At 71.9% G+C, this 912,352-nt stretch carries 814 protein-coding genes, 13 tRNA genes, 3 rRNA genes, 1 other RNA gene, 8 pseudogenes and 1 riboswitch (2 of these 840 cut by a window edge); of the genes and pseudogenes, 330 read left to right on the top strand and 509 right to left on the bottom strand.

The genetic code is table 11. The annotated features are described in order from the left end of the window. Positions 1-207, top strand: partial view of an ATP-grasp domain-containing protein gene (locus OHV05_RS10775; protein ID WP_405021426.1) — the final stretch only. Its footprint begins 666 nt before the window's first position; 207 of the gene's 873 nt are visible here — the last part of the coding sequence; the start codon falls outside the window, past its left edge; the stop codon is at positions 205-207. Here OHV05_RS10775 and OHV05_RS10780 read toward each other — a convergent pair. Beyond that, a complete protein-coding gene (locus OHV05_RS10780) occupies positions 194-1,405 on the bottom strand; it encodes an MFS transporter (RefSeq protein WP_405017479.1) in 1,212 nt (403 codons plus the stop codon). The genes OHV05_RS10775 and OHV05_RS10780 overlap by 14 nt on opposite strands. A 260-nt stretch (positions 1,406-1,665) precedes the next feature. On the opposite strand from OHV05_RS10780, the gene OHV05_RS10785 reads away from it, so the two are divergent. Then, entirely contained in the window at positions 1,666-2,544 is an 879-nt protein-coding gene (locus OHV05_RS10785; RefSeq protein ID WP_405017480.1) for an alpha/beta fold hydrolase, read from the top strand. Between the two features lie 7 nt (positions 2,545-2,551). Here OHV05_RS10785 and OHV05_RS10790 read toward each other — a convergent pair whose 3' ends face one another. From OHV05_RS10790 to OHV05_RS10800, 3 genes are all read right to left on the bottom strand, one after another. Then, positions 2,552-3,007, bottom strand: coding sequence for a hypothetical protein (locus OHV05_RS10790; protein ID WP_405017481.1), 456 nt, complete (start codon positions 3,005-3,007; stop codon positions 2,552-2,554). Next, positions 3,004-3,462 (bottom strand): RNA polymerase sigma factor, encoded by a 459-nt coding sequence (locus OHV05_RS10795; RefSeq protein ID WP_405021427.1) that lies wholly within the window; start codon positions 3,460-3,462, stop codon positions 3,004-3,006. The genes OHV05_RS10790 and OHV05_RS10795 overlap by 4 nt, the downstream gene beginning before the upstream one ends. A gap of 102 nt (positions 3,463-3,564) precedes the next feature. After that, entirely contained in the window at positions 3,565-4,227 is a 663-nt protein-coding gene (locus OHV05_RS10800; RefSeq protein WP_405017482.1) for a TetR/AcrR family transcriptional regulator, read from the bottom strand. Positions 4,228-4,304: 77 nt separating this feature from the next. Between OHV05_RS10800 and OHV05_RS10805 the strand changes: the two genes are divergently transcribed. Both OHV05_RS10805 and OHV05_RS10810 read left to right on the top strand, forming a co-directional pair. Next, positions 4,305-5,279, top strand: coding sequence for a hypothetical protein (locus OHV05_RS10805; protein ID WP_405017483.1), 975 nt, complete (start codon positions 4,305-4,307; stop codon positions 5,277-5,279). Continuing rightward, positions 5,276-6,583, top strand: coding sequence for a methyltransferase family protein (locus OHV05_RS10810; RefSeq protein WP_405017484.1), 1,308 nt, complete (start codon positions 5,276-5,278; stop codon positions 6,581-6,583). The genes OHV05_RS10805 and OHV05_RS10810 overlap by 4 nt, the downstream gene beginning before the upstream one ends. On the opposite strand, the gene OHV05_RS10815 is transcribed toward OHV05_RS10810, so the two are convergent. From OHV05_RS10815 to OHV05_RS10830, 4 genes are all read right to left on the bottom strand, one after another. Next, positions 6,566-10,279, bottom strand: coding sequence for an ABC transporter ATP-binding protein (locus tag OHV05_RS10815; RefSeq protein ID WP_405017485.1), 3,714 nt, complete (start codon positions 10,277-10,279; stop codon positions 6,566-6,568). The two genes, OHV05_RS10810 and OHV05_RS10815, sit on opposite strands and share 18 nt — an antisense overlap. A gap of 239 nt (positions 10,280-10,518) precedes the next feature. Continuing rightward, positions 10,519-12,252, bottom strand: coding sequence for a methyltransferase (locus OHV05_RS10820; protein ID WP_405017486.1), 1,734 nt, complete (start codon positions 12,250-12,252; stop codon positions 10,519-10,521). A gap of 120 nt (positions 12,253-12,372) precedes the next feature. After that, complete coding sequence (locus OHV05_RS10825; RefSeq protein WP_405017487.1) at positions 12,373-13,584, bottom strand: 4-hydroxybenzoate 3-monooxygenase; 1,212 nt, start codon at positions 13,582-13,584, stop codon at positions 12,373-12,375. 151 nt (positions 13,585-13,735) lie between these two features. Further along, entirely contained in the window at positions 13,736-14,356 is a 621-nt protein-coding gene (locus OHV05_RS10830) for a TetR/AcrR family transcriptional regulator (protein ID WP_405017488.1), read from the bottom strand. A gap of 135 nt (positions 14,357-14,491) precedes the next feature. Here OHV05_RS10830 and OHV05_RS10835 point away from each other — a divergent pair, with 135 nt between their 5' ends. The 4 genes from OHV05_RS10835 (at position 14,492) to OHV05_RS10850 (ending at position 20,952) form a co-directional block, all read left to right on the top strand. Next, positions 14,492-16,198 (top strand): carboxyl transferase domain-containing protein, encoded by a 1,707-nt coding sequence (locus OHV05_RS10835; RefSeq protein WP_405017489.1) that lies wholly within the window; start codon positions 14,492-14,494, stop codon positions 16,196-16,198. A gap of 73 nt (positions 16,199-16,271) precedes the next feature. Continuing rightward, complete coding sequence (locus tag OHV05_RS10840) at positions 16,272-18,542, top strand: biotin carboxylase N-terminal domain-containing protein (protein ID WP_405017490.1); 2,271 nt, start codon at positions 16,272-16,274, stop codon at positions 18,540-18,542. Continuing rightward, entirely contained in the window at positions 18,539-19,555 is a 1,017-nt protein-coding gene (locus OHV05_RS10845; RefSeq protein WP_405017491.1) for a hydroxymethylglutaryl-CoA lyase, read from the top strand. Before OHV05_RS10840 ends, OHV05_RS10845 begins: the two co-directional genes overlap by 4 nt. 209 nt (positions 19,556-19,764) lie before the next feature. Next, positions 19,765-20,952, top strand: coding sequence for an acyl-CoA dehydrogenase family protein (locus OHV05_RS10850; RefSeq protein WP_405021428.1), 1,188 nt, complete (start codon positions 19,765-19,767; stop codon positions 20,950-20,952). 93 nt (positions 20,953-21,045) lie between these two features. Here the strand turns inward: OHV05_RS10850 and OHV05_RS10855 are convergent, their stop codons facing one another. From OHV05_RS10855 to OHV05_RS10865, 3 genes and pseudogenes are all read right to left on the bottom strand, one after another. Beyond that, a complete protein-coding gene (locus OHV05_RS10855) occupies positions 21,046-21,816 on the bottom strand; it encodes a hypothetical protein (protein ID WP_405017492.1) in 771 nt (256 codons plus the stop codon). Positions 21,817-22,031: 215 nt separating this feature from the next. Then, positions 22,032-23,633 (bottom strand): hypothetical protein, encoded by a 1,602-nt coding sequence (locus OHV05_RS10860; RefSeq protein ID WP_405017493.1) that lies wholly within the window; start codon positions 23,631-23,633, stop codon positions 22,032-22,034. A gap of 192 nt (positions 23,634-23,825) precedes the next feature. After that, positions 23,826-24,266 (bottom strand): annotated as a pseudogene (locus OHV05_RS10865) (universal stress protein); the annotation flags it as partial. A gap of 932 nt (positions 24,267-25,198) precedes the next feature. Between OHV05_RS10865 and OHV05_RS10870 the strand changes: the two are divergent. After that, entirely contained in the window at positions 25,199-26,131 is a 933-nt protein-coding gene (locus OHV05_RS10870; protein WP_405017494.1) for an HAD-IA family hydrolase, read from the top strand. On the opposite strand, the gene OHV05_RS10875 is transcribed toward OHV05_RS10870, so the two are convergent. Further along, positions 26,112-26,903: a GNAT family N-acetyltransferase gene (locus tag OHV05_RS10875; RefSeq protein WP_405017495.1), complete on the bottom strand. Its 792-nt coding sequence runs from the start codon at positions 26,901-26,903 to the stop codon at positions 26,112-26,114. The two genes, OHV05_RS10870 and OHV05_RS10875, sit on opposite strands and share 20 nt — an antisense overlap. Positions 26,904-27,712: 809 nt before the next feature. Between OHV05_RS10875 and OHV05_RS10880 the strand changes: the two genes are divergently transcribed. From OHV05_RS10880 to OHV05_RS10895, 4 genes are all read left to right on the top strand, one after another. After that, positions 27,713-29,434 (top strand): helix-turn-helix domain-containing protein, encoded by a 1,722-nt coding sequence (locus OHV05_RS10880; protein ID WP_405017496.1) that lies wholly within the window; start codon positions 27,713-27,715, stop codon positions 29,432-29,434. 4 nt (positions 29,435-29,438) lie between these two features. Then, entirely contained in the window at positions 29,439-30,041 is a 603-nt protein-coding gene (gene orn, locus OHV05_RS10885; RefSeq protein ID WP_403040477.1) for an oligoribonuclease, read from the top strand. A 98-nt stretch (positions 30,042-30,139) separates the two neighbouring features. Beyond that, positions 30,140-30,215 (top strand) — tRNA-His (locus OHV05_RS10890). 188 nt (positions 30,216-30,403) lie between these two features. Beyond that, positions 30,404-30,850 carry a DUF4442 domain-containing protein gene (locus OHV05_RS10895; protein ID WP_405017497.1) on the top strand — a complete coding sequence of 149 codons (447 nt, stop codon included), beginning with the start codon at positions 30,404-30,406 and terminating at the stop codon, positions 30,848-30,850. A 95-nt stretch (positions 30,851-30,945) separates the two neighbouring features. Here the strand turns inward: OHV05_RS10895 and OHV05_RS10900 are convergent, their stop codons facing one another. Beyond that, positions 30,946-32,097 carry a LacI family DNA-binding transcriptional regulator gene (locus OHV05_RS10900; protein WP_405017498.1) on the bottom strand — a complete coding sequence of 384 codons (1,152 nt, stop codon included), beginning with the start codon at positions 32,095-32,097 and terminating at the stop codon, positions 30,946-30,948. Between the two features lie 297 nt (positions 32,098-32,394). Between OHV05_RS10900 and OHV05_RS10905 the strand changes: the two genes are divergently transcribed. The 5 genes from OHV05_RS10905 (at position 32,395) to OHV05_RS10925 (ending at position 38,058) form a co-directional block, all read left to right on the top strand. Beyond that, the gene (locus OHV05_RS10905; protein ID WP_405017499.1) at positions 32,395-33,723 is read left to right on the top strand and encodes an ABC transporter substrate-binding protein; all 1,329 of its coding nucleotides are present in this window, start codon (positions 32,395-32,397) and stop codon (positions 33,721-33,723) included. Positions 33,724-33,915: 192 nt separating this feature from the next. Further along, on the top strand, positions 33,916-34,854 hold the full coding sequence (locus OHV05_RS10910) for a carbohydrate ABC transporter permease (RefSeq protein WP_403040469.1): 939 nt from the start codon (positions 33,916-33,918) through the stop codon (positions 34,852-34,854). A gap of 3 nt (positions 34,855-34,857) precedes the next feature. Then, positions 34,858-35,772 carry a carbohydrate ABC transporter permease gene (locus tag OHV05_RS10915; protein ID WP_405017500.1) on the top strand — a complete coding sequence of 305 codons (915 nt, stop codon included), beginning with the start codon at positions 34,858-34,860 and terminating at the stop codon, positions 35,770-35,772. Positions 35,773-35,814: 42 nt separating this feature from the next. After that, positions 35,815-37,251, top strand: a complete 1,437-nt coding sequence (locus OHV05_RS10920) for a GH1 family beta-glucosidase (protein WP_405017501.1) — start codon at positions 35,815-35,817, stop codon at positions 37,249-37,251. A gap of 45 nt (positions 37,252-37,296) precedes the next feature. After that, positions 37,297-38,058 (top strand): hypothetical protein, encoded by a 762-nt coding sequence (locus OHV05_RS10925; RefSeq protein WP_405017502.1) that lies wholly within the window; start codon positions 37,297-37,299, stop codon positions 38,056-38,058. 21 nt (positions 38,059-38,079) lie between these two features. Here OHV05_RS10925 and OHV05_RS10930 read toward each other — a convergent pair whose 3' ends face one another. After that, positions 38,080-39,003: a spermidine synthase gene (locus OHV05_RS10930; protein WP_405017503.1), complete on the bottom strand. Its 924-nt coding sequence runs from the start codon at positions 39,001-39,003 to the stop codon at positions 38,080-38,082. Between the two features lie 84 nt (positions 39,004-39,087). Further along, a complete protein-coding gene (locus OHV05_RS10935; RefSeq protein ID WP_403040454.1) occupies positions 39,088-39,585 on the bottom strand; it encodes a hypothetical protein in 498 nt (165 codons plus the stop codon). Between the two features lie 350 nt (positions 39,586-39,935). On the opposite strand from OHV05_RS10935, the gene OHV05_RS10940 reads away from it, so the two are divergent. Continuing rightward, positions 39,936-41,297, top strand: a complete 1,362-nt coding sequence (locus OHV05_RS10940) for a tetratricopeptide repeat protein (protein ID WP_405017504.1) — start codon at positions 39,936-39,938, stop codon at positions 41,295-41,297. 197 nt (positions 41,298-41,494) lie between these two features. Here OHV05_RS10940 and OHV05_RS10945 read toward each other — a convergent pair whose 3' ends face one another. Beyond that, entirely contained in the window at positions 41,495-42,136 is a 642-nt protein-coding gene (locus tag OHV05_RS10945; RefSeq protein WP_405017505.1) for a histidine phosphatase family protein, read from the bottom strand. Between the two features lie 161 nt (positions 42,137-42,297). Here OHV05_RS10945 and OHV05_RS10950 point away from each other — a divergent pair, with 161 nt between their 5' ends. The 6 genes from OHV05_RS10950 (at position 42,298) to OHV05_RS10975 (ending at position 47,861) form a co-directional block, all read left to right on the top strand. Further along, positions 42,298-43,515 (top strand): hypothetical protein, encoded by a 1,218-nt coding sequence (locus OHV05_RS10950; protein ID WP_405017506.1) that lies wholly within the window; start codon positions 42,298-42,300, stop codon positions 43,513-43,515. Continuing rightward, on the top strand, positions 43,512-45,116 hold the full coding sequence (locus OHV05_RS10955) for a hypothetical protein (RefSeq protein WP_405017507.1): 1,605 nt from the start codon (positions 43,512-43,514) through the stop codon (positions 45,114-45,116). Before OHV05_RS10950 ends, OHV05_RS10955 begins: the two co-directional genes overlap by 4 nt. Positions 45,117-45,124: 8 nt before the next feature. Further along, complete coding sequence (locus OHV05_RS10960; protein ID WP_405017508.1) at positions 45,125-46,498, top strand: helicase; 1,374 nt, start codon at positions 45,125-45,127, stop codon at positions 46,496-46,498. Positions 46,499-46,668: 170 nt separating this feature from the next. Continuing rightward, on the top strand, positions 46,669-47,076 hold the full coding sequence (locus tag OHV05_RS10965; RefSeq protein WP_405021429.1) for a hypothetical protein: 408 nt from the start codon (positions 46,669-46,671) through the stop codon (positions 47,074-47,076). 118 nt (positions 47,077-47,194) lie between these two features. Continuing rightward, positions 47,195-47,734 (top strand): bifunctional DNA primase/polymerase, encoded by a 540-nt coding sequence (locus OHV05_RS10970; protein WP_405017509.1) that lies wholly within the window; start codon positions 47,195-47,197, stop codon positions 47,732-47,734. 53 nt (positions 47,735-47,787) lie between these two features. Beyond that, a tRNA-Lys gene (locus OHV05_RS10975) sits at positions 47,788-47,861 on the top strand. A gap of 103 nt (positions 47,862-47,964) precedes the next feature. Here OHV05_RS10975 and pgi read toward each other — a convergent pair. Next, positions 47,965-49,617, bottom strand: coding sequence for a glucose-6-phosphate isomerase (gene pgi / locus OHV05_RS10980; protein WP_405017510.1), 1,653 nt, complete (start codon positions 49,615-49,617; stop codon positions 47,965-47,967). A gap of 224 nt (positions 49,618-49,841) precedes the next feature. Then, on the bottom strand, positions 49,842-51,422 hold the full coding sequence (locus tag OHV05_RS10985; protein WP_405017511.1) for a Na+/H+ antiporter: 1,581 nt from the start codon (positions 51,420-51,422) through the stop codon (positions 49,842-49,844). A 170-nt stretch (positions 51,423-51,592) separates the two neighbouring features. Between OHV05_RS10985 and OHV05_RS10990 the strand changes: the two genes are divergently transcribed. Together OHV05_RS10990 and OHV05_RS10995 are read left to right on the top strand one after the other, a co-directional pair. Then, the gene (locus OHV05_RS10990) at positions 51,593-52,510 is read left to right on the top strand and encodes an NADP-dependent oxidoreductase (RefSeq protein WP_405017512.1); all 918 of its coding nucleotides are present in this window, start codon (positions 51,593-51,595) and stop codon (positions 52,508-52,510) included. Positions 52,511-52,556: 46 nt separating this feature from the next. Then, positions 52,557-52,630: transfer RNA gene (locus OHV05_RS10995), tRNA-Lys, on the top strand. A gap of 57 nt (positions 52,631-52,687) precedes the next feature. On the opposite strand, the gene OHV05_RS11000 is transcribed toward OHV05_RS10995, so the two are convergent. Beyond that, positions 52,688-54,373, bottom strand: a complete 1,686-nt coding sequence (locus tag OHV05_RS11000; protein ID WP_405017513.1) for a chitinase — start codon at positions 54,371-54,373, stop codon at positions 52,688-52,690. A gap of 233 nt (positions 54,374-54,606) precedes the next feature. Here OHV05_RS11000 and OHV05_RS11005 point away from each other — a divergent pair, with 233 nt between their 5' ends. Further along, positions 54,607-57,828, top strand: coding sequence for a S41 family peptidase (locus tag OHV05_RS11005; protein WP_405017514.1), 3,222 nt, complete (start codon positions 54,607-54,609; stop codon positions 57,826-57,828). Between the two features lie 55 nt (positions 57,829-57,883). On the opposite strand, the gene OHV05_RS11010 is transcribed toward OHV05_RS11005, so the two are convergent. Next, entirely contained in the window at positions 57,884-58,081 is a 198-nt protein-coding gene (locus OHV05_RS11010; protein WP_403040417.1) for a hypothetical protein, read from the bottom strand. 285 nt (positions 58,082-58,366) lie between these two features. On the opposite strand from OHV05_RS11010, the gene adhE reads away from it, so the two are divergent. The 4 genes from adhE to OHV05_RS11030 all read left to right on the top strand — a co-directional run bounded on the left by adhE (position 58,367) and on the right by OHV05_RS11030 (position 65,138). Beyond that, on the top strand, positions 58,367-61,006 hold the full coding sequence (gene adhE / locus OHV05_RS11015; protein ID WP_405021430.1) for a bifunctional acetaldehyde-CoA/alcohol dehydrogenase: 2,640 nt from the start codon (positions 58,367-58,369) through the stop codon (positions 61,004-61,006). Between the two features lie 112 nt (positions 61,007-61,118). Next, the gene (gene pflB / locus OHV05_RS11020) at positions 61,119-63,386 is read left to right on the top strand and encodes a formate C-acetyltransferase (protein ID WP_405015789.1); all 2,268 of its coding nucleotides are present in this window, start codon (positions 61,119-61,121) and stop codon (positions 63,384-63,386) included. An 80-nt stretch (positions 63,387-63,466) separates the two neighbouring features. Continuing rightward, positions 63,467-64,312 carry a pyruvate formate-lyase-activating protein gene (gene pflA / locus OHV05_RS11025; protein WP_405017515.1) on the top strand — a complete coding sequence of 282 codons (846 nt, stop codon included), beginning with the start codon at positions 63,467-63,469 and terminating at the stop codon, positions 64,310-64,312. Positions 64,313-64,340: 28 nt separating this feature from the next. After that, entirely contained in the window at positions 64,341-65,138 is a 798-nt protein-coding gene (locus tag OHV05_RS11030; RefSeq protein ID WP_405017516.1) for a phosphoribosyl-dephospho-CoA transferase MdcG domain-containing protein, read from the top strand. Positions 65,139-65,341: 203 nt separating this feature from the next. Here the strand turns inward: OHV05_RS11030 and OHV05_RS11035 are convergent, their stop codons facing one another. From OHV05_RS11035 to OHV05_RS11045, 3 genes are read right to left on the bottom strand one after another with little or no spacing between them, the layout of a single operon-like run. Beyond that, positions 65,342-67,345: a dipeptide ABC transporter ATP-binding protein gene (locus OHV05_RS11035; protein ID WP_405017517.1), complete on the bottom strand. Its 2,004-nt coding sequence runs from the start codon at positions 67,343-67,345 to the stop codon at positions 65,342-65,344. Next, positions 67,342-68,235 (bottom strand): ABC transporter permease, encoded by an 894-nt coding sequence (locus OHV05_RS11040; RefSeq protein ID WP_405017518.1) that lies wholly within the window; start codon positions 68,233-68,235, stop codon positions 67,342-67,344. Before OHV05_RS11040 ends, OHV05_RS11035 begins: the two co-directional genes overlap by 4 nt. Further along, positions 68,235-69,218 (bottom strand): ABC transporter permease, encoded by a 984-nt coding sequence (locus OHV05_RS11045; protein ID WP_403040538.1) that lies wholly within the window; start codon positions 69,216-69,218, stop codon positions 68,235-68,237. The genes OHV05_RS11040 and OHV05_RS11045 overlap by 1 nt, the downstream gene beginning before the upstream one ends. A gap of 363 nt (positions 69,219-69,581) precedes the next feature. Between OHV05_RS11045 and OHV05_RS11050 the strand changes: the two genes are divergently transcribed. The 4 genes from OHV05_RS11050 (at position 69,582) to OHV05_RS11065 (ending at position 75,756) form a co-directional block, all read left to right on the top strand. Next, on the top strand, positions 69,582-71,282 hold the full coding sequence (locus OHV05_RS11050) for an ABC transporter family substrate-binding protein (RefSeq protein WP_405017519.1): 1,701 nt from the start codon (positions 69,582-69,584) through the stop codon (positions 71,280-71,282). Positions 71,283-71,651: 369 nt separating this feature from the next. Next, complete coding sequence (locus tag OHV05_RS11055) at positions 71,652-72,836, top strand: low temperature requirement protein A (RefSeq protein WP_405017520.1); 1,185 nt, start codon at positions 71,652-71,654, stop codon at positions 72,834-72,836. Positions 72,837-72,870: 34 nt separating this feature from the next. Further along, on the top strand, positions 72,871-73,521 hold the full coding sequence (locus OHV05_RS11060) for a pentapeptide repeat-containing protein (protein ID WP_405017521.1): 651 nt from the start codon (positions 72,871-72,873) through the stop codon (positions 73,519-73,521). A 171-nt stretch (positions 73,522-73,692) separates the two neighbouring features. Continuing rightward, entirely contained in the window at positions 73,693-75,756 is a 2,064-nt protein-coding gene (locus tag OHV05_RS11065) for a phosphocholine-specific phospholipase C (protein WP_405017522.1), read from the top strand. A 7-nt stretch (positions 75,757-75,763) separates the two neighbouring features. Here the strand turns inward: OHV05_RS11065 and OHV05_RS11070 are convergent, their stop codons facing one another. After that, the gene (locus OHV05_RS11070; RefSeq protein ID WP_405017523.1) at positions 75,764-76,522 is read right to left on the bottom strand and encodes a sirohydrochlorin chelatase; all 759 of its coding nucleotides are present in this window, start codon (positions 76,520-76,522) and stop codon (positions 75,764-75,766) included. A 238-nt stretch (positions 76,523-76,760) separates the two neighbouring features. Here OHV05_RS11070 and nirB point away from each other — a divergent pair, with 238 nt between their 5' ends. From nirB to OHV05_RS11085, 3 genes are all read left to right on the top strand, one after another. Continuing rightward, positions 76,761-79,253, top strand: coding sequence for a nitrite reductase large subunit NirB (gene nirB / locus OHV05_RS11075; protein WP_405017524.1), 2,493 nt, complete (start codon positions 76,761-76,763; stop codon positions 79,251-79,253). After that, complete coding sequence (gene nirD / locus OHV05_RS11080; RefSeq protein ID WP_405017525.1) at positions 79,250-79,588, top strand: nitrite reductase small subunit NirD; 339 nt, start codon at positions 79,250-79,252, stop codon at positions 79,586-79,588. Before nirB ends, nirD begins: the two co-directional genes overlap by 4 nt. Before the next feature lie 121 nt (positions 79,589-79,709). After that, entirely contained in the window at positions 79,710-79,997 is a 288-nt protein-coding gene (locus OHV05_RS11085; protein WP_405017526.1) for a hypothetical protein, read from the top strand. Positions 79,998-80,034: 37 nt separating this feature from the next. Here OHV05_RS11085 and OHV05_RS11090 read toward each other — a convergent pair whose 3' ends face one another. Continuing rightward, the gene (locus OHV05_RS11090; protein ID WP_405017527.1) at positions 80,035-80,832 is read right to left on the bottom strand and encodes a formate/nitrite transporter family protein; all 798 of its coding nucleotides are present in this window, start codon (positions 80,830-80,832) and stop codon (positions 80,035-80,037) included. A 214-nt stretch (positions 80,833-81,046) separates the two neighbouring features. Between OHV05_RS11090 and OHV05_RS11095 the strand changes: the two genes are divergently transcribed. The 8 genes and pseudogenes from OHV05_RS11095 (at position 81,047) to OHV05_RS11130 (ending at position 88,523) form a co-directional block, all read left to right on the top strand. Next, on the top strand, positions 81,047-81,808 hold the full coding sequence (locus tag OHV05_RS11095) for a hypothetical protein (RefSeq protein ID WP_405017528.1): 762 nt from the start codon (positions 81,047-81,049) through the stop codon (positions 81,806-81,808). 134 nt (positions 81,809-81,942) lie between these two features. Then, positions 81,943-82,956, top strand: a complete 1,014-nt coding sequence (locus OHV05_RS11100; protein WP_405021431.1) for an MFS transporter — start codon at positions 81,943-81,945, stop codon at positions 82,954-82,956. Beyond that, on the top strand, positions 82,953-85,244 hold the full coding sequence (locus tag OHV05_RS11105) for a molybdopterin oxidoreductase family protein (RefSeq protein ID WP_405017529.1): 2,292 nt from the start codon (positions 82,953-82,955) through the stop codon (positions 85,242-85,244). The genes OHV05_RS11100 and OHV05_RS11105 overlap by 4 nt, the downstream gene beginning before the upstream one ends. Before the next feature lies 1 nt (position 85,245). Next, positions 85,246-85,809, top strand: a pseudogene (locus tag OHV05_RS11110) (4Fe-4S dicluster domain-containing protein); the annotation flags it as partial. A 137-nt stretch (positions 85,810-85,946) separates the two neighbouring features. Beyond that, complete coding sequence (locus OHV05_RS11115; RefSeq protein ID WP_405017530.1) at positions 85,947-86,555, top strand: ubiquinol-cytochrome c reductase iron-sulfur subunit; 609 nt, start codon at positions 85,947-85,949, stop codon at positions 86,553-86,555. Continuing rightward, positions 86,552-86,941: a DUF6755 family protein gene (locus OHV05_RS11120; protein ID WP_405017531.1), complete on the top strand. Its 390-nt coding sequence runs from the start codon at positions 86,552-86,554 to the stop codon at positions 86,939-86,941. Before OHV05_RS11115 ends, OHV05_RS11120 begins: the two co-directional genes overlap by 4 nt. Before the next feature lie 22 nt (positions 86,942-86,963). Next, positions 86,964-88,382: an MFS transporter gene (locus OHV05_RS11125; protein WP_405017532.1), complete on the top strand. Its 1,419-nt coding sequence runs from the start codon at positions 86,964-86,966 to the stop codon at positions 88,380-88,382. Positions 88,383-88,449: 67 nt separating this feature from the next. Then, positions 88,450-88,523, top strand: a tRNA-Lys gene (locus tag OHV05_RS11130). An 88-nt stretch (positions 88,524-88,611) separates the two neighbouring features. Here OHV05_RS11130 and OHV05_RS11135 read toward each other — a convergent pair. After that, positions 88,612-88,983, bottom strand: coding sequence for a nuclear transport factor 2 family protein (locus OHV05_RS11135; RefSeq protein ID WP_403040364.1), 372 nt, complete (start codon positions 88,981-88,983; stop codon positions 88,612-88,614). Positions 88,984-89,244: 261 nt separating this feature from the next. On the opposite strand from OHV05_RS11135, the gene OHV05_RS11140 reads away from it, so the two are divergent. The 10 genes from OHV05_RS11140 (at position 89,245) to OHV05_RS11185 (ending at position 103,701) form a co-directional block, all read left to right on the top strand. After that, positions 89,245-89,622 carry an acyl carrier protein gene (locus OHV05_RS11140; RefSeq protein ID WP_405017533.1) on the top strand — a complete coding sequence of 126 codons (378 nt, stop codon included), beginning with the start codon at positions 89,245-89,247 and terminating at the stop codon, positions 89,620-89,622. Between the two features lie 41 nt (positions 89,623-89,663). Continuing rightward, on the top strand, positions 89,664-94,148 hold the full coding sequence (locus tag OHV05_RS11145; RefSeq protein WP_405017534.1) for a type I polyketide synthase: 4,485 nt from the start codon (positions 89,664-89,666) through the stop codon (positions 94,146-94,148). 46 nt (positions 94,149-94,194) lie between these two features. Next, entirely contained in the window at positions 94,195-95,772 is a 1,578-nt protein-coding gene (locus tag OHV05_RS11150) for a fatty acid--CoA ligase (RefSeq protein WP_405017535.1), read from the top strand. A gap of 27 nt (positions 95,773-95,799) precedes the next feature. Continuing rightward, complete coding sequence (locus OHV05_RS11155) at positions 95,800-96,786, top strand: LLM class flavin-dependent oxidoreductase (protein ID WP_405017536.1); 987 nt, start codon at positions 95,800-95,802, stop codon at positions 96,784-96,786. Positions 96,787-96,814: 28 nt separating this feature from the next. Next, positions 96,815-97,591, top strand: coding sequence for a thioesterase II family protein (locus OHV05_RS11160; protein ID WP_405017537.1), 777 nt, complete (start codon positions 96,815-96,817; stop codon positions 97,589-97,591). Between the two features lie 124 nt (positions 97,592-97,715). Continuing rightward, complete coding sequence (locus tag OHV05_RS11165) at positions 97,716-99,170, top strand: MFS transporter (RefSeq protein WP_405017538.1); 1,455 nt, start codon at positions 97,716-97,718, stop codon at positions 99,168-99,170. A gap of 157 nt (positions 99,171-99,327) precedes the next feature. Then, positions 99,328-100,350: a ketoacyl-ACP synthase III family protein gene (locus OHV05_RS11170; protein ID WP_405017539.1), complete on the top strand. Its 1,023-nt coding sequence runs from the start codon at positions 99,328-99,330 to the stop codon at positions 100,348-100,350. 57 nt (positions 100,351-100,407) lie between these two features. Further along, positions 100,408-101,433 carry a 3-oxoacyl-[acyl-carrier-protein] synthase III C-terminal domain-containing protein gene (locus tag OHV05_RS11175; RefSeq protein WP_405017540.1) on the top strand — a complete coding sequence of 342 codons (1,026 nt, stop codon included), beginning with the start codon at positions 100,408-100,410 and terminating at the stop codon, positions 101,431-101,433. Between the two features lie 62 nt (positions 101,434-101,495). Further along, positions 101,496-102,689, top strand: a complete 1,194-nt coding sequence (locus tag OHV05_RS11180; protein WP_405017541.1) for a cytochrome P450 — start codon at positions 101,496-101,498, stop codon at positions 102,687-102,689. A 217-nt stretch (positions 102,690-102,906) separates the two neighbouring features. Further along, positions 102,907-103,701 (top strand): BTAD domain-containing putative transcriptional regulator, encoded by a 795-nt coding sequence (locus tag OHV05_RS11185; protein ID WP_405017542.1) that lies wholly within the window; start codon positions 102,907-102,909, stop codon positions 103,699-103,701. An 89-nt stretch (positions 103,702-103,790) separates the two neighbouring features. Here OHV05_RS11185 and serS read toward each other — a convergent pair whose 3' ends face one another. The 15 genes from serS to OHV05_RS11260 form a co-directional block, all read right to left on the bottom strand. Next, positions 103,791-105,071, bottom strand: a complete 1,281-nt coding sequence (gene serS, locus OHV05_RS11190; RefSeq protein WP_405017543.1) for a serine--tRNA ligase — start codon at positions 105,069-105,071, stop codon at positions 103,791-103,793. Between the two features lie 40 nt (positions 105,072-105,111). Beyond that, a complete protein-coding gene (locus tag OHV05_RS11195; RefSeq protein WP_405017544.1) occupies positions 105,112-106,614 on the bottom strand; it encodes an APC family permease in 1,503 nt (500 codons plus the stop codon). 109 nt (positions 106,615-106,723) lie between these two features. Then, positions 106,724-107,944, bottom strand: a complete 1,221-nt coding sequence (locus tag OHV05_RS11200) for a beta-ketoacyl-[acyl-carrier-protein] synthase family protein (protein ID WP_405017545.1) — start codon at positions 107,942-107,944, stop codon at positions 106,724-106,726. Further along, on the bottom strand, positions 107,944-108,174 hold the full coding sequence (locus OHV05_RS11205) for an acyl carrier protein (protein WP_403040327.1): 231 nt from the start codon (positions 108,172-108,174) through the stop codon (positions 107,944-107,946). Before OHV05_RS11205 ends, OHV05_RS11200 begins: the two co-directional genes overlap by 1 nt. Positions 108,175-108,229: 55 nt before the next feature. After that, positions 108,230-109,270 carry a beta-ketoacyl-ACP synthase III gene (locus OHV05_RS11210; protein WP_405017546.1) on the bottom strand — a complete coding sequence of 347 codons (1,041 nt, stop codon included), beginning with the start codon at positions 109,268-109,270 and terminating at the stop codon, positions 108,230-108,232. After that, the gene (locus tag OHV05_RS11215) at positions 109,267-110,253 is read right to left on the bottom strand and encodes a VlmB-like protein (RefSeq protein WP_405017547.1); all 987 of its coding nucleotides are present in this window, start codon (positions 110,251-110,253) and stop codon (positions 109,267-109,269) included. The genes OHV05_RS11210 and OHV05_RS11215 overlap by 4 nt, the downstream gene beginning before the upstream one ends. Next, entirely contained in the window at positions 110,250-110,828 is a 579-nt protein-coding gene (locus OHV05_RS11220) for a flavin reductase family protein (RefSeq protein ID WP_405017548.1), read from the bottom strand. Before OHV05_RS11220 ends, OHV05_RS11215 begins: the two co-directional genes overlap by 4 nt. Then, positions 110,825-111,382, bottom strand: coding sequence for a hypothetical protein (locus tag OHV05_RS11225; RefSeq protein WP_405017549.1), 558 nt, complete (start codon positions 111,380-111,382; stop codon positions 110,825-110,827). Before OHV05_RS11225 ends, OHV05_RS11220 begins: the two co-directional genes overlap by 4 nt. A 103-nt stretch (positions 111,383-111,485) precedes the next feature. Then, complete coding sequence (locus tag OHV05_RS11230) at positions 111,486-111,974, bottom strand: type II toxin-antitoxin system RatA family toxin (protein WP_405017550.1); 489 nt, start codon at positions 111,972-111,974, stop codon at positions 111,486-111,488. Positions 111,975-111,976: 2 nt separating this feature from the next. Further along, complete coding sequence (locus OHV05_RS11235; RefSeq protein WP_403040535.1) at positions 111,977-113,281, bottom strand: aspartate aminotransferase family protein; 1,305 nt, start codon at positions 113,279-113,281, stop codon at positions 111,977-111,979. A 38-nt stretch (positions 113,282-113,319) separates the two neighbouring features. After that, positions 113,320-114,459 carry an acyl-CoA dehydrogenase family protein gene (locus OHV05_RS11240; RefSeq protein ID WP_405017551.1) on the bottom strand — a complete coding sequence of 380 codons (1,140 nt, stop codon included), beginning with the start codon at positions 114,457-114,459 and terminating at the stop codon, positions 113,320-113,322. Between the two features lie 26 nt (positions 114,460-114,485). Then, on the bottom strand, positions 114,486-116,063 hold the full coding sequence (locus tag OHV05_RS11245; protein ID WP_405021432.1) for an aldehyde dehydrogenase family protein: 1,578 nt from the start codon (positions 116,061-116,063) through the stop codon (positions 114,486-114,488). A gap of 185 nt (positions 116,064-116,248) precedes the next feature. After that, complete coding sequence (locus OHV05_RS11250) at positions 116,249-117,718, bottom strand: MmgE/PrpD family protein (RefSeq protein WP_405017552.1); 1,470 nt, start codon at positions 117,716-117,718, stop codon at positions 116,249-116,251. 74 nt (positions 117,719-117,792) lie between these two features. Next, positions 117,793-118,746, bottom strand: coding sequence for a diacylglycerol/lipid kinase family protein (locus tag OHV05_RS11255; protein ID WP_405017553.1), 954 nt, complete (start codon positions 118,744-118,746; stop codon positions 117,793-117,795). Between the two features lie 73 nt (positions 118,747-118,819). Further along, positions 118,820-118,908 (bottom strand) — tRNA-Gln (locus OHV05_RS11260). A 178-nt stretch (positions 118,909-119,086) separates the two neighbouring features. Between OHV05_RS11260 and OHV05_RS11265 the strand changes: the two genes are divergently transcribed. The 4 genes from OHV05_RS11265 (at position 119,087) to OHV05_RS11280 (ending at position 123,126) form a co-directional block, all read left to right on the top strand. Beyond that, positions 119,087-120,085 (top strand): DUF2156 domain-containing protein, encoded by a 999-nt coding sequence (locus tag OHV05_RS11265; RefSeq protein WP_405017554.1) that lies wholly within the window; start codon positions 119,087-119,089, stop codon positions 120,083-120,085. 55 nt (positions 120,086-120,140) lie between these two features. Further along, on the top strand, positions 120,141-120,305 hold the full coding sequence (locus tag OHV05_RS11270; RefSeq protein WP_405017555.1) for a hypothetical protein: 165 nt from the start codon (positions 120,141-120,143) through the stop codon (positions 120,303-120,305). Between the two features lie 246 nt (positions 120,306-120,551). After that, positions 120,552-121,682 carry a fatty acid desaturase family protein gene (locus OHV05_RS11275; RefSeq protein WP_405017556.1) on the top strand — a complete coding sequence of 377 codons (1,131 nt, stop codon included), beginning with the start codon at positions 120,552-120,554 and terminating at the stop codon, positions 121,680-121,682. An 82-nt stretch (positions 121,683-121,764) separates the two neighbouring features. After that, positions 121,765-123,126, top strand: a complete 1,362-nt coding sequence (locus OHV05_RS11280; protein WP_405017557.1) for an MFS transporter — start codon at positions 121,765-121,767, stop codon at positions 123,124-123,126. A 90-nt stretch (positions 123,127-123,216) separates the two neighbouring features. Here OHV05_RS11280 and OHV05_RS11285 read toward each other — a convergent pair whose 3' ends face one another. From OHV05_RS11285 to OHV05_RS11300, 4 genes are all read right to left on the bottom strand, one after another. After that, a complete protein-coding gene (locus OHV05_RS11285; RefSeq protein ID WP_403040292.1) occupies positions 123,217-123,495 on the bottom strand; it encodes an acyl carrier protein in 279 nt (92 codons plus the stop codon). A gap of 102 nt (positions 123,496-123,597) precedes the next feature. After that, entirely contained in the window at positions 123,598-123,780 is a 183-nt protein-coding gene (locus tag OHV05_RS11290) for an acyl-CoA carboxylase subunit epsilon (protein WP_405017558.1), read from the bottom strand. Between the two features lie 15 nt (positions 123,781-123,795). Further along, positions 123,796-125,400, bottom strand: coding sequence for an acyl-CoA carboxylase subunit beta (locus tag OHV05_RS11295; protein WP_405017559.1), 1,605 nt, complete (start codon positions 125,398-125,400; stop codon positions 123,796-123,798). A gap of 92 nt (positions 125,401-125,492) precedes the next feature. Beyond that, a complete protein-coding gene (locus tag OHV05_RS11300) occupies positions 125,493-126,311 on the bottom strand; it encodes a BTAD domain-containing putative transcriptional regulator (protein WP_405017560.1) in 819 nt (272 codons plus the stop codon). 259 nt (positions 126,312-126,570) lie between these two features. Between OHV05_RS11300 and OHV05_RS11305 the strand changes: the two genes are divergently transcribed. From OHV05_RS11305 to OHV05_RS11320, 4 genes are all read left to right on the top strand, one after another. Continuing rightward, positions 126,571-126,840: a hypothetical protein gene (locus OHV05_RS11305; protein ID WP_403042890.1), complete on the top strand. Its 270-nt coding sequence runs from the start codon at positions 126,571-126,573 to the stop codon at positions 126,838-126,840. Between the two features lie 37 nt (positions 126,841-126,877). After that, entirely contained in the window at positions 126,878-129,130 is a 2,253-nt protein-coding gene (locus OHV05_RS11310; RefSeq protein WP_405017561.1) for a TOMM precursor leader peptide-binding protein, read from the top strand. Between the two features lie 86 nt (positions 129,131-129,216). Further along, positions 129,217-130,716: a SagB family peptide dehydrogenase gene (locus tag OHV05_RS11315; protein WP_405017562.1), complete on the top strand. Its 1,500-nt coding sequence runs from the start codon at positions 129,217-129,219 to the stop codon at positions 130,714-130,716. A gap of 167 nt (positions 130,717-130,883) precedes the next feature. Beyond that, positions 130,884-132,071: a sensor histidine kinase gene (locus OHV05_RS11320; protein WP_405017563.1), complete on the top strand. Its 1,188-nt coding sequence runs from the start codon at positions 130,884-130,886 to the stop codon at positions 132,069-132,071. A gap of 16 nt (positions 132,072-132,087) precedes the next feature. Here the strand turns inward: OHV05_RS11320 and OHV05_RS11325 are convergent, their stop codons facing one another. The 10 genes from OHV05_RS11325 to OHV05_RS11370 form a co-directional block, all read right to left on the bottom strand. Further along, the gene (locus OHV05_RS11325) at positions 132,088-132,699 is read right to left on the bottom strand and encodes a DNA-binding response regulator (protein ID WP_403042882.1); all 612 of its coding nucleotides are present in this window, start codon (positions 132,697-132,699) and stop codon (positions 132,088-132,090) included. 101 nt (positions 132,700-132,800) lie between these two features. After that, positions 132,801-133,649, bottom strand: a complete 849-nt coding sequence (locus OHV05_RS11330; protein WP_405017564.1) for a 4'-phosphopantetheinyl transferase family protein — start codon at positions 133,647-133,649, stop codon at positions 132,801-132,803. Beyond that, on the bottom strand, positions 133,649-133,948 hold the full coding sequence (locus tag OHV05_RS11335) for an acyl carrier protein (protein WP_405017565.1): 300 nt from the start codon (positions 133,946-133,948) through the stop codon (positions 133,649-133,651). Before OHV05_RS11335 ends, OHV05_RS11330 begins: the two co-directional genes overlap by 1 nt. Before the next feature lie 92 nt (positions 133,949-134,040). Beyond that, positions 134,041-135,816 carry an acyl-CoA dehydrogenase family protein gene (locus OHV05_RS11340; protein ID WP_405017566.1) on the bottom strand — a complete coding sequence of 592 codons (1,776 nt, stop codon included), beginning with the start codon at positions 135,814-135,816 and terminating at the stop codon, positions 134,041-134,043. After that, positions 135,813-137,621 carry a fatty acyl-AMP ligase gene (locus OHV05_RS11345; protein ID WP_405017567.1) on the bottom strand — a complete coding sequence of 603 codons (1,809 nt, stop codon included), beginning with the start codon at positions 137,619-137,621 and terminating at the stop codon, positions 135,813-135,815. Before OHV05_RS11345 ends, OHV05_RS11340 begins: the two co-directional genes overlap by 4 nt. 271 nt (positions 137,622-137,892) lie before the next feature. Beyond that, a complete protein-coding gene (locus OHV05_RS11350) occupies positions 137,893-139,299 on the bottom strand; it encodes a cytochrome P450 (protein ID WP_405017568.1) in 1,407 nt (468 codons plus the stop codon). 32 nt (positions 139,300-139,331) lie between these two features. After that, positions 139,332-139,934, bottom strand: a complete 603-nt coding sequence (locus OHV05_RS11355) for a GTP-binding protein (RefSeq protein WP_405017569.1) — start codon at positions 139,932-139,934, stop codon at positions 139,332-139,334. Then, positions 139,915-140,274, bottom strand: a complete 360-nt coding sequence (locus OHV05_RS11360; protein ID WP_057237697.1) for a DUF742 domain-containing protein — start codon at positions 140,272-140,274, stop codon at positions 139,915-139,917. Before OHV05_RS11360 ends, OHV05_RS11355 begins: the two co-directional genes overlap by 20 nt. Further along, entirely contained in the window at positions 140,271-140,678 is a 408-nt protein-coding gene (locus tag OHV05_RS11365; RefSeq protein WP_057237695.1) for a roadblock/LC7 domain-containing protein, read from the bottom strand. The genes OHV05_RS11360 and OHV05_RS11365 overlap by 4 nt, the downstream gene beginning before the upstream one ends. Then, positions 140,675-142,174: a sensor histidine kinase gene (locus OHV05_RS11370; protein WP_405017570.1), complete on the bottom strand. Its 1,500-nt coding sequence runs from the start codon at positions 142,172-142,174 to the stop codon at positions 140,675-140,677. The genes OHV05_RS11365 and OHV05_RS11370 overlap by 4 nt, the downstream gene beginning before the upstream one ends. Before the next feature lie 465 nt (positions 142,175-142,639). On the opposite strand from OHV05_RS11370, the gene OHV05_RS11375 reads away from it, so the two are divergent. From OHV05_RS11375 to OHV05_RS11385, 3 genes are read left to right on the top strand one after another with little or no spacing between them, the layout of a single operon-like run. Further along, the gene (locus OHV05_RS11375; RefSeq protein ID WP_403042855.1) at positions 142,640-143,521 is read left to right on the top strand and encodes a MetQ/NlpA family ABC transporter substrate-binding protein; all 882 of its coding nucleotides are present in this window, start codon (positions 142,640-142,642) and stop codon (positions 143,519-143,521) included. After that, complete coding sequence (locus tag OHV05_RS11380) at positions 143,518-144,516, top strand: methionine ABC transporter ATP-binding protein (protein ID WP_405017571.1); 999 nt, start codon at positions 143,518-143,520, stop codon at positions 144,514-144,516. Before OHV05_RS11375 ends, OHV05_RS11380 begins: the two co-directional genes overlap by 4 nt. Continuing rightward, complete coding sequence (locus OHV05_RS11385) at positions 144,513-145,175, top strand: methionine ABC transporter permease (RefSeq protein WP_403042849.1); 663 nt, start codon at positions 144,513-144,515, stop codon at positions 145,173-145,175. The genes OHV05_RS11380 and OHV05_RS11385 overlap by 4 nt, the downstream gene beginning before the upstream one ends. Positions 145,176-145,241: 66 nt before the next feature. Here OHV05_RS11385 and OHV05_RS11390 read toward each other — a convergent pair whose 3' ends face one another. Continuing rightward, complete coding sequence (locus OHV05_RS11390) at positions 145,242-146,081, bottom strand: alpha/beta fold hydrolase (protein WP_405017572.1); 840 nt, start codon at positions 146,079-146,081, stop codon at positions 145,242-145,244. Then, on the bottom strand, positions 146,078-146,791 hold the full coding sequence (locus OHV05_RS11395; RefSeq protein WP_405017573.1) for a DUF998 domain-containing protein: 714 nt from the start codon (positions 146,789-146,791) through the stop codon (positions 146,078-146,080). The genes OHV05_RS11390 and OHV05_RS11395 overlap by 4 nt, the downstream gene beginning before the upstream one ends. Positions 146,792-146,888: 97 nt before the next feature. On the opposite strand from OHV05_RS11395, the gene OHV05_RS11400 reads away from it, so the two are divergent. The 4 genes from OHV05_RS11400 (at position 146,889) to OHV05_RS11415 (ending at position 150,975) form a co-directional block, all read left to right on the top strand. Then, a tRNA-Lys gene (locus OHV05_RS11400) sits at positions 146,889-146,962 on the top strand. A gap of 116 nt (positions 146,963-147,078) precedes the next feature. Further along, positions 147,079-147,441, top strand: a complete 363-nt coding sequence (locus tag OHV05_RS11405; protein WP_405017574.1) for a DUF427 domain-containing protein — start codon at positions 147,079-147,081, stop codon at positions 147,439-147,441. 141 nt (positions 147,442-147,582) lie between these two features. Then, on the top strand, positions 147,583-149,874 hold the full coding sequence (locus tag OHV05_RS11410) for a transglycosylase domain-containing protein (protein ID WP_405017575.1): 2,292 nt from the start codon (positions 147,583-147,585) through the stop codon (positions 149,872-149,874). A 105-nt stretch (positions 149,875-149,979) separates the two neighbouring features. Next, positions 149,980-150,975, top strand: coding sequence for an EamA family transporter (locus OHV05_RS11415; protein WP_405017576.1), 996 nt, complete (start codon positions 149,980-149,982; stop codon positions 150,973-150,975). A 108-nt stretch (positions 150,976-151,083) separates the two neighbouring features. Here OHV05_RS11415 and lepB read toward each other — a convergent pair whose 3' ends face one another. After that, positions 151,084-151,833, bottom strand: a complete 750-nt coding sequence (lepB, locus tag OHV05_RS11420) for a signal peptidase I (RefSeq protein WP_405017577.1) — start codon at positions 151,831-151,833, stop codon at positions 151,084-151,086. Between the two features lie 314 nt (positions 151,834-152,147). Continuing rightward, on the bottom strand, positions 152,148-152,546 hold the full coding sequence (locus OHV05_RS11425) for a chorismate mutase (protein WP_405017578.1): 399 nt from the start codon (positions 152,544-152,546) through the stop codon (positions 152,148-152,150). A 214-nt stretch (positions 152,547-152,760) separates the two neighbouring features. Between OHV05_RS11425 and OHV05_RS11430 the strand changes: the two genes are divergently transcribed. Continuing rightward, positions 152,761-153,186: an OsmC family protein gene (locus OHV05_RS11430; protein WP_405017579.1), complete on the top strand. Its 426-nt coding sequence runs from the start codon at positions 152,761-152,763 to the stop codon at positions 153,184-153,186. A 401-nt stretch (positions 153,187-153,587) separates the two neighbouring features. Next, on the top strand, positions 153,588-155,642 hold the full coding sequence (locus OHV05_RS11435; RefSeq protein ID WP_405017580.1) for a putative bifunctional diguanylate cyclase/phosphodiesterase: 2,055 nt from the start codon (positions 153,588-153,590) through the stop codon (positions 155,640-155,642). 145 nt (positions 155,643-155,787) lie between these two features. On the opposite strand, the gene OHV05_RS11440 is transcribed toward OHV05_RS11435, so the two are convergent. Next, positions 155,788-156,897, bottom strand: a complete 1,110-nt coding sequence (locus OHV05_RS11440) for an LLM class flavin-dependent oxidoreductase (RefSeq protein ID WP_405017581.1) — start codon at positions 156,895-156,897, stop codon at positions 155,788-155,790. Between the two features lie 652 nt (positions 156,898-157,549). Between OHV05_RS11440 and OHV05_RS11445 the strand changes: the two genes are divergently transcribed. The 3 genes from OHV05_RS11445 to OHV05_RS11455 all read left to right on the top strand — a co-directional run bounded on the left by OHV05_RS11445 (position 157,550) and on the right by OHV05_RS11455 (position 160,629). Then, entirely contained in the window at positions 157,550-158,149 is a 600-nt protein-coding gene (locus OHV05_RS11445; RefSeq protein WP_405017582.1) for a DedA family protein, read from the top strand. 323 nt (positions 158,150-158,472) lie between these two features. Beyond that, positions 158,473-159,738, top strand: a complete 1,266-nt coding sequence (locus OHV05_RS11450) for a hypothetical protein (RefSeq protein ID WP_405017583.1) — start codon at positions 158,473-158,475, stop codon at positions 159,736-159,738. Between the two features lie 180 nt (positions 159,739-159,918). Beyond that, a complete protein-coding gene (locus tag OHV05_RS11455; RefSeq protein WP_405017584.1) occupies positions 159,919-160,629 on the top strand; it encodes a VC0807 family protein in 711 nt (236 codons plus the stop codon). 174 nt (positions 160,630-160,803) lie between these two features. Here the strand turns inward: OHV05_RS11455 and OHV05_RS11460 are convergent, their stop codons facing one another. From OHV05_RS11460 to OHV05_RS11485, 6 genes are all read right to left on the bottom strand, one after another. Then, positions 160,804-161,694, bottom strand: a complete 891-nt coding sequence (locus tag OHV05_RS11460) for an alpha/beta fold hydrolase (RefSeq protein WP_405017585.1) — start codon at positions 161,692-161,694, stop codon at positions 160,804-160,806. Then, a complete protein-coding gene (locus OHV05_RS11465; RefSeq protein WP_405021433.1) occupies positions 161,691-162,812 on the bottom strand; it encodes a branched-chain amino acid ABC transporter permease in 1,122 nt (373 codons plus the stop codon). The genes OHV05_RS11460 and OHV05_RS11465 overlap by 4 nt, the downstream gene beginning before the upstream one ends. A 74-nt stretch (positions 162,813-162,886) precedes the next feature. Beyond that, positions 162,887-163,753, bottom strand: coding sequence for a branched-chain amino acid ABC transporter permease (locus OHV05_RS11470; protein WP_405017586.1), 867 nt, complete (start codon positions 163,751-163,753; stop codon positions 162,887-162,889). Continuing rightward, positions 163,753-164,523, bottom strand: a complete 771-nt coding sequence (locus OHV05_RS11475) for an ABC transporter ATP-binding protein (protein WP_405021434.1) — start codon at positions 164,521-164,523, stop codon at positions 163,753-163,755. The genes OHV05_RS11470 and OHV05_RS11475 overlap by 1 nt, the downstream gene beginning before the upstream one ends. A gap of 119 nt (positions 164,524-164,642) precedes the next feature. After that, a complete protein-coding gene (locus OHV05_RS11480; protein WP_405021435.1) occupies positions 164,643-165,449 on the bottom strand; it encodes an ABC transporter ATP-binding protein in 807 nt (268 codons plus the stop codon). Positions 165,450-165,565: 116 nt separating this feature from the next. Beyond that, entirely contained in the window at positions 165,566-166,861 is a 1,296-nt protein-coding gene (locus OHV05_RS11485; RefSeq protein WP_405017587.1) for a substrate-binding domain-containing protein, read from the bottom strand. Positions 166,862-167,145: 284 nt separating this feature from the next. On the opposite strand from OHV05_RS11485, the gene OHV05_RS11490 reads away from it, so the two are divergent. Together OHV05_RS11490 and OHV05_RS11495 are read left to right on the top strand one after the other, a co-directional pair. Continuing rightward, positions 167,146-167,967: a CoA transferase subunit A gene (locus OHV05_RS11490; protein WP_405017588.1), complete on the top strand. Its 822-nt coding sequence runs from the start codon at positions 167,146-167,148 to the stop codon at positions 167,965-167,967. A 3-nt stretch (positions 167,968-167,970) separates the two neighbouring features. Next, entirely contained in the window at positions 167,971-168,639 is a 669-nt protein-coding gene (locus OHV05_RS11495) for a 3-oxoacid CoA-transferase subunit B (protein WP_405017589.1), read from the top strand. Positions 168,640-168,732: 93 nt separating this feature from the next. Here the strand turns inward: OHV05_RS11495 and ung are convergent, their stop codons facing one another. Beyond that, entirely contained in the window at positions 168,733-169,422 is a 690-nt protein-coding gene (ung, locus tag OHV05_RS11500) for a uracil-DNA glycosylase (protein ID WP_405021436.1), read from the bottom strand. Between the two features lie 210 nt (positions 169,423-169,632). Continuing rightward, positions 169,633-170,412, bottom strand: coding sequence for an HAD-IIA family hydrolase (locus OHV05_RS11505; RefSeq protein ID WP_057237655.1), 780 nt, complete (start codon positions 170,410-170,412; stop codon positions 169,633-169,635). Between the two features lie 295 nt (positions 170,413-170,707). Between OHV05_RS11505 and OHV05_RS11510 the strand changes: the two genes are divergently transcribed. From OHV05_RS11510 to OHV05_RS11525, 4 genes are all read left to right on the top strand, one after another. Then, entirely contained in the window at positions 170,708-171,664 is a 957-nt protein-coding gene (locus OHV05_RS11510) for a lytic polysaccharide monooxygenase (RefSeq protein ID WP_405017590.1), read from the top strand. Between the two features lie 117 nt (positions 171,665-171,781). Then, positions 171,782-172,882: a Gfo/Idh/MocA family oxidoreductase gene (locus tag OHV05_RS11515; protein WP_405017591.1), complete on the top strand. Its 1,101-nt coding sequence runs from the start codon at positions 171,782-171,784 to the stop codon at positions 172,880-172,882. A 138-nt stretch (positions 172,883-173,020) separates the two neighbouring features. Then, a complete protein-coding gene (locus OHV05_RS11520) occupies positions 173,021-173,314 on the top strand; it encodes a DUF6412 domain-containing protein (protein ID WP_405017592.1) in 294 nt (97 codons plus the stop codon). A 97-nt stretch (positions 173,315-173,411) separates the two neighbouring features. Next, positions 173,412-174,098, top strand: coding sequence for a YidC/Oxa1 family membrane protein insertase (locus tag OHV05_RS11525; protein WP_405017593.1), 687 nt, complete (start codon positions 173,412-173,414; stop codon positions 174,096-174,098). Between the two features lies 1 nt (position 174,099). On the opposite strand, the gene OHV05_RS11530 is transcribed toward OHV05_RS11525, so the two are convergent. Beyond that, positions 174,100-175,143, bottom strand: coding sequence for an adenosine deaminase (locus OHV05_RS11530; RefSeq protein WP_405017594.1), 1,044 nt, complete (start codon positions 175,141-175,143; stop codon positions 174,100-174,102). Positions 175,144-175,188: 45 nt separating this feature from the next. Further along, on the bottom strand, positions 175,189-176,490 hold the full coding sequence (locus OHV05_RS11535) for a DUF445 domain-containing protein (RefSeq protein ID WP_405017595.1): 1,302 nt from the start codon (positions 176,488-176,490) through the stop codon (positions 175,189-175,191). A gap of 111 nt (positions 176,491-176,601) precedes the next feature. Between OHV05_RS11535 and OHV05_RS11540 the strand changes: the two genes are divergently transcribed. Then, complete coding sequence (locus OHV05_RS11540) at positions 176,602-177,597, top strand: Gfo/Idh/MocA family protein (protein ID WP_405017596.1); 996 nt, start codon at positions 176,602-176,604, stop codon at positions 177,595-177,597. Positions 177,598-177,631: 34 nt separating this feature from the next. Here the strand turns inward: OHV05_RS11540 and OHV05_RS11545 are convergent, their stop codons facing one another. The 7 genes from OHV05_RS11545 to OHV05_RS11575 form a co-directional block, all read right to left on the bottom strand. After that, entirely contained in the window at positions 177,632-178,921 is a 1,290-nt protein-coding gene (locus tag OHV05_RS11545) for a nucleotide sugar dehydrogenase (RefSeq protein WP_405017597.1), read from the bottom strand. Positions 178,922-178,931: 10 nt separating this feature from the next. Beyond that, a complete protein-coding gene (locus OHV05_RS11550; RefSeq protein WP_405017598.1) occupies positions 178,932-180,029 on the bottom strand; it encodes a glycosyltransferase family 2 protein in 1,098 nt (365 codons plus the stop codon). Continuing rightward, the gene (locus OHV05_RS11555; protein ID WP_405017599.1) at positions 180,026-180,970 is read right to left on the bottom strand and encodes a Gfo/Idh/MocA family protein; all 945 of its coding nucleotides are present in this window, start codon (positions 180,968-180,970) and stop codon (positions 180,026-180,028) included. The genes OHV05_RS11550 and OHV05_RS11555 overlap by 4 nt, the downstream gene beginning before the upstream one ends. A gap of 58 nt (positions 180,971-181,028) precedes the next feature. Next, complete coding sequence (locus OHV05_RS11560; RefSeq protein ID WP_405017600.1) at positions 181,029-182,147, bottom strand: DegT/DnrJ/EryC1/StrS family aminotransferase; 1,119 nt, start codon at positions 182,145-182,147, stop codon at positions 181,029-181,031. A 133-nt stretch (positions 182,148-182,280) separates the two neighbouring features. Then, positions 182,281-183,240 (bottom strand): ATP-binding cassette domain-containing protein, encoded by a 960-nt coding sequence (locus OHV05_RS11565; RefSeq protein ID WP_405017601.1) that lies wholly within the window; start codon positions 183,238-183,240, stop codon positions 182,281-182,283. Positions 183,241-183,263: 23 nt separating this feature from the next. After that, positions 183,264-184,037 carry an ABC transporter permease gene (locus OHV05_RS11570; protein ID WP_405021437.1) on the bottom strand — a complete coding sequence of 258 codons (774 nt, stop codon included), beginning with the start codon at positions 184,035-184,037 and terminating at the stop codon, positions 183,264-183,266. A 46-nt stretch (positions 184,038-184,083) separates the two neighbouring features. Then, entirely contained in the window at positions 184,084-184,932 is an 849-nt protein-coding gene (locus OHV05_RS11575; RefSeq protein ID WP_405017602.1) for an ABC transporter permease, read from the bottom strand. A gap of 274 nt (positions 184,933-185,206) precedes the next feature. On the opposite strand from OHV05_RS11575, the gene OHV05_RS11580 reads away from it, so the two are divergent. After that, positions 185,207-187,519, top strand: coding sequence for a transglycosylase domain-containing protein (locus OHV05_RS11580; RefSeq protein WP_405017603.1), 2,313 nt, complete (start codon positions 185,207-185,209; stop codon positions 187,517-187,519). Between the two features lie 14 nt (positions 187,520-187,533). Here the strand turns inward: OHV05_RS11580 and OHV05_RS11585 are convergent, their stop codons facing one another. Then, complete coding sequence (locus OHV05_RS11585) at positions 187,534-187,836, bottom strand: GroES family chaperonin (RefSeq protein WP_403042900.1); 303 nt, start codon at positions 187,834-187,836, stop codon at positions 187,534-187,536. A 173-nt stretch (positions 187,837-188,009) separates the two neighbouring features. Beyond that, positions 188,010-188,348, bottom strand: a complete 339-nt coding sequence (locus OHV05_RS11590; protein ID WP_405017604.1) for a DUF3618 domain-containing protein — start codon at positions 188,346-188,348, stop codon at positions 188,010-188,012. A 154-nt stretch (positions 188,349-188,502) separates the two neighbouring features. Between OHV05_RS11590 and bcp the strand changes: the two genes are divergently transcribed. Beyond that, positions 188,503-188,979 carry a thioredoxin-dependent thiol peroxidase gene (gene bcp / locus OHV05_RS11595; protein ID WP_405017605.1) on the top strand — a complete coding sequence of 159 codons (477 nt, stop codon included), beginning with the start codon at positions 188,503-188,505 and terminating at the stop codon, positions 188,977-188,979. An 82-nt stretch (positions 188,980-189,061) separates the two neighbouring features. On the opposite strand, the gene OHV05_RS11600 is transcribed toward bcp, so the two are convergent. Continuing rightward, positions 189,062-191,443 (bottom strand): chitinase C-terminal domain-containing protein, encoded by a 2,382-nt coding sequence (locus OHV05_RS11600; RefSeq protein ID WP_405021438.1) that lies wholly within the window; start codon positions 191,441-191,443, stop codon positions 189,062-189,064. A gap of 539 nt (positions 191,444-191,982) precedes the next feature. Between OHV05_RS11600 and OHV05_RS11605 the strand changes: the two genes are divergently transcribed. Continuing rightward, positions 191,983-192,066, top strand: a tRNA-Leu gene (locus tag OHV05_RS11605). Between the two features lie 58 nt (positions 192,067-192,124). Here OHV05_RS11605 and rdgB read toward each other — a convergent pair. The 4 genes from rdgB to OHV05_RS11625 all read right to left on the bottom strand — a co-directional run bounded on the left by rdgB (position 192,125) and on the right by OHV05_RS11625 (position 194,372). Then, on the bottom strand, positions 192,125-192,733 hold the full coding sequence (gene rdgB, locus OHV05_RS11610; RefSeq protein WP_405017606.1) for an RdgB/HAM1 family non-canonical purine NTP pyrophosphatase: 609 nt from the start codon (positions 192,731-192,733) through the stop codon (positions 192,125-192,127). A gap of 20 nt (positions 192,734-192,753) precedes the next feature. Beyond that, positions 192,754-193,140 carry a hypothetical protein gene (locus OHV05_RS11615; RefSeq protein WP_405017607.1) on the bottom strand — a complete coding sequence of 129 codons (387 nt, stop codon included), beginning with the start codon at positions 193,138-193,140 and terminating at the stop codon, positions 192,754-192,756. Between the two features lie 165 nt (positions 193,141-193,305). Beyond that, positions 193,306-194,031: a ribonuclease PH gene (gene rph, locus OHV05_RS11620; protein WP_403042752.1), complete on the bottom strand. Its 726-nt coding sequence runs from the start codon at positions 194,029-194,031 to the stop codon at positions 193,306-193,308. Positions 194,032-194,138: 107 nt separating this feature from the next. After that, positions 194,139-194,372: a glucose PTS transporter subunit EIIB gene (locus tag OHV05_RS11625; protein ID WP_030060521.1), complete on the bottom strand. Its 234-nt coding sequence runs from the start codon at positions 194,370-194,372 to the stop codon at positions 194,139-194,141. A gap of 346 nt (positions 194,373-194,718) precedes the next feature. Here OHV05_RS11625 and OHV05_RS11630 point away from each other — a divergent pair, with 346 nt between their 5' ends. The 5 genes from OHV05_RS11630 to OHV05_RS11650 all read left to right on the top strand — a co-directional run bounded on the left by OHV05_RS11630 (position 194,719) and on the right by OHV05_RS11650 (position 201,509). Beyond that, a complete protein-coding gene (locus OHV05_RS11630) occupies positions 194,719-196,008 on the top strand; it encodes a PTS transporter subunit EIIC (protein WP_405017608.1) in 1,290 nt (429 codons plus the stop codon). Positions 196,009-196,251: 243 nt separating this feature from the next. Further along, on the top strand, positions 196,252-197,499 hold the full coding sequence (locus OHV05_RS11635) for a PTS transporter subunit EIIC (RefSeq protein WP_403042746.1): 1,248 nt from the start codon (positions 196,252-196,254) through the stop codon (positions 197,497-197,499). Positions 197,500-197,786: 287 nt separating this feature from the next. After that, the gene (locus OHV05_RS11640) at positions 197,787-199,061 is read left to right on the top strand and encodes a PTS transporter subunit EIIC (protein ID WP_405017609.1); all 1,275 of its coding nucleotides are present in this window, start codon (positions 197,787-197,789) and stop codon (positions 199,059-199,061) included. Between the two features lie 232 nt (positions 199,062-199,293). Next, positions 199,294-200,241: an LLM class flavin-dependent oxidoreductase gene (locus OHV05_RS11645; RefSeq protein ID WP_405017610.1), complete on the top strand. Its 948-nt coding sequence runs from the start codon at positions 199,294-199,296 to the stop codon at positions 200,239-200,241. Continuing rightward, entirely contained in the window at positions 200,238-201,509 is a 1,272-nt protein-coding gene (locus OHV05_RS11650) for an LLM class flavin-dependent oxidoreductase (RefSeq protein ID WP_405017611.1), read from the top strand. Before OHV05_RS11645 ends, OHV05_RS11650 begins: the two co-directional genes overlap by 4 nt. 9 nt (positions 201,510-201,518) lie before the next feature. Here OHV05_RS11650 and OHV05_RS11655 read toward each other — a convergent pair whose 3' ends face one another. Both OHV05_RS11655 and OHV05_RS11660 read right to left on the bottom strand, forming a co-directional pair. Continuing rightward, positions 201,519-202,265 carry an MBL fold metallo-hydrolase gene (locus OHV05_RS11655; protein ID WP_405017612.1) on the bottom strand — a complete coding sequence of 249 codons (747 nt, stop codon included), beginning with the start codon at positions 202,263-202,265 and terminating at the stop codon, positions 201,519-201,521. Positions 202,266-202,460: 195 nt separating this feature from the next. Further along, positions 202,461-202,655 carry a MarR family transcriptional regulator gene (locus OHV05_RS11660; RefSeq protein WP_350676554.1) on the bottom strand — a complete coding sequence of 65 codons (195 nt, stop codon included), beginning with the start codon at positions 202,653-202,655 and terminating at the stop codon, positions 202,461-202,463. A gap of 183 nt (positions 202,656-202,838) precedes the next feature. Between OHV05_RS11660 and OHV05_RS11665 the strand changes: the two genes are divergently transcribed. Next, positions 202,839-203,252 carry a type II toxin-antitoxin system PemK/MazF family toxin gene (locus OHV05_RS11665; RefSeq protein ID WP_405017613.1) on the top strand — a complete coding sequence of 138 codons (414 nt, stop codon included), beginning with the start codon at positions 202,839-202,841 and terminating at the stop codon, positions 203,250-203,252. A gap of 63 nt (positions 203,253-203,315) precedes the next feature. On the opposite strand, the gene OHV05_RS11670 is transcribed toward OHV05_RS11665, so the two are convergent. From OHV05_RS11670 to clpS, 7 genes are all read right to left on the bottom strand, one after another. Further along, a complete protein-coding gene (locus OHV05_RS11670; RefSeq protein ID WP_405017614.1) occupies positions 203,316-204,284 on the bottom strand; it encodes a PLP-dependent cysteine synthase family protein in 969 nt (322 codons plus the stop codon). 47 nt (positions 204,285-204,331) lie between these two features. After that, on the bottom strand, positions 204,332-204,604 hold the full coding sequence (locus tag OHV05_RS11675) for a MoaD/ThiS family protein (RefSeq protein ID WP_057237604.1): 273 nt from the start codon (positions 204,602-204,604) through the stop codon (positions 204,332-204,334). A gap of 91 nt (positions 204,605-204,695) precedes the next feature. Then, positions 204,696-204,812 carry a putative leader peptide gene (locus OHV05_RS11680; RefSeq protein WP_313068514.1) on the bottom strand — a complete coding sequence of 39 codons (117 nt, stop codon included), beginning with the start codon at positions 204,810-204,812 and terminating at the stop codon, positions 204,696-204,698. A gap of 149 nt (positions 204,813-204,961) precedes the next feature. Then, complete coding sequence (locus tag OHV05_RS11685; RefSeq protein WP_403042726.1) at positions 204,962-205,393, bottom strand: Mov34/MPN/PAD-1 family protein; 432 nt, start codon at positions 205,391-205,393, stop codon at positions 204,962-204,964. A gap of 44 nt (positions 205,394-205,437) precedes the next feature. Then, entirely contained in the window at positions 205,438-206,880 is a 1,443-nt protein-coding gene (locus tag OHV05_RS11690; RefSeq protein WP_405017615.1) for an amino acid permease, read from the bottom strand. 169 nt (positions 206,881-207,049) lie between these two features. Then, positions 207,050-207,613: a DUF2017 domain-containing protein gene (locus tag OHV05_RS11695; RefSeq protein ID WP_405017616.1), complete on the bottom strand. Its 564-nt coding sequence runs from the start codon at positions 207,611-207,613 to the stop codon at positions 207,050-207,052. A gap of 38 nt (positions 207,614-207,651) precedes the next feature. Next, positions 207,652-207,945, bottom strand: coding sequence for an ATP-dependent Clp protease adapter ClpS (gene clpS, locus OHV05_RS11700; RefSeq protein WP_405017617.1), 294 nt, complete (start codon positions 207,943-207,945; stop codon positions 207,652-207,654). Positions 207,946-208,073: 128 nt separating this feature from the next. On the opposite strand from clpS, the gene OHV05_RS11705 reads away from it, so the two are divergent. Together OHV05_RS11705 and OHV05_RS11710 are read left to right on the top strand one after the other, a co-directional pair. After that, positions 208,074-209,390, top strand: a complete 1,317-nt coding sequence (locus OHV05_RS11705; protein WP_405017618.1) for a nicotinate phosphoribosyltransferase — start codon at positions 208,074-208,076, stop codon at positions 209,388-209,390. Positions 209,391-209,536: 146 nt separating this feature from the next. Further along, positions 209,537-210,127, top strand: a complete 591-nt coding sequence (locus tag OHV05_RS11710; RefSeq protein WP_405017619.1) for an isochorismatase family protein — start codon at positions 209,537-209,539, stop codon at positions 210,125-210,127. 56 nt (positions 210,128-210,183) lie between these two features. On the opposite strand, the gene OHV05_RS11715 is transcribed toward OHV05_RS11710, so the two are convergent. Further along, a complete protein-coding gene (locus tag OHV05_RS11715) occupies positions 210,184-211,218 on the bottom strand; it encodes a hypothetical protein (RefSeq protein ID WP_405017620.1) in 1,035 nt (344 codons plus the stop codon). A gap of 317 nt (positions 211,219-211,535) precedes the next feature. Here OHV05_RS11715 and OHV05_RS11720 point away from each other — a divergent pair, with 317 nt between their 5' ends. Further along, positions 211,536-211,967, top strand: coding sequence for a hypothetical protein (locus OHV05_RS11720; protein ID WP_403042711.1), 432 nt, complete (start codon positions 211,536-211,538; stop codon positions 211,965-211,967). A 96-nt stretch (positions 211,968-212,063) separates the two neighbouring features. Here OHV05_RS11720 and OHV05_RS11725 read toward each other — a convergent pair whose 3' ends face one another. Next, a complete protein-coding gene (locus tag OHV05_RS11725; protein WP_405017621.1) occupies positions 212,064-213,149 on the bottom strand; it encodes a cation diffusion facilitator family transporter in 1,086 nt (361 codons plus the stop codon). 265 nt (positions 213,150-213,414) lie between these two features. Between OHV05_RS11725 and OHV05_RS11730 the strand changes: the two genes are divergently transcribed. After that, positions 213,415-213,825, top strand: a complete 411-nt coding sequence (locus tag OHV05_RS11730) for a hypothetical protein (RefSeq protein ID WP_403042706.1) — start codon at positions 213,415-213,417, stop codon at positions 213,823-213,825. Between the two features lie 136 nt (positions 213,826-213,961). Next, the gene (locus tag OHV05_RS11735; RefSeq protein ID WP_405017622.1) at positions 213,962-215,056 is read left to right on the top strand and encodes a DUF2332 domain-containing protein; all 1,095 of its coding nucleotides are present in this window, start codon (positions 213,962-213,964) and stop codon (positions 215,054-215,056) included. 202 nt (positions 215,057-215,258) lie between these two features. Here the strand turns inward: OHV05_RS11735 and OHV05_RS11740 are convergent, their stop codons facing one another. Together OHV05_RS11740 and OHV05_RS11745 are read right to left on the bottom strand one after the other, a co-directional pair. Next, positions 215,259-215,786, bottom strand: a complete 528-nt coding sequence (locus OHV05_RS11740; protein WP_405017623.1) for a GNAT family N-acetyltransferase — start codon at positions 215,784-215,786, stop codon at positions 215,259-215,261. A 58-nt stretch (positions 215,787-215,844) separates the two neighbouring features. Then, on the bottom strand, positions 215,845-216,345 hold the full coding sequence (locus tag OHV05_RS11745; protein ID WP_405017624.1) for a GNAT family N-acetyltransferase: 501 nt from the start codon (positions 216,343-216,345) through the stop codon (positions 215,845-215,847). 71 nt (positions 216,346-216,416) lie between these two features. Between OHV05_RS11745 and OHV05_RS11750 the strand changes: the two genes are divergently transcribed. Next, positions 216,417-216,992, top strand: a complete 576-nt coding sequence (locus OHV05_RS11750) for a GNAT family N-acetyltransferase (protein WP_405017625.1) — start codon at positions 216,417-216,419, stop codon at positions 216,990-216,992. On the opposite strand, the gene OHV05_RS11755 is transcribed toward OHV05_RS11750, so the two are convergent. From OHV05_RS11755 to OHV05_RS11775, 5 genes are all read right to left on the bottom strand, one after another. After that, positions 216,985-217,212 carry a hypothetical protein gene (locus tag OHV05_RS11755; RefSeq protein ID WP_405017626.1) on the bottom strand — a complete coding sequence of 76 codons (228 nt, stop codon included), beginning with the start codon at positions 217,210-217,212 and terminating at the stop codon, positions 216,985-216,987. The genes OHV05_RS11750 and OHV05_RS11755 overlap by 8 nt on opposite strands. Before the next feature lie 98 nt (positions 217,213-217,310). After that, positions 217,311-218,600, bottom strand: coding sequence for a S8 family serine peptidase (locus tag OHV05_RS11760; RefSeq protein WP_405017627.1), 1,290 nt, complete (start codon positions 218,598-218,600; stop codon positions 217,311-217,313). A gap of 207 nt (positions 218,601-218,807) precedes the next feature. Further along, positions 218,808-220,190, bottom strand: a complete 1,383-nt coding sequence (locus OHV05_RS11765) for a WXG100 family type VII secretion target (RefSeq protein ID WP_405017628.1) — start codon at positions 220,188-220,190, stop codon at positions 218,808-218,810. Positions 220,191-220,236: 46 nt separating this feature from the next. Further along, the gene (locus OHV05_RS11770) at positions 220,237-220,719 is read right to left on the bottom strand and encodes a hypothetical protein (protein ID WP_405017629.1); all 483 of its coding nucleotides are present in this window, start codon (positions 220,717-220,719) and stop codon (positions 220,237-220,239) included. A gap of 163 nt (positions 220,720-220,882) precedes the next feature. Continuing rightward, positions 220,883-221,566, bottom strand: coding sequence for an endonuclease V (locus tag OHV05_RS11775; RefSeq protein WP_405017630.1), 684 nt, complete (start codon positions 221,564-221,566; stop codon positions 220,883-220,885). 202 nt (positions 221,567-221,768) lie between these two features. Between OHV05_RS11775 and OHV05_RS11780 the strand changes: the two genes are divergently transcribed. Next, positions 221,769-222,017 carry a hypothetical protein gene (locus OHV05_RS11780; RefSeq protein WP_403043406.1) on the top strand — a complete coding sequence of 83 codons (249 nt, stop codon included), beginning with the start codon at positions 221,769-221,771 and terminating at the stop codon, positions 222,015-222,017. A 71-nt stretch (positions 222,018-222,088) separates the two neighbouring features. Here OHV05_RS11780 and OHV05_RS11785 read toward each other — a convergent pair whose 3' ends face one another. Both OHV05_RS11785 and OHV05_RS11790 read right to left on the bottom strand, forming a co-directional pair. Then, positions 222,089-222,829: an RDD family protein gene (locus OHV05_RS11785; protein ID WP_405017631.1), complete on the bottom strand. Its 741-nt coding sequence runs from the start codon at positions 222,827-222,829 to the stop codon at positions 222,089-222,091. Positions 222,830-222,921: 92 nt separating this feature from the next. Continuing rightward, positions 222,922-224,142 (bottom strand): RDD family protein, encoded by a 1,221-nt coding sequence (locus OHV05_RS11790; RefSeq protein ID WP_405017632.1) that lies wholly within the window; start codon positions 224,140-224,142, stop codon positions 222,922-222,924. A gap of 227 nt (positions 224,143-224,369) precedes the next feature. Between OHV05_RS11790 and OHV05_RS11795 the strand changes: the two genes are divergently transcribed. Continuing rightward, positions 224,370-224,786: an SsgA family sporulation/cell division regulator gene (locus OHV05_RS11795; RefSeq protein ID WP_057237567.1), complete on the top strand. Its 417-nt coding sequence runs from the start codon at positions 224,370-224,372 to the stop codon at positions 224,784-224,786. Positions 224,787-225,060: 274 nt separating this feature from the next. Here the strand turns inward: OHV05_RS11795 and OHV05_RS11800 are convergent, their stop codons facing one another. The 4 genes from OHV05_RS11800 to OHV05_RS11815 all read right to left on the bottom strand — a co-directional run bounded on the left by OHV05_RS11800 (position 225,061) and on the right by OHV05_RS11815 (position 230,761). Beyond that, entirely contained in the window at positions 225,061-226,443 is a 1,383-nt protein-coding gene (locus OHV05_RS11800) for a glycosyltransferase 87 family protein (RefSeq protein ID WP_405017633.1), read from the bottom strand. Positions 226,444-226,630: 187 nt separating this feature from the next. Beyond that, positions 226,631-228,172, bottom strand: a complete 1,542-nt coding sequence (locus tag OHV05_RS11805) for a cellulose binding domain-containing protein (protein ID WP_405017634.1) — start codon at positions 228,170-228,172, stop codon at positions 226,631-226,633. Between the two features lie 430 nt (positions 228,173-228,602). Further along, a complete protein-coding gene (locus OHV05_RS11810; protein ID WP_405021439.1) occupies positions 228,603-229,964 on the bottom strand; it encodes a sensor histidine kinase in 1,362 nt (453 codons plus the stop codon). An 86-nt stretch (positions 229,965-230,050) separates the two neighbouring features. Further along, positions 230,051-230,761 carry a response regulator transcription factor gene (locus OHV05_RS11815; protein ID WP_405017635.1) on the bottom strand — a complete coding sequence of 237 codons (711 nt, stop codon included), beginning with the start codon at positions 230,759-230,761 and terminating at the stop codon, positions 230,051-230,053. Positions 230,762-230,917: 156 nt separating this feature from the next. On the opposite strand from OHV05_RS11815, the gene OHV05_RS11820 reads away from it, so the two are divergent. Next, positions 230,918-231,445: a hypothetical protein gene (locus OHV05_RS11820; protein ID WP_405017636.1), complete on the top strand. Its 528-nt coding sequence runs from the start codon at positions 230,918-230,920 to the stop codon at positions 231,443-231,445. Positions 231,446-231,467: 22 nt separating this feature from the next. Here the strand turns inward: OHV05_RS11820 and OHV05_RS11825 are convergent, their stop codons facing one another. After that, a complete protein-coding gene (locus tag OHV05_RS11825; protein ID WP_405017637.1) occupies positions 231,468-231,998 on the bottom strand; it encodes a VOC family protein in 531 nt (176 codons plus the stop codon). Between the two features lie 181 nt (positions 231,999-232,179). Between OHV05_RS11825 and OHV05_RS11830 the strand changes: the two genes are divergently transcribed. Together OHV05_RS11830 and OHV05_RS11835 are read left to right on the top strand one after the other, a co-directional pair. Then, entirely contained in the window at positions 232,180-232,662 is a 483-nt protein-coding gene (locus OHV05_RS11830; RefSeq protein ID WP_403043389.1) for an Lrp/AsnC family transcriptional regulator, read from the top strand. Positions 232,663-232,811: 149 nt separating this feature from the next. Then, positions 232,812-233,573 carry an IclR family transcriptional regulator gene (locus tag OHV05_RS11835; protein ID WP_405017638.1) on the top strand — a complete coding sequence of 254 codons (762 nt, stop codon included), beginning with the start codon at positions 232,812-232,814 and terminating at the stop codon, positions 233,571-233,573. A 111-nt stretch (positions 233,574-233,684) separates the two neighbouring features. Here the strand turns inward: OHV05_RS11835 and OHV05_RS11840 are convergent, their stop codons facing one another. The 5 genes from OHV05_RS11840 to OHV05_RS11860 all read right to left on the bottom strand — a co-directional run bounded on the left by OHV05_RS11840 (position 233,685) and on the right by OHV05_RS11860 (position 238,480). After that, a complete protein-coding gene (locus OHV05_RS11840) occupies positions 233,685-234,491 on the bottom strand; it encodes a hypothetical protein (RefSeq protein WP_403043383.1) in 807 nt (268 codons plus the stop codon). A gap of 42 nt (positions 234,492-234,533) precedes the next feature. Beyond that, positions 234,534-235,184, bottom strand: coding sequence for an IclR family transcriptional regulator (locus tag OHV05_RS11845; RefSeq protein WP_057237549.1), 651 nt, complete (start codon positions 235,182-235,184; stop codon positions 234,534-234,536). 333 nt (positions 235,185-235,517) lie between these two features. Beyond that, a complete protein-coding gene (locus OHV05_RS11850; RefSeq protein ID WP_405017639.1) occupies positions 235,518-235,925 on the bottom strand; it encodes a DUF2752 domain-containing protein in 408 nt (135 codons plus the stop codon). 71 nt (positions 235,926-235,996) lie between these two features. Beyond that, positions 235,997-236,230, bottom strand: a complete 234-nt coding sequence (locus tag OHV05_RS11855; RefSeq protein WP_403043378.1) for a TM2 domain-containing protein — start codon at positions 236,228-236,230, stop codon at positions 235,997-235,999. Between the two features lie 432 nt (positions 236,231-236,662). Next, complete coding sequence (locus OHV05_RS11860) at positions 236,663-238,480, bottom strand: DEAD/DEAH box helicase (RefSeq protein ID WP_405021440.1); 1,818 nt, start codon at positions 238,478-238,480, stop codon at positions 236,663-236,665. Positions 238,481-238,838: 358 nt separating this feature from the next. Between OHV05_RS11860 and OHV05_RS11865 the strand changes: the two genes are divergently transcribed. Continuing rightward, positions 238,839-239,279 (top strand): SsgA family sporulation/cell division regulator, encoded by a 441-nt coding sequence (locus OHV05_RS11865; RefSeq protein WP_405017640.1) that lies wholly within the window; start codon positions 238,839-238,841, stop codon positions 239,277-239,279. A 7-nt stretch (positions 239,280-239,286) separates the two neighbouring features. Here the strand turns inward: OHV05_RS11865 and OHV05_RS11870 are convergent, their stop codons facing one another. The 4 genes from OHV05_RS11870 to OHV05_RS11885 form a co-directional block, all read right to left on the bottom strand. Beyond that, entirely contained in the window at positions 239,287-241,812 is a 2,526-nt protein-coding gene (locus OHV05_RS11870) for a bifunctional lysylphosphatidylglycerol flippase/synthetase MprF (RefSeq protein ID WP_405017641.1), read from the bottom strand. Continuing rightward, positions 241,809-243,134, bottom strand: a complete 1,326-nt coding sequence (locus OHV05_RS11875) for an alpha/beta hydrolase (protein ID WP_405017642.1) — start codon at positions 243,132-243,134, stop codon at positions 241,809-241,811. Before OHV05_RS11875 ends, OHV05_RS11870 begins: the two co-directional genes overlap by 4 nt. Then, positions 243,134-243,763 carry a class F sortase gene (locus OHV05_RS11880; protein WP_405017643.1) on the bottom strand — a complete coding sequence of 210 codons (630 nt, stop codon included), beginning with the start codon at positions 243,761-243,763 and terminating at the stop codon, positions 243,134-243,136. Before OHV05_RS11880 ends, OHV05_RS11875 begins: the two co-directional genes overlap by 1 nt. Before the next feature lie 114 nt (positions 243,764-243,877). Continuing rightward, a complete protein-coding gene (locus tag OHV05_RS11885; RefSeq protein ID WP_405017644.1) occupies positions 243,878-246,439 on the bottom strand; it encodes a phosphatidylglycerol lysyltransferase domain-containing protein in 2,562 nt (853 codons plus the stop codon). Between the two features lie 266 nt (positions 246,440-246,705). Between OHV05_RS11885 and OHV05_RS11890 the strand changes: the two genes are divergently transcribed. Beyond that, positions 246,706-247,986 (top strand): hypothetical protein, encoded by a 1,281-nt coding sequence (locus OHV05_RS11890; protein WP_405021441.1) that lies wholly within the window; start codon positions 246,706-246,708, stop codon positions 247,984-247,986. A 57-nt stretch (positions 247,987-248,043) separates the two neighbouring features. Here OHV05_RS11890 and OHV05_RS11895 read toward each other — a convergent pair whose 3' ends face one another. Both OHV05_RS11895 and OHV05_RS11900 read right to left on the bottom strand, forming a co-directional pair. Continuing rightward, positions 248,044-249,477 carry an MFS transporter gene (locus OHV05_RS11895; protein ID WP_405017645.1) on the bottom strand — a complete coding sequence of 478 codons (1,434 nt, stop codon included), beginning with the start codon at positions 249,475-249,477 and terminating at the stop codon, positions 248,044-248,046. 91 nt (positions 249,478-249,568) lie between these two features. Next, positions 249,569-249,883, bottom strand: coding sequence for a DMT family transporter (locus tag OHV05_RS11900; RefSeq protein WP_403043360.1), 315 nt, complete (start codon positions 249,881-249,883; stop codon positions 249,569-249,571). 35 nt (positions 249,884-249,918) lie between these two features. After that, positions 249,919-249,979, bottom strand: a riboswitch (guanidine-III (ykkC-III) riboswitch). Positions 249,980-250,228: 249 nt separating this feature from the next. On the opposite strand from OHV05_RS11900, the gene OHV05_RS11905 reads away from it, so the two are divergent. Next, positions 250,229-250,300 (top strand) — tRNA-Cys (locus OHV05_RS11905). 173 nt (positions 250,301-250,473) lie between these two features. Here OHV05_RS11905 and OHV05_RS11910 read toward each other — a convergent pair. The 13 genes from OHV05_RS11910 to OHV05_RS11970 all read right to left on the bottom strand — a co-directional run bounded on the left by OHV05_RS11910 (position 250,474) and on the right by OHV05_RS11970 (position 263,752). Continuing rightward, on the bottom strand, positions 250,474-251,973 hold the full coding sequence (locus tag OHV05_RS11910) for a WXG100 family type VII secretion target (protein WP_405017646.1): 1,500 nt from the start codon (positions 251,971-251,973) through the stop codon (positions 250,474-250,476). 1 nt (position 251,974) lies between these two features. Further along, positions 251,975-252,301 (bottom strand): hypothetical protein, encoded by a 327-nt coding sequence (locus OHV05_RS11915; protein ID WP_405017647.1) that lies wholly within the window; start codon positions 252,299-252,301, stop codon positions 251,975-251,977. A 145-nt stretch (positions 252,302-252,446) separates the two neighbouring features. Beyond that, the gene (gene mycP / locus OHV05_RS11920; RefSeq protein WP_405017648.1) at positions 252,447-253,802 is read right to left on the bottom strand and encodes a type VII secretion-associated serine protease mycosin; all 1,356 of its coding nucleotides are present in this window, start codon (positions 253,800-253,802) and stop codon (positions 252,447-252,449) included. 155 nt (positions 253,803-253,957) lie between these two features. Continuing rightward, the gene (locus OHV05_RS11925) at positions 253,958-254,551 is read right to left on the bottom strand and encodes a hypothetical protein (protein ID WP_405017649.1); all 594 of its coding nucleotides are present in this window, start codon (positions 254,549-254,551) and stop codon (positions 253,958-253,960) included. An 11-nt stretch (positions 254,552-254,562) separates the two neighbouring features. Then, a complete protein-coding gene (locus OHV05_RS11930; RefSeq protein WP_405017650.1) occupies positions 254,563-254,970 on the bottom strand; it encodes a hypothetical protein in 408 nt (135 codons plus the stop codon). Then, positions 254,970-256,229: an amidase domain-containing protein gene (locus OHV05_RS11935; protein WP_405017651.1), complete on the bottom strand. Its 1,260-nt coding sequence runs from the start codon at positions 256,227-256,229 to the stop codon at positions 254,970-254,972. Before OHV05_RS11935 ends, OHV05_RS11930 begins: the two co-directional genes overlap by 1 nt. Next, on the bottom strand, positions 256,226-256,543 hold the full coding sequence (locus OHV05_RS11940) for a hypothetical protein (RefSeq protein WP_405017652.1): 318 nt from the start codon (positions 256,541-256,543) through the stop codon (positions 256,226-256,228). The genes OHV05_RS11935 and OHV05_RS11940 overlap by 4 nt, the downstream gene beginning before the upstream one ends. Before the next feature lie 84 nt (positions 256,544-256,627). Further along, complete coding sequence (locus OHV05_RS11945) at positions 256,628-258,958, bottom strand: xanthine dehydrogenase family protein molybdopterin-binding subunit (protein WP_405017653.1); 2,331 nt, start codon at positions 258,956-258,958, stop codon at positions 256,628-256,630. Continuing rightward, positions 258,955-259,974 (bottom strand): (2Fe-2S)-binding protein, encoded by a 1,020-nt coding sequence (locus OHV05_RS11950; RefSeq protein WP_405017654.1) that lies wholly within the window; start codon positions 259,972-259,974, stop codon positions 258,955-258,957. The genes OHV05_RS11945 and OHV05_RS11950 overlap by 4 nt, the downstream gene beginning before the upstream one ends. Continuing rightward, on the bottom strand, positions 259,971-260,837 hold the full coding sequence (locus OHV05_RS11955) for an FAD binding domain-containing protein (protein ID WP_405021442.1): 867 nt from the start codon (positions 260,835-260,837) through the stop codon (positions 259,971-259,973). Before OHV05_RS11955 ends, OHV05_RS11950 begins: the two co-directional genes overlap by 4 nt. Positions 260,838-261,179: 342 nt before the next feature. Further along, positions 261,180-262,796, bottom strand: coding sequence for a beta-N-acetylhexosaminidase (locus OHV05_RS11960; RefSeq protein ID WP_405017655.1), 1,617 nt, complete (start codon positions 262,794-262,796; stop codon positions 261,180-261,182). A 51-nt stretch (positions 262,797-262,847) separates the two neighbouring features. Continuing rightward, positions 262,848-263,129, bottom strand: a complete 282-nt coding sequence (locus OHV05_RS11965) for a DUF3039 domain-containing protein (protein ID WP_403043345.1) — start codon at positions 263,127-263,129, stop codon at positions 262,848-262,850. A gap of 44 nt (positions 263,130-263,173) precedes the next feature. Continuing rightward, positions 263,174-263,752: a YqgE/AlgH family protein gene (locus OHV05_RS11970; protein ID WP_405017656.1), complete on the bottom strand. Its 579-nt coding sequence runs from the start codon at positions 263,750-263,752 to the stop codon at positions 263,174-263,176. A gap of 263 nt (positions 263,753-264,015) precedes the next feature. Here OHV05_RS11970 and murA point away from each other — a divergent pair, with 263 nt between their 5' ends. Then, complete coding sequence (murA, locus tag OHV05_RS11975) at positions 264,016-265,356, top strand: UDP-N-acetylglucosamine 1-carboxyvinyltransferase (protein ID WP_405017657.1); 1,341 nt, start codon at positions 264,016-264,018, stop codon at positions 265,354-265,356. 72 nt (positions 265,357-265,428) lie between these two features. Here the strand turns inward: murA and OHV05_RS11980 are convergent, their stop codons facing one another. The 10 genes from OHV05_RS11980 to ftsE all read right to left on the bottom strand — a co-directional run bounded on the left by OHV05_RS11980 (position 265,429) and on the right by ftsE (position 277,344). Further along, entirely contained in the window at positions 265,429-265,710 is a 282-nt protein-coding gene (locus OHV05_RS11980) for an HU family DNA-binding protein (RefSeq protein WP_057237508.1), read from the bottom strand. Positions 265,711-266,223: 513 nt separating this feature from the next. Then, a complete protein-coding gene (locus tag OHV05_RS11985) occupies positions 266,224-267,699 on the bottom strand; it encodes an NAD-dependent malic enzyme (protein WP_403043340.1) in 1,476 nt (491 codons plus the stop codon). Positions 267,700-268,007: 308 nt separating this feature from the next. After that, on the bottom strand, positions 268,008-270,290 hold the full coding sequence (locus OHV05_RS11990; RefSeq protein ID WP_405017658.1) for a HelD family protein: 2,283 nt from the start codon (positions 270,288-270,290) through the stop codon (positions 268,008-268,010). A gap of 331 nt (positions 270,291-270,621) precedes the next feature. Then, a complete protein-coding gene (locus OHV05_RS11995; protein WP_405017659.1) occupies positions 270,622-271,797 on the bottom strand; it encodes a uroporphyrinogen-III synthase in 1,176 nt (391 codons plus the stop codon). A 166-nt stretch (positions 271,798-271,963) separates the two neighbouring features. Then, complete coding sequence (locus tag OHV05_RS12000) at positions 271,964-273,343, bottom strand: nitrate/nitrite transporter (protein WP_405017660.1); 1,380 nt, start codon at positions 273,341-273,343, stop codon at positions 271,964-271,966. A gap of 189 nt (positions 273,344-273,532) precedes the next feature. Next, positions 273,533-273,909, bottom strand: a transfer-messenger RNA (tmRNA) gene (ssrA, locus tag OHV05_RS12005). Between the two features lie 90 nt (positions 273,910-273,999). Further along, complete coding sequence (gene smpB, locus OHV05_RS12010) at positions 274,000-274,479, bottom strand: SsrA-binding protein SmpB (protein WP_405017661.1); 480 nt, start codon at positions 274,477-274,479, stop codon at positions 274,000-274,002. A 70-nt stretch (positions 274,480-274,549) separates the two neighbouring features. Continuing rightward, complete coding sequence (locus OHV05_RS12015; protein WP_405017662.1) at positions 274,550-275,653, bottom strand: S41 family peptidase; 1,104 nt, start codon at positions 275,651-275,653, stop codon at positions 274,550-274,552. 35 nt (positions 275,654-275,688) lie between these two features. Beyond that, complete coding sequence (ftsX, locus tag OHV05_RS12020) at positions 275,689-276,594, bottom strand: permease-like cell division protein FtsX (protein WP_405017663.1); 906 nt, start codon at positions 276,592-276,594, stop codon at positions 275,689-275,691. Positions 276,595-276,654: 60 nt separating this feature from the next. Further along, positions 276,655-277,344, bottom strand: coding sequence for a cell division ATP-binding protein FtsE (ftsE, locus tag OHV05_RS12025; RefSeq protein WP_184919059.1), 690 nt, complete (start codon positions 277,342-277,344; stop codon positions 276,655-276,657). A gap of 441 nt (positions 277,345-277,785) precedes the next feature. Between ftsE and OHV05_RS12030 the strand changes: the two genes are divergently transcribed. Beyond that, positions 277,786-277,980, top strand: a complete 195-nt coding sequence (locus OHV05_RS12030; RefSeq protein ID WP_057237482.1) for a hypothetical protein — start codon at positions 277,786-277,788, stop codon at positions 277,978-277,980. 76 nt (positions 277,981-278,056) lie between these two features. Here OHV05_RS12030 and prfB read toward each other — a convergent pair whose 3' ends face one another. From prfB to OHV05_RS12045, 3 genes are all read right to left on the bottom strand, one after another. After that, entirely contained in the window at positions 278,057-279,166 is a 1,110-nt protein-coding gene (prfB, locus tag OHV05_RS12035) for a peptide chain release factor 2 (protein ID WP_405017664.1), read from the bottom strand. 9 nt (positions 279,167-279,175) lie between these two features. Continuing rightward, positions 279,176-280,465, bottom strand: coding sequence for a serine/threonine-protein kinase (locus OHV05_RS12040; protein ID WP_405017665.1), 1,290 nt, complete (start codon positions 280,463-280,465; stop codon positions 279,176-279,178). A gap of 162 nt (positions 280,466-280,627) precedes the next feature. After that, entirely contained in the window at positions 280,628-282,445 is a 1,818-nt protein-coding gene (locus tag OHV05_RS12045) for a serine/threonine-protein kinase (RefSeq protein ID WP_405017666.1), read from the bottom strand. A gap of 262 nt (positions 282,446-282,707) precedes the next feature. Between OHV05_RS12045 and OHV05_RS12050 the strand changes: the two genes are divergently transcribed. After that, on the top strand, positions 282,708-285,446 hold the full coding sequence (locus tag OHV05_RS12050) for an FHA domain-containing protein (protein ID WP_405017667.1): 2,739 nt from the start codon (positions 282,708-282,710) through the stop codon (positions 285,444-285,446). 257 nt (positions 285,447-285,703) lie between these two features. Here the strand turns inward: OHV05_RS12050 and OHV05_RS12055 are convergent, their stop codons facing one another. The 3 genes from OHV05_RS12055 to OHV05_RS12065 all read right to left on the bottom strand — a co-directional run bounded on the left by OHV05_RS12055 (position 285,704) and on the right by OHV05_RS12065 (position 293,289). Then, positions 285,704-290,644, bottom strand: a complete 4,941-nt coding sequence (locus tag OHV05_RS12055) for an NAD-glutamate dehydrogenase (RefSeq protein WP_405017668.1) — start codon at positions 290,642-290,644, stop codon at positions 285,704-285,706. Between the two features lie 273 nt (positions 290,645-290,917). Further along, positions 290,918-292,543: an L-glutamate gamma-semialdehyde dehydrogenase gene (gene pruA / locus OHV05_RS12060; RefSeq protein WP_405021443.1), complete on the bottom strand. Its 1,626-nt coding sequence runs from the start codon at positions 292,541-292,543 to the stop codon at positions 290,918-290,920. A gap of 92 nt (positions 292,544-292,635) precedes the next feature. After that, entirely contained in the window at positions 292,636-293,289 is a 654-nt protein-coding gene (locus OHV05_RS12065; RefSeq protein ID WP_405017669.1) for an HAD family hydrolase, read from the bottom strand. Between the two features lie 266 nt (positions 293,290-293,555). Here OHV05_RS12065 and OHV05_RS12070 point away from each other — a divergent pair, with 266 nt between their 5' ends. After that, the gene (locus OHV05_RS12070) at positions 293,556-302,468 is read left to right on the top strand and encodes a SpaA isopeptide-forming pilin-related protein (RefSeq protein ID WP_405017670.1); all 8,913 of its coding nucleotides are present in this window, start codon (positions 293,556-293,558) and stop codon (positions 302,466-302,468) included. Positions 302,469-302,575: 107 nt separating this feature from the next. Here the strand turns inward: OHV05_RS12070 and OHV05_RS12075 are convergent, their stop codons facing one another. From OHV05_RS12075 to OHV05_RS12085, 3 genes are all read right to left on the bottom strand, one after another. Next, positions 302,576-303,286: a hypothetical protein gene (locus OHV05_RS12075; RefSeq protein WP_405017671.1), complete on the bottom strand. Its 711-nt coding sequence runs from the start codon at positions 303,284-303,286 to the stop codon at positions 302,576-302,578. Positions 303,287-303,405: 119 nt separating this feature from the next. Continuing rightward, entirely contained in the window at positions 303,406-303,915 is a 510-nt protein-coding gene (locus OHV05_RS12080; RefSeq protein WP_405017672.1) for a DUF6912 family protein, read from the bottom strand. A 275-nt stretch (positions 303,916-304,190) separates the two neighbouring features. Beyond that, positions 304,191-305,192, bottom strand: coding sequence for a patatin-like phospholipase family protein (locus OHV05_RS12085; RefSeq protein ID WP_405017673.1), 1,002 nt, complete (start codon positions 305,190-305,192; stop codon positions 304,191-304,193). A gap of 269 nt (positions 305,193-305,461) precedes the next feature. Between OHV05_RS12085 and OHV05_RS12090 the strand changes: the two genes are divergently transcribed. Then, positions 305,462-305,938: an Rv3235 family protein gene (locus tag OHV05_RS12090; RefSeq protein WP_405017674.1), complete on the top strand. Its 477-nt coding sequence runs from the start codon at positions 305,462-305,464 to the stop codon at positions 305,936-305,938. A 61-nt stretch (positions 305,939-305,999) separates the two neighbouring features. Here the strand turns inward: OHV05_RS12090 and secA are convergent, their stop codons facing one another. After that, positions 306,000-308,765 carry a preprotein translocase subunit SecA gene (gene secA / locus OHV05_RS12095; protein WP_405017675.1) on the bottom strand — a complete coding sequence of 922 codons (2,766 nt, stop codon included), beginning with the start codon at positions 308,763-308,765 and terminating at the stop codon, positions 306,000-306,002. 270 nt (positions 308,766-309,035) lie between these two features. On the opposite strand from secA, the gene OHV05_RS12100 reads away from it, so the two are divergent. Next, positions 309,036-310,208: a winged helix-turn-helix domain-containing protein gene (locus tag OHV05_RS12100; protein WP_405017676.1), complete on the top strand. Its 1,173-nt coding sequence runs from the start codon at positions 309,036-309,038 to the stop codon at positions 310,206-310,208. A 99-nt stretch (positions 310,209-310,307) separates the two neighbouring features. Beyond that, the gene (locus OHV05_RS12105) at positions 310,308-312,116 is read left to right on the top strand and encodes an FAD-dependent oxidoreductase (protein ID WP_405017677.1); all 1,809 of its coding nucleotides are present in this window, start codon (positions 310,308-310,310) and stop codon (positions 312,114-312,116) included. 27 nt (positions 312,117-312,143) lie between these two features. On the opposite strand, the pseudogene OHV05_RS12110 reads toward OHV05_RS12105, so the two are convergent. Together OHV05_RS12110 and hpf are read right to left on the bottom strand one after the other, a co-directional pair. Beyond that, a pseudogene (locus OHV05_RS12110) lies at positions 312,144-312,812 on the bottom strand (response regulator); the annotation flags it as partial. A gap of 223 nt (positions 312,813-313,035) precedes the next feature. Then, positions 313,036-313,728 (bottom strand): ribosome hibernation-promoting factor, HPF/YfiA family, encoded by a 693-nt coding sequence (gene hpf / locus OHV05_RS12115; protein WP_405017678.1) that lies wholly within the window; start codon positions 313,726-313,728, stop codon positions 313,036-313,038. Positions 313,729-314,091: 363 nt separating this feature from the next. Between hpf and OHV05_RS12120 the strand changes: the two genes are divergently transcribed. Further along, entirely contained in the window at positions 314,092-314,781 is a 690-nt protein-coding gene (locus OHV05_RS12120; protein WP_405021444.1) for a ComF family protein, read from the top strand. Here the strand turns inward: OHV05_RS12120 and OHV05_RS12125 are convergent. The 3 genes from OHV05_RS12125 to mtrA are packed head-to-tail and all read right to left on the bottom strand — an operon-like array spanning position 314,769 to position 319,390. Continuing rightward, a complete protein-coding gene (locus tag OHV05_RS12125; protein WP_405017679.1) occupies positions 314,769-316,583 on the bottom strand; it encodes an LpqB family beta-propeller domain-containing protein in 1,815 nt (604 codons plus the stop codon). The two genes, OHV05_RS12120 and OHV05_RS12125, sit on opposite strands and share 13 nt — an antisense overlap. Before the next feature lie 10 nt (positions 316,584-316,593). Continuing rightward, a complete protein-coding gene (gene mtrB, locus OHV05_RS12130) occupies positions 316,594-318,711 on the bottom strand; it encodes an MtrAB system histidine kinase MtrB (protein ID WP_405017680.1) in 2,118 nt (705 codons plus the stop codon). A gap of 1 nt (position 318,712) precedes the next feature. Beyond that, positions 318,713-319,390 carry an MtrAB system response regulator MtrA gene (gene mtrA, locus OHV05_RS12135; protein ID WP_057236786.1) on the bottom strand — a complete coding sequence of 226 codons (678 nt, stop codon included), beginning with the start codon at positions 319,388-319,390 and terminating at the stop codon, positions 318,713-318,715. 215 nt (positions 319,391-319,605) lie between these two features. Here mtrA and OHV05_RS12140 point away from each other — a divergent pair, with 215 nt between their 5' ends. From OHV05_RS12140 to OHV05_RS12160, 5 genes are read left to right on the top strand one after another with little or no spacing between them, the layout of a single operon-like run. Next, positions 319,606-320,778 carry a hypothetical protein gene (locus OHV05_RS12140; RefSeq protein WP_405017681.1) on the top strand — a complete coding sequence of 391 codons (1,173 nt, stop codon included), beginning with the start codon at positions 319,606-319,608 and terminating at the stop codon, positions 320,776-320,778. A 4-nt stretch (positions 320,779-320,782) separates the two neighbouring features. Next, entirely contained in the window at positions 320,783-321,439 is a 657-nt protein-coding gene (locus OHV05_RS12145) for a DUF4129 domain-containing protein (protein WP_405017682.1), read from the top strand. Beyond that, positions 321,436-322,635, top strand: coding sequence for a DUF4350 domain-containing protein (locus OHV05_RS12150; protein WP_405017683.1), 1,200 nt, complete (start codon positions 321,436-321,438; stop codon positions 322,633-322,635). Before OHV05_RS12145 ends, OHV05_RS12150 begins: the two co-directional genes overlap by 4 nt. Further along, positions 322,632-323,633 carry an AAA family ATPase gene (locus OHV05_RS12155; protein ID WP_405017684.1) on the top strand — a complete coding sequence of 334 codons (1,002 nt, stop codon included), beginning with the start codon at positions 322,632-322,634 and terminating at the stop codon, positions 323,631-323,633. The genes OHV05_RS12150 and OHV05_RS12155 overlap by 4 nt, the downstream gene beginning before the upstream one ends. A gap of 31 nt (positions 323,634-323,664) precedes the next feature. After that, the gene (locus OHV05_RS12160; protein WP_405017685.1) at positions 323,665-324,975 is read left to right on the top strand and encodes a DUF58 domain-containing protein; all 1,311 of its coding nucleotides are present in this window, start codon (positions 323,665-323,667) and stop codon (positions 324,973-324,975) included. A gap of 58 nt (positions 324,976-325,033) precedes the next feature. Here OHV05_RS12160 and OHV05_RS12165 read toward each other — a convergent pair whose 3' ends face one another. The 5 genes from OHV05_RS12165 to OHV05_RS12185 form a co-directional block, all read right to left on the bottom strand. Next, positions 325,034-325,432: a nuclear transport factor 2 family protein gene (locus OHV05_RS12165; RefSeq protein WP_405017686.1), complete on the bottom strand. Its 399-nt coding sequence runs from the start codon at positions 325,430-325,432 to the stop codon at positions 325,034-325,036. A gap of 137 nt (positions 325,433-325,569) precedes the next feature. Continuing rightward, a 5S ribosomal RNA gene (gene rrf / locus OHV05_RS12170) occupies positions 325,570-325,686 on the bottom strand. Positions 325,687-325,774: 88 nt separating this feature from the next. Beyond that, a 23S ribosomal RNA gene (locus OHV05_RS12175) occupies positions 325,775-328,896 on the bottom strand. Positions 328,897-329,172: 276 nt separating this feature from the next. Continuing rightward, positions 329,173-330,696 (bottom strand): 16S ribosomal RNA (locus tag OHV05_RS12180). Together the 16S, 23S and 5S rRNA genes form the textbook arrangement of a ribosomal RNA operon. Positions 330,697-331,209: 513 nt before the next feature. Next, on the bottom strand, positions 331,210-332,214 hold the full coding sequence (locus OHV05_RS12185; protein ID WP_405017687.1) for a stage II sporulation protein M: 1,005 nt from the start codon (positions 332,212-332,214) through the stop codon (positions 331,210-331,212). Positions 332,215-332,358: 144 nt separating this feature from the next. On the opposite strand from OHV05_RS12185, the gene OHV05_RS12190 reads away from it, so the two are divergent. Then, on the top strand, positions 332,359-333,258 hold the full coding sequence (locus tag OHV05_RS12190) for an RDD family protein (RefSeq protein ID WP_405017688.1): 900 nt from the start codon (positions 332,359-332,361) through the stop codon (positions 333,256-333,258). A 7-nt stretch (positions 333,259-333,265) separates the two neighbouring features. On the opposite strand, the gene OHV05_RS12195 is transcribed toward OHV05_RS12190, so the two are convergent. Continuing rightward, entirely contained in the window at positions 333,266-333,898 is a 633-nt protein-coding gene (locus OHV05_RS12195) for a hypothetical protein (protein WP_405017689.1), read from the bottom strand. A gap of 89 nt (positions 333,899-333,987) precedes the next feature. Here OHV05_RS12195 and OHV05_RS12200 point away from each other — a divergent pair, with 89 nt between their 5' ends. Then, positions 333,988-334,515, top strand: coding sequence for a SigE family RNA polymerase sigma factor (locus OHV05_RS12200; RefSeq protein ID WP_405017690.1), 528 nt, complete (start codon positions 333,988-333,990; stop codon positions 334,513-334,515). 37 nt (positions 334,516-334,552) lie between these two features. Continuing rightward, positions 334,553-335,644, top strand: coding sequence for a hypothetical protein (locus tag OHV05_RS12205; RefSeq protein ID WP_405017691.1), 1,092 nt, complete (start codon positions 334,553-334,555; stop codon positions 335,642-335,644). Positions 335,645-335,713: 69 nt separating this feature from the next. On the opposite strand, the gene ahcY is transcribed toward OHV05_RS12205, so the two are convergent. The 6 genes from ahcY to OHV05_RS12235 form a co-directional block, all read right to left on the bottom strand. Further along, positions 335,714-337,162, bottom strand: coding sequence for an adenosylhomocysteinase (ahcY, locus tag OHV05_RS12210; protein ID WP_405017692.1), 1,449 nt, complete (start codon positions 337,160-337,162; stop codon positions 335,714-335,716). A 278-nt stretch (positions 337,163-337,440) separates the two neighbouring features. Then, positions 337,441-338,406, bottom strand: a complete 966-nt coding sequence (locus OHV05_RS12215; protein WP_405017693.1) for a cation diffusion facilitator family transporter — start codon at positions 338,404-338,406, stop codon at positions 337,441-337,443. A 104-nt stretch (positions 338,407-338,510) separates the two neighbouring features. Next, a complete protein-coding gene (locus OHV05_RS12220) occupies positions 338,511-339,734 on the bottom strand; it encodes an SIS domain-containing protein (protein ID WP_405017694.1) in 1,224 nt (407 codons plus the stop codon). Between the two features lie 27 nt (positions 339,735-339,761). Next, on the bottom strand, positions 339,762-339,947 hold the full coding sequence (locus OHV05_RS12225) for a Trm112 family protein (protein WP_184918944.1): 186 nt from the start codon (positions 339,945-339,947) through the stop codon (positions 339,762-339,764). Between the two features lie 94 nt (positions 339,948-340,041). Beyond that, on the bottom strand, positions 340,042-341,427 hold the full coding sequence (locus tag OHV05_RS12230) for a phosphomannomutase/phosphoglucomutase (protein ID WP_405017695.1): 1,386 nt from the start codon (positions 341,425-341,427) through the stop codon (positions 340,042-340,044). Positions 341,428-341,497: 70 nt separating this feature from the next. Beyond that, positions 341,498-341,893 carry a DUF3499 domain-containing protein gene (locus OHV05_RS12235; RefSeq protein ID WP_403040659.1) on the bottom strand — a complete coding sequence of 132 codons (396 nt, stop codon included), beginning with the start codon at positions 341,891-341,893 and terminating at the stop codon, positions 341,498-341,500. A 100-nt stretch (positions 341,894-341,993) separates the two neighbouring features. Here OHV05_RS12235 and OHV05_RS12240 point away from each other — a divergent pair, with 100 nt between their 5' ends. Then, the gene (locus OHV05_RS12240; protein ID WP_403040649.1) at positions 341,994-342,443 is read left to right on the top strand and encodes a metallopeptidase family protein; all 450 of its coding nucleotides are present in this window, start codon (positions 341,994-341,996) and stop codon (positions 342,441-342,443) included. 348 nt (positions 342,444-342,791) lie between these two features. Here OHV05_RS12240 and OHV05_RS12245 read toward each other — a convergent pair whose 3' ends face one another. The 3 genes from OHV05_RS12245 to OHV05_RS12255 form a co-directional block, all read right to left on the bottom strand. Further along, positions 342,792-344,399, bottom strand: a complete 1,608-nt coding sequence (locus OHV05_RS12245; RefSeq protein ID WP_405017696.1) for a DUF5719 family protein — start codon at positions 344,397-344,399, stop codon at positions 342,792-342,794. Positions 344,400-344,408: 9 nt separating this feature from the next. Then, positions 344,409-348,209: a glycosyltransferase gene (locus tag OHV05_RS12250; protein ID WP_405017697.1), complete on the bottom strand. Its 3,801-nt coding sequence runs from the start codon at positions 348,207-348,209 to the stop codon at positions 344,409-344,411. Positions 348,210-348,398: 189 nt separating this feature from the next. After that, positions 348,399-348,671, bottom strand: a complete 273-nt coding sequence (locus tag OHV05_RS12255; protein ID WP_145790473.1) for a WhiB family transcriptional regulator — start codon at positions 348,669-348,671, stop codon at positions 348,399-348,401. A 674-nt stretch (positions 348,672-349,345) separates the two neighbouring features. On the opposite strand from OHV05_RS12255, the gene OHV05_RS12260 reads away from it, so the two are divergent. The 3 genes from OHV05_RS12260 to OHV05_RS12270 are packed head-to-tail and all read left to right on the top strand — an operon-like array spanning position 349,346 to position 352,230. Next, positions 349,346-349,936 (top strand): cysteine dioxygenase, encoded by a 591-nt coding sequence (locus tag OHV05_RS12260; protein WP_403040646.1) that lies wholly within the window; start codon positions 349,346-349,348, stop codon positions 349,934-349,936. Positions 349,937-349,984: 48 nt separating this feature from the next. Further along, positions 349,985-350,944, top strand: coding sequence for a 2-phospho-L-lactate transferase (gene cofD, locus OHV05_RS12265; RefSeq protein ID WP_405017698.1), 960 nt, complete (start codon positions 349,985-349,987; stop codon positions 350,942-350,944). Continuing rightward, positions 350,941-352,230: a coenzyme F420-0:L-glutamate ligase gene (locus tag OHV05_RS12270; RefSeq protein WP_405017699.1), complete on the top strand. Its 1,290-nt coding sequence runs from the start codon at positions 350,941-350,943 to the stop codon at positions 352,228-352,230. Before cofD ends, OHV05_RS12270 begins: the two co-directional genes overlap by 4 nt. A gap of 110 nt (positions 352,231-352,340) precedes the next feature. Here OHV05_RS12270 and OHV05_RS12275 read toward each other — a convergent pair whose 3' ends face one another. From OHV05_RS12275 to OHV05_RS12295, 5 genes are all read right to left on the bottom strand, one after another. Further along, a complete protein-coding gene (locus OHV05_RS12275) occupies positions 352,341-353,249 on the bottom strand; it encodes a DNA-3-methyladenine glycosylase family protein (RefSeq protein WP_405017700.1) in 909 nt (302 codons plus the stop codon). Between the two features lie 34 nt (positions 353,250-353,283). After that, the gene (locus OHV05_RS12280) at positions 353,284-354,843 is read right to left on the bottom strand and encodes an LCP family protein (RefSeq protein WP_405017701.1); all 1,560 of its coding nucleotides are present in this window, start codon (positions 354,841-354,843) and stop codon (positions 353,284-353,286) included. A 141-nt stretch (positions 354,844-354,984) separates the two neighbouring features. Then, complete coding sequence (locus OHV05_RS12285) at positions 354,985-356,664, bottom strand: LCP family protein (RefSeq protein ID WP_405017702.1); 1,680 nt, start codon at positions 356,662-356,664, stop codon at positions 354,985-354,987. 133 nt (positions 356,665-356,797) lie between these two features. Then, positions 356,798-358,078, bottom strand: coding sequence for an LCP family protein (locus tag OHV05_RS12290; RefSeq protein ID WP_405017703.1), 1,281 nt, complete (start codon positions 358,076-358,078; stop codon positions 356,798-356,800). Between the two features lie 35 nt (positions 358,079-358,113). Next, positions 358,114-358,905, bottom strand: a complete 792-nt coding sequence (locus OHV05_RS12295) for a TIGR03089 family protein (RefSeq protein WP_405017704.1) — start codon at positions 358,903-358,905, stop codon at positions 358,114-358,116. A 101-nt stretch (positions 358,906-359,006) separates the two neighbouring features. Here OHV05_RS12295 and OHV05_RS12300 point away from each other — a divergent pair, with 101 nt between their 5' ends. Further along, positions 359,007-360,062, top strand: coding sequence for a peptidoglycan recognition protein (locus tag OHV05_RS12300; protein ID WP_405017705.1), 1,056 nt, complete (start codon positions 359,007-359,009; stop codon positions 360,060-360,062). A 7-nt stretch (positions 360,063-360,069) separates the two neighbouring features. On the opposite strand, the gene OHV05_RS12305 is transcribed toward OHV05_RS12300, so the two are convergent. After that, on the bottom strand, positions 360,070-360,672 hold the full coding sequence (locus OHV05_RS12305; protein ID WP_405017706.1) for an acyltransferase: 603 nt from the start codon (positions 360,670-360,672) through the stop codon (positions 360,070-360,072). Positions 360,673-360,709: 37 nt separating this feature from the next. Beyond that, positions 360,710-361,750 (bottom strand): glycosyltransferase family 2 protein, encoded by a 1,041-nt coding sequence (locus OHV05_RS12310; RefSeq protein WP_405017707.1) that lies wholly within the window; start codon positions 361,748-361,750, stop codon positions 360,710-360,712. Positions 361,751-361,903: 153 nt separating this feature from the next. Here OHV05_RS12310 and OHV05_RS12315 point away from each other — a divergent pair, with 153 nt between their 5' ends. The 3 genes from OHV05_RS12315 to OHV05_RS12325 all read left to right on the top strand — a co-directional run bounded on the left by OHV05_RS12315 (position 361,904) and on the right by OHV05_RS12325 (position 365,070). Further along, positions 361,904-363,367 carry an LCP family protein gene (locus OHV05_RS12315; protein ID WP_405017708.1) on the top strand — a complete coding sequence of 488 codons (1,464 nt, stop codon included), beginning with the start codon at positions 361,904-361,906 and terminating at the stop codon, positions 363,365-363,367. Positions 363,368-363,674: 307 nt separating this feature from the next. Continuing rightward, positions 363,675-364,370 (top strand): alpha/beta fold hydrolase, encoded by a 696-nt coding sequence (locus OHV05_RS12320; RefSeq protein WP_405017709.1) that lies wholly within the window; start codon positions 363,675-363,677, stop codon positions 364,368-364,370. Between the two features lie 136 nt (positions 364,371-364,506). Continuing rightward, on the top strand, positions 364,507-365,070 hold the full coding sequence (locus OHV05_RS12325; protein WP_405017710.1) for an EF-hand domain-containing protein: 564 nt from the start codon (positions 364,507-364,509) through the stop codon (positions 365,068-365,070). A 74-nt stretch (positions 365,071-365,144) separates the two neighbouring features. Here OHV05_RS12325 and OHV05_RS12330 read toward each other — a convergent pair whose 3' ends face one another. The 3 genes from OHV05_RS12330 to ssuE form a co-directional block, all read right to left on the bottom strand. Further along, a complete protein-coding gene (locus OHV05_RS12330) occupies positions 365,145-367,715 on the bottom strand; it encodes an ABC transporter permease (RefSeq protein WP_405017711.1) in 2,571 nt (856 codons plus the stop codon). Between the two features lie 17 nt (positions 367,716-367,732). Then, positions 367,733-368,521 (bottom strand): ABC transporter ATP-binding protein, encoded by a 789-nt coding sequence (locus OHV05_RS12335; RefSeq protein WP_405017712.1) that lies wholly within the window; start codon positions 368,519-368,521, stop codon positions 367,733-367,735. Positions 368,522-368,792: 271 nt separating this feature from the next. After that, complete coding sequence (gene ssuE, locus OHV05_RS12340) at positions 368,793-369,347, bottom strand: NADPH-dependent FMN reductase (protein WP_405017713.1); 555 nt, start codon at positions 369,345-369,347, stop codon at positions 368,793-368,795. A gap of 322 nt (positions 369,348-369,669) precedes the next feature. Between ssuE and OHV05_RS12345 the strand changes: the two genes are divergently transcribed. Together OHV05_RS12345 and OHV05_RS12350 are read left to right on the top strand one after the other, a co-directional pair. Next, the gene (locus OHV05_RS12345) at positions 369,670-371,013 is read left to right on the top strand and encodes an LCP family protein (protein ID WP_405017714.1); all 1,344 of its coding nucleotides are present in this window, start codon (positions 369,670-369,672) and stop codon (positions 371,011-371,013) included. Between the two features lie 104 nt (positions 371,014-371,117). Next, on the top strand, positions 371,118-372,182 hold the full coding sequence (locus tag OHV05_RS12350) for an LCP family protein (protein ID WP_405017715.1): 1,065 nt from the start codon (positions 371,118-371,120) through the stop codon (positions 372,180-372,182). 2 nt (positions 372,183-372,184) lie between these two features. On the opposite strand, the gene OHV05_RS12355 is transcribed toward OHV05_RS12350, so the two are convergent. Beyond that, complete coding sequence (locus tag OHV05_RS12355) at positions 372,185-372,775, bottom strand: hypothetical protein (protein WP_405017716.1); 591 nt, start codon at positions 372,773-372,775, stop codon at positions 372,185-372,187. A 150-nt stretch (positions 372,776-372,925) separates the two neighbouring features. On the opposite strand from OHV05_RS12355, the gene OHV05_RS12360 reads away from it, so the two are divergent. Beyond that, entirely contained in the window at positions 372,926-373,399 is a 474-nt protein-coding gene (locus tag OHV05_RS12360; RefSeq protein ID WP_405017717.1) for a serine O-acetyltransferase, read from the top strand. A 2-nt stretch (positions 373,400-373,401) separates the two neighbouring features. Here OHV05_RS12360 and OHV05_RS12365 read toward each other — a convergent pair whose 3' ends face one another. Both OHV05_RS12365 and OHV05_RS12370 read right to left on the bottom strand, forming a co-directional pair. After that, positions 373,402-374,565: an acyl-CoA dehydrogenase family protein gene (locus OHV05_RS12365; protein WP_405017718.1), complete on the bottom strand. Its 1,164-nt coding sequence runs from the start codon at positions 374,563-374,565 to the stop codon at positions 373,402-373,404. Between the two features lie 102 nt (positions 374,566-374,667). Then, positions 374,668-375,795 carry an LCP family protein gene (locus OHV05_RS12370; RefSeq protein WP_405017719.1) on the bottom strand — a complete coding sequence of 376 codons (1,128 nt, stop codon included), beginning with the start codon at positions 375,793-375,795 and terminating at the stop codon, positions 374,668-374,670. Between the two features lie 154 nt (positions 375,796-375,949). On the opposite strand from OHV05_RS12370, the gene OHV05_RS12375 reads away from it, so the two are divergent. Beyond that, positions 375,950-377,293 carry a UDP-glucose dehydrogenase family protein gene (locus OHV05_RS12375; protein WP_405017720.1) on the top strand — a complete coding sequence of 448 codons (1,344 nt, stop codon included), beginning with the start codon at positions 375,950-375,952 and terminating at the stop codon, positions 377,291-377,293. Positions 377,294-377,322: 29 nt separating this feature from the next. Beyond that, a complete protein-coding gene (locus OHV05_RS12380) occupies positions 377,323-377,724 on the top strand; it encodes a CoA-binding protein (RefSeq protein ID WP_405017721.1) in 402 nt (133 codons plus the stop codon). Positions 377,725-377,890: 166 nt separating this feature from the next. On the opposite strand, the gene OHV05_RS12385 is transcribed toward OHV05_RS12380, so the two are convergent. Next, positions 377,891-378,697, bottom strand: coding sequence for a DUF1028 domain-containing protein (locus OHV05_RS12385; protein WP_405017722.1), 807 nt, complete (start codon positions 378,695-378,697; stop codon positions 377,891-377,893). Between the two features lie 34 nt (positions 378,698-378,731). Further along, positions 378,732-379,925, bottom strand: coding sequence for a dipeptidase (locus tag OHV05_RS12390; protein WP_405017723.1), 1,194 nt, complete (start codon positions 379,923-379,925; stop codon positions 378,732-378,734). A 129-nt stretch (positions 379,926-380,054) separates the two neighbouring features. Between OHV05_RS12390 and OHV05_RS12395 the strand changes: the two genes are divergently transcribed. The 3 genes from OHV05_RS12395 to OHV05_RS12405 are packed head-to-tail and all read left to right on the top strand — an operon-like array spanning position 380,055 to position 383,374. Continuing rightward, positions 380,055-381,383, top strand: coding sequence for an MFS transporter (locus OHV05_RS12395; protein WP_405017724.1), 1,329 nt, complete (start codon positions 380,055-380,057; stop codon positions 381,381-381,383). A 9-nt stretch (positions 381,384-381,392) separates the two neighbouring features. After that, a complete protein-coding gene (locus OHV05_RS12400) occupies positions 381,393-382,055 on the top strand; it encodes a response regulator transcription factor (protein WP_405017725.1) in 663 nt (220 codons plus the stop codon). Continuing rightward, the gene (locus tag OHV05_RS12405; RefSeq protein ID WP_405017726.1) at positions 382,055-383,374 is read left to right on the top strand and encodes a sensor histidine kinase; all 1,320 of its coding nucleotides are present in this window, start codon (positions 382,055-382,057) and stop codon (positions 383,372-383,374) included. Before OHV05_RS12400 ends, OHV05_RS12405 begins: the two co-directional genes overlap by 1 nt. Here OHV05_RS12405 and OHV05_RS12410 read toward each other — a convergent pair. Genes OHV05_RS12410 through OHV05_RS12420 form a run of 3 tightly spaced genes read right to left on the bottom strand, consistent with a single transcriptional unit; the run spans position 383,368 to position 385,948 of the window. Then, positions 383,368-384,300 (bottom strand): TAXI family TRAP transporter solute-binding subunit, encoded by a 933-nt coding sequence (locus OHV05_RS12410; protein ID WP_405017727.1) that lies wholly within the window; start codon positions 384,298-384,300, stop codon positions 383,368-383,370. The genes OHV05_RS12405 and OHV05_RS12410 overlap by 7 nt on opposite strands. A gap of 8 nt (positions 384,301-384,308) precedes the next feature. Next, positions 384,309-384,833, bottom strand: a complete 525-nt coding sequence (gene purE, locus OHV05_RS12415) for a 5-(carboxyamino)imidazole ribonucleotide mutase (protein ID WP_403040618.1) — start codon at positions 384,831-384,833, stop codon at positions 384,309-384,311. Next, positions 384,830-385,948, bottom strand: a complete 1,119-nt coding sequence (locus OHV05_RS12420) for a 5-(carboxyamino)imidazole ribonucleotide synthase (RefSeq protein ID WP_405021445.1) — start codon at positions 385,946-385,948, stop codon at positions 384,830-384,832. Before OHV05_RS12420 ends, purE begins: the two co-directional genes overlap by 4 nt. A gap of 235 nt (positions 385,949-386,183) precedes the next feature. Here OHV05_RS12420 and OHV05_RS12425 point away from each other — a divergent pair, with 235 nt between their 5' ends. Next, a complete protein-coding gene (locus OHV05_RS12425) occupies positions 386,184-386,714 on the top strand; it encodes a GtrA family protein (RefSeq protein ID WP_405017728.1) in 531 nt (176 codons plus the stop codon). 6 nt (positions 386,715-386,720) lie between these two features. On the opposite strand, the gene OHV05_RS12430 is transcribed toward OHV05_RS12425, so the two are convergent. Together OHV05_RS12430 and OHV05_RS12435 are read right to left on the bottom strand one after the other, a co-directional pair. Continuing rightward, positions 386,721-387,965, bottom strand: coding sequence for an ATP-binding protein (locus OHV05_RS12430; RefSeq protein WP_403040616.1), 1,245 nt, complete (start codon positions 387,963-387,965; stop codon positions 386,721-386,723). Between the two features lie 16 nt (positions 387,966-387,981). Further along, positions 387,982-388,656, bottom strand: a complete 675-nt coding sequence (locus tag OHV05_RS12435; RefSeq protein ID WP_184918861.1) for a response regulator transcription factor — start codon at positions 388,654-388,656, stop codon at positions 387,982-387,984. Between the two features lie 219 nt (positions 388,657-388,875). Here OHV05_RS12435 and OHV05_RS12440 point away from each other — a divergent pair, with 219 nt between their 5' ends. Together OHV05_RS12440 and OHV05_RS12445 are read left to right on the top strand one after the other, a co-directional pair. Then, positions 388,876-390,342 carry a peptide MFS transporter gene (locus OHV05_RS12440; RefSeq protein ID WP_405021446.1) on the top strand — a complete coding sequence of 489 codons (1,467 nt, stop codon included), beginning with the start codon at positions 388,876-388,878 and terminating at the stop codon, positions 390,340-390,342. A gap of 259 nt (positions 390,343-390,601) precedes the next feature. Next, a complete protein-coding gene (locus tag OHV05_RS12445) occupies positions 390,602-392,110 on the top strand; it encodes a peptide MFS transporter (protein WP_405017729.1) in 1,509 nt (502 codons plus the stop codon). A gap of 58 nt (positions 392,111-392,168) precedes the next feature. On the opposite strand, the gene hutI is transcribed toward OHV05_RS12445, so the two are convergent. From hutI to OHV05_RS12480, 7 genes are all read right to left on the bottom strand, one after another. After that, entirely contained in the window at positions 392,169-393,320 is a 1,152-nt protein-coding gene (hutI, locus tag OHV05_RS12450; RefSeq protein ID WP_405017730.1) for an imidazolonepropionase, read from the bottom strand. Positions 393,321-393,531: 211 nt separating this feature from the next. After that, positions 393,532-394,881 carry a formimidoylglutamate deiminase gene (locus OHV05_RS12455; RefSeq protein WP_405017731.1) on the bottom strand — a complete coding sequence of 450 codons (1,350 nt, stop codon included), beginning with the start codon at positions 394,879-394,881 and terminating at the stop codon, positions 393,532-393,534. Further along, positions 394,872-396,056: an allantoate amidohydrolase gene (locus tag OHV05_RS12460; RefSeq protein ID WP_405021447.1), complete on the bottom strand. Its 1,185-nt coding sequence runs from the start codon at positions 396,054-396,056 to the stop codon at positions 394,872-394,874. Before OHV05_RS12460 ends, OHV05_RS12455 begins: the two co-directional genes overlap by 10 nt. Positions 396,057-396,067: 11 nt before the next feature. Then, the gene (hutU, locus tag OHV05_RS12465; protein ID WP_405017732.1) at positions 396,068-397,738 is read right to left on the bottom strand and encodes a urocanate hydratase; all 1,671 of its coding nucleotides are present in this window, start codon (positions 397,736-397,738) and stop codon (positions 396,068-396,070) included. Positions 397,739-397,840: 102 nt separating this feature from the next. Next, a complete protein-coding gene (locus tag OHV05_RS12470) occupies positions 397,841-398,173 on the bottom strand; it encodes a hypothetical protein (RefSeq protein ID WP_405017733.1) in 333 nt (110 codons plus the stop codon). A gap of 94 nt (positions 398,174-398,267) precedes the next feature. After that, the gene (gene fdhD, locus OHV05_RS12475; protein ID WP_405017734.1) at positions 398,268-399,083 is read right to left on the bottom strand and encodes a formate dehydrogenase accessory sulfurtransferase FdhD; all 816 of its coding nucleotides are present in this window, start codon (positions 399,081-399,083) and stop codon (positions 398,268-398,270) included. A 42-nt stretch (positions 399,084-399,125) separates the two neighbouring features. Further along, positions 399,126-401,342 carry an MMPL family transporter gene (locus OHV05_RS12480; RefSeq protein ID WP_405017735.1) on the bottom strand — a complete coding sequence of 739 codons (2,217 nt, stop codon included), beginning with the start codon at positions 401,340-401,342 and terminating at the stop codon, positions 399,126-399,128. Positions 401,343-401,593: 251 nt separating this feature from the next. Between OHV05_RS12480 and OHV05_RS12485 the strand changes: the two genes are divergently transcribed. From OHV05_RS12485 to hutH, 3 genes are all read left to right on the top strand, one after another. Further along, positions 401,594-402,772 carry a sensor histidine kinase gene (locus tag OHV05_RS12485; RefSeq protein ID WP_405017736.1) on the top strand — a complete coding sequence of 393 codons (1,179 nt, stop codon included), beginning with the start codon at positions 401,594-401,596 and terminating at the stop codon, positions 402,770-402,772. Further along, entirely contained in the window at positions 402,769-403,449 is a 681-nt protein-coding gene (locus OHV05_RS12490) for a response regulator (RefSeq protein WP_405017737.1), read from the top strand. The genes OHV05_RS12485 and OHV05_RS12490 overlap by 4 nt, the downstream gene beginning before the upstream one ends. A gap of 116 nt (positions 403,450-403,565) precedes the next feature. Beyond that, complete coding sequence (gene hutH, locus OHV05_RS12495) at positions 403,566-405,140, top strand: histidine ammonia-lyase (RefSeq protein WP_403040605.1); 1,575 nt, start codon at positions 403,566-403,568, stop codon at positions 405,138-405,140. 30 nt (positions 405,141-405,170) lie between these two features. Here the strand turns inward: hutH and OHV05_RS12500 are convergent, their stop codons facing one another. Beyond that, complete coding sequence (locus tag OHV05_RS12500; protein ID WP_405017738.1) at positions 405,171-405,569, bottom strand: hypothetical protein; 399 nt, start codon at positions 405,567-405,569, stop codon at positions 405,171-405,173. A 192-nt stretch (positions 405,570-405,761) separates the two neighbouring features. Between OHV05_RS12500 and OHV05_RS12505 the strand changes: the two genes are divergently transcribed. Continuing rightward, complete coding sequence (locus OHV05_RS12505; RefSeq protein WP_403040603.1) at positions 405,762-406,631, top strand: MurR/RpiR family transcriptional regulator; 870 nt, start codon at positions 405,762-405,764, stop codon at positions 406,629-406,631. A 168-nt stretch (positions 406,632-406,799) separates the two neighbouring features. Here the strand turns inward: OHV05_RS12505 and OHV05_RS12510 are convergent, their stop codons facing one another. From OHV05_RS12510 to OHV05_RS12540, 7 genes and pseudogenes are all read right to left on the bottom strand, one after another. After that, a complete protein-coding gene (locus tag OHV05_RS12510) occupies positions 406,800-408,038 on the bottom strand; it encodes a cytochrome P450 (protein WP_405017739.1) in 1,239 nt (412 codons plus the stop codon). Next, the gene (locus tag OHV05_RS12515) at positions 408,031-411,081 is read right to left on the bottom strand and encodes a non-ribosomal peptide synthetase (RefSeq protein ID WP_405017740.1); all 3,051 of its coding nucleotides are present in this window, start codon (positions 411,079-411,081) and stop codon (positions 408,031-408,033) included. The genes OHV05_RS12510 and OHV05_RS12515 overlap by 8 nt, the downstream gene beginning before the upstream one ends. A gap of 202 nt (positions 411,082-411,283) precedes the next feature. Continuing rightward, positions 411,284-411,619: a hypothetical protein gene (locus OHV05_RS12520; protein WP_405017741.1), complete on the bottom strand. Its 336-nt coding sequence runs from the start codon at positions 411,617-411,619 to the stop codon at positions 411,284-411,286. 694 nt (positions 411,620-412,313) lie between these two features. Then, positions 412,314-413,537: pseudogene (locus OHV05_RS12525) on the bottom strand (diguanylate cyclase domain-containing protein); the annotation flags it as partial. 151 nt (positions 413,538-413,688) lie between these two features. Continuing rightward, entirely contained in the window at positions 413,689-414,798 is a 1,110-nt protein-coding gene (locus OHV05_RS12530) for an adenylate/guanylate cyclase domain-containing protein (protein ID WP_405017742.1), read from the bottom strand. 156 nt (positions 414,799-414,954) lie between these two features. Further along, entirely contained in the window at positions 414,955-415,815 is an 861-nt protein-coding gene (locus OHV05_RS12535; protein ID WP_405021448.1) for a biotin--[acetyl-CoA-carboxylase] ligase, read from the bottom strand. Positions 415,816-415,885: 70 nt separating this feature from the next. After that, a complete protein-coding gene (locus tag OHV05_RS12540) occupies positions 415,886-416,320 on the bottom strand; it encodes a nuclear transport factor 2 family protein (protein ID WP_405017743.1) in 435 nt (144 codons plus the stop codon). A gap of 281 nt (positions 416,321-416,601) precedes the next feature. On the opposite strand from OHV05_RS12540, the gene OHV05_RS12545 reads away from it, so the two are divergent. The 4 genes from OHV05_RS12545 to OHV05_RS12560 all read left to right on the top strand — a co-directional run bounded on the left by OHV05_RS12545 (position 416,602) and on the right by OHV05_RS12560 (position 419,358). Next, positions 416,602-418,194, top strand: a complete 1,593-nt coding sequence (locus OHV05_RS12545; protein WP_405017744.1) for an acyl-CoA carboxylase subunit beta — start codon at positions 416,602-416,604, stop codon at positions 418,192-418,194. Positions 418,195-418,219: 25 nt separating this feature from the next. Beyond that, positions 418,220-418,441 (top strand): acyl-CoA carboxylase subunit epsilon, encoded by a 222-nt coding sequence (locus tag OHV05_RS12550; RefSeq protein ID WP_403040596.1) that lies wholly within the window; start codon positions 418,220-418,222, stop codon positions 418,439-418,441. A gap of 54 nt (positions 418,442-418,495) precedes the next feature. Beyond that, positions 418,496-418,621: a morphogenic membrane protein MmpB gene (gene mmpB, locus OHV05_RS12555; protein WP_405017745.1), complete on the top strand. Its 126-nt coding sequence runs from the start codon at positions 418,496-418,498 to the stop codon at positions 418,619-418,621. Between the two features lie 140 nt (positions 418,622-418,761). Then, positions 418,762-419,358 carry a nucleoside triphosphate pyrophosphatase gene (locus tag OHV05_RS12560; RefSeq protein WP_405017746.1) on the top strand — a complete coding sequence of 199 codons (597 nt, stop codon included), beginning with the start codon at positions 418,762-418,764 and terminating at the stop codon, positions 419,356-419,358. Between the two features lie 16 nt (positions 419,359-419,374). Here OHV05_RS12560 and OHV05_RS12565 read toward each other — a convergent pair whose 3' ends face one another. Continuing rightward, positions 419,375-420,118: an alpha/beta hydrolase gene (locus OHV05_RS12565; protein ID WP_405017747.1), complete on the bottom strand. Its 744-nt coding sequence runs from the start codon at positions 420,116-420,118 to the stop codon at positions 419,375-419,377. A 269-nt stretch (positions 420,119-420,387) separates the two neighbouring features. Here OHV05_RS12565 and OHV05_RS12570 point away from each other — a divergent pair, with 269 nt between their 5' ends. Next, the gene (locus tag OHV05_RS12570) at positions 420,388-421,116 is read left to right on the top strand and encodes a hypothetical protein (protein WP_405017748.1); all 729 of its coding nucleotides are present in this window, start codon (positions 420,388-420,390) and stop codon (positions 421,114-421,116) included. Positions 421,117-421,366: 250 nt separating this feature from the next. Beyond that, the gene (locus OHV05_RS12575) at positions 421,367-423,142 is read left to right on the top strand and encodes an acetyl/propionyl/methylcrotonyl-CoA carboxylase subunit alpha (RefSeq protein ID WP_405017749.1); all 1,776 of its coding nucleotides are present in this window, start codon (positions 421,367-421,369) and stop codon (positions 423,140-423,142) included. A gap of 158 nt (positions 423,143-423,300) precedes the next feature. Here OHV05_RS12575 and OHV05_RS12580 read toward each other — a convergent pair whose 3' ends face one another. Then, positions 423,301-424,194: a DeoR/GlpR family DNA-binding transcription regulator gene (locus OHV05_RS12580; protein ID WP_405021449.1), complete on the bottom strand. Its 894-nt coding sequence runs from the start codon at positions 424,192-424,194 to the stop codon at positions 423,301-423,303. A gap of 223 nt (positions 424,195-424,417) precedes the next feature. Then, a complete protein-coding gene (locus OHV05_RS12585; protein WP_405017750.1) occupies positions 424,418-425,872 on the bottom strand; it encodes an NAD(P)H-quinone dehydrogenase in 1,455 nt (484 codons plus the stop codon). A gap of 160 nt (positions 425,873-426,032) precedes the next feature. On the opposite strand from OHV05_RS12585, the gene OHV05_RS12590 reads away from it, so the two are divergent. The 3 genes from OHV05_RS12590 (at position 426,033) to OHV05_RS12600 (ending at position 429,466) form a co-directional block, all read left to right on the top strand. Next, the gene (locus OHV05_RS12590) at positions 426,033-426,470 is read left to right on the top strand and encodes a gamma-glutamylcyclotransferase (RefSeq protein WP_403040588.1); all 438 of its coding nucleotides are present in this window, start codon (positions 426,033-426,035) and stop codon (positions 426,468-426,470) included. A gap of 119 nt (positions 426,471-426,589) precedes the next feature. Then, positions 426,590-427,432, top strand: coding sequence for a purine-nucleoside phosphorylase (locus OHV05_RS12595; protein WP_221503670.1), 843 nt, complete (start codon positions 426,590-426,592; stop codon positions 427,430-427,432). A gap of 348 nt (positions 427,433-427,780) precedes the next feature. After that, positions 427,781-429,466 (top strand): phospho-sugar mutase, encoded by a 1,686-nt coding sequence (locus tag OHV05_RS12600; protein ID WP_405017751.1) that lies wholly within the window; start codon positions 427,781-427,783, stop codon positions 429,464-429,466. A 61-nt stretch (positions 429,467-429,527) separates the two neighbouring features. On the opposite strand, the gene OHV05_RS12605 is transcribed toward OHV05_RS12600, so the two are convergent. From OHV05_RS12605 to OHV05_RS12620, 4 genes are all read right to left on the bottom strand, one after another. Next, positions 429,528-430,199 (bottom strand): PH domain-containing protein, encoded by a 672-nt coding sequence (locus OHV05_RS12605; protein WP_405017752.1) that lies wholly within the window; start codon positions 430,197-430,199, stop codon positions 429,528-429,530. Between the two features lie 81 nt (positions 430,200-430,280). Next, positions 430,281-431,018 (bottom strand): ABC transporter permease, encoded by a 738-nt coding sequence (locus OHV05_RS12610; RefSeq protein WP_405017753.1) that lies wholly within the window; start codon positions 431,016-431,018, stop codon positions 430,281-430,283. Beyond that, the gene (locus OHV05_RS12615; protein WP_405017754.1) at positions 431,015-431,746 is read right to left on the bottom strand and encodes an ABC transporter ATP-binding protein; all 732 of its coding nucleotides are present in this window, start codon (positions 431,744-431,746) and stop codon (positions 431,015-431,017) included. Before OHV05_RS12615 ends, OHV05_RS12610 begins: the two co-directional genes overlap by 4 nt. Before the next feature lie 65 nt (positions 431,747-431,811). Continuing rightward, positions 431,812-432,435, bottom strand: a complete 624-nt coding sequence (locus OHV05_RS12620) for a TetR family transcriptional regulator (protein WP_405017755.1) — start codon at positions 432,433-432,435, stop codon at positions 431,812-431,814. Positions 432,436-432,665: 230 nt separating this feature from the next. Between OHV05_RS12620 and deoC the strand changes: the two genes are divergently transcribed. The 4 genes from deoC to OHV05_RS12640 all read left to right on the top strand — a co-directional run bounded on the left by deoC (position 432,666) and on the right by OHV05_RS12640 (position 436,883). After that, entirely contained in the window at positions 432,666-433,652 is a 987-nt protein-coding gene (deoC, locus tag OHV05_RS12625) for a deoxyribose-phosphate aldolase (RefSeq protein ID WP_403040654.1), read from the top strand. Between the two features lie 5 nt (positions 433,653-433,657). Continuing rightward, positions 433,658-435,136, top strand: a complete 1,479-nt coding sequence (locus OHV05_RS12630; RefSeq protein ID WP_405017756.1) for an aldehyde dehydrogenase family protein — start codon at positions 433,658-433,660, stop codon at positions 435,134-435,136. Continuing rightward, positions 435,129-436,025, top strand: a complete 897-nt coding sequence (locus tag OHV05_RS12635) for an aldehyde dehydrogenase family protein (protein WP_405017757.1) — start codon at positions 435,129-435,131, stop codon at positions 436,023-436,025. The genes OHV05_RS12630 and OHV05_RS12635 overlap by 8 nt, the downstream gene beginning before the upstream one ends. A gap of 213 nt (positions 436,026-436,238) precedes the next feature. Then, positions 436,239-436,883, top strand: a complete 645-nt coding sequence (locus OHV05_RS12640; RefSeq protein WP_405017758.1) for an ATP-binding protein — start codon at positions 436,239-436,241, stop codon at positions 436,881-436,883. Between the two features lie 142 nt (positions 436,884-437,025). Here OHV05_RS12640 and OHV05_RS12645 read toward each other — a convergent pair whose 3' ends face one another. After that, the gene (locus OHV05_RS12645; RefSeq protein ID WP_405017759.1) at positions 437,026-437,934 is read right to left on the bottom strand and encodes a SigE family RNA polymerase sigma factor; all 909 of its coding nucleotides are present in this window, start codon (positions 437,932-437,934) and stop codon (positions 437,026-437,028) included. Positions 437,935-438,170: 236 nt separating this feature from the next. On the opposite strand from OHV05_RS12645, the gene OHV05_RS12650 reads away from it, so the two are divergent. The 5 genes from OHV05_RS12650 (at position 438,171) to OHV05_RS12670 (ending at position 441,668) form a co-directional block, all read left to right on the top strand. Then, positions 438,171-438,848, top strand: coding sequence for a response regulator transcription factor (locus OHV05_RS12650; RefSeq protein ID WP_057231105.1), 678 nt, complete (start codon positions 438,171-438,173; stop codon positions 438,846-438,848). Positions 438,849-438,873: 25 nt separating this feature from the next. Next, the gene (locus OHV05_RS12655) at positions 438,874-440,370 is read left to right on the top strand and encodes an ATP-binding protein (protein ID WP_405017760.1); all 1,497 of its coding nucleotides are present in this window, start codon (positions 438,874-438,876) and stop codon (positions 440,368-440,370) included. Beyond that, a complete protein-coding gene (locus OHV05_RS12660) occupies positions 440,367-440,666 on the top strand; it encodes a hypothetical protein (RefSeq protein ID WP_403040575.1) in 300 nt (99 codons plus the stop codon). The genes OHV05_RS12655 and OHV05_RS12660 overlap by 4 nt, the downstream gene beginning before the upstream one ends. 70 nt (positions 440,667-440,736) lie before the next feature. Beyond that, a complete protein-coding gene (locus tag OHV05_RS12665; protein WP_405017761.1) occupies positions 440,737-441,300 on the top strand; it encodes a VanZ family protein in 564 nt (187 codons plus the stop codon). Positions 441,301-441,485: 185 nt separating this feature from the next. Then, positions 441,486-441,668, top strand: coding sequence for a PspC domain-containing protein (locus OHV05_RS12670; RefSeq protein ID WP_405021450.1), 183 nt, complete (start codon positions 441,486-441,488; stop codon positions 441,666-441,668). 94 nt (positions 441,669-441,762) lie between these two features. On the opposite strand, the gene OHV05_RS12675 is transcribed toward OHV05_RS12670, so the two are convergent. The 5 genes from OHV05_RS12675 to OHV05_RS12695 all read right to left on the bottom strand — a co-directional run bounded on the left by OHV05_RS12675 (position 441,763) and on the right by OHV05_RS12695 (position 446,372). Continuing rightward, the gene (locus OHV05_RS12675; protein ID WP_405017762.1) at positions 441,763-442,227 is read right to left on the bottom strand and encodes a hypothetical protein; all 465 of its coding nucleotides are present in this window, start codon (positions 442,225-442,227) and stop codon (positions 441,763-441,765) included. 209 nt (positions 442,228-442,436) lie between these two features. Beyond that, complete coding sequence (locus OHV05_RS12680; protein ID WP_405017763.1) at positions 442,437-443,597, bottom strand: adenosine deaminase; 1,161 nt, start codon at positions 443,595-443,597, stop codon at positions 442,437-442,439. A 102-nt stretch (positions 443,598-443,699) separates the two neighbouring features. Continuing rightward, on the bottom strand, positions 443,700-444,725 hold the full coding sequence (locus tag OHV05_RS12685) for a GNAT family N-acetyltransferase (protein ID WP_405017764.1): 1,026 nt from the start codon (positions 444,723-444,725) through the stop codon (positions 443,700-443,702). A 21-nt stretch (positions 444,726-444,746) separates the two neighbouring features. Beyond that, a complete protein-coding gene (locus tag OHV05_RS12690; RefSeq protein ID WP_405017765.1) occupies positions 444,747-445,709 on the bottom strand; it encodes a polysaccharide deacetylase family protein in 963 nt (320 codons plus the stop codon). 213 nt (positions 445,710-445,922) lie between these two features. Further along, positions 445,923-446,372 (bottom strand): MarR family winged helix-turn-helix transcriptional regulator, encoded by a 450-nt coding sequence (locus tag OHV05_RS12695; protein ID WP_403040651.1) that lies wholly within the window; start codon positions 446,370-446,372, stop codon positions 445,923-445,925. Positions 446,373-446,465: 93 nt separating this feature from the next. Here OHV05_RS12695 and OHV05_RS12700 point away from each other — a divergent pair, with 93 nt between their 5' ends. Beyond that, a complete protein-coding gene (locus OHV05_RS12700; RefSeq protein ID WP_405017766.1) occupies positions 446,466-447,686 on the top strand; it encodes an MFS transporter in 1,221 nt (406 codons plus the stop codon). Between the two features lie 39 nt (positions 447,687-447,725). Here the strand turns inward: OHV05_RS12700 and OHV05_RS12705 are convergent, their stop codons facing one another. After that, positions 447,726-448,682, bottom strand: a complete 957-nt coding sequence (locus tag OHV05_RS12705) for a LysR family transcriptional regulator (protein WP_405017767.1) — start codon at positions 448,680-448,682, stop codon at positions 447,726-447,728. Positions 448,683-448,746: 64 nt separating this feature from the next. Here OHV05_RS12705 and OHV05_RS12710 point away from each other — a divergent pair, with 64 nt between their 5' ends. Both OHV05_RS12710 and OHV05_RS12715 read left to right on the top strand, forming a co-directional pair. Beyond that, the gene (locus tag OHV05_RS12710) at positions 448,747-450,033 is read left to right on the top strand and encodes an MFS transporter (protein WP_405017768.1); all 1,287 of its coding nucleotides are present in this window, start codon (positions 448,747-448,749) and stop codon (positions 450,031-450,033) included. Positions 450,034-450,104: 71 nt separating this feature from the next. Beyond that, on the top strand, positions 450,105-450,317 hold the full coding sequence (locus tag OHV05_RS12715; protein ID WP_405017769.1) for a hypothetical protein: 213 nt from the start codon (positions 450,105-450,107) through the stop codon (positions 450,315-450,317). 55 nt (positions 450,318-450,372) lie between these two features. Here the strand turns inward: OHV05_RS12715 and OHV05_RS12720 are convergent, their stop codons facing one another. From OHV05_RS12720 to OHV05_RS12750, 7 genes are all read right to left on the bottom strand, one after another. Further along, positions 450,373-451,650, bottom strand: a complete 1,278-nt coding sequence (locus OHV05_RS12720; RefSeq protein ID WP_403040564.1) for a thymidine phosphorylase — start codon at positions 451,648-451,650, stop codon at positions 450,373-450,375. A 132-nt stretch (positions 451,651-451,782) separates the two neighbouring features. Beyond that, positions 451,783-452,199 (bottom strand): cytidine deaminase, encoded by a 417-nt coding sequence (locus tag OHV05_RS12725; RefSeq protein WP_405017770.1) that lies wholly within the window; start codon positions 452,197-452,199, stop codon positions 451,783-451,785. After that, a complete protein-coding gene (locus OHV05_RS12730) occupies positions 452,196-453,461 on the bottom strand; it encodes an ABC transporter permease (protein ID WP_405017771.1) in 1,266 nt (421 codons plus the stop codon). The genes OHV05_RS12725 and OHV05_RS12730 overlap by 4 nt, the downstream gene beginning before the upstream one ends. Beyond that, positions 453,458-454,615 carry an ABC transporter permease gene (locus OHV05_RS12735; RefSeq protein WP_405017772.1) on the bottom strand — a complete coding sequence of 386 codons (1,158 nt, stop codon included), beginning with the start codon at positions 454,613-454,615 and terminating at the stop codon, positions 453,458-453,460. Before OHV05_RS12735 ends, OHV05_RS12730 begins: the two co-directional genes overlap by 4 nt. Positions 454,616-454,620: 5 nt before the next feature. Continuing rightward, positions 454,621-456,195 (bottom strand): ABC transporter ATP-binding protein, encoded by a 1,575-nt coding sequence (locus OHV05_RS12740; RefSeq protein ID WP_405017773.1) that lies wholly within the window; start codon positions 456,193-456,195, stop codon positions 454,621-454,623. 273 nt (positions 456,196-456,468) lie between these two features. Beyond that, positions 456,469-457,530 carry a BMP family protein gene (locus OHV05_RS12745; RefSeq protein ID WP_405017774.1) on the bottom strand — a complete coding sequence of 354 codons (1,062 nt, stop codon included), beginning with the start codon at positions 457,528-457,530 and terminating at the stop codon, positions 456,469-456,471. 219 nt (positions 457,531-457,749) lie between these two features. Further along, the gene (locus OHV05_RS12750) at positions 457,750-459,000 is read right to left on the bottom strand and encodes an amidohydrolase (RefSeq protein ID WP_405017775.1); all 1,251 of its coding nucleotides are present in this window, start codon (positions 458,998-459,000) and stop codon (positions 457,750-457,752) included. A 353-nt stretch (positions 459,001-459,353) separates the two neighbouring features. Between OHV05_RS12750 and OHV05_RS12755 the strand changes: the two genes are divergently transcribed. From OHV05_RS12755 to OHV05_RS12780, 6 genes are all read left to right on the top strand, one after another. After that, the gene (locus tag OHV05_RS12755) at positions 459,354-460,094 is read left to right on the top strand and encodes an SDR family oxidoreductase (RefSeq protein ID WP_331730465.1); all 741 of its coding nucleotides are present in this window, start codon (positions 459,354-459,356) and stop codon (positions 460,092-460,094) included. Between the two features lie 305 nt (positions 460,095-460,399). Further along, positions 460,400-460,903: a 2-oxo-4-hydroxy-4-carboxy-5-ureidoimidazoline decarboxylase gene (locus OHV05_RS12760; RefSeq protein WP_405021451.1), complete on the top strand. Its 504-nt coding sequence runs from the start codon at positions 460,400-460,402 to the stop codon at positions 460,901-460,903. A 285-nt stretch (positions 460,904-461,188) separates the two neighbouring features. Continuing rightward, the gene (sdhC, locus tag OHV05_RS12765) at positions 461,189-461,569 is read left to right on the top strand and encodes a succinate dehydrogenase, cytochrome b556 subunit (RefSeq protein WP_405017776.1); all 381 of its coding nucleotides are present in this window, start codon (positions 461,189-461,191) and stop codon (positions 461,567-461,569) included. 6 nt (positions 461,570-461,575) lie between these two features. Then, on the top strand, positions 461,576-462,067 hold the full coding sequence (gene sdhD, locus OHV05_RS12770) for a succinate dehydrogenase, hydrophobic membrane anchor protein (RefSeq protein ID WP_403040555.1): 492 nt from the start codon (positions 461,576-461,578) through the stop codon (positions 462,065-462,067). Between the two features lie 28 nt (positions 462,068-462,095). Beyond that, positions 462,096-463,838, top strand: coding sequence for a succinate dehydrogenase flavoprotein subunit (gene sdhA, locus OHV05_RS12775; RefSeq protein WP_405017777.1), 1,743 nt, complete (start codon positions 462,096-462,098; stop codon positions 463,836-463,838). Then, positions 463,838-464,611, top strand: coding sequence for a succinate dehydrogenase iron-sulfur subunit (locus OHV05_RS12780; RefSeq protein WP_403040553.1), 774 nt, complete (start codon positions 463,838-463,840; stop codon positions 464,609-464,611). The genes sdhA and OHV05_RS12780 overlap by 1 nt, the downstream gene beginning before the upstream one ends. Positions 464,612-464,669: 58 nt before the next feature. Here the strand turns inward: OHV05_RS12780 and OHV05_RS12785 are convergent, their stop codons facing one another. Beyond that, positions 464,670-466,148 (bottom strand): hypothetical protein, encoded by a 1,479-nt coding sequence (locus OHV05_RS12785; protein WP_405017778.1) that lies wholly within the window; start codon positions 466,146-466,148, stop codon positions 464,670-464,672. A 96-nt stretch (positions 466,149-466,244) separates the two neighbouring features. Then, complete coding sequence (locus tag OHV05_RS12790; protein ID WP_405017779.1) at positions 466,245-466,490, bottom strand: SCO4848 family membrane protein; 246 nt, start codon at positions 466,488-466,490, stop codon at positions 466,245-466,247. Positions 466,491-466,628: 138 nt separating this feature from the next. On the opposite strand from OHV05_RS12790, the gene OHV05_RS12795 reads away from it, so the two are divergent. Beyond that, positions 466,629-467,804 carry a D-alanyl-D-alanine carboxypeptidase family protein gene (locus tag OHV05_RS12795; RefSeq protein ID WP_405017780.1) on the top strand — a complete coding sequence of 392 codons (1,176 nt, stop codon included), beginning with the start codon at positions 466,629-466,631 and terminating at the stop codon, positions 467,802-467,804. Between the two features lie 23 nt (positions 467,805-467,827). Here the strand turns inward: OHV05_RS12795 and OHV05_RS12800 are convergent, their stop codons facing one another. The 3 genes from OHV05_RS12800 to OHV05_RS12810 form a co-directional block, all read right to left on the bottom strand. After that, on the bottom strand, positions 467,828-468,769 hold the full coding sequence (locus tag OHV05_RS12800) for a YihY/virulence factor BrkB family protein (RefSeq protein WP_405017781.1): 942 nt from the start codon (positions 468,767-468,769) through the stop codon (positions 467,828-467,830). A 90-nt stretch (positions 468,770-468,859) separates the two neighbouring features. Further along, the gene (locus OHV05_RS12805; RefSeq protein ID WP_403036869.1) at positions 468,860-469,819 is read right to left on the bottom strand and encodes a class I SAM-dependent methyltransferase; all 960 of its coding nucleotides are present in this window, start codon (positions 469,817-469,819) and stop codon (positions 468,860-468,862) included. A gap of 257 nt (positions 469,820-470,076) precedes the next feature. Continuing rightward, positions 470,077-471,093, bottom strand: a complete 1,017-nt coding sequence (locus tag OHV05_RS12810; protein WP_405017782.1) for a glycosyltransferase family 2 protein — start codon at positions 471,091-471,093, stop codon at positions 470,077-470,079. Between the two features lie 104 nt (positions 471,094-471,197). Here OHV05_RS12810 and OHV05_RS12815 point away from each other — a divergent pair, with 104 nt between their 5' ends. From OHV05_RS12815 to OHV05_RS12825, 3 genes are all read left to right on the top strand, one after another. After that, positions 471,198-471,749, top strand: coding sequence for a class I SAM-dependent methyltransferase (locus OHV05_RS12815; protein ID WP_405017783.1), 552 nt, complete (start codon positions 471,198-471,200; stop codon positions 471,747-471,749). A 120-nt stretch (positions 471,750-471,869) separates the two neighbouring features. Next, positions 471,870-475,436: a CDP-glycerol glycerophosphotransferase family protein gene (locus tag OHV05_RS12820; protein ID WP_405017784.1), complete on the top strand. Its 3,567-nt coding sequence runs from the start codon at positions 471,870-471,872 to the stop codon at positions 475,434-475,436. Positions 475,437-475,659: 223 nt separating this feature from the next. Next, on the top strand, positions 475,660-478,188 hold the full coding sequence (locus tag OHV05_RS12825) for a CDP-glycerol glycerophosphotransferase family protein (RefSeq protein ID WP_405017785.1): 2,529 nt from the start codon (positions 475,660-475,662) through the stop codon (positions 478,186-478,188). 36 nt (positions 478,189-478,224) lie between these two features. Here OHV05_RS12825 and OHV05_RS12830 read toward each other — a convergent pair whose 3' ends face one another. The 6 genes from OHV05_RS12830 to OHV05_RS12855 form a co-directional block, all read right to left on the bottom strand. Continuing rightward, positions 478,225-478,785 carry a 2'-5' RNA ligase family protein gene (locus OHV05_RS12830; RefSeq protein ID WP_405017786.1) on the bottom strand — a complete coding sequence of 187 codons (561 nt, stop codon included), beginning with the start codon at positions 478,783-478,785 and terminating at the stop codon, positions 478,225-478,227. Next, on the bottom strand, positions 478,785-479,822 hold the full coding sequence (trpS, locus tag OHV05_RS12835) for a tryptophan--tRNA ligase (RefSeq protein ID WP_405017787.1): 1,038 nt from the start codon (positions 479,820-479,822) through the stop codon (positions 478,785-478,787). Before trpS ends, OHV05_RS12830 begins: the two co-directional genes overlap by 1 nt. A 30-nt stretch (positions 479,823-479,852) precedes the next feature. After that, positions 479,853-480,734 (bottom strand): hemolysin family protein, encoded by an 882-nt coding sequence (locus OHV05_RS12840; RefSeq protein WP_405017788.1) that lies wholly within the window; start codon positions 480,732-480,734, stop codon positions 479,853-479,855. 70 nt (positions 480,735-480,804) lie between these two features. Continuing rightward, positions 480,805-481,794 carry a malate dehydrogenase gene (locus OHV05_RS12845; protein WP_405017789.1) on the bottom strand — a complete coding sequence of 330 codons (990 nt, stop codon included), beginning with the start codon at positions 481,792-481,794 and terminating at the stop codon, positions 480,805-480,807. Positions 481,795-481,990: 196 nt separating this feature from the next. Then, on the bottom strand, positions 481,991-482,401 hold the full coding sequence (locus OHV05_RS12850) for a DUF3017 domain-containing protein (RefSeq protein WP_405017790.1): 411 nt from the start codon (positions 482,399-482,401) through the stop codon (positions 481,991-481,993). 5 nt (positions 482,402-482,406) lie between these two features. Beyond that, entirely contained in the window at positions 482,407-483,264 is an 858-nt protein-coding gene (locus OHV05_RS12855) for a bifunctional methylenetetrahydrofolate dehydrogenase/methenyltetrahydrofolate cyclohydrolase (RefSeq protein ID WP_405017791.1), read from the bottom strand. 209 nt (positions 483,265-483,473) lie between these two features. Here OHV05_RS12855 and OHV05_RS12860 point away from each other — a divergent pair, with 209 nt between their 5' ends. From OHV05_RS12860 to OHV05_RS12870, 3 genes are all read left to right on the top strand, one after another. Then, positions 483,474-483,872 (top strand): hypothetical protein, encoded by a 399-nt coding sequence (locus OHV05_RS12860; RefSeq protein WP_405017792.1) that lies wholly within the window; start codon positions 483,474-483,476, stop codon positions 483,870-483,872. Further along, positions 483,869-484,282, top strand: a complete 414-nt coding sequence (locus OHV05_RS12865) for a DUF2752 domain-containing protein (protein WP_405017793.1) — start codon at positions 483,869-483,871, stop codon at positions 484,280-484,282. Before OHV05_RS12860 ends, OHV05_RS12865 begins: the two co-directional genes overlap by 4 nt. A gap of 144 nt (positions 484,283-484,426) precedes the next feature. Continuing rightward, the gene (locus OHV05_RS12870) at positions 484,427-485,074 is read left to right on the top strand and encodes an RDD family protein (protein WP_403036836.1); all 648 of its coding nucleotides are present in this window, start codon (positions 484,427-484,429) and stop codon (positions 485,072-485,074) included. A 67-nt stretch (positions 485,075-485,141) separates the two neighbouring features. On the opposite strand, the gene purH is transcribed toward OHV05_RS12870, so the two are convergent. Next, positions 485,142-486,722, bottom strand: coding sequence for a bifunctional phosphoribosylaminoimidazolecarboxamide formyltransferase/IMP cyclohydrolase (gene purH, locus OHV05_RS12875; protein ID WP_405017794.1), 1,581 nt, complete (start codon positions 486,720-486,722; stop codon positions 485,142-485,144). After that, positions 486,719-487,324, bottom strand: a complete 606-nt coding sequence (gene purN, locus OHV05_RS12880; RefSeq protein ID WP_405021452.1) for a phosphoribosylglycinamide formyltransferase — start codon at positions 487,322-487,324, stop codon at positions 486,719-486,721. The genes purH and purN overlap by 4 nt, the downstream gene beginning before the upstream one ends. Before the next feature lie 438 nt (positions 487,325-487,762). Here purN and OHV05_RS12885 point away from each other — a divergent pair, with 438 nt between their 5' ends. After that, the gene (locus OHV05_RS12885) at positions 487,763-488,440 is read left to right on the top strand and encodes a hypothetical protein (protein WP_403036832.1); all 678 of its coding nucleotides are present in this window, start codon (positions 487,763-487,765) and stop codon (positions 488,438-488,440) included. Between the two features lie 39 nt (positions 488,441-488,479). Here OHV05_RS12885 and OHV05_RS12890 read toward each other — a convergent pair whose 3' ends face one another. Continuing rightward, positions 488,480-489,868, bottom strand: coding sequence for a DUF6350 family protein (locus OHV05_RS12890; RefSeq protein ID WP_405017795.1), 1,389 nt, complete (start codon positions 489,866-489,868; stop codon positions 488,480-488,482). Between the two features lie 78 nt (positions 489,869-489,946). Between OHV05_RS12890 and OHV05_RS12895 the strand changes: the two genes are divergently transcribed. Next, a complete protein-coding gene (locus tag OHV05_RS12895; protein WP_405017796.1) occupies positions 489,947-491,452 on the top strand; it encodes a sigma factor-like helix-turn-helix DNA-binding protein in 1,506 nt (501 codons plus the stop codon). 97 nt (positions 491,453-491,549) lie between these two features. Here OHV05_RS12895 and sucD read toward each other — a convergent pair whose 3' ends face one another. The 5 genes from sucD to OHV05_RS12920 all read right to left on the bottom strand — a co-directional run bounded on the left by sucD (position 491,550) and on the right by OHV05_RS12920 (position 498,845). Next, entirely contained in the window at positions 491,550-492,434 is an 885-nt protein-coding gene (gene sucD, locus OHV05_RS12900) for a succinate--CoA ligase subunit alpha (protein ID WP_403036824.1), read from the bottom strand. 16 nt (positions 492,435-492,450) lie between these two features. Continuing rightward, positions 492,451-493,623: an ADP-forming succinate--CoA ligase subunit beta gene (gene sucC / locus OHV05_RS12905; protein WP_403036821.1), complete on the bottom strand. Its 1,173-nt coding sequence runs from the start codon at positions 493,621-493,623 to the stop codon at positions 492,451-492,453. A 351-nt stretch (positions 493,624-493,974) separates the two neighbouring features. Further along, a complete protein-coding gene (locus tag OHV05_RS12910; protein WP_405017797.1) occupies positions 493,975-495,168 on the bottom strand; it encodes a VWA domain-containing protein in 1,194 nt (397 codons plus the stop codon). Further along, entirely contained in the window at positions 495,165-497,681 is a 2,517-nt protein-coding gene (locus OHV05_RS12915) for a DUF5682 family protein (RefSeq protein WP_405017798.1), read from the bottom strand. The genes OHV05_RS12910 and OHV05_RS12915 overlap by 4 nt, the downstream gene beginning before the upstream one ends. 54 nt (positions 497,682-497,735) lie before the next feature. Further along, positions 497,736-498,845, bottom strand: a complete 1,110-nt coding sequence (locus OHV05_RS12920) for an AAA family ATPase (RefSeq protein WP_405017799.1) — start codon at positions 498,843-498,845, stop codon at positions 497,736-497,738. Between the two features lie 257 nt (positions 498,846-499,102). Here OHV05_RS12920 and OHV05_RS12925 point away from each other — a divergent pair, with 257 nt between their 5' ends. After that, complete coding sequence (locus tag OHV05_RS12925) at positions 499,103-500,401, top strand: SWIM zinc finger family protein (protein ID WP_405017800.1); 1,299 nt, start codon at positions 499,103-499,105, stop codon at positions 500,399-500,401. 331 nt (positions 500,402-500,732) lie between these two features. Then, positions 500,733-502,307 carry a DUF5691 domain-containing protein gene (locus OHV05_RS12930; protein WP_405017801.1) on the top strand — a complete coding sequence of 525 codons (1,575 nt, stop codon included), beginning with the start codon at positions 500,733-500,735 and terminating at the stop codon, positions 502,305-502,307. 26 nt (positions 502,308-502,333) lie between these two features. Here the strand turns inward: OHV05_RS12930 and OHV05_RS12935 are convergent, their stop codons facing one another. From OHV05_RS12935 to OHV05_RS12950, 4 genes are all read right to left on the bottom strand, one after another. Continuing rightward, complete coding sequence (locus tag OHV05_RS12935) at positions 502,334-502,741, bottom strand: cobalamin B12-binding domain-containing protein (RefSeq protein ID WP_403036807.1); 408 nt, start codon at positions 502,739-502,741, stop codon at positions 502,334-502,336. A 194-nt stretch (positions 502,742-502,935) separates the two neighbouring features. Next, entirely contained in the window at positions 502,936-505,563 is a 2,628-nt protein-coding gene (pcrA, locus tag OHV05_RS12940; RefSeq protein ID WP_405017802.1) for a DNA helicase PcrA, read from the bottom strand. 108 nt (positions 505,564-505,671) lie between these two features. After that, positions 505,672-506,361 (bottom strand): LuxR C-terminal-related transcriptional regulator, encoded by a 690-nt coding sequence (locus OHV05_RS12945; protein ID WP_403036801.1) that lies wholly within the window; start codon positions 506,359-506,361, stop codon positions 505,672-505,674. Beyond that, positions 506,354-507,718, bottom strand: a complete 1,365-nt coding sequence (locus tag OHV05_RS12950; RefSeq protein WP_405021453.1) for a PspC domain-containing protein — start codon at positions 507,716-507,718, stop codon at positions 506,354-506,356. Before OHV05_RS12950 ends, OHV05_RS12945 begins: the two co-directional genes overlap by 8 nt. A 214-nt stretch (positions 507,719-507,932) precedes the next feature. Here OHV05_RS12950 and OHV05_RS12955 point away from each other — a divergent pair, with 214 nt between their 5' ends. Then, positions 507,933-509,399: a PspC domain-containing protein gene (locus OHV05_RS12955; RefSeq protein ID WP_405017803.1), complete on the top strand. Its 1,467-nt coding sequence runs from the start codon at positions 507,933-507,935 to the stop codon at positions 509,397-509,399. Then, a complete protein-coding gene (locus OHV05_RS12960) occupies positions 509,396-509,623 on the top strand; it encodes a hypothetical protein (RefSeq protein ID WP_405017804.1) in 228 nt (75 codons plus the stop codon). Before OHV05_RS12955 ends, OHV05_RS12960 begins: the two co-directional genes overlap by 4 nt. A 35-nt stretch (positions 509,624-509,658) precedes the next feature. Here the strand turns inward: OHV05_RS12960 and OHV05_RS12965 are convergent, their stop codons facing one another. The 9 genes and pseudogenes from OHV05_RS12965 to OHV05_RS13005 form a co-directional block, all read right to left on the bottom strand. After that, a complete protein-coding gene (locus tag OHV05_RS12965) occupies positions 509,659-510,552 on the bottom strand; it encodes an IS982 family transposase (RefSeq protein WP_405017805.1) in 894 nt (297 codons plus the stop codon). Positions 510,553-510,609: 57 nt separating this feature from the next. After that, positions 510,610-511,098: a ubiquinol-cytochrome c reductase iron-sulfur subunit gene (locus tag OHV05_RS12970; RefSeq protein ID WP_405021454.1), complete on the bottom strand. Its 489-nt coding sequence runs from the start codon at positions 511,096-511,098 to the stop codon at positions 510,610-510,612. Positions 511,099-511,140: 42 nt separating this feature from the next. Further along, positions 511,141-511,659, bottom strand: a pseudogene (locus OHV05_RS12975) (DoxX family protein); the annotation flags it as partial. A gap of 163 nt (positions 511,660-511,822) precedes the next feature. Further along, positions 511,823-513,418: a glutamine-hydrolyzing GMP synthase gene (gene guaA / locus OHV05_RS12980; protein ID WP_403036787.1), complete on the bottom strand. Its 1,596-nt coding sequence runs from the start codon at positions 513,416-513,418 to the stop codon at positions 511,823-511,825. A 742-nt stretch (positions 513,419-514,160) separates the two neighbouring features. Beyond that, on the bottom strand, positions 514,161-515,729 hold the full coding sequence (locus OHV05_RS12985; RefSeq protein ID WP_405017806.1) for a hypothetical protein: 1,569 nt from the start codon (positions 515,727-515,729) through the stop codon (positions 514,161-514,163). A 60-nt stretch (positions 515,730-515,789) separates the two neighbouring features. Beyond that, complete coding sequence (locus OHV05_RS12990) at positions 515,790-517,556, bottom strand: GMC oxidoreductase (RefSeq protein WP_405017807.1); 1,767 nt, start codon at positions 517,554-517,556, stop codon at positions 515,790-515,792. A 26-nt stretch (positions 517,557-517,582) separates the two neighbouring features. Further along, the gene (locus OHV05_RS12995) at positions 517,583-519,202 is read right to left on the bottom strand and encodes a succinic semialdehyde dehydrogenase (RefSeq protein WP_405017808.1); all 1,620 of its coding nucleotides are present in this window, start codon (positions 519,200-519,202) and stop codon (positions 517,583-517,585) included. Positions 519,203-519,273: 71 nt separating this feature from the next. After that, the gene (locus OHV05_RS13000) at positions 519,274-520,842 is read right to left on the bottom strand and encodes a protein kinase domain-containing protein (protein WP_405017809.1); all 1,569 of its coding nucleotides are present in this window, start codon (positions 520,840-520,842) and stop codon (positions 519,274-519,276) included. A 54-nt stretch (positions 520,843-520,896) separates the two neighbouring features. Further along, a complete protein-coding gene (locus tag OHV05_RS13005; protein ID WP_405017810.1) occupies positions 520,897-521,922 on the bottom strand; it encodes a hypothetical protein in 1,026 nt (341 codons plus the stop codon). Positions 521,923-521,972: 50 nt separating this feature from the next. Between OHV05_RS13005 and OHV05_RS13010 the strand changes: the two genes are divergently transcribed. Then, the gene (locus tag OHV05_RS13010; RefSeq protein ID WP_405017811.1) at positions 521,973-522,488 is read left to right on the top strand and encodes an SHOCT domain-containing protein; all 516 of its coding nucleotides are present in this window, start codon (positions 521,973-521,975) and stop codon (positions 522,486-522,488) included. A gap of 1 nt (position 522,489) precedes the next feature. Here the strand turns inward: OHV05_RS13010 and OHV05_RS13015 are convergent, their stop codons facing one another. Beyond that, complete coding sequence (locus OHV05_RS13015; RefSeq protein WP_405021455.1) at positions 522,490-524,052, bottom strand: serine/threonine-protein kinase; 1,563 nt, start codon at positions 524,050-524,052, stop codon at positions 522,490-522,492. Positions 524,053-524,238: 186 nt separating this feature from the next. Here OHV05_RS13015 and OHV05_RS13020 point away from each other — a divergent pair, with 186 nt between their 5' ends. Continuing rightward, positions 524,239-524,709: a hypothetical protein gene (locus tag OHV05_RS13020; RefSeq protein WP_405017812.1), complete on the top strand. Its 471-nt coding sequence runs from the start codon at positions 524,239-524,241 to the stop codon at positions 524,707-524,709. 55 nt (positions 524,710-524,764) lie between these two features. Here the strand turns inward: OHV05_RS13020 and OHV05_RS13025 are convergent, their stop codons facing one another. The 4 genes from OHV05_RS13025 to OHV05_RS13040 all read right to left on the bottom strand — a co-directional run bounded on the left by OHV05_RS13025 (position 524,765) and on the right by OHV05_RS13040 (position 529,232). After that, entirely contained in the window at positions 524,765-525,889 is a 1,125-nt protein-coding gene (locus OHV05_RS13025) for a GuaB3 family IMP dehydrogenase-related protein (protein WP_403036767.1), read from the bottom strand. A gap of 151 nt (positions 525,890-526,040) precedes the next feature. Next, positions 526,041-527,543 (bottom strand): IMP dehydrogenase, encoded by a 1,503-nt coding sequence (gene guaB, locus OHV05_RS13030; RefSeq protein ID WP_403036764.1) that lies wholly within the window; start codon positions 527,541-527,543, stop codon positions 526,041-526,043. Positions 527,544-527,795: 252 nt separating this feature from the next. Then, positions 527,796-528,425 carry an RNA polymerase sigma factor ShbA gene (gene shbA, locus OHV05_RS13035; RefSeq protein WP_405017813.1) on the bottom strand — a complete coding sequence of 210 codons (630 nt, stop codon included), beginning with the start codon at positions 528,423-528,425 and terminating at the stop codon, positions 527,796-527,798. Positions 528,426-528,620: 195 nt separating this feature from the next. Then, positions 528,621-529,232, bottom strand: a complete 612-nt coding sequence (locus OHV05_RS13040) for a response regulator transcription factor (protein WP_014136228.1) — start codon at positions 529,230-529,232, stop codon at positions 528,621-528,623. Positions 529,233-529,766: 534 nt separating this feature from the next. Between OHV05_RS13040 and OHV05_RS13045 the strand changes: the two genes are divergently transcribed. Then, positions 529,767-530,093 carry a WhiB family transcriptional regulator gene (locus OHV05_RS13045; RefSeq protein ID WP_057231235.1) on the top strand — a complete coding sequence of 109 codons (327 nt, stop codon included), beginning with the start codon at positions 529,767-529,769 and terminating at the stop codon, positions 530,091-530,093. Positions 530,094-530,142: 49 nt separating this feature from the next. Here OHV05_RS13045 and OHV05_RS13050 read toward each other — a convergent pair whose 3' ends face one another. The 3 genes from OHV05_RS13050 to groES all read right to left on the bottom strand — a co-directional run bounded on the left by OHV05_RS13050 (position 530,143) and on the right by groES (position 533,474). Then, positions 530,143-531,144, bottom strand: coding sequence for a LysR substrate-binding domain-containing protein (locus OHV05_RS13050; protein WP_405017814.1), 1,002 nt, complete (start codon positions 531,142-531,144; stop codon positions 530,143-530,145). 302 nt (positions 531,145-531,446) lie between these two features. Continuing rightward, positions 531,447-533,069: a chaperonin GroEL gene (gene groL, locus OHV05_RS13055; protein ID WP_405017815.1), complete on the bottom strand. Its 1,623-nt coding sequence runs from the start codon at positions 533,067-533,069 to the stop codon at positions 531,447-531,449. Between the two features lie 99 nt (positions 533,070-533,168). Beyond that, positions 533,169-533,474 carry a co-chaperone GroES gene (gene groES / locus OHV05_RS13060; RefSeq protein WP_057231242.1) on the bottom strand — a complete coding sequence of 102 codons (306 nt, stop codon included), beginning with the start codon at positions 533,472-533,474 and terminating at the stop codon, positions 533,169-533,171. Positions 533,475-533,723: 249 nt separating this feature from the next. Between groES and OHV05_RS13065 the strand changes: the two genes are divergently transcribed. Together OHV05_RS13065 and OHV05_RS13070 are read left to right on the top strand one after the other, a co-directional pair. Then, positions 533,724-534,116, top strand: a complete 393-nt coding sequence (locus OHV05_RS13065) for a DUF6234 family protein (RefSeq protein ID WP_405017816.1) — start codon at positions 533,724-533,726, stop codon at positions 534,114-534,116. A gap of 22 nt (positions 534,117-534,138) precedes the next feature. Then, a complete protein-coding gene (locus tag OHV05_RS13070; RefSeq protein WP_405017817.1) occupies positions 534,139-535,317 on the top strand; it encodes a THUMP-like domain-containing protein in 1,179 nt (392 codons plus the stop codon). Here the strand turns inward: OHV05_RS13070 and OHV05_RS13075 are convergent. Genes OHV05_RS13075 through tsaB form a run of 5 tightly spaced genes read right to left on the bottom strand, consistent with a single transcriptional unit; the run spans position 535,293 to position 538,647 of the window. Then, a complete protein-coding gene (locus OHV05_RS13075) occupies positions 535,293-536,156 on the bottom strand; it encodes a polysaccharide deacetylase family protein (RefSeq protein ID WP_405017818.1) in 864 nt (287 codons plus the stop codon). The two genes, OHV05_RS13070 and OHV05_RS13075, sit on opposite strands and share 25 nt — an antisense overlap. Before the next feature lie 35 nt (positions 536,157-536,191). Then, positions 536,192-536,455, bottom strand: a complete 264-nt coding sequence (locus OHV05_RS13080) for a hypothetical protein (RefSeq protein WP_405017819.1) — start codon at positions 536,453-536,455, stop codon at positions 536,192-536,194. Further along, a complete protein-coding gene (tsaD, locus tag OHV05_RS13085) occupies positions 536,452-537,531 on the bottom strand; it encodes a tRNA (adenosine(37)-N6)-threonylcarbamoyltransferase complex transferase subunit TsaD (RefSeq protein ID WP_405017820.1) in 1,080 nt (359 codons plus the stop codon). The genes OHV05_RS13080 and tsaD overlap by 4 nt, the downstream gene beginning before the upstream one ends. Beyond that, positions 537,524-538,006 carry a ribosomal protein S18-alanine N-acetyltransferase gene (rimI, locus tag OHV05_RS13090; RefSeq protein ID WP_405017821.1) on the bottom strand — a complete coding sequence of 161 codons (483 nt, stop codon included), beginning with the start codon at positions 538,004-538,006 and terminating at the stop codon, positions 537,524-537,526. Before rimI ends, tsaD begins: the two co-directional genes overlap by 8 nt. Beyond that, on the bottom strand, positions 538,003-538,647 hold the full coding sequence (gene tsaB, locus OHV05_RS13095) for a tRNA (adenosine(37)-N6)-threonylcarbamoyltransferase complex dimerization subunit type 1 TsaB (RefSeq protein ID WP_405017822.1): 645 nt from the start codon (positions 538,645-538,647) through the stop codon (positions 538,003-538,005). Before tsaB ends, rimI begins: the two co-directional genes overlap by 4 nt. A gap of 139 nt (positions 538,648-538,786) precedes the next feature. On the opposite strand from tsaB, the gene OHV05_RS13100 reads away from it, so the two are divergent. After that, positions 538,787-539,341 carry a hypothetical protein gene (locus OHV05_RS13100; protein ID WP_405017823.1) on the top strand — a complete coding sequence of 185 codons (555 nt, stop codon included), beginning with the start codon at positions 538,787-538,789 and terminating at the stop codon, positions 539,339-539,341. 7 nt (positions 539,342-539,348) lie between these two features. Here the strand turns inward: OHV05_RS13100 and OHV05_RS13105 are convergent, their stop codons facing one another. The 6 genes from OHV05_RS13105 to OHV05_RS13130 form a co-directional block, all read right to left on the bottom strand. Next, positions 539,349-539,489, bottom strand: coding sequence for a hypothetical protein (locus OHV05_RS13105; protein ID WP_405017824.1), 141 nt, complete (start codon positions 539,487-539,489; stop codon positions 539,349-539,351). A gap of 96 nt (positions 539,490-539,585) precedes the next feature. Then, positions 539,586-540,080, bottom strand: a complete 495-nt coding sequence (gene tsaE / locus OHV05_RS13110) for a tRNA (adenosine(37)-N6)-threonylcarbamoyltransferase complex ATPase subunit type 1 TsaE (protein ID WP_403036728.1) — start codon at positions 540,078-540,080, stop codon at positions 539,586-539,588. Continuing rightward, a complete protein-coding gene (locus tag OHV05_RS13115; protein ID WP_405017825.1) occupies positions 540,077-541,162 on the bottom strand; it encodes an alpha/beta fold hydrolase in 1,086 nt (361 codons plus the stop codon). Before OHV05_RS13115 ends, tsaE begins: the two co-directional genes overlap by 4 nt. Beyond that, positions 541,159-542,340, bottom strand: a complete 1,182-nt coding sequence (gene alr, locus OHV05_RS13120) for an alanine racemase (RefSeq protein WP_405017826.1) — start codon at positions 542,338-542,340, stop codon at positions 541,159-541,161. The genes OHV05_RS13115 and alr overlap by 4 nt, the downstream gene beginning before the upstream one ends. Positions 542,341-542,711: 371 nt before the next feature. Next, complete coding sequence (locus OHV05_RS13125) at positions 542,712-544,175, bottom strand: NAD(P)H-hydrate dehydratase (RefSeq protein WP_405017827.1); 1,464 nt, start codon at positions 544,173-544,175, stop codon at positions 542,712-542,714. Positions 544,176-544,191: 16 nt separating this feature from the next. Next, positions 544,192-544,560 carry a holo-ACP synthase gene (locus OHV05_RS13130; RefSeq protein ID WP_403036716.1) on the bottom strand — a complete coding sequence of 123 codons (369 nt, stop codon included), beginning with the start codon at positions 544,558-544,560 and terminating at the stop codon, positions 544,192-544,194. A gap of 136 nt (positions 544,561-544,696) precedes the next feature. Here OHV05_RS13130 and OHV05_RS13135 point away from each other — a divergent pair, with 136 nt between their 5' ends. Further along, the gene (locus OHV05_RS13135) at positions 544,697-545,254 is read left to right on the top strand and encodes a Uma2 family endonuclease (RefSeq protein WP_405017828.1); all 558 of its coding nucleotides are present in this window, start codon (positions 544,697-544,699) and stop codon (positions 545,252-545,254) included. Positions 545,255-545,284: 30 nt separating this feature from the next. Here OHV05_RS13135 and glmS read toward each other — a convergent pair whose 3' ends face one another. Then, the gene (gene glmS, locus OHV05_RS13140) at positions 545,285-547,141 is read right to left on the bottom strand and encodes a glutamine--fructose-6-phosphate transaminase (isomerizing) (RefSeq protein ID WP_405017829.1); all 1,857 of its coding nucleotides are present in this window, start codon (positions 547,139-547,141) and stop codon (positions 545,285-545,287) included. An 88-nt stretch (positions 547,142-547,229) separates the two neighbouring features. Between glmS and coaA the strand changes: the two genes are divergently transcribed. Then, positions 547,230-548,222, top strand: a complete 993-nt coding sequence (coaA, locus tag OHV05_RS13145) for a type I pantothenate kinase (RefSeq protein WP_403036708.1) — start codon at positions 547,230-547,232, stop codon at positions 548,220-548,222. 59 nt (positions 548,223-548,281) lie between these two features. On the opposite strand, the gene glmM is transcribed toward coaA, so the two are convergent. From glmM to rfbB, 41 genes are all read right to left on the bottom strand, one after another. After that, the gene (gene glmM, locus OHV05_RS13150) at positions 548,282-549,649 is read right to left on the bottom strand and encodes a phosphoglucosamine mutase (protein WP_405017830.1); all 1,368 of its coding nucleotides are present in this window, start codon (positions 549,647-549,649) and stop codon (positions 548,282-548,284) included. A 178-nt stretch (positions 549,650-549,827) separates the two neighbouring features. After that, positions 549,828-550,343 (bottom strand): 30S ribosomal protein S9, encoded by a 516-nt coding sequence (rpsI, locus tag OHV05_RS13155; RefSeq protein ID WP_221504372.1) that lies wholly within the window; start codon positions 550,341-550,343, stop codon positions 549,828-549,830. Positions 550,344-550,373: 30 nt separating this feature from the next. Next, positions 550,374-550,817, bottom strand: coding sequence for a 50S ribosomal protein L13 (gene rplM, locus OHV05_RS13160; RefSeq protein WP_057231290.1), 444 nt, complete (start codon positions 550,815-550,817; stop codon positions 550,374-550,376). 211 nt (positions 550,818-551,028) lie between these two features. Then, positions 551,029-552,693, bottom strand: coding sequence for an ABC-F family ATP-binding cassette domain-containing protein (locus OHV05_RS13165; RefSeq protein WP_405017831.1), 1,665 nt, complete (start codon positions 552,691-552,693; stop codon positions 551,029-551,031). A 262-nt stretch (positions 552,694-552,955) separates the two neighbouring features. Continuing rightward, positions 552,956-553,825, bottom strand: coding sequence for a tRNA pseudouridine(38-40) synthase TruA (gene truA / locus OHV05_RS13170; RefSeq protein WP_405021456.1), 870 nt, complete (start codon positions 553,823-553,825; stop codon positions 552,956-552,958). A gap of 101 nt (positions 553,826-553,926) precedes the next feature. After that, positions 553,927-554,421, bottom strand: coding sequence for a 50S ribosomal protein L17 (gene rplQ / locus OHV05_RS13175; protein WP_184918585.1), 495 nt, complete (start codon positions 554,419-554,421; stop codon positions 553,927-553,929). 127 nt (positions 554,422-554,548) lie between these two features. Beyond that, positions 554,549-555,571 (bottom strand): DNA-directed RNA polymerase subunit alpha, encoded by a 1,023-nt coding sequence (locus tag OHV05_RS13180; RefSeq protein WP_030232516.1) that lies wholly within the window; start codon positions 555,569-555,571, stop codon positions 554,549-554,551. Positions 555,572-555,699: 128 nt separating this feature from the next. Then, positions 555,700-556,107, bottom strand: a complete 408-nt coding sequence (rpsK, locus tag OHV05_RS13185; protein ID WP_405017832.1) for a 30S ribosomal protein S11 — start codon at positions 556,105-556,107, stop codon at positions 555,700-555,702. 72 nt (positions 556,108-556,179) lie between these two features. After that, positions 556,180-556,560 carry a 30S ribosomal protein S13 gene (gene rpsM, locus OHV05_RS13190; protein ID WP_184918583.1) on the bottom strand — a complete coding sequence of 127 codons (381 nt, stop codon included), beginning with the start codon at positions 556,558-556,560 and terminating at the stop codon, positions 556,180-556,182. A gap of 194 nt (positions 556,561-556,754) precedes the next feature. Continuing rightward, entirely contained in the window at positions 556,755-556,868 is a 114-nt protein-coding gene (gene rpmJ / locus OHV05_RS13195) for a 50S ribosomal protein L36 (RefSeq protein ID WP_003956441.1), read from the bottom strand. Positions 556,869-556,903: 35 nt separating this feature from the next. Continuing rightward, complete coding sequence (gene infA / locus OHV05_RS13200) at positions 556,904-557,125, bottom strand: translation initiation factor IF-1 (RefSeq protein ID WP_014047798.1); 222 nt, start codon at positions 557,123-557,125, stop codon at positions 556,904-556,906. A gap of 160 nt (positions 557,126-557,285) precedes the next feature. Then, complete coding sequence (gene mscL, locus OHV05_RS13205; RefSeq protein WP_405017833.1) at positions 557,286-557,708, bottom strand: large conductance mechanosensitive channel protein MscL; 423 nt, start codon at positions 557,706-557,708, stop codon at positions 557,286-557,288. Positions 557,709-557,797: 89 nt separating this feature from the next. Continuing rightward, positions 557,798-558,637, bottom strand: a complete 840-nt coding sequence (map, locus tag OHV05_RS13210) for a type I methionyl aminopeptidase (RefSeq protein WP_403036890.1) — start codon at positions 558,635-558,637, stop codon at positions 557,798-557,800. 130 nt (positions 558,638-558,767) lie between these two features. Next, the gene (locus OHV05_RS13215; RefSeq protein ID WP_405017834.1) at positions 558,768-559,427 is read right to left on the bottom strand and encodes an adenylate kinase; all 660 of its coding nucleotides are present in this window, start codon (positions 559,425-559,427) and stop codon (positions 558,768-558,770) included. Further along, positions 559,427-560,734, bottom strand: a complete 1,308-nt coding sequence (secY, locus tag OHV05_RS13220) for a preprotein translocase subunit SecY (protein WP_403036678.1) — start codon at positions 560,732-560,734, stop codon at positions 559,427-559,429. The genes OHV05_RS13215 and secY overlap by 1 nt, the downstream gene beginning before the upstream one ends. A 296-nt stretch (positions 560,735-561,030) precedes the next feature. Next, the gene (gene rplO / locus OHV05_RS13225; protein ID WP_403036675.1) at positions 561,031-561,486 is read right to left on the bottom strand and encodes a 50S ribosomal protein L15; all 456 of its coding nucleotides are present in this window, start codon (positions 561,484-561,486) and stop codon (positions 561,031-561,033) included. A 1-nt stretch (position 561,487) separates the two neighbouring features. Continuing rightward, a complete protein-coding gene (rpmD, locus tag OHV05_RS13230) occupies positions 561,488-561,670 on the bottom strand; it encodes a 50S ribosomal protein L30 (protein ID WP_014136270.1) in 183 nt (60 codons plus the stop codon). Then, positions 561,670-562,305, bottom strand: a complete 636-nt coding sequence (gene rpsE / locus OHV05_RS13235; protein ID WP_057231312.1) for a 30S ribosomal protein S5 — start codon at positions 562,303-562,305, stop codon at positions 561,670-561,672. The genes rpmD and rpsE overlap by 1 nt, the downstream gene beginning before the upstream one ends. Before the next feature lie 48 nt (positions 562,306-562,353). Beyond that, positions 562,354-562,737, bottom strand: coding sequence for a 50S ribosomal protein L18 (gene rplR / locus OHV05_RS13240; RefSeq protein ID WP_057231314.1), 384 nt, complete (start codon positions 562,735-562,737; stop codon positions 562,354-562,356). A gap of 3 nt (positions 562,738-562,740) precedes the next feature. Beyond that, positions 562,741-563,280, bottom strand: a complete 540-nt coding sequence (gene rplF, locus OHV05_RS13245; protein ID WP_184918574.1) for a 50S ribosomal protein L6 — start codon at positions 563,278-563,280, stop codon at positions 562,741-562,743. Positions 563,281-563,302: 22 nt separating this feature from the next. Next, complete coding sequence (rpsH, locus tag OHV05_RS13250) at positions 563,303-563,710, bottom strand: 30S ribosomal protein S8 (protein ID WP_057231318.1); 408 nt, start codon at positions 563,708-563,710, stop codon at positions 563,303-563,305. A 265-nt stretch (positions 563,711-563,975) separates the two neighbouring features. After that, complete coding sequence (locus OHV05_RS13255; RefSeq protein ID WP_104816571.1) at positions 563,976-564,161, bottom strand: type Z 30S ribosomal protein S14; 186 nt, start codon at positions 564,159-564,161, stop codon at positions 563,976-563,978. A 3-nt stretch (positions 564,162-564,164) separates the two neighbouring features. Further along, positions 564,165-564,734 carry a 50S ribosomal protein L5 gene (rplE, locus tag OHV05_RS13260; protein ID WP_403036670.1) on the bottom strand — a complete coding sequence of 190 codons (570 nt, stop codon included), beginning with the start codon at positions 564,732-564,734 and terminating at the stop codon, positions 564,165-564,167. Next, the gene (rplX, locus tag OHV05_RS13265) at positions 564,734-565,045 is read right to left on the bottom strand and encodes a 50S ribosomal protein L24 (RefSeq protein ID WP_057231325.1); all 312 of its coding nucleotides are present in this window, start codon (positions 565,043-565,045) and stop codon (positions 564,734-564,736) included. The genes rplE and rplX overlap by 1 nt, the downstream gene beginning before the upstream one ends. Before the next feature lie 15 nt (positions 565,046-565,060). Then, a complete protein-coding gene (rplN, locus tag OHV05_RS13270) occupies positions 565,061-565,432 on the bottom strand; it encodes a 50S ribosomal protein L14 (RefSeq protein WP_030263487.1) in 372 nt (123 codons plus the stop codon). 102 nt (positions 565,433-565,534) lie between these two features. Further along, complete coding sequence (gene rpsQ, locus OHV05_RS13275; protein ID WP_057231327.1) at positions 565,535-565,810, bottom strand: 30S ribosomal protein S17; 276 nt, start codon at positions 565,808-565,810, stop codon at positions 565,535-565,537. Beyond that, positions 565,810-566,034, bottom strand: coding sequence for a 50S ribosomal protein L29 (gene rpmC, locus OHV05_RS13280; RefSeq protein WP_405017835.1), 225 nt, complete (start codon positions 566,032-566,034; stop codon positions 565,810-565,812). The genes rpsQ and rpmC overlap by 1 nt, the downstream gene beginning before the upstream one ends. Next, complete coding sequence (gene rplP, locus OHV05_RS13285; RefSeq protein WP_057231329.1) at positions 566,034-566,453, bottom strand: 50S ribosomal protein L16; 420 nt, start codon at positions 566,451-566,453, stop codon at positions 566,034-566,036. Before rplP ends, rpmC begins: the two co-directional genes overlap by 1 nt. Positions 566,454-566,458: 5 nt before the next feature. Next, entirely contained in the window at positions 566,459-567,295 is an 837-nt protein-coding gene (gene rpsC / locus OHV05_RS13290; protein ID WP_405017836.1) for a 30S ribosomal protein S3, read from the bottom strand. After that, positions 567,295-567,669, bottom strand: coding sequence for a 50S ribosomal protein L22 (gene rplV / locus OHV05_RS13295; protein WP_403036667.1), 375 nt, complete (start codon positions 567,667-567,669; stop codon positions 567,295-567,297). Before rplV ends, rpsC begins: the two co-directional genes overlap by 1 nt. 23 nt (positions 567,670-567,692) lie before the next feature. Further along, positions 567,693-567,974, bottom strand: coding sequence for a 30S ribosomal protein S19 (rpsS, locus tag OHV05_RS13300; protein ID WP_057231336.1), 282 nt, complete (start codon positions 567,972-567,974; stop codon positions 567,693-567,695). Between the two features lie 11 nt (positions 567,975-567,985). Continuing rightward, positions 567,986-568,822 (bottom strand): 50S ribosomal protein L2, encoded by an 837-nt coding sequence (gene rplB / locus OHV05_RS13305; protein WP_184918566.1) that lies wholly within the window; start codon positions 568,820-568,822, stop codon positions 567,986-567,988. A 42-nt stretch (positions 568,823-568,864) separates the two neighbouring features. Continuing rightward, a complete protein-coding gene (gene rplW / locus OHV05_RS13310) occupies positions 568,865-569,185 on the bottom strand; it encodes a 50S ribosomal protein L23 (RefSeq protein WP_030393296.1) in 321 nt (106 codons plus the stop codon). Beyond that, the gene (gene rplD, locus OHV05_RS13315; protein ID WP_403036664.1) at positions 569,185-569,862 is read right to left on the bottom strand and encodes a 50S ribosomal protein L4; all 678 of its coding nucleotides are present in this window, start codon (positions 569,860-569,862) and stop codon (positions 569,185-569,187) included. Before rplD ends, rplW begins: the two co-directional genes overlap by 1 nt. 4 nt (positions 569,863-569,866) lie before the next feature. Continuing rightward, on the bottom strand, positions 569,867-570,511 hold the full coding sequence (rplC, locus tag OHV05_RS13320; protein WP_057231343.1) for a 50S ribosomal protein L3: 645 nt from the start codon (positions 570,509-570,511) through the stop codon (positions 569,867-569,869). Between the two features lie 14 nt (positions 570,512-570,525). Then, a complete protein-coding gene (gene rpsJ / locus OHV05_RS13325; RefSeq protein ID WP_012785157.1) occupies positions 570,526-570,834 on the bottom strand; it encodes a 30S ribosomal protein S10 in 309 nt (102 codons plus the stop codon). A 478-nt stretch (positions 570,835-571,312) separates the two neighbouring features. Then, positions 571,313-573,106: a hypothetical protein gene (locus OHV05_RS13330; protein ID WP_405017837.1), complete on the bottom strand. Its 1,794-nt coding sequence runs from the start codon at positions 573,104-573,106 to the stop codon at positions 571,313-571,315. A gap of 113 nt (positions 573,107-573,219) precedes the next feature. Next, positions 573,220-573,990 carry a glycosyltransferase family 2 protein gene (locus OHV05_RS13335; RefSeq protein WP_405017838.1) on the bottom strand — a complete coding sequence of 257 codons (771 nt, stop codon included), beginning with the start codon at positions 573,988-573,990 and terminating at the stop codon, positions 573,220-573,222. Next, positions 573,987-574,388 (bottom strand): DUF2304 domain-containing protein, encoded by a 402-nt coding sequence (locus tag OHV05_RS13340; RefSeq protein ID WP_403036658.1) that lies wholly within the window; start codon positions 574,386-574,388, stop codon positions 573,987-573,989. Before OHV05_RS13340 ends, OHV05_RS13335 begins: the two co-directional genes overlap by 4 nt. 100 nt (positions 574,389-574,488) lie before the next feature. Next, positions 574,489-575,832 carry a lipopolysaccharide biosynthesis protein gene (locus OHV05_RS13345; protein ID WP_405017839.1) on the bottom strand — a complete coding sequence of 448 codons (1,344 nt, stop codon included), beginning with the start codon at positions 575,830-575,832 and terminating at the stop codon, positions 574,489-574,491. Between the two features lie 16 nt (positions 575,833-575,848). After that, positions 575,849-576,826: a dTDP-glucose 4,6-dehydratase gene (gene rfbB / locus OHV05_RS13350; RefSeq protein WP_405017840.1), complete on the bottom strand. Its 978-nt coding sequence runs from the start codon at positions 576,824-576,826 to the stop codon at positions 575,849-575,851. Between the two features lie 81 nt (positions 576,827-576,907). Between rfbB and rfbA the strand changes: the two genes are divergently transcribed. The 5 genes from rfbA to OHV05_RS13375 all read left to right on the top strand — a co-directional run bounded on the left by rfbA (position 576,908) and on the right by OHV05_RS13375 (position 581,808). After that, positions 576,908-577,783, top strand: coding sequence for a glucose-1-phosphate thymidylyltransferase RfbA (gene rfbA / locus OHV05_RS13355; RefSeq protein ID WP_405017841.1), 876 nt, complete (start codon positions 576,908-576,910; stop codon positions 577,781-577,783). Next, complete coding sequence (locus OHV05_RS13360) at positions 577,780-578,379, top strand: dTDP-4-dehydrorhamnose 3,5-epimerase family protein (RefSeq protein ID WP_403036650.1); 600 nt, start codon at positions 577,780-577,782, stop codon at positions 578,377-578,379. The genes rfbA and OHV05_RS13360 overlap by 4 nt, the downstream gene beginning before the upstream one ends. A 187-nt stretch (positions 578,380-578,566) precedes the next feature. After that, positions 578,567-579,469, top strand: a complete 903-nt coding sequence (locus OHV05_RS13365) for a glycosyltransferase family 2 protein (RefSeq protein ID WP_405017842.1) — start codon at positions 578,567-578,569, stop codon at positions 579,467-579,469. Between the two features lie 28 nt (positions 579,470-579,497). Next, positions 579,498-580,454, top strand: a complete 957-nt coding sequence (locus tag OHV05_RS13370; RefSeq protein WP_405017843.1) for an NAD-dependent epimerase/dehydratase family protein — start codon at positions 579,498-579,500, stop codon at positions 580,452-580,454. 52 nt (positions 580,455-580,506) lie between these two features. Continuing rightward, complete coding sequence (locus OHV05_RS13375; RefSeq protein ID WP_405017844.1) at positions 580,507-581,808, top strand: acyltransferase family protein; 1,302 nt, start codon at positions 580,507-580,509, stop codon at positions 581,806-581,808. A 184-nt stretch (positions 581,809-581,992) separates the two neighbouring features. Here OHV05_RS13375 and OHV05_RS13380 read toward each other — a convergent pair whose 3' ends face one another. The 6 genes from OHV05_RS13380 to OHV05_RS13405 all read right to left on the bottom strand — a co-directional run bounded on the left by OHV05_RS13380 (position 581,993) and on the right by OHV05_RS13405 (position 589,535). Continuing rightward, positions 581,993-583,996 (bottom strand): hypothetical protein, encoded by a 2,004-nt coding sequence (locus OHV05_RS13380; protein ID WP_405017845.1) that lies wholly within the window; start codon positions 583,994-583,996, stop codon positions 581,993-581,995. Positions 583,997-584,333: 337 nt separating this feature from the next. Beyond that, positions 584,334-585,527, bottom strand: coding sequence for an elongation factor Tu (tuf, locus tag OHV05_RS13385; RefSeq protein ID WP_403036626.1), 1,194 nt, complete (start codon positions 585,525-585,527; stop codon positions 584,334-584,336). 181 nt (positions 585,528-585,708) lie between these two features. Further along, a complete protein-coding gene (fusA, locus tag OHV05_RS13390; RefSeq protein WP_405017846.1) occupies positions 585,709-587,814 on the bottom strand; it encodes an elongation factor G in 2,106 nt (701 codons plus the stop codon). Positions 587,815-587,853: 39 nt separating this feature from the next. After that, positions 587,854-588,324, bottom strand: coding sequence for a 30S ribosomal protein S7 (gene rpsG, locus OHV05_RS13395; protein ID WP_030457432.1), 471 nt, complete (start codon positions 588,322-588,324; stop codon positions 587,854-587,856). 3 nt (positions 588,325-588,327) lie between these two features. Next, on the bottom strand, positions 588,328-588,699 hold the full coding sequence (gene rpsL, locus OHV05_RS13400; protein ID WP_014144289.1) for a 30S ribosomal protein S12: 372 nt from the start codon (positions 588,697-588,699) through the stop codon (positions 588,328-588,330). A gap of 299 nt (positions 588,700-588,998) precedes the next feature. Continuing rightward, on the bottom strand, positions 588,999-589,535 hold the full coding sequence (locus OHV05_RS13405; protein WP_405017847.1) for a DUF1707 and DUF4190 domain-containing protein: 537 nt from the start codon (positions 589,533-589,535) through the stop codon (positions 588,999-589,001). 165 nt (positions 589,536-589,700) lie between these two features. On the opposite strand from OHV05_RS13405, the gene OHV05_RS13410 reads away from it, so the two are divergent. The 4 genes from OHV05_RS13410 (at position 589,701) to OHV05_RS13425 (ending at position 594,566) form a co-directional block, all read left to right on the top strand. Beyond that, positions 589,701-590,462: an ABC transporter ATP-binding protein gene (locus OHV05_RS13410; protein ID WP_057231379.1), complete on the top strand. Its 762-nt coding sequence runs from the start codon at positions 589,701-589,703 to the stop codon at positions 590,460-590,462. Then, on the top strand, positions 590,459-592,042 hold the full coding sequence (locus tag OHV05_RS13415) for a transporter (protein WP_405017848.1): 1,584 nt from the start codon (positions 590,459-590,461) through the stop codon (positions 592,040-592,042). The genes OHV05_RS13410 and OHV05_RS13415 overlap by 4 nt, the downstream gene beginning before the upstream one ends. 111 nt (positions 592,043-592,153) lie before the next feature. Continuing rightward, on the top strand, positions 592,154-593,419 hold the full coding sequence (locus OHV05_RS13420) for a DUF2786 domain-containing protein (protein ID WP_405017849.1): 1,266 nt from the start codon (positions 592,154-592,156) through the stop codon (positions 593,417-593,419). A gap of 133 nt (positions 593,420-593,552) precedes the next feature. Beyond that, positions 593,553-594,566, top strand: a complete 1,014-nt coding sequence (locus OHV05_RS13425) for an ADP-ribosylglycohydrolase family protein (RefSeq protein WP_405017850.1) — start codon at positions 593,553-593,555, stop codon at positions 594,564-594,566. On the opposite strand, the gene OHV05_RS13430 is transcribed toward OHV05_RS13425, so the two are convergent. Then, positions 594,563-595,408, bottom strand: coding sequence for a GntR family transcriptional regulator (locus OHV05_RS13430; protein ID WP_405017851.1), 846 nt, complete (start codon positions 595,406-595,408; stop codon positions 594,563-594,565). The two genes, OHV05_RS13425 and OHV05_RS13430, sit on opposite strands and share 4 nt — an antisense overlap. A gap of 199 nt (positions 595,409-595,607) precedes the next feature. Between OHV05_RS13430 and OHV05_RS13435 the strand changes: the two genes are divergently transcribed. From OHV05_RS13435 to OHV05_RS13455, 5 genes are all read left to right on the top strand, one after another. Next, positions 595,608-596,867 carry an extracellular solute-binding protein gene (locus tag OHV05_RS13435; protein WP_405017852.1) on the top strand — a complete coding sequence of 420 codons (1,260 nt, stop codon included), beginning with the start codon at positions 595,608-595,610 and terminating at the stop codon, positions 596,865-596,867. After that, positions 596,864-597,775, top strand: coding sequence for a carbohydrate ABC transporter permease (locus OHV05_RS13440; RefSeq protein WP_405017853.1), 912 nt, complete (start codon positions 596,864-596,866; stop codon positions 597,773-597,775). Before OHV05_RS13435 ends, OHV05_RS13440 begins: the two co-directional genes overlap by 4 nt. After that, positions 597,772-598,599 (top strand): carbohydrate ABC transporter permease, encoded by an 828-nt coding sequence (locus OHV05_RS13445; RefSeq protein ID WP_405017854.1) that lies wholly within the window; start codon positions 597,772-597,774, stop codon positions 598,597-598,599. Before OHV05_RS13440 ends, OHV05_RS13445 begins: the two co-directional genes overlap by 4 nt. Positions 598,600-598,634: 35 nt before the next feature. Next, positions 598,635-600,137, top strand: coding sequence for a beta-N-acetylhexosaminidase (locus OHV05_RS13450; RefSeq protein ID WP_405017855.1), 1,503 nt, complete (start codon positions 598,635-598,637; stop codon positions 600,135-600,137). Positions 600,138-600,205: 68 nt separating this feature from the next. Beyond that, positions 600,206-601,642, top strand: coding sequence for a cellulose binding domain-containing protein (locus OHV05_RS13455; RefSeq protein WP_405017856.1), 1,437 nt, complete (start codon positions 600,206-600,208; stop codon positions 601,640-601,642). 39 nt (positions 601,643-601,681) lie between these two features. Here OHV05_RS13455 and OHV05_RS13460 read toward each other — a convergent pair whose 3' ends face one another. Genes OHV05_RS13460 through OHV05_RS13470 form a run of 3 tightly spaced genes read right to left on the bottom strand, consistent with a single transcriptional unit; the run spans position 601,682 to position 604,678 of the window. Next, positions 601,682-602,683: an ADP-ribosylglycohydrolase family protein gene (locus OHV05_RS13460; RefSeq protein WP_405017857.1), complete on the bottom strand. Its 1,002-nt coding sequence runs from the start codon at positions 602,681-602,683 to the stop codon at positions 601,682-601,684. Positions 602,684-602,694: 11 nt separating this feature from the next. Continuing rightward, entirely contained in the window at positions 602,695-603,900 is a 1,206-nt protein-coding gene (locus OHV05_RS13465; protein WP_405017858.1) for a cytochrome P450, read from the bottom strand. A gap of 43 nt (positions 603,901-603,943) precedes the next feature. Further along, positions 603,944-604,678 carry an SIR2 family NAD-dependent protein deacylase gene (locus OHV05_RS13470; RefSeq protein WP_405017859.1) on the bottom strand — a complete coding sequence of 245 codons (735 nt, stop codon included), beginning with the start codon at positions 604,676-604,678 and terminating at the stop codon, positions 603,944-603,946. A 62-nt stretch (positions 604,679-604,740) separates the two neighbouring features. On the opposite strand from OHV05_RS13470, the gene OHV05_RS13475 reads away from it, so the two are divergent. Next, on the top strand, positions 604,741-606,519 hold the full coding sequence (locus tag OHV05_RS13475) for a helicase-associated domain-containing protein (protein ID WP_405017860.1): 1,779 nt from the start codon (positions 604,741-604,743) through the stop codon (positions 606,517-606,519). Between the two features lie 7 nt (positions 606,520-606,526). Here OHV05_RS13475 and OHV05_RS13480 read toward each other — a convergent pair whose 3' ends face one another. From OHV05_RS13480 to OHV05_RS13530, 11 genes are all read right to left on the bottom strand, one after another. Next, positions 606,527-607,090, bottom strand: coding sequence for a hypothetical protein (locus tag OHV05_RS13480; protein WP_405017861.1), 564 nt, complete (start codon positions 607,088-607,090; stop codon positions 606,527-606,529). 158 nt (positions 607,091-607,248) lie between these two features. Continuing rightward, the gene (locus tag OHV05_RS13485; protein ID WP_405017862.1) at positions 607,249-607,923 is read right to left on the bottom strand and encodes a response regulator; all 675 of its coding nucleotides are present in this window, start codon (positions 607,921-607,923) and stop codon (positions 607,249-607,251) included. Positions 607,924-607,933: 10 nt separating this feature from the next. Beyond that, positions 607,934-609,100 (bottom strand): sensor histidine kinase, encoded by a 1,167-nt coding sequence (locus tag OHV05_RS13490; RefSeq protein WP_405017863.1) that lies wholly within the window; start codon positions 609,098-609,100, stop codon positions 607,934-607,936. A gap of 55 nt (positions 609,101-609,155) precedes the next feature. After that, positions 609,156-609,824: a DUF4097 family beta strand repeat-containing protein gene (locus tag OHV05_RS13495; RefSeq protein ID WP_405017864.1), complete on the bottom strand. Its 669-nt coding sequence runs from the start codon at positions 609,822-609,824 to the stop codon at positions 609,156-609,158. 125 nt (positions 609,825-609,949) lie between these two features. Beyond that, positions 609,950-610,642 carry a vWA domain-containing protein gene (locus tag OHV05_RS13500; RefSeq protein ID WP_405017865.1) on the bottom strand — a complete coding sequence of 231 codons (693 nt, stop codon included), beginning with the start codon at positions 610,640-610,642 and terminating at the stop codon, positions 609,950-609,952. A gap of 39 nt (positions 610,643-610,681) precedes the next feature. Then, entirely contained in the window at positions 610,682-611,890 is a 1,209-nt protein-coding gene (locus OHV05_RS13505) for a hypothetical protein (RefSeq protein ID WP_405017866.1), read from the bottom strand. After that, positions 611,887-613,152: a protein phosphatase 2C domain-containing protein gene (locus OHV05_RS13510; RefSeq protein WP_405017867.1), complete on the bottom strand. Its 1,266-nt coding sequence runs from the start codon at positions 613,150-613,152 to the stop codon at positions 611,887-611,889. Before OHV05_RS13510 ends, OHV05_RS13505 begins: the two co-directional genes overlap by 4 nt. Further along, positions 613,149-614,282, bottom strand: a complete 1,134-nt coding sequence (locus OHV05_RS13515; protein WP_405017868.1) for a hypothetical protein — start codon at positions 614,280-614,282, stop codon at positions 613,149-613,151. Before OHV05_RS13515 ends, OHV05_RS13510 begins: the two co-directional genes overlap by 4 nt. Then, positions 614,279-616,465, bottom strand: a complete 2,187-nt coding sequence (locus OHV05_RS13520) for a hypothetical protein (RefSeq protein ID WP_405017869.1) — start codon at positions 616,463-616,465, stop codon at positions 614,279-614,281. The genes OHV05_RS13515 and OHV05_RS13520 overlap by 4 nt, the downstream gene beginning before the upstream one ends. Next, positions 616,462-617,217 carry a hypothetical protein gene (locus OHV05_RS13525; protein ID WP_405017870.1) on the bottom strand — a complete coding sequence of 252 codons (756 nt, stop codon included), beginning with the start codon at positions 617,215-617,217 and terminating at the stop codon, positions 616,462-616,464. Before OHV05_RS13525 ends, OHV05_RS13520 begins: the two co-directional genes overlap by 4 nt. Before the next feature lie 150 nt (positions 617,218-617,367). Continuing rightward, complete coding sequence (locus tag OHV05_RS13530) at positions 617,368-618,030, bottom strand: Crp/Fnr family transcriptional regulator (protein WP_405017871.1); 663 nt, start codon at positions 618,028-618,030, stop codon at positions 617,368-617,370. A 217-nt stretch (positions 618,031-618,247) separates the two neighbouring features. Between OHV05_RS13530 and OHV05_RS13535 the strand changes: the two genes are divergently transcribed. After that, positions 618,248-618,814, top strand: coding sequence for a Pycsar system effector family protein (locus OHV05_RS13535; RefSeq protein ID WP_405017872.1), 567 nt, complete (start codon positions 618,248-618,250; stop codon positions 618,812-618,814). 63 nt (positions 618,815-618,877) lie between these two features. Here the strand turns inward: OHV05_RS13535 and OHV05_RS13540 are convergent, their stop codons facing one another. The 11 genes from OHV05_RS13540 to OHV05_RS13590 form a co-directional block, all read right to left on the bottom strand. Beyond that, positions 618,878-622,768, bottom strand: a complete 3,891-nt coding sequence (locus tag OHV05_RS13540; protein ID WP_405017873.1) for a DNA-directed RNA polymerase subunit beta' — start codon at positions 622,766-622,768, stop codon at positions 618,878-618,880. A gap of 98 nt (positions 622,769-622,866) precedes the next feature. Then, a complete protein-coding gene (rpoB, locus tag OHV05_RS13545; protein WP_403036551.1) occupies positions 622,867-626,340 on the bottom strand; it encodes a DNA-directed RNA polymerase subunit beta in 3,474 nt (1,157 codons plus the stop codon). Between the two features lie 719 nt (positions 626,341-627,059). Beyond that, the gene (rplL, locus tag OHV05_RS13550) at positions 627,060-627,443 is read right to left on the bottom strand and encodes a 50S ribosomal protein L7/L12 (protein ID WP_405017874.1); all 384 of its coding nucleotides are present in this window, start codon (positions 627,441-627,443) and stop codon (positions 627,060-627,062) included. A gap of 90 nt (positions 627,444-627,533) precedes the next feature. Then, on the bottom strand, positions 627,534-628,097 hold the full coding sequence (rplJ, locus tag OHV05_RS13555; protein WP_403036545.1) for a 50S ribosomal protein L10: 564 nt from the start codon (positions 628,095-628,097) through the stop codon (positions 627,534-627,536). 321 nt (positions 628,098-628,418) lie between these two features. After that, entirely contained in the window at positions 628,419-629,243 is an 825-nt protein-coding gene (locus OHV05_RS13560; RefSeq protein ID WP_405017875.1) for a hypothetical protein, read from the bottom strand. Between the two features lie 49 nt (positions 629,244-629,292). Then, a complete protein-coding gene (locus OHV05_RS13565) occupies positions 629,293-630,240 on the bottom strand; it encodes a hypothetical protein (protein ID WP_405017876.1) in 948 nt (315 codons plus the stop codon). Positions 630,241-630,369: 129 nt separating this feature from the next. Continuing rightward, complete coding sequence (gene rplA, locus OHV05_RS13570; RefSeq protein ID WP_403036536.1) at positions 630,370-631,092, bottom strand: 50S ribosomal protein L1; 723 nt, start codon at positions 631,090-631,092, stop codon at positions 630,370-630,372. Between the two features lie 73 nt (positions 631,093-631,165). Next, the gene (gene rplK / locus OHV05_RS13575) at positions 631,166-631,600 is read right to left on the bottom strand and encodes a 50S ribosomal protein L11 (RefSeq protein WP_057231426.1); all 435 of its coding nucleotides are present in this window, start codon (positions 631,598-631,600) and stop codon (positions 631,166-631,168) included. A gap of 197 nt (positions 631,601-631,797) precedes the next feature. Further along, positions 631,798-632,718, bottom strand: a complete 921-nt coding sequence (nusG, locus tag OHV05_RS13580) for a transcription termination/antitermination protein NusG (protein ID WP_405021457.1) — start codon at positions 632,716-632,718, stop codon at positions 631,798-631,800. Positions 632,719-632,930: 212 nt separating this feature from the next. Continuing rightward, complete coding sequence (gene secE, locus OHV05_RS13585; RefSeq protein ID WP_403036527.1) at positions 632,931-633,299, bottom strand: preprotein translocase subunit SecE; 369 nt, start codon at positions 633,297-633,299, stop codon at positions 632,931-632,933. Between the two features lie 142 nt (positions 633,300-633,441). Beyond that, positions 633,442-633,514 (bottom strand) — tRNA-Trp (locus OHV05_RS13590). 237 nt (positions 633,515-633,751) lie between these two features. On the opposite strand from OHV05_RS13590, the gene OHV05_RS13595 reads away from it, so the two are divergent. Then, positions 633,752-634,981: a pyridoxal phosphate-dependent aminotransferase gene (locus tag OHV05_RS13595; RefSeq protein WP_403036525.1), complete on the top strand. Its 1,230-nt coding sequence runs from the start codon at positions 633,752-633,754 to the stop codon at positions 634,979-634,981. 90 nt (positions 634,982-635,071) lie between these two features. Next, entirely contained in the window at positions 635,072-636,091 is a 1,020-nt protein-coding gene (locus tag OHV05_RS13600) for an adenosine deaminase (protein ID WP_405017877.1), read from the top strand. A gap of 141 nt (positions 636,092-636,232) precedes the next feature. Here the strand turns inward: OHV05_RS13600 and OHV05_RS13605 are convergent, their stop codons facing one another. From OHV05_RS13605 to OHV05_RS13630, 6 genes are all read right to left on the bottom strand, one after another. After that, positions 636,233-637,273: a UDP-N-acetylmuramate dehydrogenase gene (locus OHV05_RS13605; RefSeq protein WP_405017878.1), complete on the bottom strand. Its 1,041-nt coding sequence runs from the start codon at positions 637,271-637,273 to the stop codon at positions 636,233-636,235. 70 nt (positions 637,274-637,343) lie between these two features. Continuing rightward, positions 637,344-637,766, bottom strand: a complete 423-nt coding sequence (locus OHV05_RS13610) for a MaoC family dehydratase (protein WP_405017879.1) — start codon at positions 637,764-637,766, stop codon at positions 637,344-637,346. Between the two features lie 5 nt (positions 637,767-637,771). Next, positions 637,772-638,230 (bottom strand): MaoC family dehydratase N-terminal domain-containing protein, encoded by a 459-nt coding sequence (locus OHV05_RS13615; RefSeq protein WP_405017880.1) that lies wholly within the window; start codon positions 638,228-638,230, stop codon positions 637,772-637,774. A gap of 140 nt (positions 638,231-638,370) precedes the next feature. Next, complete coding sequence (rpmG, locus tag OHV05_RS13620) at positions 638,371-638,535, bottom strand: 50S ribosomal protein L33 (RefSeq protein WP_006604855.1); 165 nt, start codon at positions 638,533-638,535, stop codon at positions 638,371-638,373. A gap of 82 nt (positions 638,536-638,617) precedes the next feature. Beyond that, positions 638,618-638,690 (bottom strand) — tRNA-Met (locus OHV05_RS13625). 44 nt (positions 638,691-638,734) lie between these two features. Next, positions 638,735-638,807 (bottom strand) — tRNA-Thr (locus OHV05_RS13630). 265 nt (positions 638,808-639,072) lie between these two features. On the opposite strand from OHV05_RS13630, the gene OHV05_RS13635 reads away from it, so the two are divergent. Further along, positions 639,073-640,347 (top strand): hydrolase, encoded by a 1,275-nt coding sequence (locus OHV05_RS13635; protein ID WP_405017881.1) that lies wholly within the window; start codon positions 639,073-639,075, stop codon positions 640,345-640,347. A gap of 42 nt (positions 640,348-640,389) precedes the next feature. Here the strand turns inward: OHV05_RS13635 and OHV05_RS13640 are convergent, their stop codons facing one another. Together OHV05_RS13640 and OHV05_RS13645 are read right to left on the bottom strand one after the other, a co-directional pair. Then, positions 640,390-642,354, bottom strand: coding sequence for an APC family permease (locus OHV05_RS13640; protein WP_405021458.1), 1,965 nt, complete (start codon positions 642,352-642,354; stop codon positions 640,390-640,392). A 129-nt stretch (positions 642,355-642,483) separates the two neighbouring features. Continuing rightward, positions 642,484-642,615 (bottom strand): hypothetical protein, encoded by a 132-nt coding sequence (locus OHV05_RS13645; protein WP_403036512.1) that lies wholly within the window; start codon positions 642,613-642,615, stop codon positions 642,484-642,486. Positions 642,616-642,735: 120 nt separating this feature from the next. Between OHV05_RS13645 and OHV05_RS13650 the strand changes: the two genes are divergently transcribed. Together OHV05_RS13650 and OHV05_RS13655 are read left to right on the top strand one after the other, a co-directional pair. Beyond that, positions 642,736-643,338, top strand: a complete 603-nt coding sequence (locus tag OHV05_RS13650) for a superoxide dismutase (protein WP_403036509.1) — start codon at positions 642,736-642,738, stop codon at positions 643,336-643,338. 163 nt (positions 643,339-643,501) lie between these two features. Next, positions 643,502-644,014 carry a hypothetical protein gene (locus tag OHV05_RS13655; protein WP_405017882.1) on the top strand — a complete coding sequence of 171 codons (513 nt, stop codon included), beginning with the start codon at positions 643,502-643,504 and terminating at the stop codon, positions 644,012-644,014. A gap of 70 nt (positions 644,015-644,084) precedes the next feature. Here OHV05_RS13655 and OHV05_RS13660 read toward each other — a convergent pair. After that, positions 644,085-644,165 (bottom strand) — tRNA-Tyr (locus tag OHV05_RS13660). 217 nt (positions 644,166-644,382) lie between these two features. On the opposite strand from OHV05_RS13660, the gene OHV05_RS13665 reads away from it, so the two are divergent. After that, positions 644,383-644,871, top strand: coding sequence for a YajQ family cyclic di-GMP-binding protein (locus OHV05_RS13665; protein ID WP_057231451.1), 489 nt, complete (start codon positions 644,383-644,385; stop codon positions 644,869-644,871). A 72-nt stretch (positions 644,872-644,943) separates the two neighbouring features. Here OHV05_RS13665 and OHV05_RS13670 read toward each other — a convergent pair whose 3' ends face one another. Both OHV05_RS13670 and OHV05_RS13675 read right to left on the bottom strand, forming a co-directional pair. Beyond that, entirely contained in the window at positions 644,944-645,402 is a 459-nt protein-coding gene (locus tag OHV05_RS13670) for a hypothetical protein (protein WP_405017883.1), read from the bottom strand. Between the two features lie 471 nt (positions 645,403-645,873). Beyond that, positions 645,874-646,347: a hypothetical protein gene (locus tag OHV05_RS13675; protein WP_405017884.1), complete on the bottom strand. Its 474-nt coding sequence runs from the start codon at positions 646,345-646,347 to the stop codon at positions 645,874-645,876. 133 nt (positions 646,348-646,480) lie between these two features. Here OHV05_RS13675 and mug point away from each other — a divergent pair, with 133 nt between their 5' ends. Beyond that, the gene (gene mug / locus OHV05_RS13680) at positions 646,481-647,095 is read left to right on the top strand and encodes a G/U mismatch-specific DNA glycosylase (protein WP_405017885.1); all 615 of its coding nucleotides are present in this window, start codon (positions 646,481-646,483) and stop codon (positions 647,093-647,095) included. On the opposite strand, the gene OHV05_RS13685 is transcribed toward mug, so the two are convergent. Next, entirely contained in the window at positions 647,092-648,009 is a 918-nt protein-coding gene (locus OHV05_RS13685; RefSeq protein WP_405017886.1) for a LysR family transcriptional regulator, read from the bottom strand. The genes mug and OHV05_RS13685 overlap by 4 nt on opposite strands. Before the next feature lie 134 nt (positions 648,010-648,143). On the opposite strand from OHV05_RS13685, the gene OHV05_RS13690 reads away from it, so the two are divergent. After that, positions 648,144-649,247 carry an NADP-dependent oxidoreductase gene (locus tag OHV05_RS13690; protein WP_405017887.1) on the top strand — a complete coding sequence of 368 codons (1,104 nt, stop codon included), beginning with the start codon at positions 648,144-648,146 and terminating at the stop codon, positions 649,245-649,247. 257 nt (positions 649,248-649,504) lie between these two features. Here the strand turns inward: OHV05_RS13690 and OHV05_RS13695 are convergent, their stop codons facing one another. From OHV05_RS13695 to OHV05_RS13705, 3 genes are all read right to left on the bottom strand, one after another. Next, positions 649,505-650,089 carry a GNAT family N-acetyltransferase gene (locus OHV05_RS13695; RefSeq protein WP_405017888.1) on the bottom strand — a complete coding sequence of 195 codons (585 nt, stop codon included), beginning with the start codon at positions 650,087-650,089 and terminating at the stop codon, positions 649,505-649,507. A gap of 40 nt (positions 650,090-650,129) precedes the next feature. Next, complete coding sequence (locus OHV05_RS13700) at positions 650,130-651,068, bottom strand: formylglycine-generating enzyme family protein (RefSeq protein ID WP_405017889.1); 939 nt, start codon at positions 651,066-651,068, stop codon at positions 650,130-650,132. Between the two features lie 71 nt (positions 651,069-651,139). Further along, positions 651,140-652,537, bottom strand: coding sequence for a sulfatase (locus tag OHV05_RS13705; protein ID WP_405017890.1), 1,398 nt, complete (start codon positions 652,535-652,537; stop codon positions 651,140-651,142). 538 nt (positions 652,538-653,075) lie between these two features. Between OHV05_RS13705 and OHV05_RS13710 the strand changes: the two genes are divergently transcribed. Continuing rightward, positions 653,076-654,554, top strand: coding sequence for a SulP family inorganic anion transporter (locus tag OHV05_RS13710; RefSeq protein WP_405017891.1), 1,479 nt, complete (start codon positions 653,076-653,078; stop codon positions 654,552-654,554). A 12-nt stretch (positions 654,555-654,566) separates the two neighbouring features. On the opposite strand, the gene OHV05_RS13715 is transcribed toward OHV05_RS13710, so the two are convergent. Further along, complete coding sequence (locus OHV05_RS13715) at positions 654,567-655,583, bottom strand: NAD(P)-dependent alcohol dehydrogenase (RefSeq protein ID WP_405017892.1); 1,017 nt, start codon at positions 655,581-655,583, stop codon at positions 654,567-654,569. 149 nt (positions 655,584-655,732) lie between these two features. Between OHV05_RS13715 and OHV05_RS13720 the strand changes: the two genes are divergently transcribed. Continuing rightward, complete coding sequence (locus OHV05_RS13720) at positions 655,733-656,527, top strand: helix-turn-helix domain-containing protein (RefSeq protein ID WP_405017893.1); 795 nt, start codon at positions 655,733-655,735, stop codon at positions 656,525-656,527. 11 nt (positions 656,528-656,538) lie between these two features. On the opposite strand, the gene OHV05_RS13725 is transcribed toward OHV05_RS13720, so the two are convergent. From OHV05_RS13725 to OHV05_RS13735, 3 genes are all read right to left on the bottom strand, one after another. Beyond that, a complete protein-coding gene (locus OHV05_RS13725) occupies positions 656,539-656,940 on the bottom strand; it encodes a YccF domain-containing protein (RefSeq protein WP_403036476.1) in 402 nt (133 codons plus the stop codon). A 136-nt stretch (positions 656,941-657,076) separates the two neighbouring features. Next, entirely contained in the window at positions 657,077-658,276 is a 1,200-nt protein-coding gene (locus OHV05_RS13730; RefSeq protein WP_405017894.1) for an MFS transporter, read from the bottom strand. Between the two features lie 12 nt (positions 658,277-658,288). After that, on the bottom strand, positions 658,289-659,284 hold the full coding sequence (locus tag OHV05_RS13735; protein WP_405017895.1) for a hypothetical protein: 996 nt from the start codon (positions 659,282-659,284) through the stop codon (positions 658,289-658,291). A 218-nt stretch (positions 659,285-659,502) separates the two neighbouring features. Here OHV05_RS13735 and OHV05_RS13740 point away from each other — a divergent pair, with 218 nt between their 5' ends. Next, complete coding sequence (locus OHV05_RS13740; protein ID WP_405017896.1) at positions 659,503-659,925, top strand: SHOCT domain-containing protein; 423 nt, start codon at positions 659,503-659,505, stop codon at positions 659,923-659,925. 82 nt (positions 659,926-660,007) lie between these two features. Here OHV05_RS13740 and OHV05_RS13745 read toward each other — a convergent pair whose 3' ends face one another. After that, entirely contained in the window at positions 660,008-660,733 is a 726-nt protein-coding gene (locus OHV05_RS13745) for a helix-turn-helix domain-containing protein (protein ID WP_405017897.1), read from the bottom strand. Positions 660,734-660,852: 119 nt separating this feature from the next. Here OHV05_RS13745 and OHV05_RS13750 point away from each other — a divergent pair, with 119 nt between their 5' ends. Beyond that, a complete protein-coding gene (locus OHV05_RS13750) occupies positions 660,853-661,779 on the top strand; it encodes a carbohydrate kinase (RefSeq protein ID WP_405017898.1) in 927 nt (308 codons plus the stop codon). 9 nt (positions 661,780-661,788) lie between these two features. On the opposite strand, the gene OHV05_RS13755 is transcribed toward OHV05_RS13750, so the two are convergent. Continuing rightward, positions 661,789-662,046 (bottom strand): hypothetical protein, encoded by a 258-nt coding sequence (locus tag OHV05_RS13755; RefSeq protein WP_405017899.1) that lies wholly within the window; start codon positions 662,044-662,046, stop codon positions 661,789-661,791. Positions 662,047-662,188: 142 nt separating this feature from the next. Here OHV05_RS13755 and OHV05_RS13760 point away from each other — a divergent pair, with 142 nt between their 5' ends. Continuing rightward, positions 662,189-662,626, top strand: coding sequence for a hypothetical protein (locus OHV05_RS13760; RefSeq protein WP_405017900.1), 438 nt, complete (start codon positions 662,189-662,191; stop codon positions 662,624-662,626). Positions 662,627-662,629: 3 nt separating this feature from the next. Here OHV05_RS13760 and htpX read toward each other — a convergent pair whose 3' ends face one another. From htpX to OHV05_RS13815, 11 genes are all read right to left on the bottom strand, one after another. Beyond that, entirely contained in the window at positions 662,630-663,496 is an 867-nt protein-coding gene (gene htpX, locus OHV05_RS13765; protein WP_405017901.1) for a zinc metalloprotease HtpX, read from the bottom strand. Between the two features lie 105 nt (positions 663,497-663,601). Next, on the bottom strand, positions 663,602-665,092 hold the full coding sequence (locus OHV05_RS13770; protein WP_405017902.1) for an NADH-quinone oxidoreductase subunit N: 1,491 nt from the start codon (positions 665,090-665,092) through the stop codon (positions 663,602-663,604). Positions 665,093-665,131: 39 nt separating this feature from the next. Then, complete coding sequence (locus tag OHV05_RS13775) at positions 665,132-666,655, bottom strand: NuoM family protein (protein WP_405017903.1); 1,524 nt, start codon at positions 666,653-666,655, stop codon at positions 665,132-665,134. A gap of 31 nt (positions 666,656-666,686) precedes the next feature. After that, a complete protein-coding gene (locus tag OHV05_RS13780) occupies positions 666,687-668,705 on the bottom strand; it encodes an NADH-quinone oxidoreductase subunit L (RefSeq protein WP_405017904.1) in 2,019 nt (672 codons plus the stop codon). After that, the gene (gene nuoK, locus OHV05_RS13785; RefSeq protein ID WP_403036444.1) at positions 668,702-669,046 is read right to left on the bottom strand and encodes an NADH-quinone oxidoreductase subunit NuoK; all 345 of its coding nucleotides are present in this window, start codon (positions 669,044-669,046) and stop codon (positions 668,702-668,704) included. The genes OHV05_RS13780 and nuoK overlap by 4 nt, the downstream gene beginning before the upstream one ends. Before the next feature lie 2 nt (positions 669,047-669,048). Next, positions 669,049-669,717 carry an NADH-quinone oxidoreductase subunit J gene (locus OHV05_RS13790; protein ID WP_405017905.1) on the bottom strand — a complete coding sequence of 223 codons (669 nt, stop codon included), beginning with the start codon at positions 669,715-669,717 and terminating at the stop codon, positions 669,049-669,051. Next, complete coding sequence (locus OHV05_RS13795; protein WP_405017906.1) at positions 669,714-670,265, bottom strand: NuoI/complex I 23 kDa subunit family protein; 552 nt, start codon at positions 670,263-670,265, stop codon at positions 669,714-669,716. Before OHV05_RS13795 ends, OHV05_RS13790 begins: the two co-directional genes overlap by 4 nt. Beyond that, positions 670,266-671,225, bottom strand: coding sequence for an NADH-quinone oxidoreductase subunit H (locus OHV05_RS13800; protein ID WP_405017907.1), 960 nt, complete (start codon positions 671,223-671,225; stop codon positions 670,266-670,268). Next, the gene (locus OHV05_RS13805; protein WP_405017908.1) at positions 671,222-672,205 is read right to left on the bottom strand and encodes an NADH-quinone oxidoreductase subunit C; all 984 of its coding nucleotides are present in this window, start codon (positions 672,203-672,205) and stop codon (positions 671,222-671,224) included. Before OHV05_RS13805 ends, OHV05_RS13800 begins: the two co-directional genes overlap by 4 nt. Continuing rightward, positions 672,202-672,822: an NADH-quinone oxidoreductase subunit B gene (locus OHV05_RS13810; RefSeq protein WP_405017909.1), complete on the bottom strand. Its 621-nt coding sequence runs from the start codon at positions 672,820-672,822 to the stop codon at positions 672,202-672,204. The genes OHV05_RS13805 and OHV05_RS13810 overlap by 4 nt, the downstream gene beginning before the upstream one ends. Further along, positions 672,813-673,220, bottom strand: coding sequence for an NADH-quinone oxidoreductase subunit A (locus tag OHV05_RS13815; protein ID WP_403036430.1), 408 nt, complete (start codon positions 673,218-673,220; stop codon positions 672,813-672,815). The genes OHV05_RS13810 and OHV05_RS13815 overlap by 10 nt, the downstream gene beginning before the upstream one ends. A gap of 213 nt (positions 673,221-673,433) precedes the next feature. Here OHV05_RS13815 and OHV05_RS13820 point away from each other — a divergent pair, with 213 nt between their 5' ends. Further along, complete coding sequence (locus tag OHV05_RS13820) at positions 673,434-674,582, top strand: sensor histidine kinase (protein WP_405017910.1); 1,149 nt, start codon at positions 673,434-673,436, stop codon at positions 674,580-674,582. 79 nt (positions 674,583-674,661) lie between these two features. Here OHV05_RS13820 and OHV05_RS13825 read toward each other — a convergent pair whose 3' ends face one another. Further along, positions 674,662-675,738, bottom strand: coding sequence for a S1C family serine protease (locus OHV05_RS13825; RefSeq protein ID WP_405021459.1), 1,077 nt, complete (start codon positions 675,736-675,738; stop codon positions 674,662-674,664). 160 nt (positions 675,739-675,898) lie between these two features. Here OHV05_RS13825 and galE point away from each other — a divergent pair, with 160 nt between their 5' ends. Next, positions 675,899-676,861 (top strand): UDP-glucose 4-epimerase GalE, encoded by a 963-nt coding sequence (galE, locus tag OHV05_RS13830; protein WP_405017911.1) that lies wholly within the window; start codon positions 675,899-675,901, stop codon positions 676,859-676,861. 219 nt (positions 676,862-677,080) lie between these two features. Here the strand turns inward: galE and OHV05_RS13835 are convergent, their stop codons facing one another. Continuing rightward, positions 677,081-679,300, bottom strand: coding sequence for a PQQ-binding-like beta-propeller repeat protein (locus tag OHV05_RS13835; RefSeq protein WP_405017912.1), 2,220 nt, complete (start codon positions 679,298-679,300; stop codon positions 677,081-677,083). 362 nt (positions 679,301-679,662) lie between these two features. Here OHV05_RS13835 and OHV05_RS13840 point away from each other — a divergent pair, with 362 nt between their 5' ends. Continuing rightward, positions 679,663-680,304: a TetR family transcriptional regulator gene (locus OHV05_RS13840; protein ID WP_184918376.1), complete on the top strand. Its 642-nt coding sequence runs from the start codon at positions 679,663-679,665 to the stop codon at positions 680,302-680,304. Between the two features lie 215 nt (positions 680,305-680,519). On the opposite strand, the gene OHV05_RS13845 is transcribed toward OHV05_RS13840, so the two are convergent. The 8 genes from OHV05_RS13845 to OHV05_RS13880 form a co-directional block, all read right to left on the bottom strand. Continuing rightward, the gene (locus OHV05_RS13845) at positions 680,520-681,464 is read right to left on the bottom strand and encodes a beta-ketoacyl-ACP synthase III (protein WP_405017913.1); all 945 of its coding nucleotides are present in this window, start codon (positions 681,462-681,464) and stop codon (positions 680,520-680,522) included. 130 nt (positions 681,465-681,594) lie between these two features. Continuing rightward, on the bottom strand, positions 681,595-682,512 hold the full coding sequence (locus tag OHV05_RS13850; RefSeq protein WP_405017914.1) for a L,D-transpeptidase family protein: 918 nt from the start codon (positions 682,510-682,512) through the stop codon (positions 681,595-681,597). A 134-nt stretch (positions 682,513-682,646) separates the two neighbouring features. After that, positions 682,647-683,810 carry an aminofutalosine synthase MqnE gene (mqnE, locus tag OHV05_RS13855; RefSeq protein WP_403036412.1) on the bottom strand — a complete coding sequence of 388 codons (1,164 nt, stop codon included), beginning with the start codon at positions 683,808-683,810 and terminating at the stop codon, positions 682,647-682,649. 50 nt (positions 683,811-683,860) lie between these two features. Next, positions 683,861-684,823, bottom strand: a complete 963-nt coding sequence (locus OHV05_RS13860) for a threonine/serine dehydratase (RefSeq protein ID WP_405017915.1) — start codon at positions 684,821-684,823, stop codon at positions 683,861-683,863. Positions 684,824-684,829: 6 nt separating this feature from the next. Then, on the bottom strand, positions 684,830-685,291 hold the full coding sequence (locus OHV05_RS13865) for an Lrp/AsnC family transcriptional regulator (RefSeq protein ID WP_057231532.1): 462 nt from the start codon (positions 685,289-685,291) through the stop codon (positions 684,830-684,832). Positions 685,292-685,411: 120 nt separating this feature from the next. Further along, positions 685,412-686,062 (bottom strand): UbiX family flavin prenyltransferase, encoded by a 651-nt coding sequence (locus OHV05_RS13870; RefSeq protein ID WP_405017916.1) that lies wholly within the window; start codon positions 686,060-686,062, stop codon positions 685,412-685,414. A gap of 43 nt (positions 686,063-686,105) precedes the next feature. Beyond that, positions 686,106-687,467, bottom strand: coding sequence for a condensation domain-containing protein (locus OHV05_RS13875; RefSeq protein ID WP_405017917.1), 1,362 nt, complete (start codon positions 687,465-687,467; stop codon positions 686,106-686,108). A 43-nt stretch (positions 687,468-687,510) separates the two neighbouring features. Beyond that, entirely contained in the window at positions 687,511-689,223 is a 1,713-nt protein-coding gene (locus tag OHV05_RS13880; protein WP_405017918.1) for a hypothetical protein, read from the bottom strand. A gap of 558 nt (positions 689,224-689,781) precedes the next feature. Here OHV05_RS13880 and OHV05_RS13885 point away from each other — a divergent pair. From OHV05_RS13885 to OHV05_RS13895, 3 genes are all read left to right on the top strand, one after another. Continuing rightward, positions 689,782-690,522 carry a cyclase family protein gene (locus OHV05_RS13885; RefSeq protein WP_405017919.1) on the top strand — a complete coding sequence of 247 codons (741 nt, stop codon included), beginning with the start codon at positions 689,782-689,784 and terminating at the stop codon, positions 690,520-690,522. Positions 690,523-690,703: 181 nt separating this feature from the next. After that, positions 690,704-691,045 carry a chaplin gene (locus OHV05_RS13890; protein ID WP_405017920.1) on the top strand — a complete coding sequence of 114 codons (342 nt, stop codon included), beginning with the start codon at positions 690,704-690,706 and terminating at the stop codon, positions 691,043-691,045. A 119-nt stretch (positions 691,046-691,164) separates the two neighbouring features. Next, entirely contained in the window at positions 691,165-691,875 is a 711-nt protein-coding gene (locus OHV05_RS13895; RefSeq protein ID WP_405017921.1) for an MOSC domain-containing protein, read from the top strand. 7 nt (positions 691,876-691,882) lie between these two features. Here the strand turns inward: OHV05_RS13895 and hemC (OHV05_RS13900) are convergent, their stop codons facing one another. From hemC (OHV05_RS13900) to OHV05_RS13915, 4 genes are all read right to left on the bottom strand, one after another. After that, on the bottom strand, positions 691,883-692,818 hold the full coding sequence (hemC, locus tag OHV05_RS13900; RefSeq protein WP_405017922.1) for a hydroxymethylbilane synthase: 936 nt from the start codon (positions 692,816-692,818) through the stop codon (positions 691,883-691,885). A 17-nt stretch (positions 692,819-692,835) separates the two neighbouring features. Then, on the bottom strand, positions 692,836-693,225 hold the full coding sequence (locus tag OHV05_RS13905; RefSeq protein WP_405017923.1) for a VOC family protein: 390 nt from the start codon (positions 693,223-693,225) through the stop codon (positions 692,836-692,838). 116 nt (positions 693,226-693,341) lie between these two features. Then, a complete protein-coding gene (mqnP, locus tag OHV05_RS13910) occupies positions 693,342-694,238 on the bottom strand; it encodes a menaquinone biosynthesis prenyltransferase MqnP (RefSeq protein ID WP_405017924.1) in 897 nt (298 codons plus the stop codon). Continuing rightward, entirely contained in the window at positions 694,235-695,692 is a 1,458-nt protein-coding gene (locus OHV05_RS13915) for a menaquinone biosynthesis decarboxylase (protein WP_405017925.1), read from the bottom strand. The genes mqnP and OHV05_RS13915 overlap by 4 nt, the downstream gene beginning before the upstream one ends. 78 nt (positions 695,693-695,770) lie before the next feature. Here OHV05_RS13915 and OHV05_RS13920 point away from each other — a divergent pair, with 78 nt between their 5' ends. From OHV05_RS13920 to OHV05_RS13930, 3 genes are all read left to right on the top strand, one after another. Beyond that, positions 695,771-696,139, top strand: a complete 369-nt coding sequence (locus tag OHV05_RS13920; RefSeq protein ID WP_403036379.1) for a PLD nuclease N-terminal domain-containing protein — start codon at positions 695,771-695,773, stop codon at positions 696,137-696,139. A gap of 326 nt (positions 696,140-696,465) precedes the next feature. Then, positions 696,466-698,067 (top strand): acyl-CoA carboxylase subunit beta, encoded by a 1,602-nt coding sequence (locus OHV05_RS13925; RefSeq protein ID WP_405017926.1) that lies wholly within the window; start codon positions 696,466-696,468, stop codon positions 698,065-698,067. Between the two features lie 57 nt (positions 698,068-698,124). After that, positions 698,125-698,334 carry an acyl-CoA carboxylase epsilon subunit gene (locus OHV05_RS13930; protein WP_405017927.1) on the top strand — a complete coding sequence of 70 codons (210 nt, stop codon included), beginning with the start codon at positions 698,125-698,127 and terminating at the stop codon, positions 698,332-698,334. A 252-nt stretch (positions 698,335-698,586) separates the two neighbouring features. On the opposite strand, the gene OHV05_RS13935 is transcribed toward OHV05_RS13930, so the two are convergent. From OHV05_RS13935 to hemL, 7 genes are all read right to left on the bottom strand, one after another. Then, entirely contained in the window at positions 698,587-698,991 is a 405-nt protein-coding gene (locus OHV05_RS13935) for a hypothetical protein (protein WP_405017928.1), read from the bottom strand. 75 nt (positions 698,992-699,066) lie between these two features. Then, entirely contained in the window at positions 699,067-700,203 is a 1,137-nt protein-coding gene (ccsB, locus tag OHV05_RS13940; protein WP_405017929.1) for a c-type cytochrome biogenesis protein CcsB, read from the bottom strand. Between the two features lie 3 nt (positions 700,204-700,206). Beyond that, complete coding sequence (locus OHV05_RS13945; RefSeq protein WP_405017930.1) at positions 700,207-701,874, bottom strand: cytochrome c biogenesis protein ResB; 1,668 nt, start codon at positions 701,872-701,874, stop codon at positions 700,207-700,209. Positions 701,875-701,877: 3 nt separating this feature from the next. After that, positions 701,878-702,654 carry a cytochrome c biogenesis CcdA family protein gene (locus OHV05_RS13950; RefSeq protein WP_405017931.1) on the bottom strand — a complete coding sequence of 259 codons (777 nt, stop codon included), beginning with the start codon at positions 702,652-702,654 and terminating at the stop codon, positions 701,878-701,880. Continuing rightward, positions 702,651-703,247, bottom strand: a complete 597-nt coding sequence (locus OHV05_RS13955) for a TlpA family protein disulfide reductase (protein WP_405017932.1) — start codon at positions 703,245-703,247, stop codon at positions 702,651-702,653. Before OHV05_RS13955 ends, OHV05_RS13950 begins: the two co-directional genes overlap by 4 nt. A 147-nt stretch (positions 703,248-703,394) precedes the next feature. After that, positions 703,395-704,045 carry a histidine phosphatase family protein gene (locus OHV05_RS13960; RefSeq protein ID WP_405021460.1) on the bottom strand — a complete coding sequence of 217 codons (651 nt, stop codon included), beginning with the start codon at positions 704,043-704,045 and terminating at the stop codon, positions 703,395-703,397. A gap of 53 nt (positions 704,046-704,098) precedes the next feature. Then, a complete protein-coding gene (gene hemL, locus OHV05_RS13965) occupies positions 704,099-705,433 on the bottom strand; it encodes a glutamate-1-semialdehyde 2,1-aminomutase (protein WP_405017933.1) in 1,335 nt (444 codons plus the stop codon). A 287-nt stretch (positions 705,434-705,720) separates the two neighbouring features. Here hemL and OHV05_RS13970 point away from each other — a divergent pair, with 287 nt between their 5' ends. Then, on the top strand, positions 705,721-706,332 hold the full coding sequence (locus OHV05_RS13970; protein WP_221503663.1) for a hypothetical protein: 612 nt from the start codon (positions 705,721-705,723) through the stop codon (positions 706,330-706,332). 12 nt (positions 706,333-706,344) lie between these two features. On the opposite strand, the gene OHV05_RS13975 is transcribed toward OHV05_RS13970, so the two are convergent. Then, positions 706,345-708,378 carry a SpoIIE family protein phosphatase gene (locus tag OHV05_RS13975; RefSeq protein ID WP_405017934.1) on the bottom strand — a complete coding sequence of 678 codons (2,034 nt, stop codon included), beginning with the start codon at positions 708,376-708,378 and terminating at the stop codon, positions 706,345-706,347. A 444-nt stretch (positions 708,379-708,822) separates the two neighbouring features. On the opposite strand from OHV05_RS13975, the gene OHV05_RS13980 reads away from it, so the two are divergent. Both OHV05_RS13980 and OHV05_RS13985 read left to right on the top strand, forming a co-directional pair. Further along, on the top strand, positions 708,823-708,945 hold the full coding sequence (locus OHV05_RS13980) for a hypothetical protein (RefSeq protein WP_405017935.1): 123 nt from the start codon (positions 708,823-708,825) through the stop codon (positions 708,943-708,945). Positions 708,946-708,978: 33 nt separating this feature from the next. Beyond that, on the top strand, positions 708,979-709,323 hold the full coding sequence (locus OHV05_RS13985; RefSeq protein ID WP_405017936.1) for a VOC family protein: 345 nt from the start codon (positions 708,979-708,981) through the stop codon (positions 709,321-709,323). Here OHV05_RS13985 and OHV05_RS13990 read toward each other — a convergent pair. Beyond that, complete coding sequence (locus OHV05_RS13990; protein ID WP_405017937.1) at positions 709,313-709,696, bottom strand: hypothetical protein; 384 nt, start codon at positions 709,694-709,696, stop codon at positions 709,313-709,315. The two genes, OHV05_RS13985 and OHV05_RS13990, sit on opposite strands and share 11 nt — an antisense overlap. Positions 709,697-709,888: 192 nt before the next feature. On the opposite strand from OHV05_RS13990, the gene OHV05_RS13995 reads away from it, so the two are divergent. After that, entirely contained in the window at positions 709,889-710,575 is a 687-nt protein-coding gene (locus OHV05_RS13995) for an ABC transporter ATP-binding protein (RefSeq protein WP_405017938.1), read from the top strand. Beyond that, positions 710,572-712,989 carry an FtsX-like permease family protein gene (locus tag OHV05_RS14000; protein ID WP_405017939.1) on the top strand — a complete coding sequence of 806 codons (2,418 nt, stop codon included), beginning with the start codon at positions 710,572-710,574 and terminating at the stop codon, positions 712,987-712,989. The genes OHV05_RS13995 and OHV05_RS14000 overlap by 4 nt, the downstream gene beginning before the upstream one ends. A 67-nt stretch (positions 712,990-713,056) precedes the next feature. Here the strand turns inward: OHV05_RS14000 and OHV05_RS14005 are convergent, their stop codons facing one another. Next, complete coding sequence (locus OHV05_RS14005) at positions 713,057-713,260, bottom strand: peptidoglycan-binding protein (protein ID WP_405017940.1); 204 nt, start codon at positions 713,258-713,260, stop codon at positions 713,057-713,059. A gap of 229 nt (positions 713,261-713,489) precedes the next feature. Then, complete coding sequence (lysA, locus tag OHV05_RS14010) at positions 713,490-714,722, bottom strand: diaminopimelate decarboxylase (protein WP_405017941.1); 1,233 nt, start codon at positions 714,720-714,722, stop codon at positions 713,490-713,492. Positions 714,723-714,934: 212 nt separating this feature from the next. Between lysA and OHV05_RS14015 the strand changes: the two genes are divergently transcribed. After that, entirely contained in the window at positions 714,935-716,662 is a 1,728-nt protein-coding gene (locus OHV05_RS14015; RefSeq protein ID WP_405017942.1) for a glycosyl hydrolase family 8, read from the top strand. Between the two features lie 66 nt (positions 716,663-716,728). On the opposite strand, the gene OHV05_RS14020 is transcribed toward OHV05_RS14015, so the two are convergent. Together OHV05_RS14020 and OHV05_RS14025 are read right to left on the bottom strand one after the other, a co-directional pair. Continuing rightward, a complete protein-coding gene (locus OHV05_RS14020) occupies positions 716,729-718,372 on the bottom strand; it encodes an RICIN domain-containing protein (RefSeq protein ID WP_405017943.1) in 1,644 nt (547 codons plus the stop codon). Positions 718,373-718,691: 319 nt separating this feature from the next. Continuing rightward, the gene (locus OHV05_RS14025; RefSeq protein ID WP_057231612.1) at positions 718,692-718,931 is read right to left on the bottom strand and encodes a chaplin; all 240 of its coding nucleotides are present in this window, start codon (positions 718,929-718,931) and stop codon (positions 718,692-718,694) included. A 260-nt stretch (positions 718,932-719,191) separates the two neighbouring features. Here OHV05_RS14025 and OHV05_RS14030 point away from each other — a divergent pair, with 260 nt between their 5' ends. The 4 genes from OHV05_RS14030 (at position 719,192) to OHV05_RS14045 (ending at position 720,770) form a co-directional block, all read left to right on the top strand. Beyond that, positions 719,192-719,449, top strand: a complete 258-nt coding sequence (locus tag OHV05_RS14030; RefSeq protein WP_405017944.1) for a chaplin — start codon at positions 719,192-719,194, stop codon at positions 719,447-719,449. A gap of 250 nt (positions 719,450-719,699) precedes the next feature. Continuing rightward, positions 719,700-719,942, top strand: coding sequence for a chaplin (locus tag OHV05_RS14035; RefSeq protein ID WP_405017945.1), 243 nt, complete (start codon positions 719,700-719,702; stop codon positions 719,940-719,942). A 99-nt stretch (positions 719,943-720,041) separates the two neighbouring features. Continuing rightward, positions 720,042-720,311, top strand: a complete 270-nt coding sequence (locus OHV05_RS14040) for a chaplin (protein WP_403040925.1) — start codon at positions 720,042-720,044, stop codon at positions 720,309-720,311. A 96-nt stretch (positions 720,312-720,407) separates the two neighbouring features. Next, positions 720,408-720,770 (top strand): hypothetical protein, encoded by a 363-nt coding sequence (locus OHV05_RS14045; RefSeq protein ID WP_403040926.1) that lies wholly within the window; start codon positions 720,408-720,410, stop codon positions 720,768-720,770. 69 nt (positions 720,771-720,839) lie between these two features. On the opposite strand, the gene OHV05_RS14050 is transcribed toward OHV05_RS14045, so the two are convergent. Further along, complete coding sequence (locus OHV05_RS14050; RefSeq protein ID WP_403040927.1) at positions 720,840-721,514, bottom strand: hypothetical protein; 675 nt, start codon at positions 721,512-721,514, stop codon at positions 720,840-720,842. A 289-nt stretch (positions 721,515-721,803) separates the two neighbouring features. Here OHV05_RS14050 and OHV05_RS14055 point away from each other — a divergent pair, with 289 nt between their 5' ends. The 3 genes from OHV05_RS14055 (at position 721,804) to OHV05_RS14065 (ending at position 723,003) form a co-directional block, all read left to right on the top strand. Further along, entirely contained in the window at positions 721,804-722,148 is a 345-nt protein-coding gene (locus tag OHV05_RS14055; protein ID WP_057231624.1) for a hypothetical protein, read from the top strand. Between the two features lie 82 nt (positions 722,149-722,230). Next, positions 722,231-722,575 (top strand): hypothetical protein, encoded by a 345-nt coding sequence (locus tag OHV05_RS14060; protein WP_057231626.1) that lies wholly within the window; start codon positions 722,231-722,233, stop codon positions 722,573-722,575. A gap of 170 nt (positions 722,576-722,745) precedes the next feature. Beyond that, on the top strand, positions 722,746-723,003 hold the full coding sequence (locus OHV05_RS14065) for a hypothetical protein (protein WP_405017946.1): 258 nt from the start codon (positions 722,746-722,748) through the stop codon (positions 723,001-723,003). Between the two features lie 67 nt (positions 723,004-723,070). Here the strand turns inward: OHV05_RS14065 and hemB are convergent, their stop codons facing one another. The 7 genes from hemB to OHV05_RS14100 form a co-directional block, all read right to left on the bottom strand. Then, positions 723,071-724,051: a porphobilinogen synthase gene (gene hemB, locus OHV05_RS14070; protein WP_405017947.1), complete on the bottom strand. Its 981-nt coding sequence runs from the start codon at positions 724,049-724,051 to the stop codon at positions 723,071-723,073. A gap of 176 nt (positions 724,052-724,227) precedes the next feature. Continuing rightward, positions 724,228-725,865, bottom strand: a complete 1,638-nt coding sequence (locus tag OHV05_RS14075; RefSeq protein ID WP_405017948.1) for a uroporphyrinogen-III synthase — start codon at positions 725,863-725,865, stop codon at positions 724,228-724,230. Beyond that, positions 725,862-726,851, bottom strand: coding sequence for a hydroxymethylbilane synthase (gene hemC, locus OHV05_RS14080; protein WP_405017949.1), 990 nt, complete (start codon positions 726,849-726,851; stop codon positions 725,862-725,864). Before hemC (OHV05_RS14080) ends, OHV05_RS14075 begins: the two co-directional genes overlap by 4 nt. A gap of 41 nt (positions 726,852-726,892) precedes the next feature. Beyond that, the gene (locus tag OHV05_RS14085) at positions 726,893-728,236 is read right to left on the bottom strand and encodes a glutamyl-tRNA reductase (RefSeq protein ID WP_405017950.1); all 1,344 of its coding nucleotides are present in this window, start codon (positions 728,234-728,236) and stop codon (positions 726,893-726,895) included. A 34-nt stretch (positions 728,237-728,270) separates the two neighbouring features. Beyond that, positions 728,271-729,131: a redox-sensing transcriptional repressor Rex gene (locus tag OHV05_RS14090; RefSeq protein ID WP_403040933.1), complete on the bottom strand. Its 861-nt coding sequence runs from the start codon at positions 729,129-729,131 to the stop codon at positions 728,271-728,273. A gap of 131 nt (positions 729,132-729,262) precedes the next feature. Further along, a complete protein-coding gene (locus tag OHV05_RS14095) occupies positions 729,263-729,973 on the bottom strand; it encodes an exonuclease domain-containing protein (protein ID WP_405017951.1) in 711 nt (236 codons plus the stop codon). A 147-nt stretch (positions 729,974-730,120) separates the two neighbouring features. Next, positions 730,121-730,399, bottom strand: a complete 279-nt coding sequence (locus OHV05_RS14100) for a glutaredoxin family protein (RefSeq protein ID WP_405017952.1) — start codon at positions 730,397-730,399, stop codon at positions 730,121-730,123. 281 nt (positions 730,400-730,680) lie between these two features. Here OHV05_RS14100 and OHV05_RS14105 point away from each other — a divergent pair, with 281 nt between their 5' ends. The 3 genes from OHV05_RS14105 to OHV05_RS14115 all read left to right on the top strand — a co-directional run bounded on the left by OHV05_RS14105 (position 730,681) and on the right by OHV05_RS14115 (position 734,288). Beyond that, a complete protein-coding gene (locus OHV05_RS14105; protein WP_405017953.1) occupies positions 730,681-731,568 on the top strand; it encodes an HAD family hydrolase in 888 nt (295 codons plus the stop codon). A gap of 427 nt (positions 731,569-731,995) precedes the next feature. Next, on the top strand, positions 731,996-732,823 hold the full coding sequence (locus tag OHV05_RS14110) for an ECF subfamily RNA polymerase sigma factor, BldN family (RefSeq protein WP_405017954.1): 828 nt from the start codon (positions 731,996-731,998) through the stop codon (positions 732,821-732,823). A gap of 259 nt (positions 732,824-733,082) precedes the next feature. Next, positions 733,083-734,288 (top strand): DUF5667 domain-containing protein, encoded by a 1,206-nt coding sequence (locus OHV05_RS14115; protein WP_405017955.1) that lies wholly within the window; start codon positions 733,083-733,085, stop codon positions 734,286-734,288. Positions 734,289-734,340: 52 nt separating this feature from the next. Here the strand turns inward: OHV05_RS14115 and OHV05_RS14120 are convergent, their stop codons facing one another. The 9 genes from OHV05_RS14120 to proC all read right to left on the bottom strand — a co-directional run bounded on the left by OHV05_RS14120 (position 734,341) and on the right by proC (position 741,932). Next, positions 734,341-735,345: a lysophospholipid acyltransferase family protein gene (locus OHV05_RS14120; RefSeq protein ID WP_405017956.1), complete on the bottom strand. Its 1,005-nt coding sequence runs from the start codon at positions 735,343-735,345 to the stop codon at positions 734,341-734,343. A 7-nt stretch (positions 735,346-735,352) separates the two neighbouring features. Continuing rightward, positions 735,353-736,384 carry an NAD-dependent epimerase/dehydratase family protein gene (locus OHV05_RS14125; protein ID WP_405017957.1) on the bottom strand — a complete coding sequence of 344 codons (1,032 nt, stop codon included), beginning with the start codon at positions 736,382-736,384 and terminating at the stop codon, positions 735,353-735,355. Positions 736,385-736,524: 140 nt separating this feature from the next. Further along, positions 736,525-736,623 carry a 30S ribosomal protein bS22 gene (locus tag OHV05_RS14130; RefSeq protein WP_003948845.1) on the bottom strand — a complete coding sequence of 33 codons (99 nt, stop codon included), beginning with the start codon at positions 736,621-736,623 and terminating at the stop codon, positions 736,525-736,527. Positions 736,624-736,745: 122 nt separating this feature from the next. After that, the gene (locus OHV05_RS14135; RefSeq protein WP_057231645.1) at positions 736,746-736,955 is read right to left on the bottom strand and encodes a helix-turn-helix domain-containing protein; all 210 of its coding nucleotides are present in this window, start codon (positions 736,953-736,955) and stop codon (positions 736,746-736,748) included. A 117-nt stretch (positions 736,956-737,072) separates the two neighbouring features. Then, complete coding sequence (locus tag OHV05_RS14140; protein ID WP_405017958.1) at positions 737,073-737,900, bottom strand: phosphatase; 828 nt, start codon at positions 737,898-737,900, stop codon at positions 737,073-737,075. Then, positions 737,897-739,087, bottom strand: coding sequence for an acetoin utilization protein AcuC (locus OHV05_RS14145; protein ID WP_405017959.1), 1,191 nt, complete (start codon positions 739,085-739,087; stop codon positions 737,897-737,899). The genes OHV05_RS14140 and OHV05_RS14145 overlap by 4 nt, the downstream gene beginning before the upstream one ends. 49 nt (positions 739,088-739,136) lie before the next feature. Further along, complete coding sequence (locus OHV05_RS14150; protein WP_405017960.1) at positions 739,137-740,297, bottom strand: MFS transporter; 1,161 nt, start codon at positions 740,295-740,297, stop codon at positions 739,137-739,139. A 140-nt stretch (positions 740,298-740,437) separates the two neighbouring features. Beyond that, positions 740,438-741,097: an HAD family hydrolase gene (locus tag OHV05_RS14155; RefSeq protein WP_405017961.1), complete on the bottom strand. Its 660-nt coding sequence runs from the start codon at positions 741,095-741,097 to the stop codon at positions 740,438-740,440. Between the two features lie 22 nt (positions 741,098-741,119). Next, positions 741,120-741,932 (bottom strand): pyrroline-5-carboxylate reductase, encoded by an 813-nt coding sequence (proC, locus tag OHV05_RS14160; RefSeq protein ID WP_403040945.1) that lies wholly within the window; start codon positions 741,930-741,932, stop codon positions 741,120-741,122. A gap of 356 nt (positions 741,933-742,288) precedes the next feature. Here proC and OHV05_RS14165 point away from each other — a divergent pair. Continuing rightward, positions 742,289-742,921: pseudogene (locus OHV05_RS14165) on the top strand (PHB depolymerase family esterase); the annotation flags it as partial. A 170-nt stretch (positions 742,922-743,091) separates the two neighbouring features. Here OHV05_RS14165 and OHV05_RS14170 read toward each other — a convergent pair. Further along, the gene (locus OHV05_RS14170) at positions 743,092-743,301 is read right to left on the bottom strand and encodes a hypothetical protein (protein ID WP_405021461.1); all 210 of its coding nucleotides are present in this window, start codon (positions 743,299-743,301) and stop codon (positions 743,092-743,094) included. Positions 743,302-743,912: 611 nt separating this feature from the next. On the opposite strand from OHV05_RS14170, the gene OHV05_RS14175 reads away from it, so the two are divergent. The 3 genes from OHV05_RS14175 to OHV05_RS14185 all read left to right on the top strand — a co-directional run bounded on the left by OHV05_RS14175 (position 743,913) and on the right by OHV05_RS14185 (position 746,119). Then, complete coding sequence (locus tag OHV05_RS14175; RefSeq protein ID WP_405017962.1) at positions 743,913-744,347, top strand: hypothetical protein; 435 nt, start codon at positions 743,913-743,915, stop codon at positions 744,345-744,347. Positions 744,348-744,461: 114 nt separating this feature from the next. Next, positions 744,462-745,670: a hypothetical protein gene (locus OHV05_RS14180; protein ID WP_405017963.1), complete on the top strand. Its 1,209-nt coding sequence runs from the start codon at positions 744,462-744,464 to the stop codon at positions 745,668-745,670. Between the two features lie 47 nt (positions 745,671-745,717). Next, on the top strand, positions 745,718-746,119 hold the full coding sequence (locus tag OHV05_RS14185) for a hypothetical protein (protein ID WP_405017964.1): 402 nt from the start codon (positions 745,718-745,720) through the stop codon (positions 746,117-746,119). Between the two features lie 7 nt (positions 746,120-746,126). On the opposite strand, the gene OHV05_RS14190 is transcribed toward OHV05_RS14185, so the two are convergent. The 5 genes from OHV05_RS14190 to OHV05_RS14210 form a co-directional block, all read right to left on the bottom strand. Beyond that, the gene (locus OHV05_RS14190; RefSeq protein ID WP_405017965.1) at positions 746,127-746,648 is read right to left on the bottom strand and encodes a hypothetical protein; all 522 of its coding nucleotides are present in this window, start codon (positions 746,646-746,648) and stop codon (positions 746,127-746,129) included. 83 nt (positions 746,649-746,731) lie between these two features. After that, complete coding sequence (gene ilvD, locus OHV05_RS14195; RefSeq protein ID WP_403040951.1) at positions 746,732-748,576, bottom strand: dihydroxy-acid dehydratase; 1,845 nt, start codon at positions 748,574-748,576, stop codon at positions 746,732-746,734. Positions 748,577-748,696: 120 nt separating this feature from the next. Next, the gene (locus OHV05_RS14200) at positions 748,697-749,458 is read right to left on the bottom strand and encodes a class I SAM-dependent methyltransferase (protein ID WP_405017966.1); all 762 of its coding nucleotides are present in this window, start codon (positions 749,456-749,458) and stop codon (positions 748,697-748,699) included. A gap of 211 nt (positions 749,459-749,669) precedes the next feature. After that, the gene (locus tag OHV05_RS14205) at positions 749,670-750,470 is read right to left on the bottom strand and encodes a sugar phosphate isomerase/epimerase family protein (protein WP_405021462.1); all 801 of its coding nucleotides are present in this window, start codon (positions 750,468-750,470) and stop codon (positions 749,670-749,672) included. Between the two features lie 423 nt (positions 750,471-750,893). Beyond that, on the bottom strand, positions 750,894-751,850 hold the full coding sequence (locus OHV05_RS14210; RefSeq protein WP_405017967.1) for a Ppx/GppA family phosphatase: 957 nt from the start codon (positions 751,848-751,850) through the stop codon (positions 750,894-750,896). 129 nt (positions 751,851-751,979) lie between these two features. Between OHV05_RS14210 and OHV05_RS14215 the strand changes: the two genes are divergently transcribed. Beyond that, a complete protein-coding gene (locus tag OHV05_RS14215) occupies positions 751,980-752,732 on the top strand; it encodes an alpha/beta fold hydrolase (RefSeq protein ID WP_405017968.1) in 753 nt (250 codons plus the stop codon). 176 nt (positions 752,733-752,908) lie between these two features. Here the strand turns inward: OHV05_RS14215 and OHV05_RS14220 are convergent, their stop codons facing one another. From OHV05_RS14220 to OHV05_RS14230, 3 genes are all read right to left on the bottom strand, one after another. After that, positions 752,909-754,189 carry an SUKH-4 family immunity protein gene (locus OHV05_RS14220; RefSeq protein WP_405017969.1) on the bottom strand — a complete coding sequence of 427 codons (1,281 nt, stop codon included), beginning with the start codon at positions 754,187-754,189 and terminating at the stop codon, positions 752,909-752,911. Further along, positions 754,186-757,125 (bottom strand): toxin glutamine deamidase domain-containing protein, encoded by a 2,940-nt coding sequence (locus OHV05_RS14225; protein WP_405017970.1) that lies wholly within the window; start codon positions 757,123-757,125, stop codon positions 754,186-754,188. Before OHV05_RS14225 ends, OHV05_RS14220 begins: the two co-directional genes overlap by 4 nt. 90 nt (positions 757,126-757,215) lie before the next feature. After that, entirely contained in the window at positions 757,216-757,563 is a 348-nt protein-coding gene (locus tag OHV05_RS14230) for a hypothetical protein (protein ID WP_403040957.1), read from the bottom strand. 229 nt (positions 757,564-757,792) lie between these two features. Here OHV05_RS14230 and OHV05_RS14235 point away from each other — a divergent pair, with 229 nt between their 5' ends. After that, complete coding sequence (locus tag OHV05_RS14235) at positions 757,793-758,575, top strand: hypothetical protein (RefSeq protein ID WP_405021463.1); 783 nt, start codon at positions 757,793-757,795, stop codon at positions 758,573-758,575. A 227-nt stretch (positions 758,576-758,802) separates the two neighbouring features. On the opposite strand, the gene OHV05_RS14240 is transcribed toward OHV05_RS14235, so the two are convergent. Beyond that, positions 758,803-759,966, bottom strand: coding sequence for an NADH-quinone oxidoreductase subunit D (locus OHV05_RS14240; protein WP_403040958.1), 1,164 nt, complete (start codon positions 759,964-759,966; stop codon positions 758,803-758,805). After that, positions 759,963-760,967 carry an SAM-dependent methyltransferase gene (locus OHV05_RS14245; RefSeq protein ID WP_405017971.1) on the bottom strand — a complete coding sequence of 335 codons (1,005 nt, stop codon included), beginning with the start codon at positions 760,965-760,967 and terminating at the stop codon, positions 759,963-759,965. The genes OHV05_RS14240 and OHV05_RS14245 overlap by 4 nt, the downstream gene beginning before the upstream one ends. Positions 760,968-761,071: 104 nt before the next feature. Here OHV05_RS14245 and OHV05_RS14250 point away from each other — a divergent pair, with 104 nt between their 5' ends. The 15 genes from OHV05_RS14250 to OHV05_RS14320 all read left to right on the top strand — a co-directional run bounded on the left by OHV05_RS14250 (position 761,072) and on the right by OHV05_RS14320 (position 775,114). Then, positions 761,072-762,265, top strand: a complete 1,194-nt coding sequence (locus tag OHV05_RS14250) for a sensor histidine kinase (protein WP_405017972.1) — start codon at positions 761,072-761,074, stop codon at positions 762,263-762,265. 10 nt (positions 762,266-762,275) lie between these two features. Then, positions 762,276-762,965, top strand: a complete 690-nt coding sequence (locus OHV05_RS14255; protein ID WP_403040961.1) for a response regulator — start codon at positions 762,276-762,278, stop codon at positions 762,963-762,965. Positions 762,966-763,049: 84 nt separating this feature from the next. Beyond that, a complete protein-coding gene (locus OHV05_RS14260) occupies positions 763,050-763,997 on the top strand; it encodes a Rossmann-like and DUF2520 domain-containing protein (protein ID WP_405017973.1) in 948 nt (315 codons plus the stop codon). Continuing rightward, positions 763,997-764,896, top strand: a complete 900-nt coding sequence (panC, locus tag OHV05_RS14265; protein ID WP_405017974.1) for a pantoate--beta-alanine ligase — start codon at positions 763,997-763,999, stop codon at positions 764,894-764,896. The genes OHV05_RS14260 and panC overlap by 1 nt, the downstream gene beginning before the upstream one ends. A gap of 43 nt (positions 764,897-764,939) precedes the next feature. Beyond that, a complete protein-coding gene (gene panD, locus OHV05_RS14270) occupies positions 764,940-765,389 on the top strand; it encodes an aspartate 1-decarboxylase (protein ID WP_405017975.1) in 450 nt (149 codons plus the stop codon). A 13-nt stretch (positions 765,390-765,402) separates the two neighbouring features. Then, entirely contained in the window at positions 765,403-767,028 is a 1,626-nt protein-coding gene (locus OHV05_RS14275) for an L-aspartate oxidase (protein WP_405017976.1), read from the top strand. Between the two features lie 204 nt (positions 767,029-767,232). Next, on the top strand, positions 767,233-768,207 hold the full coding sequence (gene nadC / locus OHV05_RS14280; protein ID WP_405017977.1) for a carboxylating nicotinate-nucleotide diphosphorylase: 975 nt from the start codon (positions 767,233-767,235) through the stop codon (positions 768,205-768,207). A gap of 25 nt (positions 768,208-768,232) precedes the next feature. Continuing rightward, positions 768,233-769,027 (top strand): type III pantothenate kinase, encoded by a 795-nt coding sequence (locus OHV05_RS14285; protein WP_403040966.1) that lies wholly within the window; start codon positions 768,233-768,235, stop codon positions 769,025-769,027. A 125-nt stretch (positions 769,028-769,152) separates the two neighbouring features. Beyond that, the gene (locus OHV05_RS14290) at positions 769,153-769,839 is read left to right on the top strand and encodes a hypothetical protein (protein ID WP_405017978.1); all 687 of its coding nucleotides are present in this window, start codon (positions 769,153-769,155) and stop codon (positions 769,837-769,839) included. Between the two features lie 190 nt (positions 769,840-770,029). Next, positions 770,030-771,745 (top strand): hypothetical protein, encoded by a 1,716-nt coding sequence (locus OHV05_RS14295; RefSeq protein WP_405017979.1) that lies wholly within the window; start codon positions 770,030-770,032, stop codon positions 771,743-771,745. A gap of 116 nt (positions 771,746-771,861) precedes the next feature. Continuing rightward, positions 771,862-773,442 (top strand): bifunctional lysylphosphatidylglycerol synthetase/lysine--tRNA ligase LysX, encoded by a 1,581-nt coding sequence (lysX, locus tag OHV05_RS14300; RefSeq protein WP_405017980.1) that lies wholly within the window; start codon positions 771,862-771,864, stop codon positions 773,440-773,442. A gap of 4 nt (positions 773,443-773,446) precedes the next feature. After that, positions 773,447-773,596: a hypothetical protein gene (locus OHV05_RS14305; protein WP_405017981.1), complete on the top strand. Its 150-nt coding sequence runs from the start codon at positions 773,447-773,449 to the stop codon at positions 773,594-773,596. Positions 773,597-773,698: 102 nt separating this feature from the next. Continuing rightward, positions 773,699-774,112, top strand: a complete 414-nt coding sequence (locus tag OHV05_RS14310) for a BlaI/MecI/CopY family transcriptional regulator (RefSeq protein ID WP_405017982.1) — start codon at positions 773,699-773,701, stop codon at positions 774,110-774,112. Between the two features lie 9 nt (positions 774,113-774,121). Continuing rightward, positions 774,122-774,649, top strand: a complete 528-nt coding sequence (locus OHV05_RS14315) for an amino-acid N-acetyltransferase (protein WP_403040972.1) — start codon at positions 774,122-774,124, stop codon at positions 774,647-774,649. A 114-nt stretch (positions 774,650-774,763) separates the two neighbouring features. After that, on the top strand, positions 774,764-775,114 hold the full coding sequence (locus tag OHV05_RS14320) for an Lsr2 family protein (RefSeq protein ID WP_403040973.1): 351 nt from the start codon (positions 774,764-774,766) through the stop codon (positions 775,112-775,114). A gap of 7 nt (positions 775,115-775,121) precedes the next feature. Here OHV05_RS14320 and OHV05_RS14325 read toward each other — a convergent pair whose 3' ends face one another. Further along, complete coding sequence (locus OHV05_RS14325; protein ID WP_405017983.1) at positions 775,122-775,583, bottom strand: hypothetical protein; 462 nt, start codon at positions 775,581-775,583, stop codon at positions 775,122-775,124. A gap of 451 nt (positions 775,584-776,034) precedes the next feature. Between OHV05_RS14325 and OHV05_RS14330 the strand changes: the two genes are divergently transcribed. Both OHV05_RS14330 and OHV05_RS14335 read left to right on the top strand, forming a co-directional pair. Beyond that, a complete protein-coding gene (locus tag OHV05_RS14330) occupies positions 776,035-778,551 on the top strand; it encodes an ATP-dependent Clp protease ATP-binding subunit (protein ID WP_184918152.1) in 2,517 nt (838 codons plus the stop codon). A gap of 297 nt (positions 778,552-778,848) precedes the next feature. Beyond that, positions 778,849-781,278: an immune inhibitor A domain-containing protein gene (locus OHV05_RS14335; RefSeq protein WP_405017984.1), complete on the top strand. Its 2,430-nt coding sequence runs from the start codon at positions 778,849-778,851 to the stop codon at positions 781,276-781,278. An 83-nt stretch (positions 781,279-781,361) separates the two neighbouring features. On the opposite strand, the gene OHV05_RS14340 is transcribed toward OHV05_RS14335, so the two are convergent. Beyond that, entirely contained in the window at positions 781,362-782,477 is a 1,116-nt protein-coding gene (locus OHV05_RS14340; protein ID WP_403040976.1) for a threonine aldolase family protein, read from the bottom strand. Between the two features lie 41 nt (positions 782,478-782,518). Continuing rightward, on the bottom strand, positions 782,519-784,069 hold the full coding sequence (locus tag OHV05_RS14345) for an aldehyde dehydrogenase family protein (RefSeq protein ID WP_405017985.1): 1,551 nt from the start codon (positions 784,067-784,069) through the stop codon (positions 782,519-782,521). 422 nt (positions 784,070-784,491) lie between these two features. Here OHV05_RS14345 and OHV05_RS14350 point away from each other — a divergent pair, with 422 nt between their 5' ends. After that, positions 784,492-785,277 carry a M23 family metallopeptidase gene (locus OHV05_RS14350; RefSeq protein WP_405017986.1) on the top strand — a complete coding sequence of 262 codons (786 nt, stop codon included), beginning with the start codon at positions 784,492-784,494 and terminating at the stop codon, positions 785,275-785,277. 292 nt (positions 785,278-785,569) lie between these two features. Here OHV05_RS14350 and OHV05_RS14355 read toward each other — a convergent pair whose 3' ends face one another. Next, positions 785,570-786,175 carry a TetR/AcrR family transcriptional regulator gene (locus OHV05_RS14355; protein ID WP_405017987.1) on the bottom strand — a complete coding sequence of 202 codons (606 nt, stop codon included), beginning with the start codon at positions 786,173-786,175 and terminating at the stop codon, positions 785,570-785,572. 206 nt (positions 786,176-786,381) lie between these two features. Here OHV05_RS14355 and OHV05_RS14360 point away from each other — a divergent pair, with 206 nt between their 5' ends. Beyond that, the gene (locus OHV05_RS14360) at positions 786,382-787,953 is read left to right on the top strand and encodes an MDR family MFS transporter (RefSeq protein ID WP_405017988.1); all 1,572 of its coding nucleotides are present in this window, start codon (positions 786,382-786,384) and stop codon (positions 787,951-787,953) included. A 63-nt stretch (positions 787,954-788,016) separates the two neighbouring features. Here OHV05_RS14360 and OHV05_RS14365 read toward each other — a convergent pair whose 3' ends face one another. Continuing rightward, positions 788,017-788,910 (bottom strand): A/G-specific adenine glycosylase, encoded by an 894-nt coding sequence (locus OHV05_RS14365; protein WP_405017989.1) that lies wholly within the window; start codon positions 788,908-788,910, stop codon positions 788,017-788,019. 263 nt (positions 788,911-789,173) lie between these two features. Between OHV05_RS14365 and OHV05_RS14370 the strand changes: the two genes are divergently transcribed. Further along, positions 789,174-790,052, top strand: a complete 879-nt coding sequence (locus OHV05_RS14370; RefSeq protein WP_405017990.1) for a hypothetical protein — start codon at positions 789,174-789,176, stop codon at positions 790,050-790,052. Between the two features lie 49 nt (positions 790,053-790,101). Here OHV05_RS14370 and OHV05_RS14375 read toward each other — a convergent pair whose 3' ends face one another. Next, on the bottom strand, positions 790,102-791,469 hold the full coding sequence (locus tag OHV05_RS14375; protein ID WP_405017991.1) for an MFS transporter: 1,368 nt from the start codon (positions 791,467-791,469) through the stop codon (positions 790,102-790,104). 120 nt (positions 791,470-791,589) lie between these two features. On the opposite strand from OHV05_RS14375, the gene OHV05_RS14380 reads away from it, so the two are divergent. Next, positions 791,590-792,207, top strand: coding sequence for an ArsR/SmtB family transcription factor (locus tag OHV05_RS14380; protein ID WP_405017992.1), 618 nt, complete (start codon positions 791,590-791,592; stop codon positions 792,205-792,207). Positions 792,208-792,284: 77 nt separating this feature from the next. On the opposite strand, the gene disA is transcribed toward OHV05_RS14380, so the two are convergent. Next, positions 792,285-793,391 carry a DNA integrity scanning diadenylate cyclase DisA gene (disA, locus tag OHV05_RS14385; RefSeq protein WP_405017993.1) on the bottom strand — a complete coding sequence of 369 codons (1,107 nt, stop codon included), beginning with the start codon at positions 793,389-793,391 and terminating at the stop codon, positions 792,285-792,287. A gap of 123 nt (positions 793,392-793,514) precedes the next feature. Further along, positions 793,515-795,026 (bottom strand): DNA repair protein RadA, encoded by a 1,512-nt coding sequence (gene radA / locus OHV05_RS14390; RefSeq protein ID WP_405017994.1) that lies wholly within the window; start codon positions 795,024-795,026, stop codon positions 793,515-793,517. A gap of 196 nt (positions 795,027-795,222) precedes the next feature. Between radA and OHV05_RS14395 the strand changes: the two genes are divergently transcribed. After that, entirely contained in the window at positions 795,223-796,833 is a 1,611-nt protein-coding gene (locus OHV05_RS14395) for a BACON domain-containing protein (RefSeq protein ID WP_405017995.1), read from the top strand. 5 nt (positions 796,834-796,838) lie between these two features. Here the strand turns inward: OHV05_RS14395 and OHV05_RS14400 are convergent, their stop codons facing one another. The 4 genes from OHV05_RS14400 to OHV05_RS14415 form a co-directional block, all read right to left on the bottom strand. After that, on the bottom strand, positions 796,839-798,047 hold the full coding sequence (locus OHV05_RS14400; RefSeq protein ID WP_405017996.1) for a hypothetical protein: 1,209 nt from the start codon (positions 798,045-798,047) through the stop codon (positions 796,839-796,841). Positions 798,048-798,116: 69 nt separating this feature from the next. Further along, positions 798,117-798,662 carry a SigE family RNA polymerase sigma factor gene (locus tag OHV05_RS14405; RefSeq protein ID WP_405017997.1) on the bottom strand — a complete coding sequence of 182 codons (546 nt, stop codon included), beginning with the start codon at positions 798,660-798,662 and terminating at the stop codon, positions 798,117-798,119. A 144-nt stretch (positions 798,663-798,806) separates the two neighbouring features. Continuing rightward, positions 798,807-800,141, bottom strand: coding sequence for a DUF1254 domain-containing protein (locus OHV05_RS14410; RefSeq protein WP_405017998.1), 1,335 nt, complete (start codon positions 800,139-800,141; stop codon positions 798,807-798,809). Beyond that, complete coding sequence (locus OHV05_RS14415) at positions 800,138-801,493, bottom strand: DUF1254 domain-containing protein (RefSeq protein ID WP_405017999.1); 1,356 nt, start codon at positions 801,491-801,493, stop codon at positions 800,138-800,140. Before OHV05_RS14415 ends, OHV05_RS14410 begins: the two co-directional genes overlap by 4 nt. A 169-nt stretch (positions 801,494-801,662) precedes the next feature. Between OHV05_RS14415 and OHV05_RS14420 the strand changes: the two genes are divergently transcribed. Further along, positions 801,663-802,670, top strand: a complete 1,008-nt coding sequence (locus OHV05_RS14420; RefSeq protein WP_405018000.1) for an NAD-dependent epimerase/dehydratase family protein — start codon at positions 801,663-801,665, stop codon at positions 802,668-802,670. A 58-nt stretch (positions 802,671-802,728) separates the two neighbouring features. On the opposite strand, the gene OHV05_RS14425 is transcribed toward OHV05_RS14420, so the two are convergent. Together OHV05_RS14425 and OHV05_RS14430 are read right to left on the bottom strand one after the other, a co-directional pair. Further along, entirely contained in the window at positions 802,729-803,781 is a 1,053-nt protein-coding gene (locus tag OHV05_RS14425; protein ID WP_405018001.1) for a family 2 encapsulin nanocompartment cargo protein polyprenyl transferase, read from the bottom strand. 61 nt (positions 803,782-803,842) lie between these two features. Further along, positions 803,843-805,297: a family 2B encapsulin nanocompartment shell protein gene (locus OHV05_RS14430; RefSeq protein ID WP_405018002.1), complete on the bottom strand. Its 1,455-nt coding sequence runs from the start codon at positions 805,295-805,297 to the stop codon at positions 803,843-803,845. Positions 805,298-805,727: 430 nt separating this feature from the next. On the opposite strand from OHV05_RS14430, the gene OHV05_RS14435 reads away from it, so the two are divergent. Beyond that, on the top strand, positions 805,728-806,828 hold the full coding sequence (locus tag OHV05_RS14435) for an ATP-grasp domain-containing protein (RefSeq protein ID WP_405018003.1): 1,101 nt from the start codon (positions 805,728-805,730) through the stop codon (positions 806,826-806,828). Positions 806,829-806,843: 15 nt separating this feature from the next. On the opposite strand, the gene OHV05_RS14440 is transcribed toward OHV05_RS14435, so the two are convergent. Next, a complete protein-coding gene (locus tag OHV05_RS14440) occupies positions 806,844-807,401 on the bottom strand; it encodes a methylated-DNA--[protein]-cysteine S-methyltransferase (RefSeq protein WP_405018004.1) in 558 nt (185 codons plus the stop codon). 119 nt (positions 807,402-807,520) lie between these two features. On the opposite strand from OHV05_RS14440, the gene OHV05_RS14445 reads away from it, so the two are divergent. The 5 genes and pseudogenes from OHV05_RS14445 (at position 807,521) to OHV05_RS14465 (ending at position 812,575) form a co-directional block, all read left to right on the top strand. Beyond that, positions 807,521-808,054 carry a hypothetical protein gene (locus OHV05_RS14445; protein WP_405018005.1) on the top strand — a complete coding sequence of 178 codons (534 nt, stop codon included), beginning with the start codon at positions 807,521-807,523 and terminating at the stop codon, positions 808,052-808,054. 30 nt (positions 808,055-808,084) lie between these two features. Beyond that, on the top strand, positions 808,085-808,276 hold the full coding sequence (locus OHV05_RS14450) for a DUF6126 family protein (RefSeq protein ID WP_405018006.1): 192 nt from the start codon (positions 808,085-808,087) through the stop codon (positions 808,274-808,276). Between the two features lie 105 nt (positions 808,277-808,381). Then, complete coding sequence (locus tag OHV05_RS14455; protein WP_405018007.1) at positions 808,382-809,509, top strand: glutamate--cysteine ligase; 1,128 nt, start codon at positions 808,382-808,384, stop codon at positions 809,507-809,509. Between the two features lie 198 nt (positions 809,510-809,707). Beyond that, positions 809,708-812,095, top strand: a pseudogene (locus OHV05_RS14460) (discoidin domain-containing protein); the annotation flags it as partial. After that, the gene (locus OHV05_RS14465) at positions 812,087-812,575 is read left to right on the top strand and encodes a discoidin domain-containing protein (RefSeq protein ID WP_405021464.1); all 489 of its coding nucleotides are present in this window, start codon (positions 812,087-812,089) and stop codon (positions 812,573-812,575) included. The pseudogene OHV05_RS14460 and the gene OHV05_RS14465, both read left to right, overlap by 9 nt. A 70-nt stretch (positions 812,576-812,645) precedes the next feature. Here the strand turns inward: OHV05_RS14465 and OHV05_RS14470 are convergent, their stop codons facing one another. The 7 genes from OHV05_RS14470 to OHV05_RS14500 form a co-directional block, all read right to left on the bottom strand. Further along, positions 812,646-813,659, bottom strand: a complete 1,014-nt coding sequence (locus OHV05_RS14470; RefSeq protein WP_403038279.1) for a LacI family DNA-binding transcriptional regulator — start codon at positions 813,657-813,659, stop codon at positions 812,646-812,648. 149 nt (positions 813,660-813,808) lie between these two features. Then, on the bottom strand, positions 813,809-818,026 hold the full coding sequence (locus tag OHV05_RS14475) for a discoidin domain-containing protein (RefSeq protein WP_405021465.1): 4,218 nt from the start codon (positions 818,024-818,026) through the stop codon (positions 813,809-813,811). 309 nt (positions 818,027-818,335) lie between these two features. After that, positions 818,336-819,961: a glycoside hydrolase family 13 protein gene (locus OHV05_RS14480; protein ID WP_405018008.1), complete on the bottom strand. Its 1,626-nt coding sequence runs from the start codon at positions 819,959-819,961 to the stop codon at positions 818,336-818,338. A gap of 54 nt (positions 819,962-820,015) precedes the next feature. Beyond that, on the bottom strand, positions 820,016-820,912 hold the full coding sequence (locus OHV05_RS14485; RefSeq protein ID WP_405018009.1) for a carbohydrate ABC transporter permease: 897 nt from the start codon (positions 820,910-820,912) through the stop codon (positions 820,016-820,018). Positions 820,913-821,007: 95 nt separating this feature from the next. After that, positions 821,008-821,937, bottom strand: coding sequence for a carbohydrate ABC transporter permease (locus OHV05_RS14490; RefSeq protein WP_405018010.1), 930 nt, complete (start codon positions 821,935-821,937; stop codon positions 821,008-821,010). Between the two features lie 73 nt (positions 821,938-822,010). Further along, positions 822,011-823,372, bottom strand: a complete 1,362-nt coding sequence (locus OHV05_RS14495; protein WP_405018011.1) for an extracellular solute-binding protein — start codon at positions 823,370-823,372, stop codon at positions 822,011-822,013. 239 nt (positions 823,373-823,611) lie between these two features. Then, positions 823,612-824,103 carry an Lrp/AsnC family transcriptional regulator gene (locus OHV05_RS14500; protein WP_403038263.1) on the bottom strand — a complete coding sequence of 164 codons (492 nt, stop codon included), beginning with the start codon at positions 824,101-824,103 and terminating at the stop codon, positions 823,612-823,614. Between the two features lie 112 nt (positions 824,104-824,215). Here OHV05_RS14500 and OHV05_RS14505 point away from each other — a divergent pair, with 112 nt between their 5' ends. Next, positions 824,216-825,829, top strand: coding sequence for a histidine decarboxylase (locus OHV05_RS14505; protein WP_405018012.1), 1,614 nt, complete (start codon positions 824,216-824,218; stop codon positions 825,827-825,829). A 325-nt stretch (positions 825,830-826,154) separates the two neighbouring features. Here OHV05_RS14505 and OHV05_RS14510 read toward each other — a convergent pair whose 3' ends face one another. Then, on the bottom strand, positions 826,155-827,819 hold the full coding sequence (locus OHV05_RS14510; RefSeq protein WP_405018013.1) for a hypothetical protein: 1,665 nt from the start codon (positions 827,817-827,819) through the stop codon (positions 826,155-826,157). 554 nt (positions 827,820-828,373) lie between these two features. Here OHV05_RS14510 and OHV05_RS14515 point away from each other — a divergent pair. After that, positions 828,374-829,240 carry an HNH endonuclease gene (locus tag OHV05_RS14515; RefSeq protein WP_405018014.1) on the top strand — a complete coding sequence of 289 codons (867 nt, stop codon included), beginning with the start codon at positions 828,374-828,376 and terminating at the stop codon, positions 829,238-829,240. 115 nt (positions 829,241-829,355) lie between these two features. Here the strand turns inward: OHV05_RS14515 and OHV05_RS14520 are convergent, their stop codons facing one another. Further along, complete coding sequence (locus OHV05_RS14520; protein ID WP_405018015.1) at positions 829,356-830,369, bottom strand: DNA cytosine methyltransferase; 1,014 nt, start codon at positions 830,367-830,369, stop codon at positions 829,356-829,358. A gap of 532 nt (positions 830,370-830,901) precedes the next feature. Here OHV05_RS14520 and OHV05_RS14525 point away from each other — a divergent pair. Continuing rightward, complete coding sequence (locus tag OHV05_RS14525) at positions 830,902-831,687, top strand: tyrosine-type recombinase/integrase (protein WP_405018016.1); 786 nt, start codon at positions 830,902-830,904, stop codon at positions 831,685-831,687. A gap of 275 nt (positions 831,688-831,962) precedes the next feature. On the opposite strand, the gene OHV05_RS14530 is transcribed toward OHV05_RS14525, so the two are convergent. The 3 genes from OHV05_RS14530 to OHV05_RS14540 form a co-directional block, all read right to left on the bottom strand. Next, positions 831,963-832,883 (bottom strand): helix-turn-helix transcriptional regulator, encoded by a 921-nt coding sequence (locus OHV05_RS14530; RefSeq protein ID WP_405018017.1) that lies wholly within the window; start codon positions 832,881-832,883, stop codon positions 831,963-831,965. A 1,175-nt stretch (positions 832,884-834,058) separates the two neighbouring features. Next, positions 834,059-834,742 (bottom strand): HAD family hydrolase, encoded by a 684-nt coding sequence (locus tag OHV05_RS14535; RefSeq protein WP_405018018.1) that lies wholly within the window; start codon positions 834,740-834,742, stop codon positions 834,059-834,061. Continuing rightward, positions 834,742-835,590: a GntR family transcriptional regulator gene (locus OHV05_RS14540; RefSeq protein WP_405018019.1), complete on the bottom strand. Its 849-nt coding sequence runs from the start codon at positions 835,588-835,590 to the stop codon at positions 834,742-834,744. Before OHV05_RS14540 ends, OHV05_RS14535 begins: the two co-directional genes overlap by 1 nt. 566 nt (positions 835,591-836,156) lie before the next feature. Here OHV05_RS14540 and OHV05_RS14545 point away from each other — a divergent pair. The 12 genes from OHV05_RS14545 to OHV05_RS14600 all read left to right on the top strand — a co-directional run bounded on the left by OHV05_RS14545 (position 836,157) and on the right by OHV05_RS14600 (position 844,257). Then, positions 836,157-836,432 (top strand): hypothetical protein, encoded by a 276-nt coding sequence (locus OHV05_RS14545; protein ID WP_405018020.1) that lies wholly within the window; start codon positions 836,157-836,159, stop codon positions 836,430-836,432. Between the two features lie 27 nt (positions 836,433-836,459). Further along, positions 836,460-837,275: a hypothetical protein gene (locus OHV05_RS14550; protein WP_405018021.1), complete on the top strand. Its 816-nt coding sequence runs from the start codon at positions 836,460-836,462 to the stop codon at positions 837,273-837,275. Further along, positions 837,272-837,646, top strand: a complete 375-nt coding sequence (locus tag OHV05_RS14555; protein WP_405018022.1) for an RRQRL motif-containing zinc-binding protein — start codon at positions 837,272-837,274, stop codon at positions 837,644-837,646. The genes OHV05_RS14550 and OHV05_RS14555 overlap by 4 nt, the downstream gene beginning before the upstream one ends. 53 nt (positions 837,647-837,699) lie before the next feature. Further along, the gene (locus OHV05_RS14560; RefSeq protein ID WP_405018023.1) at positions 837,700-838,149 is read left to right on the top strand and encodes a hypothetical protein; all 450 of its coding nucleotides are present in this window, start codon (positions 837,700-837,702) and stop codon (positions 838,147-838,149) included. Between the two features lie 22 nt (positions 838,150-838,171). Beyond that, positions 838,172-838,732 carry a hypothetical protein gene (locus tag OHV05_RS14565; protein WP_405018024.1) on the top strand — a complete coding sequence of 187 codons (561 nt, stop codon included), beginning with the start codon at positions 838,172-838,174 and terminating at the stop codon, positions 838,730-838,732. A gap of 22 nt (positions 838,733-838,754) precedes the next feature. Continuing rightward, entirely contained in the window at positions 838,755-839,336 is a 582-nt protein-coding gene (gene traA / locus OHV05_RS14570) for a plasmid transfer protein TraA (RefSeq protein ID WP_405018025.1), read from the top strand. A gap of 35 nt (positions 839,337-839,371) precedes the next feature. Continuing rightward, positions 839,372-841,405, top strand: a complete 2,034-nt coding sequence (gene traB, locus OHV05_RS14575; protein ID WP_405018026.1) for a plasmid transfer protein TraB — start codon at positions 839,372-839,374, stop codon at positions 841,403-841,405. 143 nt (positions 841,406-841,548) lie between these two features. After that, the gene (locus OHV05_RS14580; RefSeq protein ID WP_405018027.1) at positions 841,549-841,740 is read left to right on the top strand and encodes a hypothetical protein; all 192 of its coding nucleotides are present in this window, start codon (positions 841,549-841,551) and stop codon (positions 841,738-841,740) included. 33 nt (positions 841,741-841,773) lie between these two features. Next, on the top strand, positions 841,774-842,202 hold the full coding sequence (locus tag OHV05_RS14585; RefSeq protein WP_405018028.1) for a hypothetical protein: 429 nt from the start codon (positions 841,774-841,776) through the stop codon (positions 842,200-842,202). Positions 842,203-842,342: 140 nt separating this feature from the next. Beyond that, a complete protein-coding gene (locus tag OHV05_RS14590; RefSeq protein WP_405021466.1) occupies positions 842,343-842,954 on the top strand; it encodes an SAM-dependent methyltransferase in 612 nt (203 codons plus the stop codon). 38 nt (positions 842,955-842,992) lie between these two features. Beyond that, entirely contained in the window at positions 842,993-843,817 is an 825-nt protein-coding gene (locus OHV05_RS14595) for a serine/threonine protein phosphatase (protein ID WP_405018029.1), read from the top strand. A 176-nt stretch (positions 843,818-843,993) separates the two neighbouring features. Continuing rightward, complete coding sequence (locus tag OHV05_RS14600; protein ID WP_405018030.1) at positions 843,994-844,257, top strand: hypothetical protein; 264 nt, start codon at positions 843,994-843,996, stop codon at positions 844,255-844,257. Between the two features lie 45 nt (positions 844,258-844,302). Here the strand turns inward: OHV05_RS14600 and OHV05_RS14605 are convergent, their stop codons facing one another. Beyond that, positions 844,303-845,232, bottom strand: coding sequence for an HNH endonuclease (locus OHV05_RS14605; protein ID WP_405018031.1), 930 nt, complete (start codon positions 845,230-845,232; stop codon positions 844,303-844,305). Between the two features lie 159 nt (positions 845,233-845,391). On the opposite strand from OHV05_RS14605, the gene OHV05_RS14610 reads away from it, so the two are divergent. The 7 genes from OHV05_RS14610 (at position 845,392) to OHV05_RS14640 (ending at position 851,559) form a co-directional block, all read left to right on the top strand. Continuing rightward, positions 845,392-846,060, top strand: a complete 669-nt coding sequence (locus tag OHV05_RS14610; RefSeq protein ID WP_405018032.1) for a DNA cytosine methyltransferase — start codon at positions 845,392-845,394, stop codon at positions 846,058-846,060. Continuing rightward, positions 846,057-846,971, top strand: coding sequence for a bifunctional DNA primase/polymerase (locus OHV05_RS14615; protein WP_405018033.1), 915 nt, complete (start codon positions 846,057-846,059; stop codon positions 846,969-846,971). Before OHV05_RS14610 ends, OHV05_RS14615 begins: the two co-directional genes overlap by 4 nt. 136 nt (positions 846,972-847,107) lie before the next feature. Next, positions 847,108-848,694: a YfjI family protein gene (locus OHV05_RS14620; RefSeq protein WP_405018034.1), complete on the top strand. Its 1,587-nt coding sequence runs from the start codon at positions 847,108-847,110 to the stop codon at positions 848,692-848,694. Between the two features lie 359 nt (positions 848,695-849,053). Beyond that, positions 849,054-849,311, top strand: a complete 258-nt coding sequence (locus OHV05_RS14625; RefSeq protein WP_405021467.1) for an excisionase family DNA-binding protein — start codon at positions 849,054-849,056, stop codon at positions 849,309-849,311. Next, positions 849,311-850,471, top strand: coding sequence for a tyrosine-type recombinase/integrase (locus OHV05_RS14630; protein ID WP_405018035.1), 1,161 nt, complete (start codon positions 849,311-849,313; stop codon positions 850,469-850,471). The genes OHV05_RS14625 and OHV05_RS14630 overlap by 1 nt, the downstream gene beginning before the upstream one ends. Before the next feature lie 740 nt (positions 850,472-851,211). Next, positions 851,212-851,358 carry a DUF255 domain-containing protein gene (locus OHV05_RS14635; protein WP_405018036.1) on the top strand — a complete coding sequence of 49 codons (147 nt, stop codon included), beginning with the start codon at positions 851,212-851,214 and terminating at the stop codon, positions 851,356-851,358. A 51-nt stretch (positions 851,359-851,409) separates the two neighbouring features. Continuing rightward, complete coding sequence (locus tag OHV05_RS14640; RefSeq protein WP_405018037.1) at positions 851,410-851,559, top strand: hypothetical protein; 150 nt, start codon at positions 851,410-851,412, stop codon at positions 851,557-851,559. A 72-nt stretch (positions 851,560-851,631) separates the two neighbouring features. Here the strand turns inward: OHV05_RS14640 and OHV05_RS14645 are convergent, their stop codons facing one another. Together OHV05_RS14645 and OHV05_RS14650 are read right to left on the bottom strand one after the other, a co-directional pair. Beyond that, positions 851,632-852,216, bottom strand: coding sequence for a DinB family protein (locus OHV05_RS14645; protein WP_405018038.1), 585 nt, complete (start codon positions 852,214-852,216; stop codon positions 851,632-851,634). Positions 852,217-852,450: 234 nt separating this feature from the next. Further along, positions 852,451-852,828 (bottom strand): hypothetical protein, encoded by a 378-nt coding sequence (locus OHV05_RS14650; protein ID WP_405018039.1) that lies wholly within the window; start codon positions 852,826-852,828, stop codon positions 852,451-852,453. A 274-nt stretch (positions 852,829-853,102) separates the two neighbouring features. On the opposite strand from OHV05_RS14650, the gene OHV05_RS14655 reads away from it, so the two are divergent. The 7 genes from OHV05_RS14655 to OHV05_RS14685 all read left to right on the top strand — a co-directional run bounded on the left by OHV05_RS14655 (position 853,103) and on the right by OHV05_RS14685 (position 856,915). Further along, positions 853,103-853,294 carry a hypothetical protein gene (locus OHV05_RS14655; RefSeq protein ID WP_405018040.1) on the top strand — a complete coding sequence of 64 codons (192 nt, stop codon included), beginning with the start codon at positions 853,103-853,105 and terminating at the stop codon, positions 853,292-853,294. Positions 853,295-853,297: 3 nt separating this feature from the next. Beyond that, positions 853,298-853,645, top strand: coding sequence for an ArsR/SmtB family transcription factor (locus OHV05_RS14660; RefSeq protein WP_405018041.1), 348 nt, complete (start codon positions 853,298-853,300; stop codon positions 853,643-853,645). Then, positions 853,642-855,381, top strand: coding sequence for a SulP family inorganic anion transporter (locus OHV05_RS14665; RefSeq protein WP_405018042.1), 1,740 nt, complete (start codon positions 853,642-853,644; stop codon positions 855,379-855,381). Before OHV05_RS14660 ends, OHV05_RS14665 begins: the two co-directional genes overlap by 4 nt. Before the next feature lie 76 nt (positions 855,382-855,457). Continuing rightward, a complete protein-coding gene (locus OHV05_RS14670) occupies positions 855,458-855,889 on the top strand; it encodes an ATP-binding protein (RefSeq protein WP_405018043.1) in 432 nt (143 codons plus the stop codon). 29 nt (positions 855,890-855,918) lie between these two features. Continuing rightward, positions 855,919-856,104, top strand: coding sequence for a hypothetical protein (locus OHV05_RS14675; RefSeq protein WP_405018044.1), 186 nt, complete (start codon positions 855,919-855,921; stop codon positions 856,102-856,104). Then, positions 856,097-856,228 carry a DUF6126 family protein gene (locus OHV05_RS14680; RefSeq protein WP_401086049.1) on the top strand — a complete coding sequence of 44 codons (132 nt, stop codon included), beginning with the start codon at positions 856,097-856,099 and terminating at the stop codon, positions 856,226-856,228. The genes OHV05_RS14675 and OHV05_RS14680 overlap by 8 nt, the downstream gene beginning before the upstream one ends. 327 nt (positions 856,229-856,555) lie before the next feature. Further along, the gene (locus tag OHV05_RS14685; protein ID WP_405018045.1) at positions 856,556-856,915 is read left to right on the top strand and encodes a zinc ribbon domain-containing protein YjdM; all 360 of its coding nucleotides are present in this window, start codon (positions 856,556-856,558) and stop codon (positions 856,913-856,915) included. Positions 856,916-856,952: 37 nt separating this feature from the next. On the opposite strand, the gene OHV05_RS14690 is transcribed toward OHV05_RS14685, so the two are convergent. Further along, the gene (locus OHV05_RS14690; RefSeq protein WP_405018046.1) at positions 856,953-857,654 is read right to left on the bottom strand and encodes a carbonic anhydrase; all 702 of its coding nucleotides are present in this window, start codon (positions 857,652-857,654) and stop codon (positions 856,953-856,955) included. A 49-nt stretch (positions 857,655-857,703) separates the two neighbouring features. Continuing rightward, complete coding sequence (locus tag OHV05_RS14695; protein WP_405018047.1) at positions 857,704-858,120, bottom strand: pyridoxamine 5'-phosphate oxidase family protein; 417 nt, start codon at positions 858,118-858,120, stop codon at positions 857,704-857,706. 604 nt (positions 858,121-858,724) lie between these two features. On the opposite strand from OHV05_RS14695, the gene OHV05_RS14700 reads away from it, so the two are divergent. From OHV05_RS14700 to OHV05_RS14720, 5 genes and pseudogenes are all read left to right on the top strand, one after another. Then, on the top strand, positions 858,725-859,072 hold the full coding sequence (locus tag OHV05_RS14700; RefSeq protein WP_405018048.1) for an STAS domain-containing protein: 348 nt from the start codon (positions 858,725-858,727) through the stop codon (positions 859,070-859,072). A gap of 74 nt (positions 859,073-859,146) precedes the next feature. Further along, on the top strand, positions 859,147-859,536 hold the full coding sequence (locus tag OHV05_RS14705; protein WP_405018049.1) for an ArsR/SmtB family transcription factor: 390 nt from the start codon (positions 859,147-859,149) through the stop codon (positions 859,534-859,536). Positions 859,537-859,699: 163 nt separating this feature from the next. Next, positions 859,700-860,437, top strand: a pseudogene (locus OHV05_RS14710) (DUF255 domain-containing protein); the annotation flags it as partial. Between the two features lie 1,335 nt (positions 860,438-861,772). Continuing rightward, positions 861,773-862,590 (top strand): IS5 family transposase gene (locus tag OHV05_RS14715; RefSeq protein ID WP_405018050.1). Its coding sequence is split into 2 segments (ribosomal slippage): positions 861,773-862,130 and positions 862,130-862,590, totalling 819 coding nucleotides; the frame shifts between segments, so codons are not numbered across the junction. Between the two features lie 259 nt (positions 862,591-862,849). Then, entirely contained in the window at positions 862,850-863,149 is a 300-nt protein-coding gene (locus tag OHV05_RS14720) for a DUF6342 family protein (RefSeq protein WP_405018051.1), read from the top strand. Positions 863,150-863,183: 34 nt separating this feature from the next. Here the strand turns inward: OHV05_RS14720 and OHV05_RS14725 are convergent. Both OHV05_RS14725 and OHV05_RS14730 read right to left on the bottom strand, forming a co-directional pair. Further along, a protein-coding gene (locus OHV05_RS14725; RefSeq protein WP_405018052.1) for an IS5 family transposase occupies positions 863,184-863,974 on the bottom strand; the annotation gives its coding sequence in 2 pieces (ribosomal slippage) (positions 863,184-863,659 and positions 863,659-863,974; 792 coding nt in all). 573 nt (positions 863,975-864,547) lie between these two features. Further along, on the bottom strand, positions 864,548-864,805 hold the full coding sequence (locus tag OHV05_RS14730) for a hypothetical protein (RefSeq protein WP_405018053.1): 258 nt from the start codon (positions 864,803-864,805) through the stop codon (positions 864,548-864,550). A gap of 269 nt (positions 864,806-865,074) precedes the next feature. Between OHV05_RS14730 and OHV05_RS14735 the strand changes: the two genes are divergently transcribed. Continuing rightward, positions 865,075-866,937 carry an NAD-binding protein gene (locus OHV05_RS14735; protein WP_405018054.1) on the top strand — a complete coding sequence of 621 codons (1,863 nt, stop codon included), beginning with the start codon at positions 865,075-865,077 and terminating at the stop codon, positions 866,935-866,937. Between the two features lie 165 nt (positions 866,938-867,102). Here the strand turns inward: OHV05_RS14735 and OHV05_RS14740 are convergent, their stop codons facing one another. The 7 genes from OHV05_RS14740 to OHV05_RS14770 all read right to left on the bottom strand — a co-directional run bounded on the left by OHV05_RS14740 (position 867,103) and on the right by OHV05_RS14770 (position 871,571). After that, positions 867,103-867,387, bottom strand: a complete 285-nt coding sequence (locus OHV05_RS14740; RefSeq protein ID WP_405018055.1) for a hypothetical protein — start codon at positions 867,385-867,387, stop codon at positions 867,103-867,105. A 428-nt stretch (positions 867,388-867,815) separates the two neighbouring features. Then, on the bottom strand, positions 867,816-868,670 hold the full coding sequence (locus OHV05_RS14745) for a universal stress protein (RefSeq protein ID WP_405018056.1): 855 nt from the start codon (positions 868,668-868,670) through the stop codon (positions 867,816-867,818). Next, positions 868,667-869,158 (bottom strand): hypothetical protein, encoded by a 492-nt coding sequence (locus OHV05_RS14750; RefSeq protein ID WP_405018057.1) that lies wholly within the window; start codon positions 869,156-869,158, stop codon positions 868,667-868,669. The genes OHV05_RS14745 and OHV05_RS14750 overlap by 4 nt, the downstream gene beginning before the upstream one ends. Continuing rightward, a complete protein-coding gene (locus tag OHV05_RS14755; RefSeq protein WP_405018058.1) occupies positions 869,155-869,859 on the bottom strand; it encodes a PRC-barrel domain-containing protein in 705 nt (234 codons plus the stop codon). The genes OHV05_RS14750 and OHV05_RS14755 overlap by 4 nt, the downstream gene beginning before the upstream one ends. A 13-nt stretch (positions 869,860-869,872) precedes the next feature. Further along, on the bottom strand, positions 869,873-870,220 hold the full coding sequence (locus tag OHV05_RS14760) for a hypothetical protein (RefSeq protein ID WP_405018059.1): 348 nt from the start codon (positions 870,218-870,220) through the stop codon (positions 869,873-869,875). A gap of 225 nt (positions 870,221-870,445) precedes the next feature. Further along, entirely contained in the window at positions 870,446-870,844 is a 399-nt protein-coding gene (locus tag OHV05_RS14765; RefSeq protein WP_405018060.1) for an STAS domain-containing protein, read from the bottom strand. A gap of 214 nt (positions 870,845-871,058) precedes the next feature. Next, positions 871,059-871,571: a MarR family winged helix-turn-helix transcriptional regulator gene (locus OHV05_RS14770; protein ID WP_405018061.1), complete on the bottom strand. Its 513-nt coding sequence runs from the start codon at positions 871,569-871,571 to the stop codon at positions 871,059-871,061. Between the two features lie 395 nt (positions 871,572-871,966). Between OHV05_RS14770 and OHV05_RS14775 the strand changes: the two genes are divergently transcribed. Continuing rightward, positions 871,967-872,395, top strand: a complete 429-nt coding sequence (locus OHV05_RS14775; protein WP_405018062.1) for an STAS domain-containing protein — start codon at positions 871,967-871,969, stop codon at positions 872,393-872,395. Between the two features lie 55 nt (positions 872,396-872,450). On the opposite strand, the gene OHV05_RS14780 is transcribed toward OHV05_RS14775, so the two are convergent. Both OHV05_RS14780 and OHV05_RS14785 read right to left on the bottom strand, forming a co-directional pair. After that, positions 872,451-872,795, bottom strand: a complete 345-nt coding sequence (locus OHV05_RS14780) for a YciI family protein (RefSeq protein WP_405018063.1) — start codon at positions 872,793-872,795, stop codon at positions 872,451-872,453. A gap of 48 nt (positions 872,796-872,843) precedes the next feature. Further along, positions 872,844-873,908 carry a PP2C family protein-serine/threonine phosphatase gene (locus OHV05_RS14785; protein ID WP_405021468.1) on the bottom strand — a complete coding sequence of 355 codons (1,065 nt, stop codon included), beginning with the start codon at positions 873,906-873,908 and terminating at the stop codon, positions 872,844-872,846. A gap of 222 nt (positions 873,909-874,130) precedes the next feature. Here OHV05_RS14785 and OHV05_RS14790 point away from each other — a divergent pair, with 222 nt between their 5' ends. The 4 genes from OHV05_RS14790 (at position 874,131) to OHV05_RS14805 (ending at position 878,304) form a co-directional block, all read left to right on the top strand. Beyond that, positions 874,131-875,432, top strand: a complete 1,302-nt coding sequence (locus OHV05_RS14790; RefSeq protein WP_405018064.1) for a cation:proton antiporter — start codon at positions 874,131-874,133, stop codon at positions 875,430-875,432. Positions 875,433-875,434: 2 nt separating this feature from the next. Then, positions 875,435-875,908, top strand: a complete 474-nt coding sequence (locus OHV05_RS14795; RefSeq protein WP_405018065.1) for a CBS domain-containing protein — start codon at positions 875,435-875,437, stop codon at positions 875,906-875,908. Further along, positions 875,905-877,206, top strand: a complete 1,302-nt coding sequence (locus OHV05_RS14800; protein WP_405018066.1) for an ArsB/NhaD family transporter — start codon at positions 875,905-875,907, stop codon at positions 877,204-877,206. Before OHV05_RS14795 ends, OHV05_RS14800 begins: the two co-directional genes overlap by 4 nt. Before the next feature lie 915 nt (positions 877,207-878,121). Continuing rightward, positions 878,122-878,304, top strand: coding sequence for a hypothetical protein (locus tag OHV05_RS14805; RefSeq protein ID WP_405018067.1), 183 nt, complete (start codon positions 878,122-878,124; stop codon positions 878,302-878,304). Between the two features lie 285 nt (positions 878,305-878,589). Here the strand turns inward: OHV05_RS14805 and OHV05_RS14810 are convergent, their stop codons facing one another. Then, positions 878,590-880,455 (bottom strand): chloride channel protein, encoded by a 1,866-nt coding sequence (locus tag OHV05_RS14810; protein ID WP_405018068.1) that lies wholly within the window; start codon positions 880,453-880,455, stop codon positions 878,590-878,592. Positions 880,456-880,780: 325 nt separating this feature from the next. Between OHV05_RS14810 and OHV05_RS14815 the strand changes: the two genes are divergently transcribed. Then, positions 880,781-881,467 (top strand): DUF3105 domain-containing protein, encoded by a 687-nt coding sequence (locus tag OHV05_RS14815; RefSeq protein WP_405018069.1) that lies wholly within the window; start codon positions 880,781-880,783, stop codon positions 881,465-881,467. Positions 881,468-881,667: 200 nt separating this feature from the next. Here the strand turns inward: OHV05_RS14815 and OHV05_RS14820 are convergent, their stop codons facing one another. From OHV05_RS14820 to OHV05_RS14830, 3 genes are all read right to left on the bottom strand, one after another. Further along, positions 881,668-883,170 carry a SulP family inorganic anion transporter gene (locus tag OHV05_RS14820; RefSeq protein ID WP_405018070.1) on the bottom strand — a complete coding sequence of 501 codons (1,503 nt, stop codon included), beginning with the start codon at positions 883,168-883,170 and terminating at the stop codon, positions 881,668-881,670. 846 nt (positions 883,171-884,016) lie between these two features. Next, entirely contained in the window at positions 884,017-885,447 is a 1,431-nt protein-coding gene (locus tag OHV05_RS14825; RefSeq protein ID WP_405018071.1) for a flotillin family protein, read from the bottom strand. A 64-nt stretch (positions 885,448-885,511) separates the two neighbouring features. Further along, complete coding sequence (locus tag OHV05_RS14830; protein WP_405018072.1) at positions 885,512-886,009, bottom strand: hypothetical protein; 498 nt, start codon at positions 886,007-886,009, stop codon at positions 885,512-885,514. 286 nt (positions 886,010-886,295) lie between these two features. On the opposite strand from OHV05_RS14830, the gene OHV05_RS14835 reads away from it, so the two are divergent. Together OHV05_RS14835 and OHV05_RS14840 are read left to right on the top strand one after the other, a co-directional pair. Then, complete coding sequence (locus tag OHV05_RS14835) at positions 886,296-887,342, top strand: PucR family transcriptional regulator (RefSeq protein WP_405021469.1); 1,047 nt, start codon at positions 886,296-886,298, stop codon at positions 887,340-887,342. Between the two features lie 298 nt (positions 887,343-887,640). Then, positions 887,641-887,883 (top strand): hypothetical protein, encoded by a 243-nt coding sequence (locus OHV05_RS14840; RefSeq protein ID WP_405018073.1) that lies wholly within the window; start codon positions 887,641-887,643, stop codon positions 887,881-887,883. A 903-nt stretch (positions 887,884-888,786) separates the two neighbouring features. Here the strand turns inward: OHV05_RS14840 and OHV05_RS14845 are convergent. Next, positions 888,787-889,053 (bottom strand): winged helix-turn-helix transcriptional regulator, encoded by a 267-nt coding sequence (locus OHV05_RS14845; RefSeq protein WP_405018074.1) that lies wholly within the window; start codon positions 889,051-889,053, stop codon positions 888,787-888,789. Positions 889,054-889,131: 78 nt separating this feature from the next. Here OHV05_RS14845 and OHV05_RS14850 point away from each other — a divergent pair, with 78 nt between their 5' ends. Continuing rightward, positions 889,132-889,734 (top strand): class I SAM-dependent methyltransferase, encoded by a 603-nt coding sequence (locus OHV05_RS14850; RefSeq protein ID WP_405018075.1) that lies wholly within the window; start codon positions 889,132-889,134, stop codon positions 889,732-889,734. A gap of 430 nt (positions 889,735-890,164) precedes the next feature. Here the strand turns inward: OHV05_RS14850 and OHV05_RS14855 are convergent, their stop codons facing one another. Further along, entirely contained in the window at positions 890,165-890,908 is a 744-nt protein-coding gene (locus tag OHV05_RS14855) for a hypothetical protein (protein WP_405018076.1), read from the bottom strand. Positions 890,909-891,473: 565 nt separating this feature from the next. On the opposite strand from OHV05_RS14855, the gene OHV05_RS14860 reads away from it, so the two are divergent. Both OHV05_RS14860 and OHV05_RS14865 read left to right on the top strand, forming a co-directional pair. Continuing rightward, a tRNA-Thr gene (locus tag OHV05_RS14860) sits at positions 891,474-891,547 on the top strand. 485 nt (positions 891,548-892,032) lie between these two features. Next, a complete protein-coding gene (locus tag OHV05_RS14865) occupies positions 892,033-892,890 on the top strand; it encodes a hypothetical protein (protein WP_405018077.1) in 858 nt (285 codons plus the stop codon). Between the two features lie 99 nt (positions 892,891-892,989). Here the strand turns inward: OHV05_RS14865 and mobF are convergent, their stop codons facing one another. Then, positions 892,990-898,086 carry a MobF family relaxase gene (mobF, locus tag OHV05_RS14870; protein WP_405018078.1) on the bottom strand — a complete coding sequence of 1,699 codons (5,097 nt, stop codon included), beginning with the start codon at positions 898,084-898,086 and terminating at the stop codon, positions 892,990-892,992. Positions 898,087-898,401: 315 nt separating this feature from the next. On the opposite strand from mobF, the gene OHV05_RS14875 reads away from it, so the two are divergent. Beyond that, entirely contained in the window at positions 898,402-898,863 is a 462-nt protein-coding gene (locus tag OHV05_RS14875) for a hypothetical protein (protein WP_405018079.1), read from the top strand. Positions 898,864-898,972: 109 nt separating this feature from the next. Here OHV05_RS14875 and OHV05_RS14880 read toward each other — a convergent pair whose 3' ends face one another. The 18 genes from OHV05_RS14880 to OHV05_RS14965 form a co-directional block, all read right to left on the bottom strand. After that, positions 898,973-899,986 (bottom strand): hypothetical protein, encoded by a 1,014-nt coding sequence (locus OHV05_RS14880; RefSeq protein WP_405018080.1) that lies wholly within the window; start codon positions 899,984-899,986, stop codon positions 898,973-898,975. A gap of 190 nt (positions 899,987-900,176) precedes the next feature. After that, positions 900,177-901,376: a hypothetical protein gene (locus OHV05_RS14885; RefSeq protein ID WP_405018081.1), complete on the bottom strand. Its 1,200-nt coding sequence runs from the start codon at positions 901,374-901,376 to the stop codon at positions 900,177-900,179. Next, positions 901,373-902,221 (bottom strand): phosphoadenosine phosphosulfate reductase family protein, encoded by an 849-nt coding sequence (locus tag OHV05_RS14890; RefSeq protein WP_405018082.1) that lies wholly within the window; start codon positions 902,219-902,221, stop codon positions 901,373-901,375. Before OHV05_RS14890 ends, OHV05_RS14885 begins: the two co-directional genes overlap by 4 nt. A 174-nt stretch (positions 902,222-902,395) precedes the next feature. After that, entirely contained in the window at positions 902,396-903,181 is a 786-nt protein-coding gene (locus OHV05_RS14895; RefSeq protein ID WP_405018083.1) for a DUF2637 domain-containing protein, read from the bottom strand. 90 nt (positions 903,182-903,271) lie between these two features. Then, a complete protein-coding gene (locus tag OHV05_RS14900) occupies positions 903,272-903,607 on the bottom strand; it encodes a hypothetical protein (protein ID WP_405018084.1) in 336 nt (111 codons plus the stop codon). Beyond that, positions 903,597-904,178, bottom strand: a complete 582-nt coding sequence (locus tag OHV05_RS14905) for a hypothetical protein (RefSeq protein WP_405018085.1) — start codon at positions 904,176-904,178, stop codon at positions 903,597-903,599. The genes OHV05_RS14900 and OHV05_RS14905 overlap by 11 nt, the downstream gene beginning before the upstream one ends. 88 nt (positions 904,179-904,266) lie before the next feature. After that, on the bottom strand, positions 904,267-904,782 hold the full coding sequence (locus OHV05_RS14910) for a hypothetical protein (protein WP_405018086.1): 516 nt from the start codon (positions 904,780-904,782) through the stop codon (positions 904,267-904,269). Between the two features lie 273 nt (positions 904,783-905,055). Next, the gene (locus OHV05_RS14915) at positions 905,056-906,204 is read right to left on the bottom strand and encodes a DUF932 domain-containing protein (RefSeq protein WP_405018087.1); all 1,149 of its coding nucleotides are present in this window, start codon (positions 906,202-906,204) and stop codon (positions 905,056-905,058) included. A gap of 135 nt (positions 906,205-906,339) precedes the next feature. After that, positions 906,340-906,795, bottom strand: coding sequence for a hypothetical protein (locus tag OHV05_RS14920; RefSeq protein WP_405018088.1), 456 nt, complete (start codon positions 906,793-906,795; stop codon positions 906,340-906,342). 92 nt (positions 906,796-906,887) lie between these two features. Further along, positions 906,888-907,139: a hypothetical protein gene (locus tag OHV05_RS14925; RefSeq protein ID WP_405018089.1), complete on the bottom strand. Its 252-nt coding sequence runs from the start codon at positions 907,137-907,139 to the stop codon at positions 906,888-906,890. Between the two features lie 550 nt (positions 907,140-907,689). Continuing rightward, entirely contained in the window at positions 907,690-907,968 is a 279-nt protein-coding gene (locus OHV05_RS14930) for a hypothetical protein (protein WP_405018090.1), read from the bottom strand. Positions 907,969-907,995: 27 nt separating this feature from the next. Beyond that, complete coding sequence (locus OHV05_RS14935; RefSeq protein ID WP_405018091.1) at positions 907,996-908,265, bottom strand: hypothetical protein; 270 nt, start codon at positions 908,263-908,265, stop codon at positions 907,996-907,998. A gap of 67 nt (positions 908,266-908,332) precedes the next feature. Beyond that, positions 908,333-908,842, bottom strand: a complete 510-nt coding sequence (ssb, locus tag OHV05_RS14940) for a single-stranded DNA-binding protein (RefSeq protein WP_405018092.1) — start codon at positions 908,840-908,842, stop codon at positions 908,333-908,335. Between the two features lie 619 nt (positions 908,843-909,461). After that, entirely contained in the window at positions 909,462-910,139 is a 678-nt protein-coding gene (locus tag OHV05_RS14945) for a Fic/DOC family protein (RefSeq protein WP_405018093.1), read from the bottom strand. A gap of 2 nt (positions 910,140-910,141) precedes the next feature. Next, the gene (locus tag OHV05_RS14950) at positions 910,142-910,345 is read right to left on the bottom strand and encodes an antitoxin VbhA family protein (RefSeq protein WP_405018094.1); all 204 of its coding nucleotides are present in this window, start codon (positions 910,343-910,345) and stop codon (positions 910,142-910,144) included. Between the two features lie 229 nt (positions 910,346-910,574). Beyond that, positions 910,575-911,249 (bottom strand): hypothetical protein, encoded by a 675-nt coding sequence (locus OHV05_RS14955; protein WP_405018095.1) that lies wholly within the window; start codon positions 911,247-911,249, stop codon positions 910,575-910,577. Further along, positions 911,246-911,704, bottom strand: a complete 459-nt coding sequence (locus OHV05_RS14960; RefSeq protein WP_405018096.1) for a hypothetical protein — start codon at positions 911,702-911,704, stop codon at positions 911,246-911,248. Before OHV05_RS14960 ends, OHV05_RS14955 begins: the two co-directional genes overlap by 4 nt. Positions 911,705-911,902: 198 nt before the next feature. Continuing rightward, positions 911,903-912,352, bottom strand: the 3' portion of a protein-coding gene (locus tag OHV05_RS14965; protein WP_405018097.1) for a ParB/RepB/Spo0J family partition protein. Its footprint extends 1,317 nt past the window's final position; only the last 450 of its 1,767 coding nucleotides appear in the window; the start codon falls outside the window, past its right edge; the stop codon is at positions 911,903-911,905.

Consider the following 912,352-nt stretch of genomic DNA (forward strand, 5'->3'; position numbering starts at 1 on the left):
GACGCGACCGTCCGGCCGGAGCTCGACGGGATCGGGCAGCTGGTCCGGGGGCTGGGCTGCCGGTTCGTCACCACCGATCTGGCGCAGGCGGTGGACGGCGGTGCCTGGCGGGTGGTCGAGGTCGGGGACGGCCAGGTCAGCGACCTGCCGCGGGGTGCCGACCTCGGGCGGCTGCTGTCCGCGCTGCTCGCGGTCAGCGGGGGCTGAGGACCCGGTACCCGACGGCCGACGGTTCGGCGGCGGCCCGCTGGGCCGGGACGAAGACCCGGCCCGCCGGCCGCTGACGGGCCACCAGCACCAGCGGCACCGCCACGGCGGCGAGCAGCCCGCCGAGCGTCAGGCCCATCGCCGGGTACCCCGCGGCCGCCGACAGCGCGGTCCCGACCACCGGACCGCAGGCCACCCCGAGCGAGGAGGCCGAACCGGCCAGCACCGCCCACCGGCCGCCCTGGTCCAGGGTGGCCGCCAGGCCGATCAGGTAGGTGAGCACCAGCGGGTAGCAGGTGTTCCAGAGCACCTCGCCCAGCGCGAAGGCGCCGACCGACTCGGCGCCGCCGGTGAGCAGCACGCAGAGCGCGATCACCGCCGTCCCGACGCCGATCGGCAGCGCCCGGCCGAGCCGGGCACCGACCGCACCGGCCACCGTCACCCCGAGCAGCCCACCGGCCAGGGCCAGGGCGAAGACCAGGCCCATGGTCTGCTCGGAGAGCCCGACCCGGCCGAGCCCGATCTGCCCGCTGACGCCCCAGAGGGCGTTCTGCGCCATCGACCAGAGCATCATGCCGCCCGCCAGCACCAGGCCCGCCGACCGCCGGGGCAGCGCCGTCCGGGCCCGGGCACGGGTTGGCTCCCGATCCGGGGTCAGCCGACCCACCGTCAGCAGGGCGAGCGCCGCCCAGCCGGCCAGCGCGGCGAACGGCAGCGGGTGCCCGGCGCCGAGCGGGGGCAGCAGCAGGAAGAGCGCGGCGGCCACGCAGGAGGTGGCGAGCAGGCCGAGGGCGGAGCTGCGGTGCGGATCGGCCGAGGCGGCCACCGCGACCGCCGCCACCGCCGTCGCGGTCCCCGCGCCGACGCCGGTCAGCAGGCAGCCGGCCAGAAGTTGCGGCAGGGCGGTCGCGCCGGCCGCCAGCAGCGCGCCGGCGATCATCAGCCCGAGCCCGCACCTGGCCAGCCGGACCGGTCCGAGCGCGCGGACCCGGCCGGCCAGCAGCAGGCCGGTCCCGGCCGAGGCGAGCAGCAGGGTGCTGCCGACCGCACCGGCCTGAGGGGTGGTCAGGCCGAAGCCGGTCACCAGCCGGCCGACGACGGTCGGCAGCAGGTAGGCGGGCAGGTACCCGGCGGAGAACAGTGCCACCAGGGCGGTGACGGCAAGGCGCGCAGAGCTGCGCCCCGTCCGCGAAGACATGGGCATGGCCTCTCGACCAGGGTGGACCGGGGAGTCGCTTCCGGCCTCGTGCCCGGTCGCCAGGTCTGTCTATCAGGAGCAGCTCGGGTGACGTCCCGTCAGAGCCGCTTCGCAATCCCCGGGCTGCACAGTTGCGTCCGGCCCGAGATCGCTCCGTGATCGAACGGTCCCGCGCCGGGGAAATCCCCGGAAAGTCGTTGGAACCTCCGCCCGGTCGCGCGCCTCCTGGCAGGACGTCCGCATCCGGCGAAGGAGACCGCATGACCATCAGCAACCGTCCGATGCCACACCTGGAGGGTGCCGAGCACCGCTGGGTGGAGGTCCGGGGCGCCCGGCTCCACCTCGCCGAGTTCGGCAGCGGCGAGCCCGTCCTGCTGCTGCACGGCTTCCCGCAGCACTGGTTCGCCTGGCGGCGGCTGGTGCCGTTGCTGGCGGCCGACCACCGGCTGATCTGCCTGGACCTGCGTGGCTTCGGCTGGTCCGAGCAGACCGCCCGGGGGTACGACACCGACGCGCTCGCCGCGGACGTGCTGGCGGTGCTGGACGCGCTCGGCCTGGACCGGGTGACGCTGGCCGGGCACAGCTGGGGCGCCGGGGTGGGGTTCCGGGTCTGCCAGCGGGCCCCGGAGCGGTTCCGCGCCTTCCTGGCGCTGAACATGGCGCACCCGTGGACCGAGCACCGTCAGGTACTGCCGAACCTGTGGCGGATGTGGTTCACCGCGTTCGTCGAGTACCCGGTGCTCGGACGGCTGGTGCTGCGGCACTGGCCCGCCTTCACCCGGTTCCTGCTGCGGCGCGCCGCCGCCGACCCGGCCTGCTGGTCGGCTGCTGAGCTGGCCGAGTTCACCGCGGCGACCCGGGTGTCGGCCCGGGCCGGGCAGTCGCTGTTCTGGCAGTACGTGCTGCGGGACATCCCGGCGGGCCTGCGCGGGACGCACCGTCGGCGGCGGCTGACCGTCCCCACCCTGGTGCTGGGCGGTGAGCACGACCCGGTGATCCCGCCGGCCCTGCTGCGCGGTGACCCGGACGCGGACGACCTGACGGTGTCGGTGCTGCCCGGCGTGGGCGGCCACCTGCCCGAGGAGTGCCCGGGGCAGGTGGCCGAGGCGCTGCGGGGGCTGATCGCCCGGACCGGCTGACCCGGCGTCAGCGCAGCGCGGCCCGGCGTTCCACCGCACGGAAGAAGGCCCGGGCCCGGCGCTCGCCGGCCAGCCGCCGGTAGCCGCGCTGCACCGGCCCGAGGGCGGCGGGCCGGAGCGCGCCGCAGACCGCCAGCCGGGTGCCGCCGCCGTCGGGCACGGCGGCCATGCCCATCGTCACCAGCCGGGACTGCATCAGGCACCAGCCGGGGGCGAGCCGCACCTCGAACGGCCCCCGGAGCCCGAGCGCGTCCACGGCACGGGCGTGCTTGAGTTCGCTGTCCCCGGCCGGCACCGCGAACTCCCGGACGAAGGGGATCAGGTGGGGCAGCTCGCCCTCCAGGTCGGCCAGCACCGCCCAGACCCGGTCGAAGGGCAGCTCGAGCCGCCGCTCGGCGTACAGCGGGGCGCGCAGCCCGGCCGCCAGCACCTGGAGCCGGGCGATCCGGTCCGGTCCGTTCACCGTGTCCACGCCTTCCGGAAGGAGGAACGGGCCCTGCTCAGCCGTGACTTCACGGTGCCCTCGGGGATGTCCAGCAGCTCGGCCGTGGTGCGCTCGGCCAGGCCCTCCAGCTCGCGCAGCACCAGCACGGTGCGGTGCCGGACGGGCAGCCGGGCCAGCAGGTCGCGCACCTCGGTGCCCAGGTCGGCCCCGGCGGCGGGCAGCAGGTCCCGCAGTCGGGTGAGCTGCTCGGGGTCGACCGGGGTCTCCGGGCCGGTCCGCCGGGCCACCCGGACGGCCTCCCGGACCGTCACCGCGCGCACCCAGCCGTAGACCGCCACCGGATCGCGCAGCCCGCGCAGGCCGCGGAAGACCGCGAGCAGCGACTCCTGCACGGCGTCGGCGGTGTCGGCCGGGGCGATCGGCGCGCACAGCCGGGTGACGTACGGGGTGATCAGCTTCAGCAGGTCGTCCATGGCCAGCGCGTCGCCGCGCTGGGCCGCCCGGACCAGCGGCGCCGCCACGTCCCAGGGCCGGGCTTCCTCGTCCACGCTCGGAACCGTACCCCTGACCGACCGTCAGCCCTCGGCCGGTCCGGCCTCCAGCTGCGCGGGGGCGGCGGGGCGGCGGCGGCCGGGCAGGCGCAGGGTGAGCAGCCGGGCGCGCGGGGCGAGCCGGCGGGCCATCGCGAACAGCGACTCGGTGCGGGACCGGTCCGCGTCCAGCACGGTGAAGAGGTTGACGCCCAGGTAGAAGGTGATCGCCGCGTTGGCGAGGTCGCGGGGCGGGGTGAGCCTGGCCAGCGGGGTACCGCCGATCACCCGGTCGAGCGTGGTCTCGACGAACTTCAGCCAGGGCTCGGCGCGTTCGGAGACGGCGGCGCGCAGCTCGGGCCGGGCGACGGCGGCGCCGACCAGTTCGGAGAACATCGTGAGGTGCCCGCCGTCGAGGTCGTCGCGGTAGATCCGCTCGGCGGCCTCGGCCAGCTCCTCCAGGGTCCTGACCTCCGCGACGGTGGCCGCGTGCAGGGCCATCCGATCCTCGGAGACCCGGTCGAAGGCGGCCAGCAGCAGCGGGTCCACACCGCCGAAGTGGTAGAAGACCAGGGCCGAGTTGACCCCCGCCTCCTTCGCGATCACCCGGGCGCTGGACCCCGCGTACCCGTGGGTCCGCAGGACCGTGGTCGCGGCCTCGACCAGTCGCTCCCTGGTCTGGGCTCCGCTGTCCGCAGTCGCCGCCATGCTCGTGCCCCCCGTCGCTGAATGCGTTCATCATACGGTTTAATCAGGTGATTAAACCGACCGATCAAGGGGTGGACATGACCGAGGGTCAGGACAAAAGCGACAATCAGGACATCGTGAGCTACGGCGAGCCCGATCCGGTGGCCCGGTCCTCGGCCCGGCGCCGACTGGCGGTCGTCCTGGCCGCGCTCTTCCTCGCGATGCTCGGCTACAAGGTGCTGCACGCGGGCGGGCTGGAGCAGACCGCACTCTTCTACGTCGGCCTGCCCGCCGTGATCGCGATCACCGTGGCGCTCTCCGCCCGGCCGTCCAGTGCCACCGGCACCGCGATGGCCTCGGTCACCATCGGACTGGCGCTGGCCGGTCCGCTGCTCAACGAGGGCGTGATCTGCCTGCTGATCGCCGCGCCGCTGTTCTACCTGGTGGCGGCCTGCATCGGCCGGGCCGTCGACCACGCGCGCCGCCCGGCGAAGGAGCCCGGAGGACGGCAGCGGCTGAACGCCTTCGCGCTGGCCCCGCTGCTCGGACTGGTCGTCCTCCAGGGCGTCGACGGCACGGTGGACCGCGACAGCACGGTGACGGTCACCCGCACGCTGTCCGTGACGCCCGATCAGTTCGCCGCCGCACTGGCGGCACCGCCGGTCTTCGGCACCCCCCGCCCGGTGTTCCTCAAGATCCCGTTCCCCCGGCCGCAGCAGGTCACCGGCAGCGGCCTGGCGGTCGGCGACGGCCGGCTGATCACCTTCAACCCGCGCAAGTCGCTGGGCATCGGGGCCACCCCCACGCCCCGGTCCATGACGCTGCGGATCGCCGAGAGCGACCCGGGCCGGGTGCTGTTCCGGATCGAGCAGGACTCCACCACCGCCCGCTGGCTGAACTTCCGGACCTCCGAGGTGCGCTGGCAGCCGACCGCCGACGGCGGCACCGAGGTCAGCTGGCAGCTCGGCTACCGGCGGACCTTCGATCCCGGCTGGTACTTCGACCCGATCCAGAACTACGGCATGGAGCAGGCCGCCAACTACCTCGCCGACACCTTCGCACCCGGGTCATGACCACCGCAGCCGACACCGTCGCCACCGGTCCGGCCCTGATCCGGGCGGCCGGCCTGTTCGTCCCGCTGCTCGCGGTCGTGCTGGCCGCCGCCGTCCGGCGGCCGGGCCGGGCCGACGTGGCGGCCGCGATCGTCGGCGGTGCCTGGCAGCTCGCCCTGCTCCCTGGCCTCAACCTGCTGGCCGGACGGCTCGGTTGGTGGAGCTTCCAGGCCGACGGCGGCACGGTGGTCAGGCTGCCCGTCGACCTGCTGCTCGGCTGGGTGCTGCTCTGGGGCGTGCTGCCGCCGCTGGCCGCCGCCCGGCTGCCGTGGCCGGTCACCGCGGCCCTGCTCGGCTGGCTGGACCTGGCCGCGATGCCGCTGCTCGACCCGGTGCTCCGGCTCGGCGACCGGTGGCTGACCGGTGAGGCGGTGGCCATCGCGCTCTGCCTGCTGCCCGGACTGCTGCTGGCCCGCTGGACCGCCCGGGCCGAACACCTCCGGCTGCGCGCCGCCGGTCAGGTCCTGCTGGCCGCGCTGCTGATGCTGGCACTGCCCGCGACGGCCGCCGGGGTCCGACTCCCGCACGGCGCCGTGCTCAGCACCGGCCTCCAGGTGCTGGCCGTGCCGATGCTGCTCGGGGTCGCCGCCGTACGGGAGTTCGTGGTGCGCGGCAGCGGCACCCCGCTGCCGTACGACCCGCCGCTCCGGCTGGTCACCAGCGGTCCGTACGCGTACGTGCGCAACCCGATCCAGCTCTCGCTGCTGCTGTGCCACCTGGTGCTGGCCGCGTTCACCGCCAACGCCTGGCTGCTGGTCGCCGCCGGGGTGACCGTCGCCTACAGTGCCGGGCTGGCCGCCTGGCACGAGGGCGCCCAGCTCGCGGAGCGGTTCGGCCCCGGCTGGGCCGAGTACACCGCCGGGGTGCGCAGTTGGCTGCCCCGGCTGCGACCCTGGCCGGGCACCGCGCCGGCCGAGCTGCACGTCGCGCAGACCTGCGGGGTGTGCAGCGGGGTCGGCCGCTGGGTCCTCGACCGCTCACCGGTGGCGCTCACCGTCCGCCCGGCGGAGGAGCACCCGGCCGGACTGCGGCGGATCACCTACGAGTCGGCCGACGGCCGGGAGCGGGCGGAGGGCGTGGCCGCGCTCGGCCGGGCCCTGCAGCACTTCCACCTGGGGTGGGCGCTGCTCGGCTGGGTGCTGCTGATCCCCGGGCTGGCCTGGTTCGCCCAGCTGGTCGCCGACGCCACCGCCGGTGGCCCGCGCGAACTGCGGACCCCGGCGGAGCGCCGACCGGCTGAGCCGCCGTCAGCCGACCTGCTGTGACACCCGCCGGTCCTGGTGGCTGTCGGCGACGAAGGCCCGCCAGAGCCGGGCGTACGCACCGTCCTCGGCCAGCAGGCCGGCGTGCGTCCCGTCCTCGACCACCCGGCCGTGGTCCAGCACCACCACCCGGTCGGCACGCTCCGCGGTGGTCAGCCGGTGGGCGATCACCAGCGTGGTGCGGCCGCCGCTGATCCGGTCGGCGGCGCGGTTGACGGCGGCCTCGGTGGCCAAGTCGAGCGCGGCGGTCGCCTCGTCCAGCAACAGGATGTCCGGGTCGACCAGTTCGGCCCGGGCCAGCGCGATCAGCTGCCGCTGACCGGCCGAGAGGTTGCGGCCCCGGCCGGACACCCGGTGCTGGTAACCGCCCGTCAGGCCGATGATCATCTCGTGCGCACCGACCGCCCTGGCGGCCGCCTCCACCTCGGCCTCGCTCGCCTCCGGCCGCCCGTACGCGATCGCCTCGCGCACCGTGCCCGCGAACAGGTACGCCTCCTGCGGGACCACGCCGAGCCGGTGCCGGTACTCCGCCAGGTCGTACGCGGCGACGTCGGTGCCGTCGATCCGGACGCTGCCGGCCGTCGCGTCGTAGAAACGGGCGACCAGCTTGACCAGGGTGGACTTGCCCGCGCCGGTCTCGCCGACCAGCGCCACCGTCTGCCCGGCCGGGATGTGCAGGTCGATGCCGGTCAGCACCTCGGAGTGGCCGTCGGCGCCGCCGTGGTAGGCGAAGCTGACGTCCTGGAAGGTGATCTCGCCGCGCAGCTTCTTCACCGGCACCGGGTCGGCCGCGGCCGGGGTGCCGGTCGGGGTGCGCAGCAGGTCGCGGATCCGGCCGAGGCCGACGGCGGCCTGCTGGTACCCGTCGAAGATCTGCGAGAGCTGGTTGACCGGGGCGAAGAACAGGTCGATGTAGAGCAGGTAGGCGACCAGCGCACCGATCGTCAGGGTGCCCGCCTCGACCCGGGAGGCACCGGCGATCAGCACCAGAGCGGCGGCCGCGCTGGACAGGAACTGGACGAACGGGAAGTACAGCGAGATGTAGAACTGCGCCTTGACCCGCGAGTCCCGGTAGGCCAGCCCGCTGGCCACGAACCGGTCGGTGTTGAGGGTCTGCCGACGGAACGCCTGGACGATCCGCATGCCCGCGACGTTCTCCTGCAGCTCGGCGTTGACCGTGCTGATCAGGTCCCGGGAGATCTGGTACTGGCTGCTGGACCTGCGGCGGAACACCAGGGTGGCGACCGCCAGCACCGGCAGTACCGCGAACACCACCAGGGCCAGGCCCGGGTCGATCACCAGCAGGGCGGCGAAGATCCCGAAGAAGGTGAACAGGCTGACCACGGCGGTGACCACGCCGGTCTGCAGGAAGCTCGACACCGAGTCGACGTCGGTGGTCATCCGGGTCATGATCCGGCCGGACAGCTCGCGCTCGTAGTAGTCCAGGCCGAGCCGGTTGAGGTGCGCGAAGATCTTCAGGCGCAGGGTGTAGAGCACCCGCTCGCCGGTCCTCCCGCTGACCCTGGACTCGGCGGTCTGCACCCCCCAGTCCAGCAGCACGATCGCCAGCGCGAGCAGTGACGCGGTGGCGACGCCCGCCATCGCGGCCTTGCTGACGCCGTCGTCGATGCCGTGCCGGATCAGGATCGGCAGGGTCAGCCCGGCGGCGGCGTCCAGCGCGACCAGCAGCAGGGCGAGGGTGAGCGGGGCGCGGAACGGGGCGAGCAGGCGCCGCAGGCTGAAGTCCGGGTCACCGGCCTCGGCTCGCTCGACCGGGATGTCGGGGGTGTCGGTGGCCGGGGGCAGGGCGGCGACCTGGGCGAGCAGCTCGGGGTCGGTGCCGGACGCCGCCGCGGGCTCCTGCTCGGGGCTCGGCGCCTCGGGGGCCCCGTCGACGGCCGTGCCGTCGGTGGCCGCGTCGAGGAGGGCGTCGGGGGTGCTGATCAGGGCCCGGTACCGGGGACATCGGGCGTCGAGTTCCTCGTGCGTCCCCACGTCGACCAGCCGGCCGCGCTCCAGTACGGCTATCCGGTCCGCGAGTTGCAGGGTGGAGCGGCGGTGGGCGATCAGCAGCGTGGTGCGGCCGGCCATCACACCGCGCAGGGCCTGGTGGATCTCGGCCTCCACCTGCGGGTCCACGGCCGAGGTCGCGTCGTCCAGCAGCAGGATCCGCGGGTCGCTCAGGATCGCCCGGGCCAGCGCGATCCGCTGCCGCTGGCCGCCGGACAGGGTCAGGCCCTGCTCGCCGACCTTGGTGGCGTAGCCGTCCGGGAGTTCGCGGATGAACCCGTCGGCCTGGGCGGCGCCGGCCGCGGCCTCGATCTCGGCCTCGGTGGCGTCCGGGCGGCCGTACGCGATGTTGCTCGCGACGGTGTCGGAGAACAGGAAGCTCTCCTCCGGCACGATGCCGACGGTGGCCCGGATCGAATCGAGCGTCAGGTCCCGGACGTCGTGGCCGTAGAGGCGGACGGTGCCCTCGGTGGCGTCGTAGAAGCGCGGGAGGAGCTGGGCGACGGTGGACTTGCCCGAACCCGAGCCGCCGACCAGGGCCAGCGTCTCCCCCTCGGCGAGCCGGAAGCTCAGCCCGTGCAGGACGGGGGCCGACTCGCCGTACGTGAAGTCGACCCGGTCGAACTCGACGGCCGGGGCGGCGGCGGTGACCGGCGGTGCGGTGGTCAGGTCGGCCGCGTCCGGACGCTCCTGCACCTTGGGACGCTGGTCGACGAGCTGGAGCACCCGCTCGACCCCGGCCCTGGCCTGCTGGCCGACCGTGATCACCATGGTGAGCATCCGGACCGGACCGGTGAGCTGCGCCAGGTAGGTGGAGAAGGCGACGAAGGTGCCCAGGGTGACCTCGCCCCGGACGGCCAGCCAGCCGCCGAGCGCCAGCACCGCCACCTGGCCGAGCGCCGGGATGGCCTGCATCGCCGGGGTGTAGAGGCTGTTCAACCGGATCGAGCGGAGCCGGGCGCCGAACAGCTCGCGCGAGGCGCGCTCCAGCTTGGCCCGCTCCTGGGCCTCCTGGCCGAAGCCCTTGACCACCCGGACGCCGCCGACCGCGCCGTCCACCACCCCGGCGACCGCCGCCGCCTCCTGCTGGGCCGCCCAGGTCGCGGGGAACAGCCGCCGTCGGCTGAGGGTCGCGAACCACCAGAGCGCGGGCCCCATCACCAGCGCGACCAGGGTCAGCGGCAGCGAGAGCCAGAGCATCACCAGCACGGACATGCCGAACATCAGCACGTTGCCGGTCATCATCGGCAGCATCGACAGCAGGCCGACGATCAGCTGCAGGTCCGAGGTCGCCCGGCCGACCACCTGGCCGGTGTCGAGCCGGTCCTGCCGGTCGCCGTCCAGCCGGGTGAGCGAACGGAACAGGTCCGACCGCAGGTCGTGCTGGACGTCGACCGCCAGCTGACCGCCGTAGTAGCGGCGGACCTGGGTGCAGACGAACACCAGCGCGGCCGCGACCAGCAGCGCCACCGCCCACGGGGTGAGCGGCCGGGTGTGCGTGGTGATCACGTCGTCGATGATCACCTTGGTGATCAGGGGGACGGTGGCGGTGACGGCCATACCGACCAGCGAGGCACCGAACGAGAGCAGCACGTTGCGGCGGTGCCGCCAGCTGTAGCCGACCAGTCGGCGGAGCCAGCCCCGCTCGGCATCGGCTGTGGGTCCGCGAGATCCGTGAGTCTCAGGCATATTTAGGGATACTAACCATTTCATCGTCCGCCCCCCATCGCTTTTCGACGGGCACGCATCGGACCGAACAGCGCTCCGGCCGAGCTGCTTCCCGCCCGACCAGGATGCCCCGTCGGGACACCCGGCCGGACCGGGCGGACGAACCCCGTCGGGCCCGCCCTTCGACCTAGGGCTGTTGCCGGGTCACGCCGGGCCCGATCCGGCGTGACCGGTCCGGCGTGATCCGGCAGGGACCGGGCCTAGGCACCGCCAGGCCGGACTGCCTGGCCGGGGACGGGAGCCCCCGAGCGGCGGACGTGCAGGACGGTGGCGTCCAGCGGGAGCGGGGCGGTGCCCACCAGGGTGAGGCCCGCATCGGCGAACAGGCGGGCGTAGTGGTCGGCCCGGCGCTCCCGGCCGCCCACGTTGCAGCGCATGTGGAGGTCCCACGCGGTGGCGAGCGAGGGCGAACCGTCGTCGGGGAGCACCCGCTCCACCACCAGCAGGTCGGCGTGGGCGGGCATCGCGCGGGCACAGTGCCGCAGGATCTCCCGGCACCGGTCGTCGTCCCAGTCGTGCAGGATCCGGGAGAGCAGATAGACGTCCCCGCCCGCCGGGACGTCGGCGAAGTCGCCCGCCACGTACTCGCACCGGTCGCCGTGACCGGCCGCGGCCAGCGAGAGCCGGGCGGCCGCGACGGCGTGCGGGCGTTCGAGCAGCACACCCCGCAGACCGGGGTGGGCGGCGAGCAGCCGGCCCAGGAGCTCCCCGTTCCCGCCCGCGACGTCCACCACCGTGCCGGGGGTGGCCGCCCGGCCCGCGGCCAGCACGACCGGGTGGGCGGAGAGCGGGTCGAACATCCGCGAGCTCGCTGCCATCGACTCGTCGAAGAGCGCGGCGAGCCGGGGGTCGCGGGCGAAGTGGTCGAAGTGGTTCTCGCCGTGCAGGTGGTCGAAGGCGACCTCGCCCGTCCGCACGGTGTGCCCGAGGGCGGCGAACGACTCGTAGAACGGCCCGCCGTACATCAGGGCGAGCGGGCGCATCGAGGCCGGGACGTCGGTGCGCAGCAGGGCGCCGACCTCGGTGAGCCGGTAGCCGTCCGCGTCGGCCGACACCACGCCGAGCATGGCGAGGTAGCGCAGCAGCGAGACCAGGGTGTCCGGGTCGGCGCCGACCGCCCGGGCCAGGGCCGGTGCACCGAGCGCGGTGTGCGGGTCGAGGGCATCGGGCAGCCGGAGGTCCGCGCAGACGGCCAGGGCCTGGGTGGTCCACGCACCGGTCAGCAGGCGCAGGAGCGTTTCGGCCGGTCGGCCGGCTCGGTACTGGGCGAGGTGCGCGTCGAGCACGTCGGGGTGCTCACCGGGGACGTAGAGCTCCAGCCGTCGGTAGCCGGCCTTCGAGCCGGTGGGCGCGGTGAAGTAGAGGACGGTGCCGTCCTCGTGCGGGTTGTAGCCGCCGCCGTCGGCGGTGGCCCCGTGCCGGGTCAGCAGCGCGCACAGGCCGCGCAGCAGCAGCGGGTCGGGCTGCGCGACCTCCAGGGCGAGGTGCGCCTCGTGGTCGCGGGTGCGCTCGTGCTCGGCCAGGCCGGCGAGGTCCGAACCGGGCGGGACGGCCAGGGCGAACACCTCGACCGTACGGTCCGACCCGGCCACCCGGGGCCGGAGGATCCGCACGTCCAGCTCCGACGGGTCGCGCCCGTGCCGGGTGGCCAGGCGGTCGCGGACCACCACACTGGGGCGCGCCGGCCCGTCGGAGGGCAGTCCGCCGCCGTCGAGGAGGGCGGACAGGTCCTCGGGAGAGGACGGGAAGACCAGCAGGGCCGCGTGCGAGAAGCGGCAGCGCTCCACCAGCGCACGCAGTTCGAGGGCGTCGAGCCCGGGCAGCAGGAGCGGCAGCAGGGTGGCGGTGTCCTGCTCCCGGACGAAGGCGACCGTCTCGGTCAACCGGGCGAGGTCGGTCGGGTAGGTCGTGGCGGCGGCGGTCGTGGTGGGCATGGTGACAGGTCCTCACTTCTGGGGTGTGGGGCCGGATCCGGGCATGGCGGTGCCATGGAGGTGGCGTGGAGGTGGCGTGGGCCTAGGGGAAAACGATTCTCCGGACGGGTCCGGAAGGGATCAGACGCCGACGTAGTGCTCGGCGAACCAGTCCTGGTGACTGCGCGAGGTGCGCAGCGAGTCCAGGCGCGAGCGCCGCAGGGCGTCCTGGAAGGGTGCTCCGGTCTCCTGCCCGGGCACGGCGTGCAGGAGCTGGACCATCCAGTGCGAGAACTCCTGCGCGCGCCAGATGTACCGGAGGCAGCGCTCCGAGTACGTGGCGAGCCCGTCGCCGTCACCGTGCCGCAGCTCGGCGACGAGGGCCTCGGCCAGCAGCTCCGCTTCCAGCACGGCCAGGTTGGCCCCCTTGGCCGCGGACGGGCTGAGCAGGCTCGCGGCGTCACCGGCGAGGATCAGCGAGCCGTGCCGCAGCGGCTCCAGCACGTCGGACTCCAGGTCGACCACGGCGCGCTGGACGATCGGGCCGCGGTGCAGCGGGCCGTGCTCGGCGGTCCGCATCCGCAGTTCCATCTCCGCCCAGATCTGCTCCTCGGACCAGGCTTCGGCCGCGCTCCCGCGCTCGGTCTGGAGGTAGTACCGGGTGACCGAGGGGGTGCGTGCCATGTGCCCGGCGAAGCCCCGGGGGTGGACGGCGTAGCCCACGGCGTCCAGACTCGGCGGCGCCTCGGCGAGCAGGCCGAGCCAGGAGACGCCATGGTCGTGGCGGTGGTGGCGGAAGCTGCCGGGCGGGAGCGAACGGCGGGCCGCGCCGTGCCGACCGTCGCAGCCGGCCACGTACCGGGCCTGCCAGGTCTCTTCACGGCCGTCGGACTCGCGGACGGTGACCCGGGGGCGGCTGGTCCCGATGTCGAGGACGGCCTGTGCCTCGGCGCCGAAACGAATCTGCCCCCCGGCCTCCTCGAAGTGCGTCAGCAGGTCGGCCACCAGCAGGTGCTGCGGGTAGACCGTGTGCCGCTCACCCAGGCCGAGACCGCCGTAGTCCAGCCGGAACCGGCCGTCCTCGGTACGGAACTCACAGACCGCGTGCTCCTTGCCGTGCCGGTGCAGGCCCTCCGCGAGGCCGTGCCGGTCCAGGACCCGCACGGTGTTCGCGGCCAGGAACCCGGCCCGTGCCCTCACGGTCAGCTGGGCCCGGGTGGCGCGCTCGAGGACGACGCAGTCCACCCCCGCCGCGAGCAGCAGGTTGCCCAGCACCAGCCCGGCGGGCCCGGCTCCGAGAATGACCACGTCGGCCGAACGGCCTACACCTCTGATGATCTGACTCTCCATCATGGAAGTGGATCATAGGCAGTCCCCCGGTCGGCGTACCGAAAAGTTCACCCGTATGCACGAATTGGGCCATCGTTCACGGGCCGGACACCGGCCGCCGGAAGTCGGCCGAGCGGGCATCACGCCCCAGCTGACCAGGCCGAACGTGGCGGGATCAGGCGCTCTGGTCGGCTGCGGCGGCGAACGCGCCCTGGGCGAGGGCCCGCAGCAGTCCGGCCATCGCCGACCGGGACAGGCCGGTGCGGTCGGCGCTGTGCGGGGTGGAGTTGAGCAGGCCGAAGACCGCGTGCACGGCGGTACGGGCGGTCGGCTCGGCCGTGGGCTCGGCCAGGGTCGGATAGGTCTGCCGGACCACCTCGACCCACAGCTCGACATAGGCGCGCTGGAGGCGGCGGACCCGGCGGCGATCCTCCTCCTTGAGGTGCAGCAGCTCACGGTCGTGCAGGGTGATCAGGTCGCGGTCGTCCAGCGCGAAGTCGACGTGCCCGACGACCAGGGCGTCCAGTGCGCCGTCCGGGGCAGTCGCCTCACCCGCCCGGCGGCGGCCCTCCTCCAGCAACCGCTCGCTGATGCCGATGAGCAGATCGGCGAGCATCGCGTCCTTGCCGGAGAAGTGGCGGTAGAGCGCGGGACCGCTGATCCCGACCGCCTTGCCGATCTCGTCCACCCCCACGCCGAGGAAGCCACGCGCGGCGAACAGCCGGGCCGCTTCCTTGCGGATCTGGTCGCGACGCGGGACTGCGGGGGCTGCTGGGACGTTCGGCATGCCTCCCATCGTAGACAGTGGGGTTATCCATGGTTAACCTGAGCCCACGAGTTAACGCTCATTAACCTTGGGTGGATTCGGGTGCCGGGCTACCCGCTCGGCCGCCCGTCCCGTCCGCTCTCCGAGGGCAAGGGAGCTCCTGGGATGGCCATCTCCACCGCCGGCCCGTCCGTCGGTCCGGTCGCTGCCGCGGCTGCTGTTCCGCCGCCGGTCGCACCCACCGACCCGGCTGCGGCGCCCGCGCCCCGGCTGACCAGCGCGGCCGACCCCGGCTCGGAGGCGTACCGGGCGAACACCGCCGCCCACCGGGCCCTGGTGGTCGAACTCCGGGAGAAGCTCGCCGCAGCCGCCCTCGGCGGCGGCGCCAAGTCCCGGGCCCGGCACACCGCCCGGGGCAAGCTGCTGCCGCGCGACCGGGTGGACACCCTGCTCGATCCCGGCTCCCCCTTCCTGGAGCTGAGCCCGCTCGCGGCGGACGGCCTGTACGACGGCGCGGCCCCGGCGGCCGGGGTGATCGCGGGCATCGGCCGGGTGGCCGGCCGCGAGGTGGTGGTGGTCGCCAACGACGCCACCGTCAAGGGCGGCACCTACTACCCGATGACGGTCAAGAAGCATCTCCGGGCCCAGGAGGTGGCACTGGAGAACCAGCTCCCCTGCATCTACCTGGTCGACTCCGGCGGCGCCTTCCTGCCGATGCAGGACGAGGTCTTCCCGGACCGCGACCACTTCGGCCGGATCTTCTACAACCAGGCCAGGCTCTCCGCCGCCGGCATCCCGCAGATCGCGGCGGTGCTCGGCTCCTGCACGGCCGGCGGCGCGTACGTCCCGGCGATGAGCGACCAGGCGGTGATCGTCCGGAACCAGGGCACCATCTTCCTGGGCGGCCCCCCGCTGGTGAAGGCCGCGACCGGCGAGGTGGTCACCGCCGAGGAGCTGGGCGGCGGCGAACTGCACTCCCGCACCTCGGGGGTGACGGACCATCTGGCCGAGGACGACACGCACGCCCTCGCCATCGTCCGCACCATCGTGGCCGGGCTCGGCGCCCGGCCTGCCAAGCCGTGGCCGCTCACGCCGGTGGAAGCCCCCGCCGTCGACCCGGCCGGGCTGTACGGTGCGGTGCCGGTGGACCCCCGGACGCCCTACGACGTCCGCGAGGTGATCGCCCGGCTGGTGGACGGCAGCCGGTTCGCCGAGTTCAAGGCCGAGTACGGCACCACCCTGGTCACCGGCTTCGCCCGGATCCACGGCCACCCGGTCGGCATCGTGGCCAACAACGGGGTGCTGTTCGCCGAATCCGCCCTCAAGGGCGCGCACTTCATCGAACTGTGCGACCAGCGCGGCATCCCCCTCCTCTTCCTGCAGAACATCACCGGCTTCATGGTCGGGCGCCAGTACGAGGCGGGCGGCATCGCCAAGCACGGCGCCAAGATGGTCACCGCCGTCGCCTGCACCCGGGTGCCCAAGCTGACGGTGGTGATCGGCGGCTCGTACGGCGCCGGGAACTACTCGATGTGCGGCCGGGCGTACTCACCCCGCTTCCTGTGGATGTGGCCGGGCGCCAAGATCTCGGTGATGGGCGGCGAGCAGGCGGCATCGGTGCTGGCCACCGTCCGCCGGGACCAGTTCGACGCCCAGGGCGAGGACTGGCCGGCGGAGGCCGAGGAGGAGTTCAAGCGGCCCGTCCGGGAGCAGTACGAGCGACAGGGCAACGCCTACTACGCGACCGCCCGGCTCTGGGACGACGGCGTGATCGACCCGCTGGACACCCGTACCGCGGTCGGCCTCGCGCTGACCGCCTGCGCCAACGCCCCGCTGACCCCGGCCCGGCCGTACGGGGTCTTCCGGATGTGACGCCCCGTCCACTGCTCGCCGTTCGGCCCGCCCTGCTGTTCTCCTGAATTTCCGACTCGGAGGAACACCTCCCATGTTCGACACAGTTCTGGTCGCCAACCGAGGCGAGATCGCGGTCCGGGTGATCCGCACCCTGCGCCGGCTCGGTGTGCGCTCGGTCGCGGTGTTCAGCGACGCGGACGCCGACGCACCGCACACCCGGGCGGCCGACCTCGCCGTCCGGCTCGGCCCGCCGGGGCACAGCGACAGCTCGGCGGCGGAGACCTACCTCCGCACCGACCTGCTGCTGGACGCGGCCCGCCGCAGCGGGGCCCAAGCCGTCCACCCGGGGTACGGCTTCCTCGCCGAGAACCCCGGCTTCGCCCGGGCCTGCGCCGAGGCCGGTCTGGTCTTCATCGGCCCGCCGCCGGCCGCGGTGGAGCTGATGGGCGACAAGATCAACGCGAAGCGGGCGGTCCGGTCCGCAGGCGTGCCGGTGGTGCCGGGCAGCCAGGGCGGCTCGCCGACCGACGCCGAACTGACCGCCGCCGCGGCCGAGATCGGCTACCCCGTGCTGCTCAAGCCCTCGGCCGGTGGCGGTGGCAAGGGCATGCGGCTGGTGCACGACCCGGCCGAGCTGGCCGGCGAGCTGGCCGCCGCCCGACGCGTCGCCCGGACGGCGTTCGGTGACGACACCCTGCTGCTGGAGCGCTGGGTCGACCGTCCCCGGCACATCGAGGTCCAGGTCCTGGCCGACACCCACGGCCGGACGGTGCACCTCGGCGAGCGCGAGTGCAGCCTGCAGCGCCGCCACCAGAAGCTGATCGAAGAGGCGCCCTCCGTTCTGCTCAACCCGGAGACCCGGGCGGCGATGGGTCTGGCGGCCGTCCGAGCCGCCGAGGCGTGCGGCTACACCGGCGCCGGGACGGTGGAGTTCATCGTGCCGGGCATCGACGCCGACGGGCCGACCCCCGACGGCGTCCTGGACTTCTTCTTCATGGAGATGAACACCCGGCTCCAGGTGGAGCACCCCGTCACCGAGCTCGCCGTGGCCGTGCGGGCCGACACCCCGGCCCCGGAACGGCTCGACCTGGTCGAGTGGCAGCTGCGGGTGGCCGCCGGTGAGGAGTTGACGTTCGATCAGTCGGAGATCTCCTTCCAGGGCCACGCGATCGAGGCCCGGATCTGCGCCGAGGATCCCGAGCGCGACTTCCTGCCCACCGGCGGGCGGATCCTGCTGCTGGACGAGCCGACCGGCGACGGCATCCGGGTCGACTCCGGCATCCAGGCGGGCACCGAGGTCGGCAGCCTGTACGACCCGATGCTGGCGAAGGTGATCGCGTACGGACCGGACCGTCCGACCGCGCTCCGCCGACTGCGGGCCGCCCTGGCGGAGACCCGGGTGCTCGGTGTCACCACCAACGCCGGCTTCCTCCGCCGCCTGCTCGCCCACCCCGACGTGGTGGCGGGCCGCCTCGACACCGGGCTGGTCGAGCGCACCGTCGAGCGGGCTCCCGAGGTCTTGGCCTCCTCCCTGGTACGTAACCCGGCGGATGCGGACGGCGCCGTGCCGACCGGTTCGGCCGGCACCCTGCCGGCCGAGGATCTCTACTACGCGGCCGCACTGGCCCGGCAGTTGGGCCTGACCCCGGCCACCGCCGCCGACGGCTGGACCGACCCGTTCGCCGTGCCGTCCGGCTGGCGGCTGGGGGGCACGGCCGCCTGGACCACCCACCGGCTGCGGCTGGCGGGGCACGACCCGGTCACCGTGCTGATCCGGCCCGCTGCGGTGGACACCCCGTCAGGTGCCGGGCCGTCGGGCACCGGAGCGTCGGGGGGCGGACCATCGGGTGGCGGACCGTCAGGCGCGGGCCAGGAGTTCGAGGTCCGGCTCGGCGAGGCCGGTCCGTCACGGATCGCTCGGGCCGCCCTGGCGCCGGGGCGGCTGCACCTGACGGTCGACGGGCTGCGGTCGACGTTCGCCTACGCCACCGACAGCGGCTTCGGCGCCGCCCACGGGCCGGTCCAGTGGCTCGGAGTGGACGGGGACGCCTGGGCGGTGCACCCGTACGACCCGGTGGTCGACCGGGCCGGCGCGAGCGCCGCCCACCACGGCGGCCTGACCGCACCGATGCCGGGCACGGTCACCGTGGTCAAGACCGCCCTCGGCGAGTTGGTCCGCCGCGGGCAACCCCTGTTGGTTCTGGAGGCGATGAAGATGGAGCACGTGATCACCGCACCGCACGACGGCACCGTCGGCGAACTTCGGGTCAGCGCCGGGGCGACCGTGGCGATGGACGAGCTGCTGGTCGTGGTGGAACCCGTCGAGGAAGCTTCCGAGCAGCTCGCGGGGTCCGCGTCATGAGCGAGTCGACCCTGACGGACGCGACCTCCGGGGCATCGGCCACCCATGAGCCCGACGCCCTCGAACTGGGGCTGCCCGCCCCCGTACCGGAACCCGGCCTGCCCGGTCGGGTCAGTATCCACGAGGTAGGGCCGCGTGACGGCCTTCAGAACGAGAGTTCACTCGTACCGGTGACGGTGAAGGCGGAGTTCATCGCCCGGCTCGCCGCCGCCGGGCTGCGCACGGTGGAGGCCACCAGCTTCGTGCACCCCAAGTGGGTAGCGCAGTTGGCGGACGCCGAGGAACTGATGCCCCGGCTGACCGGGCTGCCCGAGCAGTACCCCGGGCTGCGGCTGCCGGTGCTGGTGCCGAACGAGCGCGGCCTCGACCGCGCGCTCGCCCACCACGCCACCGAAATCGCCGTCTTCGCCAGCGCGACCGAGACCTTCGCGCGCCGGAACCTCAACCGGACGGCGGGCGAAGCACTGGAGATGTTCCGGCCGGTGGTCGAACGGGCCGGTGCGGCCGGGGTCCCGACCCGCGGCTACCTCTCGATGTGCTTCGGCGACCCGTGGGAGGGCCCCGTGCCCACCGCCCAGGTGGTCGGCTTCGGGGTCCGGCTGCTGGAGCTCGGCTGCACCGAACTGAGCCTCGGCGACACCATCGGGGTGGCCACCCCGGGCCAGGTCGTCGCCCTGCTCGAGGGCTTCGCCGCAGCCGGGGTCCCGATGGGCAGCATCGCCGTCCACTTCCACGACACGTACGGACAGGCGCTCGCCAACACGCTGGCCGCGCTGCGCGCCGGCGTCACCACGGTCGACGCCTCGGCGGGCGGCCTGGGCGGCTGCCCGTACGCCAAGAGCGCGACCGGCAATCTGGCCACCGAGGACCTGGTCTGGATGCTGCACGGCCTGGGCATCGAGACCGGCGTCGACCTGCGCGCACTGGTCGCCACCAGCACCTGGATGGCCGGACAGCTCGGCCGTCCCAGCCCGTCCCGGGCGGTCCAGGCGCTGGCCGGCCACGCGGTGTGAGGCATCCGTCCTGAGCCGTCCACCCCTGAGCCGTCCACCCCTGTGGGCAGCGCCTCGGTGTAGCCCGCCCCGCACTTCGACCCGGCACTTCGGCCCGGCGATCGCTCCGATCACGCGCCGGGCCCGCACCACCGGTACCACCGTCTCCCCGGCCCTCTTCGGCCCATCTCTCGGCCCCTCAGCCGCCTCGATCCAGGAGGATCACCATGATCGATCACCGCTTGGACAGTGAGTACGAGGAACTCCGGCGCACCGTCGCCGAGTTCGCCCAGGACGTGGTCGCCCCGAAGATCGGCGAGTACTACGAGCAGGGCGAGTTCCCGTACGAGATCATCCGTGAGATGGGGCGGATGGGGCTCTTCGGCCTGCCGTTCCCGGAGGAGTACGGCGGGATGGGCGGCGACTACTTCGCGCTCTGCCTGGCGCTGGAGGAGTTGGCGCGGGTCGACTCCTCGGTCGCGATCACGCTGGAGGCCGCGGTCTCGCTGGGCGCGATGCCGATCTACCGGTTCGGCACCGAGGAGCAGAAGCGCGAGTGGCTGCCCCGGCTGACCTCGGGCGAACTGCTGGGCGCCTTCGGCCTGACCGAGCCGGAGGGCGGTTCGGACGCGGGCGCGACCAGGACCACCGCCCGCTACGACGAGGCCACCGACGAGTGGGTGATCAACGGCACGAAGTGCTTCATCACCAACTCCGGGACGGAGATGACCGGTCTGGTCACGGTGACGGCCCTGACCGAACCGATCGCTCGTTCGAGTGAAGACGGTTCGGACCCCTCGCCAAGCCGGGAGATCTCCTCCATCATCGTGCCCACCGGTACCAGTGGTTTCACGGTTTCCCGCAAGTACTCCAAGGTCGGATGGAACGCCTCCGACACCCGCGAACTGTCCTTCACCGAATGCCGAGTCCCCGCGGCCAACCTGCTCGGCGCCCAAGGCCGCGGCTACGCCCAGTTCCTGCGCATCCTCGACGAGGGGCGCATCGCCATCGCAGCCCTGGCCACCGGCCTGGCTCAGGGATGTGTCGACCAGTCAGTCAGCTACGCCGGCACCCGCCGCGCCTTCGGGCGGACGATCGGCGCCAACCAGGTCATCCAGTTCAAGCTCGCCGACATGGAGATGCGCGCACACACCTCCCGCCTGGCCTGGCGGGACGCCGCCTCCCGCCTGCTGCACTCCGAGCCCTTCAAGAAGGAGGCCGCGATCGCCAAGCTGTTCTCCTCCGAGGCCGCCGTCGACAACGCCCGTGAGGCCACCCAGATCCACGGCGGCTACGGCTTCATGAACGAGTTCCCGGTCGCCCGTTTCTGGCGCGACTGCAAGATCCTGGAGATCGGGGAGGGCACCTCCGAGGTCCAGCGGATGCTCATCGCACGCGAGTTGGGGGTCAATGTCTGATCCGGACCACGACGGTAGCGACCAGGACGGCGGTCCTCGAACGGCCGGTGGGTTCCGGGCGGTGCGCAACGCCCGGAATCCCCTGGTCCTGCCTCAGCCGCCCACCTGGGCGTCGATCTGGTCGTACCTGACCTGGGCCAGCTGGAAGGCGGTCGGCTGCAACCGCACCAGCCCCGAGTACGGCCCGCTCAGCTCCACCACCAGGCTCACTCCGAACGCGACACACGCTCCCAGGAAGGCCATCAGCACCAGGTTCCGCGCATTGACGGTGAGTCCGATCACCGGCGGTGTCGCCACCACGAAGACCGCCCCGACGAACAGACCACCCAGCACGACCTCGGGCACCACCGCCCTGACGTCGGCCAGGCGGGTGTTCCGCCTGGCGTAGGCGTCGGTCAGATTCCGCATCACCTCGCTCTTGACCGCGAGCTCACCCGGGGTCGCGGCCACCGAACCGTCGAGCGCCACCCGGACTTGGTCGAGCGCCTGCCACGCCGTCGCACTGCCACGCCCTTTCTGCATCTGCGCCCACTCGTCCCCCGCCACGTCCCCGGTGTACTCCCGGACCTTCTGCCGGACCACCGCGCGGTCCGGGCCGGGCAGTCCCTTCGCGATCCAGTACACCTCTGTGAGCGCTCGGCTCTCCGCATACGTCTGCTGACGGGCGGAGTTGAGCTGCTGCCAGGCCCCGGCCACGCTGAAGCCGGTGAAGAGAGCAAAGAAGCCGAGCACGGTGGCACCCGCGAACGCCAAGGCCTGCGGAGACGTCACCCCTTCACGCGAGCGCTCGGTCCGCCCGAAGAGCAGGCCGAAGACCAGGGCCAGGACGGCACCCGCCAGACAGAACAGACCGATCGTCCACATCAGTTGCCACTCCTCCTCCGATCCCACCGCCACCGGCCGGCGCTGCCGGTGGCCTGCCCTGCCGTGCCGTCCGCTGTCGGCCCTTCCAATACCGGCCTTCCAATACCGGCCTTCCAATACCGGCCTTCCAATACCGGCCTTCCAATACCGACCGTTCGGCCGCCCGCCTCGGCGCCGGTTCCGGACCCTCGCCGACCGGTCGACTGCTCAGCCGCTCAGCCCCGGCCGCCTCGCCCTCGGGCGGCGAAAGCGGCGGCCAAGGCACACAACACCGGAAGCAGCATGGCGAGCAGCAGCACCATCACCTCGTCCATCTCCCAAGGCTCGTTGTCGTCCGGGTCGAACCGACCGTCCGACCCCGGGGCTTCGGCGGCAACCTCATGCCCCAGGGGCGCCTCCGCCCCGGCTCCAGCACCCGCCATCGCCCCCGGCTCTGCCGCGGCCGCGCCCATTGCCGCAGCCGCGCCACCGGACTTGCCCGGTGCGGGCACACCGACCGCGTCAGCGCCTGGCCCCGGTGAGCCGGGCTGCCCCGTTCCGGCTACCGGTACCCGGAACGGGCTGCCGAGCCCCGGCAGCGGACCGAGACCCGGTCGGTACGGCACGACCAGCCCGCTGACGGCCTGACCCACCGCCAATCCGTCCGAACTCGCGGCCTGGCCACCCACCGGGTTCACGCCCGTGGGCCCGGCGCCGGCGGTCGCCATTCCTCCCCCAGCGCCCCCACCTACGGACGCGCCGCCCTGGGAGCCACCACCCGATCCACCCGTGCCGGCACCGGTCCCACCGCCATGCCCGGTTCCGCCACCCCCGCCACCGCCTCCACCGCCTCCCGAACCGCCAGCGCCGCCGCCCTGGCCCGACGCTCCGTCATATCCGCCGGCCGCCTCGCCGGTCAGCCGACGTGCCGCCAGCCGCTGCCCGTCCTCCCCGATCGCGCCGTCCTCCGCGTAACCCTCGCCCTGGACCACCCCCGTCTGCGGGCCGGGACGCGCCGTACCGCTCACCACGCACTCCACCGGATGCCCCGGCACCAACAGCCCATCACCGGACAGCCATGCGCAGGAGACCGTGCCCGCTCCCGGCACCCCGGAGGCCACCTTCGTCCCACTGACCGGCACCTCCCCCAACGCCTCGACCTGAAAGTGGAGTTCGACCGCCCCGGCAGCCGGAGCGACCTGCACCAGGCGCACCGGCCGCGCCTCCACCGACCCCGGCCGCCGGGTCACCCCAAGCCCAGCGGGCGGCCCGACCGCTCGCAGGTCCAGCCCCGAAGCGATCCCGACGTACCCGACCCGGGTGGTCGCCACCGCCCCGGGCAGACCGTCCGGCGCTGCCCCGTCCACGGTCACCGTGGTCTCCTGCGGCCCGGCCCCGGCCACGAACCGGACACTGCACTCGACCGTGCCCAGCGGCGGCACCGCGACCGTTGCCCCCTGACCACCCTGACCACCCTGACCGCAACGGACCTGCCCGCCCGGCACCTGCTGGTCACTGATGACGGCGGTCAGCCCGTACTCGGCCCGGTTCACGATCCGATAGCTCCGCAGCACCTGCTCACCGGCCCGGACGCGGACCGCAGTGCCTTCCGTGGCATTGGTACGGACACTCAGGCGCAGCGCATCCCGGGCCTCACCACCGCGCTGCGTCCCTGCGACCACGGCGGCTCGGGCCACCTCGCCGCCACCCGATCCGACGATCCCCAGCACCAGGCAACCGACCGCCACGAGCACGCCCCGGCCCCGGACGCCGGTCACTCCGGCCGGTTCGGCACCCGGGTGTCGGCGGGCAGCTGCGACCCCTGGTCGAATGATCATGTTGTCATGCTTGCCCGATTCACCCGGTCATCCAGCACCCTGACACCTCATCAGCGATCAAGATGACTCGATCGGCCCACCGGGCGCCGGCGGGGCACTCTCGCCACAACAACCGTACGGATACGCACCAATGACCGTCCGCGCGATCCCGTGCCGAGCGGTCGCTCAGGCCGACCAGCCCGCCCGGGGCGGTCAGGGAATGACGATGACGGGTCGGTTCGCCCTGCGGGCCAACCGACCGGAGACCGAGCCGAAGAGCTTGCCGAGCAACCCGTGAGTGCTGCCGACCACGATCGCGTCGGCGGCGTACTCCCGGCCGACCTCCTCGATCTCGTGGCAGATGTCCCCGCCCCGCTCGACCAGGATCCACGGCACGCCCGCGAGGTAGTCGGCGCAGGCGAGTTCCAGGCCGAGCAACTCGGTCCGATGGTCCGGCATGTCGACGAAGACGGGCGGCTCGCAGCCGGCCCAGACCGTGGCGGGCAACCGGTTCGCCACGTGCACGATGACCAGCCCGCAGCGCGAGCGGCGGGCCATGCCCACCGCGTAGGCGAGCGCCCGCTCGCTGGAGAGGGAGCCGTCGAAGCCGACCACCACACCGTGCTGGAAGGCCGGGTCACAGGCAGGTACGGGCTGCTCCCGCAGCGTGGGTTCGCCGCCCCGTCCGGGGCGGGAGCTCGCACCGCCCGAACCCGTCCCCGCGCCGCCGGCGATCATTCCGTCCGTCATGGCTTCCTCCACCGCACCCGCACCGGCACCCCGCTGTCCCGCTCGCCAGTGACGCGGTCGTGGCCAGCCCCGACGGACCACCTCGCGGACGAGGACGACCGGCGGACGCCGACGTCCGGGCAGGCCCGACAGGTCCGGCAAGCCGGACGACAACTCATCCACCGTCCACGTGCCGACCGCATCGTCGGTGGCAGCGGATCGGGGAGGCTCAAAACCAACCATGGCTCAAAGCTCTTCGAGTGAGATGGGCCGACAGGAAGGGGCACGGATGCCCGGGCAACAGGCCCACTCCCGACACCGAGTCCGTCTCTGCCGAGCACCACCGAATGCGACCTGTTCCTCTCAGAGTACGACGGGCCCAGGGTCCCGCCCAGCTGCGGAGCCCTGAAACGGCGTTGATCCTGCGAACGGAGGATGCGCGCGCCGTGGCTTTCGCGCCCCTCTGTTGAGGCCGCGCGCCGCCCGACGAGAAGGTTCCCTGGAGCTTCGCCGAGGAAGCCCCGGGACGCAACAGTGCCGCCACACAACGTGACCCGACTGTCATCGTCCGACGACCGACCCGACCGGGCGGTCTGTCTGTTGCCGTCCCCTATATAGGCCCACGCATACGTCCACGAATTCACCCAGGCCGCAGACCCGCACGGCGGGCGCGGACCTCGTACCCTCGGCCCGCCCCAACGGCCCGACCCCGGCCACCTTCCACCCGGATCCCAGCCGCCTCCCACCCAAACCCCGCGAGTCGCCGGACCGGTCGCTTCTGGCCATTTCGGTCAACTACAGAACGCGACGCGGCAAATGCCTGCTGCAACTGCCAGGGCACTGGCAGCATGCAGCGCATGCCGCTGCTGCTGTTCGATCTTGACAACACCTTGCTGCCCCGGGACGCCGCCTTCCGCGCCTGGGCGCAGGACTTCCTGGCCGAACACCGGCTGCCGGCGGGGGACCTGGGCTGGTTCACCACCATCGACGGGAGCGGGCACGTCCCGCGCAGCACGGTACTGGGCGCGGCGAAACGCCGCTACGGGCTCGACCGGTCGATGGACTTCCTGCTCGCCCACTACCGGCGAGGCATCAATGCGCATATCCAATGCCCGAGTTCACACATCCAGGCACTCAACACGGCCCGCTCGGCCGGGTGGTCGCTCGGCATCGTCAGCAACGGGGGCACCCGACCGCAACTGGAGAAGATCCGCCGGGTGGGCCTCGGCTCACTGGTGGACGGCTGGGTGATCTCCGAGGAGGCCCGATGTCTCAAGCCCGACCCACGGATCTTCGAGATCGCCGCCCAACGCTGTGGAGTCCCGCCGACCGGTGACTGGGCCACCCACACCTGGATGGTCGGCGACCACGCCCCCGCCGACATCGCCGGCGCCGAACTGACCGGCCTGCGCAGCGTCTGGCTCCACCACGGCCGCCCCTGGCCCGAGCTCGGCTACCGACCCACCCTCAGCGCGGCGGGCATCCCCGAGGCGGTCGGCCTGATCCTCTCCGCCCGCTCCGCCCCGGGGCCCCGCCGCACCGCCACCGTCCCCAGTACCGCCGTCCCCAACAACGTCGTCCCCAGCAACGCCGGCAACTCCATGAGCACAGCCGCTGCCAGGGCCAAGCCGGCCCGCCACCCGGGCGCCACGCTCTCCCGGCCGCCGTCACCGTCACTGGCCCAGGCCCAGGCTCGCGATCAGGCTCGCGACCAGTTCCGGTCCGCCCCGACCAGGTTCGCCCCCGTCCCTCCCGGTACGGCGGGTTCCGCTACCGCCACCAGCGCGTGACGCCCTGCTCCACGAAACTCAACTGCCGGTAGAGCGGCTCACCGAGCTGGGTGGCCACCAGGGTGGTCACCCGGCCGGGCTGCGCCAGCAGAGCCGCCGAGAGCACCGCCCGGCCCAGCCCCTTCGAGCGGTACTCGGGCAGCACCGCCACCCAGTAGACGCCCACCGTCTCCTCGTTGTCGTAGGTCATGCAGGCGGCGGCCGGTTCGCCGTCCACCCGGCCCAGCCAGGCCCGGTATCCGGGTTCCGCCAGCAACTCGGGCGGGAACTGCACACCCCGCTGCCAGGGCTGCCTGGCCTCGAGCGGGAAGCCGTCCACCACCACCCGTTCCAGACCGGCCAGTTCCTCGACCCCGTGCACTTCGGCGACCGAGACCTCCTCGACCGGGCCCGCCGCCTCGTCCCGCCGCGCCGACGGGCGCCGCGCCGGAACCGACGGTGCGTCAGGCTCGCGGACCATCACCGCCATCGCGCGAGTGGGCTCCAGCCCCTCCCCGGTCAGATCGATCCCGCCGTACGGGTCCTCCAGGAGGTAACGCTCGCCGTCCCACTCCTTGAGCAGGTCGGCCAGTTCGGCCAGCAACGGTTCGGCCCCGTCCGGCCCGTAAGGGCGGGTGATCACCACGCGACGAGTGTCGGCGGCATCTCGGGCGCACCGGACCGCCGTGAATCCGGGGCGGACGGTGAACTCCCAACCGTGCGCCCGAGCCTGGGCCAGCCAGAAGGCTGCCGCGTTGTCATTGGCCTGTTCGAGCCGACCTCGATTCGTCATGACCCGACCCTAACCAGCGCTCGCACATCCGTCCGCCCCAGCCCCACCATTCCCTCCCGCCCCATCGAACTCACCAGCCGAACCCGCCCGAACCCGCCCGCACCCGCCCGCCCCGCACCGCCCTCGCCCCACCCCCGGTTCCACCGCCGCGCCGCGGCGGAACGGCGCACGCAGGCGCGCACCCCTACCGCGAGCGCCCCCGCTGCGGACCGGCTGTTTTCGGTCAATCTCACTGCCCGCCCGTCCCGTTCGGCAAAGTCGCAGCCCAGAGCAGCCGGCGCGGCCCAATCTCCCGTGCGGTCGAGAGGTAGGTCGTGCGGCAACAAGCCATCGCTCCTCCGGCCCTCTTCACAGGGGGGTCGACGGCTGCCACGCTTCGTGATCGAATGCATCACGCCAAATTGCCATGTCGACATAGCGTCGGATGGTGAACTTGTCACAACGGCAACGGTCCAACCAGTAGATTCGATCATGGCGAGCAAGGCGATCTGCAAGGCGATTCGGTGATCACGGCGAGCAGTTCGGCACCGCGGCACCACCACACACACCACCGAGGGGGCTGGAGCGCCTTGAGCAGGGTGAGCAGGAGCGACACGGGTCCTGACGGCGGCCAGTCGTCGGCCGGCTTCACGAACCGCGCTCCGAGAGACAATGCGCCCCATCAGTCACACCAGCACCAGAGCCACCCCTCCGCCCCATCCCTCGGATTCCAACCGGGCTACCAAGCAGGACATCCGGCCAATCCGTCGGCCGGCTCCTCGGGCGGTTCCCAGTCCGGATATCAGACTGGACATCAGGCCGGGCACTCGGTGAACCACCAGACCGGGCAGCAGCAGTCCGCCAACTCCGGCTCGCGCCGCGGGATCTCCCCCGCCGTCAGTCTGGCGGCCGGTCAGGGTGCCACCGCATCGGCTCAGCTGACCCCGGGCCAGTTCTCCACCGGGTCCGCGACGGCCACTCTCACCGCGCCGACCGCCGCCACCGCGCCGAATGCCGGCCTGCTCGGCCACTCCGCCGCACCGCGCAAGCTCTCCGGCCGCCGCCGCCGCGAGACGGTGGCCGTACTGATCTTCGGTGGCGCCCCGATCTTCGAGAGCTCGATCCCGCTCTCGGTCTTCGGCGTCGACCGTCAGGACGCCGGAGTGCCGCGCTACCGCCTGCTGGTCTGCGCGGGCGAGGACGGTCCGCTGGCGACCACCGGCGGGCTGACCCTCACCGCGCCGTACGGGCTGGAGACGCTCGCCCGGGCCGGCACCATCGTCGTCCCGGCCTGGCGGTCGATCTCGCAGCCCCCGCCGCCGGAGGCGATCGCCGCGCTCCGCAAGGCCCACCACGAAGGGGCCCGGATCATCGGCCTCTGCACCGGTGCGTTCGTGCTCGCTGCGGCCGGCCTGCTGGACGGCCGCCCGGCCACCACCCACTGGATGTACGCGCCGACCCTGGCCAAGCGGTACCCCAAGGTGCACGTCGACCCGCGCGAGCTCTTCGTCGACGACGGCGACGTCCTCACCTCGGCGGGCACCGCCGCCGGTATCGACCTCTGCCTGCACGTGGTCCGCAGCGACCACGGCGCCGAGGCCGCCAACGCGCTGGCCCGTCGCCTCGTGGTCCCGAGCCGGCGCAGCGGCGGCGGTCAGGCCCAGTACATCGACCAGTCTTTACCTGAGGAGATCGGCAACGACCCGCTCGCCGAGGTCGTGACCTGGGCCCTGGAGAACCTCAACCAGCAGTTCGACGTCGAGGTCCTGGCCGCCCGCGCCTACATGAGCCGCCGTACGTTCGACCGGCGGTTCCGCACCCTCACGGGCAGCGCCCCGCTGCAGTGGCTGATCACCCAACGGGTGCTCCAGGCACAGCGGTTGCTGGAGGCGTCCGAGCTCTCGGTGGACGACGTCGCGCGCCGTTGCGGCTTCCGCTCGCCGGTGGCCCTGCGCGGGCACTTCCGCCGCCAGCTCGGGGTCTCCCCCGCCGCGTACCGGACGGGCTACCGCGCCCGGCGTCCGGCTCCCCAGCCGACCGCCGGTCCGCCGCTGCCCACCGGGGCCAACCCGACCGTGCCCGCGCAGGCCCACCCGGCCGACCGGTCGGCCGGCGTCCAGGGCGGGGCGACCCACCTGACGGCGGGTCCGACCCGCCCGCTGGTGCCCACCCAGGCGGGCGGCGCTCCCCGTCCGGCCTCCCGAGGCGCCCATCCGAGTCACCCGGGCCACTCCGGCCATCAGGGCCACCCGAGCGCCGACACCCACGCCAACAAGACCGGCACCGGCACCGAACGCGCCGTGGAACACGCACACGCCACCGCGTCCGAGGAGGGGTACGGCCAGCCGACGGCCCGTGATCTGGGCCAGGGTCACCGTCCGGACGGAGCACCGGCGTCCGTGCCCCGCCCGGGCCACGGCGGCCCTCCCGCCGGTTCCGGTCGACCTCCGGGCCCCCCTGCGAACGGCGCCGCCGACGCCACTGCGGGCGAAGCCACGGACGGGCGGACGGGCCGACAGCTGTCCGGCTCGCGTGATCGCGCCGTAGGGTGAGCGTGTGAATGACCGCCTGGTATGGATCGACTGTGAAATGACGGGGCTCGACCTCGGCCGGGACGCCCTGGTCGAGGTCGCCGCTCTGGTGACCGACTCCGAGCTGAACATCCTCGGGGAGGGCGTGGACGTCATCATCCGCCCCCCTGCCGAGTCCCTGGAGACCATGCCGGACGTGGTGCGCCAGATGCACACCTCCTCCGGCCTGCTCGACGAGCTCGCGGACGGCGTCACGCTCGCCGAGGCGGAGGCCCGGGTGCTCGCCTACATCCGGGAGCACGCCGCCGAAGCCGGCAAGACCCCGCTCTGCGGCAACTCGGTGGCGACCGACCGCGGCTTCCTCTCCCGGGACATGCCCGCGCTCGAAAGCCACCTGCACTACCGGATCGTGGACGTCTCCTCGATCAAGGAACTGGCCCGCCGCTGGTTCCCGCGCGCCTACTACAACAGCCCGCAGAAGGGTGGCAGCCACCGCGCCCTCGCGGACATCCGGGAGAGCATCGCCGAACTCCGCTACTACCGCGAGGCGGTGTTCGTCGCCCCGCCGGGCCCGGACACCGACGCCGCTCGCACCATCGCCGCCAAGTACCAGCTGCCGACGGGCTGACCAGCGGGACGCTCCTCCGGTCACCGAAACCCTGGCGCGAGCACCCGTTCCGATCCTGTAGAGTTCTTCCTGTCGGAGCGGGAACGCACCGGCAGATGGTGGGTATAGCTCAGTTGGTAGAGCACCTGGTTGTGGTCCAGGTGGCCGCGGGTTCGAGTCCCGTTACTCACCCCAACAGCCTTGAGGGTCCGATCTCCTGGAGATCGGACCCTCAAGGCGTTTCTGCGTTCCGCGCCTCCGCATCTCCGCACCGAACCCGTCGCCCTCCGGCCCACCGCACCCACACCCACCCGGCCACCTGCCGACGAGCGCGCCGAACCGGCCACTACCCTCAGAAGCTACCCACTAGTAACATCTCTGCCATGACCACACCTTCGATCGGCCAGCTGCTCGACTCCACGGTGCCGATGGCGCACACCCTCAACCTCGAGTACCTGGAGACCAGTCCCGAGCGCGCGGTGCTCCAGCTGCCGGACCAGCCCGCGTACCACAACCACGTCGGCGGCCCGCACGCCGGCGCGATGTTCACGCTGGCCGAGTCGGCCAGCGGCTGCATCGTGCTCGCCGCATTCGGCGACCAGCTGCACCGGGCCGTGCCGCTCGCCGTGAAAGCGGAGATCGCGTACAAGAAGCTGGCGAAGGGCGTGGTCACCGCCACCGCCACCCTGGACCGTCCGGCCGCCGACGTGGTGGCCGAGCTCGACAAGGGCGAGCGCCCGGAGTTCACCGTCACCGTGGACATCACCCGCGCCGACGGCGACGTCACCGGCGTGATGACCATCACCTGGACCCTGCGCCCCAACTCCTGACGCGCGGTCACCCGGCGGGGAGCAGCCGACCCGGCCTCCCCGCCGAGCACCGCCCACCCGAGCAGCACCCCGCCCGACCCTGCCCGCACGAGGCCCTACGCCGACTCCCGCACCACCAGCTCGGTGGCCAGCACCACCTGCCGCCGCGCCCGCCCCTGTTCGGCGATCTCCTCCAGCAGCAGCCGGGCCATCGTCCGCCCCATCTCCTCGATCGGCTGGCGCACGCTGGTCAGCGGGGGGTCGGTGTGCCGGGCCACGATCGAGTCGTCGAAGCCGATCACCGCCACGTCGTCGGGCACCCGCCGCCCGGCGGCCCGGAGCACCTGCAGCGCGCCCGCCGCCATCACGTCCGAGGCGCAGAACACCGCGTCCAGCCCGGGCCGGCGCTCCAGCAGCTCCCGCATCGCCACCCGCCCGCCCTCCTCGGTGAAGTCGCCCGGTCCGACCAGCTCCTCCTGGTACGGCCGGCCGGCCTCCTCCAGCGCCTGCCGGTAGCCGGACAGCCGCGCCCTGGCCCCCTCCATGTCGAGCGGCCCGGTGATGGTCGCGACCTGCGCACAGCCGCGCCGCAGCAGGTGCCGGACGGCCATCCGGGCCCCGCCCGCGTTGTCCGCGTGGACGTAGCTCAGCGGCTCCAGGTCCCCCCGCCGCCCCGCCAGCACCGAGGGGATCTCCAGGCTCTCCAGCAGGCTCGGCAGCGGATCGTCCTGATGCACCGACACCAGCAGTACGCCGTCCACCCGCTGGGCGGTCAGATAGGCCGAAAGTCGCTCCCGCTCGCGCTGGTTGCGGACCAGGATCAGCAGCAGCTGCATGTCGGTCTCGGCGAGTTCGGCGGAGACGCCGCTGATGATGTCGGAGAAGTACGGTTCCGAGAACAGCCGGGTCTCCGCCTCGGGGACGACCAGGGCGATCGAGTCGGTCCGCGAGGTGACCAGGGTGCGGGCCGCCCGGTTCGGGACGTAGCCGAGCTCGGCGATCGCGGCGTTCACCGCCTCCCGGGCCTTCTCGCTCACCCGGGGCGAACCGTTCACCACCCGGGAGACCGTCCCGCGCCCGACGCCCGCCAGTGCGGCCACCTCCTCCAGCGTCGGCCGGGCCGATCCGGCGGCGGTACGCGTCCCGGCGCGGCCGGAACCCGTACCGCCCGGCCCGCCCTGTGGGCCCGGCGAGCCTTGTGAGCCCTGCGAGCTGTGCGGCCGCTGCGGCCCGTTCGGCCCCGTCGGCCGCTGTGCGGTCTGGCTCATCGCTCACCTCATGGGACACGTCGTCGTGGTCGTCGTTGCTCATTGTGGCCGGTTCGGCCCCGGGCCGATCGACCGGCGTCCGAGCACTCGCCCCAGCACCCGTCCGGACACCCGCCGGGCGGCCCGTCGGGGGCCCCGCAGGACACACTCCCGCAACGGTTCCGACTTCTGCTCTTGACACTCACCCCCGCGACCGAGCAACCTTCCGGCATGCCTTCCGTGGGAGCGCTCCCACACTCTACTGGCCAATCACGCGCACACAGCACCCCTGCCCCACCCTGGAACAAGGAGACCGCCATGCGCCGCAGCACCACCCGCCCCCGCAGAGCCGCCGCCCTCGCCACCGCCACGGTGGCCGCCACCGCCCTGCTGCTCACCAGCTGCTCCAGCTCCGACGGGGGCTCCGGCGACGCGAAGGGCGGGGACGCCAACGAGAAGATCACCCTGACCGTCGGCGACTTCGGCACCTTCGGTTACCAGGAGGCCGGGCTCTACGCCGAGTACATGGCGGCCCACCCGAACATCACCGTCAAGGCCGAGACCGCGCAGGACGGCCAGAAGTACTGGGACGCCCTGACCACCCACCTGGCGGCGGGCAGCGGCCTGACCGACATCCAGGCCGTCGAGGTCGGCTACATCGCCCAGGCCACCGGCAAGTTGGCCGACAAGTTCGTCGACCTCGGCAAGACCGAGGGGATCTCGGCGGGCGCCTGGCTGCCCTGGAAGTCCGAGCAGGCCACCACCGGCAAGGGCGAACTGATCGGCCTCGGCACCGACATCGGCCCGATGGCGGTCTGCTACCGCAAGGACCTGTTCGAGCAGGCCGGGCTGCCCTCCGACCGGGAGGCGGTCGGCGCGCTCTGGGCCGGCGACTGGAGCAAGTTCGTCGAGAAGGGCAAGGAGTACCAGGCCAAGGCCCCGGCCGGGACCTTCTTCACCGACTCGGCGAGCGGCCTGTTCAACGCCGTGATCTCCAGTGACACCCAGCAGTACTCCGACGCCTCGGGCAAGTTGAGCGTCAAGGACAGCCCGGCCGTGCAGAAGGCCTGGGACATCTCGGTCGCCGCCTCGCAGGCGAAGATCAGCGCCGGTCTCCGGCAGTTCCAGAAGCCGTGGGAGGCCGCCTTCGCCAACGCGAAGTTCGCCACCGTGGTCTGCCCGTCGTGGATGACCGGCATCGTCAGCAAGCAGTCCGGCGAGGCCGGCAAGGGCAAGTGGGACATCGCCAAGGCCCCCGTCGCCGCCAACTGGGGCGGCGCCTTCCTGACCGTCCCGAAGGCCGGCAAGCACACCAAGGCCGCCGCCGCGCTGGCCGCCTGGCTGACCGCGCCGGAGCAGCAGGCCAAGGTCTTCACCAAGGTCGGCAACCTGCCCTCGACCTCAGCCGGCCTCCAGCTGCCCGCCGTCCAGTCGGCCAAGCTGGACTACTTCGGCGACACCCCGACCGGCCAGATCTACGCGGCCGCCGCCGCCTCGATCAAGCCCGCCAAGATCGGCCCGGACGACGGCACCGCCAAGACCATCATCACCGACAACGGCATCCTCGACATCGAGGAGCACGGCACCGACCCGGCCAAGGCCTGGCAGAACGTGCTCAAGGGCATCGAGGACAAGGTCAACGGCTAGGACTGCCGGGGCAGTCGGCGACCACCCCGCCGACTGCCGCCGTCGCCCGTCCCCGCGGCGACAGCCCCTGGCCATCACGCCACCAGCCGCAACGTCCCGCGCCGCAGCCGCCCCCAGCGCCACCGCCCGGCCGACCCTGACGACCTGTCGGCCGGGCGGCACCATCAGCAGCCACCCCCGGGAGGACACCCCGTGGCCACCCCAGCCCCGTCCACCAGTTGGCGTTCGCGCCTCTACCGCTTCGACCTGAAGGCCGCCCCCTACGCATTCATCGCCCCGTTCTTCCTCTGTTTCGCCGCCTTCGGGCTGATCCCGCTGGTCTGGACCGGCTGGCTCTCCCTGCACCAGGTCGACCTGCTCACGCCGGACGTGCTGGAGTGGCGCGGGCTCGGCAACTACACCCGCCTCTGGGACAGCGAGCAGTTCTGGACCGCGCTCCGGAACACCTTCACCATCGGGGTGATCTCCACCGTCCCGCAGCTGCTGATGGCCCTCGGCCTGGCCCACCTGCTCAACTACCGTCTGCGCGCCCGGGGTTTCTTCCGGGTGGCGGTGCTCGCCCCGTACGCGACCTCGATCGCCGCGGCCACCCTGGTGTTCGTCCAGCTGTACAACCCGGACTACGGGATGATCAACTGGGCGCTCTCCGCGCTGGGGGTGGAGCGCACCGACTGGTTCGCCGACACCTGGCCCTCGCAGATCGCCATCTCCTCGATCGTGACCTGGCGTTGGACCGGCTACAACGCGCTGATCTACCTGGCCGCGATGCAGGCGGTGCCGAAGGACCTGTACGAGGCCGCGAGCCTGGACGGCGCCTCGCGCTGGCAGCAGTTCACCCGGATCACCATCCCGTCGATCCGGCCGACCATCCTGTTCACCATCATCGTCTCCACCATCGGCGCCACCCAGCTGTTCGGCGAGCCGATGCTGTTCGGCGGCGGGGTCGGGGTGAGCGGCGGCTCCGCGCACCAGTTCCAGACCCTGAGCCTCTACCTGTACGAACTCGGCTGGCCCAGCCGTCAGTTGGGCCGCGCATCGGCGGTGGCCTGGACGATGCTGCTGCTCCTGCTGCTGGTCGGCGCGGTCAACCTGCTGATCGCCCGTCGCAACCGCGCCAAGCTGGGAGGCTGAGCGATGAGCACCCTGACCCCGCCCCGCCCCGCCGAGGCCCCGAGCGCCTCGGGGCCCGTCGTCGCCCGACGGCGGTTCCGGGCCGGAGCCGGCGACCACGACAAGGCCGGACCGGTCACCTACCTGCTGCTCGGCCTGGCCGCCGCGCTCTCGCTGTTCCCGCTCTACTGGACCTTCGTGGCGGCCAGTCACACCGGCGAACGGGTGGCCCAGTCACCCCCGCCGCTGGTGCCGGGCGGCGCACTGTGGACCAACCTCTCCACCGTCTGGGACCAGACCGCGATGGGCCAGGCCCTGCTCAACTCCACCGTCGTGGCCGGGCTGGTGGCGCTCTCCACCGTCGCGTTCTCCACATTGGCCGGCTTCGCCTTCGCCAAGCTCCCGTTCCGCGGGCGGAACGTCCTGCTCACCCTGGTGGTGGCGACCATGACCATCCCGCCGCAGCTCAGCGTGATCCCGCTCTACCAGATCATCACCGACCTGGAGTGGGGCAACCAGCTCCAGTCCGTCATCCTGCCCTCGCTGGTGGCGGCCTTCGGGGTGTTCTTCATGCGGCAGTTCCTGGCCGAGGCGCTCCCGGTGGAGCTGATCGAGGCCGCCAGGGTGGACGGCGCGCACAGCCTGCGGATCGTCTGGCACGTGGTCTTCCCGATCGCCCGCCCCGCCATGGCCGTGTTGGGCATGCTGGTCTTCGTGCAGTCCTGGAACGACTTCTTCTGGCCCTTCGTGGTGCTCACCCAGCAGAACCCGACCGTGCAGGTCGCGCTCTCCGCGATCGGCGGCGGCAGCGCGTACGACATCAACCAGGCGGTCATCATGACCGGCGCGTTGGTCGGCACCCTGCCGCTGTTGCTGATCTTCGCCGTGCTCGGCAAGCACATCGTCGGCGGCATCACCGCCGGTGCCGTCAAGAGCTGATCCGACGTCAGCGTCCACACTCACCATGGGAGCGCTCCCGCAATGACCGTGACCGAACCGAGCACCATCCGCACCGGCCCGGCCTTCCCGTCCGGCTTCGCCTGGGGCGCGGCCACCGCCGCGTACCAGATCGAGGGTGCCGCCACCGAGAACGGGCGCACCCCGTCGATCTGGGACACCTTCAGCCACACCCCCGGCAAGGTGGCCGGCGGTGACACCGGGGACATCGCCGTCGACCACTTCCACCGGTTCCGCGAGGACGTCCGGCTGATGGCCGAGCTCGGCCTGACCTCGTACCGGTTCTCGCTCTCCTGGCCGCGCGTCCAGCCCACCGGGCGTGGCCCGGCGGTCGAACGCGGGCTGGACTTCTACCGGGCGCTGACCGACGAGCTGCTGGCGCACGGCATCGCGCCGGTCGCCACCCTCTACCACTGGGACCTGCCGCAGCACCTGGAGGAGCTGGGCGGCTGGCCGGCCCGGGACACCGCGTACCGGTTCGCCGACTACGCCGCGCTGGCCGCCGAGGCGCTCGGCGACCGGGTCTCCACCTGGACCACCCTGAACGAGCCCTGGTGCAGCGCCTTCCTCGGCTACGGCTCCGGCGTGCACGCCCCCGGGCGCAGCAACCAGGCCGACGCGCTCCGGGCCGCGCACCACCTCAACCTGGGCCACGGCCTCGCGGTCGGCGCGCTGCGCGCGGCCCTGCCGCGGACCGCCCAGCTGGCCGTCTCGCTCAACCTGCACCAGATCCGGCCGCTCAGCGCGGACCCGGCCGACCTGACGGCCGCCCGCCGGATCGACGCCGTCGGCAACCGGATCTTCACCGGCCCGATGCTGGACGGCGGTTACCCCGCCGACCTGCTCGCCGACACCGCGCACCTGGTCGACTGGGACACCCTGGTCCAGCCCGGCGACGAGGCCGAGATCGGCCGCCCGATCGACCTGCTGGGCATCAACTACTACACCCCGACCGTGGTTTCGAGTGCCGAGAACGCCAGGGACCTGCCCCGCCACGACGGCCACGGCGGCGGCGACCAGTCGCCCTGGCCGGGCGCCGAGGACGTCGCGTTCCACCTCGCCCCCGGCGAACGCACCGCGATGGACTGGCCGATCGACCCGACCGGTCTGACCGACCTGCTGCTCGACGTGCACCGGGCGCACCCCGGGCTGCCGATGCTGGTCACCGAGAACGGCGCCGCCTTCGAGGACACCGTCGGCCCGGACGGCCTGGTGGACGACCAGGACCGGATCGCCTACCTGCACGGGCACCTGGCCGCGGTGGCCGACGCGGTGGCGGCCGGCGCGGACGTCCGGGGTTACTACCTCTGGTCGCTGCTGGACAACTTCGAGTGGGCGTACGGCTATGCCAAGCGGTTCGGCGCGGTGCACGTCGACTACGGCACGCTGGCCCGCACCCCGAAGGCCAGTGCCCGCTGGTACGCCGAGGTGATCCGTACCGGAACCCTTCCGCAGGGGTGACCCCCGCCGCGTGACCTGACCACCGGCCGGTCGTTCTCTCTTGTCGTGCGAGCAAATCACGCGGCCCGGCCGCGAGTCGAAGCCCCGGGCGGCGACCCGGAGTGTCAGGGGCGCCCTGGTCCGGCGCAGGGCCGGGGGCGACTGCCCCGGCCCCGGGCCAGGACGCTCGCCGCCGGCGGTGCGGTGCTCGCCCACGTCTGGGGCCTCGGCCTCGGGGTGAGCAGTGCCTACGCCAGTGACGGTCCGACCGTCACCGACCTGGTCAACCAGGCCGGCGCCCCGGAGCTGTTGGGCCGGCTGACCGGCGCGACCGTACCCGTGCTGGAGCAGCAGACCGCCTCGGTGGGCCGCGCCCTGCAGGACCGGATCAGGACCGACGGGCTTCCGCTGCCCGGCCAGGCGACCACCGTGCCGGACGCCTTCGCGATCGCGGCGGTCCTGCTGCCCGCCGTGCCGCCGCAGCCCCGGGGGGACGGCGAGCCCCGGGCCTCCCGGTCCGTCGGGGGCGCCGAGGCGGCCCCGGGGCCGCTGCCGGTCGCGAGCGCCGCGCTGCGCTCGGCGGCGGTCGCGCAGGCGACGGTCGCCGGCACCGCCGTGGACCGCACCGTCCCGATCACCAGGACTGCCGACCTCCAGGTGGTGCAGGGCAGTTGGGAACCCGTCCAGCCGGAACTGGCGGTGTCCACCACCGCCGCCCCGGTCGACACCGAGGGCAAGCTGACCGCCGTCCTGGTCCCGATCGCGGCCGGGCTGCTGCTCACCGGGGCGGCGATGTACAAGCACCGGGGCATCCCCAGCGGGCACTGAACCGCCCCGGGCGGACCGGCTTCAGCGGAAGACGCCCGGCGGCGGTGCCGGGGACGGCGCCGCCGTGGCGTCGGTGGCCGGGGCGGCACCGGCGGTGAAGTCGGCCAGCGGGCGGCCGTGCTCGATCCGCCCGAGGTAGGAGTCGGAGGCCACCCGGCGGCCCAACTCGTCCAGCGGGAGCGGCTGCTGGGCGGCAGCCAGGATCAGGTTGCCGAACCGCTTGCCCCGCAGCACCGCCGGGTCGGCGGTCAGGCAGACCTCGGGGAACACCGCGAGCAGCGTGGCGACCTGGGAGCGGGCGAAGCTCAACGCCCCGCCGTCGGCGATGTTGGCGGCGTACCGCCCGCCGGGGGCGAGGGCCCGGGCGGCCAGCGCGGCGAACTCGACCGTGGCGCAGTGGGCCGGGGTCCTGGCGCCGGAGAAGATGTCGGCGATCACCAGGTCGACGGAGCCCTCGGGGGTCCGTTCGAGCACCGCACGGGCGTCGGCACCGCGCACCTTGATCTGCCAGCCACGCTCCAACGGCAGTTCGGCGCGCACCAGTTCGGTCAGCTCGGGGTCGATCTCGGCGACCTGCTGCCGGGACCTCGGCCGGGTGGCGGCGGTGTAGCGGGCCAGCGTGAGCGCGCCACCGCCGAGGTGCAGCACGGTGATCGGCTTGCCGGGCGGGGCCGCGAGGTCGATCAGGTGGCCGAGTCGGCGCTGGTACTCGAAACCCAGGTGGCCCGGGTCGGCCAGGTCGACCAGGGACTGCGGCGCCCCGTCGAGCAGCAGCGTCCAGGCGGCGGGGCGGTCACGGTCCGGGACCAGCTCGGCCAGGCCGGAGGCGACCGGGCGGGCCAGCGGGCCCTGGGCATGGGTACGACCGCCGGGCGACCCGGCGGGGGCCGTCGTGGCGGGCTCGGTCTCGGTGCGAGCCCGACCGGCCCGGTTGCTGCGTCCCATGGGGACCATTATCGCCGGGCGGGACGGGGCCCACCGACCTCACCGGCCGACGGGGGCAGACCGGGAGCGGGCGGACGGCGCAGGTCAGAACGGGCCGAGGCCGCCGGCGGTCAGGGTGCAGGCCGCCTCGCAGAGCGCCGACCGGAGCACCCAGGGGTCGGTGGCGCGGGCCGAGGCGGTGGGCCCGGCGGGCGGCATCACCCAGCGCGGGTCGGTCGCGGGGAGCTGCTTGGCCCCCGGCGTACAGCTGGTGCCGGGCAGGTGCCACTGCCCGGCCACCCCGGCGGGGACCAGGAACGCGATCGCCGATCCGCCGCCGGTCTGGTGCACCGTGCCGCAGGCCCGGCGGAGCCGGAGGATGTCCACCGTCTCCAGACCGTGCCGGACCGGGACGGTGACGGTGTCGAACCCGGCGGGGGCGGGCCGCGCCGCGCCGGGGCCGCCCCCGCCGACGGCGAAGCCGGGCGGCTCCTGGTCGACCCCGCCCGGGACCAGTGCGGGGTGCAGCGCCGGGCCGAGACCGGGCAGGCCCCGGCTCGCCCCGGCCGTGATGCGTCGGTAGTACGGAAGTCCGGTGGCCATGGGCCCTCCTGTCACCTCGTCAGGTCGGAAGCCGGGGGTCGCTCGATCGGAGGAGCGGATCGGTGGCGGCGCGGCGGTGGGCTTCCACGTATCAGGACAACGCCGGACGGCCCCGAAAGGCCACGGGGCGACGTACAGCAAGCCATGGCATTTCATGGCGGATCTCGGCAACAGTGCCCGATTTGATGCCAATTGACCGCAGATCAACCCACAACCGGACGTGATCAGTCCGTCACGCCCGGTACTCTCTGCGCTGGATCGAGGCCCACCCGGGCCGTCGCCCCCACCTCCACCATCTCCACCACCGACAACGGACGTACCCCCCGACGCACCAGCTCGGAGCGCATCAGATGGCAGCCACGAGGCCCCCCACCCCCAACGCCGCCATGCGAGCGCTGCGCGGCGACCTCTCCCCCGGCGAGTTCGCGGTCGCGATCCGTCGGGCCGCCCGGGAGATCGGCGACCACGTCTCCTGCGACGCCCGCTACATCGGACGGGTGGAGGCCGGGGAGATCCGTTGTCCCAACTACGCGTACGAGCGGGTGTTCCGGCACATGTGGCCGGGCCGCTCCCTGTCCGAACTCGGGTTCACCCCCCGTACGGCGGTCCGCCGCCGGGTGGCCGACCCACCGTCAGTCCCGGCCACCAGGCTCGGGCCGGGCGGGCCGGTCCGGCTCGACGACTCGTACCATCCCGACGAGGAGAACGACGACGTGCGTCGCCGTACATTCCTGAACGGCGGTTCGACCGCCCTGGTGACCGCGCTCGCCCTCGACCTGCCCGCCCAGGCCGCGACCCCGGTGGTACCGCCCCCGCGCCGGGTCGGCGCGGCCGAGGTGCTCGGGGTCGAGCAGGCCGTCCGCGACATCAGGCTGCTGGACGACGTGCACGGCGCGGACACCCTGTTCGAGCTGGCCGGGCAGTCGCTGCGCGGCGCGTACGTGATGCTCAACGACGGCGAGTACAGTGCCGCCACCGAGCGCCGACTGCAGTCCGGGGCCGGTGAACTGGCCATCTCGGTCGGCTGGTTGGCCCACGACTCGGACCGGCTGGCGGACGCCCGCTCGTTCTACTCCGAGGCCCTCGCCACCGCCCGGATGGCCAACGACGCTGCGCTGGAGGCACACGTCTTCTCCAACAGCGCCTTCCTCGCCAGGGACGCCGGCCGGGCCCGCGAAGCCCTCCGGGCCGCCCAGGCCGGCCAGTCCGCGGCCCGGCACCTGGACTCCGACCGGCTGCTCTCGCTGCTGGTCATGCGGGAGGCCGGGGCCTGGGCGCTGCTGCGCGACCGGGCCGCCTGCGAACGGGCGTTGGGGCGGGCGCACACCCTCTTCGACCGGGGCGAGTCGGAGGCCGACCCGGAGTGGATGAGCTTCTTCGGCGAAGCCGAGATCGCCGGGCTCGAGGCCCAGTGCTGGTCCGCCCTCGGCGAGTTCGAACGGGCCACCGACCGGGTCTGCCGGGCGATCTCCCTCCAGGAGCCGCACTTCGTCCGCAACCGGGTGCTCTACACCGCCGAACTCGCCCACGACCGCCTCGGCCTCGGCGACCTGGCAGGCGCAGCGGTCCACGGCACCGCCGCCGTCACCCTCCTCGACCAGGTCCGCTCGGCCCGCATCCGCAGCATGCTCGCCACCACCGCGGACCGGCTCCGCCCCCACCGCACCGTCCCCGAGGTCGCCGCCTTCCTCACCAGCTACGAAGCAGCCTGAACCTGAACAGGTGACCTGCGGTCCGGGCTCAGCCACCAGGGGCTCGGGGAACTGCGACGCCGGCCTCGGGAGCGTTCAACGTGCGTACGGGGTCAGGCACTTTCGCAGTGACCCGCACACCAGATCTCCTCGCAGTTCCCCGAGCCCCTGGACAGTGCAACCGAGCGCCCTGCAAGAAGCTGAGCGCCTGCCTGGCTTCAGCCCTGCAGGTGGCTGTGGTCGTTCCAGATCTCCACCGCGGGTGCCCCGTACTCCCACGACAGCACCGAGAGCGCCGCCGTCCCCAGCTTGAACCGCTGCGCGAACTCCGGCGGCAGCCCCAGCCAACGCGCCGTCAGGATCCGCAGCAGGTGCCCGTGCGCGAAGATCACCACGTCGTGGTCGGCGCAGTGCATGGTGGTGGTCTCCGGATGCGGCGTCCCGTGCTCGGAGTTGAGCCCGGCGAGGAAGCCGTCCACCCGTGCCGCCACGTCGGCGAGCTTCTCGCCGCCCGGCACGCCGTCCCGCCAGATCAGCCAGCCCGGCTGGTCGGTGGCCCGGATCTCGGGGCCGGTGCGTCCCTCGTACTGGCCGTAGTCCCACTCCAGCAGTTCGTCCCGGTCGACCGCGCGATCGCCGAAGCCGGCCAGCTCGCAGGTCTCCTTGGCCCGGGACAGCGGGCTGGTGCAGACGGTGGCGCCCGGCAGTCCGTTCCAGGGGGCCTTCGCCAGCCGGGCCCCGAGGGCCAGGGCCATCCCGCGGCCCTCCTCGGTGAGCGGGACGTCGGTACGGCCGGTGTGCTGACCACTGGCCGACCAGGCGGTCTCGCCATGCCGGACAAGCACGATACGGGCGGGCATGAGCGGACTCCTCGCAGACGGGGGCTGCATTCGACCCCTCCATGATCCCTCACCACCCGGGTGCCCCGGGTCGGCGGTCCGGGGTCCGGATGGCCCCGGAAGGTCCGGGGAGCGCGTTCCGGGGTGGTTTGTCGGTGCCGGGTGCGAGACTTGGCCGCACCATGAACGTCTTGACCTACGGGCAGGCGGAGCCGGTCGCGCGGCGGCTCCGTGATCTGCGCGGCCAGGCGCCGCAGCGCAGCCTCGACGCCCGGGCGCTGGCCGCCCTCGCGGCCAATCCGGGGTGCCGCCGTCGCGCGGTGCTGGACGCGGCGGGGGTCGACAAGGGCGCCGTCGCCGAGCGGCTCGGGCACCCCGCGCCGTTCGGGCAGTCCCCCTTCGCGATCACCCGGGGGAACGTCTTCGAGGCCCGGCTCAAGGCCGACGGCTACGCGGCGCTGCTGGAGCCGCTCCGCCGCCTGCTCGGCGCACCGCCGGAGGGCGGCGAGCTGACCGTGCCGGATCTGCTGCCCCGTGCCGCCCCCGCCACCCGGGCCGAGCGGACGGCCCAGGTGCTGGCCGAGGCCGCCGCCGACCCCACCCGCTGGACGCTGCTCGACCACCCGATGTTCCGGCTCACCGTGGCGGGCAGCCCGGCCTACCTGGAGCCGGACGCGGTGGTGGTGCACGGCGGTCGCTGCACGGTGGTGGAGATCAAGTCCTTCCCGATCATCGACGGTTCGGCCGACCCGGCGAAGGTGGGGGCGGCCGCCCGGCAGGCGGCGGTGTACGTGCTGGCGCTCCAGGAGACGGCGGCCGGGCTGGCCGGTACGACGGCCGATCGGTCCCCGTACGCCACCGACGCGTTCCCCGGCAGCCCGGAGCTCAGTGTGCTGCTGGTCTGCCCCAGGGACTTCTCCAACCGGCCGACGGCCACCGTGGTGGACGTCCGGCGCGAGTTGGCCACCACCCGGCGGCAGTTGGCCAGGCTGACCGGGATCGACCAGTTGCTCGACGCGCTCCCGGCCGGCACCAGTTTCGACCTGGCGCCGGATCAGGCCGGGGTGCCGACCCGTCCGGTGGCGGAGCTGACCGAGTCCGTCGCCGCCGTCCCGGCCGCCTACAGTCCGGACTGCCTCTCCACCTGCGAGCTGGGCTTCCACTGCCGGGCGCAGGCCCGCTGCGCGGACGCGGTGGAGCAGCTCGGCCGGGGCGTCCGGGGCGAGCTGGGCAGCCTCCGCACGGTGACCGCCGCCCTGGCGGCGGCCACCGACCAGGGCCCGCAGGCCGACCGGGAGGCCGCCGCCCGGCTGGCCCACGCCGCCGCCCTGCGCGCCGAGGCACTCACCGCAGCGGCCCCCGCCACCACGGCCCCCGGATCACCCGGAGCCGACCGGTGAGCCTGCTCGCCACCCTGGCCCGGCTGGAGGCCGTCCGCAGCGGCCACGCCGAGCCGTTGGCCACCGTCCGCCACCGGCACTTGTCCGACCGGCCGATGGTGCTGGTCCCGCTGGCCGCCGCCGGTGAGGCCGGGGCCCCGCTCGCGGTGCTGCTCGGCACCGAGCGGGACGCGCCCCGGCTGCACCTGGTCCCGCAGCCGCTGAACCGCGCTCAGCGGTTCGAGTTCCTGGCCGCGTTCGCCGCCGAGCTGGTGCCCTACCTGGAGTCGTACGGCGCCGAGGTCGAGCAGATCGAGCGCACCGAGAAGGACCCGGAGACCGGCGAGAAGACCCAGACCTTCCGCGAACTCTGCGCCGACGCACCGCAGTTGATCGTGCCGAACAGCGGCTCCGTGCAGCATCTGGCCCTGCTCGGCCGGTCCACCCGGTTCCGCCGCACCGCCGAGGACCCGGATCCCGGTCCCTACCCCGCACCGACCAGGGTGCCGCTGCTGGGCCGCTGGCTGACCCACCTCACCGAGCGGGCCCAGGTGCCCGGCTCCAGCCTGCTGCTGCCGATGACCGGGCTGCTGGCCCGACACTGGGCGACCGGCCAGAGCCACCTGGAGGACCAGCACCTCGGCGCCCAACTCGCCTGGCACCGGCCACCGTTCGGCGTCGGCGGGGCCGAGCTGGCGACCCGGGTGGAGACCGAGCGGGACGCCGCGGGCCAGCTGCTGCACCCCCCGGCCGGCCCGGCCACCGACCCGGCCTTCGACGCCCGGGTGCTGGCCCCGGCCATCACCCGGCACGACACCGCGCTCGCCGCACTGGCCGCCGCCGAACAGGCCGAGCGGAACGGGCGGCCCGGCGAGGGCCAGGCGGCCCGGCTCCGGGTCAAGCACGCCGCCGAGGAGCTGCACGCCGCACTGCTCCGGGTGCTGCTGCCCACCTGGCAGGACGTCTGGCGCGGCCTCGACCTGCTCCGCGCCCTCCCCCCGGCCGCCCACCTGGCCGAGCGCTGGGAGGGCGACCGCTGGTCCTACACCGGCCACCGCGACCGGCTGGCGGCCGGCGAGCCGCCGCAGCCCAAGCAGGACGACGCCGTCACCGCCGCCCGCAAGCTGGCCCAGCGGGAGCGCGAGCAGGCCAGGTCGGACGTCCAGGAGGCGCTGGACGACCCGCTGGCGATGGCCGAGCACCGACTGTCCGGCGAGGCGTTCGCCGGGGAGGTCACCGAGGTGGTCCCGGAGTACGACACCTCGGGGCGCTCGCCCAAGCCCCGCCCGCTGCTGGTGATCCGCACCACCGACCGGCCGCACGCCGACCCGGGCCGCAAGGTGCACCGGGCCAACCACAGCTCGGCCCAGGAGGCGGTGATCGTGGCGGCCGACCGGGCCGCCGGCACGGTCACCGTCCGGGTGCTGAACGGGATGGGCCGGAAGAAGGAGCCGGAGCCGGGCAGCCTGCCCGAGCCCGGGGAGCGGATCGTGCTGACCCTGTTCGAGCTGACGCCCCGCCAGTCCGCCCCGCTCCCCGAGCCGGACGACACCCCCTGGACGCACGGTGGACCGCCGGGCGGCGGCGATCGTTCGCCTACTGCCACCGAAGAGTGGGAATGACCACCGGCATGACCATCAGTCAGACCGCCCGTCCGGCCGGCGAGCACCCCGGTGCCGCCGCCGACGCCGCCGTGGCCGCGATCCTGGCCGCCACCGTCCACCCCGCCCCGGGCGCCCCGCGCGGGGTGGTGGTCGACTCACCGCCAGGTGCGGGCAAGTCGACCCTGGTGGTGCGGGCCGCCCGGGAGCTGGTGGCGGGCGGCGAGAAGCTGATGATCGTGGCCCAGACGAACAGTCAGGTGGACGACCTGGTCGCCCGGCTGGCCGAGAGGGGCCCGGACCTCACCATCGGTCGGCTGCACGCCGCCGACAGCAGGCCGGCCGCCGAGCTGTCCCGGTACGCCAACGTCACCGCCGCCCCCAAGGTCGGCGACCTGCTGGAGCAGGACGTGGTGATCTCCACCGCGGCCAAGTGGCAGTGGGTGAAGACCGAGGCCCGCTGGCGGCACGCGATCGTGGACGAGGCGTACCAGATGCGGTCGGACGCGCTGCTCGCCGTGGCCGGGCTGTTCGACCGGGCCCTGTTCGTCGGCGACCCCGGCCAGCTGGACCCGTTCACGGTGGTCGGCACCGACCAGTGGGCGGGCCTGTCCTACGACCCGTCCAGCAGCGCGGTGGTCACCCTGCTCGCGCACAACCCGGAGATCCGGCCGCACCGGCTGCCGGTCTCCTGGCGGCTGCCGTACTCGGCCGCGCCGCTGATCTCGGCCGCCTTCTACCCGTACACCCCGTTCCGCTCCGGCACCGGCCCGGACGACCGGCGGCTGACCACCGCGACCGCCCCGGACGGCTCCGCGCTGGACGCGGCGATCGACGAGGCGGCCGAGCACGGCTGGGCACTGCTGGAGCTGCCCGCCCGGCACACCGTGCGGACCGACCCGCAGGCGGTGGCCGCCACCGCCGCCACCGTGCACCGGCTGCTCACCCGGGGCCTGACCGCGCACTCGGAGCAGGGCAGCACCCCGCTCACCGCCGACCGGATCGCGGTCGGCACCGCCCACCGGGACCAGGCGGCCGCCGTCCGGGCCGCGCTGCTGGGGCTCGGCGTGCCGGTGGACGGCGCGGCCGGTCCCGCCGTCACCGTGGACACCGCGAACCGGCTGCAGGGCCGCGAGTACGACGTCACCGTGGTGCTGCACCCGCTCTCCGGCCGACCGGACGCCACCGCCTTCCACCTGGAGACCGGGCGGCTCTGCGTGCTCGCCTCGCGGCACCGGCACGCCTGCATCGTGGTGGCCAGAGCCGGCATCCCGGAGCTGCTGGACGAGCACCCGGCGACCGAGCCGGTGCAGCTCGGGGTGACGATGAAGTTCCCGGACGGCTGGGAGGCCAACCACGCCGTGCTCGCCCAGCTGAGCGAGCACCGGGTGCGGTTGGCCTGAAATCGGGGGCGCGTGGCCGGGGAATAGCGCCCGCACGCGCACCGTTCCGTTACCGGCCGTCCCCGCGCGACAATGGACGGCAGTCCCCTCACCCGCCGCCTCGGAGGTGTCGTCCCATGCCCGACCGCCATCCACCGGTGTCCGCCCAGCCGGTCGACCGCGAAGCCGTGGTGCCGCTCCCGGCGCAGTCCGGCCCCTCCGCTGGCGAGCCGAGCACCGCCCCGCCCAGCACCGCCGAGGCCCCGCCGCCGCGCCGCCTGCGGCCGGCCCAGCTGCTGTTCGAGCCGCCCGCCGAGGAGCCCGAGGAGGAACGGTTCTTCGACCTGGAGTCGATCGACGACCCGGCCGAACTGCTCCGCCGCGCCACCGAGTTGACCCTGGCCTTCCGGGTCGCCGCCGAGCGGGCCGCGGACTTCCAGGCGATCGCCGCCGCCCAGCTCGCGGACACCCGCCGGTTCGACGCGCTCTCGCCCGCCGAGATCGCCGCCCGGATCGACTGGACGCCGGACTACGCGACCCGGATGGTCGAGTACGGCCAGACCTTGATCCGCCAGCAGCACAGCGGCGAGCAGCACTGAGACCCTCGACACGCCTCTGGCATATGCAGGCGGGAAGGGTACGCCCCTCCCCCGCCTCTTGTCCGCCGAACGTCACTTTCCCGGCGCGGCCCGCCCCGGCCGGGCCAGTCTGCTGCCCGTGGACATCTGGACGTATCAATCCGTGGAGTACGTCACCGTGGCCGGGGAGTCCTGGCTGGCCTCCGCGAGTGAGTACCCGCGCAGCATGCGCGCCCTCTGGGAGTCACGCCCCTGGGCGCCGACCGTCCTGCCCTGCGGGCGGGTCTTCGACGTGATCAGCATGCCGGCCCTGTTCGGCCGCGCCGTGCTGGACGAGCTCTGGGCCTCGGGGCCGGGCTGCGGCCCGGTCGCCTCCTTCCGGGGGCGGACCCTGCTGTTCGTCCAGCCGGGCGCGGCGCCCCGGCTCCGGACGCTGCTGGCCTGGGAGGAGTGGGCCCGCGAGGTGCCGCCGCTGCTCTGCCACGGGCAGGGCGACGCGGTGACCGTGCCGCCGATCCAGCGGATGGTGGACGCCCCGGTCTCCCCCGGCCAGGGCGCCGGCCGCTGGGTGGTCGCGCCGGATTCCCGGGAGCCCTGGCTGCCGGGGGCGGCCACCGTGCTCTGGGCCTGCGTCCGGGCCTCCCGGGCGCGGTCGACGGCCGAGCCCGCCGGGGCCTGAAACCGATTTTGGTTCCGCCCGATCCCGCTGCTAATGTTTCCCACGTCAGACAGGCGCCGCTAGCTCAGTTGGTTAGAGCAGCTGACTCTTAATCAGCGGGTCCGGGGTTCGAGTCCCTGGCGGCGCACAGACGGTCGGAAGGCCCCCATCTCACGGTGGGGGCCTTCCTTCGTTCCCGGGTCCGACAGCGGCCTGCCCGGCCCCCGCCGGAGCGGGGGGCCGGGTCGCCGTCAGCGCCCGCGCAGCGAGCGGTAGTTCTGCACCAGCGCGGCGGTCGAGCTGTCCAGCGCGTCCGCGCCCGCACCGGTCAGCAGCACCGGCTCGATCCGCTTGGCCAGCACCTTGCCGAGCTCGACGCCCCACTGGTCGAAGGAGTCGATGTTCCACACCGCGCCCTGGACGAACACCTTGTGCTCGTACAGCGCGACCAGCTGGCCGAGCACCGACGGGGTCAGCTCGGCGGCCAGCACGGTGGTGGTCGGGTGGTTGCCCTTGAAGGTCTTGTGCGGGACCAGCTCGGCGGGCACGCCCTCGGCCGCGACCTCCTCGGCGGTCTTGCCGAAGGCCAGCGCCTGGGTCTGGGCGAAGAAGTTGGCCATCAGCAGGTCGTGCTGGGCGGCCAGCGCCGGGCTCAGCTCGGCGACCGGCTGCGCGAAGCCGATGAAGTCGGCCGGGATCACCTTGGTGCCCTGGTGCAGCAGCTGGTAGTAGGCGTGCTGGCCGTTGGTGCCGGGGGTGCCCCAGACCACCGGGCCGGTCTGCCACGCCACCGGGTTGCCGTCGCGGTCCACCGACTTGCCGTTGGACTCCATGTCGAGCTGCTGCAGGTAGGCGGTGAAGCGGGCCAGGTAGTGCGAGTACGGCAGCACCGCGTGTGCCTGGGCGTCGAAGAACGCGCCGTACCAGACGCCCAGCAGGCCGAGCAGCAGCGGGACGTTCTGCTCCGGCGGAGCGGTGCGGAAGTGCTCGTCCACCAGGTGGAAGCCGGCCAGCATCTCGCGGAAGTTCTCCGGGCCGATCGCGATCATCAGCGAGAGACCGATCGCCGAGTCGTAGGAGTAGCGGCCGCCGACCCAGTCCCAGAACTCGAACATGTTGGCCACGTCGATGCCGAAGTCGGCCACGCCGGTCGCGTTGGTGGAGAGCGCCACGAAGTGCTTGGCCACCGCCTCCTGGCCGGCCCCCAGCTCGCCGAGCAGCCACTCCCGGGCCGAGGTGGCGTTGGTGATGGTCTCGATCGTGGTGAAGGTCTTGGAGGCGACGATGAACAGCGTCTCGGCGGCGTCCAGGTCGCGGATCGCCTCGTGCAGGTCGGCGCCGTCCACGTTGGAGACGAAACGGACCGTCAGGTCGCGCTGCGCGTAGGACCGGAGCACCTCGTAGGCCATCGCCGGGCCGAGGTCGGAGCCGCCGATGCCGATGTTGACGACGTTCCTGATCCGCTTGCCGGTCTGCCCGGTCCACTCGCCGGAGCGGACCTTGTCGGCGAAGGCCGCCATCCTGTCCAGCACCGCGTGCACGGCGGGCACCACGTTCTCGCCGTCCACCTCGACCACCGCGCCGCGCGGCGCGCGCAGGGCGGTGTGCAGGACCGCCCGGTCCTCGGTGATGTTGATCTTCTCGCCGCGGAACATCGCGTCCCGCAGCTCGGCGACGCCGGTGGCGGCCGCCAACTCCCGCAGCAGCTCCAGGGTCCGGCCGGTCACCAGCTGCTTGGAGTAGTCCACCAGCAGGTCGCCGACCCGCAGCGTGAGGTCGGCCCCGCGGCCGGAGTCGGCCGCGAACAGCTCGCGCAGGTGGGTGTCACCGAACTCCTCCCGGTGCTTGGCCAGCGCCGCCCACTGCGGCAGCCGGTCCAGGGGGGTGCGGTTCTGCGCCGTCATCGGTTGCTCCTCGAAGTCATCCGGTTGTGGGTACCGGCAGGGCCCAGCGGGAGGGTGACGCGAGGTCCGGCGGTGGTACGGGTGGTGCTGCGCCGACTCCGTTGACGGCCTGCCCGGGCCAGCCTACGCGTCCTGGCGGTCCGTCACCCGCCCCGCCACCGGCGGTCACCGACACTTCGTCGCTTCCACACCCGCAGGCCACCTGTGCAGGTCACCCGCCCAGGTCACTTGCGGCGGGAGCGCAGGTCGAGCTTGCGCATCACCTGGTCGGCGACCTCCGGGTCACCGCCGAGTTCGCCCCGGGCGGCCAGCACCTCGCGGCGGGAGGCGGCGATCATCTCCTGCTCGATGTCGGCCGCGGCCTGCCACTGGACGAACCGCTCCCTGGCCTCCTGCGCCTCCTCCTCGGCGTACTTCTCCGGGCAGAGCCGGGCCAGCCGGTCGTGCTGGCGCTCGCGCAGCCGCTCGACCACCTCGGGCTGCAGGTCGCGCTCGTCCTCCAGCTCGCCGAGCCGGGTCAGCCCGGCCTTGGCGGCCCGCCACCACATCCGCTTGACCGCCTCCTCGTGCGCGTCCGCCGCACCGCCGAGGCCGAGCAGCCGGACCACCAGAGGGAGCGTCAGGCCCTGCACCAACAGGGTGAACAGCACCACCGCGAAGGCGACCACCATGATCTCGTCCCGGCCGGGGAAGCCCGCGCCGCCGTCGACGGTGAGCGGGATGCCGAGCGCCAGCGCGACGGTGGCCACCCCGCGCATCCCGGACCACCAGAGCACCACCGTCTCCCGCCAGCTGATCGGGGTGTCCTCGTCCGCCCGGCTGACCCGCTTGGAGATCCAGGCGGCCGGCAGCAGCCAGAGCAGCCGGACCAGCACCATGGCGCCGATCACCCAGGCCGCGTCGCCGACCATGTCGTGCCAGCTGTCCTTGACCTCCGCCATCAGCGGGGCCAGCTCCAACCCGATCAGCCCGAAGGCGACCCCGGTGATCAGGATCTCGACGATCTCCCAGAAGGCGTTGCCGACCAGCCGGTACGCCACGTCGTCGGCGTCGGCCGCCCGGTCCGCCAGGTAGAGCGCGCAGACCACCACGGCCAGCACGCCCGAGCCGTGGATCTCCTCGGCCAGCACGTAGGCGGCGAACGGCACCAGCAGGTTGAGCGCCACCTGCTGGGTCGGGTCGTCGAGCAGCCCGGCCAGCCTGGCGTTCAGCCAGCCCAGGGCGATCCCGACCACCACCGCGAGCACCGCCGAGAGCACGAACCGGAGCGCCGCCCCACCCGCCGAGAAGTCCCCGGTGACCACCGCCTGGACGGCCACCGAGTAGATGACGATCGCGGTCACGTCGTTGAACAGTCCCTCGCTCTCCAGCACCGCGACCAGCCGCCGGGGCAGCCCGACGCTGCCCGCCACCGCGACGGCCGCGACCGGATCGGGCGGTGAGACCAGCGCGCCGAGGGCGACGGCGGCGGCCAGCGGGAGGGTGGGCACCAGCCAGTGGAAGACCCCGGCCACCACCGTGGTGGTGACGATCACCAGGCCGACCGCGAGCAGCAGGATCGAGCGGATGTTGGCCCGGAAGTACCGGACCGAGGAGCGCCGGGCCACCGCGAAGATCAGCGGCGGCAGCACCAGCGGCAGGATCAGCTCGGGGTTGATGGTGATGTCCGGCACCTGCGGGAGCCAGGCGAACAGCAGGCCGATCCCGGTCATCAGCACCGGCTGCGGCACCCGGGTGAGCCGGGCCACCGGGATGGTCACCACCGAGGCGAGCAGCACCAGGAAGAGCAGTGACAGCTGACCCACGGAGTGCTGTCCTCTCGGTTGACGGCCTCTCGGCTCTGACGGTCCCTCGGCCAGGATAAATCTGACAATGCGCCAGGCGGCGCACCGGCTCGCCGGAGGTGCTTGACTTCAAGTCCGCTTGAGCATTCAGAGTGGGCCGCAGAAGCCGAGATCCCAGAAGGAGCGGTCCGATGCTGGCGTCGATGTTCAACGAGCCCGGTGGCCCCGAGGTGCTGTACGTGGCGGAGCTGCCGGTGCCCGCACCGGGGCCGGGCGAGGTGCTGGTCCGGGTGCTGGCGGCGGGCATCCAGCCGGCCGACACCGCGGTCCGGGCCGGGTGGTCCCCGCCGGGCGCGGAGGTCGGCTACCCGGCGGTCCCGGGCAACGAGTTCGCCGGGGTGGTCGAGCAGTTGGGCGCGGGCAGCTTCGGCTGGGAGGTGGGCGACCAGGTGCTCGGCTTCCGGCTGCTGAACTGCCACGCCCAGCACGTGGCGGTGGACGGCGCCCAGCTGGTGCCCAAGCCCGCCGGGATGAGCTGGGAGGAGGCCGGGTCGTTCTCCGCCTCCGCGCAGACCGCGCACGTCGCGCTGACCGCGCTGAAGGTCGGCCCGGGCGACACGGTGCTGGTCCACGGCGCCTCCGGCGGCGTCGGCACGGTCGCCGTCCAGCTGGCCAGGGCCTGGGGCGCCACCGTGATCGGCACCGCGAGCGAGCACAACCACGCCTACCTGCGCGGGCTCGGCGCGATCCCGGTCACGTACGGCCCCGGCCTGGCCGACCGGGTCCGCGCGCTGGCGCCGGACGGCGTGGACGCCGCCTTCGACGCGGCGGGGCGCGGCGCGCTGGAGGTCTCGGTCGAGCTGGTCGCCGACCGCTCCCGGATCGGCACCATCGTCGACTACGCCGGCGCCCAGCGACTCGGCCTCGCCGGCCTGCGCGGCCCCCGCACGGCCGCCCGGCTGGCCGAGCTGACCGGGCTCTGGGAGTCCGGCGCCCTCCGGCTGGAGATCGCCGCGACCTTCCCGCTGTCCCGCGCGGCCGAGGCGCACCGGCTGGTGGAGGACGGACACGTCCGGGGCAAGGCGGTCATCACTCCCTGGACGGACTGATTTCTGCTTTCGGCTGCTGACCAGGTAATGTTCTCTCCGTCAGCAGGCGCCGCTAGCTCAGTTGGTTAGAGCAGCTGACTCTTAATCAGCGGGTCCGGGGTTCGAGTCCCTGGCGGCGCACAGACGGTCGGAAGGCCCCCACCTCACGGTGGGGGCCTTCCTTCGTTCTCAGCTCGTTCAGCCGAAGTAGCTGTCGAAGTTCTTCGAGAACTCCCGGGTGCCGTTGTACTGGTCCCAGTTGATCGACCAGGTCATCAGGCCGCGCAGGTTGGGCTGGGCCCCGCTGCGCGGGACGTAGCTGCCGCAGTTGGTGAGCTTGGTCAGGCAGTCCAGCGCCTTGTTGACCTCGGCCGGGCCGACGTAGCCGTTACCGGCGTTGGTGGTGGCCGGCATGCCGATGGCGACCTGGGAGGCGGCCAGTGCGGGGAACATGTTGGCGGTGTTGCCCGCGACCGGGAAGCCCTTGAGCATCATGTCGGTCATCGCGACGTGGAAGTCCGCGCCGCCCATCGAGTGGTATTGGTTGTCCAGGCCCATGATCGAGCCGGAGTTGTAGTCCTGGACGTGCAGCAGCGTCAGGTCGTTGCGCATCGCGTAGATCACCGGCAGGTACGACCCGGCGCGCGGGTCCTGGCCGCCCCAGGGGCCGGAGCCGTAGTACTGGTAGCCGAGCTGGACGAAGAAGGTCTCCGGCGCCATGGTCAGCACGAAGTTCTGGCCGTACTTGGCCTTGAGCGTCTTCAGCGCCGAGATCAGGTTCACCACCACCGGGGTGGTGGGGTTCTTGAAGTCGGTGTCGCCGGTGTTCAGCGAGAGCGAGTGGCCCTCGAAGTCGATGTCCAGGCCATTCAGGCCCCACCGGTCGATGATCGCGGAGACCGAGCTGACGAAGGTGTCCCGGGCCGCCGTGGTGGTGAGCTGGACCTGGCCGTTCTGGCCGCCGATCGAGATCAGCACCTTCTTGCCCTTGGCCTGCTTGGCCGCGATCGCCGCCTTGAAGTCGGCGTCCGACTCCGCCCCGGCGCACTCGGTGGCCGGGCAGCGGTTGAACCGGATGTCGCCCGAGGTCACCGAGGTCGGCTCGCCGAACGAGAGGTTGATGACGTCCCAGGAGTCCGGGATGTCGGCGACCTTGGTGTAGCCGGCGCCGTTGGCGAAGCTGGCGTGCAGGTAGCCGACCAGCGCGTGCGCGGGCAGGCCGTTCGGCGGTGCGGTCGGCGACTGCGAGGTGGACGGCGACGCCGACGGGGAGGGCGACACCGAGACCGACGGGGAGGCGGAGGGCGAGGCCGAGCCGGACGGCGACGCGGAGGTCGAGGGGGAGGCCGAGGCCGACGGCGACGGGCTCGGCGCACCGGGCCCGTCCAGCGAGAGGTCGTCGGCGTAGTAGGTGCCCTGGCCGTACCAGCCGTGGGTGTACACGGTGGCGCTGGTCTGCGAGGCGGTGGTGGTGAAGCTGACCGAGAGCTTCTGGAAGGCGCCGCCGGTGCTCGGGGTCCAGATGCTGGCGGCGGTGCCGCCCTCCACCCCGAGGTAGACGTACGCGCCCTTGACCCAGCCGGTCAGCTGGTACGTGGTGCCGGGCTTGACCGTGACGGTCTGGCTGCACTTGGCCGAGTCGCTCGCCGAGGCGGCCGCCGCCAGGGCGTAGCCACCGGTCCTGGCCTGGCCGGTCACGCTGCCGAGCCCGCCGGTGCAGCTCCACGGGGAGACGCTGCCGGTCTCGAAGCCGCCGTTGGTCAGGAACTCGCCGGCGCTCGCGGTCGGGGCCAGGGTGAAGCTGAGCGCGACGGCGCCGGCCGCGGCCGTGGCCCAGGCGGTCGCGGCGGCGACCACTCGTCTGGTGGTTCGGGGAGTTCGCATGTGGGGATGCTCCTGCCTCGATCTGTGGGGGTCGTCCAACTCGCCTCGGGGAAAGGCGCGGTGTGGGGAGCCTGATTGGACTGGACCACTGAACCGTTTCCGGCCTGCGGGTGTCAATGGTCTGAACCAGCAACGCCGCCTGCGGGAGCGCCGCCACGTCCGGCCGAGCGGGTGGGCCGATCTGACGGTCCGTCCGAGTTGCGACCCGCCCGGGTCGCCCGTTGCATGAAGGGGTGACCGAGCCCGGCTATCTCAGGTACCCGCACCTGCGCGGCGGCCTGCTCACCTTCACCGCCGAGGACGACGTCTGGGCCGCCCCGCTGGCCGCGGACGGCACCGTCGGCCGGGCCTGGCGGGTGAGCTGCGACCGCACCCGGGTCAGCCACCCGCGGCTCTCCCCGGACGGCGCCACGGTCGCCTGGACCAGCTGGCTCACCGTCATCCCCGAGGTGTGGACCGCCCCTTCGGACGGCGGCCAGGCCACCCGGCTCACCCACTGGGGCAGCCAGGACACCCGGGTGCGCGGCTGGCTGCCGGACGGCGAGGTGCTCGCCGTGACCTCGTACCACGAGCCGTTCGCCCACTACACCTGGGCCTGGGCACTGCCCCCGGACGGCTCCCCGGGACGGCGGATGCCCTGGGGCCCGGTCGGCGACGCCCAGCAGGACGCCGAGCACACCGTGCTGCTCACCGCCACCGCCCCGCACGAACCCGCCGCCTGGAAGCGCTACCGGGGCGGCGCCACCGGCCGGCTCTGGCTCGGCACCACCCAGCTGCTCCCCGACCACCCCGGCCACCTGGCCTCCCCGATGCCGGTCGGCCCACCCCATGACCCGAGGATCGCCTTCCTCTCCGACCACGAAGGCGTCGGCAACCTCTACTCCTGCCGCCTGGACGGCACCGGCCTGCGCCGGCACACCGACCACGCCGCGTACTACGCCCGCGAGGCGGCGAGCGACGGCACCCGGATCGTCTACCAGCACGCGGGCGACCTCTGGCTGCTGGACAGCCTGGACCACCCGCACCCGCGCAGGCTGGACGTCCCGCTCGGCGGCTCGCGCTCGGGCCGCCGCCCGTACCAGGTGCCGACGGCCAGTCAGGTCAAGGACCTCGCCTGCGACACCACCGGCCGGGCCAGCGCGATCACGGTGCGCGGCAGCCTGTACTGGCTGGCCCACCGGGACGGCCCGGCCCGGGTGCTGGCCGACACCCCCGGCGTGCGGACCAGGCTGCCGGTGCTGCTCGGCCACGGCGGGCAGCTCGCCTGGATCACCGACGCGGAGGGCGCCGACGCGATCGAGCTGGCCGCCGTCCCGGGCCGGTCCGGGCCCGACACCCCGCCGCGCCGGATCGCCGCCGGGCGGCTCGGCCGGGTGCTGGAGCTGACCGCCGCACCCGACGGGCAGACCCTGGCGGTGGTCTCCTCGGACGGCCGGCTGCTGCTGGTGTCCTCCGCGGACGGCACCGTCACCGAGGCGGCCGGCTCCCGCTACGGGCCGATCGGCAGCCCGGCGTTCTCGCCGGACTCGCAGTGGCTGGCCTGGTCCCAGCCGGTGGCGGGCCGCTCGCTGCGCTCGATCCAGCTGGCCCGGGTGGCCGATCCGACCCACACCATCGACGTGACCGGCGGCCGGTTCGAGGACGAGCACCCGGTCTTCACCCGGGACGGCCGGTTCCTGGTCTTCCTCTCCTGGCGCGGCTTCGACCCGGTGCACGACGTGCACACCGGCGACCTGTCCTTCCCGCTCGGCTGCCGCCCGTACCTGGTGCCGCTGGCCGCCGACACCCCGTCACCCTTCGCCGCCCCGGCCGAGGGACGGCCCCCGGTCGGCCTGGACCCGGAGCAGAGCGGCGGCGACGGCACCGTGACGGTGGACCCGCAGGGCCTGTCCACCCGGCTGGTCCCGTTCCCGGTGATCGCCTCCAAGTACTCGGCCACCGCCGCCGCCCGGGGCGGCCTGCTCTGGCTGCGCTGGCCGATCGCGGGCGCGCTCGGCCAGACCTTCGCCAACCCGGCCGACACCTCGGGCCGCCCGGCGCTGGAGTACTTCGACCTGGCCCAGGGCACCCGCAGCACGGTCGCCGAGCAACTGGACGGCTACTCGGTCTCCGGCGACGGCCGCTCGGTCCTGGTGTTCTCGGCCGGCACCCTGCGCCTGCTCCAACTCCCCTCCGGAAGCCAGCCGTTGACCGTCGACCTGCGCCGGATCACGCACACCGTGCACCCGGCCGAGGAGTGGCGGCAGGCGTACCACGAGGCGGCCCGGATCGTCCGGGACCAGTTCTGGGACGCCGGGATGTGCGGCCTGGACTGGCCCGGACTGGTCGAGCAGTACGCCCCGTTGGTGGACCGGGTGGCCAGCCCCGACGACTTCGCCGACCTGCTCCGGGAGCTGCTCGGCGAGCTCGGCACCTCGCACGCGTACGTCTCGCCGTCCCGGCGCGGCGAGGGCCCGGCCCCGGCCGGGCAGCCGCTCGGCCTGCTCGGCGCCGACCTCCACCGGGCCCCGGACGGCCGTTGGCTGGTCGACCGGATCCTGCCCGGCGAGTCCTCCGACCCGCGCGCCCGCGCCCCGCTGGCGGGCTACGGGCTGCGCGACGGCGACGAGTTCGTGGCGGTCTCCGGCCGCCCGCCCGAGCTGCCGGCCGGCCCCGCCCCGCTGCTCGCGGGCACCGGCGGCACCACCGTCGAGCTCACCTTCAGGACCGCCGCCGACGGCACCCTGCGCCGGATCGCGGTCACCCCGCTGACCGACGAGCGGCCGATCCGCTACCAGGACTGGGTGACCCGACGGCGCAGCCTGGTACGGGAGTTGAGCGACGGCCGGTGCGGCTACCTGCACATCCCGGATCTCGGCGGCTCCGGCTGGGCCCAGTTCAACCGCGACCTCCGACGCGAACTCGACCACCCCGCCCTGGTGTTGGATGTCCGGGGGAACGCCGGCGGCAACGTCTCCGAACTGGTCCTGGAGAAACTCAGCCGCCGGGTGCTGGCCTGGGACCACAGCCGGGGCCGGCACCCGGTCCGCTACCCGAAGGACGCACCGCGCGGCCCGGTGGTGGCGCTGGCCGACCACGCCACCAGCTCGGACGGCGACGTGATCATCACCGCCATCAAGCTGCTCGGCCTGGGCCCGGTGGTGGGCAGCCGGACCTGGGGCGGGGTGGTCGGGATGACCGGCCGTCACACCCTGGGCGACGGCACCCAGATCTCGGTGCCGAAGAACGCCTCCTGGTTCACCGGCGGCATCGGCTGGTCGGTGGAGAACCACGGCGTGGCACCGGACGTCCGGGTGGTGCGCGGCCCGCACGAGTGGGCGGCCTCGCTGCACACCGAGCTGGAGGCGGCCGTCCGGCTGGCGCTGGAGCTGCTGGCCGAGCACCCGGCGGCCACGCCCCCGCCGCCGGACGCGCCCCGGCCCGACCTGCGCCGCCCGCCACTGCCGCCGCGCTGAGCCGGGCGTGCCGAAGGGGCGCATCCGTTGACGGATGCGCCCCTTCGGTGTGCCCTCAGTCCCAGGGATCGCCCTCGGCGGTCATCTCCTCGGCCGCCCGACGGTCCTCCTCGGTGGGCTCCGCCCGGTGCATGGCGCTGCGTGCGGCGGTGTCGGGGAAGGCGTCGGCCGCCTCGTCGTGGGCGAGCCGCTGCCGCTCCACCGGGTCGGCGGTCTCCTGGCCCTTGTGGCGGAGTCTGTCCAGAATGCCCATGTCTCCTCCTCCGATCGGTCGGATGACGGGCTGCCACCAATCTTCCACCGGCCGCGGCGGTCCGCACCCCGGGGCGGTCCGCTCACTCGTACAGCCGAACGGGAGCGGTCGCGGCCGTCCTTCTCTCAGCCCTTACGGCTCCGGGCCGTTGGGCCTTTGGTCCCCCGTAACTCCGATCGTAGGCCCATGGCCGACTCATCCGCTCCGGACGGAGGGTGGAGCTGTCAGCCGCTACCGGCAGCGCCGCCGGAGCGCCACGCAGCACCGTTCTCCGAGGTGAGCGAGATGGCCCGCCAGCAAGCCGTAGCAACCGAGACCCCTGTCCCCTCCGAGGCCGCCACAGCCGTGGACGTTCTGGTCGGCAACGGCCTGAAGGCCCTGGGGGAGTACGCGGGGTTCACGCAGGAGAAGGTCGACCACATCGTCAAGAAGGCGTCGTTGGCGGCGTTGGCCGCGCACACCCGGTTGGCGGTGCTGGCGGTGGAGGAGACCGGGCGGGGGGTGTTCGAGGACAAGGCCGTCAAGAACGTCTTCGCCTGCGAGCATGTCACGCACTCGATGGCGGACATGAAGACGGTGGGGGTGATCCGGCGGGACGACATCGACGGGATCGTGGAGATCGCGGAGCCGGTGGGTGTGGTGGCGGGGGTGACTCCGGTGACCAACCCGACCTCCACCACCATCTTCAAGGCGTTGGTGGCGTTGAAGACCCGCAATCCGATCGTGTTCGGTTTCCATCCGGCCGCGCAGCGGTGTTCGGCGGAGGCGGCGCGGATCGTGCGGGACGCGGCGGTGGCGGCGGGTGCTCCGGCGCACTGCGTGCAGTGGATCGAGGTGCCGTCGATGGAGGCGACGGGTGCGTTGATGAACCATCCGGGGGTGGCGACCATCCTGGCCACGGGTGGGAACGCGATGGTGAAGGCGGCGTACAGCTGCGGGAAGCCGGCCCTGGGGGTGGGTGCGGGCAATGTGCCCGCGTACATCGAGAAGAGCGCGAACCTCAAGCGCGCGGTCAACGACGTGGTGGTCTCCAAGTCCTTCGACAACGGGATGATCTGCGCCTCCGAGCAGGCCGTGATCCTGGACCAGGAGATCTACGGCCCGGCGCTCGGCGAGTTCCGCAAGCTCAAGGCGCACCTGGCCAGCAAGGCCGAGAAGGCGCTGCTGGAGCAGTACGTCTTCGGGGTCGGCGAGGACCGCAACTGTGCGGGCGCCAAGCTGAACGCGGCCGTGGTGGGGCAGTCCCCGGTGGCGATCGCCGAGGCGGCCGGTTTCGAGGTGCCGGCGGACACCTCGATCATCCTGGCGGAGGTGGACTTCGTGGGGCCCGAGGAGCCGTTGACGCGGGAGAAGCTCTGCCCGGTGCTCGCGGTGCTGAAGGCGGACACCCGCAAGCAGGGGCTGAGGCTGGCCACCGAGATGGTGGAGTTCAACGGTCTGGGGCACTCGGCGGCGGTGCACACGGAGGACGAGGCGTTCGCGGAGGAGTTCGGGCATGCGGTGAAGGCGTGCCGGATCATCTGGAACGCGCCGAGTTCGCAGGGCGGGATCGGGGACGTCTACAACGCGTTCATGCCGTCGTTGACGCTGGGGTGCGGCAGTTACGGGGCGAACTCGGTGTCGGGGAACGTCACCGCGCTGAACCTGGTGAACATCAAGCGGATCGGGCGGCGCAACACGAACATGCAGTGGTTCAAGATCCCGCCGAAGGTGTTCTTCGAGCGCAACTCCATCAAGTACCTGGCGGACATGCGCGGTGCGCGCAGGGTGGTGATCGTGACCGACAGGACGATGGTGGAGATCGGGCACCTGGAGCGGGTCCGGTCGGTGCTGAACCGGCGGTCCGAGCCGGTGGAGATCCGGGTGATCGACTTCGTGGAGCCGAACCCGAGCATCGACACGGTGGACAAGGGCGCGGAGCTGATGCGCGGCTTCCGGCCGGACACCATCATCGCGCTGGGCGGCGGGTCGCCGATGGACGCGGCCAAGGTGATGTGGCTGATGTACGAGCACCCCGAGACGGTGTTCGCGGACCTGAAGGAGAAGTTCTTCGACATCCGCAAGCGCGCCTTCACCTTCCCCGACCTGGGGGAGAAGGCCAAGCTGGTGTGCATCCCGACCACCTCGGGCACCGGCTCGGAGGTCACCCCGTTCGCGGTGATCACCGACTCGGAGACCGGCCAGAAGTACCCGCTGGCGGACTACGCGCTCACCCCCAGCGTGGCGATCTGCGACCCGGCACTGACCACGCACCTGCCGAAGGCGGTGACCGCCGACTCCGGCTTCGACGCCCTCACCCACTGCATCGAGACCTACGTGTCGGTCTACGCCAACGACTTCACCGACGGCCTGGCCCTGCAGGGCATCCGGCTGGTCTTCGACAACCTCGAGGAGGCCGTGGCCAACGGGCCGGACAACCCGGTGGCGCGGGAGAAGATGCACAACGCCGGCACCATCGCCGGAATGGCCTTCGGCTCCGCGTTCCTGGGCATCGTCCACGCCATGGCACACACCCTGGGCGCCACCTTCCACGTCGCGCACGGCCGCACCAACGCCATCCTGCTGCCGCACGTGATCCGCTACAACGGCGCCGCCCCCTCCAAGGTGACCAGCTGGCCCAAGTACCAGAGCTACGTCGCCCCCGAGCGCTTCCAGCAGATCGCCAGGATGCTCGGCCTGCCCGCCGACACCCCCGAGCAGGGCGTCGAATCACTGGCCCACGCGGTGGAGCAGCTGCGCGACAGGGTCGGCATCCCGCAGTCCTTCAAGAACGCCGGCGTCGACGAGAGCGCCTTCCTGGACGCCCTCCCGCAGCAGGCGATGTACGCCTACGAGGACCAGTGCGCCCCGGCCAACCCCCGGATGCCGATGCTCGCCGACATGCAGCAACTCATGCGCCAGGCCTACTACGGGGACCACATCTGAGCCGGGACGAAGGTCCATTCGAATCAGGACTTTCCGAGCCCATGTGACTTTGTGAATCGTTTCACAATGTAGGCGTAGGGCTCGGAACCACGAAGAGCGGGAGCAGCACACCATGAGCACCCAGCACATCGAGAAGACGCGGGGCGGGGCCTGGGAGGGTTTCAAGGGCGGGTTGTGGCGGGATGCCATCGACGTCCGGGACTTCATCCAGCAGAACTACACCCCCTACCTGGGTGACAGTTCCTTCCTGGCGGGCCCGACCGGGCGGACCACGGCGGTGTGGGAGAAGATCACCGACCTGTTCCCGCAGGAGCGAGCCAAGGGCGTCCTGGACGTGGCATACGACGTCCCGTCGACGATCACGGCGCACGCGCCGGGGTGGATCGACCGGGAGCTGGACCTGATCGTGGGTCTGCAGACGGACGCGCCGTTGAAGCGGGCGATCATGCCCTACGGCGGCTGGCGGATGGTGGCCGGCGCGCTGGAGACGTACGGCTACCCGGTGTCGGCGGAGCTGGAGAAGGTGTTCACGCAGTACCGCAAGACCCACAACGCGGGCGTGTTCGACGCCTACACCCCCGACATCCGGGCCGCCCGCAAGGCCGGCATCGTCACCGGCCTGCCCGACGCGTACGGGCGGGGGCGGATCATCGGCGACTACCGCCGGGTCGCCCTCTACGGGGTGGACCGGCTGATCGAGGCCAAACTGGCGGAGAAGGCCGGGCTGGACGCGATGCCCGGCGACCCGGCCCTGCTGGAGGAGACCATCCGGGAGCGGGAGGAACTCGCCGAGCAGATCCGCTCGCTGGGCGAACTCAAGCAGATGGCCGCCTCCTACGGCCACGACATCTCCGGCCCGGCCGGCACCGGCCGCCAGGCGATCCAGTGGCTGTACTTCGCCTACCTGGCAGCGGTCAAGGAGCAGAACGGCGCCGCGATGTCACTGGGCCGGACCTCCACCTTCATCGACGTCTACCTCCAACGCGACATCGACAGCGGACTGCTGACCGAGCAGACGGCCCAGGAACTGGTCGACGACTTCATCATCAAACTGCGGATCGTACGCTTCCTGCGCACCCCCGAATACGACGAACTGTTCTCCGGCGACCCGACCTGGGTGACCGAGTCCATCGGCGGCATCGGCCAGGACGGCCGCCCACTGGTCACCCGCAGCTCCTTCCGCTACCTCCAGACCCTCTACAACCTCGGCCCCGCCCCCGAACCGAACATGACCGTCTTCTGGTCCCCGCAACTACCCCAGGGATTCAAGGAGTTCTGCGCCCAGGTGTCGATCGACACCTCCAGCGTGCAGTACGAGTCGGACGAACTGATGCGCCCGCGCTTCGGCGACGACACCGCCATCGCCTGCTGCGTCTCCGCGATGGCCGTCGGCAAGCAGATGCAGTTCTTCGGCGCCCGCGTCAACCTCGCCAAGACCCTCCTCTACGCGGTCAACGGCGGCCGCGACGAGAAGTCCGGCGCCCAGGTCGGCCCCGCATCCGGCCCGATCACCTCCGACGTGCTGGACTACGACGAGGTGCTGGCCCGCTTCGACCAGCAGATGGAATGGCTCGCCCAGACGTACGTGCACGCACTGAACGTCATCCACTTCATGCACGACAAGTACGCCTACGAACGCATCGAGATGGCCCTGCACGACCGCGACATCCGCCGCACCATGGCCTGCGGCATCGCCGGCCTCTCCGTCGCCGCCGACTCCCTCGCCGCCATCAAGTACGCCAAGGTCACCCCCGTCCGCGACGACACCGGCCTGGTCACCGACTACCTCATCGAAGGCGACTACCCCGCCTACGGCAACAACGACGACCGCGCCGACGAGATCGCCGTCTGGCTGGTCGAGGAGTTCATGCGCAAGATCCGCAAACACCCCACCTACCGCGGCGCCGAACACACCCAGTCCGTGCTCACCATCACCTCCAACGTCGTCTACGGCAAGAAGACCGGCAACACCCCCGACGGCCGCCGCACCGGCGAACCCTTCTCCCCCGGCGCCAACCCCATGAACGGCCGCGACAGCCACGGCTACATCGCCAGCGCCCTCTCCGTCGCCAAACTCCCGTACCAGGACGCCGAGGACGGCATCTCACTCACCAACACCGTCACCCCCGACGCCCTCGGCCGCACCCCCGCCGAACGCATCACCAACCTCGCCGGCGTACTCGACGGCTACATCGCTTCCAACGGCTTCCACATGAACGTCAACGTCCTCAACCGCGACACCCTCCTCGACGCCATGGAACACCCCGAGAACTACCCCCAGCTGACCATCCGCGTCAGCGGCTACGCCGTCAACTTCGTCCGCCTCACCCGCGAACAACAACTCGACGTCCTCAACCGCACCTTCCACAGCTCGCTGTAGCCGCCACCACTTGGAGGACGGCGCCGGTCCCCGACCGTTCCGGCGCCGCCCTCCGGGAGCCCTTCCCAGGAGGTCCTGCCATGGCCGTACTGCTCGGAACCGACATCCCCGTCGGCCCGCCCGCCGACCCCACGGCCGAGGAACCGCTCACCGAGAGCTGCGCCACCACCCCGGCCGGCGCCGCCAGCCGGCGGCCGATCGAGGGTTCGGTGCACTCCTGGGACCTCTCCACCGGCGTGGACGGACCCGGCACCCGCTTCGTCACCTTCCTCGCCGGCTGCCCCCTGAACTGCCTCTACTGCCACAACCCCGACACCATGAAAATGCGCAACGGCAAACGCACCAGCGCCGACGACGTCCTCACCGAAGCCGTGAAGTACACCACGTTCATCCGCGCCTCCGGCGGCGGCGCCACCATCAGCGGCGGCGAACCCCTGCTCCAACCCGTCTTCACCGGCGAGCTGTTCCACCGCTTCAAGCACGAACTCGGCCTGCACACCGCCCTGGACACCTCCGGCTTCCTCGGCACCCGCGCCACCGACGCCCTCCTCGCCGACGTCGACCTCGTCCTGCTCGACATCAAGTCCTGGGACCGCGAGCTCTACCGCAAGGTCACCGGGCGGCAGTTGGACCCGACCCTGGACTTCGCCCGGCGGCTCGCCGACCTCGGCAAGGAGGTCTGGGTGCGGTTCGTGCTGGTGCCGGGACTGACCGACCCGGTGGAGAACGTCGAGGGCGTAGCCGGCTTCGCCGCCTCGCTCGGCAACGTCTCCCGCGTCGACATCCTCCCCTTCCACAAACTCGGCGCCGCCAAGTACGAGGCCCTGGGCCAGGACTTCGCGCTCGCCGACACCCCCACACCGACCCCCGAACAGGTCACCACCGCCCGCGCCGTCTTCACCGGCCACGGCCTGAACGCCATCTGACCACCTCTCACGCAGGAGCACGGTAACCATGACCACCGCAGCACCCCGCCGCCGCCACCGGGACAGCGAGCAGGACGAACACCCCGGCCGCCCACGGCGGGTGGTCGGCCCGGTCCCCGCGATGGACGGCCGGGCGCCGACCGCCCACGACCTGCTCCTGCTGCACTGCCCCAGCTCCCTGCGACAGACGGTCTCCGGCGGCGAGCCGATGCCGAACTGGACCCGGTCCGTGCTCCGTGGCAACCCCTGGGTGACCGTCCGACGTGCCCCCGTGCTGGCCGGCTTCGCGCCCGACCGGGTCCGCTGCACCCGGGACGCCTCGGCCGCCCCCGAATCCTGGGTCCCGGTCTCCCTGCGCGGCCCACGGCTGGAGCAGCGGGCCACCGGCTACGCCCCTCGTTCGGCCGTCGCGGTCTCCCTGAAGCCCGAACAACTCCCGGACCGCCTGGAGCAGTTGTCCCCCGACCGGCTGCTGATCCCGGCCCTCGCCGCGCTCCCCGCAGCCGCCGAGGTGGTCGAGGGCTACAACCTCAGCTGGGGCCCGATCGGCGCCGTCGGCTGCGAACTCGCCACCGGCGTCCCGGTCACCGCCCCCGAGAGCCCGCTCCGGCTGCTGCTCCGCAGCCCGCTGCCGTTCAGCCGGCGGGACGCGTTGCTGCTCCGCCGCAAGCTCCGCAAACTCCCGGTCTGGGTCGAGGCCGACCTGGAGACCCGCCACGGTGCCGTCTCCCTCGCCGAGTACTCCACCTCCCCCCAGGTCCTCACCCTGCACACCCCGGAGGGCCCCCGCCTGGTCGGCGACCCGTGGTTCCCCCGCGCGGCCTGATCCTTCTGGCAGGGCCTCCGGTTGCACTCTCCAGGGGCTCGGGGAACGGCGACGCCGGCCTCGTACAAGGTGATCCGTGCGTAAGAGGCCAGGCACTTTCGCAGTGACCCGAACGCCAGATCTCCTCGCCCACGCGGCGGAGCCGCAGATCAGCAGAGCCCCGAGCCCCTGGAGAGTGCAGCTGGAGGCCCTGCAAAAAAGTGCTAGGCGTGGTGGCAGGCGACCCCGTCCTCGAGAGCCGGTGACTCCCCTTCGCAGCGGGCCTGGCGGCCCACGTCCAGGGTGGCGTACAGCGGGCACCGGGTGCGGAACGCGCAGCCCGTACGCCGCTCCGTCGGCGACGGCGGGTCGCCCGGGAGCAGGACTCGGGTGCGGGCTCGTTCCGCCGCCGGGTCGGGCAGTGGGACGGCCGAGAGCAGGGCCTGGGTGTACGGGTGCCGGGGGCGGGCGAAGACCTCGGCGGCCGAGCCCGCCTCGACGGTGCGGCCGAGGTACATCACGCTGACCCGGTCGCAGAGGTGGCGGATCACCGAGAGGTCGTGCGAGACGAACAGGTAGGCCAGGCCCAGTTCGGCCTTGAGCTGCTGGAGCAGGTTGAGCACCCCGGCCTGGACCGAGACGTCCAGGGCGGAGACCGGCTCGTCCAGCACCAGCAACCGGGGCTGCACCGCCAGGGCCCGGGCGATCGAGATCCGCTGCCGCTGCCCGCCGGAGAACTGGTGCGGGTAGCGCGCGGCGTACGCGGGGTCGAGGCCGACCTGCCGGAGCAGTTCGGGGACCCGACGGTTGATCAGGTCCCGGGCGGCGCCCTGGGCGAGCAGCGGTTCGGCGATCACGTCACCGATCGGCATCCGGGGGTCGAGGCTGGCCATCGGGTCCTGGAAGACGATCTGCACCTCGCCGCGCAGCCGGTGCGCCCCGGCCCGGTCGAGCTTCGCGGTGTCCTGGCCGAGCAGTTCGATCCGGCCGCCTTCCGGCTTGCCGAGGTCGAGCAGCTCGAACAACGTGGTCGACTTGCCCGACCCCGACTCCCCCACCAGACCGAGCGTCTCGCCCCGGCGGAGGTCCAGCTCGACCCCGTCCACGGCGTACACCGAGCCGACCCGGCGCTTGAAGACGGTGCCCTTCAGGACCGGGAAGGTCTTGGTCAGCCCGGTCACCCGGAGCACCGGTTCACGCTCCGCGCGGGGTGTCGGGTCGGCGGCGGGCAGCGGCGGCACCGGGTAGACGTCCTGCGGCCGGGGCCGGGTCTCGGCCAGTTCGTCGGCCCGTACGCAGGCGGCCAGGTGGTCACCGGCTCCCGTCAGTTCGGGCTCGGCGGTCCGGCAGCGGTCCTGCACCAACGGGCAGCGGTCGGCGAACGGGCAGCCGGGGCCGGTCCAGCCGAGTGCGGGCGGCTGGCCGGGGATCGGGACCAGCGGGCCGCCGTCGGCGTCCAGCCGGGGGACGGCGCCGATCAGGCCGAGGGTGTACGGGTGCCTGGGGTGGGCGAACAGCTCGTCCACCGGAGCGGTCTCCACCACCCGGCCCGCGTACATCACCGCGACCCGGTCGGCCATCCCGGCGATCACCCCGAGGTCGTGGCTGACCAGCACCAGCGCGGCGCCGGTCTCCCGCTGCGCGGTCCGCAGCACTTCGAGCACCTGGGCCTGGATGGTGACGTCGAGCGCGGTGGTGGGCTCGTCGGCGAGCAGGATGTCGGGGTCGTTGGCGATCGCCATCGCGATCATCGCGCGCTGCCGCATCCCGCCGGAGAACTCGTGCGGGAAGGCGTCCAGGGCGCGCGCCGGGTCCGGGATGCCGACCAGGTCGAGCAGTTCGGCCGCGCGCTTGCGGGCGGCCGGCTTGTCCAGCCGCTGGTGGATCCGGATCGCCTCGACGATCTGGTCGCCGATCCGGTAGACGGGGGTGAAGGCGGAGAGCGGGTCCTGGAAGACCATCGCGACCTTGCGCCCGCGCAGGCCGGCCAGCTCCTTGCCCGGCAGGCCGACCAGTTCCTGGCCTTCCAGCTTCACCGAGCCCCGCACCTGCGCGCTGCCGGGCAGCAGGCCGAGCACCGCCAGCGCGGTGACCGACTTCCCGGAACCGGACTCGCCGACGATGCCCAGGGTCTCGCCCCGGCGGAGCGCGAGGTCGACCCCCCGGACGGCCGGCTGGGAGCCGAAGTCCACGGCCAGGTCGGTTACTTCGAGCAGGTCAGCGGTCACGGCCGGCTCCCGGAGGTGGGGTCGAGGGCGTCCCGGAGGCCGTCCCCGATCAGGTTGACGGCGAGCACGAACAGCACCAGCAGTCCGGCCGCGAAGTAGAACAGCCAGGGGAAGACCGGCGCCTGGTCCGTCCCGGCGGCGAGCAGGGTGCCGAGCGAGACGTCCGGGGCGCGGACGCCGAAGCCGAAGTAGGAGAGGGCCGCCTCGCTCATCACGGCGCCGCCGACCGCGACGGTGGCGTCGGTGATCAGGAAGGAGGCGACGTTGGGCAGGATGTGCCGCAGGATGATCCGCAGCGGGTGGACGCCCATGAACCGGGCGGCACGGACGAATTCGCGCTCGCGCAGCGAGCGGGCCATCGAGCGGACCACCCGGGCGGTGATCATCCAGTTGAAGGCGGCCAGCAGCACCACGAAGGCGATCCAGCCCGCGCCCTTGAGCCGGGGCGAGATGATGGTGATGATCAGGAAGCTCGGGAAGACCAGCAGCAGGTCGACCAGGAAGGTCAGCGCCCGGTCGGCCCAGCCGCCGAAGTACCCGGCGCAGGCGCCGACCAGCCCGGCCAGCACGGTGGAGAACAGCGCCACCAGCAGGCCGATCACCAGCGACTTCTGCAGCCCTCGGACGGTCTGCGCGAAGACGTCCTGCCCAAGTCCGTTGGTGCCGAACCAGTGCGCGCCGGAAGGTGGTTGGCGGAGCGCCAGGTAGTCGGGGGTGGCATAGTCCCAGGGCGTCAGGTACGGGCCGACGAAGGCCAGCAGGAACAGCAGCAGCACGGTCAGCGCACCGATCAGCACCCCCTTGGCGGCCAGCAGGCGCCCGGTGACCAGGCGCAACCGTCCGGTGGGGGCCGCGAGTTCGGCGGTGGGCAGCGGCAGGACGGCAGTCATCAGGACCTGACCCGGGGATCGAGGGCGGCGGTCAGCAGGTCGGCCAGGAAGCCGGACGCCAGCACCACCACGGCGGCGAACAGGTTGACCGCGACCACCGAGTTGATGTCCTGCTCGTTGATCGCCTGGATGAACCACTCCCCCATGCCGTGCCAGCCGAAGATGGTCTCGGTGAAGGCCGCGCCGGTGAAGATGCCCAGGAAGCTGTAGGCGAACATGGTGGCCATCGGGATCACCGCGGTGCGCAGCCCGTGCTTCACCAGCGCCCGGTTCCTGGTCAGCCCCTTGGCCTCGGCGGTCCGCAGGTAGTCGGAGCCGAGCACGTCGAGCATGGTGGCGCGCTGGTAGCGGCTGTAGACCGCGATCCCGCCGAGCGCCAGCGACATGGTGGGCAGCAGCAGGTGGAGCCCCCAGTCGGCCAGGTGGGCGCCGAGCCCACCGGCCAGCCCCGGGGTCTCGTAGCCGGTGAACGGGATCACCTCGTGGCCGGCCGCGTCCTTGGCGGCGATCGCGCCGTTCTTCAGCAGCAGCGCGAGCAGGAAGACCGGGGTGGAGAGCAGCACGAAGGAGGCCAGCGTGCTGGCCCGGTCGGAGAAGCGGTACTGCCGCACCGCACCCCAGGCGCCGACCGCCACGCCGAGCACCATGCCGAGCAGGCTGCCGACCAGCAGCAGCCGGAGCGAGACCCAGATCCGCCGGCCGAACTCCTCGTTCACCGCGGTGTCGTGGATGGTCCGGCCGAGGTCGGCGTGCAGCAGCAGGCCGTCGGCCCAGGTACCGAAGCGTTCGACCACAGGGGTGCGGTCGTTGATGTTCAGCGCGGTCAACTGCCGGTCCACCGAGGCGGCGGAGGGCCGGGGCTGCTTGGCCTCGAAGTAGCTGCGCGGCCCGAGCGCGGTGCTGGAGAGGGCGTACGCCAGGAAGACCGCGACGATCAGCAGCACCACGTAGTAGCCCAGGCGTTTGGCCAGGTACCGGATCACCCCGCACCGCCGGTCCGGAGGTTCGTACACCTGGTCAGCATGACGAATTGCCTTCGCTCTAGGGGTCTTTGGAGCAGCTTCGCGCGCAGCAGTTCTACGGCATGACCGGTCGGCCGTCCAGAGTCCTGACGCACACCGCTCCACCCGGTCGGCGAAGCAGCAGGTCAGAGTGTTTCAGCGGGTTACTGACGGCGTGTTGCCACAGTGTTGCGGCCCGTTTCGATTCGATCAGATGTGAACAAGACCCCCTGGTACGTGAACTGATCCGCTGTTACGTTCGGCTCGGCCGGACACCGACTTGGCTGCCCATGCTCAAGCGCCGCCACACCTGGCGGCCACCAACTCTTCCCGGGGGAACCCCTGATGGACGCCTTCACCACCGCCCGCGGCCTGCGCCGCACCGCCGTCCTCGCCATCGCACTGGCGCTGGCCGTCACCGGGTGCAGCTCGGCCGGCTCGGGCTCGGGTGACGTGGCCAAGAACGTGGTGCCGACCCAGGACGCCGAGGACAACAACCCGCAGCCGCTGGACAGAATCAAGGACGGCGGCGAGTTCCGGCCACCGCTCCAGCAGTGGATCACCCAGTGGAACCCGTACCAGGTGGACGGCCGGTACGGCGACGCGGTCGAGATCATGTACTACACCCAGGCCAAGCTGTTCCGGACCGACGCCAAGGGCGTCTTCAAGCCGGTGCCGGAGTACCTCACCTCGGCCGAGGTGACCTCCAAGTCGCCGCAGGTGATCACCTACAAGATCAACCCGAAGGCCAAGTGGTCGGACGGCAAGCAGATCGGCGTGGCCGACTTCAAGGCGGTCTGGGAGGCCACCAACGGCAAGAACCCGGCCTACAACATCGCCGACTCCTCCGGCTACGAGCAGATCTCCTCGGTCGAGCAGGGCGCCGACGCCCAGGAGGTGAAGGTCACCTTCGACAAGCCGTACGCCGACTGGCAGAACCTGTTCAACCCGCTGATCCCGGCGGCCGGCATCGCCACCCCGGAGGCGTTCAACCAGGGCTGGATCGAGCAGGTGCCGATCGTCGGCGGGCCGTTCAAGGTCGGCACCATCGACAAGACCGCGCAGACCATCACCCTGGTGCCGAACCCGGACTGGTGGGGCCCGAAGCCCAAGCTGGACAAGATCACCTACCGGGTGCTGGCCACCCCGGCGATCACCCAGGCGTTCCTCAACAACGAGGTGGACTACGCCTCGGCGGGCAGCGCCACCGCGTACGGCCAGCTCAAGGACGCCAAGGACGGCGTGATCCGGACCGGCACCCCGTGGGACGAGGTGCACCTCTCCTTCGGCGGCAACGGGGCGCTGGCCGACAAGCCCGTCCGGCAGGCGCTCGGGCTGGCGCTGGACCGGGCCGCACTGATCAAGATCGTCAACCAGGGCGTGCCGGTGGAGTTCAAGCCGCTCGGCAACCACCTCTTCATGACCAACCAGAACGGTTACCAGGACAACTCCGGCGACTGGGTCAAGTACAACGTCGCGGGCGCCAAGGACCTTCTGGACAAGGCGGGTTGGAAGGAAGCGGCGGCCGGCCAGCCGCGCACCAAGGACGGCCGGCCGCTGGAGCTGCACTTCGTGCTGAGCGACGGCTCGGCCCAGGCCCAGATCGACATGGCCACCGCGGTGCAGAACATGCTCCAGCAGGTCGGCGTGAAGCTCACCGTCGACAAGGTGCCGAGCAAGGAGTACTTCGGCAAGTACGTCAACCAGGGCAAGTTCGACCTGGCCAGCTGGCGGAACACCGGCTCCTTCCCGCTCTCCGCCGGGGTGACCAACTTCCGTGCGCCGCAGGGCGACAACGTGTTCGGGAACTACTCCAAGCTGGCCACGCCGGAGATCGACGAGCTGCTGCGCACCGCCGCCGCCACCCTCGACCCGACCGAGGCGGCCAAGCTCTACAACAAGGCCGACGCGCAGATCTGGGAGCTCGGCCACACCTACGAGCTCTACCAGCGCCCGAGCATCGTGGCGGTCCGCAAGGGACTGGCCAACTTCGGCGCGGGAAGCCTGGCCGACACCGTCATCACCTCGGTCGGCTGGGAGAAGTGACCCCCTGAACCCCCTGAACGGAACGGGCTGACGGACGCCGGACGGCACTGACGAGCAGCGCGGTGATCACGAGACCGGCGGCACGGGGAGGCGGCGAACCCGCCCCCGTGTACCGCCACCGGCCTTGACCTTCCGCGTTGCTCGCAGACCGCCCGCGTCGTCGTTGCACTGCCGAGGAATCTAGCCGGTCGGAGCGGACACGCCGAACAGCACCGGCGGGGCACGCCCGGGGACCCGTTCGCTGTCACCCGGTTCGCGCACTGCGCCGTCAACTCTCGCTGACGACGGGCAGAACGGGCGTAAATCGGATATATAGGCGTGCCGTGGTGGTACCGTGCGCCAGGGGTGACGGGGTGTCAGGATCGCAGCATGACCAGCGATCAGGCCGTTCCGACCGACCCGGCACCGTTCCGCCGGATGGCACCCCGGAGCAAGGCGGAGAACCATCGGGCCGCCACTCCCCTGGAACTCTTCTTCGACCTCTGCTTCGTGGTGGCCGTCGCCCAGGCCGGCTCCCAGCTCGCGCACGACCTGGCGGCGGGCCACCTCGGCCACGGGCTCTACAGCTACGCGTTCGCGTTCTTCGCGATCTGGTGGGCCTGGATGAACTTCAGCTGGTTCGCCTCCGCCTACGACGTGGACGACGTGCCGTACCGGGTGACCACCCTGGTGCAGATCACCGGCGTGCTGATCCTGGCCGCCGGGGTGCCCCGGATCTTCGCCGACCAGGACCTCACCCTGTCGGTGGTCGGCTACGTGGTGATGCGCCTCGCCATGGTCACCCAGTGGCTGCGCGCGGCCTCCTGCGAGAGCGGCGGGGCGCGCACCATGGCGCTGCGCTACGCGGCCGGCATCACGGTCTGCCAGGTCGGCTGGGGCCTGGCACTGCTGGTGCCGGAGAGCGCCCGGGTCTGGGTGCTGCCGCTCGGCATCGTGGCCGAGCTCTCGGTGCCCGCGCTGGCCGAGCTGCACACCCAGAGCACCTGGCACCCGCACCACATCGCCGAGCGGTACGGCCTGTTCACCCTGATCGTGCTCGGCGAGACGGTCTCCGCCGCCACCCTGGCGATGCAGGCCGCGCTCGACGAGCACGAGGCGCTCGGCGAGCTGATCCCGCTCGCCGCCGGTGGCATCCTGATCTGCTTCGCCGCCTGGTGGATCTACTTCGCCCGTCCGGTGCACCACCTGCTCACCTCGAACCGGCGGTCCTTCCTCTGGGGCTACGGCCACTACCTGGTGCTCGGCTCGGCGGCGGCGATCGGCGCCGGCATGGAGGTCGCGATCGAGTACGCCACCGGCGAGGCGCACATCGGGGCGGTGCCGGCCACCGCGGCCGTCACCGTGCCGACCGCGCTCTACCTGTTCACGGTCTGGCTGCTGCACTCCCGGCACGACAAGCGTGGCCCGGCCCAGGTGCTGCTGCTCCCGGTCACCGCGGTGGTCGTGCTCGCCTGCACGCTGCTCGGCGAGTCGGGCGTGCTCGCCACCGGGCTGGTCTGTGCGGCGGCCGTGGCGGTCGGGGTGACGCTGCACTCCCGTCAGTCCGGAATGTGAGGATGGGCGGACCCGCTACGTCTGGAGCCCCCGCATGCCGTCCGTCCCCGACCAGCTCGCCGATCTGCCGTACGCGCACCTGCTCACCCCGCACACCGGCCCGCTCCGGCGGGACGAGCGGTACGACACCGTGCACTTCGAGGGCCCGGAGCTGGCGGGCCCGGGGAACGGCGCGACCTTCCTGGAGTGCGCCTTCACCGGCGTGCAGCTGAGCGGCGCCAAGCTCCGGCAGGCCCGGTTCAACGAGGTCTGGGTGCAGGGCAGCCGCTGGGTCGCGGTGGACTGCGCGGAGAGCGAGTGGCAGGACAGCGGCTTCGTCGGCACCGTGCTGGCCGGGCTGACCGCCTACGGCTCGGCGGTCCGCCGGGTGGTGTTCCGGCAGTGCAAGCTGGAGGCGGTCAACCTGCGCGGCGCCACCCTGCGCGACGTGGTCTTCGAGGACTGCCTGCTGCGGGACGTCGACTTCGGCGGCGCCAAGCTGACCGAGCTCTCCTTCCCCGGCTCCACCCTGGAGGAGGTCCGGCTCGGCGGGGCCACCCTCCGCCAGGTCGACCTGCGCGGCGCCACCCACCTCGGACTGGCCGACGGACCGGACGGGCTGCGCGGCGCGATCCTCGGCACCACCCAACTCTTCGAGCTGGCGCCGCAGTTCGCCCAGGCGCTGGGGATCGTCGTGCGGGACTGAGCCCCGGCCGTTCATCCGGCCTTCGCTCCGCGAATCAGCGTTGAACAATCCAACAAGCCTTCGTGGAAAGTCCTGGACCCGAGCCCGGACCTGCACAAAGATGCCGCCTGAACGATGGCGTGGACACAACGTGTGTGCACAACATCGCTATCGAAGGGACGGGCAGGCGGGATGTCCGAGCTGAGTCGTAGGAAGTTCATGGCACTGTCGGCGAGCGCGGCGGCCGGGGCGGCGGTGGCCGGCACGGCCACCGTGGCCGGGGGCACGGCCGAGGCCGCCGCCCTCGGTCTGGACGCGACCGGGACGATCACCGACGCCAAGCACATCGTCGTGCTGATGCAGGAGAACCGCAGCTTCGACCACTACTTCGGCATGCTCAAGGGCGTCCGGGGCTTCGCCGACCGGGCCGCGATCCAGATCCCCGGCGGGCACAGCGTCTTCAACCAGCCGAACGGCACCGGCCGCCAGTACCCGTGGCTGTTCAGCGCCACCAACCCGGCGGGCGGCCAGACCCCGGACCGGCTGGCCCAGTGCAACGGCGACCTCGCGCACTCCTGGAACGACCAGCACAGCGCCTGGAACACCGGCAGGATGGACAACTGGGTGGCCGCCAAGTCCAGTGTCCGGGCGCTGGGTTACCTGAACCGCAAGGACATCCCGTTCCACTACGCGCTGGCCGACAACTGGACGGTCTGCGACGCCTACTTCTCCTCCACGCTGAGCGCCACCGGACCGAACCGCACCTTCCACTGGAGCGGCCAGATCGACCCGGACGGCAAGGCGGGCGGCCCGGCCTACAACGGCGGCGACGAGTCCGGCCTGCGCTGGCAGACCTACGCCGAGGCGCTGGAGAACGCCGGAGTGAGCTGGAAGCTCTACCAGAACGCCGCCGACAACTACGGCGACAACGCCCTGGCCTACTTCACCCAGTTCACCAGCGCCCCGGCCAACAGCCCGCTCAAGGTCAAGGGCATGGGCTCGGTGCCCAAGGTGACCGGCAAGACCCCCGAGGACATCGCCGCCGCGATCCGTGCCGACGTGCTGAACGGCACCCTGCCGCAGGTCTCCTGGATCGTCGCCGACGAAGCCTCCTCCGAGCACCCCTACGCGCCGCCGAACGACGGCGCGCACTTCGTGCACCTGGTGATGGACGCGCTGAACGCGGACCCGGCGGTCTTCAACTCCACCGTGATGTTCCTGAACTACGACGAGAACGACGGCTTCTTCGACCACGTCCCGCCGCCGGTCCCGGTGGCCGGCACCGCCGGCGAGTTCTACAACGGCCAGCCGATCGGTCTCGGCTTCCGGGTCCCGATGGTGGCCATCTCGCCCTGGAGCCGCGGTGGTTGGGTGAGCTCCGAGGTCTTCGACCACACCTCGGTGCTGCGCTTCCTGGAGAGCTGGACGGCCGCCCTCGGCAAGCCCGCCACCTGCCCGAACATCAGCGTCTGGCGGCGCAAGGTGACCGGTGACCTGACCGGCGCCTTCGACTTCGCCAACCCGGTGTACGGGATGCCCGCGCTGCCGGACACCTCCTTCGTGATCGGCCAGTCCACCTGCGGCCCGCTGCCCAACCCGGCGCCGACCAACAACGCCCTGCCGCTGCAGGAGGCCGGCACCCGCCCGGCCCGCGCCCTGCCGTACCAGCCGAACGCCAACCTGGACCACCTGGAGTTCGCCTCCGGCGGGGTGATGAAGGTCTGGATCAAGATGGCCAACGAGGGTGCCGTGGCCACCCGTTCGACCCACTTCGCGGCCTACGCGAACGCCTACCGGAGCGGTGGGCCGTGGCAGTACACCGTCGACCCGGGCGGCAGCACCAGCGACTTCTTCAACTGCGGCACCAACTTCGGCAACGGCCCGTACGACCTGAGCGTGACCGGCCCGAACCGCTTCCTGCGCCGCTTCAAGGGCGACGCCACCAAGCCCGGCAAGACGGTCGGCGTGACCGCCTCGTACGCCAACGCCCCCGACACCGGCAAGGCCGCGCTCTGGTTCCGGCTGGCCAACGCGGGCACCGCCGCCGTGACCTTCACGGTCACCCCGAACAACTACCGCAGCGACGGCCCCTGGGCGTACACCGTCCAGCCCGGCGGCAACACCAGCGACTACTTCAACGCGGTGGCGTACCAGAACGGTTGGTACGACTTCACGGTCACGGTCAGCTCCGACCCGAGCTGGTCGCAGCGGTTCACCGGGCACATCGAGACCGGCGCGCCGAGCATCAGCGGCTGACCGGCCGTCAGGGCCGGGCCGGCTCCAACCGGCCCAGCGCGTAACGACGGAGCACGATCCGGGCCACCAGCGGGTGGTCGGCGAGCGGAGCGGACACGGCCCAGGCGGCCGTGTCCGCCAGCGCGTCGGTGAACCGTCCGGGGGCGAGCAGGTGGGTGGCGACCGCGATCCGCCGGTGGCCCTGGGCCCGGAGGGTGGCCAGCGCCGCCGGCACGGTCGGCCCGGCGGCCGAACAGTACGCGGTCACCACCGGTACGCCGCCCAGCAGTTCGCGCAGCCGGGCGGTGGCGGCCAGCGCGCCCTGGTTGCCACCGGGGCGGCTGGAGCCGGCCGCCGCCAGCACCACCGCGTCGGCCCGGCCGCCGGCCCGCTCCTCCGCCTCGCGCAGCCGTCCGTACAGGGCCAGGCCGAGCGAGCCGGCCGCCCCGCTCAGCCCCGGCGTGACCACCGCCCGCAGGCCGGTGGCCGCCGCCACCACGGCGGGGAGATCGACCGAGCGGTGGTAACCGTCACCGAGCAGCAGCGGCACCACCACGGCCCGCTCGCCCGCCGCCGCCAACGCGCGGGCCAGCGAGGGCGACTGCACGTCGAGATGGCCGAGCAACGGCTCGGCCCCGATCAGCCCGGCCAGCCCGGCCCGGAGCCGGCCGACGGTGCGGGCCGCCTCGGGCGCCGCGCTGCCGTGCACCGCGAGCACCAACGGCGGGGTGGGCCGTCCGGCCGTGGGCAGTGGTCCCGGTTCGAGCGCCGGCGCGAAGATGGTCATCGGCTCCTCCCTTGTCACCCTCCACGCTAGGCAGCGTGACGGTGGGTCCGGACCTGCCCGAGGCCACCGGCGGCCGGGCCGAAGGTCCGCCGCGGCCGGGCCCCTCTCCCCGCCCTGGCGAGCCATGCGGGACCAAGGTCCCTTCTGCTGGGGCCTTTTACTCGTTCAGCCCCGACCCGCGCCGAACTAGCGTCGGTATTGAGCGGCACCGGCCGCGCGGTCGATGAGGAGCACTGTCATGACTAGGACCCTGGTCGTCGTCGGACACGGCATGGTGGGCCAGCGCCTGCTGGAGGAGCTGGCCGAACGCGGGGCCTTCGACGGCGCCTGGCGGGCCGTGGTGCTGGCGGAGGAGCGCCGCCCGGCCTACGACCGGGTGCACCTGTCGGCCCGGTTCACCGGCACCTCCGCCGAGGAACTCACCCTCCCCGCAGCCGACTTCCTCGACCGGCACGGCATCGACCTGCGACTCGGCGACCCGGTCACCGCACTGGACGCCGCCCGCCGCACCGTCACCACCGCGAGCGGCCGCACCGTGGCGTACGACGCCCTGGTGCTGGCCACCGGCTCCTACCCCTTCGTGCCCCCGGTCCCGGGCGCCGACAGCTCCGGCTGCTTCACCTACCGCACGCTGGACGACGTGGATGCGATCACCGCCTACGCGGGCGGAGCCCGCACCGGCGTGGTGGTCGGCGGCGGACTGCTCGGCCTGGAGGCGGCCGGGGCCCTGCGCAGCCTCGGACTGCGCACCCGGGTGGTCGAGTTCGCGCCCCGGCTGATGCCGCTCCAACTGGACGAGGGCGGCGCGGCCGCGCTGCGCGGCGCGATCGAGGGCATGGGCATCGGCGTGCACACCGGCGTCGGCGCCCAGCGGGTGGAGACCGACGCCGACGGCACCGCCCAGGGCCTGCGGCTCAGCGACGGTCACCTGGTCGAGGCCGATCTGGTGGTCTTCTCCGCCGGGGTCCGCCCGCGCGACCGGCTGGCCCGGGAGGCCGGGCTGCTGGTCGGCGACCGGGGCGGGGTGGCGGTGGACCGCTGGTGCCGGACCACCGACCCGGCCGTGTACGCGGTCGGCGAGTGCGCCCAGACCTGCGACGGCCAGGTCTACGGACTGGTCGCCCCCGGCTACCAGATGGCCCGGGTGGTGGCCGAACAGCTGCACGGTACGGGCGAGTCGGCCTTCGAGGGCACCGACACCGACACCAAACTCAAGCTGCTCGGCGCGGACGTGGCGAGCTTCGGCGACCCGTTCTCGGCCGACGGCCAGCGGGTCGAGGTGCAGTTCTCCGACTCCCGCTCGGGCGTCTACAAGAAGCTGGTGCTGGGCGCCGACGGCCGGCTGCTCGGCGGCATCCTGGTCGGCGACGCCGCCGCGTACGGGCTGCTCAAGCCGCACGCCGGCACCGAACGGCCGCTGCCCGCCGCCCCGGAGAGCTTCCTGCTCCCGGTCGGCGCCGAGGCCCCGGCCGGAGCGGAGCTGCTGCCGGACGAGGCGGTGGTGTGCAGCTGTCACAACGTCAGCAAGGGCGCCGTCCGGGCCGCCGTCGCCGACGGCGTGACCGACCTGGCCGGGATCAAGAGCTGCACCAGGGCCGGCACCGGCTGCGGCGGCTGCGCGGGCACCCTGCAGTCGCTGCTGGACGGGTTCGGCGTCCAACCCCGGCGCGGCCTCTGCGAGCACTTCGACCTCTCCAGGTCCGAGCTGTACGAGGCGGTCCGGGCCGGGCGGCTGACCTCCTTCGCGGCGGTGCTGGCCGCGCACGGCACCGGCGGCGAGGACGGCTGCGCGGTCTGCAAGCCGCTGGTCGGCTCGCTGCTGGCCACCCTGGGGCCGGAGTTGGGCCTCACCCACATCCTCGACCCCGGGCAGCGCGGCCTCCAGGACAGCAACGACCGCTACCTGGCCAACCTGCAGAAGGACGGCAGCTACTCGGTCGTGCCGCGCATCCCCGGCGGCGAGCTGACGCCGGAGCAGCTGATCGTGATCGGTGAGGTGGCCCGGGACTTCGGCCTCTATACGAAGATCACCGGCGGCCAGCGGATCGACCTGTTCGGCGCCCGGGCGGAGCAACTGCCGTCGATCTGGCGGCGGTTGGTGGACGCGGGCTTCGAGTCCGGCCACGCGTACGGGAAGTCGCTGCGCACCGTGAAGTCCTGCGTGGGCAGCCGCTGGTGCCGGTTCGGCCAGGGCGACTCGGTGCAGCTGGCGATCGACCTGGAGCTGCGCTACCGGGGCCTGCGCACCCCGCACAAGGTCAAGGGCGGGGTCTCCGGCTGCCTGCGCGAGTGCGCCGAGGCCCGGGGCAAGGACATCGGCGTGATCGCCACCGCCAACGGCTGGAACCTCTACGTCGGCGGCAACGGCGGCACCAACCCCCGGCACGCCGACCTGCTGGCCGCCGACCTCTCCGCCGAGCAGCTGCTCCGGCTGACCGACCGCTTCCTGATGTACTACGCCCGCACCGGCGAGCGGCTGGAGCGCACCGCCGCCTGGCTGGAGCGGCTGGGCCTCGACCACGTCCGCCGGATCGTGGTGGACGACGCCGAGGGCCTGGCCGCCGAGCTGGAGGCGGCGGCCGACCGGCACGTGGCCGCCTACCGGGACGAGTGGCAGGCCGTGCTGGCCGACCCGGCCAAGCTGCGCGCCTTCGCCCCCTTCGTGAACTCCCCCGACGAGTCGGTCGCCTTCCTCGACTCCCCCGCCCCCTCCCTCCAGGAGCACCGATGAACCGCACCGAGCAGGTCCAGGTCCGCAGCACGTCCGGCGAGTGGGTCACCGTCTGCTCGTACGACGACCTCGAACCCTCCTGCGGGGTGGCGGCGCTGCTCCCCGAGGGCGAGCAGGCGGCGGTGTTCCGCACCCCCGCCGGGGCCCTGCACGCGGTCGGCAACCGGGACCCGTTCTCCGGCGCAGACGTGATCGCCGACGGCATCACCGGCAGCGTGGACGGCGTCCCCACGGTCGCCTCCCCGATGTACAAGCAGACCTTCGACCTACGGACCGGGATCTGCCTGGACGACCCCGAGGTGGCCCTGCCGGTGCTGCCGGTCCGGCTGCTCTGACCCCGCTCCACCCGGCCCGGACGCGCAGGCGGCGGGTGATCGGCGCAGGCTGGAGGTATCCAGCCGGTCGGTCACCCGCCGCCCGGCCTTTCCAGAGGTGAGTGGCCCGGAGGTGGTTGGGATGACGACGGAACCCCAGGCGGAGTTCGGCCCCGAGCGGTACGCCAAACCCCGCAAGGTCGGTGGACCGCGCGGTGCCTGGCAGTTGCTGGAGCAGGTCAGCTCGATGACCATGGTGCTGCTGCTGTCCGTCTCGGTCGGCCTGGCCCTGATCGCCGTGGAGACCGACAACGTGATCGCGCTGACCGTGTTCAGCGTGGTCTGGCTGGTCACCCTGTTCGCCCTGATGGGCTGGCTGGGCCGACGGCACGACGAGCAGGCGGCAGGACGGCACCGCAGGCCCGCGTGACCGGGCCGACGGTGCCGTTGGCGGTGGGGTGGTGCCCTCAGGGCCGGGTGCGCTCCCCGGCACGGGCCTCGGTGGGCCGGGTGAACCAGTACGCCCCGGCCACCAGCACCGCCCCGCCGACCACGTTCCCCGGCACCACGTACAGCAGGTTGCGCGCCAGGTCCCCCACCCCGGCCCGGCCGTCGGTGATCGCCAGCGCGTAGAGCGCCATGTTGGCCACGCAGTGCTCGAAGCCGGCCGCCACGAAGGCGAACACCGGCCACCAGAGCGCGGCCATCTTCGCGCCGTCGCCCCGCACCCGGGCCACCATCCAGACCGCCAGGCAGACCAGCAGGTTGCAGAGCACCGCCCGGGTGAACAGCTCGCCGCCGGTCAGCGCGTTCTTGGCCGCGATCAGCTCGCCGAGCATCTTGCCGGCCGGCGCGGTGCCGAGCAGGCCGGTGGCGTGCATCAGCAGGCCCAGCCCGACCGCGCCCGCCAGGTTGCCGAGCAGTGCCAGCCCCCAGACCCGGGCCAGGTCGCGCCGGCCGGTCCGGCGGCCGAGCCGGCCGAAGGCCATCACCATCGCCGCACTGGTGAACAGCTCGGCGCCCGCGAGCACCACCAGGATCAGCGCCACCCCGAAGACCGCGCCCTCCAGCAGCCGGACGGCGGGCGAGTGCGCCAGGTCGAACGGGGCCGCCACCGAGAGCAGCAGCACCTCGCCGAGCCCGATGTACACCCCGGCCTGGACGGCCGAGACCAGGTAGCGACCGGGTCGGCGCCGGGCCAGCTCGGCCTTCTTCGCGGCCTGGGCCAGCATGTCGTCGAGCGCGAGCGCGGGTGAGTGCGGCATAAGGCCAGCCTCCCGCCGTCCGGGGCGCGGGCCGACCGGCCGAAGGTCACCGGCCGGAGTGCACTTCGTCCCGGGCGGTGCGGCCACCACGTCCCGGTCGACACGGCCCGCCGGGGCCCGGCTGGAGCAGTCCGCCGCGCGGGCCGGTGGCACCGCGTGCACAGAATGACCCCATGTGGATACTTCCTGACGCTCCGTCACTCCAGATGCCCCGGTGAGCGCGGCGGACGTCGCGCTGCTGGTGGCCCCGATGGTGCTGGTGGCCCTCGGCCTCTACCTGACCCACCGGCTGGTGCCGAACGGGCGGCGGATGCCGTTCAACGAGGTCGGCGGCGTGCTGTTCTCCATGGTCGGCGTGCTCTACGCGGTCCTGCTGGCGTTCGTGGTCATCGTGGTCTGGGAGAACACCGAGGCGGCCAAGGTCACCACCTTCAAGGAGGCCGACGCGGTGGCGGGGGTGTACTGGCTGTCCCGGCAGATGCCGGCGCCGGCCGGCCCCGAGCTGGAGCAGCTCACCCTGGGCTACGCCCACGAGGTGATCACCGTGGAGTGGCCGATGATGACCCGGCACCGCACCGACCCGACCGCCACCACCATGATCTACCGGATCAGGGAGACCGCGCTGAGCTTCCAGCCCGGTGAGGACACCCGGTTGCAGGGCATCTACCAGCAGCTGGTCGCCGACGTGGAGCAGCTGGCCAGCGAGCGCCGGGCCCGGCTGAACCAGATCGACGACGTGGTGCCCACCCTGCTCTGGGTGGCGCTGATCATCGGCGCCGTGGTCACGGTCGGCTTCACCTTCTTCTTCGGGCTGCCCAACCTGCTGGTGCAGATCGTCATGGTGGCCACCATGGCCGGCCTGATGGCCCTGCTGCTGGTCACCATCAAGGAGATGGACTACCCGTTCGACGGGCTGTACGGCATCGACCCCGAAGCCTTCCGGGTCTTCCTCTCCCGGCTCCCCCCGCCGCGCTGAGCCGCCGGGCCCCGCACTCACCCGCTCGGACCTCTCCACGCGCGCAGCCGACGGACCGTCAGTAACTTGCGAATCAGTCGACCGAACGGAGCGCGCAGGTGGCACAACGACAGTCCACGGCTGTCCGGGCGACGATGGTGGCCACCGGGGCGTCGCTGCTCCTGGTCCTCGCCATCGTGCTCGGCAGCCGGGGTCTCAGGGACTTCGACTCCGCGCTGGTCCCGTACGCGGTGGCCACCGTCTTCCTCACCTTCGGAGTGGTCCACCGCTACGTGGTGTGGATCTCCGCACCCGCCGCCCGGCGGCTGTTCAGGCAGGGCTGGCGCTCGGCGCTGTCCTGGCAGAACCTGCGGTCCGCGCCGACCGCGCTGCCCCGGATGATCGTCACCTACCTGGGCTTCCAGAAGTTCCTCGGCGCCCGCTCGCACGCCCGCTGGGCGGCCCATCAGCTGATGTTCTGGGGCTGCCTGCTGGCCGCCGCGATCACCTTCCCGCTGACCTGGGGCTGGTTCACCTTCACCGCCTCCAGCGCGGCCGGGCCCGGCTACGAGATGCGGATCTGGGGCTTCAAGGTGCTCGGCTTCGACTCCGGCAGTTTCTTCGGCTGGGCGATGTACCACGGGCTCGACCTGGCCGCGGTGATGGTGATCGGCGGGGCGGGCTACTTCCTCTGGCGCCGGATGCGGGACCGCGCGGCCACCACCGGGCAGCGCTTCGGCTACGACTTCGTCCCGCTGCTCGCGCTGATCACCATCTCGGTGACCGGCCTGCTGCTGACCTTCTCCTCGGTCTTCCTGCACGGCGGCGGCTACGAGTTCCTCGCCATCCTGCACATGGCCTCGGTGGTGCTGACCCTGGTCTACCTGCCGTTCGGCAAGTTCTTCCACATCGTCCAGCGCCCGGCGGCGGTCGGCATGCAGCTGTTCAAGTACACGACGAAGAAGAAGACCCCCGACGCCGCCGACGACCTGTTCGCCTGCCGCAAGTGCGGCGAGCCGATCGACACCCCCGAGTACGTGGCGAACCTGCGCGGCACCATGCAGGACCTCAGCCTCGGCTTCGACCGGTGGGCGGAGTACTGCCCGCGCTGCAAGCGGGTGTTGCGCGGCAGCGCCTACCTCTCCCAGGTGAAGAAGGGCTTCAAGTGAGCGAGCGTGTGGACCCGACGGTCGCCCCGCGCGGCACCCGCGACTTCCGGGACGCGGGCGGGCTGCCGGCCGCCGCCTGGCGGGCCGACCAGACCGAGCAGACGCTGGTGCCGACGCACTGCTGCTTCTGCGGGGTGCAGTGCGGGATGTACCTGCGGGTGAACAGCGCGGGCAAGGTCTTCGGGGTCGAGCCGCGCAACCACGACATCAACCGGATGCGGCTCTGCCCCAAGGGCATCAACGCCTACCAGCAGGTCAACCACCCGGACCGGCTGACCGCACCGCTGATGCGACGCTCCCGGGACGAGCCGTTCCGCGAGGTGAGCTGGGAGGAGGCGCTCTCCCACACGGTGGACGAGATCCGCCGGATCCAGGGCGGGCACGGGGCGGACGCCTTCGGGCTGCTCGGCGGTGCCAGCCTGTTCTCCGAAAAGACCTACCTGGTCGGCAAGTTCGGCCGGGTCGCGCTGAAGACCCGGCACGTGGACTACAACGGCAGGCTCTGCATGGTGAGCGCCGCCGGGGCCAACAAGCTGGCGTTCGGGATCGACCGGGCCGGCAACCCGTTCTCCGACATCCTGCAGACCGACTGCCTGCTGATCGCCGGGTCCAACGTCGGCGAGTGCTTCCCGGTGATGACCCAGTACGTCTGGGGCGCCCGCGACCGTGGCGCCAAGCTGATCGTGGTGGACCCACGGGAGACCGCGATCGCCCGGACCGCCGACCTGCACGTGGCGCTCAAGTCCGGGACGGACGCGGCCTTCTTCAACGCGGTGCTGAACGTGGTGATCGAGGACGGCCTGGTGGACGAGGCGTTCGTCGCCGCGCACACCACCGGCTGGGCCGAGGTCCGGCAGACCGTCAAGGAGTACACCCCCGAGCGGGCCGCCGCGATCTGCGGCATCCCGGCCGAGCAGGTGGTCCAGACGGCCCGGATGTTCGGCACCGCCGGGAAGGCGATGGCCTGGCACGCGCGCGGCATCGAGCACCACACCCAGGGTGTGGAGAACTGCCTGACCGTCATCAACCTCTGTGCGGCGACCGGGAACCTGGGCAAGCCTGGCGCGGGCTACGGCACCATCACCGGTCAGGGCAACGGCCAGGGCGGCCGCGAGCACGGCCAGAAGTCCGACCTGCTGCCCGGCGGACGTTCCATCAACGACCCCGAGCACCGGCGGCAGATCTCCGCGATCTGGGGCATCGACGAGGCGGACCTTCCGCCGGCCGGCACCTCGATGATGGAGATGGTCTGGCAGATGCAGCGCCAGGAGATCCGCGGCCTGATCGGGATCTGCAACAACCCGTTCGTCTCGCTGCCCAACTACGCGGTGGTGAAGGACGGGTACGACAAGCTGGAGTTCCACGCCCAGTTCGACTTCTTCCTCTCCGAGACCGCCGCCAACGCGCACGTGGTGTTCCCGGTCACCACCTGGGCCGAGGACGAAGGCGTGATGGCCAACGCCGAGGCCCGGGTGGTCAAGCACAACAAGGCCCAGGAGCCGCCGGCCGGCGTCCGCACCGACACCTGGGTGATGTGCGAGCTGGCCCGCCGGCTCGGGGTCGGCGACAAGTTCGACTTCCCCGGCTCGCGCGAGGTCTTCGACGAGCTGCGGACCGCCTCGCGCGGCACCGTGATCGACTACTACGGCATCACGTACGAGCGGCTGGAGTCCACCGGCGGCCTCGCCTGGCCCTGCCCGGACCTCGAACACCCGGGCACGCCAAGGCTGTTCGAGGGCGGGAAGACGTACCACCCGGACGGCCGGGTGCACCTCCAGGTGGTCGAGTGGCACCCGCCGGCCGACCCGTACAGCGACGAGTACCCGATGACGCTGACCACCGGCCGGACGGTGGCGCACTTCCTCTCGGGCAACCAGACCCGGCGGCTCGGGGCGCTGGTGGAGCAGACCCCGCGCCCCTGGGTCGAGGTGCACCCCTCGCACGGATTCCGCACCGGTGATCCGGTCCGGGTGGTCACCCGGCGCGGGGTGTCGGTGCTGCCCGCGCTGGTGACCGAGGCGATCCGGGCCGACCACGTCTTCGTGCCGTACCACTGGCCCTCGCCGGTGGCCGCCAACGCGCTCACCATCGACGCGCTGGACCCGCGCTCGAAGATCCCCGAGTACAAGGTCTGCGCGGTCCGGATCGAGCGGGCGAGCGCGCTCGACGAGGTGCCCGCGCCGCCCACCCCGCCGGGCCGGGAGGCGTACCCCGAGGCCCAGGTGTCCCGGACCGACCCGCTGCCGCCGACCTCACCCCAGGGTCGCGGCACCTCCGAGAGGGGCTGACGTGCTCGGCAGGACGATCTTCATCGACCCGGGCCGCTGCATCGGCTGCCAGGCCTGCGTCTCGGCCTGCCGGGAGTGCGACTCGCACCGCGGCAAGTCGATGATCCACCTGGACTACCCCGACGAGGGGAACTCGGTGGCCTCGCTGCCGACCGTCTGCATGCACTGCGAGGACCCGGTCGCCCCGTGCGCCGAGGTCTGTCCGGCGGACGCGATCCTGATCACCGCCGACGGCGTGGTGCAGGAGGCCGACCCGACCCGGTGCATCGGCTGTGCGAACTGCGTCAACGCCTGCCCGTTCGGGGTCCCGAAGATCGATCTGGACGCCAAGCTCCAGATGAAGTGCAACCTCTGCTACGACCGCACCAGTTACGGGCTCGCCCCGATGTGCGCGACCGTCTGCCCGACCGGGGCGCTGTTCTACGGCACCTTGGAGGAGCTCCAGGCCGAGCGGCCGAACGTGGACGTCTCGACCATGTTCGCCTTCGGCGACGTGACGGTCTCCACCGGTGTGGCGATGGTGGTGCCCGCCGAGCAGCGGGCCGCCGTCCCCGGCGGACTGCCGGCCGGCGGGCTGCTGGTGGGGGACGTCCTGGCGGACGCCGGGGCGGCGGCCACCCGCTCGGACGGGCTCCCGGCGGGCGGCCTGCTGAGAGTGATCGAGGTCAACGGGCGCCCCACGCCCGGGAACGGAGCGCCCGCATGACCACCACCCCACCCGCCCCGACGCCGGCCGAGCAGGAGGCGCTGGTCGACCGGATCAGCGCCGACTCGCTGACCACCCGGCGGGACTACCTGCGGATCGTGGCCACCGTCTCCGGCGGCCTGGTGGTCGGCTCCACGGTGGTCTCGGCCGGGGTGCTGCACCGGCACGGCGACGGCACCGCTCCCCCGCTCAAGGTGGCCGACCGCCTGCCCAAGGGACAGGCGGTCACCTTCAACTACCCCGGCGAGCACGACCGGGCGATGGCGATCCGGCTCACCGACGGCTCGGTGGTCGGGTACTCCACCGTCTGCACCCACCTGGCCTGCGGGGTGCTCTGGCGGAAGCAGCGCGGCGCCGAGGGCGAGCTCTACTGCCCGTGCCACGAAGGGGTGTTCAGCGCCCGGACCGGCGAGGTGACGGCCGGGCCGCCGCCCCGCCCGCTGCCCCGGGTGGTGATGGTCGAGGACGAGCAGGGCGCGGTCTGGGCAATCGGCACCGCGCGCTCCGGCGAGACGGAGGAGGCCGGGCTGTGCCGGCAGTTGGCGGACACCGATCCGGTGCTGGCGGAACGGGCCGGCTGCGGCCGGACGGACGGTGCGTCATGACCGGGCCCGAGCAGCTCCCCGAGCCACTGCCCGCGCACTTCCCGGCGGACTACCACCCGGGCAGCGACGAGCCCCGGCTCAACCGCCCGGTGCCGGAACGCTATCCGCAGATCCGGGCCACCAGCGGCTACGCAGACCCCCGGGTCCGGCACACCGGCCCGGGCCCCGGCGCGGGCGGCGAGCAGCAGCCGGAACGGTCGGCGATCCTGACCGCCCGGCTGGTGCTGGCGATCACCGTGGTGATCGGCCAGCTGTGGGCACTGACCGTGGCCACCGACGCCTGGATGCGCGGCGAGACCACCGTCGCCTGGTGGTGCACCGGTCTGTCGGCGGCCTCCTTCCTGGTCGTCCTCCTGGCGTGGCGGATCTCGCCGCGCGATCACTGAACAGCTACTGAGGCAGGCAGAGTTGAGCACTCTCGACGAGAAGGCCCCGGGGCACCGCAAGGAGAGCTACCGCCCCGGCGCGACCATCTCCCGCTGGGAGCCGGAGGACCCGTCGTTCTGGGCCGCCACCGGCAGGAAGGTGGCCGACCGCAACCTCTGGGTCTCGGTGCCCGCCCTGCTGCTGGCCTTCGTGGTCTGGCAGGTCTGGTCGGTGACGGTGGTTCAGCTGAACAAGGTCGGCTTCACCTTCAGCGACTCGCAGAAGTTCTGGCTGACCGCCATCCCCGGCCTGACCGGCGGCATCTTCCGGCTGGTGTACACCTTCGTCGGCCCGGTGGTCGGCGAACGGAAGTGGACCGCCTTCTCCACGATCATCCTGATCGGCCCGCTGCTCTGGCTCGGCTTCGCCGTGCAGGACACCTCCACCCCGTACGGGGTGATGGTCGCGATCGCCGCGCTCTGCGGCGTCGGCGGCGCCAACTTCGCCTCCTCGATGGTGAACATCGGCTTCTTCTACCCGAAGGCGAAGAAGGGCAACGCCAACGGCATCAACGGCGGCCTGGGCAACCTGGGCGTCAGTGTGGTGCAGCTGGTCGCGCCGATCGTGATCACGGCGGGCATCCTCGGCCCGCCGGCCGGCGGGCCGCAGAAACAGAAGGACGGCACCGAGGTCTGGCTCCAGAACGGGGCCTTCCTCTGGGTGCCGCTGCTGGTGGTGATGGCGCTGGCCGCCTGGTTCCTGATGAACGACCTCAAGGTCGCCGCCGCGCCGTTCGGCAAGCAGAAGATCATCTTCAGGCGCAAGCACAACTGGCTGATGACGGTGCTCTACGTCGGCACCTTCGGCTCCTTCATCGGCTTCGCCTCCGCCCTGCCGAACCTGATCAACACCACCTTCACCCCGATCGACTCCGCCTACTCGGCCACCAAGTACGCCTGGGTCGGCCCGTTCATCGGCGCCCTCACCCGCTGGCTCGGCGGCTGGATCGCCGACAAGACCGGCGGCGCCTGGTGCACCATCATCTCGTTCGTCGGGATGGGCGCCTCGGTCATCGTGGTGATCAACGCCCTCCCGGCCGGCGGCGACCAGGGCAACTTCTGGGTCTTCTACGGCGGCTTCCTGTGCGCCTTCTTCTTCTCCGGCATCGGGAACGGCTCGACCTTCCGGCAGATCCCGGTGATCTTCCTCAACCAGCACCGCGCCGCGGCGGGCCCCGACCCCGAGGCCCAGGAGGAGGCCCGGCACCAGGCCGAGATGGAGGCCGGCGCGGTCACCGGCTTCTCCGCCTCGATCGCCGCCTTCGGTTTCTTCTTCATCCCGGCGATGTTCGCGCTCTTCCCGGTCACCAGCTCGCTCTGGGTCTTCGTCGGCTTCTACGCCGTCTGCCTGGCGGTCTGCTGGTGGTTCTACGCCCGCAAGGGCGCCGAGGCCCCGAGCTGACCGTGACCGACCGGTCACGATTTCGGAGTTCCCGCCGGTGTCGCGTAGAGTCTTCGACGTCAGACAGGCGCCGCTAGCTCAGTTGGTTAGAGCAGCTGACTCTTAATCAGCGGGTCCGGGGTTCGAGTCCCTGGCGGCGCACAGACGGTCGGAAGGCCCCCACCTCACGGTGGGGGCCTTCCTTCGTTCCCGGCCCTTGACGGCGACCGGAGAGACAGCTGGGCGGGGCTCAGAGCCCGGCCGGGACCTTGTCCAGGAAGCCGTGGATGCTCTTGATCTTGCCGGCGCCGTCCAGGGCGGCGACGTCGAAGCCGATGACGACGTTCTCGCCGCCGGCCGCCGGGACGAGCTCCCACTGGAAGCGCACGATGTTGTGGTGCGCGTCGACGTCACCGTGCTGGTTGAAGACGAAGCCCTGGAACTGCTCGCGCGCACCGCTGATCACCGCGGCGACGCCCTCGTGGCCCTCGACGTCGGCCAGCGGGTCCGTGTAGGTGGCGCCCTCGGCGAACAGGTCCGCGATGGCGGCGGCACGCTTGCCGGCGTCGGCCTCGTTCCAGATGGCCAGGTAACGGGTCACCACGTCGTTGAGATCACTCATGTTCAAAACTCCCTACGGTCTACGAAGCTCAGCACCGGCACCACCCGATGGGCAGCGACGCACACCACCTTGACGCAGGGGGGTGGAGCTGCACTGGACCGCCGCTGGAGCGGTCTCTGCGGTGATCGGTCAGCCTCGGGTCAGGGCCGGGTCAGGCGCGGGTGTTCGCATGGTGCCCGACCTGCGCGGGTCCACGAAGCAGACGGAGGCGATCGCTGTGAGGAACCAGAGCCCGTACCAGCCGGCCCGGAGGCCGGTCCGATGACCGCGACCGCTGCCACCGAGCAGCTGATCTCGCTGTCGGCCCCCGAACGAGCCGACGCCCTGCGGGAGTTGGTGGCCGCCGAGTTCCGGGTCACGATGCTGTTGGAGCCGGACGAGGAACTCCCGCTGGACCGCAGCTACTTCGACCTCGGGCTGACCTCACTGCGGCTCACCGAGATCAAGCGGCGGCTGGAGCAGCGGCTCGGGCTCGCGATCAGCGCCAACACCATGTTCAACGAGCCGACCGTCGACGCGCTGGTGACCCACCTGTCGGGTCTGCTGCCGGGCGGCACCGAGGCGCCGGCGGACGACGCCCCGGTCGCGCAGGACCACGCACTGCTCGACGAAATCCTCAAGGACCTCTACCAGTCCTGAGCACCGGCGGACCTCTCCCGCCGCCGTATGGAAGGGAAGCCATGCCCGACACCGCCGCACCCGTGGGGGATCAGCTCCAGAGCGCCCTCGAAACCGTGCGCAAGCAGCAGGAGCTCCTCAAGGACCTGATGCTGGAGAAGTACGAACCCATCGCCGTGGTCGGTGTCGGGCTGCGCTTCCCCGGCGGCAGCAACAGCCCCGACGAGTTCGCCGACTTCCTGCGCGACGGCCGGTCGGGCATCGGCCCCTTCCCGGCGGACCGCTTCGACCTGGCGCGGTTCACCGACCCGGCGGACGCGGAGGGCGAGCCGACCCAGGGCCGGATCCGGGCCGCCGGCGGCGGCTTCCTGGACCGGGTCGACCTGTTCGACGCCGGGTTCTTCAACATCTCCCCCAAGGAAGCCCAGTACATGGACCCCCAGCAGCGGCTGCTGCTGGAGACCGCCTGGGAGGCCCTGGAGCACTCCACCATCGACCCCGCGCCGCTGCGCCGGGGCAACGGCGGCGTCTACATCGGGGCCAGCTCGATCGACTACGCGCTGGAGCTCGAATCGCTCCCGTACGAGCAGCTGGACGGCCACCTGGCCTCGGGCATCACCTTCTTCCCGCTCTCCGGCCGGCTCTCCTACTTCCTCGGCTGGCGCGGCCCGTGCGTGAGCCTGGACGCCGCCTGCGCCTCCTCGCTGACCGCCGTGCACGCGGCGGTCCAGGGGCTGCGCCACCGGGAGTGCGACATCGCGCTGGCGGGTGCGGTGAACGCGCTGCACCACCCGCGGATCCCGGTGATCTTCTCCAACGCCAACATGCTCGCCCCGGACGCCCAGTGCAAGACCTTCGACGAGTCGGCGGACGGCTACGTCCGCGCCGAGGGCTGTGCGGTGGTGGTGCTCAAGCGCCTGTCGGACGCCAAGCGGGACGGCGACACCGTGCTCGGGTTGATCCGTGGCTCCGCCGTCGGCCAGGACGGCGACAGCGCGGGCCTGACCGTGCCCAACGGCCCGGCCCAGGAGGCGGTGATGCGGGCCGCGATCCACCGCGCCGCGCTGCGCCCGGAGGACATCCAGTACGTCGAGGCGCACGGCACCGGCACCCCGCTGGGCGACCCGATCGAGATGGGTGCGATCAGCGACGTGTTCGCCAAGTCGCACACCAAGGCCGCGCCGCTGACCGTCGGTTCGGTGAAGACGAACCTCGGCCACATGGAGCCGGTGGCCGGCCTGGTGGGCGTGATCAAGACGCTGCTGCAGATGCGCGAGTCGGTGATCTACCCGCACCTCAACTTCCGTACGCCGTCCGGCCGGATCCCCTGGGACCGCTACCCGGTGACGGTGCCCACCGAGAACCGGCCGTGGCCCGCCGAGACCAAGCGCGCCGTGGTCAACAGCTTCGGGTTCGGCGGCACCATCGCCGCCGTCGTGCTGGAACAGGCACCCGACTACGCCGCCGACACCGACGCCGAGGAGTCCGGCGCCCGCCAGGTCTTCACCCTCTCCGCCAAGAACCGGCGGTCGCTGCGCAAGCTGATCGAGCGTTACCAGGAGCACCTGGAGCGGACCCCGGGCCTCGACCTGGCCGACCTCTGCCACACCTCCAACGTCGGCCGCTCGCACTTCCCGCTGCGGATCGCCGGCGTGGTCGGCGGCCGGGAGGACCTGGACGGCCTGCTCGCCAAGGGGCTGACCCAGCTGGACCGCCGGGCCGTCGAGGCCCCGGAGGCCCGCAAGACCGCGTTCCTGTTCACCGGCCAGGGCTCGCAGTACCCCGGCATGGGCCGGCCGCTGTACGACCGCTACCCGGTGTTCCGCCGCCATGTGGACGAGTGCGACCGGCTGTTCGCCCCGCTGCTCGGACGGTCCGTCCGGGATCTGCTGCTCGGGGTCGGCGAGGACCAGGAGGCCGTGCACCAGACCCGGTTCACCCAGCCCGCGCTGTTCACCCTGGAGTACGCGCTGGCCCAGCTGTGGATGGACTGGGGCGCCCGGCCCAGCACCCTGATCGGGCACAGCATCGGCGAGGTGGTCGCGGCGGCGGTGGCCGGGCTGTTCGGCCTGGAGGACGCGGTGACCCTGGTGGCCGCCCGCGCCCGGCTGATGCAGTCGGTCTCCGCCCCCGGCGGGATGGCCGCCGTGCCGGCACCCGCCGCCGAGGTGACCCCGCTGCTGGAGGGGTACCCCGATCTGGCCCTGGCAGCCGTCAACTCCCCTGACCAGTGCGTGATCTCGGGTGGCAGCGACTCGCTGGCGGCGGTGACGGCGGTCCTGCAGGAGCGCGGCCTCGCGGTGAAGCAGCTGCAGGTCTCGCACGCCTTCCACTCCCCGCTGATGGCGGAGGTGTTCGACGAGTTCCGTGCCGTGCTGGCCGGAATCCGCTTCCAGCAGCCGCAGTTGACGCTGATCTCCAACCTCACCGGCAAGGTGGCCCGGCCGGCCCAGCTGGCCGACCCCGAGTACTGGGTCCGGCACATCGGCGAGCCGGTGGCCTTCGAGGCCGGCATGCGGGCGGTCGAGCGGCGCGGCAAGCACGTCTTCGTCGAGATCGGGCCGTCCACCGCACTGACCACGCTGGCACGCAAGTGCGTGGCGGCGGACGAGCACCGCTGGCTGAGCAGCCTGCACCCGAAGGAGCAGGACGGACTCACCGTCCTGCGCTCGCTGGCCCAGATGTACACCGCCGGGCAGCCCGTCTCCTGGCCGGGCTTCCACCGGGACCGGCCCCGCCGGCGGATCGGGCTGCCGCTCTACGCCTTCGACCGCAAGCGCTACTGGCTGCCGAACGGCAGTGGCCCCGGCACCGAGGAGGAGACCGGCGAGCGGCACTTCCTGCACGTGCCCACCTGGGTCGAGCAGGCCGCCGCACCGGAGGCGCCGACCTCCCGGCACGTGGTGGTGCTGGGCGCCGACCCGGACGCCTTCGCCGAGCCCGCCGGGCCCGATCTGCGGGTGTCCCTGGTCGGCACGCCCGAGCAGGCCGTCAAGCTGCTGCGCACCGAGGGCGCGACCGATCTGGCCTGGCTCTGGCAGTCCGGCGAGGGCCCGGCCGGGGTGGACCGGCTGCGCGCCGAGTGCGAGCGGAACTACCGCGAACTCCTCACTCTGCTCGACGAGTTGGAGCAGGACGGAACGGCCGTCGGGCTGCGCCTCTGGCTCGGCACCCGGCAGGCCCAGGTGCTGCCCGGCGACCCGGCGGGCGACGGCAGCGGGCTCGCCGCGGCCACCCTGTGGGGATTCGGCCATGTCCTGCTGAACGAGCGCCCGATGCTGCGGGTGACCCTGGTCGACCTGCCCGCCGGAGCGGCCGGGGACCAGGCACTGGCCGCCGAGTGGCTCGCCCAGGACACCGGGGACTTCCAGGTCGCGTACCGCGACGGCGTACGCCGGGTCCGGCGGCTGCTGCCCGCCGAGCAGGCCACCCGGCCGGCCGAGAGCACGCCGATCCGCCCGGACCGCACCTACCTGGTCACCGGCGGCTTCGGCGCCCTGGGCCTGGTGACCGCCCAGCGGCTGGTGAAGGAGGGCGCCCGGCACCTGGCCCTGCTCGGCCGGCGCCCGCTGACGGCGGCCGAGACCGCCGCGATCCGGGAACAGCTCGGCGGCGAGGCCGAACTGACCGTGCTTCAGGGCGACATCGGCAACGCCGAGGACACCCGGCGGGTGCTGGCGGCGCTCCGGCAGGCGGAGCAGCCGCTCGGCGGGATCGTGCACGCGGCCGGTGCGCTGGCCGACGCCCCGGTCTCGGCCCAGACCTGGGAGAGCATCGACGGGCTGTTCGGCGCCAAGGTGTACGGGAGTTGGCTGCTGCACGAGGCCGCCGCGGACTTCCCCGAGCTGGACTTCTTCGTCGCGTTCTCGTCGGCGGCCGCGGTGGTCGGCGGCGCCTCGCAGTCCAACTACGCCGCCGCCAACGCGTTCGTGGACCAGCTGGTGCACTGGCGGGCCGGCCAGGGGCTGCCCGCGCTGGGCGTCAACTGGGGCCCGTGGTCGGAGGTCGGCATGTCGGCCAGGCTGAGCGCCCAGCACGTCAAGGCCCTGGAGCGGGAGGGCATCACCTTCTTCACCCCCACCCGGGCCCTGGACACCCTGGTGGCGCTGCTGGGCCGCGGCGACGGCCCCGCGCAGCTGGTGGCCGGGGAGTGCGACTGGGACCGCTTCTCGGCCGCCAAGCCGGTGGTGAACGCGCTGTACAGCGCCCTGGTGCGGGCGGAGCAGGGCGGCTCGCGGACGATCGACGTGGCGCAGCTGCGCACCCTCCAGGAGCCGGAGCGGATCGCCGGGATCACCGACTTCATCCGGTTCCGGGTCGCCGAGGTCCTGCACATCGAGGACCCGGACGACGTGGGCCCGAACACCGAGTTCGCCCAGGTCGGCCTGGACTCACTGGTGGCGATCGACCTGAAGAACGCGCTGGAGGCGGCGCTCCGCGTCCCGCTCCCGCCGTCGATGGCCTTCGACTACCCGACGGCCGCCCTGCTCGCCGCCCATGTCGACACCCAACTCGGGCTCGTGCCGGGCCACCCGCAGGGCCAGTAGGGCCAGTAGGCCGACCGCAACTTCGAGTGAAAGGTCCGCAGCGGCCATGACCGAAAGCACCGTCCAGACCCTCGTCACCGTCTCCGCCCGGCACGCCCGGCAGCGCCCCGGGCACCCGGCGGTGATCTGCGAGGGCCGGGTGACCACCTACGCGGAGCTGCACCGGGAGAGCAACCGCACCGCGCACGCCCTGCTGGCGGCCGGTCTGCACCGGGGCTCCCGGGTCGCGTACCTCGGCAAGGAGTCCGAGCACTACTACGAGATCGCGCTCGCCTGCGCCAAGGCAGGCGCGGTGCTGGTGCCGGTCAACTGGCGGCTGACCTCCGGCGAGGCGGAGCACATCCTGCGCGACTCCGGCGCCGAACTCCTCTTCGTCGAGGAGGCGTTCCGGCCGCTGGTGGACCGGATCCGGGCGGAACTGCCCTCGCTTTGGTCGGTGGTGCCACTGGCCGCTCCCGGCCCGGTCGGTGGCGGCCAGCGGTACTGGCACGCCGACCAGCCGGACACCGACCTGGATCCGGGCACCGACTCCCACGACGCGGTCCTGCAGATCTACACCAGCGGCACCACCGGCGCTCCGAAGGGTGTGGTGCTCGCGCACCGGAGCTTCTTCACCCTGCCGGAGGCGATGCGGCGCAGCGGCCAGCACTGGATCGACTGGCTGCCGGAGGACGTCAACCTGATCTCGCTGCCCGGCTTCAGCATCGCCGGCATGGGCTGGTTCATGCACGGCTTCGCGGCGGGCGGCACCAACGTGGTGATGCGGATGTTCGTCAGCGAGGAGGCCGTCCGGCTGATCGAGACGCACCGGGTGACCACCACCTTCGCCGCGCCGGCCATGCTGCAGATGATGATCGAGGAGCCCGGGGTCACCCCGGCGACGTTCGGATCGCTGCGCAAGGTGGCCTACGGTGCGGCGCCGATCTCGGAGTCCCTGCTGAAGCGCTGCCTGGCCATGCTGGGGTGCGAGTTCGCGCAGATCTACGCGAGCACCGAGACCGGGACGGTCGCGGTCTGCCTGCCGCCGGAGGACCACTACCCCGGCAGCCCGGTGCTCGGTTCGGCCGGAAAGGCGTGCCCCGGGCACCAGTTGAAGATCGTCGATGCCGAGGGGCGCACCCTGCCGCCCGGCGAGATCGGCCAGGTCTGCGTGTTCACCCCGGCCAGGATGCTGAGCTACCACCAGCTGCCCGAGGCGACCGCCGAGACGCTGGTCGGGCTCTGGCTGCACCTGGGGGACGCGGGCTACCTGACCGAGGACGGCTACCTGTTCCTCTGCGACCGGATCAACGACACGATCATCGCGGCCGGGCAGAACATCTACCCCGCCGAGATCGAGAAGGCGCTCGGCGAGCACCCGGCGGTGGCCGAGGTGGCGGCCCTCGGGGTGCCCGACGAGCTGTGGGGCGACGCCGTGCTGGCCTGTGTGGTGCTGCGGCCGGGCCAGCAGGCCGGGCCGCGCGACCTGCAGCGCTTCCTCTCCGGCCGGCTCGCCGACTACAAGGCCCCCAGCCGCTGGGAGTTCGTCGACAGCATCCCGCGCAACCCCACCGGGAAGATCCTGCGCCGGGTGCTGCGGGAACGCCACCTGGCCGCCCGGGCCGCCGTCCCCGCGCAGGTCTGACCCACCGTCGAGGACGAGGAGTCCGCAATGAGCACCACGACCCAACCGCTGCGCTTCGGGCTGCTGCTCCCCACCCGGGAGATGGCGATGACGGGCGAGTACGCCGTCGGGCCGCTGCTGGAGCTGGCCCGGGAGGCCGAGGCGGCGGGTTTCGACTCGGTGTGGACGGGTGACTCGCTCACCGCCCGCCCCCGGCTCGACCCGCTGATCGTGCTGGCCGCCGTGGCGGGGGCCACCTCCCGGATCTCGGTGGGCACCGGCGCGCTCACCGCCGCCCTGCGGCACCCGCTGGTCGGCGCGAACATGGTGGCCAGCCTGCACCACGCGGCCGGTTCCCGGCTGGAGTTGGGCGTCGGCGCGGGCTTTCCGATGCCGGAGAGCGAGGCCGAGTTCGACGCGGTCGGCGTCCCGTTCGCGGGCCGGGCCGGGCGGCTGGACGAGACCGTCCGGCTGTGGAAGCAGGCCTGGGGCAGCGGCGGGGATCCGGCCGCCGGCAGCTTCCGGGGCAAGCACCTGTCGGCGGACCTGCTGCACCGGCTGCCGCCCGCCGCCACCGCGGCCGGCCCGCGGGTCTGGCTGGCGGGCAGCGACACCCCGCGGGTGCTGGAGCGGGTCGCCACGGGCTACGACGGCTGGCTGCCGTTCCTGCCCACCACCGAGGCGTACGACCGGGCCTGGCGGCGGATCGGCGAGCTGCTCGCCGAGCACGGCCGGCCCGCGGACGCGGTCGTCCCCGGCCTGTACGCCACCCTGAACGTCGACCCCGACCGGGCCCGCGCCGCCGCCGGTCTGGACGAGTACGTCCGCGGCTACTACGGCCGCCCGCTGGACGTGATGACCGGCATCCAGGCGTACGGCTACGGCTCCGCCGAGGAGTGCGCCGAGTGGCTCACCGGCTACGTCCGGGCGGGTGCCCGCCATGTGGTGCTGCGGATCGGCTCGTTGGACGCCGCCCGGCAGTTCAAGGAGCTCGCCGAGCACGTCCTGCCGGCCGTCCGCGCCAGCGTCGGCTGACCACCACCGCCTCACCCCAGGAGAGAGCATGACGACCCCGACCGCCACCGGCCAGTGGCTGCAGCCCGCCGAGATCCGCCCCGACGCCACGATCCGGCTGTTCCTCTTCCCGCACGCGGGCAGCGGCGGCACGATCTACCGCAACTGGCACGAGTACCTGCCGTCCGACATCGCCCACCAGATCGTCCAGCTGCCGGGCCGTGAGAAGCGGTTGGGCGAGACGGCGTTCACCGAGATCGAGCCGCTGGTGGAGGCGGCCTACGAGGCGATCGCGGACGACCTCGACGACCGGCCCTACGCCTTCTTCGGGCACTGCCTGGGCGCCCAACTCGCCTACCGGGTCTCGCTGCTGATGGCCCGGGACGGGCAGCCCGCGCCGGTGCTGATCGGCGCCTCGGGCTGGGCGCCCGAGGGGTTCTCGCAGGTGACGTACGAACAGAGCCTGATGCCGGAACCCGAGTTGGTGACGTGGATGCGCACCCTCGGCTCGTTCCCCGAGGAGGTCTACGGCAACCAGGACCTGCTGAGCATGATCGTCCCGGCGCTCCGGGCCGACCTGGCCGTGGTCTCCACCTACGTCGACGACGGCGCGGCCACCAACTGCCCGATCGTGGCGTACAGCGGCAAGTCCGACCCGTTGATGGACCCGGGGGCGATGGCCTCCTGGGACAAGCGCTCCCCCGACTACCTCGGCAACAGCGAGTTCGTCGGCGACCACTTCTACATCGACCACGCGGAGCACGCCCTCGCCGTCACCTCCGACCTGGTGCGCCACCTGCGGCGGGCGGTCGCGACCGGGCACTGACGCTCCAGGGCCCCTCCAGTGCCGCTCCAGCGCGGTCGGGGACCATCCCGGAAACAGTGCTGTATTCAGACGATCACAGACCGTATTCGAACAACCTCCGACGTGAGACAAGGAGTTCGCACCGATGACCGACACCGCGGACCTGAGCACGAAAGCGGGGCCGGCTGCGGCCCCGGCCGAAGACCGCCCCAACTGGGCGACCCTGCCGGTGGTACTGGCGCCCACTTTTATGATCACGTTGGACATGTTCATCGTGAACGTCGCGATCCCGTCCATCCAGGAGGACCTGCACGCCGGCACGGGGGCGATCCAGTTCGTCGTGGCCGGCATCAGCCTCGCCGTCGCGGCCGTGCTGATCACGGCCGGCCGGCTCGGCGACATCTACGGCCGGCGGCGGATGTTCGCCATCGGCCTGGCCCTGTTCACCGTCGCGTCCGCCGGCTGCGGCGTGGCGCCGAACGCCGGTGAACTGATCGTCGGACGGGTCGCCCAGGGCGTCTCGGCCGGCCTGATGATGCCTCAGGTGCTGGCCATCCTGAGCATCGCGTACACCGGCGCGAACCGCCTCAAGGCCTTCAACGCGTACGGCATCGCGATGGGCTTCGCCGGCGTGTTCGGGCAGCTGATCGGCGGCGTGCTGATCAAGGCCGACCTGTTCGGCCTCGGCTGGCGGGCGATCTTCCTGATCAACGTGCCGATCGGGGCCGTCGTCCTGCTGCTCACCCCGCGCCACGTCCCGGAGTCCAAGGGCACCGGCAGCTCGAAGCTCGACCTGGTCGGCACCGCCCTGGTGACGCTGGGTCTGGTCGGCGTCATCCTGCCGCTGATCAAGGGCCGTGAGGAGGGCTGGCCGGCCTGGACGTGGGAGTGCCTGGCCGGTTCCGCCGTGCTGCTCGCCGTGTTCGCGGTCCACCAGCGCCTGCTGGGTGCCAAGGGCGGCGCACCGCTGGTCAACATGGCGCTGTTCCGGCAGCGCGCCTTCTCGGTCGGTCTGATCACCACCATGCTGTTCTACGCGGTGATGTCGACCTTCTTCCTGGTCTTCGCGCTCTACCTGCAGCAGGGCCACGGCCTGTCCGCGCTCGAGTCAGGTCTGATCTTCGTCCCGCTCGGCACCGGCTTCTTCCTGGCGTCGATGCTGGCCAAGCAGATCGGCGCCAAGCTCGGCCGGCAGGCCCTCGCGGTCGGCTCGGTCGTGCTGGCCGTCGGTCTGGTCGTCCTGGAGATCACCGCCGACGGGCTCGGCACCGACGGGGCGATCGGCTGGATCACCCCGGCGCTGCTGGTGGCCGGCTTCGGGATGGGCATGGTGATGGCTCCGCTGTCCGCCACTGTGCTGGCCGGTATCCCGCCGCAGTTCGCCGCCGCGGCCTCCGGTGTGATGTCGACTGCCGTCCAGGTCGGCACCGCCCTGGGCGTCGCGATCATCGGCAACCTCTTCTACAACGCGCTCGGCAGCACCGTCCAGCCCTCCTCGTTCACCCACGCCTTCGTGCTGGGCTGCGAGGTGCTGGCCGCGCTGGCCGTCGTGGTGGCGGTCTCGGTGCAGCTGCTGCCCAAGCCCGCCGCACGCGGCTGACCCACCGTCACACCGCAGCGCCCGTGGCACCCGTGCCACGGGCGCTGCGGCGTCCGCACCCGCCCCGGTCACCGCGTCAGCCGACCGTCAGGGGCGCGTCACCGCCGCCTCCCACACTTGTGCCACCCACACGGGGGCGAGGACAGGGAGACGCGGAATGCGTTGGCAGGACATCTACATCGCGGGCACCGGGGCTTATCTGCCGGAGCGGTTCCCGGTGGCGGAAGCGGTCGAGCAGGGTCTGGTCCGTGAGTTCAACAGCGGCCTCGGCTACGAGTCGGTGCTGATCGAGCGCGGCGGCACGGCCGCCCCTGACATGGCCGTGCACGCCGCCCGGCAGGCCCTGCAACGGGCCGGCATCCCCACCGAGGAGTACGGGCTGCACCTGCACGCGCACCTCTGGTTCCAGGGTCACGACTGGTGGTCGGCGGCCAACTACGTCGCCGCCCGGTCGTCCGGCAACCAGGCCGTCGCCTTCACCCTCGACCAGCGCTCGCTGACCGCGCTCGGCGGGATGCACCTGGCCGCCGGCTACCTCAGCTCGGGCGCCGCCTCCACCGCGATGATCACCACCGCCGACCGGTTCACCGCCCCGATGATCGACCGCTGGAACACCCAGCGGCAGCTGATCTTCGGTGACGGCGCCACCGCCGCCGTGCTGTCCCGCAACGGCGGGGTGGCCAAGCTGGTGGCCACCGTGGCGTTCGGCGAGAACGAGATGGAGACCTGGACCCGCGGTGACGAGCCGTTCCTCGACTTCCCCGGCCAGAGCTCCCCGGTGCCGGTCTTCGAGCGCGCCGAAGCCCGGATGACCGCGCCCGAGGCGGCCAACGACTGGAAGCTGTGGGTCGACAGCATGGTGCGGCTCAAGGACGAGGTGCTGGCCGAGGCCGGCATCGGGATCAAGGACATCGTCCGCGCCGCCATGCCCTTCCAGCACCGCGGCGACGGCCAGGCCGAGATGCACGACCTGATCGGCCTCACCGAGGAGCAGACCGTCTGGCGTGAACTCGGCCGCCACACCGGCCACATCGGGGCCGGCGACCCGTTCGCGGGGATCAACCACCTGCTGGAGCACAAGCTGGTCGCGCCCGGCGACCACGTCCTCGCCTACGGCTGCGGCGTCGGCTTCAACTTCTCCGCCGCCGTCCTGCAGATCACCGAAACTCCCGCCTGGTGACCCGGATCTGCGCCAGACCGACCGGCATCCGCACCGTCTGACTCCGGAGACCCCATCATGCGTCACACCACGGACATCCATCTGACGGCCACCGGGACCTGGCTGCCCGACCACCGCCGGCCGCTGGCCGACGCCGTCGCCGCCGGACTCGTCGGCGAGAGCCACCGCGACCTCGGCTACGAGTCCATCGCCGTCGAGGAGTCCGGCACCGCGCCGGTCGACATGGCGGTCGCGGCGGCCCGGCAGGCCGTCCACCGGTCCGGCCGGGCCGGTGCCGAGTTCGGCCTGCACCTGCACGCCAGCGTCTGGTTCCAGGGCCTGGACTGCTGGGCCCCGGCCGCGTACGTGGCCAACCACTCGGTCGGCCCGCAGGCCATCGCGTACAGCATCGACCAGCGGTCGGCCGGCGGTCTCGGCGCGCTGCACCTGGCCGCCGCCTATCTGGCCTGCGGCACCGTCAGCAACGCCCTGATCACCACCGGGGACCGGTTCGACGGCCCCGCGATCGACCGCTGGAACTCCTACGTCCAGGCGATCTGGGGCGACGGCGGCACCGCGCTCGCGCTCTCCACCGAGGGCGGGTTCGCCCGGCTGCTGTCCAGTGTCGTGGTGAGCGACAACAGCCTGGAGCGGTGGGACCGCGGCGCCACCCCGTTCGCCGCCGGGCCGCTGCTGGAGACGCCCGTCCAGGTCGAGAAGCGGTTCGAGCAGCACGCCGCCACCCCGGGCGCCGAGGCCGAGTTCGGACGGTGGACGGCTGCCGTGCTGGCGGCCCGGGACCAGGTGCTGGCCGAGGCCGGGGTGCAGCTGGGCGACATCACCCGCGCCGTCCTGCCGTTCGTCCACCGCGGCGGCGGCCAGGCCGAGTTGCACGACCTGCTCGGCCTCACCGAGGAGCAGACCGTCTGGCGTGAGCTCGGCCGGCAGGTCGGGCACCTGGGCGCGGGCGACCCGTTCGCCGGGCTCGACCGGCTGCTCCAGGACGGGGCGCTCGCCGTCGGCGACCGGGTCCTGCTCTACAGCGTCGGGGTCGGGTTCACCATGGCGGCCGCGGTCATCGAGATCACCGACCTGCCCGCCTGACCCTCCGTCACCGGCGAGACCCCACTCATCCGTCCCGCACGACCACGCCCCGAGGAAGAGCCGTGACCGACACCGAGACGCTCCTGGACTACCCGCTGCCGCGGACCGACCCGCTGCTCCCGCCGCCCGCCTACACCGAACTGCGGAACGGCCCGCCGAAGTTGGTCAGGGTCAACGGCGGCCGCCGGGCCTGGCTGGTGACCAGGTACGACGACGTCCGCTCCGCCATCGCCGACCCCCGGGTCAGCTCGGACGACATGGCGCCGAACTTCCCGGCGCTCATCCCGCTGCCGCCGAGCCCCCGGGCGCTGTCGATGTTCCGGATGGACAACCCCGACCACGCCACCCTGCGCCGGATGGTCATCCCGGAGTTCACCGCCCGGGCCACCCGGGCGATGCAGCCCGACGTGGTGCGGATCACCGAGAACCTGCTCGACGCACTGGCCGCAGGCCCCAAGCCCGCCGACCTGATGGCCGCGTTCGCCGACCCGCTGCCCACGCTGGTGATCGCCCGGCTGCTGGGCGTGCCGTACCAGGACCACGAGGTCTTCCAGGAGAACGGCCGGATCGTCACCTCGCCGACCGCCACTCCGGAGGAGGCCGGCGCCGCCTTCGTCACGCTGACCGAGTTCATGAGCCGGCTGATCGACGACAAGTGCAAGGACCCGCAGGACGACCTGATCAGCCGGCTCTGCGTCAAGTACCTGATCCCCGGCGAGATCAGTCACGACGACCTGCTGGCGATGGCCCGGCTGCTGCTCTTCGCCGGTCACGACACCACCGCCAACCAGATCGCCATCAGCGTGCTGTTCCTGCTGGAGAACCCGGGCCAGCTGGAACTGCTGCGGGCGGACCGCAGCCTGATCCCGAGCGCCGTCGAGGAGCTGCTGCGCTTCGCGTCCATCAAGCAGCACGACTTCATCCGGACGGCGGCCGAGGACATGGAGATCGGCGGCGTGCCGGTCGCCAAGGGCGAGGGCATCATCTTCGCGCTCCCCTCGGCGAACCACGACGAGACGGCCTTCCCCGACCCCGGCCGCCTCGACATCACCCGGGACGCCCACCAGCACCTGGCCTTCGGTCACGGCATCCACAAGTGCGTGGGCGCCCCGCTGGCCACCCTGGAGCTGGAGACCGCGATCGGTGCGCTGCTGGACCGCTTCCCCGGGCTGAGCCTGGCGACCGGTCTGGACGAGGTCCCGTTCCGCGACGACATGCTGCTCTACGGCGTGCACAAGCTGCTCGTCACCTGGTAGCCGGCCGGCCGTACCACCCGTGAAGCCCCGTCCCCGGCACCCCGGGGGCGGGGCTTCGGGCCGTCCGGAGCCTTCGGCCACCGGCCGCCCGAGGTGACGAAATCGCTCCAGTGGTAGTCGAGTTGACGGACCGACAATCCGAACACCCAATCCAGTCGGGATTGGTTCACCTCGTACGAGTGAAGGATCAACGGTTCCTCACCACAGGGAGACAACAATGCAGTTCAGGATTCTCGGGTCGGTCGGGGCAGTCGTCGACGGCCGGTTCTGCACGGTCCCGGGAACCCGGCAGCGCACCCTGCTGGCCACCCTGCTGACCCGGCCCGGGCGCCTGGTGCCCGCCGAACAGCTCTACACGGAACTCTGGGGCGACAACCCGCCCGCGACCGTGGAGAACTCCCTCCAGGCCCATGTCTCCCGCCTGCGCCGCACGCTGCGCAAACTCGGCGGCCCGCACGGGGATGTACCTCCGCTGATCACGCAGGCGTCGGGGTACATCCTGGACGCGGCACCCGAGGACATCGACGTGAACCTGTTCCGGGAGCGGCTGGCCCAGGCCAGGCGGGCGATGACCGTCGACAGCGAGGTGGCGGGCGAGCTGCTGGAGGAGGCCCTCGCGCTCTGGCAGGGCTCCCCGCTGCAGGACGTGGCCCCGGGACCGCTCTGCCAGAGCGAGGCGCTCCAGTTGGAGGAGGAGTACCTCGCGGCGCTCGAGGACAAGCTCTGGCTCGGCACCTGCTGCCCCGAACCATCGCTGGTCATCGGCGAGTTGAAGCGCATGAGCATCACCCACCCGTGGCGCGAGCGGATCACCGAGATGCTGATGCTGGCGCTGTACCGCAGCGGCCGGCAGGCCGAGGCGATCGAGGCCTACAACACCGCCCGTGAGCGGTTGGTCGACGAGCTCGGCATGGAGCCCTCCCCGCAGCTGAAGAACCTCTTCCGGGAGGTCCTCAACCAGGCGCCCGGTCTCTACCACCCCAACCCGCTGCAGCAGCTCAAGTCGGCCTGAAGGACGCGCGGAACCGCACGAAGTCGGAAGGCCATGGTCCGGGGCCTTCCGACTTCGTGCGGTTCCGCGTGCCCCTCGGGCGGCACCACTCAGCTGCCGCTGGTGGCACCCCCCGGCAGGATCCGCCGGAATCCGGCGTACGGGACGAGCGCGTCCGGCAGCAGCACCGAACCGTCCTCCTGGACGCCCTGCTCCAGCAGGGCGGCGATGGTCCGGCCCACCGGCAGCGCCGAGCCGTTGAGGGTGGCCGCGGGCAGCTTCCCGCCACCCGCCACCCGGTGCCGGATGCCCGCCCGGCGGGCCTGGAAGCTGCCGCAGTCCGAGACCGAGGAGATCTCCCGGTAGGAGTCGCTGCCAGGCAGCCAGACCTCGATGTCGTACGTCATCCGGGCCGAGAAGCCCATGTCCCCGGCCGGCAACAGGACCACCCGGTAGGAGAGTTCCAGCCTGCGGAGGCACTCCTCGACCTGACCGACCATCAGCTCCAGCTCGCGCTGGGCGTCCTCCAGCGCGCAGATCCGGACCAGCTCGACCTTCTCGAACTGGTGCAGCCGCAGGATGCCCCGGGTGTCCCGGCCGTACGAGCCCGCCTCGGCGCGGTAGCACGGCGTCCGGGCGGTGAAGGCGAGCGGCAGGACGCTCTCGTCCAGCAGTTCGCGGGCCACCAGGTTGGTCAGCGGGACCTCGGCGGTCGGGATCAGGAAGAGCTCCCGGTCCCCCACTCTGGTCGCGAACAAGTCCTGCTCGAATTTCGGCAGTTGGCCGGTGCCGGTCATGGTCTCCCGGCTGACCAGGTGCGGCACGGAGTACTCGGTGTAGCCGTGCTCCTCGGTGTGCAGGTCGAGCAGGAAGGAGGTCAGGGCCCGCTCCAGCCGCGCGCCCGCGCCCCGGCTGACCGTGAAGCGGGCACCGGACAGCCGGGCCGCCCTCGGCCCGTCCAGGATGCCGAGCGACTCACCGAGGTCGGCGTGGTGCCTGGCCTGGCCGGCGGCGGGCCGGAGCGCCGGGCCACCGCGCCGGATCTCCACCGCCTGCTTCTCGCTGTCGCCGTCCGGGACTTCGTCCAGCGGGAAGTTCGGGATGCCCGACATCCGCTGCTCCAGGTCGAGTTCGACCTCCCGGACGACGGCCTCGGCCTGCTGCACGTCCTCCCGCAGCCGGCGCGACTCCTCCCGGGCCTGCTCGGTGGGCGCCCCGCCGCCGCGCGAGGCCCGCTTGAGCTCGGCCCGCAGCCGGGCGACCGTCTCCACGGCGGCGGACCTGCGCCGGTGCGCGGCCGCCAGCGGGTCCAGCTCCAGCTGGTACCGGCGGCGGGCCAGCCGGCGGACGGCCTCCGGGCCCAGCTCGATCAGCTCACGTACATCGTGCACGGCACTCTCCTTCGGAGCGTTGCGGCGTCTGGGGGTGTTCTCAGGAGACGGAAGCGGGCACCTTCACCGGCTGGACGGGCTCCGGGAGCGGTGCCACGGCCCGGTGGCTCTGCGCGAGCCGCCCGTACCGGGCCGGCTGCGCGGACCGCAGCCACCAGGCGTAGCCGAGCCCCAGCGCGCCCACCACCGGGACCACCCAGGGCAGCGCGGCGACCAGCGTGTTCCCGGTGCCGGTCAGCAGCTCGAAGTTGCCCACCACCAGCCAGACCGTGGCCGCCAACCCCAGGAAGCCGAGCAGCGGCGCGACGGCACCCTGCCACCAGCCGAGCCGCAGCCCCTTCCGGGCCAGGCCGAGCACCGACAGCGCGGCCAGGGCCTGGAGCACCACGATGCCCAGGGTGCCGAGGCCGAGCATGCTGGTGGTCAGGTCCGCGTACGGGTCCAGGCCGGCGAGGGCGAAGCCGGTCACCGCGACGGCGCTGACCACGCTCTGGAGCACGCTGGCCCGGTGCGGGGAGGCGTGCCTGCGGTGCACCACGGCCAGCCCGGCCGGCAGCAGGCCGTCGGCGGCCAGCACCTGGGTGTACCGGTTGGCCGCGCTGTGCAGGGCCAGGGTGGCGGCGAACAGGCTGGTGCAGAGCATGATCTGGAGCAGGGTGGCGCCGGTCGAGCCGAGGTAGTCCGTGCCCAGGGTGAAGAACAGCTCCCCCAACTGCTCGGTGGAGACCTGGCGGACCTGGTCGGCGCCGATCGCGCCCACCGCCGCCCAGCTGGTCAGCGCGTAGAACCCGGCGATCAGCAGGACGGCCAGGTAGGTGGCGCGGGGCACGCTGCGCCGCGGGTCCTTGGCCTCCTTGCCGTACAGCGCGGCGGACTCGAACCCGATGAAGGAGACGAACGCGAACATCAGCGAGACCCCGAGCCCGGGGCCGGACACGACGTCCGGGGAGAACGAGGCGGTGGGCAGGGCGGAGGTGCCGTGCCGGCCGAGGACGGCGAGGTCCAGCGCGGCCAGCACGCCGATCTCACCGATCATCAGGACGGCGAGCACCCGGGCGCTCACCGCGATGTCGCGGTAGCCCAGCAGCGCGACCGCCGCCAGCCCGACCGCGGCGCACAGCTCCCACGGGAGGTCCAGGCCGTGGTCGGCCAGCACGAGCTGGGTGAAGTAGCCCAGGGCGCCGACCAGACCGATGGTCGCGCAGTTGTAGGCGAGCAGGGCGATGAAGCCGCCGCCCACCGCGGGCGGGCGGCCGAGCCCGTCGGCGATGGAGGCGTAGAAACCGCCGGAACCGCCCGTCCGGCGGGCGCTCACCGCGTAGCCGACCGAGAAGCAGAGCAGGGTCACCCCGGCGAACGCGAACGCGGCGGGGACGCCGGCGCCGTTGCCGATGGCGAAGGCCAGCGGGACGGTGCCGACCATGGCGGAGAGCGGTGCGGCGGCGGCGACGATCAGGAAGACGATGTGACTGGTGGTCAGGCGTCCGGCGGGGGGCGAACCGGCCGTGCTCACTGATCTCGCCGAGGGGCTGGTGACGGTCATCGGGGCTCCAAGGAGGGAGGGCGCCAAAGGACGGTGGATCGGGGAGGGCATGACGACGGGCCTGCGGCCGGGTGTGGGGCCCCGGGCGCAGGCCCGTCCGGAGGGTTGGTCAGGCGGCGGCGATCGCCAGGACGGCGTTCTGCCCGCCGAAGCCCAGCGAGCTGCTCAGCGCGAACTCCACCCGGGTCTCGGCGACCGAGGTGGCGACCTTGATCTCCATCTCGGGGTCGAGCGTGCGCAGGTTGGCGGTGGGCGGGACGACGCCCTGCTCCACCGAGAGCACCGTGAAGACCGCCTCCACCGCACCCGCCGCGCCGAGCAGGTGGCCGGTGACGCCCTTGGTGGAGGTGACCAGCGGGTCGCCGGTGAACACCCGACGGATCATCCTGGCCTCGGCGAGGTCGTTCAGCGGGGTGGAGGTGCCGTGCGCGTTGACGTGCCGGACGTCGCCCGGGCCGGCCCCCGCGTCGGCCAGCGCCGCCCGGACGGCGGACTCGATGCCGAGGCCCGCCGGGTGCGGGGTGGTCATGTGGTGGGCGTCGGCGGTGGCCCCGAACCCGGCGATCCGGGCCCGGATCCGCGCGCCGCGCGCCCGGGCGTCGGCCGCCCGCTCCAGGACCACCACACCGGCGCCCTCGCCCGCGACGAAGCCGTCGCGGTCGACGTCGAAGGGCCGGGAGGCACCCGCCGGGTCGTCCTGGCGCCGGGAGAGCGCACCCATCTGGGCGAAGCCGGCCATCACCAGGGGGGTGATCATCGCCTCGCTGCCGCCCGCGATCACGATGTCGCAGCGGTCCAGCAGCAGCAGGTCGCGGGCGGTGCCGATGGCCGTGGCGCCCGAGGCGCAGGCGGTGGCCACCACCAGGTTGGGGCCGGTGGCGCCGAACTCGATCGCGGTCTGCCCGGCCAGCATGTTGGGCAGCTGCATCGGCAGCAGCAGCGGGGAGACCCGGGCGGCGGACTGCTCCACCAGCACCCGGTGCTGCGCCTCCACCGTCCCGGGGCCGCCGTCGGCGCACCCCAGGACGACGCCCACCCGGGCGCCGTCCCAGGTCCGCGGGTCGAGTCCGGCGTCGGCGATCGCCTCACGGGCGGCCACCAGCGCGAACTGGGTGAACGGGTCCAGCCGGTGGGCCCGGCGGCCGCCGAGCAGCTCGGCGGCGTCGAAGCCCGGGACGCGGCAGGAGATCCGGACCGGGTTCCGGTCCAGCACCGGGTCGAGCGCGGCCGTCGGACGGCCCTCGCAGACCCCCGCCCAGCTCGCGGCGACCCCGATGCCGGCGGGGGTGACCAGCCCCAGGCCGGTCACTGCAACGTCGATGCCGGCCATCAGACCCGTGCGCCCGCTTCCTCGATCAGGGCGGCCATCTCGCCGATGGTCTCCGCCTCCAGCAGCTGGTCGTCGCTGATGGAGATGCCGAGCTCGGCCTCCAGCAGCAGCGACAGCTCGACGACGGCGAGCGAGTCCAGCTCGACGTCCTCCTTGGTCGCCTCGGGGGTGACCTGCTCCGGCATCACCTTGAGCTTGCTGACCAGGATTTCCTTGAGCATCTCGAACATGATCAGGGCCTTTCGGAAGTTGGGGTCGTTCGGGAGCTTGCTGGTGGGGTGGGGCTCAGCCGAGTGCGGGCCACGTGACGGTGGCGGCGCCCCAGGCGAGCCCGCCGCCGAACGCGGTGAGAAGCACGCGCTGACCGGCCTCCAACCCGCCGTTCTCGACCGCCTGCGCGAGCAGCAGCGGGATCGAGGCGGCGCCGGTGTTACCGACCCGCGCGATGTTGGAGAGCCTGCGTTCGGCGGGGACGGCGAGGCGGTCGGCGACCGCCTCCAGGATCCGGGCGTTGGCCTGGTGGGCCGCCAGCCGGTCCACGTCCTCGATGGCCCAGCCGGCTGCGGCGACGGCCTGCAGCGAGGCCTCCGTCATCCGCTCGACGGCGTGCCGGTACGTCGCCCGGCCGGCCATCTGGAAGAACTCGTCACCGGGCTTGGCGGGCTCGCCCGAGGAGCGCTGGCGCGAGCCGCCGGCCGGGACGGTGATCAGATCGCTCTGGTCGCCGTCGCTGCCGAGCACGATCGGGCCGACCGCCCCGGGCTCCCAGGTCTCGCCGGCCCGGAGCACCACCGCGCCCGCGCCGTCGGCGAAGATCACGGCGGTGGTGCGGTCGGTCGGGTCGATGATGGTGGTGAACGCGTCGGCGGCGATCAGCAGGACGCGCTCCGCGATGCCCGAGGCGATCAGGCCCGCCGCCGTGGCCAGCCCGTACAGGAAACCGGTGCAGACCGCGGAGACGTCGAAGGCCGGGACCCCGCCGAGGCCGAGCCTGGCCGCCACCTCCGGCGCGGTGGCCGGGCAGGGGCGGTCCGGGGTGGTGGTGGCCAGCACCACCGCGTCGACCTGCGAGTCGTCGGCGGACTTGAGGGCCCGCCGACCGGCCTCCACCGCGAGGTCGGAGGTGGCGGTACCGGGCGAGACCACGTGCCGGGTGGAGATCCCGGTACGGGTACGGATCCACTCGTCCGAGGTGTCCAGCCGGGACTCCAGGTCCGCGTTGCTGACCAGGTCCGGTGGGACGTAGGCGCCGACTCCGACGATGACCGCGGCGCGGCCCTGCGGCGGGCCGGGGCGCAGACTCGGGTCCGCCAGGCCGATGGTCATACCGCGTCACCCCCGCTGCTGCTGAGAACCTCCACCGGGAGGCCCATGTACGCCATCCGTTCGGCGGCCATCTCGTCGGTCCACTGCTCGGCCATGTCGTAGCGCTGCTCGGGAGTGGTGTCGAGCATCCGGACGCCGGGCCAGATCTCGTGGTCGCCGATCCGGTCGGCGTGCTCCGCCATGCCCTGCTGGAAGAGCTCCTCGCGGTGGATCACGAACTCCTTGTCGGGCACCTCGTCCCAGAGCTTGACGCCGGCCCGCAGGATCTCCAGCAACCTCGGCCGGTACCCGGGCTCGACCGCCAGATGGTCCTTCAGGATCGTGCTGGCGACAGTGAGGTGGCGGATCTCGTCGATCGCGGTGCCCCGGGAGATCTCTCCGGTCGCGGGCGACAGCGGGGTCCACTTGCGCTCGCTCAGCTCGGCGGCGGGGGCGAGCACGCCCTCGATGACGATGGCGAAGACCGCGACGCCGCCCATGAAGTCCGCCTGGTCGCGGACGATCTCCAGGGTGAAGTCCTCCACCGGCTGGAGCACCCGGCGCCGGTAGTCGGCGGCCATCTCGTCGATGTCCTTGACCAGGGTGGCGGCGGGGAGGCCGAGTTCCACCAGGTGGTTGCGGAACACCCGGGCGTGCCTGGCCTCGTCGATCAGCTGGGTGGCGTAGAACTCCAGCTCCGGGATGCCGGGCGCGATGGCCACGTAGTGGGCCAGCAGCCGGGTGGCGATCTCCTCGGAGAGGCTCCGGTAGCCGAACTCCAGGACCAGGGCGTCGCGCAGCGGGCCCGGCTGTTTCAGGAAGTCGGGTACGCCGGCGTCCTTGTGGTGCCCGGTCTCGCCCCGGTCGCGGAGCGTGCCCTGGGCGACCTCGGTGAACCAGTAGGCCAGATTGCACTGCTCCGGGCCGAGGGTGAGATGCTTCGCCCCGTCCAGCAGTCCGGGTGCGGTGTCCCAACCGGCTTCGTGCGCCACGGTGTTGGTCATAGTCCCACGTTCTCCTTCCTGGTTCCGCTGACACCGGGCCCCTGGACGGGGACCGGCAGGAGCGCGCCGACGTACAGACCGCCGGCGAAGCTGAGCAGGGGTTCGCCCTCGCCCGCGGTGGCGTGCACCACCCGGCCGAGCAGCACCTCGTGGTCGCCGACCCGGATCCGGTCGGCCACCCGGCAGTCGATGTGCGCGAGCGCGCCGTCGAGCAGTGGCGCCCCGGAGTACCGGGCCGGCCGCCAGTCGAGCCCGGCGAACTGCGCGGCGCCGTCCGGGCGGGAGCTGTCGGCGAACCAGCGGGCCGGGCCGCTCTGCCCGCCGCCGACCACATTGATCGCGAACCGGCCCGCCTCGGCCGCCAGTTCGGCCAGCACCGAGCCGGCCTTCAGGCTGGCGCCGACGATCAGCGGACGCTGCGAGACGGTGGTGACCTGGCTGGCCGTGGTGCCGTGCAGCCGCCCCTGGTGACTGACCGTCAGGACCGAGACGGGGCAGGCGAGATGCCGCAGGGCGCGGCGCCGCTGGACCGGGTCGGCGGTGGTCCGCCGGATCGGCTCGGCCGTGGTGCTCACCGGACCACCTCCTGGGCGACCAGCTCCCTGGCCTCCCGGACCGGCGGTGCGGCGGCTGCCGGGACGTGCCCGACCGGGGTCGGCGTCATCTCGTGGCCGACCGGCTTGGGGTGCGACAGGCCCAGGTCGTCCAGCAGCCGCAGGTAGCCCTGCTGGCGTACCGGCTCGAAGGGCAGCGCGAAGGACTTCATGAAGTTGCCGAACAGCGCCCGGTCGCCGAAGAGGTGGAACGGCAGCACCAGCAGCGCCCACTCCGGCTCGACCAGCCAGCACCACAGCGCGGCGACCGCCGCCTGGGTGATCAGGCTGTGCATGACGTTGTAGAGCACGTAGTACGTCTTGGAGATCGGCCGGCCGGCCGCCTTCTTGAAGGCGAGCGCGCCCGGGATGTACCCGATCAGGTCGATGTAGAGGAACAGCCCGATCGCCGGCAGCCAGCGGATCTCGCCGAGGTGCGCGGCGAGCAGCCCGGTGCTGACCGCGAAGCCGACCAGGTACTCGGCGCGGTGCAGGGAGAAGGTGCTCGGGGTCTCGAAGGGATTGGCCTGGTCCACTGTTTCAACTCCTGGAGCAGCGTGGCGGGTTCGAGGTGCGGGGGAAGGGTCGTGGGCGGGAGCGGCGGTGCCGGGCGGGGGTCCCGGCACCGCCGCCGGTCGGTCAGCCCGCGGCGGCCGCCGGCTGGGGCTCGGCGAGCCCGTGGTCGCCGAGGACGGCGGTGTCGGCGAACAGGCCGGTGACGGCCCAGGCCACGGTCTCCTTGATGACCCGCTCGGCGATCGGGTCGAGGATGCCCTCGAGACTCGGGATGCCGAAGTCGAAGTCCGCCTCGAAGTGCACCGTGACGTCGGCGCCGTCCTGGCGCAGCACCCACCTGCCGACGAAGCTGTCGAAGTCGCCGTCGGTCTGCTCGAAGTGGATCTCCAGCCGGTCCTGGTGGAAGGTGTCCGTCTCCGTCCAGCGCAGCAGGCCGCTGCGGAAGTGCAGCTCCCAGCTGGAACTGCCCACCGGCTCGGGCAGGGTGGAGTGCACGGTGGTGGCCCGCACGTGCGGGGCCAGCTCCGGGTAGCGCTCCCACTTCGCCACGGCCGTAAAGACGTCCTCGGCCTTGTCGTTGCGCACTACGGCGTCGAGTTCGACGTGTCGCACGGTCAGTTACCGCCTTCCGGCATCTTGGCCGAGCCCCGGACCAGGTCCAGGGTGGCCTTGTCAAAGGAGTCGAGCAGGAACTCGACCTCCGAGTCGGTCAGGATCGCCGGCGGGGTGAACCGGACCACCGAGCTGCCGTTCATCGAGTGGTTGGCCACCACGCCGTGGTTGAAGAGCTCGATCAGGAGCTCTCCGGCCAGGCCCGCCTCGACCAGCTCCACGCCGATCAGCAGACCCTGGCCCCGGACGTCGACGACCAGCTCGGGGATGTTGCGGTAGGCGATCTCGGCGATCCGCGGCAGCAGCCGGGAACCGAGGTCCATCGCCCTGGACACCAGCCGCTCCTCCTTGATCGCCTGGACGGCGCCCTGGACGGCGGCCATCAGCAGCGGCTGCCCGGAGAAGGTCGCGGTGTGGATGTACGGGTCCTTGTCGAAGGGCTTGAACGCCTTCCGGGTGGCGATGGCCGCCGACACCGGCACCACGCCGCCGCCGAGCGCCTTGCCGGCCAGCAGCACGTCCGGCTGCACGCCCTCGGTGTCGACGCCCCACCACTCGCCGAGCCGGCCGAAGCCGGTCTGCACCTCGTCCAGGATCAGGAAGCCGTCGAACTCCCGGACCAGCTCCTCGACCTGCTTGAGGTAGCCCTTCGGCGGGATGATCACGCCGCCCTCGCCCTGGACCGGCTCCAGGATCACGCAGACCTGGCCCGGGTGCGCGCGGAGCTCGTCGCGCAGCGCGTCCGGGTCGCCGAAGGGCAGGTGCGAGACGTCCGGGATGAGCGGGCGGAACGGCGCCTGGTAGACCTCCTTGGCGGTCGCCGACAGCGCGCCGAGGGTCTTGCCGTGGTAGCCGCCGCGCATCGAGACGGTGCGCTTGTAGCCGTTGGCGCGGGCCAGCTTGAGGCCGGTCTCCACCGCCTCGGCGCCGGAGAGCGCGAAGTGCACCCGGTCCAGCCCCGGCGGGGTGATCGAGGTGAGCGCCTCGGCGGCGCGGGCCACGGTCGGCTCCAGCAGGATGCGGGTGGCCACCGGATGGGTGGTCAGCTGACGGAGCACCGCCTCCATCACGATCGGGTGCCTGGCACCCATGATGAACACGCCGTAGCCGCCGGCGTTGAGGAAGCGCTCACCGTCGCTGGCGGTCACCCAGGCGCCGGAGGACTCGACCTCCATGTGGCTGCCGAACAGCTCGGCGAGGGTCGCCCGGCCCTTGCTGAGGTGGGCCCGGTAGAGGTTGAGGATGCTCTCCTCGGTGTCGACGCCGCCGGCGTCGACCCTTCCGGCGTTGATCGGGGCGGTCTGCATCACGGTCACGGATGACTCCCTTTCAGGGCGTACGTCGGTCAGGAGAGTTCGAGGGGGCCGCCGCCGAAGTACTTCAGCAGCGGCTCGGCCGCGCCGCTCCGGGACGGCGGGTGGAAGGCCAGCGGCCGTACCGCGGTGGCGAGTCGGGCGTGCTCGGAGGAGCGGATGAAGTCCAGCCCGCCGAGCAGTTCGAGGGCCTGGGCGGCGACCTCGGACAACGCCTCCTGGGCGGCGAACCGGGCCACCAGCACCTGGGCGACCGCCTCCTCGCCCGCCACTCCGTCCCGCACCGCGCGGGCCGTGCCCTCCAGCAGGGCGAACGCGGCCTCCACCCGGACCGCGAGCGCGGCCCGCTCGCTGGTCCCGCCCTTCTCCCGTTCGAGCACCTGCTCGACCAGTGCGGAGGCGGTGCCCGCGTAGCCGGCCGAGATGAGCATCTCGAACCAGACGAAGCCGGCCGTCTGCAGATCGTCGATCCGGTGCGGGTCGGCCTCGGAGGTACGGATGACCAGGTCGGACGGCACGAAGACGTCGTCGAAGCGGATCTCGTCGCTCTCCGCCGCGGCCAGCACGTCGTTGGCCCAGAACGGGTGGACGGTGAGCCCCGGGGAACCCACCGGCACCAGGGCCAGCGCCATCTCCGGGCTGCCGTCCGCGCCCGGGACGGTGATGCTCGCGGTCAGCAGGTCCATCGAACGCGCCAGGCTGCACGGCTTCTTGGAGCCGCCCAGCCGGTAACCGCCGTCGACCGGGACCGCCGCGACCACCGGGGTGAGGATGTTCTGCTGGGTCCGGCCCTCGGCCCAGCCGGACGCCATCACCCGCTGGTCGGGCACCACGCCGTGCAGCAGTTCGAGCTGCGCGGCGGTGAGCCGGCCGGTGTCGTCCGCCAGCGAGTAGAGCATCGCGGCGGTGAAGTGGTGCATCGTCACCGCGGCGGCCAGCGAGGGCGAGAGCGATCCGACCGCCCGCTGCACCCGGACCGCCTCGACCGGGTCGGCCCCGTGGCCGCCGTACTCGGTCGGCACCAGCAGGGCGACCCCGCCATGGGCCCGGAACAGGTCGATCACCGGGCTGCCCGGTGCCTCCCGCTCGGCGTAGGGGATGTCGGCCAGGGCCTTGATCAGCCCGGGGTGGTACCGCTCGCAGGTCTCGCGGGCGGAATCGAGGGAGCGCACGGCAGAGAACCTCCGGTCGTGGGTGATCAGGACGGGGTGGAGCCGAAGACCGCCTCACGCGGGCTCACGTCGTGGGCGATGCTGACGCCCTGGATGTGGGAGGTCTTGAGCATCGGGTAGTTCGCCTCGCCGTAGACGCCGCCGGTCAGGCCGGTGCCACCGTGGCTCGGCAGGTACGGCAGGAAGCCGATGTGCGAGTCGTTGATCTTCAGCAGGCCACCGTTGGTGACGCGCTGCACGAAGGCGTTGATCACCCGCGCGGACTTGGCCCAGAGCGAGTTGCGCAGGCCGTACTCGTTGCTGTTGACGAAGGAGATGAAGCTGTCGAGCAGCTCGTCGTTGTCGCCCGCGTCCGGCACCACGATCGGCAGCAGCGGGAAGAAGGTCTCGTGCCGGACCACGTCGTGCTCACGCGCCCCGGCCAGACCGTTCACCCGGAGCACCGTGGGCTGCAGGAAGACGCCGGTCTCGGACGGGGTCCCGTCCAGCTCGGTGCGCTCGCCACCGGTGACGATCTCGGAGCCCTGGGCCAGCGACTGCTTCAGCAGGGCGAAGAACTTCTCGCTCCGCCGGACCGGGGAGAGCAGCACGTTCTCGTCCTCCGGGTAGCCCGGCAGCACGGTCGCGACCTGCTTCTTGACCTCCTCGATCAGCTCGTCCGCGATCGCGGGGTGCGCCAGCACGTAGTTGGGCACCATGCAGATCTGGCCGGAGCCGTAGAAGGACTCGGCGATCGCCTCGGCCGCGTACTTGAGGTCCGCGCCCTCCCAGACGATGATGCCGTCGTTGCCGGCCAGCTCCAGGATCGGCTTCTTGCCGTGCGCCACGCACTGCTCCTGGAAGCGCAGGCCCTCCTGGCTGCCGCCGATGTAGAAGATGTCGTTGACCAGCGGGCTCTCCACCCAGCGGTCCAGCGTCTGCTTCGGGTTGCTGCAGACCGCGTTCAGCACCCCGGGGGGCGCACCGACCTCGTCCAGCAGCGGCGCCACGACGTCGCGCAGGATCCACATGGTGCTGAGCGGGATGCTCCGGGGGGCGCGGACCACGACGGCGTTGCCGGCCATCAGCGCGAGGACGGCCAGGGCGGCACTCGGCGCCGGGGCGTTCTGCGGCGGGTTGAAGCCCACCACACCGTCGGGCTGGCGGCGGACGATCAGCCGGCGGCCGGCGTGCTCGAACTCGGTGTGCATCCGCTGGCGGTACCAGTAGATGCTCTCCTCGCTGTAGACCTGCAGCAGGCAGCTCAGCTCCCAGCGGGCCAGCCGCACCGGGTGCGCCTCGGAGACCAGCATGTCGATGAACTCGTCCTGACGGCGGATCAGTTCCTCCCGGAAGAGGGTGCCGAGCCGCATCCGGCGCTCCAGCGGCACGGCCGCCCAGCCGGGTGCGGCGGCGGCGGCCGCCTCGGTCGCCAGGTCGATCGCCTCGTTGCTCGCGATGGCGCACCGGCCCACCACGTACGGGTGCTCCGCCGCGTCGGAGTCCGGGTCCTGCTCCAGGGCGCGCTTCAGGCTGACGCTGGTGAAGACGTCCTCCAGCAGCGACCTGGCACTGACCGTGTAGACCCATCCGTCGCCGTCGACGTCCTTTCCGGCGATATACAGCGGGTAGCTGCGGAGCGGCTTTTCCCGCCCGTTTTCGGCAGCGGCACCAGGAGCACCGGAATTCCCGGAGACGATTCCCACCGCCGATTCGTCAAGAAGCATCATCAGGCCTTTCCGAGGAATTCTTTGGCTGAAGCGAATTGATGGTGACAGAGCATTCTGACCCCCCGCTGACGCGGAGCTGATCAGCGCAGGGCCGCGGAGATCCACTCCTGCAGTTCGTCGGCCGTCATCGCGTCCAGCCGGTCGGCGGCGGCCGCGACGTCCTTGGCGCCGCCGAACTCGACGAACTTCTCCCGCATCAGCTCGGCGTGGTTGGCCCGGGTGTGCGGGCCGGCCGCCGCCAGCGGGACGAGGCGCTCCCGGGAGGCCGTACGGCCGTCGGTCAGCCGAACCGTCACCCGGGCTCCGGTGGCCTTGGTGGACGCCGAGAAGTCGCCCGACTCCCGGCTGTTCGCCGCGTCCACCGCGAGCTTCGCCTCCGCCTCGCCCGCGAACTCGCGCAACCACGGCTCGGCCGCGTCCCCGGCCTGCCGCAGCGCCTCGCCGAACGGGGCCTCGGAGGCGAACAGCGCCCTGGTGAACTCGGGGTCGTGGACCAGCCGGACGCGTTCGGCGACCTGCCAGCGGCCCCGGTCGTTCAGCAGCGGCGCCGAGAAGTCGTTGACGGTGAGCCCGCCGGTGAGCAGCGCGGTGGCCACGGGGTACGGCGTGTGCAGCACCAGGGCGCCGAGCGGTGAGCCGGGGCCGACCACGTACGAGGCGGCCTTGCGGCCGGCGAACAGCGTGTACAGCGACGCCTCGACCACCACCTCGGCGATCTCCTCGGGACGGATCGGGCCCAACTCCCGGCGCAGGGCGGCAGCGCAGTCCACCGCGGCGTCCACGCCGGGGCCGCCCGGGTGCATCTTGAACGAGAGGGTCTCGGTGTGCCACCGCTCGCCGAGACCGGCGTTGACCGCGTCCGGCAGCGGGACCGCGGAGAACCGGTCCAGAAAGCCGTCCGGGTGTTCCAGGATGTCCGTCGCACCGCGCAGGCCCACCCGGGCCGCGTCACAGGCGTCCATCGCGGTGCGGACGGGGGTGAAGGAGTTGAACAGTCGGGCGTCACTGGCCAGGAAGGCCCGCATCAGCGGCCAGTTGGGCATCGCGAAGGCCAGGCCGACGGCACTGGTCCACACCACGTCGTCGGCGCCCTCGCAGTGCAGCCGGCCGCAGACCGCCCCGGCCAGGTGGGTGTGGACCGCGCTGTGGCCGCGCAGCGGTCCGAGGGTGGCGGCAGCGGTGATCCTGGCCGCGCACTCGTTGGCGGCGACCACGGCGGCGACCAGCGCGGCACCGTCCAGCCGACGGTCGTACGCGTAGGCGAGCGGCACCGCGACGGTGGAGTTGGAGAGATGGCCCGCGTACGCGGTGTCGTCCAGGTTGAGGAACGACCCGAGCCCGGACAGCACACAGGCGGACAGCCGGGCGTCGTGCTGCAGCGGCGGCCCGAAGGCCTCGATCATCCGGCGGCCGAGCGGGTGCTCGGCGCCGGCCCGGATCGAGGCCAGTTGGGAGAGCACCTGACTGGCCGCCAGCGAGCGCACCCGGTCGGGGATGTCTTCCGGGCGCAGCCAGGCCGCCCATGTCGCGAGTTCCTTGAGGACGGGCACGGTGGTGCTCCCTGAGGATCGGGCGGCCCGGCACTGAACGGCCCCGGGGCCGCAGCCAGTTGCACTGTCGAGGTCTAACGCCGGGCCGCGCCCCAGACCGGGAGGGCGCCGGGCAGGACTTCGAGGGTCATCGAGGACCAGCGGCGCTCCTGCAGCTCGCCGTCGTGCTCGAAGCAGAGCGGCGTGGCGTCCAGCCGCTCGACCACGATCTTCCGGCCCCGCCCGTAGGCGACCCCCGGCAGATCCAGGTGGCGGGCCTCCCGGGTCAGTTCGGGCACCTGGGTCGGGGGCACCTCGGCGCCGATCACGCAGACGTCGAGCAGGCCGTCGTCGAGCTCCGAGTGCGGCAGGACCTGGTACTGGCCGCCGCGGTAGCGGCCGCCGCCGACGTTGGCGAGCACGGTGTCACCCTCGTGCAGCACGACTCCGTCGACGGTGACCCGGCCCGGGTAGGGGGTGAACGCCGCGGCGGTGTCGGCGAAGGCCCTCGCGTAGCGGGCCCGTCCGGTGAGCGGGATGCCCCGCGCGGTGACCAGCGCCGCGGCGATCACTCCGGAGCAGGCCCCGAGCAGGACCAGCTCGTCGGTCTCCGCGAGCCGGGCCAGGTCGATCCGGCGCAGCTCCGCCTCACCCGCGCCGTCCAGCGCCGCGGTGAGCGCCTCGGCCCAGGGGCGCTCGCCCCACAGCATCCGGTAGTCGGAGTTCCCGGTGCCGGCGGGGACGATGGCGAGGGCGGCCGCCGTCCCGTGGCCGGGCCGGGTCATCCCCTCCACCACCTCACGCACCGTGCCGTCGCCACCCACCGCGACCACCAGATCCGGGACCGCCAGGTCACTCTCGCCCCGGAGCGCGGCCCGCACCGTGTCGGTGGCGTCGCCCCGGTGCGTGGTGTGGTGCAGGACGACGGAGTCGAACCGGGCCGCGCAGAGCCCGGTGACCTCTTCGAGCAGTGCCGCATGCGTGGTCCCCGCGGTCGGGTTGGCGATGATCAGGGCCTGCCGGGGCTGCCGGACAGCTGCGGATCCCATGCTCACAAGTCTCCAGACACGATGCCGACAGCCTCAATCGGCCGCCGGCGGGAGCCGACGGCCGATTCGGACGCGGAGAAGGCAGGATTCGAACCTGCGTGGGCAGAAACCCGACCGGAGCCAAAGCCCCGGCCCCCGATAAACCACTCCGGGCACCTCTCCCTGTTCCCGACCCGGTTCCCCGTGCCGTTCACAGGGATGACACTGCCTGCCGTCCCTGATATCCCCCTGACGCCCTACTGACGTACCGCGGAAGACATTTTCACCCCTTTCCCGACGCCATTTCCAGGTGCTCTACTCTCTCTCACCGCACATTCGATCCGGAAGGGACCGACGCCTGATGTCAACCGCCACCGAGACCGATAATCCGGTCCTCCAGGCCCTCCGCAACCACACCGGCTCCGAGAACCCCAGCGCCTTCCTCGCCCTCAACAGCGGCAACAGCGTGTTCACCGCCCCGGGCACCGACGGCGTCGTCGTCTACCGCCGCACCGGCCGCCATCTGGTCCAGTTCGGCGGCCCGTTCGCCTCTCCCGAGGCGTACGGCCCGCTGCTCGACCGCTTCACCGCCTTCGCCCGGGAGCAGGAACTCCAGCTGGTGAGCGTCCAGTTGCAGCGCCAGGACGCCGACCACTACGCCGCTCGCGGCTTCACGGTGAACCAGCTCGGGGCGTCCTGGGCCGTCCACCTGCCCGACTTCACCCTGCGCGGCTCGCGGTTCATGCAGCTGCGCAACAAGATCTCCCGGGCCTTCCGCAACGGCCTGCAGGTGCAGGAGGTCCCGGCCGACCAGTGGGAGGGCGCGCTGCAGGAGATCGACGGCGCCTGGCTCGGTTCCAAGGGCGATCACGCCCGTCAACTGGAGTTCCTGGTCGGCCAGATCGGCGGTCCGGTCCAGTCGCACCGCCGGCTCTTCGTCGGCACCATCGACGGCGCCCCGGTGGGCTACATCTCGTACTCGCCGGTGTACGGAAGCCGGGCCGGCTGGATGCACGATCTGAGCCGCCGGATCCCGGGCGGCTCGCCCGGCCTGATGGAGGCGATCAACTCCTCCGCCATCGACGTCTTCCGCAGCGAGGGGGTGGACTGGCTGCACTTCGGCTTCACCCCGTTCACCGGCCTGGACGCGGCCCACGAACTCCCGGGCCACAGCGCCTCGTTCCAGTGGCTGATGCACTTCCTGTGGGCCGAGGGCGAGGCGATCTACCCGGCCCAGACCCAGCTCGCCTACAAGGACAAGTGGGCGCCGGACGTGCTGCTGCCCGAGTACGTCGCGTTCGACGGGCCGGCCTCGCTCGCCTCCTTCGCGCACATCTTCCGTGCCTGCAACGCCTTCTGACCCGACGTCCCCTGACCCGACACCTGCCGATCGCACCCCAGGAGGAGAACCCCGGATGTCCGAGCAGCAAGCACCCGACACCGACACGCTCAAGCAGTCCCTGGTGGAGGCGTTCATGGCCATCATCGGGGCACCGGACGACCTGGAGGTCGCCCGGGCCGCCGACCGGGTGGTCCGCACCCTCGACGAGCGGCTCGCCGCCGAGTCGGCCGTGGCCTGAACGTCCCCCCGCCCCACCAGCGGCTACGGGCACGGACGGTGACGCCGAGTCAGGGACAGATCAGCACCGCATCAGCGCGGTGCCGGATTCTGGGCCCTGTCCGGCGTCCGGCACCGCGATCTTCGCGCCTCTCGGCCACCCGAGCCCGTACGCCGCCAGCGGATCCCACCTTCCCGCCGCGCCTCGCGTCCCTTGACGGCAGCGCCGTCAGCCACGACCGGGCGCCTGCCCCAAGGAGCTCACGGCATGCAGTCTCCGCACGTCAGCCAGGCCGAACCTGGCGCCCTCGACACCCTCGACGCTCCCGGCGCCCCGAAGCAGGCCGCTGCGGCGGGGGTCGGGGCCTCCGCCACCTTCTCCGAGCTGCTGAAGCGGGTGAAGGCCGAGGGGCTGTTGGACTTCGACCCCCGCTACTACGTCCGGCGGCTGGTCCTCAACACCACCATGATCCTGGGCGGCCTGGTCGCCTTCTTCGAACTCGGCGACTCCTGGTGGCAGTTGCTGGTCGCCGCCTGGATGGGCCTGTGCGGTGCGCAGAGCTCGTTCATGTGGCACGACGCCGGCCACAAGTCGATGTTCCGCAGCAAGAAGGCCGCCTCGATCGTCGGCTACTTCCACGCCAACTTCGTGAACGGGGTCAGCTACGGCTGGTGGGTCAACCACCACAACCGGCACCACAGCCACCCCAACCACCTGGAGCTCGACCCCGACATCGGCCGCCGCACGGCGATCTTCGACATCAAGCAGTACGCCACCCGCCGGGGTGTGCAGCGCTTCATCGTGCGCTACCAGAGCGTGCTGTTCTTCGTCCTGCTGACCCTCGAGGGTTTCAAGATGCAGCGGACCGCCGTCAAGGCGATCGCGAAGGGCGAGACCAAGTACCCGGTGCTGGAGTCCGCGCTGATCGCGCTGCGGGCCGCGCTCTACCTGGGCGCCGTGTTCGTGGTGCTGCCGCCGGCGCTGGGTGTCGCCTTCATCCTGGTCCAGACGACCGTGCTCGGCGTGTACTTCGGCATGCTCTTCGCCCCCAACCACAAGGGCATGGAGGTCCGGGACGGCGAGGAGGAGACGCTCGACTGGCTGGAGCGCCAGGTCCTCACCTCGCGCAACATCAACCCTTCGCCGCTGATCGACTTCCTCTACGGCGGCCTCAACTACCAGGTGGAGCACCATCTCTTCCCCGCCATGGCGCAGAAGCACCTGGCCCGCGCGCGGGAGCTGACCATGCAGTACTGCGCGGAGCGCGGCGTGCCGTACCGCGAGGTCGGCTTCTGGGCCTCGTACCGCGAGGTCGCGAGCTTCCTGCACGAGGTCAGCGCACCCGTCCGACGGGGCGAGGGCGACGCGCTCGCCGCCGAGGCCCTGCGGGCCGCCTGACCGTACCCGTCCTACGACCCCGACCACCCACCGCCCCGGCCGACGTGCCGGGGCGGTTCAGCAGAGGAGCCGGTACGTTCCCATGCTCGACCAATCCATCCGCGTGGCGGGGCCGGCGGCCCGGCCCTCGATCGGCACCCGGCTCGACCGGATGCCGATCACCCCGGTCCACCGCAGACTCACCGCCATCGTCGGCGTCGGCCTGCTCTTCGACACCTTCGAGAACAACCTCTCCGGGACGATCTCGAAGGTCCTCCAGCACGAGTTCGCGTTCGGCGGCAACACCCTGAAGCTGGTACTGGCCTCGGCGTTCGTCGGCCAGTTCATCGGCGCCCTGGTCCTCGGGCGGGTGGCCGACCGGATCGGACGGCGCCGCGCCTTCCTGATCAACCTGGCGCTGTACTCGGGGTTCTCGCTGCTCGGCGCCTTCTCCCCCAACGCCGAGTGGCTGATCGCCACCCGGTTCCTGGCGGGCATCGGCATCGGCGCCGAACAGGCGCTCTCCGACTGCTACTTGGCGGACGTACTGCCCGCCGGCAAGCGGGGCAGGTACACCGCCTGGGCCTACACCATCGCGTTCTGCGGCGTACCGGCCGTCGGCTTCGCCGCCCTCTGGCTGGTACCGCTGACGCCGCTCGGGATCGCCGGCTGGCGCTGGCTGTTCATCCTCGGCTCGCTCGGCTCGGCCGTGGTGTGGGTCCTGCGGCGGAACCTGATCGAGTCACCGCGCTGGCTCGCCTCGGTCGGCCGGCACGCCGAGGCCGAGCTGCTGGTCGCCCGCCTGGAGGGACGCCCGGCCACCGAGGCGGCGGTCGGTCCGGTCCAGGCCGAGCCGCTCACCGTCCGGGCCCGGGTGCGGGAGATCTTCCGCCCGCCGTACCTCAGGCGGACCGCGATGCTCTGGATCTTCTGCATCCTGTCGGTGATCGGCTACTACGGCTTCGGCGCGCTCGCCCCGCAGATCCTGGCCGCCAAGGGCTACGGCATCGTGGCCGGCCTCGGCTACACCGCGCTCTCCTTCGTCGGCTACCCGATCGGCTCGCTGCTGTCCGTGCCGATCATGGACCGGGTCGAGCGGAAGGTCCTGGTGGCGCTCTCGGCCGTGGCCATGGCGCTGGCCGGGCTGGGCTTCGCCTACGCGGGCTCGGTGGAGCTCGTCGTGCTGTTCGGCTTCGGCTACACCGTCGCGAGCAACGTCTTCTCCACCGTCTCCCACGTCTACCTCGCCGAGCAGTACCCCACCGCGATCCGCGCCGCCGCCTCCGGTGCGGCGTACTCGCTGTCGAAGCTCAGCGCGGCCGCGCTGCCGTTCGTCCTGCTGCCCGTCCTCCAGTCGCACGGCGCGGGCCCACTGTTCGCCGTGATCGCCACCGCGATGGGGCTGCTGACCGCCACCGTGCTGCTGCTCGGCGGCCGCACCACCGGGGAGTCGGTGGACGCCTGACCCGGCAAGGCCGGCCCGGCATCGAAAGGCATACCCGGAAGGCCCGTTCACCCCGTCCGAGGACGGGGTGAACGGGCCTTGGCGTGCGGGTCAGCCGACGTTGGCGGAGGCCCGCTGCTCCTGGTCGAGGAAGGCGGCCATCGCGGTCACCGTCGGGTGCTCCCAGGCCACCGCCGGCTCGAGGTAGAGGGCGAACTTCTCCTCGATGTCGCCGAACAGACTCAGCGCGGCGACGGAGTCGAGGCCGTACTCCACGAACGGCACCTCCGCGTTGATTTCCGACTCCGGTCGGGAAAGGTGGCTGGCGAGCCGCTCGGTGAGCCAGCTCTTGATGTCCTGCTCTCGATCAACCGAACCTGAGGTTGTCATCAGATGCTCCTTCGCAGTGGCGTCTCGCCGCAGGGTGCACCGGCGCACTAAAGAGCCGCTCGAACAATCCTGGACACCCTCCGCGGCGCGCAGCCCCGCACCTCAGGCCGCCGTCTGCCAACTGGACGGCGGCGCATAGTCGGTGCGGTGCCAGGCACGCTGCCGCTCGACGACGGCCTCCGCCGGGGCGGCCGTCCCGGCGGCCGAGCACCGGCTGAGGAGGGCGACCGTCAGCGCGGCGATCTCCTCGTCGGTCAGCGAACCCCGGGTGACGGTGATGGTCATGGCTGGTCTCCTCGACTACATCGGCGGGTTGCCGTGCTTGCGGCTCGGCAGGTCGGCGTGTTTGGTGCGGAGCATGGCGAGGGCGGAGGCGAGGACGGCGCGGGTTTCGGCGGGGTCGATGACGTCGTCCACCAGGCCGCGTTCGGCGGCGTAGTAGGGGTGCATCAGTTCGGTCTTGTATTCCTTGATCTTCTGCGCGCGCATCGCTTCGGGGTCTTCGGCGCCGTTGATGTCGCGGCGGAAGATGACGTTGGCGGCGCCTTCGGCGCCCATCACGGCGATCTCGTTGGTGGGCCAGGCGTAGGACAGGTCCGCGCCGATGGAGCGGGAGTCCATCACGATGTAGGCGCCGCCGTAGGCCTTGCGCAGGATCAGCTGGATCCTGGGCACGGTGGCGTTGCAGTACGCGTAGAGCAGTTTGGCGCCGTGGCGGATGATGCCGTCGTGTTCCTGGTCGACGCCGGGCAGGAAGCCGGGGACGTCCAGCATGGTGACCAGCGGGATGTTGAAGGCGTCGCACATCTGGACGAAGCGTGCGGCCTTCTCGGAGGCGTTGATGTCCAGGACACCGGCCAGGGACTGCGGCTGGTTGGCGATGATGCCGGTGACGTGACCGTCGATGCGGGCCAGGACGCACAGCACGTTGGTGGCCCAGCGTTCGTGGATCTCCAGGAACTCGCCGTGGTCGACGATCTCCTCGATCACCTTGCGCATGTCGTAGGGGCGGTTGCCGTCGGCGGGCACCAGGTCCAGGAGGCTGTCGTTGCGGCGCTCGAGGGGGTCGTCGTTGGGCGCGGCGGGCGGCATCTCACGGTTGTTCTGCGGCAGCAGCGACAGGAGGTAGCGGACCTCCTCGATGCAGCTCTGCTCGTCGTCGTAGGCGAAGTGGGAGACGCCGGAGACACCGGAGTGGACGTCGGCGCCGCCGAGGCCGTTCTGGCTGATCTTCTCGCCGGTGACGGCCTGCACCACGTCGGGACCGGTGATGAACATCTGCGAGGTCTCACGGACCATGAAGATGAAGTCCGTCAGCGCCGGCGAGTACGCGGCGCCACCCGCGCACGGGCCGAGCATCACCGAGATCTGCGGGATCACACCGGAGGCACGGGTGTTGCGCTGGAAGATGCCGCCGTAGCCGGCCAGCGCGGTCACACCCTCCTGGATCCGCGCACCGGCACCGTCGTTGAGGGACACCAGCGGCGCACCCGCCGCGATGGCCATGTCCATGATCTTGTGGATCTTCTGCGCGTGCGCCTCACCCAGCGCACCACCGAAGATCCGGAAATCATGCGCGTACGTGAACACCGTGCGCCCGTGCACGGTCCCCCAGCCCACGATCACACCATCGGTGTGCGGCCGCTTCCCCTCCAGACCGAAACCCGTCGCCCGATGCCGACGCAACGGCTCCACCTCACGAAACGACCCCTCGTCCAACAACAGGTCGATCCGCTCACGAGCCGTCAACTTCCCCTTGGCATGCTGCGCCTCGGTCGCCTTGTCGCTCGGGCCACGCAGCACCCGACTGCGGAGTTCGTGCAACTCGACAGCCCGCCCCCGCGCAGCGGTGGGCGGGCCGGATGGGGCGGGTTCGGGCGCTGGATACTCCTCCACGGTGGTCATGACAGCGGACCGTAGAAACGATGCCTAGAGTGGCACTCGGTTTGTACTCGACGTCAACCGGAGACCCGCTCGAACGGGCCGGTGGTCACCGCTCACCCGACGACCCGGTGCAGCTCCAACATCGGTTCGTCGTCGACCAGATCGAGCCTCGGGTCCGCTCCCAGGAGCGCGATGTGCAGGCGCTGCAGCCGGGCGGAGGGTTCGATGCCGAGTTCGGCGATCAGGGTGCTGCGCAGCCGCTGGTAGGTCTCCAGCGCCTGCCAGGAGCGGCCCGAACGGTACTGGGCGAGCATGAACTGCGCGTGCAGCCCCTCGTGCATGGGGTGGCGGGCCGAGAGCACCGTCAACTCGCTGAGCAGGTTGGCGTGCCGGCCGAGCCGGAGGTCTGCGGCGACCCGGCCCTCCAGCGCACCGAGCCTGGCCTCCTCCAGCCGCAGCACCTCGATCTCCAGCACCCGGCCGACCTGAACGTCCACCAGGGCCGGGCCGCGCCACAGTTTGAGGGCCTGCCCGAGCAGCAGCGAGGCGGTCGCGTCGTCCCCTGCGGTCAGTGCCGCCTGTCCCAGCCCCAGGATCCGTTCGAACTCGGAGCTGTCCACCTCGCCCGGCTGGACGTCGAGCAGGTAGCCGCCGTGCCGGGTGACCAGGATCCCCTTGGCCGCGGAGCGCTGGTCCGTACCGAAGGCGGTCGCGAGCCTTCTGCGCAGCTGCAGGATGTAGGTCTGGAGCGTGGTGGTGGCGGTCCGCGGCGGATCCTCCCCCCAGATCTCCTCCATCAACGTCGGTACGGTCACCATCTGGTTCGCCTGGAGAGCCAGGAGCGCCAGGATCTGCCGCGGCTTGGCCGCGGTGGGAAGGATCGACGTCTGTTGCTCATGAGCGACGAAGGGGCCCAGAAGATTGATCTGCACGGATCCGCCTCCTTTCGAGAGCTGAGTGTGCGCCCCGGGAGCCACCGCACCCGGATGCGCTCTCAAGAGACTGCCACGCGCACAGCCTGCTCCGACAGTGAGATCTTCACGGGTTGACCGGGACTTCAGCCCGCCTGCGGGCATGAGAAGTTCACCCTCGACGCATGACGGTTCCACTGTCCCGGCGCCACCGAATCACACAGACTTCCGTGACGTACCACCACCACTTCAGGCAGCCTTGAGCAACCGGAGAGTCTTCGTGCGTGCCACCGATCTTCCCCCCGCACCGTCCACCCACGACCTTGAGTGCGACTGGCGTTTCGCCGAACTCGTGGTCTGGACGCACCTCGACCCGGAACTGCGTGCCCGGTACGCCGTCGACCCCCGGGCCGTGCTGGCCGAGTTCGACGTGACGCTGCCGCCCGGCACCGCCGTGCCCTCGCTCCGCCGGCCGCAGCACGAGCCGGTGGTCGTCGAGGATCTCGGCCGGGCGGCCGCGGCCATGATGAGCATCTGTTATGAGGCCTGAGACGGTCCGCGAGGTGCCGTCGCCGCGAGGGGCCCTGGTGGGGTTCAAGCGTCACGTACGGGCCGAAGTGGTCGCCGGGGACGGCGTCTACCTGGTCTCGGAACGTGGCACGACCCGTCTGCACGGCCCCCATCTGGAGACCGTCGGCCCGCTGCTGGACGGTACCCGGGGCATCGCGGCGCTGGTCCGCGACGCCCCGGGCACGACGGCCGGGGTGATAGCCGATCTGCTCTGCTCGCTCTCCGAGGCCGGGCTGGTCTCCTACCGCTCCCCGCGCGCGAACGGCTCCCCCGATCTCCGGGCCGCCGAGGCCTTCTGGGACCTGGCCGGCCTGGAGGGACCGAACCCGGCCGAGCAGGCGGGCACCGCCAGGACCAGGGTGCTGACCGTGGGCCGGGTGGACGAGACGGCGGTGCGGCAGGCCATGGAGGGCGCCGGGCTCGCCTGCCTCCCGACCGGGGCCGGGATCGAGGACGCGGATCTCACCGTGGTCGTCTGCGACGACTACCTCGCGCCCGGGCTGCGCCGGATCGACGCCCGGCAGCGGGCGGCCGGGCAGCCCTGGCTGCTCGCCAACCCGACCGGCTCGATCGTCTGGACCGGCCCGGTGTTCCAGCCGGGTACCGGCGCCTGCTGGTCCTGCCTGACCCACCGGCTGCGCGCCCACCGGCAGCCCGAACTGGCCCTCCAGCAGGCGCTCCGGATGCGCGAGGCACCGCAGGGCCCGACCGCCGCGCTGCCGGTGACCCTGGGGATCGGCCTGCAGCTGGCCGCCCTGGAGGCCGTCAAGTGGCTCACCGGGCACCGTCATCCGGGGCAGCGGGCGGTCCACACGCTCGACACGCTGACCCTGGAGGCGCGGACCCACACGCTCGTGCACCGCCCGCAGTGCCCGGACTGCGGAACCCCGGCCGCCGGATCGTCCGCAGCCGCCCGACCGGTGCTGCTGCGCTCCCGGCCGAAGACCTCCACCGGTGGCAACGGCCACCGCTGCCTGACGCCGCAACAGGTGCTGGCCAGGTACGGGCACCTGGTGAGTCCGGTGACCGGGGCCGTCAAGGAGATCAGCCGCTCCCGGTACGGGCCGTCGTTCCTCAACTCCTTCGTCTCCGGCCACAGCCTCGCCACCCACTCGCCCGGCCTGCCGGGCACCCGGCAGTTCAGCGGCGGCAAGGGCACCACCGAACTGGACGCCAGGGTCAGCGCGCTGTGCGAGGCGCTCGAGCGCTGCTCCGGTACCTACGAGCACAACGAGCCCGTGGTCCGGGACACCCTGCGCGGGCTCGGCGAGGCGGCCGTCCACCCCAACCGGATCCAGCTGTACGACGAGCGCCAGTACCGTGACCGCACCCGCTGGAACGCCCGGCACTCCGGCTTCCACTTCGTCTGCGACCCGCTCGACGACCGGACCCCGATCGACTGGACGCCGGTCTGGTCGCTCACCGAGCACCGGCAGCGGATGCTGCCCACCTCCCTCCTCTACTACGACGCACCACGCCCGATCCCCGGAAAGCACTTCGCCAGAGCGGACTCCAACGGGTGCGCGGCCGGCAGCAGTCTGGAGGACGCCGTCCTCCAGGGGTTCTTCGAACTGGTGGAACGGGACGCCGTCGCCCTGTGGTGGTACAACCGGACCCGTCAGCCCGGGGTGGACCTGACCGCCTTCGCAGACCCGTGGATCGGCGAACTCCAGCAGGTGCACCGCGCGTTGGGGAGAGAAGTCTGGGCGCTCGACCTGACGGCCGACCTCGGCGTCCCGGTGATGGCCGCGCTGTCCCGTCGGACGGACAAGCCCGCCGAGGACATCGTGTTCGGCTTCGGCGCCCACTTCGACCCGCTGGTCGCCCTCAGACGGGCCCTGGCCGAGATGAACCAGCTGCTCCCCGGAGCGGTCGGCGCCACCGCCGACGGCACCGGCTACACCCTGCGCGACCCCGACGCGCTCCGGTGGTGGCGCACCGCCACCACCGCCGGCCGGCCCTACCTGCTCCCGCATGACGACCGGCCGGCCACCGGGCCCGACACCCACCTCCGGGTCGTCCGCCCCGACCTCCGGGACGACGTCACCGCGGCCGGTGAGCTCGTCCGCCGCCACGGCATGGAGCTGTTGGTACTGGACCAGACCCGCCCGGACATCGGGCTCCCGGTGGCGCGGGTGGTGGTCCCCGGAATGCGGTCGTTCTGGTCGCGGTTCGGCCCGGGGCGCCTGTACGACGTGCCGGTCGCCCTCGGCCGGCTCGCCGAACCGACGGCCTATCAGGACCTCAACCCGACCCTGATGTTCGTCTGAGACCCACCGGTCACCGGGGTCCGGGGGCACCGGCTCCAGTGAGAATCGAGTGCCGTCCGCCAGCCTCGGAGTCCTGAACAGCGCCGATGCCGGAGACCGACGTGATCGTCTCGCCCGACCCCGAAGAGCTGGCTCCGCGACGCCTGTGGTCCCTGCGGGAGGATGTCCACGTCGAGCTGCCCGACCCGGGCGGGGACGTCCTGCTGCACAGCCGTTGGCAGACCGAGCGGGTGGTCCGGCCCGACCGGACCACCCGCGAGGCGTTGCGACGGATGCGGCTCGGGCCGGTCTCGCTCCGAAACGTGCTGGACGGCGCCGAGGACGGCGCCGAGGAGCGACTCTCCCGGGCCCTGCACGGGATCCAGCACCTGATCGTCCGCTCGATCGGGATGACCGGCTCGCAGTCCCCGCTGCTGTCGTTCGTCCCCATGTCGCCGAGGGCGTCACTGGATCTGCCCCGGGTCACGCCGGACCGGCCGGTCCGGCTGTCCCGCTTCGCCCACCTGCACAGCGAGGGCAGGGGCTTCGAGTTGGAGTCCCCGCTCTCGCTGTTCCGGGTGACCGCCCACCGAGGAGCGGGGGCCGAGTTGCTGGCCTCGCTCGGCTGGACAGCGACACCCGAGGAACTGCTCAAGACCGTGCCGCTCCCCCGCGCCGTCGTACTGGAGCTGCTCGCCCACCTGCTGGCGGCCGGACTCGTGATCACCGACGAGGACCGCGGCGCCGAGCCGGAATCCGCCTTCGCCGAGCCCACGTTCGCCGAGGACAGCGATCCCGTCCTGGCCACCTGGTCCCCGGTGGACCTGCTCTTCCACACCCGGAGCACCACCGGCCGGCACGACCACGACTTCGGCGCCACCTTCACGCACGCCCTTCGCCTGCTGCCCGAGCCGGCCATCCGCCCGCTGCCGGACGGGCCGCGGTTCCCACTGCCGGCCGTCCGCGGCACGGCCGACGATCCGGCCCCGCTCGCCGCCGCACTCGACGCCGGACCGCGCCCCCTCGGGCCGGGCCCGGCCGGTGAACTGACGACGACTCAGATCGGTGAACTCCTGCACCGGTCGCTGCGGGTCCGCTCGGTGTCGGCGGACCCGACCGCGCCGGCCGCGTACCAGGTCAGCGACCGCCCCTACACCAGCATCAGCGGGAGCCACCCGCTGGAGGCGTATCTCACCGTCACCCGCTGCGCCGGGCTGCCGCCCGGCATCTTCCACTACGACCCGGCCGGGCACCAACTGACCCTGGTGAACCGGAACGAGACCGACCTGGCCGAATTCCTCACCTGTATCAGGACCGCCGGGGGCCTCACCGAGGCTCCCCCGGCGACCATCACGCTGACCGCCCGATTCTCCCGGGTCACCTGGAAGTTCAGCGCCCTGGGCTACGCCCTGGTGCTCCGCGACACCGGGGCCGCGCTGCAGACGCTGACCCTGGCGGCCACCGTCATGGGCCTGACCACCGCCGTTCTCGGGAACTCGGACGCCGACCTGGCACCCCGGTGCGTGGGCCTGGACTGGCGCTCCGAGGCCCCCGTCGGCCAACTGATCATCGACCCGTCCCACGCTCCGGCGAAGGGCCGACCCTGACCCGCCGGCCAAGTTGGAATTCGGTGCCGGAACGGGCCGCCAGCCCTTACGCTCGGTCTTGGAATCGGCATGTCGGAAGGGTACGGATGGGCGTCCAGTCAGGAGAAGGGCAGCCCTCGGCCTCGCTGCCGCAGGCGGCTCGACGGCCACTCGCGCGGTTACGCGCCGTGGTACGACGCCCGGCCCGGGACACCCCGGGCACCCCGGTGCCCCGGTTCGCGCTGTTCATCCTCTGCTTCGTGCTGATCGCGTTCATGGTGCAGGTCTCGGTGAACCTCTTCTCGGTGGCACAAGCCGGCCGGACCACTCCGCTGGTCGGGATGCTGTGCTTCGCAGTCATCGACGTCATCCAACTCAGCCACTCACTGCCCCAGATGGCGGCGTTCCGGCGCAGATACGGCAGGTGGACGCTGAGCGCCCAAGCCCTGCTGACCTATCTGCCGATCCTGCTCTTCGGTGAAGTCTGGGGCGCTGCCGGCGGGTTCCTCTCGGGTTCGGCGCTGCTCCTGCTGCCGGCCGCCTGGGGCCGGACGGCCTTCACCCTGGTGACGCTCTCCATCCCGGCGATCGCGGTGGCCCATCACAGCAACTTCCAGAACACCGTCTACATCGCCATCTCGACGATGCTGAGCGGGCTGGTGGTCTACGGCCTCAGCCGGCTGGCCGGCCTGGTGGTCGAACTCCACCGGGCCCGGGAGAAGTTGGCCCGGATGGCGGTGGCCCAGGAACGGCTGCGGTTCGCCCGGGACCTGCACGACCTGCTCGGCTACAGCCTGTCCGCGATCACCCTGAAGAGCGAGGTGGCCATCCGGCTGGTGCCCAAACACCGGGGCCGGGCGGTCGACGAGCTGACCTCGATACTGGAGATCTCGCGTCAGGCGCTGTCCGACGTCCGCGCCGTCGCCAGCAGTTACCGCGACATGTCGCTCTCCGGCGAGGTCGCGGCGGCCGAGGCGATGCTCCGTACCGCCGACATCGACGTCGAGGTCCGGCTCTCCGACCCCCCGCTCTCCCTCGACGGGCAGATCGACACCGTGCTGGCCACCGTGCTGCGCGAGGCCGTCACCAACATGCTCCGGCACAGCAAGGTGCAGCACTGCCTGATCGCGACCGTACGGGAGGGCTCGCTGGTCAGGCTCACCATCGTCAACGACGGGGTGACCGACGAACCCGAGACGGCGGCCGCCGCCACCCGGAAGTTCAGCGAACGCAGCGGAAGCGGGCTGGCCAACCTCGACAGCCGGGTGGCGGCGATAGGCGGGCGGCTCACCGCGGGCGTCCGGCCGGACGGCCGGTTCCAGCTGGTCGCCGAGGCGCCGCTGGAACCGGCCGTGCCCCTGCGGGTGGCGTCCTGAGCCACCGTCGGCGGCGTCAGAGCAGCAGCCAGCCGGCCTCCTCCGCGATCCGGATGGCGTCCACCCGGTTGCGGGCGTTCAGCTTGGTGACCACGGTCGTCAGGTAGTTGCGCACGGTGCCGGCCGAGAGGAAGAGCGCCGCCGCGATCTCCACCACCTCGGCCCCGCCGGCGGCCATCAGCAGTACGTCCACCTCCCGCTTGGTGAGCGGGTTCTCCCCCGAGTCCCAGGCTGCCATCGCGAGTTGCGGGTCGACCACCCGCTCCCCGGCCACCACCTTGCGGATCGCCTGGGCCAGCTCGGCCGGCGGCGCGTCCTTGAGCAGGAACCCGCCCACCCTGGCCGACATCGCCCGGCGCAGCGTGCCGGGCCGGCCGAGGCTGGTGAGGATCAGCGTCCGGCAGCTCGGCAGCTGTTCGTGCAGGAGGGTCGCGGCGGTCAGCCCGTCCACACCGGGCAGGTCGATGTCGAGAACTGCGATGTCCGGTCTGTGGGCCAGGGCCTGAGGGAGGATCGAGTCCCCGTGGTCGACCTCCGCGACCACCTCGATGTCCTGCTCCATTCCGAGCAGGGCCACCAGCGCCCCCCTGACCATGTGCATGTCCTCAGCGAGCAGTACCCGAATCACAATCCCCCCCGCTCAAATCGATCCGACGAACAAACGTCAGATGATCAAGCGTAAACCCCGTGGCAAAAGGATCACTTTAGGCGCCGGGCAGTGGGGTGGTGCTACGTGACGTCGATCAGTGCGTCCAGCAGACCGTCGTCCAGCATGGTGTGGGCCGCGATGTCGGCGGTGTCGCCGAAACCCGCGTCGAACAGGGCGACGCTCACCGTGTAGGCACCGTCGTCCACCGCCCAGGTGCCGAAGCTCCACTCGTCCCCCGTGCCGGGCGAGCCGTCCGGACGCAGCACCTGGACCCGCTCGTCGCCCGCCGTCGGCGTGAAGCCGAACTCGGTGAACCGGAACCGCAGGCCCTGGCCGATCGCCTTGCTGTACGCCTCCTTGAGCGTCCACAGCCGCACCAGGGCCAGGTTCCGCTGTTTCTCCGGCAGTTCCTGCAGCCGGGCGGTCTCGTGCGGGGTGCAGATCTGCTTCTCCGCACCCGTCCCGAGCAGCCGGCGGCTCTCCAGCTCCGCGTCCACGCCGATCCAGCCCCGGCGGGTCAGGCCGACCACCAACAGGTCCTCGGTGTGGCTCAGGCTGATGTCGACCTGGTCGCAGCCTCGCAGGTACGGCCGCCCGCCCAGCTTGTACGCCAGGTCGACCGTCTCCGGGGCGGCCTGCAGCGCGTTGCCCGCCGCGTGCTTGAGCAGCAGCCGGGAGGCCAGGAAGCGGGACCTGACCTGCTCGTGCGACATCGCCTGGTAGCGCGCCCAGTCGCGGCCGAGCACGGCGACCTCCCGCTCCGACGGCTCGACGGCCGGCTCCGCGGCCGGGAGCCAGTCCCCCAGCCGGGAGACCAGGACCGCACTGCCGCGTACGTCGAGCGCCTCCCGGACGGCATCCCACGGGCCGTCAGGTCCGGTCAGCCGGATCGGCGCACCGACCGCCGCCGCCGGGACGGCGGCCGGCATCACGGGCGGACCTCCTCGGCGAGATCGGTGAGGTACTCGACCAGCGTGGTGACGCTGACCAGGCTGCCCACCATCTCGGAGAGCGACAGCTCGCCGAGCTCCGGGAGGCGGTTCTCGATCCGGTACTTCAGCTGCATCAGCATCACCGAGTCGAACCCGAGGTCGTCGTAGAACCGCGCGTCGGCGTTGGCCGGGACGACCGTCTCCGGGGCCTGGTCGGCCAGCACCGCGGCGACCTCCGCCGACACCAACTCCAGCAGCCCCCGCGCCTGCCGGTCGAGCACCGCCCCGGGGCTCATGACCGCTCCCCGGTGGTGACGCACTGCTGCCGGCACATCCGACGAAACATCATGTTCGGTCCTCCAATGGACATCTGCGACGCGGTGGTCCCTCAGGACGCCGGGCGGGCCGCGGTCGGGGAGTCGTACAGGTCGAAGCTGCCGCCCGAGTGGTAGCGGCGGAACAGCTCCTCCAGCACCTGGTCGTCGGCGCCGGGGGCGCGCTCCGACAGACCCAGGCCGAGCCGCCGGCAGATCCTCAGCAGGGCGGTGACCAGCCAGGCCGGCCGGCTCAGGAAGGTCTCCGGGTCGCCCTGCTGGTGCCGCCAGACCCCCAGTGCGGCGGCGGCGGCGAGCAGCAGCGTGTAGCGGTCCGCCAGCGCGTAACTGCGAGGACTGGCAAGCCCGTTGCGGTCCTGGAGGGACAGCCCTCGGCAGGCCGAGCGGAGTTCGTGCAGCTCCACCACGAGCGACCGGGTCAGTACCCGCAGCACGTTCCGGCTCTCCCCGCCCGCCTCGGACTGCTCCAACCAGGCCGCCGCCGAGACGAGTTCGGCGGCCAGCGGGTCGCCGTCGCCGACCACGCCGAGCCGGGTGACGTCCAGTGCGGGCAGGTCGTCCAGCATCCGGAACAGCGCCGGGTCCGGCTGGGGTTCGGCGAACCAGGCCCGGTCCGCCAGCACCGGCAGCCGGGGGATGATCGTCGACTGGCAGGCCGCCGTGCCGGAGTGTCCGAGGCTGGTGATCGGCAGGTCCCTGACGTGCTTCTGGAAGATCCCGTACTCACCCTCCTTCACGTACAGGCTGGAGCCGAGCAGCACCGAGAGGTCGTAGACCAGGTCGCTGAGCAGGATCGGCAGCAGGTACTTGGTGGCCGCCGCGTAGACGCCGGTGGCCTCCGGGTGGAGATGCACGCCGCGGGTCGCGGCCAGGGCAAGGCTGTCGCAGACCAGCAGGTCGGCGAAGGAGCCGGCCAGACTGGCCCTGGCCTGCGGATTGCGCATCACCGGGCGGCCGTTCAGACCCCGGTCCAGGGCGAACCGCAGGGCGGTGCGCAGCACCGTGTCGCAGCCGGCCAGCACCATCGAGGGCAGCACGCTGCGGGTGAGCTGGAAGGAGCTGAGCGCCAGGTCGACACCGTCCCCCCACCCGCCGAGCAGGGCGTCCCGGGGGACGGGGCAGTCCTCGAAGCCGAGACCGCTCATCCAGCAGCCGCGCAGGCCGACCGTCCGGTAGCGGGGCAGGTCGCGCACCCGGTCGGCGGGGAGTGCCGCCCGGTCGAGCAGGACGGCCGAGTGACTCCGGCTGCCCGGACGGTCGTCGGTACGGCAGAACATCACCAGGGCGTCGGCGTGCGCCGCGTTGACGATCACCCGCTTGGCGCCGTCCAGCCGCAGGCCCCGGCCCGACGGCTCGGACCTGAGGCTGAACTCGTCCCGCAGGAAGGCGTTTCCGTGGGCCAGGTCCCGGTAGGCGACGGCCAGCCTGCCGCCGCCGAGCAGCACCTCGGCGGCCTGCCGCTGTTGCCGCTCGGTGCCGCCGGCCCAGACCGAGGTCGCTGCCAGGAAGGACCCGGCGCCGTAGCCGACACCGAGCGAGGGATCCCGGCGGAAGACCGGGCGCAACATCCGCGCCAGCACGTCCACCCGGTCGAACCGGCCGCCGAGGCGCTCGGGCACGAACTCCGCGTTCAACCCGAACCGGTCCAGCAACTGCACTGCTTCACCGGGGAGTTCGCCCCGTTCGTCGGCGGCCAGCACGGCGCTGTGGCCGTACGGGTTGGCCGGATCCCACGGGTCGCCGAATCCCTCCTCCAGCTGCGCGAGCCGCCGCCGCACGGCCGGCTCGGTGGCACCGGCCGTGGTCACGGCCGCCGTCGAAAGGGTCACCGGAATACCTCCGTACGCATCGGGGCGGCACCGACCAGCTGGGCCACCTCGGGCTCGACCACCTGGTGCAGGGCCTGCAGCCGCCCGGCCAGGAAGAGTTGCCGCATCGCGGACCGCTCCACCTTGCCGCTGGTGGTCCGGCGGACCGTTCCCGGCCGGACCAGCAGCACGCTGCCCGCCGTCGCCTCGAACTCCTGCGAGACGCACCTGCGGACCGCCAGGTTGAGGGCGGGCAGGTCCAGGTCGTAGCGGCTGCCGGTCCGTACCTCCTGCACGACGACCATGTGGCTGCGGTCCGGCTCCACCGCGAACACCACGGCCGAGCCGAACAGGCTGCTGACCTTCTGCACCGTGCGCTCGATGTCCTGGGGGTAGAGGTTGCGGCCCGCCACCACCAGCAGGTCCTTGATCCGGCCGGTGATGAACAGCTCGCCGTCCCGGAGCCCCCCGAGGTCGCCGGTGCGCAGGAAGCCCGGCTCGCCCTCGGCGGTGGCCGTCCGGAACGTCCGGTTGGTCTCCAGCGGACGTTTCCAGTACCCCTGCGCCACGTTCTCGCCGCGCACCCACACCTCGCCGATCTGGCCCTCGTCGAGCGTCCGGCGGGTCCGGGGGTCGACGATCCGCAGGTCGAGGCCGGTGGAGCCGGGGCGGCCGCAGCTCACCAGGGTGCGGACGGAGCCGCCGGGCAGCGGGTCGCCGATCCGGTGCTTCTCCAGCGCTCCGGCATCCACCACCCGCTCGGCCGGGCCCGCCCCGCCCGGCTCGGCCGGACGTCCGAAGGCCAGCAGGGTGGCCTCGGCCAGCCCGTACGCGGGCACGAAGGCGTCGGGGCGGAAACCCACCGGGCCGAAGCGCTCGGCGAACGCCCGCAGGGTGTCCGCCCGAACGGGCTCGGCCCCGTTCACGGCGGTCCGCCAGCCGGACAGGTCGAGACCTTCGAGCTGACGGTCGGTCACCCGGCGGACGCAGAGGTCGTAGCCCAGATCGGGCGCGCCGCTGACGGTGATCCCGTACCGGCTGACGGCCTGCAGCCACCGGACGGGGTGCCGGACGAAGGTCTCGGGCGGCAGCAACACCCCGGTGCCGCCCAGCCAGAGCGGGTGCAGCAACTGGCCGACCAGGCCCATGTCGTGATGGAACGGCAGCCAGCCGCCGATCCGCGACTCCGCTGTCGTACCGAGCAGGGCTGCGATCTGGCGCTGGTTGGCGAGCAGGTTCCGGTGGGTCACCATGACGCCGCGCGGTTCGCTGGTGGAGCCGGAGGTGTACTGCAGGACGGCCAGGTCGTCGGCGCCCGCCGCGGGCAGCCGTCCGCCGTCGGCGGCGGGCAGTTCGGCGCCGTCCAGGGCCAGGCACGGGACCTGGGCGCTGCCGGCCTCCGCCAGCAGTCTCGAGATCTGCGGGGCGGACTGACGGTCGGTCAGCACCAGGGCCACCGCGGCGTCCTTGAGAATGCCCAGCACCCGGCTGTCCCGGGTGTGCCGGCCGTTGGGGGTGGGCGCCGGCACCGCCACCGCGCCCGCGTACAGGCAGCCGAGGAAGGCGACCGCGAAGCGCTGGGCGTCGGGCTGCAGGATCAGCACGTGCCGACCGGTCAGCCCGTGCTCCACCAGCCAGCCGGCCACCCGGCGGGCGACCAGGTCCAGCTCGCGATAGGTCAGCCGCTCCGCCCGCAGCCCGTCCGGGTCGGCGGGCCTGGTGCCCCGGCCCGCCCCGTCGTCCTGCAGGAACAGGTAGGCGTCCTGCTCCGGCCGCTCCTCGGCGTGCCGTGACAGCACGTCGGCGAAGGTCACTGGCTCCGTCATCGATTCCCCCGGTTCCTCACGTCTGGGACGGCGCGCACGGCAGCCGCGTGGCCGTTCCGAGAACTGCGACCGCGGTATGTGACAGTCGCCCGCATGGGCGTTCCAGGACGCCCGTGACAGGGTCGGGGCACTCGCTAGAGTCCTTCTGGACTACCGCTGGGCAGTCCGACGGGCCGCCGGAACGCTCGTTCGGGCTCGACCCAGCGGTGCCCGGACACCGCGCGGGCACGGCAAAAGGCCCCCACCTCGCGGTGGGGGCCTTCCTCGGTTCTCAGCCCTGGCGGCGGCCGAAGATCCGGCGCCACCAGCTGCGGCGCGGGGCCGGGGCCGGGGCAGCGGCGGTCGGCTCGGCGACGGCGGTCTGGGTCACCGGCGCGGCCGGGGCCTGGGCCGGGACGGCGGCCGGGGCCGGGACGGGCTTCGGGCGGCCCGGGGTGAACTTGACCGGGAGGCCGGTCAGGTGGCGGGCCAGCCAGGCGCCGCTCCAGCGCAGGTCCTCCTCGGCGACCGCGAGCTGGAGGTCCGGCAGGCGGGTGAGCAGGATGTCGATACCGGTCTCGGCGATCGCGCGGCCGACGTCCTGGCCGGGGCACTCGTGCGGGCCGCCGCTGAACGCCAGGTGCGAGCGGTTGCCGTAGAGCGGGGTGTCCAGGTCGGGGCGGACCTCGGGGTCGACGTTGCCGGCCGCCAGGCCGAGCAGCAGCATGTCGCCGGCCTTGATCTGCTGGCCGCCCAGCTCGGTGTCGATGGTGGCCCAGCGGCCCGGGATCATCGACAGCGGCGGGCTGTCCCAGAGCACCTGGTCCAGCGCGTCCGGCAGGGTCATGTGACCGCCGGAGAGGTTGGCACGGAACCGGCTGTCGGTGAGCACCATCCGCAGGGTGTCCGCGATCAGGTTCACGGTGGACTCGTTGGCCATCAGCAGCACCAGCCGCAGGTGCTCCATCAGCTCGTCGTCGGAGAGCCCGGCCTCGTGCTGGATCAGCCAGCTGGCCAGGTCGTTGCCCGGCTCGTTCCGCTTCCGGGCGACCAGCTGGCGGAGCGTGGTGGCCACGTACTCGTTGCTGGCGATCGCGGTCTCGGTGCCGAGCATCATGTCCCGGGCGGCGACCACGAGTTGCGGACCGTACTCGTCCGGCGCACCGAGCAGCTGGGTCATCACCAGCATCGGCAGGTGCTCGGCGAACTCGCCGACCAGGTCCACCGTGCCGCGGCCGGTGAAGCCGTCGATCAGCTGGTCGGCGAACCGGGTGACGTACCGGCGCATGCCCCGGCGGTCGAACCGGTTCAGCGCGTCGGTGACCGCGCCGCGCAGCCGGCGGTGCTCGGCGCCGTCCGCGAACAGGCAGAGCGGCTGCCAGGCCAGCACCGGCATCAGCGGCGAGTCCATCGCCACCTGGTTCTGCTGGAACGCCGTCCAGCGCCGGGAGTCCCGGGAGAACCGGGACGGGTTGCGCATCACGGTCAGGTTGGCCGAGTGGCCGACCACCAGCCAGGCCGGCAGGTCGCCGTGCAGCAGCACCGGCGCCACCGAACCGTGTTCGGCGCGCAGCTTCTCGTACAGGCCGCTCGGGTCGGCCTCGGCCTCCGGGCCGTACAGCCGCCGTATCTGGTCGGTGCCGAGGCCGTGGGCCGGGCAGCCGGGCGGCGGGGTGAGCTGGCCGTCGGGGGTGGTCACGGGTGGTCTCCGGGAGTGAGTGTGATCAGGCGTCAGGAGGACAGGGAGTACAGGTAGCGCATCAGGGCGAGCAGCACGTCACGGCTGGCCTCCCGGCTGCGGGCGTCGCAGGCCACGATCGGCACCTCGTCCGGCAGGTCGAGCGCCGCCCGAAGGTCGTCGATCGGGTGGCTCGGCGACTCCGGGAAGGTGTTGACGGCCACCACGAAGGGCACACCGCGCTCCTCCAGCCGCCCGATCACGTCGAAGCTGACCTCAAGGCGGCGGGTGTCGACCAGCACCACCGCACCCAGCGCGCCCTCGAACAGGCCGTTCCAGAGGAACCAGAACCGCTGCTGGCCCGGGGTGCCGAAGAGGTAGAGCACCAGCTCGTCGGAGATGGTGATCCGGCCGAAGTCCATCGCGACGGTGGTGGAGGTCTTCCGCTCCACGCCGGTGACGTCGTCCACCTCGACCCCGGCCCGGGTCATGGTCTCCTCGGTGGTCAGCGGACGGATCTCGCTGACCGAGCCGACCAGGGTGGTCTTGCCCACCCCGAAACCACCGACGATCACCACCTTGACGGCGGTGGCGGCGGTGGCCGGCAGCAGATCGGTCCCGCTCGGACCGCTCGGCTCAGAGCTTCTGAAGTCCATTCATCACCGCTTCGATCAGGGCACGGTCGGGGAGTTCGGCCTTGGGGACGGGGGCCCGGGCCTCGACCCGGTCCTCCGTCAGCAGGTCGGCGATCAGCACGGTGACCACGCTCATCGGCAGGTTGAGGTGGGCGGAGACCTCCGCCACCGAGAGCGGTGACTCGCAGATCCGCAGGATCGCCGCCTGTTCCGGCTGCATCGCGGGCTGCGGACGGGACTTGGCGACGACCAGGGTGACCAGGTCGAGCACGACCCGCTCGGTCAGCCCGCTGCGTCCACGCGTGATCACGTACAGCCGCTCGGGGTTACCCGCCTCCCAGTCCGCGCCCGGGTCGGTCATGCGACCTGCTCACCGTGGCGCGGGGCCGTGCTCAGATGCTCGCCGATCCGGGCCACCAGGTCGCGCATCCGCTGGCCCATCAGTCCGGCGTCCACGCCCTGGTCGGCCAGTACCGCGAGGTAGGCCCGGGCGCCGGCCGCCATGAGGTAGAAGAAGCCGCCGGAGGTCTCGATCACCACCAGCCGCATCCGGCCGTCCCCGTGCGGGAACTCGGAGCCGATCGCGGTGGCCAGGCTCTGCAGTCCGGCGCAGGCGGCGGAGAGCCGGTCCGCAGTGTCGGTGTCCGTGCCGTACTGCGCCATCCGCAGTCCGTCCGAGGACAGCACCACCACGTGCCGGGTCTGCGGTACGCCCTCGGCCAGTTCCTTGAGCATCCAGTCCATGTTGGCCCGCTGCTGAATCACTGCTCACCCTTACCTGAGGACTCGTCACTGTGGTGGTCCGGCCGGCCGTTCACGCCGTTGGCGAACGCCGCCAGCCACATCCCGGGCTGCTCCGGCGCCGGCGCCGGAGGGGCGGCCTGCGGGACCGGCACCGGCCGGCTCGCCGCGGCGGCGTGCCGACGGCGCTGCGGCAGGCCGTTGGCGGCCCGCTCGGTCACCTGCGGGTGCTGCTCGCTCTCCCAGGGCTGCGGCCCGGACGGTGCCCGGACCGCCGCCGGGGCCGCCGCGTGCCGGGCGGCCAGCGCCGGACGGACCGCGGCCGGCACCGCCCGGCGCGGGCCCGAGGCCACGCCGATGCCGTGCGCCCGCTCGGTGGTCGCCGGGGTGGCGGTGAGCAGCTCCTGCGGCACGATCAGCACCGCGCGCACGCCGCCGTAGGCGGAGGGGCGGAGCGAGACCTGGAAGCCGTACGCCTGGGCCAGCCGGCCGACCACGGCGAGGCCGAGCCGGGGGGTCTCGCCGAGGTCGTTGAGGTCGATGCCCTCCTGTGCCTCGCGGAGCATCCGCTCGGCGCGGGCCCGGCCCTCCTCGCTCAGGCTGAGGCCGCCGTCCTCGATCTCGATCGCGATGCCGGTCTGCACCTCGACCGCGGTCAGGTGCACGTTGGTGTGCGGCGGCGAGTACCGGGTGGCGTTGTCCAGCAGCTCGGCCAGCGCGTGGATCAACGGCTCGACCGCGGGGCCGATCACCGCCACCTCGGAGACCGGGTGCAGCTCGACCCGCTGGTAGTCCAGGATCCGGGAGACCGCGCCGCGCAGCACGCTGTAGAGCGGAACTCCCTTGCTCCACTGGCGTCCCGGCCGCGCGCCACCGAGCACCGCGATCGAGTCGGCCAGCCGGCCGACCAGGGCGTTGCCGTGGTCCAGCCGGAGCAGGTCGTCGAAGACGGCCGGGTCGGTGCCGTGCCGGTCCTCCATCTCGCGCAGGTCCTGGGCCTGCCGGTGCACGATCGCCTGCACCCGCCGGGCGATGTTCACGAACGCCCGCTGGGCCGACTCGCGCAGCCCCTCCTCCGCGTCGACCGCCTCCAGCACCGTACGCAGCACGGCCTGCCTGGCCTGCTGGAAGCCGGGCGAGTCGGCGTCGGGGGACAGCTCGCGCAGCACGTCGTCCAGGAACTCACCGGCCTGCAGCCGGGCCACCGCCTTCGGCAGCACCTCGGCGAGCTGGCTGGTCTCCGCCTCCTGGGCGGCCAACTGTCCTCTGAGCTCGGCCTCCTGGCGGAGCGAACGCTCGCGCAGGACCTTCAGCTCACGACCTCGACGGGCCGCCTCGGCCGCCACCAGGGCGACCGCCAGGGTGGCCACCGCACCGCACCAGCCGACCGCCGTCCGGGCTTCCCCCGCTATCAGGAAAGTGGCGACGACGGCCGCGACGGCGGTCAACACCGTGGGCAGGAGCCATCCCAGTGTGCGCGCGGGGCGCAGATCTCCGGGCGTCTCTCCAGCACCAAGCATCAGCGTCCTCAACTGTCGGAAGGTGTACGGACCTACGGGCCGCGTACCGGCCTGGGAGGGCCTTTCCGGTCCTCGCCCACCTTGACAGGCACAGGATGGGCGGGGCTGGGCGGGAGTAGCATAGCCGGTTTTTCGGATCACCCTGACGGGGTCTCAACATACTGATCAGCTACCATATTTGGGCCTTTCAGGTGGCCTTTCGGGCGCAGATCACACCCCTATCACGCGCCGCTCACACGGCTGCGGCGCTCGGCCCGCCCTCCTCGTCCGACAGGAAGCGCATGCCGATGGGTTGAGCACGATCCCGAGATCGGGGTGGCCGCCCTGGTGCAGATCGGGCGGCTGGCCAGGGGGCATCCCGGACGGCCCTTCGCATTCGTACGGGATGTTTCAATCTCTTGAACTGATGTGAAATATGCCTTGGATTTGAAGGTCATAACTTTTTCTCATGCTTGGATCAAAGGCATGGAACACCCCTCCTTCCCCGTCCGGCTCGCGGCCACCGCCGCTGCCATCGCCCTCTCCACCACCCTGCTGACCGCCTGCTCCACCGACAGCGCGGGCTCGGGCAAGGTCCGGATCGGCATCTCCGGGGCCAGCTCCGACTGGGACGTGCTCAAGCAGAAGGCCAAGGCCGAGGGCATCGAGATCGAGCTGGTCACCTTCGACGACTACGCCCTGCCCAACAAGGCGCTGGCGGCCGGCGACATCGAGCTCAACGCCTTCCAGCACCTGGCCTTCCTCAGCCAGTTCAACGCCAACAACAACACGAACATCGTGCCGATCGGCGCCACCTCGGTCTCCCCGCTCGGGCTGTACTCGCTGAAGCACAAGAGCGTCGACCAGATCCCGGACGGCGGGAAGATCGCCGTCCCGAACGACCCGTCCAACCAGGGCCGGGCGCTGCGGGTGCTGGAGCAGGCCAAGCTGATCGAGCTGAAGGCCGACACCGGCCTGTACGGCACCCCGGAGTCGATCTCGGCCAATCCGAAGCACCTGACCATCGTGCCGGTGGACGCCCAGCAGACCCCGCGCAGCCTGCAGGACACCGCCGCCGCCGTGATCAACTCCGGGGTGGCGGGCCAGGCCGGGTACGAGGTCAAGCAGGCGATCTTCCGGGACGACCCGAAGAACCCGGGCACCCGCCCGTACGTCAACGTGATCGCGGCCCGCGCCACCGACCGGGACAACGCCACCTATCTGCGGATCGCCGAGCTCTACCACTCCCCCGAGGTGCAGGCCGCCGCGGCCGAGGAGTCCAAGGGCGCCAGCGTGCCGAGCGACCTCGACCGGGCCGCCCTGCAAGCCGAGTTGGACCGGCTGGCCAAGCAGGTGAAGGGCAGGTGATCGAGCTGGTCGAGGTCAGCAAGGAGTACGGGGACTTCCGTGCGCTGGACCGGGTCAGCCTGACCGTTCCGGACGGCGGGATCTTCGGGGTGATCGGCCACAGCGGCGCGGGCAAGAGCACCCTGCTCCGGCTGATCAACCAGCTGGAGCGGCCGACGGCCGGCTCGGTCCGGCTGAACGGCACCGAGCTGACCGACCTGAGCGAGCGCCGGCTGCGCGAGCACCGGCGGGAGATCGGCATGGTGTTCCAGCAGTTCAACCTGTTCAAGTCGCGCACCGTGCTCGGCAACGTGGCCTACCCGCTGAAGCTGGCCGGGCTCCCCCGCCCGGTGGTCCGGCAACGGGCCCTGGAGGCCCTGGAGTTCGTCGGCCTCGGCGAGTACGCCAAGCGGCACCCCGAGCAGCTCTCCGGCGGGCAGCGCCAACGGGTCGGCATCGCCCGGGCGTTGGCCAACTCGCCCAAGGTGCTGCTGAGCGACGAGGCCACCTCCGCGCTCGACCCGGAGACCACCCTGGAGGTGCTCGACCTGTTCCGGCGGATCAACACCGAACTGGGCGTCACCATCGTGCTGATCACCCACGAGATGGACGTGCTGCGGCGGATCTGCGACCGGGTCGCAGTGCTGGACGCCGGACGGCTGGTGGAGACCGGCGACGCGTACCGGGTGTTCGCCCACCCGCAACACCCCACCACCGCCGCCTTCGTCCGCTCCGTGCTGCCCGACCGCCCGGCCGGCGCCACCCTGGCGCGGCTGCGCGACCGGCACCCGGGCCGGCTGCTCACCGTGCCGTTCACCCACGACGGGGACCTCGGCCGCGGCCTCTCCCGGCTGCTGCGCGAACACCGGCTGGACTTCTCCCTGGTGCACGGCGGGATCAGCGAGGTCGGCGCACTCCCGCTGGGCAGCCTGACCGTCGAACTGCACGGCGGGGAAGCGGATCTGACGGCCTTCCTGGCCGCCTGGGAGCGCCGTTCGGAGGTACTGGCCGCATGAAGGTCGACTGGAACGTCTTCTGGCCGAAGCTCGCCGACGCGACCGGGCAGACCGTCTACATGGTGCTGGTCACCCTGCTGCTCTCCTCGGTCCTCGGGCTGGTGCTCGGCCTGCTGCTGTACGCCACCCGGAAGGGCAACCTGCTGCAGAACCGGGCGGTGTTCTCGCTGCTCAACCTGCTGATCAACCTGGTCCGGCCGGTGCCGTTCATCATCGCGATCGTGGCGATGGCCCCGCTCACCCGGGCGGTCACCGGCTCGATGATCGGCACCGAGGCGGCGATCTTCCCGATGGTGGTGGTGGCCACCTTCGGAGTGGCCCGGATCGTCGAGAACAACCTGGTCGCGGTCGAGCCCGGCGTGATCGAGGCGGCCCGGGCGATGGGGGCCGGACCGGTCAGGATCATCCTGACCGTGCTGGTGCCCGAGGCGCTCGGCCCGCTGATCCTCGGGCTGACCTTCATCCTGGTGGCGCTGATCGACTTCTCGGCGGTGGCCGGGACGGTGGGCGGCGGCGGGGTGGGCAACCTGGCCATGACGTACGGCTATCTGCGCTTCGACACCTCGGTGATGGTGGTGACGGTGGCCGTGCTGATCGTGCTGGTGCAGATCGCCCAGCTGACCGGGAACCTGCTGGCCCGCAAGGTGCTCCGGCGCTGACCCTCCGGTGGTGCCTCCGGTGGTGCCTCCCATGTGCCTCCCGTGGCGCCGGGCACGGTGGTGCCGTCAGCCGGAGGCGTCCAGCACCGCGGCGGCCACGTCGCCCGGTCGGTCCTGCATCAGCAGGTGGCCGGCCGGGACGGCCACCCGGAACTCCGCGTCGAGCAGCACCGCCAGCTCCCGCTGCCGCGCGAGCCAGGACCGGCCACCCCTACCGGTCGAGGCGGCCAGCACGATCGCCGGGGCGCCGGGCAGCGGCGCCGTCCGCCGCAGCCGGTTCAACTCGGCGGCCACGTCCAGGTAGTGGGTGTTCTCGGCGAGCGCGGCCCGGAACGAGCGGCTGGTCCGGTAGCAGCGCCGGACCAGCTCGGCCGGCGCCGGATCGCGGTGCCCGAGGGTGGCCGCCGCCCCGACCACCCGCCGGGCGGCCGGGCCGAGCAGGTACGGCACCGCGGTCGCGGTGGCCAGCCCGCCGAGCGTACGGACCGTCAGCTCGCGCAGGGCCGGGGCCCGCCCCGGGCGGGCGGTCGGTTCGGTGCTGCCGTCGAGCAGCACCAGCCCGGCGGTCCGGTCCGGGTGCAGCCGGGCGAACGCCTCGGTGTGGAAGGCCGCGATCGAGTGGCCCACCAGGGTGGCGGGGGTGTCCACCGCGAGGGCGTCCAGCAGGGTGGCGATCCGGTCCGCCTCGCCCCGGGCGGTCGGCGGCCCCGGGACGGACTCGCTCAGCCCGAAGCCCGGACGGTCGAAGCGGACCACCGTCCGGTGCGGTTCGAGCAACGGGACCACCCGGTCCCAGTCGAACCAGCAGCAGCCGAGCCCGCCGCTGAGCACCACCACCGGGCCCCGGCCGGAGACCACGGTGTGCACCGCCCGGCCGCCGACCCGGACGAACCTCGTGCCGGTCACCGCGTCACCTCCCGCCGCCCGTCGGCCCCGCCGCCGGCCACGCTCAGGGCCAGCACTCCCAGCCAGACCGCGACCAGCAGGATCTGCGAGCGCTGCCCCGCGCCCATCGTCCAGGTGCCGTGCCCGGCCTCGAAGGCGGCGATCGCGGCGAGGCTCCAGGCCGTGGCGGCCAGCTCGGCGCCCACCAGCCAGGGGCCGTACCTGGCCAGCGGGGGCCACCAGCCGTACCGGCGGGCGGCGACGGTGAGCAGCGCCACGGCGCCGATCGCGCCGACCATCGCCAGGCTGCTGCTGACGGCGTGTGCGGTGTGGGTGGCCGGGACCAGACCGGCCGTCTCGCGGGCCGCGCACTCCGGGTCGGCGGTCGGCGTGCAGCTCAACGGCAGCCGGGAGTCCACCGCCGTGGCCGCGCCGAACACGGCCAGCGACCACCAGCCGGCCACCGCCCAGGGGCGACGTTCCAGCCGCCACAGCGCGGTGACCGCCGCCGCCAGCACGGCCAGCCCGGCGACCAGGTCGGTGGCCCGGAACAGGCCGCCGAGCGGCTGGTCCTCGGCGGCCAGCTCGCTGACGTACGTCTGCACCGGGTCGAGCCCGGTGCTCAGCACCACCTCCAGCACCCACGCCGTGTAGGCGAGCGCGCTCAGCAACAGGAGGGCGGCGGTCGCCGTGGTGGTCCGGCCTGGGCGGCGGGCTGCGGAGCTGGGCACCGGACCAGCCTAATCACCGCGGCGGCCGGCCCCGGCCCGCCCCGGAACCGATTCGGAGCTTCCCGCCGGACCGTGTATTGTTCTCGGGGTCAGACAGGCGCCGCTAGCTCAGTTGGTTAGAGCAGCTGACTCTTAATCAGCGGGTCCGGGGTTCGAGTCCCTGGCGGCGCACAGACGGTCGGAAGGCCCCTCACTCAGGTGGGGGGCCTTCCGGCGTTTCCGCTCCGGGGCGGGCGGCCGCGCGGTCCAATGGACGGGAGAGGCCGACCCAGCAGAGGAGCACACCCATGTCGAACCCCACCCAGGGCCACCGGATCGAGCTGGTCCGCCCCGAGCAGACGGTGACGGTGCTGATCGACGGCGTCCAGGTCGCCAAGTCGAGCCGCCCGCTGGCGCTGTTCGAGACCGGCCTGCCGGTCCGGTACTACCTGCCGCCGGAGGACGTCGACCTGACGCTGTTCCGGCCGAGCGCGACGCACACCACCTGCCCGTTCAAGGGCGAGGCGTCCTACTGGTCGTTCGCCGACCGGGCCGACGTGGCCTGGTACTACCCGGAGCCGATCGACTCGGTGGCGGCGATCGCCGGGTACCTCTGCTTCTACGACACCGTCGCCAAGGTGCTCGTCGAGGGCGAGCTCCCGGAGCGTTAGACGGGTGCGATAAACCCGGCGTAAGAAAAAACGGGACAAAGGTCCCTAACATCTCCCATACCGTTCGGGGCAGGCTGGGACGGATCGTCTGATCCCGACCGCGTGAGCAACCGTCACAGGTCTCGCAGGAAAGGCCTCCCGTTGCCCCGCAGTGCCCCGAACGGTCCCCGTCCCCGCCCGCAGAAGGCCGGCCGGTCCCGCCCACGCCGGACCGGCTGGCGTCGGCTGATACCGACCTGGCGGTTCACCCTGGTCGGCACGCTGGTCTGCACCGTGCTCGGGGTCGGCCTGTTCGCACTCGGGCTGCTGGTGGTGAAGGTGCCCGACGCGCACGCGCAGGCCACCGCGCAGAGCAACACCTGGCTCTACCAGGACGGCACCCTGCTGGCCCGGACCGGGCAGACCAACCGGCAGAACGTCGGCCTGGACAGGATCTCCCAGGACGCCCAGCACGCCGCGCTCGCCGCCGAGGACCGGAACTTCTACCACGAGGGCGCGGTCAACCTGAAGGGCCTCACCCGGGCCGCGTTCGCCACCGCGACCGGCGGGAGCACCCAGGGCGGCTCGACGATCACCCAGCAGTACGTCAAGAACACCTACCTGAACCAGAAGCAGACCGTCGCCCGCAAGGTGAAGGAGCTGTTCATCGCGGTCAAGGTCGACGCCACCGAGACCAAGGACGAGGTGCTGACCGGCTACCTCAACACCTCGTACTACGGTCGCGGCGCGTACGGCATCCAGGCCGCCGCCCAGGCGTACTACGGCATCGACGCCGCCCAGCTGAACCCCGCGCAGGGCGCCTACCTGGCCGCCCTGCTCAACGCGCCCAGCGCCTACGACGTCTCGACCGCCACGCCCACCGGAAAGCAGAACGCCACCAACCGGTGGAACTACGTGCTCGACGCGATGGTGCAGGAGAACTGGCTCTCCGCCACCGACCGCGCCGCGATCACCTTCCCCGAGGTGAAGGAGCCGAAGAGCGCCCCCGGCCTGGCCGGCCAGGCCGGCTACCTGGTGACCGCCGCGACCGAGTACCTCACCGCGCACAACGTGCTCACCGACGCCCAGCTCGCCCAGGGCGGCTACACCATCAAGCTGACCGTGGACCCGAAGCGGCAGCAGGACCTGGACGCCGCCGTGCGCGGGCAGCTGACCGACCGGCTCAAGCCGGACAGCCGGCCGGTGGACGCCGCGGCGCAGGCCGGCGCGGTCTCGCTGGACCCGAAGACCGGTGCGGTGGTCGCCCTGTACGGCGGCCAGGACGCCACCAAGCACTGGATCGACAACGCCACCCGGCAGGACTACCAGGCCGGTTCGACCTTCAAGGCGATCGCGCTGGCCGCCGCGCTGGAGAGCGGCGCGGAGACCCAGTCCGGACAGACCATCACCCCGCAGACCGGGTACGACGGCCGGAGCAAGCGGCCGGTGGTGGGCGGCCGCGGCACGCCGTACGCGCCGCCGAACGAGGGCAACAAGAGCTACGGGCAGATCACCCTGCAGCAGGCCACCGACTGGTCGGTGAACTCGGCCTTCGCCCAACTCGCCCAGGACACCGGCCTGGAGAAGGTCCGGGACACCGCCGTCGCGCTCGGCCTGCCGGTCGACACCCCCGGCCTGAAGCAGGCGCCCGCCTCGATCGCGCTCGGCACCTCGACCCCGAGCGTGCTGGACATGGCCGGGGTGTACGCCACCCTGGACAACGACGGCAAGCAGACCACCCCCTGGCTGGTGCAGTCGCTGGAGCACGAGGGCGAGAACGTCGCCCTGCCCGCCCCGAAGACCACCCAGGCGATCAGCCCGGAGACCGCCAGGACCGTCACCTCGATGCTCCAGGGCGTGGTGAGCGACCCCGGCGGCACCGGGTACCGGGCAAAGGAGCTGGGCCGGCCGGCCGCCGGCAAGACCGGCACCACCGACGACCTCAAGTCGGTCTGGTTCGCCGGGTACACCCCCGAACTGGTCACCACCGTCGCCCTGTTCGGCCAGGACCCGGTCACCGGCAAGCAGGTCTCGCTGGACGGGACCGGCGGTGCCGCCGGTGCGGCGGGCGGCAACTTCCCGGCCCGGATCTGGACCGCGTACATGTCGGCGGCGCTCGACGGACAGCCGGTCGGCGAGTTCACCGAGCCGAGCGGTGGCCGGGGCTACTCCGCCGACCCCTCCGACACCCCGTCCTCGACGCCCTCCACCACCCCGACCACTCCGAACAGCCCGGCGTCGACGCCGGCCGAGCAGCCCACGACCCCGGTCGACCCCGCCCCGACCAGCGCGCGGCCGACCCCCACGCCGACGCCGAAGCCGACCCCCAGCCCGAAGCCCACTCCGACGCCGACGCCGACGCCCAAGCCGACCCCCACGCCGACGCCGCCGGACCCGACCCGGGAACCGCCGGTCAACGAGGCGGCCTCGCGGCAGGCGGTGCCGGCGGGCTGACCAGCAGGCTGACCGAGGGCGGCCTGGCGGTCCTGCCGATCCGGCAGGACCGTCAGGCATGGACACCCCTTACCTGACCGCGGGTCCGGCTGGCACAATGCGTCGGTGCACAGCTCATCGCCACTCCCTCAGGTCTCCTGGCTCTCCCCCCGGGCCCTCGGTCTCTCCCTCGCCCTGCTCTCGGCGCTCGCCTTCGGCGGCTCCGGGACCGCGGCCAAGCCGCTGATCGAAGCCGGGCTCTCCCCGCTGCACGTGGTCTGGCTCCGGGTCACCGGCGCGGCGGTGGTGCTGCTGCCGCTCGCGTACAAGCACCGGGACGCGTTCCGTCGGCGGCCGCGCCTGATGATCGGCTTCGGGCTGCTCGCGGTCGCCGGGGTGCAGGCCTGCTACTTCGCCTCGATCTCCCGGATACCGGTCGGGGTGGCCCTGCTGATCGAGTACCTCGGGCCGCTGCTGCTGCTCGGCTACCTCAAGTTCGTCCAGCGCAAGCCGGTCTCCCGGGCCGCCACCCTCGGCGCCGGGGTCGCGGTGACGGGTCTGGCCTGTGTGGTCGAGGTCTGGCACGGGCTGGCGTTCGACGCGCTCGGCGTGCTGTTCGGGCTGGGCGCCGCCTGCTGCCAGGTCGGCTACTTCCTGCTCGCCGACGCCGGGCGGCAGGGCGACAGCCCGGTCGACCCGATGGCCATCAGCGCGTACGGCCTGCTGGTCGGCGCCGTCGCCCTGACCGCGTTCACCCAGCCGTGGACGGCGGACTGGAGCGTGCTCGGCGGGGACGTGGTGATGAACGGGCGGGTGCTGCCGGCCGCGCTGGCCGCCGGCTGGATGGTGCTGATCGCCACCGTGCTCGCCTATCTGACCGGCGTGGTCTCGGTGCAGTTCCTCTCCCCGGCGGTGGCCGCCGTGGTGGCCAACCTGGAGGCCGTGGTCGCCACCGTGGCCGCCTGGTTCCTGCTCGGCGAACGGCTCGGCGGCTGGCAGCTGGTCGGCGGTGCGCTGGTGCTGATCGGCGCCTTCACCGCCCAGACCAGCCGCCCCGCCGAACTCGCCCCCGAGACAGCGGTGCCTCCCGCCGAACCGAGCGTGGCGGCCCGCCAGGGCTGACCCCGCTGCGGGCCGGGCGGCAGCTGACCCGGCGTCAGCTGTCGGTGGGGGCGCCCGGCCACCGGTCGGGGCTCGCTCGCCGGTGCGATGTTGTGTGCCGGTGCTGGGTCACTTGCCGAGCCAGCCGAACCAGTCCAGGTGACCCAGCGGCCAGACGATCGCCGAGGTGGGGCCGACCACGTTGGCCACCGGGACGGCACCGGCTCCCGGTCCGCCCTGGTGGTAGCGGGAGTCGGCGGAGCCGCTGCGGTGGTCGCCCTCGACCCAGATGTACCCCTGCGGGACGGTGACCGGGCCGAAGTCCAGCCCCGAGCAGGAGTCGTCGCCCGGGTGCAGGTACGGCTCGGAGACCGCCGAACCGTTCACCGTGAGGGTCTTGCCGGCACACCGGACGGTCTCGCCCTCGGTCGCGATCACCCGCTTGACCAGGTAGTTGTCGTCCTTCGGCGGGAGCAGGCCGACGAAGCTGAGCGTGCTGCCGACCGCGTCGGAGAACGCGTTGCCGCTGGCCGGCTGCACCGGCAGCCAGCCGCCCGGGTCCTTGAAGACCACCGGCTCGCCGGGCGCGGGCTCCCAGCCGAGCAACGGCGCCATCTTGTTGACGGCCACCCGGTCACCGATCCGCAGGGTGTTCTCCATCGAACCGGACGGGATGCTGAACACCTGGAACAGGCAGGTCTTGATGGCCAGCGCGATCACCAGACCGAGCACGACCATCGCGGGGAACTCGACCCACCAGGGCAGCCGTCGGCGGCGTCCGTCGGCCTTGGCACCGGCCTGGGCGGGGTGGTGCGGTGCGCTGTACTCGGCGTCCGGGGTCGACGTCCCGACCATCGGGCCGGACTGAGGAAGGGTCACGGATCAGGCCGCCTGCGGGCCACAGCCCGACGCGACCGGCGCCGCGCCGGTCAGCGCACCGTCGCCGCCCCGGCGGTACCGGGCTCGCCTGCCGGCGTCCTGCATCCTGTGCCGGGACTGGGGCCGGGACTGAGACTGGGGCTGGGGCTTTTGGGGCTGGGAGTTCCTGGCCATCGCGCTGTCCTGCCTTTCCGGGGATCCGGGGAGAACAGCACGCTAACGCCGTACTGGAACTGTCGCGAAATCAGACATTTAGCCATGCCCGACAGATCAGGGCTCGCAGCCTGCCACTGTGGAGTCGGGTGAGGCGCGGATCAGGACTGGGCGATCGCCTCGTGGTGCCTGATCACCTCGGCGATGATGAAGTTCAGGAACTTCTCCGCGAAGACCGGGTCCAGGTGTGCGCCTGCGGCGAGCTCGCGGAGCCGGGTGATCTGGGCCCGCTCCCTGGCCGGGTCGGCGGGCGGCAGCTTGTGCTCGGCCTTGAGCCGGCCGACCCGCTGGGTCGCCTTGAACCGCTCGGCCAGCATGTGGACCACTGCGGCGTCGATGTTGTCGATGCTCTCGCGCAGGCTGACCAGCTCGGCCCGGACCGACTCGGCGATCCCGCCGTTCCCGTCGGCGGCGGCACCGGTGGCGGCCGTGGAACTGGCCGTGAGGCCGGTCGGGACACCGGCCGGGGAGGCGGCGGAGGGCGTGGGCTGATCCGTCATCGGGAGGCTCCGGGGCTAGCTGACTGGGCTCTGGCAATCTAACAGGGGCGCCTCCTGGCGATCCCGGAGTGTGTCACCTCGGTCCGCCATGTGGACACTCCGGCGGACCCGGTGGCCGGTTTCGGGGCTCCGCGTGGCGCTCGCCCCGTAGGCTGAGCGAGGCATGACCGGCACTGACGGACCAGCAGTCCCCCAGCACAGGAGGTACCTGATCGTGGCAACCACCCGTACCGCGCGCACCGCTTGGGAAGGCAACCTGCTCGAAGGCAAGGGCGAGGTCACCTTCGCCTCCTCCGGCATCGGTGAGTTCCCGGTCTCCTGGCCCTCCCGCGCGGAGGCGGCGAACGGGAAGACCAGCCCCGAGGAGCTCATCGCGGCCGCGCACTCGGCCTGCTTCTCGATGGCGCTCTCCCACGGCCTTGCGGGCGCGGGCACTCCGCCCACCGCTCTGGACACCCAGGCCGACGTCACCTTCCAGCCGGGCACCGGGATCACCGGCATCCACCTGACCGTCACCGGCCAGGTCCCCGGCCTCGACGAGGCGGGCTTCGTGAAGGCCGCCGAGGACGCCAAGGCCAACTGCCCGGTGAGCCAGGCGCTGACCGGCACCACCATCACCCTGACCGCGAAGCTCGCCTGAGCCGCTCGCCGTCTCCGGCCCCCTGACCGCCCGTCCGGCTGACGCTCCGTCGGCCGGCTCTCCGCAGACCGGCAGCGACAAGTAGTGACAAGTCATGCTGTCTGAAGAGAGGTGCGGGAGGGGGCGCGTGCGCCCCTGGTGTGCATCTCACGATGTGTGCCAGGGGCGCCGTCACGTACCGGCACGCTTGTTGCGAATCCTGACGAATCACCCTGGCGGCGGTCGCCGTTGCAACTGAGCGCGTCCTATGATCGCCGCAGTGCCCTGTTCCTTGCAGAACGCCATCCACCCGCGTTCACCGCACCGAACGTCGACCGAGCGTCGAGGGCCTCACGGAGCGGTGAGCCGGCCACTGCGGTGCGGTCGGCGGGAGCAGCATCAGCAGCGGACGGGAGCATGCCGTGCCGGGTCGGAACGAGGGGACCGACCGTTCGTGCCCGGTCTGCTCCGGACCACTGGGCCTGGGTGACAGCGGCCCCGACGCACTCGTCGACGCACTCCAGGCCAGCGAATCGCGGTTCCGCGCGGCCTTCGCCGACGCCGGGATCGGGATGGCCCTGATCGGCTCCGACGACCGGATCATCGAGGCCAACCCGGCGTTCGCCGCCATGATCGGCCACGAGGCGCCGAACCTGGTGCGCACGCACATCCACGAGATCATCGACCCCGAGGACAGCCCCCGGCGGCTCTACCTGGAGCTGGTCCGCGGCGAGCGCGACCGGCTCCGGGTGGAGAAGCAGCTGAAGCACCGCGAAGGCCACGCGGTGTGGAGCAACGTCACCATCTCGCTGATCCGGGACGGCGCGGGGCAGCCGATGTACACCCTCGCCATGGTCGAGGACGTGACCGAACAGCGCCTGCTCGGCGATCAGCTCGCCTACCAGGCGATGCACGACCCGCTCACCAGGCTCCCGAACCGGACCCTCTTCTTCGAGCGGCTCAACGCGCTCTTCGGACCGGGGCAGCTCGGCGACGCCGCCGGTGACCTCGGAGAGGTCGGGTACACGGGGGACGCCGGGGATACCGGGGACGCCGCGACCGAGCCGGTCGGCGCCGTGGAGCTGGACGGGTTGGCAAGGCTGGACGGCCTCGACGGCCTGGACGGACTCGCCGACCTGGTCGGTCTCGTCGACCTGCCCGACCTGACCACGCTTCCCGGGCTGACCGGGCCGGACGAACCGGGCGGGCCGGACGACCAGGGCAAGCGGGTCGGTCTCTGCTACCTGGACCTGGACGGCTTCGCCGCGATCAACGAGACCCTCGGGCACCACGTCGGCGACGAGCTCCTGGTGGCGGTGGCCGCCCGGCTGGAACACGGCTTCGCCCGGGGCGACGGCCGGCTGGTGGCCCGGTTGGGCGGGGACGAGTTCGCCGTCCTGGTCTGCGACAGCGACGGCAGCGCGCAACTGACCGAGCTCGCCACCGAGCTGGTCAAGATGCTCGAGGAGCCGTTCGACGTGGCCGGCCAGCAGTTGGCGGTGACGGCGAGCGTCGGAGTGGTCGAGCGTCGAATCGTCGAGACCACTCCCACCGACCTGCTGAAGGACGCCGACGCCACGCTCTACTGGTCCAAGGCCGACGGCCGGGCCCGTTGGACGCTCTACGACCCGGACCGCGGCGCCCACCAGCTGACCAGGCAGCGGCTGGCCACCGCCCTGCGACCGGCGCTGGAACGCGGCGAGTTCACCGTCGAGTACCAGCCACTGGTGGGGCTGGCCGACGGCACCGTGCACGGCGCCGAGGCGCTGGTCCGCTGGCGGCACCCCCGGTACGGGACACTGTCCCCCGACCGTTTCATCCCGCTCGCCGAGGAGTCCGGCGCCATCGTGCCGCTCGGCAAGTGGGTGCTGGAGGAGTCCTGCCGGCAGGCCAAGCGCTGGCTGCTGGAGTTCCCCGAAGCCGAGACCTTCGTCAGCGTCAACCTGGCGGCCCGTCAGATCTGGGACTCCGACGTGGTGGCGGACGTCGCCGCGGCGCTGAAGCTCACCGGCCTGCCCGCCAGGCTGCTCCAACTGGAGATCACCGAGAGTGCCGTGCTCGGCCCCGGCGGCCGCCCGGTCCAAGCGCTCCAGGCCCTGGCGGACATGGGCATCCGGATCGCCATCGACGACTTCGGCACCGGCTACTCCAACCTCGCCTACCTGTCCCGGCTGCCGGTGCACGTGCTCAAACTGGACGGCAGCTTCATCGAGGGCTTCCGCGACCCGGCCCCGGGCGGGCGCCCGGACAGCCGGTTCCGGCGGACCGACGCGGACGAGCAGATCGTCGGCGCGATGGTCCAGCTGGCCCACGCGCTCGGCCTGACCGTGACGGCCGAGGGCATCGAGAACGCCTCCCAGGCCGAACGGCTGCGGCTCACCGGCTGCGACACCGCCCAGGGCTGGTACTTCGCCCGCCCGGGCGAGGCCGAGCGGATCGCGGCCATACTGCGCGAGGGTCGCGTCCGCTCGGCCTGACGGGCTGTCGTGTTCCGGGCCGTCGTGTCCCGGCTGCCCTGGTGCCGGCCGCCTTGGTGCCAGCCGTCCTGCTGCCGGCTGTCCTGGTGCCGGGCACCTGGTCACGGACCGTCAGGTCCGGCCGTCGGGGTGCCCGGGTCATGGCTCACGCCGACTGCGTCCCACCGTCGGCGGTCAGCCCGTACGCCTCGGCGATCAGGCCGTAGGAACGCTGCCGTGCCTCGTGGCCGTGGATGTGCGAGGTCACCATCAGCTCCTGGGCGCCGGTCCGCTTGCGGAGCGACTCCAGCCCGTCGGCGACCTCGCCGGGGGCGCCGAGCACGACATTGGCGAGCCAGCTGTCCAGGAAGTCGGCCTCGGCCAGGCTGTACGGGTACTGCTCGGCCTCGTCCGGGGTCGGGATCAGGCCCGGTGTCCCCCGGCGCAGCCGGAGCATGGCCAGCCCCGCCGAACGGGCCAGCCGCCTGGCCTGCTGCTCGTCGTCGGCCGCCACCGCGCTCACCCCGATGAGCGCGTACGGCTCGTCCAGGACGGCCGAGGGGCGGAAGGAGGACCGGTAGAGGTCGAGCGCGGGGACGGTGTTGGCCGCGCTGAAGTGGTGCGCGAAGGCGAACGGCAGACCGAGCCGCCCTGCCAGCTGTGCGCTGAAGCCGGACGAACCGAGCAGCCAGACCGGCGGTCGCCCGTCACCCTGCGGGACGGCGGTGAGCCTGGCGTACGGGTGGCCGTCCGGGAAGTCGCCGTCCATGAAGTGCAGCAGCTCCGCGAGCTGCTGGGGGAAGTCGTCCGGGCTCTCCGCCACACCCCGGCGCAGCGCCCGGGCGGTGGCCTGGTCGGTGCCGGGCGCCCGGCCGAGGCCGAGGTCGATCCGCCCCGGGTGCAGCGACTCCAGCAGGCCGAACTGCTCGGCGATGGCGAGCGGCGCGTGGTTGGGCAGCATCACACCACCGGAACCGAGCCGGAGGGTACGGGTGTGCGCGCCGAGGTGGGCCAGCAGCACAGCCGGGGTGGAACTGGCGACTCCGGGCATCCCGTGGTGCTCGGCGACCCAGAAGCGGTGGTAGCCCCAGCGCTCGGCATTGCGGGCCAGCTGGGTGGTCGCCTCCAGCGCCTCGCTCGGCGAGTAGCCGACGCCGACCGTGGCGAGGTCGAGGATGGAGAGCGGTGCCGGGGCCGTGCCTCGGGTCACGCCACGGATGGGGTCGGCGGGCGGGGCCTGCGGTGTGCTCGCCTGCGGCTCGTCCTCGGAGGTCATGCCGGGGTTCTCCCTTCTGGCGGGGTGCGGAATGTCCGATCCTGCCGTCGGGACTCCATCAACCGGGCCGGAAGGTCTCCTGTTCCCGATGGCGGGTGCGGGTTGTTCCCGGTGATGGGGTGCACCTGGTCCGGGCGGAGGGCGCCGGTGCTCCGGCCGGTGCGGACGGGAGTGCTCCGGCCGGCCGGGATCGGCGGGCAGCTGCCACTACCACCGCCGACGGTTACGCGACCACCCCTACCGACCTGACGATCTGACAGCAACCTTTACCGGGTGGTGAATTAGGGGTTGGCGAATTGCCGCCAGCGCCAGAAGTCGCCAGCTGTAGGACTCGCGCCGCCGGACCCCTTCCGGCAGGCTTTCCGATCGACGGGGGTCGCGCACCATCACCCCTGCTCCCACCTGCAAGGTCGACGGGCTGGACCAGTTCCGTTGGACCCCTGTGGGCCCCTGGAGCGGTACCCCGCTCCAGGGGCTCACGCCAATTCCACCGCACCCTGCGGCCGCGGCCTCCGGTCGGCGAGCGGCTCGCCCGGCCGTATCGTGATGCGTGACACACGGGGGTGCTTCATGGCATGAAACGTCAACCCGCTAGCGTTTACCCCCGTAGTCATCGGGACACCTCCCGAAGACTTGTTGAGGGAGCATCGCCTTGGACGCCGCAGCGCTGGTAGGGCCGGTATGGATCTGCGTACTGGCGCTCTTTGCCGTGCTCGGTGACGCCTTCCTGCCCTTCATCCCCAGCGGCACCCTGGTCATCCTGGCCGTCCTGAACACCGCCGAGGTGGACGGTGCGCCGCTGCTGCTCGCGGCTGGCGTCGCAGTCGCGTCGTTCCTGGGTGACTTCGTTCTGCTGAATCTGGCCCGCCGTGGTTCACCCCGGGTTCAGCGTCAGCTCGACGACCGCCCCGAACTGGCGGCCAGTGTCGAACGGCTGCAGCAGTACTTCAGTGGGCAGACCAGTCGGACGGCCGCCGCCGTGGTGATCGTGGCCCGCTTCGTGCCGGCCGGGCGGACCGTCCTGGACCTGGCCGTCGGCCACTCGGCGTCCTCCTCCCGCCGCTTCCTCCGGATGTCCGCGCTGGCCGCGCTCATCTGGGCCTCGTACATCGTGAGCCTGGGCTGGCTGAACAGTCACTGGTTCAACACCGACTGGCTGAGCCTGGCCGTCTCCTGTGTCGCGGCCACCGCGATCAGTACCACGGTCGCCAGGCTGGTCCGCCGTCGGCGCCGCGAGCTCAAGCTCACCTGACGCTCCCCCAGTTCGACGCTCCGGCCCGACTCGGCGCCTCGCTGCGTGGTCCCGTTGCCCTGGCCTTGTTGCCGGTGACCCGGCTCATGCGGTCCAAGTCCCGTGGCCCGAAACCTGTGCTCCGACGCCGGTGTTCCGGAGAACTGTCCCAAGACTGCAACAGTGCTCCTATGGTGGAGCCGTACGCCCCTTGTGTCGCGTGTTGTCCCGCGACGAAGGGGCTTTGAAGTGCCCTCATCTCGCATGGCATGCTGGCGATGAAATATCCATCAATATCCGATTTTTCCGCACGGATGGTCGGATGCACTACGGCTGGGGAGACCATGGGCAGCATCTCGCGTAGGACCGTGCTGAGTGCCACCGCCGCAACCGCCGCCCTCGGGGCGGTGGCCGCCTGCAGCGACAGCGGCTCCGGGAGCGGCGGTTCGGGTTCCGGCAGTTCCACGTCGGGAAGCCCGCAGAGCAGCGGCAGTTCGAGCACCGCGCCGGTGAAGGGCAAGCCGATCGGGGACGGCTCCGCGGCGGACACCGGGGCCCAGCCCAACCAGCCGAAGCCCGAGAAGCTCAAGCCCGGTGAGACGCCGCCGCAGTTCGTGGTCTTCTCCTGGGACGGCGCGGGCGGCACCGACGACAACCAGTTCCCGAGGTTCCTCAAGCTGGCCGAGCAGTACAAGGCCACCATGACCTTCTTCCTCTCCGGCATCTACACCCTGCCGAAGAGCAAGTCGAACCTCTACCACCCGCCGCAGCACTCGGTCGGTGCGTCCGACATCCCGTTCCTCTCCGACAACGCGGTGAAGAGCACCATCAAGCTGATCAGCCAGGCGTGGTTGGCCGGACACGAGATCGGCACGCACTTCAACGGACACTTCTGCTCCACCCGCTCCGACGGCAACGGCGTCAACAAGTGGAGTCCCGAGGACTGGCAGAGCGAGATCGACCAGGCCGTCTCCTTCGTCACCCAGTGGAAGACCAACACCGGCTTCACCGACGTCGACCCGCTCCCCTTCGACTACAAGAAGGAGCTGATCGGGGCTCGGACCCCGTGCCTGGAGGGGCAGAAAACGCTGCTGCCGACCGCGGTCAAGCTGGGCTGGAAGTACGACGCCAGCTCGCCGGGCGGTCTGCAGATCTGGCCGCAGAAGGTGCAGGACGGGAAGATCTGGGACTTCCCGCTGCAGTCCATTCCGTTCCCCGGGCACAACTTCCAGGTGCTCTCGATGGACTACAACATCCTGGCCAACCAGTCCGCCGGCAGCACCAAGGGTGACCCGACCAAGTACGACGCCTGGCGCACCCAGGCCAAGGACGCCTACCTGGCCGGCTTCGACCGCGCCTACAGCTCCAACCGCGCACCGCTGTTCATCGGCAACCACTTCGAGCAGTGGAACGGTGGCATCTACATGGACGCCGTCGAGGAGGCCCTCAAGGTGATCGCGGGCAAGCCCGACGTCCGGCTGGTGTCGTTCCGTCAGTTGGTCGAGTGGCTGGAGGTCCAGGACCAGTCGACGCTGCGGAAGCTGCGGACCCTCGGGGTGGGCAAGGCACCTGCGGAGGGCTGGCCGGCCTTCCTCGGCTCGGCGGGGTGACGCCGGGGGCGCGTCCGGAGGTACCGATCGGGTGACGGCGTTCAGTTGACGACGGGTCAGACCATGACATCCGTCATCCGGATGTCATCACCGGCGGCACTGCCCGGCGGTACCCCTGTCGCGGGATTCTCATGGAGGCAGCAGACAGCCGCCAGGGAACATCGGACAGGGGAATCAGCGATGGCACTCAGCACCAGCACTCGAATCGACGGCAGCGCGCGTACCGACTCCGTCGCCACCACCGACGCTCCCGGTGCCGGGGTGGACCCGAGGATCGCCGGGCTCGCTCCGCTGGCCGTCGACGTGGCACTGCCGCTGGCCGTGTACTTCGCCGCCCACTCACTGCTCGGGCTCGGCCTGGTCGCCGCACTCGGTCTCAGCAGCGCGGTCCCCGTTGTCCGGACGGTGGTCGGCCTGGTGCGGCGGCAGTCGACGAACGCGCTCGCGCTGCTGATGCTGGCCCTCAACGTGGCGGGTATCGCCCTGTCCACCGTGGCGGGTGACGCCCGGCTGATGATCGCCAAGGACGGCGCGGTCTCCAGCGTGCTCGGCGGCGCCATCGTGATCTCGGCGTTGCTCGGCCGACCGGCGATGAGTGCCGGACTGCGGCCCTTCCTGGTCAAGAACAGTGCGGCCCGGGACGCCGCCTGGGTGCGGCTCTCCGCCGGGGACGCCGCCTTCCGTCGCAACGAGCGGCACTTCTCGCTCGTCTGGGGCACGGCTCTGCTCGTCGAGTGCGCGGCCAAGGTCGTCGGTGCCTACACCTTCCCCGTCGAGACCATGGTCTGGCTGGGGCCGGTCATGCTCTCGGCCGCCATCGTCGTCGGCATCGCCGTCGGCAACGTCTTCGCGGGGCGGATGGCCGAGCGCATCGGTGCCGAGTCGGTCTGACCTCGGTGGCAACCGCCGCGTCCCGCCGACGACTCCTGTTCCCTCGGGCCCCTCCGGACATGATCCGGAGGGGCCCGAGGCGTCGCTGCGCAGCGCCGACACCCCGTCATCACGGGGTGGGTATCGGCAGGTGCCGCGCTCTGGCCGGCCGCAGCGCCCCCGGTGACGACCGGATCAGCCCGCGAGCAGCCGCCGCACGATCTGCTCGGCTCCGGCCTGGCCGGCAACGATCGTGTAGTGGTTGGTGTCCGGCACCAGGGTGGCCCTGACCCGCTCCGGGTCGAGCCCCGCGAACGCGAGCCGGCCAGGGTCGTACAGCCCCTGCGGCTCGTCCATCAGGCCACGCTCGGCCCACAACAGTTCGGCGGGCAGCGGCAGTCGGTGGACCGCCCCGGCGGCGTCCTTGTCGAGCAGGACCTCCCCGCCGTCCTGCCGGATCGCCTCCGGCACGCAGGAGGAGCGGAGTTCGGGCCCGGTACCGATCAGATCCCGCTGGATGTACTCCTCGAACTCGGCCGGCCACCCACCTGCGAAGGCCGGGTGCCGCTGCCAGAACTCCCGGTAGGCGTCCCGGTCGGGGAAGGTCATCGACAGCCGGGCCAGGGCCGGGCCGAGCACCGCGGCCAGTGCGGCGTCCTCGGTCACGCCGACCGGCAGCGGGAAGCTGACCGCCCCGTCCACCAGGAGCAGCGAGGACGCCAGCCCGGGGTGCCGGACGGTGGCGAGCGCGGCGATCCACGCGCCCATCGAGTGCCCGGTGAGGCGGACCGGGCCGAGGTCGAGGGCCGTCACCAGAGCGGCCACGTCGTCGGCGTGCCGGGCCAGGCCGTACGGCCCGGTGACCGTCCGGCTGGCTGCCCGGCCACGCAGGTCGGGCGCTATCAAGGTGGCCCGGCCGGCGAGACGGCGGGCCACCTCGCTCCAGGCCAGGGCGTTCGCGGTGATGCCGTGCAGCGCCAGCACGGTCGGGGCGTCCGGCTCGGTGGCCGGCCACCGGAGCACCGTCAGATCACCGCCCGGGACAGGGACGGTCAGCTCTTCGTAAGGGGTGGGTCCGGAGCTCACGTGGTGCCACCTTCCAGGGAGTGGGCCGGGCCGGGGACGCCGGCCCGGCCGGCTTCGGAGCGGCCGGCCCGGATACGGGTCGGCAGCTTGGCCAGGCCGCCGGGGAGCAGGTAGACCACGGCGACGAAGAGTGCACCGAGCAGGACGAGCGGCTGCGACAGCGGTACCCGGAGCACGGCCGGAAGGTCGGCGACGGCCGAGGAGTTCGCCAGATCGCCCAGCCGGTGCCCCGCCCAGGTGTAGAGGACGCCGCCGAGCAGCGGGCCCCAGCGGGTGCCCGAGCCGCCGAGCACCACCATCACCAGCAGCGCGAGGGTGGCGTCGGAGGTGGCAGCCTGCGGGGTCGCGCCGCCGGTCAGCAACAGGTAGACGACCCCACCGGCACCGGCCAGGCCGCCGGCGATCACGAAGGCCAGCAACTTGAAGCCGTAGGGGCGCAGGCCGAGCACCTCGACCCGGCGCTCGTTCTCCTTGATGCCCTCCCAGACCCGGCCGGTGGGAGAGCTGACGGTCCAGTGGACGACGGCCAGGGTCAGCACCAGGTACCCCAGGGCGATCCAGTAGAGGTTGGCGGTGTTCTCGATCCCGACCAGGCTGTCGGGCAGCATCTCGACCGGGGCGGCTCGCCCCTCCTCGCCCCCGGTGACCCCACCGGGGTTGCGCTGGACCAGGATGGAACCTGCCTGGGCGAACGCGAGCGTCACCATCGAGAACCCGATGCCGGTCACCCGCAGGCTGACCGAGCCGAGCAGCAGTGCCAGGCTGACGGAGCAGCCGATGCCGAACAGGGCGGCGGCGACGAACGGGAGCTGGAGTTCGAGCATCGCGAGGTCGGTCGCGTAGAGACCGGTGGCGAAGTAGAGCGCGTGCCCGAACGAGAGCAGGCCGGTGCGGCCGAGCAGGAGGTCGTAACCGGTGGCCAGCGCCCCGTAGACCAGACAGAGGGCGATGAGCTGCAGGCTGCCGGGACTGCCGAGCGGGCCGTCGAGCAGTCCGGGAAGCGGAAGCGCACTGTAGGGGGCGACAAGGAACAGGATCAGCAGAGCGATCGGCCACCAGCGTAGCGCTCTGTGCACGACTGTCGAGCGCTCCGTGATTGATTCACCTGTTCGAGGGATGGTGCGATCGGGCCCCGCTGGAGCAGACTTGCCGTCAGCGGCGCTTCCGGTGCTCGTGGTTGAGGTGTCAGTGCTCACGCGAGCCTCCCGGTGAGTCCGCGCGGTCGTACCAGGAGCAGTACGGCCAGCAGCACGACGACCGAGAGGTCGCCGAGCCCGGCAGCGGTGTAGTAGTTGGCGAACTGCTGGACGAGCCCCACCGCGACGGAGGCCACCGCCGCTCCGGTGACGGAGCCCATGCCTCCCATCACGACCACCACGAAGGCGAAGATGAGCAGGCTGGTCCCCTGGCCGGGGTGGACCGAGCCGAAGTAGAGACCGCTCAGCGCCCCGCCGAGTGCGGCGGCCGCACCACCGATCGCGAAGACCAGCGTGAACGCCTTGCGGACGTCGATGCCCAGGGCCGTGACCATCGCACGGTCCTCGACGCCGGCCCGGACCACCAGGCCGTACCGGGTCCGGCTCAGGAAGAGCCGCAGCGCCACCAGGACCAGGGCCGCTGCCGCGAGCAGGACGAAGCGATTGACCGGGACGATCGCGCCGAACAACCCCACCGTGCCGGAGAGCGCGGCGGGTTGGGGGAAGGGACGGGAGTCCACCCCCCAGATCCCCATCAGCAGCGCGGGCAGCGCAAGACCGACACCGACCGTGGCCAGGATCTGGTCCCGGGGCCGGTTGTAGAGAGGACGGATCAGCACCAGTTCGAGCAGGACGGCCGCGACCGTCCCGACCGCCGTACCGAAGACCACCGCCCACCAGAAGCCCATCCCGCCCTCGGTGCCCGCCCACCAGGTGGCGTACGCACCGACCGAGAGCAGCGCACCGTGGGCGAAGTTGAGCACGTCCATCAGGCCGAAGATGAGCGAGAGCCCGGAGGCGACCAGAAAGTACAGCGCACCCAGTCCGAGACCGGTACAGGTGAGGAGGACGACAGTGTCCATCAGGGAGCCACCTCCGTGGTGACAGCGGCAGTCGGAGCGACGGGAGCAGATGCGGATGCGGGCACGGGGCGGCCGACGCCGAGCAGGCGGCGGGCGGCCTCCTCGTCGGCGAGCAGTTCGGCCGTCCCGCCCCGGTGGGCGGTCCGACCGTCGGCCAGCACCGCGCAGGCGCCGGCGAGCCGGCGGACCAGGGCGAGGTTCTGTTCGACCAGCAGGACGGGTACCGTCGCGGCGGCCCGCTCCAGCACGTCGGCGACCTCGGACACGATCCTGGGCGCCAGGCCCTTGGTCGGCTCGTCGGCGATGATCAGGCGGTTGCCGTTGAGCAGGGTCCGCCCGATCGCCACCATCTGCTGCTGCCCGCCGGACAACGTCCCGGCCAACTGCCCGGCCCGTTGCGCGAGTTCCGGGAAGAGCTCGTGGACCAGGTCGTACGCCGGGGCGCCGTCCCGCTCGGCCAACCGGAGGTTCTCCGCCACGGTCAGACCCGCGAAGATCCCCCGGTCCTCCGGGGCGTAGCCGATGCCCTGACGGACCACCAGATGGGTCGGCAGCTTGACCAGCTCGGTGCCCGCGAACCGCAGGCTCCCGGTGCGCGGCACCAGCCCCATGATCGCCTTGACCGTGGTGGTCTTCCCCGCGCCGTTGCGCCCGAGCAGGGCGGTGACCCCGCTCGGCGCGACGTCCAGGTCCACCCCGTGCAGGATGTGCAACCCGTCGATCACCACCCGCAGATCACGCACGGTCAGCAACGCCGCCCGGTCACCCACGGCACCGGGGTCAGCGGCACCAGCAGCGGCGTCAACACCGGCGCGAGCACCAGCAGCGAAGCCCCCGGAGCCGTCGCCGTCGTCGTCGGTCCGACCGGAGGTCGGGAAGGAGGAGTCCGTCACAGTGCCTCTCCCAGGTACGCCTGCTGGACGGTGGCGTCCGCCATCACCGCAGCGGGGGTGTCGAGCGCGAGCAGCGTGCCGTGGTGCATCACGGCCAGCCGGTCGGCGAGTCCGAGCAGGACGTCCATGTGGTGTTCCACCATCAGTACGGTTCGGCCGAGGTCCCGGTGCACCGAGCGGATCAGTGCGGTCAGGGCCGGGACCTCCTCCGCACTGACACCGGCCATCGGCTCGTCCAACAGGATCACCCTGGGGTCGGAGACCAACAGGACGGCCAGTTCCAGCTTGCGTTTCTCACCGTGCGACAGCGCACTCGCCAAAGTGTCGGCCCGGTGGGCGAGTTCGGTCCGCTCAAGGGTCTCGGCCACCTGCTCGGCGTACCGACCGGCCCGACGCCAGATCCGGTACGAGGCACCCGGCCCGGCCGCCGCCTGGGCGGCCAGCCGGACATGGTCGGCCACCGTCATCCCGCCCCACAGGGAGGAGGTCTGAAAGGTCCGGCCCAGGCCACGGCGGGCCCGGCCGTGCACCGACTCGGTGGTGACGTCCGCGCCGTCGAGCTCGATGCTTCCGTGCGTCGCCGGGTAGATCCCGGAGATCAGATTGAACAAGGAGGTCTTACCCGCCCCGTTCGGACCGATGAAGGCGATGAACTCACCCTCGTGCACGTCGAAGGAGACATCCTCGACAATCGGCACTGCACGGACCGACCACCCCACCCCGCGCAGTCGCAGCCTCGGCTGTGACCGCCGCGCCGAAGCAGCCGAGGCCCCGACTTGGGCTTCCGCTGCCGGGGTACCCATCGCCCCGTCGGCCCCGTCGGCCCCGTCCGCCCCAGCCCCTTCCGCCGCCCCGGCCGCCCCGTCGACTCCGTCAGCAGCCGGGAAGGCGGCTCCCACCACGCGGTTCGGCATCGGGATCAGCCCGCGATCGGGGTGACCGGGGGTGCCACCTGGTCAGCGGCCAGGGTCTTCTCCACCGTCGGCTTCGCGTCGGCACCGGTCCCGGTGAGCTTCACCTGGAACATCGGCTGCAGCAGTGCGTGGTCCTCGGCCCGGACGGTGAGCTTGCCCTTGACCCCGTCGAAACTCCACCCCTCCAACGCCTTCACGAGCGCGTCGGTGTCGTCGGCCGAGCCCTTGTTGGCTTCGATCGCGTGCACCACCATCTGCGCGGCGGTGAAGCCGTCGGGGGTGAAGATGTCCGACTTGCTGCCGGCCTTGCCGACCGCGGCGGTCATCGCCTTCTCGGCCTCGGTGCCGGCCGCACCGTCGAAGTAGTGGTTCAGGAAGGAGATCTTCTCGGCCGCCGGGCCGAACAGCGGGTAGGAGGCCGCCAGGTCGAGGCCGGTCACCACCCTGGTCGCCGCGAAGACGTCCTGCTGGCTGAGCGAGGTCCAGAGCGCGGAAGCGGTCTCCCCCGCCCAGGCGACGTACAGCAGGTCCGGCTTGGCGGACTTCGCCTGGGTCGCGAACGGAGTGAGGTCGGTGGCGCTCGGCGGCGCGAGCACCGACTCCACCGTCGCCCCCTGTCCGCCCAGCACCGCCTTCACCGCCGCCACGTTGCCCTGCCCGAAGGCGTTGTCCTGGGCGAGCACCGTGACCTTCTTGCCCTTGGCGTCCCCGATGAACGAGGCCGCCGCACGAATGTCCTGGTACGACTGCCGGCCCGAGCGGAAGGTGTACTTGTTCAGTCCGGTGACCTTGTCGGTGGCGGCCGGGCCGCTGATGAAGAGCACCTTGTTCTGCGCCGCGATCGGGCCCACCTGGAGCGCCACCCCCGAAGCGGTCGAGCCGGCCAGGATCTTGTGCCCCTTGCCGATCAGGTCCTTGGCGGCGGAGACGGCCTTGGCCGGATCGCCCGCGTCGTCCTGCTCGGCGATCTCGATCCGGTGCCCGGCCACCGCGCCGGTGCCCTTGGTCGCGTAGTCGAGCCCGGCCTTGAAGCCCTCCAGGTACTGCTTGCCGTAGGCCGCCAGCGGACCGGTCTTGGAGTACACCAGTCCGACCTTCACCGGAGCACCGCTACTGCCCGAGCCGCCGGAGCCGCCCGCGTCGGCCGCCGTGGTGCCCGCCGTACCGGCCTTGGCACAGCCGACCACGGTCACGGCGAGCAGTCCGCCCAACGCGGCGGCGAGCACACGCCGGCTGCCTCGGCGGACGGTCGGTCCTGCGGCCCGAGCTGCGGTTCCTGGGGTGCTGGTCGAACTGCGCATGATGGCCGACTCCTGACAACACGGCGGGGGTGGATGCCGGAACCGTAGGTGCGGCATCGAACGGGCGACATGTGACGGGACGACGCAGCGTCAGCCGTCGATGTGTGCCGGGCAGCCATATCCCCGACCGTCGCCCCGGCTCATGTGCCCGATCGCCATGGAACCGGCCACCCCCATGGCCACGGCCGCCATGGAAAGCGCCGCTCGGCTGCGGCGAAGGTGGGGGCGCAGCAAGGTCCCGACCTCCTGCGGCACCGTCCCAACCCCCTCATGAGGTGACTCCCTTGGACAAGGTCTTGGACTCCCCCGCGCACGCGGTCGCGGACATCCCCGACGGCGCGACGCTCGCCGTCGGCGGCTTCGGCCTCTGCGGCATCCCGAGCACCCTGATCGGCGCCCTGGTCACGGCCGGCACCACCGACCTACGCGTGGTGTCCAACAACTGCGGCGTCGACGACTGGGGCCTCGGCCTGCTCCTGCGGGCCGGCCGGATCGCCCGGATGACCTCCTCCTACGTGGGCGAGAACAAGGAGTTCGCCCGGCAGTACCTGTCCGGTGAGCTGGAGGTCGAGCTCACCCCGCAGGGCACGCTGGCCGAGCGGCTGCGGGCGGGCGGCGCCGGCATCCCCGCGTTCTTCACCCCGGCGGGAGTAGGCACCCAGGTCGAGGAGGGCGGTCTGCCCTGGCGGTACGCCGCCGACGGGAGCGTCGCGCTGGCCTCACCGCCCAAGGAGGTACGGGAGTTCGGCGGTCGGCGCTACCTGCTGGAGAAGGCCGTCACCGCCGACTACGCGCTGGTCCGCGCCGAGGTGGCCGACCGGCACGGCAACTGCGTCTTCCACGCCGCCGCGCGCAACTTCAACCCGCTCTGCGCCACCGCCGGCCGGATCACCGTGGTCGAGGCGGACCGGATCGTCGAGCCCGGCGAACTCCCGCCGGACGCGATCCACCTGCCCGGCGTGTACGTCGACCGGGTGGTCGCCGCCGACCCCGCCGACCGCCGGATCGAACGCCGCACCGTCCAGACCCCGGCCCCGACCCAGACCCAGACCCGGGCCCATGCCCCGGCCTCGCCCGCCAACTCCACCACCCGCCAGGGGAGCTGAGCCATGACCAGCACGACCGCCACGGATCACGAGCCCGGCCACACCGCCCTCGACCCCCGCGAGGCCCTGGCCGCCCGGGCGGCCCGCGAGCTCCACGACGGCCAGTACGTCAACCTGGGCATCGGCCTGCCCACCCTGATCCCCGGTCACCTGCCGCCCGGTGTGCACGTGGTGCTGCACTCGGAGAACGGCATCCTCGGTGTCGGCCCCTACCCGGACGAGGGCGCCGAGCACCCCGACCTGATCAACGCGGGCAAGGAGACGGTGACCGTCGCCGACGGCGCCGCGTACTTCGACTCGGCCTTCTCCTTCGGCATGATCCGGGCCGGTCGGATCGACGTCTCGGTGCTCGGCGCAATGCAGGTCTCCGCCACCGGCGACCTGGCCAACTGGATGATCCCCGGCAAGATGGTCAAGGGGATGGGCGGTGCGATGGACCTGGTGCACGGCGCCCGACGGCTGATCGTGGTGATGGAGCACACCGCCCGGGACGGCTCCCCGAAGATCGTTGACGAGCTGTCACTACCCGCCACCGGCCGAGGCGTGGTGCACCGGATCGTCACCGACCTGGCCGTCATCGACGTCACGCCCGAGGGCCTCCGGCTGGTCGAGGTCGCCCCCGGCCACGCCTTCGACGAGGTACAGGCCGCCACCGGCCCGAAGCTGCTCTGACCCGCGCCCCACCGTCCGACCCCAGCCGACCCCAGCCGGGCCCGGCACCAACTCCGCCCCTCGCGGCGCGACGGTGCCAGGCCCGGCCCCCGGTCAGCCCTGCTCGGACAGGTTCGGCACCCGCCAGTCGATCGGCTCGCTGCCGAACCCGGTCAGCGCCTCGTTGATCTGCGAGAACGGGCGGCTGCCGAAGAACAGCCGGGCCGACAGCGGCGAGGGGTGCGCGCCCTGCACGACCACGTGCCGGGAGGTGTCGATCAGCGGCAGCTTCTTCTTCGCGTAGTTGCCCCAGAGCACGAAGACGCAGGGCTCCGGCCGGTCGCTGACCGCGGTGATCACCGCGTCGGTGAACTTCTCCCAGCCCTTGCCCTTGTGCGAGTTGGCCTCGTGCGCCCGCACCGTGAGCACCGCGTTGAGCAGCAGCACGCCCTGCTCGGCCCAGTGCATCAGGTACCCGTTGTCGGGGACGGGGATGTCGAGGTCGGTGTACAGCTCCTTGTACATGTTCCGCAGCGAGGGCGGGGTCTTGACGCCGGGCTGCACGGAGAAGCTCATCCCGTGCGCCTGGTTGTCGTCGTGGTACGGGTCCTGACCGAGCACCAGCACCCGGACCTTGTCGTACGGCGTGGCCGCCAGCGCCGCGAACTCCTGGCCGCTGGGCGGGAAGACCTGGTGCCCGGCCCGCTGCTCCGCCACGAAGGCCGCCAGCTCACCGAAGTACGGCTTGGCCAACTCCCCTGCCAGCGCCCCGCGCCAGGACTCCGGCACCTCGAACCCGGCCACCGTCTCCACCGTTTCCGCCGTCTCCACCAGCTCGGTCACAGCCCCACTGCCTTTCGCCGCACAACGCCTCTGACCCCCCGTATGACACCCCGAACGCTACACACCCGGACCGACACGCCCGTGCCCCTCCGGACCGCTGGGAACCAGCCGGACCGAAGGGGCACGGACCACGGAGAGCGAGCCCGGCGAGGAGCGGGCGGCGAGCGTCGGTCAGACCAGCTCGATCAGGTCGGCGATCGACTTGACCACCCGGGTCGGCCGGTACGGGAAGCGCTCCACGTCCGCCTCGGCGGTCAGGCCGGTGAGCACCAGGATGGTCTCCATGCCGGCTTCCATGCCCGCGACGATGTCGGTGTCCATCCGGTCACCGATCATCACGGCGGTCTCCGAGTGGGCGCCCGCGCTGTTCAGCGCCTCTCGCATCATCAGCGGGTTGGGCTTGCCGACGAAGTACGGGTCGACGCCGGTCGCCTTGGTGATCAGCGCCGCGACCGAGCCGGTGGCCGGCAGCACGCCCTCGGGGGACGGGCCGGTCTCGTCCGGGTTGGTGCAGATGAACCGCGCACCGGCGTTGATCAGGCGGATCGCCTTGGTCAGCGCCTCGAAGCTGTAGGTGCGGGTCTCACCGAGGACCACGTAGTCCGGGTCCTTGTCGGTGAGCACGTAGCCGGCCTGGTACAGCGCGGTGGTCAGACCGGACTCGCCGATCACGTAGGCGGTGCCACCAGGGCGCTGGCCCTTGAGGAACTTGGCGGTGGCCAGGGCCGAGGTCCAGATGCACTCCTCCGGCACCTCCAGACCCATCCCGGCCAGCCGGGCGCTGAGGTCACGAGGGGTGTAGATGGAGTTGTTGGTCAGCACCAGGAACGGCTTGCCGGACTCCCGAAGGCGCCGGAGGAACTCCTCCGCGCCCGGGATCGGCGTGCCCTCGTGAATGAGGACGCCGTCCATGTCGGTCAGCCAGGACTCGATGGGCTTGCGCTCTGCCACGTGCGTGTCTCCCGAAGTCGTGCGAGGTCGTGCGGATTGCGGTGAGAGTGGCGCCCGGGAGGGCCCCACCAGGGATACTGCGCTGCCCCAACGGGGCCCAGCCTAATCCGCACGCCTGCCCGAGGGGAGCACGTCCCGCCCACCGGACGGTGCGCTCAGTCCCCCGGGCCGATCCTCATGGGCACCTCAAGGGAGCCTTAAAGGACCCCTAACGGAGCTGATGCTCCGTCAACTGCCAAGCGGCGCCTGGCTAGCGTACTTCCCAGCGACCCCCACCGCTGAAGGAGCACCCCACATGTCTCTCCGTCGCACCGCCGTCGTCGTCGCGCTCGCCGGCACCGCACTGGCCACCAGCGCGCTCGGCGCGGGCACCGCCACCGCCCACGGCTCCCTGCAGAACCCGCTCAGCCGGGTGTACGGCTGCTACCTGGAGAACCCCGAGCAGCCGAAGTCCGCCGCCTGCAAGGCCGCCATCGCCTACGGCGGCACCCAGGCCATGTACGACTGGAACGGCATCCGGATCGGCGACGCCGCCGGCCGCCACCGCCAGCTGATCCCGGACGGCCGCCTGTGCAGCGCGAACGCGGCCGAGTTCGTCGGGCTCGACCTCCCCCGCAACGACTGGCCGGCCACCAACCTGACCGCGGGTTCCGCCACCACGTTCAAGTTCCGGGCCACCGCGCCGCACCGCGGCACCTTCCAGCTCTTCATGACCAACAGCAGCTACAACCCGACCCTCCCGCTGAGCTGGTCGAACCTGGATGCCACGCCCTTCGCCAGCATCACCGACCCGGTGGTGGTGAACGGCTACTACTCGTTCCCGGTGACCATCCCGACCGGTAAGACCGGCCGTCAGATGATCTACGCGATCTGGCAGCGCTCGGACAGCCCGGAGGCGTTCTACACCTGCTCCGACGTGGCCTTCGACGGCAGCGGTACGGCCGCCGCCCCGGCCGCCGCGGTGCCGGCCTCGGACACCGCCGAGCACCACGACCACGCGGCCGCCCCGGCGGGGGCCCCGGCCGTGGCCCCCGCCGCAGCCGCTCCGGCCGCCGCCCCCGTGGTCGCCCCGGCAGCCGCACCCGCCGCCGAGCCCGCCGGCGCACCGGCACCCGCCAAGGAGCTGGCCGCCACCGGCACCGACCGCTCCACCGGCCTGATGGCCGCCGTCGGCACCTCGTTCGTCCTGGCGGGCGGTGCCGTCGCGGTCCTGCACCGCCGTCGCCGGCTCGAGGGCCGCTCCGCCCGCTGACCCCACGGCACTCACCGCCCGCAGCACCTCGCCGGAGCTCGACCCGGCACCGACCACGACCCCCGCCCCGGAGATTCCGTACCCGTCCGACGGCGGGGGTCGTGGTTGAGTAAGGGCATGAGCAGCACGCCACGCCCCCCGTTCCGCGTCGGCCTGGTCGGCTTCGGCCTGGCCGGCTCGGCCTTCCACGCCCCGCTGATCGCCGGCACCCCCGGACTGCGGCTGGACGCGGTGGTCACCGCCAACCCCGACCGCCGCGCCCAGCTGCACCGCGAGCACCCGGACGCCCGTCCGCTCGACACCCCCGAGCAGCTCTTCGAGCAGGCCGCCGACGGCCGGCTGGACCTGGTGGTGATCGCCTCCCCCAACCGCACCCACGTACCGCTGGCCCGGACCGCGTTGACCGCCGGTCTGCCCACCGTGGTGGACAAGCCGCTGGCCGCCACCGCCGCCGAGGCGGCCGAGCTGTGCCTGCTGGCGGAGCGGACCGGCACCCTGCTCTCGGTGTTCCAGAACCGCCGCTGGGACGGCGACTTCCTGACCGCCCGTCGACTGGTCGAGGACGGCTCGCTCGGCCGGGTGCACCGGTTCGAGTCCCGGTTCGAGCGGTTCCGGCCCAAGCCCAAGGCGGGCTGGCGCGAGCTGGCCGACCCGGCCGAGGTCGGCGGCACCCTCTACGACCTGGGCAGTCACCTGGTGGACCAGGCGCTCACCCTGTTCGGTCCGGTCGAGTCGGTCTACGCCGAGGTCGACGTCCGCCGGGACGGCGCGGCGGTCGACGACGACGCCTTCCTCGCCCTCACCCACACCTCGGGTGTCCGCTCGCACCTCTGGACCAGCGCGATCACCGCCCTCGGCGGCCCCCGGCTGCGGGTGCTCGGCGACACCGCCGGGTACGTGAAGTCCGGGATGGACCCGCAGGAGGCCGACCTCCGGGCTGGCCGCCGCCCGGACGACGGCACCCCCTGGGGCGCGGACGACCCCGCCCACTACGGCACCCTCGGCACCGACGAGTCGTCAGCCCCGTGCCCGACCGCCCCCGGCGACTACCCGGCCTACTACGCGGGCATCGCGGCCTCCCTCACCGACGGCACCCCGCCGCCGGTCGACCCGCGCGACGCCGTCGCCACCCTCGCCGTGCTGGAGGCCGCCCGCGCCTCGGCCGCCACCGGAAGCACCGTCCGCCTGCCGGACCACCAGGCCGGTCGGCACAACTGACACCCGACAACCGGCACCCGACAACCGGCACCCGGCACCCGGCACCCGGCAGACTGGCCCGGCCGGGGCCACACCCTGCCGACCGGTCTGCGTAAGATGACCCCGAAGCTCTCGCCCCGAACCGGAGGAGGTCCGGCCATGACACTGCTCGCCGTACTCCTCGGCCTGGTCCGGGTGCTGACGGGCGACCAGCTGACCGGTGCCGGCGGCCTCGGCGTCGTCGCCGCCGCAGCCACCCTGGTCCTGTTGGCCGGGGTGGCCGCGGCCGCCCTGTCGACCGCCCGGCTGCTCGGGGCACGGGCCCCGCGCGCGGTACGGGACGGAGCGCTGCGCCGACGCGCGTTCCGGTCGGCCTTCCTGCCCCAGCGTGATCCGGACGCCCGGGGCCGTCGTCGCCCCAGGGCACCGGGCGCGGCCCTGACGGCCGCCTGAGCCCGCAGCTCCTTCCGCACCACCGAGCACCGCACCGGCACACCGGCCGTCCTCCGCCGACCTCTCGTACCCGAGACCCCGGAGGGCTCACCCCGTCATGTCCGTCTTCACCCTGCTCGATCCCGCCGTCGGCCTGGCCCACGACGCCGTCGCCGCCCTGGCCCAGCCGCTGCCGACCGCCCTGGCGATCGTGCTGTTCACCGTCTGCGTCCGCCTGCTGCTGCACCCGCTGGCCCGGTCCGCCGCCCGTGGCGAACGGGCCAGGCTCCGGCTCGCGCCCCGGCTCGCCGAGCTGGGCCGCAAGCACCGCGACCAGCCCGAACGGCTGCGCGCCGCGGCCGCCGAGCTGTACCGCACCGAGGGTGGCTCACCCTTCGCGGGCTGCCTGCCGATGCTGGCCCAGGTGCCGTTCTTCATGGTGATGTACCGGCTCTTCACCACGCCGAACGACCTGCTCGGCGCGACCCTGTTCGGCGTCCCGCTCGACCTGCACCCGAGCGCCGCGAGCGGACCGGCCGCGCTGCTCGCGTTCGCCGCCCTGTTCGCGGCGCTCGCGGGCCTGGGGTGGCTCGGCTTCCGCCGGGCCCGCCGGAACATCACCGACCCGACCGCACCCGGTGCCGCGCTGATGCCGTACCTGTCCTACGGCACCGTGCTGTTCGCGGTCCTGCTGCCGCTGGCCGGGGCGCTCTACCTGCTCACCACCACCGCCTGGACGCTGGCCGAACGGGCCTGGCTGCTCCGGCCGGAGAGCGGATCGGTGCCCGTCCCGGCCGGGAGCTGACTCAGCCCCGGTCCCACCCGGCAAGGTACTGGTCGATCTCACCGATGATCCGGGCCTTGCCGGGTGCGTCCAGGAAGGACGCCTCGACGGCGTTCCGCGCGAGCGCGGCGACGCCGGACTCGTCCAGGTCGAGCAGCCGGGCGGCGACCGCGTACTCGGTGTTCAGGTCGGTGCCGAACATCGGCGGGTCGTCGCTGTTGACCGTGACCAGCAGCCCCGCGTCGACCATCTGCCGGATCGGGTGCTCCTCCATCCGCGCCACCGCGCGGGTGGCGATGTTGGAGGTCGGGCAGACCTCCAGCGGGATGCGGTGTTCGCCGAGCCAGTCCAGCAGTGCCGGGTCCTTGACCGCCTGGGTGCCGTGGCCGATCCGCTCGGCGCCGAGCACCCGCAGGGCGTCCCAGACCGTCTCGGGCCCGGTGGTCTCACCGGCGTGCGGGACACTGTGCAGACCGGCCGCGCGGGCCCGGTCGAAGTACGGCTTGAACTGCGGGCGCGGCACGCCGATCTCGGGACCGCCGAGGCCGAAGCTGACCAGGCCCTCCGGCGCCAGGTCGACCGCCAGCCGGGCGGTCTCCTCGGCGGCGGCCAGACCGGCCTCGCCGGGGATGTCGAAGCACCAGCGCAGCACCACGCCGAGCTCCTTCTCGGCCGCGATCCTGGCGTCCTCGATCGCCTCCATGAAGGCCACGTCCGGGATGCCCCGGCTGACCGAGGAGTACGGGGTGACGGTCAGTTCGGCGTACCGGATGTTCTGCCGGGCCATGTCCTCGGCCACCCCGAAGGTGAGCGAGCGGACGTCCTCCGCGTCGCGGATCAGGTCCACCACGCTCAGGTAGACCTCGATGAAGTGCCCGAAGTCGGTGAAGTCGAAGTACGCGGCGAGCGCGGCCGGGTCGGTCGGCACCTTGCTCTGCCCGGCGTGCCGGGCGGCCAGTTCGGCCACCACCCGGGGCGACGCGGAGCCGACGTGGTGGACGTGGAGTTCGGCCTTGGGCATCCCCGCGATGAACGCCTCGATGCCGCGCTTGCCCTGAGCCACCACTTCGTTCTCCTTCGTACGATGCAGACGCGCCATGCTAACCCGCCCTCAACCGCCCAGCGCCACGGCCACGGTGTGGATCAGCAGCCCGGCCAGCGCACCCACCACGGTGCCGTTGATCCGGATGAACTGCAGGTCGCGGCCCACGTTCGCCTCGATCTTGCGGGAGGCGTCGTCGGCGTCCCAGCCCGCCACGGTCTCCGAGATCAGCGAGGTGATCTCGGCCCGGTAGGTCTCCACCACGTACTGGGCGGCGTCCTGCAGCCAGCCGTCGGCCTTCGCCTGCAGCTTGGCGTCGGTGGCCAGCCGCCGGCCGAACGAGCGCAGCCCGTCCCTGATCCGGCGGCGCAGCTCGCTCTGCTCGTCCTCGGCGGCGGTCAGCACCAGGGTACGGACGGCCGACCAGGAGGAGGCGATCAGCTCCTGCACCTCGGGGCGGGCCAGCAGGTCGGCCTTGGTCCGCTCGACCCGGGCGATGGTCGCCGGGTCCTGCTGGAGCTCGGTGGCGAAGTCGGCCAGGAAGTTGTCGATCGCGCCCCGGGCCGGGTGCTGCGGGTCGTCCCGGATGTGGGTGACGAAGCGCATCAGCTCCTTGTGCACCCGCTCACCGACCTGGTGGTCGATGAACTTCGGGGTCCAGCCGGGGCTCTTGCTGGTGACCCGCTCGACCACGTCCCGGTGATGCTCCGTCAGCCAGTCGTGCACCCGGACGGCGACCAGGTCCACCACGCCGTGGTGCCCGCCGTCGGCGACCACCTTGGCGAGCAGCCGACCGGCCGGTTCGGCCACCGAGGTGGCGGCGGCCCGCCGGGTGACCGCCTCGGCCACCACGGCCTGTACGTCGTCGTCGTTGAGCACCGCGAGCACCCCGCGCAGCGCGGCCGACGCCTCGCCGGTGACCCGCTCGGCGCTGCCCGGCGCGGCCAGCCACTCGCCGAGCCGGTGGGCGATGCCGATCCGGGCCAGCCGGTCCCGGACCACCGGGGCGGAGAGGAAGTTGTCCCCGACGAAGTCGCCCAGCGACTGGCCGAAGGCGTCCTTCTTGGTCGGGATGATCGCGGTGTGCGGGATCGGCAGCCCGAACGGGCGGCGGAACAGCGCGGTGACGGCGAACCAGTCCGCCAGCGCACCCACCATGCCCGCCTCGGCCGCCGCCGCGACGTACCCGGCCCACGGCCCGGCCCCGGCCGCGTCGGCCCAGGTGGCGAGCCCGAACACCACCGTGGCCAGGCCGAGCAGCCCGGTGGCGAACAGCTTCATCCGCCGGACGCCCCGGCGCTTCTCCTCGTCGGCCGCCGTGAAGCTGACGCCCAAGCCGGCCTTCGTCCTGACCTTCTGATCGACGCTCACCTGGACAGTCTGCCCCGCCCGGGCCGATCATCCGACGGAGCCACGTCCTTCTCCGGGAGAGATCAGGGACGCGCCACGCTCCGGGCCCAGCCTCGAAAGGTGTCATCCCCCATGACCAGCTCCGACCGACCGATCCGCTGGGGCATCCTCGCCACCGGCGGGATAGCCGCGGCCTTCACCGAGGACCTGCTCGCCGTCCCCGGCGCCGAGGTGGCCGCCGTGGCCTCCCGGACCGAGCCCGCCGCCCGGGCCTTCGCCGACCGCTTCGGCATCCCCCGGGCGTACGGCTCCTGGGCGGAGCTGGCCGCCGACCCGGAGGTCGACGTGGTGTACGTGGCCACCCCGCACACCGCGCACCACGACGCCACCACGCTGATGCTGGAGGCGGGGAAGGCGGTGCTGTGCGAGAAGCCGTTCACCCTGAACACCCGTCAGGCCGAGCAACTGGTCGCCACCGCCCGGGCCCGGCAGCGCTTCCTGATGGAGGCGATGTGGATGTACTTCAACCCGGTGGTCCGCCGGGTCGTCGAACTGGTCAGGGGCGGGGCGATCGGCGAGGTCAGGGCCGTGCACGCGGACTTCGGCTTCCCTGCGCCGCCCGACCCCACCAGCCGGCTGCTGGACCCGGCGGCGGGCGGCGGCGCCCTGCTGGACCTCGGCGTCTACCCGGTCTCCTTCGCCCACCTGCTGCTCGGCGAGCCCGAGCGGATCGAGGCGGTCGCCACGCTGACCCCGGAGGGCGTGGACGAGCACACCGCCGTCGTACTCGGCCATGCCGGCGGCGCGCTGTCGCTGCTCAGCTGCTCGCTGGTGGCCGGGTACGGGCAGCGGGCCTCGGTCCACGGCAGCACCGGCCGGATCGAGCTGCCCACCGACTTCTTCCACGCCACCAGCTTCGTGCTGCACCGGGACGGGGGGACCGCCGAACGGTTCACCCTCGACCGGGGACCCGGCCACGGGCTGGGGCTGGAGGCCGCCGAGGTGGTCCGCTGCCTGCGGGCCGGGCTGACCGAGTCGCCGCTGGTGCCGCTGGACGGCTCGCTCGCGGTGATGCGGACGCTGGACACCGTCCGGGCCCGGATCGGGGTGCACTACCCGGGCGAGTGACGACCCGTCCGCCGGCGGCTCGGGTGGCGACCGGTCAGGCGCCCAGCACGATCCGCCGCACCCCCGCCCAGCGCGCCGGGTCGGTGACCCGACGGCCGTCGAGCAGCACCCCGACGCCCGGTAGGTCGGCCGCTCCCAGGGTCCGGTACTCGGGGTGGTCGGCCTGCACCACCGCCGCCTCGACCGGCTCGCCCCGGTGCGGCGGCAGCCCGAGCCCGGTCAACTCCTCGGCGTCGTACAGCGGATCGGCCACGTACGGCCGCGCCCCGGCCGCCCGGAGCGCGGCCACCAGTGGGAAGACCCCGGAGTACGCGGTCTCCTTGACCCCGCCCCGGTAGGCGGCGCCGAGCACCAGCACGCCCCGGCCGGTCAGCCCGCCGAGCACCGCCGCCAGCCGTCCGACCGCGTACCCGGGCATCGCCAGGTTGGCCTCCCGGGCGGCCTCGACCACCGTCGCGGCCGGGTCACCGGACAGGTAGAGCCTCGGGTAGACCGGGATGCAGTGGCCGCCGACCGCGACGCCGGGCTGGTGCAGGTGGCTGTACGGCTGCGAGTTGCAGGCTTCGGTCACCTCCGCCAGGTCCACCCCGATCCGGTCGGCGTACCGGGCGAACTGGTTGGCCAGGCCGATGTTGACGTCCCGGTAGGTGGTCTCGGCCAGCTTGGCGAACTCGGCCGCCTCGGCCGAGCCGAGCGCCCAGACACCGTTCGGGCGGGGCAGATCGGGGCGCGGGTCGAAGTCCAGCACCTCACGGTAGAACTCGACGCCCTGCCGGGTGGAGCGGTCGTCGACCCCGCCGACCAGCTTCGGGTATCGCCGCAGGTCGGCGAAGACCCGGCCGGAGGAGACCCGTTCGGGGCTGAACACCAGCCCGAAGTCCGTCCCGGGCCGCAGGCCCGACCCTGCCGCCAGCAGGTCGGCCACCCGGCCCGCGGTGGTGCCGACCGGCAGGGTGGTCTCGTAGCTGACCAGGATGCCGGGCCGCAGCCCGGCCGCCACGGCGGCGGTGGCGGCGTCCAGCAGGGTGAAGTCGGGCCGGTCGTCCGGGCCGGTCAGCAGCGGCACCGCGACCAGGACGGCGTCGGCTCCGGCGACCGCCGCCGTGGTGTCCGCCTGCGCCGTCAACCTGCCGTCGGCGACCGCGAGTTTCAGCCGCTCCGGCAGCTCGGCCTCGCCGGGGAACGGCGGTCGGCCCTGGTTCACCTGCCGGACCACCGAGGGCGCGGTGTCCGCGCCGAGCACCCGGTGCCCCTTGCCGGCGAACTGCACCGCGAGCGGCAGCCCGATCTTCCCCAGCCCGACCACACAGATCGTCCGACCCACCGTCGCCCCCTCAGCCCCGCGTCATCCGGCCGGCCAGCCGGCGCCAGCCCTGCCGTCGGCGCAGCTCGCGCCTGGCCCGCTCCGGGACCAGGTCCCGCCAGATCTGCCGGGGCAGCTCGAACCGGGCCGCCCCCCGGCCGAGTTCGTCCTCGATCAGCCCCCGGACTGCCCGGTACCGGTCGGCCCGAGCCAACTCCAGCCGGAGCCGTTCGGGCTCGGCCAGGTCGGCCAGCACGTCGCAGTGCGCGCGGACCAGCCGGCCCACCTCGGCCACCACGTACCGCTGCTCGGCCTCGGACTGCCCGAGCAACTCGGCCTGCAGCAACTGCGGTACGTCCCAGCCGAAGTGGCGCAGGTGCAGGGCCCGGCGGGCCTCGCCGCCGGGCTCGGTGAGCCGGTCGGTGACGGCCAGGATCTCGGTCAGCCCGCGCAGCCGGTCGCGGTGGCCGGAGCGGACCGTGGCGTTGGCCCGGTCGGCGCGCAGCACCGCGTGGTAGCAGTCGTAGTCGGCCAGCACCGAGACCCGCCGGGCCCGCAGCAGCGCCTGCAGGGTGAACGGCTGGTCGGAGTAGACCGGCAGGTCCTCCCGGCGGCGCAGGCCGTGCCGGACCAGCGGCTCCCGGCGGAACAGCTTGGTGTCCGAGAGCGCCCAGGCCAGCGCGGAGTCGGTGAAGTCGACCGAGGGCTCGGTGCGGTCGAAGATGCCCTGCGGGACGTGCCGGCCGCCGACCCCGACCATCTTGCCGAGCACCACGTCCGACTCGTACCGGTCGGCCATCGCGACCAGCCGCTCCAGCGCCTGCGGGCCGAGCCAGTCGTCGGCACCGAGGAAGAACACGTAGCGGCCGCCGGCCAGTTCCATCGCCCGGTTGGTGGGCGAGGCCGGGCCACCGGAGTTGGCCTGCCGCTCGACCCGGAACAGCCCGGGGTGCTCCCGGGCGAACCGGGCCAGCTCGGCGCCGCTGCCGTCGGTGGAGCCGTCGTCGACCGCGACCACCTCCAACCGGCCCGCACCGATGGACTGTTCGACCAGCGAGGTGAGACAGGCCGTCAGATACGGCATCGTGTTGTAGACCGCGATCACCACGGTGACGTCGGGGGTGCTCACCGGGACACCACCCCCAGCAGGCTCTGCCGCCCGGCGGCGGCCAGCACCGACTCCGCCACCTCGACGGTGTGCAGGCCCTCGGTCAGTGCGACGGTCTCGGCCGACCGGCCGGCCACCGCCTCGCGGAACTGCTCGTGCTCGCTCATCAGCGGCTCCCGTTTCGGGAAGGCGTACCTGATCACGTCGCCTTCGGTGACACCCCGGAAGGTGCGGACGGTGTCCCACTCGGTCGGCACCGCGCCGTTCACCTGCAGGGTCAGGTCCGCGGTCAGCGTGTCGGCGACCAGGCAGCCGCGCTCGCCGGTCACCGCCACGTACCGCTCCTTCTGCGGGCTGAGCCAGTTCACCAGGTGGCTGACCATGGTGCCGTCGGCCAGCGTGCCGACCGCCGCCACCATGTCCTCGTACGGGCGACCGCTCTTGCGCACCGTCCTGGCGGCCACCGAGGCGTAGCTCTGGCCGGTGATCCAGCCGGTCAGGTCGATGTCGTGGGTGGCCAGGTCCTTGACCACCCCGACGTCCGCGATCCGGCGCGGGAACGGGCCCTGACGGCGGGTCGACACCTGGTAGACCTCACCGAGTTCGCCGCGGGCCAGCCGGGCCCGGAGCTGCTGGAGGGCCGGGTTGTAGCGCTCGACGTGGCCGACCCCGGCGATCTGCCCCCGGAAGGCGTCCACCAGCCGGCGGGCGGCCCTGGCGTCGTGCGCCAGCGGCTTCTCGATCAACGCGGGCACTCCGGCCACCGCGAGCCGCAGGCCGACGCTCTCGTGCTGGGCGGTCGGGCAGGCCACCACCGCGTAGTCGACGCCCAGCGCGAGCAGGTCGTTGAGGTCGGCCAGCACCGGGACGCCGTCGGGGGCGGTGCCGCCCGCCGGGTCCACCACGCCGACCAGTTCGACCCCGGCCAACGCGCCCAGGACCCGGGCGTGGTTGCGTCCCATCGCCCCCAGGCCGATCAACCCGGCCCGGAGCGGCCGCCCGCGTTCGGTGCCTCTCGGCTCAGCCCGCACGCCGCACCGCCCGTACCACCAGGGCCAGTTCGGCCTCCGACAGGGTGGGGTGCACCGGCAGTGCGACCACCTCGGCGGCGGCCCGCTCGGTCTCCGGCAGGTCCCAGTCGCCCGGGTAGGGCGGCAGCCGGTGGATCGGCACCGGGTAGTACACCGCGCTCCCCACCCCCGCCTCGGCCAACTCCCGGCGGAAGTCGTCCCGTTCACCGCGCACCCGGACGGTGTACTGGTGGTAGACGTGCCGGGCACCGGCCGCCACCGGCGGGATCCGCAGATCGGTGGCGGCCAACTCCCGGTCCAGTACGGCTGCGTTGGCCCGGCGGCGCTCGGTCGCCTGCGGCAGCCGGCCGAGCTGGACCCGGCCGACGGCCGCCGAGACGTCGGTCATCCGGAGGTTGGCCCCGACGATCTCGTTCCGGTACGGCTGCTCCATCCCCTGGTTGCGGAGCAGCCGCAGCTTCCGGGCCAGCGCCGGGTCCGCGACGGTGACCATGCCGCCCTCCAGGGCGTGCATGTTCTTGGTCGGGTAGAAGCTGAAACAGCCGGCGGCGCCGAACGAGCCCACCGGCCGGCCGTCCAGGGTGGCGCCGTGTGCCTGGCAGGCGTCCTCGATCACGGCCAGGCCGTTCCTGGCGGCGAGTTGGGTCAGGTCGGCCATCGCCGCCGGGTGTCCGTACAGGTGCACCGGGAGCAGGGCGGCGGTGCGCGGGCCGATCGCGGCCCGGACCGCCGCCGGGTCGAGGCAGAAGCTGTCCGGGTCGATGTCCGCGAAGACCGGCTCGGCGCCGACCAGTCGGACGGCGTTGGCGGTGGCGGCGAACGAGAAGGACGGCACCACCACCTCGTCCCCGGGGCCGATCCCGAGCGCCGTCAACGCCAACTGCAGGGCCGAGGTACCGGAGTTGACCGCCACGCAGTGCCTGCCGTCCACCATCTCGGCGAACTCCCGCTCGAAGGCGGCCACTTCGGGGCCCTGGACGACCGATCCGCTGCGCAGCACCCGGACCGCGGCGGCGATCTCCGCCTCCCCGATCACCGGCCGCGCCACCGGCACCACCCCGGTGTCCGGGCGCGCCGACGGCACCGACTCCCCGACCAGCTGAGCCATCCGCGCGCACTCCTCACAAGCCTGTCCGGTGATCCGGAGTGTCAACTGTCCACGACACCCCGGAGTCACCGGTTTCACCCGGACGAGTGACGGTGGCCGTCACTCGGTCGGGCCGCTCAGCCGATCGGGCCGCTCAGCCGATCGCGACCTCGGCGTACATCCGGGCGATCACGTCCTCGATGGCGGGCTCCCGGACCGACAGGTCGACCAGCGGGTAGCGCGCCGCCACCGCCGCGACCAGCGGGGCGGCGCTCTGCTCGGCCGGGAAGGCCAGCCACTGCCGGGCCCCCTCGACCCGGACCACCCGGGCGCCCGGGATCTCGATCGCCGGCCGCGGCTCGGCCAGATCGACCACCAGGGTCCGTTCGCTCCGGCCCGCCGTGTGCAGCCCGTCCAGACCGCCGTCGTAGACCACCCGCCCGTGGTCGATCACCATCACCCGGCCGCAGAGCTGCTCGATGTCGGTCAGGTCGTGGGTGGTGAGCAGCACCGTGGTGCCCTCGGCCTGGTTCACCTCGCGCAGGAACTCCCGGACCTTCGCCTTGCTCACCACGTCCAGGCCGATGGTGGGTTCGTCCAGGTAGAGCACCTGCGGGTCGTGCAGCAGCGCCGCCGCCAGGTCGCCGCGCATCCGCTGGCCGAGCGAGAGCTGCCGGACCGGGGTGTCCAACAGGGCACCCAGGTCCAGCAGTTCGACGCACCGGGCCAGGTTCGCCCGGTACCGGTCGGGCGGGATTCGGTAGATCCGGCGGGCCAGTTCGTAGCTGTCCCGCAGCGGCAGGTCCCACCACAGGGTGGTGCGCTGGCCGAACACCACGCCGATCCGCCGGGCCAGCCCGACCCGCTCCCTGGCCGGCTCGACCCCGGCCACCCGGAGCCGCCCCGCACTGGGCACCAGGATGCCGGTGAGCATCTTGATCGTGGTGGACTTGCCCGCGCCGTTCGGGCCGATGTAGCCGACGCACTCGCCCGCCCCGACGGTGAAGCTCAGCCCGTCCACCGCGTGCACCACCCGCTTCTCCCGGCGCAGCCGGCCGGCCTTGGTCCGGATCGTGAAGTCCCTTCGGACGTCCTCGAGTTCGATCAGTGCCATGTCCAAATCCTCTTCCGTAGGTTCTAGTTGCCGGTGCCCCGGTAGGCGCGCAGTCCGGCCCGCCAGGCCAGGCCGGCGGCCAGCACGCAGAGCAGGGCGGCCAGCGGGGAGGCGAACCGGAACGCCTCGGGCAGGCCGAGCGGATCGGGCTTGCCCAGGATGTGCAGCGCGGGCAGCCAGTTGACGAAGGCGAGCGGCAGGCCGAACACGGTGCCGGCCACCAGCTCCTTGGCGAAGATCGTCGGCGGGTACTGGAGCATGGTGGCCCCGCCGTAGGTGAAGGAGTTCTGGAACTCACTGGCCTCGCCCCACCAGAACTGCACGGTGGAGAAGCCGATGAAGAGCGCGCCGAAGATCACGCTGCCGCAGACCAGCAGCACCGCCAGCAGCAGCACCCGGTCGGCCGTCCAGGTCACCTGGACCCGGGTCAGCGACCAGCCCAGGATCACCGCGGCCTGCACCGGGCGGCCGACCCGACGCAGCGAGAAGCGTTCGGCGCAGACCTGGGCGAGCGCGGGGGCGGGCCGGATCAGCATGGTGTCCAGGGTGCCGCTGCGGATCCGCTCGCCGAGCGCGTCCACACTGCCGACCAGCAGGTTGGCCGTGCCGAGGGCGAAGCTCGACGTCCCGTACAGGAAGCCGAGTTCGCCGAGCGACCAGCCGCCGAGCTGATCGGTGTGCTGGAACATCAGCAGCAGGACGACGAAGTCGAGGGCGGTCACCGCGGTGCTCGCGGTCAGCATCAGCACGAACGAGGTCCGGTAGGCCATCGTCGAGCGGGTCCACATCCCGGCCATCAGCCACCAGGAGCGCAGCGCCCAACCCGTCCGGGCGGCGAGGTGGTCAGCCACCGTGCACCACCACCTTGCGGGTGGCCAGCAGTTGGACCAGCCGGCCGGCCGCGAGCAGCAGCACCGCCCAGGCCGCCTGGAAGCCGAGCGCCCCGAGCAGCGCGGTGCCGACGCGGCGCTCCAGGAAGACGTCGGTGGGGACCTGGACCAGCGCGGACCAGGGCAGCAGTCGCGCCGACTCGCCCAGCCACCCCGGGAAGAGGGTGAGCGGCAGCAGCGCCCCGGAGAAGAACAGCGCGACCACCACCATCACCGAGCGCACCCCCTCCGAGTCGTGCAGCCAGAAGCCGGTGAGCGAGACCAGGTAGCGCAGCCCGAAGCTGACCGTCACGGCCAGCAGCACCGAGCCGAGGATGGCCGCCCAGGTGTACGGGTGGACGGGCAGCCGGATGTCGAAGGCCAGCACCCCGGCCACCGTGGGCACCACGCCCCGGGCGACCAGCTGGAACCCGGCCCGGCCGAGGTCGGCGGCCAGCCACCACCCCATGAAGTCGACCGGCCGGTACAGGTCGACGGCGATGTCCCCGTTCCTGAACCGGGCCTGGACGTCGTCCTGGAAGCCGCCGCCCCAGACCGCGACGGTGACCAGCAGCGCCTGGCTGACCCAGATGTAGGTGACCGCCTGGTTGCCGTCGTACCCGCCGACGCCCGGCCTGGCCCGCCAGAGCGCGAGGAAGGTGTACGCCAGGATGAAGCCGAAGACGGTGTTGGTGAAGGCCCCGGCCACGGTGGCGGCCCGGTAGGTGGTGTAGCGGCGGAACGAACCGGCGGCGATCGCGAGGTAGAGGCGCGCAGAGCCCGTCCGGCCCGGCGGCCGGAGCTGCTGAGCGAGCTGCATCATGTCTCCTTGTCGACTTTTGAACAGGCGGATGGGCAGGCGTTCGGGCAGCCCGACGGGCACAGCCGGAGTGACCTCGGGGCAGCCCCGAACGGCCCCGACCGGCTGACCCCCGGGGGTACCGGGGACCGCGGGCGGAGCTGCGTCTGTCCTGCTGCGCTATGGGGTTGTCATCTTTCAACGTACCGCCGGGGCAGACCGGGCGCAGCCGAATTGCCCGGGGCCACGCATGGTCAAACCGGTCTGATGGTGGATCAGATCCCACATAATTCCCCCCATGAGCCACCAGCAGGACCTGCTGCCAGCACCCGACAGTCTCGAGTGGGAGGACCGCGCCGAGGGCTCCCGGCGCGACCGGCGCCGGGCCCGGCGGGCCGCCCGCAAGGCCCGGCGCCGCTCCCTGCCCTGGTGGCGCCGGGTGGTGCCGACCTGGCGGATGGTGCTCGGCGGGCTGCTCGGCCTGCTGCTGCTCGGCCTGGCGGGCTTCGTCACGCTCTACCTGATCGTCCCGGTGCCCGGCCCCAACACCCAGGCGGTGGCGCAGAGCAATGTCTACTACTACGCCGACGGCAGCACCGAGCTGGCCCGCACCGGCTCGGTCAACCGGCAGGACGTGACGATCCGCCAGGTCCCGCTGGACACCCAGCACGCGGTGGTCTCCGCCGAGGACCGCACCTTCTACCGGAACAAGGGCGTCGACCTGCGCGGCATGGCCAGGGCCGCCTGGAACACCGCGTCCGGGAAGGGTACCCAGGGCGGCTCCACCATCACCCAGCAGTACGTGAAGAACTACTACCTGACCCAGGACCAGACGGTGGCCCGCAAGGTCAGGGAGCTGTTCATCGCGCTCAAGGTGGACCAGCAGCAGAGCAAGGACGAGATCCTGGCCGGCTACCTCAACACCAGCTACTTCGGCCGCAACGCCTACGGCATCCAGACCGCCGCCAAGGCGTACTACGGCGTGGACGTCTCCCGGCTGACCCTTGCTCAGGGGGCCTACCTGGCGGCCCTGTTGCAGGCGCCGAGCGCCTACGACGTGAAGAACAGCACCCCGGCCAACCGGGCCAAGGCGCTCGCCCGCTGGAACTACGTCCTGGACGGCATGGTCCAGCTCGGCTTCCTGGACGCCGCGACCCGGGCCGCCACCACCTTCCCCGAACCGGTCGACCCGCAGCCCGCCACCGGTCTGAGCGGCCAGGCCGGCTACCTGGTGGACATCGCCGACGACTACCTGACCAGCGCCAACGTGCTGGACGCGGCCACCCTGAAGGCCGGCGGCTGGAGGATCACCACGACCTTCGACAAACCCAGGCAGGACGCCTTCGTGCAGGCCGTCCGGCAGGAGCTGACCGCCGAACTCGACCCCGCCGAACGGCCGGAGACCGACACCGCGGTCCGGGTCTCCGGTGCCTCGATCGACCCCGGCAGCGGACGGATCGTCGCGGTCTACGGCGGCCCCGACTACGCCGAGCAGCAGTACAACGACGCGCTCCGGCAGGACAACCAGGTCGGCTCCACCTTCAAACCGATCGACCTGGCGGCCGGACTGGAGGGCGGGCACACCACCCAGGACGGCCGGCCGATCACCACCCAGACGCTGTACGACGGCAGCTCCCGCCGCCCGGTGGTCGGCGGCCCCACGGCGTACGCCCCGCCGAACGAGGACGACGCCGACTACGGCTCGGTGACCCTGCGGTTCGCCATGATGAAGTCGGTCAACTCGGTCTACGCCCAGGAGGGCGTGGACGCCGGGCTGGACGACGTCCGGCAGACCGCGATCCGGCTCGGCCTACCCGACACCGTGCCGGGCATGGATCCGGCCAACACCTCGATGACGCTGGGCACCGCCACCCCGAGCGCGATCGACCTGGCCTCGGTGTACGCGAGTCTGGCCAACCACGGCCAGGCGTTCACCCCGTGGGCCGTGCTCAGGCTGGAACGCTCCGGCGGCTACTCCGACCTGCCCGAGCTGCCCGCCCACCCGGCCCGCACCGCGGTCGGCCGGGGCACCGCGGACGCCGTCACCGACGTGCTGGCGGACGTGGTCAGCCCCGCCGGCACCGGTGCCAGGGCCGTCGGCCTGGGCCGCCCGGCGGCCGGCAAGACCGGCACCACCGACAGCAACCGGTCGGCCTGGTTCGCCGGGTACACCCCCGAACTGGCCACCGTGGTGGGCCTGTTCCGGGAAGACCCGAAGACCCATGCCAAGCTCTCGCTGGCCGGTACGGCGGGCTACAGCCGGATCAACGGCGGCGCCATCCCGACCGAGATCTGGACCAACTACACGACCAGCGCGCTCCGGGGCACCCCGGTCCAGCGGTTCGACCTCCGGCCGAGTCGGGGCAACATCCAGCCCAGCGCCCCCGCCTCACCCACCGGCAGCCCCTCGGCCACCCCGAGCCAGAGCCAGAGCGGTACGCCCTCGGGCACCCCCACGCCGACCGGGACACCGTCCGCCACCGGATCACCCTCGACCCGCCCGAGCACCACGCCCTCCGGCAGCGCCACCCCGACCGGCACTCCCCCGGCCGGTACCCCTCGGCCCGGCCCGAACGGCCCCGAGCCCCTGACCCCACCTGGTCCCGCCTGACCCCCGGTCAGCCGTCAGAGGTACAGCCCGGTCGAGCCCTCCGTGTCGCCGAACCGGCTCGCCGCCACCGCGTGCAGGTCGCGCTCGCGCAGCAGCACGTACGTGGCGCCCCGGACCTCGACCTCCAGCTTGTCCTCCGGGTCGTACAGCACCCGGTCACCGGGCTCCACCGAGCGCACGCTCTGCCCGACCGCGACCGCCTCGGCCCAGGTGCAGCGCTTGGACAGCTCGGCGGTGGCCGGGATCAGGATGCCGCCGGTCGACCGGCGCTCCCCCTCGCTGCCCTCGGTCTTCACCAGCACCCGGTCGTGCAGCATCTTGATCGGCAGCTTCGCGCCCAGCCGGTCGTGCCGGGTCTCCTCGTGCTGTTCGTTCCGCTCTTCGTTCACGCCCCCGACGGTACCCGCCCCGGCCCGGCGGCGTGACGCTGCCCCGGCAGACGGGAGGGACCGGACCCAGCCGGGTCCGGCCCCTCCTCCGCGCGTCGCGGTCAGCCGCGCCGGCGCTTGCGCACCGAGGCCACCAGCAGCAGCACCCCGACACCGACCAGCGCGGCCGGGACGATCCGCTCCTTGCGCGGCTGCCCCTTCTCGTCGGTGAACTGCGCCTTCAGCTGCTCCACCGCACCGCTCGCGGCGACGTACGCCCGCCCGGCCTTCTGCTCGACCGAACCGAGCAGCTTGGCCTTGGTCTGGGCCGCGATGGTGCTCGGGTGCACCCGGACCGCGAGCTCGTCCAGGGTCGTCGCGAGCTGGGTGCGGGTCCGCGCGATGTCCGCCTCGATCTGGGCGGTCGTCCGCGCCGCCTTGTCTGTCCCGGCCTTGCCCACTCGGGCCACCCCTTCACTGGTTGCGTCCGTCAGTGTCCGTTCCGACAGGTGTCAGTCTGTCAGCTCCCCGCCCGGCCCGCGCAGTGCCACCCACCAACGGGGGTAGGTTGGCGGCTGGTACGACCAACGAGTCCGCACGAGGAGAAGCCCCACCATGAGCGAGCGCCTTCAGCCCGGCGACACCGCCCCCGCCTTCACCCTGCCCGACGCCGACGGCAACCAGGTCTCCCTCGCCGACCACCTCGGCCGCAAGGTGATCGTGTACTTCTACCCGGCCGCCCTCACCCCCGGCTGCACCAAGCAGGCCTGCGACTTCACCGACAACCTGGAGGTCTTCGCGGGCGCCGGGTACGACGTGATCGGCATCTCCCCCGACAAGCCGGCCAAGCTGGCGAAGTTCCGCGAGACCGAGCACCTCAAGGTCACCCTGCTGGCCGACGAGGACCATGCGGTGCTGGAGGCGTACGCCGCCTACGGCGAGAAGGTGAACTACGGCCGCACCTACGTCGGCGTGATCCGCTCCACCGTGATCGTCGACGAGCAGGGCAAGGTCGAGCACGCCCTCTACAACGTCAAGGCCACCGGCCACGTCGCCAAGCTGCTCCGCGACCTCAAGGTCGACGCGGGCTGACCCGGCCCCGGCGCACGACGAAGCGGTGGCGGTGCACCCCCCGACCGGGTGCACCGCCACCGCCGTCTCTCACCTCGTCAGGTCAGCAGACCCCGAGGTCGCTCCAGACGCCCCACTGACCGGTGGTCGAGGGGTCCTCGCCGGTGGTCCACCACTTGTTGCTGTACTGGTGGCCCTTCCAGGACACCTTGGTACCCGTGGTGGCGTAGACGGCACCCGAGCTCCAGCTCGGCGCAGTGCAGCTGCCCGGCGTGGTGGGGCTGCTGCTCGGGCTGGTGCTGGGCGAGCCGGACGGCGAGCTGCTCGGGCTCGACGACGGGCTGCTCGACGGGGAGCTGCTCGGCGAGGAGGACGGGCTGCCGGACGGGCTGCTGCTCGGGGAGGCGGACGGCGAGGAGGTCGCGCCGCTGGAGCCCCGGGTCAGGTCGCCGGTCAGGCCGTACAGGGTGCCGCCCACGCTGACCGTCCAGTTGGACGGGGTGGAGACCGGCAGGTAGTAGGTGAAGTCCATGGTCAGCGACGCACCCGGAGCCAGCGACTGCCAGCCGGGCAGCTTGACCGAGGCCCGGTTGTAGACGCCCTTGAGGCCGCCCACGTTGTTGCCGGTGTGGTCCTGACGGATCGTGGTGAGACCGAAGCCGGAGGAGTCCTTGGCGTTGCCGGGGGCCGAGCTGGAGTAGTCGAACTGGAACTCGGTGCCGCCGGGCAGGGTCACCGTGGAGTTGTTGGTGATCTGCAGCTTGGGGCTGATCGGGTAGTTCGAGTCGCCCAGCGCGAAGCTGTTGAACTGGACGTCGATCGGCAGGGTCTGCTGCGGCAGCGCGATGGTGGAGCGCTTCGCGCCGTACGCCGGGGCGGACTTGAACTTGTCGTACATCAGCGAGGTCAGGGTCGAACCGGGGACGTACTGGTTCTTCGCGGCGTCCCACTTGTAGTCGCCCGCGAGCTCCCAGATCATCGCGCCGCCGATGCCCTGGTTGACCACGTAGTCGGCCTTGGCGCCGACCGACTGCTCGTCCTCGGTGGAGAGGAAGACCTTCTTGGTCGCGTTCCACAGCCACGGCGCGACCAGGGTCGAGTCGTAGTTGCGGACGTAGCTGCCCTGGAGCGCGGTGTCGGTCACGCCGTACTTGGAGAGGTAGTCCGGGACGATGCCCTTCTCCAGGTTCTTGGCGTGCCACATCGGGTTGGAGCCCGCCGGGGACTCGACCCCGTTGGTGTCCTTGTCGTTCCAGATGTTGTCGATGCCGACCGCACCGTCACCACAGGTGGTCAGACCGGCGCCGGCCGGGCAGGTGTTGGTCGAGGCGGTGCCCCAGAGACCGTTGGTGCCACCGGTGACGTTCTTGAACCCGCGGGTGTAGTACGGCAGGCCGACGTTGATCCGCCCGGCCGACATCGCGCCCCGGAAGTAGTGGTACGCCCAGTCGGTGTTCAGGTAGCCGATGCCGCCGTACTGGGTGGTGCCGTAGACGTTGGCGGCCGCCAGCTCGGCGTCCTTGCCGTCGTCGAACAGCGAGGCGTTCGGGCCGACGTACTTGTTCCAGGCACCGTGCAGGTCGTACGACATGATGTTGACGTAGTCCAGGTACTTCGCCATCTGGTACGTCTCCATGCCACGGAGCAGGTACCCGGAGGACGGAGCGGCGACGGTCACCATGTAGTGCTTGCCGTCGGCGGCGCCGGCCCGGTCCATCTTCTCGCGCAGGGTCTTCAGCAGGGCGTCGAACGCCTTGACCAGCGAGCCGCGCTTGGCGTTCGCGGTGGTCCAGTCGAGCGGGTTGCCCGCGTCCTTCATCGAGGTGGCGTACTCGTAGTCGATGTCGACGCCGTTGAAGCCGTACTTCTTGATGAAGTCCACGGCCGAGTCCGCGAAGGTGTTGATGCCGGCCTGGTTGACCGAACCGTCCGCGTTGACCGTGGTGGAGTAGAAGCCGCCCGAGTTGACCCGGTTGCCGTCGGCACCGAAGTAGCCACCGGTCTCGGCCCAACCGCCCACCGAGATCAGGGTCTTGACGTTCGGGTACTGCTTCTTGTACTTGGTCAGCAGGTTGAAGTGACCCTTGTACGGGAGGGTCGGGTCCATCTCGGCGCCGGCCACGCCCGGGAAGGTGATCCCGGTGGCCTCGTTGGTCGGGGAGTCGTCGCCGACCGAGAGCTTGTTGTTGGCGTCGATGTGCCCGAACGCGTAGTTCAGGTGGGTGACCTTGTCCCAGGGGATGTTGTTCACCAGGTAGGCGGGGGTGCCGTCCTTGCCGGTGCGCCAGCCGGTGAAGTAGCCGATGATGCGGCGCTGGTGGTCGGCGCCCATCTTCTCGCGGCCCTCGGCGTCGTACACGCTGCAGTAGGGCACGTCCACGCCGGGCGTGGTGTACATGCCGTCGGGGCGACAGGACTGGTTGTCGACAGCCGCGGCGGCCTGCGAAGGCGCCGTGCCGAGCGTGGCGACCAGCAGACCGGCCATCACGGCGGCGGCAGCGGTGGCGAACGCCACCCGCTTGCCGGACGTCTGACGGCCCGCAGCGGTGGGACGCTGCTCCGTCGTGGATCGGATCAACACTCGGTCCTCCAGGGGAGAGTGCCGGCGCGCTGTGGGGGCGCGCAGTGGGGGAGGTGGGACAGCCCGCAGCTGACGACCGGTCAGAACCCCGACTGCCGCGCTGCAGATTGGCGTGAAGCTATGTGGTCTGAACCACATAGGTCAATAGGTCTGTACCAATCGAGTGTCAACCGATACTCACCGCCGGGCCGTGATTCTCATCACGTTCTCACCTTCCGTACGCCGCTCGCCCTTGTGCCCCAAGAGTCGTTCGTACTCACCGGTAGGGCCGTCCGCTCCGGCGGCCCGGTGCGGGGTCGGGTGGATCACAACGACTTGGTCAACTCTTGGGTATCGCCTCGCGCGCCCCGCCCGGGCCCCCCGGCGGGGCACCGGGGCACGCCGGCGGCAAAGGCAGGTGCAGGGTCGGCGGCGGGCGAAGTAGCATGACGGCACGTTGTTCTGCGGCCTTGGTGAAATTGGCAGACACGCGGGCCTTAGGAGCCCGTGAGGGTGACCTCGTGAGGGTTCAAGTCCCTCAGGCCGCACCGCGGAAGGGCCCCGCATCCGAGGATGCGGGGCCCTTCGCGTCCGGCCGACGGGGCGTCAGCCGAGCAGCTCGCGGACCACCAGGGCCAGGCCGCGGAACGCCTGGCCGCGGTGGCTGATGGCGTTCTTCTCCTCGGCGGTCAGCTCGGCACAGGTGCGGGTCTCACCGAGCGGCTGCAGGATCGGGTCGTAGCCGAAGCCGCCGTCGCCCGAAGACGTGGTGCGCAGGGTGCCGGGCAGCCGGCCCTCGACCACCCGCTCGGTGCCGTCGGGGAGTGCGAGGGCGGCGGCGCAGGCGAAGTGCGCGCCCCGGTGCGGGTCGGCGATGTCGCCGAGCTGGGCCAGCAGCAGCTCCAGGTTGGCCCGGTCGTCACCGTGCTTGCCGGCCCAGCGGGCGGAGAAGATGCCGGGCGCGCCGTTCAGCACGTCCACGCAGAGACCGGAGTCGTCCGCCACGGCGGGCAGGCCGGTGCCGCGCGCCAGCGCGTGCGCCTTCAGCAGGGCGTTCTCGGCGAAGGTCACACCGGTCTCGGGGACGTCCGGGATCTCCGGGTAGGCGTCGGCGCCGACCAGCTCCACGTCGAGTCCGGCCGCGCCGAGGATGGCGCGCAGCTCCGCGACCTTGTGCTGGTTCCGGGTGGCGAGGACGAGGCGTCGGGTAGTCATGCCGACCACCCTATGCGCCGTCAGCCGGTGCAGGCCTTGGTCAGGTTGGAGGCCGCGTCACCGAGCGGCTTGAGGTCCGGGACCTGCTTGGCGTCGATCGCCTTCTGGGTCTTGTCGACCTGGGTCTGCAGGTCGGTGATCGCCTTGCTGACGTCGGTGTCGCTGGAGTTGCGGCCCAGCTCGTCCAGGTCGGTCTTGAGCTTCTGCAGCGCCTGCCCGGCGGCCTGCGGGTCGTCCGCCGCGTTGCCGTAGGCGGTGCTCACGTTCGCGAAGTCGGTGCTGATCCGCACCGCCGTGTTGCCGCAGTCGAGCGCCTTCTGGGCGGCCGAGCAGCCCACGCCGAGCGGCAGCAGGAGCGCGAGCGCGGCCACCGACAGGATGGTGGAACGGTTGATGCTGAGGGGCATCGAAGGTCCTCCGATTACGACGACGCTGGGGCAGGTCCGGCAGTCAGGAGGACGGCGGTACGGCCACCGCCGGTTCCCGTACCGGGCTGACCGCCCGAACGGTACGGGCTCCGGGCCCCGCCTGTACAGCGGCCGCTCCCGGAGCCCGTACGGGCTGACGCCCGGTCAGCCTTCGAGCACCTTGCGCTGGATCTCGTCCAGCTCGGCGCAGCCCAGGGTGCCCAGGTCGAGCAGCTGGTCGAGCAGTGCGCGGTCGAACGGCGCGCCCTCGGCGGTGCCCTGCACCTCGACGAAGCGGCCGTCGGAGGTGCAGACGATGTTCATGTCGGTCTCGGCCCGGACGTCCTCCTCGTAGCGGAGGTCGAGCATCGGGACGCCGTCGATGATGCCGACGCTGACCGCGCTGACGCCGCCGGTGATCGGCTGGCCCTTCGCCCGGAGCAGCTTCTTCTCCCGGGCCCAGGAGACCGCGTCCACCAGCGCCACGTACGCGCCGGTGATGGCCGCGGTGCGGGTGCCGCCGTCGGCCTGGAGCACGTCGCAGTCGAGCACGATGGTGTTCTCGGCCAGCGCGCGGTGGTCGATCACCGCGCGCAGCGAACGGCCGATCAGCCGGCTGATCTCGTGGGTGCGGCCGCCGATCTTGCCGCGGACCGACTCACGGTCACCGCGGGTGTTGGTGGCGCGCGGGAGCATGGAGTACTCGGCGGTGACCCAGCCCTCGCCGCTGCCCTTGCGCCAGCGGGGGACGCCCTCGGTGACACTGGCGGTGCAGAGCACCTTGGTGTCGCCGTAGGAGACCAGGACGGAGCCTTCGGCGTGCTTGCTCCAGCCTCGTTCGATGCTGATCGGGCGGAGCTGATCGGGGGTGCGGCCGTCGATGCGTGACATAGGCACCGAGCCTAGCCGCTCCCGGCGAAGGGTCGGGAAACACTGCGGCCCGTCCACCCCCTGACGGGGTGACGGGCCGGAGCGGGATGAGACCGGTGGGTCTCAGCTCACATCATGTCCTCGATGTCCGCGGCGATCGGGTCGGCGTCGGTGCCGATCACGACCTGGATCGCGGTGCCCATCTTCACGACGCCGTGGGCGCCGGCGGCCTTCAGCGCGGCTTCGTCGACCAGGGAGGCGTCCTTGACCTCGGTGCGCAGGCGGGTGATGCAGCCCTCGACCTCTTCGATGTTGTCGATGCCGCCGAGACCGGCGACGATCTTCTCAGCCTTGCTGGCCATGTCTTTCTCCCTCTGTCTCGGCTCCCGGCAGCTCTGCCCGGTGCCGTACCGCTCGGTGCTGGTGACTGTCGTCGGAAGGTGACGCGGACTCAGTTGCCGCGCCCACGACAGCGCGCGACCAGCATCGCCCGAGTTCGACCGACTTGCCACGTTAGTCCACTTTTGGCCCAGCATGGCGCGCGCGCTGCCGATCTTCATCACAGGATGACGATCAGTAGGACCTTGGACCCGGCACGCCCGCCCTGCCCCGCAAGTGGTCTACACCAATATTAGGTGCACTTCGGACAACGCGGAAACGCCCGCCGGTGTTCCGGGCCCGGACACATCCGGCACTCGGAGGACGATGATGAGTTCGGCAGGCGCCACAGCCCCACAGACGCAGTGGTGGCACGGCTTCTACGGCGGCCTCCAGAAGATGGGCCGCAGTCTCCAGCTCCCGGTGGCGGTGCTGCCGGCGGCCGGCATCCTGAACCGGCTCGGCCAGGACGACGTCTTCGGCAAGGACGGCCTCGGCTGGGACAACGTGGCGAAGGTCTTCGCCGCCGCCGGTGGCGCCCTGCTCGACTCCAACCTCGGTCTGCCGCTGCTGTTCTGCATCGGCGTCGCGATCGGCATGGCCAAGAAGGCCGACGGCTCCACCGCGCTGGCCGCCGTGGTCGGCTTCCTCGTCTACTACAAGGTGCTCCAGGCCTTCCCGGTGGACTGCACGGGCACCACCACGCTGGTCGGCAACCAGTGCGTGGACTACAGCTCGAAGAAGGCGGCGAACGCCGTCTACCAGAACCCCGGTGTGCTCGGCGGCATCCTGATCGGCTTCGTGTCGGCCTGGCTCTGGGTCCGCTACCACCGCACCAAGCTGGTCGACTGGCTCGGCTTCTTCAACGGCCGCCGCCTGGTCCCGATGATCACCGCCGTGTTCGGCCTGGTGCTCGCCTGCCTCGCGCTCTGGATCTGGCCGCCGATCGGCGACGCCCTGACCGACTTCAGCCAGTGGCTCTCCGACCTGGACGCCTGGGGTGCCGGCCTGTTCGGTCTGGCCAACCGCGCCCTGCTGCTGATCGGCATGCACCAGCTGCTGAACACCTTCGTCTGGTTCCAGTTCGGCGACTTCACCAAGTCGGACGGCTCGGTGGTCCACGGCGACATCCCGCGCTTCCTGGCCGGCGACCCGACGGCCGGCCAGTTCACCTCCGGCTTCTTCCCGATCATGATGTTCGCGCTCCCGGCCGCCGCCCTGGCCATCGCGCACTGCGCCAAGCCGCACCGGCGCAAGGAGATCACCGGCCTGATGCTCTCGGTCGGCCTGACCTCCTTCGTCACCGGCGTCACCGAGCCGATCGAGTACTCCTTCGCCTACATCGCCCCCGCCCTGTACGGCGTGCACGCGGTGCTGACCGGCGCCTCGATGGCGATCACCTGGGCGCTCGGCGTGAAGGACGGCTTCAGCTTCTCGGCCGGCCTGATCGACTACGCCATCAACTGGAGCCTCGCCACCAAGCCCTGGATGATCATCCCGATCGGACTCTGCTTCGCGGTGGTCTACTACGCGCTCTTCCGATTCATCATCACCAAGTTCAACCTCAAGACCCCGGGCCGCGAGGACGACGACGAGATCGAGGACGTCACCAAGGCCTGACCCTCCGACAATTCCCGCGAAAGGCCCTCGGACCACCGGCCCGGGGGCCTTTCGGCATGTCCGGAATGGGACCAACGGCCCTAACGGAATTCCGCCCGACGGCGGCCCGGTATACGATGTCGGATTTTTTTCAGTTCCCCGTCAGCGGCGTGTTAGAAAAGTGCTGCACCGAAATGGTGTAGACCAATCGGCCATCATCCCGCCGATCGGTGCGCAAGGTCGCCCACCGCCGAAGGACAGCCCATGAGTACGACGACCGCCCCCGCGGCGGCTCCCGCGAAGAAGCCGGGAGCCGGCCTGCTTCAGGGTCTCCAGAAGATCGGCCGCAGCCTGCAGCTGCCGGTCGCCGTGCTCCCGGCGGCAGGCATCCTGCTGCGCCTGGGGCAGGACGACGTGTTCGGAAAGGACGGCCTCGGCTGGGGCAAGGTCGCCACCGTCTTCGCCACCGCCGGCGACGCGGTCTTCAGCAATCTGCCGCTGCTGTTCTGCGTGGGCGTGGCGATCGGCTTCGCCAAGAAGGCCGACGGCTCCACCGCACTGGCGGCACTGGTCGGATATCTGGTCTTCCACAATGTGCTGACGGCCTTTCCGATGGCCGGGACGATCACCGAGGCACTGCCCGCCGGCAAACCGCAGAACCCCGGCGTCTTCGGCGGCATCGTGATCGGCCTGCTGAGCGCGATCCTCTGGCAGAAGTACCACCGCACCAAGCTGGTCGACTGGCTCGGCTTCTTCAACGGCCGCCGGCTGGTCCCGATCATCATGGCCTTCGTCGGCACCCTGGTCGGCGTGGTGGTCGGTCTGGCCTGGGGTCCGATCGGCACCGGCCTGACCAACGCCAGCGACTGGCTGGTCGGCCTCGGCTCGGCCGGTGCGGGCATCTACGGGGTGGCCAACCGGCTGCTGATCCCGATCGGCATGCACCAGTTCCTGAACACCTTCTTCCAGCAGCAGGTCGGCAGCTTCACCGACGCCGGCGGCCACACCTGGATCGGCGACATCCCGCGGTTCTTCCACGGCGACCCGACCGCCGGTCAGTTCATGTCCGGCTTCTTCCCGATCATGATGTTCGGCCTCCCGGCCGCCGCCATCGCGATCGCGCACTGCGCCCGCCCGGAGCGCCGCAAGGCCGTCATGGGCATGATGGTCTCGGTCGCGCTGACCAGCTTCATCACCGGCGTCACCGAACCGATCGAGTTCTCCTTCATGTTCATCGCCCCGGTGCTGTACGTGATCCACGCCCTGCTCACCGGCCTCTCGATGGGGCTCACCTGGGCCCTCGGGGTGCACGACGGCTTCAGCTTCTCGGCCGGGCTGATCGACTACCTGCTGAACTGGAACCTCGCCACCAAGCCCTGGATGATCATCCCGATCGGGCTCTGTTTCGCGGCGCTGTACTACTCGCTCTTCCGGTTCGCGATCGTCAAGTTCAACCTCACCACCCCGGGCCGCGAGCCCGAGGACGAGATCGAGGACATCACCAAGGACTGACGCTCCGTCAATCCGAAACCCGCCTCCGACGGCCTTCGCCGCCGGGGGCGGGTCTTTTTGTTGCGCAACTCGCCAAAGTCGCGATTACGGCGGGTAGTCATGATCGTTAATCCATAAGAAGGTTTCGATTTCATAGCGCTTCTCACCTGCACGGCTTCCAGGGGTTCCGGCCCCCCACTTGCCGTGCTAGAAAACTGGTCTACACCACTAGTGGTGTAGACCAGTTCGCGGTTCGGCCCCCGATGCTCCTCCCCGACCGATCCGCCCTGCCGTTAGGAACCACCCCCATGACTAAGACTGCGCAGGCACCGGCGCCCGCAGCGGCACCGGTCCCCTCCCCCGGCAAGAAGTTCGGGCAGAGTCTGCTCCAGGGCCTGCAGAAGATCGGCCGCAGCCTCCAGCTGCCGATCGCCGTGCTCCCGGCGGCAGGTCTGCTGCTCCGCCTGGGTCAGGACGACGTCTTCGGCAAGGACGGCCTCGGCTGGGACAAGGTCGCCGCGGTGTTCGCCACCGCCGGTGACGCCGTCTTCTCCAACCTGCCGCTGCTCTTCGCGGTGGGCATCGCGATCGGCTTCGCCAAGAAGGCGGACGGCTCCACGGCGCTCGCCGCCCTGGTCGGCTTCCTGGTCTACAAGAACGTGCTGACCGCGTTCCCGATCACCGAGGGCCACATCGCGGACGGCAAGTGGGTCGCCCCGACGTACCAGAACCCGGGCGTGCTCGGCGGTATCGTGATCGGCCTGCTGAGCGCCGTGCTCTGGCAGAAGTACCACCGCACCAAGCTGGTCGACTGGCTCGGCTTCTTCAACGGCCGCCGCCTGGTCCCGATCATCATGGCCTTCGTCGGCACCGCCGTCGGCGTCGTGTTCGCGCTCTGCTGGGGCCCGGCCGGCGACGCCATCGGCAGCCTGAACGACTCGCTGATCGGTGCCGGCGCGTTCGGCGCCGGTGCGTTCGGCCTGGTCAACCGTGGCCTGCTGCCGGTCGGCATGCACCAGTTCGTGAACTCCTACGCCTGGTTCCAGACCGGTGACTTCACCAAGGCCGACGGCACCGTGGTGCACGGCGACCTGACCCGCTACTTCGCCGGTGACCCGACCGCCGGTCAGTTCATGGCCGGGTTCTTCCCGATCATGATGTTCGCGCTCCCGGCCGCCGCCCTGGCCATCGCGCACGCCGCCCGCCCCGAGCGCCGCGCCGCCGTGATGGGCATGATGATGTCGCTCGCGCTGACCTCCTTCGTCACCGGTGTCACCGAGCCGATCGAGTTCGCCTTCGTCTTCATCGCCCCGGCCCTGTACGTGATCCACGCGGTGCTCACCGCCGTCTCGATGGCCGTCACCTGGGCCCTCGGGGTGCACGCCGGCTTCACCTTCTCGGCCGGTCTGATCGACTACCTGCTCGGCTGGAGCAAGTCCACCAACGCCTGGATGATCATTCCGATCGGCCTGGTCTTCGCGGTCCTGTACTACGTGCTGTTCCGCTGGGCGATCGCCAAGTTCAACCTGCCGACCCCCGGTCGCGAGAGCGACGAGGAGATCGCGGAGATCACCAAGGCCTGACGCCTGCCCGCTGCAACGGACGGACCCCGCTCGGCATCTGCCGGGCGGGGTTTGTCCGTTCTGCGGGTGGTTGACGAACTGCCAAGATCACTGGTCCACTTGGGGCGTGCACGCCTCTCGCATCCTGGTCACCCGCAGCCACATCGACTTCGGTCGCGTGTGGTCGGCGGCGTGTCGACGCGGCTGACTCCTCCGCCGCCTCGACCCCTCCCAGGAAAGCCAAGGCCCTGCCATGCCTTCGTCGCCTTCGTTCCATCTCTCCGCCGGTCTGGACGGCCCCGGGCCGCTGACCGCAGGACACTTCACCGCCCTCGCCCGGCTCGCCGAGCGCGGCGGGCTGGACTTCGTCACGCTGGACGACTCCTTCAGCCCCGGCCTGGACGCGCTCGCCGTGTTCGCCCGGATCGCCCCGGCCACCAGCAGGATCGGCCTGGTGCCGACCGTCACCACCACGCACACCGAGCCGTTCCACACCTCGATCGCGGTCAACACCCTGGACTGGGTGAGCGAGGGCCGGGCCGGCTGGCTGGTCGACGTCTCCGGCACCGAGGCGGAGGCCGCCACCGTCGGACGGCGCCCGCTGCTCCCGGCCGAGGAGCTCTGGCGGGAGGCCGCCGACACGGTCGAGGTGGCCGCCCGGCTCTGGGACAGCTGGGAGGACGACGCGGAGATCCGGGACCGGGCCACCGGCCGCTTCGTCGACCGGGAGAAGCTGCACTACGTCGACTTCGAGGGCCCGTACTTCTCGGTGAAGGGCCCCTCCATCACCCCCAGGCCGCCTCAGGGCCGCCCCGTGGTGGTGGTCCGGCTCGACCACGGGGACCGGGGTGCCAGGCGGGAGCTGGCGGTCCGTCAGGCGGACGTGGTGCTGCTGGAGGCGGCCACACCGACCGGAGCCGCAGCTGTCCGGGCGAGCCTGCGCGAGCTGGTCAGCGGGCACGGCCGCGATCCGGACCAGTTCCGGGTGCTGGTCAGGGTGGGGCCCGAGGTCCGGCCCGCCGACTGGCTCGGCGCGGTGGACGGGCTGCACCTGGTGGCCCGGCAACTCCCCGACGACCTCACCCGGTTCGTGGCGGCGACCGACCGGCTCGGCCGCCCGCCGGTGAGCGGCGGCACCCTGCGGGAGCGCCTCGGCCTGGCCCGTCCGGCCAGCCGCTACGCGGTCGGAGCGGCCCGATGAGCACGAAGTCGACCCCGAAGCAGATCCACCTCGCGGCGCACTTCCCCGGCGTCAACAACACCACCGTCTGGGCCGATCCGGCCTCCCGGAGCCAGATCGAGTTCAGCTCCTTCCGGCACCTGGCCGAGACCGCCGAGCGCGGCCGGTTCGACTTCTTCTTCCTCGCCGAGGGCCTGCGGCTGCGCGAGGTGAAGGGCCGGATCCACGACCTGGACGTGGTCGGGCGGCCGGAGGCGATCACGGTGCTGAACGCGCTGGCCGCCGTCACCACCCACCTCGGCCTGGCCGCCACGGTCAGCGCCACCTTCAACGAGCCGTACGAACTCGCCCGCCGGCTGGCCTCGTTGGACCACCTCTCGGGCGGCCGGGCGGCCTGGAACGTGGTCACCTCGAACGACGCCTTCACCGGGGCGAACTTCCGCCGGGGCGGCTACCTGGAGCACGCCGACCGCTACCACCGGGCCGCCGAGTTCGTCCGGCTGGCCCGGGAGCTCTGGGAGTCGGACGGCAAGGTGGTCCGGCACGACGGCCCGCACTTCACCGTCGAGGCGGCCGGTCCGCTGCCGCCCTCGCCGCAGGGCCGGCCGGTGGTGATCCAGGCCGGGGACTCCGACGACGGACGGGAGTTCGCCGCCGAGCACGCCGACGTGGTGTTCAGCCGGCACAGCACGCTGGAGGCCGGCCGGGCCTTCCACACCGACGTGAAGCGGCGGCTGGCCCGGTACGGCCGACGGCCGGACGACCTGCGGATCATGCCGGGGGTGACTTTCGCGCTCGGCTCCACCGAGGCCGAGGCGGCCCGCAGGTCGGCCGAGATCCGCCGGGCCCAGGTCCCGCCGAGGACGGCACTGGCCTTCCTGGAGCAGGTCTGGGGCGTCGACCTGTCGGACCACGACCCGGACGGGCCGCTGCCGGCCGGCGACCCGGTGGTCAACTCCGACCTGGTGCAGGGCCGCACCAGGCTCGGCGACCCGCTGGAGATCGCGGCCCGCTACCGGAAGCTGGCGACCGAACGCGGCCTCAGCTCGCGCGAGCTGGTGATCGAGCTGAGCGGGCGTCACTCCTTCGTCGGCACCCCGGAGTCGGTGGCCGACCAACTGGCGGAGCACGTCGCGACCGACGCCGCCGACGGCTTCATCCTGGTCCCGCACCTGACGCCGGGCGGCCTGGACGACTTCGTCGACCAGGTGGTGCCGATCCTGCAGCGGCGCGGCCTGCACCGCACCGAGTACACCGGCACGACCCTGCGCGGGCACCTCGCCGAGTAGGAGTAGGGCCTAGAGCTCGTACGTGGCGCCCGGGCGGGCCAGCTCGACCGGGCCGGCGTAGACCGCGGCCGCGTCGCGGTGGTTGATCTCGGGGTCGGTCCACGGCGGGATGTGGGTGAGCACCAGGCGGCCGACCCCGGCGGCGGCCGCGTGCTCGCCCGCCTCGCGGCCGTTCAGGTGCACGGCCGCGAAGGTCTCCTTGCCGTGGGTGTAGGCCGCCTCGCAGAGGAACAGGTCGGCACCCCGGGCGAGTTCGACCAGCTCGGCGCACTCGCCGGTGTCGCCGGAGTACACCAGGCTGCGGCCGCCGTGCTCGATCCGGAACGCGAAGGTCTCCACCGGGTGGCTGACCCGGACCGTCGTGACGGTCAGCGGGCCGAGCCGGAAGCTGCCCTCGGTGAGGGTGTGGAAGTCGAAGACCTCGGTCATCCCGGGCTGCTCGGGCATGTCGTACGCCCGGGCCAGCCGGCCGGCCGTACCGGCCGGGCCGTACACCGGGACGGGCTCGGGGCAGCCCTCCAGCCGGTAGTTCCGGGCCACCCAGTAGGCGCAGAGGTCGATGCAGTGGTCCGCGTGCAGGTGACTGAGCAGCACCGCGTCGATGTCGTACAGGCCGCAGTACTTCTGCAGGGCGCCGAGCGCGCCGTTGCCGAGGTCGAGCACCACCCGGAAGCCGTCGGCCTCGATCAGGTAGCTGGAGCAGGGCGACTCGGCGGACGGGAAGCTTCCCGAGCACCCCACCACGGTCAGTTTCATGCCGAGCCCCTCCACCCCGATGGGTCATGGTCCGTGCCTGCGGAGCTACCTGGTGGTAGCGGCCGGCTGCCAGACGAGAGTAAGGGCCGGGAGGCACTTTGCCCCCGTCTCCGTGCCGTGCTGTGGCTGATGTCACCAGAACGGGCCGCGCCGGGCGCGGGGCGGGGACGGGGGCGGTTCGGCGGGCGGGCGGGCTCAGCGGTTGCCGGGGCGGTTCCGGGCCCAGGCGCGGATGGTGCCCGCGAACCAGCGCGGATGGCCGCTGCCGTCGATCATGTCCGGATCGGGCAGCAGGCCGTGCCGGCGGTAGTTGCGGACGGTGTCGGGCTGGACGTTGATGTGCCTGGCGATCTCGGTGTACGACCACAACTCGTCGCTGCGTGAGGACATCTGGGCCACCTTCAGGGAGGGTTCCGAGGCTGCTCTCGGGGAGTCACGATCAGCTTTTCCGGCCCAACGAGAATCTTTAGTGCAGAACGGACTCCGTGGTCGTTCCGTGACAAATCAGCAGCACCAAACGGATAAATCCCCGACTGTCACAGCCGGATCGGGACCTGGTTGTACGGTCTGCGGATGGAGAAATGGCTGCTTGCGGCGTTGGTCGTGCTGGTCCTGCTCGCGGTGCTGGTCGCCGTCCGCCGACGGCGGCCGTCCGGGCGGCCCGCTGCGCCGTCCGGAGGACCGGCGCCCCGCGAGGTGTGGTGGGCCGAGGTGCCGTTCGAGGACGGGCCGGGGACGAAGGACCGGCCGTGCCTGGTGCTGCGGGTGAACCGGCGGACCGCCACCGTCGCGAAGATCACCAGCAAGCGGCACGACGACCGCCCGGGCGTGCTGGCGCTGCCCCCGGGCGCGGTCGGCGACCGGCAGGGCCGGGCCAGCTGGCTGGAGACGGACGAGCTGCGCGAGGTGCCGCTGCGGGCGTTCCGCCGACGGGTCGGGCCGTTGGACGGGGCGACCTGGACGAAGGCCCGGCGGGCGCTGCGCTGAACGACGGACGGCGCGGCCCCCGCCAGGCGGGAACCGCGCCGTACCGCTCGGACCGACGGGGCCTCAGGCCCAGAGCTGCCCCTGCAGCGCCTCGACCGCGGCCTCGGTCGACTCAGCGGTGTAGATGCCGGTGGACAGGTACTTCCAGCCGCCGTCGGCGACCACGAAGACCACCTCGGCCCGCTCGCCCGCCTGGGCGGCCTTGCGGCCGACCCCGATCGCGGCGTGCAGGATGGCGCCGGTCGACACGCCCGCGAAGATGCCCTCCTGCTGGAGCAGCTCGCGGGTGCGGCGGACGGCGTCGGCCGAGCCGACCGAGAACCGGGTGGTGAGCACCTCGGCGTCGTACAGCTCGGGGACGAAGCCCTCGTCCAGGTTGCGCAGCCCGTAGACCAGGTCGTCGTAGCGCGGCTCGGCCGCGACGATCTGGACGCCCGGGGACTTCTCCCGCAGGTAGCGGCCGACGCCCATCAGGGTGCCGGTGGTGCCGAGGCCCGCCACGAAGTGGGTGATGCCGGGGAGGTCGGCGAGGATCTCCGGGCCGGTGCCGGCGTAGTGCGCACCGGCGTTGTCCGGGTTGCCGTACTGGTAGAGCATCACCCAGTCCGGGTGCTCGGCGGCGATCTCCTTGGCGATCCGGACGGCGGTGTTGGAGCCGCCGGCGGCGGGCGAGGGGATGATCTCCGCGCCCCACATCCGGAGCAGCTCGCGACGCTCCTCGCTGGTGTTCTCCGGCATCACGCAGACCATCCGGTAGCCCTTGAGCTTGGCCGCCATGGCGAGCGAGATGCCGGTGTTGCCGCTGGTCGGCTCCAGGATGGTGCAGCCGGGGGTGAGCAGCCCCGCCGCCTCGGCCCGCTCGATCATGTGCAGGGCCGGCCGGTCCTTGATCGAACCGGTCGGGTTGCGGTCCTCCAGCTTGGCCCAGAGGGTCACCAGCCCGTTCCCGTTGCCGGGCACGGCGGCGGAGATCCGGGGCAGCCGGACCAGCGGAGTGTTGCCGACGGCTTCGAGCGGGCTGTCGTACTTCATCTGACGGAGCCTCCGGCAGTCGAGGAGCGGATCGGGGTGGCGGGTCTTCAGCCGCCGGCCACGGCGGGGAGGATGGTGACGCTGTCGCCGTCGGTCAGGCCGGTGCCGATGCCCTCCAGGAAGCGCACGTCCTCGTCGTTCAGGTAGACGTTGACGAAGCGGCGCAGCTCGCCGCCGTCCAGCAGGCGGGCGGCGATGCCCGGGTGCCGGGCGTCCAGGTCGGCGAACAGCTCGCCGAGGTTGGCGCCGGCGCCCTCGACGGCCTTCTGGCCGTCGGTGTACGTGCGGAGGATGGTGGGGATGCGGACCTCGATGGCCATGGCTGCGCTCCTGATCGGGTGAGTTCGGTGGCCGCGGGCGCGGCAGGGGAGGGTGGCCCCGGAGACCGGGGAAAAGCGGTTGGTGCCGAGGTCAGCGGGCGTCGGCGGGGCCGGGACAGATCGCGCTGGCGAGCCGGCACAGGTCGACGTGCAGGCGCGCCACGAGGCGGATGCCCGGGGCCTGGTTGCTCACATCGACGGAACGCATGGGCTCATCGTATAGATTCCCGCCCCCGCTCCGACATCTCCGTCTCGACATCCGGATGTTTCCGTATCTCCTGGTGAGACGACCGGGTCCGGGAACGCCTCGGCCCGCCGTACCGGCCCGGTCGGGCGGTGCGGCGGGCCGGGAGTGGGTCAGGCGGGGTACGCCTCGACGATCTCGACGTCTTCCTCCGTGATCACACCGTCCACGATCCGGAACGAGCGGAACTGGAACGGGTCACCGGGCCCGGTGCCCTCCGCCGTGGAGACCAGCACGTAGTGGGCCTCCGGCTCGGAGGCGTAGCTGACGTCGGTCCGCGACGGGTAGGCCTCGGTGGCGGTGTGCGAGTGGTAGACGATCACCGGCTCCTCGTCCCGGTCGTCCATCTCGCGGTAGAGCTTGAGCAGGTCGCCGGAGTCGAACTCGTAGAAGGTGGGCGAACGGGCCGCGTTGAGCATCGGGACGAACCGCTCGGGGCGGCCGCTGCCGGCCGGGCCCGCGACCACGCCGCAGGCCTCGTCCGGGTGGTCGGCACGGGAGTGGGCGACGATCGCGTCGTGCAGCTCTCGGGTGATGGTCAGCATCGGGTCAGGATAGCCAGCCGTCGCGGTGCGCCCCGGCGGCCGTCTCAGTCATCGGACCGGGCGTGGACGTGGTCGTGCCCGTGCGGCACCACGGCCTCCGGCCGGCGGCGCTTGAGCGCCTGGTAGCCGATCACCAGCAGGGCGGCCCAGAACGGGAAGACGTACAGCGAGATCCGGCTGTCCTCGTCGATCGCGATCAGCACGATCACCATCACCAGGAAGGCCAGCGCGGCCCAGCTGGCCACCGGTCCGCCCGGCGCCTTGAAGGTCGGCGCGGGCAGGTGCCCGGCCTTCCAGGCGGTCCGGTAGCGGATCTGGCAGATCAGGATCATCGCCCAGGTCCACAGGCCGCAGACGGTGGCGACCGAGGTGATGTACTCGAACGCCTTGGCCGGGGCCAGGTAGTTGAGCACCACGCCGAGGCCCATCAGCAGGCAGGAGACGGTGATCGCGGCGGCCGGCGTCTTCCGCGCGTTGAGCGAGGTGAGCTGCCCGGGGGCCTGGCCGCGCAGCGCGAGGTCGCGGAGCATCCGGCCGGTGGAGTACATGCCGGAGTTGCAGGAGGAGAGCGCGGCGGTGAGCACCACGAAGTTGATGATCCCGGCCGCCGCCGGGATGCCCATCTTCTCGAAGGCGGCCACGAACGGGCTGACCCCGGGGGCGAACTCCCGCCACGGCACCACGGCCAGGATGACCACCAGCGCACCGATGTAGAACAGCGCGATCCGCCAGGGCAGGGTGTTGATCGCGCGCGGCAGGGTCTTCTGCGGGTTCTGGCTCTCCCCCGCCGTGACGCCGACCAGCTCGACACCGAGGTAGGCGAACATGACGATCTGCAGGGTCATCACGGTGGAGCCGATGCCCTTGGGGAAGAAGCCGCCGTCCGACCAGAGGTTGCTCAGCGCGGCGGTGTCACCGGCGTCGCTGAAGCCCAGGGTGAGCACCCCGATGCCGATCAGGATCATGCCGATGATCGCGGTCACCTTGATCATCGAGAACCAGAACTCGATCTCGCCGAACAGCTTCACCGAGATCAGGTTGGCGCCGTACAGGATCACCAGGAAGACCAGCGCGGAGATCCACTGCGGGATGCCCGGCGCCCAGAACTTCACGTACACGGCGGCGGCGGTGGTCTCGGCCATCCCGGTGACCACCCAGAACAGCCAGTACGTCCAGCCGGTCACGTAGCCCGCGAACGGGCCGAGGAACTCCCGGGCGTACTCGGCGAAGCTGCCGGAGACCGGACGGTACGTCAGCAGCTCGCCGAGCGCCCGCATGATCGCGAAGATCACCAGGCCGGCCACGGCGTAGCTGAGGATCAGGCTCGGGCCCGCCTTGGAGATGGCGGTGCCGGCGCCGAGGAACAGGCCGGTGCCGATCGCGCCACCGATCGCGATCATCTGGATCTGACGGCTGCCCAGACCTCGGGCGTAGCCCTCCTCGTCCGGTACCGGGTCGGTCACCTCGTCGAACTGTTGCTGCGTCATGGGCCACCGTCCTTGACTCGTGGGGAGTGGCAGTCGTACCACGCGTGCCCCGGATACCGGTGCGTATCTGAGCGATATTTGAGCATGGGATGTCAGGTCTGGTGACGGTATGCCGGAAATGCCGGAACCCCCGTCCCAAGGGGTGGGACGGGGGTTCCGGGTGGCCGGGTCAGTCGGAGATCGCCTCCAGCAGCGACTCCTGGAGCGCGCCGAGCCACAGGTACGCCATCGCCAGCGGCTTGGCCGGGTCGTCGTCCGGCAGCGCGAAGAAGTCGTCGTCCTCGGTGACCTCCAGCCGGGTGCCGAGGATCAGCCGCAGGTCGTTGGTGGCCCCGAGCCAGCGCGGGCACTCCTCGGCCGGCAGCGTCAGCGACTCGCCCGCGCCCAGGCCGTCCAGGGTCCGGATCACCGCGAGCACGTCCTCCCGCTTGCGGGCCCGCAGGTCGGGCTCGGTGTAGCGGCGGAACTCGGCCGAGTACGCGACCGCCTCCTGGTCGTCCGGCTTGCCGGGATCGCCGTAGGCGTCCGGGAACAGCCGCGCCAGCGCCGGGTCGGCGGGCGGCTTGCTGGGCCCCTCGGCGAACAGCGCGGCCAGCGGGTCGTCGTTCTCGGCCGGACCCGGGCCGATCATCTCCAGCACCTGCAGGAACAGCGAGCGCAGCAGGACGGCGTCGCCCTCGTCCAGCGCGGCCCGCGCGCCGCCGTCACCCGTGCTCTCGAACAGCCGAACCATGATTAGTCGTCAACCCGTCGTCGTGGTGGAGTGGTTGGTCAGTCGTGCTGGAGCGTGGCCCACAGGCCGTAGCCGTGCATCGCCTGGACGTCCCGCTCCATCTCCTCGCGGGAGCCGCCGGAGACCACGGCGCGGCCCTTCTGGTGCACCTCCATCATCAGCGTCCTGGCCTTCTCCTTCGGGAAGCCGAAGTAGGCCTGGAAGACGTACTGGACGTAACTCATCAGGTTGACCGGGTCGTTGTGGACGATCGTGACCCAGGGGGTGTCGGGCTCCACCGCTGGAATGCCTTCGACCTCCGGGCGCTCGATCTCCACGGGCGCGACACTCACGGCTGCACTCCTCGTCGGGACACGGATTACCGCCTCTCATGCTTCCATCCGGGGGACGTGCGAGCGAATCCGGGTCGATCGGGACGAGAAATCGTCAAACTGACGCTAAGTCCAGTAGCATCATCCCCATGGATGCCGACACCGTGCGCCGCTCCACGGCGCTGCTCACCGACCGTTACGAGCTGACCATGCTGCAGGCCGCCCTGCGCAGCGGCGCCGCCCACCGGCGCTCGGTCTTCGAGGTGTTCACCCGCCGACTGCCCGACGGCCGCCGCTACGGCGTGCTGGCCGGGGTCGGCCGGGTGCTCGACGCGGTCGAGGACTTCCGTTTCACCACCCCGCAACTCGACTGGCTGGCCGGCCAGGGGGTGGTCGACGAGACCACGCTGCGCTACCTGGCCGACTACCGGTTCTCCGGCGACATCCACGGCTACCCCGAGGGCGAGGTCTACTTCCCCGGCTCGCCGCTGCTCACCGTGGAGGGCAGCTTCGCCGAGGCGGTGATCCTGGAGACGCTGATCCTGTCGATCCTCAACCACGACTCGGCGATCGCCGCCGCCGCCTCCCGGATGACCAGTGCGGCGGGCGGCCGGCCGTGCATCGAGATGGGCGCCCGCCGGGCGCACGAGGACGCCGCCGTGGCGGCCGCCCGGGCCGCGTACGTGGCCGGCTTCGGCGCCACCTCCGACCTGGCCGCGGGCTTCGCCTACGGCATCCCGACCACCGGCACCGCCGCGCACGCCTTCACCCTGCTGCACGACAGCGAGCGGGACGCCTTCACCGCGCAGATCGACTCGATGGGCCGGGGCACCACCCTGCTGATCGACACCTACGACCTGAACGAGGCGGTGCGCACCGCCGTCGAGGTGGCGGGCACCGGGCTCGGCGCGGTCCGGATCGACTCCGGCGACCTCACCCTGCTGGCCCACCGGGTCCGCCGCCAGCTGGACGAGCTCGGCGCCACCGGCACCCGGATCATCGTCACCTCCGACCTGGACGAGTACGCCATCGCCGCGCTGGCCGCCGCGCCGGTGGACGGCTACGGCGTCGGCACCAGCCTGGTCACCGGCAGCGGGGAACCGACCTGCGCGATGGTCTACAAGCTGGTCGCCCGGGCCGCCGGGCCGGACGGGCCGCTGGTCTCGGTGGCCAAGCGCTCGGCCGGCGCCAAGTCCAGCGTCGGCGGCCGCAAGTGGGCCGCCCGGCAGCCGGACGCCGAGGGCGTGGCGGCGGCCGAGGTGGTCGGCACCGGGCCGGTCCCGGCCGAGCTGGAGCCGTACCTGCTGCACGTGCCGCTGATCCGCGGCGGCAAGGTGGTCGGCCGCGAGCCGCTCACCGCCGCCCGGGACCGCCACCTCCGGGTCCGGGACTCGCTGCCGCTCTCCGCCACCCAGCTCTCCAAGGGCGAGCCGGTCCTGCCGACCGAGCTGCGGCTGGGGTCCTGACCGGACCCGCCGAGCAGCGCCCGGCCGGGCACCCGCTCGACCGCCCGGCCGGGCCTCGCCCCTTTCGCCTACGCGCGTAACTCCCTACAGTGGCCACCATCGAGGCCCACCACACCGCCCCCGGTGGCGGAGAAGGAAGCAACCCCATGCATCGGGCACTGATCGTCGTGGACGTGCAGAACGACTTCTGCGAGGGCGGCAGCCTGGCCGTGGCCGGCGGCGCCGAGGTGGCCGCCGCGATCACCGACCTGATCGCCGAGGGGACTCCCGGCTACGCGCACATCTGCGCCACCCGGGACCACCACATCGACCCGGGGCCGCACTTCTCCGCCGAGCCCGACTACGTCGACTCCTGGCCGGTGCACTGCCTGGCCGGGACGGAGGGGGTGGGCTTCCACCCGAACTTCTCGCCGGCGGTGATCTCGGGCGCGATCGAGGCGGTCTTCGACAAGGGCGCGCACGCGGCGGCCTACAGCGGGTTCGAGGGCTTCGACGAGAACGGGGCGACGCTGGCCGACTGGCTGCGGAGGCGGGACGTCACCGAGGTGGACGTGGTGGGGATCGCCACCGACCACTGCGTCCGGGCCACCGCGCTGGACGCCCGGCGGGAGGGCTTCACCACCCGGGTCCTGCTCGACCTCACCGCAGCCGTCGCGGCCCCGACCACCGAGGCCGCACTGATCCAACTCAGGGACGCCGGCGTCGAGTTGACCGGGACACCGATCGTCCGCGGCTGATCCGTCCGGACCTCGACGGCTCAGCCCGCGGCTCCTCCCCCGGGTCGTGCGGCCGTTCACTCATGACCGGTCGCCAGCAGCTCCACCACATCGGTACCGCCCGCCAGGAACGCCTCCCGCAGCTCGTCGCCGACCGCATCCGGCTCGGCGGCGAGCCGGGCCCCCGAGACGTACACCACCCGGACGCCCAGGTACTCCATCCGGTGCTGCCCGCCCCGCACCCAGGCCGCCTCGCCCTCACTGACGCAGCGCAGCTCCGAGTCCACCTCCACCGCGACCGCGGCGGCCGGCCAGTACAGGTCCGGCACGGCCACGAACGTGCCGCCCCGCATCCGCAGTTCGGGCCCGGCCAGCGGGGCCGGCAGCAGCCACTCGTCCACCAGCTCGCCGATCCGGCCGAGCACCGACTCCCGCTCCGCCGCCAGCAGTTCGTCCGCCGCGGCCCGCACCCGCTCCTCGCCCAGCAGGTCGGCCTCCCGCAGCTCGGCCATCAACTCCCGCAGCGTGCAGCCAGATTCGGTCTTCGCCAGTGCCTCCCTGAGCACCGCCCTGAGCTGCCCGGCCGGCACCTCGCCGGTGTCGAAGGCACCCGCGTCGGTCCACTCCCGCAACGTGTCGGCCACCGCCCTGGCCACCGGGGCGCAGGCCAGCCCGTGCACCGACCGGGCCACCAACTCCCGCTCCGTGCGCCGGATCCGGACCTCCCCCGCGTCCTTCAGCCGACGCTGCCGGGGCACCAGCACCTCCACCCCGGTCACGGCGGGCAGCCGGGGCGCGGAGCTGAAGCCGTACAGCGCGAGCGCCGCCGCGCCGGTGATCACCGCACCGTCCCGGCCGCCCTCCTCGCGACCGTTCTGCGCGGCGTACAGCAGCGCGGCCCACATCCGCTGCTCCGGCGTCGGCTCGCCACCCTGCAGCAGGTAGACACGCGGCAGCAGGCGCTGCCACGGGCCCCCCTCGCGACAGTGGCCGCTGACCACCCTGGTCGGCACCCCGCGGGCCCGGAGCTGGCTGGCGGTGATCACGTTCTGCTGGCGGCGGGCCAGCTCCTCGAGGGAGGGCGACTGCGACGGAATCTGGTAGCTGCTCATGCCGACAACCCTCCCCATCCACCCCCGATCCGCATCCACGACCTGACGCACCGTTACGCAACCGTCGCGAAACCGGGACTGGCCCGCACTAAAGTCCTCATACCCTCACCCATTCGGACCAAAGGTTGTTCAGCCATATGCCGGTACAGATCGGACTTGGCCTGTACCATCCGATTTTCCGCCTGGTGGTTCCGCCACCCTCGACCGCACCCAGACCCCCCACCACCTGCGACGCCTGACCCAGAGTGACGAGCGCCATACAGTTCACCGCCGTCCGGGGGTCACGGCCGCCCCTCAGGATTGCCTAACATCGCCTCATGCCACGTGACGAATCCGCCGCCCTGCGCGCTGCCCAGCTGCGCCTCGGTCGCCTGCCCGGCTACGTCCGCCAGCCGGACCTGGCCCGGCGCAGCGGCGACGACGGCCACATGTACAAGAAAGGCTGGGAGGTCCGCTTCACCGCGCGGACCGAGGAGGAGATAGCCGAGATCCGGGATCTGGTGATCGCGGCCGGCTTCGCCCCGGCCCGACCGTTCTTCAAGGGAAACCAGCTCATCCAGCCGGTCTACGGCATCGCCGCCGTGCACGCCTATCTCGAGGCGCGGGAAGCCGCCGAGTCGGCCGGCATCCCCGAGCAGCCCAGCCGACGCGCCGCCGCATCCGCCGCCGCGGCGGCCGCGGCCACCGCCGCCGGTGCGGCCGCCAAGCGCGCCCGCCGCAAGCCCGAGGAACCCAACCGCACCTGCTGAACGGCGACCGCCGCGGTTCCCGAGGGCTCGGGGCCCGGCCGGCAGGCGGCTCCACCACAGGGTGACGCCGAGCCCAGCACAGATGATCCGTACGTACTAGCCCGCCAGCGGTCGAGCGACCGCGGAGGGCGTGAGGTGGACAGTGGCCGCGCGAAGGCGGGGGACGGCCCGGATCAAGGCGTGTTCGGCGGCTTCGGCGACCTGGTGCCCGGCCGTCACCGTGAGGCTGCCGTCGACCAGGAGCTCGGCCTCGGCCCGCAGCGAGTGCCCGATCCACCGCAGCCGCAGCGCACCGACCCCCTGAACGCCCTGCACCACCCGCAACTCCCGTTCCACCACGTCCAGTAGCGTCGGATCGACGCCGTCCATCAGCCGTCGCCCGACCTCCCGGGCGGAGCTCCGCAGCACCAGCAGGATCACCCCGGTGATCAGCAGCCCGACCACCGGGTCGGCCGCCCGCCAGCCCGCCGCGCTGCCCGCCGCACCCAGCAGCACGGCCAGCGAGGCCAGCCCGTCGGTCCGGGCGTGCAGTCCGTCGGCGACCAGGGCGGCGGAGCCGATCCGGCGCCCGGTGCCGATCCGGTAGCGGGCCACCCACTCGTTGCCCAGGCAGCCGACCAGCGCCGCGCCGACCACCGCCCAGAGCTGGCCGACCGGCTGCGGGTGCAGCAGCCGGTGCACGGCGGTGACCCCCGCGAACACCGCCGAGACGGCGACCACCGCCACCACCGCCACCCCGGCCAGGTCCTCGGCCCGGCCGTAGCCGTACGGGTAGCGGCGGTTGGCCGCCCGGCGGCCCAGCAGGAAGGCCAGCCCAAGCGGCACCGCCGTCAGCGCGTCCGCCAGGTTGTGCACGGTGTCCCCGAGCAGCGCGACCGATCCGGAGAGCGCCACCACGACCGCCTGCACGCCCGCCGTGAGCGCCAGTACCACCAGCGAGATCCAGAGCGTGCGCAGGCCCTCGGCCGAGCCCTCCAGGGTGCTGTCCAACCGCTCGGCGGCGTCGTGCGAGTGCGGCCGGAGCAGGTGTGCCGCCCGGTGCCGGCGCGACGGGCCGTGGGCATGGTCGTGGGCGTGGGCGTGGTCGGCACCAGGATCGTGGGAGTGGTCGTGCCGGGGTCCGTGGGAGTGGTCGTGACGGTGCTCGTTCCGGTGCTCATGCGGGTGTCCGTGCGGCTCCATGGAGGTACGGTGGCACACCAACTCCCTTGCAGCCACTGCCGTTCTACCCATCCTGACCAGGTGCGCAGCGGTCGCAACTGACGATCCGTCACACAACGGCTCAATCGCACCCATCCCGGCCATCTGATGGGACTTGTCACTCAAAGCAGCCGCCCAAGGCCCTAGAGTGAGCATGGACCACCTGTCACCCTCCTCTCCGGACCCTCGTCCGTCGCCCCGCGCCCACCACCCGCCCACGTCGCCCCACCCGATCCGAGAGGCTGATATGACTGACCGTCATGACCCTCTCTCCTCCGTGGAGTTCATCGCCTTTCGGGAACTGCACCAGCCCCGGTACCTGAGCTACGCCCGGGTCTGGTTCCGCGAGGGCGGCCAGGCCGCCTCCGTGGTGGAGGAGGCCTTCGCGGCGATGGCTGCGCGCTGGGCGGAGATCCTCGGCAGCCCCAACCCGACGGCCGCCGCCTGGCGGATCCTGCGGGCCACCGTCGCCGGCCGGTTCGATCCGACCCGGGTGCCGGTCCAGGCCCAGCGGGTCGCCGCCGCCGACGAGGACCTCGCCATCCTGCACTACGTGGTCGGCCTGGCCACCCCGGAGATCGCCGACGTCGTCGGCACCGACACCGCGAGCGTGGCCAGCCAGCTCCGGCACGCGCTCCGCGCGGCGGCCGACTGGTGACCGTACCCGGCGGTCCGCGAACCGCACGGTGATCACCGTCACCCCGGTGGCGCCTTCACCGCAGCCCCGCGCGGGCCAATGATGGGAGACCCCACCCCTGACGGGTGGTCGTCGATCCCGACCGAGGAGCCCTCCGGTGCCACTCCCGCACGCCGCCGCGATGATCGACCAGCAAGCCGTCGCCTGCGGTGAACTCGGCTCCCCGCTCTACGAGTTCCTGCTCCGCCGGGCGGCGCTGGACGTGGCGGCCGGCGGCCCGTGCGCGGCGGCGATCGCGGGGTACGAGCAGGCGCCCGGACCGGACGCGATCGCGCTCCGACTGCTCGGCGGGGTGCACGCACTGGTGCTGACCGGCCGCGCACCGGCGCTGGCGGCCTACTACCCGAGCGCGGGCGGGGAGTTCACCCTGCCCGTCCCGGAGGCCGCCTGGACGGCCTTCCGGGCCACCGTCGCGGAGCACCTCGACTGGGTCCGGACCTGGCTCACCAGGCCGCCGCAGACCAACGAGACCGGCCGGGCCAACCTGCTGATCGCCGGGCTGCTGCACCTGTCGGCGGACGCCCCGCTACCGGTCCGGCTGTTCGAACTCGGCGCCAGCGCCGGGCTGAACCTGCTCGCCGACCGGTTCCGCTGCGAGTGGTCCGGCGGCGCCCACGGCCCGGCCGACTCCCCCGTCCGGCTGACCGACGCCTGGCGCGGCGACCCGGTGTTCCGGTCCGACCGCCCGCTGCCCGACCTGGAGTTCACCGAACGGCGCGGCTGCGACCTGACCCCGATCGACCCGCTCTCGCCGGAGGGCGCACTCGCACTGCGCGCGTACGTCTGGGCCGACCGCCCCGAACGGGCCGCCCGCCTGGACGGCGCGCTGGCGCTGGCCGCCAAGCATTCCGCGCCGGTCGAACGGCTCGGTGCCGCCGAGTTCCTCCGCCGGGTGTCGGTGGCCGAGGGGACGCTCACCGTGGTCTGGCACTCCATCATGCGCCAGTACGTCCCGGCCGACGAATGGGCGCTGGTGGAGACGGAGTTGGCCCGCCTCGCGGACGCCGCCACCCCCACCGCCCCGTTCGCGCACATCGCCTTCGAACCCCACCGGGTGGCCGGCTCGGACCAGCGCCGGTTCGTGCTGACCGTCCGGACCGGTACGGCCCCGGAGCGGGTGCTCGCCGAGGCCGTACCGCACGGCCTGCCCGCTTGGGCCTGGTCGGAGCAGGCAGGGCTGCCGGTCGGCTAGGCCCGGCCGGCCGGCCGGCGGTGACGTCGTACAGGTGGGGTGCACCGGATACCGGGCGAACGACTCGACCGTGAACCCGGCGCCGTCGCCGCGGTCGCCGGTGCACTGCCACCGGTCGACGCCCACCGCCTCGAAGGCCCGGGCCAACTGCTCTGCGGCGGACAGGAGTTCGGCAGCCACCGAGCGCCGGGATCCCGCCGCCTCAGCCGACCGGGCCGGCTGCCTCGGCCCCTTCGGGCCCGGTGAGCGGGAGGTACATCACCAGCAGGTCGACGTAGCCGAGTTCGGGGTGCAGGAAGCCCTCCGGCACGGCGGCCAGCACCGTGAACCCGAACGACTTCCACAGCTCCACCGCCCGGGTGTTGGTCGACACCACCGCGTTGTACTGGATCGCCCGGTAGCCGTCCGCCCTTGCCTGCTCGATCACGTGCGCGCAGAGCGCCCGGCCGACCCCCTTGCCCGCGTGCGCGGCGTCCACCATGAACCCGGCGTTGGCGATGTGCGAACCCGGACCCATCTGGTTGGGGTGCGTCTCGGCGCTGCCCAGCACCGTGCCGTCCGCCGCCACCGCGACCACCGTCCGGCCCGGCGGCCGCTTCATCCAGATCTCCCGGGCCAGTTCCTCGGAGATGTCCCGGGGCCAGGTGAAGGTGTCGCCGGCGGCGACGATCCGGTGCAGGAAGGGCCAGATGGCGGGCCAGTCGGCCGCGGTCGCCTCACGAATGATCACCCCGGCAGTCTGCCCCGCGCAGCCGCCGGAGGCGAACCGTTTTCCGCAACGGCCCTGGTCAGCCGAGTGCCTTGGCGAACCAGACCTCCGCGTACGGGTCGTCCCCGTACGGGTCGGTCGGCCGGTACCCGAGGCTGCGGTACAGCCCGATCGCCTCGACCAGGTCCTTCCGGCTGTTCAGCCGGACCAGCCCCGCCCCGTGCATCCGGGCCAACTCCTCGGCCGCACCCACCAGCCGGGCCCCCGCCCCGCCCCGGCGGGCCGCCTTCCGGACGTACATCCGGGTCAGCTCCACCTCACCCTCGGCCAGGCCCGCCCCCTGCCGGCGCAGCCCCACGCAGCCGACCGGTTCGGCCCCGTCCCGCGCCACCAGCAGAGCTCCCCGGGGCTCCCGCAGATCCGCCCCGTCGCCCAGCACCCGGGTGATCTCCGGATGGGTCGCCGGGCGCCCGTAGTAACGGCTGGCGAGCTCGTCGACGTACTCGTACAGGACCGTCGCCGCGTCCGGGTGGTCCACGGCCGTCAGCGAGATCTGCCAGTTCAGGGGTGCGGTGCTCATGCCGCCATTCTCCCGGCGGCGGCAACCGATTTCCGGTGGCGCCGACGCCCGACCGTAGGTAGAACTGCCGGGTGATCAACGACGCAGCCCTCCTGCCCAAGCCGACGCTGACCGGCCGACGCCTCCGCCTGGTCCCGCTCTCCGTCCGGCACGCCGAGCACTTCTGGCACGCCACCCAGGACCCCGAGATCCGCCGACTCACCGGCACCCGCCGGGAGTTCACCCTCGCCGAGATCGAGGAGTGGTGCACCACCCGCGCCGACCAGCCCGACCGCCTCGACCTCGCGGTCGAGGACCTGGACGGCGGCTACCTGGGCGAGCTCGCCCTGATCGACCTGGACCGCGACAACCGGTCCGCCGCCTTCCGGATCGCCCTCGTCCCGACCGCCACCGGCCGGGGCCTCGGCACCGAGGCCATCGGCCTGCTGCTCGACCACGCCTTCACCGCCGTCGGCCTGCACCGCGTCCACCTGGAGGTCTACGACCTCAACCCCCGGGCCCAACGCGCCTACCGGAAGGCCGGCTTCACCCTCGAGGGCCGCCTCCGCGAGTCCCACCACTGGGACGGCCACTGGCACGACACCCTGCTGATGGCCGCCCTGTCCACCGAACACCGAGCGGCCACCCCGACACCCGCCGCTACTTGACCGTGCAGGTCGACTCGACCGACGTGGCCGGCAGCCCCACGAGCGCCTGCGCCCACCCCAGCAGATCCGAACAGACCTTCGCCTCCTCGGCATTGGCCGGCGGATGCCCCTCACCCCCCTCGGCCACCGCCACCCCCGGGGCGGCCAGGCTCAACGCGAGCAGGAGCGCCGGCAGGACGGACTTCAGACGGCGACTGTGCGTGTGACTGCGACTGCGCATAACGGGACGGCCCTTCGAGTGCGATGGCATGACTGACGGGCCATCAGTACCCGAAGGGCCGCACCCCGAACGGGGATTGTCCGCCATTCGTGGGCGTGTCAGCGGTACGGGTTGCCCCCATCGCCGGGCCGCGGCGGGTACGGCTGCTGCGGAGGCTGCTGTCCCCCGTACGGGGGCTGGGGCTGCTGGGGCGGCTGCGGTGCGCCGTACGGCTGCTGCGGCGGATACTGCGGGAACTGCTGCTGCGGCGCACCGCCCCCGCCTCCACCGCCGTAAGGCGGCTGACCACTGCCCCCACCCTTGTTCCGCCGGGCCAGCACGATCACGCCGCCGACCACCACAACGGCCAACATCCCGACGATCGCCCAGACGAACACCGGGATCCCGCCGTCACTTTCACTCTTCGGTGCCGCCGCCTGGTTGCCACCAGCCGTACTCCCGTCAGCCGGAGCGGACGGCTGCGGGGAGGCCGAGGACCCCTCCGGCTGACGCTGCGACTCGGGCCGCGACAGCAGCGGATTCTCCTTCGGGCCGTTGTCCACGGCAGGGTTGGCAGCCAACGCCTTCTGAGCCGACGCGATCCCGTAGCCGTAACTGTCGTTCGGCTGCTTCTGCCCCTCGGGCATCACCGCCGACTTGATCAGCCGGTTGATGACCTGACCGGCCGACAGTTCCGGATACTTCGATCGCACCAGCGCCGCAATCGCAGAAACATAGGCAGTCGCGTCAGACGTGCCATTGGCTGTGCGATATTCTGTCGTCGTCTTGTAGCCCGCCGAGAAAATTTCAACCCCTGGCGCCACCAAGGTGAGCTCAGGGCCACGGTTGGATTTCTCCCAGACGCTTCCGTTCTTATCAACAGCACCGACAGCCATTACGCCAGGAACAGCTGCGGGATACCCTACGGGCGCACTATGATTCCCAAGGTTTCCCGCACCCGCGACCAAGACAACATCTTTGTCGATGGCATACTTGATGGCTTCACGGGCAGCTTGGCCAGATCCAGAATTAAAAGACATATTGATGACCTTGGCGCCATGGTCGACAGCAAAGCGAATCGCATCAGGAACCTCGTTGTCCTGGGCGCTCACGACGTCGACACCCCCGCCAAGGTTGATTCGGATCGGCAGGATCTTTGCTTTTGGGGCAAGGCCGATGATTCCATCCTGACTTCCGTGCCCGTGTGCAGCGATAAGACTGGCCATGGCAGTACCATGGCCATCCTTGTCAATGCGCCCATCGCTCTGTTCGCCAGTAAAGTCGGCCCCCGGCAAAACCTGCCCCACGAGATCCTGGTGATTGGCCGAGACGCCACCATCGATAACGGCAACGATGACATTCTCACCCTGGCTCACAGGCCAGACCTTGTTCGAGACGTCAAATTTCACGATAGGCCACTGCCCATCACGAATATTGTCTGCGCCAGCCGAACCGGCAGCAGCCCCCCACAACAAGGACCCCAGAACGAGTACTGCTGCTCCCCGAACCTGCCGACTGGACATCAAGTCTCGCTACTCCGTTCACTGGATTCGTCGCACAGCCTTTCAGGCGGACAGTGTCACCTATCCACACTGCCAGACCGATTCAGCAAGCTCTCACTCCACCACATTCGGGTTGGTCGGCGCCCCGGTTGCCCAGGTCTCCTCGTCCTCGACGAGGTAGTCCGGACGTCGCTTGTCCTTCTTGTCCTTCTTGCCAGGCTGCGAAGCCCCGGGCATACCTCCACCCTGACCCATCGCACCCTGGCCACCCTGGCCACGGGCACGGCCAAGGCCGGATCCCCCCTCGGTGAAGGCTCCACGCCCAGCGCTGCCCGAGCCGATCGCACCAGCAGTGCCACCAGCACGACGAGCGGAGCTCGACCCCGCTCCGCCACCTACCCCGCTGCCGCCTGATCCAGCTGCTGCGCCACCTGCCCCAGGCATTCCTGAAGCGCCGAAAGCGCTTCCGGTCCGACCACCCACGCCGGCTTCACCGACCCGAAAGTTGGCTCCGCCCGGGCCCCTGGATCCAGCAGTCCCACCGGCGATGCCAGCCTTGGAGCCTCCAGCACCAGCCGATCCACCGCCGACAAGGCCGCCACTGACAGATCCGTTGCCAGCTCCTGCACCCGCTCCGGGACCGCTGCCGTGTGCGCCCGGAGCAGTGCCGACAGTTGTCCCAGGCTTGGTGGAGACCACTCCGCCGTCAATGCCGGTTCCGGGCCCGAAGGGCGCCGGAGACTGCGGCTTGGGCGGCGGGTTGGCAGTACCTCCCTTGATGCCTGGATCTGTAGGGCCACTGGGTTGAATCTTCTTGGGGGCCTGCGGACTGGCGCCGCCAAGAGAAGCACTCGCCCGCGACTTGGTTGAGGCGCTTCCCGCGCCTGTCGATCCTGCGAGTCCCACACCACCACCCATGATCAGCGCACTGAGTACTGCAGGGCCCGCCGAGTCAGGGGCAATAACCTCTGAAGGATCAGAAATTCTGTTTGGCGGGGGCTTGAGGTACTCCGTGGTCGTGCGGTAACGACTGGCCAGAAGATTCATGACCGCGACGGCCTGAGCCTTCTTCTCGTCAGTAACCGCAGTTTTGGTGTCCTCGTCGTCGCTTCCAGTGGCGGCGGCAGCCGTATCGCCGATGGCATCAGCCGCTTTGGACCAGAAACCTGGCTCCTCCGGCATTGTGCGCTTCGCCTCGTCGATGGCAGCAGACATGAGTTCGAGCGCGACAGCGGCATCATTGGCATAGGCAGCAACATTGTTGATGCCCGTGGCCAGCGTGATCATCTTGCTGTGGAATGCCTCGCTGGTAGCGCCTTCCCAACTGGCCGTCGCATCAGAAGATGCTGTAGTAAGAGAAGTACGGATCTGCTTGAGCGTGTCAGTGGCCCGGCGCCAGGGATCAGCTGCTGACATGACACCGCCAGAGTCCATACTGCCGACCATGCGACGGAGATCGCCGTGACTGTAGCTATTGAAATCGGTCTGGCCGCTCATGGGCGGGTGCCTCCTGTCCGTTGCGGAATACTGATCAATTGAGCGCCTACCACGTTGACGGCAGTACGCCGCCGCCGATGGGGGGCGCGCCAGCAGGCGGCGTGGGACTCGCCTGTGGGCCTCCCTGGCGCGGGACGGGGGACGTATACCCGGCCGTGCTGACAACTGACGTGCTGCCAACCGACCAACCATCGGAGTTGACCTTGAGGCCGCGCGTGGTCTCGGCCTCCTGCTCCTCGTAGTTGGCTGCAGTCAGCTCTGCCTTGTGTTGAGTCTCGTTAATCGCGTCCTGGAGCATGTCCAGTACGGCCCGAAGGCTGTCGCGCATGAGCTCGTACTTGTCGAACAGCGCCTGCGCCTCAGGAAACGTCCCGAAGGCGGACCGCCCGACCCCGCTCTGCCCGTGCGTTCGGCTGCCGTCCGCACGGGCCTGGAACTCGTCCAGCAACCCCCGTACCTGCGACGCGAACGCCCGTAGGTTGTCGACCTCGACGCGGTAGCCGGCACCGCCGCCGTTCCCCGTGCTCACGACTGTCCTCCCCCGTGGAGCCAGGGCTGGACTGGTATGCCCTGGTATCAACTGTTCCGGTACGACCCGGTCTTGAGGACACGGGCCTACAACCCTCATGTCTAACACATACCGCTGTCGGCCTGAACGGCGACGTGACGGTGCGCGAGCGATTGGTACCGAATCAGGACACGGCCGCCGCCAGCGCCCGTCGGCAGAGTGCGTCGGCCCGACGGGTGGTCTCCGGCTGGCGGTAGCCGGCCGTCAGGTTGAGGGTGGTGGCCACGGATTCGGCCAGGCCGATGCGGTGGCCGACCGAGACGAAGACCGGCTTGGTGCCTGCGCGGGTGCGGAGGGCGGCACCGACCTCCTCACCCGTCTCGGGGTCGAGCAGCGGCGCGGTGGCACCCCGCTCCGCACCGGGCTGGTCGAACACGAAGGTGAACGGCGTCTTGGCGACGCCGAGCGTACGGAGGCCGGTGAGCACCCCCAGGTGGCTGGCGAGCCCGAGGCGGCGTGGGTGGGCGAGGCCGTACCCGTCGCAGACCACCAGGTCGGGGGTGTGCCGGAGACCGGCCAAGGCGTCCAGCACGGTGGGGAGTTCGCGGAAGGCGAGCAGGCCGGGGACGTACGGGAAGCTGATCCGCCCGGTTGCGGTGGTCTCCTCCACCACCGTCAGGGTGGGCAGGGAGAGCAGGACCGCCGCCGCGACCACCACGTCCCGGTCGTCGTCGTAGGCCACGTCCACGCCGGCGACCAGGGCGTCGGCGGCCGGGGCGGGGCCGGACGGTTCGACCAGGCCGCGCAGGCGTTGCTGCACGGCGAGGGCCTCGGCCTCGGTGGTGGGCCAATCGGCGGGCACGGGCATGGACTTCCCCCAGACGACTACGGCTGTTCGATGCCACCGTACCCAGGAGCCCAGAAGCCCAGAAGCCGAGGAGCCGAGTGAGCCCGTGCGCCCCCGTTGTCGGCCGAAGGCGTACTTGCCCGGGCCGAGCGCGGGGTACACCGTGGTAAGGCAAGGCTCTCTCCCCCGGCAGCGCACGGCTCATGCGAAGGACGGTCCCGTCATGTCGCGTCCCACCATCGCCCAACTCACCACCGGCACCCTGACCATGGTGGCCGCGGCCGCGGTGCTGCTCGCCGTCTCCGGGTCGCGGGGGGTGTTCGAGATCGCGGTGCTGGTCGCCTTCGCGGTGGCGCTCGGCACCCTGTCCACCGCGCTGCTGGTGACCGTCGCGGCCCAGCGCCGGGCCGCCGCACCGCACCAGCCGCAAGCCCGCCCGGCGAACACCCCCGAATACGCGGCGCACCGCTGACGCACCGGCGTCGACGGACGCACCGGGGCCCGTGAGCCGACATGCCGCCGCTCACGGGCCCTGAAGTGTGCTCAGACCGTCGAGACCACCACGGTCTTGGCGGCCTTGTCGTGGAGGCACTGGCGGTACGGCTTGTCGAAGACACCGAACAGCCCGTCCACCGGCCACCACAGCCCACCGCAGCAGATCACCGCCGGGAGCACGAAGGCCGCCGCCCGGGTCCAGGCCGCCCCGCTGGGCGGGGCGCTGCCGTCGATCAGCATCGCGACCCGGATCTTCATCAGCTTCTTGCCGAAGGTCTGACCGTCCCGGCTGAGCATGATGCCCTCGTAGACCAGGTAGAGGGCGTAGCCGAGCCAGGCCGCACCGACCCAGCCGTTCTGGTCGCCGAGGTTGGCGAACGGGAGCACCACCACCACCGCGACCGCCTGGACCAGCAGGAAGTCGATCAGTCGGGCCACGATCCTGGCCCCCCAGCCACCGAGCGGCGGCATCCCGGGGACCGGGCCGGCGCCCGCCTGGTACGGGACTCCGGGGGCGGGCGGCGGGGGCGGCACGCCGTACGGGGTCCCGTCGTAGCCGCCGGGTGCACCGTACGAGCCGGGTGCACCGTACGGGCCGGGTGCGCCGTACGGGCTGCCGGAGGGCGGCGGTGTGCCGTAGGGGTCGGCGGCCGGCGGAGGCGGGGGCGGTGCGCCGTACGGATCGGACGGCGCACCCTGCGGCCCACCCGACTGCGGGGGTTGCTTGTCGAACGAGGGCTTGTCGCCCCCCTCCGGCGCGGGGTCTGACGAAGGGTCATGGGTGCTCATGAACCGAGTAGAACATCACGGATACTACGATGTTGGGATATTTAGTCCGTTTTGCCCCATCAGGCCGCCCACTGCGGCGCACTGAGGGCCGGTCAGGCGCGCACCACCCGGGTGCGCGCCGCCCGGTCCGGCCAACCGCGCCGGGCGGTCCGGTCCCACAGCGGTGCCAGCACCCCGATCAGCGAGAGCACCGCCAGTTGCCGGACCAGCCACCGCAGCGCCGAGCGGCCGAACGTCGGCGCGAGAGCGGCGCGCGTCAGGTCGGCGACCCGGATGCCGACCAGGCGCTTGCCGAAGGTCTGGCCGGTCCTCGCGACCGGCAGCACCTCGTAGAGCAGCGCGGCCAGGACCAGGATGCCGAGCAGCGCGCCCACCCGGCCGAGCACGAGCCCGTCCACCAGCCAGACCCGTACCTGGCGGCCTTCGTGGCCCACAGTCGCCAGCTTGGCCTGGTCGACCTTGTCCTGGACGTGGGCGATCACCGAGCCGATGATCGGCACCCCCGCCGCGACGGCAACCAAGGCGAGCGCCACCGTGTCGATCAGCCGGGCCACCGCGCGGCGGCCGAGACCGGCGGGGAGCGGGGCCGGCGGCTTGCGGGCGGCGGGGCGGCGCTGCGCGGGCGGCCGGGTGCTGGCGACGGGCGCCCGTCCGGTTGCGGGCGCCTTCGCTGCGGTCGGCGTCCGCACCACGGCGGGCGGCGGTACGGCGGCCGGGCGGGCCGCTGCCGGTGTCGGCTGAATCGTCCGTTCCGGAGACGGAGACGGGGACAGGGCCGGGGCCGGGGCAACAGCAACCGGGGGCGGGGTCGACGTGGGAAGGGTCGTGGCGGGTGCGCCCCAGGAGACCACCTCGGGCTGCGGGGTCGGCGTGGCCTGCCAGGCGGTGACCGCCGGCGGCTCCTGGACGGTCTGCTGCAACTCCCGCTCCGCATACGGTGCGAGCGTGAAGGACGCGCCGCCGGTGGTCTGATCGAAGAAGACCGGCCCGGTCTCGTCGGCGACCGGACCCGACCGCATCGACGGATCGGACATGACGGACGGCACCGACTGCGGCGGCTCCACCCGCGCGTGCGCCCGGGCCATGGGCCGGGGCGGCGGCGCGACCGGGGCGAACGTGGCGGGCGTCCGAGGAGTGGCCCCCCGGGGCGGCAGCAGCGACTCACCGGCGGGCGGGGCCGGGCGACTGGTGCCCGGCACCCAGGCGGAGCCGCCCCAGTAGCGGACGAAGCCGGGGACGGACGGGTCGGGGTAGTAGCCCGGCGCCGGGTCGAGGGCTGTGTCCAGGTCACCGGCGAGGGGCCGTTCCGTCATGGGGGTCTCTTTCCTGGCAGCACCGTGGAGCGGACGGCCCGTCAGCGCCCGTGCGCGGGCGGACAGTCGTCGAGCAGTCACAAAGGGTAGTGCCTCGGGGGCCCGACGGCGGGCAGTTGGTCAATTCCAGGACGTCGGGCGAAAGCGTGTAAGAGCTTCGCCGGAGCTCACTCTCTCCTGGTGCAGGGGCTCGGAGGCGGGCCCACGACACCGAGAGGAACTTGGTCATGGAGCGGTCCACGAGCGTCATCGAGCACGAACTCGAACTCAACCTGGTGCTGTCCCCGGAGCGAAGCGTCCCGGTCCCGGCGCGGCTGTCGTACGGCAGCCACGACCCGTTCGCCGTGCACATCACCTTCCACCTGGACACCGGCACCCCGGTGACCTGGGTGTTCGCCCGCGAGCTGCTGGTCGAGGGGACCTTCCGGCCGTGCGGCCAGGGGGACGTGCGGATCTGGCCGACCCGCTCGGGGCGGCGCAGCGTGCTCTGCATGGCGCTCAGCTCCCCGGCCGGTGACGCCCTCCTGGAGGCGCCGCTGCCCGCCGTGGCGGCCTGGCTGGAGCGGGCGCACCGCCTGGTGCCGCCGGGCGCCGAGCTCGCGGCCCTGGACCTCGACCACTCGCTGGCCGAACTGCTCGCGTGAACATAAACGGAGAGGTGAACGCCCACTCAGGCGTGAACCTCGCCCCCGCCGTGAACGCCACTCCGAACGTGAACATTGCCCCCAGCGTGAATGCCGTCCTCGACGTGAACGCCACCCCGAACGTGAACATCGCCCCCAGCGTGAATGCCATCCACGACGTGAACGCCGCCCCCGACGTGAACGTCAACGCCGACGTGAACGCTGACGCGAACCCCCACAAGCCCCCCGACCTGAGCAGCGGCCCCGCCGGAGTGACCCCCGGCGCCGACACCTCTCAGAGCTGCCGCAGCGGCTCCGCCACCTCGGCGGACGTGCGCTGCCGGGGCAGCCGGATCAGCGGCGCCCCCGCCGCCCGCCGCCGGGAGCGGATCCGCAGCGCGGCGACCGCCAGGAAGCACAGTCCGGTGAGCGGGTAGACCGCCGCCGGGAGCTGGGCCAGCGGCGACAGGTGCAGGTCGAGATCGCCCTTGTGCGGGACGACCCACATGCCGAAGCAGAGGAAGGCGAGCAGCGTGGCAGCGAAGATCGGCCGCCACCGCAGCCGCCGGATCGCCGCCGGCCGGGAGCGCTCGTGCGCGGCCTCGGCCGCCAGCAGCACCAGCACCGGCACGCACCAGACCCAGTGGTGGGTCCAGCTGATCGGCGAGATCAGCACCGCCGTGACCGCCGCGCAGCAGACGCCCCAGGCTTCGGCCCGGGGCAGCCAGCGCGCACTGCGGAAGGCCCACGCCGCCGTGGACAGCCCGGCGATCGCGACCAGCGCCGCGACCGCGGTGGCGACGATGCCCGGGTGGGGCGTGTGCAGCAGCCGGGCGACCGCGCCGCTGATCGACTGGTTGTCGACGATCTCGGTCTTGCCGACCCGCGAGGAGTCGTAGAGGTACTTGGTCCAGAATCCCCAGGTCGCGTCGGGGAGGACCAGCGCGCCGAGCAGGAAGGTGCCGAGGAAGGTGGCCCCGGCCACGAAGGCGGCCTTGATCCGGCCGGTGACCAGCAGGTAGACCGCGAACAGGCCGGGGGTGAGCTTCATCCCGGCCGCGATGCCGATCGCCACGCCCTTGGAGCGGCGGGAGTCCGGGCGGGTCAGGTCCCAGAGGACCAGGCAGGCCAGCGCCAGATTGATCTGCCCGTACCGGAGCGTGGTGAAGACCGGTTCCAGCCAGACGCCGAGACCGGCCACCAGCACCACGCCGACCGCGCGCAGGTCCCGGCGGGGCCAGCCGACCAGGCGGAAGGAGAGGTGCGCGAACAGGGCCAGCAACGCCACGTTCCCGACCGTGATCGCCACCCGCAGGAACCCGATGCCGAACCAGGTGGTCGGCACGAACAGCATCGCGGCGAACGGCGGATAGGTGGCGGGCAGGTTCCACTCCGTCACCCGGAGCCCGTACAGGTCCTGGCCGTTCGCGACGGCGGCGCCTTCGGCCCGGTAGACGATCATGTCGACCATCGAGGTGCCGACGAAGTGCCGCACCGTCGCGTACGTCAGCAGCGAGAACAGCGCCACCGCCGTGGCGATCGCCAGCGGACGGCGGGGGGCCTCCCGAAGCGCGCGGACGGGGGCACCGAGGGCGGCGGCCACCCGACGTCCGGGCGTGACCGGGGCAGCGGGGGCGGGCTCCTGGGGGGCCCTGCGCTGCTCTTGCGCCGTTGTCACGTATTAGCTCCGTCCGCAGGTCGACCAGCTAGCGACCTTACCGGACCACCGGAAACCCGCGACTCGGCAGCGTCCCGGCGATCCGGGCGGGGTCCGCGCCGGGGCCCGGACCTGGGCCGGGACGACGAGCGCGGACCGGGGGCCCCGGCGACCGGCGAGCGGTCGGCGGCGCCCCCGGCGGGACAGCTCAGCCCGTGTAGGCGCCGAACGCCCGGGTGAAGTCCAGCGGCTGCTGGACGATGCTGCTGCAACTGGCGTCGGCGTACGCCTTGGCCCCGCCCGCGCAGGCCTTGTCCCGGGTGCCGGACCACATCGCCAACCAGGCCAGGTGCTTGGTCTTGGCGAACTCGGCGAGCTGGGTGGCGTCGGCCACCGTGAAGACCTCGCTGGCCACGTCGTTCACGCCGATCATCGGGGTGACCGCGACCTTGGCCCAGGCAGCGGCGTCGGCCAGGCCGAGCACGCTCTTCAGCTGTGCCTGGGTCGCGGTGGCCGCGTCGATCGCGTACTTGCCCATCCGGCCCTGCGGGTTCGGGGCGGCGCCGTCGCCGTAGTCCATCGCCATGATGTTCACCGCACCGATCGCCACGCCGTTGCTCTTGGCGTTGCCGACCAGGTTCACGCCGTCCTGGGTCAGCCCGCTGGGGAGGGCCGGCAGGGTGTAGGAGACGTCGAGGGTCCTCCCCTTGGCGGCGGCGTTCTTCTGCAGCTGGACGATCGCCTGGGCCCGCCGGGTGTTGGCGGCGGTGTCGCCGAGCGCACCGCCCTCGACGTCGAAGTCCACCCTGGTCGCGCCGTACGCGTCCACGGTCTTCTGGTACGCGGCCGTCAGCTCGGCCACCGAGGAGCAGGCCGTGGCCAGCTCGCTGCCGTTGGCCCCGCCGAACGAGATCCGGACGTCGCCGCCGAGCGCCCGCAGGGCACCGATCTGCGCGGCCACCGCGTCGGTGGCCAGGTCGCTGACGCCACCCCACTTCGGGGTGCAGCCGCCGCCGGAGACCACGAAGGCGAGGGTGTAGTGCTTCACGCCGGTCGCCTTGGCGGTGGCCACCAGGTCGAACGGCGGGTAGAGCGAGGTGTCCACGTACGGCGCGAAGTGACCCGACGTCAGCACCGGCGGCGGCGTACTGGCCGACGCGCTGGGGGTCGGGGTCGGGGTCGCGGTGGGAGTGGGCTTCGCGCTGGTGGGGGCGGTGGTGGGAGTGGGGGACGCGGTCGGCGTCGTACTCGGGCCTGCGGTGGTCGGGCGGCCCGAGGGAGTGGGCGGGGTGGTGGAGCCCGCCTTGCACGGGGCGTCGTTGATCAGACAGTTGGCGGGCTCGGCCTGGGCCGCACCGCTGCCCTGCACCACGAAGCCGACGTCCAGGGACTTGCCCGGCTCGATCCGCTTGCCCCAGTCCTGCGGCTTCACGGTGACGTGCCGGCCGGTGGCGGTGAAGGTGGCGTTCCAGAGCGAGTCGATCCGGGCGCCGTCCGGGAGGTCGAAGCTGAGGGTCCAGCCGTCGATCGCCTTGCTGTCCGGGTTGGTCACCAGGTACTGGCCGGTGTAGCCGGTCTCCCAGGTGCTGGTCCTGCTGTACAGCGCTCCCGGGGACGCGGCGCTGGCGGAGGCGGCGAAGGTCACCACGGCGCCGCCGACGATCGCGGTGGCGATGGCGGAGGCGCCGATCACCGTGCCCTTGCGGCTGCGGCAGCGGTGCCCCGAACGGCGGGTGGGGTGGTTCGTCATGGGCAGAGACCTCCGGCTGAGTGACCGTCAACCGGGGCCCCACGCCACCGGCCCGGCCGACGCTAGCGCCGCCCCACCGGCCCCGGGCGCCGCCTCAGCCACCCCAACACCTCCGTTAGGGAACGCTTAAGGCTCGGGGCTGCACCGTGGGCAGGCGCTCAGCTTTTTGCAGGGCGCTCGGTTGCACTGTCCAGGGGCTCGGGGCTCTGCTGTTGTGCGGCTCCGCCGCGTGGGCGAGGAGATCTGGCGTTCGGGTCACTGCGAAAGTCCCTGACCACCCACGCGACGATCACCTTGCAAGGGCCGGCGTCGCCCACGCGGCGGAGCCGCACATCAGCAGAGCCCCGAGCCCCTGGACCGTAGATGCCGGAGCGCCTGCCAAAAGGTCGGCGTCGCCCACGCGGCAGAGCCCCGAGCCCCGGAGGGTGCGTCAGCGGCGTTTGCGGGAGAGTCGGGGCAGAGCGGGGCGGGTCTCCAGGCGGAGCCGGAGTTCGGCGCCGCCGAGGACTGCGGAGCGGCCGAGGGCGAGGTCTCCGCCGGTGGTTTCGGCGAGCTTGCGGACGATGTCGAGGCCGAGGCCGGTGGAGCCCTCGCCGCCCTGGCCCTCGCCGCGGCGGAGGGCGGCGTCGGGGTCGGCGAAGCCGGGGCCGGCGTCGCCGACCAGGACGATCACGGAGCCTTCGGTGACCAGGACGTCGACCGAGAAGGCGGTGCCGACGGCGGTGTGCCGGAAGACGTTGCCGAGCAGCGCGTCCACGGCGGCCGCCAGGTCACCGCGCTGGACCGGTACGGGTGCGGTGCCCTCGGCGCCGGCCAGCTGCCAGCGGCGGCCCTCGTCCTCGGCGAGGGCGGACCAGAAACCGACCCGGTCCCGGATCACCTCGGCGGCGTCGCAGCCGAACGCCACCGAGGGGACGTCCTCGGGCGAGCGGCGCGCGGTGCGGATGATCTGGTCCACCTCGCGCTCCAGTTGGGCCACGGCGTGCCGGGTGGCGTCGACCGCGTCGCCGGTGCCGAGCGAGGCGGTGTTCAGCCGAAGGACCGTCAGGGGGGTGCGCAGGCGGTGCGAGAGGTCGGCGGCGAGTTCGCGTTCGGCGGCCAGCAGGTGGACCACCCGGTCGGCCATCGCGTTGAAGGCCAGCGCGGCCTCCCGGAGTTCCTCGGGGGCGCCGTCGGCCTGCCGGCCCTCGACCGGGACCCGGACGGCGAGGTTGCCGCTGCCGAGCGAGCGGGCGGCGGCGGCCAGCCGGCGGGCGGAGCCGACGATCCGGGCGCCCATCCGGTCCGCCACCAGCACCGAGATGGCCACCAGGGCGAGCGCGACCAGCGAGAGCACCAGCCAGGCGGTGGCCACCCCCCGGGTGAGGTCTCCCCCGGCGACGTACACCTCGACCACGGCGACCCGCTGGGCGTCCACCGCGACCGGCTGCAGCAGGACGAAGCCGCCCGGGGCCCGGTCGATGAAGGACTGGCCCTGGCCGGCCGCCGTGCCGACCGCGAGCTGGGAGGCCCGGCCGTGGCCGACCACGGTGCCGGGGCCGAAGCCGGTGATCGGGAGGTGGACGGCCATCTTCTCCTGGGCGCCCGCGTCGGTGCTGGCCAGCGCGCGGGCGATGGCGTCCTGTTCGGTGGTGATCGCCAGGGCCGGTCCGAGCGCGGCCGCCTGGCGTTCGGCCGAGACGAAGGCGCGGTCCCTGGCGGTCTGTTGGACCATCAGGCCGAGCGGGATCAGGAAGGCCAGCGCGACCATCGTGGTCCCCGCCACCGCCGCCTTGATCAGCGCCCAGCGCAACGAGTGCCCGCCCCGCCCGACGCCACCGCCGGCACCGACGCCACCGCCGGCCTCGGCGTCACCACCGGCGGCACGGCTGCGCCGCCTCACGTCGGCCCCCCGGCCTCGAGCCCCGGCGCCGGGGCCTCCAACCGGACCCCGACGCCCCGGACAGTGTGCAGGTAGCGCGGCTTGGAGGCGGTCTCGCCGAGCTTCCGGCGCAGCCAGGACAGGTGCACGTCGATGGTCTGGTCGCCGCCGTAGGTCTGCCGCCAGACCTCGGCCAGGATCTCCTTGCGCGGCACCACCACGCCCGGTCTGGCGGCCAGGAAGGCGAGCAGGTCGAACTCACGCCGGGTCAGGTCCAGCGGCCGGTCGTCCAGTACGGCCTCCCGGCGCTGGGCGTCGATGGCCAGCCCGCCGACCCGGAGCACCTGGGCGACCGGGGCGGCGCCGCCGCCGAAGCGGCGCAGCACGGCGGCCATCCGGGCCGTCAGGTGCTCGACCGAGAACGGCTTCACCAGGTAGTCGTCCGCGCCGTCGTTGAGCAGCCGGACGATCTCGGCCTCGTCGTCCCGGGCGGTGGAGATGATCACCGGGACGTTGGTCAGCCCCCGGATCATCTTGAGCGCCTCGCTGCCGTCCAGGTCGGGCAGGCCGAGGTCGAGGATCACCAGGTCGCAGCCGACCTGCGCGACCTCGCGGAGGGCTTCCAACGCGGTGCCGACACTGCGGACCGCGTGGCCCGACTCGGCCAGGTGCCGGATGAGGGCGGAGCGTACGAAAGGGTCGTCCTCGACCACGAGCACTGTTGCCATGGGGCCGCAGGGTACGCCATTCGGATGGATTGGTCTGTACCTCGGGGCGGTTCCCGGACGTCCCGCGACCACCCCGGTGTCATTTGTGCAACTTCCCTGCCGATTAGCTGACCTGCACTCCTACCGGTCCCGACGGTACGGCAGGATGTGCACGCGATGCGGAACGGACTGGTACAGCTCGGCGCCTGGACGGCGGCCACGGGGGCAGCGGTGGCGCTGTCCTGGCTCGGCGTGCACGCGGTGCTGACCGACGCCGCGTTCGAGCAGCCCTCGGCCCTGCCGCTGCCCTCGGCGGCGGCCCGGACCTCCGACGCACCGTCCGACGCGGCGTCAGTTCCGGTGCCGCCCGCGGCCGCGCCGAGCCCCGCCGCCGGCTCGTCCGGCCCGGCGTCGGCGCCGACGGCCGCGACCACCCCGGTGACCAAGCCGAGCAAGAAGGCCGTGCCCGCCGCCACCCCCACCGCCTCGGTGAAGAGCTTCCGGGTCCCCGGCGGACGGGTCGTGCTGGACATGCAGCCGACCAGCGCCGAGCTGGTCTCCGCGACCCCGGACCAGGGTTGGCAGATGCAGCTCTGGCAGGGCGACCAGTGGCTCCGGGTGGACTTCTCCAAGGACGGCAGCACCAACTCGGTCTTCGCCACCTGGAACGGCCACCACCCCGACGTGCAGACCGTGGTGCGCTGACCCGGAGTCCCCGGGGCGGCGCTCAGCTCAGGATGCCCGGCGGCGGCGTGAGGTAGCCGGGCAGGTAGGGCCCGGGGTAGGCGGTGCGCTCGACCAGCAGGTGGTGGGACGGCCCTGGGGTGCCCAGGGTGGCCAGCACGACGGTGCCGTAGCGGTCGGTGAGCTCCTGTGGTTCGGCCACCGAGAGGGCGCCGCGGTCGACCGCGTAGTCGTACGCGGCGTAGGCGTCGGGCACTTCGATGACCAGGTCGAGGATGGTGTCGCCGTGCCGGGCGACGTGCCGGGCGATCCGTTCGGCCCGCTCGGTGAAGGGGTGCAGGGCGGAGCTGACGACCAGTCGGGTGGAGCCGGACTCCAGCACGAAGGAGAGGGTGTCGGGCCGGCCGGTCTCCGGTCCGGCGTACGCGGTGCACCGCATGGCCAGCGCGGCGCAGTAGTAGCGGGCGGTGCGGCGGGCGTCCCGGACGGCGAGCACCGCGTCGGTGCGCAGGGCCGGGAGCGGACCGGTCTCGTCCGGGTGGCGGGCGAGCGCTGCAGTCGAGCCGTCGGTCAACGAGAACCTCCCCGGTTGGCCTCGTGGCGCGGTGTGGGGGCCCGCACCACGAGGCGGTGGAGGGAGCGTGCCGCCCGGACCGGCGTTGCGCAACTGTTCCGATTTCCGCTGGGCAAGCTGCGCGACCGGGCCGGACAATGACAGGCGTGGCTGGACAGATTGCCCATCGAACGGAGCCCCCGTGCACACCCCGAACGACGCGATCGACGCGCTGGACGGCAAGTTGATCAGACTTCTCAGCGAGGAGCCCCGGATCGGGGTGCTGGAGTGCTCCCGCCGGCTCCAGGTCGCCCGGGGCACCGTACAGGCCCGGCTGGACCGGTTGCAGGCCCGGGGCGTGATCGGCGGCTTCGGCCCCCAGGTGGACCCGGCGGCGATCGGCTACCCGGTCACCGCCTTCGCCACCCTGGAGATCTCACAGGGCCAGGGGGTGGACGTCCGGGCCCATCTGACCTCGGTGCCCGAGGTGCTGGAGCTGCACACCATCACCGGGCAGGGGGACATGCTGGTCCGGATCGTGGCCCGGTCGAACGCCGACCTCCAGCGGGTGATCGACCGGGTGGTGGGTTTCGACGGGATCGTCCGGGCCTCGACCGCGATCGCGCTGGAGAATCCGGTGCCGTTCCGGATCATGCCGCTGGTGGAGCAGGCCGCCCGGGAGTGAGTCCGCGGGTCGGCAACACAGGCCCGAATTGGCATATGCCAGCGGCTCGTGCGCGTAAAGATCACAGACATGAGACCGATGACGACATCCGACCACCCGCCGGCTCACGCCCCGTCAGCCCCCGGGCCCCGCCCGGCCGGAGGGGCCCGGTGAGCCCGGCCGTCGGCGGTCCGCCGACCCTGATCGCCTCCGCCCAGCGCGCGCTGCGCCTGCTGGAGGCGGTCGCCCGCTACCCGCGCGGCGCCACCGCCAAGCAGCTGGCCCGGGACACCGGGCTGGCCCTGGGCACCGCGTACCACCTGCTCCGCACCCTGGTGCACGACTGCTACCTGGAACGCCGGGAGGGCCGTTACCTGACCGGCCCGGCGGTCGCCGGGCTCAGCCGGGAGGAGAGCCCGGCCGCCGGACAGCGGCGGCTGGACCGGCTGCTGCGGCGGCTCAGCGACGACCTGGCCGCCGCCGTCTACCTGTCCAGGTACCACCGGGGCGAGATGGTGCTGGTCGCGGCCCAGTCCGCGCCCGGCGCACCCACCGTCGACCCGCGGGACTTCCCGGCCGGCGCGCACGCCACCTCGGCCGGCAAGACCCTGCTGGCCCTGATGTCCGCCGAGGAGCGGCGGTCCTACCTGACCAGGTACCCGATGGTCGCCTTCACCCCGTACACCCTGCGCGACCCGGCCCAGCTGCCGCTGCTGCCCCGGCAGGGGCCGCAGCGGGCCGCGCCGATCACCCAGTACCAGGAGTTCGTGCTCGGCACCGCGGCGGCGGCGGTGCCGATCGTGGCCGGCAGCGGGCTGGCCGCCGTCTCGGTCTCGCTGCCGATGACCCAGGCGCACCGGTTACCGCAGATCGCCGCACAGCTGCGGACCAGACTGAGCGACGACTTCGCGTCGATCGCCTTCGGGCTGTGACCGCACCGGTCTGAGCCGGCCCGGCCGCCGGCAGGGCGGCCTGACGGCCGGGCGAACGGGGCCGCGCCCGGCCTCCACGAACCACCCGGGCACCCGCGTCCCGACGGGGCGTCAGCAGGCGGGCACCGTACCACCGGTGTTCAGAGCGGTCAGAGCAGCGACCGCGCCCGCCAGGGTCTCCACCGGCACCAGCCGCAGTCCGGCCGGGGTGTTCACCTCGGCCGACGAGCACTCGCTCCTCGGCACCAGGAAGACGGTCGCGCCGTCCCGGGCGGCCGCCCTGGTCTTCAGCGGCACGCCGCCGACCGCGCCGATGTTGCCCTCGTCGTCGATGGTCCCGGTCCCCGCGATCACCCGGCCGCCGGACAGGTCGCCGCCCTTGCCGTCGCCCGCCAGCTTGTCGACGATGCCCAGCGCCAGCAGCTGGCCCGCGCTCGGGCCGCCGATCGAGCCCAGGTCGACCTTCACCTTCACCTGGCTCGGCGACAGCTTCAGGTACTTCAAGGCCGCGACGGTGGCACTGTCCTGGGACTCCGTCATCTGCTCCGCCGTCACCTGCTCGGCCTTGACCGGATCGCGCTGCGGGTAGACCGCCTCGGACGGCAGCACCGCCTCGTCCGGGTTCAGCCAGGCGCCCAGTGCGGTGAACAGGCCGGTCCGCTCGCCCGGGTTGGTCGCCGAGATGGTCACCATCCGCAGCTGCCCGGCGGTCTGCCGGACCGGCGCCCCGGTGACGGTCAGCACCGGCTGACCCTCGTACGAGCCGAGCACGTCCGCCGTGGTCCCCGGCATGGTCAGGGTGAACGGCAGCGGCACGAAGGCCGCCGTGCCGAACAGCGCCGCGACCAGCACCCCGCACAGGGTGAGCGCACGGGTCTTCGGACGGGTGAGCACCGGGGGCAGCTTCGCATCGGACACACCGGAATCGTACGGGGCGACCCCGCCGGGCGGCGGCACCGACTACCGGAGGGCGTCGGCCACCTCGGTCGCCGCCTCCACCACCCGGGGGCCGACCCGCTCGGGCACCAGCCCGTTCAGCATCACCACGCCGACGCTGCCCTCGATCCCGCTCAGCCCGAGCAGCGCCGCCGCCGCACCGCTGGCGCCGGACTGCTCCTCCGCCCGGGTGATCACGAAGCCCTGCTCGGGCCGCCGCTGGCCGGGGAAGTTCCGGGCCTCCAGGATCGCCCGGCCGGCCGCGCTCTCGTCCAGCGGGTGCCGCAGGCCGGTCCGGTACGCGACGTGGAAGTCGGTCCAGCTCGGCTCCACCACGGCCACCGCGAGCGCCTCGGCGCCGTCGACCAGGGTCAGGTGGGCGGTGGCACCGAGATCCTCGGCCAGGCTGCGCAGCGCGGGCAGCGCGGCCTCCCGGAGCAGCGGGTGCACCCGGTGGGCCAGCCGCAGCACGCCGAGGCCGACCCGGGCCCGGCCGCCGATGTCGCGGCGGACCAGCCCGTGCTGCTCCAGGGTGGCCAGCAGCCGGTAGACGACCGTCCGGTTGACGGCCAGGCGGGCCGCCAGCTCGGTGACCGTCAGGCCGCGCTCGGAGTCGGCCAGCAGTTTGAGGACCCGGACACCACGGTCCAGGGTCTGGGAGGTCTCGGCAGTCACGACGCGCGTTCCTTTCTGCGGCGGTCACCGGCTTCCGGGCAGGCCGGGGCCTGACCCGGCGGTCCGGGTGCTACGCGCAGGTGGGGTGTCCGCCCTGGAGCTGTCCGTCGGCGTCGTCGACGAACGGACAGTCCTGCGGTGCCCGTCTCGGGGTGGGGTGGGTCGTTCGAGAGAGCGTGGGGAGAAAGTAGTGAAAGAGAGGCACGCTGCGAAAGGGTCTGTCCAAAATTCGGGCAAGATCTGTTATCGAACGGCGCGCAAAACCGGACAACACCCCCATTCTCGTGGGCCTTTTCCGTGCACCAGTTCGAACGCAGTCCGGAGTCCGGACAGTCACCCGAGGTTGCGCCCGACCGTCCAGAGCACCGCGACGGTCAGGACGGCGGCCGAGCCGCGCGGGCCGAGCCGGACCCGGAAGCGCCGTCCGGCCAGACCGTGCCGGAGCCAGTTCGCGTAGAGCACCGCGAGCAGCGGGAGGGTGAGCAGCAGCGCGGCGTTGTCCGCCCAGGCCGCCGCGAGGTCACCGTGCAGCAGGTCGTAGGTCATCCTGGTGGCGCCGCAGCCGGGGCAGGACAGGCCGGTCAGCCGGCGCCAGGGGCAGAACGGCAGCAGCTGCCCGGGCAGGTGCGGATCGCGGGACCAGAGGTACCGGGCACCGATCGCCCCGGCGACCGGTACGGCCAGCGGCAGGGCGGCGGTGCGCAGCCGGGCGGCCGGGGAGCCGTCCCGGCCCCCGGACATGCCGGGACCCCCGGCCCGGGTGGAGTCACCGGGCCGGGGGTCGGGACGCCGTCGGCGTACCTGGGGCATCGTCAGCCGGCGAGCTTGCGGCCCTGGGCGTCGGTGCGGTCGTTGCTGACCAGGAAGATGATGCCGTCGATCAGCGCCCAGAAGCCGAGGCCACCGCAGGTGAAGAGCTGGGCGAGCGCCATGCCGGTGTGACCGGTGTAGAAACGGCCGACGCCGAAGCAGCCGAGGAAGAGCTGGAGAACGCCGGCGACGATCTTCGACTTGTCGGACAGCTCGGGGGAGGCGGTGTTGGCCACGATCGGCTCTTCTCCTTCTGGCGGCCCACCGGAAATGGGCATGGTGAGACCGCGTCAAAATCAATGGGTGCGCCGGTCGATCGCACGGGAAATCCCGTGGTGCGATCCGGCACGCGGAACGCTAGCGGATTACCGCATCCCATGTCTAAGTAAAATCTGACCGGGAAACGGCTTTGTCGTAACGTTTCCACAACGACCCGTCAGATCGCCCCGAGAAGTCCGCCCCTGAGGGCCGCCGCGGCCCCGCTCTCCGCCCCGACTTCTGCGTGGACGGTGGTGAAATGGCTTTTCGCCGTCGCCCCGCCGGTGAATAGCCGGACCGATATCTGACGATTCGACAGGCCGGCCGCCGACCGCCGCCGGGCCTCGCCGGCACCGGCGGCCGGGAAATCCGAACCCCACCGACACCGTTGTGCCCCCACCCGGGACCGGTCAGTTGGCCCACTCGCGGACCTTGGCGATCCTGGCCTTCAGCTGGTTGGCGGTCGCCTGGGCGGTGAGCGGCCCGCCGCACTGCCGGCGCAGCTCGTTGTGGATGGTGCCGTGCGGCTGGTTGGTCCGGTGGTGCCAGGCCGCGACCAGGCCGTTCAGCTCCTTGCGCAGGTCGCGCAGCTCCTGATGGGTCACCACCGGGCGCTGCTCGGCCGGGAGTTCCAGCAGGTCGGCCTCCTCGGCCGGCTTGCCCTTGGAGCGCTGGATCTGCCGGGTCTGACGTTTCTGCAGCAGCATCTGCACCTGGTCCGGCTCCAGCAGGCCCGGGATGCCGAGGTAGTCGTCCTCCTCCTCGCTGCCCGGGTGCGCCTGCATCCCGAACTCCATGGAGTTGTAGAGCACCCGGTCGAAGACCGCGTCGGAGCCGATCGCCTCGTAGCTGAACTCGTCGGTGCCGCCGTCCGGGCCGTCGTTGGCCCGCTCGGCCTCGGCGAGCAGCCGGTCCTCCTCGTCGAAGAGGCCGTCGCCCTCCTTCTTCGGCCGGTCCAGCACGTGGTCGCGCTGCAGCTCCATCTCGGTGGCGAAGCCGAGCAGGGTGGGCACCGTGGGCAGGAAGACCGAGGCGGTCTCACCGCGCTTGCGGGCCCGGACGAAACGGCCGACCGCCTGGGCGAAGAACAGCGGGGTGGAGATCGAGGTGGCGTACACCCCGACGCAGAGCCGGGGCACGTCGACGCCCTCGGACACCATCCGGACCGCGACCATCCAGCGCGAGCTCCCCGCCGCGAAGTCGGAGATCCGCTGGGAGGCCTCGGTCTCGTCCGAGAGCACCAGGGTGACCTTCTCGCCGGAGATCTCCCGGAGGATCTTGGCGTAGGCGCGGGCCACGTTCTGGTCGGTGGCGATCACCAGGCCGCCGGCGTCCGGGATCGCCTTGCGGACCTCGGTGAGCCGCTTGTCGGCGGCTCCCAGCACACTCGGGATCCACTCGCCCTGCGGGGCCAGCGCGGTCCGCCAGGCCTGCGCGATCAGGTCCTTGGTCATCGGCTCGCCGAGCCGGGCCTCCAGTTCGTCGCCGGACTTGGTCCGCCAGCGCATGTTGCCGCTGTAGGACAGGAAGATCACCGGGCGGACCACGTGGTCGGCCAGCGCGTGCCCGTAACCGTAGGTGTAGTCGGCGACCGACTTCCGCAGCCCGTCGGTGTCCTGCTCGTACTGCACGAACGGGATCGGGTTGGTGTCCGAGCGGAACGGCGTCCCGGTCAGCGACAGCCGCCGGGTGGCCGGCTCGAACGCCTCGAAGCAGGCCTCGCCCCAGGACTTGGAGTCACCGGCGTGGTGGATCTCGTCCATCACCACCAGGGTCTTCCGCGCCTCGGTGCGGTTGCGGTGCAGCATCGGGTTGACCCCGACGCCCGCGTAGGTGACCACGATGCCGTGGTACTCCTTCGACAGCGGCCCCGAGGAGTAGGCCGGGTCGAGCTTGATCCCTATCCGGGCGGCCGCCTCGGCCCACTGCTTCTTCAGGTGCTCGGTCGGCGCGACCACGGTGATCTGCTGCACCAGGTGGTTGTGCAGCAGGTACGAGGCCAGGGTGAGGGCGAAGGTGGTCTTACCGGCGCCGGGGGTGGCGACCGCGAGGAAGTCCCGCGGCTGCTTCTCGACGTACCTGTCCAGCGCACCCTGCTGCCAGGCCCGGAGCTTGCCCGCCGTGCCGTACGCGGCGCGGCTCGGGAAGGCCGGGGACAGGTGGTGCGAGCCCACGCCGACGGCGCGGACCGGCGCGTGCGGGTCGGCATCCGAGAACAGCGGGGCCATGGCGGAGGAAGCGGCAGTACTCACGGTCTCCGAAGGGGGATCATCGCAGGTCAGGGCCTATGCGGCAGGCCCGCCCCGCAGTCGGACAGCGGTCGGACAACCCGCCTAGCCTACCGGCAGCAGCCCCGGTCGGCCGCCCGACACGAGATCCGCGGAACCGTCCCGGATCGCACCGCCGTCCGGGTCTCCCCCGCGGCGCGAATCCTGCCGACCGACCGGTTTCGCCGGAAAGGTCGTGGGCAATGTGAGATGGATCACGTCTTTTGTCGCCAAAAGTCACGTAAGCCCCAGGGGTCCCCCGGCTCTCACTGGTGTGGGCCCGGACGATCCGGGCGCACGCCCGATTCCGGAGGAACAGATGTCCGCCACCGTCGTCGAGCAGGTCGTCCAGGCCCGGCTCATCGTCAGCACCCACCGCTCCGCCCTGCTCCGCGTCACGCTGCGGTACCGGGCCGACGACCCGCTGGCGGTGCGGATGGGCTTCCCGGCCGAGTACTCACTGGACGCCGAGCCCGTCCCGCCGGCCGGTCCGCCGCAGCCGGAGGTCGAGTGGGTGTTCGCCCGCCAGCTGCTGGCGGCCGGTCTCGACCTGCCGAGCGGCGACGGCGACGTGCACGTCCGGCCCGCGCTCGGCCACCGCACCCTGGTCGAGCTGCGGGCCCCCGAGGGCGTCGCACTGCTCCAGTTCGACGCGCCCGAGCTGCGCCGCTTCCTCTGGCGCAGCCACCTCGTGGTGGCCGAGGGCCAGGAGGCCGGCTTCCTGGACCCGGACCGGGCCCTGGCCGAGCTGCTCGGCTGACCCGCCGTCAGCCGGACAGCTTGCGCATCAGCCGTACGCCCTGGGCGGGCGTCAGGTGCGGCAGGTACGCCTTGCCGATCGCCCGGCTGATGCTGCCCAGCGCGGCCGGGTCGGGGTAGCACATGTACATCGGCCGGTACTCGGGCTGGAACTTGGCCTTGAAGGCGAGCAGCGAGCGGAAGCCGTAGACCGGCTCCATGCTCCGGCCCAGCCAGTCCATGGTGCGGTCCAGCGTGCTCAGCTCGGCGCCGCGCTCGGCCCGGGCCAGCGGGGCGCCGGAGAGGCTGAGGAACTCGGCGCCCTCCTCCTTGAAGCCGAGCGCGGCGGAGGCGATCAGGAACTCCATCACGCCTCGGAAGCCCTCCGAGCGGCGCCGCATGAAGTCCAGCGTCCAGCCCACCGGGGCGCCGTCCCGGTAGACCGGCATCCAGCTGGTCAGCCCGTGCACCGTGCGGTCGGCGTCCACCGCGACCAGCACCCGGACCGCCGGGTCGGCCAACTCCTCCAGGCCCCCGAGGGTGAAGCCCATCTCCGGCAGGCCCTTGTCCGAGACCCACTCCTCGGAGATCGAGCGGATCTGGTCCCGGATCGCGATCGGCGCGTCCTGCCAGGTCCACCACTCGGCCATGATGCCCTGCTTGCCCGCCTTGTTCAGCGAGGTCCTGATGTCCTGCCACTTCTTGCCGGTGAAGGCCAGGTCGGGCAGCGGCACCACGGTGTCCTCGGCGACCTGCAGCGAGCGCCAGCCGAGCTGATCGGCGGCCTGCCGGGTCTCGGTGGTGACCGAGTAGAAGCAGGGCGTCCAGCCGCGCTCGTCGCAGTACCGGGCGAACCCGGCCACTGCCCGCAGCCGGGCGGCCGGTTCGCCGAACGGGTCGCCGGTGGTCAGCGCCACCGTGGCGATCACCCGGTACGGGACGGCCGCCTCGCCGCGCTCGTCGAACCAGTAGTGGTTGCCGTCCCAGGTGGAGATGAAGGAGAGCGTCGAGCCGCCGTACCGGGTCAGCAGCTCCCGGGCCCGGGCCGCGGCCTCGGCGTCCACGTGCACCACCGGGCGGCGGAACGCGAGGAACAGCGCGACCAGCGCGACCACCCAGAACAGCACCCCGCACCAGATCTCCAGGGCCTGCGCGGTGCCGCCGGCCGCGATCGGGTAGTCCGGCACCAGGTCGTTGTAGGCGGGCGGCAGCAGCTCCGAGGGCAGCCCGGCGAACAGCCCGCCCAGGGTGGCGTCCGGCTCGTACTGGTCCCGGACCAGCCAGCCGATCCCGACGTACGCCCCGCAGCTGAGCAGCAGCGCGGAGCCGATCACCAGGCCCAGCCGGCGCAGGTCCCGCCCCGGCAGCCGCTGGTCGAAGCGCTGACGGGTGATCAGCAGCAGCACCAGCACCGCCAGCGGCAGCAGCATCGCCTCGCCCATCAGCTGGAACAGGTAGCCCGCACCGCCGCTGTCGGCGAAGTCGTCGTAGTTGTCCACCAGCAGCCAGGCCAGCACACCGGTCCAGAGCAGCTCGGTGCAGACGGTGATCCACCAGGCCACCCGCAGCCCCCGGCGCAGCCCCTCCGCCAGCACCACCAGCAGGGCGGGCACCAGGGCCGCCATCAGCCGCCCCGGCGAGTCGAAGAACCGCTGGGTAGAGTGCGCCCGGGCACAGGCCCCGGCCGACTCCTCGCAAGCCGTGGCGACCTCCTCGGCCGACGGCACGTGCGAGAAGTACAGCTCGCTCATGGTGTTGAACGGCCCGATCGCGTCCCGGTACACCGAGGCGATCAGCGGGCCGAGCGCGGTGGCCAGCAGGCAGAGCGCGACCAGCACCCGGGCCTCGGTGTGCGAGATCCCGCGCGGCAGGGCCGGCCTGCGGTGGTGCAGCAGCGCTCCCAACAACAGGCCGACCAGCACGCCCGAGAACCGCTGGACGCTCTCCAGGTGGCCGATGTAGAGCATCGCCACCAGCGGCACCAGCACGGCCAGCAGCCGCACCCGGCGCCGCCAGAGCGCGGTCAGCCGGTAGCTGAGCACCGCCGCCAGGCCGAGCAGGCCGACGCCGGGGCCGGTGGCGATCTGGTCCTGGATCGAGTTCAGCCAGTCCAGGTCGGCCGCCACCCCGAGCCGGACCAGGCCGGTGCCGAGCAGCGCTCCGAGCGCCTGACAGACGATCAGCACCCCGGCGGTCAGCGGGGTACCGAGCCGCTGCTCGGCCACCGGGCCGAGCACCAGCAGCAGCAGGCTGGTGGACACGTACGCGCCGATGCCGGGGCACCAGAGCAGCGAGGCGGCCAGGGTCCACCAGTGACCGCCCGTCAGGGTCGGGATGCCGACCCCGACCTGTTCCAGCAGCGACTGCCGGGGGCCGTCGCCGAGACTGCCGGTGGCCGCCCCGACCACCCAGAGCGCGACGAACAGGGTCAGGGTGAGCGGCGCGGTGCGCAGCCGGCCGGCCAGCAGGCCGAGCAGCCGCAGCCAGCGGTGCCAGCCGCGCTCGGGCCGGGGTGCGGTCGGGGCGGCCTCGGCCACCGGGAGGGTCTCGCTCATCGGATCATTCCCGTCTGCTGCGCCAGCCATGGGAGGTTGACGCCCAGTCCGGCCCGGAAGGTGTTCCAGTCGTGGCCGCCGGGGACGGTCTGGAAGTGGGCCTGCATCCCGGCCGCCAGCGCGGCCCGGTAGACCTTCTGCTGCTGCGGCCCGTACTCGCCGTCGCCGTCACCGACCACGAAGGCGGCGGCGGTGTCGGGAAACCTCTTCCGGGCCATCACCTGGAGCGGGTCGACCGCGTCGAAGGCGGCCTCGTCACCGCCGAACGCCTTCTGCACGGTGTCCGACCGGCTGCCCAGGGTGGGCTCCTCCTGGCCGGAGATGTCCAGGAAGGTGCCGTACACCTCCGGGGCGTTCACGGCCAGCTGGAGCGAGCAGGTGCCGCCCTGGGAGAGCCCGCCGATCAGGGTGGACTTCCGGCCGGTGGCGGTCTGCAGGTGGGTGTGCGCCCAGTCCGGCACGTCCTGGGCGAGATAGGTCTGGGCCTGGGCGATCCTCGAGTTCATGCAGAGCGAGTTGCCCCACTCCGAGCTGCCGTTCTGGGCGATCATCAGCACGATCGGCGCCAGGCCCCCGTGCGCGGCGGCGAAGGCGTCCATCTGCTCCGGCAGCTGCCCGGTGCCGACCCAGTCCGCCGAGGTGCCCGGCTGGCCGGTCAGCATCACCAGCACCGGCAGCAGCGGCCGGGGGTTCGCCTGGTAGGCGGGCGGCAGGTAGACGTAGGCGTCCGAGGTGTTGAAGCCGGAACGGACGCCCGGGATCGGGGTGGTGGACACGGTGCCCTTGGCGGGCAGCCCGGCGGGGGCCTGCCAGACCTCGGAGAGCGTCTTCCCCTCCGGCACGTGCACCGCCGGGACCTGACCGGTGGTCAGCGCGTCGGTCTTGCCGATCCACGGCGCCAGCAGCACCCGCAGGGTGGGGTACTCGTCGAACTGCCGGTTGATCTGCGAGGAGGCCATCAGTACCACCAGCGCGGCGGCCAGCACCGCGACCGCCCGTCCGCGCCAGCGCAGCGGCGGCAGCCGGAACGCGGCCAGGCAGAGCCCGAGCACCGCCACCCCGATCCAGATCAGGGACGCCCTGGGCAGCCCCTCGGGGAACGGCACCCACCAGTCGTCCACCACGAACCGCAGCAGCACGGTGAGCGCGGCCGCCAGCACCACGGCGCACGGCAGCCGCCGGCTCCACCAGTGCCTGCTCCTGGAGTACGCCAGGCCGAGCAGCGCCGCCCAGCCGACCGCCAGCACCAGGTAGGGGATCACCCCGGTGGTCAGCGACCAGTCCAGCGGGTTCCAACCGGCCAGTTCGGTGTGACGGCTCATCAGACGGTGCTCCGTACCAGGTGGGCGAAGACCACCACGTTGGCGTCCCAGCCGTGTGCCGCCGAGAAGCCGCCGCCGCAGGTGATCAGCCGCAGCTGGGAGTCGGCGCCCTGGCCGTACACCCGGGTGTCGGGGAAGTCGTTCTTCGCGAAGCTCTCCACCCCGTCCACGGTGAAGTACCCGGTGCCCCGGTCGGCGCCGTCCACCTCCACCTGGTCGCCCTTGCGCAGGGTGCCCAGGCCGTAGAAGACGGCGGGTCCGGCCGCGACGTCGACGTGTCCGGCCATGATCGCGGTGCCGCGCTGGCCCGGGGCGACCCCGTCCCGGTACCAGCCCGCGAGGTTGCGGTCCTGCTCGGCCGGGGTCTCCAGCCGACCGCCACCGTCCAGGCCGAGCGCGGCCACCGGGGCGTCCAGCCGGAGCGCCGGGATCCTGATCCGGGTCGGCACCGCGTACGGCCTCGGCGGCACCAGCAGGGCGGCCGAGGTGGCGTTGTCCATCGCCTGGCTGCCGTCCGGGCCGAGCGGGCCGGTGTGCCCGCCGCCGGCCAGCAGCCAGGCCCCGACCAGCAGGGCTCCCCCCGCCGCGAGCGAGCCCGGCCACGGGCTCCTGGAGACCTGCCCGGTCACTCCCGACTCCCCTCGTCCGTCCGTCCGTGATCCTTGTCAGTCAACCGCCGCCGCCACCGCCCCGCGCGGCGGGCGGACCCGACCACCGGGCGCCTTCGGGGACATGACCGCAGGTCAGCGCCCTGACGACGGCTCAGTTCCGACCGTCGCCCCGGCCTGCCCCGAACGAGTGACCGCACCACCCGGCAGCCGGCGCCTGGACAGCAGCCCCTGGGTGCTCACCCCGGCCAGCACGATCGCGGGCAGCTCGGCGGACTTCTCGTACAGCAGGAAGCGCGGCACCCAGTGCGGGCCGTACCTGGTGTTCGCCCGGTACCGCTCCTCCAGCCGCCACCAGCGGGCCAGTGAACCCAGCACGGCCCGGGCCAGCCGGAGCACCGGGCCGGCCCCGATCCGGGCGCCGCGCTCGAAGACCTGCCGGAACATCGCGAAGTTCAGCGAGACCCGGACCACCCCGAACTCCCGGGCCCGCAGCAGCAGTTCGGTGAGCAGGAAGTCGATCAGGCCGTCGTCCGACTCGCGGTCCCGGCGGAGCAGGTCGAGGGTCAGCCCGTCGGTGCCCCAGGGGACCAGGTTGACCAGTGCGCAGACCCGGTCGTTCTCGTCCCGGCACTCGGCCAGCAGGCAGTCACCGTCCGCCGGGTCGCCGAGCCGTCCCAGGGTCATCGTCAGCCCGCGCTCGCCCCGGCCGTGCCGCCAGGCGTCGGCCAGCCGGACCAGCTCGGCCGATTCGGCCGCCGGGACATCCCGGTGCCGGCGCAGCAGCACCCGGTACCCGGCCGCGGTGACCCGCTCCCGGGTCCGCCGCAGCTCCTCGGGCGGCACGAAGCCCGCCACCTCCACCACCGCCTCGTCGCCGAACTCCAGCGCCCGCAGACCGGACCGCCGGTACGCCAGCCCGGCCAGCTCCCCCGCCCCCAGCACCGCCGGGATCCAGGCGTACTGCCTGGCCTGCTGCCGCCAGACCTCGATCGCCTGCGGCCAGGCCTCCGGATCGCCGATCGGGTCACCGGTGGCGAAGGTGACGCCGTTGACCACCCGGTGCAGCACCGCCGCCTTGCCCGAGGGCGACCAGCAGACCGCCCGGTCCCGACGGAGCGCCAGATAGCCGAGCGAGTCCCGCTCGCCGTGCCGGGCCAGCAGGGCGCGCAGCCGCTCCTCGTCCTCCGGCTCCAGCCGGACCAGCCCGCGCGGCGAGCGGAACAGCAACCGGACGGCGACCAGCAGCAGCCCCGCGCCCAGCACGTTCAGCAGCACGTCGAACCAGCCGGGCACCGCCAGGTCGGCGTACTCGCCGATCCCGGAGAGGGTGACCAGCCGGAGCGCCACGTACGTCGCGCTCTCGCCCCAGCTCGGCGAGCTGCCCTGGTCGGCCACCCGGAGCAGCACCGCGCCCACGCCGGTGAGCAGCGCGCCGCCACCGACCAGGAAGGCCAGCGCGAGCGGCAGGTTGCCCGGCTCGCCCTTGGCCCGGAAGGCCGGGCGACCGAGCAGCAGGGCGAGCAGCACGGCCAGGGTCAGGCCGGCCGAGACCCAGTTGAAGGGGTGCGCGCGGTCCTCCGGCAGCGCCACCAGGGCCAGCGTGAACAGCCCCGCGTACAGCGCCACCACGACGGTGGCCACCACCCAGGCGGCCCGCTTGCGGCGGCGCAGCATCACCGCGAGCAGCGCGGCGAACAGCGCCGCCGTGAAACCGGCGGTCATCAACACCGGGGTGAAGAACTCACCGCTGTTCACCCGGTGCACCCGGTCCCGGAACGGCGCGATCAGCCCGGCCAGCAGGTTGAGCGCGGCCGCGACCCGCAGGTACCACTCGGCGCCCGTGGCGCACCGGCCGCGCCAGCGCGGCACCGCCACCGGCGGCGGCTCGACCGGCCGCGCCGACACCGCCGGGGCCGGTGCGGCCGACGGCGGGGCGGCCGGCACCGGCTGCGGGCTCGGGTCGGGGGCGCCGGCCAGCACGTCGTACACCGAGGTCTTGGCCGCCACCAGCCGCCGGTGGATCCGTTCCTCCCGGCGCTCGGCCCGGGCCAGCCGCCGGGGGCGGGCGTGGTAGCGCCAGCGGGCCCAGGGGCTGCGCGGCCGGGCCAGCCGGAGCATCCCGACCAGCGCCAGCGGCGGCAGCATCACGCCCAGCAGGCCGGTCCAGATCTTGCCCTTGGCCAGGGTGACCAGCACCGGGATCAGCAGCAGCCCGGCGCCCAGCAGCTGACTGCCGGTCACCCCGCCGACGAAGCCGCCCAGCGGCACCTCGCCGATCAGCAGCAGGCCGATCAGCGCCACGGTGAGGATCACCGCGTCCACCGAGGTCCGGCCCTGCTCGCTCCAGTAGACGTCCTCCAGGTGCAGCACCAGCGCGAACTCGTCCAGCACCAGCCCGCAGCCGATCCCGAACCCGGTCGCCAGCACCTCGCGCAGCGCCCCGCCGTCGCCCCGGACGGCGAACGCGCCGACCCCGCAGATCACCATCAGCCCCTGGCCGAACACCACGTGGTGGATGTGCAGCCCGCCCGGCGTGACGTTGCCGGGCCACCAGGAGGTGCCGCGCCGGATCATCCGGACGCTGAACCGGATGAACAGGAAGGAGCCGATCAGTCCGAGCAGCAGCAGGAAGAGCGGCTGCCGACCGGTGTCGACGATCCGCTCGTGATAGGCGTCGAGCACCGACTGCCACATGGACGGCCAAGCCTCCGTGAGTCCGGGGCTCCCATCCGACGCCTGGTCAGGGCCGGTCGCCAGCCGGGTACTCCGAACGGGCGAGCCTCGCCGTCACGCTGTCAGGATCACCCGCGCCACCGCCCCGCCTTACCCGTCGGACGGCGCGCACCGTGGCAGGCTGTGGCCCATTAGCCGCATCCGTGCACTTATCGGACTAATCACCGGCCGACTCCCGACAGCCTCGGCTCAGTCACACGCACGGCCCTCCAGGAACGGACGTGACCATGGACGCACTCTCCCGCCGCACACTGCTGGCCGCCGGAGCCGCCACCGCCGCCACCCTCGCGGCCGGCTGCGGCAGCTCGACCGGCAGTGACGGCGAGCAGGCCGCCCCGGCCGCCGCCGGAAGCAGCCCGGGAGCCCACCCCAGCGTCCCGGCCAAGCCCCCGGCCACCCTGATCGGCGACGGCTCCACCTCGGACACCGGCCCGCAGCCCCACCAGCCCGTCCCCGAGAAGCTCAAGGCCGGCGAGCGGCCGCCGCAGTTCGTGGTCTTCTCCTGGGACGGCGCCGGCGAGCTGGACAACCGCCTGTTCACCCGGTTCCGGCAGCTGGCCAAGGACAACAACGCCTCGATGACCTTCTTCCTCTCCGGCATCTACACCCTGCCGGAGGCCAAGAAGGACCTCTACCACCCGCCGCAGCACCGGGTCGGCGCCAGCGACATCGGGTACCTGACGGACCAGCACATCCACGACACCATCGAGCAGATCGGCGCCTCCTGGCTGGAGGGGCACGAGATCGGCACCCACTTCAACGGCCACTTCTGCGGCGCCAACGGCGGCGGCCGGTGGTCGCCCGAGGAGTGGGACAGCGAGATCGAGCAGGCGATGTCCTTCGTGATGAACTGGAAGACCAACACCGGCTTCACCGACCTGCCCGCGCTGCCCTTCGACTACCGCAAGGAGCTGATCGGCGGCCGCACCCCGTGCCTGGAGGGCCAGCGCGGCCTGCTGCCGACCGCCGCCAAGCGGAACTGGAAGTACGACAGCAGCGGCCCCGGCGGCACCCAGGTCTGGCCGCAGAAGTTCCAGGGCGGGGCGCTCTGGGACATGCCGCTGCAGTCCGTCCCGTTCCCCGGGCACAGCTTCCAGGTGCTCTCGATGGACTACAACATCATGTACAACCAGTCCGGCAACAACACCAAGGGCAGCGCGGGTTCGTACGACGCCTGGCGCACCCAGGCGGCCGGCTCGTACCTGGCCGGCTTCGAGCGGGCGTACAACTCCAACCGGGCGCCGCTCTACATCGGCAACCACTTCGAGCAGTGGAACGGCGGCATCTACATGGACGCCGTCGAGCAGACCATCAAGACCATCGCGGGCAAGCCCGAGGTCCGGCTGGTGTCGTTCCGTCAGCTGGTCGAGTGGCTGGAGGCGCAGGACCCGGCCGTGCTCCGCAAGCTGCAGACGCTCAACCCGGGGCAGGCGCCGACCGGGGGCTGGGAGACCTTCCTCGGCACCCCGGCGGCGCCGGCGGCCGCGAGCCCGGCGGCGGCGGGCTGACCGGACCGTGGCGGCCCGGCCGGTGGTGCACCGGCCGGGCCGCCTCCGTACGGACCGTCAGGTCCGTACCCGGCCGGTGAGGGCGGCGCCCAGCAGGGCCACCGCGGCCATCACCGCGAAGATCAGCGCGAACGGGGCGACCGGCGCCCCCGCCCCGTGGGCCGCCACCTCCGTCACGGCCATCGAGCCGCCGCCGAGCGCGGCGAACAGCGCGCCGGCCAGACCGGCCATCGCGACGTTCCCGAGCGCGTCGCTGAGCTGGAGCGCGGCCGAGTTGACCCCCGCCTCCTCCGGCGTCGAGAGCTGCATCATCAGCACGCTCACGCTGGCCACCGCCAGCCCCATCCCGATCCCGCCGACCGCCCAGGCCGCCGCCGTCACCCAGACCGGCACCGCCGGGATCAGCACCAGCGACGCCCCCGCGATCGACACCGCCGTCAGCACGAAGCCCAGCCGGATCAGCGCCTCCCGGTGCCGGTCCGCCGCCGGCCGTCCCTGCAGCCAGGAGCCCAGCGCCCAGGACAGTCCGCCGCTGGTCAGCGTCAGCCCCGCCATGGTCAGCGACAGGTGCCGCTGCGTCACCATCATCAGCGGGATGAACAGTTCGGCGGTGAAGAACGCCCCCGCCGCCACCCCGCGCAGCACGATCACCGTCGGCAGCCCCCTGGCCGCCCGCAGCGCACCGGGCGGCAACAGCCGCAGCACGGCCGGCACCAGCAGCGCCGCCCCAGCCACCGCCGGGAGCAGTCCGAGCAGGTCGCGCCGCTGCCCCGCGTACTGCAGCAGGGCCGCACCGACCGCGGCCATCGCCGCCAGCCCGGTCCGCCGGAGGTCGAACTCCGCGCCCTGCGCCGGCGGTTGGGCCCGCTCGGCGCGCCGCAGGGCCGGGCCCATCACCGCCAGCGGCAGCAGGATCAGCACCGGCACCGCCAGGAACACCCAGCGCCAGCCGAAGTGCTCGGTCACCGCGCCGGAGATCAGCGGGCCGAGGATCGAGGGCAGCACCCAGGCGGCCGAGAAGGCCGCGAACACGGCCGGCCGCAGCCGCTCCGGGAAGGCCCGGCCGACCACCACGTACAGCGCCACGATCACCAGTCCGCCACCGAGGCCCTGCACCGCCCGGCCCGCCAGGAACATCCACATGTTCGTCGCCGCCCCGGCCACCACCAGGCCCACCCCGAACACCGCGATCCCGGTGAACAGCGGCCCCATCGGCCCGCGCCGGTCCGACCACTGCCCGGAGACCACCAGCGCGAACAGCGTGGTGGTGAAGTACCCCGAGTACGCGAAGGCGTACAGCCCGACGCCGTCCAACTGCCTGGCCGCCTCCGGCATCGCGGTGTTCACCGCGGTCGCCTCGAACGCGAGCAGCAGGACGACCGAGACTATGCCGAGGGTGAGCGCGCGGTACGGACCGCTGAGCACGCCCCCGGTCTCCGCCGCCGGGAGCGGGCGGGCGGTGTCGACCGAGGTGGTGGAGGTGGTGGTCATGACCGCCATCGTAAGTCCCGTGGCCGCCTTTTACTCCTGACCTGCGGTCCCGGCCCGCTCGGCCCCTGGTCCTAGGACCGGCCACCGTGCGTCAGTGCAGCACCTTCAGCCCGACCACGCCGCCGAGGATCAGCACCAGGCAGGTGATCCGGGCCGCCGTCACCGCGTCCCCCATCACCGCCATGCCGTACAGCGCCGTGCCGATCGCACCGATCCCGACCCAGATCGCGTACCCCGTGCCGAGCGGGATCGACTTCATCGCGTACGCCAGCCCGCCCATGCTGAGCACCAGCGCGACCCCGAACACCACGCTCGGCACCAGCCGCGAGAACCCCTTCGACGCCTCCAGGGCGACCGCCCACACCGTCTCCAGCACACCGGCGATGATCAGAACGAACCAGGCCATGACGAGCACTCCCTCGCAGTAGGTGTCACTTCACCACTGCGCCGTCTTGTCAGACCGGGTACGACGCGCCTCGTCCGGGGCGATCACTCGCCTGCCGTCGAGGCTAGCACGCCCGACACACGGAATTCATATTCGGATATTGACGCGGGCCCGCACATTCGGGCACTATGAATTCACGAACAGCGCGCCCGGTCGATCCGGGTCACGACGACAGGAGCAGGCCATGAGCAGGAAGACGGTGGCGATCACGATGCCCCGCACCTGTGCCGCTCCCTGTTGTCGGTCCTGTCGCTGACGTTCTCCCCCTTGCTGGCCGTGGGCTCCCGCCCGCCGTCATGCAGTCACGGCCGTGTGCCCGAGTGGCTTAGGGAACCGCCTGCAAAGCGGTTTACACGGGTTCGATTCCCGTCATGGCCTCTTTACCCAGTGCGTCGAATTCCCCTGCGCGGGGGGAATTCGACGCATTGTTTTTTGCACCGGAATTCCCGTCTCCGCCGGCTTCCGCCGGGAACGGGAACGGCCCGGCCACGGGGTCTCCCCCATGGCCGGGCCGTCACTCCGTCACACGGTCACCCGGACCGGGCCACCCGCTACTCGATCACCGGCGGGTTGGCCTTGCCGCCGGAACGCCAGGTGTCCTCGTCCTCGACCAGGTAGTCGGGGCGGTTGCCGTTCTTGTCCTTCTTCTTACCGGCGCCGTGGCCCCCGGGCATACCGCCCGCACCCGGCGCACCGCCCCGGGCCTGGCCACCCTGGCCGAGACCGGAACCGCCCTGGGTGAAGGCCCGGCCGCTCGCGCCGCCCGCCTTCGCACCACCGACCGCACCGCCCTCGCGCCGGACCAGGCTCGGCTTGCCGGCCCCGGCCTTGCCGCCGGCCGCACCGCCACCGGGCATGCCACCCATACCGGGCGCACCACCCCGGCCCTGACCCGCAGCGCCACCGGCCGCACCGGCAGCACCACCGTGCGCACCGCCGGCCGCACCAGCGCCCGCGCCACCGGCCCGGCCACCCGCACCGCCACCGGCCAGCCCGCCACCGGTCTTACCGCCACCGGCACCACCGATGCCACCACCACGGCCGCCACCGATACCGCCACCGCCGCCACCCGGCAGCCCGCCGATGCCACCACCGGGGAAGCCCCCGATGCCGCCACCACCATGGCCACCGCCGCCGGTCCCGATACCCCCGGTACCCGGCAGGTCGATCCCGGGCCGCGGCAACGTCGTCCCGGGCGTCGGCAGGGTCACCCCACCGTCGATCCCGGTCCCGGGCACCCAGCCCGGCGGCTTGCCGTCACCCGTCCCGACCGGCGGCGTGGGAACCACCGGCTGGTGCGGCACGAACGGCTGGTCATTGCGCGGAGGGATCCCGGGGCCCGGGGGAGGCGTCGGCAGCTTCGGGTCCTGCTTGTCCGGACCGGGCGGCGGGACCGGCGGCCTGATGTGCGGCGGCGGCGTCGGCGGCCCGACCGGCGGCGGCGGGCTCACCGGACCCGGCGGGTAGGGCTTCTCCGGGTAGTTGTAGTCGACCGTGCCCACCTTGAGGTAGGACGCAGCCTCGGTGTACTGCGGCCCCAGGTGCTCCATCACAACGATCGCCCGCTGGTGGGCGATCTCGGTCGCCGACAGCTCGTCGTAGTTCTTGTTGACCGCCGAGGCCCGGTCCATGCCGCCGGCCAGGTCCGCCTTGAACTGGGCGTCGGAGCGCTCACCGAGGTCGCCGAGCCACTTCATGCCGCTCTCGACACTGCTCGGGACGTCGATGTCACCCATGATGGACTTGCTCTGCTCAAGAGCCTGATGCGCGTAGGTCATCGCAGTGGAGGTCTGCACGGCGTGCGCCGCCGTGTTGGTGAGACTCGTCTGCAGCACGTTGGCGCGGGTGGTGAAACCCTGGGCTGCCTCACCCTGCCAGTTCTGCGTGGCGTGCTCGACCGCCTTCTGCAACTCGTCCGCTGCGGCACGGAGTTCGGCGTCCACGTTCTTCCAGTGGTCGGCGACCTCCTTCAGGCGCCCCGGGTTGGAGCCTTCCAGCATCCTCTTCAGCGGGATCAGGCTTTCGCCTTCGAAGTGCGTCTTATCTGCCATGTCAGACCGCTCCCTGCTGGCTGTTCATGACGGACTTCTGATCGTCCTCGATGGTCCGGTAGTTGTCGGTGACCATCTTCGTCTTGTCGCCGAAGTCGTTGATCAGATCGTTCAGCTTGGAGATGGTCTCGCTCAGGAAGGTCTGCATGGAGCCGTGGGCCGCATACAGTGCCTCTGCCTCAACGAAGCTTCCACCGAAGTCATTTCGGTGGATCACAGTGTTGTACTTGGTCGCGTCCGCGGTCTGACCGATGTTCTGCTGGAGCGCCCGCAGTCGTTTGACGACCGCCTCCAACTCGTCGGTGTTGACCTGATATCCGTCCGACATACGGCTCCTCCCCCTGGAGTGTCGCTGCTTCCCCGTCTGGCATTGGCTCCGGCGGGTGTTGAACTCGCTCTGGCCCGTCGGCTGCTGACGGACTAGGGCGTTCGATCGTATCGCTTACCTGAGGGGTGTTGACACACCCTCAGCGTCACTGATTGCCACCAGGACCGTACGGGTTCTGGTGCGGCGGCTGCTGGCCGTAGGGCGGCTGGCCCGGCGGCGGAGGCTGCTGGCCGTAGGGCTGGTTCGGGTACGGCGGCTGGGCCTGCGGGTATCCGTACGGCGCCGGCGCGGCCTGCGCTGCGGCGGCCGCCCTACGACGCCTGGACGCCTTCACCAGGACCACGATCAGCACCACGAACAGCACCGCCAACACCAGCAGGACGGCGGCCGCGATGGCGAGGCCCTTGCCGACGAAGGAGAAGCCGTCCGACTCCGCCACATCCGCCGCCCCCGCACCGGGAGCAGCACCGCCCGGGGTCACTGCTGCGGCACTGGGTGAGGTGCCGCCACCCGTGGAAGCTGCGGTCTTCGCCAGCGGGCCCTGCGCGGAGCCCGCCGGGATGTTCTGGGTGAGCGCCTCGTAGGGGCGCACGATCCCGTAGCCGTAGTGCTCGTCCGGAAGCTTCGCACCACCGAGAGCCGCAGGCGCCTTCGCCGACTTGACCAGTCGGTTGGCGACCTGGCCTGCCGTCAGGTCCGGGAACTTCGCCCGGACCAACGCGGCCGCACCCGAGACGAAAGCCGTCGCGGAGGAAGTGCCGTCGGCAATGCAGTACTTGCTGCCCGAGCAGGAACCGGTGGAGACGATCTCCGTGCCCGGAGCAGTGAGCATCAGCTCAGGACCGGAGTTGGAGTTCGACCAGACCTTGCCGTCCTTGCCGACTGCTCCGACTGCCAGGACACCCGGCACGTTGGCGGGGCTGGAGACCTTGGAGCTCGCCTCGTTGCCTGCCGCCACCACGACCAGGACGTCCTTCGAGACCGCGTAGGCCACCGCTGCGGTGTCCTCGTCGCTGGCCGCGCCCGGAGCGCCCTGCGAGATGTTGATGACCTTCGCGCCATGGTCGGCCGCCCATCGGATGCCGTCCGCGATGGCATCCGTACCACTGGCGTCTGACTTGAAGATCGGAATGATCTTGGACCCGGGCGCCACCCCGATCACGCCGGAGTCGCCGTCGTGTCCCTTCCCCGCGATGACGCCGGCCATCGAGGTTCCGTGGCCGACCTTGGGTGCCTTCTCACGCCCCTGGTTGCCCGGGTCGTACCCGGGCAGCACCTGACCGGCCAGGTCGGGGTGTGTTCCGTCGACACCCTGGTCGATGACGGCCACCTTGACGCCCTCACCCTTGGTCACCGCCCAGGCCTTCGCCAGATCGAACTGCTGGATCGGCCACTGCCCGTCCCGCACCTGATCGGCGGAGGCGAGCGGCGCCGAGCTCAGCAGCAACCCGGCGGCCAGCGTGGTGGCGCCGAGCGCGCGCATGGTCCTGGTCAGCGTCATCCCTACCCCGTTACCCCGTCAGTTGGAGACTGCGGTGCACGCCTCGGAGGCATGCACCGCTCGATCGTATCGCCCGACTACCTGACATGGGCAGAACCCCACGCCTCTGCACGCCTTCGCCACAGCCGAGTTGCCGCGTTCCCCCGCTGGAGCGATCAGGAAGCCGTCGGAATCTTGTCGAAGATCATCTGAGTGACCTTCCGGGCGACCCCGCAGACGTCGGGCTCGGTCGCCTTGTCGTAGTTGGTGATCTCGACGTTCAGCGCGTTGTCGCCGAATTCGTTGATGCTGTTGAGCTGCACCACGATGTCGCACGAATCGAGGTTCTTCCCGCTGGCCTTGGTCAGCTTCTGCGAGGCCTGGTTGCCGCCGATGCGGAGCTTGGTGCCGCCGCCCTCCTGGCTCTGGACGCCCTGCTCGTAGCGGATGGCCTGGACCGCGATCGCCAGCATGGACTTCTTGGTGGAGACCACGCAGTAGTTGCCCGGGTCCTTCTGGCCCTCCATCTCGTCGTTGGTGACCCGTTTGACGTCCTCGGCGGTGAACACCGAGCACATCTGCACCGTCTGCGTCCGCTTCTGCACCGTCACCGGCCCGGCGGCCGTACCGGTGTCCGGGGTCTCGGACTCCACCGGCAGGTTGACCGTGCTGCCCGAGCCGCCGGTCACCGAGTTGATCGCAGAGCAGGACACGAGCGCGAGCGGGAGCACCGCCGGCGCCAGGGTGCCGACGAACCGTCGGGTACGCATGTCGTGGGACCTCATTCCGAGTTCTGTGCTGAACGGACGTCGAAGACCGGCGGCGCCGCGCCGGAGCACAACCGCCGCCCCGAGCCCTGGCCGAGTGTGTCGGTGACCAGGAACACACCCGTGCCCACCAGCGCCAGGCCGGCCAGTAGCGCGAGGACGGGCAGCAGCCCCAGCCGGGCCCGGCCCAGCAGGCGCAGGCCCAGGGGCAGCAGGACGGCCAGCAGGCCGAACCCGAGTGCGCCCCAAGCCCCCACCCGCATACCGGTGTTGGCGGGCAGGTCCAGGCAGCTCGCCAGCACCGCGCGGTGCCGTTCGTCGTACGCCGCGCTGAACCACCACACCGAGAGCCCTCCCAGCACGACCGCCGGGAGGCCGGCGAGACCGGCGAGGCCCGCGAGGGCGGCGTTGCGGGGCGCCATCAGTACCACCCCGGGGAGACCCGGACGACCCGGATCCGCTGTTCGCCCTCGGCCTTCTCGGTCGCCGGGAGGCGGCCGTCCAGGCTGACGTTCTGTCGGGAGGTGGTGTGCTGGGTGTACTTGACGTCGCCGTCGGGGGTGACGGCGGTGACCACGGCGGCGTGGTGGGTGTTGCCCTTCTCGATGTGCTCGTTGTCGCCGGACTGCTCGTAGAAGATCAGGTCCCCCGGCATCGCCTCCGAGACCGGGACTTCGTGACCGCCGTTCTGCAGCATGAAGTTCTGCAGGTTCTCGGCGGCGCCCCAGCTCTTGGACCAGTCCGTCCGCTCGTCGAGCCAGCCGGAGTCGGCGTCGTCGTCGCGTCCCCAGCTGTCGTCGGACCAGCCGGGGCCCCAGCCGCTGTCGGGCTTCTCCTTGACGCCGCCCTGCCGCAGCGACTCGGAGGCGAAGTTGGTGCAGTTGTTGTCGAGCTTGTCGATCGACGTGTCGTCCCAGTGGTCGAGCGCCCAGCGGACCTGCGCGACCCGGTCGTACTTGCCGTCCCGGCCGCGCAGGTCGAGCTTGACGTCCTCCGGGATACCGTTCAGGTCGGCGATCCGCACCGGCTCGGCCCGCATCAGTTCGCGTTGCTGCTCCGGTGTCAGGCCGGCCCACCAGTCCCGGGTCACCTGCGGGTCGGTGCCGTCGGGGATGCTGCGGGAGAGGATCTCCATCTGGGTGTGCGAGGCGGCGGTCTGCGCGTCGTCCAGCGCCTTGCCCGGGTCGGACTCGTACGTCTTGCCCATCAGGGTGCGCAGCTCCGGCTCGGCGAGCGCGTCGGCCTCGCGGGCCTGGCGGAGCGCCTCCCGGATGAGGTCGGAGACGTCGTTGAGGTGGGTGAGCTTCTCGCTGGTGACGCCGTCGCCCTGGGTGGAGGTGTTGCCGTCCCCGTCCACCGTGATGTGGTGGGTCTCGGCGAGCTCCAGGGCGTGCTGCAGCGTCCGTTGGGCGTACTCCATGGCGGAGGCCAGGCCGTCCAGCACCATCGTGACGCCGCGCATGATGTCGGCGCCGGCCTCCAGCCGGTCGGCGATGTCCTTGAGGTCGGCGGCGGCCTGCTGCCCGACCGCGTCGGTCCAGTTCTCTGCCAGCGGGCGGCTGCCCTGGCCGCGGACGTCCTCGGCGGCCTGCAGCGCGTGCCGGGAGAGCGCGAGCCAGTCCTCGGCGGCGGTCTGCCACTGCGTCGGGTGGGCGTTCCTGAGATCGGCGAAGGTGATCATGCCGGCCGCACCCGCCCCAGGTCGATCATCGCCGTGCGCATCCGGGCGTCGGCCTCGGCGTCCGCCGCGTCGTACTCGTCGGCCGAGCTGTGCAGCTGCTCGGAGAGCCGCTGCAGCCGGTCGGCCAGCACCACCATGTGCCGCTCCCAGTCCCCCGCGCACTCCCGCAGGGTCGCGGCCGAGGACCAGCCCGCGTCCAGTGCGCCCGCGGTCTCGCTGGAGTCCAGCGCGCCGGAGAGCCGGCTCTTGGTCTGCCCGCTCAGCTCCCCCATGCTGTCGCCCGCCCTGCGCACCCCGCTGGTGGTGATGTTCACGTCCTGCATCCGGACCCCCGCCCGTTCCCCGCCCGAAGATCAGCTGTACCGGGGAACACCCTAACCGCGTGGTCCGACGGCCCCTCAGCCGACCGTCGCGTCCTCGGGCAGGATCGGCAGCCGGCCGACCGGCAGGCCGGTGGCGGCGCGGACGGCGGCGGCCACGGCGGCCGGGGCGACCACGGCGGGGACGGCGCTGACCGCCTTGGCGCCGAAGGTGGCGACCACGTCGCGGTCCTCGATCAGGGCGGCGATCCGGACCTCGGGGGTGTCCAGGGCGGTGGGCAGGCGGTAGCCGGTGAGCGAGGGGTTGACCAGGCGGCCGCCCTCGGTGCGGAGGTCCTCGAGCAGGGCGATGCCCACGCCCTGGGCGACCGCGGCCTCGATCCGGTCCTCGATCTGACGGGGGTTCAGGGCCCGGCCGACGTCCTGGGCGACCGTCATCTCGACCACCCGGACGGCGCCGAGCTCGATGTCGACGTCCACCACGGCCCGCATCGCGCAGAACGCGATCGAGACGAAGGCGTCGCCCTGGCCGGCCTCGTCGAGCGGCTCGGTGGGGTGCGGCCGGCACTGGGCGGTGGCCCAGAGCTCCTTGCCCTCCAGCGCCTCGGTGACCGGCATGCCGAGCACGCCGTCGTACGAGGTGATCTTGCCGTCGGCGATCGAGAGCAGCTCGACGGACATCCCGAAGTTGGCCGCGATCGGCTGCAGCAGCTGGTGCCGGACCATCAGCGCGGCCCGCTCCACCGCCCCGCCGGAGACCCAGGTGTGCCGGCCCCGGGCGGAGGGACCGGCCGAGGACTGGTCGCTGTCGGCGGGGGCGATGTAGACCTCGGAGACGCCGAGCACGGACTGCACGATCTGCCGGGCCAGGGTCGCGAAGCCCTGCCCCGAGTCGACCGCCGGACAGATCACGGTGGCGTGGTCGCCGCTGACCCGGACGGTGGCGGTGGACACCTCGTCCTCGCCCTCCGCCCCGAGCATGTGCACCATGCCGACCGCGTAGCCGATCCCCCGGCGGACGGCGGCCGGGTCGCCGGCGCCGCCCGGGCCGCCGGGCAGCAGCCACTCGCTGTCCGGGTCGTCCAGCGGGAGCGGCGGCAGCGGTGCGGTGGCCACCGCGTCGAGCAGCGCGGCCACCGGGGCGGGGCAGGTGACGGCCTGTCCGGTCGGCATCGGGTCGCCGGTGGCGAGCGCGTTGCGGCGCCGGATCTCCAGCGGGTCGATGCCCAACTGTGCGGACAGCTGGTCGAGTTGGGACTCGTAGGCGAAACAGGTCTGCAGTGCGCCCTCGCCCCGCATCCGCCCGGCGGGCGGGTTGTTGGTGCGCACCGCCCAGGCGTCCACGAAGACGTTCGGGCAGACGTAGGGGCCGACCGAGAAGGCCGCGGCGGCGGCCAGCGCCTCGGCGGAGACCTCCGCGTAGGCCCCGCCGTCCAGCAGGATCTGCGCCTCCACCTTCACCAACTTGCCCTCGGCGTCGGCGTGGTGGCGGTAGCGCAGCAGGGCGGGGTGCCGGGAGGTGTGGCTCTGGAAGGACTCCTCCCGGGTAAGGGTCATCTTCACCGGGCGGCCGGTGCGCAGCGCGAGCAGCGCCAGGGTGACCTGGAACGAGCGGTCCTCGCGGTCGGCGGTCGCGCCGGGCACACCGGTGACCACCAGCCGGACCCGGTCCGGGTCGAGGCCGAGACCGGCCGCGGTGCGGTCCCGGTCGCCGTGCGGGTCGGTGGAGGAGAGGTGCAGCTCGACGCCGCCGTCGGGGCGCGGGACGGCCAGGCCGGCCTCGGCGCCGATCGGGGCCGGGTCCTGTCGGCCGACCTGGTACAGGCCCTCGACGATCACCTCGCCGACCGCCTCCGGGTCGCCGCTGCGCAGCGGCAGGTGCCGGAACAGGTTGCCGTCGGGGTGCAACGGCGGTGCGTTGAAGGACTGTTCGGGATCGGTGACGGCCTCCAGCGGCTCGTACTCGACCACGATCGAGGCAGCGGCCAGCCGGGCGGTGTCCGGGTGGTCGGCGGCCACCGCGGCGACCGGCTCGCCGTGGTGCCGGACCACGCCGGAGGCCAGCACCGGACGGTCCGCGCTCCCCCGGCCGTCCGGGGCGGCCTCGGGGTTGCCCTCCGGGACCGGCGGCAGGTCGGCGGCGGTGATCACGGCGTGCACGCCCGGCAGGGCCAGCGCGGCGGCGGTGTCGATCGAGACGATCCGGGCGGACGGGTGCGGCGAGCGCAGCACCGCGCCCCAGAGCAGCCCCTCGGCCCACAGGTCGGCGGCGTACGGGTAGATGCCGAGCGCCTTGGGCAGCGCGTCGGTCCGCGGGGCGGAGCTGCCCAGGCCGAACGGCTCGGCGCCGTCCGGCAGTTCGTCGGCCGACGGGGCGAGCGGGCCGGTGAGGTCGGTGGGCGAGCTCATGCGCGATCGTCCTCGGGGAGCCGGATGCCGTGGGGCGGGGTGTTGCCGTCGTACACCGTGCCGTCGTAGGCCGGAGCGTCGTAGACCGGTGGCGCGGCGTAGTCCGGCCCGTCGAAGGACGTGCCGTGCGCGGGGGTCGGGTAGTACGGGGTGCCGTGCGCGGGCGTGCCCACCGGGCCGTCCGCGGCTGTGCCGTGGGCCGGGGTGGCCTCGTGCCGGCCGGTCTCGTACGGGGCCTCGAAGCCCGGGTCGTACGGCGCCGGGTCGTAGTACGGGGTGCTGTAGTCCGGCTCGTAGACGCCGGTCTGGTGGGTGGTGGCGGCGTACTCGCGGGCGGCCGGCTGCGGCTCGGCCTCGACCCAGACCTCGGAGTCGGCGTACAGCGGGTGCTCCCCGGCCAGCGGCAGGTCGGCGGCGGACTGGGCGGGCAGCACCGGGACGGGCTGCGCGACCGGCGCGGCGGCCTCGGCCGACGGGTCGGCGGCGACCGGCTCGACGACGGGCTCCTCGACCACCCCGCGCGCCTCGGCGACGGTCTGCACGGCGGCCAGCACACCCTGGTAGCCGGTGCAGCGGCAGAGGTTGCCGCAGAGCGCCTGCCTGGTCTCCACCTCGCTGGGCCGGTGGTTGCGCTGGAGCAGGTCGTGGACGGCCATCGCCATCCCGGGGGTGCAGTAACCGCACTGCACGGCACCGGAGTCGGCGAGCGCCTGCTGCACGTCGCTGGCGGCGCCACCGGCGGACAGCCCCTCGACGGTGGCGATCTCGCTGTCCGAGGCGAGCGCCGCGGGCACCAGGCAGCCGGCCACCAACTGGCCGTCCACCTGCACCGAGCAGGCCCCGCACTCGCCCTGCTCGCAGCCGTCCTTGGCGCCGGCCAGACCGAGCCGCTCACGCAGCACGTAGAGCAGGCTCTCGCCGATCCACGCGTCACTGACCGGCCGTTCGAAGCCGTTGACCCGCAGGGTGTACGAGGCGGTCGGACGCACGTCGGCGCCCATGAGGTCGTCCGTCACTTCAGCGCCCTTCCCAGTGCCCGGCGGGCCAGCACGGCTACCGTACGCCGGAGCCTCGACGCGGCCGCGTGCGCCCCCCCGGGGCCGCTCTCGGTCATGCCGTCGGGCACGCAGGCGGCGGCCACGTACTCGCCGAACGCGGCGGCCGCGGCCGGGTCGATGGCGCTGGCGGCCTGGTCGCCGCGGGCGTCCCAGTCGATGCAGCCGGCCACCCAGGACTCGGCCTCCAGCGGGCGCAGCGGCACGGGGGCGACGGCGCCGACGGCGCACCGGACGGCCCGCCGGGCCGGGTCCAGCACCAGGGCGACCGAGGCGGTGGCCCGGGACGGACCGCTGCGGCCGGTGGCCTTCAGGAACACCTGCGGGGCGTGCAGCAGCGGGACCCGCACCCAGGTCAGCAGCTCGCCGGGGCGGACCGGGTCCAGGCCGGTGAGCAGGTGACTGACCGGCACCTCGCGGGTGCTGCCGGCCCTGGCCAGCGTGACGGTGGCCTCCAGGGCGGCCAGCACCGGCAGGGTGTCCCCGGCGGGTGCGGCGGTGGCGATGTTGCCGCCGAGTGTGCCGACGTTGCGGATCTGCGGCGGTCCGGCGGTCCGGGCGGCGTCGGCCAGCGCGGGGATCAGCGCGGCGAAGTCCGGGCGGTCCATCCGGGCGTGGGTGAGTCCGGCCCCCAGGACGGCGGTGCCGCCGTCCTCGTAGCGCCAGCCCCGCAGTTCGGTGATCCGGCCGAGGCCGATCAGCGCGGCCGGGCGGAGCCGGCCCGCGTTGACCGCCTCCATCAGGTCGGTGGCACCGGCCACCGGCACCGCGCCGGGAGTGGCGGCGAGCGCCTCGACAGCCTCGTCGAGCGAGGCCGGCAGCATGATCGTCCGGTTCACCAGGAATCCACCGTGCTCCACTTGCTCATCAACTGCCCGCCGTCTCCCGGCGGTGCGGCCTGGCCCGTAGGGTACGGGCGATCGGGGCGGGTTGGGCAACTCTGGCACACAAAGCTTGGTGATCATTTCCCGGGGGACGGACAGGCGGGGAGAATCCCGGACGAATCCAGGCAGCGAACGATCCGATCCGGTCGGACCGGATCGGATCTTCACCTGTTGTTGACGTACGGACCGGGTTAAGAGGTTCCGCCGACGGGGGGCTGGGTGAAGGAGCGGCGTCCGGGCCGAGTCCGGACGCCGCGACGCCGGCCCCCCGTCGGCGGAACCTCAGAGGTTCCCGGGGCCCTCCTTCGGGCGGCCGAGCACTCCGGGGCGGCGCTGCCAGGGCAGCGGTCCGTCGGCCGGGCGGTACTCGACCCCGAGGGCGTCCAGCCGGGCGTAGTGGGTGGTCATCCGGCGCTCGAAGTCCGCCCAGTCCCGGGCCGCCGGGTCGCGCGGCAGGTCGGACCAGGCCACCTCGGCGAACGCGGCCAGCCGGGGGAAGGTCCGGAAGTCGACGTCCCGGGCGTCGTCGGCGAACTCGGTCCACAGGTTGGCCTGGGTGCCGATCACCCGGGCGGCCGCAGCGCCGTCGTCGTCCAGCGCGCTGAGCTCCGGCGGGACCGGCTCGAACCGGTAGACGTCCTCCAGGCTGCGGACGAAGCCGACCGGGATCGGCTCGTCCTCGCCGGGCCCCTGCCGGTGGTCCAGGTAGACGTGCTGCTCGGGGCACATCACCACGTCGTGGCCCGCCTTGGCGGCCGCCACCCCACCCTCGTAGCCGCGCCAGGAGGAGACCGCCGCACCGGGCGCGAGCCCGCCCTCCAGGATCTCGTCCCAGCCGATCAGCCGGCGGCCCCGGTCGGCCAGCCAGCGGTCGAAGTGCCGGATGAACCAGCTCTGCAGCTCGTCCTCGTCGGCCAGCCCGAGCTCCTTGATCCGGGCCTGCACGGCCGGACTGGCCCGCCACTGGTCCTTGGGGCACTCGTCGCCGCCCAGGTGGACGAACTCCGACGGGAAGATCGCCAGCACCTCCTCCAGCACGCCCTCGTAGAACCGCAGGGTCTGCTCGGAGGGGTTCAGGATGTTCGCGCTGACCCCCCAGTCGGTCCACACCGAGAGCTCCGCGGTGTCCACCACGTCGGTGTTGCCGAGCTCGGGGTAGGCAGAGATGGCGGCCTGCGAGTGGCCCGGCAGGTCGATCTCCGGCACCACCGTGATGTGCCGGGCGTCCGCGTACGCGACGATCTCGCGCAGGTCGTCCTGGGTGTAGAAGCCGCCGTGCGGCCGCTCGTCGTGCCGCTGGGCGTCCCGGAAGCCGACCATCGAGCGGTCCCGCCAGGAGGCCACCTCGGTGAGCCGGGGGTAGCGCTCGATCTCGATCCGCCAGCCCTGGTCGTCCGTCAGGTGCAGGTGCAGCACGTTGAGCTTGTGCGCGGCGATCAGGTCCAGGAAGCGCAGCACGTCCGCCTTGGGCAGGAAGTGCCGGGAGACGTCCAGCAGCGCCCCGCGCCAGCCGAACCGGGGTGCGTCCGCGATCTCGACGTACGGCAGCGCCCAGCCGGTGCGGCGCACCGGAGCACGGCGGTAGGCGTCCGGGCCGAGCAGCTGACGGAGCGTCTGGGCGGCGCGGAAGGCGCCGGCCGGGGCCCCCGCGGCCAGCCGGGCGCCGTCGGCGCCGACCGAGAGCCGGTACTCCTCCGGGGCCAGCGACCCGTCGAGCCGCAGCTCGATCCCGCCCGGGCCGGGTCGCAGCGGCAGACCGGTGGCGGCACCGAGCGCGGCGCGGAGCCAGAACTCGACGCCCTCAAGACCGGGTTCGGCGGTCAGCGGGGTACCGGCGTCCAGCGCGAACTCGCCGGTCTCGGGACGGGTGACACTCAGCGGGGCCGGGATGAGATCCATGAACTCATCCTGCCCCGCCCGACCACGATTGGCATAGACCAATAGGCAGGATTACTGCTTGTTGTCGCCGTCGCCGTCCTGCGGCTTGCCGATGCCGTCGAAGATCTCCTTGCACATCGGGCAGACCGGGTACTTCTTCGGGTCGCGCCCGGGGACCCAGACCTTGCCGCAGAGCGCGACCACCGGGGAGCCGGAGAGCGCGCTCTCCATGATCTTGTCCTTCTGGACATAGTGCGCGAAGCGCTCGTGGTCGCCGTCGCCGTTGGACACCTGGGGGACGGGCTCGACCAGGGTGCCGGTACCGAGACCGCGCTCGGGCTCAAGAGTGCTCATGGGGGCCAAGTCTATGGGGCCCGGGGCCGCTGCGGGAGCCCGTGTCAGTTCAGTGTCGGGTCGTCCGGGTACGTCGCGAGCACCGCGAGCGGGCCGCGCTGGCGGCGCAGCACCGCGCGCCAGAGCCGTTCCGGCTCCGGACAGAAAATGTCGCCTGGCTCACAGTCCACCAGGTACCAGGCACCCTCGGCGAGCTCCGCCTCCAGCTGCCCGGGCGACCAGCCCGCGTACCCGGCGAAGACCCGCAGCCCGCCCAGTTCGCCGGCCAGCAGCTCGGGCGGGGCCTCCAGGTCGACCAGCCCGATCGCGCCGTGCAGCCGGCGCCAGCCGAGCGGCTCGGCCTGCCCGGGCTCGCCGGGGACCACGGCCACCGCGAGCGCCGAGTCCAGGCCGACCGGGCCGCCCTGGAAGAGCACCGAGGGGCGGCCCGCCAGCGCTGACCAGCCGTCCAGCACCGCCGCCACCTCGATCGGGGTGGGGTGGTTGAGCACCACGCCGAGCGCGCCCTGCTCGTCGTGGTCCAGCAGCAGCACCACGGAGCGGGCGAAGTTCGGGTCGGTCAGCATCGGCGTGGCGACCAGGAGTCGGCCGGTGTGCGAGGAGGCCGGGGTCATACCCCACATGATCCCGCAGTCCGGCCCGGCAGGAGTACCCAACACGAAAGCGGGCAGACGGCTCCTCGCCACCCGAACGGCCGTACCGGCCCGCCGTGTCGGCTCCCGGCGGAGCATGATCACCAATAGGGCGCAAGGGAACCAATCGTCCTCCCCTTACCATCTATAGGTGGTGGAAGGGCCTTCTACTCCGGTGGAAGATCCTTCCACTTGCGTCTGCCCTGCTCCGCAGCCGACTCACCCCCCATTTGGCATCCCGGATTGCGAGAACGATGACCGACGACGTCCTGCTGGTCCACGGCGGAAACCCGCTCGAAGGCGAGATCCGGGTCCGTGGTGCGAAGAACCTGGTCCCCAAGGCCATGGTCGCCGCCCTGCTCGGCACGGGCCCCAGCAGACTGCGCAACGTCCCGGACATCCGCGACGTCAAGGTGGTCCGCGGGCTGCTGCAGCTGCACGGCGTGACGGTGCGCGCCGGTGACGAGGAGGGCGAGCTGATCCTCGACCCCTCGCACGTGGAGAGCGCCAACGTCGCCGACATCGACGCGCACGCGGGCTCCTCGCGGATCCCGATCCTGTTCTGCGGCCCGCTGCTGCACCGCCTCGGCCACGCCTTCATCCCGGGCCTGGGCGGCTGCGACATCGGCGGCCGGCCGGTGGACTTCCACTTCGAGGTGCTCCGCCAGTTCGGCGCCACCATCGAGAAGCACCCGCAGGGCACCTACCTGGTGGCGGCCCAGCGACTGCAGGGCACCAAGATCGAGCTGCCCTACCCCTCGGTCGGCGCGACCGAGCAGGTGCTGCTCACCGCGGTGCTCGCGGAGGGCGTCACCGAGCTGCGGAACGCGGCCGTCGAGCCGGAGATCGTCGACCTGATCTGCGTGCTGCAGAAGATGGGCGCGATCATCTCGCTGGGCACCGACCGGACCATCCTGATCACCGGCGTGGACGAGCTCTCCGGCTACAACCACCGCGCCCTGCCGGACCGCCTCGAGGCGGCCTCCTGGGCCTGCGCGGCGCTGGCCACCAAGGGCGACATCTACGTCCGGGGCGCCGACCAGATCCCGATGATGACCTTCCTGAACACCTTCCGGAAGGTCGGCGGCGCCTTCGAGATCGACGACGAGGGCATCCGGTTCTGGCACCCGGGCGGCGAGCTCAAGGCGATCGCCCTGGAGACCGACGTGCACCCGGGCTTCCAGACCGACTGGCAGCAGCCGCTGGTGGTCGCGCTGACCCAGGCCGACGGCCTCTCGATCGTGCACGAGACGGTGTACGAGTCCCGGCTCGGCTTCACCGGCGCGCTGAACCAGATGGGCGCGCACATCCAGCTCTACAGCGAGTGCCTGGGCGGCACCCCCTGCCGCTTCGGCGCCCGGAACTTCCAGCACTCCGCGGTGGTCTCCGGCCCGTCCAAGCTGATCGGCGGCGAGCTGGTCATCCCCGACCTGCGCGGCGGCTTCTCGTACCTGATCGCGGCGCTGGCGGCCGAGGGCACCTCGACCGTGCACGGCATCGACCTGATCAACCGGGGCTACGAGAACTTCATGGCGAAGCTCCGGGACCTCGGCGCCCAGGTGGAGCTGCCCAGCGAGGAGCTCCAGCCCGCCTGATCCGCACGCACGAACGACCGTGGCCGGTCTCCCCGAGGGGAGACCGGCCACGGTCGTTTCAGCTGCTTCGGGTCACTTGCCCTTGGCGGCTTCCTTCAGCTTCGAACCGGCGCTGACCTTGGCGCTGAAGCCGGCCGGGATCTGGATCGGGTCGCCGGTCTGCGGGTTACGGGCCGTACGAGCGGCACGGTGGGTGCGCTCGAAGGTCAGGAAGCCGGGGATGGTGACCTTCTCGTCGCCCTTGGCGACGACCTCGCCGACAACCTCGGCGAAGGCGGCCAGAACAGCGTCGGCGTCCTTGCGGGTCACCTCGGCGCGCTCCGACAGAGCGGCCACCAGCTCACTGCGGTTCATGTGTACTCCTGTGGTCTGTTCGCGTTGCGGTGTGCGGGGGCCCATCGGTCGATCCCTCCCGGGCCCCCACGTTCTGGAGGTGGCCGGACGGGCCGCTGGTCCGCACACTGTGCTCATTCAGGCGAGGGTTGGTCAGGGGTCGGGCTTGCACCCCGAAGCGCCTCAAACCGCACGTCCTGGGTACGAATCCTGCCCCGACCGGCACTGAGAAAGCCAATCGGACCCCGGCGCGGTTGACCCGAACAGTGCCCGCCCACCGGAGTTGTGACGCTCCGTCGGCTCCGGCGGACCGGATCGGGCGACGGTCCGGAGGACACGCCGGGAGCCCAGGGGGACGTTCCGTACTTGTCGGACACGCCTGCCCCGTGCAGGGCTACCGTACGCCCTGGCACCGACAAGCCCAAACACGCCCCTTCCCCTTGTGTCGCAAGGGTTCGGGGCGTGTGGGGATGGGTAGGGCCGCCGACCGGGCATTTGCCCGAGCCCGCGGGTGCTCCCGGGCAGCCGTGCGACCTAGAGCCGAACGGCCGGAAAAGCCGCGGTGTCGAGCGTGCCGACGATCCCGTGGGTGGGCTTCGACGGGGCGGGCTCCGCGCCGCCACGGGCCGCCAGGGCGGCCTCCCGGACGGCTGCGGCCACCGTCTTGGCCACGTCGGGGTGGAAGACGCTCGGGATGATGTAGTTGGCGTTCAGCTGGTCGTCGGCGACCGTGGTGGCCAGCGCCCGGGCGGCGGCGATCATCATCTCGGTGTTGACGGTGTGGCTCTGCGCGTCCAGCAGGCCGCGGAACACGCCGGGGAAGACCAGCACGTTGTTGATCTGGTTCGGGAAGTCGCTGCGGCCGGTGGCCACCACCGCGGCGGTCTGCCGGGCCACCGCCGGGTCGACCTCCGGGTCCGGGTTGGCCAGCGCGAAGACGATCGAGTTCTCGGCCATGGTGGCCAGGTCGTCCCCGTCCAGCACGTTCGGGGCCGAGACGCCGATGAAGACGTCGGCGCCCGCCACGGCCTCCTTGAGGGTGCCGGTGCGGCCCGAGCGGTTGGTGTGCTCGGCGATCCAGCGCAGCGAGTCGTTCAGGTCCTCCCGGCCGCTGTGCACCACGCCGCTGACGTCGGCCACGGTGGCGTGCTCGACGCCGGCCGCCAGCAGCAGCTTGAGGATCGCGGTACCGGCCGCGCCGGCGCCCGACATCACGATCCGGATCTCGGAGATCTCCTTGCCGACCACCCGCAGCGCGTTGGTCAGCGCGGCCAGCACCACGATCGCGGTGCCGTGCTGGTCGTCGTGGAAGACCGGGATGTCCAGCGCCTCGCGCAGCCGGGCCTCGATCTCGAAGCAGCGCGGCGCGGAGATGTCCTCCAGGTTGATGCCCGCGAAGCCGGGGGCGATCGCCTTCACGATCGCGACGATCTCGTCGGCGTCCTGGGTGTCCAGGCAGATCGGCCAGGCGTCGATGTTGGCGAACCGCTTGAACAGCGCGGCCTTGCCCTCCATCACCGGCAGCGCGGCCATCGGGCCGATGTTGCCCAGGCCCAGCACGGCCGAGCCGTCGGTGACCACCGCGACGCTGTTGCGCTTGATGGTCAGCCGCCGGGCGTCCTCGGGGTTCTCGGCGATCGCCATGCAGACCCGGGCCACGCCGGGGGTGTAGATCATCGAGAGGTCGTCACGGTTGCGGATCGGCAGCTTGGAGGACATCTCGATCTTGCCGCCGAGGTGCATCAGGAAGGTCCGGTCCGAGACCCGGCCGATCGCCACCCCGTCGATCGCCCGCAGCTTCTCGACGATCTCCTCGCCGTGCGCCACCGAGGAGGCCGCCACCGTCACGTCGATCCGGAGCGCCTCCAGGCCCGAGGCGGTGACGTCGAGACCGGTGACCGAACCGCCGGAGGACTCGACCGCCGTGGTGATCGAGCTCACCGCGTTTCCGGTGGCCGGGACCTCCAGCCGCACCGTGATCGAGTTCGAGACACTGGGCACCGTCGCCATCGACGTCCTTCTTCCTGGATCAACACTTTGTTGAAAATCTCATGCCTTGGGCATGCTAGACCTCGATCGTCGCACCAACCAAGGGCCTGCCAGAAATAACGTTCATTGAGTGTCCGGACTCGACAAGGCTTCTTGCCCTCCACGGACGATGCGTTACATTGGACAAGACACCGGCTCGATCCAAGCCCCCGGGCCCAACCTTCGTCGCTACGAGCGACCACTTGCCGCGAGGCGAGCATGGCGGGTCGGTGTCACTAACGTCGGAAGGCCCCTCACCAGTGGTGAGGGGCCTTCGCCGTGTCGCACCGTCAGCGCAGCAGCGCCGGCACCCCGTCCGCGTCCGGCAGGTCGTCCGGGCCCGAGAGCACGGTCAGCCGCTGGGTCGCCCGGGTCAGCGCGACGTACAGCACCCGCAGCCCCGCCTCCGACTCCCCCGCGATGCCGACCGGGTCGGCCACCACCGTGGCGTCGTACTCCAGGCCCTTGGCCTCCAGGCTGCCGAGCGCCACCGCGCGCTCGCCGAGACCCTCGATCCAGCCGGCCGCCTCGGCCCGGCGGTCCATCGGGACCACCACCGCGACGGTGCCGTCCACCTCGGCCAGCAGCCGGGTCAGCTCGGCCCGGGCGGCGGCCGCGAAGACCGCCGGGTCGGCCGAGGCCGCCGCCGCGAAGCGCGGCGCGAGGCCGGTCGAGCGGACCGCCGTCGGCGAGGGGGTGCCGGGCGCGGCCAGCGCCAGCACCTTGGCCGCCACGTCGGCGATCTCGGACGGGTTGCGGTAGTTCACGGTCAGCGTGTGCCGACGGCGCGGCTTGCCCGCCAGCACCTCGTCCATCGCCGCCTGCGCCTCCTGCGGGAACGGCCAGGAGGACTGCGCCGGGTCGCCGACGATGGTCCAGGTCGCCATCCGGGAGCGCCGGCCGATCATCCGCCACTGCATCGGGGTGAGGTCCTGCGCCTCGTCCACGATCACGTGCGCGTACTCGACCCGCTCGACCGGCACCCGGTCGCGCTGCCTGGCCGACCGGTCCGCGTACGTGGTGACCTCCTCCAGGCCGGTCAGCAGGTCGACCGCGTCGACCTCGCGGACCACCCGCCTGGCCGCCTCGCCGAGCAGCAGCTGCAGCTCGTCCACCAGCGCCACGTCGTGCGCCGAGAGCGGGCCCTCACCACGGTCGGTGAGCTCGTGCCAGGAGGCGGCCAGCAGGCGCGCCTCGTCCGGCGTGACGGCCCGGCGGGCGATCCGGTTGGTGTGCCGGGTCTGCTTGAGGGTGGCCAGCACCCGACGGGGGGTCAGGGACGGCCACCAGGCGTCCAGGAAGTCCAGGAAGACCGCCTCGTCGGAGACGTACTCGTCGAACGACTCCTTCTCTTCCTGGCGCTGCTCCCTGGCGTAGTGGTCGGACGGACGCGGCTGGTGCCTGATCGCCTCCTGCCAGAGCGCGTCCAGCAACAGCCTGCGGGCCCGCGGACGGAGCAGGTTCAGCGGCGTGCCGCCGCTGCCGATCACGTTGCCGCGCACCGCCCGGAGCTTGTCGGCGTCCAGCCGGAGCGCCTCGCCCCGGGCGAACACCTTCAGCTCGGTCGGCGCGCCCAGCTCCAGCGCGGCCTTGGCCGCCCGGCGCATCAGCGTCACCATCCGGGCCGAGCCCTTCACGTGCGCGGCCTCCGGGGTGTCGTACCGGCCCGCCTCGATGCCGTCCACCAGGCTGCCGACGGCCCGGATCGCGACCTGGCCCTCCTCGCCCAGCGAGGGCAGCACGCCCTCGGTGTACGAGACCAGCAGCGCGGTCGGGCTGACCACCAGGATGCCGCCCGCGTACCGGCGGCGGTCCTGGTAGAGCAGGAAGGCGGCCCGGTGCAGCGCGACCGCGGTCTTCCCGGTGCCGGGGCCGCCGGTCACCAGGGTGGCGCCCGGCGCGGGGGCCCGGATCACCTCGTCCTGCTCGCGCTGGATCGAGGAGACGATGTCGCGCATCGAGTGGCTGCGGGCCCGGCCGAGCGAGGCCATCAGCGCACCGTCGCCGACCACCGCGAGCTCCTGGCCGGCCAGGGTCGGGGTCAGGTCGGGGCGCAGCAGGTCGTCCTCGACCCCGAGCACCTTGCGCCCCTTCGACCGGATCACCCGTCGCCGGATCACCCGGCCGGGCTCCAGCGGTGTGGACCGGTAGAACGGCGCGGCGGCCGGTGCCCGCCAGTCGATCACCAGCGGCCCGAACTCGGCGTCGAGCACGCCGAGCCGCCCGATGTGCAGCGTCTCCGCCACCGCCGGGTCGGCCGGATCGAGCGGGGTCTGCGACGGGATGCCGTGCTCCTCCGGCGCATCGGCCTCCTGGAGGTCGATCCGGCCGAACAGGAAGTCCTCGAACTCCGCGTTCAACCGGTGCAGGTGCGCGCCCGCGCGGTACACCTGGGCGTCCCGCTCGGCGAGCGCGCCGGGCGTACCGACCTGTACGCGCTTGGCGGCGTCCTCCAGGATGTACTCGGCCTCGGCGAGCTTCTCCTCCAGCCGGTGGTACACCGTGTCGAGATGGCGCTGTTCGCCCGCGATCTCGCGGGCGCGGATGGTGTCTGAGTCAGAGCTGCTGTGCATGGCCTCGGGGGGTGCGGCGAAGGACCTCGGAAAAGAGACGGACGGATGATCCTACGCCCGAAGACCCCCGAAGAACCACCGCCTACGATGACGTGCGGCTCCGCCGCGCGGGCGACGCCGACCTTTTGGCGCTCGGTGCACCACCAAGGGGCTCGGGGAACTGCGACGCCGACCTCGTACAAGGCCGGCGTTGCGTAGGTGGTCAGGGACTTTCGCAGTGACCCGAGCGCCAGACCTCCTCGCAGTTCCCCGAGCCCCTGACCGTAGATGCCCGGGCGCCTGCCTACAGCGCAGCCCCTGAGCGCCTGCCAAGAGCGCGGCCCCGGGCCGGTCAGGCCGTGCCGTACTTCTCGCCCGGGTCGGCGACCGGGTCGAGGGCCAGTCGGTACCCCCGTTTGACCACGGTGGCCACCAGTCCGGGGGCACCCAGCGCGGACCGCAGCCGCGTCATCGCCGTCTCCACCGCATGCTCGTCGTTCCCGCTCCCCGGCAGCACCCGCAGCAGCTCGGCCCTCGGCACCACCCACCCCGGCCGCCGCGCCAGCGCCCGGAGCAGCGCCATCCCGGCCGGCGGAACCGGCCGCAACTCGCCGTCCACCAGCACCGCCTGGCCCCGCAGCTCGACCGCGCGCCCGGCCACCGAGAGCCGTCGCGCCCGCTCCGGCAGCTGTGCGGTGAGCATCTGGACCATCGCGCCGAGCCGCATCCGCTCCGGCCAGACCGTGGCGACGTCCAGTTCCTCCAGCGGGGCCGCCGTCACCGGGCCGACGCAGACCGGCAGGACGTCCCGGCGCAGCGCGTGCAGCAACTCGGCGGTCAGTCCGCGCTGTTCGGCCCGGTCGAGCAGGCTGATCGCGGCGGGGGCGCTGGTGAAGGTGACCGCGTCCAGGGCGCCCGCGCAGCAGGCGTCCAGCAGCCGGTCCAGCGGGGCCAGGTCGGCGGGCGGCAGCCAGCGGTAGACCGGGACCTCGACCACCTCGGCGCCGGCCGCCGTCAGCGAGTCGACGAAGTCCCGCAGCGGGGCGCCGTGCAGCTGGACCGCGATCCGGCGGCCGTCCACGCCCTGGTCCAGCAGCCGGGCCAGCACCTCGACCGAGGACTCCGACTCGGGCGACCACTCCTCGCGCAGCCCGGCGGCCCGGATCGCGCCCTTGGCCTTGGGGCCGCGCGCGAGCACCACGGCCTTGCCCAGCCGGTCGATCAGGTCGTCGCCGAGGCCCCAGCCCTCGGCGGCCTCGATCCAGCCCCGGAAGCCGATGCCGGTGGTGGCCACCGCGATGTCCGGCGGGGCGGCGACCAACGCCCGGGTGGCGGCCAGCAGTTCGGTGTCGTCGGTGAGCGGCACGATCCGCAGGGCGGGGGCCCGCAGGACGGCGGCCCCCCGACGCTGGAGCAGTGCGGCGAGCTCCTCGGCCCGCCGGGCGGCGGTGATGCCGATGGTGAACCCGGCCAGTGGCGGCACCGGTTCGGCACGGTCGGTGGGGCGACTGCTCGTCAGATCGTCCATGGTTCTCGGTCCTTCGGTGGTGCGTCTTCCGGCTGCGGCGGGCCGGAAGGGGGGTGGACGGGAAATCCTGCCTCCCGGCGGTTCCACGGCGGGGTCGGTCCGATTTCCGGCTCGTTTCGCAGGTCGGACCGGCCGTCCAGGGGCTGGACGGCCGGTCGCGACCGGGTCAGGTTCGGACCAGCGCCGGGTCCGGCACGGTCTCACCTGCGCCGGCCCTCGGACGGCGCAGGTACACCGCCCAGGTGAGCGCGAAGCAGATCCCGTACGCCACCAGGAAGGAGGCGAAGGCCGGAGTGCCGGTCTTCGCCACCAGGAAGGACTGCCGGAACGCCAGGTTGATGAAGAGTCCGCCGAGCGCACCGACCGCGCCGATCACGCCGACCGCCGCGCCGGACATCCGGCGGGACCAGGCGGCCGCCTGCTCGACCGTGTCGCCGAGTTGGGCGATCCGGTCCTGCGCCTTGGCCTCGAAGATCACCGGGATCATCTTGTAGGTGGAGCCGTTGCCGAGACCGGCGAAGACGAACAGCGCGATGAAACCGGTCAGGAAGACCGGCAGCGACCTGATCGAGGAGGCGTAGGTGACCAGCACGGCGGCGGCGGCCATCGCGGCGAAGTTCCACAGCGTGATCCGGGCCCCGCCGAGCCGGTCCGCCAGCCGGCCGCCGACCGGTCGGATCAGCGAGCCCAGCAGCGGGCCGACGAAGGTCAGTTGGGCGGCCTGCAGCGGAGTGCGGCCGAACTGGTTCTGCAGCACCAGGCCGAAGGCGAAGCTGAAGCCGATGAAGGAGCCGAAGGTGCCGATGTAGAGCACGGACATCAGCCAGGTGTGCTTCTGCCGGACGATCTCGGCCAGCGCCCCGGTGTCGCTCCGCATCGGCGCCAGGTTGTCCATGAAGAGCGCCGCGCAGGTCGCCGCGATCACGATCAGCGGCAGGTAGATGCCCAGCACCAGCCTCGGGTGGGTGGCCCCGGCCCAGGTGATCACGCCGAGCGCGACCAGCTGGATCACCGGCACCCCGATGTTGCCGCCGCCCGCGTTCAGCCCGAGTGCCCAGCCCTTCCGGTGCTGCGGGAAGAAGGCGTTGATGTTGGTCATCGAGGACGCGAAGTTCCCGCCGCCGAGCCCGGTCAGCGCCGCCACGAGCATGAACGTGGTGTACGAGGTGCCGGGGTGCATCACACAGGCGGCCGCCAGGGTCGGCAGCAGGAGCAGCAGCGCCGAGACGATCGTCCAGTTCCGCCCGCCGAACCGGGCCACCGCGAAGGTGTACGGAATCCGGACGAACGCACCGACCAGCGTGGGCACCGCGACCAGGAAGAACTTGCCGGCCGGGTCCACGCCGTACTTCGGGCCCATGAAGAGGACCATCACCGACCAGAGGCTCCAGATCGAGAAGCCGATGTGCTCGGAGACGATCGAGAACAGCAGGTTCCGGTTGGCCACCTGCCGCCCGGTCCGCTCCCAGAAACCGGCGTCCTCCGGTCGCCAGTCCGCTATCCAGCGGCCACCCGCTCTGCCCTGCGCTGCCGTGTCGGTGCCCATCGCGCTCCCCTTGCCTGCCCGGTGCCCTGTACCAACTGACGTTAGGAGACGGTGATTTCGCCCTCGTTGTGGGCTGTGACACGCGAGGAACCGTCCTCTCACCCGACGGACCGTAGCGCTGTGAGGACGGGCCCGGGAAGCACGAAGGCCGCCCTCCGGTGTGGAGGGCGGCCTTCGATACACATGGGGTGGTGGAGATGCCGGGAATCGAACCCGGGTCCAGTGGAGTGGATTCAGGACTTCTCCGAGCGCAGTCCGCTGTGATTTTCTCGGCCCTGGCAGTCACGCGGACAAGCCGCCAACAGGCCCAGTCACTGTTTGATTTCCCCGCCGACCCCCGTGACCGGGGTGGAAGGTTGAGTTCCCTAAACTATGCCAGGGTCCGGGTCGGGAACTCCCCGGTCTGACACCCGTTCACTTTCGCTTAGGCAGCGAGAGCGAACTGCTGGGCATCGCGCTTAGAGTTGGCGATTATTGTTTTGCGGCAGATGGTTAACGAGATCATTGCCGCGTTCCTCGGCTCGCTTCTCCTGTTTCGACTTCCCCTGTCGAAACCGATCATCCCCATGTTTTGTTGAGAAACAGCTCCCGGCGGGCGGACCCTCCGGTTGGTGCTGCGCCCATACTACGCGCAGCGACCGGCCTGGCCAAGCAGATTAACCCTGCTGGCGGCGGCGGACCGCCGCGACCGCCCGGTCCGTCTCACGACGGTCCTGCTTCTCGCGCAGGGTCTGCCGCTTGTCGTGCAGCTTCTTGCCGACCGCGAGGGCCAGTTCGAGCTTCACCCGGCCGTCCTTGAAGTACAGCGAGAGCGGCACCAGGGTGTGGCCGGTCTCCTTGGTCTTCGCCTCGATCTTGTGGATCTCCATCCGGTGCAGCAGCAGCTTGCGCTTCCGCCGCGCCGAGTGGTTGGTCCAGGTCCCCTGGGTGTACTCGGGGATGAAGATGTTGTCGATCCACGCCTCGTGCCCCTGGACGTAGGCGTAGCCGTCCACCAGGTTGGCCCGTCCCTCGCGGAGCGACTTGACCTCGGTGCCGGTCAGCACCAGACCGCATTCGTACGTGTCGAGGATGGTGTACTCGTGTCGCGCCTTCTTGTTCTGCGCGATCAGCTTCTTTCCGGTTTCTTTAGCCATAGCGCCGATCATTCTCGCATCCCGGCGAGGCCCCCGGCAGCCCCTTTACCGCCGGTGCGTCCCGCCGGTACTACCGGCGGCCGAGGCCGGAGAGCACGGTGCCGGCCAGCCGGACGGTGTCGGCGGGGGTGGCGCCGGGCGGGCGCGGGACGTCCGGGGTCAGGCCGGTGCCGTCCGGGGAGCGGCCGGCCGGGGTGAAGTAGCGACCCACCGTCAGTTCGAGGACGGCGCCGTCGGCCAGTCGGCTGGGCTGCTGGACGGTGCCCTTGCCGAAGGTGCGGGAGCCGACCAGGACGGCGCGGCTGCGGTCCTGGAGCGCTCCGGCCAGCAGCTCGGCGGCGCTCATGGTGCCGCCGTCGACCAGCACCACCAGCGGGGTGGCGGTGTCACCGCCGGGCCCGGCGGTGAGCTCGCGCCGCTCGCCGTGCTCGAGGTAGGAGCCGACCGGGCCGCCGTCCAGGAAGAGCGCCGCGGTGGCGGCGGCCTCGTCGACGAGACCGCCGGAGTTGCCGCGCAGGTCGAGCAGCACCCCGCTCGCGCCCCGGGCGGCCGCCTTGACCTGCCCGGCCACCCCGGCGGTGAAGCCGTGCACCGCGATCCGGACCACCCCGGGTGCCGGGTGGTCCACCGTCACGTCACGGGCCACCAGTTCGGCCCGCCTCAGGGTGAGTTCGCGCTCCTCGCCACCGGTGCCGCGCAGCGCCAGTGCGACGGTCGAACCGGCCGCACCGCGCAGCCCGGCCACCACCTCGGTGACCGGCAGCCGGTCGGCCGGGGCGCCGTCGATCCGCAACAGCCGCTCCCCGACCACGATCCCGGCCTGCTCGGCCGGCCCGGCCGGGGTCACCTGGGCCACCGTGGTGACCCCGTCCGACGCCCGGCGGACCGACAGGCCGACGCCGTCGTACCGGCCCTGGGTGAGGTCGGTGTACGCCTCGGGGCTGTAGTACGCGGCCCACCGGTCGCCGCCCCCGGCCAGCAGTTGCTCGGCCTGCTGCCGGGAGAGGGCGGCCCCGGTCAGCGTCTGACCGTCCAGCACGTCCGAGGAGGTCGGGAGGGCCGACGCCGGGGGCTCGCTCCACGCACCGGTCATCGCACCACCGAGCAGCACGGCGCCGAACACCAGCGAGAGCATGGCCCCCTGGCGTACCCCACTGCGCAGTGTCACCGGCATGGCACCGGAGTCTAGGCGCCGTCCTCGACCCGACGTCAGACCTTCAGGTACTTCCGAAGGGTGAAGAACGCCGCGATCGCCGCCATCCCCATGCCGACCACGACCAGCAGCGGGATCACCGACAGCACCGAGGAGAGCCCGATGAAGTGGATGAACTCCACCTTCTTGGCCAGGAAGCCCTGCACGAAGAAGTGCCCGCCGACCAGCAGCCCGGAGGCCAGCGCGGCCCCGAGCAGCGCGGCGAACGCGGCCTCGGCGATGAACGGCATCTGGACGTAGAAGTTCGAGGCACCGACCAGGCGCATGATGCCGGTCTCACGCCGTCGGCTGAACGCGGACACCCGGACGGTGTTCACGATCAGCAGCAGCGCAACGAACAGCATCAACACCATGATCACGAACGCGGCCGTCTGTAGACCGTTCAACAGTCCGAACAGGTTCTCCAGGATCTTCTTCTGGTCCTGCACCGACTTGACGCCCGGCAGACCCGCGAAGGCGCTCTGCATCACGTCGTACTTGGTCGGGTCGACCAGCTTCACCCGCCAGGACTGCGGCATCGCCTCCGCGCCCACCGCGACGATCAGCGGGTTGTCCGGGTTGAGGTCCTTCCAGTGCTTGAACGCCTCCTGCGAGCTCTCGAAGGTGAAGTTCTGCACCAGCGGCATCTTCTCCAGCTTCGACTTCACGTCGGCGATCTGCTGGTCGGTGGCGGCACCCGCCGCACACTGGGCCGACTTGGAGTCGGCCTTGGTGCAGAAGTAGATGCTCACCTCGACCTTGTCGTACCAGAAGTCCTTCATCGAGTTGACCTGGTCACGCACCAGCAGGCTGGCTCCGGCCAGGGCGAGCGACAGCGCAACGCTGACCACGACCGCGATGGTCATGGTCAGGTTGCGACGGAGACCGACGCCGATCTCCGACAGAACGAACTGGGCGCGCATGGCTTTGTCTCACTCCAGGGTCATTGCGGGTGGGGCGGGCAGGCGGACGGGGCGTCGGGCTCAGTGCTGGTAGCCGTAGACGCCACGGGCCTGGTCGCGGACCAGCAGCCCCTTGTCGAGCTCGATCACCCGCTTGCGCATCTGGTCGACGATGGCCTGGTCGTGAGTGGCCATCAGGACGGTGGTGCCGGTGCGGTTGATCCGGTCGAGCAGCTTCATGATGCCGACGGAGTTCTGCGGGTCGAGGTTTCCGGTCGGCTCGTCGGCGATCAGCAGCATCGGACGGTTCACGAAGGCGCGGGCGATCGCCACGCGCTGCTGCTCACCACCGGAGAGCTCGCCGGGCATCCGGTCCTCCTTGCCACCGAGGCCGACCAGGTCGAGCACCTCGGGGACGACCTTGTTGATGGCGCTCTTCGGCTTGCCGATCACCTCGAGGGCGAACGCGACGTTCTGCGCCACGGTCTTGTTCGGCAGCAACCGGAAGTCCTGGAAGACGGTGCCCAGCTGACGCCGCATGTGCGGCACCTTCCAGTTGGACAGCTTGCCGAGGTCCTTGCCCAGCACGTGCACCTCGCCGACGCTCGGCCGCTCCTCGCGCAGGCAGAGCCGGAGGAAGGTCGACTTGCCCGAGCCGGAGGACCCGACCAGGAAGACGAACTCACCCTTCTCGATCTCCAGCGAGACGTTGTCCAGGGCCGGACGGTTCTGCTTGGGATAGGTCTTGGAGACGTTGTCGAATCTGATCACGGCTGCATCACGGGGGCCATCCTAGGTGGAATGGCGACCGCTTCGGCCGAACTTCCGTGACCCGATCGTTACTTCGGGCCCCGGAGGGCTGGCCGGACGGCACCGTTCCTCGGTCGGTTCCGCTCCCGTGGCAGTCCGGGAGCGGCGGCAGAAGAGGCCGACTGCCGCTTCTCCGGTTTCGGACCATACGCGAAGGGCATCAGGGCTCGCAGGCCCGACCGGCCCGGCGGCCTGAGAATTGGTGGCGAATGTTCTGTTTTGCCCGGATAAATGCGAGCCATGTCACAGCCCGGCCCACGGTTGAGCGGCCGGCCCCCGCCACGCACGGGCCGGATCGACCGGAACCTGGCACAGTGGTAGCCAGAGAGCGGCCGTATGGGGCAGCCGAAGGAACCGGAAGCCCTCCCGGCGCGTTGCTGTAAGCAGCAAGGAGGAGATCGCATGACGTGCGACCATCTGGTGTGCGCCAACTGCAACGGCCGCGTGAGTGACGGCCGCTGCCCCGTCTGCCGCGCCAACCGGGCCCGGCTCGAGGGTGAGCAGGGTCCGTTCGCCGCACTGACGCCCGCCACGCTGCTGGCGTTGCTGGTCGGCCTGCTGGCCGTGGCACTGATCGCCCGACAGGCCCTGGCCTGACCGGACCGAAGAACGACGAGAGGGCCCCGGGACGTCGTCCCGGGGCCCTCTCTCCTGTCGATCGTGCCGAACCGCCTTACGCGGCGGCCTCGCGCTGCTTGCGCCAGCGGATACCCGCCTCGATGAAGCCGTCGATGTCCCCGTCCAGCACGGACTGCGGGTTGCCGACCTCGAACTCCGTCCGGAGGTCCTTGACCATCTGGTACGGGTGCAGGACGTAGGAGCGCATCTGGTTGCCCCAGGAGCTGCCGCTGTCCTTGAGCGCGTTCATCGCGGCCTTCTCCTCCTGCCGGCGCAGCTCGAGCAGCTTGGCCTGGAGGACGTTCATCGCCGAGGCCTTGTTCTGGATCTGCGAGCGCTCGTTCTGGCAGGACACCACCGTGCCGGTCGGCAGGTGGGTGATCCGGACCGCCGAGTCGGTGGTGTTGACGCCCTGGCCGCCGGGGCCGGAGGCACGGTACACGTCGATCCGCAGCTCGCCCTCGTCGATGTCGACGTGGTCGGACTGCTCGACCACGGGGAGCACCTCGACGCCCGCGAACGAGGTCTGCCGGCGGCCCTGGTTGTCGAACGGCGAGATCCGGACCAGGCGGTGGGTGCCCTGCTCGACCGAGAGCGTGCCGTACGCGTACGGCACCTTCACGGTGAAGGTCGCGGACTTGATGCCGGCCTCTTCGGCGTACGAGGTGTCGTAGACCTCGGTCGGGTACCCGTGCCGCTCGGCCCAGCGGAGGTACATCCGCATCAGCTGCTCGGCGAAGTCGGCGGCGTCCACGCCACCGGCCTCGGCCCGGATGTTGACCAGGGCCTCGCGGGAGTCGTACTCGCCGGAGAGCAGGGTGCGGACCTCGAGCTCCTCGACCGCCTTCTGCACCGAGGTGAGCTCGGCCAGTGCCTCGGTGAGGGCGTCCGCGTCGTCCTCGTCCGCCGCCAGCTCGAACAGGATGGAGAGGTCGTCCACCCGGCCGCGCAGGGTCCGCACCTTGCGCAGCTCGCCCTGGAGGAAGGACAGCCGGCTGGTGACCAGCTGCGCGTTGGCCAGGTCGTCCCACAGGTTGGGGGCGGCTGCCTCCTCCTCGAGGGCGGCGATGTCGGCCCGGATCTTGTCCAGGTCGAGGACGGCCTCGATGGACCCCATGGTCGTTTCGAGGGACTTGAGCTCTTCGGAAGGATCGACGGCTGCCACGCCACCAGCCTAATGGCTCCGGGCCACCGACCGTGCATGGGTATCCGCAGCCGGGTCGGTCGACCACGGAGCGGCGGCGCCGGACCGGGTGCCGGGGGAGGTCGCGGCGAAGGCCGAGTAGGCGGCCGCCGCCCCGGCCAGCAGCAGCACCACCGCGAGCAGCACCGCGTACAGCCGGCGGCGCCGGACCAGCGCCCGCCGCCCCTTCCGGTGGCCGCTCGCCGGGGCCGCCTCGCGGCGCTGGGCCTGCGACTCGGCCGCGTACGAGGCCAGCTCCTGGGCGGACGGGCGGCGCAGGCTGGTGTGGGTGTCCCGGGTGGAGTCGGGCGAGGGGGTCGGCACCAGCGGGACGGCCGGGCCCCGGCGGCGGCGGTGGGTGCCGGGGCCGGCGTCCACCTCGGCGTAGACCGCCTCGCCCGGGGTGAGCAGCTCCTCGGCCGGGGCCTTGCCCTGCGGCGGGACGTGCGCGGGCAGCCCGGTCAGGTACGGCAGCTGCCCGCGCAGCCGCTCGGCCAGCTCGGCGGCGCGCAGCCGGGAGGCCGGGGCCTTGGCCAGGCACTCGCCGATGATCCGGGACAGCCCCTCGGGGAGCCCGGCGATCGGCGGGACGGTCTCGGTGACGTGCCGCCGCAGCACCGCGCCGGTGTGGCCGCCGCCGAACGGGGTGAAGCCGGTCAGCAGCTCGTACAGCACGGTGGCCAGCGCGTAGATGTCGACGGCGGCGCGCGGCTCCAGCCCCTCGATGATCTCGGGGGCCAGGTAGTCGGGGGTGCCGATGATCCTGGTCGCCCTGGTCCGGCGCGGGGCGTCCACCAGGCGGGCGATGCCGAAGTCGGCGAGCTTGGCGCGCGGGGCGCCGCCGGGCCCGGCCGGGGCGGCCAGGTCGAGCATCACGTTCTCCGGCTTCACGTCCCGGTGGACGATCCCGGCGGCGTGCGCGGCGGCCAGGCCGTCGGCCACGTCGGCGATCACCGAGACGGCGGCCAGCGGGGTCAGCGGGCCGTCCCGGTCCAGCCGGGAGCGCAGGTCGGCGCCCTGCACCAGCTCCATCACCAGGGCCAGGTCGTCGCCGTCCACCACCATGTCGCGGACCCCGACCACCCGGGGGTGGTCCAGGCTCATCAGTGCGGTGCGCTCCTGGATGAACCGCCCCACGAGCACCTGATCGGACGCCAGGTCCTCACGCAGCAGCTTGACTGCCACCGGTCCGTCCGGGCCCTCGCCGAGCCAGACGGTCCCGGCGGACCCCCGCCCGATCACCTGGTGGACGGTGTACCGGCTGCCGATCTTGCGTGCCAATGCTGCTGCTCCGTAGGCGGCGGGAGCGCGCGGTGGTGCTGCGCACTCGGTAGGTCCGTGCTTCAGCCCACCAACCTACGCGCCCGACGGCCGTTCGGGGGACGCCGAACGGCCCTGTGAGCCCTCCGGGGACAGGAAAAATTCTGAAGTGTCGACAAATGCCTATTGCTGACTGCCGGTCAGATCGTTGAACCAGTCCCGGACTCCGCCGAACCAGTCCTGCGTGTTCTGCCACCAGACCGGCAGGTCGGTGAAGTTCCACAGCGCCACGGCGGCCACCGCCAGCACCACCAGGACCATCAGGCAGCCCTTGAGGCAGCCCAGGCCGGGGATGTACATCCGGTTCCGGCTACGTCGGCGCGGCTCCCGGCCGGGCTCCGGCTCTCGCTGCTGCGGGGTCGGCGGCTCCTGGCGGCGGGGCGGGGCGGGCTCGGGGCGGCGGGCAGGGGTCGGGGCCGGCGCGGGGGCCTGCTGGTACGGCTGCGGCGGCGGGGCCTGCTGGGGGTAGCCCTGCTGCTGGTACCCCTGCGGCGGCTGCTGCGCCTGGTACGGCGGCGGGGCCACCGGCGGGCGCGCGGCGTAGCCGCCGGGCGGCTGCGGGCGCTGCTGCTGGGGGCGTGGCGGCTGCTGCTGCCCCTGCTGCGGGCGGTAGGGCTGGTACGGCTGCGGCGGGGGCGCCTGCTGGTACCCCTGCGGCGGACGCTGCTGCTGCGGCCTGGCCTGGTACGGCTGCGGCGCGACCTGCGGGTCGCCGAAGTCGGCCGGGTCGAAGTAGCTGACCTCGGTCTGCTGGTTGCGGTCCCGGGCGGCCCGGAGCTGGGTCTGCCAGGGGTGCGGCTGCTCCGGTGCGGCGGGGCCGCCGGGCGGGGCGGCCGGCGGCACCGGCGGCAGCACCGACGTCCGGTCGGCGGCGCCCTGAGGGGTCATCAACTGGGTGGCGGCGGCCGCGTCGTACTGCCCCGAGGGCAGCACCTGGGTCGGGTCGGCGCCACCGAAGGCGGAGTCGGCGAACTGCGCGGAGACCGGCACCCCGGGCTCGGTCGGCGCGACGTACGCGGGCGTCGGCCGCGCGTCGGGCACCAGCAGGGCGGCCACCTCGAAGGCCGCCTCGGCCTGGTCCGGCGAGGCGTGCACCCCGACCCCGGCCGCGACCACCCGCAGCGCGCGGGCCAGCGCCACCGCGCCGGGCCGCTCGGCCGGGTCCTTGCGCAGGCAGCGCTCGACCACCGTCCAGAGCGGCTCGGGCATGGTGCGCGGGCGCTCCGGGTCCTGCTGGAGGTGCGCTTGGAGGATCGCGATCGGGCTGTCGCCCTGGAACGGCGCCCGGCCGGTGACCAGCTCGTACAGCATGATTCCGGCGCCGTAGACGTCCACCGCGGAGGTCTGCGGGCGGCCGTCGGCGGACTCGGGGGCGACGTACGCGGGGGTGCCGACGAACTCGTGGGTCCGGGTGATGCCCGGGGAGTCGGCCAGCCGGGCGATGCCGAAGTCGGTGAGCATCGGGTGCATCTGCTCGGCCCCGTCCACGGTGCTGCTGGCGAGCAGCACGTTGGCCGGCTTGAGGTCGCGGTGCACGATGCCGTCGGCGTGGCTGACCGCCAGCGCGTCGGCGATCTGGGCCATCAGCAGGGACCCGGCGATCGGACTGAACGGGCCGTTGCCGCGCAGGTAGTGGAACAGGTCGGGGCCGTCCACCAGGTCCATCACCAGGGCCAGCAGCTCGCCCTCGACCACCAGGTCGCGAACCCGGACGATGTTCGGGTGGGACAGCCGGAGCAGCACCGAGCGCTCGCGCAGGAAGCGCATCACCACGTCCGGGTCGGCGGCCAGTTCCTCGCGCAGTATCTTGATCGCCACCGGCCGCCCGGGCTCGATCCCGGGCACCACGACGTCCTCGCGCACCCGGGCCCGCCAGACGGTGCCGGTGGCCCCGCGCCCGAGGGCTTCCTCAAGCAGATACTTGCTGCCGACTGGCCGCACCTACGACTCCTCGCGCCGCCGTGTTTTCGGCAACTCTAACGGTGCCCGCTCAGGTTTCCGAGGCGCCCGGACCGCGTCCCGCGAGGGTCGGTCCCACCAGCGGCGGAGCCGAGGTTGACCTGACGGTTCGTCGGCTCCACCATGGCGATCATCGCAAGATCGTCAAATCCGGTGCCGGGCGCGCGGTGTCGGTCCGGGGTGGCAGGATGACAGGCACCACTCTTGTGGCCCAACGGCATCACTGAAGGGGAGTGCGGGGGCGATGCAGATCCGGCTCACTGTCCTCCGACCGCGCAGCGGCCCGGCAGCCGTCGGAACGGCCACCGACGTCCTGGTCACCGCCCCGGTCGGCACGGCGCTCGGCGCAGTCGCGGGGGCGCTCGCAGGCGCCGTGGGCGTGCGCGGCCCGCGGTCCGCCACCCATGTGCACCTGTACGCCGGTGCCGAGCGGATCGACGAGCAGACCCTGCTCGGCCACCCGCCACTGCTGGACGGCGCCGTGCTCTCGCTCAACGAGCCCGACCCGGACGCGGACGAGGACGGCCCGCCCGCCCCCGCCGAGCTCCGGATCACCGGCGGCCCCGACGCGGGCGGCGTGCACCGCCTGCTCGGCGACCGGATCCACGTCGGCCGCTCCAGCGCCGCGGACGTCCCGCTCGACGACCCCGACGTCTCCCGGCTGCACCTCTCGCTCAACCTGGGCACGGACGGCCGGGTGACGGTCCGCGACCTCAACTCGACCAACGGCACCGGGCTGGACGGCCGGTTCCTCCAGGACGAGGCGGTCGAGCTGGCCGACGGCGGGCTGGTCCGGATCGGTGAGTCCACCCTCCAGGTGGTCCGCACCGATCCCCGGGACACCACCGGCTCGCCCACCCGGACCACCCCGGACGGCCAGGGCCGGCTCCAGCTCACCGTCACCCCCTCGCTCCGGCAGGCCCCCGCTCCCGAGCCCGAACCGGCCGCCCCCGAAGCACCGGCCCCCGGCGGTCTGGCCCGGGCGCTGCTGTCCCGCCGCCGGGCCCGCCCCGAGCCGGCCGCGCCGAGCCCCGCCCAGCAGCACGCCGCCGTCCGGCTGCGGCAGGCCGCCGCCCAGCGCGAGCGCTGGCCCGACCTGGCCGCCCTGCTGCTCACCGCGCTCGGCCCCGGCCCCCGGCTCTGGGAGCGCGGCCCGGCCCACCCCGACTCGCTCACCCTCCGGCTCGGCACCGCCGACCGGCCCGGCGGCCCCGGCACCACCCCGGGCACCGTGCTGCCCGCCGTCCCGGTCACCGTCGACCTGCAGACCGCCGGCAGCCTCGGCCTGGCCGGCCCCCGGGCCCGGCTGACCTCGCTGGCCCGCGCCGTGCTGGCCCAGCTCGCCGTACTGCACCCGCCGAGCGCGCTCAGCCTGGTGGTGGTCGGCGCCACCGAGGAGCGGACCGTCGACTGGTCCTGGTCGTTCTGGCTGCCCCAGCTCCAGCCGACGCACGGTCAGGCCTGCCGCCTGCTGGTCGGGTTCGGGCCCGAGCAGACCGAGGCCAGGCTCACCGAGCTGACCCACGGGCCCGTCGACGGCCTGGCGGGCCCGCCCGCCACCGTGCTGCTGCTGGACGGCACGCCCGGCACCCCCGAGGGCCGCGCCGCGCTGGCCGTCCTGCTGGAGCAGGGCCCCGCGCTCGGCGTCTTCCCGATCTGCCTGGCCGAGCAGGCCGCCGACCTGCCCACCGGGCTCGGCGCCACCGCCGTGCTCACCGGCGAGGTCGCCACCCAGCTCACCCTGGACCGCCCGCTCGGCGGCGGTGGCCGCGAGCGGGTCGAGGAGATCGCCCTGGACGCGGTCTCCCCCGCCTGGGCCGAACGCCTCGCCCGGGCCCTCGCCCCGCTCACCGAGGCCACCCCGGTGGCCCGCGGCCCGCTGCCCGACCAGCTCCGGCTGCTCGACCTGCTCCGGCTCGACACCGTCACCCCCGCCAAGCTCTCGGCCCGCTGGGCCGCCCTGCCCTCCGGCCCGGGCACCGCCACCGCCCTGCTCGGCACCACCCGGGACGAGCCCTGCCTGATCGACCTCGCCGACCCGGACGAACCGAACGGCCCGCACGTCCTGGTCGGCGGCGCCCGGGGCACCGGCAAGACCGAGCTGCTCCGTACCCTGGTCGCCTCGCTCGCCGTCTCCGAACAGCCCGACCGGCTCCGGATCACCATCGTCGAAGGCCGCGGCGCCGCACCCGACGCCCCGTCCAGCCTGCGCGGCTGCACCGACCTCCCCCAGGTCACCGAGCACATCGACGCCGGGGCCGAGCCCCGCCGGGCGATGCTCGCCGCCGAGACCCTGCTGGACGAACTGGCGCACCGCGAAGCGCTCTTCGGCGACCAGGACTTCACCGACTGGCACACCGCCCGGGCCCTCGGCTCCCCCGTCCCCGCCCTGGTGGCGGCCGGCGGCGGCGCCCCGCCCGGCACCACCGCCCGGGTCACCGCACCCCGCAAGGCACCGGACGTCCTCACCGCCGCCCCGGCCCGGTTGGTCGTGGTGGTCGACGACTTCGACGCCCTGCTCGCCCCCACCTCCCCGGCCGGCCGGCCGCTCGGCCGCGCCCTGGCCGCCGTCGCCGAGCGCGGCGGCCGGCTCGGCATCCACCTGGTGGCCGCCACCGGCTCGCCCGAACAGACCGCCGGCACCGAGCTGGACGAGGTCGCCCAGCTCCGGATCGCCCTGCGGACGGCCGACCCGGCCGACTCCGACCAGCTGATCCACCTCGCCGACGCGGCGGCCCTCCCCGAGGACACCCCCGGCCGGGCCTACCTCCGCCGCCCCGACGGCGGGGTGACGGCCTTTCAGTCCGCCCGGGTCAGCGGCCGGATCCCCCGCACCGCCACCCTCCGCCCCACCGTGGTCGCCGTCGACCCCACCCAGCTCGGCGCACCGCCGACCCGCCGCCCCGTCCGCGAGCTGGGCAACGGCCCCACCGACCTCGCCCTCCTGGCCAGCGCCCTCCAGCGGGCAGCGGCCCAGCCCTGAGGGGTTTCGGGGACTGCGTCAGCCCGCTACGGAGTCAGGGGCTCGGGGAACTGCGACGCCGACCTCGTACAAGGTGATCGTCGCGTAGGTGGTCAGGCACTTTGCGGTGATACCCGCACGCCAGACCTCCTCGCCCACGCGGCGGAGCTGCAAGTCAGCAGAGCCCCGAGCCCCTGGGTAGTGCAAGTGGCCGCCTTGCAAAGGGGAACGCCGCAGGGGCGGTACCCGACCCGGGTACCGCCCCTGCGGCGTTGCGGTCAGCGCGTGGCGCGCAGCAGCGTCCGGATCACCCGCATCGCGACCGACAGGCTGGACAGCTCGTACTTGTCCGAACCCCTTATGTCGTCGAGCGTGGTCTTGGCCCGGCTCAGCAGGGTGGAGTTGAGCTCCGCCCAGGCCGCGTACCGCTCCTCCGGCGAGGCGCCCTCGGGGCCGCAGGAGAGGATGTCGGCGGTGAGCGCCGCGTGGGCCGCGAACAGGTCCTCGCGGATCGCCGCCCGGGCCATCGAGGACCACCGGTCGGTGCGCGGCAGTTCGATGATCCGGTCCAGCAGGTGGGTGATCTGGAGCCGGTCGGCGAGGTCGTAGTAGAGCTCGGCGACCTCGGTGACCTCGGCCGTGTTGCGGTCGGCGACCCCGACGATGTCCAGGGTCGGGAACGCCGAGGAGAGCCCGGCGATCCGGCCGGCCAGCTCGTCCGGCACACCGGCCGCGGCCAGCTCCTGCTGGATCGACTCGTACCAGGCCAGGTCCTCGCCGCGGAGCGGCTTGGGCAGGCTGTCCCAGACCTGGTCGACCCGGCCCTGGAAGAACGCGATGTTCTCCGCGATGTCGAGCGGCTGGCGGCGGTTGTTGAGCATCCACCGGGTGGCCCGCTCGACCAGGCGTCGGCTGTGCAGCCGCATCTTGGTCTGCACCCGGGCCGGCACCGCGTTGTCCAGGCCCTCGATCTCGCCCCAGATCCGCTCCAGGCCGAAGACCGCGCGGGCCGCCGCGTGGGTCCGGGCGATCTCCTCCATGGTGGCCCCGGTCTCCTCGCGGAGCCGGAACGCGAAGGTGCAACCGCCGCGGTTGATCGTGTCGTTGACGATCAGGGTGGTGATGATCTCGCGGCGCAGCGGGTGGTTGTCGATCGCCTCGGCGAACTTCGCGCGGAGCGCGGACGGGAAGTACTCGTGCAGCGCGCTGCGGAAGTACGGGTCGTCCGGGAGCTCGGTGGCGAGCAGCTCGTCGGCCAGGGTGATCTTGGTGTAGGCGAGCAGCACCGACAGCTCGGGCTGCGAGAGCCCGCGCCCGGCCTGCTGGCGCTCGCGGATCTGACGGTCCGTCGGCAGGAACTCGATCGCCCGGTCGAGCTGCCCGCCGGCCTCCAGCCGGTTGATCATCCGGGCGTGCACGTCGACCATCGAGACGGCCTGGGCGACGGCGTTGGCCAGCACCACGTTCTGCGCGTAGTTGTTGCGCAGCACCAGGTGGCCGACCTCGTCGGTCATCTCGGCGAGCAGCTTGTTGCGCTGCTTGACCGTCATGTCGCCGTCGGCGACCACCTGGTTGAGCAGGATCTTGATGTTGACCTCGTGGTCCGAGGTGTCCACCCCGGCCGAGTTGTCGATCGCGTCGGTGTTGATCCAGCCGCCGGTGCCCTCCGGGCCGCCGGTCGCCGCGTACTCGATCCGGCCGAGCTGGGTGCAGCCGAGGTTGCCGCCCTCGCCGACCACCCGGGCCCGGACCTGACCGCCGTTCACCCGGATCGCGTCGTTGGCCTTGTCGCCGACCTCGGCGTTGGTCTCGGCGGTGGCCTTGATGTAGGTGCCGATGCCGCCGTTCCAGAACAGGTCCACCGGGGCCTGCAGGATCGCCTTCATCAGCTCGGCCGGGGTGAGCTTGGTCTCGGTGATGCCGAGCCGCTCGCGGACCTGGGCGGTCAGCTGGATCGACTTGGCGGTCCGCGGGAAGATCCCGCCGCCGGCCGAGATCAGCGACTTGTCGTAGTCGTCCCAGGAGCTGCGCGGGACGTCGAACAGCCGACGGCGCTCGGCGTAGGAGACCGCCGCGTCCGGGTTCGGGTCGAGGAAGATGTGCCGGTGGTCGAAGGCGGCCACCAGCCGGATGTGCTCGCTGAGCAGCATGCCGTTGCCGAACACGTCACCGGACATGTCGCCGATGCCGACCACGGTGAAGTCCTCGGTCTGGGTGTCGACGCCCAGCTCGCGGAAGTTCCGCTTGACGGACTCCCAGGCGCCGCGCGCCGTGATGCCCATGCCCTTGTGGTCGTACCCGGCCGAGCCGCCGGAGGCGAACGCGTCGCCGAGCCAGAAGCCGTAGGACTCGGCCACGCCGTTGGCGATGTCGGAGAAGGTCGCGGTGCCCTTGTCGGCGGCCACCACCAGATAGGTGTCGTCCTCGTCGTGCCGGACCACGTCCACCGGGTGGACGACGTCGCCGGCCTTCAGGTTGTCGGTGATGTCCAGCAGCGCCGAGATGAAGGTCTTGTACGAGGCGATGCCCTCGGCGAACCAGGCGTCCCGGTCCACCGACGGGTCGGGCAGCTGCTTGGCGACGAAGCCGCCCTTGGCGCCGACCGGCACGATCACGGTGTTCTTGACCATCTGGGCCTTGACCAGGCCGAGGATCTCGGTCCGGAAGTCCTCGCGCCGGTCGGACCAGCGCAGACCGCCGCGGGCGACCTTGCCGAAGCGCAGGTGCACGCCCTCGACCCGGGGCGAGTAGACCCAGATCTCGAAGGCCGGGCGGGGCGCCGGCAGGTCCGGGATGGCCTTCGGGTCGAACTTCATCGACACGTAGGAGTGCCAGTCGCCGTCCGCGGCGCGCTGGAAGAAGTTGGTCCGCAGGGTGGCCTTGATCAGGTGCAGGAAGGAGCGCAGGATGCGGTCCTCGTCCAGCGAGACGACCTCGTCCAGCGCGCCGGACAGCTCCTCCAGGATGCCCTCGGTCAGCTCGGCCGAGCCGAGCTGGTGCGCCGGGCTGAGCCGGGCTTCGAAGAGGTTGACCAGCAGCCGGGTGGAGTGGATGTTGTTGCGGAGCGCGTCCTCCATGTAGTCCTGGGAGAAGGTGCTCCCGGCCTGCCGGAGGTACTTGGCGTAGGCGCGCAGCACCACGGCCTGACGCCAGGTCAGCCCGGCGGTGAGGATCAGCTCGTTGAAGCCGTCGTTCTCCGCCTTGCCGGTCCAGGTGGCCGAGAAGGTCTCCTGGAAGCGCTCGCGGGCCTCCTCGGTCAGCGTGGTCGCCTCGCGCAGCCGCAGGCCGAAGTCGTAGACCCAGGCCTTGGTGCCGTCCTCGCGGGTGAGCGCGTACGGGCGCTCGTCCAGCACCTCGACGCCCAGGCGCTGGAGCACCGGGAGCACCTCGGTCAGCGAGATCGGGCCGCCGACCCGGTAGATCTTGAAGCGGCGCTCGTCGTCGCCCGCGCCGACCGGCTGGTAGAGGTTCAGCCGGAAGTCGCCCTCGCCGCTCAGCGACTCGATCTGCTTGAGGTCGGCGACCGCGGTGCGCGGCGGGAAGTCGGCCCGGTAGCCGTCCGGGAAGGCGTTGCCGTAGCGGCGGCCGAGCTCGGCGGCGCGCTCCTCGCCCAGCTCGACGTGCAGCTGGTCGTTGAAGCCGTCCATCCAGAACCGGGCGGCCTCGGCCAGCTTGGCCTCGATCCGCTCGATCTCGGCGTCGGTCAGGCTGGGCAGCTCGCTGCCCTTGGCGACCCGGACCACGAAGTGCAGTCGGGTCAGCACCGACTCGGTGGACCACACCGAGTACTCGATGTTGTCGCCGTTCAGCTCCTGCTTGAGCAGCTCCATCAGGCGGAGCCGGATGCGCGTGGTGTAGCGGTCGCGCGGCAGGTAGATCAGCGCGGAGAAGTAGCGCCCGTACTCGTCCTGACGGAGGAACAGCCGCAGCCGGCGGCGCTCCTGCAGGTAGAGCACGCTGGTGGCGATGGAGAGCAGCTGCTCGGCCGGGGTCTGGAAGATCTCGTCCCGGGGGAAGGTCTCCAGGATCTGCAGCAGGTCGCGGCCGTCGTGGCTCTCACCGGAGAAGCCCGAACCCGCCAGCACCTCCTGCACCTTGCGGCGGACCACCGGGATCCGGGTGACCGACTCGGTGTACGCGGCGGAGGAGAACAGGCCGAGGAAGCGGCGCTCGCCGATCACGTTGCCCTGGGCGTCGAACTTCTTCACGCCGACGTAGTCCAGGTACGCGGGGCGGTGCACGGTGGACTTGCTGTTGGCCTTGGTGAGGACCAGCAGCTTCTTCTCGTGCGCCTTGGCCCGGACCGGGGCGGTCAGCCGACCGAACGCCTCGGAGACCGGGTGGTGGTCGGTGTCGTGGCTGAGCGGGTCGGAGCGCAGGATGCCGAGCCCGGTGCCGGGGACGGCCCGCAGCACCTCCTCGCCCTGGTGCTCGGCGAGGTCGTACTCGCGGTACCCGAGGAAGGTGAACTTGTCGTCGGCCAGCCAGCGCATCAGCTCCCAGGCCTCGCCGACCTCCTGCTCGGACAGGTGGGCCGGGGGCACCTCGGCGAGCTCGTCGGCCAGGCGCAGCGCGGAGTCGCGCATCTTGCCCCAGTCCTCGACCACCTCGCGGACGTCGCCCAGCACCCGGCGCAGACCGGTCTCGATCGCGCGCAGGTCCTCGCGGTCGGTCTCCCGGTCGATCTCGATGTGCATCCAGGACTCGACGGTGGCGTCGGCGGGCCACTCGGCGCCGGCCGCCTGGCTGCGCGAGCAGGCGTCCAGGTCGAGGATCTCCAGCAGCTTGCCGGTGATGTCACGGCGCACGGCGAGCTGGGGGTGGATCACCACGTGGATGCCGCGCTCCTGGCGGCTCAGCTCGTTGGTGACCGAGTCGACCAGGAAGGGCATGTCGTCGGTGACCACCTCGACCACGGTGTGACCGCAGGACCAGCCGTTCTCCTCGACGGTCGGGGTGTGGACCCGGACCTCGGCGGTGCCCTGGGGGCGCTTGAGGCCCAGCCGGTACTGGGAGGCGGCGGCGCCGTAGACATCGACCGGGTCCCGGTCCACCAGGTCCTCGGGGGCGGTGTGGAGGTAGTAGTGGTGCAGGTACGCGGCCAGAGCGCCGTTGCTCAGACCTTCCCCTGGCGCCGCTCCCCCCACCTGGCTGTTCTCAGCGGCGTGTGCTGCCTTGGTGAGCAGTTCGGCCTTGGCTGCGTCCAGCTTGGTCTGCATGGCTGTTTGGCTCCTGTCGCGCGCCGTTGCGTGACTCGGTGATGGTTCGGGTCCATCGCCGGGTCTGCCCGCAATCCTTCCGCATCCCGGGAAGAAAATCGGTCATGGCACGCATGACACGACCTCCGTCCGGGTATTACGGAACATTGGCCTGCGGCCGAAACCCGACGACGCCAGTCAGCCTAACCGGATGAAACGAAGGTGTCAGGGGACAGGGAGGAGCAAACCCGTAGGAAGATCGGGCCGTCCTGGACACCTTGTCCAATCAGCACCTCATCCCATGTGCGGATGGCGGTGATCGGTCGGTGGTACGAACGTCTCCTTGATCGACCGGGCCGAGGTCCACCGCAGCAGGTTCTGCGCGGCCCCCGCCTTGTCGTTGGTGCCCGAGGCCCGGCCGCCGCCGAACGGCTGCTGGCCGACCACCGCGCCGGAGGGCTTGTCGTTGACGTAGAAGTTGCCCGCCGCGAACCGCAGCCGCTCGGTCGCCTGCGCGATCGCGTACCGGTCGGTGGCGATCACCGCGCCGGTCAGCCCGTACGGGGCGCCGGTGTCGACCCGCTTCAGCACGTCGTCCCAGCGCGAGTCCTCGTAGACGTGCACGGCCAGGATCGGGCCGAAGTACTCCTGGCTGAAGATCTCGTTCCGGTGGTCCGAGCTGACCAGCACGGTCGGCCGGACGAACCAGCCGATCGCGTCGTCGTACTGGCCGCCGGCCGCCAGCTCCACCGTCGGGTCGGCCACCGCCCGGTCGATCGCGGCGGTCACCCGGGCGTACGCCTTGGCGTCGATCAGCGCGCCCATGAAGTTGGACAGGTCGCTGACGTCGCCGACGGTCAGCGCGTCCACCTCGGCCAGGAACTCGTCCTTGATCTTCTGCCAGAGGCTGCGCGGCAGGTAGGCCCGGGACAGCGCCGAGCACTTCTGGCCCTGGTACTCGAAGGCGCCCCGGAGCAGGGCGGTGCGCAGCACGTCCGGGTCGGCCGAGCGGTGCGCGACCAGGAAGTCCTTGCCGCCGGTCTCGCCGACGATCCTCGGGTAGCTCCGGTACGAGCCGATGTTGGCGCCGATGGTGCGCCAGAGCGACTGGAAGGTGGCGGTCGAGCCGGTGAAATGCAGCCCGGCCAGCGCCGGGTCGGCCAGCGCCACCTGGGAGAGCGCCTGACCGTCGCCGGTCACCAGGTTGATCACCCCGGGCGGCAGGCCGGCCGCCTCCAGCAGCCGCATCAGGTGATGGGCCGCCAGGGTCTGGGTGGGCGCGGGCTTCCACACCACCGTGTTGCCCATCAGTGCGGGCGCGGTCGGCAGGTTGCCCGCGATCGCCGTGAAGTTGAACGGGGTGACCGCGTAGACGAAGCCCTCCAGCGGGCGGTGGTCGGTGCGGTTCCACACCCCCGGCGAGGACCTCGGCTGCTCGGCCAGGATCTGCCGGGCGAAGTGCACGTTGAACCGCCAGAAGTCGACCAGCTCGCAGGGCGCGTCGATCTCCGCCTGCTGGGCGGTCTTGGACTGGCCGAGCATGGTGGCCGCCGCCACCGTCTCCCGCCACGGCCCGGCCAGCAGGTCGGCGGCCCGTAGGAAGACCGCGGCGCGGTCGTCGAAGGACAGCGCCCGCCAGTCGGCCCCCGCCGCCAGCGCGGCGTCCACCGCGAGCCGGGCGTCCTCCCGGGTGGCGTTGCCCAGCAGGCCGAGCTTGGCGGCGTGGTGGTGCGGCTGCACCACGTCGATCCGCTCGCCGGAGCCGAACCGCTGCTCGCCGCCGATGGTCATCGGCAGTGGCAGCTGCTCCACCGCGACGGCGTCCAGGCTGCGCTCCAGCCGGGCCCGTTCGGGGCTGCCGGGGGCGTAGCCGTGCACGGGCTCGTTGACCGGCTCGGGGACCTGGGTGACTGCGTCGATGGGCATGGCTGACTCACTCTCTTCGGCTCAGCCCCCAGCCTGACCACCCGTCAACCGAATCGGCGCAGCTGACACGCGGTGGCCGACGTGGCTCACGCCACGATCCGCCCGGCCAGCTCCACGGCCTCGGCCAGCGAGTCCACCACCGGCACGCCGAGCGGCTCCAGCTTCTCCCGGGTGTGCGAACCGCCGGTGTACAGCACCGCGTGCGCCCCGGCGTTCCGCGCGGCCACCGCGTCGTCCGCCGCGTCACCGATCAGCACGGTGTGCGCCGGGTCCGCGTCCAGCGCCGCCAGGTGCCGGAGCAGGTACTCGGTCTTCCCCGTCCCGTACGACTCGCCGACCCGGCCGTCCACCCGGACGAAGTGCTGCTCGATCCCCCGGGCCCGGACCTGCGGCACCAGCCGGTGGTGCTCGTGCATCGACAGCAACGACTGGCTGCGGCCGGCCGTCTGCCACCCCGTCAGCAATGCGGCCGCGCCCTCGGTCAGACCGCAGGCGTCACTGAGTTCCTGGTACCGGTCCTGGAAGGCGGCGTCCAGCACCAGCCACTCGTCCGCACTCGGCTCCCGGCCGAGCAGCAGCTCGTAGAACTTCGGTATCGGGAAGCAGTACAGCTCCCGGTACTGCTGCACGGTGATCGGGGCCACCCCGAGGGTCGCGAAGGCCGCGTTGCTGGCCGCCACCACCGCTGCCATGTCGTGCAGCAGGGTGCCGTTCCAGTCCCAGACGATGTGAGTACGCACCCGGGAACGGTACCCGAGGAGCGGGTCGCCGAAAAGATTGCTCCATTGGCATTCATTCCGTTAATCTTCTTAATTCACGCGAGTGCGCTGAGCGGATGAAATATCCGGGACGCCGGTCGGATCCAGCGTGAATCAGACAAACACCAGTCGGGAAAGCCGTAGAAATCGTTCCGGGGGTTGTCGAACGGAGCGATGTGAGGATCATGCCGCAGAGGCCACCCGGCCTCCGGAGACGGACCTATTTCCAGTGGCGACCGCTCGCCGCGGTGACGGCCTTCGCGATGACCGCCTCGGTCGGGGTCGCGGTGCTCGGGCCGGCGTCCCGGGCCGCCACCGGCGACGGAGCGGTGACCGTCCAGGTGGTCCGCGAGGTCAACGCGGACGGCACCTGGAACGGGGCCGCGCTGGAACCGGGCATGAGCGGCGTCACGGTCACCCTGACCGACGACGCGGGCGCGAGCATCAGCGGCACCACGGCCGCCGACGGCACGGTCACCCTGCGACCGGCCGCCACCGCGCTGGCCGGCGGCAAGTACCGGGTGCAGGTGGTCAACCCCAAGCCGGGCATCCTGTACTCGGCCTTCGCCGCCCGCGACACCTTCACCGCGACGGCGAACCGGCTGAGCAGCACCGAGGAGTTCGTCGACCTCTCCGGCGGCAAGAACGTTTCGTACACCACGGCATTCTGGAATCCGGGCGACTTCTGCCAGAAGAACGCCCCGCTGGTCACGGCCTGCATCCGGCCGACCTCCGATGCCGACACCGCCAGGACCCTGGTGACGTTCCCGTACAACACCCGGGACAACACGGCCACCACCGTCTCCACCGAGGGCGTCACAGGAGCCCTGTACGGCATCGGGTGGAGCAAGCAGAAGAAGTGGATCTTCTCCGGTGCCACGGCGCGCCGCAACTCCGTCTACGGGCCCGGCGGGGCCGGCGGGATCTACCTGACCGATCGCACCACCGGCACGACCACGCTGTTCGCCAAGGTGCCCGACGTCGGCAGCACGGCCCACACCCCGGCCACGCTCACCGACCTGGGATTCATCGGCGCGGTCGGCAAGGAGTCGCTGGGCGACGTGGAGGTGAGCGAGGACGGCAAGGACCTGTACGTCGTCAACCTCTTCAACCGCAAGATGTACCGCTACGACGCCACGAAGACCACCGGGTCCGACCCGAAGATCTACGACATCCCGGCCCCGACTCCCGCCTGCAAGGCCGCGAGCGACTGGCGGCCCTACGGGCTCGGCGTGCAGGACGGCGTCGTGTACGTGGGCGGTGTCTGCTCGGGCGAGTCGAGCAAGTCGAAGGCGGACCTGCGGGCCGTCGTGCAGACCTTCGACCCGGTGGCCGGCACGTTCACCGGCATCGTGATGGACCAGAAGCTGGACTACCCGCGCAAGACGGCGTTCGACAACGCCCTCCGGTGCAAGGGCGCGGGCTGGTACCCGTGGACCGACACCATTCCCGGTACGCAGGACGGCCTGGTCTGTGACGACGCGGAGTACTACGCCAACCCCGAGCCGATGCTGGCCGACATCATCGTCGACACCGACGGCAGCCTGATTCTCGGCTTCCGGGACCGCCTCGGCGACCAACTCGGTATCGCCGAACGCAGTTCCTTCACGGACACCACCCTGCAGACCGCGGCGTCCGGCGGCGACCTGGCCCGGGCCTGCCCGAGCAACGGCACCTTCGTGATGGACTCCAACGGCGGCTGCGGAAAGGGCCCCGGCCGGGGGAACGCCTTCTACGACACCCGGCGCACCACCCTGCACAACCTGGCCGCCTACGCCGGTGTCGCCCTCTCCAAGGTCGAGACCAGCATCGCGCACTCGGCCGTGGACCCGAAGGACATCATCTTCACCGGCGGCACCGGCTGGACCAACCGTGACGGCACCCGGGAGGCCGGGCTGGGCAACCAGCTGACCACCTCCTTCGGCAAGGGCGGCTCGATGGCCGACCTGGAGGTGCTGTGCGACGAGGCGCCGCTGCAGATCGGTAACCGGGTCTGGTACGACGTCGACAAGGACGGCCTCCAGGACCCGGGCGAGAAGCCCGTGGTGGGCGCCACCGTCCGGCTGTACAACGCGGCCGGTGTGGTGGTCGGCACCATGAAGACCACCGCCCGCGGTGAGTACTACTTCGACGACTCCAACGTGACGGGCGGTCTGAAGCCCAACACGCAGTACACCATCAAGGTCGACAACGCGGCCGACTACGCCTCCGGCGGCCCGCTGTTCCAATGGATCGTCACCAAGAACAACGCCGGCAGCGACGACACCATCGACAGTGACGGCACGGTCCCGTCCGGCGGCACCTTCCCCGAGTACGCGATCACCACCGGCGGCCCGGGCCAGGACAACCACACCTACGACTTCGGCTACACCCAGCCGGAGGGCAAGGTGTCGGTCCTCAAGCAGTCCAAGGAGAACGCCGCACCACTGCCCGGCGCGGTCTTCCAGCTCTGGCGGGACACCAACGGCACCACCGGACTCCAGACCACCGGCACCACCCCGGACACCAAGGTCGGCACCCCGTGCACCACCGCGGCCGACGGCATCTGCAGCGCCACCGTGCAGCTCGGGACGTACTTCTGGCAGGAGACCCAGGCCCCCGACGGCTACCTGCTGCCGGCCACGCCCGTGTTCGGGCCGCTGACCCTGACCATGACCAACTTCACCCAGGGCGTCAGCACCACCGCCGTCAACGAGCTCGCCACCGGCGCGGTCAGCGTCCTCAAGCAGGACGCCGCCGCCAAACCCCTTGCGGGGGCGGTGTTCCAGCTCTGGCGGGACACCAACGGCACCACCGGACTCCAGACCGACGGCGCCACCCCCGACACCGCCGTGGGCACCCCGTGCACCACCCCGGCCGCCGGGACCTGCTCGGCCACCGTGCCGCTCGGCACGTACTACTGGCAGGAGACCCAGGCACCGACGGGCTTCCTGCTGCCTGACCCGGCCGTCTTCGGCCCGGCCGTCCTGACCATGGCCAACCGGGCCCAGGGCGTCAGCGTCACCGCCGTCAACCAGCCCGCCACCGGCGCCGTCACCGTGCTGAAGCGGGACGAGACCGGCGGGGCGCTGGCGGGGGCGGTGTTCCAGCTCTGGCAGGACACCAACGGCACCACCGGACTCCAGACCACCGGCACCACCCCGGACACCAAGGTCGGCGCCACCTGCACCACCCCCGCCTCGGGCGTGTGCACCGCCACCGTGCCGCTCGGCACCTACTACTGGGAGGAGACCCAAGCGCCCCCGGGCTTCCTGACGCCCAGTCCGGCGGTCTTCGGGCCGCTCGTCCTGACCATGGCCAACCGCACCCAGGGCGTCAGCGCGACGGCCGTCAACGTCCTCGCCACCGGCGCCGTCACCGTCCTCAAGCAGGACAGCACGGGCAACGCCCTGGCGGGCGCGGTGTTCCAGCTCTGGCGCGACACCAACGGCACCACCGGCCTCCAGGCCGACGACACCAAGATCGGCACCACCTGCACCACCCCCGCCTCGGGCGTGTGCACCGCCACCGTCCCGCTCGGCACCTACTACTGGGAGGAGACCCAGGCACCCCCCGGCTTCCTGACGCCCAGTCCGGCGGTCTTCGGACCGGCCGTGCTGACCATGGCCAACCGGATGTTCGGCGTCAGCGTCACGGCGGTCAACCAGCAGGTCACGGGCGCGGTCCGGGTCCTCAAGCAGGACACGGCGGGCAACCCCCTCGCGGGTGCGGTGTTCCAGCTCTGGCGCGACACCAACGGCACCACCGGACTCCAGACCGACGACACCAAGGTCGGCACCACCTGCACCACGGCGGCGAACGGCTTCTGCTCCGTCACGGCGCCACTGGGGACGTACTACTGGGAGGAGACCCAGGCCCCCGACGGCTACCTGCTCCCCTCGCCGGCCGTCTTCGGACCGCTGACCCTCACCACCGCCAACAACCTGCTGGGCACCAGCGTGACGGCCGTCAACGAGCTCGCGACGGGTGCGGTGAGCGTCCTCAAGCAGAACAGCACCGCAACTCCCTTGGCGGGCGCGGTCTTCCAGCTCTGGCGGGACACCAACGGCACCACCGGCCTCCAGACCGACGGCGCCACCCCCGACACCGCCGTCGGCACCCCGTGCACCACCCCGGCCACCGGCGTGTGCACCGCCACCGTCCCGCTCGGCACGTACTACTGGCAGGAGACCCAGGCACCGACGGACCACCTGCTGCCCACTCCGGCGGTCTTCGGACCGCTGGTGCTGACGATGGCCAACCGCACCCAGGGCGTCACCACCACCGCCGTCAACGACCTCGCGATGGGCAGCGTCAGCGTGCTCAAGCAGGACCAGAACGGCGCTGCCCTCCCCGGCGCGGTCTTCCAGCTCTGGCAGGACACCAACGGCACCACCGGCCTCCAGGCCGACGACACCAAGATCGGCGCCACCTGCACCACCCCGGCGAACGGCACCTGCAGCCGGACGGTCCCGCCAGGCACCTACTACTGGGAGGAGACCCAGGCCCCGACCGGCTACCTGCTCCCCTCCCCGGCCGTCTTCGGACCGCTGACCCTCACCACCGCCAACTACGCGCAGGGCGTGACGGCCACCGCCGTCAACGTCCTTGCCACCGGCGCGGTGACCGTGCTCAAGCAGGACGGGGCGGGCAAGGCCCTGGCGGGCGCGGTCTTCCAGCTCTGGCGGGACACCAACGGCACTGCGGGTATCCAGGCCGACGACACCAAGGTCGGGACGGCCTGCACGACGCCGGCCACCGGCGTCTGCTCGACCGTCGTCCCGCTCGGTACGTACTACTGGGAGGAGACCCAGGCACCGACCGGCTACCTGCTCCCCTCCCCGGCCGTCTTCGGACCGCTCGTCCTGACCATGGACAACCGCATCCAGGGCGTCAGCACCACCGCCGTCAACGTCCTCGCCACCGGCGCGGTCAGCGTGCTCAAGCAGGACAACACCGGCACCGCACTGGCGGGAGCCGTCTTCCAGCTCTGGCACGAGACCAACGGCACCCCCGGCCTCCAGCCGGACGACACCAGCATCGGTACCACCTGCACCACCCCGGCCACCGGCCTCTGCTCGGCCACCGTGCCCCTCGGCACGTACTACTGGCAGGAGACCCAAGCCCCCGTCGGGTACCTGATGCCGGATCCGGCCGTCTTCGGACCGGTGGTCCTGACGATGGACAACCGGGTCCAGGGCGTCAGCGTCACCGCCGTCAACGAACTCGCCACCGGCGCGGTGACCGTGCTCAAGCAGGACGGGGCGGGCAAGGCCCTGCCGGGCGCGGTGTTCCAGCTCTGGCGCGACACCAACGGCACCGCCGGGCTCCAGGCGGACGACACCAGCGTCGGTACCACCTGCACCACCCCGGCCACCGGCCTCTGCTCGGCCACCGTGCCCCTCGGCACGTACTACTGGCAGGAGACCCAGGCCCCCGTCGGGTACCTGATGCCGGATCCGGCCGTCTTCGGACCGCTGGTGCTGACGATGGACAACCGCACCCAGGGCGTCAGCACCACCGCCGTCAACGTCCTCGCCACCGGCGCCGTCAGCATCCTCAAGCAGGACGCCGCCACCACCAACCCCCTTGCGGGCGCCGTCTTCCAGCTGTGGCAGGACACCAACGGCACGGCGGGCCTCCAGGCGGACGACACCAAGGTCGGTACGACCTGCACGACGCCGGCCACCGGCCTCTGCTCGACCGTCGTCCCGCTCGGCACCTACTACTGGGAGGAGACCCAGGCGCCGACCGGCTACCTGCTCCCCTCCCCGGCCGTCTTCGGACCGCTGGACCTGACGATGGCGAACCGTACCCAAGGCGTCAGCACCACCGCCGTCAACGTCCTCGCCACCGGCGCCGTCACCGTCCTCAAGCAGGACAGCGGCGGCAACCCGCTCGCCGGAGCCGTCTTCCAGCTCTGGCACGAGACCAACAACACGCCGGGCCTCCAGATCGACGGGTCCGTTCCTGACACCACGTCAGGCGCGCCGTGCACCACCCCCGCGACGGGCCTCTGCTCGGCCACCGTCCCGCTCGGGACGTACTACTGGCAGGAGACCCAAGCCCCCGACGCCTACCTGCTCCCCACCACACCCGTCTTCGGACCGGTGGTCCTGACCATGGACAACCGGGTCCAGGGCGTCAGCGTCACCGCCGTCAACGAACTCGCCACCGGCGCGGTGACCCTGCTCAAGCAGGACGCCACGGGCAACGCCTTGGCTGGCGCGGTCTTCCAGCTCTGGCGGGACACCAACGGCACCGCCGGACTCCAGCTGGACGGGGCCACCCCGGACACCAAGGTCGGGACCCCCTGCACCACGCCGACCGACGGAAAGTGCAGCTCCACCGTCCCGCTGGGGACGTACTACTGGCAGGAGACCCAAGCCCCCGACGGCTATCTCCTGCCCGACCCGGCCGTCTTCGGACCGCTGACCCTGACCATGGCCAACCGGACCCAGGGCGTCAGCACCACCGCCGTCAACCAGCTCGCCACCGGCGCCGTCAGCATCCTCAAGCAGGACGCCGCCACCACCAACCCCCTTGCGGGGGCGGTGTTCCAGCTCTGGCGCGAGACCAACGGGACCGACGGGTACCAGGCCGACGACACCAAGGTCGGCACCGCCTGCACCACCCCGGCCACCGGCCTCTGCTCGGCCACCGTGCCCCTCGGCACCTACTACTGGGAGGAGACCCAGGCACCCGACGGCTACCTGCTGCCCGACCCGTCAGTCTTCGGCCCGCTCGTCCTGACCATGGCCAACCGCATCCAGGGGGTCAGCACCACCGCCGTCAACGTCCTCGCCACCGGCGCGGTCAGCGTCCTCAAGCAGGACGCCACGGGCAACGCCCTTACCGGCGCCGTCTTCCAGCTCTGGCGGGACACCAACGGCACCGCCGGACTCCAGACCGACGACACCAAGATGGGCACCGCCTGCACCACCCCCGCCGACGGTCGGTGCTCCGCCACCGTGCCCCTCGGCACCTACTACTGGGAGGAGACCCAGGCCCCCGACGGCTACCTGCTCCCCAGCCCGGTCGTCTTCGGACCGCTCGTCCTCACGATGGCGAACCGCACCCAGGGCGTCACCCTCACCGCCTTCAACGAACTCGCGATGGGCAGTGTCAGCGTGCTCAAGCGGGACCAGAACGGCACGGCGCTGCCCGGCGCGGTGTTCCAGCTCTGGCGGGACACCAACGGCACGGCGGGCCTCCAGGCCGACGACACCAAGGTCGACGGGCCGTGCACCACCTCGACGGGCGGGCTGTGCAGCCGGCAGACCATCGTCGGCACGTACTACTGGCAGGAGACCCAGGCCCCCGACGGCTACCTGATGCCCGACCCTGCCGTCTTCGGACCGCTCGTCCTCACCACCGCCAACTACGCCCAGGGCGTCAGCACCACCGCCGCCAACGAGCAGGCGACGGGCGCGGTCACCGTGCTCAAGCAGGACGCCACGGGCAACGCCCTTACCGGCGCCGTGTTCCAGCTCTGGCGCGAGACCAACGGGACCGACGGGTACCAGGCCGACGACACCAAGGTCGGCACCGCCTGCACCACCCCGGCCACCGGCCTCTGCTCCGCCACTGTCCCGCTCGGCACCTACTACTGGCAGGAGACCCAGGCACCCGACGGCTACGTCCTGCCGACCCCGGCCGTGTTCGGGCCGCTGGTCCTCACGATGGCGAACCGCACCCAGGGCGTCAGCACCACCGCCGTCAACCTGCCCGCCACCGGCGCCGTGACCGTCCTCAAGCAGGACGCCACCACCGCCAACCCGCTCGCCGGAGCCGTCTTCCAGCTCTGGCACGAGACCAACAACACCCCGGGCCTCCAGGCCGACGGAGCCACCCCCGACACCAAGGTCGGCACCCCCTGCACCACTCCGGCCGACGGCCGGTGCAGCACCACCGTCCCGCTCGGGACGTACTACTGGCAGGAGACCCAGGCCCCCGACGGCTACCTGCTGCCCGACCCGGCCGTCTTCGGGCCGCTGACCCTGACCATGGCCAACTACGCCCAGGGCGTCAGCACCACCGCCGTCAACCAGCCCGCCACCGGCGCGGTCAGCGTGCTCAAGCAGAATCCCACGGGCAGTTCGCTGGCGGGGGCGGTCTTCCAGCTCTGGCGCGAGACCAACGGCACCCCCGGCCTCCAAACCGACGACACCAAGGTCGGCGCCACCTGCACCACCCAGCTCGACGGACTCTGCTCCACCACCGTCCCGCTCGGCACCTACTACTGGCAGGAGACCCAGGCCCCGCCCGGCCACCGCCTGCCCCCGGTACCGGTGTTCGGACCGCTCGTCCTCACCATGACCAACCGGACCCAGGGCGTCAGCGTCACCGCCGTCAACGAACTCGCCCCCGGCTCAGTGACCGTGCTCAAGCAGGACGGCACGGGCAAGGCCCTGGCGGGCGCGGTCTTCCAGCTCTGGCGCGAGACCAACGGCACCCCCGGCCTCCAGGCCGACGACACCAGGGTCGGCGCCACCTGCACCACCCCCGCCGACGGCAAGTGCAGCACCACCGTCCCGCTCGGGACGTACTACTGGCAGGAGACCCAAGCCCCCGACGGCTACCTGCTGCCCGACCCGGCCGTCTTCGGACCGCTGACCCTGACCCAGCTCAACCTGACCGAGGGGGTGAGCGTCACCGTGGTCAACCAGCCCAAGGCGGCCGACCTCCGGCTGGTCAAGCGGAGCGAGCAGGACGGCCACCCGCTCCAAGGCGCGGTGTTCCGGCTCTGGCGGGAGAGCAACGGCGTCGAGGGACTCCAGCGGGACGGGGCCGCCGACCAGGTGGTCGGGGTCGACTGCACGACCGACCGGCAGGGCATCTGTGCCTTCCCTGCCCTGCCGCTCGGCACGTACTACCTGGAGGAGACCCGGGCTCCCGACGGGTACCTGCTGCCGGCCGAGACCGTCAGCGGTCCGCACCGGCTCGGCGAGGGCGACGTCGGCAGGACGGTCGAGGTGGTCCGGCTGAACACCCCGAAGCAGCCGACACCAAGCCCCAGCCCGTCGCCGTCCACGCCCCCGAAGCCGCCGACCCCGCTGCCCTCGACGGGTCTGGCCGTGATGGGCGCCTTCTCGGTCAGCCTGCTGGTGATCTGCGCGGGTGTGCTGCTGCTGACCCTCCGCAGCCGCCGCCGGAAGGCCGGTGACCGAGCCGGGAACTGACGGTCCGACCGGGGCCGGACCAGGCAGCCGAACAGGCCGCCCGGTCCGGCCCCTTCTGCGTACGAGCAGCGCCGACGCGGACCCGCCGCACAGCGCCTGACGATCCCTCAGCCGACCGTCCAGGGCGTCGCCGGGACCGCCTCGGCCCGCCCACCCGTGAAGTCGACCGTGACCGGGCGCTCCAGCCCGGTCACCCGGACCGTCACCCGCCGCAGCCCACCGTCACCGTCGATCCAGTACGTCAGCGGGGAGTCCCCCGGCTCGGCGGCCGACCGCGGGCGGGGTCCGGAGAAGACGTCGTAGGACCGGGCGTCGATCCGTTCGCTGCGCAGCCAGCGCGGGCCCTGCTCGGCGAGCAGCTGGGCGTTGTCCGGTCGGTCGGCGGCCAGCCGCATGACCAGTTGCAGTCCGACGTCGAACGGGTCCGAGCTGAAGGCGCGCGGCGACCACGCGGCACGCGGCATGGTCGCGGCGGCCGACAGGTCGGACGCACCCGGAGCGACGCCGAGGCCCTCCTGGTCCCAGGCGAGCAGTCCGGAGTCGGTGCCGGGCGCCCGGTAGCTGCCGACCGCGTGGTGGCTGCGGTAGTCCACCGCGCCGTCCACCACGGTGTCGCCGTTCCGGCCCGGCACGGTGACCCGGACCCGGGCCGGGCTCGCCTCGTAGGTGGTGAAGCGGGCCAGCGCGAGCCGCCCGGCCTCGTCCCGGGTGACCGGCCTGGCCGTCGGGCCGTCGGCCGGCCACAGCCAGCCACCGACCCCGGCCACCAGGGCGGCCGTGAGCCCACCCGCCGCCCAACGCATCCGCCGACCGATCATGGCCGCCCTCTCTCCCGCCGGATCGGCCCCATCATCCGGGCCGCGCCGCTCCGGACGGCCGACGCCGGACCGGGCGTCAGGAAGGATCACCCGCACGGGCGGTCGGCCCCGACGGGGCGTCAGGCCAGCAGCGCGGGGATCTCCTGGGTGGCGAACCACAGCAGCTCGTGGTCCTCCGCACCGTCCACGGTGAACTGCGCGTCGTCGTCGCCCTGGTCCGCCGCACCGATCACGGCGGCCGCCGCCGCGATGTCCGCCGCCACCTCGGTGTCGGCCACGTCCGCGTGCACCGCCGCCGCCTTCGCCAGCGGCAGCGGGCCCTTCAGCACCACCCGCCCCAACGAGGCCTGGTCCTGGTACTCGTCCCCGACGAACGGTCCGACCCCGGAGTCCGCCACCTCGACCGCCACCACCACCCGGCGCCGCGGCGCCTCCGGGTCGGCGGCCAGCAGCCGCAACGCGGCCTGCGCGGCGCGGTTCAGCGCGACGTACTCCAACTCCTCGATGTCGTCGCTGACATACCACTCCCGCAACGCGGGCGTCACCGCATACGCCACCGACTGATCCAACGCCCCACCCGGATACACCGCCGCCAGTCCCGCCAGGGTCGTGGGCACGTACACACGCATCGGGAGCACTCCGGGGTTCGTCAGCCGACAGGGCCTCAAACAATACGGGCTCTGCTGACGTGCGGCTCCGCCGCGCGGGCGACGCCGACCTTTGGGCAGGCGCTTCGGAAGAACCATGGGCTCGGGGAACTGCGACGCCGACCTCGTACAAGGTGATCGTCGCGTGGCTGGTCAGGGACTTTCGCAGTGATACCCGCCGGCCACGAACCGTCGCCGTTCCCCGAGCCCCTGGGGCCGTAGCACTGGAGCGTCTGCAAAAGAAGCCGAGCACCCGCTCACCCCACCCGCAGCGCCCGCCCCACCGTGTGCAGCGCCGTCTCCAGCGTCTCCCCCCGGCGGACCGGGTCCATCATGTTGGGCCCCATCGCCGCCAGGTCCGCCAGCGTCGGCGCGAGCAGCTGCACCCGCACCCCCTCCGCCCGCAACTGCCGTGCCTCCCGCATCAACTGATGGGTCACCGCCCGCCGGTACCGGCTGACCAGCTGCACCAGCACCCCCCGGGGCCGGTCCCGCCGCCGCCACTCCCGCAGCGCCGCCACCGTCCCGGGCTCGGCCGCCCGCCGCCCGTCCGGCCAGGACGGTCGCAGGGCCATCGGCGCCAGCACGTACACCTCGTCCAGCCCCCGCCCCGCCATCAGGTCCGCGTTGCTGGCCGACCAGCAGCCCCCGTCGACGTACCGGCTGCCGCCCACCTCGACCGGGGCGAACCAGCCGGGGATCGCGCAGGAGGCCATCACCGCCTGGTCGACCGTCGCCGCCGGGGCGCCGGGGTCGCCGAAGGTCACCCGCCGCCCGGTCCGGTGGTCCACCGCGGCGATCCGCAGGCCCGACCCGTCCGGCCAGCCGTCCCCGGCCAGCCCGCGCACCAGCTCGCCCACCGGGGCGACCGAGCCCCGTCCGGTCGGCACCAGGGCGGAGACCATGGTCAGGAAGGGGTACTCGCCCGGGTGCCTGACCACGTCCCGCAGCAGGCCCGGTGAGCCGATCCCGGGGCGGGGGCGGGGCGGCAGCGCCCCGCCCAGCACGGTGTCGTAGTCGAAGTCGATGCCCGCCAGCGGGCCGGTGACGATCTCCAGGCCGCGCTGGTGGTCCCGCAGGTCCGCCGTCTGGACGCCGGTCGCCAGCAGGGCTCCCAGGATCGAACCGGCCGAGGTGCCGAGCAGCACCTCGGCCGAGCCGGGACGCCAGCCGGTCGCCTCCTCCACTGCGCAGAGCGCGCCGATCGTCCAGGCGGCACCGAGCATCCCGCCCCCGCCGAGCACCAGTCCTCGCCGCACCCTGCCCACCTCCACCCTGATCCTGCCGTGCGCGGCCCCGACCGGGCCGCGCGCCACGGGAAGCGTCCCCCTTCGAGCCCCGTCGTACCCGTCGCACCGTCGGCCGGACGCACCGGTCCGGGCCGTACCGGTCCAACGCCCGCACCGAACCTCACTCGGATAGGTGACACCGCCGGCCGCCGCCGACACGCTCCGGGCCTTCGTTGCCCGCGTACCGGCCCACCGGTACCAAGGGACCCGACCGCATCCGCGAACGAAGGGCGCCCGCCGTGACCGTTCCCGCACCCCACGTCCGCGCCCTGGTCCACCCGGTCCACCCGCAGCACCCGCACCGGCGCGCCGAGCGGGTGCCCCGCCGCCCGCACCCGGTCGGCGAGCTGACCCCGCGTCACCCGCGCAGCGCCTGTGCACCGGCCAGGACCGGGCAGAGCGTGCTGGCCGCGCGGTTCGCCCACCGGCTGGTCGAGGTGCTCACCGGCCACCGGCCGGCCGGGCAGCTCCAGCGGCACACCAGCCTGCCGGGCTACCAGCAGCTCACTGCCCTGGTCCGGACCGGCCCGCTCCGGCCGCGCGGCCGGCTGACCGCGCACCGGCTGGGCCGGGTCTACGACTCGGCGCCGACCGCCCGGGCCCTGGAGGTCTGCGTCCGGGTCGAGTTCGGGCCCCGGCACCACATGGTGGCCTTCCGGCTGGAGCGCCACCGCCGGACCGAGCAGTGGCAGTGCACCGCCGTGGAGGCCCGCTGACGAAACGCCAAGAGGCGCGGAGCAGAAGGCCCCGCGCCTCTTGCAGTCGTGGAACCTATCTTTACTTCCGACGACGGCCCTTGGCGGCCCGCGCGGCCTTGCGGCGCTCGGCCCGGGTCAGCCCGTCGCCCTCCTCGCCGGCCAGGGTGTCCTCGAAGTCGCCCTCGACCACGGTGTCGTCGCCGTCCACCGACGGGGCGGTGTAGTGCAGCCGCTGCGGCTTCGGGGCCTCCAGGCCCTTGGCCTTGATCTCCGGGCGGGACGCGGCGGCGTCCTTCTCCAGCTTGGCCAGGGTCTCCTCGGCGTCCGCCAGCGGGACCTCCTCGACCTGCTGCTCGACCTGGACCTCCAGGTTGAACAGGTAGCCGACGGACTCCTCCTTGATGCCCTCCATCATGGCGCCGAACATGTCGAAGCCCTCGCGCTGGTACTCGACCAGCGGGTCGCGCTGGGCCATCGCCCGCAGGCCGATGCCCTCCTGGAGGTAGTCCATCTCGTAGAGGTGCTCGCGCCAGCGGCGGTCCAGCACCGAGAGCACCACCCGGCGCTCCAGCTCACGCATGATCTCGGAGCCGAGCTGGTCCTCGCGGGCGCCGTACTGCGCCTGGATGTCCTCCTGGAGCACCTTGGTGAGGAACTCCGAGGTCAGACCGGCCGGGCCGCCGGCCTCCTCCTCGAGCTCCTCCAGGTCCAGGGTGAGCGGGTAGAGCTGCTTGAGCGCGGTCCACAGCTTGTCGAGGTCCCAGTCGTCCTCGAAGCCCTCGCCGGTGGCGGCACCGACGTACGCGGCGACGGTGTCGTCCATGAAGTGGCCGACCTGCTCCTGCAGGTCCTCGCCCTCCAGGACGCGGCGGCGCTCGCCGTAGATGACCTCGCGCTGACGGTTCAGCACCTCGTCGTACTTCAGGACGTTCTTGCGGATCTCGAAGTTCTGCTGCTCGACCTGGGTCTGCGCCGAGGCGATGGCGCGGGTGACCATCTTGGACTCGATCGGCACGTCCTCCGGCACGTTGGCCATCGCGAGCACGCGCTCGACCATGCCGGCCTTGAAGAGCCGCATCAGGTCGTCGCCGAGCGAGAGGTAGAACCGGGACTCGCCCGGGTCGCCCTGGCGGCCGGAGCGGCCGCGCAGCTGGTTGTCGATCCGGCGGGACTCGTGGCGCTCGGTGCCGAGCACGTAGAGGCCACCGATGCTCTGGACCTCCTCCTGCTCCGCCTTGACCGCGGCCTTGGCCTTCTCCAGCGCGGCCGGGAAGGCGGCCTCGTACTCGTCCGGGGTGTCCAGCTCGGTCAGACCGCGCTGGGCCAGCTCGGCGGCCGCGAGGTGCTCGGCGTTGCCGCCGAGCATGATGTCGGTGCCACGGCCGGCCATGTTGGTGGCCACCGTGACGGCGCCCTTGCGGCCGGCCTGGGCGACGATCTGCGCCTCGCGCTCGTGGTGCTTGGCGTTCAGCACCTCGTGCGGCACGCCGCGCTTGCGCAGCTCCTGGGAGAGGTACTCGGACTTCTCCACCGAGACGGTGCCGACCAGGATCGGCTGGCCCTTCTCGTGCTTCTCGACGATGTCCTCGACCACGGCGGCGAACTTGGCCGGCTCGGACTTGTAGATCAGGTCGGGCTGGTCGATCCGCAGCGGGTTCTTGTTGGTCGGGATCGGCACCACGCCGAGCTTGTAGATCTGGTGGAACTCGGCCGCCTCGGTGGTGGCCGTACCGGTCATGCCACCGAGCTTGTCGTACAGCCGGAAGAAGTTCTGCAGGGTGACGGTGGCCAGCGTCTGGTTCTCGTTCTGGACCTCCACCCCCTCCTTGGCCTCGATCGCCTGGTGCATGCCCTCGTTGTAGCGACGGCCCGCGAGCATGCGGCCGGTGTGCTCGTCGACGATCATGACCTCGCCGTTCATCACGACGTAGTCCTTGTCGTTCTTGTAGAGCTCCTTGGCCTTGATCGCGTTGTTCAGGAAGCCGACCAGCGGGGTGTTCACCGACTCGTAGAGGTTGTCGATGCCGAGGTAGTCCTCGACCCGGCCGACGCCCTCCTCCAGCACGCCGACGGTGCGCTTCTTCTCGTCCACCTCGTAGTCGCGGTCGCGCTTGAGGCGCTGCACCAGCTTGGCGAAGTCGGCGTACCACTTGGTCGCCTGGTCGGCCGGGCCGGAGATGATCAGCGGCGTACGGGCCTCGTCGATCAGGATCGAGTCGACCTCGTCGACCACGGCGAAGTTGTGGCCGCGCTGCACCAGCTCGTCCTGCGACCACGCCATGTTGTCGCGCAGGTAGTCGAAGCCGAACTCGTTGTTGGTGCCGTACGTGATGTCCATCGCGTACTGGCGCTTGCGCTCGGCGGGCGACATGTTGCCGAGGATCACGCCGACCTCGAGGCCGAGGAAGCGGTGCACCCGGCCCATCCACTCCGAGTCACGCTCGGCGAGGTAGTCGTTCACCGTGATCAGGTGGACGCCCTTGCCGGTCAGCGCGTTCAGGTACGCGGGGAGCGTGCCGACCAGGGTCTTGCCCTCGCCGGTGCGCATCTCGGCGACGAAGCCGAGGTGCAGGGCCGCGCCACCCATCAGCTGGACGTCGTAGTGCCGCTGGCCGAGCACGCGCTTGGCCGCCTCGCGGACGGTGGCGAACGCCTCGGGGAGGATGTCGTCGAGCGTCTCGCCGTCCGCCAGCCGCTGCTTGTACTCGTCGGTCAGGGCGCGCAGCTCGTCGTCCGTGAGGTTGACGAAGTCCTCTTCGATGGAGTTGACCTGGGCGGCAATCCGCTGCAGCTTGCGAAGGGTCTTACCCTCGCCGGCGCGCAGGATCTTGTCGAAGACGGACACTTGGGCGGGCTCCTTGCCTGGATCGGCTCTGGACGACTGCACTGTGGGGTCGACCCCACCGCACGGGCCATCGTATGCGAGGAGTCCAACGCGCCGGGAGGTGCGTCAGCACGGTAATACCGTGTCACCCGTGGGAGCACAACCCCTGATAGGCCCCGACGGGGGACAAAACGGGCTACCGCGCCGGTCCCTCGCGCTCGTTGTTACGTACAAGTCGGGTCCTTGGTTCCCGGCCCCGCACTGTCGGACCCGGGATCTACGCTGCTGGGCATGACCGCCCCGAGCTCTCCCGCCCCGACCGTCGAACTCTCCGCCGACGACGCCCGCCGGATCGCCCTGCGCGCCCAGGGCCTGCTCGGCGCCCCGGACCGCCGGGCCGGCGTCCGGGGCGTGTTGCGCCACCTCGGCGCGGTCCAGCTGGACACCATCTCGGTGCTGGCCCGCTCGCACGAGCTGGTGCCGTACGCCCGGCTCGGCGCGGTCGGCCGCCCGGCGGTCGAGTCGGCGTACTGGGGCTCGGCGGCCACCTTCGAGTACTGGTCGCACGCGGCCTGCGTCCTGCCGATCGAGGAGTGGCCGCTGTTCGCCTTCCGCCGCCGGGGGTACCGGACCCGTGGCCACCTGTGGGGCGGCGAGGTCACCGAGGCGACCTACCGGCGGGTGCTCGACCGGCTGCGCGCGGAGGGCCCGCTGACCTCCACCGAGCTGGGCGGCGCGAAGAAGACCTCGGAGTGGTGGGACTGGTCCGACACCAAGATCGCGGTGGAGCGGGCGCTCGCCTTCGGCGACGTGGTCTGCACCGAGCGGCGGAGCTGGAAGCGGGTCTACGCGGCGGCCGAACAGGCCGTCCCCGCCGAGCTGTTCGAGCAGGACCCGACCGACCGGGAGTGCGTCCGGCAGCTGATCACCCAGGCCGGGGCGGCCCTCGGGGTGGCCACCCGGGCCGACCTGATGGACTATCACCGGCTGAAGGCCGCGCCCTTCGACGCCGCGCTGCCCGAGGCCGGTCTGGTCCCGGTCACGGTGGCCGGCTGGGGCGCCCCCGCCTGGGCCGACCCGGCGGCGCTGGCGACCGCCCCGCGCGGGCGGCACCGCACCACGCTGCTCTCGCCCTTCGACTCGCTGGTCTGGGACCGCGCCCGCACCGAGCGGATCTTCGACATGGCGCACCGGCTCGAGGCGTACACCCCCAAGCACAAGCGGGTGCACGGCTACTTCGCGATGCCGCTGCTGGCCGGCGGCCGGCTGGTCGGCCGGGTCGACCCGGCCCGCGAGGGCCGCACCCTGGTGGCCCGTCAGGTCTCGCTGACCTCGCCCCGGCACGTCGGCGCGCTGGCCGAGGCGCTGCGCGAGGCCGCCTCCTGGGTCGGCTGCACTGCGGTCCGGGTGGAGGCGCTGCACGACGAGGCGCTCCGCCCGGTGGTGGAGAAGCTGCTCTCCTGACGGTTGGTCGGTTCGGGTGATCTTCCCGGGCCGGGCGTGTCATCGGTGGCCAAGGGCCGTTGCCCCCTGGTGTCCACACCCCGACCACTTGGAGCAACGATGGGTCCGACCCTGCACTCCGCCCGGGCCCGGCTGAGCCGCCGTGCCCTGCTCGGCACCGCCGCCGCCGCAACGGCCGCGACCGCGGCGGGCGCCGTCGGCTTCGCCCCCCGATCCGTGGCCGCGCCCCGGTCCCCGGCCGACGAGGCGGTCAGCCGGGCGCTGGCCCGCGAGATGCTGATGGTCGCCGAGGACGAGCGGACCGACCTCACCCTGGAGTACCTGAAGATCCTGATCGACGGTCAGCTCCCGCCGGGCCCCGCCACCACCGGCGGCAGGCGCAAACGCGTCCTGGTGGTCGGGGCCGGCGTCGCCGGGCTCACCACGGCCACCCTGCTCAAGCGGGCCGGGCACGAGGTGGTGGTCATCGAGGCCAACGGCAACCGGGTCGGCGGCCGGATCAAGACCTTCCGCGGCATGTTCGCCGACTCCCGGCAGTACGCCGAGGCCGGCGCGATGCGGCTGCCCGACTTCCACCCGCTGGTGCTCGCGCTGGCCGACAAGCTGGGCCTGAAGCGGCAGTTGTTCTACAACGCCGACATCACCCCGGGCACCCGGGCGATCGGCGCGGTGCCCCCGGTGACGCACCGCTCGTTCACCGGCGAGACCTGGACCAACGGCCCCGCACGGGAGTTCCGGCCACCGACCCCCAACTTCCGCGCCCTGGTGGCGGTCAACGGCCTGCAGACCACCAAGGCGGCCTACACACAGTCCCCCACCGAGGTGAATCGTTCCTTCGGCGCCCGGTTCGACACCACCACCGCCCAGGCGGTCGACGCCGCGTTCGCCAAGGTCACCGTGGGCCCCGGCGACATCCGGCAGCGGCTGGACGGCTGGACCGGGATCTTCCAGCGGTACGGCTACCACTCCACCCGGCAGTTCCTGCGCGAGGAGGCCGGCTGGGACCCGGCCTCGGTGCAGGCCGCCGGGACGCTGGAGAACATGACCTCCCGGCTGCACTACTCGCTGATCCCGACCCTGATCGACCACGCGGTGATCAGCCCGACCTACCGCTACTGGGAGCTGGAGGGCGGCATCGACACCCTGACCGGCAAGCTGGCCGAGCCGCTGAAGGCCGAGCTGCGGATGGGCCGCCGGATGACCCGGCTGACCCAGCAGGCGGGCGGGGTACGGATCGAGACGGTGGCCGAGACCGGTGACGAGGAGTCCCCCGACGGCGCGCCGACCGACCCGACCGAGGTGTTCGAGGGCGACTACGCGATCGTCACCATCCCGTTCAGCGCGCTGCGGTTCTGCCGGATCGAGCCGCTGATGTCCTACCCGAAGCGCCGCGCGGTGACCGAGTTGCACTACGACTCGGCGACCAAGGTGCTGCTGGAGTTCCGCACCCGGTTCTGGGAGCACGGCCCCCGCGGCTTCGCCGGCGGCGGCTGCGTCTCGGACAGCCCCAGCCGGTTCACCTACTTCCCCTCGAACGCGCCGGACGGCGCCCCGGGCGGGGTGGTGCTGGCCGCGTACTCCTGGGCGGACGACGCGATGCGCTGGGACGCGCTGACCCCGGGCGAGCGGTACGCCTTCGCGCTGAACGACCTGGAGCGGATGTTCGGCCCGCAGGTCCGCCGCGAGTTCACCGGCGTCGGCGTCTCCCAGTCCTGGGCCAGGGCCCGCTACGCGCTGGGCGAGGCGGCCGTCGCGACGCCCGGCCAGCTGCACGAGCTCCACCCGGCCACCCGGCTCCCGGAGGGCCGGGTGCACTTCGCCGGCGAGCACACCAGCCTGAAGCCGGCCTGGATCGAGGGCGCGCTGGAGTCCGCCGTGCGCACCTTCCTCGAGGTCAACGCCCGCTGACGGACCGTCGGATCCTGGGGATCAGGGCTACCCGATCTCCAGGATCTTCTCCCGCATCGCGTAGACCACGGCCTCCATCCGGGAGTGCAGCTGGAGCTTCTCCAGGATGTTCCGGACGTGGTTCTTCACCGTGTTCTCGCTGATGAAGAGCTCCTTGGCGATCTCCCGGTTGTTCATCCCGGTGGCGACCAGCTTGAGCACCTCCAGCTCACGGTCGGTCAGCCGCGGTGCGGGCACCAACTCCCGGTCGTCCGAACGCCGTTGGATCATCGACTTGAACTCGGTGAGCAGCTTGGAGGCCATCGCCGGGCTGATCTGCGACTGCCCGTCGGCGACCGCCCGGATCGCGGTGGCCACCTCGTCGGTGGAGATCTCCTTGAGCAGGTAGCCGGTGGCCCCCGCCTTGATCGCCTCGTAGAGGTCGGCTTCCTCGTCGCTTATCGTCAGCATGATGATCTTGGTGCTGGGCACCACGTCCTTGATCGCGGTGCAGGCCTCGATGCCGCTCCGCCGGGGCATCCGGACGTCCATCAGGATGATGTCCGGCAGCAGGTCGGCCGCCTTCACCACCGCCTCGGCGCCGTCCCCCGCCTCGCCGACGACCCGGATGTCCTCCTCCTCGGCCAGCACGATCTCCAGGCCTCGTCGGAACAGGGCGTGGTCGTCCACCACCAGCACCCGGATCGGTTCGGCCCGGCGCGGCGGATAGTCCGCCTCCCGGGCCTGTTCGGTCGTCAGACCGAATCGCTCCCCCATCCGTGCCTCCCCGTGACCGGTCGTGTCCGGCCATCATTCCACGAAGCGCCGTCCCCGATCACCCTCCGCCGTCGAGCCGCCCAGCTGGGTGACCCCCGGCGGCCGAAGCCGCCGGGGGTCACCCGTTCACCGACTGCTGTTCGGTTGTCGCCGCAGGGCCCGGTCAGTCCTCGTCGGGCCCGCCGATGGCACCACCGGCGCCGCCCACCTCACCGACGGTCGAACCGTCCGTGGTCAGGTGGATCACGCCGTAGTGGTAGCCGTGCCGCCGGTAGACCACGCTCGGCAGGCCGCTGTCCTTCTCGACGAAGAGGTAGAAGTCGTGGCCGACCAGCTCCATCTCGAACAGCGCCTGGTCCAGCGCCATCGGTGCGGCGCCGTGCGTCTTCTCACGGACGACGAGCGGGCCGTCGCCCTCCACCTCCAGGGATCCCATCATGGTCTTGCGAACGGCGCCGTTGGCCCCGGCACCCGGCGGCTCCGCCTCGGGGAGCGCGGCCAGCGCGGCCGTCGCCTCCGCGACGCTGATCGGGGTACGGCCGCTGCCGCCCTTGTGCACCCGACGCCGGTCGGCCGACTTGCGCATCTGCGCGTCGAGCTTCGCCGAGGCCAGGTCGAGCGCCGCGTAGGGGTCCGCGGCGGCGGCCTCGGCCCGGATCACCGGGCCACGGGTACGGAGGGTGATCTCGACCCGCTCGGACCGGTCGGCCTGACGCGGGTTGTGTTCCTTGGACACCTCGACGTCGAGGCTGATCACCTTGTCGTCGAACTTCTGGACCTTCTCCAGCTTCTCGGCCACGTGCTCGCGGAACCTCTTGGGCACCTCGGTCTTGCGGCCCTTGACGACGATGTCCACGCAGAACTCCGATCCCTTGTGCTGACGCCGATCCGGAGTGCTCACCGGACCGGACGGAGACCCAGCCGGACCAACCTCTCCCTCGCCGACCCCGCGGTTCGCCGGGAGCGGCGAGTGCAACTGGCCCTCACCTCACTTCCTCCCCACCAGGAAGGCTTGAAACCCCTTGGAGCCTTATCGAACACCTCACACCGGGATTTCGCCTCCCCAGCCTTGTGCCGGTCGAACAACGTAGTGACGCGGTGCTGGCGGTACAGCTGTTCCACCTTGTTTACCCCCCTGCGGGTGAAACATCGGCGAACGCCTGGACAACACCCCCAGGGCGGACCACCGTTTGGCCCAGCCGCATCCGGGGAGGCCGCCATCGCCGTCCATCTCCTGTTCGAACTGCTCGACCTGCTGCTGCCCACCGCCTGCGCGGGCTGCCGCACCGGCCGGACGCAGCTCTGCCCCGTCTGCCGCACCGCGCTGGCGGCCACCCGGGCCGGGCCCGCCGGTCCGCAGCCGGCCCCGCCCGGGCTGCCACCGCTGCACGCCGCGGGCCCGTACGCGGACCCGGTCCGGCGGCTGCTGATCGCCCACAAGGAGCGCGGGGCGCTGCGGCTGGCCGGGCCGCTCGGGCGGGCGCTGGCCCGCGCCGTGCACCCGCTGCTGGACGGCCGGCCGGTGCTGCTGGTGCCGATGCCCTCGACCCGGCGCTCGGTCCGGGCCCGGGGGCACGATCCGACCCTGCGGCTGGCCCGGGCAGCCGCCCGGGAGCTGCGCCGGGGCGGGCATCCGGTCCGGGCCGCGCCGGTGCTCCGGCACGGCCGCGCGGTGGCCGACCAGTCTGGGCTGACCGCCGCGCAGCGCCGGACCAACCTGCACGGCGCGCTGGTGCCCCGACCCGGTGCCGCCCGGCTGCTGACCGGCCGTCAGCCGGTGCTGGTGGACGACCTGGTGACCACCGGCGCCACGCTGGCCGAGGCGGCCCGGGCGCTCGGCGCGCTCGGGCACCCACCCCGGGGCGCCGCCACGGTCGCGGCGGCGGTCCGCAGGCGTCAGCCCGGGTAGCTGAAGGACCAGGCCTCGGGCTTGCTCGGGACCTCGCGCCACTGGTTGCCGACCAGCCGGTAGATCTGGTGGCCGCCCGAGGTCGCGAGCACCGGGGGCACCTTGTCCGACCGGTCGCCGCGCGCCTCGGTGGCGGAGACCGAGGACATCGAGTCCCCGCCCTGGAGCACGAAGTCGGAGTTCACCGAGCCGTCGGTGCCGAAGTAGTGCAGCTGCTGGAGCTTGCCGTCCTCCTTGCCGAGCACCAGCAGCTGGTCGGTGTCGGCCCAGGAGACCGAGACCACGTCGCTGAGCATGGTGCCGACCGGCCGGAGATCGGTCACCGTGGCCACCGGTGCGGTCCGGGTGCCGGTGTGCTCGACCCGCCCGATCAGCAGGCTCTGGCGGTTGGCCTCGGTCACCACCAGCGCGATCCTGGTCCCGTCCGAGGCCACCTTGAGCGAGGTCACGCTGCGGCCGCCGAGTCCGTCGATCCGGACGGGTACCAGGGTCCTGCCCCGGATCACCGTCACCTGGGAGCCGCCCGGGTGACGGTCCACCACCCAGAGCGAGCCGCGCCCGTCCCAGCTCGGCGAGGTCAGCCCGCTGTCCGCCCCGACCGCCTGGCTGGTGATCACCGAGGTGCCGAGCTTGCCGCCCTCGGTCACCCAGAGCTCCTTGCGGTTGGGGCTGACCAGGGCGGCCTCGGTGCCGTCGCGGCGGACCGCGAAGCCGTCCGGCCGCAGCGGCTTCTCCAGGCCCAGGTCGCCCGCCATCGGCGTGCCCTTGGCCTTGGGGTCCAGGTCGGTGGTGGCCTGGGTCAGCTGCCCGTTCCCCAGCAGGTAGTACTGCTGGGTCCCGGCCGACCCGCCGGCCAGCGCGCCGGGCGCGATCTGGGCGGTGCGGGCCGCGTCGGTCTGGCAACCGCCCCGTTCGCCGTTCAGGTCCAGCCGGACCAGCTGGGACTTGCCCTGCAGGTCGGAGAGGGTGTGGAAGAGCTGGGCGGCCATCTGCTGGCAGCGCGGCTGGATACCGCCGAAGTCCGGCACGCTGATGTGCACGGTGGCCACGCCGCCGTCGTTCACCGTGACGGTGTCCAGGATCCTGGTGGTCTTGTCGAAGACCGGGTCGACCACCTTGCCGAGCCAGCTCGAAGGCCCCTCGACCAGTGCCTTGGCGGCGGAGGTGAACGGGTCTATTCGGCGCCGCAGGTAGACCGGGTCCGGCACCAGGACCGGGGACTGCCGGTCGGTCCACGGGTCCTCGGCGGACGGGTAGTAGAGGTCGACGGACCGGTAGCCGTTCTTGAACATGGTCTGATCGATGATCAGACCGTCCGGGAGCTGGTCGATCCGCCACTGCCCCTTGTTCTTGCCCTCGGACTCCTTCACGAAGGTGAACGTCTTGGAGAACTGGGGGTCGCGGTCCGCCCGGTAGGCGTGCTTGCCGTCGAGGACGGCGACCTGATCACCGGTCACCTTGATGGTGGCCGTGGTCTCGCCGCCCTCCAGGGTGTCCCGGGCCGGCGCGGCGCGCAGCACCACCACCCCGGCGTCCGGGTTCCACCTCTTGGCAGCCGCCGCGGTCAGGTACTCGCCGGCGGTGATGTAGTCCGCCTCGTCCGCGTTGGCCGCGTCCAGGAAGCCCGCCAGCAGGCTGTCCGGCCCGTCGCCGGGGTGCGGGGCGATCGGGAAGACCCGGACCTGGAGGTTCTCCGAGCCGGCCGCCTGCGGGAGTTCCACCCGCTCCGGCGGCCCGTCGGAGGGCATCGCCACGCAGCCCGCGGTGAGCGCCGAGACGATCACCATGCCGAGCGCGCCCACGGCCCGTCGGTCAGTCCTGCCCGTCCTCGGCACGCTCGGCCCCCTCCGTCTCGCTCTGGTCGGCGTCCTCACCGGACGCCTTCGGCGCAGCGGGCGGCCGGACCGCCGATCGGTCCACCACCACCTGTGCACCGGTCGCACCGTACCCCGCCGCGGCGGCCCGGACGTCCGAGGGGTCGGAGACCGGTGCGGTCGGGACCTTGCCGAGGCCGGGGCCGATGCTCAGCACCCCGCCGAGCCCGCTGCCGAAGCCACTGGTGGGCGTCTCCGGGGTCTCCGGCACCTCGCCACCGGGCTCCCCCGCCACGGTCAGTGCGGTGGCCCCGGCCGGGCGGGCACGCCGGTAGGGGGCGCCCGTGGAGTTCAGGCCGCGGTTGTGCCGGGAGTCCTCCGGCTCCAGCCGGAACGGGGCCCGGCTGATCTCGCCGCCCCGGGTGCGGGGCAGGGTGAGCCGGAAGTGCGAGCCGCCGCCGGGCTCGCCCCAGGCCTGCAGCCAGCCGGCGTGCAGATGGGCGTCCTCGACCGCGATCGACAGCCCGAGGCCGGTGCCGCCGGTGGTCCGCACCCGGGACGGGTCGGCCCGCCAGAACCGGTGGAACACCCGGGACGCCTCACCGGGCTTGAGCCCGATGCCGTAGTCCCGGACGCCGACCGCGACCGCGCCGCCGGCCGAACCGAGCCGGATCACCACGTCCCGGCCCTCGCCGTGCTCCAGGGCGTTGACCACCAGGTTGCGCAGGATGCGCTCGATCCGCCGGGAGTCCACCTCGGCGACCACCGGCTCCTCGCCACCGCGGATGATCACCGCACTGCCCTTGGCCTGGGCCAGCGGGTCGGCCGCCTCGACCACCCGGCCGACCACCTCGCGCAGGTCCACCGGCTCGGCGTCCAGGATCGCCGCGCCCGCGTCGAACCGGCTGATCTCCAGCAGGTCGGCCAGCAGCGACTCGAACCGGTCCAGCTGACCCTGCAACAACTCGGCCGAACGGGCCGCCATCGGGTCCAGGTCGTCCCGGCTGTCGTAGATCAGGTCGGCCGCCATCCGCACCGTGGTCAGCGGGGTGCGCAGCTCGTGCGAGACGTCCGAGACGAACCGCCGCTGCACCCGGGAGAGCTCCTCCAGCTGCCGGATCTGCGCCTGCAGCGCGTTGGCCATCCGGTTGAACGATTCGCCGAGCCGGGCGATGTCGTCCGTCCCGGTGACCTTCATCCGTTCCTCCAGGTGCCCGGCGGCGAGCCGCTCGGAGATCCCGGCGGCCATCCGGACCGGGGTCACCACCTGACGGACCACCAGCCAGGCGATGCCGCCCAGCAGCATCACCACGAACAGCCCGGCGGTCGCCAGGGTGCCGGTGACCAGGTCCAGGGTCTTGCTCTCCTGGCCGAACGAGAAGACGTAGTAGAGCTGGTACTCGCTGTCGGCGGGCCCGTTGAAGTGCTTGCCGATGACCAGCCCGGGCTCCTCGTAGGGCGCGCTGTCACGCTTGATCATCGTGGTCTGCTCGTGCGAGACCGCCGGCTCCGCCGCGACGCTCGCGCGCAGCTCCGGGGAGATCGAACTCGGCAGGATGTCGCCGGAGTAGTACGCGCCGCGCAGACCCGCGCTGGCCGCGCTCTCCTGGATGCCCTCGCCGGGCACCATCGCGATCACCGAGTAGACCCCGGTGCCGCCGCTGGCAAGGTCGGAGACCTGCTTGATCAGCCAGGTGCTGATCTCCTCGCGGGTCGGGTCGTTGGTCGCCCCGACCTTCGCCTGCAGGTTGATCGCGTCGTTGATCTTCTCCTGCTCGATCTCGAAGCCGCCCCTGGCCTGCCCCTGCGCCGCGCCCTTCTTGGCGCCCAGCAGCCCGGTCCGCACCTGGGCCACCACCACCACGCCGAGCACCAGCACCACGGCGAACGACAGCAGCAGGGTGGCCGCGACCACCCGGACCTGGATCGACCGGCGGTAGAGCGCCGGCAACCGGTGGAACGGCCGCAGGAACTGACGGCCCACCGACGCGAGCAGTGCCCGCAGACCACCGCGAGGCCGGTGGCCCTCGGTGGTCGAACTCAGCACGTCCCCGCGCACGGCGGACTCCCCGTCGGCGGTGGTGCCCGACGGGGAGTCGTCAGTCTGGTGCTTCACGTCAGCTGGGCCCGGCCTTGTATCCGACGCCACGGACCGTCACGACGATCTCGGGACGCTCCGGGTCCTTCTCGATCTTCGAGCGGAGCCGCTGGACGTGCACGTTGACCAGCCGGGTGTCGGCGGCGTGCCGGTAGCCCCAGACCTGCTCCAGCAGCACCTCGCGGGTGAACACCTGCCAGGGCTTGCGGGCCAGCGCGACCAGCAGGTCGAACTCCAGCGGCGTGAGCGGGATGCCCCGCCCGTCCCGCTTCACCGAGTGGCCGGCCACGTCGATCACCAGATCGCCTATGGTCAGCTGCTCCGGAGTCGGCTCCTCGGCCCGCCGCAGCCGGGCCCGGACCCGGGCCACCAGCTCCTTGGGCTTGAACGGCTTGACGACGTAGTCGTCGGCGCCGGACTCCAGGCCCACCACGATGTCGACGGTGTCGGTCTTCGCCGTCAGCATCACGATGGGCACGCCGGACTCGGACCTGATCTGCCGGCAGACGTCGATACCGTCCCGCCCCGGCAGCATCAGGTCGAGGAGGACCAGGTCAGGCTTGGTCTCCCGGAACGCGGCTAGTGCCTTGTCCCCATCCGCGACGAAAAACGGCTCAAAACCCTCACCACGCAGCACGATGCCCAACATCTCGGCCAGTGCGGTGTCGTCATCGACGACAAGGACGCGTCCCTTCATGGGTCCATCCTCTCATTACCGGATTGTGACCTGCCGCACAGCCGTGCCATTCTGGCGCGCCTTGGCTCGCCAAGTCGGTCATTTCGTAACAAAGTTCACTGCCCTCGCCACGCCGTCCGAGTGTCCGTGAGGTACACCCGGGCCGACCTGCGAACGCCCACCGCCACCATGGCACGATGGGCGGCACAGAGTACCGATTCCGCCAGGGAGCCGTGATGACCGACACTCCGGGCTGGGCCTCGCCCAGCTCGCCCGAGCCGCCCCGAGAGGACGCCGGCCCGTCGGCAGCAGTGCCCCCCGCTCCGGCCCCTGGGCCGTACGACGCAGCATACGGCCAGCCTGCCCCCGGCCAGGGCGGTCCGCAGCCCGGCTGGGGTCAGCAGACCGGTGCGCCGCAGCCCGGCTGGGGTCAACCCGGTTGGGGCCAGCCCGGCTGGGGGCCGCCGCTCAGCCCCAAGCCCGGCGTGATCCCGCTCCGGCCGCTCGGCGTCGGCGAGATCCTGGACGGCGCGTTCAGCACCGTCCGCACCTACTGGCGCACCACGGTCGGCCTCAGCCTCGGCGTCGCCGCGCTGGAGCAGGGCCTGCTGGCCGTCGCCCAGTGGTGGCAGTACGAGCAGCCCGACGCGGTCGGCCCGCTGATCCTGCTGGCCTTCGGCTACCTGCTCGGCCCGCTGCTCGGCATCGTGGCCACCGCGCTGCTCACCATGGTGGTCAGCAAGGCGATCCTCGGCCAGCCGGTGTCGCTCGGGGCCGCCTGGGCCGCCGCCAGGCCGCAGCTGCTCAAGGCGACCGGGCTGAGCCTGTTCACCGGGCTGATCGTGCTGCTCATCGTGATGGTCTCCGCGCTGCCCCTGATCCTCACCGCCGTGGTCGGCGACGTCGACCCCGGCATCATGCTGCTGACCGGGCTGCTCATCCTGCCCGGGCTCGCGGCGGCGCTCTGGGTCGGCGTCCAGCTGAGCCTGGCCGCCCCCGCCCTGATGCTGGAGAAGCAGGGCGTGTTCACCGCGCTGTCCCGCTCCCGGCGGCTGGTCAAGGGCGCCTGGTGGCGAACCTTCCTGGTGACCGCGCTGATCCAGCTGCTGGCCGTGGTGTTCAGCGCCGTCGTGATGATCCCGTTCACCATCGCGGGCGCCGTCTTCGGCATCGACACCGTGGGCGACAACGGGGACAGCCCGTTCGCGAACCTGGGGTCCGTCGGGCCCCCCGTGATGATCGTGATCGTCTCGATCGGCGCGATCCTGGCCTCCTCCCTCACCGTCCCGGTGCTGGCCGCCGTGAACGTGCTGCTCTACGTCGACCGCCGGATCCGCCGCGAGGGCCTGGACATCGAGCTCACCCGGGCCGCCGGCATCCCCACCCAGTACGGACCGCAGGGGACCTGACCGGATGCCCAACTGGGGGGAGACGGTCCCGTTCGACGGAGCTCCGGTCACCGTCGAACGTGACCCGGCCCGGGACGCCGCCCGCGCCGAACTGCTGAACCCGGCCTACCACCGGCACGACCCGAGCCTGCTCGAACGCATCCGGACCTGGATCTTCGATCAGCTCGACCGGGCGTTCGGCGCGGTCGGCCTGCCCGGCGGCGGGATGACCACCGCCGTGCTCTTCCTGCTGGTCGCCGCGGTGCTGGCGGCCGCGCTGTGGTGGCGGTTCGGCCGCCTCGGCCGGACCGCCCGCACCGCCGCCACCCTGTTCGACAGCACCGGCCCGGCCACCGCCGCCGACCACCGCGCCGCCGCTGCGGCGCACGCCGCCGCCGGTGCCTGGGACGACGCGGTGCGCGAGCAACTGCGCGCCCTGATCCGGGGGTTGGAGGAGCGCACGCTGCTCGACGTCCGCCCCGGCCGGACCGCCGACGAAGCCGCCGCCGAAGCCGGCCGGGTACTCCCCGCGCACGCCGACGCGCTCCACCGGGCCGCCCGCACCTTCGACGACGTGGTCTACGGCGAACACGCCGCCGACCGGGCGGCCTACCACTCGCTGCTGGAACTCGACCTGGCGGTCGGCACGGCCCGGCCGACCCTGACCGGAGCCGCCGGATGACCACCTCCACCCCGGTCGCCGTCTTCCCCGGCTGGGCCCAACTCTGGCGCCGCAGCCGGTGGTTCCTGGCCGCCGCGGCCTTCGTCCTGCTGGTCGCCCTGCTGATCTCCGGCCTGGGCGGCCACCGCGAGTACCCGCCGCTCGACCCGCGCGACACCGACCCGCAGGGCACCAGGGCCGCCCTCCACCTGCTGGAGGAACGCGGCCTGACCACCCGTACGGTCGCCACCGAGGCCGAACTCACCGCCGCGCTCGCCGAACCCGGCACCACCGTGGTGGTCCCGTTCACCGTCCCGATGCCGTCCCGGCAGCTCGTCCTGCTCGGGCGCCAGCACCGGGGCAGCGACAGCCGCCTGGTGCTGATCGGCCCGGACAACAACGCGCTCGCCGCCATCACCCCCGACCTCGCGCCGGCCACCGACGCCACCGGCGACCCGCTGTACCAGGAGCCGACCGCCATCGACCCCGGCTGCGCGCTCCCCGAGGCCACCCGGGCCGGCCGGGCCGAACTCGGCGGCCTGCTCTACCGACCGGGCCCCGGCGACGTCGGCTGCTACGCCGTCAACGGCCACCCCGCCCTGGTCCGGCACACCGACCCCGGATCCCGCGAGGTCGTCGTGCTCGGCAGCGCCCGGGCGCTCACCAACGACCGGCTGGACGAGCAGGGCAACGCCTCGCTCGCCCTCGGCCTACTCGGCTCCCGCCGCCAACTGGTCTGGTACCTCCCGGACTACACCAACGCGCCGACCGTCGAGCCGCCGAAGAGCCTGACCGAGCTCATCCCGGACGGCTGGAACTGGGCCGCGCTCCAACTCGGCATCGCCACCCTGCTCGCCGCCCTCTGGCGAGCCCGCCGACTGGGCCCGGTGGTCACCGAGGAGCTGCCCGTCGTGGTCCGCGCCGCCGAGACCACCGAGGGCCGGGCCCGGCTCTACCACCGGGCGAAGGCCCGCGGCCGGGCCGCCGACGCGCTCCGCCGGGCCGCCCGGCACCGGATCGCCACCGCCCTGGGCATCCCGCTCAGCACCGGCGAACCCGACCCGGCCGCCCTGTGCGCCGTGGTCGCCGACCGCGTCGGGCAGCCCGCCACCGACCTGCACGCGCTGCTGTACGGCGCCGCACCCACCGACGACGCCGCCCTGCTGCGGCTGACCGACCAACTCGATGCCCTGGAAAGGCAGGTACGACAGCCGTGACCGAGCAGGCCGCCCCCACCCCTCTCACCAAGACCGACGAGGCTCCGGCCTCCGACGCCAGGGCCGCGCTCACCGCGCTGCGGGCCGAGATCGCCAAGGCCGTGGTCGGCCAGGACGCCGCCGTCACCGGCCTGGTGGTCGCCCTGCTCTGCGGCGGCCACGTGCTGCTCGAAGGCGTGCCCGGCGTCGCCAAGACCCTGCTGGTCCGCACCCTCTCCACCGCGCTCAGCCTGGAGACCAAGCGCATCCAGTTCACCCCCGACCTGATGCCCGGTGACGTCACCGGCTCGCTGGTCTACGACGCCAGGACCGCCGAGTTCTCGTTCCAGCCGGGCCCGGTCTTCACCAACCTGCTGCTCGCCGACGAGATCAACCGCACCCCTCCGAAGACCCAGGCCTCGCTGCTGGAGGCGATGGAGGAGCGCCAGGTCACCGTCGACGGCGAGCCCCGCAAGCTCCCCGAGCCCTTCCTGGTCGCCGCCACCCAGAACCCGGTCGAGTACGAGGGCACCTACCCGCTCCCCGAGGCCCAACTCGACCGCTTCCTGGTCAAGTTGATCCTCCCGCTGCCGACCCGCGAGCAGGAGTTCCAGGTGCTCGCCCGGCACGCCGCCGGCTTCGACCCGCGCGACCTGGCCGCCGCCGGGGTCCGGCCGGTGGCCGGTCCGGCCGACATCGCCGCCGCCCGCGCCGAGATCGCCGAGCTCACCGTCTCCCCCGAGGTGCTCGCCTACATCGTCGACCTCTGCCGGGCCACCCGGCAGTCCCCGTCGCTCTCGATCGGCGTCTCCCCGCGTGGGGCCACCGCCCTGCTCGGCACCTCCCGCGCCTGGGCCTGGCTCGCCGGACGCGACTACGTCACCCCCGACGACGTCAAGGCGCTCGCCCTGCCCACCCTGCGGCACCGGGTCCAGCTCCGCGCCGAGGCCGAGATGGAAGGCGTCACCGCCGACTCGGTGATCCAGGCCGTGCTGACCCAGACCCCGGCCCCGCGCTGACCCTCCGTCACCCTGCCCTAGGAGCACCCCGATGGCCCTGACCGGCCGAACCGCCCTCATCGCCGCGCTCGGCGCGCTGGTCGTGGGCCTCCTGCTGCCCTCCTGGGCCGGGATCGGCGCGGTCGGCCTCCCGCTCCTGCTCGCCGTGCTGGCAGACCTCCTGCTCGCCGCCCCGGTCCGCCGCCTGCGGTTCGAACGGGGCGGCGCCACGACGGTCCGCCTCGGTGAACCGGTGGACGTCGAACTGTCCGTCACCAACCCGTCCGGACGCCTCCTGCGGGCCCGGCTCCGGGACGCCTGGGCCCCGTCCGCCTGGGCCCCCGGCACCGCCGTGGCCGGCTCCCGGCACACCCTGACCGTCCCGGCCGGCGAACGCCGCCGCCTCACCACCAGGCTCGCCCCCACCCGCCGAGGCGACCAGCACGCCCACCGGGTCACTGTCCGCTCGCTCGGCCCGCTCGGTCTGGCCGCCCGCCAGGGGTCACACCAAGTCCCCTGGAGCGTACGGGCGTTGCCCCCGTTCACCAGCCGCAAGCACCTGCCGTCCCGACTGGCCAGGCTGCGCGAACTGGACGGCCGTACCTCGCTGCTGAGCCGGGGTCAGGGCACCGAGTTCGACTCCCTGCGCGAGTACCTCCCCGGCGACGACGTCCGCTCCATCGACTGGCGCGCCAGCGCCCGCCGCAACACCGTCGCCGTCCGCACCTGGCGCCCCGAACGCGACCGGCACGTGCTGATCGTCCTCGACACCGGCCGCACCTCGGCCGGCCGGGTCGGCGACGCCCCCCGGCTCGACGCCGCCCTGGACGCCGCCCTGCTGCTGGCCGCCCTGGCCACCAAGGCCGGCGACCGGGTCGACCTGCTCGCCCACGACCTGCACGTCCGCCGCACCGTGCTGGGCCGCTCGGCCTCCGAGGTGCTGCCCGCCTTCACCAACGCGATGGCCACCCTCGAGCCCGCCCTGGTCCAGACCGACCTGCGCGCCCTCACCTCGGCCACCCTCAGGCTGGCCCCGCGCCGGTCCCTGATCGTGCTGCTCACCGGCCTGGACGCCGGCCCGGTGGAAGAGGGCCTGCTCCCCCAGCTCCCGCTGCTGACCAGGCGCCACGAGGTCGTCCTCGCCTCGGTCGCCGACCCCCGACTGGACGAGCTCGCCGCCACCCGCGGCACCGTCCAGGACATCTACGGCGCCGCAGCCGCCGAACAGACCCGCGCCGACCGGACCCGCACCGCCGCCCGCCTCACCCGCCGCGGCATCACCGTCCTGGACGCCCCGCCGGCCGCCCTCCCGCCGGCCCTGGCCGACACCTACCTCGCCCTCAAGGCCGCCGGCCGCCTCTGACCACAACGGCGGTGCCCGGCGGCCCCGTGGGTGAGCCCTGCCCTAGCCGATACCTCGGTCAGGGCTGGTCGTACCAGGAGAACGCTGTGATCCGCCAACCCTCCGGGGTGCGGACGAACTGGATCGTCTTGGTCCCACTGCCCTCGAACGGCTCCCCGTCCAGCACCCCGGCCTTGCGGTAGTCACCGAACCGGCACGCGATGTCCCCGACAATGTCGGTCCGCTCCGAGGTCTCCCACTCGCTGAACTCCGTCAGCCGGCCATCGGCCAGCAGCCGCTCACGAGGCTCGATGAACTCCTCCACGGTGTAGGCCGTCAGCTCACCCCCGGTCTTCACGATCACCCCACCCGGCAGCATCAGCCGCCGGATCCGCCCCACGTCAGCGGTCTTCCCACCCCGGTTGTCGAAGGACCCGAAGAACTCGGCGGTCACCTTGTCTATCTCGCTCTTGGACATGGCGGGAAGGTAACACGGGGCCGAAGCGCCGTGTCGAGTCATTAGGACTCCCTCGCGGGCGAGCTGTGGTGCGTTCTGTTCCGGAAATGCAGAAAGCCCCTACCCGATCCCGGGTAGGGGCTTTCTGATCAAAGATTGTTCGGCGGCGTCCTACTCTCCCACAGGGTCCCCCCTGCAGTACCATCGGCGCTATGAGGCTTAGCTTCCGGGTTCGGAATGTAACCGGGCGTTTCCCTCACGCTATGACCACCGAAACACTATGAAACTGTATGACCGCACCACACCCGTGACCAAACGGTGTGGGGTCGTTGTTTCAGAACAACACAGTGGACGCGAGCAACTGAGGACAAGCCCTCGGCCTATTAGTACCGGTCAGCTCCACCCCTTACAGGGCTTCCACATCCGGCCTATCAACCCAGTCGTCTACTGGGAGCCTTACCCTCTCAAGGAGGTGGGAATATTCATCTCGAAGCAGGCTTCCCGCTTAGATGCTTTCAGCGGTTATCCCTCCCGAACGTAGCCAACCAGCCATGCCCTTGGCAGAACAACTGGCACACCAGAGGTTCGTCCGTCCCGGTCCTCTCGTACTAGGGACAGCCCTTCTCAATATTCCTACGCGCACAGCGGATAGGGACCGAACTGTCTCACGACGTTCTAAACCCAGCTCGCGTACCGCTTTAATGGGCGAACAGCCCAACCCTTGGGACCTACTCCAGCCCCAGGATGCGACGAGCCGACATCGAGGTGCCAAACCATCCCGTCGATATGGACTCTTGGGGAAGATCAGCCTGTTATCCCCGGGGTACCTTTTATCCGTTGAGCGACGGCGCTTCCACAAGCCACCGCCGGATCACTAGTCCCGACTTTCGTCCCTGCTCGACCCGTCGGTCTCACAGTCAAGCTCCCTTGTGCACTTACACTCAACACCTGATTGCCAACCAGGCTGAGGGAACCTTTGGGCGCCTCCGTTACTCTTTAGGAGGCAACCGCCCCAGTTAAACTACCCACCAGACACTGTCCCTGATCCGGATCACGGACCCAGGTTAGACATCCAGCACGACCAGAGTGGTATTTCAACGACGACTCCACAACAACTGGCGTTGCCGCTTCAAAGTCTCCCACCTATCCTACACAAGCCGAACCGAACACCAATATCAAGCTATAGTAAAGGTCCCGGGGTCTTTCCGTCCTGCTGCGCGAAACGAGCATCTTTACTCGTAATGCAATTTCACCGGGCCTATGGTTGAGACAGTCGAGAAGTCGTTACGCCATTCGTGCAGGTCGGAACTTACCCGACAAGGAATTTCGCTACCTTAGGATGGTTATAGTTACCACCGCCGTTTACTGGCGCTTAAGTTCTCAGCTTCGCCAACCCGAAGATTGACTAACCGGTCCCCTTAACGTTCCAGCACCGGGCAGGCGTCAGTCCGTATACATCGCCTTACGGCTTCGCACGGACCTGTGTTTTTAGTAAACAGTCGCTTCTCGCTGGTCTCTGCGGCCGGCCCCAGCTCAGGAAGTAAATTCCATCACCAGTTCCGGCCCCCCTTCTCCCGAAGTTACGGGGGCATTTTGCCGAGTTCCTTAACCATAGTTCACCCGAACGCCTCGGTATTCTCTACCTGACCACCTGAGTCGGTTTGGGGTACGGGCCGCCATGAAACTCGCTAGAGGCTTTTCTCGACAGCATAGGATCATCCACTTCACCACAATCGGCTCGGCATCAGGTCTCAGCCTCAATGAGTGACGGATTTGCCTATCACTCGGCCTACACCCTTACCCCGGGACAACCACCGCCCGGGCTGGACTACCTTCCTGCGTCACCCCATCGCTCACCTACTACCCTGTTGGGTCAGCGGCTCCACCACGTCCCTTTGTCCGAAGACTCCAGGCCGGCTTCGCGGCTTTAGCATTCAGAGGTTCGACGTTGGCGCTTCAAAGCGGGTACGGGAATATCAACCCGTTGTCCATCGACTACGCCTGTCGGCCTCGCCTTAGGTCCCGACTTACCCTGGGCAGATCAGCTTGACCCAGGAACCCTTGGTCAATCGGCGCAAGAGTTTCCCACTCTTGTATCGCTACTCATGCCTGCATTCTCACTCGTGAACCGTCCACAACTGGATTCCTCCGCTGCTTCACCCGGCACACGACGCTCCCCTACCCATCACAGCGGGCGTTGGCCCTATAGCTGCAATGACACGACTTCGGTGGTGTACTTGAGCCCCGCTACATTGTCGGCGCGGAATCACTTGACCAGTGAGCTATTACGCACTCTTTCAAGGGTGGCTGCTTCTAAGCCAACCTCCTGGTTGTCTCTGCGACTCCACATCCTTTCCCACTTAGCACACGCTTAGGGACCTTAGTCGGTGTTCTGGGCTGTTTCCCTCTCGACCATGGAGCTTATCCCCCACAGTCTCACTGCCACGCTCTCACTTACCGGCATTCGGAGTTTGGCTAAGGTCAGTAACCCGGTGAGGCCCATCGCCTATCCAGTGCTCTACCTCCGGCAAGAAACACGTGACGCTGCACCTAAATGCATTTCGGGGAGAACCAGCTATCACGGAGTTTGATTGGCCTTTCACCCCTAACCACAGGTCATCCCCCAGGTTTTCAACCCTGGTGGGTTCGGTCCTCCACGAAGTCTTACCTCCGCTTCAACCTGCCCATGGCTAGATCACTCCGCTTCGGGTCTTGGGCATGCAACTCAATCGCCCTATTCGGACTCGCTTTCGCTACGGCTACCCCACACGGGTTAACCTCGCTACACACCGCAAACTCGCAGGCTCATTCTTCAAAAGGCACGCAGTCACGAGACAATGGGCAAGCCCACTGTCCGACGCTCCCACGGCTTGTAGGCACACGGTTTCAGGTACTATTTCACTCCGCTCCCGCGGTACTTTTCACCATTCCCTCACGGTACTATCCGCTATCGGTCACTAGGGAATATTTAGGCTTAGCGGGTGGTCCCGCCAGATTCACACGGAATTTCTCGGGCTCCGTGCTACTTGGGAGAAGCTCAAGTGAGCCGCACAGATTTCGTCTACGGGGGTCTTACCCTCTACGCCGGACCTTTCGCATGTCCTTCGACTATCCATACGGTTTCTGACTCACCGACCGGCCGGCAGACCGATCAAGAACTTTCCCACGACCCCGCTCTGGCAACCCCTGCCGGGTCTCACACCAAAACGGTTTAGCCTCATCCGGTTTCGCTCGCCACTACTCCCGGAATCACGGTTGTTTTCTCTTCCTGAGGGTACTGAGATGTTTCACTTCCCCTCGTTCCCTCCACACACCCTATGTGTTCAGGTGCGGGTGACAGCCCATGACGACTGCCGGGTTTCCCCATTCGGAAACCCCCGGATCAAAGCCTGGTTGACGGCTCCCCGGGGACTATCGTGGCCTCCCACGTCCTTCATCGGTTCCTAGTGCCAAGGCATCCACCGTGCGCCCTTAAAAACTTGGCCACAGATGCTCGCGTCCACTGTGCAGTTCTCAAACAACGACCAGACACCCACCCTCACAGTGCTCACGCACCACTCGAGTAGGACCGGCACTGAAGCAACAGCCTTCCGGCCGTTCCCTCAGGACCCAACAACGTGCCCGACACACCCGACATCCACCGCGTTCCACGCCCCGAAGGACAGTACTGACGACTTCAACCGTGTGTGCCGAATAGTCAACGTTCCACCCATGAGCAACCGTGTGAGACATTCGCTCACATCCGGCCATGTGCTCCTTAGAAAGGAGGTGATCCAGCCGCACCTTCCGGTACGGCTACCTTGTTACGACTTCGTCCCAATCGCTGGTCCCACCTTCGACGGCTCCTCCCCTTACGGGTTAGGCCACCGGCTTCGGGTGTTACCGACTTTCGTGACGTGACGGGCGGTGTGTACAAGGCCCGGGAACGTATTCACCGCAGCATGCTGATCTGCGATTACTAGCAACTCCAACTTCATGGGGTCGAGTTGCAGACCCCAATCCGAACTGAGGCCGGCTTTTTGGGATTCGCTCCGCCTCGCGGCATCGCAGCCCTTTGTACCGACCATTGTAGCACGTGTGCAGCCCAAGACATAAGGGGCATGATGATTTGACGTCGTCCCCACCTTCCTCCGAGTTGACCCCGGCAGTCTCCTGTGAGTCCCCATCACCCCGAAAGGCATGCTGGCAACACAGAACAAGGGTTGCGCTCGTTGCGGGACTTAACCCAACATCTCACGACACGAGCTGACGACAACCATGCACCACCTGTATACCGACCACAAGGGGGCGACTATCTCTAGCCGTTTCCGGTATATGTCAAGCCTTGGTAAGGTTCTTCGCGTTGCGTCGAATTAAGCCACATGCTCCGCTGCTTGTGCGGGCCCCCGTCAATTCCTTTGAGTTTTAGCCTTGCGGCCGTACTCCCCAGGCGGGGAACTTAATGCGTTAGCTGCGGCACCGACGACGTGGAATGTCGCCAACACCTAGTTCCCAACGTTTACGGCGTGGACTACCAGGGTATCTAATCCTGTTCGCTCCCCACGCTTTCGCTCCTCAGCGTCAGTAATGGCCCAGAGATCCGCCTTCGCCACCGGTGTTCCTCCTGATATCTGCGCATTTCACCGCTACACCAGGAATTCCGATCTCCCCTACCACACTCAAGCCTGCCCGTATCGAATGCAGACCCGGGGTTAAGCCCCGGGCTTTCACAACCGACGCGACAAGCCGCCTACGAGCTCTTTACGCCCAATAATTCCGGACAACGCTCGCACCCTACGTATTACCGCGGCTGCTGGCACGTAGTTAGCCGGTGCTTCTTCTGCAGGTACCGTCACTTGCGCTTCTTCCCTGCTGAAAGAGGTTTACAACCCGAAGGCCGTCATCCCTCACGCGGCGTCGCTGCATCAGGCTTTCGCCCATTGTGCAATATTCCCCACTGCTGCCTCCCGTAGGAGTCTGGGCCGTGTCTCAGTCCCAGTGTGGCCGGTCGCCCTCTCAGGCCGGCTACCCGTCGTCGCCTTGGTAGGCCATTACCCCACCAACAAGCTGATAGGCCGCGGGATCATCCTGCACCGCCGGAGCTTTCCACCAACCCCTATGCAGAGGAAGGTCATATCCGGTATTAGACCTCGTTTCCAAGGCTTGTCCCAGAGTGCAGGGCAGATTTCCCACGTGTTACTCACCCGTTCGCCACTAATCCACTCCGAAGAGCTTCATCGTTCGACTTGCATGTGTTAAGCACGCCGCCAGCGTTCGTCCTGAGCCAGGATCAAACTCTCCGTGAATGTCTGCAGGTAATCCTGCAACCACTCGCGTTGAGCGGCACGGCAACCACCGGAATAGGTGATCCCGCGCACTGCGTCCTCGCTAGTGTTTTACTTCATAAAGGAATCTCCAACCCCACCAAAGGTGAGGCCGGGGATGTCAACATATCTGGCGTTGACTTTTGGCACGCTGTTGAGTTCTCAAGGAACGGACACTTCCTTCGAGCCGCTTATCAGGCGGACCCTCCGGGCGCTTCGTTCGTGTTTCCCAGCTTAGCAGATCAATTTCGGCCGTTTTACCGGCTTCCTTCGTTCTGAATTCCCGCTGAGAGGGATTCCGCCGAATCGGTGGCGGGCATCCGTGGATGCTCACTGCCTCGTTCTGGCGATGTTGTAGACACTAAACCTTCAAGGCGACTGTTGTCCAGTCGGTCTCAACCGTTTAAACCTACTAGCACATCTGGACCGTGTCAACGGTTTTGCTGCGCTGAAGAGAAGACTACCAGGTCAGCGGCCCTGTCCTGACCAGCCGCGCTAGGCCGCGACCGGGTTCAGGTCGGCTCGATCGGCGGCTTCGAGGTCGCCGGCGTCGCCGGTGGCGGCGGCTCGGCGGCCGAGGACCAGGGCGTAGAGCAGGAAGAGGATCTCGGCGACGGTGCCGATGCCGATCCGGGCCCAGGTGGGGAGGCCGGAGGGGGTGACGAAGGCTTCCAGCAGGCCGCTGACGAACAGGACGACGGTGAGGCCGATCGCCATGCCGATGATCGACCGGCCCTCTTCCGCGAGGGCGGTCGCCCGGGTGCGGGGGCCGGGGTCGACGACGGTCCAGCCGAGGCGGAGGCCGAGGCCGGCCGCGACGAAGACGGCGGTGAGTTCGAGCAGGCCGTGCGGGAGCAGCAGGCCGAGGAAGAAGTCCAGGCGGCCGGCCGAGCTCATCAGGCCGAGGGCGACGCCCAGGTTCATCACGTTGCTGATCAGGACCCAGACCACCGGGATGCCGAGCAGGACGCCGAAGATCAGGCACTGGGCCGCGATCCAGGCGTTGTTGGTCCACACCTGGGCGGCGAAGGAGCTGGCGGGGTGGTCGGAGTAGTACGTCTCGTACTGGCCGCCGGGCTTGGTCATCTCGCGGATCTGGTCGGGGGCGGCCAGGCTGTCCCGGATCTCGGGGTGGGTGCTCACCCACCAGGCGATCAGGGCGGAGAGGACGATCGAGAGCACCGCGATCGGTATCCACCAGTGACGGGAACGGTAGAGCGCGGCGGGGAAACTGACCGTGAAGTACCGGCCGGCATCGCGCCAGGAGGAGTTGCGGGCGCCGGTCACCGCGCTGCGGGCCCTGGCGACCAGGGTGGTGAGCCGGCCGACCAGGGTGGGGTCGGGGGCGGCGGACTGGACCTGGGCCAGGTGGCTGGTGGCGCGCTGGTAGAGGGTGACCAGTTCGTCGGCCTCCTCCCCGCTGAGGCGCCGCCGCTTGCTCAGGACCTCCAGACGGTGCCACTCCGCCTGGTGGGCGGTGACGAAGACGTCGAGGTCCATACGGCGGGCTCCTGCGGGTGAGAGCTACGGGTCGGGCTCAGCATGCCAGAGGGGAGGGCGGCTCTTCTCGGGGGTCGGGCCGCGCCGTATGTTGGCGGCTGGAGATCGCGGGATGGCCCCGCCGGATCGGACGGGGTGGCGACGGTGAGTCAGTTGGTGACGGGCGAGGCGGTGGTCCTCGGGCTGCGGTCGGCCAAGCTGCCGAGTCGGGCGCTGGCGATCTGGCTGGACCTGGCGGCCGAGTTCGCGGTCCTGATCGGCCTACTCATCCTGCTGGAGCAGACCACCGGCGAGATGGACGAAGCTGCTGCCACCGCGATCGCGCTCGGGCTGATGGTGTTCTGCCTGGTGGGCGTGCCGGTCATGGTGGAGACGCTGAGCCGGGGGCGGTCGCTCGGGAAGCTGGCGCTGGGCCTGCGGGTGGTGCGGACCGACGGTGGGCCGGTGCGGTTCCGGCACGCGTTGGTGCGGGGGCTGGTGGGCTTCGTCGAGCTGCTGACCTTCATGGGGGTGCCGGCCATCGTCTGCTCGTTGATCTCGCCGGAGGGCCGTCGGCTCGGGGACGTCTTCGCCGGGACCCTGGTGGTCCGGGAGCGGGTGCCCGGGGCGGGTGGCGGGCGGGCCGCGCTGCCGCCGCTGTCCCCGGAGTTGATGCAGGGGCTCGGCAGCGGGCTGGTCGCGCTGGACCTGTCGGCGGTCCCGGACGGGCTCTGGCTGGCGATCCGGCAGTACCTGGGGCGGATCGGACAGCTCGACCCGGCGGTCGGGCACGGTATGGCGCTCCGACTGGTCGGCGACCTGGTGGCCCGCACCGGGCTGGCCGCCCCGTACGGGGTGCCGCCGGCGGCGTACCTCGGCGCGGTGCTGGCCGAGCGTCAACGACGGGACTGGGAACGGTCGTTGGGGTACCAGGCCCAGCAGGCGCACGAGGTGCGGCAGGCCCCGCAGGTGCAGCAGGCGCCGACCCCGCAGGCCCAGCCCGTCGCGCAGGAACCCGAGCCGCAGCCGACGCCTCCGCCGACCGGCTTCGCGCCGCCGGCCTGAGGCCGGGTCAGGCGTAGTACTCGGTCGGCCACTGGTTGGGCGGCGACTCCAGCTCCTCCAGCTCGATGCCCGGGGCGGCGAGCACCACGTCGCCCGCCAGGTGGACGATCTGCTGCTCGCCGGTCTCCAGGTCGGCGACCTGGTACTGCTCGACCTGGAGCGGGCCCGAGTCGGTGTCGTGGGTCTGCACGGACTCCAGCAGCCAGCCCTGGTCGAGGGTGCGTGGGGCGAGCACCGGGTCGGTGAAGGCGACCAGCCTGACCCGGGAGCTGTCCCCCGGCTGGAGGCGGAGCAGCCGGGCGGTGGCGATCAGGAAGGCCGGCGAGGAGCCGGTGAAGGCGTGGGCCCGGTCGTGGCCCTCGGCCGCGTGCTCGGGGTTGCCGTCCGCCGCCGTCCGGACCCAGGTGACGCCGTCGACCGCACCGCCGCGCACCAGCCAGCCGCCGGAGCGCAGTTCGAGCCGCAGCGGTCGGCTGCGGGAGTCCAGGGTGAGGTCGGTGGTGGCCAGCACCGTGCCGTCGGCGGCGTAGGTCTTGGAGACGTAGCGCCAGCCGGCCGGGCCGGGGGCGCAGCTGAAACGTTCCTCGCCGAGCGGCAGGTGGTCGTGGGTGTCGTGGTGCAGGTAACGGCCGTTGGGCATGGGCCGAAGCCTACGTGCAACCTTTCGAGGACCCGACCGCATCAGCCTGTCGGGGGGTGCGCCGATGCGCCGCCCGGGAGGGGGCCCCGATGACGGGGGAGTCGCACAACGCGGAGTTCGCCGCGTACGTGGCGGCCAGGAGTGGGTGGCTGCGCAAGGTCGCGTACCTGCTCTGTGCGGACTGGCACCGGGCGGACGACCTGGTCCAGGAGAGCATCACCAAGCTGTACGTGCGGTGGCCGCGGGTCAGGCGGGTGGAGAGCGTCGACGCCTACGCCAGGAAGGTGCTGGTGAACACCTTCCTGGCCGAGCAGCGCACCTCCTGGTGGCGGCGCACCGACCGGGCCGCGGTCCTGGCGGACGGGGCGCTGCCACCCGCCGGTGATCTGGAGGCGGCGCTGGACCTGCAGCGGGCGCTGGCCGCGTTGCCGCCTCGGCAGCGGGCGACGGTGGTGCTGCGGTACTACTGCGATCTGAGTGTGGATCAGACCGCGGACGCGCTGGGCTGCTCGCCCGGCAATGTGAAGAGCCAGAGCGCCCGAGGGCTGGAGGCGCTGCGGCGCACGCTCGCCCCGGGGCGGCTGGCGTTCTCGGAGGGAGCGGCGCGCAATGGCTGATGAACTTCCTTCATTGACAGCGGAGTTGGAGGCAATCGTGGATGTCCCGGGGCCGGTCAGCACGGTGGACGCGCAGCGGGCGCAGCAGGACGGGCTGGCGCGGCTGCGTCGCCGCCGGCGGGCGGCGGTCGTCGCCACCGGGGTGGCCGTGGTGGTGGCCGCGACGCTCTCGCTGACGCTGCCCGGCGGTGGTGGGAAGGCGCTCGGGCCCACCGGGGCGCTGTCGCCCAGCCCGGTGCCGTCACTCTCGCAGAGCCCGTCGGCGACGCGTTCGCCCAGCGCGCCGCCCGGCAGCGGCACACCGGCGCCGGACCGGAGCCAGACCGCCGCACCACATGCCGGACGGGCCCCGCTCACGGTGGAGGCCGACTTCGGCTGGCTGCCGGCGAGCTCCACGACGATCCGCTACCAGCTCAGCCCGAACGGCATGACGGTCCGGGCGGAGGGCACCCGCGCGACCGACCCCATAGCGCCGTTCTTCGTCCTGACGGCCTTCCCGGCCGGGGTGACACCCCCGCTGGCGGACTTCCCGGGCGGATCGCACCCGGTCAAGGTGCCCGCACCCCCGGTGAACGGGCAGGAGGCGTACTGGGTCTCCTCGGACGACCCGGGCTACGCCTCGGGGCTGAACACCCTGCACTGGAAGAGCCCGGACGGACGGTGGCTTGAGCTCGACAGCAGCTACGTCCCGGCGGCGGACAAGGAGCGGGTGCCGCTGCGGATCGCCGCCGACGTGAAGCTGGGTCACCGGCCGGTCCCGCTGCCGCTGCGGGTGGACGGGATCCCGTCCGGCTTCGTGCTCAGCTCGGCGGGTTTCCAGCAGGGGACCGGCCAGGACAAGGGGACCGGCCAGGACAAGGGGACCTGGACGGCCGAGCTGGTCTACTCCTCGGCTCCGGGCCTGTACTTCGTGACGCGGGTGTCACCGGACGCCCACCACTCGCAGCCCGGCGGGCCGAGCACGGACCCGTGGGGAGGAGGCTGCAAGGCGGCGGACGGCGTTCAGGTCTGCGTGGAGTTCGTCACCCCGGGCACGCTCGACGCGGTGGGCGGTGTGCAGGCCTGGCTGGACAAGGTGACCCTGCTCGGCACCGACCCGGCCAAGTGGACGGCCGACGTGCTCAACTGACGGCCCGTGGAACGGGGAACGCCCGGTGCCGGTCGGCACCGGGCGTTCGGCCGCGCGAACGCGGCAGGATCAGTAGCGGTACTGCTCCGCCTTGTACGGGCCCTCGACCGGGACGCCGATGTAGTCGGCCTGCTCCTTGGTCAGGACGGTGAGCTTGACGCCCAGGGCGTCCAGGTGGAGCCGGGCGACCTTCTCGTCCAGGTGCTTGGGGAGCACGTAGACGCCGACCGGGTACTCCTCGGTCTTGGTGAAGAGCTCGATCTGCGCGATGGTCTGGTTCGCGAAGGAGTTCGACATCACGAAGGACGGGTGACCGGTCGCGTTGCCGAGGTTCAGCAGACGGCCCTCGGACAGCAGGATGATGGTGTGGCCGTCCGCGAAGCGCCACTCGTGGACCTGCGGCTTGATCTCGGTCCGGACGATGCCCGGGAGCTTCGCGAGACCGGCGATGTCGATCTCGTTGTCGAAGTGACCGATGTTGCCGACGATCGCCTGGTGCTTCATCTTCTCCATGTGCGAGGCAAGGATGATGTCCTTGTTGCCCGTGGTGGTGATGAAGATGTCCGCGATCCCGACGACCTCGTCCAGGGTGGTGACCTGGTAGCCGTCCATCGCCGCCTGCAGGGCGCAGATCGGGTCGATCTCGGTGATGATGACGCGGGCGCCCTGGCCGCGGAGCGACTCGGCGGAGCCCTTGCCCACGTCGCCGTAGCCGCAGACGACGGCGACCTTGCCGCCGATCAGGACGTCGGTGGCGCGGTTGATGCCGTCGATCAGCGAGTGGCGGCAGCCGTACTTGTTGTCGAACTTCGACTTGGTGACCGCGTCGTTGACGTTGATGGCCGGGAACAGCAGCTTGCCGTCACGGTGCATCTCGTACAGGCGGTGGACACCGGTGGTGGTCTCCTCGGTGACGCCCTTGATGGTGGCCGCCATCTCGGTCCACTTGTTCGGGGTGTCCTTGAGGGTGCGGTTGAGCACCTCGAGGATCAGGCGGTACTCGTCGTTGTCCGCGGTGGACGGGTCCGGAGCGGCACCGGCCTTCTCGAACTCGACGCCCTTGTGGATCAGGAGGGTGGCGTCGCCGCCGTCGTCCAGGATCATGTTCGGGGTCTGGCCGTTCGGCCAGGTGAGCGCCTGCTCGGTGCACCACCAGTACTCCTCCAGCGTCTCGCCCTTCCAGGCGAAGACCGGGACACCGGTGGGGTTCTCGGGGGTGCCCTCGGGGCCGACCGCGATGGCGGCGGCCGCGTGGTCCTGGGTGGAGAAGATGTTGCAGGAGCACCAGCGGACCTCGGCGCCGAGCGCGACCAGGGTCTCGATCAGGACGGCGGTCTGCACGGTCATGTGCAGCGAACCGGTGATCCGGGCGCCGGCCAGCGGCTTGGTGGCCGCGAACTCCTTGCGGATCGACATCAGGCCGGGCATCTCGTGCTCGGCGAGCTGGATCTCCTTGCGGCCGAAGGCGGCAAGCGAGAGGTCGGCGACCTTGAAGTCACCGTTGAGGTTGGTCGACATGCGGTACTGCTCCTCGCTGCGTGGGACGGGACGGGCCGGTCTTACGGGTGTGCTTCGGTGGCAGGACGCCCGACGGCACGGCGCACTGCTCCTGCGGCACAATCCGTCGGAGGACCTCTCTCCCTCGACCGCCTGCGTCCGGGTGCACCGGACGCCGCGATCGACCGCCATCAGCAGCGACGTTTGGCTCTGCTGACGAATCTACACCGACGGCGCAATCGCACGGGATTCGTACGGGTGGATTCGGCCGGGTCCGACCGGCCGGAGCCGACGGTGCGTCAGTGGGTGGGGCCGCCAGGGGTGGCCGCCGGGTCGAGGCCCTGGGCCTCCTTCTCGGCGCTGTAGATGTCCGGCTCCAGGTAGATCACCCGGGCGATCGGGACGGCCTTGCGGACCCGGGCCTCGGCCAGGTCGATGGCCTCGGCCACCTGGGTGGCGCTGTCCTCGGCGTTGACGCCGATCTTCGCGGCGACCAACAGCTCCTCCGGGCCGAGGTGCAGGGTGCGCATGTGGATGATCCGGGTCACCGAGTCGTGGTCGACCAGCGCCGCGCGGATCTTCTGCACGTCGTTCTTGTCGGCGGACTCGCCGATCAGCAGGCTGCGGGTCTCCAGCGCGAGGATCACCGCGATGGCCACCAGCAGCAGGCCGATGGAGAGGGTGCCGATGCCGTCCCACACCCCGTCACCCGTCAGCACGGTGAGCCCGACGCCGAGCAGCGCGAGCACCAGACCGATCAACGCGCCGAAGTCCTCCAGCAGCACCACCGGCAGCTCGGGCGCCTTGGCCCGGCGGATGTACTCGATCCACCCCAGGCTGCCCTTGGACTTGCGCCCCTCGGTGATCGCGGTCCAGAACGACCAGCCCTCCGCCAGGATGGCGAACACCAGCACGCCGACCGCCCAGTACCAGCCGTGCAGCTCGTGCGGGTGGCGGATCTTCTCGACGCCCTCGTACACGGCGAACAGGCCACCGACGCTGAACAGCACGATGGAGACCACGAAGGCGTAGATGTACCGCTCACGGCCGTAGCCGAACGGGTGCTCCTCGTCCGCGTCGCGGGCCGCCCGCTTGCTGCCCACCAGCAGGAGTACCTGGTTGCCCGAGTCGGCCACCGAGTGCACGCCTTCGGCCAGCATCGAGGACGAGCCGGTGAAGGCGAAGGCCGTGAACTTGCTCGCGGCGATCGCCAGGTTCGCGGACAGCGCCGCAACCAGTGCCTTGGTGCCGCCTTCGGTGCTCATGCTGGGGTGGTGTCCCTCCGACTGGGCCGGTGCGCCGCACCGGCCGACGCTCAGCTTGCCGACCGCACACAGTATCCCGGTGGGGTACGGCGCCTGAGCTCCGGTCAGTCCCGCGTGGCGGCCAGCCCGAGGTAGACGGCGGCGAAGTCGGTCAGCGCGGTGAGCTCGGCCAGCGCCTGGAGCGGATCGGCCAGCGCGCTGCGGTACTCGGTCAGCCGGACCTCGTGCGCCTCGGCCAGCCGGTGCGCACGGCGGACCGGGTAGCTCGGCTCCGGCACCTCGGCCTGGTCCTCCTCGGCCGGATCGGCGGCCCGGCCCGGGGTCTGACGGAGCAGCAGCACCTGGAGCAGCAGCGGGTCGGGCTCCTCCACCCGGTCCCGGAAGAAGTCGTCCGGGTCGGCGCCCGAGCCGAGCTGGCCGACGAACATGCCCCGGTGGGTGGTCAGCACCTGGGGCAGCACCCCGGCCAGGGCGGGCCGGCCGGCCCGGTCGGCCAGCATGGTGGCGAACCGCTCCGCCACCGCGGCCGCCACCGGGCCCTCGGCCCAGAGCAGCGGCACGGTGCCGGAGAGCTTGCCCGCCAGGTTCTTCGCCGGGTTCACGTAGGCGCCGGCGTCGGGGCGGCAGCGGACCGCCGTCTCGTCCAGCCGGTCGGCGGTGGACTGCAGGGCGCCGGGCGGCAGTTGGGTCACCCCGAGCTTCTCGGCGAGCGCCAGCAGCGGGGCCAGCAGCGCCCAGAGCGCGCCCGGGTCCAGTGCGGGCAGGTCCGGCTCGGTGCCCGCGGCCGGCTCCACCGGCTCCACCGCGGACGGTGCGTACGGCAGCGGGAGGCCCCGGACCTGGTGCGCGGCCTCGGTCAGCGGGCTCACCGCAGGGGCGATCACCACCACCGCGCAGCCGCGCGCGTACGCCTGCTGGGCGAGGCCGATCAGGCCCTGCTCGGTCCCGTCGATGGAGGCGATCACCAGCAGGTCGATCGGGCCGACCCAGCCGGGCAGTTGCCAGCTCAGCCCGGCCGAGAAGACCGGGTCGGCCGCCGTCCGGTCCCGCCGCACCGGCTCGGCGTCGGTCGGCGGCAGCGGGAGCACCTGGGTGGTCCCGGCCGCCAGCGCGGCCAGCGCGGCACCGGCGGCCAGCACGCTGCCGTGGCCCGCCACCAGCAGGGTGCGCGGGCGGCCGTCCGGCCGGAGCGCGGCGAGCCCGGCGTCGTCGGCGAGCCGCAGGGCGGTCCGCACCCGCGCCCCGGCGCCCGCGAGGGCCAGCAGGGCGTGGTCGTGGTCGGCGCGCTGGAGGGCGGCCGGGTCGTCGAGCAGGCTATCGTCGATCATGTCGGCTGGCCTCCGGCCTCGGACTCGTCAGGAGGGGCGGCGGGCCTCGTCCACCAGCAGCACCGGGATGCCGTCGCGGACCGGGTAGACCAGGCCGCAGCTCTCACCGGTGCAGCGCAGCTCGCGCTCCTCGCCCTTGCTCTCCTCGGCGAGCGCGGAGTGGCACTCGGGGCAGACCAGGATCTCCAGCAGGAAGGACGGCAGGCTGCTCATGGTCGTCAGGCTCCAGAAGTCGGTACACGGTGCGCCGGTACAGCGGTGCCCCGGCCGGGGGCAACCTTACCGGCCGGGGGTGCGGCTGCGGGTGTCAGGTGCGGATGAGGGTGAGGACGGTGTCGCGGATGGTGGTCATGGTGGTGGGGGTGTCGGCTTCGACGTTGAGGCGGAGGAGGGGTTCGGTGTTGGAGGCGCGGAGGTTGAGCCACCAGGTGGGGGTGGTGATGGTGAGGCCGTCGAGGGTGTCGACCTGGGCGTGGGGGTGGTCGGCGTAGTGGGTGCGGACCTTGGTGGTGGCTGTGTGCTGGTCGGTGACGGTGGAGTTGATCTCGCCGGAGGCGCTGTAGCGGTCGTACTGGGTGGTGAGGGCGGACAGGGGCTGGTCCTGGTGGCCGAGGGCGGCCAGGACGTGGAGGGCGGCGAGCATGCCGGTGTCGGCGCGCCAGAAGTCGCGGAAGTAGTAGTGCGCGGAGTGCTCGCCGCCGAAGACGGCGCCGGTGGTGGCCATCTCCTGCTTGATGAAGGAGTGCCCCACGCGGGTGCGGACGGGGGTGGCGCCGAGTTCGCGGACCACTTCGGGGACGGTGTGGGAGGTGATCAGGTTGTGGATGACCACCGGGTTGGCCTCGCCGTCGGCCTGGGCGCGGGCGATCTCGCGGGCGGCGACCAGCGCGGTGATCGCGGAGGGGGACACCGCGTCGCCGTTCTCGTCGATGACGAAGCAGCGGTCGGCGTCGCCGTCGAAGGCCAGTCCGAGGTCGGCGCCGGTCTCGGTGACCTTGGCCTGCAGGTCGACGAGGTTGGCGGGGTCCAGGGGGTTGGCCTCGTGGTTGGGGAACGTCCCGTCGAGTTCGAAGTACAGCGGGACCAGGTCCAGGGGCAGGCCGGCGAAGACGGTGGGCACGGTGTGGCCGCCCATGCCGTTGCCCGCGTCGACGACCACCTTCAGCGGGCGGATGCCGGTCAGGTCCACCAGGCCCAGCAGGTGCCCGGCGTACCCCTTCAGGGTGTCGCGGGCCGACAGGGTGCCGGGTTCGACGTCCAGGGCGGGGACGGTGACGGTGTCGTCGTCGGCGGTCCAGGACTCCACCAGCTCACGGATCTCGTCCAGGCCGGTGTCCTGCCCCACCGGGGACGCACCCGCCCGGCACAGCTTGATCCCGTTGTACCGCGCCGGGTTGTGGGAGGCGGTGAACATCGCACCGGGCAGGTCCAGGGACCCCGACGCGTAGTACAGCTGGTCGGTGGAGCACAGCCCGATCTCCACCACGTCCGCACCCGACGCCGCCGCACCCAGCGCGAACGCCCGCGACAGCGACGGCGACGACGGCCGCATGTCATGCCCCACCACGATCGCCGACGCACCCACCACCCGCACGAACGCCGCACCCAACGCGAACGACAACGACTCGTCCCACTGATCCGGCACCACACCACGCACGTCGTACGCCTTCACCAGCTGCTTCAAGTCCCGCACTGCCACTCCACACCTGTTGGGTCCTCAGAGGAGGGCAGCGTACCCGCAGCTGATGACCGGTTCGGTGCGGTCAGTTGTCGGGCGAGCGGAGCACCCGCAGGTGGCCGCGGCGGCCCGCCTCGCCCGGGTCCGGCTCGGACATCCTGGACTGACGGGGCGTCTGGGGCCGGGCGGCCTCGCGGACCGCGTTCGCCAGCGCCTCCAGATCGTCGCTGGAGCGCCGCAACGGGCCGACCTCGGCGGCCAGCCGGACCACCTCCCAGCCACGCGGGGCGGTCAGACGTTCGGCGTGCTCGGCGCACAGGTCGTAGCAGTGCGGCTCGGCGTACGTCGCGAGCGGGCCGAGAACGGCGGTGGAGTCCGCGTAGACGTACGTCAGCGTAGCCACGGCCGGTCGGCCGCACGCGGTCCGCGAACAACGACGTACAGAGCTCACGAGGGTGGACGGTACCGCACTCCTGACCAGGCCGCGAAGACCCTCCCCCGTCGAGTGTCACGTGTCGCCGACATGGGCCCGGCCGGGGTGGTCCACTTCCGCGCCCTCAAGGACTACGCTCGACACTGATATGGACAGCTCCGCACCCCAATCACCGGCCGAGCAACCTCGGCGCCGTCGGCACCGGGACCGGCACGGCCGCGGCCTGCGAGGGCCGCTGGCGCCTCCTCAGGTGCCCATCTCGCTCACCAGGTCGGAGCTGTTCGACGACTACGTGCGCGAGTCGGTGGAACGGCTGGAGCGGCGGTGGCCGCAGCTGGTCGACGTGGAGTTCGCCGTGCAGGAGGTGCCGCTCGCCGACGCGGGGGCGCCGGAGCCGGAGGCGGTGCCGCTCGGGCGGGTGATCGCGGCCGCCCAGGGGCGGAAGAGCCGGATCATCGTGTACCGGCGGCCGGTGGAGATCCGGGTGAAGAGTCGGGACGACCGGGCGGCGCTGGTGCACGAGATCCTGATCGAGCAGGTCGCGGACCTGCTGGGGCTCTCGCCGGACGCGATCGACCCTCGCTACGACGAGGAGTAGCCCACCGGGGGCTGCGCTGCCGGCAGGCGCTCAGCCGTCTGCGGTCCAGGGGCTGCACTGTAGGCAGGTGCTCAGCGGTCGACTACCCAGGGGCTCGGGGCTCTGCTGATGTGCGGCTCCGCCGCGTGGGCGAGGAGATCTGCCGTGCGGGTCACTGCGAAAGTCCCTGACCACCTACGCAACAGTGACCTTCTCCGAGGCCGGCGTCGCAGGGCCCCGAGCCCCTGGTGGTGCACCACGTGCCAAAAGGCCGGCGTCGCCCACGCGGCGGAGCCGCACAACAGCAGAGCCCCGAGCCCCTGGACCGTAGACGGCTGAGCACCTGCCGAAAGCAGAGCCCGCAGGCGCCTAGCGGAGCAGGACTGCGGGGTCGGGGTCGGCGTGGGGGACGCTGACGGTGCTGTGGTCGTCGCGGATGGACTGGATGGTGAACATCGGGACGTCCTTGAGGGGGAGCAGGAGCATCCGGGCGGCGGCGACGGGGCCGCCCGCGACGGTTTCGACGGTGAGGCCGAAGGTGCCGTTCAGGCCGGCCGGGTCGGGGGCCGGGAGGCTGACCGTGGCGCCGGGCGGGATGTCGACGTCCTTGCTGGTGGGGGTGCCGCCGGCGCTGCCGGCCGAGCTGGTGACCCTGACCTTGGTGGCGGCTTCGCCGGTGGCGGTCAGGAAGACGGTGCTGGCGCCGCCGCCCCGGTTGTCGGCGAGGCTGCCGCGCTTGGTGATCGGGGTCGCGCCGGTGAGCCAGGCGGCGTCGGACTTGCCGTTCTGGGTGCGGTCGACCCGGACGGTGGCGACGATCGGGGTCGGGTGGGCCGGGTCGGACGGGCTGAGGCGGAGTGCGCCGGGCTCGCCACGGGTGATCTTGTCGAGGTCGACCGCGGTGACCATGCCCGCCTTGACGTGCACGGTCTCGAACCCGGCCGGGGTGAACCAGCCGTTCTTGCCGGAGACCTGGACCTTGAGGTCGGCGTCGTCGTCGCCCGGGGCGGCCACCACCAGGCGGGCGGCGTTGCCCTCACCGATCATCAGGCCGGGGATCACCTGGGTGGCGGCGGGGGCGGCGGAGGCGGGCACCCAGTCGGCGCCCTTGTTGCCGTCGGCCGCGTGCAGCCCGGCCCCGACCCGGCCGCTGCGGGCCACCACGTGGATGGCCAGGTCCTTCTGATCCTTGATCAGCGAGGGCAGCCGGAGGGCCTGCGAGGTGCCCGGGGCGAGCGTCAGACCGTCGGCGGCCTCGACCTCGATCGGGCCCTTGTCGCCGTAGAACTTGAGGTCGACCACGGCCCCGGTCGACTCGGCGTTGACCAGGCTGACGTAGTCCACCCGGTCCCCCGCCGTGCTGGCGCCGGAGAACCAGAAGCTGGTGTCCGAGGGGGTGCAGTCGATGCCGGAGAGGCCGAGGCCCTGCTGGTCGGTCACGGTGGTGGTCTGGCCGACCGCGAAGCCGGGGGCGTAGCCGCCGGTGCCGGTCGCGATGGTGCCGGGGGCGGTGTCACCGTTCAGGGCGGGTCCGGCCACCGGGGTGCCGACCTTGGCGAGCGCCACCCGGGCGTCGCTGGGCGCGGTGTCGGCGGGGTTGGTGCTCGGGGCCGCCGAGGGGCTCGCGGGCGCGGCGGGCGGCGGGGCGGCGGCCGGGTTGCGCGGGGCGACGTCCAGCAGCGCGCCGTACCCGCCGGTGGCGCTGCCGCCGGGCGGGGTGAAGAGCGAGAGCTGGGTGGTCCCGGTGAGGCCCTGGACCGGCTGCGGGCAGACCTTGACGGTGCGTTCGACCTGGGTGGAGGTCGCACTGCCGGTCACCGCGCCGGCCGGGTCCACCGGCGGGCGCAGCTCGGCGATGCCGAACACCACCCCGAGCACGACGGCCCCGGCCAGCAGCGAGCTGCCGGTCCGGCTGCCGCCGAGCGCCTTGAGGTCGGGCGCCTTGAGGCCGGTGGTCTTGAGCGTGGGCTTCTTCATGACGGTGGGTCAGCTCCCCGATCCGGGCCGGTACGGCTGGCCGTACGGGTCATTGGGGTCGTAGTACGGCTCCTGCTGCGGCTGCTCAGGCATCCAGACCTGTTGGTCGGTCTGCTGCGCCTGCGGCGGCTGCTGCTCGTACCCCTGGTACTGCTGCTGGTCGTAACCGGTGTACTGGTCGTAGCCGTACTGCGGCTGCTGCTCGTAGCCGTACGGGGCGGCGGGCTGCTGCTGCACCGCGTACTGGTCCCAGGTGTACGGGTCGGCCTGCTGGTACGGGTCCTGGTACTGCTCGGCCGGGGCGGCCGGCATCGGGGCGGGTTCGGTGACGGACTGCTGCGGGATGGCGGCGTAGACGCCGCTGTCCGGCTCGGTCTCGTCGCCCTCCCCCTCGCCGCGTTCGGCCAGCCGACGGGCCCGGCGGCTGCCGGGGATCGGTGCCTGCGCCTGGGCGGCGGCGGCCAGCGCGGCGGCGGCCACCACCTCCTCGGGCAGGTCGTCGTCGTTGTGGTTGCGCCGGCCGGGCAGGGCGAGCACCAGGACGGTGGCGCCGAGCAGGAGCTGGACCCAGATCCAGCCGGTGTGCAGCAGACCGGACTCGTGGGTGACGTCCAGTCGGCCACCGGTGGCGGGGAGCTTGAAGCCCTGCGCCCAGCCGTCCAGGGTGACCGGCTCAAGGGCGGTGCCGCCCAGGGTCGCGGTCCACTGGGGGTCGGCCTGTTCGGCCAGCCGCAGGACCCGGCCGGCCGGACCGGCCGGGAGCTCGCGGTAGATGTCGTGCACGCCGGACGGGAACGGCTGGGCGACGCCCTGGGGGTCGACGATCACGGCCCGGGTGGCCGGGGCGCCGGAGACCTGCCAGAGCGCGACGCCGTTCTCCTGGCTGAGCTTGGTCAGGCCGGGGGTGGTGTCCAGGACGTCCCGGACCTTGGGGGTCAGCGGGTCCTTGACCTCGACGTAGCCGATGCCCTGACCGGCCAGTTCCTTGGCCTGCTCGCCGCCGGAGCCGGCCAGCAGCCGGCCGACCAGGCCGGTCAGCCGGCCCTTGGGGTCGGCGGCGGCGTCCACGGTGCCCTCGGCCTGACCGAGGGTCAGGCCGGCGCCGCGGACCAGCGCGTAGTGCACGGCGGCGGCCTGGGCGTCGCCGCTGATCACCAGGGTGCGGGAGCGGTCGGTGGTGCCGGCCTCCTCCGCGATGAAGGCGGGGACCTGGTCCGTCTCGGTCCGGCGGAGCGGGCCCTCGGCGCCGGTGACGGCCCACCAGACGGCGGTGCCGACCGGGGCGAGCACGGCGGCGGCGAGCACCAGGGCGGCGACCGGCTGGCGCCAGCCGAAGGCGATGCCGGCCACCCGGGTGTTGGCGCCGTCGGCGCCGATCGCGGCGGCGGCCAGCAGGGCGACACCGGTCAGCAGGGTGGCGGGCCCGGCCCAGGCGGCCACCGGGGCGCCGCCGGAGGCCGGGGTGACGGCGGTGCCGGCCACCACCACGGTGAAGACCAGCCCGGCCGCGGCGGCGGCCCAGGCGGCCAGCACCGCGCGGCGGCGGTCGGCCCGGAGCAGCGCCGCGAGCGCGGCGAGCACCACACCGGCGGACAGCCAGATCGGCGGGACGCCGGCGCCGCCGGGGTTCACCAGGATCAGGCCGAGCGCGCCGGGGGCCTGGCCGGAGAGGCCGGGCAGGCCGGCTTCGAGCAGCAGCCGGGACGGGTGCGCGAGCACGTGCAGCGACCAGGGGGCGAGCACCAGCACGGGAGCGCCGAGGATCACCAGCACGCGGACGCCGAGCAGCCGCAGCGCCTCGCCGCCGGAGCCGTACGCCCCGCCGCGGAGCACCGCGAAGGCGAGCGCGGCCAGGCAGAGCGGGACCGCGATCGCCCAGGTGAGCGGGACGAAGGCGGTGCAGACGGTGAGCATCAGCACCGTCATCCAGCTGGACCGCCAGCCGGGGCGGGCGCCCTTGGCGGCGGTCTCGGCGCGGATGCCGAGGCCGGCGCTGATCGCGGCGGCCCGGGCCAGCGGCGGCAGCAGGACGGCGAGCACGGCGGTGCCGATCCGGCCCTGGGCCAGCGCGCCGGTGGCGGCGGGCAGCAGGGCGTACCCGGCACTCGCCCAGGCGCGGACCAGCTTGGACTCGATCAGCGGGCGGGAGACCAGGTACGCGCTGACCGCGGCGAGCGGGATGGCCAGCACCAGCAGCAGGCCGACCGCCAGGTCGGCGTTGCCGAAGGTGAGTCCGGAGAGCACCGCGAGCACGGCCAGGTACGGCGGCGCGGTGGCGGTCGAGCCGCTGCCGACCGGGTGCCAGCCGTCGGCGTACATCGACCAGAGACCTGACGCCCCGTCGGAGGCGGGCAGCAGCGCGCCGCCGAGCAGGTTGCCGCTGCCGAGCAGGTCGCGGCAGGCGATCAGGGCGAAGATCAGCAGGGCGGTGAAGAGCAGCGGGGCGGGGCGCTTGGCCAGCTTCTTGAGCAGCGCGAACTGCTCGACCACCAGGTCGTCGGCGTCCTCGTCGCCGGGGCCCGACTCGACCGAGCCGTGCCGGCCGGCGCCGGAGTCGTCGCCGCCGCCGATGCCGAGCGAGCCGATCATGCCCTCGACGGCGAGCCGGGCGGTCGCGCCTGGGGCCGGGAAGAGCGTGCGGTCGTCCAGCGCGTCGCCGGCCCTGGTCCTGGCCCGGCGTTTGCGGGCCGCCAGCAGGCGCGGCAGCCGGACCAGCTCGTGGCCGAGTCCGGCGAGTTCGTCGAAAGCCTGCTTGGGGTCCTTGCCGATCACGTTGACCAGCACCCGGAACAGCGTGCCGAGCATCAGCCGGAGCAGCACGTACGGGAACAGCAGGCCCTTGGAGTTGGCCAGCAGGGTGTAGACCGCGCCGGCCTTGTCGACCCGGTGCGGGTGGGCGGCGCCGCAGTCGATCGCGCGGCGCTCGCGGCTGGCCGCCTCGGCGTGCCGGAGCACGGCGTCGGGGGCGACCACCACCCGGTGGCCGGCCGCGTTGACCCGCCAGCAGAAGTCGGTGTCGTCGCGCATCAGCGGCAGCGCCTTGTCGAAGCCGCCGAGCTCCTCGAAGACGTCGCGCCGGACCAGCATGCCCGCGGTGGAGACGGCGAGCACCGGACGGACCTGGTCGTGCTGGCCCTGGTCCTGCTCGCGGCGGTCCAGCCCGGTCCACCGGCGGCCGGAGCGGGCGATGGTGACGCCCACCTCGAGCAGCTGGCGGCGGTCGTACCAGCTGCGCAGCTTGGGGCCGACCACCGCGGCGGTCGGGGTGGAGTCGGCGACCTGGAGCAGTCGGCGCAGTGCGTCGGTCTGCGGCTCGCAGTCGTCGTGCAGCAGCCAGAGCCACTCGACCGGCCTGGTCTCGCGCGGGCCGCCGCGGCCGAGGTCGTCCTCGGCGCCGAGCGGGTCGCCGAAGTCGTCCCAGCCGCCGGTGACCGGGTCGTAGCCGGACGGGTCGAGGCTGTACGGGAGGTCCTCGGGGCGCAGCGGGGGGCTGTTGAAGACCGCCTGGCCGACCGCGTTGCCGAAACCGGAGCGACGGCCGAGGACCAGCGGCCCGCTCTCGGGCAGCCAGTCGCCCAGGGTGTCCCGGAGCAGCTGCGGCGAGGTGTCGGTGGAGCCGGTGTCCACCGCGAGGATCCGCTGGACCTGCCGGTCCTGGCCGAGCAGCCCGGCGAGGGCCTGCGGGAGCCAGCGGGCACCGTCGTGCGAGACGATCACGGCGGTGACCAGGTGGCGCGGGTACGCGGGCGGCCGGGTTGCGGAGAAGCCGCTCTGGTGGCTGTAGACGGTCATCGAGTGCGTTGGCCCCAAGCTTCTCAGTGGACACGGCCGAGAACGGCGAAGTCAGGTGGCGCACCACACTAACGGCTCCGGATGGCGGGCTTGCGCCCGGAGTGTGTGCAGAAGGCGCTGCGATGGTCGGGGACATGCGAAAGCGCCCCACCGTCTTCGGTGAGGCGCTGCACAGAACCGGTGCGGGACCGGCGGACGGCGGCCTGCTCAGACCGCGCTCTTCTTGAGCCGACGGCGCTCCCGCTCGGAGAGGCCACCCCAGATCCCGAAGCGCTCGTCGTTGGCCAGGGCGTACTCGAGGCACTCGGACCGGACCTCGCAGGCGAGGCAGACCTTCTTCGCCTCCCGGGTGGAGCCGCCCTTCTCCGGGAAGAAGGACTCGGGGTCGGTCTGAGCGCACAGCGCGCGCTCCTGCCAACCGAGTTCCTCTTCGTCCTCTTCGATGCCCTCACCGATCAACAGCTCAAAGAGCTCGCTCATCTGGCGCGCCTCCTCTGCCCCTTTGGCGTCCCCGTGGTGTTGCCGTTGCCTGGAGCGGCGGAACGACACGAGTGAAATTACATGTGCGTCACTCTGGCCCAGTCAAGCCGAGCTCTGGTATTGGGCCAAGGATTCACTCCCCGGAACCAAGGCACTACGATAAGTGTACATATCCGGACATCCAGGATTTACCGCCCTGATGGGCCTCAATCGTCCGGAAACACCCACCGTCTGACAGGCAGTCAACCTGACGCACCGTCGCCTCCGCCACCCCCGAACGGGGGGACGCCGGAACGGATCGGCCCGGTTGCCTGGTCACCGGCTGCCTTCCCGGCGATCTTCACATCGAAACATAGAGGGTGATTTATCACCCCATCCGGTAGTTCAGTGCTGATCTGACCCGAATGTCCCGGAGTTCGCTTGACACTCCGCCCACTCCTGCGGTCTCCTTGCACGCATGTCAGAGTTCGCCCTCACCCGGAGCCGCCGCCAGGCGCAGCTCCGTGCTGCCGCGAGCTCGCTCTGTTGTCGCCTCTGTTCCTGCTGTATCTAGGCGCTCGCGTCCCACCGCGCGCCGCCCAGGAACATCGAGGCCGCCCGCGCGACAGAGTCCCCCCTGAATCCCGCGGTCCGGCTGACTCCCCCGCCGACCAGCCGCTCCGAGGATTCCTCCCATGCGAATGCCCCGCCTCCGCAAGCGCAACCGAGACCGCGCCAGGCAATCCACCGTCGCCGTACCGGCCCCGCGCTGGACCGACGGCCTGAGCGACGTCTCCATCGCCGGCGACCCGCTGGCCTTCCCGCACCTGGCCCGCACCGACCTGCCCCGTCACCCCAGCACGGTGGCCGGCTACGCCCAGCTGGTCCGCGAGATCGCCGCCGACCGCTCCCGCTGGGAGCCGCTGGTCCGCTACGACGCGCTCACCCGCTGGTACGCCCGGCTGGAGACCGGCCCCGGTTACGAGGTCTGGCTGCTCAGCTGGCTGCCCGGCCAGAGCAGCGGCTTCCACGACCACGGCCAGTCCTCCGGCGTCATGACGGTGCTTCAGGGCGAGCTGGTCGAGCGCTCGCTCACGCACGCCGGCGAGGGCAGCCGCCCGCTCCGCCCGGGTGGGCAGCGGGTGTTCTCCGCCGGTTACCTGCACGAGGTGGTCAACGCCTCGCTGGAGCCCGCCGTCTCCATCCACCTCTACTCGCCCGGCCTGGTCGAGATGAACCAGTACGGCGCCGCGGTCGCCCCCGAGACCCGGGTCGAGGCGCACTGACCCCGGGCCCCGGCCCGCACCCACCGGCCCGCCTGGCAGGATGAGCGCATGCGCATCGTGGCACTGGCAGGCGGGATCGGTGGAGCGCGTTTCCTGCGCGGACTCCGTGAACTGACCGGCCCTCAGGACGAGATCACCGTCATCGGCAACACCGGCGACGACATCCACCTCTTCGGTCTCAAGGTCTGCCCCGACCTGGACACCGTGATGTACACCCTGGGCGGTGGCATCCACGAGGAGCAGGGCTGGGGCCGGGCCGACGAGACCTGGTCGGTCAAGGAGGAACTGAAGGCGTACGGCGTCGGGCCCGAGTGGTTCGGCCTCGGCGACCGGGACTTCGCCACCCACATCGTGCGGACCCAGATGCTCGGCGCGGGCTACCCGCTCAGCGCCGTCACCGAGGCACTGTGCGACCGCTGGCAGCCCGGCGTGCGGCTGCTGCCGATGACCGACGACCGGGTCGAGACCCACGTCCGGATCACCGAGGAGGCCGGCCCCCGGGTGGTGCACTTCCAGGAGTACTGGGTCAAGCTGCACGCCGCCGTGGCCGCCGAGGCGATCATCCCGGTCGGCGCCGACACCGCGAAGCCCGCCCCGGGCGTGCTGGCGGCGATCGCCGAGGCGGACGTGATCCTGCTGCCGCCGTCCAACCCGGTGGTCTCGATCGGCACCATCCTGGCCGTCCCCGGCATCCGACAGGCCGTCAGCGACGCCGCCGCCCCCGTGGTCGGGCTCTCCCCGATCATCGGTGGGGCGCCGGTGCGCGGCATGGCCGACAAGGTGCTGGCGGCGGTCGGCGTCGAGGCCACCGCATCGGCGGTGGCGCTGCACTACGGTGCCGACCTGCTCGACGGGTGGCTGGTGGACACCGCCGACACCGAGGCCGTGGCCGTGGTCGAGGCCGCCGGGATCACCTGCCGGGCGATCCCGCTGCTGATGACCGACGTCCCCGCCACCGCGGCGATGGCCCGGGCCGCGCTGGAGCTGGCCGAGCAGGTCAGGGCGTGATCTCGGTCCTGCCGGTGGCGGGGCTGCCGGAGATCACCGCCGACGCGGACCTGGCCGAACTGATCGCCAAGGCCGGGACCTTCGAGGACGGCGACATCCTGCTCGTCACCTCGAAGATCGTCAGCAAGGCCGAGGGCCGGCTGCTGCACGCCGCCGACCGGGAGGCGGCGATCGACGCCGAGACCGTCCGGGTGGTCGCCCGGCGCGGCCCGGCCCGGATCGTCGAGAACCGCAACGGCCTGGTGATGGCGGCGGCCGGGGTGGACGCCTCCAACACCGCCCCCGGCACCGTCCTGCTGCTGCCGCTCGACCCCGACTCCTCCGCCCGCACCCTGCGGGCCCGCCTCCAGCAGCTGACCGGCCGTCGGCTGGCCGTACTGGTCACCGACACCTTCGGCCGCCCCTGGCGCAACGGCCTGACCGACGTGGCGATCGGCGCCGCCGGACTGACCGTCCTGGACGACCACCGGGGCCGGCGGGACACCCACGGCAACGAGCTGGCGATGACCGTCACCGCCACCGCCGACGAACTGGCCGCCGCCGGTGACCTGGTGAAGGGCAAGGCCAGCGGCGTACCGGTCGCCGTGGTGCGCGGTCTGGGTGACCTGGTGACCGAGACGGACGGCGAAGGGGTCCGCCCGCTGATCCGGCCGGCCGCCGACGACATGTTCCGGCTGGGCACCTCCGAGGCGCTCCGGCAGGCCGTCACGCTGCGGCGCACCATCCGCTCCTTCACCCCCGAGCCGGTCGACCCGGCCGCCGTCCGCCGCGCGGTGGCCGCCGCCGTCACCGCCCCGGCCCCGCACCACACCACACCCTGGCGGTTCGTCCTGCTGGAGAGCCCCGAGGTGCGGACCCGGCTGCTGGACGCGATGCTCGCCGCCTGGCAGCGCGACCTGCGCGAGCTGGACGGCTGGGACGACGCGAAGGTGGCCCGCCGCACCGCCCGGGGCAACGTGCTGCGGGACGCGCCGTACCTGGTGGTGCCCTGCCTGGTGATGGACGGGGCACACGCGTACCCCGACGCCCGGCGGGCGGCGGCGGAGCGGGAGATGTTCACGGTGGCGATCGGGGCTGCCGTGCAGAACCTGCTGGTCGCGCTGACCGGGGAGGGGTACGGCTCCGCGTGGGTCTCCTCGACGATGTTCTGCCGGGACACGGTGCGGGGCGTCCTCGACCTGCCGGACCGGTGGGACCCGATGGGCGCCGTCGCGGTCGGCCGGCCGGCGGAGGCCCCGAGGGAACGCCAGGAACGCTCGGCGGAAGCCTTCGTGACGGTCCGCTGAACGGTCCAGGGGCTCGGGGCTCTGGGTAGTCGACCGCTGAGCGCCTGCCAAAGGTGCAGCCCCGAGCCCCTGGACAGTGCAACCGAACACCCTGCCAAAAAGCTGAGCGCCTAGTGGTGGCGGTGGTCCTGGGGGGTGAGGCGGGGGCCGTAGCGGGGGGCGGGGGTGCTGGTGAGGGTGAGGAGGCGGCAGAGGCGGTGGCGGTGGCCCGGGTAGGGGGCGAGGAGGGCGAGCATCTGGGCGTCGTCGCTGCGGGGGCGGCCCGCGAGGGCCCAGCCGACCAGGTTGGGGAGGTGGTAGTCGCCGACCGAGACCGCGTCGGGGTCACCGTTGCTGCGCTGCAGGGTCTCCGCCGCGGTCCAGTGCCCGATGCCGGGCACGGCCGTCAGCCGGGCGAAGGACTCGTCGTGCGGGAGTGCGGCGGCCTCCTCCAGCCGGGGGGCCAGCCGGGCGGCCCGGACCACGGTGGCGGAGCGGCGGGGGTCGACACCGGCCCGGTGCCACGCCCAGCTCGGGATCATCGCCCACTCCCGGGCGGACGGCGGCACCCACAGGCCCGGGGCGGGGCCGGGTGCGGGGGTGCCGAAGTCGCGCAGCAGGGTGCGCCAGGAGCGGTACGCCTCGCCGGTGGTGACCTTCTGTTCCAGGATCGCCGGGATCAGCGACTCCAGCACCAGCCCGGTCCTGACCAGCCGGACTCCCGCGTGGGTGCGCTGGGCCTCGCGCAGCGGTCCGGGCGGCAGCACCAGTCCTGACGGGTCGTCACCGTCGCCGAGCAGGGTGGGCAGCCGCTCCAGCAGCCAGTCCGCGCCGGGGCCCCAGGCGCGTCCCTCGACCTCGCCGGCCCGTGCGGTCAGCCGGAGCGTACCGATCCCGCCCGGGGTCCGGGAGGCGCGCCAGACGCCGCCCTCCGGGTCCGTCCGGTGGGCCGGGTCGGCGGGGCCGCGCCGGAGCGGCAGCAGGGTCCGTCCGAGGTCCAGCGGGAAACCCGGCCGCCACCTTCGTACCGCGCCCGGCATCTCGCACCACCTCTCCGGGTGCACGATACGCCGGTCAGTAGGTGTAGATGCGGCCCTGCGGGTTGACCGTCATGCAGGACTTGTCGTCGTCGGCGGTGACCGCCTCGGCGGACTTGGGCAGTTGGGTCGGGGCGGCGGTGACCGGGAAGGTGGCGCCGGTCGGCCAGTCCGCGCCGATCACCAGGGCCAGCGTCTTGCCGGTGCCGGACTCCTTGAGGGCGGCGGCCGGCAGGCCGAGGGCGGCGGCGACCGCGTGTGCCTGGGCGGCCTGGGCGGCGGGGTAGCCGAGCTGGGTGGTCGGCCGGTTGCCGCCGCCGCCGATCGCGGTGGCGTCGGTGAAGCCGAGGTGGACCAGGGCGGCGGTGATCTCCTTGGCCCGGAGTTCGGCGCCGGAGGCGTTCTGCACGGTGAGCTGGACGCCGGCCTTGGCCACCGGCACGGCCGGGGTGGGGTCGGGCGTGGGGGTGGGCGCCGGGCTCGGTGCGGCCGCGGCGGGTGCCGGGCCCTTGTCGTCGAACGGCCGGTCGGCCAGCAGCAGCTTCCATATCTGCTCGGTGTCCGGCTGCCTGAGCTCCAGCCGGTCCGGGTCGCTCTTGGCGGCGTCCACCGGGACGGTCAGGGTGGTGATCCGCTCGGTCGGCACCTCGCGCAGCTCGGTGCCGAGCTCGTACAGCTTGCGGATGTCGGCCAGCGGCTTGTCGACGCTGAGCGACTTGGTGGCGGCCTCGGCCAGCGACATCAGCCGGCCGGGGTCGGTGAGCGAGCCCTTGGCCTTCAACTCCCGCACCATCGCCGAGAGGTACAGGTGCTGGGCCTTGGTCCGGCCGATGTCGTCGCCCCAGGCGTCGCGCACCCGCAGCCACTTGAGCGCGTCCTCGCCCTGGATGTAGCTGACGCCCTTCGGCAGCTTGAGGTCGGTGCCGCCGACACCCTTCTGGTACCGGTCCCAGAGGTTCATGTTGACGCACACGGGCACCCCGCCGACCGCGGTGGCCATGTTCGCCACGCCCGCGAAGTCGACCATCATGTAGTGGTCGACGTGCACCTGGGTGAGGGCCTGCCAGGTGCCGACCAGGCAGCCCGGGCCGCCCCGGGCCAGCGCCTCGTTGATCATCTTCTTCTTGACGGCGGGGTAGGTGGTCTTCCCGTCCTCGCTGTGGCAGGCCGGGATGTCCACCAGGGTGTCGCGCGGGATGCTGATCAGCGAGGCGTTGCTGCGGTCGGCGGAGACGTGCAGCAGCATCTGGACGTCGGCCAGGCCGGGTCGGTTGGCGTCGTCGGCCCCGCCCCCGAGGGCGACGTTGGCGGCGGTGCCCCGGTTGTCGGTGCCGATCAGCAGGATGTTCAGCGGGGTCTGCCCGGCGGCGTTCGGCGCGGTCCTGGCACCGGTCACGTCGCTGAGGTTGAGCTCACCGGCCTGGAAGTTGCCGTTCAGGTGCTGGTAGTACCAGTACCCGGCGCCGCAGCCGGCCACCAGGACGAAGCCGACCGCCAGCGCGGTGATCCGCAGCCAACGGCGCCGTCGGGGGCGCTGCCCGGCGGCCCGGCGGGCCGCGGCCCGGCCGCCCGGTGGGCGGGTCTGGACGTCGGTCATCGGTGGACCCCCCTGCTCGAGCGGTCGCCCCCCGTAGGCCACCTGTTCGGAACCTACCCGACATCACAGCGCGGGCCCGAATCCTGTTACGGAATCAGAACGCTTGCGCGAAGCGTGGCTGACGGACCGTCGACCGACCGGTTACTTGGCGCACACGTTGACGTCGTCGGCCTGCACCCGCTGGAGGTCCTTCGGCGCCTCGGTGGGCACCGGGGCGGCCGGCTTGCCGAGCGCGGTGTAGTCCTTGCCGAGCACCACCTGCAGCGAGTCCTTCGCCCCGAGCGTGCTGCTCTCCTTGGCGGTGTCGACCGGCAGCCCGAGCGCGACCGCCAGCGCCGCCGCCTGGTCGGCCTTGCCGCGCGGGTAGCTGATCGAGCTGGTGGTCACCACGGCGGCGTCCTTGCCCGGGCCGACCTCGGTGAAGCCCTTGCCCGCCAGCGCGGTGACGGCCTTGCCGGCCTGCCCGGCGGCCCCGGTGCCGTTCCGGACCGTCGCCCGGACCGCGGCCGCGTCGACCTGCGGCGCGGTCGGTGCGGGGGCCGGGGTCGCCGCGGGCGGCGCGGCCGGCGTCTCGGCGGGGGCGCCCGCCACCTCGGTGAGCGAGCGGTCGGCGGCGACCATCGCGAACAGCTGGGCGGCGTCCTTGTCGTTCAGGACCAGCCGGTTCTCGTCCTTCGGGTCGTCCAGCACCGGCACCGTGGTGAAGGTGATGTTCTGGGTGTTCACGTTGGCGAGGTCGAGGGCCAGGTCCTTGAGCTTGTCCACGCTCTTGATCGCGGAGTCCACGGTGAGCGCCTTGGTGGCGGCGTCCGCGAGGTTCCACAGCTTGGTCGGGCTGGTCAGGGTGTCACTGCTCTTGATCTTGCGGATCATCGAGCTGATGAACTGCTGCTGGAGCGGGATCCGGGTCAGGTCCCCGCCGAGGCCCACGGCGTGCCGGGTACGGACGAAGGCGAGTGCCTCCTCGCCCTGCACCACGTGCTTGCCCTTGGACATCTTCAGGTGCGAGTCCTTGTCGTTGATGTCCTTGGCCGCGCACACCTCCACCCCGCCGACGGCGGTGGAGAGGGTCTTGACCGCCTCGAAGTCCACCATCACGAAGTGGTCGATGTGAATGTCCGTCATCTTCTCGACGGTCTTCCAGGTGCAGCCCGGGTCCCGGCCGTTCTGCCCCAGGCTGGTGTTGAACATCGCCCGGCTCTCGCCCGGGATCTTCTTCCCGGCCGCGGTCTCGCACTCCGGGATCGGCACCATCAGGTCGCGCGGGATGCTCAGCACCGTCGCGTTGGTGCGGTCCTTGGAGATGTGGAACAGCAGGGTGGTGTCGGCGTGGCCCTCGCTGCCCTCGTCGCCGTACGCGCGCCCCAGGCCCTGCCGGCTGTCGGTGCCGATCACCAGGATGTTCAACGCCCCGGTGGCCGCCTTCGGCCGCTCGGCCTCGGAGCCGACCTTGACCTCGACCGAGGAGAGGTTCCCGTTGAAGTGCTGGTACGCGTAGTAGGCGCCGCCGCAGCCGGCCACCAGCAGCAGGGCGGCCGCCCCGGCGGTCCACTTGAGGGCCCGTCGGCGGCCGCGCGGCTTCGCACCGGGAGGACGGCCACCGCCCTGCGCCCGGCGCCGGTCGGCCCGGCCGCCGGTCGGCGGTTCGGCCGCCCGTCGGGGCCGCTCGGCCTCCCGGGGGCGGGGCACCTGCGCGGGCACCGCGTCCAGGTCCAGCCGGAACTCGCCCGTGGCCGGGTCGAGCACCCACTGATCGGCCGGATCGACCTCGGGCGGGTTCTGATCCGCGAAGTCCGCCCTGTGCCGGTGTCCGCTGTTCATCCCGGACACCCTAGACGAGCTTCCGCCCGGATTCGGCCGGAGTGTGACCGGCATCATGGCGGGCAACCGCCTTAAAAACGGGCAAAGTTCGCGACTCGCCTGCACCGAACCTACACATTTCGGCCGTCCGGGGTCAGTGCATCACGCAGGAGTCCTGGTCGGCGGTCCGGCCTTCGAGGGTGGGGCTGGTGGTGGGCAGCGGGGGCATCGAGGCTGACGGGGCGTCGGGGAACGGCGACTCGGTGGTGGCGTCCTCCGCCGGCTCGGCGCTCGGCCCGGGCGTGTACGCCGGGGCGAACGGACCCGCGAAGGCGGCGGCCGAGGCGTAGGCCGCACCGGAGGGTGACGGCGAGGGCGAGGGCGTGACCTGGTACGGCTGGACGGTGACCGGCCGGTCGGCCCGGATGGTGGCGAACAGCTGGTCGGTCTGCGGCTGGACCAGCTGGTCCCGGTCCCAGTTCCCCGGGTACGGACGGCGCGGGGTGGTCAGGAAGACCACGTTCTCGGTCGGCATCGAGCGCAGGTCCTGGGCCAGGTCGTAGAGCGCGCCGACCCGGCTCAGCCCCTCGTCGGCGGTGACCGCCGAGGTGGCCGCGTCCAGCAGCGGCCACAGCCTGGTCGGGTTGAGCAGCACCCCCTGCGACTGCACCTTGCGGATCAGCGAGGCGAGGAACTGCTGCTGACGCCCCATCCGCTGGGTGTCGCTGCCGTCGCCCAGGGTCTCCCGGACCCGGACGTAGCCGAGCGCCTGCTCGCCACCGAGGGTCTGCCGGCCGGGCGGCAGGTCCAGCTGGGCGTTCTTGTCGTGGATCGCCCGGGGGACGCAGACCTCCACCCCGCCGACCGCGTCCACCATCTTCTTGAAGCCGGTGAAGTCGAGGATCAGGTGGTGGTCCACCCGGATGCCGCTGAGCTGCTCCACGGTCCGGATCGTGCAGGCCGGGCCGCCCGTCTCGAAGGCCCAGTTGAACTGCATGAAGCGGGCCTGGGTCCGCGTCCCGTCCGGGAGCTCGCAGGCCGGCACCCGGACCATCGCGTCCCGGGGGATGCTCACCGCCGTCGCGTGCTGCCGGTCGGCCGAGAGGTGCAGCAGGATCGTGGTGTCCGAGCGCCGCCCGCCCGCGTAGCCGTACGCGGCGTTGGCCCCGCTGCGGTCGTCGCTGCCGATCAGCAGGATGTTCTCGGCCTGCAACGGGCCCCGGTCGGGCCGTTCGGAGGCGTCGTGCTCCAGCAGCCGGCCGGTGGTGGCGTCGGTCTCCAGGTTGCCGTCCAGCTTCCGGTAGCCGATCCAGGCCAGGACACCTCCCGCCACCAGGAAGAAGGCCAGCACGGCGGCGGTGATCAGCAGGAACCGGCGGCGCCCCCCGCCTCGTGAGGTCGGGGGGCGTGCGCGGTCGTCATCGTCCTCGGCCATGACGGGGATGCCTACCCCTGGCCGCCCGGCCGGGGTCAGCCCAGGCGCAGAGTCACCCGTTCGGATTCGATCCGCTTCGTCCACTGCTCCTCGGTCAGCTCACCGGAGTTCCGGCAGAGCACCACCGAGGCACCGGCGGCCAGCGGGGCGAGCAGCCCGGCCTCCAGGCCGGTCCAGTCGTCGTACCCGAAGGTGCTGAGCACCCGGCTGCCCGGCTCCAGGCCGAGCCGGACCGCGCCCTCCCGGGCCAGCGCCACGGTCTGCTCCCCCGTCAGGTTCAGCGGCAGGCCGTCCACCAGCGTCTCCAGCGCGGGGGCCTGCGGGTCCACCGGCGAGTACGGGGCGAACCGGTCGCCCTGGCCAGGCACCTCGGCGGCGTAGTCCAGGAAGCCGTCGGGCCGCTCCGGGAACCGGCCGCCGAGCGGGCGGAGCGCCAGCGCCACCCGCTCGCCGGAACAGTCCTTGGCGGTGTCCAGGCCGTCCGGGCCGCTGATCACCAGATCGGCGTCGGCCGGGCTGCCGCCCGGCACCGCCGTCACCCCGACCGACCAGCAGGCGAGCAGCCAGACGGCGCTCTGCCAGTGGGCCGGCAGGAGCAGCGCGGCCCGGGTCTCGGGCCCGGCGTTCAGCTCGTCCTGGAGCAGGTTGGCGGTCTTGGCCACCCAGTTGTCGAAGGTCTTGGCGGAGAGTTCCACCCGCTCGCCGGTCGCGTCGTCGTAGAACGTGACCAGGGGACGGGACGGATCGGCGTCGGGGGCTCCCGCGCGCAGATATGCGTGCAGCAGCTCGGCGGGAGTGCGGGCGTCGGCAGCGAAGGGCGCAGTCATGGTGCGGTCCAGCCTACGACCTCGGGCGGCGCCCGGGGAGGGGAGGGCGACCGGACGAACTGGCGTGGCGTCAGGTCCGGTTTGCGCGCAATATCCCTTCTATGCGCCTCTCCCTGCTCGCCGCCGCCGGCTCCCTGCTGCTGCTCCCGCAACCCGCCTTCGCCCAGCCCGCCGACGGCGGTGTCCGCACCTTCCCGCTGACGGCCGGTCAGCGCGGCCCGGCCGAACGGGACACCGCCCCGTTCTCGCTCGTCGGGGTGAGCTGGGACGACCCGGGAGCGGTGTTCGAGGGCTCCGTCCAGGTGAAGGTCCGCCCGGTCGGCGGGGTGTGGGGCGACTGGCACCCGCTGGAGGTCGAGGCGGACGACCGGCCCGATCCCGGGGGCGCCGAACGGGCCGGCCGGGGCGCCACCGCGCCGCTCTGGGTCGGGCCCAGTGACGGGGTCGCGGTCCGGTTCACCGGCACCCCGCCGCGCGGGCTGCGGGCCGAACTGGTCGACCCGGGACGGGCCTCCGCCCGGTCGCTGCCCGCGACGGCCCACGAGGGGCCGCGCCCCGGCATCGTCACCCGATCGGGCTGGGGCGCCGACGAGAGCCTGCGCGAGAGCGGCTTCGGCTACACCGGACCGGTCCGGGCGGTGTTCGTGCACCACACCGACACCGCCAACGACTACGCCTGCTCGGACGCGCCGAAGGTGATCCGGGCGATCTACCAGTACCACGTGAAGAGCAGCGGCTGGCGGGACATCGGCTACAACTTCCTGGTGGACCGCTGCGGCACGGTCTACGAGGGCCGGGCCGGCGGGGTGGCCGAACCCGTGCTGGGCGCCCACACGCTGGGCTTCAACACCGACACCGCCGGGGTGGCCGCGCTCGGCCGCTACAGCTCCGACACCGCACCGCAGGCCCAGGTCGACGGGATCGCCAAGGTGGCCGCCTGGAAGCTCGGCCTGACCGGCCGGGACGCCGACGGCTCGGTCACCCTGACCTCGGCCTCGGACGGCAGCAAGTTCAAGAAGGGCACCAGCGCCACCTTCCGCACCGTCTCCGGCCACCGCGACGCCTTCAACACCGAGTGCCCGGGCAACGCCCTGTACCAGCGCCTCCCGGCCATCCGCTCCTGGTCGGCGCACCTGCAGGGGCGCCAGGGCCTGTGAACGGCCGCTACGGCCGGGCCTCGCGCAGGGTGCCGTTGATCTCCAGGTAACCCTCGCCGGTGCGGGGGCAGCGCCAGCGGCCGTTGCCCTCGTCGGTGAGGGGTTCGCCCGCGCGGCCGACCCATTTGATCCGGCGGGCCGGGACGCCGGCCACCAGGGCGAAGTCGGGGACGTCCCGGTGCACCACGGCGCCCGCCGCGACCAGCGCCCAGCGGCCCACCGTGACACCCGCGACCAGCACCGCGCGGCCGCCGATCGAGCAGCCCTGACGGAGCGTCACGCCCTTGGCGTGCCAGTCGTCGCCGCGCTTGAGCCTGCCGTCGGGGTCGACCGAGCGCGGGTAGAGGTCGTTGGTGAGGACGGCCGCCGGGCCGACGAAGACGCCGTCCTCCAGGACGGCGGGCTCGTACACCAGGGCGTGGTTCTGCAGCTTGACCCGGTCGCCGATCCGGACCCCGGGGCCGACGTACGCGCCGCGCCCGATGATGCAGTCCGCCCCGATCACCGCGTCCTCGCGGACCTGGGCCAGGTGCCAGACCGTACTGCCGGGCCCGATCACCGCCCGCTCGTCGACGTCGGCGCTCTGTTCCACCCGCATGGAGTTCCCCATGGCGCCGAAGATAGCGCCACGGGGACCACGCGGTGGGCTAGTTGGCCTCGGTGACCGGCGTCATCGGTTCGGGTGCGGTGCTGGCGATCACCCGGCGGGCCAGCTTGCGCGGGGAGGTGAGGAAGCCGAAGCCCCAGCTCAGGTGCATGGTGGCGAGGGCCAGCGGGAGCTGCAGCCGGGCCTTGGGGGCCAGGCCCCGGCCCTCCAGCACCGAACCGCCCGCGATCGCCAGCAGGTAGCCGGCCGGCAGCACGAAGCACACCGGGTGCAGGGCCGCGCCGAGCACCAGGCCGGTCAGCACCCCGAGCAGGGCGGCCGGCGGCGCCAGGTAGCGCAGGTTGACCGAGCCCTTGTGGTACCGGGTGACCACCCGGCGCCAGCGGCCGTAGTCCTTGTACTGCTTGGCCAGCGCCCGGACGCTCGGCCGGGGCCGGTAGGTCACCTTGAGCTGGGGGGTGAACCAGATCAGACCGCCCTCCTGGCGGATCCGGTAGTTCAGCTCCCAGTCCTGGGCCCGGATGAACTCCTCGTTGTAGCCGCCGAGCCGCTCCAGCACCTCGCGGCGGAAGACGCCGAGGTAGACCGTCTCGGCCGGGCCGGCCAGGCCGCCGGTGTGGAAGGCCGCGTTGCCGACGCCGATCTTCGAGGTCATCGCGGCGGCGACCGCCTGCTCCCACTCGGTCTCGCCCTCGGCGTGCATGATGCCGCCGACGTTGGCCGCGTCCATCTCCCCGAGCAGCCGGACGGCGGTGGAGACGTACCCGGGAGTGAGCAGCCCGTGCCCGTCCACCCGCACCACGATCGGGTGACGCGAGCCCCGGATGGCCGCGTTCAGCCCGGCGGGGGTGCGGCCGGTCGGGTTGGCCACGGTCCGCACCCGGGAGTCCTCGGCGACCAGCTCGGCGGCGATCGCGTCGGTCCGGTCGGTGGAGGGGCCGAGGGCGATCACCACCTCCAGCTCGCCCGCGTACTCCTGTTCCAGGATGTGCCGCACGGCGGCGCGCAGATGACGTTCCTCGTCGAGCACCGGCATGATCACGGAGACCGCCGGCAGCTCCTCAGCAGCCTTGGTGTTCATCGGGGCCCACCGTACCGGCGGCCGCCCGGGCTTGTCAGGTTCGGTCTGCTGAGCGAGGTCCGCAGGAACGTTTCATCGACCGTCCCGGCGTCCGGCGTACCCGGTCGGCGCGCCCCCGCCCGGCCACCGGGGCACCCGCCTACCATCCGAGAGATGCCGTCCACCGACCCGCGCCGCGCCCAGGAACGCACCCCACGCCGCCGCTGGGGTCGCTGGCTGGCGGGCGCGGTCTCGCTCGCCGTACTGGTCACCGCCTGCGGGGGCCGGGCGCTGCTGAACGGCGTCGGGGACGCGATCGGGCGGGTGGACGCCTTCGACCGGAGCAAGGAGCGGCCCGCCGACGACGGGGTCACCACCTTCCTGGTGGTCGGCACCGACGACCGCGAGGGCATTCCCGCCGACACCCTCAAGAACGTGCTGCACGCGGGCGGCGAGTCCTGCCACTGCACCGACACCATGATGATCGTCCAGCTCGCCGAGGACGGCGGCCGGGCCAGCGTGGTGAGCATCCCGCGCGACTCCTACGTCACCATCCCGGCCCACCGGGACCTCGCCACCGGCCGGGAGGTGCCGGACGGCCACGGCAAGATCAACGCGGCCTACGGGATGGGCGGCGCCCCGCTCACCGTCCGCACCGTGGAGCAGAACACCGGCCTGCGGATCGACCACTACCTCCAGATCAACTTCCTCTCCTTCGTCTCCACCGTGGACGCGCTGGGCGGCGTCGAGGTGTGCAGCTCCCGCCCGCTGAAGGACGAGTACTCCGGTCTCGACCTGCCCGCCGGGACCACCCGGCTGGACGGTACCGGGGCGCTCAAGTACGTCCGGGCCAGGCACCTGGACGGCAGCTCGGACCTCGGGCGGATGCAGCGTCAGCAGAAGTTCCTGGCCCAGTTGCTGCACCAGGCCACCGGCAGCGACACCCTGCTGAACCCGGTGAAGCTGACCCGGGTGACCGACGCCGTGCTGAAGTCCGTCAAGGCCGACCGGGACCTCTCCACCGAGGACCTGGTCCGGTTGGCCGGGCGGCTCAAGGACCTCTCCCCCGCCCGGGCGGACTTCACCACCGTCCCGATCGGGGACGTCAACTTCCAGGTCGAGGGCTGGGGTTCGACGGTGCGCTGGGACGCCGCGGGGGCCAAGGCGCTGTTCACCGCGGTCCGGGAGGGCCGGCCGCTGACCGACCGGCCGGTGGTGGCCGCTCCCCCGGCCGCACCGGTCCAGGTCACCGTCGCGCCGGGGCAGATCCACATCCAGGTGCTCAACGGCGCGGGCGTGGTCGGGCTCGGCGCCCGGGTGGACGGCGACCTCCACAAGGCCGGCTTCGCCACCACCGGCGCCCCCTCCAACGCGGGCGGCGGCTCCACCACCCGCACCACGGTCCGGTACGACCCGCGCTGGGACGAGTCGGTCAAGACCGTGGCCGCCGCCCTCCCGAACGCCGAACTGGTCGCCACTCCCGGCCTCGGCGCCACCATGCAGGTCATCGCGGGCACCGACTACACCGGCGTGGTCGGCGTGGCCACCCCGCCGCCGCCCTCGCCCACCGCCGCCCCGACCCCCTCCGAGACCCCGGCGGTCACCGCCAGCACCGGTACCGAGATCAGCTGTCCGTGAGACCCGGGCGGCGCGGGAATCCGGACGGTCTCGCCGAAGTCGACGTCCGCCCGCCCGCCCGCCGGTGGTACCTCGTGCCGTCGGGTCGGCTGAACAGCGTGCCGGTCTTCTGGCGGGCGTCGAACCGGCGGCGGACAGTCAGCAGGTCGAATGCCGGACGGACTGGCCGTGTTCACCCCCAGGTTGCTCCGGCACGACCGCTCGCCGGACGGAGGGCGGCGGATCGACGCGTGCCCGGGTGTCCGCGCGGTTCCTCCGTCGGCGAACCTCGCCTCGGTGGTGGTGCCGGGCCACGTATCGTCCGGGCATGGCTGATCAGCGCTTGATCGAGGTGGGTGGGATCCGGCTGGCTTTCCAGGTCTCGGGTCCGTCGGACGCTCCGCCGGTTCTCCTGTTGCACGCCCTGGGCACGGACGCCGCCGACTGGGAGGTGGTGGCACCGGTCCTCGCCACCGGTCGGCGGGTGTACGCGCTCGACCTGCGCGGTCACGGCCGGAGCGACTGGCCCGGGGAGTACTCCCTGGAGCTCATGCGGGACGACGTGCTCGGCTTCCTGGACGCCGTCGGTGTCGACCGGGTCGACGTGGTGGGGCACTCGATGGGCGGGGTGGTGGCCTACCTGCTCGCCGAGGAGAGTCCGGGGCGGGTGGACCGGCTGGTGCTGGAGGACGTGCCGGCTCCGTACCCCCGCCGGCCGACCGTTTCGGTCAGGCCGGCGGGGAGGCTGGGCTTCGACTGGGAGATGGTGCTCGCGGTCAGGAGGCAGCTCGACACCCCTGACCCGGCCTGGCTGGAGCGGCTCGGCGGGATCACCGCCGAGACCCTGGTGCTGGCGGGTGGCCCGCGCAGCCACCTGTCCCAGGAGGGCGTCGCCGAGCTGGCCCGCCGGATCCCGGGCGGACGGGTCGTCACCATCCCCGCCGGACATCTGATCCACCGCACCGAGCCGGCCGCGTTCACCGCGGAGGTCGGCAGGTTCCTCGGGCTGCCGGAAGCGCGCTGAGGGTCGGCCGGCCGCGATCCGCAGCTCTTCCGATCAGCTTCGGACTGGTGCATCCGGTGCGGCGGCTGTTGCCGTCGGTGGCCCGGGCTCCCTAGGCTCGCCACCGCTCGGACGGACCAGGACGAAGGAACACGGTATGACCATCGCAGCCAGCCCCGATGCCCTCGACCGGAAGATCGACCTGTGCTTCGGACAGGTCGACCTGGACCGGAACGGGCTGGTGGACGCCTCGGACGTGCTCGGACTCGCGGCGCGGACGATCGCCGCCTCGGGGGAGGACTTCGACTCGCCGAAGGCGGTGGCGATGCTGACGGCGGCTCAGGGGTGGTGGCGGGCACTGGTGGCGGACCTGGACACCAACCGGGACCGGAAGATCCAGCGGCACGAGTACCGGGCCGGGATGCGGCTGCTCGCGGAGGCGCCCGGGGCGTTCGACGACGTGCTGCGGCCGATGGCGCTGGCGGTGTTCGCGCTGATGGACCGGAACGGCGACGGGGTGATCTCGGCGGCCGAGTTCTGGGACTTCCAGCGGGCGTTCGGCTCCTCCGAGGCGGCGGCGCGGTTCGCCTTCGAGAAGCTGGACACCGACCGGAACGGGGTGCTCTCCGAGGCGGAGGTGCTGTCGGCGTTCCGGGGGTTCTACACCAGCACCGACCCGGACCAGGTGGGCAACCACCTGTTCGGCGACGCCCTGGACTGAGCGGACGTCAGTACGCGACGGAGGGGCCGCACCCCCGTGGGCGGCCCCTCCGTCGCGTACTGCCCGACCGGGTGTCAGTCCGTGGCGATGGCCGCCAGGACGTTCATCCGGCCGGCCCGGAAGGCCGGGAGCAGGGCGGCCAGCAGGCCGACCACGGCCGAGGCGAACAGGATCACCACGATGGTGGTGACCGGGACGGTCAGCAGGCTGATGCCGTTGCCGGAGAGCACCTGCTGGGAGGTGACGCCCCAGGCGAGGCCGAGGCCGGTGCCGAGCAGGGCGCCGAACAGGGCGATCACCACGGACTCCAGGCGGATCATCCGGCGGAGCTGACGGCGGGACAGCCCGATCGCCCGGAGCAGGCCGATCTCCCTGGTGCGCTCGACCACCGAGAGGGCGAGGGTGTTGACCACGCCCAGGACGGCGACCACGATCGCCAGGCCGAGCAGGCCGTAGACCATGTAGAGCAGGGTGTTGACCTGGCTCTGGATGATCTCCTTGTAGCCCGCCTTGTCGGTGACCGTCAGCTGCGGGTACTGCTTGAGGGAGTCCTCCAGCGCGGCCAGCGTCTTCGCCGGGTCGGCGCCGTCGGCGAGCTTGGCGAACATCGCCTTGTCGGCCGGCAGGTCCGCCGCCGGGACGGCCTTGGCGACCGTGTCGAGGTTGGCGAACGTCCCGTTGAACATGTCGTCGCCCGACTTGATGATCAACCCGACGGTGAGCTCCTGGGTGTGGCCGAGACCGTAGTCGGCCGTGATCCGGTCACCCGTCCGCAGACCGTGCTCCTTGGCGAACTCGCCGCCGACCGCCACACCGCCGACCGCGAAGGCCGCCTCTGCCGAACCCGACTCCACGGGCATCTTGAAGTCCTCGACGAAGGTCTTCGAAGCGGCCGCCAGCTGGTCCTTGCTGCGCTTGCCGTCGGAGGTGACGAGCACCACCGGGAGGGACTTCTGCAGCGTCAGGTGCTTGAGCCCCTGGGTGCCCTGGGCTGCCGTCACCATTGCCGGGGTGAGGTCGGCGTTCGTCCTGGAGGCGACCACGTAGTCGGCGCCCACGGACTTGTCGATCTGGTCGTTGGCCGAGGTGACCATCGAGGAGGTGACCACCGAGGCACCGGTGACCAGCGCCAGGCCGATCATCAGCGCCGCGGCGGTGGCACCCGTACGGCGCGGGTTGCGGGTGGCGTTGCGCTGCGCCAGCTTGCCGGACGGGCCGAACAGCGCGGGCAGCACCGCGCCCAGCACGCCGACCACCCAGGTGGAGAGCAGCGGACCGATCACCACCAGGCCGACCAGGGTCAGGAAGACGCCGCCACCGAGAAGTTGGCCACCGGTACCGGCCGAGCTCACACCGGCCGCCGCGAACAGCAGCGCCGTGCCGCCGCCCGCGAGCACCAGCCCGATCGCGGCCCGGATCCGGTTGGCCTTGGCCTCGCTGGGTGTGCCGTGGTCCCGCAGGGCGGCCATCGGCGAGATCCGCGACGCCCGGCGGGCCGGGATCCAGGCGGCCAGCACGGTGATCACCACGCCCACCGCGTAGGAGGCGATCGGCACACTCGCGCCGATCTGCAGGTCGGCGGAGGACAGGTTCATCCCGGTCGCCTTCATCAGCTGGATCAGGCCGACGGCCAGGCCGATGCCGGCCAGCAGGCCGAGGGTGGAGCCGAGCACTCCGAGGAACAGCGCCTCGATCAGCACCGAGCGGTTGACCTGGCTCCGGCTGCTGCCGATGGCCCGCATCAGCCCGATCTCCCGGGTGCGCTGGGCGACCAGCATCGAGAAGGTGTTGATGATCAGGAAGCCGCCGACCAGCAGCGAGATCCCGGCGAAACCGAGCATCGCGTACTTCATGTAGTCGAGGAAGGCCATGTCGGCCTTGCCCTCGGCCTTCTGCTCCTCGGCGGTGAGCACCTTGTACCCGTCGCCGAGCGCGGCCAGCGCGGCGGCCTTCAGCGCCTCGTGGCTCTTCGACCCGTCGCCCGTCACCTCGACCGTGCTGAGCGCGGTCTTGCCGAGCAGGTACGACTGCGCGGTCGGCAGGTCCAGGAAGGCCAGCGCCGCACCGGGGTTGGTGGTCTGGAAGGTGGCGATGCCGGAGATGGTGAAGACCCGGTCGCCGACCGCGGTGATCACCCGCAGCTTGCCGTCGATCCCCAGGCCGGCCTTCTTGGCCGTGTCGGCGTCCAGCACGATCTGGTCGCCACCGGCGGGCGCCTTGCCCGAGGTGATCTTCAGCATGTTCTGGTTGTCGTGCCAGGAGCCGGTGATCGTCGGGGCACCGCTGGTCGGGCCGACCGCCTTGTTGGTGAGCGGGTTGGTCAGCACCGCGTTCTGGACCGAGACCTCACCGCGGACCGACTTCACCCCCGACAGGGCGGCGATCTTCTGCTCGGTGTCCACCGGGACGGTCCGGGGCTTGCCCCGGCCCTCGCCGTCCGGCTCGTCGTCGGCCTCGGGGACGGCCTGCCGGACCGAGATGTCCGAGGCGGTGGTGGCGAACAGCTTGTCGAAGGTGGAGGTCGCGGTGTTGGAGAACACCAGGGTGCCGGAGACGAACGCGACCGAGAGGACCACAGCGATGAGCGAGAGCGCCATCCGACCCTTGTGGGCGAAGAAGCTCCGTAGTGACGTCTTGAGCAGCATCGGTTTCTGACCCCGTCTCAGCTGGTGCGCTTGCCGTCGAAGCGGCGCATGCGCTCGAGGACGGAGTCGGCGGTCGGGGCGTGCATCTCGTCCACCAGGCGGCCGTCCGCCAGGAAGAGCACGCGGTCGGCGTAGGAGGCGGCGACCGGGTCGTGGGTGACCATCACGATGGTCTGGCCGAGCTCGTCGACCGAGCGGCGCAGGAAGGTGAGCACCTCGGCGCCGGAGCGGGAGTCGAGGTTGCCGGTGGGCTCGTCGCCGAAGATGATCTCGGGACGGGCGGCCAGCGCCCGGGCCACCGCGACGCGCTGCTGCTGGCCGCCGGAGAGCTGGGTCGGGCGGTGCTTCAGGCGGTCGGCCAGGCCGACGGTGGAGACCACGGTGTCCAGCCAGGCGGCGTCGGGCTTGCGGCCGGCGATGTCCATCGGGAGCGTGATGTTCTCCAGCGCGTTCAGCGTGGGGAGCAGGTTGAAGGACTGGAAGATGAAGCCGATCTTGTCCCGGCGCAGCCTGGTGAGCTGACGGTCCTTCAGGCCGGTGATCTCGGTGTCACCGATCCAGATCCGGCCCTCCGAGACCGTGTCGAGCCCGGCCAGGCAGTGCATCAGGGTGGACTTGCCCGAGCCCGAGGGGCCCATGATCGCGGTGAACCGGCCGCGGTGGATGTCCACGTCCACCGCGTCGAGGGCGGTCACCCGGGTCTCCCCCGCGCCGTACGCCTTGGTCACCTGCCGCGCGGCCGCGGCCGGGGCCTCGGGGCCGCCGGAAAGCTGCTGGTCCTGCACGGCGCTGGCTGCCGTCGTCACTGGAGTCTCCTCGTTGGTGGTCCACCCGTCGGCCCCAGACTTCCGCAGCGCACCCGTCCGGGGACATGGTGCGGTCTGCCGTCTTGATCCTGGGGCTGCCCCCACCCTCCAGGTGGTGCTGAGTGGAGTGGCGAGGTAAGAACCACGTTAGGAGCGCCACCCGAACAGATCGTCATCCGCCGGGAGGAAGCCGACCAACGAGCGATGTACGGGCTGCGGGCCCCCTCCCCCTAGGGGTTCCCGCCGCCCGCCTCAGGGATCGGCCGCCGGGTCAGCCGGTCAGCACCGGCTCGCCCTGCCGGACCAGGGCGGTCGCGAAGGCGTCCACCACCGGCGTGAGCAGGGCCTCGGTCTCCCGCTCGATCAGCGTCGAGCCGTCCTCCCGGGTGCCGATGTGGCGGTCCAGCACGAACCAGCCCTGGGTGACGTGCCCGGCCCCCATCGAGGTGAGCACCGGCCGCAGCGCGTAGTCCACCGCGAGCACGTGCGCGGTCGAGCCGCCGGTGGCCAGCGGCAGCACCGCCTTCCCGGCGAGCGCGTACTGCGGCAGCACGTCCAGCAGGGCCTTCAGCAGCCCCGAGTACGCGGCCTTGTAGACCGGGGTGCCGATCACCACGCCGTCCGCCTCGGCGAACAGCTCGATGGCGCGGGCCAGTTGGGGGTCGCTCAGGTCGGCGGAGAGCAGCGCGGCCGGGGGGAGGGCGCGCGCCTCCAGCGGGATCACCCGGTGGCCCTGCGCGGTCAGCCGGGCGTCGACGTGGCGGAGCAGGCGGGTGGTGCGGGAGGTGGCGGAGGGCGAGCCGGAAACGGACAGGACGGTGGCCATGAGGCACCCCAGGAAAGTGGAAGCGGGCAGGGCTCGACGCGCGACGCTGCGCGGAGGAAGGAAGGGAGCGGAGGTGGCGAGCGGTCAGCCACTACAGAGGGAGCAGGACACGCGCAGCAGGTCGACGTGCCGCCGCCGCGTGAGGATCCGTTGCTGCTCCATGGACGTCATGGGACCACGCTGCGTTCGAACGGGTCAAGGTTCGTTCCGCCCCGTGAACATACGGCCGACCCGTCCGGGACGTGCATCAACTGTGTTACAAGGGCCCTGGTGGCAGCCCCGACTGCACTGCGCGGCCGCGGTTTCGGGCATCCTTCCCCCCATGAACACGTGGCAGGAGGACCGCCCGGGGGGCGGCAGTGGCGGCGGGGCCTACGGGTCCTACGGCTCCGAGGGCGGGCCGAACCCGTACCGGGACGAGCCCCCGCTGCCGCCCGGGCTGAACCCGCGCGGCCCGGGCGCCCCGGCGCCGCGCCGTCCGGCCGCACCGCCGCAGGCGGCGCCCGCGGTCCCGGTCGCGCAGCCCGTACCGGCGCAGGCCCGCCCGGGTCTGCCGCCCGAGCTCGACCCGCGCGGCCCGGGCGCCCCGCCGCGCACCCCCGGTGCCCCGATACCGCCGGGACCGGGGCAGCCGCCCACCGCGCCGCCCACCGCGCCGCGTCCGGCGAACGCGCGCTGGCCGCGCCGCCGGAAGATCAAGTACGGCGTCTACGGCACCCTGGCCGCGCTGATGGTGGCCGCCGTCGGCACCTACTTCTGGGCCGACTCCCAGCTCAACCACGAGAACGTGCTGGTCTCCTACGACGGCAGACCCCCGGCCGGGAAGGGCACCAACTGGCTGATCGTCGGCTCGGACAGCCGGGCCGGGCTGACCGACGCCGACGAGGACGCGCTGCACACCGGCTCCGCCGTGGGCAAGCGCAGCGACTCGATGATGCTGCTGCACATCGGGGACAACGGGAACACCCTGATGAGCATCCCGCGCGACTCCTGGGTGCAGATCCCGGCGCACCCCAACACCAACGGGAGCGGCAAGACCGTCCCGGCCACCACCACGAAGATCAACGCGGCCTTCAACACCGGCGGCGGCAAGCTGCTGGTGCAGACCGTCGAGCACAACACCGGCATCCGGATCGACCACTACGCCGAGATCGGCTTCGCCGGCTTCGTCGGGATCGTGGACTCGGTCGGCGGCGTGGAGATGTGCGTCGACAAGGCGATCGCCGACAAGGACTCGGGGCTCAACCTCAAGGCGGGCTGCCAGTCGCTGAGCGGCAAGGAGTCGCTGGCCTTCGTCCGGCAGCGGCACCAGATGGCCGACCAGGACCTCGGCCGGATGCGCAACCAGCAGAAGTTCCTCTCCGCGCTGGCCAACCAGGCCGCCTCGCCGGGCACCCTGCTGAACCCGTTCACCTTCTACCCGATGGTCAGCTCGGGCCTGGGCACCCTGATCGTGGACGACGACGCCGGTCTCGGTGACCTCGGCTCGCTCTTCCTCGCGATGCGCTCGGTCTCCGGCGGCGAGGGCAAGTCGATGACCGTGCCGATCGCCAACCCCGACTTCCGCACCCCCACCGGCGAGTCCGCGGTGAAGTGGGACACCACCAAGGCCAAGCAGGTCTTCGACGCCTTCAAGAGCGACAGCGCGGTGCCCGAGGTGAAGTGACCGGCACGCTGACCGCGCGTCAGATCTGACGCGCGGTCAGCCCGCCTCACCCGGACGGCCCCCACGGGGCGGCCGTCCGGGCGCCGCTCGCCCACTCTGGAAGCATGAGCAGCACTGGCCGGTCCGGCGGCACCCCGGGGGCGTACGGCTCCGAACCGCCGCTGCCACCCTCGCTGAACCCGCGCGGGGGCCCGGCCGCCGGGCCGCCGCGGCGGCGCCGGAACCGTTGGCGCATCGTCCGCTGGACGGTCGCGGTGCTGGTGCTGGCCCTGGTCGGCGGTGCGGTCGGCAGCTACCTCTGGGCCGACCGGAAGATCCGGCACGTGGACGCGATCACCGACTGGTCCGGCCGCCCGGGGAACGGCCCCGGCACCAACTGGCTGCTGGTCGGCTCGGACAGCCGGGCCGGGCTGACCGAGCAGCAGGAGCGGGACCTGCACGTCGGCGGCGAGTCGGGGATCAACACCGACACCATCATGGTGCTGCACGAGGGCGACAACGGCCCGGTGCTGATGAGCATCCCGCGCGACAGCTACCTGGCGATCCCCGGGCACGGCAAGAACAAGATCAACGCGGCCTTCGCCCAGGGCGGCCCACAGCTGCTGGTGCAGACCGTGGAGCAGAACACCGGTATCCGGATCGACCACTACGTCGAGGTCGGCTTCACCGGCATCGTGGACGTCGTCGACTCGCTCGGCGGCGTCCGGATGTGCCTGGACCGGCCGGTGGTGGACGCGAAGTCGGGTGCGGACCTGCCGGCCGGCTGCCGGAACCTGAACGGCACCCAGGCGCTCGCCCTGGTCCGCACGCGCTACTCGCTGCCCGACTCCGACCTGAGCCGGATCGGCAACCAGCAGGCCTTCCTGCAGGCGCTGGCCGGGGAGGTGCTGAGCCCGTTCACCCTGCTCGACCCGTTCGTGCTGTACCCGTTCCTGAGCGCCGCGCTGGGCGCCCTGACGGTGGACCGGGGCAGCTCGCTCTGGACGCTGACCCGGTTCGGGTGGCAGCTGGACAAGGTGTCGGGCTCCGGCGGACGGACCGTCACGGTGCCGATCGCCGACCAGAACCACCAGACCCCGGCCGGGTCCTCGATCCTCTGGGCCCCGACCGCCTCGAAGCAGCTGTTCGAGCAGATCCAGAACGACCGGCCGGTGCCCGCACCGTCCTGAGCTCAGGGGCGGTAGAGCTGGTGGATCGCGCTGATCTTGCCGGCCGGGTCCAGCGTGACGGAGAACTGGTTGCCGTAGCAGCCGTACGGCCGCTGCACCGAGGTCGCCTTGGTGAGGCAGGTCTCCGCCCGCGCCATGAAGTCGTTCAGCGGGAGCAGCTTCTCCTGCAGGTCGGCGAGGACGTAGGTCTTGACGTCGTTGCTGAACTCGAACACCTTCACCGCCCCGGTCGGGGTGAAGTAGCTCTCCCCCGGGACGTTCGGGCCGCAGACGAACTTGGTCTCCTTGGCCTTCATCCAGACGTGGGTGGCGTAGCCGACCTCGGCGGCCTCGATCACCCGGCCGACCTGGGCCGCGTTGGCCGTGCAGTCCGCTGCCGGAGCGGCCCCCGCCTTGGTCGCGCCTTTCGACGGCGTCGCCGCCGGGGCGGACGGCGTGGCGGCGGGCGTGCCGGTCGGCGTGGCGCCGGCGCTCGCCGTGGCGGTCAGGCCGGGCCCGGTCGCGGGTGCGGCGTCCTTCGGCCCGCAGGCGGTCAGCGCCAGGACGGCGGTGGCGAGGACGACGGCGGCGACGGGCAGGCGATGAGCGTTCATGGCTGGATTCCCCCGGTACGAAAGGCAAGGTCACCCTCCACACGGGGCGACCGGCCGCCCCGGTTACCGCCCTTCCCGGCCTGTGACAGCACCCGGACATTCGCGCGCCGCTGGGACACCCTCGGTACCGGAGCCGTCACAATGTGCTCCATGTCGCTGGTGACCGCTCTGATCTACCGCCGCCGCAGCCGCCTGTTCGGGCGCCTGGTGCAGGAGGCCCTCGCGCTGTACGGGATGGAGGTGCCCGCCGCCGTCGAGATCGGCCCCGGCCTGCGGGTCTTCCACCGCGGCTTCGGCACCGTGCTGCACCCGTACACCACCCTGGGCGCGGACGTCACGCTCTACAACGGCGTCACCATCGGCCGGGCCGACCCCTGGGTGCCGCAGCAGCGCAGCGCGATGCGCCGGATCGTCCTGGAGGACGGCGTCCTGGTCGGCGCGGGCGCCAAGATCGTCTGCCGGAGCGGTGTCCTCACCGTCGGCGCCGGCACCGTCGTCGGTGCCAACGCCGTGCTCACCGGCTCCACCGGGCCGAACGAGATCTGGGCCGGCGTCCCGGCCCGCCGGATCGGCATGCGCGAGGACCCCGTCGGTCACACCGACGGGGTCCGGTACGGCAGCTGACGCTACGGGAGGTTGCGGGACATCACGATGCGCTGGATCTGGTTGGTGCCTTCGTAGATCTGGGTGATCTTGGCGTCGCGCATCATCCGCTCCAGCGGGTAGTCACGGGTGTAGCCGTAACCGCCCAGCAGCTGCACCGCGTCGACCGTGATCTCCATCGCGGCGTCGGAGGCGAAGCACTTGGCGGCGGCACCGAAGAACGTCAGGTCCGCGTCCACCCGCTGCGACTTCGCGGCCGCCGCGTACGTCAGCTGACGCGCCGCCTCCAGCTTCATCGCCATGTCCGCGAGCATGAACTGCACACCCTGGAAGTCACCGATCGGCTTCCCGAACTGCTTCCGCTCCCGGACGTAGCCCTTGGCGTAGTCCAGCGCGCCCTGCGCGATGCCCACCGCCTGCGCGGCGATGGTCACCCGGGTGTGGTCCAGGGTCTTCATCGCGGTCGCGAAACCGGTGCCCTCCGCCCCGATCATCCGGTCCGCGGGGATCCGCACGTTGTCGAAGTACACCTCACGGGTCGGCGAACCCTTGATGCCGAGCTTCTTCTCCGGCGCGCCGAACGAGACGCCCGCGTCGCCCTTCTCCACCACGAACGCCGAGATGCCCTTGGACCGCAGCTCCGGATCGGTCACGGCGAGCACCGTGTAGAACTCCGACACCCCCGCGTTGGTGATCCACCGCTTCACACCGTTGAGCACCCAGAAGTCCCCGTCCCGCACCGCCCGGGTCTTCATCCCCGCCGCGTCCGAACCCGCGTCCGGCTCCGACAGGCAGTACGAGAACATCCCCTCGCCCCGCGCCAGCGCACCCAGGTACTTCGCCTTCAACTCCTGCGAACCCGACAGCTGCACCGGCAGCGAACCCAGCTTGTTCACCGCCGGGATCAACGACGAGGACGCACACACCCGCGCGATCTCCTCGATCACGATCACGGTCGCCAACGCGTCCGCCCCCGCACCACCGAACTCCTCCGGCACGTGCACCGCGTGCAGCTCACTGGCCTGCAACGCGTCCAACGCCTCCTGCGGGAACCGGCCCTGCTCGTCCACCTCCGCCGCAAACGGAGCGATCTTCGCCTCCGCCAACGACCGCACCGCCTCCCGGAGCATCTCGTGCTCCTCGGAAACCCGGAAAAGGTCGAAATCCGCCCCGGAGTTGCCCGCCATGTGCCTCGCCCCTTGAATTCGGACCACGTTAGTTACCGTTAAGTAAGCCTAATTCTAGGCTCGCGCCCTGCCTACCCCGGACGTGACATGCGTGACACCGGCTCAGCGGACGTTCTCCCCCAGCGTGTCGCCGGTGCCGGGGTGCTCGGCCAGGTACTCGGTCACCCGGTCGTTGCGGACCGCCTCCCAGAGCTGCTTGGCCACCCGCTGGTCGAGGTAGACCACCGACTGGCCGCCCTCGTCGCCGAAGCCGCCGAACGGCGCGTTCATGAAGCGCACCCCGTCGCCGCGCAGCCCGCGCAGGCTCCAGGCCAGGTCGTACAGGTCGGTGTTGCTCAGCTTGTCGTCCACGCTGACCACCTCGCCGACCGAGCCGAGCAGGCCGGTCAGCTTGCCGGGGTTGCCCAGGGTGCCCGAGCTGAGGGTCTGCTGCATCAGGGCGCGCAGGAAGTTCTGCTGACGCTTCGTCCGGTCCAGGTCGCCGTTGGGCAGCCCGTACCGCTCCCGGACGTAGAGCAGCGCGGTGGTCCCGTCCATGTGCTGGGTGCCGGCCGCCCAGTGCCTGGCCTCGCCCTTGCCCTCGATCTCCTTGGGGATGGTGATGTCCACCCCGCCGACCGCGTCGGTGAGCGACCGGAAGCCGTTCCAGTCCACCACCGCCAGGTGGTCGACCGGGATGCCTGTGAGGTCCTGGACGGTGCGCACCATCAGCGCCGGGCCGCCCAGCGAGTACGCCGCGTTCAGCTTGGCCTTGCCGTGGCCGGGCACGTCCACCCAGGTGTCCCGGGCCAGCGAGATCACCGAGGCGTTCTTCCGGTCCGCCGACAGGTGCAGCAGCATCATGGTGTCGCTGCGGGCCGCCCCCGCCTGCCAGACCGGGGCCTTGGCGGGCGCACCCGCGTCGGTCCTGGCGTCCAGGCCGACCAGCAGGAAGGTCACCCCGGCGTTGGGCACCGGCCTGGGTCGCTCGGACTCGGCGAGGCTCGGCAGCGCCCCCGGGATCCGGGCCACCGAGGAGGCGTAGTGGTCGGCCGTCCAGTACAGCGCCCCCGTGCAGCCGCCGGTGATCAGCAGCACCGTCAGCAGGACGGCCAGCAGCAGCCGGCGGCCGCGCCGGCGGGGCCTCGGCGGGGCCTCCGGGGCCTCGGTGCCGTCGGCCTGCCCGGCCTGCTCGGACCGGTCGGCGAAGATGCTCAGTCCGGTGGGGTCCGCCCCGTCCTCGGTGCTCATGCGGGCATTGTCCGGTCGGACGGCACGCACCGGGCCGGAACCGGTACGAGGAGGTGAAGTCGTTACCTCTCGGCGGACGGCTACGCGCTGGGGCCCCCGCCGGATAGCATCGGTCACTGCCCGACCCGAGCAGACCAGACCAAAGGGGAAGCGCGTGACCCTCCGCATCACGGTGATCGGCACCGGATACCTCGGCGCGACGCATGCCGCCTGCATGGCGGAGCTCGGTTTCGAGGTGCTCGGCCTGGACATCGACCCGGAGAAGATCGCCACCCTGGCCGCCGGGAAGATCCCGATGTACGAGCCCGGTCTGGCCGAGCTGCTGGTCAAGCACGTGCCCGGGCACCCCGGTTCCTCCGGCCGGCTGCGCTTCACCACCTCCTACGAGGAGGTGGCCGAGTTCGGCGACGTGCACTTCATCTGCACCAACACCCCGCAGAAGAAGGGTGAGTTCGCCGCCGACATGTCCTACGTCGACGCCGCGCTGGACTCGCTCGCCCCGCACCTCACCCGCCCCACCCTGGTGGTCGGCAAGTCCACCGTGCCGGTCGGCAGCGCCAACCGACTGGCCGTCAGGCTGGCCGAGCTGGCCCCCGTCGGCGAGGCCGCCGAGCTGGCCTGGAACCCGGAGTTCCTCCGCGAGGGCTTCGCCGTCGGCGACACCCTGCACCCCGACCGGCTGGTGGTCGGCGTCCGCAGCGAGCGGGCCGAGGCGCTGCTCCGCGAGGTGTACGCGACGCCGGTGGCCGAGGGCGTCCCGTTCGTGGTCACCGACTTCCCCACCGCCGAGCTGGTGAAGGCCGCGGCCAACTCCTTCCTGGCCACCAAGATCTCCTTCATCAACGCGATGGCCGAGGTCTGCGAGAGCGCGGGCGCGGACGTGGTCCAGCTCAGCAAGGCGCTCTCCTTCGACGAGCGGATCGGCGGCAAGTTCCTGAACGCCGGGGTCGGCTTCGGCGGCGGCTGCCTGCCCAAGGACATCCGGGCCTTCATGGCCCGCGCCGGGGAGTTGGGCGCCGACCAGGCGCTGACCTTCCTGCGCGAGGTCGACTCGATCAACATGCGCCGCCGCTCCCGGATGGTCGAGCTGGCCCGCGAGCAGTGCGGCGGCGGCTTCCTCGGCCGCCGGGTCGCCGTGCTCGGCGCCGCGTTCAAGCCCAACTCCGACGACATCCGGGACTCCCCCGCCCTCAACGTCGCCGCCCAGATCCAGCTCCAGGGCGCCCAGGTCTCGGTCTACGACCCCAAGGCGATGGACAACGCCCGCAAGATGTTCCCCGGCCTCACCTACGCCGACTCCCCCCTGGAGGCGGCCGAGGGCGCCCACGTCGTCCTGCACCTGACCGAGTGGCAGGAGTTCCGCGACCTCGACCCGGCCGTGCTGGGCACCGTGGTCGCCGAGCGCCGGATCCTGGACGGCCGGAACGTCCTGGACGACGCCAAGTGGCGCGCGGCCGGCTGGCACTACCGCGCGATGGGCCGCCCGACGGTGGAATAGCCGCTCCCCGCCGGGGAGTTGCAGCGGGTATGAGCGACGACGCGGTGGTGCGGAAGATCCTGCTGGACAGCGGCGACACCTGGGCGGTGGTCGGGCTGTCGAACAACACCGCCCGGGCCGCGTACGGGGTGGCCCGGGTGCTGCAGCGGGCGGGCAAGCGGGTCGTGCCCGTTCACCCCAAGGCCGAGACGGTGCTCGGGGAGACCGGCTACGCCTCCCTCGCCGACATCCCGTTCGACGTCGACGTGGTGGACGTCTTCGTGAACTCCTCGCTGGCGGGGGCGGTCGCCGACGAAGCGGTCGCCAAGGGCGCCAAGGCGGTCTGGTTCCAGCTCGACGTCATCGACCACGACGCGTACGCCCGCACCACGGCGGCCGGTCTCGACATGGTGATGGACCGCTGCCCGGCGATCGAGCTCCCACGCCTCTAGGCACCAGGTGCACCACCAGGGGCTCGGGGAACTGCGACGCCGACCTTTGCAAGGTGATCCGTCCGTAGGTGGTCAGGCACTTTCGCAGTGACACCCGCCGGCCACGAACCGTCGCCGTTCCCCGAGCCCCTGGGTAGTGCCACTGGGGCGCTGCGAAAGGGCTGACCTACCGGGCCTTGGCGCGGAGGTGTTCGAGGACCAACGGGTCTATGTAGCCCGGGACGAGGCGGCCTTCGAGGTTCTCGACGCCGGCCCAGCGGTCCAGGGTGGGGTGGCCGACGACTGTCAGCAGGGTGGCGACCTCCGACGACAGGGCGCCGGTGAGCTCCAGCAGGGTGGCCGGGTCGGGGGTGCCGAACAGGATCTCGTGGCCGGCCAGCAGGCGGGCGAGCTCGGTGACCGGGTCGGGGTGGTCGTCCACCCGGAGGTCGTAGGAGACGTCGCTGAGCCCGCCGTAGCCGGCGCCCCGGTCGGCGACGTACAGCGCGGCGCTCTGCCGCCCCCGGCTGTCGCCGCCCGCCGCGTCCCCCGCCGCCAGGGTGGTCACCAGCCGCTCCGCGAAGGGGAGTTCGGCCCCGTCGAGCCAGGCGGCCTCCATCGCCGCGACCACCTCGGGCCCGGTCAGGATGTTGCCCTGGATCGCGTAGCCGGGGCCGGCCACGCCACCCGCCCAGTCCAGGCAGTCCGCGCCGGTGTAGGTGGCGCCGTCGCCGGAGCAGCCGACCACACCGAGCTGGCGGTCGGCCCGGCCGGGGTCGGCGGCGGTCAGCCCGGCCACCACGTCGGCAGGGGCGACGCCGGTCCGGAGCAGGGTGAGGCCCTGCGGCCGGTAGGCGAAGTTGGCCATCGCCTGGGTGGCCAGCGCGCCGACCTCCGCCTCGGCGGCCGGGACGACCGCGCCTGCGGCGAGGAACTTGCTGGCCACCGCGACACCGACGGCACTGCCCGAGCGGGCCACTACGGAGAAGGTCACGCCGACGGACGATAGCCGCTCGTCGCGTCCATGCCTAGTGCCGTGCCCGGCACTGGAGAGTGGCGATCGAGGGGCGGCGGCGGCCCTGGAGCTCGCGGGCCACCGCCTCCGCCTCCCGCAGCACCCGGACCGCGTTGTGCCAGGTGAGCTTCGCCAGGTCGGCCTCCGACCAGCCCCGGCCGAGCAGCTCGGCGATCAGGTGCGGGTAGCCGGCCACGTCGTCCAGGCCCGCCGGGGTGAAGGCGGTGCCGTCGAAGTCGCCGCCGATCCCGAGGTGGTCGATCCCGGCCACCTGCCGCATGTGGTCCAGGTGGTCGGCGACCGTGCCGACGGTGGCGACCGGACGCGGGTGGGCGGCCTCGAAGGCGCGCTGGCAGGCCATCGCCTCGGGGGTGGTCTCCAGCGGGTGGAAGCCGTGCGCCTGCATGTTCCGGTCCGCGTCCACCGTCCACTCGATCGCGGCGGGCAGGATGAACTTGGGCACGAAGGTGACCATCGCGACGCCCCCGTTGGCGGGCAGCTGGGCCAGCACGTCGTCCGGGACGTTCCGCGGGTGGTCGCAGACCGCCCGGGCCGAGGAGTGCGAGAAGATCACCGGCGCCTCGGTGACCCGGAGGGCGTCCCGCATGGTGTCGGCGGAGACGTGCGAGAGGTCGACCAGCATGCCGAGCCGGTTCATCTCCCGCACCACCTCCTCACCGAAGGAGGTCAGGCCGTCGTGCTCGGGCTTGTCGGTGGCCGAGTCGGCCCAGGGCACGTTGTCGTTGTGGGTGAGCGTCAGGTACCGCACGCCCAGTTGGTACAGCGCCCGCAGGGTGGCCAGCGAGCTGTTGATCGAGTGCCCGCCCTCGGCGCCCATCAGCGAGGCGATCCGGCCCTCCGCGCGGGCGGTCTCGACGTCCTCGGCGGTGAGCGCGAGCCGGAGGGTGTCCGGGTAGCGCTCGGTCAGCGTCCGGACGAAGTCGATCTGCTCCAGGGTGGCGCTGACCGCCTGGTCGCCCGCGTAGTCGGAGCGCACGTACACCGACCAGAACTGCGCGCCGACCCCGCCCGTCCGCAGCCGGCCGAAGTCGGTGTGCAGCCTGGCCCGCTGGTCCGCCGTCAGGTCCACGGCGTCGAGGTCGTACCCCACCTGGGCGCGCATCGCCCACGGCAGGTCGTTGTGACCGTCCACCACGGGTGCGGTACGGAGCAGGGCGCGGGCACGGTCGAGCAGCTCAGGAGTCATGGGAACAGTTCTACCCAACCCGCCAGTGTTAACCGGAGCTTAGCTCTCGGCCGGGCCGCTGTTCCGGCCGACCGGCCCGGGTCGACGCTGTGTCCCGCAGCAGAACTCCGACCACCCGGGAGACCCCCCATGACCTCAGCGAACACCGCGAACACCGCGACCCCCTGGAAGGCCGTGCTCGGCGGCTCGGTGGGCAACCTGGTCGAGTGGTACGACTGGTTCGTCTACGCCGGCTTCGCCACCTACTTCGCCTCGGCGTTCTTCCCGCACGGCAACCCGACCGCCCAGTTGCTCAACACCGCGGGCATCTTCGCGGTCGGCTTCTTCATGCGCCCGGTCGGCGGCTGGCTGCTCGGCCGGTACGCGGACCGGCGCGGCCGCAAGGCGGCACTCACCCTGACCGTCTCGCTGATGTCGGTCAGCGCCCTGCTGATCGCCGTCGCCCCGACCTACCGGCAGGTCAGCTACGCGGGCGCGGGCGTCCTGCTGGTCGCCCGGCTGCTCCAGGGCCTGTCGGTCGGCGGCGAGTACGCGGCCAGCGCCACCTACCTGACCGAGGCCTCGCAGCCCGGCCGGCGCGGCTTCGTCTCCAGCTTCCAGTACGTCTCGATGACCTTCGGTCAGCTGCTCGGCCTGGGGCTGCAGATCGTGCTCCAGCACACCATGTCGACCGCCGCCCTGCACTCGTACGGCTGGCGGATCCCGTTCGTCGCCGGGGCGCTCGGCGCGGCGGTGGTGTTCTGGCTGCGGCGCAACCTGGTGGAGACCGAGGCGTACACCGGGAGCGCGGACCACGACCCGGGCGCCGACGAGCGCGGCACGCTGCGCGGACTGCTGGCGCACAAGCGGGAGTTCGCCCTGGTGATGGCGCTGACCATGGGCGGCACGGTGGCGTACTACACGTACACCACCTACCTGACCAAGTACCTCTCCAACACCACCGGCCTGAGCAAGAACGACGCCACCCTGGTCAGCTTCTGCGCACTGACCGTCTTCATGCTGCTGCAACCGCCGGCCGGTGCGCTCTCCGACCGGATCGGCCGCCGCCCGCTGCTGATCACCTTCGGGGTCGGCGCCACCCTCGGCACGGTGCCGCTGATGACCGCGCTCTCGCACGCCGACGGCTTCGGCGGCGCGCTGCTGCTCGCGGTGGTCGCGCTGGTCATCGTCACCGGCTACACCTCGATCAACGCGGTGGTGAAGGCCGAGCTGTTCCCGACCCGGATCCGGGCGCTCGGGGTGGCGCTGCCGTACGCGCTGGCCAACGCGCTGTTCGGCGGGACCGCCGAGTACGTGGCGCTCTGGTTCAAGGACGCGGGCGTCGAGTCGGGGTACTACTGGTACGTCTCCGCGCTGGCGGCGGTCTCCCTGGTGGTCTACCTGACGATGCGGGAGACCCGGGACACCGCGCTCACCGAGGGCACCCGACCGGCCACCAAGGCGGCGGTCCCCGCCTAGGCTGGGCGCATGCGCGTGCTCCTGGTCGAGGACGACGACCGTCTCGCGGCCGCCCTGATCCCGGCGCTCGCCCGGCACGGCCACCAGGTGGTCCGGGCCGGGCGGGCGGACGACGCGTTCCGGCTGAAGGACACCTGCGAGTTCGTCCTGCTCGACCTCGGCCTGCCCGACCTGGACGGGCTGGAACTGCTCCGGCGGCTGCGCCGGGTGTCCACCGTGCCGGTGATCGTGCTGACCGCCAGGACCGAGGAGCGGGACATCCTGCGCGGCCTGCGCTCGGGCGCCGACGACTACCTGGCCAAGCCGTTCCGGACCGCCGAACTCGCCGCCCGGATGGCCGCCGTGGCCCGCCGTGGCACCCGGCCGCTGACCGCCGCCGGTCCTCTGGTGCAGGTCGCGGACGTCCGGATCGACCTGGAGGCCCGGCGGGTCAGCGTGGCCGGGGAGCCGGTCGCGCTCACCCGCCGGGAGTTCGACGTGCTGGCCCTGCTGGCCCGGGAGCCCGGCGCGGTGCGCGGCCGGGAGGAGATCCTGGACGAACTCTGGGGCGACGTCCAGCTGTCGGCCTCCCGCTCGCTGGACGTGCACATCGCCGGCATCCGCGCCAAGACCGGCCGCCCACGGCTGGTCGAGACCCTGCGGGCCACCGGCTACCGGCTGGCCACCGGCTGATGCAGCGTCGACTGCTGGTGGTCCAACTCCTGCTGATCGGCTGCCTGGTGGCGGCACTGGCGGTGCCGCTGGCGCTGGCGTACTCCTCGCACCGGACCGGCCAGCTGCTGCTCGCCCGCCGGGCGGACGCCACCCGGTTCGCCGAACTCACCGACCGGGCGCTGCGCGAGGGCGGACCGTCCGGGCTGGCGGCGGAGGTGGCCGGGTACGCGGAGCTGTACGGCACGGCGGTGGAGATCCGGGACCGGGACGGGCGGTTGATCGCCGGGACCCCGGTCGGCGGCGACCGGGCGGCCGGGCGGGCGCTGTCCGGCCGGACCACGGACGGGCTGCCGCTGCTCACCCCGTTCGGCCCGCCCACCGTGCTGGTCGCCGAACCGGCCGGGCGGGACGACCAGGTGTCCGGGGTGGTGGTGCTCCGGGTCTCCACCGCCGCCGCCCGCCGCTCGGTGGCCCTGGTCTGGGCCGCCCTCGCGGCCGGCGCGGTGCTGGCCCTGCTCTGCTCGCTGGTCGCCGCCCGGCGGCTGACCGGCTGGGTGCTCCGGCCGGTCGCCGAACTCGACCGCACCACCAGGGAGATCGCCGAGGGACGGCTCGGCGCCCGGATCGGCACGGTCCGCGGTCCGGTCGAACTGCGCCGCCTGGAGGAGCGGTTCAACGCCATGGCGGACGCCATCTCGGTCGCGCTGGAACGCCAGCGCGCCTTCGTCGCGGACGCCTCGCACGAGCTGCGCACCCCGCTCACCGTGCTCGCGCTCCGGCTGGAGAACCTGGAACCGCACCTGACCGCCGACGGACAGCCCGAGTACCGCCGGACGCTGGCCGAACTCGACCGGCTGGAAGCCCTGTTGGAGGACCTGCTGACGCTCGCCCGGGTGGAGGCCGACGCCGGGCTGCCGGAGGCCCTGCCGGCCGACCGGCTGCGCGCCCGGCTGACCGGCTGGCAGGAGCTGTACGCCGCCAAGGGGCTGACCCTCACGGTGCGGGTCACCGACCGGACGCCGGTGCCCGCCGCCGTGGCCCGGATCGCCGACATCGCGCTCGACAACGCGGCGAAGTTCGTGCCGGCCGGCGGCCGGGTGGCGGTCTCGCTGACCGACCGGGTGCTCCGGGTCGCCGACGACGGACCCGGGCTGGACGAGACCGGCCGCCGGGCCGCCCTCGGCCGGTTCTGGCGCGCCCCGGAGCAGCGCAACGTCACCGGCAGCGGCCTCGGGCTCGCCATCGCCGCCGAACTGGCCCGCGGCTGCGGCGGCAGCCTCGCCCTGCTGGCGAACCGACCCCACGGCCTGGTGGTCGAGTTGAGGCTCGGTCAGTAGACCGCGCGGTAGTACCGGGCCGCGCCCGGGTGCAGCGGGACGGTGCCGGTGCCGATCGCGTACCGCTCGTCCAGCCGGCCGCCCGGCGCGTCCGGGGTCTGCAGGTGGTCCCGGCGGCGGAACAGCACCTCGGTGACGGCCCGGGCGGTCTCCGGGTCGAGACCGGCGGCGCAGACCAGATAGCTCGGGGTGCCGACGGTCGGGGTCGGGCCTGACTGACGGTAGGCACCGAGCGGGATCGACACGCTCTCGTACACCGGCCCGTACGCGCTGCGCAGCACGGCCGCCTGCGCCGCCAGCGGGACCAGCCGGACCGGCCGCAGCTCGGCCAGCTCGGTGATCGCCGGGGTGGGGACGCCGCCGGACCAGAAGAACGCGTCCAGCTCCCCGGCCCGCAGCGCCGCCACCGACTCGGCCGGTCCCAGCAGCCGGGCCCCCGCCGGGCTCGATCCGGCGGCGGCCAGCACCCGTTCGGCCACCACGGCGGTGCCGGACCCGGCCGCGCCCAGCGAGTACCTGAGCCCGGCCAGGTCGCCGACGGTCGGTACCGGTCGGTCCGAAGGGACCACCAGGTGCAGGTAGTTGAGGTAGAGCCGGGCGATCGCGGCCACCGCGACCGGCCGGGCGAAGCTGCCCCGCCCGGCCACCGCGTCGGCCGCGCTGTCGGCCAGCGCCAGCCCCAGCTCGGCCCCGCCCTCGCCGATCAGCCGCAGGTTGCGCACGCTCGCGGCGGTCGACAGCACCTCGACGGTCAGGCCGGGGTGGGCCCGGCCGATCTCCTCGGCGAGCCGCCGGCCGAAGGTCTGGTACGGCCCGCCCTCGGGGCCGGCCGCCAGCCGCAGCACCCCGCGCGGCGAGGGCGTCGAACACCCCGTCAGCACCGCGGCGGCCCCCAGGGCGAGGGCCGCGCGGCGCGACAGCGGCACGTGCGGTGCTACTTGCCGAAGCCGAAGGAGCCGGAGCCCGCCACCTTGGCGCGGAGCTTCTTGCCCTTCTCGGTGGCCTGGCTGTTCAGCTCGGCCTGGAACTCGGTCATCTTCTCGGTCAGCTCCGGGTCGAAGGCGGCCACCATCCGGACCGCGAGCAGCCCGGCGTTGCGGGCCCCGGCGATCGAGACGGTGGCGACCGGCACCCCGGCGGGCATCTGGACGATCGACATCAGGCTGTCCATGCCGTCCAGGTAGCGCAGCGGGACCGGCACGCCGATCACCGGCAGCGGGGTGACCGAGGCCAGCATGCCCGGCAGGTGAGCGGCACCGCCCGCACCCGCGATGATCGCCTTCAGGCCCCGGGTGTGCGCCTGCTCGCCGTACGCGATCATCTCGCGCGGCATCCGGTGCGCGGACATCACGTCGACCTCGTACGGGATCTCGAACTCGTCCAGCGCCTGGGCGGCGGCCTCCATCACGGGCCAGTCGGAGTCCGAGCCCATCACGATGCCGATAACTGGCTGGGTCATTCGGTGATCGTCCCTCGCAGGTAGGCGGCCGCATGGCGGGCGCGCTCGCGGACGTCCTCGAGGTCGTCCCCGAAGACGTTGACGTGACCGACCTTGCGGCCGGGCTTCACGTCCTTGCCGTACATGTGGATCCGCAGGCCGGGGTCGCGGGCCATGCAGTGCAGGAAGGGCCGGTACATGTCGGGGTAGTCGCCGCCGAGCACGTTGACCATCACGGTCCACCTGGCGCGCGGGCGCGGGTCGCCGAGCGGGAGGTCGAGGACGGCCCGCAGGTGGTTCTCGAACTGCGAGGTGACCGCGCCGTCCTGGGTCCAGTGGCCGGAGTTGTGCGGGCGCATGGCCAGCTCGTTGACCAGGATCCGGCCGTCCCGGGTCTGGAACAGCTCGACCGCGAGGTGGCCGGTGATGCCCAGGTCGCCGGCGATCCGCAGGGCCAGCTGCTGGGCCTCGTCGGAGAGCGCGGGGTCGAGGTCGGGGGCGGGGGCGGTGACCTCGGCGCAGACGCCGTTCTCCTGGAGGCTCTCCACCACCGGGTAGGCGACCGCCTGGCCACTGGGCGAGCGGACCACGTTGGCGGCCAGCTCGCGGAGGAAGTCGACCTTCTCCTCGGCCAGCACCGGCACGCCCGCGAGGAACGGGGCCTGGGCCTGGGTCTCGTCGTCGACGACCCAGACGCCCTTGCCGTCGTAGCCGCCGCGCACCGTCTTGAGCACGACCGGGTAGCCGTCGCCCTCCTCGGCGAAGGCGGTCACGTCCGCCGGGTCGGCGACCAGCCGGTGCCGGGGGCAGGGCACGCCGATCGAGACCAGCTTGGCCCGCATCACGCCCTTGTCCTGGGCGTTGACCAGGGCCTCCGGGCCCGGGCGGACGGCGATGCCGTCGGCCTGCAGGGCGCGCAGGTGCTCGGTCGGCACGTGCTCGTGGTCGAAGGTGATCACGTCGCACCCGGCCGCGAAGCGGCGCAGGGTGTCGAGGTCCCGGTAGTCACCGAGCACCACGTCGGAGACCACCTGGGCGGCGGAGTCCTGGGGGGTGTCGGCGAGGAGTCGGAAGCGGATGCCCAACGGGATGCCCGCCTGGTGCGCCATCCGGGCGAGCTGCCCGCCGCCGATCATGCCCACGACTGGAAAATTTGCATTACCCGCGAAAGTCACGCTGCCCAGGATATCCGGGCCGGTGAGGGGTGGTGCACCGGCGGCCACCGGAAGGGAGCGGCGGACCGGCCGGGACAAGGGGCCCGACCGGAGCGAGTAGCCTGGATGGCCGGGCCCGAAGCACACTGTCGGATGATGTGCTTGCGCGACAGCCCGTGCGAGCACTGTTTCGTCAGCACACACTGGAGACCCGCGGATGACGAGCATGACCGGCCCGAAGCCCTCGCTGAGGCAGAAGCTCAGCGGCCTCTCCGGTGAGGCACTCAAGTTCGGCCTGGTCGGCCTCAGCGGTGTGGTCGTCAACTTCGCCGTCTTCTGGTTCTGCATGAACGGCCTGGGGCTGGCGACACTGCGCTCCAACATCGCGGCGACCCTGGTGGCCATCGCCACCAACTACCTCGGCTACCGCTACTGGCTCTACAAGGACCGCGACGCCAGCTCGCGCAAGCGGGAGATCACGCTCTTCCTGCTCTTCAGCGGCGCGGGCATGCTGATCGAGACCGGCGTCCTCGGACTGTCGGAGTACGGCTTCGGCTTCGACGGCGACCTGCAGAAGTTCGCCGCCAAGACGCTCGGACTCGCCATCGGCACGGTCTTCCGGTTCTTCTCCTACCGGACCTGGGTCTTCAAGGCGCTGCCCGAGCTGGCCGAGCCGCCGGTGCCGGCCGCGACCGTGCCCGCCGCCGCGCAGCCGCCGGTCACCGAGCAGCCCGAGTACGCCCGCTGAGACCCGTCAGGCCGGTTCGTCGGCCCGGCTGAGGAAGAGCGCGAAGACCGGCGGTTGCAGCGAGAGCAGCTCCAGCCGCGCCCCGTCCGCCTCGGCCAGGTCCCGGGCCACCGCGAGCCCGATGCCGGTGGAGTTGCGGCCGCTGACGGCCCGTTCGAAGACCCGGTTGCCCAGCTCGGTCGGGACCCCGGGGCCCTCGTCCTGGACCTCGACCACCACCGAGCGGCCGGACGGCCTGGCCCGGACCACGACCGTCCCGGCGCCGTGCATCAGCGAGTTCTCGATCAGCGTGGCCAGCACCTGGGCCACCATCCCCGGCGTGCCCAGCACCCGCACCTCGCGCAGGCCCTCGACCCGCAGGGTGCGGCCGGTGCCGCGCATGGTCGGGCTCCACTCGGCCAGCTGCTGCTTGACCACCTCGTCCAGCTCGAACACCACCGCCGTGGGGCTGCGCGGGTCGCGCTGGTTGGTGAGCAGCCGCTGCACCACGTCGGTGAGCCGCTCCACCTGCTGGAGCGCGATGGTGGACTCCTCCTTCACGGTGTCCGGCTCGCCCGCCAGGGTGTTGATCTCCTCCAGCCGCATCGAGAGCGCGGTGAGCGGGGTGCGGAGCTGGTGCGAGGCGTCGGCGGAGAGCCGCCGCTCGGCGGAGAGCATCCGGGCGATCCGCTCGGCGCTGGCGTCCAGCACCTCGGCCACCCGGTCCAGCTCCGGGACGCCGTACCGCCGGTCCCGGGGGCGGGGGTCGCCCGAACCGAGCCGCTCGGCGGTCTCGGCCAGGTCGACCAGCGGCCTGGCCAGCCGCTTGGCCTGCCAGACCGCGAGGGCCACCGCCGCCTGGACCGCGAGCAGCGCGACCACCCCGAGCAGCAGCAGCATGTTGGCGATCTCGTGGTCCACCCCGGTGCGGGACTGGACCACGGTGACCGTCTCGCCGTCGGCGCCGGACTCGGTGACGCTGAGCACCGGCGGCGCGGGCGGGGTGCCGATCGCCAGCACCGGCTGCCCGGGCACCGCGATGGTGACGTAGCCGCCCTCGGGCAGCTGGGCGGTGAACTTCTCGCCGGTGATCGGCTCCTGCGCCGCCAGCCGGCTCTCCACCAGGCCGAGCACCCGGACCGCCTGGGCGTCCACCCGGGCGTCCGCGGCGTTCACGATGGACTGCTTCTCGATCAGGGCGATCGGGACGCAGAACACCACCACCATCACCAGGACCACGCCGAGCAGTGAATTGATCATCCGGCGCTTCACGCGGACTGACCCCTGATCAGTTCTTCTCGAAGCGGAAGCCGACGCCGCGGACGGTGGAGATGTAGCGCGGGTTGGCCGCGTCGTCGCCGAGCTTCTTGCGCAGCCAGGAGATGTGCATGTCCAGCGTCTTGGTCGAGGTCCACCAGGTGGTGTCCCAGACCTGACGCATGATCTCCTCCCGGGTGACCACCCGTCCGGCGTCCCGGACCAGCACCCGGAGCAGCTCGAACTCCTTGGCCGACAGGGTCAGCTCCTCCTCGCCCAGCCAGGCGCGGTGCGACTCGATGTCGATCTTCACGCCGTGCGCGCCGGTGGTCAGCTGGTCCACGTTGCCGCGCCGGAGCAGGGCCCGGACCCGGGCCAGCAGCTCGGCCAGCCGGAACGGCTTGGTGACGTAGTCGTCCGCCCCGGCGTCCAGGCCGACCACGGTGTCCACCTCGTCGGCCCGGGCGGTGAGCACCAGCACCGGGCAGGTCCGGCCCTCGGCGCGGAGCCGGCGGGCCACCTCCAGGCCGTCCATCTCGGGCAGGCCGAGATCGAGCACGATCAGGTCCACGTCCTCGGTCAGCCCGGCGGCGAGGGCCCCGGGGCCCTCCTCGCGGACGAGCACCTCGTAACCCTCCCGTCGGAGCGCACGGGCCAGCGGTTCGGAGATCGCCGGGTCGTCCTCGGCCAACAGCACACAGGTCATGTGGCAGATGGTAGTCCGAGTGCGACTCGACGTTCAGGGCCTTGGGCCTGCCGGTACGCCTCGGACGGCGTAGCGGGGGCGCCGCCGGAGCGCCTGACGGTTTGTCGGCTCATAGCGTGGGCAGACGGGGGCCGGTCGTGGGACAACGTGCGCGGGAGGTACCGGGTGGCAGACGAGGCGGCAGGGCGGGACGGGGCGGAGCCGTACTCCGCGTCCGGGATGCCACCGGAGGACGAGCACGCCTTCTTCGGGCACCCGCGCGGGCTCGCCACCCTGTTCATGACCGAGATGTGGGAGCGGTTCAGCTTCTACGGGATGCGGTCGCTGCTGGTGCTCTTCCTCGCGGTGCCGGTCGACCAGGGCGGGATCGGCCTGGACACCGTGACGGCCGCCTCGGTCTACAGCGTCTACAACTCGCTGATCTACATGCTGGCCATCCCCGGCGGCTGGATCGCCGACCGGGTCTGGGGCGCCCGCCGGGCGGTGCTGATCGGCGGCCTGGTGATCATGGGCGGCCACTTCGCGCTGGCGGTGCCGCTGAGCGCGACGTTCTGGTTCGGCCTGCTGCTGATCTCGATCGGCACCGGCCTGCTCAAGCCGAACGTCTCGGCCATCGTCGGCCAGCTCTACCACGAGAACGACGGCCGCCGGGACGGCGGCTTCACCATCTTCTACATGGCGATCAACATCGGTTCGTTCTTCGCGCCGCTGGTGATCGGCACGGTCGGCCAGAAGGTCAGCTGGCACCTGGGTTTCTCGCTGGCCGGGGTCGGGATGGGCGTCGGGCTGATCCAGTACGTGCTGGGCCGCCGGCACCTCGGCCACGCGGGCGCGCTGCCCGGCCGGCCGGCCGATCCGGTGCAGCGGCGGCGGGTGTTCCGGCTGGCCGCGTGCTGGGCCGGGGCGGCGGTGGTGTTCTTCGCGGTGGACGCGCTGCTCGGCCGGTTCTCGGTGCACCAGGTGGTCAACATCCTGGGGGTGATCGGGATCGGGCTGCCCGCCTGGTACTTCACCAGGCTGCGCCGGGACAGCGGGCTGACCGCGCTGGAGCGCAGCCGGATGTCGGCCTTCATGTGGTTCTTCATCGCGGCCGCGATCTTCTGGATGATCTACGACCAGTCGGGGTCGACGCTCTCCCAGTTCGCCAACGAGTCGACCGACCTGTCGATCCTCGGCTTCCACTTCCCGTCCAGCTGGTTCAACTCGGTGAACCCACTCTTCATCATCATCCTGGCGCCGGTCTTCGCCTGGCTCTGGCAGTGGCTGGCGGCCCGGAGCCGGAACCCCGGCGCCCCGGTCAAGTTCGCCCTCGGCCTGCTGCTGATCGGCGCCTCGTTCGGGCTGATGGGCCTGGCCGAGCTGGCCGCCTCGGGCGGCGGGCTGGTCTCGCCGCTCTGGCTGGTCGGGGTCTACTTCGTGCAGACCGTCGCGGAACTGACGCTCTCTCCGGTCGGCCTGTCACTGACCACCAAGCTGGCGCCGGCGAAGTACATCAGCCAGATGCTCGGGCTGTGGTTCCTGGCCACCGCGACCGGCGACGCGGTCGCGGGCTGGACCACCCAGCTCCAGCGGGTGGTCAGCGCGGACGCCTACTTCTATCTCCAGGGCGCGCTGGCGGCGGTCTGCGGGGTGGCGATCTGGCTGGCCGCCGGGCGGATCAAGCGGCTGATGGGCGCTGTGAACTAGTTCACAGAGCGTGAGCGGCGCGGGGCCCGGGAGCCCTGGTGGGATTTTCGGACTGATCATGTCATCACCGGAAGATCCGGCGGCAGGGGTTGCGATTCCAAGGAGTTTCTCCTTCCGTGCCATTGATCCAGGCGGTGCAGTGGCGCTTTTCTTTGCTCGGACATTAGGTACGGATATGGCCTTGTCCCCTGATTGGCCCTGAAAACGCGACGTAGAGTGTTCTGGTCCCTGCCCCCGCCGCCACAAGGAACCCCCACTCATGGCGTCAACAACTCTGGACGTCGGCACCGCGCCGAACCCGACCAGCAGCGGCCAGACCTTCCTCGGACACCCCCGCGGACTCGCCACCCTCTTCATGACGGAGATGTGGGAGCGGTTCAGCTTCTACGGGATGCGCGCCCTGCTGGTGCTCTACATGGCCGCGGGCGTCTCCGAGGGCGGGCTCGGCATGCAGGTCGCCACGGCCGGCGCCGTCTACAGCGTCTACAACGCCATGGTGTACCTGCTCGCCCTGCCGGGCGGCTGGATCGCCGACCGCTTCCTCGGCGCCCGGAAGACGGTCGCGATCGGCGGCGGCGTCATCATGCTCGGCCACTTCGCGCTGGCCCTGCCGCCCCAGGCGACCTTCTTCGCCGGGCTCGGCCTGATCGCGATCGGCTCCGGCCTGCTCAAAGCCAACATCTCCACCATGGTCGGCCACCTCTACGACGGCCCGAACGACCCCCGCCGCGACGGTGGCTTCACCATCTTCTACATGGGCATCAACCTCGGTGCCTTCGTCGCCCCGCTGGTGATCGGCACGGTCGGCGAGAAGGTCGACTGGCACCTGGGCTTCGCGCTGGCCGGGGTCGGCATGGCGATCGGCCTGCTCCAGTACCTGCTCGGCAGCCGCCACCTGAGCGAGCGCAGCAGCGTGGTGAGCGCGCCGATGAGCGCCGACGAGAAGCGGAGCATGCTCCGCAAGGTCGCCCTCTGGCTGGCCGCCGCCGTGGTCTGCTACGCCGCCGTCGCGCTCAGCGGCCGGCTGAGCCTCGGCTGGGTGATCTGGCCGCTCTCGGTGGCCGGCATCGTGATCCCGGTGGTCTACTTCGCCCGGCTGCGCCGGGACAAGGACCTGACCCCGGACGAGAAGTCCAAGATGAGCGGGTACGCCTGGTTCTTCGTGGCGGCCGCCGTGTTCTGGATGATCTACGACCAGTCCGGCTCGACGCTGAACCTGTTCGCCAAGAACAGCACCGACCTCTCGGTGCTCGGGTTCAGCTTCCCGAGCAGCTGGTTCCAGTCGCTCAACCCGCTCTACATCATGGCGCTGGCACCGGTCTTCGCCTGGCTGTGGATCTGGCTGGACCGGCGCCGGCAGAACCCGTCCACCACGGTGAAGTTCGCCTTCGGCCTGCTGATGATCGGCGGTTCGTTCCTGGTGATGATGCTGGCGATGGCCGCGGCCTCCGGTGGCACCAAGGTCACCCCGCTCTGGCTGGCGCTGGTCTACTTCGTCCAGACCGTCGGCGAGCTGACCCTGTCCCCGGTCGGACTCTCCGTCACCACCAAGCTGGCGCCGGCCAAGTACGCCAGCCAGATGATGGGCATCTGGTTCCTCGCCGTCACGGCGGGCGACTGCACCGCCTCGATCATCCAGCTGCTGGTCGGCGACTCCACCGGCAGCACCTGGTACTTCGCCTCGCAGGGCCTGCTGGCCGTGCTCGCCGGGGTGGCCCTGCTGATGTACCGGAAGAAGGTCGTCAGGCTGATGGGCGACGTGCACTGACACCACGTACGGCGGGCCGGTACCCCTCTGGGAGGGGTACCGGCCCGCTGACGTGTGCTCAGACCTTGCGGACGCCGCCCTGCCAGACGGCGGCGGTCAGCGGGACGCCCGGACGGTAGGCCAGGTGGACGGCCGACGGCGCGTCCAGCAGCAGCAGGTCGGCCCGGGCGCCGGGCGCCACCACGCCGACGTCGGTCCGGCGCAGCGCGTGGGCGCCACCGGCGGTGGCGGCGTACACCGCCTCGTCCGGGGTCATGCCCATCTCGCGGACCGCGACCGCGATGCAGAACGCCATCGAACTGGTGAAGCTGGAACCCGGGTTGCAGTCGGTGGAGAGCGCGACGGTGACGCCCGCGTCCAGCAGCCGACGGGCGTCCGGGTACTTCGCCCGGGTGGAGAACTCCGCGCCGGGGAGCAGGGTGGCCACGGTGTCGCCACCCGCCAGCGCGTCCACGTCGGCGTCGGTCAGATGGGTGCAGTGGTCGGCCGAGGCCGCGCCCAGCTCGACCGCGAGCTGCACGCCCGGGCCGTGGTGCAGCTGGTTGGCGTGCACCCGGGGGATCAGCCCGCGCTTGACCCCGGCGGTCAGCACGGCCCGGGCCTGGTCACCGTCGAAGGCGCCCTGCTCGCAGAACACGTCCACCCAACGGGCGTACGGGGCACAGGCGTCCAGCATCTCGCCGGTCACCAGGTCGACGTACGCCGCCGGGTCGTCCTTGAACTCCGGGGCGACCACATGGGCACCGAGGTAGGTGGTCTCGGGGGTGTGCGCGGCGGCGATCCGCAGGGCGCGCGCCTCGTCCTCGGTGGTCAGGCCGTAGCCCGACTTGCACTCGATGGTGGTGGTGCCCTGGCGGAGCGCCTCGCCGATGAAGCGGGTGAGGTTGGCCTCCAGCTCGGCGTCGGTGGCGGCGCGGGTGGCGGCGACCGTGGTCCGGATACCGCCCGCGCTGTAGGACTGGCCGCTCATCCGGGCGTTGAACTCGGCGGTGCGGTCGCCGGCGAAGACCAGGTGGGCGTGCGAGTCGACGAAGCCGGGGATCATCGCCCGGCCCTCGGCGTCGAACCGGTGGTCGGTGTCCGGGGCGGCGGCGGCGGCGCCGACCCAGGCGATCCGGTCTCCGTCGATCACCACGGCGGCGGCGGTGCGGGTGCCGAGGGCGGGGTCGTTGGTGACCAGGGAACCGAGGTTGGTGATGAGCGTGCTCACGGAGCGGGCCTTTCTACGGTCAGGGGCTCGGGGAACTGCGAGGAGATCTGGCGTGCGGGTCAAAATGCAAAGTGCCTGACCCGGTACGTACGTTGAACGCTCCTGAGGTCGGCGCCGCCGTTCCCCGGGCCCCCGGTGGTGCATGGCTGAGCCCCGTACGAAAAGTGTGTGCCCGAGAGGATCAGCCCCGCTCGGGCACACGCGTCGCAGTCTAGGACCGGAGGGCGGCGATTGTCGTGCTCAGGGCGGCTGCGACGTCGGGGACGAGTTGGTGGACGCCGTCCTTGACGATGTGTCGGCCGCCGACCACCAGGTGGCGGACGTCGGCTGCGGAGGCGGCGAAGACCGCCGTCTCGGCGCCGAGGGCCGGCGGGGGGCCGGCGGTGCGGACCGAGTCGAGCGCGAGCACGGTGAAGTCGGCCAGGGCGCCGGCCTCGATCCGGCCCGCGTCGGGCCAGCCGAGGGAGGCGTGGCCGTCCTGACCGCCCGCGCGGAGCAGGGCGTTCGCCGTCCAGTGGCCCCGGGTCCGGGTGTGCAGGCGTTCGTCCAGCTCCAGTGCCCTGGCCTCCTCGAACGGGTCGATCACCGCGTGGCTGTCGCTGCCCAGGGTGATCGGGCAGCCGGCACCGGCCAGCCGCCGGGCCGGGCCGATGCCGTCCGCCAGGTCGCGTTCGGTGGTGGGGCACATGCAGATGTTGGTCGAGGAGTCCGCGAGCAGCCGGATGTCCTCGTCCGTCAGGTGGGTGGCGTGCACGGCGGAGGTGCGCGGGCCGAGCACCCCGTGGTCGGCGAGCAGCCTGGTGGGGGTGACGCCGTGGGCGGCGAGGCAGGCGTCGTTCTCGGCGGTCTGCTCGGAGAGGTGGACGTGCAGTGGGGCGCCCGCCTCGGTGGCCCACTGCGCGACGGTGCCCAACTGCCCGGCGGGGACCGCCCGGACGGAGTGCACGGCGGCGCCGATCCGGGCGTGCTCGGTGGCCTCGAGGCCGCTGACCCGCTCCGCCCAGGCGTCCGAGTCACCGTCGCTGAACCGGAGTTGGGGCGTGGTCGGCTCCGCGCCGAAGCCGGACGAGAGGTAGCAGGTGTCCAGCAGGGTGATCCGGATGCCGGCCCGGGCCGCCGCCTCGATCAGGGCGTGGCCCATCGCGTTGGGGTCGGCGTACCGGCCGCCGCCGGGGGCGTGGTGCAGGTAGTGGAACTCGCCCACGCTGGTGATCCCGGCGAGCGCCATCTCGGCGTAGACGGCGGTGGCCAGCGCCAGGTAGCTGTCCGGGTCCAGCACACCGGCGAACCGGTACATGGTGTCCCGCCAGGTCCAGAAGGTGCCGGAGCCGACCTGGACGCTGCCCCGGAGCGCCCGGTGGAAGGCGTGCGAGTGGGCGTTCGCCTGGCCGGGCAGCAGCAGTCCGGCCAGCCGGGTCGCGCCGGGCGGGCAGGGCCCGCTGTCCGGCGCGACCCGGGTGATCCGGCCGTCCGCGACCGTGATCAGCACGTCCCGCTCGACCACCGGGCCGTTGGCGTGCGGCAGCCAGGCGTGCTCGGCCCAGTAGGTGGTCACTGACACGCCAGATCCTCCAGGACGTCGGCGAGCGCGGTCACACCGGCCAGGCAGTCGGCCTGCTCGGCGTACTCGGCCGGGGAGTGCGAGACCCCGCTCGGGTTACGTACGAACAGCATCGCGGTCGGAACGGCCGAGGCCAGGATCCCGGCGTCGTGTCCCGCGCCGGTCGGCAGCACCGGTACGCCGCCGAGCCGCTTGGCCAGCCGGTCGCGGAGCGGGCCGTCGAAGTCGACCACCGGGGTGTACGACTCGCGGGTCAGTTCGACCCGGACGCCGTCCCGCTCGCCACGCCGGAGCGCCGACTCCCGGATCCGCTCGACCAGTTCGGTCAGCACGGTCTCGTCGGCCGCCCGGGAGTCCAGCCAGCCCCGGATCAGCGACGCGATCGCGTTGGTGCCGTTCGGCTCCACCGCGACCTTGCCGAAGGTGGCCAGCGCGCCCGCCAGTTCGGCCTGCTGCCGGGCCGACAGGACGGTGTCGGCGAAGGTCAGCATCGGGTCCCGGCGGTCCTCGATCCGGGTGGTCCCGGCGTGGTTGGCCTCGCCGTGGAAGTCGAACCGCCACCGGCCGTGCGGCCAGATCGCGCTGGCCACGCCGATCGGCTGACCCTCCGTCAGGTACCGGCCCTGCTCGACGTGCAGCTCGACGAAGGCCCCGATCCGGCCCAGCCGGTCGTGGTCCGCGCCGATCGCGGCCGGGTCGTACCCCGCCCGCTCCATCGCGTCGGGCAGCCGGACGCCGTCGGCGTCGCGCAGCTCGTACGCCTGCTCGCGGCCGAGCACCCCGGCACTGAGCCGGGAGCCGATGCAGGCCACCCCGAACCGGGCGCCCTCCTCGTCACCGAAGTTGACGATCGCCAGCGGGCGGGTGAACTCCGTTCCACGGGACCGGAGTTCGTCCAGGGCGGCGAAGGAGGACACCACGCCGAGCGGGCCGTCGAAGGCGCCGCCGTCCGGCACCGAGTCCAGGTGCGAACCGGTGACGATCGCGCCCTCGCCGGTCGGATCGCCGAGCCAGGCCCACTGGTTGCCGTTCCGGTCCAGCTCGTACGTCAGGCCGCGACCACGGGCCTGCTGCTCGAACCAGGCGCGGCACTCGGCGTCGGCCGAGTTCCAGGCGTGCCGGCGGTAGCCCCCGGAGGCGGCGGAGCGGCCCACGGGGAGCAGCTCCGCCCACATCTCTTCGAAGGTCACAGCTCACCCATGGGGATGCGGACACCACGCTCGTCGGCGACCTCGACCGCCCGGTCGTACCCGGCGTCCACGTGCCGGATGACGCCCATGCCGGGGTCGTTGGTGAGCACCCGGCGGATCTTCTCGCCCGCCAGCGCGGTGCCGTCGGCGACCGTGACCTGGCCGGCGTGGATCGAGCGGCCGATGCCGACGCCGCCGCCGTGGTGGATGGAGACCCAGGAGGCGCCGGAGGCGACGTTGACCATGGCGTTCAGCAGCGGCCAGTCGGCGATCGCGTCGGAGCCGTCCAGCATCGCCTCGGTCTCCCGGTACGGGGAGGCCACCGAGCCGCAGTCCAGGTGGTCGCGGCCGATCACGATCGGGGCGGACAGCTCGCCGGAGGCGACCATGTCGTTGAAGCGCTCACCGGCCTTGTCGCGCTCGCCGTAGCCGAGCCAGCAGATCCGCGCCGGGAGGCCCTGGAAGTGCACCTTCTCCTGGGCCATCTTGATCCAGCGGTGCAGCGACTCGTTCTCCGGGAAGAGGTCGAGCACGGCCTTGTCGGTCTTGTAGATGTCCTGCGGGTCACCGGACAGCGCGGCCCAGCGGAACGGGCCCTTGCCCTCGCAGAACAGCGGCCGGATGTACGCCGGCACGAAACCGGGGAAGTCGAACGCGCGCTCGTAGCCCGCGAGCTTGGCCTCGCCACGGATCGAGTTGCCGTAGTCGAAGACCTCGGCGCCACGGTCCTGGAAGCCGACCATCGCCTCGACGTGCCTGGCCATCGACTCGCGCGAGCGCCGGGTGAACTCGGCCGGCTCGGCCGCCGCGTAGGCCGCCATGTCGTCGAAGTCGACGCCGATCGGCAGGTAGGCCAGCGGGTCGTGCGCGCTGGTCTGGTCGGTGACGATGTCGATCGGCGCGTCCATCGCGAGCAGCTGCGGGAACAGCTCGGCCGCGTTGCCGAGCAGGCCGATCGAGAGCGGCTGCTTCTTGTCCCGGGCGGCGGTGGCCAGCTCCAGCGCGTGGTCGAGGTTCTTGGCCTCCACGTCCAGGTAGCGGTGCTCGATCCGGCGGGCGATCCGGGACGGGTCGCAGTCGATACAGATCGCCACGCCGCCGTTCATGGTGACGGCCAGCGGCTGGGCGCCGCCCATGCCGCCGAGACCGGCGGTGAGGGTGATGGTGCCTTCGAGGGTGTCGTTGAACTTCTTCGCGGCCACCGCGCCGAAGGTCTCGTACGTGCCCTGCAGGATGCCCTGGGTGCCGATGTAGATCCAGGAGCCGGCCGTCATCTGGCCGTACATGGTGAGCCCGAGGTTCTCCAGCCGGCGGAACTCCTCCCAGTTGGCCCAGTCGCCGACCAGGTTGGAGTTGGCGATCAGCACCCGGGGCGCCCACTCGTGGGTCTGCATCACGCCGACCGGGCGGCCGGACTGGACCAGCATGGTCTCGTCCTGCTTGAGGGTCTGCAGGGTGCGCACCATCGCGTCGTACGAGCGCCAGTCCCGGGCCGCCTTGCCGGTGCCGCCGTAGACCACCAGCTTGGACGGGTGCTCGGCCACCTCCGGGTCGAGGTTGTTCATGAGCATCCGCAGCGCGGCCTCCTGCTGCCAGCCCTGCGTCGTCAGCTGCGTCCCACGCGCCGCACGCACCTCGCGCGGACCACTGCCCTGCTGCTGCACCATGCTCACGGTCTCCTTGCGGATGGATTCATTCAGAGTCGGTTCGACTGAATATATCCAATCATCCGAACGGCGGCCAGAGGCAGCTCCGGGCTTTCGTACTGTTCAGGCCGCCGCGTCCCCGCCGTCCCAGCTGATGCCGATGTCGGCGAGCCAGGCGCGGTCCTGCGCGTCCGGGGGCTCCGGGGCGACCGGTCTCGGCGGGCGGGGGATCTCCTGGATCGGGCCCAGGCCGTACTTCTCGGCGGCGGCCGAGGCGGCCGGGTCGGGCTGGATCACGCCGACGTGCACGGCGGTCTCGTCGCCCTCCTCCAGGATCGTGAGGTCGGGATGGGGCGGTTGGCGGAGAGCGATCCGGCGGCCGCAGGTGGGGCAGGACCACTCGTCGGCGCCCGAGGCGAGCCGGCCGACCAGTTTCATCTCGTGGATCACACGCATGGCTGGGCAACCCCCGTCCGGCCCTGGCCACCAGGGCCCACTGAGGGGATGCCCGCTCACGGACAGTCAACAACCAGGCGTGACCGAGCTGTTGTCAGACCAGTCGCTCGGCACCGGTGTAGACGTTGGCGCCCTCGCCGCGCAGGAAGCCCACCAGGGTCAGCCCGAGCTCCTCGGCCAGGTCCACCGCCAGCGAGGACGGCGCCGAGACGGCGGCCAGCACCGGGATGCCCGCCAGGGCCGCCTTCTGGGTCAGCTCGAACGAGGCCCGACCGCTCACCAGCAGCAGATGGCCGACCAGCGGCAGCCGCCCCTCCCGGAGCGCCCAGCCCACCACCTTGTCCACCGCGTTGTGCCGCCCGACGTCCTCCCGGGCGCAGAGCAGCTCGCCCTCGGCCGTGAACAGTCCGGCCGCGTGCAGGCCGCCGGTCGAGTCGAACGCCTTCTGCGCGGCCCGGAGCCGGTCCGGCAGCCCGTACAGCACCTGCGGCCGGACCGGCACCCGGTCCGCCGCGAGCGACCAGTGGACGTGGGTGCGGACCGCCTCCACGGTGTCCCGGCCGCACAGGCCGCAGGCGCTGGTGGTCAGCAGGTTCCGATGGGTGGTCAGCGCGGGCCGGCCACCGCGCAGGGTGGCGTCCACCACGTTGTAGGTGTTCAGCCCGTCCGCGTCCGTCCCGGCGCAGTACCGCAGCGCGGCCAGCTCGGCCGCCGTGTGCAGCATCCCCTCGCCCACCAGGAAGCCGGCCACCAGGTCGAAGTCGTGCCCGGGGGTGCGCATGGTGACGGTCAGCGGCTCGCCGCCGACCCGGATCTCCAGCGGCTCCTCCCCCGCCAGCACGTCCGCCCGCTCGGCCCGCTCGTCCCCGCGCAGCCGCACCACCCGCCGCCGTATCGTCGCCCGAGCCATCCCCGTACCCCTTTCCCGGCCGACCGGCCACCGCCTGCCAGGCTACGACGGCCCCGGGCCGCCCCTGACCACGGCCGGTTCCGGGTGCCGGGCGGGCACGGTCTCCGGGTGCCGCACGTGCGGCCGCGGGCGCAGCGGCCACCAGAGGGCCCGGCCGAGCAGCGCCGCCAGCGCGGGGACCACCACCAGCGAGAGGACCAGTGCGGAGAGCATGATCCCGAGCGCCATCGCGAAGGCGACCTGTTCGCTGCCCGGGGTGGTGGCGAGGGTGGCGAAGGAGCCGGCCAGCACCAGCCCGGCGGTCGCGACGGCCGGTGCGGTGTGCCGGACCGCGCGGGCCACGGCGGCCCGGGCCGAGCCGGGGCGCCGCATCTCTTCCCGGATCCGGTCGGTGATCAGGATGTTGTAGTCGGTGCCCAGCGCCACCACGAACAGGAACAGCACCAGCGGCAGGGTGAAACTGACGCCGGGTCGGCCCAGGCCGTGCTGGAACAGCAGGGTGGCGGCGCCCAGGGTGGCGGCGAAGCCGAGCCCGACCGCGAGCATCAGGACCACCGGCGCGAGCAGGCTGCGCAGGAGCAGCAGCAGGATCAGCCCGATCAGCGCGGCCGCGACCGGGAACACGATCGTGAGGTCGTGGTCCACCGCGGTCGAGACGTCCGCGAGGATCGCCGCCGTACCACCCACGTGGGCCGCCGTCCCGGCCGGCGTGTGCCGGGCGACCGTGTCCCGGACCGGTCCTGACGCCAGGTCACGGGCCTGCCGGCTCTGCGGGTCGGCGGTCGGGTAGAGGTCGATCCGGGCGGCCCGGTGGTCCTGGTTCAGCACGGTCGGTGCGACCTGGCCGATCCCGTCGACCCCGGCCAGGGCGCGGGAGAGGCCGTCGAGCCGGGCGGTGTCGAGGGTGCCGCCGTCGGTGGCGGTGAGGTAGACGCTGGTCGGGTCCGACACCCCGGCGGGCAGGGCGCGGGAGATCTCGGCGGCGGTGGCCACCGCGGGCGTCCGCTCCTCGGGGCCGCCCCGGCCGTAGTCCATCCGGATGCCGACCAGCCCGGCGGCCAGCGCGGCGAGCAGGGCGACGGAGAGCGCCAGCATCGCCAGCGGGCGACGGGTGACCAGGTCGCCGAACCGGGCGGCCCGGCCGGCCGGCGGCTCGTGGCGCCAGGTCTTGGAGGGCCAGAACATCTTCCGCCCGGCGGCCGCGAGCAGCGCCGGCATCAGGGTGAGGCTGCCGAGCAGCATCACCAGGACCGCGACCGCGATCGCCGGGCCCAGCGAGCGGAACTGCCCGAAGGTCGCCAGACCCAGCGTGGCGAACGCGGCCACGATGGTCAGCGCCGCCGAGGTGATCGCGGTGCCCACCCGGCCGGAGACCTGGGCGGCCGCCTCGCGGGCGGGCTGCCCGGGCCGGGCGCGCAGCTGCTCGCGGAACCGGAACAGCAGGAAGAGCAGGTAGTCGATGCCGATGCCGAGCAGCACCACGTTGATCAGCCCCGGGGTGCTCGGGTCGAGCATCCGCCCGGTCAGCAGCGCGACACCCGCGACGGCACCCGCCGCCACGCCGCCGATCAGGGCGACCGCGAGCAGCGGCAGGACGGCCGCCAGCACGCTGCGGAAGACCAGCACGTTGAGCAGCACGATCAGCACCGTGACCAGGATGCCGCCGACCTTGGCCGCGGTCTCGTGGGCGTCGGTGCTGTCGACCAGGTCGGCCAGTCCGCCGGTGAAGCCGGTCCGCAGCCCGGCTTCGGCGAACTGGGTCCGGGCGGTGTCCCGGAAGGTCCGGTAGACGTCCTGCACCCCCTGGTCGGCGGGGTTGCCGGTGAGTTGGACGGAGAGCAGTTCGAAGCTCCGGTCGGGCGCCGTCATCGCCGGGGCGATCCGGGGCGTCTGGGAGCTGTCCGGCAGCAGGAACGCCGGGGTGTCGTCCTTCCGGGGCATCACCACCCGGCGCTCGCCCAGCTTCGCGGCCTCGGCCTCGACCCGCTGCTGGTCGGCGGCACCGAGCGGCCTGCCGTCGGCCCGGGCGACCAGCACCGTCACGGTGGTGGCGTCGGGGTCCACCCCGAACCGCTCCTCGGCGATCCGCAGCGCGGCGGCCGAGTCGTAGCCCGGGGGCAGGAAGTCCCCGGTCTGGTGCTGGGTGACCCGGGCCAGCATGGTCGGGGCCAGCGCGGTCAGGGCGAGGCCGAGCACCGCCCAGAGGACGATCACCCGCCATGGGTTCCTGGTCGAGTATCCGGTCAGGGCGCGGATCACGGTGTCCTCCGGCGGACGCACTTGGGAGCGGGTCGGCCGGGTCCTCCCGGCCGGTCTCCAGACCATCAGCCGGAGGGGTGCCCGGGCGTCGGGGCAGCGGATGATCCGGACCGGGGCCCTGGGTCCTCCCCCGGGCCCTGACCAGGACCCTGGTCCTGGTCAGGGCCCGGTCCACCGTCGGTACTGCCGCCGCGAACGCTGTGCGAGGCTGTCCGGGAGGGCCGGGAGGCCGGACACAGGGGAGAACAGACATGCCCAGCACCGGGCCGGCGGACAGCCGGGAGCCGCTGCCCACCGGCGGCGACGAGCCGCCGTGGTCCCGCAACGACGCGTTGGTGACCGCCGCGGCCTGTGTGCTGAACCTGCTCAGCTACGTGTTCTTCACCGACTTCGGCGGCCGGCAGCCGGTGAGCGTGCCCGGGTTCCTGCTGGTCGCGCTGGGCGCCGTACCGCTGCTGGCCCGGCGCCGCCACCCGGTGGCGGCGCTGGCCGCCGTCCTGGTGCTGGACGCGACGGCCGCGCTGACCCTCCCGCTGCCCAGCCACTTCGGCGCCGTCCTGATCGTCGCCCTGTACTCGGTCGCCCGGGCCCGCCCGCTCCCGGTGACGGCGGTCGCGGGCCTCGCGACCGCGGCGGTGACGGTGCTGAGCCAGCGCGGCGGCGGGAGCACGCCCTGGCAGGAGTCCCTGGTGGGCCCGCCGATGTCCGTCCTGATCGTGGTCGGCGCCGCGCTGGTGGTGAACCGCTGGCAGCGCGAGGGGGCGGCCAACCGCAGGCTGCTCGCCGACCGGGCGGTGGCCGAGGAACGTCGGCGGATCGCCAGGGAGTTGCACGACATCGTGGCCCACCACATCACCACCATGCAGCTGATGGCCGGCGGCGCCCGGGCCAATCTGGGCAACCCCGAGGTGGTCCGGGACGCCCTGGTCACCCTGGAGGGTTCGGGGCGGCTGGCGCTCCGCGAGATGCGTCAACTCCTGGACGTCCTGCGGGCCGACGACGAGCCGGAGACCGCACCGGCGCTGCCCCAGCCCGGCATCGGGGACCTGGATCGGCTGGTCGGCGAGTCCCGGCTGGCCGGGCTGCCGACCGAGCTCGGCGTGTACGGGCCGCCGCGGCCGCTGCCGCCGACCGTGGGTCTGACGGTGTTCCGGATCGCCCAGGAGGCGCTCACCAACGCCCGCAAGTACGCGGGGCCCGCCCGCGCCTCGGTCCGGCTGACGTACGGTCAGGACCGGGTGCTCGTCGAGGTACGGGACGACGGCGTGGGCGCGTCCCCGCAGGCGGGCCCGGGCGGCTACGGGCTGATCGGCATGCGCGAGCGGGTCGCCCTGCACGGCGGCACGCTGACCGTCGGCCCCCGGCCCGAGGGCGGCTTCGGCGTCCTGGCCGAGCTGCCGCTGGACCAGGACGAGGTGGCCGTCCGATGACGGCCACCGGGCCGATCCGGGTGCTGATCGCGGACGACCAGCCGCTGGTCCGGCGCGGTCTGTCGCTGATCCTCTCCCCCGACCCGGCCTTCGAGGTGGTGGGCGAGGCGGGAGACGGCGCCGAGGCCGTCGAACTGGCCGCCCGGCTGCGCCCCGACGTGGTGGTGATGGACATCCGGATGCCCGTGCTGGACGGGGTCGCCGCCACCGGACGACTCGCCGCCGAGGTGCCCGACTGCCGGGTGCTGGCCCTCAGCACCTTCGACCTGGACGAGTACGTGGTGGGCGCGCTGCGGGCCGGCGCCCACGGCTTCCTGCCCAAGGACAGCTCCCCGGAGGACCTGGGCGCGGCGATCCGCACCGTGCACGCCGGCGAGGCCGTGGTCGCCCCGCGCCTGCTCACCCGGCTGATCGCCACCTACGTACGGGCCCCGCACGATGCCCGGCCGGCCCCGACCGGCCCGGCCGATCTCACACCCCGCGAAGTCGAGGTCTGGCGCCTGATGGCCACCGGCCTCGACAACTCCGGGATCTCCGGCGCCCTGGACCTCAGCGTCTCCACGGTCAAGAACCACATCACCGCGCTGTTCGCCAAGCTCGGGGTCAGGGACCGCGCCCAGGCGGTCATCGCGGCCTACGAGTCCGGCCTGGTCACCGCCCGCTCGGCCGGGGACTAGAACAGCGCGCCGTCCGCCGAGGCGTGCCGCCGCGTTCGTACCGGCGCGCGTTCGCCCAGGTGTCCGCACCCTAGTTGTCATATCTTCATTCACCTGGTGTGATGATGTATATGGATATGCACAGTGCTGTGGACCCCGACGCTCCGCTGGTCCTGGTCGGCAAGGCCGACGTCAGTGCGGAGGACGTGATCGCCGTCGCGCGCGGCAACTCCCGGGTCGAGATCGGCCCCGACGCGCTCGCCGAGATGGCGACCGCCCGCGCCAGGATCGACGCGCTGGCCGCCGAGCCGCGCCCGGTGTACGGCATCTCGACCGGCTTCGGGGCGCTCGCCGTCCGGCACATCAGCCCCGAACTGCGGGCCCAGCTCCAGCGCTCGCTGGTGCGCTCGCACGCCGCCGGCATGGGCCCGGTGGTGGAGCGCGAGGTGGTCCGCGCGCTGATCTTCCTGCGGATGAAGACGCTGGCCTCCGGCCGCACCGGGGTCCGCCCGCTGGTCGCGCAGACCATGGCCGCCCTGCTGAACGCCGGGATCACCCCGGTGGTCCGGGAGTTCGGCTCGCTCGGCTGCTCCGGCGACCTGGCGCCGCTGTCGCACTGCGCGCTCGCGCTGATGGGCGAGGGCACCGCGTTCGGCCCGGACGGCGTCGAGCGGGACGCCGGCGAGCTGCTCGCCGAGGCCGGCATCGAGCCGATCGAGCTGCTGGAGAAGGAGGGCCTGGCCCTCATCAACGGCACCGACGGCATGCTCGGCATGCTGGTGATGGCGCTGGCCGACCTGGCCCGCCTGTTCACCACCGCCGACATCACCGCCGCGATGTCGCTGGAGGCACTGCTCGGCACCGACAAGGTGCTCGCCCCCGAGCTGCACGGCCCGATCCGCCCGCACCCGGGCCAGGCGCTGTCCGCCGCCAACATGCTCGCCGTGCTCAAGGGCTCCGCCCTGACGGGCCATCACCAGGACGACGCGCCCCGGGTCCAGGACGCGTACTCGATCCGCTGCGCCCCGCAGGTGGCCGGCGCCGGCCGGGACACCCTGGCGCACGCCGCGCTGGTCGCTTCCCGCGAGCTGGCCGCCTCGGTCGACAACCCGGTGGTGCTGCCGGACGGCCGGGTCGAGTCGAACGGCAACTTCCACGGCGCCCCGGTCGCGTACGTGCTGGACTTCCTGGCCATCGCCGCCGCCGACCTGGGCTCGATCTCCGAGCGCCGCACCGACCGGCTGCTGGACAAGGCCCGCTCGCACGGCCTGCCGGCCTTCCTGGCCGACGACCCGGGCGTGGACTCCGGCCTGATGATCGCCCAGTACACCCAGGCCGCCCTGGTCAGCGAGAACAAGCGGCTCGCCGTCCCCGCTTCGGTGGACTCGATCCCGTCCTCCGCGATGCAGGAGGACCACGTCTCGATGGGCTGGTCCGCCGCCCGCAAGCTGCGTCAGTCGGTGGAGAACCTCGGCCGCATCCTGGCCGTCGAACTGACCGCCTCGGCCCGCGCGCTGGAGATCCGGCTCGACAACGGCAGCGGCCCGCTGGCCCCCGCCACCGCCGCCGCGCTGGCCACCGCCCGCGCCGCCGGGGTCGGCGGCGCCGGGCGCGACCGCTTCCTCTCGCCCGACCTGGAGGCCGCCGCCGCGCTGGTCGCCACCGGCGAGCTGGTCACCGCGGTCGAGCAGGTCACCGGCCCGCTGGCGTAGTACCGCACCCCGGGCCGGGGTGACTGGGTCTCAGTTCCAGTCGCTCCGGCCCGGCCGGGCGTTGCGCTGCTCGGCGCGGGCCCCGACCGCCGCCGCGACGTTGACGCCGACGATGCCCGCCCAGCAGACGATCATCCCGGTCAGGTTGGCCCCGGCGGCGATCCCGGTCAGCGGGATGGCCAGCACCAGGGAGACCACCGGCAGCCGCCCGGCGGAGGACCAGCCGCCCCGGCCGCCGCGCCGCCCGTCGCCCACCCCGTGCTGGGCGAGCCCGTCGGCCACCCGCTGGTCGACCTGCGCGTCGATCCGTGCGTCCAACCGGGTCAGGAAGGAGTCGACGATCTCCGCCTCGTACTCCTTGCCCAGCTCCTTGCGGGTCTGCAGGGCCGCATCGAGGTCCTGCTTCAGGTCGTCCTGGCGACTGTTCATACCGGCCATCCTGTCGTCCCGGCCACCACGGGGTCCACTTGGGGTCCACGGTTTCCGGGACGGTTCAGGGGTAAATCAGGGTCACCCTGAGAGCGATCCGCTCATCCCACTGTTCGATACCTCGTTGCCCGCATCGCGGGACTGCTGCACAGTCGTCCCGAGCACCGCCCGACCTGCCCGGAGGAAGCGCTGATGACCGCCACGGACGACACCGGTACGGTCGGCCCCTCCGCCCGGCTGCTCCAGCTCTTCGAGGGCCACCGGCTCACCCCGACCCAGCGCCGGATCGCGCACTCCCTGGTCAAGCACGCCGCCGAGGCCCCGTTCCTGTCCAGCGTCGAGGTGGCCGAACTGGCGGGGGTCAGCCAGCCCTCGGTCACCCGGTTCGCGGTCGCCCTCGGCTTCGACGGCTACCCCGCCCTGCGCAAGCAGCTCCGCGAGCTCGGCGCGGGCGAGCCGACCGCCCCCGAGTCGCACGCGGACGTGGTCCGCAACGAGCACCAGCAGGCCGTGCTCGCCGAGATCGCCCACCTGCGCCACCTCGCCGAGCTGCTCGCCGACCCCGAGCCGATCGTCCGGGCCGCCCGGCTGCTGGCCGCCTCCCGGCCGCTGCCCGTGCTCGGGCTGCGGGCCGCCTCCGCACAGGCCCGGGGCTTCGCGTACTTCGCCGGCAAGGTGCACCCCGACGTCCGGCTGCTCGACGAGGGCGGCTCGATGCTGGCCGACCGGCTGGAGCAGGCGGTCGCCGCCGGGGCCTCGGCCCTGCTCTGCTTCGCGCTGCCGCGCTACCCCAAGGAGCTGATGGAGGCTCTGACGGTCGCCCGGGACTGCGGGTTGACCGTGCTGACGGTGGCCGACAGCGCCTTCGCCCCCGTGGCCAAGCTCTCCGACCTGCTGCTGCCGGCCGCCGTCGGCACCGGGCTGGTCTTCGACACCGCCTGCGCGCCGATGATGCTCGGGCGGGTGCTGCTGCAGACCATGTGCGACTTCATCCCCGGGGCCGAGGCCCGGCTGGAGTCGATCGAGCAGTCCGCCGCCGCCCGCGGGCTCTTCCTCGAGTGACACCCGCCGGTGCCGTGCCCGGCAGGGGCTGCCCCGTCGCGTCGTTCAGTGCGTGCTCTCGGCGGGCCGGACGAAGGCCACGCGTAGCGGACCTGCTCGGACCTTCGCCCGGTGCAGCGAGAGCACGCACCGAACGACGCGACAGGGTGAACCTTGCCGGGCACGGCGCTAGGCGGCCGCCACCAGGGCCACCGGCAGGGTGTCGTAGGCGGCCACGAAGTTGGAGGCCCGCCGGGCCGGCTCGCCCAGCAGGGTGATGGTGTCCACCCGGGCCAGCAGCGCCTCCAGCACCAGCCGCAGTTGGCTGCGGGCCAGCGCGGCCCCCAGGCAGAAGTGCCGTCCGCTGGTGAAGGAGAGGTGCGGGTTGACCGCCCGGTCGACCCGGAACTCGTCCGGGTCGGGGAACACCTCCTGGTCGCGGTTGGCCGACGGCAGCCAGAGGCAGACCAGCTCGCCGGGCTCCAGCGAAGTGCCGCCCAGCCGGGTCGGGCGCAGCACCGTCCGGGTCAGGTGCAGCGGGGGCGTGGTCCAGCGCAGCACCTCCTCGATCGCCCGGTCCACGTGCTCGGGGTGGCGGCGCAGCCACTGCCACTGCTCGGGGTGGGCGGCGAACGCGGCCAGGCCGGCGGCGGTGGCGTTCTTGGTGGTCTCGTTGCCGCCGATCGCCAGGTTGAGGCAGTTCAGCAGCACCTCCTCCCGGGTCAGCCGGTCACCGTCCAGCTCGGCGTCCAGCAGCCGGCGGATCAGCCCGTCCTCGGCCAGCTCGGCATGGTCGAGCAACCCGGCCAGGTGGACCAGCAGCTGACCGTTGGCGGTCGCGGTGGACCGCCGACGGACCGTCAGGTCACCGACCCCGGGGTCGTGGCCGCCGAGCGAGCCGCAGACCGCCCGGCTCGCCCGGTCGGCCAGGACGGCCCACTCCCGCTCGGGCAGGCCGAGCAGCAGCCCGGCCCCGGCGGACGGCACCCGGGCGGCGACCGCACCGACGAAGTCCGTCTCGCCGTCCCGGACCGCCCGCTCCACCCAGTGCTCGACCCGGTCCCGGAGCAGGCCGTCCATGGTGCGGGTGGCCGACCGGGTCAGCCCGCTGCTGACCAGCCGGCGCAGCCGCTGGTGGCGCGGCGGGTCGGTGAGCTCGATCATCCGCCCGGCGGCCGGGTCGGGTTCACCGAGCGAGGTGTCCAGCGTCATGCCCCACTCGGAGCTGTAGCCGGCGGAGTCCCGGAGCACGGCGTCGATGTCGCGGTAGCGGGTCACCGAGTGGAACGCCGGGGCACCGGCCCGCTCCTGGCGGGGCAGCCGGCCCGCCCGGCGCTGCTCGGCCCAGAGCCGGTACGGCGGTTCGGGCAGGAAGGCCCGGGGGTCGGAGAGATCGGACACCGGCTGCCCGTCGGGGAGTTCAGACACCGACGGCCTCCTCGGCGAGCGGGGCCGGCAGGAACCCGGAGGCGTGGAAGTAGTCCAGGTAGCGGTCCAGCAGCGCGGCGTCGACCGGCGGGCAGACCAGACCGCTGCCCGCCAGGTCCCGTTCGATCCCGGACCGGTCGAGCCGGGGCGAGTACCGGGTACCGGCAAGCTCCTCGACGGTCATGCCGCCCCCGGCGGCCTCGGTGGTGAACAGCGGGGCGAACGGCGCGAACGGGTGGTCCGGCCGGTCCGCGAGGTGGTCCAACAGGGCGTCCACCCAGGCGTGGTAGCCGATGGTGCGGACCGGGTGCCCGTACGCGCGCAGCCGCTCCACCAGGTCGCCGAGCATCGCCTCGCGCGGGTTGGTCAGGTGGTAGGTCTGCCCCACGGCCGGCCGACGGGTCGCCAGGTGGACCACCGCCCCGGCCGCGAAGTCGACCGGCACCAGGTTGAGCGGCAGGTCCAGCTCCGGGGCCAGCCGCAGCTCGACGATCACCTTGAAGAACTCGCAGAGCGCGGCGGCGCTGTTCCAGGTGTGCCCGGTGGTGTCCCCGGACAGCTCGTACGGGCGGTGCACCACGGCGGGCAGCCCGGCCCGGGCGGCGCCCCGGACCAGCTCCTCGGCCACCCACTTGCTCTCCGTGTAGCCCATCGACAGCAGTTCGACGTGGTCGAGCGGGGTGGTCTCGGAGACCTCCCGGACGCCCGCCGCCCCCATCCCGTGCACCACCGCGACGGTGGAGACGTGGTGCAGCGGGACGGCCCGGGCGGCCGCCAGCCGGATGATCTCCTGGGTGCCGTGCACGTTGGCGGCCCGCAGTTTCTCGTACGGGTAGAGGAAGTTGACCTCGGCCCCGCAGTGGTGGATCACGTCGGCGCCGCCGGCCTGGTAGTCCCACTCCAGCTCGCTCAGGCCGAGCCCCGGCTTGGCCAGGTCGCCGAGCACCGGGCGGACCCGGTGGGCGGGCAGCGGCCGGTCGATGCCGTACCGGAGCTGGGCCTCGGCGAGGCGGTGGTGGGCGTGGTCGGTGTCGCGGGCCCGGACCAGGGCGTGCACGTCCGCGTCCGTCCGGTCGAGCAGTTCGCGCAGCAGGTAGGCGCCGAAGAAGCCGGTGGCGCCGGTGAGGAAGACGTGGTGCGGGGTGCGCCAGCCCGGCCGGGGCGCGGCGGTGCCGATCCGGGGCCGGTCCCAGCTCAGGTCGGGCCGCCAGCGGTCGGCCGGGGCGGGCGGCGGCTCGGCGGCGGCGGTGCGGACCAGCTCCGCCACGGCCGCGCCGAAGGCCCCGAGCACCGGTTCGCCGAGCAGTTCGGTGACCAGCTGGTAGTTGTGCAGGTCGCTGATGCCCAGCTCCTGCTGCACCCGGGCCACCAGTTGGACGGCCAGCAGCGAGCTGCCGCCGGCCGCGAAGAAGTCCTCCGCCGGTTCGGCCCTGGCTGCGGGCAGCACCGCGGCCCAGATCCGGGCCACGGTCCCGGCCACCGACTCGGCCCCGGACCCCGGCCGGCCCGGCTCGGCGGCCCGGGCCGGCTCGGGCAGCGCGGCCCGGTCCACCTTGCCGTTCGGGGCCAGCGGCAGCCGGTCCAGCACCGTGACGGTGGCCGGGACCATGAAGGCGGGCAGCCGCTCGGCCAGGTGGGCCCGCAACTCCGTTGCGGTGGGCGCCGATCCGGGGCGGACGGCGACGTAGGCGGCCAGCTGCCGGGTGGTGCCGTCGGCGCGGGCCAGCAGCGCGGCGTCGGTGACGTCGGGGTGGGCGGTCAGCGCCCGGCGGACCTCCTCCGGTTCGATCCGGAAGCCGCGCACCTTGACCTGGTCGTCCCTGCGGCCCCGGAACTCCAGCCCGCCGTCCGCCCGGCGGACCACGAAGTCCCCGGTGCGGTAGAACAGTTGGGGCACCCCGTCGAGCACCAGGGTGCGGAACCGGCGGGCGCTCTCCTCGGGGTTGTTCAGGTAGCCGGTGGCGATACCGCCGCCACCGAGGTGGAGCTCGCCCTCCTCGCCCACCTCGGCCGGGCCGCCGTCCGCGCGCAGGACCCGGCAGACGGTGTCGGCGATCGGCCGGCCGATCGGCACCCCGGTCGCCTCCGCCGGTACCTCGGTGACCAGTTGGGCGGTGGCCACGCAGGCCGCCTCGGTCGGCCCGTAGGCGTTCACCAGGTGCTGCGGGCGCCCGAGCCGGAGCACCCGCCGGGCGGCGTCCGCCCGCAGGGCCTCGCCGCCGGTCAGGACGTAGCGCAGCCCGGCGAAGGTCTCCGGCCGCTCCTCGGCGATCCGGTGGAAGATGCTGGTGGTGAGGAACAGCGCGGTGATCCCCCGCTCCCGCACCACCCGGTGCAACTCCGGTGCGGACAGCAGCACTTCGGAGGGCACCGGCACCAGGCAGGCACCGTTCAGCAGGGTCGGCCAGAACTCCAGCACCGAGGCGTCGAAGGAGAGCGTCGCGGCGTGCAGCACCCGGTCCGCCGGCTCGGGGGCGAAGAAGCCGTTGGCCACCGAGAGCCGGGCCACCCCGCGCTGCGGCACCGCCACCGCCTTGGGTCGGCCGGTGGTGCCGGAGGTGAACATCACGTACGCCGCCGCCTCCGGGCCCGGCAGCTCGAACGGTCCGTCACCCGCCGCCTCGCCCGCCGCCAGCACCTCCCGGTAGCGCAGCACCGGCACCGCCGCGCCGGCCAGCCGCCCGGCCTCCGGCAGCCGGACCACCGCCACCGCACCGGCGTCGGCCAGCATGCCGTGCAGCCGCTCGGGCGGCAGCGCGGCGTCCAGCGGCAGGTAGCTCGCCCCGGCGTACGCCACGCCGAGCAGCGCCGCACAGGACTCGGGCCCGCGCTGCCCCAGCACCCCGACCACCGCACCCCGGCCCACCCCGGCGGCCGCCAGGCCGCGGGCGAACCGCTCGGCCAGCGCGCCGAGTTCGGCGTACGTGTACCGCAGCTCGGGCCCCTCGACCGCACACCGCTCCGGCTGTCTGCGCACCTGCACCGCGAACAGCTCGGCCAGTGACCGGCCGTACGGCTCCGTCTCCGCTGCCACCGTCGTCATCGAGTCGCTCCCCTCCGCCACCATGCCCCGGACGCCGGGAGCGTAGGGCGGGGCGGACGGGCCTGACGATCCGTCGGCCACCTGCGGTGCGCGGGGAGAAGCGCAGGTCGGACGGGGTACCCGGACCGGGGAGCGGAGCCGCACTCTGCCAGGTCGGCCCCCGTACCGGCCGGGGTCGCAGCGCCGCGACCCAGGCGTCAGGTCAGTGCCGGTCCTTGCCGCGCCGCTTCATCGCCAGCACCACCAGGATCACCGCGGCGGCCAGCAGGCCGAGCAGCACCAGGATGATCAGGATGCCGACGACCGACAGGCCCTTCTTCTTCTTGCTCTTGGACTTCGACTTGGCCAGCTCGGTGGTCGCGACCGTCCGGGTCACCGCGGGCGCGGCGACCACCAGCACGGCGTCGCTCGACTGCGCGCCCTGGACGGCCGTCAGGGTCAGGCTGTTCCGCGGCTGCACGCTCGCGTCGCCGGCACTGGCGGTGGTGGCGGTCAGCCCGCCGAAGGCGAGCGTCAGCGTGAGCAGTGTGGCAGCCATTCGTGTCCGCATGTTCCCCGTACCTCGTTCCCGCCCAGGCCCCTCCGGCTGGCGTTGCCGCCCACTGTGGCAGAGCGCGGGCCGCCGCGACAGCCTTGTACCGGAGCTGTGACGACCGCGGCCGGACCGCTCACGGCGGCGGCGAGGCGGGCCCGGCCAGCGCCACCGCCACCAGCGAGCGAAGGGCCGGGGCGATCTGCCCGAACGGCAGGGTGGCTTCGTCCGCGAAGAGCTCCAGCAGCCAGCCGCCCGCCGCGTTGCCGCCGCCCGCCGCGACCATCGCCTTGTAGCCGCTGACCATCATCATCGCCTCCTCGGCCGGGTCGTTCCCGGCCGCCCCGGCGCGCAGCGCGAACGCCCCGCCGCGCACCGTCCGGCGGGTCAGCGGGTAGTGACCGAGGTCGAAGACCGCGTCGGGCGCCTCGATCTGGGCCCGCTGGGTCTCCGCCCCCGTGCTGGTCGGACCGCTGGTCATCCGGTAGACCGCGTGCCGGGAGGTGCGCATGAACTGCGAGCCGGGCGGCACGTACGAGATCCACCAGCCGACCGCGTCCAGCAGCCGGGCCGCGGTCTCGGCGACCACGGCGAGCCGGCTGATGGTGTCGGCGGGGTGGCTGGCCCGGCCGGCCCCGCTCCGGTCCAGGGCACCGAGCACCACGGTGAGCAGTTGGCCCGGGTCCGCGCTGTGCGCGGCGCCGCGGAACCGGCGGCGGTCGGCGGCGCCGATCCGGCCGGGGCGCGGGCGGCCGTCGGCGCGGTGGTGCGGGTCGGCCGCGTCGGCGAGCAGCACCGTGGGGTCGGGCGAGAAGCCCGGACCGTGGCTGCGCCCGGCCACCACCGGGTGGGCGGACCGGGCGCCCTTGGCCCGGTACTGCGCGGCGTCGGCGAGCCGGAACAGCCGGTCGGGGGTGGTCACCGGGCCGATCGAGTCACCGGTGGAGGCGACCCCGCAGGCGACGCCCTCGCCGTCGGCCAGCTGCAGCGCGCGGGCGCACAGCTCCTCGGCCACCGCGACCACCTCGTCGGCCTTCTGGCCCTCCGCGAGCAGGCAGAACTCGTCCCCGCCGAGCCGGGCGGCGAGCGAGCCGGGGAGCCGGGCGGCGGCCAGCGAGAGCTGGTGGGCGAATCGTTCCAGCAGCCGGTCGCCGACCTCGTGCCCGAGCCGGTCGTTCACCCGCTTGAGGCCGTTGACGTCGCAGACCACCAGCGAGACCACGGTGCCGTCCCGGTTGTGCGCCTGCAGGGCGCCCTCCAGCCGGGCGTCCACCGCGCGGCGGTTGGCCAGGCCGGTGAGCGGGTCGGTGAAGGCCAGCCGGCGCAGGTCGGCCAGGCGTTCGGTGGCGGCCAGCCCGGCCGAGATCTGGGCGGCCAGCAGGGTGGCGTACTCGGCGTCGGAGTCGCTGAAGACGGCGAGCCCGAGCGTGCGGGCCAGGTAGAGCTCGCCCCAGGCCTGGCCGTGCAGCACGATCGGCGCGACCAGACAGCACTCCCGGCCGCGCCGGCGCAGACCGGCGGCGCGCTGCTGGCAGAACGCGCCCGCACCGGGGTGCGCGTGCGGACGGTGCGACTCGGTGCTCTCGGCGGTCTGCACCCAGGCGCGCGGCAGCCGCCCGGTGGTCCAGTGCTCCTCCAGGTAGGTGACGATCTCCGGGAAGTCGGCCACCGGGTAGGACTCGTCCTCGGGGAGTTCCTCCTCCCCCGCCGCCAGGTCGCCGTGGTTGACCAGCACCCGCAGCCGGCCGGACTCGCGGTCCCAGACCGAGACCGCCGCCATCGTCGCGCCGAGCGCGGTGGTGGCCCGGACGGCGGCCGCCCGGACCGCCTCCAGCGGGGTCAGCGCGCCCGCCATGTCCTGGGCCAGCTCGACCACCGCGCGCAACCGCCGGTCCGTCGACGGTGCCTGTACGCACTCCGCCATGGTCGCCTCGCTCACCGGCTCGCCTCGTCCCTGGTGCAGGTTGATCTGCCCGCTCTGCCCCAAGGTTATGACGCATTGTTGAGAGTTTGTCTGTTTTGTCGGGGAGCTTTCGGGGTGGACCCGGGGGAATCCGGTGCCCGGGCGCCCCGCATTACGGCAGGTGGGTGCGTCCGATCCGGGTGAGCAGCCACGGTTCGACCAGCCCCAGGCCGCGGACCGGGCGGCGCCACATCGGCTGCAGGTGGAACCGGTGCGGCCCGGCCTTCTCGGTGCCGTCAGGCTCCCCGGAGGGTTCGGCGGCGCCGCTGCCCTCCAGCGCGGCCGCGAACTCGCCGTCCAGCAGCACGGCGTCCTTGGGCGCGATCGAGGTCAGCCGGCTGGCCAGGTTGACCGTGGTGCCGAAGACGTCGCCCATCCGGGAGGTCACGGTGCCGAACGCCATGCCGACCCGCAGCGCCGGGATGTTCTCCGCGTCGGCCAGCGCCTCGACCAGGCTGAGCGCGATCTCGGCGGCGGTGGCCGGGTCCTCCGAGACGTACAGGATCTCGTCGCCGAGGGTCTTCACCACCCGGCCGCCGTGACCGGCGATCAGGTCGGAGCAGGTGTTCTCGAAGCTCTCCACCAGCTCGCCGAGCTCCTCCTCCTCCAGCCGCCGGGACAGCCGGGTGAAGCCGACCAGATCCGCGAAGCCGACCGCGAGCCGACCGCTGGTGATCTCGGTGTCCTCGGCGGCCTGCACCACCCGACCGGTGACGGCGGCGAGTTGACGCCGCCAGACGTACACCAGGAACTGCTCCAGCTCCGGCAGCAGCAGCTCGACCAGCGGGTAGGCCACCTCGGCCCTGGTCAGCCCGGGCTCGACGGCCTGGGTCAGGTTGTCCAGGAAGGTGTCCATCTGCCAGCCCGCCAGCCGGGCGGTGGTCTGGCCGGTGGAGCGGGCCACCTGGATCGCCATCGACTCGCTGAGCAGGCCGGACTCGACCAGGCCGGCCAGTCGGCGGAGCGCGATCACGTCGCCGTCGGTGAGCGCGCGGGACTGGCCGATGTCGGGGAAGCCCATCGCCCGCCAGAACCGGGTGGCCAGCTCCATCGGGACGTCGGCGGCCCGGGCGGCCTGGTACGGCGTGTATCTGCGCGGTGCGTCGAGGATCAGGCGCTCCAGGTCCAGCGCGACCGTCCGGCCGTCGTGGTCCGGCTCCTCGTCACCGCCGCCTGCGCGTTCCACCGGTCCGTCCCCGTGCGGTTGCCGCACTTGCCTCATGTCCTGCCTGTCCAGGGGCGACCGACCACCACGCGGGTAGTGGTGCGCCTCACACCGCTGCCAGGTGGAATCGTCGCACGGAATCCCCCGATCCGGGGCATCCGCCGGAGAGCCGACCACGGGCCGGACGCTCCCCCGTCCACGAGCCGGACGGTTTCAGAGCGCCTGCGGCCGTACGTGCACGACGTCCCCGGCGGCCACCGGCCGGCGGCTGCCGTCGGCCGTCCTGACCACCAGTCGGCCGTCCCCGTCGATCGCCACCGCCGCACCCAACAGCTCCCGGCCACCCGGCAGTTGGACCTTCACCTGGCGGCCCAGGGTGGTGCACCGGGCGGCGTACGCGGGCAGCAGCCCGCTCGCCTGCGGGTCACCCGCGGCGGCCACCCACTCGCCGTACAGCTCGGCGAACTCGCGCAGCAGCGACCGCAGCAGGGTCTCCCGGTCGGTCACCTCGGCCCCGGCCAGCGCCAGCGAGGTCGCGGTCGGCACCGGGAGCTCGTCCTCCCGCAGCGAGACGTTGACGCCGAGTCCGACCACCACCGCGCCGTCGCTCAGTTCGGTCAGGATGCCGCCGAGCTTGCGCTCGGCCCCGCCCACCGTGACCTGGAGGTCGTTCGGCCACTTCAGACCGGTGTCCACCCCGGCCACCCGGCTCAGGGTGGCCGCGGCCGCCACGCCGACCAGGATCGGCAGCCAGCCGTACCGCTCGATCGGGACGTCCTTGGGCCGCAGCAGCAGGGAGAGGAAGAGACCGGAGCGCGCGGGCGCCGACCACTGCCGCTCCAGCCGGCCCCGACCGGCCGTCTGTTCCTCGGCCACCAGCACCGCACCCTCGGCGGCGCCCGACCGGGACCGGGCCGCCAGGTCGGTGTTGGTCGAGCCGGTCTCGGCCAGCACCTCCAACGAGGTCCACAGCCCGCCCGGGGTCACCAGATCCCGCCGCAACGCGGCCTGGTCGAGCGGCGGCCGCTCCAGGTCGGTCCAGGGGGACGGCCCGTCGTGGCCGAAGCCACGCAGACCACTGCGGCGGGGACGGGGGTTCTCGGCGCTCTCGGTCACCGGGCCAGCGTACCGACCGGCCAACGGCTCAACCGGCTTCGCGCGGCCCGAAGATGCCGCGTTCCGCCTCGGTGATCGGCAGGTCGTTGATGCTCGCCTCCCGACGGCTCATCAGCCCGTCCTCGGCGAACTCCCACTGCTCGTTGCCGTGGCTGCGCCACCACTGGCCGGCCAGGTCGCGCCACTCGTAGCCGAACCGCACCGAGATCCGGTTGCCGGTGTACGCCCACAGTTCCTTGCGCAGCGCGTACTCCTGCTCCTTCGCCCACTTCCGGGTGAGGAACGCGACGATCTCCGCCCGCCCGGTGAGGAACTCGTCGCGGTTGCGCCAGACCGAGTCGGGCGTGTAGGCCAGTGCCACCCGCTCCGGGTCACGGGAGTTCCAGGCGTCCTCGGCCGCCCTGACCTTGGCGGCGGCACTCTCGGCGGTGAACGGCGGCAGCGGGGGCCGGGCAGCGGACATGACGGATCCTCACGGGTCGTGGCGGAAGACCGAACGACCCCAGCCTAACCTCTACTCATCGCCATAGGGGTTATAGCTGCGGATCGGGCCCGGCCCCGGCCCACCCGGCCGTGAGCCGCACCATGCTGCCGCAGGAACACGCCCGAGTGCACTGTGTCGCTGGCCATAACCGGAACGCCCCCTGGCTGGCTACGCTACCCAGCGGTAGTTCGCAGCGCCGCACCTGCCCTCACGCAGTCATGCACCCGGGAGCGGCCGATGGATCAGGGAGAGCCGACCGGATGACCGAGGCGTCGCACGACCCGCACACCACCGCCGGCAAACTCGCCAACCTGCGCCGCAGGATCGACGAGGCCGTGCACTCCGGCTCCGCCGCAGCCGTCGAGAAGCAGCACGCCAAGGGCAAGCTGACGGCCCGTGAGCGGGTCCAGGAGCTGCTGGACGAGGACTCCTTCGTGGAGTTCGACGAGTTCGCCCGGCACCGCTCGGTCAACTTCGGCCAGGAGAAGAACCGGCCGTACGGCGACGGCGTGGTGACCGGCTACGGCACCGTGGACGGCCGTCAGGTCGCGGTCTTCGCCCAGGACTTCACCGTCTTCGGCGGCTCGCTCGGCGAGGTGTTCGGCGAGAAGATCGTCAAGGTGATGGACTTCGCGCTGAAGACCGGCTGCCCGGTGATCGGCATCAACGACTCCGGCGGCGCCCGGATCCAGGAGGGCGTGGTCTCGCTCGGCCTGTACGGCGAGATCTTCCGCCGCAACGTGCACGCCTCGGGCGTCATCCCGCAGATCTCGCTGATCATGGGCCCGTGCGCGGGCGGCGCGGTCTACTCCCCCGCGATCACCGACTTCGTGGTGATGGCCGACCAGACCTCGCACATGTTCATCACCGGCCCCGACGTGATCAAGACCGTCACCGGCGAGGACGTCGGCATGGAGGAGCTGGGCGGCGCCCGCACCCACAACGCCAAGTCCGGCAACGCGCACTACCTCGCGGCGGACGAGAAGGAGGCGGTCGAGTACGTCAAGAGCCTGCTCTCCTACCTGCCCTCCAACAACCTCTCCGAGCCGCCGGCCTTCCCCGAGGAGGCCGACCTCTCGGTCACCGACGAGGACCTCGAACTCGACGCCCTGGTGCCCGACTCGGCGAACCAGCCGTACGACATGCACAAGGTGATCGAGCACGTCCTCGACGACGGCGAGTTCCTGGAGACCCAGCCGCTGTACGCGGGCAACATCCTCACCGGCTTCGGCCGGGTCGAGGGCCACCCGGTCGGCGTGGTCGGCAACCAGCCGATGGACCTGGCCGGCTGCCTGGACATCAACGCCAGCGAGAAGGCCGCCCGGTTCATCCGCACCTGCGACGCCTTCAACATCCCGGTGCTGACCTTCGTGGACGTCCCCGGCTTCCTGCCCGGCACCGAGCAGGAGTGGAACGGCATCATCCGACGCGGCGCCAAGCTGATCTACGCGTACGCCGAGGCGACCGTCCCGATGATCACCGTGATCACCCGGAAGGCCTTCGGCGGCGCGTACGACGTGATGGGCTCCAAGCACCTCGGCGCCGACCTCAACCTGGCCTGGCCGACCGCGCAGATCGCCGTGATGGGTGCCCAGGGCGCCGCGAACATCGTCTACCGCCGCGAGCTGGCCGAGGCCGCCAAGGCGGGCGAGGACGTCGACGCCCGCCGCGCCGAGCTGGTCGCCGAGTACGAGGACACCCTGCTCAACCCCTACCTGGCCGCCGAACGCGGCTACGTGGACGCGGTGATCGCACCGAGCGAGACCCGCCGGCACATCGTCCGGGGCCTGCGGGCGCTGCGCGGCAAGCGCGAGGTCCTGCCGCCGAAGAAGCACGGCAACATTCCGCTCTAGGCGTTCACGGGGAGATGATTGAGCTATGACTCCGATTCAGGTGCTGCACGGGCAGCCGACCCCCGAGGAGCTGGCCACCGTCCTGGCGGTGGTCTCAGCCCGGGCCGCCGCCACGCAGGCCGCCGCAACGGCGGCCCGCCGCGCGGGTGGTGGCCCGGCCTCCGCGTGGAACGACCGGGCCCGGCGGATGCGGCACACGCCGAAGCCCGGCCTGAACGTCTGGCGCACCTCCGGGTGGGCCGGCTGAGGTTGAGTATCCGTACTCAAGCGTTCCGGGTGGTCCCCGGCGCACCCTGAGAGGGTGCTCTGGTCAGACCCCCGGGACGAAACATCGGCCGAGGCCCGTCGCGCCCAGCAAATGCTGCGACGGGCCGGGCTGATGCTCGCGCTCCTCGCCCTGCTGATGGGCGTCCTGCTCCTGCTGTGAACGGTGCTCAGCCCCTGGGTAGTGCAAATGAACGCCCTGCAAAAGGCGCAGCCCGGAGCGTCTGCCCAAGGTGCAGCGCCGAGCCCCTGGCCGTAGATGCTCGAGCGCCTGACCGGAGTGCGGCCGTCTATGGTTTGCACATGAGCAACCGCGTACTCGTCCTCGCCTCCGCCTCGCCCGCCCGGCTGGGGCTGCTGCGGCAGGCGGGCCTCGACCCGCAGGTGATCGTGAGCGGGGTGGACGAGGACGCCCTGAGCGCCCCCACCCCCGCCGAGCTCGCGTTGGTGCTGGCCGAGGCCAAGGCCCGCGCGGTGGCGGGCGGGTTGACCGACGGTCAGCTGGTGGTCGGCTGCGACTCGGTGCTGGAGCTGGACGGACGGGCGCTCGGCAAGCCCACCGACCCGGCCGACGCACTGGCCCGCTGGCAGGCGATGCGCGGCCGCGAGGGCATCCTGCAGACCGGCCACTGCGTGATCGACTCCGCGACCGGCAAGGAGTCCTCGGCGACCGCCTCGACCACCGTCAGGTTCGGCACCCCGGACGACGCCGAGCTGGCCGCCTACATCGCCACCGGCGAGCCGCTGCACGTGGCCGGGGCGTTCACCCTGGACGGCCGCTCGGCGCCGTTCGTCGACGGCATCGACGGTGACCCGGGCAACGTGATCGGCCTGTCGCTGCCGCTGCTGCGACGGCTGCTGGCCGACCTCGACGTCCGGATCACCGACCTCTGGAGCTGAGGCTCCGCCGGGCGGCCTAGCTGCTCGGTGCGTTCTTCGCCAGGAAGGCGAGCAGGTCGGCCTTGGCGGTGCCCTGCGGGAGCAGCCGGGCGCCGTGGCTGCTGCCCTGGTAGATCTTCAGCTCCTTGACCGGGGCGGTGGCCGCCTTCGCCAGCTCGGCGGCGTTCTCGGCGAACGGCTGGTCGTTCTCCTGGGCGGCGACGAACAGCGGTGCCTTGATCCTGGCGATCGCCTCCACCCCGTTCCAACTGCCGAAGTAGGTGGGCGCGCTGAGGGTGACCACGGCGGCCACCGGGAGCGTGCCGGGGGCCGCGGCGGCGGCCAGCGAGCCGGTGCCGCCCTTGGAGGCGCCCACCAGGACCACCCGCTCGACGCCCTTGGCCTTGAGGTACTTCGCGGCCGCCTCGATGTCCAGCGGCAGGTCACCGGCCGAGGTGTAGGCCAGGGTTGCGTACCCGGCCTTGGTGAAGTCCTCGACGAACGGGATCCAGTCGCAGAGGGTGTCGCCGTTCTCGTGCGAGAACACCACCGCGACCTTGGCCCGGCCGGCGTCCGAGTCCTGGTAGTAGGCGTCCCGCTTGGCCACGCTGTCGAGCCCGAACGAGCCCTTGTCGGCCCGGTCCTGCGCCAGGCAGCCGTAGTCGGCGGCCTTCGGGGCGGACGACGGCGCGGCCGCGGCCGAGCCGTCGCTGCCGCAGCCCGCGAGCAGCAGGGTGGCGGCCAGCGCGCCGAGTGCGGGCACGACCGTACGGATCTTCATCTCTTCGACTCCCCCGTCGAGTTGACGACGGGCACCGGGCGGCGACCGTCGCCCGAAACGCTAGGGATCAAGGGGAATCGTCGTCAATGGTCCAGACCATCACGGTTGGACACCGGTCGAACCGGAGCCTCCGCCTCCGTTCCCGTCGTGCTGATCCGGACAGATCCTGGCCCGTACATCTGTTACCCGGAGCCACCCTCACCGGATCGGCCCGGCCGCTAGGCTGGCGCGGTCGTCGGATCGGGAAGGGACCAGGGAGGGACAGCGCGATGATCGACAGCCTGCTCAACCTGGTGCTCGGCCTGCTGGCCAGCGCGATCAGCGCCGGTCTCGGCTGGCTCGCCCACACCGTGCGGCGCCGCCGACGCCTCGGCCAGGTCCGGGAGTTCTTCGGCCTGCCCGGCGGCACCGAATGCCTGCTGGTGGTCAACCGGCACACTGCGGCGACGAGTTCGAAGAGCGTCTCGCGCAACGACGTGTACGCACTGATGGAGTTGGCCGCACTGGTCAGGGAGTGCGGCGCGCAGGCCGACCTCGTCGCGCACGACCAGGTCCGCCAGGGGCTGGGCGGGAAGGCCGAGTTCTGCCTCGGCGGCCCGGAGAGCAACGAGCGGACCGCCGCCCACCTGGCCAACTGGCTGCCCGGGGTGAGCTTCACCGCCGAGCCGGGGCCGCACTGGGCCAGCACCATCGCGGTGGGCGACGAGACCTTCCGGTTCGGCTCCGCCGACGGAACGCCGCGGGCGTACGTCCTGCTGGCCCGGGTGCACGCCGGCCCCGGCAGCCGCCCGGTCTTCCTGATAGCCGGCCAGACCGCGACCTCCAACCACGCGGCGGTCCGCTACCTGACCTCCCGCCACCGGCAGTTGGCCCACCGGCACGGCCGGGACGGCGGGTTCGCCCTGATGCTCCGGGTGGTCAACCCGGAGGCGTACGGGCCCGACGTGGTCGAACTCGCCTCGGATGTCACCGCCAAAGCCTTCGCGACGGCCGGCTGAGGTGGGCGGATGAACCGGACGGTGCAGGTGATGTGGTGAAGGCCACGGCGCGCCCGGAGCGTCCCAGCTCGGCTTCGGGCGCGCTATAGGCCGACCGCGTAACGTCCCCATCAGCGGCGCATGCCGCTCCGTATCCGGGTGATCACGAAATCGCGTCACGCTCCGTGTGGGCAAGCTCACCACCTGGGGCTACTCGCCGGTACACCCTCGCAATCCATAAACTCAACGTGGTTCAAGAAGGGAGCCAAACGTGCGCAAGGTGCTCATCGCCAACCGTGGCGAAATCGCCGTCCGAGTCGCCCGGGCCTGCTCGGATGCCGGTATCGCCAGCGTCGCCGTCTACGCCGAGCCGGACCGGGACGCCCTCCACGTCCGTGCGGCCGACGAGGCGTACGCGCTCGGCGGCGACACCCCCGCCACCAGCTACCTGGACATCGCCAAGGTGCTCCAGGCGGCGGCGGACTCCGGGGCGGACGCGGTCCACCCCGGCTACGGCTTCCTGTCCGAGAACGCGGACTTCGCGCAGGCCGTGCTCGACGCGGGCCTGACCTGGATCGGCCCCCCGCCGCAGGCGATCCGCGACCTCGGCGACAAGGTGACCGCCCGTCACGTCGCCCAGCGCGCCGGCGCCCCACTGGTGGCCGGTACGCCGGAGCCGGTCCAGGGTGCCGACGAGGTCGTGGTGTTCGCCCGCGAGCACGGCCTGCCGGTCGCCATCAAGGCGGCGTTCGGCGGCGGCGGCCGCGGCCTCAAGGTCGCCCGCACGCTCGAGGAGATCCCCGAGCTGTACGAGTCGGCGGTCCGCGAGGCGGTCGCCGCCTTCGGTCGCGGCGAGTGCTTCGTCGAGCAGTACCTGGACAACCCGCGGCACGTGGAGACCCAGTGCCTGGCCGACCGGCACGGCAACGTCGTGGTCGTCTCCACCCGTGACTGCTCGCTCCAGCGCCGGCACCAGAAGCTGGTCGAGGAGGCGCCCGCGCCGTTCCTGACGGACGAGCAGAACGCCGAGCTGTACCGGGCCTCCAAGGCGATCCTCCGCGAGGCGGGCTACGTCGGCGCCGGCACCTGCGAGTTCCTGGTCTCCCAGGACGGGCTGATCTCCTTCCTGGAGGTCAACACCCGGCTCCAGGTGGAGCACCCGGTCTCCGAGGAGGTCACCGGGATCGACCTGGTCCGCGAGATGTTCCGGATCGCCGACGGCGAGGAGCTCGGGTACGACGACCCGGAGATCCGCGGCCACTCGCTGGAGTTCCGCATCAACGGCGAGGACCCGGGCCGCAACTTCCTCCCGGCGCCCGGCACCGTGACGCTGTTCGCGCCGCCGTCCGGCCCCGGTGTCCGGCTGGACGCGGGCGTCGAGACCGGTTCGGTCATCGGCCCCGCCTGGGACTCGCTGCTGGCCAAGCTGATCGTCACCGGCGCCACCCGCAAGCAGGCGCTGCAGCGCGCCGCCCGGGCGCTCGCCGAGTTCAAGGTCGAGGGCATGGCCACCGCCATCCCGTTCCACCAGGCGGTCGTCACCGACCCGGCGTTCGCGCCGGAGGTGCACGGCGGCGAGGGCCCGTTCACGGTCTTCACCCGGTGGATCGAGACCGAGTTCGCCAACACCATCCCGGCCTTCACCGGCGGTGGCGCGGACGCGGACGAGGCCGACCAGCGGGAGACCGTGGTGGTCGAGGTCGGTGGCAAGCGGATCGAGGTCTCGCTGCCCTCCTCGCTCGGGGTCTCCTCCGCTCCGGCGGCCGGTGCCTCGGCGACCGGCAAGGCCAAGCGCCGGGTCGGCGCCAAGAAGGCCGGCGCGGCGGCCGGCGGTGACACGCTGGCCTCGCCGATGCAGGGCACGATCGTCAAGGTCGCCGTCGAGGAGGGCCAGGTGGTCGCCGAGGGCGAGCTGATCGTGGTCCTGGAGGCGATGAAGATGGAGCAGCCGCTCAACGCCCACAAGGCGGGCACCGTCACCGGCCTCAAGGCCGAGGTCGGTGGCAGCGTGAGCAGCGGTGCGGTGCTCTGCGAGATCAAGGACTGATCCGTCCGAGCCATGGCGTAGCCAGGGGCTCGGGGAACGGCGACGCTACGTGGCGCGCGGGTCAACAGGCGAAAGTGCCTGACCACCTACGCACCGGTGACCTTTTCCGGGGTCGGCGTCGCAGTTCCCCGAGCCCCTGTTGCGCTGGATCATGTGCCTCAGCGCGCACGCGGGGCACTCAATTCCGCGAGGCGGCCCGGGAGTTGGTGGGCCGGGCGGCGCTGTCCGGGGAGTGGGGCGGGGCGGCGGGGGGCGGCGTTGACCGGGGCGGACTGCTGGTGCGCCGAGGACGTGTCGGCCGGGGCGCCGAGCGGGGCGATCGAGATCTGCACGCCACAGTCGGCGAGCGCGTCCAGCTCGCGGGCGGTCGGGTCCGTCCCGGCGGCCTGCTCGTCCGTCACCAGGCGGGTGATCGCCTCGGTCGGGACGGTCTGGAACATGGTGTCCGCGCCGAGCTTGGTGTGGTCGGCGAGGACGATGACCTCGGCAGCCGACTGCACCAGTGCCCGGTCCACGCTCGCGGAGAGCATGTTGGTGGTGGAGAGCCCGCGCTCGGCGGTCAGCCCACTGCCGGAGATGAAGGCCTTGGAGACCCGCAGCCCGTGCAGCGACTGCTCCGCCCCGCTGCCCACCAGGGCGTAGTTGGAACCGCGCAGCGTACCGCCGGTCATCACCACCTCCACCCGGTTGGCGTGGGCCAGCGCTTGGGCGACCAGCAGCGAGTTGGTGACCACCGTCAGCCCGGGGACCCGGGCCAGCCGACGGGCCAACTCCTGGGTGGTGGTGCCCGCGCCGACCACCACGGCGTCCCCCTCCTCGACCATCGAGGCGGCGAGATCGGCGATCGCGCTCTTCTCGGCGGCCGCGAGATGGGTCTTCTGCGGATAGCCGGGCTCCCTGCTGAAGCCGCCGGGGAGCACCGCGCCGCCGTGCCGGCGGTCGAGCAGCCCTTCGGCCTCCAGCGCCCGTACGTCCCGACGTACGGTGACTTCGGAGGTCTGGACGACGCGGGCCAACTCGCGGAGCGATACCGCTCCGTTGGCGCGCACCATTTCGAGGATCAACTGGCGACGTTCTGCAGCAAACACAGAACCGACGGTAACTGAATGACCGTCTGCTTTCAGGCGTTTGCAGCTGGTATCGGGAAATGCTCACCTCGGAGCAGCGCGCGACCGTACAATACGCGCCGTCAGCTACCGGGGGTCACGCTGGGCCGGGCGGGTGAGACGGCAGAGGCGGCCGCCGTCGGCGACCGCCCCAACTCCGTTCCGCAGCTCAGGAGTCCGAGTCCTCCCGCTTGCGGATGTGCAGCTGGCGGGCGGCCTCGGCGGTGGAGCCGGAGAGCGACGGGTAGACCGTGAAGGCACCGGCCACCTGTTCGACCGTCAAGTTGTTGTCCACGGCGAGCGAGATCGAATGGATGAGTTCGCTGGCCCGCGGCGCGACCACCACACCGCCCACCACGATGCCGGTGCCCGGGCGGCAGAGCAGCTTCACGAAGCCGTCCCGGATGCCCTGCATCTTGGCCCGCGGGTTGCCGCGCAGCGGGAGCTTGATCGCGATCGCGTCCATCTTCCCGCAGGAGACGTCGGTGGCGGTGTAGCCGACCGTGGCGATCTCCGGGTCGGTGAAGACGTTGGAGGCCACCGTCTTCAGGTTGAGCGGCTGCACCGCGTCGCCGAGCACGTGGTACATCGCGATCCGGCCCTGCATCGCGGCGACCGAGGCGAGCATGAAGACGCCGGTGCAGTCGCCGGCCGCGTAGACGCCGGGGGCGCTGGTCCGGGAGACCCGGTCGACCTGGATCTGGCCCCAGTCGTTGAGCTTGACCCCGGCCTCCTCCAGGCCGAGACCGGCGGTGTTCGGCACCGAGCCGACCGCCATCAGGCAGTGGGTGCCCTCGATCACGGTGCCGTCGGCGAGGGTGACCTCGACCCGGTCGCCGAGCCGCTTGGCGCTCTCGGCCCGCGAACGGCTCATCACGTTCATGCCGCGCCGGCGGAACACCTCCTCCAGCACCTCGGCGGCGTCCGGGTCCTCGCCGGGCAGCACCCGGTCGCGGGAGGAGACCAGGGTGACCTTGGAGCCGAGTGCCTGGTACGCACCGGCGAACTCGGCGCCGGTGACGCCGGAGCCGACCACGATCAGCTCGCGCGGCAGCTCCTCCAGCTCGTAGACCTGGGTCCAGTTCAGGATCCGCTCGCCGTCCGGCTGGGCGTCCGGGAGCTCCCTGGGGTGCACGCCGGTGGCGATCAGCACCGCGTCGGCCCGGAGCGTCTCGGTCGAGCCGTCGGCGCCGTCCACGATCACCTCGCGGGAGCCGTCCGCCGCCTGGCCGCCGGGGCCGAGCCGGCCCTTGCCGCGCAGCACGGTGACGCCGGCCCGGGTGACCGACTGGGTGATGTCGTGCGACTGGGCGATGGCCAGCCGCTTCACCCGTCGGTTGACCTTGCCGAGGTCGACCCCCACCACCCGGGCCGATCCCTCGATCGGCGGGGTGTCGTCCGCGACGATGATGCCCAGCTCCTCGTACGAGCTGTCGAAGGTGGTCATCACCTCCGCCGTCGCGATCAGGGTCTTGGACGGCACGCAGTCCGTCAGCACCGCCGATCCGCCCAGACCGTCGCGGTCGACAACGGTCACCTCCGCGCCGAGCTGGGCGGCCACGAGGGCCGCCTCATATCCGCCGGGTCCGCCACCGATGATCACGATCCGAGTCACGGGCACCATTGTCCCGTACGCCGGGACCGGCGCCACGCCGGGGGCGTCGCCTTGTGCTCAGCTCCGATCGGAGCCGGTCGGAAAGTGTCCGGAATACGTGTTCGGACGGACCGTCAGAAGCTCCGTACCCGCTCCCTTGCGAGCGCCGCTCTCCCGTAAGGTGACGCCCATGCCCCTCTACGCCGCGTACGCCACGAACCTCGACGCCCGGCAGATGAGCCGCCGCGCCCCCCACTCGCCGCTGCGCGGCACGGGGTGGCTGGACGGCTGGCGCCTGACCTTCGGCGGCGAGCAGCTGGGCTGGGAGGGCTCACTGGCCACCGTGGTGGAGGACGAGAAGGACCAGGTCTTCGTCTCGCTGTACGACGTCGCGCCGATGGACGAGGACGGTCTCGACCGCTGGGAGGGCGTGCAGCTCGGGATCTACCGGAAGATCCGACTCCGGGCGCACACCCTGGACGGGGACATCCCGGTCTGGACGTACGTGCTGAACGACTGGGAGGGCGGGCTGCCCGCCGCCCGCTACCTGGGCATGGTCGCGGACGCGGCGGAGAGCGCCGGCGCACCGCACGACTACGTGCTGGACCTGCGGCGACGGCCCTGCTGACGACCGGCTTGTAGGACTGTCCGAACAGAGCGGCCCGTAGCGGGTGTTCGTTTGGGTCTCTAGGTCATCCGGGTAACGATCCGGCATGGTTAACCGGGTATGTCTACGCGCGTAGGCGAATGCCGTCTATTCTCGGTGACGTGAACGCATCTCCTCAGTCCAACGTCTCCGCCGACCCCTACGCCGCCGCTCAGGCGGCCGCCGCGCGTCTGCGTGAGCTGACCGGTGCCGAGCGCCACGACGTCGCCCTGGTGATGGGCTCCGGCTGGGTGCCGGCTGCCGACGCCCTCGGCGAGACCGTGGCTGAGTTCCCGGTCACCGACCTGCCCGGCTTCCCGGCCCCCGCCGTCGCGGGTCACTCCGGCAAGATCCGCTCGGTGAAGATCGGCGACAAGCGCGCGCTGATCTTCCTCGGCCGCAACCACTACTACGAGGGCCACGGCGTGGCCACCGTGGTGCACGGCGTCCGCACCGCCGTCGCGGCGGGCGTCGAGACCGTGGTGCTGACCAACGGCTGCGGCGGTCTGCGCGAGGGCTGGGTGCCCGGTCAGCCGGTGCTGATCAGCGACCACATCAACCTCACCGCGGACTCCCCGATCGTCGGCGCCAACTTCGTCGACCTCACCGACCTGTACTCCAAGCGGCTGCGCGAGCTCTGCCGCGAGGTGGACTCCTCCCTCGACGAGGCCGTCTACGTGCAGTTCCGCGGCCCGCACTACGAGACCCCGGCCGAGATCGGCATGGTCCGGGCGATCGGCGGCGAGCTGGTCGGCATGTCCACCACGCTGGAGGCGATCGCCGCCCGCGAGGCCGGCGCCGAGGTGCTGGGCATCTCGCTGGTCACCAACCTGGCGGCCGGCATCACCGGCGAGCCGCTGAATCACGAAGAGGTGCTGGAGGCCGGCAAGGCCAGCGCCGAGCGGATGGGCGCGCTGCTGGCCAAGGTCCTTGAGCGGATCTGACCGTCGTCTGACGCAGAATCAGTAAGACCGACCGGCACATGGTGGGCGGGTGAAGGAGCGCCCGCCGCGTCAGCGGCTGATGTCTCTGCAGGGTGCGTGCCTCGGCGGTGCGGAGGAGGGAGTCCATGCGGAGCATCGGCGACCGACGACAAACCGGCGAGGTACGCACCCTGGCGCCGCGACGCCGCCCACCATGTGCCGGTCGGTCCAATCCGGAGCCGTCGCACCGAGGTGGTGCCCGGCCCGGTGGGACGCTCCTCGTGGAGCCGGTCGCACCGGGCCGGGCACCCGCTCTCCGGGCGGCGGCTCCGTCTCTTTCCCACTCACCCTCAGAGGGAGCTGGCAGCAATGTCCCAGGCACCGACCACCGACCTCCTCGCCCGCGCCCGGACCTGGCTCGCCGAGGATCCGGACCCGGACACCCGGGAGGAGCTGACCGCGCTGCTGGCCGCCGCCGAGGGTGACCCCGAGGCCGACGGGCGGATCGCCTGGTCCCGGCTGGCCGAGCGCTTCAGCGACCGGCTCCAGTTCGGCACCGCCGGCCTGCGCGGTGAGCTGGGCGCGGGCCCGATGCGGATGAACCGCGCCGTGGTGATCCGGGCCGCCGCCGGCCTGGTCGCGTACGTGAAGGCCGAGCAGCTCGGTGACCTGGTGGTGATCGGCTACGACGCCCGGCACAAGTCGTACGACTTCGCCCGGGACACCGCCGCCGTGGTGGTCGGCGCCGGGCTCCGGGCCGCGCTGCTGCCGCGCGCACTGCCCACCCCGGTGCTGGCCTTCGCCGTCCGCCACCTGGGTGCGGCGGCCGGCGTCACCGTGACCGCCAGCCACAACCCGCCGCAGGACAACGGCTACAAGGTCTACCTGGGCGACGGCTCGCAGATCGTCCCGCCCGCCGACGCGGGCATCGCCGCCGAGATCGACGCGATCGTCTCGCTGGACCAGGTGCCGCTGGCCGAGGACGGCTGGGAGGTGCTCGGCGAGGACGTGGTCGAGGCGTACCTGGACCGTGCCGTCACCGTGCTCGACCCGGCCGGGCCCCGCGACCTCGACGTGGTCTACACCCCGATGCACGGCGTCGGCCGGGACACCCTGGTGTCCGCCTTCAAGCAGGCCGGCTTCCCGGCCCCGACCGTGGTGGCCGAACAGGCCGAGCCCGACCCGGACTTCCCCACCGTGGCCTTCCCCAACCCGGAGGAGCCGGGCGCGATGGACCTCGCGTTCCGCACCGCCGCCTCGGTCGGGCCCGACCTGGTGATCGCCAACGACCCGGACGCGGACCGCTGCGCGGTCGCCGTCGCGGACAACGGCGGGTGGCGGATGCTGCGCGGCGACGAGGTGGGCGCACTGCTCGGCGCCGCCCTGGTCGCCAAGCACGCCAGCGGCACCTTCGCCACCACCATCGTCTCCTCCACCCTGCTCGGCCGGATCGCGGCGGCGGCGGGCCTCGGCTACGCCGAGACGCTGACCGGCTTCAAGTGGATCTCCCGCGCGGACGACCTGCGGTACGGCTACGAGGAGGCGCTCGGCTACAGCGTCGACCCCGAGGGCGTCCGCGACAAGGACGGCATCACCGCCGCCCTGCTGGTCGCCGAACTCGCCGCCACCCTCAAGCGGTCCGGCCGCACGCTGACCGACCTGCTGGACGACCTGGCGCTGGAGCACGGCCTGCACGCCACCGACCAGCTGTCCGTCCGGGTGGACGACCTCTCGCTGATCGCGAATGCCATGCAGCGCCTGCGCGACCAGCCGCCGACCCTGCTGGCCGGTCTGAAGGTGACCCGCGCCGACGACCTGACGGCCGGCACGGCCGAGCTGCCGCCGACCGACGGCCTGCGCTACTACCTGGCCGGTTCCGAGGTCACCGCCGCCCGCATCGTGGTCCGCCCGTCCGGCACCGAGCCCAAGCTCAAGTGCTACCTGGAGGTCGTCCTCCCGGTCGCCACCGCCGCCGACCTGGTCGGCAGCCGGGCGCGGGCAACGGAGCTGCTCGACGCGATCAAGCGCGACCTGGCGGCGGCCGCCGGCATCTGACGGCCCGTGCACACCACGGTGCCCGGCCCCCGGCGGGGGCCGGGCACCGTGGTGTGCACGGTCAGTTGGTGGCGAGGATCAGGGTGACCAGGGTGACCAGGCCGATCACGGCGGGCGCGATGATCCACCAGCACCAGCCGACCGTCACCGGGCCGGCCGCGGCGGGGCTGCCGGCGTTCCGCTCGGCGATCTCCAGCAGGGTGTTGACCACCTGGTCGGACCAGGCCTTGGTGGGGTCCGGCCGGCCCGACCGCATCGGGTTGACCAGACCGGCACTGCGGGAGGACCGGGGGTCGTCGGCGGCCGCGGCCCGGGAGGCCGCCCGGGTGGCCTTCTTGCGGGCCCGGAGGGACACCGGGACGGCCCAGACCTGGTACTTCTTGCCACCGGCGAAGAGCTCCACCGAGTAACCGGCCCGGATGCCCTCCACCGCGGCCCACGGCACGTGCACGGTCCGGAACGGGTTGCGGACCAGCAGCCGGGAGTCGCTCGCCAGCACCGCGGGCCGGATCGTGTAGGCGATCACCGGGAAGACGAAGACCGGGGCGCAGGCCAGCGCGACCCAGGGGGTCCGGCCCGTGCCGGTGAGCAGCGCGTCGATGATCAGCCAGGCGGCCACGGCCAGCAGCAGAACGCCGGAGATCACGCCCGGCACGGAGCGGTAGACGCGGTCGGCGTACTTGGGCTCGGAGGCGGCGGTGCCCGGGTCGGGCTTGCCGTCGGATTCGGTCATGGGGCCGATTCTGCACCATGCCTCACACCCGGCGCCGGGAGGAGCGGCCGCTCAGCCCGGCGCCGGGGACCCGACGACCCGTCAGGCCGTACGACGCCGTAGGGTGGCCGCCCCGAGGGTGAGGGCCAGCAGCACGCAGCCGCCGATCACCGCCAGGTCGCGAACCAGGTCGCCGGTGACGTCCGGGCCGGTGCTGAGGTGGTCCATCGCGTCCACCGCGTACGAGAGCGGGAGCACGTCGGAGACCCAGCGGAGCACGGGGGCCATCGCGTCCCTGGGGACGAACAGGCCGCAGAGCAGCAGCTGCGGGAGGATCACCGCCGGGAGGAACTGGACGGCCTGGAACTCGGTCTCGGCGAACGCGGAGACCAGCAGGCCGAGCGCCATCCCGAGCAGTCCGTCGCCGACCGCGACCGCGAAGACCAGCCAGGTCGGGCCCTGGATGTCGAGGCCGAGCAGGCCGAGGGTGAGCGCGGACGCCAGCGCGGCCTGGACCAGGGCGACCAGGCCGAAGGCGATCGCGTAGCCGAGCAGCAGGTCGAGCTTGCCGAGCGGCATGGTGAGCAGGCGCTCCAGGGTGCCGCTGGTGCGTTCCCGGAGCATCGCGACCGAGGTGACCAGGAACATCACCAGCAGCGGGAAGATGCCCAGCAGGGCACCGCCGACCTGGTCGAAGACCCGGGACTGCCCGTCGAACATGTACCGGAGCAGGGTGAGCAGCAGGCAGGGCACCACCAGCAGCATCGCCAGGGTCCTCGGGTCGTGCCGGAGCTGGGCCAGCACGCGGCGGGCGGTGGCCAGGGTGCGGCGGAGGTTCACGAGGTGCTCCCGACCAGGCTGAGGAAGGCGGCGTCCACGTCGGCGGCGCCGGTCCTGGCGAGCAGGCCGGCCGGGGTGTCGGCGGCCAGCAGGCGGCCGTCGCGCATCAGCAACAGCCGGTCGCAGCGGACCGCCTCGTCCATCACGTGGCTGGAGACCAGCAGGGTGCTGCCCGCGTCGGCGAGGTCCCGGAAGAGCTGCCAGAGGTCGCGGCGGAGCACCGGGTCGAGGCCGACCGTCGGCTCGTCCAGGACCAGCAGCTCGGGGCGGCCGAGCAGTGCGGCGGCCAGCGAGACCCGGGCCCGCTGGCCACCGGAGAGCCGGGCCGCGCGGTGGTCCCGGTGGGCGGTGAGGCCGACCGCCGCGGCCACCCGGTCCGGGTCGCCGGCCGGGGCACCGAGCACGGCGGCGAAGTAGCGCAGGTTCTCGGCCACGGTGAGGTCGCCGTAGACGGACGGGGCCTGGGTCAGGTAGCCGATCCGGCTGCGCAGTCCGGCGCTGCCGGCCGGTGCCCCGAGCACCTCGACCCGGCCGCCCGAGATCCGCTGCACACCGACGATCGAGCGCAGCAGGGTGGTCTTGCCGCAGCCGCTCGGCCCGAGCAGTCCGGTGACCGAGCCGGCCGGGACCTCCAGGTCGAGGCCGTGCAGGACGGGGTGGCCGCCCCGGACGACCGTGAGGCCGCTGGTCCGGATGGCGGGCGCCGGGCCCGCCGAAGAATTCATCATGTGATGAGTTTCTCGCTGCGGACCGGTGCCGTCAAGCAGTACGGCCGAAGGTTCCGGACCGCGCGTCAGGCGCCGCCGAGGTACCCCTGGAAGGTCGGCGCCAGCAGCGGGACCAGCTCCTCCCGGGTCGCCGAGGCCAGCGGCTCGACTCCGATCACGTACCTGGCCATCGCCAGCCCGATGATCTGGGACAGCATCAGCTCCGTCCTCAACTCCGGCTGGTCGATGTCGAGTTCGGCAGCAGCCCGGCGGACGAGCTCCTCCAGTACGAAGCCGCGCATCAGCTCCGCGACCTGCTCGGTGGTGGCCGCCGCCCGGATCAGCGCGAGCAGTCGGTCCAGCACTCCCGGCTGCTCCCAGAGCGTCAGCACGAAGCCCGCCACCCGCTCACCGACGGTCGCCCGGTCACCCGCCAGCACCTGTTCCACCACCGTTCTCGGATCGACCGGGAACTCCAGCGCAGCCAGGAACAGCCGGTCCTTGCTGCCGAAGTAGTGGTGCAGCAGCGCCGCGTCCACCCCGGCGGTCCGGCCGATCGCCCGCATGCTCGCCTTCTCGTACCCACGCGCGGCGAACTCGGCCCGGGCCGCCTCCAGCACGGTCCGGCGGGTGTCGGTCGATCCGGGGCGACGGCCGGGCCGCTTGCGCGGGGCCGGGCTTGGCACGGCGGGCTGCTCTGCTGAGGTCACCCGGTCATTGTCGCCGGGCGGCGACTCCTCGGGTGAGCCGAAAGCTCTCCCTCCGCACGCGAGCGACCGGAGCCGCACCATCCGCGATCCCGGAGAGCCTGACCCGGGTGACGCGCGAGGTGCCAGAGAGGCGTGAGCAACCGGGCCCGCCGGGGGAGATATCGGTCCAGCATCGAAAGTGGGTGGGCCTAGCGCATCGCTACGCGCGTAGATATGCTGGTCTGGTGACTATGTCCACTGTTGCAGCCAATGCCCCCGGCGCTGCGGGCGGCGGCCTTGAGGACGTTGCGGCGTCCGAGGCCTCGCTCCGCCGCTTTCTGCACGGCCTGCCCGGCGTCGACGCCGTCGGCCTGGAAGCCCGCGCCGCCACTCTCGGTACTCGATCGATCAAGACCACGGCGAAGGCGTACGCCATCGACCTGGCGATCTCGATGATCGACCTGACCACGCTGGAAGGCGCGGACACCCACGGCAAGGTGCGCGCCCTGTGCACCAAGGGCCGGAACCCCGACCCGACCGACCCGAGCGCCCCCCGGGTCGCCGCGATCTGCGTCTACCCGGACATGGTCGCCACCGCCAAGGCCGCCCTCGCGGGCACCGACATCCAGGTGGCCTCGGTCGCCACCGCCTTCCCGGCCGGGCGCGTCGCGCTGCCGGTGAAGCTGGCCGACACCGCCGACGCGGTGGCCGCCGGGGCGGACGAGATCGACATGGTGATCGACCGGGGGGCCTTCCTCTCCGGCCGGTACCTGGACGTCTTCAACGAGATCGTCGCGGTCAAGCAGGCGTGCCGGCGGGCCGACGGCACCGCCGCCCACCTCAAGGTGATCTTCGAGACCGGCGAGCTGCAGACGTACGACAACGTCCGCCGCGCCTCCTGGCTCGGGATGCTGGCCGGCGCCGACTTCATCAAGACCTCCACCGGCAAGGTCGCCGTCAACGCGACCCCGCCGGTCACCCTGCTGATGCTGGAGGCCGTCCGCGACTTCAGGCAGCAGACCGGCGTGCAGATCGGCGTGAAGCCGGCCGGTGGCATCAAGACCACCAAGGACGCCATGAAGTACCTGGTGATGGTCAACGAGACGCTCGGCGACGACTGGCTGTCCCCGCACTGGTTCCGTTTCGGCGCCTCCAGCCTGCTCAACGACCTGCTGATGCAGCGTCAGAAGCTGACCACCGGCCGGTACTCCGGTCCCGACTACGTGACGGTGGACTGATCCCCATGGCCAAGAACAAGCAGCCGCAGCAGGCCGAGGCCCCCAAGGGCGGTCTCTTCAGCTACGCCCCCGCGCCCGAGTCGCCGGCCGCCGCCGGTGAGATCGCCACCTCGTACGGCCACTTCATCGGCGGCGAGTTCGTCGACTCCTCCGGCAGCGAGGCGCTGAAGACCGTCAACCCGGCCACCGAGCAGGTGCTGGCGGAGTTCGCGCAGGGCACCGACGAGGACGTGGAGCGCGCGGTCGCCGCCGCCCGCAAGGCGTTCACCGACTGGTCGGCACTGCCGGGCAGCGAGCGGGCCAAGTACCTGTTCCGGATCGCCCGGATCATCCAGGAGCGCTCGCGCGAGCTGGCGGTGCTGGAGTCGATCGACAACGGCAAGCCGATCCGGGAGACCCGGGACGTCGACCTGCCGCTGGTCGCCGCGCACTTCTTCTACTACGCGGGCTGGGCCGACAAGCTCGACTTCGCGGGCTACGGCGCCAACCCGAAGCCGCTCGGCGTGGCCGGCCAGGTCATCCCGTGGAACTTCCCGCTGCTGATGCTGGCCTGGAAGATCGCGCCCGCGCTGGCCACCGGCAACACCGTCGTGCTGAAGCCGGCCGAGACCACCCCGCTGACCGCGCTGCGGTTCGCCGAGATCTGCCGCCAGGCCGGTCTGCCCAAGGGCGTGGTCAACATCGTCACCGGTGACGGCCGCACCGGCGCCGCGCTGACCTCGCACCCGGACGTCAACAAGGTCGCCTTCACCGGCTCGACCCCGGTCGGCCGGGCGATCGCCAGGCAGCTCGCCGGCAGCCGGAAGAAGCTCTCGCTGGAGCTCGGCGGCAAGGCCGCGAACATCGTCTTCGACGACGCGCCGATCGACCAGGCGGTCGAGGGCATCGTGAACGGCATCTTCTTCAACCAGGGCCACGTCTGCTGCGCGGGCTCCCGCCTGCTGGTCCAGGAGTCGATCCAGGACGAGCTGCTGGACGCGCTGAAGCGCCGGATGGGCACCCTGCGGGTCGGCGACCCGCTGGACAAGAACACCGACATCGGCGCCATCAACTCGGCCGCGCAGCTCGCGCGGATCACCGAGCTGTCGGCGGCGGGCGAGGCCGAGGGCGCCGAGCGCTGGGCCCCGGAGTGCGAACTCCCGGGCGCCGGTTACTGGTTCCGCCCGACCCTGTTCACCGGTGTCTCGCAGGCCCACCGGATCGCCCGCGAGGAGATCTTCGGCCCGGTGCTGTCGGTGCTGACCTTCCGCACGCCCACCGAGGCGGTCGAGAAGGCCAACAACACCCCGTACGGGCTGTCGGCGGGTATCTGGACCGAGAAGGGCTCGCGCATCCTCTGGATGGCGAACCAGCTCAAGGCCGGTGTGGTCTGGGCCAACACCTTCAACAAGTTCGACCCGACCTCGCCGTTCGGCGGCTACAAGGAGTCGGGCTACGGCCGCGAAGGCGGTCGCCACGGCCTGGAGGCGTACCTCGATGTCTGAGACCACCCTGAGCGTCTTCAAGACCTACAAGCTGTACGTCGGCGGGAAGTTCCCGCGCTCCGAGAGCGGGCGGGTGTACGAGGTGTCCGACTCCAAGGGCCAGTGGCTCGCCAACGCTCCGCTCGGCACCCGTAAGGACACCCGGGACGCGGTGCTCGCGGCCCGGGCGGCCGTCAAGGGCTGGGCCGGCACCACCGCGTACAACCGCGGCCAGGTGCTGTACCGGATCGCCGAGATGCTGCAGGGCCGCCGCGAGCAGTTCGCCGCCGAGGTGGCGCTCGCCGAGGGCATCGGGGCCAAGAAGGCCGCCGCCCTGGTGGACGCCGCGATCGACCGCTGGGTCTGGTACGCGGGCTGGACCGACAAGGTCGCGCAGATCGCGGGCAGCTCCAACCCGGTGGCCGGGCCGTTCTTCAACCTCTCCACCCCGGAGCCGTCCGGCGTGATCGGCGTGGTCGCGCCGCAGTCCGGGACGGGCTTCTCCTTCCTCGGGCTGGTCTCGGTGATCGCCCCGGCGATCGCGGCGGGCAACACCGTGGTGGTCGCGGCCGCCGCCGACGCACCGCTGCCCGCGCTCTCGCTGGGCGAGGTGCTGGCCACCTCGGACCTGCCGGGCGGCGTGGTCAACCTGATCTCCGGGAAGACCGCCGACATCGCCCCGACGCTGGCCTCGCACCAGGACGTCAACGGCCTGGACCTGGCCGGCGCGATCGCGACCGAAGGCCCCGGCGCGGCGGTCGAGCTGGAGGTGCTCGCCGCGGATACTCTGAAGCGAGTCATCCGCCCGGCGGTCGACCAGGTGGCATTGGACTGGACCAATGCGCCCGGAACCGAGCGGCTACTCTCGTTCCTGGAGACCAAGACGGTCTGGCACCCGATGGGTATCTGACCCTCCCGCAGGGAAAACTCCACACAGACTGGCCGTCCCCAGTGCCCTACCCCCCCCCGGGGCCCGGACGTGCCACAGACGGGCCCGCACCTCTCCCCCCCTGGTGCGGGCCCGTCGACCTTTCCGGCGGCCGCCGGATCCCCGGGATTCGTGACGGAAGCTGACGTCCCGTCTGTTTCGGCATCGCCCCCTGATGCGTCAGACTGGTGTCTCGTGAGTGACTCCCCCATGAACCCCGCCCCGACGGCACCCGCCCTGGTCGTCCTGTTGTCCGGGCCGTCCGGATCGGGGAAGTCCTCGCTGGCCGAGCGGACCGGTCTGCCGGTGCTCCAGCTCGACGACTTCTACAAGGACGGCGACGACCCGACCCTGCCCGTGCTCACCGAGGAGGACGGCGGCGGCACCGACTGGGACTCGCCGCTCTCCTGGCACCGCGAGCAGGCGATGGCCGCGATCCGGCTGCTGACCGGCACCGGGCGGGCCGAGGTCCCGGTGTACTCGATCCCGGCCAACGGCCGGGCCGGCACCCATGTGCTCGACCTCGCGGGTGCCCCGGCCTTCATCGCCGAGGGGATATTCGCCGCCGAACTGGTCGGGCAGTGCGCGACCGAGGGGCTGCTCGGCACGGCGATCTGCCTGCGCAACCGCCCGCTGACCACCGCCTGGCGGCGGTTCCGCCGGGACGTCCGGGAGGCCCGCAAGTCGGTGCCGTACCTGCTGCGGCGCGGCTGGCGGCTGATGCGGGCCGAGCGCGGCATCGTGGCCCGGCAGGTCGGGCTGGGCGCGTACGCCTGCGCCGGGCCGGAGGCCGAGCAGCGGATCGGTGCGGTGGCCGGGCGGCAGCCGCAGCCCGTCTGACGGCCCGTGGACAGCCGGAAGGGCCCGGTGCCGCTCCCCGGCACCGGGCCCTTCCTGTCCGGTCACGTCCCCGCGACGGCCGCTCCCCCGAGTCGACCCGCCGTACGTCCGCGACCTGCCCCGTCCCCCGACGGGAGTCCTGTTACGCGACCAGCTCACCGAAGGCGAAGACGGTGTCGCCCGTACGGTTCAGCTGGTCGTCCTCGCGCAGCCGGCGCAGGGCGCGCCAGATGCTGCTCTTCACGGTGCCGACGCTGATGTTCAGGATGTCGGCGATCTCCGGGTCGGTGCGGCCCTCGTAGTAGCGGAGCACCAGCATGGTCCGCTGGTTCTCCGGCAGCTTGGCCAGCGCCTGCCAGAGCACCGCGCGCAGCTCGGTGCCGCCCATCGCGTCCGTGTCGCCGACCGTCTCCGGCAGCTCCTCGGTCGGGTACTCGGCGACCTTGCGGCGACGCCAGGCGGAGATGTGCAGGTTGGTCATGGTGCGGCGGAGGTAGCCCCCGACCGCGGCCTTGTCGGTGATCCGGTCCCAGGCCCGGTAGGTCGAGAACAGCGCGCTCTGCAGCAGGTCCTCGGCCGCGTGGCGGTCGCCGGTCAGGTGGTACGCGGTGGCGTACAGCGAGGCCCGGCGCTCCCGGACGTACGCGGTGAACTCGGCCACGTTGTCGTTCGGAGCGACGGTGTGCTCCCCGGTCGCCGGTGCGAGCCTGAGCAGCGTCGCACCCGCGGCCTCCCGTCCGGCCGGCTCCCCCGAGCCGGAACCGGACAGGTTCTCCCCCGTGCCCCCCGTGTTCTCCCGACCATCGACGCGGACGGGAAGGACTCCCCGCAGCGTCATGGTCGAGGCGGAGTCGGCCGCACTCCCCATGCGACCGATCCCGAACAGCTCCCCCTTGCTCCCGCCACCGAGGCGGCGGGATCCGGTGCTGTGTGCGCACCCCCGTACGATCACGGCACCGGAGGTCTCGTCGGTCCGTACCTCGAAGTGCGTGCGAGACGAACGCGCGTTGTGGACGGCCGCGTTGCTGCGGGTCTTGAGCGTGGCGTTCATCGTGCACCCCCATGGGTCGGTACCTGCGGTTCCGCCGCCCGGTACTGCGGCGACAAGGGAAATCCTGCCGGTGCGTTGTGATGGGGGTGTCCGCCGACTGTCACAGGGCTGTCACAGGCGCCGGGACCTTCGGTCCTCGGAGCCCGGACGCCAGAACCGGGGGTTCCGGTTGCAGAGGAAGTGCAGGGCTGGACCTGGTGGGTGAACAGTGGCCCCACTTGGGCCAGAATGAGCCCGTGCCTTTCCTCCTTCTGATCGAGGACGACGACGCCATCCGGACCGGCCTCGAACTCGCTCTCACCCGCCAGGGCCACCGCGTGGCCGCCGCTGCCTCGGGCGAGGACGGCCTGAAGCTCTTCAAGGAGCAGCGTCCCGACCTGATCGTGCTCGACGTGATGCTGCCCGGCATCGACGGATTCGAGGTGTGCCGCCGGATCCGGCGCACCGACCAGCTGCCGATCATCCTGCTGACCGCCCGCTCGGACGACATCGACGTGGTGGTCGGCCTGGAGTCGGGCGCGGACGACTACGTGGTCAAGCCGGTCCAGCCCCGGGTGCTGGACGCCCGGATCCGGGCCGTGCTGCGGCGCGGCGAGCGGGAGAACTCCGACTCCTCGGCGTACGGCAGCGTGGTGATCGACCGCTCCGCGATGACCGTCACCAAGGACGGCGAGGACCTCCAGCTCACGCCCACCGAGCTGCGGCTGCTGCTGGAGCTGAGCCGCCGCCCCGGGCAGGCGCTCTCCCGCCAGCAGCTGCTCCGGCTGGTCTGGGAGCACGACTACCTCGGCGACTCCCGGCTGGTGGACGCCTGCGTGCAGCGGCTGCGGGCCAAGGTCGAGGACGTCCCCTCCGCCCCGACCCTGATCCGCACCGTGCGCGGGGTCGGCTACCGGCTCGACCCGCCGGCCTGATCCCTGACGATGGTGAGCTGCTCCGTTGACTGACCTCAAGACCCCGCCCCGTCCGCGCCCGGGGCGGGGGCGGCGCCTGCGCTCGCTCCGGGTCCGGCTGATCGCGGTCTTCGCGGTGGTCGCGCTGACCACCGCGGTCTCGGCCTCCGGCATCGCCTACTGGCTGAACCGGGACGCGGTGCTCAAGCGTGCCCAGGACACCGCGCTGAACGACTTCCGGAACTCGCTGAGCCGGAACGTCTCGGCCCTGCCGCTCGACCCGAGCTGCAACCAACTGGCCTACCTGGCCTCCCAGGTGGCCAGCTCCGGGCTGAGCTACGCGGTGGTCGTGGTGGCACCCGGGCTGCCCGACTGCGTGGCCTCCTCGGACCCGTCCCGGTTCACCGCGGCCCAGGTCCCGGCCTCGCTGCGCGGCACGGTGGACACCCCGCGCGAGGTCGGCCCGGGCAATCCGTTCGCCTACCACCTCTACTGGCAGCGGGTGAACCTGGACGGCCCCTACCTGGTCGGCGGCACCCGGGTGGTGCCGACCGGGCCGACGGCGTACATGTTCAAGTCGCTGGAGAACGAGCGGGCCGACCTGAACACCCTCGGTTGGTCGCTGGCGATCGCCACCCTGCTGGCGCTGATCGGCTCGGCGCTGATCGCGCAGGCCGCCGCGGCCACCGTGCTGCGGCCGGTGAAGCGGCTCGGCGAGGCGGCCAGGCAGCTCGGCGAGGGGCATCTGGACACCCGGCTCGAGGTCGAGGGCGCGGACGAACTCGCCGAGCTGGCAAGGACGTTCAACCGCACCGCGGAGTCGCTGGCCGGCCAGGTGGCCGAGCTGAGCGCGCGCGAGGCGCAGAGCCGCCGGTTCGTCGCCGACATGTCGCACGAGCTGCGGACGCCGCTGACCGCGATGACCGCGGTGACCGACATCCTGGAGGACGAGGCGGAGTCGCTGGACCCGATGATCGAGCCGGCCGTCCGGCTGGTGGTCAGCGAGACCCGCCGGCTGTCCGACCTGGTGGAGAACCTGATGGAGGTGACCAGGTTCGACGCGGGCACCGCCAAGCTGGTCGCCGACGAGGTGGACATCGCCGACCTGATCATGTCCTGCATCGACGGCCGGGCCTGGTACGACGCGGTCGAGCTGGACGCCCCGCGCGGGGTGCTCGCGGTGGTCGACCCCCGGCGCCTGGACGTGGTCTTCGCCAACCTGATCGGCAACGCGCTCAAGCACGGCGGCTCGCCGGTCCGGGTGAAGGTCCGGCAGATCGACGAGACCGTGGTGGTGGAGGTCTCGGACAGCGGCCCCGGCATCCCGGAGGACGTGCTGCCGCACGTCTTCGACCGGTTCTACAAGGCCGACAAGGGCCGGGCCAGGTCCGAGGGCAGCGGGCTCGGCCTGTCGATCGCGATGGCCAACGCCCAGATCCACGGCGGCTCGATCACCGCGGCGAACGGGCCGACCGGCGCGGTCTTCACCCTGACCCTGCCGGTCGACCAGCCCGCCCCGACCAGCCAGGAAGGCCCGAAGTGACGGTACGTCGCCTGCTGACCGCCGCCCTGCTGGGCGCCGCGCTGACCACCGCCGTCGGCTGCGGCATCCGGCCGACGGCCGTCCCGGTGGACGCGGGCGCGCCCGCCAGCCGGACCGCCTGCCCGACCCCGGTCCGGGTGCCGGAGGCGGCGGAGCCGACCCCGGTGCCGCCGAGCGCGCAGCCCACCGCGCTGCCGACCGCCCGGCCGACCGCGGGCCCGGCGTCGAAGTCGCCCGCGGTGCTGTTCAGCGCCTCCCCGAGCAGCGCGGCGCCGAGCGCGACCAGCTGCCCCTGACCGGCCCGCCCCGACCGCCGGGGGTGGGCGGACGGGAACCGTCCGCCCACCGGCCCGCGTCCCTGCCGGTGTGACGGACCAGGCGAACCCCTCGCACCCCGCGCCGGAGGTGTCGCCCCGGCTGCGGCTGCCGGGCATCCTGCTGCTGGCCGGCTATCTGGGCCTGATCGGCTGGCTGGTCCTGCGGCCGCTCGCGGTCGGCTGGACCTCGCCCGCCAATCTGACGCCGTTCGCCTCGGTCCGGCTGGCCTTCTCGGCCGGCGGCCCGGACGGGCTGCGCCAGCTGGCCGGCGGCCTGCTGCCGCTGGCGCCGCTGGGCGTCCTGCTGCCGCTGGCCGACGGCCGACTGCGGGTCGGCTGGCTGCCCTCGCTGTTGCGGACGGCGGGCTGCTCGGCGCTGATCGCCACCGCGCTGGAGATCCTCAAGGGCTGGGCCCCCGGCCATGTGCTGAACGTGGACAACATCGTCCTCGGCGTCCTCGGCGTGGTCGTCTGCCACCTGCTGGTGGTGCCGTTCGCCCGGGCCCGCCTGGTCGGGCGCTCCGCCCCCCGACCGAGCCGCGAGCGGGCCGTCACCCGACCCCGGGGATCGCTCAACTCGCTTGCCCCGCACGGCAGTTCAGCGCAGCACTGAGCCCCTGCGGGCCGGGGTCCGTCAGGGTTACCCCGAGGGCGACCCTGAGCCACGGGTACCTCGGAGCGGTGAGAAAGCCGGGGTCCGGGATCGGTATCAGGACGGAGGATTCCGCCCGGTCCGTCGCCGAGGATGGATACATGCCCACCGGAGAGACCGGCCCGGGCGACCAACCGGAGCTGATCATGAGCGCACTCGCCCGCCCCCGACACCACCGCGTCATCGCCGGCGTCTGCGCCGGCATCGCGAAGCGCTTCGGGCTCACCCCCTGGACGGTCAGGATCATCTTCCTGGTGTCCTGCCTGCTGCCCGGACCGCAGTTCCTGATCTACCTGGCGCTCTGGCTGATCCTCCCCCAGGAGCCGTGACCCGGCCCGGACCGGGCGACCGGTCCGGACAGCCCGAAGGGCCGCCTCCCCCGCCGCGTGCGGGGAGGCGGCCCTTCGGCCGTTTCGGGGAGGGTTAGCCCAGGCCCGGCAGACCGCCGCCACCGGGCAGGCCGCCGCCGAGCGCACCGGTCACGGTGCTGACGCCGGGCGCCTGGGTCAGGCCCTCGGCACCGGGCACCGGGAGCGGCAGGCCACGCGGGGTGGCGGCCTCGGCGACCGGGGCGGTGGCCTCGTCGGTCATCGGGGCGGTGTGCTCGGTGACCGGCGCGGTCATCGGCTGGGCGGACTCCGGGGCCTGCGCCACCGGGGCGGCCACGTCCGGGTTCAGGTTGCCGACCGCCTGGGTCACCGGCGCGGTGGCGGGCAGCTGGCTGACGGTGCTGGTGGCCGCTCCGGTCAGCGCACCCGAGTGGGCGAGCGCTCCGGTCGGGAGGCCGAGCCCACCGGGCGTGGCGGCGGAGGCGGAACCGGCAGCCGCAGCCGCGAGCGCGACGCCGAGCGCAGCGGTCCCGGCAGCCTTCAGAGTGGCCTGCTTCATGAGTTGGTCCTCGTGTCCTCGTCGGTGGCCGACGTCGCGGGCGGGAATCCGGAAACGCCCACCGCTACGCCGTGTCAGCTCTGACTGGCACACCGTAGTGACAACGTCGCACGCAGATCAAAGGCGGTTAACTCTCCCGGCTGAATAGTCAGATGAGCGCGAGGTCACGGCGAAGACCTCGCGCTCATCGGGCACCGCACGACGGACGGTCAGGCGCCGACGCCCGCACCCGCGCTGAACAGCCACTCCGCCTTCAGCTCGGCATAGCCGGGCTTGATCACGTCGTTGATCATCGCGAGCCGCTCGTCGAACGGCAGGAACGCGGACTTCATCGCGTTCACGGTGAACCACTCCAGGTCGCCCAGGGTGTACCCGAAGGCGTCCACCAGGTGGCCGAACTCCTGGCTCATGCTGGTGCCGCTCATCAGCCGGTTGTCGGTGTTCACGGTGACCCGGAACTTCAGCCGGCTGAGCAGCCCGATCGGATGCTCGGCGTACGAAGTCGCCGCCGCCGTCTGCAGGTTGGAGGTCGGGCACATCTCCAGCGGGACCCGCTTGTCGCGCACGTACGCGGCCAGCCGGCCGAGCTCGACGGTGCCGTCCTCGTGGACCGTGATGTCGTCGATGATCCGGACGCCGTGGCCGAGCCGGTCGGCGCCGCAGCACTGCAGGGCCTCCCAGATCGACGGCAGGCCGAAGGCCTCGCCGGCGTGGATGGTGAAGTGGTTGTTCTCGCCCTTGAGGTAGTCGAAGGCGCCCTGGTGCCGGGTGGGCGGGTGACCCGCCTCGGCGCCGGCGATGTCGAAGCCGACCACGCCCTGGTCCCGGTAGCGGTTGGCCAGTTCGGCGATCTCCTGCGAGCGGGCGGCGTGCCGCATCGCGGTGAGCAGGGTACCGACCCGGATCCGGTGGCCGGCCGCGCGGGCGTTCGCCTCGCCGAGCCGGAAGCCCTCGTTGACCGCCTCGACCACCTGGTCGAGGGTCAGGCCCTGCTCCAGGTGCTGCTCCGGGGCGTACCGCACCTCGGCGTAGACCACACCGTCGGCGGCCAGGTCCTCGGCGCAGTCGGCGGCGACCTTGACCAGCGCCTCGCGGGTCTGCATCACGGCGCAGGTGTGCGCGAAGGTCTCCAGGTAGCGGACCAGCGATCCGGAGTCGGCCGCCTCCCGGAACCAGACCCCGAGCTTGGCCGGGTCGGTGGTGGGGAGACCCTCGTAACCGCAGGCCGCGGCCAGCTCGACGATGGTCTCCGGGCGCAGCCCGCCGTCGAGGTGGTCGTGCAGGAGCACCTTCGGGGCGCGGGCGATCTGGGCGGCGTCGGGGATGCGGGGGCCTGTGGTGCCCGCGGTAACAGGGATCTGCTTCTCCATTGCGGGAGTGTAGCCCCTACGCGCGTAGATTCACCATGCGGTGCATCACTTTCCCCCGCCCGGGGAGCGCCGGTTGGGCCGGTCGGCCCACCCGGCGACCGGTCAGCCCTTCAGCCGGTGCTTGAGCCCGAGCAGCGCGCCGGACAGCCCGTGCGGGACCAGCCAGCTCAGGTCCGCGCGGTCCGCCGCGCCGAACCGGTACTTGTACGGCTCGGTGCCGCGGAGGAAGTCGAAGGTGGTCAACTGCCGCTCCGCGCAGGCTCGGACGGTCTCGGCGATGATCGCGGTGCCGAGCCGCAGCGGCGCCCAGGCCGGGTCCCAGCCGATCTGGTAGTAGGCGAAGGTGTCACCCCAGAGGAAGCCGTACAGCCCGCCGATCACCTCGCCCTCGTGCTCGGCGAGCAGGAAGGCGGGCCCGGCGCCTGGCCGGGCCCGCTCCAGCAGCCGGGTGTGCAGCGGCAGCCGCCGGTGGTCGAAGGTGGTGCCCCGGCCCAGCGCGTCCCGGCGGAGCCGGTGCAGCCGCACCACGGTGTCCAGCAGCCCGGGCGGGGCCTCGCCCGGCGGCACCCAGCGGAAGGTCACCCCGGCGGCGGCCAGCTTGCGCCCGTACCGGCGCAGGTCGGCCCGGAACTGCCGGGAGCCCAGCGCCTCGGCTCCCCCGGTCAGGTCGGCCCGGGGGCAGGACTGCCGGGACACCTCGCGCCGGGCGGCCGGCAGCAGCTCGCCGAGCAGCGGGTCGACGTCGGGGAACCAGAGCGTCTCGCGTCCGGCCAGCTCGGTCAGCCAGGCCCGGACCTCGGCCGCCCGGCCGGGCGCCACCGCGAAGCCGCCGTGGTCGGCGGCGCCGGGACCGGCACCGAGCGGCGTCCGGCAGCCGACCGTGAACGGGAGCCGCGGATGCAGCCGCAGCCTGGTGCGGATCAGCGGCAGCACGGCCTGCACCGCACCGTCCTCGCCCCGCCAGACCGCGATCTCGGCCGGGCCGCGCCCGCCGAGCGTCTCCCACCAGGACAGCACCCAGTCTGGGGTCAGGAACCACGACCCGCGCTCACCCAGCTCCGCCACCAACTCCCGCCAGCCGTCCACCAGTTCCGGTGTCAGCTGGTCGGGTGTGTACCGCTCGACCATGCCCGCCCCCTCAGCTCCCGCTCAGCAGCCGCCGCGCAGTCGGTGCACGGCCGGGTGCAGCCCCGAGAGGATTGTGTCGAACCGGGCCCGGGTGGTGTCGGAGTTCACCCGAAGTCGGCTGATCCGCAGCGGATCCGGCGGCAGCAGCGCGTCCTGCCGGTGGTCGAAGAGGAAGCCGAGCCGGTAGCCCAGCTCGCGCAGCACGGTGTCGGCGCCCGGGTCGAAGTTCCCGTTCGGGTAGGCGAACGCGGTCGGAGCCGCGCCCAGCCAGCCGGTCAGCAGCCGGTGCGCCTGCTCGATCTCGGTGCGCACCACGCCGGGCGCGCAGCGGTCCAGGCAGGGGTGCCCGAGGGTGTGGTTGCCGATCGCCACCCCGGCGGCGGCCAGCTCCGGCAACTCCAGTGCGGCGAGCTGCCGCTGACGGGCCGCCGGCCGGGCCGCGGTGGCCCGCAACTCGTCGAGCGCGGCCTGCCGTTCGAGATCGGGGAGCAGCTTCAGACGGCGTACCACGGCCCCGGTCGGCACCCCCGCCAGCGCGTCGGCGGTGCCGCCCTGCGCGGCCAGCGCGTCGGCCTCCCGCCACCAGAACGGCTGGTCCCCGTCGACCAGCCCGGCCACCACGAAGGCGGCGGCCGGCACCCCGCGCCGGGCGAGCACCGGCAAGCCCCGGGTGAGCAGCGTCCGGTCGCCGTCGTCGAAGGTGACCAGCACGCTGCGCGGCGGCAGCGGGCGCCCCTCGGTGACGGCCCGTTCGACGGTGTCGAGGGTGACCGGGCTGGCGCTCCTGGTCAGCCGCTCCATCTGGGCGGCGAAGCTCGCCGGGTCGTCCACCCCGTGGTAGGCGAGCACCGAGAGCCGGTGCGCGGCCCGGGCCCGGAAGAACGGCTGGAGCGGCGAGCGCCGCAGCAACCGGTCCAGCCGGTCCCGTCGGGTCTCACCCGTCGCACCGCCGGTGATGCGCGCGGCCGTGTCCTGCTCCGACACGATTCCCCCTGGTTCGTTCCGTGCAGCCGTGCCTGCAGGCCCCCATCAATATCCCTCAATTTGGTAAAGAGCGGTATAAATTCGGGAAGTTGACCCGCTCCTGGCCGGATTCCACCGCCCCGCACTGAGGTGCGGGAACGAACCGGCCGACACCGGCCACGGCCCGGCCGGACCGGTGAAGGCCCTGTGCGGACGGCTACCCGGCGGTACGGGCTACCGACCCCGGACCACCTCGACCAACGGGGCCAGCTCCGGCCGCCCGGCCGCCTCGCCGAGCGCCGCGTCGAGCGCCGCGCCGTTGGTGGGGCGCGCCTGTTCGAGCAGATCCAGACCGGCCGGCGAGACCTCGGTGTAGATGCCGCGGCGGTCGGTCGGGCAGAGGTAGCGGGACAGCAGGCCGCGGTCCTCCAGCCGGGAGACCAGCCGGGTGGTCGCGCTCTGGCTGAGCACCACCGCCTCGGCCACCTCGCCCATCCGCAAGTGGCCCCCCTCGCCCGAGTGCTGACGGCTCAACACGTCCAGCAGCGAGAACTCCCGCACGCTCAGCCCGTGCGCCGCCTGCAGCTCGCGCTCCAGCCTGGCCTCGATCCGGCCGTGCAGCGCCGCCAGCGCACACCAGCCCTGCGCGAGTCCGCGTCCCACCGTCTGCTCACCGCTCTGCACCACCGGGGCCTCCTGCCTCTCGGGTCCAGGATAGCGACCCGTCGAAATATCCCGCGCTTGCAAGTATCCAGCGTCTGCATTTATTGTTCAGGCATGCAACCAGCCCCCGCAACCAGTTCGATGACCTCGCGCAGCAGCCTGCCGGCCCTGCTCGCCCTCGCCATCGGCGCCTTCGGCATCGGCACCACCGAGTTCGTGATCACCGGGCTGCTCCCGGAGATCGCGACCGACTTCGACGTCTCGATCCCGACCGCCGGCATCCTGGTCACCGGCTACGCGCTCGGCGTGGTGGTCGGCGCCCCGCTGCTCACCGCGCTCGGCACCCGGATCCCGCGCAAGCGGATGCTGATGCTGCTGATGGGCGTGTTCGTGCTCGGCAACCTGCTCTCCGCCGTCACGCCGAGCTTCGAACTGCTGCTCGCCGGACGGGTGGTGACCTCGCTCGCGCACGGCGCCTTCTTCGGCATCGGCGCGGTGCTCGCCGCCGAGCTGGTCGCCCCCGACCGCAAGGCCGGCGCGATCGCCACCATGTTCACCGGCCTCACCGTGGCCAACGTGGTCGGCGTCCCGCTCGGCACCCTGATCGGCCAGCAGCTCGGCTGGCGGGTCACCTTCGTCCTGGTCGCCGCCGTCGGCCTGGCCGGGATCGCCGGGATCGCGCTGCTCGTCCCCGAGCTGCCGCGCCCCCGGGTGGCCGCCCGGCTGCGCCAGGAGCTGTCCGCCTTCCGCAACGTCCAGGTCGGCCTGGCGATGGCGATGACCGTGCTCGGCTTCGGCGGGGTGTTCGCCGCCATCACCTACATCGCGCCGATGATGACCGGCCCGGCCGGCTTCGCCGACTCCTCGGTCACCTGGCTGCTGGTGCTGTTCGGCCTCGGCATGGTGGTCGGCAACCTGGTCGGCGGCCGGTTCGCCGACCGGGCCCTGATGCCGCTGCTGTACGTCTCGCTCGGCCTGCTCAGCCTGACCCTGCTGGCGTTCACCTTCACCGCGCACAACCAGCTGGCCGCCGTGGTCACCGTGCCACTGCTCGGCGTCTTCGGCTTCGCCACCGTCCCCCCGCTGCAGAAGCGGGTGCTGGACCAGACCGCGCAGGCCCCGACCCTGGCCTCCGCCGTCAACATCGGCGCCTTCAACCTCGGCAACGCCCTCGCCGCCTGGCTCGGCGGGGTGGTCATCTCGGCCGGCTACGGCTACACCGCGCCGAACCTGGTCGGCGCCGCGCTCACCGGCTCGGCCCTGCTGCTGGCGGTGCTCTCCGCCGCGCTGGAGCGGCGGACCGCCGCCCCGGTCCGCCTCGGCGCGACGGCGTGACGGACGGCTCGGGGGCGTGGCGGACGACTCGGGAGCAGCTCAGTCGTGGTCGAGCAGCCGCCCCCGGCGGGACAGCACGAAGTCCCGGAACACGACCGCCGGCGGGGCGAGCGGACGACCCGTCACCCAGGCCAGGCCGATCGCCCGCCGGGTGCGCGGGGAGGTCACCTCCAGCTCCACCACGCCGGGCCGGGGCACCAGGGCCGGCGGCAGCAGGGCCACCCCGAGACCGGCGGCGACCAGTCCGCGCAGGGTCTCCGCCTCCTCCCCCTCGAACGCGATCCGGGGCGAGAACCCCGCCTCCGCGCAGAACCCGTCGGTGATCACCCGCAGGCCGTACCCCTCGCCGACCGCGACGAACGGATCCTCGGCCACCTCCGCCAGCCTGATCCGGCGCCGCCCGGCCAGCCGGTGGTCGGCCGGGACGGCCAGGTGCAGCCGCTGCTCGTCCAGCGGACGGGCCGTCAGCTCGGCGGCGACCGGCAGCGGGGAGACCAGACAGAGGTCCAGCTCCCCGTCCCGCAACCGCTCCAGCATCGCCGTGACGTGGTCCTGCACCAGCTGGAACCTGACCTGCGGATGCTCCACCCGGAAGCCCCGCAGCAGCGCCGGGACGGCGTCCGACCCCATCGTGTGCAGGAAGCCGAACGCCACCCGGCCGACGGCCGGATCGGCCTCCGCCCTGGCCGCCTCCGCCCCGCGCTCCAGCTCGGCCAGCGCCCGCTCCACCGAACCGAGCAGCAGCCGGCCGGCCCGGGTCAGCCGCACCGTCCGCCCCTGCCGGGCCAGCAGCTCCACCCCGAGCTCCGCCTCCAGCCGGGCCACCGACCGGGACAGCGTCGGCTGCGGCATCCCGAGCAGCTGGGCCGCCTGGGTCACGTGCTCCAGCCGGGCCACCGCCGCGAACTGCGCCAACTGCGGGGCGAGCAGTGCGAGATCGGTCTCCGGCCCGAGGTCGGCCAGGGTCAGCGGCGGTGAGCTGCTCTCATGCGACATGGCATGAATTATCGACGAGTCATGCATTGGACGCATCAGCGGCCGACCCCCTAACTTCACTTCCATGCCGCCTGCCAGTACCGGGGCATCCGCAGTCCAGCTGCCGGGTGCCCTCCCCTCGCCGCCCCCGGTCGCCTCCGCTTCGGCCGACACCCGGCACCGCCCCGGTGACCGCGCCTTCCGGCGCGCGAACCTGGCGCTGTTCGCCGCCGGGATCGCCACCTTCGTCCTGCTGTACTCCACCCAGGGCCTGCTGCCCCTGCTCTCCGCCGACCTCGACCTGACCCCCGGTCAGGCCAGCTGGACCGCCTCGGTGGCCACCCTCGGGCTCGCCCTGGCACTGCTCCCGGCCAGCGCGCTGTCCGACCGGTACGGGCGGACGGCCGTGATGACCGCCTCGATGCTGGCCGCCGCCGGGATCGCGCTGACCCTGCCGTTCGCGCCGAACCTCACCACCCTGGTGATCCTGCGCGGCGTCCAGGGCGCCGCCCTCGCCGGACTGCCCGCCACCGCGATGGCGTACCTGGCCGAGGAGATCCACCCGAGCGCGCTGGCCTCCGCGATGGGCCTGTACGTGGCGGGCAACAGCATCGGCGGCATGGGCGGCCGGCTCGCCTCCGGCTGGGCGGGCGCCGCCTGGGGCTGGCGCTGGGGCCTGGCGGTCTCGGCCGTCCTCGCCCTCGCCGCCGCCCTCGCCTTCCGGCTGCTGATCCCCGCCGCCCGGCAGTTCCGGCGCACCCCGCTGGACGCCCGCGCCCTGGCCCGCACCGTCACCGGCCACCTGCGCAACCCGCTGCTGCTCCGGCTCTACTCCCTCGGCCTGCTCTTCATGGCCGTCTTCGGCGCGGTCTACAACACCGTCGGCTACCGGCTGACCACCGCCCCCTTCGACCTCCCCGAGTTGGTGGCCGCCTCGATCTTCGTCGTCTACCTGGTCGGCACCGTCTCCTCGGCCTGCGCCGGCCGCCTGGTCGGCCGGCTCGGCCGCCGCGGCACCCTCTACGTCGCGATCGGCACCACCACCGCCGGCCTGCTGCTCTCGCTCGCCGACACCCTGGCCGCCGTCCTGCTCGGCCTGACCCTGATCACGGCCGGCTTCTTCGCCGGCCACGCCACCGCCTCCTCCTCGGTCGGCCGCACCGCCACCGAGGGCCGCGCCCAGGCCTCCGCCCTCTACCTGATCGCCTACTACCTCGGCAACAGCCTCGGCGGCACCCTGGGCGCCGACGCCTACCACTCCACCGGCTGGCCCGGCACCGCCGCCGTCGCCCTCACCGCGATGACCCTGGCCACCGGCGTCACCCTGTACGCCACCCGCCGGGCGATGGCGGTCCGCACCCTCCGGGCCTGAACCCGGCCGCTTCGACCGGGGCCCGCCGGGTAGGCCAACGGGTGTCGCCGCGCCGAGAGTTGGGACCCACCGTGCACCGGAGCCAGGACCGCACCGCCGAGCTGGACGCGTTCATCGCCTTCGTCGCCGGGCTGCTCACCGCGCTGCTGGCGGCCCTCCTGCTGGCCGGGCTGAACGCCCTGGTGCCGGTCGGTCCCGGGCTGCGGCAGCTGGGGTACGGGCTGATCGGCGTCGCCGGGGCGGCGGGTCTGGTGCTCAGCTACCTGCGGCTGCGCACCCGTTGAACGGCGCGGAGCCCCGGCAGGCGGGCTGCCGGGGCTCCGTGGGGCGGTGCGGGTGTTACGCGATCCGGTCGAGCACGATCGGGTTCGCGGTGAAGGCGGTGCCGGCGGGCGCGATGGTGACGCCACCGGCCAGCGCCTCGATCGCGTAGTCGTAGCGCTCGGGGGTGTCGGTGTGCAGGGTCAGCAGCGGCTGACCGGCCGTCACCAGGTCGCCCGGCTTGGCGTGCATCTCGACGCCCGCGCCGGCCTGCACCGGGTCCTCCTTGCGGGCCCGGCCGGCGCCCAGGCGCCAGGCGCAGACGCCGACGGCGTACGCGTCCAGGCCGGTCAGCACACCGGTGGCGGAGGCGGTGATCACGTGCTGCTCGCGGGCCACCGGGAGCGGGGCGTCCACGTCGCCGCCCTGCGCGGAGATCATCCGGCGCCAGTGGTCCATCGCGGAGCCGTCCCGCAGCGCGTCGGCCGGGTCCTTGCCGTGCACGCCCGCCGCCGCGAGCATCTCGCGGGCCAGCGCCAGGGTCAGCTCGACCACGTCGGCGGGGCCGCCGCCGGCCAGCACCTCGACCGACTCGCGGACCTCCAGCGCGTTGCCCGCGGTGAGACCGAGCGGGGTCGACATGTCGGTGAGCAGCGCGACGGTGTTGACCCCGGCCGCCTTGCCCAGGCCGACCATGGTGCGGGCCAGCTCCTGGGCGTCGGCCAGGTTCTTCATGAAGGCGCCGGAGCCGACCTTGACGTCCAGCACCAGGGCGCCGGTGCCCTCGGCGATCTTCTTGGACATGATCGAGGAGGCGATCAGCGGGATCGCCTCCACCGTGCCGGTCACGTCGCGCAGCGCGTACAGCTTCTTGTCGGCGGGGGCCAGACCGTCACCGGCGGCACAGATCACCGCTCCGGCGCCGTGCAGGACCGACATCATCTCCTCGTTGGAGAGCAGCGCCCGCCAGCCGGGGATGGACTCCAGCTTGTCCAGGGTGCCGCCGGTGTGGCCGAGGCCGCGGCCGGAGAGCTGCGGGACGGCCGCGCCGCAGGCGGCGACCAGCGGGGCCAGCGGGAGGGTGATCTTGTCGCCGACCCCGCCGGTGGAGTGCTTGTCCGAGGTGGGGACGCCGAGCGCGGAGAAGTCCATCCGGACGCCGGAGCGGATCATCGCGTCGGTCCAGCGGCTGATCTCGCGCAGGTTCATGCCGTTCAGCAGGATCGCCATGGCCAGCGCGGACATCTGCTCGTCGGCGACCTCGCCGCGGGTGTAGGCGTCGATCACCCAGTCGATCTGAGGATCGGTCAGCTCGCCGCGGTCGCGCTTGGTCCGGATGACGGAGGGGGCGTCCATGAGGGTTCTCCAGGAGGTTCGAAGAAGAGGAAATGCGAAGAGTGCCGCGAGGGAGCTGATCCCCCACGACACTCTACGCGCGTAACTACAGCGGTTGCCAGAGCCGCTCCGGCCCGGCCTGCGCGGCTTCGGTCAGCCCAGGTGCTCCGGGCCGAACGCGTCCGGCAGCACCTCGCTCATCGGCCGCAGCCCCGAGGGCAGGTCGACCAGCAGCTCGGGCCCGCCGTGCTCGTACAGCAGCTGACGGCAGCGCCCGCACGGCACCAGCAGCTCGCCCGCGCCGTCCACACAGGTGAACGCCACCAGCCGGCCGCCACCGCTCGCGTGCAGCGCCGAGACCAGCCCGCACTCGGCGCACAGCGCCAGGCCGTAGCTGGCGTTCTCCACGTTGCAGCCGGTGACCACCCGGCCGTCGTCGACCAGCGCGGCGGCGCCGACCGGGAACTTGCTGTACGGGGCGTACGCGTGCCCCATCGCGTCCCGGGCGGCGGTCCGCAGCCGCTCCCAGTCGACCGACCCGGCGGCCCGGTCGGCCTGAGCGGCCGTCACTTGCCCTGCCCGCGCCGGTAGATCTGACCGTCCGCCTTCGGCATCCGCAGTCGCTGCGAGGCCAGGGCGAGCACCACCAGGGTGATCACGTACGGGGTGGCCACGATCAGCGGACGCGGCACCGAGTCGGTGGTGGCGAACCAGAGCGCCAGACCGGCGGCGACCACCAGGCTGATCGCCGCACCGCGGAACTGACGCCGGTACAGCTTCCAGAGCGCCAGCAGCGCCATCGCGATCGAGACGGTCAGCAGCAGCACGTGCACCGAGTCGGCGTCACGCAGCTGGAGGCTGTCGGTGAAGCCGAACAGGCCCGCGCCCATCGCCAGACCGCCCGGCATCCAGTTGCCGAAGATCATCGCGGCCAGACCGATGAAGCCCCGGCCCTGGGTCATGCCGTCCTTGTAGAAGTGCGCCGCGACCAGCGAGAGGTACGCGCCGGCCAGACCGGCGAACGCGCCCGAGGTGATCACCGCGAGGTACTTGTACTTGTAGACGTTGACGCCCAGCGACTCGGCGGCGGTCGGGTTCTCGCCGCAGGAGCGCAGCCGGAGGCCGAAGACCGTCCGCCAGAGCACGAAGTAGCTGGCCACCACGAACACCGCGGCGATCACCACGACCACCGAGAGGTTGGAGACCAGGCCGCCGAGGATGCCGGCGACGTCGGAGACCAGGAACCAGTGGTGCGCCTCGATCTTGTCCAGCCAGTCGGCCAGACCCGGGACGGTGATGTACGGCAGCGGGTCGGCCGGCGGGGACTGGTTCGCCCCGGCGCCGAAGGCCACGTAGTCGCGGTAGTAGATCCGGTTGACGTAGGCGCAGATGCCGGGGATCAGCAGGTTGATGCCGACGCCGGAGACGATGTGGTCGACGCCGAAGGTGACGGTGACCAGCGCGTGCAGCAGACCGCCGAGCGCACCGCCCGCCATGCCGGCCAGCAGGCCGACCCAGGGGTTGACCAGGTAGCCGACCCAGGCACCGCAGAAGGTGCCGGCCACCATCATGCCTTCGAGACCGATGTTGACCACACCGGCCCGCTCGGCCCAGAGACCACCGAGACCGGCCATCGCGATCGGCACCGAGGCCCCGAGCGCGGCGGTGACCTGGCCCGAGGAGGTCAGACCGTGGTTGCCGGTGGCCGCGCCCACGGCGGAGAACAGCAGCAGTGCACCGGCGATCAGCAGCAGCACGACCGGGACGGTCAGCTTGCGCTTCTTGACGGGGGTACCCGGCGACTTCGGCCGGGCGGCAGTGGCGGTGCTCATGCGGCCACCTCCTTCTTGGCAGCGGCGGCGGCCTGCGCGGCCAGCTCGGCGCCGACCTTCTGCTGCTGGCGCTTGAGGCCGTAGCGGCGCACCAGCTCGTAGGCGACGACGACGCAGATGACGATGGTGCCCTGCATGACGGTGACGATTTCCTGCGGGTAGTCACCGTGGGTCGGGAGCTGGGTCCCGGCCACGTCGAGGAAGGCGAACAGCAGCGCCGAGAAGGCGATGCCGATCGGCGAGTTACGACCGAGCAGGGCGACCGAGATGCCGATGAAGCCGAGGCCGGGCTGGATGCCCTGGCCGAAGTAGTAGGAGCTGGAGAGCAGTTCGGGCAGACCGATCAGACCGGCGATGGCACCGGAGACCACCATCGAGGTGATCACCATGCGCTTGACGTTCACGCCGGAGGCGGTGGCGGCGCTCTCCGAGCGGCCGGTGGCGCGCAGGTCGAAACCGAACCGGGTCCGGGTCAGGGTGAACTGGAAGGCGACACCGACCAGGACGGCGATCACCAGGAAGCCCCAGAGGGTGCCGCCCGCGGTCTCCAGGGTGAAGAAGTGGCTGGACGCCGAGACCGGGTCGGTCTGGATGCTGTTGGTGGTGGTGCCCTTCTCCGGGGCGAAGATGCCGGGCACCAGCAGCAGGCCGACCACCGAGGTGGCGATGGCGTTCAGCATGATGGTCGAGATGACCTCGCTGACGCCCCGGTAGACCTTGAGCAGACCGGCGATGCTCGCCCACAGGCCACCGACCGCCATCGCGGTGAGCAGCAGCAGCGGGATCTGCAGGATCGCGGGCAGGTCCACCTGGCTGCCGACGAAGGCGGCGAACAGCACGCCCAGCTTGTACTGGCCGTCGACGCCGATGTTGAAGAGGTTCATCCGGAAGCCGAAGGCGGCGGCGGCACCGGCCAGGTAGTACGTGGTGGCCCGGTTGAGGATGCCCACCTGGCCGTCCGAGGCCGTCCCGTACGTGAACAGCACGTCGAACGCCTCGAACGGCTCCTTGCCCGAGACCGCCAGCAGCACGCTGCAGATCACCAGGGAGAGCAGCACCGCGAGGACCGGAGCGGCGAGGCCGAGCACGATCTTCTCGGTGTCGAACCGCTTCTTCGCCACGGGTGTGGTGGCAGCGGGGTTGGGACTGGTCATGTGGGTTACTCCCCCGCCTGTGCGTCGGTGGCGGTGTCGTCGGTGGGCCGCGCGGGCTCGGTGATCTCGGCCACGAAGGCGTGCGCCTCGGCGACCGCCTCCGGGTCCGACTCGATGCGGCCGGTGGCCGCACCCGTCATCGCGGTGCCCAGGTCCTCGGCCGTCACGGTGGCCGGGTCGGCGTCGGCGACCAGCCGGCCGCGGTAGATCACCCGGATGGTGTCGGAGAGGCCGATCAGCTCGTCCAGGTCGGCGGAGATCAGCAGCACCGCCAGGCCCTCGCGCTGGGCGGCCCGGATCTGCTCCCAGATCTGCGCCTGCGCACCGACGTCCACGCCACGGGTGGGGTGGGAGGCGATCAGCAGCTTGGGGTGGTGGCTCATCTCGCGGCCGATGATCAGCTTCTGCTGGTTGCCACCGGAGAGCGAGGCCGCGGTGACCTCGATGCCGGGCGTGCGGACGTCGTACTCCTCGACGATCCGCCGGGTGTCCTTGCGGGCCCCGGCCGGGTCCAGCAGCAGGCCCTTGGAGTTGGGCTCCTCGGTGACGTGACCGAGGATCCGGTTCTCCCAGAGCGGGGCCTCCAGCAGCAGGCCGTGCTTGTGCCGGTCCTCGGGGATGTAGCCGATGCCGGCCTCGCGGCGGGCCCGGGTCAGCGTCCCGGTCAGGTCCTTGCCGTCGAGCGTGACGGCGCCGCCGTCCAGCGGCAGCATGCCCATGATGGCCTCGACCAGCTCGGCCTGGCCGTTGCCCTCGACGCCGGCGATGCCGAGGATCTCGCCCTTGCGGATCCGCAGCGAGATGTCGTCCAGCACCACGCGCTCGACGCCCTCGGCGTCCGCCTTGGCGATCCGCAGGGTGTCGACCTTGAGCATCTCGGTCTCGGTGACGGTCGACTCGCGGCTCTCCGGGGAGGGCAGCTCGGCGCCGACCATCAGCTCGGCCAGCTGACGGGCCGTCACGGTGCGCGGGTCGGCGTCGCCGACCGTGGTGCCGCGGCGGATGACGCTGATCGCGTCGGCCACCGAGAGCACCTCGTGCAGCTTGTGCGAGATGAAGATGACGGTGACGCCCTCGGCCTTGAGCTCGCGCAGGTTGCCGAAGAGCGCGTCCACCTCCTGCGGCACCAGGACGGCGGTGGGCTCGTCCAGGATCAGGATCTTGGCGCCCCGGTAGAGCACCTTGAGGATCTCCACCCGCTGGCGGTCGGCCACGCCGAGGTCCTCGACCAGCGCGTCCGGGCGGACACCCAGGCCGTACTGGTCGGAGATCTCGCGGATCTTCGCCTTGGCCTTGGCTCCTATCCCGTAGAGCTTCTCGCCGCCCAGGACGACGTTCTCCCACACCGTCAGGTAGTCGGCCAGCATGAAGTGCTGGTGCACCATGCCGATGCCGCGCGCGATGGCGTCCCCGGGGGTGTTGAACTCGACCTGCTCGCCGTTGATGGCGATGGTGCCCTCGTCCGGCTTCTGCATGCCGTAGAGGATCTTCATCAGGGTGGACTTGCCCGCCCCGTTCTCGCCCATCAGGGCGTGCACGGTGCCGGGGGCCACGGTGATGTCGATGTCGTGGTTGGCCACGACGCCGGGGAAGCGCTTGGTGATGCCGCGCAGTTCGACGGCCGGTGTCGCCGTCCCCGCGCTGGGGTTGCCGCCCGTGGGGGTCGGGGCGGGTTCGGAAGCGGTGATGGCGATCTCCTGGTGGTCACAGGGCGCGTCGTTGCGCTGGAGAAGGCTTGGGGGAACGGGCGAGGCCCGGTGGCGCGCGTCGTATGCGCACCCGCCGGGCCCCGCCCTGATGCTCTGTCAATCATGCGCGCTGACCGGAGCGGTCGGCGGCAGGCTGAGCGAGTGTCAGCCGGTGGTGGTCGGGATCTTGGTGGCGCCCGAGGTGATGGCCGTGGTGGCCGCGTCCAGCTTCGCCTGGATGTCGGAGATGTAGCCGCCGGTGGTGGCCAGCGACACGCCCTTCTCCTTCAGGTCGAAGTTCTTGGTGCCCGTGATCGGGGTGCCCTTCTTGAAGGCGTCGATGTACGAGAACACCGCGGTGTCGACGTTCTTCACCATCGAGGTGAGGATGCGCTCCTTGTACTTGGCCAGGGCCGGCTGGGCGGCCTGGTCCGAGTCGACGCCGATGGCCCACTTCTTCGCGTTGAAGACGGCCTCGATGGCGCCGTTGCCGGAGGAGCCGGCGGCGGAGTAGATGACGTCCGCGCCCTTGTCGAGCTGGCCCTGCGCGGCGTCCTTGCCCTTGCCCGGGTCGTTGAAGCCCGAGAAGTCCGGCGGGGTGGTGAGGTAGGTGGTCTCGACCTTGATGTCCGGGGTGACCGACTTGGCGCCCGCGACGTAACCGGCCTCGAACTTCTTGATCAGCTCGGACTGCACGCCACCGATGAAGCCGATGTGCTTCGCGGTGCTCTTCGAGGCGGCGGCGACGCCGGCCAGGTACGAGCCCTCCTGCTCCGAGAACGTCAGCGAGGTGACGTTGGTCGGCTGGGTGGAGGAGCCGGAGTCGATGATCGCGAACTTGACGTTCGGGTTCTCCTTGGCGACCTTCTCGACGGCGCCCTGGTAGACGAAGCCGACGGCGATGATCGGGTTGAAACCACCGGTCACCAGCGTCTTGAGGCGGGTCTCCTTGTCGGCCTCGGCCTCACCGGTCTTGGCCTCGGCCTCGGTGATCTGCACGCCGAGGTCGGCCTTGGCCTTGTCCAGGCCACGGGCGGCGGAGTCGTTGAACGACTGGTCGCCACGGCCGCCGATGTCGTAGGCCATGCCGACCTTGATGCCGGAGGCGCTGCCGGACGCCGAGGCGTTGGTGTTGTTGTCCGTGCTCTTTGCGCCGCAAGCGGCGAGCGAGGCGATGCCCAGGGAACCCGAGAGCACAACCGCGGCGAGCTTCATTGAACGGCGCAAGGGAGTATCTCCTTCTCACACACCCGTATGGCGTGGTCGAGCGCCACCGTAACGCGCGTAGAACACGGTTGTGTTACGGGCAGGAAGGGCATTCGGGTTGTTATCAAAACGTGGTGCTACGTCAGGACGAAACGGACATATGACCACGCTTGCCACACCGGAATGTCACTACTCCCTGGTAGTGCTCCGCCACTCTACGCCGAACCGCGCCCAACGGTCTCAGACTCGGCCGTACTCCAGCGCGAGTGCCGCGAACAGCTCCACACCGATCGCGATCGACCGCTCGTCCACGTCGAAACGGCCCTGGTGGAGGTCGCGGACAGTGCTGTCGTGCGGGCTCCGGACGCCGAGCCGGGCCAGCGCGCCGGGGGCGTGCTCCAGGTACCAGGAGAAGTCCTCGCCGCCGAGGCTCTGCTCGGTGTCCTCCACCACCGGGCCCGCGCCGGCCGCGAAGCGGCCGGTCATCGCCGCCTCCAGCTGGCTGATCGACTCGTGCTCGTTCACCACCGGCGGGACGCCGCGGTGGTAGTCCACCGTCCACTTGGCCCGGTACAGCTCGGCCAGCTTGGCGGTCAGCTCGTGCAGCGCGTCCGGCGCCTCGCGCCAGCCGGCCAGCTCCAGGCAGCGGACGGTGCCCTCCAGCTCGGCGTGCTGCGGGATCACGTTCGAGGTGGTGCCGGAGGCGATCCGGCCCCAGACCAGGCTGACGCCCCAGCGCGGGTCCATCCGGCGGGCCAGCGCGGGCGGCAGGTCGGAGGCCAGCCGGGCCACCGCGGTGACCAGATCGGTCGTCAGGTGCGGGCGGGCGGTGTGGCCGCCGGGCCCGTCCAGGTGCAGCACCAGCCGGTCGCAGGCGGAGGTGATCGCGCCGACCTTGAGGCCGATCCGGCCGACCTGGACCTTGGGGTCGCAGTGCACCGCGAAGATCCGGCCGACGTCCGCCATCCCGCCCGCCTCGATGACGTCCAGCGCGCCGCCGGGCATCACCTCCTCGGCGGGCTGGAAGATCAGCCGCACCGGCTGCTTCAGCTCGCCCGTCCGGGCCGCCTGGGCCAGCACCAGTGCGGTGCCGAGCACCACCGAGGTGTGCACGTCGTGGCCGCAGGCGTGCGCCCGGCCGGGCAGCGTGGAGCGGTAGGGGGCCTCGGTCTTGGCGTCGTCGATCGGCAACGCGTCGATGTCCGCCCGGAAGGCCAGGAACGGGGTGCCCGGCTTGTGGTCGGCGGGCAGGATGTCGACCGTCATCCCGGTGCCGCCCGGCAGCAGCTTGGGCGAGAGCCCGGCGGCCAGCAGCCGCTCCCGGAGCAGCCGGGTGGTGCGGAACTCCTGCCGACCGAGCTCGGGGTGCCGGTGCAGGTCACGGCGGAAGGCGATCAACTCCGCCTGGTAGGCCCGTACCCGTGCGCGCAGGTCCGATCCGGGGCGGGCGGGGGTGAGAGTGGCCTGAGCGGCGGGCTGAGGATCGTTCACCTCAACAAGACTAGGCCGGTGGTGGGGTTTTGGCCCGACTTCCGCCGAACTGGTCCCCGGATGGGTGCATACCGGCCCCGCAGCTGGGTATGACATACCGTTTCGTCCGCCTTCCGTGCTCGCTGATCTGTGCAACGAGCGGTCCCGGGGCAGGACACGGCACGGGGCCCCCGGGCGGCGCGCCCCGGTCCGCCTCGACGGGCCGGCCTGACGGACGGTCAGCTCCGCCGCCCGGCGCGGACGCGGACACCCCGGGCGGGACGGTCCGGAGGGGGCGGGGACCACGGTCGGGGTCCGGGCCAGGCCCCCTGCGATGATCGGCGGCAACGACCGAACCAGACCTGGGAGTGGAAATGACCGAGCGGAAGGTGGCCGTGGTCACCGGTGCCAGCAGCGGCATCGGTGCGGCGACGGCCCGGCGGCTGGCCGAGGACGGCTTCGAGGTGGTGGTGACGGCCCGCCGGACCGACCGGGTCGAGGCCCTGGCCAAGGAGATCGGCGGCCGGGCCTACACCGTCGACGTGACCGACCGGACGGCGGTGGACGCGTTCGCCGCCGAGGTCGGCCCGGTCGACGTGCTGGTCAACAACGCCGGCGGCGCGATCGGCGCGGAGAGCGTCGAGAACGGCGACCCGGCCGACTGGCTGGCGATGTACCAGGTGAACGTGCTCGGGGTGCTGCACGTGACCCAGGCCCTGCTGCCCGCCCTGCGGGCGAGCGGCGACGGCACCGTACTGGTGCTCAGCTCGACCGCCGCGCTGGCCGCGTACGAGGGCGGCGGCGGGTACGTGGCGGCGAAGACCGCCGCGCACACCGTGGCGGCCACCCTGCGGCTGGAGCTGTGCGGCGAGCCGATCCGGGTGATCGAGATCGCGCCCGGCATGGTGAAGTCCGAGGGGTTCGCGGTCACCCGGTTCCGGGGCGACGAGGAGAAGGCGGCGGCGGTCTACGCGGGCGTGGCCGAACCGCTCAGCTCCGAGGACGTCGCCGACACCGTCTCCTGGGCGGTCACCCGGCCGCCGCACGTCAACATCGACCTGCTGGTGGTCCGGCCGCGCGCCCAGGCGGCCAACCACAAGGTGCACCGGGGCTGACCACCGTCCGTCGTCGGGGTGGCCGACCCGGTCGGCCACCTCAACGAACATGACAACGTTACGACTTGATAGCTCGATCGAGTGAATTCGACATGACCCTTCCTCAATTGACGAACCCTCAACTACCGTGGTGCCGCTGCCCGGGCGGTCCACAAGATCCCTGGTCCCGGGCCTGGGCGAGCGGTTCCCTGCGGAACCGCTGACCACCTACGTTTCGTCTCTGGAGCATCTCCCCTTCCCGCCCTCACGAGGAGGACCCGCTGTCCAGTGACATCCCGCCGCAACGGTTCGACCTGCCGTTGCTGGTGCCGTCCCTGCTCGGGCTTCACCGTTTCAACGAGGCCGACCCCGGCGCCGCCGAGGAGGCCCTCCTGGCCTGCTGCGGTAGTCACCGCTGGGCCCTCCGGCTCACCGCACACCGCCCCTACCCCGACATAGAGGCCCTGTTGGCCGCCGCCAGCGAGGCGTCCTACGACCTGCGTCCGGCCGATCTGGCCGAGGCGCTGGCCGACGAGAGCTGGATGCCGCAGCCGCTGCTCGGCATGCGCGCACCCGGAAGCCAGGCCGCGCACACCGCGCTGCGGGCCGCCCACGCGGCGTACGAGGCGCGCTTCGGCCACGTCTTCGTGGTCTGCCTGGACGGGATCGAACCGGAGGAGATGCTCGACACCGTGCTCACGTCCGTCCGGACCAGGCTCGCCAACGACCCGGACGAGGAGCGGCTGATCGCGGCCGACGAGCTGCGCCGGATCGCCCTGACCCGGCTGGAGCACCTGGTCGCCTCGGCCGCCGCCCGGTCGGGCAACTGACCCGGTCGCCTCCACCGCCGGGCCGGCGGTGGAGGCGGCGTCGGGAGCGGCCCCGGAGGTGAGCCGCCGTCAGGAGGGGGCCATCGCGCCGCCGCAGGATCATCACGCAGAGTCACATTCGGGGGTCCGATTAGGCCGTGCGTGCCTGATTGATCACACCTGACACCCCCGGAGGCGGTTCACGACACGGCGTCGATAGGATGCTGGCGGCCGGAGGACCGTACCGGCCGGGCTGACCGACACCGAAGCCGGCCGAGCCCCCAATCCGCTTCCGGAGGGTTTTCCGTGCCGGCTGGAACGCTGTACCGCGGCCGGGAAGGCATGTGGAGTTGGGTGGCTCATCGAGTCACCGGCGTCCTCATTTTCTTCTTCCTGTTCGCCCATGTTCTCGACACCGCACTCGTGCGGGTGTCCCCCGAGTCGTACGACACCGTCATCGCGACGTACAAGACACCGCTGGTGAACCTGATGGAGTACGGCCTCACCGCCGCCATCCTGTTCCACGCCCTGAACGGCCTCCGGGTCATCGCGGTGGACTTCTGGTCCAAGGGCCCGAAGCTCCAGAAGCAGATGCTCTGGACCGTCATGGGTGTCTGGGTCGTCCTGCTGGCGGCGTCGTTCTACCACATCCTCCAGCACACGCTGCGTACCTGGTTCGGGGGCTGATCCGCGATGGCTACTGACGCCAACGAGACCCTGGTGGTCCCCTCGCTCCAGGCCCACACGGGCCAGGGCCTGGGCACCGGGAACCCCGCCGACGCCTTCGTCGTCGAGCCCCCCCGTGCGCGTACCAAGAAGACCCCTCGGCGTACCCGCACCAACTTCGAGATGCTCGCCTGGCTGTTCATGCGCCTGTCGGGTGTCCTGCTGGTCGTGCTGATCCTCGGTCACCTGCTGATCATGCTGGTGCTCGACGGTGGCGTGTCGAAGATCAACTTCGCCTTCGTGGCGGGTCGCTGGGCCTCGCCGTTCTGGCAGGGCTGGGACCTGCTGATGCTGTGGCTCGCCATGCTGCACGGCAGCAACGGCATGCGCACGGTCATCAACGACTACGCGGAGAAGGACTCCACCAGGCTGTGGCTGAAGACCCTGATGGGCGCCGCGACCGTGTTCACGGTCCTGCTCGGCACCCTGGTGATCTTCACCTTCGACCCGAACATCTAATCGGCCAGCCAGAGGCGACGTAGACCCCATGCAGATTCACAAGTACGACACCGTCATCGTCGGCGCCGGTGGCGCGGGCATGCGCGCGGCCATCGAGTCGACCCAGCGCAGCCGCACCGCGGTGCTGACCAAGCTGTACCCCACCCGCTCCCACACCGGCGCGGCCCAGGGCGGCATGTGCGCCGCCCTCGCCAACGTCGAGGAGGACAACTGGGAGTGGCACACCTTCGACACGATCAAGGGTGGTGACTACCTGGTCGACCAGGACGCCGCCGAGATCATGTGCAAGGAGGCGATCGACGCCGTCCTCGACCTGGAGAAGATGGGCCTCCCGTTCTCCCGGACCGAGCAGGGCCGGATCGACCAGCGCCGCTTCGGCGGCCACACCCGCAACCACGGCGAGGCGGCGGTCCGCCGCTCCTGCTACGCGGCCGACCGCACCGGTCACATGATCCTGCAGACGCTGTTCCAGAACTGCGTCAAGCACGGCGTCGAGTTCTTCAACGAGTTCTACGTCCTGGACCTGCTGATCAACGACGGCAAGACCGCGGGCGTCGTCGCCTACGAGCTGGCCACCGGCGAGATCCACGTCTTCCAGGCCAAGTCGGTGGTCTTCGCCTCCGGCGGCACCGGCAAGTTCTTCAAGGTGACCTCCAACGCGCACACCCTGACCGGTGACGGCCAGGCGCTGGTCTACCGGCGCGGCCTGCCGCTGGAGGACATGGAGTTCTTCCAGTTCCACCCGACGGGCATCTGGCGGATGGGCATCCTGCTCACCGAGGGCGCCCGCGGCGAGGGCGGCATCCTCCGCAACAAGGACGGCGAGCGCTTCATGGAGCGCTACGCCCCGGTCATGAAGGACCTCGCGTCCCGTGACGTCTGCTCCCGCGCGATCTACACCGAGATCCGCGAGGGCCGCGGCTGCGGTCCGGACGGCGACCACGTCTACCTGGACCTGACGCACCTTCCGCCGGAGCAGCTGGACGCCAAGCTCCCGGACATCACCGAGTTCGCCCGGACCTACCTCGGCATCGAGCCCTACACGGACCCGATCCCGATCCAGCCCACCGCGCACTACGCGATGGGCGGCATCCCGACCAACGTCGAGGGCGAGGTGCTGCGCAACAACACCGACGTGGTGCCCGGCCTCTACGCGGCCGGCGAGGTGGCCTGCGTCTCGGTGCACGGCGCCAACCGCCTGGGCACCAACTCGCTGCTCGACATCAACGTGTTCGGCAAGCGGGCCGGTATCGCCGCCGCCGACTACGCGGGGACCGTCGACTTCACCGAGCTCCCCGAGAACCCGGCCGAGAAGGTCATCTCGATCATCGAGGGCCTCCGTGACTCCGAGGGCACCGAGTCGGTCGCGCAGATCCGCAAGGAGCTGCAGGAGTCCATGGACACCAACGCCATGGTCTACCGCACCGGCGAGACCCTCAAGCAGGCCGTGGCCGACATCGCCGGCCTGCGCGAGCGGTACAAGCACGTCGCGATCCAGGACAAGGGCCAGCGCTACAACACGGACCTGCTGGAGGCCGTCGAGCTGGGCAACCTGCTCGACCTGGCCGAGGTACTGGCCGTCTCCGCGCTCGCCCGCGAGGAGTCGCGCGGCGGTCACTACCGCGAGGACTTCCCGACCCGTGACGACGTGAAGTTCATGCAGCACACCATGGCGTACCAGGAGGTCGCCGCGGACGGCACCACCTCGATCCGCCTCGACTACAAGCCGGTCGTCACGACCCGCTACCAGCCGATGGAGCGTAAGTACTGATGAGCACTCCGACCGTGGAGAAGCACTCGGCCGCTCTGGACGCGGCCGAGGCCGGTGGCGTCAAGCTGATCACCGTGACCCTCAGGATCCGCCGGTTCAACCCGGAGGAGCTGCCGGACCCGGTGTGGGTCGACTACCAGCTGGAGATGGACCCGAAGGAGCGCGTCCTGGACGCCCTCAACAAGGTCAAGTGGGAGCAGGACGGCACGCTGACGTACCGTCGGTCCTGTGCGCACGGCATCTGCGGCTCCGACGCGATGCGGATCAACGGCCGCAACCGGCTGGCGTGCAAGACCCTGATCAAGGACGTCAACCCGGAGCAGCCGATCACGATCGAGGCCATCAAGGGCCTCGCGGTCCTCAAGGACCTGATCGTGGACATGGACCCGTTCTTCCAGGCGTACAAGGACGTCATGCCGTTCCTGATCACCAACGGGAACGAGCCGACCCGCGAGCGCCTGCAGACCGCCGAGGACCGCGAGCGGTTCGACGACACCACCAAGTGCATCCTGTGCGCCGCGTGCACCTCGTCCTGCCCGGTGTTCTGGAACGACGGCCAGTACTTCGGCCCGGCCGCCATCGTCAACGCGCACCGCTTCATCTTCGACTCGCGCGACGAGGGTGCCGAGCAGCGCCTGGAGATCCTGAACGACCGTGAGGGCGTGTGGCGTTGCCGCACCACCTTCAACTGCTCCGAGGCCTGCCCGCGTGGCATCGAGGTCACCAAGGCGATCCAGGAAGTGAAGCGGGCCCTGGTGACCCGCCGCTTCTAGTCGTCGCCACACGCCGAGGGCCCGTCCGGAGATCCGGACGGGCCCTCGGTCGTCGGCCTTACTTCAGCAGACCGCGGTCCTTCGGGTTGGTCACCCCGGTGAAGGTGAGCAGGTGCCGGCCGGCGGTGACGGCGTAGAGGTCCGACGCCCCGTCACCGTCCAGGTCACCGGAGCTGCCCAGGGTCGGGTACTGCTCGACCGGGAAGCTGCCCAGCACGGTGCCGGCCGCCGGGTCGGCGAGGGCGGAGAAGTCGTACGCTCCGGCCGCGTCGCGCGGGACGGCGTACGCCCGCAGCGTGCCGGTCGCCTTCTCCCGAGCCCAGACGGTGAGGTTGCCGGCCGCGTCGGGGCCCGGACCGATCAGCTGGTATCCGCCCCAGTTACCGGCGGTGGTGACCCGGGTGGTCTCCCCCCACCAGCCCTCGATGGCGGCCACCCAGAGGTCCCCGTCGACCAGGGTGAGCTGCTGCAGGCCTTCCGGAGCCGAGCGGGAGCCCGAACCGATCGACACCAGCTGCCCTGCCCGGGACCAGTCAAGCCCCTCGGCCTCCGGCAGGTAGTCGTAGATCGGCGACATCCGGGCAGGGTCGAGGCCACCCCGGTAGAGGTAGTAGCCACCGGCCGAGCCCGGTCGGCGGACCAGTACGTCGTCCACCGGGTTCGTGTTCCGGGACCAGCCGCCGTGGGCGATCTCCAGACCGTCCCAGCTGCCCGTACCGCCCGGCGCGGCCTGGGCCGGGAAGACGGCACTCGGCTCGGTACCGGTGGCGTCCGCGCTGATCACCTGGAGGTTGCCCGCCCGGTCGGTCAGCACGATGTCGGGGACGCCGTCGGCGTCCACGTCGCCGTACGCCTTGGGGGCGTTGGCGTTCCAGGGGGCGTAGAAGGTGTAGCTGGTGGGCCCGGTCACGTTGCCCGCCCGGTCCACGGCCTGGACCTGGAGTACGTGGGTGCCCCAGTCGCGCGGCCTGAGTGTGACCGTCGCGGTGCCGTCGGCGGCCGCCGGCACCGCTCCCTCGCAGCCGCTCCCGACCCCGAGCGTGCCGTCCAGCACGTACCGGTAGCACACCACCCCGGAGCCGGTCTCGGTGGCGCGGAAGGTGAAGACACCCTTCTGGCCCGCGAACTTGTTGACGCCCTCGGCCGGGAAGTCGGTGGAGCCGACCACCGCGACCGGTGCGGTGACGTCCACCCCGAATCCGCACTTGGCGGTGGGCTGTCCGCCGCCCTGCGGCCAGAACCGCCAGCTGTAGCGGTGCCCGTCCGTCAGCGGCTCCGGGGTGACCGAGAGCTGCCCGGCCTGAGCCCCGACCTGACGGTCCACCAGCTTCACGCCGGCGGTCTCGTCCCAGAGACCGAACCGGGCGCCCGTACCCGAGGTGGTGCCGGTCAGGACCGGGGTCGTGCTGCCCAGCCAGTCCGCCGTGCAGGCGGCGGTGACCTGGTCGTGCGGGGCCGCAGACGCGGCGGGGGCGGACAGCAGACCGGCCGCGAGCGCGACGGTGGCGGCGGCGGTCAGCAGCCGTGCGGGATACATCTGGATGACCCACTCCTGGAGAGGAAACGGGGTGCGTCGTGCACGCCCCCCGGCGGGGATCCTGGCAGGGCCGCCGGGTGGGGGCAACGGCATTTCTCAGGGGCGGCGCAGGGTGCGCAGGCTGCGGACGCCGATGCCGCCGACCGCCAGGCCGAGCAGGAGCGAGGTGACGGCGAGCAGCAGGTGGACCCAGAAGAAGGCGGTGGGCCGGCCGTGGTCGCCGTCGACGAAGGCCTGGCCGCCGGAGTCCTTCCAGAGGTTCTTCAGGAAGGTGGTCCAGATGATCACGGACCAGACGCCGAAGGCGGTGAGGAACCAGGAGGTGCGGCGGCCGAGCTTCATGGCGGGTCCTAGCGGGCGGGGGCGGAACTGTCCGGTCCAGTATGCGGAGTGGGCCGGGCGGCCCAACGGGCGGCACTCGTTCGGGCGACGATGGCGGCGCGGCGGGCGGGCGGCGGGGCGCCCGGGTACGGTCCCTGGGTGCCCACACTCCGTCACTTCGTGTACCGGTGCGCCGCGCTGGCCGCGGCCGTCTCGCTCTGCTCCGCCGGGGCCCCCTGGCAGGAGCCGCCACCCGGCGCGTCCGTGGTGGGCGGCGAGCGGCTGGGGCAGCCGGGGGTGCAGCTGGCGCCGTCGGCCGGGGCGCCGCCGCTGCCCGCCGGGCTGACCGGTCAGTCCTGGCTGGTCGCGGACGCAGGCAGCGGGGAGGTGCTGGCCGCCAACAACGCGCACCTGCGGCTGCCGCCCGCCAGCACGCTGAAGATGCTGTTCGCCGACACCGTGCTGCCGAAGTTCGACAAGAGCACCGTGCACCGGGTGACCGACGCCGAGCTGGCGGGGATGGGGCTCGGCAGCAGCATGGTCGGGATCAAGGAGAACCTGGACTACCGGGTGGACGACCTCTGGCGCGGGGTGTTCCTCAGCTCGGGCAACGACGCGGTCCGGGTGCTGGCGCACATGAACGGCGGGATCGCCGAGACGGTGGCCCAGATGCAGGCCAGGGCCCAGGCGTTGGGGGCGTTGGACACCAAGGTGGTGACCCCGGACGGGTACGACACGGACGGGCAGCTCTCCTCGGCGTACGACCTGACGCTGTTCGCCCGGTCCGGCCTGCGCAACCCGGACTTCCGGGTCTACTGCGGCACCAGGGACGCGCAGTTCCCGGGCCTGGTGGACAAGACCACCGGGCAGCGCGGCAGCTTCGGCATCGCCAACACCGACCGGCTGCTGGGCAAGTACCAGGGGTTGATCGGGGTGAAGAACGGCTACACCACCAACGCCGGGGCCACCTTCACCGGCGCGGCCGAACGCGGTGGCCGCACGCTGCTGGTGACGGTGATGCGACCCGCCGGGTACCAGCAGGTCTACGACGAGACGGCGGCCCTGCTGGACTGGGGGTTCGCGGCGGCCGGGAAGGTCACCCCGGTCGGCCGGCTGGCCGACCCGCCGCCCGCTCCGGGCGCAGCGGGTGCCGGCACCGGCTCCGGCCCGACCACGGCCGCCGAACCGCCGCAGGCCGCACCGGTGGAGCGGTCGCAGCAGGCCGCGACGCCCGCCCCCGGGGGGATCGGCTGGCCGGGCTGGCTGGCCGCCGGGCTCTGCCTGGCCGCCGTGGTCGGCGCCGCACACTGGGTCAGACGCCGGTCCGCGCGCTGACCCGGCGTCAGCGTGACCCGGCGTCAGTGGGCGGCCGCCGTGGCACCGCCGTCAGCGGTCGGTTCCGCCGCACTCGCCAGCAGGGCGTCGGCCTGCGCCCTGGTCCTGGCCCGGGCGGCGGCCGGGTCGGCCAGCGCGGTCCAGGAGGCGCAGAACAGCAGCAGCCGGCAGACGAAGTTGATCCAGAGCAGCAGCGCGACCGGCACGCCGAAGGCCCCGTACAGGCTCTTGCCCGCGACCGAGCCGAGGTAGGAGGAGAGCAGCAGCTTGAGCAGCTCGAAACCGATCGCACCGATCAGGGCGCCCTGGAACAGCGCCCGGCGGTGCTGCTCCTCGGTGATCCGGGGGAACGGACCGAGCAGGTAGGCGAACAGCACCAGGTCGGCGGCGACCGCGATCAGGAACCCGACCACGCTCAACAGCCAGCCCACGCCGTCCAGTTCGAGCCACTCGGCCGCCCGTCGGGCCAGCGTGGTGGCCAGCGCCGAGGCACCCAGCGAGACCGCCGAGACCAGGCCGAGGCCGAGCAGCACCGCGCAGTCCCAGAGCTTGCCGAGGATCGGGTTGCCCGGGTCGGTGGGCAGCCGCCATATTTCCCGGATCGAGCCGCGCATGGTGGCCACCCAGCCGAGCCCGGAGATCAGCAGCAGCACGCCGCTGATCAGTCCGACCGTGCCCGCGTTGGCGACCAGCGAGGGCAGGTCGAGCGAGTCCGAGAGGCCGGGCAGCTGGTCGGCGATGTCCTGCTGGAGCTTGTCCACCCGGCTGTCCGAGAGGGTGGCCACCGCGATCGCCAGCGCCACCGTGAGCAGCGGGAAGAGCGCCAGGAAGGCGAAGAAGGTGACCGCCCCGGCCAGCCGGTTGCCCTGCACCTCGGTGAAGTGGGCGTACACCAGCCAGGGTCGGCTGCGCAGCAGTCGGGTGGCGATCGGGCCGATCACCGGGAGCTTGGTCAGGAATTCCACGGTCACCTTGCCGGTCGGGTCCGGAACGTCCGGTCCTGTATACCGGCCCGGAGCCGGGCCGGAGCGGCAACGCTCCGACCCGGTGGCGGCTCACTTCGAACGACGGGCCCGGCGGACGGCTGAGGTGACCACCGGCGGGAGCAGGTCGGCGGCCATCCGCTTGGCCACCGCGGCCGGCTTACGGGCGGCGGCGGCCTTCGCCCGGCGGCCCGCGAGGTCCTCGGCGGCGGCCCGTCCCTTCCGGGACGCGGCCTCCTTGGCGAGCCGGTCGTGGTGCCGGGAGACCGGGAAGTCGGCGATCCGGTCGGGCTGACCGTCGAGGCGGAGCACCCGCTGCCCGGCGATGGTGTCGGTCACCACCCAGACGCCGGAGGTGCCGCCGGAGCTGGCCAGCAGGGCCTCCTGTGCGGGAGCCGGGTCGCCCCAGGTGCCGTAGAACTTGCACTCGGTCAGCAGGATCGGCCGCAGCCCCAGGTTGAACACCGCCTCCCAGGTCGCGGCGGCCACGCCCGGGGTGTGGGCGGAGCGGTAGTCGTCCAGCACCAGCACGCCGTCCTCGGCCAGCGCGGCCCGGGCGACCTTGATGTCCCCGGCCACGTGCTCGTACAGGTGCGAGGCGTCCACGTGGACGAACCGACAGCTGCCCGCCGGGATCCGGCCGTCGGCCAGCACCGAGGTGGGGGCCTGGATCAGCTCGGGCAGCCGGTCGTGGAAGGCCAGGTAGTTGACCTCGAACGCCTCGCGGGTGAGCGTCTTGCGGTACGACATGGTCATCTCGGCCGAGTTCTCGTCGTCCGGAGCCTCCGAGTCGAACAGGTCGCAGACCGTGAACCGCTCGCCGGACTGGAGGTGGCGGCCCATCACGATCGCGCTGCGGCCGAGGTAGGCACCGAGCTCCATCAGGTCGCCGCCGACGCCGGCCTGCTCCTGACGGTCCAGGAACCACTCGAAAGCGTGCCGGTCCAGGTCCCAGAACCAGCCCGGAACGTCACCCAGCACCGCCGGTTCGACGATTCTGGGGCTGTCGCTGGTCGCGGTGCTTCCGGTCATCGGTACTCCTCACAGCTGCACGGCCGACCGCCACGGACGGCCCAACCGGAGCAACGACCCGGTGCCGTCCGGGTGACCACCACTCCTGGGTGAGCTTCGGTACGGCCGGTTGACCGCACTCACCCGCCAGGTGCGGATTCACCCGTCCGGCGGCCTGCCGTCACGGCACGCTGTCCCTTAGGTGCGCGCGACACTACCGCACCCGCGCCCGCCGTTGAAGGGCTCCGGCAGCCCGTGATCGCGGACCGGTCGGAGCGCTACCCACGCGCCCGGGTGAGCCTGCCGAGCGCGGTCCGGCCACGGGCCGCCACGCGGAGCCCCTGGTACGTCAGAAACCGTCCACGGCTGAGCAGTTCGGCCCGCAGGCCCGCGACCCCCGGGGCCCGCCGGTGGCCGGCCGGGCGGAGCCGGGCGCAGTGCCCGGCGGCCCGGCGGAAGTACTCCCGGCGGTCGCCCGGCGGGATCCGGCCGGGCCTGGAGACCACCGTGTCGAGGTGGTCCAGCATCCGGCCGTAGATCACCGGGCGCCAGCGGTCCAGGTCGGGACGGCCGTCCAGGAAGGCGAAGACCCGGTCGTACTGGTCGAAGACGTCGAAGTGCCTGCGGGTCGCGGTGGCCAGGATGTTGCCGCCCTCGCGCCGCTGGCGGTAGTGCACGCCGACCAGGTCGAGCAGGGTGATCCGGCCGGCGGCCAGCAGGGCCGGGAAGGTCCAGGGGGTGTCCTCGTAGTACCCGGCCGGGAAGGTCAGGCCCTGGTCGGCCAGATAGCCCCGGCGGTAGGCCTTGTTCCAGACCACCATCAGCAGGTCGAGCAGGTCGGGGCGGCCGTCCAGGTCGAAGACCTCGGGGCCGGGGCGGGCGAAGACCGGGGCGGAGGCGGAGCGGACCACCCGGCCGTCCCAGTGGCTGCGGGCGTAGTCGTAGACCAGCAGGTCCGGGTCGGCGGTGGCCTTCAGCCGCTCCGCGACGGCCTGGAGCAGGCCGGGGGTCAGCGTGTCGTCGCTGTCCAGGAAGATCACGTAGTCGCCGGTGGCGACCTCCAGCCCGGCGTTCCTGGCCCGGCCGAGACCGACGTTGGCGGCCAGGTGCAGCACCCGGATCCGCTCGTCGCGGGCGGCCGCCCGGTCCAACAGGGCGCCGCAGCCGTCGGGTGACCGGTCGTCAACCGCGATCAACTCGAAGTCCGGACAGGACTGGCCGAGCACCGAGTCGAGGCACTCGGTCAGGTACTCCTCGACCTGGTACACCGGGACGATCACGCTGAAGCGGGGCATTTGGCACATCCTAGGGGGCGCGGGGCGGGTTACCGGCCCGGCGGGAGCTCCCGCCGTACCATCGGATCCGCGGAGCACCCGGAGCACTCCCGAGAGGCGCTGTCATGCCCGACGCCCCCACCCGGTCCGACCTCGGGCGGCTGCTGCCCCTCCGGGCCCGGCACCTCCACCGGCTGCGGCTCGGCCGGACCCTGGACGTCGGGTGCGGCGTCGGCCGGCACCTGCGGAACTGCGGGCCGGGCAGCGTCGGCGTGGACCACGACGCGCGGGCGGTCCTGACCGCCCGCGCGCACGGCCTGGCGGCGTACACCACGGCCGAGTTCGAGGCCGACCCCGAGCTCGGCCGGCCCGGTGCCTTCGACAGCCTGCTGGTCTCCCACGTGCTGGCGCACCTGGACCCGGCGGGCGGCCGGCACCTGCTCGGGCGCTACCTGCCGGCCGTCCGCCCCGGCGGCCGGGTCGTCCTGATCACCCCTCAGCCCGCCGGGTACCGCGCGGACCCGACCCACGTCCGGTTCGTCGACCTGCCCGCCCTGCGCGAGCTCGCCGAGCTGGCCGGCCTGCGGATCGGGCGCGGCTACTCGCACCCGCTGCCCGAGCCGGCCGGCCGGCTCGTCAAGTACAACGAGTACGTCCTGGTCGGCATCGTCCCCTGACGGGTCACGGTGCCACGGAAGAGGACGAACCGGACGGTAGAATCGCGGGAGACCTGTGCCGGGTCCGCAGGGGCCGGGCACAGCTGGTCGCAAGTCCCCGATGAAAGGCCCGCGCAGCCGATGGCCCCCCGCCTCTCCGTCGTCGTCCCGATCTACAACGTCGAGCGCTACCTCGAGGAGTGTCTGGACTCGATCGCCGCCCAGACCTTCGGTGACCTGGAATGTGTGATGGTCGACGACGGTTCCAAGGACGGCAGCGCGGCGATCGCCGAGGCGTACGCCGCCAAGGACCCGCGCTTCCGCCTCGTCAAGCAGGTGAACAAGGGCCTCGGCGCGGCCCGCAACACCGGCTACCGGCACATCTCGCCGGACAGCGAGTTCCTGAACTTCGTCGACAGTGACGACACCCTGCCGCCGAGCGCCTACGAGCTGATGATCGGCACGCTGGAGGAGACCGGCTCGGACTTCGTCACCGGCAACGTGCTGCGCTTCCGCGCGGTCGGGTACTACCCGTCCGGCGGGCACCGCAAGCCGTTCGCCGAGACCAGGCTGAAGACCCACGTGCGCGAGCTGCCCAGCCTGGTCACCGACCGGACGGCGTGGAACAAGGTCTACCGCCGCTCGTTCTTCGACGCGGCCGGCGTGCTCTACCCCGAGGGCATCCTGTACGAGGACGCCCCGGTCAGCGTGCCGCACCACTACCTGGCGAAGAGCGTGGACGTGCTCTCCGAGCCGATCTACCACTGGCGCGAGCGCGAGGTCGGCGAGATGTCGATCACTCAGATGCGCACCAACCCCAAGGGGTTGATCGACCGGGTCAAGTCGATGGAGCTGGTCCGGGCCTGGCTGCTGGGCCGCCCTGAGCCGGAGTTCAAGGAGTACCTGCGCTCCTACGACGAGAACAACCTCGTCGAGGAGATCCCGATGTTCTTCTGGTCCGTCCTGGAGGGCGACCAGGACTACCGGGAGGCCTACCAGGTCAACGTCAGCCGGCTGCTCCGGGCGATCGGCCCCGAGCAGGTCCGCAAGCTGCGCGCGCCGCTGCGGCTCAAGTACCACCTGACGCTGCAGAACCGGATGTCCGAGTTCGTCGACCAGATGGCGTTCGAGAAGGACAGCAACGGCGCCGCCCCGGCCCGAGGCCTGCTCCGCCCGTACGCCGACTACCCCTTCCTGCGCGGCGGCCGGAAGAGCGTGCCCGCCGACGTGCTGCGGTTGGACAACGCGCTGGTGATGCGCAGCCGGCTCTACGACACGGCCTGGGAGGACGGCAAGCTCAAGATCACCGGGCACGCCTTCCCCGAGCACCTGGGCGCGGAGAACCGGCACGACATGGTCAAGGTGCTGGTGCTCAGGGAGGCCAAGGGCCGCCGGGTGCTGGCCGTGCAGACCAAGGCCATGTACAACCCGGAGGCCACCGCCTCCTCGCCGCACGACCTGTACAACTGCGACTGGGCGGGCTTCTCCGCCGTCATCGACCCCAAGCGGCTCAAGCACCGGGGCGAGTGGCGGGACGGCTCCTGGCGGGTGCTGATCGCGGGCATCGGCAAGGGCGGCGTCTACAAGGGCCGGATCTCGGGCGGCTGGAGCGACAACGCCGAGTACCCGCCCGTGCAGTGGGTCGAGGACGACGTCCGGATCGTGCCCTGGCTGAAGGAGAACCACGTCCACCTGCGGGTGGAGCGGGTCCGGGCGCGCGCCCTGACCGTCACCGAGCGGGGCGGCGAGGTCACCGTCACCGGGCGGGTCGGCTCCGGCGCCGACCTGGCCGGGGTGCAGCTGCGGATGGTGCACACCGAGTCCGACCGCGACCTGCTGTACCCGGTCGAGCTCGGCACCCCGAGCGGCCGCGACCTGCCGTTCACCGCGAGCTTCCCGATCGCCGAGCTGACCGCCGTCCGGGAGGCCTGGGACGCGCTGGACCCGGCCGCCGAGGAGCGGCTGCGGGACCGTTGGGCCACCGAGCTGCGGCTCGCCGACGGCTCCACGGTGCCGGTGGTGATAGACGACCGCCGGGCTCCCGAGCAGCTCGACCTGCCGATCCTGAACAGCACCCGGGCCCTCTTCTCCAAGCCCTCGCCGAGCGGGTACCTGCAGTTCACCGACCAGGTGCTGCAGCCGGTGGTGGACGACATCGCCCGGGCCAAGGACACCGAGGGCTTCCTGCTCAGCGGCAGCTTCCCGCTGCCGGGCAACCACCGCTACGAGCTGGTGATCCGGCACAAGTGGCGGGAGGAGGAGCACCGCTACCCGGTCGAGATCGCCGACGGCCGGTTCCGCGCCGCGCTGCCCGCCGTGCCGACCGCCTCGTTCGCCGGGCAGGTCCCGCTGCACCGGGGCACCTGGGACGTGGAGTTCCGTCCGGTCGGCGCCGAGCCGGGCAGCCTCTGGCCGAGCGCGCTGCTCGCCTCCTCCTGCCACCGCCAACTGCCGCTGGAGGTCGAGGCCCGCGGGCGCCGGGTGGTGTTGGAGCGCCGCGTCTTCGACAGCCTCTCGCTGGAGTCGCACTCCGACCTGCTGCCGGAGGAGCGCAGCGGCTACCGTCAGCGCCTGCTGCGGAACGGCTTCGCCGAGGCCCAGCGCGCGCCGCTCACCGACATGGTGCTCTACCACACCACGGTGCTCAACAACACGGCGGTGGGCGGCGGGTACGCGGGCTCGCCGCGGGCCGTGCACGAGGAGCTGGTCCGCCGCGGCGCCCCGCTCCGGCACGCCTGGACCAGCGAGGACATGCAGGCGGACCTGCCGCAGAGCGTCGAGCCGGTCCGGCTGTGGAGCCCCGAGTGGTACGAGCTGCTGGCCACCGCCAAGTACGTGGTGACCAGCACCCACCTGCCCGAGTTCTTCGTCCGCCGGCCCGGCCAGGTGGTCCTGCAGACCTGGAACGGCACCCCGCTCAAGCGGATCGGCCACGACTTCGAGAAGATCTGGTTCACCGACTCCGAGTACCTCAAACTGCTCGACCACGAGGTCGCCCAGTGGAGCCTGCTGGTCTCCGGCAACACCTTCTCCACCGGTGTGCTGCGGCGGGCCTTCAAGTACCAGGGCCGGATCCTGGAGTCCGGCTCCCCGCGCAACGACGTGCTGCTCGCCGCCGACCGGGAGAAGACCGCCGAGCAGGTCCGCGAGCGGCTCGGCCTGCCGGAGGGCAAGAAGGTGGTGCTGTACGCGCCGACCTTCCGGGAGGACCGGCGCCGTCCGCAGGACGGCTACCAGCTCGACCTGCGGCTCGACCTCGCGGCCGCCAGGGCCGCGCTGGGCGACGACCAGGTCCTGCTGGTCCGGGCCCACGAGCTGATGTGCGGTCAGGTCCCGGACGCCGGCAACGGCTACGTCTGGGACGTCGGCACCTACCCCGACATGGCGGACCTGCTGCTGGTCGCGGACGTGCTGGTGACCGACTACTCCTCGGCCGCCTTCGACTTCGCGAACACCGGCAAGCCGATCCTGTTCTTCACGTACGACCTGGAGCACTACCGGGACAACCTGCGCGGCTTCAGCCTCGACTTCGAGGCGGACGCGCCGGGCCCGCTGCTGTCGACCTCGGCCGAGCTGGTCGAGGCGCTCGGCGCGGTCGACGCGGTGGCCGCCCGGCACGCCGACGCGTACGCCGCCTTCCGGCAGAAGTACTGCGACCTGGACGACGGCCAGGCCGCCGTCCGGGTGGTCGACGCGCTGCTCGGCTGACCGGAACCGAACCGGCGTCCGGGCTCACCCGGACGCCGGTTCGGTTCCGGCCCCCCGATCGGGTCGTTCCCGGGGGCTTCCGTACCGGATCGGTTGACCCGCGGGTCCGCCGGGTATGTCATGGCGCTCACCGTCCGTGTCAGGGTCGGCACCGTCGATCCGCGGCGGCCGGCCGGACTGTCGGCCGTCCTGCCGCCGGCCGCCGCCCAGGAAGCCGTCCGCGATGCGCACCACCCGTTCCCGTCTCGTCCTGCCGTCCCCCCGGGGGCCGGCACCGGTGGCCGCCCGGCCCACCGCCGCGCCGCTCACCCCCCTCACGCTCGGGCTGCGCTCCGCCCGGTGGACCGACGGCGGGCTGGAGCTGACCGGCTTCGTCCGCCGGGACGACCGGGGCAGCGGCAAGGTCCGGAGCTCCTTCACGGTGCTGGAACTCGCCCGCCCCGGCCGGCCGCCGATCCGGTTCCGGACCCGGCCGATCCGGCTGCCCGAGGTGACCGAGGACAGCGGGCAGAGCGACCACAACCACGACTGGGCCGCCTTCACCGTCACGATCGACCCCGAGCGGCTGCGCACCGACGGCGGCTGGCCGGACGCCGACTGGGAGGTCAGGGCCGGGCTGCTGCGCACCCTCCGGCTGACCGGCGTACGGCGCGAGCACGGCCCGCTCCGGCCGCACTGGTGCGGCTCGGGCGAGTACCCGCCCGCGCACTGGGTGGCCGAGAACGTCCGGGTGCTGCCGTACTTCGCCGACCACCGGCTGCGGCTCAAGGTGCACCGGGTGTGGAGCCGGCTCACCGGCCTCCGCCCGGTGGACGGCGGCCTCGAACTCACCGGCTGGGCCCACGACCTGCCGCCGGGAACGGTGTTCCGGCTGCGGGACTGGCGGACCGGCGCCGAGAGCCGGCACCCGGTGGCCGGCACCGGCCGGGACTTCACCGTCCGGCTGCCGTTCCAGGCGTTCGAGACGTTCGAGGCGTCCGCCGACCACGATCCGGCGGCCATGACCTGGTACTGGCACGGCGAGCTGCTCCGGCCGGACGGCTCCACCGAACGGCCGGTGCTCGACGACCGCCCCTGGCCCGGCGGCCTGGTGCTGCCCAGGCCGGCCGGTGGCGCCCTGCTGGTCCGTCAACTCGGGGACGGCTACCCGCAGTTCTGCGCCCAACCGGGCGCCGTCCTGGTCGACCGGATCGCCCCGGAGCGGGACGGCTTCCGGCTCACCACGCACGCCGCGCTGCCCGGCGAGGGGCCACTGGAGCTGGTGCTCCGGCACTGCAACGGCACCCGTGAGATCCGGCACCCGGCCGAGCGCGGCCCGCTGACCGAGCTGACCGTGCCCGCCATCTCGGCCGGCGCCGACCTGGGCCGCCGCCCGCTCCGGCGCGGCGTCTGGGAGCTGTGGCTGCGCCCGGCGGGCCGCGCCGAGGACGAACAGCCACTGCTGCTCAGCCAGCGCGCACTGGCCCAACTCCCGTGCGCGGTGGGCCTCGGGGCCACCGCCGGGGTGGTGGCCGGCGGCGCCAAGCAGGCCGTGCTGCAGAGCCGCTGGCACAACACCCTGATCCTCGACTCCACCCCCGTGCTGGCGCCCGCCGAGCGCAGCCGGTACGCGCAACGGCGGCTGCGCACCGTCGACTACCCCGCCGCCCGGCGCCGCCCGCTCCGCCCGACCGTGCTCTACGACGTGTTCGGCGGGCGCGGTTACGCCGACTCGCCCCGCGCCGTCCATGCCGAACTTGCCCGGCGGGAAGCCCCGTTGGAGCACCTCTGGGTGGTGGACGACGCCCAGGCGGTGGTGCCCGCCGGGGTCCGGCCGGTCCGCAGCCACAGCCCCGAGTGGTACGAGGCGCTGGCCACCTCGCGCTACCTGGTCGGCAACACCCACCTGCCGGATTTCCTCGACCGCCGGCCGGGCCAGGTGGTGCTGCAGACCTGGCACGGCTCGCTGCTGAAGCGGATCGCCCACGACATGACCAACCCCCTGCTGGCCAGGGCCGGTTACCTGGCCGCACTGGACCGCGAGGTCCCGCAGTGGAGCCTGCTGCTCTCCCCCAGCGCCTTCGCCACCCCGATCCTGCGCCGGGCGTTCCGCTACCCCGGCGAGATCCTGGAGTCCGGGTACCCCAGGAACGACCTGCTGGCGCGCGGTGCCGACGCCTCGGCCGTCCGCCGCCGGCTGGGCATCCCCGACGGCCGGCGGATCGTGCTGTACGCCCCGACCTGGCGGGAGGACCAGCAGCGGGGCAACGGCGACGGCTACCGGCTCGACCTGCGGCTCGACCTGGCCGCCGCCCGGGCCGCGCTCGGCGCGGACCACGTCCTGCTGGTCCGCCCGCACACGCACGTGGCCGAACCGCTGCCGGGCGCGGGCGACGGCTTCGTGCTGGACGTCGGCGACTACCCCGACGTGCAGGAACTCCTGCTGGCCGCCGACGTGTTGGTGACCGACTACTCCTCGATCATGTTCGACTTCGCCATCACCGGGCGCCCGATCCTGTTCTTCACCTACGACCTGGCGCACTACCGGGACGCCCTGCGCGGCTTCTACTTCGACTTCGAGCGCGAGGCGCCCGGGCCGCTGCTCGCCGACTCGGCCGAACTGATCGGCGCACTGCGGTCGTTGACCACCGGCAGCACGCTGGTCGACCGGCACGCGGACGCCTACCGGAGGTTCCGCGCCACCCACTGCCGACTGGACGACGGCCGGGCCGCCGCCCGGGTGGTGGACCGCCTGCTCGAACTGGGCGGGTGATCGGGCCCGCCGTTCCGCCCGAGGCCGGACCGCCCGTCAGGCCGCGCCGAAGGCGTAGCTCCGGCAGGGTCGCCAGACCTCGTCCGCGCCGAACCGGGAGAGCACGAAGCCGGGCACCCGGAAGGCCGCGTGGAAGGCCCGGGCCTCGCGGTGCGCCCGGTCCAGCACCGCCTCCGGCAGGCCGTGCGCGACCGTGACGTGCGGGTGGTACGGGAAGGCCAGCTCGCGGGCCAGCGGGCCGGAGCGGACGTCGGCCTCCAGCGCCCGGCACTCCTGGGCGCCCTCCTCGACCCGGACGAAGACCACCGGGGAGACCGGCCGGAAGGTGCCGCTGCCCTGCAGCAGCATCGGGAACGGGAGGTGCCCGGCCGCCACCGCCCGCAGGTGGGCCTCCACCTCGGCGAGCCGGCCGACCGGGATCTCGGTCGGCGGCAGCAGCGTGACGTGGGTGGGTATCGAACGGGCGAGCGGGTCGCCGTGCCCGGCCCGGGCGTCCTGGATCGCGGAACCGTACGGCTCCGGGACGTGTATGGACACGCCGATGGTGACGGCCTCGGGGAGGCCGTCACCGACGGGGGCGGGCACGGCGGTCGACATCAGCGCTTCGGCGGCAGGAAGCCGATGCGGTCGTAGACGGTGGCCAGCGTCTCGGCGGCCACCGAGCGGGCCTTCTCGGCGCCCAGGCCGAGCACCCGGTCCAGCTCGGCCGGGTCCTCCAGGTACCCCTGGGTGCGCTGCTGGAACGGGCCGACCCAGTCGGTGAACAGCTCGGCCAGCTCGGTCTTCAGCGCGCCGTACATCTTGCCGTCGAAGTGCTCGACCAGCTGCTCGACCGACTGCCCGCTGAGCGCGGAGTGGATCCGCAGCAGGTTGGAGACGCCGGCCTTGTTCTCCTCGTCGTAGGAGACCACGGTGCCGGTGTCGGTGACCGCGCTCTTGAACTTCTTGGCGCTGACCTTGGGGTCGTCCAGCAGGTTCACCAGGCCCTTGGGCGAGGAGGCCGACTTGCTCATCTTGGCGGTCGGGTCCTGGAGGTCCAGGATCTTGGCCGTCTCCTTGAGGATGTACGGCTTCGGGACGGTGAAGGTGGGAGCGTAGCGGGTGTTGAAGCGCTCCGCGAGGTCGCGGGTGAGCTCCAGGTGCTGGCGCTGGTCCTCGCCGACCGGGACGGCGTCGGCCTGGTAGAGCAGGATGTCGGCGATCTGCAGGATCGGGTAGGTGAACAGGCCGACCGAGGTGCGGTCGTTGCCCTGCTTGGCGGACTTGTCCTTGAACTGGGTCATCCGGGCGGCCTCGCCGAAGCCGGTGAGGCAGTTCATGATCCAGCCGAGCTGGGCGTGCTCGGGGACGTGCGACTGGATGAAGAGGGTGCAGCGCTCCGGGTCCAGCCCCGCGCCGAGCAGCTGGGCGGCGGAGATCCGGGTGTTCTCCCGGAGGGTGGCCGGGTCCTGCTCGACGGTGATCGCGTGCAGGTCGACCACCATGTAGAAGGCGTCGTTGGCCTCCTGCAGGTCCACCCACTGGCGCACCGCGCCGAGGTAGTTGCCGAGGTGGAACGAGCCCGAGGTGGGCTGGATGCCGGAGAGCACCCGGGGACGGTCCTTCGTCGGACCGGTGACCGCTGCGTTGACCATGGACGCCATTGTTCCAGCTTCACCGACCGCTCAGGAAACGTCAGCCCCTGGAGGTTCCGACAGTGTGACCGCACTCACCCGGATCCGTTCGATCCGGCGGCCGTCCAGTTTCGCCACCGCGAGCCGGAGGCCGTCCTCGGTGGCCACCTGGTCGCCGGTGCTGGGCAGCTTGCCCAGCTCGCTGACCAGGTATCCGGCCACCGTCTCGTACGGCCCTTCGGGGAGCGTGACGCCGGTCTCCTCGGCGAAGTCGGCCAGGTTGAGCAGCCCGTCCAGCTCCATGCCGCCGCCGGCCAGCCGCTGGGTCGCGGTGGTGTCCAGGGCGTCGTACTCGTCCCGGATCTCGCCGATCAGCTCCTCGACCAGGTCCTCCAGGGTGACGATGCCGGCGGTGCCGCCGTACTCGTCCACCACGATGGCCAGATGGTGGCCCTCCCGGCGCATCTCGCCCATCGCGGCCAGCACCCGCTTGGTGGCGGGCAGCAGCTTCACCGGCCGGGTCAGCTCGCGGACCCGCAGTGCGTGCTCGCCGCGTGCCCCGTACAGGTCGCGGACGTGCACGAAGCCGGCCACCGAGTCGTAGGAGCCCTCCACCACGGGGTAGCGGGAGTGCGGCGAGCGGCTGGTCTCGGCCCGGACCTCGGCCAGCGGGCGGTCGGCGTCCAGGAAGGTGACCTCGGTCCGCGGGACCATCACCTCGCGCAGCTGCCGCTCCCCCGCCGAGAACACGTCGGCGATCAACTCACGCTCGTCGTGGCCGAGCTCGGTGCTGGCGGCGACCAGGCCGCGGAGTTCGGCGGAGCTGATCGCCGGCTCCTCGCGGAGCCCCCTGGCGTAGCCGAGCAGGCGGCCCAGCGGGCGGAGCAGTTCGGCTGCGGCGACGGTCAGCAGCAGGAGCAGGGCGAGGGTCACGGGGGGTCAGTGTACGGCGAAGGCCGGGCCGCCCCCGTCGGGGCGACCCGGCCGTTCGGGTGAGCCGGACTCAGATGAGGCCGAGCTCCTTGACCGCGTCGCGCTCCTCGACCAGCTCGGCGACCGAGGCGTCGATCCGGGCGCGGGAGAAGTCGGAGATCTCCAGGCCCTGGACGATCTCGAACTTGCCGTCCTTGGTGGTGACCGGGAAGGAGGAGATGATGCCCTCCTCGACGCCGTACGAGCCGTCGGAGATGATGCCCATCGAGGTCCAGTCGCCCTCGGCGGTGCCGTTCACCCAGGTGTGCACGTGGTCGATGGCGGCGTTCGCGGCCGAGGCGGCCGAGGAGGCGCCACGGGCCTCGATGATGGCCGCGCCGCGCTTGGCGACGGTCGGGATGAAGGTCTCGGCCAGCCACTGCTCGTCGTTGACGGCCTCGGCGGCGTTCTTGCCGTTGACCAGCGCGTGGAAGATGTCCGGGTACTGGGTGGCCGAGTGGTTGCCCCAGATGGTGAGCCGCTGGATGTCGTTGACGGTGACGCCGAGCTTCTTGGCGAGCTGGGCGACCGCGCGGTTGTGGTCCAGGCGGGTCATCGCGGTGAAGCGCTCGGCCGGCACGTCCGGGGCGTTGCGCTGGGCGATCAGGGCGTTGGTGTTGGCCGGGTTGCCGACCACCAGGACCTTGATGTCGTCCGCGGCGTGGTCGTTGATGGCCTTGCCCTGCGGGCCGAAGATGCCGCCGTTGGCCTGCAGCAGGTCGCCGCGCTCCATGCCCGCGGTGCGCGGACGGGCGCCGACCAGCAGGGCCACGTTGGCACCGTCGAAGGCGGTGGCCGGGCTGTCGGTGATGGTGATGTCGCGGAGCAGCGGGAAGGCGCAGTCGTCCAGCTCCATCGCGGTGCCCTCGGCGGCCTTGAGACCCTGCGGGATCTCCAGGAGGCGCAGGTTCACCGGCACGTCCGCGCCGAGCAGGTGGCCGGAGGCGATACGGAACAGCAGCGCGTAGCCGATCTGGCCGGCCGCGCCGGTGACGGTGACGTTGACGGGGGTGCGAGTCATTTTCTGTCTACTCCAGCGATCGCCAGCCACGCCCCACGCGCGCCCGACGCGCTGGAGCCGAGGACGATCTCTCGACGTCGAGAGATCCGGCGTCAGGTTATCGCAGCCCGGCGTCCGCGCGGGCCACCGGCCGTGGCTGATTCGTCACAACGGCGACCGTGCCCCCGGTCGGCCGGAGCCGGCCGGGGGCGGTGGTTCAGCGCCGCTGCTGGCCGATCAACTCGCCGATGTTGTCCAGCACCGAGAGGTGGAGCCACGGATCGGGCTGGGCGATCAGGGTGAGCAGCACGATCGTGCCGCCGAGACAGGTCAGCACCGTGACGTCGGTGAAGCGGCTGCGCACCGCCAGCATGCCGACCTCGGGCATGACCAGCCGGAGCGCCGCCCCGATCAGCACCGCTCCGCCGACGGTCAGCAGGCCGTACTTGAAGTCGCCGAACCAGGTGATGCCGAGCCCGACCGCGACCAGCCCCAGCACCATCGTTATCGGCCACTGCCGGACCGGCAGCGGGTGGCTGCGGTCCAGCGCCGCCGCCGAGCCCTCCGGCGGCAGCGTGCCGGTGGTCTTCACCGGCCGTCGGCGCGACCGGCCCGCCTTGACCGTCATCGGCGTCAGGCCCCGGCGTGGCGCTCGGCCGCCACCACGATGTTGTTGAGCAGCATCGCGCGGGTCATCGGGCCGACCCCGCCGGGGTTCGGGGAGATCCAGCCGGCCACCTCGGCGACCGCGGGCTCCACGTCGCCCTGGATCTTGCCCTCGCCGTCCCGGCTGACGCCGACGTCCAGCACGGCCGCGCCGGGCTTGACGTCCTGAGCCTTGATCAGGTGTCCGACGCCGGCGGCGGCCACGATGACGTCGGCCTGCCGGAGGTGCTTGGCGAGGTCCCGGGTACCGGTGTGACAGAGCGTCACGGTGGCGTTCTCGGACCGCCGGGTGAGCAGCAGGCCGATCGAGCGGCCGACCGTGACCCCGCGCCCGACCACCACGACCTCGGCGCCGTCCAGCTTCACGTCGTGCCGGCGGAGCAGCTCGACGATGCCGTACGGGGTGCAGGGCAGCGGGCCCTCGATGCCGAGCGCGAGCCGGCCGAGCGAGGTGGGGTGCAGGCCGTCGGCGTCCTTGTCCGGGTCCATCAGCTCCAGGACCGGGTTCTGGTCCAGGCCCTTGGGCAGCGGGAGCTGGACGATGTAGCCGGTGCAGGTCGGGTCGGCGTTGAGCTCGCGGACGACGTCCTCGACCTGCTGCTGGGTGGCGGTGGCCGGGAGTTCGCGCTGGATCGAGGCGATGCCGACCTCGGCGCAGTCCTTGTGCTTGCCGTTGACGTACCAGCGGCTGCCCGGGTCGTCGCCGACCAGGACGGTGCCGAGGCCGGGGACGATGCCCCGCTCCTTGAGGGCCGCCACGCGGACGGCGAGTTCGGACTTGATCGCGGCCGCGGTGGCCTTGCCATCGAGAATCTGGGCAGTCATGGCGCCATTGTCCCGGATCGGGTCCAGTGCTCGACACGTGCCACCCGGGTTGCGGTTGCGCCACAGTTCGGCCCGCCGCGCGATCGCCGCTGGACAGCCCCCGGGGCGCCCGCCCACGATATGACCGGCACGACCATGTTCCGACCCGCCGGAGACGGCCGATCGGGGCAGCACGGGGGAGATACACCGCTCGGGGGGACCGAAAGACAGTGAGCAATCCGTACCAACAGCAGCAGCCGCCCGATCCGTACGGGTCGTACGGGCAGCAGCCGCAGGCGTACCACGCGCCGCAGTACCAGCAGCCCGGGCACCAGCAGCCCGGCTACCCGCCGCCGGGGTACGGCTACCCGCCGCCCGCCGCCGAGCCGAACAGCCTGGCCACCGCCGCCCTGGCGGTGGGCTTCGCGAGCATCGTGATCTGCTTCTACGGCGCGCTGGTCGGCCCGATCGGTCTCGGTCTGGGGATCGCCGGACTGAACCGCGCACGCGTCGGCGGGGTCGGCCGCACCCAGGCGATCGGCGGTCTGGTGCTCTCCGTCCTGGGCATCCTGATCGGCGTCGCCGGCCTGGTCTTCTACGCCACCGTCTCCGACGACTACGCCCCATGACACACCAGTTGACGGCTCGCTGGACGAGCACGGCCGGCACCCCGGCGGGCGCCGCGCTGCGGGTGGCGGTGCGCGGGGCCGGCGCGGCGGTGGCCGCGCTCGCGGTCGCGCTGCTGCACGACGCCCACGATCCCGGTGTGCTCTGCCCGTTGCGGCGGTTCACCGGGGTGCCCTGCCCCGGCTGCGGAAGCACCACGGTCTTCATCGAGGCCGGGCACGGCGACTTCGCCGCCGCGCTGCTGGCGAACCCGGTGACGGTGCTGGCCGGCCTCGGCCTGCTGCTCGCGCCGCTCGGTCCGGGGCGCTGGTGGTGGGAGCTGACGAACCGTCGCCGGAATGTCCTGATCGGTACCGCTTTAACGGTGGCCTGGCTCTGGCAGTTGCACCGCTACGGCATCGTCCTTCCCTGAGATTGACGCTTTCTGACGGTAACTGACCTTCGCCGTGTCACCCGGTTCCGCTAATGTCCCACCCGGTCGGCAACTCAACTGCCTGTCCGTCCCAGGGTCTCCCTGTCCCCGTCCCACACCTCACCTTCCTGCCCGGAGGCACCGATGAGTTACCCGCCCGACCCGAACAACCCGTACAACCAGCCGCCGCAGCCCCCCCAGCAGCCGCAGCAGCCCGGCTACGGCTACCCGCAGCAGGGCCCGCCGCCGGCCGCGCCGGGTTACGGCTACCCGCAGCAGGCCCCGCAGCCCGGCTACGGCATCCCGCCGCAGCAGGGCTACGGCCAGCCCGGCGGTTACCCCAACCCCGGTGCGGTGCAGAACTTCTACGCGGGCTGGGGCAGCCGCGTGGTGGCCCGCATCATCGACAGCGTGGCGCTGTGGCTCATCCCCGGCATCATCCTGTTCGCGATGGCGCCGACCGCGACCGTGAACGCCCGCACCGGCGCGGTGGAGACCGGCGGCATGGGCGCGTTCTACGCGGTCGAGCTGCTGTTCGCCGTGATCATCTGGGCGATCCTGGCCTGGATGAAGAGCTCGATGGGCCAGTCGCTGGGCCAGAAGGCCGTCAACATCCGGATGGTGCGCGAGTCCGACGGCCAGCAGCTGAGCTTCGGCGCGGCCTTCGGCCGTGAGGCGCTGCACATCGTCGACGGCTTCTGCTGCATCGGCTACCTGTGGCCGCTCTGGGACGCGAAGAAGCAGACCTTCGCCGACAAGATCGTGGGCACCGTGGTCGTCAAGTCCAACTGACCTGACACCGACGCCGAGGCCCCGCACACCGATCGGTGTGCGGGGCCTCGGCGTTCAGCGGTCGGGCTCAGTGGAAGAAGTGCCGCGTCCCGGTCAGGTACATCGTCACGCCGGCCGCCTTCGCCGCCGCGACCACCTCGTCGTCGCGGACCGAACCACCGGGCTGCACCACGGCCTTGACGCCACCGTCGAGCAGCACCTGCAGGCCGTCGGGGAACGGGAAGAACGCGTCCGAGGCGGCGTACGAGCCCCGGGCCCGCTCGCCGGCCCGCTCGACCGCGAGCTTGGCCGAGTCGACCCGGTTGACCTGGCCCATGCCCACGCCGACCGAGGCGTTGTCCTTGGCCAGCAGGATCGCGTTGGACTTGACGGCCCGGCAGGCCCGCCAGGCGAAGGCCAGCTCGGCCAGCTCGTCGGCGGCGAGCGCGTCGCCGGTGGCCAGCGTCCAGCCCGACGGGTCGTCACCCGCCGCGTCGATCCGGTCCACCTGCTGGAGCAGCGCGCCACCGGAGATCGGCCGGACCTCGACCCGGTTGGCCGGGGCCTCGGCGGCCCGCAGCACCCGGATGTTCTTCTTCCGGGCCAGCACCTCGACCGCGCCGTCCTCGTACGCCGGGGCGACCACTACCTCGGTGAAGATCTCGGCGATCTGCTCGGCCAGCTCGACGGTGACCGCGCGGTTCACCGCGATCACCCCGCCGAACGCCGACAGCGGGTCACAGGCGTGCGCCTTGCGGTGCGCCTCGGCGACGTCCGCACCGGTGGCGATGCCGCACGGGTTGGCGTGCTTGATGATCGCCACGGCCGGCTCGGCGTGGTCGTACGCGGCCCGGCGGGCGGCGTCGGTGTCCACGTAGTTGTTGTACGACATCTCCTTGCCGTGCAGCTGCTCGGCGCCCGCCAGACCGCCGGTGCCGTCGGTGTAGAGCGCCGCCTGCTGGTGCGGGTTCTCGCCGTAGCGGAGCACGTTCTCGCGCTCGTACGCGGAGCCGAGGAAGGCCGGGAAGGACTCCTCGTTCTCGGTGTAGCCGGAGCCCTCGAACCAGGAGGCGACCGCCACGTCGTACGCGGCGGTGTGCGCGAAGGCCGTGCCGGCCAGCCGCTTGCGGGTCAGCAGGTCGAAGCCACCGCCCTGAGCCGCCGTCAGCACGTCGCCGTAGCGGGCCGGGTCGACCACGACGGCGACCGAGGGGTGGTTCTTGGCCGCCGCGCGGACCATCGACGGGCCGCCGATGTCGATCTGCTCGACGCACTCGTCGGGGGTGGCGCCGGAGGCGACCGTGGCGGTGAACGGGTAGAGGTTCACCACGACCAGGTCGAAGGGCTCGATCTCCAGCTCGGCCAGCTGCGCCCGGTGCGACTCCAGGCGGAGGTCGGCGAGGACACCGGCGTGCACGCGGGGGTGCAGCGTCTTCACGCGCCCGTCCAGGCACTCCGGGAAGCCGGTCAGCTCGGAGACCTCGGTGACCGGGACGCCCGCGGCGGCGATCCGGCCGGCCGTGGAACCGGTCGAGACGATGGTGACCCCGGCGGCGTGCAGGCCCTGGGCCAGCTCCTCCAGACCGGTCTTGTCGTACACGCTGATCAGCGCGCGGCGGATCGGGCGGATGTTCTCCGAGACGGGGGGCGTGGTGGAGCTGGCACTCATGCCGGAATCCATACCTTTCGGTCCTCGATACGGTGACCCTCGCGGGCCAGGCGGCCCACGACGTCGACGAGCAGCTGGCGCTCGACAGTCTTGATGCGCTCGTGCAGCGCGTCCCCGCCGTCGGCGTGGTCGGTCTCCTCGACCGGGACCACGCCCTGGGCGATGATCGGTCCGGTGTCCACGCCGCCGTCCACCAGGTGGACGGTGCAGCCGGTCACCTTCACCCCGTACGCCAGCGCGTCGGCCACGCCGTGCGCGCCGGGGAAGGCGGGCAGCAGGGCGGGGTGGGTGTTGACGATCCGTCCGGCGAAGGCGGCGATGAACTCCGGGCCGAGGATCTTCATGAACCCGGCGGTGACCACCAGGTCCGGGTGGTGTCCGGCGACCGCGGCGGTCAGCGCGGTGTCCCACGCGGCGCGGTCGGTGTGGTCCTTGATCCGGTGCACGAAGGTCGGCAGACCGGCCCGCTCGGCCCGCTCCAACCCGGCGATGGCGTCCCGGTCGGCACCGACCGCGACGATCTCGGCGCCGAAGGCCGGGTCGGCGACGGCGTCGATCAGGGCCTGCAGGTTGGTGCCCGACCCGGAGACCAGCACCACCAGCCGGGCCGGGCCCGGGGTGCGCGGCGGGAAGACCTGACTACGGGCCTGACTGCGGGCGGACTGGGCGGAAGCGGCGGCCACTGCGCGATTCTCCGTACGTCGTTGCTCCCCCAGCCTCCGGCCGGGAGGTGCCCCCTTGCTGGTACATCCACCGGCGGTGGGGCCACTACAGGGTGCGGACAGGTCGCGTCGGGAGCCGGCGGGGCTGCTCCGAACTGCTGACCGTCACCACGATAACGGCTGGTCGGAGGCCCCCCGTAACCCGACGGCGACGCTACGCGCGTAGTTGAGGCGCGGGCCACACCGGGAGCCGGAACGGGGCTCGCGGGCGCCCCCGGAACGCCACGTGATCCGGGTTCGCCATACCCGTGTGATTCTCGTACACCCCTGCGGGATCATTGAGCAGGCCCGACCACTCGACGAAGGATTGGCTGACCGATGAGCAGCGGCGACAACACCGGCGAGCGCAACCCCTTCGCGCCGCCGCCGGCGGATGCCCCCGACCAGCCCTGGCAGCCGCGCGCCCCGCAGCAGCCGAACGGCTCCTCCGACGGCTCCGGTGGCTCCGACGACCCCGCCGACGGGTCCGACGGGCCGGACGGCCGCCCGCAGGTGCCGCCGCCGCACCCCTGGAGCCCCGGCTACCAGGGCGGCTGGTCGCCCCAGCAGCAGCCCGCCGCACCGAAGTTCGACCCGAACGACCCGGTCCAGCGCCGCTCCCGGTACGCGCTGAGCGCGGGCATGGGCGGCCTGTTCTGCGTCGTGCTCGGCATTCCGTACGTGGCGCTGCTGCTCGGCGCCCTGGCCGCGTACTGGGGGATCAGCGCGCTGCGTTCGCCCCGGCCGAAGCCCACCGACGGCAGCCCCGCGCAGCCCGGCTCCCAGCCCCGGCCGCAGCACGGCCCGCAGCCGGTCCGGCCGCAGACCCCGGCGGCGATCGGCGGGCTGGTCACCGGTGGGGTCACCATCCTGTTCGTGTTCGCCTCGCTCGGCGTCACGCTGTACTACCAGGACTACGTGAGCTGCGTCAGCGAGGCGCTGACCACCCAGGCCAGGGACAGCTGCGACGACCTCGCTCCGGACTTCCTGGTCAACCTGTACAACCAGAACCGCTGACCGCGCGCCGGGCGGGGCCGCCGGGGCCCCGGCGGCGGTTCAGTGGTCCTTCCGCCGGGGCGGCAGCTGGTCCGCCGCCCAGGTCAGGCCCTGGTCGGCGGCCCGCCGGGCCAGGCAGAGCCGACGGCCCGTCAGGTCGACCCACCAGAACGGCGGGGCCACCCACCAGCGGGCGAGCAGTGCACCGGGCACGGTGACCAGGGCCGGCCAGGCCGCCGCCATCGGGGCGACCAGCCAGGGCACCGGGCCGAGCTCCGCCATCCTGCCCCCGGCCAGCGCGCCGCCCGCCAGCCAGGCGCAGACGCCCGCGCCGAGCCCGGTCAGCAGCGAACTGCCCACGGCCGCGCCGATGGTGGCCACCGGGTGCCAGCGGGCCTCGGCCGCCGTCCGGCCGATCAGCAGGGCCGGGACCAGCCCGGCCAGCAGCGGCAGCGCGCAGACGACCGGCCACCAGGCCGCCCCGCCGGTCTCCGGTAGCAGGGCGAACAGCGGGAAGTCCGGCACCGCCCCGACCCGGGCGCCGGTCGGCGCCACCACCGTCCCGCTGCCCACCGCGAAGCCGGGGCCGAGCGCGAACGAAGCCGCCCAGAGCACGGCGTTGGGCACCAGCAGCAGACAGGCCAGGGTCAGCCCGCCGACCGCGGCGGGCCCGCCACCGAAGCCGGTCATCGACCGGCCGGACGCGCCCGGCCCGAGCAGCACCGCTCCGGCCAGCACCACACCGCCCGCCGCCAGCAGGCCGAACCCGCCCGCGGCGGCCGCCCGGAGCGTCACCGGCGCTCCGCCGACCGGCCGGGCCCAGTCGGGGATCCGGGCCCGATCCGGCAGCCGGGCCCAGTCGGGGCGCCGGTCCGACCACCTGGCCGACCACCGGGCCGACCACTGGTGCGACCACCGGCCGGGCCGGGCAGCCCGGCCGCCGGCCACCGACCAGAGGCCCGCCCCGACCGAGCCGGCCACCAGCATCCCGACCGCCGGGAGGTCGAGCAGCGGGACCGACCGCAACGCACCAGCGCCGGAGCATTCGGCGACCGCGGCCAGCGCGACCGCCAGGTACCCGGCGCACACCGCCAACGGCGCGCGCCAGTGCAGCCGTTCGCGCCCTCCGAGACGCCGTCCGGTGCGGACCAGCAGCACCGTGCTGAACAGCGTGAGCAGCAGCGGGGTCAGCGTCACCGGGGCCTCGGTCGCCCCCCTGGTCAGCGGGGCGCCGTGGCCGAGCAGCCAGAGCGCACAGGCCAGCCGCCCGGCGCCGGCGGCGGTGTCGTCCGCGTACGGGGTGAGCACCCAGAGGGCGAGCACCGGGACGGCCGTCACCGCCAGGGTGAGCAGCGCCGCCCGGACACCGGTGAGCAGGTCGGCGAGGAACGGGCGGACTCCCAGTTCGCCCGGCAGGCCCAGGATCGGACGGCCCATCAGCTGAGTCATGGGCCTCATCGTCCCAAGATCACCCGTTGTGCCCCGTGAAGAGGCGAAGCTCCGCCGTGTCCCGGATTATCTGTTTATGTGTCTACTTTCAGCCCGCCTGCCCCGGGCGGTGCGGTGACCTCCCCCGCACCGGCGCGCCCGCATGCCGATCCGACCCAACTGCTGCGGCTGCTGACACCTCGTGAGACCCAGGCCCTCGCCCTGCTGGCCGCCGGCCTGGACACCAGGGCGATCGCCGAACAGCTCGGCATCTCCCCCGGCACCGCCCGCACCCACCTGCACCGGGCGATGCGCAAGCTCGGCGTCCGCACCCGCGCGGAGGCCACCGCCCTCACCACCGCCGCGCCGGCCGCAGCTCCGCCCGCCGACGCCCCGCCCACCGAGGCCCCGCCCGCCACCGCTGTCCCGACGACGGCCACCCGCCCCGCGCACGTCGCCGAGGCGGCCGCGCCGCCGCCTGCCGCCGAGCCCCGTCCCGAGACCTTCGAGGAACTCTGCTCGCTCACCCACACCCGGCTGGTGCAGCAGACCTTCCTGCTCACCGCCTGCCGGCACCGGGCCGTGCACGCCGTGCACCTGGCACTGTCGGCCGCCGGGCGCCGCTGGGGCGAGGTGGGCGCGCTGCCGGACCCGGAGGGCTGGGTCCGGGAGTACGCCTTCGAGACGGCGCAGGCGGTCTGGCACCGGGGCGGTCCGCGCCGGGCCCACCCGCTCCGGCTGCCGCACCGTCAGATCCGGGTGCACCCGATGCCCGACGTACCGTCGGCGCCCGACCAGGACCGGCTGACCCCCCGCGACCGGGACCTGCTCAAGGCGCTCGGACGGCTGACCCGGCCGCAGCGCCGTGCGCTGGTGCTGCACGACGCCCTCGGGCTGCCCGCCGACCAGGTGGCCGTCGAGGTGCAGTCCAGCACCGCCGCCGCCACCGGACGGGTGCTCAGCGCCCGGGCCGCGCTGGCCCGGACGGTTCCCGCCCTGGTCGGGGCCGACCCCGCCGACGCCGGGTTCGGCCCCGGGCTCGGTGCCCTGCTGCACCAGGCGGCCGTGCGCGGCTGCCCCGCGCCCAGGGCGCCGTCCGCACGGCTGCTCACCGTCCGGGGCCGGACCCGGGCCGGCCTGGCCGCGGCGGCCGCCGGAGCGGTCACCCTGGCGATGACGGCCGCCATCGTGGCGACGCTGACCGGCAACGGTCCGGGCGAACTGTTCCGGTCCACCGAGCTCGGTCCCGGCCAGGTCTGCTCGACCGCCGACAGCGGCAGCGCGGGCCCCGCCGCCCTGGCGACCGGCGGCGTGGTGCGGGCCGGGCCCGGCCTGCGCAGCCACTGGTGCGGCCCGACGCCGGGGCAGCCCGTACCGTTCGGGGCCGCCCCGGAGGTCGTCGCCGTGGCCCCGGCGGGGGCGGGGGCGGCGACGGCTGCGCGGCCGGTCGGCCAAGGGCTTGGGTCTGCTGCGGCACCCGTTGCCCCGGCTCCGCTGCCACCGCTGCCGGTCGCCGTCCCGGCCGCGCCGTGCTCCGGTCTCCGCCTCTGCCCGGTCGCACCGGGGGCCGACGCCGCGCTCCGCGTCGAGCTGCCGGACCGCTGAGCCGGGCGCGGCCGTCGGACCGGACGCCGGCCTGACGGAACGCCGGAGGCCCCCCACCCGGACTCGGGTGGGGGGCCTCCGTGGCGAACGCCGGGCCTTACTTGGCGATCAGCTCACGGGCCAGGCGGGCGGTCTCGGACGGCGTCTTGCCGACCTTGACACCGGCGGCCTCGAGGGCCTCCTTCTTCGCCTGGGCGGTGCCCGAGGAGCCCGAGACGATGGCGCCGGCGTGGCCCATGGTCTTGCCCTCGGGGGCGGTGAAGCCCGCGACGTAGCCGACGACCGGCTTGGTGACGTGCTCGGCGATGTAGGCCGCCGCACGCTCCTCGGCGTCGCCGCCGATCTCACCGATCATGACGATGATCTTGGTCTCCGGGTCCGCCTCGAACGCCGCGAGGGCGTCGATGTGCGTGGTGCCGATGACCGGGTCGCCACCGATGCCCACGGCCGAGGAGAAGCCGAGGTCCCGCAGCTCGTACATGAGCTGGTAGGTCAGGGTGCCCGACTTGGAGACCAGACCGATCGGACCGGTGGTGGTGATGTCCGCCGGGATGATGCCCGCGTTGGACTGTCCGGGCGAGATCAGGCCGGGGCAGTTCGGGCCGATGATCCGGGTCTTGTTGCCCTTCGAACCGGCGTACGCCCAGAAGGCGGCCGAGTCGTGGACCGGGACACCCTCGGTGATGACGACCGCGAGGCCGATCTCGGCGTCGATCGCCTCGACGACCGCGTCCTTGGTGAACTTCGGCGGCACGAAGATGACGGTGACGTCGGCACCGGTCTTCTCGATCGCCTCGGCGACGGAGCCGAAGACGGGCACCTCGGTGCCGTCGACGTCGACCGTGGTGCCGGCCTTGCGCGGGTTCACGCCACCGACGATCTGGGTGCCCGAGGCGAGCATCCGGCGGGTGTGCTTCATGCCCTCGGAGCCGGTCATGCCCTGGACGATGACCTTGCTGTCCTTCGTGAGGAAGATAGCCATGATGTAGTCCTCTTCCTTACTTGTTGGCCAGCTCGGCGGCGCGGGCGGCCGCACCGTCCATGGTGTCCACCTGCTGCACCAGCGGGTGGTTGGCGTCGGTCAGGATCTTGCGACCCAGCTCGGCGTTGTTGCCGTCGAGGCGGACGACGAGCGGCTTGGTGACCGCCTCGCCCTTCTCCTCGAGCAGCGCGAGCGCCTGCACGATGCCGTTGGCGACCGCGTCGCACGCGGTGATGCCGCCGAAGACGTTGACGAAGACCGACTTGACGTCGGTGTCGCCCAGGATGATCTCCAGGCCGTTCGCCATCACCTCGGCGGAGGCGCCGCCGCCGATGTCGAGGAAGTTGGCGGGCTTGACGCCACCGTGGTTCTCACCGGCGTACGCGACCACGTCGAGGGTGCTCATGACGAGACCCGCGCCGTTGCCGATGATGCCGACCTCGCCGTCGAGCTTGACGTAGTTGAGGCCCTTGGCCTTCGCCGCCGCCTCGAGCGGGTTGGCGGCGGCCTTGTCCTCGAGCTCGGCGTGGTGCGGCTGACGGAACTCGGCGTTCTCGTCCAGCGAGACCTTGCCGTCGAGCGCGATGATCTTGCCATCGCCGGACTTGATCAGCGGGTTGACCTCGACGAGGAGCGCGTCCTCGGCGATGAAGACCTTCCAGAGCTTCACCAGCACGTCGGCGACCTGGTCGGCGATCTCGGCCGGGAACTTGGCCGCGGCGACGATCTCGGCGGCCTTCTCCGGGGTGCAGCCCTCGTTGGCGTCGACGGGGATCTTGGCGAGCGCGTCGGGGTTCTCCTCCGCGACGACCTCGATCTCCACGCCGCCCTCGACGCTGGCCATGGCCAGGAAGGTGCGGTTGGTGCGGTCCAGCAGGAAGGAGACGTAGTACTCCTCCTTGATGTCCGCGGTCTGAGCCAGCATCACCTTGTTGACGGTGTGGCCCTTGATGTCCATACCGAGGATCGCCTCGGCCTTGGCGACGGCGTCGGCCGGGTCGGCGGCGAGCTTGACGCCGCCGGCCTTGCCTCGGCCACCGACCTTCACCTGAGCCTTGACGACGGCGCGTCCGCCGAAGCGCTCGGCGATGGCACGAGCGGCTTCGGGGGTCTCGATGACGTCCCCGTCAAGCACGGGTACACCGTGCTTGGCGAAGAGGTCCCTCGCCTGGTACTCGAACAGGTCCACGTGTGTTCGTCCTTGTTCGTGGTCGCGGATTGTGTCTCTACGAGCGTGCCACGGCAGGATCTTCGCTGCGGGTCGTCGAGGCTGGGCGGGTACGCAGAGATACGGCCTTGCGGCCCACACAGCCACGGGCGCACACGTCAACCAACACGCGCGTCACGTCCGTGTGGCAGGTTATCCCCGGACGACGGGAGTGTTTCGCCCGGGGCCCGGTCCGCTTTGGTGAGAACCGTCACAGCGGGTGCCTCCGGGCGCGCCGCCCGCCCAGCTCACCCCCCTTGCGCGGGCCCGTCGGGAGCCCTGACGCGGTGGCCCGGCCGTCGCACGTCCGGGTGAATCCGCCCCGATACTCCGTCAGCCCTCCGGGATCGGCAGCGGACGGCGCTCGATCGCGGCGGCCATGATCTCCGGGAACGCGTCCGGTGTGCAGGCGAAGGCCGGCGCGCCGAGCGCGGCCAGCGCGGCGGCGTGCGCGTGGTCGTAGGCCGGGGCCCCTTCGTCGGAGAGCGCGAGCAGCGCGACGAACTGGACGCCCGACGCCTTCATCGCCGCCACCCGCTTGAGCATCTCGTCCCGGATGCCGCCCTCGTAGAGGTCGCTGATCAGCACCACCACCGTGTCGGCCGGCCGGGTGATCCGGGACTGGCAGTACGCCAGCGCCCGGTTGATGTCGGTGCCGCCGCCGAGCTGGGTGGCGAACAGCACGTCCACCGGGTCGGTGAGCTGCTCGGTCAGGTCCACCACCGAGGTGTCGAAGACCACCAGGCGGGTGGAGAGGCTCTTCATCGAGGCCAGCACCGCGCCGAACACCGCCGAGTGCACCACCGAGGGCGCCATCGAGCCCGACTGGTCGACGCAGAGGATCACCTCCTTCTTCACCGCGCGCTGCGCCCTGGCGTAGCCGACCAGCCGCTTGGGCACCACGGTGCGGTACTCGGGCAGGTAGTTGGTCAGGTTGGCCCGGATCGTGCGGCCCCAGTCGATGTCCTGGTGGCGGGGGCGGTTGACCTTGGCACTGCGGTCGAGGGCGCCACCGAGGGTGGCCCTGGTCCGGTCGGCGAGGCGGCGCTCCAGATCGGCGACCACCTTGCCGACCACGGCCCGGGCGGTCTCCCTGGTGGTCTCGGGCAGGGCGTGCCGGAGCGAGAGCAGGGTGCCGACCAGGTGCACGTCCGGCTCGACGGCCTCCAGCATCTCGGGCTCCAGCAGCAGCCGCTCCAGCCCGAGGCGGGTGATCGCGTCCTGCTGCATCACCTGCACCACCGAGGTCGGGAAGTACTCCCGGATGTCGCCCAGCCAGCGGGCCACCTGCGGGGCGGAGCCGCCGAGACCGGCCGTCCGGGTCGCGCCGGACCGGCCACCGGCACCGGTGCCCGCAGCGGCCTCGGCGCCCCGGTAGAGGGCGGCGAGGGCGCCGTCCATCGCGGCGTCCCGGCCGGTGAGGGTGCAGCCGGTGCCGTCGGAGTCGCCGCCGAGCACCAGCCGCCAGCGGCGGAGCCGCTCCTGCTCCGGGGTGTCGGGGGTGACGGTGAGCTGAGGGGTGGTCATCCGGCACTCCTGCGGTCGGTCTGACGGGGGATCCGGGCCCCGGCGGGGGACGTGGTGATGGCGACGGTGCCGCCCAGGCCCAGCAGCAGGGTGAGCACCGGCAGGGCGGCGTCGGCGCGGTCGAGGTCCAGCTCGGCGGACGGCCCGGCCGAGCCGGGCCCGACGGCGGTACCGGCCCCGGGACCGGACCGGACACCGGCCGCGACCCGCTCGCCGAGGCTGCGCCGGACCCCGGCCTCCAGGGCGGCGAACGTCCGCCGCAGCAGCGGCAGGACGTCGGTGAACGCCTCGGCGGGGACGCCGCTCAGCCAGCGGTCGAGCAGGCCGAGCAGCGCCGGGTCGTGCAGCAGCAGGACGCCGCTGCCCGCCAGGAAGCCCTCCACCCAGCCCGCCGTGTCGGCCGGTTGGTTGCCGTGCGAGAGGGCCAGGCCGAGCCGCTGCCCGGCCTCCTCGGAGTCGATCCGCCCGCCGTCCAGCAGCAGCCGGGTGGCCCGGCCGCGGAGCAGCCCCGGCACTCCGGTGCCCGGGCCGGCCCCGGCACCGGCCTGGGCCGGGGGCTGACGGCGCGCCAGCGAGCGCAGGGCGGCCGTCCACCGCTCGGTGAGCGAGTCGGCGGCGGGTGCGGTGGCGGGTGAGATGGCGGGCCCGGACGACGGGGGTGCCTCGTCCGTCTCCAGCAGGCCGATCGCGGCGTGCACGCTCTCCAGGTGGCCGCGCAGGACGCCCGCCTGCTCCGCGTCCAGACCGACGCAGGCGGGCGGCAGGCCGACGCAGATCCGGTCGGCGAGGCCCCGGGCGACCTCCTCCAGGGCGGCGCTGTCCGTCCCCCGGACGTCGCCGTAGCGCAGCGCCCGGACCAGGGCTGGGAGCGCCTCCGCGAGTTGGGCCACGTCGGTGTCGAGGGCGGCCCGGTCGGCGAGCGCTCGCATCACCGCCGGCAGGGCGGTGGGCAGCCCGGCCAGCAGGCAGTGCTCGACCAGCTCGGTGAGCTGCGGCAGGGCGGTCGCCCGGGCCGCCCGCTCGACCGCTCGGCCGGTGGCGGCGGCCTCCACCGTGGTGCCCCACTGGGCGGCCACCGCGATCCGGACCGCGAACTCCGGCTGCCAGCGCAGCCGCCAGCTCTCCCGGAAGGTGCCGGTCGAGTTGACCGTGGAACGGGCCGGGCTGCCCCAGTCGACGCCGAGCAGCCGCAGCCGGTGCAGCAGCAGCGAACGCGCGGTGTCGTTCGCCTTCCGGAGGTCGAGGTCGAGCTCGCGCGGCTCCGGCTCGGGCTTGAGCCGCAGGCTGCGCTGAAGCCTGCTCAGATCCCGCTGGAGCGGCACCGTCGGCGCGGACTCCGGGACCTCGCCGAGCGCGTCGCCGACCACCAGGCGGTCCCGCACCAGGGCGAGGGCGAGGTCGGAACCGTCGCACATCACCGACCGGACCGCGTCCAGCGTCTCGGCCAGCCCGGCCAGCGGGCGGCCGCGCATCGCGGCGAGCGTCTCGGCCAGCCGGACCGCCTCGATCACGTGCGCCGAGGAGACCGGGTGGTCCTCGGCCCGCAGCAGCTCGGCCACCCTGGTCATCCAGTGCGCCAGCGCCCGGGACCGGCCCTCCGAACTCCGCTCGCCCGAGGCACCGTCGGTGAACAGGTGGTGGTACCAGCCGGGCGAGTCCACGCCCGCGCCGTAGCCAGTGTGCTGGGAGAGCCTGCGGTGCGTCCAGGGCACCCAGGTGATCTCGGTCTTCAGCTTCTTCGGCAGCTCGGCCAGCAGCGCGCGGTCGTGCGCGACGGTCGGCATGGTGCTCAGCGCCGGGACGTGCCAGGCACCGCAGACCACCGCGATCCGGGCGTGGCCGGCCCGCCGGGCGGCGCGGACCGACTGACGCATGTACGCCTCGCGCAGCTCGTCCCGACGGCTGACGAGGGCGCGCTCGCGCAGCGCCGTCATCGCCTCGGCGACGGCGGCGAACGGGGCCAGTACGTCGGCCGCCGGGTCGGTGGACGGGGCGCGGTGCTCGACCACGTCCTCCCACCAGCTCTCGGAGTCGGCGTGCCCGGCCGCGGCGGCCAGCCGCCCGATCGGGTCGAACGCGGACTCCCCGGCCGGCTCCGGGGTTTCGGGTGCCTCGGCGCCCGGTGCGGCGGCGGCTTCGGCCGCTTCGGCGTCGAGCGCGGAAGTGCCCCCCGGCACTTCCGCACCCGCCGCCAGGCCGTACGCCGCCGGCAGGTCGATGAACCGGACCGGCACGCCCCGGTCGAGGGCGTACCGGACCGCCACCCACTCCGGGGAGAAGGCCGCGAACGGCCAGAACGCCGCCCGCGCCGGGTCGTCCACCGCGTGGGCCAGCAGGGCGACCGGCGGCACCATGCCGGGATCGGCCGCCAGGCCGACCACGGCGTCGGCCTCGGGCGGGCCCTCGATCAGCACCACGTCCGGGCGCAGCCGCTCCAGCGCGGCGGCCACCGCCCGGGCCGAGCCCGGGCCGTGGTGCCGGATGCCCAGCAACGTCACCGCTGCGTCGCTCATACCGTGCTCCCCTCGAACGAGTCGTCTACTGCCTGCGGCCGAACCTGCCGGTGGTCAGCGGGAGTTGTCCCGGCTGGCGCGGTAGAAGTCCTTCCAGCCGTCCCGCTCGCGGAGCACGCCCTCGACGTACTCCTGCCAGATCACCCGGTCGGTGGCCGGGTCGCGCAGCACGGCGCCCGCGACGCCGGAGACCACGTCGCTCGCCCGGAGCACGCCGTCGCCGAAGTGGGCGGCCAGCGCCAGGCCGTTGGTGACCACCGATATCGCCTCGGCGGTGGAGAGGGTGCCGCTGGGCGTCTTCACCTTCGTCCGCCCGTCGGTGGTCACGCCGTCCCGCAGCTCGCGGAAGACGGTCACCACCCGGCGGATCTCCTCGGCACCCTCGGGCAGCGCGGGCAGGTCGAGCGAGCGGCCGAGCTGGCCGACCCGGCGGGTGACGATGTCGACCTCCTCCTCCAGTGAGCCGGGCAGCGGCAGGACCACCGTGTTGAACCGGCGGCGCAGCGCGCTGGAGAGCTCGTTGACCCCCCGGTCGCGGTCGTTCGCGGTGGCGATCAGGTTGAAGCCGCGGACGGCCTGGGTCTCCAGGCCGAGCTCGGGGATCGGCAGGGTCTTCTCGGACAGGATGGTGATCAGGCTGTCCTGCACGTCGGCCGGGATGCGGGTCAGCTCCTCGACCCGGGCGATCTGGCCGTCGGCCATCGCCCGCATGATCGGGGACGGCACCAGGGCGGCCCGGCTGGGGCCGTTGGCCAGCAGCTGCGCGTAGTTCCACCCGTACCTGACCGCCTCCTCGGGGGTGCCGGCGGTGCCCTGCACCAGCAGGGTGGAGTCGCCGCTGACGGCGGCGGCGAGGTGCTCGGAGACCCAGGTCTTGGCGGTGCCGGGGACGCCGAGCAGGAGCAGCGCGCGGTCGGTGGCCAGCGTGGTGACGGCGACCTCGACGATCCGGCGCGGGCCGACGTACTTGGGCGAGATCACCGTGCCGTCCGGCAGCGTGCCGCCGAGCAGGTAGGTGGCCACCGCCCAGGGCGAGAGCCGCCAGCGCTCGGGGCGCGGCCGGTCGTCCTGCGCGGCGAGGGCGGCGAGCTCGGCGGCGAAGGCGTCCTCGGCGTGCTCGCGGAGCACCTCGCTGCTCTCGGGGGCACTCGTGCGAGTGGTCATCAGGGCTCCTTCGGATCGGCCGCAGGCCGGCTCAAGGGCAGGCTGAGGGCAGGGCTGTGGCAGGGCACGGAGAGGTCGGGGTGACTGGGCGCAGGCGTCTTACCAGTGAGGACAGGCCCCGGTTCGAACCTTCGTTCCCGGGCTGCGAGAACAACCATGCACCCCGGGACTGACAATTCCGGCCCGGTCGGTGACAGATCATCAGTTCGAGTGAACGGCCCGCCCCGTTGTCAGTGCCCCCTCCTAGCGTCGTCGCCATGGAGGAACGCTGGAGCACCGAGCACGTCCTGTCCCTCGCCCCCGACCAGCCGTCCCGCAAGGCCGCCGGCAAGCTGTCCGCCGCCACCCCCTGGTCCGCGACCGGCCAGGGCGAGGGCGCGCTCTGGGGCCTGTGCAAGGGCAGCGGGAGCACGCCGTACCGCACGGTCGTCGAGCTCACCACGCCCGCCTACAAGTGCAGTTGCCCCAGCCGGAAGTTCCCGTGCAAGCACGCGCTGGGCCTGCTGCTGCTCTGGAGCGGCAGCGGCGAGGCGGTCCCGGCGGCCGCCCCGCCCGACTGGGTCGCCGAGTGGCTGAGCAGCCGTCAGCAGGCCGCCGACCGCCGTACGGCCGCCGGCACCGCCGCCCCGGCCGATCCGGTCGCCGCCGCCCGCCGGGCCGCCCGCCGCAGCACCCGGATCGCGGCCGGCGCGGCCGAGCTGCGGCTCCGGCTGGCCGACCGGGTCCGGCACGGCCTGGCCGACGAGCCGCCCGGCGACTGGGACGAGGTGGCCGCCCGGATGGTCGACGCCCAGGCCCCCCGGCTGGCCGCCCAGGTCCGGGAGTTGAGCTACCTGCCGAACGACCGGCGGCTGGCCGAGTACGCGCTGCTGCACCTGCTGGCGGGCGCCGTCGGCCGGGCCGACCAGCTGCCCGAGGAGCTCGCCGCCACCGTCCGGAACCGGGTCGGCGTCCCCACCGACACCGCCGAGCTGCTGGCCGGGCCGACCGTCCGGGACCGCTGGCTGGTGCTCGGCTCCCGGGACACCGCCGACGACCGGCTCACCACCCGCCGGATCTGGCTGCGCGGCGCCAAGACCGGCCGCTCCGCCCTGCTGCTCGCCTTCGGCGGGCCGGGCCGGGCCCCCGAACTCGCCCTGCCCGTCGGCCGGGTGCTGGAGGCCGAGCTCGCCTTCCACCCCGGTGCCCGGCCGCTGCGGGCCGTGCTCGGCACCCGCTACGGCGAGCCGGAGCCGGACGCCACGGTGCCCGACGGCGTGCCGGTCGGGGAGGCGGTGGCCGAGTACGGCCGGGCGGTCGCCGAGGACCCCTGGGTGGAGTCCTGGCCGACCGTGCTCGCCGGCGTGGTGCCCGTACTCGGCAGCGACGGCTGGCGCCTGACGGACGGACAGCACAGCATCGCCGTCCGCGCCGGCAGTTGCCCCGAGCCCGCGCTCTGGCGCCTCGCCGCGGTCTCGGGGGGCCTCCCCCTCACCGTCTTCGGCGAATCCGGCCACCGCGGCTTCGCCCCCGTCACCGCCTGGCCCACCAACGGCCGGGCCACGCAGCTCACCTGAGCTCCGCCGCGCGGGCGACGCCGACCCTCTGGCACGTGGTGCACCACCAGGGGCTCGGGGAACTGCGACGCCGACCTCCGGAGCGTGATCGCCGCGTGGTTGGTCAGGCGCTTTCGCTTGAACCCGCACGTGAAGCGAACGCCAGCCGCGCCCGGGGTCGACCACACCCGCACTCTGAACCCGCCCCCGGGGCCGGCGTCGCAGTTCCCCGAACCCCTGACTCTTCCGAACCGCCTGCCAAAAAAGCCGGCGTCGCCCACGCGGCGGAGCCGCGCAACAGCAGAGCCCCTGGCTTCCGGACCATGTGCCCTCACCATTCACGGAGTACTCGATGACGATCACCGACCCCTGGCAGGAGCTGCACACCACCGCCCTGCTCGGTACCGACCGCCGCCCGCTGCCGCCCATGCCGTCCGGGCCCGCCGCCGGGGTGGACCGGTCGGACCCGGCTGCCGCGCTGCTGGATCTGGCGGCGATGGAGACCGTCCGCCGTCGGGCCGGGGCCCGGCCCGATCCGGCGGTGCGGCCGCCCGAGCCGGCCGGGGGCGACTCGCGGCCCGAGCCGCCGTCAGCCGCCGTGCACCGGCTGGCCGTCCTGCTCGGTGGACACCACACCGGCACCGCCAACCTGGGCGAGCTGCTCCCCCAGTGGCTCGCCGCCGCCCGCCGGTACGACTACCGGGCACCGGCGGCGGCCGTCCCGGCCCTGTTGGACGCCGCCCGGGCGCGCAGCGAGCTGCGCCCGGACGTGGTGGCGCTGGCCGGTCCGCTCGGCCGTTGGCTCGCCGGGCAGAATCCGGACTGGAAGTACGTCCACCGCACCGCCACCGACCAGCCGGTCACCGGCTCCGGGCACGACGAACAGCTGTGGCAGGAGGGCCTGTTCGCCGAGCGGGTGACCCTGCTCTCCCGGCTGCGCCGGACCGAGCCGGCCGCCGCGCTGGAGCTGCTGAGCGGCACCTGGGCCACCGAGCGCGCCGAGGACCGGCTGCTCTTCCTGGACGCCCTGCACGAGGGGCTGTCCCCGGCCGACGAGAGCTTCCTGGAGGCGGCGCTCGCCGACCGCAGCAAGAACGTCCGGGCCACCGCCGCCGAACTGCTCTCCACTCTGCCGGAGTCGGCCCTCGCCCTCCGGATGGCGGAGCGCGCCCGGGCCGCCGTACGCCTGGAGCAGGCCGACGGCGCCCGACTGTGCGTCAGCCCACCGGCCGAGTGCGACGCCGGGATGCAGCGGGACGGCATACCGCTCAAGTCGCCCACCGGCCGGGGGCAGCGGGCCTGGTGGTTCGGCGAGGTGATCGCCGCCGCCCCGCTCGCACACTGGACGACCGGGACGGGGCTCACCCCGGAGCAGCTGCTCCGGCTGCCGGTCGAGGACGTCGACCCGGCCGGTCCGGACTGGGCGGAGGATCTGCACGAGGCGTGGGCCCGGGCGGCGGTCCGTCAGCAGCACGTCGGCTGGGCCCGCGCGCTGCTCGGTCCGGCCCCCCGCCGTGCCGGCAGCCGGGCGGCCCGGGCCGCGGCCGCACCGACGGCGGGTGCCCCGGCCCGGCTGCTCGCCGTGCTGCCGGCCTCCGAACGGGCCGCCTGGACGGCCGCGTTCATCCAGACCCACGGGCTCGGCGAGGCGTTCCAGCTGCTCGGCGCCTGCGCCACGCCGTGGACCCCGCCGCTGAGCACCGCCGTGGTCGCGGCGCTGGAGCGGGCCGCCGCCTCGGGGGCGTACCCGTGGAGTCACAGCGGGGTGCTCGGCATGACCGAGCGCGCCCTCGCGCCGGAGACCGCCCCGGCGGTGGCCGCGCTGGCCGCCGACGCGACGCCGAACTCGGCCTGGTCGGACACCCTGGCCCGGCTCGCCGAGACGCTCCGGTTCAGGGCCGTCATGCTCGCCGAGCTCTCGGGCTGACCCACCAGGTCAGCCCGAGAGCCCGCTCAGCCCGCGACCCGGAGGTTCGCCTCGACCCAGGCGACCACGTCGCGGGTCGGGGTGCCCGGGGTGAAGATGTCCGCGACCCCGATCCGCTTGAGCTCGATGATGTCCTCCTCCGGGATGATCCCGCCGCAGAACACCTTGATGTCCGCCGCGTCCCGCTCCTTGAGCAGCTCGATCACCCGGGCGCAGAGCGTCATGTGAGCACCCGACAGGATGGACAGGCCGATGCCGTCCGCGTCCTCCTGGATCGCGGTGTCGACCACCTGCTCGGGCGTCTGGTGCAGGCCGGTGTAGATGACCTCCATACCGGCGTCCCGCAGGGCGCGCGCGATCACCTTCGCGCCCCGGTCGTGGCCGTCGAGCCCCGGCTTGGCGACGACCACACGGATCGGCCCTGACACACCCATGACTGCCTCCTGGACCACGTCGTCCCACCACTGGCGGCCGACCTGATCGGGCGCGCGCGGTTAACCACCGATAACCAATCTGAGGGGAGGTTAGCGCTCCCGGGGCCCGTCGACGGATTCCCCTCCCCAGAGGAGGGGAAAATCACAACATCCACGAGCCCCGGCCGCCTCTCCCACCGACCACCGGGCAGGCGTCAGAGCTTCTCGACCGGCGCGTACCGCAGCAGCAGCTGCTTACGCCCGGTGGCCCCGAAGTCCACCGTGGCCTGCGCCTTGTCCCCGACGCCCGAGGTCGCCACCACCGTGCCGAGCCCGAAGCTGTCGTGGGTGACCCGGTCGCCCACCGCCAGCGCGACGGCCTCCCGCTCGGTGACCCGCCGGGCCGACTGCCCCCAGCCCGCCTTCGGCGAACTCGCCGCCCCCGTCGACCGCCGCGCCCCCGCACCCGAACCCGAGCCGAAGCCCGAACCCGACCCCGAGCCGGACGAGGAGGAGAACCCACGCGAGGCCGGCACCGCCGACGCCCCCGTGCGCTTCCACTCCACCAGCTCGGCCGGGATCTCCTCCAGGAACCGGGAGGCGGGGTTGTACGAGGGCTGCCCCCAGGCGCTGCGCAGCACCGACCTGGTCAGGTACAGCCGCTCACGGGCCCGGGTCAGCCCGACGTACGCGAGCCGCCGCTCCTCCTCCAGCTCCTTGACCTGGTTGAGCGCCCGCATGTGCGGGAAGATCCCGTCCTCCATGCCGGTCAGGAAGACCACCGGGAACTCCAGGCCCTTCGCGGTGTGCAGCGTCATCATCGTGATGACACCCGCGCCGTCCTCGTCGTCCGGGATCTGGTCCGAGTCCGCGACCAGCGCGACCCGCTCCAGGAAGTCCGCCAGCGAGCCGACCGGCGGTGTGCCCTCGTCGTCGCCCTCCGGCCGCTCGCCCGGGTCCTGCTCGTACTCCAGCGCCACCGAGGCGAGCTCCTGGAGGTTCTCCACCCGGGTCTCGTCCTGCGGGTCGGTCGACGCCTGGAGCTCCGCCAGGTACCCGGTCTCCTCCAGCACCGCCTCCAGCACCGCCGCCGGGCCCGCCCCGGACTCGACGATCTGCCGCAGCCCGGCCATCAGCTCGTTGAACTTGCGCACCGCGTTGGCCGACCGGGCGGCCATCCCGTACGCCTCGTCCACCCGCACCAGCGCCTGCGCGAAGCTGATCCGCTCGCGCTGCGAGAGCGCGTCGATCATCGCCTCCGCCCGGTCGCCGATGCCGCGCTTGGGCACGTTCAGGATCCGCCGCAGCGGCACGGTGTCCTCGGGGTTGGACAGCACCCGCAGGTACGCGAGGACGTCCCGGACCTCCTTGCGCTCGTAGAAGCGCACCCCGCCGACCACCTTGTACGGCAGGCCGACCCGGATGAACACCTCCTCGAACACCCGGGACTGCGCGTTCGTCCGGTAGAAGATCGCCACGTCACCGGGCCGGGCGTCGCCCGCGTCGGTCAGCCGGTCGATCTCCTCGGCGATGAACTGCGCCTCGCCGTGCTCGTCGTCGGCGACGTAGCCGATCACCTTCTCGCCGTGCTCGCCGGCCGTCCAGAGCTTCTTCTCCCGGCGGCCGGTGTTCCGCTCGATCACCGAGTTGGCGGCGCTCAGGATGGTCTGGGTGGAGCGGTAGTTCTGCTCCAGCAGGATGGTGGTCGCGTTCGGGTAGTCCTCCTCGAACTGGAGGATGTTCCGGATCGTCGCGCCCCGGAAGGCGTAGATCGACTGGTCCGCGTCACCCACCACGCACAGCTCGGCCGGCGGCACCTCGGACAGCCGCCCGGCCGCCGGGTTCACGAAGTCCCCGTCCACCGTCCGCTTCGGCCGCGCGGCCACCGCGCCACCGCTCAACTCCCGGACCAGCATGTACTGGGCGTGGTTGGTGTCCTGGTACTCGTCCACCAGGATGTGCTGGAACCGCCGCCGGTAGTGCTCGGCCACGTCGGGGAACGCCTGCAGCAGGTTCACCGTGGTCATGATGATGTCGTCGAAGTCCAGCGCGTTGGCCTCCCGCAGCCGGCGCTGGTAGAGGTGGTACGCCTCCGCGAGCTTCTTCTCCATCGGGTTCGCCGCCTGGTCGGCGTACGTCTCCTCGTCGATCAGCTCGTTCTTCAGGTTGCTGATCTTCGAGGTGAACGACTTCGGCGGGAACTGCTTCGGGTCCAGGTCCAGATCCCGGCAGACCAGCGCCATCAGCCGCTGCGAGTCCGCCGAGTCGTAGATCGAGAAGCTCGACGTGAAGCCGAGCACCTTGCTCTCCCGGCGCAGGATCCGCACGCAGGCGCTGTGGAAGGTCGACACCCACATCGCCCGGGCCCGCGGCCCGACCAGCGCCTCGACCCGCTCCCGCATCTCCCCGGCGGCCTTGTTGGTGAAGGTGATCGCCAGGATCTCGCCCGGCTGCACCCCCCGCGCCCCGAGCAGGTAGGCGATCCGGTGCGTCAGCACCCGGGTCTTGCCCGACCCGGCCCCGGCCACCAGCAGCAGCGGCCCGCCGGAGTGGACCACGGCCTCCCGCTGCGGGTCGTTCATCCCCTCCAGCAGCTGCGCCGGGTCGATCACCGTCCGCGCCGCGCCGTTCCGGTAGTACGCGTCCCGCTCGGCCTGCGCCGCGTGGTCGGTCTGGAACAGCCCGTCGGGCACCGCCTCCTCGTACGAGTCGTCGTACGGGGCGTCGTCGTACGGCGGCGGCTCCTCGTCGGCGAACGGAGGCTCTGCGGGTGGCTGCTTCGACCCGGCCGAGGACGGAAGCTCGAAGCCGGGGAGCGGGAGGTCGTCAAAGAGGCTAGTCATGGCCCTACGAGTCTATGGGCCCGCACCGACACCTCCGGAGGAAACGGCCCACTCCCCGCCCCGCCCCGCGCCTGCCGGGTACCGGCAGGCCGACGGAGCGGCCGGGTGTCAGACCAGCCGGCGGGCCGTCGCCCAGCGGGTGAGCTCGTGACGGTTGCTCAGCTGGAGCTTGCGCAGCACCGCCGAGACGTGCGACTCCACCGTCTTCACCGAGATGAAGAGCTGCTTGGCGATCTCCTTGTACGCGTACCCGCGCGCGATCAGCCGGAGCACCTCGCGCTCGCGCTGGGTCAGGCGGTCCAGGTCCTCGTCGACCGGCGGGGTGTCGGTGGCGGCGAAGGCGTCCAGCACGAAGCCGGCCAGCCGGGGCGAGAACACCGCGTCGCCGTCCGAAATCCGGAAGATCGCGTTGACCAGGTCGGTGCCGGTGATGGTCTTGGTGACGTAGCCCCGGGCGCCGCCGCGGATCACGCCGATCACGTCCTCGGCGGCGTCGGAGACCGACAGCGCCAGGAACCGGACCCCCTTCGGGTCGGACATCAGCGGGGCGGAGCGGCGCAGCACCTCGACCCCGCCGCCGCCGGGCAGGTGGACGTCGAGCAGCACCACGTCCGGCCGGGTCTCGGCCACCACCTGGATCGCCGACTCGACGTCGTCGGCCTCCCCGACCACGTCGATGCCGGTGACCTCGGTACGGCCGATCTCGGCCCGCACCCCGGTCCTGAACATCCGGTGGTCGTCCACCAGGACGACCCTGGCCACACGATCCGGCCCGGCCCCTGACACAGCGTCAGTCATCTGCTCTCTCCATCTCCAGCTCGACCTCGGTCCCGCCGTCCGGCGCGGGCCGCACCCTCGCGGTGCCGCCGTTGCGCTTCATCCGGCCGATGATCGACTCCCGTACGCCCATCCGGTCCTCCGGCACGCTGTCGGGGTCGAAGCCGGGCCCGTGGTCGCGGACGAACACCGACACCGTGCGCCCCTCCACCTCGGCGTAGACCTGGACCGGTCCCCCGCCACCGTACTTGGCGGCGTTGACCGTCGCCTCCCTCGCGGCCTGGATCTGGGCGGCGATCCGGTCGTCCATCGGGCAGTCGCCGACGCAGACCAACTCGACGGCCACCCCGTGCAGGTCCTCCACCTCGGCCACCACCGAGCGGATCCGCTCGGCCAGGGTGTCCGGCGCGGCCTCGGCGGCGGCCTCCGGGCGGTACAGCCAGAGCCTCAACTCCCGTTCCTGGGCCCGGGCGAGCCGGAGCACCTCCTTGGCGTCGTCGGCGTTGCGCTGGATCAGGGTCAGGGTGTGCAGCACCGAGTCGTGCACGTGGGCGGCGATCTCGGCCCGCTCCTGGGCCCTGATCCGGGCGGTCCGCTCGGTGCCGAGGTCCTGCCACAGCCGCAGCGCGTACGGGCCGACCAGCACCAGCACCCCGGCCAGCACCGCGAGCGCGGCCTCGATCACCGAGGAGACCGTGGAGTCCCCTCCCTGGATGATCAGGAAGCCGACGGTGCCCGCGACCACCAGCAGCACGCCCGCGCCGACCCTGGTGTACGCGGCCCGCCGCTTGGTGCCCTCCTCCAGACCGAACCAGCGCTGCCAGCGCGAGTCGTCGGCCTGCCGCCAGACCAGGGCGACGCCGACGCCGATGGTGAGCAGCGGCCAGACGTACGGCTTCGCGGTCTGGATGTGCAGGGCGCTGAGCAGCGCCATGATCCCGACCACCAGCAGCAGCAGCGCGAGCAGCTGGCCGAGGCCGCCCCGGGTCGGCCGGGCGTCCGTGCCGAGCTCCCCGGCGACCGCCGTCTCGCCGTGGAAGGTGCGCTGCAGCAGCTCGCGCAGTCGGCCGACCCGGCGCGGCCGGCCCTTGCGCAGCTCGGCGCCGCCGACCACCGCGTCGGCGGGCACGAACCCGCCGTTGACGTACGCCCAGCGCGGCCCGCCGCCGGGCGCGGGCTGGCCGATGCCGATCGGCACCACGAACCAGAACGCCGCGTACAGCAGCACCCCGATCCCCTGCGCGAAGAACAGCAGCACGAAGGCGACCCGGACCCAGGTGACCGGCAGGCCGAGGTGCAGCGCCAGGCCGTGCGCCACGCCGCCGAGCATCCGCCCGTGCGGGCTCCGGTAGAGCCGGCGGTACGGCGGGGGCGCCACCCCGAGGTCGGCCGACGGTGCGTCAGGGACGCGCGGGCCGTCGGGTGCGAGGGGTCTGGGGTCGGTGCCGGGTGCTGCCACGCCACCGATGGTCACACGTCCGCCGCCCCCGGCGCATCAGGGTGACACCCCGATCCTTCTCAGGGAGAGATCAGGGTCCGTACCGGGCACCGGAAGGTTGGGCACGAGCGGCCGGACCAGCAGGATGGAGGACATGACGGACGACCAGATCACCGCGCCGGGCCCGACGGGCTCATCGGCCGACCCGGAGCGGCAGCGCCCGCCGCTGACCCGCAGCGAACGCCACCGGGTGGTGGCCGGGGTGTGCGGCGGTCTCGGACGGCACCTGGACATCGACCCGGTGGTGTTCCGGGTGGTGATCGCGGTGCTCTGCCTCTCCGGCGGCCTCGGCCTGTTCCTGTACGGACTGGCCTGGCTGATCGTGCCGCGCGAGCCGGCCACCGACGGCCGGCCGGGCCGGACCGAGCTGCAGCGCGTGCTGACCGGCCGGGTGGACGGGCAGTCGATCGGCGCGGTGCTGCTGACCGTGATCGGCACCGGGGTGTTCTTCTCCTCGATGGGCGACGGCGGCCAGCTCTTCCCGATCCTGCTGCTCGGCGGCCTGATCCTGCTGGCCGTCCGGTACGACCCGGAGCGCCGCCGCCGGAGCCGCTTCGGCCGGCGCTTCCACCACCCGCAGGACGGGCCGTACGACCGGCCGGTCGACGACAGCGGCCACCCGTACGGCCTCGGCGGCACCCCGGCCGACTGGCGCGAGCGGGTGGCCGAGCAGCACGTCAGGGAGCGGTCCGCGGGCACCGTGCCGGCCGACACCCCGCCGCCGGGGCCGTCCGGCTACCTCTGGGACCCGCGGCACCCGGAGCGCAACCCGTACGCCGGGCAGCCCCCCCAGCCGCCGTCGGCCCCGCAGGCCCCGCGTCCGCCGCACGAGCCGCTGCCGTGGTGGCAGCGCACCGATCTGCCGTCCGGCGACCCGCTGCGCAAGAGCGGCCCGGCCGCGCCGCTGCCGCCGGCCCGACCGGCGGCCGCGGCGCGGTGCCGGAAGCGCCGGGAGCGGTCCCTGCTGGGCCCGACCGGGCTGCTGCTGGCCGGCGGGGCGGGCACGCTGACCTGGTGGCTGATGCGGAGTCAGGGCGAGCAGGTACGGCTCTCCACCGTGCTGGCGGCCGCGCTGCTGGCGCTCGGGGCGGTGATCCTGTGCGGCGCCCGGTACGGCCGGGCCCGCGGGCTGACCGTGCCCGCCCTGCTGCTGACCATCGCGCTGGCCGCGGCGTCCGGCTCGGACATCACCCTGGAGGGGAGTTTCGGGGACCGGGTCTGGGCGCCCGCCTCGGTCGCCCAGGTGCAGTCCGAGTACCGGCTCGGCGCGGGTGACGCCACCTTCGACCTGAGCGCGGTCGACCCGGCGGGCGGCACCGTCACCACGGCGGCCCGGCTCGGCGCCGGTGACCTCCGGGTGACCGTGCCCGGCGACGTGGACGTCCGGCTGACCCTGCACACGGCCCTGGGCGACGTCCGGGTCGCCGACCGCAGCCTGTCCTCGGGGGCGGGCAACAACCTGGAGTACCAGTTGCATCCGACCGACGGCCGGGCGTCCAAGGGGACGCTCGACCTCACCCTCACGCTCGGCCTCGGCGACCTGACGGTGGTGCAGGCATGAAGAAGCACCGGCTCGACGTCTACTCGCTGCTCACCGGCGCCCTGTTCACCGTGGTCGCGGTGGTCTACCTGGTCGCCTCGCTGAACGACCGCGCGGTGAACGCCCGGATCGTGCTGCCGGTCACCTTCATCGTGCTCGGCACGGCCGGGCTGGCCGGCGCGGTGACCGCGATGTCCCGGCGCGGCCGGTCGGCCGGGGAACCGCCGGCCGACTCCACCGACTGAGCCGGAGGGCTCCTAGACGAGTAGATCCGATGTGATTAGTGGTCGTAGGCGATCAGCGAGCGGGTGACCGGTGCGCCGATCAGGTCGTTGTGCCAGATGCCGGCGGCCATCGCGAGGACCCGCTGGGTCACCCGGACGGCAACGCCCTCGAAGGTCCGTCCGCCGTGTTGTTCCAGGTCAAGCTGCCCTTTGAGGGTGTCGTTGACCGACTCGATCAGCTGGCGGACCTTCTTGAGCATCGGCTCGCCGTACCGCTTCTTCTCACGCTTGAGTGACGGACGCAGGAGCTCGATGCCCTGCTCGGCGAGGTCCTTCTCGAACGGTTTGGAGGCGAAGCCCTTGTCCGTGATGAGCAGGATGCCCTCGCGTCCGGCGACCAGGTCGGCGTCGACTTCGAGCATTGCCGCCAGAACCTCGCGTTCGCCGATCTTCGGGTTGGCCAGTGCCCACATGATCGGCATCCCGGTAGGAGTGCACACCAGGTACAGGCGCAGGCCCCAGAAGAAGCGGGAGTGGGAGGCGCAGTAGCCGTAGCCGGCCCAGCCGGCCAGGTTGGATCGCTGGACGGTCGGGCGGGACATGCCGCAGGGCACCGGGGTCGAGTCGGCGATCCAGACCGTGTCGGTCCAGAAGTCGCTGTCCATGGCGAGTTCCCGGATCATGCGCTTGAGCAGTGGCAGTGCTGACTTCAACCGCTTGTTGTAGCCCGGCCGTTGGGGCAGGTAGGGGAACATGTCGGACAGGTTCTTGCGGGCGTAGCGCAGCCAGCGGGCTTCGGAGTGGTAGCCGAGCAGGGCCTGGGCGACCGCGAGACAGACGAGTTCGGAATCGCTGAGCAGGGGCGGTCGTCCCATCCATCGAGTTCCTCCGATCTCGTCGTCGATCTTCACGTAAAGTGCGGTCAAGAGGGTGTTCAGGTCGGTCGTCACAAACTGATCTTGGACACCCTCTGCCCTTTGGCGGGCCAGAACTTCGGATCTACTCGTCTAGGACTGCACCGCGCCCAGGTCCAGCTGGTCGCCGTTCTTGGTGACGGTGTACTTGGGCAGCGGCTTGGTCGCCGGTCCGTTGATCACCGCGCCGGTGGTGGCGTCGAACCTCGAGCCGTGGCACGGGCAGTACAGCTGGTTGTTCTTCGGGGCGTCCACGGCGCAGCCGGAGTGCGTGCAGACCGAGGAGAAGCCGCAGTACTGCCCCGCCTTCGGCTGCACGATGTAGACCACGTCCCCGGAGGCCGGGTCCTTCACCTGGGCCGACCCGCCGACCGGGACGCTCGCGGCGGCGACCGACACCTTGGCACCGCCGGCGCCGCCGCTGGTGCCGGTGGTACCGCCGGCGCCCGGCGAGGCGGCGGGCGCGGTCGGCGTCGGGCCAGGCGCGGCGGTGGTCCTGGTGTCCCGGCCGAAGGTGGCGGTCAGCGAGCCGGCCAGCAGCCCGGCCCCGCCCAGCGCGACGGCCGCGATGCCGCCGTCCACCAGGGCCCGGCGGCGGACCTGGTCCTCGGCCAGGCCGCGCCCGCGGTCCCGGCCGGCCCGCCGGGCCAGGTACCCGTCCACCGACAGGTACGGGGTGCCCGCCAGCACCAACGGCAGCCAGGCCATCAGGTAGACCAGGTCGTTGCCGAGGTAGTACGGCTCGACGTTCCAGCTGACGGTCAGCCAGAGGCTGAGGCTGACCAGCGCACCGCCGGTGGCCGCGATCCGGCCCCACAGGCCGAACAGGGTGCCCAGGCCGACCGCCAGCTCGCCGAAGGCGATCGCCAGCGCGAACGGGGTGGGGTGGTCCAGGGCCGGTCCGAGCGCCCAGCCGATCGGGCTGAGCGGCTTGACGGCGGTGGTCTGCGAGACGAAGGAGGCCGCGTCACCGGCCCCGGCCAGGTAGTGCGAGTCCGAGAGCTTGTCGAAGGCGGCGTAGACGAAGGTCAGCCCGAGGAACAGCCGGAGCGGCAGCAGTGCGTACCGGGTGCCCAGCTCCCGTCGCTGCGCCGCCCGTTCGGCTCTTCCCGACTGTTCCGGCCCACCATGCCCCACCGCCATGTGCCGACACCCTTCGCTCACGGCCCGTCAACTGCTGACAGGTCCGGTCCGATTCTGCCCGTTGCACCGCTGTTTCGGTGGCACGGCCCCGCGCATTGAACGGCCGCGCCGCCACCCCCTTCAGTACGGGGGTGGCGGCGCGGCCGTTCAATGCGCGGGAGGACTACTCCCACTCGATGGTGCCCGGGGGCTTGCTGGTGACGTCCAGCACCACCCGGTTGACGTCCTTGACCTCGTTGGTGATCCGGGTCGAGATCTTCGCCAGCGCCTCGTACGGCAGGCGGGACCAGTCGGCCGTCATGGCGTCCTCGGAGGAGACCGGACGGAGCACGATCGGGTGACCGTAGGTGCGGCCGTCGCCCTGGACGCCGACGCTGCGGACGTCCGCCAGCAGGACCACCGGGCACTGCCAGATCTCGCGGTCCAGGCCGGCCAGGGTGAGCTCCTCGCGGGCGATCGCGTCGGCCTCGCGGAGCAGGTCGAGCCGCTCCTTGGTGACCTCGCCGACGATCCGGATGCCCAGGCCGGGGCCGGGGAACGGCTGGCGCTGGACGATCTCCTCCGGCAGGCCGAGCTCCTGGCCGACCATCCGGACCTCGTCCTTGAACAGCTTGCGCAGCGGCTCGATCAGCTTGAACTGCAGGTCCTCGGGCAGCCCGCCGACGTTGTGGTGCGACTTGATGTTGGCGGTGCCGGTGCCGCCACCGGACTCCACCACGTCCGGGTACAGGGTGCCCTGGACCAGGAACTCGACCTCTTCGCCGTGCTCGCCGGCCTCGGCCACGATCTCGGCCTGGGCCTGCTCGAAGACCCGGATGAACTCCCGGCCGATGATCTTGCGCTTCTCCTCGGGGTCGGTGACCCCGGCCAGCGCGGTCAGGAAGCGCTCCTGGGCGTCGACCACCTTGAGCTGGATGCCGGTGGCGGCGACGAAGTCCTTCTCGACCTGCTCGGTCTCGCCCTTGCGCATCAGACCGTGGTCCACGTAGACGCAGGTGAGCTGCGAACCGATGGCCCGCTGCACCAGCGCGGCCGCGACCGCGGAGTCCACGCCGCCGGAGAGGCCACAGATGGCGCGCTTGGAGCCGACCTGCTCGCGGATCAGCGCGACCTGCTCGTCCACCACGTTGACGGTGGTCCAGTTCGGCGCGATCCCGGCACCCCGGTAGAGGAAGTGCTCCAGGATCTGCTGGCCGTGCGTGGAGTGCAGCACCTCAGGGTGGTACTGGACGCCGTACAGCTTCTTCTCGTCGTTCTCGAAGGCGGCGACCGGGACCACGTCGGTGGACGCGGTGACGGTGAAGCCCTCGGGGGCGGCCGAGCAGGCGTCGCCGTGCGACATCCAGACCGACTGCTCGGCCGGGGTGCCCTCGAACAGGGTCGAGCCGGACTTGCTGACGTGCAGTTCGGTGCGGCCGTACTCGCGGGCACCGGAGTTGTCGACGGTGCCGCCGAGCGTGATGGCCATCAGCTGGAAGCCGTAGCACATGCCGAAGACCGGGACCCCGGCCTCGAAGATCGCGCGGTCCAGGCGGGGCGCGCCGTCCTCGTAGACCGAGGAGGGGCCACCGGACAGGATGATCGCCTTCGGGTTCTTGGCGAGCATCTCGGCCACCGGCATGGTGCTCGGGACGATCTCGCTGTAGACCCGGGCCTCACGCACCCGACGGGCGATGAGCTGGGCGTACTGGGCGCCGAAGTCGACCACCAGCACGGTGTCGAGCTCGGCAGCGGACTGGTCGGGAGTAGCAGAGGACACGGACGGCCTTCCGGCAGCGGTGTGGGGGTGTCACTGCCGATTCTACCGGCCGCCGCACCGGCCCTGTTTCACCCGCATGCCCGCGCCGCCCGGCGTGACCGGCGCCGCGCAGGATCGTTGCTCCTGACGACCGCACCTTCCGGGTCGCGCCTGCCAGGCGCGGAGCCGGCCGGGCGGTCGAACCCGACCCATGCGCGTGGATCTCTCAGTCCACCGGCGCGCGTGGCGCGCCGCTCCCCTGTCGGGGACGGCTCGCCGTGGGACCGTGCGCGGGTGGTGTGACCGGATCGGCAGGGGACAGCCGCCCGGGCACGACTGAAACCAGTGAAAGAGGTACGGCGGCCGACGTCCGGGACGCCGGGCTCCGGCCGCCGTACCTCTGGAGCTCCCGACCCGTCCCAACAAGCCACTACTACGGAGCGTAGTCGACCTTCCGGTCGGACTCGCCCGCATCCGAACCGTCGGGCAGGGTACGCCGGTCCGACCGAGTACGAGACGGACTGTACCGAACTGCGTCGAACCGGTTGCAGACCCGGGGCTCCGTCCAGCACGATGCTGGGTGCGGGGTTGACCTGTCGTCAGCATGAACATCACGCTCCGTTAAGGACCGCCCCGCACCTGGACCATCCTTCCGGACGGCGCTCATCCCCCGGCGCCGTCACCGCAGCACCGGCGCCGCCCTGACGCCGTGTGCTGAACGACAAAGGGCCCCGTTCCCCCGCGGGGCCCTTTGCCCGTCCGGCTACCGGTCCGACGCGTGCGAGTCCAGCACCTCACCGGCGAACGGCAGCTGCGGGGGCTGCCGCGGCACCTCGACGGGCGCGGCCGTGGGTCTGGGCGGCACCACCACCGGGCCGGGACCGGTCCCCTGACCGGGTGTCATCGGGGCGGCGGCCAGCGGGCCGCGCCACCGGCCGAGCAGCGCCGGCAGCACGAACGCGCCCAGTACCGTCCAGCACAGCTGGGCCAGCAGGACCGAGCCCAGGGCCAGCCCGAGCGTGGTCCGCGAGGTCAGCTCGGCCAGCTCCCGGGCGTCGGAGCCCAGTTCCCGCCCGGGCGGCCCCGGCAACCGGAAGGAGCTCTGCTGGACCATCCCGCCGACCGCCGTCAGCAGACTCGCCCCGGCCCAGTACAGGCCCGCCGCCCGTACCCGTCCGGCCAGGTCGAACCGGCGCACCGTCCAGCCGAGCAGAGCGGCCCCGGCCAGCGCGAGCAGCACCGTCCAGCGCCAGTGCCCGCTCTGCCCGCCCAGGTCGAACAGGGAGAAGCCGTCGTTCTCGGCGGTCCGCAGGTCGTACCCCGCCATCCCGCTGCGTTCGGTCCGGAAACCCGCCGTCGCGCCGGAGCCGAACCCGAGCAGGGCCAGCCCCGCGTTGGGCAGCACGGCCAGGCCGACCAGCGTCACCTCCAGCGGCAGCCGGGCCCCGGCCAGCAGCAGCGCCACCAGCGCCGCCGCACCCACCGACCCCAGCAGCGCGCGGCCCGCCGCCGCTCCGCTCGCCGCCCAACCGCCCGCCAGCCGGCGCCAGTTGTCCGCGCCGTACACCGCGGCGGCCGTCAGCCCGGCCAGCAGCGCGGTGCCGAGCACGGCCCAGCCGGTGCCCGCCGAGACCACCACGTGGTCGGCGTAGCCGTACGAGAACAGCCACCCGAGCATGCCGGTGCCGGCCTCGGTGCGCGCCCCCGTGCCGGACGGCCGGCCCGGGCTGTCGTCGGCCCCGGCGAGCAGCCCGAGCAGGGCGGTGGCCAGGACGGCGAGCAGCACCGGGCGCGCGGCCCGGGCGAGCAGCTCGCGCCCGGTCTGCTCTGGGGTCAGGCGCCGCCGGTCCGCCCGCAGGCCGAGGCCGAACGCCAGCACCCAGAGCAGCGTCACCGTCATCGGCAGTACCTGGACCCGGCTGACCAGCTCCGGGGCGAAGCTGCCGCCACCGATCTGCGAGCCGGTGGTGACCGGGCCGCCGAAGGCGGCCAGCACGACGGCGAGTCCGACCCCGAAGCGGGTGCCGAAACCGGTGCTCACCCCGCTGTCCAGGCCGAACGCCAGCAACAGCGCGGCCACCGGGAGCAGCGCGGTCGGGCCGGCCACCACCCGCAGGGCCGGGCGCCAGTCGGCCTCGACGAACCAGCGCAGCACGACCGGCCGGCGCGACGGTTCGACCACCACTCCGGCGCCCCAACTGCCTTGCTGCGATGGGGCGGTGAGGCCACCGCCGCCGAACTCGACCTCGCCGATCGCGAACGAACGCCCGCACGCCGCGCAGCGCGGTGCCCCCTCGGCCGAGGCCGCGCCGCACCCCTCACAGACCGCCATTCGTCCCCCCTCGTCAGGGGCCGTTTATCCCACCGCCCCTGATCGGGTGTCAACCACCCGTCAAGCCCGCCGCTTCGGCACCTTCGGCACCGGGATCAGCAGCTCGCCGAAGGCCCCCTTCGGGACGGCCGGGGCCTGCGGGGCGACCGCCGGAACCCGCCGGTACTCCTCGCCCTGCGCGGGCCGGGTGTCCGCGTCACCCTTGTTCGGCCACATCGACATCGCCCGCTCGGCCTGCGCGGTGATGGTGAGCGAGGGGTTGACGCCGAGGTTGGCGGAGATCGCCGAACCGTCCACCACACTGATCCCGGGGTGACCGAAGAGCCGGTGGTACGGGTCGACCACGCCGTGCTCGGGGCTGTCGCCGATCGGGCAGCCGCCGAGGAAGTGGGCGGTCATCGGGATGTCGAAGATCTCGCCGACCGTGCTGCCGGCGAAGCCGTTGATCGACTCGGCCAGCGCCCGGGCACCCGCCTCGGCGGCCGGGATGTACGTCGGGTTCGGTGCGCCGTGCCCCTGCCGGGAGGTCAGCTTGCCCTTGCCGAGGCCGGACTTCTTCAGCGAGACGGTGATCGAGTTGTCCAGCGACTGCATCACCAGGCCGATGATGGTCTTCTCCGACCAGCGGTGCTGGTTCATCGACCGGGCGAAGATCACCGGGTGGGTGGCCGCCGTGACGGCGTACCGCAGCCAGCGCGGCCCGCGCCCGACCCCGGGGACCTGCTGCACGCTGAGCGCGCCCATCGCGTTGGAGCCCCGGCCGTACCGGACCGGCTCGATGTGGGTGTTCTCGTCCGGGTGGATCGAGGAGGTGATCGCCACCCCCTTGGTGAAGTCGACCCGCTCGCCGTACCGCCGGTCGGTGGTGGAAGCCCCCACCAGCGCCTCGGAGTTGGTCCGGGTCAGCTCGCCCAGCCGGGCCGAGATGCCCGGCAGGTGGCCGGTGTCGCGCATCCGGTGCAGCAGCGTCTGGGTGCCGTAGGTGCCTGCCGCGACCACCACCTTGGCGGCGGTGACGGTCCGGGCGCCCGCCTTCTCCCGGTCCTTGGAGCGGGAGTCGGTGCGCCGGACGTCGACCGCGAAACCGCCCTCGATCTCGCGCAGCCGGGCGACCGTGGTGAGCGGGTGGATCTCGGCGCCGTTCCGCTCGGCCAGGTAGAGGTAGTTCTCGGTCAGGGTGTTCTTCGCCCCGTGCCGGCAGCCGGTCATGCACTCGCCGCACTCGATGCAGGACTTCCGCTTCGGCCCGGCACCACCGAAGTACGGGTCCTCGACCTCGGCGCCCGGCGCCACCCTGGCCTCGCCGTCGGCGTCCCGGCCGTCGCCGAAGAAGACCCCGACCGGGGCCAGGTGGAAGGTGTCGCCGACGCCCATCGTCTCGGCGGCGGCCTTGAGGTGGACGTCGGAGGGGGTGACGGTCGGGTTGGTGCGCACCCCGAGCATCCGCTGGGCCTGGTCGTAGAACGGGCCCAACTCCTCCTGCCAGTCGGTGATGTGCTTCCACTGCCGGTCCTCGAAGAACGGCTTCGGCGGGACGTACAGGGTGTTCGCGTAGTTCAGCGAACCGCCGCCGACCCCGGCCCCGCCCAGCACCAGCACGTTGGCCAGCAGGTGGATCCGCTGGATGCCGTACAGGCCGAGGGCGGGGGCCCAGAGGTAGTTCCTGGTGTCCCAGGAGTTCTTCGGCAGCTCGTCCCGGCCGAACCGCCGGCCGGCCTCCAGCACCGCGACCCGGTAACCCTTCTCGGTCAGCCGCAGCGCCGCCACCGACCCACCGAAACCCGAGCCGACCACGACCACGTCGTAGTCGAAAGCGTCCTGCGTCATGAGCTGCAACTCCTAGAGGACTGGCACTACTTGAACCGCAGGACCTTGAGCACCTTCAGGCTGGTGGTGAACATCGCGGCGAACTTCTCGTCGTCCAGGCCGAGCGAGGGGGCGATCGGCAGCATCCGCTGGGTGGCGATGGTCTGCGCCTCGGTGTAGCGCAGGATGCCGTCCGAGCCGTGCCGGCGGCCGAGCCCGGAGTCGCCCATGCCGCCCATCGGCGCGGCCACCGAGCCGTAGGCGGCGGCATACGCCTCGTTCACGTTGACGGTGCCGGTGTGCAGCCGGGCCGCGATCGCCCGGCCGCGTCGGGCGTCCTTCGTCCAGACGCTCGAATTCAGGCCGTACGTGGTCGAGTTGGCCGCCTCGACCGCCTCGTCCTCGGTGTCGAAACGGTAGACCGAGACCACCGGGCCGAAGGTCTCCTCGCCGCAGACCGCCATCCCGGGGGTGACCCCGTCCAGGATGGTCGGCTCGAAGAACAGCGGGCCGAGGTCGGGTCGGGCCTGACCGCCCGCCAGCACGGTGGCGCCGGCCTTGACGGCCTCCTCGACGTGCCGGGTGACGGTCTCCAACTGCCGGTCGGAGACCAGCGATCCCATGTCCGCCCCGTAGGCCAGGCCGCCGCCGAGCCGCAGCGCGCTGGTCCGCTCGGCGAACCGGCGGAGGAACTCCTCGGCCACCGAGCGGTGCACGTAGAGCCGCTCGATCGAGATGCAGAGCTGCCCGGCGGAGGAGAAGCAGGCCCGGACGGCGCCTTCGGCGGCCTTGTCCAGGTCGGCGTCGGCGAGCACCAACAGGGCGTTCTTCCCGCCGAGTTCGAGCGAGGCACCGATCAGCCGGGCGGCCGCCCGCTGGGCCACCTCACGGCCGGTCCGGGTGGAGCCGGTGAACGAGACGTAGTCGGCGTGCTCGACCACGGCCGGGCCGATGACCGGGCCGTCGCCGATCACGATCTGCCAGAGGTCGGCGGGCAGCCCGGCCTCGATCAGCAGCTCGCGCGCCCAGAGCGCGGTCAGCGCGGTCTGCGTGTCCGGCTTGTTGACCACCGCGTTGCCGGCCACGAAGGCGGGCAGCGCGTCGCCGACCGAGAGCTCCAACGGGTAGTTCCACGGCGAGATCTGGCCGATCACGCCCTTCGGGCGGCGGGCCTCGACGGTGTGCGTGAGCACCGGCATGGCACCGCCGCGCCGGCGGTCGCGCAGGTAGGACGGGGCCTTGCGGCCGTAGTGCCGGGCGGCCAGCGCGGCGCCGAGCACCTCCTCGAAGGCGTGCAGCCTGGCCTTGCCGGTCTCGGCCTGGATCAGGTCCAGCACCTCGTCCTGCCGCTTCAGCAGCAGGTCGTGGAAGCGCAGCAGCACCCCGGCCCGGCGCCGGACCGGCAGCGCGGCCCACGCCTTCTGGGCCCGCCGGGCCAGCTGGTACGCCACCTCGACGTCGGCCGAGGTGGACTGCGGCAGGGTGGCCAGCCGCTCGCCGGTGAGCGGGGCGGTGGTGTGCACCAGCTCGGGCTCCCCGGTCGCGGTGACGCCCTGGGCGAGCCGGGCGACCAGCGCCGCCGGAACCGCCGAGGCGACCGTCCGGGCCGCGCCCGGGGCGGCGGGGTTGCGTCCGGTGGTCTGTCCGACTGCCGTGATGTCCGTCATGGGGCGCAGCCTAGGCGCTCGGGGCCCCGAACGGTACCCGTCGGTAACAGGAAACTATCTGTGGCAGATCTTTATCGGGTCGGGACGAACTCGTTCAGCACCGTGGTCAGGATCCGCTGTCCGGCTACCCAGTCCTTGTCGACGTCCGGGGTGGCCACCAACAGGGTGTACGAGGTGCCCTTGGCGTCCCGGAACTCCACGTCCTTGACGTGCCGTCGGCTGCCGTCCTTGGTGTAGGTGAACTCCCAGACCGCGCCCACCGACCCGTTCACCTCCACCTTGGTCAGCTCGATCTGCCGGTAGTCCTTGCTCACCTTGCTGACCGACTGCTCCATCTCCCGGAAGTGCGCGATCGGCTCCAGCGACTGGCCGACCGCCACCGCGAACTGCAGGTAGCGCTGGCGGTTCGCCACCGGGTCCGGCGAGTAGTAGATCTGGCTGTTCTCCACCGAACGCTCCCACCGGCCGCCCTCGGTCGGCAGCAGGAAGCGGAACCCGGCCGGGTCGTCCACCCAGCGGTAGCCCTTCGGCGCGGCCGCCGGCACCGAGGCGCCCGGTGTCGGCAGCACCTGCTCCTGCGCCACCGCGCCGCCCTTCGTCCCGTTGGTCAGCGCGTACGTGACGCCCCCGGCCAGCACCGCCGTGGCCAGCCCGGCCACCAGCACCCGGGGCCAGAACCGACGGCGGGTCAGCCGCTCGGTCGGCGGCTCGGGCGCGGCCACCGGTTCGGTCGGCTCCGAGCGGTCCACCACCGGGACGGCCTGGGTCGGCTCCACCTGCGGCCGGACCGCCGGTGCGGCCTTGATCTCCACGGTGTGACCGGCCGTCACCTCCGCCAGCATCCGCAGCGCCTGGTCCGCACCCGGCCGGTCGGCCGGGTCCTTGGCCATCAGGGCCGCCAGCACCGGGCCGAGCGCGCCGGCCCGGCGCGGCTCCGGCAGCGGGTCGCCGACCACGGCGGCCAGCGTGGTGATCGGCGAGCTGCGCCGGAACGGCGAGGTGCCCTCGACCGCCGCGTACAGCGTCGCGCCCAGCCCCCACAGGTCCGACGCCGGGCCGGGCCGCTCGCCCTGGGCCCGCTCCGGCGCCAGGTAGTCCGGCGAGCCGACCAGGTCCCCCGGCCTGGTCAGTTCGGCCGAACCCTCGAAGGTGGCGATCCCGAAGTCCAGCAGCACCACCCGGCCGGTGTGGTGCTCCAGCAGGACGTTGGCGGGCTTCACGTCGCGGTGCAGCACGCCGAGTTGGTGCCCCCGGTGCAGCGCCGCCAGCACCTGGGTGCCGACCTCGGCCGCCTCCCGGGGCGTCAGGGTGCCGTCCTGGCTGATCACATCGGCCAGCGAGCGGCCGTCGATCAGCTCCATCACGATCCACGGCCGGCCGTCCTGCTCCAGCACGTCGTGGATGGTGATCACGCCGGGGTGCTTGATCCGGGCGGCCGCCCTGGCCTCGCGCTTCATCCGGGACTGGAGGATCTCCAACTCCTCCTCCGGCAGGTGGCTGACCGTCAGCTCCTTGACCGCCACCTCGCGGTCGAGCAGCTCGTCCCTGGCCTGCCAGACGGTCCCCATCCCGCCCCGGCCGAGCCGCTCGCCCAGCGCGTATCTGCCGGCCAACAGCCGCTGCCCGTCCCCTGCGTCCACAGTGGCTGCTCCCCCGTACCAGGCGTTCGATTCACGTTCCCTGCACAGGTTAGATCAGCCGCCGAACGCGACCACCGCCGCCAGGGCTGCTGCCAGCAGCACCAGCACTCCACCCACCAGCAGCGGGCCGAGCAGCAGCGGGGGGACCCGCCGTCCGGACCGTCCCCCGGTCACCACCGGGACCTTCGCCCGCGGCCTGCGCACCATCGGGCCGCGCGGCCGGACCACCGGCAGCAGGGGTGTCACCCGCTCGAACGGCTCCGGCGCCCCGGCCAGGAACCCGGCCAGCCAGGAACGCAGCTGTCCCAGCGTCAACCCCCCGGCCAACAGGCCCTCCACCACCGGGCGGAGCGGCCCGCAGCCGTCCGCCGGAGCCGCCCGCCCGTCCCGGACCGCCGCCAGCAGCTCGCCCAACTCCCGCTCCGGGTACGGTGCGTGGCCGGTCAGCAGCCGGTACATCAGCACCCCGAGCGCCCAACCGTCGCCGGCCGCCCCGCCGACCGGCGCCCAGCGCTCGGCCCGCACCCCGAGCAGCACCGCCCGGGCCTCGTACACCCGTCGCGCCACCGGGCCGCCCAGCGCGGCACAGAAGCCCTCCTCCGCGGCACCGGCCAGCAGCCCGCCGAGCAGCGCCGCCCCGTCCTCGCCGACCAGCACCGAATCCGCCGAAACGTTCCCGTGCACCAGACCGGCCCGGTGCAGCGCACCCAGTGCGCCCGCCAGGTCCGCCGCCAACTCCGCCACCCGGTACGGCGGCCAGGGCCGCTCGGTCAGCTCCGCCAGCGGCACCCCGGCCGGCAGTTCCTCCGCCACCCAGAGCCGCCGCCCCTCGACGAAGGCCCCGAAGCCGCGCAGCAGCCGGGGGTGCACCGGCACCGTCGCCAGCCCGGCCGCCAGCCGCTCGGCCAGCCCCGTCCACGGCTCGGCGTCCCAGTCCTCCTCGTTCAACAGCTCCGGCAGGTCGAGCGCCGCCAGCCGGGTCAGCTCACCGCTGTGCAGCTCCACCGCCCGCACCGCAGCACCGATCGGACGGTCCGTCACCCGGTACCGCCCGCCCACCACCTGCCCCGGGGCCAGCATGCGTCGTCCCTCCCTAGGGGTGCCACAGTACGCGGGCTACCCTCGAAAGCATGGACTGGACCGATCTGATCGACGTGGCCTTCGACGCCCTGGGCAGCGACAACAACAAGAGCTCCGCCCTGCACTCGGTGCAGCAGGCCGCCCTGCCCGGCGAACTGCCCGTTGCCGCCACGGCCGGCCGGCACCCCGACCACTTCCGCAAGGGTGCGCTGGTCCTCACCACGCACCGCCTGCTCTTCCTGAAGGACGGCAAGCCCCCGCTGCCGGTTCCGCTGGAGGGCGTCACCGACGTGACCGTCACCAGGAGCCGGCTGAACGGGGAGATCCTCCAGGTGGTCGCCCTCACCGGCGCCCAGCGCTTCGAGGACGTGAGCAAGGCCGAGTTCTTCGCCGAGCAGCTCCGCGGCACCGCCCGGGCCGCCCGCGACCGCCACCACGCCCCGGCCCCCGCCGCCGCGGCCCCCGACCTGCTGGACCGCCTGGAGCGGCTGGCCGCCCTGCGCACCGCCGGGGCGCTCACCGACCAGGAGTTCGCCCTCGCCAAGGCCAGGCTGCTCCAGGGCTGAGCTACGGCGCAGGCTGGAAACTGTCGAAGGACACCTGCCGGGCCTGCACCAGGTCGGCCCCCGACCAGGACGCCTCCGGGCTGGTCCAGTAGATCGCGTAGCCGTACTTGCCGGTCACGAAGCCCCGGTTGAGCGAGTGCACGCGGGTGCCGTTCTTGTCGTACGTCCACTCCCAGTCGGCCGCGTTGGCCCAGGAGCGGTAGGTGAGCGCCCGGGTCCCCAGGCTCTGGTACCCGGGGAAGTTCTTCTTCCCCTCCCGGTCCGAGCCCTCCCAGTCCGCCAGCGCGCTCTGGCCCGGCGCCCCGGTCCACTCCACGATCAGCGTGCTGCCGTTGGCCCGGAAGATGTGCTGCGCCCCCTTGATGCCTTCATCCTTGAGCCAGTCGGGCACCTTCACGGTGAAGCCCTGCGAACTGTGCACCTCCCGATAACCCGTCAGCTGACTCGGCGTCGGCGCGGGCGTCGGGCTCTGCGCGGCAGACGGGGCGGTGGAGGGAGCGGTGGACGCCGCCGGGGACGCCGCCGCCGAGCCGGGCGCGGCCGGGGCGCTCGCCACGGCGGGCGTCTTCGCCGCGTCCGCCGAGCCGCCGCCGCCCTTCTTCTTCCACGGCTGCCACATCAGCGCACCGGCCACCAGCACCGCGACCACCAGCACCGCCGCCACCGCCAGCAGCGTCCGCCGGGACGGTGCCGGCTTCGGTATCGCCGCCACCTCGGTGGTGGACTCCGCCCGGACCGTCCCCTCGGCCACCACCCGGCGCAGCACCGCCCGGGCCGCCGCCGCGTCCACCCGCAGCGCCGGGTCCTTCTCCAACAGCCCCTCGATCAGCGGCGTCAACAGCCGCCCGGCGCACACCGGCGGGGCCAGCGGCTCGGTCATCACCGCCGTCAGGGTGGCCAGCGCGGAGCCCCGATCGTACGGGGGGCGGCCCTCGACCATCGCGTACAGCGTGCCGCCCAGCGACCACAGGTCGGCCGGCGGTCCGGGCTTCTGGCCCCGGGCCCGCTCCGGCGAGATGTAGGAGGGCGCGCCGACCAGCATGCCGGTGGAGGTGACCGAGGTGTCGCCCTCCACGCTGGCGATGCCGAAGTCGGTCAGCACCACCCGGCCGTCGTCGCCGATCAGCACGTTGGACGGCTTCACGTCCCGGTGCAGGATGCCCAACTCGTGGGCCTCGCACAGCACTCCGAGTACCTCGAGGGCGATCTCGGCGGCCCGGACCGGCGGCAGCGGGCCGTCCTCCTTGATCACCTCGGCCAGCGAGCGGCCGCCGACCAGCTCCATCACGATCCACGGCCGGTCGTCCTCCTCGACCACGTCGAAGACCGTCACCGCCGCCGTGTGCCTGATCCGGGCGGTCGCCTTGGCCTCGCGCAGGGTCCGGACCACCAGGCGGTGCCGGTCCTGCTCGTCGACGCCGTCGTGCATCCGCAGTTCCTTGACCGCGACCGTCCGGCCGAGCATCTCGTCCTCGGCCCGCCAGACCGTGCCCATGCCACCGCGCCCGAGCACTCCGGTCAGCCGGTAACGCCCGCCCAACAGACGTCCGCCGGTCTCGGTCATCGCCACGTCCCCCATAGTGCGGTCGGCCAAGCCCCCATCATGTCGTGTCACCCCGACCGCGCGTCAGCCGCCCCCGGGCAGACCGGAGTTCGTACTCGACCCGTGATCGAAAATGGCTGTTCCCGGTCACTTCCGCACTGCTAGCGTTCGCCGTCGTTCACTTCTTCTCCCCACGGGACACCCATCATGAGCACCGACCTGCCCAACGCCGACCTGCCCGCCCCGCCGACCGCCCCGGCACCCGCCCCGGCCGCCCCGCAGGCGGCGGGCGTCGCCGTCGTCGCCGCCCTCGGTGCCGCGATCGTCGCCGGGCTGGCGTACGGCTTCGTCGCCAAGGCGATCGAGCGCGAGATCGGCTGGGCCGTGATCGGCATCGCCGCCGCCGTCACCTTCACCCTCGGCAGGCTCGGCGGCCGGAACCCGGTGCTCCCGGTGGCCGGCGCGGTGCTCAGCGTCGTCGGCCTGTTCTTCGGCCAGCTCTTCACGATGGCGCTGTTCGGCCACCAGGAGGTCGGCCTCTCCGTCACCGAGCTGCTGACCAGCCGACTGGACCTCACCTTCGACGTGTGGAAGGACGGCCGCGACATCATCGACGTGCTGTTCTACGCCTTCGCGGTGTACTTCGGCTACACCTACACCACCAAGTTCGCCAAGTGACGCAACGCCGAAGGCCCCCGCTCGACGAGCGGGGGCCTTCGGCGTCGACGCACCGTCAGCGGTGCTGCGCGGGGTTGACCGTCACCTCGACGCGCTGGAACTCCTTGAGCTCCGAGTAGCCGGTGGTGGCCATCGCCCGGCGCAGCGCGCCGAACAGGTTCATGGTGCCGTCGGGGGTGTGCGACGGGCCGGTGAGGATCTCCGCCGTGGTGCCCACGGTGCCGAGGTCCACCCGCTTCCCGCGCGGCAGCTCCTCGTGCACGGCCTCCATGCCCCAGTGGAAGCCCTTGCCGGGCGCGTCGGTGCCCCGGGCCAGGGCGGCACCGATCATCACCGCGTCGGCGCCGCAGGCGATCGCCTTGGCCAGGTCGCCGCTGTAGCCGACCCCGCCGTCCGCGATCACGTGCACGTACCGGCCGCCGGACTCGTCCATGTAGTCCCGGCGCGCGGCCGCGACGTCGGCCACCGCGGTGGCCATCGGGACCTGGATGCCGAGCACGTTCCGGGTGGTGTGCGCGGCGCCGCCGCCGAAGCCGACCAGCACACCGGCGGCGCCGGTCCGCATCAGGTGCAGCGCGGCGGTGTAGGTGGCGCAGCCACCGACGATCACCGGGACGTCCAGCTCGTAGATGAACTGCTTCAGGTTCAGCGGCTCGGCCGCGCCCGAGACGTGCTCGGCGGAGACCGTGGTGCCGCGGATCACGAAGACGTCCACGCCCGCGTCGACCACGGCCTTGGAGAACTCGGCGGTGCGCTGCGGCGAGAGCGCGGCGGCGGTGACCACACCGGAGTCACGCACCTCGTTGATCCGCTGCTTGATCAGCTCGGGGTCGATCGGCGCGGCGTAGATCTCCTGCAGCCGACGGGTGGCCTGGGCCTCGTCCGAGATGGTGGCGATCTCGTCCAGCAGCGGCTGCGGGTCCTCGTAACGGGTCCACAGACCCTCCAGGTTGAGCACCCCGAGCCCGCCCAGCTGGCCGATCGCGATGGCCTGCGCGGGCGAGACCACGCTGTCCATCGGCGCCGCCAGGAACGGCAGCTCGAACCGGTAGGCGTCGATCTGCCACGCGATCGAGACCTCCTTCGGGTCGCGGGTACGGCGGCTGGGGACGACGGCGATGTCGTCGAAGGAATACGCCCGGCGGCCGCGCTTGCCTCGCCCGATCTCGATCTCAGTCACTTCGAGCCCTTCCTGCTGCTTGCTGGTCGCCCCAAGTATCCCGCACTCGGCCACGTGGCACTCGCCACGACCGCACCATGGACACCCGAAACGGCAGGGCACCACCCGCGGAATTGCCGCGGGTGGTGCCCTGCCGTGGTGCTCCGAAGGCTCAGCGCCCGTGGTAGTTCGGCGCCTCGACCGTCATCTGGATGTCGTGCGGGTGGCTCTCCTTGAGCCCCGCCGAGGTGATCCGGACGAACCGGCCCTTGGACTCCATCTCGGCGACGGTGGCCGCACCGACGTAGCCCATGGTCTGCCGCAGACCGCCGACCAGCTGGAACAGCACCGTGGAGAGCGGGCCGCGGTAGGGGACCTGGCCCTCGATGCCCTCGGCGATCAGCTTCTCGTCCGAGGAGACCTCGGCCTGGAAGTAGCGGTCCTTGGAGTACGAGCGGCCCTGGCCGCGCGACTGCATCGCGCCCAGCGAACCCATGCCCCGGTAGGACTTGAACTGCTTGCCGTTGATGAACAGCAGCTCGCCAGGCGACTCCTCGCAGCCCGCCAGCAGCGAACCGAGCATCACCGTGTCGGCACCGGCGGCCAGCGCCTTGCCGATGTCGCCGGAGTACTGCAGGCCGCCGTCACCGATCACCGGCACACCGGCCGCCTGACAGGCCACCGCGGCCTCGTAGATCGCCGTCACCTGCGGGACGCCGATGCCGGCCACCACCCGGGTGGTGCAGATCGAGCCCGGGCCGACGCCGACCTTCACGCCGTCCACGCCCGCGTCGATCAGCGCCTGGGCGCCGTCCCGGGTGGCCACGTTGCCGCCGACCACGTCGACCGCGACGGCCGACTTGATCTTGGAGATCCAGGACAGCGCGTTGTGGCTGTGGCCGTGCGAGGTGTCCACCACCAGGAAGTCCACCCCGGCGGCGACCAGGGCCTGGGCCCGGTCGAAGGCCTCGGCGGAGGCGCCGACGGCGGCACCGACCAGCAGGCGGCCCTCGGCGTCCTTGGCGGCGTTCGGGTACTTCTCGGCCTTGACGAAGTCCTTGACCGTGATCAGGCCCTTGATCCGGCCCTCGTCGTCGACCAGCGGGAGCTTCTCGATCTTGTGACGGCGGAGCAGCGCCATCGCGTCCTCGCCGGAGATGCCGACCTTGCCGGTGATCAGCGGCATCGGGGTCATGATCTCGCGGACCTTGCGGTGCCGGTCCGACTCGAAGGCCATGTCGCGGTTGGTGACGATGCCGAGCAGCTTGCCCGCCTCGTCCGCGATCGGCACACCGGAGATCCGGAACTTGGCGCAGAGCGCGTCCGCCTCGCCGAGCGTGGTCTCCGGGCCGACCGTGATCGGGTCGGTCACCATGCCGGACTCGGAACGCTTGACCAGGTCGACCTGGTTGGCCTGGTCCTCGACCGAGAGGTTGCGGTGCAGCACGCCGACGCCACCCTGCCGGGCCATCGCGATCGCCATCCGGGCCTCGGTCACCTTGTCCATCGCGGCCGAGAGCAGCGGGATGTTCACGCGGACGTTGCGGGAGACCCGGGAGGAGGTGTCGACCTGGTTCGGGAGCACCTCGGAGGCACCGGGCAGCAGCAGGACATCGTCGTAGGTCAGTCCGAGCATCGCGAACTTCTCGGGTACGCCTGCGGCGTTGTAGGACATGAGTGGGGACCTTCCGTGGCGGCCGTCGATCTGATGCCGCGCCCGGTGAGGGTGCCGGGCGCGCTGCTCTCGAACCGGCACCAGCTAAGACCGCCAAGACACCCGGGCCCTGGAGGAACCTCCAACGGAACCCCGCGCGCACCCGCGAAACTTTGGCGACCTGCCCAGGCGCCGATACCCCATGGTACTGGCATCCCGAATGCCGAACTCGCGCCCCCTTGACAACGCCGCCGGGGCCGGAACCCTTCCAGGTCAGGAAGGTTCCTCGGTCAGCTCGGCCAGCGCGCGGAGCCGGCTGAGCGCCCGGTGCTGGGCCACCCGGACCGCGCCCGGCGACATCCCGAGCACCTCCCCGGTCTCCTCCGCCGACAGCCCGGCGGCCACCCGGAGCAGCACCAGCTCGCGCTGACGGGCCGGCAGATTGGAGAGCAGCTCCTTGGCCCAGGCCGCGTCACTGCTCAGCAGCGCCCGCTCCTCGGGGCCGAGCGCGTCGTCCGGCAGCTCCGGCAGGTCGTCCGGCGGGATCACGGTCGAACCGGGCCCGCGCATCGCGGCCCGCTGCAGATCGGCCACCTTGTGCGCGGCGATCCCGTAGACGAACGCCTCGAACGGGCGCCCCTCGTCCTTGTACCGGGGCAGCGCGCAGAGCACGGCCACACAGACTTCCTGGGCCACGTCGTCCACGTGGTGCCTGGCGCCGCCGGGCAGCCTGACCAGCCGACCCCGGCAGTAACGCAGGGCCAGCGGGTGGACGTACGCCAGCAGGGCCTCGACGGCCGGGCCCTCGCCCGCCACCGCCGCCGCGACCAGGGAGCTCAGCTCGACCGAGCCCACCCCTGCCGAGGGCGAACCGCCGACTCGGGGAGGATCGTCGTCGCGCATCGGTCCATGGTGCCTGGTCGGAGCGGAAAACATGGCACCGCGTCCGGAGTTGTGCATCGGAACGTTATGCGCCTCCCCCACCGCCGCCTCCGCCCGCTGGTCCCCGAGGTGCTCCACTACTCCATGGTGCAGCCTCGGGACCGTAACGTCATACGTCTGAGCGAGCACAAGTGCCGCCGGGCCGATGAGGACCGGTCAGCGGACCAGGCCCCAGCGGAAACCGAGCGCCACCGCGTGCGCGCGGTCCGAGGCGCCGAGCTTCTTGAACAGCCGCCTGGCGTGCGTCTTCACGGTGTCCTCGGAGAGGAACAGCTCGCGCCCGATCTCGGCGTTGCTCCGGCCGTGGCTCATCCCTTCGAGCACCTGGATCTCACGCGCCGTCAGAGTCGGTGCGGCGCCCATGTCGGGGCTGCGCAGCCGACGCGGGGCGAGCCGCCAGGTCGGGTCGGCCAGGGCCTGGGTGACGGTGGCCCGCAGCTCGGCGCGCGAGGCGTCCTTGTGCAGGTATCCCCGGGCCCCGGCGGCGACCGCGAGCGCGACCCCGTCCAGGTCCTCGGCCACCGTGAGCATGATGATCCGGGCCCCCGGGTCGGCCGAGAGCAGCCGACGGACCGTCTCCACCCCACCCAGGCCGGGCATCCGGACATCCATCAGGACGAGATCGGAGCGGTCGGCCACCCAGCGGCGGAGGACCTCCTCACCGTTCGTCGCCGTGGTCACCCGGTCGACACCGGGGACCGTCGCCACCGCGCGGCGAAGCGCCTCCCGGGCGAGGGGGGAATCGTCGCAGACGAGTACGGATGTCATGACCGTCCTCCGCAGCTGATCCGCGTCACGTTGAGCCTCCTGGCTGGTACGAATCTCTCCGACACGGCCGAACGACGGAGGACTCCGGTCGGACCGACGGTCTCCCGCGATCGTTCCCGACGTCCAGCGCCTGCTAACCGCCTCCGCACTTCCAACGACCGTCACTCGAATGAGTTACGGCTTTCAGGGCCATCTCCACCACTGTACGTGGCCGACCCGTTACCGATCAGCCGCATCGCGGTGCACACGCCGCGCATTTGTGCTGATCACACGCATGCCGCGCACCACCAGCGCCCTCGGGGACAGGCTCACGCCCCCGGCGCCACCCGAATGCCACGCCGGTACCTGCAAACGTCATGCCCCGTTTGTCCGGTTTTATAGCTTCTGTGCGGTCATTGACTGTTGTGTACCTCTGTGAGTGACTTGTCCCAGTGGTTGCCGTAAGTCATATTTCCAGGTGTCCATACCGGCTCCGAGCAGCCTCGCCGCGTAGACCGAGACTCCTCCAGCAGTCCATGAAGGGATACAAGAGCCATGGCAGACTTCTCCCGCCTCCCCGGCCCCAACGCAGACCTCTGGGACTGGCAGCTCTCCGCCGCCTGCCGCGGCGTGGACAGTTCGCTCTTCTTCCACCCGGAGGGCGAGCGCGGGGCCGCGCGCAGTTCGCGCGAGGCAAGCGCCAAGGAGGTCTGCATGCGCTGCCCGGTCCGGACCGAGTGCGCGGCGCACGCGCTGGCGGTCCGCGAGCCGTACGGCGTGTGGGGCGGCCTCACCGAGGACGAGCGCGAGGAACTGATGGGCCGTTCGCGCAACCGGCTGGTCGAGGTTCCGCTCACCCTGCCGGCCACGATCAGGCGCTGACCCCGCGTCAGGCAGTGCAGAAACGTTTCATCATCGAACCCCGCCCCGACTACCGGTCGGCGGCCGCCCCGGCGAGCTGATCCAGCATCAGCGCCACGGCCGGGACCTCCGCCAGATCCGGCAGGGTCAGCGCGACCACCTGCCGCACCGCCGGGGCACCCGAGGCGGCCCGCACCGGCACCGCGGCCACCCCCGAGTGCCGCACCGCCTCCAGCGCGAGGCCCGGCAGCACCGCCACCCCGAGCCCGGCCGCCACCAGCCCGACCACCGCCGGGTAGTCGTCGGTGGCGAAGTCGATCCGCGGCTCGAAGCCCGCCCCCGCGCACAGCTCCACCAGGTGCCCCCGACACTGCGGACAGCCCGCGATCCACTGCTCGGCCGCCAGCTCCGCCAGGTCCACCGGCCTGCTCTCGTCCCTGGCCGCCAACGGGTGGCCGATCGGGAGCAGGCCGATCAGCGGGTCGTCCAGCAGCGGCCGGACCACCAGGTCCGACCAGTCGTTCGCGGCCAGACTGGCGGCCGCCTCCAGGGTCGCCTCGGCCCGCGCCTCCCGGGCGGTGGTGTGCGGGGCGGGCAGGGTGGCCCCGCCGTGCGAGTCCGGGTACCGGAACGCCAGCGCCACCTCGCACTCGCCGCCCCGCAGCATCGCCAGCGACTCCGGCGGCTCCGCCTCCACCAGCGACACGCGCACCCCCGGACGGGCGCCCCGCAGACGGGCCACCGCCGGCGGCACCAGGGTGGAACTCGCGGTCGGGAACGACACCAACCGCACCCGTCCGGCCCGCAGCCCCGCGATCGCGGCCACCTCCTCCTCGGCGGCCGACAGGCCGGAGAGGATCCCGTTCGCGTGCTTCAACAGCACCTGGCCCGCCTCGGTCAGCTGCATCCCCTTGCCCGACCGGGCCACCAACGGGGTCGCCACCGACTTCTCCAGCGCCTTCATCTGCTGGCTCACCGCAGGCTGCGTGCAGCCCAGCTCCCGGGCGGCGGCGGAGAACGAACCGCTGCGGGCGACGGCACGCAGGACACGGAGATGACGGGCCTCGATCATGCCTCAGTTATAAGCGATCCTTTGGGAAAATGGCCAACCACCTCAGGGGCTCGGGGAACTGCGACGCCGGCCTCCGGTGCGTGATCGCCGCGTGAAAGGTCGGGCACTTTCGCCTGAACCCGCACGTATCGCAGACCTCAGCCCCGCCCGGGTCGACCACACCCGCACCTTGAACCCGTCCCGGGGCGGGCGTCGCAGCTCCCCGAGCCCCTGACTGCCGAAGCATGTGCCGCCCGGGAACGCCGGAGGCCCGGCTCCCCGTCGGAACGGGGGCCGGGCCTCGGGTGAGACCTGACGGAGCGTCAGTGCGAGTGGCCGTGGCCGCCGTGGCCGGCCGGCTCCTCGTCGGCGGGCTTCTCGACCACGAGGGTCTCGGTGGTGAGCAGCAGCGACGCGATCGAGGCCGCGTTCTCCAGGGCGGAGCGGGTGACCTTGACCGGGTCGATGACGCCGGCCTTCAGCAGGTCGCCGTACTCGCCGGTGGCGGCGTTGAAGCCGAAACCGGGCTCCAGCTCCGCGACCTTGTGGGTGATGACGTAGCCCTCGAGGCCGGCGTTCTGGGCGATCCAGCGCAGCGGCTCGGCGAGCGCCTTGCGGACCACGGCGACACCGGTCGCCTCGTCGCCGGTCAGGCCGAGGCCGCCGTCGAGCACCTTCTGGGCGTGCACGAGGGAGGCGCCGCCACCGGCGACGATGCCCTCCTCGACCGCCGCGCGGGTCGCCGAGATGGCGTCCTCGAGACGGTGCTTGCGCTCCTTGAGCTCGACCTCGGTGGCCGCGCCGACCTTGATCACGCAGACGCCGCCGGCCAGCTTGGCCAGGCGCTCCTGCAGCTTCTCGCGGTCCCAGTCCGAGTCGGTGTTGGCGATCTCGGCCTTGATCTGGTTGACCCGACCGGCCACGGCCTCCGAGTCACCGGCACCGTCGACGACCGTGGTGTCGTCCTTGGTGATGGTGATGCGGCGGGCGGTACCCAGCACGTCCAGGCCGGCCTGGTCGAGCTTGAGGCCGACCTCCTCGGAGATGACGGTGGCACCGGTGAGGGTGGCCAGGTCGCCGAGGATGGCCTTGCGGCGGTCGCCGAAGCCGGGGGCCTTCACCGCGACGGCGTTGAAGGTGCCACGGATCTTGTTGACCACGAGGGTGGAGAGCGCCTCGCCGTCCACGTCCTCGGCGATGATCAGCAGCGGCTTGGAGGTGCCGCCCTGCAGGATCTTCTCGAGCAGCGGGAGGAGCTCCTGGATCGAGGAGATCTTGCCCTGGTTGATCAGGATGTACGGGTCCTCGAGGACCGCTTCCTGACGCTCGGCGTCGGTGACGAAGTACGGCGACAGGTAGCCCTTGTCGAACTGCATGCCCTCCGTGAAGTCGAGCTCCACGCCGAAGGTGTTCGACTCCTCGACGGTGATGACACCGTCCTTGCCGACCTTGTCGATCGCCTCGGCGATCAGGTCGCCGACCTGCTGGTCCTGGGCGGACAGGGACGCGACGGCGGCCACGTCCTCCTTGCCCTCGATCTCCCGGGCGCTGGCGAGCAGGTGCGCGGAGACGGCGGCGACGGCCTTGTCGATGCCCTTCTTCAGGGCGGCCGGGCCGGCGCCGGCGGCGACGTTCCGGAGACCCTCGTTGACCAGGGCCTGGGCCAGCACGGTGGCGGTGGTGGTGCCGTCGCCCGCGACGTCGTTGGTCTTGGTGGCGACCTCCTTGACGAGCTGCGCGCCAAGGTTCTCGTACGGGTCGTCCAGCTCGATCTCACGGGCGATGGTGACGCCGTCGTTCGTGATGGTCGGGGCGCCGAACTTCTTGTCGATGACGACGTTGCGGCCCTTGGGACCGATGGTCACCTTGACGGTGTCGGCCAGCTTGTTCACGCCACGCTCGAGCGAGCGGCGGGCGTCCTCGTCGAACTGCAGGATCTTCGGCATGATTCCGTTTCCTAAAGGGGTCTACTGACGACGTGAGCCAACAACCGCGCCCCGGGCCCCTGTCACTGGTGACAAGAATCCGGGGCGGGCTGGTACGTCTTACTTCTCGATGATGGCGAGAACGTCGCGCGCCGAGAGGACCAGGTATTCCTCACCCTGGTACTTGACCTCGGTGCCGCCGTACTTCGAGTACAGGACGATGTCGCCGACGGCGACGTCCAGCGGGAGACGCTGGCCGTCCTCGAAGCGACCCGGGCCGACGGCCAGGACGACGCCCTCCTGGGGCTTCTCCTTCGCCGTGTCCGGGATGACCAGGCCGGAGGCCGTGGTGGTCTCGGCGTCGAGCGGCTGGACCACAATGCGGTCCTCGAGCGGCTTGATGGCAACCTTGCTGCTGGCGGTCACGTCCGAGCTCCCCTTCGGAGATTACGGGGTTGTTCTTCAGGTAGGTGGCGATGGGAACGGGTCTGCCGTCGCGGGGGTCAGACTCGCTTCATCGCGTTAGCACTCACCCGGTGGGGAGTGCCAGGAACGACCATAGGCGGCCGTTAGCACTCAGTCAACCAGAGTGCCAACGGCGTGGCCCGGAGAACCGCCGGAAACGAGTACCCGTACTCATGCGCGAGCCTGCCCCGGCCGGGCAGGATCGGCACCATGCCGGCTGCCACCCGCCCTCGTCCGGACCTCGCGACGGACCTCGTCTCAGCGTTCCTGTTCCTGCTGCTCTCCGCAGTGGGCGGCTGGTTCGCCTTCGTCTCGCTGGCCTTCCGGCACTGGGGTGACCAGGACACCGGGCCGGAGCCGTACGACTGGACGCCGATCCTGACGGTCGGCGCGCTGGCTCTCTGGCTGCTGGCCGTGACGGCGCTCGCCTGGCGCAGGCGGCTGCGGGTCACCGCCGTGCTGCACGGGCTGCTGCTGACCGCGGTGCTGCTGACCGGCGGGGCGAACCACGCCTACCAGCACCGGCACGACAACGACCCCAGGCCCGAGCCGCTCCCGTCGAACCACCAGCCCTGCTTCAGCGGCAGCGGCCGGTGCAACTGACCCGGAGCGGCAGAATGGGCCCGTGGAGATCGAATCGTTCCGGGCCCTGCTGACCGACCAGGGGCAGGCGCTGCTCGCCGAACTGCGGGAGTTCAAGCCCGACGAGGAGCTGGCACTGGCCACCCGGCTGCGCCGGACACACCCGGCCGAGCTGGTCGGCGCGGCGCTCGAACAGGCCAGGCTGCGGCAGCGGGCCAGGGCGAAGTTCGGCGACGACGCCGACGCGCTGTACTTCACCCCGAACGGGGTGGAGCAGGCCACCCGCCGCAGCGTCGCCGAGTGGCGGGCGCAGCGGTTCGCCGGGCTCGGGGTGAAGCGGCTGGCCGACCTGTGCTGCGGGATCGGCGGGGACGCGATCGCGCTGGCCCGGGCCGGGATCGCGGTGCTGGCGGTCGACCGGGACGAGCTGACCTGCGCGGTGGCCGAGGCGAACGCCGCCGCACTGGGCCTGGCCGGGCTGATCGAGGTGCGCTGCGCGGACGTCACCGAGGTGGACGTCACCGGGTACGACGCGGTCTTCACCGACCCGGCGCGCCGGACGGCGCGCGGGCGGGTGTTCGATCCGGAGGCGTACTCCCCGCCGCTCTCCTGGGCGGTCGAGGCGGCCCGCCGGACCCCGTACGGGGCGCTCAAGGTGGCGCCCGGCATCCCGCACGAGCTGGTGCCCGACGGTGCCGAGGCGGAGTGGGTCTCCGACCACGGGGAGGTCAAGGAGGCGGTGCTCTGGTTCGGCACCGGAGCCGCCGAACCGCACCGGGCCACCCTGCTGCCGGGCCCGCACACCCTGACGGGCGGTCAGCTGCCCGACCCGGCGGCCGGGCCGGTCGGGCGCTACCTGTACGAGCCGGACGGCGCGGTGATCCGGGCCCACCAGGTGGCCGAGGTGGCCGGGCAGGTGGACGGCCGGCTGATCGACCCGATGATCGCCTACCTGACCTCGGACCGGCTGGTCCCGACGCCGTACGCGCACGCCTACGAGCTGACCGACGTGCTGCCGTTCCACGTCAAGAAGCTCAAGGCGCTGCTCCGCGAGCGCGGCGTCGGCACCGTGGTGATCAAGAAGCGCGGCATCGCGATCACCCCGGAGGAGCTGCGCAAACAGCTGAAGCCGAGCGGCCCGCACAGCGTCACGGTGATCCTCTGCCGGACCGACCGGGGCCCGCTGATGATGCTGGGTCAGCCGGTCGGGGCCTGGATGTAGTCCTCCAGCCGGGCCACCGCGAAGCCCTGCTCCTGGATCCGGCGCAGCAGCTCGGCGAACATCTCGGTCATCGTCTCGCCCTTGAGGTCCTTGGGGCCCCGGAAGTGCGCCAGCACGATGTCGCCGGGCTTGAGCTTCTTGTCGGCGGCCTGGTACTGCATGTCGTGGATCTGCATCGACTCGCGCCAGAGCACGATCGCGCGCGGGCCGCACTGCTGCACCGAGGTGTTCAGCTGCGGGGTGTGCGCCCCGTCGCCGTACGGCGGGCGGAACAGCAGCGGGGCCTTGCCGTACTGCTGGGTGAGCGCGGTCTGGGCGTCGCAGACCTCGGACTTCTGCTTCTCCGCCGAGACCTTGCTGAGCTGGGCGTGGTCGGTGGTGTGGTTGTGCACGTGGTTGCCGAGCGCCTGGAGCGGCTTGAAGTAGCCGTAGTCGTCCTTGACGATGTCCCGGGTCAGGAACATCGAGATCGGGATCTTCAGGTCGGTGATCATCTCGACGAACTTCGGGTCCTTCTCGGCCCCGTCGTCGATGGTCACGAAGACCACCTTGTCCTTGGTCGGCACTTCGCTGAAGACCGGCACCGGGCCGGTGGCGGTCAGCTTCACCGGCTTGTCGGCCGGGGCGGCGGGGGCCGGGGGCAGGGCGGTCAGGCCCCACTTGGCCCAGTTGCCCGCCGCCTGCACGGGCGTGGCCGAGGGCGTGGCCGACGCGGCGTCAGCTGCCTTGCCGGCGGCGGGGGTCGAGGCCGCCGGAGCCACCGGGGGCCCGGCCGCCCCGCTGCCGCATCCGGCCACCAGCAGCAGGGCCAGCGCAGCCACCCCGTACGTCTTCTTCACCGTGCTCCCCGTCGTTCAGCGAACTCCCAGGAAGGCTACTCGACGTGCTCGCTGGTGAACCCCCACCGATGGACGGGGCGCGCCAGCAGCCCGGCCGGCGGGTCGGCGACCGGCACCGGGTCGGCGTCCTGCCACCAGGTGATCAGCAGCACCCGGTCGCCGGGCGCGGCGAACAGCTCGGTGCGCACCAGCCCGGCCGAGCCGCGCAGTGCGGGCAGTACGAACTCCCGGACCCAGTCAGAGAGTTCACCGGACCGACCGTCGGCGGCCCGGGCCTCCCACATCTGCGCGACGGTCACCGCAGCGCCTCGTGCGCGGCGGCGTGCAGGTCGGTGTGCGGGACGGAGACCTCGGTGACCGGCAGCGAGGAGTCGGCCGACAGGTCGAAGGAGGACGGCGCGCGGTCCCGCCAGACCATCTCCGAGCCGAGCGCCGCCACCATCGCGCCGTTGTCGGTGCACAGGCCCGGGCGCGGCACCCGGAGCACGATGCCCGCCTTCTCGCAGCGCTGCCGGGCCATCTCGCGCAGCCGGGAGTTGGCCGCCACCCCGCCGCCGATCATCAGGTGGTCGACGCCGTTGTCCTTGCAGGCCTTGACCGCCTTGCGGGTCAGCACGTCGGTGACCGCCTCCTGGAAGGAGGCCGCCACGTCGGCGACCGGCACCGTCTCGCCGGCCCGCCGCTTGGCCTCCACCCAGCGGGCCACGGCGGTCTTCAGACCGGAGAACGAGAAGTCGTACTCCGGGTCCTTCGGGCCGCTCAGCCCGCGCGGGAAGCGGATCGCCTTCGGGTCGCCGTCCCGGGCCATCCGGTCCACCACCGGGCCGCCGGGGAAGCCCAGCCCGAGCACCCGGGCGATCTTGTCGAAGGCCTCGCCCGCCGCGTCGTCGATGGTCGCGCCGAGCGGGCGGATGTCGGTGGTGATGTCCGCGCTGAGCAGCAGCGAGGAGTGCCCGCCGGAGACCAGCAGCGCCATGGTGGGCTGCGGCAGCCGGCCGTGCTCCAGCTGGTCCACGCAGATGTGCGAGGCCAGGTGGTTCACCCCGTACAGCGGCTTGTCCAGCGCCCAGGCGTACGCCTTCGCGGCCGAGACGCCGACCAGCAGCGCGCCGGCCAGGCCGGGGCCCGCGGTGACGGCGATGCCGTCCAGGTCGGAGCCCTTGATCCCGGCCGTGTCCAGCGCGCGCTGGATGGTCGGGACCATCGCCTCCAGGTGCGCCCGGCTGGCGATCTCCGGGACCACGCCGCCGAACCGGGCGTGGTCGTTCACGCTGGAGGCGACCGCGTCGGCCAGCAGGGTGGTGCCCCGGACGATGCCGACGCCGGTCTCGTCGCAGGAGGTCTCGATACCGAGGACCAACGGTTCGTCAGCCATCGGCCGGCTCCTTGGGGTTGTCGAGACGCATCACCAGTGCGTCCACGTTGGCGGGTTGGTAGTAGCCGCGGCGGATGCCGACCGGCTCGAAGCCGAAGCGTTCGTACAGCCGCTGGGCGCGCGGGTTGTCCATCCGCACCTCCAGCAGCAGTTCGGCGCACTCGCGCCGGGCGGCCTCGGCCACCAGGTCGGCGAGCAGCCGGGCACCGAGCCCGGCGCCCTGCTGGTCCTCGGCGACCGCGATGGTCTGCACGTCGCCCTCGGCGCCGACGACCATCAGCCCGGCGTAGCCGACCAGGGCGCCGACCTCGTCGACCGCGACCGTGTAGTGCCGGGTCCCGCCGGGGCCGGTGTCGGCCAGCTCGGACCAGTACATGCCGCGCGACCAGGCGTCCTCGGGGAAGAGCCGGAGCTCCAGCTCCATCACCGGCTCGATGTCCCACCAGCGCATCGGCCGCAGCCGGGCGGCGGTCATGCCGGGAGCACCGCCTTGTAGCCGGCCGGCACCTGGGCGTCCGGGCGCCGCAGGTAGAGCGGCACGTTGGGCAGCAGCTCCCGCCCGGCCGCCAGCTCCCGGGCCGCGAAGTCGGCCAGCCAGCCGGCCGACACGTGCTCGGGCCCGGTCACCTGCGGGAAGCTCTCGGGGTACAGCAGCGCACCCGCGCCGACCGCGACCGCCTCGGCGGTCAGCTCGGCGGCGCGGCCCACCTCGGGGCCCGCCGTCCGCCGCTTGTCGGCGTCGTACGAGGCCCAGTAGACCTCCTTGCGCCGGGCGTCGGTGGCCACCGTGAACGGTCCGGTCACCTCGGCCTGGTGCGCGATCGCGTCCAGCGTGCAGACGCCGTACACCGGCAGACCGAGCGCATGGCCCAGGGTGGCCGCGGTGACCAGGCCGACCCGCAGGCCGGTGTACGGGCCCGGGCCGACGCCGACCGCGATGCCGGTCAGCGCGTGCTTGTCGACACCCGCCTCCCGCAGCACCCGGTCGATCGAGGGCATCAGCAGTTCCCCGTGCCGTCGGGCATCCACCTGGTGGGCCTCGGCCAGCACCTCGGTGCCGTCGTGGACGGCGGCCGTGACGGCGGGGGTGGCGGTGTCGAACGCAAGCAGCAGCACGGGGTCAAGGTTAAGGGGTGCGCCGGGGTCGGTATTTCATACCGGGCCGGAACACACGGCCACGACGTCCGGACGGACGTACCGGACCTGGCACGATGGGCGGACAGCACGAGCGGGTACGAGCCTGGCGGGAGCAGACGTGTCACGTCCTGGAGTGGTGGTCACCGGTCTGACCCTGGCGGCACTGACGGCGGTCGGGCTGCTGGCCTTCCAGGCCAACGGCGCGGCCACCCGGACCCCGGAGGCCAAGCCCGCCACGAGTTCGTCCGCCGCCCCGAGCCCGAGCGCCTCCGCCAGCCCCTCGGCGCCCGCCCTGCCCGCCTCCTCCGGCACCGGCCGCCGGGTGGTCTACTCGGCGGGCAGCCACTACGTCTGGCTGGTCGACCCGAAGAAGACCCCGCCGACCCAGTCCGCCTTCCCGGTCACCCCGGGCTCGGTCGAGCCGACGGCGGGCAGCTACACGGTCTACAGCCGGACGGCCGCCGGGACCGGCACCGACGGGCGGCAGATCGAGCACGTGGTGCGGTTCGCCCAGCAGAACAACGTGGTGTTCGGCTTCAGCGCGGCCCTGGACGGGGCGACCCCGTCGGCCGATCCGAAGGCCAAGACCGGTGGCATCCGGTCCGGCCGGGCCGACAGCCAGAGCCTCTGGGACTTCGCGCAGAACGGCACCAAGGTCGTGGTGATCCCCTGACCCGGGGTCAGGCCGCCTTCTTCGCCTCGGGCTCGGCCACCGCCGGCTTCGGCGGGGTGGAGACCGCGCGGGCGGCCGCGGCGGCCGCGAGCAGCGCCCGCATCGGGGCCTGCGGGTCCGGCGTCGGAGCGGGCTTCGTGCTGGACATGATGCGTCTCCCTAGTTAGGCACACCTAACCGCAGGGTCCATCCCACCACACCGGGGACCCCACCGACAACACCTTGCCGACACTCCGTCGGAAACTCAGACCGTACCGAGCCCCGCCAGGTCGACGTCCGCCCAGCGCGGGCCGATGCCGGTCAGCCGGACCTGCCGCGGGTCGGCGTCGTCCTCGGCCTCGGCACCGATCGCCCGTTCGATCCGGACCTCCAGCCGGTCGTCCGTCAACCGCTCGACCTTGCCTTCACCCCACTCGACCACCACCACCGACTCCGGCAGCGAGACGTCGAGGTCGAGGTCCTCCATCTCGTCCAGACCGCCGCCGAGCCGGTACGCGTCCACGTGCACCAGCGCCGGTCCCCCGGTCAGCGAGGGGTGCACCCGGGCGATCACGAAGGTCGGCGAGGTGACCGCGCCGCGCACCCCGAGGCCCTCGCCGAGCCCCCGGGTCAGCGTGGTCTTGCCCGCGCCCAGCTCGCCGGAGAGCAGCACCAGGTCGCCGGGGCGCAGCACGCCCGCCAGCGCCCGCCCGAGCCGGTTCATCCGTTCGGGGGTCTCCACTGTGATCACCGCGGTCACTCCTTCGCTCCGGCGGCGGCCAGCAGCTCCGTCAGATGACGGTCCACCAGCTCCGGCCGCTCCAACATCACCAGGTGCCCCGCGTCCGGCACCAGGACCAGGTCAGCGCCGGGCAGCGCGGCCGCGATCGCCTCGCTGTACTCCGGCGGGGTCAGCAGGTCCTTCGTCCCGGCCAGCACCAGGGCCGGGCACCCGGCCATCGCGGCCAGCGCGCCGAGCTTGTCGTGCCCGCTGAACGCCGGGTAGAACTCGGCCACCACGTCGAACGGGGTGGCGTCCAGCATCTGCTCGGCGAACCGGGACACCCCGGGGTCGACGTCCGGGCTCCCGAACGAGTACCGCCGGTACAGCAGCGCCGTCACGTCCGCGCCGAGCCGCTTGGTCGCCTCGACCAGGCCGACCTGACGGCCCAGCAGCTTCACCACGCCCGGCGCCAGCCGCTTCATCGGCTTCGCCAGCCCGACCGGCAGGCCCAGCGGGACGGCGTCCCAGCCCGCCGCCAGGGTGCCGATCAGCGCCACCCCGGCCACCCGGTCCCGGAACAGCTCCGGGTGCCGGTCGGCCAGCGCCATCACGGTCATCCCGCCCATCGAGTGCCCGACCAGCACCAGCGGCCCGGTCGGCGCGACGGCGTCCAGCACCGCCGCCAGGTCCGCCCCCAGCAGGTCGATGCCGGCCGGCTCCCCCGCCAGGTACGACCGCGAGCGCTCGGACCGGCCGTGGCTGCGCTGGTCCCAGAACACCAGCCGGGCGCTGTCGCGCAGCGCGGCGCGCTGGAAGTGCCAGCTGTCCTGGTTCAGGCAGTACCCGTGGCTGAACACCACCGTGAGCGGCGCGTCCTCGACCCCGTCCAGCTCGACGTACAGCTCGGTCCCGTCGGCGGCCGCCACCTTCACCGGGCGGCCGCGCAGCGACCCGTACGGGGCGGCGGCGTCCAGCTCCTCGCGGGCCCGGCGCCGGGTCGCCCGGCCCACCGTCAGCCGCTCCACCGCGACCCCGGCCGCGGCACCGGCGGCCAGCAGACCGACCGAGATCCCGATCAGCCCGGCCGCCCGGCCCACTCCCGGCGCGCGCTCGGTCACGACGACGCCCCCAGGTAGCGCCGCGGCACCCGCGCACCGATCCGGGTGACGATCTCGTACGAGATGGTCCCGCAGGCCCGGCCCCAGTCCTCGGCGGTCGGCTCACCGTGCTCGCCGTTGCCGAACACCCGCACCTCGTCGCCCACCCGGGCGGTGTCCCCGCCGAGGTCGACCACGAACTGGTCCATCGCCACCCGGCCGGCCACCGTGTACCACTTGCCGCCGACCTGCACCGGCCCGGTGCCGCTGGCGTGCCGGGGGATGCCGTCCGCGTAGCCGACCGGCACCAGGCCGAGCGTGGTCTCCCCCGAAGTCGTGTAGTGGTGCCCGTAACTGACGCCGTGTCCGCCGGGCACGTGCTTCACCAGGGCGAGCCTGGCGGTCAGTGCCATCACCGGACGCAGCCCGAAGTCCGCCGGGCCGCCGACCTCGGGCACCGGCGAGAGCCCGTACATCGCCAGCCCGGGCCGGACCAGGTCGTAGTACGACTCCGGGAGCAGCAGGGTCGCGGGCGAGTTCGCCAGGTGCCGCACCTCCGGGCGCAGCCCGGCGCGTTCGGCCACGGCGAGCGCCGCCGCGAAGCCGTCCAGCTGGAGCCGGATCGAGGGGTGGCCGGGCTCGTCGGCGGCGGCGAAGTGCGACCACACGCCGACCACCTCCAGCAGGCCCTCCGCCTCGGCTGCCCGGGCCGCCGCCACCAGGGCGGGCCAGTCCCGGGGCTGACAGCCGTTCCGGCCGAGGCCGGTGTCGGCCTTCAGGTGCACCCGGCCCGTGATCCCGGTGTCCCGGACGGCCACGAGCAGTTCGTCCAACGCCCACTGGCCGCTGACCGAGATGTCGATCTCGGCCCGCAACGCCTGCGCCCACGGCCCGCCCGGCGTCCACAGCCAGCACAGCACCCGGGCCCGGTCCGCCCCGATCCCCGCCGCCCGCAGCGCCAACGCCTCCTCCGGCGTCGCCGTCCCAAGCCAGCGGGCCCCCGCCGCCACCGCCTCCTGGGCACACCGGACGGCGCCGTGGCCGTAGGCGTCCGCCTTGACCACTGCCATCAGCTCGGGGCCGTGGGTGCGCTCGCGCAGCGCAGCGAGGTTCCCGCGCAGGGCGGCCAGATCGATGGTCGCCTCGGCGCGGACCCCATCGGTGAGCAGGGCCGTCCCGGTCGTGTTCGCAGTCGTCATCGCGTATCAGTCTCCCAGACCGGCCCATATGCCCCGCCATTGGCACACGGCTACGCCGTCAGGTTCGGGCACACGCTGCGGCAGCCAGGGGCTCGGGGCTCTGCTGATGTGCGGCTCCGCCGCGCGGGCGACGCCACTGGCCGATGGCACATGGTCCGGAAGCCAGGGGCTCGGGGCTCTGCTGATGTGCGGCTCCGCCGCGCGGGCGACGCCACTGGCCGACGGCACACGCTGCGGCAGCCAGGGGCTCGGGGAACGGCGACGCCCACCCCGGGACGGGAGCAAGGTGCGGGAGTGGTTGGCCCCGGGCGTGGCTGAGGTCTGCTCCACGTGCGGGTTCAGGCGAAAGTGCCTGACCCTGCACGCGGCGATCACGCACCGGAGGCCGGCGTCGCAGTTCCCCGAGCCCCTGGGTGGAGCGGCTGGCGCCGGAGTGCCGTTGCCACCTCCATCGCGGTGATCGGGGTCCCCCGCTCCGCTGCGTGGCGCCCCGCGAGGCCGTGCAGGTAGGCGGCGACCGAGGCGGCGTCGAAGGGGGCGAGGCCGGCCGCCAGGAGGGAGCCGAGCAGGCCGGCCAGGACGTCGCCGCTGCCTGCCGTGGCCAGCCAGGAGGTGCCGGTGGGGTTGACCCGACAGCGGCCGTCGGGGTCGGCGACCACCGTGGTGGAACCCTTGAGCAGCACCGTCGCCCCGTACAGCTCCGCCAGCCGTCGTGCCGTGGCCAGCCGGGCGGCGGCCAGCCGCTCCGCAGCCGGCGGCGCCTGCCCCGTCGCCCCGGCGAGCAGCCGGGCCGCCTCCCCGGTGTGCGGGGTGAGCACCAGCGGGACGTCCGCCCCACGGCCGCGCCGGGCCAGCTCGGTCAGTCCGTCCGCGTCGACCAGCACCGGGACCCCGGCCGCCAGCGCCTGGTCGAGCAGCGGCCCGACCCCGTCGCCACCGCCGGGTCCGACCACCCAGGACTGCACCCGTCCGGCCGCCGCCAGGCCCCCCTCGGTGACCAGCGTCTCCGGGAACCGTCGCACCACCTCGGCCGCCGCCGACCCGACGTACCGGACCGCACCGGCCCCGCCCCGCTGCGCCCCCGCCACCGCGAGCACCGCCGCACCGGGGTACTTCGCCGACCCGGCCGCGATACCCACCACGCCTCGGCGGTACTTGTCGCTCTCCGCTCCCGGCACCGGCAGCAGCCGCCGTACGTCCGCCTCCTGAAGGGCCGTCACCGCCGCGTCCGGCAGGTCGATCCCGATCTCCACCAGGTGCAGCGCCCCGGCGTACGAGGCCCCGGGGTCGACCAGCAGCCCCGGCTTCCAGGTACCGAAACAGACCGTCACATCGGCCCGCAGCGCCACCCCGTCGACCTCGCCGGTACCGGCGTCCACCCCGCTCGGGACGTCCACCGCGACCAGCGTCCCCCGCCGCGCCGTCCCGGCGAACCCGGCCGCCGCCGGGCGCAGCCCGCCCCGGCCGCCGATCCCGACGATCCCGTCCAGCACCAGGTCGGCGGTGCCGTACTCGCCCTGATCCGCCGTCACCCGGCCGCCGGCCGCGCGCAGGGCCGCCAGCCCGCCCGCGTGCACCCGTTCCGGCGACAGCAGCAACGCCCGCACCCGGGCCCCCCGCCGGGCCAGCAGCGCGCCCGCGTACAGCGCGTCGCCCCCGTTGTCGCCGCTCCCGGCCAGCACCAGCACCCGGCTGCCGTAGACCCGGCCCAGCAGGCGTCCGCAGACGGCGGCCAGGCCGTACGCGGCCCGTTGCATCAACGTCCCCTCGGGCAGCCGGGCCATCGCCTCGGCCTCCGCCGCACGTACCTGTTCCACCGTATGGGCGTACCGCATGCGACAACCTCCGGGCTCAGCCTTCCGCGATCACCACGGCCGACGCTACGCCCGCATCGTGGCTCAGCGACACGTGCCACGACCGGACACCCAGTTCGGCCGCCCGCGCCGCCACCGTCCCACGCACCGTCAGCAACGGCCGCCCGGACTCCCCGACCTCCACCTCGGCGTCGGTCCACCGCATCCCGGCGGGCGCCCCGAGCGCCTTGGCCAGCGCCTCCTTCGCCGCGAACCGCGCCGCCAACGAGGCCACCCCCCGCCGCTCCCCGCTCGGCAGCAGCAACTCCCCCGGTGTGAACAACCGGTCCGCCATCCCGGGCGTCCGCTCCAACGCCGCCCCGAACCGCTCGATCTCCGCCACGTCGATCCCGACCCCGACAATCACCGCGACCCGCTCCTCTCCCTCGCTGCCCGGACCTTACGGCACACTTTCGAGTGAGAACCGCTTCGATCCCCTCCGGGTACCGGCCCGCGCTCCTACTCCTTCGCGCAGACCGCACCCACCAGGAGGGAGAAGGGCCATGGTCGCCATGCCAGCCGTCGAGCACCCGCTGCCCGAGGACGATCTCCTGCAGACCTTCCTCAGCCTTGAGACACCGCTGGGCTACAAGGCAGAGCTCATCGAAGGGGAGATCGTCGTGACCCCACCCCCGGACGGCTCGCACGAGACCACGTTCGCCTCGATCAACCGGCAGTTCATGCGCAATGCCGCCACCGAGTTGGACCTGGCCGGCACGAAGGGTCTGATCACCCCACTCGGCCATTTCATCCCGGACGGCACCGTCAGCCCGGTCGGCCACTTCCACGACGCCGAGCCCTGGGCCGACACCACCGGTGTCCTGCTGGTCTTCGAGGTCACTTCGGGCAATCCCGCCAAGGACCGGGACGTCAAACGGCGCGGCTACGCGGCCGGCCTGATCCCCTGTTACCTGCTGATCGACCGCAGCCGCGCCGAGGCCGTGCTGTTCACCGACCCGGTGGACGGCGACTACGCCGCCCTTACGAAGGTCCCGTTCGGCAAGCCGCTCGACCTTCCTGCCCCGTTCTCGTTCGCGCTGGACACCACTCCCCTGCGGTAGCCGGCACCGCAGGGGAGCAGCACGTCTGCCCTACTCCACCGTCACGGACTTCGCCAGGTTGCGGGGCTGGTCCACCTCGTGGCCCTTGGCGGTGGCCAGCTCGCAGGCGAAGACCTGCAGCGGCACCGTCGAGACCAGCGGCTGGAGCAGCACCGGCGTGACCGGGATCCGGATCAGGTGGTCGGCGTACGGGGCGACCGCCTCGTCGCCCTCCTCGGCGATCACGATGGTCCTGGCGCCACGGGCCCGGATCTCCTGGATGTTGGAGACGATCTTGTCGTGCAGGATCGACCGGCCGCGCGGCGAGGGCACCACCACGACCACCGGCAGGCCCTCCTCGATCAGCGCGATCGGGCCGTGCTTGAGCTCGCCCGCCGCGAAGCCCTCGGCGTGCATGTACGCCAGCTCCTTGAGCTTGAGCGCGCCCTCCAGGGCCACCGGGTAGCCGACGTGCCGGCCGAGGAAGAGCACCGACTTGGCGTCGGCCAGCGAGCGGGCGAGCTCACGGACCGGCTCCATGGTCCGGAGCACCTGCTCGACCTGCTTGGGGGCCTCGCGGAGCTCCTGGATGACGCTCTGGATCTCGTCGCCCCACTTGGTGCCGCGCACCTGGCCCAGGTAGAGGGCGACCAGGTAGCAGGCGACCAGCTGGGTCAGGAACGCCTTGGTGGAGGCGACCGCGACCTCGGGGCCGGCGTGGGTGTAGAGCACCGCGTCCGACTCGCGCGGGATGGTGGAGCCGTTGGTGTTGCAGATCGCCAGCACCTTGGCGCCCTGCTCCCGGGCGTGCCGCAGCGCCATCAGGGTGTCCATGGTCTCGCCGGACTGCGAGATGGCGATCACCAGGGTGCGGGCGTCCAGGATCGGGTCCCGGTAGCGGAACTCCGAGGCGACCTCGACCTCGCACGGGATCCGGGTCCAGTGCTCGATCGCGTACTTGGCGATCATCCCGGCGTGGAACGCGGTGCCGCAGGCGACGATCACCACCTTGTCGACCTCGCGCAACTGGGCGTCGGAGATCCGCAGCTCATCGAGCGTCAGCTGACCGTCCGCGCCGATCCGGCCGAGCAGGGTGTCGGCGACCGCCTTCGGCTGCTCGGCGATCTCCTTGAGCATGAAGTAGTCGTAGCCGCCCTTCTCGGCGGCCGAGGCGTCCCAGTCCACGTGGTACTCGCGGACCTCGGCGGGCCGCCCGTCGAAGTCGGTGACGGTCACCGCCTCCGCCCGCAGCTCGACCACCTGGTCCTGACCGAGTTCGATCGCCTCCCGGGTGTGGGCGATGAAGGCGGCCACGTCCGAGGCGAGGAAGTTCTCGCCCTCGCCGCGCCCGACCACCAGCGGCGAGTTCCGCCGCGCGCCGACCACCACGCCGGGCTGGTCGGCGTGCACCGCCACCAGGGTGAAGGCCCCGTCCAGCTGACGGCAGACCGTCCGCATCGCCTCGGCCAGGTCACCGGCGAACGCCTCGCCCAGCAGGTGGGCGACCACCTCGGTGTCGGTCTCCGAGCGGAGCGTGTGGCCCCGGTCGGCGAGCTGGGCCCGGAGCTGGGCGAAGTTCTCGATGATGCCGTTGTGCACCACCGCGACCCGGCGCGCGTCGTCCAGGTGAGGGTGGGCGTTCGCGTCGGTCGGGCCGCCGTGGGTGGCCCAGCGGGTGTGGCCGATCCCGGAGGTGCCGGCGGGGAGAGGGGTCTCCGCCAGTGCCTTCTCCAGATTGACCAGCTTGCCCGCGCGCTTGTCCGTGGCGAGGCTCCACTGCCCGTCGGCGCCTCGCGTCTGGACGGCCACACCGGCGGAGTCGTAACCCCGGTACTCGAGCCGTCGCAGACCTTCGATCACTACATTCTGGGCCTCAAGGGGGCCCACATAACCTACGATTCCGCACATCGCGCCAGGATATCGGCGCACCCCAGGACCCCTCGCCACCCCCTGGTGACCGACACCACAGCACCCCGAACGCCCGGTACGGCCCACAATGGACCATGTGCTGACCGAACTCTGTACGAGGGGCGCCCCCGCGACGCCCACCCCCTCCCCGTACGTGGATCTGGACCGGGCCGAGTGGAGCGCCCTGCGGGAGCGCACGCCGATGCCGCTGACCGCCGAGGAGGTGGAGAAGCTGCGCGGCCTGGGTACCGCCCTCGACCTGGACGAGGTCCGGGACGTCTACCTGCCGCTGTCCCGGCTGCTCAACCTCTACATCCACGCCACCCACGAGCTGCGCAGCACGGTCGGGACCTTCCTGGACACCCCGGACACCGAGCGCACCCGCACCCCGTTCGTGATCGGCGTGGCCGGCTCGGTGGCGGTGGGCAAGTCCACCACCGCCCGCCTGCTGAAGGCGCTGCTGGCCCGCTGGCCGGAGCACCCCCGGGTCGAGCTGGTCACCACCGACGGCTTCCTGCTCCCCAACGCCGAGCTCCGCCGCCGGGGCCTGATGGCCCGCAAGGGCTTCCCCGAGTCGTACGACCGCCGGGCACTGATGCGCTTCGTGGCGGACGTGAAGGCCGGCAAGGACCGGGTCACCGCCCCGGTCTACTCCCACCTGGTCTACGACATCGTGCCGGACGAGCGCCTGACCGTGGAGCGCCCCGACATCCTGATCGTCGAGGGCCTGAACGTGCTGCAGCCCGCACTGCCCGGCAGCGACGGCCGCACCCGGCTCGCGGTGGCCGACTACTTCGACTTCTCGATCTACGTCGACGCCCGCACCGACGACATCGAGAGCTGGTACCTGTCCCGGTTCAAGAAGCTCAGGGACACCGCCTTCCAGGACCCGAACTCCTACTTCCGCCGCTTCACCGAGGTGCCGGAGGAGGAGGCGATGGAGTACGGCCGCCAGGTCTGGCGCACCATCAACAAGCCCAACCTGGTGGAGAACGTGCTGCCCACCCGGGGTCGGGCCACCCTGGTCCTGCAGAAGGGCGCCGACCACAAGGTCCGCCGGGCGCTGCTGCGCAAGATCTGAACAGGCGTCAGGCCCCCACCGGTGGTGGGGGCCTGACGCCTGTTCAGAGCCCTTGCGGTTCAGCCCAGGTGGGTGCGGACGGCCTCGGCCAGGCGCTCGCAGACCGCGTGGGCCTGCACCTGGTCGGCGGCCTCGACCATCACCCTGACCAGCGGCTCGGTGCCCGAGGGACGCAGCAGCACCCGTCCGGTGGCACCGAGTTCGGCCTCCGCCTCGGCGACGGCGACGGCCAGCTCGGGGGAGGTGGTCACCCGGCTCCGGTCGACGCCCTTGACGTTGATCAGCAGCTGCGGCAGCCGGGTCATCACGGCGGCCAGGTCGGCCAGCGGCTGCTTGGTGGCGGCCAGCCGGGCGCCCAGCATCAGGCCGGTGAGCGTGCCGTCGCCGGTGGTCGCGTGGTCCAGCAGGATCACGTGTCCGGACTGCTCGCCGCCGAGCGCGAAGCCGTGCTGCTTCATCTCCTCCAGTACGTACCGGTCGCCGACCGCGGTCTGCACCAGCTCGATGCCCTCGCGCTCCATCGCCAGCTTGAAGCCGAGGTTGGACATCACGGTGGCCACCGCGGTCCCCCGGCGCAGCGTGCCGGCCTCCTTCATGGCGACCGCCAGGATGGCCAGGATCTGGTCGCCGTCCACCTCGTTGCCGTCCGCGTCGGCGGCCAGGCAGCGGTCGGCGTCGCCGTCCAGGGCGATGCCCAGGTCGGCCTTGTGCTCGCGCATCGCGACCTGGAGCTTGTCCAGGTGGGTGGAGCCGACGCCGTCGTTGATGTTCAGACCGTTCGGCTCGGCACCGAGCGTGTAGACCACCTCGGCCCCGGCCCGGGCGAACGCCTCGGGGGCGACCCGGGCGGCCGCGCCGTGCGCGCCGTCGATGACGACCTTCACCCCGTCGAGGCGGTTCGGCAGCACGGCGACCAGGTGCGCGACGTACTTGTCGAAGCCCTCGGTGTACTGCCGGACCCGGCCGACGGCCGCGCCGGTCGGGCGCTGCCAGTCCTCGTTCGAGCCGACGCCGTAGCGGTGGTAGTGCGCCTCGATGGCGTCCTCGATCGCGTCGTCCAGCTTGTGCCCGCCGCGGGCCAGGAACTTGATGCCGTTGTCCGGCATCGCGTTGTGGCTGGCCGACAGCATCACGCCGAAGTCCGCGCCGAGCGCACCGGTGAGATACGCCACAGCCGGGGTGGGCAGCACGCCGACCCGCAGTACGTCGACGCCCGCGCTGGCCAGGCCGGCGATCACGGCCGCCTCCAGGAACTCCCCGGACGCCCGGGGGTCGCGCCCGACCACGGCGACCGGCCGGTGGCCGTCGAAGGCCCCCGCGTCACCGAGTACATGGGCCGCCGCCACCGACAGACCGAGCGCCAGCTCGGCCGTCAGGGTCTGGTTGGCCACACCGCGCACGCCGTCCGTACCGAAGAGTCGTCCCACAGTTTCCGTCCTCCGTCGCCGTTCCACAGGCAAGAAATCTCTCGCGGCTCCCCCGCCTCCGCACAGGCGTACGGGGAGAGAAAAACACGACACCCCGGAGCACACGGGGTGCTCCGGGGTGTGCAGCACACCCCGGGGGTGCGAACCATCGAGATGGTACGCCCCCCGGTGGAGGTGCTTAGCGCTTGCTGTACTGCGGGGCCTTACGGGCCTTCTTGAGACCGGCCTTCTTGCGCTCGACGGCACGCGCGTCACGCATCAGGAAACCGGCCTTCTTGAGCGCGGCGCGGTTGTTGTCCACGTCCGCCTCGTTCAGCGCACGGGCGACGCCGAGGCGCAGCGCGTAGGCCTGACCGGAGACGCCGCCACCCGAGATGCGGGCGACAACGTCGTAACGGCCGTCGAGCTCGAGGAGCTTGAAGGGCTCGTTCACGGTCTGCTGGTGCACCTTGTTGGGGAAGTAGTTCTCCAGGGTGCGACCGTTGATCTTCCACTTGCCGGTGCCCGGAACGATCCGGACGCGGGCAATGGCCTCCTTGCGACGGCCGAGGCCGGCGCCGGGGATGGCCTCGCCGAAGCGGCCGGCCAGCGACTCGGAGGTGTAGCTCTCCTCGGAGGTGAACTCTTCGACGGTCTCGTCGAAGTCGACCTCAAGGGTGTTCTCGATGGCAGTCTCGGCCACGGTGTTCCTCAGCTTCTCAGTGATGGGGCTTGGTGGCCGGAATTACTGCGCGACCTGGGTGATCTCGAACGGCACCGGCTGCTGCGCAGCGTGCGGGTGCTGGTCGCCCGAGTAGACCTTCAGCTTGGAGAGCATCTGGCGGCCCAGGCTGTTCTTGGGGATCATGCCCTTGATGGCCTTCTCGACGGCCTTCTCCGGGTTCTTGTCCAGGAGGTCGTCGTAGCGGACCGCGCGGAGACCGCCCGGGAAACCGCTGTGGCGGTAGGCCATCTTCTGGGTCTTCTTGTTGCCCGAAAGGTGCACCTTGTCCGCGTTGATGATGATGACGAAGTCACCAGTGTCAACGTGCGGCGCGTAGATCGCCTTGTGCTTGCCCCGGAGGAGGTTGGCGACCTGGGAGGCCAGGCGGCCGAGCACGACGTCTTGCGCGTCGATGATGTGCCACTGACGCTGGACGTCGCCGGGCTTGGGGCTGTACGTACGCACGGTCGTAGCCTTCGCTTTTCAGTGAGTGAGTCCTGACAGGAGCACCCGGACGAGAGATCAGCCTGGTCCCGCTTGGACGCAATTCAAGGGGGAGCCGCTGGTCATCGGCCTGGGTATCTCCGGCGTACCGACCTCTCACGTGAGATGGAGCGAGCCAATACGCACAACAAGGGCCCAGCCTACCGGGCCGCTCCGCACGGGTCAAAAAGGGTCAGCGATCGCGCTGCACCCGGGTCTCGTCCCAGACCGGTTCGAGGGACTCGTAGACCCGTCCGTCGGCCCCGAACACCAGGAAACGGTCGAAGGTCTTGGCGAACCAGCGGTCGTGGGTGACACACAGCACAGTGCCGTCGAACGCCTCCAGGCCCTGCTGGAGCGCCTCGGCGCTCTCCAGGTCCAGGTTGTCCGTCGGCTCGTCCAGCAGCAGCGCGGTGACGCCGGTGAGCTCCAGCTTGAGGATCATCAGCCGGGCCTGCTGGCCGCCGGAGAGCGACTCGAACTTCTGCTCCTCCTGCCGGTCCAGCTCGTACCGGCGCAGCGCGCCCATCGCGGCGCCGCGACTGAGCGCGTGCTCCTCCTCGACGATCGACCTGACGGTGCGTCCGAGCAGCTCGGGATGGGCGTGGGTCTGCCGGAAGTGGCCGGGCACCACCCGGGCGCCGAGCCGGAACGAGCCGCTGTGGTTCACCGAGTCGTCGCCCGCCAGCAGCCGCAGGAAGTGCGACTTGCCGGAGCCGTTCGAGCCCAGCACGCCGACCCGCTCGCCGTAGAACACCTCCAGGTCGAAGGGCTTCATCAGGCCGGTCAGTTCGAGCTGCTCGATGGTCAGCGCCCGGACGCCCGTCCGGCCGCCCTTCAGCCGCATGGTGATGTTCTGCTCGCGCGGCGGCTCCTCCGGCCGGCCGGCCTCCTCGAACTTCTTCAGCCGGGTCTGCGCGGCCGCGTACCGGGTGGCCAGCGCATGGCTGATCGAGGCGGCCTGACGGAGGTTCACCACCAGCTTCTTCAGCTTGGCGTGCTCCTCGTCCCAGCGGCGGCCCAGCTCCTCGAAGCGCTCGAACCGCTCCTTGCGGGCGTCGTGGAACGACTCGAAGCCGCCGCCGTGCACCCAGACGCTGCTGCCGCCGCCACCGAAACCGGTCTCGACGCTGATGATCTTGTCGGCGGCCCGGGACAACAGTTCGCGGTCGTGTGAGATGAACAACACGGTCTTCGGGGTGGCCCGGATCGCCTCCTCCAGCCAGCGCTTGCCCGGCACGTCGAGGTAGTTGTCCGGCTCGTCGAGCAGCAGCACCTCCTCGGGGCCGCGCAGCAGCGCCTCCAGCACCAGCCGCTTCTGCTCACCGCCGGAGAGCGTGTTCAGACCACGGAACTGGGCCCGGTCGAACGGCATCCCCAGGGCGGCCGTGGTGCAGACGTCCCAGACGGTCTCGTAGTCGTAGCCGTCCGCGTCGGCCCAGTCCGAGAGCGCCTGGGCGTACGCCATCTGCGACTTCTCGTCGTCCTGCGCCATCATCGCCAGCTCGGCGGCGTCCACCGCCTTGGCGGCCACCGCGATCCTCGGCGGGGCCACCGAGACCAGCAGGTCGCGGACGGAGGCGTCGGCGGCCAGCGCGCCGGGGGTCTCCCGCTGGTCCTCGCGGCCGGTGGTCCCGACGAACTGGCGCATCACGCCCAGGCCGCCGCTCACCGTCACCGAGCCGCCGTGCGGCTGGGTGTCCCCCGCGATCATGCGCAGCAACGTGGTCTTACCGGCTCCGTTGGCCCCCACCAGCGCGACGGCCGACCCCTCGCCGACCCGGAAGGACGCGTCGTCGAACAGCACCCGCCCGTCCGGCAGGTAGTACTCCAGGTGCGAAATCTCGACGTGTCCCATGCCGGGAATTGTGCCAAGCACGCCCCCACGGACCAAAACCCTTTTGGCGGAGGCCCGGGGCTGCGCTGTTGGCAGGTGCTTCGGGTCTACGGTCCAGGGGCTCGGGGAACTGCGAGGAGATCTGGCGCCGGGCTCACTGCGAAAGTGCCTGACCACCTACGCGACGATCACCTTGAACGAGGCCGGCGTCGCAGTTCCCCGAGCCCCTGGTGGCTGATGCCCGGAGCGCAGCGACCCGAGCCCCTGGGGGTGCACCACGTGCCTAGTCGGCCGCCGGGAGGGTACGGAGGCGGCGGGAGACCCGGTTGCGTTCGGCGAGTTGGTCGTCTGCGGGGTAGCCGACCTCTTCGAGGGTCAGGCCGTGCGGGCGGATCACGTTGACGGCGGAGTGGCGGACCCCACCGGCCAGGACCTGGCCGGGGAAGTCGACCGGCCGGTGGCCGTCGCCGACCAGCAGCATCGCGCCCACCAGCGCCCGGACCATGTTGTGGCAGAACGCGTCGGCCCGCACCGTGGCGATCGCCAGTGACCCCTCCTGGGCCGCGTACGGATCCACCGGGACCCGGTCCCAGCGGAGTTCGAGCAGGGTCCGGATGGTGGTCGCGCCGTCGCGCTTCTTGCAGTACGCGGCGAAGTCGTGCTCGCCGAGCAACAGCCGGGCCGCCTCGTTCATCCGGTCCACGTCCAGCGGCCGGTCGTGCCAGAGCACGTGACCCCGCAGCAGCGGGTCCACCCCGCCCTGGTGGTCGGCCACCCGGTAGGCGTACCGGCGCCAGATCGCGGCGAACCGGGCGTCGAACCCCACCGGTGCCTCGGCCAGCCGGTAGACCCGGATGTCGGCGGGCAGCCGTCCCGCCAGCCGGCGGAGCAGCTTCTCGGCGTGCTGGGCCCACAGCTCGGCCGGCAGGTCGACGTGGGCCACCTGGCCCCGGGCGTGCACCCCGGCGTCGGTCCGGCCCGCCACGGTGAGCGGGAAGGGCTCGGGGCTGCGGGTGACCACCTGCAGCGCGCTCTCCAGCTCGTCCTGCACGGTGCGCCGGCCTGGCTGCCGCGCCCAGCCGGCGAACTCCGCGCCCTGGTAGGCGAGGTCCAGCCGGATCCGGACGTGACCGTCCGCCGGGCCGTCCTTGATCGGGGGACGCTCGGCGCAGTCGTTCTGCACATCTACTCCACAGAAGAAGGAACGGGCCCGCCCCCCGAAGGGAGGCGGGCCCGAACGAACACCTTGAGGTGTCAGGCCTTGTCGGCCTCGACCTCGTCGGCGACGACCTCGGTCTCGGCGGCCTCGGTGGCCTCGACCTTGGCGTCGGCCTCCTTGACGGCGCGCTTGGTGGCGCCCTCGGCCTCGCCGACGGCGGTCTGCGCGACGGTCAGCGCCTCGACCAGCTCGATCACGGCCATCGGGGCGTTGTCGCCACGACGGGGACCGATCTTGGTGATACGGGTGTAACCACCCGGGCGGTTCTCGTAGCGCGGCGCGATCTCGGTGAAGAGGGTGTGCAGCACGGAGACGTCGGTGATCGTCTTGCGGACGATGCGACGGTTGTGGATGTCGCCGACCTTCGCCTTGGTGATGAGGCGCTCGGCCAGCGGGCGCATCCGACGGGCCTTGGCCTCGGTCGTGGTGATGCGGCCGTAGGTGAACAGCTCGCGGCACAGGCCGGCGAGCAGCAGCGGCTCGTGGTGCGGGCCACCGCCGAGGCGGGCACCCTTCGTGGGACGGGGCATGATTGCTCCTCAAATCTCCGAACCCGGCCGTGTCAGGTACCGGGACGGGCGCCCGGGCACTGTTGCCCGGACGGCTTTCTTGCATCGAACAGGGGGCGACCCGCGAGGGTCGCCCCCGTCGAATTCCTTAGTACTGCTCGGTCTCCGCGTAACCCGCGTCGTCCAGGTCGTCGGCGCCGAAGGCGTCGGCGGCGGCGGTCGGGTCGAACCCGGGCGGGCTGTCCTTGAGCGCCAGGCCCATGCCGGCCAGCTTCGCCTTGACCTCGTCGATCGACTTCGCACCGAAGTTGCGGATGTCGAGCAGGTCGGCCTCGGAGCGGGCCACGAGCTCACCCACGGTGTGGATGCCCTCGCGCTTGAGGCAGTTGTACGACCGAACGGTGAGCTCGAGCTCCTCGATCGGCAGGGCGAGATCGGCGGCCAGGGCGGCGTCCGTCGGGGACGGGCCCATGTCGATGCCCTCGGCGTCGATGTTCAGCTCGCGGGCGAGACCGAACAGCTCCACCAGGGTCTTACCGGCCGACGCCATGGCGTCGCGCGGGCGCATGGCGGGCTTGGTCTCGACGTCGACGATGAGCTTGTCGAAGTCGGTCCGCTGCTCGACACGGGTGGCCTCGACCTTGTAGGTGACCTTCAGCACGGGGCTGTAGATCGAGTCGACCGGGATCCGGCCGATCTCCTGGCCGGAAGCCTTGTTCTGCACGGCGGAGACGTAGCCGCGACCGCGCTCGACGGTCAGCTCCATCTCCAGCTTGCCCTTGCCGTTGAGCGTGGCGAGGACCAGCTCGGGGTTGTGCACCTCGACACCGGCCGGGGGCGCGATGTCGGCAGCGGTGACCACACCCGGGCCCTGCTTGCGCAGGTACATCACGACCGGCTCGTCGTGCTCCGAGGAGACGACCAGCTGCTTGATGTTGAGGATGAGGTCGGTCACGTCCTCCTTGACGCCCGGCACGGTGGTGAACTCGTGCAGGACACCGTCGACCCGGATGCTGGTGACAGCGGCACCGGGGATCGAGGAGAGGAGCGTGCGGCGGAGCGAGTTGCCGAGGGTGTAGCCGAAGCCCGGCTCGAGCGGCTCGATCACGAACCGCGAGCGGAACTCGTCGACGACCTCTTCGGTCAGCGAGGGGCGCTGAGCGATCAGCATGTTTTCAGATCCTCCAGTTGGAACTCGGCACCCACTATTTGATGCCGAACAGAACCAGCGTACGGGGTCCCGTCAGAAACAGGACCCCGCACGCGGTTTAAAACATCAAGCTGCCCGAAGGCGCTGCGTCAGACGCGGCGGCGCTTCGGCGGACGGCAGCCGTTGTGCGGGGTGGGGGTGACGTCCTGGATCGAGCCCACCTCCAGGCCGGTGGCCTGGATGGAGCGGATCGCGGTCTCGCGGCCGGAGCCCGGACCCTTGACGAAGACGTCGACCTTGCGCATGCCGTGCTCCTGCGCGCGACGGGCGGCCGACTCGGCGGCCATCTGCGCGGCGAACGGAGTGGACTTGCGCGAGCCCTTGAAGCCGACGTGGCCGGCAGAGGCCCAGGCGATCACGTTGCCCGAGGGGTCGGTGATCGAAACGATGGTGTTGTTGAACGTGCTCTTGATGTGGGCGTGCCCGTGAGCGACGTTCTTCTTCTCCTTGCGGCGCACCTTCTTGGCGCCGGCAGCCTGACGACCCTTGGGGGGCATAAGTCTGTTTCTCCTACTGAGGTGGTCGGTCCGCTAACCCGCGGGCCGGAGGGAAGTCCGGTTACGGGCGGACTACTTCTTGCCCGGCTTCTTCTTGCCGGCAATCGCGCGACGCGGGCCCTTGCGGGTACGCGCGTTGGTGTGGGTGCGCTGGCCGCGGACGGGGAGACCCCGGCGGTGACGCAGACCCTCGTAGCAGCCGATCTCGACCTTGCGGCGGATGTCAGCGGCAACCGCACGGCGGAGGTCACCCTCGACCTCGAAGTTGGCGTCGATGTACTGGCCGAGCTTGACCAGGTCGTCCTCGGAGATGTCGCGGACCCGGATGTCCGGGTTCACGCCGGTCTCCGCGAGCGCGAGCTGCGCGCGGGTGCGACCGATGCCGTAGACGTAGGTGAGGGCGATCTCGATGCGCTTCTCACGCGGGAGATCAACGCCTGCGAGGCGTGCCATTCAAGGCTCCTGTGTTTCTTCAGAGGTCTGACGCGCTACCTACTCCGACACCTCTCGGTGTGGGAGCCCCGGCCTCTGACCGGGGGTGGCAGTCCGTCCTGGGGACGGATCGGGTAGCCCGCTTATGACGTTGTGTCGCGCCGCGCGAACCTGTGTTCACGCAAAGACGTACGAGAAATGCTGGGTGAAGAGGATCAGCCCTGGCGCTGCTTGTGGCGCAGGTTGTCGCAGATCACCATGACCCGGCCGTGACGGCGGATCACCTTGCACTTGTCGCAGATCTTCTTGACGCTCGGCTTGACCTTCATGCTTCAGGTACTCCGGGTCTAGATCTGACAGTTGCTTACTTGTACCGGTAGACGATCCGGCCGCGAGTCAGGTCGTACGGGCTGAGCTCAACGACCACGCGGTCGTCCGGGAGGATACGGATGTAGTGCATCCGCATCTTTCCACTGATGTGCGCGAGAACCTTGTGACCGTTCTGCAGCTCAACCCTGAACATGGCGTTCGGAAGAGACTCGATCACGGTGCCCTCGATCTCAATGGCGCCTTGCTTCTTTGCCATGAACTGCGAGATCCACCTTCCGGGGACGGCTACCGTATGCGGCACGCTCGTGCGAACCTGGGTTCACCCCTGCCCGACCGGGCGGAGGGCGTGCTGAAGCACGCTACGAGTGAGCCGACGGTCCATCGTACGCCACCGCCCGCTCCCGGACCAAAACGCCTCAGACGCCGAGTTTGACCAGCGGCTCGACGTGCGCGGTGCAGGCCGAGCAGCGGCGGGCCGCCTCCGGGATCTCGGTCAGGCACTCGGGGCACGGGCGCTTGGGGGTCTTGGGCTTCTTCGGCAGGTAGCGGGCGGTCGCCTTGGTGACCGGCAGCACCACGAAGAAGTAGAGCACCGCGGCGGTCAGCACGAACGCGATCAGCACGTTCAGGAACTGGCCGTACGGGAAGACCACCCCGTGCAGGTCGAAGCTGTACGAGCGGAAGTCCCCGGCCGCGCCGACCACCACGCCGACCAGCGGGGTGAGGAAGGCCGCGACGAAGCCGGTCACCACCGCGGTGAAGGCCGAGCCGATGACGACACCGACCGCCATGTCGATCACGTTGCCGCGCATCATGAAGTCGCGGAATCCCTTGAGCACTTGCTGTCCCTTCGAAGGTGTCGGCTCCTAAAAATAGGACAAAGGGCCCGGTGGACGAAACCCACCGAGCCCTTGACGATCCGTCAGCCCTAGCCCAGCGGGTCCGGGGCCGCCACCACGCCCAGCTTGGCCAACTCGGCCTTGCCGCCGTCGAAGGCGGTCAGCACCAGCGGGCCCTGCTCGGTGATCGCCACCGAGTGCTCCCAGTGCGAGGCCCAGGTGCCGTCGTTGGTGACGACCGTCCAGTCGTCCTCGAGCACGGTGGTGTGCGGGGTGCCCAGCGACACCATCGGCTCGATCGCCAGCACGGTGCCCGGGATCAGCTTCGGGCCCTTGCCGCGGCCGCGCTCGACGTAGTTCAGCACGTGCGGCTCCATGTGCATCGCGGTGCCGATGCCGTGGCCGCCGTACCCCTCGGTGATACCCCACTTGCCCTTCGGCGGCAGCGGCTGGCGACGGATGAAGCCCTCGATCGCCTTGGAGACGTCCACCAGGCGGTTGTTCTTCTTCATCTGGGCGATGCCGGCCCACATCGAGCCCTCGGTCACCCGGCTGAGCATCTCCACCTCGGGGGCGACCTCGCCGACCGCCACGGTGATCGCGGCGTCGCCGTGCCAGCCGTCCACGATCGCGCCGCAGTCGATCGAGATGACGTCGCCCTCGACCAGCACCCGGTCACCCGGGATGCCGTGCACCACCTCGTTGTTGACGGAGGCGCAGATCACACCGGGGAACCAGAGGCCGCCGTGGTGCGCGCGGAAGTTCGAGGTGGCGCCGTGGTCGGCGATCACCTTCGCCGCGATGTCGTTGAGCTCCTGGGTGGTGACACCCGGCCGGACGGCCTCGCGGGCCGCCTTCAGCGCCTCGGCGACGACCAGTCCGGCCACCCGCATCTTGGCGATCTGCTCGGGGGTCTTGATCTCCACCATCTGGTCCACGCCTTCCACTGTCGAATGCCCGTCCGGTCCTTGCCGGGGGGCCGTGCTGCCGTTACCACCGTACGACGACAGAACGGCCGGGACTCCCCCGTGCGGGGGCGTCCCGGCCGTCCGGTCGGTCTCAGACGCTCTTCTTGCTCTCCAGCGCGGCCACCGCGCGCTCGGTCACCTCGTCGACCTTGCCCAGCGCCGAGATGGTGACCAGCAGGCCCTGCTGGTTGTAGTACTCGATGATCGGCTCGGTCTCCGTGTGGTAGACCTCCAGCCGCGTCCGCACCTTATCCTCGGTGTCGTCCGAGCGCTGGTACAGCTCGCCGCCGCACTCGTCGCAGACGCCCTCGGTCTTCGGCGGGTTGTAGACCACGTGGAACACGTGGCCGCCGTTGACCCGGCAGAGCCGACGGCCGGCGATCCGCTTGACGACCTCGTCCTCGGGGACCTCCAGGTCCAGCACGCCGTCGAGGGCGATGCCGAACTCGGCCAGGATCTCGTCCAGGGCCTTGGCCTGACCGAGGTTCCTGGGGAACCCGTCCAGCAGGAAGCCGTCGGCGGCGTCGGGCTGCGACATCCGGTCCTTGGCCATCCCGATGGTGACCTCATCCGGTACCAGTCGACCTGCGTCCATGTACGCCTTGGCCTCGAGCCCCAACTGGGTGCCCTGGCTGATGTTGGCGCGGAACAGGTCACCGGTGGAGATGTGGGGAATGGACAGGGTCTTGGCCAGGACGTGCGCCTGAGTACCCTTCCCGGCCCCGGGAGGTCCGACGAGGACGATACGCATCAGCGGAGGAACCCTTCGTAATTACGCTGCTGGAGCTGGCTCTCGATCTGCTTCACAGTTTCGAGTCCGACACCGACGACGATGAGCACGCTGGTGCCACCGAACGGGAAGTTTTGGTTCGCGTTGAAGGCGACCAGGGCGATCATCGGGATCAACGCGATCAGGCCCAGGTAGAGCGACCCCGGCCACGTGATACGGGTCAGCACGTAGTTAAGGTACTCGGCCGTCGGTCGGCCGGCCCGGATGCCCGGGATGAACCCACCATACTTCTTCATGTTGTCGGCAACTTCTTCGGGGTTGAAGGAGATCGCGACGTAGAAGAAGGCGAAGAACACGATCAGCACGAAGTACGTGGCCATGTAGATCGGGTGGTCACCGCGGACGAAGTTGTCCCGGATCCAGGTGGCCCAGCCGGCCTGGCTGTTCGTCAGCTGGGCGACCAGCGCCGGGATGTACAGCAGCGACGAGGCGAAGATGACCGGGATCACACCGGCCTGGTTGACCTTCAGCGGGATGTAGGTCGACGTCCCGCCGAACGCCTTGCGGCCGATCATGCGCTTCGCGTACTGGACCGGGATCCGGCGCTGCGCCTGCTCGACGAAGATGACCAGGACCACCACGATCACACCGATCGCGATGACGCTGAAGAACTCGACCCAGCCGTCCCCGATCTTGCCGGAGAGCTTGATCGCCCACATCGAGCCCGGGAAGCCGGACGCGATCGAGGTGAAGATCAGGATGGACATGCCGTTGCCGATGCCGCGGTCGGTGATCAGCTCACCGAGCCACATCACCATCGTGGTGCCCGCGGTCATCGTGATCACCATGGTGGCGATCCGGAAGACCGACTGGTCCGGCACGACCTGGTTGGCGTAGACACAGCCCGAGAACAGCGCGCCACTGGAGGCCGTCGCGACGATGCCGGTGCCCTGGAGCACGGCGAGCGCGATGGTCAGGTAGCGGGTGTACTGGGTGATCTTCGCCGTACCGGCCTGGCCCTCCTTCTTCAGCGCCTCGAGCCGCGGGATCACGACGGTGAGGAGCTGGAGGATGATGCTGGCCGTGATGTACGGCATGATGCCGAGCGCGAAGATCGTCAGCTGGAGCAGTGCGCCACCACTGAAGAGGTTCACCAGGCCGAACAGGCCACTCGGCGTGTCCTTCAAGCACTGGTTCACCGCGACGAAGTCGACGCCCGGGACGGGGATGTGAGCGCCCAGCCGGAACAGCACCATGATGCCCAGCGTGAACAGCAGCTTCTTGCGCAGGTCGGGCGTCTGGAACGCCCGCGCGAACGCACTGAGCACGGTGCCTCCTGCGCCTCCCGCACGTCGTCGGCGGGAGGGTCGGTCCTGAATGGGGAGTGGGGAGTGCGAGCTCCCCGAGGAGTCCGGTCAACCGGACGGCACAGGCAAGCCTGGGCGCAGCCTACAAGGGAACTCCACGGACTCTAACAGTGTGTGGCCACCCGAAAGAAGCGTGCGCGGCCCCTCCCCCACGCACGGGGGACGGGATGCCCGTTTTCAACCACAAAAGCCACCCGAAAAGCACGAACCCCGTACCTCCCAGGAGGGAGATACGGGGTTCGTGGATGTCAACAGGCTCAGAGGAGCTCGGTGACCGTACCGCCGGCGGCGGTGATCTTCTCGGCGGCGGAGCCGGAGACGGCGTCAACCGTCACCTGCAGCGCAACCGCGATGTCGCCGGTGCCGAGGACCTTGACGAGCTCGTTCTTGCGAACGGCGCCCTTCGCGATCAGATCGGCCACGGTGACCTCGCCACCCTGCGGGTAGAGCTCGGCCAGCTTCTCCAGGTTCACGACCTGGAACTGCTTGTGCGCCGGGTTCTTGAAGCCCTTGAGCTTCGGCAGACGCATGTGGAGGGGCATCTGCCCACCCTCGAAGCGCTGCGGAACCTGGTAGCGGGCCTTGGTGCCCTTGGTACCACGACCTGCGGTCTTACCCTTGGAACCCTCACCACGACCGACACGGATCTTGTCGGTCTTGGCGCCGGGGGCCGGGCGCAGGTTGTGGATCTTGATCGGCGAGTTGTCTGCCATTTCAGTCCACCTCCTCGACCGTGACGAGGTGACGAACGGTGTGGACCATGCCGCGGATCTCCGGGCGGTCCTCCTTCACCACGGTGTCGTTCAGCCGCTTCAGGCCGAGCGAACGCAGGGTGTCACGGTGGTTCTGCTTGCTACCGATGTAGGACTTGGTCTGAGTGACCTTCAGGCGAGCCATCAGGCACTCACCGCCGCGGTCCCGGCCGCGCGAGCGCGGAGCAGAGCGGCGGGGGCCACGTCCTCCAGCGGCAGGCCACGGCGGGCCGCGATCTCCTCGGGGCGCACGAGGCCCTTCAGAGCAGCCACGGTGGCGTGCACGATGTTGATCGCGTTGTCCGAGCCGAGCGACTTCGACAGGATGTCGTGGACGCCGGCGCACTCCAGGACCGCACGCACCGGGCCACCGGCGATAACGCCGGTACCGGGGGACGCGGGCTTCAGGAGCACAACGCCGGCAGCCTTCTCGCCCTGGATCGGGTGCGGGATGGTGCCCTGGATACGGGGGACCTTGAAGAAGTTCTTCTTGGCCTCCTCAACACCCTTGGCGATGGCGGCCGGAACCTCCTTCGCCTTCCCGTAGCCAACACCTACGGTGCCGTCACCGTCGCCCACCACGACCAGCGCGGTGAAGCTGAAACGACGACCACCCTTGACAACCTTGGCGACTCGGTTGATCGCAACGACACGCTCAACGTAAGCAGTCTTCTCGACGGCGGGGGCGTTGCCCCGGTCGTCGCGCTTACGATCACGTCGCTCGCCGCCACCGCCGGTGCCGCCGCCGGCGCCGCTACCGCGGCGCTGGGGTCCAGCCATTGGAATTACCTCTCTCGATTACGTCCGTCGACTGAGCCGACGAGCGGCTTAGAAGTCGAGCCCGGCCTCACGGGCAGCGTCCGCCAGGGCGGCGATGCGCCCCGCGTAACGGTTGCCCGCGCGGTCGAAGACGACCGACTCGATGCCGGCGGCCTTGGCGCGCTCGGCGACCAGGGCTCCGACCTTCTTGGCCAGCTCGGTCTTGTCGCCCTCGTTGCCACGGATGGACACATCGAGGGTGGACGCCGACGCGAGGGTGTGACCCTTGGCGTCGTCGATGACCTGGGCGACCATGTGACGGTTCGAGCGGGTCACGACCAGACGAGGACGAGCCTCGGTGCCGGTGACGCGCTTGCGAACGCGGATGGCGCGACGCTTGCGGGCAGCGTTCTTGTAGCCGTTGCCCTTGCCGATCTTCACAGAAAGACTCATGGCTTACTTACCGCTCTTTCCGACCTTGCGGCGGATGACCTCGCCCGCGTACTTGACGCCCTTGGCCTTGTACGGGTCGGGCTTACGCAGCTTGCGGATCTTGGCCGACTCTTCGCCGACCAGCTGCTTGTCGATCCCGTCCACGTGGAACTTGGTGGGCGACTCGACCACGAAGGAGATGCCCTCCTTGGCCTCGATCAGGATCGGGTGGCTGTAGCCGAGCTGGAACTCCAGCGCGGAGCCCTTCGCTGCGACTCGGTAACCAACACCGCTGATCTCCAGCGACTTGCGGTATCCCGCGGTCACGCCGGTGATCATGTTCGCCACCAGCGTGCGGGAAAGGCCGTGCAGGGCCTTCGACAGACGCTCGTCGTTGGGGCGGGTGACGAGCAGGGTGCCGTCCTCGCCCTTGCTGATCTCGATGGGCGCGGCAACGGTGTGGGTGAGGGAGCCCTTGGGGCCCTTCACCGAGACCGTCTGGCCATCGATGGTGACGTCCACGCCGGCGGGAACCGGGATGGGCAGCCGTCCAATGCGAGACATTGCTGTACCTCCGTTTCCCGAATTACCAGACGTAGGCGAGAACTTCTCCGCCTACGCCCTTCTTGGCGGCCTGCTTGTCGGTGAGGAGACCGGAGGACGTGGAGATGATCGCCACGCCCAGGCCGCCGAGCACCTTCGGCAGGTTGGTGGACTTTGCGTAAACGCGCAGACCCGGCTTGCTGATGCGCTTGATGCCGGCAATGGAGCGCTCACGGTTGGGGCCGAACTTGAGGTCGATGGTCAGCTTCTTGCCGACCTCGCCCTCAACCGGCTCCTCAACCTTCCAGGAGGAGATGTACCCCTCCTGCTGCAGGATCTCGGCGACGTGCGCCTTGATCTTGCTAGCCGGCATCGCCACGGTGTCGTGGTACGCCGAGTTCGCGTTACGCAGACGCGTGAGCATGTCTGCGATGGGGTCGGTCATGGTCATGATGGCCTCAGGCCTCTCTCGCCGTGGTTTCTCCGCGCCAGGTCCCCCCGCCGCACTCCGAGGAGTGCGGCAGGGGCACAGACGCAGGGGACCTGCGGCGTTAGTAAGACTGGGTGCGAGCCCTCTCAGAAGAGGGTCGCGGACAGCTCTGGCTGCCGCGACAGGGGGCCCGACCCCACTACCTTACGGGATTCCGTACGGCAGCCCAAAAATGGGCCACGTGGGGTCGGGCACACTGCTGATTCGCTGTGTGACGGAGCCTGGGTTACCAGGAGCTCTTGGTCACGCCCGGCAGCTCGCCGCGGTGCGCCATCTCACGGAGGCAGACACGGCAGAGGCCGAACTTGCGGTACACCGAGTGCGGACGGCCGCAGCGCTGGCAACGGGTGTAACCCCGGACAGCGAACTTCGGCTTGCGCTCGGACTTCGCGATGAGGGACTTCTTCGCCATGAGTTACGCCTCCTTGAACGGGAAGCCCAGAGCGCGCAGGAGCGCCCGGCCCTCGTCGTCGTTCTGAGCGGTGGTCACGACGGTGATGTCCATACCGCGCTGACGGTCGACCTTGTCCTGGTCGATCTCGTGGAACATGACCTGCTCGGTCAGACCGAAGGTGTAGTTGCCACGGCCGTCGAACTGCTTCGGGGAGAGACCACGGAAGTCACGGATACGCGGCAGGGCCAGCGACACCAGACGGTCCAGGAACTCCCACATGCGGTCACCACGGAGGGTGACGTGGGTGCCGATCGGCTGGCCCTCACGCAGCTTGAACTGCGCGATGGACTTGCGAGCCTTCGTCACCGCCGGCTTCTGGCCGGTGATGGCGGTGAGGTCGCGGATCGCGCCCTCGATCAGCTTGGAGTCGCGGGCGGCCTCGCCCACACCCATGTTGACCACGACCTTGACCAGGCCGGGGATCAGCATGACGTTCTCGAACGAGAACTCCTCCAGGAGCTGCCCCTTGATCTCGGAGTTGTAACGCTCCTTGAGACGGGGGGTCACCTTCTCAACAGTCGTCTCAGACATCAGATGTCCTCACCGGTTCGCTTGGCAACACGGATCTTGTTGCCCTCGTCATCGAAGCGGTAGCCAACGCGGGTGACGACCTTCTTGCCGTCCTTCTCCACGACCAGCTGGACGTTGGAGACGTGGACCGGGGCCTCGACGGTGATGATGCCGCCCTGGGTGCCCGGACCCGGCTTGGTGTGCTTCTTGACCCGGTTGACACCCTCGACCAGGACCTTGTTGGTGGCGGGGATGGCCTGGATGACCTTGCCCTGCTTACCGCGGTCCTTGCCGGTGATGACCTGGACCAGGTCACCCTTCTTGATCTTCATGCTGTTCGCCATGGGTTAGAGCACCTCCGGCGCAAGCGAGATGATCTTCATGAACTTCTTGTCACGCAGCTCGCGGCCCACCGGGCCGAAGATGCGGGTGCCACGGGGGTCACCGTCGGTGTTCTTGAGAACGACCGCGGCGTTCTCGTCGAAGCGGATGTACGAGCCATCCGGACGACGACGCTCCTTGACGGTACGAACGATGACGCACTTGACGACGTCACCCTTCTTCACCGAACCACCGGGGATCGCGTCCTTGACGGTGGCGACGATGACGTCCCCGATACCGGCGTAGCGGCGACCGGAACCACCGAGAACACGGATGCAAAGGATTTCCTTGGCACCAGTGTTGTCGGCGACACGCAGTCGCGACTCCTGCTGGATCACAGCTTTCTCCTGATCGTCAACGAGAGACGACGGGCCGGCCGCTGCTCACACCAGCGCCCCTGGGGGACCTGGTGCACATACGGCCGTACCACATCGGCTTCGTTACTTGGCCTTCTCGAGGATCTCGACGACGCGCCAGCGCTTCGTCGCGGACAGCGGGCGGGTCTCCATCAGGAGAACCCGGTCGCCGATGCCGCAGGCGTTGGCCTCGTCGTGCGCCTTCAGCTTGTTCGTACGGCGGATGACCTTGCCGTACAGAGCGTGCTTGACGCGGTCCTCGACGGCGACGACGACGGTCTTGTCCATCTTGTCGCTGACGACGAGACCCTCACGGGTCTTGCGGAAACCGCGCGTCTCGTTGGTGGTGTTCTCAGTCATCAGGCGCTCTCCACCGTCTCGATGCCCAGCTCGCGCTCGCGCATCAGGGTGTAGATCCGCGCGATGTCCTTACGGACGAGCTTGAGCCGTCCGTGGTTGTCGAGCTGCCCGGTCGCCGCCTGGAAGCGGAGGTTGAACAGCTCCTCCTTGGCCTCGCGGAGCTTGCCAACGAGACCATCGTTGTCAAGCTCGCGCAGCTCAGCAGCCTTGGTGCCGGCCGACATCAGCTCTCACCTGCCTCGCGCCGGACAATCCGGCACTTCATCGGGAGCTTGTGAGCAGCGCGGGTGAGCGCCTCACGAGCAACCTTCTCATTGGGGTAGGACAGCTCGAACATGATCCGTCCCGGGTGAACGTTGGCAATCCACCACTCGGGGGAACCCTTACCGGAACCCATGCGGGTCTCGGCAGGCTTCTTGGTGAGGGGGCGGTCCGGGTAAATGTTGATCCAGACCTTGCCGCCACGCTTGATGTGACGGGTGACGGCGATACGAGCGGACTCGATCTGCCGGTTCGTCACGTAGGCCGGGGTAACGGCCTGGATGCCGTACTCGCCGAACGCGAGCTCGGTGCCACCCTTGGCAGCGCCACGGCGCTTGGGGTGGTGCTGCTTACGGTGCTTGACCCGACGGGGGATCAGCATGACGGTCAGGCCTCCGTTCCGGTGCTCTCGGCAGCCGGCGTCTCCGTCACAGCCGCGGCCGGAGCCTCGGTGTTCTGGGGACGACGGGCGCCACCACGGGCGCCGCCACGCTCGCCACCACGGCCACCGCGCTCGCCGCCACGCGCGGGGCGGGCGTCGGTGCGGGCCGGGCGGTTGCCCGAGCGGGCAGCAGCGTTCTCGGCACGGACCTCGGCGATGCTCTTCACATCGCCCTTGTAGATCCAGACCTTGACGCCGATACGACCGAAGGTCGTCTTGGCCTCGAAGAAGCCGTAGTCGACGTTCGCACGAAGGGTGTGCAGCGGCACACGGCCCTCGCGGTAGAACTCCGAACGGCTCATCTCGGCGCCGCCGAGACGACCGGAGCACTGGACCTTGATGCCCTTGGCGCCGGACTTCATGGTGCCCTGCATGCTCTTGCGCATGGCACGGCGGAACGACACGCGGGAGGACAGCTGCTCCGCGACGCCCTGAGCCACGAGCTGGGCGTCCAGCTCGGGGTTCTTGACCTCGAGGATGTTCAGCTGGACCTGCTTGCCGGTCAGCTTCTCGAGGTCGCCGCGGATGCGGTCGGCCTCGGTGCCACGGCGACCGATGACGATGCCGGGGCGAGCGGTGTGGATGTCAACGCGGACGCGGTCACGGGTGCGCTCGATCTCGACCTTCGAGATGCCGGCCCGCTCCATGCCCTTCGTCATCATGCGACGAATGGCAACGTCTTCCTTGACGTAGTCCTTGTACAGCTTGTCGGCGTACCAGCGGGACTTGAAGTCCGTGCTGATGCCGAGGCGGAACCCGTGCGGGTTAACCTTCTGGCCCATTACCGGGTCCCTTCCTTGCTGCTGACGACCACGGTGATGTGGCTGGTCCGCTTGCGGATCCGGTAGGCACGGCCCTGTGCACGCGGACGGAACCGCTTCAGGGTCGGGCCCTCGTCAACGTACGCCTCGCTGATCACGAGGTCGTCCACGTTGGAGTGGTTGTAGTTGTGCGCGGCGTTGGCGATGGCGCTGTTGAGCACCTTGCCGACCGGCACAGTGGCTGCCTGCGGAGCGAAACGCAGAACAGCCTGGGCCTCCGTGGCACTCATGCCACGGATGAGGTCCACCACGCGGCGGGCCTTCATGGGCGTGACGCGGATGTACCGCGCCTGGGCCCTGGCTTCCATGGTTGTCCCCTTGCTGGTGTAAGTCATATGAGTCGGTACTTCGCTGGCGACTAGCGACGCTTCGACTTGCGGTCGTCCTTGACGTGTCCGCGGAAGGTACGCGTCGGCGCGAACTCGCCGAGCTTGTGGCCGACCATCGACTCGGTGACGAACACCGGGACGTGCTTGCGGCCATCGTGGACCGCGATCGTGTGACCGAGCATGCTCGGGCTGATCACGGAGCGACGGGACCAGGTCTTGATGACGTTCTGGGTACCCGCCTCGTTCTGCGCGTCCACCTTCTTGAGAAGGTGGCCGTCAATGAAGGGGCCCTTCTTGAGACTGCGCGGCATCTGACCTGCTCCTAGCGCTTCTTGTTGGACTTGCGGCGGCGCACGATGAGAGCGTCCGAAGCCTTGTTGGCCTTACGGGTGCGACCCTCCTTCTTGCCCCACGGCGAGACCGGGTGGCGACCACCGGAGGTCTTACCCTCACCACCACCGTGCGGGTGGTCGATCGGGTTCATGGCCACACCACGCACGGTCGGGCGAACGCCCTTCCAGCGCATACGGCCGGCCTTGCCCCAGTTGATGTTCGACTGCTCGGCGTTGCCGACCTCGCCGACGGTCGCGCGGCAACGCGCGTCCACCAGACGGATCTCACCGGAGGGCATGCGCAGGTGCGCCATGCGACCCTCACGGGCGAGCAGCTGAATGCCCGAACCGGCGGAGCGGGCCATCTTGGCACCGCCACCGGGACGAAGCTCCACCGCGTGGATGGTGGTACCCACCGGGATGTTGCGCAGCGGCAGGTTGTTGCCGGGCTTGATGTCGGCCGTCGGGCCGTTCTCAATCCGGTCACCCTGGCCGATGCCGCGCGGCGCGATGATGTAGCGCTTCTCGCCGTCCGCGTAGTGCAGCAGCGCGATGCGAGCGGTGCGGTTGGGGTCGTACTCGATGTGCGCGACCTTGGCCGGCACGCCGTCCTTGTCGTGACGACGGAAGTCGATCACGCGGTAGGCGCGCTTGTGTCCGCCACCCTGGTGGCGAGCGGTGATACGACCGGCGTTGTTACGGCCGCCCTTGCTGTGCAGGGGGCGAACCAGCGACTTCTCCGGCGTGGACCGCGTGATCTCTACGAAGTCGGCCACGCTGGAGCCACGACGGCCCGGCGTAGTCGGCTTGTACTTGCGGATGCCCATTTGGCTCTCTCGTCCTCGTCCTTATCGACGATCCGGACCCCGTTAGGAGGTCGGACCACCGAAGATGTCGATGCGGTTGCCCTCAGCCAGCGTCACGATGGCGCGCTTGGTGTCCTTGCGCTTGCCAAAGCCCGTCTTGGAGCGCTTGCGCTTGCCCTGACGGTTGAGCGTGTTGACGGACTCGACCTTGACCGAGAAGACCGCCTCGACGGCCTGCTTGATCTGGGTCTTGTTGGCACCCGGCGACACGACGAACGTGTACTTGTTCTCGTCGAGGAGCGAGTAGCTCTTCTCGGAGATGACCGGCTTCACCAGGACGTCACGGGGGTCCGTGAACGTCTTGCTCGTGATCTCTGCAGCCATCAGGCGGCGCTCCCTTCGAGCTCGCCCTCAGCAGCCACAGCCTTGGCGGACGCGGCCGGACCGGCCACGAAACGCTCGAAAGCAGCCTGGGTGAAGACCACATCGTCGGAGACGAGCACGTCGTAGGTGTTCAGCTGACCGGCGTCCAGGATGTGCACGTTCGGCAGGTTGCGAGCGGACTTGATGCCCAGCTCGTCCGCGCGCTCGACGACCAGGAGGACGTTCTTGCGCTCGGAGATCTTGCCGAACAGGCCCTTGGCGGCCTTGGTCGACGGCGCCTCGGCCGCGATCACGTCGGTGATGACGTGGATGCGGTTGTGGCGGGCCCGGTCGGTGAGCGCGCCACGCAGAGCGGCGACGATCATCTTCTTGGGCGTCCGCTGCGAGTAGTCGCGCGGCTTGGGGCCGTGCACGACGCCACCGCCGACGAACTGCGGGGCGCGGGTCGAGCCCTGACGGGCGCGGCCGGTGCCCTTCTGGCGGTACGGCTTGCGGCCGCCGCCTCGGACCTCGCCACGGCGCTTGGTCGAGTGGGTGCCCTGACGGGCCGCAGCGAGCTGCGCCACGACGACCTGGTGCATCAGCGGAACGCTGACCTTGGCGTCGAAGATCTCGGCGGGCAGCTCGAGGCTGCCGGCCTTGTCGCCCGAGGGCGACAGGATGTCAATGGTGCTCATATCCTCACAGCCCCTTCGCCGCGGTGCGGACGAGGACGAGGCCGCCGTTCGGGCCCGGGATTGCGCCCTTGATGAGGAGCAGCCCCTTCTCCGCGTCAACGGCATGGACGGTCAGGTTCTGGGTGGTCACGCGCTCGTGGCCCATCCGGCCGGCCATCTTCATGCCCTTGAACACGCGACCCGGGGTGGCGCAGCCACCGATCGAGCCGGGCGAACGGTGCTTGCGCTGCACGCCGTGACCGGCGCCGAGGCCCTTGAAGTTGTGACGCTTCATGACACCGGCGAAGCCCTTGCCCTTGGAGGTGCCGGTCACGTCGACCTTGACACCCGCCTCGAACAGCTCAGCGGTGATCTCCTGGCCGAGGGCGTACTCGGACGCGTCCGCGGTGCGGAGCTCGACCAGGAAACGGCGCGGGGTGACACCGGCCTTGGCGAAGTGGCCCGCGAGGGGCTTGTTCACCTTGCGGGGGTCGATCTCGCCGAAGCCGATCTGCACGGCGTCATAGCCGGCAGCGTCAGCGGTGTGGATCTGGGTAACGACATTGGGCCCGGCCTTGACGACGGTCACCGGAACGATCCGGTTGTTCTCGTCCCAGACCTGGGTCATGCCGAGCTTCTCGCCCAGGATTCCCTTAATCTGCTTTGCCATCTTCGTCGCGCCTCTCAGAGCTTGATCTCGATGTCGACGCCGGCCGGAAGGTCGAGGCGCATCAGCGAGTCAACGGTCTTCGGGGTCGGGTCGAGGATGTCGATCAGACGCTTGTGAGTGCGCATCTCGAAGTGCTCGCGCGAGTCCTTGTACTTGTGCGGCGAGCGGATGACGCAGTACACGTTCTTCTCAGTGGGCAGCGGCACCGGGCCCGCGACCTGCGCACCAGTGCGAATGACGGTCTCGACGATCTTCTTCGCCGAGGAGTCAATCACCTCGTGGTCGTAGGCCTTGAGCCGGATGCGGATCTTCTGTCCCGCCATGGCTACTCAGTAGTCCTTTGTGTCGTCTGCTGCTTCTTCTGCCGGATTCGGCCGGGTGGCTTGGTCCGGTGGCCCCTTTGGGTGGTTACTTCCGACCCCCGCGCTCGGGCGTGTCGCCCTGTCGCTTGCAAAGAACCGGGAAGGTTTCCCTTCTCGGCCTGCAGGATCGGTGAGCCTTGCACCCACCAGGTGCCGGATCGAGGCCCCGCCCACGCTTCCCGGAAGATTCCCGTACGTCCGCCCCGCAGCTGCCGCGGTGTCGCCTACACACCACTGCATCCACATACTTCACGTGGACACATGAACGGCCATCACGGGAACGACGAGTACCTGGGACTCGCTTCCAGTCCTCCCGGCGGGAGGCGCGCAGCATCGGCACTCAACCGAGCAACTTGGCTATCCTGCCACAGCACGCCGCGCAAACGCCAATCGGGGCCGCCGTGGCCTTCGCCACGCCGACCCCGACCGTTCCCGCAGGTCAGCCCTGGCGGCCGCAGACCGCCATCTGCTGATCGGTGTTGGCGCACCACAGGGTCGGGCGGGACGGCGGCACGAAGACGTACTCCGACAGGTCCATGTTGACCGGGTTGCAGCTCTGCTTGCCCTTGTACGGCGAGTACTTGGGGCACTCGCCGTTCTCCAGCTGCTGGAGGTGGGCGCGCAGCGCGTCCAGGCCCATGTCCTCCACGCCGGGGTTGGTCGAGGGCATGTAGCGGTTCGCGGACCAGGAGGCGCCCATCGTGCCGAACAGCGCGATCGCGCAGATCAGGCCCGTGGCCAGCTGGGCCGCGGTGCGCGGCGAGAGCAGCGTCACACCCTTGGTGGTGCTAAGCGACTCCAGCAGGCCGCGGAGAGCGCCGAGACCGCGTTCGTAGCTGAGCTTCACCCCCATCACGGCCATGATGATCAGGCAGTACAGGATGATCCAGGTGGTCCGCGGGTACAGCTGCACGGCCAGGTTGTGCGCCATGTGCGACGCGAACCAGAAACGCAGCAGCCAGGCTCCGGCCAGCACGAAACCGGCGGTCCGGACGATGGTGTTGCGCAGGCCCAGCCCGACGGCGATGCCGACGGCGAGCAGCAGGACCACCGTGAAACCGGTCTGGCCGGCCAGCTCACCGGAGACCGGCCAGTTGTGGTAGTTGTCCAGGCCCGGGCGGTCGGAGGACCAGCCCATCACGTAGGCCGGGTCGATGTAGGTGTTGATGTAGGCGTACCGGTCGTCGGTGCTCGCACCGAGCCTGACCAGCTGGTAGAGCAGCGGGGCGCCGATCACCGCGGCCGTGGCCAGCATGGCGCCGAGCAGGACCAGGGCGCGCTTGACCGCCACCCGGCCGCGCCGCCACGGGAAGAGCAGCCCCGCCAGCAGGAACGCCCCCGGTGCCGCCCACAGGTACCAGCCGGAGTACCAGAGGAACATCGTGCCGAACGCCACGCCGAAGGCGATCCCGCGCAGCAGGGCGGAGCGGGTGGACAGCTCCTGGACCCGGCGCAGCTCGCGGAAGCAGGCGGCCAGCAGCGGCAGCAGCACCAGCATCGCGCCGTGGCTGTACGGCCGGATCGGGTCGAGGAAGAGGATCGAGGTCGGCACCGCGATGGCCAGCGCCCAGAACGGGCGCAGCAGCATCCGCCAGGACAGGTAGGCCATCGGCCCGACCACGGCGCTGAGCAGCAGCTGGAGGTCCTTCAGCGCGTGCCCGACCCCGGCGATGCCGTTGTGGAAGAGCTCGGCCCAGGCGGCCAGCAGGGCGGGGAAGCCGGGCGGGTAGACGCCCGGCAGACCCTTGCCGCGCATCATGTCGTTGGCCATGCCCATCAGGTTGCCGGGATCACCCTCCTGGCCGCCCAGGCCCCACGGCGTGCCGTGCAGGGCGACCGCGATGCCGCCGGCCACCACGCCGGTGGCGAGGCCCGCGAACGAGGCGCAGGCCAACCGCTGCACGGTGTAGTAGGTGCGCAGGGTTCCCCGGTAGGCGGCGAGGAGCAGCACGGCGAGGATCGGCAGTCCGATCACGGCCACGTACTGCTGCACCTTGGCCAGGCCGCTGACCTGCCCGATCCGGTTCAGCGGGTTGACACTGATGTGCATGCTGAGCAGCATGAAGCCGATGCCGGCGGTGACGCTCAGCACGGCCTCGGCCAGCGGGAGCACCCACCGCCGGCTGGTCAGGCGCTCGATGCGGGAGGTGCCGCCGGAGACGCGCTCCGACTCTGCCTGCGTGGCCCCGCCCTCGCTTCTCTCCGTGGGCGGGCCGCTGACCAGGTCCGTCATTTCAGATCACTTCCGTGAAGCGGCGTACTGCCGCGGTTGGGGCAGTCCCCCGGATCTGCTCCGGCGGGACCGCCCTGGGAGGACCGCGGCGCCGTAACGGGCTGCGGCCGGGTTCAGCGGCTGGCGAACTGCCGACCGGCGTGGTCGGGGGCGGACGCCGCGATCGCCTTGAGGTGCGGGGGCATCCGGCGGATCATCGCCAGCAGCAGGACCAGGCCGGCCCGCGCGAGGTAGACCATCGCCTTGATCGGCGAGGCGCTCGGGGTGCCGGTGGTGCGCTCGCGCATCGCGACGGGCACCTGGCGCACCACGAAGCCGCAGCGGGCCGCGCCGACCATGCTCTCGACCGTGTCGCCGAGGTACTCGACGGGGTACCAGTTGGCGAAGAACTCGATGAGCGACTTGTTGCAGGCGCGGAAGCCGGAGGTGGTGTCCGTCAGCCGGGTGCGGGTGATCCGGGACAGCACCACCGAGAGCAGGCCCATCGCCCACTTGCGCGGACCGCGGACCTTGTAGTCGCCCTCACCGTCGAAGCGGGCGCCGATCACCAGGTCGGCTTCCTTCAGCTTCTCCAGCAGGACCGGCACGTAGGACGGGTCGTGCTGGCCGTCCGAGTCGATCTGGATCGCCACGTCGTAGCCGTGCAGGTGCGCGTACCGGTAGCCGAGGCGCATAGCGCCGCCGACCCCGAGGTTGTACGGCAGCTGGGCCACCGGCGAGCCGGAGGCGGTCGCGACCGCGGCGGTGCGGTCGGTCGAGCCGTCGTCGACGACCAGGGTGTCCGCGCCGGGCAGGTTGGCCTGGATCTCCTTCAGGATGCTGGGGAGACCGTCCTGCTCGTTCCAGGCGGGAAGGATGATGAGGACCCGTCGTCCGTCGATCATGAGTACACCTTGGGGTCGGTGCCGTCCAGGGCGGATTCCTGGTGCTTGGTCACGGGGTAGCCGTGGTGCTCGACGAGGTGGGACCGCATCAGGGCCACCTCCTCGGAGAGGGTGCGGGTCTCGGCCTCCAGGCGGCTGGCCTCCCAGCTGAGGTGCAGACTGACCATCAGCACGAGGACGAAGCCGGCGAACAGGACGAGGCTGACTCCGGAGGCGATGCCGAGCTTGCGCGCGGTCGAGTCCAGGATGTCCGGGAAGAAGCCCAGCGGGGCCACGACGACGCCGATGGCGAGCCAGATCGTCGCGTACTTCTCCCGGAGCTGCTGGCGGCGCAGCAGTTCGAGGATGTACACGAGCACCAGGACTCCGGTGACCGAGGTGAGGACGGTGAGTTGCACGACGAGAGGCGCCTTTCAGCGGCAGTGGCGTGGCAATAGTAAGCAGATCATATGGGCGTGTCGTACTCAGGTTCTTCACGCCCGGTGTGCACGGCGGACCTCAGGAGCTTCGCAGCGCACCGGCCGGACGCTGGTCGGCCTCCGCCGACCGCTCCGTGCCGGGGACGCCCGCTCGTTCGGGCAGCGAGCGGAACAGCGACCACAGCATGGCAGCCGCACTGACGGCGGCACCAGCCAGGTAGCCCACCTCCACCCGGGTGGCGATGTCACCCGGCACCAGCGTCACCGCGGCCATCACGGCGGTGCCCGCGAGCCAGGAGAACAGCTGCCGGTGGTGGCGTCCGAGCGACATCAGCGCCTGTCCGAAGACGGTCGCCAGCATGTAGCAGAGGGTGCCCAGCACCAGCCAGAGGAAATCCAGCGCCCCGAGCACGGCCTGGGCCTTGAAGAGGATCTGGATCAGCCACGGTCCGAGCAGGACGGTCGGCAGCCCGGCCGCCGCGCACATCAGCACCACGATGGCCGCCGTCCGGGTGAGCACCTTGCGGAACTCCCGGTGGTCGCCCACCGCCGCCGCGCCGGAGAGCGCCGAGACCAGCGAGGCCTGGATGGCCGCGTAGGCGAACAGCGGCACCCGGGCCAGGACCACCGCGTTGAGCAGGGCCGCGACCAGCGCCGTGGACGACGGCGAGAGCAACTTCACGTTCACCACGGCCGCGTTGACCATCAGCTGGGCCAGCAGGGTCGAGCCGGTCAGCAGGCCCAGACCACGGGTGACCTCCCGCCAGGCCGGGGCCGGACCGCCGCGCCGGTCCCCCAGCACCGAGCGCAGCCCGATCACCGAGGCCGCCAGCGGGGCGATCACCAGGATCAGGCTGAAGGCCAGCGCGGAGTGCAGACCGAAGATCGGCACCAGCGCGCCGAGCGCGATCCGCAGACCGCCGTCGACCGCCAACTGGGCGCCGTACGCACGGAAGTTGCCGAGCCCCGCCAGCGCACCGCGGACCACCGAGCTGATCGCCAGCCCGACCAGCGCACCGCCCAGGCCCAACAGCAGCCCGCGGTCACCGCCGAACAGCCGGTCGGCGATCGGCCCGGCCGCCAGCGCGAGCACCAGCAACACGGCCGCCAGCACGGCGAGCGTCAGGGCCAGCACCTTGCGCACCGCGGGCAGCGGACCGTGGCCGGCCCGGTCGCGGGCGGCCACCAGCCGGGTCAGCTCCAGCTCGACCGGCGAGAACAGGCCGTAGCCGACGGACATCACCACGGTCCAGAGCACCGAGACGCCGGCCACCTGGTCGGTGTCCAGGCTGTGACCGGCCAGCGCCAGGAAGATGTACGAGGAGACACCGAGCACCACGGTGCCGCCGACCACCAGCCGCACACCCGGCGGCAGTGCACCGAGCAGGCGGGCGAGCGGTCCCTGAGCCGGTGACGTGGTCATCGGCCGGTCACGAGGTTCATCCGGCGAGCTCGGCCTTCGTCTTGAGCGGCTCCCACCAGGCGCGGTTCTCGCGGTACCAGGCGATGGTGGCCGCGAGGCCGTCCTCGAAGCGGACCTGCGGCCGGTAGCCCAGCTCCTCGCTGATCTTGCTGATGTCGAGCGAGTAGCGCAGGTCGTGACCCTTGCGGTCGGCCACCGGCTCGACCATGTCCCAGCCCGCCCCGGCCGCCTCGAGCAGCAGGCCGGTCAGCTCCTTGTTGGTGATCTCGGTGCCGCCGCCGATGTTGTAGACGTGACCGGCCCGGCCCTTGCGCATGGCCAGCTCGATGCCGCGGCAGTGGTCCGAGACGTGCAGCCAGTCCCGGATGTTGCCGCCGGTGCCGTACAGCGGCACCTTCTTCCCGTCCAGCAGGTTGGTGGTGAAGAGCGGGATGACCTTCTCGGGGAACTGGTAGTGCCCGTAGTTGTTGGAGCAACGGGTCACCACGACGTCCATGCCGTGGGTGCGGTGGTAGGCCAGCGCCAGCAGGTCCGAACCGGCCTTCGAGGCCGAGTACGGCGAGTTCGGCGCGAGCGGCCACTCCTCGGTCCAGGAGCCCTCCGAGATCGACCCGTAGACCTCGTCGGTCGAGACGTGGACGAAGCGGGCGACCCCGTGTTTGCGGGCCGCGTCGAGGAGCACCTGGGTGCCGACCACGTTCGTCAGCACGAACGGGCCCGCGCCCTCGATCGACCGGTCGACGTGCGACTCGGCCGCGAAGTGGACGACCACGTCGTGACCGGGCATCACCTGGTCGACGGCGTCCGCGTCGCAGATGTCGCCCTGGACGAAGGCGTACCCGGGGTGGCCCGCGACGGGCGCGAGGTTGGCCTCGACGCCCGAGTAGGTCAGCTTGTCGAAGACGGTGATCTGGGCCGAGGCGTCCTCGCCGAGTACCTGGCGGACGAACTCTGAACCGATGAAGCCGGCGCCGCCGGTCACAAGGATGCGCATAGTGGGGGCAGTCTACCCGCGCCCCGTCGAGCACCTACCCCAGGCCAGCGACCCCGTCCGCATCTCACATAAGCTGCCGTCATGCGTGGAATTCTCCTGGCGGGCGGCACCGGCTCACGACTGTGGCCACTGACCCGAGCCGTCTCGAAGCAGCTCCTTCCGGTCTTCGACAAGCCGATGATCTACTACCCGCTCTCCACCCTGGTGATGGCGGGCATCAGCGAGATCCTGATCATCACGACCCCACAGGACCAGGAGCAGTTCCAGCGCCTGCTGGGCGACGGCTCCCAGTTCGGCCTGCGCCTCGAGTACGCGGTCCAGGAACGGCCCGAGGGCATCGCCCAGGCGTTCGTGCTGGGGGCCGACTTCATCGGCGACCAGCCGGTCGCGCTGATCCTCGGCGACAACATCTTCCACGGCAGCGGCCTCGGCACCCGCCTGGCCCAGCACACCGCCCCGGTCGGCGGCCGGGTCTTCGCGTACCCGGTGGCGGACCCGTCCGCGTACGGCGTGGTCGAGTTCGACGAGCAGGGCCAGGTGCTCTCGCTGGAGGAGAAGCCGGTCCAGCCGAAGTCCCGCTACGCGGTGCCCGGCCTCTACTTCTACGACAACCAGGTCGTCGAGATCGCCCGCAAGCTGGAGCCCAGCGCGCGCGGCGAGCTGGAGATCACCGCCGTCAACGAGGCGTACCTCCAGGCCGGCGAGCTGCACGTGACGATCCTCGACCGCGGCACCGCCTGGCTGGACACCGGCACCTTCGTCTCGATGGTGCAGGCCTCCGAGTTCGTCCGGGTGATCGAGGAGCGTCAGGGCTTCAAGATCGGCTGCATCGAGGAGGCCGCCTGGCGGGCCGGGCTGATCGACTCGGCGCAGCTCCGCGAGCTGGCCGAGCCGCTGCGCAAGAGCGGCTACGGCGACTACCTGGTCGCCCTGCTCGACGAGGAGAGCGCCCGATGAAGTTCCGCGAGCTGTCCATCGGCGGCGCCTACGAGGTCACCCCGCAGCTGCACGGGGACCCGCGCGGCCTGTTCATGGAGTGGTACCGCTTCGACCGCCTCGCCGAGGTCGTCGGGCACCCGCTCCGGATGGCGCAGGGCAACCTGTCCGTCTCGGCCCGGGGCGTGGTGCGCGGCGTCCACTTCGCCGACGTCCCGCCCGGCCAGGCCAAGTACGTCAGCTGCGTACGCGGCGCGGTGCTGGACATCATCGTCGACCTGCGGGTCGGCTCCCCCACCTTCGGGCAGTGGGAGGGCGTCCGGCTCGACGAGGTGGACCGCCGCTCGGTCTACATCTCCGAGGGGCTCGGCCATGGGTTCTGCGCGCTGAGCGACGACGCCACGCTCTCCTACGTCTGCTCGGAGACGTACAACCCCACGGGTGAGCACTCCGTGCACCCGCTCGACCCCGACCTCGGCATCGAGTGGCCCGCCGACAGCCCCCAGCTGTCCGCCCGGGACGCCGCCGCCCCGTCGCTCGCCGAGGCGCTCGCCTCCGGTCTGCTGCCCGACTACCGGGCCTGCCAGGACTTCACCGAGAGCCTGCGGAACGCCTGACCGACCGGGCGCACGCCCGTACGCCCCGCGCCGGGTCCGCCCGGCGCGGGGCGTGCCGCGTCCGACGGGCGGCGCGGGTGGTAGGGGCGACTAAGTATGATTGCCCCCGCCGCCGGTGACCCCTGCGCGGCGACCGGGCCGGCAAGCATGCCCCCGCCACGACCTCGACCAGCGGATGTGCCCCACCATGACCACTCTGGATGTGCTCCTCCCGTACTACGGGGACGTCGCGCTGATGCAGGCCGCCGTCCACAGCGTGCTCGCGCAGACCGACCCCGACTGGCGGCTGACCGTCGTGGACGACGGCACGGAGCCCGGTGTCCCCGAGTGGTTCGCGGAGCTCGACGACCCTCGGGTCAGTTACCAGCGCAACGAGCAGAACCTCGGGGTGACCGGCAACTACCGCAAGTGCCTCGGCCTGGCCGAGTACGAGTACCTGGTCTTCATGGGCACCGACGACATCATGCTGCCCAACTACGTCGCCACCGTCCGCGCCGCCCTGGCCGCCCACCCCGGTGCCGCGATGGTGCAGCCCGGTGTCGAGGTCATCGACAGCACCGGAAAGCCCAGCCACACCCTGGCGGACGAGGCCAAGCGCCGGATCTACGCGCCCAAGGACCAGGGCCGGATCCTGATGGGCGGCGAGGAGCTCGCGGTCAGCCTGCTGCGCGGCAACTGGCTGTACTTCCCGGCGATCTGCTGGCGCACCGAAGCGATCAGGAAGACCGGCTTCCGGGACAACCTGGAGATCATCCAGGACCTCGCCCTGGTCATCGACCTGCTGCAGGCGGGCGAGCAGATGATCGTCGACGACACCCGCTGTTTCCAGTACCGCCGGCACACCGTCAGCATCTCCTCGAAGTCGGCGTACAGCGGCACCCGGTTCACCGAGGCCCGGCGCTACTTCCTGGACGTCGCCGACCGGCTCGACGAGCAGGGCTGGACCCGCGCCGCCAAGGCCTCCCGACTGCACCTCTCCGCCCGCATCCACGCCCTCACGCTGGTGCCGGGCGCCCTGCGGGCCGGCCAGTGGGACGGCGCGAAGACGCTGCTGCGCAACGTCACCTCGACCACCTCCCGGCCCCGCTGACCCTCTCCCGCTAGGAGCAACCCCCGCTATGTCCGCACCGCAAGGGGCCCCGGCCCGCGTAGCCGTCCTCGGTGGCTCCGGTTTCATCGGCCGGGTGCTCGGCGACCGGTTCGCCGAGCTCGGCCACGAGGTCCTGTCGATCGCCCGCACCGCGCCCGCCGTCCCCGCACCCGGCCGCTTCGTGGCCTTCGACCTCGGCTCCACCCCCCCGGCCGAGCTCACCGAGCTGCTCACCCGGGAGCGGGTCGAGCTCGTCGTCAACGCGGCCGGCGGCATGTGGGGCCTGAACGACGAGCAGATGCACGTCGCCAACGTGGTTCTGGTCGACCGGCTGATCGAGTCGATCGGCGCGATGGCCCGCCCCGCCCGGCTGATCCACCTCGGTACCGTGCACGAGTACGGCATGGCGCCGATCGGCACCAGCCAGCCCGAGGACGGCCCGGCGGCACCCGTGATGGAGTACGGCAAGCTCAAGCTGGCCGCCACCGAAGCCGTGACGCGGGCCGTGCTGGCGGACGGGCTGGACGCCGTCACCCTGCGGCTGGGCAACGTGGTCGGCGCCGGGCAGCCCGGTCACAGCCTGCTCGGCGTGATGGCCGCCAAGCTGGACGAGGCCCGGCTGGCCGGGCGCACCGCCGAGCTGTCGCTGGCCCCGCTCACCGCGCAGCGCGACTTCGTCGACCTGACCGACACCATCGACGCCGTGCTCGCCGCCGCGACCGCCGACGGCCTGCCGCCGGTGCTCAACATCGGTACCGGCACCGCCACTTCGGCCCGCGAGTGGGTCGAGCTGCTGATCGAGGTCAGTGGCGTCCCCACCGAGATCACCGAGGTCCCCGCCCCGGCCGGCACCGGCCCGGAGACCGAGTGGCAGCAGCTCGACGTCACCGCCGCCCGGGAGCGGCTCGGCTGGGCTCCGCGGCGCAGCATGCGGGACGCCGTCGAATCGCTCTGGCAGGAGCAGATCCGCCCGCCCGCCCAGTAGGACCCGCCCCGCCCCGGTAAGCATCGCTCCGACCCCCGAACTAGAGGATTCCATGAGAACGAGCAGTCTGCTCCGCTCCCGGGGCACACTCGCAGAGCTGTTCTCCAGCCGTGCCAACAGCTTCGGGCTGCTGCGCCTCCTGATGGCCAGCGCCGTGGTCGTCTCGCACGTCTACCCGCTGGCGGTCGGGCACCTGGACCCGCTGTGGAAGCACAGCGGCATGCAGACCGACCTCGGCAAGCTGGCCGTCATCGGGTTCTTCGTCACCTCCGGCTTCATGATCACCGGAAGCGGTCGACGGACCAGCATCGGCCGGTACAGCTGGCACCGGGCGCTGCGCATCCTGCCGGGCCTGTGGGGATCGCTGATCATCTCCGCCCTGGTGATCATGCCGCTGCTGTACCACTGGCAGCACGGCTCGCTGAACGGCTTCTGGAACCACCCGGCCGGGCCGTGGTTCTACCTGAAGGGCACCTGGGACACCTCGCTGAGCGGCGGCTGGGACGTCTCGGGCGTCATCAGGGAGGGCATCAACCGGGGCACCAACCACGACCAGAGCGTCAACGGCGCCCTGTGGTCGCTCAAGTACGAGATCCTCTGCTACATCGTGGTCGGCCTGCTGGCCGCCGGCGGCGTGCTGCGGCACGCCCGCCGGTTCGTCCCGCTGGCCGCCCTCGCCCTGTGGCTCGTGATCGTCAACGACTGGCTCGACGCGACCGGCTGGCGCGGCATCCCCGGTGACCAGAACACCTACGTGAACCTCCCGGTCCTCGGGGGCTTCTCGACCCACTTCATCGTCCACCTCGGGTTCGCGTTCCTGCTCGGGGCGACCGTCCAGCTCTACAAGGAGCGGATCCCGATCCACGACGGGCTCGCCCTGCTCTCGCTGCTGGTGCTGGCCGCCACCCTGCACTGGGGCGGGCTGTTCACGATCGGGTACCCGGCCTTCACCTACCTGGTGTTCTGGCTGGCCATCCGGCTGCCCCGGCCGTTCCAACGGTTCGGCCGCAAGCGTGACTTCTCGTACGGCATCTACATCTACGGGTTCACCGTGGAGCAGTCGCTGGCGATGCTCGGCTTCATCAAGTACGGCAAACTCGGCTTCCTCGCCTGCGCACTCGGTGCCACCGTCGTGCTGGCGGCGTTCTCCTGGTACGTCGTCGAGTCCCCCGCGATGCGGCTCAAGGACTGGACACCGTGGCCCGTCAGGCGGCTGAAGGCGCGTCAGGCCGCCACCGCGTCGGCCGGAGCACCCGTGTCCGCCCCCGTGGCGGAGGGCGGCGACCGTCCGGCGGCCCCGGCCCCGGGAGCGGACACCCAGCAGAGCAAGCCGGCCCCGAGCGTACGGGCCTGAACCCGCGAGACCCACCAGGTCCCCGATCGGACGGCCCCGAGCCGCCCGGTCGGGGACTTTCCTCTGCTCCCACCACCGGGACCGGGGCACCGGCCCGGGCACGACGGAGGGGCTGTGGTCCGGGGACACCCCGGGCCACAGCCCCTCGTCTCGTTCTCCGCTCCGACCGGGACGGCCGGGCGGGTCAGCCCGGGAAGGGCGCGTCCAGCACGGTCACCTTCTTGTCGGTGACCACGGCGGGCAGGTCGTGCCGCAGCCGCTCGGCGGTCGGCCGGTCGGCCACCAGGAGGACCACTTCCTTGTCCTGCACCCGGTTGAGCACCCGGGTGAGCGCGCCGAACGAGTTGTCCCACTGGGCCTTCTCGACCGGGGCCGCGCCGATGAACACGTTCAGCAGGTCGTCGTAGGCGGCCGACACCCCGCTCTTGTTGGTGAGCGTCACCGCGAGGAAGCTGACCCGCCAGTTCAGGTAGCCGTCGTTGGAGTACAGCGCGATCACCGGGGTCGGGGCCTTGACCCGCTTCATGTCACGGTTGATCAGCATCTTGGCGGCGGGCCCGAGGTCCCCGCCCTTGCCCCGGCTCCAGGCGACCAGTTCGCTGCTCTGGAAGGCGGTCGGGCCGGCCGCGACGGACGGCACCCCCCACTGGACCCCGCCGAAGAGGCTGAGGCCGGCCGCCAGGGCGGCCACCGAGGCCACCGCTTCGGTCCACCAGCCCCGGCCGAACGGCCTGGTCGACGGTCCGAAGCGGCGCAACAGTGTCCCTGCGGCACCGATGCCCATGATGACGATCACCAGGCCGCCGACGGCGAGCTTCTCGAAGTAGTACGACAGGTTGCCGATGGTGTGCATCTGCCACGCGCCGAAGACACCTATGACGAACGCCCCGCCGGCGACCGTGAGCAGCAGCGCCTGCGAGACACCGGTCCGCCGGTTGCCCGGCATCAGGACCACGACCACCACCAGCGCCGCCAGCCCGACCAACAGGGAGCGGTCGAACGCGAGGTACATGCCGCGGGCCTGGGCCTGGGACTCGACGTCGAAGTCGGCGAGCACCGAGAGCAGGCTCGGGATCACGGCGACGGCGGCGCCCACCACCTGTACGGCGTACAGCCACCAGCGGTGCCTGGCCTGGCGCTTCCGGTACACCAGCGCCCCGACCACCAGGGCCACGCCGACGAACGCGGCCAGGATGTTGTAGGTGTAGGCGACCGCGACCAGCGCCGCCGCCGAGACCGACGCGTACGTCCCCCAGCCCATGGCCGGCCGGACGATCAGTGGGATCGCCGCCGTCAGGAATAGCAGTCCGCCGATCTGGGAGTCGAAGCCGACCCGGATCATGCCCGCCAACGGGCTGGTCACCACGAGACCGGCGACCGCGGTGCAGACCACGGCCGTCCGCCAGCCGGTGAGCCGAGGCCCGCCGATCCAGCGGGCGCCCCAGACGATCAGGCCGCAGAGGACGGCGAAGGAGGCCAGCACGTACAGGTAGTACCGGTTGTACGCGGCGACGCTGTCACCCAGGTCGGTGGCCGAACGGGCGAAGACGTCGAACCAGGCCAGCAGGAAGTGCGAACCCTGCGGGTAGACGGCCTCGGTCGGCGTCTTGAGCAGGAGCTTCCCGGCGGTCTGGTCGAGGAACGGGTAGCCGCCCAACTGGTGGACGGCGTCGAAGATGGAGAAGTGGATGAACCTGTCCTCCACCGAGAGGACGAAGGGCAACCGGTCCTGCAGCGAACGCCCGACCAGCGGGTGGTGGATGTAGTGCCACACCACCGCGACGGTGCCGACGATCATCAGGTCGGACGTGCGGAAGCGCAGCGGCAGCCGCGGCCGGCGGCGGCCGATCCAGGCGACCAGCGAGACCGTCGAGAGGATCAGTCCCGCCGTCGGCACGGGCGCCAGGCCCCACGGCCAGAACGACATCACCAGGCCGAGCGCCAGCACGCCGCCGCAGAGCACCAGGGTGGCGATGACCAGCCGGTCGAGCAGCCCCCCGCCGGTCCGTAGGACGGAGCCGATGGCGAGCACGAAGATCGGGATGAGGACGATGTCCAGGTTCAGGGCATCGAGGGCGAACGGGACGATCCAGGAAGCCGCGAGCGCGCCGACGAGGATCTCCCATCGCCGCCCGCCCGGTGACTTCCGATCGGCTGACCGTTTCGACGCGAGGACGCGAGAACGCATCCGCAGCTCCGAAAATTGGGTTGCCATATACCCGCTGTCTCCTCAGGTTCCACTACTCGACGTTCGTCTCCGCCGTACGACGGTCAGACAGATGCGCAGCGGGCCCCACCCCGGCCGCAAGAGCACGACGTCGATACCACAGCGGCGTCCGCCATGTTACTGCAACGCTTCTGCCGCCCTTCTGGCCCCACCGCCCTCGGCGGGCCCGGCCCCGTAGGGCTTCCCGACCCCGGCCGAGACCGGGGGCCGGGAAACGGCCGAGGGGCCCCGCACACGTCCTCGCGGACGGTGCGGAGCCCCTCGGTGTGCCTGTGGAGCAGGCAGGTCAGAGCAGCAATTACTTGCTGATCTTGGTGACCTGGCCGGCGCCGACGGTACGGCCACCCTCACGGATGGCGAACTTCAGGCCCTCCTCCATGGCGATCGGCTGGATCAGCACGACCGACATGGCGGTGTTGTCGCCCGGCATGACCATCTCGGTGCCCTCGGGGAGGGTCACGACGCCGGTCACGTCCGTGGTACGGAAGTAGAACTGCGGGCGGTAGTTGTTGAAGAAGGGGGTGTGACGGCCACCCTCGTCCTTCGACAGGATGTAGGCCTGGGCCTCGAACTCGGTGTGCGGGGTGACCGAACCCGGCTTGATGATGACCTGGCCGCGCTCGACGTCCTCGCGCTTGATGCCACGGAGGAGCAGACCGACGTTCTCACCGGCCTGGCCCTCGTCGAGCAGCTTGCGGAACATCTCGATACCGGTGACCGTGGTGGTGGTCTTGGTCTCCTTGATGCCGATGATGTCGACAGTCTCGTTGACCTTGAGGACACCACGCTCGATGCGGCCGGTGACGACGGTGCCACGACCGGTGATCGTGAAGACGTCCTCGATCGGCATGAGGAACGGCTTCTCGACGTCACGCGCCGGGGTGGGGATGTTCTCGTCGACAGCCTTCATGAGGCCGAGGAGCTTCTCGCCCCACTCCTTGTCGCCCTCGAGCGCCTTCAGCGCCGAGACGCGGACGACCGGCAGGTTGTCGCCGTCGAAGTCGTACTCGGAGAGCAGCTCGCGGACCTCGAGCTCGACGAGCTCCAGGATCTCCTCGTCGTCCACCATGTCGGACTTGTTCAGCGCGACGACGATGTACGGGACGCCGACCTGGCGGGCCAGGAGCACGTGCTCCTTGGTCTGCGGCATCGGGCCGTCGGTGGCGGCGACGACGAGGATCGCACCGTCCATCTGGGCCGCACCGGTGATCATGTTCTTGATGTAGTCCGCGTGACCCGGGCAGTCGACGTGGGCGTAGTGACGGTCCTCCGTCTGGTACTCGACGTGCGCGATCGAGATGGTGATACCGCGCTGCCGCTCCTCCGGCGCCTTGTCGATCTGGTCGAACGGCGTGAAGGGGTTGATCTCCGGGTACGCGTCGTGCAGCACCTTGGTGATGGCCGCGGTAAGGGTCGTCTTACCGTGGTCAATGTGACCAATGGTGCCGATGTTGACGTGGGGCTTCGTCCGCTCGAACTTCGCCTTCGCCACTGCAGTCCTCCTGAGGACAGTTCTGTACGCCGTGCTGACGTCAGTTGGTCTTTGATCGGGTTTGGCACGGAGCGTGCCGTCCCGCGGGTGGGGGCGGAGGAAGCCTGGGGGATCCGGGACGGATCCCCCAGGTTCGCCTCCTAATAGCCTAAGGGTTTACGAACATCCCGATTGCGGGACGTCACTCACCCTTGGCCTTGGCGATGATGTCGTCCGCCACGTTCCGCGGAACCTCGGCGTACGAGTCGAACTGCATCGAGTAGCTTGCGCGACCAGAGGTCTTGCTGCGCAGGTCACCGACGTAGCCGAACATCTCGGAGAGCGGCACCAGCGCCGAAACGACGCGGGCACCGTGACGCTCGTCCATGGACCGGATCTGGCCACGGCGAGAGTTGATGTCACCGATCACGTCGCCCATGTAGTCCTCGGGCGTCGTGACCTCGACGGCCATCATCGGCTCGAGCAGGGCCGGGCTGGCCTTGCGAGCACCCTCCTTGAACGCCATGGAACCGGCGATCTTGAAGGCGAGCTCGGACGAGTCGACGTCGTGCGAGGCACCGTCGAGCAGGGTGACGCGGACGCCCTGGAGCGGGTAGCCGGCGAGAACGCCGAACTCCATGGCCTCCTGGCAGCCGGCGTCGACCGACGGGATGTACTCGCGCGGAACGCGGCCACCGGTGACCTTGTTCACGAACTCGTAGCCCTCGCCGGACTCGATCGGCTCGATCGCGATCTGGATCTTCGCGAACTGGCCGGAGCCACCGGTCTGCTTCTTGTGCGTGTAGTCGATGCGCTCGACGGCCTTGCGGATCGTCTCGCGGTAGGCGACCTGCGGCTTGCCGACGTTGGCCTCGACCTTGAACTCACGCTTCATACGGTCGACCAGCACCTCGAGGTGCAGCTCGCCCATACCCGCGATGATGGTCTGGCCGGTCTCTTCGTCGGTGTTGACCTGGAAGGACGGGTCCTCCTCGGCCAGCCGCTGGATCGCGGTGCCCAGACGCTCCTGGTCACCCTTCGACTTCGGCTCGATCGCGACGCGAATGACCGGGGCCGGGAAGTCCATGGACTCCAGGATGACCGGGTGCTTCTCGTCGGACAGGGTCTCGCCGGTGGTGGTCTGCTTGAGACCCATGACGGCGACGATGTCGCCGGCGCCCACCGAGTCGATCTCCTCACGCTTGTTCGCGTGCATCCGGTAGATCTTGCCGATCCGCTCCTTGCGCCCCTTCACCGCGTTGAGGACGGCGGTGCCGGCCTCGAGGCGGCCCGAGTAAACCCGGACGAAGGTGAGCTTGCCGAGGTGCGGGTCGGACATGATCTTGAACGCCAGCGCGGCCAGCGGCTCGTCGTCCGAAGGCTTGCGGGTGATCTTCACCGAGTCGTCGCCGGGCTTGGTGCCCTCGATGCCCTCGATGTCGAGCGGCGACGGCAGGTACTTGACGACCGCGTCGAGCAGGGGCTGAACGCCCTTGTTCTTGAACGCGGAGCCGCAGAAGATCGGCGTGAAGTCCGAGTTCAGCGTGCCCTTGCGGATCGCCGCGACCAGCAGGTCCTCGGGGATGTCCTCGCCCTCGAGGGCGAGCTCCATCACCTCGTCGCTGACGTTGGACACGGTGTCGAGCAGCGCCTCGCGGTACTCGGCCGCCTTGTCCGCCAGGTCGGCCGGGATGTCGACGGTGTCGTACATCTCGCCCTTGGGGGCGTCCGCGGACCAGACCAGGGCCTTCATCTTCACCAGGTCGACGACGCCGGCGAAGTCGCCCTCGGCGCCGATCGGCAGCTGCATGACCAGCGGGGTCGCGCCGAGGCGGTCCACGATGGTCTGCACGCAGAAGTAGAAGTCCGCGCCCGTGCGGTCCAGCTTGTTGATGAAGCAGATGCGCGGGACACCGTAACGGTCGGCCTGACGCCACACCGTCTCGGACTGGGGCTCGACACCGGCGACGCCGTCGAAGACCGTCACGCCACCGTCGAGCACGCGGAGCGAACGCTCCACCTCGACGGTGAAGTCGACGTGACCCGGAGTGTCGATGATGTTGATCGTGTGATCGCTGTCATCGAGCGTCCAGTGACAGGTCGTCGCGGCCGACGTGATCGTGATGCCGCGCTCCTGCTCCTGCTCCATCCAGTCCATGGTGGCAGCGCCATCGTGGACCTCACCGATCTTGTACGAGACACCGGTGTAGAACAGGATCCGCTCGGTGGTGGTGGTCTTGCCCGCGTCGATGTGGGCCATGATCCCGATGTTCCGGGTCTTGGCCAGGTCAAGGGAGGTTGCAGCCATGGTGGCTCGTTCTCTCTCTGTCTAGTGACGGGGTTGGGACTACCAGCGGTAGTGCGCGAAGGCCTTGTTGGACTCGGCCATCTTGTGGGTGTCCTCGCGACGCTTCACGGACGCACCGAGGCCGTTGGAGGCGTCGAGGATCTCGTTGAGCAGACGCTCGGTCATGGTCTTCTCACGACGGGCGCGGGAGTAGCCGACCAGCCAGCGCAGCGCCAGGGTGTTGGCGCGGCCCGGACGGACCTCGACCGGCACCTGGTAGGTGGCGCCACCGACGCGGCGGGACTTCACCTCAAGGGTGGGCTTGACGTTCTCAAGCGCGCGCTTGAGGGCGACCACGGGGTCGGCACCGGTCTTCTCACGGACGCCCTCGAGGGCGCCGTAGACGATCCGCTCGGCGGTGGAACGCTTGCCGTGCAGCAGGATCTTGTTGACCAGCGAGGTCACAAGCGGCGAGCCGTAGACCGGGTCAATGATGACCGGGCGCTTCGGGGCAGGACCCTTACGAGGCATTTCTTACTTCTCCTTCTTGGCGCCGTAGCGGCTACGAGCCTGCTTGCGGTTCTTGACACCCTGGGTGTCGAGCGAGCCGCGGATGATCTTGTAGCGGACACCAGGAAGGTCCTTCACACGGCCACCGCGCACCAGCACGATGGAGTGCTCCTGCAGGTTGTGGCCCTCACCCGGAATGTAGGCGGTGACCTCGATCCCGCTGGTGAGGCGCACACGGGCCACCTTGCGAAGCGCCGAGTTCGGCTTCTTCGGGGTGGTGGTGTACACACGCGTGCAAACACCGCGGCGCTGAGGGGAACCCTTCAGCGCGGGCGTCTTGTTCTTCTCGACCTTGTCCTGCCGGCCCTTTCGGACCAGCTGCTGGATCGTAGGCACCGTTTCTCCGTTTTCTGTGTGCCAAGGCTGCGTAAAACTAACCTGCGGTGACCCCAACGTCCCGACCCACGCGGTCGGGTGTGTTGAGCCTCTTACGAGGGCGGAATCCATGAGCCGATGTGCAGCGGCGGCGCTCACGGAGTGGTGAACACTCCGGGTACGGCGGCCGGTCTGCTGGCACGCACAAGGACCCGGGGACACCCCAGGCACAGATCAGAGCGTACCTAGCGCATCGGCGCCGGTCAAAACAAATGCAACACCGCAGCTCGGCCCGCGCGGAGGGGTCCTTCCGGCATACCTCAGGCGACGCTGCCGAGCAAGCCGAGCAGGATCAGCAGCCCCCAGCCGCCGACCGAAAGCCAGCCGAGCACCAGCCCGGTGGTGGCCATCGCGTCGCCCTCCTCGCCGCTGCCGCGCAGCTGGTTCTTGGCGAGGTGCCCGGTCACCACCGCGGGGATGCCGAACAGCCCGAAGCTCGGCACGCAGAGCAGGCCCAGCACCAGGGAGGCGACCGCCAGCGGGTTGTTCCGCGGCCGGGGCGCGTACACCGGCTGCATCATCATCGGCGGGCCGGTCATCGGCCCCACCATCGGCAGCACCGCCGGACCGACCGGCAGGTCCGAGACCAGGTAGGCGAGCTGACCGTACGTCTTGGCCTGCTGCACCCCGTCGAACCGGGAGCTGTACTCGTTCGCCGACAGCCGGCCCTCGGCGTACGCGGCCTTGAGCACGTCCACCGCGCGATCGCGGTCGGTGTGCCCGGCGCGCATCGCACCCTGGCCCGCACCTGCGCCGTACGGCTGCGGCTGCTGCGGTCCCCATGACTGCATGCTCATCCCGGCCCACCTTCCTGACGGACTCTCATGGTGCATGACGAACGGCACACCGCGTCAGTTGCACATCCACCCGATCGGAGCAGAACTCCCGTCCATGGTCGGGTGCCGCCGGCCGCCCCACCTCTGCGAAGCTGACCGCACATCCGTACCAACAGGAGTACCCACATGACACCTGCCGTCAGCATCCACAACCTGTGGAAGCGCTTCGGCGACCACGCCGCGGTCGCAGGACTCACCCTGGACCTGCCCGCCGGCTCCTTCATCGGCCTGGTCGGCCCCAACGGGGCCGGCAAGACCACCACGCTCTCGATGGTCACCGGCCTGCTCAGGCCGGACCAGGGCACCGTGCTGGTGCACGGCGCCGACGTCTGGACCGACCCGGTCGGGGTGAAAGCGCGGATCGGCATCCTGCCCGAGGGGCTGCGGATGTTCGAACGGCTGAGCGGGCGCGAGCTGCTCCAGTACAACGGCCGGCTGCGCGGCCTGCCGGGCGCCGAGGTGGACCGCCGGGCCGAGGAGCTACTGACCGTCCTCGACCTGTCCGCCGCCGCGGACAAACTGGTCGCCGACTACTCGACCGGTATGCGGAAGAAGATCGGCCTGGCCGCCGCCCTGCTGCACAACCCGGACGTGCTGTTCCTGGACGAGCCCTTCGAGGGCGTCGACCCGGTCTCCGCGCAGACCATCCGGGGTGTGCTCAAGCGGTACGCCGCCAGCGGCTCCACCGTGGTCTTCTCCAGCCACGTGATGGAGCTGGTCGAGCAGCTCTGCGACTGGGTCGCGGTGATAAACGCGGGCCAGGTGATCGCCCAGGGCCCGCTGGACACCGTCCGGGGCGAGCGCTCGCTGCACACCGCCTTCCTCGACCTGATCGGGGTCCGCGAGCAGGACGAGCAGAGCCTGGACTGGCTGGGCGAGGCCCGATGAGCCTCCCCTCCGACCGGGTGGTGGTCCGGACCCTGGTCTCGCTCAAGCTCCGGCTGCTCGCCAACGGTCTGCGCCGCAGCCCCGGCCGCCGGGCGCTGTACGTGATCGGCTCGGTGGTCGGCCTGCTGTTCACCGCCGCGATCGCCACCGGCTTCGCCTTCCTGCACGGCCACGCCGGCGCCGCCGACGCCGCCGTGATGCTCACCACCTCGCTGGTGATCGGCTGGGCGGCGCTGCCGCTCTTCCTGTTCAGCAGCGACGAGAGCTCGGACCCGACCCGGCTCACCATGCTGCCGCTGCGGCCGGGCCCGCTGCTGCGCGGCACCCTGCTGGCCGCGCTGATCGGTCCTGGACCGGTGATCGCGCTGGTGCTGCTGACCGGCGCCGGAACCGCCGCCGCCGCGGGGGCGGTGTCGGTCCCGTTCGCCGTGCTCGGGGTGCCGCTGACGGTGGCCTGTCTGGTCACCGTCTCCCGCGCGGTCGCCGCCGGGAACGCCAAGCTGCTCTCCAGCCGCCGGGGCAAGGACTTCGCCATCTTCGGCGGCCTGCTGTTCGCGGTCCTGGTGCAGGTCGGCAACCTCGCCTCGCAGAGCATCTTCGGCCGGGCCGGGGAGTCGGGCCTCGACCTCTCCCCGCTGAAGCCGTTCGCCTCGGTGCTGCGCTGGATCCCGCCGGTCAGCGCGCTGGACTCGGCACGCACCGCCGGGGACTCCGTCCCGCTGGCGCTGCTCCAGCTGGCCGCCACCGGCGCCCTGCTGGTGCTGCTGCTGCGCTGGTGGCGGCGGAGCCTGCAGGACCTGATGGTCACCGCGGACTCGTCCACCCTGATCGCCACCAAGTCGGTCGGCCGGTCCACCCGGAACCTCTTCCCCGAGGGCCGGGTCGGCGCGGTGATGCAGCGTCACCTCCGGTACGCCTGGCGCGAGCCCCGGGCCAAGGCGGCGGTCTTCACCAGCATCGGGATGACCCTGGTGTTCTGCGTGCTCTCGGTGGTCCAGGGCTGGGGCACCGTGTACGTGGTGGTGATGGCCGGGCTGATGCTCGGTCTGCAGATGGTCAACCTGTTCGGCATGGACGGCTCGGCGTTCTGGATGGTCTCCAGCACCCTGGCCACCCCTACCGACGCCCGGGACGAGCTGCGCGGCCGGGCCTACGCGGTGATCTCGTACGCCGCACCGGTCAGCACCCTGCTCGGCCTGGTGCTGGCCGCCGCCACCGGGCAGTGGTCCCAGCTGGTCCCCGCCCTCGGCCTGACCTACGCCGCGCTCGGCGCCGGGGTCGGCCTGGGCGCGCTGCTCAGCGTGCTGGCGCCGTACGCGATGCCGGCCGACTCCAACCCGATGCGGAACGCCGCCCCGGGCCAGAGCGGCGTGGTGGTGCTGAACACCTTCGGCTCGATGCTCGGGGTGGCGGCGATCACCGCCCCGGTGGCGCTGCTGCTGCTCGCCCTGCCGGGCTGGGCGCTGCTGCCCCTCGGCCTCGGCTACGGGCTGCTGCTGGCCCTGGTCGGCACCCGGTTCGCCGCCGGGCGGCTGCTGGACCGGCTGCCGGAGATCCTGGCCACCGCGATCGAGCGGTGAGGCCCCCGCGCACCGGCCTGATCGAACGCTGAACCCGATGCCCGAGCCCGGACCGTCCCGGGCTCGGGCATCATTGCCAGTTCAACCCCCAACTTCTCGAGGCGATCCCCCGTGGCCCAGCCGTCCGCCGCCGAAGCCCTGGTCACCCAGGCCGCAGCCCAGGTCGTCGCCGCCTTCCCCGACACCCTCGACCTGGCGCTCGACACCGCCGCCTCGATGCTGGCGGCCGCCGACTGGCCCCAGGTCAGCCGGGCGCTGCTGGCCGAGACCGAGCGCACCGTCACCCGCGCCTGGGCGATCGGCTGGCGGCCCGCCGACCTGGTCCGGCTGGTCCGGCGCGAGCTCGGCACCGTGCACCAGCCGCTGGCGGTCGACCTGATCGCCGCCGAGAACCGCAGGCACCCGGCGGCCACCCTGGATCGGCGCTGGCACGAGCAGCTGCGCGAGCTGGCCGTCGAGCTCTGGTGGTCCGGCGACGAGACCTACCTCACCGAGTTCGCCGCCCGGCACCGGCTGGACCGGTTCGCGCTGGCCACCGCAGTGCTGGAGCTGAACCGGCTCTGGGCGCAGCTCCCGCCGGTCACCCCGGTCGGCCCCACCCCCGGCCGGGCCACCGTGTACCGGTCGACCGGACCGCTGCCCGGCGAGCCCCGGATGCTGTCCCGGATCCGGGCGCTGCTCGCCAAGGCCGAGTCCACCGAGTTCCCCGAGGAGGCCGAGGCGCTCACCGCCAAGGCCCAGCAACTGGTGGCCCAGCACTCCATCGACGAGGCCCTGCTGACCGTCGGTCAGCCCTCCCGGGACACCCCCGGCGCCCTCCGGATCGGGGTGGACAACCCGTACGAGAGCCCGAAGGCGATGCTGCTCGACGCGGTGGCCACCGCGAACCGCTGCCGCACGGTCTGGGCCAAGGAGTTCGGCTTCTGCACCATCGTCGGCTTCGACTCCGACCTGGACGCGGTCGAGCTGCTCTACACCTCGCTGCTGGTCCAGGCGACCGCCACCATGCACCGGGCCGGCAGCCGGCACCACAAGGAGGGCGCGGCCAGGACCAAGTCGTTCCGGCAGTCCTTCCTGATCGCGTACGCCGCCCGGATCCGCGAGCGGCTGGCCACCGCCACCGAGGAGACCACCCGCGAAGCCGCGGCCGGCCGGCACCTCAACCCGGACGGCAGCAGCGAGCAGCTCGTCCCCGACGAGCGCCTGCTCCCGGCGCTGGCCGCCCGCGAACAGGCCGTCGACCACGCCCTCGGCGAGATGTTCCCCAAGCTCACCACCCAACGGGTCCGGATCAGCAACGCCCACGGCTGGCACGAGGGCCGCGCCGCCGCCGACCGCGCCGCCCTCCACCACGGCACCGACGCCATCGACCGCTGACGGGCATCCGCCAGGGCTCGGGGCTCTGCATGTTGTGCGGCTCCGCCGCGCGGGCGACGCCGACCTTTTGGCACGTGGTGCACCACCAGGGGCTCGGGGCTCTGCCAAGAGAGCGGTCGCGTACCTTCGGGCGATGACCATCTCCCGTATCGATCGTGTGCACGGTTCCCTGCTGGGCGGTGCCCTGGGCGACGCTCTCGGCTGGCCCGTCGAGTTCCGGCCGCTGGAGCGGATCCGCGACGACTTCGGCCCGGCCGGCGTGACCGGTCTGCGGGCTGCCGAACGGCCGGGCGACCGGGCCGGGGACATCACCGACGACACCCAGATGACGCTGTTCACCGTCGAGGGGCTGCTGGCCGGCGGTACCCCGAACGACCTGCACCGGTCGTACCGGCACTGGCTGCTGACCCAGCATCAGGAGGGCCCGGGACCGGCCCCCGCCTCACCCCTGCTGGCCCACGCGTTCCTGTACGCCCGCCGGGCGCCGGGCAATGCCTGCCTGAGCGGGCTGGCCGACCACCCGGAGTTCGTGCCGCCGGTGCCGACCGGGGCGGTCGGGCCGGTGAACGGGCACTCCAAGGGCTGCGGCACGGTGATGCGCTCGGCACCGTTCGGCCTGCTCGGCCAGGGGCCCGAGGACTCCTTCGAACAGGCCGCCCAGTGCGCCCAGCTGACCCACGGTCACCCCACCGGACAGCTCGCCGCAGGCGCGTTCGCGGCGCTGCTCGACCTGATCCTGACCGGCCTGCCGCTGCCGCAGGCCCTGGCGGCCACCGTCGAGTTGCTGGCTGACCACCCGAACGCGGGCGAGACCGTCGAGGCGCTGGACCGGGCGGTCCGGATCGCCGCCGAGGGCCCGCCGTCGGCCGAGGCGGTGGAGCGGGTCGGGCTGGGCTGGATCGCGGAGGAGTGCCTCGCCATCGCGGTGTACTGCGCGCTGGCCGCCCCCGACGCCCGTTCGGCGCTGCTGCTCTCGGTCAACCACTCCGGTGACAGCGACTCCACCGGTGCGGTCTGCGGCAACCTGGTCGGCGCGCTGTACGGCGCGGCGGCCCTGCCGGCCGACTGGCTGGCCGTGGTGGAGGGCCGGGAGCTGATCGTCCGGATGGCCGACGCGCTGCTGAAGCACACCGGGGCCCGGCACTAGAGCACCGACTGCACGTCCCCCGTGGTCAGGGTGTGGCTGCTGCGCGGGGTGGTGAGGTCGCCCGGGGGGATGCCGGGGTGGTGGCGGTCGGCCGCGCCCGCCGGGGGCGGGGCGGTCTCGCCGAGGGTGATGCGGGACAGGATGCGGTAGCGGTCGCCGCGGTAGAGCGAGTGGACGTACTCGACCGGGCGGCCGTCGTGGTCGGTGGTGAGGCGTTCGAAGTGCAGGGCGGGCGAGAAGGGCGGGACGCCGAGCAGTTGGGCCTCCTTCTCGCTGACCACGGTGGGTTCGATGGACTGGACGGCCTGGTGCACCCGGACGCCGTGGCGCTCGCGGAGCAGCTCGTAGAAATCGCCGCTCTCCATGTCACCCGGCGCCAACCCGGGCACCAACTCGGCCGGTACGTACAGGTATTCGATGGCCATCGGTTCGCCGTCGACCAGGCGCAGCCGGGCGATGTGGGCGATCTCGGCCGTCGGTGACAGGTGGAGCTTTCGGCCGACCCGGGCGCCGGCCCGGAGCACCGAGAACTCCAGCACCCGCCCGGCCCAGGAGCCACCGACCCGGGGAGCGGTGAAGGCGTGCTCCTCGGGGGCGGCGGTCAGCTCCTGGGTGATCTTCGCGGGGGCGACGAACATGCCCCGGCCGTGCTCGCGGACGATCAGACCGGTGCTGACCAGCTCGTCCACCGCCGACCTGAGGGTGGGCCGGGAGACCCCGAGTTGTTCACAGAGCGTGCGCTCGGAGGGGATGGGGTCGCCGGCCGAGCGGGCCTCCACCAAGTCCCGCAGGTAGTCCCGCACCCGGGTGCGCTTGAACGCCGGGCCCACCGTCTCCGCCATCTTGGCGCCCCCTCTGACCTGACCAGTATGCCGACTCTGACCACTTGAGCCTAGCCGTTCTTCGATCTTGACGCCATGGAGCCCCCCGCGTTCCGCCAGATCCCGGTCAGGGCAAGGGTATTGACGCCCCAACTGGTCCATGCCACCTTCTCTTACCACTGGCCCAACTGGTAAACCCCCACACCGAGGTGGCATCCCCGTGCGTTCCCGCCTGCTCCCCCTCTCACTCGCCGCCGTCACCCTGCTCACGGCGGCCGGCTGCTCCTCCTCCGCCGACTCCTCGACCGCCGCAGGACCGGCCGAACTGACCGTCTGGATCATGCGCGACAGCCTCACCGACGGCCTGCTCCAGCGCTTCGAGGCCGACTTCGAGGCCACCCACCCCGGCACCACCCTGAAGATCCAGATCCAGGAGTGGGACGGCATCGGCCAGAAGATCACCAGCGCCCTGGCCAGCAACGACGCCCCCGACGTGATCGAGGTCGGCAACACCCAGGTCGCCCAGTACGCGGCCGGCGGCGGCGTCCGCGACCTCTCCGCGAAGACCGCCGAGCTGAACGGCGCCGACTGGCTGCCCGGCCTGGCCGAGCCCGGCAAGGTGGACGGCAGGCAGTACGGCATCCCCTGGTACGCCGCGAACCGGGTGGTGATCTACCGCAAGGACCTGTTCGCCCAGGCCGGGATCAGCACCCCGCCGACGACCCGGGAGGAGTGGACGGCCGCCACCGCCAAGCTCAACTCCGGTGACACCGAAGGGATCTACCTGCCGGGGCAGAACTGGTTCGTACTCGCGGGCTTCCTCTGGGACGAGGGTGGCGACCTCGCGGTCAAGGGCTCCGACGGCCGGTGGCAGGGCGCCCTGGACACCCCGCAGGCCGCCGCCGCGACCGCGTTCTACCGGCAGCTCCAGGCGCTCGGCCACGGCCCGAAGGACTCCGACGAGGCCAAGCCGCTGCAGGCCGAGGTGTTCGCCAAGGGGAAGACCGCCCAGATCATCTCCTCCCCCGGCGGCGCCGCCGCGATCCTCAAGGCCAACCGGGACCTCAAGGACAAGCTGGGCTTCTTCCCGATCCCCGGCAAGACCGCCGCCAGGCCCGGCGCGGTCTTCACCGGCGGCTCCGACCTGGTGGTCCCCGAGGCGTCCGGACACGCCGACGCCGCGTACCAGGTGGTCAGGGAACTGGCCGGCGCCAAGTGGCAGACCGAGATCGCCAGGGAGATGAGCTACGTCCCCAACCGCACCTCGCTGGCCGGAGTGCTGAGCGGCAACGAGGGCGCGGCCGCGATGGCGGCCGGCGCGGTGAACGGCCACGCCACCCCCAACTCCCCCAACTGGGCGGCGGTGGAGGCCAACAACCCGGTCAAGCAGTTCCTCACCCAGGTGCTCACCGGAGCCGACCCCGCTGCCGGGCGGAAGGCCTCCGAGGCGATCACCAAGGCCCTGAACAGCGCCGGATGACCGCCGCCCGGGCCCGGCTCGGTGACCTCTGGCCCTACCTGCTGGTCGCCCCGACCCTGCTGGGCGCCGCCTATCTGCTGGTCTACCCCGTGCTGCGCAACCTGCTGATGTCCGTCCAGCACTTCCGGCTGGCCCAACTCATCAAGGGCAACGCGGAGTTCGTCGGCCTGCGGAACTACACCGAGCTGCTCGGCGACCCGGAGTTCTGGACCGTGGTCCGGCGCACGCTGCTCTGGACGGCGCTGAACACCGTGCTGATCACGGTGCTCGGCACCCTCGTCGCGCTGCTGCTGGTCCGGCTCGGCCGGTGGCTGCGGCTGGCGGTGCTGAGCGCCCTGGTGCTCACCTGGGCCACCCCGGTGATCGCGGCGACCACGGTCTTCCAGTGGCTGTTCCAGTCCCGGTTCGGAGTGGTCAACTGGCTGCTTGACCAGTTGGGGCTGCCCGGCTTCCGGGACTACGCCTGGTTCGCGCACGGCGGCCCGACCTTCGCCGTCCTGGTGACGCTGGTGGTCTGGCAGTCGGTCCCGTTCGCCGCGCTCACCCTGTACGGCGGCCTGACCACCGTCCCGGCCGAGCTGTACGAGTCGGCCCGGCTCGACGGCGCCGGGCGGTGGCAGACCTTCCGGCTGGTCACCTTCCCGCTGCTCCGGCCGCTGTTCACCCTGGTGGTCTCGCTGGAGGTGATCTGGACCTTCAAGTGCTTCGCCCAGATCTGGGTGGTCAGCCAGGGCGGCCCGAGCGGCGCCACCACCACCCTGCCGGTGTACGCCTTCCAGGTCGCCCAGTCGCTGCACAAGTACGACGTCGGCTCGGCCGCCTCCACCCTCACCGTGCTGATCCTGCTCGGTGCCCTGCTGTTCAACCTGCGCCGGATGTTCCGTCAGGAACGCGAGGAGGAGTCATGAGAATCCTGCGCCGGCTGCCGCTCGACCTCGCGGCGCTGACCGTCCTGGCGGTCGCGGTCTTCCCGGTCTACTGGATGGTGCTGACCGCCTTCAAGCCGAGCACCGAGATCCAGGCCGAGACCCCGACCTTCCTCCCGCTGCACCCGACCCTGGAACACTTCCGCGCCGCCGTCGGCTCGGCCGGCTTCGCCGGGTACTGGCGCAACAGCCTGCTGGTCACGGTCGGCGCCGTGCTGCTCGCCCTGCTGGTCGCGCTGCCCGCCGTGTTCGCGGTCGGCCGGCTGCGCTGGCGCGGCCGGAAGGCGTTCGTGCTGCTGGTGTTCACCGCGCAGATGGCGCCCTGGGAGGCGCTGCTGATCCCGATGTACGTGATCGCCCGGGACACCGGCCTGCTGGACAGCCTGACCATGCTCACCCTGGTCTACTTCATGACCACGCTGCCCTTCACCATCGTCACCCTGCGCGGCTTCCTGGCCACCGTGCCCGCCGAGCTGGAGGAGGCCGCCCAGGTGGACGGCTGCACCCGGCCGGCCGCGTTCCGCCGGGTCACCCTGCCGCTGCTGGCCCCCGGTCTGCTCGCCACCTCGCTGTTCGGCTTCATCACGGCGTGGAACGAGTTCGCCTTCGCCAACACGCTGATCATCAAGAACCAGGACGCCCGCACCCTGCCGGTCTGGCTCTCCTCCTTCGGCAACGTCTTCGGCACCGACTGGGGCGCCACCATGGCCGCCGCCTCGCTCTTCATGCTCCCCGTGCTGCTGGTCTTCCTGGTCCTGCAGAACAAGGTCACCACCGGCATGACCGCCGGTGCCGTCAAGGGCTGAGCCCACCAACAGAGCCCACCAACGGAGGACCGCTCGTGATCCTGCCAACCCCCGTCGAACTCACATACACTGCGGGCAAGTTCATCCTGGACCGGGACACCGCCGTGCACGCCCCGGGCGACGCCGGACCGGCCGGCGCGCTGCTCCGCACCCTGCTCGGCCCGGCCACCGGCCTGCCGCTGCCGCCCGCCGGGGACGGTGCGGTCCGCCTCGCGCTGACCGGCGGCACGGGCGAGGGCTACCGCCTGAGCGTCACCCCCGACGGCGTCCGGCTGACCGCCGACGGCCCGGCCGGGCTGCGGCACGGCGTCCAGACGCTCCGTCAGCTGCTGCCGCCCGAGGCGCTGTCCCCGGACCCCGCCCCCGGGGTGGTCTGGCGGCTGCCCTGCGTCGAGATCACCGACGCTCCCCGGCACGCCTGGCGCGGTGCACTGCTGGACGTGGCGCGGCACTTCCAGCCGCTGCCGTTCCTGCTCCGGACGGTCGACCTGCTCGCGCTGCACAAGCTGAACGTGCTGCACCTGCACCTGACCGACGACCAGGGCTGGCGGTTCCCGGTCGACGCGTACCCCCGGCTGGTCGAGGTCGGCTCCCGCCGGGCCCGGTCGATGGTCGGGCCGGCCGGGTCCACCCGCTACGACGACCGGCCGCACCAGGGCTCCTACACCAAGGGCGAGTTGGCGGAGCTGGTCCGGTACGCCGCGGTGCGCGGGGTGACCGTGCTGCCCGAGATCGGGATGCCCAGCCACACCCGGGCCGCGCTGGCCGCCTACCCCGAGCTGGGCAACCGCCCCGACCGGCAGCTGGAGGTCTGGACCGACTGGGGGGTCTGCGAGAACGTGCTCGGCGTGCACGACCGGGTGCTGGACTTCTGCCGCACCGTGCTCGGCGAGGTCGCCGACCTGTTCCCGTCCCGCTACCTGCACCTGGGCGGCGACGAGTGCCCGACCGACGAGTGGGAGCGCAGCCCGGCCGCCGTGGCCCGGGCCGCCGAACTCGGGCTGGCCGCGCCGAAGGAGCTGCACGGCTGGTTCCTCGGCCAGGTCGGCGGCTTCCTGCTGGAGCAGGGGCGGAAGCCGGTCTGCTGGGCCGAGGACAGCACCTCCAGCCTGCCGCCCGAGTTCACCGTGATGCCCTGGCGAGACGGTGACCACGGGCTGGCGGCGGCTCGCCGGGGGCACGACGTGGTGATGGCCCCGCACCGCTCCACCTACCTGGACTACCCCCAGCGCGACCACCCGGACGAGCCGCTCGGCCAGGCCGGTGTCGTGGTCGACCTGGCCACCGTGCACGCCAACGAGCCGACCCCGGCGCACTGGACGGACGCCGAGCGGAGCCGGGTGCTCGGCACCCAGGCCCAGTTCTGGACCGAGTTCGTCCGCACCCAGGACGAGTTCGACCACCTGGCCTTCCCCCGGCTGGCGGCCCTGGCCGACCGGGCCTGGAACCCGGCCTCGGACTACACCACCGACTTCCTCCCGGCCCTGCCCCGGCACGAGCGGCGCCTCGCGGCGTTCGGGGTCGGGGCCCGGAGGTGAGCAAGACCGGGCGCGCCCCGACACCGCGCCCGTACGCGCAGCAACTCCCCCACGAGGAAAGGACTCCGATGTCCGCACGACTGCGTACCAACACCCGGCTGCGGGCGGCCCTGGCCGTCTGCGCGGCCGCCGGGCTGGCCGGCTCCGTGCTGCTCACCCCGACCGCCTCGGCGGCCGGGGAGGCGGTCACCGCCCAGTACCGGACCAGTGCGAGCGGGGCCACCGCCGACCAGGTCGAGCCGTGGTTCCAGCTCACCAACACCGGCACCGGCACGGTGCCGCTCAGTCAGCTGACCCTGCGCTACTACTTCAAGTCCGACGGCCCCGCGGTGAACTACCGCTTCGCCTGCTCCTGGGCGGTGAAGGGCTGCGCCAACGTCACCGGCAGCTTCGGCACGCTCGCCAACCCGACCGCCACCGCCGACCGCTACCTGGAGGTCGGCTTCACCGCCGGGGCCGGTTCGCTCGCTCCCGGACAGTCCACCGGGGACCTCCAGCTCCGGTTCTACCGCGCGGACTGGCAGACCGTCACCCAGTCCGACGACTACTCCTTCAGCGGCGCTCAGACCTCGTACGTCACCTGGGACAAGGTGACCGTGCAGCGCTCCGGCGCGGTGATCTTCGGTACCGCGCCGGCGGGCAACACCCCCAGCCCGTCGCCTTCGCCGTCACCGTCCGGCAGCACCAGCACGCCGCCGAACCCGAACGCGCCGGTGCTCTTCGACGACTTCAACTACGGCACCAGCTCGGACAGTTCACTCCAGCAGCACGGCTGGACGGTGAAGTCGGGCCAGGGCGGCCCGGGGGTGCCCGGCGCGACCTGGTCACCGGCCGACATCACCTTCGCCGCCACCGGCGGCAACAGCATCATGAACATGCGGCTGACCACCGACGGCACCGCGGCCGGCACCAAGGAGACCGAACTCCAGACCACCGCGCGGAAGTTCAAGAACGGCACCTACGCGGCCCGGGTGAAGTTCGACGACGCCCCGACCGGCGGCCCGGACGGCGACCACGTCAACCAGACCTTCTTCACCTTCACCCCGCTCATCCAGCCGATGGACCCGGACTACAGCGAGCAGGACTTCGAGTACCTGCCGAACGGCGGCTGGGGCGAGACCGGCAACATCATGTACACCACGTCCTGGGAGACCTACAACCCCGACCCGTGGAACGCGGTGAACGCGCACGGCGAGCAGCGCCGCTCCTACGACGGCTGGCACGACCTGCTGCTGACCGTCGACAACTCCGCCATCACCTACTGGATCGACGGCGTGCAGTTCGCCACCCACGGCGAGCCGTACCTGCCCGAGACGCCGCAGTGGATCGACTTCAACCACTGGCTGATCGACCTCAACGGCCAGACCAGCAGCACCCCGCGCTCGTACGACGAGCAGGTCGACTACGTCTACTACGTGAAGGACCAGGTGCTCAGCCCGGCCCAGGTCACCGCCAACGTGGCGGCCCTGCGCTCGGCCGGGACCACCTTCAAGGACACCGTCTGACCCACGGTCACCCGGGGCCGCCGGGCCCCGGGTGACCGATCAGTCCCAGAGCGCGCCGAACTCCAGCAGTTCGTCCCGGTACTCGATACGCCGCACCCACTCGGCCGGCCAGGCCGCCGCACCGTGCCTGGCACCCGCGAAGGCGCCGGCCAGGCAGGCGATCGAGTCCGAGTCGCCGGAGGAGAACGCACCGCGCCGGACCGCCGCCAACGGGTCGTCCGGGAACAGCAGGAAGCAGAGCAGTGCGGTGCCGAACGCCTCCTCCGCCACCCAGCCCTCGCCGGTCACCGCACACGGGTCGCCCTCCGGCTCCGGCCGGGCCAACGCGGCGTCCAGCCGGTCGAGTTCGAGCAGACAGTCGTCCCAGCCCCGGTCGCTGAACGCCTTCGGCGACCGGTCCTGTGCATGGGCGGCGAGGTCGCCGAGCCAGTACTCGTCGTAGCCCCTGACCCTCGTCTGCAGGGCGTACTCCCGCAGCCGGGCGGGCAGTTCGGCCGGCTCGACGCCGTCCACCAGCAGCCGCACCGTGTACGCGGTGAGGTCGCTGGCCGCCAGCGCGGTCGGGTGGCCGTGGGTCAGCGCCGACTGGAGCTGCGCGGCCCCGGACCTGGCCCGGTCGGTCAGCCCGGGGAGCAGGCCGACCGGGGCCACCCGCATGTTGGCGCCGCAGCCCTTCGAGCCGACGTCGCTGGCCTGCTGCCAGCTGTTCGTGTCCTTGCTGAGCCGCCTGCAGGCCTGCATGCAGGTGCGGCCCGGCGCCCGGTTGTTCTCGGGGTCGAAGTACCAGAACACGAACTCCTCCCGGACCGGCCGGGTCAGCCGCAGCGGGGCCAGCGGGCCGCGCTCCTGAGCGGTCCGCAGACCCCGGGCCAGGGCCAGTGCCATCTGGGTGTCGTCCGTCACCAGCGCGGGCCTGGGCAGCTGCTGTTCGCGCCAGTCGGGGCACCACCGCTCCAGCTCGGCGATCGGCTTGAACTCGGTCGGCTTGCCCAGCGCGTCGCCGATCGCCAGACCCAGCAGTGTGCCCGTCGCCCGCTTCATGTCCCGCTCCCTCAGACCTCGACCACCAGCTCGGCCAGCCCCCGGATCACGTACCCGGGGCGCCAGTGCGGCTCGCGGACCAGCCGTAGCCCGGGCGCCCGCCGCAGCAGTGCCCCGTACGACTCGACGAGCTCCAGTCTGGCGAGCGGGGCGCCCAGACAGAAGTGAATTCCCGCGCCGAAGGTGATGTGCGGGTTGTCGGTCCGCCCGACGTCCAGCCGGTCGGGGTCGGTGAAGCGCTCCGGGTCGCGGTTGGCCGAGCCGAACAGCAGGGCCACCTCGGCGCCGCGCGGCACGGTCACCCCGCCGACCTCGATGTCGTCCAGCACCCAGCGCTCGAACATCTGCAGCGGGGTGTCGTAGCGCATCAGCTCCTCGACGGCGGTGGGCAGCAGCTCGTCCACCGAGCCGCGCAGCCGGGCGAGTTCGCCCTCGTTGCGGAACAGCGACCACCAGCCGTTGCCGGTGGTGTTCACGGTCGCCTCGTGGCCCGCGTTCAGCAGCAGCACGCAGGTGGAGACCATCTCCTGCTCGGTCAGCGCGTCGTCGCCGTCCGCCGCCCGGACCAGCCCGCTGATCAGGTCGCTGCCGGGCTCGGCCCGCCGCTGCCGGATCAACTCCCGCAGGTAGTCGGAGAACTCGACGCCGGCCGCCACCGCCCGCCGGGCCACCTCGGGCGCCGGGTCGAGCTCGAACATCGCGGTGATGTCGGCCGACCAGGGGCGCAGCAGCCCCCGGTCCGCCTCGGGCACCCCGAGCAGCTCGGCGATCACCGCGACCGGCAGCGGCTCGGCCACGGCGGTGACCAGGTCGCCGCCGCCGTCCCGGACCAGCCCGACCACCAGCTCCCCGGCCAGCCGGGCCACCGTGGGCCGCAGCTCCTCGACCGTCCTGGGCGTGAACGCCTTCGACACCAGCCGCCTGATCCGCCCGTGGTCCGCCCCCTCCAGGTCGAGCAGCCCCTGCTCGTTGAGGGTGTTGAACGGCTCGTACGCCGGGTCGGGCTCCGGCCGGCCGAACTCCCGGTGGCTGAACCGGTGGGTGTACGTGCGCCCCAGCCGACGGTCCCTCAGCAGCGCGCTGACGTCGGCGTACCGTGACACCAGCCACTGCCCGGTCGGCTCGTGGAAGCTGACCGGCGCCTCCTTCCGCAGCCGCTCGTAGGCTCCGTACGGATGCGCCACGAACTCCGGCGACCACGGGTCGTACTCGGTCATCGTCCACTCCCAGCTCGTCGGGAGCGCCATCGTACGCAGCCGGTCAACCCGCCAGCAGGCGGGCCACCAGGGCCGGCAGCGCGGTGCCGATCGGCTCGCGGACCAGCTCGTCGGCGAGCGGGTCGTACGGGGTCGGCTCGGCGTTCACGATGGTCAGCCGGGCGCCGTGCTCGACCGCGATCTCGACCAGCCCGGCCGCGGGGTGCACCTGGAGGCTGGTGCCGACCGCGATGAACCGGTCGCAGTTCTGGGCGATCGCGGCGGCCTGCTCGATCACCGCCGGCTCCAGGTTCTCGCCGAACATCACCGTGGCGGGCTTGAGGACGGCCCCGCAGTCCAGGCACGGCGGATCGGGTTCTCCGGCCTCGACCCGGGCCAGCGCCGCCGCCATCGGGCCCCGGCGGTGGCATCGCACGCACTCCACCCACTGGGCGGTGCCGTGCAGTTCGAGCACCTTGCGGGGCGACTGACCGGCCGCCTGGTGCAGCCCGTCCACGTTCTGGGTGAGCACCCGGACCGGGAACCCGGCCCGCTCCAGCTCGACCAGCGCGCGGTGCGCCGCGTTCGGCTCGGCGTTCAGCGCCCCCGCGTCCCGCCGCATCAGCCAGGCCCGCCGCCGCACCCCGGGGTCGGCCAGGTACGGGCCGATGGTGACCAGGTCCTGCGCGCTCGGGTCGCGCTGCCACAGGCCCTGCGGGCCCCGGTAGTCGGGAATCCCGGAGTCGGTGGACACCCCGGCCCCGGTCAGCACGGCGATCAGCGGTCGCTTGGCGTTCATACCGGCCGACGGTACGGGCCAGGGCCCCGGGCGAGCCACCGGAATTCCCGTACCGTGGGGCGGTGAGCAGCACCGAGGACCTGACCCGCTGGCTGACCGGCCGGACCGCCGGACAGCTGACCGTCCTGCTGGAGCGGCGGCAGCTGCCGTACGCGGGCGTCCCCGGGCTGGCCGAGCCGGCCCGGCTGGCCGCCTTCCTGCTCGGCAACCCGTCCGTCCGGCTCGCGCTGACCACGCTGAACCTGGCCGAGCTCCAGGTGCTCTCCGCCGTCGCCGTGCTGGCCGAGCGCCGGTACGGGCCGGCCCCGGCGCCTGCGGTGAGCGCCCCCGCCGGCTTCGCCGGACGCCGGATCGGCGCCGCCACCGTGCCGGCCCTCGACCCCGCGTCCCGCCCGGTCCCCCGCGCCGAGCTGCTGGAGCTGCTCGGTAGCCGGGCCGCTCCGCTGCTGGCCGGGCTGGCCGACCGCGCCCTGCTGCTGCCCCCGCACGGCGAGCAACTGGCCGTCCCCGCCGCGCTGCACCAGCAACCCCCGTACCGTTCCCTCGACTTCACGCCGGAGCCGCCCCCGCTGCCGGCCGTCCCGCTGCCCGCGCACGCGGCCGGGGCGGCCCAGGCCGCCGTCACCGAGGCCGCCGCCCGGGTGGAGCTGCTGCTGCGGGCCACCGCCGCGGGGCCCCCGGCGCTCCGCCGGACCGGCGGCCCCGCCGTCCGGGAGGTCCGGGGGCTCGCCAAGGCGGCCGGGCTCAGCGAGCCGCACGCGGCGCTCTGGCTGGACCTGGCCGCCAACGCGGGCCTGCTGGCCCCGTCCCCCGCGCCGCTCCGGCTGCTGCCCACCGCCCGGTACGACCACTGGGCGGCCGGGACACCTGCCGAACGCCTGGCGCCGCTGCTCGCCGCCTGGGCGGTCACCCCGCTGGTGTTCGGCACCGCCCCCGCCGTGCTCGGCACCCCCAACGACCCGACGGCCGTACCGCTGCGGCACGCCCTGCTGCTCGCGCTGGACCAACTCCCGCCCGGCCACGGCGGGGTGGACCCGGCGGAGCTGCTCGACGCGGCGGCCTGGCACCGCCCGCTCGGCCCCGCGCCCGACCCGGCCGCCGCCGCTGCCACCCTCGCCGAGGCCGAACTGCTCGGGGTGCTCGCGCACGGTGCGCCCACCCCCGTGGGACGCGCCGTGCGCGAGCTGCTCGACACCGGCGCGGCGCACTGCTTCCCCGCCGTCCCGCCGGTCCGTCATCTGTGCGACGTGCTCGACGAGTTGATGCCTCCCCAGGTCGACCACGCCCGGTTCCAGGCTGACCTGACCGCCGTGGTCACCGGCCCGCCCACCGCCGCCCTGGCCCGGCTGCTCGACCTGACCGCCGACCGGGAGTCAGACGGCCAGGCCACCGTCTGGCGGTTCTCCCCCGCCGCCGTCCGTCGCGCCCTGGACACCGGGCTGGACGCCGACGAGCTGCTGGGGCGGCTCCGCGACCGGGGCGAGCTGCCGCAGCCGCTGGAGTACCTGGTCAAGGACACCGCCCGCACCCACGGCCGGCTCACCGTGGCCCCGGTCGGCTGCGTACTCCGCTCCGAGGACGAGGCCCTGGTGCTCGAACTCACCCGGGCCCGGGCCCTGTCCGGCCTCGGCCTGCACCGGATCGCGCCGACCGTCCTGACCTCGACGGCCGACGCCGGGACCACCCTGACCGCGCTGCGGCAGGCCGGCTACGCCCCCTCGGCGGAGGCGGTCGCCGTCACCGTCGAACGGGCCCCCACCCCGCCGGACCGGGCCCCGGCCGACGACGCCGCCGCGCTCGCGGTGGCCCTGCTCGGAGCCGGTACCAGCACCGGGAATTGACGGCTGATCAGGCCGCCACCGGCCGCATCGGCGGGCCCGCCGGGACGGTGAGCGGCCGAAGCCCCAGGGCGAAGAGCAGCGCGCCGGGCGTCATCAGGTCCAGGTTCGCCGCCATCAGCACGGTGGCGGCCAGCACCAGCAGCGGGCTCCACAGCGGGACCTGCCGGAAGGCCGCGCCCAGCAGCACCAGCAGGCCGAGGTAGAACAGCGTCGGCAGCACCGTGTAGAACACCGGCAGCACCCCGGGCACGTCCTGGATCTCGCCGAACAGCCGGTGCTGGTCGGCCTTGTCCACCGCGACCACGCCCACCCAGAGGTCGATCAGGGTCTGGCCGACCGAGGCCGCGAGGCCGGTGCCCGCCACCACCAGCGCGACCGTGCCCAGCAGCCGCGCGGCCACCCGGCGGCGCAGCTCCAGCAGCACCGGGACGAACAGCAGCAACCCGGCCAGCAGGGCGGCGTGCCCGAGCAGCCAGCCCGCCTCGGGCTCCTTGCTGCCGGGCAGCAGCCGGATCGCGCCGTACAGGCCGATCAGCAGCGGGGCGGTCAGTGCGGGGTGGTGGTTCTTCATCGCAAGTCCCTTTCGGAGCAGCTCGGTTCGACACCCGAATCCTGCTCCGGACGCCCACGCCCCCGGATCGCCCGTACCGGCGAAAAGGTCCCCTCCCCCGTGCGGGGGAAGGGACCTCTCGGGGTCGGCCACCTAGGGGGCGGCCGGCCGCGAGCCGCTCAGTCCTCGCCCGCGACCACCGCGCCGGACTCGTACGCGAACACCACCGCGTGCACCCGGTCCCGGAGGTGCAGTTTGGCCAGCACGTTGGAGACGTGCGTCTTCACGGTGTGCTCGCTGACCACCAGTTCGGCCGCGATCTCCGCGTTGGAGTGGCCCCTGGCCAGCAGCCGCAGGGTCTCCGTCTCCCGTCCGGTGAGCTGCTCCAGCAGCCGGGACGGCGCCCGGACCGCCTGCGGGCCGGTGCCCTTGCGGGCGGCGAACTCGGCGATCAGCCGGCGGGTCACCGAGGGCGCGAGCAGCGCCTCCCCGGAGGCCACCATCCGTACCCCGTGGGCGAGGTCGTCCCGGCGGACGTCCTTGAGCAGGAAGCCGCTCGCGCCCGCGTACAGCGCGTCGTAGACGTAGTCGTCCACGTCGAAGGTGGTCAGCATGATCACCTTGGTGCCCGGGTGGTCGGCACAGACCAGGCGGGCCGCCTCCAGGCCGTCCATCACGGGCATCCGAACGTCCAGCAGCAGGACGTCCGGGGCGTGCGCCCGGACCGCCTCGACCGCCTCGGCGCCGTTCGCCGCCTCGGCCACCACCTCGATGTCCGGCTGCGCGTCCAGGATCATCCCGAACCCGGCCCGGACCAGCTCCTGGTCGTCCGCGACCACCACTCGAATCGTCATGCGCTCCCTCTCAACTCCCCAACGGCAGACTGGCCGTGACCACGAACCCGCGACCGCCGGGGCCCGGCCCCGCCACCGCCCGGCCACCGCAGGCGGCGGCCCGCTCCCGGATGCCGACCAGCCCCCGGCCGCCCGACCAGGCGCCGGCCACCGCGACCGGCACCCCCGCGCCGTTGTCCTCCACCACCACCTCCAGCTGCTCGCGCACCCTGGCCACCCGCACCGTGACCCGGTCCGCGCCGGAGTGCTTCACCGTGTTGGTGAGCGCCTCCTGGACGATCCGGTACGCGGCCGCCTGGACGTCCGCCGGGCCCAGCTCCTGCACCGTCAGCTCCACCCGCAGCCCGCTCTCCCTGACCCGCTCGACCACCGCGGGCAGCTCGGCCAGGGTCGGCTGCGGGGCCAGCTCAGGGCCAGCCCCCTGCTCCTTCAACACGCCCAGCACCCGGCGCAGTTGAACCATCGCGTCGCGACCGGAGTCGGCGATGGTGTCGAAGGTGCGGATCGCCCGGTCCGGGTCGCTGCGGACCACCACCGGACCCGCCTCGGCCTGGATCACCATCAGGGAGACCGCGTGCGCCAGGATGTCGTGCATCTCCCGGGCGATCCGGGCCCGCTCCTCCGCCACCGCGCGGGCCGCGTCGGCCGCCGCCCGGTGGCCCACCTCGGTCGCCCGGCTCGCCTCGGCCCGGGCCAGCCTGCGCAACTCCCGTACCAGCGAGCCGAAGACGAACGGCACGACCGAGCTGAGCAGGCTGAACAGCATCCCGTTCACCGAGTGGGTGCCCAGCACGTTGCCGACGATCAGCGAGACCAAGGTCACCCAGCGCTGCCACTCCCGGCCGAAGTCCGCCACGGTGTAGATCGCCACCACCATGCCCAGCGGCAGTTGCGGCATCGCCGAGTGCGCCCACAGTCCGGTCGCCGCCGAGGCCAGCCCACTCAGGCAGAACACCCGGAACGGCGCCTTCCGCCGCCACGGCAGCGGCAGTGCGGTGGCAACCGCCAGCGCGTACACCCACCAGGGCCAGTCCGGGTCGTCGTGCCACACCGACCAGAGCGAGACCGCCAGCGCGCCCAGCGCCAACAACACGTCCAGCAGGTACGGGTTCACCCCGGCGAACCGCGCCTGCACCCGCTCCCCCAGGCCGGCCGCCCGGGCCTGCCACCGCGACATCCGCTCCACCTCGGCCCCACCCCCGTGAAGTCGATCATGCCGCACCGGGCTCCGATCAGCCACCACTGACCGTGACGTCACCGGTCGCCGCCCGGGCCACGATCTTCCGCTCCGACAAGGTCCGGACCGGCACCCGGACGTCCACGCTGCCGGTCCCGGCGGCCGCCTCCACCGCGTACTCCTCGCCCTTCGGCACCGTCACCCGCACACTGCCCGTCCCCGCCTTCACCCGGACGTCGGAGGGCGCCACCGCGAAGCCCACCCGCACGTCACCCGTCCCGGCAGTCAGCTGCACCTTCGCCCCGCCCAGCCCCTCGGCGGCGATCCCGCCGGTTCCGGCGGACGCCTCCACCTCACCGGTCAGCCCGACCAGCCGCACGCTCCCGGTCCCCGCCTTGACCTTCACCACCGTCCCGGCCGGCACCCGCACCCGGTAGCTCACCCCGCAGCCGTCCTCCGGGCAGCGGTACGACAGCGTCAGCGTCCCGTCCGCCACCCGGTGCTCGGCCTCCGGCGCCGTCCCCCGGTACGACTGACGCTCCGTCACCCGCACCTCCGCGCCCTCGCCGACCACCTCGACGTCGCCGGTCCCCCCGTCCACCACCAGCACCCGGACCGCCTCGGTCACGCCGTACGCGACCTCCCGCTCCTGCTGCGCCGCACACCCGGTGGCTCCCGCCAGCACGGCCACCGCGACCCCGAACCCGACCAGTACCCGCTTCACGACGAACTCCCTCGCTGCCACCTGCCGACACCGGGAATCCTGCCGCCCACCCCCACCGCCACGCCTCCCTCCCGGGAGCGGTCCCGTCCCCTCCCCCACCCGGGGGAGGGGACGCCGCCGGGCGGTCACAGGTCCACGTAGTCCAGCGGGATCTCCCGGTAGCTCTCCACCTCCTTGGGGATCTGCAGGGACTGCGCCTTCGCGGAGGCGACCATCGACTTGAGCAGACTCTTCAGGGCGTTGGCCAGCGCCTCGCTGTTGCCCTCGCCGTCCTCGGCCGCGAAGGCGGCCGCGGTGGCCACTCTGGCGAGCACCCAGTCCGGCGCGTTGGCGAAGCCGTACGAGATGATGTGCGGGTGCGGCTTCCAGGCCGCGTCGGTCAGATCGTCCAACTGCCCCTGCCAGGACCCGGCCGGCTTGTCGGTCGGGATGCCGTCGGTGAGCAGGAAGACCACCGGACGCAGCACCCGGGAGCCGCGCGCGGTGAGCGCGACGATGTCCGCGTCGATCTGGTCCCGGAGCGCGCTGAACAGCGGTCCGAAGTTGGTCATCCCACCGCAGCTGACGGTGGGCAGGCTGGTGATCGCCTGGAACTCGGTGAGCTTGCTGACGAAGTGCGGCTGGCTGTTGAAGGACACCACCGACAGCTGGATGAACTCCTTGACCTGCGGCTCCATCGCGATCACGTCGTAGATGTGCATCAGCGCGTCGTTGAGTTGCTGCTCGTGCGGCCGCATCGAGCTGGAGGTGTCCAGCACCAGATAGGTCGGCAACACCTTGGACTGGTAGCCGGTGCCGCCGAGGACGGGTGCGGTCATGTCGTTGCTCCTTACCGAGGGTCGAGAAATGACGGAGGGTCAGATCCAGCCGAGCAGCCGGGCCGCGAACCAGCCGGCCGTGCCGGTGAGCACCAGCGCGGCCAGCACCTTCCCCCGGCCGGCCTTCGGGGCGGGTGGCTTCGCCGCGTTCCGCCGGGCGGCGGCCCGGCCCGAGGTCGTCGGGGTGCCGACCGAGGTACGGAGCGGGGTGCCAGGCTGCCCGGCCCGGGGCCGGGCCGGCGAGGTACGGGTGCCCGGCGGAGTGACCGTCGGGCGGCCGGCCGGCGTCGGCCGCCGCGCCGTCCCGGACCGGACGCCGCCGACCCGGCGGGCGCCCGTCACGTTCGCGCTGCCCGTCCCGGTCGCGGTCCGGCGGGCCGGGCCGCCGGCCAGCGCGGCGTGCAGCTCGGCCGCCGACGGTCTGCGGCCGGCCTCCTGGACGGTGAGCACCTGGCGCAGCAGACCGGCCAGTTCACCCTTCGGTTCGGGCAGCGCCCCGCACGCCTTCACCGGGTCGCCGCGCTCCCCGGTCAGGCAGCGGACGGTGAGCATCGCGAGCTTGTACCGGTCGCAGTACACGTCCAGCCTCGGCCGCCGGGACACCGGGTAGAGCGGATCGGCCCAGCCCGGCGACTCCACCCAGGGGCGGGAGCCGAAACCGCAGGAGTCCATGTCGATCAGGTAGCCGCTGCCGTCCTGGCACCAGAAGGCGTTCCGGTAGGACCAGTCGCCGTAGACCAGCCCGTGCCGGTCCAGCAGCGCCCCGACCGCCAGGAAGCTCTCGGCCACCTGCCGCCTGGTCTGCCCGCTCGCTTCGCCCACACCGCCCGTGCGCTGGTCGGCGGTGCTCTGCGCCAGCCAGTCGACGGTCAGCTGCCGGGGGTCCGAGCGCCGGCCGCCGGGCAGGTTGATCCGGGCGTTCAGGAAGCGGTCCTCGGCCTTCGGCAGCAGCACCCCGACGGTCCGCCCCGACTCGACGATCCGGGAGGCCGGCCAGGAGGTGCAGCGGTCCAGCAGGCCCCGGTCGTCCGGCCCCATCCCGGCCGGCGCGGCCACCAGCCGCCCCAGCTCGGCGGCCGCCGGGCCGGTCAGCGGATCCCGGTAGACCTTGGCGATCCAGCCCGGCCACCGGCTCGGCTCGTACACCCGCTTCGACTCGCCGTCGTCCGAACTGATCTCCCGCCCCGCCCGGCCCACCCCGTCCAACGGCGTCTCCGGCCCGAACGGACGGTCGGACCATCCCGTCATCGCCGCTCACCCCGGTCCGTGGCACCGCACCAGACCACCACGGCGGTCCGGTCGTCGTTGAACTGGCTCTCCTCGTACCCGACCTCCAGCAGGAACCGCGCCACTGGCGGCGGTGCTGCCCACCGCTCAGCGAACCAGCCTTCGGCGCCGGGCAGTTGGCCGAACACGTCGGACACCCCGTCGGTCATCAGCGCGAGCACGTCGCCCGGGCCCAGGGTGTACAGCCGCTGCTGCGCCGCGTCCGGCTCGTGCGGCAGGAAGTGCGCCACCCGCCCGGCGTCGAACCCTGACTTGTCGTCACCGATCAGCCGGTCCCAGCCGGTCGGGTGCCGTCGCCAGGCGCTCACGTCGGCGATCGCGGCCAGCCAGGCCAGCCGGGTGCCGTCCACCCTCGGCCGGGCCTCGACCACCGCCACCACCAGCACCGCGCGGACCTGGTCCGCCGTCCAGCCGCGCTGCTCGGCCGCGCCGAGCATCTGCCCGGCGGCGGCCCGGAACGGCACCGTCGCCGCCAACTGCTCGATCCCGGCGCCCTGGTCCAGCGCCGCCCGCAGCGCACCGACCGCCGCCGTGACGGCGACGTTGGCGCCGACCTCGGCGTGCTCGCTGTCCGACATGCCGTCGGCGACCGCGATCACCAGGTGGCGCTGCGCCGTGTCCTGCCCGAGCCGGTAGGCGTCCTGCCGGGGCTGCCCGGCCGCGTCGCAGCGGTGCCCGGGGCCGACCACCGAGGCGGCCAGCACGGTGAGGTCGCCCAGCGTGGCCCGGTCCGCCGCGATCCCGGACGGCGCCGGGCGCCCCGGCAGCCGCCAGGGCGCGGCGGCCGTCTGGGACGGCCGCCCCAGCACCGGGAAGTCGAACACCGACCCGACCGGATCGGGACGCCGTACGGGCTGCGGTGGTACGGGCCGGCGCGGTACGGGCTGCGGCGGTACCGGCTGGGGTGCCGGGTCCGCCGGCCGCTCCCCGCCCGGGGCCGCCGACGCGGGTGGCGCCGGCGTCGGTGGCACCACCGCCTCCGGAGCAGGCTCCTCCTGCCCCCTGGACCGGGCCGCGCTCGCCCGCTGGACGGCGACCAGTACGGCCGCCCCCGCCGTCAGCAGCGCACCCGACACCCCGACCGCGAACCCCTTGGCACCCGCCATGGCTCCTCCGAACCCGATCATCAGAGCGGCCACCACCAGGGTGCTGACCGCCAGCCGTACCTGGGAGCGGCGCCCCGGTGCACGCGCACCGGACCGCCGGTGCCCGACGCCCGTCATCTCGACCCGTCTCCGGGCTTGGGCCGGTGCTGACCCACCGGCCGCTGACCGGTGACGTTCCCGTTCACCGGCCCGGTGACAGGCGCGGCGCCCGGCGCGGGGGCGGTCCCGGGCGCCGGTGCGATGGGCGTCGCCGGAGCCGGCGGCGCGAGCTCCCAGGGGGCGGGCGGCGCGGCCGGCTGCGGCGGCAGCGTCACCGTCGGCAGCGCGGGCGGCACCGCCCCGGGCAGCGCGTGCAGGCCGGCCTGTCCGGTCGGGGTGCGCATCAGCGTCTGCCACATCTCCTGGACGTCGGCGGGCTGGATGTACTTCTGCTCGACCAGGCTGTTGAACAGCGCCAGCTTCCGGTCGTTGTCCAACTGGGCCTGGTTGGAAGCCTCCTGGAGGATCGACCGCATGTCGCCCTGGTTCTGGGCGATCAGGTAGACCAGCAGCCCGTTGTCCTGGGAGGCCGCCGCCTTGATCACCTCGGCCCGGAGCCCGAGCAGCTTGGCCTGCCCCTCCTGGAGGGCCTGCTCGATGACCAACCGCCCCTGCAGCTGGTCCAGTTCCACGTTCTGCAGGGTCGGCGCCTTGACGATGCTCTCGGTCTCCGCGCTGAAGCCGACGTGCAGGATCAGCGAGGCCACCGTGAGCCCGTGCTGGGCCAACGGCAGCTCCTTGCCGCCGTACGAGCTCTCCAGGTACTGCTGGACCTGGGCGTCCTGCTGCACCGGGAACCGTCTGGTCCCGTTGCGCAGCACGGCGTTCAGCTCCTGCCGCACCACGGCGTCCCCCGCCGCGCTGTCGTTGACGCCGCGCCGGACCACCATCGCCGGGTCGGCCACCCGCCAGATCGCGTGCATGGTGGCGTGGAACCGGAAGCCGGGCGTGGCGCTCTCCAACTGCTCCTGCCAGCTGACCCGGTGGTCCGACAGGTCCACGTCGTAGCGGTGGCTGTAGCGCCCCGCCTGCCAGTACGTGGGCAGCCGGTCGAGCTGTTGGAAGTCCCCGCTGCCACCGCTGAACACGGTGGCCCGGGTGGGGACCGGACGCGTCCCCCGATCGCCGCGGGTGACCGGGAAGGGTCCGAGCACCAGCTGTCCGCTGTCGCTGATCGGTCGCCCCTGGGGCGGCACCGGGTAGTTCATGGCTGACGCTTCCTCTCGTCCAGTCGGTGGCCGACCTCCGCCGACACCAGCGGCAGCCCGGCCCCGTCGGGGTTGTTCCACTGCCCGGCCAGGTGGCGGAGCAGCCGCTCGGTACGGGGCGACACCTCGGCGGCCCTGGCCAGCAGCCGCCCCAGCGCCCGGCGCCCGGCCGGGTCGGTCTCCAACTGCCGGGCCCAGCTGCCGAGGCAGCTCTGCGCGACCTCCCAGCTGTCGGCCGAGCCGAGCACCGCCGCCCAGAGCTCGGCGAGCTCCGACTGCCGGACCGGATCGGCCGCCGACACCGCCAGCAGGGTGGGCCACCGGCCCGGGTCGGCGGACCGCGCCGGGCGGTTCTCCACCAGGTCCACCGCCACGTACAGGAAGGAGAGTTCGCCCACCAGCCGGCGCTGCGGGTCGGTGCCGAGCACCCAGTACCTGAGCAGTTGGAGCACCTCCCGGCGGTGCCGCTCCTCCCCGGTGGCGAACTGGTCCGCCAGGGTGCGGAAGAGCGCGTCCATCACCTCGACGTCCTCGGTGCCCGCCAGGTCGTGCAGCAGGCGCAGCGCGGCGCCCCCCGGCTGGTCGAGCAGCACCCGCCAGGAGCGGGCCGCGGTGGCCCGGAACTCCTCGTCCGCTTCCGCCGACGCCCAGGAGCGCACCACCTCCCGGACCGGCTCGCCCAGTTCGGGCGCCTCGGCGGCGGTGTTCAGCGCGGTGGCGGCCGCCTCGCGCTGCAACTCGTCCGCCGAACCGGCCCAGGCATCGAGCACGGTGGCGCGGAGCAGGTCGAAGGAGCCGACCGCGAGCACCCCGGCGGCCACCGCGGCCCGGACCCGGACCGACACCAGCTCGTGCCGCGCGCACTCCCGGAGCCAGGCCAGCACCGCCGAGCGGTGGTCGTCGTACTCGTCCCAGAAGTGCAGCAGCAGCTCCCGCTGCCGCCCGGGCGCCCGGAACCTGACGATCATTCCGGGCGCCGTGCCGTGCCGGGAGGCCACCTCGCCGGGCACCACCTCGGCTCCCAGCAGCTCCAGCCGCCGGCGCCGGCTGGACTGCAGCGCCGTGGACCTGTCCCGCTCGCGCCGGACCTCGTCGGCCGGCGGCTGGAGCCGCCGCTTCAACGCCTCGGCGAGCAGCGACACGGTCTCGTAGGGCTCCCCCGCCAGGACCGAGAGCGCCACCCCCAGCGCCTGGGTCTGCAGGTCCGGCAGCTCCCGGAACCACTCGTCCAGGTCCTGGCTCAGGCCGCTCCACCGGCGCAGCAGCAGCCAGCCCTCCAAGTCGCCCCCCGGCAGCTCGACGTCGGCCAGCAGCGCGCCGAGTTCGGCGGCCGCCGACAGCGGGGTGAAGGCGTCCAGCCGCTCCGCCAGCACCCGCCGCACGTCCGGCCGGGCCAGCACCGCGTCGGCCCGGTCCGCCCCGGCACCGAGGCCCCAGGCCAGGTGGGCCCGGACCACGTCCTGGTGCGCGGGTGTCCGGGTGAGCGCGAACAGCTCCTTGCCGGGGTGCTGGAAGGACTCCGGCAGCACCACCACCAACCGGCACTGCTCGGCGGCCAGTTCGGCGGCCAGCCGGGCCAGCAGGAAGGGGTCGAGCCGGTTGATCGCCGGACCGGACAGGCCGGTGAGCAGATAGCCGGTGCCCGGGGTGAGGTCCGCCCGGCCCAGCGCGCCGAGGTCGGTCTCCGGCGCCAGCATCGCCAGCGCCGAGGCACCGCCCGCCAGCAGCAGCCGCCAGCCCACCGCCGTACGGCCGCTGCCGGGCCGCCCCCGGAGCAGCAGCAGCCGCTGCCCCTGGGCGCCCTGGGCCAGGTCGGGGTAGTCGCCGGACTGGACGAAGGTGGCCTTCACCTCCGCCACCTGACGCGCCTCCAGCTGGTAACTACGCAGCTGGGAGCGGCTGTTCAGGACCCGGAAGTCGTAGTAGTTGCCGCCGTTCACCGTGCCACCGGTGATCTGCACGCCGTTGACCGAGGCCAGCCCGGCCTTGGCCTCGCGCTCCACCTCCCGGCGCTCACCGGCCGAACCGGCCTGCCCGGCCTGCGCCAGCACCCCCCTGGCCGCCCGCTGACGGCCGGTCAGCTCTTCTCCACCGGCCGGGTGCCCCGCCACCGGGTCGGGCTCGGCCTGCACCGGGACCGCCCCGCCCTGGTCGCCCTTGCCCGCCTGCTGTGGTGTGCTCACCACTGCTGCGCTCCGCCCCGGTGGTCGTTGTAGTTGCCGCCGTGCACCGTGCCGCCGTTGATCTGCACCCCGTGCACCGTGCCGTACCCGGCCGGCGGCCGGCCCGGCTCACCGGCGGCGGGCGCCGACCCCGGGTCCGGGTCCGGGAGTACGGCGAGCTCGGGCAGGTCCGGCGGGCTGGCGTAGCCCGGCACCCGGATCCAGGCCCGGGTGTCCACCTCCTTGGCCTGGAACGCGACCGGGCGGAAGGAGTCCGGCTCGACCTCCTGGTGGCCCTGCCTGATCACCGCGCGGTGCCACTCCTCGGTGACCGCGAGCACCAGGTGGGCCTTCTCGGCGGCCTTCAGGGTGTCCTTCAGTGCCGGCAGGTCGACCAGCCGGCAGGCGGTGTTCAACTCCGTTCCGGCCCAGCCGTGTTCGTCCCCGGTCACATCGCCCGCGTGCAGCGAGACCCGGAGCCGCAGGGCCGCCTCGGCGCTGCTCAGGCGCGCGTAGGTGGCCAGCCCGAACCGCAGGTGGGCGATGAACCGACCGCTCAGGTCCACCTTGGGCGCGTCCGCGGCGAGCAGCCAGAACGCCCCGTCCCCCCGGTCCTGGCTGTCCTGCCCCAGCTCGATCCCGGCCTCCTCGGCGGCGCTGCCGACGATCCGGTAGACCTGCTGCCTGAGCCAGAGCTGCGTGCTGTCGGTCCGGGCGCCGAAGCCCTGGGCGTCCACCACGAGAATCGGCCGGTACTGAGCTTTCTGGGACATCGGTTCGTTCCTCTCGAATGTCGCGGCAACCGCACCGGCCGCCCCCCTCCTCGGCCGACCGGCCCGGCCGGTACGGCTGCCTGACCTCATCGAAGGCGCAGACTCCGAAGCTGTCCGCGTCGGATGACGCACTCGGACCTTGCTTTTCGGTCACGTACCCGAGGCGCCGGACGACCAGCCGACCAGCGCCACCGGATCCACCACCAGCACCATGCCCCGGGACGTCACCACCAGTCCCGCTTCGCCGAGTTGGCGCAGTACCCGCACCACGGACTCCCGGGACGACCCGGCCGCCCCCGCCAACTCCTGCTGGGTGACGGCCAGTCGACGCGCCGGGCTGCCGGCCGGCGCCCCGGGCACCGGCGTGCCGTACCGGCCGGCCAGCCGGGCCAGCGCCAACGCGGTGCGCACGGACGCCGACCGGGCGCCGAAGTCCCCCCGCTGGCCGTCCGCGTCCCGCAGCCGCCAGGCCACCATCCGGAGCACCGCCAGCGCCAGGCCGTCCTGCTGCCCGAGCAGCGCCTCGAACCGGGCCACCGGCACGGCCACCCCCGCCACCGAGCCCATCGCGGTCGCGGTCGCCGAGCGCGGTCCGCCGTCCACGCAGGAGAGTTCGCCCACCAGTTCGCCGGGGCCGCGGAGCGCCAGCAGACTGGTGTAGCCGGTGGCGGACTCGGAGGTGATCTTCACCAGACCGCGTTCCAGCAGCAGCACCCGGTCCGCCGGCTCACCCTCCCGCATCAGGACGGTGCCCCGGCGCCAGATGTGCACGGATCCCGCCGCGCGCAGCACCTTGATCCAGGTCGGAGACAACCCCCTTGCGGGGCTCGGCAGTTCATCCGGTACGAGCTCAGGTGTCCGCGACACCCTCGAAGTGCCCACACTGCGCCCCTTCTGACGGCCCCGCATACGCTACGGCCAAATCACCCCCGGTGTGCCGGGTTTGACGCAGACATCCGGCCCGGGAACGGCTATCAAGGATTCCGTCGGTGCGAGCCCGACACCCGAACACCGACGGAGGGGACACACCATGGGAATCCCGGCACCGGCCGGCCAGGTCACCGGCGAGCCGGCCGAGACCGGCGAGGGCGGCGGCGTCCAGCGGGCCGACCCGCTGGAGACCGCCTGGCGGATCCACGCCGTCCTGGCGGACTGGACCGGGAAGGTGGACGGAAAGGCCGCCTTCGCCCTCAGCATCGAGTCGGCGGCCCTGGCCGGGCTGCTCGCGATGAGCGGGGAGGGCCGCCAGCTGGACCGGGTGCACGGCACCCTCGGCCTGACCGCGCTGTGGGCCGGCGTCGCCCTGGTGACGGCCGGGCTGCTGCTCGCGGTCGCCGTGGTCAGCCCCCGGACCGGCAGCCACCGTCCGGCCCCCGACTCGGAGGCGAGCTTCGTCTTCTTCGGCCACCTGCGGCACTGGTCGCCGGAGCGGCTGGCCGAGGCGCTCCGCAGCCAGGACCCGCTCCCGGTGCTCAGCCGTCAGCTGATCACCATGGCCGAGGTGGCCTGGCGCAAGCACCAGCTGGTCCGGGCCTCGCTGGCCACCGCCGTGCTCGGGGTCTGCCTGGTCGCCCTCGCGGTGCTGCTCGGCGGGTGAGACGCCGCAGGGCGGCCACCCCGTGTGGGGTGACCGCCCTGCGTGCGATCAGGTGACCGTGACTCAGCCGGTGTAGGGGCCGTAGTCGTAGTCGTCCAGCGGAACCGCCTGGCCGGAGCCGGCGCTGAACGGCGACAGGTCGTAGTCGTCGTAGCCGACGGCCGAGTACATCGCGGCCTTGGCCTCTTCGGTGGGCTCGACCCGGATGTTGCGGTAGCGGGGCAGACCCGTACCGGCCGGGATGAGCTTACCGAGGATGACGTTCTCCTTGAGGCCAAGGAGCGGGTCCGACTTGGCGTGGATCGCCGCGTCGGTGAGCACCCGGGTGGTCTCCTGGAAGGAGGCCGCCGACAGCCAGGACTCGGTGGCCAGCGAGGCCTTGGTGATACCCATCAGCTGCGGACGACCGGAGGCGGGGTGACCGCCCTCGGAGACCACGCGACGGTTCTCGGTCTCGAAGCGACCACGCTCGACGAGCTCGCCCGGGAGCAGCTCGGCGTCGCCCGACTCGATGATCGTCACGCGGCGGAGCATCTGCCGGATGATGATCTCGATGTGCTTGTCGTGGATCGACACACCCTGCGAGTTGTAGACCTTCTGGACCTCGGCTACCAGGTGGATCTGGACGGCACGCTGGCCCATGATGCGCAGGACGTCGTGCGGGTTCATCGTGCCGGCGGTCAGCTTCTGGCCGACCGCGACCGCCTCGCCCTCGGAGACCAGCAGCTTGATGCGCTTGGAGATCGGGTAGGCGATCTCGTCGCTGCCGTCGTCGGGGGTGACGACGAGCTTGCGGGTCTTCTCGGTGTCCTCGATCCGGACCCGGCCCTGAGCCTCGGCAACCGGGGCCACACCCTTGGGGGTACGGGCCTCGAAGAGCTCGACGACACGGGGCAGACCCTGCGTGATGTCGTCACCGGCCACACCACCGGTGTGGAAGGTACGCATCGTCAGCTGGGTACCGGGCTCACCGATGGACTGGGCGGCGATGATGCCGACCGCCTCACCGATGTCGACCAGCTTGCCGGTGGCCAGCGAACGGCCGTAGCAGAAGGCACAGGTGCCGACTGCCGACTCACAGGTCAGGATCGAGCGGGTCTTGACCTCGCTGATGCCGTGGCGGATCAGCTCGTCGATCAGGACGTCACCGAGGTCGGTGTTCGCGGTGGCCAGCAGCTTGCCGTCCACCGTGATGTCCTCGGCCAGCATGCGGGCGTAGACGCTGGTCTCGACGTCGTCCGTCTTGCGCAGGACGCCGTTCTCGACCACACCGATCGCCAGCTTGAGGCCGCGCTCGGTGCCGCAGTCCTCCTCGCGGATGATGACGTCCTGGGAGACGTCGACCAGACGACGGGTCAGGTAACCGGAGTCGGCGGTACGCAGCGCGGTGTCGGCCAGACCCTTACGGGCACCGTGGGTGGAGATGAAGTACTCCAGCACGGTGAGACCCTCACGGAACGACGCCTTGATCGGCCGCGGGATGGTCTCGTTCTTCGCGTTCGACACCAGACCACGCATACCGGCGATCTGACGCATCTGCATCATGTTTCCTCGAGCGCCCGAGTCCACCATCATGAAGATGGGGTTCGTCTTCTCGAAGTTGGCGTTCATCGCCTCGGCGACCTCGTTGGTCGCCCGGGTCCAGATGCCGATGAGCTCGCTCTTGCGCTCCTCGTTGGTGATCAGGCCGCGCTCGTACTGACGCTGCACCTTCTCGGCCTGGGCCTCGTAGCCCTCGAGGATCTGCGGCTTGTTCGGCGGGACCACGACGTCGGAGATCGACACCGTGACACCCGAGCGGGTGGCCCAGTGGAAACCGGCCGCCTTCAGGTTGTCCAGGGTCGCCGCCACGACGACCTTGGGGTACCGCTCGGCCAGGTCGTTGACGATCGCGGAGAGCTGCTTCTTGCCCACCTCGTAGTCGACGAACGGGTAGTCCTCGGGCAGCAGCTCGTTGAAGAGCGCGCGGCCCAGGGTGGTCTTCAGGCGGAAGGACTCGCCCTCGAACCAGGTCGACTGACCGTCCTCGTCGACCGGCGGGGTCCAGCCACGGGGCGGGACGGTGCCGATCGGCAGGCGGATGTCGATCACGGCCTGGACGTCGATCTGCTTGGCGTCGAAGGCCATCACGGCCTCGGCGGCGGAGGTGAAGGAACGGCCACCGCCCTTCACCTTCTCCCGGTCCGAGGTCAGGAAGAACAGACCGAGCACCATGTCCTGGGTCGGCATGGTGACGGGGCGACCGTCGGCCGGCTTCAGGATGTTGTTCGAGGACAGCATCAGGATGCGGGCCTCGGCCTGCGCCTCCGCGGAGAGCGGCAGGTGGACGGCCATCTGGTCACCGTCGAAGTCCGCGTTGAACGCGGTGCAGACGAGCGGGTGGATCTGGATGGCCTTGCCCTCGACCAGCTGGGGCTCGAAGGCCTGGATGCCGAGGCGGTGCAGGGTGGGTGCACGGTTCAGCAGCACCGGGTGCTCGGCGATGACCTCTTCGAGGACGTCCCACACCACGGGGCGGGCGCGCTCGACCATGCGCTTCGCCGACTTGATGTTCTGCGCGTGGTTGAGGTCCACCAGGCGCTTCATCACGAACGGCTTGAAGAGCTCCAGCGCCATGGCCTTCGGCAGACCGCACTGGTGCAGCTTGAGCTGCGGGCCGACGACGATGACCGAACGGGCCGAGTAGTCGACTCGCTTGCCGAGCAGGTTCTGACGGAAACGACCCTGCTTGCCCTTCAGCATGTCGCTGAGGGACTTCAGCGGACGGTTGCCGGGGCCCGTGACCGGGCGACCACGACGGCCGTTGTCGAAGAGGGCGTCGACCGCCTCCTGGAGCATCCGCTTCTCGTTGTTCACGATGATCTCGGGGGCACCGAGGTCGAGCAGACGCTTCAGACGGTTGTTGCGGTTGATCACGCGGCGGTACAGGTCGTTCAGGTCGGAGGTCGCGAAGCGGCCACCGTCCAGCTGCACCATCGGACGCAGGTCCGGCGGGATGACCGGGACGCAGTCCAGCACCATGCCGTTGGGCTTGTTGGTGGTCTGCAGGAAGGCGGAGACGACCTTGAGGCGCTTGAGCGCCCGGGTCTTCTTCTGGCCCTTGCCGGTCCGGATGATCTCGCGCAGGCGCTCGGACTCCTCGGCGAGGTCGAACGTCTCCAGGCGGTCCTTGAGCGCCGCGGCGCCCATCGAGCCGGAGAAGTACGTGCCGAAGCGGTCGCGCAGCTCGCGGTAGAGCAGCTCGTCGCCCTCGAGGTCCTGGACCTTGAGGTTCTTGAAGCGCGCCCAGACCTCGTCCAGACGGTCCAGCTCGCGCTGCGCACGGTCGCGCAGCTGCTTCATCTCGCGCTCGGCACCCTCGCGCACCTTGCGGCGCACGTCGGCCTTGGCGCCCTCGGCCTCGAGCTCGGCCAGGTCGGTCTCGGCCTTCTTGGCACGGGCCTCGAGGTCGGAGTCGCGGCGGTTCTCGATCTGCTGACGCTCGACCGAGACATGCGCCTCCAGGGACGGGAGGTCGCGCTGGCGACGCTCGTCGTCCACCCAGGTGATCATGTAGGCGGCGAAGTAGATGACCTTCTCGAGGTCCTTCGGCGCCAGGTCGAGCAGGTAGCCGAGGCGGCTGGGGACACCCTTGAAGTACCAGATGTGGGTGACCGGCGCGGCCAGCTCGATGTGGCCCATCCGCTCACGACGCACCTTGGCGCGAGTGACCTCGACGCCACAGCGCTCACAGATGATGCCCTTGAAGCGGACGCGCTTGTACTTGCCGCAGTAGCACTCCCAGTCCCGGGTGGGGCCGAAGATCTTCTCGCAGAAGAGCCCGTCCTTTTCCGGCTTCAGGGTGCGGTAGTTGATGGTCTCCGGCTTCTTGACCTCGCCGTGGGACCACTGGCGGATGTCGTCGGCGGTCGCGAGGCCGATGCGGAGCTCGTCGAAGAAGTTGACGTCAAGCACTGGTCGTCAAGCCCTCTTTCGTAAGTCGAAAGGTGTTCATCTGGTCTGAGGGGGCCTGGGGGCGGGCCGGCCACACGTGGTGGCCGACCCAACCTCCGTCAGACCTCTTCGACGCTGCTCGGCTCGCGCCGGGACAGGTCAATGCCGAGCTCCTCGGCGGCACGGAAGACGTCCTCGTCGGAGTCCCGCATCTCAATGGACTGGCCGTCCGAGGACAGCACCTCCACGTTGAGGCAGAGCGACTGCATTTCCTTGATGAGCACCTTGAAGGACTCGGGAATGCCCGGCTCGGGGATGTTCTCGCCCTTGACGATGGCCTCGTAGACCTTCACCCGGCCGAGAACGTCGTCGGACTTGATGGTGAGGAGTTCCTGCAGCGCGTAGGCGGCGCCGTACGCCTCAAGGGCCCACACCTCCATCTCACCGAATCGCTGACCACCGAACTGCGCCTTACCACCGAGCGGCTGCTGGGTGATCATCGAGTACGGACCGGTCGAACGGGCGTGGAGCTTGTCGTCGACCAGGTGGTGCAGCTTCAGGATGTACATGTAACCGACCGAGACCGGCATCGGGAACGGCTCGCCGGAGCGGCCGTCGTAGAGCCGGGCCTTGCCGGTGGAGTTCACCAGGCGCTCACCGTCACGGGTGAGGGTGGTGTGGTCCAGCAGGCCGGTGATCTCGTCCTCGCGGGCGCCGTCGAAGACCGGGGTGGCCAGGTTGGTGCCACCCTCGACCTTGTCCGCGCCGATCACCTGCAGGCGCTGGGCCCACTCCTCGGCGAGGCCGGAGACGTCCCAGCCCTGCTTGGCGAGCCACCCGAGGTGGATCTCCAGGACCTGGCCCGGGTTCATTCGGGACGGGACACCCAGCGGGTTGAGGATGATGTCGACCGGGGTGCCGTCCTCCAGGAACGGCATGTCCTCGACCGGCAGGATCTTCGAGATGACGCCCTTGTTGCCGTGACGGCCGGCCAGCTTGTCACCGTTGGTGATCTTGCGCTTCTGCGCCACGTAGACGCGGACCAGCTGGTTCACGCCCGGGGGCAGCTCGTCGCCCTCTTCGCGGTCGAAGACGCGGACGCCGATGACCTTGCCGGACTCACCGTGCGGCACCTTCAGCGAGGTGTCGCGGACCTCACGGGCCTTCTCGCCGAAGATCGCGCGGAGCAGGCGCTCCTCCGGGGTCAGCTCGGTCTCGCCCTTGGGCGTGACCTTGCCGACCAGGATGTCGCCGGTGACGACGTCCGCACCGATCCGGATGATGCCGCGCTCGTCGAGGTCGGCGAGGACCTCCTCGGAGACGTTCGGGATGTCCCGGGTGATCTCCTCCGGGCCCAGCTTGGTGTCACGGGCGTCGACCTCGTGCTCCTCGATGTGGATCGAGGAGAGGACGTCGTCCTGCACGAGGCGCTGCGACAGGATGATCGCGTCCTCGTAGTTGTGACCCTCCCAGGACATGAACGCCACGAGCAGGTTCTTGCCGAGCGCCATCTCACCCTGGTCGGTGCACGGGCCGTCGGCCAGCACCTGGTTGAGCTCGACCCGGGCGCCCTCGTCGACGAGGACCTTCTGGTTGAAGGAGGTGCCCTGGTTGGAGCGGGTGAACTTGGCGGCGCGGTACGTGGTGTAGGTGCCGTCGTCGTTGGCCACGGTGACGTAGTCGGCCGAGACCTCCTGGACCACACCGGCCTTCTCGGCCACGATCACGTCGGCGGCGTCGACCGCGCAGCGGTACTCCATGCCGGTGCCGACCACGGGTGCCTCGCTCTTCAGCAGCGGCACCGCCTGGCGCATCATGTTGGAGCCCATGAGCGCGCGGTTGGCGTCGTCGTGCTCGAGGAACGGGATCATGGCGGTCGCGACCGACACCATCTGGCGCGGCGAGACGTCCATGTAGTCGATCTCGGTGCCCGGGATGTAGTCGATCTCGCCACCACGGCGGCGGACCAGGACACGCGGCTCGGCGAAGGTCAGCTCGTCGGTCAGCGGGGCGTTGGCCTGCGCGATGACGTAGCGGTCCTCCTCGTCTGCCGTGAGGTAGTCGACCGCCTCGGTCACGACACCGTCGATGACCTTCCGGTACGGGGTCTCGATGAAGCCGAAGGCGTTCACCCGGCCGTAGGACGCGAGCGAGCCGATCAGACCGATGTTCGGGCCTTCGGGGGTCTCGATCGGACACATGCGGCCGTAGTGCGAGGGGTGCACGTCACGGACCTCGAAGCCGGCCCGCTCACGGGACAGACCACCGGGGCCGAGCGCGGACAGACGACGCTTGTGGGTCAGACCCGAGAGCGGGTTCGTCTGGTCCATGAACTGCGACAGCTGGCTGGTGCCGAAGAACTCCTTGATGGAGGCGACGACCGGCCGGATGTTGATCAGGGTCTGCGGCGTGATCGCCTCGACGTCCTGGGTGGTCATGCGCTCGCGCACGACGCGCTCCATACGGGCGAGACCCGTACGGACCTGGTTCTGGATCAGCTCGCCGACGTTGCGCAGACGACGGTTGCCGAAGTGGTCGATGTCATCGACCTCCACGACGATGTCGCGGCCCTCGTCGTCCCGCCAGTCGGTCTCGCCCGCGTGCAGCTTCACCAGGTACTTGATCGCACCGATGATGTCGGGCTCGGTGAGCACGCCGGAGTCCAGCGACTCGGCGTTGCCCAGCTTGCGGTTGACCTTGTAACGGCCGACCTTGGCGAGGTCGTAGCGCTTCGGGTTGAAGTAGAGGTTCTCCAGAAGCGTCTGCGCGGCCTCGCGGGTCGGCGGCTCGCCGGGGCGCAGCTTGCGGTAGATGTCGAGCAGCGCGTCGTCCTGGCCCTGGGTGTGGTCCTTCTCCAGGGTGGCGCGCATCGACTCGTACTCGCCGAACTCCTCGAGAATCATCTCGTTGGTCCAGCCGAGGGCCTTCAGCAGTACGGTGACCGACTGCTTGCGCTTGCGGTCGATGCGGACACCGACCATGTCGCGCTTGTCGATCTCCATCTCCAGCCAGGCACCCCGCGAGGGGATCACCTTGCAGGAGTAGATGTCCTTGTCGGAGACCTTGTCCAGGGTGGAGTCGAAGTACACGCCCGGGGAGCGGACCAGCTGCGAGACCACGACACGCTCGGTGCCGTTGATCACGAAGGTGCCCTTGTGGGTCATGAGCGGGAAGTCGCCCATGAAGACCGTCTGGGACTTGATCTCACCGGTCTCGTTGTTGGTGAACTCGGCCGTGACGAAGAGCGGGGCCGCGAACGTGAAGTCGCGGTCCTTGCACTCGTCGATCGAGTTCTTCGGCGGCTCGAAACGGTGGTCGCGGAAGGTCAGCGACATCGACCCACTGAAGTCCTCGATCGGCGAGATCTCTTCGAAGATCTCCTCCAGACCGGACTTGGTGGGGACGTCCTGACCACTCTCCAGGGCCGCCTCGACGCGAGACTTCCAGGCCGCATTGCCGAGGAGCCAGTCAAAGCTCTCGGTCTGCAGGGCCAGGAGGTTCGGGACCTCGAGGGGCTCCTTGATCTTCGCGAACGAGACGCGGAGCGGGGCGGTGGAATTGGCGTTGTTCGAGGCGTTGCGCGGCGCGGCCAAGAGGGGGGTCCTTCCGAGGGCTCGGAGCTCACTGCGCGCATACCGGCCGGCCTCGACGGGCTGACCCCACCCCCGGCGCCGTGGGTCTCAGCCGGGGTGGAAACCCCAGGTCAGAGCCGCTTCGCGGAGGCGGTGCCAGGCCCCTTCAGGGCAATGCTTGCTCCGGGCGACGAGTCACGGGGCAGCTAACAGGCAGCGCAAAGGGACAGTGTAGCCAAAAGGCACACTGCTGACAAGCTCTGATTCGGAGACCGAATCGGAGACTCCCCTCATACCGCTCCGCCGTGCCCCGGACGCTCCGGGCCACCGCACCTCACCAAGAGTCAGTTCCCGTCAGCGGCACCGAATATGCATCCGGAACCGCATCGACCGGTTGGACTCGCCTCCTGGGGGCGCGCCTTGAGAATCGCGCGCCCGCCTGAGTTCGTCAAGGCCCTCACCGGAGTGCGGACCTCGAAGCGTTCATCGTCCGAGCAGGCCACCGCGTTACAGAACCCGTGGTGGGAGCCTCCCCCGAGGACAGCGCTCACCCTACCGGGCCCTGCCGACAGTGGCCGAGTACACAGTCCGCCAGGCCGGTGACGGCTGCCCGCCGACCGGGTGGATCCCAGGCCGCGAACGGGTGGCGCAGGGCCGTACCCGGGTACGCAAAAAGGCCGGGCCGACCACCCGCAAGGGTGATCGGCCCGGCCTCGCGCCCCCTCAGAGGGGGCACTGAGTCACTTGACGGTGACCTTGGCGCCGGCGCCCTCGAGCTGGGCCTTGGCCTTCTCGGCAGCGTCCTTGGCAACCTTCTCCAGGACGGTGGCGGGGGTGCCGTCAACGAGGTCCTTCGCCTCCTTCAGGCCGAGGGAGGTGAGGGCGCGCACCTCCTTGATGACCTGGATCTTCTTGTCGCCGGCCGAGTCGAGGATGACGTCGAACTCGTCCTGCTCCTCAACGGCCTCGGCCACGACACCGGCGCCACCGGCGGCGGCAACGGCGACCGGGGCGGCAGCGGTGACGTCGAACTTCTCCTCGAAGGCCTTCACGAAGGCAGCGAGCTCGATGAGGGTGAGCTCCTCGAACTGCGCGAGCAGCTCGTCCTGGGTCAGCTTCGCCATGATTGGCGTCCTTCCACTAAATCGGCAGGTAGGTGCCGGATGTACGGATTGGGCGGGCACTGGCCCGCAGCGAGGCGTGAGCCTGCCGAATTATTCGGCGGCCTCGTCCTCGGCGGCGGGAGCCGGCGCACCGGCACCGCCCTGCTCGACCTTGTCGCGAAGCGCGTCCACGGTGCGGACGAGCTTCGACGGGAGAGCCTGGAAGAGCGCGGCAGCCTGGGACTGCTTGGCCTTCATGGCACCCGCGAACTTGGCGAGCAGCACCTCGCGGGACTCGAGGTCCGCGAGCTTCTTGATGTCATCGGCGGACAGCGCCTTACCGTCAAGGACACCGCCCTTGATGATGAGTGCGGGGTTGTCCTTGGCGAAGTCACGCAGAGCCTTCGCCGACTCCACCGGGTCACCGGTGACGAAGGCAACAGCCGTCGGACCCGAGAACAGGTCGTCCAGCTCGGAGATCCCGGCCTCATTGGCCGCAATCTTGGTCAGCGTGTTCTTCACCACGGCGTACTGGGCGTTGTCCCCCAGCGAGCGACGCAGGGTCTTGACCTGCTTCACCGTGAGACCGCGGTACTCGGTGAGCAGCGTCGCGTTCGAGGCACGGAACTTGTCCGTGAGCTCGGCGACGGCAGCAGCCTTGTCGGGCCTTGCCATAGGCTTACGCCTCCTTCCGTGATGTCGAAGTCAGGCCGACCTTCGAACAGTCGACCATCCAACGCCTCAAACCACCGGCCAGGAAGCTCTGCAGAAACAGTGAGAGCCCCGGTGCGCAGGCGCACGGGGCTCTGAATGACCTCGACGATCCAGGCGGCAAGCCGCACGGACCGGAAGTCCAAGCTCCAAACACTCCTGCGCGGGCTGTCCGCGACGAGTCGCGGAACCTTCGGTCGTCAGCACCCTTGCGGGCGCGGCCGACAACCAGCGGTCTTTGGCAGCCCCTACCGTACTCGACCCGGTGCGAATCGGCCAAATCCGTCAGGAGGCGAGCGGCGGCAGGCTCCGGCCGGCGTCCACGGTGTCGCTCTCGGCCGGGGCCTGCACCGAGAGGGCGCCGCCGAGGCCCTTGTAGGTCACGGTGTCGTCAGGGCCGCCGTCGCCGCTGCGGCGGAGCTGCACCAGCTGGTCCTTGTCGTTCAGCCAGAGGTCCAGGGTGAGCTGCCGCACCCCGGCGGCCGCCAGCGCGCCCTGCAGGGCCTGCTGCCGGGTGGCGGTCAGCTGGGTCTGCGCGGCGACGTACCGGTCCGCTCCGAGCGTCACCCGGTAGTGCTGGACGGTCACCTCGCCCAGCTCCTCCTCGCCGACCAGCTGCGGGCCGTCGGCCGCGATCGCGGCGGTCAGCGCCACCATCGGGTTGAGCCGGTCGACCAGCCCGGCGTACGGGATCTCCCGCTGGCCGCCCGGGACGGTGTACTTCTCCCAGTGCCGCCCGCCGGTCCGCTCGGCGGTGGCCTGGTCGCCGCCGCGGTAGGCGGTGGTGTCCAGCACGATCAGCTGCTCGGCGGTGTCCGGGTACTTGACCTTGAGCACCGTCTTCGGCGCCCAGAACAGCATCCCGATGGCCTGCTCGCCGCCCAGCCGGTAGGCGAACTCGGCTCGGCGGGCGCTGCTCATCGCCAGCTGGGCGGAGAGCAGCACGCCGTGCGGCGAACGGTCGGTGGGGCTGGGCAGGCCGGTGGGCACCGGGCTGGCCGAGGGGGTGGCGCTGGGGCCCGGGGCGGGCCCGCCGCTGCCGCAGCCGGCCACTCCGGTGAGCAGCAGCACGGCCATCGCCGCGGCCGCCGACCGCTGACCTGCCGTCACCCTGTCCTCCAGCCGCCGCCGTTCCCTCCGCCACCCTGTCACGCGGACCTCAGCCGCTGAAGCCCTTGAGCAGATCTGCGACCTCGAACACATCCGCGGCCGGCGGGGCGGCCACCTCGGGGGCCTTGCCGAGCTCGGTGTAACGCACCGTCATCTCGCCCGTCCTGGTCGGGGTCAGGTCGGCGCTGCGGAGCTGGACCAGCTCGTTCCGGCCGTTGACCCAGAGGTCCAGCGCGCCGCCGCCCTTGCCGAGCTCGGCCAGCGCCTGGCCCTTCTGGTCCTCGGTCAGCCCGGTCATCGCGCCGACCAGTGCCTGGGCCACCCCGGTGACGTGGAAGTGCACCGCCTCGGCGCCGTTCACCTGCTCGACCCCGACCTTGGCCAGCCCGGGGCCGGCCGCACCGACCGCCAGCGGGACCGCCGGGTCGAGCACCTTCATCAGGACGGCCAGCGTCCGGGCGTCCTCACCGCCGGCCGACAGGCCCGCGCCGTTGGCGGGCGCCGCGGCGTCCACCTTCATCCAGTGCCGGCCGCCGGCCAGCGCGGAGGTCTCCGGGGAGGCCCCGACGTAGCTGACCCCGGCGGCCGAGCGCAGCTTGCCGTCCTGCCCGTCCACCTTGAAGGTCAGGTCGGCGGCGGCCGGCTGGCCCCAGCGCAGTGCGCCGCTGCCGGTGTCGGCTCCCCCGGTGCTGACCACCAGGGCAGCGCTGCCGGCCTTGGCCATCACCCCGGCAGCCGCCAGCAGCACGTCCTTGGGCGCCCCGGCGGGCGCCGGGGCCTGGCCGGCCCCGGGGGTGGCGGCGGCGGAGGCGGCGGCGGCGGAGGCGGCGGCGTCACCCGGCTGCGGGGCCGCCGTACCGGAGGCCGTCGGGCTGCCCGAGGCGGTGGCCGCCGTCGAGGGCTTGGCCGCCTCCTTCGAGTCCGATCCGCTCGCGCCGCAGGCGGTCAGGCCGCCCACCAGCAGTGCCGTGACGGCAATCGTCCGCAGGTCCCGCATGGAAGTCTCCCCCGTCGTTCGGATCTCGGCATGCGGACTCTAATTGATGTGCGTACGCCGACGGGCCCGCACCCCCCTCGAAGGGGAGTGCGGGCCCGTTGAACACGGTTACCGCTGGAGCACGAGGGCTCAGACGGAGGCCGGGTCCTCCTCGACGAGGAGGTTCCGGGTGCGGTTCGGGTCGACCTGGATGCCGGGGCCGATCGTGGTGGAGATCGCGGTCTTCTTGATGTAGCGACCCTTCGCGGCGGACGGCTTGGCCCGGAGGACCTCGTCCAGCGCGGCGCCGTAGTTCTCGACCAGCTGCTCGTCGGTGAAGGAGGCCTTACCGATGATGAAGTGCAGGTTCGAGTGCTTGTCGACGCGGAACTCGATCTTGCCGCCCTTGATGTCGTTGACAGCCTTCGCGACATCGGGGGTGACAGTGCCGGTCTTCGGGTTCGGCATCAGACCACGCGGGCCGAGCACGCGGCCGAGGCGGCCGACCTTGCCCATGAGGTCCGGGGTGGCGACGACGGCGTCGAAGTCCAGACGGCCCTTGGCGACCTCGTCGATGAGCTCGTCCGAGCCCACGATGTCGGCACCCGCAGCACGCGCGGCCTCGGCACGCTCGCCGGTCGCGAAGACCAGGACCCGAGCGGTCTTACCGGTGCCGTGCGGAAGGATCACGGTGCTGCGGACCATCTGGTCGGCCTTGCGCGGGTCGACACCCAGACGCATGGCAACCTCGACGGTCGCGTCGAACTTGGCGGTGGAGGTCTCCTTCGCGAGGCGGATGGCCTCGAGGGGAGCGTAGATCTTGGCGCGGTCGACCTTGGCGTCCGCGGCCTTGAGAGCCTTGCTGCGCTTCACTGCTTCTCCTGAAGGTGAATGGAGTTCGTGGGACGGGCCGCGCGGGCCCTACCACGGTGGACTAGGGGGCTTTTCAGCCCTCGACGGTGATGCCCATCGACCGGGCGGTGCCGGCGATGATCTTCGCCGCCGCGTCCAGGTCGTTGGCGTTCAGGTCGGGGAGCTTGGTGGTGGCGATGTCGCGGACCTGGGCGCTGGTGAGCTTCGCGACCTTGGTCTTGTGCGGCTCGGCCGAGCCCTTGTCCACGCCGGCGGCCTTCAGGATGAGGCGCGCGGCCGGCGGCGTCTTCGTGATGAAGGTGAAGGTGCGGTCCTCGTAGACCGTGATCTCCACCGGCACGATCATGCCGCGCTGCGACTCGGTCGCGGCGTTGTAGGCCTTGCAGAACTCCATGATGTTGACGCCGTGCTGACCCAGCGCGGGGCCGACCGGCGGAGCCGGGTTGGCCGCGCCGGCCTTGATCTGGAGCTTGATAAGCCCCGTGACCTTCTTCTTCTTGGGAGGCATGCTCTCCGGGTCCTTCCGAGAGTGGATTACTGGTGCGTCCGCGGCCGGAGCGACACCCGGCCGGGCAGAACACACATCGAACCAGGCTAACCGCTGATGCGGCCTGGACCAAAACGGGTTCGGGCTCTCCGGCCAGTGGTGGGCGGAGAGCCCGAAGGGCGGAGCCGAAGCTCCGCCCCCGAACCCGAAGGCTTGGACTAGTTCTTCTGGATCTGGTCGAACGACAGCTCGACCGGGGTCTCCCGGCCGAAGATCTCGACCAGGCCCTTGACCTTCTTCGAGTCCGGGTTGATCTCGTTGATGGTCGCCTGCAGGGTGGCGAACGGACCGTCGGTGACGGTGACCGAGTCGCCGACCTCGAAGTCGAGCACCTGGACCTCGACCGGACGGTGCGGGGACGCCTTGCCGGCGGCCTTGGCCGCGTCGCGCTCGACGTCGGGGGCGAGCATCTTGACGACCTCGTCCAGGGTCAGCGGGTACGGGTCGTAGGCGTTGCCGACGAAGCCGGTGACACCCGGGGTGTTGCGCACGACGCCCCAGGACTCGGGGGTGAGGTCCATCCGGACCAGCACGTAGCCGGGGAGCTTGTTCTGCCGGACGGTCTTGCGGTCGCCGTTCTTGATCTGGACGACCTCCTCCTGCGGAACGGCGGACTCGAAGATGTAGTCCTCGACGTTCAGCGAGACGGAGCGCTGCTCCAGGTTCTGCTTCACCCGGTTCTCGTACCCGGCGTAGGTGTGGATGACGTACCACTCGCCCGGCGCGGTGCGGAGCTGCTCACGGAAGGCGACGACCGGGTCGATCTCGACCTCGTCCTCGACCTCGGCGTCCTCAGCCTCAGCCTCGGCGTCCTCAGCCTCGACCTCGGTCTCGTCCTCGGCTTCGGTCTCGTCCTCGATCTCAGCGGCCTCGGCGTCGTCCTCCTCCTCGGGGGACTCGTCCTCGGTCACCTCGTGCACCGCGTCCTGCTCGGCCGGCACGCCCGCCTCGGCCTCGTCCGCAGCCTCGACCTCGTCCTGGTCGGCGTCGACCGCGTCCAGGATCTGCTCGGCGTCCTCGACGTCAGCAGCCTCGGCCGCGACATCCGCCTCGCGGACGGTCTCGTCGGCGTCGTACAGGGGGGACTCAGACACGGTGGCTGCTTCTTTCCTGGGATGTGAGTTGGAACGCTCCGGGCCGTCCGGCGCCCTCGCGGGCACGTTGCGGGGACAACTCGGATACCTCCACAGTACCGAGTCAACGGTAGCGGGATCGCCCTGAGTGCGCCGACAGCTCGACCCGGACCGTTTGCACGGCCCGGGTCGGGATGGAGCTGGGAGGTGACGGCCGATCAGCCGAACACCCACAGGCTGAGCTTGGAGAAGCCGTAGTCCATGCTGGCCACCAGGCCCATGACCACGACCACGAAGACCACCACGACGGTGGTGTACTGGGTCAGCTCGTTGCGGGTCGGCCAGACGACCTTGCGCAGCTCGGCAATGATCTGGCGGTAGAACAGCGCCGTCCGAGCGAAGATGCTCTTCTTCGCCCGCTTGCCGGACTTCTTCTCGCCGTCACCGCCCTCGGCCTTCTGGGCACGCTTACGGTCGCGACGCGAGGGCACCTTGTCGTTGACGTCGGCGGAAGTAGCCTCCGCGCCGTCGGCACCCTCGGGGTTGCCGCTCTCAGGCGTTGCGGTGGAGCCCGTGGTCTCCGTCACTCGTCCTCACCTGAATCCGGGTCCTGCCGAGCGTCGCTCCGCGTGGGTGCGGGCGATCCGGCGAATGCAGTGCGATGGAGCCATCTCCGCATCAAGCCCGCTCACTCCTGTGGAGCGAACGGGCTGGATACGGTTCAAGCAGCAGGGCAAGAGGGACTTGAACCCCCAACCGCCGGTTTTGGAGACCGGTGCTCTACCAATTGAGCTATTGCCCTACGGAGCTTTGCGGCTCCGGAGATGACCACCAACCTACCGCATCCGAGTCGCTGCGTGAGTTACGCACCGGCGGAGCCGCACTTCGGGAGCCATCGAGCAGTGAGTGTACGTGCTCCGGAGCGTTTGGTCGAACCCCCTTCACCGACCGCCCACCGGTGGGTACGGATGGTGGACGGATCCGTACACATGCTGAAACCGCTGTGCCCCCGCGCGGCGGACTCTGCCACGATTGCGGCATGAGCGCTCCCACCCCCCGCCCCGCAGACCGCCGCGTCTCCGCCCGTGTCGGTGCCATCGCCGAGTCCGCCACCCTCGCGGTGGACGCCAAGGCGAAGGCCCTCAAGGCGGCCGGCCGCCCCGTGATCGGCTTCGGCGCCGGAGAGCCGGACTTCCCGACCCCCGGCTACATCGTCGACGCCGCCGTCGCCGCCTGCCAGGACCCGAAGAACCACCGCTACACCCCGGCCGGCGGTCTGCCGGAGCTGAAGGCCGCGATCGCCGCGAAGACCCTGCGCGACTCCGGCTACCAGGTGGACGCCTCCCAGGTGCTGGTCACCAACGGTGGCAAGCAGGCCATCTACGAGGCCTTCGCCGCGATCCTGGACCCGGCCGACGAGGTCATCATCCCGGCGCCGTACTGGACCACCTACCCGGAGGCCGTGAAGCTGGCCGGCGGCGTGCCGGTCGAGGTCGTCGCGGACGAGACCACCGGGTACAAGGTCTCGGTCGAGCAGCTGGAGGCCGCCCGCACCGAGAACACCAAGGTGGTGCTCTTCGTCTCGCCGTCCAACCCGACCGGCTCGGTCTACACCGAGGCCGAGGCCGAGGCGATCGGCCGCTGGGCCCTGGAGCACGGCCTCTGGGTGCTCACCGACGAGATCTACGAGCACCTGGTCTACGGCGACGCCACCTTCACCTCGCTGCCGGCCCTGCTGCCCGAGCTGGCCGACAAGTGCATCGTGGTCAACGGCGTGGCGAAGACCTACGCGATGACCGGCTGGCGGGTGGGCTGGCTGATCGGCCCGAAGGACGTGGTGAACGCCGCCGCCAACCTCCAGTCGCACGCCACCTCCAACGTCTCCAACGTGGCGCAGCGCGCCGCGCTGGCCGCCGTCTCCGGCGACCTGGCCGCGGTGGACGAGATGAAGGCCGCGTTCGACCGCCGCCGGAAGACCATCGTGCGGATGCTGAACGAGATCGACGGCGTGTTCTGCCCCGAGCCCGAGGGCGCGTTCTACGTCTACCCGGCGGTCAAGGACCTGCTCGGCAAGGAGATCCGCGGCAAGCGCCCGGCCACCTCGGCCGAGCTGGCCACCCTGATCCTGGACGAGGCCGAGGTCGCGGTCGTGCCCGGCGAGGCCTTCGGCACCCCCGGCTACCTGCGGCTGTCGTACGCGCTCGGCGACGCCGACCTGGCCGAGGGCATCGGCCGGATGCAGAAGCTGCTCGGCGAGGCCCGCGCCTGACGGTTTCTCAGGCAGCCGCCCCTTTCACCCCTTCGAGGGATGTGAAAGGGGCGGTTCCCGTTCGGGGCCCTGATACGGCAGGATCGGTGAATGGAACGCCAGCGTGATGTCCGGAGCCTGCCGAAGGCCCATCTGCACCTGCACTTCACCGGTTCGATGCGGCCCGCCACCCTGCTGGAGCTGGCCGACAAGCACCGGGTCCGGCTGCCCGAGGCGCTCAGCTCCGGCGAGCCGCCCCGGCTGCGGGCCACCGACGAGCGGGGCTGGTTCCGGTTCCAGCGGCTGTACGACACCGCGCGGTCGGTGCTGCGGGACGAGTCCGACATCCGGCGACTGGTGCTGGAGACCGCCCAGGACGAGGCCGCCGACGGCTCCCGCTGGCTGGAGATCCAGGTCGACCCCACCTCGTACGCACCCCGGCTCGGCGGGCTGATCCCGGCCCTCGAACTGATCCTGGACGCCGTCCGGGACGCCTCCGCCACGACCGGCGTCGGCATCCGGGTGCTGGTCGCGGCCAACCGGATGAAGTCCCCGATGGACGCCCGCACGCTGGCCCGCCTCGCGGTCCGGTACGCCGACCAGGGCGTGGTCGGCTTCGGCCTCTCCAACGACGAACGGCGGGGCCTGGCCCGGGACTTCGACCGGGCCTTCGCGATCGCCCGGCGGGGCGGACTGCTGGCCGCCCCGCACGGCGGCGAGCTCTCAGGACCCGAGTCGGTCCGGGACTGCCTGGACGACCTCGGCGCGGGCCGGATCGGCCACGGGGTCCGGGCCGCCGAGGACCCGCGCCTGATGCAGCGGCTGGCGGACCGTCAGATCACCTGCGAGGTCTGCCCGTCCTCGAACGTCTCGCTCGGGGTCTACGAGCGGGCCGAGGAGGTGCCGTTGCGGAAGCTGTTCGAGGCGGGCGTCCCGATGGCGCTCGGCGCCGACGACCCGCTGCTGTTCGGCTCCCGGCTGGCCGACCAGTACGACCTGGTCCGCGACGTGCACGGCTTCAGCGACGCCGAACTCGCGGAGCTGGCCCGCCAGTCCGTCCGCGCCACCCGAGCCCCGGACGACGTCCGGAAGCAGCTCCTGGCGGACATCGACGCCTGGCTGAACAGCTGACGCTCGGTTGCACCGCCCAGGGGCTCGGGGAACTGCGAGGAGATCTGGCGCCGGGGTCACTGCGAAAGTGCCTGACCAGCTACGCAGGTGCGACGCTCCAGAGGTCGGCGTCGCAGTTCCCCGAGCCCCTGATGGTTGCTCTCAGAGGTTGACGCCGATCATGACCGGTTCGTTGACCAGGTCGACGCCGAACGCGGTGCGGACGCCGTCGCGGATCTCCCGGGCCAGCCCGAGCAGGTCGGCGGTGGAGGCGGTGCCCCGGTTGGTGAGGGCGAGGGTGTGCTTGGTGGAGAGGGTGGCGGCGCCCGCTCCGTAGCCCTTGCCAAAGCCGGCCTGGTCGATCAGCCAGGCGGCGGAGGTCTTGGTGCAGCCACCCGGCGCGGGGTAGGCGGGTGCCGTGCGCTCCCCCAGCCGGGTCAGGAAGTCGGCGTACTGGTCGGCCGTCAGCACCGGGTTGGTGAAGAACGAGCCCGCCGACCAGGTGTCGTGGTCGGCCGGGTCGAGCACCATGCCCTTGCCCGCCCGGAGGCCGAGCACCGTCTTGTAGGCGGTCCGCAGCGCGACCCGTTCACCGGCCTCGACGCCCAGGGCGCGGGCCACCTCGGCGTAGCGGACCGGGGTGGACTGCCCGTCGGCGTCCGCCAGCCGGAACCGGACCCGGAGCACCACGTACCGCTCGGGGTCGGCCTTGAAGCGGCTGTGCCGGTAGGAGAACTCGCACTCGGCGTTGGTCAGGGTGACCACCTCGTCGGCCCGGCGGTCGTAGGCGACCACCTCGGTGATGCTGCCGGCCACCTCCTGGCCGTAGGCACCGACGTTCTGCACCGGGGTGGCACCGGCCGAGCCGGGGATGCCGGCCAGGAATTCGATGCCGGCCAGCCCGGCGTCCACCGACCGGGTCACCGCGTCGGCCCAGACCTCGCCGGCGGCCAGTTCCAGCTCGGTGCCGTCCAGGGTGAAGCCGGTGGTGGCGATCCGCAGCACCGTCCCGTCGAAGCCCCGGTCGCCGATCACCAGGTTGGAGCCGCCGCCGATCACCAGCAGCGGTTCGCCCGCCAGGTCGGCCGCCCGGACGGTCTCGACGACCTCGTCGTCCGTACCGGCGGTCACCAGGCGACGGGCCGGCCCACCGAGCCGGAGGGTGGTCAGCGGGGCGAGGGGGGCGTCCAGTTCAACAAGCACGCCCCCAGCGTACGGGGGCAGCGGTGAGGGCCGCCCCGCCCGGTGGGCAGGACGGCCCTCGTGTCCGGGTTCAGCCGAGCTGGACCACCGCGCGGGACATGTTGAGCACCTTGTTCTCGCCGTTCTTCACCAGCAGGTCGACCCGGACCCGGCGGTCGTCCAGCAGGGCCCCGACCTTGCCGGTGACCTCGATCACGGTGCCGACGCCGTCGTTGGGGACGGGCACGGGCTTGGTGAAGCGGACGCCGTAGTCGAGCACCGCGCCCGGGTCGCCGACCCAGTCGGTGACCACCCGGATCGCCTCGGCCATGGTGAACATGCCGTGCGCGATTACGTCGGGCAGGCCGACCTCGACCGCGAACTTCTCGTTCCAGTGGATCGGGTTGAAGTCACCCGAGGCGCCCGCGTACCGGACCAGCGTGGCGCGGGTCACCGGGAAGGACTGGGCGGGCAGCTCGGTGCCGACCTCGACCTGGTCGAAGTTGATGGTCATCCTGGTCACTCCCCCGCCTGGTCGGCGGCCCGGGCCACCAGCGTCATGATCGCGGTCACCACGTGCTCGCCGCTCTCGTCGTGCACCCGGCCGCTGACGGTCAGCACGTCGTTGCCGGCCAGCGACTTGATCGCGTCGATGGCGACGCTGACGGTCAGCCGGTCCCCGGCGTGCACCGGGCGGCTGTAGGTGAACTTCTGGTCCCCGTGCACCACGCGGGTGTAGTCCAGACCCAGCTCGGGGTCGTTCACCACCTGGGCCGCGGCCTCGTAGGTGATCACGAACGGGAAGGTCGGCGGCGCGATCACCTCCGGATACCCGAGCGCCTTCGCGGTCTCCGGATCGGTGTACGCCGGGTTGGCGTCACCGATCGCCACCGCGAACTCGCGGATCTTCTCCCGGCCTACCTCGTACGGCTCGGTGGGCGGGTACGTCCGCCCGATGAACGAGGGGTCCAGGGCCATGGGCTACTCCTCTGACGGTGGGTCACACAGCTGGTGCGGTGGGACGGCAGGTACGGAAAAAGCTCCAGGCCGTGCCCCTTGCGGGACACGGCCTGGAGCCTAGAGCCTGATCACACCAGGCCCGGCGACGCCTTGCGGGGTCAGCGGGTCTCGCGGTGCGCGGTGTGCGAGTTGCAACGGGGGCAGTGCTTCTTCATCTCAAGACGGTCCGGGTCGTTGCGCCGGTTCTTCTTGGTGATGTAGTTCCGCTCCTTGCACTCCACGCAGGCCAGCGTGATCTTCGGGCGGACGTCGGTGGCAGCCACGGGAGTGCCTTCCTAAAAAATGAGTGATGACACAACAAGAGTAGCCGATCGGGAGTTCGATCTCCCGACCGACTACGCGGGGTAGCGGTGACCGGACTTGAACCGGTGACACAGCGATTATGAGCCGCTTGCTCTACCAACTGAGCTACACCGCTTTGATGATCCGTCACCAGACCGAGGTCTGACTCCATCTCACCAGAGCCCCCATGCGGAATCGAACCGCAGACCTTCTCCTTACCATGGAGACGCTCTACCGACTGAGCTATAGGGGCGAACGAGGAAGAGATTACACGTTTCCCGGCCAGAGGTGAAATCCGTATCCGGCCCGGAAGATCGCAGGTGGGCGGCCCGTACGGGCGCTCCTGTGCAGCACCTCCGTTCGACCGCGCCTGGGAACCGACGGCTCCGGCCGTCCCGACCCGGTACGACTGCTGCGAGCCTCCGCGCCGCCCGCCCCTCCTCCCCATAGGCTCGACCCCCAGTGATCTTGCGGCTCCCGGGGCGCCCCGAGGCCGCCGGGCAGCGAGGAGCCGGCCGATGACCGCGGACAGCGCACCCGCCGAGGGGCCGCACCCGGGCGAGGGATCGTCGAAGAACCCCAACCCACTGGGCCACGGCCCGGTGCTGCTGCTCGTCAACGCACGGCTCACCGACGGGCGGGTGGTGGACGTCCGGATCAGCGGTGACCGGATCCAGGCGGTCGGCACCACCGGCAGCCTCGGCCCGCTCCCGGCCGCGCCCGGCGGCGGCACCAGCACCACCGGCGCCCGGATCGACCTCGGCGGCTACCTGCTGCTGCCCGCCCCCGCCGAGCCGCACGCCCACTACGACGTGGCCTTCTCAGCCGCCCTGCCCACGCCACCGCCGGAGACCCCCGCCGACCTGATCCGCCGGGTCACCGAGGGCGCGCTCACCGCGCTCGGGTACGGGGCCACCGCCCAGCGCACCCATGTCCGGATCGGCGACGTGCACGGGCTGCGCCGACTGGAGGCCGTCCTGACGGCCCGCCAGGCGCTGCGCGGCCTGGCCGAGCTCCAGGCGGTGGCGATGCCCCGGCTGCTCACCGGCCGGGCCGGCGCGGACGGCCGGGCCCAGCTCAGGGACGCGCTCAAGCTCGGCGCGGCGGCGGCCGGCGGCTGCCCGGACCTCGACCCGGACCCGCTGGGCTACGTCCAGGTCCTGCTGGAGGCGGCCCGCGAGGCGGACTGTCCGGTGGACCTGCACACCCGGGGCGGCGATCCGGCCCAACTCGCCCGCCTGGCCTCCGTGTTGGCACCGCTCCGGCCCCGGGTCACGGTCGGCCCGGTGAGTGCGCTGACGGACGGCGGCGCAACGGTGCTGGCGGGCGCCGGACTGCGGGTGGTCTGCCTGCCGCAGAACGGCGGATGCGTCGGCCTCGAAGGCCAGCCCGGCCCCCTGCGCCCTTTCCTGGTGCGGGAGTTGACCGAGGCCGGGGTCCAGCTGGCGGCGGGTGCGGGCGGCCTGCGGGACCTCGCCAACCCGGTCGGCCGGGCCGACCCGCTGGAGGCCGCGTACCTGCTCGCGGCGGGCGGCGGGCTCAGCCCGGAGGCGGCGTACGAGGCGGTCGCCAACCGGGCCAGGGCCGTCCTCGGGCTGCCGCCCGTCCGGGTCGACGCCGGCTTCCCGGCCGAGCTGCTCGCGGTCCGGGGCGACTCGCTGGCCGGGGCACTGGCCGGCGGGCACAGTCGGCTGGTGATCCACAGCGGCCGGGTGGTCAGCCGGACCAGCGCCGTCCGGGAGTTCGCCGACACGGTGGCGCTGGCGCTTCCCCGGCAGAACACGCCGGGCTGAGGCGCCTGGTCCGAGCTGCCCGCCTGGCCTTCGCCGCCCGGCCTACTTCGCGCCCGGGTTGGCGGGTTCGCCTCGGCGGACCGCCCCCGGCGCCCGACGGGTCGGGTGGTTGGCCGCCGCCGAGGAGTTGAGCTGCCAGGGGACGCTGATCACCATCACGCCGGGAGTGAAGAGCAGTCTGCTCTTCAGCCACAGGGCGGACTGGTTGTGCAGCAGGTTCTCCCACCAGTGGCCCACCACGTACTCGGGGATGAACACCGCGACCACGTCGCGCGGACTCCCCCGGCGGACGCTCCGGACGTACCCGACCACCGGTCGGGTGATCTCCCGGAACGGCGAGTCGAGCACCTTCAGCGGCACCTGGACGTCGAACTCGTCCCACTGCGCCCGCAGTTCGTCGGTGCTGTCGCGCTCGACCGCGACCGTGAGCGCCTCCAGGGTGTCCGGCTTGAACGCCTGGGCGTAGCCGAGCGCGCGCAGGGTCGGTTTGTGCAGCTTGGAGACCAGTACGATCCCGTGCACCTTGGCCGGGCGGACCGACTCCTCGTGCGGGTCGGCCACCGTCAGCTCCTCGGCCACCCGGTCGTAGTGGCGCCGGATGCCGCGCATCATCAGCCAGAGCACGGTGGCGGCCAGCACCGCCAGCCAGGCGCCCTGGGTGAACTTGGTGGCCAGCACGATCACCAGCACCAGCCCGGTGACGACGGCGCCCAGCGCGTTGATGATCCGGGCCCGGTGCGCGTCCCGCCGGACCTGCGGGGTCGGCTGCTCGCCCAGGGTGCGGTTCCAGTGCCGGACCATGCCGATCTGGGACAGCGTGAAGGAGGTGAAGACGCCGAGGATGTAGAGGTGGATCAGGCTGGTGACGTCTGCGTCGTACAGCCAGAGCAGCCCGCCGGCCACCAGGGCGAGCGCGATGATGCCGTTGGAGAACGCGAGGCGGTCGCCCCGGGTGTGCAACTGGCGGGGCAGGTAGCGGTGTTCGGCCAGGATCGAGGCGAGCAGCGGGAAGCCGTTGAAGGCGGTGTTCGCCGCCAGGACCAGCACCAACGCGGTGGCCGCCTGGATCAGGTAGAACGGGATGCTGTGGTCACCGCCGAAGATCGCCGCCGCGAGCTGGGCGATCACGGTCTGCTGCGGCGTGCCGCAGTCCCCGGTGAATCCGGCCAGCTGGCAGCTGTCGTCGGTGATGTGCACCTTGGCGACCACCGCCAGTGTGGTGATGCCGGAGAACATCACGATCGCGGTGATGCCCATCACGGCCATCGTGGTGGCGGCGTTCTTCGACTTCGGCTTCTGGAAGGCCGGCACCCCGTTGGAGATCGCCTCGACGCCGGTCAGCGCCGTACAGCCGGAGGCGAACGCCCGCAGCGCCAGCATCAGCAGCGCGAACCCGGCGAAGGTCTCGTCCCCCGGCTCCGGCGTGATCCCGTACTTGGCGCTCTCGGCCACCGGCGCGTCCCCGAGCAGGTACCGGACCAGACCGGTGCCCACCATGATCAGGATGCCGCCGATGAACAGGTAGGTCGGCGCGGCGAAGGCGTTGCCGGACTCCCGGACGCCGCGCAGGTTCATGGCCGTCAGCACCGCCACGAAGCCGACCGCCAGCACCACCCGGTAGTCCACCAGGCTCGGCAGCGCGGAGATGATGTTCGCCACCCCGGAGGCGACCGACACCGCCACCGTCATCACGTAGTCGACCAGCAGCGAGGCCGCCACCACCAGCCCCGAGTTGGGCCCGAGGTTCCTGGACACCACCTCGTAGGACCCGCCGCCGCTGGGGTAGGCGTGCACCACCTGACGGTACGACAGCACCACGACCACCATCAGCGCGACGACGCCCGCCGCGACCCAGGGGGTGAGGTAGAGGAAGGCGGTGCCGCCGACGGTGAGCACCAACAGGATCTCCTGGGTCGCGTACGCGACGGAGGAGAGCGGGTCGGAAGCGAAGATCGGCAGCGCCAGCCGCTTGGGCAGCAGGGTCTCGCCCAGCTCCTCGCTGCGCATGGCCCGGCCGATCACGAGACGCTTCAGCGCCTGGGGCAGGTTGAACACACTCGCGAGCGTAAGTGCCGGAGCGTCAGGTTCCGGGGGCCGTCGAATGTCCGGCGTGTCCTGATTCGTCCTGATGGACGCTCACCTGCGGTCGGCGGTGGCGGGGGTGGCGGACCGGACGTCCCGGCGGGCGCCGGTTGGGAAGACGATCAGCACGGGCGGAGGGACTCCCGACGCGACGGCCGGGGCGTACATCAGCAGGTGGCTGGACACGGGCCGACCACCCCCGCCGAACACTCTGCTGCCATCTGAATGTAATTGCAAGCCATACGCAATAGTGTGGGGACCGGCACGCCAAGACCCCTATGCACAACGACTAGGAGCCCTCTACTCATGGGTCAGTACACGCTCCCCGATCTGCCGTACGACTACTCCGCCCTGGAGAAGGCGATGTCCGCCGAGATCCTGGAGCTGCACCACTCCAAGCACCACGCCGCCTACGTGGCCGGCGCCAACACCACCCTCGAGCAGCTCGCCGAGGCCCGCGAGAAGGAGAACTTCGGCGGCCTGGTCGGCCTGCAGAAGACCCTCGGCTTCCACCTCTCCGGCCACGTCCTGCACTCCCTCTTCTGGGAGAACCTCTCCCCGGACGGCGGCGACCGCCCCGACGGCGCCCTGGGCGACGCCATCACCGAGCACTTCGGCACCTTCGAGGCCTTCAAGAAGCAGCTCACCGCCGCCACCGTCGGCGTCCAGGGCTCCGGCTGGGGCATCCTCTCCTGGGAGCCCCTTGGCAAGCGCCTGATCGTCGAGCAGGTCTACGACCACCACGGCAACGTCGGCCAGGGCACCACCCCGCTCCTCGCCTTCGACGCCTGGGAGCACGCCTACTACCTCCAGTACAAGAACGTCCGCCCCGACTACGTCACCCGCCTCTGGGACGTCGTCAACTGGACCGACGTCACCAACCGCTTCACCGCCGCCACGGGCGCCTGACCCCTCGGCCCCTCACGCACCGGAGCCCCGCCTCCCCCACCGGGGAGCGCGGGGCTCCGACCCTCCTGGGGGGCACATACCTCCAGTCACGCCAACCCCGTTCCCCTGCACCCCACTTGGGCGAACCGGTGACTTACCCTGGTCGCCTTGCTAGCTTTACCGTGTGGACTGGCTCGCACCGCTGGGCACGCTCGTCGGGGCCGCCGTCGGAGTGGGCACGGGCCTGACCGTCGATCGCTTCCGCCGGCGCCACGACAGCGCCGATCGCTGGCTGCAGACCCGCCGCACCGTCTACGTCGACTTCCTCACCGCACTGAGCCGTGGCCATTCGGAGCTGCGAGCGGCCACTTTCCGGGAGGACCTCTCGGACGCGGCCCGCTTCGGAGCGCTGCACCAGGCACTGGACGGTTCCGGTATCTGGACCTGTCGGCAGACACTCTCCCTGACGGCTCCCACCGAGATCATCTCGTTGGGGATCGACGCGGCCAAGGCCCTTGAGCAGGTCCGGGACACTCTCATCACCGAACCGGACGTCCGGTCCGAGCCGTACCTACGGGCCCGGGCCGATCTCTGGAAGGTCAATGCCGATCTGCGCGAAGCGATGCGCAAGGACCTCAGGCTCGATCTCCCACCCGACCCCGAAGTCGGCCTCCACCGCCACCAACGCCCTGACTGACCCCACCCCGGCACAGCAGAAGGGCCCCCGACCGGCGTTTCCGCTGGTCGGGGGCCCTTCTCATATCCTGTGGCTGGTGCAGGGTTCGAACCTGCGTAGCTTGCGCGGCAGATTTACAGTCTGCTCCCTTTGGCCGCTCGGGCAACCAGCCAGGATGGTGTCTCGCGGGGCGCTGCCCCGTTCGACCTCGTAAACGATACCTGATGGATGGGGGTGCTTCGCCACTCGGTCGGTCACGTGATGATCAAGGGGATGGGGCGTGGCTGGCGGGGGCGGGCGGGGGTGGGGGTGGATAGGCTTGGGCGGCGCCTGCTCCGTTGGGGTGGGGGCGGACAGTGAAGCCAGAGCATCAAGGAGACCAAGACACCATGGCCGACTCCAGTTTCGACATCGTCTCGAAGGTCGAGTGGCAGGAGGTCGACAACGCGATCAACCAGACCTCCCGCGAGATCGCCACCCGGTTCGACTTCAAGAACGTCGGCGGCGAGGTCAAGCGGTCGGGCGAGAAGATCGAGATGAAGGCCAACGGCGAGGAGCGCGTCAAGGCGATCCTGGACGTGCTGAAGGACAAGTTCATCAAGCGTGGCCTGTCGCTCAAGGCGCTCGACGCGGGCGAGCCGCAGCTCTCCGGCAAGGAGTACCGGATCACCGCGGACGTGAAGGAGGGCATCTCCCAGGACGACGCGAAGAAGGTCGCGAAGATCATCCGCGACGAGGGCCCGAAGGGCGTCAAGGCGCAGGTGCAGGGTGACGAACTGCGGGTCAGCTCGAAGAGCCGTGACGACCTGCAGACCATCCAGGCACTGCTCAAGGGCAAGGACCTGGAGTTCGCGATCCAGTTCGTGAACTACCGCTGACGCTGCGACAGCGCCGCCGTCGGGGCCCGGACCGTGCACGGTCCGGGCCCCGACGTCTGGGTGCGGGGCGGGTCAGCCGGTGACCAGGGCGGTCGCGGTGGCCACGGTGGCGGTGACGGTGCTGGTGGAGAGCGGGGGCACCGCGTCCTTGACGGCCGTCGGGTCGGGCTTGGCGGCGGTGGCCTTGGCCACCAGGTCGGCTGCGGACTTCTCGACCTGGCCGAGGGCGTCCGTCGGGTTGACCGGCAGCGGCGGGAGACCGCGGGCGTCGTCGACCGGCAGGCCGGGGACGGGCGCAGGGACCGCGACGGGGGCGGCCGGCAGCAGGCCCAGCAGGGACTTCACCGCCGCCTGGAGGTCGGCCAGTTGCTTCTGCAGGGCGGCCGGGTCGGGGCCGGCGGAGGTCGCGGAGGTCACCAGCTTGGTGATCTGACCGAGCACGTCGCCGAGCGAGCCGAGCACCGCGAGGTTCTTGCCCGGGTCGGGGAGAGCCGGCAGGTCACCACCCGGAGGCGTCACAGGCAGATCCACCGGGGGCTTCACCGGCAGGTCACCACCCGGAGGCGTCACAGGCAGATCCACCGGGGGCTTCACCGGCAGGTCACCACCCGGAGGCGTCACAGGCAGATCCACCGGGGGCTTCACCGGCAGGTCACCACCCGGAGGCGTCACAGGCAGGTCGACCGGGGGCTTCACCGGCAGGTCCGGCACGGGCGGGACGATCGGGGGCAGCGGGAGGGGCGGGGCTAGGGGACGGATGGTGGTCGCCGCAGCGGTGTCGGCAGCATTGGCGACGGTGACGGACGTGGTGGTGACCGTGGCAAGGCCAAGGGTTGCGGTCAGCACGACGGCCGTCCAGGTGGCACGCATGGGATTGCGCTTCCTCTCAGTGAAGTACAGGCGGAATCGCCTGAGCTTCACGTTGGGCCACCGCACCTGCCCCGGCCACCGGTTGTACGCCGAATGGTCCGGGGCCCGGACGCCGTAAGGGTTTTGGGGCGGTCAGCCGGAACACCAGTCGACCAGCCGCCGGTGCCGGTCGAGCCCGACCGCCTCGAACTCGTCCTGTCCGTGGCTGTGTTGGGCGCCGACCCGGCGCAGCGCCTGGGAGATCGGGCTGCCCTCGGCCGCGAAAGGCTGGCCGGTCACCGAGGAGAGCGGCCCGAGCACCACCTGGGCGTCGAACCAGACCGCCGCGTGCTGGGTGCCCTCACCGCCGCAGAAGTCCGCCTCGACGTAGCCGATCGGGCCCGCCTTGGACCAGGCCGCCATCCGGCGCCCGAAGCCGCCCGGGAAGGACGTGAAGCCGGGCTGGATCGCGCCGCCGTGCTCGGTGACGGTGTCGAAGAGAAGGTCCGTCATCGGGATCAGCGCCAGTTTCTGTTCGAGTCCGGCGACCCGGGCGACCGGCACCTCGGCCGCCACCACGTCGAGCAGTTCCCGCGATGCGATCAGCGCCTTCAGTTCGTAGGACATCCAGCCATTCTGCGCCTTCCGACAACGGTGCGGGAGCGGATTATCGAACTCGCTGTGCGTTCGAACAGCCCGAGCGACCGGGCGACGGCGGGGGCGGGGGCAAGGGCGACAGCGGAGCAGGCAGACTGGACGGATGAACGAGCAGAGCGAGCCGACGGTACGTCAACCCCGGCCCACCGCCGAGGAACTGGCGGCGGCCCGGGACCGGACCGTGCCGGACGTGGTGGCACCAGGACTGCGGGTGCTGTTCTGCGGCATCAACCCGGGGCTGTGGTCCGGGGCGACCGGCCGGCACTTCGCCCGGCCGGGCAACCGGTTCTGGCCCGCACTGCACCGCTCGGGCTTCACGCCCCGTCAGCTCGGACCGGCGGAGCAGTTGGAGTTGCTCGACCACGGGCTCGGGATCACCAACGTGGTGGCCAGGACCACCGCCAAGGCGGACGAACTCACCGCCGAGGAGTACCGGTCGGGCGGGCAGGCGCTGGTGGAGCGGGTGACCCGACTGCGGCCCGAGGTGCTCGCGGTGCTGGGGATCGGGGCGTATCGGACCGCGTTCGGACGGCGGGGCGCGGTGGTCGGTCCGCAGCCGGAGGGGATCGGCGACACTGAGGTGTGGGTGCTGCCCAACCCCAGCGGCCTGAACGCCCACTACACGCTGGACGGGATCGCCGAGGAGTTCCGGCGGCTGCGCGAGGCGCTGCCGGAACACCGGTCAGGGCACCGGGAGGAGCACCGGGCGGAGCGCTAGTCGGTGCCCTGGCCGACGAGCACCGGGGCCGGGGCGGACCGGAGTTCGCGGATCAGCTCCCGGACGGCGGCGGTCCGGGCCAGCGCGGGGGTCGTGACGTAGCCGACCGTCCGGGTGGGCGGCTGCGGGCCGAGGCCGGTGACGGCCACCCCGGGCGGGGCGCCCAGCAGGGTGAGGGCGGGCATGATCGACATGCCGAGGCCCTGGGCGACCAGCGAGAGGGTGACGGTGTCGTCCTCGACGTTCACCGTGGCGGGCGGGATCCAGTCCTGGCTGCGCCACCAGTCTCGGGTGTACGAGCCGCAGTTCTCGTCCCAGTCGACCAGCGGCAGGGTGCGCGGCCGGGGGTGGCCGACCGGGTGCGCCAGCGCGTACGGCTCGGTGAACAGGCGGCCCGCGAGCAGTCCGGGCAGCACCGGGGACGGGGCCTGGCCGGTGGCCGCGTCCAGGGTGGCGATGCCCAGTTCGGCGTGGCCGTCGGCCACTTCGCCGGCCGTGCCGCGGCCGATCTCGCGGACGATCCGCAGCTCCGGTTCGAGGCCGGGGTGACGGTCCTTCAGCCGGGCGAGCACCCCGGGCAGCAGGTGGGCGGCGGCGCTGCGGAAGGCCACGATCCGGAGCGGGCCGGTGACTTCGGCGTCCTGCCGGGCGGCGGCCCGGGTCTCGGTGGCCAGGGTGGCGAGCAGGTGCAGGATCTGCCGGGCGTGGGCGGCGGCCTGCGCGCCCGCCGGGGTCGGACGCGCCCCGTGCCGACCGCGGTCGAAGAGCACGGCGCCCAGCTTGCGCTCGCACCCGCGGACGGCGTGCGAGACGGCGGACTGCGACATGCCGAGCGCCGTGGCGGCGGCCGTGAAGCTGCGGTCGCGGTCGACGGCGACCAGGATGCGCAGCTCGTGCGGGGCGAGATCGGTCATCCGGGCAACCTACCCCGGCCCACCGGCTTCCATGAACTGTGCTCATGGAACGGCCCCGACCATCGACGCGACCCCCTGCCCGGCCGTCCGGGAGCTCCCTAGCGTGATCATCACACCGAACAGGGAGCCCCACCATGACCCGCGCCGCCGTCACCGCCCGTTTCGTCCACCAGGTCGCCCGCCCGCAGGGCCGCGCCGCCGCCACCGACTTCGCCTTCGTCGAGGCCCCGCTCCCGCCGGTCGAACCGGGCGGCGCGCTGGTGGAGAACCTGCACTTCTCGGTCGATCCGTACATGCGCGAAGTGATGGACTTCGGTGACCTGCACGCCCCCATGGAGGGTCGCGCGCTCGGCCGAGTGGTGGAGTCCCGGTCCGATCAACTGAAGGTCGGCGACCTGGTCGCGCACCGGCTGGGCTGGCGGACCCACGCCCTGCTGAGCCCGGATCAGATCCCGCACCGGTCCGCCGCACCCGACCCGGGCGGGGTGCAGGTCCGGCTCCGCGAGCCCGGGGTGCCCGCCCTCCGCTCGGCCGGCGTCCGGGTGGTCACCCCGCCGGCCGGGGTGCCGCTCCGCACCTACCTGAGCCTGCTCGGCGGCACCGGCCTGACGGCGTACGTCGGCCTGACCCGGATCGCCCGGCTGCAGCCCGGCGAGAGCCTGTACGTGAGCGCGGCGGCAGGTGGCGTGGGGACGGCGGTCGGCCAGCTGGCCCGGCTGATGGGGGTCGGCCGGCTGGTCGGGAGCACCGGTTCGGCCGCCAAGGTGCGGCACCTGACCGAGCGGCTCGGCTTCGACGCCGCCTTCGACCACCACGACGGCCCGGTCGGCGAGCAGCTGCGCCGGGCCGCCCCGGACGGCCTGGACGTGTACTTCGACAACGTCGGCGGGGACCATCTGGCCGGTGCCATCGACGTGTTGCGGGACGGCGGCCGGATCGCCTGGTGCGGGGCGGTGGCGCAGTACGACGATGCCGCGAACCCGCCCGCCGCGCCGTACAACCTCTACGACGTGGTGAGCAAGAGCCTGCGGCTGGAGGGCTTCCTGGTCCGCAACCACCGGGAGGTGCAGGGCGAGTTGGAGGAGTACCTCACGCCGTACCTGCGCTCGGGGGTGCTGGTGCCAGACGAGACCGTGACGGTCGGCTTCGACCGGTCGGTGGACGCCTTCCTCGGGATGCTGGCGGGGGCGAACACCGGGAAGGCGATCGTGCAGGTCGGCGCGGGCGCAGCGGAGTGACGCCGGGTCAGCCCCGGCGAAAGGCGATCGGGCATCTACGGCCAGGGGCTCGGGGCTCTGCCGATCTGCGGCTCCGCCGCGTGAGCGAGGAGATCTGGCGCCGGGGTCACTGCGAAAGTGCCTGACCACCCCTGAACAGATCACCTTGCACGAGGCCGGCGTCGCAGTTCCCCGAGCCCCTGACTCCGTAGCGGGCTGAGCACCTGCCAACGGCAGAGCCCCGAGAGCCGCAGGTTCCAGGGCCACGGCCGGAGGGTTCAGTCGGTGGCGAGGCGGGCGTGGAGGTGTTCGTCGTGGTAGGTGCCGTCGCCGAAGCGGTGGCTCTTGCGGAGGGTGCCCTCCAGGGGGTAGCCGGCCCGGTCGGCCACTCGGCAGGAGGCGGAGTTGCCGACGGCGTGGGCGAGTTCGATCCGCCGGGCGTCGGCGGTGGTGAAGGCCCAGTGGGTGACGGCGTCCAGGCCGCGGGTGGCGAGGCCGCGGCCCCGGGCGGCCGGGACCAGCCAGTAGCCGATCATCGCGATGCCGTCCGCCCGGTCCGCCCAGCGGACGGCGACGGCGCCGAGGAGTTCGTCGAAGTCGTCGTCGAGGAGGGCGAAGGAGGCCAGGTCGCCGCGGTCCCAGCCGGCGGTCCGGCCGGCCAGCCAGCGTTCGGCGTGCAGGACGGTGGGGGCCAGCAGCGGGTTCCACAGGGACAGCACCGGGTCGGCGGCGACGGCGACCAACTCCCGCGCCCGGCGCTCCGGTTCGCCGATCCGGCTCCACGGACGGAGCCGGAAGCCGTCCCCGGCCAGGTCGGCGGGGGTGAAGCTGGGCAGGAAGTTCACGGATCCGTCGGCACTCATGACGATCTGTCTACCTCCTGACGGACAGTGGCGCCAGCCCTCAGGCGGCGACCCGGAAGCCGATGTTGCCCGCCGAACTGTCGGGGGTGTTGGAGCTGCGGGCGGCCACCCGGTAGCGGTTGCAGTAGGAGTCGTGGCACATGTGCGAACCGCCGCGCATCACCCGGCGGGTTCCGTCCGGCGGGCCGACCGGGTGGTGGCGCGGGCCGGTCCGGTGGAAGTCGGGGCTGAACCAGTCGGCGCACCACTCCCAGACGTTGCCCGCCACGTTGTACAGGCCGTGGCCGTTGGGGCGGTAGGTCTTCACTGGGGCGGTGCCGGGGTGGTCGGCGGCGGTGTTCAGGGTGGGGAAGACGCCCTGCCAGATGTTGCACATCTGCCGTCCACCGGGCGTGAGTTGGTCGCCCCACGGGTAGCGCTTCTGCTCCAGCCCGCCCCGGGCGGCGTACTCCCACTCGGCCTCGGTCGGCAGCCGGCTGCCGGACCAGGCGCAGTACGCCAGGGCGTCGTGCCAGGAGACGTGCACCACCGGGTGGTTCTGCCGGGCACCGGCCGAGGAGCCGGGGCCCTCGGGCCGGCGCCAGTCAGCGCCCTCCACCGCGCGCCACCACGGGACGCCCGCCACCGACGGTGCGGTGGCCGCCGCCTCCGGGGCCAGGAAGCCCTCGAAGACGAAGCTGAACCCGAACCGCTCGGCCTCCGTGACGTACCCGGTGGCCTTCACGAAGCCGGCGAACTGGGCGTTGGTGACGGCCGTCGGCGAGATCCGGAACGGCCCGACCTCGACCTCGCGGACCGGCCCCTCACCGTCGGCCGGGAAGCCCACCGGGTCGTCGGTGCCCATCAGGAACCGCCCGCCCGGCAGGGCGAGCAGCCCCCGGGCGGTACGGGCGGGAGCGGGGGCGGCCAGGGTGAGCACCGCCGGGCCCGCCCCGGCCCGGCCCGGGGTGCAGCAGGGCTTGATCGGCTCGGTGCTCAACGTCGGTCGTCCTCTCGAAGGGTCGTCCCCCGGGCCGGACGGCCCGGCCCGGGGGACGGTGGCGGGTCGGGTCAGAGCGCGCGGTCGGCCGCCAACCGGGCGGCCAGGGCCGGGATGCCGAGCGCCTGCTCCTGCTGCGGGGTGGCCTGGTACAGCAGGTTCTGCAGCTGGTACGGATCGCTCACCAGGTCGTAGTACTCCCGGAACAGCACCTGCCCGGTGCCGGTGACCGTCCCGGCGGCGTCGGTCTTGAGGTCGTAGTACTCGGTGTACTGCCGGTCGGTGGCGACGTACGAGGCCCAGGTGTTGGGCGTACCGGCCCCGGTGCCCTGGCGCCACCACTCGACCAGCAGGTGGTCGCGCCGTTGGTCGCCGAGCAGCGAGCGGCCGTCCTGCGGGGTGTCCGGGACGATGCCGGCCGCGTCCAGGATGGTCGGGGCGACGTCGATGTTGGCGGCGATCCGGTTGTCGGTGGTGCCCGCGCCCAGGCCGCCGGCCGGCCAGGAGAGGTAGAACGGCACCTGGTGGGACGGGGAGTACGGCACCGACTTCTTCAGCCAGCCGTGGTCGGCCCAGGTGTAGCCGTTGTCGCCGAGGTAGACGACCAGGGTGTTGTCGAGCTGGCCGAGCGCGGCCAGCTTGTCGTGGAACGCCTGCACCGCGTCGTCCACCGAGAGCAGGGTGCGGAGTTGACGCTGCCGCAGCTCCCGGGCGTCTGCCAGGGTGGCGGTGGCGTTCCGGATGTAGGCGGGCTTGTCGCTGCGGTCCTCCTCGGTCACCGAGAGCCGGCCGTTCCAGGCCGGGACCGGGGTGTCGGCGTACTTGGGGGCCGGCTTGTTGGGCTCGTGCGAGGCGTACGGGGTCACGTAGGCGAACCACGGACGGGTGTCGGTGGCCGCCTTGTCGAGGAAGGCCAGCGTGTGGTTCTTGATCACGTTGGTGGCGTAGCCGTTGATGGTGCGGACGGTCCCGTTGTCGTTGTACCGGGCGTCCTGGTAGGACGGCTGGAGCAGCAGCCAGTCCTCGAAGTGCGGCGGATTGTCCGCCAGCGCCCAGGAGTTGAGGTACTTGCCGAACAGGCCCGTGCGGTAGCCGGCCTGGCTCAGGTAGCGCTGCACGGTGGTGTGCTGGTCCAGCGCGGCCGAGGCGCCGTTGTTGCGGACCCCGTGGTTGTGGGCGAACCGGCCGGAGAAGATCGAGGACCGGGACGGTGCGCAGAGCGGCGTGGCGACATGGCCGTTGGGATAGGTCACGCCCTGGCCGCCGAGCCAGGCGATGGTGTTCTGGATCGCCCAGTCGGTGTGCTTGGGCTGGTCGTCGGTGACGATCAGCAGGATGTTCGGACGGGCGGCGGTCGGCGCGGCCGCGGCGGGCGCGGCCGTCAGCGGGACGGCTCCGGCGGCGGCCACGGCGGCGGCTCCGGCGAGGAAGCCCCGCCGGCCGAATTCGGGACGGCTGTTCTCGGGCACCACGGAATTCCTTTCGGCGTCGGTGAACTCCGGCGGCTGCGGCAGGGCATGCCGAATCGTTGCCGGAGTTGGGGGAGAACGCGTGCTCCGGGGAGGGGGAGGACACCCACCGGGGAATCACGGAAAGGGCTTCGCCAGCGCCGTGATCAGCGCTGACGGGCCGCGGAGGTCACGCGGCGGGGCTACAGAGCCCGCTGGCCAGTCGGCCGAGATCGACGTGGCGGCGGGCAGCGAGGAACTCTCCGGCTGCCATGGCAGCGACAATAGGGGGCGGCGTCGGCGGCCCGCAATGGTGCCCGGCAGGCGGACACGCGGAATTCACGTTCCACCGCCGGACGGGCGAACGGCGCTCCGCCGAAGGGGAGTTCGGGCCGGGCGGCCCGACCTGACACCTCGGCCCCGGAGCGGTTCCCGGCTGCCGGGTAGAGTCGGTGGGTCGGGCGTCTCCCGGCGCCACCACGCCGCCGTCCGCCGCACGCCCCGCGTGTCCGGGCCGACCGCGCCCCGAGTACGACAGGTCCCCGTCTTGCCCCCTGCCATGCCGTCCGCCGCGCGGCTGCGCGGCCACCGCCCGTCCTGGTTCACCCCGAAGGTGGCCCGCACCGAGGTGCTGGCCGGCCTGGTGGTGGCCCTCGCGCTGATCCCGGAGGCGATCTCCTTCTCGGTCATCGCGGGCGTGGACCCGAGCGTCGGGCTGTTCGCCTCCTTCACCATGGCCGTGGTGATCTCGGTGGTCGGCGGCCGGCCGGCGATGATCTCCGCCGCCACCGGGGCGATCGCCCTGGTGGTCGCCCCGCTCGCCCGGGAGCACGGCTTCGGCTACCTGATCGCCACCGTGATCCTCGGCGGGCTCTGCCAGATCGCCCTCGGTGCACTCGGCGTGGCCAAGCTGCTCAGGTTCGTCCCGCGCAGCGTGATGCTCGGCTTCGTCAACTCGCTCTCCATCCTGGTCTTCGTGGCCCAGCTGCCGAACCTGGTGGACGTCCCCTGGGCGGTCTACCCGCTGCTGGTCGGCGGCCTGGCGCTGACCGCGCTGCTCCCCCGGTTCACCACGGTCGTCCCGGCCCCGCTGGTGTCGATCGTGGCGCTCACCGCCGTCACCGCGGGCGCCCACCTGGCCGTGCCCACCGTCGGCGACAAGGGCAGGCTCCCGGCCGGGCTGCCGCTGCCCGGCCTGCCCGAGGTGCCGTTCACCGCGGCCACCCTGACCCTGATCGCGCCGTACGCGCTGGCCTTCGCCCTGGTCGGGCTGATGGAGTCGCTGATGACGGCCCAGCTGGTGGACGAGATCACCGGCACCCGCTCGAACAAGACCCGGGAGTCCCTCGGCCAGGGTGTCGCCAACATCGTCACCGGCCTGTTCGGCGGGATGGGCGGCTGCGCGATGATCGGCCAGACGATGGTCAACGTGAAGACCTCCGGGGCCCGCACCCGGCTCTCCACCTTCCTGTCCGGCGTCTTCCTGATGGTGCTCTGCATCGTCTTCGGACCGGTGGTGTCACGGATCCCGATGGCCGCCCTGGTCGCGGTGATGATGCTGGTCTGCGTCACCACCTTCGACTGGCGCTCCGTCAGCCCGCGCACCTTCCGCCGGCTGCCGGTCGGCGAGAGCGCCGTCATGGTGATCACCGTGGTCTGCGTGGTGGCCACCGGCAACCTCGCGGTCGGCGTGGTGGTCGGCTCGGTCAGCGCGATGGTGGTGTTCGCCCGCCGGGTCGCCCACCTCGCGGAGGTCAGCTCGGTCACCGACCCCACCGGCGACCGGATCAGGTACACGGTGACCGGCGCGCTGTTCTTCGCCTCCAGCAACGTGCTGGCCTCCCGGTTCGACTACGCCGACGATCCCGGTGAGGTCGTCATCGACCTGACCGCCGCGCACATCTGGGACGCCAGCTCGGTCGCCGCCCTGGACGGGATCGCCGACCGGTACGCCCGGCACGGCAAGACCGTCGAACTGGTCGGCCTCAACCCCCGCAGCGCGGAGCTGCACGGGACGCTCAGCGGGCAACTGGGCTGAGCCCCGCAGGACCTACCCGTGGCTGATCACCACCCGGCCGAAGGCACCGCCTTCCCGGTGGTACCGGAACGCCGCCGGGACCTCGGCGAACGGGAACACCCGGTCCAGCACCGGCCGGACACCGTGCACCTCCAACGCCCGGTTCAGCGCGGTGAACTGCGCCCGGCTGCCGACCGCGACGCTGCGCACCTGCACCCCCGAGGCGAACAGCAGCCGGGCGTCCACCGGCGGGGCGGTGGGGGCGTCGGCGACCCGGAAGCCGACGTACGCCAGCTCGGCGCCGATCCCGGCCGCGCGCAGCGACTGCTCCAGCGGACCCGCGACGTGCACCACCTGGTCCGCGCCCCGGCCGCCGGTGAGCTCGCGGACCCGCTCGTGCCAGTCCGGCTCGGCGGTCCGGTCGATCACCTCGTGCACGCCGAGCTCCTTGAGCCGTACGGCCTTCAGCCCGCCCGAGGTGGTGGCGATCACCCGCGCACCGGCCAGCAGGGCCAGCTGCACAGCCGCCAGGCCGACCGCGCCGGTGCCCGGGGTGAGCACGGTCTCGCCGGGGAGCAGCGGCCGGCCGCCGGTGAGGGCGTTCCACGCGGTCAGCGCGGTGAGCGGCAGCGCGGCGGCCTCCTCGTACGACAGGTGCCCGGGGATCCGCACCAGGGCCCGCTCCGCGACCACCCGGTACTCGGTCAGCGCGCCGTCCAGCGAGGAGCCCAGCTGGGCGGCCCGGTCCAGCCCGAACGGGCCGTCCAGCCAGTCCGGGAAGACCGTCAGCGCGACCCGGTCGCCGACCCCGAAGGTGGCGACGGCCGGACCGACCCCGACCACCTCCCCGGCTCCCTCGCACCCGGCGACCACACCCGGCACCACCGGCAGCGGGTAGTCGTCGGCCAGGATCAGCCCGTCCCGGAAGCTGACGGCGTTGGCGCGCATCCGCACCAGCACCTGCCCGGGGCCGGGCTCGGGCACCTCGTGCTCACGCAGCGTCAGGCCGGCCGCTCCGGTGCCCGTACCGGTCAGGTGGTAGCTCTTCATGACTCTCCTCAGGTGTGCCCGAACCCCGGCGCTTCCAAGGGGACTTGGGACGACCGGTGCCTCGACGGGGTGACAGGGACGATCCTGCGCGAGCCGACGAGCCGTCTCAATTCCGTGCAGGGAATGACGGGGCGGGCTATAACCGTCCGGTGAGCACCGTTACCGAACCCGGCCCGTTTCCCGCCGAGTTACGCCGTCGCCGGACCGAGCGCAGGCTGAGCCAACTCGAACTGGCCCTGCGGGCGGGCACCACCCAGCGGCACCTGAGCTTCATGGAGCGCGGCCGCTCCCGCCCCGGGCGGACCATGGTGATCCGGATCGCGGAGTCCCTCGACCTGCCGCTGCGCGACCGCAACTCGCTGCTGCACTCGGCCGGTTACGCGCCCGTGTACCCCGAGTCCCGGCTGGAGACCCCGATGCTCGGCCCGGTCCGGGAAGCGCTGGAGGTGATCCTGCGCGGCCATCTGCCGTACCCCGCCCTGGTGCTCCGCCCGTACGGCGAACTGGTGGCCGCGAACAGTGCGGTGGACCTGATCACCGAGGGCTGCTCGGCCGAACTGCTCACTCCCCCGGTCAACCTGATCCGGCTGCTGCTGCACCCGGACGGCATGGCCCGCCGGGTGCTCAACCTCCCGCAGTGGGGCCGCCACGTCACCGAGAACATCCGGCGGGCCTCGGCGAACGGCCACCACGACGCCCGGCTGGCGGCCTTCCTCGCCGAGTTGGAGGGCTACCTGCCGCCCGCCGCACCCGACCCGGAGCACCTCGGCTTCGCGGTCCCGCTCCGACTCGCCGTGCCCGAGGGCGAGTTGCGCCTGATCACCACGATCACGTCGTTCGCCACCGCCCTGGACGTCACGCTCGCCGAACTGCACCTGGAGGCGTTCCTGCCGGCCGACGAGGCCACCGCCGCCGTCCTCCGCGCCCGGGCCGCCGCCGGCTGAGCCGCGACGGCTCAGCGACCGCCGAACTTCTCGTCCGTGGAGACCACTTCGCGGCCCAGCGGCATCAGCGAGATCGGGATCATCTTCAGGTTGGCCCAGCCGAACGGGATCCCGATGATCGACAGGAACAGCGGGATGCTGGTCGCGATGTGCCCCAGCGCCAGCCACCACCCGGCGAACACCAGCCAGACCACGTTCCCGACGCAGGAAGGGGCCCCGGCGTCCGGCCGCTCCACCGTGGTCCGCCCGAACGGCCAGAGCACGTAGCCCGCGATCCGGAACGACGCGATGCCGAACGGGATGGTGACGATGAGGACGCAGCAGATGATCCCGGCGAGCACGTAGGCGAGCGCCATCCAGATGCCGCAGAAGATCAGCCAGAGCACGTTCAGCACGAAACCAATCACCTTCATGGCACCACCCTCCCACGAGCCAAGTCCCGGCACCGGCTCCTGCCTTGACCGGCGCGTCCGATCTCGGCCGACAGGGCACCGGAAGGTGACGCAGCGTGCATGGCACGTCACCCCGCTGCGGTGCTCGGCGGCGGCGTCAGGCCACGGCCCTGAGCACGCCCACGCCCGGGCGGACGAAGCCGGGGCGGGCGGCCAGCAGCCCGAAGGCGGCTTCGGGCACCACCAGGGCGAGCAGCAGCAGGAGCGGGGCCGTCCAGCCGCCGGTGGCGCTGCGCACCGTCCCGACCGCCAGCGGCCCGAGGGCGGCGAGCAGGTAGCCGCCGGTCTGGGCCAGGCCCGACAGGCGGGCGGCGGTCCCCGGGTCCGGGGAGCGCAGGCTCAGCAGGGTGACGGCGAGTGGGAACGCACTGCCGTTGGCGACACCGAGCACCGAGACCCAGAGCCACCCGCCCTGTGGGGCGAGCAGGATGCCGCCGAGCCCCACCAGCATGGCGACCGCGATCCCGGCGACCAGCGGTCGCTGGTCCCGCAGCCGGGCGGCGGCCACCGGCACGACGAAGCCCAGCGGGATGCCGATGGTCAGCATGACCGAGACCATCGTCCCGGACTCGGCCGCGCCGAACCCCTGATCCCGCATCAACTCCGGCAGCCAGGCGGTCAGTACGTAGAACATCAGCGACACCGCCCCCAGGAAGCCCGCCACCGCCCAGGCCGACGGCGAGCGCAGCAGCGAGGCGTCCGCGGCACACGGCGCCGGAGTCGGCGTCCGGTGGCCACGCAGCACCGGCAGGCACCAGACCAGGGTGGCGAGCAGCGCGGGGAGGGCCCAGGCCGCGAGGGCCGCCGGCAGCCCGGCGGCACGGTCGAGCGGGACGGCCACCCCGGCGGCGAGCGCCGCGCTGCCCGCCATCGCCGTCATCGCGAGGCCGGTGCACGGGCCCACCCGGGTGGGGAAGTGCTGCTTGACGAAGGCCGGCAGCAGGACGTTGCCGACCGCGAGGCCGGCCCCGGCCAGCACCGTGCCCGTGAACAGGGCCGCCGTGGCGGGGACCGCCCGCAGCAGCAGGCCGACGGTGACCAGCGCCAGCGCGCCGGCGACCGTCGGCCCGACGCCCGCCCGGCGGGCCACCGCAGGCGCGAGCGCGGCGAAGGCTCCCAGGCAGAGCACCGGCAGCGCGGTCAGCACGCTCAGTTCGAGGCCGTTCAGGCCGAACGCGGCCCGTACGTCGCCGAGCACCGGCGCGATGCCGGTGATCGCGGTCCGCAGGTTGACGGCCAGCAGCACCAGGCCGACCAGCGGCCAGGCCCGGCCGACCCCGGCCGTGACGGGGTCCATCGGCGCACCCCGCTACGAGGACGCGTTGCGGAAGGGGCAGGCCAGCTGCTCCTGGATGGTGTCGGAGAGCAGGTCCTCCTTCCCCTTGAGCGCGTCCGCGATCTCCTGGTCGACCGGGAAGACCAGCTCCGCCGCGACGTTGTCCTGCACGATCCGGGCCAGGTTGTCGAGCGCGGTGAGCACCGGGTCGGCCGGGAGCTGGGCGGTCGGCACGTCGAGCAGGTGGGTGTCGACCTTGGCGGGGTTCATGAACTGCCGGATGATGATCGTGTTCTGGTTCAGCACCGAGGTGGTCCAGATCGACAGCACCACGGCGTAGAGGTCCTGCCACCGCTCCGCGCCGACCTGGTCCCGCCACCGGCGCAGGAGTGCCTCCACCCCGGCGATCTGGGCCCGGGCCGCGTGCGCCATGGTGGTGCGGATGTCGCCGTACACGCTGCCGGAGAAGTCGGTGAACGACTCCCGGTCGAACGATCCGCGCCGGACGGTCTCCTCGGCGAAGCGGAGTGCCGCGTCGAGGATCCGGCCGGACGAGACCGCCAGCTCTGCGGGCAGGTCGGCCGCGCCGAGCTGGCGACGGGCCGTCGCCAGGGTGCCCGCGAAGTCCTGCAGCGGGCGGACCCAGCCGCCGCCCTGAGCGCCCTTCAGGTACGGGGCGAGGATCGAGAACGTCCCCAGCGGCACGTGGGCGATCGACTTCGCGAGCTCGAACACCTCCGCGACCGGGTGCACCGACTCGCGTTCGCCGTCGTGGACCAGGGTGTAGCGGCCGCCCTGGGAGTCGTTCTCGACCACGATGACCGGGGTGAGCCGGCCGATCAGGTCGGCCTTGAGGGCGGCGTAGTTCCGCCGCATGTCGGCGTTGACCGCGAGGACCGCGTCCCGGGCCTGCCGCACCGGGTCGGACCGGAACGCGACCAGCTGGACGTCGTGCGGGTCGAGGTCCGCCGCGTGGTCGTTCCTCGGGCAGCGCTCGGGGGAGTTCGGGGAGTTCGCTGAGGTTGCCATCGTGCTCCTCTGCCAGGTGACCGGTGCCCCACCCCCGGCACGGCCGGAACCCGTGCCGCCACCGGGTCCCCACCCTCCCGGTCCCGACGTCCCGGTCGACAGGGCTCCCCGTCCCGACCCGACCCCGCGTCCCGGTCCCACCCACCGTCAGACCCCGAACGGCGCAACCTGCCCCGGCTCCGCGCGCGGGGCGCCCGAGCAGTCACCACTGTGGTGGCATGGACGACTATCCGCTGCTCAATCTGTTCTGGACCATGATGTGGATCTTCCTCTGGGTCCTCTGGTTCTTCCTGCTCTTCAAGATCATCACGGATATCTTCCGCAGCCACGACATGGGCGGCTGGGGCAAGGCCGGGTGGCTGATCTTCGTGATCCTGCTGCCCTATCTGGGCGTCCTGGTCTACCTGATCGTCCGCGGCAGGTCGATGAGCCACCGGGACGCCGAACAGGCGCAGCAGGCCGACGCCGCCTTCAAGGACTACATCCGGAAGGCGGCCGGCACACCGGACGGTGGCGGCGGCGCGGCGGGTGGCGGCAGCGGCGGCGGGATCGACGAACTCGCCAAGCTCGCCGCCCTCAAGGAGCAGGGCGCCCTGACCGAGGAGGAGTTCCGGCTCGCCAAGCAGAAGCTGCTCGCCTGACCCCGCCGCACAGCCCGTCGACCGGGGCCCTCGGGCCCCGGTCGACGGCGTCGGGACCACCGCCACCCGGGTCGGGCCGAGCTCAGCGCCCGCGTGCCGCCAGCTCCACGGCCGCCCGCGAGGCGGTCAGCCCGGGCAGCGTCCGCAGGTCCGCCCCGGTGAGCTGCTGCCAGCGGTCGAGGCGGCGGGCCAGCGCGTCGGCGGACAGCCGGAGCACCCGGGCGGCCGGGCCGACCGCGAACCCGTGGTCGGCGAACGCCCTTACCGCGTCGGCCAGATGGGGAAAGGTCCGGGCGGTGGCGACGGCCGGGGCCAGCAGCGGGTCGAGCCGGTCGGCCGCGGCCGTGGTCACGGCCAGCGGCCAGAGGTCCTGGAACCGCCAGAGCCCGGACCGGCCGGCCGCCAGCGCCGCCGCCGCCCGGGCGTCCGCCAAGGTCTGCCGAGCGGCGTCGGGACCGATCCGGAGCAGCCCGACCGCCAGCCGGCCGACCGGACCGAGCGCGGTCAGGACCTCGCCCTCCGGGACGCCCTGAGTGAGGATCAACACCCCCTCGGGCCCCTCCCCCACGGCACACCGCCCGGCCAGCCGGTCCAGTCGCTGCTGCGCCTCGGCCGCCCCGGGTCCGTCCGCCACCCAGCCCTGGAAGCCCTCGTCCGGGTCCAGCCCGGCCGCCTCGGCCGCCGCCCGCAGGGTCCCGGCGGACACCGATCCGGCGGCCAGTCGGACCAGCCACGGCCGGGCCGCCGAACGGTCGGCCGACTCCCGTACCGCCACCAGCAGCTCGGCCAGCAGCTCGCCCTCCCCCACCACACCCACCTCCCGCCCCAGGAGCGGCCAGCGTAACCGCCGCACTCCCCGGCAACCAGCGCGATCGGTACGGTGAAGGTCGTCCGCGCCCCTCCCCACCGCATCGGAGCCGACGGCCCATGACGACCTCCACCCCGTCCTTCCTCGTCATCGGCGAGAGCGTGGCCGACATCGTCCGCTCCCCCGGGCGGCCGGACCTCCCGCACCCGGGCGGCAGCCCGGCCAACGTGGCGTACGGGCTGGGCCGGTTGGGCCGGCCGGTGGCGCTGCTCACCCAGCTCGGGGACGACGAGGTGGGCCGGCTGATCGCCGCCCACCTGCGGTCGGCCGGGGTGGAGCTGCCGGCCGACGGCCGGACCGGGGTCCGGACGCCGACCGCGATCGTCACGCTCGACCCGGACGGCAGGGCCGGGTACGCCTTCGACATCCACTGGTCGCTGCGCCCGGTGGACCCTCCGGCCGGGGCCGACCACGTGCACCTGGGCTCGATCGCCGCCGTCCTGCCGCCCGGTGCGGACGCAGCCCTCGGGCTGCTGGAGCGGCTCCGGCCGGGCGCCTCGGTCAGCTACGACCCGAACGTCCGGCCCGCACTGTTCGGCGCACCGGCGGCGGCGCTGGCCCGGGTCGAGCGCTGTGTCGCGCTCAGCGACCTGGTGAAGGCCAGCGACGAGGACCTGGCCTGGCTCTACCCCGGCTGGTCCGAGCAGCGGGTGGCCGAGCACTGGCTGGGCCTCGGTCCCGCCCTGGTCCTGATCACCCGGGGCGGACGGGGCGCGGCCGCCTTCACCCCGCGCGGCACGGTCGAGGCGGCCGCCGAGCCGACGGCCGTGGTGGACACGGTCGGCGCGGGCGACGCCTTCATGTCGGCCACCCTGGACGCCCTCGCCGGCCGGGGCCTGCTCGGCCCGACCGGCCGACCGGCCCTCGCGGCGCTCACCCCGGCGGACCTGACCGCGCTGCTCCGGTACGCCGGCCGGGCCGCCGCGATCACCGTCTCCCGGGCCGGGGCCACCCCGCCGACCGCCGCCGAGTTGCTCCCCGGCTGACGGTCGGGTTCAGACCGACATCGGCCACTCGGCCCCGTCGAGCTCCAGCACGCAGGACGGCCCCTCCGAGCCGACCCGGACGGTGAACGGGCGGGGCGGGTCGTCCGGCAGCGCGTCCCGGACGGTCCACGGGCCGTGGCCGTGGACGCGCTGCAGGCCGACCTCCTTGCCGTCCACCAGCAGTTCGATCTCGGTGTGCAGACCGCGCCGGAGGTTGACGGTGACCGAGTGGCTGCCGTGGTCGCGGTGGAAACGGTGCTCGTGCATGCTGACCCCTCTCCTGCCCTCCCATCGTCACCCCCGGCCGGTCAGCCGTCCATCTGCCGCTCCGCCCGGCATGCCGGATACTGCCTCGACTCACATACTTGGACAAACTGGTACATCGTCAGTTGGTCCCCAGGAGGCAGTCATGGCCCAGGAATCCGGCCCGCTCTACGACCCGTCAGGCCCCGTGCCGGTCTCCGGCGGAGGCCGTCGCAACACCGGGGCGGTCACCGGCCTGGTGCTGTTCGCCGGTGTGATGATGCTGATCGACGGCGTGCTGGGGATCTTCCAGGGCGTGGTCGCGATCGCCAAGGACGACGTCTACCTGACCACCCCGAACTACGTCTTCCAGTTCAACCTGACCAGCTGGGGCTGGATCCACCTGGCGATGGGCTTCGTGCTGGTGGTGGTCGGCTACGGCGTGCTCAGGGGCGCCGCCTGGGGCCGGGTGGTGGGCATCGCCCTGGTCTCGGTCAACCTGGTGCTGAACTTCCTCTTCCTGCCCTACTACCCGCTCTGGTCGCTGGTCGCGATCGCCCTGAACGCCTTCGTGGTCTGGGCCCTCTGCACCTACCGGGACTGACCCCTACGGCAGCCGGTGGCCGGCCATCCGCTCCAGGCGGGCGATCCGGTCGGCCATCGGCGGGTGGGTGGCGAACAGCCGGGTGCCGTGCTCGCCGGTCCGGAACGGGCTGGCGATCATCATGTGGCTGGCGGTCTTGAGCCGGGGCTCCGGGGGCAGCGGGAGCCGCTGGGTGCCGGCCTCCAGCTTGCGCAGGGCACTGGCCAGGGCGAGCGGGTCGCCGGTGATCCGGGCCCCGTCGGCGTCGGCCTGGTACTCCCGGGAGCGGCTGACGGCCAGTTGGATCATCGAGGCGGCCAGCGGGCCCAGGATCATGATCGCGAGCATGCCGAACAGGCCCGGGCCGTCGTCGTCCTCGCTCCGGCCGAACGGGATCAGCCAGGCGAAGTTCACCAGGAACATCACCACCGTGGCCAGCGCCCCGGCCACCGAGGAGATCAGGATGTCCCGGTTGTAGACGTGGCTGAGCTCGTGGCCGAGCACCCCGCGCAGCTCGCGCTCGTCGAGCAGCTGCAGGATGCCGTCGGTGCAGCAGACCGCCGCGTTGCGCGGGTTCCGCCCGGTGGCGAAGGCGTTCGGGGCCGGGGTGGGCGAGATGTACAGCCTGGGCATCGGCTGCCGGGCCGAGGTGGAGAGCTCCCGGACGATCCGGTAGAGCCGGGGCGCCTCGATCTCGCTGACCGGGCGGGCCCGCATCGCCTTCAGGGCGAGCTTGTCACTGTTCCAGTAGGCGTAGGCGTTGGTGCCGAGGGCCACCAGCAGCGCGAGCACGAAGCCCGTCCGGCCGAAGAAGCTGCCGACCACCAGGATCAGCGCCGACAGCCCGCCGAGCAGCGCAGCCGTCCTCAACCCGTTGTGCTGCCGGTGCACGCAGGCCCTCCAAGTGGTGCGGTGGGAAGCCTTCTGAAATCGTCCCTCTGCCTGGATCAACGGCAGGACGAGGCGGCTTCGTTCCCGGCACCGGCGGGGGTGGGGTCAGAACAGGCTGCCCGAGACCACCTGGAGCACCAGTTGCGGCGCCACCGAGAGCACCACGGCGACCGCGGCGGTGAGCCCCAGGGTGGCCCGCAGCGGGCCGGGGACCCGGGTCGGGGCGCTCTCGCCGGCGGCGAACAGCTTCGCCGTCCAGGCCAGGTAGTAGGAGAGCGCGACCACCACGTTGGCCGCCATCACCACCGCCAGCCAGCCGAGACCGGCGTCCACCGCCGCGCGGAAGACCACCACCTTGCCGAACAGGCCGACCACGCCCGGCGGCAGCCCGGCCAGGCAGAGCAGGAAGAAGGCCAGCGCCAGCGCCGTCCAGCGGTTCCGGGCGAACAGGCCCTGGAAGTCGTCCAGCCGGGAGTGCCCGGTGGCCGCGACCGCCGCGAAGGCGCCGAGGTTCACCACGCCGTAGACCAGCGCGTACGCCACGGTGGCGCCGACCGGGCGGTCGGAGCCGGCGTACCCGGCGGCGGCCAGCGGCACCAGCAGGTAGCCGGCCTGGCTGACGGAGGACCAGGCAAGCAGTCGCACCGCGCTGTTCGGGGCGGCGGACCGCTGGCGCAGCGCGGCGACGTTCCCGGCCGTCATGGTGACGGCGGCGAGCACCGCCAGCACCAGGCCCCAGGTGTGCCCGTACGGGCGGAACGCGACGGTGGTGACCAGCGCGAGCCCGGCCAGACCGGCGGCCTTGCCGACCACCGAGAGGTAGCCCGCGACCGGGACCGGTGCGCCGACGTAGGTGTCCGGCACCCAGAAGTGGAACGGGACGGCGGCGGTCTTGAAGGCGAAGCCGACCAGGGTCAGCACCGCCCCGGCCTCGGCCAGGTGCCGCAGCTGGGCCGGGGCCGTGGTGAGCGCGTCGGCGATCGCCGACAGGTGCAGGGTGCCGGTCGCGGCGTAGACGAAGCTGACGCCGAGCAGCATCACGGCGGTGGCGGTGACCGAGGAGAGGAAGAACTTGAGCGCGGCCTCCGCGCCCCGGCCGTCCCGGCGCAGCGCGACCAGCGCGAAGGCGGGCAGCGAGGCCACCTCCAGCGCGACCACCAGGGTGGCCAGGTCCCGCGAGGCGGGCAGCAGGGCAGCCCCGGCGGCGCTGCTGAGCAGCAGGAACCAGAACTCACCGCCGGGCAGCCGGTCCGCCGCCACGGTGTGCACCGAGAGCAGGGCGGCGATCAGCGCACCGCCGAGCGCGAGCAGCTGGAAGGCCAGCGTGAAGTGGTCCACGACGTAGGAGCAGCCGCTGTCGGTGACGCAGAAGGTCGAGCGCGGGTCGCCGAGCGCGAGCGGGAGCAGCGCGGCGAGGGCCAGGGTCAGGCCGCCGAGCGCGATCCAGGACAGCGCCTTCTTCCGGCTCCCCTTCAAGAACAGGTCGGCGACCAGCACCACCAGACCGGCCAGCGCGGCGACCAGCGGCGGTGCGACGGCCACCCAGTCGACGGACTGGACCAGGGTGCCCGGGTCGGCGACGGCGAGAGGAGTCATGGCGGTCGGCCCCTGGGAGATAGGGAGGGTGAACACGGGTCAGCCACCTCCGAGCAGGTGCTTGACGGCCGGGTCGGAGAGTCCGAGCAGCAGCGCGGGCCAGAGCCCGGCCACCACGGTGAGCGCGGCGAGCGGGGTCCAGCTGACCGCCTCGTACGCCTGGAGGTCGGGCACGTCCGAGCGGCCGGGCTGCTTCGGGTCGCCCATGCAGACCCGCTTGACCACCACCAGCAGGTAGCCGGCGGTGAGCAGGGTGCCGAGGCCGGCCAGCACCAGGTAGGTCAGGAAGGCCGGGCGGGACAGCCCGGCCGCCGGGTCGAAGGCGCCGTACATGGCGAGCAGTTCGCCCCAGAAGCCGGCCAGGCCGGGCAGGCCGAGGCTGGCCACGGCGGCGAACGCGAGCAGCCCGCCGATCCTGGGCGCCCGGCCGTACAGGGCGGCGCCGGTGGCACCGGCCAGGGTGTCCAGGTCGGCGGTGCCGTAGCGGTCCTTGACCGCGCCGACCAGGAAGAACAGCAGGCCGGTGATCAGGCCGTGGCCGATGTTGGCGAACAGCGCGCCGTTCACCCCGCTCGGGGTGAGCGAGGCGATGCCGAGCAGCACGAAGCCCATGTGGCCGACCGAGGAGTACGCGATCAGGCGCTTGAGGTCGCCCTTGGCGCCGGGCCTGGCCAGCGCCAGGCAGGCCAGCGAGCCGTAGACGATGCCGACGGCGGCTAGCGCGCCGAGGTACGGGGCCAGCGTGGCGGTGCCGTCCGGAACCACCGGGAGCAGCACCCGGACCAGGCCGTAGGTGCCCATCTTGAGCAGCACCCCGGCCAGCAGCACCGAGCCGACGGTGGGGGCGGCGGTGTGCGCGTCCGGCAGCCAGCTGTGCAGCGGGAAGGCCGGGGCCTTCACCGCCAGGCCGATCATGATCGCCAGCGCGGCGGTGACCTGGGTGGTGTGGGTCAGGCCGCTGCCGTGCGCGGTGGCCAGCTCGGTCAGGTCGAAGGTGCCCGCCTGACTGCCGATCAGCAGGAAGCCGAGCAGCATCACGGCGGAGCCGAGCAGGGTGTACAGGATGAAGCGGTTGGCGGCGGGCACCCTGGCGCCACTGCCCCAGCGGGCGATCAGGAAGTACATCGGGATCAGCACGATCTCGAAGGCCAGGAAGAACAGCACCAGGTCGAGCACCACAAAGGTGGCCAGCATGCCCACCTCGAGCAGCAGCACCAGGCCGGTGAAGGCCCGCGCGCCGGGCCCGGCCGGGAGCTTGCGGGTGGAGTACACCGCGCAGAGGAAGGTGAGCAGCGCGGTCAGCACCAGCAGCGGCAGCGAGATGCCGTCCACCCCGAGGTGGAACCGGACCCCGATCGCCGGGATCCAGCCCACGTCGGTGACGGCCTGCATCCGGGCCGGGGTGTCGTGGTCGAACCAGGCGGCCAGCGCGATCGTGCCCGCCAGCACGGCGCCGGTGACCCCGACGCCGAGGCGGAGCGCGGCGCGCTCGCCGAGCGGGGCCAGGGTGAGGGCGGCGCCCAGCAGCGGCAGGGCCAGCAGGGCGATGAGGAGCACGTTCACGAGGCCCTGCCTCCGAAGCGGTGAGAGAGGGTCATGAGCCGACCGCCACCAGGACGGTGAGCACCACGACGGCGCCGAGCAGCACGCTCAGATAGGTCTGGGCGTTGCCGGTCTGGCTCCGGCGGACCGCCCAGCCGAGCAGGTTGGCGCCGGTGCCGGTGCCCCGGACGTAGGTCTCCACCACCTCGCGGTCCAGGAAGCGGACCAGCCGCGCGGCGGCCAGGGTCGGGCGGACGAACAGCGCGCTGTACAGCCGGTCCACGTGGAAGCCGTGCAGCGCCGGGCCGAACAGCGGCCCGAGCAGCAGCCGGCCGGGGTCGGCCGACGGCTTGGGGCGGGCCGGGGCCAGCGTCTCGGCGGCGGGCGGGCCCGCCTGCTCCGGCACCCGCTCGGCAGCGGCGGCGGCCCGGGCGGTGACGGAGCGCCAGGCGCCGTACCCGATCAGGGCACCCGCCAGGGCGAGGCCGGTGCCGATCACGGCGGTCACCGTGGACGGGCGGAGCGAACCGCCGTCCAGCAGGGCGGGCAGCCAGTCCGGGCGCAGGCCGAGGACGCCGAAGCCCATGGTCGGGATCGCCAGCACCCAGAGCGGCCAGCGCATCGCGGGCGGCTCGGCGTGCGCCGGGTCGGCCTCGTCGATCTCGGCGGAGTACGGGGCGTCGGTGGCGGTGGTCAGCGTGACCGGCGCGCTGTGGAAGGCCAGCAGCCAGAGCCGGGCGGCGTACGCGGCGGTGAGCAGCGCGGTCAGCCCGGCGGCGACCAGCACGATCCAGCCGGCCGTGGCGGGCACGGCCGAGGCCGGGCCGAGGCCGTTGGTCAGCGCCTCGCCGGTGGCGGCGTGCTCGGCGGCGGTGAGCACCGCCTCCTTGCTGAAGAAACCGGCGAACGGCGGCAGGCCGATCAGCGCGATCAGCGCGATGCCGGTGGTCCAGTAGGCGTCCGGCACCTGCTTGCGCAGCCCGGGCATCCGGGCCATCGCGCTGAGTGAGTTGGTGTGCGCGGCGTGGATGACCACACCGGCGGCCAGGAACAGCAGCGCCTTGAAGGCGCCGTGGCTGACCAGGTGGAAGACGGCGGCCTGCCGGTCACCGGCGGCCAGCGCGCCCGCCATGTAGCCGAGCTGACCGACCGTCGAGTACGCCAGCACCCGCTTCAGGTCGTCCTGGGCCAGCGCGCAGAGCGCGGAGCCGACCATGGTGACGGCCGCCAGCACCGAGAGCACCACCAGCGCGGCACCGGAGGCCAGGAAGACCGGCAGCAGCCGGGCCACCAGGTAGATGCCGGCCGCCACCATGGTGGCGGCGTGGATCAGCGCGGAGACCGGCGTCGGGCCGGCCATCGCGTCGGGCAGCCAGGTGTGCAGCGGGAACTGGGCGCTCTTGCCCGCGACGCCCGCGAGCAGCAGCAGCGCGGTCAGCGTCGGGTGCGAGAGCTGCCCCTCGGTGGCGACCTTGAGCACGCCCTCGATCCGGAACGTCCCGGCGTCCGCGCCGAGCAGGAAGAGGCCGATCAGGAACGGCACGTCGCCGAGCTTGGTGACCAGGAACGCCTTGAGCGAGGCCGAGCGGGCGTCGGCGGTCTCCCAGTGATGGCCGATCAGGAAGTACGAGCAGATGCCCATCACCTCCCAGCCGACCAGCAGCACCACCAGGTCGCCGGAGTAGACGACCAGGAACATCGCCGCCGTGAAGAGCGAGACCAGCGCCGCGTACGAGGGGTAGCGCGGGTCGTCCTTGAGGTAGGCGGTCGAGTACACCTGCACGCAGGTGGCGACCAGGCCGACCAGCACCGAGATCAGCGAGCTGAAGCCGTCCAGGTGCAGGGCGAGCGAGAGCTCGGGGCCGCCGGTCGGGGCCAGCCGGGTGGCGGCGTCCAGGCTCTGGCCGGTGCCGAGCTGGAGCGCGACCACCAGGGCCAGCACCGCCGAGGCGGCCACCGGCAGGATCGCCAGCGGCCGGGTCAGGCCGGGCGCCCGCTTCCCGGTGGCCAGCGTGGCGGCGGCGCCGAGCGCGGGCAGCACCGGGACCAGGACGGGGAGGGCGAGGTTCATGCGACGGCCTCTGCTGACGTGTCGTCGTCTTCCGCCGGGTCGCCGAGCGCGGTGAGCCGGTCGATGTCGGCGGTGCGGCGGGTGCGGAACACCAGCAGCACGATGGCCAGGCCGAGGCCGATCTCGGCGGCGGCCAGCGTGATGGTGAAGAGCGTGAGCGCCTGGCCGCCGTGCAGCGCGTCGCGCAGCCAGACGTCGAAGGCGACCAGGTTGAGGTTGACGGCGTTGAGCATCAGCTCGACCGACATCAGCACCAGCACCGTGTTGCGCCGGGCGAGCACGCCGTAGACGCCGATCGCGAAGAGCAGGGCGGCCAGGACGGCGGGGTAGGCCAGATGCATCGTCAGCTCTCCTTGCCGGTGCCGACGGGCGTACTGGTGCCGACGGGTGCGCTGGTGCCGACGGCCTTGCCCGCGCGCAGCTTGCCGGGGCGCGGCTTGGGCTTGCGGCCCTCGTCGTCCCGGCGGGACAGCACGATCGCGCCGACCAGTGCGGCCAGCAGCAGCACCGAGAGCGCCTCGAAGGGCAGCACCCAGTGCCGGAACAGGTACTCGCCGGTGGCCCTGGCACTGCCCGCGCCGGCGCCGGCGCCGAGGTCGATCCAGGAGGTGCGGAAGGCGTCCACCACCAGGGTCACCAGGGTGCCGGCGGTGGCCAGGCCGACGGCCAGCGCGGCCCACCGGTTGCCGGAGTCGGCGTCCGGGGAGCGGCCGATCGGGGCCTTGGTCAGCATCAGGCCGAACAGCACCAGCACGACCACCGACCCGAGGTAGATCAGCACCTGCACCCAGGCGACGAACTCGGCGGTGAGCAGCAGGAACTCCACCGCCAGGCCACCGAGCGCGACCACCAGCCAGAGCGCGGCGTGCACCAGCTGCCGGGTGGTCACGGTGATCACGGCGGCGGCCAGCACGACCACGCCGACCAGCAGGAAGACGATCTCCACCCCGGTCGGGGAGAGGAAGGAACGGGCGGCCGGTTCCAGCGGACCGGCGGCGGCGAGCAGGCTCACTCCTGGTCACCCTTCGCCTCGGCGGCGGCAGCGGCGTGCGCCTTGTCGGCGGCCTTGCGGGCCATCGCGATCTCCTTGGGCTCCTCGGCCGCCGGGTCGAGCGCGGGCGGTGCGGGCACCGTCCACATCCACTCCCGGAGCCGGTCCCGCTCGTGGGTCAGCTCCAGGATGTCGGTCTCTGCGTACTCGAACTCCGGGGACCAGAACAGCGCGTCGAACGGGCAGACCTCGATGCAGATCCCGCAGTACATGCAGAGCGAGAAGTCGATCGCGAACCGGTCCAGCACGTTGCGGGTCCTGGCCCGGGCGTTCGGGTCGGCGGCGGGCAGCGTCTCCTTGTGGGAGTCGATGTAGATGCACCAGTCCGGGCACTCCCGGGCGCAGAGCATGCAGACCGTGCAGTTCTCCTCCAGCAGCGCGATCACGCCCCGGGTACGCGGGGCGAGGTCGGGCTGCACCTCGGGGTACTGCGCGGTGACGGTCTTCTTCGTCATGGTGCGGAGCGTGACGGCCAGGCCCTTGGCGAGGCCGCTACCGGGAAGCTTCATCTAGGAGATCGCCACCTTCACGATGCCCGTGAGGGCGAGCTGGGCCAGCGCCAGCGGGATCAGTTTGGTCCAGGCGAACCGCATCAGCTGGTCCTCGCGCAGGCGGGGGAAGGTGACCCGGAGCCAGATCACCACCAGGGCGAGGGCGAAGGTCTTCAGGATCGTCCACAGCCAGCCGAGCTGGTCCGGCAGTGGGCCGTGCCAGCCGCCCAGGAACAGCACGGTGGTGAGCGCGGAGACCACCAGGATGCCCGCGTACTCGGAGAGCAGGAAGAACGCGAACCGGATGCCGGTGTACTCGGTGTACGCGCCGAAGATGATCTCGGAGTCGGCCACCGGCATGTCGAACGGCGGGCGCTGCAGCTCGGCCAGGCCGGCCACGAAGAACACGAAGGCGCCGACGATCTGCCACGGCACCCACCACCACTCGAACTGCTCCAGGATGCCGGGCAGCGAGAGGGTGCCGGCCGCCATCGCCACCGAGGCGGCGGCCAGCAGCATCGGCAGCTCGTACGCCATCAGCTGGGCGGCCGTGCGCAGGCCGCCGAGCAGCGAGAACTTGTTGGCCGAGGCCCAGCCCGCCATCAGCGAACCGAGCACCCCGATGCCCATCACGGCGAGCACGAAGAAGATCCCCGCGTCGACCGCCTGGCCGACGAAGCCGCCGGGCCCGACCGGGATCGCCAGCAGCACCACCAGGTACGGCAGCAGCGCGACGGCGGGCGCCAGTTGGAAGACCCGGCGGTCGGCGTCGGCCGGGACGATGTCCTCCTTCTGGACGAACTTCACCCCGTCGGCCACCAGTTGGGCCCAGCCGTGGAAGCCGCCCGCGTACATCGGGCCGAGCCGGCCCTGCATGTGCGCCATCACCTTGTGCTCGGTCTGGCCGATCACCAGCGGGAAGACCAGGAAGACCACCAGCACCGCGACGCAGCGCAGCAGCATCTCGAGGAAGCTCATGCGCTGTCTCCGTCCTTCGGCTCGGGGTCCTTCGGTTCGGGCTCGGTGGCCGTGGGGGGCACCGCCGGGGCGCCGGGGCCGCCGCTCACGGGCGGGGCGGGCGACGCGGGCGGCGCCGACGGTTCGTCAGCGGTGGCCGGCACCGGGTTGTGCCACGGGGCGTCGGCCGACTGGGTGCGGGCCGGGCGCGGGCGCTCGACCGGGGCGGCCGGAGCCGCCGGGGCGCCTTCGGCCTGACTGACCGAGCCGTCGCTGATGCTGCGGGTCCGGCGCGGTCGGGGCGCGGGCGCGCCCTCCGCTCCTTCGGCAGCGGGAGCGGCGGGACCGGCCGCACCGGCGGCCGCCGCGCGGGGCGCCCGCGCGGCGCGTGCCGGGCGCTCGGCGATCGGCGGCAGGGTGCCCCTCAGCGGACCCCACTCGTTCGGGTCGGGCACGCCGGCCGGCTGCATCTTGCGCCGGGCCGGGCCGTCGCCCTCGCTCTCGCCGGGCTCCTTGGCACCGGGCCAGGCCTTGGCGACCCGGGCCGCGAGCACGAACTCCTTGCGCAGCGGGTGGCCCTCGAAGCCGTCCGGCAGCAGCAGGGTGACCAGGTGCGGGTGGCCGGTGAAGTCGATGCCGAACATCTCGGCGGTCTCCCGCTCGTGCCAGCCGGCCCCGGCGTAGACGCCGATGGCGGTCGGCAGCGCGGCGGCGTGCCGCGGCACCTTGGTGCGGAGCAGCAGGTGGCGGACGGGGCCCGCGCCCGCGTCGGCCAGGTGCGCGGCGACCGAGAAGCCGTCGGCCAGCTCGTCGACCGCGCTCAGCCAGTCGAAGAAGGTCAGGCCGAGGGCGTCCCGGGCGGCGGTGAGCGCCTCGATCCAGTGCTCGGCGGGCACGTCCACGGTGAGCAGCCGGTACGCCTCGGCAGCGGTGGCCCAGGCGCCGATCGCGGCGACGGCTGCCTCGGCCCGGACGCCGGCGGGGGTCTGCGGGTCGGTCACTTCTGCTCCGCCTCCGGCCCGGCCACCAGCGGTCGGCGCAGCGCGGCGGCGGGCGCCGCGTACCGCTGCGGCAGCGACTCGGCCGCGATCTTCTCCTGCAGCTTGAGGATGCCCTGGAGCAGCGCCTCGGGGCGGGGCGGGCAGCCGGGCACGTAGACGTCGACCGGGATGATCTGGTCCACGCCCTTCGTGACCGAGTACGAATCCCAGTACGGGCCGCCGGAGTTGGCGCAGGCGCCGAAGGAGATCACGTACTTGGGCTCGGGCATCTGCTCGTACAGCCGCTTCACGGCGGGCGCCATCTTGTCCGTCACGGTGCCCGAGACGATCATCAGGTCGGCCTGCCGGGGGCCGGGGGCGAACGGGATCACGCCCATCCGGATGAAGTCGTGCTTGGCCATCGAGGCGGCGATGAACTCGATCGCGCAGCAGGCCAGGCCGAAGTTGAAGCACCAGAGGCTGTACCGGCGGCCCCAGTTGAGCACCACCTTGACCGGGTCCGGCGCCAGCCGGGCCAGCGGGCCGAGCCGGGCCGGCTCCACCGCACCGGGCTTGGCCGGGTCGGGCATGCCCAGCGGGACCGGTCCCCCGGCACCGTGCGAGTGCGTCACGTCCATTCCAGAACGCCCTTCTTCCAGGCGTAGAGCAGCCCGACCGCGAGGAAGCCGATGAAGACGAACATCTCCACCAGCGTGGCCGCCCCGAACCCGGCGGCGGCGAACACGGTCGCCCACGGGAACAGGTAGATCGCGTCGACCGCGAAGATCACGTAGAGGAACGCGTAGACGTAGTACCGGATCTGGGTGTGCGCCCAGCCCTCACCGACCGGGTCCACCCCGCACTCGTAGGCGAGCTGCTTCTCCGGCGAGTGGACCACCGGACGGAGCAGCCGGTTGGCGGTGAAGGACACCGCGATGAACAGCACGCCGACGACCGCGAGCAGGCCCACCGCCGCGTACGCGTCGAAGTAGCCACCGCCCACGGCAGGGTCGGCAGCGGCCGACAGCCCCTCCATGCGTTCGCCTCCCGGTCACCGCTGGTCCCACACGTCCAAAACCGTCAAGGCGTGAGTCTAAGTGCAGCGCCCCGCTCCGCTGACCCCCTGCCCGACCCGTAAGACACGCCGTGGTGGGGATATCCCCACCCCCGGAATGCCAACTGCCCCCATGGTCCGGGGCCGCCCCGAGCCGGGATGCTGGGCGCAGAGGTTCTACGAGAGGCTTGGTGCATGATGAAGGAGACCCCGGACCGTCCCCCGCTCTACGGGGCGAAGCTCTGGCGCCAGGTACAGCACCTACTGCTCAACCTGCCGCTCGGGCTGGCCGGATTCACCTTCACGGTCACGCTGTTGAGCGTCGGGCTGGCCCTCGCCGTGACGGTGGTCGGCCTGCCCCTGCTGGCCGCGGGCCTGGCCGGCTGCCGCGGCTTCGGCCAGTTCGCCCGGAAGCGCTGCGCGCTGGCGCTGGGCCTGGAGATGACCGAGGCCCCGCCGGTCCGGGTCACCCGCCCGGGCCCCGCGGGCCGGGTGTCGGCCGCCCTGACCGACGCGCTGGGCTGGCGTTCGGCGCTCTACGCGGTGCTGCTGCTGCCCTGGGGGATCATCAGTTTCACCCTGACCGTGGTGCTGGTGCTGGTCGGCTGGCCGCTGCTGCCGTGGGCGGCCCGCTTCCTGTCCACCGTGGACCGGATGCTGGTGGACAGTCTGCTCAGCCCGAACCCGCTCTCCGAGCGGGTCCGCGAACTGGAGGACGACCGGGGCGCGGTGGTCGACACCGCCGCCGCCGACCTGCGCCGGATCGAGCGCGACCTGCACGACGGCGCCCAGGCCCGGCTGGTGGCGCTGGCGATGGACCTCGGCCTGGCCAAGGAGAAGCTCACCGAGGACCCGGTGGCGGCCGCCGCCATGGTCGGGGCCGCGCACGGCGAGGTGAAGCTCGCCCTGCAGGAGCTCCGCGACCTGGCCCGGGGCATCCACCCGGCGGTCCTGACGGACCGTGGGCTGGACGCCGCCCTCTCCGCGATCGCCGCCCGCTGCACCGTCCCCGAGGGCGTCACGGTGAAGGTCGACCTGCCGGGCCGGCCCGACTCGGCCGTCGAGGGCATCGCCTACTTCACCGTCAGCGAGCTGCTCACCAACGTCTCCAAGCACGCCGGTGCCAGGTCCGCCTCGGTGGAGGTCTGGCAGGTCGCCGACCGCCTGATGGTCCGGGTCGAGGACAACGGCAAGGGCGGCGCCGCCTCCTACCCGGGCAGCGGCCTGGCCGGCCTGACCGAGCGGATCGGCGCGGTGGACGGCCTGCTGGTGGTCGACAGCCCGGCCGGCGGCCCGACCGCGATCACCGTCGAGCTCCCCTGGCGGACCAGGGTGGCCCGCTGACGGTACGACAGCGCCGGGCCCGGCAGGCCGTACCCCCCTTGCGCGGTGGGTGGCCTGCCGGGCACGGCAGTCTCTGCGGCTACAGACTGCCGAGGGTGACCTCGGCGGTCTTGGTCGCGCCGTCCCGCTGGTAGGTGACGGTGACCTTGGCGCCGGGCTGCAGCGCGGCCAGCGCGGTGGTGAGGCCGTTCATGCTGGTGACGGTGGTGTCGCCGACCTTGGTGATCACGTCACCGGGCTGGAGCCCGGCCGAGGCGGCGGGGCCGCCCGCGGTGACCGCCACGACCGCCACGCCGGCCGGCCGGAAGTCCGCGTCGAAGTAGGTCCGGGCGGTGACGCCGAGTGCGGCCCGGCCGGAGTTGGCGACCTTGCCGTCCTTGATCAGCTGGTCGGCGATGTTGGTGATGGTGGCGGCCGGGATGGCGAAGCCGATGCCCGGGGCGGCACTGCCGTTCATGTCCGGGTCGGTGGCGGCCAGCGTGTTGATGCCGATCACCTGGCTGCCCAGGTTGACCAGCGCACCTCCGCTGTTGCCCGGGTTGATCGCGGCCGAGGTCTGCACCATGTTGCCGATGGTGGCGCCCGGCGAGTCACCGCCCTTGGGCTCGGAGACCGTCCGGCCGGTGGCCGAGACGATGCCCTGGGTGACGCTGGAGGAGAGCCCCAGCGGGCTGCCCATGGCCAGCGTGATCTGCCCGACCTCGACCTTGCCGGAGTCGCCGAACACGGCCGGCTTGAGCCCGCTCGGCGGGCTGTCGAGCCTGATCACCGCGAGGTCGGACTCGGGGTAGCTGCCGACCAGGGTGGCCTCCAGCGCCTTGTTGCTGTTGGCCAGCGTGACGGTGAAGGTCTTGGCGCTGCCGACCACGTGGGCGTTGGTGACGATGTTGCCCTTGGTGTCGTACACGATGCCCGAGCCGAGCCCACTGGCGGTGGTGATCTGCACCACCGAGGGCAGCACGTTGGCGATCACCTTCTGGTAGTCGTCCTGGAGCTGGTTGCCACTGGGCGACGCCGGGGCGGTGGCGCTGCCCGAGGCACTGGCCGAGGAGGAGGAGCCGCCACTGCTGCAGCCGGTGACCAGGGCGGCGGCCAGCACCAGTGCCGCCCCGGAGAACAGCAGGCGGGGACCGGTCGGCCGGGGACCCGCCGGGATCGGGCGGGTGGGTTCCTTCTTGGGGTGCACCTGAGCTTCCTCCGGTTCCGTACGCGGACAGCATTGGGCAGTATTGCACCGAAATGTCCGTTTCCTTGGAACCGACGCGCCGTCACCGCCCGGGCCCGGGCCGGCCCGCCTCCCGCATAGGATTTCCGCCATGACCTGGTTGATCACCGGCGGAGCCGGTTACATCGGCGGACATGTCGCGCACCAACTGGCCGAAGCCGGCCGGCCGGTGGTCGTCCTGGACGACCTCAGCAGCGGCGCGGCCGACCGGGTCCCGTCCGGTGTCCCGCTGGTCATCGGCTCGACCCTGGACCGGGCCCTGCTCGACACCACGATCCGCGAGCACGGGATCACCGGCGTGGTGCACGTCGCCGCCAAGAAGCAGGTCGGCGAATCGGTCGCCGAACCCCTGCTCTACTACCGGGAGAACCTCACCGGTCTGCAGACCGTGCTGGCCGCCGCCGTCGATGGCGGGGTCCGCAACGTGGTCTTCTCCTCCTCCGCCGCGGTCTACGGCATGCCCGACGTCGACCTGGTCACCGAGACCACCCCGTGCGCCCCGATCAACCCCTACGGCGAGACCAAGCTCGCCGGCGAGTGGCTGGTCAACTCCGTCGGCCGGGCCCACGGCCTCTCCACCGTCTCGCTCCGCTACTTCAACGTGGCCGGCACCTCGTCACCGCTGCTGGCCGACGACGGCGTCTCCAACCTGGTCCCGATGGTCTTCCAGCGCCTGACCGACGGTCAGCCCCCGCTGATCTTCGGCGACGACTACGACACCCCCGACGGCACCTGCGTCCGCGACTACATCCACGTCGCCGACATCGCCGCCGCCCACGTCGCCGCAGCGGCCCGCCTGGACGCGGGCGGTGAACCGATCGCGCTCACCCTCAACATCGGTCGCGGTGAAGGCGTCTCGGTCGCCGAGATGCTCGCCGTCATCGCCCGCGTCACCGGCGACCCCACCGCCCCCCAGGTCACCCCCCGCCGCCCCGGCGACCCCGCCCGCGTGGTGGCTTCCGCCGACCTGATCCACCGCGAACTCGGCTGGCGCGCCCGCTACGACCTCGACGCCATGGTCACCTCCGCCTGGTCCGCCTGGCAGCACCGCTAGGACGCCTGCGCTCCGGCCTCAACCCGCTACGGCGTCAGGGGCTCGGGGAACTGCGACGCCGGCCTCGGGAAAGGTGATCCGTTCAGGAGTGGTCAGGCACTTTCGCAGTGACCCGAACGCCAGATCTCCTCGCAGTTCCCCGAGCCCCTGGACCGTAGCCCCGAACGCCCTGCCAAAAGCCGAGCGCCTGCCCAGGCCGTAACCGGTTGAGCCTGTGGGTCAGTTGGGCACCGCCGTGCCGTAGAAGGCGTCGAGGGCGTAGACGCAGCGGTCCTTGCTCCCGACGAAGACCCGACCACCGACCGCCACCGGGGAGCCGGTGAGTTCGCCCTTGGTGCCGAGCTCCCAGCGGAGCTGCCCCGTGGTCAGGTCGAGGGTGTGCAGCGAGTGGTCCCGGCTGCCCAGGTGGACCAGGCCGTCGGCGACGGCCGGGGACCCGACCAGTTCGCCGCGTGCGCTGTAGCGCCACCGCTCCCGCCCGGAGCCGGTGTCGAAGGCGTGCAGGGTGTCCCCGGCCCCGACCAGCACGGTGCCGGCCGAGACCACCACGGGCTCGGCCCCCTGCCGCCGGCCGGTCCGCCCCCGCCAGCGGTCGCGACCCGTTGCGGCGTCCAGCGAGTAGACCGTCCCGAGGTAGTCCGCGACGAACACCGCCCCGCCGTCCACCGCCGGTGGCGTGAAGAGCACCACCGCCGCCTCGAACCGCCACCGCTCGGCCCCGGTCGCGGCGTCCAGGGCGTACACCCGGGTCCCGGAGGTCAGGTACAGCGTCCCGCCCTGCTCGACCGGCCGGGACGGCACCTCCTCGCCGACCTGGAAGGCCCACCGCAGCCGCCCACCGCGCGGATCGACGCAGCGCAGCCGCCCACCGCCGTAGTAGTACGCCGCACCGGCCACCAGCGCGGGCCCGGACTGCGGGTTCTCGTAGTCCTGCTGGGCGTCGTCGGCCCGCCAGAGCTCGGCGCCGCTGGCGGCCGAACGGAGCTGGACGCCACCGCCCCTGACGCCGCAGCAGAGCACGCCGTCGGCGGCGTCCAGCGAGTAGATCCAGCCGTCCAGCGAGTTGCGCCAGCGCTCGGTGCCGTCGGCCACGTCCACCGTGTAGAGGTGCGGACCGTCGGCGGCGTGCACCCGGCCGGCGTCCACGGCCAGCGCCCAGGCCACGTCGCGGGTCTTGTAGCGGCGCTGCCCGGAGCCGATGTCCAGGGCGTGCACCTCGAAGCTGGAGACGAACAGGGTGCCGCTGGCCACCACCGGGGTGCCCCAGACGTCGTTGGACATCCGGAACCGCCAGGGACGCCACCGGGGCGCGGGCGGAGCGGTCGGGGCGGCCCGCCGGACCCAGTCCGTGCCGGGTGCGGCGGCCCCGGTCACGGCGGCGGCCTCCGCCCGCGGCCCGGGCCCTATCGGCACGGCGGCACCGGCCAGCCGGATCTCCCCAGCGGCCGGGGCCCGGCGGCCGGCGATCTTCTCAGTGGCCACCGAGGCGGGTCCCGGCGGCTGCGGCGGCACCGGCGCCACCCGGGCGGGTGCCCCCGAGGGAACGGTCCGCCGGGTGCGCTTGCGCTCGATCAGGTCCAGCGCGACGGTCGGCAGCCAGTCCCCCGCCTCGCCGGCCGCGTCGTCCCGGGAGAACAGGTGCGGGGCCAGCTCGGCCTGGATCTGCGCGGGCGTCGGCCGGTTCTCCGCCGCGGGCCGCATGCAGGCCCGGACCAGGTCGGCCAGCTCGACCGGCAGCCCGGACAGGTCGGCCTGGTCGCGGAGCAGTTGGAAGACCGTCTCCACCGGGTTGGCACCCCGGTAGGGGGCGTGGCCGGTGGCGCAGAAGACCAGCAGCGAACCGAGCGAGTACACGTCGCTGGCCCCGGTCACGCTGCGGCTGTCCTTGGCCTGCTCCGGCGACATGTACGCGGGCGTGCCGACCGCGACGTTGGTCATGGTGAGCCGGGAGCTGGAGACCCCGGCGGCGATCCCGAAGTCGATCACCCGGGGGCCGTCCTCGACCACCAGCACGTTGGACGGCTTGAGGTCGCGGTGCACCAACCCGGCCGCGTGGATGGACTGCAGGGCCTCGGCGATGCCCGCGATCAGCCAGCGGACGGCGTCCACCGGGAGCGGCCCGCAGTGCCCGATCAGCTCCTCCAGCGAAGGCGCGGGCACGTACGCGGTGGCCAGCCACGGCACCGGTGCGTCGGCGTCGGCGTCCACCACGGCCGCGGTGTAGAAGCCGCCCACCGTCTTGGCCGCCGCGATCTCCCGGGCGAACCGGACCCGGAACAGCTCGTCCTCGGCCAGTTCCCCCCGGACCGTCTTGATCGCGACCCGTCGGCCGGACGCGGAGCGCGCCAGGTAGACCAGGCCCATCCCGCCCGCACCGAGCCGCCCGAGCACCTCGAAGGGCCCGATCCGCCTCGGATCGTGCGCTGAAAGCTGGTCCACTCCGCTGCCACCTCCCCGTCCTGCCGCCACCCGGTCGGGGTGCGCCGCCCCCGATTCTCCAACGCCCGCCCCGCCTGATCCAATCTCCCCCGCCGCCGGGCGAATCGTCGCTGTCCGGCACCATCCCACCCCGGGGCACCGATCCGGAACTGACGGACCGACGGCTCCGCTCCCTGACGGTCACTCTGTGCGACCCGATCACCCCTCAGCCGACACCCCGTCACGCTGGGGCTCCGTCAGAACACGGGGGGGCATCGTTCGCGGCGGGCCCAGCTGAATATCCGTCGGCTGATCACACCCCGGCTGGAGTAATAGTCACATCACCGAATCGCGCCAAGATCGTGCCACGGTAAGCTGACGGCATGACAGGACAAGTTCGCACCGTCGACGGTCGCGTCGCCGGGCGACGCGGACAGGAGACGCGGCAGAAGCTGCTCGACTGCCTCCGCGAGATGCTCAGCACGTCGCCTTACCGGGACGTCAAGGTCATCGACGTCGCCCGTATGGCGGGTACCTCCCCCGCGACCTTCTACCAGTACTTCCCGGATGTCGAGGGCGCAGTCCTCGAAATCGCCGAGGAAATGGCCGAGGACAGCGTGGAGCTCAAGGAGCTCCTCGATGGAAAGTCCTGGGCGGGAAAGACCGGCTTCACCACGTCGGAAGACCTGGTGGACGGATTTCTCGCCTTCTGGCGCAAGAACGATGCCATTCTCCGAGTGGTCACTCTCGGTGCAGCCGAAGGGGACAAGCGGTTCTTCAAGATCCGCATGAAGGTCCTCAACTCGGTGGCCGGACCGCTCGGTGAAGCCATCAAGGCCAACCAGGCCAAGACCGACAAGTCGGTCGATCCGGCTGCTCTCTCCGGGTCCCTGGTCTCGCTCCTCGCCTCGGCGGCGGAGCATTCCAAGGCCTTCACCGCCTGGGGCGTGAAGGTCAAGGACCTCAAACCCAACCTCGCCCTCCAGGTCTACCTGGGTGTGACGGGCAAGAAGCCGCCCAAGTAACCCACCCGTCCACCCCGCGTGCTCCGTCCCGGTTTCCTGTCCGGGACGCGTCGGACGGCGGCCGTGTCCTCGGGGGAGGTTCGCCGACGTTGACCGCGCAGCACGCACCGACCCCAAGAAGGGGCGGCCCACCGGGCCGCCCCTTCTGCATGCCGATCTTTGGGCAGACGCTTGAGCGTCTACGGTCCAGGGGCTCGGAGCACCCGCGGAAAAGCTCAGGGGCAGCGGACGACCTGCCCCGCGTACGCGAGCCCGCCGCCGAAGCCGAAGAGCAGGACCGGGTCGCCCGTCCGCAGTTCCCCCCGCTCGACCAGCTTGCTGAGCGCCAGCGGGATCGAGGCGGCCGAGGTGTTGCCGGACTCGACCACGTCCCGGGCGACCACCGCGTCCTCGGCCAGCCCGAGCTTGTTGGCGATCGCGTCGATGATCCGCAGATTGGCCTGGTGCGCGACGAAGCCCCGGAGTTCGGACGGCTCGATGCCGGCCTTCCGGCAGGTCTCCCGGGCCAGCGGGGCGAGCTGGGTGGTGGCCCAGCGGAAGACGGTCTGGCCCTGCTGACTGATCGTCGGGTCCCAGCCGGTGATCACCACGGCGTCGCCCTTGTCGGGCTCGGAGCCCCAGAGCACCGGACCGATCCCGGACAGCTCGTCAGGAACCGCCTCCACCACCGCGGCCCCGGCCCCGTCCGCGAAGATCACGCAGGTGGTCCGGTCGCTCCAGTCGATGGTGTCGGACATCCGCTCGGCGCCGATCACCAGCGCCCGGGTGGCCGAGCCGGCCCGGATCGCGTGGTCGGCGGTGGCGAGCGCGTAGGAGAAGCCGGAGCAGACGGTGTTGATGTCGTAGGCGGCGGGCGAGCGGATGCCCAGCCGGGCGGCGACGGCGGCGGCGGTGTTGGGGCTGCGCTCGATCGCGGTGCAGGTGGCGACCACCACGAGGTCGATCTGCTCGGGCAGCAGGCCGCTGTTGGCGAGGGCCTTCTGGGCCGCCTCGGTGGCCATGTCGACCAGGGTCTCGTCCTCGGCGAGGTGCCGGGACCTGATGCCGACCCGGGAGCGGATCCACTCGTCGTCGGTGTCGACCAGCAGGGCGAGGTCGTCGTTGGTGAGGACCTTCGGCGGCTGGAAGTGGCCGAGCGACACGATACGGGAGGCGGTCATACCGCCACTCAACAACGTTACCGACCAGTCCGTGGGTGACGCCCGGGTACAAGGTCCGAGGTCGGAAGCTGTAGGGGCCGGACAATAGCCCTTGGTGGGCCTGGACCTTCGCCCCGCCCCCGACGGGACCTCAGGCCGCCAGTGCGGCCGCGTCGCCCATCACGATCATCGGCTTGGCCGCCGGATCGAGTGCCTTGATCAGTTCGATCATCTGCGCCTCCGGCAGCGACACGCAACCGTGGGTCGGGCCGCCGTGGTCGACGTGCAGCCAGATGCCGGTGCCCTTGCCGACGCCCTCGGGGTACTTGGTGCTGAGCGGCGAGGTGCCGGGCACCCGGTTGTAGTTGATCGCCACCACGTAGTCGAAGGAGCCGGCCAGCGGTTCGCCGTTGAAGCCGTCGCCGTCGATCACGAACGCCTTGTCCTGGTCGTACGGGAGCTTGCTGCCCGGGTCCGCCTGGCGGCCGCCCGCGTCGGTCAGCGCGTAGACGCCGATCGGGCTGCGCAGGTCGCCCTGGCGGTGGTCGGTGGTCCAGCCCTTGTACGCGTTGTGGCCGGCCCAGACCGTGCCGGGCTTCCAGTGGTTGTCGGCGGTCCGGGTCCACAGCGTGACGGCGGTGTCCGAGCCGTCCTTGTCCTTGCCGGACGCGACCACCAGCTGCCGGGTGTCGGCGGGGATCTGCGCGGTGAACTTCGGGCCAAGGCCGGGGATGGTCAGCACGCTGCCGTCGGTCCGGTCCGAGCGGTCGGCGGCGGGCTGCTCGGTCCGCTGCCCGGCCTGGGCGGCGGCGGGGTCCGGGACGGCCGACGAGGCGTCCGGGAGCGGGCGGTCCGGCATCCCGGCGGCGGCGACCTCGGTGCTGGAGCGGCCGGGGCCGACGGTGAACCAGCCCGAGACGGCGGCCAGCAGCATCGCCGTACTGCCCATCAGGGCGCGGCCCGCGCCACGCTTCTTCTTCGCCTTCCGACGGTGCCCACGGGGCCTGGCCGCCGCGTCGGCGGGCACGTCGCCCCGGCTTCGGGGCTTGGCACGATGGGAACCGGACATACGGACGATCCTTCCAAAGCCGTGGGCCGGAACGGAACCCCTGGCGTGTGGTGAGCCTGTGAGCATACGCCCACTCGGAACACGACAAAGCCCTCCGAGCCGGTTCGGGCTCGGAGGGCGATGTGACGCAGCAGTCAGAGGCGCATCGCCTGCGGGGTCTCCCGGCGGCCGAAGTCCGGGCCCTCGTACTCGCGGATGATCTCGTAGCGGGTGTTCCGCTCGACCGGGCGGAAGCCGGCGTCCCGGATCAGGTCGAGCAGGTCGTCGCGGCCCAGCTTGTTCGGGGTGCCGAAGTTGTCCGCGTCGTGGGTGATCTTGTACTCGACCACCGAACCGTCCATGTCGTCCGCACCGTGACTGAGCGCCAGCTGCGCGGTGGTGACGCCGTGCATCACCCAGAACACCTTGACGTGCGGGACGTTGTCGAACAGCAGCCGGGAGACCGCGAAGGTCTTCAGCGCCTCGGCGCCGGTGGCCATCTCGGTGCGGGCCATCAGCTTGTTGCGGACCACGCCGTCCTTGGAGTCGTGGAAGTCGTGCTGGTAGCGGAGCGGGATGAAGACCTGGAAACCGCCGGTCTCGTCCTGCAGCTCGCGCAGCCGGAGCACGTGGTCGACCCGGTGCCTGGGCTCCTCGATGTGCCCGTAGAGCATGGTCGCCGGGGTCTTCAGACCCTTCTCGTGCGCCAGGCGGTGGATCCGCGACCAGTCCTCCCAGTGGGTCTCGTGGTCGACGATGTGCTGGCGGACCTCCCAGTCGAAGATCTCCGCGCCGCCGCCGGTGAGCGACTCCAGACCGGCGTCGATCAGCTCGTCCAGGATCTCGCTCGCCGTCAGACCGCTGATCCGCTCGAACCAGTGGATCTCGGTGGCGGTGAACGCCTTCAGCGAGACGTTCGGCAGCGCGGCCTTCAACTCCCGCAGGCTGCGCGGGTAGTAGCGCCACGGCAGGGTCGGGTGCAGACCGTTGACGATGTGCAGCTCGGTCAGCGAGTCGACCTCCATCGCCTTCGCCAGCCGGACGGCCTCCTCGATCCGCATGGTGTACGCGTCCTTCTCGCCCGGCTTGCGCTGGAACGAGCAGTACGCGCAGGAGGCGGCGCAGACGTTGGTCATGTTGAGGTGACGGTTGACGTTGAAGTGGACCACGTCGCCGTTCTTCACGGTCCGCACGTGGTGCGCCAGACCGCCGAGCCAGGCCAGGTCGTCGCTCTCGTAGAGCGCGATCCCGTCCTCGCGGGTCAGCCGCTCGCCCGCGTAGACCTTCGCCTCCAGCTCACGCTTCAGCCCTGCGTCCATGCGGTGACCTGCCTCCTCGTGCCTGAAGATCTGACCAAGCGAGCCTACGCCTACGCGGAGAGCAGCTCCGCGAGCAGGCTCGGTTCGATGTTCCCACCGCTGACGACGGCGCCGAACACCCGCCCCTCCAGCTCCGCCGCACGGTGGAAGTAGGCCGCCGGGGCGACCGCGCCCGAGGGCTCGGCGACCAGCCGGCCGCGCCGGGCCAGCACCGCGACGGTGTCCCGGATCTCCTGCTCGGAGACGGTCACGATGTCGTCCACGTACGCCTGGATGTGGTCGAACGGGAGCACCCCGACGCTGGGCGTGCGCAGCCCGTCGGCGATGGTCCGGTAGGTCTGCTCGGTGGGCCAGCTGACCCGCTCGCCGGCCAGGAAGCTCGCCCGGGCGTCGGCGGCCAGCTCGGGCTCGACACCGATCACCCGGACTCCGGGGCAGGCCAGCTTGAGCGCGGCGGCGGTGCCGCTGATCAGGCCGCCGCCGCTGACCGGCACCAGCACGGTGTCCAGCTCGTCGGGGGCGTCCTCGGCGATCTCCAGGCCGACCGTGCCCTGGCCCGCGATGATGTAGGGGTCGTCGTACGGCGGCACCCAGACGTAGCCGTGCCGCTCCGCCAGCTCGGCGGGCAGGGTGTCCCGCTCGCCGGGACCGACCAGGATCACCTCGGCGCCGAAGGCCCGGGTGTTGTCGACCTTGACGGCGGGTGAGACGTCCGGCATCACGATGACGGCCTTGATGCCGAGCAGCTGCGCGGCGTACGCCACCGCCTGCGCGTGGTTGCCGCTGGACTGCGCCACCACGCCCCGGGCCCGCTCGGCCCCGGTCAGCGCGGCCAGCCGGTTGTACGCCCCGCGGATCTTGAACGCGCCGGTCGGCTGGAGGCTCTCCGGCTTGAGCCAGAGCGCCCGGTCGCCCTGCGCCGCCCACGGGCAGGGCATCAACGGGGTCCGGACCGCCACTCCGGCGATCCGCTGCTGCGCGGCGCGCAGCTCCTCCAGACCGATCAACGTCATCGTCCGCTACTCCCCTGGTTCCAAAGGCAGTTCACTGACCCGGTTCTCCCACTTGGTGGAGAGCACCACGGTGGTCCTGGTCCGTGCGACACCCTTGGTGCCGGACAGCCGCTTGACCACCGACTCCAGGCCCTCCACGTCGGAGACCCGGACCTTGAGCATGTACGAGTCGTCGCCCGCGATGAACCAGCAGTCCTCGACCTCGCCGAGGTCCTTGAGCCGGTGCGCGACGTCCTCGTGGTCGGCGGCGTCGGTGAGCTGAAGGCCGATCAGGGCGGTGACCCCGAAGCCCAGCGAGGCCGGGTTCACGGTGGCGCGGTAGCCGGTGATCACCCCGGCCTGCTCCAGCCGGTTGATCCGGTCCGTCACGCTCGGGCCCGACAGGCCGACCAGGCGGCCCAGTTCGGCGTAGGACGCGCGGCCGTTCTCCCGGAGCGCCTGGATGAGCTGTCTGTCCACCGTGTCCATGTATCCGCCCGCGTCCTTCCGAACCTCTCCAGACCCACAGATCATTATCCGGATTCGAAGGCGTCACACCTGGATCGACCCGGATATCGCAATGAACATACCTTCCCCGGGCCGATCCGCTCACGCGACCTTCCCCCCGTCGCCCAACTCACCCGCCCAGCGCCGGTACAGCGTGTGCGGCACACCCACCGCGTCCAGCACCCGGCCGGCCACGAAGTCCACCAGTTCACGGGCCGTGGAGCCCCCGGCGTAGAAGCCAGGCGCGGCCGGCAGCACCACGGCGCCCTGCGCGTCCAGCTCCACCAGGTGCTTCAACGTCACCCCGTTGAGCGGTGTCTCGCGCAGACAGAGCACCAGCGGCCGGCGCTCCTTCAGGGTGACGCTGGCGGCCCGCTGGAGCAGGTCCTTGCTCAGTCCGAGCGCGATCCCGGCCACCGCGCCGGTGGTGGCCGGGACCACCAGCATCCCCTTGGCCGGGTACGAGCCGCTGGACGGCCCGGCCGCGAAGTCGCCCGCCGCCCAGTACCGGACACCGTCCAGTTCCTCGGTGCCCAGCCACTCGGCCAGGTCGGCCCGCCAGTGCGCGTCCCGGAACGCGATGCCGGTCTCGTCCAGGATGGTCAGCCGGGCGGCCCGGCTGACCACCAGGTCGACCGTCTCCCCGGCCGCCAGCAGGGCCCGGAGCACCGAGGCGGCGTACGGCGTACCGGACGCCCCGGAGACCCCGACCACCCAGGGTCGGCGGGACGGCTGCTGTCGATCACTGCTCATACCGGGCACGATAGTCCGGCCCGGGCCGGGCGACCGCCCGGGCTCAGCCCTGCTGCCGGGCCTGGTCGAGGACGGTGCGCTCGATGGTGCGGAGCAGCCGCTCGATGTCGGCGGGGGTGAACAGATGGGTGTCGGCGGTCATCGCGATCTCGATGGCGGCCGGCTTGTCCGCCATGTGCAGGACGTAGCTGACGGTGCCGCCGTGGTCGGTCGCGGGCTCCCAGCTGAGGGTGGACGGGCCGGCCGCTTCGGGCGACCAGTCCGCCGGGGCGGGTTCGGGAGCGGCCACCCGCTGGTCGTTGTACCAGCAGGACCGTTCGAAGACCACGCCCGGATCCACCGCGTACGGGGCGAGGTCGGCCTCCAAGGCGCGCTTGTCGTAGAAGGCGCTGCGGTAGGTGGCCAGCGAGGCGCTCCTGGTCCGGGCCAGCAGCTCCCCGAAGTCCGCGGCGTCCTCGGTGCGGACCGCGAGGTAGCCCTCCATCGCGAGCGGGCCGCTGGCCCGGCCGAGCCCGCTGTGGAAGCGGTTGTTGACCATCAGTTGGAGACCGCACCGGCCGGTGCCCGCCCAGCCGGCCATCGTCTCGGCGGTCGCCGCCAGCAGGACGCTCGCGGTGCTGGTCCGGTGGGTCTCGCCGACCCGGGCGAGCGCGCCCGGCAACGCGGGCGAGAGCAGGTGGGCCCGGCGGTAGCGCGGCGCCCCCGGCTCGCCCGGCGGGACCGCGGCGACCTGCGGGGCCCGGGCGCCGGCCGCCGCCGTCCGCCACTGCCGACGCGCCGCCGCGTCCAGTCGGCGGCCGCGCGCGGAGGACTGCTCGGCCGCCTGCTCCAGGGTCTGCAGCACCCCGGCCTGCTCGGCCTCGGCCCGGACCTCGACCGGGTCGGCCCCGAGGCTCAGCGCCTGCAGGTCGCCCTGCAGCCTGGGCAGGCCCCAGGCGTCGGCCGCCGTGTGGGAGAAGATCATCACCACGTGGTGGACCAGCCCCTCGGAGACCACCGCGCCGAACCGCACCGGCCACTCCCCGGCGTAGTCGAAGGCCCGTCCCCAGAGCTCGTCGCGGAGCGCGGCGCCGATCCCGGCCGCCTCCGCCGGGCCGCCGGGCCGCAGGTGCAGCGGCGCGCTGCCGTCCCCGTCCAGCTGCTGGCGCAGCTCGCCGTCCGGTCCGGCCACCACCCGGGTGCGCAGGGCGTCGTGGACGTACAGCAATCCGCTGAACGCCCGTTCGACCACCTCCAGCGGCATCCCGCCCGGGACCGGGCCGTCCAGCGGGACGTTGTACGCGTGGTCACCCGGCCGCAGCTTCTGCAGCGCGGTCCAGATGGCGTGCTGACCCCAGGTCACGGGACCCTCCCCGGTGCGGGCCCCGGTGCACGGGACCGGCAGCGTGGTTACCTCGGTGTTCACGCGACTCCCTTTCGTTCCACAGCAGTTCGACCAGGTCAGGCATTCAGAGCGCTCGGGCCACGGCCGCGTACCTGACGGCGCGGTAGTACGTGTCCAGCGCGGTGGCGGGGCCCCCGGAGTCGAGGCCCGGCAGCCGGGGACGGTTGCACCGGTCGGCCACCCGCAGGCTCATCGGGAGCACGTACAGGCCGTCCGGCTCGCCCGCATGGCCGTCCCACCAGCTCTCCGCCCGGTCCAGCAGAGCCAGTTGGTCGACCGGACGGACCGACCGGACCACCAGGGCGGCCGCCCGGCTGCTGAACCGGCGGCCCGGTCCCGCCCTGCGGGCACCGGCGGTCACCGCCAACAGCGCTCGGGCGTCCGGGAGTTCGCAGGCCAGCAGGGTCAGTTCCAGCTCCTCCGGCAACGGCTCCGACCGGTCGGGCAGCACCCGGAGCCGCTGGTACGGCAGCGGGGCGAGCGCCCGGCCGAGCTCCGTCGGGCCGGACGGGCAGTACGGGCAGGGCAGGCAGCGCACCGCGACCGGTGGAGACTGCTCGGGCGCCGGAAAGGTCAGCGCCTCGGCCTCGCGCCGGGCCAACGCCCCGGCCGCGCCCGGTAGTTCGTCGACCTCGACCGGGGCGCAGCAGGCCGCCGCCCGAGCGCCCGCCGCCAGCGCCCGGAGCGCCAGTCCGGTGACCGCCTCCACCAAGGCGGGGGTGAGCATCCGGGCGTCCCGCTCGGCCAGGCCGGACAGCACCCAGGTGCGCAGCGCCGCCGCGCGGTCCACCGGCCTGCCAGCCGGCGGGGCGGCGTCCCGGCCGAGCAGCCAGCCCGCGGCCCACACCTCGCGCAGCGTCCCGACCGGCAGCCCGGCCGGACCCGCGGTCCGCTCGAAGTCCCGTACCAGGGCGGCCGGATCGGCCCCGAGCAGCGGGGCCCAGTCCACCCAGGACCAGGCGAACGGGTGGCCTGCCGGTTCCTGATCCCGCATCAGCCGGATCAGGCAGCGCGAGCGGACCAGTTCGACGGCGTAGTGCAGGCCGCCCGTCGTCCGGGGCGGCTCCCCGCCGCCGGGGACCGGCCCCGACCAGTGGCCGACCGGGAGCGGTGCGTCCATCGGCACCGCCGCGTGCCGTGCCCCGTGCTCGCCGTTGCCCGCCAGGCTCGGCCCGGCCTGGTGCTCCAACAGATGCGGTACGGCGGCCAGCACGGTCAGCCCGGCCTCGGCGCAGTACCGGACGATCAGTTCGTCGTCGTCCTTCAACTCGTCCGGGAATTCCGCCAGATAGGCCGCCAGCCCGCGGGCGGCCGCGGCCGGGAGGGCCAGGCCCAGGGTCGGCACCCACTCCCGGGGGGCCAGCGGCGCCCAGGGCGAGCCGGCCACCGCCGCCCGCCGGGCCAGGTAGGCGTTGTACGGACTGTTCCAGTTCACGTAGAGCGCCACCGCGTCCCGGGGGCGGGCGGTGAGCACCGCCGTCAGCTGGGCGGCGAACCCCGGCACCGGGGTGACGTCGTCCTGGAGCACCACGTGGTGGGTGGCCCCGGGCGGCACCGCGGCCCAGGCCAGCTTCGCGGTCCGCAGCGGGCTGGGCGGTCCGAGCGGGCACGGGTCCGCCACCGGGGTGACCCGCAGCGGGGCGCAGGCCGCCGCCAGCCGGGGCAGGGCCGCGGCCCGGGCGGGGTGGTGCATCACCGCCAGGCTGATCCGGGGCGGCCGGTCGGCCGGCCCCCGGGCGTCCTCGTCCTGCGGCCGGTCGTCCAGTGCGGTCAGCACGTCTCGCCTCTTCCGTCCGGTGTCCCGTGGATGTCCCGGGAGGTCCGTCGGAGGCGACGTCCCGGAGCGGGCCGAAAATGCCGGCCCGCTGAATCGACTGGTCTGCGAGCAGCGAATACCGGGCCGCCGACCGGGAGGGTTCGGGGAAAAGCACGAACGACAATTATCGGAAGTCTTCGAACAATCCGCAGCAGTGCCCGCCACTGCGGAATTCACGACCCGGCGTCGGCCCCGGAACTCCGGAACCAGGCCGCCTACGGGCCGTGGGGCGGGGCCGGCGGGGCGGACGAAATCCCCCTCGGCGCCCAATTCCACCCCTCTTCAGGGATCGACCCGGCGGGGCGCACACCCACCGGCCACGCCGAGTAACCTACAGTTCGCCCGATCGGCGGGCAAGACTCGTCCACGCCCATTCCCTAATACCTCCGGACCCGGCCCTGACGGCCCGTCGGCGGGAATTGCGGGCGGTACGGACGACCGGCGATTCCAGCTCGCGCCCGGCCGGCGGGCCGGGGCGAACGGTGTGCCGCGACCCGGCCGACGGGCCAGGATGGACCCATGCCGCCGACGCTGATCGACCTCACCCACCCGGTCACCACCGGGATGCCGGTGTACCCGGGCGACCCGGCCGTGTCGCTGCGACCGGCCCTCACCACCGCCGCCGACGGGGTCAACGTGCTGTCCCTGCACCTGGGTTCGCAGTCCGGCACGCACGTGGACGCGCCGTACCACGTGGACGTCACCTGGCCGACCCTGGACGGGCTGCCGCTCGGCCTGTTCACCGGCCGCGCCGTGCTCGCCGACCTGCGTGACCTGGCCCCGCGCACCGGGGTGACGGCCGGTCAACTCGCCCCCGCGCTGGCCACGGTGACACCCGGCGCCGTCCTGCTGCTGGTCACCGGATGGCACCGGTACTGGGCCACCGACCACTACTACGCGCACCCGTGGCTCACGCCCGGCGCGGCCGAGGCGATCGTCGCCGCCGGGGTGCGCAGCGTGGGCGTGGACGCGCTGAGCATCGATCCGACCCCCGATCCGGGGCCGGCCGACCCGGCGGTGGCCGCCCTGCTCGCCGACCTGACCGACGAGCACGACCCCGCCCCGGACGCCCCGACCCTGGCCGCCCACCGGACGCTGCTCGGCAGCCCGGACGGCGCCGTCTTGTGCGAGAACCTCGCCGACCTGACACCGCTGCTGGACGCCTCGGCGGCGGGGCTGGCCGTCACGGTCTCGTTCTTCCCGCTCCGTCTGACCGCCGCCGACGGCGCCCCGGTCCGGGCGGTCGCCCGGCTCGGGTAGCGGCCGGACCGGGTAGCGGCCGGACCGGATCGCGACCCGCAGGGAGATTCCGGCGGAGCGCCTCCCGGGTCGGCCACTTGCCCCAGCCGATCCGACGGCAGGTGTGATTCCGACCGTTCGACCGGGTGACCGATCCCGGCGGCGCAGCTGACCCGGGCCGGAACCGGATACTCCTTCCGGCATGAACCGAACCAAGAAGTTCGCGGCGACCGTCGGCCTCGGTGTCGCCCTCGCCCTCGGCTGCACCGCTCCGGCCCTCGCCGACTGCGAGGACCAGGGGCCGGTCCAGCAGGCGCCGGTCCAGCACGAGGAGGAGCACGCCCCCGAGTTCACCGGCGGCGGCAACACCTGCGTGAACACCGGCGGGGCCAGCGCCTCCGCCGTCGTGGTGGGCTCGCCCGGTGTGCTCTCCGGCAACAACGTCCAGATCCCGATCAGCATCCCGATCAACATCTGCGGCAACTCCGTCAACGTGGTCGGCGTCGGCAACCCCGCCGGCGGCGGTGGCGGCGGGAACAACTGACCTTCTCCCCCTACGAGTCCGGGGGCGGGCGCCGGGTCCTCCCGGGCCCGGCGGCCGCCCCCGCCGCCCGTACGTCCCTGGTCTAGACCATCCCCCCGCGACGGCGCTAGGCTCCCGCCATGGCAGAGATCATCGGGGTGATCGAGCGGCTGTGGCGCTACCCGGTCAAATCGACCGGGGGCGAGCGGCTCGACTCCGTCGAGGTGGACGAACGCGGGCTGGCCGGGGACCGGCTGTACGCGGTCCGGGACAGCACCGGCCGGATCGGATCCGGGAAGAACACCCGACGGTTCCGCCGGATGGACGGCCTGCTCCGGCTCGGCTCCCGGCTCGGCAACCGGCTGACCGCCCCCGAGCTGCTCGACCCGCTGGGCCGGCCCGTACCGGACCCGAACGCCTTCCTGGCGGCCTACCTCCAGCGCGACGGCGTCGAACTCGCCCGCGAGGACACCGTTTCGCACTTCGACCACCTGCCGGTCAGCGTGCTCAGCACCGCCACCCTGGACTGGATCCGGGCGGCCCTCCCGGACACCGTGGTGGACGAACGCCGGTTCCGCCCCAACATCCTGCTCCGCACCCCGCCGGGCACCGCCCCGTTCGTCGAGGACGGCTGGTTCGGCCGCCCGGCCGGTGTCCCGGGCGGGCTGACCCTGACCTTCGTCCAGGCGGGCCGACGGTGCGTCATGTCCGGTACGGCGCAGCCCGGCCTGCCGCACGCCCCCGAGATCCTCAAGATGCTCACCCAGGCGCACGACGCCCGGCTGGCCGCCCTCGCCACCGTCGCCCGCCCCGGGCACCTGCGGGTCGGCGACCCGCTCACCCTCGCCTGACGACGGGTCAGTGCGGGATGGCCGCGATCAGCTCGTGCGCACCCTGCCGCTTGAGCGCCAGGGCGACCGAGGTGCCGAGGTCCTCGGGGCTGAGCGCGCCCGCCCACTCGTGGGCGTCCAGGATCTGCTTGCCGTCCGGGGAGAACACCCGGCCGCGCAGCGCCAGCCGCCCGTCCGGCTCGGCGGTCGCGTACCCGGCGATCGGGCTGTTGCAGTGGCCCTGCAGGACGTGCAGGAACATCCGCTCCGCCGTCGCCTCCCGCCAGGTGTCGTGGTGGCCGAGCCCGGCGGCGGCCTCGATGGTGGCGTGGTCGCCCTCCCGGCACTGCAGGGCCAGCACGCCCGCGCCGATCGGCGGGCACATCGCGTCCAGCGGGAGGATCTCGGTGATCCGGCCGCTCTCGCCGATCCGCTCCAGACCGGAGGCCGCCAGCAGCAGGGCGTCGGCCTCCCCGGCCTCGAGCTTCGCCAGCCGGCTGTTGGCGTTGCCCCGGATCGGTACGCACACCAGGTGCGGGTGCGAGGCGGCGAGCTGGGCGATCCGGCGCACCGAGGAGGTGCCGATCCGGCTGCCGGGCGGGAGCTGGTCCAGCGTCAGACCGCCGGGGTGGATCACCGCGTCGCGGATGTCGTCCCGCCGCAGGTAGCCGGCGAAGACCGTGCCGGCCGGCAGCGGCCGGTCGGCGGGCACGTCCTTGAGGCAGTGCACCGCGAGGTCGGCCTCGCCGGCCAGCAGCGCCTGGTCCACCTCCTTGGTGAACGCGCCCTTCCCGCCGAGCTTCGCCAGGTCGCCCATCCAGCGGTCGCCGGAGGTGACCACCGGCACCACCTCGGTCCTGATCGCCGGGTGCAGCACGGCGAGCTCGGCCCGTACCCGCTCCACCTGGGCCAGCGCCATCGGCGAGGAGCGGGACACGATCCTGATCAACTCAGCGGAAGACATGGCGACATGATAGGGCGTCAGGCAGGCCCGCCCTGGCCACCGCCGCGCACCAGGCAGAACGGGTGACCGGCCGGGTCCAGGTAGACCCGCCACCCGGTCTCGACGTCCTTGCGCACCGCGCCGAGCTCCAGCACCCGGGCCTCTGCCGCGTCCAGGTCCTCGACCTCGACGTCCAGGTGGAGCTGCTGCGGGTGGGCCGGGTCCGGCCAGCGCGGCGGGCGGAAGTCCTCGACCCGCTGGAAGCCGAGCACCATGCCCCCGGGGACGTGCACCGTCGACCAGTACTCGTCCAGCGACCAGCGCGGGTCGGGGCGGTCCACCTCGCCGCCGAGCAGAGCGGCGTAGAACTGCGCCAGTCCGGCCGGGTAGTGGCAGTCCAGCACCACGCACTGCAGCTTGCCGATCATCGGGACCACTCCTGGGCAGACGGGGACGTGTGCCCCTCCAGCATCCCGCCGAACCGGCCCCGGACGGCGCACCCCACACGGCGCACCCGCCAGGAACCGCTCCGGAGCTGCACAGGTCAGAGGCGCAGACCCCGCAGGATCAGGTCCAGCAGAGCGAAGGCGAAGAGGGACATGCCGACGAAGCCGTTGGTGGTGAAGAAGGCGCGGTTCAGCTTCGAGAGGTCGTGCGGCTTGACGATGGTGTGCTCGTAGACGAACGCGCCGGCGACCACCACCAGGCCGACCCAGAAGGCCGGCCCCGCGTCGGTGAGCAGGGCGTACCAGACCAGCAGCGCCAGGGTCACGGCGTGACAGGCGCGGGCACCGTACAGCGCGGCCGGAACCCCGAACCGGGCCGGGACTGAGCGGACGCCCTCGGCGCGGTCGGCGGTGACGTCCTGGGTGGCGAAGATCAGGTCGAAGCCGCCGATCCAGATGCCGACGGCCAGTCCGAGCACGACCGCGTCCCAGGACCAGCTGCCGGTGACGGCGAGCCAGGCACCGATCGGGCCCATCGCCTGGGCCAGGCCGAGGATGGCGTGCGGGAAGTCGGTGAACCGCTTGCCGTACGGGTAGACCACCATCGGCACCACGGCGACCGGGGCGAGCAGCAGGCAGAGCGGGTTGAGCAGCGCGGCCGAGCCGAGGAAGACCAGCAGCGCGACGGCCGAGCCGACGTACGCGGTACGCATCGAGACGGCGCCGGTGACCAGTTCGCGGTTGGCGGTGCGCGGGTTCCGGGCGTCGATCTCGCGGTCGATGATCCGGTTGGCGGCCATCGCGAAGGTGCGCAGGCCGACCATGCAGACGGTGACCAGGGCCAGCGTGCCCCAGTGCATCCGGCCGTCGTGAAGGTACATCGCGGTGAAGGCGGCGATGTAGGCGAACGGCAGGGCGAAGATCGAGTGCTCGATCAGCACCAGGTTGAGAAAGGCCCGGACCTTGTTCGGCGGGACGGCGGCGATCGCGCTCACAGCCCGTACTCCTTCCAGCGCTTGGTCACCAGGGCGGCGGTCTCCGGGTCGGAGCTGACCATCTCGGGCCAGCCGCCGTCCCGGGTGTAGCCCTCCTCGGGCAGCTTGCGGGTGGCGTCGATGCCCGCCTTGCCGCCCCAGAACTGCTGGTAGGAGGCGTGGTCCAGGTGGTCCACCGGACCCTCGACCACGGTCAGGTCGCGGCTGTAGTCGGTGTTGCCCAGGGCCCGCCAGGCGACCTCCTGGTAGTCGTGCACGTCGCAGTCGGCATCCACCACGATGATCAGCTTGGTCAGCGACATCATGTGCGCGCCCCAGATCGCGTGCATCACCTTCTGGGCGTGCTTGGGGTACTTCTTGTCGATCGAGACGATCACGCAGTTGTGGAAGCCGCCCGCCTCGGGGAGGTCGTAGTCCACGATGTCCGGGATGATGATCTTGAGCAGCGGGAGGAAGAACCGCTCGGTGAACTTCCCCAGCGGCCCGTCCTCGGTCGGCGGCCGGCCGACCACGATCGACTGCAGGATCGGGCGCTTGCGCATCGTCACGCAGTCGATGGTCAGCGCCGGGAACGGCTCCTGCGGCGTGTAGAAGCCGGTGTGGTCGCCGAACGGGCCCTCGGGCAGCATCTCCCCGGGCTCCAGCCACCCCTCCAGCACCACCTCGGCGTCGGCCGGGACCTGGAGCGGGACGGTCTTGCAGTCCACCATCCGCACCCGCTCACCGGCCACGAAGCCCGCGAACAGGTACTCGTCGATGTCACCGGGCAGCGGCGCGGTGGCCGCGTACGTCACGGCGGGCGGGCAGCCGAAGGCGATCGCGACCGGCAGCCGCTCGCCGCGCTTGGCGGCCACCGCGTAGTGGTTGCGGCTGTCCTTGTGGATCTGCCAGTGCATCCCGATGGTCCGCCTGTCGTGCCGCTGCAGGCGGTACAGACCGAGGTTGCGGATGCCGGAGTCCGGGTCCTTGGTGTGGGTCAGGCCCAGGTTGAAGAACGAGCCGCCGTCCAGCGGCCAGGTGAACAGCGCCGGGAGCCGGTCCAGGTCGACCTGATCGCCCGTCAGCACCACCTCCTGGACCGGCGCGTCCGAGGACTTCACGTTCTTCGGCGGCACGTGCGCCATCGAGGCCAGCTTGCCGAACGCGTCCCGGAAGCCGGTGAAGCCCTGCGGCAGCTCCGGCTTGAGCAGCCCGGCGATCTTCTCCGAGATCTCCTCCGGGCCCTTCAGGCCGAGCGACTTGGCGAGCCGCCGCTCCGTCCCGAAGACGTTCATCGCCAGCGGCATCGAGCAGCCCTTGACGTTCTCGAAGAGCAGCGCGGGGCCCTTGGCCTTCTGCACCCGGTCGACGATCTCGCCGATCTCCAGGTGCGGATCGACCTCGGTCTTGATCCGCTTGAGGTCGCCCTCTCGCTCCAGGGCCCGGAGAAACGAACGGAGATCGTCGTATGCCATGCGTGCCAGTATCCGATACGGACTACCCTGGCCACGCCAAGAGGGCCCGACCTGCTGCTCCCCGGGGGACATCGAACCGTGCTGAGGATTCTGCCGCCACTGCTCCTGCTCGCCCTCTGGATCTGGGCGTTCATCGACTGCCTGACCACGCCGGAGCAGGAGGTGAAGCACCTGCCCAAGGTGGCCTGGGTGATCATCGTGCTGCTCTTCCCGCTGGTCGGCTCGATCGCCTGGCTGGCCATCGGCAAGCGGCGCGGCGGCCCGACCTCGGCCCGGGCCACCGGCCGCCAGGTCGCGCCGGACGACAACCCGGAGTTCCTCGCCTCGCTGAAGAAGGACCAGGGCGACCGGGACGCCGAGCTGCTCAAGGAGTGGGAGGCCGACCTGCGCCGCCGCGAGGAGGAGCTCCGCGACAAGGGCGACGGGGAGAACCCCGACAAGCGCTGACCGGCTTTGGCGCATCCCTACGAGCCCGGACACCTCCCGGCAGTCGGCGAAAACCTGCCCCACACCCCCTGAATATGCGGCCTGACCTGCGCATCTCCCCCTGCGCCGGGCACCGCGCAGAGTCCCTCGAGCGGCCCGGCCGGGTTTTCGGCCGGGCCGCTTTCTGTACAGCCCTGACAGCTTCTGGCGCCCGACCTTGTACGGAATCGACGCCGAACCGGAGCCATGATCCCTCGTACTGTCGTAGGTGAAGAAGTGTTCGCAGCGACCGGCCCGCCACAGCGGCCCGCCGCCGGACAGTTCCCTCAGACTTGGAGTGGTTCGAGATGACGGTTCTGCACGAGGCGCCCGCCGGTGGCGAGATCCCCGAGACCCCGGCCGACGCCCGGGGGCGGGTGGCCGAACTGCACGAACTCCGCAGTCGGGTGCTGCGTGGCCCGAGCGACAAGGCGACCGAGGCGCAGCATGCCAAGGGGAAGTTGACGGCTCGTGAGCGGATCGACCTGTTGTTGGACGAGGGGTCGTTTCGTGAGGTGGAGCCGTTGCGTCGGCATCGGGCGACGGGTTTCGGTCTGGAGGGGAAGCGGCCGCACACCGATGGTGTGATCGTGGGCTGGGGGACCGTGCACGGGCGCACGGTGTTCACGTACGCGCATGATTTCCGGATCTTCGGTGGTGCGCTGGGTGAGGCGCACGCGCAGAAGATCCACAAGATCATGGACATGGCCATCGCGGCGGGTGCGCCGCTGGTGTCCCTCAACGACGGTGCCGGTGCGCGGATCCAGGAGGGTGTGACCGCGCTGGCCGGCTACGGCGGCATCTTCCAGCGCAACACCCGTGCCTCCGGTGTGATCCCGCAGATCTCGGTGATGCTCGGCCCGTGCGCGGGTGGCGCCGCGTACTCGCCGGCGCTGACGGACTTCATCTTCATGGTCCGTGAGACCTCGCAGATGTTCATCACCGGTCCCGACGTGGTGCAGGCCGTCACCGGCGAGAAGATCAGCCAGAACGGCCTCGGCGGCGCCGACGTCCACTCCGGTGTCTCCGGCGTCTCCCACTTCGCCTACGACGACGAGCAGAGCTGCATCGAGGAGGTCCGCTACCTCCTGTCGCTGCTGCCGCAGAACAACCGTGAGATGCCGCCCGCCGCGCCCAACGACGACCCCCTCGAGCGCCGCAACGACAGCCTCCTGGACCTGGTGCCCGCCGACGGCAACCGCCCCTACGACATGCGCAAGGTGATCGAGGAGATCGTCGACCACGGCGAGTTCCTGGAGATCCACGAACGCTGGGCCACCAACGTGCTGTGCGTCCTGGCCCGCATCGACGGTCACGTCACCGGCATCATCGCCAACCAGCCGCAGTCCCTGGCCGGCGTCCTGGACATCAACGCCTCCGAGAAGGCCGCACGCTTCGTCCAGATGTGCGACGCCTTCAACATCCCGCTGGTCACCATGCTGGACGTCCCCGGCTTCCTGCCCGGCGTCGACCAGGAACACGACGGCATCATCCGCCACGGCGCCAAACTGCTCTACGCGTACTGCAACGCCACCGTGCCCAGGATCCAGCTGATCCTGCGCAAGGCCTACGGCGGCGCCTACATCGTGATGGACTCCCGCTCCATCGGCGCGGACCTGTCCTACGCCTGGCCCACCAACGAGATCGCCGTGATGGGCGCCGAAGGCGCCGCCAACGTCATCTTCCGCCGCGACATCAACGGCGCCGAAGACCCCGAAGCGATGCGCGCGCAGAAGATCAAGGAATACAAGACCGAACTGATGCACCCCTACTACGCCGCCGAACGCGGCCTGGTGGACGACGTCATCGACCCCGCCGAAACCCGCGCCGTCCTCGCCTCCGCCCTCGCCATGCTCCGCACCAAACACGCCGACCTGCCGAGCCGCAAGCACGGCAACCCGCCGATGTAACGCGCCGTTGCGACGCCCGGAACCTTTCAGACTTCAAGACGCGGGAGAACTGACCTCATGACCGCCAACCCCGAACCGCTGCTCCGCATCGTCCGCGGCACCCTGTCGGACGAGGAGCTCGCCGCCCTGACCGCCGTCCTGCTGGCCCGCGCCGCAGCCGCCCAGCAGGCCGCCGCCACCGCCGTCACCGAGCCCATCGCCACCTGGTCCCGCATCGAGCGCCGCCCGGCCTACTACTCCCCTGTCAGCTGGCAGCAGGCGGCCTGACACGCTCGGGGCTGCGCCCCAGGCAACGCTCGGTTGCACGGTCCAAGGCTCGGGTGCTGCGCCGTAGGCAGGCGATCGAGCATCTACGGTCAGGGGCTCGGGGAACTGCGAGGAGATCTGGCGTTCGGGTCACTGCGAAAGTCCCTGACCACCCCTGAACGGATCACCTTGCAAGGGCCGGCCTCGCAGTTCCCCGAGCCCCTGACCGTAGATGCCGAGCCATCTGCCAAAAGCAGAGCCCATGCCAACTGCTCAGGCCACCGCCAGGGCCTTGCGGCCCGCGTGCATGACGCTGAGGTTGGCCTCCAGGCGGGTGGGGTCCTGGCAGAGCCAGAGGCGGACCGCGGCGCCGAGGATCGCGCTGGCCGAGCCGAGCCGGACGCCCGTCAGCTGGGCCACCCGGGCGGCGGCCAGGACCAGGAGGTCGGTGAGGGCGGCCGGCAGCCAGACGGTCTGCGCGCACGGCGCCGGCGGCGCGAGCGCCGCCAGCAGCCGGTAGGCGTCGGCCGGTCGGTGCAGCATCGGCAGGACGTCGAGCAGACCGTCCGCCACCACCTCCGACACGTCGCTCCGATGGCTCTGGGCGAGCCGACGGAGCAGCGCTCGCTCCGCAGCGGTGATTCGGACGGTCAGCATGACCTCGTCGCACTCAGGCATGGTGCGGCCCTCCTCGCGGTCGCGGCTTTCGAACGGGCTGAACGGGTACAGCGAACGGGTACGGCGGACGGGTCGTCAGACTCCCGCGTAGGAGTGCTTCCCCGTGACGAAGATGTTGACGCCGTAGTAGTTGAACAGCCAGCAGGAGAAGGCCAGCAGCGCCAGGTACGCGGCCTTGCGGCCCTTCCAGCCGGCCGTGGCCCGGGCGTGCAGGTAGCAGGCGTAGAACACCCAGGTGATGAAGGACCAGGTCTCCTTCGGGTCCCACTCCCAGTACTTGCCCCAGGCCGCCTCGGCCCAGATCGCACCGGCCACGATGGTGAAGGTCCAGAGCGGGAAGACGATCGCGTTGATCCGGTACGAGAGCTTGTCGAAGGTGGCGGCGGCGGGCAGCCGCTGCCAGACCGAGGCCGGGGTGCCGAGCGGTCCTGTGGTGCGGCCGGCGGCGATCCGACGGTCGTAGGTGTCCTTGCCGAGGTAGAGCACGGTGGCGATGAACGCCGCGTAGAAGGCGCCGCCGCAGAAGATCGCGGTGGAGACGTGGATCGCCAGCCAGTACGAGTGCAGGGCCGGGACGAGCTGCTCGGACTCGGTGTAGAGCACGGTGACCGCGAGGCCGAGGGTGAGGATCACCGCGACCAGCACCGGCAGGCCGAGCCAACGGACCGGCTTCCTGGCGGCCAGCAGGCCCAGGTAGGCGACCACCATGGCGAGCGCGAAGGCGCAGGAGAACTCGTACATGTTGCCCCACGGCCAGCGCATCACCGAGAGGCCCCGGGTGAGCACCGCGCCGGCGTGCAGCACCGCGCCGAGCGCGGCCAGCGAGACCGCGATCCGGCCCGCCAGGTCGCCCTTCTCGCTGCTGCCCGCCGCGCCCGGACCGTCCACCTCGGCGACCGTGTCGCGGCCGCTGGTGACCACGGTGGCCCCGGCGTCGGCGAGTGCGGTGCGGGTCAGCGTGGTGGTGCCGCCGTCGGCCGAGGCGACCGTGACGGTGACCTTCTTGGTGCCCTTGGCGGGGGCCTGCGCGGCCGCGACGGCGGCGGCCAGGCCGGCCTGCTCGACCGAGCGGACCGCGACGGCGCCCTTGCTGCCGAACGTCCACTCGAAGATGTGGGCGAACATGGCGATGACGTACACGGCCATCGCCGAGTAGATCAGCTTGTTGGAGAGGTCGGCCAGGTGTGGGTCGACCGACGAGGCGAGATTCACCGTCTACTCCTTGGAGTCCTGTGCGGTGCGGGCAGGGTGATCTGATGGGTCGTCGTCGTCGACGGCCGGGGCGTCGTCCTGGAGGTCGACCGCGATCTCGGCCAACTCCTCGGCGATCCTCGCGGACTCGCTCCGGGCCAGACCGGCGACCTCGACCAGGGTGCGGCCGTCGGGTCCGGCGGAGGCCCGTACCCAGACCCGGCGGCGCTGGACGAACAGCGAGCCGATCAGGCCGAGGATCGCGGCGACCGCGCCGAGCAGCGCGACCGCGTTGCCGGGACGGTGCGAGACGGTGAAGCTCGCCCACTGCTGGTAGCCCTCGAAGGTGAGGGTGCCGTAGCCGTCCGGCAGGGTCCAGGCCTGGCCGGGCTTGAGCCGGGCCCGGGCCGGGTTGCCGTCCTGGGTGAGCTGGGTGAGGTGCTTGGTGTCGAGCTGGTAGACGTTCTGCGGCAGGCCGGAGTCGGTGCCGAGGTCGCCCGCGTAGGCGGTGAGCACCAGCATCGGGTCGGCCGCGTCCGGGAACAGCGAGACCGGGCCGGTCTTCTCGAAGCTCTCCGGGGCGGTCGGCAGGAAGTAGCCGTTGAAGCCCAGCTGGGTCTTCTGACCGTCCTTCTCGCCGTAGTCGTTGACCTTGAGCACCCCGGTCGAGGTGAGGTTGGCGTCCTGCGGCAGGAAGGCGGTCGGGCCCGAGTAGACCTTCTCGCCCTTGGCGTTCTTCACCGTCACCACGGGCGCGTAGCCGTGGCCGATCAGGAAGACCTTGCTGCCGCCGATCTCCAGCGGGTGGTTGACCTCGATGTCGCCCTTGGTCAGCTTCCCGGTGTCGCTGCCGGTCCAGTACCTGATGTGCGCGGTGAACTGCCGGGCGCTGCCCGCCTGCGGGCCGCTGGTGGCGTACTTGGCGGTGAAGCCGTCCAGCTTGAAGCCGAACGGGTCCAGGTCGTTCAGCCCGTAGAAGGCCGAGCCGGTGAAGTCGTCCAGCTGGGTCGCGGTGTTGGAGTAGCCCTGCTTCTCGATCACCAGCTTGCCGCCCTCGCCACTGGCCAGGCTGGCCCAGGCGAAGCCGGCCAGCAGGGCGAACAGCGAGAGGTGGAAGGCCAGGTTGCCGACCTCGCGCAGGTATCCCTTCTCGGCCGCCACCGCGCCGCCGGACAGGTGGGCGCGGAAGCCGCGGCGCTTCAGCTGCGCGTACGCGGCGGCGTTCACCGCCTGGTGGCCGGCCCCGGTGTGCCAGGCCGCGTAGACCGGCATCCGGGTCAGGTTCTTCGGGGCGGCCGGCGGCTTGGCCCGCAGTACGCCGACGAACTGCCAGGTGCGCGGGATGATGCAGCCCGCGAGCGAGACGAACAGCAGGATGTAGATCGCCGAGAACCAGGCCGAGCTGTACACGTCGAACAGCTGGAGCTTCTGGTAGACCGGGGTGACGGTGGGGTGCGCCGCCTTCCAGGTCTGCACCTTGAAGGCGTTGTGGCTGTTCTGCGGGATCAGCGAGCCGGGGATGGCGGCCAGCGAGAGCAGGAACAGCAGGATCAACGCGACCCGCATCGAGGTGAGCTGACGCCACGTCCAGCGCAGCCAGCCGAGCACGCCGATGCCGGACGGGCCGTCCTGCTCGGTGGGCGCGCTGCTGAGGCGTTCCGCGTCCGTCTCAAGGTCTGTCTGGGAACTCACGGGTCAGATTCCGATCGAGAAGTCGGCGACGTAGGACTGCAGCTCACGGACCATCGAGTCCCAGGCGCCGGTGACGAGCAGCAGACCGACCACGACGAGCATCCCGCCGCCGATCCGCATCACCCACTGGTAGTGCCGCTTGACCCAGCCGAAGGCGCCGAGGGCCCGGCGGAAGGCCAGCGCGGCCACCACGAACGGTAGCCCCAGGCCGAGGCAGTAGACCGCCATCAGGAACGCGCCGCGCCCGGGTGAGGCCTGGTTCCAGGCCAGCCCCTGGATGCTGGCCAGGGTCGGCCCGACGCACGGGGTCCAGCCGACACCGAACACGATGCCGAGCAGCGGCGCCCCGGCCAGGCCGATCACCGGGCGGCGGTGCGAGCGCACCTCACGCATCGACAGGCCGGGCACCAGGCCCATGAAGGCCAGTCCCATCAGGACCACCAGCAGGCCCATCACGATGCTGATGGTCCGTTGGTTCGCCTGCAGGGTCTGCCCGAAGAAGCCGAACAGCGCGCCGCCGGAGACGAACACGGCGGTGAAGCCCAGGATGAACAGCGCCGAGCCGAGCAGCATCCGGCCGCGCCTGGCGCCCTTGGCGTCGGCCAGGTCGGCGGCCGAGAGGCCGGTGACGTAGCTCAGGTAGCCGGGCACCAGCGGCAGCACGCAGGGCGAGAAGAACGACACCAGCCCGGCCGCCAGCGCGATCGGCACGGCCAGCAGGATCGCCCCGTTGGCCACCGTCTCGTTCTGGCCCGCCGCGAGGAGGAGGGCGGTGCTCACTTCGGCTCGGCCAGGACAGGCGCGATCAGGCGCTCCAGGTCCTCCGTCGAGAGCGGGCGCATCGCCCGGGCGGCCAGCTTGCCCTGCCGGTCCACCACGATCGTGGTGGGGATGGACTGCGGGTTGAGGCTGCCCTTGGGGAACTTGAGGATCTCGGTGCCGTCCGGGTCGTACAGGCTCGGGTAGGTGATCCCGAAGCTCTCCTCGAACCGGGTGGCGTTGTTCGCGTCGGGGTCCCGGGTGTTGATCCCGAGGAACTGGACGTCCTGGTCCCGGTACTTCGACCAGACCTCCTGGAGCCCCTTCGCCTCGGCCCGGCAGGGGTTGCACCAGGAGCCCCAGACGTTGAGCACCACGACCTTGCCGCGGTAGTCGGCGAGGGCCGCCCTGTCGCCGCTCAGGGTGGCCCCGGAGATCGCGGGCGCGGCCCGCCGGGAGCTGACCGGGGCGGTGTCCAGTCCACCGTCGCCGGAGATGAACCCGGTCCGGCCGTCGGAACTGCTGGAGTCCGCGGTGCAACCGGTGAGGGTCAGCGCGGCGGCGGCGGCGAGCGCGGCGGCCGGGCGGAGGTAACGGCGGGTCGTCCCAGACATGTGAAAAGTTTCGCATGAGACTTTGGGCAGGTTTAGGGGGGTCCGGCGTTCATCGACGGACCCCCCTTGACCTGCGCTTCTTGCTCTTACGATCCGCTTAATTCGGACAAATCGGCGTTGACGTACCGTCAGAGCCGACGCCCGGTGTCAGGCCCCGAAGCTCTTGCCGACCGGGGCGTCGCCCTTCTTCCCCTTGCCCACCAGGTGGGCCGGCAGCAGGTCCCTGGCCGGCTCGCGGTAGCCGATCGAGACGATCCGGTCGCCCTCGTAGGTGAAGCTGGTCAGCGAGGCCAGCGAGCACTGCCGCTTGCGCGGGTCGTGCCAGAGCCGGCGCCGCTCGGCGAAGCTGCGGGCGATCCAGATCGGCAGCTGGTGGCTGACACAGACCGCCTCGTGCCCACGCGCCGCGTCCCGGGCCGCCGCGAGGGCGCCCATCATCCGGACCGCCTGCTCGACGTACGGCTCGCCCCAGGACGGCCGCATCGGGTTGGTGAGGTAGCGCCAGTAGGCCGGGTTCTTCAACGAGCCGTCACCGACGCCGAAGGTCTTGCCCTGGAAGATGTTGTCGGCCTCGATCAGCCGGTCGTCGACCGCGACCTCCAGGCCGTGCGTCTTGCCGATCGGCTCGGCGGTCTCCTGCGCCCGCTCCAGCGGGGAGGCCACCACGTACGTGACGTCCCGGTCCGCGAGGTGCTCGGCCACCCGGTCCGCCATCTGCCGCCCCAGTTCGGAGAGGTGGTAGTCCGGCAGCCGGCCGTAGAGCACGCCCTCCGGGTTGTGCACCTCACCGTGCCGCATCAGGTGGACGACGGTGATCTCTTTCGCGCTCACAGTGCTCGCTCCTCGATGACTTACGCGGGCCGGGCCTCGGCCGCCGCGCGGGCGGCGGCCGGCAGGGCGGCGGCGATCCACTCGATCGCGCGCTCGTCGTGCGCGGCCGAGACGAACCAGGACTCGAAGGCCGAGGGCGGCAGGTAGACGCCCTGGGCCAGCATGCTCTGGAAGAACGCGGTGAAGCGGAACGACTCCTGCTGCTTCGCCTCGTCGTAGTTGGTGACGGCGTGGTCGGTGAAGAAGACCGAGAACATGTTGCTCGCGTTCTGCAGCCGGTGCGCCACCCCCTCCTTGGTCAGCGCGAGGCTCACCAGGGCGGAGATCTCGGCGGCGACCAGGTCCACCTTCTCGTACACCGCGTCGGTGCAGTGCTGGAGCTGGGCCAGACCGGCGGCGGTGGCGATCGGGTTACCGGAGAGCGTGCCCGCCTGGTAGACCGGGCCGGCCGGGGCCAGGTGGCCCATCACGTCGGCCCGGCCGCCGAACGCGGCGGCCGGGAAGCCGCCGCCCATCACCTTGCCGAAGGTCAGCAGATCCGGCGCCCAGCCCTCGACGGCCGCCTCGACGCCGTACCAGCCGGCCTTGGAGGTGCGGAAGCCGGTCATCACCTCGTCCGAGACGAACAGCGCGCCGTTGCTCCGGCAGAGCTCCGAGAGCCCCTTGTTGAAGCCGGGCAGCGGCGGGACCACGCCCATGTTGCCGGGGGACGCCTCGGTGATCACGCAGGCGATCTGGCCCGGGTTGGCCGCGAAGGCCGCCTCGACCGCGGCCAGGTCGTTGTACGGCAGCACGATGGTGTCGCCCGCCTGAGCCCCCGTCACCCCGGGGGTGTCCGGCAGACCGAAGGTCGCGACGCCGGAGCCGGCCGCCACCAGCAGGGCGTCCACGTGGCCGTGGTAGCAGCCCGCGAACTTGATGATCTTCGCCCGGCCGGTGAAACCACGGGCCAGCCGGATCGCCGACATGGTCGCCTCGGTGCCGCTGGACACCAGCCGGACCTGCTCCACCGGGGCGACCCGGGAGACGATCTCCTCGCCGAGCAGCACCTCGCCCTCGCCGGGCGTGCCGAAGGAGGTGCCGAGGCTCACCGCCTGCTGCACCGCCTCGACCACCGCCGGGTGCGCGTGGCCCAGGATCATCGGACCCCAGGAGCAGACCAGGTCGACGTACTCGCGGCCGTCGGCGTCGGTGAGATAGGGGCCGGTACCGGACACCATGAAGCGCGGGGTGCCGCCGACCGCGCGGAAGGCGCGCACCGGGGAGTTGACGCCGCCGGGGGTCACGACCGACGCGCGGTCGAACAGCGACTGGCTCTGCGGGGCCTCGTAGGGGTAGCTCTTCGGGATGGTCACCCGGACATGGTCTCAAATCGTGTCCTGCACCTCCGCATGTCGGACCCGATCATCTGGAACGATGATCCTGGTACCGGACGGGTGCAGCCCCGATGTGACCCGAACGGACTGTACGGTCTGTAGCGTCGTGGGTACGGTTGTCCGTACCACCGCGACCGACTGCCCGCTCCGATGGGTCAGACTGTGACCGGCCGGTCCGTGTACGGCAGCGCGGAACGGGTAGTGGGCACGTTCGGAGGGACACCGAGCGTGCGGGGGTCTGTCGGTTCCGGCTAATTCCGGTGAGGATGGTCCGAGTGTCCGAGGCGCAGGACGGCCCCGACGAGGCCGTGGGTGGCTCACGTCGGCGTGCCGGAGCGGCCGGCGGGGGTACCGGTGCGGGCGGCAGGGGAAGGCGGGGCGAAGGCAGAGTGGGGGTCACCTACAAGTACTTCGGCGCACCCGACCGCGCCACCGCCGCCAGAGTCCCCACCGCCCTCGGCCCCGGCGGCCTCGGTCTGGACGCCGGCGAGCTCGGCTCGCTCGGCCGGCTCGGCGACCTGATGGAGACCAGCGGCTCGCCGAACGGCCACCTCTCCACCAAGATCAAGCCCGAGACGATGTCCGCCATGGTCCTGACGGGCATTCAGGGCGTCCCGCTGCACCAGGTCCCGCCGCTGGAGCTGGTCGTGCTGCACCCCGACTACGCCGTGGTCCAGCTGCCGCACACGGTCGTCGAACCGCTCCGCAAGGCCGACGAGACCGAGCTCGGCGCCGCCGCCTTCATCTGGTCCACCGTCCCCGACCGGCGGGGCCCCCGGGACGCCTTCGTGATCTACACGATGCTGCACGAGTGGCAGGACTTCGCCAACCGCCTGCACGACGCCGGCCACCAGCTCTACTGCCTGGTCTGGCCCTGAGCCGAAGTCCGGTCAGGTTCGACCGCCGGACGGAAGCACCGCCCGGAAGGCGAGCAGGGCGATGTCGTCGCGGGTGTCGGGGACCTGGGCGAGCAGGTGGTCGCAGAGGTCGTCGAGCGAGCGGTCCCGGGCGTGCCTGGTGGCGGTCAGCAGGCGGTCGAGGCCGGTGGTGAGGTCCTCGCCGGGGACCTCGATCAAGCCGTCGGTGTACAGCAGCAGGGTGTCGCCCGGGTCCAACTCGGCCCGGTGGGTATGGCGTTGACGGTCCGGGGCGACGCACAGCGGGACGTCGGCCTCGGCTGCCGTGAGGAACCGCGGCTCGCCGGTGGCGGGGAGCAGCAGCGGCGGCGGGTGCCCGGCGTTGGACCAGTCGGCCCGCCAGCCCGGGCCGGTGCGGGTGAGGTGCAGGTGGACGGCGGTGGCGAAGGTGCCCACGCCGAGCCCCTCGGCGGCCCGGTCGAGCGCGGTCAGCACGTCGGCGGGGGTCTGACCGCCGGTCAGGTTGTAGGCCAACGAGCGCAGCATGGCGCGCAGTTGTCCCATCGTGGTGGCCGCGGTGAGGTCGTGTCCCGACACGTCGCCGATGGTCAGCGCCAGTCGGCCGCCGGGCAGCAGGAAGGCGTCGTACCAGTCGCCGCCGACCTCGGCGGCCCGGTTGCCCGGCTGGTAGCGGGCGGTGATCCCGGTGCCGGGGACGGTGGGCGGGTCGGTGAGCATGGCCCGTTGCAGGACCAGCGCGACCTGCCTGGTCCGCTGGAGCTCCAGGGTCCGGCCCAGCGCGCTCTGGGCGCGTTGCAGGACGTCCCGGAGGAGTTCGACGTCCTCGGCGCCGGGCGGCGGACCGTCCTGGCAGGTGGCCGCGGCGGCGAGGACGGCGGTGGTGCCGTCGATGACCAGCGGCAGCAGGGTCAGGCTGGTGGCGTGCACCTCGGCCAGCCAGCGGGCCGACTCGGCGGGCACCACCCCGGCCGGCACCTCGCCGGGCGGGAAGGTGAGCAGCACCGGGGTGCGTTCGGCGACGGCCCGGAGCGCGGTGGGCCCGAGCCGGAAGGTCTGCTCGCGCAGCGCGGGCAGCGGCGGCAGACCGGCCCGGGCGGCGGAGGCGATCCGGGTGCCGATGGTCTCGTCGGGCCGTCCGGTGCTCTGCCGGGCGGAGAGCAGGAAGACCGTGCAGGCGTCGGTGAGATCGGGCACCACCAGCTCGGCGACGGCCGCGAAGGCGTCCTCCGGCCGGCTGCTCTCGGTGACCACCACGGACGCGGCCAGCAGCCGCTCGCGCTGCCGGGTGCGCCAGCGGTCCTCGACGTCGGAGGTCGCGCCGATCCACTCCACCAGCTCGCCGTCGCGCACCACCGGCACGACGCGGGCGGTGATGTGCCGGTACTCGCCGGAGGCGAACTTCAGCCGGTAGGTGTGCTCGAACTTCGAGGGCTCGCCCGCCGACGCGTGCGTCCACTGCTCCAACAGGCCCTCGCGGTCCCGGGGATGGACGAGTTCCAGCCACGCCGAGTCCATGGTGTCCCGCCAGGGGTGCCCGGTCAGCCGCTCCCAGCCGGAGACCAGCTCGGTCATCGACCGGTCGGGGCCGGCCACCCAGACCAGCTGGGAGACCGCCGTGATCAGCGCCTCGTACCGTTCGAGCGCGTGCAGGCGTTCGGCGGACAGCCGCTCGGCGTCCTGGGTGGAGTGGACCTGCTCGGTGGTGTCGATGGCGGCGATCAGCACCCCGGCACCGTGCCGGGAGGAGACCGGCGAGCAGCTGTAGACGAAGTGCCGGTGGTCCGTGTCACCCGCACCGTCCAGCACGGCGGGCGTGGTCACCTGCCGGGCCGAGCCGTCGGCGAGCACCAGGTCGAGGGTCCGGACGACGCCCTCCTGCTCCGGGCCGGCGAACAGCTCGCCGACCGGGACCCCCAGCGAGCGCGGTCCGAACAGCTCCTGGAACGCCTCGTTCCGGTAGGCCAGCCGGTGCTCGGCCCCGGCGGTGAGCGCGATCGCGACGATCGCCCGGTCGAAGACCTCCGGCGCCAACTGCGGCTCGGCCACCCCTGACGCTCCCTCCCGCACGGCGGACGGCGGCGACACCTCCGCCACCACCTGGTGATCCCGTCGAACGCTACCCGTGGACACCGGCTCCGCCCCGAAGCCCGGACCGCTCGTCCGTCCGTGTCGCCGGACCGTCCTGACGGCCCGTCCGCCGCCGACGGCCGGACGCCGACGGCCGGACCCGGTCGAGCAGATGGCCCGGTTGAGCCGTCCGGGTGGCGGCCGGACCGGCACCGGCTGCCGTCGGCCGGGGTGCGTCATGCGTAGAACCGACTGTCCACCGAGGGACGGATCGCGGCTCGACGCCGTTCGGCGCGGCCTACGGCAGCTCCCAGGCTGACCCGTACCTGGGCCTGCGGACCACCCCCGGCGGTGCCCCGTCCACCACCACCATCACCTTCGCCCCCTCCCGCCGCCGGGAGTTGGGCGATCGCGCTGGGCGACGTGGACGCCGACAGCGTCACGGTGGCCGCCACCGGGGCCGGCCGGGCCCTCGGCCTCGCCGCGTTGACCACCGCGCTCGGCGCCGCGGCCGTCGCGGCCGCCGGCCGGCTGCGCTCGGTCTGACGGGGGCGCGGGCGACGCCGTAGGCTGCCCGGCATGCGAGTGAGTCTGCGTCAGATCGTGCTGGACAGCCGGGAACCGAAGGTGCTGGTGCGGTTCTGGGCCGGGCTGCTCGGCGGCGTGCCGGTGGACCGGGAGCGGGGCTGGTCGCACGTCGAGGCGCCCGGCTTCGCGCGGCTCGCCTTCCAGCCGGTGCCGGAGGAGCAGGCCGGGAAGAACCGGCTGCACCTCGACCTCGCGGTGGACGACGTCGAGGCGGCCGTCCACGCGGCGGTCGCACTGGGCGCCACCCCGGCCGGGGAACTCCGCCGGGACGACCAGGGGGCGTTCCGGACCATGCGCGACCCGGAGGGCAACGAGTTCTGCTTCGTCAGCGCCTGAGCGGCGTGCCGCCGAGCGGGCTGTCGAGCACCAGCGCGATCGAGCCCTCGACCAGGTAGTAGTGGCCGGGGAACCAGTCGATGTGCACGTGGCCGCCGTCGTCGGCCTCCGCCGTGTCCTGGATGATCTCGCCCAACAGCGTCCGGCCGGCCTGGTCACCGCTGATCAGCAGGACCTGCCGCTCGGCGTCGAGGTGCACCAGGACCCCGGGGCCGGTCCGCCGCCGGCCCTCGACCCCGGTCAGCCCGCCGGCGCACGGCACGGAGCCGATGAAGCCCTCGCCCGCCGCCACCACCCGGGCCAGCTCGGCCAGCTCGGCCGCCGTCCCGCTGACCAGGACCTCGCAGCAGGACCGATCGGTCTCCAGCTCCACGGGAACGGCTCCTTCGCAACGGGTCGGGACGAACCGGAGTATGGCACGCGCGGTCCCCGCCGGGCCGGGTGGTTTCGCGAGGCCAGGGCCGTATGAACTCGATGTATACCTGCTGTGTATAGTCGCCCCGACGGGCCGCCGGGGATGGTGGCGGCCGTACTGTGAACGACCGACATGACACGGAGCCGTGCGATGACCGCACCTGCCACGCTGCTCTCGGCCCGAGGGCTGCGGAAGAACTTCGGGCTGACGCCCGCGCTGGACGACGCCTCGATCTCGGTGGTGGCGGGCGAGCTGGTCGCCGTGATGGGGCCCTCGGGTTCCGGGAAGTCCACGCTGCTGCACTGCCTGGCGGGGATCAGCCGGCCGGACGGCGGCAGCGTGGCGTACCGGGGGCGGGAGTTGGCCGGGTGCACGGACGCGGAGCTGAGTGCGCTGCGCCGGACCGAGTTCGGCTTCCTGTTCCAGTTCGGCCAGTTGGTGCCGGAGCTGAGCTGCCTGGAGAACGTGGCGCTGCCGCTGCGGCTGAACGGGCTGCGCCGGGCGGCCGCCGAGAGCAGGGCGCGGGAGTGGCTGGAGCGCCTGGAGGTCGGCGAGGTCGCGGCGCAGCGGCCGGGCGAGGTCTCCGGCGGGCAGGGACAGCGGGTGGGAGTGGCCCGGGCATTGATCACCGAGCCGTCGGTGGTGTTCGCGGACGAGCCGACCGGTGCGCTGGACTCGCTGAACGGTGAGCGGGTGATGGCCCTGCTGGCGGCCGCGGCCAAGGACACCGGGGCGGCCGTGGTCCTGGTGACCCACGAGCCGAGGGTGGCCGCGTACGCGGACCGCGAGGTCGTGGTCCGGGACGGCCGTACCCAGGACCTGGCGGCCGCCGCGTGAGCGCCCCGACCCTGGTCCGGCCCCCCTCGACGGCACCCGGCGACCAGGTCAGGTCGCGGCTGCTGGCGCAGTTCGGGCTCGGCGCCCGGCTCGCGCTGGGCAGTGGGAGGGAGGGCTGGGGCCGGCTGCTGCTGACCGCGGCCGGGGTCGGCCTCGGGGTGGCGCTGCTGCTGTTCACCGCCTCCTTTCCCGGCATCGTCGAGCACCGGAACCACCGGCTCTACCTGCAGAACGACGCCTTCGAGGAAGGCCCCGCCGGACCGACCGGGCAGAGCGTGCTGGTCGCCGACGCGGACACCAAGTTCCGGGACACCCCGATCCGGGGACGGGTGGTGCAGCCCGAGGGACCGCAGGCCACCGTCCCCCCGGGCCTGGCCGCCTTCCCGGCACCGGGGCGGATGGCCGTCTCGCCCGCCCTCGCCGACCTGCTGGACGCACCCGGCAACCAACTGCTCCGGGACCGGCTGCCCTACCCGGTGACCGGCACCATCGGCCCGGACGGGCTGCTCGGGCCCGGCCAGTACGCCTTCGTGCTCGGCAGCTCCGGGCTCGCGGTGGAGAGCGGGGCGCACCGGGTCACCGAGTACGGGCACTTCTCGCCGGCCAAGCCGATGGACCCCCGGCTGGTGCTGCTCAACGTGGTCGGGCTGATGGTGATGCTGGCGCCGGTCGGGGTCTTCCTGGCCGCGGCCGCGCGGTTCGGCGGCGAGCGCCGGGACCGGCGACTGGCCGCGCTGCGGCTGGCCGGGGCGGACCGGCGGATGACCGCCAGGCTGGCGGCGGGCGAGTCGCTGATCGGCTCGGTGCTCGGGCTGGTGGCCGGGGTGGCGCTGTTCCTGATCGGACGTCAGCTGATCGAACAGCTGACCGTGGCGGGCTTCAGCTTCTACGCCTCCGACATCTCGCCCCAGCCGCTGATCGCGGTCGCGGTGGCCCTGGTGGTGCCGGTACTGGCCATCGGGGTGACCCTGCTGGCGATGCGCCGGGTGACCGTGGACCCGCTCGGCGTGGTGCGGCGCAGCGGCTCGGACCGGCGGCGGCTCTGGTGGCGGCTGGCCCTGCTGGCGGCGGGCCTGCTGGTGGTCGGTGCGGCGATGGCGCTGCCCTCCGGGTACAACCCGGGCCGCACCGACCGGGACGGGCTGTTCAACCCGGTGCAGGACACCCGTGGTTCGCTGCTGGTCTCGTTCGGCGTGCTGCTGATGCTCGCGGCGGTCTGCACCCTGCTGCCCTGGCTGGTCGGGGCGGTGATCCGGCGGGCCGGCGGCGGCGGTCTCTCCTGGCAGCTGGCGGTCCGTCGGCTCCAGCTCGGGGTCGGGCCGGCCGCCACCGCCGTGACCGGCGTGGTGGTCACGGTGGCGGGGGCGATCGCGTTGCAGACCCTCTTCGTGGGGGTCAGTCAGACCTACCGGCCAGCCGAGCCGGACACCAGCGGGTACCGCTTCCAGCACCGGGTGCAGTTCCCGACCGGTGCGGTGGCGGAGCTGACCGACCGGCTCGGCCGCTCGCCCGGGGTGGCGGGGGCGGCGGGCTTCGTGGAGCTCAACATGACCGATCCGGGCGGCGAGAACTGGTACGGCGAGACCGTACGGATCGCCGACTGCGCCACCCTGGCCCGGTTCGCCGCCCTGCCCGGCTGCAAGGACGGTGACGCCTTCGCCAGTCCGATCGGCGACGAGCCGGGCGCGCGGTTCAGGGACCGGCCGGTGGCGCCCGGCACCCAGGTCCGGGTCAACAGCGTGACCGGCGGCGGCGACGCACCGCTCTGGACGCTGCCCGCCGTGCTCGCCCCCGCGCCGCGGCTGAGCCGGGTCGACCCCGGCATCGCCTACAGCGGCAACCTGCTGCTGCTCACTCCGGGGGCCGTACCGCCCGAGGTGCTGAACGGGCAGCGCAGGGTCGTCCTGGTGGCGATGGACCCGGCGGCTCCGGAGCCGCTGGAGCAGCTGACCACCGACGCGATGACGATCTCCCCGCAGGCCCGGACGGTCTCGCTGTTCGAGAACGGCCAGAACCACACCTACCTCGCGGTCAAGCGGGTGCTGACCGCCGGGGCCGGGATGACCCTGCTGCTGGTCTCGCTCAGCCTGCTGGTGGGTCAGCTGGAGCGGCTGCGGGAGCAGCGCCGGATCCTGGGCGTGCTGTACGCCTTCGGCACCCGCCGCCGGGTGCTGGCGCTGTCCGTGCTGTGGCAGACGGCCATCCCGATGGCGCTCGGGCTGGCGCTGGCGGCGGCGGGCGGGCTGCTGATGGGCGCGGTGCTGCAGTACACGGCCGGGCTGGACTTCAGCTTCGACTGGAGCGCGATGCTCACCCTGTCGGGGGTGGCCGGTGCCTCGGTGCTGCTGGTCACCCTGCTCGGGCTGCCGCTGGTGCTCCGGCTGATGCGGCCCAGCGCCCTGCGGCACGAGTAGGACCGACCGGTCCAGGCAGGAGGGCCCCGTCCGCCGAGCGGACGGGGCCCTCCTGCGGTCGGGCGGGTCAGGCCATCAGGTGGCCCCAGGTGACCGGGCCGACCACGCCGTCCACCTCGATCGAACGGTCCTGCTGGAAGGAGCAGACGCAGTCCTCGGTGGCGTCACCGAAGTCCCCGTCGGCGCCCCAGGGTTCGAGCTGCCCGCCGTAGCCGTGCCGGGTCAGCGCCTGCTGGACGGCGACCACCGGGCCGCCCGTCGAGCAACTCACCGAGGCACTGGGCCACTTCAGGTCACACCTGCACCGCGACTGGGAGGGCCTGACCATCGCGGACGACCTCGGCAAGCCCTACGCCCGGGCGCTGGCCCACGCCGTGCTCGGCCGGTCACTCCCGTCGGCCCCGCAACTGCGCACCGCCCTCGCCCTGTTCGAACAGCTCGGCTCCCCGGAGGCCGCCGCCGTCCGCGCCCTGCTGGCCGAGAGCTAGTGCCGTGCGGGCTCAGTCCTCCAGGGCGAGCAGTTCCTCGACGGTCTGGCGGCGGCGGATCAGCCGGGTCGCCGGGCCGTCGACCAGCACCTCGGGAATCAACGGGCGGGTGTTGTAGGTGGAGGACATGCTCGCGCCGTAGGCGCCGGTGTCGTGGAAGACCGCGAGGTCGCCGATCTCCACCCGGGGCAGCGGGACGGAGAGCACGTCGCCGCCGGGCTCCTGGGTGAAGACGTCGCCGGACTCGCAGAGCGGCCCGGCCAGCACGGTGTCGATCGCGGGGGTGTCCAGCTCGGCACCGTCCCGGAGCACGGTGACCCGGTGCGCACTGCCGTACATGGCGGGGCGCATCAGGTCGTTGAAGCCCGCGTCGACCAGCACGAAGTGGTTGCTGCCGACCGGCTTCCGGGCCCGCACCTCGGCCGCCAGCACCCCCGAGTTCGCCACCAGGAACCGGCCCGGCTCGATCTCCAGCCGGACCGGGTGGCCGAGTTCACCGGCCAGCTCGGTCCTGGCCGCGTCCCAGATCCGGAAGTACCGGTCGGTGTCCACCTCGGGCTGCCCGGGGGCGTACGGGACGGAGAGGCCGCCGCCCGCCGAGATCGCCCGGATGTCCCGGCCGGCCGTCCTGACCTGCTTGACCATGGTCTCGCAGACCGCCTCCAGGTGGCCGTAGTCCACTCCGGAGCCGATGTGCATGTGAAAGCCGGTCAGGTCGAGGCGGTACCGGTCGACCAGGTCGAGCGCCGCGGCCAGGTGCTCGTGCCAGATGCCGTGCTTGCTCTGCTCGCCGCCGGTGTTGGTCTTGCGGCTGTGGCCGTGGCCGAAGCCGGGGTTGATCCGGATCCAGACCGGGTGGCCCGGGGCCGCCTCGCCGAGCTGTTCGAGCATCTGCGGGGAGCCCGCGTTGACCGGGATACCGAGCTCGACCACCCGGGCCAGGGTGGCCCGGTCCAGCAGGTCGGCGGTGAAGACGATCGGCTGGTCCACGCCGTCCGGCCGGTACCCGGCCCTGAGCGCGCGCTCGATCTCGCCGAGCGAGACCGCGTCCACCGCGACACCCTGCTCGCGCATCAGCCGGAGCAGGTGGGTGTTGGAACACGCCTTCTGGGCGAACCGGACGGTGTCGAACTGCCGCAGTCCGGCGATCCGGCGCCGGATGCTCTCCGCGTCGTAGATCCACACCGGGGTGCCGAACTCCTCGGCGACGGCGGCGATCCGGGGGCCGGGTATTGCGGTGGTCATCACGGGCTCCAGGGCAGGCAGGTGGTGCACCGATCCTGCTCGATCGGGCTCGGCTCCCGCAGGGCTGTCCGCCTGCTGGGCGGTCCACCGGACGGTCGGGGGCGACCGGTCCGGGCACGGAGCAGTACAGCCCGCTGAACGTCGGTCTCTATTAGGAAACTTTACTAACCCACCCGTTGACCCCCGCCGTCCGGGGCCGGGATGCTCCCGCCATGTCCCTTACCAGAAGCAAGACTTCGGTCGCGCTCTGCGCGGCAACGGCAGCCGGTGCGCTGCTCACCAGCCTGCTCGCCCTGAGCCCCGCCAATGCCGCCCCGGGCAACCTCGCGCTCAACAAGCCGGTCACCGTCTCCTCCACCGAGAGCAGCGGCTACGCCGCCGCCAAGGCCGTGGACGGCAGCGGCACCACCCGCTGGGCCAGCGCCGAGGGCGTGGACAACCAGTGGATCAGGGTCGACCTCGGGGCCGGCACCTCGGTCAACCGGGTCGTCCTCAGCTGGGAGGCCGCGTACGCCAAGGCGTACCGGGTGGAGCTCTCCGACGACGGCAGCAGCTGGCGTCAGGTGTACTCCACCAGCACCGGCGACGGCGGCACCGACGACCTGACGGTCAGCGGCACCGGCCGCTACCTCCGGGTCTACGGCACCGCCCGCGGCACCGCGTACGGCTACTCGCTCTTCGAGGTCGAGGCGTACGGCAGCGGCGGCACCCCGACGCCCACTCCCACCCCCACCTCGACGCCGACCCCCACCCCCAGCCCGACGCCGACCAGCTCCCCGTCACCCGGCGGCGTCAACGTGCCGTTCGGCAGCCACTCCTTCCCCTACGCCGACGGCACCATCAAGGTCTCCGGCAACCAGGCCGCCAACGACGCCAAGGTGGTGGCCTACTACCAGAAGTGGAAGGCCGCCTTCGTCACCTCGAAGTGCTCGAACAGCGCCTGGTCGGCGATCGCCTCCACCGACGCCGACCATCCGTACGTGGCCGAGGGCCAGGGGTACGGTCTGACCATCCTGGCCACCATGGCCGGGGCCGACAGCGGCGCCAAGACCTCCTTCGACCGGGTGCTCCGGTTCGTTCTCGACCACCCCTCGGTCAACAACGGCGACCTGCACGCCGCCGAGCAGGACGCGAGCTGCAAGAGCGTCGACGGCAGCGACTCCGCCACCGACGGCGACCTGGAGATCGCGTACGCGCTGCTGCTCGCCGACAAGCAGTGGGGCAGCACCGGGACGTACAACTACAAGGCGCTCGCGGTGAAGCGGATCAACGCGATCAAGGCCAGCGAGGTGGTCGCCGGCACCAAGCTGACCAACCTCGGCGACTGGTCCTCCGGTAACGACAACACCATGAGCCGCAGCTCGGACTGGGTGCCCGGGCACTTCAAGGCCTTCCGCAAGGCCACCGGCGACAGCGCCTGGGACGGCATCCTGACGGCCCACCAGAACGTGATCAGCCACCTGCAGACCAAGTACGCCCCCACCACCGGTCTGCTCCCCGACTTCGTCGTGAACACCAACACCAGCGACCCCAAGCCGGCCCCCGGCAAGGTGCTGGAGTCCCCGCTGGACGGCGCCTACTCCTGGAACGCCTGCCGCGACCCGTGGCGGCTGGGGGTGGACGCGCTCACCACCGGCGACGCCAAGTCGCTGGCGGCGGTGCGGAAGATGAACACCTGGATCAAGTCCGCCACCGGTGGCGACCCGAGCAAGATCACCCAGGGGTACAAGCTGAACGGCTCGGTGGCGGAGGCCGGTTCCTCGGTCGCCTTCATCGCACCGTTCGCGGTGGCCGCCGCCACCGACCCGTCCAGCCAGGCCTGGCTGGACGCGATCTGGAACAACCTGAACGCCACACCCCTGGACCCCAGCGGCTACTACGGCGCCAGCATCCAGCTCCAGGTGATGATCGCGATCACCGGGAACCACTGGCTGCCGTAGCGGCGGAGCGGACGGGTCCGGGTCAGGCAGCCCCCGGACCCGTCCGCACTCAGCCGGGACCGGCCGTCACGGCAGGTACGCGATGCCGAGCTTGGTGAGCTGCCAACGCTGGTCGGCCGCACCGGAGTCGGCGGCCAGGGCGACCAGTCGGTTGCCCTGGCCGTCCTGCTGCGCCGACAGCCCCATCACCTTGGACTGGTCCAGCGCGGTGGCCAGTTGGTAGCCTCCGGCCGCGGCGGGCTTGAAGATCCAGCGCTGGTTGTCACCGCCGTGGCAGGCCCACTGGACCAGCTTGGTGCCGGGCGCGGTGGCCGCTCCGGTGGCGTCCAGGCACATCTCCCGGTTGCCGCTGAAGGTGACCGTGAAGCCGCCCGCCGGGCGGGAGTTCAGCACGAAGGACTGGTTCAGCCCGCCGGTCGCCCGGTAGCCGACGGCGGCCCGCCCGTTGGTGGCGTCGCCGTACGTGCCGCCGCCCGCGAAGTCCAGCACCTGGCCGGTCGCCACGTTGGTGAGCTGGTACCAGGAGCCCGCCTCCGGCCGGTCCGGGAACGGCTGACCCGGCGTCAGCGGGACGATCGACGTGGTGTTCTGCGGGTTGAGGGTGCAGAACGCCTCCTGGAGCCCGGGCTGCCGGTAGAACTGGCTCAGGCAGACGCCCTCGCCCCGGTAGCCGGCCACCCGCAGGTGGTAGGACTGCCGCACCATGTTCATGCAGACGCCCGGGATGCCGATCTCGTGGTCGCAGCCGTTCCTGGTCTTCTCGGACAGGTCGATCACGTCCCCGTTGGTGTACTCGTACGGCGAGCTGGTCCACCCCGCGCAGACCTCGTGGCCGTAGGAGACCCGCCGCTGGTCCAGGTACCTGACCCCCGGCACCTGCGCCGCCGCCGTCCGGAGCGCGTCACTCAGCGTCGGGACCACCCAGTTGTGACCCCAGGCCAGGTCCTCGGGGAAGGCCGGGCAGCCGTCCGCGACCTTGCCGACGTAGTCGTTGCGCCGGATGTCCGGGGTGATCGGGGTGAAGTAGGACTGGTAGACCAGCTGGTACGAGGAGTCCGCGTACCCGGCGGCCCGCATGGTGTTGCGGACGCCGGTGAGGGCCGCGACCACCTTGGGGATCACCCGCTCGGCCCGCTGGGTGATCGCGGCACTGCCGATGGTGTCCCGGCAGCCCTGGTCCTTGGGGACCGGGAAGTACTGCGTCAGGCAGCTCATCATGATGCCGCTGAAGTCGAAGTCGTCGTTGGCACCGATCGTGACGACCACCATCTTGACGTCGTACTCGGCCGCCGTGCGGGCGAGTTGGACGTCCTGCTTGACCTCCCCGAAGTCACCGCTGCCCGGGCCGGTGATCTTCGCCAGCTCCGGGTCGCTGACCAGGTCGCCGGTCTGCGCGCCGGAGCAGGCCAGGTCGATCGGGGTGACGCCGGGCAGGTCGGTGACGAAGATCTCCGACTTCCCGTGCCGGTGGCAGTAGTTGGTGGGGGTGTCGGTGCCCGGCACGTACGCGTCGCCGGTGTCGGTACCGGCGCCCTCACCGGAGATGGCACTGTCGCCGAGCGCGACGACGGCGGCGGGCTTCACGGTGGCCGTGGGGGCGGCCGAGGCGGTGGGGGTGCCCGCGAGGGCGAGGGCGGCGAACAGGCCGACGGCGGCCGTCAGGGCGGCGCGGCGTGGTCGCCGCGCACCGGGGAGAGCTGTCCTGATCACGCGTGACTCCTTGAGGGTGGGGGGCCACTCGGCAGGCGCCGGGCGGCGCGGAGTATCGGGCGTGGAACGGTGGGCAGAAGATGAGCCCGGCTCACATGTTAGATACTGACAAGTAACGCAACAAGAGTCAGGACCTGGGCAGGACAACGGAGTTGGCACCTCTCCCGACCGGGCGCGGACAGCACGGAACCGCCGCCCCGCGCCTCAGGAGGGGAGGCGTGGAGCGGCGGCTCGGGTACGGCGGAATCGACCGAGAGGCGGTCCGACGGCGGGGCGTCAGACGCTGTTCGGAGACAACTCAGGTGTTACGCGGCTGAATTCAGCCGACGTTCGCGCAGGAGTTGCCGAACGCCGGGTTCAGCGCGCCGATCACGTTGACGCTGTTGCCGCAGAGGTTGACCGGGACGTGCACCGGAACCTGGACGGAGTTGCCAGAGATGACACCCGGGGAGCCGGCGGTGACGCCCTCGGCCCCGGCACTCGCCATCGCGGTGCCCGCACCGGCGGCAACGATGCCGACAACAGCGGCGCCGACAGCGGCGGCCTTCTTGACGCTCATTTGAGTCTCCTCGTAGATCAGTTCTTCCAGTTGCCGTACCAACAGCGGACGAGCAAGGAAGCGCACAGGCGTGCGTCGAGTCCAACGAGGGCCAACCGGCGCAGTTGCGCCGGGACTTCGACAATCACCCGAATGCAGCAATCCGGGCATTCGGGTGATCACGGAAGCCGCCCGTTTCCCCCCGCGACCTGGGTCGTTCTTACTGGCGAAACCCGCTCCACCCAGCCCGCTGATCCACACGCAAGAAATGAGTTCGCACCATGCGCAAGCTCGCCTACGGCACTCTCGGTACCGCCGCCACCGCGGCCCTGCTGCTGAGCGGCGCCGCTGCTGCCGCCGCCCACGGCCACCACAGCAGTGGCGCCTCCGCCGAGGCCGTCACGGCCGGCTCGCCCGGTGTGCTCTCCGGCAACTCCGTGCAGGTCCCGGTGCACGTGCCGATCAACCTCTGCGGCAACACCGTCGACGTGATCGGCCTGCTGAACCCGTCGTTCGGCAACTCCTGCGTCAACGCCTGATCCTGACGTCACGTCAGACCCGATGACTTCCAGGTGGAGTATTTCGACACCCGCCTGGGCGCGCCGCGATTGCGTCCGGATCTCGACCGTGCGAGAACTGAACGACGGGGCGCGTGAACGAAGCGGCCGAGCGAGACCGCCCAAGCCACGGGCGCAACAAGGCACTTGGGCCGCTCGAAGGAAACACCCCACGGTACCCCCCAGAACTCGGGCGACATTTCGGTTCGCCCGCCCAAACGGAGGAATCCCCATGCGCAACATGAAGAAGGCTGCTGTCCTCTCCCTCGCCGCCGCCGGCCTGCTGCTCGGCTCGGCCGGTGCCGCCACCGCCAGCTCCGGCGCCGAGGCCGTCGTGGCGGGCTCCCCGGGCGTGCTCTCGGGCAACAACGTCCAGGTCCCGATCCACATCCCGGTGAACGTCTGCGGCAACACCGTCAACGTCATCGCGCTGCTCAACCCGTCGTTCGGCAACTCCTGCGCCAACGTCGGCTGACTCAGCTCCGGCTGACCATGCCTCACCCGGGTGGTGCCCCCCGTACCCACGGGGGGCACCACCCACCCCTCACCTGTGTGATCTAGGAGATCAACCCCCATGCAGAACGTGAAGAAGGCCGCCGCCGTCGGCGCCGCCGCCCTCGGCATCGTCGCCGCCGGTGCGGGCTCCGCCCTGGCCAGCTCCTCCGCCGAGGGTGTCACCGCCGGCTCCCCCGGCGTCGGCTCCGGCAACTCGATCCAGGTGCCGGTGCACATCCCGGTCAACCTGTGCGGCAACAGCGCCAACCTGGTCGGCCTGCTGAACCCGTCGTTCGGCAACTCCTGCGCCAACGTCGAGGCGCCCCCGATGGCCGAGGAGGACTGCTGATCACCCGCTGATCCGCAGTACACCCGTGCGAAGCCCCTTGGTCCGCCGACCGAGGGGCTTCGGCGTCCGTCCAGGCACCATCCAGGAGTTGCACCCATGACGCTCAGGAAGCACCTGTCGCTCGGCCTGCTCACCGCCGCCGCCCTGCTCGGCGCCCCCACCGCCGCTCAGGCGGTCGACCTGCCCGCACCCGGCGGCCAGTTGCAGCCGGTGGACGCGGGCGCCGGGCTCGGCGCGGTGACCGGCGCGCTCGGCCACGGCGTCCGGCCGGCCAAGACGCTCCGGCTCGACCCGTTCGCCCAGTCCTCGGCCGACGTGCTGAACAACGGCCTCGCCCTCGAACCCGACAACGGCCTGCGGCCGGTCTCCACCGCCCCGCTGACCGCCCCGCTGAGCGGCGGCGGCGGCCCGCAGGACCTGCTGCTGGTCGGCGAGGTCACCGACCTGCTGCCCGGCTGAACCCCGCCCGCACACAGCGGAGCCCGGCACCTCCCCGAGGGTGGATGCCGGGCTCTTCCCTACGGTGCGTCAGGACTGGTCCAGCACCTCGCGCATGGTGCCAGTGGTGGTCGAGGTCAGGTCGGCCAGCGAGTCGGTCACCGCGATCTTCTCGCCGCCCTTGCCCAGGCTCGCCTTGGCGCCCGGGATCGCCTGCACCGGCGCGGTGATCAGCTGCGGGTCCAGCTCACCGGCGGTCAGCACGTCGTCGGCGGCCGAACCGGTGCCGCCCTCGACCACCGAGAACGGCTGACCGAGGGTCAGGCCCGGGCCCTGCGCATTCAGCGGGGCGGCCGGGGCGTCCAGCGCCAGGTCGCCCAGTTCGGTGCTGTGGTCGGCCGTGGGCAGCGGCAGCGCGGCCTGCAGCCGGGGCCCGACCTTGCCGACCTCGACACCCGGCACCACCCGGTCCGGGATCAGCTGCGCACCCGGCTTGGCGTCCGGCACCGGCGGCATCAGCAGCGAGGTCGGCACCCCGCCGGACACCTGACCGCCCTTGGGCAGCAGCGGCAGGTGCTCACTGACGGTCTCCAGCGGGATGGTGAACGGGACCTCCTCGGTGCCCCACTCCTCCTCGATGGAGGCGACCTGGCCGGGCGTCACCGGGGTGCCGGCGGGTGCGGCCGCCGCGGCCGCCTGGCCCGCGAGTACGCCGGACCCGACCGCCAGCAGCAACGCGCCGGTCGCCCGCTTGGAGAGCTTCATGCTGTTCACCGTTCTGTCTGTGGAGCATCGGTAGCGGCCGCCGCGCGGCCGAAAGCAATCTGCCTAAACGAGTCAGCGGGGCTCGGGATAGCACGGGTTGACCGGTATGGCCTAATAATCCGACTGCACAGCCAGGACTTTGGCGATCCGTCACCGATTTCCGAAGATTCCGCGTAACCTTCGCGCCCGTCATTCTTTGATCTAAATGTCGCAGCCAGGACGGTGTCGGAGGTAATCCCCCCGGACAGGCCGGCAACCGATGTGATTCATCCAGAGAGGTATCTCCACCATGCTCCAGAAGACTTTCGCGGCTGTCGGCCTGGCCGCTGCCGCCCTGGCCGCCACCGCCGCTCCGGCCTCCGCGATCGGCAACGCGGACGGTGCGGCCGGCTCCATCCAGGGCAACGGCGGGACCAATGCCACGGGTACCTGGGGCAACCACAGCCCGAACTACCACGTGCTCGACAACCCCAACATCTGCCTGCCCGAGGTGCACAACATCGGCGTGGGCGTCCTCGGTGTCGCGGTGCCGGTCGAGGTCGCGGCTCTGAGCAACCAGCCCAAGCAGACCTGTGTGGTCGGCGAGGGCACGCTCGGCAGCGGTGACGGCGGCGTCTCCCACCTGGTCGGCTGACCCTCTCGCCGGCTTGGCCCGTAAGGGCCGACTGATCCACCCTGCTCCATCTCTCCCATCAGATCCGAAAAGGAACAGAACAATGATCAAGAAGGCTCTCGCCGCCGTGGGCGTTGCCACCGCTGGTCTGGCCATGACCGCCGCTCCCGCCATGGCGATCGGCGACTCCGACGGTGCCGCCACCTCCATCTCGGGCAACGGCGGCACCAACGCCACCGGCACCCACGGTGACCACAGCAACAACTTCCACACCCTCGACAACCCGAACGTGTGCCTCCCCGAGGTGCACAACATCGCGGTCGCGGTCATCGGTGTCGCGGTGCCGATCGAGGCGGACGTTCTCAACAACGAGCCGAAGCAGATCTGCAACGTCGGCCAGAACACCCTGGGCAGCGGCGACGGTGGCGTCTCCCACCTGATCGGCTGATCCAGCCGACGCACCGGCCGCCGGGCCCGAGGGGGAGCAACTCCCCTCGGGCCCGGCGGTTTTCTGCTGCTTTCGGGTGGCCCGTCGATCTTGCGGCGCGTGCTGCGCGGCGGGCCGCCCGATCTGTGGTCACGTGTAGTCACACTGCTGTCACGCAGAGAGGAACACTGATGAAGAGCATCCTGGGCAAGGCCGCGATCACCGCGGTTGCCACCCTGGCCCTGGCCGGCATCTCGGCCCCCGCCTACGCCCACGTCAGCGCGGGCGGTGGCGCCCAGTTCGCCGCCACCGCCGACGAGCCCTTCCTGGCCGCCGAGGCCTGGGGCCACGCCGAGACCAGCCACATCGAGGCCTGCTTCCACGAGTGGTTCGTGGCGGGCGACGACTGGGCGGCCGGCGGCGTCGAGGGTGGCGCCACGATCGACTGACCTCAGGTCGGCAGGAAGGGGTGTGGGGAACCTGGTTCCCCACACCCCTTCCGCGTGCCCCGGCGGCTCAGCGCAGCAGCCGCGCCGCCTCGGTGGCCCAGTAGGTGAGGATCTGCCCGGCGCCGGCCCGGCGGATCGAGGTGAGCGTCTCCAGGATCAGCCGCTCCCGGTCCACCCAGCCGTTCGCGGCGGCGGCCTCGATCATCGAGTACTCGCCCGACACCTGGTAGGCCGCCACCGGCACCGGCGAGGCGTCGGCGATCTGCCGCAGCACGTCCAGGTAGGCCATGGCCGGCTTGACCATCACCAGGTCGGCGCCCTCGGCGAGGTCCTGCTCCAGCTCGCGGAGCGACTCGCGGGCGTTCGCCGGGTCCTGCTGGTACGCCTTCCGGTCCCCCTTGAGCGAGGAGCCGACCGCCTCCCGGAACGGCCCGAAGAAGGCCGAGGCGTACTTGGCGGTGTAGGCCAGGACGCCGACGTCCTGGTACCCGGCCTCGTCCAGCGCGGCACGGACCACGCCGACCTGACCGTCCATCATCCCGGACGGACCGACCAGGTGGACCCCCGCCTCGGCCTGGACCAGCGCCATCTCCGCGTACCGGACGAGGGTGGCGTCGTTGTCCACGCTGCCGTCCTCCGCCAGCACCCCGCAGTGCCCGTGGTCGGTGTACTCGTCCAGACAGAGGTCGGACATCACCACCAGCTGGTCGCCGACCTCGGAGACCACGTCCCGGATCGCCTGCTGCAGGATCCCGTCCGGGTTGGTGCCCTCACTGCCGACCGCGTCCTGCACCTCGGGCACGCCGAACAGCATGATGCCGCCCACCCCCGCCTCGACCGCCTCCGCGGCGGCCCGGCGCAGGGTGTCCCTGGTGTGCTGGACGACCCCCGGCATCGACCCGATCGGCCGCGGCTCGCTGATCCCCTCCCGCACGAACGCGGGCAGGATCAACTCGGCCGGATGCAACCTGGTCTCGGCGACCAGCCGACGCATCGCCGGGGTGGAGCGCAGTCGACGCGGACGAACGGACGGGAACTGAGCGGACACGGCTTCTCTCCTCGGCACACGGTTCGGAAGACAGGGGCTCGGGGAACTGCGACGCCGGCCTCGGACAAGGTGATCGTCACGTAGGTGGTCGGGCACCTTCGCAGTGATACCCGCCGACCACGAACCGTCGCCGTTCCCCGAGCCCATGGGTGGTGCAACTTGCCGTGCCGCCTGAGCTAGCGCGCCTTGCGGCGGGAGCCCGGGCGGCGCTCGCTGGGGCGGTAGACCGGTTCGCCCGCCGCGGTGGCGGTGTCCCGGCGACCCGCACCGAAGTCGGCCAGGGCCTGCGCCAGCGCCGCGGCCGAGGGGGCCGGGGCCATCACGTCCACCCGCAGGCCGTGCTCCTCCGCGGTCTTCGCGGTGGCCGGGCCGATACAGGCGATGATCGTGACGTTGTGCGGCTTGCCCGCGATGCCGACCAGGTTCCGGACGGTCGAGGAGGAGGTGAAGAGCACCGCGTCGAAGCCGCCGCCCTTGATCGCCTCCCGGGTCTCGGCCGGCGGCGGCGAGGCGCGGACGGTCCGGTACGCCGTCACGTCGTCCACCTCCCAGCCGAGTTCGACCAGGCCGGCCACCAGGGTCTCGGTGGCGATGTCGGCGCGCGGCAGCAGCACCCGGTCGATCGGGTCGAAGACCGGGTCGTACGGCGGCCAGTCCTCCAGCAGACCGGCGGCGGACTGCTCACCGCTGGGCACCAGGTCGGGCTTCACGCCGAAGTCGACCAGGGCCTGGGCGGTGGTCTCGCCGACCGCCGCGACCTTGATCCCGGCGAACGCGCGGGCGTCGAGCCCGTACTCCTCGAACTTCTCCCGGACCGCGCGGACCGCGTTCACCGAGGTGAAGGCGATCCACTCGTAACGGCCCGTCACCAGGCCCTTGATCGCGCGCTCCATCTGCTGCGGGGTGCGCGGCGGCTCGACCGCGATGGTCGGCACCTCCTGCGGCACCGCGCCGTACGAGCGGAGCTGGTCGGAGAGGCCGTGCGCCTGCTCCTTGGTCCGGGGGACGAGGACGTTCCAGCCGAACAGCGGCTTGGTCTCGAACCACGAGTGCGAGGAGCGGTGGGCGACCTGCTCGCCCACCACGGCTATCACCGAGGTGGCCGGGTCGACCGGGGCGGAGACCGGCGAGGGCAGCACCCGGGCCGCCTTCAGGTCGGCCGCGATGGTGGTCAGGGTGGCGGTGAAGGTGCGCTGCCGGGTGGTGGTGCCGGACAGCGTGGCCGACAGCGGCGACTCCGGCTTGCGGCCGTTGGCCACCAGCGCGGCGGCGGTGGCGGGCAGCTGACCCAGCGTGGTGCGGACCACCAGGGTGGTCTCCGGCGCGCCGAGGTCGACGGTCTGACCCGCCAGCAGGCCGACCCCGTCCACGAACCGGACGTCCGCGCCGCGGCTGCCGCGCAGCGGCACCCCGGCGTAGGCCGGCACGCCGACCGACTGGGCGACCCCGGGGATCACCTCGAACGGGATCGCGGCCTGGGCGCAGCCGAGCATCTCCTCGGCGGCGCAGCCGTCCAGGCCGGGGTCGCCGTCCACGGTGCGGACCACGTGCTTGCCGGACCGGACGGCCTCGGCGACCACGGCCGCGACGTCCGGGCAGTCCTCGCCGGCGGTGCTGTGCACCACGACGCCGACCGGGCAGTGGGTGCGCACGGCGGCCGCGGTGAGCGGGTCGGCGATCAGCACGTCGGCGGAGGCCAGCACGTCCACGGCCCGCAGGGTGAGCAGGCCCGGGTCACCGGGGCCCGCACCCAGGAAGGTGCAGCGGCCGGCCGGAGCGGCCGGGGTGTGCGCGAGGTTGGCGGCGGCGCTCATCGGGCTCGCTCCCCCATCAGGTTGGCCGCTCCCGCGTCGAGCAGCCGCTCGGCGAGCGCGTGGCCGAGGGCCACCGCCTGCCGCTCGGCGGTCTCGTCGAGGACGAGCGGACCGTTGGCGGTCTTCTTCAGCAGGGTGACGCCGTCGACGGTGCCGACCACGCCCTCCAGCCGCAGTTCGGTGCCCTGCCAGGTGGCGAGGGCGGCTACCGGTGCGGAGCAGCCGGCCTCCAGGCGGGCCAGCAGGGCGCGCTCGGCGGCCACCGCCACCCGGGTCGGCAGGTGGTCCAACTCGCCGAGCACCAGCGCGAGTTCGGGGCTCACGCACTCGACGGCCAGGGCGCCCTGGCCGGGGGCCGGGAGCATCAGCTCGGGGCTGAGGTGCTCGGTGATCTCGGCGCTCCGGCCGAGCCGGTTGAGCCCGGCGGTGGCCAGCACCACCGCGTCCAGCTCGCCCGAACCCACGTAGCCGATCCGGGTGTCCACGTTGCCGCGGATCGGGACGGTCTCCAGGGCGACGCCCCGGGCGCGCGCCCAGGCGTTCAACTGGGCCATCCGGCGCGGCGATCCGGTGCCGATCCGGGCGGTGTGCCCGGCCAGCTTCTCGACCAGCTCGGTCAGGCTCAGGCCGTCCCGGGCGATCAGCGCGTCCCTGCTGTCCTCGCGCTCGGGCACGACCGCCAGCAGCAGGCCCTCGGGGGCCGCGGTGGGCAGGTCCTTCAGCGAGTGCACGGCCAGGTCGATCCGGCCCTCCAGCAGCGCGTCGCGCAGCGCGGAGACGAAGACCCCGGTGCCGCCGATCTGGGCCAGCGCCTCCCGGGAGGTGTCGCCGTAGGTGGTGATCTCCACCAGCTCGACGGGGCGCCCGGTGACCCGCTCGACCGTGCGGGCGACCATGCCCGACTGGGCCATCGCAAGGGCGCTCCGGCGGGTGCCGAGGCGCAGCGGCTGCGACTGGCCGTCGCTGCTGCTCTGTTGACCATTCATGAGGTGATCGTCCCGGTCATGCTCGTGGGCTGGCTGGTGGTTCATCGGGGGCTTCCCCCCGCGTGGGTGGGGTCGGCCTTGGCCTGTGCGCCGATCGGTGTGCCGGACACAGCCTGCACTGCCGACGGGTCCAGGTCGAACAGCTCGCGGAGGGCGTCGGCGTATCCGGCCCCGCCGGGCTCGGCGGCGAGCTGCTTCACCCGGACGGTCGGGGCGTGCAGCAGCTTGTCGACCACGCGCTTCACGGTCTGCGAGACCTCGGCCCGGGTGCGCTCGTCCAGGTCGGGCAGCCGGGTGTTGAGGCGGCCGAGCTCGCCCAGCACCACCTCGGAGGCCATCTGCCGGAGCGCCACCACGGTGGGCGCGATCCGGGCGGCGCGCTGGGCGGCGCCGAAGGCGTCCACCTCGTCCGCGACGATCCCGACCACGGCGTCCACGTCCCCGGCACCGGGGGTGGCGGCGTGCGCCTGGGAGAGGCTCTCCAGGTCGACCAGCAGTGCGCCGGCGAGCTCGTGCACCGCGTGGTCCACGTCGCGCGGCATCGCCAGGTCGAGGAAGGCCAGCGGAGCTTCGGCCGTCCTGGTCGCGGTCGCCGCGGCGACGTCCTCGGCGGTGATCACCACACCGGCCGCGCCGGTGCAGGAGATCACCAGGTCCACGTCGGCGAGCGTCTCGCGGACCTTGCCGAAGTCGACCGTACGGGCGCCCAGGTTGGCCGCCAGCCGCTCGGCCCGCTCGGCCGTCCGGTTGGCGATCAGCAGGTCGCCGACACCGGCCCGGACCAGGGTGGCGGCGGCCAGCGAGCTCATCGAGCCGGCGCCGACCACCAGGGCGCGCTTGCCCGCGATCTCCCCGGCCCCGGCCGCGACCTGCTCCAGGCCGAAGGTGACCAGGGACTGGCCGGCCTTGTCGATGCCGGTCTCGCTGTGCGCCCGCTTGCCGACCCGCAGGGCCTGCTGGAACAGCTCGTTCAGACCGCGCCCGGCGGTGTGCTCCTCCTGGGCGCGGGCCAGCGCGTCGCGCAGTTGCCCGAGGATCTGGCCCTCGCCGACCACCATCGAGTCCAGCCCGCAGGCCACCGAGAAGAGGTGGTGCACGGCCCGGTCCTCGTAGTGCACGTAGAGGTGCGAGGTGAGCTCCTCCAGGTCCACGCCGCTGTGGTGGGCGAGCAGCAGGGAGAGCTCGGCCACCCCGGCGTGGAACTTGTCCACGTCGGCGTACAGCTCGATCCGGTTGCAGGTGTTGACCAGGGCGGCCTCGCCGACGGCCGGCGAGGCGGCGGTGTCGTGCAGCAGCCGGGTGGGCACCTGACCGGTGAGCGCGGCGCGTTCCAACAGGCCGACGGGCGCGCTGCGGTGGCTCAGACCGACGACGAGAAGGCTCATGCCCGCCCCCAGGGGTTGCGGATCTGCTGGCGGCTCACGCGGGCATCACCGCGGAACGCTCGCCCTCGGTGCCCTTGGCGGGCTTGCCCTTGACCGGCTCGGGCTTGGCGGCACCGGCCGCCCGACGGAGCTTGGCCGCGGCGGCCCGGACCGGGCCCGGGGCGCGGTCGAGCACCGAGTCACCGTGCCCGGCCTCCTCGCCGGCCTTGCGCTGCTCGTGGAAGGCGAGGATCTGGAGCTCTATCGAGAGGTCCACCTTGCGCACGTCCACGCCGTCCGGGACGGTCAGCACGGTCGGGGCGAAGTTCAGGATGCTGGTCACCCCGGCCTCGACCAGCCGGTCGCAGACCTGCTGGGCGGCACCGGGCGGGGTGGTGATGACGCCGATGGAGACGTGCTGGCTCTCCACGATCGCCTCCAACTCGTCCATGTGCCGCACCGGGAGACCGGCGGCGCTGTTGCCGACCACGGTCGGGTCGGCGTCCAGCAGGGCGGCGACCCGGAAACCGCGGGAGGCGAAGCCGCCGTAGTTGGCGAGCGCGTGGCCGAGGTTACCGATTCCGACGATGACCACGGGCCAGTCCTGGGTCAGCCCCAGCTCGCGGGAGATCTGGTAGACCAGGTACTCCACGTCGTAACCGACGCCACGGGTCCCGTACGAGCCGAGGTAGGAGAAGTCCTTGCGGAGCTTCGCCGAGTTGACCCCGGCTGCGGTGGCCAGTTCCTCGGATGAGACGGTGGGCACCGAGCGCTCGGACAGCGCGGTGAGTGCCCTCAGGTAGAGGGGAAGGCGGGCGACGGTCGCCTCCGGGATGCCCCGGGCACGCGAGGGTCGGCGCGCGGCGCCCGGCTCGGGCGTCTGCGAACTGCTCTGGGTGGATCGGCCGATTGCCACGGTGCTCCTGTGGGTGAAGCTGGGCTTTGGCAGCCAGGCTATGCGTTTGTGAACGTGTGCACAAAGATGGTGTCCGATTTGTCCGGGCACAGTGACGCGCATCACGCCGGATGTGCGACAGTGTGCGCCACTCATCGCTCCGCGCCCAGAGCAGTGAGCACCAGACCTGGCGGTTCGACGCCCTGCGGCCACGGGCCGTACGGCGCCTCGCGGCGGATCAGCGGCAGCGCACCGGCCTGACGCTGGGACAACGCCCGGCCCAGCCGGGGCCAGGGCAGCCCGGCGGCCTCGGACAACGGCGGGGACCAGTCCGGGCGCGCGCCGGTGACGTACCGGAGCAGGTCTGCGGTGGCCTGGGCGTCGCCGAGCGCGGTGTGCGCCGGGTACCAGCCGAGCCCGGCCGCCTCGACGCAGGCCGACAGGCCGTACCCGCCCGCCCCGGCCAGGTGGGCCCGGGCCAGGCGCAGCGTGCAGAGCGTCGGTATCGACGGCAACGGGACCCCGATCCGGGCGAACTCGCGCTCCAGGAACGCCTGGTCGCAGCTGACGTGGTGACCGACCAGCACCCGCCCGGCCAGCAGCTCCAACAGGGTCGGGGCGACCTCGCGGAACCGCGGCGCACCGACCACGTCGGCCTGGCTGATCCGGTGCACATGGGTCGGCCCGACCGGCCCGACCGGGTCGATCAGGGTGCAGAACTCACCCTCGGCCCGGAGTTGGCCGTCCAGCAGCACCACGGCGATCTCGACCACCCGGTGCCGCCACGGACTGCGGCCGGTGGCCTCGACGTCCACGACGGCGAAGCCGCCCGCGCCGGGCGGCAGTTGTCGGCCGGGAAGCATGAATGCTCTCCTCCGTCATCCAGCCCCCGGCGGACAGAAACGTTTTAGATCGTAAGCCGACGAATTGACGTTTCCTAAGCCGATCTTCATTTTTGCAGGCAACGATTTGGCGAAGCACCCCCGCCGATCGGAGGGGCTGCCGTGGCGTCAGGCGCCCAGCGCCGCGCGCAGCCGGCGTTCGTCGACCCGCCAGAAATCGTGCTGCTTGCCGTCGATCAACGTCACCGGGATCTGCTCCCAGTACTTCCGGTACAGCTCCTCGTCCTGGGTGATGTCCCGCTCCTCGAAGCCGCTCCCCAGCTCCCCGGTCACCCGCACGATCACCGCCCGGGCGTCGTCGCACAGATGGCACCCGGGCTTCCCGATCAGGGTCACCGTCCGCTCGGCGGGCTTCTTGCTGGCATCACGTCGCAACAGTGGGGTCACCGCCCCATTCTGGCCCAAGGACTCGGGGCTGCACTCTGGGCAGGCGCGCGGGCGTCTACGGTCAGGGGCTCGGGGAACTGCGAGGAGATCTGGCGCCGGGGTCACGTACGAAAGTGCCTGACCACTTACGCGACGATCACCTTGTACGAGGCCGGCGTCGCAGTTCCCCGAGCCCCTGACTCCGTAGCGGGCTGAGCACCTGCCAACAGCAGAGCCCCGAGCCCCTGGGGGTTGCGTCTGCGTTCAAGTGCCGGTCACACGGGCTGGCTATGCTCGGGGCCATGGTCGCCCTCAGAAGGCTCACCCACGTACGGCGCTCCCCCAGCGAGCAGTCGGCCCTGGCCGGCGAGGCCGCCGCCGCCGCTGCGGAGGACCACACGCCGACCCCGGACGACCCGAGGGCCGCCGCGTTCTTCGACTGTGACAACACCATCCTGCGCGGTGCGGCGATCTTCTACCTGGGCATCGGCCTGTACCGGCGGAGGTTCTTCACCCGCCGCGACATGGTCAGGTTCGCGTGGCAGCAGGCGTGGTTCCGGCTGCACGGCGCCGAGGACCCGGCGCACATGGCGGACGCCAAGGACCGGGCGCTCGGCCTGGTGGCGGGCAAGCGGACCGCCGAGCTGGAGGAGATCTGCGAGGAGATCTTCGAGGACGTGATCACCCGGAAGATCTGGCCCGGCACCCAGGCCCTGGTGCAGCTGCACCTGGACGCCGGGCAGCGGGTCTGGCTGGTCACCGCGGCCCCGCAGGAGGTGGCCAGGATCATCGCCCGGCAGCTCGGCATGACCGGCGCGCTCGGCACGGTGGCCGAGGCGGTGGACGGGGTCTACACCGGCCGGCTGGTCGGCGGGCTGCTGCACGGCGAGGCGAAGGCGGCGGCGGTCACCGCGCTGGCCCGGCGGGAGCGGCTGGAGTTGAGCCGGTGCGCCGCGTTCAGCGACTCGGCCAACGACATCCCGATGCTGGCGCTGGTGGGCCACCCGTACGTGGTGAACCCGGACTCGGCGCTGCGGCGCCACGCCCGGGCCAACGGCTGGCGGGTGCGGGACTTCAGGACCGGCCGCAAAGCGGCCAGGATCGGCCTGCCCACCGCGGCCGGCCTGGGCGTGCTGGCCGGTGCGACCGCCGCCGCGTTGGCGCTCCGGCGTCGGCACCGGGCGGCCTGACGACCGGTCAGCACGGCGCCGGTGGCGGCTCACTCTTAAGGGCGAACTCCCGCGCCGGATCCGGGCGCTCCGATCGTGTCCGACCGTGACCGGAAGCGATCGTTCGGAGACTTGGGAAAGTCGGGGGTTGCCGGGGCCAGAACCCGGGAATCGGGCCCGTCACCTCCGGAAACTGTCACCCGGTGCACACGGGCGATCACTTTGAGCCGAGCGACTGGCGCCAGGTTCGGTCAGTTCCAGCCGCATATGCATGGCAAGCGGATCTCAAACGACCACTTCGGCCACAGGGTGTAGCTGTCATTGCACAAAGCGTTATTCTCTCCTGGATGCACGCCACCCACACGTCCCCGTTGACGAGGGGTCAGTCGGAGTGTGCTCTCCGCGCAGGCGGAGGTGATCCGTCCACAGTTCTGCCTCTGGGAGTCCCGTGTACCCACCCGTCCGGAACGACGCGCCTGCCTCCTCCCGCCCGTCGCCCGCCAACTTCCGCCGCGGTACACACCTCGACCGACTCCGGTCCGCGATCCGCGAGTTCGAGCTGTACGTGCCCCAATCGGCCCTGGCCGGCGTCCCGTTGGCGGGCGGGGTGGCCCTGCGCTCCTCCACCACCACGGGCGGCACCGGCACCCGCAGCAGGGTCGGCGCGGGCACCGGCCCCGGTTCCCGGAGCAGGGCCAGAACCACGCCCACGCCCGGGCTCGAGTCCGAGCACAACCCGATCATGGAGCTGGTCGAGCGGGCCCAGGCCGGCGAGAGCGAGGCGTTCGGCCGGCTCTACGACCACTACTCGGACACCGTCTACCGGTACATCTACTACCGGGTCGGCGGGCGGGCCACCGCCGAGGACCTGACCAGCGAGACCTTCCTGCGCGCGCTGCGCCGGATCGGTACCTTCACCTGGCAGGGCCGGGACTTCGGCGCCTGGCTGGTGACCATCGCGCGCAACCTGGTGGCCGACCACTTCAAGTCCAGCCGGTTCCGGCTCGAGGTCACCACCGGCGAGATGCTCGACTCCAACGAGTGCGAGCGCAGCCCGGAGGACTCGGTGCTGGAGTCGCTCTCCAACGCCGCCCTGCTGGACGCGGTCCGACGGCTCAACCCGCAGCAGCAGGAGTGCGTCACGCTCCGGTTCCTGCAGGGGCTCTCGGTGGCCGAGACGGCCCGCATCATGGGCAAGAACGAGGGTGCCATCAAGACCCTGCAGTACCGGGCGGTGCGGACGCTGGCCCGACTGCTGCCACCCGACGCCCGGTGACCGCAATAGCTGACGATGCGTCATATCAACTGCCTGGTCTCCACGGTCGGGTGAACGAGCGGTCAGATGCTCTGCTTAATGCGGAAGAGGGGCCGTGCGTAACCGACGCCCCGCCCTGCTCGTTGGCCAACTTGCAAGCCCCCGCCGGGCCGTCGGTCAAGCAGGATCGGCCACGCTCACCCGATGGAGTGGTTTTGGCCCGCCGAGGCAACCGTCCGGCAGGCCGGGGAGTCCACAACGACGAAGGGAGGTGTGGCCCGTGACGGCAAACATGCTGGAGCACCGGCGGGCGAGGGCCTTCGCCGAGGCGCTGGAGGCCCACCACGAAGAGCCCCACCAGGGGGACCGGAGACCCGGCAGCAGTCGGCCCGGCGGCTCCACCGCGATGGCGGAGCTGCTGACCATGGCGGACGCCCTCGGCGCACTGCCCGAGCCCGAGCTCAGCACCGAAGCCAGGACGCTCCAACGCGCCCAGCTGATGGCCGCGTTCGAGCGCGACTGGACGGGCAGCCCGGCCGCGCGGGTGCCGCAGCAACGCAGGCACCGGGCGGTCAGGTCCGGGGCCCGGCTGCGCTGGGGGCGGCGGCTGGCGATCGGCGGTCTGGTGGCGGGCGTCGCGGTCGGCGGTTTCGCCGGTGCGGCCGCCGCCAGTTCCAACGCCCTTCCGGGGGACACCCTCTACGGCATGAAGCGCGGTCTCGAGGACCTCCGGCTGAGCTGGGCCGGTTCCGACTCCGAGGTCGGGGCCCTGCTGCTGGACCAGGCCTCGACCCGGCTGGAGGAGGCGCAGAGCCTGCTCGGCCGGGCGGACACCGGCACCACGTTGAGCCCGGCCACGGTGGAGCAGGTCCGCCGCGCCCTGGACGACATGCACACCGAGGCGGTGAAGGGCCGGGAGCTGCTGCGTTCGGTCTACCGGAGCAACGGTTCGCTCGCCCCGATGCGCAAGCTGGCCGGCTTCGCCGACGGCGAGGACGAGCGCTGGGCGACCGTCCAGGGCCGGCTGCCCGCCCAGCTCACCGGTCAGGCCAGCAAGGTGAACGAGCTCTTCGACGACATGACCGAAGACGTCGCACCGCTCCGGCTGGCCCCGCCGCCGGCCAAGGGCGGCGCGCCCGCCGCACCCGGCGGCGCGCCGCAGTCCTCCACCGGCGGCGCCTCCCCGGCCGCCGGTGCCGGCACCGGCTCGGCGGACCACCCGCGCACCGACCCGGGCCGGCCCAACCCCGGTACGGGTCAGGGCGCCACCCCGCCGAGCGGCAAGGCCAGCCCCGGTCTGCTCGACAAGCTGCTGCCGGGCGTCACCGGTGGCGGTGCGGCCTCCCCGGCCGCCGGTACGCCCGAGCGGGCCGCCGAGGCGCCCGCACCGGCCGCGGGCGACCCCGCCCAGGACCAGCCGCCGACCCAGGAGCTGCGCATCCCCGCGCTGATCCCGGGCCTGCTGCCGGAGATCTCGCTGGGTTGAGCGCACCGAAGCGGTGGGCCGGAGGATGCTCCGGCCCACCGCTGACGCATGCTCAGAAGAAGACCGACCGCCGCTGCACCAGCAGCTTGTACAGGGTGTGCTGGATGGTCTCCCTGACCTGGTCGGTGAGGTCGAAGACCAGCATCGGGTCGTCCGCCGCCTCCGGCGGGTGGCTGTCGGTCGGGATCGGCTCGCCGAACTGGATGGTCCACTTGGTCGGCAGCGGGATCGCGCCGAGCGGCCCGAGCCAGGGGAAGGTCGGCGTGATCGGCAGGTACGGCAGCCCGAGCGCACGGGCCAGCGTCCGGGCGTTGCCGATCATCGGGTAGGTCTCCTCGGCCCCGACGATCGAGCACGGCACGATCGGCACCCCGGCCCGCAGCGCCGAGGCCACGAAGCCGCCCCGGCCGAAGCGCTGGAGCTTGTACCGCTCCGCGAACGGCTTGCCGATCCCCTTGAAGCCCTCCGGCCAGACCCCGACCACCTCACCGCGCTCCAGCAGCGCGGCGGCGTCCTCGCCGCAGGCCAGCGTGTGCCCGGCCTTCCGGGCCAGCTCGCCGACCACCGGCAGCACGAAGACCAGGTCCGCCGCGAGCATCCGCAGGTGCCGCCGCCGGGGGTGGTGGTCGTGGATCGCGATCTGGGTCATCAGCGCGTCCAGCGGGACGGTGCCGGAGTGGTTGGCGACGATCAGCACGCCGCCCTCGGCCGGGATGTTCTCGATCCCCCGGACCTCGACCCGGAAGTACTTCTCCGCCAGCGGGCGGAGCATCGAGAGCAGCACCTCCTCGGTGAGCTCCCGGTCGAAGCCGAACTCGTCCACCTCGTAGTCGCCGGTGATCCGGCGCCGCAGGAAGGACAGGCCGCCGGCCGCCCGCTGCTCCCAGCCCTTGCCGAGCGCCCGGGTGGCGGCCGAGCCGAGCGGACCGGCCAGCGCGCCGCCGACCGCGTCGGCGATCCGGTCCGCCAGGGCGGGCCCGGACGGCTCCGGCTGCCAGCTCGGCGCGGACTCGATCGGGATCACCTTCGCCTGCGCGGCGTCCCTCGCAGCGGTCATCTCGGCCTCAGCTCCTCGGAGGGTTCTGACGGGTCAGCAGCCCCGCCAGCCGGTCGGTGGCGGCGGCCAGCCGCTCGGGCGGCAGCAGTCCGCCGGTCTGCGCGGCGGCGAAGTCGGCGAACGCCTCGGAGGTGGTCATGGTCGGGCTCCAGCCGAAGCCCTCGCGCAGCTGGGTGGTGTCCACCACCCGTCCGTGGCTGAGCAGTTGGATCTGCTCCGGGGAGATGTCGGCCAGCCCGGTCCGCCGGGCCAGGCCGGCCACCACGCCGAGCGCGGGCCCGAGCAGCGGGACGGTCGGGCGCCCCAGCCGGCGGGCGCACTGGGAGAGCAGCAGCACGCCGTCCCCGGCCACGTTGTAGGTGCCGGGCCTGGGCTCGGTGGCCGCCAGGTGCAGCAGCGCGACCGCGTCGTCCTCGTGCACGAACTGCAGCCGGGGGTCGCGGCCGAGCACGGTGGGCAGCACCGGCAGCGCGAAGTAGTCGCAGAGCGGGGTGTCCCCGGCCGGACCGACGATGTTGGCGAACCGCAGCACGGTGACCGCCACGTCGGGGCGGCGCCGGGCGAAGCCCCGGACGTACCCCTCGACCTCGGTGGCGTCCTGGCCGAAGCCGCTGCGCGGCAGGGCCTTGGGCGGCATCCGCTCGCCGAACACCGCCGGGTCGCGCGGGGCGGAGCCGTAGACGGCGGTGGTGGACTTGACGACCAGTCGGCGCAGGCCGGGTGCCTTCTGGCAGGCCCCGAGCAGCTGCATGCTGCCGATGACGTTGGTCTCCTTGGCGGCGGCCCGGCCGCCCCGCACCCCGGCGCTGACGTCCAGGTGCACCACGGTGTCCACGTCGTGCTCGGCGATCACCCGGGCCACGGCGGGCCGGCGCAGGTCCACCCGGACGTACTCGACGCCGTCGGCGGTCATCCCGCCCCACGGCTCCCGGCTGTCCACCCCGACCACCCGGTCGATCCCCGGCCGGCCGGCCAGCCGGGCGGCGAACCTGGCCCCGAGGTGCCGGGCCACGCCGGTGACGAGCACGACCTTGCCCACTGCGCCGCACCCCTCTCGAAAGCCCTGCACGCACCGTATCGCGCCGGGCTTCGATCCGGGCAAACGACAGCGCCCGCCCCGGCCTGAGCCGGGACGGGCGCTGACGGTACACCTGGCGCGCAGGGCGCGGCCGTGGGTGCCTACTTCTTGTTACGACGCTGAACGCGAGTGCGCTTCAGAAGCTTGCGGTGCTTCTTCTTGGCCATACGCTTGCGACGCTTCTTGATGACAGAGCCCACGGAACTACCCTCGCTCACTGAGACTCTCGTCCGTGAGAGACGGAGTCCATACGACTGACGGAGGGCCTAGCCTACCCGCCACTGCGGTGAAGCCGTAATCGTGCTCCGAAGAGGCCCCAGCTCTACGCGCTCTCAAGGCGCACGTAGGACTCCCTGAGGTACTCGTGGACGGCCTGCTCGGGGACTCGGAAGGAGCGGCCGACCCTGATCGCGGGCAGCTCTCCGCTGTGCACCAAGCGGTACACCGTCATCTTGGACACCCGCATGACCGAGGCAACCTCCGCCACGGTCAGGAAGACGACCTCCTGCAATGGGCGTTCGCCGGAACTCATGACCCTCACCCGACCCTTACCCGTGTGCAAGGCACCGACTTCCCCTTCGGTGACTCCACCGGCACACGTGTATCCCCAGAGTAGTTAAGGGTGGTACCAGTGGGAAGAGGGAGAAGCTCAGTCCTTGTACGGTGCGAGATCCGCTCGTTGCAGTACGTAGTCGCTCAGCGCTCTGTAGCAGTCCGGGTGCGCACCGTCGTCCACCGGGACGGCCACCGCCACGGTGCCCTCGGCCTCGCCGACGAACGGCGCCACGTCGTTGCAGTCGGCGAGCCCACCGGCCGGGATGCCGAGCCGGCCCGCCCCGCAGAGCCAGCCGTGGTCGCCCAGCACCAGGTCGGGCAGCGGGTGGCCGGCCTCGGTGAGCGCGGCCAGCGCCAGCCGGACGGGCCCCGGCGAGTGGGTGTGCAGCAGCTCGCCCGCGCCGTCGGTGGAGCGGACCACCAGGACCGGGCCGACCGCGTCCAGCACGCAGCCGCGCTGTCCGGCCGGGGTGGGCTCGCGGAACCGGGTGCCGAGCGCGGGCGTGCGCAGGGCGCAGCCCGCGCGCCCCAGGGCCCCGGCGAGTGCGCCGTGGAAGCCCGCCAGCTTGTCCGGGTGCCCCGTCCCGGCCAGCACGGCGCCCCGGCGGCCTGCGGTGGCCGCCAGCAGCTCGGCGAGGCGTTCCAGGCCGTCCACGGTGCGCTCGGGGTCGATGGTGTCCGGTCCCTGGGCGTACCCGAAGTCGGGGTGCACGCCGACCCGTTCGGCCATCAGGTCGAGCACCGCGCCGGTCCCCCAGCGGCGCTCCGGGTCCAGGCCCATCAGCGCCACCGGGTCGGCCTGGCCGAACAGCCGGTAGTGCCGCAGGTTGTTCTGCCGGGGCGTCGGGACGGCCGGGCCGGCCAGCCGGTGCCGGAGCAGGTGCGCGATCAGCTCGGCCCGGGTGCGGGCGGGGCGGCTCACGGCAGCAGTCCGTGGTGCGGGAGGACGGCGCGACGGGCGGCCAGGATCGCCTGGTCCAGCCGGTCGCCGGGGTCGTAGCCGTGGTCGTGGAAGTCCCGCCAGTGCGGCTCGACGCCGTCGGTCATCCGGGCCGGGCCCGGCCGGCCGGTCAGCCGTTCGGCCTCGGTCCGCCACCCGGCCGGGAGCTCGGTGCCCGGGTCGATCGGCTGCCCGGCGGCGATCGCCACCAGCTGGGTCCAGGACGCCGGGACCACGTCGGCCACCGCGTACCCGCCGCCGCCGAGGGCCAGCCAGCGGCCGTCCGCGTAGTGGTGGGCCAGCTCGTGCATCGCCTCGGCGACCAGCCGCTGGGCGTCCAGACTGACCGTCAGGTGGGCCAGCGGGTCGGCCAGGTGGGTGTCGGCGCCGTGCTGACTGACGATCACCTGCGGCCGGAAGGCGGAGAGCAGCTCGGGGACGAAGGCGTGGAAGGCGCGCAGCCAGCCCGCGTCGCCGGTCCCGGCGGGCAGCGGCAGGTTGGCGGCCGTGCCGGGGGCGTCCGGGCCACCGGTCTCGGTGGCCCAGCCGGTCTCCGGGAAGAGGGTGGCCGGGCTCTCGTGGATCGAGACGGTGAGCACCCGGGGGTCGTTCCAGAACGCCGCCTGCACGCCGTCGCCGTGGTGCACGTCCACGTCCACGTACGCGACCCGCTCGGCGCCGAGCTCCAGCAGCCGGGCGATCGCCAGCGCGGGGTCGTTGTAGACGCAGAAGCCGGCCGCCCGGTCCGGCATCGCGTGGTGCAGCCCGCCCGCGAAGTTGACGGCGTGTCGGACCTCCTCGCCGCGCCAGACCGCCTCGGCCCCGGCCACCGACTGGCCGGCGATCAGCGCCGAGGCGGTGTGCTGGGCCTTGAACGCCCAGTTGTCGGCGGTGCCCAGGCCGTGCGCGGGGTCGCAGCGCTCCGGGTCGGCGGCGATCCGGCGGACCGCCTCCAGGTACCCGGCGGTGTGCACCAGCCGCAGGGTGGAGTCCCCCGCCGCCGGCGCGGCCCGGACGGTCACCCCGGGCGCGGTGGTCAGGCCGAACGCCTCCACCAACCGCATGGTGAGCGCCAGCCTGGTCGGGTCCATCGGGTGCCCCGCCCCGAAGTCGTACGAGGTGACGGCCTCGTCCCAGTACAGGTGCAGACCGCTGCAGTTCTCGGACATGGGGCCCACGTTATCGGGCGGCCGGGTCGGGGAGCCGTCGGACGCTCCCCTAGCCGAAGTGCCGGGCCAGCGGGAGGATCGCCAGGATCAGCACCATCGGGGCCAGCAGCGCCAGTCGGAACGAGCCCGCCTCGGCGAGCGCGCCGACCAGCGGTGAGCCGAGCAGGAAGCCGACGTAGTTGAACAGGTTGAGCCGGGCCACCGCCGCGTCCGAGGCGTCCGGGTAGCGCCGGCCGCCCGCCGCGAAGACCTGCGGGATGATCGCGCAGATGCCGAGGCCCAGCACGGTGAACGCGGCCACCCCGGCCCACTCCCCCGGCGCGGCGGCCGCCAGCGCGAAGCCGAGCGCGGCCAGCGCCGCCCCGCCGCGCACCACCGGGACCGCGCCCCAGCGCTCCACCGCCCGGTCGCCGAGCGCCCGGCCGAGCAGCATCGCCACCATGTAGCCGAGGTAGGAGAGCTTGGCCAGGTCCTCCGGGCTGCCCAGCACGTCGGTCAGGTACTTGACGCTGTAGTTGGAGACCGAGGCGTCGGCGATGTACGCGAAGGCCATCGCCGCGCACAGCGGCAGCAGCGGGCGCCAGGGGATCCGGGCGGCCGCGGCGGTGGCCGCCTCCCGGACCGCGTCGCCGAGTTCGGCCGGGCCGGGGAAGCGGGTGCCGACCAGCAGCGCCAGCGGGATCAGCAGGGCGGCCGCACCGCCGAACAGCACCGGCAGGTCGAGCTCGTAGTGCGACCCCAGCCCGGCCAGCGCGGCACCGAGGATGCCGCCGAGGCTGAACGCGGCGTGGAAGCCGAGCATGATGCTCCGCCCGTACCGGCGCTGGAGGCCGACCCCGAGCATGTTCATGCTTGCGTCCAGGCCGCCCACCAGCAGGCCGAACAGGCCCAGCGTGATGGCGAGTTGCCACAGCTCGTCGCCCAGGCCGACCAGCGCCAGGCTGACGCACACGGCGGGCTGCACCACCCGCAGCACCACCTTGGCCCCGACCCGCCCGGCCACCGACTCGGAGGCCACCGACCCGACCCCGGCCAGGATCGGCACCGCCGCCAGGAAGACCGGCAGCAGCCCGTCGCTCAGCCCGTACCGGCGCTGGATCTCCGGTATGCAGGTCACCAGCAGCGCGAAGGTGACGCCCTGGAGCACGAAACTCACCGCCACCGCCGCCCGCGACCGGCGCAACCGCGCGTCCACCTGCTGCTCGGGCATGGCTCGGCCTCGCTCACTGTCGGCGCTACCGGCCGGTACGGAGATGTTGAGCCGTGAGCGTAGGCGTTCGATCGTGTTTGCGGGAGGGGTCGAACCGAATCTTTGCCCGGGGCGGCCGGGAGGGCCGGGAGGGCCGACGGTCAGCTGGGGAGGCCCAGCAGGGCCGGTACCTCGGCCAGGGAGGTGATCAGCCCGGTGGCCCCCGCGCCGGTGAGCTTGGCGGGGTCGGTCAGCGCGGCGTAGCCGTACACGTCCATCCCGGCCGCCCGGGCGGCGAGCACGCCGTTGCGGCTGTCCTCGAGCACCAGACAGCGGGCGGGCTCGACGCCCATGGTGCGGGCCGCGTGCAGGAACAGGTCGGGCGCGGGCTTGCCGATGCCGACGTCCTGGGCGCTGAAGATCCGCTGCTCGGCGTGGTGGTCGCGCAGGCCGGTGCGGTCCAGCGCGGTCCTGATCCACTCGTGGTGCGCCGAGGAGGCCAGGCAGTACCGCACGCCGTGCTGCCGAAGGGTCTTCAGCAGGTCCTCCGCCCCCTGGACGGCGGTGAGTTCACGCTCGAAGGCGGCGAACACCCGGGCGTGGAACAGCTCGTCGAAGCCCGGCGGCAGGGTGGCCCCGTGGCGCTCGCCGATCACGTCGTGCACGGTGTGCGCGGCGCAGCCCATGTAGTCCCGGTAGGAGTCCTCGATCGTGGTCGGGTACCCGAGTTCGGTCAGGTACTCGGCCAGCACCCGGTTGGAGATCGGCTCGCTGTCCACCAGCACGCCGTCGTTGTCGAAGATCACCAAGTCGTAGCTCACACCGGCGAGCCTACTGGGGTGGTCACTTCCCGCCGGAGGCCAACTCCTGCGAGCGGTTCCTGGCCGCCTCCAGCGCGCCGAGCAGCGCGGCCCGCACGCCGTGGTTCTCCAGCTCGCGGATGGCCGCGATGGTGGTGCCGGCCGGGGAGGTGACCGCCTCGCGCAGCTTGACCGGGTGCTCGCCCGAGTCGCGCAGCATCACCGAGGCACCGATCGCCGACTGCACGATCAGGTCGTGCGCCACCTGCCGGGGCAGGCCGAGCAGGATGCCCGCGTCGGTCATCGCCTCGACCAGGAAGTAGAAGTACGCCGGTCCCGAACCGGACAGCGCGGTGGCCGCGTCCTGCTGGGACTCCGGCAGCCGGAGCGCCTTGCCGACCGAGCGGAAGATCTCCTCGGCCCGCAGCAGGTGCCGCTCCTCGGCGTGCGAGCCGCCGGAGATCACGCTCATCCCCTCGTCCACCAGCACCGGGGTGTTGGGCATCACCCGGACCACCGGCGTACCGGCCGCGAGCCGGGCCTCGAACCAGCGGGTCGGCACGCCGGCGGCGGCCGAGATCACCAGCCGGTCCGGGCTGACGTGCGGGGAGAGCTCCTCCAGCAGGGTGCCCATGTCCTGCGGCTTCACCGCCAGGATCAGGGTGTCGGCCAGCTTGGCCGCCTCCGCGTTGGTCACCACCGTGACGCCGTACCGCTCGACCAGTTCGGCGGCCCGCTCCGGGCGGCGCGCGGTGACCAGCACGTCGCCGGGGTCGGTGCCCGCCCGCAGCAGGCCGGAGAGCAGCGCCTCGCCGATCTTGCCGGTACCGAGGAAGGCGATCTTCTGTCCGGACATGGCCGCTCCTTACGTACGTGTGCGGCCATCCTCGCACCAGGCCGGGCGGGGCCGGGGCGGCGTTCCACGGTGTGGGCAATGTGCGTGGCCGACACCCCGACGACCGGGCGGTGTCCGCCCGGACCGTGCCCGGCCGGTTCCGCTCCGCCGTACCGTCGCGGCACCCCACCCATGGCCTCCACCCCCACCCAGGAGCCGCCACCATGCACGTCCGTTCCCTCCCCAGAGCCGCCTGGGCCGTGCTGACCCTGCTCGCCGTGCTGGCCGGGCTGCTCGGCCTGCAACCCGGCCAGGCCCGCGCCGCCGCCACGCTCACCCAGGTCACCGGCTTCGGCTCGAACCCGGGCAACCTGCTGATGTACCGCTACGTCCCGACCGGGCTGGCGAGCGGCCGCCCGTTGGTGGTCGCGCTGCACGGCTGCACCCAGTCCGCCGCCGCCTTCGACGACGAGACCGGCTGGACCAAGTGGGCCGAGCAGTGGGGCTTCGCTCTGGTGCTGCCGCAGCAGCAGTCCGCCAACAACTCCTCGTCCTGCTTCAACTGGTACCAGTCCGGCGACTTCTCCCGGGACCAGGGCGAGGCCCTGTCGATCCGTCAGATGATCGACCGGACCAGGGCCGACCTCGGCACCGACGCCGCCCGGGTGTACGTCACCGGGCTGTCGGCGGGCGGCGCGATGACCGCCGCGCTACTGGCCGACTACCCCGACGTGTTCGCGGGCGGCGGCGTGGTCGCGGGGCTGCCCGCGCGGTGTGCCACCAGCCAGACCCAGGCCAGCGTCGACTGCATGACCACCGGCCGCAACCTCACCCCGCAGCAGTGGGGCGACCTGGTCCGTGGTGCCGCCCCGGCCTGGACCGGCCGCTGGCCCAAGGTGTCCATCTGGCACGGGAGTTCGGACTACGTGGTGAAGTCCGCCAACCTCACCGAACTGATGGAGCAGTGGACGGACGCCAACGGGACCGGCCAGACCCCGGCGGTCAGCGACACCGTCAACGGCTACCCGCACGCCGTGTACACCGACGCCGCCGGGCAGGCCAGGGTCGAGACCTACTCACTCACCGGCATGGGACACGGCCAGCCGGTCGACCCGGGGAGCGGTGCCGAGCAGTGCGGGGTCGCCGGGGCGTACCTGCTGGACGTCGACATCTGCGCGTCCTACCGGATCGGCAAGTTCTGGGGCCTGGACGGCAGTTCACCCTCGCCCTCGCCCTCCCCCTCCCCGTCCCCGTCCCCGTCCCCGTCCCCGTCCCCGTCCCCGTCCCCGTCCCCGTCCCCGTCCCCGTCCCCGTCCCCGTCCCCGTCCCCGTCCCCGTCCCCGTCCCCGTCGGGTGGCACCGGCACCCTGACCCTGGCCGACGACACCACCCGGGACGGCTACGTGAAGGCCGACGCGGACGGCTCCGCCCCCGCCGTCGGCACCCTCACCGGCTCGCTCGGCCTCGCGGTCGGCCGGGGCACCGACGGCAGGCAGAACCGTTCGGTGCTCTCCTTCGACACCACCACCCTGCCCGCCGGAGCCGTGGTCACCGCCGCCCGGCTCACCGTCCGGTACGGCAGCGGCAGCGGAAACCCGTGGAACGAGGGCCGGTTGACGGTCGACGCCCGGACCGGCTGCTTCGGCACCGCCTGCACCACCGGCCCCGACGACTACACCGCACCCGCCGACGCCACCACCGTGGCCACCCTGCCCGCCTTCACCGGCGGCAGCCGCGTCTCGACCGACTTCACCCCGGCCGGCCTCGCGGCCGTCACCCCGGGCGGCACCGTCCAACTCCGCCTCGGCTTCGACCACGCCCTGACCGGCACCACCTACCTCTTCCTCCAGCGCGGCGCGAACGCCACCCTGACCGTCGAGTACCGCAGCTGACCCTGCCCCGACCGGCGGCACCGGATACCCCGTAGGGGGAAACTCCGGGGCTACCCCTATGGCTTCCGGGCCGCCGGCGGAGCACCTTGGAGGTATGGCACACGGAGATTTGTCGCGTAGTGAGAACCGGCAGCTGGCGGTCGCCTCGGCGAGCCTGGGGCCGTGGCGGACGGCGGCCGGGGTCGGGGCGCTGGTCGGCGGGGCCGCCCTCGGGGTGGACGTGGTGACGGGCCACTGGTCGTTGGACATCCTGGCCGGGCCGGTCGGGCTCGGTCTGTTCTTCTTCTTCCTGGTCGGCACGGTCGGCGGCAAGCTCCGCCGGGACACCGCCGACCGGCGTCTGCACCGCTGGGCGAGCGAGCACCCGTGGCGCTCGGCGCTGCCGGCGGCGGGGGCGCTCTGGGGGCTGAACACCGTGTCGATGATGCTGCTCGGCGGGTCCGGGCTGTTCACGGCGCTGTTCGGCTCGCTGCTGCCCGCCGGGCTGCTGCTGCTCGTCGCGGGCGTGGTCGGTTCGGTGAAGAAGGCCCGCAAGCAGAACTGACCCCGGATCAGCATCGGACGAACCACTCCGTACCGGGACGTAACTCCCCGGTACGGCACCCAAACCCCGGACCCGGTGGAGGTATTGGGAAAAGCCGATCTGCATACTGTGCGCGTGCCGACCGCCGAAGACCCACAGCAGCGTCCCGCCGACGACCCGTTCGAGGGGCTGGTCCTGGACGAGGAGTTCGTCCGTTCCGCCGCCGTCCAGGAGAAGTCCGGGCGCACCCGGATGCTCGCCGCCCGCTGGAAGGACAACCCCCCGGTCGACCCGGGCGGCCGACGCTCCGTCAACGACGGGCCGAAGCCCGGGCGGCGGTTCGGGCGGAAGCCGAAGCCGGTGGACCCCTGGGGCAACGTCCGGCGGCGGCCACGGCGGAGCTGGCAGGCGCCGGTGTTCGTGCTGCTCGCGGTCGGGGTGGCGCTCGCCGCCCTCAACATCGACGACCTGCGGAACTGGAACGCCGCCCGGCAGGGCGGGGGCTCGGCCGACGCCGCACCCGCGGCCGTGCCGACGGTCGGCCCGGAGACCGCCAAGCCGTCCGCCGCCCCGCCCCGGGTCGACGACCAGCAGCCGACGGTGGCCCGCCCCTGGGCCGGCTCCCCCGCCGAGGGGTGGCCCGCCGGGCCCGACGCGATCGTGCTGCCGCCGGCCACGGCGGTCGGCGTCTTCGACCAGGAGCAGGTGACCGACCAGCTCAAGCTGGTCAAGGACTTCCTGGTGGCCGCCAACCTCGACCCGGCGGTGATCGCGGCGGGTCGGCCCGAGGCGGCCCTCGCCCTGCTGGACCAGCAGCCCCGGGAGCGGGCGGTGACCGCGCTGGACAAGCCTTCGGCCGACCTGGAGGGGACCTGGCTGTTCAGCCGCTTCAACCTGCGGGACGCCGTCCCGGCCACCGACACGGTCAAGGTGCAGGGCCGGACGAGCTTCGAGGGGGACGGCGAGGACGGCGTGCTGGTGCACACCGACTACACCTTCGTCTACGCCCTGCGGCCGGGCAACGGAGCCGCCCCGGTGCCCGGCGCCGTGGTGGCCCCGGCCACCTGGACCGCCCGCACCGTGGTGCGCCGGGAGATCACCTTCCGGTTCTACGACCCGAAGAACTACAAGGTGGACCCGAAGAAGATCAACTTCGAGAAGACCGAGAGCTTCGCGGGCAACAGTTCCTGCAGCATCGACGACGGGTTCTACCACCCGCAGTTCGAGCAGCTCGCGTTCGGCTCCTCGCCCGAGCCGTCGCAGACCGGGCCGACCACCGACCCGTACGACCGCAGCGGAGCGATCCGTACCGACGGCGTCTGCGGCACGGTCAGCCGGAGCTGATCGGAAACCGGCGGCCGTCCGACAGCTCCGCGAGGCATACTGGCGACGTGCCGATAGCCGAAGAGCCGGAGCAGCGTCCGGCGGAGCAGCCCGACCCGTTCGAGGGGCTGGTGCTGGACGAGGACTTCGTCCGGGCCGCCACCGTGAAGGAGCAGTCCGGGCGCACCCGGATGCTCGCCGCGCGCTGGAAGCAGCAGCCACCGGTCGACCCGGGCGGCCGCCGGTCCGTGAACGACGGGCCGAAGCGGAGCCGGCCGCGCGGCGGCGGCAAGGCGTGGCAGACCTGGCTGATCGTGCTGGCCGTGATCGGGGTGCTGCTGCTCAGCCTCCGGCTCTCGGCCGGCTCGGGCGGTGACGACCAGCCGCGTCCGACCCCGAGCAGCCCGGCCGTGCAGCCCAGCGCGGACCCGACGCCCAAGGCCGCGACCGAGGTGCCGAAGCCGGTCTGAGGCCGGCTCAGCGGCGCTTCTTCACCCGCTTCGGGTTCCCGCTGCGGGCGGCCTGGCCGCTCCGGCGGCGCCCGGCGGCCAGCACCGCGCGTTCGTACCCGGCGCGCTTGACCGCCTCGCCCGGGGCCTCGGTCAGGCTGCGCAGGAAGTAGGCGAACAGGGCGCCGGCGAAGCCGATCAGCCAGACCGCGCCGAGCGACTTCTCCTCGGTCATCCACCCGGTCAGGGCCGACTTGCCCTCGCTCAGCACCTTCCAGGTCCGCAGGCCGGAGAGCAGCGAGCAGACCCCGATCGCGGCCACCAGCAGCCCGTAGACGAAGCCACCGGCCTCGGAGTCCCTGACCCCCTCGACCGCGAAGCGCAGCAGCAGCACCCCGGCCGCCACCGCGACCAGCGCACCGAGCGGCACCGCGACCCGGCGGGCCCAGTAGCCGCTGCCGCGCTCCAGCCAGCGGGTGCCGAACCAGCGGATCGGCTCGGGCGCGGGGCCGTCGGCGGGCCTGGGCTGGGGAATCTGCTGTTCGTCCACGGGATCGATTATGGCCCGGCCACCCCCCGGAAACGACGAAGGCGGCCGTCTCCCGGACCCGGGGACGGCCGCCTGACCGGGCGTCAGCCCAGCTTGCTCACGTCGCGCACCGCGCCCTTGTCGGCGGAGGTGGCCATCGCCGCGTACGCCTTCAGCGCCGCACTGACCGGGCGGACCCGGTCCTTCGGGCGGTAGCCCGTCCCGGCCTCCAGCTTGAGCCGGCGCTCGTGCAGCTCCTCGAAGGAGACCTTGAGCTCGACCGAGCGGTTCGGGATGTCGATGGCGATGACGTCGCCGTCCTCGACCAGCGCGATGGTGCCGCCGGAGGCCGCCTCGGGCGAGGCGTGACCGATCGACAGACCGGAGGTGCCGCCGGAGAACCGGCCGTCGGTGATCAGCGCGCAGGCCTTGCCCAGGCCCCGGCCCTTCAGGAAGGAGGTCGGGTAGAGCATCTCCTGCATGCCGGGGCCGCCCTTCGGGCCCTCGTACCGGATGACGACGACGTCACCCTCCTTGATCCGCTTGGTGAGGATCGCGTCCACCGCGTCCTCCTGGGACTCCAGCACCACGGCCGGGCCGCTGAAGGTCCAGATCGACTCGTCGACACCGGCGGTCTTCACCACACAGCCGTCCTCGGCCAGGTTGCCGTACAGCACGGCGAGCCCGCCCTCGGTGGAGTACGCGTGCTCGATGCTGCGGATGCAGCCGTTCGCCGCGTCGGTGTCCAGGGTGTCCCAGCGCTCCGACTGGGAGAAGGCGGTGGCGGAGCGGACGCAGCCGGGGGCGGCGTGGAACAGCTCGACGGCGGTCTCGGTGGCGGCGCCGCCCCGGATGTCCCAGTCCTTGAACCACTGGGCCATCGAGGAGGAGTGCACGGTGGTGACGTCCTCGTTCAGCAGCCCGCCCCGGTACAGCTCGCCCAGGATGGCGGGGATGCCGCCGGCCCGGTGCACGTCCTCCATGTAGTACTTGCCGTTCGGCGCGACCTTGGACAGGCAGGGCACCTTGCGCGAGATCGCGTCGATGTCCCGCATGTCGAACTCGACCTCGGCCTCCTGCGCGGCGGCCAGCAGGTGCAGGATGGTGTTGGTCGAGCCGCCCATCGCGATGTCCAGCGCCATCGCGTTCTCGAACGCGGCGCGGGAGGCGACCGAGCGAGGCAGGACCGAGTAGTCGTCCTGCTCGTAGTGGCGCTTGGTGATGTCCACGATGGTCCGGCCGGCGTCCTCGTACAGCGCCCGGCGGGCGGTGTGGGTGGCCAGCACCGAGCCGTTGCCCGGCAGGGCCAGGCCGATCGCCTCGGCCAGGCAGTTCATCGAGTTGGCGGTGAACATGCCCGAACAGGACCCGCAGGTCGGGCAGGCGTTCTCCTCGATGATCGCGATGTCCGCGTCCGAGACGTTCTCGTTGACGGCGTCCGAGATCGCGTTCACCAGGTCGAGCTTGCGGACCGTGCCGTCCACCAGGACCGCCTGGCCGGCCTCCATCGGACCGCCGGAGACGAAGACGGTCGGGATGTTGAGGCGCAGCGCGGCCATCAGCATGCCGGGGGTGATCTTGTCGCAGTTGGAGATGCAGATCAGCGCGTCGGCGCAGTGCGCGCTCACCATGTACTCGACCGAGTCGGCGATCAGGTCGCGCGAGGGCAGCGAGTAGAGCATGCCGTGGTGGCCCATCGCGATGCCGTCGTCCACCGCGATGGTGTTGAACTCGCGCGGGATGCCACCGGCGGCCTGGATCGCCTCGGAGACGATCCGGCCGACCGGCTGCAGGTGGGTGTGCCCGGGCACGAACTCGGTGAAGGAGTTGGCCACCGCGATGATCGGCTTGCCGAAGTCCTCGCGGGCTACGCCGGCGGCCCGGAGAAGCGCCCGGGCGCCTGCCATGTTGCGACCGTGGGTGACCGTACGGGACTTCAGCTCGGGCACTGTGTCCACTCCTTCTCAGGCGCGTTCGCGGCCCTGCTGAAGGTGGGAGGGTGCAGGGTCGCCGTGGCTTTCGAGCCTACGCCCCGGTACCAGCGGACGGACACCGTGTCCGCCATCCGGTCACCCCTTGGAGAGCACCGTGAGGTCGAGGACGTACGGCTCGGTGACCTCGCCGCCCGGGAACTCGGCCAGCAGCGCTTCCCGTTCGGCCTCCAGCAGCGGCTCGCGCCGCTCGGGCGGCAGCACCGCGACGTACGAGCGCGAGCGCAGGTCGGTGATCAGGGCGTCCACCGTGATCACCCGCTCCCAGCGCAGCACCGCCCGGCCGACCGGGCCGTACGGGGCGAACACCTCGGCGATCTCGTTGACCGCGCCGTACCCGTGGTAGCCCTCCGGGATGCCGGCCGCCAGCCGCTCGCCCATCGCCCTCACCCACGGAACGTGCCGGTCCTTGACGTTCCACCAGGTGGCCAGCGAGCCGCCCGGGCGGAGCACCCGGAGCGCCTCCGGGATCGAGCGGGCGGGGTCGGTCCAGTGGAACGCCTGGGCGTACGTGATCAGGTCGGCGGTGCCGTCGTGGAACGGCAGTTCGTCGCCGGTGCCCTTGACCAGCGGCAGCTCCGGGCTGACCCGCCGGAGCATCGCGGCCATCCCCGGGCTCGGCTCGACGGCGGTGACCCTGGCACCCCGGGCTGCCAGCAGCCGGGTGGCGATCCCGGTGCCCGCGCCGACGTCCAGCACCTCGGAGCCCCGCAGCGGACGGCCGGTCAGCCGCACCAGCTCCTCGAACAGCTCGGCGGGGTAGGACGGGCGCCCGGCGTCGTACTCGGCGGCCACCGCACCGAAGGAGTTCGCGTGGTCCTGTCGCTGATACGTCGTCACCCGAAGAGCCTACCGGCGGCAGCGCAGCGCCCAGGGGCTCGGGGAACTGCGACGCCGACCTCGGAACAGGTCACGCATGCGTAGGCGGTCAGGCACTTTCGCAGTGACCCGAACGCCAGATCTCCTCGCCCACGCGGCGGAGCCGCACATCAGCAGAGCCCCGAGCCCCTGGACAGTGCAACCGAACGCCCTGCCTACAGCGCAGCCCTGGCTAGAGGCGCTTCGCCGTGGCCAGGTGGAGCCGGGTGAAGGCGAGGGCCTCGGCGAGATCGGCCTCGCGTTCGGCGGGGGACAGCGCGCGGCGGGTGTTGACCTCCAGCACCACGTGGCCGGTGAAGCCGGTCCTGGCCAGCCGCTCCAGCAGGGCGGCGCAGGGCTGGGTGCCGCGCCCCGGGATCAGGTGCTCGTCCTTGCCGGAACCGGCCCCGTCGGCGAGGTGGACGTGGGCCAGCCGGTCGCCCATCCGGTCGACCATCTCGAAGGCGTCGATCCGCGAGGTGGAGACGTGCGAGAGGTCGATGGTGAAGTGCCGGTACGCCTCCTCGGTGACGTCCCAGCCCGGCGAGTAGGCCAGCATCTCGCGGTCCCGGTAGCGCCAGGGGTACATGTTCTCCACCGCGAACCGGACCTCGGTCTCGCCCGCCATCCGGTTGATGCCCTCGACGAACTCCCGGGCGTACTGCCGCTGCCAGCGGAACGGCGGGTGCACCACCACGGTGTCCGCGCCGAGCTTCTCGGCGGCGGCCCTGGCCCGGACCAGCTTGGTCCACGGGTCGGTGGTCCAGACCCGCTGGGTGATCAGCAGGCAGGGCGCGTGCACCGCGAGGATCGGCATCCGGTGCGCGTCCGAGAGCCGGCGGAGCGCCTCGACGTCCTGGCTGACCGGGTCGTTCCAGACCATCACCTCGACGCCGTCGTAGCCGAGCTTGGCGGCCAGCTCGAAGGCGGTCACGGTGTTCTCGGGGTAGACCGAGGCGGTGGAGAGCACCACCTTGGTGTCCGGCACGTGCAGGGCGTCGCCGTGCGGCGGCAGCACCAGGCGGTCGGTGGTGCGCAGCAGCGGGGCCCGGTCGGCCGGCCGCTTGGCGGCCCGGACCGCCTTCACCGCCTGGGTGGCCAGGGCGAGCTGCGACTGCTTCGCCGGCTTCGGCCTGCCGGGCTTGGGCTGCGTGGTGGTCTTGCCGCTCTTCGCGGTCTTCGCGGTCTTCGCGGCTTTGGCCGGTTTCACCGACTTGGCGGCCCGCTCCCCCAGGCTCCGCCGGCCGTCCCCGTCCGGGACCCGCTCGGCGGCGGCCTTGGCGCGCCGCGGTCGGGCCGGCCGCGGCTGCCGGGCAGGGTCACCGGCAGCGCGGCCCGCCCGCGTTCCGTCCTCGTCCGCTGGTTCCGCCACGGGGAACAGCGTAAGCGGCCTCGCGCGGTATTGGTGTGCCGCAGGTCACCCGGTCAGCGCGGGCCGCCGGTCGGCCGGGCTGTCCAGGGTGTCCAGCCGCCGCAGGATGATGCCCTCGCGGAGCGCCCACGGGCCGATGTCCAGCTCCTCGATGCCGAACAGGTCCATCGCCGCGTCGGCCACCAGCGCACCCGCCAGCAGCTGTCTCGCCCGGCCCTCGGAGACGCCGGGGATCTGCGCCCGCTCGGCCACCGTCATCGAGGTCAGCCGGGGCACCCAGGCGGCCAGCCCGGCCCGGGTCAGCTTGCGGACCGCCAGCGGCCCCGCGTCGGCGGGGGCGGCGCCGGTCATCCGGGCCAGCTGCTTGAAGGTCTTCGAGGTCCCGACCGCGTGGTCCGGCGCCCCGCGCCGGGCGAACTCGCCGACCACCTGGGCGATCTCGGCCCGGATGTACCGGCGCAGCTCCCGCACGTCGTCCGGGTCCGCCACCTCCCCCGGCAGCCGGGCGGTCAGCCGCCCCGCGCCGAGCGGCAGCGAACAGACCACGTCGGGCTGTTCGTCCAGACCGGCCGCCAGCTCCAGCGAGCCGCCGCCGATGTCCAGGTCGAGGATCCGCCCCGCCGACCAGCCGTACCAGCGGCGGACCGCCAGGAAGGTCAGCCGGGCCTCGTCCTGCCCGGACAGCACCCGCAGTTCGACCCCGGTCTCCTCGGCGACCCGGCGGATCACCGCCTCACCGTTGGCCGCCTCCCGGACGGCCGAGGTGGCGAACGGCAGCAGGTCGACCACGCCCTTGTCCTCGGCCACCCGGAGCGAGGACGCCACCATGCCGACCAGCTTGTCGACGCCGACCTCGGTGATCGCCCCGCCCTCGTCCAGCAGCTCGGCGAGCCGCAGCTCCGCCTTGTGCGAGTACGCGGGCAACGGGGCAGCACCGGGGTGCGCGTCCACCACGAGGAAGTGGACGGTGTTGGAACCTACGTCGAGTACACCGAGTCGCATAACGGGCCACGCTACGCGATCCGGCCCCGCCGGTGGCCGGATAACACCAGTCCGTCCCGGCCGCCGGAGGCATCGGCCCGGACGCCCTGGGTAGCTTCCCTGCACCAACTCGGAGACAGGGAGCACGGCATGACGATCACTCACCGGCTGGTCGGCGAAGGCGCGCAGCGGGTCATCGTGCTGCACGACTGGTTCGGCACCAGTGCCGGCTGGGGGCCGTTCACGGACTACCTGGACGGCGCGGCCTTCAGCTACGCCTTCCTCGACTACCGGGGCTACGGTGAGCGGGCCGACGTGCCGGGCGACTACACCCTGGCCGAGATCGCCCTGGACGCCCTCGCCTTGGCCGACCAACTGGGCTGGGACCGCTTCTCCCTGGTCGGTCACTCGATGGGCGGCAAGGCGGCCCAGCAGGTGCTGGCGCCGGCCCCCGACCGGGTCGAGCGGCTGGCCGGCCTGACCCCGGTCCCGGCCGGGGCGTACCCGCTGGGCGACGCCTTCGACCTGTTCCACGGCGCCGCCGCACACCCGGCGAACCGCCGCGCCATCCTCGACCTGGTCACCGGCCAACGGGCCACCGGGGTCTGGCTGGACCGGATGACGGCCCAGTCCGTGCAGGGCTCCCGCCCGGAGGCCTTCGCCGCCTACCTGGACGACTGGACCACCGTCGACCTCGCCCCCAAGGTGACCGGACTCCCGCTCCCGGCCCGGGCCTTCGTCGGCGAGCACGACCTCGCCCTGACCACCGAGCTCTACCGCCGGACCTGGCTCACCCACTACCCCAACGGCGACCTCGAACTGCTGCCCAACGCGGGTCACTACCCGATGTACGAGATCCCGGTCGCACTGGCCACCACGTTGGAAGCCTTCCTCCGGGCCTGACCTTTCGGCAGGTGCTCAGCCGTCCACCGCGCCAGGGGCTCGGGGAAACTGCGACGCCGGCCTCGGAAAGGTGATCGTCGCGTAGGTGGTCAGGCACTCTCGCAGTGAACCGCACGCCAGACCTCCTCGCAGTTCCCCGAGCCCCTGGACCGTAGATGCTCGGGCGCCGCGAAGAGCTAGAGGATCCCGTGCCAGAGCTGTTCGACGATGACGGACCACCAGTTCTCGGGGTCGCCGAAGACCGTCCGGTCCAGCGCGGCCAGCGACCACTGGAGCTCGGCCACGGCCTGGCCGGCCGCCGACGGGTGGAGGTCGCGGAGCTTGGGCAGCCGGTCGGCGAGCAGGGCCAGCGAGCGGGCGAAGGCGGTCAGGTCGGCGTTCACGTAGCGGGTGACGGCCGTCTCGGGGTCGACCGCGCGGATCCGGCCCTGGGCGGTGTCGACGGTGAGCAGGGCCCAGCCGTCGGTGCCGATCAGCAGCTGGCCGAGCAGCTCCCGGCGGGCCTGTTCGGTGGCCCGGGCGGCCAGGTCGTGGGTGGCGAGGTAGCCGGCCAGGTCCGGTAGCACGGGGGCGTCGGGAGTGCCGTCGGAGATGCCGTCGGAGACCGGGTGGTGCAGGGCGAAGAAGCCCTCGACCGCGACCGGCAGGCCGGTCTGCCGGAGCGGGCGGGCCACCGCCTCGGGCAGGTCGGCGGCCAGCGTGTGGGCGGGGTCGAAGCGGCGGACGCCCTGCGGGCCGAACTGGGCGGCCAGCCGGGCGGCCAGGGCGGCTTCGCCCTCCGGCTGGGCGGGGGGCACGTTGGCCGGGAAGGGCACCCGGTTCGGCCGGGGGTTGGCCGCGCCCGCCGAGCGGACCGCACGGGACCGGCCGTCGTAGCGCGGACCGTAGGCCAGGTCGTGGCTGTGCAGGGCCGTCGGCAGCGCGGCGAGCAGGACGGCCGCGACGTAGCCGCCGGGCAGCATGGCGGGCCGCAGGTCGGTGTGGACCGAGAGCACGTCCTCCGGCGGGACGCCCTGCTCGGCGAGCTGCCGCCAGGCCCGCAGCGCGGGGTGCGGGCGGCCGGTGGCAGACCGCAGCACCAGGGTGCGCTCCTCGCCGAGCGCGTCCCGGTACCGGAGTTGGGCCCGGCAGCCGGGACCGGTGGCGGGCGGCAGGGCGGGGTCGTAGCCGCCCGCGCCGATCCGGTCGCGGTAGAGCTGGACCACCTGGGGGACGGGCACCGAGGGCCAGACCGTGAGCTCGCCGGTGGTCCGGTCGACCACCCCGCAGGCCGCCGCCAGCTCCTCCGGGGCGCGCCGGTCACCGGTCAGCGGGTCGACCCGGACCGGGGCGGGCTCCGGCCAGACCACCCAGCCGAGGTCGAACTCGTGGGCACGGACGGCTCGTTGGCTCTCCTGGGCCAACTCGCCGTTGACCCACCGGTGGGCGGTGTCGAGGGCCTGCGCGAGGGTGGTCATCGACGGGAGCTCCTGGCGGCGGTGCGGTGGATGGTCAGCCGCGAACGCGGCGGGGCGGGCGGCTCCGGGACCGGCTTGGCCAGCGGGTCGGGCGCCGGAGCCGGAGTCAACTCGACCACCGGGATGGCGGGTTGCAGCGCCGAGAGGTCGAGCGGACGCCCGGACGCCTCCAGCCCGATCGCCCACAGGCCCTGGTCCGCCGGATGCAGCGGGGCGGCCGACCGGTAGCCGGTCTGCGGGTCCAGGTAGGTGAGGGTGGTGCCGGAGACGAAGGCGTTCCAGGTGTGCGAGCGGCCGTACTCGTCCAGCGTGAGCAGCACCGCCTGGGTGCCGGAGCCACCCCGCCTGAGCACCTCGGCGAGCTGCTCGAGGGCCTCCGGGCCGTAGCCCAGGTCCTTGAACTGGGTGCCGAGTTCGCGCTCGGCGCGGTCTCGGCCGCCGAACTCGCCGGCCGGACCGTCGGGCAGCCTGGGCGCGCCGCAGGTGGTGTTGCCGAGGTAGCTGTCCAGCGCCGAGAGCGCCAGGTCGAGCCCGTTGTTGGCCCGGCCGGGCTCGCGGAAGCCGCCGCCGTTCAGCGCCTCCGGCCAGTCGCCGAAGCGCGGGTCCGGGTGCACCGAGGGCTCGCCCTCGGGGTCGCGCGGCACCCGCCGCTCGACCTCGGCCTGATGCGCCGGGTCGACCGGACCCAGGCCGCCGCCGGTGTCGTACGGGCGGCCGTCCGCGATGATCCGGGCCCGCTGCCGCTCGCCCGGCTGCTCCGGGGCGGTGCGCCGGTAGGAATGGGCGATCAGGAACATCGCCGCGATCGGGGCCGCCTGCGCCGGGTCGGCCAGGCTCTCGCCGTCCCGGCGGCGGACCTCGGGCGGTGTCTCGAAGGCGCGCAGCGGCACCGGTCCGACCGCGATCGGCCCCGAACCGGACTGCACGGGAAGCGGGTTGGGCACCAGTCCGACCGGCGGCGTACCGACCGGGCGGGCCGGGCCCGCCCCGTGCGCACCGGCCTGCGGCTGGCCGCCCACGGCGCCGACCGCACCGACCACGCCGGACTGGCCACCGGCCGCGCCGGCGGCGCCGGGCGTACCGACCGCACCGGACGCCACCGGGGTCGACGGCGTGGCCGCCACCGGGACACCCGCGGCGGCAGCGGCCGGCGGGGGTGCCATCGGCGGCGCACCGACCGGGCCGCCGGGGGCTCCGCCGCCGACCGGACCGAGCCCGGACCCGCCGCCACCACCCGGCATCGTCGCTTCCACACCGTGCCCCCGGCCGCCGACCGGGGCCGACGAACCGTCACCGAAGACCGGTCCCGCGTTCACCGGGGCGGGCGCGACCGCCACCGAGTCGGTCCGGACCGAGGCCGGTCCGTGGTGCACCGGTGTGACCGGGGCCGGGTCGCCGCCGCCGTAGTCGAAGTCCACCGAGACGCTCGGACGCTGCGGCCCGTACCCGCCGTACTGGGCGGCCTCCGACCGGTGCGACGGTGCGGGGTCGCCCCAGATCCCGCCGCCACCACGCCCGTTGTCACCACCGTGACCGTGGCTGCCACCGGCGCCCTGGCCGCCGCCACCGCCGTGACCCGCACCGGAGCCGCCGACCGGCAGGTCGGCCTGCACCGAGGCCGACAGCGGCCCGGCCTGTACCTGGACCTGGCCGGGCGGCACCTTGCCGCCGGCGTGGTCCCGCATCTCGATGTCCGCCTCAATGCCGCCCGGGCCGACCTGGAGGTCGACCCCGACGCCGCCGAGGTGCACCCCGACGCCGGCACCGTGCTTGGCGGGGCCGCGGACCTGGTCGCCGTGGTCGTCGACCATCACCGGCCGTCCCTGGGCGTCGGTGACCAGCTGACCGTTCGCGTCCAGCTTGGCCACGTGGCCGTCGGTGCCCCGGACCGGCGCACCGCTCTGGTCCAGCACCACGACCTCGCCGTCGGTGCCCAGCACCGGCTTGCCGTCATGGCCGAGCAGCACCGAGACCCCGGCGGCCGCTATCAGCCCGCCCGAGCCGACCAGGGCCAGCCCGCCGTGACCGTCCCGCAGCGGCGTGCCGTCGGAGCCGAGCGCCACGCCGACCACCGGCTTGCCGTCCTGACCCACCACCACCACGTTGCCGTCCGCCCCGAACACCGGGCGGCCCTGCGCGTCCTTGGCGACCGTGACGCCCTCGACGCCCTGCACCCGCTCGCCCCGCTCGTCGACCAGCACCGGCCGGCCCTCGGCGTCGGTCAGCAGGTGACCCTTCCGGTCGACGGCTGCCGACAGCGTCCGGACCTTGGCCACCGCCCGCCCGCCGAGCAGCGCACCGGCCACCGCGCCGGCCGCACCGGCGGTGCGGGCCGGGGTGTACCCGTCGGCCTGGGCGATCCGCTCCAGGGTGATGACGGCGGGCTCCTTCAGTGCCTGCTGAAGGCCCTCCTTCATCTCCCGGCCGAGCTCCTCCAGCAGGTTGCCGACCTTGTGCTTGGCCAGCTCCACCGCGATCTTCTCGCCGGCCCCGACCACCACGTCGGCCACCACGTCGCCGACCACGCCGAGCACCGAGTGCGCCACCGACTCGACCTTCTGGGCGAGCTTGATCTCCGCGGCCAGCTCGGTCAGCGCCGCGATGATCTCGGCCTTGCACGAGTCCACCGCCCGGGCGGCCCGCTCGAACGCGGCGCCGACCAGCTCGGCCGCGCTCTGCGCGTCGTCCAGGCTGCCCCGGCCGCCGCCCGCGAAGCCGCGCCAGTGCGCGGCGAACGCCTCCACCGAACTGCCGGAGTTCTCACCGGTGACGCGCTGCGCCGAATCCCCGCCGCGGCGGCTGAGCTGCTCCGCCTCGGCGCCGAACTCCCGCCAGACGGCCGCCGCCCGACGCAGACCCTCTTCGTCGGCCTGCGGCCACTCATGGCCCAACCTGGCCAGTACGGGGACGAGTTCCTCGGGCACGCTTCGGGACACCAGGCCCCTCCTTCCGGGTTCTGCGGGACGGACAGCAAGGAGACGGACAGCAACACGTACGGACGGGCCGCCGCGGTTCCCGACGGGGCGTCAGCCCACCGGGGGCCGGGCGGCGTCCACCTGCGCCAGATCGGCGCCCACCTCGCCGTCGGTGCGGTCGACCGACTCGGCCATCGTGTGCAGCCCGGTGCCGATCCCACCGAGGCGGTCGGCCAGGCCGTTCAACCCGGCCAGCAACATGCCCTGCGCCTCGGTGTACGCGGTGCCGAAGCCGCTGCCGGGCCGGTCACCGCCCCAGGGCGTACCGAGCCCGGTCAGACCCTGCTCCAGGGCCAGTGCGGCCCGGGCGTAGTCGTTCGAGATCTTCTCGAACTCCCGCCCCTCACCGCGTACTTCCCATGGCTTGATCAGGAACTCGCCTGCGCCACCGTTACCCATCCGTGCACTCCCCCCCAGCACCCCCGTGCAGACACCTGGCCGCCATCCTAGGGCCAGCACCGACCGCCGTCGCAGGGCCCGTCCGGGTTTCTCACCGCAACTTCACCGGTCGCCGGAGCCGTCACCGGGGGACACCGACGCCAGGCCATACCCTTGGCCGGTGGCAGCAGACAGCAAGAAGACCAGCAAGAAGTCCAAGGACCAGAAGAGCGGCAGCATCGACCTCGCGATGCCCACCATGCGGCCCGAGGTCCCGCTCGACTTCGCCCGGGCCTGGGTCGAGTTCGCCGACCCCGGCGACGAGGAGCAGGTCTTCCGCTGTGACCTGACCTGGCTCACCTCGCGCTGGAACTGCATCTTCGGCCGCGGCTGCCAGGGCATCCGCCCGGGCCGGGGCGAGTCCGACGGCTGCTGCACCCTCGGCGCGCACTACTCCGACGAGGACGACGAGCAGCGGGTGATCGGCCACGCCGCCCGGCTGACCCCGGAGATCTGGGAGAACCACGCGCACGGCACCGACGCCAAGGGCCGGATCAAGGTCGACGGCGGCATCACCATGCTGGACGAGGACGGCGACCGCCAGACCCGCCGGGTCAACGGCGCCTGCCTCTTTCTGAACAGCCCCGGCTTCCCCGGCGGCGCCGGCTGCTCGCTGCACACCCTCGCCCTCCAGGAGGGCAAGGAGCCGCTGGAGACCAAGCCGGACGTCTGCTGGCAGCTCCCGGTCCGCCGCACCTATGACTGGATCGACCGCCCCGACGAGAGCCGCTACCTCCAGGTCACCATCGGCGAGTACGACCGCCGCGGCTGGGGTCCCGGCGGCCACGACCTGCACTGGTGGTGCACCGGCAGCCCCGACGCCCACAACGCCCCCGACCCGGTCTACGTCAGCTACCGCCCCGAACTCACCGAACTGATGGGCCCGGCAGGCTACGCCGTCCTCGCCGACCTCTGCGAGCAGCGAATCAAGAACGGCACCCCCCTGGCCCCCCACCCGGCCGACCCCAGCTAGACGGGCGCTGCATCAGCCAGGCACCCCAGGGGCTTCGGGCACTGCATCAGCCGGAGCTGACCAGGGGCTCGGGGAACTGCGACGCCGGCCTCGGAAAAGGTGATCCGTTCAGGGGTGGTCAGGCACTTTCGCAGTGACCCCGGCGCCAGATCTCCTCGCAGTTCCCCGAGCCTCTGGGTAGTGCAACCTAGCGCCCTGCAAAAAACTGAGCGCCCGGCCAGAGGCCGCTACTTGTCGATGTCGCCGACCACGAAGAACATCGAGCCCAGGATCGCCACCATGTCCGCGACCAGGGTGCCGGGCAGGAGTTCGGTGAGGGTCTGGATGTTGTTGAACGAGGCGGAGCGGAGCTTGAGCCGCCACGGGGTCTTGTCGCCGCGGGAGACCAGGTAGTAGCCGTTCACGCCGAGCGGGTTCTCGGTCCAGGCGTAGGTGGCGCCCTCGGGTGCCTTGAGGACCTTGGGCAGCCGCAGGTTGACCGGCCCGGGCGCCAGCTGGGCCAGCCGGTCCAGGCAGGCGTCCGCCAGGGCCAGCGAGTTGACGGTCTGTTCGAGCAGGCACTCGAACCGGGCCAGGCAGTCGCCCTCCTGCCGGGTGACCACCCGGAGCACGTCCTGCAGCTCGCCGTACGCCAGGTAGGGCTCGTCCCGCCGGAGGTCGAAGTCGACGCCGCTGGCCCGGGCGATCGGGCCGCTCGCGCCGTACGCCTTCACGTGCTCGGCGGACAGCACCCCGACGTCGGCGGTCCGGCCCCGGAAGATCTCGTTGCCGAGCACCAGGTCCTCGAAGACCGGCAGCTGCGAGCGGACGGTGGCGACCGCCGCCCTGACCCGGCCGAGCCAGCCGGCCGGCAGGTCCTCCTTGAGGCCGCCGACCCGGTTGAACATGTAGTGCATCCGGCCGCCGCTGGCCTCCTCCAGCACGTGCTGGAGCTCCTCGCGGCCGTGGAAGGCGTGGAAGACCGGGGTGATCCCGCCGAGCTCCAGCGGGTACGAGCCGAGGAACATCAGGTGGTTGAGCACCCGGTTCAGCTCGGCCAGCATGGTGCGGATCCAGACCGCCCGCTCGGGCACCTCCATGCCGAGCATCCGCTCGACCGCGAGCACCACGCCCAGCTCGTTGGAGAAGGCGGAGAGCCAGTCGTGCCGGTTGGCCAGCATGATGATCTGGCGGTAGTCCCGGGCCTCGAAGAGCTTCTCGGCGCCCCGGTGCATGTAGCCGATCACCGGCTCGGCGGAGACGATCCGCTCGCCGTCCAGCACCAGCTTCAGCCGCAGCACACCGTGCGTGGAAGGGTGCTGCGGGCCGATGTTGAGCACCATGTCACTGGTGCCCAGCTCCCCGACAAGATTCTCCGCACCCGCGCCGACGCCGACCGTGGTCTCCCTCATGGGGTGAGAGTCTGCCATCCCGGCAGCCCCGCGAGGCTCTCCGGTACCGGCATCCGGACAGCCTGGGCCAGCCAGCCGAACCCGCCGAGACCGGCCGGATCGGTCAGCTCCGCCCCCTCACCTGCGGCGCCGAGTGCGCGCAGGTACGCCATCGGATCGGTGGAGGCGAGCGCGAGCGGTGGCCGCCCGCCGTCCACCCCGAGCGCCCGGAGCGCCTCGCGCTGCGTCGTCCACAGGCTGTGGACACCGGGGACGGCCACCGCGTCCAGCGCCACGTGCGCGGTGAGGTCGCAGGACCCGTCCGGCACCGGGGCGACCTCCCGGCCGTTCCGAAAGCCCGTCAGGGTCTCGAACGGCGGCCGGTCGGCCCGGGTGTGGGCGTAGTCCACCGCCACCGCGAGCCCGCGCTCCAGCGACCCGACCGCCGCCGCCCAGGCCGCGTCCCGGGGGCCGCCCAGCTCCACCACCGGGCCGTCCGGCCACCAGCGGGCCGCCCAGTCGGCGTCCGCCCGGTCCACCGGCCCACCGGTCCGCCGGGTCCCGTCCGGCGCCACCTCGACGTACCGCAGTGCGCCGTCCTCGTCCCGCTCGGCGAGCTCCAACGGCACGTTGTCCAACCATTCGTTGGCGAACAGCAGGCCCGACACCCCGTCAGGAAGCCGGTCCGTCCACACCACCGACTCCGGCAGCCCGGCCGGCCGGTCGGCCAGCTCCACCGCGTACGGGCGCAGCCGCCCGGCCAGCTCCGGGCCGGCCGCCGCCAGCACCCCGGTCAGCAGCTCGCCCCGGCCGGCCCCGACGTCCACCAGGGCGAGCTCGGCGGGCCGGCCGAGTGCGGCGTCCACCTCCGCCAGAAGGCGGGTGACCGCTCCGGCGTACCTCGGCGAGGCGTGCACCGAGGTCCTGAAGTGCCCCGCCGGGCCCTCCGGCCTGCGGTAGAACCCGCCGTCGGCCCCGTACAGCGCCTGCTCCATGGCGGTCCGCCACCGCATCCAACTCATGACCCGGACGTTACCGGCGTCACGTCGGCTCTCCACCCTGCGGAGTAGGAGGGATCGCTCTCCCGGCGGACCTTTCGCCGTTCCGGGGTGCCTAGGCTTGAGCTGTGCACCGACTCAACGCCTGGTTCCGCCGTCACCCCATGGTGGTCGACTCCGCCTGGGCGCTGCTGCTTGCCTGTTTCGCCCTGCTCACCACCGGCAACCAGTCGGGCTGGCAGGAGCAGGCCGCCTACGTACTGGCCGGTCTGGTCGCCGGGATGATGGTGTGGCGGCGAAGGCACCCGAACGCGACCACGGTCGCCGCGGTGCTGCTCGGGCTCGGCCAGTTGGCGGCCCACCTCAACCCCGGTGTGGAGAGCATCGGCTACCTGGTGTTCGCCTACACCGGCGCGGCCTACGGCGCGGTCTGGACGTCCCGGCTGGCGCTGGTCGCCGGGCTGGCGGCCGGGCCGCTGACGCTGGCCCGGTTCCACGAGGTGAGCAGCTCGATCCAGGGCGCCCCGCAGGTGCTCTTCTTCTCCGCGCTGATGTCCACCCCCTTCGTGCTCTGCTGGGCGTGGGGCCGGCTCACCCGGGTCCGCCGGGCGTACCTGACCGAGCTGGAGGACCGGGCCGCCCGGCTGGAGCGCGAGCGCGGCGCCCAGGCGAAGATCGCGGTCGCGGCCGAGCGGGCCCGGATCGCCCGCGAGCTGCACGACGTGGTGGCGCACAACGTCTCGGTGATGATCGTTCAGGCCGACGGCGCCGCCTACGTGCTGGACAACTCCCCGCAGCAGGCCAGGGAGGCGCTCGGCACCATCGCCTCGACGGGCCGTCAGGCGCTGGTCGAGATGCGCCGGCTGCTCGGCGTGCTGCGCACCACCGACACCACCGAGGAGTACGTCCCGCAGCCCGGCGTCGCCGAGCTGCCCGAGCTGCTCGACCAGGTCCGGACGGCCGGCCTGCCGGTCGACTTCGACAGTGCCGGGGAGGTCCAGGAGCTGCCCCGGGGCGTCGAGCTGACGGTGTACCGGATCGTCCAGGAGGCGCTCACCAACGTCCGCAAGCACGGCGGCCCGGACGTCCGGGCCCGGGTCGCGGTGGACTTCCGCGACCGCGAGCTGGAGGTGCTGATCGAGGACGACGGCCGGGGTTCCACCGACGACCAGTTGGTGGTCGGTGGTAGCGAGGGCCCCGGGCATGGTCTGATCGGCATGCGGGAGCGGGTCGGCATGGTCAGCGGGAGCCTCGACATCGGGCCCCGGCCCGGCGGGGGCTTCCGGATCCGCGCGGTACTTCCCCTCAAGACCATCAAGTAAGGACTGATCCGTGACCATCAGGGTGATGCTCGTCGACGACCAGGAACTGCTCCGCACCGGCTTCCGGATGATCCTCCAGTCCCAGGGCGACATCGAGATCACCGCCGAGGCCGGGGACGGCCAGCAGGCCCTCCAGGTGCTGGAGCGGACCGAGGTCGACGTGATCCTGATGGACGTCCGGATGCCCCGGCTGGACGGCGTCCAGGCCACCCGCCGGATCTGCCTGACCGAGGACGGCTCCCCCCGTCCGGACGCCCCGCACGTGCTCATCCTGACCACCTTCGACCTGGACGAGTACGCCTTCGCCGCGCTCAAGGCGGGCGCCAGCGGCTTCCTGCTCAAGGACGTCCCGCCGGTCGAGCTGGTCGCCGCGATCCGCTCCGTGCACGCCGGGGACGCCGTGGTCGCCCCGACCACCACCCGCCGGATGATCGACCGCTTCGCCGAAGTCCTGCCGGTCCCCCGCTCCGCCCCCGGCTCCCCCGTGCTGGCCCCGCTCACCGAGCGCGAGCGGGAGGTCTTCCTGCTGGTCGCGCAGGGCCTGTCGAACGGCGAGATCGCCACCAAGCTCACCCTCTCCGAAGCCACCGTGAAGACCCACGTCGGCCGCATCCTGGCCAAGCTCAACCTGCGCGACCGGGTGCAGGCCGTGGTGCTCGCGTACGAGGCCGGGCTGGTCCGCGCGGGTGCCGGGGAGTAGCCCGGCGCGCGCGCGGCCGTAGAATGGCGCGGTACGTCCGGTACCTGCAGAGGACTGGAACGGAAGTGAGGACGACGGCGAGCCGTGAGCACCTTCGACGAGGCCGGGTTCGAGGCACTGGCCGATCCGTTCGGTGACCCCGCCGACCCCGGGAACCGACCCGCGCGGCTGACCGTCGGCGTGGTCGGCACCGGCCGGGTCGGGCCCGCGCTGGGGGCCGCGCTCCAGCTGGCCGGGCACCGGGTGGTGGCCGCGTCCGGGGTGTCGGCGACCTCCAGGCGCCGGGCCGAGGCACTGCTGCCCGGGGTGAAGCTGGTCAGCCCGCCGCAGGTGCTGGCGGCGGCCGACCTGGTGCTGCTGACCGTCCCGGACGACGCGCTGGCCGACCTGGTGACCGGGCTGGCGGCCACCGGCGCGATCCGGCCCGGGCAGCTGGTCGTACACACCTCGGGGGCCCACGGCGTGGCCGTGCTGGAGCCCGCGACCAGGGCCGGGGCGCTGCCGCTGGCGCTGCACCCGGCGATGACCTTCACCGGTACCTCGGTCGACCTGGCCCGACTGGCGGGCTGCCCCTTCGGGGTGACGGCCCCTCAGGAGCTGCGGCCGGTCGCCGAGGCGCTGGTGGTCGAGATGGGCGGCGAGCCCGAGTGGGTGCCCGAGGAGGTCAGGCCGCTCTACCACACGGCCCTCGCGCACGGCGCGAACCACCTGGTCACCCTGGTCGCCCAGGCCCTCGAACTGCTCCGGACGGCGGGCGTGGCCGAGCCCGGCCGCCTGCTCGGCCCGCTGCTCGGCGCGGCCCTGGACAACAGCCTGCGCTCCGGCGACGCGGCCCTCACCGGCCCGGTCGCCCGGGGCGACGCCGGGACCCTCCGGCGCCACCTGCACCAGCTCGGTACGGTAGCCCCCGACATCGGGCAGGCGTACCGCGCGATGGCCCGCGCCACGGCGCAGCGGGCGGTCCGGTCCGGATCGCTCAAGGAAGAGTCGGCGGCTGCGCTGCTGGACGTACTCAACGAGGAGACCCCCTGATGGCCCGTGGCAAGCAGCAGCCGAGCAAGGCCCCGAAGGTGCACAAGGCCGAGCTGACCCACACGATCGCCGACTTCGAGCCCGCCTTCTGGCCGGACGAGCAGCCGGTGGACAACGCGGTGGTGATGACCATGGGCGCGCTGCACGAGGGGCACGCCGCGCTGATCCGGGCCGCCCGCAAGCAGGTCGGCAAGGACGGCCGGGTGGCCGTCACGGTCTTCGTGAACCCGCTCCAGTTCGGCGCCGGCGAGGACCTGGACCGCTACCCGCGCACGCTCGCCGCCGACGTCCGGCTGGCCGAGGAGAACGGCGCGGACGTGGTGTTCGCCCCGCTGCCCGAGGAGGTCTACCCGAACGGGACCCCGCAGGTGCGGATCTCCGGCGGCCCGATGGGCGAGCGGTTCGAGGGCGCCTCCCGCCCCGGCCACTTCGACGGGGCGCTGACCGTGGTGGCCAAGCTGCTGCACATCACCGACCCGGACTTCGCGTTCTTCGGCGAGAAGGACGCCCAGCAGCTCGCGGTGATCCAGCGGATGGTCGCCGACCTGGACTTCGACGTCGAGGTGATCGGCGTCCCGACCGTCCGCGAGCCCGACGGCCTGGCGCTCTCCTCCCGCAACCGCTTCCTCTCGGAGGGCGAGCGGGCACAGGCCCTGGCGCTCTCCCGGGCGCTGTTCGCCGGCCGCGACGTGGCCGCGCAGGGCCCGAAGGCCGTCCTCGCGGCCGCCTCGGCCGTCCTGGACGGCGCCGAGGGTGTCACCCTTGACTACCTCGCCCTGATCGACCCGGACGACTTCACCGAGGCCGCCGAGGACTTCCAGGGGGAGGCGGTGCTGGCCGTCGCCGCCAAGGTGGGCTCCACCCGCCTGATCGACAACGCCCGCATCATCGTCCGGTAAGCAGTGAAGTCCCCAGGCATGCACTCACAGGAGGCGTGACCCCATGTTCCGCACCATGCTCAAGTCCAAGATCCACCGGGCCACCGTGACCCAGGCCGACCTGCACTACGTCGGCTCGGTCACGGTGGACGAGGACCTGCTCGACGCCGCCGACCTGCTCCCCGGCGAGCTGGTCCACATCGTCGACATCAACAACGGCGCCCGGCTGGAGACCTACACGATCGCCGGCCCGCGCGGCTCCGGCGTGATCGGCATCAACGGCGCCGCCGCCCGGCTGGTCCACCCCGGCGACCTGGTCATCCTGATCGCCTACGGGCAGATGGAGACCGCGGAGGCCAAGGGCTACGTGCCCCGGGTGGTCTTCGTGGACGGCGAGAACCGGATCACCGGCTACGGCACCGACGCCGCCGAGGCCCCCGAGGGCAGCGGGCTGCTGCGCGGGGACCAGGCGTACGGTGACGGGCACAACGCGGCGCCCTCGGCCGCGCGCTAAGGAGCAACAGGACATGACCGTGTCGCATCGCCTCACCGCCCCGGCACCCGGCTGGACCAGCACCACGGACGTGGTGGTGGTCGGCTCCGGCGTGGCCGGGCTCACCGTCGCCCTCAACGTCCGCAAGGCCGGCCTGCGGGCCATGGTGGTCACCAAGGCGATGCTCGACGACGGTTCGACCCGCTGGGCCCAGGGCGGCATCGCCGCCGCCCTGGGCGAGGGCGACACTCCCGAGCAGCACCTGGCCGACACCCTGGTGGCCGGGGCCGGGCTCTGCGACGAGCGGGCCGTCCGCACCCTGGTCACCGAAGGCCCGGACGCGGTACGGCACTTGATCGCCACCGGCGCGGCCTTCGACCTGGACCAGGACGGCGAGATCCTGCTCACCCGGGAGGGCGGCCACCACCGCCGCCGGATCGCGCACGCCGGCGGCGACGCCACCGGGGCGGAGATATCGCGAGCCCTGGTGGCCGCGGTCCGCAGCGACCCCGGCCTCGAACTCATCGAGCACGCCCTGGTGCTGGACCTGCTGACCGACGCCGACGGCCACGCCGCCGGGCTCACCCTGCACGTGATGGGCGAGGGCCAGCGGGACGGCGTCGGCGCGATCCGGGCCCGCGCCGTGGTGCTGGCCACCGGCGGCATGGGCCAGATCTTCTCCGCCACCACCAACCCGGCGGTCTCCACCGGCGACGGCGTCGCGCTCGCGCTGCGGGCCGGGGCCGAGGTGACCGACCTGGAGTTCGTCCAGTTCCACCCGACCGTGCTCTGGCTCGGTGCCGAGGCGGAGGGCCAGCAGCCGCTGGTCTCCGAGGCGGTCCGCGGCGAGGGCGCGCACCTGGTGGACGCCGACGGGGTGCGCTTCATGGTCGGGCAGCACGAGCTGGCCGAGCTGGCCCCCCGGGACATCGTCGCCAAGGCGATCACCCGGCGGATGCAGGAGCTCGGCACCGAGCACATGTACCTGGACGGGCGGCACTTCGGCGCCGAGATGTGGGCCGAACGCTTCCCGACCATCCTGGCCTCCTGCCGCTCGCACGGCATCGACCCGGTCACCGAGCTGATCCCGGTCGCCCCCGCCGCCCACTACGCCTCCGGCGGCGTCCGCACCGACCTGCTCGGCCGCACCACCGTGCCCGGCCTGTACGCCTGCGGCGAGGTGGCCTGCACCGGCGTGCACGGCGCCAACCGGCTGGCCTCCAACTCGCTGCTGGAGGGCCTGGTCTTCGCCGAGCGGATCGCCGCCGACCTGACCTCCCGGCACCGCGCCGACGAGCTCCCCGAGCGCTCGGTCGACGTGGCCGGGGCCCGGGCCGCCCGGCCCGTCCCGCTGCTCGCCCCGGAGGCCCGCGCGGACATCCAGCACCTGATGTCCACCGGCGCCGGTGTGCTCCGCTCGGCCGCCTCGATGGCCGGCACCACCACCGGCCTCGCCCGGCTCGCCGCCGACGAGAAGTCCGCCGACCCGGCCGTCGAGAGCTGGGAGGCCACCAACCTCCACCTGGTCGCCACCGCGCTGGTGGCCGCCGCCGCGCGCCGCGAGGAGACCCGCGGCTGCCACTGGCGCGAGGACTTCCCGGACCGCGACGACGCCAACTGGCAGCGGCACATCATCAGCTCCGGACACACGACGCGGTGACCATCCAGGGGCCACGGGCATCAGCCATCAGGGGCTCGGGGAACTGCGACGCCGACCTCGGAAAACGTGATCGTCGCGTAGGTGGTCAGGCACTTTCGCCTGTGACCCGTACGCCAGATCTCCTCGCCCACGCGGCGGAGCCGCACATCAGCAGAGCCCCGAGCCCCTGGGCTCGGCAACCAACTCTCAGCTAGGAGCCATCCGATGTCCCACACCCACGAGGAACTCCCGCTCGCCGACCAGGTCGGCGGCTGCGGCGACGGCTGCGGCTGCGGCGACGGCGAGGCGTACGAGACCGGCCTCGACCCGGCGCTCGCCGAGATGCTGGAGGCGGCCGGCCTGGACCCGGTCGAGGTCGAGGACATCGCCACCCTCGCGCTGGCGGAGGACCTGGCCGGCGGCGAGGACGTCACCTCGGTCGCCACCGTCCCGGCCGACGCCGTCGCCACCGCGGACTTCACGGCCCGTCAGGCCGGCGTGGTGGCCGGGCTGCGGATCGCCGAGGCCGTGGTCTCGCTGGTCTGCGAGGAGGAGTTCGAGGTCGAGCGGCACGTCGAGGACGGCGACCGGGTGGAGGCCGGCCAGGTGCTGCTCTCGGTCCGCAGCCGGACCCGCGACCTGCTCACCGCCGAGCGCAGCGCGCTGAACCTGCTCTGCCGGCTGTCCGGCATCGCCACCGCGACCCGCGCCTGGGCGGACGCCCTGGAGGGCACCAAGGCGCAGGTCAGGGACACCCGGAAGACCACGCCCGGCCTCCGCTCGCTGGAGAAGTTCGCGGTCCGCGCGGGCGGCGGCAGCAACCACCGGATGTCGCTCTCGGACGCCGCGCTGGTGAAGGACAACCACGTGATCGCGGCGGGCGGCGTGGCCGAGGCGTTCAACGCCGTCCGGGCCGCGTACCCGGACCTGCCGGTGGAGATCGAGGTGGACCGCCTCGACCAGATCCCGCCGGTGCTGGCGGCGGGCGCCGACCTGATCCTGCTGGACAACTTCACCGTCGCCGAGCTGAAGCAGGCCGTCGAGCTGGTCAACGGCCGCGCCAAGCTGGAGGCTTCGGGCGGACTGACCCTGGCCTCCGCGCACCAGGTCGCCCAGACTGGGGTGGACTACCTGGCCGTCGGTGCCCTGACCCACTCCGCGCCGATCCTGGACATCGGCCTGGACCTCCGCTCTTCCTGACTCCTCCTAGCAGAAGGCCCCTCCCGTGCTCCTCACCATCGACGTCGGCAACACCCAGACCACGCTCGGCCTGTTCGACGGCGAGGAGATCGTGGAGCACTGGCGGATCTCCACCGACCCGCGCCGCACCGCCGACGAACTGGCGGTGCTGATGCAGGGCCTGATGGGCTCTCACCCGATCGTCTCGGCCGAGGACCGGATCGAGGGCCTGGCGATCTGCTCCTCGGTGCCCGCCGTGCTCCACGAGCTCCGCGAGGTGACCCGCCGGTACTACGGCGACGTGCCCGCGGTGATCGTGGAGCCGGGGGTGAAGACCGGGGTGCACGTCCTGATGGACAACCCCAAGGAGGTCGGCGCCGACCGGATCGTCAACGCGCTGGCCGCCAACCACCTCTACGGCGGCCCGTGCATCGTGGTCGACTTCGGCACCGCGACCACCTTCGACGCGATCAACGAGCGCGGCGACTACGTCGGCGGCGCGATCGCCCCCGGCATCGAGATCTCGGTCGAGGCGCTCGGCGTCCGGGGCGCCCAGCTGCGCAAGATCGAGCTGGCCCGGCCCCGGAACGTGATCGGCAAGAACACCGTCGAGGGCATGCAGTCCGGCATCCTGTACGGCTTCGCCGGGCAGGTCGACGGGCTGGTCGAGCGGATGGCCAAGGAGCTGGCCAAGGACCCGGACGACGTCCAGGTGATCGCCACCGGCGGCCTGGCCCCGCTGGTCCTCGGCGAGGCGGGCGCCATCGACGTGCACGAGCCGTGGCTCACCCTGATCGGCCTCCGGCTGGTCTACGAGCGCAACAAGCCGGCCACCGCCTGACCCGCCCGGCCGGGCCCCGGGACCGCGCTCGCTGACGAGTCGTCATTTCACCCGCAGATACGCCAATCGGGACAAGTGCGTCGCCAATCGCCATAAATCGGACGTACGCCACGTAGTGTCGTGCCATGCCGACGCCACACGGATCGCGCGGCGGCATGGCCTTCAGCGCCGACGAAGTCCGCGTGCTGCGCCGTGCCCTCGCCCAAGCGCTGTACCCCGTCCACATGCCCTACCCGACGCCTACGGGCGAACTCTGGGCCGAGGACGTCCAGGAGGCCCTGCGCCTCGCCGAGGCCGTGGACGAGGCCGTGCAGGAGGGCGGGCGGCTGCGCTCGTTCCTGCTCGCCGACCTCTCCCGCTACCGGGCCGCGCTGCCCGGCAGCGTCTCCGGCTACCTGGAACGCCTGGAGGAGGCCATCACCGACGGCTACCTCCCGAACGCCGAGGACCTCACCGCCCTCCGCGCCCTGACCCGGCTGCCCTGCGGGAGCGGCGAACGCTCCCGCAGGTCCCGGCTGGCCGGCCGCTGTCACGCCATCGCCGAGGCCGACGTCCGCGAACGCCTTGCCCTCAGCACCGGCCAGCGCCACCTGACGGCCGTACCAAGCCCCGCCGCTCCCCCCAGCGGCGGCCCCCAAGACCCAGCTGGAGGACGGTTCCCGATGACAGACCCCGCCGTGGCCCCGAAGAACCCCGCCGACCCCCGCCCGCAGCCCCGCCGAATGCCCACCCCCGCCGAACTCTTCGGCCGCAGGCCCCAGTCGGACTCCCCGGCCCCCACCCAGGACGACCTCGAACTCGCCACCGGCTGACGGGCCGTCCGGGGGGAGGCCCTCGCGGCCTCCCCCCGGACGTGGGTACCCATAACGATCTGACAAAGCATCCGTCCGGGTTGCCCCGCCCTGCCGGAAGTCGGACGATTCGTCCGCCAAGTAATGCCACTGACCTGGCATTTGAAGAACCTATGGTGCGGGATGAACATCCTGTGACCAAAGGACAGCAGTGGCACTCATACGCCTGGCGCGACCGTTCGGGATCGCCGCCGCCCTCGCCCTCGCCGTGACCGGCGTCGCCCTCCCGGCCTCGGCGGCCTCGGACCTGAGCCTGAGGCTGGAAGCTCCGGCGGCGGTGTCGATCGACCCGACGGCCAAGCCGGATCCGCAATCGGGCGGGAACCTCTCCCTCAACATCGGGCGGGTGGGCAAGGAAGCGGCCAAGGACGTCGTGGTCAGCTACGACACCCGCGACCTGACCGGCGTCGCCGAGCTCACCCTGGCCGGCCAGTGCACCCTCGCCGGCACCGTGCACACCTGCAAGCAGTGGATGCCGCTGGACTACGACCGCATCAACCTCACCGAGAACCCGACGCTGACCGGGGCCAAGGACGCCAAGCTCGGCGCCAAGGGCGTCCTCCACGTCAAGGCGACCAGCTCCAACGCCAAGGAGGCGGTCCAGGACGTCGAGGTCTTCCTCGGCGGCCCGAAGCTGGAGCTGAAGGAGCTCCCGGAGCTGCGGGACGTCAAGGTCGGCAGCACCGTCAGCACCCCGATCGAGATCACCAACAAGGGTTCGCTGCCCGCCAACCGGGTCATCGTCACGATGTACGCCACCGAAGGGCTCACCTTCAAGCAGCGCTTCGGCAACTGCGAGTACGGCGTCGACAGCGGGAACGAGTGGACCGACTCGGCCGGGATGATCTGCACCGTCGACACCGCCGTCGCACCCGGTGAGACCGTGAAGCTGGACCCGGTCCAGTTCGGCGTCACCTCCACCGCCATCTACGCCTTCGCGCACTTCCAGATCCTCGCGAACCTGGAGGCCGGCACGGACTGGCTGCGGAGCAGCTACGACTTCAAGCCCGGCACCGGTCCCCGGCTCACCTTCGTCGGCAGGCCCGAGGCGCCGGTGGCCACCGTGGGCGGCCCGAACGTCGACGAGAACCACGGCGACCGGATCCAGAACAACGCCGAGCTGACGGTCCACGCGGACAACAGCGCGGACTTCGCCGCGCTCGCCCAGTGGACGCCGGCGGCCGGCGGCCGGACCGGCAAGCTCACCGTCGGGATGCTGAACAGCGGACCGGGCAGCGTCTACGACCGCAGTGGCGGCGAGTCCGCGCCGAGCGTCCAGGTCGTCCTGCCCAAGGGCGTCACGGCCACCACGGTGCCCGAGAAGTGCCGCCCGGGCGGCTCCGCCAACGGGGAGCAGGTCAAGGGCCAGGGCTACTACACCTGCGCCACCGGCTTCTGGGTCCCCAACGGCAGCCGGTTCGCCTTCGAGTTCGCCCTGGCGCTCACCCCCGAGGCCGTGAACTCCACCGCCTCGTTCTCCCTGCAGAACACCCAGAGCTCCTACGAGCCGGGCCACCCCGCCGCGGTGATGTCCTGGGACAAGAACCCCGCCAACGACCTCGGCTCGGTCCAGCTGGGTGAGCAGACCGGCGGCAACCTGCCGACCGCCACGCCCACCACGGCCCCGACCAAGGCCCCCACCAAGGCCCCGCCGGCCGTGCAGCCGACCGGCGCCCGGTCCCCGTCCGCCGTCCCGGCCGGGCAGAAGTCCTCCGCCGCGCCGAGCACCTCCACCGGATCGCTCGCGTCCACCGGCGGCGGCTCCAGCGCCGGTCCGATCGCCGGCGCCGGTATCGCCGCGATCGTCCTCGGTGCCGCTCTGGTCGTGGTGGCGCTGCGTCGCCGCCGGGCAGGCGCGCACCGGTAGGCGACCCGCTCCGCCCGGCGGCCCCGGAGAGGTTCCGACGACCTCTCCGGGGCCGCCGTCGTGTCGCGGCGATATCCCGTGGCGGTGGCCCCCGTAACGGTCGATACCCTGGTGGGGTGAGCGATCAGAACAGCATCCCCGCGACCGACGACCTTCCCGAGCAGATGCGCGTCCGGCGCGAGAAGCTGGACCGGCTCCGGGCGGCCGGCGTCGACCCGTACCCGGTCGGCTTCCCGCGCACCACCACCATCGCCGACCTGCGCGCCAAGCACCCCGACCTGGAGCCGGACGTCACGACCGGCGAGCGGGCCGGGGTGACCGGCCGGGTGGTGCTGGCCCGGACGGGCGGCAAGCTCTGCTTCGCCACCCTGCGGGACGGCTCGGGCGACCTCCAGGTGATGTTCTCCCTGGACAAGCTGGGCCCGGAGCGGCTGGCGGCCTGGAAGGCCGACATCGACCTGGGCGACCAGGTGGGCGTCGAGGGCGAGGTGATCACCTCCAAGCGCGGTGAGCTGTCCGTCCTGGTGGACCGCTGGGAGCTGACCGCCAAGTGCCTGCGGCCGCTGCCGGACAAGCACAAGGGCCTGACCGACCCGGAGGCCCGGGTCCGCCAGCGCTACGTGGACCTGATCGTCAACCCGGAGGCCCGGGAGATCCTGTACCTGCGCAGCAAGGTGGTCCGCTCGATCCGCCGCACCTACGAGGAGCGCGGCTACATCGAGGTGGAGACCCCGATGCTGCAGCCGGTGCACGGCGGCGCCAACGCCCGTCCGTTCACCACCCACATCAACGCCTACGACATCGACCTCTACCTGCGGATCGCCCCGGAGCTGTACCTCAAGCGCCTGGTGGTCGGCGGCGCCGAGAAGGTCTTCGAGATCAACCGCAACTTCCGCAACGAGGGCGCGGACTCGACCCACAACCCCGAGTTCACCTCGCTGGAGTCGTACGAGGCGTACGGCGACTACGACACCCAGGCCGAGCTGATCCGGGCCACCATCGTGAACGCGGCCCGGGACGCGCTCGGCACCACCGTGGTGCGCGGCATCGGCCCGGACGGCGCGGAGCACGAGATCGACCTGGCCGAGCCGTGGGCCGAGGTCAGCGTCTACCCCGGCATCTCGGGCCACCTCGGCACCGAGGTGACCCCGGAGACCGGCGTGGCCGAGCTGCGCGAGCTGGCCGACAAGGCCGGCATCCCGTACGAGAAGGAGTGGGGCCACGGCCAGATCGTGCTGGAGATGGTCGAGCGGCTGCTCGAGCACCACGCGATCAAGCCGACCTTCATCAAGGACTACCCGACCGAGGTCTCCCCGCTGACCCGTCAGCACCGCTCGGTCCCGGGCGTGGCCGAGAAGTGGGACCTGGTCATCTTCGGCACCGAGATCGGCACCGCCTACTCCGAGCTGGTCGACCCGGTCGAGCAGCGGGCCCGGCTCACCGCGCAGTCGCTGCTGGCGGCCGGCGGCGACGTCGAGGCGATGCAGGTGGACGAGGACTTCCTGCGCGCGCTGGAGTACGCGATGCCGCCGACCGGTGGCCTCGGCCTCGGGGTGGACCGCCTGATCATGCTGCTGACCGGCAAGAACATCCGCGAGACGGTGCTCTTCCCGATCGTGAAGCCGACCGTCAAGGCCGGCAAGGCCGAGGCGGAGGCCGAAGGTACCGACCTTTCCGACGTTTCCGAAGAGGAGTGACCCGGTGGACTACCTCAGTGCGATCGTGCCCCCGCTGGTGATGGCGATCGGCTTCGGCTTCCTGGTGCGGGCGATCATCCGCTCGCAGGGCGGCGCCCAGCGCGCCAAGGAGGACGCCGCCGCCGATCTGCTGGCGGCCCGGAACGCCGAATAGCAGCGCAGCGCTGACGCGCCGTCACTCCTTGGGGGTGGCGGCGCGCCGGTTTGCGGTGAATCAGCAAATTTTGTCCGGAACACTCCCTATCCTGGCCGGACTATGGTGCGCCAACTCGGAGAACTCGAGAACGACATCATGACCAGGGTCTGGCAGTGGAACCGCCCGGTCACGGTTCGCGAGGTTCTGCAGGATCTGCGGTCGGAACGCGAAATCGCGTACACCACCGTCATGACGGTGCTCGACAAGCTCTTCAGAAAGGGCTGGCTCCGGCGCGAGCAGGTCGGGCGCGCGTATGTATATGAGCCGGTCTCGTCCCGCGAGGCATACACCGCGGCGCTCATGAACGACGCCTGGGCCACCAGTGACAATCCGGCCGCGGCACTGGTGCACTTCTTCGGGCTGATGTCGCCCGAGCAACGCGAGGCACTCCGGGACGCTCTCCGGGTCACCGCACCGGCGCCCGCCGAAAGTGAAGTCCATACCGGGGAGACCGGAAGCACGTCGGCACGATAGCGTCCCGCCATGGAGGTCACCATCCGCCGGGCGCGGACCAGCGACGTACGGGCAGTGCGCCGGCTCATCGACGGCTACTCGCGGGACGGGATTCTGCTCGACAAGCCCACCGTGACGCTGTTCGAATCCGTACAGGAGTTCTGGGTCGCCGAACGCGACGACACCGGCCTGGTGGTCGCCTGTGGCGCACTGCACGTGATGTGGGAGGACCTGGCCGAGGTCCGCACGCTGGCGGTCGACCCGTCCTGCAAGGGCCTGGGCGTCGGCCACCTGCTGCTGGAGAAGCTGGTGCACACCGCCCGCTGGCTGGGTGTCCGTCGGATTTTCTGCTTGACGTTCGAGGTCTCGTTCTTCGCGAAACACGGTTTCGTCGAGATCGGTGAAACCGATGATGATACGTCAGACCCGGCGGCGATCGCTACGGATGTCTATGAGGAGCTTCTACGTTCGTACGACGAAGGTGTCGCGGAGTTCCTCGACCTGGAGCGGGTGAAGCCCAACACGCTGGGCAACTCAAGGATGCTGCTCCGGCTCTGAACACCGGCGGAACTGCTCGGCCGACACCTTCGGCGCAGCCAGGGGTTTGTGTTTTCACGGAAAAGACGCTTTCCTTTCTCTAGGCATTGGGTCGTTTAGCGGAAAGGGAAGCCCGTGGCACAGAGGGTGCAGGTCATTCTTGAAGACGATCTCGACGGCGGCTCGGCGGACGAGACCGTGACGTTCGCGCTGGACGGCGTGGCCTACGAGATCGACCTGAAGAGTACGAACGCGGACAAGCTGCGCGGGCTGCTGGCCCCGTACGTCGACAAGGGCCGGAAGCAGAGCGGCCGGCTGGCCGGGGCCCGTCGGGGCACCGCCCGGGGCGCGGGCCGTCCGGCCGCGGGTACGCCGGACACCGCGAAGATCCGCGCGTGGGCCAAGGAGAACGGCCACGAGGTCAACGACCGCGGCCGGGTCCCGAGCCACGTGCGCGAGGCGTACGAGGCGGCCAACCCGTCCTGACCCCGGGTCAGCGGGCCGGTGCCAGCCCCATCAGGTCACGGGCGCAGGCATCGGCCAGGCAGTCGAGCAGTCGCAGCAGATCGGGCGAGCACAGGTCCAGTCCGGTAGCGCGCGCCGCCGGGCGCAGCCAGACCGCCGGCCGGTCTTCGGGGCGTGGAGGAGCCTCCTCCGCGCCCCGCGGCCGTGGCACCCGGCCCGCCCCGGCCGGACTGACGGTCAGGCCGAGCACCGGACCGGCGCCCCAGCCCAGCCAGTCCAGCAGTTCCGGCACCGCCTCCGCGGTGTCCGGCGCGAGCAGGAAGGCGACCCGGTCACCCCGGGCCACCACCGGCCCCGAGGGCCGCCCGAGGCGGTCCAGCCGGGCGAGCGAGGCCAGCCCGACCGGGCGGCGCACCTCGACCCGGTCGGAGTCCAGCAGCGTGCCGAGCGGGACGGGGCAGAACCCGGGCAGGACCGACGGAACCGTCATGGGCTGTGCAACGCTGGAGGGGCGGAGCGGTCACGCGGCCACCACCCGAACGGCCGCGGGCCCGATCTGATCCACCGTCAGCCACGGTGGACTTCTCGCCAGGCGAACACCGCCACCGGGGAAACTGCGCGAAACTCGCCGGAATACCGGGTATGAATGCAGGTGGGTGGGGCCGAAGGCCCCGGCCGAGCAGATCGCGAGACCAGCTGTCCGAGTCCGCGGTGGACGTTGTTCGCCGTTGGCGTAGCGGTATCGGGTGCATCAGGCCCTGCTGTGGGAACACCGTCTCCCAGCATCAGGTTGGGAATGGTGTCGGCTGGTCGCGCAGCATGAAAGGCTCCACGCAGGTGGAGTTGATCCGTGAGCCGCGCCGCTGAGCGGGACTAGCATGCGGAAGGACAGGGCGGGGACAGTCCCCGAACTGCCCGACCGCTCTGAGGAGCGATAAACGATGTTCGAGAGGTTCACCGACCGCGCGCGGCGGGTTGTCGTCCTGGCTCAGGAAGAAGCCCGGATGCTCAACCACAACTACATCGGCACCGAGCACATCCTCCTGGGCCTGATCCACGAGGGCGAGGGTGTCGCCGCCAAGGCCCTGGAGAGCCTCGGGATCTCTCTTGAGGCCGTCCGCCAGCAGGTCGAAGAGATCATCGGTCAGGGCCAGCAGGCCCCGTCCGGCCACATCCCCTTCACACCTCGGGCGAAGAAGGTCCTGGAGCTCTCGCTCCGCGAGGCCCTTCAGCTCGGTCACAACTACATCGGCACCGAGCACATCCTGCTCGGCCTCATCCGCGAGGGCGAGGGCGTCGCCGCCCAGGTCCTGGTGAAGCTGGGTGCCGATCTCAACCGGGTGCGTCAGCAGGTCATCCAGCTGCTCTCCGGTTACCAGGGCACCGGCAAGGAGTCGGCCACGGCCGGCGGCCCCGCCGAGGGCACCCCCTCCACCTCGCTGGTCCTGGACCAGTTCGGGCGCAACCTCACCCAGGCCGCCCGCGAGGCCAAGCTCGACCCGGTGATCGGGCGCGAGAAGGAGATCGAGCGGGTCATGCAGGTGCTGTCCCGCCGCACCAAGAACAACCCGGTGCTGATCGGCGAGCCCGGCGTCGGCAAGACCGCCGTGGTCGAGGGCCTGGCCCAGGCGATCGTCAAGGGCGAGGTCCCGGAGACGCTGAAGGACAAGCAGCTCTACACGCTCGACCTCGGCGCCCTGGTCGCGGGCTCCCGCTACCGCGGTGACTTCGAGGAGCGCCTGAAGAAGGTGCTCAAGGAGATCCGCACCCGCGGCGACATCATCCTGTTCATCGACGAGCTGCACACCCTGGTCGGCGCGGGCGCCGCCGAGGGTGCGATCGACGCGGCCTCGATCCTCAAGCCGATGCTGGCCCGCGGTGAGCTCCAGACCATCGGTGCCACCACGCTGGACGAGTACCGCAAGCACCTGGAGAAGGACGCCGCGCTGGAGCGCCGCTTCCAGCCGATCCAGGTCGCGGAGCCTTCGCTGCCGCACACCATCGAGATCCTCAAGGGTCTGCGGGACCGCTACGAGGCGCACCACCGGGTGTCCATCACCGATGCCGCGCTGGTGGCCGCCGCCACCCTGGCCGACCGCTACATCTCGGACCGCTTCCTGCCGGACAAGGCGATCGACCTGATCGACGAGGCCGGTTCCCGGATGCGCATCCGCCGGATGACCGCGCCGCCGGACCTGCGCGAGTTCGACGAGAAGATCGCCGATGTGCGCCGGGAGAAGGAGAGCGCGATCGACGCGCAGGACTTCGAGAAGGCCGCCTCGCTGCGCGACGACGAGAAGCAGCTCCTCACCGCGAAGGCGAAGCGGGAGAAGGAGTGGAAGGCCGGCGACATGGACGTCGTCGCGGAGGTGGACGAGGAGCTGATCGCGGAGGTCCTGGCCACCGCCACCGGCATCCCGGTCTTCAAGCTCACCGAGGAGGAGTCCTCCCGCCTGCTGCGCATGGAGGACGAGCTGCACAAGCGCGTCATCGGCCAGACGGACGCCATCAAGGCGCTCTCGAAGGCGATCCGGCGTACGCGTGCGGGCCTCAAGGACCCGAAGCGCCCCGGTGGCTCGTTCATCTTCGCCGGCCCGTCCGGTGTCGGTAAGACCGAGCTCTCCAAGACGCTGGCGCAGTTCCTGTTCGGCGACGAGGACGCGCTGATCTCCCTCGACATGTCGGAGTTCAGCGAGAAGCACACCGTCTCGCGGCTGTTCGGTTCGCCCCCCGGCTACGTCGGGTACGAAGAGGGTGGCCAGCTCACCGAGAAGGTGCGCCGCAAGCCGTTCTCGGTGGTGCTGTTCGACGAGGTCGAGAAGGCCCACCCGGACATCTTCAACTCGCTGCTGCAGATCCTGGAGGACGGTCGCCTGACCGATTCCCAGGGCCGGGTGGTCGACTTCAAGAACACCGTCATCATCATGACCACCAACCTCGGCACCCGGGACATCTCCAAGGGCTTCAACCTCGGCTTCGCGGCCACGGGTGACGCCACCACCGGGTACGAGCGGATGAAGGCGAAGGTCAGCGAGGAGCTCAAGCAGCACTTCCGCCCCGAGTTCCTGAACCGTGTCGACGACATCGTGGTCTTCCACCAGCTGTCCGAGGAAGACATCATCCAGATCGTCGACCTGATGATCGACAAGGTGGACGGCCGACTCAAGGACCGCGACATGGGTCTCGAGCTCAGCATCGACGCCAAGAAGCTGCTGGCCAAGCGTGGTTACGACCCGCTGCTGGGTGCGCGTCCGCTGCGACGCACCATCCAGCGCGAGATCGAGGACCACCTGTCGGAGAAGATCCTCTTCGGCGAGCTGCGGGCCGGCCACATCGTGGTCGTCGGGGTCGAGGGTGAGGGCAAGGAAGCCAAGTTCACCTTCCGCGGCGAGGAGAAGTCGCCGGTGGCGGACTCTCCCGCGGCGGTGGCTTCGGCCGGCCCGGATCTCACCAAGTAACCGCGGCGGGTAATCCGCACCGGCTCCGAAAGGGCCCCTGCACCGGCCATAGCGCCAGGGCAGGGGCCCTTTTGCCATGCCCGCCCCGTTCATCTCCAGGTCACAATTCCTGTGATGAACCGCACGGTGGTCCCCGCCGTTCGACGGATGGCCAGGCTGGTTCGGATGCGATGGATGCCCTCAGCGAGCCGTTCCACTCCGCTATTTGACGGATGGTCAGCTGATAGGAGCGGCGGAGCATAGCGCCGTGCCCATGTCATGGTCAAGGTCTTTCTTTTTCGCTCACCCTTGGATCAAATGTCGTCCACCTGTCTTTCATTGGTTCACCGGTGGGGCCAAGAGCTCGACCGGTATGGGGAGGACGTCACCACGTTGAAGATATCCAAGAAGGCCGCTGCGGCCGCCGCTGCCGTGGCGGTCACCGCCGCGCTCGGCGCGGGCCTGCTGCCGGCCACGGCCACCGCCGCGCCGGTCACGGTCACGAACGACCCGGCCGACGCCGTGCTGAACTCGCACGACGACCACAACCTGCCCGGCCCGCTCAGCGGCAAGGTGGAGGCCGAGCAGAAGGCCGCCGTCGAGCAGCTGCTGAACGGCACCGCCAAGGTCGAGACGCACGGCGGCAGCACCAGCATCAAGCTGGGCCGCGACAAGTACGTCGAGCTTGCCCGTGAGCGCACGGACAAGATCTTCACCATTCTGGTGGAGTTCAGCGACCAGGTGGACAACACCACCAAGCTGCCCGACGGCACCGTGAAGTACGGTGGCCAGCCCGGCCCGCTGCGCAACCAGATCGCGCAGCCGGACCGCACGAAGGACAACTCCACGGACTGGCGGGCGGATTACAACCGTCAGCACTACCAGGACATGTACTTCAGCACCACCAAGGACTCGCTCAAGACCTACTACGAGCGTCAGTCCTCAGGCCGTTACACGGTCGACGGTCAGGTCACCGACTGGGTCAAGGTGCCGTGGAACGAGGCCCGTTACGGCTCGGACTACTGCAAGCAGCACGTCTGCAACAACGCCCAGGACCTGATCCGCGACGGCGTCAACGCCTGGGTCGCCGACCAGAAGGCCAAGGGCCAGACGGACGCGCAGATCAAGGCGCAGCTCGCCCCGTACGACCAGTGGGACCGGTACGACTTCGACCACGACGGCAACTTCAACGAGCCCGACGGTTACATCGACCACTTCCAGATCGTGCACGCCGGTGAGGACCAGTCCGCCGGTGGCGGCGTCCAGGGCACCGACGCGCTCTGGGCCCACCGCTCGTACGTCTACGGCACCGCGCAGGGCCAGACCGGCCCGGCCAACAACAAGCTCGGCGGGACCCCGGCCGGCGACACCGGCATCTGGGTCGGCGACTACACCATGCAGGCCGAGAACGGTGGCCTGGGTGTGTTCGCGCACGAGTTCGGCCACGACCTCGGCCTGCCGGACCTGTACGACACCTCGGGCAGCGGCATCGACAACTCGGTCGGCTTCTGGTCGCTGATGTCCTCGGGTTCCTGGCTCGGTACCGGCAAGAACGCCATCGGTGACAAGCCGGCCGACCTGGACGCCTGGAGCAAGCTGCAGCTCGGCTGGCTCAAGTACGAGAAGGGCGCCGCGGGCAAGTACTCCGCGCACCTGCTCGGCCCGGCGGAGTACAACACCAAGCGCCCGCAGGCGCTGGTGGTCGACCTTCCCAAGAAGAAGGTCACCACCAACATCAACACCCCGTTCGAGGGTGTCGGTGAGTGGTGGAGCGGCAGCGCGGACGACCTGAACGTCTCGCTGGCCCGTGACGTCGACCTGACCGGGAAGACCTCGGCCAGCCTGTCGGCCAAGGCCTGGTACGACATCGAGCAGGACTACGACTACGCCTACGCCGAGGTCTCGACCGACGGTGGGACCAAGTGGGCCCCCGTCAACGGCACCTTCAACGGCACGGCCATCCCGGCCGACCCGGCCGGCAACGCCGGTCTGACCGGTGACTCGGGCGGCAAGTGGGGCGACCTGTCCTACTCGCTGGACGCCTACGTGGGCAAGGCCGTCAAGGTCCGGTTCCACTACACCACCGACGGTGGCGTGCACCTCAAGGGCCTCGCGCTCGACAACATCGTGGTGAGCGCCAACGGTGCCCCGATCTTCACCGACACGGTGGAGAACGGCGACAACGGCTGGACCGCGGGTGGCTTCTCGCGGATCAACGGCAGCTTCTCGAAGGACTACGAGCAGCACTACCTGGTCGAGAACCGTCAGTACATCTCGTACGACGAGACCCTCAAGACCGGCCCGTACACCTTCGGTTCGGCCGCCAAGCCCGACTGGGTGGAGCACTACGCCAACCAGAACGGCCTCCTGATCTGGCTGTGGGACCAGTCGCAGAGCGACAACAACGTCACCAACCACCCGGGCCAGGGCCTGATCCTGCCGGTCGACGCGCACCCCGAGAACCTCAAGTGGGCCGACGGTTCGCTGCTTCGTCCGCGCATGCAGGGCTACGACTCGACCTTCGGGTTCGAGCGCACCGACGGCCTGAAGCTCCACAAGGCCGACGTCCTGACCACCATCCCGTCCTCGCGGGGCGTCAGCACGTTCAACGACGCGAAGAACAAGTACTGGAACGCTGAGAACCAGTACAGCAGCGTCCAGGTGCCCAACACCAACACCGCGATCTCGGTCCTCTACGAGAGCTGGAACAAGCTCGAGACCCTGGTCCTGGTCAGCCCCGGCAAGTGAGCCGTCGACTGACTTGGTGAGTACGTGACTTCGGCCCCGCCGGGAGTGATCCCGGCGGGGCCGAAGTGCGTCCGTGCGACGGGTCAGCGGAGCAGTTCCAGGAAGGCCGCCATCGCCTCCTCGAGCTCCTCCGGGGTCCACTCCATCGCCGCGGCCGCGACCGTCACCTCGGTCATCGAGTGGCCCGGCACCGGCCCGGGCTCGTCCCACCAGCCGAACAGGCCGACGCCCTGCTCCTCGGCCAGCCGGAGCGTCGCCTCGGTCAACTGCTCGGCCCCGTACGGCAACCAGAGCTGGAACTGGTGGGTGTGCGGCACCTCCGGGTTCACCCGGGCGCCGGGCACCTTGCGCAGGGTGTCGGCCAGCACCTTGGCGTGCGCGACGTACGACTCCAGCTCGGGCAGCACCCGCTCCAGGCCGGCCAGCGCGCTGAGCGCCACCGGCCACTGCTGGTAGAGCGAGCCGCCGTACCGGTGCCGCCAGACCTTGGCCTCCCGGACAAACTCGGCCGAACCGGCCAGCGCGGCGCCGCTGATGCCCTCCAGGGTCTTGTAGAAGGAGACGTAGATCGAGTCGCCCAGGGCGGCGATCTCCGGCAGCGAGTGGCCCAGGTGGTAGACCGACTCCCAGATCCGGGCCCCGTCCAGATGGACGTGCACGCCCTCCACCGCGCCGACCGCCGCGACCAGTTCGTCCCAGCTGGGCAGCACGAACCCGGCGTCGCGGAGCGGGAGTTCGAGCATCAGGGTGCCGAACTTCTCCTCGCAGTCCCGGAGTTCGTCCGGGGTGGGCACCCGGGGCTGCTCGGTCGGCCAGACCGAGGAGAGGCCGCCGAGGCGCTGGTAGGCCCGGCGCTCCCACTGCTCGGGGTGCGACAGCGGGTGCATCGCCACCGTGCGGCTGCCGCTGCGGTCGGCCCAGTGTCTGAGCGCGACCTGCTGGGCCATCGTGCCGGTCGGGAAGAAGGCGGCGTCCGGCTTGCCGAGCAGATCGGCGACCTGCTCCTCCAGCGCCCGGATCACGCCGTCCCCGTAGAGGTCCTGCGCCCGGTCCAGGTCGTACCCGGCGATCTCCGCGTCGGCGGTCAGGGTGGCCAGCCGGTCCCGGACCGACTGCGGCCGGCTGCCCGAGAGCAGCCGGCCGCAGCGGTGGAAGGCGTTGAAGCGTCGCTCGCGGGTGGTGAGCTCAGATTCGGTCATGCGAACGATCCTGCCTCACCGCGGGCGCGCCCTCCAGCGGGTTAGCGCGGCGGGTAGAGCGAGTACGAGGGGAAGTTGCCGTACAGCTTCTCGTCCGCCCCGTCCTTCCCGTACGTCACGGCCTGGACCAGCAGGTCCCCGCCGACGAAGGCACCCTTCCAGGACGCGCCGAGCCCGCCGAACACCTCGTCCCGGTCGCCCCGGCTGCGCGGCTTGTTGATGCCGACCTTGAAGGCCAGCAGGTCGGGCCCGACCCGGTCGGCGAAGGCCGGGTCGTCGGTGGCCAGCGAGGCGACCAGCGAGCCGTTGCCCGCGTTCATCGCGGCCAGCAGTTCGGCCTCGGTGTCGACCAGCGCGATCGAGTCCAGCGGGCCGAACGGCTCCGAGTGCTGCAGCGCCCAGCTGGCGGGCGGGTCCAGCACCGCCGCCGGGGCCAGGTAGGCGTCCAGCGACTGGCCGGGCAGGAACAGGCCGTCCGCCAGGCTGCCGCGGCGCAGCGGGACCGCCCTGGCCGCCACCGCGGCGTCGAAGTGGGCCCGCAGCTCGGCCGCCTTGGCGGCGTGGATGACCGGGCCGAAGTCGAGGTCGGGGAGCGGGTCGCCCGGAGCGGCGACGGCCAGCGGGTGGCCGAACCGCAGCTCGTCCAGCACGCCCAGGTAGGTGTCCAGGAAGGCCGGGAACAGCGAGCGCTGGACCACGTAGCGCGGGTAGGCGGTGCAGCGCTGCTTGGCGTACTCGAAGCCCTTCTTCAGGTGCGCGCCGAGGGCCGGCCAGTCGCTGTAGTCCCAGACGCCCCAGGTGTTCAGGCCCTCCTGCTCCAGGAAGTGCCGCCGGTTCAGGTCGGCCAGCGTGGTGGCGGCCTTGCGGCCGTTGGCCCGGCCGCCGACGAAGGCCAGCGCGCCCAGACCGGCCGAGCGGATCAGCGCGTCGCCGATCTGCCCGCCCTGGCCGGAGAGCAGGGTGACCGGCAGCCCGGCCCGGTGCATCACCGTGTGCGCGAGGGTGAGGCAGTGGAAACCACCCTGGGAGGGGGTTTTGGCCACCACCGCGTTGCCCGCCAGCAGCTGCACCAGCTCGGCGTGCACCTGCACGCTCATCGGGTAGTTCCAGCTGGCGATGTTCGAGACCGGCCCCGGCAGCGGGGTGCGGCCGGCCAGCTGGCGGTCGATCTCCTCCAGGTACCAGCGCACCCCGTCCAGCGCCCGGTCCACGTCCGCACAGGCCAGTCGCCAGGGCTTGCCGATCTCCCAGACCAGCAGCAGGGCCAGCAGGTCGCGCTGCTCGGCCAGGCCCTCGACGGCGGCGGCCACCCGGGCCTTCCGCTCGTCCAGCGGCACCCGGGACCAGACCGCGTGCTGCTCGATCGCGAAGGCGACGGCGGCCTCGGCCTCCTCGACACCGATCCGGGGCGGACCCGGGATCGCGGTGCCGTCCAGCGGCGTGGTGTGCTCGCCCGGCGTCCCGACGGCGCGCCACTCGCCCCGGACCAGGTTGAGCAGCCGGTCGGGGGTGAACGCCTCGGGCGCGGCCCGGACGCAGCGGGCGTAGGTCTCGGTCCAGGACGTGCCGGGCTTGAGTTGTGGTGCCGCCATCGGAGTTCCTCCGGTCGGGGGGACGGGTGCCTCGGAGCTGGGCGTACGGCCGATCCTGATCAGCCTGGCACGGAGGCGCACGAACTGGACAGCGGAACCGTCGCGGTTAGGGGTGTCCGCGAAACTGTGGCCTGGCTCACGATTGCCGCTCGGCGGGGGCGGGTAGACCAGGCCCTCCGGTGGGGCTCGTCACACCGCCGGCGGCTGGTACGAGGCCGGGTAGTAGCTGCCGGCTCGTGCAGCGAAATGCCCGGTTCGCCCGGTTGGACGGGTCGATCGGAAGATCGTTTCCGGGGTCGACCGGCCGGGCCGGGCGCGGGTCGACTACGCGTCGTCGTACGTCACACCATTTTGGGGCACCCGGGCCGACCGTTTACATCTGACTGGTCCCCTGTTCCCGAACCACGAGGTGTCGTCACCCGATGTCTTCCCTTCACAGCGTCACCGCCTGGGTGCGGGAACGCCGGACGGTAGTGGCCTGGAGCGGCGCCCTGACGCTGGCCGGCGGCGCCCTGCTGCTGCCCGCGACCGCCGCCGCGCAGACCGTGCTGCCGACCACCCCGGGCAGCTCGGCCTTCACCTCCGCCGCCTACGACTCCGCCGCCCCCGCCGGTGCACAGCAGGCCGCGCTGGTGCAGGTCGCCGAGCCCAGCCCGTACCGGCTGCCCGGCTCCGCCTCCTCCCAGGACGCGGTGACCGTCGCCGACAGCCTGGCCCCCGCGCCCGCCCCGGAAACGCCTCCCGCGCCGGCGCCCGCGCCCGCGCCCACCCAGGCCCCCGCGCCGGTGCCCGCCGCCCCGGCGTGGTCCGCCCCGACGCCCGGCGAGCCGATCAGCAACCCGTACGGCAAGAAGAACCCCTCGTACGCGGCGGGCTACCACACCGGTGTGGACTTCGCGGTCTCCGTCGGCACCCCGCTGCTCGCGGTCGGCGACGCCACCGTGGTCTCGGCCGGGTACGACGGCGCGTACGGCAACGAGGTCGTCCTGCGGCTCTCCGACGGGCACTTCGCGGAGTACGCGCACCTGTCCTCGCTCTCGGTGCACGCCGGCCAGACCGTGACGCCGGGTCAGCAGGTCGGCAAGGCCGGCACCACCGGCAACTCCACCGGCCCGCACCTGCACTTCGAGATCCGCAGCGCCAACAAGTACGGCGCCGTGATCGACCCGATCGCCTTCCTCGCAGCCCGGGGCGTCACCGACTTCTGACGCTTCCACGGTCAGGGGCTCGGGGCTGCGCCGTAGGCAGGCGTTCGAGCATCTACGGTCAGGGGCTCGGGGAACTGCCGATCTGCGGCTCCGCCGCGTGGGCGAGGAGATCTGGCGCCGGGGTCACTGCGAAAGTGCCTGACCGCCCCTGAACGGATCACCTGTTCCGAGGCCAGCGTCGCAGTTCCCCGAGCCCCTGGCGGTGCACCACGTGCGCCCACGCGGCGGAGCCGCACATCAGCAGAGCCCCGAGCCCCCGGCGCCGTAGCGGGCTGAGCAACCTGCCAAAAGGTCAGGAGGGGTCGATCAGGCCGGCGATCTCGAGGGCGACCTCCAGGGCCGCGTCGGTCGCGTCGGCGAGGGTGGCGTGGCCGCCGCCGCAGGGGTGGTCGGCCTCCTCGGCCTGGTCCTGCTTGAGCAGGAAGAGCGCGGTGTTGATCGAGAAGAGCGACATCGCGGCGCGCAGCCGGTTCTGGAAGCTCGCGTCCGGACCGTGCACCAGCCGGATCATCGCGAACATCCGGGCCTTGAACTGCAGCCCCGCCGGCGAGTCCCGCAGCGCGGGCTGGTTCTCGTGGAAGAACCGCAGCAGCGGCGCCCGCTCGGCCATCCCGGCGGCGAACCGCCGGACCAATTCGTCCCGCAGCTCCGGCGACCAGGCCCGGCCCTCGCCCCAGGCGATCGCCTGGTCGATGGGTGCGGCCATGCTCTCCACGATGCCGTGGACGATGTCGTCCTTGGTCTTGAAGTGGTAGTACAGCGCGGCCTTGGTGACCCCGAGCCGGTCGGCGATCTCACGCAACGAGGTCTTCTCGTAGCCCTGTTCGGCGAACAGCTCCAGCGCCACGTCGATGATCCGTGCCCTGGTGTCGGTACGGGGGCTCTGCGTGGTGCTCATGGGTTGGCGGCCTGCCTCAGGACTGCGATCGGGGCGGAGACTACGGTGTCCCGGGCCTCCGGACTCGCATTCTCCCTGCGGCCGGGCTCGTACGCGAGTATTCGGCTTGACGCCCAGCATACGGACAACTTACCGTGCCACTGGTCCATTCACTAGCCGGTCGGCAAGTAAGTTAGCCGCCGGGCGCCGCAGCGGGAGACAGAAGCATGCCGAAACAGCAGGTCGACACCTCGGCGGCGGCCGAGGTGCCGGAAGCCGATCCGACGCCGCGCACCCCGCGCGAGATCCGGCTGGTGATGATCGGTCTGGTGGTCGCCATGCTCCTGGCGATGCTGGACAACCTGATCGTGGGCACCGCGATGCCCACCATCGTCGGAGACCTCGGCGGCGCCGAGCACCTCTCCTGGGTGGTCACCTCGTACACCCTGGCCACCGCCGCCTCCACCCCGATCTGGGGCAAGCTCGGCGACCTGTACGGCCGCAAGGGCACCTTCCTGATCTCGATCGGGATCTTCCTGCTCGGCTCGGCGCTCTCCGGGCTCTCGCAGACCATGACCCAGCTGATCGCGTTCCGCGCGGTCCAGGGTCTGGGCGCGGGCGGCCTGATGGTCGGCGTGATGTCGATCATGGGCGCGCTGGTGCCGCCGCGTGACCGCGGCAAGTACCAGGGCATGTTCGCGGCCGTGATGGCGCTGGCCACCATCGGCGGCCCGCTGGTCGGCGGCTTCATCACCGACCACCTGAGCTGGCACTGGACCTTCTACATCAACCTGCCGCTCGGCATCGTCGCGCTCGCCTTCATCGTGGTGACGCTCAAGCTGCCCAAGGTCCGCTCCACCGCGAAGATCGACTACCTCGGTGCGATCCTGCTGACCGTCGGCATCACCTCGCTGGTCCTGATCACCACCTGGGGCGGCCAGGAGTACGCCTGGGGCTCCAAGCAGATCCTCGGCCTGAGCGCGCTCGCCGTCGCCTCGCTGATCGGCTTCTGCTACGTCGAGCAGCGGGCCGAGGAGCCGATGCTGCCGCTCGGCCTGTTCCGCAACCGCAACTTCGCGCTGGTGTCGGTGATCGGCTTCATCGTCGGTTTCGCGATGTTCGGCGCCGTCACCTTCCTGCCGCTCTACCAGCAGACCGTGCAGGGCGCCTCGGCGACCAACTCCGGGCTGCTGCTGATGCCGATGATGTTCGGCATGCTGGTCGTCTCGCTGGTGGTCGGCGGGATCGTCACCAAGACCGGCAAGTACCGGGTCTTCCCGATCATCGGCACCGCCGTGATGGCCGGCGGCTCGCTGCTGCTCTCCACCCTGGGCACCGACACCAGCCAGTTCACCTCGGCCTGCTACATGGTAGTGCTCGGGGCCGGCATGGGCTTCCTGATGCAGATCACCATGCTGGTCGCACAGAACAGCGTCGAGCTCAAGGACATGGGCGTGGCCAGCTCCACCGCCACCCTGTTCCGCACCATCGGCGGCTCGTTCGGTGTCGCGCTGTTCGGCGCCCTGTTCAACAACCAGGTCACCTCGACCATGGCCGCCTCCGGTGCGCAGGTTCCCGGCGGCCACGGCCAGCTGGGTCCGGACGCGCTGCGCGCCCTGCCGGCGAAGTTCCAGGACGCGTACCACCACGCCGTCTCCAACGGCATGCACACCGTCTTCCTGTGGGGTGCGGTGATCAGCCTGGTCGCCGTGGCCGCCGCGCTGTTCATGCGGGAGACCCCGCTGCGCGGCGCGGGTGACGCGCCCGCCGAGAAGTCGCTCGAGGCCGCTGCGGTCTGACCGTACGACGGATGCCCGGGCCACCCCACGGAGGGGCGGCCCGGGCATCCGTCGTTCCCCGGCCTACTGCGGGAGCCGGTACACGCCCTGGGCGACCGGCTCGACCAGCCCGTCCGCGACCAGGCCGTCCAGCGCCCTGGCCCGCTGGACCTGGTCCGGCCAGACCACGTCCAGCCGGGCCTGCGGGACCTCGCCGTGCGCCTCCCGCAGGACGGCGAGCAGCTTGCCCCGGACCTGACGGTCCGTTCCCTCGTACGTCTGCCCCCGGCGCGGCGGGCCCTGGTACGGCGGGCAGCCGGCCGCCTGCCAGGCGCAGTGCCGGCGCAGCGGGCAGCCGCCGCAGTCGGGGCTGCGGGCGGTGCAGACCAGCGCGCCGAGCTCCATCACGCCGACCGCCCAGGCGGCGGCGGTGCCGGTGTCGGCGGGCAGCAGGCCGGTCGCGGTGCGGCGCTCGGCGGCGGTGGTGGCCTGCGCCGGGTACTCCACGCCCTCGACCGCGCGGGCGAACACCCGGCGGACGTTGGTGTCCAGCACCACATGGCGCTGCCGGAAGGCGAACGAGGCGACCGCCGCGGCGGTGTACTCGCCGACGCCCGGCAGCGCGAGCAGCGCGGCGTGGTCGTCGGGGACCCGGCCGTCGTGTTCCCGGGTGATCGCGACGGCGGCGGCGTGCAGCCGCAGCGCCCGACGCGGATAACCGAGCCTGCCCCACATCCGGACCGCTTCGCCCGGCGCGTCCGCGGCCAGGTCGGCCGGGGTCGGCCAGCGCTCCAGCCAGGCGGCGTAGGCGGGCAGCACCCGCTTCACCGGGGTCTGCTGGAGCATGAACTCACTGACCATCACGGCCCAGGGCGACGCCTCCGGGGTGCGCCAGGGGAGGTCGCGGGCGTTGGCCTCGTACCAGTCGAGCACGGTCGAGTGCAGCAGCGGGGCGGGGATCACGGGGGTGGCAGCCATGGCGCGTCCATCCTGCCATGCGGGCCGCCCTGCTCCGCCCGGGGGAACGGGGCCGCCCCGGACGCCCCTCCGGGAGGCCGCGACGGGCGATCTGCGGAGGATCGGCCCACAGTGTGACCGACGACTTCGTCCACCGAGGAACGGCTCGCAGCGGCGCTCGTCCCGCTCCCCCGTCCGGAGCAAAACACGGATGATGTGAAGGAACCGGCGCAGCAGCGGTGTTGATGCACCATCGGGTACGCCGGGTCTCGTAGAGTTTGCGCGTGCCTTCTCTGCGTCAACCCGTGGGACCGCTGCCGGCCTCGATCTACTGGCGACGGCGCGTCGTCGTGCTCGTGGCCGTGGCAGCCCTCCTCGCGCTGGTCCTCTGGCTGGTCACGGGCTCCGGCGGCGGCGGGAAACCGGGCCAGGGCAAGGCGGCCCAGCCGGCCCCGGCCCAGTCGATCACCCCCGGTGCCGACCCCACCGGGCCGGCCATCACCACCCGCCCCGGCGGCACCGGCGGCTCGACCGCCACCGGCGGGGTCTCGGGCTCGGGCGGCGGCGAGGTCAGTCTCACCAACGGCGGCACGGGCAGCGGCACCGCGGCCACGGGCGGCGCGGGCACCTCCGGCGGTGGCACCGCCGGTACTGCCGGCACGGGCGGTACTGCCGGCACGGGCGGCGCGGGCGGCACCACCGGCGGCGGGAGCACTCCCCCGCCGGTGAACACCGCCGAGGTGATGGCCCTCCCGGTCTGCACCGCCTCCCAGGTCTCGCTGGAGCTGGCGGGCAGTCAGGACGCCTACAAGGCGAAGGACAAGCCCCGGCTCTCGCTCACCGTCCGGAACACCTCGACCGGCACCTGCCGGGTCAACCTCGGCCGGACCGCCTCCAGCGTGGTGGTCACACTGGCCGAGTCCAACGAGCGGGTCTGGTCCTCCGGCGACTGCCCGACGGACCGTCAGGACACCTGGGTCCAGCTCGGCGCGGGCAGCGGCCTGACCGAGACCTTCACCTGGGAGCGCGGCCGCAGCAAGCCCCAGTGCGCCACCCCGGACGCCGCTCCGGCGCCGATCGGCCGCTACCTGGTCCAGGCCACCCTCAACGGCCCGGCCGGGGGCCCGGTCTCGGCCCGCACCTCGATCCGCCTGGAGGACTGACCTCCCCGGCCACCCTCTCCGTCCCGCCCGGTTCCGGCCGGGCCGGGCGTTACCGGGCGTCGGTCTGAGCGGTCCGGGTGGGCCAGGCCGCGTGGCGCAGCGCGCGGTTGAGGGTGGCGGGGAGCAGGGCGACGGCGAGCAGGGCGGTCAGCAGCTGGAGCACGGCGACCGGCCGGAGGTGGTCGAGCAGCAGTCCGCTGGCGAAGCCGCCCAGCGGCATGCCGAGCATGAAGAGCGTCATGGTCGCGGCGATCACCCGGCCCCGCAGGGCGTCGGGGACCTGCTGGAAGATCAGCAGGTCCACCATCACCCGCAGCGCGGGCACCCCGAGCGACACCACCAGGAGCAGCAGGAAGAGCTCGACCGGGTCACCGACCAGGGCGGGGGCCAGTAGCAGCGGGACGGTGGACCAGGCGACGCCCAGCAACAGGCGCCCGGGGCGCAGGTGACGGTGCAGCGGGCGGACCAGCAGGGCGCCGAGCAGTCCGCCGACCGCCTCGCCGGCCAGCACCAGGCCGGTGCCGGTGGTCGAGGTACCGCCGTCCCGGAGCAGGACCATCAGCGGCAGCAGGGTCGCGGCACCGATCAGGTTGATCACGCCGACCACACCGACCACGGCCCGCATCAGCGGGTCGGCCCAGAGCACCCGGAGGCCCGCCAGCGCGCTGTCGGCCGGGCGGCCCGCGGTAGCCCGGTCGGCACTCGGCCCGGCCGGGCGGCCGTCGAAGCGGACCAGGCAGGCGGTCGCGAGCGAGTAGAGCGAGGCGAGGGCGGCGCCGAGGAACGGGACCGTCCGGCCCAGGCCGAGCAGCAGCCCGGCCAGCGGCGGGCCGAGCAGCGCCGCACCGTTGGCCCGGACCTCGTCCTGGGTGAGCGCCTGCCGCAGCTGCGCGGGCGGCACCAGTGAACGGACCGCCAGGGTGCGGACCGGGCCCGCGTAGGCGATGGTCGCGCCGATCACGGCGGCCACCAGCAGGGCGTGCCAGACGGTGAAACGGTCCAGCCAGAGGGCGGCCGGGACGGAGAGGGCGGCCAGCACCCGGACGGTGTCGGCGACGATCAGGATCCGCCGGCGGTCGAGGCGGTCGGCGAGGGCGCCGCCGTGCAGGCCGAACAGCAGTGAGGCGGTGAACTGGACCGCACCGAACGCTCCGGCGAGGAACGGGGAACCGGTCATCGCCAGCAGGAGGAGCGGGTAGGCGGTGTCGGCGAGCATGGTGCCGAGCATCGAGGCGGCGGCTCCGCTCCACAGCGCCTGGTAGCGCCAGTTGCGGTGCAGCGGGACGGCCCGAGGCTCGGGGGCCGGTGCCTGTGCCCCGGTCTGCGCCTGCGCCTCCACCCGCGCCTGGGCTGCGACCGTCGGCGCCGGTGCCTCGTCGCCGTGCTCGCGATCCCTGTCCTGCAGCTGCGCGGTCATGCCCCACCCCGTTCACCCGAGCGTGGACGGTCACCCTTCTGCAACCATTCACATCTGCGTGAATGGTTGCAGAAGGGTGAGCATTGGCGCAAGCGTTGACGTTCATGGGTTAATGAACCGGTGGATGAGCAACTGAACGAGCGTGAAGTCGGCGACCTGGCAACGCTGAAGGCCCTCGCCGACCCCGTGCGCCTGGCGATCATCGGTCTGCTGACGCAACGCGATCCGAAGCCGCTGACGGTCAAGGAGATCGCCACCGCGCTCGACGAGCCGCCGACCAAGCTCTACCGGCACGTCAAACAGCTCGAGCAGACCGCGCTGATCAAGGTGGCGGGCACCAGGGTGGTGTCGGGCATCACCGAGAGCCGCTACCGGCTGGCCCAGAAGTCGCTGCGCCTCTCCGGCGCGGTCTTCGCCGACGGCAACATCGACCGGCAGGAGGCGATCGGCCCGCTGCTCGCCGCGCTCGACCTGGTCCGGACCGAGTTCCGCAACCACTACCTGGCGGACCGGCTCAACCTGCCGAGCACCGCGCCCGGCAAGCCCGCCTCACCCGCGATGTTCAGTCACTTCACGCTGCGCCTGCGCCCCGAGCGGGTGGTCAGACTGCGCAACCAGCTCGGCGGCATCCTCGACGAGCTCGCGGCCGAGGGCGACAGCACCGACCCGGACGCGGTGGACGTCACGCTGCTCAGCCTGCTCTACGCGCTCAAGCCGGCCGACCCCACCGAGAGCTGAGGACGGGTCAGCCCCGGGCGGTACGGACCGGGGGCTCGGCCCGGGGCCCGAGCCCCCGCTCGCGCTTACAGCGAGGGTCAGACGTAGCGCTCCAGGATGGACGATTCTGCGAGCCGCGAGAGCCCCTCGCGGACCGAGCGGGCTCGGGTCTCGCCGACGCCCTCGACCGTCTGCAGGTCGTCGATGCTGGCCGCCAGCAGCTTCTGCAGGCCGCCGAAGTGCTCCACCAGCCGCTCGATCACGGTGTTGGGCAGCCGGGGCACCTTCGCCAGCAGGCGGTAGCCGCGCGGCGAGACGGCCGAGTCCAGCGACTCCGGCGTGCCCGGGTAGCCGAACGCCTTGGCGACGGTCTGCAGGTCGAGCAGCTCGGCGTGGGTGAGCGCCTCCAGGTCGGCGAGCACCTCCGGAACGGTCTTGCCGCGCTTGGCGGCCCGCTCGGGGAAGTAGTCCCGGGCGACCAGCTCGCGCTCGGGCTCGACGCCCGCGATCAGCTCGTCCAGCTGGAGCGAGAGCAGTCGGCCGTCGGTGCCGAGCTCGAGCACGTAGCCCGCGATCTCGGCCGCGATCAGGCGGACCATCTCCAGCCGCTGGGCGACTGCGGTGACGTCCCGGACGGTGACCAGGTCCTCGATCTCCAGCGCGGAGAGGGTGCCGGCCACCTCGTCCAGACGGAGCTTGTAGCGCTCCAGGGTGGCCAGCGCCTGGTTGGCCCGGGAGAGCACGGTGGTGGAGTCCTCCAGCACCCGCCTGGTCCCGTTCACGTACATCGCGATCAGCCGCATCGAGTGCGAGACCGCGACCACCGGGAAGCCGGTCTGCCGGTTGACCCGCTCGGCGGTGCGGTGCCGGGTGCCGGTCTCGTCGGTGGGGATGGTCGAGTCGGGCATCAGGTGCACCCCGGCCCGGAGGATCTTGGTGATGTCCTTGTCCAGCACCACCGCGCCGTCGAGCTTGCACAGTTCGCGCAACCGGGTGGCGGTGAACTCGACGTCCAGCACGAAGCCGCCGGTGGAGATGGAGTCCACCGTCTTGTCGAAGCCGAGCACGATCAGCCCGCCGGTGTTGGCCCGGAGCACCCGCTCCAGACCGTCGCGCAGACCCGTCCCCGGGGCGATGGCAGTGAGGGAGGCCCGCAGTAGGGCCTCCTCGCGGGAGGACCTGTCCGCCCGGTCGTTGGCTGCCACGTGACTCCTCCGGTCGACCCGGACCGCGTGGCGTGGTGCCCGACGGTCTGTCTCTCATTACTGCACTTCATGCCGATTAAACAGGGGAAAGTCTAACGGCGTTCGGCAATAGGGAGGTCCGGGTCAGTTGAGTTCGTCCGAGTCGACCGGTTCCCAGCCCTCCATGAGCTCTTCCGGGTAGGCCACGACGGGTGCCGCGACCGGTGCGGGACGGGGCGCGGGCGGCCCTCCGGCGGCCTCGGTACGGGACTTCGCGGCGGCCTTGCGGCGGCCCGGGATGGCCTGCAGCGCCTCGCCGATGTCCGCCACCTCGACCACCTTCATCCCGCGCGGGACCTTGCCCGGATCCGGCGGGACCAGTGCGTGCGTGAAGCCCAGCCGGTGCGCCTCGGCGAGCCGCCGCTGAACACCCGTCACCCGGCGGACCTCGCCCGCCAGACCGACCTCGCCGATCGCCACCAGGCCGTTCGGCAGCGGGGTGTCGGAGGAGGAGCTGGCCACCGCGAGCGCGATCGCCAGGTCGGCGGACGGCTCGGTGAGCTTCACGCCGCCGACCGTCGCGGTGTAGATGTCCTGCTTGCCGAGCTTCACACCGCCGTGCCGCTCCACCACCGCCAGGATCATCGCGATCCGAGGCGACTCCAGGCCGGAGGTGGTCCGGCGCGGGGACGGGATCTGCGAGTCGACCATCAGCGCCTGCACCTCGGCCACCAACGGCCGGCGGCCCTCCAGAGTCACCGTCAGGCACGTCCCGGGGACGGGCTTGTCACGCCGGGTCAGGAACAGCCCGGACGGGTCGGCCAGGCCGATGATGCCCTCGTCGTGCAGCTCGAAGCAGCCGACCTCGTCGGTCGCGCCGTAGCGGTTCTTGATGCCCCGGATGATCCGCAGCCGGGCGTGCCGGTCGCCCTCGAAGCTCAGCACCACGTCGACCAGGTGCTCCAGCAACCGGGGCCCGGCGATCGAACCGTCCTTGGTCACGTGGCCGACCAGCAGCGTCGCCATCCCCCGGTCCTTGGACGCCCGGATCAGCGCCCCGGCCACCTCGCGGACCTGGGCCGGGCCGCCGGGTGCGCCGTCCAGCTCGGCGGAGGCGATGGTCTGCACCGAGTCCAGGATCAGCAGGCCGGGGTTGACCGCGTCGATGTGGCCGAGCACCGCACCGAGGTCGGACTCGGCGGCCAGGTAGAGGTGGTCGGAGAGCGCGTTGATCCGGTCGGCGCGCAGCCGGACCTGGCTGGCGGACTCCTCACCGGTCACGTAGAGCGTGCGGTGCTGGTCGCTGGCCGCCTTGGCCGCCACGTCCAGCAACAGGGTCGACTTGCCGACCCCGGGCTCACCCGCGAGCAGCACCACCGCGCCGGGGACCAGGCCGCCGCCGAGCACCCGGTCGAGCTCGGGCACACCGGTGGTCCGGGCGGTCGCCACCTTGCCGTCGATCTGGCCGATCGGCTTCGCGGGGGTGCTGACCGGGCCGGCGGCGGTGGTCCGGATCGGGACGGCGCCGTACTCCTCCACCGTGCCCCACGCGTTGCACTCGGGGCAGCGGCCGACCCATTTGGGCAGCTGGTTGCCGCACTCGGTGCAGCGGTACGCCGGGCGGGCCTTGGCGGTGGTCTTGGTGCGGGCAGCCATGCGGCCCACCGTAGCGGCTGGGACCGACAACCGGGCTTCGCCTTCGGCAGAGCCCCGAGCGCCTGACTCTCCCGAACCACCTGCCAAAAGCCGAGCGCCTGCCAAAGGTTCTCGGTCGGGTGGTGTTGTTACCCGAAAGAAGTACAAGGGGCCCGATTCGGCCCCCGGGTGCGGCGGGATGCCTAGCGTCGGACGGGTGACGACTTCCCCCACGTCCACGGCGGCGGCCTACGACCAGTACGCCGACGGGCTGTTCACGTACTGTCTCTCCGTCCTGTGCGAGCACGACGCCACCGTTGCGGCGGTCCGCGAGGTGCGTGACCTCGCGTTGCGGCACGGCGAGCGGCTGGCCGATCCCGCGCTGCGCCGGGCCTGGCTGTATTCGTTGGCGCGGCACTGCTGCCTGCGGCGGCTGGCCGAGGGCCTGGTGGCCCCGGGGCCGGAGCACCGGCGGGAGCTGGCGTCGCTGGCCTGGCCGGAGGCGGCCGGGACGCCGCCGGAGCAGCGCGAGGCGCTGGAGCTGGCGGTCCGCCACCGGCTCGGGCCGGACGAGGTGGCCGCCGTGCTGGAGCTGTCCCGGGCGGCGGGCGACGAGCTGCTGGCCGCCGCCGAGGCGGAGGTGTGGCGGACGCGGGTCGCGCTGCTGGTGCTCGGCGTGGGCAGTTGCCCGGTGCTGGCCGAGCTGGGCGGCGCCGGGGCGGAGAGCTGGCGGGAGTGGGTGCTCGGGCCGGCGCTGCGCCGTGAGCTGGTGCGGCACGTGGTGGACTGCCCGACCTGCCGGGGCACGGCGGAGCGGGTCTCCGGCGAGCTGGGCCGGGGCCTGGCGGCGCTGCCCGGGCTGCCGTTGCTGCCCGCGCCGGAGGAGCTGCGGGCCCGGATGGTGTCCCGGCGGCCGGCCGGTCCCGAGGAGGGTGCGCTCCGGTTCGACCAGCGGGGCTTCCCCCGGCACCGGGCGCCGAGCCGGTTCGGCGGGCCGGCGGTCCGTCAGCGGGTGGTCACCACGGGCGTGCTGGCGGCGGTGCTGACGGCGCCGGTGGTGGCGCTCTGGGGCGCACACCGCAGCGACGACGGCGTGACGGGCTCGGCGGCGCTCTCCTCGGTGCGGGTGGAGACGCCCGCGCAGCCGACCTCGCCAGCGGCGCAGGAGCCGCCGACGGCGCCCACCGTCTCGGAGCACGGTCTTGAGCTGGCCGGGTCGGTCACCACGAGCGCAGAAACGTTGCTGCCGTCAGTCCTTGGCCCGGCCGTCCCGGTGCCGGGGCACGGCGCCACCCGGCTCGGCAACGCCACGCCCCGGCTGGAAGCCCCGAGCGCGCCACTGCCGACCGGTCCGGGGCAGCTGACCGTCGAGGCGCAGGAGTTCGGCGAGCGGACGGTGATCACCCTGGTCAACTCCGGTGGCACCACGATCCACTGGCACGCCGAGGTGGACGCCGACTGGCTCCGGCTGAGCCGCGACTCCGGCACGCTGGCCCCCGCCCAGCGGATCACCGTCACCGTCACGGTCGACCAGTCCCGGGCCCCGGACCACCAGTGGCGGGCCCGGATCGCCCTGCCGCCCTCCCAGGCCGTGGTCACCCTGGAGGGCGGCCCGTCCGACCGGGGCATCCCGTCCCAGTCCCCCACCCCCGAGGCGAGCGACAGTCCGTCACCCACGCCCGGTGGGTCGCCCAGCAGCACCCCGACCGACCCGTCCGGGCCCGGCCCGAGTCCCACCGCCACCCCGACCCCCACCGGGTCGCCGTCGCCGTCCTCCTCGGCCTCGGCCTCCACCTCGGCGACCCCCACCCCCCAGGAGACCCCGTGACCGGGCTACGGCACCTGCCTGGCCTCCGCCGCCACCGCGAGGGCCAGGGTGCGGAGCTGGTCGAGCGTCAGCACCGGTGTACCGACGGGCGGCCGGCCCTCGCCGGAGGGCGGGCTGAGCGCGGAGACCGTGACCCGCACCCGGTCCGGGCGCAGCAGCTCGACCACGTTGCGGTCGGTGGCTCCACCGTTCGGTTCGGTCCTGGCGAGCAGCAGGGTGCCGTCCGCCAGCCGCTCGGCCCCGGCGAACTCGTCGGCCGGGGTGCCCATCGGCGGCTTCCGCCAGTCCCGGAGCAGGACGTCCACTCCGCCGCTGTTCACCCGCAGGTGCAGGCTGTCGACGTCCGGCCTGATCCGGTCGACCACCGCACCGGCGGGGAGCAGCGGTTGGACCACGGCCGCGATCCGCTGCCCGTCGAGCATCGCCGGGCCGGTGAGCTGGGTCAGCCCGGCCGCCGGGATCGCCTCGAAGGCGGGGCGCCAGACCGGGTCGCCCGCGATCACCCCGAGCTGCGCCTCCGTGAGCAGGGGCTCCGCGCGGGTGAGGTTCTGGTCGACCATGGAGGCGTAGTTGTACGTGCTGGCGTCCACCCAGCGCCCGTCGGGAGTGACCAGCGTGGCCGACCAGATCCGCGTCGGGTCCCTGTCCGCCGGCTGCTGGTGGCGGAGGGTCAGGGTGCCGCCGTCCGCCGTCCGGCTCTGTTCACAGATCTCGGTCGCGGACGGCCCGGACGGGCAGTCGATCTTGACCGGACCGCCGCCCGGTTCGATCGGCAGCCGGTTGACGGTGACCACCACCAGGGCCTCTCCCCGGCCGTCGTCCACGGTGACCGACAGCATCGGCAACCGCCCGGTGCGCAGGGATTCGGCGGTGTCGACCGCCTCGGAGTCGACCACCTGAAAACCGGTCAGGTGCGGGGTGAGCCCGGCGAGCAGCTGCGGGCCCGTCATACCGGGTGCGGTCGGTGAGGCACTGGACGCCGGGGGCACCGGGCGGGCGGCGCCGCCGGGCAGTCCCGCGACGGCCACCGTGCCGGCCACCAGCAGCATCACGGCCGCCGCACCACCCGTCACGGTGAACGCTCGGCGGCGCCGCAGCCGACGGCCCCGGACGGCTCCGCCGAGCGTGAGTCGGTGCTGGTCGGGTTCGAAGGCGGCACCGGCCCGGCGCAGGGCCTGGGTCAACTCGCCCTCGAAGTCGGGGTGTTCGGACATCGCGGATCACCGTCTCTCGGAAGGATCGGAGGCAACGGGCCCAGCGGCCCGGCGGATCGGAAGCGGCGCTCAGTGCCCGGTCAGCTCGGCCAGCGAGTCGCCGAGCAGGGCGCGGAGGCGGACCAGCGCGCGGGAGGTCCGGGTGCGTACGGCACCGGAGTTGGAGTGCAGGATCTCGGCGGTCTGCTCGACGCTGACGTCCTCCCAGTACCGCAGCACCAGCACCGCCCGGTCCTGGGCCGAGAGCCGGGCGAGCGCTTCGAGCAGGGTCAGCCGCAGGGTGCCGTCGTCGCCGTCCGGTCCGGCCAGGTCGGGGAGTTCGCCGGTCGGGCGCTCGGCGCTGCTGCGCCGTCGCTGGTGGCTCAGGTAGCTGCGGAACAGGACCCGCTGGGCGTACCCGGCCGGGTTGTCGATCGTCCGGCCGCCGAGCAGCCAGCCGGAGCGGCGCCAGAGCGCGTACATCCGGCCGAGGGTCTCCTGCACCAGGTCCTCGGCGAGGTGGGTGTCCCCACCGGTCAGCAGACAGGCGGAGCGGTAGAGCTGGCCCCCGCCCGCCGCCGCGAACTCCAGGTACCGCTCGTCCCGGTCGCGCCCGCCCCGGTCGCCCACCCTCACCACTCCCCCGCCTGCCGCCACCCGCTCACACTTGTCTGACGCAGTGACGGCCGCAGGGTGTTACAGGTCCGGCTGCCGGCAATCCGGCCCGGCGGAGCGTACGGCCTCCGCCCGGACCGCCGCGCCCCGGCCCCTGACGGGCACTCAGCGGGGCCGGATCGGCGGCAGCCGGTACGTCCCGTCCAGGACGGCGGCCCCCGGTTGGTAGAGCCGGATCATCGGGCGGAACTCGCCTTCCGGGGTGGGCAGCCAGTTGGCCGCCTCCGCCGGGTCGTCCGGGCGCCGGTGCTGGAGCACCAGGGTGAGCGAGCCGTCCGGTGCGTACACCAGGCCCGGGGTGCGGTCGCCGATCGAGTAGCGGTCGATCGGGTTGGCCACCAGGTGGTAGTCGGTGGCGTCGTACATGGTGAGCGACCAGAAGGCGTCCACCGGCGGTGGGCTGTCGAAGCGCAGGGTGTACGAGCGGGCGCCGGTCAGGGCCCGGCCGTCGGCGTCCTGGAAGACGGCCGCGTACGCCGCCTCGTAGGCGTGGTTGCCCCAGAGTCCGGCCCGGGCGGCGACCGCGCGGGTCAGGTGGGCGGCCCGGCGGTCGGGGATCCGCCACTGCGGCTCGTCGACGGTGCCGGGGCCGAGGTGGTCCAGGTTGTAGTCGAAGAGGTGCAGGTTGAGCATCCACTCGCCGCCCGGCCGGCCCGGGTCGGGGCGGCCCGCCTGCTCGACCCGGCGGCGGCCCTCGGCCAGTCCGGCGGCCAACTCGGCGGCCCAGTCCGGAGCGGGGTTGCGGTAGGGCGAGCTGCCGGTGTCCAGCAGGCCGAGCGGGGCGAACCGCCGCTGGTACTCGAGGTCGGCCGCCGCCGGCGGGAACTGCGCGCCCCAGAGCCGCAGTTGCTCCAGGAAGCGGAGTTGCTCCGGCACCTCGGGGTCCGGCTCGGACAGGCCCGCGTACACCCCGCCGGGCTCCAGCGGGGTCAGCGTCAGCCGCTGCTGGAGGTCACGGACCCGGGGCAGGTCGGCCGGGCCGTCGCAGGCGTTCCGGCCGACCACGGTGGCGACCGTGGTCGGGCACTCGATCACCTGGAGGCCCGGCTCCGGGGTGCCGTGCCAGTGCGGGGGCACCAGCAGTCGGCGCTGTGCACCGGTGCCGGTGGCCCGACGGCCCAGGTAGGCGAAGTTGTTGGTCCAGGCGTCGACGAACTGGAGCACCAGGTACGCACCGTCGGTGTCCGGCACGTCCAGCAGCAACGGGCCGCCGGACAGGTCGAGTTGGGCGACCGAGTAGACGGTGTCGTTGTTCACCGAGACGAACTCGGTGCCGGCCGTTGCCAGCCGGTCGGCGTGGCCGAAGCGGTTGAACCCGGTGGCGGGCAGGCTGCCCATGCCCTGCCGGACGCACCGGTCGGCCATGGTGAGGTCGAAGACCATCGGGTAGCCGTAGACGTAGGCGTCGGCCGCCAGGGCTCCGGGCTTGGCCTCGGTCATGCCCCGGCCACCTCCGGCGCTCGCGGGGTGAGTGGCGGGATGGTCCAACTCCCTTCCAGGACGGCCTGGTCGGGTCCGTAGAGCCGGATCACGACGGTGAACGGGCCGTCCGGGGCGGGCAGCCAGTTGGCACTGTGCTCGGCGTTGGCCGGGCGCTTGTGCCGGACGTGCAGGGTCAGCCCGCCGTCCGGGTCGTACACCAGCCCCGGGGTGCGGTCGCCGATCGAGTACCGCTCCAGCGGGTTGTCCACCAGCAGCCGGTCCGGCAGGCCGTACATCGTGGCGGACCAGAAGAACCGGGCCGACGGCAGCCGGTCGGGCGGGAAGTGCAGCACGTAGTCGCGCTCCGAGGCGTCCGGCGGCCGGTTGCCCTCGCCGTCGGCCACCCAGCCGCCGTACCAGGCCTCGGCGGACGGCAGGCCGTACAGGCCCTTGTAGGCGCCGACCGCACGGTTCAGGAAGTTCTCGGCCAGCTCCGCCCTGGTGCCGAACAGGCCGGTGTTGCCGACCGTCCCGGCGGCCGCCCGCTCCAGTTCGGCCCGGCCGTCCGCGATGCCCTGGGCGATCGACTCGCGCAACTCGGCGGTCAGCGTGGCGGGCTCGAAGTCGCCGCTGCCGATGCCGAGTTCGGCCAGCCGGCGGCGCAGGTCGAGCTCGGCGGGGAAGGCGGTGCCGGCCGGGCGGGGCGGGAAGAAGCCGAGCAGGAAGTCCAGCAGCACGAAGAACTCCGGGCTGTCCCGGATCTCCTCCCGCCAGACCGGCCAGACCGGCTCGGGTGCGGCCGGTGGCGGCTCGGTGCCCAAGTGCTCGCTCAGCGGCAGCAACCGGTACCCCGCCTGGATCCGCTCCACCTCGGGGATGTCCTCCGGGCCGGCCAGGTAGGTGCGGCCGACGATGCCGAGCAGCTCGGTGTCGGCGCGCAGCACCCCGTCGAAGCCGTCCGCCGGGACGTCCCGGTGGCCGGGGCCGGTGACCAGGTGGCGGCCGGCCTGCCGGCCGGTGGTGCGGGCCCCGACGAAGCCCACGTACGGGGTGTCCAGTTCGTGCACCGGGATCACGTAGTAGCGGTCCACGGCCGGGACCTCGATCACCCACGGCTCGGCCCGCAGGTCGAGCCAGGCCCAGGAGTAGGGGGTGTCGTTGTTCGGCGTCACCACGTCGGTGTCGGCCGCGGTGAAGGGCTGCGGGTAGTGCCGGAACACGCCGAAGCCACCGACATGGCGCGGGTCCGCCTCGTCGATGGCCTGCGGGTACATGGTGCGGTAGTTCTCCAGCAGGCTGAACCCCCAGATCCAGCCCTCCGCCGCCGTCCTGCGCACCGTCGCCGGATCCACCAGTGCCGGGTTTCCCATGCCGCCGCGCTCCCCAGGTCGGACATCACGTCACAATCCGTACGGAACGGATGCTATGCCGCCCCTCTCGGACCGGCATGTCGGACGGAGTGTCAGCTCTCGGTGAACCGGCTTTGCCCAGGGCGAACCCCGCTTCCGGATGCCGACCGGCCGACGCAGGCTGGACGGCATGAACCTCCTCGTGCTCGGCGGCTCCTCCTTCCTCGGCCGCGCCTACGTGACCCAGGCCCTGCAGCGTGGCCATCGGGTCACCACCTTCAACCGCGGCCGCTCCGGCCCCGACCAGCCCGGCGTCGAAGCCGTCCGGGGCGACCGCAACTCCCCCGAGGACCTGGCCCGGCTGGTCGCGGGCCGCCACTGGGACGCCGTGCTGGACACCTCCGGACAGCAGCCGTACGCGGTCGCGCTCTCCGCCCGGGCGCTGCACGGGCACACCGACCACTACACCTTCGTCTCCTCGGTGCACGCCTTCGTCGACTGGCCCACGCTGCCGATCGACGAGAACTCCGCCACTCATCCCTGCCCCGCCGACACCCCGGCCGACCAGCCGTCCGGCAACCACCTGAAGGCCGGCTGCGAGCGCGCGGTGCTGGAGGTGTTCGGGCCGGAGCACTCGCTGATCCTCAACTGCGGCCTGCTGATCGGCCCGTACGAGAACGTGGGACGGCTGCCCTGGTGGCTGGAGCGGATAGCCGAGGGGGGCCGGGTGATCGCGGGCGGCGACCCGGAGCGCGAGCTCCAGCTGATCGACGCCCGGGACTTCGCCGCCTTCGGCCTCGACCTGGTGGAGCAGGGCGGCGCCGGACGGTACGTCACCACCGCGCCGCCCGGCTCCAGCACCATGCGCGGGATGCTCGAGGCCTGTCTGACCGCCACCGGCAGCGGGGCCGAACTGGTCTGGGTGCCGGAGGAGTTGCTCGCCGAGGCGGAGGTCGCGCCGTGGACCGGGCTGCCGCTGTGGAGCCCGTCAGGACCCGAGTGGTCGGACATCTGGACCGCCGACTCGGCGAAGGCGGCGGCGGCCGGCCTGCGGACCCGGCCGCTGGCCGAGACGGTCGCCGACACCTGGGCCTGGATCCAGGAGCGTGGCCCCGCCACCGCCCCCTACCGGCAGGGCAGCACCGACCTCGGGATCGACCGGGCCACCGAGCTGCGGCTGCTGACCGCGCTGGGCTGACCCGGGGAACGAGTGGCACCGCCGGGGTGACCACCCCGGCGGTGCCGTCGAACCGCGCTCAGTAAGCCCTTCGGGTGACCAGCTCCGCCAGCGCCAGCAGGTCGTCGGCCGCCGACGGGTCGGGCACGGCGTCCGCGAGATGGGCGATCGCGGCCGCCATCCGCTCGCAGGACTCGCTCTGGGCCCAGGCCCGGCCACCCGCCTGGTCCACCGCGGCCGCCGCCTCGATCAGTTCGGGGGCGGTCAACGGGCGGTCCAGTGCGTAGAGTTCGGCCAGCCGGGCGCTGCCGGGACGGCCGGCGGCGAGCGCGAAGACCACCGGCAGGGACTTCTTCCGGGCCGCCAGGTCGGCGCCGACCGGCTTGCCGGTGACCGCCGGGTCACCCCAGATGCCGATCAGGTCGTCGATCAGCTGGAAGGCCAGCCCGATCTCCCGGCCGAACGCGTCCAGCGCGTCGGCCGCCTGCTCCCCGGCGCCGCCGTACAGCGCGCCGATCGCGCAGGCACTGCCGAGCAGGGCGCCGGTCTTGGCCTCGGCCATCGCCAGGCACTCGGCCAGCGAGACGTCGTCGCGCTGCTCGAAGGCGCAGTCCGCCTGCTGGCCCTCGCAGAGCTCGACCACGCAGTCGGCCAGCCGCCGGACCGCCGCCGGGGCGGCCGGGTGCTCGTCCTCGGCCAGCACCCGCAGCGCCAGCGAGTGCATCGCGTCGCCCGCCAGGATCGCCTCGGTGGTGCCGAACACCCGCCAGGCGGTGGGGCGGTGACGCCGGGTGTCATCCCGGTCGATCACGTCGTCGTGCAGCAGGGTGAAGTTGTGCACCAGCTCGACGGCGGCCGCCGCCCGGACCGCCACCGCCGGACCGACGGCACCGACCGCCTGGGCCGCCGCCAGCACCAGGGCCGGGCGGATCGCCTTGCCCGAGCCGGTCGCCGAGGGCGAGCCGTCCGCCTCCCACCAGCCGAAGTGGTACCCCGAGACCCGCCGCATCGCGGCCGGCAGCGACTCGACGGCCGCCCGAAGGGCCGGATCCACCACCGCCCGGGAGCGGGCCAGCACCTCGATGGCCTCGACCCCCTCGCGGCTGTCCCGCTCGATCGCGAAGATCCCCATGAAACGTCCTCCCCCAGAAGAAAGTGGCTGTGCGCGGACCGGTGCCCCGGCCCCGCCGTGCTCAGGCCCGGGACGCGATGTCCACGTTCTCCAGCACCCCGACCGCGTTCGGCACCAGCACCGCGGCGGAGTAGTAGGCGCTCACCAGGTAGGAGATGATCGCCTTCTCGTCGATCCCCATGAACCGCACCGACAGCCCCGGCTCGTACTCGTCGGCCAGGCCGGTCTGCCGCAGCCCGATCACGCCCTGGTTGTCCTCCCCGGTGCGCATCGCCAGGATCGAGGTGGTCTGCCGCGCGCTGATCGGGATCTTGTCGCAGGGCAGGATCGGCACCCCGCGCCAGGTGGTGACCCGCTTGCCGTCCAGCTCGACCGACGCCGGGTGCAGCCCGCGCTTGCTCGCCTCCCGGCCGATCGCCGCGATCGCCCTCGGGTGCGCCAGGTAACACCGGGTGCTCCGGCGCCGGCTGAGCAGGTCGTCCAGGTCGTCCGGGGTGGGCGGACCGGAGTGGGTGGAGATCCGCTGCTCGTACGCGGCGGTGGCCAGCAGGCCGAACTCGGGGTTGTTGACCAGCTCGTACTCCTGGCGCTCGCGGAGGGCCTCGACGGTCAGCCGGAGCTGGTGCTCGGTCTGGTTCATCGGCTCGTTGTAGAGGTCGGCGACCCGGGTGTGCACCCGGAGCACGGTCTGCGCCAGGCTCAGCTCGTACTCGCGCGGCCGGAGCTCGTAGTCCACGAAGGTGCTCGGCAGCTCGTGCTCGCCCCGGTGCCCGGCCGACAGCTCGATCTGCGCCTCGCCGTACTTGTTGACGGCGTGCCGGGCGCCCGCCGCGGACCGCTCCAGCTGCTCGCGCAGCTCGGGGGAGCGCTCGGCCAGCTCCTGGAAGGCCGCCCGGGGCAGCGCCAGCACGGTGGCCGCCGTGGCGGCCCGGACCGCGTACGGCCAGCGCGGGTCGGCCTCGCCGAGCGCCTCGTGCCCCAACTGGTCGCCGTCGGCCGCCATCCCGAGCACGGTGGTCTCGCCGTACTTGCCGACGCCCAGCCGGTCGAGCTTGCCGTGCGCGATCAGCAGCACCTGGTCGACCGGCTGCCCGGCCTCCGCCAGCAGCTCGCCGACGGCGACCGTCCGCGCGGTGCACCGACCCGCCAGCTCGGCCAGCAGCCCGTCGTCCGGGAAGTCGCGGAGCAGCGGGATCTCCCGGAGCGTCGGCGCCACCACCCGGACCTCGGAGCCGGTCTGCTCGAAGCCCACCCGGCCCTGGCCGACGGCGTGGCTGAGCCGTCGGTTCACCCGGTAGGTGCCGCCGGACACCTCGACCCAGGGCAGCACCTTCAGCAGCCAGCGATCGCTGATCTCCTGCATCTGCGGGGCGGACTTGGTGGTGGTCGCCAGTTGTCGGGCGGCCTCGGTGCCGAGGGCGCGCTGCGGCGCCGGATGCGGGTGCGGGTGGGCACCGGGCGGGACCGACGGCTCCCCACCCTGATGGGGGACGCCGACAGTGGTTTCGATGGACATCGAGGAGCCTCTCCGCGAGCACGATGCGGGCACGGTGGACGGATCGCGTTGCGTGGTTCATGGTGACGGCCGACCCGGCTCAGCTGATCGACAAATGCCATCGGGCTCACCCGAATCAGTGACTGTTCGGACGTTCTCGCTCCGACTGCGCCGTTTCTGTGCATCGCGTGCGCCGTCGCACTCGGGGCGGCGAAGAATTCACATCCCGGAAACCTGCCGACCTTCAGGTCAACTGAGCGATTCTCCAAGTGAGTTGACGAGTGATCGGGGATTCCACCGGGCACCCCGTCGGATCGGCCGCCACCCCCCGTTCATCCGTTCGGCCGGGAGCGCTAAGGTGCCACTTCAAGGGCTCAGTCAAGGCCGGTCGGCCATCCTCTGCCAGACGCCCTCCCACCCTGCATGCTGCCCTTTTCCCAGGGAGAACTCCGTGATCGCCCCCACCCGCGTCTGGCTGAACCGCACCTACGCCGAGAACGTCTTCTTCATAGACCTGCTGCGGGCGGCCCCGGTGGAGGTCTATGCCACCCACGTGGACGCCGACTCCCCCGTGCTGGCGGCCGCCGATCACGGGCTGCCGGAGCCGGACGGTCTGTCCGCCGAGGCGTACGTCGAGTTCGCCCTCGACTTCTGCGACCGGCACCGGATCGACGTCTTCCTCCCCCGGCTGCACCAGCTCGCGATCGCGCGGCACCGCGCCGAGTTCGCCGCCCGGGGCGTCACGCTGGTCTGCCCGCCCGCCCAGGCGATCGCCACCTTCGAGAGCAAGGTGGACGGCTACGTCGCGATGGCGGCCGCCGGGCTGCCGGTGCCGAGCTGGCACCACGTCCGGACCGCCGACGAACTGCTGCGCGCGGTGGAGGAGTTGGAGTACGCCGGGGAGCAGCCCTGCCTCAAGCCGGCCAGTGGTGCGGGCGGCGAGGGGTTCCGCACCATCACCCGGGAACCGTTCCAGCTGGGCCAGCTGGCCGGCTGGCCCAGCGGCAGCGTGCAGCTCGGTCAGCTGGCCGACGCGATCGCCGCCGCCGCCGAGCCGGTCGACCTGCTGGTGATGCCCTACCTGGCGGGCCCCGAGGTCTCGGTGGACTGCCTCGCCGACCAGGACGGCCGGCTGCTGGCCGCCGTCGGCCGCACCAAGAGCAGCCGCCGCCGCAGCTTCACCACCGACCCGGTGTACCTGGAGCCGACCCGCCGGCTGATCGAGACCTTCGGGATGGCGTACCTCTCCAACGTGCAGTTCCGCCACCACCGGGGGGTCCCGGTGCTGCTGGACATCAACACCCGGCCGTCCGGGGGGCTGCACCAGCTGCGGCTGTGCGGGCTGAACCTGCCGCTGGCCGCCGTCCAGCTGGCGCTCGGCCGGGTGCCGGTGCTGCCGCCGGCCGACGAGCTGCTCGGTGAGGACTACGCGCTGGTGGCCGCCATCCAGCCGGTCCTGCCGCTGCCGGTCGCGCACCGCCAGCCGGAGCACCCGCACCAGCCGGTGACGCTCCCCGCGCAGCGGCCGGAGCCGCTGGCCGCGCTGGTCTGACGCCGGGGCCCCGGGTCAGCCGGGGCCGTTCCAGTCCAGGGTCGGCGGCAGCACGCCCTCCAGGGTGAGCAGCCAGCGCTTGATCTCCAGACCGCGCGGACCGCCGCCGAAACCGCCGAGACCGTCCGAGGCGACCACCCGGTGGCAGGGCACCAGCAGGCAGAGCGGGTTGGCGCCCATCATCTTCCCCACCGTCCGGGCGGCCGTCCAACCACCGTCCGTGAAGTCCTCGAACACCCCGCTGCGGGCGCCGAGTTCACCGTAGGTGAGGGTCTGCCCGTAGCCGGCCTGCGCGGTCAGGGTCTGCAGCACGGTGCGGTGCGGGCCGGTGGTGAACCGCCAGTCGATCGGCAGCCCCAGCTCCGTCCGCCGGCCGTCGAAGTACTCCGCCAGCCGGGCCCTCACCAGCCCGGCCCGGCTCTCGTCCGCGCACTCCGGCGTGCCCACCCGGCCGGGCACGCCCCCGATGGCGTCACCGTGGTACGAGACCGCCGCCACCCCCTGCTCGGTGACGGCCAACCGCAGCGGCCCACTCGGCAGCGGCGTCGGCACGGTCACCCAGGAGATCGACATACCGGCACGCTACCCGCGCCCACCCACGGCCGGCCGCCGGATCCGGGAATCCTCCGCCGCCGGAGGCGTCCCGCGCGTCGCCCGCTGCGCGTCGCCCGGACCTCGGGTATCAAGAAGGGGTGAAATCACCCCATAAGCTGTTAATCCTCCCTCCGCTGCTCACCGTCGACAGCTCCGACCTGGTCGCCGAGATCGAGTCGTACCTCGCCTCCTTCCCGGCCCGCCCCGACCTGCCGTACGTCTGCCCGCTCGGCAGCGTCCGCCGCCCCTGGTACGCGGAGCACCGCCCGCCGACCGCCACCCTGCTGGACCGGCTGCTGCGCAGGACCCCCGCACCGACCGAGGTCGGCATCGCCGGTCACCTGATCCTGACCTCCCGGTACCTGGCCGCGGCCGGCTGGGTGCAGGGCACCATGTGGGACGCCGAGGGCCGGGTCTGCCTGCTCGGTGCCCAGGCCGCCGTGCTGGCCCACGGCTTCGGCTCGCCGGTGGACGCCCGCCGGGCCCGGATCCAGGTGATGGAGGTGCTGCACGCGAGCGGACACCCCGTCAGCTCGCCCGACGAGTACAACGACGCCCCCGCCACCCGGCAGGCGGACGTCCACCGGCTGCTCGACCGGGCCGCCGCGCGCGCCCGTACACTCGGGATCTGAGACCAGGCCGCGACCCGAAGGAGCCCGACGATGAGCGAGGCCGTCCGGGGCGAGGCGATCCGCAGCGGGGCGGTCAGCAGCGAAGCGGTCGGCAGCGGGGCGGTCCGCGACGAGAAGAGCCGCCGCCGCCAGATGCTGGTCCGGGCGACCTTCTACATCGCCGGCACCCACCTCTTCGCCGGCTTCGTGATCCTGCTGTTCGCGCTGGGCAACCGCCACTGAGCTCCCGCGCCACCCGATCGGGCAGGCGTGTCAGGTGATTCGTCCTCCGGTTGCCGGGCAGACTGCCCAGCGACGGGCGGCAGCCCGGGAACGGGGCGACCGACGATGTCGGATTCCGGATCGGGCCAGGTGCCGACCATCGGTGTCGAGGAGGAGTTCCTGCTCGCCGACCGGCACAGCCGGGCCGCCGTCGGGGCCGCGCCGACCGTCCTGAAGGCGGCCGCCGAGCTGCTCGGCGACCAGGTCGGCGGCGAGCTGTTCCCGACCATGGTGGAGACCCGGACGGTACCGGTGCACACCCTGGCCCAGCTCCGCGACGAGCTGCTCCGGCTGCGCACCGGCGTCGCCGCCGCGGCCGACCGGGCGGACTGCCGGGCGGTGGCCTCCGGGACGATGGTGATCCCCTCCGCCACCCGGCTCGACGTCAGCGACCACGACCGGTACCGACGGATGGTGGCCGAGTACGGGCCGCTGGTGCACGGCGACCAGGGTGCGGGGGTGGCCGGGTGCCACATCCACCTCGGCGTGCCGGACCGGGAGAGCGGCGTCCAACTGGCCAACCACCTCCGGCCCTGGCTGCCGACACTGCAGGCGATCGCCGCCAACTCCCCCTTCCACGACGGCCGGGACACCGGCTACGCGGGCTGGCGCACGCTGCGCTGGGCGCAGTTCCCGGGCGCCGGGCCGACCCCGCTGTGCGCGGACGCCGCCGAGTACGACGCGCTGCTGGACCGGCTGGTCGACTCCGGGCTGCTGCTCGACCGCCGGATGGCCTACTGGCACGCCCGTCCCTCCGAGCGGTTCCCGACCGTGGAGATCCGGGTCTGCGACGTGAACGCCGACGCCGGGGTGGTGGTCCTGCTGGCCGGGCTGGCCCGGGCGCTGGCCACCGTGCTGCTGGCCGAGGTGGCCCGGGGCGTCCGGCCCCCGCAGGTGCCCGACCTGCTGCTCCGGGCCGCGCACTGGCGGGCCGCCCGGGACGGCCTGCCCGGCGCCGGGATCGACCTGACCACCGGCGCACCCGCGCCCGCCGTCGAGCTGGTCGAACGTCTGCTCCGCCGGATCGCCCCCGGCCTGGCCGCCGCCGGGGACACCGCGACCGTCCACAGCCTGTGGACGGAGCTGCGCCGGGACGGCGGCGGAGCCGAGCGGCAGCGCGCGGCCCACCGCCGCCGGTACGACCTGCGGGACGTGGTCGACGCGGTGACCCTGCCGGCGCACCCGTTCGCCTGACCGGACGTCCACATCCACGCCCGCGCCCGCCGCCGGGATCGACCCCTGACCTCGCGGGGCGACCCGTAGATCCGACGTACTTGCGCGATCTCTGTCGAAATTTTGCACTTCTACATGGACTTCATGCACCGTCGCGCCTAGTCTCTCCAACGCTCGGCCGTTCCCACCCACGCGACCAGCAAGGAAGTGCATCCCCCCATGCAGCCACCCCCACTCCGCCGCCTGCGCGCACCGCTCGCCCTGCTCACGGCCGCCACCCTGAGCTCCGCCGCCCTGCTCGGCCTGACCGCCCAGTCCGCGCACGCCGCCGCCGTGCCGACGCTCTCCCCGCTGGACGTCCCCGGCCGGGGCGCCACCGTGCCGTTCAAGGAGCAGGAGGCCGAGTACGCGGCCACCAACGGCACCGTGATCGGCCCCGAACGGCACTACGGCACGCTGCCCTCGGAGGCATCGGGCCGCCAGGCCGTCACGCTCAACTCCACCGGCCAGTACGTGGAGTTCACCCTCAGCGCGCCCGCCAACGCGATGAGCTTCCGGTACAGCCTGCCGGACACCGCCGACGGCAAGGGGCGGACCGCCGCGATCGACCTGCTGGTCAACGGGTCGAAGCTGAAGGACCTGCCGGTCACCTCCAAGTACGGCTGGTACTACGGGGGTTACCCGTTCAACAACAACCCGGGCGACACCAACCCGCACCACTTCTACGACGAGACCCGGACCATGTTCGGCTCCACCCTGCCGGCCGGGGCGAAGATCCGGCTGCAGGTCTCCTCCACCGCGCAGTCGCCCAGCTTCACCATCGACCTGGCCGACTTCGAGCAGGTCGCCGCGCCGATCGCCAAGCCCGCCGGGGCTCTCGACGTGGTGGCGGACTTCGGCGCCGACCCGAGCGGGGCCACCGACTCGACCGCGAAGTTCCAGGCGGCGGTCAACGCCGGTCAGGCACAGGGGAAGACGGTCTTCATCCCGCAGGGGAACTTCACCCTCTACGACCACGTGGTGGTCGACGGCGTCACGCTCGCCGGGGCCGGGCCCTGGTACAGCGTGCTCGGCGGACGCGACCCGGTGAACCGGAACCGGGCGGCCGGCATCTACGGCAAGTACGTCGCCGGCGGCGGCTACGGCGGCGCGGTCCGACCGCACGAGGCGGGCGGCCCGAGCCGGAACGTCACGCTCAAGGACTTCGCCATCATCGGCGACATCCAGGAGCGGGTGGACGACGACCAGGTGAACGCCCTCGGTGGGGCGATGAGCAACTCGGTGGTCGACAACCTGTGGATCCAGCACACCAAGGTGGGCGCCTGGATGGACGGTCCGATGGACCACTTCACCATCCGCAACAGCCGGATCCTGGACCAGACCGCCGACGGCGTGAACTTCCACACCGGCGTCACCAACTCGGCCGTCACCAACACCTTCGTCCGCAACACCGGTGACGACGGCCTGGCCTCCTGGCCGGAGCGGGTGCCGAACGTGGGCGACAGCTTCACCCACAACACGGTGGTGCTGCCGATCCTGGCGAACAACATCGTCACGTACGGCGGCAAGGACTTCACCATCTCGGACAACGTGATGGCGGACACCATCAGCAACGGCGGCGGCCTGCACATCGCCAACCGCTACCCGGGCGTCAGTTCGGGCAACGGCACCGCCGTCGCGGGCACCATCACCGCCGCCCGGAACACCCTGATCCGGACCGGCAACAACGACTTCAACTGGAACTTCGGGGTCGGCGCGGTCTGGTTCAGCGGTCTCAACGAGGCGATCAGCGGCGCGACCGTCAACATCACCGACAGCGACATCCTGGACAGCTCCTACGAGGCGATCCAGACCATCGAGGGCGCGGCCAGCGGCATCAACTTCACCAACATCAACATCGACGGCGCGGGCACCTACGCGATCCAGGCGCAGGCCAACGCGAGCATGAAGTTCACCAACGTGACGGCGAAGAACATCGCCCAGGCCGCCACCCCGACCCACAACTGCGTCGGCACCGGCTTCGTGATCACCGACGGCGGCGGCAACTCCGGCTGGTCGGGCTCGACCTGCACCGGCGTCTGGCCGGACCCGAGGTTCACCTACGGCGGCCGGCCGGCCAACGGCACCCAGCCCTCGCCGTCGCCCTCCCCATCGCCGTCCGACTCCCCGTCCCCGTCGCCCAGTCCGTCGCCCTCCCCCTCCACGCCGCCGGCCTGCACCGTCGGTGCGAGCGCGACCAGCACCAACCAGGGCTACGGCGCGGCCAACGCGATCGACGGCAACCCGGCGAGCTACTGGGAGAGCGCCAACAACGCCTTCCCGCAGTCGCTGACGGTGGACCGCTGCACCGCCGCGAACGTGAACGGCGTCCAGCTCAGGCTGCCGTCGAACTGGGAGGCCAGGACGGAGACGGTGAGCGTCTCCGGATCCACCGACGGGACCACCTTCACCACCCTGGCCACCGCCCGGGGCGTGCTGCTCGACCCGGCCGCCGGGAACACCGCCACGGTGAACTTCCCCTCCACCAGCGCCCGTTGGGTCCGGGTGACGATCACCGGCAACACCGGCTGGCCGGCCGCCCAGCTCTCCGAGCTGACCGTGCTCACCGGCGGCGGCCCGACCACCCCGCCGACCAGCCCGTCCCCTTCGCCCTCCCCCTCCACGCCGCCCGCCAACACCAACCTGCTCGCGGGCCGGACCCTCACCGAGACCAGCCACGCGGACGTGTACAGCGTCTCGCGGGCCAACGACGCTGACCCGAACAGCTACTGGGAGAGCGCCAACAACGCCTTCCCGCAGTCGCTGGGCGCCGACCTCGGCAGCCAGACCACGGTGTCCCGCCTGGTGCTCCGGCTGCCGGCCGGCTGGGGCGCGCGGACCGAGACGCTCTCCGTGCTCACCAGCACCGACGGCAACAGCTGGAGCACCGCCAAGGCTTCGGCGGGCTACGGCTTCGACCCGGCCACCGGCAACACGGTCACGGTGACCTTCCCGGCCACCTCCGCCCGCCACCTGCGGGTGACCTTCACCGGCAACACCGGCTGGCCGGCCGCCCAGCTCTCCGACATCCAGGCGTACGCCTCCTGACCCCGCCACACGCGTGAAGGCCCTGACACCTCGTCGGTGTCAGGGCCTTCACGCGTGCGCGGTGGAGCGGTCAGCCGCGCGAGCGCGGCGGTGCGGTCGAGCCGCGCACCACCAGCTCGGGCTCGAACAGCAGCTCGTCGTGGGTGATCTTGGCGCCACCGATCTCCCCGGCCAGCAGGTCCACCGCGGCCCGGCCCATCGCCTCGATCGGCTGCCGGACGGTGGTCAGCGGCGGGTCGGTGCAGTTCATGAACGACGAGTCGTCGTAGCCGATCACCGACACGTCGTCCGGCACCGAGAGCCCGGCCCGGCGGACCGCCCGGACCGCCCCGAGCGCGAGCGGGTCGCTCGCGCAGATGATCCCGGTGACCTCCTGCCGGAGCAGCCTGGTGGTGGCCGCCTGGCCGCCCTCCAGGGTGAACAGCGCCCGCTCCACCTGGAGGTCGGGCAGTTCCAGCCCGGCCTTCGCGGCGGCCAGCCGGGCCGCCGTCAGCTTGCGCTGGGACGGCACGTGGTCGCTCGGGCCGAGCACCAGGCCGATCTTCCGGTGCCCCAACTGCCGTAGGTGGCCGATGGACTGCTCCACGGCCACCGCGTCGTCGCAGGAGACCCGGGCGAAGTCCAGACCGTCGATCGCCGCGTTCAGCAGCACGGTGGGGAGGCTGCGCTCGGCCAGCCGCTCGTAGTGCTCGTGGGCCGCGTCCGCCTGGGCGTAGAGGCCGCCGAAGAAGACCACCCCGGAGACCTGCTGGGAGAGCAGCAGATCCACGTAGTCGGCCTCGGAGACGCCGCCCGCGGTCTGGGTGCAGAGCACCGGGGTGAAACCCTGCCCGGCCAGCGCGCCGCCGACCACCTCGGCGAAGGCCGGGAAGATCGGGTTCTGCAGCTCCGGCATCACCATGCCGACCAGCCGGGCCCGCTCACCGCGGAGCTGGGTGGGCCGCTCGTAGCCGAGCACGTCCAGCGCGGTCAGCACCGCCGCCCTGGTCGCCTCGGAGACACCGGGCTTCTCGTTCAGCACCCGGCTGACCGTGGCCTCGCTGACCCCGACCTTCTGCGCCACCTGGGCAAGTCGTCGTGTCATGCCGTGAGTGTACGTCTTCTGCCGCAAGGTTTTTGCGTTTTCTTGCGCTGTGATCGACATGCTTTCTCCGGACAACTCGGTCCTTTCCCGGACAGCCGGAAGTGCCGCCGGGAGGTCAGGACTCCCGGCGGCACCGTTCCGGTGGGGTGTTACGGATTGACGGTCAGGGTGAAGGTGGAGGTGGTGTTCCTGATGTTCTGGAAGTTGCCGCTCAGCCGCAGGTTGTTGAAGACCGCGGTGCCGACCGCCGGGCCCTGACCGGCCTCGGCCGCCTCGTTGACCCAGATCCCGTAGCCCGACTTGGCGTCGTACGCGTCACCGCTCTTCTGCGCCCCGCTGATCGAGACGTTGGTGAACACGGTGTCCTTGACCGGGAACTGCGGCTGACCGCCCACGTAGTTCGTCTGGAACATGATGCCGTGGTAGGTCGGGTCGACGATGTCCACGTCGCTCACCCGGATGCCCTGGAACACCTTCGAGGCCGAGAAGACCCAGATGCCCGGGAAGGTCTGCGCGCCCCAGAAGTGGCCGCCGGCCCGGACGATGGAGATGTTCTGCAGGTTGGTCGGGTCGGTCCCGAAGCCGTTCATCGGGTACCCGAAGTCCAGCGAGCTGATGGTGATGCCCGAGTAGACCAGGGTGTCGGCGATGTGGATGTTGCGGAAGGTGTTGGCGTACCCGCCGTACACCGCCACGCCGGCCGCCCGCCAGGTGAGGATCGAGGTCAGGTTCTCGAAGACGTTGTTCTTCTCGTCCGCGCCACCCGCGTCGATCGCGGAGAACAGTGCGAAGGAGTCGTCACCGGTGGCCCGGGCCTCGTTGTTGCTGATCAGGTTGTCGGTGCTGCCGTTGGTCATGTTGATGCCGTCGGCGAAGGTGTCCCGGATCCGGGAGTTCTTGATCACCATCGAGTCGGTGTTGGCGCCCCAGTACATGCAGACCATGTGCTCGACCCAGATGTTGTCGATCACCGTGTTGGCGACGTTCGAGAAGTCGAAGACCTTGCCGGGGCCGTCGATCCGCGAGGTGTAGTTGCCGAAGTAGGCGAAGCCCGCGAAGGTCGAGCCGTTGGCCGAGGCCTCCGAGCGGAAGCCCACGTCGGTGTTGGACTGGGTGGTCGGCGCGTAGAACCGGGTGAACCAGGGGCCGGCCCCGATCACCTTGACGGCCTTGCCGTAGACCTGGAACTTGCTGGCGGTCTGGTAGTCACCGGTCGGCAGGTAGACGCCGACCAGGGTGCCGGTGGTGTCCATCCGGACCTTGTCCAGGGCGTTCTGCACGTCCTGGTGGGTGAAGCCGGCCGGCACCGCGTAGTGCGCCGGGTCCGGGTTCGGGGCCGCGGTGGCCTGCTCCAGGCTGACGAAGTCGATCGCGTACTGCGAGGTGTTGCCCGCGTCCTTCTGCAGCTTGATCTTGCTGCCCGCCGGGACGTTGGTGCCGAGCAGCACGTTCGCCTCGTCGTAGATGTGCCGCTGGCCGCCCGCACCGGGCGAGTTGCCCGGGCCGGTCTCGCTGCCGTACAGCCAGGCGTACTTGGAGGTCAGGTCGATGGTCTTGAGGAAGCTGCCGTTGACGTAGACGCTCAGGGTCGAGTTGATCCCGTCGCCGCCCGCGGCGTCCGGGATGGAGAACCGGGTGACCAGGGTGTTGGTCGGCGCCTTGGTGGTGAACTCGACCGAGGCACCGGTGGAGTTGAGCGTCACCGCCCGGCGGCCGCTGGCCTCGCCGGCCAGGTCACCGACGGTCCGGTTCGGGCCGACCAGCGAGGCTCCGCCCGCCAGCACGCCGTCCTCGGCCTCGTAGGTGTCGTACGGCATGTTGGCGCCGCGGCCGACGAACAGCGACTGGCTGCTGGTGTTGTTGGCCTGCTTGACCGGCAGTTCGTTGGCGTCGTTGGCGATCACCGTCGTGACGGTGTACTTGCCGTTGCCCGCCGTCCAACTGCCCAGGCTGACCGGGGAGGTGGTGGCACCGGCCGCGATCGCACCGCTGTAGGAGCCGGTCAGCGTCCTGACCACCGCGCCGCTCTGGTCGGTGACGGTCAGCGTGATGCCGTGCGCACCGGCGGCCGAGGCCACCGTGCCCTGGTTCCTCAGCGCCACCGAGAAGCTGACCGCGTTGCCGGTGGCCGGGTTGCCCGGCGACCAGCTGACCGGGGCGGCCAGCAGGTCCGAGCTGGCGACCTGACTGACCACCAGGGCGGCCGGGGCGGTGTAGCCGTTGTTGCTCTCGTCCCGCTCGACCACGGTGTTGGCCGGGTCGACCTTGGCGCTCACCTGGTAGCTGCCCGCGTTCTGCGGGCCGGCGTTCACCGAGACGGTGCCGGTGGCACCCGCGGCCAGCGCGCCGACCTGCGCGGTGCCGACCTTGGTCGACCCGAGGAACAGGTCGACGGCGGTGGCGGCGGAGGGCAGCGTGCCGACGTTCTTGACCGTGGCTGCCAGCGTGACGGCATCGGTCTCCACCGGGTTGGCCGGAGAGGCGGTGGTGCCGGTGACGGTCAGGTCCGGGTTCGGCGCCGGGGTGCCGATCACCTGGAACTCGGCCACCTGGCCGCCGCTGGAGCCGGAGTTGGCGGTGATCCGCAGCTGGACGTCGGCCACCGTGGCCCCGACCGGGATGGTCACCGTGTTGCCGGAGGCCGGGTCGAAGGCGTAGCTCTTCGCGGCCACCAGGCTGCTGAGCCCGCTCGCCCCCTGGTCCCGGCCGAGCACCTCGATGGTCTGGGTGCGCGGGCCCCAGGCCGCCGCCGGGTTGAGCTTGACCACCACGGAGTCCACCACGGCGTTCGAACCGAGCGGCACCGTCAGGGTGTTGGGGTAACTGTTCGAGTTCCCCTCCCAGTAGGTGGTGGCGTCGTTGTCGTTGGCGTTCGCCGCGACGAAGGTGAAGATGCTGGACGAGGCGGTGATCGCCTTGCCCGGCGCCAGGTTGGTGCCGCCGGTGCTGCCGCTGCGCAGCACGGTGTTGCTGCTCGCCGACTGGTTGCCCGCCGCGTCCTTCGCCTTGACGTAGTACGAGACGGTGGCGCTGTCCGGCTGGCTGTCGGTGTACGTCAGCACGTTGCCGGCCACACTGCTCCGGAGCGCCCCGTTGGCGTAGACGTCGTAGCCGGTCACGCCGACGTTGTCGGTGGCCGCGCCCCAGGTCAGCTTGATCTGCCCCGAACCCGGCTGGGTGTACGCCAGGTTGGCCGGCGCGGACGGCGCCTGGGTGTCCCCGGTCGCGCCGGTGCGGGTGACGGTGTTGCTGTTCCCGGACTGGTTGCCGGCCGCGTCCTTGGCCCGGACGTAGTACGAGACGGTGGCGCTGTCGGGGCGGGTGTCGGTGTACGTCAGCACCCCGCCGCCGACGCTGGTCAGCAGCTCGCCGTCGGCGAAGATGTCGTAGCCGGTCACGCCCACGTTGTCGGTGGCCGCGCCCCAGGTCAGCTTGATCTGCCCCGAACCCGGCTGGGTGTACGCCAGGTTGGCCGGTACGGACGGCGCCTGGGTGTCCCCGGTGGTCGGCCCGTACGCCTCCAGCTCGGCCAGCTGGGCGGCCGGCCAGGCCGTGTTGGCGGTGACGTTCAGCCGGAGGTACCGGGTGGTCGCGGTGCCGAAGTCGACGGTCACGGCGTTGCCGTTGGCCGGGTCGAAGACGTAGCCGGTGGAGGTGGCCAGGTCGGTGAAGTTGGTGCCGTTGGAGCTGCCCTGGACCGCGAGCGTCTGGGTGCGCTTCTCCCAGCCCGCCGGGAGCTTCAGCACCAGCTTGTTCACCGCGACCGAGGAGCCCAGGTCGAGCTGTATCCACTGCGGGAACGCGTTGTTGGCGCTCTCCCAGTAGCTCGCCTGGGAGCCGTCGTTGGCGTTGTTCGCGGTGTAGGTCTGGCTGTAACTGCTCGCGGTGAGGTTGCGGCCCTGGGCCAGGTTGGCGCCGGTGCCGGTGGCGCCGTGCACCTCCAGCTCGGAGATCTGGGCGGCCGGCCAGCCGGTGTTGGCGCTGATCGCCAGCCGGACGAACCGGGTGGTGGCGGCCGGGAAGCCGATCTTCACGGTGTTCGCGGCACCCGGGTCGAAGCTGTAACCCGTCGAGTTGGTCAGGGTGCTGAAGCTGGTGCCGTCGGCGCTGCCCTGCACGGCCAGCGTCTCGGTGCGGCTGCCCCAGGCGCCGGGGAGCTTGAGCACCACCTCGTCCACGCTGGTGGCCGCACCGAGGTCGACCTGCACCCACTGCGGGAGGCTGCCGTTGGTGCTCTCCCAGTAGGTGGACTGGTTGCCGTCGTTGATGTTGCCGACGGCCTGGCCGCCGGTGGAGCTGCTGGCCGCGACGGCCTTGCCGGCCGCCAGGTTGGGGCCACCGGCCGCCGAGGCGGTGGTGGGCAGCATCGGGCCCGCCAGGGCGAGCAGGCTGATGGTGGCTGCGGTGGCCACCAGTCGGGGGATCGGTGCTCGGGTTCTCACGGTTTCCTCTGTCTCGTCGTCCGAACGATGGGTGGGGGTGAGGAGCTGGGAACCTTGCCGGGCTGGTGGGGACCGGGCCATCCGGGGCCTCCGGGCGGAGGGTGCGGGGCGGAGCGGCGCCCGGCCCGGGTGGGCCGGGCGGAGGGTGGTCCGCGCCGGTGCGCTGCGGTGCTGGCGTGCTGAGCTGCTGTGCGGTGCTGTGCTGCTGTGCGGTGCCGGGTGTCGCGGTGGTGGTCAGCCGAGCCGGAGCCAGACCGCCGTGTCGGTGGGGAGCAACCGGCCCTCGGTGAGCGGGCCGCTGGCCAGCAGCACGGAGTCGTGCGGGGGGAGCAGGACGGGATCCGGGCCGAAGTTGACCACGCACTGGAAGCCGGACCCGCGCCGGAACGCGAGCACCTCCGCCGAGCTCGGCAGCCACTCGAACTTGTCGCCGCCCAGCGCCGCTTCGGCGCGGCGCAGCCGGAGTGCGGTGCGGTAGAGCGTGAGCATCGAGTCAGCCCGGGCCGACTGGGCCTCGACCGTGAGGTCGGCCCAGTCGGCCGGCTGCGGGAGCCAGGGCTCGGCCGGAGCCTGGCTGAACCCGTACGGGGGTCGGTCGCCCGACCAGGGGAGCGGCACCCGGCAGCCGTCCCGGCCGGGATCGGTGCCGCCGGACCGCAGGTGCATCGGGTCCTGCAGCCGGTCCAGCGGCAGGTCCTCGACCTCGGGCAGGCCGAGCTCCTCGCCCTGGTACAGGTAGACCGCACCGGGCAGGGCCAGCGAGAGCAGGGCGGCCGCCCTGGCCCGGCGCCGGCCGAGCGCCAGGTCGGTGGGGGTGCCGAAGGTCTTGGTGGCGAAGTCGAACCGGGTGTCCCGGCGGCCGTACCTGGTCACCGTCCGGGTCACGTCGTGGTTGCACAGCACCCAGGTGGCCGGGGCGCCGACCGGGGCGTGCAGGGCGAGCGTGCCGTCGATCGACGCCCGCAGACCGGCGGCCTCCCAGGGTCGGGCCAGGAAGTCGAAGTTGAACGCGGTGTGCAGCTCGTCCGGGCGCAGGTAGCGGGCGAATCGTTCGGCGTCCGGCAGCCAGACCTCGCCGACCAGGATCCGCTCGCCCGGGTACTCGTCCGCGATCGCCCGCCAGGAGCGGTAGATGCCGTGCAGCTCCTCCCGGTCGGTGAACGGGTGCGGGTCGCGGCCCTTCACGAAGTCCGGCAGCGCCGGGTCCTTGGCCAGCAGCGCGGCCGAGTCGATCCGGACACCCGCCGCACCCCGGTCGAACCAGAACCGGAGGATCTCCTCGTGCTCCGAACGCACCCTCGGGTGCGCCCAGTTGAGGTCGGGCTGCTGGGTGGCGAACAGGTGCAGGTACCACTCGCCGTCCGGCAGCCTGGTCCACGGGCAGCCGCCGAACTCCGACACCCAGTCGTTCGGCGGCAGCTCACCGTCCGCGCCCCGGCCGGCCGTGAAGTGGAACAGCTCGCGCTCCGGGCTGCCCGGTCCGGCCGCCAACGCCGCCTGGAACCACGGGTGTTGGTCGGAGACGTGGTTGGGGACGATGTCCACCACGGTGCGGATGCCCAGCGCGAGTGCCTCGGCGATCAGCTTCTCGGCCTCGTCCAGGGTGCCGAACAGCGGGTCGACGCCCCGGTAGTCGGCCACGTCGTAGCCGCCGTCGGCCATCGGCGAGGGGTACCAGGGGTTGAACCAGACGGCGTCGACGCCCAGTTCGGCCAGATAGGGCAGGCGGGCGCGGACCCCGGCCAGGTCCCCGGTGCCGTCACCGTCGCCGTCGGCGAAGCTGCGCGGGTACACCTGGTAGATCGCCGCGTCGCGCCACCAGTCCGGGTGCTCGGAGGGGAGCCGGGATTGCTGTCCCACGGTGGGGTCCTTTCGGGTCGGCGCCCGTGCTCGGCTCCGTCGGGCCTGCGGGGCTCAGCCCTTCAGCCCGCCGGAGGTGAGCCCGGACATGATGTTGCGTTGGAAGATCAGGAAGAAGACGACGGTCGGCACCGAGGCGATCGCCAGCGCCGCGATGATCACGTTCTGCGGCACTCCCATCGACAGTGACTTGATACCGATGTTGAGCGTCTGGTTGGCCGGGTCCGGCTGGACCAGCATCGGCCAGAGGAAGTCTTTCCAGACGTTCACCACCGCGAAGATCGACACCACCCCGAGGATCGGCCGCGACATCGGCAGCACGATCGACCGGAGTGCCCGGGTCGACGTGGCCCCGTCGATCGCCGCCGCCGCCATCAGGTCCTCCGGGATGGAGTCGAAGAACCGCTTCAGCAGGAAGATGTTGAAGGCGTTCGCCACCGTCGGCAGCCAGATCGCCCAGGGCGTGTTGACCAGGTTGACGTGCAGCAACGGCAGGTCCAGCACGGTCAGGTACTGCGGCACGATCAGCACCGCGGCCGGGATCATCAGGGTGGCCAGCATCATGCCGAGGATCAGGTTCCCCAGCACCGGCCGCAGCTTGGACAGCGCGTACGCCGCCGCCACGTCGAACACCAGCTGGAAGGCGAGCGCCCCGAAGGCGTAGTACAGCGTGTTGAACAGCAGCCGCCCCATGCCGAGTTGGCGCCAGGCGGTGGCGTAGGTGTCCGGGTGCAGCTCGGACGGGAAGAGGGTCGGCGGGTTCTGGATCACCTCGGCGGTGGACTTCAGCCCACCGGTCACCAGCCAGTACAGCGGACCGAGGAAGACCAACGTGAAGCCGGCCACGGTCAGCACCAGCACGGTCCGGTAGAGCAACCTGCCGAGCGGACGGTTGAGTTGGGTCTGCGAGATCAGCGTCCGGGTCAGCGGCTCGTTCACCGGGGCTCCCATGGTCGGGGCCTGTCTGACGATTCGCGTCGGATCAGGCCGGGTCGTTCGGTGCGTGCCGGGCGGGCCGGGCCCGGCGGGAATCGTCGGACAGGCCCCTAGTCGGCCTTCCGGGACAGCCGGACGTACAGCGCGGAGAACCCGGCCAGCACGAGCAGCATGATCAGGCCGAGCGCCGAGGCGGCGCCGTAGTTGTTGAAGTTGAAGGCGTACTGGTAGACCAGGTAGACCACCGTGGTGGTGGACCCCTGCGGTCCGTTCCCGCCGGTGAGCAGGAAGGGCTCGACGAACACCTGCATGGTGGCGACGACCTGGAGCAGCAGGAGCAGCGAGAGGATCAGCCGGGTCTGCGGGATGGTCACGTGCCAGACCCGCCGCCACAGGCCCGCCCCGTCCAGCTCGGCCGCCTCGTACAGCTCACCGGGGATGCCCTGGAGCGCCGCCAGGTAGATCAGCGTGGCGCCGCCCATGTTCATCCAGGTGGACGCGATCACCACCGAGAGCATCGCGGTGTCCGGCGAGTTGAGCCAGGCCGAGGTCGGCAGGTGCAGCGCGTGCAGGATGCTGTTGAACAGCCCGAAGTCCGGGTCGTAGAAGTACTTGAAGAGCAGCACCGAGGCGACCGGCGGCATCATCACCGGCAGGTACACCAGGATCCGCAGGTACGACTTGGCGTGCCGGAGCTCGTTCAGCAGCACCGCCACGAAGAACGGCACCGCGAAGCCGAACACCAGCGCCAGCAGCGTGAACAGCAGCGTGTTCCGCCACGCCTGCCAGAAGGCCGGGTCCTGCAGCAGCTGGTCGATGTTGTCCAGACCGACCCAACTGGTCGTCCCCCGCTTGGTCTTCTGGAAGCTCATCACCACTTCGCGGACCATCGGGTACCAGGTGAAGAAGCCGAAGCAGAGCAGTGCGCCGATCAGGAAGCCGTGCGCGGTGAGGTTCTGCCGGACCTTCCGCCACAGTCGGTCCCGGTCCTGGTGGGTGGTGGGTCTGGCCGCCTTCCCGGCGACACTGATCGCTGCCATCGCTTCGTTCTCCCGCTGGATCGTCGGTACTCCCCCGGCGGGGGCCGGCCTGGCGACCGGCCCCCGGGTTCCGCTACTGGAGGCTGGCCAGCACCTGGTTGACCTGGGTCTCCGCGTCGGTCAGGAGCTTGGCGACGTCGGCGTTCTTGTCGGTCAGCACCGCCGAGACCGCGTTGTCCATCACCTTGTAGACCTGCTGCGCGTTGGCGGGCTCGGTCTTGCCGGGCACCGAGGCGGCCAGGTACGGCGCGTAGTTCTGCACCGGCACAGTGGCGCTGGCGGCCTTCGCCGCGTTGTCGGCCGTCAGGCTGGCCCCGGTGAAGAAGAACGGCTGCGGCAGACCGACCGGCAGACCGTCGGCCTTGGTCCGGGCGTAGTCGAACTGACCCTTGCCGATGGTCAGGTACTTGAAGTTGATCCAGGCGATGCCCGCCTTGATCTGCTCCGGGGTGGAGCCCTTCTTGAACATGTAGTCGTTGCCGCCGAGCAGCGCGGCCTTCCCACCCGGCATCGGGCCCATGCCGTACGCCTCGTAGTCGCCCTTGAGGGTCTGCACCATGTACGTGATGTCGTCCGGCGCGCCGATGTACATGCCGAGCTTGTCGGACGCCATCTGGGTCATCAGGTCGGGCCACTTGAGGCTCTGCGCGGCGCCCATGGTGTTGTCGGTCCAGCGCATGTCGTACAGGTTCTGCAGGACCTGCTTGCCCTCGGGGGTGTTGAAGGCGGCCTTCTTGCCGTCCTCGCTCACCATCTGGCCGCCCAGTCCGTACAGTTCGGCCGTGTAGTGCCAGCCGCCCTGGTTGGTCGCGCTGTAGTCGCCGTACCCGTTCACCCCGTTGCCGAGCGCAGCGATCTTCTTCGCCGCCTCCCGGATCTCCGCCCAGGTGGTCGGCGGCTTCTCCGGGTCCAGCCCCGCCTGCTTGAACAGCTTGCGGTTGTAGAGCAGGCCCATCTTGTAGTTCGAGGTCGGCAGGCCGTAGAGCTTGCCACCGTCCTTGAGGGTGGCCAGCACCGACGGGTCGATGTCCTTCAGCGCCGGGACGGTGGTGTCGTTCACGTACGCGCTGATGTCCTCGGCGCCGCCCGCGTCCAGCACCTGGTTCAGGTCGGTGAAGTAGGTGTAGAAGACGTCCGTCTGCGTCTTGCCCTTGAGCTGGGCGGTGAACGGAGCCGGCTCCTCGCAGGGCGAGGCGTCCTTGCTCTTGATGGTGATCTCCGGGTGGAGCTTCCCGAACGCCGCGATGTCCTCGTCCCACTGCTTGCGCTCGGCCGCCTTGGTCACCGGCGGCTGACAGTCCACGCTGACGGTCACCTTCGACGTCCCGCCACCTCCGCCCGAGTCGCCCGAACTGCTGCAGGCGGCAAGGGACATGCTCATCCCTGCGGCCACGGCGACAACGACGGATCTACGGACGAGCCCAGTTCTGCTCATGACGGAGGAACCCTTCTGCGGGCATGGGTGGGTTGGGTGCCGCAGTGCTGGGTTGCTCTCCCGGCGGCTCCGCCACTTAACCACTGCTCAACAGATGACCACAAGATGTCGACGAGATTTCGCAAAAACTCGACAGGATTCCTCGATCATCCCACTTCGGGACCACCGCCGACCGAACACTCACCCCCACCAGGGCGTGCCACGCCACGGGGCCGGGCGGCGGCGGGCCGGATGCGGCGTCACGGACCGGGGGTCAGGTGCCGACGGCCGGCGATCTGCTCGAAGATCAGGTTTGTCCGGGTCTGGGCCACCGCCGGGTGGGTGGTGAGGTGGTTCACCACGAAGTCGCGCAGGGCGTCGGGGTGCGCGAGCGCGACGTGCAGCAGGTAGTCGTCGGAGCCGGCCATGTGGAACACCGCCACCACTCCGGGCAGGTCGGGCGCCACGTCGCGGAAGCTCTCGTTCTGCTCCCGGGTGTGCGCCCGGAGCCGGACCGAGATCATCGCCTGCAGCGGCAGCCCGATCGCGGCGGGCGCGATCTCCGCCCGGAACGCCCGGATCACCCCGCGCTCGCACAGCGTCCGCACCCGGGCCAGACAGGTCGACGCGGCTATCCCCACCGCCTCGGCGAGCGCGTTGTTCGGGGTACGGGCGTTGTCGACCAGGATCCGCAGGATGGCCCGGTCCACGTCGTCGAGGGGCGCGCGGCGAGCGCGGGAGAAGTTCGGCACGGCGCCCAGACTCGCCTGCCGTTCCGACGATCCACAAGGTTTCCGGGGCTTCTTCCGAATGTTCTGCGGACTGCTTCCCCCGCTGCCGTCACGGGTTCCATCCTGGGCTGCCATGAGCCGAACCGACCTCCTCGACGGACCAGCCCTCCCCCACCCGCCGGCCCCCACCGAGGAGCCGGACGCCGCCGACTTCGCGATCCCGGCCGCCGGCCTGGGCAACGAGCAACGCCTGCGTGCCCTCGACCGGTTGGACGGCTACCTGACCAGGAAGCGCCGCAACCTGCTCGGCTACCAGGCCACCCAGGAGATGGGCGGCTGCGCCTTCGACCTCGGCCGGTTCCTCCAGCACAACATCAACAACCTCGGCGACCCGTTCCAGAGCGGCGGCTACAAGCCGAACACCAAGGTCGTCGAACGCGCGGTGCTCGACTACTACGCCGCCCTCTGGCACGCGAACGGGCCGCACGACCCGGCCGACCCGGAGTCGTACTGGGGCTACGTGCTCTCGATGGGCTCGACCGAGGGCAACATGTACGCACTCTGGAACGCCCGGGACTACCTCACCGGCAAGCCCCTGCTCCGGTCCGCCACCGGCTCCGCCGCCCGCTCGAACTCCCTTCCCCCGGTGGCGTTCTACTCCGAGGACACGCACTACTCCTTCGCCAAGGCCGTCCGGGTGCTGGGCGTCGAGACCTGCCACGCCGTCGGCACCGAGCAGTACCCCGGCGAGTGCCCCCTGGAGGGGGACTGGCCGACCGAGGTACCCTCCCGCAGCGGGCCGTCCGGCAGTTCCTGGGACGGCACCGGCGAGATCGACGTCGACGCGCTCGCCGCACTGGTCGAGTTCTTCGCCGCCAAGGGCCACCCGATCTTCGTCAGCCTCAACCTGGGCAGCACCTTCAAGGGCGCCCACGACGACGTCCGGCAGGTCTGCGAACGCCTGCTCCCGATCTTCGAGCGCCACGGCCTGATCCGGGCCGAGGTCACCCACGGCCGCGACCCGCAGACCGGCGCCCCGCGCACCGACCTGCGCCGCCGCTTCTGGATCCACGTCGACGGAGCCCTCGGCGCCGGCTACGCCCCGTTCCTCCGGATGGCCACCGCGGACCCGTCGTTCGGCTGGACCCCGGACACCGCCCTCCCCGAGTTCGACTTCGGACTCACCCTCCCCACCCGGGAGTTCGGTGACCTCGACCTGATCTCCTCGATCGCCATGAGCGGCCACAAGTGGCCCGGCGCGCCCTGGCCCTGCGGCATCTACATGACCAAGGTCAAGTACCAGGTGTCCCCGCCCTCCCAGCCCGACTACACCGGCGCCCCCGACACCACCTTCGCCGGCTCCCGCAACGGCTTCTCCCCGCTGATCCTCTGGGACCACCTCTCCCGCCACTCCCACCGGGACCAGGTCGACCGGATCCGCCGCGCCCAGGAACTGGCCGCCTACCTCGAACAGCGGCTCCGCCTGCTGGAGCTCTCCCACCACCTCACCCTGTGGCCCGCCCGCACCCCGGGCGCCATCACCGTCCGCTTCCGCCGCCCCAGCCCCGCCCTGGTCACCAAGTGGTCCCTCTCCTCCCAGGACGTCCTCACCACCCCCGGCGACGAATCCACCCGCCGCAGCTACGTCCACGTCTTCCTGATGTCCTCCGTCGACCGCCCCAAGCTCGACGCCCTCCTCGCCGACCTCACAGACGACCCCACCCTCCGCACGCCCCCACTCTCCTGAGCCCCCGAACACAAGAAGAGCCGGCCCCTCGGGGTCACCCCGACGAACCGGCTCTCCACCACACCTTCCGAACCCTGAGCCCCCTGTCGGGTTCGAACCGACGACCCCCGCTTTACAAGGATTGGCGTGACTCACATGCCTTGACCTGGTGCGTCCAGGCAACGGGCGCTGGCCTGCTGGGACTCCAAGCCCAACCGCAATTCCCCGCCACTCCCCACACGATCGGGCACGACTGGGGCATGCTGCAGAGACCGTTCCGGGGTCTCTCCTTTAAGTCACCCAGTCGCAGCAGGTCGGAACCTAGTGCCCAGAGAGGTGGCTGATGTCAGATGCCTGATAGAGCTTGACCAGGGAGTGTGCTCCCTAGGTAGCGGACAGGGGGCTCGTCCTCCGACAGAGGAAACGTGACGGTTGCCTGCCCGGTAGCGTGAAGTTGTTGCCGTGCCTCCAGCAGGTTGATGGCCGGGCCAACGACGGCAATCTGGACCATCGGGCCTAGGCTGATCTCGGTCCCGCTGATCTCGTGGACGACGTTAGGGTGGACCGCAGCGAGCCGAAGTTTGACGCCGTCGGTAAGTCGGTCCAGCGCTTCGAGGCTGGTCAGTTTCAGGGAAATCGAGTTGCCCTCGACTCGAACATGTTCACCGTTGAGGAGTGCGAGGGTCTCCTTGATCTCGCGGGCCTCGTGAGGCGTGAGATCAGCAGGCGCGACCGGGAAGAAGTGCGCAGTCAGATTCTGGAGATGGGCGAGGTCTGTGAAGGTCTCGGACCACCAGCGCGCTGCTTCGGGCGGAATCAGATGACCGTCGGTGGGGATTGGCTCGATGATGCCGCCTCCGTGGTCGTGGAGCTCAAACTCAAGTGTGCGTCCAGGCAGCATCTGGGACGCCAGCCGCAGTACCGGAAGGTAAGCGTTGGGCAGACCGCGCTCTGGCGGGGCGAAGCTCATGTCCAGCCGCGACCGCCGGGTGACGATTTCTAGCTGGAAGTGCATCGTGAGCGCCCCAGTGGCATCGGCGCCGTAGAGGCGACCACCAGCGGTCCCTGTGGAGCGGCGGTCGAAGGTCAGATGCAGGGAAGCAGCTGGAAGGCCGGACTCGGTCCGGACGAGCAGCGTGGCAGTGATTGGCTCGGGAAGCGGCTCAAGATTAGACAGCAAGGTTAGGGTGCCTTGATCAGCCGGACCGGCGATCCCCAGAGAGGCCGGCGCGGTGATGGCGACGTTGCGCAGGTTCTCGGCGGCGAGGTGGATGTCCTCGCCGCCGAAGCGGATCGTGTCCTCGAATTTCTGCCGCAAGGCTTCCTGTACCGGGTCCTGCGCAGGAAAACCGATCTGTCCCTCGACGGAGATCTGCTCTCCCTCCGGAATCTGCTGGCCCCTAGGGGAGATCTGGACCACCGGTTCGCCGTCTATATCCGACCGGACGACGAGTTCGTAGTGCGTGGACAGCTCGCTGGCGCGAGCCAACAGGGCCGTGTACCGGTCCACGAGGTCAGGGACCGCGCGCAGCATCACGTCCCGCTCAGCACGCGCCTCGCCGATGAGCTTCAGGATCTCTTCGCCCTCGTTGTACACGGCGTAGCGCACGAGCTCTGGATGATCGGCGAATTGGGCGTTCAGCCACGTGAGTCCGCGCCAGTCCCGGACGAAGGGGAAGTCGTCGCGGAGGCTGTCGAACCACCGCTGTTCGCCTGGAGTCGGGTCGATCGGAACCAGGAGGTCCCAGTGATTGGGCTGGTGCCGGGCGGTCGACTTTAGGGAGTCGATGACCTGCTGCCGTCGGCCATCGACCATTCGGCCGGTAAAGGACTTGATCTCGTAGTTCACAAGTTCGCCGACGTCGGTGTACTCGAAGAGGTCCCTCCCTCCGTCGCCCCCGCTTCCGTCCACTGGCACGGCCTGGGGCCGCAGCCGCACGATCAGCATGCCGATCAGAGCCTCAGCCGTCTTCGGCTGCTGCGCCAGCCTGGTCCACGGAATCTCCACCATTGGATCACGCTACCTGGGAGGTGAACCCGGGCGCAGTACTTGGCGAGAAGCGGCGAAGGCTTGTGCGCAACGGCCAAGTCCTTCGCGACGGGCGCCGACCAACTCTTGCGAACCGCCTGGCTGCCTGCGCGGACAAGGCCCAGCTCCGGACCGTCGGGGCGCCGCCCTATGTCGGCACCGACCGGCCCGCGCCCCCACTCCCGCTCTCGCTCTCGCTCTCGCAAGACCTGGTCGGCCAGGTCGAGCTGTCGGCCCGCTCCCTCCATCTCCCGGCTTGTATGACGACCAATCGTCCGGCCCCCGGCGCGCCGTCGTGCCCTGCTCGTATCCGTTCAGCAGGGCTGCACCGACCGATCAGGATGTGCGCCGATTGACAGCCCATCCGGCGACCTGCAGCCAGTGAACGACATTGCCGCCGGAATCCGGCGGCAACATTTACACCTCAACTTGCCATCAACCCAGCTCTTGCAAGGCATGCACGGGATCCGAGTTGACGGATACCCCATGCCGGATCCATAGTTCTCCCACGCCGACTTGCCGACTTGGGAGGGACCATGGAGATTCCTGCACTGCCGCTGCCTGGCAGCGACGAGCTTCACCAGCTGGTGACGAACGCGGAGACGCGCGTTGTCTACGAGGTGCTCTACGAGACCCGGGACGAGCCGCTGGACATGATCGAGATCCGCGACCGCGTGACTCTGCGGACCGGGTCGGCGAACGAGCACACCGGTCGGCGGCTGCGCGACCTGCGGACACACTTCGACGTCGAGGTCGTACCCACGCCCGGCGTCCGGACCCGGCCGCGCTACGTTCTCCAGGGATGGCACCCGGAAGCGGACAACCGCACGCGGCGAATCACCGTGACGGGGTCGCTCCGGGCCAGGACGTTCCACAACTACGGCAACCGGTGCGCCCAGTGCGGACGGACGCCGAAGGACGACGGGATCCGCCTGGAGGTCGACCACAAGATCCCGCTCGAACTGGGCGGGGACAACGAGCTGGAGAACCTCCAGCTGCTCTGCAACCAGTGCAACAACGAGAAGCAGGCGCTCTTCGGCGACCACGCCGGCGACGCCGCAGCCATCAAAGCCGCCATCAATCAGGAGAACGTCCACCTCAGGATCGGCGAACTCCTGAAGGCCATGGCGGGCAAGGAAGTCTCGATCGACCTCCTGAACCTGGTGGCCCAGGACGAGAACCGCGGGGACCCAACCCGGCGGCTCCGCGACCTCCGGGCGCTCGGCTGGACCATCGATGTGTCCCGCCGCAAGGAAGGCAAGCGGACGATGAGCTACTACACGCTCACCGGGTGGCAGCCCTGGCCAGCCGAGGGCCCGCGGGCTGCGGTCAACGCCCTGGAGGCAGAGCGCAAGCGGCGGAAGAAGACCAAGGACCAGGGGAGCGGGGAGGGCGGCCTATAGCCCCGCCCCCGTCCAAGAGCCTTCTCCTGGCTATCGGACGGCCCCTGCCGACTACCGTCGGCAGGGGCCGTCCGATAGCAGCGTTGGCGCTCCATTGCTCAGCCGATCAGGCTGCTCAGAGCACTGACGCCACTTGTTCCTGAGGCTGGCGGAGGCCGAAGGCCGCCGCGGCGACGTGCGCGGCCAGGAGCGGCGGAACGGCGTTGCCAGCCTGCTCGTACTGCTTCGTCTGGGTGCCCTGCCAGGGGTAGTCGCCCGGGAAGGACTGCAGGACGCCGGCTTCCAGGACGGTGATGCGCGCCGTGTCCGCCGCGCCGCTCCGGCCCTTCCAGGCTCCCCGTTCCCGGGAGCCTTCCAGGGCTCGGCGGGCCTGGGTCGGGAAGGGCTCGGCGCCGCCGGTCTTGCCGCCGCCGGCGGTAACGGTGGGCGCGGGCCGGTCGGTGGCTCCCCAGCCGAGGCCCTCTGCCATGGACACCCAGCGGTCGCGGAACTCCCCGAAGAGGTTCCCTTCCTCGCCGTGCTCGGTGTGGGTGGGCTCGGGGGGCTGGGCCGTGCGCTTGTTCGAAGCGATGAGGATGGCGCGGCGCCGGCTCTGGGGCACCCCGAAGTCCGCGGCGTTCAGGTTGCCGCACCAAGTGCTGTAGCCCCAGCCGCGAAGGACCTCGGCGTAATGGCGGAACAGTGGGAGGGCGTCGGGGACCTCCTCCATGACGACGTCCTCGGGCCGCAGGTCATGGATGTAGCGCATCGGCTCGGCAGCGAGCAGGGACCGCGGGTCCTCACAGCCTACGAGCAGTGCCGCGCGAGAGTCCCGGCCACGGGCGAGGTCGTCAATCGCCTGATGGACCAAGGGCTGGTCCCGCAGCCCCAACTGCTTGCCCGCCCTGGACCAGGCCTGGCACGGCGGAGACGCGATGAGACGGTGGATGCGACCACGCATCGGCGCGGTTGCGATCTGGGCGACGTCCGCGCGGACGGTCACATGCCCAGCGGCAGCCCGTGTCCGGGAGGCGGCAGCGTCCCACTCGATGCCGATATCAGCGATGCTGTGATGGCGGCGCAACCCCTCGGACCAGCCGCCAGGGCCGGCGAACAGGTCGAGGGTGTCGGGAGCGCCGACGGTAGGCATCAGGCCTCCGTGTCGAGTGTTTGCGTGAATACTGCGGCCGGGTCGGGATGCAGCACCCTGCCCGACGGCGGGCCGACTTCCAGCGGCCAGCCCAAACGACCTTACAGGCGAGACGCGATCGGCCTGGCGTAGCGCATCTAGCCCGCGCGGTGATGTGACCCTCCTGCCGTACCGCACCTCCCAGGGCCGCACCGGCGCGACCTTCGGCTTTTCAGACGCGGGCAGCTAAAGGCCATGCCCAGGTGAGGCGCTGGTGGTCGCAGGCGCTGGCGCCGTGCCAGTCTGCCCGTGTCTCCGCCCCTGTCCGAGGCTGTTGGCGTACAGGTTGGTGTACGCCAACAGCCTCCTGATGGAGCCACCCAGCGTGGAGTCTGGCTGCGTCCGCTGGCGGAGCCTGTGCCGGACTTGGGCGAGTGCGGAGCAGGTCCAGCCCGTGATGCCAGGGCGTGCGGAGGAGTAGAACTGAAACGGCAGCAAGCCTGCCACCGCTCACCAGTCCCACCGGACTATCCGGGTCGCACTGGGAGAGGCGGTGCGGCGCCGGCATCTCACCATCAATGTCGCAAAGGACGCGAAGGCGCCCAGGATCGAGGAAGAGGAGATTGAGCCCTACTCAGTCGAGGAGGTGCAGAAGATTCTGCTGGAGGCCGGTCGCCGTCGACACCCCGCCCGGTGGGTGATTGCTCTCGCGCTGGGCCTGAGGCAGAGCGAAGTCCTTGGGATGAAGTGGGCCGACGTGGACCTGGAACGCGGTGTCATTCGTCTCCGGCGTGGACGGCTCCGGCCGAAGTACGCACACGGCTGCGGCGGTGACTGCGGCTGCAAGGCCGGGTACTGCAAGCAGCGGGTGCAGGTCCGGCGGGAGACTAAGGAAACCAAGTCCCGGGCCGGCCGCCGCCTGATCCCGCTCCCGGACGAACTGATCCGGCTGTTCGGCAAGCACCAGGAGAGCCAGGCACGGGAGCGGAGCCTCGCCCGGCAGCTTTGGGCGGAGAAGGAGTACGTCTTCGCGTCGCCGACCGGTGAGCCGCTTAACCCGAACACTGACTACCACGAGTGGAAGGACATCCTGGTGGCCGCCGGGGTCCGGGAGGCCAGGTTGCACGACGCCCGCCACACCGCAGGGACGGTGCTGCGGCTCCTGAAGGTCCCGGAGCGGATTGTGATGGCCATCATGGGATGGTCGTCCGTCTCGATGGCGAAGCGCTACCAGCACGTGGCCGACCCCATGCTCCAGGAGACGGCCGAGAAGATCGCGGTCCTGCTCTGGGGCCTGCCGGACGGAGCCCCTGCTGAGACCTTGGAAACGGCCGACTGAGACGGAAACTGAGACGGGGAACGACGAAGGCCCCGACTGCAGCGCAGTCGGGGCCTCGCGTTTGCCCTGGCGGGCAGGTGCGGAGGATACGAGATTCGAACTCGTGAGGGTTTTATCCCAACACGCTTTCCAATTCTCCAGGGCTGCGTTCGCCAGGGTCCATGCGCCACTGACCAGGGGGTGGCGGGCCGCTGCAGCTATGTACTGAACGGGAGTGAACTGAGACGAACGAGACGGAAACTGAGACGGGTTACGTCCCAGTGCGCTAGTTCGATCTAAGCTGCGATGCCCAGAAGTCGCTGGATGGGCGGAGTCTGTGGGTCGACGAGAGCGCGGTCGGCGGCTGGAGCAAAGGCTGCCTTGGGGTTCTCTCTGAGTAGACGCATCCAGTCGCCAACCGTTGCTTTGAGCGGAACCTCGACAACGGGTGTCGGACGAGCTGGGACTTGAGACGACAGCACTGAGCCGATGAAGGCACCGTCCAGTTGCGTGATCATCACTACCTGGTGAGTGAAGTTCGAGACGTACCTCATGACATCCAGCGCGGGTTCCTCTTGGGTTGCCACGACGAGCACGTGTGCTCCTGAGGAGTCAGTAGTGCCGTCTTGGCTGCTCAGGAAGGACAAGAAGCTTGGGAGCTGTGTCGCCTGGAGCTCGTCGACAATGGCCGTGTGAGCCTCGTCGTAGACGCCGTTAGATGGCACGGTGTGGATCGACAGTGCAGTGGCGTTTGCGAGCGCAAAGTCGATCTCAGTCATCTCAGCGCGAGTGGGGAGGGTGAGGTCATCAGCCAAGCCATGCTGCGCCAGCCAAGTATTGACCTCAGTCCACAGCCAAACGTTCGACCTGCCGGCGGTCCCCTCTGGGAACGGGAACGGCTGCCCATCGCCCTTCCGCTCGCCCTTGACCCACTGGGCGACGTTCTGGCGAGTTCGGTCTGTTCGTTCGGCGATCTCATGCATGCCAACAAGATCACGATCCAGGCGAAGGATGCGCAGCGCAGGGACCGCCGCCCTGGCCATGCTTGCGCACTCCAGGGCGGCACGCACCGCAGTCTCGCCTTCCCAGGTGATGGTGAGCAGATCCAAGCCACCAGCCCGTGAAAGCAATGCATCTAGTTGTTCGCGAAGGGCATCTACCGACGAATCATCGTCAACGTCGACACCCGCCACGACGAACGTGAACTCGTACTCCATGGGTGACTCCCCTGTCGGCGTAGGCCCACCATCGCAGAGTCGTTGTCAACCGTCAACAGCAAAATATGGACATCTCGGACATTTTGCCGTGTGACTAATCGCGCTCTTTGCCGGTGAGGCTGCGCTGCGGGGAGTCCTCCGGGAGGGGGCAGCGGGCCGCCAGGCGAGCGATGCGCTTCGCTTCGTTACCTGCGTTCCTTGGGGTGCTGCTGACTGGGATCGTCGTGCAGTGGGAGTCGCAGGGGCAGTAGACCTTGCCCCAGTGTCCATCCTTGTGAATCCGCCAGCCTTCGGCTTCCAGCTTCTCTAGGGCTGTCCGGATCTCCTTCTTGGAATGATCCCCAGCCCGGAGTGGTGGGCCCACCATCAGGCCGTCTCCTCAGGGTGGAGGGTTCCCAGGAGCGCGTGGCATGGGAGTGGCCATTTTGGCATGTACGCGTGCCGTGACAACTAGTGCCCTTCTGCGCCGTTGCAGGTGCCGGCAAGAGGAACTGCCGGGCCCACGCCGCCGACCCCCTATCGGCCACTTGGGTGACAACCAGAGTATCTGTTGTGGCTGCCACCGGAGTTCGCCCTATATCTAGTGTCGTTGCCAGAATTGGACCTCGCATCGCGTCTATCGGCCGGTGCGCCTCAGCTGAGCCACCGCAGGGCTTCACGCCAACAGACATGCAGCTGACCTGGTCAGCCCGCTCTGCAGCAGACGAGTAGCATTCCGGTCCTTCTCAAGGGCGACTTGAGTGACAAGGGGACTCAAGCGCCCTCCGCCGCCCAGGGGCATCAGCTATCTGAGTGGCGCCGACCGGTCGCCTCGGCAGGGCGGCGTACGCCCCATCTCCCCCTTGCCGGAAAGATTTTGCGCACCGCCGCCTTGCGGACGCCCCGGTTCGGCCGACCAGGTGGCGACCGCTGAGGCGGCGTCAGAACCCGTTCCACGGGAACGGTGGGAGCACAACGAACAGGGCGGGTACCGGCTGCTCGCCGGTACCCGCCCTGAACTGGGGAGACCCCCACGTGCGGAGAGTGTGGCATTTGAACCCACGGTGACGGGTTACGCCACGACAGTTTTCAAGAACGTCAGGGCGGCCTGTGCTGACCAGCATGTTCCTGTGCCCGTGGGTCGCCTGGCCCACAGCTGGCCCAGAGCACTAGTGAGGCCACCCGTACGACCACGCTCATTCCAGAGCGTCCGCGATGGTCTGCATCGAGTCCACTACCAGCACCGCACCGGCCTCGGCCAACCGAGCGTCCTTGCCGGGCTTGTTGGCGTAGCCGATGGTGGAGATCCCAGCGGCGAATCCGGCCTCCACATCCCTAGCCGCGTCGCCGATGAAAATGCACTCCCCAGGCTTGCTGCCGCGTGCGTCCATCGCGTCAACCAATAGCCGCGGACTCGGCTTCATGGACGCCGGATCGCCGACGACGCGCCCGAAGACACCCACGACATACCGGTCAAGCTCCCGCTCAACGAGGTACGCCGTGATTGCTGCCCCCGCGTTGTTGCTGACCACGGACACGGACCGGCCCGACCGAGCGCAAGCGCGAAGGAGCGATTCACCACCCTCGTTCGGCCGGCCAACTCGGACCGCGTCCGTCTCCAGCCCAGTGAGAGCTTGGTCCGTCACTTTCGCCAGATCCGGGCGGGCGTCCGCGACCAGCCGAAGCAGGGCGAGCGGATCGGTCTCGGTCTCGCCATCAGGTGGGACCTGCTCACCCTTGGCAAGCAGGCCCCCGCGAAGACGTTCGGCAACTTCCGGTGCGGGCAGGCCTGCGAACACGGAGCACAGTGGGCCGTCGAAGTCGAGCAACACGTGCCGTACGGGCCGGAGCAGATCCGCGATCGACGGGGCTGCGGTCATCACGACTCCCTCTCGTACGCGATGGTGGACCACACGCTGTCGAACCACATCTGTGCCTGCTGAACGTACTGCGATCCAAGCGATGCATCGTCCGGGCCGGCGGCGTGGTGGAACAGGGTCGTGTCCTTGCCCGTGACGTCGTAGAAGGTGTGGTCACCTCCACTGATCGCCACCGTCCGCTCTCGGAGCGGGTAGAAACCGAAGAACGCCTCGGCACGGTTGAGGATGTAGAGCTTGAACAGGCTGGACCCCCGGTGCACCTTGACCTGCACGGTGGCGGACTGGATCAGGCCCAACTCCGCCAGCATTTCGACTGAGTGCGCGATGCCGCCCGCATTGGTGAGCGCGATGTTCCGAGCACGCTCCCGCAGCGCCACCTCGTCCTTGAGACCATCGACCAGCACTGGCACAGCCATCGGCTCCGACGTGTCCGGCAGAAGCAGCCGCACAGCGATGGACTCAGGGGCCAGCCGCCCAGAGCGGACTTTGTCGAGCGGTTCTTGCAGGGCACTGTGCAGTGTCTCGCTGGAGAAACCCGCGAAGTCGAGCGTCACCCGCTGCTGCTCGAAGGCCGCTTCGATGTGTGGCCGGAGACCCACCGGCCGCGACGTGCGCTCCCGGATGAAACTGCCGCTTCCCTGCCGGGTGACGATGAGCCCCTCGCTCCGGAGGATCTCCAGTGCTCGGTCGACCGTCCCTCGCGCCACGCCGAAGTGCTTGGCGAGCTGCGGACCTGACGAGAGTTTGTCGCCCGGCTCAAAGCCCGGCTTCTTGGTGAGGATCGAGGCCCGCAAAGAGCTGCTGACCTGCTGATACGGCGGGCGGGAGTCATCCGGGTCAAGGCTCATGAACCCATGTTAGAGCAGGTGCTCAACATGGGCGAGAAACCCATCCCTCTTGACCTGCTCAAGCAGGTTGCCTATGTTGAGCACATCGCATCGAGTGAGACAGGGGCGAGACAAGAGGGGCCTTCTTCGGGCTGCTCTGAACTGCACAAACGCGTCCCGGACTGATGTCCGGGGCGTGAGCTGAGGCGGAGGACGCTGCAATCTCCGCAAAGGCCAGGCGAACAGGGGCTCCGGCTCCGACTGGCGAGGTGGCCCGGTGACCGCGAGCAACGGCCGGAGAGTGGGGGCGTGGCCCCCCGTGCAGTGCGTTTCCCGTGGTCCGTCGGCTTTGAGGTGGTGATGAACGTGGTTCGAAGCAGGTCGCATAGGTGGCCTCACCTGGCTGTTTACCGGTGAGGCTCGCCCCAGTCGCTCGCGGTTCTCGTCGTTCGTTCCGCCCCCAGGGCGGTGGGCACGGCGGGTTCCGTGGCTGCTCGGTCGAGTAGCTGTTGCCAGTACGGCTGCAGCCCCGGTGCTGGAACACCGGGGCCGCTCAAGGCCGTCGCATCCGGAGGGAAGTACGACCCATGAAGAACATCATCGCAGGCCAACGCGCACTCGGTGTCGAGGAGTTCGCGGAGCTGGCGCTGGGTGTGGACGCCGAGCTGTTCGCCGGTGTGCCGGATGAGTCGTCGCAGGAGCGGGCGGTTCGGCTGGACGTGGCGTTCGCGGTGCTGGACGACTTGCGCCGGGAGGACTTCGAGCTGGCCGCCTACGCGGAGCGGCTGCTGAGGTCGGCGCCGGTGCCGCTGCGCCGGCCGGCCAAGTCGCTGTCCGTGCCGCTCGTCGCTGTCGCGGCCTGAGTGGGGTGTCCGGTGAGGAATCGTCGGATGGACCTGCTGGCGTGGCTGGCGATGGGTGCGGCGGTGACGGTCTCCGCGCACGGTGAGTGGGCGCTGGCAGTGGAGTCCGGGTTTCACCCGCTGGTCGCGGTCGGCCTGCCGCTTGCGCTCGATACCTACGCCCTCCGGGCGCTGCGGGCCGGGCGGGAGGTGCTTCCGCCGGTGCTGGGGATGATCGCGACCAACGCCGCAGCGCACCTGCTGGCGGCCGGGGTGATCCACCCGGACTGGCGGTTGATCGTGGCGGTGTCGGCCATCGCGCCTCTGGTGCTGTGGCGGGTACACGTACTCCACACCGCCAAGGCCACCGCCGCCGCGTGGGCACCGGAGCCGGAGTTGCCACCCCTGTGGGCCGACCCCGTACCCGCCGTACCCGAGGTGACCGAGCGGGAAGCGGCGGCCGTACCCGCTGTACCCGGGGTGTACCCGGAGCCCGTACCCGCCCCGGCCGAACCGCTGCCGGCGGTGGCCGCCGAGGGGCTGCCGGAGCTGGCGTTCAGCCCGCTTCCGCCCTGGCCCGTACCCGCCCAGCAGGTCACCCCTACCCGCCCGCAGGCGGTGGACGAGTACGTACCCGAGCAGGGCGAGTACACCGGATACACCACCCCTGACCAGGACGAACAGGCTGGCGGGGCGGATGAGCTGACGCCGGTTGCGGCCGCACGGTTCGCCGAGGTACTCGCCTCCGGTGGCCTGCCGTCGGTGCGTACCCTGCGCACCGAGTACGGCATCGGCCAGCCCCGAGCCCAGCGGGTACGCGACGCCCTCCGGCCCCTCTCCGGGCCCGGCCAGGTGGCCGCGTGAGCCGCCCGAAGTTCTTCGACCCGGAGGGCCGCAGGTACGGGGGTATCCCCACCTATCCGTGGCGGCAGGCCCCGGACGGATACCTGACCCGCCGCCAGCTCCGCAAGCGGGGGCTGCGGCCGAACGGGCAGGACGTGGCCGCCCAGATCCAGTGGAACTCCCGCTTCGGCGGAACCGCCCTGGCCTGCCTCTACCGGGCCGAACTCGCCGCGCCGGTCCGGGAAATGACCCCCCGCCAGCGGGCCGCACTGGACGCCGCCAACCGCGCCAAGCGCACGTGCCCGGCCTGCCGGCGCGACGCCGGATACGTCCTGCCCCGCCACCTCGGCACCTGCGCCCCCTGCGCCGACGGCACCCCGCACCCCGCCTGACCCGCGCACCTCTCCTCTCAACGTTCCTGCACAGCAGACAACTTGGAGATCCCGTGTCCCACGTTCGTGCCGCGCGGTTCGCCGCCGTCTACGCCTTGCTCCGCGCCGCCGGTGATCTGGCGGACCACTGGGTGCAGACCGACCACCAGGCCACCAACAAGGGCCAGCACGACCACAACGACGGCCAGTCCAGCGCAGCCGGCCGCCGCGCCTGCGCCGCCCACGTCGCCACCTACACCGCCACCCAGACCGCCGCCCTGCTGATCGGCTCCCGCGTGCTGGGCGTCCGCTTGCGGCCGGGCCCGGCCGCCGTGGCCCTGGCCCTGTCGGCGCTCACGCACTACGCCGCCGACCGCCGCGAGCCGCTCCACCGCCTGGCGGACGCCACCGGCAAGGCCAACTTCGTCCGCCTCACCGACTTCGGGATGAACGGCGCCTACGCCCTCGACCAGGCCTTCCACCACACCGTCGAGACCGCCGCCGCCCTCATCGCCTCCGCCTGACGACCCCGAAGGAGGACCCGCCATGGGTTCGCGCATCCGCAAGTCCCGCATACCCCGCCAGCGCGGTCGCCGCTCGCCGGCCGCGCACGTCATCGACCTCGGCCGGGGCACTCAGCCCTTGGTCGTCGTCGTGCCGCAGCGCCGCCCGCTGGCAGGTGAGTTGGCGCTCGCCACGGTCGGCGCGCTCTGGCGCGGCCGCACCGACTGGGCCCCGACCTGGGCCGGAGCGGCCCTGTTCACCGCAACCGGGGTGCTGTCCCTGGCCGCCCCGGCCGCCGGTCTCGCGTTCGCCGTCCCGGCCCTGCTGGTCCCGGCCGGGTGGGCGGTGGTGCGGCGGTGGCACCCGCGCTCGGCTGTGCGCCGCCGGGCCCGCACCCTGACCCGCCACGTCCTGGCCGGCTCGGCCGCCCTGGCCTGGACGGCCGCCGCCGTCCTGGCCGGTCCGGTGAACTGGCCGCTGGCCGGGCTGCTGCTCGCGGGCACCACCGCCGGCCAGGCCGCGTGGTGGCACAACCGCCGCACCCTCGCCGTCACCCCGCTCACCCCGGTGACCGCGCCGGCCAGCGACGCCGTCCAGTCCTGAACTCACAGAAGGAGAAGCACAGATGAGCACTCCTCCGAACTGGCAGCAGTACGGCCAGCAGCAGGGCTGGCAGCCCCCGACCGGTGCCGGTCAGCAGACCCGGGCCCCGCGCGGCGGCAACGAGCGCTCCACCCAGTTCCACTTCCACGTCGGCGGCCCGAACGCCGGGCCGGGGATGGGTGGTGGTGCGGCGGGCGGGATCGGCGCCCCGCGCGGCGGCGGTGCCGGTGGGGGTCAGGGTGCGGCCGGCGGCCGGACCCACTCCCCGCTCGGTGACCCGGAGTTCTTCACCAACGCCGACGTGCGGGCGTTCTGCGAGAAGGGCCGCTCGGCGTTCCTCCAGCTCTCGTTCGAGCTGGCGATGGCCGCCGAGGTGCTGCAGGCGGTGCTGAAGGAGGTCCCCGACCCGGACGGGCGGCCGTTCGGCTCGCAGTCGAGGGCCCGGCGGGTGGCCAAGCACCTGAAGAAGGCCGCCGACGACGCGAAGGACGCCGCCGCGAACGCCGCCCGCACCTACGCGGCGTTCCAGAAGGAGTTCGACCCGCAGCTCTCCCGCGTCGCCCGGCCCCGCCAGCAGCGCCGCGCCTTCGACTTCGGCGGCTGACCCACCCCAACTGACCTTCGAGGGAGGTAGATCCCGTGTCCGGCACCAACACCGCCCAGCCCATGCAGCTCGACCCCAACTCCCACTCCGGCGGGGTGGGTGACTACCTGCTCCACCGCGCCAAGCCCTACCTGCCGCCGTGGCTGCTGGCCGGCGGTGTCGGCGCCCTGTCCCTGCCGGCCAGCCTGATGTGGTCCGGCTCCGCCGCCGCGTCGGCCGCCCTCACCCTGGCCTCGGCCGGGCTGACGGCCGCCACGTGGTGGGCGGGCAAGCCCACCACCCAGCAGCGCCGCCTCCACTCGGCCATCACGGTCGCCGCTGGCACCGCGTGGTTCACGGCGGCGGCGCTGGCCGGGCCGACCGCCGGGCCACTGCCGAGCCTCTACCTGATCGGGGCCCCGGCGCTGGCCGCCACGTGGAACGTTCGCCAGTTGATGCGGGTCAACCCCGAGGCGGCGGCCGGGACTTCCGCCGACAAGGGCCTGCTGGAGAAGGTCGGTCTCGCCAAGACCCTGGTCACCTCGGCGAAGGTCGCGCCGAACAAGGCCACGTTCGAGCTGCAGCTCCCGCCCGGGGAGCTGACCGCCGACGACGTGTCCAAGGCCCTGCCCGGCCTGGCCTCGGCGTTCCGAGTGTCGAAGAACGCGGTGCGGATGACCACCGACCCCGACGACGCGTCCCGCGCCACCGTCACCGTCGTGCCCACCGACCTGCTCAAGAACACCGTCCCCTTCCCCGGCCCCTCCCACCCGGCCGGCTCCATCGCCGACCCCGTGCACCTCGGGATCTACGAGGACGGGGAGCCGCTAGTGATGTGGTTCCCCGGAGACCCGGAGGCGAGCCGCAACGCCATGCACCTGCTGATCATGGGGATGACCGGGTCGGGGAAGTCCGAGGGCGGCATCACCGCCCTCGGGGAGGTCATCACCCGCCGCGACGTGATCGTGTGGGCGTCCGACCCGGCCAAGGCGGAACAGACCCTCGGCCCACTGCTACCCGCGCTGGACTGGGCCGCGCTCGACACGCAGTCCACCAAGGCGATGATCGCGGCCATCAAGGCGGCCATCCCCGCCCGCACGTCCTGGCTGGCGAAGTACGGCTACAAGCAGTGGGAACCCGCGTGCGCCGAGGTCCAGGCCGACGGCTCCCCGGGCATGCCGTACCTGATCGGGTGGTTCGAGGAGGCCGCGAAGACGATCCGCGAGACGGACGACGACGTGTTCACCGCGATCGGCCAGGAAGCCCGCTCCGCCGGCATCTCCCTGGCCATCTCCCTTCAGCGCGCCTCCGGCTCGCAGGTGTCCACCGACACCCGGGCGTCGCTGGGCAGTTCGTGGGTGTTCGGGGTCCGGGACGACCGCGACGCCGGGTTCGCCCTGCCGGATGAGGCGTTGGACGCGGGGGCGGCGCCGCACGTGTGGAAGGACAAAAAGCCCGGCTACTCGTACCTGGTCGCCAACGGCGTCCCGGAGACGTTCTGGGCCAGCCCCGCCCGCTCCTACCTCACCCCGGTCGAGTACCTCACCTGGGCCACCGTCACGTTCGCCGACGTCCGCGCGGTCTGTGACCCGGTCACCGAGCAAGCCGCGGTAAAGGCGGCCGGGCCCGCATACACCAAGCGCACCCGCTACCCGCTGCCGCAGCAGCCCGCACCCGCCCGCCCCGAGCAGTTCGAGGAGGAGGTGTTCCCGCTGTACTCCACCGACGACGGGGACGAAACGGACACCTGGGAAGGTGAGACGGACGACCCGGAGGGCTGGATCGACCCCGAGGTCGAACTCCCCGAGGTCACCACCGTCATCCAGCTCTCCGCCCCTGACAACCCGCCCCGGACCAAGGTCACCAAGGCGCACGCGCAGCAGATCATGGCCGAGCTGCTGGAGCAGTTCGAGACCGAGGGCCGCACCGTCGTCGCGCCGGCCGACTTCATGGAGCACTGCGACCGGTTCAACCGCTCCCGCGCCTGGGTCTCCGCCGAGGTCGCCGCGATGGTCGTCTCCGGCCGTCTCCGGGAGACCGGCGAGACCGGCTGCTACGAGATCGTCCCGCCCGACTACCGGGCCGCCTGACGCATCTGACGCGTCAGACGCTCCTGACGCCGAGCAGCCCATTTCCCCAGGTAACGCGCACCCGCGAGGGGCGTCAGACGCGTCTGACGCCCCTCCTGACGCACCTGACACCCCGACCCGAAACCCGGAAGGACTCGCCCGCCGTGGCCGTCACCGTCTCCGCCATCACCCTCTTCGGCCTCATCACGATCATCCTCATCCGCACCCAGCGCCTCACCACCTGGACCGCGTTGCCGGTGTTCCTCTTCGGCTTCACCGCCGCCTCCACCGGACTTGCCGGGCCCGTCAACGACGCCATGAATGCCATCGCCCAGATGGTCACCAACCTCACCTGACCCGTCCCGTCCCGCCGAACCGAGGAGAGCACTGTGGACCACAACCCGACCCACCCGAGTCCCGTCGTCCCGGTGTACTTCACCTCGGACGGCCACCCCTACTACGCCGCGCCGACCGCCTCCGCGCCGCTCGCGCTCTACCAGGGCGGCCCGGTCGGGCAGTTCGCCCCGGCCTACCCGCCGCAGGTGATCCACCCGGCCGTTCACCACCCCGTCCCGTACACCGCTGGACCGGGGCGCGACCCGTGGCCGGCCCGGCTGCTGTGCGGCGGGATTGGCATCGGCGCCGCCGGCGTCGGCACCGCCTTCCTCCTCCAGGCCATCGCCGCCGCCACCACCGGACTCGGCCTCATCACCGCAGCACTCGCCCTCGGCTGGCTCCTCAAGAACCAGAACAGCGGCGGGAGTTCCGCCCGGGGCGCGGTCAACGTCCACGTCACCACCCACAACCGCAACCGCTGAACCACCGCCGAGGGAGCACCGCAGTGACCACAGCCACCGCACCGCCCTTCACCATCCGCCCGGCCGCAGCCTGGCTGCCCGCCCGCCCGTGGAACGGCCTCACCGTCCTGGACGCGTTCTGCTGCCAGGGCGGCGCGTCCATGGGCTACCACCTCGCCGGATACCGCGTCCTGGGCATCGACCTCGCCAACCAGCCGCGCTACCCGTTCGAGTTCGTCCAGGGCGACGCGGTGGAGTTCATCGCCCGCCACGGCCGCCGCTTCGACCTGGTCGCCGGGTCACCGCCGTGCCAGCGCTACAGCGTCACCCAGAAGATCCAGGGCCGTGAACACCCGGACCTGATCGCCCCCACCCGGGAGGCGATGCGCTCCACCGGCCGCCCCTACGTCATCGAGAATGTCGAAGAGGCGCGAGGAGAGCTGATCAGCCCGGTGATGCTCTGCGGCGCGCTGTTCGGCCTGCGGACCTACCGCCACCGCCTCTTCGAAGCGGGCGGCGGACTCCGCCTCGCCCAACCCCCGCACCCCGAGCACACCGCGCCGCTGGCGAAGATGGGCCGCCCCGTCGGGGCGGGGGAGTTCATGCACGTCGTCGGCAACTTCTCGAACGTCCCCCTCGCCCGCAGCCCCGAGGTCATGGGCATGCACTGGGCCAGCCGGGACGGCCTGCGGGAGGCAATCCCGCCCGCGTACACCGAGCTGATCGGCCGTCAGGCCATGGCCCTGTTCGGTGCCGCCGCTCTCGCCTGCTGACCGGCCCCGTACGGCGGTTGCCTGATCCACCCACCGGCATGGCTGCGGTGGGTGGTGAGGGGAGCTGGACCGTCCAGCCCACCCAGCACGAGGAGCAGCCCGTGTTCATCACCGACCACACCCTCGCCCAGCAGCTCGGGGCCCGCGCCCACCAGGCGGATGCGGCCGCCCACCACCACAACCCGATCACCGGCCATCGCGCGTGGGTGCTGCTGGACGGCATCGGCGACCGCGAGCACGTCGCGGACTGGACGCCCCGCACCGCGCTCGCCCTGGCGTCCGCCGCCGCCGGGCTCGGTGACCCGCGTGCGGCGATCGAGCTGGCCCGGCCCGTACTGCACGCCGAGCGCGCCCACCACGGCCACCCGAAGAAGTGGCCGGCGGACGCCGCCGCGATCATCGCCGTCCTCAACTTCGCGGGTGACCTGAGCATCGCCTGGGCCGGGGACTGCCGGGCCTACTTCGCCGAACGCGGCCAGGCCCACCTGCTGACCACCGACCACAACGAAGCCGCACACCAGCGCCGGGCCCGGCAGACGCCCAGCCCGGACGCGCACGACCGCCTGACCAGCTCCCTGATGTTCCTCAGGGGTGAGATCGGCGGCACCGAGGTCCGCTTCGGTCCCCGGCGCGGCACCCGGCGTCTCCTGCTCGCCTCGGACGGGGCCTACCTTCCGCACGAGGCGGCCGGCGTCTTCCCCATCCCCGACGGGAGCAGCTCCCTCGCCCGACGGCCCCGCTTCCTGGCCCCCGTGCTCACCGGCCCCCGGGAGCGGGTCGCCCAGCGGCTCACCGAGCTTGCCGTCCGCAACACCCCGAACGCCGACAACGCCACCGCGCTGGTCATCGACCTGACCGGCTGACCGGGCGCGGGTCGTGGCATCCGTGGACTGGCGCGACTCGTCCCACTTCGACGCCACCCGCAACCTGCCCTGCCGCTGGTGCGGCCGGGCCACCCCGCTCCGTGACGATCACCGGCGCCCCTCGCACAAGGTCTGCGCCGAAGCCCACACGATCTCAACTCAACAGGGAGTAGCCCATGTTGAACGCCCTGCTCAGCCGCTTCCGGCTGACGCTCAGCACCCACCAGGAACCCGGCCGTCTCGGCCTGTACCGCACGCCCAACCCCAACTGCTGGACCTGTGACGGCCAACTCGGCTGGTACGACGGCAACAACCACACTGAAGAGGGGTGGTGGGAGCCCTGCCCCTGCACCATGGCCGCCCCACTGGCGAGCATCCCGTGGCCCGGCCGTAACCTCACCGCCGACGGCTACAGCGCCGAGCCCCCGTTCTGCTCCTGAACCTATTGGCGATCTGGCGCAGGGCCGCGGAGCTGCGGCTCTGAGTCAGGGCCTGTCGCGGTGCATGTCCCAGTGCTTGCTGAGGGCCTGGATGTGGTCCTTGCCGAGTGTGGCCAGGACGGGCTGCCCGTGCAGCGGGGCGTAGGCAGCGAACTCGTGGAGGTCCGCGGTCAGGTCGATCGTCAGCGTGCGGGGGTTCACTGCGATCAGGCCCATGTCGAAGAGACGGTGGACGTCACGCCGCAGGAGCAGTGCGGCCCCGACGTTGTGCTCTCCGGTGGCGGCGAAGCTGTCGAGGTGGGCTGCTTCAAGGGCGGGCTTGGGTGCCGGGCCGGTGAAGGCGCAGACGTTGCCGTGACGTTCCAGTACGGCTGCGCGGAAGGCGCCCTGGCCGACCCGTACCCGCACAACGCCGGCGCGGTGGCCGCCGATGAGTTCGCGGGTGGCTTCGGTGACGGTGACCGCGGCTTCTGCTCCGGTGGTGGCCTCGATCGCTGTCTTCAGCTTCTCCCACTCCATGCGGCGCATGGACAGCTGGGACTTCGGTGAGTCGCAGAGCGAGCGCAGGACCGCGCCGGAGAGCGCTCCGGGCATCGACTGCCAGCCCGTGGCGTGGTGGGAGCGGTAGGTCCTGACCGTCTCCGTGCGGGACTTGGGGGTGTCGAACTCCAGGCCGCACTGGTTGCACAGGTAGGTCGGCTTCTTCTTCTTGCGGCCCTTGAAGTCGGCCTTTCCGCACGCGGGGCAGGTGTAGCGGTCCTTCGCGGCCGAGCCGGTCTCCACGCGCTCAATCACCGAGACCCCCAGCAGGGTCCTGGCGTTCCACAGGGCGATCACGTCGCCCTTCTTCAGGTTGCCGTGGTTGGGGACGGTCTCGTCCCAGCTGTAGTGGCTCTCCGGGTCGTCGTCGTAGCCGTCGTTGCCCCCGTGCGCACGCTCGTCTCCCAGCGCCAGCACCAGCCACGCAGTACCCATCGTGCTCTCTCCCCTGCCGCACCCCGCCGCGGCGGCCTGGTGCCCGCGGCACGGCCCAACCTAGCCGCCCGCCGTGACACCAGCCCCAGCCCCCGGCAGGCCCAGCCCCTGGCTCTTCCTCCTCTGCCTCTTGTCCTTCCTGTTGTCTGTGGAGGTCTCATGCTCCGACCCCTGCCCGCCGTCGCCGCCGCGCTGCCGCGTCTGCGGGTGCTGGACCTGTGCTGCGGTGCCGGCGGTGTGTCCGTCGGCTTCCACCGGGCCGGGTTCGACGTCACCGGCGTCGACATCAACCCCCAGCCCAACTACCCCACCGGGCCCGGCTTCCGCTTCGTCCAGGCCGACGCGCTGGACTACGTCGCCGACCACGGCCACACCTTCGACCTGGTCCACGGCTCCTGGCCCTGCCAGCGGTTCTCCCGCGCCACCGCCTGGCGCGGCAACCGCGACAACCACCCCGACCTCATCACCCCCGGCCGGGCCCTCATGCAGGCCACCGGTCGCCCCTGGGTCATCGAGAACGTCCCCGGCGCCCCGCTGCGGCCCGACTACCTGCTCTGCGGCACCGCGTTCGGCCTCAACATCCAGCGCCACCGAGTCTTCGAGACGTCCTGGGGCGGCGGCGGCGACCTGCTCTCCCCCTGCTGGCACCACCGCCAGGTCCTCCCCTTCGAGCACAAGGGCGAACGCGCCTACGCCGACGCCATGGGCTGCACCTGGATGACCAACCTCGAAGCCCGCCAAGCCGTACCCCCCGCCTACAGCCACTGGATCGCCACCCAGTACCTCACCCACCACCACTCCGCGGGCCCCGGACAGGCCGCCGCATGACCACCGCAACCTGGCACACCGCCCTGACCGCGGCGCACCACGCCGCCCGGCGGGACTTCCCGGTGTTCCCGCTCGGGCGGACCAAGAAGCCCGCCCACCCCCGTGCCCACCCCGACAAGGCCCCGCACTGCCGGGGCGAGTGCGGGGCCTTCGGGCACGGTGTCCATGACGCCACCACCAACCCCGCCACCCTGGACGCCCTGTTCCAGGCGGTGCCGTGGGCCACCGGCTACGGCATCGCCTGTGGTCAGGCGCCGCACCACCTGGCGGGGATCGACCTGGACGTGAAGAACGGCATCGACGGCCCGGCCAACTTCCGGGCCCTGGCCGCCGAGCACAGGTTCACTGTCCCGATCACGGCGACCGTGGCCACCCCGTCCGGGGGCTGGCACCTGTGGCTGGCCACACCGCCCGGTGCGGTGTTCCCGAACTCGGTCGGCAAGGTCGCCCCGGGCATGGACGTGCGGGGCCCGGCCGGGTACCTGGTCGGGCCCGGCTCCCGCACCGCCGCCGGCGTCTACCGGTTCGCCCCCGGCACCGACCCGGACCGGATCGCCCCGATCCCGCCCGCCCTGATCGCACTCCTCACGCCGCCACCGGCCCCGCCCGTGTCCGTCCCGGACCCGCAGGCGCTCCGGGGCGCCATCCGGCAGCAGAGCGCGTACGTGGCGGCCGTCCTGGACCGGGAGGCGGCCACCGTTGCCCCGGTGCGCCAGCCCGGTCGAGGCAAAGCCCTGTTCGCCGCCTCGGCCCGTGTCGGCCGGCACGTCAGCGCGGGGACCATCCCGGAACGCCTGGCCTTCGACGCCCTGCTGAGCGCGGGTCTGGCCACCGGGCTACCGCTCTCCGAGTGCGAGCGCACCATCACCCGCGGCTTCGCGAAGGCCGCGGGCACCCTGCGCGCGGCCTGACCCACTGCCCCGAGCCAAGGGCGGGGGGCGGGAAAAGCCGCTTTCCCCGCCCCCCGCTCTCGGCCGGTCCAGCGCACCGCCCGCCCCGCACGGGTCCCTCTCACCGCCACCCGCACACGTAAGGAGCCCAATCCCTGTGACCGCGTCCAGCAGCCTTCCTGACGACCCGTACGACAACGTGAGCCCTCTGTTCCGCGACGGATGGGAGCAGGATCTCGACTCCGGCCCGGCCGCCGGTCCGGAACCGTGGGACCTGCCCGTGCCGTTCGGGGAGTCCCGGGCCCTGCCCGCGTTCCCCGTGGAGGTCCTGCCCGCGTGGGTGGGCTCGATGGTGAAGGCAGTGGCGGAGGAGACGCAGACGCCGGCCGATCTCGCCGGGTGCCTGGCCTTGGCCGCCCTGGCGACCGCCGCCGCCGGACGGGTCGTCATCCGCATCCGGGGGCGCTGGCACGAGCCGCTGAACATCTACACCGTCGTGGCCCTTCCCCCGGGCAACCGCAAGAGCGCCGTCTTCGACCACATCATCAACCCCCTGCTGACCGTGGAGAAGGTCCTCAAGGAGACCAGCGCGCTCAAGAAGATCGAGGCGGAGACCACCCACAAGCTCCTCAAGGCCGCCGCCGACCGGGCCGCCGCCAAGGCCGCCAGCGCGGAAGCCGACCAGCGCGACGCGCTGATCAGTGAGGCCGTTCTCCTGGCACGGCAGGCCGAGACCGTCACCGTGCCCGCCGAGACCCAGCTCATCGCCGACAACGTCACCCAGGAGTCGTTGGCGACGCTGCTGGCCGAGCAGGGCGGCCGGATGGCCGTCATGAGCCCGGAGGGCGGGATCTTCGACATCATCGCCGGTCTCTACTCCGGCAGCGCCAACATGGAGATCTTCCTCAAGGGCCACGCCGGGGACCTGGTGCGGGTCAACCGCCAGGGCCGCCCCGCCCAGCACATCGAGCACCCCGCCGTCACCATGGGCCTGGCCATCCAGCCCGAGGTGCTGGAGGCGATCGCCAAGGTCAAGGGCGCCGACGGGCGCGGGCTGCTCGCCCGCTACCTCTACTCGGTCCCCGTGTCGCTGGTCGGCTCGCGTTCCCAGGAACCCGAGCTGATCCCCGACCACGTTGCCGACACCTACGCCACCCGCCTGGCGGCCCTGACGACCGAGCTGGCGGACTGGACCGACCCGGCCGTGCTCACCATCACCCCCGAGGCGGACGCGGTCCTGATGGCCTATCAGAAGGTCACCGAGTCCCGCTTGGCCAAGGGCGGCAGCCTGGCACTGGTCGTGAAGTGGGCCAGCAAGCGCGACGGCGCCGTGGCCCGCCTGGCGGGCCTGCTGCACATCGCCACCCACCCCACCGACGCATGGCGCCGCCCCGTGGAAGCCGCCACCATGGCCGCCGCCACCCGCCTCGGGGACTACTTCACCGTCCACGCCCTGCACGTCTTCGACGCCATCGGCGCCGAACCCGCACGCGAAGCAGCCCGCGCCCTGCTCGACCACCTCCACACCAGCCCCCCGGCCGGCGCCTTCACCAAGCGCGACGTGTTCCGGGCCGTGCCCCGCTCCGACTTCCGCACCATGGCCGACCTCGACCCCGCCCTGGCCCTGCTGGAGGAGCACGGGTGGCTGCGGCAGCAGGCCCCGCCACCGCGCTCCGGCAAGGGCGGCCGCCCGCCCTCCCCCCGCTACCAGGCCCACCCCGCCATCGGCCACACCGAGCACTGACCCGACGAGAACCCCCGGAGCGCTGACAGAACTGACAGAACCTCCCGACATGGGCTCTGACCTGCGAAAGCATTCAAGATCACCGCCGTGACAAAACCCAATTCAACTCTGACAGAACCTCCCGCCCGGGGGTTCTGTCAGAGCATCAGCCGCTGTGACACAACCCCCTCCATCGAGGTTCTGTCAGAGTTTTTACCGGTTTTGTCACGCGCGCGATCATGGATAAACATGCAGGTCAGACGCCATGTGTCGAGGTTTTCGAGGTTCTGTCAGCGCTCCGGGCCTTCCGCCGCCCGCACCGCCGCAGGAGGACCACCATGACCACCGCCACGCCCAAGATCCGCCGCACGGTCCGCACGATCCCCGGTGAGCCCCCGAGGCTCGAACCCTCAACGCCTGACCGCTTGTTGACGGTCAGGGAAGTCGCGGTCCGACTCGGGACCTGGGAGACCAGCGGCGAGCGCTACCCCCGTCGGCTGATCGAGGAACGCCGGATCACCTTCGTGAAGGTCGGCCGCTTGGTCCGCATCCCCGAGTCCGCCGTCAACGAGCTCATCACCGCCAACACCGTGCTGCCACTGGCCGTACACCGTCCCTCCCGCAGGAGTGCTGCCTGATGGCCAAGAACAACCGCCGCCGCTTCGGTTCCGTCCGCAAGCTCCCCTCCGGCCGCTGGCAGGTCCGGTACTACGACCCCGTCACCAACGAGCGCCGACCGGACGAGAAGACGTACGCCACCAAGACCGAAGCCGACATCAGGCTGAGTCAGATCGAGGCGGACATGAGCCGCGGAGTGTGGGTGGACCCGGACGCCGGATCCGTGAACTTCGGTGAGTACGCGGACACTTGGCTGAAGGATCGCAAGCTGGGGGCGACCACTCGGGAGCGCTACGAGGGCGTGCTCCGGCTCCACATCAAGCCGCCCCTGGGGAGCCTGTTCGTCTCCGGCATCACCGCCCCGCGCGTGCGCGCCTGGCGAACTGCGCTTCTCGACAGCGGAGTTGGTGAGCCGACCGTGGTCAAGGCGTACCAGATGCTGCGGGCAATCATGAACACCGCCGTGGACGACGAGCTGATCCGGCGCAACCCCTGCCGGATCCCCGGCGCCGATGCCTACGACGTCCCCGAGCGGCCGGTGCTCACCGTGCCCGAGGTCTACGCCGTCGCCGCCGCGATCCAGCCGCAGTGGCGGGCACTCGTTCTCCTGACGGCCTTCACCACGCTCCGACTCGGCGAGCTGGCCGCACTGCGCCGGCGGGACGTCGACGTGGAGGCCCGTCTCCTGCGGGTCCGCCGCAACCAGGCCGAACTGAGCAGCGGCAAGCTGCTTACCAAGTCGCCGAAGAGTCAGGCCGGGTTCCGCCCGGTCGCCTTCCCGGCGGACATCGTCCCCGACCTGGTGCACCACCTCGAACACCACGCGGCTGCCGGGCAGGACGGGCGGTTCTTCGTCGGCCCGCGCGGCGGCCGGCTGCGCCGCAGCAACTTCCGGGACGACTGGATCGCGGCCCGGACCAAGGCGGGCGTCACGGAGGACGTCCATTTCCACGACCTGCGCCACACCGGCAACACCCTCGCGTCGCAGTCCGGCGCGAGCACCCGTGAACTGATGACCCGGATGGGCCACAGCACCGCCAAGGCCGCGCTGAACTACCAGCACATGACGAGCGACCGGGACCGGGCCATCGCCGACAAGATGGGCGAGGCGGCCCGCAAGGCCCTCGGGAAGGACGACCCACCGGCGCCTACGGGCACGGATGGGGCACGGGAGGGGTAGCGGCCCAAACGGCGAAGGCCCAGGTTCGAGGGGGAAATCCCTTCGGCCTGGGCCCTTCTGCGTTCTGGCTGCGGAGCCCCCTGTCGGGTTCGAACCGACGACCCCCGCTTTACAAGTTTTCGGCGGGCAAGTCTCTGACCTGCACAAATGCGGCTGACGGGCCGTCTGACCTGCGAAAGTCGCTCTCGGTAACTCTCCGGGTCTCCCACCGCTTCTCGCCCTCATGTGTGCCGATTCCGTGCTGCGAAGCGGTCCGCTGGCCTCATGGCCACCGCAGACTGCCCGTGCCACTCAGCCCCTTGGCGGCCACCAGAATCGCAGGCCCACTATTCCCCTGCGAGTACCAGCCACGGCTGTCCATCGCTGCACACCCACGAGTGCCGACCGCCCCTCCCCCATCGCAGCGGCCACGGACCGTGACCCAAGCAGCCGGCCGCACACTTCGATTCCATCCCCCAACCGGTTCGCCGAACTGCTTCTTCGAATATCCGCGCCACTCACCCACCCGCCAGGTGTTGTTCACCAATATTCGGCTCAACATCACTGATCCCATTTCCCTCGACCTCTGCAATATGATCGAAGCGCTTTTGTTGCGATTGATTCATCGAAGACCAGACTGACGGAGGCGCTCAATAGGCAGGCCGGGAGAGAATTCTGATAACCATCTGGTCTGCAGGGCTGGGACGAGACTCGGCTCGCCTGGACTCCCCGGAAGGCCACTCGACTGCAATAGCGAGGCCATGGTTAATCGACTGAACCACACCCAGTCGCCCTACCTCCAGCAGCACGCGACCGATCCTATGGAGGAAGAAATGGCGGAGGCAGCCAGGCGGGACGCTCCCATCCTGCTGAGCGTGGATTACGCGGCGTGCCACCGGTGCCAATGACTTAACACAACCAGGTAGTCCTGACCTGGGGTGTTGCCAGGGGGTAGTCGCATGGACACGTACGATGAGGAACTGGGCAAGAACATAGACGCTTGGGTGGAGGCCGAATTGGCCGCCTCGCCCGAGTGGGGGCCCGAGAAGTACGCCAGCATCCGCCAGCGCTTGGAGGGCAGCGCACCCGCTGTCGCTGCTGAGGAGTAGGGCGCGAAGTCGCGGCCCACCTCCCAGTGCCGTGCGCGGCGGACCGAGCGGCCCACGCGCACGGCACCCGTACTATGCCTCTCTTGGTTCGGCCGACCTGGCGGCCTTCTCGATTTTCGCGCGGTAGGCCGCACGGGCTTCTTCGTCGATCTGCTGTTCGTGTTCGGGGCGCAACCCGGTGCGGCCGTCGAGGCCCTCGCGCAGGATGTCGGCGTGCCCGGTGTGCCGGATCGACTCGCCGAGGACATGGACCATGATGGCGAACAGGTTCGTGCTGGCATATGGCTCCGGCCACCACGGCACGTGGCCGGGGGCGTCGAGGGGAAGCTCGTCGATTGTCGCGTCCGAGTGTTCCCACGTGCGCCGGTAGAACCCGATGATCTGATCGCGGGTCTCGTGCTCGGCCGCCCACAGATCGCTGCCGTCGGCGTCCTGCCACCGGCACAGCGGTTCCAGGGAAGGGCGGTCGAAGACCTCGCCGAAGTACCTGGCCTCGACGCTGGCCACGTGCTTAACCAGACCCAGGAGGTTGGTCCCGGTCGCCGTCAAAGGCCGACGGGCGTCGTATTCCGACAGGCCGTCGAGCTTCCAGAGCAGCGCCTCGCGGTCCCGACGCAGTCGCCCGTGCAGGTTGTCCTTCGCGAATTCATCGATCATGCGGCACGAGCCTGCCATGGGCTGCCCGTGGTCTCAAGATCCCGTACGTGATCCGCAGCGACTGGCAGAGCCGAGGCATGGCCATAACCGCCACCTGACCTGCTACAAGAACCTCGCGAAACCTGTCACGTGCGACAACTTCCAGCCAGCCGGGGCCCCTGCCGTTCGACGGTTCGGACTTCGCCGGCGGCCCGCCCGCCATCACCAGCGACCAGGGGAAACAGTCGGGGGTGTCTAGAGCTCCAGCGTGGCCTCGATGCGGCGCAGGTGGTGGCGGGCCATGGCGAGGTTGGCTCGGGTGCGGTCCAGGACGAGGTACAGGAAAAGGCTGCTGCCGCCTGTTCGGGTGAGCGGTCGGATCAGGTGGTACTGGCCGGTGAGGGCGACGAGGATGTCCTCGACCTCTTCGGCGCCCAGGTTCAGTGTGTCCAGGGCGCGGCGGGTGGCGCGGACGATGTCGGTGTACCCGGCGGCGGCCAGGGCCAGGTCGAGGCCGGCGACCGCTGCGACGCGGGTGCCCAGGGCCATGCCGCTGTCGTAGTCGACGAGGGCCACGCCGAGCGCACCGTCGATGTCCATCGCGCCGCCGAGTGCCCGGTCGACTCCGCTCACGTTCCACGCTCCCTTTGCTCCGGGTGCCGGTTCTTGGCCGTGCCGGCCGGCCCGGACACGGCGGTGCGGGCTCCTCGTGTTCGTGAGGCTACGGATGGCGTCGCAGTGACACGAGGCTGTGACCGCAACTGATCACGGTCGGCGCGCCGTCGGCCGGATGCGACTTGCTTTGATCGCAAGTTGAAGAATTCTTCACATTCATAGATGCTGCATCCTTGTAGTGAGAGGTTCTGCGCCGTCGGACGTCCCGGTGTCCGGCTATGGGAGGGCGACGATGAGCGACGTGTTCGACGAGGAGCTGCGTGCGCAGCTGGCCGAGGCCCGGCAAATGCGCGCCCGGGCGCGGGAGAGCGGCGACGAGGACGGCGCCCAGGCGTACGGGGGGCGGATCACGCAGCTGCTGCGCATCGCCGCCCACCACGGCATCGTGCTGGACCACGGCGCGGACGAACAAGAAGAGGACTGAGCGATGGCGGTGCCGCTGTACCAGGCGAAGGCGGAGTTCTTCCGCACCCTCGGCCACCCGGTCCGCATCCGCGTGCTGGAGCTGCTCCAGGACGGGCCGCGGCCGGTGCGCGAGCTGCTGGCCGCGATTGAGATCGAGCCCTCCAACCTGTCCCAGCAGCTGGCGGTGCTGCGCCGTACCCAGCTGGTCACGGCCACCCGGGAGGGCAACACCGTGGTGTACGCGCTGGCCACCCCGGACGTGGCCGAGCTGCTGCGCGCGGCCCGTCGCATCCTCACCGAGATGATCACCGACCAGGGGGCGCTGCTCGCCGAACTGCGCGAGCCCGAACGACAGGCGCACCGGGCATGAGCGGGGCGTCCACAGACCTGAGAGGCTCTTCCGCGTTCGCGGCGTTCGCCCGGCGGGCGGGTGCGCGGCTGCGGGCGGTGCTGCCCGACCGGGCGGGGCTGGCGACGATGGGCCGCTCGCCGCGCAAGGACCTGCTGGCGGGGCTGACGGTGGCGATCGTCGCGCTGCCGCTGGCGCTGGGCTTCGGGGTCGCGTCCGGCGCGGGGGCCGAGGCGGGGCTGGCGACAGCGGTGGTGGCCGGCGCGCTCGCCGCGTTCTTCGGCGGCTCCAACCTCCAGGTCAGCGGGCCGACCGGAGCGATGACGGTGGTCCTGGTCCCGATCGTCCACCGGTTCGGCACCGAAGGCGTCCTGACGGTGGGCCTGATGGCCGGAGTGCTGCTGGTCGCAGCCGCGCTCGGCGGCGCCGGCCGGTTCATGGCCTACGTGCCGGCCCCGGTGGTGGAGGGTTTCACCCTGGGAATCGCCGCGGTGATCGGCCTCCAGCAGGTGCCCGCCGCGCTCGGTGTGAAGGCGTCGGGCGCGCAGAACGTCGTGGTCACCGCCTGGGACGCGGTCAAGGACTTCGCCCATGCCCCGCACCCGGCCTCGCTCGCGCTGGCGGGCGGCGTCGCCCTGGTCATGCTGGCCGGTGCCCGGCTGCGGCCGGGCATTCCGTTCTCGCTGCTCGCCGTCGTCGCGGCCACCCTGGTCACTTCGTTGGCGGGCCTTCACGTGGCGACGATCGGGCACCTGCCCGCCGGGCTGCCCGCCCCCTCGCTCGGCTTCCTCCACGTGGGTGATGTGCCGCAGCTGGCGACCGCCGCACTGGCGGTCGCGGCGCTGGCGGCGCTGGAGTCGCTGATGTCGGCGACGGCGGCGGATGCGATGAGCGTCAGTGAACGCCACGACAGCGACCGCGAACTGTTCGGCCAGGGCATCGCCAACCTGGTGGCGCCGTTGTTCGGCGGCGTCGCCGCGACCGGGGCGATCGCCCGCACCGCCGTCAACGTCCGCTCCGGCGCGGCCTCGCGCCTGGCCGCGCTCGTCCACGCCGCCGTGCTCGCGGTCGTGGTGTTCGCCGCTGCCCCGCTGGTGTCGGGCATCCCGCTGGCGGCGCTGGCCGGCGTGCTGATCGCCACCGCGATCCGCATGGTCGAGGTCGCCTCGGTGCGGGCGCTGGCGCGCAGTGGCCGGGGCGAGGCTGCGGTCCTCGCGCTGACCGCGGCGGCGACCCTGGCGTTCGACCTGGTCACGGCTGTCATCGTCGGCCTGCTCGTCGCGGGGGCGCTGGCGCTGCGCCAGGTCGCCCGCTCGGCAGCCCTCACCCGGGTTGCGTTGCACGAGGGCCTGGCGCCGGCCGACCATCATGGCGAGGAGCAGGCGCTGCTGGCCGATCACATCGTGGCCTACCGCATCGACGGGCCGGTGTTCTTCGCGGGCGCGCACCGCTTCCTGCTCGAACTCGCCGAGACGAGTGACGTGAAGGCGGTGATCCTGCGGCTGTCCCGGGTGAGTGCGATCGACGCCACCGGCGCGCTTGTGCTGGGTGATGCCATCGCGAAGCTGGAGCGCCGTGGCATCCTCGTCCTGGTCTCCGGCGTGCGTGAGGAGCACCTCAAGACACTCGACGCCCTCGGCGTGCTGGACACCCTGCATGCCGAGCAGCGCGTGTTCGAGGCGACGCCGCAGGCCATCGCGTACGCGCGCAGCCATCTGGGCGGCGAACTGCCGGCCGCCACAGGCAAGGGACGCTGATGGCCGCCGACCGAGGAGGCCGCGAGTGAGCGGGCGGTGGCATCTGTTCGGGCGCCGGCACCGGAACGTGCCACTGGTGCGGCGCCCAGCGCCGGTGCGGGGACCGGCCTACACCGTGACGCTGGCCAACACCCCGGCGGTGATCGGCCTGTCCGCCCGCACTGCCCGCACCGTCTTCACGAGCTGGGGGGTGCCGGTGCGCTCCAGCACCCTGGACGCGGTGGTTCTCGTCGTCACCGAGCTGACGGTCAACACGGTTCGCCACGCCCGCTCCAGCCACCTGGCGCTGACCTTCGCCATGACGGACGACCACCTGGACATCAGTGTCCATGACGAGGACCCGCACCTGCCCGCGCCGGCACGGCCGCGACCGGCCCCGGGTGCCGGGTACGGGCTCGCGGTGATCGCCGAGCTCGCCGACGACTTCGGCGGCCACCTGTCGGCAGGCCACGACCCGGGCGGCAACGGCAAATTCGTCCGAGTCCTGCTCCCCTGGTCCCCGCCCTGACCACACACTCCCGCGGAAGGAGAACCCTGGTGCGTTTCGAGATCACCGCCTTCGACGACCACGGCGCCGCGCTGGCGCCCGTCACCGCGGACGCGGCCACCCTGCGAGAGCGGCTGAGACGGGCCGCCGCCACGGGCGAGCGCCTGCACATCCGCCCACGTCCCCGAATCGGGGCGCCCCGTCCCGCCCGAAAGAGGGGTACCGGTCATGAGTGATGCCGTCAGCGACGAGAAGGCCAAGCGCAAGGCAATGCTCGTGCGCGCGTCGATCTACATCGCCGGCACCCACCTGTTCGCCGGCTTCGTGATCCTGCTCTTCGCCCTCGGCAACCGCCACTGACCCCCACACCTGGCCCGATGGCCCGACCCCGTTGACAGCGAACCCGACGGAGGACGTCGTTGATCCCCGGACCACACCGCACCAAAGGCGGCGCACCACAGCTCGGCGCCACCGGAACCGGCCGCACCGGCCCCTTCGGCATCCGGCCGCACGAGGACGAAGACCGGACCGAACCCGACCTCCGACCGCCCGGGGCACGGCCGCGGACAGCGGCGTCGGGCACCGACCCCGCGCACCCGACGTCCTGATCCCCTGGTCCGCTCGCACCCGCGCCGTTCGTAAGCACACCGCACAAACCGCCCCACTACGAAGGATATTGTTGCCAATATGAGTGAGAACCTCCCCTCTTGCCCGAAGTGCTCCGGTGAGTACACCTACGCGATGGACGCACTGATGGTCTGCCCGGAGTGCGGCCACGAGTGGGCCCTCACCGAGGGCGGCGCCGAGGACACCGGTGCCGCGGGCGAGCGCGTGATCAAGGACGCGGTCGGCAACGTGCTGAGCGACGGCGACACCGTCACGGTCGTCAAGGCGCTCAAGGTCAAGGGCAGCCCCTCGGGCATCAAGGCGGGCACCAAGGTCCGCAACATCCGCCTGGTCGACGGCGTGGACGGCCACGACATCGACTGCAAGGTCGACGACTTCGGCCCGATGCAGCTCAAGTCCAGCGTGGTCAAGAAAGCCTGACCAGCCGTCCTGCGACCGCCTCTCCACCAAGGACCGGTCAGTCGGAGAAGGTGACCTCGCCGGTGTCCAGGCGGTAGTACGCGCCGACCACCCGCAGCCGCCCGGCCGCCACCAGGGGAGACAGCAGACGGTCGCCGCGCAGCGCGGCGACCGTCTGCCGGGTCTGGGCCCGGATCGTCGCCTCCACCAGCTGCCCCGGCGCGACACCCTGGCGGCGGGCCTCGTCGTAGGGGCGGCGCAGGTCGTGCACGATGTCGGCGAGGTGGCCGGGCAGCCTGCGGCCCTCCCGCAGGCACTCCACGGCCGCGGTCACCGCTCCGCAGTTCTGGTGGCCCAGGACCACCACGAGCGGGGTGGCGAGCTCGGCCGGGCCGTACTCCAGGCTCCCCACCACCAGCGCGTCGTGGGTGTGCGCAGCGGTGCGCACCACCATCAGGTCACCCAAGCCCTGATCGAAGACCAGCTCCGGCGGCACACGCGAGTCGATGCACGAGAACACCACCGCGAACGGCTCCTGGCCACCTGCCAGCTGCACGCGCCTGGCCGCGCCGACGTCGGGACGGGTGGCCCGGTCGGCGACCCACCTGTCGTTGCCCGCCTTCAGCCGCGACAGCGCCAGCTCGGGAGTGCCGGCCTCCGGCGGCGCGGCGACCCCGGCAGGCGGCGCCACCGCAGGCGCCGCCAGGCACACGGCCGCCAGCGCACCCGTCCGCAGAACACTCCGGCGGCCCACCGCCATCGACCCCCGACTCCCCGGCACAACGCCCTCACGACCGGATACCACGCTCTCACCACCGGCCACGGGTGAGGTGGTAGGCGGTCAACCGCTCGGGGCGCAGGAGCAGCAGGTGCTCGTTGTCCTCGTCCGGCCAGGCCCGCATCGGCACCCGGTAGCGGGCGAGCTCTCCCGGCTCCACGACCCGGCGCACGGCCCCCGTCACCAGCACCACCCAGCCCGTGTGCTCCTCCGGGTCGATCTGCTGCGCCAGATAGGTCAGGCGCTGTGGGTAGTCGGCCCCGCCCGGCGGCAGGTGCACGCGCAGGTACACGTGCTCGCCCTCCACCAGGTGGTTCACCACCACCAGGTCGGCCGGGCCCGGCGCGGCCCGGTCCGCGATGAGCCGGCCCGCGCCAAGACCCGCCAGTAGCACGAGGGCCTGGCCACGGGGAAGCTCCAGCAGGGAAGGCACTGGCTGATCGTCCATCGGCCACCTCGGAGCAACGGTCCGGCGGGCCCGCACCGCCACGGAGCCGGCGGGCAGGCCCAGCCGGAGGCCCGCCCCGGTACGGGGGGACGGGGCCAGCCTCCGACAGCGGCACCGAGGGCCACCAGACAAAGACTTTAGCAGTTGCGAATATTGGCAACTATGTGCGAGCGGTCGAGTCGCCCGGCCCCCGAAACAAGAGCGCCGACCCGCCCGCGATCAGCCGCAGGCGGCGCAACCACCCGGGACCGTGTTCCGGCGCCGACAGTCCTCCTGCGACGCGCCTCTCCCCGAAAGGGTGGGCTGCCCAGGCGTCGGTTCCCGGGCAGCCCACCCCGCGACGGGCGCTTCCGGCAGCCCGCCACCTTGCAGACCTTAGCAGTTGCTAATATTGGCAATCACGAGGAGAGGGGACTGGGATGCGTATCCCACCGCACCGCTGCACCCGGGCACCGCTCGCCGCATTCGTGGTCGCGTGCGACTTGTGGCGCCCGGCCGCCGGCGGACGGAGCCCGCGCCGCGGGCACATCCCCCCGCGCCCGATGGGTCGTCGGGACCTCGTGAACGCTCACCGCCGCCCCTGGCGTGCGGCCAGGAGGCAGCGGTGAGCATCCAATGGGACCTCGACCACAGCGGCGGAGTCGACCTGCTGCGACTGTCCGGCTACCTGGGCCAGGACGCACTGCACCGCTTTACCGGAGCCGTGGACTGGGCCCGGGCCCACCGCACTGGGCCGGTCATCATCGACCTGTCCGCCCTGCGAGGCTGGAACGCCGAGGGCGAGGCGGCGATCGTCGACGCCGCCGCCCGCCTCGGCACAGACCACGGCCCGCCGGCGGTGTGCGGCCTCGAAGACCGCGTGGCGCCCCTGATCGCCACCGCCCACGCCCTGGGCATCCTGCGCATCCACCCTGACAGCGCCACGGCCCGCACCGCGCTCGCCATGCCCTGAGCGGCCCTTTTTTACCCCATTGCTAGAGTCACAGCCGATGAAGTCCAACCCAGCCAGCGCCAGATAAGGGGACGGTGATCTTCCTGAACGCCGACACCCCGCGACAGCCCTCCGTCGTCACGGCGCCGCTCTACCAGCACAAGGCCGAGTTCTTCAAAACCCTCGGCCATCCCGTGCGCATCCGCGTCCTGGAACTGCTGAGCGAGCGCGAACGCGCCGTCGCCGACATGCTCCCCGAAGTCGGCATCGAGGCCGCCCACCTCTCCCAGCAGCTCGCCATCCTGCGCCGCGCCGGAGTCGTCGCCTCCCGTCGCGACGGTGCCAGCGTCGTCTACCGCCTCACCAGCCCCGAGGTCGCCGACCTGCTCAAGGTCGCCCGCTCCATCCTCAGCACCCTGCTGACCGACCGCGCCGAACTCCTCAACGACCTCCACCCCGGCAGCGATCCAGCACCCCCACACTGACCTGACGGCCAGGTTCGCCGTCTACCCGCCAAGGCTGGGCGGACCCACCCCGAGCCAGCATCGTGCACTCGCGCCCACCTGCGGGCTACTCGCCTTTCAGCGGGGTGAGCATCCAGCCATGCCATCGATCGGCTTCTGATGGTCCATCAGCTGATGCCACGTCATGGCGCACAAGTCCTCTGAGGGCGACGGCGTGGCCGACTACCTGAACGAGCACTTCGTCTCGGCCAAGGCGGACCGGGAGGAGCGGCCGGATGTAGATGCGGTGTACATGGAGGCGGTGCAGGCGGGCAGCGGGCAGGTGGCCGACCGATGACGGCGTTCCTGACGCCTGCGAAGGAGCCGTCCTACTTCGGAACGTACCTCCCGCCCGAGCCCCGGCGCGGAATGCCGGCGTTCCGGCAGGTAGCGGCAGGCGCTGGCCGGGCCCGGCCGCAAGTTCGATGCCAAGCGCGGCGGCTTCGGCGGCGCCCCCAAGTTCCCGCCGTCCATGACGCCCGGGTTCCTACTGCGCCACCATGCCTGCGCTGGTGACCACATCGCGCTACAGATGGCCGAGTGGATCCGTGAGGCGATGGTCCGGGCGGAATTCTACGACCAGCTCGACGGCGGCTTCGCCCGGTACTCGGTGGACACCGACTGGGTGGAGCCGCACTTCGAGAAGATGCTGTACGACAACGCCCTGCCGCTCCGGGTCTACCTGGATCTACGGGGGCGGCCAGCAGCGAGAGGCCCGGCGGGTCGCGTCGGAGGGCGCCGGCTTCCCAGTCGGCAACTTCGTACCTCAGGGGGCTGGTTCGCCTCCGCGCCGAACGCAGACACCCTCGACCCACCCACCTGCAGACCCGCCGAAGGCGCCTGCTACGCCTTGTTGACTCCCGAGCAGCTGACCGCCGCCCTGACCGCACTCGTAGCCGTCATGGTCGCCGTCGCCGTCACTCCGAGTAGCCCTCGCGCCAGCAATCCAATACACGCCTCATCGACGCGCGGATCGCCCACAGCGCTGACACACCCAGTCGAGCGCGGGCGACTCTGGTGACCACTTCTGGGCACGACGACAGAGCCCTCCTCCGTCGGCTGCACCCGCCATTCACGGCCCCATGATCGACTCTGATGTGTGCCGAATGTGTGCTGGAACCGCCGAGCAGGACCTGAGGCGCCGCTGAACTACAGAAATGCCATTAGCCCAAACAGGTGAGTCCCCGCCCGCATAGGCGGGACTCACCCAGCCGCAGCCCGAACACCAAGAAGGCCGCCGACCTGCATATTCGCGCAGGTCAGCGGCCTTCGACGGTCATGAGCATCGCTTTCCAGGGCGCCATGTCATACCCAGATCAGGTGTCCGATATGCCCTGAAAAAATGTCCGATTTGGGGCCCCCTGTCGGATTCGAACCGACGACCTTCGCTTTACAAGTTTTCTCCGAGCAAGCCGCTGACCTGCATAAATGCGCCTATCGGGGTGCCTGACCTGCGGAAGTCGCTCTCGGTAGCTCTCCCAGCCTCCCGCCGCTTCTCGCCCTCATGTGTGCCGATTCCGTGCTGCGAAGCGGCCCGCTCGCCCCATGCCCAGGCCACCCTCGACCGCCCGCCACCCAGCCCCTTGGCGACCTACCGACGCCCCAAGCCCACTCACCCTACGAGCACCGGCCAGGGCTGCCATCGCTGAACATCCACAAGTCCCGGGCCGCCCTCCCCCATCACACCCGTCACGGATCGTGACCCGAGCAGCCGACTGGGCACTTCGACTCCATCCCCGACCAGTTCGCCAAATTGCTTCTTGCTCGAATATCTGCGTCACCCATCGCACTCTCTGCGTACTGTTCGCTAAGATTCGGCTCAACGTCACCGATCTCCCTTTCCTCGACCTCTGTAACACGAGCGAGGCGCTTTTTGCCGCGACTGGTTCATCGAAGGCCAAGTCGACGGAGGTACTCAACAGCCAGGCCAGGAGATAATTCTGGCAAGCAACTGGCCTAGGGCCGGGACGAGGCTGGGACCACATGGACTCCCCTGGAAGCTTACCCGTCGAGCTCATTCAGAAATGTCACCTGCTCCCGGCCTATCAACTGGACTATCCCCCCGAGAAGGGCACTCGGCCGCAATGGCGAGGCCATAAATACCGACGACACCGCCCGCACCACTCGCTTCCACTTCTGGCCTGGCAAGGGGGACGGTTACACCGACTAAGAGCGTGTCTCATGTGGGGGTTGGACGACCTGCGGCATGATGGGGCTTATGGGGGTTGATCTGTCTCATCGGCTGGTGCCAGATGGTCTGTGGGAGCTGGCGAGGCCGCTGATCCCGTCGTTCGCGTCCCGCCGTCAAGGTGGTGGGACGGCGGGGCTGGAGGACCGGGCGGTGTTCACCGCTGTGGTCTACGTTCTGACGTCCGGCTGTGCCTGGCGGCATCTGCCGCCGACGTTCGGCGTTTCGCCGGCCACCGCGCACAGGCGGTTCGCTGCATGGTCGAAGGCCGGGGTGTGGGTACGGCTGCACCGTGCGGTGTTGGACGAGCTCGGGGCGCGTGGTGAGGTGGACTGGACGTCGGCGATCATCGACGCTGCCTCGGTCCGCGCGAAAAAGGGGGCACGCTGACCGGGCGCAATCCGGTCGATCGGGGCAAGAAAGGCAGCAAACTCCATGTCCTGAGCGATGCCCGGGGTCTGCCGTTGGCCGTCGGCGTCTCAGGTGCCAACGTCCACGACAGTCAGGCCCTCAAGCCCCTGATCCGTGGCCTGCCGGCGGTGAGGTCACGCCGCGGACCCCGTCGGCGACGCCCGGACAAGCTCCGCGGCGACAAGGCCTACCACTCCGCCGACACACTCACCTGGCTGCGACAGCGCGGCATCACACCCCGCATCGCCCGCCCAGGAGTCGACACCTCGGAGCGGCTCGGCCGCCACCGATGGAAGATCGAACGCAGCATCGCCTGGCTCTTCGGCTATCGCAGACTGACCGTCAGATACGAACGGAAGGGCTCCCACTTTGCCGCCTTCCTCGGCCTCGCGGCAGCCCTGACCTGCCACAAGAAGCTCGCCAAGATATCCACATGAGACACGCTCTAAGTCCCGACGCGCACACCCGCGCCCCGGCTTCAAGAACGCCATTCAGGCCGCCGCGATCAAATACGGACACCCTCCCCGGAAGGGCATCCCCTACACAGGTCTCCTGCATAGGCTCCTCATGCGGTCGGGGGTATTCCGTATCCCCGTCTGGCATCTTGCCGATCGTGGGCGGGGCCCGTCGGGCTGGACGGCCATATGCCGTAGCCCAGGCGACGGGAACGTCCTACCCAATTGGAGGGGAACTCTCATGCCTGACATCGACCTTGGCTTGGCATCGGACTGGCAGGACGGCGACTGGCACGGCCGCGTCAAGCTCGTGCAGAACCGGACGTACCCCACTTCGCCCAAGAAGGACGTGGCCGTCACCTCGCCGAACAGCATCGAGATCGAGATCAACACGGACAATTCCACGTCGGGGGAGGCGAAGCACGTATTCTTCACAGCGCACGTCGGAAGCACGAAGAAGGTCATCGCCGTACTCGACTGGCAGGGCAACCTGCGCATCGCCGGGAAGCTGACCACGGACCAGACGAACCTGGGCTACTGATCGTTCTGACGGTCACTTAGAGCCCGTAACACGATCACGGGGTCTGCTTGTTGAGCCTTCGCCAGCAGATGAGAGTGCAGGCGAGTGAGATGAGTGAGTCGTGGAGGTCGAGGCGGCGTTCCCAGCGGGTGGCGAGGCGCTTGAACTGATGGAGCAGGGCGAAGGTCTGCTCCACCACGTAGCGGAGCCTGCCCAGGCCGCGGATGTCGGGTTCGCCGCGCCGGGAGATGACGGGCAGGATCCGACGGCAGGTCAGCTCGCGGCGGACGTGGCGGCTGTCGTAACCCTTGTCTCCAAGAAGGGACTTGGGCCTCTTGCGGGGCCGGCCGGGTCGGCCCGCGACGGGTGGCACGCCGTCCACCAGGGCAAGGGTCTGGGTGATGTCGGGGACATTGCCGCCGGTCGTGATGACCTTGAGCGGGGTGCCGTTGCCGTCGCAGATCAGGTGGTGCTTGCTGCCCGATTTGCCGCGGTCGACCGGCGACGGGCCAACCCCGGCACCCCCCTTTTCGCCCGCACGTGGGAGGCGTCCACGCAGGCGCGCGTCCAGTCGATCCGCCCGGCCGCATTCAACTCGGCGAGCAGTATGCGGTGGACCTGGTCGAAGACGCCGGCCTCCGTCCACCGGCACAGGCGGCGCCAGCACGTCTGGCCCGAGCCGAAGCCCAACTCGGGCGGCAGCTGCTGCCAGGTGATGCCGGTGAACAGCACGAACAGGATGCCCTGCAGACACAAGCGGTCGTCCACCGGCCGAGGGCCCGGCGACCGCTCGGGCCAGGGCGGCAGGACCGGCCCAATCAGCGCCCACAGCTCGTCATCGACCATCCAGGGTGCACTCACACACCGCCAACGGACGAATCGTCACACCGGACACGGCCCACCAGCCCACAACCACAAGATCCTGTTACCGGTTCTTACGAGGTGGAGCGCCGGGTCCAAGGACCTGCCAGGGGATGACCATGGTGTCTCAGGTTTCTCCTGGTGGATCGAACTAGCCTGGATCGCCAGAGGTGGAGCCGATCGGCTCCACCTCTGGCGAAAGGGTGCGGCGAGCGTCCGCAGGACCGCGGGCCCTGCCTCAGCCGTGCTTTGGGGGGGCAAAGCCCTCACCCAAGGATGACCAGATGACCGTGGAGACGTTCGGACTGGACCGACGTCCGTGGATGCTGCCGATGGCCGTGATGAGTGTGGTCCCGGTGGTCGCCACCCTGGCGGGCTCCGGCTTCGCGCTGCTGCCCTTCTACACGGCCGGCCCAGCTCTCGCGGCGGCGAGGGGAAGCACGGCCACCGTACTGGGCACGGGCATCGTCTCCGTCGGACTCTGCCTGGGCGGTGCTCTGATGGACGGGCTCCTGGGGCACACCAGGTTGCTGATCGCGCTCGGCGGGATCATCGTCGTCACCGGCGCCGCCTGTTACGTGAGCGCTGTACGCCACCCGCGACCACACCGGCGAGTTCTACCCCGACCTGGTCGAGGGCATCCGCGCCCACCCTGACCCCGACCGCGCCCTCGAAGAACTGCGCGCCGACGTCGAGCACCACACCGGCGGCGTCAACGACGACGACTCCGCCCTCCTGCTCCTCCACTACACACACCACCACCGTGCCCTGATGCCACAGGCGCCGACTGCCCGATCCCCGCACCGGGCTACCCATCTTCGATCCCTACTCAGATCTGCTCCAACGCTGTGTTCAGAGAGGGAGTGGCCTGTTTTCTGATGCATGCATGACCAGGATGACCAGCCTGAACGCGCCCGGTCCGGAGCTGCGATCCGACGCCACGTTACGAGGGCACCGCTCTTAGTCGTGGCCAGGTCGCGCGGCGCTTGGGCCGACTGCACTATGACGGTCCGTCAACAGTTGTGGATTCTAGGCTCATTGGTGTTCCGGGTGCGACTCGTGGGCGTCAGACTGGCGTGATGGTCATGATCCCAACTGCCCGTGAGGGTGGCCCCGATGATGTGCCGGTGCCGGGCGGGCACATGGTGGTGTGCGGTGACGACGCGTTGGCGTACCGGCTGACAGTGGAGCTGGCGTCGCTGTACGGCCGGCGGGTGACGGTGGTGCTGCCTTCGCTGGAGCGCGGTCACGGCCCCAGGCTGGCCGCGCTTGAGGCCGATGGCCGGTGGTCGGTCACGGTGCGGGAGGCGCCGGTGCTGGACGACGCCGCACTGGAGGCCGCCGGGGTGCGGGAGGCGGTGGCGCTGGCGCTGACCTCGGGGGATGACCAGGTCAACATCCATGCCGCGTTGCGGGCAAGGCGGTTGAACCCGACGGTCCGCCTGGCGGTACGCGTCTTCAACCGCAGGCTGGGAGTGCGGGTGGAGCAGTTGCTCGACCGGGCGGCGCTGGCCCGGGACCCCGGCCTGTCGGCGGCGGCGCTGGAGGCGTCCACCACGGTGCTGTCGGCGTCGGCGACGGCCGCCCCGGCGATGGTGGCGGCCGCGGTGTCCGGCCGCAGTCATGTACTGCAGGTCGACGGGCGGTTGCTGCGGCTGGCCGAGACGGCGGCGGGCGCGGAGCCGTTGCCGGGTCAGATCGCGGTCCTGGCCGTGCCGGGCACCGGCCCGGGTGCGGGCGATCCGCCGGATCTGCTGCTGCCCGACCCCGCTGCCGTTCCACCCGGAGGCGCCCGGCTGGTGCTGGAACTGCTCGGCTCCGACCAGCCACCGCGGCGCCCGCGCCGGCTGCCCGGTCTGGCCGGGCTTCCGCTCGGTTCGCTGTTCGCTTCGCGCCTGCGCTGGGCGCTGGGTGCCCTGGGCGCGCTGGTGCTCCTGTTCGCGGGCCTGACGTGGTGGGTGACCGGGAGCAGTCCGCAGTACGCGGCCTGGCTCGCCCTGCTGGACGTGCTCGGCATCGCCGACCCGGCGGAGGGGGCGGTGCGGGGCCGCAAGATGCTGCAGGTCCTCTCCGCGATCAGTGGGATGCTGCTGATGCCGCTGCTGATCGCCGTCGCGCTGGAGGTACTGGGTACGTTCCGCACCTACTCGGTCCTGCGCCGGCCGCCGCGCCGCCTGGAGGACCACACGGTGCTGGTGGGTCTTGGTCGGGTCGGCAGCCGGGTGCTGGAGCGGTTGTGGGAGATGGACGTGCCGGTGGTCTGCGTCGAGAAGGACCCTTCGGCGCTCGGCGTCGCGCAGGCCCGCGCCTACGGCGTCCCGGTGGTGATCGGGGACGCCACCCAGGACGGCGTGCTGGAAGCCGCGCGGATCACCCGCGCCCAGGCCCTGGTCTGCCTCACCAGCGACGACAGCACCAACGTCGAGGCCGCCCTCTACGCCCGGGAGTGCCACCCGGACATCCGCGCCGTGCTGCGCCTGTTCGACGACGACTTCGCCAACGACGTCTACCGGGCCCTCAAGGACTCCTATCCTTCGGCCGTCACCCGCAGTCGCAGCGTCTCCTTCCTCGCCGCGCCGTCCTTCGCCTCGGCCATGATGGGCCGTCAGGTGATCGGTGCCGTCGCCGTCGGCCGCGAGGTGGTCCTGGTCGTCGCGGTCGACGTGGCCGCCAACGCGCACCTGGACGGCCGTACCGTCGAGCAGGCCCACCGCCCGGGCGCCTGGCACATCCTGGCCGTCGACCTCGCCGAACCCGCCGACCGCACCCCGGACCTGGCCCACTCCGACTCCACCGCCACGGAACTGCTGTGGAACCCGCCGCCCAACCGCCTCCTGGTGCGAGGAGACCTGGTCGTCCTGGCCGCCACCCGCGAGGGCCTCGGCCGGCTCCTGACTCCCCAGCCGCTCGGGCACCCCGGCACGCCCCAATCCGCCCAAGGCGCCTGAGAGACCATCACACCGCGGCGTCCATGGGACACCTGGCGCTGACACAACCGGGTGCACCAGTCACCGACGCTCGGGGGCTATGGCTGCTTGTCGCCGCGGTGGCCGTAGATCAGCACGTGTTAGGTTCCCCTTGCGCAGAGGGCGGCGAGGCGAAGCGGCGACAGGTCAGGGCTGTTCGATGTGTCCGAGCAGCCAGGCCAGAGCCAGGGCTGCACCCGACGCGAAGTAGCGGGCACCCAGATCGAGCTTCCAGTCGTGCAACTGTCTTAGGGCGGCCCGGTTCTCCTCGGCAAGCTCGGCGCGCCCGGGTGCCCCCGGTCCCGTCGACACCTCGGTGACCGGCGTCAGGGCGCGCCTGCCGGTCGCCCATTGGAAAACGGCGAGCGTGCCCATCGAAGCCTCGTCGAGTGGTGCGCTGCCGAGCAGGATGCGGGCGACGGCAGTCTCCACTTCCTCGGACGTCCGGACGCCGACCCCGGTCGCTCCCGGCTCCTGGGGTCCGGCCATCCTGTCCGCGACAGCCCCCGTCATTGCGCGCCTTCCTCCCCGGCCCCGCGTTGGGGGCCCGTCGACCGACTTGACCCGTGCGTGTCCTGGGCACCCCACGCGGCGGGGATGTCGCACGGTGTCCGCCGGCCGACCCCCACCCTGCACGCACGTGTGGGGGCGGGCGGCGGGATCGAGGCTCCATGCAGTACCAGCAATTGCATTATGCAAAGAATGCTCCCGGGTTGCCAGTCCAGGCGCGAACGGCCCTGCCCGCGCTCCGCCGTTCGGAGTGGAGAGGGGCGCCATGGTCAAGGGCTGCCCGAGGCTCGTTCACCGTCTCGCGCTGCCGACAGGGGTGGCCCCGGACGGCCGACGGAGCCCGCTGGTGATCATTGTCGGGGAACGACGGTGACGGGGCAGTGCGCGTGGTGGAGCAGGTGGGCTGAGACCGATCCGAGCAGGACACGGGTGAGTGGATTGCGTTGGTGGGTGCCGACCACCAGCAGCCCCGCGTCGTGGGACGCTTCGACGAGGGCGGCAGCTGCGTTGGTGCGAAGGGCCTCGGTGCTGGTGCGAAGGCCAGGGCGGAGCTCCTGCCAGCGGTGGGCTTCTTGGTCGAGGATCTGCTGCGCGGCATGGAGGAGACCGGCTTGGTCGCTCTGCCCGGGTGGCGCCATGCCCAGTGGCAGGGCCTGGGGGTGGGATTCGGCGTGGACGAGGTGCAGGGGCACGTCGCGGAGCAGCGCTTCTTCGGCGGCGAATTCCAGCGCGGCCTGGTCCTCCTCGGGCCGATCGACGCCGACCACGACACGCCAGGGGGCCGGCGGTTCGCCTTGCACGACCGTGACTGGGCAGTTTGCGTGGGTGGCGACCTGCATCGAGACGGATCCCACCACCAGACGCGCGAAGCCTCCGCTGCCGCGACGGCCCAGCACGATCAGTGCGCATTCGGGCGACCGGTCCACGAGTCCAGCGGCGGGGGCGCCTGGGTCGGCCACGGTTCGTGCCTTCACCTGTGGGAATTCGTTGCGGACAAGGGCCATGTAGGGCTTGAGGACGGTCTCGGCGACTGTGAACAGGTCTCCGGCTGCGTCCGGGGTTGACGTGTGCCGGCCCAGGGCGTGGTGCAGGTGCAGTGGCGCGCCGCGTAGCGCTGCCTCTCGGGCGGCGAAGCGGACGACCGATTCGGCCTCGGGTCCCGGGTCGATGCCCACCAGGACCTGGGGTGCCTCTGACGGTTTCATGACGGCTCTCCGTTGGCCGGACGGGCCGTGCCGTGCCGTGCGCGCCCCGTCGTTTTCGTGGTCGGTGCCGGCTCGGTCACCACGACGGCGAACGGACCGACACTGACAATCTGTGGTCCCGGTACCTGGTAGCCCGCTGTCGTGAGCCAGTCGAGCAGGCCGGTGTCGGGGGCGAAGGCGGCATCGTTGATGTGGCCGAGCTGGTGTCCCTCCTCGGTCAGCACCACTTTCCCTATCAGGCTCACTCCTGCCGGAGCGGTGTCGTCGGGTTCGCGCAGGGCGGTGTCCGGCTTGCTCATCACCGCGTCGGGTCCGCACGCGTGGACCTGTGTCCAGGGGAGAAGTCGGGTGCCCCGTCGGGTGTGCACGCTGAACGCCACCACCCGAGCCGGGCCCTCCACGACCTGCATGCCGGTGATCCGGCCCAGGGTCTTGGCGGTGTCGGACGCGATGACGGGGTGCCTGCGCGTTGTACTGAACAGCATCATGGGACCCGCGTGGTCGGCGGCCCGGCGGATGCGAGCGCCCGGACCGCTGCGGGGAAAGCGGCAAGTTCGCTGGCGGCGAGCCGCAGTCCGCTTCCGGAGAGGACGACCGTGCGAGCGGAGGCGGCCAGCGGGCCCCTGACAGGCACAAGCATGGTCTTGGGCGGGGCCACGATCCGCACCTCGAACCCGCTCACCGTGGCGGATCCCGCTTTGACGTCGAGCAGGACATCGGCGACCCTGCCCACCTGGTGCCCGTCGTCCGCGACGGCCCGAGCCCCCACCACGTTGTCCTTCGGAGTGTCCTCGGGGGCGGGGATCAGAACCTCAGGTCCGCGGATCATCACGGCGTCGGAGCCGAGGGCGTACACCGCCTCCCATGGCAGGGTGACCCGCAGTGGCCTGGCCAGCAGACCTCGGTCCACCAGTGCGAGCCTGGTCACCCGGCCGCTCGCGGCATCGAACACAACGTCCTTGACACGCCCCACTGCAACGCCTGCCGATGTCACCACGGTCATACCCGCCAGTGCGCCGGCCATCATCACCTCACCCGTGACCGCACCCGGTCCGGAGCCGTCCGCAGCGCCGGGGGAAGGCGTGTGATCGGCGACAACCCCGCCTCTCCTCCAGGCCCGGCCCACTGACACGGTCCATGCGAGTATGAGCGCGATCACCGCCGCGAGCAGCCAGATCCACCACGTCATCGCTACCGCCTCCTCATCGCTCCGTACGTCGGCCGGAGGACCCTCGCGCGTGCCACCAGGTCCGGCAGCGCCCGCACAGCATCGCCAGGGTCGGCACCCACAGCACGCAGCAGTACCCGAAGGCCGAGCCCTTACCGGTGTCGCCGGCCAGGAGGGCAAGCCACAGCGATGCCAGCACCAGTGCGCTCAGCACGGGGGCCGGTGCCCTGGTCATCAAGCCTGTCAGCCGCTCTCTGACGGTGGCCGGGGCGACTCGCATGGTGGCCAGTTCGGCGAGCAGGACACGGTCCCCGCCGAGCTCATTCTCGATCTCGGCCAGGATGCGCTGCTCCCGCACGGAGAGCGGAGGTCCGTCCGTCATGGTTTCGTCTCCCACATGACGCCTTCCCGGCCTGCCGGGGGTTACTCCACGGTCAGGTGCCGAGTATCGGGTCCGTGCCCGACGGCGGGACTGGGCGCTGTGGTCACTGCGGCCGCCACTGGACAGGCCGATCTTGCTCCTGCCATGTCGGCCCGAGTTACAGCCGCGCCGGTGCCTTGCGCGTAACCGGCGCTCTCCAGGTGTCTTCTTGACCGTCCGGAAGGGTTACCGCTGTTTGGTGTCGCGGTAGGTCAGTACGTTGTCGAGGCCGGCGTGGTGGAGCGCGAAGCGGACCTGGGGGCTGGCGTCGAGGATGACGAGTTGCGCCCCGGTCTCCCGGGCGGCGCGCACCGCGGCGAACAACGCCTTGCTGCCGCTGCTGCTGACACGGGGTACGCGTGAGACGTCGATCTCGATGCAGGTCGTCTCTCCCCTGAGAGCCTTCAGGACGCGGTGGGCGACCCTGGGTGCATTGTGCGCGTCGATGTCGCCCTTCAGCCGTACGAGGACGGTTGTGGGATCGTGCCCTGCCAGCCGCCGGACACTGCGCCGCACGGCGTTGCGGCATCCGCGGGCGGCCCGGTGCACCGACGAGAGGGCGGAGCGCTGGACGGGGGCGTTCACCGCGCGCTCCGCTCGGTACTCAGCGGGGCGGGGTGATGTGTCTGAGTCATGGTGGCGGCTCCTGGGCGCGGCGGACTGTCACGCCGACCAGGCTTCCCGGCTCACCGTCACTCATCGTAGCCCTGCGGGCGCCGGCCGGCGAGGAAGGTGGCGCCGACGCGCGGACGCCGGGCTGTCCTGTCTGCCGCCAGCGGAGGAAGAGGACTGTCGTGGGTTACCAGCCGAGCAGGTCCAGCTGGCGGTGCGGGGCGGGCGGTTCGCCTCCGGCGTCGGCGAACGCGCGCAGCGCCTCGATCAATCCGGCCCGGCGGCCGGGTGGCATCGAGGCGACGATCCTCGCGATTTCCTCGCGTCGCCGGTCGGTCGCAGCGGTGACGGTGTGCGCGCCTTGCGGTGTGAGGGCGATGAGTACCTCGCGGCGGTCGTGCTCGCCGGGCTGGCGGGTGACCATACCGACGGTGACCAGCCTTTCGATCATCCGCAGCGCGGTCGAGGGGTTGACGGCCAGGTATTCGGCGAGGCGCGACATGCTCATCTCGCCGCGGGTTTGCAGTACGACGAGCATCCGGAACTGGGGCAGTGTCAGTGTTTCGGCGACCGTCCCGAGGGATCTCGCCGAGATCGCCACCAGTACCCGGGAAGCGGTGAGGACCGCCGAGACAAGGTCCTCCTCCACCCCGGCTGACGCGGCCGGGCAGGTGGATGGCGTGGGGCGGTCGTCGGACATGTGTCCTTTTTACATCCTGGACGGGGAGCGCGCGCACATCTTTCGCGCCCCGGGGACTGGAACCCCCGACGCTTTCCTTGCATAATGCAAAGAACTTGTTGTGCGTTCCTTCACACAGCTGCCTGCCGCACAGGCGGCCTCTGCCGGGGACCGGACAGCGAGATGTGTGGTCCCGCCGGGCGCAAACCCCGCCGCCGGGCGGGGACCACCGCACAGCAGCCGGGGCACGGCAGGACCGTTCACAGCCTTCCGCGCCCCGGCTCGCAACGGTCCGGAGAACCGTTCCTGCCCCTGAAGCCCACGGCCAAACCCGCTCCGGCCGAAAGCCGTCCACGGGGCACTCGTGTGCCCACGGTCTGCGCGTTCCCCCACGGCCTGGGCGCGAAAGGCACCCTGTGAGCACAGCCCACGTCACCTACGGCCAGCGCAACGGCTGGACGATGGTCCACGTCAGCGGTGATCTCGACCTCGCGGGTGTCTCGGCGGTCCGCGAACGGCTGCTGCGCTTCATCTGGGAGGGATGCCGCCATCTCGTGGTGGATCTCAGCTCCCTCAACTTCTGCGACTCCAGCGGCTTCGCGGTCCTGGTCGCCGCCCGCCGTCACATGGCCGCCCGCCACGGCCACCTGCGCCTTGCCCTGCCCGCCCCCGGCACGCAGGTCCGCTCGGCCCTGACGGTCTTCGGCACCGACCGGGTCTTCGACGTCTACGAGAATCCCGCCGACGCCGTCGCCAGCCTCGCCGCCACCCGGCCCGCCGCGCCCCGCCAGCGCGCCCGTGAGGCGAGGCCCGCGCTGGGAGCCATACCCGCACAACGGCGCTGAATACGGCCGGTCGGGCGGCCCTCCCCGCGAGCCCAAAACCGCCGCCCGGCCGAGTTCAGCCGGCCCTGACGCGGCGCCGCAGACGGGGGCGCAGACGGCTCTCGTCGACATCCACCACGCTCGCCAGCAGCGGCGTGACCCGGCCCGGATCGACGGTCAGCACTGTGTAGCGGGCCGCGCCGGCCCGCACGAGGGGGTCGTCCAGGACGAGGCGCTCCGCCTGCTCGCGGGAGATTCCCACCGCCAGTGCGACCGCGCCCCGGCCGGGCGCCACACAGCTTCCCGACAGCAGGAAGGTGCCGACCCGGTGGTGTGACTCCAGGAACTCGGCATGGCCGGCCGCGTGCGCCTGAACCTCGCTCTCGCCTTGCGTGAACTCCAGCAACAGCACGTGAAGCATGACCCTCCAACGGTCAGAACGTGACTACGGGACTGAGGACGGCGCCGCTCAGCCGTCTTCCCGGTCGCGGTAGCGCAGCAGCAGCATCGCCGCGTCGTCGCCCAGCGGTCCCGCGACGTGGGCCACCAGATCCCGCCGCAGTGCCTCAAGGGCTGCATCCGGGTCCTCCTCCTCCAGCAGAAAGGCCCGCTGTGCCAGCGGGTAGAACTCCCCGTCCGCGTCGCGAGCCTCGGCAACCCCGTCGGTGTAGAGGAGCATCTGGTCGCCCGGGGCGAGTACCACCTGGTGGCCGACCGGGCCATCGGGGCCCAGGGAGGCGAGTCCGAGCGGTGGCGCGTGCACGGGCGGCTCCGCGAACCGGACAGGCTGACCCCGGCGGATCAGCAGCGGCGCGGGGTGGCCGTAGTTGAGCAGTGTGAGCGTGTGGTCGGCGTCCACCTCCGCCAGCACGGCGGTGACGAACTCCTCTCCCTCCAGCCGCCGGTTGAGGGCCCGCTCCAGCCGGCGCCCCACCGCTTCAAGGTCCTCCTCGTCCGGTGCCGCCTCGCGGAAGGCGCCCAGGACGACGGCTGCGGTCTCCACCGCCTCAAGTCCCTTGCCCTGGACATCGCCGATGATCACCCGGGTGGTGCCCGACGGTGTCGCGACCACTTCGTACAGGTCCCCGCCGATACGGGCCGCCGCGGCCGCCGACGTGTAGGAGACAGCCACCCGCATCCGCCCGGCCCGGCGGGGCACGGGGCGCAGCAGGACCCGCTGGGCGGCTTCGGCGACGTGGCGGATGTCGGCGAGCTCGCGTTCGAACCGGCCGCGCACCAGGGCCGCGAGCGCCGCGGCGCCCGTTGCCCCGGCAACCGACGCCAGGGCGACGACCGCGCGCCTGGTATCCAGCAGAGCGTCGTACCAGGCCACCGACAGGCACAGCACGAACGCCAGTACCCCCACCAGCAGGGCCCGGCGGACGCTTCCCGCCACGCAGGCGAACGCCGGCCCCAGCGAGAAGAGGGCCAGGAAGCCGACCTCCGGTCCGGCCAGCACGTCCACGGCCGCGACCGCCGCCATCGCGCCGAACGGCAGCCCTTCGAGCAGTGGCCCACGTGCCAGCCTCGGCATCTTCACCCAGTCCTCCAGCAGGGCGTCGGTGGATCAGCCCCGACTACACCTTTGCACTGTGCAATCCTTCTCGGCAAGAGTTGCCGCAGACCACGCCCACGATCTCCGGTTCGTCAAAAGTCCGTATGGAAGCCGTAAGAGTCGTATAAAGTTCGGGATTGGAGTGCCGGGAAGCCTGGTCGGCGAACAAGGGACACATCTCTTCTTCGCCAGGGGGCTCGTATGGTGCTCATCGCTGTTTTCGGGGCCGCGCTGCTCATCGCGGTCCTCGTCTCGGGGCTGGCGGCCCGCTCCGTCCTGTCTACCTCGCTGCTGTTCCTGGTGGCGGGTGCGCTGGTCAGTGACGGCTTCCTCGGGCTGATCCACATCGCCCCCAACGACCCGATCGTGGTGATGACCGCCGATCTGGCGCTGTTCACCGTGCTGTTCACCGACGGCATGCACGTCTCCTTCCCCGCCCTGCGCGGCGCCTGGCGCAACCCCGCCCGGGCGCTCGGCATCGGCATGCCGCTGGCTTTCGCTGGAATGGCACTGGTCACGCACTTCCTGGTCGGACTCGACTGGACCACCTCGCTGCTGGTCGGCGCGGTCCTCGCCCCCACCGACCCGGTGTTCGCCTCGGCGATCGTGGGCCGCAAGGAAGTCCCCGTCCGGCTGCGGCAGTTGCTGAACGTCGAGTCCGGCCTCAACGACGGACTCGCCCTGCCCGTCGTGCTCGTGCTGATCGCCGCAGCCGGCCCCACCTCACCCACCGCCGAGTCCTCCCTCGGCCTGATCGGCCTGGAACTGGTCGGGGGCCTGGCACTCGGCATCGCGCTGCCGCTGCTGGTGAACCTGCTGGTGCGGGTGCCGCTGCTCGGCGCGGAAGCCAAACTGCAGCCGCTCCTGCCGCTCGCCACCGGCGTCATCCTCTACGCCGCCTGCCACCTCACCGGTGCCAACCCCTACCTCGCCGCGTTCTCCGCCGGCGCCGTCCTCGCCTCGCTCTCGCCGGAGTCCAAGCACTCCTTCGAACCGCTCGGCGAAGCCCTCGCGGAGCTGAGCAAATTCGCCGCCCTCCTCGTCTTCGGCGCACTGCTCACCCCGCAGCTGTTCGGCGACCTGCCGGTAGGCGGGTACGTCGCGGTGGTGCTGGCGATCGTCCTGATCCGCCCCGCCTCGCTCCTGGTCTCCCTGCTCCGCTCCCGGATCGACCGCCGTGAGCAGCTGGTCGCCGCGTGGTTCGGCCCCAAGGGCTTCGCCTCCGTCGTCTACGGGCTGCTCGTCCTGCAGGCCGGCATCCCGCAGGGCGAGCAGGCGTACACGCTGATCGCGGTGTGCATCGCCTTCTCCATCGCCCTGCACTCCAGCTCCGACGTCCCCGTCGCCCGGCTGTTCCGTGTCGCCGACCTGGCCGCCATCCCCGACGACCACGATGAGAACACCGAGCCGGACACCCCGGAACAGGCGGCAGCCCGACAGGCTGACGCCGTCCCGGCCCAGCGGGGTATCGAGACGCTGCCCACCGTGACGAAGGAGAACTGACGATGCGCGCACGCGACCTCGCCGAGTCCTATCCCACCGTTGGCCTGGACGACCTGGCACTGGACGCGGCCCGGCTGCTGGCCGAGCACCGACTGCCCGGGATCCTGGTCCTCGACGGCCCCGGCACACCCGTGGCGATCCTGCCCGCCTCCCAGCTGGTCCGCCTGCTCGTGCCCGGCTACGTGTGGGAGGACCCGACACTGGCCGCGGTCATCGACGAGGCCCACGCCGACCGGCTCTGCGACGCCCTGGAGGGCGTGCGAGTCCGCGACTGCCTCCCCAAGGACGCCCCGGCCCCCGCCATCGCGGACGCCGACGACACCGCAGTCGAGATCGCCGCCCTCATGGCCCGCACCCGCAGCCCGCTGGCCGCTGTGGTGGAGCACCCGACAAGCCATCGCACCGCAGGCAGTGGGCACCTTCTCGGTGTTGTCACCGCCTCCCACCTGCTCCACCGACTCCTGGGGAACCCGTGAACAACTGGCAAGCCTGGGCCGCGCTCGCGGTGTTCGCCGCCGCCTACGTCCTGATCATCACCGAATGGGTCCACCGGGTCGCAGCCGCCCTCGGCGGCGCCGCCCTGATGCTCGCGCTCCGTGCCACCGACGACGAGTCCGCGTTCTTCTCCACCGGCTCCGGCATCGACTGGAACGTCATCTTCCTGCTCATGGGCATGATGATGATCGTCGGAGTCCTGCGCCGCACCGGTCTGTTCGAGTACCTGGCGATCTGGGCCGTCAAACGCGGCAGGGCCCGGCCCTTCCGGGTGATGGCGATGCTGATGGTCATCACCGCTGTCGCCTCTGCACTGCTGGACAACGTCACGACCGTGCTGCTGGTCGCCCCGGTCACTCTGCTGGTGTGCGAGCGCCTGGCGTTGAAGGCGGCGCCGTTCCTGATCGCCGAAGTGCTGGCCTCGAACGTGGGTGGGATAGCGACCCTGGTCGGCGACCCGCCGAACATCATCATCGCCAGCCGCGCCGGGCTGACCTTCAACGACTTCCTCGTCCACCTCGCCCCGCTCGCCGTCGTCCTCACCGCCGTACTCGTGGCGATGTGCCGGTTCATGTTCCGCCGCTTCTTCGTCTACGACGAGGACCGCGCCGCCGAGGTCATGTCCCTCAACGAACGCGAAGCCATCCACGACCCGCGCCTGCTCGTCCAGGGCCTGGCCGTCCTCGCCCTGGTCATCGCCGGGTTCGTGCTCCACCCGGTGGTGCACTACGCCCCGTCCGTGGTCGCGCTCCTCGGCGCCGGCGTGCTGGTCGCCGTCTCCAAGGTCGAGGTCAAGGACGTCCTCGGCGAGGTCGAGTGGCCCACCCTGGCCTTCTTCGCCGGCCTGTTCATCATGGTCGGTGCCCTCATCGAGACCGGCGTCATCGGCACTGTCTCGCGCGCCCTGGCTGATGCCACCGGCGGCAACGCACTCACCTCCGTCATGACCCTGCTCGGCGCCTCCGCCGTCCTGTCCGCCATCGTCGACAACATCCCCTACGTCGCCACCATGGCCCCCATCACCGCCGACCTCGTCCACACCGTCGGCGAACCCCACGGCACCACCCTGTGGTGGGCACTCGCCCTCGGGGCGGACCTCGGCGGCAACGCCACCGCCATCGGGGCCTCCGCCAACGTCGTCGTCCTCGGCATCGCCGAACGCAACCGCACCCCCATCACGTTCTGGACCTTCACCCGCTACGGCATCCCCGTCACCATCGTCACCATCGCCATCTCCGCCCTCTACCTCTGGCTCCGCTACTTCGCCCTCGCCGCCTGAACGAGTGACCCGGCACACGGGACAGGCGCGCGCTGGGACGCGGCCGGGGCTGGGAAGCCGCACACGCGTGAAGCGCTGCCTCACGTGCGGTCCGGCTGGTTCAGCGCCGGTGGGTGACGGCAGCGCACTTTCTTTGCATAATGCAATGGTGGATCCGACGCCCGGCGCCATCCGCTATGTCCTGCGTCGTCTTGGTTCGGTCCAGCCGAACCAAGACGAGTCCACCTGTCCGCCGCCTGGCCGCCTCTGGGCGCTCCCTCGCCTCGGGAGCCCCGCCAGGTCCTGCCGCTACGGCCGGAGCATCTCGTCGGCCGGTCGGCATTCACCCCTCCCTGCCTCAGCCTCCTGCCTTCCCCGGAGAACACCGTGTACCCATCCCCCTGGGACGATCCACGCGAAGCCCGATTCATCCGGGACTGTCTCGGTGCCGGGATACCACTTGCCGAGGCCGAGGCGATGCTCGCCGCCCACCGAGGGCTGAGAGCGCCGCACCAAGCGGGGCCCGAGGTTTCGGATGATTCGTGCGCAGCCCGGCCCCCAGGCACCTGACCTGCTCCTTGGCCATCAGGTCGGCGGGCGCCGCCGTACAGAACCGGTCTGGAAACACTCGATGAACGCTCCAACGGGCACCAGCGGCGCTGTCCCACGCCGCCTTCGCACTGCATCGCCCGACCGTGGGCGATGACTTCGCCGTCGGGTCACCAGCCGCGCGCCCGCCTGGCCGGCGACACGGACAAGCAGCCTTGACCTCGTTGATGCCGTCCCGGCGCGGCGGTACTCGATGAGTCTGATCCTGGTCCTCGGACGGGCGTCGCCGGGATCCGGAGAGACGGGCTCCCCCGTCGGTCCGGCACCCGGCGCGCGTGACGAGCGCGCCGCGACGACCACCCTGGCTAGGGTGTCCTCGTGACTTGGATGAGGAAGACGCACGCCGCGGAGAACAACGACCGGGGACTGTCCGCACGGGCATTCGCCGCGCTCATGCTCGGTGCGTTCACCGTCGTGGCAGCGTGCGCGCTGCTGGGCGGTTGGGCCGGGCTGATCGGCATTGTCGTGACCGTCGTCGCCCTCGTTGCGTTCGCCGCCGCCCGCCTGTAGGCCAGGGGAATCTGTGCACCCTCCCTCCACACGGTGAGTCCCACCGGATCTCGCGCGTGACCGTCCAGGACCCGCCGCTGCTCGATCACCGAGGCATCATCCGTACCCGGCCACGTGGCCGGATGCTCGGCTGTCGGCGCCGGCCCTCCGCCGGGGCCTCCGGAGCCCGGCATCCACAAGAGCTTCGCCGGTCCGCCCCGGTGGAACCTGTGCTGTCCCGTCACCTGGGAGTCGTCGCAGGCCGGTTCCCGCTCCAGCCCGGGCCGGATGGGGCGGAGCCCGTCGTCAGCTTGCCTGGGAGGGCTTCGCCCGGGCGTTGTGGAGTGCGGCGAGGACACTTTGGTGGGTGAGCCAGCCGACGAGGAGGACGCGATCGGGGTCGAGGACCGGCAGGCCCGCCTCTTCGGTGTCCATCAGGGCGCCCAGAGCCGCCGGGAGATCGGTCTCGGTGGTGACGACAGCGGGGCGGTGGGTGATGACCGCGACGGTGGCGTTGGCGGTGCTGTCGTCGGTGAGAGTCTCGGCTGCCCGGCGGGCCGTTGCGGTTCCGAGGTAGGCGCCCCTTTCCGTGATCACGGGCAGGACGCCGTGGGGAGAGACGGCCAGGACATCGGCGGCCTTGCCGAGCGGTGTGGTCTCGGTGAGTACTTCCGGAAGGGGTTCCATGGCAGCGACGACGGTGAGGCCGGTGAAGGCCGCCCCCGCGGGGGCCTCGTCGAGGTCGATCCCGCGGCGGCGCAGTTTCATGGTGTAGATCGTGTCGCGGCTCAGGGCGCGGCTGGTGAGGGTGGCAAGGACGATAGCCGCCATCAGCGGCAGGATGATCGAGTATTCGCCGGTGAGCTCGAAAAGGATGATGACTGCGGTGATGGGGGCTCGGGCTGCCCCGGCGAAGACGGCGCCCATGCCGATCAGCCCGTAGGCGCCGACCGGGCCGGCTGTGCCGGGGAACAGGTGGACGGCCGCCGTGCCGAAGGCCGCGCCGAGCATCGCACCCATGAACAGGGACGGAGCGAAGACCCCGCCCGAGCCGCCGATGCCGATGGTCAGACTCGTCGCGACGATCTTCCCGACCAGGAGCACGAGGAGGAAGCCGATGGCGTACTCGCCGTTGACGGCGTTCTCCAGTACCGGGTAGCCGACGCCGTACATCTGGGGCAGAGCGAGCAGCAGCAGGCCCAGCGCCAGGCCGCCGACGGCCGGGCGGGCCCATTCGGGACCCCGCCACACGAAGTCACAGGCGTCCTCGATCTTGTAGAGGACCCGGGCGAAGCCGATGCCGACGACGCCGGCGAGGACACCGAGGAGAGCGAAGAGCAGGTACTGGCCGAGGTGGTGCACCCCGAAGGCCGGCAGTTGGAGAAACGGCGTGTCACCGAACGCCGCGCGCCCGATCACGGAGGCGACCACCGAGGCGAGGACGACCATGCCGAAGGAATCGGCGGTGAAGTCCCGCAGGATCAGCTCCATCGCGAAGAACACCCCGGCCAGCGGCGCGTTGAAGGTGGCCGCGATGCCGCCCGCGGCCCCGCACGCGACGAGCACCTTGACCCGGTCCTCGGCGACCCGGACCACCTGCCCCAGGGAGGAGCCCAGGGCGGATCCGATCTGGACGATAGGTCCCTCCCTGCCCACCGATCCACCACCACCGATGGTCAGCGCAGACGCGAGGGACTTGACGAGCGCGACCTGCGGGGCGATCCGCCCACCTCGACGGGCGACGGCGTACATCACCTCCGGCACGCCGTGGCCGCGCGCCTCACGGGCGAAACGCTGCACCAGCGGGCCGTACAGCAGGCCGGCGACCACAGGTGCGAGCACCACGAACCACGCTCCCAGCCAGGGGACATAGGGGTTGGGGGCGCGCCCCGCGTCCGAGTAGTCACTGTGCCCGGAAAAGAGCAGGGTGAACGTCCTGATCAGCCACCGGAAGGCGATCGCACTGCCCCCGGCGCCCGCGCCGACCAGCAGAGCAAGCAGGAGGAGGCCGCTCTTGGTCTCACGCAGGGAGGCCAGCGCGCCGGCCAGCCCCCGGCGGACACGCGGTCCCGCGGCGGCGCGCAGAGGGGAAAGCGGAGAAGGTGTCGCTTCGGCTCCAGTCACCTTTGCATTATGCAAAATATGGCGCCGTGCCGTCCGTCGACTCCCCATGCCGGGACGGGGCCCAGTGCAGTCCGCATGCAGCAGAGCACGTGCCCCGTCCCGCTGCTGCACTTCGCACCGTCCGATCGGCGGGGTGCTCGACGAGGGCCGCGAAGTCGAAATGTCCCGGGTCGCAGGGCCTTTCGGCCCGCCTGGGCGGAGAGGTAGCATCCATTCGTTGCACAGGGCAAAGATCTGGCTGTGGGGCGCCTCGGCGTGCGAGCGGCGCATTGCGCGGCACCCGCAGGGGAGGGCGCCAGGTGCGCCCCCGCAGCCTCCGACGCGCACGGCTTCCAGAGCCGCAGTACAGACAAGGATGACCTCGATGGGGTCCATGTCCGGCAAGCCCGGCCGCCAGACCGGTCCCGGTCCCACCTCGGCCGACGGCAGCTCCGGCCGCGCAGGCGCCCACCGCCGCGCCCGCATCGCCGAACTGCGGGCCCAGGAACAGCGCCTTCGGCGCCGCAATCAGAGGATCGTGTTCGCACTGGTCACCGCTGTCGTCCTCGGCGCGGGCGGGGCGGGCGCGTATGCCGTCAAGCGGAGCTCGGATGAGCACAAGGCCAGGGCAGCCGCCGCTCAGGCACCGATACAAGGCGTGAAGACCTTCGGAGCGTTCACCCGGAACCATGTGACGACGCCCGTCAAGTACACCCAGACCCCGCCGGTCGGCGGTGACCACGACCCGGTGTGGGTGCCGTGTATGGGAAACGTCTACGACCAGCCGGTCCACAACGAGAACGCGGTCCACTCCCTGGAGCACGGTGCTGTTTGGGTCACCTACAACAGCAAGGCAACGGCTGCCGACATCGCATCGCTCGCCGAGCGGGTCGAGGTCACGCCGTACACGTTCCTGAGCCCCTACCCCGACGAGCCCGGCACCATAACGCTCAGCGCCTGGAGCACGCAGCTCATCGTGGACAGTGCCACCGACCCTCGCATCGGTGAGTTCCTCACCAAGTACATCCAGGGACCCCAAACCCAGGAACCTGGCGCCTCGTGCAGCCCCGGAGCGATGTAGCAGCAGGTCATCGCCGCAGAGCTGCCGTCGGGGGGCTCGCGACGAAATGGCTGCGGATGCTCCGGCGGTCCTGACGAACAGGTGCGCCAGCGCTCCTTTGGGTCTGCTCTTGAGTCCGGCGCGTCGTCGACCAGCCGGCAGAGGAGGATGAGAACTGCCGCCGGTCCTCCGGAGTACGGAGGGTCTGTACCGTGCGGTGGTCAGTGGCTGGTGAGTTCGCCGCTGAGCTTGTCGTGGATGTCGGCGCTGGGGGTGTTGAGGCCGATGATCTCGACAGTCTTTCCGCGTTGCTTGTACTTGGTCTCGATGGCGTCGAGGGCGGCGACGGAGGAGGCGTCCCAGATGTGGGCGTCGGTGAGGTCGATGACGACCTTGTCGGGGTCGCCCGCGTAGTCGAATTGGCCGACGAGGTCGTTGGAGGAGGCGAAGAACAGCTCGCCGGTCACCGAGTACACGACGCTGCCGCCGTCGGGGGCGGTGTGGGCGGTGACGTTGGCGAAGTGGGCGACGCGCTTGGCGAAGATGACCATCGCGGTGATCGAGCCGACGACGACGCCGATGGCGAGGTTGGAGGTGGCGACCACGCAGGCGACGGTGATCACCATGACGGCGATCTCCCCGAGCGGCATCCGCTTGAGGGTCTTGGGGGCGATGGAGTGCCAGTCGAACGTCGCGAAGGACACCATCACCATCACTGCGACGAGGGCGGCCATCGGGATGTCGGAGACGATCGGGCCGAAGACGATGCACAGCACCATCAGGAACGCCCCGGCGAGGAAGGTGGAGAGGCGGGTGCGGGCGCCGGACACCTTGACGTTGATCATGGTCTGGCCGATCATCGCGCAGCCGCCCATGCCTCCGAAGAAGCCGGTGACGATGTTGGCGACGCCCTGGCCGATCGACTCGCGGGTCTTGGAGGAGTGGGTGTCGGTGATGTCGTCGACCAGCTTGGCGGTCATCAGCGACTCCATCAGCCCGACCAGCGCCATGGCGAGCGCGTAGGGGGCGATGACGGTGAGCGTGTCCATGGTGAACGGCACGTCCGGCAGCCCCGGGACCGGCAGGGAGGACGGAAGGTCGCCCTTGTCTCCGACGGTGGGCACCGCGATGCCGGCCGCGAGCGTGATGACGGTGAGGATGACGATCGACACCAGCGGCGCCGGGATGACGGTGGTGACCTTCGGGAAGAACACCATCAGCGCCAGCCCTGCGGCGATCAGCGGGTAGACCGCCCAGGGGACGTGCGTCATCTCGGGGACCTGGGCCATGAAGATCAGGATCGCCAGCGCGTTGACGAAGCCGATCATCACCGAGCGGGGCACGAAACGCATCAGCTTCGCCACGCCGAGCGCGCCCAGGGCGATCTGGATGACGCCGGCGAGGATGACCGCGGCGACCAGGTAGCCGAGGCCGTGCTCGCGGTTCAGCGGGCCGATGACCAGGGCGACGGCGCCGGTGGCGGCGGAGATCATCGCGCGGCGCCCACCGACGATCGAGATCGTCACAGCCATGGTGAAGGAGGCGAACAGGCCGATCTTCGGGTCGACGCCGGCGATGATCGAGAACGAGATCGCCTCGGGGATCAGCGCGAGCGCGACCACCAGGCCGGCCAGGACCTCGGTGCGCCAGACCTTCGGGTTGTTCAGCCAGTCGGGGCGAAGGCCGCGCAGGCGCACGGCAGCGGTGAGCGGGGAAGTCTGCAAGACGGCGTGGACCTGTCGTGCTCGGGCGCGACCAGCAGGGTGCGCGCGGGGACGGGGCCGCGGAACACCACGGCGGCATCCCACGGATCGCCCGAGTACGGGCGCAAGCTCTACCGGATGAGCGAGGCCGCCTCCAGGGCGGCCGGTCAGCTCACCCCTGGTGGGTCACGGCGGGCAGACTGCGGCGTCGGGCACCTGGGGCACGCGCACGCCTCTCTCCTACCGGTGGATCTTCGCGGGGGCGCCATCGGCCCCGCCAGGCGGTCGGCCCGCGCATATCGCGCAGGCCATCAGGTCGGGAACGGCGACAAGGTTGCCCCGCACCAGAAACCTTACCTCCGCCTCAGCGGCCGTGGACACGATGACGACAGTGTCACCTCAGCACATCCACGGAGGTGGCGGCGGTCCCCCTGAACCACGGCCGCCGGCCATCTCCGCCTGGTGGTGCCGCGTTTGGGCCTGGTCTCATGGGCTGCGCGCTCTGAGCAGGTGCCGGACCTACGCTGACCAGCAGCACTCGCTCACCGTGTCCTCGGCTCCGGACACTCGTTGAAAGAGCGTAAGCGTCCTCATTCGGGCGTGCGGCGAAGCCCTGCTCCACACGGTCCGGTACCCGCAAGGCGCCGGGCTTGCTCGGTACCGCCGCCGGGGCGGCTGGAAAGTTCACACCAGCCGCCCCACGCACGTGGTCCCGCTTCCCCGGCTGCGGTGAGCACCCCCGGGTGGTCTGCGTGAGATTTTGACGACCGTCCCAGTCCCTCGTCCTGGAACTCGCTGAACCGCAGGTTCGCCGACGCTGGGAGCGATGTGTTCCATGCAGGGCAGGAGGCTTCGGCATCCGGCTGGTCAGTCGGTGATCTCGATCTCGGTGCGCTGCGGTCCGACGGCGACAACCGGCGCGGCGGGGACGGTCCGGCTGGTGAGGCCCTTCAGCAGTTCGGTGAGATCCACGCCGGTGGTGGAGTTGATGAGTTCGAGGCCCTGGGTGACGTTGTCGGTGACCGTGCGGGCGAGCTGGCTGGCGCCGTCGGTGGAGATGACGGTCAGCTTGTCGATCGCGCTGAGAGGTTCGGCGGCCTTGGCGACGACCTGCGGCAGTGCCTCGACCATCATCTGGATCACCGCCGCGTCGCCGTACTGGGCGAACGCATCGGCCTTCTTGCGCATCGCCTCGGCTTCGGCCATGCCCTTGGCGGCGATCGCGGATGCGTCCGCCTCGCCCTCGATCCGTACGGCCTCGGCCAGTGCCGCGCGGTAGGCCTGCTCGCCCAGGCCCGTAAGCCGGGACCGCTCGGACTGTGCCTCGGCCTCCTTGACCAGGGCGATCTTGCGGGCTTCGGCCTCCTGCTCGGCCTGGTAGCGGGCCGCGTCGGCGGGCTTGCGAATCTGGGTGTCCAACTGACGGTCGGTCAGGGCGGCCTGCCGCTGCGCGACCTTCTCCTGCTCCGCGAGCACCTCCTGCTGACGGGCCGCTTCCGCGAGCGGACCCGCGGCGTTGGCCTTCGCCGCGGCGGCTTCGGTCTCCACCCGGATCTCCGCCTGCTTGAGGTAGAAGGTCCGCTCGGCGACGGCGATTTCCTCGGCTGCCTTGAGCCGGGCCTGCTCGGAGGCACGCCGGGCGATGGCTTCGGCGATGTCGGCCTCCTGCTTGGCCCTGGCGGCCTCCGGGCGTCCAAGGTCCTCCAGGTAGGAGCCCTCGGTGGTGATGTCCTGGATCTGGAAGGCGTCCAGCACCAGGCCCTGCCCGGAGAGACTGGCCTCTGCCTCCTCCGCGACCTGGCCGGCGAAGGCGGCCCGGTCACGGATGATGTCCTCCACGGACATCCGGCCGACGATGGCGCGCAGTGCGCCGGAGAGCACTTCCTGGGTGAACCGGACGATGCCGTCCTGCTGCTGGAGGAAGCGTTGGGCGGCGGCTCGGATGGCGTCCTCGTTGCCGCCGACCTTGACGATGGCGACGCCTTCGAGGTTGGCCTTCACGCCGCGCAGGGTGACGGCGCCGCGCACCGCGATCGGGATGTGCCGGCTGGAGAGGTCGAGGGTGAACTTCTGCTGGACGAACGGCACGACGAAGACCCCGCCGCCGACGACGACCTTCTGGCCGCTGTTGTCGGTGCTGATCCGGCCAGTCTCCGGGTTCGTCGAACTCTTGCCACGGCGGCCGGTGATGATGAAGGCCTCGCTCGGGCCCGCGACCTTGTAGCGGGTGACAACGACGAAGGCGAGAAGTACGAGGAGTACGAGAACTCCGACGACTGCGGCGACAACTGGGCTCATGATGGGTCCCCCCTGCCTCCCGTGGGACGGCAGATAGTGCGGGTTGGGTTTTCAGGTGGATGGGTCAGGTTCGGGCGGGGCGGACGGCGACCGAGGTGGTCGACAGGACCGCCTCGACCCAGACCTCCGCACCGCGCTCGACGGAGACGGCGCTGCGGGCCGCGAACTTCACCGGCTGGCCCCCGGCGCGCAGCAGGACCTCGCCGTAGCCGTCAGCAGGAATCGCGGTCACCACCGTGCCTTCGGAGCCGACCAGGTCCTCGGACCGTGGGGTGACCGAGGTCTGGTCGCGCATCAGAGCCCGGCTGAACTTCCACGTCAGCCGACCGGCCGCAGCGCCTGCGAGAGCGCCGACGAGCAGGGAACCGGCCATCCCCAGCGGTGTGGTGCCCAGCACGATGGCGCCGGCGAAGCCGAGCATCGAGAGGAACCCGGCAGCCACCGGCAACGACAGCGGGCCGTCCGCCACACCGTCGAAGAGGCCTTCAAGCAGCCCGTCGACGACCAGCGAGAGGACAAGAAGGGCGAGACCCGCCGTGCCGAGACTCAGAAGCAGGACCATCTTCCCGGCTCCCTCATTGGTGTTCTCCCGGTCGGGTGAATCATCGCAGGGCGGCCGAAGTGAAACACTGCCGTGTTCCGGCAGTCTTTACGCGCCCTTGATGCCGCCTCATGGCAGGAACCACCGTTCGGGCAGTAGCTCGTATCCAGCTGGAAGAGCCATCCGCCCGGCGCCCGTGATCACCACACCCGGGGGCTGGCACGCGAAGCCGACCTTCCCCGATACTTCCGAGGTACAGCAGCAAGCGGCCTCGGGATTGCGAGAGTGTGTAGTGCGGCAGACGAAGCTGGACGACTACCTGGACGGGTACGCACACCTGCTGGCCGAGGTGTCCGCGACCGGGCGGCGCCCAACCCGGGACGAACTGGCCGCACGCCGGCTGGCGGGCGAGCGGGCGGCCGAGGCCGGGCACAGCCTGCGGGCTCTGGTCCAGGCCCACCTGGCCGCCGCCCGGTCCGCTTGGCCGCTGTCCGGCGCCTCGGACCGGACCGCCGGTGTCCTGAGCGCCGTCGAGCAGGCAGTGGACGCCTTCGCCGAGGGACACGAACGGGCCCAGCGCCTGGCCGTCCGCCAGGAGGAGGCCGCCCGGCGCGAGTTCATCGACGACCTGCTGTACGGGCGCAGCGACCTGGGCAGGCTTGCCGAGCGGGCCAAGCACTTCGGGCTGCTGCTGTCGCACGCGCACACCGTCGCCGTCGCGCAGGGCCCCATCCTCTACACGGACACCGACCCGGTCACCCGCAGGGTGGAAGGCGCTTTGATCGCCCGCTTCGGTGACCGCCGGATCCTGCTCACCACCAAGGAAGGCCGCCTGGTCTGCATCGCACCGGGCGACCAGGCCGACGTCCTGACCTACTTCGCGCAGCAGGCGATCGCGGCCATCGGCGCCGGGCGCGTGGCGATCGGGCGCCCCCACCCAGGGGCGGGCGGCGTCGTCCACTCCTACGAAGAGGCGCTCGGCGCGCTGGACCTGGCCGAGCGGATGGACCTGGCCGGATCGGTGTTGCGGGCCTCCGACCTGCTCGTCTTCCCGGTGCTGACCCGGGACCGGCAGGCCATGGCCGACCTCGTGAGCAGCGTGCTCGGCCCGCTCCGCAAGGCCCGCGGCGGCCCGGCGCCACTGCTGGAGACGCTGTCCGTGTACTTCGACTCCGGATGTGTGTCGGCCGAGGCCGCACGACGCCTCAGGCTCAGCGTCCGGGCCCTGACCTACCGTCTGGAGCGCATCCACCAGCTCACCGGCGCCGACCCGGCCGACCCGATGCACCGCTACACCCTGCAGACCGCGGCCATCGGCGCCCGGCTGCTGGACTGGCCCGCCACCGAGCTCTGACCTGGGCCGAAGGGAGCCTGTGCCCTGGTCCCGGCTTGCCTCGGCCTCGACCCGGCTCGATCGCATTCGACTTCCCTCTACAGCTCTGTAGAGACTTGGCCGGATGCCGTCTTGCCCCTGCAGGGCAGGGCGGATTGGATCGAACTGTCTTGAGACGAGTGATCGAGGAGTCTTCGAGGAGAACGAGGTGGGATACGGCAATGACGGCCAACCGCGTGTCCCATGTCCGCAGGATCGGCCGCTTTGCGGCAACGCCGCGCCCGGCAGCCATCCGCAGATCACGGCGACAGGAAGTGCGATGACACGCCACATCGGCAAAGCCGCATTCGAGCCGCCGCCCGACGAGGTCTCCGTCACCTACCAGCCCGTCGAGATGCTCGACGCCCACGGCTCCTGGACCGTCGGACGGATCAACGCCTGGTGGCAGGCACCGGATCGTCAGCGGTGGTGCCGGATCAGAGCCCTGCGCGGAGGCAGCCCGGCCCACTGGGTAGTGTTCAACCCCGAGTACGTCCTGCTGCTTCCGCAGGGCGGCACGTGACGGGCCATCAGACCGCAAGGGGCATCAGCCCGGGCCGTAGCCCGTCGGCCAGAACCGGAGACCCGTGCACCCGCTGAGCCCGGCCGAGCCTCGCGCAGTGGCCGACCTTTGTCCGCAGGGCCTGGTTGACCTCCGGGACACGGCCGCGATACCGGACACCCTCGTCTATCCGGCTGGCTCAGTGGTCATCATCTCGGGCCTGCCAGGCAGCGGAAAGAGCACCGCCTTGAGCCACTGGTCGGCCGTCGCGGCCGTCGTCGACCCGCGGACGTCCCACCTGGCCTGCGCACGGCTGATGCCTGCATGGCTGCCGTATGCGGCCTACCGGCCCTGGGCCAGACTCCGGCACTTCAGGTCACTGCGCCACGCCGTCCACTCGGGGAGGGAGGTGCTGGTCCACGACTGCGGAAGCCGGCCCTGGATACGCCGCCATCTCGCCCGCATCCTTCACGCTCAGGGCCGTGAGCTGCACCTCGTCCTCCTGGACATCGGACCCGTGGACGCCCTCGCAGGCCAGTGCGCACGCGGCCGTTGGACGGCTCGCCGTGTCTTCGACCGCCACTGCCGCGGCCTGGCCCAGCTGATGTCCGCCCTCGCCGCCATCGGCATGTCCGCCGTACCGGAGGCCAGCTCAGTGCTGCTTTTCGACCGGACCTCTCGTACACACCTTCCCCATCTGCGCTTCACCTCGGAGACGGCCAGGCGGACTGCCGCGCGATCCGACTGGCCAGCCGTGTCCAGTCCGGGCGGTACCCATCGGCCCAGTGCCCCCGGGGAGTGCTCGTCGGCCGACGCGGCACCGACGGCGGAGCGGACCGACCGATGCCTGTCGTTGGCCGGAACAGCCGAGTGCGGATGCCCGTGAACCCCGACGCCTGCCAACTCCCGCGTACGGGCTGAGGCTCAGTCGGCCGACGCCGTTTTCGCACCCCCGGCGCCAAGCGCCCGAAGAGCGGGTTCGAGGCCAAGGCCGAGTTCAGTGAGGGTGTACTCCACGCGCGGGGGAATCCCCGCATGGACAACGCGCCGAAGCAGCCCGTGCTCCTCCAGGGAGCATCGACACGATGACCGTCGTTCAGGCTGTATTGAGGAACCACTCGCGTATCTGGCGCTCGGAGAAATGAGCCTCAGCCAGGTCGGCACCGCCGCGTTCGCACCGGCGCTGTTCATCGGTGCGCTCCTGTGGTTTCACCCGCGCCGGCTCCCAGCCAAATACTGACCTGGCCGCCGCCGACCTGAGGACTCGCCATGCGTCGTACCTACCGCACGCTGTACCGCCTGGGCATTGCCCCCTGGAACCGGCCCGAGGTTCCCGGCCCGATCACCGACCTCGTCGAGGGCGCGGCACCGTTGCCGCCCGCCAAGGCCGTCGACCTCGGCTGCGGCACGGGCCGCCAGGCGCGCTACCTCGCCGCCCACGGCTGGTCGGTGACCGCACTGGACTACACCCGGGAAGCCGTCGCCGCCGCCCGCCGCGCAGACCCGGGCAACCTTGTCGTGTGGCGGGTGGCGGACGTGACCGATCCAGCCTCGGCCGACCCGGACGGGCAGCTCGCCGGCACCGTCTCGCTCCTGCTCGACAACGGCTGCCTGCACGGAATCCCCGACGAGCGCCGACCGGGCTGGGCCTCCACGGTCGGCGCCCTCGCCGCGCCCGACGCCGTCCTCCTGGTCCGCGCGACACCGCGCCGATGTCGCGGTATCGGGCCCCAGGGGATCACCGAGGGCGAGATCACCACGCTGTTGGCCGGCCGCTGGCGGGCAAGCGCACACCCAGAGCCAGACTGGTTCGTTTACTCCAACGAGCGTCATCCCGAGCGAGTTGACCGGGCTATGGACTCTGTCCCGTAATCGTGGTTGCGCTGCGTGGTGGCCAACAAGGGGCCTTCCAGCCGTCGTGGGCGGGAGAAGATGGGGACGTACGGCAGAATGCGGAGTGGGCCTGTTCCCGGCAGCTGTGATGCCGGGAACAGGTCTTCTGTCCGTACCGACGCCTACGACTGCATGCCATCGGCCATATCGGGCAGGTGATGGACAGCATTTGCCCAACCCTGGCCTTACCAGTACGGGCCCGAGGTCGGAAGCCTTCCGCATGACACGGCCTCCGCCAGCTAGAGCGCCACAGGGCCGTCCGCGAATGCCCCAACATCAAGACCTCCGAACGGCAATGACACTACGTCACCGCCGGATGGGTGGCAGAGCCGTTGGCGCACGCACCGCGTGCTGGTGCGCCTGGTCACTACGAGAATGTTCTGCAGGGGCCGTGAAGTGGGGGCGGCGATCAACCGTACGCGGCACCTGCGTCGATCTGCTCGAAGCGGGCCAGAGCCTCCACGAACGCATCCGGTCGCAGTTGCACCGTGCCCGCGAAAGGGGCGTTCAGGTCCAGGGCCAGGCCCACGCCGAAGGCAACACCGGCGCCGAGGAAGCACATCACCACCAGGTTGCGGCCGTTCGCGGGCAGCCCGATAACCAGCGGCGTCACCAGCACGAACACCGCACCGGTGAACAAGCCGCCGATCACCAAGCCTGGCAGAATCGGGCAGGTCGCAGCAGCCAAACGGACGCTTCGTGCCCCGTGCACCGCCGCCAGGTCCCGTGCGACCACCGCCATGGCCGCAGACTCGCCGACGGTGGCCTCCCTCGCGCTGGTGACGACTGTTCGCGCCGCGTCCACTGTCTGCCAGGCGGTGCTGCTGGCTGCTCTGGTTCGGAGCAGGGGCCATTCGTCGCGCACCACCAGCTCGGTGTACTCCCGAAGTCTGACGCGGACCTCGATACGTTCCGCGCCCGGGATCCCCTGCGCCGCCGAGTACGTTTCGGTGAGCAGCCGAGCCTCAGTGGCAGCCTGCTGCCGTGCGGAGTTGAGGTGCTGCCAAGTAGCCGCCACGGTGAACCCGATGAGAAGGGCGAAGGACCCGAACACGGTGGCGCCCACGAAGCCCATGGCCGATGGGGAGACCAGCCCCTCGCGCGAGCGGGCCGTCCGGCCGAGCAGCGCGCTCGTCACCACGGCCAGGCTCACACCGGCCAGGATTAGTACAGCCAACACCGACACGGCTGCCCCTTCCTGACGCGCTGCCCAGCCCTCATCCCTACCCGCTTCGACGTCGCAATCTGGCAACCGTCACCCGTTCAGCCTCCGGCAACAGCCCAGTCAGCCGAACAGGCGAACTCCTGTTACCCCTGATTCGCTGCCCGTGAAATCGCTCAATGCCATGCCCGTCGACCACCCTCCACTCGGGCCAGCCAATCCTCCGCAAGTGCGTACTGCAACGTTGAACTGAATCTCCGGGAGCAATACCCATAGGGCACTGCCGTAGCCCGGGAACCCTACTACCGGAGCAGGCACCCCACCGTGGGCCTGGCGGGGCGGTGGCATGAACGGCCAGCTCATCTCCGTCCGGTGCACCCTCGGTTCCAGCCGTGACGTGATGCGCGCCTCCGCCCTGCCACCCTGGCCGTTCTCGCCGCCGAGCGCCACTAAGGGCCCGCCCGCGCCGCCCCGGCCGCCGGGGTGAAAGGCGAACCCAATCCGTGATCTGCCCCGTCACGACGGGCGGTACAGTACGGTGAGTGCCACTTGGCCCGCCTCTGTAGCTCAGCTGGCCAGAGCACCTGTCTTGTAAACAGGTGGTCGTCGGTTCGAATCCGACCAGGGGCTCAGCAGAGGTCCCGACCCAACGGGTCGGGACCTCTTTTGTCGGCCAGCAGTGCGGGCCGAGTGGAGCGCGAGTGGGCCGTGTATCTCCACCGGCGAACGCGGGCTCGTCGCGGTGACGGGTGGATCGCTGCCAAGAAGGTCGCTCGGCGTCTGTACCCGTGGGTGATCGTGTGGCAGGTAGCCCGTCCATCCTCCTGAGCGCTCGTACATTTCATACGGGCCGGAGCAACGCTTCGAGGCCGTCGGCTGCCCTTGATCGAGCTCCGGCGGGCGGCGTGGCGACTTGTTGACGGCGGCGAGCATCCCCTACCCTCGTGCTGGGCCCTGAGGTAGGTGGTCCACGGCTGGCCCTTCGCCCGCACGAAGTGTGCCCGACAAGCCGACGGGTGGGATGCCCAACCTCCTCGTTTTCGCCGTGCCAGCAGATGACCTGACCGTCCTATTTCGCGGCGCGCAGTCCGGGCTGTCGCCAGCGAGGACCCTCGATGCCGCATGTCAACGACCGTGCGCGCCTGAACCAGTGCCAGGATCTGCTCAACGTGCCCCAGCACGTGCTGAGGGCAGCGACCGTTAACGGGCGGATCGAGCTCGATACCACGGACGCCGGCCAGGAAGCCTTTCAGGCGCTGCTGTTCGACCTGCTGTTCAGCCCCAGCCACTCTCATCCGTGGGACCACCGGGGCGGCAGGTCCTTCCGTGGCCTCACCGGATACGTGGAGTGGATGCTGCCCGCGCCACTTCAGCTGACGATCCAAGCGAGCGTGGCCCCGCGGGTAGCGAACTACCTGTTGCCGAAGACCGTGACGTACGCCGACGGCTCGCACGGGCACTTCGGCGTCCCGGGCCTGCGGGTCGAGCGTGTCACGGCTCGTGCCGTCCACCTGCTTCACCTGCCCACGCAGGGTCGGCTCGAACTGCGCGAGTTCCATCGCGGCACCGAACGTTTGATGCGGTCCCGTCTCCGGTGGGAGACCGGCTCCGGCGAGACACCAGAGAACCTCGCGTTCTGGAACAAGGCGGGTGTCACCCCTGCTGAGGAAAGTGCAGCCCCACACTGGGCGCCCACTCCGTGTACGCCCCTGCGCAGTGCGCTGTTGGTTCGCGCGAGCATCTGGTGGAACCACTGGCCCTACACCGCCGAGATCGTGCCCGCGCGTCGCAGCAACACCAGCGGCTGCTTGAAGTGGCGACAAGGGCCTTCATGCGTGGAGGTGGAAGGCCGTCTCGTCGACAGTGACATCCGGATCACTGGTGTGGCGAACGTTTCCAGCGCCGACAGGCCGGACGTCAGCGTGCTGACGCTCGGGTCTGCCGCTGTCGAGCTGGCGCGCTGCTCCAGCTAGACCGGCCCGTTTCGGACTGGCACCGTCCGCGGACCTCGAAGTCCTGCACCACCCCGCGCCGCTGAACCCCGTTGGCCACGCAGGATCGGTCGACGGGGCTCAGCGAAGGCGTGGTCCCTGCTGGTCCTGCTGGATCTGCTGCGGGCGCGGTTGGAGCGGCTGCCGCTGCTCGACCGGGCGCTGGGCCGGGGCCTGGCGCTGGTCGCTGGGTTCGACGCGGCGGGTCGGCGCGGGCCGGGCGGCTCGGGGGACAGCCTGTCCGCCGCGCTGCTGGAGCTGGTCGCGGTGAGCCTGGCGTTCGGCCTGGCGTCCGGCTCGGCGGCGTTCGGCGAGGGTCGGCTGGCGGCGCTCCTCGGTCTGCTGCTGCTCGGGCTGGGTGGCCTCTGCGGTGAGCTGGCGGCGTTCGGCGAGCACCGTGCTGACGTGTTCGGCGACGTGCTGCTGGGCAAGCGCGGCGTCGTCCAGGCGCGGCCGACCGGCGAGCCAGGACGCACCGGTCCGGGTGGCGACGGTGCGGAGGATCTCGGCCTGGTCCGCCTCGGGCAGGGCCCGGTAGACGTCGGCGGCGAGGCGGCGAAGGGCCTGCTGGTCAGCGGAAAGGGTGGTGGCGGCCGGGGTCGTCGGGGAGGTGGCGATGCGCCGGGCGGCGATGGCGGCTTCGGCTGCCTGCCAGTAGGCGTGGTGGCCGGTTCGGCCTTCCTCGATGTAGGGGCCGGCGGGCTGGGCGGCGGTGTCGTCGGTGACCTTGAACTGGTCTCGGTAGGCGGCGACGACGGCGAGCTGCTTCTGCCACTGGGCGCGCAGGGTGGGGTCGATCGGCGCTTCGCCGAGGGTGCGGCTCCACTCCGGGCGGTGCTCCGCGGTGCGGTCGGCGAGCGCCGAGAGGCGGCTGGCGATCAGCGCGGTGCTCTCGGTGAGGTAGTCGTGGTGGCGCGGGTTGGCCGTGGTGGAGGCGGGGACGGCGCTGATCCATGCCGGGAGGTCGGCACGGCCGGAGGCGGCGCGGGTGTAGGCGAGGGCCTGCTGCTGGGCGTGCTGGAGGAGTTCGGGCAGCGCGGTGCGGCCGGTCACGTCGGAGAGGGTGGTCTCCGCGGTGGTGCCGGTGTTCTCGATCGTCTTGAGGGTCCATGCGAGGGTGCGCCACAGCTCCGCTTCGGCACGGTCTGCCGGCTGGCCGGTGGTGGTCGGGGCGTCGGCGGCGAGGCTTCGGCCGATGCGCCAGGCCAGGACCTGGCTGAGGCTGTCGGCGCCAGTGAGCTGACGCTGTTCGGCGACCTGGCGCAGGAGGGTGGCGGGTTCGTGGCCGGCGGTCTCGGCGCGGTGCAGGGCGGCGGTGAGGGCGGGCCAGGTGTTCTCGTTGCGTGCGCGGGTGGCCTGCTGGTCACCGAGGACGGTGACGACGAGGGCGTGGTGGCGGAGGGCTTCGGGGGTCTGCTGGTGGGTCTCGGGGATGCCGTCGGCGGCCAGGTTGGTGCGGGCGGCGCGGGTCAGGGCGGTGACCGGGTCGCTGGCGCCGGTGGTCTGGGCGGCCGTGGTGGTGAGCAGGGTGGTGGTGTCGCGGCCGGTGCGCTCGGCGGCGGCGAGGGCTCCGGCGAGGTGGGGCCACTGCGGGTGGGCGGTGACCTGGTCGGTGGTGGTGTTGAGCGCGGTGGCGGCGGTGGTGGCGTAGCGGTTGAGGGTGTCGGCGGAGACGTGCGGGTGCGCGTCGGGGGCCTGGGCGGCGGCGGGCGCGATGCGCAGGGCGGCCGGTTCGGCGGTCGCCGCCTCGGGGTCGAAGCGGTCGGCGGGCAGGCCGGTGTGCGCCGCCAGCAGGGCGGCCGGTTCGGCGGTCGCCGCCTCCGGGTCGAAGCGGTCGGCGGGCAGGCCGGTGTGCGCCGCCAGCAGGGCGGCGTAGCGGGTGGCGTCGACTTCGGTGGGGGCGTTGAGGTGGGCGGGGGCGGGTCGGTCGTCGGTGATGGTGTTCAGGCGCCAGGCGAGGGCCTGGGCCGGGGAGTCGGCGGTGGTCAGGTCGCCGCGCCAGGTGGCGGCGGCGATCAGCCGCTCGGGCTGCCAACCGGCGGCTTCGGCGGTGCGCAGGGCGCGGACGACGGCGGTCATCGCGTCGTCGGTGGTGATCCGCTCGGCGAGGGCGGGGCCGAGGAGTCGGTGGATGAGCTGGTGGTAGTAGGGGGTGGTCAGGGTCTCGACGGCGTGCTGGTGACGGGGGGCCAGGGTGGCCAGGGAGACGGCGTCCTCCTGGGCGTTGCGGATGGTCTCGGTGGCGGAGAGCTGGGCGCCCTCCCGGCCCAGAACGCGCTCCAGCACCTCGCGGGCGGCGAAGGAGTCGGGGTCGTTCTTGGGCTGGTCGAGCTGCTCGTCGGTGTCGAACGGGAGGAGGTCGTGGGTGGCGGTATAGAGGGTGGTGGTGTGGCGGGCGCGGCTGAGCTGGACGTACAGCTCCTCGCGGGTGGTGTCGTCGGTGACCAGGGGGTGGGCGGTGTCGACGGTGCTGCCCTGGGAGCGGTTGATGGTGGAGGCGTAGAGGAGCTGGACGTGGGCGGCGACGTACTCGGCGGGCAGGGTGAGGCGTCCGCGGTGCTCCATGTGGCGGACCTTGAGGGAGCCGTCCTGGTGGCGCTTGAGGATCTCCCAGGCGTCGCCGTTCTTGAGGAAGTCGCGGCCCCGGTTGGTGGTGATCTTGCGGTTGTTGTCGCGGGTGACGATCCAGTCGCCGCGGCCCGCGCGGTTGCCGTCGCGCAGCAGGACGCCGTCGGCCTCGACCTGGCCGGCGGCCACGCGGTCTTCGCGGGCGCGGGCGGACAGGGTGGTGACGTCGGTGCCGGTGCGGGCGCTGATCAGGGTGGTGCGGCCGGCGAGCATGTCGGTCTTCCAGCCCTCGTAGGCGGCTTCGACCATCGCGGTGCGCGAGCCGCTGACGACCCGCTGGTTGGCGAAGTAGAAGTCCAGCCCGGTGCTGTCGCCGGTGCGGATCTTGAGGGTGGCGGCGGCTTCGGCTTTGTTGCTGAAGCGGTGGAGGGTGGTGAGTTCGACGGCGCCGGCTTCGGCGGCGATCAGCCGCAGTGCGCCGCCCGCTTCGACGCTGCTGAGCTGGCGGTAGTCGCCGAGCAGGCGTACGGTGGCGCCGCGCTGGGCGGCGATGCGGGTGAGGTTGTCGAGGTTGAGGGTGCCGGCCATCCCGGCCTCGTCCACCAGGACGACGTCGCCGGGGTTCAGGACGAAGCCCGCTCGGCTCTTGGGCACGTTGTGGCCGGTGGCCAGCTCGCCCATGTACTTGCCGCCCATGTACTCCCAGAGGAACTTGTGGAGGTTCTCGGCGGGCTGCTTGAGGTCGCGGGCGAGGACGGCGGCGGCTGCGGCGGAGGTGGCGAGTGGGACGACGCGCTGGCCGGCCTGGTTGGCGACGTGGACGTATGCCTGCATCGCGGTGGTCTTGCCGGTGCCGCCCGCGCCGAGGCCGAGGGAGATCAGCCGGGTGTCGGTGGCGAACGCGGTGACGAGGGCGCGCTGGCCCTCGTCCAGGGCTCGGTGGCGGGCCTCGAAGCCGTCGAGGGCGGCGCCGACGAAGGCCGGGTTGAGGCCCTCGTTGACGCGGGTGAGGGCGGCGGTGACCAGGCGGCGCTCGGCGTCCAGGATGGCGTTGCTGGTGTAGCGGGCGGAGGCGTGCTGGACGAACACGGAGTCGCCGTTGGAGCGGCGAAGCTCGTCGGGTTCGGTGAGCAGGGCGGGGGCGTCGACCCGGACGCTGTGCGCCGGGGAGATGGCCTCGGTGACGATCGCCTCGACCAGCTGCTGGTGCTCGGTGGTGCTGGTGGTCGGGTGCTCGGAGCGGGCCAGGCGTTCGGCGTGGGCGCGCAGGTTCCACACCGTCCACACCGCGCGCTCCTCGCCGACAGCGGTGATCACGGCGGCGGCCAGGGTGGGAAGCTCGACCGGCTTCGGCTCCTCCTGCCGGGCGGTGGCCGGGGCGCTTCCGGGCGTGGGAACGGCCGCCATCACGCGCTGGACGATGTCCTGGCCGTGGGCGGTGGTGACGGTGTTGGTCCAGTCGGCGCGCATCTCCTCCAGGGAGCGGGCGGCCTTCTTGCCCTCGCGGGTGTCGAGGTTCGCCTGGCGGGCGAGCTGGTGGGTCATGCCGCGGGACGGATCGTGGCCGTGCTCGCGCCGGTACTCGCGCAGCAGCTGCTCGTAGCGGGCTTCGATCTCGGTCCGGCGGGAGGAGAAGTGGGTGATCGTCTCGACGGGTACGCCGGCGATCTCGCGCACCGGCTGGCGCTTGGTGGCGGAGTCCTCGCGGGCCTCGAACTGCACGCCCAGGCGGGCGGTCAGCTCGGTCTCGAAGCGGGAGTTGTAGAACTCGGAGGTGGCCACGGTCATCGCCAGCAGGCCGCGGGCGTCCAGCGAGCGCCACTTCCCGTCCACGCCCTGGATCTTGTTCGCGACGACCAGGTGCGTGTGCAGGTTGGGGTCGCCGGCCCGGGAGTCGTAGTGGTCGAACGCGACGGCGACGAGGCCCTTGGTCTCGATCTGGGCCTGGCCGGTGCTGCCGGTGCGGGTGAACGCGGCGTGCTCCTCCAGCAGCTCCAGCGCGGCGTCGCGGGCGGCATCGTGGGCCGCGCGGACGGCGGCGCGGACCTCGGGGCGCTCGTCCAGCGCCCACAGCACTGCGGCGGACTTCACCGGGGCGAAGACGAGGTCGAAGCCCGCGACGGCGGCCCTCTGGCGGCGGGACTCCTCGTGCTGGACCTTCTTGGCCTCGGCGCCGGTGGGGGCGCGCCGGGTCTCCTTCTCGATGACGGCCAGGCGCCGCTCGACACGCTCGGCGAACGGGTCGAGCGGCTCGTACTCGGGGTACTTGCGGCCGAGGGTGGCGGCCTTGATCGCGGCGGCCTGGACGGCCTTGAGCTGCTCGTCGTCCATGTCGGCGCGCACGCCTGTGGCCAGGTGCTCGGCGATGATCCGCTCGGCGTCCGGGTGTTGGCCCATGCCGAACAGGTGCTTCATCTGCTGCTCGGTGACGGTGGTCCCGTCGAGTCCGAGCAGGGGGGCGCCGCGGCCGAGCCAGACGCCGGCCGGGTTGCCCTTCTGGGTGTAGTACTCCTCGGCGGACTGACCCCGCTGACGCTGTACGTCGCCGCCCGCGACCTGGCGCGTCAGGTAGGTGTAGCCGTTGCCGGCGGTGAGCTTGTGGATGGTCATCAACGCGACCACCCCCAGCTTTCCGGAACCCGGATGAGGGTAGGCGTGACGGCTATTCGAGCCGCCGATTCACCTGCCTCATCAAATGCCATGTGAGCACTTTAGCCCCGCGCAGCGGACCATGCTCAGAATATCTGCAAGAGGTGTCTTGATGGCTTGGCGATGCTGGCATATGGCCAGGTAGGAGCAGTCTCTGGGCTGAATCTGTGACGTGCGCCTCGGTTTTCCTATCGGAATCTCTCAGCGTTTATCGACGTTTATCGAGAGGTATGCAAAGGGGTTTGCGGCTTCGACTTTTTCGGTTATGTTCGATGCATGAGCGGACGAATTTCGGTATCGCGGGCCAGTGCGGCTCGGACGGCGCAGCAGGCGAAGGCAGCGCGGGACGCGCAACGTCTCCGGCGCGAGCGGCAGGTGGAGTCGGCGCTGACCGACTTCTACGAGCAGACGGGGAGGGCGGAGCAGCTGCGGGCGAGCGCGAGCGCTCGGGCGGCGAAGATCGTGGCGGACGCCGAGACGGCAGCGGCGGAGCCGGAGCGGCGGGCGCGGGAGGCGATTGAGGCGCTCCACAATCTGGATGAGCCGCGTGATCAGATCGCGGAGCTGACGGGGCTCTCGCTGGCGGACGTCCGGGCGATCCTGGCGGGGTTCGCCGGGACCGGGAAGCCTCAGGCGGGTGGGCGCAGCGTCGGGGTGGAGCCTGTGGTGGAACCGGTTCCGGTGGACGCGACGGCCGGCTCCGGCGGCGCCAAGGTCGGCGAAGCGGCGGCGGCGTGAGGGGGTAGCCGGGGAGTGCTCCCCGTGCCGTTCGATGACGACAGGGCGAAGGAACGACGACGGCGCTGCCGACCGTGATGGTCGGCAGCGCCGTCGTGCTGTTCGGTGGCTACTGCTGGGCGGCCGGGGGGTTCCAGAAGGCGTCGAAGGCCCGGGGGTCGTAGCGCTTGCCGTCCTCGGTGTCGGTGGGGTGTGGCACGGGCTGGCCGGCCTTCTGCGCGCGGCTGATCCGCTGGCTGATCGCGCTGATGGTGACGCCGTAGTGCTTGGCCAGCTCGGTCGCCGTTCGGTGGGGCCCGGCGAGCCACGCGCGGTGTTCGACGCTGCCCTTGGGGTCGTAGCCGAATTCGAGGAGTGTGGCGGCCTGTTCGGGGGTCGGCTTCCCCTTGGCGGGGAGGTAGCCGAGTTCGACCAGGACGGTGGTCTGCTCGGTGGTGAGCGGGCCTGAGGCGGGCAGGTAGCCGAGCTGCCAGAGCAGCGGCAGCAGGGTAGCGGCCGGCCACACCCGGGAGCGGCCGACCTTGCCGCTGCTGAGGTCGGCGATCTCGGGGCGGCGGACCAGGGTCTTGACGGCTTCTTTGGTGCGGCCGGTCAGCCGCTCGATCATGGCGGTGGTGAGCACGTCGAGCACCGGTGTGGTGGTCGGAGCTTCGGCGGGGGCCGGGGCCGGAGCTTCCGTGGTGCCGCGGGGGCCGGTGCGGCGGGACCGCCGGCCGAGCCACTGCTTGACCTCGCCCCAGTTGTAGGTGCCGAGTGCGTCGGCGGTGGGGAACGGGTCGGCGCTGTTCTTGTAGTTGGTGGGCAGCGGGCTGATGGCGGCGCGCTTGGCACCGGTTCGGTTCGCGATCTCGGTGATGGTGACGCGGTCGCTGTCGGCCCCCGGGAGTTCCGCCACGTCGATCCGAGCGGCCTGGTTGTCGCGCATCCACGCGGCGCACGCCTCGCGCGGGTACCGCTGTTCGTGGTGGTCACCGGGCCCGCCGGGGGCGGGCCATCCCGGTTCCTTGGTGAGGCGCCGGACGGTGGACTCGGACAGGCCGGTCGTGGTGACGATGTCGGCGACGCTGAGGCTGTCGGTGGTGGCGTCGGCCAACCGTTCGGCGAGTGTCGGGGCGGGGGCCATCGGCTGGTCTCCTCGGGATGGATGTTCAAGGGGGAGCGCTTCCCCGGCTCGACATGTACTAGTTTACGGATACGAGGTAGCCGTCTTTCGGGATCGGTCTTCGTGGGAGGGGGTCAGCGGCTTGCCCAAGCCGGCCCATCGAGGTCGGTACGGTTTCGGCCGTGCCGCTGGCCCCCGACTTCCACTTTGGTCACGCGGCGAGCGCGACCGAAGGCATAAGGTCGGCCTGGTGGTGCAGTCGTTCCCACCACGCCCCGAACGCCGGTCGTTCCTTGTCGGTGACCCCGGCCGGTGCGAGGGCCAGTGCCATCTCGATCGCGGGGTACCCACTGGTGCGGGGGATGATCTCGGACCGGGTGATCCCGTACTGGTCGGTGACGGCTCCCCCACCGGTGAGGGCCGCCAGCGCGGCGGCGGCATCGGCCCGGCTGCCGGCGAACCTGGTGCGTACGCTGCGCCAGGCGGCGCCCTTCGCGGCGGGGTCGTCGCGGCGGGCGTGGATGATCCTCCGGACCTCATAGACGCTCCAGCGCTGCCGCCGCAGGTGCTCCTCGAACTCGCCGAGGACGTCGACCAGTCCGTGCCTGCGGGCGACCTCTTGGGCGGAGACGGTGCCGTAGAGCTTCGAGCGCGGGTTGAGGGCCATCGCGGTGTATTCCAGGGCGAGGGCCTGGGCGCCGACCGCTGGTTCGGCCCGCCAGCGTTCGATCAGTTCGGCCCGCCCGTGGCGGCCGGCCGAGAACGGGCAGTACCCGCACGCGCTCCTCGACCAGGGTTCGCCGAAGGTGTCGAGCAGGTACTGCTCGCACCGGTGGCGGTCCCAACCCCACTCGTCGATCAGCGGGTACTCGGGGCGGCGGCCGATGGCGGTGAAGCCCTCGTCGCGCTCCGCCCGGCGCAGTTCCTCTGCGGCGAAGCCGAGGATGTGCCGGAAGGGTCGGCCGCCGAACTCGTCGCCCAACCACCCGTCGAGCACGGTGCCTTTCGCGTGCAAGCTGCACAGCCGGCGTTTGGCCGCGATCTGGGGGACGGTGCCGCTGGCCCGGAGTTCGTCGGACAGTCGCCACGGCCCGCGCGCGATCAGTCGTCGCGGGGTGCGGGAGTCGTCCAGCACGGTGTAGCCGCCGCGCTGGCTGGTCCGGCTGATCTGGACGAAGCGTGTGCCGGTGTCGCGCAGCAGCGGCAGCAGGTGCTGCTCGGTGAGCCTGCGGGTGACGTCCGGTTCATCGCCAGTCATCGCGGTGAGCACGGTCAGCTGGCCGAGGGGGAAGTTCCGGCTGGCCGGTTCGGTGAGCCAGCGGAGGGCGATGGCAGTGCTGTCCACTCCCATGCCGAAGCTGAGGACGACCGGCAGGCCGGCTGCGGCCGGTGCGGGGTCGGTACGGATCATGCGGCGCACGCTCCCGTCCGGTGCGGGAGCGTACGGACCCCGGCCCCGCACGGGCGCAGGGCCCGTACGGGGCCGGGGTCCTCACGCTCGGCGGCTTCGATGATCCGGGCCATCGACAGGTCGCGGCGGAAGGGCTGGCCGATCTCGTCCTCGACCAGGGCGTAGTCGAGTGCGGTGTCCGGTGCCATTCGTGCGGCGGTGATGAGGGCGTTGCGTCCGGCGAACGGGCACAGCTTGCAGGACAGGCGGTCGAGTTGCCGGTAGACGGGGTGGGGCGGGATGCCGCTGGCCCGTACGGTCTTCCACACGGCGTCGGTGCTGAGCTGGTGGACGGGCAGCCAGGTGGTGATCTGGCGCCGTCCGGAGCTGGCCGCGCGGTCAGTGGCGACGGCCGGGCGGCGGGCCCGTACGGTGCTCTCGGTGGCGCGCAGTCCGAGGGCGGTGACGATGTGCGCGGGGCGGCCGGTGACGCCGAGTCGGGTGGTCAGCTCGGTGTAGTACTTCCTGGCCACGTCCCGCTTCAAGTACGAACGGCAGAAGGGGGTACCGGGGCCGGGCCAGCGGCCCCGGGCTCGGACCAGGTCGAGCAGGCCGCCGCGCTCGCGGCGGCGGACCTCGAAGGGCAGTCCGTACGCGGCGGCCTGCTCGGCGGCGAGGGCCGGGACTCCCTCCCACTCGGCGCTGCCGAGGTCGAGGTGGAGCACAGTGGTGCGTTCCAGCATCTCGTCGGTGGCGCTGGTGGCCCACAGGTGGAGCATCGCGGAGCTGTCCTTGCCCGCACTGTTGTTCAGCACGTAGGCGTCGGCGTCACGCAGCTGCGGCGGTATGTGGAGGGTGGTGCTCATGTGCGGGTTCCTCGTACGGGTTGGGTGCGGGCCGGGAGGTGGGGGTGAGAGGCCGGTCGTCGGCGTCGTGGGACGTACGGACCGGGTTGAGGGGCCGCGGTTCGGCCGTACGGTCGGCGGGCTCCTGGACGAGGTCGGCCTCGGTGCGGCCCTGGTGGAGCGTGCGGGCTTCGCCTACGCGCTTCTCGCACCACGATCGGCTGTAGCCGGTCGTGCGGAGCAGTTCGTCGTAGTCCGGTTCCACTGCGGATCGGCGCGCAGCGCGGCCAGCAGCTCGGTCATGACGCGCAGCTTGGTCGGCCGTTCCGTCGGTGGCTGCGGGGCCGGCTGCTCGTCGGGGTGGGCGGCCTCGGTGTCGGCTGCGGGTTCGACGGGAGCTTGGTCCTGGAGCCGGTCGTCGGGCTGGACCGGTGACTGGTTCGCGTCGGCGGGGGGTGGCGGGGGGTGGCCGTCGGAGGCGGCTCGGTGCTCGCCGGTGCCGGGGTCGGCGGGTTGGGACTGTGCCGGAACGGCCTGTGGGCCGGTGGGACGGGACTCGATGATTCCGGCGGCGGCGAGGAAGGCGAGGGAGGGCCAGGCGGCCATCACGTATCCCCAGGCTGTGGGCTGGGCGACGGCCAGGTTGGCGGCCAGACTCATGACGACGCCGAGCACCAGGACGCCGCGGGGCCAGCGGGCGGGTTGTCCGTGGCGCTTGCGGCGGCGGATCTCGGAGACGGAGCCGAGGGCCATCAGCTCGACGGACACGGCGATGGCGTAGGCCACCCACCCGGTCTGGCCGGCCGCGGTGGCGGTCTGGACGACGTGGGTGAAGCTGACGGCGAAGCTCGCGACGCCGAGGATGCCGACGGTGATGTCGGCGGTGAGCGCGTCCCTGTCGAGGAGAGGTTGGGGCGGGTGCGGTGCGGGCTGCGCGGGGGTTTCCTCGCGGGCCGCGCTGCCGGTGCGGGTCGGGGTCACGTGGTCGAGTTCTCTCGGGTTTCGTGGGCAGGTCGCGGTCCGGTTGCCCTCCGGGCGGCGCCTGTTGATGGGTCGGGGTGGGGCCTGGGGTCAGTGGGTGGTGCGCAGGTGTCGGCGGCGTTCGTCATCCACGTAGCCCTTGCCAGGGGACTCGATCGACCACTCGCCGCACGTGCACGCGGCCTTGGAGTACGCGCGGCCGGGGCAGCCGGAGGTGAGCGGCGCGCCGCTGGTGGTGTGCCGGTGGTCGGGCGGGCAGGGCGTGCCGTCGCTGTGATGATCGGTTCGGGGTGCGGTGAAGCGGGCTGTGAGGGCCTCCTTCGGCCGGCGGGCCCGGAGCGGGCCGGGTAGACCACCGGTGCCCTTGCGGGCCAGGTCTTCCTGTTCGGCGTCCCATTCGGCCTCGGTCTGGGCGTCACCGACCACGAGGGGCTCGGGTCCGGTCGAACCACGTCTTGCGGTCGGCCTGGACGATGCGCGCGGCTTCGAGCTCTGCGGCTCCATGGGTGCGCGCGAGGACGGGGACCAAGTGCACGCGGATCTCGTCAACAGCGACGAGGTACTTGTTCCTGATGGGCTCCTGCGGTTGGTCGGGGAGCGCTGCCAGCTGCTCTCGGGTGGCCGGCCGGGAATCAAGTGACTCCGGTCCGTCCCGGCGAGCGTCCTCGGCCTCGGTGGCGTCCTGGGTCTCGCTGAGCTGCTGGACGATGTCGGCGAGGCGGGCCCGGCTCACGCCGAACTCCGATGCGGGGGCGATCCCGCAGTCCACAAGGCCAAGCAGGCTGTGGAGGTGATCGGCCAAGGCCCCGATCTGCTCGGCGGTCAGGGTGGCGGTGACGCTCACTCCGCTGCCGCGCTTGATACGGGTGGCGTTTGCGAACAAGGCGTCGGCCAGGGCGTCTTCGGCGCTCCCGGTCGGGCCGGACTGGAATGCGTCGCGGTCATCAAGCGCAGCGACCAGGCGGCCGGGCAGCGTGATGGTGGCGGTCCGGGGCATTGGATCTCCTACTGGGGCGAGTGGATGGGGCCTGGTGTCTAACCGGGCTCGGCGCGGCCGGAGGATGTCTCGGCCGCACCGGGGTAGGTCAGGCTGCGGGGGCGCCGGCCAGGTGCTCCCAGTGGCTGCCGTTCCAGAACTGGGTTGCGGCGCCCGGGGTGAGCGGTTGTCCGAGGGCCTCGCGCACACGGCAGCGGTCGTCCGAGGTGGCGGGCATCGGGATGGTGCCGCTGATGGTGGTGGTGCCGTCGGAGCCGACTTCACGGAGCAGGGTGCGGCCGTGGAGCGCCTGCGCGCGGAGCGAGCGGCTGACGTTGAACTCTTCGATCAGCAGGTCCAGCAGCAGGGAGAGGCCGATCTGCTTGCCGTTCAGCTGGCAGTCGTCGGTGAACCGGGCGATGTCGGCCATCGGGAAGTCCCCGTGGGGCACGAACTCGGTGGCGTCCCCATCGCCGTAATTCTGAGCGGTGCCGATCTTGTGGCCTGCGTGGCTGAGGGCGGCCAGGAAGGGGGTTCCGCGGAGCAGCACCAGCTCCTGGCAGCTGGTGATCTCGTAGCGGGGCTGGTCGGGGGTCTGGAGCCCGGTGTGGGGCAGGATGGGCACGTGGTTCTCCTGGTGGTGCGTGAAGGGTGAAGACGGGCAGCAGGAAGTGCCGCGCGGGGTTGGGCCGGGGTGCGGGGTCGATCCCCGCAGCTCGGCGCTCCCTGCCGGGGGCCGCCCGGTTGCGTGCGGGAGGGGCCGGCGGGCGGTGCGGCGGGCTGGTGCTGCGGCGGGTCAGTGGCGGGAGGGGTTGGGCCGGGGTGCGGGGTCGATCCCCGCAGCTCGGCGCTCCCTGCCGGGGGCCGCCCGGCCACAGTGGGCCGGGCGGCGGGGCGGTCACAGGGAGGCGGCCAGCTCCATGGCGCGGATGCCGAGCGATTCGAGTTCGTGGGCCTCATCGGCGTCGGGGAGGGTCTGAGCGACGGACGTCACGGCGTGCAGGACGCCACCGGCGGACAGGTCCGCGCCCTGGATGAAGTGGGCGAAGATGTCGGCCCGGCGCTCCTCGGTGAACCGGAGCCGCTGGCTGACGGTGGTGATCGTCTTCTCGGGGTCCTTGATCCGGGCCCCGGCCTTCTCCTGGATGTCCCGCAACTGCTGGTTGACGTAGTCGTGGTCAAGGAACGTGCGGACGGCGTCGGCGGTCTGCGAGGTGACCAGATCGAGTGTGCGGGCCTGGGTGTTGTCGCTCCACCGGATCACCCCGTCCTGCTGTCGGCCCCCGATGTGCACGGACTTCATGGCGTCCTTGGTGATCGTCATGCCGTTGTCGCAGACCTGGACGACCAGCCGGGGCACGATCGTGAACGCGCCGCACCCGGTCTCGCTGTTGCTGATCTCGAATCCGGCGAAGACGGTCGGGTTGTCCGCGCCGCGCGCCTCGGTGAACGGGGAGCGGTAGTTGCGCAGCAGCTCGGGGGCGTAGGCGCGGACCTCGTCGGCGACAACCCGAACGTACATCTTCCGGTCCGTGAGGTCGCAGCTGTCCAGCCTGACCCGAACGCCCGCGTCGGACACGCCCGTCAGCGCGGCGGTCAGGATGTCGAGATTGTCGATGATCCGGTATCCGTTGGACAGGAACGCGCGGGCGGTGCCAGTGTCCTCGTCCTGGCTGGGCCGAAGCGTGCGGATCATGTAGCTCTTGGCCTCGCGGCTCTCGTGGGTGAGCCACCCGTTGACGTTCGCGTCCCACAGCTCCGGGGCTTCGTGCCGAGTCTTGCGCAGGTAGCCCACCGGGATGCCCAGCTTCTCCGCCACACCCGACTCACACACGTCGGTGAGCTTGTACTCGGCGGCCTTGCTGGTGACACCGTCCGGAGTGATCTCGTGCTCCGCGCCGTCGATGATCAGTCGGCCACCCTCGGCGCGGATGCTCTGCACCGGGGCGATAACGTCGGTCTTTCGGGGGTGCTGGTCCTTGAGAATGCCCACGATCTCGCGGAGGCTGGCGTTACGGGTTGAGGTCCTGGCCAGGGAGATGGTCATGTGTGAGGTCCCTTCGCACGGGTTGGTCATTCGTGGGTGTCGGCCGAGGTTGCCCTCCCCGTCCAACAAGAACAATATTACCTCAATGGGGGTTTCTAGTCAACCCTCTAGGCATGCGCCACTGGTTCGCAGCACTCACCGGCGGCGGAGGCCCGCCGCCCAGAGCAGGCCCGCAAAACCACGGGCGACAGCGGCGACGTCGTCCCGACCTCGGGTCCACGTCGGCACCCGGTCACTGCGGACCTGCGCGACGGGGTCGGCGTAGATCGCGCCGCGAAACAGGGCGTAGTCCTCACCGGGGGCGGGGATGCGCAGCTCCCACGTACCAAGCTCCTCGCACATGACCTGCACGGCGTAGGTGTGCGCGCCATGGACGATCACGACCGTCCGAGGGGCGCGGGGGATGCCGAGCTCGGTGAGCCGGTGGTCGAGATCGACGGCGACGGCCAGGCGCTCGGCGTAGGGGAGTTCGGCAATCGCCTCGGGGGTGAGCCAGCACCAGGCGCAGCCCGGCCCGTCGCCGTGGCCGCACTCTGCCCGCGCGGCCGAGTTGATCTCCTGGAGGCGTACGTGGTCGAGAGTGGTCGTCATGTGACGCCTTTCATTCGGTGCATCGTGGGGCCCTGGCCGGGATTACCCTCCCCGACCAGACGACTCAAGCTTAGCTCAATAAGGGTTTTTCGTCAAGCGCTCAACTGGTCGGCGGCCTGGTAGCCAAGTGCGATCCGTGCGGCAATATCCTCCTGCCGTACGGAAGTTACTGGGAATTGAGCCCGACACGCCTCGGGCGAGACGCCCCAGTGCTCCATGAGGGCCAGCCACTCGGGGCGGGCCGCCCCACAGGAGATCAGTTCGATGATCCCCCTGAGGCGGGCGTCAATCTCCAACGCCACCGAACAGCGGTCTTCGGGGCGGACGTTGCCGACGAAGTCCACGCCAGAGGCGAAGACGATGCAGCCGCATGGGCGAAAGTTCCATCCGGACGGGAGCAGGGTAGACCTCCGGGGCTTGTGGGTCGGTCTTCGGGTTGCCCTCCCGTCGACCCGATGACACCAGCTTACCTCTATTAGGGTTTTTGGTCAAGCTTGATGGCGTGGATCGGCACGTCGGAAAGGGGGCTGACAGGCCGTCAGTCCAGCGGCGCACCTCCCCCGTCCCCCCGATAGCTGCCTGGGGTCCGGGGCAAAGAGGTCGTCCGGGTCAAGGGCCGGCCGAAGGCCGGTGGCGAAGCCACGCGACCAACGGGAGCGCCCTTGAGGCGGGCGGCCGGCTCCGGATACTGGGCCGCGAAGGGGGGCCGGGGGAACCGCGCAGCGGGGCGCCCGGACCAGAAAAAGCAGCCGTGCCGAAGGCGCGACCACATCCGCCGCCACCGGCGGCCGGCGGGGAACCCGCCCAAAGAAGACAGCCGTGCCAAAGGCACGACCGCATCCCCGCCGTTCCCGGCGGCGACACCCACCAACGCCGGGAACGGGCGGGCCGACCTCACAGGGGGTCGGATTCGGCGAGCCGCTCGTAGGCGGCTTCCTCGCGGTAGCGGTAGTAGGCCATGTGGACGAGTTCTTCGCGGTCCCCCGGAACTCCGGTGGCGTCGGCCAGGTGGAGCAGGGCGGTGATCAGGTCGCGGATGATCACGGACACACCTTCCGAGTCGGCAGGCTCGCCCCGATAGCTGGCGGGGTCGGTGGAGACGAAGGCACGGACGGCGACCAGCGCGGAGTCGGCTTCGTCGTCGGTGGTGCGTTCAGGGGCGAGTACAGGCACGGATGAACTCCTCGTCGCTCGGGACGGTCAGCGCCGGGCGCTTCGGGCAGGAGGCAGGAAGGGCGGGACGCCGTGCTGCTCCGCAGTGGCGTTGATCAGTCGGGGCAGGCGCAGGCTCACCGACTGGAGCCACAGCAGTCCGGCCACAACGGCAAGCAGCGCGTAGGCGGTCAGAGTCTGATCGCGGCTGACGCAAGCGGCGGCGGTGAGGATAAGGGCCAGGACGGCGGCGAACAGAGCGCGCTGAATGGTGTTGATGATGCCGGTGAGCTCGGTCTTAGGCAGGGCGTTGCTCATGTGGGTCATGCCTTTCATGGGCAGAGGCGGCAGGGCCGGGCGGGCAGGGCCCGCCCGGCCCTGGTGATCATCCCGCCATGGCCGGTGTCGGCCAAGAGCCGACGGTGGGCGGGTTGGTCGGGGCAGGCGGGATGGCCTGGCTGGGCGGCCACGTCGCGTCGAACGCACCAGGTGCCGTCCGGGTGGGTGCCGCGCCCTGCTGGGCGGGGCGGCTCCCAGCCTTGGTGACCTCGGCTGTGGCGAAGCGTAGGGCCGGGCCGACCTCGTCGATCAGCAGCTCGGCGTAGTAGCGGCGGGGGCCCTCGGCGGGCTGGTGCGAGCGCTGCTTGAGCGTGCCGGTGACGACCACGCGAGCGCCCTTCGTCAAGGACGCCGCGACGTTTTCGGCGTACTGGCGCCAGACGACGCACGGCATGGAGATCGAGTCGCCGTCCCGCCAGGATCGGGTGGAGCTGTCGTAGGTCTTCTCGTTCGCGATGACGGTGAAGTTGGCCACCGCCGCCCCGCCGTCGGTGTACTTGAGCGCGGGGGTCTCCGCGAGGTTGCCGATAAGGGTGATCTTGGTCTCGCCTGCCATGGTGTCGCGCTCCTCTTGGCGTTTTATACGGGCGCCGCCGCGCGGGCCCAGGGTGATCCGGTATGCCGTGGTCTCTGTCTGTTGTTCGGGGGTGCCTTCCCCTCCCAACAAGACCAATATTACCTCACTAAGGGTTTTTGGTCAAGCTTGATGGCGTGGATCGGCACGTCGGAAAGGGGGCTGACAGGCCGTCAGTCCAGCGGCGCACCTCCCCCGTCCCCCCGATAGCTGCCTGGGGTCCGGGGCAAAGAGGTCGTCCGGGTCAAGGGCCGGCCGAAGGCCGGTGGCGAAGCCACGCGACCAACGGGAGCGCCCTTGAGGCGGGCGGCCGGCTCCGGATACTGGGCCGCGAAGGGGGGCCGGGGGAACCGCGCAGCGGGGCGCCCGGACCAGAAAAAGCAGCCGTGCCGAAGGCGCGACCACATCCGCCGCCACCGGCGGCCGGCGGGGAACCCGCCCAAAGAAGACAGCCGTGCCAAAGGCACGACCGCGGGGGTTTGCCCCCTGCTCTACCCTGGAGATCCGCACGCTCCTCCGTTGCGAGGTGCTGTGGTCTCTGGCCGGTGGACCGTGCCAACCCGCCTGCGGGGGTGTCCACCGGCCATCCGCGTGCTGCGGGTCAGGGACGGATGGTCGGCCGGTTGGAGGGTTGGACCGGTGGGGGCTGAATCAGCTGCGGCGGGGCCGTCGTCCTGGTGGTCGGCGTGGTCCTGGTGGTCGGCTGCGGGACGGTGAGGTCGGCGAGCATCGCGCGCAGCGGAGCCGAGTTGCCGTTGAACGAGGCGATAGAAGCGAGCGTGTTGCGGTCAGGGTCGAGGCGGGTCCAGTCGATCGGGTGCCCGGCGTCGGCCGCGAGCTGGCCGAGGAAAGCCCGTTGCGCCCGGCCGTTGCCCTCCCGGAACGGGTGCAGTGCGTTGACGTCGCCGTAGAGGTCGGCGAGCCCGGTGAGGAAGCTGTCCCGGTCGAGCCCTCGGAGGTGGTCCTGGCGGCGGGCGAGTCGGCCGAAGGTGTCGGCGGCGAAGTCCGGGATCATCCGGACGAGGCAGAACTGGGTGTTCCCCTTGGCGATCTCGATGGAGCGGATCTCCCCCGCCCACGGGTAGATGCTGCCGAAGGTTTCGCGGTGGAACGCCTGGAGGTGGGCCAGGTCGTAGCGGCCGGGGATGGGTTTCTCGGCGAGCCGGGTGAGGCGGGCGGCGGTGATGTCGGCCTCGGCGGCGGCGAGGGCCTGGGAGTCGATGATGCCGAGCCGGTTGCGCAGGACGCCGCTGGCCGGGTCAGCGTAGGGGTCGGCCATCGTCAGGGGGCCGGCCGCGTGGCACCCGGGGGGCGGTGGCGGGCTTCAGCGCGCTCCACCAGCTCGTCGGCGGTGATCCGGCCGGCCGCGTACTCCTCGGCGTCGGTGAGGTAGTCCGGGCTGGGGGTGAGGCCCTCGGCTCGGACGGAGCCCGTGGCTGAGGACACCGCGCGGCGGCGGCTCTCCGGGGTGGCGGGGTCGTGCATCGGTTGCTCCTCGGTTTCGCGCCGGGCGGGGCGCGGGTGCTCTCACCAGGGTAGGTGCCCGTGCAGAGGCGGGCATGCCGGTGCTCAGGGTGGTCGGTCGGGTCCGTCGCGGCAGGCGGTCGGCTCCGGACGGCGAACGCGGGTGCGGGGGAGGGGGCTCGATGCCCCCTCCCCCGCGTTGCCGCCCGGCACGGCCGCCGGATCGGGCGGGCGGGCCGGGCGGCCGGTTTCAGGCGGCGAGTTGCTGGTGCTGCACCAGCAACTCGGGCAACGCCGGGGCGCTGCGGTGGGCGGCTTCCTCGATCACGGCGGCTTGGACGGCCGCCCTGGCCTTCTCTCTGGTCACCTGCACTTGGAGCTGGGCCGTCTCCTGCTCCAGCTCGCTGATCTTCTCCCGGTGGTGGCGGTGCCGGGCTGGGGCGTGCTGTTCGTCGTGGGCCCGGCGCAGCTCGGCCGCCCACGGGCGGGACAGCATGTGTCGGGTGATCGTGTGGACGATGGCGGCGGTCCTGCGCTGGGTGCCATCCGGGGCGCTCGGGCTGTAGTGGCCGCCGGTCTCCCGCCGGACGACCAGCCACCGGTGATTGGTCGGGCTCATCGTGTCGGGGTGGAAGACGGCCTGGTCGGCGAGCAGGACGCCAAAGACGGTCGGGGCGTCCTGGTAGTGCTTGGTGAAGGGGCTTCGGACGGGCTTGCCGTAGGTGACCTGGATCGCATCCCCGTTGCAGCAACCCGTGTAGTAGTGGCCGGGCTCCCACCCCACGGTGATGGTGCCGCCCAGCTCCGCGATGCGGTACAGGGCGGCACCCTGATCCCAGTCCAAGGTGATCGTGGCGTGCATCCGGTAGCCGCCTTCGGTGACCAGGGTGACGTACTGCGGGCCCGTCGGCCGGGTGCCGCTCATGCCGCAACCTTGGTGAGCACCGGGGCCTCTGTGTCCTCGAAGCGCGGCAGCGCTCCGGCCGCCAGCTCCTCGACAGTGGGCAGGTTGCCCCAGCAGCGCGCGGCGTGCCGGTAGGCGGTGGTCCAGAGGTTGAGCTGGCTGGTGAAAGCGGCCATGTCGGCAATCACCGTCAGCAGCCCACCGACGCTGACCCGCAGCTGCGGCATGCGCGTGGGGCTGAGCCGCGCGGGCAGCGTCTCCACCACTGCCGGGGGGACGGAACGGTCAAGGCGGAGTTGTCCGGACACCTGGCCGTCAGGTGTAGGGACGGTGCCGGATTCCGTTCCGGCGAACAGCCGGGCGGCCTGGTCGGCGGCGTCCGCCCACGCCTTGTACGCCTCATAGGCGGGCTGCGGGTGGGCCAGACGAACGCGGACGGACGGCATGGTCAGCAGGATCGTCCGGGCGATCAGCACCGCGTGCGCTTCATGCTGACCGGCGAGATATACGGCAAGGTCGGTTCGGACCGACGGCGGTCGGTGGGCGGTGGTGGCGAGGTGCAAATGCATACGGGCCTCCGGCGCGGGGGGTGATGTGGTCAACAGGGCCGGGGGTGTCCGGTGCCATCGGACACCCCCGGCGGGTTGTTCGGGGAGGGGGCCCTCCCCTTGGCGCTAGGCCGCAAGCAGCTCGTTGATCTCCGGGTAGCGGGCTTCCCAGTCGGTCTGCTCCGCCACCTCTGTGTCTTCGCTGCCCAGGTCATCCGGCTCGTCGTCCAGGACGATCGCCAGGTGCCGGTCCTCCTCGCCGCCCTGGTCCTCGACCTCCACCGCCAGCTCCGGCCGGTCCTCCTCGCCGCCCTGGTCCTCGACCTCCACCGCCAGCTCCGGCCGGTCCTCCTCGCCGCCCTGGTCCTCGACCTCTGCCTGCTGGGTGGCCTCCGCTGCCGCCTTCGCGGCTGCCCGTGCCTCTGCTTCGGCGATCTTCGACCGGAACTCGGCCAGCAACTCAGCCTCGGGTTCGTTCAGCTCGTACCCGTAGGCCACCAGGAACTCGAACCAACCAACGGCCTTTCCCTTGTTGCTGAGGGTGTTGCCGTAGCCCGAGGCGGCGTTTCTCACCGC

Origin of the sequence: Kitasatospora sp. NBC_00070 (assembly GCF_045041205.1) — a bacterium.
Lineage (GTDB): Bacteria > Actinomycetota > Actinomycetes > Streptomycetales > Streptomycetaceae > Kitasatospora.

What these genes read in the sequence shown, in the direction of transcription:
- OHV05_RS10780 (WP_405017479.1), bottom strand. Translation starts at nt 1,405, where the DNA reads ATGTCTTCGCGGACGGGGCGCAGCTCTGCGCGCCTTGCCGTCACCGCC.
- OHV05_RS10785 (WP_405017480.1), top strand. Translation starts at nt 1,666, where the DNA reads ATGACCATCAGCAACCGTCCGATGCCACACCTGGAGGGTGCCGAGCAC.
- OHV05_RS10795 (WP_405021427.1), bottom strand. Translation starts at nt 3,462, where the DNA reads ATGGACGACCTGCTGAAGCTGATCACCCCGTACGTCACCCGGCTGTGC.
- OHV05_RS10800 (WP_405017482.1), bottom strand. Translation starts at nt 4,227, where the DNA reads ATGGCGGCGACTGCGGACAGCGGAGCCCAGACCAGGGAGCGACTGGTC.
- OHV05_RS10805 (WP_405017483.1), top strand. Translation starts at nt 4,305, where the DNA reads ATGACCGAGGGTCAGGACAAAAGCGACAATCAGGACATCGTGAGCTAC.
- OHV05_RS10810 (WP_405017484.1), top strand. Translation starts at nt 5,276, where the DNA reads ATGACCACCGCAGCCGACACCGTCGCCACCGGTCCGGCCCTGATCCGG.
- OHV05_RS10815 (WP_405017485.1), bottom strand. Translation starts at nt 10,279, where the DNA reads ATGCCTGAGACTCACGGATCTCGCGGACCCACAGCCGATGCCGAGCGG.
- OHV05_RS10820 (WP_405017486.1), bottom strand. Translation starts at nt 12,252, where the DNA reads ATGCCCACCACGACCGCCGCCGCCACGACCTACCCGACCGACCTCGCC.
- OHV05_RS10825 (WP_405017487.1), bottom strand. Translation starts at nt 13,584, where the DNA reads ATGATGGAGAGTCAGATCATCAGAGGTGTAGGCCGTTCGGCCGACGTG.
- OHV05_RS10830 (WP_405017488.1), bottom strand. Translation starts at nt 14,356, where the DNA reads ATGGGAGGCATGCCGAACGTCCCAGCAGCCCCCGCAGTCCCGCGTCGC.
- OHV05_RS10835 (WP_405017489.1), top strand. Translation starts at nt 14,492, where the DNA reads ATGGCCATCTCCACCGCCGGCCCGTCCGTCGGTCCGGTCGCTGCCGCG.
- OHV05_RS10840 (WP_405017490.1), top strand. Translation starts at nt 16,272, where the DNA reads ATGTTCGACACAGTTCTGGTCGCCAACCGAGGCGAGATCGCGGTCCGG.
- OHV05_RS10845 (WP_405017491.1), top strand. Translation starts at nt 18,539, where the DNA reads ATGAGCGAGTCGACCCTGACGGACGCGACCTCCGGGGCATCGGCCACC.
- OHV05_RS10855 (WP_405017492.1), bottom strand. Translation starts at nt 21,816, where the DNA reads ATGTGGACGATCGGTCTGTTCTGTCTGGCGGGTGCCGTCCTGGCCCTG.
- OHV05_RS10860 (WP_405017493.1), bottom strand. Translation starts at nt 23,633, where the DNA reads ATGATCATTCGACCAGGGGTCGCAGCTGCCCGCCGACACCCGGGTGCC.
- OHV05_RS10870 (WP_405017494.1), top strand. Translation starts at nt 25,199, where the DNA reads ATGCCGCTGCTGCTGTTCGATCTTGACAACACCTTGCTGCCCCGGGAC.
- OHV05_RS10875 (WP_405017495.1), bottom strand. Translation starts at nt 26,903, where the DNA reads ATGACGAATCGAGGTCGGCTCGAACAGGCCAATGACAACGCGGCAGCC.
- OHV05_RS10895 (WP_405017497.1), top strand. Translation starts at nt 30,404, where the DNA reads ATGACCACACCTTCGATCGGCCAGCTGCTCGACTCCACGGTGCCGATG.
- OHV05_RS10900 (WP_405017498.1), bottom strand. Translation starts at nt 32,097, where the DNA reads ATGAGCCAGACCGCACAGCGGCCGACGGGGCCGAACGGGCCGCAGCGG.
- OHV05_RS10905 (WP_405017499.1), top strand. Translation starts at nt 32,395, where the DNA reads ATGCGCCGCAGCACCACCCGCCCCCGCAGAGCCGCCGCCCTCGCCACC.
- OHV05_RS10915 (WP_405017500.1), top strand. Translation starts at nt 34,858, where the DNA reads ATGAGCACCCTGACCCCGCCCCGCCCCGCCGAGGCCCCGAGCGCCTCG.
- OHV05_RS10920 (WP_405017501.1), top strand. Translation starts at nt 35,815, where the DNA reads ATGACCGTGACCGAACCGAGCACCATCCGCACCGGCCCGGCCTTCCCG.
- OHV05_RS10930 (WP_405017503.1), bottom strand. Translation starts at nt 39,003, where the DNA reads ATGGGACGCAGCAACCGGGCCGGTCGGGCTCGCACCGAGACCGAGCCC.
- OHV05_RS10935 (WP_403040454.1), bottom strand. Translation starts at nt 39,585, where the DNA reads ATGGCCACCGGACTTCCGTACTACCGACGCATCACGGCCGGGGCGAGC.
- OHV05_RS10940 (WP_405017504.1), top strand. Translation starts at nt 39,936, where the DNA reads ATGGCAGCCACGAGGCCCCCCACCCCCAACGCCGCCATGCGAGCGCTG.
- OHV05_RS10945 (WP_405017505.1), bottom strand. Translation starts at nt 42,136, where the DNA reads ATGCCCGCCCGTATCGTGCTTGTCCGGCATGGCGAGACCGCCTGGTCG.
- OHV05_RS10950 (WP_405017506.1), top strand. Translation starts at nt 42,298, where the DNA reads ATGAACGTCTTGACCTACGGGCAGGCGGAGCCGGTCGCGCGGCGGCTC.
- OHV05_RS10960 (WP_405017508.1), top strand. Translation starts at nt 45,125, where the DNA reads ATGACCATCAGTCAGACCGCCCGTCCGGCCGGCGAGCACCCCGGTGCC.
- pgi (WP_405017510.1), bottom strand. Translation starts at nt 49,617, where the DNA reads ATGACGGCGCAGAACCGCACCCCCCTGGACCGGCTGCCGCAGTGGGCG.
- OHV05_RS10990 (WP_405017512.1), top strand. Translation starts at nt 51,593, where the DNA reads ATGCTGGCGTCGATGTTCAACGAGCCCGGTGGCCCCGAGGTGCTGTAC.
- OHV05_RS11000 (WP_405017513.1), bottom strand. Translation starts at nt 54,373, where the DNA reads ATGCGAACTCCCCGAACCACCAGACGAGTGGTCGCCGCCGCGACCGCC.
- OHV05_RS11010 (WP_403040417.1), bottom strand. Translation starts at nt 58,081, where the DNA reads ATGGGCATTCTGGACAGACTCCGCCACAAGGGCCAGGAGACCGCCGAC.
- adhE (WP_405021430.1), top strand. Translation starts at nt 58,367, where the DNA reads ATGGCCCGCCAGCAAGCCGTAGCAACCGAGACCCCTGTCCCCTCCGAG.
- pflB (WP_405015789.1), top strand. Translation starts at nt 61,119, where the DNA reads ATGAGCACCCAGCACATCGAGAAGACGCGGGGCGGGGCCTGGGAGGGT.
- pflA (WP_405017515.1), top strand. Translation starts at nt 63,467, where the DNA reads ATGGCCGTACTGCTCGGAACCGACATCCCCGTCGGCCCGCCCGCCGAC.
- OHV05_RS11030 (WP_405017516.1), top strand. Translation starts at nt 64,341, where the DNA reads ATGACCACCGCAGCACCCCGCCGCCGCCACCGGGACAGCGAGCAGGAC.
- OHV05_RS11040 (WP_405017518.1), bottom strand. Translation starts at nt 68,235, where the DNA reads ATGACTGCCGTCCTGCCGCTGCCCACCGCCGAACTCGCGGCCCCCACC.
- OHV05_RS11050 (WP_405017519.1), top strand. Translation starts at nt 69,582, where the DNA reads ATGGACGCCTTCACCACCGCCCGCGGCCTGCGCCGCACCGCCGTCCTC.
- OHV05_RS11055 (WP_405017520.1), top strand. Translation starts at nt 71,652, where the DNA reads ATGACCAGCGATCAGGCCGTTCCGACCGACCCGGCACCGTTCCGCCGG.
- OHV05_RS11060 (WP_405017521.1), top strand. Translation starts at nt 72,871, where the DNA reads ATGCCGTCCGTCCCCGACCAGCTCGCCGATCTGCCGTACGCGCACCTG.
- OHV05_RS11065 (WP_405017522.1), top strand. Translation starts at nt 73,693, where the DNA reads ATGTCCGAGCTGAGTCGTAGGAAGTTCATGGCACTGTCGGCGAGCGCG.
- OHV05_RS11070 (WP_405017523.1), bottom strand. Translation starts at nt 76,522, where the DNA reads ATGACCATCTTCGCGCCGGCGCTCGAACCGGGACCACTGCCCACGGCC.
- nirB (WP_405017524.1), top strand. Translation starts at nt 76,761, where the DNA reads ATGACTAGGACCCTGGTCGTCGTCGGACACGGCATGGTGGGCCAGCGC.
- nirD (WP_405017525.1), top strand. Translation starts at nt 79,250, where the DNA reads ATGAACCGCACCGAGCAGGTCCAGGTCCGCAGCACGTCCGGCGAGTGG.
- OHV05_RS11085 (WP_405017526.1), top strand. Translation starts at nt 79,710, where the DNA reads ATGACGACGGAACCCCAGGCGGAGTTCGGCCCCGAGCGGTACGCCAAA.
- OHV05_RS11090 (WP_405017527.1), bottom strand. Translation starts at nt 80,832, where the DNA reads ATGCCGCACTCACCCGCGCTCGCGCTCGACGACATGCTGGCCCAGGCC.
- OHV05_RS11100 (WP_405021431.1), top strand. Translation starts at nt 81,943, where the DNA reads ATGGTGGCCACCGGGGCGTCGCTGCTCCTGGTCCTCGCCATCGTGCTC.
- OHV05_RS11115 (WP_405017530.1), top strand. Translation starts at nt 85,947, where the DNA reads ATGACCACCACCCCACCCGCCCCGACGCCGGCCGAGCAGGAGGCGCTG.
- OHV05_RS11120 (WP_405017531.1), top strand. Translation starts at nt 86,552, where the DNA reads ATGACCGGGCCCGAGCAGCTCCCCGAGCCACTGCCCGCGCACTTCCCG.
- OHV05_RS11135 (WP_403040364.1), bottom strand. Translation starts at nt 88,983, where the DNA reads ATGAGTGATCTCAACGACGTGGTGACCCGTTACCTGGCCATCTGGAAC.
- OHV05_RS11140 (WP_405017533.1), top strand. Translation starts at nt 89,245, where the DNA reads ATGACCGCGACCGCTGCCACCGAGCAGCTGATCTCGCTGTCGGCCCCC.
- OHV05_RS11145 (WP_405017534.1), top strand. Translation starts at nt 89,664, where the DNA reads ATGCCCGACACCGCCGCACCCGTGGGGGATCAGCTCCAGAGCGCCCTC.
- OHV05_RS11150 (WP_405017535.1), top strand. Translation starts at nt 94,195, where the DNA reads ATGACCGAAAGCACCGTCCAGACCCTCGTCACCGTCTCCGCCCGGCAC.
- OHV05_RS11155 (WP_405017536.1), top strand. Translation starts at nt 95,800, where the DNA reads ATGAGCACCACGACCCAACCGCTGCGCTTCGGGCTGCTGCTCCCCACC.
- OHV05_RS11160 (WP_405017537.1), top strand. Translation starts at nt 96,815, where the DNA reads ATGACGACCCCGACCGCCACCGGCCAGTGGCTGCAGCCCGCCGAGATC.
- OHV05_RS11165 (WP_405017538.1), top strand. Translation starts at nt 97,716, where the DNA reads ATGACCGACACCGCGGACCTGAGCACGAAAGCGGGGCCGGCTGCGGCC.
- OHV05_RS11170 (WP_405017539.1), top strand. Translation starts at nt 99,328, where the DNA reads ATGCGTTGGCAGGACATCTACATCGCGGGCACCGGGGCTTATCTGCCG.
- OHV05_RS11175 (WP_405017540.1), top strand. Translation starts at nt 100,408, where the DNA reads ATGCGTCACACCACGGACATCCATCTGACGGCCACCGGGACCTGGCTG.
- OHV05_RS11185 (WP_405017542.1), top strand. Translation starts at nt 102,907, where the DNA reads ATGCAGTTCAGGATTCTCGGGTCGGTCGGGGCAGTCGTCGACGGCCGG.
- OHV05_RS11195 (WP_405017544.1), bottom strand. Translation starts at nt 106,614, where the DNA reads ATGACCGTCACCAGCCCCTCGGCGAGATCAGTGAGCACGGCCGGTTCG.
- OHV05_RS11200 (WP_405017545.1), bottom strand. Translation starts at nt 107,944, where the DNA reads ATGGCCGGCATCGACGTTGCAGTGACCGGCCTGGGGCTGGTCACCCCC.
- OHV05_RS11205 (WP_403040327.1), bottom strand. Translation starts at nt 108,174, where the DNA reads ATGTTCGAGATGCTCAAGGAAATCCTGGTCAGCAAGCTCAAGGTGATG.
- OHV05_RS11210 (WP_405017546.1), bottom strand. Translation starts at nt 109,270, where the DNA reads ATGACCATCGGCCTGGCGGACCCGAGTCTGCGCCCCGGCCCGCCGCAG.
- OHV05_RS11215 (WP_405017547.1), bottom strand. Translation starts at nt 110,253, where the DNA reads ATGACCAACACCGTGGCGCACGAAGCCGGTTGGGACACCGCACCCGGA.
- OHV05_RS11235 (WP_403040535.1), bottom strand. Translation starts at nt 113,281, where the DNA reads ATGCAGACCGCCCCGATCAACGCCGGAAGGGTCGACGCCGGCGGCGTC.
- OHV05_RS11255 (WP_405017553.1), bottom strand. Translation starts at nt 118,746, where the DNA reads ATGGGATCCGCAGCTGTCCGGCAGCCCCGGCAGGCCCTGATCATCGCC.
- OHV05_RS11265 (WP_405017554.1), top strand. Translation starts at nt 119,087, where the DNA reads ATGTCAACCGCCACCGAGACCGATAATCCGGTCCTCCAGGCCCTCCGC.
- OHV05_RS11270 (WP_405017555.1), top strand. Translation starts at nt 120,141, where the DNA reads ATGTCCGAGCAGCAAGCACCCGACACCGACACGCTCAAGCAGTCCCTG.
- OHV05_RS11275 (WP_405017556.1), top strand. Translation starts at nt 120,552, where the DNA reads ATGCAGTCTCCGCACGTCAGCCAGGCCGAACCTGGCGCCCTCGACACC.
- OHV05_RS11280 (WP_405017557.1), top strand. Translation starts at nt 121,765, where the DNA reads ATGCTCGACCAATCCATCCGCGTGGCGGGGCCGGCGGCCCGGCCCTCG.
- OHV05_RS11285 (WP_403040292.1), bottom strand. Translation starts at nt 123,495, where the DNA reads ATGACAACCTCAGGTTCGGTTGATCGAGAGCAGGACATCAAGAGCTGG.
- OHV05_RS11290 (WP_405017558.1), bottom strand. Translation starts at nt 123,780, where the DNA reads ATGACCATCACCGTCACCCGGGGTTCGCTGACCGACGAGGAGATCGCC.
- OHV05_RS11295 (WP_405017559.1), bottom strand. Translation starts at nt 125,400, where the DNA reads ATGACCACCGTGGAGGAGTATCCAGCGCCCGAACCCGCCCCATCCGGC.
- OHV05_RS11315 (WP_405017562.1), top strand. Translation starts at nt 129,217, where the DNA reads ATGCCGGAGACCGACGTGATCGTCTCGCCCGACCCCGAAGAGCTGGCT.
- OHV05_RS11330 (WP_405017564.1), bottom strand. Translation starts at nt 133,649, where the DNA reads ATGCCGGCCGCCGTCCCGGCGGCGGCGGTCGGTGCGCCGATCCGGCTG.
- OHV05_RS11335 (WP_405017565.1), bottom strand. Translation starts at nt 133,948, where the DNA reads ATGAGCCCCGGGGCGGTGCTCGACCGGCAGGCGCGGGGGCTGCTGGAG.
- OHV05_RS11345 (WP_405017567.1), bottom strand. Translation starts at nt 137,621, where the DNA reads ATGACGGAGCCAGTGACCTTCGCCGACGTGCTGTCACGGCACGCCGAG.
- OHV05_RS11355 (WP_405017569.1), bottom strand. Translation starts at nt 139,934, where the DNA reads ATGGACTTCAGAAGCTCTGAGCCGAGCGGTCCGAGCGGGACCGATCTG.
- OHV05_RS11360 (WP_057237697.1), bottom strand. Translation starts at nt 140,274, where the DNA reads ATGACCGACCCGGGCGCGGACTGGGAGGCGGGTAACCCCGAGCGGCTG.
- OHV05_RS11370 (WP_405017570.1), bottom strand. Translation starts at nt 142,174, where the DNA reads ATGCTTGGTGCTGGAGAGACGCCCGGAGATCTGCGCCCCGCGCGCACA.
- OHV05_RS11375 (WP_403042855.1), top strand. Translation starts at nt 142,640, where the DNA reads ATGGAACACCCCTCCTTCCCCGTCCGGCTCGCGGCCACCGCCGCTGCC.
- OHV05_RS11385 (WP_403042849.1), top strand. Translation starts at nt 144,513, where the DNA reads ATGAAGGTCGACTGGAACGTCTTCTGGCCGAAGCTCGCCGACGCGACC.
- OHV05_RS11405 (WP_405017574.1), top strand. Translation starts at nt 147,079, where the DNA reads ATGTCGAACCCCACCCAGGGCCACCGGATCGAGCTGGTCCGCCCCGAG.
- OHV05_RS11425 (WP_405017578.1), bottom strand. Translation starts at nt 152,546, where the DNA reads ATGACGGATCAGCCCACGCCCTCCGCCGCCTCCCCGGCCGGTGTCCCG.
- OHV05_RS11440 (WP_405017581.1), bottom strand. Translation starts at nt 156,897, where the DNA reads ATGACCTCCGAGGACGAGCCGCAGGCGAGCACACCGCAGGCCCCGCCC.
- OHV05_RS11450 (WP_405017583.1), top strand. Translation starts at nt 158,473, where the DNA reads ATGGGCAGCATCTCGCGTAGGACCGTGCTGAGTGCCACCGCCGCAACC.
- OHV05_RS11455 (WP_405017584.1), top strand. Translation starts at nt 159,919, where the DNA reads ATGGCACTCAGCACCAGCACTCGAATCGACGGCAGCGCGCGTACCGAC.
- OHV05_RS11470 (WP_405017586.1), bottom strand. Translation starts at nt 163,753, where the DNA reads ATGGACACTGTCGTCCTCCTCACCTGTACCGGTCTCGGACTGGGTGCG.
- OHV05_RS11480 (WP_405021435.1), bottom strand. Translation starts at nt 165,449, where the DNA reads ATGGGTACCCCGGCAGCGGAAGCCCAAGTCGGGGCCTCGGCTGCTTCG.
- OHV05_RS11485 (WP_405017587.1), bottom strand. Translation starts at nt 166,861, where the DNA reads ATGCGCAGTTCGACCAGCACCCCAGGAACCGCAGCTCGGGCCGCAGGA.
- OHV05_RS11495 (WP_405017589.1), top strand. Translation starts at nt 167,971, where the DNA reads ATGACCAGCACGACCGCCACGGATCACGAGCCCGGCCACACCGCCCTC.
- OHV05_RS11510 (WP_405017590.1), top strand. Translation starts at nt 170,708, where the DNA reads ATGTCTCTCCGTCGCACCGCCGTCGTCGTCGCGCTCGCCGGCACCGCA.
- OHV05_RS11515 (WP_405017591.1), top strand. Translation starts at nt 171,782, where the DNA reads ATGAGCAGCACGCCACGCCCCCCGTTCCGCGTCGGCCTGGTCGGCTTC.
- OHV05_RS11520 (WP_405017592.1), top strand. Translation starts at nt 173,021, where the DNA reads ATGACACTGCTCGCCGTACTCCTCGGCCTGGTCCGGGTGCTGACGGGC.
- OHV05_RS11525 (WP_405017593.1), top strand. Translation starts at nt 173,412, where the DNA reads ATGTCCGTCTTCACCCTGCTCGATCCCGCCGTCGGCCTGGCCCACGAC.
- OHV05_RS11540 (WP_405017596.1), top strand. Translation starts at nt 176,602, where the DNA reads ATGACCAGCTCCGACCGACCGATCCGCTGGGGCATCCTCGCCACCGGC.
- OHV05_RS11555 (WP_405017599.1), bottom strand. Translation starts at nt 180,970, where the DNA reads ATGGGACGCAACCACGCCCGGGTCCTGGGCGCGTTGGCCGGGGTCGAA.
- OHV05_RS11560 (WP_405017600.1), bottom strand. Translation starts at nt 182,147, where the DNA reads ATGGCTCAGCTGGTCGGGGAGTCGGTGCCGTCGGCGCGCCCGGACACC.
- OHV05_RS11565 (WP_405017601.1), bottom strand. Translation starts at nt 183,240, where the DNA reads ATGGCACTGATCGAACTCGAGGACGTCCGAAGGGACTTCACGATCCGG.
- OHV05_RS11570 (WP_405021437.1), bottom strand. Translation starts at nt 184,037, where the DNA reads ATGGCCGGGATGTGGACCCGCTCGACGATGGCCTACCGGACCTCGTTC.
- OHV05_RS11575 (WP_405017602.1), bottom strand. Translation starts at nt 184,932, where the DNA reads ATGATGCAGCTCGCTCAGCAGCTCCGGCCGCCGGGCCGGACGGGCTCT.
- OHV05_RS11580 (WP_405017603.1), top strand. Translation starts at nt 185,207, where the DNA reads ATGAGCCACCAGCAGGACCTGCTGCCAGCACCCGACAGTCTCGAGTGG.
- OHV05_RS11585 (WP_403042900.1), bottom strand. Translation starts at nt 187,836, where the DNA reads ATGCTGCACGACCGGGTGCTGGTGAAGACCGAGGGCAGCGAGGGGGAG.
- bcp (WP_405017605.1), top strand. Translation starts at nt 188,503, where the DNA reads ATGAGCGAGCGCCTTCAGCCCGGCGACACCGCCCCCGCCTTCACCCTG.
- OHV05_RS11600 (WP_405021438.1), bottom strand. Translation starts at nt 191,443, where the DNA reads ATGGCCGGTCTGCTGGTCGCCACGCTCGGCACGGCGCCTTCGCAGGCC.
- rdgB (WP_405017606.1), bottom strand. Translation starts at nt 192,733, where the DNA reads ATGACTACCCGACGCCTCGTCCTCGCCACCCGGAACCAGCACAAGGTC.
- OHV05_RS11615 (WP_405017607.1), bottom strand. Translation starts at nt 193,140, where the DNA reads ATGCCCCTCAGCATCAACCGTTCCACCATCCTGTCGGTGGCCGCGCTC.
- rph (WP_403042752.1), bottom strand. Translation starts at nt 194,031, where the DNA reads ATGTCACGCATCGACGGCCGCACCCCCGATCAGCTCCGCCCGATCAGC.
- OHV05_RS11625 (WP_030060521.1), bottom strand. Translation starts at nt 194,372, where the DNA reads ATGGCCAGCAAGGCTGAGAAGATCGTCGCCGGTCTCGGCGGCATCGAC.
- OHV05_RS11630 (WP_405017608.1), top strand. Translation starts at nt 194,719, where the DNA reads ATGAGTTCGGCAGGCGCCACAGCCCCACAGACGCAGTGGTGGCACGGC.
- OHV05_RS11635 (WP_403042746.1), top strand. Translation starts at nt 196,252, where the DNA reads ATGAGTACGACGACCGCCCCCGCGGCGGCTCCCGCGAAGAAGCCGGGA.
- OHV05_RS11640 (WP_405017609.1), top strand. Translation starts at nt 197,787, where the DNA reads ATGACTAAGACTGCGCAGGCACCGGCGCCCGCAGCGGCACCGGTCCCC.
- OHV05_RS11645 (WP_405017610.1), top strand. Translation starts at nt 199,294, where the DNA reads ATGCCTTCGTCGCCTTCGTTCCATCTCTCCGCCGGTCTGGACGGCCCC.
- OHV05_RS11650 (WP_405017611.1), top strand. Translation starts at nt 200,238, where the DNA reads ATGAGCACGAAGTCGACCCCGAAGCAGATCCACCTCGCGGCGCACTTC.
- OHV05_RS11655 (WP_405017612.1), bottom strand. Translation starts at nt 202,265, where the DNA reads ATGAAACTGACCGTGGTGGGGTGCTCGGGAAGCTTCCCGTCCGCCGAG.
- OHV05_RS11660 (WP_350676554.1), bottom strand. Translation starts at nt 202,655, where the DNA reads ATGTCCTCACGCAGCGACGAGTTGTGGTCGTACACCGAGATCGCCAGG.
- OHV05_RS11665 (WP_405017613.1), top strand. Translation starts at nt 202,839, where the DNA reads ATGGAGAAATGGCTGCTTGCGGCGTTGGTCGTGCTGGTCCTGCTCGCG.
- OHV05_RS11670 (WP_405017614.1), bottom strand. Translation starts at nt 204,284, where the DNA reads ATGAAGTACGACAGCCCGCTCGAAGCCGTCGGCAACACTCCGCTGGTC.
- OHV05_RS11675 (WP_057237604.1), bottom strand. Translation starts at nt 204,604, where the DNA reads ATGGCCATCGAGGTCCGCATCCCCACCATCCTCCGCACGTACACCGAC.
- OHV05_RS11680 (WP_313068514.1), bottom strand. Translation starts at nt 204,812, where the DNA reads ATGCGTTCCGTCGATGTGAGCAACCAGGCCCCGGGCATCCGCCTCGTG.
- OHV05_RS11685 (WP_403042726.1), bottom strand. Translation starts at nt 205,393, where the DNA reads ATGCTGACCATCACCCGAGAGCTGCACGACGCGATCGTCGCCCACTCC.
- OHV05_RS11690 (WP_405017615.1), bottom strand. Translation starts at nt 206,880, where the DNA reads ATGACGCAGCAACAGTTCGACGAGGTGACCGACCCGGTACCGGACGAG.
- OHV05_RS11695 (WP_405017616.1), bottom strand. Translation starts at nt 207,613, where the DNA reads ATGGTTCGGCTGTTCGAGAGCACGGGTGACGGCGGCGCGCGGGCCGCG.
- OHV05_RS11705 (WP_405017618.1), top strand. Translation starts at nt 208,074, where the DNA reads ATGGATGCCGACACCGTGCGCCGCTCCACGGCGCTGCTCACCGACCGT.
- OHV05_RS11710 (WP_405017619.1), top strand. Translation starts at nt 209,537, where the DNA reads ATGCATCGGGCACTGATCGTCGTGGACGTGCAGAACGACTTCTGCGAG.
- OHV05_RS11715 (WP_405017620.1), bottom strand. Translation starts at nt 211,218, where the DNA reads ATGAGCAGCTACCAGATTCCGTCGCAGTCGCCCTCCCTCGAGGAGCTG.
- OHV05_RS11720 (WP_403042711.1), top strand. Translation starts at nt 211,536, where the DNA reads ATGCCACGTGACGAATCCGCCGCCCTGCGCGCTGCCCAGCTGCGCCTC.
- OHV05_RS11725 (WP_405017621.1), bottom strand. Translation starts at nt 213,149, where the DNA reads ATGGAGCCGCACGGACACCCGCATGAGCACCGGAACGAGCACCGTCAC.
- OHV05_RS11730 (WP_403042706.1), top strand. Translation starts at nt 213,415, where the DNA reads ATGACTGACCGTCATGACCCTCTCTCCTCCGTGGAGTTCATCGCCTTT.
- OHV05_RS11745 (WP_405017624.1), bottom strand. Translation starts at nt 216,345, where the DNA reads ATGAGCACCGCACCCCTGAACTGGCAGATCTCGCTGACGGCCGTGGAC.
- OHV05_RS11755 (WP_405017626.1), bottom strand. Translation starts at nt 217,212, where the DNA reads ATGCGCAGTCGCAGTCACACGCACAGTCGCCGTCTGAAGTCCGTCCTG.
- OHV05_RS11765 (WP_405017628.1), bottom strand. Translation starts at nt 220,190, where the DNA reads ATGAGCGGCCAGACCGATTTCAATAGCTACAGTCACGGCGATCTCCGT.
- OHV05_RS11775 (WP_405017630.1), bottom strand. Translation starts at nt 221,566, where the DNA reads ATGCCCGTGCCCGCCGATTGGCCCACCACCGAGGCCGAGGCCCTCGCC.
- OHV05_RS11780 (WP_403043406.1), top strand. Translation starts at nt 221,769, where the DNA reads ATGTCGCGTCCCACCATCGCCCAACTCACCACCGGCACCCTGACCATG.
- OHV05_RS11785 (WP_405017631.1), bottom strand. Translation starts at nt 222,829, where the DNA reads ATGAGCACCCATGACCCTTCGTCAGACCCCGCGCCGGAGGGGGGCGAC.
- OHV05_RS11790 (WP_405017632.1), bottom strand. Translation starts at nt 224,142, where the DNA reads ATGACGGAACGGCCCCTCGCCGGTGACCTGGACACAGCCCTCGACCCG.
- OHV05_RS11795 (WP_057237567.1), top strand. Translation starts at nt 224,370, where the DNA reads ATGGAGCGGTCCACGAGCGTCATCGAGCACGAACTCGAACTCAACCTG.
- OHV05_RS11805 (WP_405017634.1), bottom strand. Translation starts at nt 228,172, where the DNA reads ATGACGAACCACCCCACCCGCCGTTCGGGGCACCGCTGCCGCAGCCGC.
- OHV05_RS11815 (WP_405017635.1), bottom strand. Translation starts at nt 230,761, where the DNA reads ATGGCAACAGTGCTCGTGGTCGAGGACGACCCTTTCGTACGCTCCGCC.
- OHV05_RS11820 (WP_405017636.1), top strand. Translation starts at nt 230,918, where the DNA reads ATGCGGAACGGACTGGTACAGCTCGGCGCCTGGACGGCGGCCACGGGG.
- OHV05_RS11850 (WP_405017639.1), bottom strand. Translation starts at nt 235,925, where the DNA reads ATGTCCGGGGGCCGGGACGGCTCCCCGGCCGCCCGGCTGCGCACCGCC.
- OHV05_RS11860 (WP_405021440.1), bottom strand. Translation starts at nt 238,480, where the DNA reads ATGGCCCCGCTGTTCTCGGATGCCGACCCGCACGCGCCGGTCCGCGCC.
- OHV05_RS11865 (WP_405017640.1), top strand. Translation starts at nt 238,839, where the DNA reads ATGTCCGCCACCGTCGTCGAGCAGGTCGTCCAGGCCCGGCTCATCGTC.
- OHV05_RS11870 (WP_405017641.1), bottom strand. Translation starts at nt 241,812, where the DNA reads ATGAGCGAGACCCTCCCGGTGGCCGAGGCCGCCCCGACCGCACCCCGG.
- OHV05_RS11875 (WP_405017642.1), bottom strand. Translation starts at nt 243,134, where the DNA reads ATGAGCCGTCACACCGAACTGGCCGGTTGGAACCCGCTGGACTGGTCG.
- OHV05_RS11885 (WP_405017644.1), bottom strand. Translation starts at nt 246,439, where the DNA reads ATGTGGCAGTCGGTGCTCGACGCCTATCACGAGCGGATCGTCGACACC.
- OHV05_RS11890 (WP_405021441.1), top strand. Translation starts at nt 246,706, where the DNA reads ATGGACGCACTCTCCCGCCGCACACTGCTGGCCGCCGGAGCCGCCACC.
- OHV05_RS11895 (WP_405017645.1), bottom strand. Translation starts at nt 249,477, where the DNA reads ATGACCACCACCTCCACCACCTCGGTCGACACCGCCCGCCCGCTCCCG.
- OHV05_RS11900 (WP_403043360.1), bottom strand. Translation starts at nt 249,883, where the DNA reads ATGGCCTGGTTCGTTCTGATCATCGCCGGTGTGCTGGAGACGGTGTGG.
- OHV05_RS11910 (WP_405017646.1), bottom strand. Translation starts at nt 251,973, where the DNA reads ATGGCAGATAAGACGCACTTCGAAGGCGAAAGCCTGATCCCGCTGAAG.
- OHV05_RS11915 (WP_405017647.1), bottom strand. Translation starts at nt 252,301, where the DNA reads ATGTCGGACGGATATCAGGTCAACACCGACGAGTTGGAGGCGGTCGTC.
- mycP (WP_405017648.1), bottom strand. Translation starts at nt 253,802, where the DNA reads ATGACGCTGACCAGGACCATGCGCGCGCTCGGCGCCACCACGCTGGCC.
- OHV05_RS11925 (WP_405017649.1), bottom strand. Translation starts at nt 254,551, where the DNA reads ATGCGTACCCGACGGTTCGTCGGCACCCTGGCGCCGGCGGTGCTCCCG.
- OHV05_RS11930 (WP_405017650.1), bottom strand. Translation starts at nt 254,970, where the DNA reads ATGGCGCCCCGCAACGCCGCCCTCGCGGGCCTCGCCGGTCTCGCCGGC.
- OHV05_RS11935 (WP_405017651.1), bottom strand. Translation starts at nt 256,229, where the DNA reads ATGATCACCTTCGCCGATCTCAGGAACGCCCACCCGACGCAGTGGCAG.
- OHV05_RS11945 (WP_405017653.1), bottom strand. Translation starts at nt 258,958, where the DNA reads ATGAGCTCGCCCACCGACCTCACCGGCCCGCTCGCCCCGTCGGCCGAC.
- OHV05_RS11955 (WP_405021442.1), bottom strand. Translation starts at nt 260,837, where the DNA reads ATGCTGCCGGCCTCGCTCGACGAGGCTGTCGAGGCGCTCGCCGCCACT.
- OHV05_RS11960 (WP_405017655.1), bottom strand. Translation starts at nt 262,796, where the DNA reads ATGGATCTCATCCCGGCCCCGCTGAGTGTCACCCGTCCCGAGACCGGC.
- OHV05_RS11965 (WP_403043345.1), bottom strand. Translation starts at nt 263,129, where the DNA reads ATGAGCACTCTTGAGCCCGAGCGCGGTCTCGGTACCGGCACCCTGGTC.
- OHV05_RS11970 (WP_405017656.1), bottom strand. Translation starts at nt 263,752, where the DNA reads ATGTGGGGTATGACCCCGGCCTCCTCGCACACCGGCCGACTCCTGGTC.
- murA (WP_405017657.1), top strand. Translation starts at nt 264,016, where the DNA reads ATGACCGACGACGTCCTGCTGGTCCACGGCGGAAACCCGCTCGAAGGC.
- OHV05_RS11980 (WP_057237508.1), bottom strand. Translation starts at nt 265,710, where the DNA reads ATGAACCGCAGTGAGCTGGTGGCCGCTCTGTCGGAGCGCGCCGAGGTG.
- OHV05_RS11985 (WP_403043340.1), bottom strand. Translation starts at nt 267,699, where the DNA reads ATGGCGACGGTGCCCAGTGTCTCGAACTCGATCACGGTGCGGCTGGAG.
- OHV05_RS11990 (WP_405017658.1), bottom strand. Translation starts at nt 270,290, where the DNA reads ATGCACAGCAGCTCTGACTCAGACACCATCCGCGCCCGCGAGATCGCG.
- OHV05_RS11995 (WP_405017659.1), bottom strand. Translation starts at nt 271,797, where the DNA reads ATGGACGATCTGACGAGCAGTCGCCCCACCGACCGTGCCGAACCGGTG.
- OHV05_RS12000 (WP_405017660.1), bottom strand. Translation starts at nt 273,343, where the DNA reads ATGGGCACCGACACGGCAGCGCAGGGCAGAGCGGGTGGCCGCTGGATA.
- smpB (WP_405017661.1), bottom strand. Translation starts at nt 274,479, where the DNA reads ATGGCTAAAGAAACCGGAAAGAAGCTGATCGCGCAGAACAAGAAGGCG.
- OHV05_RS12015 (WP_405017662.1), bottom strand. Translation starts at nt 275,653, where the DNA reads ATGCCGGTGACACTGCGCAGTGGGGTACGCCAGGGGGCCATGCTCTCG.
- ftsX (WP_405017663.1), bottom strand. Translation starts at nt 276,594, where the DNA reads ATGCGCGCCCAGTTCGTTCTGTCGGAGATCGGCGTCGGTCTCCGTCGC.
- OHV05_RS12030 (WP_057237482.1), top strand. Translation starts at nt 277,786, where the DNA reads ATGACGTGCGACCATCTGGTGTGCGCCAACTGCAACGGCCGCGTGAGT.
- OHV05_RS12050 (WP_405017667.1), top strand. Translation starts at nt 282,708, where the DNA reads ATGCAGATCCGGCTCACTGTCCTCCGACCGCGCAGCGGCCCGGCAGCC.
- OHV05_RS12055 (WP_405017668.1), bottom strand. Translation starts at nt 290,644, where the DNA reads ATGCAGACCAAGCTGGACGCAGCCAAGGCCGAACTGCTCACCAAGGCA.
- OHV05_RS12075 (WP_405017671.1), bottom strand. Translation starts at nt 303,286, where the DNA reads ATGATCGGTCGGCGGATGCGTTGGGCGGCGGGTGGGCTCACGGCCGCC.
- OHV05_RS12080 (WP_405017672.1), bottom strand. Translation starts at nt 303,915, where the DNA reads ATGCGTGTGTACGTGCCCACGACCCTGGCGGGACTGGCGGCGGTGTAT.
- OHV05_RS12100 (WP_405017676.1), top strand. Translation starts at nt 309,036, where the DNA reads ATGACCGCCCCGAGCTCTCCCGCCCCGACCGTCGAACTCTCCGCCGAC.
- OHV05_RS12105 (WP_405017677.1), top strand. Translation starts at nt 310,308, where the DNA reads ATGGGTCCGACCCTGCACTCCGCCCGGGCCCGGCTGAGCCGCCGTGCC.
- mtrA (WP_057236786.1), bottom strand. Translation starts at nt 319,390, where the DNA reads ATGAAGGGACGCGTCCTTGTCGTCGATGACGACACCGCACTGGCCGAG.
- OHV05_RS12140 (WP_405017681.1), top strand. Translation starts at nt 319,606, where the DNA reads ATGACCGACACTCCGGGCTGGGCCTCGCCCAGCTCGCCCGAGCCGCCC.
- OHV05_RS12145 (WP_405017682.1), top strand. Translation starts at nt 320,783, where the DNA reads ATGCCCAACTGGGGGGAGACGGTCCCGTTCGACGGAGCTCCGGTCACC.
- OHV05_RS12150 (WP_405017683.1), top strand. Translation starts at nt 321,436, where the DNA reads ATGACCACCTCCACCCCGGTCGCCGTCTTCCCCGGCTGGGCCCAACTC.
- OHV05_RS12160 (WP_405017685.1), top strand. Translation starts at nt 323,665, where the DNA reads ATGGCCCTGACCGGCCGAACCGCCCTCATCGCCGCGCTCGGCGCGCTG.
- OHV05_RS12165 (WP_405017686.1), bottom strand. Translation starts at nt 325,432, where the DNA reads ATGTCCAAGAGCGAGATAGACAAGGTGACCGCCGAGTTCTTCGGGTCC.
- OHV05_RS12185 (WP_405017687.1), bottom strand. Translation starts at nt 332,214, where the DNA reads ATGGACCTCGACGTCTTCGTCACCGCCCACCAGGCGGAGTGGCACCGT.
- OHV05_RS12195 (WP_405017689.1), bottom strand. Translation starts at nt 333,898, where the DNA reads ATGCCCAACGGCCGTTACCTGCACCACGACACCCACGACCACCTGCCG.
- OHV05_RS12200 (WP_405017690.1), top strand. Translation starts at nt 333,988, where the DNA reads ATGACGGGGGAGTCGCACAACGCGGAGTTCGCCGCGTACGTGGCGGCC.
- ahcY (WP_405017692.1), bottom strand. Translation starts at nt 337,162, where the DNA reads ATGTCGACCAACCTCAACGGTGACTTCAAGGTCGCCGACCTCTCGCTT.
- OHV05_RS12215 (WP_405017693.1), bottom strand. Translation starts at nt 338,406, where the DNA reads ATGAGCACCGAAGGCGGCACCAAGGCACTGGTTGCGGCGCTGTCCGCG.
- OHV05_RS12220 (WP_405017694.1), bottom strand. Translation starts at nt 339,734, where the DNA reads ATGATCGACGATAGCCTGCTCGACGACCCGGCCGCCCTCCAGCGCGCC.
- OHV05_RS12225 (WP_184918944.1), bottom strand. Translation starts at nt 339,947, where the DNA reads ATGAGCAGCCTGCCGTCCTTCCTGCTGGAGATCCTGGTCTGCCCCGAG.
- OHV05_RS12240 (WP_403040649.1), top strand. Translation starts at nt 341,994, where the DNA reads ATGGACAGCTCCGCACCCCAATCACCGGCCGAGCAACCTCGGCGCCGT.
- OHV05_RS12245 (WP_405017696.1), bottom strand. Translation starts at nt 344,399, where the DNA reads ATGAAGAAGCCCACGCTCAAGACCACCGGCCTCAAGGCGCCCGACCTC.
- OHV05_RS12255 (WP_145790473.1), bottom strand. Translation starts at nt 348,671, where the DNA reads ATGAGCGAGCTCTTTGAGCTGTTGATCGGTGAGGGCATCGAAGAGGAC.
- OHV05_RS12260 (WP_403040646.1), top strand. Translation starts at nt 349,346, where the DNA reads ATGCGAATGCCCCGCCTCCGCAAGCGCAACCGAGACCGCGCCAGGCAA.
- cofD (WP_405017698.1), top strand. Translation starts at nt 349,985, where the DNA reads ATGCGCATCGTGGCACTGGCAGGCGGGATCGGTGGAGCGCGTTTCCTG.
- OHV05_RS12275 (WP_405017700.1), bottom strand. Translation starts at nt 353,249, where the DNA reads ATGCCGGGCGCGGTACGAAGGTGGCGGCCGGGTTTCCCGCTGGACCTC.
- OHV05_RS12280 (WP_405017701.1), bottom strand. Translation starts at nt 354,843, where the DNA reads ATGACCGACGTCCAGACCCGCCCACCGGGCGGCCGGGCCGCGGCCCGC.
- OHV05_RS12285 (WP_405017702.1), bottom strand. Translation starts at nt 356,664, where the DNA reads ATGAACAGCGGACACCGGCACAGGGCGGACTTCGCGGATCAGAACCCG.
- OHV05_RS12290 (WP_405017703.1), bottom strand. Translation starts at nt 358,078, where the DNA reads ATGGCCGAGGACGATGACGACCGCGCACGCCCCCCGACCTCACGAGGC.
- OHV05_RS12295 (WP_405017704.1), bottom strand. Translation starts at nt 358,905, where the DNA reads ATGACTGCGCCCTTCGCTGCCGACGCCCGCACTCCCGCCGAGCTGCTG.
- OHV05_RS12300 (WP_405017705.1), top strand. Translation starts at nt 359,007, where the DNA reads ATGCGCCTCTCCCTGCTCGCCGCCGCCGGCTCCCTGCTGCTGCTCCCG.
- OHV05_RS12305 (WP_405017706.1), bottom strand. Translation starts at nt 360,672, where the DNA reads ATGGGGAACTCCATGCGGGTGGAACAGAGCGCCGACGTCGACGAGCGG.
- OHV05_RS12310 (WP_405017707.1), bottom strand. Translation starts at nt 361,750, where the DNA reads ATGAACACCAAGGCTGCTGAGGAGCTGCCGGCGGTCTCCGTGATCATG.
- OHV05_RS12315 (WP_405017708.1), top strand. Translation starts at nt 361,904, where the DNA reads ATGCCGTCCACCGACCCGCGCCGCGCCCAGGAACGCACCCCACGCCGC.
- OHV05_RS12320 (WP_405017709.1), top strand. Translation starts at nt 363,675, where the DNA reads ATGGCTGATCAGCGCTTGATCGAGGTGGGTGGGATCCGGCTGGCTTTC.
- OHV05_RS12325 (WP_405017710.1), top strand. Translation starts at nt 364,507, where the DNA reads ATGACCATCGCAGCCAGCCCCGATGCCCTCGACCGGAAGATCGACCTG.
- OHV05_RS12330 (WP_405017711.1), bottom strand. Translation starts at nt 367,715, where the DNA reads ATGCTGCTCAAGACGTCACTACGGAGCTTCTTCGCCCACAAGGGTCGG.
- ssuE (WP_405017713.1), bottom strand. Translation starts at nt 369,347, where the DNA reads ATGGCCACCGTCCTGTCCGTTTCCGGCTCGCCCTCCGCCACCTCCCGC.
- OHV05_RS12345 (WP_405017714.1), top strand. Translation starts at nt 369,670, where the DNA reads ATGAACACGTGGCAGGAGGACCGCCCGGGGGGCGGCAGTGGCGGCGGG.
- OHV05_RS12350 (WP_405017715.1), top strand. Translation starts at nt 371,118, where the DNA reads ATGAGCAGCACTGGCCGGTCCGGCGGCACCCCGGGGGCGTACGGCTCC.
- OHV05_RS12355 (WP_405017716.1), bottom strand. Translation starts at nt 372,775, where the DNA reads ATGAACGCTCATCGCCTGCCCGTCGCCGCCGTCGTCCTCGCCACCGCC.
- OHV05_RS12360 (WP_405017717.1), top strand. Translation starts at nt 372,926, where the DNA reads ATGTCGCTGGTGACCGCTCTGATCTACCGCCGCCGCAGCCGCCTGTTC.
- OHV05_RS12365 (WP_405017718.1), bottom strand. Translation starts at nt 374,565, where the DNA reads ATGGCGGGCAACTCCGGGGCGGATTTCGACCTTTTCCGGGTTTCCGAG.
- OHV05_RS12370 (WP_405017719.1), bottom strand. Translation starts at nt 375,795, where the DNA reads ATGAGCACCGAGGACGGGGCGGACCCCACCGGACTGAGCATCTTCGCC.
- OHV05_RS12380 (WP_405017721.1), top strand. Translation starts at nt 377,323, where the DNA reads ATGAGCGACGACGCGGTGGTGCGGAAGATCCTGCTGGACAGCGGCGAC.
- OHV05_RS12390 (WP_405017723.1), bottom strand. Translation starts at nt 379,925, where the DNA reads ATGACTCCTGAGCTGCTCGACCGTGCCCGCGCCCTGCTCCGTACCGCA.
- OHV05_RS12395 (WP_405017724.1), top strand. Translation starts at nt 380,055, where the DNA reads ATGACCTCAGCGAACACCGCGAACACCGCGACCCCCTGGAAGGCCGTG.
- OHV05_RS12400 (WP_405017725.1), top strand. Translation starts at nt 381,393, where the DNA reads ATGCGCGTGCTCCTGGTCGAGGACGACGACCGTCTCGCGGCCGCCCTG.
- OHV05_RS12405 (WP_405017726.1), top strand. Translation starts at nt 382,055, where the DNA reads ATGCAGCGTCGACTGCTGGTGGTCCAACTCCTGCTGATCGGCTGCCTG.
- purE (WP_403040618.1), bottom strand. Translation starts at nt 384,833, where the DNA reads ATGACCCAGCCAGTTATCGGCATCGTGATGGGCTCGGACTCCGACTGG.
- OHV05_RS12420 (WP_405021445.1), bottom strand. Translation starts at nt 385,948, where the DNA reads ATGATCGGCGGCGGGCAGCTCGCCCGGATGGCGCACCAGGCGGGCATC.
- OHV05_RS12425 (WP_405017728.1), top strand. Translation starts at nt 386,184, where the DNA reads ATGACGAGCATGACCGGCCCGAAGCCCTCGCTGAGGCAGAAGCTCAGC.
- OHV05_RS12435 (WP_184918861.1), bottom strand. Translation starts at nt 388,656, where the DNA reads ATGACCTGTGTGCTGTTGGCCGAGGACGACCCGGCGATCTCCGAACCG.
- OHV05_RS12440 (WP_405021446.1), top strand. Translation starts at nt 388,876, where the DNA reads ATGCCACCGGAGGACGAGCACGCCTTCTTCGGGCACCCGCGCGGGCTC.
- OHV05_RS12445 (WP_405017729.1), top strand. Translation starts at nt 390,602, where the DNA reads ATGGCGTCAACAACTCTGGACGTCGGCACCGCGCCGAACCCGACCAGC.
- OHV05_RS12460 (WP_405021447.1), bottom strand. Translation starts at nt 396,056, where the DNA reads ATGTGGGCGGAGCTGCTCCCCGTGGGCCGCTCCGCCGCCTCCGGGGGC.
- hutU (WP_405017732.1), bottom strand. Translation starts at nt 397,738, where the DNA reads ATGGTGCAGCAGCAGGGCAGTGGTCCGCGCGAGGTGCGTGCGGCGCGT.
- OHV05_RS12470 (WP_405017733.1), bottom strand. Translation starts at nt 398,173, where the DNA reads ATGCGTGTGATCCACGAGATGAAACTGGTCGGCCGGCTCGCCTCGGGC.
- fdhD (WP_405017734.1), bottom strand. Translation starts at nt 399,083, where the DNA reads ATGGCTCGGGCGACGATACGGCGGCGGGTGGTGCGGCTGCGCGGGGAC.
- OHV05_RS12485 (WP_405017736.1), top strand. Translation starts at nt 401,594, where the DNA reads ATGCCCAGCACCGGGCCGGCGGACAGCCGGGAGCCGCTGCCCACCGGC.
- OHV05_RS12490 (WP_405017737.1), top strand. Translation starts at nt 402,769, where the DNA reads ATGACGGCCACCGGGCCGATCCGGGTGCTGATCGCGGACGACCAGCCG.
- hutH (WP_403040605.1), top strand. Translation starts at nt 403,566, where the DNA reads ATGCACAGTGCTGTGGACCCCGACGCTCCGCTGGTCCTGGTCGGCAAG.
- OHV05_RS12500 (WP_405017738.1), bottom strand. Translation starts at nt 405,569, where the DNA reads ATGAACAGTCGCCAGGACGACCTGAAGCAGGACCTCGATGCGGCCCTG.
- OHV05_RS12505 (WP_403040603.1), top strand. Translation starts at nt 405,762, where the DNA reads ATGACCGCCACGGACGACACCGGTACGGTCGGCCCCTCCGCCCGGCTG.
- OHV05_RS12515 (WP_405017740.1), bottom strand. Translation starts at nt 411,081, where the DNA reads ATGACGACGGTGGCAGCGGAGACGGAGCCGTACGGCCGGTCACTGGCC.
- OHV05_RS12520 (WP_405017741.1), bottom strand. Translation starts at nt 411,619, where the DNA reads ATGGCTGCCACACTGCTCACGCTGACGCTCGCCTTCGGCGGGCTGACC.
- OHV05_RS12530 (WP_405017742.1), bottom strand. Translation starts at nt 414,798, where the DNA reads ATGAGGCAAGTGCGGCAACCGCACGGGGACGGACCGGTGGAACGCGCA.
- OHV05_RS12540 (WP_405017743.1), bottom strand. Translation starts at nt 416,320, where the DNA reads ATGTCCGCTGCCCGGCCCCCGCTGCCGCCGTTCACCGCCGAGAGTGCC.
- OHV05_RS12545 (WP_405017744.1), top strand. Translation starts at nt 416,602, where the DNA reads ATGACCGAGGCGTCGCACGACCCGCACACCACCGCCGGCAAACTCGCC.
- OHV05_RS12550 (WP_403040596.1), top strand. Translation starts at nt 418,220, where the DNA reads ATGACTCCGATTCAGGTGCTGCACGGGCAGCCGACCCCCGAGGAGCTG.
- OHV05_RS12560 (WP_405017746.1), top strand. Translation starts at nt 418,762, where the DNA reads ATGAGCAACCGCGTACTCGTCCTCGCCTCCGCCTCGCCCGCCCGGCTG.
- OHV05_RS12565 (WP_405017747.1), bottom strand. Translation starts at nt 420,118, where the DNA reads ATGAAGATCCGTACGGTCGTGCCCGCACTCGGCGCGCTGGCCGCCACC.
- OHV05_RS12570 (WP_405017748.1), top strand. Translation starts at nt 420,388, where the DNA reads ATGATCGACAGCCTGCTCAACCTGGTGCTCGGCCTGCTGGCCAGCGCG.
- OHV05_RS12580 (WP_405021449.1), bottom strand. Translation starts at nt 424,194, where the DNA reads ATGGTGCGCGCCAACGGAGCGGTATCGCTCCGCGAGTTGGCCCGCGTC.
- OHV05_RS12585 (WP_405017750.1), bottom strand. Translation starts at nt 425,872, where the DNA reads ATGGTGCCCGTGACTCGGATCGTGATCATCGGTGGCGGACCCGGCGGA.
- OHV05_RS12590 (WP_403040588.1), top strand. Translation starts at nt 426,033, where the DNA reads ATGCCCCTCTACGCCGCGTACGCCACGAACCTCGACGCCCGGCAGATG.
- OHV05_RS12595 (WP_221503670.1), top strand. Translation starts at nt 426,590, where the DNA reads ATGCCGTCTATTCTCGGTGACGTGAACGCATCTCCTCAGTCCAACGTC.
- OHV05_RS12600 (WP_405017751.1), top strand. Translation starts at nt 427,781, where the DNA reads ATGTCCCAGGCACCGACCACCGACCTCCTCGCCCGCGCCCGGACCTGG.
- OHV05_RS12605 (WP_405017752.1), bottom strand. Translation starts at nt 430,199, where the DNA reads ATGACCGAATCCGACGGCAAGCCCGACCCGGGCACCGCCGCCTCCGAG.
- OHV05_RS12615 (WP_405017754.1), bottom strand. Translation starts at nt 431,746, where the DNA reads ATGATGAATTCTTCGGCGGGCCCGGCGCCCGCCATCCGGACCAGCGGC.
- deoC (WP_403040654.1), top strand. Translation starts at nt 432,666, where the DNA reads ATGTCCACTGTTGCAGCCAATGCCCCCGGCGCTGCGGGCGGCGGCCTT.
- OHV05_RS12630 (WP_405017756.1), top strand. Translation starts at nt 433,658, where the DNA reads ATGGCCAAGAACAAGCAGCCGCAGCAGGCCGAGGCCCCCAAGGGCGGT.
- OHV05_RS12635 (WP_405017757.1), top strand. Translation starts at nt 435,129, where the DNA reads ATGTCTGAGACCACCCTGAGCGTCTTCAAGACCTACAAGCTGTACGTC.
- OHV05_RS12645 (WP_405017759.1), bottom strand. Translation starts at nt 437,934, where the DNA reads ATGAACGCCACGCTCAAGACCCGCAGCAACGCGGCCGTCCACAACGCG.
- OHV05_RS12670 (WP_405021450.1), top strand. Translation starts at nt 441,486, where the DNA reads ATGAGCGCACTCGCCCGCCCCCGACACCACCGCGTCATCGCCGGCGTC.
- OHV05_RS12675 (WP_405017762.1), bottom strand. Translation starts at nt 442,227, where the DNA reads ATGAAGCAGGCCACTCTGAAGGCTGCCGGGACCGCTGCGCTCGGCGTC.
- OHV05_RS12680 (WP_405017763.1), bottom strand. Translation starts at nt 443,597, where the DNA reads ATGGAGAAGCAGATCCCTGTTACCGCGGGCACCACAGGCCCCCGCATC.
- OHV05_RS12685 (WP_405017764.1), bottom strand. Translation starts at nt 444,725, where the DNA reads ATGGTCGAGCGGTACACACCCGACCAGCTGACACCGGAACTGGTGGAC.
- OHV05_RS12700 (WP_405017766.1), top strand. Translation starts at nt 446,466, where the DNA reads ATGCAACCAGCCCCCGCAACCAGTTCGATGACCTCGCGCAGCAGCCTG.
- OHV05_RS12705 (WP_405017767.1), bottom strand. Translation starts at nt 448,682, where the DNA reads ATGTCGCATGAGAGCAGCTCACCGCCGCTGACCCTGGCCGACCTCGGG.
- OHV05_RS12710 (WP_405017768.1), top strand. Translation starts at nt 448,747, where the DNA reads ATGCCGCCTGCCAGTACCGGGGCATCCGCAGTCCAGCTGCCGGGTGCC.
- OHV05_RS12720 (WP_403040564.1), bottom strand. Translation starts at nt 451,650, where the DNA reads ATGGACGCCCCCTCCGTCATCCGGACCAAGCGCGACCGCGGCGAGCTG.
- OHV05_RS12730 (WP_405017771.1), bottom strand. Translation starts at nt 453,461, where the DNA reads ATGAGCACCGCCACTGCCGCCCGGCCGAAGTCGCCGGGTACCCCCGTC.
- OHV05_RS12735 (WP_405017772.1), bottom strand. Translation starts at nt 454,615, where the DNA reads ATGACCAGTCCCAACCCCGCTGCCACCACACCCGTGGCGAAGAAGCGG.
- OHV05_RS12755 (WP_331730465.1), top strand. Translation starts at nt 459,354, where the DNA reads ATGACCGAGCGGAAGGTGGCCGTGGTCACCGGTGCCAGCAGCGGCATC.
- sdhD (WP_403040555.1), top strand. Translation starts at nt 461,576, where the DNA reads ATGGCTACTGACGCCAACGAGACCCTGGTGGTCCCCTCGCTCCAGGCC.
- sdhA (WP_405017777.1), top strand. Translation starts at nt 462,096, where the DNA reads ATGCAGATTCACAAGTACGACACCGTCATCGTCGGCGCCGGTGGCGCG.
- OHV05_RS12780 (WP_403040553.1), top strand. Translation starts at nt 463,838, where the DNA reads ATGAGCACTCCGACCGTGGAGAAGCACTCGGCCGCTCTGGACGCGGCC.
- OHV05_RS12785 (WP_405017778.1), bottom strand. Translation starts at nt 466,148, where the DNA reads ATGTATCCCGCACGGCTGCTGACCGCCGCCGCCACCGTCGCGCTCGCG.
- OHV05_RS12790 (WP_405017779.1), bottom strand. Translation starts at nt 466,490, where the DNA reads ATGAAGCTCGGCCGCCGCACCTCCTGGTTCCTCACCGCCTTCGGCGTC.
- OHV05_RS12805 (WP_403036869.1), bottom strand. Translation starts at nt 469,819, where the DNA reads ATGACCGGAAGCACCGCGACCAGCGACAGCCCCAGAATCGTCGAACCG.
- OHV05_RS12810 (WP_405017782.1), bottom strand. Translation starts at nt 471,093, where the DNA reads ATGCCCCGCTTCAGCGTGATCGTCCCGGTGTACCAGGTCGAGGAGTAC.
- OHV05_RS12815 (WP_405017783.1), top strand. Translation starts at nt 471,198, where the DNA reads ATGCCCGACGCCCCCACCCGGTCCGACCTCGGGCGGCTGCTGCCCCTC.
- OHV05_RS12820 (WP_405017784.1), top strand. Translation starts at nt 471,870, where the DNA reads ATGGCCCCCCGCCTCTCCGTCGTCGTCCCGATCTACAACGTCGAGCGC.
- OHV05_RS12825 (WP_405017785.1), top strand. Translation starts at nt 475,660, where the DNA reads ATGCGCACCACCCGTTCCCGTCTCGTCCTGCCGTCCCCCCGGGGGCCG.
- OHV05_RS12830 (WP_405017786.1), bottom strand. Translation starts at nt 478,785, where the DNA reads ATGTCGACCGCCGTGCCCGCCCCCGTCGGTGACGGCCTCCCCGAGGCC.
- trpS (WP_405017787.1), bottom strand. Translation starts at nt 479,822, where the DNA reads ATGGTCAACGCAGCGGTCACCGGTCCGACGAAGGACCGTCCCCGGGTG.
- OHV05_RS12845 (WP_405017789.1), bottom strand. Translation starts at nt 481,794, where the DNA reads ATGACTCGCACCCCCGTCAACGTCACCGTCACCGGCGCGGCCGGCCAG.
- OHV05_RS12850 (WP_405017790.1), bottom strand. Translation starts at nt 482,401, where the DNA reads ATGACGGTCAAGGCGGGCCGGTCGCGCCGACGGCCGGTGAAGACCACC.
- OHV05_RS12855 (WP_405017791.1), bottom strand. Translation starts at nt 483,264, where the DNA reads ATGACTGCCCAGATTCTCGATGGCAAGGCCACCGCGGCCGCGATCAAG.
- OHV05_RS12865 (WP_405017793.1), top strand. Translation starts at nt 483,869, where the DNA reads ATGACACACCAGTTGACGGCTCGCTGGACGAGCACGGCCGGCACCCCG.
- OHV05_RS12870 (WP_403036836.1), top strand. Translation starts at nt 484,427, where the DNA reads ATGAGTTACCCGCCCGACCCGAACAACCCGTACAACCAGCCGCCGCAG.
- purH (WP_405017794.1), bottom strand. Translation starts at nt 486,722, where the DNA reads ATGAGTGCCAGCTCCACCACGCCCCCCGTCTCGGAGAACATCCGCCCG.
- OHV05_RS12885 (WP_403036832.1), top strand. Translation starts at nt 487,763, where the DNA reads ATGAGCAGCGGCGACAACACCGGCGAGCGCAACCCCTTCGCGCCGCCG.
- OHV05_RS12890 (WP_405017795.1), bottom strand. Translation starts at nt 489,868, where the DNA reads ATGACTCAGCTGATGGGCCGTCCGATCCTGGGCCTGCCGGGCGAACTG.
- sucD (WP_403036824.1), bottom strand. Translation starts at nt 492,434, where the DNA reads ATGGCTATCTTCCTCACGAAGGACAGCAAGGTCATCGTCCAGGGCATG.
- OHV05_RS12910 (WP_405017797.1), bottom strand. Translation starts at nt 495,168, where the DNA reads ATGACCACCCCTCAGCTCACCGTCACCCCCGACACCCCGGAGCAGGAG.
- OHV05_RS12915 (WP_405017798.1), bottom strand. Translation starts at nt 497,681, where the DNA reads ATGAGCGACGCAGCGGTGACGTTGCTGGGCATCCGGCACCACGGCCCG.
- OHV05_RS12920 (WP_405017799.1), bottom strand. Translation starts at nt 498,845, where the DNA reads ATGACCACTCGCACGAGTGCCCCCGAGAGCAGCGAGGTGCTCCGCGAG.
- OHV05_RS12925 (WP_405017800.1), top strand. Translation starts at nt 499,103, where the DNA reads ATGGAGGAACGCTGGAGCACCGAGCACGTCCTGTCCCTCGCCCCCGAC.
- OHV05_RS12930 (WP_405017801.1), top strand. Translation starts at nt 500,733, where the DNA reads ATGACGATCACCGACCCCTGGCAGGAGCTGCACACCACCGCCCTGCTC.
- OHV05_RS12935 (WP_403036807.1), bottom strand. Translation starts at nt 502,741, where the DNA reads ATGGGTGTGTCAGGGCCGATCCGTGTGGTCGTCGCCAAGCCGGGGCTC.
- pcrA (WP_405017802.1), bottom strand. Translation starts at nt 505,563, where the DNA reads ATGACTAGCCTCTTTGACGACCTCCCGCTCCCCGGCTTCGAGCTTCCG.
- OHV05_RS12945 (WP_403036801.1), bottom strand. Translation starts at nt 506,361, where the DNA reads ATGACTGACGCTGTGTCAGGGGCCGGGCCGGATCGTGTGGCCAGGGTC.
- OHV05_RS12955 (WP_405017803.1), top strand. Translation starts at nt 507,933, where the DNA reads ATGACGGACGACCAGATCACCGCGCCGGGCCCGACGGGCTCATCGGCC.
- OHV05_RS12960 (WP_405017804.1), top strand. Translation starts at nt 509,396, where the DNA reads ATGAAGAAGCACCGGCTCGACGTCTACTCGCTGCTCACCGGCGCCCTG.
- OHV05_RS12985 (WP_405017806.1), bottom strand. Translation starts at nt 515,729, where the DNA reads ATGGCGGTCTGTGAGGGGTGCGGCGCGGCCTCGGCCGAGGGGGCACCG.
- OHV05_RS12990 (WP_405017807.1), bottom strand. Translation starts at nt 517,556, where the DNA reads ATGACGCAGGACGCTTTCGACTACGACGTGGTCGTGGTCGGCTCGGGT.
- OHV05_RS12995 (WP_405017808.1), bottom strand. Translation starts at nt 519,202, where the DNA reads ATGACGGACATCACGGCAGTCGGACAGACCACCGGACGCAACCCCGCC.
- OHV05_RS13005 (WP_405017810.1), bottom strand. Translation starts at nt 521,922, where the DNA reads ATGCTGGCCCCGGGGCAGGTGGTGGGCGGGCGGTACCGGGTGACGGAC.
- OHV05_RS13010 (WP_405017811.1), top strand. Translation starts at nt 521,973, where the DNA reads ATGGACTGGACCGATCTGATCGACGTGGCCTTCGACGCCCTGGGCAGC.
- OHV05_RS13015 (WP_405021455.1), bottom strand. Translation starts at nt 524,052, where the DNA reads ATGACCGAGACCGGCGGACGTCTGTTGGGCGGGCGTTACCGGCTGACC.
- OHV05_RS13020 (WP_405017812.1), top strand. Translation starts at nt 524,239, where the DNA reads ATGAGCACCGACCTGCCCAACGCCGACCTGCCCGCCCCGCCGACCGCC.
- guaB (WP_403036764.1), bottom strand. Translation starts at nt 527,543, where the DNA reads ATGTCCTACAACGCCGCAGGCGTACCCGAGAAGTTCGCGATGCTCGGA.
- shbA (WP_405017813.1), bottom strand. Translation starts at nt 528,425, where the DNA reads ATGCGCGACGACGATCCTCCCCGAGTCGGCGGTTCGCCCTCGGCAGGG.
- OHV05_RS13040 (WP_014136228.1), bottom strand. Translation starts at nt 529,232, where the DNA reads ATGACATCCGTACTCGTCTGCGACGATTCCCCCCTCGCCCGGGAGGCG.
- OHV05_RS13045 (WP_057231235.1), top strand. Translation starts at nt 529,767, where the DNA reads ATGGCAGACTTCTCCCGCCTCCCCGGCCCCAACGCAGACCTCTGGGAC.
- OHV05_RS13050 (WP_405017814.1), bottom strand. Translation starts at nt 531,144, where the DNA reads ATGATCGAGGCCCGTCATCTCCGTGTCCTGCGTGCCGTCGCCCGCAGC.
- groL (WP_405017815.1), bottom strand. Translation starts at nt 533,069, where the DNA reads ATGCCGAAGATCCTGCAGTTCGACGAGGACGCCCGCCGCTCGCTCGAG.
- OHV05_RS13065 (WP_405017816.1), top strand. Translation starts at nt 533,724, where the DNA reads ATGCCGGCTGCCACCCGCCCTCGTCCGGACCTCGCGACGGACCTCGTC.
- tsaD (WP_405017820.1), bottom strand. Translation starts at nt 537,531, where the DNA reads ATGGCTGACGAACCGTTGGTCCTCGGTATCGAGACCTCCTGCGACGAG.
- rimI (WP_405017821.1), bottom strand. Translation starts at nt 538,006, where the DNA reads ATGACCGCCGCCCGGCTGCGGCCGATGCGCTGGTGGGACATCGAGCCG.
- OHV05_RS13105 (WP_405017824.1), bottom strand. Translation starts at nt 539,489, where the DNA reads ATGTCCAGCACGAAGCCCGCTCCGACGCCGGACCCGCAGGCCCCGATG.
- alr (WP_405017826.1), bottom strand. Translation starts at nt 542,340, where the DNA reads ATGACGACTGCGAACACGACCGGGACGGCCCTGCTCACCGATGGGGTC.
- OHV05_RS13125 (WP_405017827.1), bottom strand. Translation starts at nt 544,175, where the DNA reads ATGCGGTACGCCCATACGGTGGAACAGGTACGTGCGGCGGAGGCCGAG.
- OHV05_RS13135 (WP_405017828.1), top strand. Translation starts at nt 544,697, where the DNA reads ATGGTCGCCATGCCAGCCGTCGAGCACCCGCTGCCCGAGGACGATCTC.
- glmS (WP_405017829.1), bottom strand. Translation starts at nt 547,141, where the DNA reads ATGTGCGGAATCGTAGGTTATGTGGGCCCCCTTGAGGCCCAGAATGTA.
- coaA (WP_403036708.1), top strand. Translation starts at nt 547,230, where the DNA reads ATGGACCATGTGCTGACCGAACTCTGTACGAGGGGCGCCCCCGCGACG.
- OHV05_RS13165 (WP_405017831.1), bottom strand. Translation starts at nt 552,693, where the DNA reads ATGGGACACGTCGAGATTTCGCACCTGGAGTACTACCTGCCGGACGGG.
- rplQ (WP_184918585.1), bottom strand. Translation starts at nt 554,421, where the DNA reads ATGCCCCGTCCCACGAAGGGTGCCCGCCTCGGCGGTGGCCCGCACCAC.
- OHV05_RS13180 (WP_030232516.1), bottom strand. Translation starts at nt 555,571, where the DNA reads ATGCTGATCGCTCAGCGCCCCTCGCTGACCGAAGAGGTCGTCGACGAG.
- rpsK (WP_405017832.1), bottom strand. Translation starts at nt 556,107, where the DNA reads ATGCCCCCCAAGGGTCGTCAGGCTGCCGGCGCCAAGAAGGTGCGCCGC.
- rpsM (WP_184918583.1), bottom strand. Translation starts at nt 556,560, where the DNA reads ATGGCACGCCTCGCAGGCGTTGATCTCCCGCGTGAGAAGCGCATCGAG.
- rpmJ (WP_003956441.1), bottom strand. Translation starts at nt 556,868, where the DNA reads ATGAAGGTCAAGCCGAGCGTCAAGAAGATCTGCGACAAGTGCAAGGTG.
- infA (WP_014047798.1), bottom strand. Translation starts at nt 557,125, where the DNA reads ATGGCAAAGAAGCAAGGCGCCATTGAGATCGAGGGCACCGTGATCGAG.
- map (WP_403036890.1), bottom strand. Translation starts at nt 558,637, where the DNA reads ATGGTGGAGATCAAGACCCCCGAGCAGATCGCCAAGATGCGGGTGGCC.
- OHV05_RS13215 (WP_405017834.1), bottom strand. Translation starts at nt 559,427, where the DNA reads ATGCGTATCGTCCTCGTCGGACCTCCCGGGGCCGGGAAGGGTACTCAG.
- rplO (WP_403036675.1), bottom strand. Translation starts at nt 561,486, where the DNA reads ATGGCAGACAACTCGCCGATCAAGATCCACAACCTGCGCCCGGCCCCC.
- rpmD (WP_014136270.1), bottom strand. Translation starts at nt 561,670, where the DNA reads ATGGCTCGCCTGAAGGTCACTCAGACCAAGTCCTACATCGGTAGCAAG.
- rpsE (WP_057231312.1), bottom strand. Translation starts at nt 562,305, where the DNA reads ATGGCTGGACCCCAGCGCCGCGGTAGCGGCGCCGGCGGCGGCACCGGC.
- rplR (WP_057231314.1), bottom strand. Translation starts at nt 562,737, where the DNA reads ATGAGTCTTTCTGTGAAGATCGGCAAGGGCAACGGCTACAAGAACGCT.
- rplF (WP_184918574.1), bottom strand. Translation starts at nt 563,280, where the DNA reads ATGTCTCGCATTGGACGGCTGCCCATCCCGGTTCCCGCCGGCGTGGAC.
- rpsH (WP_057231318.1), bottom strand. Translation starts at nt 563,710, where the DNA reads ATGACCATGACCGACCCCATCGCAGACATGCTCACGCGTCTGCGTAAC.
- OHV05_RS13255 (WP_104816571.1), bottom strand. Translation starts at nt 564,161, where the DNA reads ATGGCGAAGAAGTCCCTCATCGCGAAGTCCGAGCGCAAGCCGAAGTTC.
- rplE (WP_403036670.1), bottom strand. Translation starts at nt 564,734, where the DNA reads ATGTCTGAGACGACTGTTGAGAAGGTGACCCCCCGTCTCAAGGAGCGT.
- rplX (WP_057231325.1), bottom strand. Translation starts at nt 565,045, where the DNA reads ATGAAGATCAAGAAGGGTGACCTGGTCCAGGTCATCACCGGCAAGGAC.
- rpsQ (WP_057231327.1), bottom strand. Translation starts at nt 565,810, where the DNA reads ATGACTGAGAACACCACCAACGAGACGCGCGGTTTCCGCAAGACCCGT.
- rpmC (WP_405017835.1), bottom strand. Translation starts at nt 566,034, where the DNA reads ATGTCGGCCGGCACCAAGGCTGCTGAGCTGCGCGAGCTTGACAACGAT.
- rplP (WP_057231329.1), bottom strand. Translation starts at nt 566,453, where the DNA reads ATGCTGATCCCCCGTCGGGTCAAGCACCGTAAGCAGCACCACCCCAAG.
- rpsC (WP_405017836.1), bottom strand. Translation starts at nt 567,295, where the DNA reads ATGGGCCAGAAGGTTAACCCGCACGGGTTCCGCCTCGGCATCAGCACG.
- rplV (WP_403036667.1), bottom strand. Translation starts at nt 567,669, where the DNA reads ATGACTTACACCAGCAAGGGGACAACCATGGAAGCCAGGGCCCAGGCG.
- rpsS (WP_057231336.1), bottom strand. Translation starts at nt 567,974, where the DNA reads ATGCCGCGCAGTCTCAAGAAGGGCCCCTTCATTGACGGCCACCTTCTC.
- rplB (WP_184918566.1), bottom strand. Translation starts at nt 568,822, where the DNA reads ATGGGCATCCGCAAGTACAAGCCGACTACGCCGGGCCGTCGTGGCTCC.
- rplW (WP_030393296.1), bottom strand. Translation starts at nt 569,185, where the DNA reads ATGGCTGCAGAGATCACGAGCAAGACGTTCACGGACCCCCGTGACGTC.
- rplD (WP_403036664.1), bottom strand. Translation starts at nt 569,862, where the DNA reads ATGAGCACCATTGACATCCTGTCGCCCTCGGGCGACAAGGCCGGCAGC.
- rplC (WP_057231343.1), bottom strand. Translation starts at nt 570,511, where the DNA reads ATGGCAAAGCAGATTAAGGGAATCCTGGGCGAGAAGCTCGGCATGACC.
- rpsJ (WP_012785157.1), bottom strand. Translation starts at nt 570,834, where the DNA reads ATGGCGGGACAGAAGATCCGCATCCGGCTCAAGGCCTACGACCACGAG.
- OHV05_RS13330 (WP_405017837.1), bottom strand. Translation starts at nt 573,106, where the DNA reads ATGACGGACCTGGTCAGCGGCCCGCCCACGGAGAGAAGCGAGGGCGGG.
- OHV05_RS13335 (WP_405017838.1), bottom strand. Translation starts at nt 573,990, where the DNA reads ATGATCGACGGACGACGGGTCCTCATCATCCTTCCCGCCTGGAACGAG.
- OHV05_RS13345 (WP_405017839.1), bottom strand. Translation starts at nt 575,832, where the DNA reads ATGACCACGTCACCGGCTCAGGGACCGCTCGCCCGCCTGCTCGGTGCA.
- rfbB (WP_405017840.1), bottom strand. Translation starts at nt 576,826, where the DNA reads ATGCGCATCCTTGTGACCGGCGGCGCCGGCTTCATCGGTTCAGAGTTC.
- rfbA (WP_405017841.1), top strand. Translation starts at nt 576,908, where the DNA reads ATGCGTGGAATTCTCCTGGCGGGCGGCACCGGCTCACGACTGTGGCCA.
- OHV05_RS13360 (WP_403036650.1), top strand. Translation starts at nt 577,780, where the DNA reads ATGAAGTTCCGCGAGCTGTCCATCGGCGGCGCCTACGAGGTCACCCCG.
- OHV05_RS13365 (WP_405017842.1), top strand. Translation starts at nt 578,567, where the DNA reads ATGACCACTCTGGATGTGCTCCTCCCGTACTACGGGGACGTCGCGCTG.
- OHV05_RS13370 (WP_405017843.1), top strand. Translation starts at nt 579,498, where the DNA reads ATGTCCGCACCGCAAGGGGCCCCGGCCCGCGTAGCCGTCCTCGGTGGC.
- OHV05_RS13375 (WP_405017844.1), top strand. Translation starts at nt 580,507, where the DNA reads ATGAGAACGAGCAGTCTGCTCCGCTCCCGGGGCACACTCGCAGAGCTG.
- OHV05_RS13380 (WP_405017845.1), bottom strand. Translation starts at nt 583,996, where the DNA reads ATGCGTTCTCGCGTCCTCGCGTCGAAACGGTCAGCCGATCGGAAGTCA.
- fusA (WP_405017846.1), bottom strand. Translation starts at nt 587,814, where the DNA reads ATGGCTGCAACCTCCCTTGACCTGGCCAAGACCCGGAACATCGGGATC.
- rpsG (WP_030457432.1), bottom strand. Translation starts at nt 588,324, where the DNA reads ATGCCTCGTAAGGGTCCTGCCCCGAAGCGCCCGGTCATCATTGACCCG.
- OHV05_RS13405 (WP_405017847.1), bottom strand. Translation starts at nt 589,535, where the DNA reads ATGAGCATGCAGTCATGGGGACCGCAGCAGCCGCAGCCGTACGGCGCA.
- OHV05_RS13410 (WP_057231379.1), top strand. Translation starts at nt 589,701, where the DNA reads ATGACACCTGCCGTCAGCATCCACAACCTGTGGAAGCGCTTCGGCGAC.
- OHV05_RS13415 (WP_405017848.1), top strand. Translation starts at nt 590,459, where the DNA reads ATGAGCCTCCCCTCCGACCGGGTGGTGGTCCGGACCCTGGTCTCGCTC.
- OHV05_RS13425 (WP_405017850.1), top strand. Translation starts at nt 593,553, where the DNA reads ATGACCATCTCCCGTATCGATCGTGTGCACGGTTCCCTGCTGGGCGGT.
- OHV05_RS13430 (WP_405017851.1), bottom strand. Translation starts at nt 595,408, where the DNA reads ATGGCGGAGACGGTGGGCCCGGCGTTCAAGCGCACCCGGGTGCGGGAC.
- OHV05_RS13440 (WP_405017853.1), top strand. Translation starts at nt 596,864, where the DNA reads ATGACCGCCGCCCGGGCCCGGCTCGGTGACCTCTGGCCCTACCTGCTG.
- OHV05_RS13445 (WP_405017854.1), top strand. Translation starts at nt 597,772, where the DNA reads ATGAGAATCCTGCGCCGGCTGCCGCTCGACCTCGCGGCGCTGACCGTC.
- OHV05_RS13455 (WP_405017856.1), top strand. Translation starts at nt 600,206, where the DNA reads ATGTCCGCACGACTGCGTACCAACACCCGGCTGCGGGCGGCCCTGGCC.
- OHV05_RS13460 (WP_405017857.1), bottom strand. Translation starts at nt 602,683, where the DNA reads ATGAAGCGGGCGACGGGCACACTGCTGGGTCTGGCGATCGGCGACGCG.
- OHV05_RS13465 (WP_405017858.1), bottom strand. Translation starts at nt 603,900, where the DNA reads ATGACCGAGTACGACCCGTGGTCGCCGGAGTTCGTGGCGCATCCGTAC.
- OHV05_RS13470 (WP_405017859.1), bottom strand. Translation starts at nt 604,678, where the DNA reads ATGAACGCCAAGCGACCGCTGATCGCCGTGCTGACCGGGGCCGGGGTG.
- OHV05_RS13480 (WP_405017861.1), bottom strand. Translation starts at nt 607,090, where the DNA reads ATGAAGAACCACCACCCCGCACTGACCGCCCCGCTGCTGATCGGCCTG.
- OHV05_RS13485 (WP_405017862.1), bottom strand. Translation starts at nt 607,923, where the DNA reads ATGACGATTCGAGTGGTGGTCGCGGACGACCAGGAGCTGGTCCGGGCC.
- OHV05_RS13490 (WP_405017863.1), bottom strand. Translation starts at nt 609,100, where the DNA reads ATGTCGCGGTGGCAGGCCCGGGCGGCCGGCCTGGGGGAGCGGGTGCAG.
- OHV05_RS13500 (WP_405017865.1), bottom strand. Translation starts at nt 610,642, where the DNA reads ATGACCGCACCCGTCCTCGGCGGCACCGGCTACCAGTCCAAGGTGTTG.
- OHV05_RS13505 (WP_405017866.1), bottom strand. Translation starts at nt 611,890, where the DNA reads ATGACGGGATGGTCCGACCGTCCGTTCGGGCCGGAGACGCCGTTGGAC.
- OHV05_RS13510 (WP_405017867.1), bottom strand. Translation starts at nt 613,152, where the DNA reads ATGACGGGCGTCGGGCACCGGCGGTCCGGTGCGCGTGCACCGGGGCGC.
- OHV05_RS13515 (WP_405017868.1), bottom strand. Translation starts at nt 614,282, where the DNA reads ATGAACTACCCGGTGCCGCCCCAGGGGCGACCGATCAGCGACAGCGGA.
- OHV05_RS13525 (WP_405017870.1), bottom strand. Translation starts at nt 617,217, where the DNA reads ATGTCCCAGAAAGCTCAGTACCGGCCGATTCTCGTGGTGGACGCCCAG.
- OHV05_RS13535 (WP_405017872.1), top strand. Translation starts at nt 618,248, where the DNA reads ATGGGAATCCCGGCACCGGCCGGCCAGGTCACCGGCGAGCCGGCCGAG.
- rplL (WP_405017874.1), bottom strand. Translation starts at nt 627,443, where the DNA reads ATGGCGAAGCTGACCCAGGACGAGCTGCTCGCGCAGTTCGAGGAGCTC.
- rplJ (WP_403036545.1), bottom strand. Translation starts at nt 628,097, where the DNA reads ATGGCAAGGCCCGACAAGGCTGCTGCCGTCGCCGAGCTCACGGACAAG.
- OHV05_RS13565 (WP_405017876.1), bottom strand. Translation starts at nt 630,240, where the DNA reads ATGCGGGACCTGCGGACGATTGCCGTCACGGCACTGCTGGTGGGCGGC.
- rplK (WP_057231426.1), bottom strand. Translation starts at nt 631,600, where the DNA reads ATGCCTCCCAAGAAGAAGAAGGTCACGGGGCTTATCAAGCTCCAGATC.
- OHV05_RS13595 (WP_403036525.1), top strand. Translation starts at nt 633,752, where the DNA reads ATGAGCGCTCCCACCCCCCGCCCCGCAGACCGCCGCGTCTCCGCCCGT.
- OHV05_RS13600 (WP_405017877.1), top strand. Translation starts at nt 635,072, where the DNA reads ATGGAACGCCAGCGTGATGTCCGGAGCCTGCCGAAGGCCCATCTGCAC.
- OHV05_RS13610 (WP_405017879.1), bottom strand. Translation starts at nt 637,766, where the DNA reads ATGACCATCAACTTCGACCAGGTCGAGGTCGGCACCGAGCTGCCCGCC.
- OHV05_RS13615 (WP_405017880.1), bottom strand. Translation starts at nt 638,230, where the DNA reads ATGGCCCTGGACCCCTCGTTCATCGGGCGGACGTACCCGCCCACCGAG.
- OHV05_RS13635 (WP_405017881.1), top strand. Translation starts at nt 639,073, where the DNA reads ATGACCGCGGACAGCGCACCCGCCGAGGGGCCGCACCCGGGCGAGGGA.
- OHV05_RS13640 (WP_405021458.1), bottom strand. Translation starts at nt 642,354, where the DNA reads ATGCGCAGCGAGGAGCTGGGCGAGACCCTGCTGCCCAAGCGGCTGGCG.
- OHV05_RS13650 (WP_403036509.1), top strand. Translation starts at nt 642,736, where the DNA reads ATGGGTCAGTACACGCTCCCCGATCTGCCGTACGACTACTCCGCCCTG.
- OHV05_RS13665 (WP_057231451.1), top strand. Translation starts at nt 644,383, where the DNA reads ATGGCCGACTCCAGTTTCGACATCGTCTCGAAGGTCGAGTGGCAGGAG.
- OHV05_RS13675 (WP_405017884.1), bottom strand. Translation starts at nt 646,347, where the DNA reads ATGTCCTACGAACTGAAGGCGCTGATCGCATCGCGGGAACTGCTCGAC.
- mug (WP_405017885.1), top strand. Translation starts at nt 646,481, where the DNA reads ATGAACGAGCAGAGCGAGCCGACGGTACGTCAACCCCGGCCCACCGCC.
- OHV05_RS13685 (WP_405017886.1), bottom strand. Translation starts at nt 648,009, where the DNA reads ATGACCGATCTCGCCCCGCACGAGCTGCGCATCCTGGTCGCCGTCGAC.
- OHV05_RS13690 (WP_405017887.1), top strand. Translation starts at nt 648,144, where the DNA reads ATGACCCGCGCCGCCGTCACCGCCCGTTTCGTCCACCAGGTCGCCCGC.
- OHV05_RS13695 (WP_405017888.1), bottom strand. Translation starts at nt 650,089, where the DNA reads ATGAGTGCCGACGGATCCGTGAACTTCCTGCCCAGCTTCACCCCCGCC.
- OHV05_RS13710 (WP_405017891.1), top strand. Translation starts at nt 653,076, where the DNA reads ATGCCGTCCGCCGCGCGGCTGCGCGGCCACCGCCCGTCCTGGTTCACC.
- OHV05_RS13715 (WP_405017892.1), bottom strand. Translation starts at nt 655,583, where the DNA reads ATGAAGAGCTACCACCTGACCGGTACGGGCACCGGAGCGGCCGGCCTG.
- OHV05_RS13725 (WP_403036476.1), bottom strand. Translation starts at nt 656,940, where the DNA reads ATGAAGGTGATTGGTTTCGTGCTGAACGTGCTCTGGCTGATCTTCTGC.
- OHV05_RS13730 (WP_405017894.1), bottom strand. Translation starts at nt 658,276, where the DNA reads ATGGACCCCGTCACGGCCGGGGTCGGCCGGGCCTGGCCGCTGGTCGGC.
- OHV05_RS13735 (WP_405017895.1), bottom strand. Translation starts at nt 659,284, where the DNA reads ATGGCAACCTCAGCGAACTCCCCGAACTCCCCCGAGCGCTGCCCGAGG.
- OHV05_RS13740 (WP_405017896.1), top strand. Translation starts at nt 659,503, where the DNA reads ATGGACGACTATCCGCTGCTCAATCTGTTCTGGACCATGATGTGGATC.
- OHV05_RS13750 (WP_405017898.1), top strand. Translation starts at nt 660,853, where the DNA reads ATGACGACCTCCACCCCGTCCTTCCTCGTCATCGGCGAGAGCGTGGCC.
- OHV05_RS13755 (WP_405017899.1), bottom strand. Translation starts at nt 662,046, where the DNA reads ATGCACGAGCACCGTTTCCACCGCGACCACGGCAGCCACTCGGTCACC.
- OHV05_RS13760 (WP_405017900.1), top strand. Translation starts at nt 662,189, where the DNA reads ATGGCCCAGGAATCCGGCCCGCTCTACGACCCGTCAGGCCCCGTGCCG.
- OHV05_RS13770 (WP_405017902.1), bottom strand. Translation starts at nt 665,092, where the DNA reads ATGACTCCTCTCGCCGTCGCCGACCCGGGCACCCTGGTCCAGTCCGTC.
- OHV05_RS13780 (WP_405017904.1), bottom strand. Translation starts at nt 668,705, where the DNA reads ATGAACCTCGCCCTCCCCGTCCTGGTCCCGGTGCTGCCCGCGCTCGGC.
- nuoK (WP_403036444.1), bottom strand. Translation starts at nt 669,046, where the DNA reads ATGCATCTGGCCTACCCCGCCGTCCTGGCCGCCCTGCTCTTCGCGATC.
- OHV05_RS13795 (WP_405017906.1), bottom strand. Translation starts at nt 670,265, where the DNA reads ATGAAGCTTCCCGGTAGCGGCCTCGCCAAGGGCCTGGCCGTCACGCTC.
- OHV05_RS13800 (WP_405017907.1), bottom strand. Translation starts at nt 671,225, where the DNA reads ATGAGCTTCCTCGAGATGCTGCTGCGCTGCGTCGCGGTGCTGGTGGTC.
- OHV05_RS13810 (WP_405017909.1), bottom strand. Translation starts at nt 672,822, where the DNA reads ATGGACGTGACGCACTCGCACGGTGCCGGGGGACCGGTCCCGCTGGGC.
- OHV05_RS13815 (WP_403036430.1), bottom strand. Translation starts at nt 673,220, where the DNA reads ATGGAGGGGCTGTCGGCCGCTGCCGACCCTGCCGTGGGCGGTGGCTAC.
- OHV05_RS13820 (WP_405017910.1), top strand. Translation starts at nt 673,434, where the DNA reads ATGATGAAGGAGACCCCGGACCGTCCCCCGCTCTACGGGGCGAAGCTC.
- galE (WP_405017911.1), top strand. Translation starts at nt 675,899, where the DNA reads ATGACCTGGTTGATCACCGGCGGAGCCGGTTACATCGGCGGACATGTC.
- OHV05_RS13840 (WP_184918376.1), top strand. Translation starts at nt 679,663, where the DNA reads ATGACAGGACAAGTTCGCACCGTCGACGGTCGCGTCGCCGGGCGACGC.
- OHV05_RS13845 (WP_405017913.1), bottom strand. Translation starts at nt 681,464, where the DNA reads ATGACCGCCTCCCGTATCGTGTCGCTCGGCCACTTCCAGCCGCCGAAG.
- OHV05_RS13850 (WP_405017914.1), bottom strand. Translation starts at nt 682,512, where the DNA reads ATGTCCGGTTCCCATCGTGCCAAGCCCCGAAGCCGGGGCGACGTGCCC.
- mqnE (WP_403036412.1), bottom strand. Translation starts at nt 683,810, where the DNA reads ATGGACGCAGGGCTGAAGCGTGAGCTGGAGGCGAAGGTCTACGCGGGC.
- OHV05_RS13860 (WP_405017915.1), bottom strand. Translation starts at nt 684,823, where the DNA reads ATGACGTTGATCGGTCTGGAGGAGCTGCGCGCCGCGCAGCAGCGGATC.
- OHV05_RS13865 (WP_057231532.1), bottom strand. Translation starts at nt 685,291, where the DNA reads ATGGACACGGTGGACAGACAGCTCATCCAGGCGCTCCGGGAGAACGGC.
- OHV05_RS13870 (WP_405017916.1), bottom strand. Translation starts at nt 686,062, where the DNA reads ATGAGCAGTGATCGACAGCAGCCGTCCCGCCGACCCTGGGTGGTCGGG.
- OHV05_RS13885 (WP_405017919.1), top strand. Translation starts at nt 689,782, where the DNA reads ATGCCGCCGACGCTGATCGACCTCACCCACCCGGTCACCACCGGGATG.
- OHV05_RS13890 (WP_405017920.1), top strand. Translation starts at nt 690,704, where the DNA reads ATGAACCGAACCAAGAAGTTCGCGGCGACCGTCGGCCTCGGTGTCGCC.
- OHV05_RS13895 (WP_405017921.1), top strand. Translation starts at nt 691,165, where the DNA reads ATGGCAGAGATCATCGGGGTGATCGAGCGGCTGTGGCGCTACCCGGTC.
- hemC (WP_405017922.1), bottom strand. Translation starts at nt 692,818, where the DNA reads ATGTCTTCCGCTGAGTTGATCAGGATCGTGTCCCGCTCCTCGCCGATG.
- OHV05_RS13905 (WP_405017923.1), bottom strand. Translation starts at nt 693,225, where the DNA reads ATGATCGGCAAGCTGCAGTGCGTGGTGCTGGACTGCCACTACCCGGCC.
- OHV05_RS13915 (WP_405017925.1), bottom strand. Translation starts at nt 695,692, where the DNA reads ATGGCATACGACGATCTCCGTTCGTTTCTCCGGGCCCTGGAGCGAGAG.
- OHV05_RS13925 (WP_405017926.1), top strand. Translation starts at nt 696,466, where the DNA reads ATGACGGTTCTGCACGAGGCGCCCGCCGGTGGCGAGATCCCCGAGACC.
- OHV05_RS13930 (WP_405017927.1), top strand. Translation starts at nt 698,125, where the DNA reads ATGACCGCCAACCCCGAACCGCTGCTCCGCATCGTCCGCGGCACCCTG.
- OHV05_RS13935 (WP_405017928.1), bottom strand. Translation starts at nt 698,991, where the DNA reads ATGCCTGAGTGCGACGAGGTCATGCTGACCGTCCGAATCACCGCTGCG.
- OHV05_RS13955 (WP_405017932.1), bottom strand. Translation starts at nt 703,247, where the DNA reads ATGTCTGGGACGACCCGCCGTTACCTCCGCCCGGCCGCCGCGCTCGCC.
- OHV05_RS13960 (WP_405021460.1), bottom strand. Translation starts at nt 704,045, where the DNA reads ATGCGGCACGGTGAGGTGCACAACCCGGAGGGCGTGCTCTACGGCCGG.
- OHV05_RS13970 (WP_221503663.1), top strand. Translation starts at nt 705,721, where the DNA reads ATGGTCCGAGTGTCCGAGGCGCAGGACGGCCCCGACGAGGCCGTGGGT.
- OHV05_RS13985 (WP_405017936.1), top strand. Translation starts at nt 708,979, where the DNA reads ATGCGAGTGAGTCTGCGTCAGATCGTGCTGGACAGCCGGGAACCGAAG.
- OHV05_RS13995 (WP_405017938.1), top strand. Translation starts at nt 709,889, where the DNA reads ATGACCGCACCTGCCACGCTGCTCTCGGCCCGAGGGCTGCGGAAGAAC.
- lysA (WP_405017941.1), bottom strand. Translation starts at nt 714,722, where the DNA reads ATGACCACCGCAATACCCGGCCCCCGGATCGCCGCCGTCGCCGAGGAG.
- OHV05_RS14015 (WP_405017942.1), top strand. Translation starts at nt 714,935, where the DNA reads ATGTCCCTTACCAGAAGCAAGACTTCGGTCGCGCTCTGCGCGGCAACG.
- OHV05_RS14025 (WP_057231612.1), bottom strand. Translation starts at nt 718,931, where the DNA reads ATGAGCGTCAAGAAGGCCGCCGCTGTCGGCGCCGCTGTTGTCGGCATC.
- OHV05_RS14030 (WP_405017944.1), top strand. Translation starts at nt 719,192, where the DNA reads ATGCGCAAGCTCGCCTACGGCACTCTCGGTACCGCCGCCACCGCGGCC.
- OHV05_RS14035 (WP_405017945.1), top strand. Translation starts at nt 719,700, where the DNA reads ATGCGCAACATGAAGAAGGCTGCTGTCCTCTCCCTCGCCGCCGCCGGC.
- OHV05_RS14040 (WP_403040925.1), top strand. Translation starts at nt 720,042, where the DNA reads ATGCAGAACGTGAAGAAGGCCGCCGCCGTCGGCGCCGCCGCCCTCGGC.
- OHV05_RS14045 (WP_403040926.1), top strand. Translation starts at nt 720,408, where the DNA reads ATGACGCTCAGGAAGCACCTGTCGCTCGGCCTGCTCACCGCCGCCGCC.
- OHV05_RS14050 (WP_403040927.1), bottom strand. Translation starts at nt 721,514, where the DNA reads ATGAAGCTCTCCAAGCGGGCGACCGGCGCGTTGCTGCTGGCGGTCGGG.
- OHV05_RS14055 (WP_057231624.1), top strand. Translation starts at nt 721,804, where the DNA reads ATGCTCCAGAAGACTTTCGCGGCTGTCGGCCTGGCCGCTGCCGCCCTG.
- OHV05_RS14060 (WP_057231626.1), top strand. Translation starts at nt 722,231, where the DNA reads ATGATCAAGAAGGCTCTCGCCGCCGTGGGCGTTGCCACCGCTGGTCTG.
- OHV05_RS14065 (WP_405017946.1), top strand. Translation starts at nt 722,746, where the DNA reads ATGAAGAGCATCCTGGGCAAGGCCGCGATCACCGCGGTTGCCACCCTG.
- OHV05_RS14075 (WP_405017948.1), bottom strand. Translation starts at nt 725,865, where the DNA reads ATGAGCGCCGCCGCCAACCTCGCGCACACCCCGGCCGCTCCGGCCGGC.
- hemC (WP_405017949.1), bottom strand. Translation starts at nt 726,851, where the DNA reads ATGAATGGTCAACAGAGCAGCAGCGACGGCCAGTCGCAGCCGCTGCGC.
- OHV05_RS14085 (WP_405017950.1), bottom strand. Translation starts at nt 728,236, where the DNA reads ATGAGCCTTCTCGTCGTCGGTCTGAGCCACCGCAGCGCGCCCGTCGGC.
- OHV05_RS14095 (WP_405017951.1), bottom strand. Translation starts at nt 729,973, where the DNA reads ATGCTTCCCGGCCGACAACTGCCGCCCGGCGCGGGCGGCTTCGCCGTC.
- OHV05_RS14105 (WP_405017953.1), top strand. Translation starts at nt 730,681, where the DNA reads ATGGTCGCCCTCAGAAGGCTCACCCACGTACGGCGCTCCCCCAGCGAG.
- OHV05_RS14120 (WP_405017956.1), bottom strand. Translation starts at nt 735,345, where the DNA reads ATGACCGCTGCGAGGGACGCCGCGCAGGCGAAGGTGATCCCGATCGAG.
- OHV05_RS14135 (WP_057231645.1), bottom strand. Translation starts at nt 736,955, where the DNA reads ATGAGTTCCGGCGAACGCCCATTGCAGGAGGTCGTCTTCCTGACCGTG.
- OHV05_RS14145 (WP_405017959.1), bottom strand. Translation starts at nt 739,087, where the DNA reads ATGTCCGAGAACTGCAGCGGTCTGCACCTGTACTGGGACGAGGCCGTC.
- OHV05_RS14150 (WP_405017960.1), bottom strand. Translation starts at nt 740,297, where the DNA reads ATGCCCGAGCAGCAGGTGGACGCGCGGTTGCGCCGGTCGCGGGCGGCG.
- proC (WP_403040945.1), bottom strand. Translation starts at nt 741,932, where the DNA reads ATGTCCGGACAGAAGATCGCCTTCCTCGGTACCGGCAAGATCGGCGAG.
- OHV05_RS14210 (WP_405017967.1), bottom strand. Translation starts at nt 751,850, where the DNA reads ATGCGACTCGGTGTACTCGACGTAGGTTCCAACACCGTCCACTTCCTC.
- OHV05_RS14215 (WP_405017968.1), top strand. Translation starts at nt 751,980, where the DNA reads ATGACGATCACTCACCGGCTGGTCGGCGAAGGCGCGCAGCGGGTCATC.
- OHV05_RS14220 (WP_405017969.1), bottom strand. Translation starts at nt 754,189, where the DNA reads ATGACCACCCTCGCGCAGGCCCTCGACACCGCCCACCGGTGGGTCAAC.
- OHV05_RS14230 (WP_403040957.1), bottom strand. Translation starts at nt 757,563, where the DNA reads ATGGGTAACGGTGGCGCAGGCGAGTTCCTGATCAAGCCATGGGAAGTA.
- OHV05_RS14235 (WP_405021463.1), top strand. Translation starts at nt 757,793, where the DNA reads ATGCCCACCATGCGGCCCGAGGTCCCGCTCGACTTCGCCCGGGCCTGG.
- OHV05_RS14240 (WP_403040958.1), bottom strand. Translation starts at nt 759,966, where the DNA reads ATGAGGGAGACCACGGTCGGCGTCGGCGCGGGTGCGGAGAATCTTGTC.
- OHV05_RS14245 (WP_405017971.1), bottom strand. Translation starts at nt 760,967, where the DNA reads ATGAGTTGGATGCGGTGGCGGACCGCCATGGAGCAGGCGCTGTACGGG.
- panC (WP_405017974.1), top strand. Translation starts at nt 763,997, where the DNA reads ATGGCCCGTGGCAAGCAGCAGCCGAGCAAGGCCCCGAAGGTGCACAAG.
- panD (WP_405017975.1), top strand. Translation starts at nt 764,940, where the DNA reads ATGTTCCGCACCATGCTCAAGTCCAAGATCCACCGGGCCACCGTGACC.
- OHV05_RS14275 (WP_405017976.1), top strand. Translation starts at nt 765,403, where the DNA reads ATGACCGTGTCGCATCGCCTCACCGCCCCGGCACCCGGCTGGACCAGC.
- nadC (WP_405017977.1), top strand. Translation starts at nt 767,233, where the DNA reads ATGTCCCACACCCACGAGGAACTCCCGCTCGCCGACCAGGTCGGCGGC.
- OHV05_RS14290 (WP_405017978.1), top strand. Translation starts at nt 769,153, where the DNA reads ATGCCGACGCCACACGGATCGCGCGGCGGCATGGCCTTCAGCGCCGAC.
- OHV05_RS14310 (WP_405017982.1), top strand. Translation starts at nt 773,699, where the DNA reads ATGGTGCGCCAACTCGGAGAACTCGAGAACGACATCATGACCAGGGTC.
- OHV05_RS14315 (WP_403040972.1), top strand. Translation starts at nt 774,122, where the DNA reads ATGGAGGTCACCATCCGCCGGGCGCGGACCAGCGACGTACGGGCAGTG.
- OHV05_RS14325 (WP_405017983.1), bottom strand. Translation starts at nt 775,583, where the DNA reads ATGACGGTTCCGTCGGTCCTGCCCGGGTTCTGCCCCGTCCCGCTCGGC.
- OHV05_RS14330 (WP_184918152.1), top strand. Translation starts at nt 776,035, where the DNA reads ATGTTCGAGAGGTTCACCGACCGCGCGCGGCGGGTTGTCGTCCTGGCT.
- OHV05_RS14335 (WP_405017984.1), top strand. Translation starts at nt 778,849, where the DNA reads ATGTCGTCCACCTGTCTTTCATTGGTTCACCGGTGGGGCCAAGAGCTC.
- OHV05_RS14340 (WP_403040976.1), bottom strand. Translation starts at nt 782,477, where the DNA reads ATGACCGAATCTGAGCTCACCACCCGCGAGCGACGCTTCAACGCCTTC.
- OHV05_RS14345 (WP_405017985.1), bottom strand. Translation starts at nt 784,069, where the DNA reads ATGGCGGCACCACAACTCAAGCCCGGCACGTCCTGGACCGAGACCTAC.
- OHV05_RS14350 (WP_405017986.1), top strand. Translation starts at nt 784,492, where the DNA reads ATGTCTTCCCTTCACAGCGTCACCGCCTGGGTGCGGGAACGCCGGACG.
- OHV05_RS14355 (WP_405017987.1), bottom strand. Translation starts at nt 786,175, where the DNA reads ATGAGCACCACGCAGAGCCCCCGTACCGACACCAGGGCACGGATCATC.
- OHV05_RS14360 (WP_405017988.1), top strand. Translation starts at nt 786,382, where the DNA reads ATGCCGAAACAGCAGGTCGACACCTCGGCGGCGGCCGAGGTGCCGGAA.
- OHV05_RS14365 (WP_405017989.1), bottom strand. Translation starts at nt 788,910, where the DNA reads ATGGCTGCCACCCCCGTGATCCCCGCCCCGCTGCTGCACTCGACCGTG.
- OHV05_RS14375 (WP_405017991.1), bottom strand. Translation starts at nt 791,469, where the DNA reads ATGACCGCGCAGCTGCAGGACAGGGATCGCGAGCACGGCGACGAGGCA.
- radA (WP_405017994.1), bottom strand. Translation starts at nt 795,026, where the DNA reads ATGGCTGCCCGCACCAAGACCACCGCCAAGGCCCGCCCGGCGTACCGC.
- OHV05_RS14400 (WP_405017996.1), bottom strand. Translation starts at nt 798,047, where the DNA reads ATGTCCGAACACCCCGACTTCGAGGGCGAGTTGACCCAGGCCCTGCGC.
- OHV05_RS14410 (WP_405017998.1), bottom strand. Translation starts at nt 800,141, where the DNA reads ATGACCGAGGCCAAGCCCGGAGCCCTGGCGGCCGACGCCTACGTCTAC.
- OHV05_RS14415 (WP_405017999.1), bottom strand. Translation starts at nt 801,493, where the DNA reads ATGGGAAACCCGGCACTGGTGGATCCGGCGACGGTGCGCAGGACGGCG.
- OHV05_RS14420 (WP_405018000.1), top strand. Translation starts at nt 801,663, where the DNA reads ATGAACCTCCTCGTGCTCGGCGGCTCCTCCTTCCTCGGCCGCGCCTAC.
- OHV05_RS14425 (WP_405018001.1), bottom strand. Translation starts at nt 803,781, where the DNA reads ATGGGGATCTTCGCGATCGAGCGGGACAGCCGCGAGGGGGTCGAGGCC.
- OHV05_RS14430 (WP_405018002.1), bottom strand. Translation starts at nt 805,297, where the DNA reads ATGTCCATCGAAACCACTGTCGGCGTCCCCCATCAGGGTGGGGAGCCG.
- OHV05_RS14440 (WP_405018004.1), bottom strand. Translation starts at nt 807,401, where the DNA reads ATGTCGATCTCCTGGGTGACCGTGCCGACGCCGCTGCCGAGTGGGCCG.
- OHV05_RS14450 (WP_405018006.1), top strand. Translation starts at nt 808,085, where the DNA reads ATGAGCGAGGCCGTCCGGGGCGAGGCGATCCGCAGCGGGGCGGTCAGC.
- OHV05_RS14455 (WP_405018007.1), top strand. Translation starts at nt 808,382, where the DNA reads ATGTCGGATTCCGGATCGGGCCAGGTGCCGACCATCGGTGTCGAGGAG.
- OHV05_RS14470 (WP_403038279.1), bottom strand. Translation starts at nt 813,659, where the DNA reads ATGACACGACGACTTGCCCAGGTGGCGCAGAAGGTCGGGGTCAGCGAG.
- OHV05_RS14475 (WP_405021465.1), bottom strand. Translation starts at nt 818,026, where the DNA reads ATGCTGCCCACCACCGCCTCGGCGGCCGGTGGCCCCAACCTGGCGGCC.
- OHV05_RS14485 (WP_405018009.1), bottom strand. Translation starts at nt 820,912, where the DNA reads ATGGGAGCCCCGGTGAACGAGCCGCTGACCCGGACGCTGATCTCGCAG.
- OHV05_RS14490 (WP_405018010.1), bottom strand. Translation starts at nt 821,937, where the DNA reads ATGGCAGCGATCAGTGTCGCCGGGAAGGCGGCCAGACCCACCACCCAC.
- OHV05_RS14495 (WP_405018011.1), bottom strand. Translation starts at nt 823,372, where the DNA reads ATGAGCAGAACTGGGCTCGTCCGTAGATCCGTCGTTGTCGCCGTGGCC.
- OHV05_RS14505 (WP_405018012.1), top strand. Translation starts at nt 824,216, where the DNA reads ATGAGCCGAACCGACCTCCTCGACGGACCAGCCCTCCCCCACCCGCCG.
- OHV05_RS14510 (WP_405018013.1), bottom strand. Translation starts at nt 827,819, where the DNA reads ATGGTGGAGATTCCGTGGACCAGGCTGGCGCAGCAGCCGAAGACGGCT.
- OHV05_RS14515 (WP_405018014.1), top strand. Translation starts at nt 828,374, where the DNA reads ATGGAGATTCCTGCACTGCCGCTGCCTGGCAGCGACGAGCTTCACCAG.
- OHV05_RS14520 (WP_405018015.1), bottom strand. Translation starts at nt 830,369, where the DNA reads ATGCCTACCGTCGGCGCTCCCGACACCCTCGACCTGTTCGCCGGCCCT.
- OHV05_RS14530 (WP_405018017.1), bottom strand. Translation starts at nt 832,883, where the DNA reads ATGGAGTACGAGTTCACGTTCGTCGTGGCGGGTGTCGACGTTGACGAT.
- OHV05_RS14535 (WP_405018018.1), bottom strand. Translation starts at nt 834,742, where the DNA reads ATGACCGCAGCCCCGTCGATCGCGGATCTGCTCCGGCCCGTACGGCAC.
- OHV05_RS14540 (WP_405018019.1), bottom strand. Translation starts at nt 835,590, where the DNA reads ATGAGCCTTGACCCGGATGACTCCCGCCCGCCGTATCAGCAGGTCAGC.
- OHV05_RS14545 (WP_405018020.1), top strand. Translation starts at nt 836,157, where the DNA reads ATGAAGAACATCATCGCAGGCCAACGCGCACTCGGTGTCGAGGAGTTC.
- OHV05_RS14550 (WP_405018021.1), top strand. Translation starts at nt 836,460, where the DNA reads ATGGACCTGCTGGCGTGGCTGGCGATGGGTGCGGCGGTGACGGTCTCC.
- OHV05_RS14565 (WP_405018024.1), top strand. Translation starts at nt 838,172, where the DNA reads ATGGGTTCGCGCATCCGCAAGTCCCGCATACCCCGCCAGCGCGGTCGC.
- traA (WP_405018025.1), top strand. Translation starts at nt 838,755, where the DNA reads ATGAGCACTCCTCCGAACTGGCAGCAGTACGGCCAGCAGCAGGGCTGG.
- OHV05_RS14590 (WP_405021466.1), top strand. Translation starts at nt 842,343, where the DNA reads ATGGGCTACCACCTCGCCGGATACCGCGTCCTGGGCATCGACCTCGCC.
- OHV05_RS14595 (WP_405018029.1), top strand. Translation starts at nt 842,993, where the DNA reads ATGGCTGCGGTGGGTGGTGAGGGGAGCTGGACCGTCCAGCCCACCCAG.
- OHV05_RS14600 (WP_405018030.1), top strand. Translation starts at nt 843,994, where the DNA reads ATGTTGAACGCCCTGCTCAGCCGCTTCCGGCTGACGCTCAGCACCCAC.
- OHV05_RS14605 (WP_405018031.1), bottom strand. Translation starts at nt 845,232, where the DNA reads ATGGGTACTGCGTGGCTGGTGCTGGCGCTGGGAGACGAGCGTGCGCAC.
- OHV05_RS14610 (WP_405018032.1), top strand. Translation starts at nt 845,392, where the DNA reads ATGCTCCGACCCCTGCCCGCCGTCGCCGCCGCGCTGCCGCGTCTGCGG.
- OHV05_RS14615 (WP_405018033.1), top strand. Translation starts at nt 846,057, where the DNA reads ATGACCACCGCAACCTGGCACACCGCCCTGACCGCGGCGCACCACGCC.
- OHV05_RS14630 (WP_405018035.1), top strand. Translation starts at nt 849,311, where the DNA reads ATGGCCAAGAACAACCGCCGCCGCTTCGGTTCCGTCCGCAAGCTCCCC.
- OHV05_RS14635 (WP_405018036.1), top strand. Translation starts at nt 851,212, where the DNA reads ATGGTTAATCGACTGAACCACACCCAGTCGCCCTACCTCCAGCAGCAC.
- OHV05_RS14640 (WP_405018037.1), top strand. Translation starts at nt 851,410, where the DNA reads ATGGACACGTACGATGAGGAACTGGGCAAGAACATAGACGCTTGGGTG.
- OHV05_RS14645 (WP_405018038.1), bottom strand. Translation starts at nt 852,216, where the DNA reads ATGATCGATGAATTCGCGAAGGACAACCTGCACGGGCGACTGCGTCGG.
- OHV05_RS14655 (WP_405018040.1), top strand. Translation starts at nt 853,103, where the DNA reads ATGAGCGACGTGTTCGACGAGGAGCTGCGTGCGCAGCTGGCCGAGGCC.
- OHV05_RS14660 (WP_405018041.1), top strand. Translation starts at nt 853,298, where the DNA reads ATGGCGGTGCCGCTGTACCAGGCGAAGGCGGAGTTCTTCCGCACCCTC.
- OHV05_RS14665 (WP_405018042.1), top strand. Translation starts at nt 853,642, where the DNA reads ATGAGCGGGGCGTCCACAGACCTGAGAGGCTCTTCCGCGTTCGCGGCG.
- OHV05_RS14680 (WP_401086049.1), top strand. Translation starts at nt 856,097, where the DNA reads ATGAGTGATGCCGTCAGCGACGAGAAGGCCAAGCGCAAGGCAATGCTC.
- OHV05_RS14685 (WP_405018045.1), top strand. Translation starts at nt 856,556, where the DNA reads ATGAGTGAGAACCTCCCCTCTTGCCCGAAGTGCTCCGGTGAGTACACC.
- OHV05_RS14690 (WP_405018046.1), bottom strand. Translation starts at nt 857,654, where the DNA reads ATGGCGGTGGGCCGCCGGAGTGTTCTGCGGACGGGTGCGCTGGCGGCC.
- OHV05_RS14695 (WP_405018047.1), bottom strand. Translation starts at nt 858,120, where the DNA reads ATGGACGATCAGCCAGTGCCTTCCCTGCTGGAGCTTCCCCGTGGCCAG.
- OHV05_RS14720 (WP_405018051.1), top strand. Translation starts at nt 862,850, where the DNA reads ATGCCTGACATCGACCTTGGCTTGGCATCGGACTGGCAGGACGGCGAC.
- OHV05_RS14730 (WP_405018053.1), bottom strand. Translation starts at nt 864,805, where the DNA reads ATGGGTAGCCCGGTGCGGGGATCGGGCAGTCGGCGCCTGTGGCATCAG.
- OHV05_RS14735 (WP_405018054.1), top strand. Translation starts at nt 865,075, where the DNA reads ATGATCCCAACTGCCCGTGAGGGTGGCCCCGATGATGTGCCGGTGCCG.
- OHV05_RS14745 (WP_405018056.1), bottom strand. Translation starts at nt 868,670, where the DNA reads ATGAAACCGTCAGAGGCACCCCAGGTCCTGGTGGGCATCGACCCGGGA.
- OHV05_RS14750 (WP_405018057.1), bottom strand. Translation starts at nt 869,158, where the DNA reads ATGATGCTGTTCAGTACAACGCGCAGGCACCCCGTCATCGCGTCCGAC.
- OHV05_RS14755 (WP_405018058.1), bottom strand. Translation starts at nt 869,859, where the DNA reads ATGACGTGGTGGATCTGGCTGCTCGCGGCGGTGATCGCGCTCATACTC.
- OHV05_RS14760 (WP_405018059.1), bottom strand. Translation starts at nt 870,220, where the DNA reads ATGACGGACGGACCTCCGCTCTCCGTGCGGGAGCAGCGCATCCTGGCC.
- OHV05_RS14770 (WP_405018061.1), bottom strand. Translation starts at nt 871,571, where the DNA reads ATGTCCGACGACCGCCCCACGCCATCCACCTGCCCGGCCGCGTCAGCC.
- OHV05_RS14780 (WP_405018063.1), bottom strand. Translation starts at nt 872,795, where the DNA reads ATGCTTCACGTGCTGTTGCTGGAGTTCACGCAAGGCGAGAGCGAGGTT.
- OHV05_RS14785 (WP_405021468.1), bottom strand. Translation starts at nt 873,908, where the DNA reads ATGCCGAGGCTGGCACGTGGGCCACTGCTCGAAGGGCTGCCGTTCGGC.
- OHV05_RS14790 (WP_405018064.1), top strand. Translation starts at nt 874,131, where the DNA reads ATGGTGCTCATCGCTGTTTTCGGGGCCGCGCTGCTCATCGCGGTCCTC.
- OHV05_RS14795 (WP_405018065.1), top strand. Translation starts at nt 875,435, where the DNA reads ATGCGCGCACGCGACCTCGCCGAGTCCTATCCCACCGTTGGCCTGGAC.
- OHV05_RS14805 (WP_405018067.1), top strand. Translation starts at nt 878,122, where the DNA reads ATGAGGAAGACGCACGCCGCGGAGAACAACGACCGGGGACTGTCCGCA.
- OHV05_RS14810 (WP_405018068.1), bottom strand. Translation starts at nt 880,455, where the DNA reads ATGGGGAGTCGACGGACGGCACGGCGCCATATTTTGCATAATGCAAAG.
- OHV05_RS14815 (WP_405018069.1), top strand. Translation starts at nt 880,781, where the DNA reads ATGTCCGGCAAGCCCGGCCGCCAGACCGGTCCCGGTCCCACCTCGGCC.
- OHV05_RS14825 (WP_405018071.1), bottom strand. Translation starts at nt 885,447, where the DNA reads ATGAGCCCAGTTGTCGCCGCAGTCGTCGGAGTTCTCGTACTCCTCGTA.
- OHV05_RS14830 (WP_405018072.1), bottom strand. Translation starts at nt 886,009, where the DNA reads ATGGTCCTGCTTCTGAGTCTCGGCACGGCGGGTCTCGCCCTTCTTGTC.
- OHV05_RS14840 (WP_405018073.1), top strand. Translation starts at nt 887,641, where the DNA reads ATGACACGCCACATCGGCAAAGCCGCATTCGAGCCGCCGCCCGACGAG.
- OHV05_RS14845 (WP_405018074.1), bottom strand. Translation starts at nt 889,053, where the DNA reads ATGAACAGCGCCGGTGCGAACGCGGCGGTGCCGACCTGGCTGAGGCTC.
- OHV05_RS14850 (WP_405018075.1), top strand. Translation starts at nt 889,132, where the DNA reads ATGCGTCGTACCTACCGCACGCTGTACCGCCTGGGCATTGCCCCCTGG.
- OHV05_RS14865 (WP_405018077.1), top strand. Translation starts at nt 892,033, where the DNA reads ATGCCGCATGTCAACGACCGTGCGCGCCTGAACCAGTGCCAGGATCTG.
- mobF (WP_405018078.1), bottom strand. Translation starts at nt 898,086, where the DNA reads ATGACCATCCACAAGCTCACCGCCGGCAACGGCTACACCTACCTGACG.
- OHV05_RS14875 (WP_405018079.1), top strand. Translation starts at nt 898,402, where the DNA reads ATGAGCGGACGAATTTCGGTATCGCGGGCCAGTGCGGCTCGGACGGCG.
- OHV05_RS14880 (WP_405018080.1), bottom strand. Translation starts at nt 899,986, where the DNA reads ATGGCCCCCGCCCCGACACTCGCCGAACGGTTGGCCGACGCCACCACC.
- OHV05_RS14885 (WP_405018081.1), bottom strand. Translation starts at nt 901,376, where the DNA reads ATGATCCGTACCGACCCCGCACCGGCCGCAGCCGGCCTGCCGGTCGTC.
- OHV05_RS14890 (WP_405018082.1), bottom strand. Translation starts at nt 902,221, where the DNA reads ATGAGCACCACCCTCCACATACCGCCGCAGCTGCGTGACGCCGACGCC.
- OHV05_RS14905 (WP_405018085.1), bottom strand. Translation starts at nt 904,178, where the DNA reads ATGCCCCGGACCGCCACCATCACGCTGCCCGGCCGCCTGGTCGCTGCG.
- OHV05_RS14915 (WP_405018087.1), bottom strand. Translation starts at nt 906,204, where the DNA reads ATGACCATCTCCCTGGCCAGGACCTCAACCCGTAACGCCAGCCTCCGC.
- OHV05_RS14920 (WP_405018088.1), bottom strand. Translation starts at nt 906,795, where the DNA reads ATGACGACCACTCTCGACCACGTACGCCTCCAGGAGATCAACTCGGCC.
- OHV05_RS14935 (WP_405018091.1), bottom strand. Translation starts at nt 908,265, where the DNA reads ATGAGCAACGCCCTGCCTAAGACCGAGCTCACCGGCATCATCAACACC.
- ssb (WP_405018092.1), bottom strand. Translation starts at nt 908,842, where the DNA reads ATGGCAGGCGAGACCAAGATCACCCTTATCGGCAACCTCGCGGAGACC.
- OHV05_RS14945 (WP_405018093.1), bottom strand. Translation starts at nt 910,139, where the DNA reads ATGGCCGACCCCTACGCTGACCCGGCCAGCGGCGTCCTGCGCAACCGG.
- OHV05_RS14950 (WP_405018094.1), bottom strand. Translation starts at nt 910,345, where the DNA reads ATGCACGACCCCGCCACCCCGGAGAGCCGCCGCCGCGCGGTGTCCTCA.
- OHV05_RS14955 (WP_405018095.1), bottom strand. Translation starts at nt 911,249, where the DNA reads ATGAGCGGCACCCGGCCGACGGGCCCGCAGTACGTCACCCTGGTCACC.